Annotated in this window: 854 protein-coding genes, 9 tRNA genes, 1 other RNA gene, 8 pseudogenes and 2 riboswitches (2 of these 874 only partly in view); of the genes and pseudogenes, 469 read left to right on the top strand and 403 right to left on the bottom strand. The window is 60.9% G+C overall.

Going from position 1 to position 912868, the window contains the following annotated elements; all coding sequences use genetic code 11:
* The 3 genes in view from P2T68_RS04820 to P2T68_RS04830 are tightly spaced (each overlapping or abutting the next) and all read left to right on the top strand, a layout consistent with a single transcriptional unit that may run on beyond the window.
* Window positions 1–261, top strand: the 3' portion of a protein-coding gene (locus tag P2T68_RS04820; RefSeq protein ID WP_069075247.1) for a paraquat-inducible protein A. Its footprint begins 399 nt before the window's first position; the window shows 261 of its 660 coding nt (coding positions 400–660); its start codon lies off the left edge, out of view; the stop codon is at window positions 259–261.
* Entirely contained in the window at window positions 248–871 is a 624-nt protein-coding gene (locus P2T68_RS04825) for a paraquat-inducible protein A (RefSeq protein WP_024073211.1), read from the top strand. Before P2T68_RS04820 ends, P2T68_RS04825 begins: the two co-directional genes overlap by 14 nt.
* Window positions 864–3167 (top strand): MlaD family protein, encoded by a 2304-nt coding sequence (locus P2T68_RS04830; protein WP_069075246.1) that lies wholly within the window; start codon window positions 864–866, stop codon window positions 3165–3167. Before P2T68_RS04825 ends, P2T68_RS04830 begins: the two co-directional genes overlap by 8 nt.
* Window positions 3168–3340: 173 nt before the next feature.
* Here P2T68_RS04830 and mksF read toward each other — a convergent pair whose 3' ends face one another.
* From mksF to mksB, 3 genes are read right to left on the bottom strand one after another with little or no spacing between them, the layout of a single operon-like run.
* A complete protein-coding gene (mksF, locus tag P2T68_RS04835) occupies window positions 3341–6181 on the bottom strand; it encodes an Mks condensin complex protein MksF (protein WP_024073213.1) in 2841 nt (946 codons plus the stop codon).
* Window positions 6178–6885 carry an Mks condensin complex protein MksE gene (mksE, locus tag P2T68_RS04840; protein ID WP_024073214.1) on the bottom strand — a complete coding sequence of 236 codons (708 nt, stop codon included), beginning with the start codon at window positions 6883–6885 and terminating at the stop codon, window positions 6178–6180. Before mksE ends, mksF begins: the two co-directional genes overlap by 4 nt.
* Complete coding sequence (mksB, locus tag P2T68_RS04845; protein ID WP_069075245.1) at window positions 6875–8152, bottom strand: Mks condensin complex protein MksB; 1278 nt, start codon at window positions 8150–8152, stop codon at window positions 6875–6877. The genes mksE and mksB overlap by 11 nt, the downstream gene beginning before the upstream one ends.
* A gap of 187 nt (window positions 8153–8339) precedes the next feature.
* On the opposite strand from mksB, the gene P2T68_RS04850 reads away from it, so the two are divergent.
* Window positions 8340–9083 carry an energy transducer TonB gene (locus tag P2T68_RS04850; RefSeq protein ID WP_277379734.1) on the top strand — a complete coding sequence of 248 codons (744 nt, stop codon included), beginning with the start codon at window positions 8340–8342 and terminating at the stop codon, window positions 9081–9083.
* Window positions 9076–9528 carry a ribosomal protein S18-alanine N-acetyltransferase gene (gene rimI / locus P2T68_RS04855; RefSeq protein ID WP_003188286.1) on the top strand — a complete coding sequence of 151 codons (453 nt, stop codon included), beginning with the start codon at window positions 9076–9078 and terminating at the stop codon, window positions 9526–9528. The genes P2T68_RS04850 and rimI overlap by 8 nt, the downstream gene beginning before the upstream one ends.
* A gap of 119 nt (window positions 9529–9647) precedes the next feature.
* On the opposite strand, the gene P2T68_RS04860 is transcribed toward rimI, so the two are convergent.
* The gene (locus tag P2T68_RS04860; RefSeq protein ID WP_024073217.1) at window positions 9648–9950 is read right to left on the bottom strand and encodes a hypothetical protein; all 303 of its coding nucleotides are present in this window, start codon (window positions 9948–9950) and stop codon (window positions 9648–9650) included.
* Between the two features lie 154 nt (window positions 9951–10104).
* Between P2T68_RS04860 and can the strand changes: the two genes are divergently transcribed.
* Window positions 10105–10749: a carbonate dehydratase gene (gene can, locus P2T68_RS04865; protein WP_010213394.1), complete on the top strand. Its 645-nt coding sequence runs from the start codon at window positions 10105–10107 to the stop codon at window positions 10747–10749.
* Here can and P2T68_RS04870 read toward each other — a convergent pair.
* The 4 genes and pseudogenes from P2T68_RS04870 to P2T68_RS04885 form a co-directional block, all read right to left on the bottom strand.
* Window positions 10746–11270, bottom strand: coding sequence for a hypothetical protein (locus P2T68_RS04870; protein WP_024073218.1), 525 nt, complete (start codon window positions 11268–11270; stop codon window positions 10746–10748). The genes can and P2T68_RS04870 overlap by 4 nt on opposite strands.
* A 142-nt stretch (window positions 11271–11412) precedes the next feature.
* The gene (locus P2T68_RS04875; RefSeq protein ID WP_024073219.1) at window positions 11413–12582 is read right to left on the bottom strand and encodes a hypothetical protein; all 1170 of its coding nucleotides are present in this window, start codon (window positions 12580–12582) and stop codon (window positions 11413–11415) included.
* Between the two features lie 122 nt (window positions 12583–12704).
* On the bottom strand, window positions 12705–14405 hold the full coding sequence (acpA, locus tag P2T68_RS04880; RefSeq protein WP_102624509.1) for an acid phosphatase: 1701 nt from the start codon (window positions 14403–14405) through the stop codon (window positions 12705–12707).
* A gap of 94 nt (window positions 14406–14499) precedes the next feature.
* Window positions 14500–14777, bottom strand: a pseudogene (locus P2T68_RS04885) (hypothetical protein).
* A gap of 143 nt (window positions 14778–14920) precedes the next feature.
* Here P2T68_RS04885 and P2T68_RS04890 point away from each other — a divergent pair.
* Window positions 14921–15211 (top strand): nucleotidyltransferase family protein, encoded by a 291-nt coding sequence (locus P2T68_RS04890; protein ID WP_024073222.1) that lies wholly within the window; start codon window positions 14921–14923, stop codon window positions 15209–15211.
* On the top strand, window positions 15208–15552 hold the full coding sequence (locus tag P2T68_RS04895) for a DUF86 domain-containing protein (RefSeq protein ID WP_024073223.1): 345 nt from the start codon (window positions 15208–15210) through the stop codon (window positions 15550–15552). Before P2T68_RS04890 ends, P2T68_RS04895 begins: the two co-directional genes overlap by 4 nt.
* Window positions 15553–15589: 37 nt before the next feature.
* Here the strand turns inward: P2T68_RS04895 and P2T68_RS04900 are convergent, their stop codons facing one another.
* Window positions 15590–17008 carry a TIGR00366 family protein gene (locus P2T68_RS04900; protein ID WP_193690151.1) on the bottom strand — a complete coding sequence of 473 codons (1419 nt, stop codon included), beginning with the start codon at window positions 17006–17008 and terminating at the stop codon, window positions 15590–15592.
* Window positions 17009–17193: 185 nt separating this feature from the next.
* Here P2T68_RS04900 and P2T68_RS04905 point away from each other — a divergent pair, with 185 nt between their 5' ends.
* Window positions 17194–18483 carry an MFS transporter gene (locus tag P2T68_RS04905; RefSeq protein ID WP_277379112.1) on the top strand — a complete coding sequence of 430 codons (1290 nt, stop codon included), beginning with the start codon at window positions 17194–17196 and terminating at the stop codon, window positions 18481–18483.
* Window positions 18484–18486: 3 nt separating this feature from the next.
* Here P2T68_RS04905 and P2T68_RS04910 read toward each other — a convergent pair whose 3' ends face one another.
* Entirely contained in the window at window positions 18487–19857 is a 1371-nt protein-coding gene (locus tag P2T68_RS04910; protein WP_024073226.1) for a gluconate:H+ symporter, read from the bottom strand.
* Window positions 19858–20073: 216 nt separating this feature from the next.
* On the opposite strand from P2T68_RS04910, the gene P2T68_RS04915 reads away from it, so the two are divergent.
* The 4 genes from P2T68_RS04915 to P2T68_RS04930 all read left to right on the top strand — a co-directional run bounded on the left by P2T68_RS04915 (window position 20074) and on the right by P2T68_RS04930 (window position 26598).
* Window positions 20074–20979 carry a cation diffusion facilitator family transporter gene (locus tag P2T68_RS04915; RefSeq protein ID WP_024073227.1) on the top strand — a complete coding sequence of 302 codons (906 nt, stop codon included), beginning with the start codon at window positions 20074–20076 and terminating at the stop codon, window positions 20977–20979.
* A gap of 108 nt (window positions 20980–21087) precedes the next feature.
* Window positions 21088–22311 carry a TolC family protein gene (locus P2T68_RS04920; protein WP_277379113.1) on the top strand — a complete coding sequence of 408 codons (1224 nt, stop codon included), beginning with the start codon at window positions 21088–21090 and terminating at the stop codon, window positions 22309–22311.
* A gap of 18 nt (window positions 22312–22329) precedes the next feature.
* Window positions 22330–23436, top strand: a complete 1107-nt coding sequence (locus tag P2T68_RS04925; protein ID WP_277379114.1) for an efflux RND transporter periplasmic adaptor subunit — start codon at window positions 22330–22332, stop codon at window positions 23434–23436.
* An 18-nt stretch (window positions 23437–23454) separates the two neighbouring features.
* The gene (locus P2T68_RS04930) at window positions 23455–26598 is read left to right on the top strand and encodes a CusA/CzcA family heavy metal efflux RND transporter (protein ID WP_024073230.1); all 3144 of its coding nucleotides are present in this window, start codon (window positions 23455–23457) and stop codon (window positions 26596–26598) included.
* Between the two features lie 115 nt (window positions 26599–26713).
* Here the strand turns inward: P2T68_RS04930 and P2T68_RS04935 are convergent, their stop codons facing one another.
* The 3 genes from P2T68_RS04935 to P2T68_RS04945 all read right to left on the bottom strand — a co-directional run bounded on the left by P2T68_RS04935 (window position 26714) and on the right by P2T68_RS04945 (window position 30447).
* The gene (locus P2T68_RS04935; RefSeq protein WP_102624505.1) at window positions 26714–28117 is read right to left on the bottom strand and encodes a heavy metal sensor histidine kinase; all 1404 of its coding nucleotides are present in this window, start codon (window positions 28115–28117) and stop codon (window positions 26714–26716) included.
* A complete protein-coding gene (locus tag P2T68_RS04940; protein ID WP_024073232.1) occupies window positions 28114–28788 on the bottom strand; it encodes a heavy metal response regulator transcription factor in 675 nt (224 codons plus the stop codon). The genes P2T68_RS04935 and P2T68_RS04940 overlap by 4 nt, the downstream gene beginning before the upstream one ends.
* Window positions 28789–29127: 339 nt before the next feature.
* A complete protein-coding gene (locus P2T68_RS04945) occupies window positions 29128–30447 on the bottom strand; it encodes an OprD family porin (RefSeq protein ID WP_024073233.1) in 1320 nt (439 codons plus the stop codon).
* Window positions 30448–30672: 225 nt separating this feature from the next.
* Here P2T68_RS04945 and P2T68_RS04950 point away from each other — a divergent pair, with 225 nt between their 5' ends.
* Window positions 30673–31005: a DUF2790 domain-containing protein gene (locus P2T68_RS04950; protein WP_102624504.1), complete on the top strand. Its 333-nt coding sequence runs from the start codon at window positions 30673–30675 to the stop codon at window positions 31003–31005.
* Between the two features lie 105 nt (window positions 31006–31110).
* Window positions 31111–32427 carry a PAS domain-containing methyl-accepting chemotaxis protein gene (locus P2T68_RS04955; protein ID WP_277379115.1) on the top strand — a complete coding sequence of 439 codons (1317 nt, stop codon included), beginning with the start codon at window positions 31111–31113 and terminating at the stop codon, window positions 32425–32427.
* Window positions 32428–32549: 122 nt separating this feature from the next.
* Here P2T68_RS04955 and P2T68_RS04960 read toward each other — a convergent pair whose 3' ends face one another.
* Complete coding sequence (locus P2T68_RS04960) at window positions 32550–33359, bottom strand: AraC family transcriptional regulator (RefSeq protein ID WP_024073236.1); 810 nt, start codon at window positions 33357–33359, stop codon at window positions 32550–32552.
* A 138-nt stretch (window positions 33360–33497) separates the two neighbouring features.
* On the opposite strand from P2T68_RS04960, the gene P2T68_RS04965 reads away from it, so the two are divergent.
* Window positions 33498–34136 (top strand): LysE family transporter, encoded by a 639-nt coding sequence (locus tag P2T68_RS04965; RefSeq protein WP_024073237.1) that lies wholly within the window; start codon window positions 33498–33500, stop codon window positions 34134–34136.
* Between the two features lie 43 nt (window positions 34137–34179).
* Window positions 34180–35274 carry a D-alanine--D-alanine ligase gene (ddlA, locus tag P2T68_RS04970; protein ID WP_277379116.1) on the top strand — a complete coding sequence of 365 codons (1095 nt, stop codon included), beginning with the start codon at window positions 34180–34182 and terminating at the stop codon, window positions 35272–35274.
* A gap of 55 nt (window positions 35275–35329) precedes the next feature.
* On the opposite strand, the gene pgeF (P2T68_RS04975) is transcribed toward ddlA, so the two are convergent.
* The 8 genes from pgeF (P2T68_RS04975) to ssuD form a co-directional block, all read right to left on the bottom strand.
* Window positions 35330–36052 carry a peptidoglycan editing factor PgeF gene (pgeF, locus tag P2T68_RS04975; RefSeq protein WP_102624501.1) on the bottom strand — a complete coding sequence of 241 codons (723 nt, stop codon included), beginning with the start codon at window positions 36050–36052 and terminating at the stop codon, window positions 35330–35332.
* A 23-nt stretch (window positions 36053–36075) separates the two neighbouring features.
* Entirely contained in the window at window positions 36076–37905 is a 1830-nt protein-coding gene (ggt, locus tag P2T68_RS04980) for a gamma-glutamyltransferase (protein WP_277379117.1), read from the bottom strand.
* Between the two features lie 36 nt (window positions 37906–37941).
* On the bottom strand, window positions 37942–38721 hold the full coding sequence (locus tag P2T68_RS04985; protein WP_277379735.1) for a PhzF family phenazine biosynthesis protein: 780 nt from the start codon (window positions 38719–38721) through the stop codon (window positions 37942–37944).
* Window positions 38722–38914: 193 nt separating this feature from the next.
* A complete protein-coding gene (locus tag P2T68_RS04990) occupies window positions 38915–40165 on the bottom strand; it encodes an acyl-CoA dehydrogenase family protein (RefSeq protein ID WP_024073242.1) in 1251 nt (416 codons plus the stop codon).
* A 31-nt stretch (window positions 40166–40196) separates the two neighbouring features.
* Window positions 40197–41624: an LLM class flavin-dependent oxidoreductase gene (locus P2T68_RS04995; RefSeq protein ID WP_069075232.1), complete on the bottom strand. Its 1428-nt coding sequence runs from the start codon at window positions 41622–41624 to the stop codon at window positions 40197–40199.
* A gap of 214 nt (window positions 41625–41838) precedes the next feature.
* Window positions 41839–43011, bottom strand: coding sequence for an acyl-CoA dehydrogenase family protein (locus tag P2T68_RS05000; RefSeq protein WP_069075231.1), 1173 nt, complete (start codon window positions 43009–43011; stop codon window positions 41839–41841).
* 79 nt (window positions 43012–43090) lie between these two features.
* Window positions 43091–43936, bottom strand: a complete 846-nt coding sequence (locus tag P2T68_RS05005) for an amidohydrolase family protein (RefSeq protein WP_102624499.1) — start codon at window positions 43934–43936, stop codon at window positions 43091–43093.
* Window positions 43933–45078, bottom strand: a complete 1146-nt coding sequence (gene ssuD / locus P2T68_RS05010; protein ID WP_277379118.1) for an FMNH2-dependent alkanesulfonate monooxygenase — start codon at window positions 45076–45078, stop codon at window positions 43933–43935. The genes P2T68_RS05005 and ssuD overlap by 4 nt, the downstream gene beginning before the upstream one ends.
* A 432-nt stretch (window positions 45079–45510) precedes the next feature.
* Here ssuD and P2T68_RS05015 point away from each other — a divergent pair, with 432 nt between their 5' ends.
* The 7 genes from P2T68_RS05015 (at window position 45511) to P2T68_RS05045 (ending at window position 53153) form a co-directional block, all read left to right on the top strand.
* On the top strand, window positions 45511–46602 hold the full coding sequence (locus P2T68_RS05015) for an AMP-binding protein (RefSeq protein WP_277379119.1): 1092 nt from the start codon (window positions 45511–45513) through the stop codon (window positions 46600–46602).
* Between the two features lie 8 nt (window positions 46603–46610).
* Window positions 46611–47411, top strand: a complete 801-nt coding sequence (locus P2T68_RS05020) for an ABC transporter ATP-binding protein (RefSeq protein ID WP_024073248.1) — start codon at window positions 46611–46613, stop codon at window positions 47409–47411.
* A gap of 2 nt (window positions 47412–47413) precedes the next feature.
* Window positions 47414–48295, top strand: a complete 882-nt coding sequence (locus tag P2T68_RS05025; protein ID WP_102624497.1) for a branched-chain amino acid ABC transporter permease — start codon at window positions 47414–47416, stop codon at window positions 48293–48295.
* Between the two features lie 21 nt (window positions 48296–48316).
* Complete coding sequence (locus tag P2T68_RS05030) at window positions 48317–49384, top strand: branched-chain amino acid ABC transporter permease (protein WP_024073250.1); 1068 nt, start codon at window positions 48317–48319, stop codon at window positions 49382–49384.
* 48 nt (window positions 49385–49432) lie between these two features.
* On the top strand, window positions 49433–50764 hold the full coding sequence (locus P2T68_RS05035) for an ABC transporter substrate-binding protein (protein WP_024073251.1): 1332 nt from the start codon (window positions 49433–49435) through the stop codon (window positions 50762–50764).
* A gap of 6 nt (window positions 50765–50770) precedes the next feature.
* A complete protein-coding gene (locus tag P2T68_RS05040; protein ID WP_024073252.1) occupies window positions 50771–51538 on the top strand; it encodes an ABC transporter ATP-binding protein in 768 nt (255 codons plus the stop codon).
* A 262-nt stretch (window positions 51539–51800) separates the two neighbouring features.
* Window positions 51801–53153, top strand: a complete 1353-nt coding sequence (locus tag P2T68_RS05045) for an OprD family porin (protein WP_277379120.1) — start codon at window positions 51801–51803, stop codon at window positions 53151–53153.
* A gap of 148 nt (window positions 53154–53301) precedes the next feature.
* Here P2T68_RS05045 and P2T68_RS05050 read toward each other — a convergent pair whose 3' ends face one another.
* From P2T68_RS05050 to P2T68_RS05075, 6 genes and pseudogenes are all read right to left on the bottom strand, one after another.
* Window positions 53302–53433 carry a hypothetical protein gene (locus P2T68_RS05050; RefSeq protein ID WP_277379790.1) on the bottom strand — a complete coding sequence of 44 codons (132 nt, stop codon included), beginning with the start codon at window positions 53431–53433 and terminating at the stop codon, window positions 53302–53304.
* A gap of 4 nt (window positions 53434–53437) precedes the next feature.
* Window positions 53438–54143, bottom strand: a pseudogene (locus tag P2T68_RS05055) (cache domain-containing protein); the annotation flags it as partial.
* 49 nt (window positions 54144–54192) lie between these two features.
* Complete coding sequence (locus tag P2T68_RS05060) at window positions 54193–55236, bottom strand: methyl-accepting chemotaxis protein (protein ID WP_277379121.1); 1044 nt, start codon at window positions 55234–55236, stop codon at window positions 54193–54195.
* 750 nt (window positions 55237–55986) lie between these two features.
* Window positions 55987–56246: pseudogene (locus P2T68_RS05065) on the bottom strand (Arm DNA-binding domain-containing protein); the annotation flags it as partial.
* A gap of 164 nt (window positions 56247–56410) precedes the next feature.
* A tRNA-Met gene (locus P2T68_RS05070) sits at window positions 56411–56487 on the bottom strand.
* 415 nt (window positions 56488–56902) lie between these two features.
* Window positions 56903–57454, bottom strand: coding sequence for an RNA polymerase sigma factor (locus tag P2T68_RS05075; protein ID WP_024073270.1), 552 nt, complete (start codon window positions 57452–57454; stop codon window positions 56903–56905).
* A 261-nt stretch (window positions 57455–57715) separates the two neighbouring features.
* On the opposite strand from P2T68_RS05075, the gene sctW reads away from it, so the two are divergent.
* The 11 genes from sctW to sctU all read left to right on the top strand — a co-directional run bounded on the left by sctW (window position 57716) and on the right by sctU (window position 67896).
* Window positions 57716–58789 carry a type III secretion system gatekeeper subunit SctW gene (gene sctW, locus P2T68_RS05080; protein WP_069075224.1) on the top strand — a complete coding sequence of 358 codons (1074 nt, stop codon included), beginning with the start codon at window positions 57716–57718 and terminating at the stop codon, window positions 58787–58789.
* The gene (gene sctV, locus P2T68_RS05085) at window positions 58786–60879 is read left to right on the top strand and encodes a type III secretion system export apparatus subunit SctV (RefSeq protein ID WP_024073272.1); all 2094 of its coding nucleotides are present in this window, start codon (window positions 58786–58788) and stop codon (window positions 60877–60879) included. Before sctW ends, sctV begins: the two co-directional genes overlap by 4 nt.
* A gap of 62 nt (window positions 60880–60941) precedes the next feature.
* Entirely contained in the window at window positions 60942–61847 is a 906-nt protein-coding gene (locus tag P2T68_RS05090; protein ID WP_024073273.1) for an FHA domain-containing protein, read from the top strand.
* Window positions 61844–63205 (top strand): FliI/YscN family ATPase, encoded by a 1362-nt coding sequence (locus P2T68_RS05095; RefSeq protein WP_024073274.1) that lies wholly within the window; start codon window positions 61844–61846, stop codon window positions 63203–63205. The genes P2T68_RS05090 and P2T68_RS05095 overlap by 4 nt, the downstream gene beginning before the upstream one ends.
* Window positions 63192–63605, top strand: a complete 414-nt coding sequence (locus P2T68_RS05100; protein WP_024073275.1) for a YscO family type III secretion system apparatus protein — start codon at window positions 63192–63194, stop codon at window positions 63603–63605. The genes P2T68_RS05095 and P2T68_RS05100 overlap by 14 nt, the downstream gene beginning before the upstream one ends.
* Entirely contained in the window at window positions 63602–64054 is a 453-nt protein-coding gene (locus P2T68_RS05105) for a type III secretion system HrpP C-terminal domain-containing protein (protein WP_277379122.1), read from the top strand. Before P2T68_RS05100 ends, P2T68_RS05105 begins: the two co-directional genes overlap by 4 nt.
* Window positions 64051–65082 (top strand): FliM/FliN family flagellar motor switch protein, encoded by a 1032-nt coding sequence (locus tag P2T68_RS05110; protein ID WP_041160833.1) that lies wholly within the window; start codon window positions 64051–64053, stop codon window positions 65080–65082. The genes P2T68_RS05105 and P2T68_RS05110 overlap by 4 nt, the downstream gene beginning before the upstream one ends.
* Entirely contained in the window at window positions 65079–65732 is a 654-nt protein-coding gene (gene sctR / locus P2T68_RS05115; protein ID WP_024073278.1) for a type III secretion system export apparatus subunit SctR, read from the top strand. Before P2T68_RS05110 ends, sctR begins: the two co-directional genes overlap by 4 nt.
* 7 nt (window positions 65733–65739) lie before the next feature.
* Entirely contained in the window at window positions 65740–66003 is a 264-nt protein-coding gene (sctS, locus tag P2T68_RS05120; protein WP_024073279.1) for a type III secretion system export apparatus subunit SctS, read from the top strand.
* A gap of 10 nt (window positions 66004–66013) precedes the next feature.
* On the top strand, window positions 66014–66802 hold the full coding sequence (sctT, locus tag P2T68_RS05125) for a type III secretion system export apparatus subunit SctT (protein ID WP_277379123.1): 789 nt from the start codon (window positions 66014–66016) through the stop codon (window positions 66800–66802).
* Window positions 66799–67896 (top strand): type III secretion system export apparatus subunit SctU, encoded by a 1098-nt coding sequence (gene sctU / locus P2T68_RS05130; RefSeq protein ID WP_024073281.1) that lies wholly within the window; start codon window positions 66799–66801, stop codon window positions 67894–67896. The genes sctT and sctU overlap by 4 nt, the downstream gene beginning before the upstream one ends.
* A 12-nt stretch (window positions 67897–67908) precedes the next feature.
* Here sctU and P2T68_RS05135 read toward each other — a convergent pair whose 3' ends face one another.
* Genes P2T68_RS05135 through sctC form a run of 3 tightly spaced genes read right to left on the bottom strand, consistent with a single transcriptional unit; the run spans window position 67909 to window position 70630 of the window.
* Entirely contained in the window at window positions 67909–68271 is a 363-nt protein-coding gene (locus P2T68_RS05135; protein WP_310168555.1) for a transcriptional regulator, read from the bottom strand.
* A 5-nt stretch (window positions 68272–68276) separates the two neighbouring features.
* On the bottom strand, window positions 68277–68480 hold the full coding sequence (gene hrpT / locus P2T68_RS05140; protein ID WP_024073283.1) for an HrpT family type III secretion system protein: 204 nt from the start codon (window positions 68478–68480) through the stop codon (window positions 68277–68279).
* Complete coding sequence (gene sctC, locus P2T68_RS05145) at window positions 68477–70630, bottom strand: type III secretion system outer membrane ring subunit SctC (protein ID WP_069075220.1); 2154 nt, start codon at window positions 70628–70630, stop codon at window positions 68477–68479. Before sctC ends, hrpT begins: the two co-directional genes overlap by 4 nt.
* 282 nt (window positions 70631–70912) lie before the next feature.
* Between sctC and P2T68_RS05150 the strand changes: the two genes are divergently transcribed.
* Entirely contained in the window at window positions 70913–71056 is a 144-nt protein-coding gene (locus tag P2T68_RS05150; RefSeq protein WP_024073286.1) for a hypothetical protein, read from the top strand.
* Here the strand turns inward: P2T68_RS05150 and P2T68_RS05155 are convergent.
* From P2T68_RS05155 to P2T68_RS05230, 16 genes are all read right to left on the bottom strand, one after another.
* On the bottom strand, window positions 71040–71276 hold the full coding sequence (locus tag P2T68_RS05155; RefSeq protein ID WP_024073287.1) for a hypothetical protein: 237 nt from the start codon (window positions 71274–71276) through the stop codon (window positions 71040–71042). The two genes, P2T68_RS05150 and P2T68_RS05155, sit on opposite strands and share 17 nt — an antisense overlap.
* A 110-nt stretch (window positions 71277–71386) precedes the next feature.
* A complete protein-coding gene (gene sctL / locus P2T68_RS05160) occupies window positions 71387–71977 on the bottom strand; it encodes a type III secretion system stator protein SctL (RefSeq protein ID WP_102624913.1) in 591 nt (196 codons plus the stop codon).
* Complete coding sequence (locus P2T68_RS05165; RefSeq protein WP_193690161.1) at window positions 71955–72413, bottom strand: type III secretion protein; 459 nt, start codon at window positions 72411–72413, stop codon at window positions 71955–71957. Before P2T68_RS05165 ends, sctL begins: the two co-directional genes overlap by 23 nt.
* A gap of 115 nt (window positions 72414–72528) precedes the next feature.
* On the bottom strand, window positions 72529–73314 hold the full coding sequence (gene sctJ / locus P2T68_RS05170) for a type III secretion inner membrane ring lipoprotein SctJ (RefSeq protein ID WP_024073290.1): 786 nt from the start codon (window positions 73312–73314) through the stop codon (window positions 72529–72531).
* A 4-nt stretch (window positions 73315–73318) separates the two neighbouring features.
* Window positions 73319–73684 (bottom strand): hypothetical protein, encoded by a 366-nt coding sequence (locus P2T68_RS05175; protein WP_024073291.1) that lies wholly within the window; start codon window positions 73682–73684, stop codon window positions 73319–73321.
* 88 nt (window positions 73685–73772) lie between these two features.
* Window positions 73773–73940, bottom strand: a complete 168-nt coding sequence (locus P2T68_RS05180; protein ID WP_024073292.1) for a hypothetical protein — start codon at window positions 73938–73940, stop codon at window positions 73773–73775.
* A gap of 172 nt (window positions 73941–74112) precedes the next feature.
* Window positions 74113–74319 (bottom strand): hypothetical protein, encoded by a 207-nt coding sequence (locus P2T68_RS05185; RefSeq protein WP_143036950.1) that lies wholly within the window; start codon window positions 74317–74319, stop codon window positions 74113–74115.
* 85 nt (window positions 74320–74404) lie between these two features.
* A complete protein-coding gene (locus P2T68_RS05190) occupies window positions 74405–75328 on the bottom strand; it encodes a sigma-54-dependent Fis family transcriptional regulator (RefSeq protein ID WP_024073293.1) in 924 nt (307 codons plus the stop codon).
* A gap of 364 nt (window positions 75329–75692) precedes the next feature.
* Window positions 75693–76793, bottom strand: a complete 1101-nt coding sequence (gene ychF / locus P2T68_RS05195) for a redox-regulated ATPase YchF (protein WP_024073294.1) — start codon at window positions 76791–76793, stop codon at window positions 75693–75695.
* A gap of 21 nt (window positions 76794–76814) precedes the next feature.
* On the bottom strand, window positions 76815–77399 hold the full coding sequence (pth, locus tag P2T68_RS05200; RefSeq protein WP_010213318.1) for an aminoacyl-tRNA hydrolase: 585 nt from the start codon (window positions 77397–77399) through the stop codon (window positions 76815–76817).
* 168 nt (window positions 77400–77567) lie between these two features.
* Complete coding sequence (locus P2T68_RS05205) at window positions 77568–78167, bottom strand: 50S ribosomal protein L25/general stress protein Ctc (protein ID WP_024073295.1); 600 nt, start codon at window positions 78165–78167, stop codon at window positions 77568–77570.
* Between the two features lie 138 nt (window positions 78168–78305).
* The gene (locus P2T68_RS05210; protein WP_003208392.1) at window positions 78306–79247 is read right to left on the bottom strand and encodes a ribose-phosphate pyrophosphokinase; all 942 of its coding nucleotides are present in this window, start codon (window positions 79245–79247) and stop codon (window positions 78306–78308) included.
* A gap of 46 nt (window positions 79248–79293) precedes the next feature.
* Window positions 79294–79368, bottom strand: a tRNA-Gln gene (locus P2T68_RS05215).
* A gap of 37 nt (window positions 79369–79405) precedes the next feature.
* Window positions 79406–80209, bottom strand: coding sequence for a 4-(cytidine 5'-diphospho)-2-C-methyl-D-erythritol kinase (ispE, locus tag P2T68_RS05220; protein ID WP_277379736.1), 804 nt, complete (start codon window positions 80207–80209; stop codon window positions 79406–79408).
* A 49-nt stretch (window positions 80210–80258) separates the two neighbouring features.
* Window positions 80259–80876 carry a lipoprotein insertase outer membrane protein LolB gene (gene lolB / locus P2T68_RS05225; protein WP_024073297.1) on the bottom strand — a complete coding sequence of 206 codons (618 nt, stop codon included), beginning with the start codon at window positions 80874–80876 and terminating at the stop codon, window positions 80259–80261.
* Between the two features lie 4 nt (window positions 80877–80880).
* On the bottom strand, window positions 80881–82605 hold the full coding sequence (locus tag P2T68_RS05230; protein WP_024073298.1) for a tetratricopeptide repeat protein: 1725 nt from the start codon (window positions 82603–82605) through the stop codon (window positions 80881–80883).
* Window positions 82606–82833: 228 nt separating this feature from the next.
* Here P2T68_RS05230 and hemA point away from each other — a divergent pair, with 228 nt between their 5' ends.
* From hemA to P2T68_RS05260, 6 genes are all read left to right on the top strand, one after another.
* Entirely contained in the window at window positions 82834–84123 is a 1290-nt protein-coding gene (gene hemA, locus P2T68_RS05235) for a glutamyl-tRNA reductase (RefSeq protein WP_024073299.1), read from the top strand.
* Window positions 84120–85202 (top strand): peptide chain release factor 1, encoded by a 1083-nt coding sequence (gene prfA, locus P2T68_RS05240; RefSeq protein ID WP_024073300.1) that lies wholly within the window; start codon window positions 84120–84122, stop codon window positions 85200–85202. The genes hemA and prfA overlap by 4 nt, the downstream gene beginning before the upstream one ends.
* The gene (gene prmC, locus P2T68_RS05245; protein ID WP_024073301.1) at window positions 85203–86033 is read left to right on the top strand and encodes a peptide chain release factor N(5)-glutamine methyltransferase; all 831 of its coding nucleotides are present in this window, start codon (window positions 85203–85205) and stop codon (window positions 86031–86033) included.
* Window positions 86027–86782 (top strand): molybdopterin-synthase adenylyltransferase MoeB, encoded by a 756-nt coding sequence (locus tag P2T68_RS05250; RefSeq protein WP_024073302.1) that lies wholly within the window; start codon window positions 86027–86029, stop codon window positions 86780–86782. Before prmC ends, P2T68_RS05250 begins: the two co-directional genes overlap by 7 nt.
* Window positions 86775–87569 carry a glutamate racemase gene (murI, locus tag P2T68_RS05255; RefSeq protein ID WP_069075216.1) on the top strand — a complete coding sequence of 265 codons (795 nt, stop codon included), beginning with the start codon at window positions 86775–86777 and terminating at the stop codon, window positions 87567–87569. The genes P2T68_RS05250 and murI overlap by 8 nt, the downstream gene beginning before the upstream one ends.
* A 111-nt stretch (window positions 87570–87680) precedes the next feature.
* On the top strand, window positions 87681–88199 hold the full coding sequence (locus P2T68_RS05260) for an acyloxyacyl hydrolase (RefSeq protein ID WP_024073304.1): 519 nt from the start codon (window positions 87681–87683) through the stop codon (window positions 88197–88199).
* A 169-nt stretch (window positions 88200–88368) separates the two neighbouring features.
* Here the strand turns inward: P2T68_RS05260 and P2T68_RS05265 are convergent, their stop codons facing one another.
* From P2T68_RS05265 to P2T68_RS05320, 12 genes are all read right to left on the bottom strand, one after another.
* Window positions 88369–88674, bottom strand: a complete 306-nt coding sequence (locus tag P2T68_RS05265; RefSeq protein WP_024073305.1) for a YkgJ family cysteine cluster protein — start codon at window positions 88672–88674, stop codon at window positions 88369–88371.
* 54 nt (window positions 88675–88728) lie between these two features.
* Window positions 88729–89208 carry a DUF2878 domain-containing protein gene (locus P2T68_RS05270; protein ID WP_277379124.1) on the bottom strand — a complete coding sequence of 160 codons (480 nt, stop codon included), beginning with the start codon at window positions 89206–89208 and terminating at the stop codon, window positions 88729–88731.
* Complete coding sequence (locus P2T68_RS05275; RefSeq protein ID WP_024073307.1) at window positions 89201–90472, bottom strand: cyclopropane-fatty-acyl-phospholipid synthase family protein; 1272 nt, start codon at window positions 90470–90472, stop codon at window positions 89201–89203. Before P2T68_RS05275 ends, P2T68_RS05270 begins: the two co-directional genes overlap by 8 nt.
* A complete protein-coding gene (locus tag P2T68_RS05280) occupies window positions 90459–91268 on the bottom strand; it encodes a DUF1365 domain-containing protein (RefSeq protein ID WP_069075215.1) in 810 nt (269 codons plus the stop codon). Before P2T68_RS05280 ends, P2T68_RS05275 begins: the two co-directional genes overlap by 14 nt.
* Window positions 91265–92512 (bottom strand): FAD-dependent oxidoreductase, encoded by a 1248-nt coding sequence (locus P2T68_RS05285; protein WP_024073309.1) that lies wholly within the window; start codon window positions 92510–92512, stop codon window positions 91265–91267. The genes P2T68_RS05280 and P2T68_RS05285 overlap by 4 nt, the downstream gene beginning before the upstream one ends.
* Window positions 92509–93291: an SDR family NAD(P)-dependent oxidoreductase gene (locus P2T68_RS05290; RefSeq protein ID WP_069075213.1), complete on the bottom strand. Its 783-nt coding sequence runs from the start codon at window positions 93289–93291 to the stop codon at window positions 92509–92511. The genes P2T68_RS05285 and P2T68_RS05290 overlap by 4 nt, the downstream gene beginning before the upstream one ends.
* Window positions 93288–93713 carry a nuclear transport factor 2 family protein gene (locus tag P2T68_RS05295; RefSeq protein ID WP_024073311.1) on the bottom strand — a complete coding sequence of 142 codons (426 nt, stop codon included), beginning with the start codon at window positions 93711–93713 and terminating at the stop codon, window positions 93288–93290. Before P2T68_RS05295 ends, P2T68_RS05290 begins: the two co-directional genes overlap by 4 nt.
* The gene (phrB, locus tag P2T68_RS05300; RefSeq protein WP_024073312.1) at window positions 93706–95151 is read right to left on the bottom strand and encodes a deoxyribodipyrimidine photo-lyase; all 1446 of its coding nucleotides are present in this window, start codon (window positions 95149–95151) and stop codon (window positions 93706–93708) included. The genes P2T68_RS05295 and phrB overlap by 8 nt, the downstream gene beginning before the upstream one ends.
* Window positions 95152–96081, bottom strand: coding sequence for a MerR family transcriptional regulator (locus P2T68_RS05305; RefSeq protein ID WP_041161093.1), 930 nt, complete (start codon window positions 96079–96081; stop codon window positions 95152–95154).
* A 15-nt stretch (window positions 96082–96096) separates the two neighbouring features.
* Complete coding sequence (locus P2T68_RS05310; RefSeq protein WP_190300985.1) at window positions 96097–97062, bottom strand: DUF523 and DUF1722 domain-containing protein; 966 nt, start codon at window positions 97060–97062, stop codon at window positions 96097–96099.
* A 111-nt stretch (window positions 97063–97173) separates the two neighbouring features.
* Window positions 97174–97389 (bottom strand): TIGR02450 family Trp-rich protein, encoded by a 216-nt coding sequence (locus tag P2T68_RS05315; RefSeq protein WP_024073315.1) that lies wholly within the window; start codon window positions 97387–97389, stop codon window positions 97174–97176.
* Complete coding sequence (locus P2T68_RS05320) at window positions 97386–98372, bottom strand: FAD-dependent oxidoreductase (RefSeq protein WP_277379125.1); 987 nt, start codon at window positions 98370–98372, stop codon at window positions 97386–97388. Before P2T68_RS05320 ends, P2T68_RS05315 begins: the two co-directional genes overlap by 4 nt.
* A 225-nt stretch (window positions 98373–98597) precedes the next feature.
* On the opposite strand from P2T68_RS05320, the gene P2T68_RS05325 reads away from it, so the two are divergent.
* Window positions 98598–99497, top strand: a complete 900-nt coding sequence (locus P2T68_RS05325) for a TIGR01777 family oxidoreductase (RefSeq protein ID WP_024073317.1) — start codon at window positions 98598–98600, stop codon at window positions 99495–99497.
* Window positions 99498–99511: 14 nt separating this feature from the next.
* The gene (gene hemH / locus P2T68_RS05330; protein WP_277379126.1) at window positions 99512–100537 is read left to right on the top strand and encodes a ferrochelatase; all 1026 of its coding nucleotides are present in this window, start codon (window positions 99512–99514) and stop codon (window positions 100535–100537) included.
* 280 nt (window positions 100538–100817) lie between these two features.
* Here the strand turns inward: hemH and P2T68_RS05335 are convergent, their stop codons facing one another.
* The gene (locus P2T68_RS05335; RefSeq protein WP_277379127.1) at window positions 100818–102914 is read right to left on the bottom strand and encodes a TonB-dependent siderophore receptor; all 2097 of its coding nucleotides are present in this window, start codon (window positions 102912–102914) and stop codon (window positions 100818–100820) included.
* Window positions 102915–103026: 112 nt separating this feature from the next.
* Entirely contained in the window at window positions 103027–104181 is a 1155-nt protein-coding gene (algW, locus tag P2T68_RS05340) for a Do family serine endopeptidase AlgW (protein ID WP_024073320.1), read from the bottom strand.
* A 102-nt stretch (window positions 104182–104283) separates the two neighbouring features.
* Here algW and P2T68_RS05345 point away from each other — a divergent pair, with 102 nt between their 5' ends.
* The 3 genes from P2T68_RS05345 to cysN all read left to right on the top strand — a co-directional run bounded on the left by P2T68_RS05345 (window position 104284) and on the right by cysN (window position 108058).
* On the top strand, window positions 104284–105042 hold the full coding sequence (locus P2T68_RS05345) for a Nif3-like dinuclear metal center hexameric protein (protein WP_024073321.1): 759 nt from the start codon (window positions 104284–104286) through the stop codon (window positions 105040–105042).
* Window positions 105043–105228: 186 nt separating this feature from the next.
* A complete protein-coding gene (gene cysD / locus P2T68_RS05350) occupies window positions 105229–106146 on the top strand; it encodes a sulfate adenylyltransferase subunit CysD (RefSeq protein WP_024073322.1) in 918 nt (305 codons plus the stop codon).
* A gap of 13 nt (window positions 106147–106159) precedes the next feature.
* Window positions 106160–108058 carry a sulfate adenylyltransferase subunit CysN gene (cysN, locus tag P2T68_RS05355; RefSeq protein WP_024073323.1) on the top strand — a complete coding sequence of 633 codons (1899 nt, stop codon included), beginning with the start codon at window positions 106160–106162 and terminating at the stop codon, window positions 108056–108058.
* Window positions 108059–108175: 117 nt separating this feature from the next.
* Here cysN and P2T68_RS05360 read toward each other — a convergent pair whose 3' ends face one another.
* The 3 genes from P2T68_RS05360 to P2T68_RS05370 form a co-directional block, all read right to left on the bottom strand.
* Window positions 108176–109084: an acyltransferase gene (locus tag P2T68_RS05360; protein WP_277379128.1), complete on the bottom strand. Its 909-nt coding sequence runs from the start codon at window positions 109082–109084 to the stop codon at window positions 108176–108178.
* A complete protein-coding gene (gene pta, locus P2T68_RS05365; protein ID WP_024073325.1) occupies window positions 109085–111184 on the bottom strand; it encodes a phosphate acetyltransferase in 2100 nt (699 codons plus the stop codon).
* A 79-nt stretch (window positions 111185–111263) separates the two neighbouring features.
* On the bottom strand, window positions 111264–111554 hold the full coding sequence (locus P2T68_RS05370; protein WP_024073326.1) for a DUF3565 domain-containing protein: 291 nt from the start codon (window positions 111552–111554) through the stop codon (window positions 111264–111266).
* Between P2T68_RS05370 and P2T68_RS05375 the strand changes: the two genes are divergently transcribed.
* Window positions 111553–112038 carry a peptidylprolyl isomerase gene (locus tag P2T68_RS05375; RefSeq protein WP_012722137.1) on the top strand — a complete coding sequence of 162 codons (486 nt, stop codon included), beginning with the start codon at window positions 111553–111555 and terminating at the stop codon, window positions 112036–112038. The two genes, P2T68_RS05370 and P2T68_RS05375, sit on opposite strands and share 2 nt — an antisense overlap.
* Before the next feature lie 205 nt (window positions 112039–112243).
* Here P2T68_RS05375 and rpsT read toward each other — a convergent pair whose 3' ends face one another.
* On the bottom strand, window positions 112244–112522 hold the full coding sequence (rpsT, locus tag P2T68_RS05380) for a 30S ribosomal protein S20 (RefSeq protein ID WP_016976313.1): 279 nt from the start codon (window positions 112520–112522) through the stop codon (window positions 112244–112246).
* A gap of 253 nt (window positions 112523–112775) precedes the next feature.
* On the opposite strand from rpsT, the gene murJ reads away from it, so the two are divergent.
* The 6 genes from murJ to ispH all read left to right on the top strand — a co-directional run bounded on the left by murJ (window position 112776) and on the right by ispH (window position 120308).
* Window positions 112776–114314 carry a murein biosynthesis integral membrane protein MurJ gene (murJ, locus tag P2T68_RS05385; protein ID WP_024073327.1) on the top strand — a complete coding sequence of 513 codons (1539 nt, stop codon included), beginning with the start codon at window positions 112776–112778 and terminating at the stop codon, window positions 114312–114314.
* Between the two features lie 119 nt (window positions 114315–114433).
* Entirely contained in the window at window positions 114434–115372 is a 939-nt protein-coding gene (gene ribF / locus P2T68_RS05390; protein WP_024073328.1) for a bifunctional riboflavin kinase/FAD synthetase, read from the top strand.
* A gap of 14 nt (window positions 115373–115386) precedes the next feature.
* Window positions 115387–118218 carry an isoleucine--tRNA ligase gene (gene ileS, locus P2T68_RS05395; RefSeq protein WP_102624664.1) on the top strand — a complete coding sequence of 944 codons (2832 nt, stop codon included), beginning with the start codon at window positions 115387–115389 and terminating at the stop codon, window positions 118216–118218.
* Window positions 118211–118723: a signal peptidase II gene (gene lspA, locus P2T68_RS05400; RefSeq protein WP_024073330.1), complete on the top strand. Its 513-nt coding sequence runs from the start codon at window positions 118211–118213 to the stop codon at window positions 118721–118723. Before ileS ends, lspA begins: the two co-directional genes overlap by 8 nt.
* Before the next feature lie 7 nt (window positions 118724–118730).
* Window positions 118731–119168, top strand: a complete 438-nt coding sequence (gene fkpB, locus P2T68_RS05405) for an FKBP-type peptidyl-prolyl cis-trans isomerase (protein ID WP_172831370.1) — start codon at window positions 118731–118733, stop codon at window positions 119166–119168.
* Between the two features lie 192 nt (window positions 119169–119360).
* Window positions 119361–120308, top strand: coding sequence for a 4-hydroxy-3-methylbut-2-enyl diphosphate reductase (gene ispH / locus P2T68_RS05410; protein ID WP_277379129.1), 948 nt, complete (start codon window positions 119361–119363; stop codon window positions 120306–120308).
* On the opposite strand, the gene P2T68_RS05415 is transcribed toward ispH, so the two are convergent.
* Window positions 120262–120843: a GspH/FimT family protein gene (locus tag P2T68_RS05415; protein WP_024073333.1), complete on the bottom strand. Its 582-nt coding sequence runs from the start codon at window positions 120841–120843 to the stop codon at window positions 120262–120264. The genes ispH and P2T68_RS05415 overlap by 47 nt on opposite strands.
* A 205-nt stretch (window positions 120844–121048) precedes the next feature.
* Here P2T68_RS05415 and pilV point away from each other — a divergent pair, with 205 nt between their 5' ends.
* Genes pilV through thiO form a run of 5 tightly spaced genes read left to right on the top strand, consistent with a single transcriptional unit; the run spans window position 121049 to window position 124355 of the window.
* Window positions 121049–121534: a type IV pilus modification protein PilV gene (gene pilV / locus P2T68_RS05420; protein ID WP_041160836.1), complete on the top strand. Its 486-nt coding sequence runs from the start codon at window positions 121049–121051 to the stop codon at window positions 121532–121534.
* Window positions 121531–122238, top strand: coding sequence for a prepilin-type N-terminal cleavage/methylation domain-containing protein (locus P2T68_RS05425; protein ID WP_024073335.1), 708 nt, complete (start codon window positions 121531–121533; stop codon window positions 122236–122238). Before pilV ends, P2T68_RS05425 begins: the two co-directional genes overlap by 4 nt.
* A 7-nt stretch (window positions 122239–122245) precedes the next feature.
* Entirely contained in the window at window positions 122246–122776 is a 531-nt protein-coding gene (locus P2T68_RS05430) for a PilX N-terminal domain-containing pilus assembly protein (RefSeq protein ID WP_227496846.1), read from the top strand.
* 11 nt (window positions 122777–122787) lie between these two features.
* Window positions 122788–123189 carry a type IV pilin protein gene (locus P2T68_RS05435; protein WP_024073337.1) on the top strand — a complete coding sequence of 134 codons (402 nt, stop codon included), beginning with the start codon at window positions 122788–122790 and terminating at the stop codon, window positions 123187–123189.
* 56 nt (window positions 123190–123245) lie between these two features.
* The gene (gene thiO / locus P2T68_RS05440; RefSeq protein WP_168232464.1) at window positions 123246–124355 is read left to right on the top strand and encodes a glycine oxidase ThiO; all 1110 of its coding nucleotides are present in this window, start codon (window positions 123246–123248) and stop codon (window positions 124353–124355) included.
* Here the strand turns inward: thiO and P2T68_RS05445 are convergent.
* Both P2T68_RS05445 and P2T68_RS05450 read right to left on the bottom strand, forming a co-directional pair.
* On the bottom strand, window positions 124342–124575 hold the full coding sequence (locus P2T68_RS05445) for a PP0621 family protein (RefSeq protein WP_024073339.1): 234 nt from the start codon (window positions 124573–124575) through the stop codon (window positions 124342–124344). The genes thiO and P2T68_RS05445 overlap by 14 nt on opposite strands.
* A 127-nt stretch (window positions 124576–124702) precedes the next feature.
* Window positions 124703–125728: an outer membrane protein assembly factor BamD gene (locus P2T68_RS05450; protein ID WP_024073340.1), complete on the bottom strand. Its 1026-nt coding sequence runs from the start codon at window positions 125726–125728 to the stop codon at window positions 124703–124705.
* A 149-nt stretch (window positions 125729–125877) separates the two neighbouring features.
* On the opposite strand from P2T68_RS05450, the gene rluD reads away from it, so the two are divergent.
* The 7 genes from rluD to P2T68_RS05485 all read left to right on the top strand — a co-directional run bounded on the left by rluD (window position 125878) and on the right by P2T68_RS05485 (window position 130998).
* Complete coding sequence (gene rluD, locus P2T68_RS05455) at window positions 125878–126840, top strand: 23S rRNA pseudouridine(1911/1915/1917) synthase RluD (protein WP_024073341.1); 963 nt, start codon at window positions 125878–125880, stop codon at window positions 126838–126840.
* Window positions 126837–127562, top strand: coding sequence for a peptidoglycan editing factor PgeF (gene pgeF / locus P2T68_RS05460; protein ID WP_277379130.1), 726 nt, complete (start codon window positions 126837–126839; stop codon window positions 127560–127562). The genes rluD and pgeF (P2T68_RS05460) overlap by 4 nt, the downstream gene beginning before the upstream one ends.
* Window positions 127563–127716: 154 nt before the next feature.
* Entirely contained in the window at window positions 127717–130281 is a 2565-nt protein-coding gene (clpB, locus tag P2T68_RS05465) for an ATP-dependent chaperone ClpB (protein WP_024073343.1), read from the top strand.
* A 303-nt stretch (window positions 130282–130584) separates the two neighbouring features.
* Window positions 130585–130660: transfer RNA gene (locus P2T68_RS05470), tRNA-Asn, on the top strand.
* Window positions 130661–130670: 10 nt separating this feature from the next.
* Window positions 130671–130747, top strand: a tRNA-Pro gene (locus P2T68_RS05475).
* A 5-nt stretch (window positions 130748–130752) separates the two neighbouring features.
* Window positions 130753–130828: transfer RNA gene (locus P2T68_RS05480), tRNA-Lys, on the top strand.
* Window positions 130829–130921: 93 nt separating this feature from the next.
* Window positions 130922–130998 (top strand) — tRNA-Pro (locus P2T68_RS05485).
* A gap of 193 nt (window positions 130999–131191) precedes the next feature.
* Here the strand turns inward: P2T68_RS05485 and P2T68_RS05490 are convergent.
* The 3 genes from P2T68_RS05490 to P2T68_RS05500 form a co-directional block, all read right to left on the bottom strand.
* Entirely contained in the window at window positions 131192–132490 is a 1299-nt protein-coding gene (locus P2T68_RS05490; RefSeq protein WP_168232462.1) for an NAD(P)/FAD-dependent oxidoreductase, read from the bottom strand.
* Between the two features lie 60 nt (window positions 132491–132550).
* Window positions 132551–132724, bottom strand: coding sequence for a DUF3094 family protein (locus P2T68_RS05495; protein WP_024073379.1), 174 nt, complete (start codon window positions 132722–132724; stop codon window positions 132551–132553).
* An 89-nt stretch (window positions 132725–132813) separates the two neighbouring features.
* Window positions 132814–133443: a DUF1780 domain-containing protein gene (locus P2T68_RS05500; RefSeq protein ID WP_017845475.1), complete on the bottom strand. Its 630-nt coding sequence runs from the start codon at window positions 133441–133443 to the stop codon at window positions 132814–132816.
* Between the two features lie 100 nt (window positions 133444–133543).
* On the opposite strand from P2T68_RS05500, the gene P2T68_RS05505 reads away from it, so the two are divergent.
* The 3 genes from P2T68_RS05505 (at window position 133544) to P2T68_RS05515 (ending at window position 134989) form a co-directional block, all read left to right on the top strand.
* A complete protein-coding gene (locus tag P2T68_RS05505; RefSeq protein WP_277379131.1) occupies window positions 133544–134011 on the top strand; it encodes an FAD/FMN-containing dehydrogenase in 468 nt (155 codons plus the stop codon).
* A complete protein-coding gene (locus P2T68_RS05510) occupies window positions 134008–134697 on the top strand; it encodes an energy-coupling factor ABC transporter permease (RefSeq protein ID WP_024073381.1) in 690 nt (229 codons plus the stop codon). Before P2T68_RS05505 ends, P2T68_RS05510 begins: the two co-directional genes overlap by 4 nt.
* A 76-nt stretch (window positions 134698–134773) precedes the next feature.
* The gene (locus P2T68_RS05515; protein WP_003171680.1) at window positions 134774–134989 is read left to right on the top strand and encodes a hypothetical protein; all 216 of its coding nucleotides are present in this window, start codon (window positions 134774–134776) and stop codon (window positions 134987–134989) included.
* Here the strand turns inward: P2T68_RS05515 and yacG are convergent.
* The 4 genes from yacG to P2T68_RS05535 are packed head-to-tail and all read right to left on the bottom strand — an operon-like array spanning window position 134986 to window position 137874.
* Window positions 134986–135186, bottom strand: coding sequence for a DNA gyrase inhibitor YacG (yacG, locus tag P2T68_RS05520; RefSeq protein ID WP_017845472.1), 201 nt, complete (start codon window positions 135184–135186; stop codon window positions 134986–134988). The two genes, P2T68_RS05515 and yacG, sit on opposite strands and share 4 nt — an antisense overlap.
* Window positions 135183–135806 (bottom strand): dephospho-CoA kinase, encoded by a 624-nt coding sequence (coaE, locus tag P2T68_RS05525; protein WP_102624199.1) that lies wholly within the window; start codon window positions 135804–135806, stop codon window positions 135183–135185. Before coaE ends, yacG begins: the two co-directional genes overlap by 4 nt.
* Window positions 135803–136669 (bottom strand): A24 family peptidase, encoded by an 867-nt coding sequence (locus P2T68_RS05530; RefSeq protein WP_069075202.1) that lies wholly within the window; start codon window positions 136667–136669, stop codon window positions 135803–135805. Before P2T68_RS05530 ends, coaE begins: the two co-directional genes overlap by 4 nt.
* On the bottom strand, window positions 136666–137874 hold the full coding sequence (locus P2T68_RS05535; RefSeq protein WP_193690171.1) for a type II secretion system F family protein: 1209 nt from the start codon (window positions 137872–137874) through the stop codon (window positions 136666–136668). Before P2T68_RS05535 ends, P2T68_RS05530 begins: the two co-directional genes overlap by 4 nt.
* A gap of 201 nt (window positions 137875–138075) precedes the next feature.
* On the opposite strand from P2T68_RS05535, the gene P2T68_RS05540 reads away from it, so the two are divergent.
* From P2T68_RS05540 to P2T68_RS35160, 5 genes and pseudogenes are all read left to right on the top strand, one after another.
* Complete coding sequence (locus P2T68_RS05540) at window positions 138076–138489, top strand: pilin (RefSeq protein ID WP_024073385.1); 414 nt, start codon at window positions 138076–138078, stop codon at window positions 138487–138489.
* Between the two features lie 34 nt (window positions 138490–138523).
* Window positions 138524–139933: an O-antigen ligase family protein gene (locus tag P2T68_RS05545; RefSeq protein ID WP_277379132.1), complete on the top strand. Its 1410-nt coding sequence runs from the start codon at window positions 138524–138526 to the stop codon at window positions 139931–139933.
* 39 nt (window positions 139934–139972) lie between these two features.
* Window positions 139973–140045, top strand: a tRNA-Thr gene (locus tag P2T68_RS05550).
* Window positions 140046–140195: 150 nt separating this feature from the next.
* Entirely contained in the window at window positions 140196–140501 is a 306-nt protein-coding gene (locus P2T68_RS05555; RefSeq protein ID WP_024073387.1) for a DUF6388 family protein, read from the top strand.
* Between the two features lie 24 nt (window positions 140502–140525).
* Window positions 140526–140615 (top strand): annotated as a pseudogene (locus P2T68_RS35160) (outer membrane lipoprotein carrier protein LolA); the annotation flags it as partial.
* Between the two features lie 7 nt (window positions 140616–140622).
* Here the strand turns inward: P2T68_RS35160 and nadC are convergent.
* On the bottom strand, window positions 140623–141471 hold the full coding sequence (nadC, locus tag P2T68_RS05560; RefSeq protein WP_150054127.1) for a carboxylating nicotinate-nucleotide diphosphorylase: 849 nt from the start codon (window positions 141469–141471) through the stop codon (window positions 140623–140625).
* Window positions 141472–141715: 244 nt separating this feature from the next.
* Between nadC and P2T68_RS05565 the strand changes: the two genes are divergently transcribed.
* The 5 genes from P2T68_RS05565 (at window position 141716) to P2T68_RS05585 (ending at window position 148073) form a co-directional block, all read left to right on the top strand.
* Entirely contained in the window at window positions 141716–143866 is a 2151-nt protein-coding gene (locus tag P2T68_RS05565) for a DUF1631 domain-containing protein (protein WP_024073389.1), read from the top strand.
* Between the two features lie 61 nt (window positions 143867–143927).
* A complete protein-coding gene (ampD, locus tag P2T68_RS05570) occupies window positions 143928–144491 on the top strand; it encodes a 1,6-anhydro-N-acetylmuramyl-L-alanine amidase AmpD (protein ID WP_024073390.1) in 564 nt (187 codons plus the stop codon).
* Complete coding sequence (gene ampE / locus P2T68_RS05575) at window positions 144488–145324, top strand: regulatory signaling modulator protein AmpE (RefSeq protein ID WP_024073391.1); 837 nt, start codon at window positions 144488–144490, stop codon at window positions 145322–145324. Before ampD ends, ampE begins: the two co-directional genes overlap by 4 nt.
* A 151-nt stretch (window positions 145325–145475) precedes the next feature.
* The gene (locus P2T68_RS05580; RefSeq protein WP_150054129.1) at window positions 145476–147506 is read left to right on the top strand and encodes a methyl-accepting chemotaxis protein; all 2031 of its coding nucleotides are present in this window, start codon (window positions 145476–145478) and stop codon (window positions 147504–147506) included.
* Between the two features lie 129 nt (window positions 147507–147635).
* Window positions 147636–148073, top strand: a complete 438-nt coding sequence (locus P2T68_RS05585; protein ID WP_024073393.1) for a hypothetical protein — start codon at window positions 147636–147638, stop codon at window positions 148071–148073.
* Here the strand turns inward: P2T68_RS05585 and P2T68_RS05590 are convergent.
* Both P2T68_RS05590 and cra read right to left on the bottom strand, forming a co-directional pair.
* A complete protein-coding gene (locus P2T68_RS05590; RefSeq protein ID WP_277379134.1) occupies window positions 148020–148796 on the bottom strand; it encodes a TatD family hydrolase in 777 nt (258 codons plus the stop codon). The genes P2T68_RS05585 and P2T68_RS05590 overlap by 54 nt on opposite strands.
* 2 nt (window positions 148797–148798) lie before the next feature.
* Window positions 148799–149794, bottom strand: coding sequence for a catabolite repressor/activator (gene cra, locus P2T68_RS05595; RefSeq protein ID WP_024073395.1), 996 nt, complete (start codon window positions 149792–149794; stop codon window positions 148799–148801).
* Window positions 149795–150088: 294 nt separating this feature from the next.
* Here cra and ptsP point away from each other — a divergent pair, with 294 nt between their 5' ends.
* From ptsP to P2T68_RS05615, 4 genes are all read left to right on the top strand, one after another.
* Window positions 150089–152947, top strand: coding sequence for a phosphoenolpyruvate--protein phosphotransferase (gene ptsP / locus P2T68_RS05600; protein ID WP_024073396.1), 2859 nt, complete (start codon window positions 150089–150091; stop codon window positions 152945–152947).
* Window positions 152948–153889 carry a 1-phosphofructokinase gene (pfkB, locus tag P2T68_RS05605; RefSeq protein ID WP_277379135.1) on the top strand — a complete coding sequence of 314 codons (942 nt, stop codon included), beginning with the start codon at window positions 152948–152950 and terminating at the stop codon, window positions 153887–153889.
* Window positions 153890–153900: 11 nt separating this feature from the next.
* Window positions 153901–155619, top strand: a complete 1719-nt coding sequence (locus tag P2T68_RS05610) for a PTS fructose-like transporter subunit IIB (RefSeq protein ID WP_277379136.1) — start codon at window positions 153901–153903, stop codon at window positions 155617–155619.
* 89 nt (window positions 155620–155708) lie between these two features.
* Complete coding sequence (locus tag P2T68_RS05615; RefSeq protein WP_277379137.1) at window positions 155709–157250, top strand: alkaline phosphatase D family protein; 1542 nt, start codon at window positions 155709–155711, stop codon at window positions 157248–157250.
* 157 nt (window positions 157251–157407) lie between these two features.
* Here P2T68_RS05615 and P2T68_RS05620 read toward each other — a convergent pair whose 3' ends face one another.
* Together P2T68_RS05620 and P2T68_RS05625 are read right to left on the bottom strand one after the other, a co-directional pair.
* Complete coding sequence (locus P2T68_RS05620; RefSeq protein ID WP_277379138.1) at window positions 157408–159933, bottom strand: sulfite reductase flavoprotein subunit alpha; 2526 nt, start codon at window positions 159931–159933, stop codon at window positions 157408–157410.
* Between the two features lie 135 nt (window positions 159934–160068).
* Window positions 160069–162351 (bottom strand): TonB-dependent siderophore receptor, encoded by a 2283-nt coding sequence (locus P2T68_RS05625; protein ID WP_277379139.1) that lies wholly within the window; start codon window positions 162349–162351, stop codon window positions 160069–160071.
* Window positions 162352–162556: 205 nt separating this feature from the next.
* On the opposite strand from P2T68_RS05625, the gene P2T68_RS05630 reads away from it, so the two are divergent.
* The gene (locus P2T68_RS05630; RefSeq protein ID WP_024073402.1) at window positions 162557–163237 is read left to right on the top strand and encodes a Fe2+-dependent dioxygenase; all 681 of its coding nucleotides are present in this window, start codon (window positions 162557–162559) and stop codon (window positions 163235–163237) included.
* Between the two features lie 2 nt (window positions 163238–163239).
* Window positions 163240–163989, top strand: coding sequence for a tetratricopeptide repeat protein (locus tag P2T68_RS05635; RefSeq protein ID WP_102624189.1), 750 nt, complete (start codon window positions 163240–163242; stop codon window positions 163987–163989).
* A gap of 51 nt (window positions 163990–164040) precedes the next feature.
* Here P2T68_RS05635 and P2T68_RS05640 read toward each other — a convergent pair whose 3' ends face one another.
* From P2T68_RS05640 to P2T68_RS05660, 5 genes are all read right to left on the bottom strand, one after another.
* Window positions 164041–165204 (bottom strand): type III PLP-dependent enzyme, encoded by a 1164-nt coding sequence (locus P2T68_RS05640; RefSeq protein ID WP_024073404.1) that lies wholly within the window; start codon window positions 165202–165204, stop codon window positions 164041–164043.
* A gap of 471 nt (window positions 165205–165675) precedes the next feature.
* Entirely contained in the window at window positions 165676–166833 is a 1158-nt protein-coding gene (locus tag P2T68_RS05645) for an ABC transporter ATP-binding protein (protein WP_024073405.1), read from the bottom strand.
* Between the two features lie 222 nt (window positions 166834–167055).
* A complete protein-coding gene (locus P2T68_RS05650) occupies window positions 167056–167748 on the bottom strand; it encodes an ABC transporter permease (protein ID WP_168232455.1) in 693 nt (230 codons plus the stop codon).
* 12 nt (window positions 167749–167760) lie between these two features.
* A complete protein-coding gene (locus tag P2T68_RS05655) occupies window positions 167761–168654 on the bottom strand; it encodes a glycine betaine ABC transporter substrate-binding protein (protein ID WP_024073407.1) in 894 nt (297 codons plus the stop codon).
* A 20-nt stretch (window positions 168655–168674) separates the two neighbouring features.
* A complete protein-coding gene (locus P2T68_RS05660) occupies window positions 168675–169391 on the bottom strand; it encodes an ABC transporter permease (protein ID WP_004372306.1) in 717 nt (238 codons plus the stop codon).
* A gap of 331 nt (window positions 169392–169722) precedes the next feature.
* Between P2T68_RS05660 and P2T68_RS05665 the strand changes: the two genes are divergently transcribed.
* The 5 genes from P2T68_RS05665 (at window position 169723) to P2T68_RS05685 (ending at window position 175748) form a co-directional block, all read left to right on the top strand.
* Complete coding sequence (locus P2T68_RS05665; RefSeq protein WP_024073408.1) at window positions 169723–171306, top strand: peptide chain release factor 3; 1584 nt, start codon at window positions 169723–169725, stop codon at window positions 171304–171306.
* Between the two features lie 249 nt (window positions 171307–171555).
* Window positions 171556–172929: a DUF6002 family protein gene (locus tag P2T68_RS05670; protein WP_277379140.1), complete on the top strand. Its 1374-nt coding sequence runs from the start codon at window positions 171556–171558 to the stop codon at window positions 172927–172929.
* A 27-nt stretch (window positions 172930–172956) separates the two neighbouring features.
* Window positions 172957–173991: a hypothetical protein gene (locus tag P2T68_RS05675; RefSeq protein WP_277379141.1), complete on the top strand. Its 1035-nt coding sequence runs from the start codon at window positions 172957–172959 to the stop codon at window positions 173989–173991.
* A 164-nt stretch (window positions 173992–174155) separates the two neighbouring features.
* Window positions 174156–175184, top strand: coding sequence for an MFS transporter (locus tag P2T68_RS05680; protein ID WP_346772495.1), 1029 nt, complete (start codon window positions 174156–174158; stop codon window positions 175182–175184).
* 297 nt (window positions 175185–175481) lie between these two features.
* Complete coding sequence (locus P2T68_RS05685) at window positions 175482–175748, top strand: hypothetical protein (RefSeq protein WP_024073409.1); 267 nt, start codon at window positions 175482–175484, stop codon at window positions 175746–175748.
* Window positions 175749–175948: 200 nt separating this feature from the next.
* Here the strand turns inward: P2T68_RS05685 and P2T68_RS05690 are convergent, their stop codons facing one another.
* The 10 genes from P2T68_RS05690 to P2T68_RS05735 form a co-directional block, all read right to left on the bottom strand.
* Complete coding sequence (locus tag P2T68_RS05690; protein WP_102624186.1) at window positions 175949–176920, bottom strand: peptide ABC transporter ATP-binding protein; 972 nt, start codon at window positions 176918–176920, stop codon at window positions 175949–175951.
* The gene (locus P2T68_RS05695; protein ID WP_024073411.1) at window positions 176920–177888 is read right to left on the bottom strand and encodes an ABC transporter ATP-binding protein; all 969 of its coding nucleotides are present in this window, start codon (window positions 177886–177888) and stop codon (window positions 176920–176922) included. The genes P2T68_RS05690 and P2T68_RS05695 overlap by 1 nt, the downstream gene beginning before the upstream one ends.
* Before the next feature lie 10 nt (window positions 177889–177898).
* Window positions 177899–178810, bottom strand: a complete 912-nt coding sequence (locus P2T68_RS05700; protein WP_026139829.1) for an ABC transporter permease subunit — start codon at window positions 178808–178810, stop codon at window positions 177899–177901.
* Window positions 178811–178820: 10 nt separating this feature from the next.
* A complete protein-coding gene (locus P2T68_RS05705) occupies window positions 178821–179831 on the bottom strand; it encodes an ABC transporter permease subunit (RefSeq protein ID WP_003215992.1) in 1011 nt (336 codons plus the stop codon).
* Between the two features lie 76 nt (window positions 179832–179907).
* A complete protein-coding gene (locus P2T68_RS05710; RefSeq protein ID WP_024073413.1) occupies window positions 179908–181506 on the bottom strand; it encodes an ABC transporter substrate-binding protein in 1599 nt (532 codons plus the stop codon).
* An 80-nt stretch (window positions 181507–181586) separates the two neighbouring features.
* A complete protein-coding gene (locus tag P2T68_RS05715) occupies window positions 181587–182984 on the bottom strand; it encodes an OprD family outer membrane porin (protein WP_024073414.1) in 1398 nt (465 codons plus the stop codon).
* 171 nt (window positions 182985–183155) lie between these two features.
* A complete protein-coding gene (locus P2T68_RS05720) occupies window positions 183156–184757 on the bottom strand; it encodes an ABC transporter substrate-binding protein (protein WP_277379142.1) in 1602 nt (533 codons plus the stop codon).
* Between the two features lie 258 nt (window positions 184758–185015).
* A complete protein-coding gene (locus P2T68_RS05725) occupies window positions 185016–186617 on the bottom strand; it encodes an ABC transporter substrate-binding protein (RefSeq protein WP_277379143.1) in 1602 nt (533 codons plus the stop codon).
* A 109-nt stretch (window positions 186618–186726) separates the two neighbouring features.
* Window positions 186727–189402 carry a DUF6543 domain-containing protein gene (locus P2T68_RS05730; protein ID WP_277379144.1) on the bottom strand — a complete coding sequence of 892 codons (2676 nt, stop codon included), beginning with the start codon at window positions 189400–189402 and terminating at the stop codon, window positions 186727–186729.
* A gap of 538 nt (window positions 189403–189940) precedes the next feature.
* Window positions 189941–190654, bottom strand: a complete 714-nt coding sequence (locus P2T68_RS05735) for an SIMPL domain-containing protein (protein WP_024073419.1) — start codon at window positions 190652–190654, stop codon at window positions 189941–189943.
* 204 nt (window positions 190655–190858) lie between these two features.
* Between P2T68_RS05735 and P2T68_RS05740 the strand changes: the two genes are divergently transcribed.
* From P2T68_RS05740 to P2T68_RS05755, 4 genes are all read left to right on the top strand, one after another.
* The gene (locus P2T68_RS05740; RefSeq protein WP_024073420.1) at window positions 190859–192121 is read left to right on the top strand and encodes an ATP-binding protein; all 1263 of its coding nucleotides are present in this window, start codon (window positions 190859–190861) and stop codon (window positions 192119–192121) included.
* A complete protein-coding gene (locus tag P2T68_RS05745) occupies window positions 192114–192674 on the top strand; it encodes a response regulator transcription factor (RefSeq protein WP_010565532.1) in 561 nt (186 codons plus the stop codon). The genes P2T68_RS05740 and P2T68_RS05745 overlap by 8 nt, the downstream gene beginning before the upstream one ends.
* A gap of 100 nt (window positions 192675–192774) precedes the next feature.
* The gene (locus tag P2T68_RS05750; RefSeq protein WP_024073421.1) at window positions 192775–194499 is read left to right on the top strand and encodes an ABC transporter ATP-binding protein/permease; all 1725 of its coding nucleotides are present in this window, start codon (window positions 192775–192777) and stop codon (window positions 194497–194499) included.
* A 140-nt stretch (window positions 194500–194639) separates the two neighbouring features.
* Window positions 194640–195665, top strand: coding sequence for an IS110 family transposase (locus P2T68_RS05755; RefSeq protein ID WP_024074122.1), 1026 nt, complete (start codon window positions 194640–194642; stop codon window positions 195663–195665).
* A gap of 280 nt (window positions 195666–195945) precedes the next feature.
* Here the strand turns inward: P2T68_RS05755 and P2T68_RS05760 are convergent, their stop codons facing one another.
* On the bottom strand, window positions 195946–196383 hold the full coding sequence (locus P2T68_RS05760; protein ID WP_010568046.1) for a DUF1043 family protein: 438 nt from the start codon (window positions 196381–196383) through the stop codon (window positions 195946–195948).
* 147 nt (window positions 196384–196530) lie between these two features.
* On the opposite strand from P2T68_RS05760, the gene P2T68_RS05765 reads away from it, so the two are divergent.
* The 3 genes from P2T68_RS05765 (at window position 196531) to zapE (ending at window position 199714) form a co-directional block, all read left to right on the top strand.
* The gene (locus P2T68_RS05765) at window positions 196531–197160 is read left to right on the top strand and encodes an alpha/beta fold hydrolase (RefSeq protein WP_069075248.1); all 630 of its coding nucleotides are present in this window, start codon (window positions 196531–196533) and stop codon (window positions 197158–197160) included.
* Between the two features lie 24 nt (window positions 197161–197184).
* Complete coding sequence (locus P2T68_RS05770; protein WP_102624981.1) at window positions 197185–198540, top strand: tryptophan--tRNA ligase; 1356 nt, start codon at window positions 197185–197187, stop codon at window positions 198538–198540.
* Between the two features lie 79 nt (window positions 198541–198619).
* Window positions 198620–199714 (top strand): cell division protein ZapE, encoded by a 1095-nt coding sequence (gene zapE, locus P2T68_RS05775; RefSeq protein WP_024073425.1) that lies wholly within the window; start codon window positions 198620–198622, stop codon window positions 199712–199714.
* Between the two features lie 112 nt (window positions 199715–199826).
* Here zapE and P2T68_RS05780 read toward each other — a convergent pair whose 3' ends face one another.
* Window positions 199827–200747, bottom strand: coding sequence for a GlxA family transcriptional regulator (locus P2T68_RS05780; RefSeq protein WP_172831371.1), 921 nt, complete (start codon window positions 200745–200747; stop codon window positions 199827–199829).
* A 220-nt stretch (window positions 200748–200967) separates the two neighbouring features.
* On the opposite strand from P2T68_RS05780, the gene P2T68_RS05785 reads away from it, so the two are divergent.
* On the top strand, window positions 200968–202104 hold the full coding sequence (locus P2T68_RS05785; protein WP_024073427.1) for an acyl-CoA dehydrogenase family protein: 1137 nt from the start codon (window positions 200968–200970) through the stop codon (window positions 202102–202104).
* 136 nt (window positions 202105–202240) lie between these two features.
* On the opposite strand, the gene P2T68_RS05790 is transcribed toward P2T68_RS05785, so the two are convergent.
* Window positions 202241–203281 carry an NADP(H)-dependent aldo-keto reductase gene (locus P2T68_RS05790; protein WP_277379147.1) on the bottom strand — a complete coding sequence of 347 codons (1041 nt, stop codon included), beginning with the start codon at window positions 203279–203281 and terminating at the stop codon, window positions 202241–202243.
* A 248-nt stretch (window positions 203282–203529) separates the two neighbouring features.
* Here P2T68_RS05790 and rplM point away from each other — a divergent pair, with 248 nt between their 5' ends.
* The 7 genes from rplM (at window position 203530) to P2T68_RS05825 (ending at window position 208413) form a co-directional block, all read left to right on the top strand.
* Window positions 203530–203958 carry a 50S ribosomal protein L13 gene (gene rplM / locus P2T68_RS05795; RefSeq protein ID WP_010568039.1) on the top strand — a complete coding sequence of 143 codons (429 nt, stop codon included), beginning with the start codon at window positions 203530–203532 and terminating at the stop codon, window positions 203956–203958.
* Between the two features lie 14 nt (window positions 203959–203972).
* Window positions 203973–204365: a 30S ribosomal protein S9 gene (gene rpsI, locus P2T68_RS05800; protein WP_003171743.1), complete on the top strand. Its 393-nt coding sequence runs from the start codon at window positions 203973–203975 to the stop codon at window positions 204363–204365.
* A 266-nt stretch (window positions 204366–204631) separates the two neighbouring features.
* Window positions 204632–205225 carry a ubiquinol-cytochrome c reductase iron-sulfur subunit gene (petA, locus tag P2T68_RS05805; RefSeq protein ID WP_024073429.1) on the top strand — a complete coding sequence of 198 codons (594 nt, stop codon included), beginning with the start codon at window positions 204632–204634 and terminating at the stop codon, window positions 205223–205225.
* Window positions 205225–206436 carry a cytochrome bc complex cytochrome b subunit gene (locus P2T68_RS05810; RefSeq protein ID WP_003171746.1) on the top strand — a complete coding sequence of 404 codons (1212 nt, stop codon included), beginning with the start codon at window positions 205225–205227 and terminating at the stop codon, window positions 206434–206436. The genes petA and P2T68_RS05810 overlap by 1 nt, the downstream gene beginning before the upstream one ends.
* Window positions 206436–207212 (top strand): cytochrome c1, encoded by a 777-nt coding sequence (locus P2T68_RS05815; RefSeq protein ID WP_024073430.1) that lies wholly within the window; start codon window positions 206436–206438, stop codon window positions 207210–207212. The genes P2T68_RS05810 and P2T68_RS05815 overlap by 1 nt, the downstream gene beginning before the upstream one ends.
* Before the next feature lie 146 nt (window positions 207213–207358).
* The gene (locus P2T68_RS05820) at window positions 207359–207976 is read left to right on the top strand and encodes a glutathione S-transferase N-terminal domain-containing protein (protein ID WP_024073431.1); all 618 of its coding nucleotides are present in this window, start codon (window positions 207359–207361) and stop codon (window positions 207974–207976) included.
* 17 nt (window positions 207977–207993) lie between these two features.
* On the top strand, window positions 207994–208413 hold the full coding sequence (locus tag P2T68_RS05825; RefSeq protein ID WP_277379148.1) for a ClpXP protease specificity-enhancing factor: 420 nt from the start codon (window positions 207994–207996) through the stop codon (window positions 208411–208413).
* Between the two features lie 65 nt (window positions 208414–208478).
* On the opposite strand, the gene P2T68_RS05830 is transcribed toward P2T68_RS05825, so the two are convergent.
* Window positions 208479–210068, bottom strand: coding sequence for a glucan 1,4-alpha-maltotetraohydrolase domain-containing protein (locus tag P2T68_RS05830; protein ID WP_024073433.1), 1590 nt, complete (start codon window positions 210066–210068; stop codon window positions 208479–208481).
* A gap of 231 nt (window positions 210069–210299) precedes the next feature.
* Here P2T68_RS05830 and P2T68_RS05835 point away from each other — a divergent pair, with 231 nt between their 5' ends.
* Window positions 210300–211049 carry a FadR/GntR family transcriptional regulator gene (locus tag P2T68_RS05835; protein ID WP_024073434.1) on the top strand — a complete coding sequence of 250 codons (750 nt, stop codon included), beginning with the start codon at window positions 210300–210302 and terminating at the stop codon, window positions 211047–211049.
* A 1-nt stretch (window position 211050) separates the two neighbouring features.
* On the opposite strand, the gene P2T68_RS05840 is transcribed toward P2T68_RS05835, so the two are convergent.
* From P2T68_RS05840 to P2T68_RS05850, 3 genes are all read right to left on the bottom strand, one after another.
* Window positions 211051–211260 (bottom strand): hypothetical protein, encoded by a 210-nt coding sequence (locus P2T68_RS05840; RefSeq protein ID WP_024073435.1) that lies wholly within the window; start codon window positions 211258–211260, stop codon window positions 211051–211053.
* A 220-nt stretch (window positions 211261–211480) separates the two neighbouring features.
* Window positions 211481–211855: a hypothetical protein gene (locus P2T68_RS05845; RefSeq protein WP_277379149.1), complete on the bottom strand. Its 375-nt coding sequence runs from the start codon at window positions 211853–211855 to the stop codon at window positions 211481–211483.
* A gap of 136 nt (window positions 211856–211991) precedes the next feature.
* The gene (locus P2T68_RS05850; protein WP_150054730.1) at window positions 211992–213146 is read right to left on the bottom strand and encodes a phospholipase; all 1155 of its coding nucleotides are present in this window, start codon (window positions 213144–213146) and stop codon (window positions 211992–211994) included.
* 234 nt (window positions 213147–213380) lie between these two features.
* Between P2T68_RS05850 and kdgD the strand changes: the two genes are divergently transcribed.
* From kdgD to garD, 4 genes are all read left to right on the top strand, one after another.
* A complete protein-coding gene (gene kdgD, locus P2T68_RS05855; protein WP_024073438.1) occupies window positions 213381–214292 on the top strand; it encodes a 5-dehydro-4-deoxyglucarate dehydratase in 912 nt (303 codons plus the stop codon).
* Between the two features lie 54 nt (window positions 214293–214346).
* A complete protein-coding gene (locus tag P2T68_RS05860) occupies window positions 214347–215792 on the top strand; it encodes an aldehyde dehydrogenase family protein (RefSeq protein ID WP_102624979.1) in 1446 nt (481 codons plus the stop codon).
* A gap of 204 nt (window positions 215793–215996) precedes the next feature.
* Window positions 215997–217361: an MFS transporter gene (locus P2T68_RS05865; protein WP_024073440.1), complete on the top strand. Its 1365-nt coding sequence runs from the start codon at window positions 215997–215999 to the stop codon at window positions 217359–217361.
* 11 nt (window positions 217362–217372) lie between these two features.
* Window positions 217373–218926 (top strand): galactarate dehydratase, encoded by a 1554-nt coding sequence (gene garD / locus P2T68_RS05870; protein ID WP_041160840.1) that lies wholly within the window; start codon window positions 217373–217375, stop codon window positions 218924–218926.
* Window position 218927: 1 nt separating this feature from the next.
* Here garD and P2T68_RS05875 read toward each other — a convergent pair whose 3' ends face one another.
* The 3 genes from P2T68_RS05875 to P2T68_RS05885 are packed head-to-tail and all read right to left on the bottom strand — an operon-like array spanning window position 218928 to window position 221127.
* Window positions 218928–219644 carry an HAD-IB family phosphatase gene (locus P2T68_RS05875; protein ID WP_277379151.1) on the bottom strand — a complete coding sequence of 239 codons (717 nt, stop codon included), beginning with the start codon at window positions 219642–219644 and terminating at the stop codon, window positions 218928–218930.
* Window positions 219641–220501, bottom strand: coding sequence for a hypothetical protein (locus P2T68_RS05880; protein ID WP_024073443.1), 861 nt, complete (start codon window positions 220499–220501; stop codon window positions 219641–219643). The genes P2T68_RS05875 and P2T68_RS05880 overlap by 4 nt, the downstream gene beginning before the upstream one ends.
* Before the next feature lie 32 nt (window positions 220502–220533).
* Window positions 220534–221127 (bottom strand): GNAT family N-acetyltransferase, encoded by a 594-nt coding sequence (locus tag P2T68_RS05885; protein ID WP_102624976.1) that lies wholly within the window; start codon window positions 221125–221127, stop codon window positions 220534–220536.
* A 205-nt stretch (window positions 221128–221332) separates the two neighbouring features.
* Here P2T68_RS05885 and P2T68_RS05890 point away from each other — a divergent pair, with 205 nt between their 5' ends.
* Complete coding sequence (locus P2T68_RS05890; protein ID WP_069075255.1) at window positions 221333–222274, top strand: AEC family transporter; 942 nt, start codon at window positions 221333–221335, stop codon at window positions 222272–222274.
* 37 nt (window positions 222275–222311) lie between these two features.
* On the opposite strand, the gene P2T68_RS05895 is transcribed toward P2T68_RS05890, so the two are convergent.
* From P2T68_RS05895 to gatC, 6 genes are all read right to left on the bottom strand, one after another.
* Entirely contained in the window at window positions 222312–222695 is a 384-nt protein-coding gene (locus tag P2T68_RS05895; RefSeq protein WP_053254400.1) for a carboxymuconolactone decarboxylase family protein, read from the bottom strand.
* Window positions 222692–223738 (bottom strand): calcium/sodium antiporter, encoded by a 1047-nt coding sequence (locus P2T68_RS05900; protein WP_277379737.1) that lies wholly within the window; start codon window positions 223736–223738, stop codon window positions 222692–222694. Before P2T68_RS05900 ends, P2T68_RS05895 begins: the two co-directional genes overlap by 4 nt.
* Window positions 223739–223796: 58 nt before the next feature.
* A complete protein-coding gene (locus tag P2T68_RS05905; RefSeq protein WP_024073448.1) occupies window positions 223797–224168 on the bottom strand; it encodes a septal ring lytic transglycosylase RlpA family protein in 372 nt (123 codons plus the stop codon).
* A gap of 184 nt (window positions 224169–224352) precedes the next feature.
* A complete protein-coding gene (gene gatB / locus P2T68_RS05910; protein WP_024073449.1) occupies window positions 224353–225798 on the bottom strand; it encodes an Asp-tRNA(Asn)/Glu-tRNA(Gln) amidotransferase subunit GatB in 1446 nt (481 codons plus the stop codon).
* A gap of 10 nt (window positions 225799–225808) precedes the next feature.
* Window positions 225809–227260 (bottom strand): Asp-tRNA(Asn)/Glu-tRNA(Gln) amidotransferase subunit GatA, encoded by a 1452-nt coding sequence (gene gatA, locus P2T68_RS05915; RefSeq protein ID WP_024073450.1) that lies wholly within the window; start codon window positions 227258–227260, stop codon window positions 225809–225811.
* Between the two features lie 17 nt (window positions 227261–227277).
* Window positions 227278–227565 carry an Asp-tRNA(Asn)/Glu-tRNA(Gln) amidotransferase subunit GatC gene (gatC, locus tag P2T68_RS05920; RefSeq protein ID WP_010567677.1) on the bottom strand — a complete coding sequence of 96 codons (288 nt, stop codon included), beginning with the start codon at window positions 227563–227565 and terminating at the stop codon, window positions 227278–227280.
* A gap of 210 nt (window positions 227566–227775) precedes the next feature.
* Here gatC and mreB point away from each other — a divergent pair, with 210 nt between their 5' ends.
* From mreB to tldD, 8 genes are all read left to right on the top strand, one after another.
* Window positions 227776–228813, top strand: a complete 1038-nt coding sequence (gene mreB, locus P2T68_RS05925; protein WP_002555108.1) for a rod shape-determining protein MreB — start codon at window positions 227776–227778, stop codon at window positions 228811–228813.
* Window positions 228814–228951: 138 nt separating this feature from the next.
* Entirely contained in the window at window positions 228952–230070 is a 1119-nt protein-coding gene (gene mreC / locus P2T68_RS05930) for a rod shape-determining protein MreC (RefSeq protein WP_081329150.1), read from the top strand.
* On the top strand, window positions 230070–230558 hold the full coding sequence (gene mreD, locus P2T68_RS05935) for a rod shape-determining protein MreD (protein ID WP_024073452.1): 489 nt from the start codon (window positions 230070–230072) through the stop codon (window positions 230556–230558). The genes mreC and mreD overlap by 1 nt, the downstream gene beginning before the upstream one ends.
* A 51-nt stretch (window positions 230559–230609) precedes the next feature.
* Window positions 230610–231206, top strand: coding sequence for a nucleoside triphosphate pyrophosphatase (locus P2T68_RS05940; protein WP_024073453.1), 597 nt, complete (start codon window positions 230610–230612; stop codon window positions 231204–231206).
* A 71-nt stretch (window positions 231207–231277) separates the two neighbouring features.
* The gene (gene rng, locus P2T68_RS05945) at window positions 231278–232735 is read left to right on the top strand and encodes a ribonuclease G (RefSeq protein WP_024073454.1); all 1458 of its coding nucleotides are present in this window, start codon (window positions 231278–231280) and stop codon (window positions 232733–232735) included.
* 75 nt (window positions 232736–232810) lie between these two features.
* On the top strand, window positions 232811–236626 hold the full coding sequence (locus tag P2T68_RS05950; protein WP_069075259.1) for a YhdP family protein: 3816 nt from the start codon (window positions 232811–232813) through the stop codon (window positions 236624–236626).
* A 47-nt stretch (window positions 236627–236673) separates the two neighbouring features.
* A complete protein-coding gene (locus tag P2T68_RS05955; RefSeq protein ID WP_069075260.1) occupies window positions 236674–237522 on the top strand; it encodes a carbon-nitrogen hydrolase family protein in 849 nt (282 codons plus the stop codon).
* Between the two features lie 16 nt (window positions 237523–237538).
* On the top strand, window positions 237539–238981 hold the full coding sequence (gene tldD, locus P2T68_RS05960; RefSeq protein ID WP_069075261.1) for a metalloprotease TldD: 1443 nt from the start codon (window positions 237539–237541) through the stop codon (window positions 238979–238981).
* 44 nt (window positions 238982–239025) lie between these two features.
* Here tldD and yjgA read toward each other — a convergent pair whose 3' ends face one another.
* Complete coding sequence (gene yjgA, locus P2T68_RS05965) at window positions 239026–239547, bottom strand: ribosome biogenesis factor YjgA (RefSeq protein ID WP_024073458.1); 522 nt, start codon at window positions 239545–239547, stop codon at window positions 239026–239028.
* A 108-nt stretch (window positions 239548–239655) separates the two neighbouring features.
* Here yjgA and pmbA point away from each other — a divergent pair, with 108 nt between their 5' ends.
* The 6 genes from pmbA to P2T68_RS05995 all read left to right on the top strand — a co-directional run bounded on the left by pmbA (window position 239656) and on the right by P2T68_RS05995 (window position 244911).
* Window positions 239656–241002 (top strand): metalloprotease PmbA, encoded by a 1347-nt coding sequence (gene pmbA / locus P2T68_RS05970; protein ID WP_277379153.1) that lies wholly within the window; start codon window positions 239656–239658, stop codon window positions 241000–241002.
* Window positions 241003–241150: 148 nt separating this feature from the next.
* Window positions 241151–241546: a hypothetical protein gene (locus tag P2T68_RS05975; protein WP_024073460.1), complete on the top strand. Its 396-nt coding sequence runs from the start codon at window positions 241151–241153 to the stop codon at window positions 241544–241546.
* Entirely contained in the window at window positions 241539–242915 is a 1377-nt protein-coding gene (locus P2T68_RS05980; RefSeq protein WP_277379154.1) for a class II fumarate hydratase, read from the top strand. Before P2T68_RS05975 ends, P2T68_RS05980 begins: the two co-directional genes overlap by 8 nt.
* A gap of 27 nt (window positions 242916–242942) precedes the next feature.
* Window positions 242943–243371 carry a hypothetical protein gene (locus tag P2T68_RS05985; protein ID WP_024073462.1) on the top strand — a complete coding sequence of 143 codons (429 nt, stop codon included), beginning with the start codon at window positions 242943–242945 and terminating at the stop codon, window positions 243369–243371.
* Between the two features lies 1 nt (window position 243372).
* Window positions 243373–243984 carry a superoxide dismutase gene (locus tag P2T68_RS05990; protein ID WP_024073463.1) on the top strand — a complete coding sequence of 204 codons (612 nt, stop codon included), beginning with the start codon at window positions 243373–243375 and terminating at the stop codon, window positions 243982–243984.
* A gap of 33 nt (window positions 243985–244017) precedes the next feature.
* A complete protein-coding gene (locus P2T68_RS05995) occupies window positions 244018–244911 on the top strand; it encodes a ZIP family metal transporter (protein ID WP_024073464.1) in 894 nt (297 codons plus the stop codon).
* Between the two features lie 35 nt (window positions 244912–244946).
* Here P2T68_RS05995 and P2T68_RS06000 read toward each other — a convergent pair whose 3' ends face one another.
* The 10 genes from P2T68_RS06000 to P2T68_RS06045 form a co-directional block, all read right to left on the bottom strand.
* On the bottom strand, window positions 244947–245219 hold the full coding sequence (locus tag P2T68_RS06000; protein WP_024073465.1) for an HPr family phosphocarrier protein: 273 nt from the start codon (window positions 245217–245219) through the stop codon (window positions 244947–244949).
* 16 nt (window positions 245220–245235) lie between these two features.
* Complete coding sequence (gene rapZ / locus P2T68_RS06005) at window positions 245236–246093, bottom strand: RNase adapter RapZ (RefSeq protein WP_024073466.1); 858 nt, start codon at window positions 246091–246093, stop codon at window positions 245236–245238.
* Between the two features lie 2 nt (window positions 246094–246095).
* Complete coding sequence (ptsN, locus tag P2T68_RS06010; RefSeq protein ID WP_024073467.1) at window positions 246096–246560, bottom strand: PTS IIA-like nitrogen regulatory protein PtsN; 465 nt, start codon at window positions 246558–246560, stop codon at window positions 246096–246098.
* 12 nt (window positions 246561–246572) lie between these two features.
* Window positions 246573–246878, bottom strand: coding sequence for a ribosome-associated translation inhibitor RaiA (gene raiA / locus P2T68_RS06015; protein WP_024073468.1), 306 nt, complete (start codon window positions 246876–246878; stop codon window positions 246573–246575).
* 75 nt (window positions 246879–246953) lie between these two features.
* A complete protein-coding gene (locus tag P2T68_RS06020; protein WP_024073469.1) occupies window positions 246954–248447 on the bottom strand; it encodes an RNA polymerase factor sigma-54 in 1494 nt (497 codons plus the stop codon).
* Between the two features lie 185 nt (window positions 248448–248632).
* Entirely contained in the window at window positions 248633–249358 is a 726-nt protein-coding gene (gene lptB / locus P2T68_RS06025; RefSeq protein ID WP_003171806.1) for an LPS export ABC transporter ATP-binding protein, read from the bottom strand.
* The gene (lptA, locus tag P2T68_RS06030; RefSeq protein WP_024073470.1) at window positions 249358–249891 is read right to left on the bottom strand and encodes a lipopolysaccharide transport periplasmic protein LptA; all 534 of its coding nucleotides are present in this window, start codon (window positions 249889–249891) and stop codon (window positions 249358–249360) included. Before lptA ends, lptB begins: the two co-directional genes overlap by 1 nt.
* Complete coding sequence (gene lptC, locus P2T68_RS06035; RefSeq protein ID WP_024073471.1) at window positions 249878–250450, bottom strand: LPS export ABC transporter periplasmic protein LptC; 573 nt, start codon at window positions 250448–250450, stop codon at window positions 249878–249880. Before lptC ends, lptA begins: the two co-directional genes overlap by 14 nt.
* Window positions 250451–250458: 8 nt before the next feature.
* Window positions 250459–250983, bottom strand: a complete 525-nt coding sequence (locus P2T68_RS06040; protein ID WP_069075269.1) for an HAD family hydrolase — start codon at window positions 250981–250983, stop codon at window positions 250459–250461.
* Entirely contained in the window at window positions 250984–251958 is a 975-nt protein-coding gene (locus P2T68_RS06045) for a KpsF/GutQ family sugar-phosphate isomerase (protein ID WP_024073473.1), read from the bottom strand.
* 312 nt (window positions 251959–252270) lie between these two features.
* Between P2T68_RS06045 and P2T68_RS06050 the strand changes: the two genes are divergently transcribed.
* From P2T68_RS06050 to hisC, 10 genes are all read left to right on the top strand, one after another.
* Window positions 252271–253080, top strand: a complete 810-nt coding sequence (locus P2T68_RS06050) for an ATP-binding cassette domain-containing protein (protein WP_024073474.1) — start codon at window positions 252271–252273, stop codon at window positions 253078–253080.
* Window positions 253080–253877, top strand: coding sequence for a lipid asymmetry maintenance ABC transporter permease subunit MlaE (gene mlaE / locus P2T68_RS06055; RefSeq protein WP_024073475.1), 798 nt, complete (start codon window positions 253080–253082; stop codon window positions 253875–253877). The genes P2T68_RS06050 and mlaE overlap by 1 nt, the downstream gene beginning before the upstream one ends.
* Window positions 253877–254344, top strand: coding sequence for an outer membrane lipid asymmetry maintenance protein MlaD (mlaD, locus tag P2T68_RS06060; RefSeq protein WP_017845975.1), 468 nt, complete (start codon window positions 253877–253879; stop codon window positions 254342–254344). The genes mlaE and mlaD overlap by 1 nt, the downstream gene beginning before the upstream one ends.
* 11 nt (window positions 254345–254355) lie before the next feature.
* Window positions 254356–255003 carry an ABC transporter substrate-binding protein gene (locus P2T68_RS06065; RefSeq protein ID WP_041161099.1) on the top strand — a complete coding sequence of 216 codons (648 nt, stop codon included), beginning with the start codon at window positions 254356–254358 and terminating at the stop codon, window positions 255001–255003.
* A complete protein-coding gene (locus P2T68_RS06070; protein ID WP_102625286.1) occupies window positions 255000–255305 on the top strand; it encodes an STAS domain-containing protein in 306 nt (101 codons plus the stop codon). Before P2T68_RS06065 ends, P2T68_RS06070 begins: the two co-directional genes overlap by 4 nt.
* Before the next feature lie 104 nt (window positions 255306–255409).
* Entirely contained in the window at window positions 255410–255649 is a 240-nt protein-coding gene (locus tag P2T68_RS06075; RefSeq protein WP_024073478.1) for a BolA family protein, read from the top strand.
* 23 nt (window positions 255650–255672) lie between these two features.
* Entirely contained in the window at window positions 255673–256938 is a 1266-nt protein-coding gene (gene murA, locus P2T68_RS06080) for a UDP-N-acetylglucosamine 1-carboxyvinyltransferase (protein WP_024073479.1), read from the top strand.
* 181 nt (window positions 256939–257119) lie between these two features.
* Window positions 257120–257755, top strand: coding sequence for an ATP phosphoribosyltransferase (hisG, locus tag P2T68_RS06085; RefSeq protein WP_003188599.1), 636 nt, complete (start codon window positions 257120–257122; stop codon window positions 257753–257755).
* Between the two features lie 127 nt (window positions 257756–257882).
* Window positions 257883–259208, top strand: coding sequence for a histidinol dehydrogenase (hisD, locus tag P2T68_RS06090; protein ID WP_024073480.1), 1326 nt, complete (start codon window positions 257883–257885; stop codon window positions 259206–259208).
* A gap of 1 nt (window position 259209) precedes the next feature.
* Window positions 259210–260262: a histidinol-phosphate transaminase gene (gene hisC, locus P2T68_RS06095; protein WP_024073481.1), complete on the top strand. Its 1053-nt coding sequence runs from the start codon at window positions 259210–259212 to the stop codon at window positions 260260–260262.
* A 129-nt stretch (window positions 260263–260391) separates the two neighbouring features.
* Here hisC and P2T68_RS06100 read toward each other — a convergent pair whose 3' ends face one another.
* Both P2T68_RS06100 and upp read right to left on the bottom strand, forming a co-directional pair.
* A complete protein-coding gene (locus P2T68_RS06100) occupies window positions 260392–261666 on the bottom strand; it encodes a uracil-xanthine permease family protein (RefSeq protein WP_024073482.1) in 1275 nt (424 codons plus the stop codon).
* Between the two features lie 2 nt (window positions 261667–261668).
* Window positions 261669–262307 (bottom strand): uracil phosphoribosyltransferase, encoded by a 639-nt coding sequence (gene upp / locus P2T68_RS06105; RefSeq protein ID WP_024073483.1) that lies wholly within the window; start codon window positions 262305–262307, stop codon window positions 261669–261671.
* A 164-nt stretch (window positions 262308–262471) separates the two neighbouring features.
* Here upp and P2T68_RS06110 point away from each other — a divergent pair, with 164 nt between their 5' ends.
* The 4 genes from P2T68_RS06110 (at window position 262472) to P2T68_RS06125 (ending at window position 264596) form a co-directional block, all read left to right on the top strand.
* Window positions 262472–263029 carry a hypoxanthine-guanine phosphoribosyltransferase gene (locus P2T68_RS06110; RefSeq protein WP_024073484.1) on the top strand — a complete coding sequence of 186 codons (558 nt, stop codon included), beginning with the start codon at window positions 262472–262474 and terminating at the stop codon, window positions 263027–263029.
* Window positions 263030–263032: 3 nt separating this feature from the next.
* The gene (locus tag P2T68_RS06115; RefSeq protein WP_024073485.1) at window positions 263033–263500 is read left to right on the top strand and encodes a WbuC family cupin fold metalloprotein; all 468 of its coding nucleotides are present in this window, start codon (window positions 263033–263035) and stop codon (window positions 263498–263500) included.
* A gap of 35 nt (window positions 263501–263535) precedes the next feature.
* Window positions 263536–264021: a hypothetical protein gene (locus P2T68_RS06120; protein WP_024073486.1), complete on the top strand. Its 486-nt coding sequence runs from the start codon at window positions 263536–263538 to the stop codon at window positions 264019–264021.
* A gap of 287 nt (window positions 264022–264308) precedes the next feature.
* A complete protein-coding gene (locus P2T68_RS06125; RefSeq protein WP_017845962.1) occupies window positions 264309–264596 on the top strand; it encodes a PA4642 family protein in 288 nt (95 codons plus the stop codon).
* A gap of 60 nt (window positions 264597–264656) precedes the next feature.
* Here P2T68_RS06125 and P2T68_RS06130 read toward each other — a convergent pair.
* The 3 genes and pseudogenes from P2T68_RS06130 to P2T68_RS06140 form a co-directional block, all read right to left on the bottom strand.
* Window positions 264657–264770 (bottom strand): annotated as a pseudogene (locus P2T68_RS06130) (outer membrane lipoprotein carrier protein LolA); the annotation flags it as partial.
* Complete coding sequence (gene mqo / locus P2T68_RS06135) at window positions 264767–266275, bottom strand: malate dehydrogenase (quinone) (protein WP_024073488.1); 1509 nt, start codon at window positions 266273–266275, stop codon at window positions 264767–264769. The gene mqo and the pseudogene P2T68_RS06130, both read right to left, overlap by 4 nt.
* Window positions 266276–267002: 727 nt before the next feature.
* A complete protein-coding gene (locus P2T68_RS06140; protein WP_069075272.1) occupies window positions 267003–267236 on the bottom strand; it encodes a hypothetical protein in 234 nt (77 codons plus the stop codon).
* A gap of 193 nt (window positions 267237–267429) precedes the next feature.
* Here P2T68_RS06140 and P2T68_RS06145 point away from each other — a divergent pair, with 193 nt between their 5' ends.
* Window positions 267430–268014, top strand: coding sequence for a YajG family lipoprotein (locus tag P2T68_RS06145; protein ID WP_024073490.1), 585 nt, complete (start codon window positions 267430–267432; stop codon window positions 268012–268014).
* 56 nt (window positions 268015–268070) lie between these two features.
* Here the strand turns inward: P2T68_RS06145 and P2T68_RS06150 are convergent, their stop codons facing one another.
* Complete coding sequence (locus P2T68_RS06150) at window positions 268071–268280, bottom strand: hypothetical protein (protein ID WP_024073491.1); 210 nt, start codon at window positions 268278–268280, stop codon at window positions 268071–268073.
* Between the two features lie 182 nt (window positions 268281–268462).
* Between P2T68_RS06150 and P2T68_RS06155 the strand changes: the two genes are divergently transcribed.
* Window positions 268463–268720 carry a hypothetical protein gene (locus P2T68_RS06155; protein ID WP_024073492.1) on the top strand — a complete coding sequence of 86 codons (258 nt, stop codon included), beginning with the start codon at window positions 268463–268465 and terminating at the stop codon, window positions 268718–268720.
* A 60-nt stretch (window positions 268721–268780) separates the two neighbouring features.
* Here P2T68_RS06155 and P2T68_RS06160 read toward each other — a convergent pair whose 3' ends face one another.
* Entirely contained in the window at window positions 268781–269944 is a 1164-nt protein-coding gene (locus P2T68_RS06160) for a 1-acyl-sn-glycerol-3-phosphate acyltransferase (protein ID WP_172831337.1), read from the bottom strand.
* A 131-nt stretch (window positions 269945–270075) separates the two neighbouring features.
* Here P2T68_RS06160 and P2T68_RS06165 point away from each other — a divergent pair, with 131 nt between their 5' ends.
* The 3 genes from P2T68_RS06165 to P2T68_RS06175 are packed head-to-tail and all read left to right on the top strand — an operon-like array spanning window position 270076 to window position 271189.
* On the top strand, window positions 270076–270258 hold the full coding sequence (locus P2T68_RS06165) for a CPXCG motif-containing cysteine-rich protein (RefSeq protein ID WP_069075273.1): 183 nt from the start codon (window positions 270076–270078) through the stop codon (window positions 270256–270258).
* A gap of 12 nt (window positions 270259–270270) precedes the next feature.
* Entirely contained in the window at window positions 270271–270531 is a 261-nt protein-coding gene (locus P2T68_RS06170) for a DUF2007 domain-containing protein (RefSeq protein ID WP_024073494.1), read from the top strand.
* A 37-nt stretch (window positions 270532–270568) separates the two neighbouring features.
* The gene (locus P2T68_RS06175; RefSeq protein ID WP_024073495.1) at window positions 270569–271189 is read left to right on the top strand and encodes an SOS response-associated peptidase; all 621 of its coding nucleotides are present in this window, start codon (window positions 270569–270571) and stop codon (window positions 271187–271189) included.
* Between the two features lie 69 nt (window positions 271190–271258).
* On the opposite strand, the gene P2T68_RS06180 is transcribed toward P2T68_RS06175, so the two are convergent.
* Entirely contained in the window at window positions 271259–273397 is a 2139-nt protein-coding gene (locus P2T68_RS06180; protein ID WP_277379155.1) for a methyl-accepting chemotaxis protein, read from the bottom strand.
* Window positions 273398–273641: 244 nt separating this feature from the next.
* Between P2T68_RS06180 and P2T68_RS06185 the strand changes: the two genes are divergently transcribed.
* Entirely contained in the window at window positions 273642–274460 is an 819-nt protein-coding gene (locus P2T68_RS06185) for a M48 family metallopeptidase (RefSeq protein ID WP_041160843.1), read from the top strand.
* A 333-nt stretch (window positions 274461–274793) separates the two neighbouring features.
* Here P2T68_RS06185 and P2T68_RS06190 read toward each other — a convergent pair whose 3' ends face one another.
* From P2T68_RS06190 to P2T68_RS06200, 3 genes are all read right to left on the bottom strand, one after another.
* The gene (locus P2T68_RS06190; protein ID WP_005784895.1) at window positions 274794–275378 is read right to left on the bottom strand and encodes a TMEM165/GDT1 family protein; all 585 of its coding nucleotides are present in this window, start codon (window positions 275376–275378) and stop codon (window positions 274794–274796) included.
* 89 nt (window positions 275379–275467) lie between these two features.
* Window positions 275468–275587: riboswitch (yybP-ykoY riboswitch) on the bottom strand.
* Between the two features lie 51 nt (window positions 275588–275638).
* On the bottom strand, window positions 275639–276637 hold the full coding sequence (locus P2T68_RS06195) for a class I SAM-dependent methyltransferase (RefSeq protein ID WP_024073499.1): 999 nt from the start codon (window positions 276635–276637) through the stop codon (window positions 275639–275641).
* A 30-nt stretch (window positions 276638–276667) separates the two neighbouring features.
* Complete coding sequence (locus P2T68_RS06200; RefSeq protein ID WP_024073500.1) at window positions 276668–277633, bottom strand: 2-hydroxyacid dehydrogenase; 966 nt, start codon at window positions 277631–277633, stop codon at window positions 276668–276670.
* Between the two features lie 84 nt (window positions 277634–277717).
* On the opposite strand from P2T68_RS06200, the gene P2T68_RS06205 reads away from it, so the two are divergent.
* From P2T68_RS06205 to P2T68_RS06235, 7 genes are all read left to right on the top strand, one after another.
* A complete protein-coding gene (locus tag P2T68_RS06205) occupies window positions 277718–278350 on the top strand; it encodes a LysE family transporter (protein ID WP_069075274.1) in 633 nt (210 codons plus the stop codon).
* 200 nt (window positions 278351–278550) lie between these two features.
* Window positions 278551–280233, top strand: coding sequence for a fatty acid--CoA ligase (locus P2T68_RS06210; protein ID WP_168232441.1), 1683 nt, complete (start codon window positions 278551–278553; stop codon window positions 280231–280233).
* A gap of 330 nt (window positions 280234–280563) precedes the next feature.
* A complete protein-coding gene (locus P2T68_RS06215) occupies window positions 280564–282423 on the top strand; it encodes a DUF1302 domain-containing protein (protein WP_024073503.1) in 1860 nt (619 codons plus the stop codon).
* 28 nt (window positions 282424–282451) lie between these two features.
* Window positions 282452–283816, top strand: a complete 1365-nt coding sequence (locus P2T68_RS06220; protein ID WP_277379156.1) for a DUF1329 domain-containing protein — start codon at window positions 282452–282454, stop codon at window positions 283814–283816.
* A 241-nt stretch (window positions 283817–284057) separates the two neighbouring features.
* The gene (locus tag P2T68_RS06225) at window positions 284058–286790 is read left to right on the top strand and encodes a LuxR C-terminal-related transcriptional regulator (protein ID WP_024073505.1); all 2733 of its coding nucleotides are present in this window, start codon (window positions 284058–284060) and stop codon (window positions 286788–286790) included.
* 130 nt (window positions 286791–286920) lie between these two features.
* On the top strand, window positions 286921–287565 hold the full coding sequence (locus P2T68_RS06230; RefSeq protein WP_024073506.1) for an MBL fold metallo-hydrolase: 645 nt from the start codon (window positions 286921–286923) through the stop codon (window positions 287563–287565).
* A gap of 245 nt (window positions 287566–287810) precedes the next feature.
* On the top strand, window positions 287811–288584 hold the full coding sequence (locus P2T68_RS06235; RefSeq protein ID WP_024073507.1) for an OmpA family lipoprotein: 774 nt from the start codon (window positions 287811–287813) through the stop codon (window positions 288582–288584).
* A 63-nt stretch (window positions 288585–288647) separates the two neighbouring features.
* Here the strand turns inward: P2T68_RS06235 and P2T68_RS06240 are convergent, their stop codons facing one another.
* The 4 genes from P2T68_RS06240 to P2T68_RS06255 form a co-directional block, all read right to left on the bottom strand.
* A complete protein-coding gene (locus P2T68_RS06240) occupies window positions 288648–289229 on the bottom strand; it encodes a BON domain-containing protein (protein ID WP_102624400.1) in 582 nt (193 codons plus the stop codon).
* A complete protein-coding gene (locus P2T68_RS06245) occupies window positions 289226–289819 on the bottom strand; it encodes a phosphoheptose isomerase (RefSeq protein WP_024073509.1) in 594 nt (197 codons plus the stop codon). Before P2T68_RS06245 ends, P2T68_RS06240 begins: the two co-directional genes overlap by 4 nt.
* Before the next feature lie 92 nt (window positions 289820–289911).
* Window positions 289912–290283, bottom strand: a complete 372-nt coding sequence (locus P2T68_RS06250; protein ID WP_024073510.1) for a YraN family protein — start codon at window positions 290281–290283, stop codon at window positions 289912–289914.
* Window positions 290283–292094, bottom strand: coding sequence for a penicillin-binding protein activator (locus P2T68_RS06255; protein WP_102624399.1), 1812 nt, complete (start codon window positions 292092–292094; stop codon window positions 290283–290285). Before P2T68_RS06255 ends, P2T68_RS06250 begins: the two co-directional genes overlap by 1 nt.
* Window positions 292095–292269: 175 nt before the next feature.
* Between P2T68_RS06255 and rsmI the strand changes: the two genes are divergently transcribed.
* The 18 genes from rsmI to lpxC all read left to right on the top strand — a co-directional run bounded on the left by rsmI (window position 292270) and on the right by lpxC (window position 311787).
* Window positions 292270–293175: a 16S rRNA (cytidine(1402)-2'-O)-methyltransferase gene (gene rsmI / locus P2T68_RS06260; RefSeq protein ID WP_024073512.1), complete on the top strand. Its 906-nt coding sequence runs from the start codon at window positions 292270–292272 to the stop codon at window positions 293173–293175.
* 96 nt (window positions 293176–293271) lie between these two features.
* An RNA gene (rnpB, locus tag P2T68_RS06265) (RNase P RNA component class A) lies at window positions 293272–293625 on the top strand.
* 354 nt (window positions 293626–293979) lie between these two features.
* Window positions 293980–294435: a division/cell wall cluster transcriptional repressor MraZ gene (mraZ, locus tag P2T68_RS06270; protein WP_003171868.1), complete on the top strand. Its 456-nt coding sequence runs from the start codon at window positions 293980–293982 to the stop codon at window positions 294433–294435.
* A gap of 2 nt (window positions 294436–294437) precedes the next feature.
* Complete coding sequence (rsmH, locus tag P2T68_RS06275; protein ID WP_085989259.1) at window positions 294438–295379, top strand: 16S rRNA (cytosine(1402)-N(4))-methyltransferase RsmH; 942 nt, start codon at window positions 294438–294440, stop codon at window positions 295377–295379.
* Window positions 295376–295669: a cell division protein FtsL gene (gene ftsL, locus P2T68_RS06280; RefSeq protein WP_003171871.1), complete on the top strand. Its 294-nt coding sequence runs from the start codon at window positions 295376–295378 to the stop codon at window positions 295667–295669. The genes rsmH and ftsL overlap by 4 nt, the downstream gene beginning before the upstream one ends.
* Window positions 295669–297411 (top strand): penicillin-binding protein 2, encoded by a 1743-nt coding sequence (locus tag P2T68_RS06285; protein WP_168232483.1) that lies wholly within the window; start codon window positions 295669–295671, stop codon window positions 297409–297411. The genes ftsL and P2T68_RS06285 overlap by 1 nt, the downstream gene beginning before the upstream one ends.
* Window positions 297411–298874, top strand: coding sequence for a UDP-N-acetylmuramoyl-L-alanyl-D-glutamate--2,6-diaminopimelate ligase (locus P2T68_RS06290; protein WP_024073514.1), 1464 nt, complete (start codon window positions 297411–297413; stop codon window positions 298872–298874). Before P2T68_RS06285 ends, P2T68_RS06290 begins: the two co-directional genes overlap by 1 nt.
* Complete coding sequence (murF, locus tag P2T68_RS06295) at window positions 298867–300237, top strand: UDP-N-acetylmuramoyl-tripeptide--D-alanyl-D-alanine ligase (RefSeq protein WP_102624398.1); 1371 nt, start codon at window positions 298867–298869, stop codon at window positions 300235–300237. The genes P2T68_RS06290 and murF overlap by 8 nt, the downstream gene beginning before the upstream one ends.
* Window positions 300237–301319: a phospho-N-acetylmuramoyl-pentapeptide-transferase gene (gene mraY, locus P2T68_RS06300; protein ID WP_003171875.1), complete on the top strand. Its 1083-nt coding sequence runs from the start codon at window positions 300237–300239 to the stop codon at window positions 301317–301319. The genes murF and mraY overlap by 1 nt, the downstream gene beginning before the upstream one ends.
* Window positions 301320–301325: 6 nt before the next feature.
* Complete coding sequence (gene murD, locus P2T68_RS06305; RefSeq protein ID WP_277379159.1) at window positions 301326–302672, top strand: UDP-N-acetylmuramoyl-L-alanine--D-glutamate ligase; 1347 nt, start codon at window positions 301326–301328, stop codon at window positions 302670–302672.
* Window positions 302673–302680: 8 nt separating this feature from the next.
* Complete coding sequence (ftsW, locus tag P2T68_RS06310) at window positions 302681–303892, top strand: putative lipid II flippase FtsW (protein WP_164484681.1); 1212 nt, start codon at window positions 302681–302683, stop codon at window positions 303890–303892.
* Complete coding sequence (gene murG, locus P2T68_RS06315; protein ID WP_024073518.1) at window positions 303882–304952, top strand: undecaprenyldiphospho-muramoylpentapeptide beta-N-acetylglucosaminyltransferase; 1071 nt, start codon at window positions 303882–303884, stop codon at window positions 304950–304952. The genes ftsW and murG overlap by 11 nt, the downstream gene beginning before the upstream one ends.
* The gene (gene murC, locus P2T68_RS06320; protein WP_024073519.1) at window positions 304945–306390 is read left to right on the top strand and encodes a UDP-N-acetylmuramate--L-alanine ligase; all 1446 of its coding nucleotides are present in this window, start codon (window positions 304945–304947) and stop codon (window positions 306388–306390) included. Before murG ends, murC begins: the two co-directional genes overlap by 8 nt.
* Window positions 306387–307343, top strand: a complete 957-nt coding sequence (locus P2T68_RS06325; protein WP_069075282.1) for a D-alanine--D-alanine ligase — start codon at window positions 306387–306389, stop codon at window positions 307341–307343. The genes murC and P2T68_RS06325 overlap by 4 nt, the downstream gene beginning before the upstream one ends.
* A gap of 3 nt (window positions 307344–307346) precedes the next feature.
* Window positions 307347–308213 carry a cell division protein FtsQ/DivIB gene (locus tag P2T68_RS06330; protein ID WP_069075283.1) on the top strand — a complete coding sequence of 289 codons (867 nt, stop codon included), beginning with the start codon at window positions 307347–307349 and terminating at the stop codon, window positions 308211–308213.
* A gap of 15 nt (window positions 308214–308228) precedes the next feature.
* Entirely contained in the window at window positions 308229–309491 is a 1263-nt protein-coding gene (gene ftsA / locus P2T68_RS06335; RefSeq protein WP_024073522.1) for a cell division protein FtsA, read from the top strand.
* 75 nt (window positions 309492–309566) lie between these two features.
* Entirely contained in the window at window positions 309567–310763 is a 1197-nt protein-coding gene (gene ftsZ, locus P2T68_RS06340) for a cell division protein FtsZ (RefSeq protein WP_024073523.1), read from the top strand.
* A 112-nt stretch (window positions 310764–310875) separates the two neighbouring features.
* A complete protein-coding gene (gene lpxC / locus P2T68_RS06345) occupies window positions 310876–311787 on the top strand; it encodes a UDP-3-O-acyl-N-acetylglucosamine deacetylase (RefSeq protein ID WP_003171886.1) in 912 nt (303 codons plus the stop codon).
* Window positions 311788–311970: 183 nt separating this feature from the next.
* On the opposite strand, the gene P2T68_RS06350 is transcribed toward lpxC, so the two are convergent.
* The 6 genes from P2T68_RS06350 to P2T68_RS06375 all read right to left on the bottom strand — a co-directional run bounded on the left by P2T68_RS06350 (window position 311971) and on the right by P2T68_RS06375 (window position 321811).
* The gene (locus tag P2T68_RS06350) at window positions 311971–313461 is read right to left on the bottom strand and encodes a sensor domain-containing diguanylate cyclase (RefSeq protein WP_277379160.1); all 1491 of its coding nucleotides are present in this window, start codon (window positions 313459–313461) and stop codon (window positions 311971–311973) included.
* Window positions 313462–313546: 85 nt separating this feature from the next.
* Window positions 313547–314869 carry an OprD family porin gene (locus tag P2T68_RS06355; RefSeq protein WP_277379161.1) on the bottom strand — a complete coding sequence of 441 codons (1323 nt, stop codon included), beginning with the start codon at window positions 314867–314869 and terminating at the stop codon, window positions 313547–313549.
* A 620-nt stretch (window positions 314870–315489) separates the two neighbouring features.
* On the bottom strand, window positions 315490–316854 hold the full coding sequence (locus tag P2T68_RS06360) for a heavy metal sensor histidine kinase (protein WP_069075286.1): 1365 nt from the start codon (window positions 316852–316854) through the stop codon (window positions 315490–315492).
* Entirely contained in the window at window positions 316844–317521 is a 678-nt protein-coding gene (locus P2T68_RS06365; RefSeq protein ID WP_024073527.1) for a heavy metal response regulator transcription factor, read from the bottom strand. Before P2T68_RS06365 ends, P2T68_RS06360 begins: the two co-directional genes overlap by 11 nt.
* Before the next feature lie 31 nt (window positions 317522–317552).
* The gene (locus P2T68_RS06370; protein WP_102624393.1) at window positions 317553–320648 is read right to left on the bottom strand and encodes a multidrug efflux RND transporter permease subunit; all 3096 of its coding nucleotides are present in this window, start codon (window positions 320646–320648) and stop codon (window positions 317553–317555) included.
* The gene (locus tag P2T68_RS06375; protein ID WP_041160846.1) at window positions 320645–321811 is read right to left on the bottom strand and encodes an efflux RND transporter periplasmic adaptor subunit; all 1167 of its coding nucleotides are present in this window, start codon (window positions 321809–321811) and stop codon (window positions 320645–320647) included. Before P2T68_RS06375 ends, P2T68_RS06370 begins: the two co-directional genes overlap by 4 nt.
* A 214-nt stretch (window positions 321812–322025) precedes the next feature.
* Here P2T68_RS06375 and P2T68_RS06380 point away from each other — a divergent pair, with 214 nt between their 5' ends.
* Complete coding sequence (locus P2T68_RS06380; protein WP_024073530.1) at window positions 322026–322259, top strand: hypothetical protein; 234 nt, start codon at window positions 322026–322028, stop codon at window positions 322257–322259.
* Window positions 322260–322451: 192 nt separating this feature from the next.
* Window positions 322452–323222, top strand: coding sequence for a transporter substrate-binding domain-containing protein (locus tag P2T68_RS06385; protein WP_277379738.1), 771 nt, complete (start codon window positions 322452–322454; stop codon window positions 323220–323222).
* A gap of 65 nt (window positions 323223–323287) precedes the next feature.
* Here P2T68_RS06385 and P2T68_RS06390 read toward each other — a convergent pair whose 3' ends face one another.
* The 5 genes from P2T68_RS06390 to P2T68_RS06410 form a co-directional block, all read right to left on the bottom strand.
* On the bottom strand, window positions 323288–324031 hold the full coding sequence (locus P2T68_RS06390; RefSeq protein WP_150056044.1) for a YkgJ family cysteine cluster protein: 744 nt from the start codon (window positions 324029–324031) through the stop codon (window positions 323288–323290).
* Between the two features lie 108 nt (window positions 324032–324139).
* Window positions 324140–324622: a GNAT family N-acetyltransferase gene (locus P2T68_RS06395; RefSeq protein ID WP_277379162.1), complete on the bottom strand. Its 483-nt coding sequence runs from the start codon at window positions 324620–324622 to the stop codon at window positions 324140–324142.
* Between the two features lie 3 nt (window positions 324623–324625).
* Window positions 324626–325528 (bottom strand): chemotaxis protein, encoded by a 903-nt coding sequence (locus P2T68_RS06400; protein WP_024073534.1) that lies wholly within the window; start codon window positions 325526–325528, stop codon window positions 324626–324628.
* 308 nt (window positions 325529–325836) lie between these two features.
* Entirely contained in the window at window positions 325837–326811 is a 975-nt protein-coding gene (locus tag P2T68_RS06405) for a D-glycerate dehydrogenase (protein WP_277379163.1), read from the bottom strand.
* A 371-nt stretch (window positions 326812–327182) separates the two neighbouring features.
* Window positions 327183–328151, bottom strand: coding sequence for a LysR family transcriptional regulator (locus P2T68_RS06410; RefSeq protein ID WP_024073536.1), 969 nt, complete (start codon window positions 328149–328151; stop codon window positions 327183–327185).
* Window positions 328152–328334: 183 nt separating this feature from the next.
* Here P2T68_RS06410 and P2T68_RS06415 point away from each other — a divergent pair, with 183 nt between their 5' ends.
* Genes P2T68_RS06415 through P2T68_RS06430 form a run of 4 tightly spaced genes read left to right on the top strand, consistent with a single transcriptional unit; the run spans window position 328335 to window position 333119 of the window.
* Window positions 328335–329870: an efflux transporter outer membrane subunit gene (locus P2T68_RS06415; RefSeq protein WP_024073537.1), complete on the top strand. Its 1536-nt coding sequence runs from the start codon at window positions 328335–328337 to the stop codon at window positions 329868–329870.
* Between the two features lie 10 nt (window positions 329871–329880).
* Window positions 329881–332058 (top strand): FUSC family protein, encoded by a 2178-nt coding sequence (locus tag P2T68_RS06420; protein ID WP_277379164.1) that lies wholly within the window; start codon window positions 329881–329883, stop codon window positions 332056–332058.
* Window positions 332048–332248: a DUF1656 domain-containing protein gene (locus tag P2T68_RS06425; RefSeq protein WP_010565658.1), complete on the top strand. Its 201-nt coding sequence runs from the start codon at window positions 332048–332050 to the stop codon at window positions 332246–332248. The genes P2T68_RS06420 and P2T68_RS06425 overlap by 11 nt, the downstream gene beginning before the upstream one ends.
* 10 nt (window positions 332249–332258) lie before the next feature.
* Window positions 332259–333119 (top strand): HlyD family secretion protein, encoded by an 861-nt coding sequence (locus P2T68_RS06430; protein WP_024073539.1) that lies wholly within the window; start codon window positions 332259–332261, stop codon window positions 333117–333119.
* A gap of 34 nt (window positions 333120–333153) precedes the next feature.
* Here the strand turns inward: P2T68_RS06430 and P2T68_RS06435 are convergent, their stop codons facing one another.
* From P2T68_RS06435 to yaaA, 20 genes are all read right to left on the bottom strand, one after another.
* Window positions 333154–334056 carry an HlyD family efflux transporter periplasmic adaptor subunit gene (locus P2T68_RS06435; protein ID WP_168232430.1) on the bottom strand — a complete coding sequence of 301 codons (903 nt, stop codon included), beginning with the start codon at window positions 334054–334056 and terminating at the stop codon, window positions 333154–333156.
* Window positions 334053–334805, bottom strand: coding sequence for an ABC transporter ATP-binding protein (locus P2T68_RS06440; protein WP_069075292.1), 753 nt, complete (start codon window positions 334803–334805; stop codon window positions 334053–334055). The genes P2T68_RS06435 and P2T68_RS06440 overlap by 4 nt, the downstream gene beginning before the upstream one ends.
* 7 nt (window positions 334806–334812) lie before the next feature.
* A complete protein-coding gene (locus tag P2T68_RS06445; RefSeq protein WP_024073542.1) occupies window positions 334813–335943 on the bottom strand; it encodes an ABC transporter permease in 1131 nt (376 codons plus the stop codon).
* Window positions 335943–337289 carry an efflux transporter outer membrane subunit gene (locus P2T68_RS06450; protein WP_277379165.1) on the bottom strand — a complete coding sequence of 449 codons (1347 nt, stop codon included), beginning with the start codon at window positions 337287–337289 and terminating at the stop codon, window positions 335943–335945. Before P2T68_RS06450 ends, P2T68_RS06445 begins: the two co-directional genes overlap by 1 nt.
* A 307-nt stretch (window positions 337290–337596) precedes the next feature.
* Complete coding sequence (locus tag P2T68_RS06455) at window positions 337597–337998, bottom strand: DUF4440 domain-containing protein (RefSeq protein ID WP_102625642.1); 402 nt, start codon at window positions 337996–337998, stop codon at window positions 337597–337599.
* Entirely contained in the window at window positions 337999–338811 is an 813-nt protein-coding gene (locus P2T68_RS06460) for an SDR family oxidoreductase (protein WP_024073545.1), read from the bottom strand.
* 14 nt (window positions 338812–338825) lie between these two features.
* On the bottom strand, window positions 338826–339290 hold the full coding sequence (locus tag P2T68_RS06465) for a hypothetical protein (protein WP_024073546.1): 465 nt from the start codon (window positions 339288–339290) through the stop codon (window positions 338826–338828).
* A gap of 263 nt (window positions 339291–339553) precedes the next feature.
* Window positions 339554–341005 (bottom strand): mannose-1-phosphate guanylyltransferase/mannose-6-phosphate isomerase, encoded by a 1452-nt coding sequence (locus P2T68_RS06470; RefSeq protein WP_024073547.1) that lies wholly within the window; start codon window positions 341003–341005, stop codon window positions 339554–339556.
* Between the two features lie 220 nt (window positions 341006–341225).
* The gene (locus tag P2T68_RS06475; RefSeq protein ID WP_024073549.1) at window positions 341226–341882 is read right to left on the bottom strand and encodes an alginate O-acetyltransferase AlgF; all 657 of its coding nucleotides are present in this window, start codon (window positions 341880–341882) and stop codon (window positions 341226–341228) included.
* A 16-nt stretch (window positions 341883–341898) separates the two neighbouring features.
* Complete coding sequence (locus P2T68_RS06480) at window positions 341899–343083, bottom strand: alginate O-acetyltransferase (protein WP_024073550.1); 1185 nt, start codon at window positions 343081–343083, stop codon at window positions 341899–341901.
* Between the two features lie 11 nt (window positions 343084–343094).
* Window positions 343095–344627 carry an MBOAT family protein gene (locus tag P2T68_RS06485; protein ID WP_024073551.1) on the bottom strand — a complete coding sequence of 511 codons (1533 nt, stop codon included), beginning with the start codon at window positions 344625–344627 and terminating at the stop codon, window positions 343095–343097.
* A 215-nt stretch (window positions 344628–344842) separates the two neighbouring features.
* Complete coding sequence (locus P2T68_RS06490; RefSeq protein ID WP_093235455.1) at window positions 344843–345952, bottom strand: mannuronate-specific alginate lyase; 1110 nt, start codon at window positions 345950–345952, stop codon at window positions 344843–344845.
* Between the two features lie 8 nt (window positions 345953–345960).
* Window positions 345961–347409 carry an alginate O-acetyltransferase gene (locus P2T68_RS06495; protein WP_168232425.1) on the bottom strand — a complete coding sequence of 483 codons (1449 nt, stop codon included), beginning with the start codon at window positions 347407–347409 and terminating at the stop codon, window positions 345961–345963.
* A gap of 11 nt (window positions 347410–347420) precedes the next feature.
* A complete protein-coding gene (algG, locus tag P2T68_RS06500; RefSeq protein WP_024073554.1) occupies window positions 347421–349010 on the bottom strand; it encodes a mannuronan 5-epimerase AlgG in 1590 nt (529 codons plus the stop codon).
* Window positions 349010–350497, bottom strand: coding sequence for an alginate export family protein (locus P2T68_RS06505; protein WP_024073555.1), 1488 nt, complete (start codon window positions 350495–350497; stop codon window positions 349010–349012). Before P2T68_RS06505 ends, algG begins: the two co-directional genes overlap by 1 nt.
* The gene (gene algK / locus P2T68_RS06510; RefSeq protein WP_150054421.1) at window positions 350494–351885 is read right to left on the bottom strand and encodes an alginate biosynthesis TPR repeat lipoprotein AlgK; all 1392 of its coding nucleotides are present in this window, start codon (window positions 351883–351885) and stop codon (window positions 350494–350496) included. Before algK ends, P2T68_RS06505 begins: the two co-directional genes overlap by 4 nt.
* Before the next feature lie 2 nt (window positions 351886–351887).
* The gene (locus P2T68_RS06515; protein WP_024073557.1) at window positions 351888–353054 is read right to left on the bottom strand and encodes an alginate biosynthesis protein Alg44; all 1167 of its coding nucleotides are present in this window, start codon (window positions 353052–353054) and stop codon (window positions 351888–351890) included.
* A gap of 38 nt (window positions 353055–353092) precedes the next feature.
* Window positions 353093–354574 carry a mannuronan synthase gene (alg8, locus tag P2T68_RS06520; protein WP_162163588.1) on the bottom strand — a complete coding sequence of 494 codons (1482 nt, stop codon included), beginning with the start codon at window positions 354572–354574 and terminating at the stop codon, window positions 353093–353095.
* A gap of 83 nt (window positions 354575–354657) precedes the next feature.
* Window positions 354658–355974, bottom strand: coding sequence for a nucleotide sugar dehydrogenase (locus P2T68_RS06525; RefSeq protein ID WP_150054422.1), 1317 nt, complete (start codon window positions 355972–355974; stop codon window positions 354658–354660).
* Window positions 355975–356801: 827 nt separating this feature from the next.
* Window positions 356802–357581 (bottom strand): peroxide stress protein YaaA, encoded by a 780-nt coding sequence (gene yaaA, locus P2T68_RS06530; protein ID WP_277379166.1) that lies wholly within the window; start codon window positions 357579–357581, stop codon window positions 356802–356804.
* 229 nt (window positions 357582–357810) lie between these two features.
* On the opposite strand from yaaA, the gene P2T68_RS06535 reads away from it, so the two are divergent.
* From P2T68_RS06535 to moaE, 5 genes are all read left to right on the top strand, one after another.
* Entirely contained in the window at window positions 357811–358935 is a 1125-nt protein-coding gene (locus tag P2T68_RS06535; protein WP_024073561.1) for a polysaccharide deacetylase family protein, read from the top strand.
* A 348-nt stretch (window positions 358936–359283) separates the two neighbouring features.
* On the top strand, window positions 359284–360678 hold the full coding sequence (locus P2T68_RS06540; protein ID WP_024073562.1) for a PhoH family protein: 1395 nt from the start codon (window positions 359284–359286) through the stop codon (window positions 360676–360678).
* Between the two features lie 88 nt (window positions 360679–360766).
* The gene (gene moaC, locus P2T68_RS06545; protein WP_024073563.1) at window positions 360767–361240 is read left to right on the top strand and encodes a cyclic pyranopterin monophosphate synthase MoaC; all 474 of its coding nucleotides are present in this window, start codon (window positions 360767–360769) and stop codon (window positions 361238–361240) included.
* Entirely contained in the window at window positions 361237–361479 is a 243-nt protein-coding gene (gene moaD / locus P2T68_RS06550) for a molybdopterin converting factor subunit 1 (protein ID WP_024073564.1), read from the top strand. Before moaC ends, moaD begins: the two co-directional genes overlap by 4 nt.
* A 2-nt stretch (window positions 361480–361481) precedes the next feature.
* Window positions 361482–361931, top strand: coding sequence for a molybdopterin synthase catalytic subunit MoaE (moaE, locus tag P2T68_RS06555; RefSeq protein ID WP_024073565.1), 450 nt, complete (start codon window positions 361482–361484; stop codon window positions 361929–361931).
* Between the two features lie 68 nt (window positions 361932–361999).
* Here moaE and rhlB read toward each other — a convergent pair whose 3' ends face one another.
* Entirely contained in the window at window positions 362000–363475 is a 1476-nt protein-coding gene (gene rhlB, locus P2T68_RS06560; protein ID WP_168232423.1) for an ATP-dependent RNA helicase RhlB, read from the bottom strand.
* Between the two features lie 96 nt (window positions 363476–363571).
* Window positions 363572–364228, bottom strand: coding sequence for an alpha/beta hydrolase (locus tag P2T68_RS06565; RefSeq protein ID WP_069075298.1), 657 nt, complete (start codon window positions 364226–364228; stop codon window positions 363572–363574).
* A 345-nt stretch (window positions 364229–364573) separates the two neighbouring features.
* Here P2T68_RS06565 and P2T68_RS06570 point away from each other — a divergent pair, with 345 nt between their 5' ends.
* The 4 genes from P2T68_RS06570 to P2T68_RS06585 all read left to right on the top strand — a co-directional run bounded on the left by P2T68_RS06570 (window position 364574) and on the right by P2T68_RS06585 (window position 368743).
* Complete coding sequence (locus tag P2T68_RS06570) at window positions 364574–365605, top strand: amino acid ABC transporter substrate-binding protein (RefSeq protein ID WP_024073568.1); 1032 nt, start codon at window positions 364574–364576, stop codon at window positions 365603–365605.
* 72 nt (window positions 365606–365677) lie between these two features.
* Window positions 365678–366859, top strand: coding sequence for an amino acid ABC transporter permease (locus P2T68_RS06575; protein WP_069075299.1), 1182 nt, complete (start codon window positions 365678–365680; stop codon window positions 366857–366859).
* Between the two features lie 10 nt (window positions 366860–366869).
* A complete protein-coding gene (locus P2T68_RS06580) occupies window positions 366870–367967 on the top strand; it encodes an amino acid ABC transporter permease (protein ID WP_024073570.1) in 1098 nt (365 codons plus the stop codon).
* An 11-nt stretch (window positions 367968–367978) separates the two neighbouring features.
* Window positions 367979–368743 carry an amino acid ABC transporter ATP-binding protein gene (locus P2T68_RS06585; protein WP_003171943.1) on the top strand — a complete coding sequence of 255 codons (765 nt, stop codon included), beginning with the start codon at window positions 367979–367981 and terminating at the stop codon, window positions 368741–368743.
* Between the two features lie 50 nt (window positions 368744–368793).
* On the opposite strand, the gene P2T68_RS06590 is transcribed toward P2T68_RS06585, so the two are convergent.
* Complete coding sequence (locus P2T68_RS06590) at window positions 368794–369276, bottom strand: type II toxin-antitoxin system MqsA family antitoxin (protein ID WP_024073571.1); 483 nt, start codon at window positions 369274–369276, stop codon at window positions 368794–368796.
* Window positions 369273–369584 (bottom strand): type II toxin-antitoxin system MqsR family toxin, encoded by a 312-nt coding sequence (locus P2T68_RS06595; protein WP_024073572.1) that lies wholly within the window; start codon window positions 369582–369584, stop codon window positions 369273–369275. Before P2T68_RS06595 ends, P2T68_RS06590 begins: the two co-directional genes overlap by 4 nt.
* Before the next feature lie 159 nt (window positions 369585–369743).
* Here P2T68_RS06595 and P2T68_RS06600 point away from each other — a divergent pair, with 159 nt between their 5' ends.
* Together P2T68_RS06600 and P2T68_RS06605 are read left to right on the top strand one after the other, a co-directional pair.
* Complete coding sequence (locus P2T68_RS06600) at window positions 369744–370403, top strand: FadR/GntR family transcriptional regulator (protein WP_277379167.1); 660 nt, start codon at window positions 369744–369746, stop codon at window positions 370401–370403.
* Complete coding sequence (locus P2T68_RS06605) at window positions 370393–371658, top strand: CynX/NimT family MFS transporter (protein WP_193690197.1); 1266 nt, start codon at window positions 370393–370395, stop codon at window positions 371656–371658. The genes P2T68_RS06600 and P2T68_RS06605 overlap by 11 nt, the downstream gene beginning before the upstream one ends.
* Here the strand turns inward: P2T68_RS06605 and P2T68_RS06610 are convergent.
* The 9 genes from P2T68_RS06610 to P2T68_RS06650 form a co-directional block, all read right to left on the bottom strand.
* Window positions 371655–372305, bottom strand: a complete 651-nt coding sequence (locus P2T68_RS06610; protein ID WP_069075301.1) for a DUF1120 domain-containing protein — start codon at window positions 372303–372305, stop codon at window positions 371655–371657. The genes P2T68_RS06605 and P2T68_RS06610 overlap by 4 nt on opposite strands.
* Before the next feature lie 10 nt (window positions 372306–372315).
* Window positions 372316–372933: a DUF1120 domain-containing protein gene (locus P2T68_RS06615; protein ID WP_069075302.1), complete on the bottom strand. Its 618-nt coding sequence runs from the start codon at window positions 372931–372933 to the stop codon at window positions 372316–372318.
* Window positions 372934–372950: 17 nt separating this feature from the next.
* Complete coding sequence (locus P2T68_RS06620; RefSeq protein WP_069075303.1) at window positions 372951–374075, bottom strand: DUF1120 domain-containing protein; 1125 nt, start codon at window positions 374073–374075, stop codon at window positions 372951–372953.
* Window positions 374076–374085: 10 nt separating this feature from the next.
* Window positions 374086–376515, bottom strand: coding sequence for a fimbria/pilus outer membrane usher protein (locus P2T68_RS06625; protein WP_168232481.1), 2430 nt, complete (start codon window positions 376513–376515; stop codon window positions 374086–374088).
* A 136-nt stretch (window positions 376516–376651) separates the two neighbouring features.
* Window positions 376652–377365: a fimbria/pilus chaperone family protein gene (locus tag P2T68_RS06630; protein ID WP_081329152.1), complete on the bottom strand. Its 714-nt coding sequence runs from the start codon at window positions 377363–377365 to the stop codon at window positions 376652–376654.
* A gap of 12 nt (window positions 377366–377377) precedes the next feature.
* Window positions 377378–378004 (bottom strand): DUF1120 domain-containing protein, encoded by a 627-nt coding sequence (locus P2T68_RS06635; RefSeq protein ID WP_024073580.1) that lies wholly within the window; start codon window positions 378002–378004, stop codon window positions 377378–377380.
* Window positions 378005–378026: 22 nt separating this feature from the next.
* Entirely contained in the window at window positions 378027–378656 is a 630-nt protein-coding gene (locus tag P2T68_RS06640; protein WP_277379168.1) for a DUF1120 domain-containing protein, read from the bottom strand.
* Between the two features lie 41 nt (window positions 378657–378697).
* Window positions 378698–379321 carry a DUF1120 domain-containing protein gene (locus P2T68_RS06645; protein WP_168232419.1) on the bottom strand — a complete coding sequence of 208 codons (624 nt, stop codon included), beginning with the start codon at window positions 379319–379321 and terminating at the stop codon, window positions 378698–378700.
* 124 nt (window positions 379322–379445) lie between these two features.
* Complete coding sequence (locus tag P2T68_RS06650) at window positions 379446–380081, bottom strand: DUF1120 domain-containing protein (RefSeq protein ID WP_168232418.1); 636 nt, start codon at window positions 380079–380081, stop codon at window positions 379446–379448.
* A gap of 413 nt (window positions 380082–380494) precedes the next feature.
* Between P2T68_RS06650 and P2T68_RS06655 the strand changes: the two genes are divergently transcribed.
* The 7 genes from P2T68_RS06655 to dacB all read left to right on the top strand — a co-directional run bounded on the left by P2T68_RS06655 (window position 380495) and on the right by dacB (window position 388564).
* Complete coding sequence (locus tag P2T68_RS06655; protein ID WP_024073585.1) at window positions 380495–381310, top strand: response regulator; 816 nt, start codon at window positions 380495–380497, stop codon at window positions 381308–381310.
* A 192-nt stretch (window positions 381311–381502) separates the two neighbouring features.
* Entirely contained in the window at window positions 381503–382138 is a 636-nt protein-coding gene (locus P2T68_RS06660) for a response regulator transcription factor (RefSeq protein ID WP_024073586.1), read from the top strand.
* Between the two features lie 508 nt (window positions 382139–382646).
* Window positions 382647–383117, top strand: coding sequence for a nuclear transport factor 2 family protein (locus P2T68_RS06665; RefSeq protein WP_069075309.1), 471 nt, complete (start codon window positions 382647–382649; stop codon window positions 383115–383117).
* Window positions 383118–383157: 40 nt separating this feature from the next.
* Window positions 383158–383430 carry a GIY-YIG nuclease family protein gene (locus P2T68_RS06670; RefSeq protein ID WP_024073588.1) on the top strand — a complete coding sequence of 91 codons (273 nt, stop codon included), beginning with the start codon at window positions 383158–383160 and terminating at the stop codon, window positions 383428–383430.
* Window positions 383431–383506: 76 nt separating this feature from the next.
* The gene (locus P2T68_RS06675) at window positions 383507–384442 is read left to right on the top strand and encodes a glutathione S-transferase family protein (RefSeq protein WP_024073589.1); all 936 of its coding nucleotides are present in this window, start codon (window positions 383507–383509) and stop codon (window positions 384440–384442) included.
* Between the two features lie 110 nt (window positions 384443–384552).
* Window positions 384553–386970 (top strand): TonB-dependent receptor, encoded by a 2418-nt coding sequence (locus P2T68_RS06680; protein ID WP_277379169.1) that lies wholly within the window; start codon window positions 384553–384555, stop codon window positions 386968–386970.
* 148 nt (window positions 386971–387118) lie between these two features.
* Complete coding sequence (dacB, locus tag P2T68_RS06685) at window positions 387119–388564, top strand: D-alanyl-D-alanine carboxypeptidase/D-alanyl-D-alanine-endopeptidase (protein WP_277379170.1); 1446 nt, start codon at window positions 387119–387121, stop codon at window positions 388562–388564.
* A gap of 1 nt (window position 388565) precedes the next feature.
* Here dacB and P2T68_RS06690 read toward each other — a convergent pair whose 3' ends face one another.
* Entirely contained in the window at window positions 388566–389345 is a 780-nt protein-coding gene (locus P2T68_RS06690; protein ID WP_024073592.1) for an IclR family transcriptional regulator, read from the bottom strand.
* Between the two features lie 119 nt (window positions 389346–389464).
* Here P2T68_RS06690 and hmgA point away from each other — a divergent pair, with 119 nt between their 5' ends.
* From hmgA to maiA, 3 genes are read left to right on the top strand one after another with little or no spacing between them, the layout of a single operon-like run.
* Window positions 389465–390748 carry a homogentisate 1,2-dioxygenase gene (gene hmgA, locus P2T68_RS06695; RefSeq protein WP_024073593.1) on the top strand — a complete coding sequence of 428 codons (1284 nt, stop codon included), beginning with the start codon at window positions 389465–389467 and terminating at the stop codon, window positions 390746–390748.
* A 3-nt stretch (window positions 390749–390751) separates the two neighbouring features.
* Window positions 390752–392038: a fumarylacetoacetase gene (fahA, locus tag P2T68_RS06700; RefSeq protein WP_277379172.1), complete on the top strand. Its 1287-nt coding sequence runs from the start codon at window positions 390752–390754 to the stop codon at window positions 392036–392038.
* Window positions 392039–392050: 12 nt separating this feature from the next.
* Window positions 392051–392686 (top strand): maleylacetoacetate isomerase, encoded by a 636-nt coding sequence (maiA, locus tag P2T68_RS06705; RefSeq protein ID WP_069075311.1) that lies wholly within the window; start codon window positions 392051–392053, stop codon window positions 392684–392686.
* Window positions 392687–393115: 429 nt separating this feature from the next.
* Here maiA and P2T68_RS06710 read toward each other — a convergent pair whose 3' ends face one another.
* The gene (locus P2T68_RS06710) at window positions 393116–393919 is read right to left on the bottom strand and encodes a transglutaminase family protein (protein ID WP_024073596.1); all 804 of its coding nucleotides are present in this window, start codon (window positions 393917–393919) and stop codon (window positions 393116–393118) included.
* Window positions 393920–394104: 185 nt separating this feature from the next.
* On the opposite strand from P2T68_RS06710, the gene P2T68_RS06715 reads away from it, so the two are divergent.
* Window positions 394105–395124, top strand: coding sequence for a Glu/Leu/Phe/Val dehydrogenase dimerization domain-containing protein (locus P2T68_RS06715; protein ID WP_277379173.1), 1020 nt, complete (start codon window positions 394105–394107; stop codon window positions 395122–395124).
* Window positions 395125–395178: 54 nt separating this feature from the next.
* On the opposite strand, the gene P2T68_RS06720 is transcribed toward P2T68_RS06715, so the two are convergent.
* Complete coding sequence (locus P2T68_RS06720) at window positions 395179–395439, bottom strand: YebG family protein (protein WP_003171979.1); 261 nt, start codon at window positions 395437–395439, stop codon at window positions 395179–395181.
* Window positions 395440–395782: 343 nt separating this feature from the next.
* Here P2T68_RS06720 and P2T68_RS06725 point away from each other — a divergent pair, with 343 nt between their 5' ends.
* Window positions 395783–396271 carry a phosphate-starvation-inducible PsiE family protein gene (locus tag P2T68_RS06725; protein ID WP_024073598.1) on the top strand — a complete coding sequence of 163 codons (489 nt, stop codon included), beginning with the start codon at window positions 395783–395785 and terminating at the stop codon, window positions 396269–396271.
* Here P2T68_RS06725 and P2T68_RS06730 read toward each other — a convergent pair.
* The gene (locus tag P2T68_RS06730; protein WP_024073599.1) at window positions 396268–396585 is read right to left on the bottom strand and encodes a DUF3509 domain-containing protein; all 318 of its coding nucleotides are present in this window, start codon (window positions 396583–396585) and stop codon (window positions 396268–396270) included. The genes P2T68_RS06725 and P2T68_RS06730 overlap by 4 nt on opposite strands.
* Window positions 396586–397219: 634 nt before the next feature.
* Here P2T68_RS06730 and P2T68_RS06735 point away from each other — a divergent pair.
* Window positions 397220–397630 (top strand): HPF/RaiA family ribosome-associated protein, encoded by a 411-nt coding sequence (locus P2T68_RS06735; protein ID WP_024073600.1) that lies wholly within the window; start codon window positions 397220–397222, stop codon window positions 397628–397630.
* Window positions 397631–397682: 52 nt separating this feature from the next.
* Here the strand turns inward: P2T68_RS06735 and P2T68_RS06740 are convergent, their stop codons facing one another.
* Window positions 397683–399194 carry an MFS transporter gene (locus P2T68_RS06740; protein ID WP_168232412.1) on the bottom strand — a complete coding sequence of 504 codons (1512 nt, stop codon included), beginning with the start codon at window positions 399192–399194 and terminating at the stop codon, window positions 397683–397685.
* A gap of 105 nt (window positions 399195–399299) precedes the next feature.
* Here P2T68_RS06740 and P2T68_RS06745 point away from each other — a divergent pair, with 105 nt between their 5' ends.
* Complete coding sequence (locus tag P2T68_RS06745) at window positions 399300–400211, top strand: LysR family transcriptional regulator (protein WP_024073602.1); 912 nt, start codon at window positions 399300–399302, stop codon at window positions 400209–400211.
* Window positions 400212–400506: 295 nt separating this feature from the next.
* On the opposite strand, the gene fecA is transcribed toward P2T68_RS06745, so the two are convergent.
* From fecA to P2T68_RS06760, 3 genes are all read right to left on the bottom strand, one after another.
* On the bottom strand, window positions 400507–402846 hold the full coding sequence (gene fecA, locus P2T68_RS06750) for a TonB-dependent Fe(3+) dicitrate receptor FecA (RefSeq protein ID WP_277379174.1): 2340 nt from the start codon (window positions 402844–402846) through the stop codon (window positions 400507–400509).
* A gap of 90 nt (window positions 402847–402936) precedes the next feature.
* The gene (locus P2T68_RS06755) at window positions 402937–403878 is read right to left on the bottom strand and encodes a FecR domain-containing protein (RefSeq protein WP_277379175.1); all 942 of its coding nucleotides are present in this window, start codon (window positions 403876–403878) and stop codon (window positions 402937–402939) included.
* Window positions 403875–404363: a sigma-70 family RNA polymerase sigma factor gene (locus P2T68_RS06760; RefSeq protein WP_024073605.1), complete on the bottom strand. Its 489-nt coding sequence runs from the start codon at window positions 404361–404363 to the stop codon at window positions 403875–403877. Before P2T68_RS06760 ends, P2T68_RS06755 begins: the two co-directional genes overlap by 4 nt.
* Window positions 404364–404533: 170 nt before the next feature.
* Here P2T68_RS06760 and P2T68_RS06765 point away from each other — a divergent pair, with 170 nt between their 5' ends.
* Genes P2T68_RS06765 through P2T68_RS06785 form a run of 5 tightly spaced genes read left to right on the top strand, consistent with a single transcriptional unit; the run spans window position 404534 to window position 408294 of the window.
* The gene (locus P2T68_RS06765) at window positions 404534–404836 is read left to right on the top strand and encodes a DUF3649 domain-containing protein (protein ID WP_024073606.1); all 303 of its coding nucleotides are present in this window, start codon (window positions 404534–404536) and stop codon (window positions 404834–404836) included.
* Complete coding sequence (locus P2T68_RS06770) at window positions 404833–406407, top strand: PepSY-associated TM helix domain-containing protein (protein ID WP_277379176.1); 1575 nt, start codon at window positions 404833–404835, stop codon at window positions 406405–406407. The genes P2T68_RS06765 and P2T68_RS06770 overlap by 4 nt, the downstream gene beginning before the upstream one ends.
* Window positions 406408–406734: a DUF3325 domain-containing protein gene (locus P2T68_RS06775; protein ID WP_024073608.1), complete on the top strand. Its 327-nt coding sequence runs from the start codon at window positions 406408–406410 to the stop codon at window positions 406732–406734.
* Between the two features lie 7 nt (window positions 406735–406741).
* The gene (locus P2T68_RS06780) at window positions 406742–407320 is read left to right on the top strand and encodes an RNA polymerase sigma factor (protein ID WP_024073609.1); all 579 of its coding nucleotides are present in this window, start codon (window positions 406742–406744) and stop codon (window positions 407318–407320) included.
* The gene (locus P2T68_RS06785; RefSeq protein WP_024073610.1) at window positions 407317–408294 is read left to right on the top strand and encodes a FecR family protein; all 978 of its coding nucleotides are present in this window, start codon (window positions 407317–407319) and stop codon (window positions 408292–408294) included. The genes P2T68_RS06780 and P2T68_RS06785 overlap by 4 nt, the downstream gene beginning before the upstream one ends.
* Here the strand turns inward: P2T68_RS06785 and P2T68_RS06790 are convergent, their stop codons facing one another.
* Together P2T68_RS06790 and yejK are read right to left on the bottom strand one after the other, a co-directional pair.
* Window positions 408295–408645 (bottom strand): glutaredoxin family protein, encoded by a 351-nt coding sequence (locus tag P2T68_RS06790; RefSeq protein ID WP_024073611.1) that lies wholly within the window; start codon window positions 408643–408645, stop codon window positions 408295–408297.
* On the bottom strand, window positions 408645–409649 hold the full coding sequence (gene yejK, locus P2T68_RS06795) for a nucleoid-associated protein YejK (protein WP_024073612.1): 1005 nt from the start codon (window positions 409647–409649) through the stop codon (window positions 408645–408647). The genes P2T68_RS06790 and yejK overlap by 1 nt, the downstream gene beginning before the upstream one ends.
* Before the next feature lie 398 nt (window positions 409650–410047).
* Between yejK and P2T68_RS06800 the strand changes: the two genes are divergently transcribed.
* Window positions 410048–410329, top strand: coding sequence for an HU family DNA-binding protein (locus P2T68_RS06800; protein WP_024073613.1), 282 nt, complete (start codon window positions 410048–410050; stop codon window positions 410327–410329).
* 178 nt (window positions 410330–410507) lie between these two features.
* On the opposite strand, the gene rlmF is transcribed toward P2T68_RS06800, so the two are convergent.
* The 5 genes from rlmF to P2T68_RS06825 form a co-directional block, all read right to left on the bottom strand.
* Window positions 410508–411524, bottom strand: coding sequence for a 23S rRNA (adenine(1618)-N(6))-methyltransferase RlmF (gene rlmF, locus P2T68_RS06805; protein WP_277379177.1), 1017 nt, complete (start codon window positions 411522–411524; stop codon window positions 410508–410510).
* A gap of 238 nt (window positions 411525–411762) precedes the next feature.
* Window positions 411763–414609 carry a valine--tRNA ligase gene (locus tag P2T68_RS06810; protein ID WP_277379178.1) on the bottom strand — a complete coding sequence of 949 codons (2847 nt, stop codon included), beginning with the start codon at window positions 414607–414609 and terminating at the stop codon, window positions 411763–411765.
* A 214-nt stretch (window positions 414610–414823) separates the two neighbouring features.
* Entirely contained in the window at window positions 414824–415219 is a 396-nt protein-coding gene (locus P2T68_RS06815) for a DNA polymerase III subunit chi (RefSeq protein WP_102625196.1), read from the bottom strand.
* A 7-nt stretch (window positions 415220–415226) separates the two neighbouring features.
* Complete coding sequence (locus tag P2T68_RS06820) at window positions 415227–415655, bottom strand: DNA polymerase III subunit chi (RefSeq protein ID WP_024073617.1); 429 nt, start codon at window positions 415653–415655, stop codon at window positions 415227–415229.
* Between the two features lie 52 nt (window positions 415656–415707).
* Complete coding sequence (locus tag P2T68_RS06825; RefSeq protein ID WP_024073618.1) at window positions 415708–417198, bottom strand: leucyl aminopeptidase; 1491 nt, start codon at window positions 417196–417198, stop codon at window positions 415708–415710.
* A gap of 284 nt (window positions 417199–417482) precedes the next feature.
* Here P2T68_RS06825 and lptF point away from each other — a divergent pair, with 284 nt between their 5' ends.
* From lptF to tadA, 10 genes are all read left to right on the top strand, one after another.
* Window positions 417483–418601: an LPS export ABC transporter permease LptF gene (gene lptF / locus P2T68_RS06830; protein WP_024073619.1), complete on the top strand. Its 1119-nt coding sequence runs from the start codon at window positions 417483–417485 to the stop codon at window positions 418599–418601.
* Window positions 418594–419673, top strand: coding sequence for an LPS export ABC transporter permease LptG (gene lptG, locus P2T68_RS06835; protein WP_069075321.1), 1080 nt, complete (start codon window positions 418594–418596; stop codon window positions 419671–419673). The genes lptF and lptG overlap by 8 nt, the downstream gene beginning before the upstream one ends.
* Window positions 419674–419824: 151 nt before the next feature.
* Complete coding sequence (lepA, locus tag P2T68_RS06840) at window positions 419825–421624, top strand: translation elongation factor 4 (RefSeq protein WP_017526267.1); 1800 nt, start codon at window positions 419825–419827, stop codon at window positions 421622–421624.
* Window positions 421625–421629: 5 nt separating this feature from the next.
* Window positions 421630–422484 (top strand): signal peptidase I, encoded by an 855-nt coding sequence (gene lepB / locus P2T68_RS06845; protein ID WP_024073621.1) that lies wholly within the window; start codon window positions 421630–421632, stop codon window positions 422482–422484.
* A 146-nt stretch (window positions 422485–422630) separates the two neighbouring features.
* Window positions 422631–423320, top strand: a complete 690-nt coding sequence (gene rnc / locus P2T68_RS06850) for a ribonuclease III (protein ID WP_024073622.1) — start codon at window positions 422631–422633, stop codon at window positions 423318–423320.
* Window positions 423313–424215 (top strand): GTPase Era, encoded by a 903-nt coding sequence (gene era, locus P2T68_RS06855; protein ID WP_024073623.1) that lies wholly within the window; start codon window positions 423313–423315, stop codon window positions 424213–424215. The genes rnc and era overlap by 8 nt, the downstream gene beginning before the upstream one ends.
* A gap of 163 nt (window positions 424216–424378) precedes the next feature.
* Window positions 424379–425068, top strand: coding sequence for a DNA repair protein RecO (gene recO / locus P2T68_RS06860; protein WP_024073624.1), 690 nt, complete (start codon window positions 424379–424381; stop codon window positions 425066–425068).
* A gap of 51 nt (window positions 425069–425119) precedes the next feature.
* Window positions 425120–425863, top strand: coding sequence for a pyridoxine 5'-phosphate synthase (pdxJ, locus tag P2T68_RS06865; protein ID WP_024073625.1), 744 nt, complete (start codon window positions 425120–425122; stop codon window positions 425861–425863).
* A 192-nt stretch (window positions 425864–426055) separates the two neighbouring features.
* Complete coding sequence (locus P2T68_RS06870) at window positions 426056–427438, top strand: multicopper oxidase family protein (protein ID WP_041161105.1); 1383 nt, start codon at window positions 426056–426058, stop codon at window positions 427436–427438.
* The gene (gene tadA / locus P2T68_RS06875; RefSeq protein ID WP_024073627.1) at window positions 427438–427935 is read left to right on the top strand and encodes a tRNA adenosine(34) deaminase TadA; all 498 of its coding nucleotides are present in this window, start codon (window positions 427438–427440) and stop codon (window positions 427933–427935) included. The genes P2T68_RS06870 and tadA overlap by 1 nt, the downstream gene beginning before the upstream one ends.
* Before the next feature lie 79 nt (window positions 427936–428014).
* Here the strand turns inward: tadA and cmoB are convergent, their stop codons facing one another.
* From cmoB to P2T68_RS06905, 6 genes are all read right to left on the bottom strand, one after another.
* A complete protein-coding gene (gene cmoB / locus P2T68_RS06880; RefSeq protein ID WP_024073628.1) occupies window positions 428015–428971 on the bottom strand; it encodes a tRNA 5-methoxyuridine(34)/uridine 5-oxyacetic acid(34) synthase CmoB in 957 nt (318 codons plus the stop codon).
* Window positions 428968–429711, bottom strand: a complete 744-nt coding sequence (cmoA, locus tag P2T68_RS06885) for a carboxy-S-adenosyl-L-methionine synthase CmoA (protein WP_024073629.1) — start codon at window positions 429709–429711, stop codon at window positions 428968–428970. Before cmoA ends, cmoB begins: the two co-directional genes overlap by 4 nt.
* Before the next feature lie 142 nt (window positions 429712–429853).
* Window positions 429854–430495: a lysoplasmalogenase gene (locus P2T68_RS06890; RefSeq protein WP_193690213.1), complete on the bottom strand. Its 642-nt coding sequence runs from the start codon at window positions 430493–430495 to the stop codon at window positions 429854–429856.
* Window position 430496: 1 nt separating this feature from the next.
* On the bottom strand, window positions 430497–430886 hold the full coding sequence (locus P2T68_RS06895) for a protease inhibitor I42 family protein (RefSeq protein WP_024073631.1): 390 nt from the start codon (window positions 430884–430886) through the stop codon (window positions 430497–430499).
* A gap of 333 nt (window positions 430887–431219) precedes the next feature.
* Entirely contained in the window at window positions 431220–433640 is a 2421-nt protein-coding gene (gene lon / locus P2T68_RS06900) for an endopeptidase La (protein ID WP_024073632.1), read from the bottom strand.
* Window positions 433641–433795: 155 nt separating this feature from the next.
* Window positions 433796–434785 carry a GntR family transcriptional regulator gene (locus P2T68_RS06905; RefSeq protein WP_024073633.1) on the bottom strand — a complete coding sequence of 330 codons (990 nt, stop codon included), beginning with the start codon at window positions 434783–434785 and terminating at the stop codon, window positions 433796–433798.
* Window positions 434786–435119: 334 nt separating this feature from the next.
* On the opposite strand from P2T68_RS06905, the gene P2T68_RS06910 reads away from it, so the two are divergent.
* The 9 genes from P2T68_RS06910 to P2T68_RS06950 all read left to right on the top strand — a co-directional run bounded on the left by P2T68_RS06910 (window position 435120) and on the right by P2T68_RS06950 (window position 445809).
* Window positions 435120–436451, top strand: a complete 1332-nt coding sequence (locus P2T68_RS06910) for an amidase (protein ID WP_277379180.1) — start codon at window positions 435120–435122, stop codon at window positions 436449–436451.
* Between the two features lie 11 nt (window positions 436452–436462).
* The gene (locus P2T68_RS06915; RefSeq protein ID WP_003210406.1) at window positions 436463–437341 is read left to right on the top strand and encodes a polysaccharide deacetylase; all 879 of its coding nucleotides are present in this window, start codon (window positions 436463–436465) and stop codon (window positions 437339–437341) included.
* Window positions 437342–437481: 140 nt separating this feature from the next.
* Window positions 437482–438822: an MFS transporter gene (locus P2T68_RS06920; protein WP_277379182.1), complete on the top strand. Its 1341-nt coding sequence runs from the start codon at window positions 437482–437484 to the stop codon at window positions 438820–438822.
* 10 nt (window positions 438823–438832) lie between these two features.
* A complete protein-coding gene (locus P2T68_RS06925; protein WP_277379183.1) occupies window positions 438833–439594 on the top strand; it encodes an SDR family NAD(P)-dependent oxidoreductase in 762 nt (253 codons plus the stop codon).
* Window positions 439595–439940: 346 nt separating this feature from the next.
* On the top strand, window positions 439941–440690 hold the full coding sequence (locus P2T68_RS06930) for an SDR family NAD(P)-dependent oxidoreductase (protein WP_069075315.1): 750 nt from the start codon (window positions 439941–439943) through the stop codon (window positions 440688–440690).
* Window positions 440691–440703: 13 nt separating this feature from the next.
* Window positions 440704–441006 (top strand): hypothetical protein, encoded by a 303-nt coding sequence (locus P2T68_RS06935; RefSeq protein ID WP_024073638.1) that lies wholly within the window; start codon window positions 440704–440706, stop codon window positions 441004–441006.
* Window positions 441007–441117: 111 nt separating this feature from the next.
* Window positions 441118–442092, top strand: a complete 975-nt coding sequence (locus P2T68_RS06940; RefSeq protein WP_277379184.1) for a GTP-binding protein — start codon at window positions 441118–441120, stop codon at window positions 442090–442092.
* Window positions 442089–443261 (top strand): PotD/PotF family extracellular solute-binding protein, encoded by a 1173-nt coding sequence (locus P2T68_RS06945; RefSeq protein ID WP_024073640.1) that lies wholly within the window; start codon window positions 442089–442091, stop codon window positions 443259–443261. The genes P2T68_RS06940 and P2T68_RS06945 overlap by 4 nt, the downstream gene beginning before the upstream one ends.
* A gap of 211 nt (window positions 443262–443472) precedes the next feature.
* Window positions 443473–445809, top strand: coding sequence for a bifunctional diguanylate cyclase/phosphodiesterase (locus P2T68_RS06950; protein WP_277379185.1), 2337 nt, complete (start codon window positions 443473–443475; stop codon window positions 445807–445809).
* Window positions 445810–445912: 103 nt separating this feature from the next.
* Here the strand turns inward: P2T68_RS06950 and P2T68_RS06955 are convergent, their stop codons facing one another.
* Together P2T68_RS06955 and P2T68_RS06960 are read right to left on the bottom strand one after the other, a co-directional pair.
* Window positions 445913–448324: a glucose/quinate/shikimate family membrane-bound PQQ-dependent dehydrogenase gene (locus P2T68_RS06955; protein WP_150095328.1), complete on the bottom strand. Its 2412-nt coding sequence runs from the start codon at window positions 448322–448324 to the stop codon at window positions 445913–445915.
* A gap of 607 nt (window positions 448325–448931) precedes the next feature.
* Window positions 448932–450950 carry a TonB-dependent receptor gene (locus P2T68_RS06960; RefSeq protein ID WP_277379186.1) on the bottom strand — a complete coding sequence of 673 codons (2019 nt, stop codon included), beginning with the start codon at window positions 450948–450950 and terminating at the stop codon, window positions 448932–448934.
* Between the two features lie 211 nt (window positions 450951–451161).
* Here P2T68_RS06960 and P2T68_RS06965 point away from each other — a divergent pair, with 211 nt between their 5' ends.
* Window positions 451162–451395 carry a VF530 family protein gene (locus P2T68_RS06965; RefSeq protein ID WP_024073644.1) on the top strand — a complete coding sequence of 78 codons (234 nt, stop codon included), beginning with the start codon at window positions 451162–451164 and terminating at the stop codon, window positions 451393–451395.
* A 4-nt stretch (window positions 451396–451399) separates the two neighbouring features.
* The gene (locus tag P2T68_RS06970; RefSeq protein WP_277379187.1) at window positions 451400–452023 is read left to right on the top strand and encodes a Pr6Pr family membrane protein; all 624 of its coding nucleotides are present in this window, start codon (window positions 451400–451402) and stop codon (window positions 452021–452023) included.
* A gap of 56 nt (window positions 452024–452079) precedes the next feature.
* Here the strand turns inward: P2T68_RS06970 and P2T68_RS06975 are convergent.
* Window positions 452080–452256 (bottom strand): annotated as a pseudogene (locus P2T68_RS06975) (PadR family transcriptional regulator); the annotation flags it as partial.
* Window positions 452257–452788: 532 nt separating this feature from the next.
* Here P2T68_RS06975 and P2T68_RS06980 point away from each other — a divergent pair.
* The 10 genes from P2T68_RS06980 (at window position 452789) to P2T68_RS07025 (ending at window position 461664) form a co-directional block, all read left to right on the top strand.
* Entirely contained in the window at window positions 452789–453298 is a 510-nt protein-coding gene (locus P2T68_RS06980; RefSeq protein ID WP_041160849.1) for a fimbrial protein, read from the top strand.
* A gap of 49 nt (window positions 453299–453347) precedes the next feature.
* A complete protein-coding gene (locus tag P2T68_RS06985) occupies window positions 453348–453908 on the top strand; it encodes a fimbrial protein (RefSeq protein WP_024073648.1) in 561 nt (186 codons plus the stop codon).
* 19 nt (window positions 453909–453927) lie between these two features.
* Entirely contained in the window at window positions 453928–456531 is a 2604-nt protein-coding gene (locus tag P2T68_RS06990) for an outer membrane usher protein (protein ID WP_024073649.1), read from the top strand.
* Window positions 456528–457289: a fimbria/pilus periplasmic chaperone gene (locus tag P2T68_RS06995; RefSeq protein ID WP_024073650.1), complete on the top strand. Its 762-nt coding sequence runs from the start codon at window positions 456528–456530 to the stop codon at window positions 457287–457289. Before P2T68_RS06990 ends, P2T68_RS06995 begins: the two co-directional genes overlap by 4 nt.
* Before the next feature lie 21 nt (window positions 457290–457310).
* Window positions 457311–457886 (top strand): fimbrial protein, encoded by a 576-nt coding sequence (locus tag P2T68_RS07000; protein WP_069075330.1) that lies wholly within the window; start codon window positions 457311–457313, stop codon window positions 457884–457886.
* 10 nt (window positions 457887–457896) lie between these two features.
* Window positions 457897–458391: a fimbrial protein gene (locus tag P2T68_RS07005; protein WP_277379188.1), complete on the top strand. Its 495-nt coding sequence runs from the start codon at window positions 457897–457899 to the stop codon at window positions 458389–458391.
* Window positions 458392–458404: 13 nt separating this feature from the next.
* Window positions 458405–458884, top strand: a complete 480-nt coding sequence (locus tag P2T68_RS07010; RefSeq protein WP_024073653.1) for a fimbrial protein — start codon at window positions 458405–458407, stop codon at window positions 458882–458884.
* An 11-nt stretch (window positions 458885–458895) separates the two neighbouring features.
* The gene (locus P2T68_RS07015; protein WP_069075331.1) at window positions 458896–459444 is read left to right on the top strand and encodes a fimbrial protein; all 549 of its coding nucleotides are present in this window, start codon (window positions 458896–458898) and stop codon (window positions 459442–459444) included.
* Between the two features lie 125 nt (window positions 459445–459569).
* Window positions 459570–460532: a fimbrial protein gene (locus tag P2T68_RS07020; RefSeq protein WP_168233575.1), complete on the top strand. Its 963-nt coding sequence runs from the start codon at window positions 459570–459572 to the stop codon at window positions 460530–460532.
* 166 nt (window positions 460533–460698) lie between these two features.
* Window positions 460699–461664, top strand: coding sequence for a fimbrial protein (locus P2T68_RS07025; RefSeq protein WP_102624605.1), 966 nt, complete (start codon window positions 460699–460701; stop codon window positions 461662–461664).
* A gap of 123 nt (window positions 461665–461787) precedes the next feature.
* Here the strand turns inward: P2T68_RS07025 and P2T68_RS07030 are convergent, their stop codons facing one another.
* Both P2T68_RS07030 and P2T68_RS07035 read right to left on the bottom strand, forming a co-directional pair.
* Window positions 461788–462555: a siderophore-interacting protein gene (locus P2T68_RS07030; protein WP_102624604.1), complete on the bottom strand. Its 768-nt coding sequence runs from the start codon at window positions 462553–462555 to the stop codon at window positions 461788–461790.
* The gene (locus tag P2T68_RS07035) at window positions 462552–463103 is read right to left on the bottom strand and encodes a PadR family transcriptional regulator (protein ID WP_024073658.1); all 552 of its coding nucleotides are present in this window, start codon (window positions 463101–463103) and stop codon (window positions 462552–462554) included. The genes P2T68_RS07030 and P2T68_RS07035 overlap by 4 nt, the downstream gene beginning before the upstream one ends.
* A 459-nt stretch (window positions 463104–463562) precedes the next feature.
* Here P2T68_RS07035 and P2T68_RS07040 point away from each other — a divergent pair, with 459 nt between their 5' ends.
* The 5 genes from P2T68_RS07040 (at window position 463563) to P2T68_RS07060 (ending at window position 469270) form a co-directional block, all read left to right on the top strand.
* Window positions 463563–464060 carry a CS1 type fimbrial major subunit gene (locus P2T68_RS07040; protein ID WP_024073659.1) on the top strand — a complete coding sequence of 166 codons (498 nt, stop codon included), beginning with the start codon at window positions 463563–463565 and terminating at the stop codon, window positions 464058–464060.
* A 118-nt stretch (window positions 464061–464178) separates the two neighbouring features.
* Window positions 464179–466698 (top strand): CS1-pili formation C-terminal domain-containing protein, encoded by a 2520-nt coding sequence (locus P2T68_RS07045; RefSeq protein ID WP_277379189.1) that lies wholly within the window; start codon window positions 464179–464181, stop codon window positions 466696–466698.
* Window positions 466699–466729: 31 nt separating this feature from the next.
* Complete coding sequence (locus P2T68_RS07050) at window positions 466730–467983, top strand: hypothetical protein (protein WP_102624602.1); 1254 nt, start codon at window positions 466730–466732, stop codon at window positions 467981–467983.
* Between the two features lie 40 nt (window positions 467984–468023).
* A complete protein-coding gene (locus P2T68_RS07055) occupies window positions 468024–468782 on the top strand; it encodes a molecular chaperone (protein ID WP_193690223.1) in 759 nt (252 codons plus the stop codon).
* 5 nt (window positions 468783–468787) lie between these two features.
* Window positions 468788–469270, top strand: a complete 483-nt coding sequence (locus P2T68_RS07060) for a CS1 type fimbrial major subunit (protein ID WP_069075338.1) — start codon at window positions 468788–468790, stop codon at window positions 469268–469270.
* Here P2T68_RS07060 and P2T68_RS07065 read toward each other — a convergent pair.
* Window positions 469267–472344 (bottom strand): transglycosylase domain-containing protein, encoded by a 3078-nt coding sequence (locus P2T68_RS07065; RefSeq protein ID WP_277379191.1) that lies wholly within the window; start codon window positions 472342–472344, stop codon window positions 469267–469269. The genes P2T68_RS07060 and P2T68_RS07065 overlap by 4 nt on opposite strands.
* An 82-nt stretch (window positions 472345–472426) precedes the next feature.
* On the bottom strand, window positions 472427–477649 hold the full coding sequence (locus P2T68_RS07070; protein ID WP_277379192.1) for a hypothetical protein: 5223 nt from the start codon (window positions 477647–477649) through the stop codon (window positions 472427–472429).
* A gap of 446 nt (window positions 477650–478095) precedes the next feature.
* Between P2T68_RS07070 and P2T68_RS07075 the strand changes: the two genes are divergently transcribed.
* Entirely contained in the window at window positions 478096–479514 is a 1419-nt protein-coding gene (locus P2T68_RS07075) for an amino acid permease (protein ID WP_102624598.1), read from the top strand.
* Between the two features lie 57 nt (window positions 479515–479571).
* Here the strand turns inward: P2T68_RS07075 and P2T68_RS07080 are convergent, their stop codons facing one another.
* Window positions 479572–486102 carry an NEL-type E3 ubiquitin ligase domain-containing protein gene (locus P2T68_RS07080; RefSeq protein WP_277379193.1) on the bottom strand — a complete coding sequence of 2177 codons (6531 nt, stop codon included), beginning with the start codon at window positions 486100–486102 and terminating at the stop codon, window positions 479572–479574.
* A 63-nt stretch (window positions 486103–486165) separates the two neighbouring features.
* Window positions 486166–487305, bottom strand: a complete 1140-nt coding sequence (locus P2T68_RS07085; RefSeq protein WP_069075341.1) for an OpgC domain-containing protein — start codon at window positions 487303–487305, stop codon at window positions 486166–486168.
* A gap of 223 nt (window positions 487306–487528) precedes the next feature.
* Here P2T68_RS07085 and P2T68_RS07090 point away from each other — a divergent pair, with 223 nt between their 5' ends.
* The 3 genes from P2T68_RS07090 to P2T68_RS07100 are packed head-to-tail and all read left to right on the top strand — an operon-like array spanning window position 487529 to window position 490366.
* On the top strand, window positions 487529–487903 hold the full coding sequence (locus P2T68_RS07090) for a GtrA family protein (RefSeq protein WP_024073669.1): 375 nt from the start codon (window positions 487529–487531) through the stop codon (window positions 487901–487903).
* Window positions 487900–488856, top strand: coding sequence for a glycosyltransferase family 2 protein (locus P2T68_RS07095; protein WP_024073670.1), 957 nt, complete (start codon window positions 487900–487902; stop codon window positions 488854–488856). Before P2T68_RS07090 ends, P2T68_RS07095 begins: the two co-directional genes overlap by 4 nt.
* Window positions 488846–490366 carry a glucosyltransferase domain-containing protein gene (locus tag P2T68_RS07100; protein WP_024073671.1) on the top strand — a complete coding sequence of 507 codons (1521 nt, stop codon included), beginning with the start codon at window positions 488846–488848 and terminating at the stop codon, window positions 490364–490366. Before P2T68_RS07095 ends, P2T68_RS07100 begins: the two co-directional genes overlap by 11 nt.
* Before the next feature lie 39 nt (window positions 490367–490405).
* Here P2T68_RS07100 and P2T68_RS07105 read toward each other — a convergent pair whose 3' ends face one another.
* From P2T68_RS07105 to P2T68_RS07130, 6 genes are all read right to left on the bottom strand, one after another.
* A complete protein-coding gene (locus P2T68_RS07105) occupies window positions 490406–492025 on the bottom strand; it encodes an FMN-binding glutamate synthase family protein (RefSeq protein ID WP_277379194.1) in 1620 nt (539 codons plus the stop codon).
* A gap of 82 nt (window positions 492026–492107) precedes the next feature.
* Entirely contained in the window at window positions 492108–494357 is a 2250-nt protein-coding gene (locus tag P2T68_RS07110) for a glycoside hydrolase family 3 N-terminal domain-containing protein (RefSeq protein WP_277379195.1), read from the bottom strand.
* Between the two features lie 271 nt (window positions 494358–494628).
* Complete coding sequence (locus P2T68_RS07115; RefSeq protein ID WP_277379196.1) at window positions 494629–496026, bottom strand: ATP-binding protein; 1398 nt, start codon at window positions 496024–496026, stop codon at window positions 494629–494631.
* Entirely contained in the window at window positions 496010–497836 is a 1827-nt protein-coding gene (locus P2T68_RS07120) for a DAHL domain-containing protein (RefSeq protein WP_024073675.1), read from the bottom strand. The genes P2T68_RS07115 and P2T68_RS07120 overlap by 17 nt, the downstream gene beginning before the upstream one ends.
* A gap of 10 nt (window positions 497837–497846) precedes the next feature.
* Window positions 497847–498815, bottom strand: coding sequence for a cytochrome c peroxidase (locus P2T68_RS07125; protein WP_024073676.1), 969 nt, complete (start codon window positions 498813–498815; stop codon window positions 497847–497849).
* A gap of 25 nt (window positions 498816–498840) precedes the next feature.
* A complete protein-coding gene (locus P2T68_RS07130) occupies window positions 498841–500715 on the bottom strand; it encodes a GGDEF and EAL domain-containing protein (RefSeq protein ID WP_277379197.1) in 1875 nt (624 codons plus the stop codon).
* A gap of 253 nt (window positions 500716–500968) precedes the next feature.
* On the opposite strand from P2T68_RS07130, the gene P2T68_RS07135 reads away from it, so the two are divergent.
* Together P2T68_RS07135 and P2T68_RS07140 are read left to right on the top strand one after the other, a co-directional pair.
* Entirely contained in the window at window positions 500969–502297 is a 1329-nt protein-coding gene (locus P2T68_RS07135; RefSeq protein WP_024073678.1) for an HD domain-containing phosphohydrolase, read from the top strand.
* Window positions 502298–502345: 48 nt separating this feature from the next.
* Entirely contained in the window at window positions 502346–502759 is a 414-nt protein-coding gene (locus tag P2T68_RS07140; protein ID WP_024073679.1) for an NUDIX domain-containing protein, read from the top strand.
* A 13-nt stretch (window positions 502760–502772) separates the two neighbouring features.
* Here the strand turns inward: P2T68_RS07140 and metR are convergent, their stop codons facing one another.
* Window positions 502773–503690 (bottom strand): transcriptional regulator MetR, encoded by a 918-nt coding sequence (metR, locus tag P2T68_RS07145; protein WP_024073680.1) that lies wholly within the window; start codon window positions 503688–503690, stop codon window positions 502773–502775.
* Window positions 503691–503872: 182 nt separating this feature from the next.
* Between metR and P2T68_RS07150 the strand changes: the two genes are divergently transcribed.
* The 5 genes from P2T68_RS07150 to P2T68_RS07170 all read left to right on the top strand — a co-directional run bounded on the left by P2T68_RS07150 (window position 503873) and on the right by P2T68_RS07170 (window position 508430).
* Window positions 503873–504892 (top strand): alpha/beta hydrolase, encoded by a 1020-nt coding sequence (locus P2T68_RS07150; protein ID WP_041160850.1) that lies wholly within the window; start codon window positions 503873–503875, stop codon window positions 504890–504892.
* Window positions 504893–504947: 55 nt separating this feature from the next.
* The gene (locus tag P2T68_RS07155) at window positions 504948–505601 is read left to right on the top strand and encodes a DsbA family oxidoreductase (RefSeq protein WP_024073682.1); all 654 of its coding nucleotides are present in this window, start codon (window positions 504948–504950) and stop codon (window positions 505599–505601) included.
* A gap of 1121 nt (window positions 505602–506722) precedes the next feature.
* A complete protein-coding gene (locus tag P2T68_RS07160) occupies window positions 506723–507643 on the top strand; it encodes an arginase family protein (protein ID WP_024073685.1) in 921 nt (306 codons plus the stop codon).
* Window positions 507640–508017 (top strand): EamA family transporter, encoded by a 378-nt coding sequence (locus P2T68_RS07165; protein ID WP_024073686.1) that lies wholly within the window; start codon window positions 507640–507642, stop codon window positions 508015–508017. Before P2T68_RS07160 ends, P2T68_RS07165 begins: the two co-directional genes overlap by 4 nt.
* Window positions 508014–508430: an EamA family transporter gene (locus P2T68_RS07170; protein ID WP_069075347.1), complete on the top strand. Its 417-nt coding sequence runs from the start codon at window positions 508014–508016 to the stop codon at window positions 508428–508430. Before P2T68_RS07165 ends, P2T68_RS07170 begins: the two co-directional genes overlap by 4 nt.
* A gap of 50 nt (window positions 508431–508480) precedes the next feature.
* On the opposite strand, the gene P2T68_RS07175 is transcribed toward P2T68_RS07170, so the two are convergent.
* The gene (locus tag P2T68_RS07175) at window positions 508481–509347 is read right to left on the bottom strand and encodes a fatty acid desaturase (protein WP_277379200.1); all 867 of its coding nucleotides are present in this window, start codon (window positions 509345–509347) and stop codon (window positions 508481–508483) included.
* A 76-nt stretch (window positions 509348–509423) separates the two neighbouring features.
* Window positions 509424–510194, bottom strand: a complete 771-nt coding sequence (locus tag P2T68_RS07180) for a MipA/OmpV family protein (protein WP_024073689.1) — start codon at window positions 510192–510194, stop codon at window positions 509424–509426.
* A 241-nt stretch (window positions 510195–510435) separates the two neighbouring features.
* Here P2T68_RS07180 and P2T68_RS07185 point away from each other — a divergent pair, with 241 nt between their 5' ends.
* The 6 genes from P2T68_RS07185 to P2T68_RS07210 all read left to right on the top strand — a co-directional run bounded on the left by P2T68_RS07185 (window position 510436) and on the right by P2T68_RS07210 (window position 517942).
* Window positions 510436–511149 carry an MtnX-like HAD-IB family phosphatase gene (locus tag P2T68_RS07185; RefSeq protein ID WP_024073691.1) on the top strand — a complete coding sequence of 238 codons (714 nt, stop codon included), beginning with the start codon at window positions 510436–510438 and terminating at the stop codon, window positions 511147–511149.
* Window positions 511142–512536, top strand: coding sequence for an aminotransferase class III-fold pyridoxal phosphate-dependent enzyme (locus tag P2T68_RS07190; protein ID WP_024073692.1), 1395 nt, complete (start codon window positions 511142–511144; stop codon window positions 512534–512536). Before P2T68_RS07185 ends, P2T68_RS07190 begins: the two co-directional genes overlap by 8 nt.
* Entirely contained in the window at window positions 512533–513408 is an 876-nt protein-coding gene (locus P2T68_RS07195) for an alpha/beta fold hydrolase (protein ID WP_024073693.1), read from the top strand. The genes P2T68_RS07190 and P2T68_RS07195 overlap by 4 nt, the downstream gene beginning before the upstream one ends.
* Window positions 513409–513652: 244 nt before the next feature.
* A complete protein-coding gene (locus P2T68_RS07200; protein WP_277379201.1) occupies window positions 513653–514777 on the top strand; it encodes a GNAT family N-acetyltransferase in 1125 nt (374 codons plus the stop codon).
* Entirely contained in the window at window positions 514777–516555 is a 1779-nt protein-coding gene (locus P2T68_RS07205; RefSeq protein ID WP_069075349.1) for an ATP-binding protein, read from the top strand. The genes P2T68_RS07200 and P2T68_RS07205 overlap by 1 nt, the downstream gene beginning before the upstream one ends.
* Window positions 516545–517942 (top strand): sigma-54 dependent transcriptional regulator, encoded by a 1398-nt coding sequence (locus tag P2T68_RS07210; RefSeq protein ID WP_277379202.1) that lies wholly within the window; start codon window positions 516545–516547, stop codon window positions 517940–517942. Before P2T68_RS07205 ends, P2T68_RS07210 begins: the two co-directional genes overlap by 11 nt.
* A gap of 57 nt (window positions 517943–517999) precedes the next feature.
* Here P2T68_RS07210 and P2T68_RS07215 read toward each other — a convergent pair whose 3' ends face one another.
* From P2T68_RS07215 to P2T68_RS07265, 11 genes are all read right to left on the bottom strand, one after another.
* On the bottom strand, window positions 518000–518338 hold the full coding sequence (locus P2T68_RS07215) for a GlpM family protein (RefSeq protein WP_024073697.1): 339 nt from the start codon (window positions 518336–518338) through the stop codon (window positions 518000–518002).
* Complete coding sequence (locus P2T68_RS07220) at window positions 518338–519678, bottom strand: sigma-54 dependent transcriptional regulator (protein ID WP_024073698.1); 1341 nt, start codon at window positions 519676–519678, stop codon at window positions 518338–518340. Before P2T68_RS07220 ends, P2T68_RS07215 begins: the two co-directional genes overlap by 1 nt.
* Window positions 519675–521576, bottom strand: coding sequence for a sensor histidine kinase (locus P2T68_RS07225; protein ID WP_041160851.1), 1902 nt, complete (start codon window positions 521574–521576; stop codon window positions 519675–519677). Before P2T68_RS07225 ends, P2T68_RS07220 begins: the two co-directional genes overlap by 4 nt.
* A gap of 269 nt (window positions 521577–521845) precedes the next feature.
* Window positions 521846–522580 carry an amino acid ABC transporter ATP-binding protein gene (locus tag P2T68_RS07230; protein WP_024073700.1) on the bottom strand — a complete coding sequence of 245 codons (735 nt, stop codon included), beginning with the start codon at window positions 522578–522580 and terminating at the stop codon, window positions 521846–521848.
* On the bottom strand, window positions 522577–523248 hold the full coding sequence (locus tag P2T68_RS07235; protein ID WP_024073701.1) for an ABC transporter permease subunit: 672 nt from the start codon (window positions 523246–523248) through the stop codon (window positions 522577–522579). The genes P2T68_RS07230 and P2T68_RS07235 overlap by 4 nt, the downstream gene beginning before the upstream one ends.
* Window positions 523248–523994, bottom strand: a complete 747-nt coding sequence (locus P2T68_RS07240) for an amino acid ABC transporter permease (RefSeq protein ID WP_024073702.1) — start codon at window positions 523992–523994, stop codon at window positions 523248–523250. The genes P2T68_RS07235 and P2T68_RS07240 overlap by 1 nt, the downstream gene beginning before the upstream one ends.
* A 194-nt stretch (window positions 523995–524188) precedes the next feature.
* Window positions 524189–525115, bottom strand: a complete 927-nt coding sequence (locus P2T68_RS07245; protein ID WP_024073703.1) for a glutamate/aspartate ABC transporter substrate-binding protein — start codon at window positions 525113–525115, stop codon at window positions 524189–524191.
* A 314-nt stretch (window positions 525116–525429) separates the two neighbouring features.
* Window positions 525430–526968, bottom strand: a complete 1539-nt coding sequence (gene glpD, locus P2T68_RS07250) for a glycerol-3-phosphate dehydrogenase (protein WP_102625271.1) — start codon at window positions 526966–526968, stop codon at window positions 525430–525432.
* Window positions 526969–527259: 291 nt separating this feature from the next.
* Window positions 527260–528015: a DeoR/GlpR family transcriptional regulator gene (locus tag P2T68_RS07255; RefSeq protein ID WP_010212755.1), complete on the bottom strand. Its 756-nt coding sequence runs from the start codon at window positions 528013–528015 to the stop codon at window positions 527260–527262.
* A 95-nt stretch (window positions 528016–528110) separates the two neighbouring features.
* On the bottom strand, window positions 528111–529616 hold the full coding sequence (gene glpK, locus P2T68_RS07260; RefSeq protein WP_024073706.1) for a glycerol kinase GlpK: 1506 nt from the start codon (window positions 529614–529616) through the stop codon (window positions 528111–528113).
* Window positions 529617–529697: 81 nt separating this feature from the next.
* Window positions 529698–530552 (bottom strand): MIP/aquaporin family protein, encoded by an 855-nt coding sequence (locus tag P2T68_RS07265; RefSeq protein WP_069075351.1) that lies wholly within the window; start codon window positions 530550–530552, stop codon window positions 529698–529700.
* A 327-nt stretch (window positions 530553–530879) separates the two neighbouring features.
* Here P2T68_RS07265 and ybaK point away from each other — a divergent pair, with 327 nt between their 5' ends.
* Window positions 530880–531350 carry a Cys-tRNA(Pro) deacylase gene (gene ybaK, locus P2T68_RS07270; RefSeq protein WP_024073708.1) on the top strand — a complete coding sequence of 157 codons (471 nt, stop codon included), beginning with the start codon at window positions 530880–530882 and terminating at the stop codon, window positions 531348–531350.
* 306 nt (window positions 531351–531656) lie between these two features.
* On the opposite strand, the gene P2T68_RS07275 is transcribed toward ybaK, so the two are convergent.
* Both P2T68_RS07275 and argF read right to left on the bottom strand, forming a co-directional pair.
* Entirely contained in the window at window positions 531657–532772 is a 1116-nt protein-coding gene (locus tag P2T68_RS07275; protein WP_024073709.1) for an ABC transporter ATP-binding protein, read from the bottom strand.
* Window positions 532769–533689 carry an ornithine carbamoyltransferase gene (argF, locus tag P2T68_RS07280; RefSeq protein WP_024073710.1) on the bottom strand — a complete coding sequence of 307 codons (921 nt, stop codon included), beginning with the start codon at window positions 533687–533689 and terminating at the stop codon, window positions 532769–532771. Before argF ends, P2T68_RS07275 begins: the two co-directional genes overlap by 4 nt.
* A gap of 434 nt (window positions 533690–534123) precedes the next feature.
* Between argF and P2T68_RS07285 the strand changes: the two genes are divergently transcribed.
* A complete protein-coding gene (locus P2T68_RS07285) occupies window positions 534124–536232 on the top strand; it encodes a molybdopterin oxidoreductase family protein (protein ID WP_277379203.1) in 2109 nt (702 codons plus the stop codon).
* Between the two features lie 86 nt (window positions 536233–536318).
* Window positions 536319–536657, top strand: a complete 339-nt coding sequence (grxD, locus tag P2T68_RS07290) for a Grx4 family monothiol glutaredoxin (RefSeq protein ID WP_024073712.1) — start codon at window positions 536319–536321, stop codon at window positions 536655–536657.
* Window positions 536658–536734: 77 nt separating this feature from the next.
* Here the strand turns inward: grxD and bfr are convergent, their stop codons facing one another.
* On the bottom strand, window positions 536735–537205 hold the full coding sequence (bfr, locus tag P2T68_RS07295) for a bacterioferritin (protein ID WP_024073713.1): 471 nt from the start codon (window positions 537203–537205) through the stop codon (window positions 536735–536737).
* 201 nt (window positions 537206–537406) lie between these two features.
* Window positions 537407–537625, bottom strand: coding sequence for a bacterioferritin-associated ferredoxin (locus P2T68_RS07300; RefSeq protein ID WP_010564137.1), 219 nt, complete (start codon window positions 537623–537625; stop codon window positions 537407–537409).
* Between the two features lie 243 nt (window positions 537626–537868).
* Here P2T68_RS07300 and P2T68_RS07305 point away from each other — a divergent pair, with 243 nt between their 5' ends.
* A complete protein-coding gene (locus P2T68_RS07305; RefSeq protein ID WP_024073714.1) occupies window positions 537869–538471 on the top strand; it encodes a peroxiredoxin in 603 nt (200 codons plus the stop codon).
* Between the two features lie 64 nt (window positions 538472–538535).
* Here P2T68_RS07305 and rnt read toward each other — a convergent pair whose 3' ends face one another.
* Window positions 538536–539207: a ribonuclease T gene (gene rnt / locus P2T68_RS07310; protein WP_024073715.1), complete on the bottom strand. Its 672-nt coding sequence runs from the start codon at window positions 539205–539207 to the stop codon at window positions 538536–538538.
* The gene (gene pyrC, locus P2T68_RS07315) at window positions 539204–540250 is read right to left on the bottom strand and encodes a dihydroorotase (RefSeq protein ID WP_024073716.1); all 1047 of its coding nucleotides are present in this window, start codon (window positions 540248–540250) and stop codon (window positions 539204–539206) included. Before pyrC ends, rnt begins: the two co-directional genes overlap by 4 nt.
* Window positions 540251–540406: 156 nt before the next feature.
* On the opposite strand from pyrC, the gene P2T68_RS07320 reads away from it, so the two are divergent.
* The 3 genes from P2T68_RS07320 to P2T68_RS07330 all read left to right on the top strand — a co-directional run bounded on the left by P2T68_RS07320 (window position 540407) and on the right by P2T68_RS07330 (window position 543906).
* On the top strand, window positions 540407–541315 hold the full coding sequence (locus tag P2T68_RS07320; protein ID WP_024073717.1) for an OmpA family protein: 909 nt from the start codon (window positions 540407–540409) through the stop codon (window positions 541313–541315).
* Between the two features lie 129 nt (window positions 541316–541444).
* Window positions 541445–542662: an argininosuccinate synthase gene (locus P2T68_RS07325; protein ID WP_024073718.1), complete on the top strand. Its 1218-nt coding sequence runs from the start codon at window positions 541445–541447 to the stop codon at window positions 542660–542662.
* 611 nt (window positions 542663–543273) lie between these two features.
* The gene (locus P2T68_RS07330; RefSeq protein WP_017844627.1) at window positions 543274–543906 is read left to right on the top strand and encodes a response regulator transcription factor; all 633 of its coding nucleotides are present in this window, start codon (window positions 543274–543276) and stop codon (window positions 543904–543906) included.
* Window positions 543907–543979: 73 nt separating this feature from the next.
* Here P2T68_RS07330 and P2T68_RS07335 read toward each other — a convergent pair whose 3' ends face one another.
* From P2T68_RS07335 to metG, 8 genes are all read right to left on the bottom strand, one after another.
* Window positions 543980–544162: a hypothetical protein gene (locus P2T68_RS07335; protein WP_024073719.1), complete on the bottom strand. Its 183-nt coding sequence runs from the start codon at window positions 544160–544162 to the stop codon at window positions 543980–543982.
* Window positions 544163–544269: 107 nt separating this feature from the next.
* Window positions 544270–544908 carry an endonuclease III gene (gene nth, locus P2T68_RS07340; protein WP_024073720.1) on the bottom strand — a complete coding sequence of 213 codons (639 nt, stop codon included), beginning with the start codon at window positions 544906–544908 and terminating at the stop codon, window positions 544270–544272.
* A 25-nt stretch (window positions 544909–544933) separates the two neighbouring features.
* Window positions 544934–545428, bottom strand: a complete 495-nt coding sequence (locus P2T68_RS07345; RefSeq protein ID WP_024073721.1) for an Rnf-Nqr domain containing protein — start codon at window positions 545426–545428, stop codon at window positions 544934–544936.
* Complete coding sequence (locus tag P2T68_RS07350) at window positions 545421–546005, bottom strand: RnfABCDGE type electron transport complex subunit G (RefSeq protein ID WP_150292754.1); 585 nt, start codon at window positions 546003–546005, stop codon at window positions 545421–545423. Before P2T68_RS07350 ends, P2T68_RS07345 begins: the two co-directional genes overlap by 8 nt.
* A complete protein-coding gene (locus P2T68_RS07355) occupies window positions 546002–546961 on the bottom strand; it encodes an RnfABCDGE type electron transport complex subunit D (protein ID WP_081329155.1) in 960 nt (319 codons plus the stop codon). Before P2T68_RS07355 ends, P2T68_RS07350 begins: the two co-directional genes overlap by 4 nt.
* Window positions 546948–547910 (bottom strand): electron transport complex subunit RsxB, encoded by a 963-nt coding sequence (gene rsxB, locus P2T68_RS07360; protein ID WP_102624422.1) that lies wholly within the window; start codon window positions 547908–547910, stop codon window positions 546948–546950. The genes P2T68_RS07355 and rsxB overlap by 14 nt, the downstream gene beginning before the upstream one ends.
* Window positions 547907–548479: an Rnf-Nqr domain containing protein gene (locus tag P2T68_RS07365; protein ID WP_041161112.1), complete on the bottom strand. Its 573-nt coding sequence runs from the start codon at window positions 548477–548479 to the stop codon at window positions 547907–547909. The genes rsxB and P2T68_RS07365 overlap by 4 nt, the downstream gene beginning before the upstream one ends.
* 103 nt (window positions 548480–548582) lie before the next feature.
* Window positions 548583–550634, bottom strand: coding sequence for a methionine--tRNA ligase (gene metG / locus P2T68_RS07370; RefSeq protein WP_069075357.1), 2052 nt, complete (start codon window positions 550632–550634; stop codon window positions 548583–548585).
* A 172-nt stretch (window positions 550635–550806) separates the two neighbouring features.
* Here metG and apbC point away from each other — a divergent pair, with 172 nt between their 5' ends.
* Complete coding sequence (gene apbC, locus P2T68_RS07375) at window positions 550807–551901, top strand: iron-sulfur cluster carrier protein ApbC (RefSeq protein ID WP_024073727.1); 1095 nt, start codon at window positions 550807–550809, stop codon at window positions 551899–551901.
* 461 nt (window positions 551902–552362) lie between these two features.
* Here apbC and fdxA read toward each other — a convergent pair whose 3' ends face one another.
* Together fdxA and mutS are read right to left on the bottom strand one after the other, a co-directional pair.
* Window positions 552363–552686 (bottom strand): ferredoxin FdxA, encoded by a 324-nt coding sequence (gene fdxA, locus P2T68_RS07380; protein ID WP_024073728.1) that lies wholly within the window; start codon window positions 552684–552686, stop codon window positions 552363–552365.
* A gap of 142 nt (window positions 552687–552828) precedes the next feature.
* Window positions 552829–555420 (bottom strand): DNA mismatch repair protein MutS, encoded by a 2592-nt coding sequence (gene mutS / locus P2T68_RS07385; protein WP_277379204.1) that lies wholly within the window; start codon window positions 555418–555420, stop codon window positions 552829–552831.
* Between the two features lie 198 nt (window positions 555421–555618).
* Between mutS and P2T68_RS07390 the strand changes: the two genes are divergently transcribed.
* The 23 genes from P2T68_RS07390 to recX all read left to right on the top strand — a co-directional run bounded on the left by P2T68_RS07390 (window position 555619) and on the right by recX (window position 570802).
* Window positions 555619–556353: an XRE family transcriptional regulator gene (locus P2T68_RS07390; RefSeq protein ID WP_024073730.1), complete on the top strand. Its 735-nt coding sequence runs from the start codon at window positions 555619–555621 to the stop codon at window positions 556351–556353.
* Window positions 556354–556947: 594 nt separating this feature from the next.
* Entirely contained in the window at window positions 556948–557292 is a 345-nt protein-coding gene (locus tag P2T68_RS07395; RefSeq protein ID WP_024073732.1) for a phage holin family protein, read from the top strand.
* A 21-nt stretch (window positions 557293–557313) separates the two neighbouring features.
* Window positions 557314–557829, top strand: coding sequence for a hypothetical protein (locus tag P2T68_RS07400; RefSeq protein ID WP_024073733.1), 516 nt, complete (start codon window positions 557314–557316; stop codon window positions 557827–557829).
* Between the two features lie 3 nt (window positions 557830–557832).
* Window positions 557833–558444, top strand: coding sequence for a phage baseplate assembly protein V (locus P2T68_RS07405; RefSeq protein ID WP_024073734.1), 612 nt, complete (start codon window positions 557833–557835; stop codon window positions 558442–558444).
* 9 nt (window positions 558445–558453) lie between these two features.
* A complete protein-coding gene (locus tag P2T68_RS07410; RefSeq protein ID WP_024073735.1) occupies window positions 558454–558786 on the top strand; it encodes a phage baseplate protein in 333 nt (110 codons plus the stop codon).
* Window positions 558783–559778: a baseplate J/gp47 family protein gene (locus tag P2T68_RS07415; RefSeq protein ID WP_102624421.1), complete on the top strand. Its 996-nt coding sequence runs from the start codon at window positions 558783–558785 to the stop codon at window positions 559776–559778. The genes P2T68_RS07410 and P2T68_RS07415 overlap by 4 nt, the downstream gene beginning before the upstream one ends.
* Complete coding sequence (locus P2T68_RS07420) at window positions 559775–560404, top strand: phage tail protein I (RefSeq protein WP_024073737.1); 630 nt, start codon at window positions 559775–559777, stop codon at window positions 560402–560404. Before P2T68_RS07415 ends, P2T68_RS07420 begins: the two co-directional genes overlap by 4 nt.
* On the top strand, window positions 560405–561724 hold the full coding sequence (locus P2T68_RS07425) for a phage tail protein (RefSeq protein WP_024073738.1): 1320 nt from the start codon (window positions 560405–560407) through the stop codon (window positions 561722–561724). It abuts the gene before it with no gap.
* Window positions 561724–562089: a phage tail assembly chaperone gene (locus tag P2T68_RS07430; RefSeq protein WP_024073739.1), complete on the top strand. Its 366-nt coding sequence runs from the start codon at window positions 561724–561726 to the stop codon at window positions 562087–562089. The genes P2T68_RS07425 and P2T68_RS07430 overlap by 1 nt, the downstream gene beginning before the upstream one ends.
* 65 nt (window positions 562090–562154) lie before the next feature.
* The gene (locus P2T68_RS07435; RefSeq protein WP_024073740.1) at window positions 562155–562355 is read left to right on the top strand and encodes a hypothetical protein; all 201 of its coding nucleotides are present in this window, start codon (window positions 562155–562157) and stop codon (window positions 562353–562355) included.
* Window positions 562356–562357: 2 nt separating this feature from the next.
* Window positions 562358–563524, top strand: coding sequence for a phage tail protein (locus tag P2T68_RS07440; protein WP_102624416.1), 1167 nt, complete (start codon window positions 562358–562360; stop codon window positions 563522–563524).
* Window positions 563524–564030 carry a phage major tail tube protein gene (locus P2T68_RS07445; RefSeq protein ID WP_024073742.1) on the top strand — a complete coding sequence of 169 codons (507 nt, stop codon included), beginning with the start codon at window positions 563524–563526 and terminating at the stop codon, window positions 564028–564030. The genes P2T68_RS07440 and P2T68_RS07445 overlap by 1 nt, the downstream gene beginning before the upstream one ends.
* Window positions 564031–564079: 49 nt before the next feature.
* Complete coding sequence (locus tag P2T68_RS07450; protein ID WP_277379205.1) at window positions 564080–564652, top strand: phage tail assembly protein; 573 nt, start codon at window positions 564080–564082, stop codon at window positions 564650–564652.
* On the top strand, window positions 564649–564774 hold the full coding sequence (locus P2T68_RS07455; protein ID WP_024073744.1) for a hypothetical protein: 126 nt from the start codon (window positions 564649–564651) through the stop codon (window positions 564772–564774). Before P2T68_RS07450 ends, P2T68_RS07455 begins: the two co-directional genes overlap by 4 nt.
* Window positions 564775–564831: 57 nt before the next feature.
* The gene (locus P2T68_RS07460; RefSeq protein WP_346772496.1) at window positions 564832–565926 is read left to right on the top strand and encodes a hypothetical protein; all 1095 of its coding nucleotides are present in this window, start codon (window positions 564832–564834) and stop codon (window positions 565924–565926) included.
* Entirely contained in the window at window positions 565926–566309 is a 384-nt protein-coding gene (locus P2T68_RS07465; protein WP_024073746.1) for a phage tail protein, read from the top strand. The genes P2T68_RS07460 and P2T68_RS07465 overlap by 1 nt, the downstream gene beginning before the upstream one ends.
* A complete protein-coding gene (locus P2T68_RS07470; RefSeq protein ID WP_024073747.1) occupies window positions 566302–566514 on the top strand; it encodes a tail protein X in 213 nt (70 codons plus the stop codon). Before P2T68_RS07465 ends, P2T68_RS07470 begins: the two co-directional genes overlap by 8 nt.
* A 9-nt stretch (window positions 566515–566523) precedes the next feature.
* Window positions 566524–567534, top strand: coding sequence for a contractile injection system protein, VgrG/Pvc8 family (locus tag P2T68_RS07475; protein WP_069075368.1), 1011 nt, complete (start codon window positions 566524–566526; stop codon window positions 567532–567534).
* Window positions 567535–567556: 22 nt separating this feature from the next.
* Window positions 567557–568114 carry a glycoside hydrolase family 19 protein gene (locus P2T68_RS07480; RefSeq protein ID WP_102624413.1) on the top strand — a complete coding sequence of 186 codons (558 nt, stop codon included), beginning with the start codon at window positions 567557–567559 and terminating at the stop codon, window positions 568112–568114.
* Entirely contained in the window at window positions 568102–568602 is a 501-nt protein-coding gene (locus tag P2T68_RS07485) for a lysis system i-spanin subunit Rz (RefSeq protein WP_277379207.1), read from the top strand. Before P2T68_RS07480 ends, P2T68_RS07485 begins: the two co-directional genes overlap by 13 nt.
* Before the next feature lie 81 nt (window positions 568603–568683).
* Window positions 568684–569184, top strand: a complete 501-nt coding sequence (locus tag P2T68_RS07490) for a nicotinamide-nucleotide amidohydrolase family protein (RefSeq protein WP_024073751.1) — start codon at window positions 568684–568686, stop codon at window positions 569182–569184.
* 83 nt (window positions 569185–569267) lie between these two features.
* Window positions 569268–570326 carry a recombinase RecA gene (recA, locus tag P2T68_RS07495; RefSeq protein WP_024073752.1) on the top strand — a complete coding sequence of 353 codons (1059 nt, stop codon included), beginning with the start codon at window positions 569268–569270 and terminating at the stop codon, window positions 570324–570326.
* Between the two features lie 8 nt (window positions 570327–570334).
* Window positions 570335–570802 (top strand): recombination regulator RecX, encoded by a 468-nt coding sequence (gene recX / locus P2T68_RS07500; RefSeq protein WP_024073753.1) that lies wholly within the window; start codon window positions 570335–570337, stop codon window positions 570800–570802.
* Between the two features lie 191 nt (window positions 570803–570993).
* Here recX and P2T68_RS07505 read toward each other — a convergent pair whose 3' ends face one another.
* Window positions 570994–572106 (bottom strand): TIGR00730 family Rossman fold protein, encoded by a 1113-nt coding sequence (locus P2T68_RS07505; RefSeq protein ID WP_024073754.1) that lies wholly within the window; start codon window positions 572104–572106, stop codon window positions 570994–570996.
* Window positions 572107–572184: 78 nt separating this feature from the next.
* On the opposite strand from P2T68_RS07505, the gene P2T68_RS07510 reads away from it, so the two are divergent.
* Window positions 572185–572349, top strand: coding sequence for a hypothetical protein (locus P2T68_RS07510; RefSeq protein WP_155766381.1), 165 nt, complete (start codon window positions 572185–572187; stop codon window positions 572347–572349).
* A gap of 135 nt (window positions 572350–572484) precedes the next feature.
* On the opposite strand, the gene P2T68_RS07515 is transcribed toward P2T68_RS07510, so the two are convergent.
* Complete coding sequence (locus P2T68_RS07515) at window positions 572485–572925, bottom strand: PA3611 family quorum-sensing-regulated virulence factor (RefSeq protein ID WP_024073755.1); 441 nt, start codon at window positions 572923–572925, stop codon at window positions 572485–572487.
* A 198-nt stretch (window positions 572926–573123) separates the two neighbouring features.
* Between P2T68_RS07515 and P2T68_RS07520 the strand changes: the two genes are divergently transcribed.
* From P2T68_RS07520 to P2T68_RS07530, 3 genes are all read left to right on the top strand, one after another.
* Window positions 573124–573843, top strand: coding sequence for a tRNA-uridine aminocarboxypropyltransferase (locus P2T68_RS07520; RefSeq protein ID WP_168232385.1), 720 nt, complete (start codon window positions 573124–573126; stop codon window positions 573841–573843).
* A 251-nt stretch (window positions 573844–574094) separates the two neighbouring features.
* Window positions 574095–574745, top strand: coding sequence for a response regulator transcription factor ErdR (erdR, locus tag P2T68_RS07525; RefSeq protein ID WP_024073758.1), 651 nt, complete (start codon window positions 574095–574097; stop codon window positions 574743–574745).
* A gap of 75 nt (window positions 574746–574820) precedes the next feature.
* The gene (locus tag P2T68_RS07530; protein ID WP_017137081.1) at window positions 574821–575183 is read left to right on the top strand and encodes a diacylglycerol kinase; all 363 of its coding nucleotides are present in this window, start codon (window positions 574821–574823) and stop codon (window positions 575181–575183) included.
* A gap of 3 nt (window positions 575184–575186) precedes the next feature.
* On the opposite strand, the gene P2T68_RS07535 is transcribed toward P2T68_RS07530, so the two are convergent.
* The gene (locus P2T68_RS07535; RefSeq protein WP_024073759.1) at window positions 575187–576113 is read right to left on the bottom strand and encodes a LysR family transcriptional regulator; all 927 of its coding nucleotides are present in this window, start codon (window positions 576111–576113) and stop codon (window positions 575187–575189) included.
* A gap of 124 nt (window positions 576114–576237) precedes the next feature.
* Between P2T68_RS07535 and fpr the strand changes: the two genes are divergently transcribed.
* Entirely contained in the window at window positions 576238–577017 is a 780-nt protein-coding gene (gene fpr, locus P2T68_RS07540; protein ID WP_024073760.1) for a ferredoxin-NADP reductase, read from the top strand.
* A gap of 147 nt (window positions 577018–577164) precedes the next feature.
* Here fpr and tsaA read toward each other — a convergent pair whose 3' ends face one another.
* The 5 genes from tsaA to rimO form a co-directional block, all read right to left on the bottom strand.
* The gene (gene tsaA / locus P2T68_RS07545) at window positions 577165–577860 is read right to left on the bottom strand and encodes a tRNA (N6-threonylcarbamoyladenosine(37)-N6)-methyltransferase TrmO (protein ID WP_168232384.1); all 696 of its coding nucleotides are present in this window, start codon (window positions 577858–577860) and stop codon (window positions 577165–577167) included.
* 3 nt (window positions 577861–577863) lie between these two features.
* Window positions 577864–578325, bottom strand: a complete 462-nt coding sequence (locus tag P2T68_RS07550) for a DUF1456 family protein (RefSeq protein ID WP_024073762.1) — start codon at window positions 578323–578325, stop codon at window positions 577864–577866.
* A gap of 68 nt (window positions 578326–578393) precedes the next feature.
* Window positions 578394–579104 carry an rRNA pseudouridine synthase gene (locus P2T68_RS07555; protein WP_053254683.1) on the bottom strand — a complete coding sequence of 237 codons (711 nt, stop codon included), beginning with the start codon at window positions 579102–579104 and terminating at the stop codon, window positions 578394–578396.
* 71 nt (window positions 579105–579175) lie between these two features.
* Window positions 579176–579649: a GNAT family N-acetyltransferase gene (locus P2T68_RS07560; protein ID WP_069075372.1), complete on the bottom strand. Its 474-nt coding sequence runs from the start codon at window positions 579647–579649 to the stop codon at window positions 579176–579178.
* 112 nt (window positions 579650–579761) lie between these two features.
* Window positions 579762–581090, bottom strand: coding sequence for a 30S ribosomal protein S12 methylthiotransferase RimO (gene rimO / locus P2T68_RS07565; protein WP_172831374.1), 1329 nt, complete (start codon window positions 581088–581090; stop codon window positions 579762–579764).
* 300 nt (window positions 581091–581390) lie between these two features.
* Here rimO and P2T68_RS07570 point away from each other — a divergent pair, with 300 nt between their 5' ends.
* The 3 genes from P2T68_RS07570 (at window position 581391) to P2T68_RS07580 (ending at window position 585080) form a co-directional block, all read left to right on the top strand.
* The gene (locus tag P2T68_RS07570; RefSeq protein WP_024073766.1) at window positions 581391–583292 is read left to right on the top strand and encodes a potassium transporter Kup; all 1902 of its coding nucleotides are present in this window, start codon (window positions 581391–581393) and stop codon (window positions 583290–583292) included.
* 224 nt (window positions 583293–583516) lie between these two features.
* Window positions 583517–584623, top strand: a complete 1107-nt coding sequence (locus P2T68_RS07575) for an NADH:flavin oxidoreductase/NADH oxidase (protein ID WP_024073767.1) — start codon at window positions 583517–583519, stop codon at window positions 584621–584623.
* Window positions 584624–584894: 271 nt separating this feature from the next.
* Window positions 584895–585080, top strand: coding sequence for a hypothetical protein (locus P2T68_RS07580; protein ID WP_069075373.1), 186 nt, complete (start codon window positions 584895–584897; stop codon window positions 585078–585080).
* 68 nt (window positions 585081–585148) lie between these two features.
* Here the strand turns inward: P2T68_RS07580 and P2T68_RS07585 are convergent, their stop codons facing one another.
* The 8 genes from P2T68_RS07585 to P2T68_RS07620 all read right to left on the bottom strand — a co-directional run bounded on the left by P2T68_RS07585 (window position 585149) and on the right by P2T68_RS07620 (window position 595567).
* Window positions 585149–586774, bottom strand: a complete 1626-nt coding sequence (locus tag P2T68_RS07585) for a glucan biosynthesis protein D (RefSeq protein WP_024073769.1) — start codon at window positions 586772–586774, stop codon at window positions 585149–585151.
* A 546-nt stretch (window positions 586775–587320) separates the two neighbouring features.
* Complete coding sequence (locus P2T68_RS07590) at window positions 587321–588745, bottom strand: gamma-aminobutyraldehyde dehydrogenase (protein ID WP_277379209.1); 1425 nt, start codon at window positions 588743–588745, stop codon at window positions 587321–587323.
* A 130-nt stretch (window positions 588746–588875) separates the two neighbouring features.
* Window positions 588876–589685 carry an ABC transporter permease gene (locus P2T68_RS07595; protein WP_102624406.1) on the bottom strand — a complete coding sequence of 270 codons (810 nt, stop codon included), beginning with the start codon at window positions 589683–589685 and terminating at the stop codon, window positions 588876–588878.
* Window positions 589675–590604 (bottom strand): ABC transporter permease, encoded by a 930-nt coding sequence (locus P2T68_RS07600; protein ID WP_069075375.1) that lies wholly within the window; start codon window positions 590602–590604, stop codon window positions 589675–589677. The genes P2T68_RS07595 and P2T68_RS07600 overlap by 11 nt, the downstream gene beginning before the upstream one ends.
* 1 nt (window position 590605) lies before the next feature.
* Entirely contained in the window at window positions 590606–591640 is a 1035-nt protein-coding gene (locus P2T68_RS07605) for an ABC transporter ATP-binding protein (RefSeq protein WP_024073774.1), read from the bottom strand.
* Window positions 591641–591839: 199 nt separating this feature from the next.
* Window positions 591840–592991, bottom strand: coding sequence for a putative ABC transporter substrate-binding protein YdcS (gene ydcS / locus P2T68_RS07610; RefSeq protein WP_024073775.1), 1152 nt, complete (start codon window positions 592989–592991; stop codon window positions 591840–591842).
* Between the two features lie 73 nt (window positions 592992–593064).
* Window positions 593065–594522 carry a gamma-aminobutyraldehyde dehydrogenase gene (locus P2T68_RS07615; RefSeq protein ID WP_024073776.1) on the bottom strand — a complete coding sequence of 486 codons (1458 nt, stop codon included), beginning with the start codon at window positions 594520–594522 and terminating at the stop codon, window positions 593065–593067.
* Between the two features lie 133 nt (window positions 594523–594655).
* Window positions 594656–595567 carry a LysR family transcriptional regulator gene (locus P2T68_RS07620; RefSeq protein ID WP_024073777.1) on the bottom strand — a complete coding sequence of 304 codons (912 nt, stop codon included), beginning with the start codon at window positions 595565–595567 and terminating at the stop codon, window positions 594656–594658.
* 168 nt (window positions 595568–595735) lie between these two features.
* Here P2T68_RS07620 and P2T68_RS07625 point away from each other — a divergent pair, with 168 nt between their 5' ends.
* The 16 genes from P2T68_RS07625 (at window position 595736) to P2T68_RS07700 (ending at window position 612768) form a co-directional block, all read left to right on the top strand.
* Window positions 595736–596443, top strand: a complete 708-nt coding sequence (locus P2T68_RS07625; RefSeq protein ID WP_024073778.1) for a tellurite resistance TerB family protein — start codon at window positions 595736–595738, stop codon at window positions 596441–596443.
* A 558-nt stretch (window positions 596444–597001) separates the two neighbouring features.
* Window positions 597002–598624 carry a methyl-accepting chemotaxis protein gene (locus P2T68_RS07630; protein ID WP_024073779.1) on the top strand — a complete coding sequence of 541 codons (1623 nt, stop codon included), beginning with the start codon at window positions 597002–597004 and terminating at the stop codon, window positions 598622–598624.
* Entirely contained in the window at window positions 598624–599136 is a 513-nt protein-coding gene (locus tag P2T68_RS07635; RefSeq protein ID WP_024073780.1) for a chemotaxis protein CheW, read from the top strand. The genes P2T68_RS07630 and P2T68_RS07635 overlap by 1 nt, the downstream gene beginning before the upstream one ends.
* Window positions 599133–600392: a CheR family methyltransferase gene (locus tag P2T68_RS07640; protein WP_024073781.1), complete on the top strand. Its 1260-nt coding sequence runs from the start codon at window positions 599133–599135 to the stop codon at window positions 600390–600392. The genes P2T68_RS07635 and P2T68_RS07640 overlap by 4 nt, the downstream gene beginning before the upstream one ends.
* A complete protein-coding gene (locus tag P2T68_RS07645) occupies window positions 600389–601087 on the top strand; it encodes a chemotaxis protein CheW (protein WP_277379210.1) in 699 nt (232 codons plus the stop codon). Before P2T68_RS07640 ends, P2T68_RS07645 begins: the two co-directional genes overlap by 4 nt.
* The gene (locus P2T68_RS07650; protein WP_193690243.1) at window positions 601084–603363 is read left to right on the top strand and encodes a hybrid sensor histidine kinase/response regulator; all 2280 of its coding nucleotides are present in this window, start codon (window positions 601084–601086) and stop codon (window positions 603361–603363) included. Before P2T68_RS07645 ends, P2T68_RS07650 begins: the two co-directional genes overlap by 4 nt.
* A complete protein-coding gene (locus P2T68_RS07655; RefSeq protein ID WP_168232380.1) occupies window positions 603360–604370 on the top strand; it encodes a chemotaxis response regulator protein-glutamate methylesterase in 1011 nt (336 codons plus the stop codon). Before P2T68_RS07650 ends, P2T68_RS07655 begins: the two co-directional genes overlap by 4 nt.
* Before the next feature lie 49 nt (window positions 604371–604419).
* Window positions 604420–605421 carry a PleD family two-component system response regulator gene (locus P2T68_RS07660; protein ID WP_024073785.1) on the top strand — a complete coding sequence of 334 codons (1002 nt, stop codon included), beginning with the start codon at window positions 604420–604422 and terminating at the stop codon, window positions 605419–605421.
* Window positions 605422–605579: 158 nt separating this feature from the next.
* A protein-coding gene (prfB, locus tag P2T68_RS07665) for a peptide chain release factor 2 (RefSeq protein WP_102625207.1) occupies window positions 605580–606675 on the top strand; the annotation gives its coding sequence in 2 pieces (ribosomal slippage) (window positions 605580–605651 and window positions 605653–606675; 1095 coding nt in all).
* Between the two features lie 70 nt (window positions 606676–606745).
* The gene (gene lysS / locus P2T68_RS07670; RefSeq protein WP_024073787.1) at window positions 606746–608248 is read left to right on the top strand and encodes a lysine--tRNA ligase; all 1503 of its coding nucleotides are present in this window, start codon (window positions 606746–606748) and stop codon (window positions 608246–608248) included.
* A 107-nt stretch (window positions 608249–608355) separates the two neighbouring features.
* Window positions 608356–609072, top strand: a complete 717-nt coding sequence (locus P2T68_RS07675) for a TetR family transcriptional regulator (protein ID WP_024073788.1) — start codon at window positions 608356–608358, stop codon at window positions 609070–609072.
* Between the two features lie 16 nt (window positions 609073–609088).
* Window positions 609089–609637, top strand: a complete 549-nt coding sequence (locus tag P2T68_RS07680; protein ID WP_024073789.1) for a hypothetical protein — start codon at window positions 609089–609091, stop codon at window positions 609635–609637.
* A gap of 21 nt (window positions 609638–609658) precedes the next feature.
* The gene (locus tag P2T68_RS07685; protein WP_024073790.1) at window positions 609659–610936 is read left to right on the top strand and encodes a flavohemoglobin expression-modulating QEGLA motif protein; all 1278 of its coding nucleotides are present in this window, start codon (window positions 609659–609661) and stop codon (window positions 610934–610936) included.
* A 77-nt stretch (window positions 610937–611013) separates the two neighbouring features.
* Window positions 611014–611919, top strand: coding sequence for an alpha/beta hydrolase (locus tag P2T68_RS07690; protein ID WP_069075379.1), 906 nt, complete (start codon window positions 611014–611016; stop codon window positions 611917–611919).
* Window positions 611916–612242: a hypothetical protein gene (locus P2T68_RS07695; protein WP_024073792.1), complete on the top strand. Its 327-nt coding sequence runs from the start codon at window positions 611916–611918 to the stop codon at window positions 612240–612242. The genes P2T68_RS07690 and P2T68_RS07695 overlap by 4 nt, the downstream gene beginning before the upstream one ends.
* A gap of 199 nt (window positions 612243–612441) precedes the next feature.
* Complete coding sequence (locus P2T68_RS07700; RefSeq protein ID WP_277379211.1) at window positions 612442–612768, top strand: hypothetical protein; 327 nt, start codon at window positions 612442–612444, stop codon at window positions 612766–612768.
* Window positions 612769–612829: 61 nt separating this feature from the next.
* On the opposite strand, the gene P2T68_RS07705 is transcribed toward P2T68_RS07700, so the two are convergent.
* From P2T68_RS07705 to P2T68_RS07715, 3 genes are all read right to left on the bottom strand, one after another.
* A complete protein-coding gene (locus tag P2T68_RS07705) occupies window positions 612830–613615 on the bottom strand; it encodes an OmpA family protein (RefSeq protein WP_024073794.1) in 786 nt (261 codons plus the stop codon).
* A gap of 55 nt (window positions 613616–613670) precedes the next feature.
* Window positions 613671–614081 carry a DUF4398 domain-containing protein gene (locus P2T68_RS07710; protein ID WP_172831339.1) on the bottom strand — a complete coding sequence of 137 codons (411 nt, stop codon included), beginning with the start codon at window positions 614079–614081 and terminating at the stop codon, window positions 613671–613673.
* 300 nt (window positions 614082–614381) lie between these two features.
* The gene (locus P2T68_RS07715; RefSeq protein WP_024073796.1) at window positions 614382–614726 is read right to left on the bottom strand and encodes a hypothetical protein; all 345 of its coding nucleotides are present in this window, start codon (window positions 614724–614726) and stop codon (window positions 614382–614384) included.
* A 183-nt stretch (window positions 614727–614909) separates the two neighbouring features.
* On the opposite strand from P2T68_RS07715, the gene ppc reads away from it, so the two are divergent.
* The 6 genes from ppc (at window position 614910) to P2T68_RS07745 (ending at window position 621452) form a co-directional block, all read left to right on the top strand.
* A complete protein-coding gene (gene ppc / locus P2T68_RS07720) occupies window positions 614910–617555 on the top strand; it encodes a phosphoenolpyruvate carboxylase (RefSeq protein ID WP_024073797.1) in 2646 nt (881 codons plus the stop codon).
* Between the two features lie 294 nt (window positions 617556–617849).
* Entirely contained in the window at window positions 617850–618497 is a 648-nt protein-coding gene (gene adk / locus P2T68_RS07725) for an adenylate kinase (protein WP_024073798.1), read from the top strand.
* Between the two features lie 90 nt (window positions 618498–618587).
* Window positions 618588–619274, top strand: a complete 687-nt coding sequence (tsaB, locus tag P2T68_RS07730) for a tRNA (adenosine(37)-N6)-threonylcarbamoyltransferase complex dimerization subunit type 1 TsaB (RefSeq protein ID WP_024073799.1) — start codon at window positions 618588–618590, stop codon at window positions 619272–619274.
* 160 nt (window positions 619275–619434) lie between these two features.
* Entirely contained in the window at window positions 619435–619737 is a 303-nt protein-coding gene (locus tag P2T68_RS07735) for a hypothetical protein (protein ID WP_024073800.1), read from the top strand.
* Window positions 619737–620597, top strand: a complete 861-nt coding sequence (locus P2T68_RS07740; protein ID WP_024073801.1) for a DUF72 domain-containing protein — start codon at window positions 619737–619739, stop codon at window positions 620595–620597. The genes P2T68_RS07735 and P2T68_RS07740 overlap by 1 nt, the downstream gene beginning before the upstream one ends.
* A 27-nt stretch (window positions 620598–620624) precedes the next feature.
* Window positions 620625–621452: an isocitrate lyase/phosphoenolpyruvate mutase family protein gene (locus tag P2T68_RS07745; protein WP_277379212.1), complete on the top strand. Its 828-nt coding sequence runs from the start codon at window positions 620625–620627 to the stop codon at window positions 621450–621452.
* 63 nt (window positions 621453–621515) lie between these two features.
* Here P2T68_RS07745 and P2T68_RS07750 read toward each other — a convergent pair whose 3' ends face one another.
* Window positions 621516–622136, bottom strand: a complete 621-nt coding sequence (locus P2T68_RS07750) for a hypothetical protein (RefSeq protein ID WP_024073803.1) — start codon at window positions 622134–622136, stop codon at window positions 621516–621518.
* A gap of 96 nt (window positions 622137–622232) precedes the next feature.
* Here P2T68_RS07750 and P2T68_RS07755 point away from each other — a divergent pair, with 96 nt between their 5' ends.
* Entirely contained in the window at window positions 622233–623015 is a 783-nt protein-coding gene (locus P2T68_RS07755) for a class I SAM-dependent methyltransferase (RefSeq protein WP_277379213.1), read from the top strand.
* Window positions 623016–623223: 208 nt separating this feature from the next.
* Here the strand turns inward: P2T68_RS07755 and P2T68_RS07760 are convergent, their stop codons facing one another.
* A complete protein-coding gene (locus P2T68_RS07760; RefSeq protein WP_024073805.1) occupies window positions 623224–623859 on the bottom strand; it encodes a TetR/AcrR family transcriptional regulator in 636 nt (211 codons plus the stop codon).
* A gap of 93 nt (window positions 623860–623952) precedes the next feature.
* Between P2T68_RS07760 and P2T68_RS07765 the strand changes: the two genes are divergently transcribed.
* From P2T68_RS07765 to P2T68_RS07775, 3 genes are read left to right on the top strand one after another with little or no spacing between them, the layout of a single operon-like run.
* A complete protein-coding gene (locus P2T68_RS07765; RefSeq protein ID WP_102625511.1) occupies window positions 623953–625056 on the top strand; it encodes an efflux RND transporter periplasmic adaptor subunit in 1104 nt (367 codons plus the stop codon).
* Between the two features lie 6 nt (window positions 625057–625062).
* Entirely contained in the window at window positions 625063–628128 is a 3066-nt protein-coding gene (locus P2T68_RS07770; RefSeq protein WP_277379214.1) for an efflux RND transporter permease subunit, read from the top strand.
* A 2-nt stretch (window positions 628129–628130) separates the two neighbouring features.
* On the top strand, window positions 628131–628724 hold the full coding sequence (locus P2T68_RS07775) for a threonine transporter RhtB (protein ID WP_024073808.1): 594 nt from the start codon (window positions 628131–628133) through the stop codon (window positions 628722–628724).
* A 37-nt stretch (window positions 628725–628761) separates the two neighbouring features.
* Here P2T68_RS07775 and P2T68_RS07780 read toward each other — a convergent pair whose 3' ends face one another.
* From P2T68_RS07780 to plsB, 3 genes are read right to left on the bottom strand one after another with little or no spacing between them, the layout of a single operon-like run.
* Window positions 628762–629451 carry a DUF4197 domain-containing protein gene (locus P2T68_RS07780; RefSeq protein WP_024073809.1) on the bottom strand — a complete coding sequence of 230 codons (690 nt, stop codon included), beginning with the start codon at window positions 629449–629451 and terminating at the stop codon, window positions 628762–628764.
* A gap of 25 nt (window positions 629452–629476) precedes the next feature.
* Window positions 629477–629878 carry a YbaY family lipoprotein gene (locus P2T68_RS07785; RefSeq protein ID WP_277379215.1) on the bottom strand — a complete coding sequence of 134 codons (402 nt, stop codon included), beginning with the start codon at window positions 629876–629878 and terminating at the stop codon, window positions 629477–629479.
* 51 nt (window positions 629879–629929) lie between these two features.
* Window positions 629930–632449: a glycerol-3-phosphate 1-O-acyltransferase PlsB gene (plsB, locus tag P2T68_RS07790; protein ID WP_024073811.1), complete on the bottom strand. Its 2520-nt coding sequence runs from the start codon at window positions 632447–632449 to the stop codon at window positions 629930–629932.
* Window positions 632450–632629: 180 nt separating this feature from the next.
* On the opposite strand from plsB, the gene P2T68_RS07795 reads away from it, so the two are divergent.
* The gene (locus P2T68_RS07795; protein ID WP_024073812.1) at window positions 632630–632839 is read left to right on the top strand and encodes a cold-shock protein; all 210 of its coding nucleotides are present in this window, start codon (window positions 632630–632632) and stop codon (window positions 632837–632839) included.
* A gap of 81 nt (window positions 632840–632920) precedes the next feature.
* On the opposite strand, the gene P2T68_RS07800 is transcribed toward P2T68_RS07795, so the two are convergent.
* The 4 genes from P2T68_RS07800 to P2T68_RS07815 form a co-directional block, all read right to left on the bottom strand.
* Window positions 632921–633298: a hypothetical protein gene (locus tag P2T68_RS07800; RefSeq protein ID WP_024073813.1), complete on the bottom strand. Its 378-nt coding sequence runs from the start codon at window positions 633296–633298 to the stop codon at window positions 632921–632923.
* 73 nt (window positions 633299–633371) lie between these two features.
* On the bottom strand, window positions 633372–634181 hold the full coding sequence (locus P2T68_RS07805) for a putative RNA methyltransferase (protein ID WP_277379216.1): 810 nt from the start codon (window positions 634179–634181) through the stop codon (window positions 633372–633374).
* Window positions 634181–635332, bottom strand: a complete 1152-nt coding sequence (dapE, locus tag P2T68_RS07810) for a succinyl-diaminopimelate desuccinylase (protein ID WP_024073815.1) — start codon at window positions 635330–635332, stop codon at window positions 634181–634183. Before dapE ends, P2T68_RS07805 begins: the two co-directional genes overlap by 1 nt.
* Before the next feature lie 240 nt (window positions 635333–635572).
* Window positions 635573–638164 carry a glycosyltransferase gene (locus P2T68_RS07815; RefSeq protein WP_168232374.1) on the bottom strand — a complete coding sequence of 864 codons (2592 nt, stop codon included), beginning with the start codon at window positions 638162–638164 and terminating at the stop codon, window positions 635573–635575.
* A gap of 212 nt (window positions 638165–638376) precedes the next feature.
* On the opposite strand from P2T68_RS07815, the gene tcdA reads away from it, so the two are divergent.
* On the top strand, window positions 638377–639192 hold the full coding sequence (tcdA, locus tag P2T68_RS07820; RefSeq protein WP_024073817.1) for a tRNA cyclic N6-threonylcarbamoyladenosine(37) synthase TcdA: 816 nt from the start codon (window positions 638377–638379) through the stop codon (window positions 639190–639192).
* A 328-nt stretch (window positions 639193–639520) separates the two neighbouring features.
* Here tcdA and P2T68_RS07825 read toward each other — a convergent pair whose 3' ends face one another.
* The 4 genes from P2T68_RS07825 to P2T68_RS07840 all read right to left on the bottom strand — a co-directional run bounded on the left by P2T68_RS07825 (window position 639521) and on the right by P2T68_RS07840 (window position 642634).
* The gene (locus P2T68_RS07825) at window positions 639521–639934 is read right to left on the bottom strand and encodes a SufE family protein (RefSeq protein ID WP_024073818.1); all 414 of its coding nucleotides are present in this window, start codon (window positions 639932–639934) and stop codon (window positions 639521–639523) included.
* Complete coding sequence (locus P2T68_RS07830; protein WP_277379217.1) at window positions 639931–641136, bottom strand: cysteine desulfurase; 1206 nt, start codon at window positions 641134–641136, stop codon at window positions 639931–639933. Before P2T68_RS07830 ends, P2T68_RS07825 begins: the two co-directional genes overlap by 4 nt.
* 68 nt (window positions 641137–641204) lie before the next feature.
* Window positions 641205–642239 (bottom strand): 2,3,4,5-tetrahydropyridine-2,6-dicarboxylate N-succinyltransferase, encoded by a 1035-nt coding sequence (gene dapD, locus P2T68_RS07835; protein WP_024073820.1) that lies wholly within the window; start codon window positions 642237–642239, stop codon window positions 641205–641207.
* Between the two features lie 32 nt (window positions 642240–642271).
* A complete protein-coding gene (locus tag P2T68_RS07840) occupies window positions 642272–642634 on the bottom strand; it encodes an ArsC family reductase (RefSeq protein ID WP_003189147.1) in 363 nt (120 codons plus the stop codon).
* A 213-nt stretch (window positions 642635–642847) separates the two neighbouring features.
* On the opposite strand from P2T68_RS07840, the gene P2T68_RS07845 reads away from it, so the two are divergent.
* A complete protein-coding gene (locus P2T68_RS07845; protein ID WP_041160857.1) occupies window positions 642848–644491 on the top strand; it encodes a Na+/H+ antiporter in 1644 nt (547 codons plus the stop codon).
* 12 nt (window positions 644492–644503) lie between these two features.
* Here the strand turns inward: P2T68_RS07845 and dapC are convergent, their stop codons facing one another.
* From dapC to map, 3 genes are all read right to left on the bottom strand, one after another.
* Window positions 644504–645703 carry a succinyldiaminopimelate transaminase gene (gene dapC / locus P2T68_RS07850; protein WP_024073822.1) on the bottom strand — a complete coding sequence of 400 codons (1200 nt, stop codon included), beginning with the start codon at window positions 645701–645703 and terminating at the stop codon, window positions 644504–644506.
* Between the two features lie 42 nt (window positions 645704–645745).
* Entirely contained in the window at window positions 645746–648448 is a 2703-nt protein-coding gene (locus tag P2T68_RS07855; RefSeq protein WP_024073823.1) for a [protein-PII] uridylyltransferase, read from the bottom strand.
* 64 nt (window positions 648449–648512) lie between these two features.
* Window positions 648513–649307, bottom strand: coding sequence for a type I methionyl aminopeptidase (gene map, locus P2T68_RS07860; protein WP_024073824.1), 795 nt, complete (start codon window positions 649305–649307; stop codon window positions 648513–648515).
* A 386-nt stretch (window positions 649308–649693) separates the two neighbouring features.
* On the opposite strand from map, the gene rpsB reads away from it, so the two are divergent.
* The 23 genes from rpsB to ispD all read left to right on the top strand — a co-directional run bounded on the left by rpsB (window position 649694) and on the right by ispD (window position 675867).
* On the top strand, window positions 649694–650431 hold the full coding sequence (rpsB, locus tag P2T68_RS07865; protein ID WP_003219330.1) for a 30S ribosomal protein S2: 738 nt from the start codon (window positions 649694–649696) through the stop codon (window positions 650429–650431).
* A 191-nt stretch (window positions 650432–650622) separates the two neighbouring features.
* The gene (tsf, locus tag P2T68_RS07870; protein WP_024073825.1) at window positions 650623–651486 is read left to right on the top strand and encodes a translation elongation factor Ts; all 864 of its coding nucleotides are present in this window, start codon (window positions 650623–650625) and stop codon (window positions 651484–651486) included.
* Window positions 651487–651696: 210 nt separating this feature from the next.
* Complete coding sequence (gene pyrH / locus P2T68_RS07875; RefSeq protein ID WP_003189161.1) at window positions 651697–652440, top strand: UMP kinase; 744 nt, start codon at window positions 651697–651699, stop codon at window positions 652438–652440.
* On the top strand, window positions 652437–652994 hold the full coding sequence (gene frr / locus P2T68_RS07880) for a ribosome recycling factor (RefSeq protein ID WP_024073826.1): 558 nt from the start codon (window positions 652437–652439) through the stop codon (window positions 652992–652994). Before pyrH ends, frr begins: the two co-directional genes overlap by 4 nt.
* Before the next feature lie 17 nt (window positions 652995–653011).
* Window positions 653012–653767: a polyprenyl diphosphate synthase gene (uppS, locus tag P2T68_RS07885; protein ID WP_024073827.1), complete on the top strand. Its 756-nt coding sequence runs from the start codon at window positions 653012–653014 to the stop codon at window positions 653765–653767.
* Window positions 653768–654574 carry a phosphatidate cytidylyltransferase gene (locus tag P2T68_RS07890; protein WP_277379218.1) on the top strand — a complete coding sequence of 269 codons (807 nt, stop codon included), beginning with the start codon at window positions 653768–653770 and terminating at the stop codon, window positions 654572–654574.
* Window positions 654571–655761 (top strand): 1-deoxy-D-xylulose-5-phosphate reductoisomerase, encoded by a 1191-nt coding sequence (gene ispC / locus P2T68_RS07895; protein WP_024073829.1) that lies wholly within the window; start codon window positions 654571–654573, stop codon window positions 655759–655761. Before P2T68_RS07890 ends, ispC begins: the two co-directional genes overlap by 4 nt.
* A gap of 53 nt (window positions 655762–655814) precedes the next feature.
* Window positions 655815–657167, top strand: coding sequence for a sigma E protease regulator RseP (gene rseP / locus P2T68_RS07900; RefSeq protein ID WP_024073830.1), 1353 nt, complete (start codon window positions 655815–655817; stop codon window positions 657165–657167).
* Window positions 657168–657241: 74 nt separating this feature from the next.
* The gene (gene bamA / locus P2T68_RS07905) at window positions 657242–659629 is read left to right on the top strand and encodes an outer membrane protein assembly factor BamA (protein WP_024073831.1); all 2388 of its coding nucleotides are present in this window, start codon (window positions 657242–657244) and stop codon (window positions 659627–659629) included.
* Between the two features lie 45 nt (window positions 659630–659674).
* Window positions 659675–660178: an OmpH family outer membrane protein gene (locus P2T68_RS07910; protein WP_003219314.1), complete on the top strand. Its 504-nt coding sequence runs from the start codon at window positions 659675–659677 to the stop codon at window positions 660176–660178.
* A gap of 3 nt (window positions 660179–660181) precedes the next feature.
* Window positions 660182–661237: a UDP-3-O-(3-hydroxymyristoyl)glucosamine N-acyltransferase gene (lpxD, locus tag P2T68_RS07915; protein WP_277379219.1), complete on the top strand. Its 1056-nt coding sequence runs from the start codon at window positions 660182–660184 to the stop codon at window positions 661235–661237.
* 111 nt (window positions 661238–661348) lie between these two features.
* Complete coding sequence (fabZ, locus tag P2T68_RS07920; RefSeq protein WP_016976866.1) at window positions 661349–661789, top strand: 3-hydroxyacyl-ACP dehydratase FabZ; 441 nt, start codon at window positions 661349–661351, stop codon at window positions 661787–661789.
* Window positions 661786–662562: an acyl-ACP--UDP-N-acetylglucosamine O-acyltransferase gene (gene lpxA / locus P2T68_RS07925; RefSeq protein ID WP_024073833.1), complete on the top strand. Its 777-nt coding sequence runs from the start codon at window positions 661786–661788 to the stop codon at window positions 662560–662562. The genes fabZ and lpxA overlap by 4 nt, the downstream gene beginning before the upstream one ends.
* Before the next feature lie 2 nt (window positions 662563–662564).
* Window positions 662565–663704 (top strand): lipid-A-disaccharide synthase, encoded by a 1140-nt coding sequence (lpxB, locus tag P2T68_RS07930; RefSeq protein WP_277379220.1) that lies wholly within the window; start codon window positions 662565–662567, stop codon window positions 663702–663704.
* Window positions 663701–664333: a ribonuclease HII gene (gene rnhB / locus P2T68_RS07935; protein WP_024073835.1), complete on the top strand. Its 633-nt coding sequence runs from the start codon at window positions 663701–663703 to the stop codon at window positions 664331–664333. The genes lpxB and rnhB overlap by 4 nt, the downstream gene beginning before the upstream one ends.
* 77 nt (window positions 664334–664410) lie before the next feature.
* Window positions 664411–667932 (top strand): DNA polymerase III subunit alpha, encoded by a 3522-nt coding sequence (gene dnaE, locus P2T68_RS07940; protein WP_069075391.1) that lies wholly within the window; start codon window positions 664411–664413, stop codon window positions 667930–667932.
* Between the two features lie 148 nt (window positions 667933–668080).
* Window positions 668081–669028, top strand: a complete 948-nt coding sequence (accA, locus tag P2T68_RS07945; RefSeq protein ID WP_024073837.1) for an acetyl-CoA carboxylase carboxyl transferase subunit alpha — start codon at window positions 668081–668083, stop codon at window positions 669026–669028.
* A 164-nt stretch (window positions 669029–669192) separates the two neighbouring features.
* A complete protein-coding gene (gene tilS / locus P2T68_RS07950; protein ID WP_277379221.1) occupies window positions 669193–670512 on the top strand; it encodes a tRNA lysidine(34) synthetase TilS in 1320 nt (439 codons plus the stop codon).
* Between the two features lie 273 nt (window positions 670513–670785).
* Window positions 670786–672417: a CTP synthase gene (locus tag P2T68_RS07955; RefSeq protein ID WP_024073839.1), complete on the top strand. Its 1632-nt coding sequence runs from the start codon at window positions 670786–670788 to the stop codon at window positions 672415–672417.
* Between the two features lie 5 nt (window positions 672418–672422).
* Window positions 672423–673268: a 3-deoxy-8-phosphooctulonate synthase gene (gene kdsA / locus P2T68_RS07960; RefSeq protein ID WP_024073840.1), complete on the top strand. Its 846-nt coding sequence runs from the start codon at window positions 672423–672425 to the stop codon at window positions 673266–673268.
* Between the two features lie 152 nt (window positions 673269–673420).
* The gene (gene eno / locus P2T68_RS07965; protein ID WP_024073841.1) at window positions 673421–674710 is read left to right on the top strand and encodes a phosphopyruvate hydratase; all 1290 of its coding nucleotides are present in this window, start codon (window positions 673421–673423) and stop codon (window positions 674708–674710) included.
* A gap of 171 nt (window positions 674711–674881) precedes the next feature.
* The gene (gene ftsB / locus P2T68_RS07970; RefSeq protein WP_003172294.1) at window positions 674882–675160 is read left to right on the top strand and encodes a cell division protein FtsB; all 279 of its coding nucleotides are present in this window, start codon (window positions 674882–674884) and stop codon (window positions 675158–675160) included.
* On the top strand, window positions 675157–675867 hold the full coding sequence (gene ispD, locus P2T68_RS07975) for a 2-C-methyl-D-erythritol 4-phosphate cytidylyltransferase (RefSeq protein WP_024073842.1): 711 nt from the start codon (window positions 675157–675159) through the stop codon (window positions 675865–675867). The genes ftsB and ispD overlap by 4 nt, the downstream gene beginning before the upstream one ends.
* A gap of 103 nt (window positions 675868–675970) precedes the next feature.
* Here the strand turns inward: ispD and P2T68_RS07980 are convergent, their stop codons facing one another.
* Window positions 675971–676873: a LysR substrate-binding domain-containing protein gene (locus P2T68_RS07980; RefSeq protein WP_069075389.1), complete on the bottom strand. Its 903-nt coding sequence runs from the start codon at window positions 676871–676873 to the stop codon at window positions 675971–675973.
* A 109-nt stretch (window positions 676874–676982) separates the two neighbouring features.
* On the opposite strand from P2T68_RS07980, the gene P2T68_RS07985 reads away from it, so the two are divergent.
* The 8 genes from P2T68_RS07985 (at window position 676983) to rpoS (ending at window position 684102) form a co-directional block, all read left to right on the top strand.
* Window positions 676983–678095: an S-(hydroxymethyl)glutathione dehydrogenase/class III alcohol dehydrogenase gene (locus P2T68_RS07985; protein ID WP_017137160.1), complete on the top strand. Its 1113-nt coding sequence runs from the start codon at window positions 676983–676985 to the stop codon at window positions 678093–678095.
* Window positions 678096–678103: 8 nt separating this feature from the next.
* Window positions 678104–678949 carry an S-formylglutathione hydrolase gene (gene fghA, locus P2T68_RS07990; RefSeq protein WP_069075388.1) on the top strand — a complete coding sequence of 282 codons (846 nt, stop codon included), beginning with the start codon at window positions 678104–678106 and terminating at the stop codon, window positions 678947–678949.
* Window positions 678950–679003: 54 nt separating this feature from the next.
* Entirely contained in the window at window positions 679004–679477 is a 474-nt protein-coding gene (gene ispF, locus P2T68_RS07995; RefSeq protein WP_024073845.1) for a 2-C-methyl-D-erythritol 2,4-cyclodiphosphate synthase, read from the top strand.
* Complete coding sequence (gene truD, locus P2T68_RS08000; protein ID WP_069075387.1) at window positions 679474–680532, top strand: tRNA pseudouridine(13) synthase TruD; 1059 nt, start codon at window positions 679474–679476, stop codon at window positions 680530–680532. The genes ispF and truD overlap by 4 nt, the downstream gene beginning before the upstream one ends.
* On the top strand, window positions 680520–681269 hold the full coding sequence (surE, locus tag P2T68_RS08005) for a 5'/3'-nucleotidase SurE (RefSeq protein WP_024073847.1): 750 nt from the start codon (window positions 680520–680522) through the stop codon (window positions 681267–681269). Before truD ends, surE begins: the two co-directional genes overlap by 13 nt.
* Window positions 681270–681310: 41 nt before the next feature.
* Window positions 681311–681946: a protein-L-isoaspartate(D-aspartate) O-methyltransferase gene (locus P2T68_RS08010; protein WP_169850588.1), complete on the top strand. Its 636-nt coding sequence runs from the start codon at window positions 681311–681313 to the stop codon at window positions 681944–681946.
* Between the two features lie 208 nt (window positions 681947–682154).
* On the top strand, window positions 682155–682991 hold the full coding sequence (locus P2T68_RS08015) for a peptidoglycan DD-metalloendopeptidase family protein (RefSeq protein ID WP_024073848.1): 837 nt from the start codon (window positions 682155–682157) through the stop codon (window positions 682989–682991).
* Window positions 682992–683097: 106 nt separating this feature from the next.
* Complete coding sequence (gene rpoS, locus P2T68_RS08020; protein WP_024073849.1) at window positions 683098–684102, top strand: RNA polymerase sigma factor RpoS; 1005 nt, start codon at window positions 683098–683100, stop codon at window positions 684100–684102.
* Between the two features lie 86 nt (window positions 684103–684188).
* Here the strand turns inward: rpoS and P2T68_RS08025 are convergent.
* Both P2T68_RS08025 and P2T68_RS08030 read right to left on the bottom strand, forming a co-directional pair.
* Window positions 684189–685564: pseudogene (locus P2T68_RS08025) on the bottom strand (IS3 family transposase).
* Window positions 685565–685774: 210 nt separating this feature from the next.
* The gene (locus P2T68_RS08030; RefSeq protein ID WP_002554837.1) at window positions 685775–685984 is read right to left on the bottom strand and encodes a cold-shock protein; all 210 of its coding nucleotides are present in this window, start codon (window positions 685982–685984) and stop codon (window positions 685775–685777) included.
* A gap of 388 nt (window positions 685985–686372) precedes the next feature.
* Between P2T68_RS08030 and dcd the strand changes: the two genes are divergently transcribed.
* Together dcd and P2T68_RS08040 are read left to right on the top strand one after the other, a co-directional pair.
* Complete coding sequence (dcd, locus tag P2T68_RS08035) at window positions 686373–686939, top strand: dCTP deaminase (protein WP_003189215.1); 567 nt, start codon at window positions 686373–686375, stop codon at window positions 686937–686939.
* A 107-nt stretch (window positions 686940–687046) separates the two neighbouring features.
* Complete coding sequence (locus P2T68_RS08040) at window positions 687047–687244, top strand: hypothetical protein (RefSeq protein ID WP_024073850.1); 198 nt, start codon at window positions 687047–687049, stop codon at window positions 687242–687244.
* 3 nt (window positions 687245–687247) lie between these two features.
* Here P2T68_RS08040 and pdeM read toward each other — a convergent pair whose 3' ends face one another.
* The 10 genes from pdeM to P2T68_RS08090 all read right to left on the bottom strand — a co-directional run bounded on the left by pdeM (window position 687248) and on the right by P2T68_RS08090 (window position 700073).
* On the bottom strand, window positions 687248–687898 hold the full coding sequence (gene pdeM, locus P2T68_RS08045; RefSeq protein WP_168232368.1) for a ligase-associated DNA damage response endonuclease PdeM: 651 nt from the start codon (window positions 687896–687898) through the stop codon (window positions 687248–687250).
* The gene (locus tag P2T68_RS08050; protein WP_150055018.1) at window positions 687898–690378 is read right to left on the bottom strand and encodes a ligase-associated DNA damage response DEXH box helicase; all 2481 of its coding nucleotides are present in this window, start codon (window positions 690376–690378) and stop codon (window positions 687898–687900) included. The genes pdeM and P2T68_RS08050 overlap by 1 nt, the downstream gene beginning before the upstream one ends.
* Before the next feature lie 58 nt (window positions 690379–690436).
* Window positions 690437–691201: an ATP-binding cassette domain-containing protein gene (locus P2T68_RS08055; protein ID WP_024073853.1), complete on the bottom strand. Its 765-nt coding sequence runs from the start codon at window positions 691199–691201 to the stop codon at window positions 690437–690439.
* A 13-nt stretch (window positions 691202–691214) separates the two neighbouring features.
* On the bottom strand, window positions 691215–692333 hold the full coding sequence (locus tag P2T68_RS08060) for a succinylglutamate desuccinylase/aspartoacylase family protein (protein WP_069075385.1): 1119 nt from the start codon (window positions 692331–692333) through the stop codon (window positions 691215–691217).
* Between the two features lie 9 nt (window positions 692334–692342).
* Window positions 692343–693053, bottom strand: a complete 711-nt coding sequence (locus tag P2T68_RS08065; protein ID WP_024073855.1) for an ABC transporter permease — start codon at window positions 693051–693053, stop codon at window positions 692343–692345.
* Window positions 693050–693778, bottom strand: a complete 729-nt coding sequence (locus P2T68_RS08070) for an ABC transporter permease (protein ID WP_024073856.1) — start codon at window positions 693776–693778, stop codon at window positions 693050–693052. Before P2T68_RS08070 ends, P2T68_RS08065 begins: the two co-directional genes overlap by 4 nt.
* A gap of 57 nt (window positions 693779–693835) precedes the next feature.
* Complete coding sequence (locus tag P2T68_RS08075) at window positions 693836–694615, bottom strand: transporter substrate-binding domain-containing protein (protein ID WP_024073857.1); 780 nt, start codon at window positions 694613–694615, stop codon at window positions 693836–693838.
* 245 nt (window positions 694616–694860) lie between these two features.
* Window positions 694861–696495 carry an ATP-dependent DNA ligase gene (locus P2T68_RS08080; protein WP_277379224.1) on the bottom strand — a complete coding sequence of 545 codons (1635 nt, stop codon included), beginning with the start codon at window positions 696493–696495 and terminating at the stop codon, window positions 694861–694863.
* A complete protein-coding gene (locus tag P2T68_RS08085; RefSeq protein ID WP_024073859.1) occupies window positions 696492–697496 on the bottom strand; it encodes a ligase-associated DNA damage response exonuclease in 1005 nt (334 codons plus the stop codon). The genes P2T68_RS08080 and P2T68_RS08085 overlap by 4 nt, the downstream gene beginning before the upstream one ends.
* 135 nt (window positions 697497–697631) lie before the next feature.
* On the bottom strand, window positions 697632–700073 hold the full coding sequence (locus P2T68_RS08090) for a penicillin acylase family protein (RefSeq protein ID WP_277379225.1): 2442 nt from the start codon (window positions 700071–700073) through the stop codon (window positions 697632–697634).
* Window positions 700074–700723: 650 nt separating this feature from the next.
* Between P2T68_RS08090 and P2T68_RS08095 the strand changes: the two genes are divergently transcribed.
* Window positions 700724–701263 carry a kinase inhibitor gene (locus P2T68_RS08095; RefSeq protein WP_069075396.1) on the top strand — a complete coding sequence of 180 codons (540 nt, stop codon included), beginning with the start codon at window positions 700724–700726 and terminating at the stop codon, window positions 701261–701263.
* A 5-nt stretch (window positions 701264–701268) separates the two neighbouring features.
* Window positions 701269–702087: a helix-turn-helix transcriptional regulator gene (locus P2T68_RS08100; RefSeq protein ID WP_168232364.1), complete on the top strand. Its 819-nt coding sequence runs from the start codon at window positions 701269–701271 to the stop codon at window positions 702085–702087.
* A 225-nt stretch (window positions 702088–702312) separates the two neighbouring features.
* Here the strand turns inward: P2T68_RS08100 and P2T68_RS08105 are convergent, their stop codons facing one another.
* The 5 genes from P2T68_RS08105 to P2T68_RS08125 form a co-directional block, all read right to left on the bottom strand.
* The gene (locus P2T68_RS08105; RefSeq protein WP_193690252.1) at window positions 702313–702957 is read right to left on the bottom strand and encodes a glutathione S-transferase N-terminal domain-containing protein; all 645 of its coding nucleotides are present in this window, start codon (window positions 702955–702957) and stop codon (window positions 702313–702315) included.
* Window positions 702958–703318: 361 nt separating this feature from the next.
* The gene (locus P2T68_RS08110; RefSeq protein WP_003189235.1) at window positions 703319–703519 is read right to left on the bottom strand and encodes an SEC-C metal-binding domain-containing protein; all 201 of its coding nucleotides are present in this window, start codon (window positions 703517–703519) and stop codon (window positions 703319–703321) included.
* Window positions 703516–703998: an LEA type 2 family protein gene (locus P2T68_RS08115; protein ID WP_024073865.1), complete on the bottom strand. Its 483-nt coding sequence runs from the start codon at window positions 703996–703998 to the stop codon at window positions 703516–703518. Before P2T68_RS08115 ends, P2T68_RS08110 begins: the two co-directional genes overlap by 4 nt.
* A 20-nt stretch (window positions 703999–704018) precedes the next feature.
* A complete protein-coding gene (locus P2T68_RS08120) occupies window positions 704019–704489 on the bottom strand; it encodes a YchJ family protein (RefSeq protein WP_024073866.1) in 471 nt (156 codons plus the stop codon).
* A 4-nt stretch (window positions 704490–704493) separates the two neighbouring features.
* Window positions 704494–704991 carry a DUF6231 family protein gene (locus P2T68_RS08125; RefSeq protein ID WP_024073867.1) on the bottom strand — a complete coding sequence of 166 codons (498 nt, stop codon included), beginning with the start codon at window positions 704989–704991 and terminating at the stop codon, window positions 704494–704496.
* A 189-nt stretch (window positions 704992–705180) separates the two neighbouring features.
* Between P2T68_RS08125 and P2T68_RS08130 the strand changes: the two genes are divergently transcribed.
* Window positions 705181–705876, top strand: a complete 696-nt coding sequence (locus P2T68_RS08130; protein ID WP_102624139.1) for an OmpA family protein — start codon at window positions 705181–705183, stop codon at window positions 705874–705876.
* 157 nt (window positions 705877–706033) lie between these two features.
* On the top strand, window positions 706034–706792 hold the full coding sequence (locus P2T68_RS08135) for a hypothetical protein (RefSeq protein ID WP_041160858.1): 759 nt from the start codon (window positions 706034–706036) through the stop codon (window positions 706790–706792).
* A 68-nt stretch (window positions 706793–706860) separates the two neighbouring features.
* Here P2T68_RS08135 and P2T68_RS08140 read toward each other — a convergent pair whose 3' ends face one another.
* Window positions 706861–707325, bottom strand: coding sequence for a CopD family protein (locus tag P2T68_RS08140; protein ID WP_024073870.1), 465 nt, complete (start codon window positions 707323–707325; stop codon window positions 706861–706863).
* A 99-nt stretch (window positions 707326–707424) separates the two neighbouring features.
* Here P2T68_RS08140 and dinG point away from each other — a divergent pair, with 99 nt between their 5' ends.
* The 5 genes from dinG to pdxH all read left to right on the top strand — a co-directional run bounded on the left by dinG (window position 707425) and on the right by pdxH (window position 715175).
* On the top strand, window positions 707425–709569 hold the full coding sequence (gene dinG, locus P2T68_RS08145; RefSeq protein WP_024073871.1) for an ATP-dependent DNA helicase DinG: 2145 nt from the start codon (window positions 707425–707427) through the stop codon (window positions 709567–709569).
* Window positions 709570–709667: 98 nt separating this feature from the next.
* Window positions 709668–711962, top strand: a complete 2295-nt coding sequence (locus P2T68_RS08150; RefSeq protein WP_024073872.1) for a beta-galactosidase — start codon at window positions 709668–709670, stop codon at window positions 711960–711962.
* A gap of 82 nt (window positions 711963–712044) precedes the next feature.
* Entirely contained in the window at window positions 712045–713190 is a 1146-nt protein-coding gene (locus P2T68_RS08155; RefSeq protein ID WP_024073873.1) for an EstA family serine hydrolase, read from the top strand.
* 143 nt (window positions 713191–713333) lie between these two features.
* Window positions 713334–714500, top strand: coding sequence for an OmpA family protein (locus P2T68_RS08160; RefSeq protein ID WP_193690254.1), 1167 nt, complete (start codon window positions 713334–713336; stop codon window positions 714498–714500).
* Between the two features lie 27 nt (window positions 714501–714527).
* Entirely contained in the window at window positions 714528–715175 is a 648-nt protein-coding gene (gene pdxH, locus P2T68_RS08165; protein ID WP_024073875.1) for a pyridoxamine 5'-phosphate oxidase, read from the top strand.
* A 54-nt stretch (window positions 715176–715229) separates the two neighbouring features.
* Here pdxH and P2T68_RS08170 read toward each other — a convergent pair whose 3' ends face one another.
* The gene (locus P2T68_RS08170) at window positions 715230–715472 is read right to left on the bottom strand and encodes a hypothetical protein (protein WP_024073876.1); all 243 of its coding nucleotides are present in this window, start codon (window positions 715470–715472) and stop codon (window positions 715230–715232) included.
* Between the two features lie 157 nt (window positions 715473–715629).
* Here P2T68_RS08170 and P2T68_RS08175 point away from each other — a divergent pair, with 157 nt between their 5' ends.
* The gene (locus P2T68_RS08175) at window positions 715630–716094 is read left to right on the top strand and encodes a glycine zipper 2TM domain-containing protein (protein ID WP_003189251.1); all 465 of its coding nucleotides are present in this window, start codon (window positions 715630–715632) and stop codon (window positions 716092–716094) included.
* A gap of 159 nt (window positions 716095–716253) precedes the next feature.
* Here the strand turns inward: P2T68_RS08175 and nhaA are convergent, their stop codons facing one another.
* Window positions 716254–717429, bottom strand: coding sequence for a Na+/H+ antiporter NhaA (gene nhaA / locus P2T68_RS08180; RefSeq protein WP_024073877.1), 1176 nt, complete (start codon window positions 717427–717429; stop codon window positions 716254–716256).
* A 217-nt stretch (window positions 717430–717646) separates the two neighbouring features.
* Between nhaA and P2T68_RS08185 the strand changes: the two genes are divergently transcribed.
* Window positions 717647–718741 (top strand): PLP-dependent cysteine synthase family protein, encoded by a 1095-nt coding sequence (locus P2T68_RS08185; RefSeq protein WP_168232360.1) that lies wholly within the window; start codon window positions 717647–717649, stop codon window positions 718739–718741.
* Window positions 718742–719154: 413 nt separating this feature from the next.
* Here the strand turns inward: P2T68_RS08185 and P2T68_RS08190 are convergent, their stop codons facing one another.
* From P2T68_RS08190 to P2T68_RS08200, 3 genes are all read right to left on the bottom strand, one after another.
* Window positions 719155–720768 carry an NAD(P)/FAD-dependent oxidoreductase gene (locus P2T68_RS08190; RefSeq protein ID WP_277379227.1) on the bottom strand — a complete coding sequence of 538 codons (1614 nt, stop codon included), beginning with the start codon at window positions 720766–720768 and terminating at the stop codon, window positions 719155–719157.
* Between the two features lie 106 nt (window positions 720769–720874).
* Window positions 720875–721546 (bottom strand): membrane protein, encoded by a 672-nt coding sequence (locus P2T68_RS08195; protein WP_024073880.1) that lies wholly within the window; start codon window positions 721544–721546, stop codon window positions 720875–720877.
* 96 nt (window positions 721547–721642) lie between these two features.
* On the bottom strand, window positions 721643–722242 hold the full coding sequence (locus P2T68_RS08200) for a short chain dehydrogenase (protein WP_024073881.1): 600 nt from the start codon (window positions 722240–722242) through the stop codon (window positions 721643–721645).
* A 104-nt stretch (window positions 722243–722346) separates the two neighbouring features.
* Here P2T68_RS08200 and P2T68_RS08205 point away from each other — a divergent pair, with 104 nt between their 5' ends.
* Entirely contained in the window at window positions 722347–723255 is a 909-nt protein-coding gene (locus tag P2T68_RS08205) for a LysR family transcriptional regulator (protein ID WP_277379228.1), read from the top strand.
* Here P2T68_RS08205 and P2T68_RS08210 read toward each other — a convergent pair.
* The 9 genes from P2T68_RS08210 to P2T68_RS08255 all read right to left on the bottom strand — a co-directional run bounded on the left by P2T68_RS08210 (window position 723252) and on the right by P2T68_RS08255 (window position 730941).
* Window positions 723252–723737, bottom strand: coding sequence for a DoxX family protein (locus P2T68_RS08210; RefSeq protein WP_069075405.1), 486 nt, complete (start codon window positions 723735–723737; stop codon window positions 723252–723254). The genes P2T68_RS08205 and P2T68_RS08210 overlap by 4 nt on opposite strands.
* Window positions 723734–724510 carry a DNA-binding domain-containing protein gene (locus P2T68_RS08215; RefSeq protein WP_150292866.1) on the bottom strand — a complete coding sequence of 259 codons (777 nt, stop codon included), beginning with the start codon at window positions 724508–724510 and terminating at the stop codon, window positions 723734–723736. The genes P2T68_RS08210 and P2T68_RS08215 overlap by 4 nt, the downstream gene beginning before the upstream one ends.
* The gene (locus P2T68_RS08220; RefSeq protein WP_277379229.1) at window positions 724507–725385 is read right to left on the bottom strand and encodes a DUF692 domain-containing protein; all 879 of its coding nucleotides are present in this window, start codon (window positions 725383–725385) and stop codon (window positions 724507–724509) included. The genes P2T68_RS08215 and P2T68_RS08220 overlap by 4 nt, the downstream gene beginning before the upstream one ends.
* 22 nt (window positions 725386–725407) lie before the next feature.
* The gene (locus tag P2T68_RS08225; protein ID WP_277379230.1) at window positions 725408–725710 is read right to left on the bottom strand and encodes a DUF2282 domain-containing protein; all 303 of its coding nucleotides are present in this window, start codon (window positions 725708–725710) and stop codon (window positions 725408–725410) included.
* A gap of 234 nt (window positions 725711–725944) precedes the next feature.
* Entirely contained in the window at window positions 725945–726646 is a 702-nt protein-coding gene (locus tag P2T68_RS35165; protein ID WP_017844798.1) for an ABC transporter ATP-binding protein, read from the bottom strand.
* Window position 726647: 1 nt separating this feature from the next.
* A complete protein-coding gene (livG, locus tag P2T68_RS08240) occupies window positions 726648–727415 on the bottom strand; it encodes a high-affinity branched-chain amino acid ABC transporter ATP-binding protein LivG (protein WP_016975067.1) in 768 nt (255 codons plus the stop codon).
* Entirely contained in the window at window positions 727412–728665 is a 1254-nt protein-coding gene (locus P2T68_RS08245) for a high-affinity branched-chain amino acid ABC transporter permease LivM (RefSeq protein ID WP_024073887.1), read from the bottom strand. The genes livG and P2T68_RS08245 overlap by 4 nt, the downstream gene beginning before the upstream one ends.
* The gene (gene livH, locus P2T68_RS08250) at window positions 728662–729585 is read right to left on the bottom strand and encodes a high-affinity branched-chain amino acid ABC transporter permease LivH (protein WP_003172375.1); all 924 of its coding nucleotides are present in this window, start codon (window positions 729583–729585) and stop codon (window positions 728662–728664) included. Before livH ends, P2T68_RS08245 begins: the two co-directional genes overlap by 4 nt.
* A gap of 228 nt (window positions 729586–729813) precedes the next feature.
* Window positions 729814–730941 (bottom strand): branched-chain amino acid ABC transporter substrate-binding protein, encoded by a 1128-nt coding sequence (locus tag P2T68_RS08255; protein WP_024073888.1) that lies wholly within the window; start codon window positions 730939–730941, stop codon window positions 729814–729816.
* Between the two features lie 340 nt (window positions 730942–731281).
* Between P2T68_RS08255 and P2T68_RS08260 the strand changes: the two genes are divergently transcribed.
* Window positions 731282–731584, top strand: coding sequence for a DUF2288 domain-containing protein (locus P2T68_RS08260; protein ID WP_024073889.1), 303 nt, complete (start codon window positions 731282–731284; stop codon window positions 731582–731584).
* Between the two features lie 221 nt (window positions 731585–731805).
* Here the strand turns inward: P2T68_RS08260 and P2T68_RS08265 are convergent, their stop codons facing one another.
* The 3 genes from P2T68_RS08265 to P2T68_RS08275 all read right to left on the bottom strand — a co-directional run bounded on the left by P2T68_RS08265 (window position 731806) and on the right by P2T68_RS08275 (window position 736959).
* Entirely contained in the window at window positions 731806–733983 is a 2178-nt protein-coding gene (locus tag P2T68_RS08265; RefSeq protein WP_168232355.1) for a hypothetical protein, read from the bottom strand.
* 204 nt (window positions 733984–734187) lie between these two features.
* The gene (locus P2T68_RS08270) at window positions 734188–736452 is read right to left on the bottom strand and encodes an EAL domain-containing protein (RefSeq protein WP_277379739.1); all 2265 of its coding nucleotides are present in this window, start codon (window positions 736450–736452) and stop codon (window positions 734188–734190) included.
* A 138-nt stretch (window positions 736453–736590) separates the two neighbouring features.
* Entirely contained in the window at window positions 736591–736959 is a 369-nt protein-coding gene (locus P2T68_RS08275; protein WP_277379231.1) for a YkgJ family cysteine cluster protein, read from the bottom strand.
* Window positions 736960–737212: 253 nt separating this feature from the next.
* Here P2T68_RS08275 and P2T68_RS08280 point away from each other — a divergent pair, with 253 nt between their 5' ends.
* Window positions 737213–738562, top strand: a complete 1350-nt coding sequence (locus P2T68_RS08280) for an MFS transporter (protein WP_277379232.1) — start codon at window positions 737213–737215, stop codon at window positions 738560–738562.
* Between the two features lie 171 nt (window positions 738563–738733).
* On the opposite strand, the gene rapA is transcribed toward P2T68_RS08280, so the two are convergent.
* The gene (gene rapA, locus P2T68_RS08285) at window positions 738734–741580 is read right to left on the bottom strand and encodes an RNA polymerase-associated protein RapA (RefSeq protein ID WP_150055337.1); all 2847 of its coding nucleotides are present in this window, start codon (window positions 741578–741580) and stop codon (window positions 738734–738736) included.
* A gap of 218 nt (window positions 741581–741798) precedes the next feature.
* Here rapA and P2T68_RS08290 point away from each other — a divergent pair, with 218 nt between their 5' ends.
* Window positions 741799–742140, top strand: coding sequence for a hypothetical protein (locus P2T68_RS08290; RefSeq protein WP_024073896.1), 342 nt, complete (start codon window positions 741799–741801; stop codon window positions 742138–742140).
* Here the strand turns inward: P2T68_RS08290 and P2T68_RS08295 are convergent.
* The 3 genes from P2T68_RS08295 to P2T68_RS08305 form a co-directional block, all read right to left on the bottom strand.
* Window positions 742137–743318, bottom strand: a complete 1182-nt coding sequence (locus tag P2T68_RS08295) for an aminotransferase class V-fold PLP-dependent enzyme (protein WP_024073897.1) — start codon at window positions 743316–743318, stop codon at window positions 742137–742139. The genes P2T68_RS08290 and P2T68_RS08295 overlap by 4 nt on opposite strands.
* The gene (locus P2T68_RS08300; RefSeq protein ID WP_277379233.1) at window positions 743315–743785 is read right to left on the bottom strand and encodes a RidA family protein; all 471 of its coding nucleotides are present in this window, start codon (window positions 743783–743785) and stop codon (window positions 743315–743317) included. Before P2T68_RS08300 ends, P2T68_RS08295 begins: the two co-directional genes overlap by 4 nt.
* A gap of 90 nt (window positions 743786–743875) precedes the next feature.
* The gene (locus P2T68_RS08305; RefSeq protein ID WP_277379234.1) at window positions 743876–744748 is read right to left on the bottom strand and encodes a LysR substrate-binding domain-containing protein; all 873 of its coding nucleotides are present in this window, start codon (window positions 744746–744748) and stop codon (window positions 743876–743878) included.
* 131 nt (window positions 744749–744879) lie between these two features.
* Here P2T68_RS08305 and P2T68_RS08310 point away from each other — a divergent pair, with 131 nt between their 5' ends.
* Complete coding sequence (locus P2T68_RS08310; RefSeq protein ID WP_017844811.1) at window positions 744880–745041, top strand: hypothetical protein; 162 nt, start codon at window positions 744880–744882, stop codon at window positions 745039–745041.
* Between the two features lie 143 nt (window positions 745042–745184).
* Window positions 745185–745301, top strand: coding sequence for a cytochrome c oxidase subunit CcoM (gene ccoM / locus P2T68_RS08315; protein WP_024073900.1), 117 nt, complete (start codon window positions 745185–745187; stop codon window positions 745299–745301).
* Between the two features lie 187 nt (window positions 745302–745488).
* Here ccoM and P2T68_RS08320 read toward each other — a convergent pair whose 3' ends face one another.
* Both P2T68_RS08320 and P2T68_RS08325 read right to left on the bottom strand, forming a co-directional pair.
* Window positions 745489–746964, bottom strand: coding sequence for an inorganic phosphate transporter (locus P2T68_RS08320; protein WP_024073901.1), 1476 nt, complete (start codon window positions 746962–746964; stop codon window positions 745489–745491).
* A gap of 332 nt (window positions 746965–747296) precedes the next feature.
* On the bottom strand, window positions 747297–747497 hold the full coding sequence (locus P2T68_RS08325; RefSeq protein WP_003172389.1) for a hypothetical protein: 201 nt from the start codon (window positions 747495–747497) through the stop codon (window positions 747297–747299).
* A 525-nt stretch (window positions 747498–748022) separates the two neighbouring features.
* On the opposite strand from P2T68_RS08325, the gene pcaR reads away from it, so the two are divergent.
* The 11 genes from pcaR (at window position 748023) to pcaC (ending at window position 758961) form a co-directional block, all read left to right on the top strand.
* Window positions 748023–748865, top strand: a complete 843-nt coding sequence (gene pcaR, locus P2T68_RS08330; RefSeq protein WP_024073903.1) for a pca regulon transcriptional regulator PcaR — start codon at window positions 748023–748025, stop codon at window positions 748863–748865.
* Between the two features lie 141 nt (window positions 748866–749006).
* Window positions 749007–750347: an MFS transporter gene (locus P2T68_RS08335; RefSeq protein ID WP_069075415.1), complete on the top strand. Its 1341-nt coding sequence runs from the start codon at window positions 749007–749009 to the stop codon at window positions 750345–750347.
* Between the two features lie 266 nt (window positions 750348–750613).
* Complete coding sequence (locus P2T68_RS08340) at window positions 750614–751471, top strand: CoA transferase subunit A (RefSeq protein ID WP_102624934.1); 858 nt, start codon at window positions 750614–750616, stop codon at window positions 751469–751471.
* Window positions 751471–752250, top strand: a complete 780-nt coding sequence (locus tag P2T68_RS08345; protein WP_024073906.1) for a CoA-transferase subunit beta — start codon at window positions 751471–751473, stop codon at window positions 752248–752250. Before P2T68_RS08340 ends, P2T68_RS08345 begins: the two co-directional genes overlap by 1 nt.
* A complete protein-coding gene (pcaF, locus tag P2T68_RS08350; protein WP_172831375.1) occupies window positions 752247–753452 on the top strand; it encodes a 3-oxoadipyl-CoA thiolase in 1206 nt (401 codons plus the stop codon). Before P2T68_RS08345 ends, pcaF begins: the two co-directional genes overlap by 4 nt.
* A gap of 17 nt (window positions 753453–753469) precedes the next feature.
* Window positions 753470–754174 carry a protocatechuate 3,4-dioxygenase subunit beta gene (pcaH, locus tag P2T68_RS08355; protein ID WP_069075418.1) on the top strand — a complete coding sequence of 235 codons (705 nt, stop codon included), beginning with the start codon at window positions 753470–753472 and terminating at the stop codon, window positions 754172–754174.
* A gap of 1 nt (window position 754175) precedes the next feature.
* Window positions 754176–754742, top strand: coding sequence for a protocatechuate 3,4-dioxygenase subunit alpha (gene pcaG, locus P2T68_RS08360; RefSeq protein ID WP_024073909.1), 567 nt, complete (start codon window positions 754176–754178; stop codon window positions 754740–754742).
* A 137-nt stretch (window positions 754743–754879) separates the two neighbouring features.
* Window positions 754880–756175 (top strand): MFS family transporter, encoded by a 1296-nt coding sequence (locus tag P2T68_RS08365; RefSeq protein ID WP_069075419.1) that lies wholly within the window; start codon window positions 754880–754882, stop codon window positions 756173–756175.
* Window positions 756176–756185: 10 nt separating this feature from the next.
* Complete coding sequence (locus P2T68_RS08370; protein ID WP_277379235.1) at window positions 756186–757550, top strand: 3-carboxy-cis,cis-muconate cycloisomerase; 1365 nt, start codon at window positions 756186–756188, stop codon at window positions 757548–757550.
* 10 nt (window positions 757551–757560) lie between these two features.
* Window positions 757561–758352, top strand: a complete 792-nt coding sequence (pcaD, locus tag P2T68_RS08375) for a 3-oxoadipate enol-lactonase (RefSeq protein WP_024073912.1) — start codon at window positions 757561–757563, stop codon at window positions 758350–758352.
* A gap of 216 nt (window positions 758353–758568) precedes the next feature.
* Complete coding sequence (gene pcaC, locus P2T68_RS08380; RefSeq protein ID WP_277379236.1) at window positions 758569–758961, top strand: 4-carboxymuconolactone decarboxylase; 393 nt, start codon at window positions 758569–758571, stop codon at window positions 758959–758961.
* On the opposite strand, the gene P2T68_RS08385 is transcribed toward pcaC, so the two are convergent.
* From P2T68_RS08385 to P2T68_RS08415, 7 genes are all read right to left on the bottom strand, one after another.
* A complete protein-coding gene (locus P2T68_RS08385; RefSeq protein WP_277379237.1) occupies window positions 758962–759861 on the bottom strand; it encodes a polysaccharide deacetylase family protein in 900 nt (299 codons plus the stop codon).
* A gap of 84 nt (window positions 759862–759945) precedes the next feature.
* On the bottom strand, window positions 759946–761196 hold the full coding sequence (locus P2T68_RS08390) for an OprD family porin (protein WP_024073915.1): 1251 nt from the start codon (window positions 761194–761196) through the stop codon (window positions 759946–759948).
* 143 nt (window positions 761197–761339) lie between these two features.
* Complete coding sequence (locus tag P2T68_RS08395; RefSeq protein WP_277379238.1) at window positions 761340–762953, bottom strand: J domain-containing protein; 1614 nt, start codon at window positions 762951–762953, stop codon at window positions 761340–761342.
* 10 nt (window positions 762954–762963) lie between these two features.
* A complete protein-coding gene (locus tag P2T68_RS08400) occupies window positions 762964–764661 on the bottom strand; it encodes a molecular chaperone HscC (RefSeq protein WP_069075422.1) in 1698 nt (565 codons plus the stop codon).
* A gap of 213 nt (window positions 764662–764874) precedes the next feature.
* Entirely contained in the window at window positions 764875–766332 is a 1458-nt protein-coding gene (gene adeC, locus P2T68_RS08405) for an AdeC/AdeK/OprM family multidrug efflux complex outer membrane factor (RefSeq protein WP_024073918.1), read from the bottom strand.
* Complete coding sequence (locus tag P2T68_RS08410; protein ID WP_024073919.1) at window positions 766329–769490, bottom strand: efflux RND transporter permease subunit; 3162 nt, start codon at window positions 769488–769490, stop codon at window positions 766329–766331. The genes adeC and P2T68_RS08410 overlap by 4 nt, the downstream gene beginning before the upstream one ends.
* Window positions 769491–769493: 3 nt before the next feature.
* Window positions 769494–770639 carry an efflux RND transporter periplasmic adaptor subunit gene (locus tag P2T68_RS08415; RefSeq protein WP_024073920.1) on the bottom strand — a complete coding sequence of 382 codons (1146 nt, stop codon included), beginning with the start codon at window positions 770637–770639 and terminating at the stop codon, window positions 769494–769496.
* Between the two features lie 287 nt (window positions 770640–770926).
* Here P2T68_RS08415 and P2T68_RS08420 point away from each other — a divergent pair, with 287 nt between their 5' ends.
* On the top strand, window positions 770927–771559 hold the full coding sequence (locus P2T68_RS08420; protein ID WP_024073921.1) for a TetR family transcriptional regulator: 633 nt from the start codon (window positions 770927–770929) through the stop codon (window positions 771557–771559).
* Between the two features lie 305 nt (window positions 771560–771864).
* Here the strand turns inward: P2T68_RS08420 and P2T68_RS08425 are convergent, their stop codons facing one another.
* The 3 genes from P2T68_RS08425 to P2T68_RS08435 are packed head-to-tail and all read right to left on the bottom strand — an operon-like array spanning window position 771865 to window position 774467.
* Entirely contained in the window at window positions 771865–772920 is a 1056-nt protein-coding gene (locus P2T68_RS08425; protein WP_024073922.1) for an alkene reductase, read from the bottom strand.
* A 28-nt stretch (window positions 772921–772948) separates the two neighbouring features.
* The gene (locus P2T68_RS08430) at window positions 772949–774115 is read right to left on the bottom strand and encodes an MFS transporter (RefSeq protein ID WP_024073923.1); all 1167 of its coding nucleotides are present in this window, start codon (window positions 774113–774115) and stop codon (window positions 772949–772951) included.
* 13 nt (window positions 774116–774128) lie between these two features.
* Entirely contained in the window at window positions 774129–774467 is a 339-nt protein-coding gene (locus P2T68_RS08435; RefSeq protein ID WP_024073924.1) for a helix-turn-helix transcriptional regulator, read from the bottom strand.
* Window positions 774468–774621: 154 nt separating this feature from the next.
* Here P2T68_RS08435 and P2T68_RS08440 point away from each other — a divergent pair, with 154 nt between their 5' ends.
* Window positions 774622–775206: an ACP phosphodiesterase gene (locus tag P2T68_RS08440; RefSeq protein WP_024073925.1), complete on the top strand. Its 585-nt coding sequence runs from the start codon at window positions 774622–774624 to the stop codon at window positions 775204–775206.
* Between the two features lie 109 nt (window positions 775207–775315).
* Here the strand turns inward: P2T68_RS08440 and P2T68_RS08445 are convergent, their stop codons facing one another.
* Both P2T68_RS08445 and olsB read right to left on the bottom strand, forming a co-directional pair.
* Entirely contained in the window at window positions 775316–776107 is a 792-nt protein-coding gene (locus P2T68_RS08445) for a lysophospholipid acyltransferase family protein (protein WP_041160860.1), read from the bottom strand.
* Complete coding sequence (gene olsB, locus P2T68_RS08450) at window positions 776107–776862, bottom strand: L-ornithine N(alpha)-acyltransferase (RefSeq protein WP_024073928.1); 756 nt, start codon at window positions 776860–776862, stop codon at window positions 776107–776109. Before olsB ends, P2T68_RS08445 begins: the two co-directional genes overlap by 1 nt.
* Window positions 776863–777047: 185 nt before the next feature.
* On the opposite strand from olsB, the gene P2T68_RS08455 reads away from it, so the two are divergent.
* The 4 genes from P2T68_RS08455 (at window position 777048) to P2T68_RS08470 (ending at window position 780290) form a co-directional block, all read left to right on the top strand.
* Entirely contained in the window at window positions 777048–778130 is a 1083-nt protein-coding gene (locus P2T68_RS08455) for a serine hydrolase (RefSeq protein WP_277379239.1), read from the top strand.
* Window positions 778127–778441, top strand: a complete 315-nt coding sequence (locus P2T68_RS08460) for an amidase (protein ID WP_069075424.1) — start codon at window positions 778127–778129, stop codon at window positions 778439–778441. Before P2T68_RS08455 ends, P2T68_RS08460 begins: the two co-directional genes overlap by 4 nt.
* Window positions 778442–778540: 99 nt before the next feature.
* Window positions 778541–779131, top strand: coding sequence for a YceI family protein (locus tag P2T68_RS08465; RefSeq protein WP_024073931.1), 591 nt, complete (start codon window positions 778541–778543; stop codon window positions 779129–779131).
* 1 nt (window position 779132) lies between these two features.
* Complete coding sequence (locus tag P2T68_RS08470; protein WP_024073932.1) at window positions 779133–780290, top strand: phosphatidylserine/phosphatidylglycerophosphate/cardiolipin synthase family protein; 1158 nt, start codon at window positions 779133–779135, stop codon at window positions 780288–780290.
* A gap of 128 nt (window positions 780291–780418) precedes the next feature.
* On the opposite strand, the gene bglX is transcribed toward P2T68_RS08470, so the two are convergent.
* Window positions 780419–782710, bottom strand: a complete 2292-nt coding sequence (bglX, locus tag P2T68_RS08475) for a beta-glucosidase BglX (protein WP_024073933.1) — start codon at window positions 782708–782710, stop codon at window positions 780419–780421.
* Window positions 782711–782948: 238 nt separating this feature from the next.
* Between bglX and P2T68_RS08480 the strand changes: the two genes are divergently transcribed.
* The 4 genes from P2T68_RS08480 to P2T68_RS08495 all read left to right on the top strand — a co-directional run bounded on the left by P2T68_RS08480 (window position 782949) and on the right by P2T68_RS08495 (window position 786335).
* Window positions 782949–783560: a LemA family protein gene (locus P2T68_RS08480; RefSeq protein WP_041160861.1), complete on the top strand. Its 612-nt coding sequence runs from the start codon at window positions 782949–782951 to the stop codon at window positions 783558–783560.
* Window positions 783561–783578: 18 nt separating this feature from the next.
* On the top strand, window positions 783579–784310 hold the full coding sequence (locus tag P2T68_RS08485) for a YgcG family protein (protein ID WP_277379240.1): 732 nt from the start codon (window positions 783579–783581) through the stop codon (window positions 784308–784310).
* 31 nt (window positions 784311–784341) lie between these two features.
* A complete protein-coding gene (locus tag P2T68_RS08490) occupies window positions 784342–784959 on the top strand; it encodes a TPM domain-containing protein (protein ID WP_024073936.1) in 618 nt (205 codons plus the stop codon).
* A 158-nt stretch (window positions 784960–785117) separates the two neighbouring features.
* Window positions 785118–786335 carry an SAM-dependent methyltransferase gene (locus tag P2T68_RS08495; RefSeq protein WP_277379241.1) on the top strand — a complete coding sequence of 406 codons (1218 nt, stop codon included), beginning with the start codon at window positions 785118–785120 and terminating at the stop codon, window positions 786333–786335.
* 11 nt (window positions 786336–786346) lie between these two features.
* Here the strand turns inward: P2T68_RS08495 and P2T68_RS08500 are convergent.
* The 7 genes and pseudogenes from P2T68_RS08500 to P2T68_RS08530 all read right to left on the bottom strand — a co-directional run.
* Window positions 786347–786460 (bottom strand): annotated as a pseudogene (locus P2T68_RS08500) (outer membrane lipoprotein carrier protein LolA); the annotation flags it as partial.
* Window positions 786414–787328: a DMT family transporter gene (locus tag P2T68_RS08505; protein WP_069075429.1), complete on the bottom strand. Its 915-nt coding sequence runs from the start codon at window positions 787326–787328 to the stop codon at window positions 786414–786416. The pseudogene P2T68_RS08500 and the gene P2T68_RS08505, both read right to left, overlap by 47 nt.
* A gap of 490 nt (window positions 787329–787818) precedes the next feature.
* Window positions 787819–790377 carry a TonB-dependent receptor gene (locus P2T68_RS08510; RefSeq protein WP_102625729.1) on the bottom strand — a complete coding sequence of 853 codons (2559 nt, stop codon included), beginning with the start codon at window positions 790375–790377 and terminating at the stop codon, window positions 787819–787821.
* A 124-nt stretch (window positions 790378–790501) separates the two neighbouring features.
* Window positions 790502–791470 carry a FecR domain-containing protein gene (locus P2T68_RS08515; protein ID WP_069075431.1) on the bottom strand — a complete coding sequence of 323 codons (969 nt, stop codon included), beginning with the start codon at window positions 791468–791470 and terminating at the stop codon, window positions 790502–790504.
* Entirely contained in the window at window positions 791467–792006 is a 540-nt protein-coding gene (locus P2T68_RS08520) for a sigma-70 family RNA polymerase sigma factor (protein ID WP_024073941.1), read from the bottom strand. The genes P2T68_RS08515 and P2T68_RS08520 overlap by 4 nt, the downstream gene beginning before the upstream one ends.
* Before the next feature lie 385 nt (window positions 792007–792391).
* The gene (locus tag P2T68_RS08525) at window positions 792392–793264 is read right to left on the bottom strand and encodes a dihydrodipicolinate synthase family protein (protein WP_024073942.1); all 873 of its coding nucleotides are present in this window, start codon (window positions 793262–793264) and stop codon (window positions 792392–792394) included.
* 27 nt (window positions 793265–793291) lie between these two features.
* Window positions 793292–794074, bottom strand: a complete 783-nt coding sequence (locus tag P2T68_RS08530) for an aldolase (RefSeq protein WP_024073943.1) — start codon at window positions 794072–794074, stop codon at window positions 793292–793294.
* A 159-nt stretch (window positions 794075–794233) separates the two neighbouring features.
* Between P2T68_RS08530 and P2T68_RS08535 the strand changes: the two genes are divergently transcribed.
* A complete protein-coding gene (locus tag P2T68_RS08535) occupies window positions 794234–794761 on the top strand; it encodes an XRE family transcriptional regulator (protein ID WP_069075434.1) in 528 nt (175 codons plus the stop codon).
* A 63-nt stretch (window positions 794762–794824) separates the two neighbouring features.
* Here P2T68_RS08535 and P2T68_RS08540 read toward each other — a convergent pair whose 3' ends face one another.
* Window positions 794825–795841 carry a DUF4917 family protein gene (locus tag P2T68_RS08540; RefSeq protein ID WP_069075435.1) on the bottom strand — a complete coding sequence of 339 codons (1017 nt, stop codon included), beginning with the start codon at window positions 795839–795841 and terminating at the stop codon, window positions 794825–794827.
* A gap of 123 nt (window positions 795842–795964) precedes the next feature.
* Between P2T68_RS08540 and yiaY the strand changes: the two genes are divergently transcribed.
* Window positions 795965–797113 carry an L-threonine dehydrogenase gene (yiaY, locus tag P2T68_RS08545; RefSeq protein ID WP_024073946.1) on the top strand — a complete coding sequence of 383 codons (1149 nt, stop codon included), beginning with the start codon at window positions 795965–795967 and terminating at the stop codon, window positions 797111–797113.
* Window positions 797114–797729: 616 nt separating this feature from the next.
* Window positions 797730–798404, top strand: a complete 675-nt coding sequence (locus P2T68_RS08550; protein WP_024073948.1) for an NAD(P)H-binding protein — start codon at window positions 797730–797732, stop codon at window positions 798402–798404.
* Between the two features lie 20 nt (window positions 798405–798424).
* On the opposite strand, the gene P2T68_RS08555 is transcribed toward P2T68_RS08550, so the two are convergent.
* A complete protein-coding gene (locus tag P2T68_RS08555) occupies window positions 798425–798913 on the bottom strand; it encodes a DMT family transporter (RefSeq protein ID WP_277379242.1) in 489 nt (162 codons plus the stop codon).
* Between the two features lie 68 nt (window positions 798914–798981).
* Between P2T68_RS08555 and P2T68_RS08560 the strand changes: the two genes are divergently transcribed.
* The 4 genes from P2T68_RS08560 (at window position 798982) to P2T68_RS08575 (ending at window position 801678) form a co-directional block, all read left to right on the top strand.
* Window positions 798982–799908, top strand: a complete 927-nt coding sequence (locus tag P2T68_RS08560; protein WP_277379243.1) for a LysR family transcriptional regulator — start codon at window positions 798982–798984, stop codon at window positions 799906–799908.
* 15 nt (window positions 799909–799923) lie between these two features.
* Window positions 799924–800334 carry a fosfomycin resistance glutathione transferase gene (gene fos, locus P2T68_RS08565; RefSeq protein WP_069075483.1) on the top strand — a complete coding sequence of 137 codons (411 nt, stop codon included), beginning with the start codon at window positions 799924–799926 and terminating at the stop codon, window positions 800332–800334.
* Between the two features lie 54 nt (window positions 800335–800388).
* Window positions 800389–801030 (top strand): LysE family translocator, encoded by a 642-nt coding sequence (locus P2T68_RS08570; protein WP_024073952.1) that lies wholly within the window; start codon window positions 800389–800391, stop codon window positions 801028–801030.
* Between the two features lie 120 nt (window positions 801031–801150).
* Window positions 801151–801678 carry a DUF4142 domain-containing protein gene (locus tag P2T68_RS08575; protein ID WP_277379245.1) on the top strand — a complete coding sequence of 176 codons (528 nt, stop codon included), beginning with the start codon at window positions 801151–801153 and terminating at the stop codon, window positions 801676–801678.
* A 53-nt stretch (window positions 801679–801731) separates the two neighbouring features.
* On the opposite strand, the gene P2T68_RS08580 is transcribed toward P2T68_RS08575, so the two are convergent.
* From P2T68_RS08580 to P2T68_RS08595, 4 genes are all read right to left on the bottom strand, one after another.
* Window positions 801732–802157 (bottom strand): low affinity iron permease family protein, encoded by a 426-nt coding sequence (locus P2T68_RS08580; RefSeq protein ID WP_024073954.1) that lies wholly within the window; start codon window positions 802155–802157, stop codon window positions 801732–801734.
* 111 nt (window positions 802158–802268) lie between these two features.
* On the bottom strand, window positions 802269–802769 hold the full coding sequence (locus P2T68_RS08585) for a methylated-DNA--[protein]-cysteine S-methyltransferase (RefSeq protein WP_069075482.1): 501 nt from the start codon (window positions 802767–802769) through the stop codon (window positions 802269–802271).
* A 101-nt stretch (window positions 802770–802870) separates the two neighbouring features.
* Entirely contained in the window at window positions 802871–803203 is a 333-nt protein-coding gene (locus P2T68_RS08590; RefSeq protein WP_024073956.1) for a hypothetical protein, read from the bottom strand.
* Window positions 803204–803251: 48 nt separating this feature from the next.
* The gene (locus tag P2T68_RS08595) at window positions 803252–804169 is read right to left on the bottom strand and encodes a LysR family transcriptional regulator (RefSeq protein WP_069075481.1); all 918 of its coding nucleotides are present in this window, start codon (window positions 804167–804169) and stop codon (window positions 803252–803254) included.
* Window positions 804170–804264: 95 nt separating this feature from the next.
* On the opposite strand from P2T68_RS08595, the gene P2T68_RS08600 reads away from it, so the two are divergent.
* Both P2T68_RS08600 and P2T68_RS08605 read left to right on the top strand, forming a co-directional pair.
* Complete coding sequence (locus P2T68_RS08600) at window positions 804265–805431, top strand: MFS transporter (RefSeq protein WP_069075480.1); 1167 nt, start codon at window positions 804265–804267, stop codon at window positions 805429–805431.
* A complete protein-coding gene (locus P2T68_RS08605) occupies window positions 805428–806618 on the top strand; it encodes an MFS transporter (RefSeq protein ID WP_277379246.1) in 1191 nt (396 codons plus the stop codon). Before P2T68_RS08600 ends, P2T68_RS08605 begins: the two co-directional genes overlap by 4 nt.
* A 5-nt stretch (window positions 806619–806623) precedes the next feature.
* Here the strand turns inward: P2T68_RS08605 and P2T68_RS08610 are convergent, their stop codons facing one another.
* Window positions 806624–806866 (bottom strand): hypothetical protein, encoded by a 243-nt coding sequence (locus P2T68_RS08610; RefSeq protein WP_024073960.1) that lies wholly within the window; start codon window positions 806864–806866, stop codon window positions 806624–806626.
* Between the two features lie 403 nt (window positions 806867–807269).
* On the opposite strand from P2T68_RS08610, the gene P2T68_RS08615 reads away from it, so the two are divergent.
* On the top strand, window positions 807270–807509 hold the full coding sequence (locus P2T68_RS08615) for a DUF6124 family protein (RefSeq protein WP_024073961.1): 240 nt from the start codon (window positions 807270–807272) through the stop codon (window positions 807507–807509).
* Between the two features lie 68 nt (window positions 807510–807577).
* On the opposite strand, the gene P2T68_RS08620 is transcribed toward P2T68_RS08615, so the two are convergent.
* Both P2T68_RS08620 and P2T68_RS08625 read right to left on the bottom strand, forming a co-directional pair.
* Window positions 807578–807883 carry a DUF6482 family protein gene (locus P2T68_RS08620; protein ID WP_277379247.1) on the bottom strand — a complete coding sequence of 102 codons (306 nt, stop codon included), beginning with the start codon at window positions 807881–807883 and terminating at the stop codon, window positions 807578–807580.
* Window positions 807884–807903: 20 nt separating this feature from the next.
* Window positions 807904–808428: a DUF3833 domain-containing protein gene (locus tag P2T68_RS08625; protein ID WP_069075478.1), complete on the bottom strand. Its 525-nt coding sequence runs from the start codon at window positions 808426–808428 to the stop codon at window positions 807904–807906.
* Window positions 808429–808955: 527 nt separating this feature from the next.
* On the opposite strand from P2T68_RS08625, the gene P2T68_RS08630 reads away from it, so the two are divergent.
* Together P2T68_RS08630 and P2T68_RS08635 are read left to right on the top strand one after the other, a co-directional pair.
* Complete coding sequence (locus tag P2T68_RS08630) at window positions 808956–809324, top strand: hypothetical protein (protein WP_155766382.1); 369 nt, start codon at window positions 808956–808958, stop codon at window positions 809322–809324.
* A 9-nt stretch (window positions 809325–809333) separates the two neighbouring features.
* Window positions 809334–809843, top strand: a complete 510-nt coding sequence (locus P2T68_RS08635; RefSeq protein WP_024073965.1) for a GNAT family N-acetyltransferase — start codon at window positions 809334–809336, stop codon at window positions 809841–809843.
* Window positions 809844–809988: 145 nt separating this feature from the next.
* On the opposite strand, the gene P2T68_RS08640 is transcribed toward P2T68_RS08635, so the two are convergent.
* The 11 genes from P2T68_RS08640 to P2T68_RS08690 form a co-directional block, all read right to left on the bottom strand.
* Window positions 809989–810062, bottom strand: a tRNA-Gly gene (locus P2T68_RS08640).
* 209 nt (window positions 810063–810271) lie between these two features.
* Entirely contained in the window at window positions 810272–811156 is an 885-nt protein-coding gene (locus P2T68_RS08645; RefSeq protein ID WP_102623410.1) for an alpha/beta hydrolase, read from the bottom strand.
* Between the two features lie 304 nt (window positions 811157–811460).
* Window positions 811461–812153 (bottom strand): pseudouridine synthase, encoded by a 693-nt coding sequence (locus P2T68_RS08650; protein ID WP_024073967.1) that lies wholly within the window; start codon window positions 812151–812153, stop codon window positions 811461–811463.
* Window positions 812143–812349 carry a cysteine-rich CWC family protein gene (locus P2T68_RS08655; protein ID WP_024073968.1) on the bottom strand — a complete coding sequence of 69 codons (207 nt, stop codon included), beginning with the start codon at window positions 812347–812349 and terminating at the stop codon, window positions 812143–812145. Before P2T68_RS08655 ends, P2T68_RS08650 begins: the two co-directional genes overlap by 11 nt.
* 48 nt (window positions 812350–812397) lie before the next feature.
* On the bottom strand, window positions 812398–815979 hold the full coding sequence (uca, locus tag P2T68_RS08660) for an urea carboxylase (protein WP_277379248.1): 3582 nt from the start codon (window positions 815977–815979) through the stop codon (window positions 812398–812400).
* 340 nt (window positions 815980–816319) lie between these two features.
* Window positions 816320–816949 carry an urea amidolyase associated protein UAAP2 gene (locus tag P2T68_RS08665; RefSeq protein ID WP_024073971.1) on the bottom strand — a complete coding sequence of 210 codons (630 nt, stop codon included), beginning with the start codon at window positions 816947–816949 and terminating at the stop codon, window positions 816320–816322.
* 9 nt (window positions 816950–816958) lie between these two features.
* The gene (locus tag P2T68_RS08670; protein ID WP_024073972.1) at window positions 816959–817684 is read right to left on the bottom strand and encodes an urea amidolyase associated protein UAAP1; all 726 of its coding nucleotides are present in this window, start codon (window positions 817682–817684) and stop codon (window positions 816959–816961) included.
* Window positions 817681–818445: an ABC transporter ATP-binding protein gene (locus P2T68_RS08675; RefSeq protein WP_024073973.1), complete on the bottom strand. Its 765-nt coding sequence runs from the start codon at window positions 818443–818445 to the stop codon at window positions 817681–817683. The genes P2T68_RS08670 and P2T68_RS08675 overlap by 4 nt, the downstream gene beginning before the upstream one ends.
* Window positions 818442–819257 (bottom strand): ABC transporter permease, encoded by an 816-nt coding sequence (locus tag P2T68_RS08680; protein ID WP_024073974.1) that lies wholly within the window; start codon window positions 819255–819257, stop codon window positions 818442–818444. Before P2T68_RS08680 ends, P2T68_RS08675 begins: the two co-directional genes overlap by 4 nt.
* Window positions 819258–819269: 12 nt before the next feature.
* The gene (locus P2T68_RS08685; protein WP_024073975.1) at window positions 819270–820337 is read right to left on the bottom strand and encodes a putative urea ABC transporter substrate-binding protein; all 1068 of its coding nucleotides are present in this window, start codon (window positions 820335–820337) and stop codon (window positions 819270–819272) included.
* Window positions 820338–820398: 61 nt separating this feature from the next.
* Window positions 820399–820500: riboswitch (guanidine-I (ykkC/yxkD leader) on the bottom strand.
* A gap of 167 nt (window positions 820501–820667) precedes the next feature.
* The gene (locus tag P2T68_RS08690; RefSeq protein WP_024073976.1) at window positions 820668–822290 is read right to left on the bottom strand and encodes a methyl-accepting chemotaxis protein; all 1623 of its coding nucleotides are present in this window, start codon (window positions 822288–822290) and stop codon (window positions 820668–820670) included.
* Window positions 822291–822605: 315 nt separating this feature from the next.
* Between P2T68_RS08690 and P2T68_RS08695 the strand changes: the two genes are divergently transcribed.
* Window positions 822606–822971 carry a hypothetical protein gene (locus tag P2T68_RS08695; RefSeq protein ID WP_024073977.1) on the top strand — a complete coding sequence of 122 codons (366 nt, stop codon included), beginning with the start codon at window positions 822606–822608 and terminating at the stop codon, window positions 822969–822971.
* A gap of 381 nt (window positions 822972–823352) precedes the next feature.
* Here P2T68_RS08695 and P2T68_RS08700 read toward each other — a convergent pair whose 3' ends face one another.
* The gene (locus tag P2T68_RS08700) at window positions 823353–824465 is read right to left on the bottom strand and encodes an enoyl-CoA hydratase/isomerase family protein (protein ID WP_024073978.1); all 1113 of its coding nucleotides are present in this window, start codon (window positions 824463–824465) and stop codon (window positions 823353–823355) included.
* A gap of 136 nt (window positions 824466–824601) precedes the next feature.
* On the opposite strand from P2T68_RS08700, the gene ung reads away from it, so the two are divergent.
* Window positions 824602–825294 (top strand): uracil-DNA glycosylase, encoded by a 693-nt coding sequence (gene ung, locus P2T68_RS08705; RefSeq protein ID WP_024073979.1) that lies wholly within the window; start codon window positions 824602–824604, stop codon window positions 825292–825294.
* Window positions 825295–825352: 58 nt separating this feature from the next.
* Here ung and P2T68_RS08710 read toward each other — a convergent pair whose 3' ends face one another.
* From P2T68_RS08710 to P2T68_RS08730, 5 genes are all read right to left on the bottom strand, one after another.
* The gene (locus P2T68_RS08710) at window positions 825353–826390 is read right to left on the bottom strand and encodes an AbrB family transcriptional regulator (protein ID WP_024073980.1); all 1038 of its coding nucleotides are present in this window, start codon (window positions 826388–826390) and stop codon (window positions 825353–825355) included.
* Complete coding sequence (locus tag P2T68_RS08715; RefSeq protein ID WP_024073981.1) at window positions 826383–827897, bottom strand: tripartite tricarboxylate transporter permease; 1515 nt, start codon at window positions 827895–827897, stop codon at window positions 826383–826385. The genes P2T68_RS08710 and P2T68_RS08715 overlap by 8 nt, the downstream gene beginning before the upstream one ends.
* A gap of 1 nt (window position 827898) precedes the next feature.
* Window positions 827899–828357, bottom strand: coding sequence for a tripartite tricarboxylate transporter TctB family protein (locus tag P2T68_RS08720; protein ID WP_024073982.1), 459 nt, complete (start codon window positions 828355–828357; stop codon window positions 827899–827901).
* Window positions 828358–828487: 130 nt separating this feature from the next.
* Window positions 828488–829471, bottom strand: coding sequence for a tripartite tricarboxylate transporter substrate binding protein (locus P2T68_RS08725; RefSeq protein ID WP_024073983.1), 984 nt, complete (start codon window positions 829469–829471; stop codon window positions 828488–828490).
* A gap of 45 nt (window positions 829472–829516) precedes the next feature.
* Window positions 829517–830809 (bottom strand): OprD family porin, encoded by a 1293-nt coding sequence (locus P2T68_RS08730; RefSeq protein WP_150054726.1) that lies wholly within the window; start codon window positions 830807–830809, stop codon window positions 829517–829519.
* A gap of 235 nt (window positions 830810–831044) precedes the next feature.
* On the opposite strand from P2T68_RS08730, the gene P2T68_RS08735 reads away from it, so the two are divergent.
* Together P2T68_RS08735 and P2T68_RS08740 are read left to right on the top strand one after the other, a co-directional pair.
* Entirely contained in the window at window positions 831045–831716 is a 672-nt protein-coding gene (locus P2T68_RS08735) for a response regulator (protein WP_024073986.1), read from the top strand.
* Entirely contained in the window at window positions 831709–833094 is a 1386-nt protein-coding gene (locus tag P2T68_RS08740) for a sensor histidine kinase (RefSeq protein ID WP_024073987.1), read from the top strand. Before P2T68_RS08735 ends, P2T68_RS08740 begins: the two co-directional genes overlap by 8 nt.
* On the opposite strand, the gene P2T68_RS08745 is transcribed toward P2T68_RS08740, so the two are convergent.
* A complete protein-coding gene (locus P2T68_RS08745) occupies window positions 833095–833916 on the bottom strand; it encodes an HDOD domain-containing protein (protein ID WP_277379250.1) in 822 nt (273 codons plus the stop codon).
* Between the two features lie 36 nt (window positions 833917–833952).
* The gene (locus P2T68_RS08750) at window positions 833953–834894 is read right to left on the bottom strand and encodes a folate-binding protein YgfZ (RefSeq protein WP_024073989.1); all 942 of its coding nucleotides are present in this window, start codon (window positions 834892–834894) and stop codon (window positions 833953–833955) included.
* A 139-nt stretch (window positions 834895–835033) separates the two neighbouring features.
* Between P2T68_RS08750 and P2T68_RS08755 the strand changes: the two genes are divergently transcribed.
* Both P2T68_RS08755 and P2T68_RS08760 read left to right on the top strand, forming a co-directional pair.
* A complete protein-coding gene (locus tag P2T68_RS08755) occupies window positions 835034–835288 on the top strand; it encodes a succinate dehydrogenase assembly factor 2 (RefSeq protein WP_024073990.1) in 255 nt (84 codons plus the stop codon).
* Window positions 835272–835718 carry a protein YgfX gene (locus tag P2T68_RS08760; RefSeq protein ID WP_024073991.1) on the top strand — a complete coding sequence of 149 codons (447 nt, stop codon included), beginning with the start codon at window positions 835272–835274 and terminating at the stop codon, window positions 835716–835718. The genes P2T68_RS08755 and P2T68_RS08760 overlap by 17 nt, the downstream gene beginning before the upstream one ends.
* On the opposite strand, the gene nadB is transcribed toward P2T68_RS08760, so the two are convergent.
* Entirely contained in the window at window positions 835687–837303 is a 1617-nt protein-coding gene (gene nadB / locus P2T68_RS08765) for an L-aspartate oxidase (protein ID WP_024073992.1), read from the bottom strand. The genes P2T68_RS08760 and nadB overlap by 32 nt on opposite strands.
* Window positions 837304–837766: 463 nt before the next feature.
* Here nadB and rpoE point away from each other — a divergent pair, with 463 nt between their 5' ends.
* The 4 genes from rpoE to P2T68_RS08785 all read left to right on the top strand — a co-directional run bounded on the left by rpoE (window position 837767) and on the right by P2T68_RS08785 (window position 841619).
* Window positions 837767–838348 carry an RNA polymerase sigma factor RpoE gene (rpoE, locus tag P2T68_RS08770; protein WP_003172477.1) on the top strand — a complete coding sequence of 194 codons (582 nt, stop codon included), beginning with the start codon at window positions 837767–837769 and terminating at the stop codon, window positions 838346–838348.
* 32 nt (window positions 838349–838380) lie between these two features.
* Window positions 838381–838968 (top strand): RseA family anti-sigma factor, encoded by a 588-nt coding sequence (locus P2T68_RS08775; protein ID WP_024073993.1) that lies wholly within the window; start codon window positions 838381–838383, stop codon window positions 838966–838968.
* Between the two features lie 16 nt (window positions 838969–838984).
* Window positions 838985–839947: a MucB/RseB C-terminal domain-containing protein gene (locus P2T68_RS08780; protein WP_024073994.1), complete on the top strand. Its 963-nt coding sequence runs from the start codon at window positions 838985–838987 to the stop codon at window positions 839945–839947.
* A gap of 235 nt (window positions 839948–840182) precedes the next feature.
* Window positions 840183–841619, top strand: coding sequence for a DegQ family serine endoprotease (locus P2T68_RS08785; RefSeq protein ID WP_024073995.1), 1437 nt, complete (start codon window positions 840183–840185; stop codon window positions 841617–841619).
* 65 nt (window positions 841620–841684) lie between these two features.
* Here the strand turns inward: P2T68_RS08785 and P2T68_RS08790 are convergent, their stop codons facing one another.
* A complete protein-coding gene (locus P2T68_RS08790) occupies window positions 841685–843118 on the bottom strand; it encodes a M48 family metalloprotease (RefSeq protein ID WP_277379252.1) in 1434 nt (477 codons plus the stop codon).
* Window positions 843119–843212: 94 nt separating this feature from the next.
* Here P2T68_RS08790 and P2T68_RS08795 point away from each other — a divergent pair, with 94 nt between their 5' ends.
* Together P2T68_RS08795 and P2T68_RS08800 are read left to right on the top strand one after the other, a co-directional pair.
* Window positions 843213–843452 (top strand): sulfurtransferase TusA family protein, encoded by a 240-nt coding sequence (locus P2T68_RS08795; RefSeq protein WP_024073997.1) that lies wholly within the window; start codon window positions 843213–843215, stop codon window positions 843450–843452.
* A 32-nt stretch (window positions 843453–843484) separates the two neighbouring features.
* The gene (locus P2T68_RS08800; RefSeq protein WP_277379253.1) at window positions 843485–844555 is read left to right on the top strand and encodes an AI-2E family transporter; all 1071 of its coding nucleotides are present in this window, start codon (window positions 843485–843487) and stop codon (window positions 844553–844555) included.
* A 103-nt stretch (window positions 844556–844658) separates the two neighbouring features.
* Here P2T68_RS08800 and P2T68_RS08805 read toward each other — a convergent pair whose 3' ends face one another.
* Window positions 844659–845132 (bottom strand): peroxiredoxin, encoded by a 474-nt coding sequence (locus P2T68_RS08805; protein ID WP_024073999.1) that lies wholly within the window; start codon window positions 845130–845132, stop codon window positions 844659–844661.
* A gap of 10 nt (window positions 845133–845142) precedes the next feature.
* The gene (locus P2T68_RS08810) at window positions 845143–845703 is read right to left on the bottom strand and encodes a glycine cleavage system protein R (RefSeq protein WP_003172487.1); all 561 of its coding nucleotides are present in this window, start codon (window positions 845701–845703) and stop codon (window positions 845143–845145) included.
* Between the two features lie 273 nt (window positions 845704–845976).
* Here P2T68_RS08810 and dapA point away from each other — a divergent pair, with 273 nt between their 5' ends.
* From dapA to P2T68_RS08855, 9 genes are all read left to right on the top strand, one after another.
* A complete protein-coding gene (dapA, locus tag P2T68_RS08815) occupies window positions 845977–846855 on the top strand; it encodes a 4-hydroxy-tetrahydrodipicolinate synthase (protein ID WP_024074000.1) in 879 nt (292 codons plus the stop codon).
* Window positions 846856–846872: 17 nt separating this feature from the next.
* Window positions 846873–847988: an outer membrane protein assembly factor BamC gene (gene bamC / locus P2T68_RS08820; protein ID WP_024074001.1), complete on the top strand. Its 1116-nt coding sequence runs from the start codon at window positions 846873–846875 to the stop codon at window positions 847986–847988.
* A gap of 4 nt (window positions 847989–847992) precedes the next feature.
* Window positions 847993–848751, top strand: a complete 759-nt coding sequence (locus P2T68_RS08825) for an MBL fold metallo-hydrolase (protein WP_024074002.1) — start codon at window positions 847993–847995, stop codon at window positions 848749–848751.
* Window positions 848752–848778: 27 nt separating this feature from the next.
* A complete protein-coding gene (gene purC / locus P2T68_RS08830) occupies window positions 848779–849492 on the top strand; it encodes a phosphoribosylaminoimidazolesuccinocarboxamide synthase (RefSeq protein WP_024074003.1) in 714 nt (237 codons plus the stop codon).
* A gap of 84 nt (window positions 849493–849576) precedes the next feature.
* Window positions 849577–849666 (top strand) — tRNA-Ser (locus P2T68_RS08835).
* Between the two features lie 155 nt (window positions 849667–849821).
* Complete coding sequence (locus tag P2T68_RS08840) at window positions 849822–850379, top strand: cytochrome b (RefSeq protein WP_069075461.1); 558 nt, start codon at window positions 849822–849824, stop codon at window positions 850377–850379.
* A 43-nt stretch (window positions 850380–850422) separates the two neighbouring features.
* A complete protein-coding gene (locus tag P2T68_RS08845; RefSeq protein WP_277379254.1) occupies window positions 850423–850974 on the top strand; it encodes a hypothetical protein in 552 nt (183 codons plus the stop codon).
* Window positions 850975–851034: 60 nt separating this feature from the next.
* Window positions 851035–851532 (top strand): RNA polymerase sigma factor, encoded by a 498-nt coding sequence (locus P2T68_RS08850; protein WP_277379740.1) that lies wholly within the window; start codon window positions 851035–851037, stop codon window positions 851530–851532.
* A complete protein-coding gene (locus P2T68_RS08855) occupies window positions 851529–852296 on the top strand; it encodes a transcriptional regulator (RefSeq protein ID WP_024074007.1) in 768 nt (255 codons plus the stop codon). Before P2T68_RS08850 ends, P2T68_RS08855 begins: the two co-directional genes overlap by 4 nt.
* Here the strand turns inward: P2T68_RS08855 and P2T68_RS08860 are convergent.
* Complete coding sequence (locus P2T68_RS08860; RefSeq protein ID WP_277379255.1) at window positions 852285–853259, bottom strand: LysR family transcriptional regulator; 975 nt, start codon at window positions 853257–853259, stop codon at window positions 852285–852287. The two genes, P2T68_RS08855 and P2T68_RS08860, sit on opposite strands and share 12 nt — an antisense overlap.
* A 158-nt stretch (window positions 853260–853417) precedes the next feature.
* On the opposite strand from P2T68_RS08860, the gene P2T68_RS08865 reads away from it, so the two are divergent.
* The 4 genes from P2T68_RS08865 (at window position 853418) to P2T68_RS08880 (ending at window position 858884) form a co-directional block, all read left to right on the top strand.
* Window positions 853418–854737 (top strand): MFS transporter, encoded by a 1320-nt coding sequence (locus P2T68_RS08865; protein WP_024074009.1) that lies wholly within the window; start codon window positions 853418–853420, stop codon window positions 854735–854737.
* Between the two features lie 13 nt (window positions 854738–854750).
* Entirely contained in the window at window positions 854751–855980 is a 1230-nt protein-coding gene (locus P2T68_RS08870) for a Zn-dependent hydrolase (protein ID WP_102625537.1), read from the top strand.
* A gap of 68 nt (window positions 855981–856048) precedes the next feature.
* A complete protein-coding gene (locus P2T68_RS08875; RefSeq protein ID WP_277379257.1) occupies window positions 856049–857074 on the top strand; it encodes a histone deacetylase family protein in 1026 nt (341 codons plus the stop codon).
* Between the two features lie 184 nt (window positions 857075–857258).
* A complete protein-coding gene (locus tag P2T68_RS08880; protein ID WP_024074012.1) occupies window positions 857259–858884 on the top strand; it encodes a methyl-accepting chemotaxis protein in 1626 nt (541 codons plus the stop codon).
* 36 nt (window positions 858885–858920) lie between these two features.
* Here the strand turns inward: P2T68_RS08880 and P2T68_RS08885 are convergent, their stop codons facing one another.
* Both P2T68_RS08885 and P2T68_RS08890 read right to left on the bottom strand, forming a co-directional pair.
* Window positions 858921–859130: a cold shock domain-containing protein gene (locus tag P2T68_RS08885; RefSeq protein ID WP_024074013.1), complete on the bottom strand. Its 210-nt coding sequence runs from the start codon at window positions 859128–859130 to the stop codon at window positions 858921–858923.
* A gap of 70 nt (window positions 859131–859200) precedes the next feature.
* Complete coding sequence (locus P2T68_RS08890; RefSeq protein ID WP_024074014.1) at window positions 859201–859413, bottom strand: cold-shock protein; 213 nt, start codon at window positions 859411–859413, stop codon at window positions 859201–859203.
* A gap of 268 nt (window positions 859414–859681) precedes the next feature.
* Between P2T68_RS08890 and P2T68_RS08895 the strand changes: the two genes are divergently transcribed.
* Entirely contained in the window at window positions 859682–860584 is a 903-nt protein-coding gene (locus P2T68_RS08895; protein ID WP_024074015.1) for a LysR family transcriptional regulator, read from the top strand.
* Here the strand turns inward: P2T68_RS08895 and P2T68_RS08900 are convergent.
* Both P2T68_RS08900 and P2T68_RS08905 read right to left on the bottom strand, forming a co-directional pair.
* The gene (locus P2T68_RS08900) at window positions 860576–861334 is read right to left on the bottom strand and encodes a substrate-binding domain-containing protein (RefSeq protein WP_277379258.1); all 759 of its coding nucleotides are present in this window, start codon (window positions 861332–861334) and stop codon (window positions 860576–860578) included. The two genes, P2T68_RS08895 and P2T68_RS08900, sit on opposite strands and share 9 nt — an antisense overlap.
* Entirely contained in the window at window positions 861334–862638 is a 1305-nt protein-coding gene (locus P2T68_RS08905; RefSeq protein ID WP_102625591.1) for an MFS transporter, read from the bottom strand. Before P2T68_RS08905 ends, P2T68_RS08900 begins: the two co-directional genes overlap by 1 nt.
* Window positions 862639–862835: 197 nt before the next feature.
* Between P2T68_RS08905 and P2T68_RS08910 the strand changes: the two genes are divergently transcribed.
* Entirely contained in the window at window positions 862836–862979 is a 144-nt protein-coding gene (locus tag P2T68_RS08910; protein WP_173860561.1) for a hypothetical protein, read from the top strand.
* On the opposite strand, the gene P2T68_RS08915 is transcribed toward P2T68_RS08910, so the two are convergent.
* Complete coding sequence (locus tag P2T68_RS08915; RefSeq protein WP_277379259.1) at window positions 862980–863546, bottom strand: hypothetical protein; 567 nt, start codon at window positions 863544–863546, stop codon at window positions 862980–862982.
* 133 nt (window positions 863547–863679) lie between these two features.
* Between P2T68_RS08915 and P2T68_RS08920 the strand changes: the two genes are divergently transcribed.
* The 6 genes from P2T68_RS08920 (at window position 863680) to P2T68_RS08945 (ending at window position 870059) form a co-directional block, all read left to right on the top strand.
* The gene (locus P2T68_RS08920; protein WP_069075453.1) at window positions 863680–864402 is read left to right on the top strand and encodes a GntR family transcriptional regulator; all 723 of its coding nucleotides are present in this window, start codon (window positions 863680–863682) and stop codon (window positions 864400–864402) included.
* Complete coding sequence (locus P2T68_RS08925) at window positions 864399–865187, top strand: SDR family oxidoreductase (protein WP_069075452.1); 789 nt, start codon at window positions 864399–864401, stop codon at window positions 865185–865187. The genes P2T68_RS08920 and P2T68_RS08925 overlap by 4 nt, the downstream gene beginning before the upstream one ends.
* A 79-nt stretch (window positions 865188–865266) precedes the next feature.
* A complete protein-coding gene (locus tag P2T68_RS08930) occupies window positions 865267–866199 on the top strand; it encodes a 3-keto-5-aminohexanoate cleavage protein (RefSeq protein ID WP_024074022.1) in 933 nt (310 codons plus the stop codon).
* Window positions 866200–866401: 202 nt separating this feature from the next.
* Window positions 866402–867280, top strand: coding sequence for an SMP-30/gluconolactonase/LRE family protein (locus P2T68_RS08935; RefSeq protein WP_069075451.1), 879 nt, complete (start codon window positions 866402–866404; stop codon window positions 867278–867280).
* A 74-nt stretch (window positions 867281–867354) separates the two neighbouring features.
* Entirely contained in the window at window positions 867355–868677 is a 1323-nt protein-coding gene (locus P2T68_RS08940; protein ID WP_024074024.1) for an MFS transporter, read from the top strand.
* Window positions 868678–868733: 56 nt separating this feature from the next.
* Window positions 868734–870059 (top strand): MFS transporter, encoded by a 1326-nt coding sequence (locus P2T68_RS08945; RefSeq protein ID WP_024074025.1) that lies wholly within the window; start codon window positions 868734–868736, stop codon window positions 870057–870059.
* Here the strand turns inward: P2T68_RS08945 and P2T68_RS08950 are convergent.
* The gene (locus P2T68_RS08950) at window positions 870014–870259 is read right to left on the bottom strand and encodes a hypothetical protein (RefSeq protein WP_168232265.1); all 246 of its coding nucleotides are present in this window, start codon (window positions 870257–870259) and stop codon (window positions 870014–870016) included. The genes P2T68_RS08945 and P2T68_RS08950 overlap by 46 nt on opposite strands.
* Before the next feature lie 59 nt (window positions 870260–870318).
* Here P2T68_RS08950 and P2T68_RS08955 point away from each other — a divergent pair, with 59 nt between their 5' ends.
* Window positions 870319–871242, top strand: coding sequence for a LysR substrate-binding domain-containing protein (locus P2T68_RS08955; protein WP_024074026.1), 924 nt, complete (start codon window positions 870319–870321; stop codon window positions 871240–871242).
* Window positions 871243–871297: 55 nt separating this feature from the next.
* Complete coding sequence (locus P2T68_RS08960; protein WP_024074027.1) at window positions 871298–871660, top strand: 5-carboxymethyl-2-hydroxymuconate Delta-isomerase; 363 nt, start codon at window positions 871298–871300, stop codon at window positions 871658–871660.
* Between the two features lie 15 nt (window positions 871661–871675).
* Here the strand turns inward: P2T68_RS08960 and P2T68_RS08965 are convergent, their stop codons facing one another.
* The 4 genes from P2T68_RS08965 to P2T68_RS08980 all read right to left on the bottom strand — a co-directional run bounded on the left by P2T68_RS08965 (window position 871676) and on the right by P2T68_RS08980 (window position 877319).
* A complete protein-coding gene (locus tag P2T68_RS08965) occupies window positions 871676–872611 on the bottom strand; it encodes a LysR family transcriptional regulator (RefSeq protein WP_041161118.1) in 936 nt (311 codons plus the stop codon).
* Window positions 872612–872748: 137 nt separating this feature from the next.
* Complete coding sequence (locus P2T68_RS08970; protein ID WP_024074029.1) at window positions 872749–873936, bottom strand: cyanate transporter; 1188 nt, start codon at window positions 873934–873936, stop codon at window positions 872749–872751.
* A gap of 318 nt (window positions 873937–874254) precedes the next feature.
* Complete coding sequence (locus P2T68_RS08975; protein ID WP_277379260.1) at window positions 874255–875697, bottom strand: aldehyde dehydrogenase family protein; 1443 nt, start codon at window positions 875695–875697, stop codon at window positions 874255–874257.
* Entirely contained in the window at window positions 875694–877319 is a 1626-nt protein-coding gene (locus tag P2T68_RS08980) for a 5-guanidino-2-oxopentanoate decarboxylase (RefSeq protein WP_277379261.1), read from the bottom strand. The genes P2T68_RS08975 and P2T68_RS08980 overlap by 4 nt, the downstream gene beginning before the upstream one ends.
* 111 nt (window positions 877320–877430) lie before the next feature.
* On the opposite strand from P2T68_RS08980, the gene P2T68_RS08985 reads away from it, so the two are divergent.
* Window positions 877431–878309: a LysR substrate-binding domain-containing protein gene (locus tag P2T68_RS08985; RefSeq protein ID WP_024074032.1), complete on the top strand. Its 879-nt coding sequence runs from the start codon at window positions 877431–877433 to the stop codon at window positions 878307–878309.
* A gap of 54 nt (window positions 878310–878363) precedes the next feature.
* On the opposite strand, the gene P2T68_RS08990 is transcribed toward P2T68_RS08985, so the two are convergent.
* Together P2T68_RS08990 and P2T68_RS08995 are read right to left on the bottom strand one after the other, a co-directional pair.
* The gene (locus tag P2T68_RS08990) at window positions 878364–878978 is read right to left on the bottom strand and encodes an NAD(P)-dependent oxidoreductase (RefSeq protein ID WP_024074033.1); all 615 of its coding nucleotides are present in this window, start codon (window positions 878976–878978) and stop codon (window positions 878364–878366) included.
* 34 nt (window positions 878979–879012) lie between these two features.
* The gene (locus P2T68_RS08995) at window positions 879013–879879 is read right to left on the bottom strand and encodes an MBL fold metallo-hydrolase (RefSeq protein WP_277379262.1); all 867 of its coding nucleotides are present in this window, start codon (window positions 879877–879879) and stop codon (window positions 879013–879015) included.
* A gap of 104 nt (window positions 879880–879983) precedes the next feature.
* On the opposite strand from P2T68_RS08995, the gene P2T68_RS09000 reads away from it, so the two are divergent.
* Together P2T68_RS09000 and P2T68_RS09005 are read left to right on the top strand one after the other, a co-directional pair.
* Window positions 879984–880889: a LysR family transcriptional regulator gene (locus tag P2T68_RS09000; RefSeq protein WP_024074035.1), complete on the top strand. Its 906-nt coding sequence runs from the start codon at window positions 879984–879986 to the stop codon at window positions 880887–880889.
* A gap of 100 nt (window positions 880890–880989) precedes the next feature.
* Window positions 880990–881166 carry a hypothetical protein gene (locus P2T68_RS09005; RefSeq protein WP_168232272.1) on the top strand — a complete coding sequence of 59 codons (177 nt, stop codon included), beginning with the start codon at window positions 880990–880992 and terminating at the stop codon, window positions 881164–881166.
* Between the two features lie 74 nt (window positions 881167–881240).
* Here P2T68_RS09005 and P2T68_RS09010 read toward each other — a convergent pair whose 3' ends face one another.
* Window positions 881241–882128 (bottom strand): helix-turn-helix domain-containing protein, encoded by an 888-nt coding sequence (locus P2T68_RS09010; protein WP_024074037.1) that lies wholly within the window; start codon window positions 882126–882128, stop codon window positions 881241–881243.
* A gap of 189 nt (window positions 882129–882317) precedes the next feature.
* Between P2T68_RS09010 and pobA the strand changes: the two genes are divergently transcribed.
* Window positions 882318–883502: a 4-hydroxybenzoate 3-monooxygenase gene (pobA, locus tag P2T68_RS09015; RefSeq protein ID WP_277379741.1), complete on the top strand. Its 1185-nt coding sequence runs from the start codon at window positions 882318–882320 to the stop codon at window positions 883500–883502.
* Between the two features lie 66 nt (window positions 883503–883568).
* A complete protein-coding gene (locus P2T68_RS09020) occupies window positions 883569–885086 on the top strand; it encodes an MDR family MFS transporter (protein WP_193690327.1) in 1518 nt (505 codons plus the stop codon).
* 292 nt (window positions 885087–885378) lie between these two features.
* Here P2T68_RS09020 and P2T68_RS09025 read toward each other — a convergent pair whose 3' ends face one another.
* Together P2T68_RS09025 and P2T68_RS09030 are read right to left on the bottom strand one after the other, a co-directional pair.
* Window positions 885379–886218, bottom strand: a complete 840-nt coding sequence (locus P2T68_RS09025) for a cache domain-containing protein (RefSeq protein ID WP_024074040.1) — start codon at window positions 886216–886218, stop codon at window positions 885379–885381.
* A gap of 50 nt (window positions 886219–886268) precedes the next feature.
* Entirely contained in the window at window positions 886269–887042 is a 774-nt protein-coding gene (locus P2T68_RS09030) for a transporter substrate-binding domain-containing protein (protein ID WP_024074041.1), read from the bottom strand.
* Between the two features lie 490 nt (window positions 887043–887532).
* On the opposite strand from P2T68_RS09030, the gene P2T68_RS09035 reads away from it, so the two are divergent.
* From P2T68_RS09035 to P2T68_RS09055, 5 genes are all read left to right on the top strand, one after another.
* On the top strand, window positions 887533–888903 hold the full coding sequence (locus tag P2T68_RS09035) for a glutamine synthetase family protein (protein WP_024074042.1): 1371 nt from the start codon (window positions 887533–887535) through the stop codon (window positions 888901–888903).
* 101 nt (window positions 888904–889004) lie between these two features.
* Window positions 889005–889604: a class I SAM-dependent methyltransferase gene (locus tag P2T68_RS09040; RefSeq protein WP_024074043.1), complete on the top strand. Its 600-nt coding sequence runs from the start codon at window positions 889005–889007 to the stop codon at window positions 889602–889604.
* Between the two features lie 122 nt (window positions 889605–889726).
* A complete protein-coding gene (rnd, locus tag P2T68_RS09045) occupies window positions 889727–890860 on the top strand; it encodes a ribonuclease D (protein WP_102625243.1) in 1134 nt (377 codons plus the stop codon).
* Complete coding sequence (locus tag P2T68_RS09050; RefSeq protein WP_024074045.1) at window positions 890857–891150, top strand: YcgL domain-containing protein; 294 nt, start codon at window positions 890857–890859, stop codon at window positions 891148–891150. Before rnd ends, P2T68_RS09050 begins: the two co-directional genes overlap by 4 nt.
* Before the next feature lie 107 nt (window positions 891151–891257).
* Window positions 891258–892190: a D-2-hydroxyacid dehydrogenase gene (locus P2T68_RS09055; RefSeq protein ID WP_024074046.1), complete on the top strand. Its 933-nt coding sequence runs from the start codon at window positions 891258–891260 to the stop codon at window positions 892188–892190.
* Between the two features lie 48 nt (window positions 892191–892238).
* Here P2T68_RS09055 and P2T68_RS09060 read toward each other — a convergent pair whose 3' ends face one another.
* The gene (locus P2T68_RS09060) at window positions 892239–892832 is read right to left on the bottom strand and encodes a nitroreductase family protein (RefSeq protein WP_024074047.1); all 594 of its coding nucleotides are present in this window, start codon (window positions 892830–892832) and stop codon (window positions 892239–892241) included.
* 288 nt (window positions 892833–893120) lie between these two features.
* On the opposite strand from P2T68_RS09060, the gene P2T68_RS09065 reads away from it, so the two are divergent.
* Window positions 893121–893570, top strand: coding sequence for a YcgN family cysteine cluster protein (locus tag P2T68_RS09065; protein ID WP_024074048.1), 450 nt, complete (start codon window positions 893121–893123; stop codon window positions 893568–893570).
* Window positions 893571–893583: 13 nt separating this feature from the next.
* On the top strand, window positions 893584–894804 hold the full coding sequence (locus tag P2T68_RS09070) for a hypothetical protein (protein ID WP_024074049.1): 1221 nt from the start codon (window positions 893584–893586) through the stop codon (window positions 894802–894804).
* 83 nt (window positions 894805–894887) lie between these two features.
* Here the strand turns inward: P2T68_RS09070 and P2T68_RS09075 are convergent, their stop codons facing one another.
* The 3 genes from P2T68_RS09075 to P2T68_RS09085 form a co-directional block, all read right to left on the bottom strand.
* Window positions 894888–895238, bottom strand: coding sequence for a DUF2892 domain-containing protein (locus tag P2T68_RS09075; protein ID WP_024074050.1), 351 nt, complete (start codon window positions 895236–895238; stop codon window positions 894888–894890).
* A gap of 68 nt (window positions 895239–895306) precedes the next feature.
* Window positions 895307–895774: an RNA methyltransferase gene (locus P2T68_RS09080; RefSeq protein ID WP_003210674.1), complete on the bottom strand. Its 468-nt coding sequence runs from the start codon at window positions 895772–895774 to the stop codon at window positions 895307–895309.
* A 293-nt stretch (window positions 895775–896067) separates the two neighbouring features.
* A complete protein-coding gene (locus P2T68_RS09085; protein WP_003210675.1) occupies window positions 896068–896442 on the bottom strand; it encodes a YajD family HNH nuclease in 375 nt (124 codons plus the stop codon).
* 151 nt (window positions 896443–896593) lie between these two features.
* Here P2T68_RS09085 and P2T68_RS09090 point away from each other — a divergent pair, with 151 nt between their 5' ends.
* Window positions 896594–897514: a ParB/Srx family N-terminal domain-containing protein gene (locus P2T68_RS09090; RefSeq protein ID WP_193690329.1), complete on the top strand. Its 921-nt coding sequence runs from the start codon at window positions 896594–896596 to the stop codon at window positions 897512–897514.
* Between the two features lie 132 nt (window positions 897515–897646).
* Here P2T68_RS09090 and P2T68_RS09095 read toward each other — a convergent pair whose 3' ends face one another.
* Entirely contained in the window at window positions 897647–898333 is a 687-nt protein-coding gene (locus P2T68_RS09095) for a spermidine synthase (protein ID WP_024074052.1), read from the bottom strand.
* Between the two features lie 78 nt (window positions 898334–898411).
* On the opposite strand from P2T68_RS09095, the gene P2T68_RS09100 reads away from it, so the two are divergent.
* Complete coding sequence (locus tag P2T68_RS09100) at window positions 898412–898690, top strand: hypothetical protein (RefSeq protein ID WP_041160864.1); 279 nt, start codon at window positions 898412–898414, stop codon at window positions 898688–898690.
* On the opposite strand, the gene P2T68_RS09105 is transcribed toward P2T68_RS09100, so the two are convergent.
* Both P2T68_RS09105 and P2T68_RS09110 read right to left on the bottom strand, forming a co-directional pair.
* On the bottom strand, window positions 898687–899160 hold the full coding sequence (locus P2T68_RS09105) for a cyclic nucleotide-binding domain-containing protein (RefSeq protein WP_024074054.1): 474 nt from the start codon (window positions 899158–899160) through the stop codon (window positions 898687–898689). The two genes, P2T68_RS09100 and P2T68_RS09105, sit on opposite strands and share 4 nt — an antisense overlap.
* Before the next feature lie 66 nt (window positions 899161–899226).
* On the bottom strand, window positions 899227–901281 hold the full coding sequence (locus P2T68_RS09110) for a S9 family peptidase (protein ID WP_150293012.1): 2055 nt from the start codon (window positions 901279–901281) through the stop codon (window positions 899227–899229).
* A gap of 21 nt (window positions 901282–901302) precedes the next feature.
* Between P2T68_RS09110 and P2T68_RS09115 the strand changes: the two genes are divergently transcribed.
* The 3 genes from P2T68_RS09115 to P2T68_RS09125 are packed head-to-tail and all read left to right on the top strand — an operon-like array spanning window position 901303 to window position 903200.
* Window positions 901303–901839 (top strand): hypothetical protein, encoded by a 537-nt coding sequence (locus P2T68_RS09115; RefSeq protein WP_024074056.1) that lies wholly within the window; start codon window positions 901303–901305, stop codon window positions 901837–901839.
* 30 nt (window positions 901840–901869) lie between these two features.
* A complete protein-coding gene (locus P2T68_RS09120) occupies window positions 901870–902646 on the top strand; it encodes a class II glutamine amidotransferase (protein WP_024074057.1) in 777 nt (258 codons plus the stop codon).
* Window positions 902647–902657: 11 nt separating this feature from the next.
* Entirely contained in the window at window positions 902658–903200 is a 543-nt protein-coding gene (locus P2T68_RS09125; RefSeq protein WP_024074058.1) for a DUF2937 family protein, read from the top strand.
* 123 nt (window positions 903201–903323) lie between these two features.
* Here P2T68_RS09125 and P2T68_RS09130 read toward each other — a convergent pair whose 3' ends face one another.
* On the bottom strand, window positions 903324–904238 hold the full coding sequence (locus P2T68_RS09130; RefSeq protein ID WP_024074059.1) for a LysR family transcriptional regulator: 915 nt from the start codon (window positions 904236–904238) through the stop codon (window positions 903324–903326).
* 175 nt (window positions 904239–904413) lie between these two features.
* On the opposite strand from P2T68_RS09130, the gene P2T68_RS09135 reads away from it, so the two are divergent.
* From P2T68_RS09135 to P2T68_RS09150, 4 genes are all read left to right on the top strand, one after another.
* Window positions 904414–905154, top strand: a complete 741-nt coding sequence (locus tag P2T68_RS09135; RefSeq protein WP_024074060.1) for a 5-oxoprolinase subunit PxpA — start codon at window positions 904414–904416, stop codon at window positions 905152–905154.
* The gene (locus P2T68_RS09140; protein ID WP_277379265.1) at window positions 905151–905855 is read left to right on the top strand and encodes an allophanate hydrolase subunit 1; all 705 of its coding nucleotides are present in this window, start codon (window positions 905151–905153) and stop codon (window positions 905853–905855) included. Before P2T68_RS09135 ends, P2T68_RS09140 begins: the two co-directional genes overlap by 4 nt.
* Window positions 905852–906760 carry a biotin-dependent carboxyltransferase family protein gene (locus P2T68_RS09145; RefSeq protein WP_069075438.1) on the top strand — a complete coding sequence of 303 codons (909 nt, stop codon included), beginning with the start codon at window positions 905852–905854 and terminating at the stop codon, window positions 906758–906760. Before P2T68_RS09140 ends, P2T68_RS09145 begins: the two co-directional genes overlap by 4 nt.
* Window positions 906761–906880: 120 nt before the next feature.
* Complete coding sequence (locus P2T68_RS09150; protein ID WP_069075437.1) at window positions 906881–907420, top strand: hypothetical protein; 540 nt, start codon at window positions 906881–906883, stop codon at window positions 907418–907420.
* 36 nt (window positions 907421–907456) lie between these two features.
* Here the strand turns inward: P2T68_RS09150 and P2T68_RS09155 are convergent, their stop codons facing one another.
* The 3 genes from P2T68_RS09155 to P2T68_RS09165 form a co-directional block, all read right to left on the bottom strand.
* Complete coding sequence (locus tag P2T68_RS09155; RefSeq protein WP_024074064.1) at window positions 907457–908635, bottom strand: VWA domain-containing protein; 1179 nt, start codon at window positions 908633–908635, stop codon at window positions 907457–907459.
* Window positions 908635–909480 (bottom strand): MoxR family ATPase, encoded by an 846-nt coding sequence (locus P2T68_RS09160; protein WP_003210690.1) that lies wholly within the window; start codon window positions 909478–909480, stop codon window positions 908635–908637. Before P2T68_RS09160 ends, P2T68_RS09155 begins: the two co-directional genes overlap by 1 nt.
* A 117-nt stretch (window positions 909481–909597) precedes the next feature.
* Window positions 909598–910674, bottom strand: a complete 1077-nt coding sequence (locus tag P2T68_RS09165; protein ID WP_024074065.1) for a DUF748 domain-containing protein — start codon at window positions 910672–910674, stop codon at window positions 909598–909600.
* Window positions 910675–910800: 126 nt separating this feature from the next.
* On the opposite strand from P2T68_RS09165, the gene cysK reads away from it, so the two are divergent.
* Entirely contained in the window at window positions 910801–911775 is a 975-nt protein-coding gene (gene cysK, locus P2T68_RS09170; protein WP_024074066.1) for a cysteine synthase A, read from the top strand.
* 427 nt (window positions 911776–912202) lie between these two features.
* Window positions 912203–912868, top strand: the 5' portion of a protein-coding gene (locus P2T68_RS09175; RefSeq protein WP_168233442.1) for an aspartyl/asparaginyl beta-hydroxylase domain-containing protein. It continues 273 nt past the right edge of the window; 666 of the gene's 939 nt are visible here — the first part of the coding sequence; its start codon is at window positions 912203–912205; its stop codon lies off the right edge, out of view.

Here is a 912868-nt window from a genome sequence, read left to right on the forward strand (position 1 = left end):
CGCTGGAAGATGGGCCGCAGTTACGGGCTGTTGCTGTACCGCATCTACCATCATATGAAGGACTGGGGGATGTTGGAGGTCTATTTGATGGGGGTGTTGGTAGCGATCGTAAAACTCGCAGATATGGCTTCTATCACAATCGGTCTGGGGCTAGCCTGCTTTGTCAGCCTATTAATGGTTCAGGTTCTGCTTGAGGTGGTGATGTCGCCGCACCAGATCTGGCAAGCACTGTCAGGAGAAGATGATCATGCGGGCGATTGATGCAGGCATTCTGATTTGTACCGAATGTCACGAACTGAACAAGCAAGAGCCGGATGCCGATGAGCAATCCTGCAGCCGTTGTGGTGCGCTGATCCATGCCCGCCGTCCCAACAGCCTCACGCGCACATGGGCATTGCTGATCACCGCGGCCATTTTATATATTCCCGCCAACCTGCTACCGATCATGACCATCAACTCCCTTGGCCAGGGTGATCCCAGTACCATCATGTCGGGTGTCATCCAACTGGTGCAGCACGGGATGTTCCCCATCGCCGCCGTGGTGTTCATTGCCAGTATTCTGGTGCCGACATTCAAGCTGGTGGGCATTGGTCTGCTACTGTTCTCGGTGCAGCGTCACCAACCGCTGTCCGCGCAACAACGCATCATCATGTACCGATTTATCGAATTCATTGGCCGCTGGTCCATGCTGGATATCTTCGTGATCGCCATCCTGGTGGCGGTTGTAAACTTTGGGCGGCTTGCCAGCGTCGAGGCCAACCTCGGCGCAGCAGCCTTCGCCAGTGTGGTGATCTTGACGATGCTTGCCGCAGTAACTTTTGATCCCCGACTGATTTGGGATAACACGGAGTCGGACGACGACCATGAGTGATTTGCCTAAAGCTAAAACCCGACCGGCCTCGAATTGGTCGGCAATTTGGGTCCTTCCCCTGATTGCGCTGATCATTGGTGGCTGGTTGGGATGGCGTGCCTATTCCCAGCAGGGCATTGAAATCCAAGTGCGTTTTGAAAGTGGCGAAGGCATCCAGGCCAACAAAACCGAAGTGGTCTACAAAGGTATGTCAGTGGGCAAGGTCAAGACCTTGGCCCTTGACGATGAGGGCAACAATCGCGGGGTGATTGCCACCATCGAGATGAACAAGGACGTCGAGCAATACCTCAAGACCAACACCCGCTTCTGGCTGGTCAAGCCCAGTGTCAGCCTCGCCGGTATCACCGGCCTGGAAACCTTGGTCTCAGGTAATTACATCGCTGCCAGCCCAGGCGACGGCGAGCCGACACGCAAATTCAAGGCCCTCTCCGAAGAGCCGCCATTATCCGACGCCAAGCCCGGCCTGCACCTGACCATCAAGGCCGACCGTCTCGGATCGCTTAACCGTGGCAGCCCAGTGTTCTACAAACAGATCCAGGTCGGCCAGGTCAAAAGCTACCTGCTGTCCGAAGACCAGAGCACCGTTGAAATCAAGGTTTATATCGAACCAACCTACGCCAACCTGGTGCGCAAACACACGCGTTTCTGGAACGCCAGCGGCATCAGCATCGATGCCAACCTCTCTGGAGTGAAGGTGCGCAGCGAGTCCCTCGCCAGTATCGTTGCCGGCGGTATCGCCTTCGCCACGCCGGAGAACCGCAAGGACAGCCCCCCCACTGATCCGAGCCTGCCGTTCCGCCTGTACGAAGATTTCGACGCTGCCGCAGCCGGTATCAAGGTCAAGGTCAAACTTACCGACTTCGAAGGCTTGCAGGCCGGACGCACCCCGGTGATGTACAAAGGCATTCAGGTCGGCAGCCTGAAAACCCTGAAGATCGATCCAGACCTGTCCAGCGCCAATGCTGAGCTGACCCTTGACCCATTGGCCGAAGATTATCTGGTGCAGGACACCCAGTTCTGGGTGGTCAAACCGTCCATTTCCCTGGCCGGTATCACCGGGCTTGAAGCGTTGGTCAAAGGTAACTACATCGCCATCCGCCCTGGCGACAAAGGCAGTGCGCCACAGCGTGAGTTTGTCGCCCGGGCCAAGGCCCCGCCATTGGATCTGCGTTCGCCAGGCCTGCACATGGTGCTGTTCACTGACAACCTTGGGTCCCTGGATGTAGGCAGCCCGATTCTCTACAAGCAGGTCAAGGTAGGTTCGGTGCAGAGCTATCAGTTCTCGCGCAAGAACAAACAGCTGGTGATCGGCGTCCACATCGAGAAGGAATACGCCAATCTGGTCAACGGTTCGACGCGCTTCTGGAATGCCAGCGGCGTTACCTTGACCGGCGGACTCACCGGCGGCATCCAAGTGAAAAGTGAATCCCTGGCCAGCTTGATGGCCGGTGGTATTGCCTTCGAAACGCCGGAACCGAACGTACCGCTGAAAAAGCGTATTCCACGTTTCCGCCTGTTCGCCGACCGTGAGGCCGCCAACCAGCATGGCACCCTGGTGACCATCAAGGTCGACCGCGCCGATGGGCTGCGTCCTGGCACGCCTGTTCGTTTCAAAGGGCTGGATGTGGGCAAGATCGAGAGCGTCGACTTGAGCGCCGATATGCAGTCGGTATTGCTCGGCGCGCGTATCACCCAAGTTGCGGACCGCATCGCGCGCGTCGGCAGTCAGTTCTGGGTGGTCAAGCCTGAACTGGGCCTGATGAAAACCTCCAACCTGGAAACCCTGGTCACTGGGCAGTACATCGAAGTACAGCCTGCGGTGAAAAACGCCGGGCCACAAAAGAGCTTTGTCGCCCTGGACCAACCCCCTGAAACCGCCCACCAGGAGGCGGGCCTGAGCCTGGTGCTCAGTGCCGCGCGCCGTGGTTCGTTGAAGGAAGGCGTGCCGGTCACCTACCGTGAAGTCACCGTGGGCAAAGTGACTGGATATGAGCTGGGCCAGACCGCCGACCGCGTACTGGTCCACATCCTGATCGAGCCCAAGTACGCTCCCCTGGTACGCAGCGGCAGCCGCTTCTGGAACTCCAGCGGCTTTGGTCTCGACTTTGGCCTGTTCAAGGGGGCGACGGTGCGGACGGAGTCCCTGGAGACGCTGGTCGCCGGCGGCATCGCCTTTGCCACGCCCGATGGCGAGCGCATGGGGAGTGCGGCGCGACCGCAGCAAACGTTCCCGCTGTTCGACAAGTTTGAAGACGAGTGGCTGACCTGGGCGCCTAAAATCCCACTCGGTAAATAGACCTGGGCGCCGCTATCGGGAGTAAGCCCCTCCCACATTTTGATTTGTGAGCGTATTCAACATGTGGGAGGGAGCTTGCTCCCGATGGGGCCTCAAAGACGACGTAAAACCCAGCCCAAAAAAAAGGCCGCGATCGATCAGATCGCGGCCTTTTTGCATTTCAACGCCGAGCGTCAGACCTCATCCAATTCCGGCTCATCCGCCTGCACATTCACCGTGGCCTTCACCACATCGTGGCGGCGGATGTACTTCCAATCCGCCTCATCGATATAGATCCCGTTAGGTCCGCTGCCGCCCTCCAAGTCGATTGCGACCTGGGCTGAGACCTGCGGTTTCACACTGGCCAGGATCGGCACGAAGCCCAGTTGCAGGCTGGTCTCCAGCAATGCGGCCTGGTTCTTCTCGTCGATATCCGCGGCTTCATCGAGATAGTACGGCAGCCGTACGCGACCGGCCTGGTCGCGGTCCATCAAGTGCAGCAACAAATACATGTTGGTCAGCGCTTTGATTGTCATCGTGGTGCCGTTGGACGCGGCACCATCGATGTCGGTGTGGATCACCGGCTGACCATGCACCTTGGTGATCTCGAAGGCCAACTCGAACAAATCCTTGAGGCCCAACTGGTTATGGTTTGCCGCTACCAGGCGCGCCAGGTATTCCTTGGCCTCTTCGTTCTTGTTGTCCTGCTCGGCGCTCTGGCTGAGGTCGAACACCGACAGGGTTTCGCCTTCTTCATACTGACCGGCACTGTGGATGATCTGGTCGATATGCTTGAGGGCTTCCTTGTTGGGGGCCAGCACGATACGGAAGCTTTGCAGGTTGGACACCTGGCGCTTGTTGATCTCGCGGTTGAACAATGCCAACTGGTGCTCAAGGCTGTCATAGTCGCTGCGGATATTGCGCAGGGTCCGCGCGATATCGGTGACTGCCGCACGCCGTGCCTTGCCGAGGGTCAGTGCTTCATCGGTACGGTGCGCATAGGCGTTGATCAGCAGTTGCAGGCGACGCTCCACGTCATCCTCGCTGTCGAACTTGGCCACGCCCTTGAGGCGTACCTGGGCGTACAGCGCTTCGATCTGGCCATCAGCGCGCAGCAAGCCCTGCCAGCTGTCCTGATAGTCATTGAGCAGCGGCAACAGGTTGTCCATGGAGTCGTCGACCGGGTCCATGAACGGCGTGCCGAACGGCAAGTCCGCCGGCAGCAACTGACGACGGCGCAAGGCGTCATCCAGGGTGCGTTGCTTGGCTTCCATATCGCCGATCTGGCGACCGACCAGTTGCAGCTTGGCCGACAGTTGCTGGACACGTTCGGTGAACGCATCGCTGGAGCGCTTCAGTTCATCCTGGGCGGCTTCCATTTGCGCCAGCTGTTCCAGCTTCTCACCTTCTTCGGCGCTCAGGGTCTGCGCGCGGCGGAAGTCTTCGAGGGCTTTTTGTGCGTCCAGCACCTGCTGGTACAGCGCTTCAGTCTGGGTCTTGCTCGCGGCACGGTCAGAGGCCACGGCCTGCTGGGTCTTGAGCTGCTTGAGTTCTTTCTCCAGGCGTTCTTTCTGGTCACGCAATGCCGCGCGATCCGCCAGGGCCTGTAATGCCGGGGGCTCGATGTGCGAGATGTCGATGGACAGCCCCGGCACTTCGAAACGCTCGCCCTTGAAGCCATCCAGGATCAGTTCCAGGGATTTGACCCACTGGCCGTCCTCATCCAGCGTAATGCCATGCTCGCCCAACGGCAGGCTGAACAGAGAACTGTTGAACAAGCGCATCAGACGCTCGACATCCTGCTGTGAGAATTCTTCACGCAGTTTGGCGTAGCTATTGTTATCCGCGTGATCAAGCTGCTGCTTGACCGACTTCAAGCGTTTTTCCAGGTCGCGCAGACGCTCGTCCAAATCCTCGGCGCTGAACTGCCGTGACTGCGCCAGGGCGCCGGCCAGTTCATCGTGGGCATCTTTGGCCGCCAACAGCTGTTGTTCCAGCACCTTGACGTCATCGACCAGGGCAAATCGATGCTTGAGCACCGACAGCTCGCCCAGCCAACGCTGGATACCGCTGATTTCCCGCTCCAGGCGCATCAGCTCCTGGGTGCCGCCGCGCTGGTCGTTTTGCAGCGCGTCCTGCTCGTTGCGGTAGTGCTCGGCCTGGATGGTCAGCTCTTCCTTGCGCGCACTGGCGTAGTCCGACCAGGTGCCCAGCAGCGAATCCAGCAGCGGCGACAGGCGATGCAATTTGCCACGCAGGATGTCGCGCTGTTTCACACCATTGGCCAGTGCTTCAACCAGCGGTCCTGCGGCGACCAGGGAGTTGTAGTCCTGCTCCATGCGTCGCACGTCGCGGAAGGCTTCTTCACACGCGGCGATGTAATCGACACTGCCGGAGCGCAGGCTGTGCTCGAACGCATCGAGGAACAATTGCTTGAGCTTGGCCGCGGTGATTTCGCGCATGTGCAGCAGGTTGATAAACAGTGCGCGGAAGGTCTTCAGGCTCTGTTCGCTGGTGGAACGCAGCGGGATCAGGGTCAGGTCCAGCGGGATCGACGTGTGGCCGCCCACCAGCAAACGGCGTAGTTCATCGGGCTTGAGCTCGTAGGCTTTCAGGCCCTCGCGCTCCAGGTTGGTGAACAGTTCTTTCTGACGCAGGCAGGTGTCGTTTTTCTGATAGTGGGCCAGGTCCAGCTTGCCGGCGTAGGCGAAGAACTGGTGACCAAAGCCGCCTCCCGGGCCGCGACCGACCACGCCGATCACATGCGGGCCGTGGGGCAGGGAGACCTCTACGAGGATGTAGCTGGTGTCGGTGGCAAAGTAGAAGCGCCGCGATTGTTCCAGGGTGTACTTGCCGAAACTCATGTCCGACATGCGCGCCAGGATCGGGAACTGCAAGGCGTTGATCGACGCGGATTTACCCAGGTTGTTCGCGCCATACACCGACAGCGGCTCTTCCAGCGGGAACAGGCCCAGGCTGTAGCCGGCGGTGTTCAATAGGGCGAAGCGGCGGATGCCGTAGCGTTCCTTGCTCATGCGTCGGTCTCCTGTTCTTCGGCAATGGCGCGGGCCAGGGCGTCTTCTTCGCTTTCGTCGTCAAAATCACTCAAGTCCAACGGGTCATCGGTCTTCAGCAGTTTTTCATCGCTGTCTTCGTCGATGATCACCGGGGCAGGCAACGGCAACACGCTGTGCACGCTGGCCGCCAGGTCGCGGTCCTGCTGCACCGACAGGCACACATCGAGGAAGCGGTGCATCGGCGGCAGGAAGCGATAAATACCGTTGTCTTCGCTGGCAAAACCCAATTGGGTCATGCGGCGCATGATTTTTTCTTCGAGTTCTTCCTGGGTCTGCACTTCGGCCTGGATAAACAGGTCGCGGTACTTTTCCAACAACGAGGGCAGTTCGTCGCGGCCCAGGCTGCCACCGTCGAGCACGGCAATCGGGTCGCGGCCCTGGTCGGCCAAATGCTCGACGATGATGAAGGTGAACAACGCCAGGCGTTGGGCGGTCTTGTTCACCTGCGCGCTGGCAATGGCGGAGTCGGGTACGAAGTAGTAGAAGCCCCGGGTATCGCACACCAGCTCAAAGCCAAGGGCCTTGAACAGCGTACGGTACTGATCCTGGAAATTCGACAGTTGCGCGTACAGCTCCGGGTCGCGGCGGCTGACGTGGTAACCCTTGAACAGCTCGCGAAAAATCGGCGCCAGCTGGGACAGTTCGGATAGATCAAGATGCATAAGGAGTGCTCGCAGAATGCTCGGCCGCGTCAGGGCTGGCCGGGAGCAGGGCGAATGAGCGCAGGCTGACCTGGTGCTCGTGTGTGTGGTAATCGCGGCGTTCCAGACGCTCGCGCTTGAAGCGTTTTTCGCGGGACAGGCGTGAGAACCAATACAGCAATTCGTCGGTGGCGCCGTCCGGCTCCTGTTCCAGCAGCCAGGTCATCAGGTCCGGCATCGGCAGCGCGTCTTCGCAGCGTTCGAGCATTTCCTTGACCGTGCGCGGTGCGCGCTGGGCTTCGCCTTTATGGGACTTGTGCGCCTTGGGGAAACGCGCCGGTTTCGGCTCGAAGTTCGCCAGGGCGTATACGTAGGCCTCAACCTGACTCGCGCTGCCAAGGAAGGTGCTTTGCGGCCGGGTAAACATCGGCATCGCGGCCTGCGGCACGGCATCCAGGCCTTTGCGGCGGATGGCCGATAGCGCGAGTGCTGCGCCACGGGTCACGGCGTTGTGCCGACGTGCTTCTTCACGCAGTGGCAACAGCAGTTCCCGTGCGTGACGCAAGGTCAGTTGGGCGCTGGTCTGCATCTCGAGAATGCGCGCGTGGGTACGCAGCAGCATGTCGTCGTCCACCAGGTGGCCGAGGCGCTGTTGCTCGGTGAGCATGCGCAGCAGCACATTCTCCACCTTGCGCACGCCTTGCTCGAAGGCGCCGTCGGCGTTCACCAGTTGGATCATCGGTTCGACGTATTCATCCCAGGTCGCCAGGACTTCGGCATAACGCTGGCGCAACGGGATCTGCCGGTCGCTGGTCTTGGCGCGGTCGGCCACGGCAGCGAGGGCCTGTTCGTCGTTGGCGAGTTTTTTCAGTACGTCGCGCACACGCATGTCCAGCAGGCGCAGTTGCCGCGCCAGGTCGTGGCCATCACGGATGTCGAAGGCGTCCTGGATATAACCGGCCAAGCGCTCGAGGTGGCGCAGGTAAGCTTCGATTTCCAGGCACAGGCCAAGCCGGTGCTCCTTGCGAAGATAGGCGAGGAAGTCGTGGATCTGTGCATTGAGCTCGAAACGGTTCGGGCTCTTGGCGACAGGTACCAGGATATCCAGGCGAATCCACACGTCCAGCAGGCTGGTGATGTCCTGGGGCGTGCTGTCCAATTGTTGGGCGGCCAGTTGTGCGCGCAACTCGCCCAGGCTCAGCGTGCCTTGGTCGAAGTGTTCGCACAGTGGCTCAAGTAGGGCCCAGTGTTCGGCGAGGGCGCGCAGGACGCGCTTGGGTTCGATCATGGGAATGGCCGGCTGGTTGGCGATTAAAAGTCGCGATTGTACTGCATCAGGCGCGGGATTTATCCACAGCCGGTCAGTGCGCAGTGGGCGATTGTTACCGAACAGCGGTAGAATCCTCGTTCTTTACTTATCCACAAGTGGCCGAGCTGTGCTTATCGAGTCCCGACGTCGCGCTTACTTGACCGCCATGCAGGTGGTCAACTGGCTGCCCCGCACCGAACTGCCGTTTGCCGCCCCGTCGCGGCCCGAGTTGTTGCAGGCGCTCGATCCCTATGAGGCGTTCGAGACCTCCGGGGAAGAAGCCGCTGCGCCCGTGGCGGTGGTTAAGCCAGAGCCGCCTGTGCGGCCGGTGGTGGAGCGCGCCAAGGTCGAGGTGCCACGTCCGTCGCCGATGGCCAAGCCGGTAGTCGCTGAAGAGGCGGCACCCGTGGTCAAGGCGCCGGTCGTCCCGCCACCGCGTTTTGCCCTGCAATTGCTACGGGCCGGACGTTGCCTGTTGCTGGTGGAACTGCCTACCGGCGAGCGCTTCCAGACCCGTGACCCGGCCTACATGCTGCTCAAGGACATGCTGCGCGCCGCCGGCCTGCCCGACAGTCCGCAAATTGTCGGCGACCCCGTGCGTTGGCCGCTGCTGGTGCGCGGCACGATGGACCAGGGCCCGGAAGCCGCGCGGGATTTTGTCCAAGGTTTTGTCTCGGCGCGTTTGGAAGACGAACCCTGCGTGTGCCTCTGGCTGATCGGCCTGCCTGCCGTGCGCTTTGCCGGTGAGGCCAATGCCGAGGCGTGGTACCGCGAGCTGCAGGTCGAAGGCCTGGGCTCGGTATGGGCCCTGCCGGGCCTGGAATTATTAATGGAAGAGCCACAGCGTAAGGCTGATGTCTGGCAAGCCATGCGCCGGCTGATGGCGCGCTGGAAAACAACCGATGAGTGAGGCTTTATCCTTCCGCCCGATGACCGAGGCAGACCTCGACGCCGTGCTGAAAATCGAATACGCGGCATTCAGCCATCCCTGGACCCGCGGGATCTTTCTCGACGGGCTGGGCAAATACCAGATCTGGTTGATGTTTGAAGGCGAGCAGCAAGTGGGCCACGGCGTGGTGCAGATCATCCTCGACGAAGCGCATTTGCTGAACATTACCGTCAAGCCGGAAAACCAGGGCCGTGGCCTGGGCCTGGCGCTGCTGGAACACCTGATGTCTCGCGCCTATGCGGCCAACGCGCGGGAATGTTTCCTCGAAGTGCGTGACAGCAACACCGGCGCGTTCCGGCTGTACGAGCGCTATGGCTTCAATGAAATCGGCCGTCGACGCGATTACTACCCGGCCGTCGGTGGGCGCGAAGATGCGGTCGTCATGGCCTGCACCCTGGTCGACTAAATACATAGCCCAATGTGGGAGGGGGCTTGCCCCCGATAGCAGTGGACCAGCCAGCTCATCGAGTGACTGACACACCGCCATCGGGGCAAGCCCCCTCCCACATCTAGGACTACGTTTTGTCAGCGGTTACCGTCTACCGGATCGATATCCGCCAGTTCGGCCTCATCCAGGCCGTTACCACCGCCAATTTCATCTTCGTTCACGATACTCAAATCGTAATCCGCCGGATTATCTTCGCCTTCCTCCCTGGCATCCCGCGCGCCATCCTCATGGATCAAGTTTTCCGGGGTCAAATCATCACCGGTCTGCGCGGAGGGTGCGTCCTCGTCAAAGTCCAGCTCGCGCATCGAGCCCATACGATCTTCGTTGTCATCAATCGGTTCGGGCTGGGTAGCACCGTAGGGACGTCGTGATTCAGTCATGGCCAATCCTCATACTGTGGGGCTTATAGTGTGTGGACAGGCACTGCGCCCCAAAGATTCAAGCTGATTCATGTTTGTTATTCACCGGCAGGGCGTGACCCGGACGACGGGTTGTCAGTCACAAAACTGCGCATCATTCCTGAGGCTTTCCCTGATGAACGAATTACAAGACCTGCTTGATAACAACGAACGCTGGGCGGATGCGATCAAACAGGAAGATCCCGAATTCTTCGCCAAGCTCGCTCGCCAGCAGACCCCGGAATACCTGTGGATCGGCTGTTCTGACGCCCGAGTGCCGGCCAACGAGATCGTTGGCATGCTGCCGGGTGATCTATTCGTGCACCGCAACGTGGCCAACGTGGTGCTGCACACTGACCTCAATTGCCTGTCGGTGATCCAGTACGCGGTCGATGTACTCAAGGTCAAACACATCCTCGTCACTGGCCACTATGGCTGTGGCGGCGTGCGTGCATCGATGCAGGACCGCCAGTTCGGCCTGATCGACGGCTGGCTGCGCACCATTCGCGACCTGTACTACGAAAACCGTGACCTGCTGGCCCAGTTGCCGACTGAAGAAGAGCGCGTCGATCGCCTGTGCGAGTTGAACGTGATCCAGCAAGTGGCCAACGTCGGCCATACCAGCATTGTGCAAAACGCCTGGCACCGTGGGCAGAGCCTGTCGATCCATGGTTGCATCTATGGCATCAAGGATGGCCGCTGGAAGAGCCTGAACACCACCATCAGTGGCTTTGAGCAACTGCCGCCGCAATATCGCCTGCGCCCGTTGGGCGAAGCCTAACGGTATTCGGGGCCGCGCTTGCTCTCCAGCACGCGCAGCCCCTCGGCGTTTATCTGTTCCTCTCGGCCTTTGATCCAGCCCCGGCAGTTGGGCGCGCCACAGTGGCAGGCAAATTGATGGGGCAAGATGTCGCCGCTGTCGGCGTAATCGATGGTCAGCCAGCTTCCGACGGCAATCGGCACCACGGCCCATAGCTCCAGATAGTGGGTGTCGAAATAGACATTCGGGCTGCAAGAGTGACGCAGCAGGCCGCAGAACCATCGGTCGTACAGATGAATACGCGATGAGATCTGGAAGGTGTGCTGGCGCCGCTCGCTGAGGGCGTAGCCCGACACCTTGGCAATGCGCGTTCGGCTGTCAAAGGCGACACGGGCCTTGATCCCCGTGGGGTCGCCGTTTCGGTTGCGCACCACTTGAAACTGGCGGGTTGAGGGGTAGCCGCGCTCGAACAGCGATGTCGCAAAGGGATAGAGGCAGTCAGTCGCAACAGTTTTAGCCTTATCCATGGCTTGAGTCTTCATAACTCTCCTTGGTAGGGCTGCATCGACCTGCGGATGGTGTCTGACTGCCAGTCTTGCAGCGGATGGCCCGGCTCAAGACTCGCTTAAGATTGAACCGATTTCTACTGTCAGAGTTGACAGTAGAAATCGGTTTTTTTGCGCTCTAGAGCGCTGGAATGCCGATCGATGGGGTGGGAACGGCGTTTTTAAGCTGTTTGAGCTGTGACTTGATCGCGGGCGTGGCGCATTTGGCATTCGCCTGTTCGGGGCTCAGGTTGCGCACCGAGGTATAGAACAATTCACAGGTCTGTTCTTTGCGCGTGACCTGCCAGGTGTTCATGCATGCCTTGAGTAGCACATTCGGATCGCTCGCCGGTTTTTGCCCCATCCCGGCTTGCCAGCAGGCGGCACTCAGGTCCTGGCCCATCACTTTCAAGCCTGCTTCGTCAGCCTTCTGCTCGTCGCCGTCATAGGTGTCGGGGCTGGCCGCATACCAGATGTAGCTGGGATGGTTGGAGCCCAGGACCGACACGGTTTTACCCGCTTCCGGGCTGATTTGCGCCAGGCCCAGCACCCCCACGGTTTGCCCGTATTGTTGCTTGATCCAGCTGCGCACCGGCGCGCCGAACGCGACCATTGGCAATGAGCCGCTGGGCCGCACGCTCAGTTCCTTGACCATGCGGGTCTGGTAGTCGGTGAAGTAACCGTAGACGCTCTCCAAGTCCTTGCCGGCGTTGGACGGTGCGGCGATGGGCGCGATGTCGATGATGGTCTGGTAGGCCGGGGTTTCGGTGGCCGGTATGCCATTGTCGGTGAGCAAGGTGGCCCAGCGGTCGGTGGTGGCCGATTCCAGGTAATCCTGGGCCTGGGTCAGTGAGTAATCCGGGGGGAAGTGCAGCAGCTCAATGCTCTTGCGGTTTTCCAGGGCCATGCCCAACGGCAGGAACAGGTACCAGTTGTAGGCCCACTTGCCGTCGACGTTGAGTTTGCTGGCGCCCCGGTAGGCCAGGTCGGCGGTGTCGAGCAGTGCCGTCAGCGGGTGCCCGTAGCTGTCGGGTACGCCACTGAAGGTCGCGACGACCTGGCCCTCATGGGTTTTGACACTGACCTTGGCCCGACTGTAGCCGTCGCGTTGCAGGCTTTGGTTCAGGTAATGCTCGACGGTCTGCTCCAGCGTCCATGGACGAAAGCAGATCACGTTGCAGTTATTGGGGTAAGCGAACAACTGGGTCACCCGTTGCGGGCTACCCAGGGGTACTTCGATGTCGGCCTGTACCACCGCACTGGCCATCAGTGCGGCCAGGGCGAAGGACAGCCTGGTCGATTTGAACATACTTGATTCCTTGTCAGCGAAAGCCCGTCTGCGCGGGATGAAAGCCCACCTCCACACAGTAGCGGCTGACCGGGAAAACCGCGTCCTAAATCGTCGGGTGTGTCGTTATTGGATAAGCCGTCCTACACGCTGAACTGCAAGGCATTGCTCAAATCGCCCATGGGTTTCTGGCCGCGGGCAATCATTGCGTCATCCCGCTGCTTGAGGCCGTCCAAGGTCTCCAACTGGAAGACTCGGGTAATCAGGCGCAGGATCGACGCCGTGTCGTACACCGTATGGTCCACCGTGCCTTTGCGCGCAAAGGGTGACACCACCAGCGCCGGCACTCGCGTACCAGGGCCCCAGCGGTCGCCCTTGGGCGGAGCCACGTGGTCCCACCAGCCGCCGTTTTCATCGACAGTGACCACCACCACCATGTTTTTCCACTGCGGGCTCTCCTGCAGCACCTTCAGGGCACGCACGATATGGCGGTCGCCGGAGGCCACGTCGGCATAACCCGCGTGCATATTGAGGTTGCCCTGGGGTTTGTAGAAGGTCACGGCGGGGAGCTTGCCCGCCTCGGCGTCGGCGAAGAACTTGTTGGTGCTGGATTCGTCGCCCAAGCCCGCGTCGCGCAGGCGCTTGTCACGCTCCGCACGGTTTTCGGGCCCTTGCTGCTTGAAGTAGTTGAACGGTTGGTGGTGATACTGGAAATTCGGGATCTTCGGAATGCCGCCCGAGTCCTTGAATTGGTCCAGCGTCGCCTGCCAGGCCCCGGCGTACCAGGCCCAGTCGACGTTCTTTTTCGATAGCTTGTCGCCGATGTGTTCGTGGGTCTGCGGCACCAGCACGTTGGGCAGGTCGGCTTTGGCGTAGTCCGGGTTTTCCGGGTCGCGAATCCAGGTCGGCCAGTAGGGTGGGGCCAGGGTGTTCACGCCGTAACCGTCAGGGGTCAGCGCACTGGGGCCGAACTGTGGCGGGCCGGTCATGGCGCTGGCCGGGGATTTATCCAGGGGTTTGAGGCGCGGGTCAGTCGGATCATCGCTTTGCAGCGTGGCGATCTGCGCCTTGGCCACCGACTGCGCGGCATTCGGATAAAACGGCGCGGTGGCGCTGATCAGGTACTGGTGGTTGAGGAACGAACCGCCGAAGGCACCCTGGAAGAAGTTATCGCAGAGCACGAACTCCTTGGCCACGTCCCACAAGCGTAGGGAATAACGGCTCTGGGCGTAATGCCCCATCACCAGGCCACCGGAGTCGGCCCAGGCAACGAAACCATCGTTCTTGCCGCCGTTGATCTGCATCTGGTTCTGATAGAACACGTGCCACAAGTCGCGGGTGACCAGGCTCAAGGGCAGGTCTTCGGCGTTCGGGCCCTTGAGGGCGAACGGGGCGTTGGGCAGGTTTTCCTGGAATTGCACTTCGCTGGGGTAGGTCACCCCATCCACGCTTTGCGGGCCGACCTGCAACACACCGCCCCAGACGGGGGGCAGGGTGGTCAATAAGCTGCCGTCGCGGTCGCGTTGCTGCGTGTCGGCGGCAGAAAGCGCCGACAGCGGTTTCTCAACGCCGGGGAAGTCCGCAAACAGATTGTTGAAGCTGCGGTTCTCGGCATAGATCACTACCACGGTCTTCACCTGGTCGTGCAACGCCTTGTCCAGCTCCTGCGGTGTGAGCGGGCGTGCCACTGGCTTGCCCGGTGCTTCGCTGCCATTGCCGCACGCACTCAAGGTCGCGCCAACCCCCAGCACCGCCGCGCCCCCCAGGAAGCGCCGACGGCTGGTATCTACCGGCGGTTGGGCGATGGAGTCGGGGGCAGGGCGGTCTTCGTGATCGTCACTCATTGCGGGGAGTCCTTGCTGGCGAGATGTTGCAAGATATTTCGCAGGACGGTAGCAATGCAATGTGACGAAAGGAAGACAGGCGGGTGTCAAGGGATCACGGCAGACGCAATGCCAATTGGCTACCAGCCCGCAAGTACTCCACCTGCGCCGTCAGCGCATCCTTGACGATGGCTTCGCCTGTGTCGGTCAGTCTGGTTTTTTTGCATCAATGACACTGGTTTGCAGGAGTTGCATGGCGACATCCATGGCTTTTTGGAACGCTGTCACGTTGTTATGCCGGCCGAACGCCTGGACAACTGCACTCATGCGACGGTCAGCATCGTCGCGCAGGGCCTTGTACTCAACGAAGGAGACGTTGTCATCCCGATTGATGACGGCCTAGGTGTTTCAAAAGACCCTGCCGAATCTTCCCGATACTTCGCCAGGGCATTAGAAATGCTGTGATGAGCTTCATATGTCTACAGGAGGCGAGCGCTGCTAGACTGGCTCGATAATGGCTGTCACCGAGGTGAACCGTGAAACCTTCAACTGCCCTTGACTTACAGCGAGCCGCCGTCAGAGAAGTGGTGGGCCGTTTTCGCATCTCAAATCCCAGGGTGTTTGGATCTGTGTTACGAGGTACTGACGTAGAGGGTAGCGACCTTGATCTTTTGGTCGACGCCCCCCCCGGAACCACTCTTTTTGATCTGGGTGGGCTTCAGGTCGAGCTTGAGGATCTGCTCGGGGTCAATGTTGACTTGCTGACGCCTGCCGATTTGCCTGTGAAGTTTCGCGCAAAAGTGTTGGCAGAGGCTCGGCAGATATGACCTCGAACCGCCTTGGGGATTATTTGAATCACATCAGGCAGGCCGCAACTGACGCGATCACCTTTGTCGAAGGCTTGAGCAAAGAGGAGTTTCTGGAAGACAGGCGTACTCAACAAGCAGTGATCATGAGTTTGATCATCTTGGGTGAAGCGTCGACAAAAATCATGGATCAGCACCCGGAGTTCACGGTGGGTCATCCACAGATTCCTTGGCGGAGCATGCGTGGAATGCGCAATCGGATAGCCCACGGTTATTTCGATATCAACCTTGATGTGGTTTGGGACACAATCCAGAGCGCATTGCCCGATTTATTGGCGCGACTCCCCAGTGCCCCTGCATGAATGCACCTGTTGCAACAACAGGTGCGTCACCCGCAGATTAAGGCATCACCGGCGGCAAATACTTCAACGTCGTCCCCAACGCCCACAACAAAAACAACACCAGCGGCGTGTGCACCAGCAACTGCACGAATGAAAACCCGATCAAATCCCGCGCCTTCAACCCCAGCACCCCCAGCAACGGCAGCATATAGAACGGGTTGATCAGGTTCGGCAGTGCTTCGGCGGCGTTGTAGATCTGCACCGCCCAGCCCAGGTGGTATTGCAGGTCATTGGCCACTTGCATCACGTAAGGCGCTTCGATGATCCACTTGCCGCCGCCCGACGGGATAAAGAACCCCAGCACCGCCGAGTACACGCCCATCAACAGCGCGTACGTATCGTGGGAGGCGATGGAGGTGAAGAACGTCGAGATGTGGTGCGCCAGGGTCTGGCCGTCGCCGCCCTTGACCACGGTCATCAGCGCGGCGATCGAGCCGTACAGCGGGAACTGGATCAGCACGCCGGTGGTTGTCGGCACGGCGCGGGCCACTGCATCGAGGAAGCTGCGCGGGCGCCAGTGCAGCAGCGCCCCGACCATGATGAACAGGAAGTTATAGGTGTTCAGCCCCGAGATGGCGCTGATCGCCGGCTTGGTCGAGAACTCATGGAACAGCCAGCCGGCTGCCAGCAGCGCCAGCAGGATGGTCAGCAACGGGCTGTGTTCCAGCCATTCGCCAGGGCGGGTCGGGGCTTGCGGTTTGGGCAGGTTGAAGGCCGGGTCGACGCCGCAGGCCTTGGCGTCACGTGCGCTGTTCGGACCGGGGGCGGTGGCGTAGGCGATGATCAGCGACACCACGATCAGCGCCAGCAACAGCACGCCCGATTGCCACAGGAAGATCGTGTCAGTGAACGGGATCACCCCGGTGATCGACAGGATCGACGGCGGCAGGCTGGCCGGGTTGGCCTGCAATTGCGCGGCCGACGACGACAGCCCCAGCGCCCATACTGCACCGAGGCCCAGGTAGGCCGCCGCGCCAGCCGCGCGGTAGTCCATGCGTAAATCCGTCCGACGGGCCAGTGCGCGCACCAGCAACCCGCCGAACACCAGGGACAAGCCCCAGTTGAGCAAGGAGGCAACCATGGAGATCAGCGCCACCCACGCCACGGCCGAGCGACCGTTCTTGGGGATGCGTGCCAGGCGATCAATCAACTTCACCGCCGGCGGCGAACTGGCCACGACATAACCGCCGATCACCACAAAGGCCATCTGCATGGTGAACGGGATAAGGCTCCAGAAGCCATCTCCAAAGGCTTTTGCGGCTTCGGCGGGGGCGGCGCCCATGCCCAGGGTCGCCACAGCCACAATGATCACGGCGAGCGCGGCAAACACCCAGGAGTCAGGGAACCAGCGCTCGGCGAAGTTTGAACAACGCAGGGCAAATCGGGCATAGCGGCTTTCTTCGATAGCATTGGCCACGAGTCATTCCTCTTGTATTTATTATGGTTTTGGCAGTTTTACGGCATGTTCCGCTACGGCCATTGATATGGGAATGCAGTTATCTTCATCGATCCATGAGGAAAACAAATATATCCGCCGCGATTGCCATCAACCGGCTCAGCTCATAACCTGCACGCCATTTTGTTTGCCTGCCGAGCCTCAACATGACTGCCACCTCTGTTCTACAGGCGCAGCGTTTTTCTCGCTCCGACTACAAAACCCTGGGCCTGGCCGCCCTGGGCGGAGCCTTGGAAATCTACGACTTCATTATCTTCGTGTTTTTCGCGCTGACCCTCAGCCAACTGTTCTTCCCGCCCGAAATGCCCGAGTGGCTGCGCCTGCTGCAAAGCTTTGGCATCTTCGTCACTGGGTACCTGGCGCGGCCGCTGGGCGGCATCCTGATGGCGCACTTCGCCGACCATCTGGGGCGCAAGCGCGTGTTCAGCCTGAGCATCCTGATGATGGCATTGCCCTGCCTGCTTATCGGGATCATGCCAACCTATGCGCAAATCGGTTATTTCGCACCGCTGATCCTGCTGGTACTGCGCGTATTGCAAGGCGCAGCGGTGGGCGGCGAAGTCCCCAGCGCCTGGACCTTCGTCGCCGAACATGCACCACGTCATCACCGTGGTTACGCGTTGGGCTTCCTGCAAGCCGGGCTGACCTTCGGCTACCTGCTTGGTGCGCTGACGGCCACGTTGCTGGCGCAGGTCTTCACCCCGGCTGAAATCCTCGACTACGCCTGGCGTTTCCCCTTCCTGCTCGGCGGCGTATTCGGCGTGATCGGCGTCTGGCTGCGCCGCTGGCTCAGCGAAACACCGGTGTTCCTGGAAATGCAGGCTCGCCGCCAAGCCGCTGCCGAACTGCCGCTGCGCACCGTATTGCGCGACCATCGCGCCGTCTTGCTGCCGGCGATGATCCTCACCTGCGTGCTCACTTCCGCGGTGGTGGTCCTGGTGGTCATCACCCCAACCATGATGCAGAAAACGTTCGGCATGACGCCCAGCCGCACCTTCGCCTTGAGCGCCCTGGGCATCGTGTTCCTGAACATCGGCTGCGTGCTCGCCGGCCTGTTGGTGGACCGCATCGGCGCCTGGCGCGCGGTGCTGGTCTACAGTCTGCTGCTGCCGGTGGGTATTTTCGTGCTGTACGCCAGCCTGATCAGCGGGGGCATCTGGCTCGGCGCCGCGTACGCGCTGGCGGGCTTGAGTTGCGGTGTTGTGGGCGCGGTGCCGTCGGTGATGGTCGGCCTGTTTCCGGCGCAGGTGCGAGTATCGGGGATTTCCTTCACCTACAACATCGCCTATGCAGTGTGGGCGAGTACCACGCCGCTGATGTTGATCGCGTTGATGCCCACCAGCCCCTGGATTTGCGTGGGGTATTGCGTGGTGATGGGCGCGGTGGGGGTTGGGAGTGTGGCGCTGTTTGGCAAGCGCCACACCTTGACTGCCTGAGCGTCAGGTCAAGAAGTGCCACAGCAGCAGCGTACCGACCAAACCGACGACTGACACAATGGTCTGCAACACCGACCACACCCAAATCGTCTGCTTCAACTGCAGGCCAAAGTACTCACGGACCATCCAGAACCCGGCGTCGTTGACGTGGCAGAAGAACACCGAGCCGGCGCCGATGGCCAGGGCCACCAATGAGCTTTGCGTCGCCGCCAGCCCAGCCATCATCGGTGCGAGGATGCCGGCGGTGGTGGTGGTTGCCACCGTGGCTGAACCGGTGGCCTGGCGCAGGGCCACGGCGATCAGCCAGGCCAGCAACAGATACGGCATGTGCGCGCCTTCGGCGACCTTGCTGATGGTCTGGCTGACGCCGGCGTCGAGCAAGGTTTGCTTGAGGCCGCCGCCGGCACCGATGGTCAGCAGCAGTACGGCAATAGGTGCGAGGGCCTTGCGCAGGGTGTTGCCAACATCGGCGCGTGGCATGCCGGCGGCCCAGCCCAGGCAAACGACTGCGGCGATGACCGCCAGGCCAAGGGCAATCAGCGGTTCACCGAGGAACTTCAAGGTCAAGCCGAGCGTGCTGTCGGCCGGCAGCGCGACTTTGGCCAGGGTGCTGCCGAGCATCAGAATCACCGGCAACAAAATGATCAGCAACGACACGCCAAAGCTCGGCTGGCGCGGGGCCTTGGGCGGTGCGCTGAACAGCGCGCCGATGTCGGCCGGTTCATCCACGTGCAGGCGCTTGGACAACCAGTTGCCATACAGCGGCCCAGCCAGGATCACCGCCGGCACCGCCAGGCAGAAGCCCAGCAACATGGTCAGGCCCAGGTCGGCGTGCAACGCGCCCACCGCGATCAGCGGCCCTGGGTGCGGTGGCATCAGGGCGTGCAGGGTGGTCATGCCCGCCAGCGCCGGGATGGCGATTTTCAGCAGCGGCTGGTTCGAACGTTTGGCCATCACGAAGATGATTGGCACCATCATCACCAGGCCCACTTCGAAGAACAGCGGTAGGCCGATCACCATGGCCACCAGCGCCATTACCCACGGCAATGACTTGCCCTTGCCCAATCCGAGCAAGGTGGTGGCGATGCGGTCGGCCGCGCCGGATTCGGCCATCAACGCGCCGAGCATCGAGCCCAGCGCGATGATGATGCCGGCTTCACCGAGGATTGCCCCGGCGCCTTTGCTGAAGGCTTTGGCAACTTCTTCGGGCGGCAAACCGGCGCCGACACCCGCGATAAAGGTGCCGATCAGAATCGACAGGAACGGCGGCAACTTGGTCGCGCTGATCAGCACGATGATGCTGGCGATGGCCAACAGGACGCAAAACATGAGGCGGGTGTCGTGAACCATCCACGCAGCAGTCGATAACACCAAGACGGGACTCCTTATCGAACAGGTTGGGAAATATGTTTCTTTTTGTTTCCTGCTCGAAAAGCATACCTGATACAACTGTTCCAGAGCGTTCAAGTGCACTTTTGGTGCACCAAGGATGACGCGCTGCTGGCGCGCGGATGACAATTTTGCAACCTGTAGCGGTGACGTTGGCCTATAGCGCTATGATCCGCCGCACCCGTCTCAAGAGGATTTTCCATGAGCGCAGGACATAGCCACGCCCAGGTACGCGCCGGTCACGAACGGTTGTTATGGATCGCCCTCGGCTTGACCGGCAGCTTCATGATTGCCGAGGTCATCGGCGCGTTTATCACCGGCAGCCTGGCGCTGTTATCCGATGCCGCACACATGATGACCGACGCCCTGGCCCTGGGCATTTCCCTGGTGGCGATCCAAGTGGCCAAGCGCGCCGCCGACCGCAAGCGCACGTTCGGCTATGCGCGTTTCGAAATTCTCGCGGCAGCGTTCAACGCGTTGCTGTTGTTCGCCGTTGCGTTCTACATCCTCTACGAGGCGTATCAACGCCTGCGTGAACCCGCCGAGATCCAGTCCACCGGCATGCTGGTGATTGCCGTGCTGGGGTTGATCGTCAACCTGATCGCCATGCGCCTGCTCAGCGCCGCCAGTGGCGAAAGCCTGAATGTGAAGGGCGCCTACCTCGAAGTCTGGAGCGACATGCTCGGCTCCATTGGCGTGATCATCGCGGCGGTGGTGATTCTGTTTACCGGTTGGGGCTGGGTCGACTCGCTGGTCGCGGCCGCGATTGGTTTCTGGGTGTTGCCCCGCACCTGGACGTTACTCAAGGAGAGCATGAACGTGCTGCTGCAGGGCGTGCCAGACGGTATCGATATCGATCAGGTGGAGCAGGCTATTCGCAGTGTGCCTGGGGTCAAGGACGTGCACGACCTCCATATCTGGGCGCTCACCAGTGGCAAGAACGTGCTGAGCACGCACCTGGTGGCGGATTCGGCGTCCGGCACGGAACAACACATCCTCACCCAGGTGACGGAATTGCTGCATGAGCAATTTGATATTTCCCATGCGACGGTCCAGGTCGAAGGCGACGGCTTTGAGCATGACGAACATGACGAGGTGCATGCCTGATCCTGGCTAACGGATTTGTAATGTTCTGCCCACCGCCCTGATAAGTACCGAACGCTACAGTGCCCCGGCTTGGATTTATCCGCCATTCATGGGCCTGGAACTTTCGTTATGCCAACTGGTGCAAGAACATTACTGTGCTCGCTCGTCCTGTTTCTGGCGACGGCGCAAGGGGTCGGTGCACAGACCCTGACCCTCGACTCCGCGCTGCAAACGGCCTTCGCCAACAACCCGGAACTGGCCGCCGCGCGCTGGGAAATCGGGATTGCCGAGGGCGCTCGCCAACAAGCCGGCCTGATCCCCAACCCCGTGGCATCCTGGGATGCCGAGGACACTCGCCGCAGTACCCGCACCACCAGCGTCAAACTCAGCCAGACCCTGGAACTGGGCGGTAAACGCGGTGCGCGCATCGATGTGGCCACCCGCGCCCAGGACGCCGCCGCGCTGAGCCTGGAACAGCGCCGCAATGGGTTGCGCGCCGATGTCATCGAGGGTTACTACGGCGCCCTGCGCGCCCAGGAACGCCTCGACCTGGCGCAACGCTCGCTGGCCTTGGCCGAACGCGGCCTGGTGGTCGCCAACGGTCGCGTCGCCGCCGGCAAGTCGTCGCCGGTGGAGGCCACTCGCGCCCAGGTGCAGTTGTCGGAGATCCGCCTTGAATTCAACCGCGCGCAGATGGGCCTGACCGACGCCTATCGCCGCCTCGCCGCCAGCACCGGGAGTGCGGCGACCGACTTCCAGGCCGTCGCCACCCAAGGCCCTGCCACACCGCCATTGCCGTCCGCCGCGCACTTGCTGGCGCGCCTTGAACAGACCGCTGAACTGCGCCTGGCCGAACTGCAGATCCTGCAGGGCGAAGCCAGCATTGGCCTGGAAAAAGCCCAGCGTATTCCCGATCTTGATGTGTCCATCGGCAGCCAATACGACGCCAGCGCGCGCGAGCGGGTGAACCTGGTGGGGGTGTCAATGCCGATCCCGTTGTTCAACCGCAACCAGGGCAACGTGCTCGCCGCCACGCGCCGCGCCGACCAGGCCCGTGACCAGCGCAACGCCGCCGAACTGCGCCTGCGCACCGAAACCCGCCAGGCCCTGGACCAGTGGCAAACCGCTAATACCGAAGTGCGCGCGTTCAACCAGCAGATCCTGCCCGCCGCCCAGAGCGCGGTGGACGCTGCCACCCGCGGCTTCGAGATGGGCAAGTTCAACTTCCTCGACGTGCTCGACGCCCAGCGCACCTTGATCGCCGCGCGCACCCAATACCTCACGGCGACCGCCCAGGCCACCGAGGCCTGGGTACGTATCGAACGGATTTACGGCGACCTCGCCCGGTTCTGATTTTTCCTGGAGTCTGCTATGAACAAAACACACGGCGCGGCGCTTGCTGTCATCCTTGGCCTGATGCTGTCCAGCTTTGCAAGCGCCGAGGAGGAAGAGGGCACGTTGGCGCTCACCGCGCAGCAAATCGAAGCCGCCGGTATTCAACTGGCCCAGGCCCAACCCCGGCCGATCAGCACGCTGTTGTCATTGCCGGGGGAGGTGCGTTTCGACGAAGACCGCACCTCGCATATCGTGCCCCGCGCGGCCGGCGTGGTGGAGGCGGTGAAGGTCAACCTTGGCCAGGCGGTGAAGAAGGGCGAGTTGCTGGCGGTGATCGCCAGCCAACAGATTTCTGATCAGCGCAGCGAGCTGGCGGCCAGCGAGCGCCGGGTCGAACTGGCGCGCACCACCTTCCAGCGCGAACGCCAACTGTGGCAGGACAAAATCTCCGCCGAGCAAGATTACCTGCTGGCGCGCCAGACCCTGCAAGAAGCCGAAATTGCCCTGAATAACGCGCGGCAGAAGATGACTGCTCTCAGCGGTAGCGCCGTGCTGGTGGGCGGCAATCGTTATGAGCTGCGCGCGCCTTTTGCGGGCGTGGTAGTGGAAAAACACCTTGGCGTCGGTGAGGTGGTCAGCGAGACCAGCAACGCCTTCACCCTCTCGGACCTGTCCCAGGTGTGGGTCACGTTCGGCGTGTTTCCCAAGGACTTGAACAACGTGCGCGTCGGCAAGCCGGTGAAGGTCAGCTCCACGGAAATGGGCACCGAAGTACTCGGCACCGTGGCCTACGTGGGCAACCTGCTGGGTGAACAGACACGCACCGCCACCGTACGCGTGAGCGTGCCCAACCCCGATGATGCCTGGCGCCCTGGGCTGTTTGTGACCGTGCAAGTTGCCACGGATACCTACCCGGCCAAGGTCACCGTACCGCAAGCCGCGATCCAGACCGTCGAGGACAAGCCCTCGGTGTTTGTGCGCACCGCAGACGGTTTCGTCACCCGCCATCTGGAACTGGGTATCAGCGAAAACGGCTACGTCGAGGTACGCCAGGGCCTCGACGCCGGGGCGCAAGTGGCCACCGTCGGCAGCTTCATCCTCAAGTCCGAACTGGGCAAAGGCTCGGCCGAACACGCCCATTGATCCTGCGAGTGATTTCTCATGTTTGAGCGCCTTATCCAATTCGCCATCGAGCAGCGCATCATCGTGCTGCTGGCGGTGCTGTTGATGGCCGGTGTCGGCATCGCCAGCTATCAGAAACTGCCCATCGACGCGGTGCCCGACATCACCAATGTGCAAGTGCAGATCAACTCCGCGGCCGCGGGGTTTTCGCCGCTGGAAACCGAGCAGCGCATCACCTTTCCCATCGAAACCGCCATGGCCGGTTTGCCCGGCTTGCAGCAGACCCGTTCGCTGTCGCGCGCCGGGTTGTCCCAGGTAACGGTGATCTTCAAGGACGGCACCGACCTGTTCTTCGCTCGCCAACTGGTCAATGAGCGTCTGCAAGTGGCCCGTGAGCAGTTGCCCACCGGCATCGAAACGGCGATGGGGCCGATTTCCACCGGGCTCGGGGAAATTTTCCTGTGGACCGTGGAAGCCGAAGAGGGCGCACGCAAGGACGACGGCACGCCCTACACCCCGACCGACCTGCGGGTGATCCAGGACTGGATCATCAAGCCGCAACTGCGCAACGTGCCGGGCGTGGCCGAGATCAACACCATCGGCGGCTTCGCCAAGGAGTACCAGATTGCCCCCGACCCCAAGCGTCTGGCCGCCTACAACCTGACCTTGAGTGATCTGGTCACGGCGCTGGAGCGCAACAATGCCAACGTCGGCGCCGGCTATATCGAGCGCAGTGGCGAACAGTTGCTGATCCGCGCACCGGGGCAAGTCGCGTCCATCGATGACATCGCCAACATCGTGATCACCACGGCCGATGGCACGCCGATTCGTGTGCGCAATGTGGCCCAGGTTGAGATCGGCCGTGAGCTGCGTACCGGCGCCGCCACGGAAAACGGCCGTGAGGTGGTGTTGGGCACGGTGTTCATGCTGATCGGCGAAAACAGTCGCACCGTGTCCCAGGCGGTGGCGTCGAGGCTGGAGCAAATCAACCGTTCGCTGCCCGAAGGCGTGGTAGCCGTCACGGTCTACGACCGCACCAACCTAGTCGAAAAAGCTATCGCCACCGTGAAGAAAAACCTCTTCGAAGGCGCGCTGCTGGTGGTCGCGGTGCTGTTCCTGTTCCTCGGCAATATCCGCGCGGCGTTGATTACCGCGATGGTGATTCCCCTGGCGATGCTGTTCACCTTTACCGGGATGTTCACCAACAAAGTCAGCGCCAACCTGATGAGCCTCGGCGCGCTGGACTTCGGCATTATCGTCGACGGTGCAGTGGTGATCGTCGAGAACGCCATCCGCCGCCTCGCCCATGCCCAGCAACGGCACGGCCGCCTGTTGACGCGCAGCGAGCGCCTGCACGAAGTCTTCGCCGCGGCCAAGGAAGCCCGCCGCGCCCTGATTTTCGGGCAACTGATCATCATGGTGGTGTACCTGCCGATCTTCGCCCTCACCGGTGTCGCCGGGAAGATGTTCCATCCCATGGCCTTCACCGTGGTGATCGCCCTGCTTGGCGCGATGATTCTGTCGGTGACCTTCGTGCCGGCGGCGATTGCGTTGTTCGTCACCGGCAAGGTCAAGGAGGAAGAAAACCTGGTGATGCGCAGTGCGCGCCGCGCCTATGCGCCGGTGCTCGATTGGGTGATGGCACACCGGCCACTGGTGTTCGGCCTGGCGGTGTTGACCATCGTTGCATCAGGGGTGGTGGCCAGCCGCATGGGCAGTGAATTTATCCCCAGCCTCAGCGAGGGCGACTTCGCCCAACAGGCCCTGCGCGTGCCCGGTACCAGCCTGACGCAATCGGTGCAGATGCAGCAGCAGTTGGAAAAAACCTTGATGGCCCAGGTGCCGGAAATCGAGCGGGTGTTTGCCCGCACCGGCACTGCCGAGATTGCCTCGGACCCCATGCCACCGAATATTTCCGACAGTTACGTAATGCTCAAGCCCAAGGATCAGTGGCCTGATCCGAAGAAGTCGCGGGATGCCCTGATCGCCGATATCCAGCGCGCCAGTGCAATCGTGCCAGGCAGTGCGTACGAGTTGTCGCAACCGATTCAACTGCGCTTCAACGAGTTGATTTCCGGGGTGCGCAGCGACGTGGCGGTGAAGGTGTTTGGCGATGATATGGCGGTGCTCAACGCCACCGCCGGGGAAATCGCCGAGACCTTGCAAAGGCTTGGCGGCGCCTCGGAGGTGAAGGTGGAGCAAACCTCCGGCCTGCCCGTGCTGACCATCAATATCGACCGCGACAAAGCCGCACGTTTTGGCCTGAACGTCGGGGATGTGCAGGACACCATTGCGGTCGCCGTCGGTGGGCGCCAGGCCGGCACGCTGTACGAAGGTGACCGCCGTTTCGACATGGTCGTGCGTTTGTCCGATGCGCTGCGCACCGATATCGACGGCTTGTCGCGGCTGCTGATCCCGGTGCCTGCGTTGGCGGGTAGCGCGTCCGCGCAATTGGGCTTTATCGCCTTGTCCCAGGTCGCCAGCCTGGACCTGGTGCTCGGCCCCAACCAGATCAGCCGCGAGAACGGCAAGCGCCTGGTGATCGTCAGCGCCAACGTGCGTGGGCGGGATATCGGCTCGTTCGTGGACGAGGCCGAGGCGGCCATCAGCGCCCAGGTCAAAGTACCGGCGGGCTACTGGACCACCTGGGGCGGCCAGTTCGAGCAGTTGAAGGAAGCCTCCGAGCGCTTGCGCATCGTGGTGCCGGTGGCGTTGCTGTTGGTGTTCGGCTTGTTGTTCATGATGTTCAACAACCTTAAGGACGGGTTGTTGGTGTTTACCGGAATTCCGTTCGCATTGACCGGTGGGATCATGGCCCTGTGGTTGCGGGATATTCCACTGTCGATCTCGGCGGGGGTGGGGTTTATCGCGTTGTCCGGGGTGGCGGTGCTCAACGGCCTGGTAATGATCGCGTTTATCCGCAACCTGCGTGAGGAAGGACGTTCGTTGTCAATGGCGATCAATGAGGGGGCGTTGACCCGCCTGCGTCCGGTCTTGATGACGGCGCTGGTGGCGTCCCTCGGGTTTATCCCCATGGCCCTGGCCACTGGCACCGGCGCCGAGGTGCAGCGACCGTTGGCGACGGTGGTGATCGGCGGGATTATCTCCTCTACGTTGCTGACCTTGCTGGTGTTGCCGGCGTTGTACCAGTGGGCACATCGCCGTGAAGAGGAGGCTGCCTGACTTCTTTAAAAACACCGCAAAACCATGTGGGAGGGGGCTTGCCCCCGATGGCGGTGGGTCAGTTGATACAGGTGTCAGCTGACACACTGTTATCGGGGGCAAGCCCCCTCCCACTCTAGACCTGCGCTGTTTTCAGGTGCTGGGGAAACACCAGGTTGAACCGCGTGAAGCGCCCGGGCTGGCTGCTGACGTCGGCGTGCCCCTGATGCAGGTGCATGATCGACTGCACAATGGCCAGCCCCAGCCCGGTGCCACCTTCGGCGCGGGTACGGCTGCTGTCGGCGCGGTAGAAGCGTTCGAACAGGTGCGGCAAGTGGTGCGCTTCGATGCCGCGCCCCGGGTTGCCCACCGACAACGACACGCTCTGGTCGTAGGTCTCCACCAGCAGCAACACGCTGGAGCCTTCGGGCGTATGGCGAATGGCATTGGACAGCAAATTGGAAATGGCTCGCTGAATCATCAGGCGATCCCCCATGACCCAGGCGTCGCCGCGCAGGTTCAGGGTCAGGTGCTTGTCTTCGGCACTCAGGGCGAACAGCTCCATCACCCGTTGCGCTTCCTCGCCCAACGAGACCGGGCTAAACCCGGCCCGCGCCGCTGGGTGGCTGACCTGGGCGAGAAACAGCATGTCGGAGACGATGCGCGACAGGCGCTCCATTTCCTCGGTGCAGGATTCCAGCCCGGCCTTGTACTCCTCCAAGGGGCGGTCGCGGGACAACGTGACCTGGGCCTTGCCCATCAGGTTGGTCAACGGCGCACGCAGTTCGTGGGCCAGGTCGTCGGAGAACTGCGACAACTGCCGTACACCGTCATCCAGGCGATGCAGCATGAAATTGATACCCTGGGCCAACTCACCCAGCTCCTTGGGGAGGTTGTCCAGGCTCAGGCGATGGGTCAGGTCCTGGGTGCTGACCTTGGCCGCCACGCGGCTGAACTGCTGCAATGGGGCGAGCCCGCGTTGCACCAGCCACCAGGCGCCCATGCCGATCAGGATCAGCAGCAGCGGCAGGGCGATCACCGTGGAGCGCAGGTAGGCACTGAGCAACGCCTCGTCATCGGAGCGATCCAGTGACAGCAACACACGCACGTTTTCCCCGCTGTGCAATGGCAGCAGGCGGGTGGCACTGAGGATACGGTTGCCACGGTCGTCCACCCAGTTCAGGTAGGCCAGGGCCTTGCCGGCGGGTACGTCGAGCAACAGCGGCTGCTGGGGCTTGGCACCGACGCTCAGCAAGACCGGCGCATCGGCTCCGGTGCCCATGATGGTCAGGTAGATGTTGTCGTGGCCCATGATCAGGTCCAGCAGCGAATGGGGGCGGGCGCTGATGTCGTCGAGGTTGAGGCCCTGGCGCAGGCTGTGCTCCAGCTGCTCCAGCTTGTTTTCCAGCCCCCTGCGCGCAAGTTTCTCCAGTTCGTGGGTCAAGGCCAGGTAGGCCAGGGTCGCCAACAGCACGACCAGGCCGGCGCCCATCAGGCTGACCGTCAGGCCCAGGCGCATCGACAGGCTGCTGGTCCTCATGGGCGCGCCTCCAGCACATAGCCGACGCCGCGAATGGTATGGATCAGCTTGACCTCACTCTGGTCATCGACCTTGCCACGCAGGCGGCTGATGGAGACTTCCACTACGTTGGTGTCGCAGTCGAAATTCATGTCCCAGACCAGGGAAATGATCTGCGTGCGGGTCATCACCTCACCGGCCTGGCGCATCAACACGTGCAGCAGGGCGAACTCCTTGGTGGTCAGGTCGATGCGCCGGCTGCCGCGATAGGCGCGATGCCGACGCGGGTCGAGTTCCAGGTCCGCGACACGCAGCACGTCGGGCAACGGAATATGTTCGCTGCGCCGTAGCAAGGTGCGCACGCGGGCCAGCAGTTCGGGAAACTCGAAGGGCTTGACCAGGTAATCGTCGGCGCCCATGTCCAGGCCCTTGATCTTGTCGGCCAGCCGGCCACGCGCGGTCAACATCATCACGCGTTGATTGCCGTCGCGGCGTAGTTGTTCCAGTACCTCCCAACCGTCAGTGTTGGGCAGGTTGACGTCGAGGATCACCAGTTCATAGGTGTTCTGCCTGGCCAGGTGCAGACCATCGATGCCGCTGGCGGCACAGTCGACGACATAACCACTTTCGGTCAAGCCTTGCTGCAGGTAGTCGGCGGTTTTCTGCTCGTCCTCAACCACAAGGATACGCATGGGGATTTACCTTCAAGTGAAACGAAAGGAGATGACCTCATAGAGGCTTGAATGGGCGTAGGAAAACTCTGAAGCCTGAAGTAACTTTAGGGTCAAGCCGCGTCAGGCCGGTGCGACGATTCGTCACTGAACCGGCACACAAAAAAAACGCCCCGGCTGGGGCGTAAAAATTCATCTCTGTTCCAAAGGAGCTACACAAAAGCCGCAGAGATGAGATGTGTTCGATGTGCAGTATAAAAAGTGCAACTTAACGGGAAGGTGAGGCCGATATTACAGTTCTGACAGACTTCAACTTGTGAACAGATGTAGGGCATCGGCAAGTTAATGTAAGCGGGTGTCTTAGAGCACCGCCAAGGGATATTCGACAATCACCCGGACTTCTTCCAAGTCGGATTCAAACGAACTTGAGCGCACGGTGGCCTGGCGAAGTCGCAGCGACAGATCCTTCAAATTGCCGCTTTGCACCACATACTTGGCTTCGATATCCCGCTCCCAGCGACGTTGGTCGGTCAGCGGGTTGCCGGCGCCATCGCGGCGCATATACACCGCGTTGGCGTTGCTGTAGTCGGCGTCGGTGCCCTTGCCGTAACGGGTCATGAATGACAGGCCGGGAATGCCGAAGGCCTGCATGTCCAGGTCGTAGCGCACCATCCACGAGCGCTCCTTGGGCGAGTTGAAATCGCTGTACTGGATCGAGTTGTTGAGGAAGATCGAGTCCGACTGGCGCAGGTAATCGAAGTCGTCATCGCCGTTGTTGCGCTGGTGCGACACGGCCAGGCTATGGGCGCCAACCTTCACCCCGAGGCGGGCGCTCCAGATGTTGTTGTCGAATTGCCCGAGCAGCTTTTTGCCTTCATCCACCGCCTTGTAATAGTTGACGTCGCCAAACAGCGAGACGTCGTCATTGAGTGGGTAACTGGCGGCGCTGCCGACGTAGTACTGGTCCCAGGCGTCTTTCAGGCGGCTGCTGTACAGGCTGACGCTCAGATGCTTGTTGAGTTGGTAATCGCCGCCGAAATAGCCGATCCAGGGCGAGTCGACCGGGCCGGCATAAAACGTCGCGAAACCTTTGTTCATGCCGCTCTCGTTGGGCTGGCTCATGCCACTCAGGCGCCCACCTTGCACGCTCAAGCCTTCGAGGCTGGTGTTCTGCAAGGTCACACCGCGAAAACTCTCGGGCAATACACGCGAATCGCCGTAGGCCACCACCGGGGTCAGCGGGAATACGTCACCGGCCTTGATCACGGTATCCAGCACGCGCAGTTTCGCGGCGCCGCCGACTTTGCTGTAGTTGTCCTCGGGGTGGTTGCTGCTGTCCACCGGCAGGACGCCGAACGACCCCTTGCCACCGCTGCGGCCGGTGCCCGAGTCGAGCTTTACGCCGACCATGGCAAAGGCGTCCAGGCCGAACCCTACGGTACCTTGGGTGAAGCCCGATTCGAACTTGCCGATCAGGCCCTGGGCCCAGGCTTCGGAATAGCCATTGCCGGTGGGGCTGGACTGGCCCTTGCGATCATCGCGGTTGAAGTAAAAGTTACGCGCCAGCACGTTCACGCTGCTGCCTTCGATAAAGCCTTCGGGTGTGTCTTCCACGGCCACGGCTGCCAGGGGCAAGGCCGCACACAGTGAAAGGGGAAGTGTGACGTAACGGATACGCATGTTCAGCTCCTCGGTGTTGGCAGTTATCAGCTTCTTATGGAGGTGGGCGTTCTTATTGATCTGGCCCGGGCTGATAGTTGCAAACCGAAGATAACGGCTGCGTGGCGCGGACATTACAATTCTGGAAACTTGCGGCCACCTAACAGATAAGTAATGTTCCAGTGAACATGGCGTCAGGGTTCGCTGGTTAATCTCGGCACTGAACTTTCAGTCGAGGAACCTGTGATGAACTTTTATAAAACTGCCCTGGGTGTATTCATTGCCGTTCTGTCATTCGGTGCGCTGGCCGAAGGCGGCGGTGACCGTACCTTCGCCCTGATGATGGAGCGCAACGAACAAGCCATGGCCGCCTACGCCGCGAAACAGGGCAAGCCGGCGCCCGAGGTGCAGGCGTATCGCTATGGCCTGGAGTTGGACATTGCCAAGGTGGTCAACGTGACGCCGCCGATCCGCTCGTGTAACGCTGTACCGTCGCGGATGACCTATGAAGACTCCAACGGCAAGCTCAATACCCTGGAATACCAAGTGATGGGCGTGTGCCGAAACAACGGCAGTTAATGGCTCTGGAAAAACAATGGGGCGCAGCCTGGAACGGCTCTTCAGAAAACGCCGGCAGCGCCGATGCAGGTCAGGTCCCTCTCCCCTAATGACCATCGGTGCCCCATGTTCAACACCCGTTTGAAGCAGGAGCTGTCGGCTCTTCGCGAAGAATTGTCCAGCTTGCAACAGGTCAAGGAGAGCTTGGAAAGCGAAATGCTGTGCCTGACGCTGGACGCAGACGGCCGGGTGGAGTGGGCGAATGCCAACTTCCTGCAGGAACTTTCATACTCGTCGGGCAACCTGTTGGGACGCCCCATCGAAGACCTGGTGCCCGCCCATGTGCGCCAGGACGAATTTCAACTGCGTTTCAAGAACGCACTGGTGCGTGGCGAACACTTCGCCGGTGCCGTGCGCCTGATGCGGGGTAACGGCAAGGAAGCGTGGCTGCGTTCGATCGTGCAACCCGTACGCAGCTCAGATGGGCGCATCAAACATTTTTCGATGTATTCCAGCGACCTGACCCGCACCATCGAGGCCTCGCGCGAGCACGAAAACCTGATCACCGCGCTGGTGCGTTCCACGGCGGTGATCGAGTTTGACCTTGAGGGCCATGTGCTCACCGCCAACGACCTCTTCCTCAGCGGCATGGGATACAGCCTGGCGCAGATCCAGGGCAAACATCACCGCATGTTCTGCGAACCGCAGGAGTACAACAGCGCCGAGTACCAGCAGTTCTGGAACCGTTTGAACGCGGGCGAGTTTGTCGCGGCGCGCTTCAAGCGCGTGGACAGCCATGGCCGTGTGGTGTGGCTGGAAGCAACCTACAACCCGGTGCTGGATGCCAATGACCGCCTTTACAAAGTGGTCAAGTTCGCCACGGTGATCACCGACCAGGTCACTCGTGAGCAGGCGGTTGCCGAGGCCGCCAACATTGCCTACAGCACCTCCCTGCACACCGACGACAGTGCCAAGCGCGGCACCACGGTGGTGAGCCAGGCGGTCGATGTGATGCGCGACCTGGCCCAGCACATGCAACAGGCCGGCGACGGCATCGAAGCACTGAATGCCCAGTCCCAAGTGATCGGCAGCATCGTCAAGACCATCAGTGGCATCGCCGAACAGACCAACCTACTGGCACTCAACGCAGCCATCGAGGCGGCGCGAGCGGGTGAGCAGGGTCGAGGGTTTGCGGTGGTGGCCGATGAGGTGCGGCAACTGGCATCACGTACCAGCAAGGCCACCGAGGAGATTGTGGGGGTGGTGCGTCAGAACCAGGACATGGCCCGTGATGCGGTCACCCTGATGACCGACGGCCGCCTGCAAGCCGAACAAGGCTTGGCCCTGGCGGCTGAAGCCGGCACGGTGATCGTGGAAATCCAGGATGGCGCGCAGAAAGTGGTCAGCGCGGTCGGGCAGTTTGCCAACCAGCTGTCGAGTTGAGTTGTCAATGTGGGAGGGGGCTTGCCCCCGATGGCGGTGGGTCAGTCACCGATGCATTACTGTCAACGCCCTCATCGGGGGCAAGCCCCCTCCCACATTTTGATTGCATTTCAATCCCAGGGTCAGCGCCCGAGCATCTTCACCCAACGCGATGGCGGCATGCCGTAGGTGCTGCGAAATTGCCGGGTCATATGGCTCTGGTCGGTGAAGCCGGCGGTCATCGCCGCATCCACCAATGATTGGCCCTGGGCCAGCAAGTGACGCACCAGATCCAGCCGGCGCATGGTCAGGTAACGGTAGGGGCTGGTGCCGAACAGCAAACGGAAATCCCGCGACAAGGCCCAGCGATCGCGCCCGGCGTGATCGGCGATTTCATCCAGCGTGATGCTGCGGCCCAGGGCGCTGTGGATAAATTCGCGGGCGCGCTCGGCGGCCACGTAATCGAAGGTTTTGCGGCTGATAATGGCGCCGGAGGCGTTACTCAGCGCGTGGGCCAGATCGAACATCGCGTCCTGTTCCTGCAACGGGTCGATAGGGTTATCCAGGTTTTGCAATAACACTTCGCTGGCGCGGAACAGCCTTGGGTCGGTGGATAAACCGTTGGGGATAAACGGCAACGGCTTGCCGCCGAGGATCTGTTGGATCAGCGACGGCTCTACATAAATCATCCGGTACTTGAAGCCTTCGTCACTGCCGGCGTGGCCGTCGTGGGTCTCATCGGGGTGAAGCACCATGGTCGTGCCGGGCAGGCTGTGGATCATGTCGCCGCGATAATGAAAACTCTGCACGCCGAACAAGGTACGGCCGATGGCGTAGGTGTCATGGCGATGCGGGTCGAACGCGAAGCCGGCAAAGTACGCCTCGATACGGTCCAGGCCGCTGGCGTGCGGGGCGCGGTGCAGCCAGTCGAGAGTGGGGGTGGGTTTACCCATGGTGACTTGTCACAAAAAGAGGTGGAAACACGTTAACCCAGTCTGCGTCCCTTGTCTGCCGGGGTCTTGTACGATTGTGCAGGGGGCAGGCGAGGCCTATGATCGCGGTTCGTGCCCTGTGCTGATGGAGTTGCTCCCATGGATGTTCTCAACCCCGCCTACGTGGCACCGCTGGTCTCGCTGGCCCTGCTGTGGACGGTGGCAGTGGTCACGCCCGGCCCCAACTTCTTCAACACGGCGCAGCTGGCCGCCAGCTGTTCGCGCCGCCATGGCGTGGTGGCCTCGGCAGGTGTGGCCACCGGGACGATCATGTGGGGGTTGGCGGGTGGCCTGGGCATCAAGTCGCTGTTTACCGCCGCGCCGATGCTGTACCTGGCGTTCAAGATCATCGGCGGCTGCTACCTGATCTACCTCGGGTTGAAACTGTTCAAGCGCTCGGCTCCGGCCATGGGCCAGAGCCTGTTGCCGGACGAACCCCGGCGTTCGTTATTTTCCGCCTGGCGCCTGGGCTTGTTGGGCAACCTGTCGAACCCCAAGGCTGCACTGTTCGTCGCGACCATCTTCGCATCCACCATGCCGCCGTCACCGTCTCCGATGCTGCTGACCCTGGCGGTGATCACCATGGCGACCTTGTCGTTCAGTTGGTACTCCAGCGTGGCCCTGGTGTTTTCCAGCGCGCGCATGGCCAACCTCTACAGCCGTTCGCGTAAATGGCTCGACCGCTTTGCCGGTGGGTGCTACATGCTGTTCGGCGCACATCTGGTAGCGAATCGCTGACCACCCGTGGTAAGAAGCCTTACTTTCAAAAGCGAGGCGGATCATGAGCAAGTTGCGCGTAGGGATTATTTTTGGTGGCCGTTCGGCCGAGCACGAAGTCTCGCTGCAATCGGCGCGCAACATTGTCGATGCCCTTGACCGGTCACGCTTCGAGCCCATCCTGATCGGCATCGACAAGGCCGGCCACTGGCACCTCAACGACACCTCGAACTTCCTGATCAACCAGGAAAACCCGGTCCTGATCGCCCTCAACCAATCCAATCGTGAACTGGCGGTGGTGCCCGGCAAGGCCAACCAGCAAGTGGTGGAAACCTCAGGCAGTGGTTTGCTGGAACACATCGATGTGATCTTCCCCATCGTCCATGGCACCCTCGGCGAGGACGGCTGCCTGCAAGGTTTGCTGCGCATGGCCGACTTGCCTTTTGTCGGCTCTGACGTACTGGGGTCGGCGGTGTGCATGGACAAGGACATCAGCAAACGCCTGCTGCGCGACGCCGGCATTGCCGTCACTCCGTTCATCACCCTCACGCGCCGTACCGCGGCCCGCACCTCGTTTGACACGGCCGTGAATACGCTAGGCCTGCCGATGTTCGTCAAACCGGCCAACCAAGGCTCCTCGGTGGGGGTGAGCAAGGTCGCCAACGAAGCCGAATACCACGCGGCCGTCGAACTGGCCTTGGGCTTTGATGAGAAAGTGCTGGTGGAGTCCGCTGTCCAGGGGCGCGAGATCGAATGCGCCGTACTCGGCAACGATAACCCCATCGCCAGCGGCTGCGGCGAGATTGTGGTGAGCAGCGGGTTCTATTCCTACGACAGCAAGTACATCGACGACCAGGCCGCCCAGGTGGTGGTCCCGGCCGATATCAGCGCTGAAGCCAGCGAGCGAATTCGCCGCCTGGCGATCGAGGCCTTTGAGGTGCTCGGGTGCGCAGGGTTGGCTCGGGTCGATGTATTCCTCACCGATGACGGTGAAGTGTTGATCAACGAAATCAACTCACTGCCCGGTTTTACCCGTATCAGCATGTACCCCAAGTTATGGCAGGCGGCGGGGATGAGTTACAGCGAGTTGGTGAGCCGGTTGATCGAGCTGGCGCTGGAGCGGCATGCGGGGCGCAAGGGCTTGAAAATCAGCCGCTGAACATACCGAGAGGGCGCTGTGACGAGTGGCCCCGCCACAGGTGGGATGTACGCGCTCAGGGTTTGCGAGCGATCCACGAGTAGATCAGCGTCTTCGTCTCCTGCGGGTGATGGGTCCTTCGGCGGTAGCTGGCAAACAGCGGCGACGTGCAATACGTACACACTTCACTCACCTCGATCTGTTCGCGCCGAACCCCGGCCGCTTGCAGCAGCATCAGCCCATACCGGCTCAGGTCAAACCAGGCACTGTCTGTGTGTCTTGCTTGGGGGGGCGTGATGTGCGGCGCCAGCAGCGGTCGTGGTTGCTCAATGCTCCATGGCGCCCGGTCGTGTTGCCATAAGTGGCCCTGGTCAGCCTGGAACTCGGCAATGAACCCTTCGCTCACTTCATAACAACACGGTTTGATCGATGGCCCGATGGCGACCAGCAACTGATCGACGCCAATCCCTGCGTCGGCAAAGTGCTGCACGGTAGTGGCGACAATCCCGCGTTGCAGGCCTTTCCAGCCGCCATGAACGGCCGCTACGCGTTCGCCATTTTTGGCGGCGAACAGAATGGGCAGGCAATCGGCGGTGATCACTGCGATCGGCTGGTGATGGCCTGTATGTACCCCATCCGCCTCGATCGTATTGGCCACCTGGCCCGCCTGCCACTCAATCACCGCGGCGCTGTGCACTTGCTTGCAGATGAATACTTCATCTGGCCGCGATGGGTCGTCGATCAAACAAAAACCATGGTCGACACCCGCGAGGGCGCCGAGATTATTGGCCTGCTGCAAGGGGCTTTCTCCGCTGATTGACCTCAGTCACCGTATGCCTCGCCTTCCCGTCGAGGGTCCGCGCCGCCGCTCAGCGATACCTTACCCTGGGCGTCGCGCGTGCGAATGATCGCCTGGATACCGCTGGTCATCTCAATCTCGCTCAGCGCATGGCCCTTGTCCTTGAGTGCCTGTTTCAACACGGGGCTGAACAAACCGCTTTCCAGTTCGGTTGCGCCATTACGGCTGCCAAAGTTGGGTAGGCTGATGGCGGCTTGCGGGTCGAGGTTCCAGTCGAGCATGGCCACCAGTGACTTGCTGACGTACTCGATGATCTGCGACCCGCCCGGCGAGCCCAGTGTGGCCAGCAGCTCACCGCTCTGGCGGTCGAACACCAGGGTCGGCGCCATGGCCGAGCGCGGGCGTTTACCGGGTTGTACGCGGTTGGCCACCGGCTGGCCGTTTTCTTCGGCAATAAACGAGAAGTCGGTCATCTGGTTATTGAGTACAAAGCCCTGGACCATCAGGTGCGAGCCAAACGCGGCTTCCACCGTGGTGGTCATCGACACGGCGCCACCCCAGTCGTCCACCGCTACCACCTGCGAGGTGGAGATGCGCAGCGGCGAGCGGTCGGGGGCGTAGGCCACCTGGATACCGGCCGGCTGGCCGGGCTTGGCGATGCCCAGGCTGTGTTCACCGATCAGCGCGGCGCGTTGGGCCAGGTAGCTCGGCGCGACCAGGCCGGCCACGGGCACCGGTACAAAGTCTGCATCGGCCACATACAGCGCACGGTCGGCAAAGGCCAGGCGACCGGCTTCGGCGATCAGGTGCACGGCTTCGGGTACCGGCTCAAGGCCGGCCGGCGAAGCGCTCTTCACCGGCCTCATGGGGGCGATGGCCAGGCGTGGGTCGCGGGCCTCCAGCGCCTGCAATGTGCCCATGATCTGCGCGATGGCAATCCCGCCCGACGACGGTGGTGGCATGCCACAGATTTTCCAGCGCTTGTAATCGCTACACAGCGGCACGCGTTCCTTTGCCGCGTAGCCCTTGAGGTCGGTTGCCGACAGGCTGCCTGCATTGTGGTTGCCCTGCACCTTGCGGGCGATCTCCTCGGCAATCGGGCCGTTGTACAGCGCGTCCGGACCCTCCTGGGCGATGCGCTTGAATACGGCGGCCAGCGCCGGGTTTTTCAGCAGGGTGCCGGTGGCTTTCGGCGTGCCATCGGCATTCAAGAAATAGGCGGCCATGTCTGGCGAGTGCGGGATAAAGCGGTCAGCGGCAATCAGGCTGTGCAAGCGCGGGGAAATCGCGAAGCCCTGTTCCGACAGACGAATCGCAGGCTCGAACAGCTTGGCCCATTGCAGGCGTCCGGTCTTTTTGTGCGCCATGTCCAGTGCACGCAACACACCGGGCGTCGCCACCGAACGCCCGCCAATCTGCGCATCGGTAAACGCCATCGGCTGGCCGTCGGCCTTCAGGAACAAGCGCTCAGTCGCCCCGGCCGGTGCCGTCTCACGGCCGTCATACGCGTGCACGTTTTTTCCGTCCCACAGCATGATGAACGCACCACCGCCGATGCCGGACGATTGCGGTTCCACCAGGGTCAACACGGCCTGCATGGCAATCGCCGCGTCGATGGCAGACCCGCCCTGGCGCAGCATTTCACGCCCGGCCTCGGCCGCCAGCGGGTTGGCGGCGGCCGCCATATGGTGCTGGGCGTGCTGGGTGGTGAGGTCGGCGCGATAGCCCGACCCCAACTCCGGCGCCGGTGGCTGTTCGTTGACAGGGGGGTGGCAGGCCGCGAGGGCCAGGGCTGCGGCAATGATCGTCAACTGACGGCGGTAAATCGAAAACACGCGCTGAACTCCGTTCATTTTGAGAATGATCTGTTGTTCGTGGGTTACTGCGTTCTACAGGTAAATCGTGCCTTGCATATACAGCACGGCCTTGCCGGAAATGATCACCCGGTCGCCCTTGAGGACACAGCGCAACTGGCCTTTGCGTGTGCCGCCTTGCTCCGCCGTGAGGGTCGATTTGCCCAGGCGCTCGGCCCAGAACGGTGCCAGCGACGTGTGCGCCGAACCGGTGACCGGGTCTTCATTGACGCCCACGTTCGGCCCGAACCAACGAGAGATAAAATCAAATCGCGCGCTTTTGGCCGTCACTGCAATCCCACGCTTGGGCAGGCCCTTGAGTCGCGCAAAGTCTGGCGTGAGCGCGGCGACCTGGGCTTCGTCCTCCAGCAACACGATGTAGTCATCGGTGCCGAACACCTCGGCGCTTTCAATCCCCAGGGCGCTCAACATCCCGGCGGGCGGCTCACAGGGTTGCGGCGCTTTGGCAGGGAAATCCATCGCCAGTTCATCACCCTCGCGCGTGACCCGCAGCTCACCGCTGCGAGTGGCAAAACGCAGCACTTGAGGCGCATCCGGCAACTGGTGAATCAACACCCACGCCGCCGCGAGCGTGGCATGGCCGCACAGGTCCACTTCGACTTGCGGGGTGAACCAGCGCAACTCATAGAAGTCGCCACGGGGCACGAAGAACGCGGTTTCCGAGAGGTTGTTTTCGGCGGCAATGTTGTGCAGTTGCGCGTCGCTCAGCCATTCGGTCAGTGGGCACACCGCAGCGGGGTTGCCGCCGAAGGGGTGTTGGCTGAAGGCGTCGACTTGGTAGATGTCCAGTTTCACCGTGGTGTACTCCATGCGTGGTGGGAGGCTGGACACTAACAGCGGGCTCTGGGGAGCGTCAAAATACAGAAGGCGTGTTTTTTTGCGCGCATGCAAGCTGCAGGGAAGGGGGCGGCGGAGTTTTTTCTGTGTCTCAGAAAAAATGCCCCGACAGGCCGGGGCATTTTCAGGTCGCGGTTTACACAGTCCGGCGCTATTTCTGCGCGTGGTTTTGCTGGCCGCCACCGCCGATCTGCCACACGTAGGGCGGTTCGGTGCCATTGATCTCCCAGTCACCGATGATCCGCTCTTTATAGATCAATGGATTATGTGAGGCCGCTGTGCGCGCATTGCGCCAGTGTCGGTCGAGTTGCAGGCTCGTGCGTGCGGCGGATGCGCCAAGGGCGTTGAACAGGTCGCTGGTGGCGCGAAGCACCAGATCGGCAATCACCACTTGCGCTTGGGCCGACTCCAGCTCTGCCGCAATATTGGCCTCGCGTTCGGCTTGCGCATCCTTGGCGAAGTGCGCCACGTAGGCGCGTTGTGAGGCCTGTGCGGCGCGCAGGGTAGCCGCTTCGGCCGTGTAGACCTGCGCCGAGGCCTTGCCGACCACCTGCTGCACCTGCGCATCGTCACGCACCGCCGCGGCATTGCCATGGCTGAACACCCGGGTGCGAACACGTACCTGTTGGGCCACCTCTCGCACGGCCGCCTGCCCCGACCCGACCAGGACGGCCAGCAGGGTCAGTTGGTAAAACGCCGTTTGGTATTTAAAGCGCGTGGAGAAGTCGATCAGGTGGTCGTCTTCAACCACTGCGTTTTCAAACACGGAAGTGCCGCTGCCGGTGGTGCGCTGACCGAAGCCATCCCAATCGTCGCTTTGACGCACACCCGGTTGCTGCACGCGGACCGCCGCGATCACATCGGCACCGGTGTCATCCCGTTGGGCGTACAGGTCGATCCAGTCGGCGAACAGGCTGCCGGTGCTGTAGAACTTGGTGCCGTTGGCGACCCATTGCTCGCCCTGGCGGCTGATGCGGGTAATCACCTGGCCGATCTTCACGTCGCCGACTTCGGTCCAGGCATTGCCGACCAGCTCCCCGGCCACAAACCGCCCGAACCAGGCGTTCTGCGGGCTGAATGCCTGGGCGTTGAGGCGGTCTTCGACAAACGCAAAATGCCCGCGCAGGGCTTGTGTCACGTTGGAGTCGGCAGCCGCCAGTTCAATCAACAGTTGGAACAGTTGCGGCAGCGAGGCGCCGGCCCCGCCGAATTCGACCGGGACACGCACGGCGCCGAACCCGGCTTGCTTGAGCCATTTGATCGGTTCGAACGGCAGTGTGCGAGTGCGTTCGCGCTCGACCGCGCCCTCGGCAATACGCGCAAAGATCGGCCGAAAACGCGCGGCGAGCGCTGCGTAATCCGTACCGACAGACAGTGTGTTCAGCGTGGCGAAACTGGACATGGAATGGATTCCTCTTCAGCGCAGATAAGCGTCAAGTCAGGTCAGAGAATTTGGACGGTTTGGTGTGATCGGTGGCGTTGGCGCCGGTTTTGAATGCACCGCGATAACGTGCCGCCGGATGGTCGTCGGCGGCATACGGCGAAGTGCCGTCGAGCAGGTTTTCGCGCAGGGTGTCGCCCTCATAGGAGGTGCGGACACGGCCCCGGCGTTGCAGCTCCGGAACGATGAACTCAACGAGGTCTTCGAACGTGCCCGGGGTGATCGCATAGGCCAGGTTGAAGCCGTCGATACCGCCGACGTCCACCCAGCGCTCCATCTCGTCGGCCACCGTTTTCGGGCCGCCCACCAACACCGGGCCTAGGCCGCCGATGCTGCGGTGTTTGATGATGTCGCGTGGCGTCCACTTGCGGTCGGGGTCGGCGGTGGCGAGCAGTTCCAGCACCGAGCGGATGCTGTCGTTGTCGATCGCCTCCAGGGGTTGGTCCGGGTCGTATTCGGAAAAGTCGATGCCGGTCCAGCCGCCATAAAACGACAACATGCCTTCGCCATTGGCATAGCTCAGGTAGTCGCGGTATTTGGCTTGCGCGGCTTCATCGCTTTCAGCGGTGATCACCGTCAACAGCGTGAACACCTTGACCGAATCACGGCTACGGCCCGCTTCCACGGCGCGGTTGCGGATGTCATCGGACACCTCGCGCGCCTGTTCTGCGGTGGCCGGGCTGATGAACACCCCTTCGGCGTGCTTGGCGGCAAAGGCGCGGCCACGGCTGGAGGCGCCGGCCTGGAAAATAACCGGGGTGCGCTGTGGCGACGGCTCGGACAAATGGATGCCCGGCACATCGTAGTATTTGCCCTTGTGACCGATCGGGTGGACTTTGCTCGGGTCGGTAAAGATCCCGCGCTCACGGTCACGCAGCACCGCGTCTTCATCCCAGGAGCCTTCCCACAGTTTGTAGGTCACGTCCAGAAACTCATCGGCGATGTCATAGCGTTCGTCGTGCGAGATCTGTTGCTTGAGGCCCAGGTTGACCGCCGCGCTGTTGAGGTACGAGGTCACCACGTTCCACGCCACGCGGCCCTTGGTCAGATGGTCGAGGGTCGAGAACTTTCGCGCCAGGGCGTAAGGCTGTTCATAGGTCAGCGCCGATGTCACGCCAAAGCCCAAGTGCTTGGTGACGGTGGCCATGGCTGGCACTTGAAAGAAGGGATCGTTGACCGGCACCTGATCGGCGTCAAGCAAGGAGGTTTCCACCGAGCCGCGATAGATGTCATAGACGCCGACGACGTCAGCGATAAACACCGAGTCGAAATAGCCGCGCTCAAGCAGCTTGGCCAACTCCACCCAGTAATCAAGGTCTTTGTATTTCCATGCCTGGCTGTCTGGGTGACGCCAGGTGCCCGCGGCCTGATGACTCACGCAGGTCATTTCAAACGCATTGAGGATTATGCGGGAAGCCATAGTCGATTAACTCCAGTTGTCTTGATTCATGGGGCACGCACGGCGGTCCAATCGTGGTTTAAAGGGGTGATTGCATAGTTCATGCCGAGTGCTAAAGGGCTGTAATACCTGGGTTTTTGCCGGCTTTTGGGCTGGGCGCCTATCACTGGGTAACACTTTGTTGTTTTGGTGAATGGTGGCGAACACCGACCCTGCCTGGCCGTGATCGCGAGCCTCAGGAATAGAAGCTCGGCGTTGGCGGTTTCTGCTTTAAGGCCCACTCGCCGAGTTCGCGGATGCGGTAGTCCACCGGGTCGTGCAAGGTTTGGGTCCGCAGGTTTCGCCAGTAGCGATCAAAGCGCCGCGAGGCATGGGTGGCGCGGGCGCCTGTCACCTCAAACAGCCTCGAACTCAGGTCCAGGCCCACCCGGGTGGCATGGACCTTGGCGCTGCCGATGGCCAGGGCCAGGTTCGCGCGCTCCTCGGCGCGCAGCTGTTCGCCGCGGTTCCAGGCGTTGTCGAACAACGCGTTGGCCCGTTCTGCCAGGGCGCGTACCGCCTCCAGGCCGACCCAGAACTCGCCGTAGTGGGCTAGCACATATGGGTCGTCGACCGCCCGGTCGACCTCGGACTTGAACCAGGCGCGTGCTTCGTGGGTGGTGTAGTGCTGCGCCTGCTCAAAGGCGCCTTCGGCAATGCCCAGGAACAGGTTGACGAACGTCAGTTGCGCCAACAGCGGCCGCAGCCCGGAAAACACCGTGCTCAGCGGGCCCGGGTCCAGCAGCAGTTCATCCTCGGCCACCCGCACGCGTTCGAAACGGGCGCTGCCGCTGTCGGTCTGGCGTTGGCCCATATTGTTCCAGTCGTTGAGCAGGGTAATGCCGACGCGGTCGGTAGGGATCGCGGCGATCAGCAGTTTGCCTGCGCCACTGTCCTCCAACGCCGAGGCAATCAGCCGGTCGGAGTCGCTGGCGCCGGAGCAAAAGCTCTTCATCCCGGAAAACTCCCGCCCGCCGTCGATACGCGTGGCCACGGTACGGGTGTCCAGCGGGTTGAGGGCGTTGCCCCAGAACCAGCGCTGGCGGACGGTTTGTTCCAGCCAGGGCTGCCACTGATCGGGCCGCGAGAACAGGCGCACAGTGGCCAGCATCAAGTGTTGGAAACCAAACACGTGGGCCATCGAACTGTCGACCTTGGCGAACTCGCGCACGATGTTCAGCGTGTCGCTCCAACTGGCGCCGAGGCCGCCGAATTCACGGGGAATACTCAGGGTCAACAGGCCGCTGTCGCGCAGGGCATCACGCTCGCGTTTCGGCGTGCCGCCGCGCTCGTCACGCTCGGCAGCCGTACTGGCCCAGTCGGCCGCCAGGCGGCGGGCGACGAGCACAGGATCGTTGGGGGTGGTCACAGGGGAACTCCTTGAAGTTGAAAACGGCGCCGGGCCGCCCCTGGATGACGGCCGGTCCCAGCGTGTAGCGCGAGGTGTTCTACAGCCCAAACAGCCGGGCGGCATTGCCGTAGAGGACGTTGTCGAGTACCTCGGGTTTGAAACCCAGGCGCAGGACATCCTCGATGGATTGACGAATCGGGCGGAACGGATAGGACGAGCCGAACAGCAACTGCTCTGCCAGAAAGCCGTTGGCCGCCTGCACGTAGGCGTCGCTGCCGGGCTGGAACAGGTACATGTCCGGCACCAGGTAGATGTTCGGGTAGCGAAACGCCACGCCCAGCGCTTGCTGCACGTTGGGCCAGTAGCCGTGGTAGCAGACGATCGACAGCTGCGGGAACGCCCGGGCGACCTTGGCCAGGTGTTCGGGGTTGTTGAAGGCGGGGTCCGGGGTGGTCGGCCCGCTCATCAGAAACAGCGGAATGCCGTGTGCCTGCAAATGCTCGTAGATCGGCCAGTACAACGGGTCATCCGGCTGCCTGGCCGGTTCGCCAAACCCTGGCTCCAGGTCGATCCCGGCCAGGCCCAGCGCCGAGATGGCGCGCTCGATCTCGCCCAGCGCGCCGTCGATACCCTGCAGCGCCGGGTCGATGCTGGCGATGCCGAGCAACTCAGTGTGGTCGCGCACGATGCTGTGAATCAGGTCGTTGGGCAGATGCTGGCCGGGCGTGTGCCGACCGACCACCACCGCCCGGCTCAACCCGGCGTCGCGCACTTCATCGAGAAACCCCTGGGGTGTGCGCGAGCGGGCGAAGTGCTCGTCGTCGCCACGCGTGCCCACCCGCCGGTTCAGCCAGCGGGCGGTGGCGGTCTCGGCGCTGCCTGGGGTGGCGCCGAAAAAATCGTGCAGGTACGCCGGGCGGCAGCGCATATCAATCACGTTCATGCCGTGGCCTCGTCCTTGACCGATGTGTGGCCGGCCCGCACGTCGAACGCGCCGCCGGTGAGTACTTGGTCGCGGACCGTGACAGGCTGTTTGCCCAACAGTGGGAACACCAGTTCGGCAAAGCGGAAAGCCTCTTCCAGGTGCGGGTAGCCGGACAGTACAAAGCGGTCTACGCCGAGGTCGGCATATTCCTGCAGGCGCTTGGCCACGGTCTGAGGGTCGCCCACCAGCGCCGTGCCGGCGCCTCCGCGCACGAGGCCGACACCGGCCCACAGGTTGGGCGAGACCTCGAGCTTGTCGCGCTGTCCACCATGCAGGGCGGCCATGCGGCGCTGACCTTCGGAGTCCATCTTGGCGTAATTATTTTGCGCGTCGGCGATGACATCGTCATCGAGGTGGCTGATCAGTTCTTCGGCCGCCGCCCAGGCCTGCTCGTTGGTTTCACGCACGATCACATGCAGGCGCACACCGAAATGCAGCGTGCGCCCATATTTTTTCGCGCGCTCGCGCACATCGGCGATTTTCGCGGCCACGGCCGCCGGCGGTTCGCCCCAGGTCAGGTAGGCGTCGACCTGTTGGGCCGCCAGTTCATGGGCAGCAGGGGACGACCCGCCAAAATACAGGGGCGGGTGCGGTTGCTGTATGGGTTTGAAGAAGTTCTGCGCCCCTTCGACGCGCACATGCTTGCCGGTGAAATCCACCACCTCGCCACTGAGCAAGCGACGCCAAACGGTCAGGAACTCGCCAGCGGCTTCGTAGCGTTGGTCGTGGTCGAGGAAAATACCGTCGGCGGCCAACTCGGTGGCATCGCCGCCGGGTACGACGTTGAGCAGCAAGCGGCCGTTGCTGGCCTGGTCCAGTGTGGCCGTCTGACGGGCCGACGCCGTGGGGTTGCCCAGCGAGGTGCGCAGCGCCACCAGCAACTTCAGGCGATGGGTGACCGGTACCAGGCTGGCGGCGGTAATCCACGGGTCCAGGCAACTGCTGCCGGTGGGAATCAACCCCCCGTCATAGCCCAGGCTCTCGGCGGCTACCGCGATTTGCTGCATGTATTTGTTGGTGGCCGGGCGGCCGCTGTCGGATCGGCCCAGATAACGGGTGTCGCCGGACGTGGGCAGAAACCAAAAGATATCAAGACTCATCAACACGCTCCTCGCTGCAAAAATAAGAAGCCCGCTGCCTTGGGTAAGGTAAGACGGCAGCAGGTTGTGCAACGCAGGGCCGGCACGGCTCTATAGAGGCGCTTGTTGGAACAAGTCTGTGGCTGTGGCCGATAGTTCCAAGAGAGCAAGCATCGTACCAATTCGTTAACTTATTGATTTATAAAGTGATGATTGGTTTATGTGGGGCGATGACTGTCGCTGGAAGCGGGCAAGTGTTGAAGCGCTGTTGCCCGGCAAACAGTTGTGCGCAAAGAGAGAAGTGTTCGCTGGGCAACAGGCTTTAAGCAGGCTGTGCCAAATCAATACATGATTGTTTCCGCAAAATGCACATAACTAGTTGATAATTAACAATTTAAATCTTGGCATGGAGACTGCAAAAGTGGCTGTATAGCACTCTGAAGGAGAGTCCCCATGGCCCAGACACTGCCGCTGGCGTTGTTACAGCAAGGCCAAACCCGAGGTTCGGCGGTAGCCCTGCGCTACAAGCGCCTGGGCATCTGGCACGCCCGCAGTTGGAGCGAGTTGGCGCAGGATGTTGGCCGTCTTGCGGCAGCGCTGCATCAGCGCGGGTTCGGTCGCCACGACGATTTACTGATCATCAGCCAGGCGCGTTCCGAAGCTTTGTTGCTGGCCCTGGCCGCGCAGTGGCTGGGCGGCAGTGTCACGTTGCTGGACCCCGAACGCGACAACCGCGCATTGCTGGCCCGCCTGCGACCGAGCTTCGTGCTGGCCGAAGCCCTGGATGCCGTGCAGCAGGTCCGGCATGCCGATCTTCCACCCCGTGTGCTGCTGTTCCTCGACGGGCGCGGCCTGAATGCCGGTGAAGGGAAGGGGTTGAGCGCTTACGCCGATTTGTTCTCTGGCGTGGCGGCGGAACCGCCGGTCTGCGCGACTGAGCCGGCGGCTATCGCCTTCGTGTTCCATGCCGATACGCACGGGCCTTCCCTACGGTTGAGCCATGCGCAGCTGCTGGGGGGCGCCCGCAAGCTGGTAGCGCGCGAGCACCTGAGCGGCGCCGAAGAAGCCTTGGCGGCCCGTGTGTTCGCCGCCAGCGGTCAGGCGCGTTACCTGCTGGCGCCCTGGCTCTGTGCCGGGTTCTGCCTGAATTTCCCGGAAGCCATGGCCACGCGCGACACCGACCGCCGTGAGTTGGGGCCAACCCTGGTGCTGGGCACGCGTGAGTCCTATGCCCGTCTGGAGCAGTGGGCGCGAGAGCGTCTGCCGTTACCCGGCACGCTCGGTCATCGGTTGTACCGCTGGGCGATGGTGCCGGACGCGCAGGCTTTCCGCCGCTGGCTCGGCTACTGGCTGATCCGCAGACCCTTGCTCGATGTGTTGGGCATGAGCCGCCTGCGCGTGCCGTTGCTGGTCGGGCCCGCGCTGAGCCAAGAGAGCGCCGCTTTTTTTGGTGCCCTGGGCATCCACCCGGGCAACTGGCAGGAACCTTCCGCCCGGCAGGAACCTGCCGATACCCGCATCCCCCTGATTTCTCAATCCGTCTGACGAGCCCCATGAGCGCAACCACTGAATCCGAATTACTGCGGCTCGATGACATCTCCCTGTCGTTCAAGGGGGTCAAGGCCATTACCTCCATCAGTTTCGCCGTGAAGGCCGGGGAAATCTGTGCATTGATCGGCCCCAACGGCGCGGGCAAAAGTTCGCTGCTCAATGTGATCAACGGCGTCTACCAGGCCCAGAGCGGCAGTGTCACCTATGCCGGACAGGCCCGGCGCCGTATGCGCCCGCACCAGGCCGCCGAGCGCGGTATTGCGCGGACCTTTCAAAACATCGCGCTGTTCAAGGGCATGAGCGTGCTCGACAACGTGCTGACCGGCCGCAACCTCAAGCTCCGCAGCAGTTGGATCGAGCAGGTGCTGCGCCTGGGCCGTGCGCCTCGCGAGGACGACGAGCAGCGCCGTCACGCGGAAAAAATCATCGAGTTCCTGCGCATCCACCCCTGGCGCCATGTGCTGGTGGGCAAGCTGCCTTACGGCTTGCAGAAACGTGTCGAACTGGCCCGCGCCCTGGCCGCTGAGCCGAGGTTGCTGCTGCTGGATGAACCCATGGCCGGCATGAACGCTGAAGAGAAGGACGAGATGAGCCAATTCATCCGCGACATCAACCGCGAGTTCGGCACCACCGTGGTGCTGATCGAACACGACATCGGGGTGGTCATGGGCTTGTGCGACCACGTGGTCGTGCTCGATTACGGCCGCAAGATCGGTGATGGCACGCCCGAGCAAGTGCGTGCCAATCCCGATGTGATTGCCGCTTACCTGGGCACGCGGCGTTCCCGTGCGGAGAGCCACTGAACATGCAATTTTTCTTCGAAGTGCTGATTGGCGGGCTGCTGGCGGGCGTCATGTACTCCCTGGTGGCAATTGGTTTTGTCCTGATCTACAAGGCTTCCGGCGTGTTCAATTTCGCCCAGGGGTCGATGGTGCTGTTCGCCGCGCTGACCTTTGTCAGCCTGCTCGAACGCGGCTTCCCGTTCGCATGGGCGTTTGTCATCACGCTGGCGAGCATGGTGGTGCTGGCGTTGCTGATCGAAAAAATGGTGCTGCGGCCCCTGGTCAATCGAGCACCGATCATCCTGTTCATGGCCACGCTCGGGCTGTCCTACATGATCGAAGGTTTTGCGCAGTTTCTATGGGGGGCTCAAGTCCACGGTCTGGAATTGGGCATCGCCGATGAGCCGCTGGAAATCCGCGGCATGTTGCTCTCGCAATTCGACCTGTTTGCTGCCGGAACGGCGGCCACTTTGGTGATCGCCTTGTCGCTGCTGTTCAACCGGACCCGAGTCGGTTTGTCGCTGCGCGCGGTTGCCGATGATCCGTTGGCGTCCCTGGCCGTGGGCATCCGCCTGCCACGCATCTGGGCGCTGGTGTGGGCGGTGGCAGGTTTTGTCGGGCTGGTGGCCGGGTTGCTCTGGGGCGCTCGTCTGGGGGTGCAGTTTTCCTTGTCATTGGTGGTGCTCAAGGCCTTGCCGGTGTTGATCATCGGCGGTTTTTCCTCCATCGGCGGGGCGATTGTCGGCGGGCTGATCATCGGTGCGGCGGAAAAAGTCGCGGAGATTTACCTCGGCCCGGTCATCGGCAGCGGCATCGAAAACTGGGTGCCTTACGTCCTCGCCTTGCTGTTTCTGTTGGTGCGGCCTGCCGGGTTGTTCGGCGAGCGGGCGATCGAACGGGTCTGATTTTTTTCAAGGAATGCCTTCATGCTTTATCGAGAAGCCGGTCAACTGAGCACCTCTTATGCGATGGAACGGCGCACGTTCCGCTTGCGCCAGGACCGCGTGGGCCTGTGGCTGCTCTTGGGGTTTGCCTTCATTGCGGTGCCCTGGCTGGGCAATGACTATTGGTTCAGCGCGATTCTGCTGCCGCTGCTGGTGTTGTCCCTGGCGGGCCTGGGGTTGAACCTGTTGACCGGTTATGCCGGGCAGCTGTCCCTCGGATCGGCGGCGTTCATGGCGGTGGGTGCGTTCGCCGCCTACAACCTGCAATTGCGCGTGCCGGGTTTGCCGCTGCTGGTGAGTTTCGCGCTGGGTGGGGTGATCGCTGCGCTGGTGGCTGTGGTCTTCGGTTTGCCGAGCCTGCGGATCAAGGGCTTTTACCTGCTGGTGGCGACCCTGGCCGCGCAGTTCGTGGTGGAGTGGGTACTGACCCGGTTCAGTTGGTTTACCAACGACAACGCCTCCGGGGTCATCACCTCGCCACCGCTGCTCATCGCGGGGCTGGATTTCAGTTCGCCCCGTGGGCGTTATCTGTTGACCCTGGCGGTGGTCGTGGTGCTGTTCTGGCTGGGCAAAAACCTGGTGCGCAGCGAGTTGGGCCGCAACTGGATGGCTGTGCGCGACATGGACACTGCCGCCGCCGTGATCGGCATTCGCCTGTTCAAGGCCAAGCTGCTGGCGTTTGCCATCAGTGGCTTTTACCTCGGGGTTGCGGGTTCGCTGTGGGCGTTTGCCTACCTGGGCACGGTGGAGCCCCACGGCTTCGATCTCAGCCGCTCATTTCAAGTGCTCTTCATCATCATTATCGGCGGCCTGGGCAGTGTGCTCGGCAATGTCCTGGGCGCCGCTTTCATCGTGTTGTTCCCGATTCTGCTGGCCAACCTCTTCGGGCTGTTGCCCGGCGGGCTGATCGATTCCGGCCAGTTGGAAAACATCCAGAAAATGCTCTTTGGCGCGTTGATCATCGCTTTCCTGATCAAGGAACCCGAGGGCCTGGCCCGACTGTGGCAACGCTTTCGCCAACGGGCCCGGATCTGGCCGTTGCGTTACTGATTGTTCTCATCCCTGACCCCCATCCTTCGTTCACGAGGAACTGCCTTCATGACTCACCGCACACCGCTGCGTCGCCTGCTATTAGGCTTGGCCTTGATCACCGCCGGGCTCAGTGCCGGCGCTCACGCCGACAACGAACAGTACTTCCCCTTGCAGAGCTATCGGGTCGGACCCTACGCCGCCGGTGGCACCGGCTTCTTCGGCGGCTTTATCGACTACCTGCAATACATCAACGCAAAGGGTGGGGTGAACGGCGTCAAGCTGACCTGGAGCGAGTGCGAAACGGAGTATGTGGTGGAGAAGGGCGTCGAATGCTACGAGCGCCTCAAGGGTGGCCTTAATGGTGCGCCGGCCGCCGCGACCAACCCGTTGTCGGTGGGCATTGCCTACGCGACGCTGGAACGTTCGACCGCCGACAAATTGCCACTGATCACCATCAACCACGGTCGCACCGACTCCACCGACGGTAGCGTGTTCCCTTACGTGTTCCCGCTGCAGCTCAACCCGTATTCGGAAGTCTCGGCAATCATCAACTACATCGGCACGCGCGAAGGCGGGGCCGACAAACTCAAAGGCAAGAAGATCGCCGTGCTTTACCACGGCTCGCCGTACGGCAAGGAAACCAATGGCGTCCTGGAAACCCTGGCGAAAAACGCCGGTTTCGAACTGACCCTGCTGGAAGTGCCGCACCCCGGCAACGAGCAGCAATCGCAGTGGCTCAATATCCGTCGCCTCAAGCCGGACTGGGTGATCCTGCGCGGTTGGGGGGTGATGAATCCGGTGGCGCTGAAGTCCGCGCAAAAGGTCGGTTACCCGGTGGATCACATCATCGGCAACATCTGGAGCAACTCGGAAGAGGACGTGGTGCCGGCAGGCGCGGCCGCCAAAGGCTTCATTTCCATCACTACCCACCCTTCCGGCACAGATTTCCCGGTGCTGCAGGGCATCAAGCAAAGCGTGGTGGACGCCGGCAAGGGCAACCTGGCCGATCCGAAGCGCTTCGGTACGGTGTACTACAACCTCGGTGTGGTGAACGGCATTCTCAACGTCGAAGCCGTGCGCCTTGCACAGGCAAAATACGGCGCCAAGCCATTGACCGGCGAGCAGGTGCGTTGGGGCTTCGAACACCTGAACCTCGACGATGCGCGCTTGCAGGCATTGGGCGCCAAGGGCCTGGTGCAGCCGTTGAAGTTGTCGTGCGCCGATCATGAAGGCGGCGGTGCGGTGCGCTTTCAGCAATGGGACGGCCAGCGTTGGAACCTGATCAGCGACTGGGTCCAGGCCGACCGTGCGTTGTTGCGGCCGATCATCGAGGCTTCCGCCGCCCAGTACGCCAAGGAAAAAGGCATCACCCCGCGCAATTGCAGCCAGGAGCAATAAGGTCCGATGAGCCAGAGCCTATACGCCACCCCGCCCTTGCTGAGCGTCGAGCAGGTCGTCGTTTTCTACGAACAGTCGATCCTCGCCTTGCGCGGCGTAACGCTAAAGGTCGGCAAGGGGCAGATGGTGGCGTTGCTCGGGGCGAATGGTGCGGGCAAAAGCACCACCCTCAAGGCCATCTCCAGCCTGGTGCGCGCAGAGCGCGGTGAAGTGACCGAGGGCCGGGTGGTTTACCAAGGGCAAGTGGTCACCGATAGCGACCCCGCCAACCTGGTGCTGTCGGGGTTGGCCCAGGTGCTTGAAGGGCGACATTGCTTCACCCACCTGACGGTCGAGCAGAACCTGCTGATCGGCGGCTTTTCCGGGCGACCGTCGCGCAAGGTATTGAACCAGCGTCTGGAGCGCATCTACGGCTACTTCCCCAGGTTACGCCTGCTGCGCAAACGCCTGGCGGGCCTGACCTCCGGTGGCGAGCAGCAAATGGTCGCCATCGGTCGCGCGCTGATGTCCGAGCCGTGCCTGTTGTTGTTGGACGAACCGTCCATGGGCCTGGCGCCCCAGGTGGTCGAAGAAATCTTCGAGATCCTTGCCCGGCTCAATCGCGATGAGGGGTTGAGCCTGCTGGTGGCCGAGCAGAACATCAACATCGCCCTGGATTACGCGCATTACGCGTTTGTGCTGGAGAACGGTTGGGTAGTGGATGAAGGTTCGGCAGCCGAACTGGCGACACGTAAGCAAATGCAGAACTATTACCTGGGCGCTGCGCAGGCTTAGGCGGTGTTGCGTGTTGAAAAAGGAAAGGCCATAAGCCTTTCCTTTTTTTGTTTGTGCGCCAGACAAGTTTAACGTGTGTCAAGTGTTTGCAGTGCAACACCGAGTTCACAAAGTGCGGATTAATACGCCCGAAAAATAGTCGTTAAGTTAATCTAACTAATTGAAATATATAATTTTATTGGGTTGGCATGATTTTCGGATTGTTGCGAAAGGATCAACATTTTTTGCATCCCTACCGCCTTAATAATTTGAAGAGAACATCATGCGTAAAGTGGCCGCTTTGTCTGCGTTTTTTGCCGTTACCACGCCCGGTTATTCATGGGCCGACAGTGATAAAAATGAAAATGGATTTATTGAAGATAGCCATTTGAACATTCTCAACCGGGATTTCTATTTCAGTCAGGACTTCCGAAATGGCAGCAGTGCAACCAACCCTCACACGGGCGCGCCCCAGAGTCGCCGGGCGGAATGGGCGCATGCGGTGATCGGGCGCTTTGAATCCGGCTTTACCCAGGGCCCCGTGGGGTTTGGGGTCGATGCTTACGGGCAATTCGGGGTCAAGCTCGACGGCGGTGATGGCGTGGTGGGCAACGGTGTCGGCGGGCCGGGGTTGATTCCGCGTAAAGGCGACAATAACGGCGAGCCCAAGGATGAGTGGGGCAAGGCCGGCGGCGCCTTGAAGGTGCGAGCGTTCGATACGGTGGTCAAATACGGCGATGTATCCCCAACCAGCCCGGTACTCCATGCCGGTGATATCCGCCTGTTGCCGCAAACCCTGACCGGTCTGATCTTCGACAACACCTCCATCGCCGGCTTGAAAATTGAGGGCGGCAAACTGACGGCGTCCAGCGATCGCAGCGGCGTCAACCATAGCGGCGACCTGGGCACGGTCTACGGTGGTCGCTTGACCGGGGCGGATAATGTCCAGTACATCGGCGCGGATTATCGTTTCAACGACAACTGGAGTTTCAAGCTGCACACCAGCCGCCTGGATAACGTCTGGAACCAGTCCTTTGCCCGGGTCGACTTCAAGCAAAGGCTCACCCCCACCATCACGTGGGATACGGGGCTCAATTACTACCGCACCCGTGACAGTGGCGAGGCCTTGCTCGGGAAAATCGATAACGATAGCTGGAGTACTCACCTGGGGCTGAATGTCGGATTCAACCGTTTTCTGCTGGCATACGAGCAAGTGCGCGGTGACTCGCCGTTCGACTACGTGTGGAACACCTACGACCTGGAACTCGACAACGCCTCCCAATGGTCGGACTTCAACAACCCCAACGAACGCTCCTGGCAGGCCAGCTATACCTATGACTTCGCCGGGTTGGGTCTACCGGGGCTTAGCCTCACGGGCCGCTACCTGCGCGGTGACAACATTGATGGCACACGGGCAACGGGCGGCTACACGGCGTTCAATAGCGTCAGTGACGGCAAGCACTGGGAGCGCGATTTCTGGGCGAGCTACGTCGTTCAGAGCGGCCCGGCAAAGGACTTGAAGCTTCAGGTACTTCAAGCCACGCACCGTGTGGGAGGCGATTTCGGTAACTACGACTCCAACGTTGACGAGCTGCGGGTCATCGTCGAATACCCGTTGGATTTGCGCATGCTGTAACCGCGCCATCCATTCCTGCCACAGAGTGTAATGGCAGAAACAAGAAAGCCCGCACGAGGCGGGCTTCTTGGGGATTCATAGGCGGCTGTGAACGTCTATGGATCGGTGCTTGGAATAGGTCAGATGCGGAAACTGCCCACCAGATGCTTCAGCCGTGCCGCCTGCTGTTCAAGCGCTCGCCGACCAGGTTGGCGATTTCCATGCTGTCTTGGCTATGGCGCTGGCTGTCGCCCATGGTGCTGACCGAATCCCGCGCGCCGACTTGTCGCTCCTCGAGCATCTTTGGTGGCAATCACCGCCGAATATCGGAATTGGCTCAGCGTCGCGTAAGCCTTGTCTTTATCGATAGAGAGGCCGATGTACCCGTTGGCGGAAGGTAGCCCTTTGATTGGTGCGAAGGTCAGCAAGCGGGCTTGCCCGTTGAACTGGACCTCGGTCAGCTCGCCGGAAAGTTTCGGTGTGTGTACGGTACAAATCCGAAAGCGACTTCATGACCAGCGCTTTGTCCGGATGGACCAGTATCTTGCCCTGCTCGTTGATCAGGAACGCATACCCCATGCCGCCAAAGTTCAACGAGTTGATGAGTTCCACCAGGCCATCCAGCGCCAGATCGCCGCCGACCACACCGATGCTGCTGGAAACCTTACTGATGACACTAATGACCATCTTGTTGGTGGCCAGATCAATATAGGGCTCAGTCAGTATGGCGCCGCTGGCGTTCATACCGTCCTTGTACCAAGGGCGGGAGCGCGGGTCATAACCATCGGGCATCTTGGTGTTCGGACGAATACTGAAACTGCCGTCGACCTTGCCTAGGTAGTCGGTGAGAAAACTTGAGGTCACGACGCTCTCATCCATCAGCGTCTCGGCATTGGCAGGCTCCCTGGCAATGTTCTGCGCCAGATTCCTCACCAAATTAATCCGCCCCTCCAGCAGGTTGCGAATATTGGTGGAGGTAGAGTCACCCATTTCAGTCAAATAGTTTTCCAGGCTTAGAGATCTGCTAAGCGAGCTAGCGGTGCTCGTCCAGCGCGTTGGGTTACGCGTCAATCGAGGGCAAATGCTGTTCGATTACGCCTAGCCACCCCATACCCGGATATGTTTCAAAGCCTGGCGTTATCGAGTAGCCCTGAATGAGGTTTTTACTCAGGACGCTGTATCCGCTCGATTGGGTGGCTTTAGTCTTTAACTCGACGCTTTCGCCCAGATGATTCTGTGTATCTGAGCTAGCAATTATCCTGTGGTTGTCGTCGATTATCATCAATCGACTTCGCGGGCGTTCTTCTTCGCTCAAGCGAACTCCTTTTAGAACGGAATCGGCTTGATTTTTCCAGTCGAAAAAAATCCCGATAACGCCAATCGCAGGCGTCTGTTTACCGGCCTTGCTGCGCACAGCCGCACTGAATGCGCAGGTTTGTAAGTCGTTCAGAAGCGGCTCGGCAGTTACTTGGCCAGCGAAATACTGATCACCTGAAGAGTGAAGCATTGCTCTTTTAAACCAAGGCTCGTTCGCGACATTGGCTCCGATGACTCTGCCAAAGGTCCCAGGTCGGCCCGACGCTATGATTCGTCCACTGCTGTCAGCGACCCAGATATCTAAGTACACGGTGTAACTGTCGAGAATGATGCCAAGGCGTTCGCTGGCATAGACGCAGCTTTCTGGTGAGCGATTGGTCAGCGCGTCTACCAACGATGCATCAGTTGCCCACCAGCGCACGTCGCATGTGCGCTCGTAAAGGTTTCGATCGATGATCTCGATCATGTTAAGCGACAGATCAGCCAATCGCTGACCCCGTACGTCAAAGCACATACCGCGACCGAGCGCTGTCAGTTCATTGACCGAAACCTGCAAGTCTTCGGTCAGCCCGCTGGCAATTTTCGAGATACGTTCGGAGATATTTTTGACTTCTTCGGCCACAACCGAGAACCCCATCCCGGCCTTGCCTGCATGCGCCGCCTCAATGAGTGCATTGATTGCCAGCAATCGAGTTTGGCGAGTGATTGCCTGTATATCACTGACACCACGATTCGCCAGAGACTCCACTTCCCGGGAAAGGGAGACGATCCGTTCGGGTTCGATCATTTTCTTTCTGCTTCTACCAGTTATTGATGGCGGCAGTGGGTTGCTTATCAATGAACGAAGAAAATACAAAACTGGGCTATAGCTGCCCTCTAATCGAATGAAGGTTGGGACCCCTCTCACAACAAGATCGGCTGATTTCATTGGGCCATTAGGTGAATCCGAAAAAATTAATCCAAATATTCAAGCCCCGGATCCCTCTTGGCTTGGGTCGTAAGGAATGGGGCCCCCCTGAGCGCTGGCAAGAGCCTAGAGACTCAGCAGTTTGAATACGGCATTCTTGACGTGGTCAGTCCTAGGAGGGCAGGGCGGCGGTGCCGCATAGGGTTGACCCTGTGCGCATCGAGCGCCGAACCTAGACGGTTTCATTCAGAAAACTCAGTGCAGTGCAGGGAGTTGCTTCGGGTGGAGCAATCACATGAGCATCGTTCAGATCGGATAGATAGCTCTGGTTCTGGTTGTCAGTTGGGTTGCTACCCGTGAAATCCACTTGGTCTTGCACGGATCATCAGGAATATCATCTGCTAAGGGAAAAGACGATGAAGCTTAGTTTTTGGCAGTATATGAGGGGTTACGCAATTGGTATGGCAGCGTTTCACCTTTGGAAACTCTACCGAGGTGATCCTTTGCCAAATGTGCTGGCGAATTATGGAATTTCGCTTGTTCTCGGCGCGATTTTTTACGGGATCGGGACGGTTCTCATAGTGAAGCGCGACCAGTAAGGATGAATCGCTGCGCACCACCGGCCCTTGATTGGGATGCGTCTGCGCGTAGATCAGCCGCTTTCTGCCGAGCGAAAGCGCCGCCCACTTCCGGGTAGCCGCCAAGACCAAGCCATGACCATTTGCCGTCTGGCTTCTTGTAGCGTAATTCCCAGGACTTTTGGCCGTTTGGCTTGACCCTGAAATACAGCCCTGGCCTGTCTAGTTCGCGGTATGCCCCGGCCTCAGGCTCCAGGCTGGAAAGTGTCGTGCCAGCGAGAGGGCGCGTCGCCTGATATCGGTGCGTTTCATCCTTGTATGTCTTCAGTTCAATTATTTGTGAAACATACACGTGGGCATAGGCGGAGGGGGATGATAGGGGGATAGAGGTGAACAGCCAGAAACAAGAAAGCCCGCACTAGGCGGGCTTCTTGAGGTGATTCATAGACTGCTGTAGACATCTATGGATCGGTACTTGGTGGCTACACAGGGACTTGAACCCCGGACCCCAGCATTATGAATGCTATGCTCTAACCAACTGAGCTATGTAGCCAAGTGGCGCGCATTATTCGCGTAGAACGGAAATGCGTCAAGCGTTTTTGTTGAATTTTTATCTACGCTTTCAACTGTTTAACCGAAAAGCGCTGCGACGGCGACGAATGGCGAGGCGGGTGCAGGCTTTATAGCGTTGCAGATCCAAGGGGCGCGCGGGCTTGCTCGCCATAGCGCCGTCTCAGCCTGTACCTCCACCCATTGAACAGCAAGCCTGCTCCTCCATTGGGCTTTCGGTGATTTCCAGAGCGCGTTCTTGGCGATGGTGGTGTACGCACAGGAATCGGTACCAGACGATGTGGGGGGGATCGCGGGGGGGGCTTTGGGCTGCTGGCGATTTTTTTGCCACGCGCGGAAAAGGCCTGGATCGGTTGGGCAGATATCCCTGCCGCCCAACGGTTTCCAGCTAGGCTGGCTTACGGGTGCAGTGGGTTGTGGGTGACGCGCTTGAGTTGTTCACGCGCCCGTGACAAGCGTGAGCGCACCGTGCCAATGGGGATGTCCAGGGCGTCGGCAGTGTCCTGGTAGCTGCCGTCGGTCTCCAGTGAGGCGTACAACGTTTTGCGCATCTCCGCCGGCAGGTGCTTGATGGCGATCAGGGTTTTTTCCAGCCGGCGGTTGATCTCGAACTCCCAATCCAGGTTGTGGTTTTCCTCTTGGCCATGCCACAGCGCTTCATCGAATTCGCAATGCACCGGTTTGGCGTACAGGCGCCGAAAGTGGTTGCGAATCAAGTTCTGGGCGATTCCGCACATCCAGGTGCTGAGGGTGGCCTGGCCGCTGAAGCGGTCCCTGTTGCGCCAGGCTTCCAGGTAGGTGAGTTGCAGAATGTCGTCTGCGTCTTCGGGGTTGAGCACACGCTTGTGGATAAAACGTCGGAGTTTTTTCTGATGGTCGTCCGTCAGGTGGAGCATGAATTGAGGCGAGCCGCTGACAAAGTGAGCTAAAGCACCAATAGGGATATCCATGATTTTTTCCTCAGGGTAGACGCTATCGAAATGGTTTCGACGGAAAGCCCTTTAGCACTGCCTGTGCCAAGCGGAAAAAACACATAACTGATTGATTTATATAAATAAATATTCTGAAATCAGCCTGCTTTGCGCAAGGCTTTGCAAAAAGGCGCTTGAGTCCGTGCCGGTCTTTTCAAAAAGCGGGTCAAGAGGGGTTTCAATGGAACCGTAACGGGATTGTTTGCCACACAAGCACACACTTCCTGTCCTGGCACGCCCATGAAAGTCGAATCCCTCCCTGATGTGCAGAAGCTCCAAGGCCTGGATCAATCCGCCCCCGCTAGCGCCACCCGCCCCCAAACGCCTGCCGTGTCATCAGATGTCGACGCTCTCGCCAACCTCTTCAGTCAGGAAGTGGTGTCTAACAGCAAGGCCCTGAGTCAGCGTTCAATGGGCGTTCGAGTCACCCCGATGGAGCAACTGTCCCAGCTGTATGACCAGTTGGGGCATCCGGCCCAGGCTACCCTGGCCTCGGTTTCTCGACGTGTCAGGCTGCAATTGCTGCAGCAACCCAGTGTCGGCAAGCTGCTGGAACTCACCGGCAACGATCCGGCGCGTACCTACGTGGTACTCCAGCAGATAACGGCCCAGGCGGAAGCCGAGGTGCGCAAGACCGAAGCGGCATTGGCACGTGATGCCCTGGCCAGGCTGGAGATGCGCTACAAGCGAGAGATCCAGGCTGGCCTGAATATCGCCATGGCCTTGCAGGCGGCCAGTGATGACCCCCAGGAACGCCAGGCGGTGCGCGCGTTGTACTACGCCAGCGTGGTGGTGCGCCAATCCCTGGCGAGCATGATGCAGTCCCTGTTGGGCGTGTACGGCGGAGAGCAGTTCGCGACCGGGCTCAACGTGATGCGCCGCGCTCTGGCGGACGATATCGCGGCCTGTACTTCGTCGGTTCCGACGGCGCAGTTGCGCACGCTGCTGCAGGGGCTGCAAAGCTGTGGTCAATTGAGCGGGGTGTTGTGCAACTGCCAGTCGTTGATCCTGCGCCTGAAGGTCGAACATGACGCCGTGGTGCTGCTGCAGCGCCTGTTGGGGTATGCCGCAAATGGTATCGCCGCCTCTGAAGTCCAGCGCCTGGGGGAGGCATTGGTGGGGGAGGCGTCGAGTGGCAAGTTGGCCTCGCTGAACGCGCTCTACCCGATGCTCAAGGGGTTGCCATCAGTCCTGTGGCGCGATAGCCGTGGGCGCCAGGAAGGCCTGCATAACTTTTTGCTGGTGATGGATGAGCTCACCCGCCTGGAACAACTGCCGCCGCGACTTGGCGATGACGCGAGGGCCAAGGCGTGACGGCGCTGGCGTCTATCAACCGGGTGCTGCTGAAGGTCGCACAACGTGCCGAAGTGTTGGGCGCCGTGGTGGTGATGGCCATCGTGTTCATTTTTATCGTGCCGTTGCCCACCTGGCTGGTGGATATTCTGATCGCGCTGAACATCTGTATTTCCTGCCTGTTGATCGTGCTGGCGTTGTACCTGCCCGGGCCGTTGGCGTTTTCCTCGTTTCCGTCGATTCTGCTCCTGACCACCATGTTTCGCCTGGCGCTGTCGATCGCCACCACACGCCTGATCCTGCTGGAGCAGGACGCGGGCGACATCGTGGAGGCCTTCGGCAATTTCGTGGTCGGCGGCAACCTGGCGGTGGGGCTGGTGATCTTCATGATCCTCACCATCGTCAACTTCCTGGTGATCACCAAGGGCTCGGAACGGGTGGCCGAGGTGGCCGCGCGCTTCAGCCTGGACGCGATGCCCGGTAAGCAAATGTCCATCGACAGTGACCTGCGCGCTGGCCTGATCGATGGCGCGCAGGCCCGTGACAAACGTGAGCAACTGTCCCGTGAAAGCCAGTTGTTCGGCGCCATGGACGGGGCAATGAAGTTCGTCAAAGGCGATGCGATTGCCGGCCTGGTGATCGTGGTCATCAACCTGCTGGGCGGCTTTTCCACCGGGATGTTCCAGCACGGCATGAGCGCCGCCGATTCCATGGCGCTGTATTCGGTGCTGACCATCGGCGACGGCCTGATCGCGCAGATCCCCGCGCTGCTGATCTCCTTGACTGCCGGCATGATCATCACCCGTGTCGCCCCGGACGGACGCCGGGGCGTGACCAACATGGGCGCCGAAATCGCCCGGCAGATGACCAGCGAACCCAAGAGCTGGATGATCGCGTCGGTGGGCATGCTGGCATTTGCCGCATTGCCGGGGATGCCGACGGTGACGTTCATCATCATCTCTTTGATGACTGGGTCGATTGGCTACTATCTGGCGTACGAGCGTAAAAAACAGGAGCAGCAAGAGGGCTCGGATGGCGACGCCATCGCCCCGGAGCAAAACGGTGAGGAGGACCTGCGTTCGTTTGACCCGTCGCGGCCCTACCTGCTGCAGTTCCCCGCTGCGCTCAACGGTAGCCGCCTGGCAGTGGAGTTGATGCAAAGCATTCGCCAGACCCGCAATGGGCTTGTTGCCAACCTGGGCTTGACCCTACCCCCCTTTGAAATCGAGTTTTCTACGGTGCTGGCTGAGGATGAGCTGCGCTTTTGCGTACATGAGGTGCCTGTGCTCAGGGCCACTCTGGGGCCGTGGCTGGCGGTGGAATATGCCGCGCTCAGCGAGGTGCCGCATGACGGTGTACGCGGGCAGGTAGCACGGGAAGAAGAGGAGTGGGTGTGGCTGGCAATGGATCATCCGCTGCTCACCGATGAGCATCTGGAGCGGGTCACCGCGCAGAACTTGATCCTGGAACGCATGGAGCGCGCGATGATGCTCAGCGGGCCCCAGTTTCTTGGGGTACAGGAGAGCAAGTCGGTCCTTAGTTGGCTGGAAATAAGCCAGCCGGAACTGGTGCAGGAGTTGCAACGCATCATGCCGTTGTCGCGCTTTTCGGCGGTGTTGCAGCGTCTTGCCAGTGAAGGCGTACCGCTGCGGGCTGTGCGTTTGATTGTCGAGTCGCTGGTCGAGTACGGCCAGCATGAGCGCGAGCCGGATGCCCTGGCCGACTATGCGCGCATTGCCCTCAAGTCGCAGATATTCCATCAGTACAGCGAAGCCGACGGCCTGCATGCCTGGCTGCTGTCGCCCCAGACCGAGAACATCCTGCGTGAGGCGCTGCGTCAGACCCAGACCGGGGTGTTTTTTGCCCTCGACAATGACAGCAGCGCGGTGCTGATCAGCCTGCTCAAGCAAGCCTTCCCCATGCGCTTCAAGCGCAAGCGCGTGCTGCTGGTCGCGCAGGACCTGCGCAGCCCTCTGCGGACCCTGTTGTTGGAGGAGTTCAATCATGTGCCGGTGCTGTCTTTCGCCGAGTTGGGGAGTGCCTCGAAGGTCAAGGTGCTGGGGCGTTTCGATCTCGCCGGCGATGGTCAACTGCATGAGGCGGTGGCATGAGGCAGTGGCATGAGTGTGCGCGGTGATGACTGGCCATTTTCAGCGGTTTCGAGGGCCTGACCATGTTTGAGTTGCGCGTACTGAACGGCTTGCACCAAGGAGCCGCGTTGCCGTTATTTGGCGAGCAGTGGTGCATCGGCTCCAATGCGGAGGCCGATCTGGCGCTTTACGACCCGGGTATTGCCACGCGCCATGCCTGGCTGCGCCAGGTGGAGCAGCGCTGGTGCGTGCAGGCAGAAGAAGGGTTGCTGCACGACGACCAGGGGCAGGTGTTGGCGCAAATTGTTGACCTGGCCCTGGACCGGCCGTTTTCCATCGGCGCCATTCGGTTGTGTGTGTCGCTCACCGATCAGCCGTGGCCTGCGGAGCCTGCGCCTGAACCCAGTGTCGAGATGTTTGAGGTGCCCGCTGAGGCGCCGCCGGAGCTGCGCCTGAGCACCCTGCGCGGGCCTGCACAAAAACGCGTGATCAGTGGGCTGGTGGTATTCGCGGTGCTGGTTGCTGCGGTGGGCGTGATGAACGCCGGCGATCAGGATGTCCAGGCTTCACTGATGCCTGCGCCCGTGCAGAAAATTGATCTGGCCACCGTCGCTGAAGTGCGCCAGCAGTTGCTCAAGATGCTGAGCGAGCGCGAGTTGGCGCAACGGGTCAGCATGCAGGTGATCAATGGGCAGATCTCACTCAACGGTGACGTGTCATCGGAAGAAATGGCGCTGCTGTCGCGCATGCTCGGCCGTTTTGCCGAGCGTTTCGACACCCCCGTGCCGGTCATCAGCCGGGTGAGAGAAGGCAATAGCCAGCCGCCGTTCAAGATTACCCAGATTGTCGGTGGCCCGAACGGTCATGTCGTACTGGAGGGCGGACGCAGGTTGTTCCTTGGGGATGAAGTGGACGGGTTGCGCCTGGTCTCCATTGATAATGCCAAGGTGGTGTTCGATGGCCTGCGCCGCTATGAGGTGCGCTGGTGAGCCAGGACCTGCAGGACCGCCTTGACGCGTGGCAGGCACGCCAGGTCAGTCATCTGGCCAGCTTTGCGCCGGTGGCGGTGCGCGGACGTATCCAGCGCGTCAACGGCATGCTGTTGCAATGCCGGCTGCCTCAGGCGCGCATCGGCGACCTGTGCAAAGTGGATAAATACGGTGATGACAGCATGCTCGCCGAAATCATCGGCTTTGATCACCAGGATGCGGTACTCAGTGCCCTGGGCAACCTCGAAGGCGTGCAAGTGGGCGCCAGCGTGCAGCGCCTGGGCGTGCCGCATCGTGTGCGGGTCGGCCATGAACTACTGGGGCAGGTACTCGATGGTTTCGGTCGGCCGATAGCGGGCGAGGGGCCGGGGGCGTTTGTCGATGATGCCGACACCAAGGACGCGACCACGGTGCTGTGCGAAGCGCCGCTGCCCACTGAGCGCCCGCGTATTCATCAGGCGCTGGCGACGGGCGTGCGCTCGATCGACGGCTTGCTGACATTGGGAGAAGGCCAGCGCGTGGGGCTGTTCGCCGGTGCTGGTTGCGGCAAGACCACCTTGCTCGCCGAGATTGCCCGGAATGTCGAGTGCGATGTGATTGTGTTCGGCCTGATTGGTGAACGGGGCAGGGAGCTGCGCGAGTTTCTTGACCATGAACTCGACGACCAATTGCGGGCCAAGGCGGTACTGGTATGCGCAACGTCCGATCGCTCAAGTATGGAGCGGGCGCGTGCCGCCTTTACCGCCACGGCGCTGGCCGAAGGGTTTCGCCGCAAAGGCCAGCGGGTATTGCTGCTGATCGACTCCCTGACCCGTTTTGCCCGGGCTCAGCGTGAAATCGGTCTGGCTGCGGGTGAACCGTTGGGGCGCGGTGGTTTGCCGCCGTCGGTCTACAGCTTGTTGCCGCGTTTGGTGGAGCGCGCTGGCCTGACTCGCGAAGGCGTGATCACGGCGATCTACACCGTGCTGATCGAACAGGACTCCATGAGCGACCCGGTGGCCGATGAAGTGCGCTCGCTGCTCGACGGGCACATCGTACTGTCGCGCAAGCTTGCCGAACGCGGGCACTACCCTGCGGTGGATGTGCTGGCCAGCCTGTCGCGGATTCTGAGCAATGTGGCCGAGCCTTCGCACATACAAGCCGGTACCGCGCTGCGGCGCCTGCTGTCGGCGTACCAGCAGATTGAACTGATGCTCAAGCTGGGGGAATACCAGGCTGGCAACGACGCCCTCACGGACATGGCGGTAGACAGTCGGCAGGCAGTCGATGGTTTCCTGCGCCAGGATTTGCGCGAGCCTTCGCCACTGGCGTCCACCCTCCAACAACTTTCGGAGCTGACGGCGTATGTCCCTTTCTGAACTGGAGACCCTGCGCCGCCTACGCAGGCATCGCGCCGATCGCGCCGAGCGCGCGTTGCGTGAAGCGAAGCGGCACCAGCGCGCCCTGCAGGCGCACATCGAGCAGGCCGAGGACGCGCTGGAGCAGACACGGCAGCAGGAGGCCAGGCAAAGCGCGCAATTACTGAGCGAGCACCAGGGGCAGGTGGTGTCGGTGTGCATGCTCAAATCCTGGACGGCCAAAGAACACACCCTGTCCGCCGACACCCGCCGTGAGGAGGATCGTTTGCAGGGGCTGCATGGGCAGAAGGAGACGCATGTGATTGAAGTGGAACGCGCACAAAAGCAGGTCAACCAGTGCTTGCGCCAGGTCGAAAAACTCCAGGAGCTTTCTGCTTTGTTGACACGGGAGGTGCTATGACACAGGTCCCGGCAGGCAAGCCTGAACGCCCCCGCCCATTGCGTGACGAGCGTGAGGCGACGCCAGGTCTCGTATTCCTGTGGGAGCAGGGCCGGCTCTTTGCGAACCTGTGCGCCGGCGAAGGCGGCGGGGAGGGGTTCGGTAGTTCGTTGCACGCCACGCAGGCATCTGCCGATACGGCGATGGTCGAGGCGTTCGCCGAGCAATTGGTACCGCGCCTCAATGCGGCGTCTCAGTGGCCTTTGCAGGCAGTGTTCTATTTGCCGCGGCTGGGCCGCATCGACGTCAACGTACGGCGAGAGATGGGGGCGCTGCAGATTGAACTGGACCCGGAGGAAGAGCGCACGCGGTCGTGGTTGCGGGATATGCGCCAGCGATGCGAGGACCGCTTGAGCGCTGAGTTGAGGCGGCCAGTGCAGGTGTCGGTGACCCTGTCAGGCTGCCTATGATGATTTCGCCTTTGACGCTGCCTGTGGTCGACGGCGCCATCGTTGCCGCCTTGCGACGGCTGGGACGGGGGTTGCGGCTGTCGTATCAGGTGGCGGGCCAGCATGGCGAGCTGTTGCTGGAGCCGGGCCATATGCCCCGCGCGAACGGCTCTTTTGTTTTCGATACCGCCTGTGGGGCGCTGGCGTTCGGTAATCCTGGCCCGGTCCTCAGCTTGCTCGGTGACTGCCCGGTGACATTGGCTGAGCACGGCAATGACCCTGATGCGTGGTTCTGGGCGTTGTTTCAACATCAACTCAGCCCTCAAGTGCAGTCGTTACTGGGGTATCTGCGCTTGCAGGAAAGCGAGCAGCCACACGATTTCAGTTGTCGCCTGACGGTGAGGTTGGGCGAATCCCGAGTGGTGGACCGCCTCTCACTCGCGCCCGATACCTTCCTTGCACTGTGCGATGCGGGCCCCTGGCAATCGCTTGCCCCGTCGTTACCTCATTCGCTGACGCTCTCGGTGTCGGTGCTGCTGGGGCATTCGCAACTGCCTATCAGCCAGGTGAGCAGCGTACGCCCCGGTGACGTACTGATGTTGAAAAACCCGATGTTCAACGCCAACGGTGACGGGCGTTTGCGCGTGGGCCGCCAGGGCTTGCAAGGGAGGCTGGACCATGACACCGGGGTCTTGCGCTTTACTTTTTTTTCTATCGAGGAAATGTGTGTGGATGAGGTTTCAGCAGACCAGAACCAGGGCTACGAGTGGGCCGATCCGTCGCCAGCCACCGATCAAGCGCCTGTGGATATATTCGGGCGTGAGCCATTTGACGAACTGGCGATGGGCTTGAGCGTGCGCTGTGGCACGTTGCAGCTGACCTTGGGTGAGTTGCACCAACTCGCGCCTGGTGCCGTGCTCGGCGTCTCGGGGTACGCGCCGGGCATGGCGGGGCTGTATTACGGCGACCGGCCTATAGGGCATGGGCAACTGGTGGATGTGGATGGTCGCTTGGGCCTGCAATTGTCCCGTGTGATTTTTTCCCGATGAACTTCCAGGGGATCGACCCGCTTCTGCTCGCGCTGTTCCTGGGTGCCCTGTCATTGATGCCGATGTTGTTGATCGTGTGCACCGCGTTCCTGAAGATCGTGATTGTGCTGATGATCACGCGCAACGCGATTGGCGTGCAGCAAGTGCCGCCCAGCATGGCCATCAACGGTATCGCGCTGGCGGCGACGATGTTCATCATGGCGCCGGTGGGTTATGAAATCGCCGAGGCCGTCAAGGTAACGCCGGTGGACCTGAGCAGCGTGCACGCGTTTGAGCAGACCAGTGTCAACGCGATACAGCCCTTGAGGGCTTTTATGATGCGCAACACTGACGCGGACATCCTGACGCATTTGGTCGAAAACACCGCGCGCATGTGGCCCGCGGAAATGGCCCAGGCCGCACGTCGTGACGACCTGATCCTGCTGGTGCCGGCCTACGTACTGTCGCAATTGCAGGCGGGGTTCGAGATCGGGTTTCTGATCTATATCCCGTTTATCGTCATCGACCTGATCGTCTCCAACCTGCTGCTGGCGTTGGGCATGCAAATGGTTTCGCCGATGACCATTTCGCTGCCGCTCAAGCTGCTGCTGTTCGTGCTGGTTTCAGGTTGGTCGCGGTTACTCGACAGCCTGTTCCTGTCCTACCTCTGAGGCGCTTATGGACCCGATCATGCTGTTCAAGCAGGGCATGCTGCTGGTGGTGGTGCTGTCGGCGCCGCCGCTGATCGTCGCGGTGATTGTCGGTGTGCTGACGTCCCTGATACAGGCCCTGATGCAGATACAGGATCAGACGCTGCCTTTCGGCATCAAGCTGGTAGCGGTCGGCATCACCCTGGTGTTGACGGGACGTTGGATTGGCCTGGAGTTGATCCAACTGATCAACCTGACCTTCGACATGGTTGCCCGCTCGGCGCTGAACTGAGGTAACACCTGTGCTGCTTTATCTTGATTACTTGCCCAGCCTGGTGATCGCCATGGCGCGTATCTATCCCTGCGCGATTCTCGTACCGGCGTTTTGCTTTCAGCACATTCGTGGCATGCCGCGACATGTCATTGTGATGGTTGTGGCGTTGATGCCGGCCCCTGGGATTCATGCTGCGTTGGCGGGTGCGGATTATTCGCTGTTGATGATCGGCGCTCTGGTGCTGAAGGAAGCGGTGCTGGGCTTGTTGCTCGGTGTGTTGCTTTCGATGCCGTTCTGGTTGTTCGAGTCGGTCGGCGCGTTACTGGACAACCAGCGCGGGGCCTTGACCGGTGGCCAGATCAATCCTTCGCTGGGGCCGGACGCAACGCCCATCGGTCACATGTTCAAGCAACTGGCGATCTTCCTGCTGATGGTAACCCTTGGGCTTGGCGTCCCGACCCAGGTCATTTGGGACAGTTACCTGATCTGGCCTCCCACCGCATGGTGGCCGGTGCCGGCGGTCAATGGCTTTGGCGAGTTCCTGGGGCTGCTGGGCGATACCTTCATGCATATGATGCTGTACGCCGCGCCCTTTATCGCGGTGCTGTTGCTGCTGGAATTCGGGGTAGCGTTGCTCAGTTTATACAGCCCGCAATTGCAAGTGTCATCGCTGGCGATGCCCGTCAAATGCCTGGCTGGGCTGGCGTTCCTGCTCTTGTATCTGCCTCTTCTGCAAGACTTGATCATGGGCAGGATGAGTCTGTTGGGCGACCTTAAGCATTCTCTGGGCTTGATGTTCCAGGGGGCGCAGCCGTGAGTGACTCTGGGGAGAAAAAACACGCCGCGACTCCCAAGAAGCTGCGTGACCAGCGTAAGAAAGGCCAGGTTGCTCAAAGCCAGGACGTGGCCAAGCTTCTGGTACTGACGGCCTTGAGTGAAATTGCACTGTTCACCGCCGAAACCAGTATGCAGCGTTTTCAGCAACTGCTGGTGTTGCCCATGGCGCGCATGGGACAACCTTTCGTGCGCGCACTGGAAGAGGTCCTGTTCGAAGGCTTGCTGGTGTTTTTCTCTTTTGCCCTGCTGATGGTGGGGGTGGCCATCGCGGTCAAATTGATCAGCAGCTGGATGCAGTTCGGTTTCCTCTTCGCCCCGGAAACCTTGAAACCAGATTTCAATCGGCTCAACCCCCTTAACCAGGCCAAGCAGATGTTTTCCGGCCAGTCGGTGATGAACCTGTTGATGGGGTTGGCCAAGGCCGTGCTGCTGACGCTGATTCTGTACGTGGTCATTGGCCCGTCGTTGAGCGCGTTGGTGAGCCTGGCCAGTGGCGACCTGCAAAGTTATGTCTTGGCGCTGATGACGCTGTTTCGACACTTGCTGCACATGTGCCTGGGCTTGCTGCTGGTGCTGGCAATCGTTGACCTGGCGTTGCAGAAGTACTTTTTTGCCAAGCGCATGCGGATGACCCAGGTGGAAGTGGTCAAGGAGTACAAGGATATGGAGGGCGACCCTCACGTCAAGGGCCAGCGCCGTCAGTTGGCCTACGAGTTGGCGAATGAGGAGCCCAAGGTCAAGCTGCCCAAGCTGGAAGAGTCCGACATGCTGGTGGTCAACCCGACGCATTTTGCGGTGGCTTTGTACTATCGCCCTGGCAAGACGCCGCTGCCGCAGCTTGTGGAAAAAGGTACGGACGCCCAGGCCCGCAAACTGATCGACCGATGCAAGTCGGCGGGCATACCCGTGATTCAGTGTGTCTGGTTGGCGCGCACGCTCTACAAGCAGAAGTTGGGGGGCAACATTCCCCGTGAGACGCTGCAGGCCGTTGCTTTGATCTACCGTACTTTGCGTGAACTGGACGATGAGGCCAAGCGAGAGACCCTGGAGTTGCCCGAACTGGACCAGCGTTGAGCCATCGTGTGTTCAACGATTGCAGTGTCGATCCAGGGCTTCAAGTTCTGCGAGCGAGAGCAGGCGGCTGAGGATTTGATCCAGGGGAATATCGGTAGATACCACCGGGTGCCAGAGAATCAGGGCTCCCCCGGCATTCGAAAAGACAAAGCAGCCATCGAACGCCAAGGCCTGTTCGAAGCGGCGTTCCAGCACACGCTGGAACTGGCCGGCCTGTAAGACACGCGGTGCAATTTGCAGGGCCAGGCCGAGCTGTTCCCCGGCTTTCAGCGCACACAGGTGGATGCCTTTTGACAGGTGCAGGTGAGTGGCAGCGCCACTCACCAGGTCATTGAGGAGTACCCGACGATGTTCGGCGTCTGTGGGTATTTCCATAGGGGTCATCGTTCCAGCGAAACCGTCTGGTGATCCGAACGTTCCCCGGAGGGGCCGGGTTGCACACGCATGTGTTCCGGCCACCAGATCACCATCTTGTCGGCGCTCGATTGTGGACGTGAGCACGAGTCACCCCGGCAGGTGGGGGTGCAACCGGCGACAAACAGCACCAGGCTGATCAATGTAAAGCTGGAGAGTAGGCGAGTCATTCTGGTTTCTTTCCGTTAGGTGCGATCAACGAGGGACGAGAAACGCCAATGTGTTCGTCTTTCACCACAGGGCGCATGGCGATGAACACTTCCGCTTCTTCACCCGGTTTGAGCCAGGCACGCGGCCAGGCGGTCACTGCCAGGGTCTGCGAATTGCTGCACTCTTTCTCATCGATGCGCACATGGCGGTCGTACTGGTTGCGCAGTACCACGACGGCGACGTTGAATTGCGGGCCGACATACCATTGGCTGCGTTCGGTATTGAGTGCGAGCAGGTCACGGGTGGTGCACAAGGTATCCAGGCCCAGTGGCATCGGGGTCGCCTTGAAGGCTTTGGGGACTTGCCCGGTGACGAGTGTGGCCATGGCATGGATCAAGTCGTTGCGCTTGATTTCCGGTGCGTGGGGCGTCATGCGCCGTGCCAGTGGTTTGAGGGCTGTTTGCAGTTCCAACTGATCGGCCTGGGGCAAGTAGCGCGAAGGGTCGGCCTGGTCGCCAATGACCCTGGGCGTGATGATGAACAGGCGCTCGCGTCGATTGTTTTTGCGTTCAGTGGACGAAAACAGCGCCTTGCCCAGCAACGGGATATCACCCAGCAGGGGAATCTTGTTGAGCTGGTCAGTGTTATCGGTGACGTGGAAGCCGCCCACCACCAGCGAACGTTTTTCGGCCATGACCGCTTGGGTGCTGACCGCGCCCTTGCGCACATCGGGCCCGATGCGGTTGGGGTTGGATTCGTCGAAATTGCCGTCTTCGATATCGACCGCCAAGTGGATCTGATGGCTGCCACGCGAAGTGATTACCCGTGGGACCACCTGGAAGCTGGTTCCCACGGTGATCGGCAGGATGGTTGCCACTTCGGAGCCGGCCGTGAGGTACTGCGTGCGGTTGAAGTCGATCACTGCCGGTTGGTTTTCCAGGGTCAAGACGGATGGGTTCGACACCAGGGTCGCCAGGCCACGCCGCTCCAGCGCCCTGACAGCGGCAAAGAATCCATCCCGGTTATTGATCGCCAATTGCGACGAGGTGCCTGGGGCGATGTTGTTCACGCCGCCCTGGAAATTGCCATTGCGAAACCCCCAGTTCACGCCGAGCTCACGCATCTGCGTGCGTTCGATGTCGAGGATGATCGCGTCGATTTCCACCAACTTGCGCGCGACGTCCAACTGGGTGATCAGGTCGCGGTACATCGCGTGGCGTTCCGGCAAGTCGTAGATCATCACGGCATTGTTGCGCACATCGGCTTCGACGCGAATTCGCCCGGGCGAGACCCGTGAGCGCGGGGTCAGGGACATGCCCGGGTCGGCGGTCGCCTGGCTCGTCGGCGGGGTGAGCATCTGGCCCAATAGAGGGTTGCCGAGCCGGGGAAAGCCCTGGGCCAGGGGCGATATTACAGGGGCGCCTGACGCGGCTGAGGGGCGCTGGGTAACCTGCGCGGCAGCTGAGGGAGAGCGAGGTTCAAGCAAACCCTGCAGCATGCTGGCGATACCGGGGATGAGCATTTTCTCGCCGCGATAATCGATCTGGCGGTCTGCCGCATTGGCGAATTTCAGCGGGTAGGTCAGCACGCTCTGTTTTTCGTCGGTAGACCGGCGCTGGCTGCTGAATTGTTTGATCTGTTCTATGTAGCGCTTGGGGCCGGACACCAGCACCACGCCGTCCTCGGGCAATTCGCCCCAGCCGAAACGGCTATCGAGAAGGCCGATATCGGTGAGTGCCTGCTTCAGGTCGGCCACGGTTTCGCTCGACACTTCCAGGCGCGCGGACTCCTGCTGGTCCAGGGTGCTGATGTAGAGGGTGTTGTTGTACAAGTACCACTGGAAGCGGTGTTCAGTCCCCAGGCGGTCGAGCAGTGACTGCGGGGTATTCGCGCGAATCTTGCCGTTGACGTTGCCTTCCAGCAGGCCTTCGATCTGCAATTGCGTGCCAAACGTCTGGGCGAAATCATCGAGTACTTCGCGCAAGGGTTTGTGCTCGGCCTCGTAGGCGTAGGCGGTGTTTTTCCACTCTGGGGGGATGGCGGCAAGGCTGCTGTGCAGCGGCGCCAGCAAGAAGGGCAGGGCCAGCAGGCAACGCCACTGAGTGGGTTTTACGGCTGCAACGGGCGAGCATGAGCGCAAGCGGGGGTGCTTGTGGATCTTGTTAGGCATGGCAGGTTCTCGGTTTCAGTACGGCAACTTACGTAGCGAAAGGGACCTGGACGGGGGACCAGGCCTTGCCAGGCGCGCGACTACGCTGCGCCAGGTGTCGCGTTGGTTGAAAAGCGCTTCAAGGGATTTCAACAGGTGCTCCTGACTGCAATCCCGAGGCAGGCCTTGCAGCAGCCAGAGATGGCCGGTTGCGGGAGCCAGGGCCAGGGCGCCCTGGAAATGCGCGAGACTGGACTGACCGAGACGATGCCAAGACTGCAACGAGTAATGTTCGAGGCGTGAATGCGTCAGTTGAACGCCCAGAAGTACGCGGTGTTCAGAGCATTGCACGCTGACTTCATCGTCCTGTTCAAACAGCAGCACATGCTGTTCGCGGCCAGCCAAACAGTCAGCCAGTTTTTGCTGGCAACTACTGGATACCATTGATGACGGCTTTTATCGTGTCGTGCTTGTAGCTGAGATAGCTTGAGCTTGTGGCAAAACTGGACACCAGGTTCGACTTCACCTCGATCATCTGTTCAAAAAGCCGTTGAGCCTCTTCACCGCCTTCGCTGTTATCAACATCGGCGCTGATTTGACTGAGCTGCTTTTCGGCCTGGGCCTGCTGCCGGTAGTGCCTTATGAGTAAACGGTCATCAAACGTCATCGGGGTTTCTCCTCGTTGGGGCTACCCCTGAGTGGCAGCCGATTTGTGACAAGTTCCATCCACCGATTTATTTGTTTTAAAAAACAACCCGCCCTCGCCAAGTCGTATCGTTACTTGATATTGGCCTTGGGGGAGGGCGTCACCAGGTTGTCCAGGGTATCGGTCCAATTGATGTGAAACCCACCGTCTTCTGTTTCCAGGACCAGCGATTGGGCGGCGAGCGTGCTTTCGACTCGAAGCGTCCAAGGCACACCGCAATGGCGGCTGAGCCACTGTTCGACAGGCTCGCGGTCCAGTGGATTGCACAGCAAGCTCGCCTTGATCGGCGGCAACTGGGCATCCAGCAGCTTGTTGAGCAGCGCGGTGAGGCGTTGAGCGGGTAGGGTTTCTTCCAGGAAACTTCGGATCGCTGTGTTTATGACTGACGTCGCGACCTGCTCCAGCTTTTCGTACATCGCCTGGCGTTCCGATTCCCAACGATGCAGTTGGGCATTGGCGCGCTGCCAGAACTCATGCCCAGCGCTTTCCAGTATTTTTTCGCACTCTGCCTGTGCTTGGCAGGTGAGTGCTTGTGCGTGGGCTTCTGCCTGTTCGATCAATTGACGGGCCTGCGCATAGTCAGCCAGCATTTCTCTGGGAATCAGCGCCGTGGGCAGGTTGGGCGTGAGGGTGTGCAGCTCAATCGTGTGGGCGCAAAACATGGCTGGAGTTCTCGCGTGGGGCGTGCGGGGCATCATCGAAGGGAGCAGAGGTGGCGCGCCAGAGAGCGGCTTGCCACAGGGTGTCCAACCGGCCTTGACTATCCATCAGCTTGGGCTGCCGCTCGACTTCAAGTACCCGTGGGCGGGCAAAGCTCAAGCGCAATCGTCGCCAGATGGCGGGGGCCACCCATGCGCGCAGGTAGTGCAAAGGGTCGTCGATGTTCATCTGTGTCGGGTCGGGTGCCAGTGCCTTGGCCAGGCGCTGGCACCAGAGAAGTTGTTCCTGGTTCAAGCGGCTGTCGTTGGGCGCGTTGTAGACCTCATTGACCAACACCAAGACGAGGTCTCGTTGGGGGGCGCTGGCGAGGACCAGTTGCAGCAAGGCGGGCGAAGGGGCAGGGGGGAGCTCGGGTTCGATGTCGAACAGGAGGCTCATCCTGCCGTGATGACTGCGTGAAAGCGCCTCTGTTTGTTCAACGCCCGCATGAGTACGCCAATCCGGGTGGGCATGTTTCCAAGGCGAGGCCCACCATCGTACCCAGGCCAGATCCTCACTCATGGGCGTGATCGATTGCCGGTTTTGAGGTGGGAGCATGCATTGTCCTGCGCCGCCAGATCACCCATCCAGCGCCTGCCAGTACCAGGGCGACAAGAGGGGCGGTAACGCTGGTACGCCAGAACCCGAGGTCTTGTTCCGGCACCAGGAAGGGGCCGAGATAGGTCAGCTGTTGCTGCTCCTGATAGGCTGCCGCCGGTACGAAAACGACGGTCAGTTTTTGCGTATTGTCGATGGCCGACGTCATGCCGGGGATGCTGCTGGCCACCATCCTGCGTACCCTGGGGCGAATATTGTCGGGGTCCAGCCGAGGGTCATGCTTGATGAAAACGGAGGCGGATGCCGGTTGCACCGGTTCGCCGGGCGCCACCCGCTCCGGCAGCACCACATGGACGCGCGCAACGATGACACCGTCTATGTTCGATAAGGTCGCCTCCAGCTCCTGGGACAGCGCATAGATGTAGCGGGCGCGCTCTTCCAACGGGGTGGAGATGACACCTTCCTTGCGAAAGATATCCCCCAATGTCGAGCGGGTCACTTTAGGCAGGCCAACGGCTTCAAGCGTGCGGACCGCTCGGCTGATGTCATTTGCCCTGACACGAACGATGACTCCGTCTTTCGCCGGGACTTTCTGGGCACGGATCTGTTTGTCTGCCAACTCCGCAATGACTTCGTTGGCTTCCTGCTCGGATAATTGGCGATGAAGCTCTACGCTTTCACCGCAGCCCGCTAGCAGCAACACCGATGAAAAAAACAACGTAGTGGTTAGACGGCGGGACATACACCTACCCCATGCTGGCGACTTTATCGACGCCTTTCACGATTGCGCCGAGTACCTTGACGCCTGCCACCACGTTAACGTGCGATTCGGAAAGCGACTGGGCGAACTCATGTGCGTCCTTGGTTTTCTTGTTCAGGCTCATGTCCCGAAACCCCTTGGACACTCGTTTCGATAACGTCGCAGACTCAGCAGGCCCCAAGGTCAAGGGGAGGCCCATACCCGTGGGCGCGGTACCTTTGCCTGGCCGCTCGGAGAGGTTCAGTTGCGCGGTGAAAAAATTGCTGTCGGACGTCCCGTCGAGCGCAGCCGGCGTTTCAGCCTGAGTGATGGTGTTCCCGTTTCCCGGGCCCCCTGCGTTGTTGGTGTACATATGAACCTCCAGCGAGCGCGTCGATTGTTGCATCTGTTGGGCAGTGGAGACCTCCTCTGCCGGATGGGCAAAGGAGGTCGGTTCTTACTTAGGCGAATCTCAACGATTTTACGCGGCCCGCTTTTGCTGTAGTCAGTTCTTGCTCAGCGGTTTTTGCAGCCTCTTCGACAACTTTCTTTTCTTTGTCGGCGTTGATTCGGTCCAGTTGTGCTTGAGCGCCAGCGCTCACTCCACCGGTAGGTATTGAGGAGGACATAAGAGTTACCTTCGTATTTGTCTGGATTGAAGTGCGGACAACGCTTGTTCGTTGTCTTTAGTGTTCTGAGCAACAGTGCAGTTGCTCATTGGCTAGGTGGTCAGCGACAAGAAGAACGTTCCGGTATATAAATAAGTTATTTGTTTTTAATTATTTCTTGTGAAACCGGGGTTCATGCGCTTCGCGATGGGCGATCAAGTGTTATTGCAATGTTGATGGATTCATATTCAATATGCTTTTTGTTATTGTTTGTTTCGTAGCAAGGGCGCTCCGGTGGTTTGTTGCAGCACTTTGCATTGTCAGGAGGGGCATCGTTTTGCGGGGGGCGTTTGATGTTGGTGATTAAACTCATAAAGTTGTTGATCAGGGTTAAGCACATGAAGTTTTCCTGTTGGCGTGTGAGTTAAGTCGCTCTAGAGGCTCACACGTATGTGGGAAATGCCTTCTGCTTCGTTCCAGGCACCCTAAGCCAGTGATATTTCGAGTTGCTTCATCCGGTAGTAGAGCGTGCGTTTGGCAACACCGAGTTCTGCTGCAACGTTATCGACACTGCGTGCGTGACGGCGCAGCGATTCCTCTATCAAGGCTTTTTCAATTTGCTGCAACCTTGCCTTCAGGTTTATTGGCGTGCTCTGTCGATTGGCCAGCGAGGAGGAGAGCGGGGGCAGGCCCAATACGAATCGCTTGGCGGTCGAGCGCAACTCACGCACGTTGCCCAGCCACGGGTGGCACAGTAACTGTTGCAACAACGCGGGGGGCGGAGGTGTTGCGGAACACTTAAAGTAGTTGGCCTCCTGCTCGATCATGTCCATGAACAAGGGGATGATGTGTTCACGCCTGTCACGCAGGGGGGGCAGGTGGATGTTGACGACATTCAGACGGAAATACAGGTCACGTCTGAAGGTGCCTTGCTCCACCATTTCATGCAATGCGTGCTGGGCCGAGGCAATGACGCGCATATCGACCTGGATGGATCGGGTCGATCCAAGGCGCTCGACGCCACGAGATTCCAGTACCCGTAACAGCTTGGCCTGTAACGAGAGTGGCATGCTATCGATCTCATCCAGATACAAGGTGCCCAAGTGGGCGGCTTCTACAAAGCCGGCGCGGGATTGCAATGCGCCGGTATAGGCGCCGCTGTTGACTCCGAATAGTTGGCTTTCGGCAAGGGTTTCCGGGATGGCAGCACAATTGACCGCGACGAAGTTACCCTTGCGCCGCGATAAACAGTGAATGCGTTGTGCCAGGGTGTCCTTGCCAGTGCCGGTTTCTCCAAGAAGCAAAATGTCGATGTTAAGAGGGGCGGTATTGTTGATGGTGGTTTCGATGATGGGGCAGTCGGTGAAAGGTATATCAGTCATAAGTTCATACTGATTGAGGGCCGACATAGTGCGAGTGCTCCAATGCAGTTGTCGCTTTGTTGAAGTTTAAGTTGGCGGTGGGCGCTCGCAAGTAAACCGGAAAACAGCTGCATTGTCATCGTGTTTTCGAACTGAGTTAGCCTTTTTGGAATGTGAGATGTAGAAGATTTTTAATGTGCGAATTCTATTTGGAGCAGGCGGGAATTGTGGTGTAAGAAAAGTCTTAAATATGCTTTGAATGGTTTTAAAGTATGCATTTTTTTGAGGGCGGGCTGGAAATTGGCCACTGACGATATCTTTGTTAAAGATGCAGGGGAAGGCCGGGATGACAAATAGAACGCCCACAAAAAAGCCGATGCAGTGCATCGGCTTTTTATTGAAGCGGTAACGCTTACACGTTGAAACGGAAGTGCATTACATCGCCATCTTTAACGATGTATTCCTTACCTTCCAAACGCCACTTACCGGCTTCCTTGGCACCGGCTTCCCCCTTGAACTGGATGAAGTCGTTGTAGGCAATCACTTCGGCGCGGATAAAGCCCTTTTCGAAGTCGGTGTGGATCACGCCGGCAGCCTGTGGTGCGGTAGCACCCACTTTGACGGTCCAGGCGCGGACTTCTTCGACACCGGCAGTGAAGTAGGTCTGCAGGTTGAGCATTTCGTAACCGGCACGGATCACGCGGTTGAGGCCAGGCTCTTCCAGGCCCAGGGCCTCGAGGAACATGTCCTTCTCTTCGCCGTCATCGAGCTCGGCGATTTCCGCTTCGATCTTGTTGCATACCGGCACCACGATCGCGCCTTCTTCGTCGGCAATGGCCTTGACCACGTCGAGCAGCGGGTTGTTTTCGAAGCCATCTTCGGCGACGTTGGCGATGTACATCACCGGCTTGGTGGTCAGCAGGTGGAAGCCCTTGACCACGGCCTTCTCGTCAGCGCCCATGCTCTTCATCAAGCTGCGTGCCGGCTTGCCCAGGGTGAAGTGTGCGATCAGCTGCTCCAGCAGGCCTTTCTGGACCACTGCGTCCTTGTCGCCGCCCTTGGCGTTGCGCGCGACTTTCTGCAATTGCTTCTCGCAGCTGTCGAGGTCGGCGAAGATCAGTTCCAGGTCGATGATCTCGATGTCGCGTTTCGGGTCGACGCTGTTGGAGACGTGAATCACGTTCTCGTCTTCAAAGCAGCGGACCACGTGGGCGATGGCATCGGTTTCACGGATGTTGGCCAGGAACTTGTTACCCAGGCCTTCACCTTTCGACGCACCGGCCACCAGGCCGGCGATGTCGACGAATTCCATGGTGGTCGGCAGGATGCGCTTGGGATTGACGATGAGCGCCAGTGCTTCCAGGCGCGGATCGGGCATCGGTACGATACCGCTGTTGGGTTCGATGGTGCAGAAGGGGAAGTTCTCCGCCGCAATACCGGACTTGGTCAAAGCGTTGAACAAGGTGGATTTGCCGACGTTGGGCAGGCCGACGATGCCGCAATTGAATCCCATGGTGTTTCCCCTCGGTAAGAGTCAGGCCTTCTGGCTGTGCAGGTTTTTCATCGCGCGGTTCCATTCACCGGCGAAGATATCCGGCAGCACGCCGAGGGCAAAATCGATGCTGGCATCGAGTTTTTCCTGTTCGGCGCGTGGCGCACGACCCAGGACGAAATTTGAAACCATACTGGCAACGCCTGGGTGGCCAATGCCGAGCCGCAGACGGTAAAAATTATTCTGATTGCCCAACTGCGCGATGATGTCGCGCAGGCCATTGTGCCCGCCATGCCCGCCGCCCAGTTTGAGTTTGGCAACGCCGGGTGGCAGGTCCAGTTCGTCATGGGCCACCAGGATTTCCTCGGGTTTGATCCGGAAGAAGCCCGCAAGCGCCGCGACAGCCTGGCCGCTGCGGTTCATGTAGGTGGTGGGAATCAGCAGACGAACATCCTGACCCTGATGCGAGAAGCGTCCGGTCAGGCCGAAATATTTGCGATCGGCCACCAGGTTTACACCTTGGGCGTGGGCGATACGCTCAACAAAAAGGGCCCCCGCGTTATGCCGGGTCTGTTCGTATTCGGCGCCTGGATTTCCCAGGCCAACGATCAGTTTAATGGCAGTCACGACAGGGGCCCTTCCTTTGGAGTTGTGGATAACATCGCCGCAACCGGTGTGCGGCGAAAGTGGACAACAAAAGATCATTTACTCAAGAGTAAACGCCGCGTTATCGCCCGCTTTCTCGCTACGTTTCGGTCCGCGATGTTTCCTCAAGCTCCGGCAATACAGAGTGAATTACTCTGCAGCGCCTTCTTCAGCTTCTGGTGCAACGCGTGGAGCGTGAACGTTTGCAACAGCTTTGTCATCACCGTGAGCCAGTGCAACAAACTCAACGCCTTTAGGGGCTTTGAGGTCGGACAGGTGAATGATGTCGCCGATTTCCAGAGCCGACAGGTCGACTTCGATGAACTCAGGCAGGTCTTTCGGCAGGCAGGTCACTTCGATCTCGGCAACAACGTGCGAAACTTCGCCGCCTTTCTTGACCGGAGCGTCTTCACCAACAAAGTGTACAGGCACGATAGCGGTCAGTTTCTGGCCGGCTACGACGCGTACGAAGTCAGCGTGCAGCACGTGACCTTTAGCTGGGTGACGTTGCAGGGCCTTGATGATGACGTTCTGCTTGGTGCCACCAACGTTCAGCTCGATAATGTGGCTGTAGGCCGCATCGTTTTCCAGCAGTTTGGCAATTTCTTTGGCCAGCATGCTGATGGACTCAGGGGCTTTTTCGCCACCGTAGACGACAGCTGGAACCAGGCTTGCGAGACGACGCAGGCGGCGGCTCGCACCTTTCCCCAGGTCGGAACGCACTTCAGCATTCAGGGTAAAATCGTTCATGTTGTATCTCCAAAATAACCACATTCGCCCCAGCGTTTGCGACCAGCGCTAAAGGCGATATGGGCAAAAAAGCCCCGCCCCAACAGTATGCTGGGGCGGGGCGCTTTTCGTCAGTGAGGTGTTCCGTTGGTTTGACCCTTAACGGAACATCGCGCTGATCGATTCTTCGTTGCTGATACGGCGAACCGCCTCGGCAACTACCGGTGCGATATCCAGTTGACGGATACGCGAACAGGCTTGAGCAGCTGCGGACAACGGGATGGTGTTGGTCACCACCAGTTCGTCCAGCATTGAGTTTTCGATGTTCTCGATCGCTCGGCCCGACAGCACAGGGTGTGTGCAGTAGGCGAAGACTTTAGCCGCACCGTGCTCTTTCAAGGCTTTGGCCGCGTGGCACAGGGTGCCGGCGGTGTCGACCATGTCATCGACCAGAATACAGGTACGCCCTTCGACATCACCGATGATATGCATCACTTCAGAGTGATTGGCTTTCTCGCGGCGTTTGTCGATGATCCCGAGGTCCACGCCCAGGGATTTGGCAACAGCCCGTGCACGCACGACGCCACCAATGTCCGGGGACACGATCATCAGGTTTTCAAAGCGCTGGTCTTCGATGTCATCCACCAATACTGGGGAGCCGTAGATGTTATCTACCGGGATATCGAAGAACCCCTGGATTTGGTCAGCGTGCAGGTCAACCGTGAGGACACGGTCGATACCTACCACGGTGAGCATGTCAGCCACGACTTTCGCGCTGATAGCCACACGTGCGGAACGCGGACGGCGATCCTGACGGGCATAACCAAAGTAAGGGATTACAGCTGTGATTCGAGTCGCTGAGGAGCGGCGGAAGGCATCAGCCATCACGACGAGTTCCATCAGGTTATCGTTGGTCGGAGCGCAAGTCGGCTGAATAATGAAGACGTCTTTACCGCGAACGTTTTCATTGATCTCGGCGGTAATTTCGCCGTCGGAAAACTTGCCGACAGAGATGTCACCGAGAGGGATATGCAGCTGACGTACGACACGTCGAGCCAGATCGGGGTTGGCGTTCCCCGTAAAGACCATCATCTTGGACACGCGCAGTACCTAGAGGCTGAGGGTAACCTGGATGAGTATAGGAAAATGGCAGGGGCGGCTGGATTCGAACCAACGCATGGCAGGATCAAAACCTGCTGCCTTACCGCTTGGCGACGCCCCTGTATCTGTTGCAACGAGTACCCAGTACTCGATTCCTTTTAGAGCAGACTTTGCAGCTTGCGATGCAACATCGAAACGTTGCTTCCCTTTGCTACAAACCCTGTAAGGGTCTCTGTAAGAAGGGCCAAGACTTTATCAGCTTCAGCTTTGCTTGGGAAGCCCCCAAACACACAACTTCCAGTGCCGGTTAATTTTGCTTCGGTAAATTTACCTAACAAATTCAAAGCGTTACGTACCTCTGGATAACGCCTTGCTACAACCGGTAAGCAGTCATTTCGACTGTTTCCCTTGGGAACGGGGCGCACTTTAATGGGAGGAGAGTTACGTGTCAACAGTGGATCTGAAAAAATTTCTGCTGTACTTACAGATACTTGCGGGACAAGCACGACGTACCACGGCTCTTCGGGGTATTCGGGGGTGAGTTTCTCCCCCACGCCCTCGGCAAAAGCGGCGTGCCCGCGCACGAAAACCGGGACGTCGGCGCCCAGTGTCAGGCCCAGCGCAGCGAGGCGATCGAGGTCCCAGCCCAGCTGCCACAAGTGATTCAAACCCAGCAGTGTGGTCGCCGCATTCGAGCTGCCGCCACCGATGCCGCCACCCATGGGCAGGATCTTGTCGATCCAGATATCGATGCCGAGGGCGCATCCAGATTGTTCCTGAAGTTTTTTCGCCGCCTTCACGATCAGGTTGCTGTCGTGAGGCACGCCTTCGAATTCGGTATGCAGATGAATCACGCCGTCGTCGCGCAAGGCGAAGGTCAGTTCGTCGCCGTAGTCGAGAAATTGAAACAGCGTCTGCAACTCGTGATAGCCATCTTCACGGCGACCGAGGATGTGCAGCATCAGGTTGAGTTTGGCCGGGGAGGGCAGGGTCAGTTTCTGTGCTGTCACGTTATTGCCCCAGTTTGCGCGGTTGCCAGTCCTTGATCACCAGCGTGACGTCAAGGTCGGGGCCGTGCAGCTTGATGCGCTCGGGCAGCCAGTAGCCGTTCTGTTGCACGTAGCTCAAATATTCGACGTGCCAGCCATCCTGTTCCAGGGTGCCCAGGCGGCTGTCGCCATCAAGGCTCAGGCGGCTCTTGCTGTCAGGTGCCGGCAAGCCGCGTACCCACCACACCAAGTGCGAGACGGGCAGCTTCCAACCGATCTGTTGTTCCAGCAGATCTTCCGGCGAAGTCGCTTCATAACGGCCCTGGTTGGCCACTTCGAGGCTGACCTGCCCCGGTCGACCCGTCAGGCGGGCCGCGCCACGCCCCAGCGGGCCGGATAGGCGAATGTCGTAGTAGTCCTGGCGTTGCAGCCAGAACAGGGTACCGCTGCCCGAATCTTTCGGTGCCCGCACCCCGACCTTGCCTTCGATCTGCCAGCCATCGATGCTGCTGAGCTGATCCTTGTGTTGCTTCCATTGCGCCGGGTTGCCCTGGCCCTCAACGGATTCACGGGCGCCGAAGCCTGCGCAACCGGCGAGCAGGGCGATGAAGCTGAAAACGATAACGTGGCGCAAGAACATAAGCTTAAAGGGTCTCGGATCCGGTCAGGCGTTTGATGGTGCCGCGCAGAATGGCGCTTTCGGGTTGTTCCTTGAGGAACTTTGCCCAGATTTGTCGAGCTTCGCGCTGCTTGCCATTGGCCCACAGCACTTCACCCAGGTGTGCGGCGACTTCCTGGTCGGGGAAGCGTTCCAGTGCCTGGCGCAGCAGGCGCTCGGCTTCGTCCAGGTTTCCCAGGCGGTAGTTCACCCAGCCCAGGCTGTCGAGCACGGCCGGGTCTTCCGGGTTCAGCTTGTGGGCTTGTTCGATCAGCACCTTGGCTTCGGCGTAGCGTGTGGTGCGGTCGGACAAGGTGTAGCCCAGGGCGTTCAGGGCCATGGCGTTGTCCGGGTCGCGCTTGATGATCAGGCGCAGGTCTTTTTCCATCTGCGCCAGGTCATCGCGTTTTTCCGCCTGCATGGCGCGCGTGTACAGCAGGTTCAGGTCGTCCGGGTATTGCAGCAAGGCTTGTTGCAACACCTTCCAGGCGCGCTCGCCCTGATTGTTGGCCGACAGTGTCTCGGCCTGGATCAGGTACAGCTGGATCGCGTAGTCCGGTTCGGCCTCGCGGGCAGCCGCGAGGCGTTTTTCCGCCTCATCCGCGCGCCCGTTGCTCATCAGGATATCGGCCTGGCGCAATTGCGCGGGCAGGTAATCGTTGCCGGGGCCGACCTGGGCGTATTCGAGCAAGGCGGCCTGCGGGTCGTTGCGCTCTTCAGCGATGCGGCCCAGGTTCAGGTGCGCCGAGTCCACATGGCTTTCGCGGGCAATCAGGTCTTCCAGGTAGCCCTTGGCCTCATCCCAGGCCTTGGCTTCCAGGCACACCAGTGCCAGGGAATAGCGCAGTTCGTCGTCGTCCGGGTATTGCTGGACCAGGTTGGCGAACTGCACCTTGGCGTCCTCCATACGGTCCTGCTCGACCAGCGTGCGCGCGTAAGTCAGGCGCAGGCGTTTGTCTTCCGGGTACTTCTTGATGCTTTTTTCCAGCAGCGGAATCGCTTCCTTGCCGCGATTGAGGTTCTGCAGCAAACGTGCGCGCAGCAGGATCGGGGCGATCTCGCCGTCTTCCGGCGGGTTCTTCTCCAGCAGTGTCAGGGCGGCTTCGGGCTCGTCGTCCTGTTGCAGCAGCAAGGCTTTGCCGAACACCAGTTGGCTGTTCTTCGGGTGTTTTTGCAGCAGGCGGTCGAAACTCTTCATCAACCCGTTGCGCGTGTCCTGATCGGTGTCGGCCGCCGACAGCGCCAGGAAGTCGAAATGGGTGTCGCCCTTGCCCTGCAAGACTTTTTCCATATAGACCATGGAATCGTCATAGCGCCCCGCGCGCGCCAATTGAATGGCCGCCGCCCGCTGGGCTTCCAGGTCGTCCGGTGCGTTTTTCGCCCAGATCAGTGAGGTGTCCAGCGCCGCCTGGTCTGCCCCCAGGTACTCGGCGATGCGAAACGCGCGCTCGGAGATCCCTGGGTCCTGGGTGTTGATGGCCTGGGTCACGTAGTTATCCAGTGCAATATCGAAACGATTGCGCTGGCCGGCCAGTTCTGCGGTCAGCAGGCTGTACACCGTTTCTTCACTGAACGAGGAATAAACCTTGGGCTTTTCAGGGGCGGGGGTGCTGTCCTCCACCGGCGGTGTACCGTCCGGCGACACGGGTGCCATGGCCTGGCAGCCGCTGAGGAAGACAAAAGCAAGGAGCAACGCGGAGGATCTATTCATATAGGAAGAGGACGACTAACCTGCGGTCGGATCATCATGACACAAGCCTTCGGCCAAACATAACCGGGGCGCTCTTAATGCGTGTATTGCTGTCCCTGTAGGAGCGGCCTCGCTCCCGCGGTGACGTATTTATAGGCACAAGGTATAGGGACAATAGACGACGGTGGTTGTTCTGAATCTTTCGAAGTAGGACAATTGCCGGCTTCCCGACATCATCAGCGATATTGAATGGCCTTCCTCGCACTCGGTATTAACCACAAGACTGCCTCTGTAGACGTGCGCGAGCGCGTGGCGTTTACGCCAGAGCAGCTGGTTGAGGCGTTGCAGCAGCTCTGCCGTCTCACCGACAGCCGCGAAGCTGCGATCCTTTCGACCTGCAATCGCAGTGAGCTTTATATAGAGCAGGAACATCTCAGCGCGGATGTCGTGCTGCGTTGGCTGGCCGATTACCACCATTTGGACTTCAATGACCTGCGCGCCAGCGCGTATGTGCATGAAGACGATGCGGCAGTTCGTCACATGATGCGCGTCGCTTCCGGCCTCGATTCGCTGGTGTTGGGCGAGCCGCAGATCCTCGGCCAGATGAAATCCGCCTACGCCGTGGCCCGTGAGGCCGGCACCGTGGGGCCGTTGCTGGGGCGCCTGTTCCAGGCCACCTTCAATTCCGCCAAGCAGGTGCGCACCGACACCGCCATCGGTGAAAACCCGGTGTCCGTGGCTTTTGCCGCCGTCAGCCTGGCCAAACAGATTTTCAGCGACTTGCAGCGCAGCCAGGCCCTGCTGATTGGCGCCGGCGAGACCATCACCCTGGTCGCCCGCCATCTGCACGACCTGGGTGTGAAGCGTATCGTGGTCGCCAACCGCACCCTGGAGCGCGCGAGCATCCTCGCCGAGCAGTTTGGCGCCCATGCCGTGTTGTTGTCGGATATCCCGGCCGAGCTGGTGCGCAGTGATATCGTTATCAGCTCCACCGCCAGCCAATTGCCGATCCTCGGCAAAGGCGCGGTCGAGAGCGCGTTGAAGCTGCGCAAGCACAAGCCGATCTTCATGGTGGATATCGCCGTGCCCCGGGATATCGAACCCGAAGTCGGCGAGTTGGACGACGTTTACCTCTACAGCGTTGACGACCTGCACGAAGTGGTTGCCGAAAACCTCAAGAGTCGCCAGGGCGCTGCCCAGGCGGCCGAGGAAATGGTCAGCGTCGGCGCCGAAGACTTCATGGTGCGCCTGCGTGAACTGGCGGCGGTGGATGTGCTCAAGGCGTATCGTCAGCAAGGCGAGCGCCTGCGTGATGAAGAATTGACCAAGGCCCAGCGTTTATTGGCCAATGGCAGCAGCGCCGAAGACGTGCTGATGCAACTGGCCCGTGGCCTGACCAACAAGCTGCTCCACGCGCCGAGCGTACAGCTTAAGAAATTGACTGCCGAAGGCCGCCTCGATGCGCTGGCCATGGCCCAGGAACTCTTTGCCCTCGGTGAGGGCGCGTCAGATAGCTCTTCGGATAAAAAACCGCAATGAAAGCGTCACTGCTCAATAAACTGGACGTGCTCCAGGACCGTTTCGAAGAACTGACCGCCTTGCTCGGCGATGGCGAGGTCATCTCCGATCAGACCAAGTTCCGCACCTATTCCAAGGAATACGCGGAAGTTGAGCCCATTGTGGCTACCTATAAAAACCTGCTGAAAGTGCAGGCCGACCTCGAAGGCGCCCAGGCGCTGCTCAAGGACAGCGACCCGGACATGCGCGAAATGGCCGTGGAAGAAGTCCGTGAAGCCAAGGAAAAACTCGCCGAGCTGGAAGGCAACCTGCAACGCATGCTGCTGCCCAAGGACCCTAACGACGGGCGTAACGTGTTCCTGGAAATCCGCGCCGGCACCGGTGGTGACGAAGCGGCGATCTTCTCCGGCGACCTGTTTCGCATGTATTCGCGCTACGCCGAGCGTCGCGGCTGGCGCGTCGAGATCCTCTCCGAGAACGAAGGCGAGCACGGCGGCTATAAAGAAGTCATCGCCCGGGTCGAAGGCGACAACGTTTACGGCAAGCTCAAGTTCGAATCCGGTGCGCACCGTGTGCAGCGGGTTCCAGCGACTGAATCCCAAGGCCGTATCCACACGTCGGCGTGCACCGTCGCTGTGTTGCCAGAGCCGGACGAACAGGAAGCCATCGAGATCAACCCAGCCGACCTGCGGGTCGACACCTACCGCTCGTCGGGTGCCGGCGGCCAGCACGTGAACAAGACCGACTCGGCGATCCGTATCACCCACTTGCCGTCGGGCATCGTGGTGGAGTGCCAGGAAGAGCGTTCCCAGCACAAGAACCGTGCGCGGGCCATGTCCTGGCTGTCAGCCAAGCTCAATGACCAGCAGACCAGCGCCGCTGCCAACGCGATTGCCAGCGAGCGCAAGTTGCTGGTGGGGTCGGGGGACCGTTCCGAGCGTATCCGCACCTATAACTTTGCCCAGGGCCGGGTGACCGACCACCGGGTCAACCTCACGCTTTACTCGCTGGATGAAATCCTCGCCGGTGGTGTCGACGCGGTGATCGAGCCGTTGCTTGCCGAATTCCAGGCCGACCAGTTGGCGGCCATAGGTGAATAAATGACCATCATTGCCAGCCTCCTGCGTGCCGCAGAACTGCCCGACTCGCCCACCGCGCGCCTGGATGTGGAACTGTTGCTGTCGGCTGCCCTGGGTAAGCCGCGCAGTTATTTGCATACCTGGCCGGAGAAGATCGTCAGCAGCGAGCACGCATTGATCTTTGCCGACTACCTGCGGCGTCGCCGCGCCGGTGAACCGGTGGCCTATATCCTCGGCCAGCAAGGCTTCTGGAAACTCGACCTGGAGGTTGCGCCTCATACCCTGATCCCGCGCCCGGAGACCGAGCTGCTGGTGGAGGCCGCCCTGGAGCTGCTGCCGACGAGCCCCGCCAAGGTTCTCGACCTGGGCACCGGCAGCGGGGCCATCGCCCTGGCCCTGGCCAGCGAGCGCCCAGCCTGGGACGTCACCGCCGTTGACCGCGTGCTCGAAGCGGTGGCCCTGGCCGAGCGCAATCGCCAGCGCCTGCAGCTGACGAACGCTACGGTACTGAACAGCCATTGGTTCAGCGCCCTGCAAGGCCATACCTACGACTTGATCATCAGCAACCCGCCGTATATCGCCGACAACGACCCGCACCTGGTCGCGGGTGATGTGCGCTTCGAGCCCGCCAGTGCCTTGGTCGCGGGCCATGATGGCCTGGACGACCTGCGCCTGATCATCACCCAAGCCCCGGCCCACCTGGCGGCGGGTGGTTGGCTGTTGCTCGAACACGGCTACGATCAAGCCCCGGCCGTACGTGACCTGTTGTTGGGCGAGGGATTTGAGGATGTCCACAGTCGTGTCGACCTCGGTGGCCACGAACGTATCAGCCTGGGACGCCGTCCATGCTGAGCGATCAGGAGCTGTTGCGCTATAGCCGACAGATTCTGTTGCAGGCTGTCGACATCGACGGTCAGTTGCGTCTGAAAAACAGCCGCGCGCTTATCGTTGGCCTCGGTGGTCTCGGCGCTCCGGTTGCGCTGTACCTGGCCGCTGCCGGTGTGGGTGAACTGCATCTGGCGGACTTTGACACGGTCGACCTGACCAACCTGCAACGCCAGATCATCCATGACACCGACAGCGTTGGCTTGAGCAAGGTCGACTCGGCCATGCGCCGCCTGACGGCGATCAACCCTGAAGTCACATTGCTGGCCCATCGCACTGCGCTGGATGCCGACTCTCTGTCGGCGGCGGTGACGGGTGTGGATGTGGTGCTCGATTGCAGCGATAACTTTTCCACCCGTGAAGCGGTCAACGCTGCGTGCGTCGCCGCCGGCAAGCCACTGGTCAGCGGGGCGGCGATTCGCCTTGAGGGGCAATTGTCGGTGTTCGACCCGCGCCGCGCCGAGAGCCCCTGCTACCACTGTTTATATGGGCACGGCAGCGACACTGAATTGACCTGCAGCGAGGCCGGCGTGGTTGGCCCGCTGGTGGGCCTGGTCGGCAGCCTGCAGGCCCTGGAAGCCTTGAAACTGCTGGCCGGGTTCGGCGAGCCGTTGGTGGGGCGCCTGTTGCTGATCGATGCCTTGACCACGCGGTTCCGTGAGTTACGCGTCAAGCGCGACCCCGGTTGCAGCGTCTGTGGGACGCAGCATGGTTAAGGGCGCGCCAATTGGTGTGTTCGACTCCGGCATCGGCGGGTTGACGGTGCTGGAGGAGATTCAGCAGCTATTGCCCCATGAGTCGCTGCTGTACGTGGCCGACTGTGGGTACATCCCCTACGGTGAGAAAAGCCCGGCTTTCATTCTTGAGCGTTCCCGGCAAGTGGCGGGTTTTTTCCGTGAGCAGGGCGCCAAGGCGTTCGTGATTGCCTGCAATACCGCCACCGTTGCCGCTGTCGCCGATTTACGCCTGGATTACCCCGACTGGCCGCTGGTGGGCATGGAGCCCGCCGTCAAACCCGCCGCTGCCGCCACTCGCAGTGGGGTGGTCGGCGTGCTGGCCACGACCGGTACCCTGCAAAGCGCCAAGTTCGCGGCCTTGCTCGACCGGTTCGCCACCGATGTGCGGGTGATCACCCAGCCTTGCCCGGGCCTGGTGGAACTGATTGAAAGCGGTGACTTGAGCAGCCCGGCCCTGCGTCAGCTGTTGCAGGTCTACATCGACCCGCTGCTCAGTGCCGGCTGTGACACCATCATCCTGGGCTGCACCCATTACCCCTTCCTCAAGCCGCTCCTGGCGCAGATGCTTCCCGCGAGCATCATCCTCATCGACACCGGTGCTGCCGTCGCGCGCCAACTCAAGCGCCTGCTCGGCGAGCGCGACCTGCTGGCCACTGATCCGGCGCAGCCGGCACAGTTCTGGACCAGTGGTGATGTGTATCACCTCAGAAATATCCTACCGACACTTTGGAAACATCCTGGAGTTGTGCGAAGCTTCGGTTCGTGAAAATTTCGTTAAAAATCGCGATTAGAAGCTGAACTTCTGGCTACGCGTCAGCTTCTATTGCCCGTTAGTCTGTACAAAACCCTATAACTTCGTTCGGAAAGGATGTTTCTTATGAAGCGCTTGTTCTGTTTGGCTGCGATTGCGGCCGTTGTGGTGGGACACTCTTTTTCGGCGCAGGCCGCCGGCCTTGAGTTTGGCCTGGGGGCCACCAGTGATTCGACGCTGACCTATCGATTGGGGCTGACGTCGAATTGGGACAAGAGCTGGATGCAGAGCGATGTGGGTCGCCTGACCGGCTACTGGAGCGGCGCTTATACCTACTGGGAAGGTGATGAGCGTGCAGGTGCGAGCAGCCTGTCGTTCTCGCCAGTGTTTGTGTATGAATTCGCCGGGCAGTCGGTAAAACCCTACGTCGAGGCCGGGATCGGGGTGGCGGTATTCTCCCGCACACGCCTGGAAGACAACAACATTGGCCAGGCCTTCCAGTTCGAAGACCGTCTGGGCTTTGGTTTGCGCTTTACCGGCGGGCATGAGGTGGGCATTCGTGCCACTCACTATTCCAACGCCGGGATCAGCAACCACAACGACGGCGTAGAAAGCTACTCGCTGCACTACACGATGCCGCTGTAATTTCAGAACCCTGCAAAACCTGTGGGAGGGGCAAGCCCTGATGCCAGTCCGTTAAGGCTTTTTTGTAGGAGCGAGGGGGACGCCTGGTTCCAACAGAAGGCGATGTACGCTTAACTGGCAGGCACTAGGGGAAGCCCCCTCCCATATTGAGCGTTTCTTCGGCTTGGGATCAGCGATACGCCGTCGTAATCCCTTCACGCTCGACCAGGCACTCCGGCGCACCCATCTCAAACTCCCGGCAAATCAGCGGCCGACGCTCGTAAATCGTGCACATCATCGTGTCGCGATCCAGCGCCGCGCACCAGCCATCATCCAGGCGCAGCATCACCTCGCCGCCCCAGTCATCGGTATCGATATAGCGCTGCGGTACGCCGGTGTCGGTGATCAGCATGACTTCCAGCTGACAGCAGCAGGCCGCGCACGTTGAGCACGTCACGGTGGGTTCGGCGATTTGGGTATGCGGGATGTTGGTCATAGGCGCGCAGTGTAAGGCAAGCGGGTGACACAGGTGTGAAAGGGCTGACAGACGTCAGCGTGCCAGCCGGTGCAAGCCGACGAACACCGCCGCCCAAAGCAGCGCCAGCCCCGCCATGGTTGGCCACAATGCGTAGCCAAACTGCACGCCCGCCAATTGGCTCCCTGCGTAATACGAGAATGGCCCGCCGAAGGCTCCCAGCACAGCTGCACGCCACCAGGGCCGGGCGCTCCAGGCCAGGCAATGGCGCAAGGTGGTTGCCAGCGTCGCCCACAGCAGGATCAACCACAACGGAATCAGCGGCCCCGGCTCGTTGAACTGAAAAACGCCGAGGTTGCGCAGCAGCGTATCCAGCACCGTACCCACCAGCGTCACGCGGATGATCAGCGCAGCATCCTCGGCCCACGAACTTATCCACAGCAGGTGGACTGCCAGCACCGCCACCCCCACCAGCAGCCAGGGGCTGTCGCCGCCGAGTACGCAGGCAAGCCAGCTGCACTGGAACAGCGCGGCATTGGCGACGGTTTTAAGCACTGAACCGCCCGAGCAGGGGGGGCGTGATGGCCGAGGGCTTGGCCAGCAGTAACTGTGCGGTGCCGATGGTGCGCTCCATAAAGCCGCCTTCGCAGTAGCACAGATAGAATTCCCACAAGCGCAGGAAGTATTCGTCGTAGCCCAATTCTGTCAGGCGGCCATGGGCGCGGCGAAAGTTCTCATGCCACAGGCGCAGGGTTCGCGCGTAATGCAGGCCGAAATCTTCCATGTGCAGCAGGTTCATATCGGTGTTGCGGCTGACGATATGCAGCATGTTTTGCACGCTGGGCAGGGCGCCGCCGGGGAAGATATAGCGCTGGATAAAGTCGACGCTGTTCTTGGCCTGCTCGAAACGCTGTTCGCGAATGGTGATGGCTTGCAGCAACATCAGGCCGTCACTCTTGAGCAGGTGTGCGCATTGCTTGAAGTAGGTCGGCAGGAAGCGATGGCCCACCGCTTCGATCATTTCGATGGACACCAGCTTGTCGTATTGGCCGGTCAGGTCGCGGTAGTCCTGCAGCAACAGCGTCACCTGGTCCTGCAAGCCCAGGGCCTGGATGCGTTTTTCGGTGTAGGCGAATTGCTCCTTGGACAAGGTCGTGGTGGTGACCTTGCAGCCGTAATGCTGTGCGGCATACAAGGCCATGCTGCCCCAACCGGTGCCGATTTCCAGCAGATGATCGCTGGGCTTGAGCGCCAGTTTCTGGCAGATGCGCGCAAGCTTGTTCAGTTGCGCCTGTTCCAGGGTGTCATCGGCCGTGAGGAACTGCGCCGCCGAATACATCATGGTCGGGTCGAGGAACTCTTCGAACAGGTCGTTGCCCAGGTCATAGTGGGCGGCGATGTTTTTCTGCGAGCCTTTGCGCGTATTGCGGTTGAGCCAGTGCACACCTTGGGTGAACGGCCGCGCCAACTTGGCCAGGCCACCTTCCAGTGCATCGAGTACTTCCAGGTTGCTGACCATCACGCGTACCACGGCGGTCAGGTCTGGGCTGCTCCAGTAGCCATGGATAAACGCCTCGCCCGCGCCGATGGAACCGTTGGCCGCCACCAGGCCCCATACCGCCGAGTCGAGGATCTGGATTTCCCCGAGCAGGTGCGCTTCCCGTGCGCCGAAGACCTGGCGTTCGCCGTCCTCGATGATCACCAGTTGGCCATGGCGCAATTGACTGAGCTGGCGCAGCACGCCCTTGCGCAACAGCGCACTGGTCAGGCCGTTGATGTTCAGGCGGCTGGATTTGACCGATAAGCTAGGGGATTTCATGGCGGCGATCCTTGGTATAACCGACTGCTGTGCGAGAGGCGCCATCGGCGGCCTGATGGGAAAAAATCGGTATGCGCTTGAGTAACAGGCGCAGGGCCTGCCAGTAGATGGCCAGGCAGGTCTTCGCGGTCATCCACGGAAAACGCCACAGGTAACGGTGCAGGCTGGTGCGACTCAGTGCCTCTCTTTGCAGGCTCAAGGTCGCGTCGAAGATTTTTTGCGAGCCCTGCCAATCGGCCATGTGCACGCCAAGCCTGGCGGCGGGTGGGCTGAAGCTCATGCGGTATTCCAGGTTGCGCGGCAGGAACGGCGAGACATGAAACGCCTTGGCCACGGCGAAATGCTGGTGCTCGCCGGCGGCGAGGGCCTGGGCCGGGAGCACATAGTGATAGCGCTCGCGCCATGGGGTGTTGGTCACTTCACACAGGATCGCCGCCAATTGTCCGTCGGCTTCGAAGCAGTAGAAGAAACTCACCGGATTAAAAGCCAGGCCCCAACTGCGGGCCTGGGTCAGCAGGCAGATAGCGCCCTGGGGTGCACGCCCCAGGGCCTTGCCGACTTCCTGGCGCACGGCATCGCTCAAGCTCATGCCGTGGCGTGTGAATTCTCGCAGGTAATCCTGCTGGCGAAAGCCGAAGGGCGCCAGGCGACGCGTGCCGGCCAGGGGCGAAAGCCCAAGCACTTCGTCTTCTTCGCTCAGGTCCAGGTACAGCAGGCCGATGCGGTAGCGAAAGGCGTGGGCCTTGGGCGCGAACCGGCGATGGGCGATCCAGCCGCTGTACAGGGCGCTGTTCACAGGGTTTCTCCAAACGCCTTGCCCACGCGCAATGCGCTGACCACGCCGTCTTCATGGAAACCATTGGCCCAGTAGGCGCCGCAATAATAGGTGTGCTGCGCGCCGTTCAATTCTTCCCAGCGCGCTTGGGCGGCCACCGCTGCCAGGCTGTATTGCGGGTGGGCGTAGGTGTAGCGGGCGAGGATCTTCAGTGGGTTGATCATCGGCGTCTGGTTGAGGCTGACGCAAAACGTGGTGGTGCTGTCGATGCCTTGCAGGATGTTCATGTCATAGGTGACGGCCGCCTGGGTCTGCGCGTTGCCGGTCAGCCGGTAGTTCCAGCTGGCCCAGGCCAATTCGCGATCGGGCAGCAAGCGGGTGTCGGTGTGCAGTACCACGTCGTTGTCGGCGTAGGGCAGGGCGCCGAGGATTTGCTGCTCGGCCTGGCTGGGATCACCGAGCAGCGCCAGTGCCTGGTCGCTGTGGCAGGCGAACACCACCTTGTCGAAGGCTTCGGTACCGGCGGCGCTGTGGATGATCACGCCCTCTGCGTTACGTTCCACCCGGCGCACCGGGCAATCGAGGCGGATCTGTTCACGAAAGCTTTGCGTCAGCGGTTCGATATAGCGGCTTGAACCGCCCTCGATCACACACCATTGCGGGCGGTTGTTCACTGACAACAAGCCGTGGTTCTTGAAGAACCTTACGAAGAACTGCAAAGGGAATCCGAGCATGTCGGCCAGGGACATCGACCAGATCGCCGCGCCCATCGGCACGATGTAATGCTGGATAAACCGCGGGCCGTAGCCGCCGGCGGTGAGGTAGTCGCCCAAGGTCATGTCGGCGTTGATGCGTTGTGCTTGCAGGTCCAGCGGTGCTTGGCGATTGAAGCGCAGGATATCGCGCAACATGCCCCAGAACCCCGGCGACAGGATATTGCGTCGCTGGGCAAACAGGCTGTTGAGGTTGTTGCCGTTGTACTCGAAATTCGCGCTCTGGTCGCACACCGAAAAACTCATCTCGGTGGGTTTGAATGTCACGCCGATCTGCCCCAGCAGACGGATGAAGTTGGGGTAGGTCCAGTCGTTGAACACGATAAAGCCCGTGTCCACCGCATAACGTTTGCCCTCGACGGTGACGTTGACCGTGTGGGTATGCCCGCCGATGCGATCGCCCGCTTCGAACAGCGTGATGTCGTGGCGACGGCTGAGCAGGTAGGCGCTGGTCAGCCCGGCGATACCGCTGCCGATAATGGCGATTTTCACAGCTCGTCCTTTTTCGGCGGAGGGCTGCGCAGCATGCGTTTACCGATGATCAGTTGCGCGCGATCTGGCAGTTTCGACAGCGGCCAGAGCGTGGCGATGAACAGCGCCGGGAAGGCGATTTCCAGGGGGCGCTTGTCCAGTTTGGCAAAGATATGCCGCGCGGCCTTGTCCGCCGACCAGCTCAGGGGCATCGGAAAGTCGTTGCGCGCGGTCAGCGGCGTGTCGACAAACCCAGGGCTGATCACGGTGACGTCGATATTTTCCGGTGACAGGCTGACGCGCAGGGATTCGAACAGGTAACGCAGGCCGGCCTTGGACGCCCCGTAGGCCTCGGCGCGGGGCATTGGCAGGTAGGTCACGGCACTGGCGACGCCCACCAGGTGCGGCGTGCGCCCGGCGCGCAGCAGGGGCAGTGCGGCTTCGATGCAGTAGCTGCTGGCGAGCAGGTTGGTGCGCACCACATGCTCGACGATCGACGAGTCGAACTGCTGGGCGTCCACGTATTCGCAGGTGCCGGCATTGAGGATCACCGTGTCCAGCGAGCCCCAGGTCGCGCTGATGCGTTCACCGATTTCACGCACGGTCTGACTGTTGGTCAGGTCGCCCGCCACGATCAGCACCTGGCCGGGAAAGCGCTGGGCCAGGGCCTCCAGCGGCCCCTTGGAGCGCGAGCTGAGTGCCACGTGGGCGCCGCTGTTGAGCAGCTCCACGGCGAGGGAAGCGCCGATGCCACTGCTGGCGCCGGTCAGCCAATATCGACGGGGCGGTGTAAGGCTCATCCCATTCTCCTTTTCAGCCAACGGACCACACGGCCGATAATCGGCAAGTGCTCGTAAAGCAGCGCGCCCGCATCGAAATAGTCACGATGGCGGTACACCTTGTTCTCGCGCCACATCAGGTGCGAGCAGCCTTCCACCCGGATCACCTTGCCATCGGCCAGGCGCGGGTGGCAAAAACTCATTTTCCAGCGCAGGTAGCCTTCACCGTCGGCCACCTCGTCGACGCCCTGGAAGTCAAAGCGCAGTTGGCTGATGTTGCCGTACAGCTCGGCAAAGTAACGGTGCAGCGCCGGCAGCCCTTGCACGTCGTGCAGCGGGTCAGTGAAGGCGATGTCCTTGCTGTACAGGCTGTCGAGCAACTGCAGGTTGTGCTTGTCCAGCGTGGCAAAGGCCTGGGCGAAACGGCGCAGGAAGTCACTCATGCTCGGCTCCGACTGCCTGGCGCGATGGCAGGCTGCGGAAAGCCGCCAAGGCGCGTTCGCGCGATTGCTTGAGGTCGACGATGGCGCGGGGGTAATCGGCCACGCCGAACAAGCCGCCGACGGCTGCGGGGTTGTGCACTTCCTTTTTATTCAGTGCCGCCAGCTGCGGTAGCCAGTGCTTGATAAAGACGCCTTCGCTGTCGAATTTTTCCGACTGGCTCAGCGGGCTGAAAATCCGGAAGTAGGGTGCCGAATCGGTACCGGTGGACGAACTCCACTGCCAGCCGCCGTTGTTGGCCGCCAGGTCGCCGTCGATCAGGTGGCGCATGAAGAAGCGCTCACCTTCGCGCCAGTCGATCAGCAGGTTCTTGGTCAAGAACATCGCCACCACCATGCGCAGGCGGTTATGCATCCAGCCGGTCTCCAGCAGTTGGCGCATGGCGGCATCGATGATCGGCAGGCCGGTACGCGCTTGCTGCCAGGCGGCGAGATCCTGGGGCGCATCGCGCCAGGCCAGCGCTTCGGTTTCGGGGCGGAAAGCGCGGTGGCGCGACACCCGGGGGTAGCCCACCAGAATGTGTTTGTAGAACTCCCGCCAGAGCAATTCATTGATCCACGTGATCGCGCCGATGTCGCCGCTTTCGAATTCGCCCTGGTTGGTTTGCAGCGCGGCGTGCAGGCATTGGCGCGGCGACACCACGCCGGCCGCGAGGTACGCGGAGAGCTGGCTGGTGCCGGGTTTGGCCGGGAAGTCACGCTCATCCTTGTAGTCGCTGATCTGCTGGTCGGCGAAGGCGTCGAGGCGGCGGCGGGCCTCGTCTTCGCCGGCGGGCCATAGCGCGCGCAGTGTCTCGCTCGGTGGTTCGAACCCTTCGACCTGGTGAGGGACCGGGTCGCTCTTGAGCTTGAGTGCGGCTTGGGCCTTGGGCGTCGCCACTAACCGGGGTAAAGCAGTGTGCAGGCGGCTGTAGCACACCTTGCGGAACTGGCTGAACACCTGGAAGTAGGTGCCAGTCTTGGTCAGTACGCTGCCCGGTTGGAAAAGCAGTTGGTCCAGGTAGCTGTGGAAGGCCACGCCATCGGCGTCCAGGGCCTGGGCGACGGCCGCGTCGCGACGGCTTTCATGGATGCCGTATTCCTCGTTGACGTGCACCGACGTCACCGACAATTCCCGGCACAGTTGGCTCAGCACGGCAGGCGCCTGGTCCCAGGTCTCGGCGTGGCGGATCAGCAACGGAATGTTCAGCGCACCCAGCGCCTGGCTCAAGTGCTGCAGGTTGCGCAGCCAGAAGTCGACTTTGCAGGGCGCGTCATCGTGGGCCAGCCATTGCTGCGGGGTGATCAGGTACACGGCGGCCACCGGGCCCCGCTGGCTCGCGGCGGCCAGGGCGGTGTTGTCGTGCAGGCGCAAGTCGGTGCGCAGCCAGGTCAAATGCATTTAAAGAAGTCCACGCTGTATCAGACGCTGGTGGGCCGACAATGGGTCTTCGGCCACGAACAATTCCGGGGTGTCGCCGATTAATACGGCCAGCTCCGTTTGGTGGATGCATACCGTGGGTCCGACGATCAGTTTTGGGCAACTGACGCCGGCCAAAAGTTTTTCGAATGCCGACCAGTGGAGGGCTTTGCTCGAATAGAGCAACACGGCGCGCGGTTGCAGGTGTTCCACCGCCAGGGACAGTTCGCCGGCGGGCAGGGGCCAGTCGAACACCTCCACCGGGCAGTCGGCGCTGCTGGCCAGCCAGGCGCTGAGCCACACATGCGGTTCCAGGGGCAGGTCGGAATGGTTGATCAGCAGCAGTGGCGCGCCATGCAACTGGCGGTTGTTGTGATAGATGCGCGCGCCAAACTTGCTGCGCAGCCAGGACAGGAAAAACACCCGCTCCATCTGCGCGCCAAACTGGCCCTGCCAGCGTTGTTCCAGTTCATTGAGCAGCGGTAGCAGCAATTGCTCGCACAGGGTGCGCGGCGGGTACAGCGCCATGGCCTGGTTAAAGGCGTCGTCTACGCGGCGTTCGGCCAGTTCGCTGATGGCCTTCACCAGGTTCTGGCGCAGGGAATGCCATTCGTTTTCGACCGCCTCGGGGCTGACCTGGGCTGAGTCGATCAGGGTTTTCACCTGGCTGACGGGCACGCCACGGTTGAGCCAGGTAAGGATCGTGTGGATGCGTTGGACATGCTCGGCGCTGAACAACCGGTGCCCCTTGGGCGTGCGTTGCGGCACGATCAGGCCGTAACGGCGTTCCCAGGCGCGCAGGGTGACGGCGTTGACGCCGGTCTGGCGCGCCACTTCGCGGATCGGCAGCCAACCGTTCTCCAGGGCTTGGGCGATATCTTCGCCAGGTTCGTCGAGCAGGACGGCTTTGATGACACTGTTCATGGGTTAGATCGCATTACGCAGGCTGAGATTTTCCGGGTGCGGCTGCAAGTAGGCCTGCTGCGCGATGTAGCGATCCGGATGGAGGCGAAAGTGATGCTTGAGCAGCGTCAACGGCACCACCAGTGGCACGATGCCTTGGCGGTACTGGCCGATGACGGTCTGCATTTCCTGTTTGTCATCGGCACTGATGACCTGCTTGAGGTAACCGCTGATGTGTTGCAGCACATTGGTGTGGCTGCCGCGGGTGGCGCACTTTTTCAGGCCGGTCATCAGGTCACTGAAGTAGCAGGCCGCCAATTCGTCGAGGTTGGCATCCTTGGACATGCTGCCGAGCCGGTGGCCCAGGCTTTTGTAATGCATCAAGCTGTGGGCCATCAGCAAATACTTGTAGCGCGAGTGAAAGGCGAGCAAGCGGTGGCGGGTCAGGCCCTCGGCCAGCAGTCGTTGCCAGCTGGCGTAGACGAAGACGCGCGCCAGGAAGTTTTCCCGCAGGACCGGGTCATTCAGGCGGCCATCTTCTTCCACGGGCAGGTTCGGGTGGCGAGCGCAAAACGCCTGGGCGTAGATGCCGCGACCGCCGCCGTCCACCGGTGCGCCGTTCTCGCGGTACACCTTGACCCGCTCCAGGCCGCACGAGGGCGACTTCTGCATAAAGATGTAGCCGCACAGGTCAGTGTGTTCGGCGGCCATTTTCCGGCCGTATGCGTCAAGCGGCGCAGTGACGTTCAGTTCGCGGTGCACCGTGCCAACGGCCTGTGGCTGTTCGGCATCGCCCACCAGGCGAATGGTTTCACGGGGAATGCCCAGGCCGATCGCCACTTCCGGGCACAGCGGCACGAAGTCGAAATACTCGGCGAGCACCTCGCTGCACAGATGGGATTGTTTGTGGCCGCCATTGAAGCGTACGGTCTCGCCCAGCAGGCAGGCGCTGATGCCAATCTTCGGCTTGAGGGACGGGGTAATGGACATGGCCAAACCTCTGCAAAATTCCTGTACAAGGTATAAAACCTGTACAACTAAATCTCATCATAGGTTTAGCGCTGTACAAGTCAAATTATTTGTACAAGTATTTTGCGCAGGCTATTTCCAGCCGATGTGCCAATTCTCGGCGTTTTGCAGGGTTTGCCAGGCCAGGCGCTCTGTACGCCGGGTCATCACGGCTTGCAACTCGATGTCCAGCACGGTGCCTTCGTCGTCGCGAAACAGTTCAGTGACGAGGAAGTGCTTTTCCTTGTTGCGCGGGCTTGCTGCTGTCCATTTCGACAGCAGCAATTTGGCAGGATTGACGCGGTTCATCGCAGGTGCTCGATCAAGCGTCGCGCGGCTTCCTGGCCGCTGAGCCAGGCACCTTCCACCCGGCCTGACAGGCACCAGTCACCACACACGTACAAGCCCAGGTCGGCGTCGGCCAGTACGCCGAACTCATGGGCGCTGGACGGTCGTGCGTAGAGCCAACGGTGCGCCAGGCTGAAGGAAGGCGCGGGCATGGCGCTGTGCAGCAGTTCGGCGAAGGCGCCGTGCAGGTGTTCGATCACCGCTTCCTTGGACAGGTCCAGGTGCGCCTTGCTCCAGGCGCTGGTGGCGTGCAACACCCAGGTGTCGAGGGTGGCGTCGCGCCCCGGTTTGCTGCGGTTGCGTGCCAGCCAGTCGAGCGGGCTTTCCTGCACGAAGCAGCCTTCCATCGGCGTATCCAGGGGTTTGTCGAAGGCCAGGGCGATGGCCCAGGTCGGGTCCATTTTTACGCTGGCAGCGACACCCGCCAGCTTGGGCGCGGCGGCCAGCAGGGCGGTGGCTTGGGGGGCGGGCGTGGCGATGATCACGTGGCTGAACGGCCCATGATTGCCGCCGTCGGCATCCAGCAGGTTCCAGTGGTGCTTGCCTTGGAATACCTCGGTGATCCGGCAACCGAACTCCACCGGCAGGTCGTCGAGCAGCGCGCGGGTGATGGCGCTCATGCGCGGTGTGCCGACCCAGCGGGTCTGTTCATCGGGGGAGGGCGTGAGCTGGCCGGATTTGAAGTTATACAGCTGCGGTGTCCACTGCTCGGCCCAGCCGTTGCTTTGCCAGCGCTGCACTTCGTTGACGAAGCGTCGGTCGCGGGCGGTGAAATACTGTGCGCCCATATCCAACGCGCCGGCATCGCTGCGCTGGCTGGACATGCGGCCACCACTGCCGCGGCTTTTATCGAAGAGTTGTACAACGTGCCCGGCGTCTCGTAACGCTCGGGCGGCGGAGAGACCGGCGATGCCGGTACCGATGATCGCGATGGGGACAGTCATGGGAGGCCTCGTTTTACCGTTGGGTACAGACTACGCCGACACCAATAGCTGTACAATATTGTTTTTTGGTATAAGTTTTGGCGTACCTGATCGTTTGGCGTGGCCTATGGTTAAGACTGAGGCTAAAACCGTCTGTTTAAACCAATGTCACGCCCGATTACAAATTGATCCCTGCTTATAAAATAGACCAGTGATCGGCGGCGAACGTTACATGAGGAGCGTCCCATGCATATTTTGCTGACCGGCGGTACCGGCCTGATCGGCCGTCAACTCTGCCAACACTGGCTGGCGCAAGGTCATCACCTGACGGTGTGGAGCCGTCAACCTGCACAAGTCGCCAACGTGTGCGGCGACGCCGTGCGGGGTGTTGCCCGCTTGCAAGAGGTTATCGGCCCGGTGGACGCGGTCATTAATCTCGCCGGCGCGCCCATCGCCGATCGTCCCTGGACGCACAAACGCAAGGCATTGTTGTGGAGCAGCCGCATCAGCCTGACCGAAACCCTGCTGACATGGCTGGAAGGCCTGGCGCACAAGCCGCAGGTGTTGATTTCCGGTTCGGCCGTAGGTTGGTACGGCGATGGTGGTGAGCGCGAATTGACCGAGGCCAGTGGCCCGGTGCAGGACGATTTCCCCAGCCAGCTGTGCATCGCCTGGGAAGAAACCGCCCAGCGTGCCGAGGCGCTGGGCATTCGCGTGGTGCTGGTGCGTACCGGGCTGGTACTGGCGGCTGAGGGCGGCTTTTTGTCGCGGTTGTTGCTGCCGTTCAAACTGGCGCTGGGCGGGCCTATTGGTAATGGTCGGCAGTGGATGCCATGGGTGCACATCAAGGATCAAATCGCCCTGATTGATTTTCTTCTGCACCAGGGGGACGCCAGTGGTCCTTATAATGCCTGCGCGCCGCACCCGGTGCGTAACCGCGAGTTTGCCAAGACGTTGGGCCAGGTGCTGCACCGCCCGGCGTTCATGCCCATGCCAGCCTTCGCATTGAAGGTCGGGTTGGGGGAGTTGTCCGGTTTGTTGCTGGGCGGCCAGAAAGCTTTACCCGAGCGCCTGTTGGCCGCCGGTTTCACTTTCCAGTTCACTGAGTTGAAGGCGGCCTTGGACGACTTGTCCAGCCGCCTCTAGAGATAGGATGTTGCATGACGGATCACGCGTTGTTACTGGTCAACCTGGGGTCACCGGCGTCTACTTCGGTGGCCGATGTGCGCAGCTACCTCAATCAGTTTTTGATGGACCCTTATGTGATCGACCTGCCATGGCCGGTGCGGCGCCTGTTGGTGTCGCTGATCCTGATCAAGCGTCCTGAGCAGTCTGCCCATGCCTATGCCTCGATCTGGTGGGACGAGGGCTCGCCGCTGGTGGTGCTCAGCCGGCGCCTGCAACAGCAGATGACTGCGCAGTGGACCCAGGGTCCGGTGGAGCTGGCGATGCGCTATGGCGAGCCGTCCCTGGAAACCACCCTGACTCGCCTGGCCGCCCAGGGTATTCAGAACGTCACCCTGGCGCCGTTGTACCCGCAGTTTGCCGACAGCACCGTGACCACGGTGATCGAAGAGGCCCGGCGGGTGGTGCGCGATAAGAAGCTCAACGTGCAATTCTCGATCCTGCAACCGTTCTACGATCAGGCGGAATACCTCGACGCGCTGGCGGCCAGTGCTCGCCCTTATATAGAAGAGCACTACGATCACTTGTTGCTGAGTTTCCACGGCCTGCCCGAAGGTCATCTGAAAAAGCTCGACCCTACTGGCGCACATTGTTTCAAGGATGCCGATTGCTGCAAGAACGCCTCGCCTGAGGTGCTTGCCACCTGCTACCGCGCGCAGTGCTTCAGCGTTGCCCGGGATTTCGCCGAGCGCCTGGGCTTGCCGGATGGCAAGTGGTCGGTGGCCTTCCAGTCGCGCCTGGGCCGTGCGAAGTGGATCGAACCCTATACCGAGGCACGCCTTGAGGCGTTGGCCCAGCAAGGGGTGAAAAAGTTGCTGGTGATGTGCCCGGCGTTTGTCGCCGATTGCATCGAGACGCTGGAAGAAATCGGCGATCGCGGCAGCGAGCAGTTCCGCGAAGCAGGGGGCGAGGAGTTGGTGCTGGTGCCGTGCCTGAATTACAGCGAGCAGTGGGCGGTGGCGCTCAATACCCTGTGCGAGCGGGCGCCCGTTGCACTGTAATGTGGGAGAGGGGCAGGCCCTCATGCCAGTTAGTTAAGGAAGAACGCTGTAACTGTGGCTAGCGGGCTTTGCTGTGGCGAGCGGGCTTGCCCCGCGTTGGGCTGCGCAGCAGCCCCAGAACCAGCCGCTGAGGAGTGCCTGATACTCCGCATTCCGATTGATTGGGGCTGCTGCGCAGCCCGACGCGGGGCAAGCCCGCTCGTCACAGGTTGCTGTTTGCTTGTTCTATCTCTTAGCTGACTGGCATTAGGACAAGCTCCCTCCCACAGGCTTGATCGTGTTACAGGTTGAGGGTCAGGCTCACGGTGAAGTTGCGCGGTTCACCCGGATTGACCCAATAGCTGCTGTAGGACCGCTCGTAGTATTTCTCATCAAACAGGTTGTTCAAGTTCAGCCCCACGGTGACGTTGTCCGTGGCCTTGTAATGCGCGAGCAGGTCGACGGTGTGGTAGGCGGGCAGCTCGAAGCGGCCACCGGCTTCACCCGAGCGATCACCCACGTAGGTGAGGGCCGCACCCAGGTCTGAACCGCGCAATGCCCCATCCTGGAATTCATACACGCCCAACAGACTGCCGCTGCGCTTGGCTACGCCGAGCATGCGGCTGCCAGTCGGGATGGTTTTGTCACCCTTTGTCACTTCCGCGTCGATGTAGGCGAGGGCGCCAATCACGCGCACCGCGTCGGTCACCTGCCCGGTCACTTGCAGATCAAAGCCCTGGCTGCGTGCCTTGCCCATGGCGCGGTTGGTGTTGGTGGCCGGGTCCAGGGCCAACACGTTTTCCTTCTCGATATGAAAAGCGGCGAGGGTGGCGCTGAGGCGTTCGTCGAACAGCTCGCTCTTGATCCCCGCTTCATACCCCACACCTTCCTCCGGCTTGAAGGATTTACCGTCGATATCCAGACCGCTGTTGGGCTTGAACGACGTCGAGGCGTTGGCGAACACGCCGAGTTCAGGCGTGAGCTGATAGAGCAGGCCGGCGCGTTGGGTAAGGGCAGTGTGGGTCTGTCGGCTCTTGGTGTGGTTGCGGGTGAAGTCGTCGGTGCTTTGTTCGAAATGCTCCACGCGTGCGCCGATCATGCCGCGCAGGCGGTCGGTGAAGAGGATCTGGTCTTGCAGGTTCAGCGCCTGGCTTTTGGTCTGTTCGAAGAAGTCGGTACCGGAGCGTGCGCCGTTGGGTTTGGGCTGACCGTAGACCGGGTTGTAGAGGTCGATGGTGTAGCGGCTGCCGGCAATTGCGGTCACGCGCTCCTTCTTGCGGTAGTCCTCGTATTCGGTACCGATCAACAATTCATGCTGCCAACTGCCGATATCGAACAATCCCCGGAGCTCAAGCTGGGTAATGCTGTCATGCCAGCCCATGGAGCGTTCGCGGTAGCGGCGATCAACCGTGTGGCCGTCGGTATTCAGCGCACGGTTTTCCGATGCATCGCCCCACAGGCTCCCTTGTTTGTAGTGGCTGGCCAGGCGCAGTTTCCAGGCATCGTTGAGGTGGTGCTCAAGGGTGGCCTGGATGCGGTTGTTGTGGTTATCAATATCGCCGTCGTTGGGTTCGCCGAGGAAGGTGGAGCGCGATACGCCTGGGGCGTCGACGATGCCGCGGTCGAAGGTGGAACTGTGGCGTACGAATTCGCTTTCCACCAGCAAGCGGGTGTCCGGGTCAAGCTGCCAGCTGAATGAGGGCGCGACAAATACGCGCTTGCTCTGGACGTGATCGCGGAAGCTGTGGTTGTCCTCCACCGCCAGGTTGATCCGCGACAGCAGGTTGCCCTCGCTGTCCAGCGGCGTATTGACGTCGACAGCGGTGCGATAACGGTCCCAACTGCCGGCGCTGGTTTGCAGGGTGGTGAAGGCTTCAGGCTGAGGCTTTTTGGTGACGATATTCACAGTGCCGCCGGGATCGCCGCGACCATACAGGCTGGCGGCCGGGCCTTTGAGCACTTCGATACGTTCGATATTGGCCGCGTCCGGTGTGCTTGGGTAGCCCCGGTTGGCGCTGAAGCCGTCCTGGTAGAACTCCGAAGTGGTGAAGCCGCGCACGCTGTATTCGTAGAGCGTAAGGCCGCCAAAGTTGTTCTGCTTGGACACACCGCCGGCAAACTCCAGGGCGCGTTCCACGTTGGTGCTGCCCAGGTCCGTGAGTACCGAGGCGGGAATCACGCTGATGGACTGTGGGATGTCGCGAAGGGCGGTGTCGGTTTTGGTCGCGCTGGCCGAGCGGGTGGCACGGTAGCCTTTGACCGGGCCGGTGGCGGATTCGTAGGCGTCGGTAGTGACGCTGATGGTCTCCAGTTCAACGGTGTTTTCTTCAGCAGCGGCGGGGTCGAGCAGCAAACCCAAGGCCAGGCCAGCCAAGGGGGCAAGTTTTCGAGACGGCATGATAGAGCGTTCCAATAACGATATTGAAACAATATAACATGTCTAATGAGAATGAATTTGCTTTGAAATATGAGCTTACAGGTACCCGCGAACGGGTACCTGGCGCTGTGGTTTATTCCTCTTCTTTCACCGGCGCAGGCGGTGGGCGCAGGCCGATTTCCGCCAGCAGCTTGATCTCTTTACCGTTGCGCATCACCTGGATCGTCACCTTGTCGGTCGGCTTGATCCGCGCCACCTGGTTCATCGACTTGCGACCATCACCGGCCGGTTCGCCATTGATACTGAGGATCACGTCGCCCAATTGCAGGCCGGCTTTCTGCGCCGGGCCGTCGCGGAAGATCCCGGCGACCACGATGCCTGGGCGCCCGGTCAGGCCGAACGACTCAGCCAGTTCCTTGGTCAGCGGTTGCACTTCAATGCCCAGCCAGCCGCGAATCACCTGGCCATGCTCGATGATCGACTTCATCACTTCCATCGCCAGCTTGACCGGGATCGCAAAACCGATGCCCTGAGAGCCGCCCGACTTGGAGAAAATCGCCGTGTTGATACCGGTCAGGTTGCCGTTGGCGTCCACCAGCGCGCCGCCGGAGTTGCCCGGGTTGATCGCCGCATCGGTCTGGATAAAGTCTTCGTAGCTGTTCAGGCCCAGCTGGTTACGCCCGGTGGCGCTGATGATGCCCATGGTGACGGTCTGGCCCACGCCGAACGGGTTGCCGATGGCTAATGCCACGTCGCCCACGCGCAGGCCGTCGGAGCGTCCCAGGGTAATGGACGGCAGGTTCTTGAGGTCGATCTTCAGGACGGCCAGATCGGTTTCCGGATCGCTGCCCACCACGCGGGCCAGGGTTTCACGCCCGTCACGCAGGGCCACCACAATCTGGTCGGCGCCGGTGGTCACGTGGTTGTTGGTGAGGATGTAGCCTTCCGGGCTCATGATCACGCCCGAGCCGAGGCTGGACTCCATGCGCCGTTGCTTGGGCCCGTTGTCGCCGAAATAGCGGCGAAACTGCGGGTCTTCAAATAACGGATGCGCAGGTTTGTTGATGACTTTGGTGGTGTACAGGTTGACCACCGCGGGGGCAGCAATAACCACCGCGTCCGCGTAAGTCACTGGGCCTTGTACTACCGCGCTGGTTTGCGGGGCCTGTTGCAGGTTCACATCAAGGCTGGGCAAGCCCACCCATTCGGGGAAACGCTGAATAATCAGTATTGCGATCAGCACGCCAGCCAGTAATGGCCATCCGAAAAAACGCAGTGCCTTGAGCATCAAGTAAGTCCTGACAGGTTGCAGGGGGCGGGAGAGCGCCCATAATGTCGCGCATTATACGAGGCTGCGAGCGCCTCTGAACGGGATATTTAGGAGTCTTTTATGGCCGTTGCTTTGAGCACCCTCGTCGAGGAAGCGGACCGCTACCTTGGCAGCGCAAGAATTGCCGATTACTGCCCCAATGGCCTGCAGGTAGAGGGGCGTCCGCAAGTGATGCGCATCGTCAGCGGCGTGACCGCCAGCCAGGCATTGCTGGATGCTGCCGTCGAGGCGCAGGCCGACCTGGTGCTGGTGCACCACGGGTATTTCTGGAAGGGCGAGAACCCCTGCGTCACCGGCATGAAGCAACGCCGCCTGAAAACCCTGCTCAAGCACGACATCAGCCTGCTGGCCTATCACCTGCCGCTGGACCTGCACGCAGACGTCGGCAATAACGTGCAACTGGCGCGTCAACTGGACATCACCGTCGAAGGCCCACTGGACCCCGACAACCTCAAGATCGTCGGCCTGGTCGGGTCCCTGGCCGAACCCCTGTCGCCCCGCGATTTCGCCCGACGCGTGCAGGATGTCATGGGCCGTGAGCCCCTGTTGATCGAAGGCAGCGAGATGATCCGCCGCGTCGGTTGGTGCACGGGCGGCGGCCAGGGCTATATCGACCAGGCGATTGCCGCCGGTGTCGACTTGTTCCTGAGCGGCGAAGCCTCCGAGCAGACCTTCCACAGCGCGCGGGAAAACGACATCAGCTTTATCGCGGCCGGCCATCACGCCACCGAGCGCTATGGTGTGCAGGCGCTGGGCGATTACCTGGCGCGGCGTTTCGCCCTGGAGCACCTGTTCATCGATTGCCCCAACCCGATCTGACTAACCCCCATCAACCCGGTGGGAGGTAGGGCGATGTTCATGAGTCGGATGAGTCAAACCTGGGAGTATATTCATATACCGTTTCGATCTAGATCGCTCCCTGAATAGAAGAAGGTGCTGTGCTAGCATGCCCCGCTCGAACACGGCCCGCAGGCCGTCCATAAGATCGTTTTTCCGTGAGTAGCCATGGTCGACAAACTGACGCATCTGAAACAGCTGGAGGCGGAAAGCATCCACATCATCCGCGAGGTCGCCGCCGAGTTCGACAACCCGGTGATGCTCTACTCGATCGGTAAAGACTCCGCCGTGATGCTGCACCTGGCACGCAAGGCGTTCTTCCCGGGCAAGCTGCCGTTCCCGGTGATGCACGTCGACACCCAGTGGAAGTTCCAGGAAATGTACCGGTTCCGCGACCGCATGGTTGAAGAGCTGGGCCTGGAGTTGATCACCCATGTCAACCCGGACGGCGTGGCGCAGGGCATCAACCCGTTTACCCACGGCAGTGCCAAGCACACCGACATCATGAAGACCGAGGGCCTCAAGCAGGCTCTGGACAAATATGGTTTCGACGCAGCCTTTGGCGGTGCCCGTCGCGATGAAGAGAAATCCCGTGCCAAAGAGCGCGTGTACTCGTTCCGTGACAGCAAGCACCGCTGGGACCCGAAGAACCAGCGCCCGGAGTTGTGGAACGTCTACAACGGCAACGTCAACAAGGGCGAGTCGATCCGTGTGTTCCCGCTGTCCAACTGGACCGAGCTGGATATCTGGCAGTACATCTACCTGGAAGGTATCCCGATCGTGCCGCTGTACTTCGCCGCCGAGCGCGACGTGATCGAGAAGAACGGCACGCTGATCATGATCGACGACGACCGCATCCTTGAGCACTTGTCCGACGAAGACAAAGCCCGCATCGTCAAAAAGAAAGTACGTTTCCGTACCCTTGGCTGCTACCCGTTGACGGGCGCGGTGGAGTCCGAAGCCGAGACGCTGACGGACATCATTCAGGAAATGCTCCTGACGCGAACTTCCGAGCGCCAGGGCCGGGTCATCGACCACGATGGCGCAGGCTCGATGGAAGACAAGAAACGTCAGGGTTATTTCTAAGGGGTTGTCACCAATGTCGCATCAATCTGATTTGATCAGCGAGGACATCCTCGCCTACCTGGGCCAGCACGAGCGCAAGGAAATGTTGCGCTTCCTGACCTGCGGCAACGTCGACGACGGCAAGAGCACCCTGATCGGGCGCCTGCTGCACGACTCCAAGATGATCTACGAAGATCACCTGGAAGCCATCACCCGCGATTCGAAGAAGGTCGGCACCACCGGTGACGACATCGACCTGGCCTTGCTGGTCGATGGCCTGCAGGCCGAGCGTGAGCAGGGCATCACCATCGATGTCGCGTACCGCTACTTCTCCACCGCCAAGCGCAAATTCATCATCGCCGACACCCCCGGCCATGAGCAGTACACCCGCAACATGGCCACCGGTGCATCCACCTGTGACCTGGCGATCATCCTGGTGGACGCGCGCTATGGCGTGCAGACCCAGACCCGTCGCCACAGCTTCATTGCCTCGTTGCTGGGCATCAAGCACATCGTGATCGCCATCAACAAGATGGACCTCAACGGCTTCGACGAGCGCGTGTTCGAGCAGATCAAGGCCGACTACCTGAAGTTCGCCGATGGCATCGCCTTCAAGCCGAGCACCATGGCGTTCGTGCCGATGTCGGCCCTCAAGGGCGACAATGTGGTGAACAAGAGCGAGCGCTCGCCTTGGTACACCGGCCAGTCCCTGATGGAGATTCTCGAGACTGTCGAGATCGCCAACGATCGCAACTACACCGACCTGCGTTTCCCGGTGCAGTACGTCAACCGTCCGAACCTGAACTTCCGCGGGTTTGCCGGCACCCTGGCCAGCGGCATTGTGCACAAGGGCGACGAAGTCGTGGTGCTGCCGTCGGGCAAGAGCAGCCGCGTCAAATCCATCGTCACCTTCGAAGGTGAACTGGAACACGCAGGCCCCGGCCAGGCCGTGACCCTGACCATGGAAGACGAGATCGACATCTCCCGTGGCGACTTGCTGGTGCATGCCGACAACGTGCCGCAAGTCACCGACGCTTTTGACGCCATGCTGGTGTGGATGGCTGAAGAGCCGATGCTGCCGGGCAAGAAATACGACATCAAGCGTGCCACCAGCTACGTACCGGGCTCCATCACCAGCATCGTGCACCGTGTGGACGTGAACACCCTGGCCGAAGGCCCGGCAAGTGCTCTGCAATTGAACGAGATCGGCCGGGTCAAGGTCAGCCTTGACGCCGCCATTGCGCTGGACGGCTATGCGAGCAACCGCACCACCGGCGCGTTTATCGTCATCGACCGTTTGACCAACGGCACCGTGGCCGCAGGCATGATCATCGCACCGCCCGTGACCCACGGCAGTGCGGCGCAGCATGGCAAGTTGGCCCACGTGTCCACCGAAGAGCGCGCGCAGCGTTTCGGTCAGCAGCCTGCCACCGTGTTGTTCAGCGGCCTGTCAGGCGCAGGTAAAAGCACCTTGGCCTACGCGGTTGAGCGCAGGCTGTTCGACATGGGCCGTGCAGTGTTCGTACTGGATGGCCAGAACCTGCGTCACGACCTCAACAAAGGCCTGCCGCAGGACCGTGTCGGGCGTACCGAGAACTGGCGTCGTGCGGCGCATGTCGCGCGCCAGTTCAACGAAGCCGGCCTGCTGACCCTGGCCGCGTTCGTTGCACCGGACGCCGAAGGGCGTGAACAGGCCAAGGCGCTGATCGGTGCCGATCGCTTGCTGACGGTCTACGTGCAGGCATCGCCGCTGGTGTGCGCTGAGCGTGATCCGCAAGGGTTGTACGCGGCGGGTGGGGATAATATCCCGGGCGAGTCGTTCCCTTACGACGTGCCGTTGAATGCCGACCTGGTGATCGACACCCAGGCACTGTCCCTGGAAGACAGCGTCAAGCAAGTGCTGGAGCTGTTGCGTCAGCGCGGCGCGATCTAATTCAAGATCGAGCGCGGTCAACTGTGAGAGGGGGCTTGCCCCCGATAGCGGTGGGTCAGTAAAGCATGTACTGACTGACACACTGCCATCGGGGGCAAGCCCCCTCCCACATTTTGATCAATGTTTGTCTGGGTATTCGGTGTGGAGCCTGTCCAGCAGCGCATCCTTGTCTTCCCATAGCGTGTTGATCCAACCCTGGAACGCCGTCCTGTATTCCCCATCCTGCTCATAATTCTTGCCAATGAACTCGGCCGGAATCGGCACCTCTTCAAACTGCACCACCACGTCCTGCACATTCCCGCACAGCAAGTCCCAATATCCTGGGCGTCCGGCGGGATAGTGGATGGTCACGTTGACCAGTGACTTCAACTGTTCACCCATGGCATCCAGGACAAATGCGATACCACCGGCCTTGGGCTTGAGCAGGTAGCGAAACGGCGAGTTCTGCTGCGCGTGCTTGCCCGGCGTAAAGCGCGTGCCTTCGGCAAAGTTGAAAATACCTACCGGGTTGTCACGAAACTTCGCGCAGGTCTTGCGGGTGGTTTCCAGGTCTTTGCCTTTCTTCTCCGGGTGTTTTTCCAGGTAGGCCTTGGTGTAGCGCTTCATGAAAGGAAAACCCAGCGCCCACCACGCCAGGCCAATCACCGGCACCCAGATCAGTTCCTGCTTGAGGAAAAACTTGAGCGGGCGAATCCGTCGATTGAGCACGTATTGCAGCACCATGATGTCGACCCAGCTCTGGTGGTTGCTGGTCACCAGGTACGAGTGCTGGTAGTCCAGGCCTTCAAGGCCTTCAAGGCCTTTAAGGTGCCAACGGGTGCGGCGCACCAGGTTCATCCAACCCTTGTTGTTGGTTACCCAGGCTTCATGGGTGTGGTTCATCAGCCACTCGCTGAAGCGCTTGGCGAACGGCAGCGCCTTGAACAGCGCGACGACAAACAGGAACGAACACAACAGGATCGTATTCAGCGCCAACAACAGCGAAGCGATCACCCCGCGCGCGGCGGCAGGTAGAAAATCCAGCATTTAGATATCCATAGGTCGGTTGGCGGCTTGAATCGCCGTCAGGGCGATGGTGTACACGATGTCATCCACTTGGGCGCCGCGCGGCAGGTCATTCACCGGCTTGCGCAGGCCTTGGAGCATCGGCCCCAGGCTGACGCAATCGGCGCTGCGTTGTACCGCCTTGTGGGTGGTGTTGCCGGTGTTCAGGTCGGGGAATACGAACACGGTGGCCTTGCCGGCTACCAGGCTGTCGGGCGCCAGTTGCCGGGCGACGTTTTCGTTGGCGGCGGCGTCGTATTGCAACGGGCCGTCGATCAGCAGCGAGCTTTGCTGTTCGTGGGCGAGCAGGGTGGCTTCGCGGACTTTTTCCACTTCTTCGCCGCTGGCCGAGTCACCGCTGGAATAGCTGATCATCGCCACCCGCGGGGTGATACCGAACGCGGCCGCCGATTCAGCGCTTTGCAGGGCGATTTCCGCCAGCTCGGCAGCGCTTGGGTGCGGGTTCATCACGCAGTCGCCGTACACCAGCACTTGTTCGGGGAACAGCATGAAGAACACTGACGACACCAAGGTGCAGCCCGGCGCGGTCTTGATCAGTTGCAGGGCCGGGCGAATAGTGTTGGCGGTGGAGTGGATAACCCCGGAAACCAGGCCGTCCACTTCGTCCAGGGCCAGCATCATGGTGGCGATTACCACGGTGTCTTCCAGTTGCTGCTCGGCCATCGGTGCGTTGAGGCTTTTGCTCTTGCGCAACGCCACCATCGGTTCGACATAGCGTTGGCGGATCAGGTCCGGGTCGAGAATCTCCAGGCCTTCGGGCAATTCAATGCCTTGGGCGCGGGCGACCGCTTCCACGTCAGCCGGCTTGGCCAGCAGCACACAGCGGGCGATGCCCCGGGCCTGGCAGATGGCGGCGGCTTGGACGGTCAATGGCTCGCTGCCCTCGGGCAGCACAATGCGTTTGTTGGCCGCCTGGGCGCGTTGGATCAACTGGTAGCGGAACACCGCCGGCGACAGGCGCATCTCCCGTGGCGTGCCGCAACGCTGGTGCAGCCAGCGCGCATCGAGGTGGCTGGCGACGAAATCGGTGATGATCTCCGCGCGCTCGCGGTCATCGATGGGGATTTCCTTGTTGAGGTTGTTGAGCAGGTTGGCGGTTTCGTAGGAACCGGTACTCACCGACAAAACCGGCAGCCCAGCCTGGAACGCGCCGCGGCACAGATCCATGATGCGCGGGTCGGGCAGGGTATCGCTGGTCAGCAGCAGGCCGGCCAGGGGCACGCCGTTGATCGCGGCCAGGCTGACGGCGAGGATGATGTCGTCACGGTCGCCGGGGGTTACCACCAGTACCCCGGGCTTGAGCAGCTCCACGGTGTTACGCATGGTGCGCGCGCAGATGATGATCTTGGTCATGCGCCGGGTTTCGTAGTCGCCGGCATTGAGGATTTGCGCGCCCATCAGGTCGGCCACGTCGCGGGTGCGCGGCGCGTTGAGTTCCGGCTGGTAGGGGATGCAGCCCAGCAGGCGGAAATCGCCGCTGCGCAATAACGGCGAATGTTCTTTCAGGCGGGCCGAGAAGGCCTCCATGCTTTCGTCGGTGCGCACCTTATTCAGGATCACGCCGAGGACTTTCGGGTCTTTCGGGCCACCGAACAACTGGGCCTGCAATTCCACGCGGCCGGAGAGTTCGGTGAGTACTTCATTTTCCGGAGCGGAAACCAGGATCACCTCCGCATCCAGGCTCTTGGCCAGGTGCAGGTTGACCCGGGCCGCGTAGCTGGCGCTGCGGGTCGGCACCATGCCTTCGACGATCAGCACGTCCTTGCCCACGGCAGCCTGTTGGTAAAGGGTGATGATTTCTTCAAGCAACTCGTCGAGCTGGCCATCGCCGAGCATGCGCTCTACGTGGGCCAGGCCGAGAGGTTGGGGCGGTTTCAGGCCGTGGGTGCGGGCCACCAGTTCGGTGGAACGCTCGGGGCCGGTATCGCCGGGGTGCGGCTGGGCAATCGGCTTGAAGAACCCGACTTTCAGCCCGGCCCGCTCAAGGGTACGCACCAGCCCGAGGCTGATGGAGGTCAGACCCACACCAAAATCGGTGGGCGCGATAAAAAAAGTCTGCATGCGAATTCTCTGGAGGTGCATGGCTTCGGTGGCGCTCTATGGTTGAGTGCCTACCGGGAATCAGGCGCCAAGGTTATCGTTATTCGCGCTCCTGCGCACACCAGCCGCAGGCAAAGGGCTGGCCTATTTTTTCAAGGCGTTGCGTGGGCTCCAGCACCCAGACACGAGACTGCCAGGGCGGCTGGTGGCGCAGGTGCTGGGTGTGTCCACAGGACAGCTCGGCAACCCAGTGCAGGTCGTCGTCCTGGTGGAATCCGGTGATGAACGAGGCCGTTGATCGGTCCCGTCCGTCCGGGTTCTGTTCGCTTTCGGGCAAATCCTTGTTTAGACTTGTCCGTTCTTCATTCTTATGCAAAAGGTCTCGCCCCATGACGATCGCCGCTAACAAGGCTGTCTCCATCGACTATACCCTGACCAACGACGCTGGTGAGGTCATCGACAGCTCAGCCGGCGGCGCGCCGCTGGTCTACCTGCAAGGCGCAGGTAATATCATCCCGGGCCTGGAAAAGGCGCTGGAAGGCAAACAGGTTGGTGATGAACTGACCGTGGCCGTAGAGCCTGAAGATGCCTACGGCGAATACTCCGCCGAACTGGTCAGCACCCTGAGCCGCAGCATGTTCGAAGGCGTCGACGAGTTGGAAGTGGGCATGCAGTTCCACGCTTCCGCGCCGGACGGCCAAATGCAGATCGTCACCATCCGTGATCTGGACGGCGACGATGTGACTGTCGACGGCAACCACCCCCTGGCAGGCCAGCGCCTGAACTTCCAAGTGAAGATCGTCGCCATCCGCGACGCTTCCCAGGAAGAAGTGGCTCACGGCCACGTCCACGGTGAAGGCGGTCACCACCACTGATTGATGCACTGATCAGGTGGTAGCAAAAATGCCCCGACTGGTTCGGGGCGTTTTTTTGCCCGGAATTCCCCGTTTTTTTGGCTAGCGGGCTTGCCACAGATCACGGCCAGGACTTTTCAGGCACAAACAAAAATGCCCCGGACCTTTCGGTACGGGGCATTTCTTAACTGTTACGCAACCGGGGTTACGTGGCAGTTCTTACCACTTAGGCTGCTGCAGCAACGCTCAGAGCCTTGATGTGGCCATTCAGGCGGCTCTTATGACGAGCGGCCTTGTTCTTGTGGATGATGCCTTTATCGGCCATACGGTCGATAACCGGCACTGCCAGAACGTAAGCAGCTTGGGCTTTTTCAGCGTCTTTGGTGTCGATGGCTTTAACTACATTCTTGATGTAGGTACGAACCATGGAACGCAGGCTGGCGTTGTGGCTGCGACGCTTCTCAGCCTGTTTTGCACGTTTTTTGGCGGAAGGTGTGTTGGCCACCGTCGAGCTCCTCGAAAGACTTTTTAGGAAATAGCAAACAAAATAGGCCGCGAATCATGCCGATGACTTGATGGGTTGTCAAGGGCGGCTGATGCGAACTGCTGAGTGGTCGATCTGAAGAGGCGGGTGATTTATTTCCGGCGCTTGACCTGTAAACTCGCGAGCTTTGGCTCTGTGCTGTTGCAGGCGCGCAGTATCGCATATGTAGGCGCTTAGTTCGCCTGCTCTTTATCTATAGGCGCAAACTCTTTCAATGAATCTGCTCAAATCGTTGGCCGCCGTCAGCTCTATCACGATGATCTCCCGGGTTTTGGGGTTTGTGCGTGACACCCTGCTGGCGCGCATTTTTGGCGCCAGCATGGCCACGGATGCCTTCTTTATAGCGTTTAAGCTGCCCAACCTGCTGCGGCGAATCTTCGCCGAGGGCGCATTTTCCCAGGCGTTCGTGCCGATCCTGGCTGAATACAAGACCCAGCAGGGCGAGGAGGCGACCCGTACCTTTATTGCCTACGTCTCCGGCCTGCTCACCCTGGTATTGATGCTGGTGACCATCGCCGGCATGCTCGCCGCCCCCTGGGTGATCTGGGCGACGGCGCCCGGTTTCGCCAACACCCCGGAAAAATTCGCGCTGACCACTGATCTGTTGCGCGTGACCTTTCCTTATATATTGCTGATCTCCCTATCCTCCCTGGCCGGGGCGATCCTCAATACCTGGAATCGTTTCTCGGTGCCGGCCTTCGTGCCGACCCTGCTGAACGTCAGCATGATTATCTTCGCGCTGTTCCTTACGCCGTACTTCGATCCGCCGGTCATGGCCCTGGGCTGGGCGGTCCTGGCAGGCGGGCTGGCGCAATTGCTGTACCAACTGCCGCACCTGAAAAAGATCGGCATGCTCGTCCTGCCGCGCCTGAACCTCAAGGACACAGGCGTCTGGCGCGTAATGCGCAACATGTTGCCGGCGATCCTCGGTGTGTCGGTCAGTCAGATTTCCCTGATCATCAACACCGCGTTTGCCTCGCTGCTGGTCTCCGGCTCGGTGTCGTGGATGTACTACGCCGATCGTCTGATGGAACTGCCGTCCGGCGTGCTTGGCGTTGCCCTGGGCACGATTTTGCTGCCGACCCTGGCGCGTACCTACGCCAGCAAGGATCGCCAGGAGTACTCGCGCATTCTCGACTGGGGGCTGCGCCTGTGTTTCGTCCTGGTGTTGCCGTGCTCCCTGGCGCTGGGAATCCTGGCTGAGCCGCTGACGGTGTCGCTGTTCCAGTACGGGCAATTCGATGCACACGACGCCCTGATGACCCAGCATGCGTTGATTGCCTACTCCGTCGGCCTGCTCGGCATTATCGTGATCAAAGTGCTGGCGCCGGGTTTCTACGCCCAGCAAAACATCCGCACGCCGGTGAAGATTGCAATCTTCACGCTGATCGTCACGCAACTGCTCAACCTGGTATTCATCGGCCCGCTGGCCCACGCCGGTCTTGCCTTGGCGATCAGCGCCGGTGCCTGTATCAATGCGGGCCTGCTGTTTTATCAACTGCGTAAGCAGCAGATGTTCCAACCGCAGCCGGGCTGGGGGATGTTTGCGCTCAAGTTGCTGGTAGCGGTGGCGATGATGTCGGCCGTGCTGCTCGGGCTGATGCACATCATGCCCGCCTGGGATCAAGGCCATATGTTGGAGCGCTTCGTGCGCCTTGGCGTACTTGTCGTCGCCGGTGTGGTGGTGTACTTCGGGATGTTGCTGCTGCAGGGCTTCCGCCTGCGGGATTTCAATCGCAAGTCGCTGGGATAGAGACTTTGCCGTGATAAAACGATTGTTTTATCGATTCGACCCATTTGGCCTGCGCTGTTGCCTGTGATCCGGGGCCGGGTGTGGTTATAATCGACCACTTTATGAGCAAGAAGCGCGTTATGCAGCTGGTTCGAGGTCTCCACAACCTGCGCCCCCAGCATCGGGGCTGCGTCGCCACTATTGGCAACTTTGACGGTGTTCACCGTGGCCACCAGGCTATCCTGGCAAGGCTGCGCGAGCGTGCGGTCGAGTTGGGCGTGCCCAGCTGCGTGGTGATTTTTGAGCCGCAGCCGCGGGAATACTTTACCCCGGAAACGGCACCGGCCCGTCTGGCCCGCCTTCGGGACAAGCTGCAACTGCTGGCCGACGAAGGTGTGGACCGCGTCCTCTGCCTGGCCTTCAACCAGCGTTTGCAGAGCCTCAGCGCCGCTGAGTTTGTCGACCGTATCCTGGTCGATGGCCTGGGCGTACAGCATTTGGAGGTCGGCGACGACTTCCGTTTCGGTTGTGACCGGGTCGGCGATTTCGATTTCCTGCAACACGCCGGTGTCACCCAGGGGTTTACCGTCGAAGCCGCGCAAACCGTCGAACTGGATGGCCTGCGCGTGAGCAGCACCCAGGTGCGTAATGCCCTGGCCGCTGCCGACTTCGCCTTGGCCGAGCGTCTGCTCGGTCGCCCGTTCCGCATTGCCGGGCGGGTATTGCACGGCCAGAAGCTGGCGCGCCAACTGGGTACGCCAACTGCCAACGTGCAACTCAAGCGCCGTCGTGTGCCGCTGACCGGGGTTTACCTGGTGAGCGTCGATATCGACGGCCAATCGTGGCCGGGAGTCGCCAATATAGGTGTCAGGCCCACGGTTGCAGGTGATGGCAAGGCCCACCTGGAAGTTCACCTTTTGGATTTTGCCGGTGATCTGTATGACCGGCGTTTGACGGTGGTTTTCCACCAGAAGCTGCGTGAAGAGCAGCGTTTCGCCTCCCTGGAGGCGTTGAAAACGGCGATCAATGCGGATGTCGCCGCCGCCCGTGCACTAGCCGCACCTAGCGCCCATCGCTAACCGAAGAGCCTTAAATGACCGACTATAAAGCCACGCTAAACCTTCCGGACACCGCCTTCCCAATGAAGGCCGGCCTGCCACAGCGCGAACCGCAGATCCTGCAGCGCTGGGACAGTATTGGCCTGTACGGAAAGTTGCGCGAAATTGGCAAGGATCGTCCGAAATTCGTTCTGCACGACGGCCCTCCTTACGCCAACGGCACGATTCACATCGGTCATGCGCTGAACAAGATTCTCAAGGACATGATCATCCGTTCGAAAACCCTTTCGGGTTTCGACGCGCCTTATGTTCCGGGTTGGGACTGCCATGGCCTGCCGATCGAACACAAAGTCGAAGTGACCTACGGCAAGAACCTGGGCGCCGACAAGACCCGCGAGCTGTGCCGCGCCTACGCCACCGAGCAGATCGAAGGGCAGAAGTCCGAATTCATCCGCCTGGGCGTGCTGGGCGATTGGGACAACCCGTACAAGACCATGAACTTCAAGAACGAGGCCGGTGAAATCCGCGCCTTGGCCGAAATCGTCAAGGGCGGTTTCGTGTTCAAGGGCCTCAAGCCCGTGAACTGGTGCTTTGACTGCGGTTCGGCCCTGGCTGAAGCGGAAGTCGAGTACGAAGACAAGAAGTCCTCGACCATCGATGTGGCCTTCCCGGTTGCCGACGACGTCAAGCTCGCCGAGGCCTTCGGCCTGTCGAGCCTGGCCAAGCCTGCCGCCATCGTGATCTGGACCACCACCCCGTGGACCATTCCGGCCAACCAGGCGCTGAACGTGCACCCGGAGTTCACCTACGCCCTGGTGGACGTTGGTGATCGCCTGCTGGTGCTGGCTGAAGAAATGGTCGAGGCCTGCCTGGCCCGCTACGAGCTGCAAGGCTCGGTGATTGCTACCACGACCGGCTCTGCGCTGGAACTGATCAACTTCCGTCATCCGTTCTACGACCGCCTGTCGCCGGTGTACCTGGCTGACTACGTCGAGCTGGGTTCCGGTACCGGCGTGGTTCACTGCTCGCCTGCCTATGGCGTGGACGACTTCGTCATCTGCAAGAAGTACGGCCTGGTGAACGATGACATCATCAACCCGGTGCAAAGCAATGGCGTATATGCGTCTTCGCTGGAGTTCTTCGGTGGCCAGTTCATCTTCAAGGCCGACCAGGCGATCATCGACAAGCTGCGCGAAGTCGGCGCACTCATGCAAACCGCGACTATCCAACACAGCTATATGCACTGCTGGCGCCACAAGACCCCGCTGATCTACCGCGCCACCGCGCAGTGGTTCATCGGCATGGACAAAGAGCCCGCCAGCGGCGACACCCTGCGTGTGCGCTCGCTCAAAGCCATCGAAGACACCAAGTTCGTCCCGGCCTGGGGCCAGGCGCGCCTGCACTCGATGATCGCCAATCGTCCAGACTGGTGCATCTCCCGCCAGCGCAACTGGGGTGTGCCGATCCCGTTCTTCCTGAACAAGGAAAGCGGCGAACTGCACCCTCGCACCGTCGAACTGATGGAAACCGTGGCTCAACGCGTTGAACAGGAAGGCATCGAAGCCTGGTTCAAGCTGGATGCCGCCGAGCTGCTGGGTGACGAAGCGCCGCTGTACGACAAGATCAGCGACACCCTCGACGTGTGGTTCGACTCCGGTACCACCCACTGGCACGTATTGCGCGGCTCGCACCCGATGGGCCACGAGAACGGCCCACGTGCGGACCTGTACCTGGAAGGCTCGGACCAGCACCGTGGCTGGTTCCACTCCTCGTTGCTGACGGGTTGCGCCATCGACGACCACGCCCCGTACCGCGAACTGCTGACCCACGGTTTCACCGTCGACGAGACGGGCCGCAAGATGTCCAAGTCGCTGAAGAATGTGATCGAACCGAAAAAGATCAACGACACCTTGGGTGCCGACATCATGCGTCTGTGGGTAGCCTCGACCGATTACTCGGGCGAGATCGCCGTGTCGGACCAGATCCTGGCCCGCAGCGCCGATGCCTACCGTCGTATCCGCAATACCGCACGCTTCATGCTGTCGAACCTGACCGGTTTCAACCCGGCCACCGACATCCTGCCGGCCGAGGACATGCTCGCCCTGGACCGTTGGGCCGTGGACCGTACACTGTTGCTGCAGCGCGAGCTGCAGGAGCACTACGGCGAATACCGCTTCTGGAACGTGTACTCGAAGATCCACAATTTCTGCGTGCAGGAACTGGGTGGTTTCTACCTCGATATCATCAAGGACCGCCAGTACACCACCGGCGCCAACAGCAAGGCGCGCCGTTCGGCGCAGACCGCGCTGTACCACATCAGCGAAGCGCTGGTGCGCTGGATCGCACCGATCCTGGCCTTCACCGCCGACGAACTGTGGGAGTACCTGCCGGGCGAGCGTAACGAGTCCGTGATGCTCAACACCTGGTATGAAGGCCTGACCGAACTGCCGGCCGACTTCGAGCTGGGTCGCGAGTACTGGGAAGGCGTGATGGCCGTGAAGGTCGCGGTGAACAAGGAACTGGAAGTCCAGCGTGCGGCCAAGGCCGTCGGTGGCAACCTGCAGGCCGAAGTCACCCTGTTTGCCGAGGAAAGCCTGACCGCCGACCTGGCCAAGCTGAGCAACGAACTGCGCTTCGTGTTGATCACGTCCACCGCCAGCCTGGCACCCTTTGCCCAGGCTCCAGCGGATGCCGTGGCCACCGAAGTACCGGGCCTCAAGCTCAAAGTGGTCAAGTCGGCGTTCCCTAAGTGCGCCCGTTGCTGGCACTGTCGTGAAGACGTTGGCGTAAACCCCGAGCATCCGGAAATCTGCGGTCGTTGCGTCGACAACATCAGCGGTGCTGGCGAGGTTCGCCACTATGCCTGATGCAGCGGATCGTTTCGGACGCCTGGGCTGGCTCGTACTGAGCGTGCTGGTACTGGTCATCGACCAGGTCAGCAAGGCTCATTTCGAGGGTTCCCTGGAGATGTTCCAGCAGATCGTGGTAATTCCGGATTACTTCAGCTGGACCCTGGCCTACAACACCGGCGCCGCCTTCAGTTTCCTCGCTGACAGCGGTGGCTGGCAGCGCTGGCTGTTCGCCCTGATTGCCGTGGTGGTCAGTGCGGTGCTGGTGGTCTGGCTCAAGCGCCTGGGCCGCGATGACACCTGGCTGGCGATCGCCTTGGCCCTGGTGCTGGGCGGCGCGCTGGGCAACTTGTACGACCGCATTGCCCTGGGCCATGTGATCGACTTCATTCTGGTGCACTGGCAGAACCGCTGGTACTTCCCGGCGTTCAACTTTGCCGACAGCGCCATCACCGTCGGTGCAATCATGCTGGCGCTGGATATGTTCAAGAGTAAGAAAACCGGAGAGACCGTCAATGACTGATCAGGTATTGGCTGAACAACGTATCGGCCAGAACACGGAAGTCACTTTGCATTTCGCACTGCGCCTGGAGAATGGCGACACGGTCGACAGCACGTTCGACAAAGCCCCGGCGACCTTCAAGGTGGGTGATGGCAACCTGCTGCCGGGTTTCGAAGCGGCCCTGTTCGGTTTCAAGGCCGGCGACAAGCGCAACCTGCAGATCCTGCCGGAAAACGCCTTTGGCCAGCCAAACCCGCAAAACGTGCAGATCATCCCGCGTTCGCAGTTCCAGGATATGGAGCTGTCGGAAGGCCTGCTGGTGATCTTCAACGATGCGGCGAACACCGAGTTGCCTGGTGTGGTCAAGGCTTTCGATGATGCGCAGGTAACCATCGACTTCAATCACCCGTTGGCCGGTAAAACCTTGACGTTCGACGTTGAAATCATCGACGTTAAAGCAATCTGATCAACGACACACAATCATGTGTGGAGTGGGCTTGTGTGGGAGGGGGCTTGCCCCCGATAGCGGTGGTTCAGTCAAAGTTTGTCTACTGACCCACCGCCATCGGGGGCAAGCCCCCTCCCACCTATGATCTTCATTGTCGTTTGGGTCAGCGTCACGCCTGACCCAAAATAGCCGCAAGACACGAGGCACCGCATGCAAATCAAACTCGCCAACCCCCGTGGCTTCTGCGCTGGCGTGGACCGGGCGATCGAAATCGTCAATCGCGCCCTGGAAGTCTTCGGACCGCCGATTTACGTACGCCATGAAGTGGTCCACAACAAATTCGTGGTCGAAGACCTGCGCGCTCGCGGCGCGATCTTTGTCGAAGAGCTGGACCAGGTGCCGGACGACGTCATCGTCATCTTCAGCGCCCACGGGGTCTCCCAGGCGGTGCGTACTGAAGCTGCCGGGCGTGGCCTGAAAGTCTTCGATGCCACCTGCCCGCTGGTGACCAAGGTTCACATCGAAGTTGCGCGCTACAGCCGCGACGGCCGTGAGTGCATCCTGATCGGCCATGCTGGTCATCCGGAAGTCGAAGGCACCATGGGCCAGTATGACGGCAGCAATGGTGGTGCGATCTACCTGGTGGAGGACGAAAAGGACGTCGCCAGCTTGCAGGTGCACAACCCTGAACGCTTGGCCTTCGTGACCCAGACCACCTTGTCCATGGACGACACCAGTCGCGTGATCGATGCCCTGCGCACACGTTTCCCGTCGATTGGCGGTCCACGCAAGGATGATATCTGCTACGCCACGCAAAACCGCCAGGATGCGGTCAAGCAATTGGCTGATGAGTGCGACGTGGTGTTGGTCGTTGGCAGCCCCAACAGCTCCAACTCCAATCGGCTGCGTGAGCTGGCCGAGCGGATGGCGACCCCGGCGTACCTGATCGATGGTGCCGAAGACATGCAGCGCAGTTGGTTCGACGGTGTCGAGCGGATCGGCATCACGGCGGGCGCTTCGGCGCCGGAAGTCCTGGTGCGTGGTGTGATCCAGCAGTTGCAGGCCTGGGGTGCCACGGGTGCCGATGAGCTCGCCGGACGTGAAGAGAACATCACTTTCTCCATGCCCAAGGAGCTGCGGGTTCGCTCGCTGCTCTGAGTCCCAGGGTGGCGGCGTAGCCCCGGCACAAGGCCTGCTCGGTTTTATCGCTGCGCAGGCTGATGCGTCCGCTGGGCGCCAGTACCACCTGGAACAGGCTCTGTGCCTGATCCGTCGCACACACATGGACGGTGCCGGCACGGAATCCCCCGCCTGCAAACACAGGCTCGCCCAACCCGCTGAAGCGTACTTGGTGCTTGACGGGCCCGTTGCCCACGATCGGTACGCGTCCACTGTCCTGGCGCTCCAGTAATACGGGGTTTTTGTTGTCCAGGTGCCCGCGCCCGCTCACATCCACGATCACCCGCCACCCTCGACTCCAGTCGTCGTCCATCGCATGAATGATCACCGCTCGGTTGCGTGCGATGGCTTCGGTGCGGGCGTAGCGCATGCCGCCGGCCAAGGATTGCGCTGCGCTGTGCCGCTGCTGTGACTCAAGCAACCCCTTGAAACTTGGCACGGCCAGGTGAGCCAGGACGCCACTTATGATCAGCCCGAGTAGCAGCTCGATCAGGGTAAAGCCGCGTTGTGTCATATGCCGTCCCTCCTTGGACGCGGTAGATAATCAGATGGCAGGCTTAGGTATAGCGCCCTGAAGGGGGCGTTGAATGATGGCTTTTATGTCCAAAGTATTTCCCTATGTTCCGGGAGCAGCACGGTCGAAAAATCGCCGCTAGTCTTTGGCCGCACAGCAGGTTTTTCCTGCTTTTCCCTGGCCTTCGACATGGATGACGACGGTAATGCTTGCTTGCCCTGACGTTTTTCTAACCCCTGCTGCACCCGAGCACCAAACTGGCATGACGCTGATCGAGGTGTTGGTGGCGGTGTTGATACTCGCCGTTGGCCTGCTCGGCGCAGCGGTGGTCCAGCTCAACGCGCTCAAGTACACCGACAGCGCGCGAATGACCAGCCAGGCCAGCTTTATCGCCTACGACATGCTCGACCGTCTTCGCGCCAACTCGGGCGCGGACTATTCGTGGGGGCTGGCCGAACGTGCCCCTTCCGTCACTGCCGGGGCGAGTGTGCGTGACTTGGACTTGCACGACTTCGAAGCCAATATCGTCGGTTTTGCTGGTGAGAGCGGCCAAGGTTCGGTGGTCATGCGCGGCAATGAGGTGATCGTCAGCATCAGTTGGGACGATGGCCGTGGCGCAAACAGCGGTGGCGCGCGGGAAACCTTCACCCTGACCAGTCGCATCGCCAGCGAGCCGCAGGTGGGGCCATGAACCGCGCGGTACGTGGGTTCAGCCTGCTGGAGTTGTTGTTGGCATTGGCGGTCGGGTTGATGCTGGTACTTGGCGTCAGCCAGGTCGCAATCAGCGCTCGATCGACCCAGGCCACTCAGCAGTCAGCCATGCTGATGCAAGACGATGCGCGATTTGCGCTCGGCAAATTGATTCAGGACATTCGCCTGGCGGGCATGTTTGGTTGCCTGGATGCGGGCTTTATCGAGAATGCGCCGCAGGCCTTTGAGCGGCCGATCAGTTGGGCAGGGGCGGGCAGCTCAAGGTCCCTGACGCTGGTTACGGCGGATATTGGTGAAGGCAGCGGGAAGCCGGACTGGACGGTGTTGTCCGACTGCTCCGGTTCCGCCCAGGCCTATTCGGGCACGCCACCGCCCGCTGCACCGGGGCAGATTCGGTTTGGCATACGCCAGGTCACCTACACCTTTGAGTCGGGCCAGATGAAAGTCAGTACGCCAGCATCCCCGGCCAAGGCGGTGCTGGTGGATGGCGTGCAGGCGTTCGATATCAGTTTTGGCATGGCGGACCGACCGGGTTCGACACGCGTGGTGCGGTATGAGTCCAGCCCGCTCGATGCTTCATTGATCCTCAGTGTCCGCATTCTCCTCACGCTGCACGACCCGACGGAGCGCGTGAAGGCTCAAACCTGGAGCGTCGTTGCCGCACTGCGTAACCGGTTGGGGTAGGGCGCTCATGGGGCTTGATAAGCGTGTCGATCTTCGCCAGGCGGGCATGGTGCTGTTGATCAGCCTGGTATTCCTGCTGTTGTTATCCCTGGTGGGCTTGTCTTCGATGCAGGGGGCCGTGTCCCAGCAGAAGATCGCCGGCAGCTTCTGGCATCGCAATCAGTCGCTGCAAAGTGCTGAAAGCGGCCTTCGGCTGGGGGAGACAGCCCTGCGGCGGGCAGGTGGTGCGTGGCCAACATGCACGTCACTCGTGACCTGTGCACCGCCAGGCGAGGCGTCTTCGGTAACTGGCGCTGGGCCTCATCCCGTGTCCGCAGTGACCTGGGTTGCCATGACGGGTGGCCTTTACGCTATTCAATCCCTCGGCCCAGCTGTGGGGCTGGTTCATCTGCCGCCCGAAACCCCGGCAATGCTGTATCGGGTCACGGCTGTAGGGCTCAGCGGTCAATCACGCACTGTGCTGGAGGTGGTGTATGCGCGGGTCGGCGAAGGCAGTGGGGCGCGGTTTCAGCGAGTGTTGTGGCGGCAACTTTACTGAGGAATGGTGTCATGGGCATGGATAGCCGAGGTTTTACCCTGATTGAGTTGTTGATCGCGGTGGCGATCATCGCGTTGCTGGCTGGTATCGCCTACCCCGGGTATACCGGCCATGTCCAAAAGGTTTATCGCGCGGAAATTGTCGCGCTGTTGACTGAACAGGCCCAGCATCTGGAACGCTATTACACGAGGAACGGCACTTTTATTGACGCAAACGGCATCAGTGCCGGCAATGATCGCTATAGAATCAGCGTGGCATTGAACCCTCAGGCGTTCAGCCTGCTAGCCACGCCGGTCGTCGACTCAGTCATGGCGGGTGATCGTTGCGGCGAATTCAGCCTGACCAGTACCGGCGTGCGCAGTAATCCGGGCGCAGCACCTGACATGTCGCGTACGACGTGCTGGGGGCAATGATGAGAGTGTTCGATTGGGCGCCGGGCGCGCTTTTCCCTTTTTATCGGCTGGATCAAATGATGGCTAAGCAGCAAGTGGTGATTGTCGGTGGTGGAGTAATCGGCTTGTTGACGGCGTTCAACCTGGCCACCCAGGGGCGGGCGGTCGTCCTGTTGGAGCGAGCGGGGCTTGGGCAGGAATCTTCCTGGGCGGGCGGCGGTATTGTTTCGCCGTTGTATCCGTGGCGCTACAGCCCGGCGGTCACGGCGTTGGCCCATTGGTCCCAGGATTTTTATCCACAGCTGGCTGAGCGCTTGTTTGCTGATACCGGGGTCGACCCGCAGGTTCACACCACGGGGCTGTACTGGTTGGACTTGGAAGATGAAGCCGAAGCCTTGGCCTGGGCCGCGCGTGAGGGGCGGCCATTGAGCAAGGTGGATGTGTCGGCTGCCCATGATGCGGTCCCGGTGCTGGGTGGCGGCTACTCCCAGGCGATCTACATGGCGAACGTGGCCAATGTGCGTAACCCGCGCTTGATCAAATCGCTCAGGGCCGCGTTGTCGGCGTTGCCTGGGGTGACGATACACGAGCAGTGCGAAGTCGAAGGGTTTGTGCTGGAAGGCGACAAGGTAGTGGGCGTGAACACGGCCACAGGGCCGATTTTCGGTGAGCAGGTCGTGCTTGCGGCCGGCGCCTGGAGCGGGGAGTTGCTCGGCAAGCTGGGCCTGTCGCTGCCTGTGGAGCCGGTTAAGGGCCAGATGATTTTGTACAAGTGCGCGCCTGACTTTTTATCGAGCATGGTGCTGGCCAAGGGGCGTTATGCGATTCCTCGGCGTGACGGGCATATCCTGATAGGCAGCACCCTGGAGCATGAGGGTTTCGATAAAACCCCAACCGAGTCGGCGTTGGAAAGCCTGAAGGCCTCTGCCGTAGAGCTGATTCCAGCCCTGGCGGAGGCTGAAGTGGTAGGCCATTGGGCGGGTTTGCGGCCTGGTTCGCCGGAAGGGATTCCCTACATCGGCGAAGTACCAGGCTTCAAGGGGCTGTGGCTCAATTGCGGGCATTACCGCAATGGCCTGGTGTTGGCGCCGGCGTCCTGTCAGTTGTTTGCCGACTTGCTGCTCAAGCGCACGCCGATCATTGACCCAGCGCCTTACTCCCCAGCAGGTCGGATCAACGCTGGATAGACTTGGGGCCTTGCTCCAGATGCGCCTGGGTGCAGTACCACATCTGTCCGGTGCTCAACGCGCGATCCTTTGGCAAGTGCACGCCGCAGTGAGCGCAACGCACCATCAAGGCTGCATCGGGTTCGCCGGCCCGTTGCTGTCTGGCTGCGGGGCTTTTGAATTTGCGCCAGAACCATACCGCGGCAGCAATGACGGCAATCCAGAACAGTAGACGAAGCATGATGGGCAGTTTCTCGACAAGGAATGTGGCAGTTTAGCCAAGGACGTGGCGGGCGCACAGCGTAATAAATACGCGCCCATAAAAAAGGGAGCCACCAAGGGCTCCCTTTTTGCGTCGTGTCGAACGGTCAGTCGAACACGCCGAAGGTCATGTAGCTGAACCACGAACGATCCTGGTTGTTGCCCAAGGCTTGTGGCGTTTCTTCTTCGATCACATCACCATTTTCGTCATGCGGCTTGAGGTCCGAAGGAATCGCTTCCTTGGCGTCTTGGAACTGCTTCATCACGTCCTGGTTGGCGCGGGTTTCGCCCGGCGGCAGCGGTGGACGGGACTCGATCAGGCCCAAGGTGTACTTGCTCAGCCACGAACGGTTGTCTGCTTCGGCCACTTGAGGCACGAACTGGCCGTCTTTCAGGCTTGGGTGGTCCGGGTAGTTGAGCTTCAGGGTTTCCAGGCTGGTGGCCGCCAGGGCGTCCAGGTGCAGGCGCTGGTAAGCCTCGGTCATCACTGCCAGGCCATCACCCACCGAAGGGGTTTCCTGGAAGTTCTCCACTACATAGCGACCACGGTTGGCGGCGGCAACATAGGCCTGACGGGTCAGGTAGTAGTGGGCAACGTGGATTTCGTAGGAAGCCAGCAGGTTGCGCAGGTAGATCATGCGCTGCTTGGCGTCCGGCGCGTAGCGGCTGTTAGGGTAGCGGCTGGTCAACTGGGCGAACTCGTTGTAGGAGTCGCGGGCAGCGCCAGGGTCACGCTTGGTCATGTCCAGCGGCAGGAAGCGCGCCAGCAGGCCAACGTCCTGGTCGAACGAGGTCAGGCCCTTCATGTAGTAGGCGTAGTCGACGTTCGGGTGCTGGGGGTGCAGGCGGATAAAACGCTCGGCGGCGGACTTGGCGGCTTCCGGCTCGGCGTTCTTGTAGTTGGCGTAGATCAGCTCGAGCTGGGCCTGGTCGGCGTAGCGTCCGAACGGATAGCGCGACTCCAGGGCCTTCAGCTTCGCTGTGGCGCTGGTGTAGCTATTATTGTCCAAGTCTTTTTGAGCTAATTGATACAGCTCGACTTCGCTCAGGTTTTCGTCGACGACTTCCTTTGTTGACGAGCAAGCAGCAGTCATGGCGAGGATGGCGATCAGCAGCAGGTGTTTCACTTGCATGGCGGCTTGCGTCCCTATGACGGCCGCTGTCTTGGGCGGGGCCGTCCTGTTATGATGAGCGCCCCGTTGAAAGCCTCGGGGCAAAAGACGCCGTATTTAACCACAAGCGCGCAGCCGAAACCAAAGGCTGTGCCACGCCTAGTCTGAGCATGTCCGATAAAATTGAACTTCGCGCAGAGGTGCCGTCCGAATTGGGCGGCCAACGCCTCGATCAAGTCGCCGCACAATTATTCGCTGAGCACTCGCGCTCGCGCCTTTCCGCCTGGATCAAAGACGGCCGCCTGACTGTGGATGGAGCGGTTATCCGCCCGCGAGACATAGTGCATGGTGGTGCGATTCTTGAGCTGACTGCCGAGCAGGAAGCCCAGGGAGAATGGGTCGCCCAGGACATCGAGCTGGACATCGTCTATGAAGACGACGACATCCTGGTCATCAACAAACCCGCAGGCCTGGTGGTTCACCCGGCGGCTGGGCACGCTGATGGCACCTTGCTCAATGCCCTGTTGCACCACGTGCCGGACATCATCAACGTCCCGCGCTGTGGCATCGTGCACCGCCTGGACAAGGACACCACCGGCTTGATGGTGGTGGCCAAGACCATTCAGGCGCAAACGCAACTGGTTACACAGTTGCAGAGCCGCAGCGTCAGCCGCATCTACGAATGCATCGTGATCGGCGTCGTGGTGGCGGGTGGCAAGATCAACGCACCCATTGGCCGTCACGGCCAGCAGCGCCAGCGCATGGCGGTGATGGAGGGTGGCAAGCAGGCCGTGAGCCACTACCGTGTGCTGGAGCGTTTCCGCTCCCACACCCATGTGCGGGTCAAGCTGGAAACCGGCCGTACCCACCAGATTCGTGTGCACATGGCCCACATCAACTTCCCGTTGGTCGGCGATCCGGCCTACGGTGGTCGCTTCCGCATTCCGCCAGCGGCCAGTGCCACCATGGTTGAGTCGCTCAAGTCATTCCCGCGCCAGGCGCTGCATGCACGCTTCCTGGAACTGGATCATCCGACGAGCGGTAAGCGGATGAGCTGGGAATCGCCTCTTCCAGACGATCTGGTGTGGCTGTTGTCGCTGCTCAAGCAGGATCGCGAGGCGTTTATCGGATGAGTGACTGGCTGATTCCTGACTGGCCCGCGCCGGCTCAGGTCAAGGCCTGCGTCACCACCCGTGCGGGCGGCGTCAGCCTGGCGCCGTTCGACAGCCTCAACCTGGGCGATCATGTCGAGGACAGCCCTGAGGCGGTGTTCGAAAACCGTCGTCGCCTGACTGAAGCCTTTCATATCCAGCCGGCCTGGCTGCGTCAGGTCCACGGGGTGGTGGTGGTCGAGGCTGACCCGAGCCGTATTGCCGAAGCTGATGGCAGTTGGACCAGTACCCCGGGTATCGCCTGTACGTCCATGACGGCCGATTGTCTGCCTGCGCTGTTCTGCAACCGTGCCGGTACCCGCGTCGCCGCTGCCCATGCCGGCTGGCGTGGCTTGGCGGCGGGCGTCCTGGAGGCGGCTGTCGAAAGCCTGGAAACCGAGCCTGCCGATATCCTGGTGTGGCTGGGCCCCGCGATTGGCCCGCAAGCCTTTGAGGTTGGCCCGGAAGTGCGCGAAGCCTTCGTGCAACAGCTACCGGGTACCGCCGAAGCATTTGTGCCGAGTCGCAACCCTGGCAAGTTCATGGCCGATATCTACCAATTGGCCCGTTTGCGCCTTGCCGCACGCGGTGTCACTGCCATCTACGGTGGCGGTTTCTGCACCGTGACCGATCCCCGCTTCTTTTCCTACCGGCGCAATCCGCGCACCGGTCGATTTGCCTCCCTTATTTGGCTGGAGCGCTAGACTCTTCTGATCTGCGTCAATTGGCCATAGCTTGAATCTCCCAGAATCGGCCACATCTATAAGGCTATCTGGCAGGTTTCTTCATTCAGGATGTGTTACTCGCGAGCATGCTCGCTCATACATAGCTCCGGCCTGCTCAAAAGGAAGGTGACTAATGCGTATTGATCGTTTAACCAGCAAATTGCAGTTGGCCTTATCGGACTCCCAATCCTTGGCGGTCGGTCTCGACCATCCGGCGATTGAGCCTGCGCACTTGATGCAGGCGCTTCTGGAACAGCAAGGTGGTTCTATCAAGCCGCTGCTGATGCAAGTGGGCTTTGACGTCAACAGCCTGCGCAAGGAGTTGAGCAAAGAGCTCGACCAACTGCCGAAAATCCAAAATCCTACCGGCGACGTGAATATGTCGCAGGACTTGGCACGCCTGCTCAACCAGGCTGACCGCCTGGCGCAGCAGAAAGGTGACCAGTTCATCTCCAGCGAGCTGGTGTTGCTCGCCGCGATGGACGAGAACAGCAAGCTCGGCAAGTTGTTGCTGGGCCAGGGCGTGAGCAAGAAAGCCCTGGAAAACGCCATCAACAACCTGCGCGGTGGCGACGCGGTGAACGACCCCAACCATGAGGAGTCGCGCCAGGCACTGGACAAGTACACCGTCGACCTGACCAAGCGTGCCGAAGAGGGCAAGCTGGATCCGGTGATTGGCCGTGACGACGAAATTCGTCGCACCATCCAGGTTCTGCAGCGCCGCACCAAGAACAACCCGGTGCTGATCGGTGAGCCTGGCGTGGGTAAGACCGCGATTGCCGAAGGCCTGGCCCAGCGCATCATCAATGGTGAAGTGCCAGACGGCCTGAAGGGCAAGCGCCTGCTGTCCCTGGACATGGGGTCGTTGATTGCCGGTGCCAAGTTCCGTGGCGAGTTCGAAGAGCGCCTCAAATCCCTGCTGAACGAGCTGTCGAAGCAGGAAGGGCAGATCATTCTGTTCATCGACGAGTTGCACACCATGGTCGGCGCCGGTAAAGGCGAAGGCTCCATGGACGCTGGCAATATGCTCAAGCCCGCGTTGGCCCGGGGTGAGCTGCATTGCGTCGGTGCGACCACGCTTAACGAGTATCGCCAGTACATTGAGAAAGATGCGGCCCTTGAGCGTCGCTTCCAGAAAGTGCTGGTGGAAGAGCCGAGCGAAGAAGACACCATCGCGATCCTGCGTGGCCTGAAAGAACGCTATGAGGTCCACCACAAGGTAGCGATTACCGACGGCGCGATCATTGCGGCGGCCAAATTGAGTCATCGCTATATCACCGACCGTCAGTTGCCGGACAAAGCCATCGACTTGATCGACGAAGCGGCCAGCCGCATTCGCATGGAGATCGACTCCAAGCCGGAAGTACTCGATCGTCTGGATCGGCGCCTGATTCAACTGAAGGTCGAATCCCAGGCCCTGAAAAAGGAAGAAGACGAGGCCGCGAAGAAACGCCTGGAAAAACTCCAGGAAGAAATCCAGCGTCTGGAACGTGAGTATTCGGACCTCGAAGAAATCTGGACCTCGGAAAAAGCCGAAGTGCAGGGGTCTGCGCAGATCCAGCAAAAAATCGAGCAGTCGCGCCAGGAGCTGGAAGCGGCACGCCGCAAGGGCGACCTGAACCGCATGGCGGAGTTGCAGTACGGGGTGATCCCCGACCTGGAGCGCAGCCTGCAAATGGTCGACCAGCACGGCAAGAGCGAAAACCAGTTGCTGCGCAGCAAGGTGACCGAGGAAGAAATTGCCGAAGTCGTCTCGAAGTGGACCGGTATCCCTGTGTCGAAAATGCTCGAAGGCGAGCGCGACAAGCTGATGAAGATGGAAAGCCTGTTGCACCAGCGCGTCATCGGTCAGGAAGAGGCGGTGGTGGCGGTGTCCAACGCGGTACGACGTTCCCGGGCTGGCTTGTCCGACCCGAACCGTCCGAGTGGCTCGTTCATGTTCCTCGGCCCGACCGGTGTGGGTAAGACTGAGCTGTGCAAAGCCCTGGCCGAGTTCCTTTTCGATACCGAAGAGGCCATGGTGCGCATCGATATGTCCGAGTTCATGGAGAAACACTCCGTGGCTCGCCTGATTGGGGCTCCACCAGGCTATGTAGGCTACGAAGAGGGCGGTTACCTGACCGAAGCAGTGCGGCGCAAGCCTTACTCGGTGATCCTGCTGGATGAGGTCGAGAAGGCCCACCCGGATGTGTTCAACATCCTGCTGCAAGTGTTGGAAGATGGCCGCCTGACGGACAGCCACGGGCGTACCGTGGATTTCCGTAATACGGTGATCGTGATGACCTCCAACCTGGGGTCGGTACAGATCCAGGAACTGGTGGGTGATCGCGAAGCCCAGCGCGCTGCGGTGATGGATGCGTTGACCTCGCACTTCCGCCCGGAATTCATCAACCGGGTCGACGAAGTGGTGATCTTCGAGCCTTTGGCGCGGGATCAGATTGCGGGTATCACCGAGATCCAGCTGGGACGCCTGCGCAGCCGCCTGGCCGAGCGCGAGTTGTCGCTGGAGCTGAGCCGCGAGGCGTTGGACAAATTGATCGCGGTCGGTTACGACCCGGTGTATGGCGCACGGCCATTGAAACGTGCGATCCAGCGCTGGATCGAGAACCCACTGGCGCAATTGATCCTGTCGGGCAGCTTCATGCCAGGGACCAGCGTCACGGCGACCGTGGAAAACGACGAAATCGTCTTCCACTGAGCCTTGCCTGTATGGCGATAAGAGGAGGCCCCGCATTGCGGGGCCTTTTTTTTCGTTAGGGCGTTGAACTGTAAGGCAAAGGCTTGTAAAGTGCGCCCCGCAGCAACGTCAGCCCACGGGTTTCTTCTCCCCAAGGAGAAATCAGAAAGAAGCGCAAATCATTGTCTTAAAAGCAATTTAAAGGGTTGACAGGGGTTTTTAAGATTGTAGAATAGCGCGCCTCAGAGACACGAACGTAGCGATACGGACGGATCGAAGAGAAGGTTGTATCGCAGTAAAAGTTGTAAATTTGAAATGTGTAGTTCCGTGATAGCTCAGTCGGTAGAGCAAATGACTGTTAATCATTGGGTCCCAGGTTCGAGTCCTGGTCACGGAGCCAATTTCAAAACCGGGGTATAGCGCAGTCCGGTAGCGCGCCTGCTTTGGGAGCAGGATGTCAGGAGTTCGAATCCCCTTACCCCGACCATTTTTGGGTCGTTAGCTCAGTTGGTAGAGCAGTTGGCTTTTAACCAATTGGTCGTAGGTTCGAATCCCACACGACCCACCATTTTTGAGACCAGTTAACGCTGGAATCAGATCTTAAGATCAGAGGTCAAAAGCCCTGGTCGTGAAAGGCGACTGAAAGGTCGCCTTTTTTTACCGGGGTATAGCGCAGTCCGGTAGCGCGCCTGCTTTGGGAGCAGGATGTCAGGAGTTCGAATCCCCTTACCCCGACCATATTAAAAATCCTCGTATCGAAAGATACGGGGATTTTTTTTGCCTGGAATTATCTCAAATCCAATACAAAGCGAATATGGGAGGGGGCTTGCTCCCGATAGCAGTGTGTCAGCCACTCATTACTCAGCTGACTCACCGTCATCGGGCGCAAGCCCCCGCTCCCATTAGCCGAGCCCCATCAGGGACCGTGTTGTCAGTGAAGCTTGAGTCGCGGCTCGGTCCCGCGCCCGATCCTGCTGCCCAGCATCAGCATCGCCGTGCGGAAGACGCCATACAGCGCCATCTGGTGCATGCGGTACAGCGACACATAGAACATCCGCGCCAGCCAGCCTTCGAGCATCACGCTGCCTGTCAGGTTGCCCATCAGGTTACCCACCGCCGAGAAGCGTGACAGCGAGATCAGCGAGCCGTAGTCGGTGTACTTGTACGATGGCAGGTCCTTGCCTTCGATCCGCAGCTTCAACGATCTGGCCAGCAATGAAGCCTGTTGGTGCGCGGCCTGGGCGCGTGGCGGCACGTTGCGGTCGGTGCCGGGTTGCGGGCAGGCGGCGCAGTCACCGAAGGCGAAGATGTTTTCATCGCGGGTGGTTTGCAGCGTCGGCAGTACCTGCAGTTGATTGATGCGGTTGGTTTCCAGGCCGTCGATGTCCTTGAGGAAGGCTGGCGCGCGGATGCCGGCGGCCCACACTTTCAGGCTGGCCGGAATCACTTGGCCGCTGCTGGTGATCAGCGCGTCGGCCGTCACTTCGCTGACCGCCGAGTTGGTCAGCACCGTCACGCCAAGCTTCTCCAGGGTCTTATGCACCGGCCCGCCAATCCGCTCCGGTAGGGCGGGCAACACCCGTGGGCCGGCTTCGATCAAGGTGATATGCATGTTTTCGGGTTTGATGCGATCCAGGCCATAAGCGGCCAGTTCGTGGGCGGCGTTATGCAGTTCGGCCGCCAGTTCGACACCGGTTGCTCCCGCACCGACGATGGCGACGCTGATCTTTTCCACCACGTCGGTTTGCCCGGCATGGGCGCGCAGGTAGTGGTTGAGCAGTTGCTGATGGAAGCGTTCCGCCTGTTTGCGCGTGTCGAGGAACAGACAGTGTTGCGCCGCGCCTTCGGTGCCGAAGTCATTCGTGGTGCTGCCGACCGCGATCACCAGGCTGTCATAGCCCAGCACGCGCGCAGGCACCAGTTCGCGGCCTTCTTCATCGAGGGTCGCCGCCAGCTGGATTTTCTTCTGTTCACGGTCGAGCCCGCTCATGCGCCCCAGTTGGAACTCGAAGTGGTTCCATTTGGCCTGGGCGACGTAGTTGAGTTCGTCTTCCGAAGAGTTCAGCGAGCCGGCGGCCACTTCATGCAGCAAGGGCTTCCAGATATGGGTCAGGTTGGTATCCACCAGCGTGATGCTGGCGGTGCCGCGTTTTCCCAGAGTCTTACCCAGGCGGGTAGCCAACTCCAGGCCGCCGGCGCCGCCGCCGACGATAATAATACGATGGGTCATGGGGATATCTCGCAAGGCTAAAAGAAATCGGAGCAGTTACCCCCGCGAGCGCCAGGCAGCTCATAGCGTCAGGTAACTCAAAAGGCGGCTCAGCAGGCCGAGCCCAATCACCGCCACCAGCACCACCACAAGGAGCAGCCATGGCCGGAAAGGCTTGCGCTCGACTTGGTTCTGGGAGAGTTGCAGGTACTCTTCGACATGCTGTTGGTCATCGGGGTTCAGGCGGCTGGTCATAAAGGCCTCGTCAGGTAGACGTTGCAGAAGGGCGCCACGTTACAGTCGGTGGGTGGGCGCAAACGCTATAAGCGTAGCCTGTGCCCGTGTCACAGGCTGATGCCCACGTCGAACACTATGCTGCGGCCCAGGTTGTTGCGCAAGAAATCCGGCGCGTCCGGGTGGGCGAACAGCACCCGTGCAAACGTCGGCCCCACCAGTGACAGCGAACGCCAGCCCTGGCGCAGGTACTCGGTGGGCGGCGGGAAGTGACTGTTGAGGTCCAGGACTTCGCGCTTGAGGCTGGCAAACGCGACGATATCCAACTCGCCCAGGTCCATCCCGCGCTCTTTGTAGTTGTGCGCTTTTTTGCGCAGGGTCGGCGCCAGGCGCAACAGGAACTCATGGGCCGGAATTCGTCGCGGCTTGGCTTCGCGCCGAACCAGTTGGCTCAGGGAGAACGCACTGCGCCGACGCAACAGTTCATCGCGCCATTCGTCGTTCAGGCGCCGCCCCTCATCCAGTACGAAGAACACCTCGAAACTGGCGTCGCGAAACAGTACGTCCGGTGGTTCCTGCCCGGCGGCGTGAAACTCTTCGGCGCGGTACGGCACATTCAAGCCTTGCAGCAGGCGTTGGCAGACCCAACGCTCACGCTCCCATTTGCGGGCATTGGACAGGAACGCGTTGGCTTGTTCGGCCGCTACGGTGAGCAGGCGCAAATAATCTGAGTCATCCATGCATGCAGCTTAGCGTCCAAATGATGACGGCAGGAAGTCCCGCCGCAAAAGCTCGGTGTAGACTGGCCACTTGTCCGTTCTCCCTAGCATGAGGTGTGCAGTGAAGTTTTTTGCCGTGCTGTTGCTGAGTCTGTTGCCTGTCGGGGCCCAGGCCGTTGAGGTGGGCGAGCGCGTGGCGCCCTGGACCCTGTTGGATCAGTTCGATCAGGCCTACACCCTGGATGACCAGGCGCAGATCCTGTTGGTCGCCCGCAGCATGGACGCCGCCAAGCAGGTGGACGCGGCTTTGCAAGGCCAGCCCAAAGGTTATCTCGAGGCGCGCCACGCGGTGTTTGTCGCAGACATCCAGCGCATGCCTCGGCTGGTCGCCAAGTTGTTCGCGGTGCCGGCGATGCAAGCCTACAACTATCGGGTGATGCTCGACCGGGACGCCCGTATTGCTCCGCGCTATCCCGCGCCCGCGGATAAAGTGCTCTGGCTGCAACTGGATAACGGTAAGTTGATTGCTCAACACGAGTACAGCTCGGCCGCGGAACTGCGCCAAGCCCTGGAACAGGTCAAGCCGTGATCAGTGCGGCAGTGCTGGCGCCGGCAACCCTCGGCATCGGCTGGTTGCTGTATGCGCCTGTGCTGTTGTGGGCGATCCTGCGTTCGCCGTGGGTCGAGCTGTTCGCCGATCGGCGGCGTCAGCATTTGCTGTTTGGCACGGTGTTCGCGCTGTTCATGTTATGGCTGGTGCGGCGGGATTTCGACACCGGCGTCTCCTACCACTTTATCGGCATGACCGCCGTTACTCTGTTGCTCGATTGGCCGTTGGCAATTGTCGGCGGGTTTGCCGCCCAGTTGGGCTTGATGCTGTTGGGGCGCCAGGACCTGGCGGCGGTAGGCATCAACGGCCTGCTGCTGGTTGTGCTGCCCGTGCTGGTCACCGAAGCCTGCGCGTTGCTGGTGGAGCGAGCGCAGCCACGCAATCCCTTCGTGTATATCTTCTGTTCCGGTTTTTTTGCCGCTGCGTTGTCAGCCTTGCTCTGCCTGCTGGTGGGGCTGGGGTTGTTGTGGTTCGACGGGCGTTTTGCGATGCCGGAATGGCTGGAGGATTTTGTCGGTTACCTGTGGCTGATCATCTTTCCAGAAGCCTTTATCAACGGCATGGTGATCAGCGCGCTGGTGGTGTTTTGCCCGGAATGGCTGGAGACATTCAATCGCACCCGCTACCTCTCGGCACCCTGGAAGGACGACGATTCGCAGACTTGACCCAGGTCAAATCGCTCGCAGCGGGGCAGGCCCATGCTTTGCGAAACTTTTCCTGAGCAAGGCGGGAGTACAAATCATGAGTGTGTATGAGTGGGCACGGCAGGAGTTGCGCAGAAGCCAGGACGCGGCGCAGGAAATCGGTTTTGACCCAGGCTTGACTCTGCGCGCGATGCTCAGCGCCGTGGTGCAGCAGAGCAAGGGTGTGCGCAGTTTCGAAGACCTGGCCGACGAGTTGCAATACCTTGCAGAGAACCTCGACGACCAGCAGGAATATGCCTTTATGCGGCCTTAATGGCGCGGCGGCAGGTCTTCGGAAAACAGCTCGTCTTCGGCGTCCGGCGCCACGGGGATCTTGTGTTCCTCAGCGGCCCAGGCGCCCAGGTCGATGAGCTTGCAACGGTCCGAGCAGAACGGCCGGTTGAGGTTGGTCGCTTTCCATTCTACGGGTGCGCCGCAGGTTGGGCATTCGACGGTCAAGGGTTGGCTCATGATCGGCCTCCACGCAAAGTAAGGTAAAAGTGGTGCAGTCGCTCGACCTCGCTGTGCAGCCAGGCGAGGTCTCGGTCATTGACCAGTACGTCATCGGCATGCTTCAGGCGGTCTTCGCGGCTGGACTGGGCCTTGAGAATCGCCTGCACCTGTTGTTCGCTGATGCCGTCGCGCAGCAGGGTACGCTGAATCTGCAGGGATTGCGGCACATCGATCACCAGGATGCGCTGGGTCATGTGGTACTGGCCGGATTCGATCAGCAGCGGTGACACCAGGATCGCATACGGCGATCGGGCGCGGGCCAGGTGATTGCGAATCTCCTCGCCAATCAATGGGTGCAGCAAGGCTTCCAGCCAGCGGCGTTCTTCGGGGACTTCAAAGATCAGCTTGCGCAGCGCGGCGCGGTCCAGTTGGCCGTCGCGCTGCAGCACGCCGGCACCAAAGTGTTCGGCGATGCGGGCGAGCGCCGGACGGCCAGGCTCGACCACCCAACGGGCGGCGTGGTCGGCATCCACCAGGTCGACGCCCAGGTCGACAAAGTGCTGGGCCGCAGCGCTTTTGCCGCTGCCGATACCGCCAGTGAGGCCAAGGATCCAAGGTGTTGCAACAGAAGTGGTCATCTGAAACCGACAGACTGCAAATAGAAGTCGGTTATTTGACCACCCCAGAGCACGGCAATCCAGCCGGCAATTGCCAGATAGGGACCAAACGGCATCGGTGCCGAGATCTCAGCCTTGCGCAAGCGCATCAGAATCAGCCCTACGATCACGCCCACCAGCGAAGACATCAGTAGCGTCATCGGCAGAATCTGCCAGCCGCCCCAGGCGCCAAGCAGCGCCAATAACTTGAAGTCGCCATGGCCCATGCCGTCCTTGCCGGTCACCAGTTTGAACAGCCAGAACACTGTCCACAGACTTAGGTAGCCGATCACCGCGCCCCACAGTGCGTCCGGCAGTGCGGTCAGCAGGTCGGCGCTGTTGATGATCAGCCCCAGCCACAGCAGCGGCAGGACCAGGATATCGGGTAGCAGTTGGTGATCCACATCGATCAGGCTCATTGCCAGCAGCCCCCAGCTCAACAGCATGACTGCCCCGGCTTGCCAGCCAAAGCCAAAATGCCAGGCCACCATGGCCGAGATCAGCCCGCAGGCCAGTTCAGTGATGGGGTAGCGTGCACTGATCGGCTGCTGACAATGGGCGCAACGCCCCCGGAGCATGAGGTAGCTGAGCAGCGGGATATTCTCCCACGGGCGAATCGGGTGATTGCAGTGCGGGCAGCAGGAGTTGGGGTGCATCAGGTTGTAGGTGGGCCCGGCGGGGTCGGCGGGCATGCCGAGCACTTCAAGGGCTTGTGCGCGCCATTCCCGCTCAAGCATTTTCGGCAGGCGCCATACCAGTACATTGAGGAAGCTACCGATGATCAGCCCCAGTACCAGCGCCACTGCGACAAACGCCCATGGCTGCTCAGTCAGCAGCAGGTTCAAAACGCTGTACCGAGTTGGAAGACCGGCAGGTACATCGCAATCACCAGCGCCCCGACAATGCCCCCCAGCACCACCATTATCAGCGGCTCCATCAGGCTGGTGAGGTTGTCGACCAGGTTGTCGACTTCCGATTCATAGTGGTTCGCGACTTTTTCCAGCATGCGCTCGAGTGTGCCCGACTCCTCTCCGATGGCCGTCATCTGAATTGCCATGCCTGGAAAGAGACCGCTGGCGGCCATGGATTGGTTCAACTGCATGCCTGTGGATACCTCATGACGCATATGTTTGATCGCCTGCTTGTACGGCCCGTTGCCGACGGCACCTGCCACTGAATCCAATGCCTGTACCAGCGGCACCCCAGCCGCGAACGTGGTGGAAAGCGTGCGGGCATAGCGTGCCACGGCCGATTTCTTCAGCAGTGTGCCTGCCAAGGGGGCTTTCAACAAACCCGTATCCAGCCCCTGACGAAAGCCAGGGGCTACGCGATAGGCGTGGCGCAGCGCGAAAAAACCGGCCCCGAGGCCAAGCGCCAGAGCCCACCAGGCTTGCTGCATGAACGTGGACAGGCCGATGACGTGCAGGGTAAAACCGGGCAACTGTCGGTCGACTCCGGCGAACAGGTTCTGAAATTGCGGCACTACGTGGATCAGCAGGATGCTGCTGACCAGGCTCGCCACCACCAGGACGGCGATCGGGTAGGTCATGGCTTTCTTGATTCGCGCCTTTAGCTGCTCACTCTTTTCCAGGTGAGTGGCAACGCGCTCCAACAGCGTTTCCAATGCCCCGGCCTGTTCGCCGGCGGCAATCAGGTTGCAGTACAGGTCATCGAAATAGCGTGGCTGTTTGCGCAGCGCGGTCGCCAGTGCGGTGCCGGCGGCGATGTCCTGCGTCAACCCCTTGAGCAGTTCCTGCATCGGCCGGCTCTCGAAGCCGTCGCTGATGATGTCGAAGGCTTGCAGCAGAGGAATGCCGGCTTTCAGCAAGGTCGCCAACTGGCGGGTGAGCAGGGCGATGTCAGTGGGTTTGATCGGCGCGGCGAGGCAGGCCAGGCCGGGGAATTGCCTGCGCACGCTGCTGGGGCGGATCCCTTGCTGGCGCAGCTTTGCCTTGATCAGGGCGAGGTTGTGGCCCGTGGTGTGCCCGGACACCCTGTGCCCCTGGCGGTTGGTGCCTTCCCACGCGTAGGTCCTTGAAGCGTTGTCCATGTCCATTTCCGCACCCAGTTCGTCGAAGTTTTATAGCTTAGTCAGGTGACAAATTCGGGCGGCCTGGTGTTGCACGATAAAATGTCAGAATGTGCGTCTTGTGCGCGATGGGCCGCTCGCGGGTGAGTACACTGGCGCGGCTGTGAAATACGGGGTGCAGGACGCGCCTTGTCATGGGTTCTATTCTGGAGAGTGAATGTGATGCGTCAGAAAGGCTTTACCTTGATCGAGTTGTTGATCGTCGTGGCAATCATCGGCATTTTGGCCACCATCGGCTTGCCCATGTACACCACGCACCAGGCCAAGGCCAAGTTCACCGCGGGGCTGGCTGAGATCACCGCGTTGAAAGCCGGCTACGAGGATGTTTTCAACCAAGGCACCGAGCCGAAGCTGGAACTGGTCGGCGGCACCAGCCCGACCGCCAACTGCAAGATCGACGTGGCCGGGGATGTCGCCACCGGTAACGGTTCCATCAGTTGCGAAATACTCGATGCCCCGGCGCCGGTGCTGGGCAAGACCATCACCCTGACGCGCAGCGCCACCGCCGGCTGGAAGTGCGTGACCACCGCTGAGGCGAAATACGCCGCCAAGGGTTGTGATGCCAGCGGTGCTTAACGTCAAGCCCCGCACATGGATGTAAAGGTGGCCAATGTCGTTATCCCTGCAGCAGCGCGGCAATGTTTTCCTGGTGGCAGCGGTGTGCCTGTTGGTGCTGGGCATCTGTGCCCCCTTCAGTGGGCACGACCTGCAACGAGGGGTGCAGATTGCCCTGGGATTGTGTGCGGTGCTGTATGGGCTGTCGGTTTCTCCGATTGAGCGGCTGGTGGATCGGCCCACCGCCATAGGCCTGGTGCTGATTATCGGGCTGGGCCTGCTGTCTTCGGCCCTGGCCCACCAGCCACTCTGGGCATTCACCGAGGTGGCGCTGTTTATCGTATGTGGGGCGATTGCGCTTGCATTTGCCTTGCTTCGGCGCCACGGCGGTGAGCCTTTGGACCGCGTCCTGGTGCTGGTCGTGGTGCTGTTGTGCCTGATCAAATCGATCCAGTATCTGCATGCTGGCCTGCTGGTTATTCCCAGTGGTCAACGGTTACTGGACCCTGACCTGCTCCTGTCAGGTTTTGCCAATAAGCGTTTCTACGGTCAATTCCAGACCTTCACTCTGCCGTTGCTGGCCCTTCCCCTGCTGCTGCCCGGCGTCAGCCGTCCCGTACGAAGTGCGGTGTTGGCGTTGTTGTGTGTCTGGTGGTTGATCGCAATCAGCGGCGGCACACGTGGCACGTGGCTTGGCATGGCGATGGCAAGTGGGGTGCTGGCAGTGCTGGGGCCTTGGGGGCGGCGCTGGCTGGCCTGGCAGTGGGTGGCACTGTGCGGTGGGCTATTGCTGTATTGGCTCTTGTTCACGGTGCTGGTGGGGTACCTGGGCATCGAAGTTTCCCAGGCGGCAGCCGATCGCCTGACCACCTCTCTGTCGGGGCGCGGCCCGATCTGGTGGCAAGCGTGGCACATGCTGGTCGAGCATCCATGGTTGGGTTTTGGGCCGATGCATTTCGCCGATATTGCCAACAACATTGCTGCCCACCCCCATCAGGCGATCCTGCAATGGGCCAGTGAATGGGGCATGCCATCGGCCCTATGCGTGGCAATTCTGGCGTGGCGGGCGAGTTGGGCCACCGTTGGCGTACTCCGTGAACGGGCGCAATTTGCAACGTGTGCCGACCTGCTGCGCACCTGCCTGTTTGCGTCGCTGATCGGCGCGCTGACGCAGTCCATGGTGGATGGTGTGATCGTGATGCCTAACTCGCAGGTGTGGTTGGCGCTGGTGGTGGGCTGGCTGATGGCGTTGCATGCCTGGCGCACCCCGGCAACGCCCGCATTGCCCCTGGCCTGGGGCGCCTGGAACGTGGCGAGTGTGTTGGCCGTTGGTCTGCTGGTGTGGGTGGCCGTGCGTGACCTGCCGCATCTCCAGCAAGCGCAGCAGCGCTATCTGGATACCCGTGGCGGGTACCTGCAACCGCGCTTCTGGGCTCAGGGCGTGATTGCCCTCTCACCGCCGTAAGTTGCCGGACGCCCGATGCGGTGCTAGCTTTAGCCCACCGCCCGTGTAGCTCAGCCGGTAGAGCAGCGCACTCGTAACGCGAAGGTCGCAGGTTCGATTCCTGTCTCGGGCACAAAGGCAACAGTGTTTCAAAGGCAACGTTTTCAGATGATCCCAGAATGGTTCTGAAGGCCAGACGAGCCGGCATTCGTGCCTGTTCTTTTGTATCTGCGCAACCTTGATGACCCAGATGCATCCCCATTCCTCGATCTAAGAGAACAACATGACCACGACTGAGATGACCCAGGAAGTTCGGCACCAAGCAGCCCTCGACAAGTACATCGGGGAATCGCCGCAGCTTAAAGAAGAGATCAAGGACCTGAGCGCTGAAGATCAGCGTGACCAGATCCAGTGGGCATTCGAGGACGAGGCCGAGAGCCAGGGCTTGCAGCCTTGGGAGCTGACCCTCAAGTACACCTCGACACCGGAAGAGTTCGAAGCGGCACGGCTGGCCCTGCACAAGGAAGCGGCCGAGGTGCTGGGTGTCGAGTGGGAAGAGTACTGCGAGATGAATGACCTGGTGGTTTAAGCGCTTGCTTGTGTAGGAGCGAGCTTGCTCGCGAAAATCGCTAACGATGACGCGGGCTGCCTGGTACCCTGCGGCGTTCTCAGGTTTTTCGCGAGCAAGCTCGCTCCTACAGTTAAGGTGCTCAAATACTGAGGCGCATCGACAAATCCACCGCCTTCACATCCTTGGTCATCGCGCCGATGGAGATGTAATCCACTCCGGTTTCTGCGATGGGCAGCAGGGTGTTTTCATTGATCCCGCCGCTGGCTTCCAGCTTGGCCTTGCCGCCATTCAGGCGCACGGCTTCGCGCATGTCATCCAGGCTCAGTTCATCGAGCATGATGATGTCGGCGCCCGCCGCCAGGGCGTCGCGCAATTCGTCCAGGCTTTCCACTTCGATTTCCACCGGCTTGCCTGGGGCGATCTGGTGCGCGGCGTTAATGGCCTGGGCAATGCCTCCGCAGGCCGCGATATGGTTTTCCTTGATCAGAAAGGCGTCATACAAGCCAATACGGTGGTTGTGGCAGCCCCCGCAGGTCACGGCGTACTTCTGCGCCAGGCGCAGGCCGGGAAGGGTCTTGCGCGTGTCGAGCAGCTTGACCTGGGTGCTGGCGACAAAATCGGCGAGGTACTGGGCCCGAGTGGCTACGCCTGACAACAACTGCAGAAAATTCAATGCGCAACGCTCGCCGCTGAGCAGCGAGCGTGCCGGGCCTTCAAGGTGGAACAGCGCCTGGTTGGGGCTCACGCGTTCACCGTCGGCGACTTGCCAATGCACGGCGACCCGCGGGTCCAGCTGGCGGAACACCGCGTCTACCCAAGCGGTACCACTGATCACCGCCGCATCGCGCGTGATGATCGTGGCCTTGGCCAGCCGTTCGGCCGGGATCAACTGTGCGGTGATGTCGCCACTGCCGATGTCTTCCAGCAGTGCGCGGCGCACATTGGCTTCGATTTCGGCGGTGAGGTCGGCAAGACGGAGGTTCGGCATAACAGGCTCCACAAACAAAGTGCCCCGATTATAGGGGCAGCGCGCGTTTGAACCCAGCCACCTGCTCATTTACACGCCAATGACAGAGTTTGCTGGCGCAACGGCCCTCATTTGCAAGATAATCTCGCGCCTTGCAATTGGCGTCATAGCTTTGACGTACTGGTGATAACCGGAAAACCGCAGTGCCCAGCCGGCCCTGTACCCGATCGTTCCCCAACCCACACCGCCGTTTCAGGAGGCCAGGATGCACAATGACGGAAAGGTGGTGCCTATTCACAAGGCACAGGCCACGCCATCGCCGCTCGCTCGCCTGCCGGTGGTATTGCTGCAGGTTCGCGACAAGTCCGCGCAACAATTGCAGCAGGGCTTGCAGGAACTGTTCGATAACGCCGACGACACCCTGTTCGAAATGGCCGACAAGGCCCGCAACAACATCGATCACCATATTTTCTTTGAAGCCATGCGTGACTTGCGCCTCAAGCGCAAGAATTTCGAACGGGTGTTCATGGAGCAATTGTTCGAGGCCTTTGCCAACCTGGGCCAGGCTGGGCGCGGTGACCTGCAGTTGGTTCCGGTGGTTTCCTACGATACGGCGTCAGGCACCTCCAGCGATGACCGGGAAAAAACCGTGGCGTTGGAGGCCATGCTGGTTCGCGTGCGCCATCGCGATGGCTTGGCCCTGGGGCAATTGACCGCGCGCCTGAATGCATTGCTGGATAAGCACCTGGATGAGCGTGAGAACCCCCTGGGGCCGGCGTTGTTGTGTGAGTTCTTCCTGCGGGCAGGGCGCAGCCTCGGGGTGGAAATCCGCGTCAAGCTGATCATGCTCAAGCTATTTGAAAAGTACGTCCTCAGCGACGCCGACTACCTGTACGGCGAGGCCAATCAGTTGCTGGTTGCCACGGGGGTGCTGCCCGAGCTCAAGGCTGTGCCGTCGCGGCGCCTCGGCGGGCGGGCGACACGCGAGCATCCGCGTGAAGACAATGTGCCGACGTCCGATCAACCGGTCGACGAAAACGGCCAGCAAGCCTTTGCCGCCCTGCAGGAACTGCTGGCGGCCGTACGTGGCAGCGTGGCGCCCACCCTCGAAGCCAGTGCCGAACCTCAGCCGATTGCCACCCGTGACCTGTTGCGCCTGCTGTCGCACTTGCAGCAATACGTACCGGAGCCGGACGTCGAGGACGACTTCGACTTGCGCAACCAGCTTGAACAGCTGTTGACCCGGGTCAGTGTCAAGAGTGGCAAGTCCCGCGTGGTGGAGGATGCCGACGAAGACGTGATCAACCTGATCGCCCTGCTGTTCGAGTTCATGCTCAATGACCATGGCGTGCCTGACGCCTTCAAGGCCTTGATCGCACGCTTGCAGATTCCCTTGCTGAAAGTGGCGGTGCTGGATAAGAGTTTTTTCAGTCGCCCCAGCCACCCGGCCCGTCGGCTGCTCAATGAAATCGCGGCCATGGCCATGACCTGGAACCCGTGCGATGAGTATCAGCGCGACAGCCTGTACGTGCGCATCGAGCAGGTGGTACAGCGTTTGTTGAACGAGTTTGTCGAGGATCCGGCGATTTTTACCCAGCTTTTGACGGAGTTCTGCGCGTTTACCGCGAACGAGCGGCGCCGCAGTGAGCTGATCGAACAGCACACCCGTGACGCTGAAGCCGGGCACCTGCGTACCGAAGAGGCTCGCCAGCGCGTGGCGGATGTGCTGAACCGCCGGCTGCTGGGCAAAGTACTGCCGCGCGCCGTGGTGCAATTTCTCCAGCAGGCCTGGAGCCAGGTACTGTTGCTGGCCAGCCTCAAGCACGGCGAAGAGTCGGTGCAATGGCAGGCGGGGTTGCGGACCATGGACGAGTTGATCTGGAGTGTGAGCCTGCAGCAAGACACCGAGGCCGGGCGGCATTTACTGGAGCAACTACCGGGCTTGCTCAAAGCGTTGCGCGATGGCTTGACCAGCGCGGCGTTCGATCCTTTCAGTACGCGTGAGTTTTTTGTGCGGTTGCAGGCCCTGCATATTCAGCCGGGTGAGGGCGTCGAGACCCTGGTCGAAGTCAGCCAGCCGTTTGTGCTCAGCCCGGGCCTGCCCGACACCGCCGAGGACCTGCCGCTGGACGATCCCGCGCGGCTCAAGGTCCAGCAACTGCGTGTCGGAGGTTGGGTCGAGTTCCAGGCGCTTGAAGAACCCCCCCTGCGCTGCAAGCTTACGGCGATCATGGCGCCGTCCAACCGCTACATTTTCGTCAACCGCATGGGGCTCAAGGTCTTGGAGAAAAGCGTCGGCCAACTGGCGCTGGCGTTCAAGCGTGGCACCTTGCGCCTGCTGGACGATGGCCTGTTGTTCGACCGCGCGCTGGCAGCGGTGACGAACACATTGCGTCAACTCAATCGCGGCAAGTGATCGCACCCACCGGGTGGAACGCGGCATACTGGTCACACTTCGTCACGTTCAAGGATCCTGTATGCAGTTGGACCCCACCAGCGGCTGGTGCCAGGGCATTGCGCACTGCCCTTCGCCCAACTTCAACGAGCGCCCCACCGGCGAAATCTCACTGTTGGTGGTGCATAACATCAGCCTGCCGCCAGCGCAGTTCGCGACCGGCAAGGTGCAGGCGTTTTTCCAGAATCGCCTGGATGTCACGGAACATCCCTACTTTGAAGGGATTGCCGACTTACGGGTGTCTGCGCATTTTCTGATTGAGCGCGACGGCACGGTGACGCAGTTTGTATCGTGCCTCGACCGGGCCTGGCATGCCGGGGTTTCGTGCTTCGATGGGCGTGAGACCTGCAATGACTTTTCCCTTGGTATCGAACTGGAAGGTACGGATGACTTGCCGTTCACGGATGCGCAGTATGCGTCGCTGATCGACCTGACGCGCCAGTTGCTGGTGGCTTACCCCGACATTACCCGTCAGCGCATTTGTGGCCACAGTGATATCGCGCCGGGGCGCAAGACCGACCCTGGCCCCGCTTTTGATTGGGTACGCTTTCGTAGCGCCCTGCAGGATGGAGGACACGCACAATGAGTTTCCTGGTATTGGTGCTGGCCGTGTGGATCGAGAAATTCTCGGCCTTGCGCCAGCGGTTGCAGCGAGATGGCGGCTGGTTACGCGAGCTGGCCAAGTTGGAGGCAAGCCCGCGCATGGGCAAGCAGCCGTGGCTGATCCTGGCGTTGCTGGTGTTGTTGCCGGTGGCCTTGCTGGCCTTGCTGCTGCTGGTACTGGAGCCGGTGGCCTACGGCCTGTTGGCGTTGCCGGTGCACCTGTTGGTGGTGATCTACAGCCTGGGGCGGGGGGATCTGCTCGCCGGCCTCGGACCGTTTCGCGATGCGTGGCGCCGGGGCGACTTGCAGGCCGCCGAGCATGTGGCCGAGCGAGACCTGAAGATCGCAGCGGACAGCGGGGAACAACTGCTGGAACGGGTTCAGGGCCATCTTCTATGGCAGGCCTACCAGAGTTTCTTCGCGGTGATCTTCTGGTACTTCCTGCTGGGCCCTGTCGCGGCCCTGGCTTATCGCCTGCTGGCACTGGCCAGTGAGCACAGCCAGAACCCCTTGGTAGCCGAGCGTGCCGGCCAACTGCGCCATGCCTTCGACTGGTTACCGGTGCGCTTGCTGGCGGCCAGCTTTGCCCTGGTGGGCAACTTCGTCGCGGTCAGCCGTGTGATGCTTCACGAATTGCTGAGCTGGGACATCAGCGCCGCGCAGTTGGTCGAAAAAGTCGGTCTGGTGGCCGCTGAGATTCCGCCGCCGGTGGTGGGGGCTGATGGCATCAACAGCCTGGATCGCCTGTGGGAACTGCTGCTGCGTGCGGCGGTGCTGTGGTATGCCGGGTTCGCCATCTGGACGGTGCTGCCCTGACCTAGGAGGAGCCGGCCCGCCGGCTCCGTTCTCGTTAACCTTAAGTTACAAAACTCCCTTTCGATTTGAGCTATACAGACGGAGCGCCAAATAGTGGCTTTCTGCCGCCGCCCTGCGCCTCAAATAAAAATAATAGGAAGGGAGTTCACCCGTGAAGAGCTTGCTCTATCCCGCCGTCGCGCTGATGAACCGCCTGAGCTTCGGCATGAAGTTCAGCCTGATCAGTGTGCTGTTCCTGCTGCCCATGCTGGCGACCAACTATTTCCTGGTGCGTGATTCGTGGCGTGAATTCCAGGGCACCCGCATCGAACTGCAAAGCCTCGACCTGCTCGGCAGCAGCCTGGCCCTGCGCCGCGACCTGGAAACCCTCAACAACCAGGTGCAAATCAACGCAACCCTGGGCCAGTCCGGCAAGGCTGGCGACCTTGAAGGCAAGATCAGCACGTTGGAGCAGCATGTGTTGGCACGGGTGCAGGGGCTCACAGCCATGACCACCGACCCTGAGCAAATTGCCGCCTTCGATGCCAAGCGCGACGAATTGATCGCTGCCTTCAAGGCCCAGCAGCAGGAGTCCTCCCTGCTGAGTAAAAGCGCGCTGATCGGCAAGTTGCTCAACAAAGCGCAGATGCTCAGCCAGATCATCGCCAGCCAGGCCGGCTTGAGCCGCGACCCCCAGAGCGATTTGCGCCAGCTCAGCGAGCTGATCACCAGCATCACCCCGCAGGTCACCCAGACACTGGGGGAGGGGCGGGCGATGGGCGCCTATTCCCTGGGCCAGGGGTTCCTCAATTCGTCCTCCAGCACCCGCTTTGACGAGTTGCTGCAGCAACTGGAAAAACTCCACGCCGAATACGCCCTGAAACTCCAGGACGCCCTCGGTTCCAGCCAGGCCGCCCACGCTGCGCTCGACAGCCTGGCCAAGGCCAGCAATGCCAGCCTCAAGCAAGCCAGTGAGGTCTTCGAAGAGCAGGTGGTGATGGCTGAAACCCTCGACGCACCGTGGCAGGGTTTCTACGACAACGTCAGCCAACTGATGGCCCAGACCTATCAGCTCGATGAAGCCACGCTGGCGTTTCTCGGGCACCAGCTGGAGCAGCGCCTGGCGCAGTACCGTACGCACATGGTGGTGCTGGTGTGCGCCCTGGCGGCGGTGTTTTTGCTGATCTTCTATTTGTACGCGGGCTTCTATGCCTCCACCCGCACCACCCTGCGACGCCTGGGGGTGATGATGGACAAGGTGGCGGCGGGCGACATGACGGTCACGTTCGTCGCTCATAGTCGCGACGAGCTGGGGGAACTGGGCGAGGTGTTCAATGGCACCGTGGCCAAGATCCACGACCTGATCGAGCGCGTCGGCCACACCGTCGGCCAGGTCGAGCTGCAAGCCAGCCAAGTGGAGGCGGTCTCAGTCCGCAGCAACCAGGCGGTGTCCGGCCAGCGCAGCCAGATCGAGCAAGTGGCGACCGCCATGAACCAGATGTCCTCCACGGCCCAGGAAGTGGCGCGCAATGCGGCGGCGGCGGTCAGCAGCGCCCATAGCGTCAACGATGAAACCGTCAGCGGTCGTGGCCTGGTGCAATCCCAGCAAGGCAGCATCGCGCGCCTGGCCTTGGACATTGATGAGTCGGTGCGGGTGATCAACCAGTTGGCGACCGATAGCCAATCGATCAGCAGCGTGCTGGAAGTGATCAAGAGCATTGCCGAGCAAACCAATCTACTGGCGCTGAACGCCGCGATTGAAGCCGCTCGCGCCGGAGAGCAGGGGCGCGGTTTTGCGGTGGTGGCCGATGAAGTGCGCACCCTCGCGCGGCGGACCCAGCACTCCACCGAGGAAATCGAGCAGATGATCAGCCGTTTGCACAGTGGTGTCGACGCGGCGGTCAAGGCTATGGGAACCAGCCATGCCATGGCGAATGGCACGGTGGGGCAGTCGGAAAAGGTCCAGCAGGCCTTGGAAAACATCCTGGGTGCCGTCGGCATGATCGTCGATCAGAACCAGCAGATTGCGGCGGCCGTGGAGCAGCAAACCGCCGTCGCCCACGATATCGACCAGAACATCGTTGAAATCAATCGTGCAGGTGAACATGCCGCCCAGGGTGCCCATCAGGCCGAGGCGGCCAGCCGGCAGTTGTCGCGCCAGGTGATTGAGTTGAAGCAATTGATCGGCGCGTTTCGCGTGTAAGACTGTTGAGTAGGATGTTTCTTTTGCTGGAGTGGTACTTGTCTTGATTTTCTTGTACTTCGTCTTTGCTGCCGAGAATGGGTGAGAATTTGTTTCAGCCAATAATCACAGTCCAAGGGAGGCAAGACGATGACCGCTGCCATCGGCATCAAAGGGCACTGCGCCCATTGCGACATCACCTTCGAACTCAAGCCTTGGCAGTTGAATGCCATTGCCATTGAAGAACCCTTCGATTGCCCGTACTGCCATAGGATTCTGCAGTTGTGCTGCACCCGGCAACTGCGTCAGTTCAGGGCATTGGACCATTGGGCCTTGGTACGACTGAGCATGGTGGTGTTCACCTGCGTGGCCCTGATCGTGGCGTTGGTGGCAGAGTGGCTCGGGCTGATCAGCGTTATCGGGCAGTTGAATATTTCATTGCTGGTGCTGTTGGTGCATTTCCTGGTGGCACGCTACGCCCGTCATCGGCAGCGGATGACCTTGGACCTGCAAGTGGTCAGGCCGGTCAACGCCCTACCAATTGAACAACTCGCACGCATTGCGTGTGCTCGCTTCAGCCAGCAATAGCGGGCTGAGGCCCATGCGTTCGGCCAGCGCGGTGCAGATATCGGGCAAGTGTTGCGGGCTGTTACGCTGGCCGGGGTACATGGCGGGGGCCATGTCCGGCGAATCGGTTTCCAGCACCACTGCGTCCAGGGGCAGTTGGGCGAGCACCTTATGCATGCGCAGGGCCTGGGGCCAGGTGGCGGCACCGCCCAGGCCCAGCTTGAAACCCAGCTTGATGTATTCGCGCGCTTCTTCCCGGCTACCGGCAAAGGCGTGGATGATGCCGCCCCGTGGCAGGCGGATACGCTTGAGGGTGGCAATCACGGCGGCATGGCTGCGGCGCACGTGCAACAGCGCCGGCAGTTGGAAATCGACGGCCAGTTTCAGTTGGGCTTCAAACAGGTGTTGCTGGCGTGTGCGGTCCAGTTGTTCGAGGAAGTAATCCAGGCCGATCTCGCCGACGGCGCACAGTTGTCGATGGCCGTGCAGGCGGGTCAGCCAATCGCCCAGCTCCTTCAGGTCGGCGGGGCGATGGTCATCGAGGTACACCGGGTGCAGGCCGAAGGCGGCGAACAAGCCTTCATCGCCTTGCACCAGGTCCCACAACCGCTGCCAATTCTGCTGATACACCCCCAGTACCACCATGCGCTGCACGCCGAGTTGGCGGCTGTGGGCGAGGACTTCCCGGCGATCGCTGTCGAAGTCCGGAAAGTCGAGGTGGGTGTGGGTGTCAATCAGCTCCACGCTCAAGCCTCGTGAATACGCCGCTTGAAGGTCCGGCCGATGGCATGCACGCCGGGTTGGTACTGCTCTTCTTCGATGGCGGCCAGGGCCAGGCGCAACGCCGTGTCGGCGATCAACTGATGTTGCTGGGCCATGGCATTGACCGGCAACGGCAGGAAGTCCAGCAACTGCGTATCACCAAAGGTCCCCAGGCGTAGCGGGCGCGATCTGAGCGGGAAATCATGCAGCGCGTCGAACACCCCTTGCAGCAGCACGTAAGAGGTGGTCACCAGCGCGTCAGGCAAATGCCCCAGTTGATGGAGAAGTTGCTCCATCAGTTGGCGGCCACAATCGCGGCTGAAGGCCTCGCCCTGTTCGACGATCACTTCGCCGGTAAAACCTTGCAGTGCTTCACGGAAACCGGCGGCGCGCTCCTGGCTGATGCTCAACTCAGGCCGCGCACCGATCAGCGCGATCTGCTTGGGCACCGGTTGCAGCAGGCTGCTGGTCAGTTGCTGGCAGGCCTGGCGGTCGTCGCTGACCACCGAGCAGAACTGTTCGGCGTTCATCACCCGGTCGATGGCAATCACCGGCAAACCCTTGGTTTGTAACTCGCGATAGCTGTCGTCGCTGGCCGGCAGGCAACTGGCGACAAACAGCGCATCGCAGCGTCGGGCGCGGAACAGTTGCAGCAGTTGGCGTTCGCTGTCGGCATTGTCGTCGGAGCTGGCGATCAGCAATTGATAACCACGCGCGCGGGCGCCTTGTTCCAATAGCTTGGCGATCCGTGCGTAACTGGGGTTTTCCAGGTCCGGCAGGATAAAACCCAGCGTGCGGGTATGCCGGCTGCGCAGCCCGGCTGCCTGGGGGTTGGGCGTAAAGCCATGGGCTTCGACCACCGCACGCACGCGCTCGACGGTCGCGCTGCTGATGCGTTGCTGTTCGGCTTTGCCGTTGATGACATAACTGGCGGTGGTCACGGACACACCGGCCAGACGTGCGATATCACTGAGTTTCAAACCGGGATTTCCTTGTTTTTTAGAGCTGGCCCCGACATTTTGTCCAATCGTAACCGATTACTGCACACGACTAATGTCTCAGCTCAAGTGCCGAGTGGTTCTTCAAGGATGCGCAATTAACGCGTAATCTGCCATAAATTCTAGATTAAACGTTTCAGCAGGCGTATTTTTGCGATGTTCGCTACTGAGTGGCTACTGCCAATTGACTGCTCAGTCGCTTATTCATGATCAACTTTATACTGATTTATTCAAAACAATACCTAGTGCGCCCGCCGCACTAACTAGGAGAACGGCATGCTTGAGCTCACTCACGAGCAGATATCCATGGGCCAGGTGGCTGTGGATAAATCTGCTGCCTTGCACCTGCTCGCTGACCAGTTGGTGGCCGATGGCCTGGTCGCCGAGGGTTATCTCAGCGGCTTGCAAGCCCGTGAAGCCCAAGGTTCGACCTTTCTCGGCCAAGGGATCGCCATCCCCCACGGGACTCCCGAAACCCGCGACCAGGTATTTTCCACCGGCGTGCGCCTGCTGCAGTTCCCCGAAGGGGTGGATTGGGGCGACGGCCAGATCGTTTACCTGGCGATTGGCATTGCCGCCAAATCCGATGAACACCTGCGCTTGCTGCAACTGCTGACCCGCGCCCTCGGTGAAACCGACCTGGGCCAGGCGCTGCGTCGTGCCGGTTCCGCCGAGGCCTTGCTGAAGTTGCTGCAAGGCGCGCCGCAGGAGTTGGCGCTGGATGCACAGATGATCAGCCTGGGCGTGTCGGCCGACGATTTTGAAGAACTGGTATGGCGCGGTGCTCGTCTGCTGCGCCAGGCCGACTGCGTCAGCAATGGCTTTGCCGCGGTGTTGCAGCAAGTCGATGCGTTGCCCCTGGGCGATGGCCTGTGGTGGCTGCACAGCGAGCAAACGGTCAAGCGCCCTGGCCTGGCGTTTGTCACGCCGGATAAACCCATGCGTTACCTCGGCCAGCCGTTGAATGGTCTGTTCTGCCTGGCCAGCCTCGGTGAAGCGCACCAGGCTTTGCTGGAGCGCCTGTGCGCGTTGTTGATCGAAGGTCGCGGCCAGGAACTGGGGCGCGCCACCAGCAGCCGTGCGGTACTCGAAGTGCTCGGCGGCGAACTGCCGCCCGACTGGCCCAGTGTGCGCATCACCCTGGCCAATGCCCATGGGCTGCACGCGCGGCCGGCGAAGATCCTCGCGCAATTGGCGAAAAGCTTCGAGGGCGATATCCGTGTGCGTATCGTCGATGGCCCGGTGGGCGCGGTGTCGGTAAAAAGCTTGAGTAAGCTGCTCAGCCTCGGTGCACGGCGTGGTCAGGTACTGGAGTTTGTCGCGGAACCTACCATCGCCGGCGATGCGCTGCCTGCGTTGTTGGCGGCGGTGGAGGAAGGGCTTGGCGAAGACGTCGAGCCATTGCCGACCGTGGTGGCCCAGGTTGAAATCCTCGATATCGAACCGCTGGCCAGCGCGCCGTTGGCCGGCAGCCAGCTCCAGGCCATCGCCGCCGCCCCCGGCATCGCCATCGGCCCGGCGCATATCCAGGTGCTGCAACCCTTCGACTACCCGCTGCGGGGTGAGTCTTCGGCCATTGAGCGCCAGCGCTTGCAGGCCGCACTCAACGACGTGCGTCGCGATATCCAGGGCTTGATCGAACGCAGCCAGGCCAAGGCGATCCGCGAGATTTTCATCACCCACCAGGAAATGCTCGACGACCCGGAACTGACCGATGAAGTCGACACCCGCCTCAAGCAGGGCGAAAGCGCCGAGGCGGCCTGGATGAGCGTGATCGAAGCCGCCGCCAAGCAGCAGGAGGCGTTGCAGGACGCCTTGCTGGCCGAGCGCGCCGCTGACCTGCGCGACATTGGTCGCCGCGTGCTGGCACAACTGTGCGGTATTGAAACGGCCCAGGAGCCGCACGACCCCTACATTCTGGTGATGGACGAGGTCGGCCCATCGGATGTGGCGCGGCTCGACCCGGCGCGGGTCGCGGGTATCCTCACTGCCCGTGGCGGGGCGACGGCCCACAGTGCCATCGTCGCCCGTGCCCTTGGCATCCCCGCGTTGGTGGGCGCCGGCCCGGGCGTGTTGCTGCTGGCCGCCGGCACCCTGTTATTGCTCGATGGCCAGCGAGGCCGCCTGCATGTCACCCCGGACACTGCCACCCTGCAACGCGCCACCGTTGAACGCGACACCCGCGAGCAACGCCTGCAAGCCGCCTCGGCGCAGCGCCACGAACCTGCGGTGACCCGCGACGGTCACGCCGTGGAAGTGTTCGCCAACATCGGCGAAAGCGCCGGCGTAGCGAGTGCGGTGGAGCAGGGCGCCGAAGGCATTGGCTTGCTGCGCACCGAACTGATTTTCATGGCCCACCCGCAAGCGCCGGACGAAGCCACCCAGGAAGCTGAATACCGGCGTGTACTGGACGGCCTCGACGGTCGCCCGCTGGTGGTGCGCACCCTCGATGTGGGGGGCGATAAACCGTTGCCGTATTGGCCGATCGCCGAGGAAGAAAACCCCTTCCTCGGGGTGCGCGGCATTCGCCTCACCTTGCAACGCCCGCAGATCATGGAGGCGCAATTGCGCGCGCTGCTGCGCTCGGCGGATAACCGGCCGCTGCGCATCATGTTCCCTATGGTGGGCAGCGTGGATGAGTGGCGCGCAGCACGGGACATGACCGAGCGCCTGCGCCTGGAAATCCCGGTGGCCGATCTGCAACTGGGGATCATGATCGAGGTGCCGTCGGCTGCGTTGCTCGCACCGGTGCTGGCCAAGGAAGTGGATTTCTTCAGCGTTGGCACCAACGACCTGACCCAATACACCCTGGCCATCGACCGCGGCCACCCAACGCTGTCGGCCCAGGCCGATGGCTTGCACCCGGCCGTGTTGCAACTGATCGATATCACCGTGCGCGCGGCCCATGCCCATGGCAAATGGGTCGGTGTGTGCGGCGAGCTGGCCGCCGATCCGCTGGCGGTGCCGGTGCTGGTGGGCCTGGGCGTGGACGAGTTGAGCGTGTCGGCGCGCAGCATTCCCGAAGTGAAGGCGCGCGTGCGCGAATTCAGTCTGAGCGAGGCCCAGGGCCTGGCGCAAAAAGCACTTGCGGTGGGTTCGCCCGCCGAAGTGCGAGCCCTTGTGGAGGCCGTGTAGATGGCAAGGATTCTGACCCTGACGCTGAACCCGGCGTTGGACCTTACGGTGTGCTTGGCGCGCCTGGAGCCCGGTGAAGTCAACCGCAGCGAACCCCTGCAGACCCACGCGGCCGGCAAGGGCGTGAACGTGGCCCAGGTGTTGGCTGACCTGGGCCATCAAGTGACGGTCGGTGGTTTTCTGGGGGAAGACAACCCCCAAGCGTTCGAGGCGCTGATCGCTCGCCGTGGTTTTGTCGATGCGTTTATCCGCGTGCCGGGTGAAACCCGCAGCAACATCAAGATTGCCGAGCAGGATGGCCGCGTCACCGACATCAATGCGCCGGGCCCGCTGGTCAGCGAGCAGGCGCAGCAAGCGTTGCTCAACCAACTCATGCTGATCGCCCCCGGGCACGATGCGGTGGTGGTCGCCGGCAGTTTGCCGCGTGGCGTCAGCCCGCAGTGGTTCGAAGGCCTGTTGGTGCAGTTGAAAGGCCTCGGTTTGAAGGTCGCTCTGGACACCAGCGGCGCCGCGTTGCGCGCCGGGTTGAACGCTGGCCCATGGCTGATCAAACCCAACACCGAAGAATTGGCTGACGCCCTGGATTGCCCCACGGATTCCGTCGCGCAACAAGCCGACGCGGCTGAGCATCTACACGCGCGGGGCGTTGAGCATGTGGTGGTATCCCACGGTGCCGACGGCGTGAACTGGTTCAGCCCGGGCACGGCGCTGCAGGCCACGCCGCCCAAGGTCCGCGTCACCAGCACCGTAGGCGCGGGGGATTCGTTGCTGGCCGGCATGCTCCACGGTTTGCTCAGCTTCGATGTACCCGAAACCACCTTGCGCCGCGCCACGGCGATTGCCGCCATGGCGGTGACGCAGATCGGCTTTGGCATCAGCGATGACGCGCAGTTGGCGCGCCTCGAAAGCGGCGTCCATGTGCGCCCGCTGACAGAACAATAAGAGGGTTTGTGATGAAGTTAGCCATTGTTACCGCCTGCCCGAACGGTATGGTCACCAGTGTGCTGTGTGCGCGCTTGCTGGACGCTGCCGCGCAGCGCCAGGGGTGGAGCACCAGCGTCGAAGTGGTCGACGTGCAGCGCCCGGAACGGCAGTTGTCCCAGGCGATCATCGACGACGCCGAATGGGTCTTGCTGGTCAGCAGCACCCCGGTGGACATGCAGCGGTTTGTCGGCAAGCGCGTGTTCCAGAGCACTCCGGCGCAGGCGTTGCAGGACGTTGACGCGGTACTGCGCCGTGGCGCAGAAGAAGCCCGGGAGTATGTCGTCAGCCAAGCCTCGGTGGCGACGAAGCAGGCCCCGCGTATCGTCGCGATTACCGCCTGCCCGACCGGTGTCGCGCACACCTTCATGGCCGCCGAAGCCTTGCAGCAGGCGGCCAAGCGACTGGGTTATGACTTGCAGGTGGAAACCCAGGGATCGGTCGGCGCGCGCACACCGCTGAGCCCGCAGGCGATTGCCGACGCCGACGTGGTACTGCTGGCGGCGGATATTGAAGTCGCCACCGAGCGCTTCGCCGGCAAGAAGATCTACCGCTGCGGCACCGGCATCGCCCTCAAGCAGGCCGAAGCGACTCTTAATAAGGCCCTCGCCGAAGGCGCCGTGGAAAGCGCGGCCAGCGGTGCGGTAGCCAAGTCGGAAAAAACCGGGGTGTACAAACACCTGTTGACCGGTGTGTCGTTCATGTTGCCGATGGTGGTGGCGGGCGGCTTGTTGATCGCCTTGTCATTTGTGTTCGGCATCCATGCCTTCGAAGAAAAAGGCACCCTGGCAGCGGCCCTCAAGACCGTTGGCGACCAGGCCTTTATGCTGATGGTGCCGCTGCTGGCGGGCTATATCGCCTACTCCATCGCCGACCGTCCGGGCCTGGCCCCCGGCATGATCGGCGGGCTGCTGGCCGGTACGCTGGGCGCCGGGTTTATCGGCGGGATTCTCGCCGGTTTCCTCGCCGGCTACTGCGTCAAGCTGATCACCCGCGCGATACGTTTGCCGCAGAGCCTGGAGGCACTCAAGCCGATCCTGATCATCCCGTTGCTGGCGAGTTTGTTCACCGGCCTGGCGATGATTTACCTGGTCGGCCCACCCGTGGCGCGTCTGCTCACGGGGCTGACGGATTTTCTCAGCACCATGGGCACCACCAACGCGGTGCTGCTGGGCATTCTGTTGGGCGGCATGATGTGTGTCGACCTCGGCGGGCCGATCAACAAGGCCGCGTACGCGTTCTCCGTCGGCTTGCTGGCGGCATCGAGCGGCGCACCGATGGCTGCGACCATGGCGGCGGGTATGGTGCCGCCGATCGGCATGGGCATCGCCACGTTCCTGGCGCGGCGCAAGTTCGCCCAGACCGAGCGTGAAGCGGGCAAGGCCGCGATGATTCTGGGCTTGTGCTTTATCTCGGAAGGCGCGATCCCGTTCGCCGCCAAGGACCCACTGCGGGTGATCCCCTCCAGCATCGCTGGCGGTGCCCTGACGGGAGCGCTGTCGATGTACTTTGGCTGCAAGCTGGCGGCGCCCCATGGTGGGTTGTTTGTGTTGATCATCCCGAATGCGATGAACCATGCGCTGTTGTATCTGCTGGCGATCGTCGCCGGTAGCCTGCTGACCGGGCTGGTGTATGCACTGATCAAACGTCCGGAAGCGGTGGAACTGACGGCCGCGCCCGCCCAAGCCTGACGCCATGGACAATGTGGGTGGGGCGGTGTCATATCCACTTCATCCACGCGTGTTCAACTTGCCCTTTTGATACTCAAGAGGGCACCTGCATGAGCCACTTCGACCTTGGCCGTCGCCGCGTGATGCAAGTCGTCGGCGCCGGCCTGTTGCTGCCTGGCCTGGCGCCGGCGGTAATCGCGTCGGTCAAAGACCGTCCGCAACTGACCGATGGTGTGCAGTCCGGCGACCTGCTCGGTGATCGCGCGATGATCTGGAGCCGCAGCGACCGCCCGGCGCGGATGGTGGTGGAGTGGGACACCCGCAGTGTGTTCAGTAACCCGCGCCGATTCGTCTCGCCGCTGGCCGACAGCTACAGCGACTTTACCGCGCGTGTCGAACTCACCGGCCTGCCCGCCGACCAGGCGATTTTCTACCGCGTGCACTTCGAAGATGCCCAGACCGGCGTCGCCAGCGAACCGTGGTTCGGCCACTTGCGCAGCGTGCCGCAACAGCGCCGCGATATTCGTTTTGTATGGAGCGGCGACACCGTCGGCCAAGGCTTCGGGATCAATCCGGACATTGGCGGCATGCGCATCTACGAAGCCATGCGCCTGCGCTTGCCGGACTTTTTTATCCACAGTGGCGACACCATCTACGCCGACGGCCCGGTCCCTGCGCAACTGACCACCGAGGGCGGGCGCATCTGGCGCAACATCACCACCGAAGCCAAGAGCAAAGTTGCTGAAAGCCTCGACGACTATCGTGGTAACTACCGTTACAACCTGCTGGATGAAAACGTGCGGCGCTTCAACGCCGAGGTACCGCAGATCTGGCAGTGGGACGACCACGAGGTGGTGAACAACTGGTCGCCGAGCAAGCAGTTGGATGAGCGTTACCAGATCAAGGACATCAACACCCTGGTCGGCCGCGCGCGCCAGGCGTGGCTGGAATATTCGCCGATGCGCCGACAAAGCGCCGACGGTGGCGGGCGCATCTACCGCAAGCTCAGTTATGGCCCTTTGTTGGATGTCTTCGTGCTCGATATGCGCAGTTATCGCGGCCCCAACGACGACAACCTGGGCGGCGAAAAACCCTTCCTTGGCCGTGAGCAACTGGACTGGCTCAAGCGCGAACTCAAGGCCTCCCAGGCCCAGTGGAAGGTGATTGCCGCCGACATGCCTATCGGCCTCGGTGTGCCCGACGGTGAAGTCAGCCCCGGCGTGCCGCGCTGGGAAGCCATCGCCAACGGCGACCCAGGCCCGGCGCAAGGTCGTGAGTTGGAGATTGCCGAATTGTTGGGGTTTCTACGTGCCCAACAGGTACGCAACCACGTGTGGCTGACGGCCGATGTGCATTACTGCGCGGCGCACCATTACCACCCGGATCGTGCGGCGTTCCAGGATTTCGAGCCGTTCTGGGAGTTCGTCGCCGGGCCATTGAATGCGGGCAGCTTCGGTCCGAATCCGCTGGATAAAACCTTTGGGCCCGAGGTGGTGTTCGAGAAGGCCCCGCCGGCGCAGAACACCTCGCCGTTTGCCGGGTTCCAGTTTTTTGGCGAGGTGCAGATTGATGGGCAGACGGCAGAGTTGACGGTGATGCTGCGCGATCTGGATGGGGTTTCAGTGTTCGAGCAAAAGCTGCAACCGGTCTGACTTGGAATACAGTCAAAAACTGACTTGAAATACAGTCAAAAACTGTGGGAGGGGGCTTGCCCCCGATAGCGGTGTATCAGTCAATTCATGGGTTACTGACCCACCGCTATCGGGGGCAAGCCCCCTCCCACATAGGTTCTTCAGTGGCTAGAGGATCTCAGTACACGTCGCGACGATAGCGGCCCTGTTCGATCAGGCGCTCCACCACCTCGCTGCCCAGCACCTCATGCAGTACTTGATCCACCCCGGTCGCCATCCCCTGCAAGCTTCCACACACATAAATCGCCGCACCGTCCGCCAGCCATCGCCGCAACACGTCTGCCGATTCGCGCAGGCGATCCTGCACGTAGATCTTCTCCTCCTGATCCCGGGAAAACGCCAGGTCCAGCAGGGCCAGGTCACCACTGGCCAGCCAGCCTTGCAGCTGGTCCTGGCACAGGTAGTCGTGGGCGATATTGCGCTCGCCGAACAATAGCCAGTTGCGCTGTTGGCCGTTGGCAATATTCGCCTTGAGCAAGCTGCGCAGACCGGCCAGGCCGGTGCCGTTGCCGAGCAGGATCAACGGTACTGGCACCTGCGGCAGGTGGAAGCCGCTGTTGCGGCGCAGGCGCAGGCTGATCGCGGTGCCAATGGCGGCATGTTCGGTGAGCCAGCCGGAGCCCAGGCCCAGGCTGCCGTCCGGGTGGCGCTCCTGGCGTACGATCAGTTCGAGTACGCCGTCGCTGGCAATCGAGGCGATGGAGTATTCGCGCATGCCCAGCGGCACTAACGCGTCCACCAGGGCCTGGGCATGCAGGCCGACCAGGTGCGTGCGGTTGTCCGGCAGTTGGCGGGTTGCCAGGGCCTGGTCGAGGGTGTGCGGCAGGCCGTCGAGCAGGACTCCATCGCTGCCAGCCAGGCCCAGGCCCCCCAGGAAGCGTTCGATGGCCTGCGGGCCATTGCGTGGCAGGATTTCGACCAGGTCGCCGGCTTCCCAGGACTGGGGCGACGGGCTGGTGAGGCCGAGCAGGTAGACGGCCGAACCGGCGCTGCCACGGTTGAGCAGGGTGCGTTGGCTCAAGGTCCAGTTTTCATATTGGGCGGTCGGCCAGGCCGCCGTCGGTGCGTGGCCGGTTAACTGCCCCAGCTGTTGTTGCCAGTGCAGCAGCGCAGCGCTGTCGCCGCTGTCGACTTCCACCGGGGCGAACAACGGGGTGCCGCCCTGGTGGGTCAGCCAGAAATGCAGGCGCCGGGCAAAGCCGCAGAAGTGTTCGTACTGGCGATCACCCAGGGCCAATACCGAGTAGTTCAAGCCTTTGAGGGGCAGGTTCTGGCCCAGCACGCTGCGTTCGAAAACCCGCGCGCTGTCCGGGGCTTCGCCGTCGCCGAAGGTGCTCACCACAAACAGCGCATGTGCCGACTGGCGCAGGTCTTCGGGGCTTACGCTGCCCAGGGACTGCACCTTCACTGGCAGCCCCGCGGCCTGCAATTGTCCGGCGGTCTGCCAGGCCAATTGCTCGGCAAAGCCGCTCTGGCTGGCAAAACCGATCAGCCAGGCCGCTGCATCGCTGGGGTTGGCTGCCAGGCCGTTGCGCGCATCACGCACCTGGCGTTTTTTGCGGCGACGGTCGAGGTACAACAGCCAGCCGGTGATAAAGAACAGCGGCATGAGCAGCGAACTGACGGTGAGGACAATCCGTCCGACCAGGCCGAAGTAACTGCCGGTGTGCAGCGCATAGACACTGGTCAGCAACTGCGACTTGAGGCGCTTGCTGGCGTAGCGGTCATGGGATTTGACCTCGCCGGTGGCCGGGTCCAGGTTGAGCTGGTTGAGCGCGCGATCATGGGGGGAGTTTGCCAGCAGGTAATACACGATGGCCGGTTGCCCGGCGACCGCCGGCATGCGGATGTTGTAGGCGCTCAAGCCGGGGCCGGCGTTGCTGTAGATGCTGCTCCACATCGCGTCATAGTTGGCGACCGGCGCCGGCCCCTGAGGGGGTGGACCACGCTTGCGCATCCGCTCGTTCTGCGGGGCGTCGGACAACAGTTTGGTCACGCCTTGGTTGTACCAGTCGTAGGACCAGTACAGCCCGGTCAGCGCGGCCAACAGGTAAAACAGCAGGCACCAGGTGCCGAATACCGAGTGCAGGTCCCAGTTGAAGCTGCGGCCTTTTTTGCGCCAGTCCAGGGTCAACCACGCGCGCCAGCTCGCCACTTGGCGCGGCCAGCGCAGGTACAGGCCGGACAGGCAGAAGAACAGCAGGATCAGGGTGCAGGCCCCGGTGATTTGGCGGCCGGTTTCGCCCATGGCGAGGAAACGGTGCAACTGCAGGATAAAACCGAACACGTCCTGGCCGACGGCATCGCCCATATAGTCGCCGGTGTAGGGGTCGAAGTAGCGCATCTGGCCACGGCGTTCGCCGGGTGGCGGGGTGAAGGACACGCGCGCGGCGTTGCCGCTGTCACTTTCCACCCACAGCATCGAAACGGTCTTGCCTTCGGTGGCTTCGAGCTTGCGCACCAGTTCGGCGGGTGGCAGTACGCCGGCTTCGCGCTTTTGCACGAACAATACGCTGGGGTTGAGCGCGCGCAGGATTTCATCCTGAAACGAGACCGCAGCCCCGGTGATCCCCATCAAGGCCAGCACCAGACCGGCAGTGATGCCGAAGAACCAGTGCAACTGGAACAGGGTTTTCTTCAACACGTCGGACCGCCTCGTCTATCTGGATATGTAGGGCACGGCGCGCATTATGCCGTGGCTGTTCGAGAAACATTCTTTTTTACACGCAAAAAGCCCCACGCATCCGATGCGTGGGGCTTGGGCGAGCGGTTGACCGCCTTAGAAGTGGAAGCTGGTGGTCAACAATGCCGTACGGCCGGCTGCCTGGTTGGCGAAGTGGGTCGAGAACGCCTTGTCGTAGTAGGTCTTGTCAGTCAGGTTTTGCACGTTCAGTTGCAGGTCGACGTTCTTGGTCAGCTTGTAGCTGGCCATGGCGTCGAAGCGGGTATAGGACGGCACGTAGACTGTGTTGCCTGCGTCGCCGTAGACATCATCGACGTAGAACGCGCCGCCGCCGATGGTCAGTTTCGAGGTGATGTCGTAGGTGGTCCACAGGCTGAAGGTGTTCTTCGGCGTGTTCGGCATCTGGTTGCCTTTGTTCGAGCCCGTACTGACGACGCCGTTACGTCCATTGAGGCCGGCGCTGACCAGTTCGCTGTCGAGGTAGCTGTAGCCAGCGAACACTTGCCATTGTTCGGTGAGCTTGCCGCTGGCGGATAATTCCAGGCCGTCGACGCGGGATTCGCCGGCGTTCTGGTAAGTCAGGGCGTCGACCAGGATGCGGGTGTTTTTCTTCTCGGTGCGGAACACCGCAGCGGTCAGTGACAGACGATCGTGGAACAGGTCCCACTTGGTGCCCAGCTCGTAGTTGACGGTCTCTTCCGGTTGCAGGTCGCTGGTGGCGGCGCCCGCAGACAGTGGGTTGCCGTCGGCACCTTCACCCACCAAACCACCGGCTGGCGTTGCCGAGGTGGCATAGGACGCATAGATACTGCCGTTCTCCACCGGCTTCCAGACCAGGCCGGCCTGCCAGTTGAAGAACTGGCTGTCGTCCTTGATCTTGGTGCGGCCGGTGGTGGCATTGGTGTTGGCTTCGGTGTCGAAGGTGTCGTAGCGCAGGCCGACGTTCAGCAGCCATTGCGGGTCAAGTTCGATGGTGTCGAACACATAGGCGGCACGGCTGGTGGCCTTGGTGTTGGTGCCGTTGTAGTTGCGTGCGACGCTGCCGGTCCAGGCATCATCCGGGGTTGGGTTGCTCAGCGACGTACATTGGCCGCCCAGGCTGCCCTTGACCACGGTGCACGTCGGGTTGGCGTTGGGGCTGACCGTGTAGCCGCTGACGCGGGTTTCTTCGCCGGTGAACTCCAGGCCGGTGGAGTAAGTGTTCTTGAAGCCCAGCGCCTGGAAGCTGCCGAACAGATCGGTCTGGTTGGTGGTCGTGGTGGTGGTTGAGACACGGGTGTTGGCGCGGCGCCACACGGTGCCGTACTTGTTGACGTTGAGTTTGCTGTCGTCCGGTTGCGTGAGCACGTAGTCCTGGCCGGTGCTGCCATGGCGCAGGGTGTTTTTCAGCGTCATGGTGTCGTTCAAGTCGTGCTCGAAGGAAAACGTGCTGATGTCAGCGCGGGTCTTGCGGAAGTCGCGGCTCTTGAGGCCATAGAAGTTATTGCTGTCGCCACCGTCGTTGGGTTTGTCATGCACGTGAGCGGTGGCGGTCGAGGAGCCGTAGCCGTAGGGGATTCCCGAGTCCGGCAGGTCGTCGCTTTCCATGTGGTAGTAGCTGACGTTGACGCGGGTCGGCGTACCCAGGCCGAAAGTCAGCGAGGGCGCTACGCCCCAGCGGTCGTAGTTCACGGCGTCGCGACCGGCCACGTTTTGTTCGTGGCTCATCAGGTTCAGGCGGAACGCGGCGGTGTCGAGGAACTGACGGTTGACGTCGAGCACATAGCGGCGCGTCTGGTCGGAACCATAGGTGAAGCCACCATTGGTGAAGTCCCGCGCTTGTGGCGTCTTGCTCACCAGGTTGAGGCTGCCACCGGCCGAGCCGCGCCCGCCGAACGAGGAATTCGGGCCCTTGCTGACTTCAATGGATTCAATGTCGAAGATCTCACGGCTCTGGCCGCCGGTGTCGCGTACGCCGTCCAGGTAGGTGTCGCCCTGGGCGTCAAAACCACGGATGAACGGGCGATCCCCCTGTGGGTTGCCACCTTCGCCGGCGCCGAATGTAATGCCCGGTACTGTGCGCAAGGCGTCCTGCAACGAGGTGGCGGCGGTGTCCTTGAGTACCTGTTGCGGCACCACGGTGACTGAGCGCGGCGTATCCACCAGCGGCGCGGTGTACTTTTGCGAAGAGGCTTTTTCGACCTGGTAGGAGGTGTTGTCCTGTTCTTCGCCGGTGATGCTGGTAGCCCCCAGGGAGATGCTGTTGCGCTGGCCTTTCTGCCCGGTGTCTTCGGCCGCTTGCGCCAGGTGGGCGACGGAGTTGGCACCGAGGGCGACGCCGATGGCCGAAGCCAGCAGACGTGGTGAACTGGCAGGTGTTTTTAGAGTGGTGCGCGACATGACGTGTCCTTTCCCCAAGGATGTGAGGTCGCGAAATATAGGTGTAACAAGATTTTATATCAATTGAGATACATTGCTATTTGTACTGAATTTACATTCTTTACACTTTTGGCTTACGGTTTTTACACGCTCATCCGTCTAGGCGTTTTACAGAGAGGATAAGAATCAATACCATTGGCGCCTCTTCGTTCCCAGGTATCGTCCCATGCTGCTGCACATTCCCGGCCTGTTCTCTCGTGAGGAAGTGCTGCGCATCCGCCAAGCCCTGGAAACCGCCGATTGGGCCGACGGCAAAATCACCGCCGGGCACCAGTCCGCCAAAGCCAAGCACAACCTGCAATTGCCCGAAGGCCACCCCTTGGCCAAGGAAATCGGTGCGGCGATGCTCGAGCGCTTGTGGCAAAACCCGCTGTTTATGTCGGCAGCGTTACCGCACAAGGTCTTCCCGCCGTTGCTTAACTGCTACACCGCAGGAGGCAGTTTCGACTTCCATATCGACAACGCCGTGCGCCAGCCCAAGGGCAGCCATGAGCGGGTACGCACCGACCTGTCGTCGACGCTGTTCTTCAGCGACCCGGAGGACTACGACGGCGGCGAATTGGAGATCCAGGACACTTTCGGCCTGCAACGGGTCAAGTTGCCGGCCGGCGACATGGTGCTGTACCCCGGCTCCAGCCTGCACAAAGTCAACGCGGTAACTCGTGGCGCACGCTACGCCTCGTTCTTCTGGACCCAAAGCCTGGTGCGCGAAGACAGCCAGCGCACCTTGCTGTTCGAAATGGATGGCGCGATCCAGCAACTGACCGCCGCTGTCCCCGACCACCCGGCGTTGATCCAGCTCACCGGCACTTACCACAACCTGTTGCGCCGCTGGGTCGAGGTCTGAGCATGGGGTTTTTATTGCGGCGTGAAGAAGTGCTCAACGTCGAGCAATTGCAATCCATGCTCGATGACTCTCCCGTTCGAGCAGCCCAGGCGATCCTGATCGCGGCCAAGGAGGGTGTGGTCGACGCCCAGGCTTTACTCGGGCAAATCCTGCTGGAGGGCCGTGGTATCGAGTGCGATGAAGCGCTGGCACTGCGCTGGTTCCAGATCGCGGCCCAGGGCGGGCACCGGATGGCGCGCAATATGCTGGGACGTTGCCGGGAGCATGGCTGGGGGAGCGCCGTGGACGAAGCGGCGGCGGCCCGTGAATACCGGCTGGCGGCAGACGCCGGGTTGGATTGGGGGTTGTACAACTACGCCAATCTGCTGGCCACCGGGCGCGGTGTTGCCGAGGATCAACCCCATGCGTTGGCGTGTTATCGCCAGGCGGCAGAGCAAGGCCACGCCAAGTCGATGAACCTGCTGGGGCGCTATCTGGAAGAGGGGCAGTATTGCCCGAGGGATCTGGATGCTGCCGTGGCCTGGTATCGACGCTCAGCCGAAGCCGGCGATTTTCGTGGCCAGTTCAGTTATGCAGCGGTGCTGGCCGACAAGGGCCAGGTCGACGCGGCGCTGGAGTGGTTGCGCAAGGCGCTGGCCGGCGGGAACCTGAAGTTTTTGCGAGTGGCGCACAAGGCGCTGGCGGCGGCGAATGATCCGCAGATTCGGGCGATGGCTGATGCCTACCGACAACGGGCCGCGAGCCTTTCCTGAGCCCTAAAAAAAACCCATGACACGTCATGGGTTTTTTTCAGCGCAGCGGTCTTAAATGTAGTACGACTTCAACGGTGGAAAGCCATTGAACTCAACGGCGCTGTAGCTGGTGGTGTACGCACCGGTCGACAACCAGTACAAACGATCACCGATCGCCAGGTTCAGCGGCAGGCCGTACTTGTAGTTTTCGTACATGATGTCGGCGCTGTCGCAGGTCGGGCCGGCGATGACCACTTCTTCCATCTCGCCTTTCTTCTCGGTCCAGATCGGGAACTTGATGGCTTCGTCCATGGTTTCGATCAGGCCGGAGAACTTGCCCACATCCGTGTACACCCAACGCTCGACGGCGGTACGGGATTTACGTGCAACCAATACCACTTCACTGACCAGGATGCCGGCGTTGGCGATCAACGAACGGCCCGGCTCCAGGATGATTTCCGGCAGGTCGTCGCCGAAGTCTTCCTTGAGGAAACGGATGATTTCCTCGGCGTAGGTTTCCAGGCTGTTGGTACGGGTGATGTAGTTGGCCGGGAAGCCGCCGCCCATGTTGATCAGCTTGAGGTGGATGCCGTCTTCTTCCTTCAGGCGTTCGAAGATCACTTTGACCTTGGCGATTGCCGCGTCCCACACGCTGATGTCGCGTTGCTGCGAGCCCACGTGGAACGAAATGCCGTACGGCACCAGGCCCAGGTCACGGGCGAGGATCAGCAGGTCCATGGCCATGTCGGTCTGGCAGCCGAACTTGCGCGACAGAGGCCAGTCCGCCGTGGTCGAACCTTCGGTGAGGATACGCACATACACTTTCGAGCCCGGCGCGGCCTTGGCGATGTTGCGCAGGTCGGCTTCGGAGTCGGTGGAGAACAGGCGTACGCCCTTCTCGTAGAAGTAGCGGATGTCCTTGGATTTCTTGATGGTGTTGCCGTAGCTGATACGGTCGGCGCTGACGCCGCGGTCCATGACCTTGTCCAGCTCGTAGATCGAGGCGATGTCGAAGCTCGAACCCTTGTCTTTCAACAGGTCGATGATCTCGACGGCAGGGTTGGCCTTGACCGCGTAATACACCTTGGCGAATTCGAAACCGGCGCGCAGGTCATCGTAGGCCTGGCTGATCATCGCGGTGTCGATCACCACGAACGGGGTTTCTTGCTTGTCGGCGAACGCCTTCATTTTGTCAAAAGTGGCGCGCGCGAAATAATCTTCGACGTTGATCGACATGCTGGGAACTCCTAAGGGCAAACTGATTTGATCAATGGGTGCAACTGAACGTCCTCCGTATCCCCACTTTGGTTCGCCTACTTCCCAAGGCATGTCGCCGAAAGCAAAAAGGCCATGGGGCTATCGCTACCCTTGGCCTTGCTGTCTCGTCGTCAGTACTTGAGCCGGATGGATCGTTTCCAGCATGGACGTTCGGCGCGAACTTTAGGACGTGAGGGGCCATAGATCAACTAAAAATGTCGCGTTTTTGCACGCGTTCGTCGCGCGATGGCGTGCAGCTACTTATGTAACCGACACGTGTGACGGAATGATGTTCCCCGCTGAGTGGTAATTGAGGCGATTTCCCTGACTCACCGAGGGGCAAATGTGGGAGGGGGCTTGCCCCCGATGGCGGTGTGTCAGTCACTTCATCAGTCACTAACACACCGCCATCGGGAGCAAGCCCCCTCCCACATTTTTTACCGCGTTGTGTCAGGCCAGGGCAGTCTCTGCAGGCGAAACAATACTGGTCTTGCCCCCACGCGACTTACCGGAACTCAGGTACTCGGCAATCGACTCCTGGGTCACCTCACCCAGGAACACCCGCTCCGCATCCATCACCGGCAGCCACGAGCGATTGAACTCGTACATGCGTGACAACAGGATGCGCAAATGCTCGTCGTACGCCGCCGTGGCGTTGAACTCACGCAGGTACTGGCCGCAGGTGCCGGTCTGACGGTGCAGGTCGCGACGGCGTACATAGCCGAGTGCCTTGTTCTCGGTGCAGGTGACTACCACATAACGGCGGTCAGTTTCGTCCATCAGCTCCAGGGCCTCGGCCACCGGGGTTTCCGGGCTCACCGACGGGGCGTTGTCGGCCGCATCTTCAGCCTTCACCAGCAGCAGGCGCTTGAGGGTGCTGTCCTGGCCCACGAAGTTGCTGACGAACTCATCGGCCGGATGCGCCAGCAGGGTGTCCGGATGGTCGATCTGCAGCAGCTTGCCGGCGCGGAAGATGGCGATCTTGTCACCCAGCTTGATGGCTTCGTCGATGTCGTGGCTGACCATGATCACGGTCTTGTTCAGCGCGCGTTGCATCTCGAAGAACTCGTTCTGGATCATCTCGCGGTTGATCGGGTCGACTGCGCCGAACGGCTCATCCATCAGCAGCAGCGGGGCATCGGCCGCCAGTGCGCGAATCACGCCGATCCGCTGTTGCTGGCCGCCGGACAGTTCACGCGGATAGCGATGCAAATACTGCTTGGGCTCGAGCTTGATCATGCTCATCAACTCGCGGGCGCGGTCGTGGCATTTTTGTTTGTCCCAGCCGAGCAATTTCGGCACGACCACGATGTTTTCCTCGATGGTCATGTTCGGGAACAGGCCGATTTGCTGGATCACATAGCCGATGTTGCGGCGCAGGGTCACTTCATCCAGGTCGGTGGTGTCTTCGCCGTTGATCAGGATCTTGCCCGAGGTGGGCTTGATCAGGCGGTTGATCATTTTCAGCGTGGTGCTCTTGCCGCAGCCCGAAGGGCCGAGGAATACGCAAATCTCGCCTTCGTTGACGGTCAGGCTTACGTCGTTAACGGCGGAGACAGTTTTGCCGTTGCTTTGAAAAGTCTTGGTCAGGTTTTGAAGTTCGATCATTTGAGCAGTCCTAGTAGGGGGTGTTCGCCGCAAATGGCGGAGCGCGTTGGAGCTGTGATCCCGCCGGGCAAGGCGTGGGACGCAGGAAATGTCGTTTCCTTTTCAAGTCCCACAACGCAGCCCGGCGGGATCACAGCTCCAACCCGGAGGGCCGTGCCCCACAAAGCGCAATCCGTCGTTGCTCGTCGTTCATTTGAAGAAACCAAATCTCTCTCCTCGCGCCTAGTCTTGCGCTTTGTGGGGCGACGGCGCGCCCGCCATTTGCGGCGAACACCCCCTACTCGTCAGCGAGCGTTGCAGCCATTGCAGAAGCAGGTCGGCGAAGATGGCCAGGAGACTGACCAACACGGCGCCAACGATCAGCATCGACATGTCGCTGCGGCTGATGGAAGCCAGAATAAGTACACCCAGGCCGCCGGCGCCGATGGTGGCGGCGATGGTCATCACACCGATGTTCATCACCACGGCGGTGCGCACCCCGGCGAGGATCACCGGCACGGCGATGGGCAGTTCGACCATGCGCAGGCGCTGGCCGAAGGTCATGCCGATGCCTTTGGCGGCCTCGCGAATGCCCGGATCCACACTTGTCAGGGCCAGGTAGGTGTTACGCATGATCGGCAACAGGGAATAGAGGAATACCGCGGTGATCGCCGGCATCGGCCCCAGGCCCTGGCCGAATTTGGAGTAGAACGGCAGCAGCAGGCCGAACAGCGCGATGGACGGTACGGTCAGCAGCACCGTGGCGCTGGCTTGCAGGGGGCCGGCGAGGGTTGGGAAGCGGGTCATCAGCACGCCGAGGGGCACGCCGACGACAATCGCGAGGATGACCGCGATGCCGACCAGGGTGATGTGCTGCCAGGTCAGGTGCAGGACTTGGGCCCAATCAAGATGGGAAAAGGCGTTCAGGAATTCCATGTCTTCTCCTTCTTAGTTGATCGGATGTTGGCGCAGGAAATCGGCGGCAACAGCGGATGGGCTTTCATGGTCGACGTCGACCCGCGCGTTCAACTCGCGCATGGTCTTGTCGTCGAACAGCGCGGCCAGGGGCTTGAGGTCAGCCTCCAGTTGCGGATGCGCGTCCAGGTAAACCTGGCGCACCACGGGGGCGGCGGTGTAGTCCGGGAAGTAGTGCTTGTCGTCTTCCAGCAGCTTCAATTTGAACGCGTTCAGGCGACCGTCAGTGGTGTAGACCAGGCCGGCAAACACCTGGCCATTACGCAGCGCGGTATAGACCAGGCCGGCGTCCATCTGCCGGGTATTTTTGCGCGTGAGGTTCATGTCATACAGCTTGACCATGCCGCCCATGCCGTCGGAACGGTTGGCGAATTCGGTGTCCAGGGCGACCAGGCGCGTGCCTTTGGTTTTTTCGGCCAAGGCTTGGGTCAGGTCACTGATGCTGTTGATCTGCGGGAATTCCTTGGCGACGTTCTCGGGCAGGGCCAACGCGTAGGTGTTGCTGAATTTCGACGGCGACAGCCAGACCAGGCCTTTTTTCGCGTCGAGTTCTTTCACCCTGGCGTAGGACTGTGCGCTGTCGAGCTTCTCATCGACGTGGTTGTAGGCCACCAGCGACACGCCGGTGTATTCCCAGATCAGGTCCAGTTGCCCGCTTTCCTGGGCACTGCGTGCCAGGTTGCTGCCCAGGCCACCGGTCACACGGGCGTCGTAACCCTTGGTGCGCAGGTACTGGGAGGTGATTTCGGCGAGCAGGGTCTGTTCGGTGAACACCCGGGCGCCGATGCGGATCACGGGTTTTTCAGCGGCGTGCGCAAAACCTGCAAACAGCAGGACGCAGCTCAATATCAGAGTCAGTTTTTTCATGTGATTTCCTTTGCCGAGCCTTAAGACGGACGCAACCCGCGTTCCAGCCAGAGGCGGCTGGCCATGGTCACCAGGCCGTCGAGCAGCAACGCCAGCAACGCGGTGCACGCGGCGCCGAGCAGCAGTTGCGGCTGATTGTTCAGGGCGATGCCGGGGAAAATCAGGCTACCCAGGCTGTTGGCGCCAATCAGGAACGCCAGCGGCGCGGTACCGACGTTGATCGCCAGGGCCACGCGCACACCGCCGATGATGATCGGCACGGCGTTGGGCAATTCGACGCGAAACAGCACCTGGCGCGGGGTCATGCCGATGCCGGTGGCGGCTTCTTTCAGCGAGCCTTGAACGTTTTTGAGGCCTTCGTAGGTGTTGCGCACGATGGGCAGCAAGGAGGCGAGGAACAGCGCGAAGATGGCCGGGCCGCTGCCGATGCCGAGGACGCCGAGGGCGATGGCCAGTACGGCCAGGGGAGGGACGGTGTTGCCGATGTTGAAAATCTGCATGAAGCGTTCTGCGCGCCCGACCATGTTCGGTCGGCTGAGCAGGATACCGGCGGGGATGCCCACAATCAGGGCGGCCAGCATGGAGACCAGGACGAGAATCAGATGAGCTTGCAGGTAAAACAATAAATCGTCGCGGTACAGTTCGATCGTGTTGATGCCGATCCAGTGGACCAGCAGGGCCAGGAGAGCGACGACAACCGCTCCTCCTATCAGCCCTTTGCCATAGCGAATAGCCACAGGCGGACTCCTTTTTTCTTCTGTCGGCGAACACATTCCTTCGTGGCATGCCATTCCTGGCTGTCTTCGAATGTGGTCGCGAAAAGCAGCTTGCCAATGCCGGCAAAAGCGGCATGAGGTCAAGCCATGAGCGCAGCCTCGTCAGGCTAACTTGCTGATTTTTCAGCCCCTGTTCCGAGTGCGGTAGCAGGGGAGTGGACGTCTCTACCTTTTAAAAGGTTCCACACTTGGCAGTATTTAGCCACCCCCAATGGGGTGAACGGTGGTCCGCCAGCCTGGGTTTGCGCTATACTCGCCGCCCTTTTTTGACTCACCTGCCAGGCGATTTCCCATGACCCACCAGGCCGCCGAAGTCGCGAAACGCCGCACTTTCGCCATTATTTCCCACCCCGATGCCGGTAAAACCACCATCACCGAGAAGCTCTTGCTGATGGGCAAGGCAATCGCAGTGGCCGGCACGGTGAAATCCCGCAAATCTGACCGCCATGCCACCTCCGACTGGATGGAAATGGAAAAACAACGGGGTATTTCCATTACCACGTCGGTCATGCAGTTTCCGTATCGCGATCACATGATCAACCTGCTCGACACCCCGGGCCACGAAGACTTCTCCGAAGACACCTACCGCACCCTGACCGCGGTGGACTCGGCCTTGATGGTCCTCGACGGCGGTAAGGGCGTCGAGCCACGTACCATCGCCTTGATGGATGTGTGCCGCCTGCGTGATACGCCGATCGTCAGCTTTATCAACAAACTCGACCGCGATATCCGCGACCCGATCGAACTGCTCGATGAAATCGAAGCGGTCCTGAAGATCAAGGCTGCGCCGATCACCTGGCCGATTGGTTGCTACCGCGACTTCAAGGGCGTGTACCACCTGGCCGACGACTACATCATTGTCTACACCGCCGGCCACGGTCATGAACGTACGGATGTGAAAATCATCGAGAAGCTCGACTCCGACGAGGCCCGCGCCCACCTGGGTGACGAGTACGACCGTTTTGTCGACCAGTTGGAACTGGTGCAGGGTGCCTGCCATGAGTTCAACCAGCAGGAATTCCTCGACGGCCAGTTGACCCCGGTATTCTTCGGTACGGCCCTGGGCAACTTCGGGGTCGACCACGTGCTCGACGCCGTGGTGGACTGGGCGCCGCGCCCACTGCCACGCGTGGCCAACGAGCGCACCGTGGAACCGGTGGAAGAGAAGTTTTCAGGTTTCGTGTTCAAGATCCAGGCGAACATGGACCCCAAGCACCGCGACCGTATCGCCTTTATGCGCATCTGTTCCGGCCGATACGAAAAAGGCATGAAGATGCGCCACGTGCGTACCGGCAAGGACGTGCGTATCGGCGACGCCCTGACGTTCTTCTCCTCCGAGCGTGAGCAGCTTGAAGAAGCCTACGCTGGCGACATCATTGGCTTGCACAACCACGGCACTATCCAGATCGGCGACACCTTCACCGAAGGCGAAACGCTGGGCTTCACCGGCATCCCGCACTTCGCCCCGGAACTGTTCCGCCGTGTGCGCCTGCGCGACCCGCTGAAATCTAAGCAGTTGCGCCAAGGCTTGCAGCAATTGGCGGAAGAGGGCGCGACCCAAGTGTTCTTCCCCGAGCGCAGCAACGACATCATCCTCGGCGCTGTGGGCGTGCTGCAGTTCGATGTGGTCGCCAGCCGCTTGAAAGAGGAATACAAGGTTGAGTGCTCCTACGAGCCAATCACCGTGTACTCCGCGCGCTGGATCGATTGCAGCGATAAGAAGAAGCTGGAAGAGTTCTCCAACAAGGCTGTGGAAAACCTTGCGGTCGACGGCGGCGGTCACTTGACCTACCTGGCGCCGACACGGGTCAACCTGGCGCTGATGGAAGAGCGTTGGCCGGATGTGAAATTCCGGGCTACTCGCGAGCACCATTAAGGTCTGAGCGGTAAGGAGAAGGGCGAAGCTGTGATGGCTTCGCCCTTTTTTGTGGGACTTCCCGATGAGTGCCTATAGTGGCTTTCTAAATATTTATCTGTGGTTTTTTTCTTATAAAGCAGTAGTTCAATTCCTTCATATAAGTAGCTTTATTCTATTTCTTTGTTCGTCTTGATTTTCATGATGACAAGGGTTTTTCCTACGTCTAGCTTCTATGTCGCGCTACCCTATTTTATGGAGTAACTACAGATGGATAATGCTAATCCGGCAGCGGCGTTAAGAAGCGTGGAAGGAAGAGTCAATGAAAGGGTCGCTATTTTAGAACGCTACTACGATTTACTTTCACAAAGTTCTGCCGGTTTTGAACCGCCTAGTTCTAATGGCGGGTTCGAACCGTCAATGGAACTGCCGTTATTAAATGAGCCTATGCGCCAATTTCTTTCAGTAGCGACAGCGCAGTTTTTTGAGCTTGGAGAGTATAGGGACGTACCACTACGCTTGCTTGATCTGAGAGGAAATCCAAATACACAAACAACGAAAACACTTGCATCGACTCTGATAGTTGCTCGCGCTATCTGTCATATCCAGAAAACAGGGGAGAGGATTTTACTGTTTTCACCTTCCTCGGGAAATAAGGCAATAGCATTGCGCGACGCTGTACTGCGTGCCCTGCAAGCAAAATTGGTTGATGAAACACAACTGAGGATTATTACACTGACCCCAGCCCAAACTGTCGAAAAGCTTAGGTCTACAGAACTATATGACAACCCTAGGCTTCGTGCTCTAAATCCAATTTTCGTGCTAGATACGGACTCGCCAGAACGAGTGAAGGTGATCGGTCAGGGTTTTAAGGAGGCGTTTTCTAGGGCGGGGATCAGCGACCTAAAGTTATGGCATTCGCTACGCCTTGAAAACTACCGCTTTTCTGACCAAACCCGAGCGTTTTTTGACTTCGAATACGGAGACGCCTGGGATGTGGGCAGAAAAACAATACATGTGCATGCAGTCTCAAGCGCATATGGACTCTTAGGCTATTTGTCAGGCGTAAAATTTTTAAGGGAAAACAACCACGCTGTAGCATCGCCATCATTTCTATTGGTCCAGCATTTGGCTACAAGTGACATGGTACTCCACATGCTGGATGGTGATTTTTCCGGAACGTCTACGCCTCACTATTCACGTTTGGTCGGCGGACTATGGGGGCAATCAGCATCCCCACATTTTCCTGCTACGACTTGGAGTCCAAGTGAGGTCCTTGAACCAACTTTTTATACACATCAGCCTACTACTGCTGATGAGATGACTGCAGCAATAAGAGAAGGCGGCGGTTCAGGTATTGTTGTATCTCTTCATGAATGCTTGCAGCGTTATAGCGAGTGCGTGCAATTATTAGCGAATACGCCGGTGAAGCTACCCTCAGACCCTCGGGATCTCAAGGAGTGGTCATTAGTCATGGCGCTCTGCGGGTGTTTGAATGCAATTGATCGTGAATTATTAACGCCGAGTAACGGATGTACCATACATGCTTCTGGCTCCTACTCATGTCAGGATTATAAACGCATCCCTGCAAATGGTTTGACTTATATAAACACTGCTGAAGAAATGCTGGCGTTTTTTCGCTAGCGTTAATCATAAAGTTGGGTTGTGAGTATGTCGGTAGATAAGTTATGCCATTTTCGCGTTGTCAAAGGGTACTCTATATTAGGTGAAGAGGCTGAAATTACATATGTGGGTGTCAGAGAGGGTTTGGTCTATATTGCGCCGTTTATAGAAGAGCGTTTTTTCGAACGCTCATCTGTAGTCCGCCAAGGCGCTTTTGAATGGAGAGAGCTTGAATGCTTTCTGCAAATAGTCAAAAGCGAGATGTTATGTCTAATGGCCCCTAAGACGATCATTAGCCACTTTGCGCTGGACGGTGATGTTGTGGGGGTAAGTCGTATCCATCAGGCGGTTGATGTGTCTGGACCCTGGGATGACATAAAGAGCCAGCTGTCTAAAAGAGAGGGTAAGCGGCGAGAGCAATGTGTCGCTCAGGGATTTCATTACAATGTTTCGTTTGAAGATCATGATTTTTTTGAGTTTTATCACTCGATGCATTTGCCAACGATGAAGAGTCACTATGGAGATCTGGCGCGTAGCGTCGAGGAAAAAGAAGCATACGCTCGCTTGTTCAAACAAGGTGTGTTGTTTCGGATATACGATGCCAAGGAGTGGGTCGCGGGAAGCGTTTCGCAAATTGATAAGTCTGGTCGGATACTAAATGCGCGGCTAATCGGAGTTAAAAATGGGAGCGGTACTTATCGAGTTAACGGCTCTCAAAACTTTGTTTATCACTCAATTATAGAGTGGGCGGCGAATAATTCAGCTATTGACTATGTTGATTTTCAGGGGTGCGAGCCATTTCTGACTAAGGGGACGTTTCAATATAAGAAACGGTTTGGTACGAAAGCTGTTATTCCGGAAAATAATTTCGGTGATTGGCGTTTGCTTATTCGGATGGCAGCACTTAGCCCCTCAGTCAGGTATTTTTTAATAAATAACCCTCTGTTAATAGAGGCTGGGTGTAAGTCGTTAAAGGCGCTATATTTTTACGATGCAAATAATGTTGCGCGCTTAGATATTCCGTTCGAGTCAAGAGGAATAGATGGGGCGGTGTTTCGGGATTTGGATTCGCTATATGGTTAGGTTTAATTTCTTTGCCTCTCGACTTAACCCTTATTTCAGTCAAGTGGCTTGGGTGCTTGCATCACTGATTTTTATTAATCGAGTGAGCGCCATGGTCAAGCTGTTTATGGCGCTGTATCTCCGTCAAATTCTGGGTTTGCCATATTGAATGGGTCGGCTGGTTGTTGTCGGGTTATGGTGTCGGCCTTTTAGTAGGTTCGTTGGGTGGGGGCTTATTAAGTGATCATGTCCCTTGCGCAAAACTTACTCTAATACTTTTATTCGGATGTGGCATCGTACTGGTTCTCTTGGGGCTTAGTACGAATTTGTATGTGCTTGCTGGGCTTCTGGTATTAGGCGGTGTATTTGATGGGGCCATTCGAACGCTGCACCAACGTTTAATTATGGAATATTGTGACGTGATGGAAAGGCCTCGGGCCCAGGCATTGAATCGCGTCGCAGCGAATTTAGGAATGGCGGTTGCAGGGGTGATGGGCGGTGCATTAGCACAAATCGACTTTCGATGGTTGTTTTTTGTCAGTGCTGCGGTGATGTTTTCTGGGCTTCTGTGGTTTGCCTATTCGATTTTACATAGAGCTGTAGAAGTGCCGTGTGTTCCAGACGACTTCAATAAAACTTCCCAAAAGCCCTACAGAGACCGATCTTTTCTCTGGCTATTGGCGGCCAGCGTTTTACTTGGACTTGCCTTTGAACCGATCTACAGCATGCTTGGGAATTACTTGATTGACTACTATCACCTCGGTGCGGACTTTATAGGATGGCAATTTGCATTGAATGCTGGATTGATTGTGGTGCTGCAAATTCCAATTTCTCACTGGACTGAGCGCTGGGGGGCTCGTCGCCAGATTTTAACCGGCAGTCTGCTGCTTGCTGTTGGGCTAAGTATGTTGCCTTTTGGCTCTCACCCATTTTATGTTTTTATATCAACTGCACTTTGGACGCTTGGCGAAATTCTGTTTTTGCCGACCCTCAGCGTACTTGTTATGCAGTTTGCGCAATCTGGTAAAAGCGGGCATTACTTCGGTCTTTTTTCTGTTTGCTGGAGTGCCAGTGCCGTTTTTGGTCCGGCATTGGGCGGACAAATTTACGGTTTGTTCGGTGGGCATAGCATTTGGGTGGTAACAGCTACATTGGCAATGTGTTCAATGCCCTTTATCTATCAAGCCACTCGTTTCGAACCCGAACCCTTATAGATTCCTGGTATTTATGGAGACGCGTTGGCCGGATGTGAAATTCCGCGCGACCCGCGAGCACCATTAATTCCTGAGCGTCGCCAAACAGAATGTGGGAGGGGGCTTGCCCCCGATAGCAGTGTGTCAGCCCGTACATTGGGGGCTGGCACTCCGCCATCGGGGGCAAGCCCCCTTTCACATTTTTGCTTTCGACCAGGCAGGGGATTGGCAAGAATCCGGCATCGGGACTAGCGTCAACGCTGGCGGTACTAAACGGCCGCCGTGCGCGATTCACCTACTGACCGGACGGAATCAACCATGAATATTGTTCAACGCTTAGTGTTGTTGCTGAAGGTACTGGTGCTGTTGTCGTTGGGAATGTCGACGGCCTGGGCACATAACCCGGTGCAGAGTGGGGCGGCAGTGTCTGCGGCGCAGAGTGGGCATGGCAAGGTCCTGCAACTGGCCAAGTCCGAAGCGGAGCCAGGCGACGAGGGCCAAGGTGGCAGCAAGGACGATGACGACTCCACCACCGACGAGCCGGACGATGACAACCCGGATGATGAAGGCGATAGCCAGACGTAGACCTGGCAAAAAAAAAGCCCCTCCCGCCCGGTTGATGCGCAACCTGACGGGAGGGGCTGTAGAACGCGTTAGCCCCCAACCTCTGTAGGAGCGAGCTTGCTCGCGAAAAAACGGAGAGCGCCACGATAAACCTGAAAAGGCTGCGTTATCGTTGACGATCTTCGCGAGCAAGCTCGCTCCTACAAGAGGGTGGGGCTGCTTCAGGCCACGAATTGCTCCGCGTAGTGGCATGCCACCTGACGGTTATCCAACGGCCGCAACAGCGGCTCCTCACTGCTGCAACGCTCGGTCGCGTACGGGCAGCGCTTGTGGAAAGCGCAGCCAGGCGGCGGATTCAGCGGGTTAGGCAGCTCGCCAACGATCTTGATCTTCGGCTTGTTCGGGTCCGGGTGGATGGTCGGGGTGGCCGACAGCAGCGCCTGGGTGTAAGGGTGCAGAGGCCGGGCGTAGATGTCTTCCTTGGGGCCCACTTCCACCGGGCGGCCGAGGTACATCACCATCACGTCATCGGCCACGTGCTGCACCACCGCCAGGTTGTGGGAGATGAACACATAGGCGGTGTTGAATTCCTGCTGCAAATCCATGAACAGGTTGAGCACCTGGGCCTGGATCGATACGTCCAGTGCGGAGGTCGGCTCATCCGCCACCAGCACTTTGGGTTGCAGCATCATGGCGCGGGCCAGGGCGATGCGCTGGCGCTGGCCACCGGAGAACATGTGCGGGTAGCGCTGGTAATGCTCAGGGCGCAGGCCCACCTGCTTCATCATCGCCTGGACTTTTTCGCGACGTTCGGCGGCGGACAGGTGGGTGTTGATCAGCAGCGGCTCGCCCAGTTGATCACCGACCTTCTGGCGGGGGTTCAACGAGGCGTACGGGCTCTGGAACACCATCTGCACGTCTTTGCGCAATTGCTTGCGCTGGGCCTTGTCGGCGCCGGCGACTTCCTGGCCGGCGATTTTCAGGGACCCCGAGGACGGTTCCTCAATCAGCGTCAGCGCGCGGGCCAGGGTGGATTTGCCGCAACCGGATTCGCCCACGACCGCAAGGGTCTTGCCGGCTTCCAGCTCGAACGACACACCATTGAGCGCGCGTACCAGTGCGTGGCCCTTGAACAGGCCACGGGACACTTCGTAGTGACGGGTCAGGTCGCGGGCGGTAAGAACGACGGCCATTACGCCACCTCCTGGTTCAAGGGGTAGAAGCAGCGCGCTAGGCTGTTGGATTTAGGGTCAAGACCTGGGCGGGTCTGGCGGCAGCTTTCCTGCACGTACGGGCAGCGCGGCGACAGCAGGCAACCCTGCGGGCGGTCATAGCGGCCGGGCACGATACCCGGCAGCGTGGCCAGGCGCGTGGCGCCGAGGCTGTGCTCGGGGATCGCCTTGAGCAGCGCTTCGCTGTAGGGGTGTGCCGGGATGTCGAACAGTTGCGGCACCTGGCCGACTTCCACCGCCTGGCCGGCGTACATCACACACACACGCTGGGCGGTTTCCGCCACGACGGCGAGGTCGTGGGTGATCAGCACCAGGCCCATGTTCTGCTCTTTCTGCAACGCCAGCAGCAGGTCCATGATCTGCGCCTGGATGGTCACGTCCAATGCGGTGGTCGGTTCGTCGGCGATCAGCAACTTGGGCTCGCCGGCAATCGCCATGGCGATGGCCACACGCTGGCTCATACCGCCGGACAGTTGGTGCGGGTAGGCGTCCATCCGGCTGGCAGCGCCTGGGATCTCAACCTTTTCCAACAGCTCAATAGCGCGCTTGCGTGCTTGCTTGCCGGACATTTTCAAGTGCAGGCGCAGCACTTCTTCAATCTGGAAACCCACGGTGTAGCTGGGGTTCAGCGCGGTCATCGGGTCCTGGAATACCATTGCCAGGTCTTTGCCGACGATTTGGCGGCGCTGGCGGTTGCTCAGCTTGAGCATGTCCTTGCCGTCGAAGTTCAGGGCGTCGGCAGTGACGATGCCGGGGTGCTCGATCAGGCCCATCAGCGCCATCATGGTCACGGATTTACCCGAGCCAGACTCACCAACGATTGCCAGTACTTCGCCTTTGTCGACACTGATGTCGAGGCCATCGACCACCGGCACGGCGGTCTTGTCGCCGAAGCGCACGTTGAGATTCTTGATTTCTAACAGTGACATGGGAATCTCCTCAGGCGGCGTTCTTGAGTTTCGGGTCCAGCGCATCGCGCAGGCCGTCACCCATCAAGTTGATTGCCAGCACGCTGAGCAAAATGGTCAAGCCAGGCAGGCTCACCACCCACCAGGCGCGTTCGATGTAGTCACGGGCCGAAGCCAGCATGGTGCCCCACTCCGGGGTTGGCGGTTGTACGCCAAGGCCGAGGAAGCCCAGGGCCGCGGCATCGAGGATCGCCGAGGAGAAACTCAGGGTGGCCTGTACGATCAGCGGTGCCATGCAGTTAGGCAGCACGGTGATGAACATCAGGCGTGGCAGGCCGGCACCGGCCAGGCGTGCGGCGGTCACGTAGTCGCGGTTCAGTTCGCCCATCACCGCAGCACGGGTCAGGCGGACATAGGACGGCAAGGACACGATCGCAATGGCGATCACGGTGTTGATCAGGCCAGGGCCGAGGATCGCGACAATGGCAACCGCCAGCAGCAGGGACGGCAGGGCCAGCATGATGTCCATCAGGCGCATGATGGTCGGGCCCAGCAGGCGCGGGAAGAACCCGGCGAACAGACCCAGCAGGATGCCCGGGATCAGCGACATCACCACCGACGACAAGCCGATCAGCAGCGACAGGCGCGAACCCTGGATCAGGCGCGAGAGCAAGTCACGGCCCAGTTCGTCGGTGCCGAGCAGGAACTGGATCTGCCCGCCTTCCAGCCATGACGGCGGGGTCAGCAGGAAGTCGCGGTACTGCTCGCTCGGGTTATGCGGCGCCACCCAAGGGGCGAAGAGCGCGCAGAACACGATCAGCAACATGAACAGCAGGCCGGCGACCGCGCCTTTGTTCTTGGAGAAGGCTTGCCAGAATTCTTTGTACGGGGACGGATACAGCAGGCTTTGATCGACTGCTGACACGGGAGTAGGTGTGGTCATGGTCATGATCTCAGCGCTGGTGACGGATGCGTGGGTTGGCGAAGCCGTAGAGGATATCCACCACGAAGTTCACCAGGATCACCAGGCAGGCGATCAGCAGGATGCCGTTTTGCACCACCGGGTAGTCCCGCGCGCCAATGGCTTCGATCAGCCATTTGCCGATGCCGGGCCACGAGAAGATGGTTTCGGTCAAAACCGCACCGGCCAGCAGGGTGCCGACTTGCAGGCCAACCACGGTCAGCACCGGGATCAGCGCGTTACGCAGGCCGTGGACGAACACCACGCGTGCAGGCGACAGGCCTTTGGCCTTGGCGGTACGGATGTAGTCTTCGCGCAGCACTTCGAGCATCGACGAACGGGTCATCCGCGCGATCACCGCCAAAGGGATGGTGCCGAGCACGATGGCCGGCAGGATCAGGTGGTGCAGCGCATCCCAGAAGGCGTCCGGCTCGTCAGCCAGCAGGGTGTCGATCAGCATGAAGCCGGTGCGCGGCTCGATGTCGTAGAGCAGGTCGATACGCCCGGAAACCGGGGTCCAGCCCAGGCTTACCGAGAAGAACATGATCAGGATCAGGCCCCACCAGAAGATCGGCATCGAATATCCCGCCAGGGAGATGCCCATCACCCCATGGTCGAACAGGGATCCTCGCTTCAGGGCCGCGATCACCCCGGCCAACAGGCCCAGGATGCCGGCGAACAACAGGGCGGCCATGGACAGTTCCAGGGTCGCCGGGAAGAGGGCGGTGAACTCGGTCCACACGCTGGTCCGCGTGCGCAGCGATTCGCCAAGGTCGCCATGGGCGAGCTTGCCCACATAGTCCAGGTATTGCGCATACAGCGGCTTGTTAAGGCCGAGGCGTTCCATTGCCTGTGCGTGCATCTCGGGGTCGACGCGTCGCTCGCCCATCATGACTTCGACGGGGTCGCCGGGGATCATGCGAATCAACGCAAATGTCAGCAACGTGATGCCGAAAAACGTGGGGATCAATAACCCCAATCGGCGGGCAATAAAACTAAACATCTTGTGGTGTACCTCAATCAGCCGGTTAGGCAAGTCCGGCACCGTCAAGGTCGACGGTGCCGAGCGTTTTTCTTATTTACTTCACCTGGGTGGTGGCGAAGTTATTGGTACCTAGAGGGCTTTGGGTAAAGCCTTCTACGTTTTTGCGCATGGCGGTGAACAGTTTCGGGTAAGCCATGGGAAGCCATGGTTGGTCCTTGTCGAAAACGTCCTGTGCCTGTTCATAGAGTGCAGCGCGCTGGGCGGGTTCAGTGAGGGCACGCGCCTTGTCGATCAGGTCCTGAAATTCTTTATTGCACCAACGGGCGTAGTTTTCGCCGTTCTTGGCCGCATCGCAACTCAGGTTGGGCGTAAGGAAGTTATCCGGGTCGCCGTTATCACCTACCCAGCCTGCGGAAACCATGTCGTGCTCACCGGCTTTGGCGCGCTTGAGCATTTCGCCCCACTCCATGACCTTGATGTTGACCTTCAGGCCAACCTGGGCCAGATCCGCCTGCATACGCTGGGCGCCCATCATTGGGTTGGGGTTGGTCGGGCCGCCGTTGGCGCGAGTGAACAGGGTGAACTCGGTACCCTCCGGCACGCCGGCTTCCTTGAGCAGGGCACGAGCCTTGTCCAGGTCACGTGGCGGGTTTTTCAACTTGTCGCTGAAGCCCAGCAGTGTTGGCGGATACGGGCCGGTGCCCACGACTGCGTTACCTTCGCCAAACAGTGCTTTCGTATAGCCGGCCTTGTCGAACGCGATGTTGATCGCGTGGCGTACCCGCGCGTCGCTCATGTATTTGTGGGTGGTGTTCAAGGCAGTGTAGCTGGTGGTCATCGCTGCCAGACCATCGATCTTCAGGTTCGGGTCTTTCTTGATGCTTGGGATGTCATCCGGCTTCGGATACAGCGCGATCTGGCATTCGTTGGCCTTGAGCTTCTGCAGGCGCACGTTGTTGTCGGTGGTGATCGCCAGGATCAGCGGGTCGGCCGGCGGCTTGCCACGGAAGTAGTCCGGGTTGGCCTTGAAACGCACCTGGGCGTCCTTGGCGTAGCGGGTGAAGATGAACGGGCCGGTGCCGATGGGCTTGGCATTGAGGTCATCGGTCTTGCCGGACTTGAGCAACTGGTCGGCGTATTCGGCAGAGTGAATCGAGGAAAACGCCATGGCCAGGTCGGCCAGGAACGGTGCTTCAGGGCGGGTCAGGGTGAAGACCACGGTGTGGTCGTCAGTCTTCTCGACGCTCTTGAGCAGTTCCTTGAAGCCCATGCTTTCGAAGTAGGGGTAGCCCACGTTGGACTTGGTGTGCCACGGGTGTTTCGGGTCCAGTTGGCGCTGGAAGCTCCAAAGCACGTCGTCGGCGTTCAGGTTGCGCGTGGGTTTGAAGTAGTCGGTGGTGTGGAACTTGATGTCGTCACGCAGGTGGAAGGTGTAGGTCAGGCCATCGGCGCTGATCTCCGGCAGGGCCTTGGCCAGTGCGGGAATCACTTCGGTGGTGCCGGGCTTGAAGTCCACCAGGCGGTTGAACATGGTTTCAGCGGCGGCGTCAGCTGTGACGGCGGTGGTGTACAGGACCGGGTCGAAACCTTCCGGGCTGGCTTCGGTGCAGACCACCAGCGGTTTGGCCGAAACGCCGATCGCAACGCTCAACAGCGCAGCGGCAATAGCGGCTTGTAGCGGGAGCATTTTCATTCGGAGCCCTCTGCAATCGATGGGACCAGACAAGCGTAGACGGCGGGCTCGGATTGAGCCCGCCGTCTACCTGGCGCTAATTAAAGGATGTTGAACGGGATGGTGGTGACCAGGCGGAACTCTTTGATGTTGCCATCAGCTTGTTGCGCGCTGGCGCGGTGAGTCACGTAGGTGCCACGGATGGTGGTGGCCTTGAGTGGGCCGCTCTGAATCGCGTAGGACGTGCCAACGCCGTATTCCTGGTGTTTCTCGCCGTCCATCAGGCGCAGGTCGCTACGCGAAGCGCCGGCTTCACCGTAGGCGGTACCGTTGTAGTGAGTACCGTCGATGCCCCAGCCGCGCGCCGAGTAGACGTTGAACTTCAGGCCTGGCACGCCGTATTCGGCCATGTTGATGGCGTAGGCGACCTGGAAGGACTTCTCGTTCGGGCTGTTGAAGTCCGAGGTCAGGGAGTTGGCCAGGTAGATGCCGTTGGTTTCGTGCAGGTAGTCGAAGTACTCGTCACCGTTAACTTCCTGGTACGAGAAGGTCAGGCTGTGAGCCTGGTGGGTCAGCCCCAGGGACAACGAGTAAGTGTCGTTGTCGATGTTGCCCATCTTCTTGCTGCCGGTGTCGGTGGTTTTGTAGTAGTTCAGGCCGGTGGTCAGTGCCAGGGTCTGTGCATCACCCAGTTCGTGGGTAGCGCCGAAGTAGTACTGGTTCCAGAAGTCTTCAACGTTGGCGGCGAACACGCTGGTTTTCAGGCTTTTGAACGGCTGGTAGTTGAAGCCCAGGGTTTTGACCTTGTCGGTTTCCTGGCCATTGCCGTACTCGGAACGGAATTTCGACAGGCTTTGTTCGGTACGCGGCGAAACGCGATCGAAGATGCCGCCCTGGAACGACAGGTTGCTGAACTCTTCACTGTTGAAACTCACACCTTCGAAGCTCGAAGGCAGGGCACGGTTGCCGATAGTGTCGACGATTCCGCTGCTGAAGTTCTGGCGACCGGCGGTCAAGGTGGTGTTCGACACGCGGAACTTGACGTTAGCCAAGCCCAGTTTGCTCCATTGGCCTACTGCATCACCGTCGGAGTCAGCCAGGGTACGGTTGGAACCGCCCTTGATATCACGCTTGCTACGGTCCAGGACTACAGCGTTGTAGGCCGCCACTTCGGTGGCCACGCCCACGGTGCCTTGGGTGAAGCCCGAGGAGTAGTTGAGGATGGTGCCTTGTACCCAGTTCGTGCGGTTGGCGTCAGTGCGTGCCTGACCGTGCTTCTCATAGGTAAAGCGCTGGCCGCGGAATTTCTTCTCGCTGGAGAACCAGTTGCGAGTGGTACCACCCAGGCTTTGACCGTCGATAAAGCCTTTGGCTTCGCTTTGCGCGCTGGTGCCGGCCAGGGTGGTAGGCACGAAGTCCTGGCTCTGAGTGTCCGCATAGGCGGTGGCCGTGATGCTGCTGATGGCCAAGGCCAGAAGCGCTTTGCTGCTCAGTTTCATGGGTGAAGCTCCTTTGGTTCTCTTTTTTATGCCGGTCTTTTTAGGTGAACCGGCTATTGGGTGTGTAACTCGATCAAGCTATTGCAAACGTTTGCTGTAGGAAAATTCCCAAAACAAGGCTGCACGTTTGCGAGAGAGCCAACTTCGCTCTCTGCAAATCCGGTTATTTTTTTAGGGGGTGATACTGACGCCTGAGAACACGTTGCGGCCGAAGGGGCTCACTTTGAAACCTTCGACTTTGGCGCTTAACGGCTGGTTGACCGTCGAGTGGGCGACGGGCGTGATAGGCACCTGCGCTTTAAGCAGTTGCTGCGCCTGTTTGTACAGAACAGTCCTTTGTTCGCGGTCGGTGACGACCTTGGCTTGCTTGATCAGCTTGTCGTACGCCGGGTCACACCACATGGAGTAGTTGTTCCCGCCGATGGCGTCGCAGCTGTAGAGAGTGCCCAGCCAGTTGTCCGGGTCCCCGTTGTCGCCGGTCCAGCCGATCAGGCTGATATCGTGCTCACCGTTCTTGGTGCGCTTGATGTATTCGCCCCACTCGTAGCTGACGATCTTGACCTTGAGGCCGATCTTCGCCCAGTCGCTTTGCAGCATCTCGGCCATCAGCTTGGCGTTGGGGTTGTACGGCCGCTGCACCGGCATCGCCCACAGGGTGATCTCGGTGCCTTCCTTCACGCCGGCGGCCTTGAGCAGTTCCTTGGCTTTTTCCGGGTTGTAGGCGGCGTCCTTGATGCTGTCGTCGTAGGACCACTGGGTCGGCGGCATGGCGTTGACTGCCAATTGCCCCGCGCCCTGGTACACGGCATTGAGGATGCTCTGCTTGTTCACTGCCATGTCCAGCGCCTGGCGCACTTCAAGCTGGTCGAACGGCTTGTGGCGCACGTTGTAGGCGATGTAGCCGAGGTTGAAACCGGGCTTGGTCAGCAGTTTCAGGTTCGGGTCGGCCTTGAGGGCGTCGACATCGGCCGGACGCGGATGCAGGGTGACCTGGCATTCCCCGGCCTTGAGCTTTTGCACGCGCACCGAGGCGTCGGTGTTGATGGCGAAAATCAGTTGGTCCAGCTTGACCTTGCTCGGGTCCCAGTACTGTTTGTTGGCCACAAAGCGGATCTGCGAGTCTTTCTGGTAGCGCTGGAATACAAAGGGCCCAGTGCCGATCGGCTTCTGGTTGATGTCCGGGGCTTTGCCTTCCTTCAACAGTTGGGCGGCGTATTCAGCCGACTGGATCGACGCGAAGCTCATCGCCAGGTTTTGGATAAAAGCGGCGTCCACGGTGCCAAGGGTGAACTTGACGGTGTGGTCATCGATTTTCTCGATGTTCTTGATGTTGGTGTCCATCCCCATGTCCGTGAAGTACGGGAACTCGGTGGGGTAGGCTTTACGGAATGGATCGTCTTTATTGATCATCCGGTTGAAGGTGAACAGTACGTCGTCAGCCGAGAATTCACGAGTGGGCTTGAAGTACGGGGTGGTGTGGAACTTGACGCCTTCGCGCAAATGGAAGGTATACGTCAGGCCATCCGGGGACACGTCCCAGCTGGTGGCCAGGCCAGGAATCACAGCGGTGCCGCCGCGTTCGAACTGGCTCAGGCGGTTGAACATGGTTTCGGCCGAAGCATCGAAGTCTGTTCCGGTGGTGTACTGGCCAGGATCGAAACCGGCCGGGCTCCCTTCGGAGCAGAACACCAGGTTAGTTGCCGCATGGGCAAAGGGGGCGGCGGCCATAAGGCCAGCGCTCACTAATAACGGAAGGACTGCGTGTTTAAGCATGTTGGCCTCATGATTTGTTGTCATTTTTGGTGGTGAGGGCGACCTCGTGAGTCGGCCTGCGGATACTTATGCAGGGGCCATACCCATTGCAAGATGCTGAACGGTTGCAAGCGGCAAAGAGTGGTACGAACGTACACGAATGTCGCAATTATGAAAGTTTTGACACAAATGAGCATGTTTAGAGGGTTTTTTCGGTGCGCAAGACGCACCAAAAAGACCCATATGGCGCGCCTGGCGCACCCGGTTGGGGCGTGGCTGTTACTTATCTAGACTCACGCCGTAGAAAGGCGTCAATCCAAACGGGCTGATCTTGAAGTCTCGCACTTCTTTTCGCAGGGGTTGGAAAACCGTCGAGTTTGCAATAGGCGTTATAGGTACTTGTTCCTTAAGGATTTTTTGTGCCTGCTGATACCACTTTATGCGCTGCTCGCGATCGCTGCTGAGTTTGGCTTGCTGGACAAGTTTGTCGTAGCCCGGGTTACACCATTTGGCGTAGTTGCTGCCCTTGACCGCAGCACAACTGTAGAGCACGCCGAGCCAGTTATCCGGGTCGCCGTTGTCGCCGGTCCAGCCGTAAATCATCGCATCGTGCTCACCATTCTTGGCGCGCTTGATGTATTCGCCCCATTCATAACTGACGATGTTGGCCTTGATGCCGATCTTGTCCCAGTCCTGCTGGATCATTTGCGCCGACATGCGCGCATTCGGGTTGGAAGCCCGTTGCACGGTCATGGCCCACAGGTTGATGGTCGTACCTGGTGCAACCCCTGCTTCTTTTAGTAGCGCCCGAGCCTTGGTCGGATCGTAGGGGGCGTCCTTGATGGTCGGGTCATAAGACCACTGCGCCGGTGGCAAGGCGTTCTGCGCCAATTGTCCGGCGCTTTGGTAAACGGCCTTGATGATCGCGGGTTTGTCGATAGCCATGTCCAGGGCCTGGCGCACCTTGAGCTGGTCCAGCGGCGGGTGGGTCACGTTGTAGGCCAGGAAGCCCAGGTTGAAACCGGCTTGCTGTAGCACGCGCAGGTTGGGGTCCTGTTTCATCACCTCGATGTCGGCGGGGCGCGGATAGCCACTGACCTGGCATTCGCCGGCCTTGAGTTTCTGCAGGCGTGACGCGGCATCCGGGGTGATGGCGAATACCAGGTTGTCGAGCTTCACATCCTCGGGCTTCCAATAGTGCTTGTTGGCCACATAGCGAATCTGCGAGTCCTTCTGGTAGCGCTTGAACACAAACGGCCCGGTGCCTACCGGCTTCTGGTTGATGTCTTCGGCCTTGCCTTCCTTCAGCAATTGAGCCGCGTACTCGGCGGACTGCACCGAGGCGAAACTCATCGCCAGGTTTTGTACGAAGGCGGCGTCGACATTGTTCAGGTTGAAGCGCACGGTGTGCTCGTCGAGTTTGTCGACGCTCTTGATCGTGGTGTTCAGGCCCATGTCGGTGAAGTACGGTGACTCGGAGGGGTAAGCCTTGCGAAACGGGCTGTCGGCGTCCAGCAAGCGGTTGAAGGTGAACAGCACGTCATCGGCGTTGAAGTCGCGGGAAGGCGTGAAGAAATCGGTGGTGTGGAACTTGACGCCATCGCGCAGGTGGAAGGTGTAGGTCAGGCCGTCTTTGGACACCTCCCAACGGGTCGCCAGGCCGGGCTCGACTTCGGTGCCGCCGCGCTTGAACTGGGTCAGGCGGTTGAACACGGTTTCCGCCGAGGCATCAAAATCGGTGCCGCTGGTGTACTGGCTGGGATCGAAACCGGCGGGGCTGGCTTCGGAGCAGTAGACTAACGTGCTGGCGGCCTGTGCCAGCGGCATAAAGGCCAGCAGGCCAGCAGCGAGCAGCAGTGGTTTTAAGGTGATTCTTTCCATGGAGACTCCTGAAGTGGCAGGCATACAAAGTTGCCCAGACAAAAAACGGCGGTCACCGAGGTTACCGCCGTTCAGGCTTTTCAGGTCAGTCGAGAACGTTCTATCGTTATTACCCTACCGACAGTTGCAGGCGGGAATTCGAGGGACCTTCAATTTTGAATCGATCACCTTCTGCCCCGCTGCTCTTGCGGATCTTGAAAGTGCGCGTCGATGAGATGTCCATATCCTTGATGGGCTCGAGCTCAGCGGAGTCTGTATCAGTCAGCTTCCACTTGGCAGAGATCGTGACGTCGGCGTCTCCGGCCGCCGGGTTGTAGTCGATGAGAAAGTGACGGTCACCCGCACTGGTCAAGTAGTTGTCCTTGAGCAGGGGGGGACCCAGCTCCTGCCACGTGGACGCTGCTGCTCCCTGGTGGGCAACTTCGGAAATCCGCGCGCGCAGTTCTGGATCGGGCACTGCTTGTTCAAATTTGGCGAGGTTGTCTCGCAGGAAGCTGTCCTCCAGGTTTGCAGGTGGATTTTCAAAGCTGGCCTTGAGTTTGTTGAAGTCCATTTCAATTTCGTTTGCGCCAACGCGCAGCGTGTAGGGGCTACGGTGCAGGTCTTTGATGAAGTTCGGCGCGTACTCGCCGGCCCCGAACTCTGACGGGATTGCCCTTTCGGAGTCTGACACCGAATACACGCCGTCATTGGCCGCCCAATCGATCTTCAGCCTACGCTTGATCTCGCTACCTTGTTCATAGTGCTCACTGGAAAAAGTGAAGTTGGTTTTTGTGTCGGCATTGACGTACTTGTCAAAGATTTTTGCCCCTGCCATCTGGGTGCCATCTACTTCAACAAACTGACTCGAAACGCTGGGGACTTTGTTCAGGACTTCATCCTGGGTCGGTGCTGGGATCTTTTTTTTCCATGGCCACTCGCGGGCACCTCCTGGGCCGATACCCGGTGCCCACTCACCATCGCCGGTGGAATGCACGGTCATCACCGGCTTGCGGGTTTGTGGGTCGATGATCTGAACGTAGTCGTCGCGCAGTTTGAAGTCGCTTCTGATCTCGTAGACCTTGGGCATACCCGTAGCGTCGGTGTAGCGGATGAACCACCGGTCTACGCCGGAAGCATCTTTAAGCTGATGCATGCCTTTTGCATTTGCCTGCAAGCCTTCAATAACGCGTTCGCCATCCGGGATTGCATAGGCGCTGATATCGGCGGCCTGGGACGGGCGGAGACGGTTGGCAACGTTTTCCTCGGCGCGGGGCTTGATGTCGACGGGCTTTTCCGGGATTTCGCGTGAGGGTGGCGATAGTTCTTCTGCGGCATTCGCTGCGACGACTTCGCCCTCGGCGGCACCGGTGACTAGTTTGCTGGCGCCATGGACGACGCTAGGCAGTGCATTCAGCACACCGAACACAATATGGTCTGCGCCGCCTTGCTTGCCATGCTTGAGGTCGTCGGCGCCAACCCCGGCCTCCACTGCGCCGGCGGCAGCGTAAAACACCTCCAGCCCTATCGCCACTTCTGGCATGACCATGGCCAGCGGGGTCATCATCAAGGCGATTTTGCTGGTGTTCTCCAGCACTTCCAGGAGGGTGGCTTTGGTGACGTCGCCGTCCGTGGTGATCTCGGTTTCGGCGTCGGCGTATGAGCGTTCTTTCTGCCGCTGGGTCATGACCACGAACGGGTCGCCGGACAGTGGTTCGGTGGTGATGAATTGTTGCGGATCGAATTCGTTCAGCCGTTCGAGAGGCCCGGCATCGGGTGCATTTTTTTTGGTCCAGCCGCTGACACCGACCAACGTTTGATTGACGCCTTCGGAGAAGAAACGATCAGCTTGGTCGCGCAAGCGGAAGTGCATCGATAGCGCTTCACGCTTGACCGGGTCGACAGCCTGTTCAGCCAGCCATGTCTTCATCCGGGCGTGGCTGTCGAACGTATGAATCGGCGAGGAGTTTCCCGGGATGTACAGCAACGTACGGTTGATGGGGGTGCCGTCGTCACCCAATTGGGGCTTCTTGTCGGTGATGTAGAGCAAGTCCGTGGACTTGAAGCCGTTGATACTCAACAGCCCTACTTCCACATCGGGGTCTTTGCGGGTGGCGGGGGCCAGATCGTCCAGTTTCAGACGCTCCCAAGTGGTATTCGACGGCAGGCCGGCGGCGCGCATGACCAGGTCGGTATCACTTGCCTTCAAACTGTTGTTCTCAAATTGCCGCAGGGCAGCACCCACCAGGGATGCTTTGCTCATTTGTTCGTATTTGCTTTGATGGGCAGGCCAAAAGCTATTCAGGAAGTCGGTGTAGGGTTTGCTCCGTTCGGTGTTCCACACGATCTCCCGGAAGGCGGCTGGGGTCTCGCGCAGCAGGTTTGTAGCGCCATAAACCTCCCTCTGGCCGGGGGCCGCCCCGACAAAGATGCCTTCGTAGGTCTTCTGCGGCTGCGCCAGCGGGTCAATCTTATTCTCCAGCACCGACAAAGGGTTCAACGGCGCCATCCGGTTGAGCCAGGTGTGCAGGGTCGACCGCTGTTTTTCGGACTCCGTCTGGTGTTCGTCTTTCTTATTGGCGCGCTGTACGTTATGTAACGCGGCTTTGGTCAGCGATATCTTGTTTAAGACTTTGCCACCCCTGGGTTTTGGCTGCTTGGGGTCGTAGTTCAACGTGACAATAAACGTGTTATCAGGATCAATGTCCTTGCGCCACCGTGTTTTCAACTCGGCCTTGATAATTTCAGCGGTACTTTGGCTCGGCGTTTTAAAACCTTCAGTGGCTTTAGCGATGTATTTATCCACCCCTGGGTTATACGGTAGGCCGGGGATCAGTGTTTGGTGATGGTGTTTTCTCCTTGGGCTTTTTTGCCGGGGTGCATGTTCTGTGTTATTGCGGGAAGGCTGGGTGGCGAGCTCTGGTGAGGTGCGAGGCCCATTTGGCATGGATGTCGGAAGAGTGTTTGAGGCAGATGTAATCATTCGGTATCGATCTCCGTAAATTAGCCTCCCTGGCGATTATGTGTTCGATACTTGCGTGGAAAATGATCGTACTGACGTTCCTGCTTTTGGCTTTGTTCTCGTTACACATGGTTGCGGCTGACATCTACTGAAAAGACCTGGCGGCTGATTGCATGACTTCGTCGGATAAAGGCGCGTATTCAGCGTGCGGTAGGGGGGGAGAATGAAGAGGCGTGTAATGCGCCATGTGTTCTGATTTATGAAGTTACGGCTGCACCGATAAAAAAGGCGCGTCCTCAAGGCCGCGCCAGATGCCAATCTGTCAGAGAACGGGTTCGCTACTCAGTGAGTTTTCAGGAACCCATTTGCTTCAGTCAGTACTTTATTGTTGCAGCACTTCGATCACGCCATCGGCGGTCATGCTGACCTGGCTGGTGCCGGCTTCCACTTCAGGGGTAGGGGCCGAATCGGCCAGGGCACCTTTCATCATCATCCCGGCACGGGCGTAAGGCATGGGGTAACCATTGGTGTTGAGGTTCAGGTTGACGATCTTGTAGCCCTTGCCGCCCAGCGCATCGGTGGCCAACTGTGCGCGTGCCTTGAATGCGGTGACCGCTTCCTTGAGCAGCGCATCTTCACTGGACTTGCGCGTGGCGTCGGCGATGGTGAAATCCATGTTTTCCATCTTCAAGGTGTTCAGCAGTTCGCCGGTGAGCTTGGACAGCGCCGGGAAGTCCGCGCTCTCCAAGCGCAACGCGGCGCGTTCACGCCAGCCGGTGATCTTCTGGTTCTTGTTGTCGTAGATCGGGTAGCTGTTGCGGCTGCCCTGGCGCAGGGTCACGCCTTTGACTTCGCGGGCCTGGTCGAGGGCCTTGTTCAGGGTGGTAGTGATTTCGGCAGCGAGCTTGGCCGGGTCGCTGTTCTGGGATTCGGTGTACAGGGTGACGATCATCTTGTCGCGGGCCACCTCCTGGCTGACCTCGGCGCGCAGGGCAATCTGGTTGTAATGCAGCTCATCGGCGGCCATGGCCTGAAGGCTGGCGAGGCTGCCGACGCTGAGGGTAACGATGGCTGCACTGCGAATGAAACGAGACATGGAAGCTCCTTAGGGGGGTCGTATCGGTATGACTGTAGACGGTCACGTTGGGTTCTTCGGGTTTACACATTAGCTACAGGTTGGGGCGCTGCCGACGAACGGTCATTTGCCCGCCCTGCGTCAAAGAGCCACACACGCCGTGTCGGCGGTGCTGCTTCGTTTATACTCCTGCCGATCCGCCTGCAGCGCTCATCGGGAGAGCTCATGCTCGCCGCCGTAAAACTGACTTCCGCCACTCGCCAGAACCTCTGGCGCCTGACGTTCATTCGTACCCTGGTTCTGGCCGCGCAGGCCGGCTCCGTCGGGCTCGCCTATTGGTTCGACCTGCTGCCTCTGCCGTGGCTGCAATTGGGCGTGACCCTGTGCTTTTCCACCGTGCTGTGTGTGTTCACCGCGATCCGGCTGCGCACCACCTGGCCGGTGACCGAACTCGAATACGCGCTGCAACTGGCCTGCGACCTGTTTATCCACAGTGTGTTGCTTTATTTCTCGGGCGGTTCCACCAACCCGTTCGTTTCGTATTACCTGGTGCCACTGACCATCGCCGCCGTGACCTTGCCGTGGCGCTATTCGGTGGTGCTGTCGGGCATCGCGCTGACCCTGTACACGCTGTTGCTGGCGCAGTTCTACCCCTTGCAGACCTTCCCCATTGCACGGGAAAACCTGCAGATCTACGGGATGTGGCTGAGCTTCGCGTTGTCCGCTGCGGTCATCACCTTCTTCGCTGCGCGCATGGCCGAAGAGCTGCGCCGTCAGGAAGAGTTGCGCGCCATCCGCCGCGAAGAGGGCCTGCGCGACCAGCAACTGCTGGCCGTCGCCACCCAGGCCGCGGGTGCCGCCCATGAGCTGGGCACGCCGCTGGCGACCATGAGCGTGCTGCTCAACGAAATGACCCAGGACCATCACGACCCGGCGCTGCAAGAGGATCTCGGCGTACTGCGCGAACAGGTCAAGCAGTGCAAGCAGACCTTGCAGCAACTGGTGCGTGCTGCCGAAGCCAATCGCCGCCTGGCGGTGGAGATGCAGGACGTGACCCAGTGGCTCGACGAAGCCCTGAACCGCTGGCACCTGATGCGCCCCGAAGCCAGTTACCGTTTCCACCTGTTGGGCCAGGGCAGTGTGCCGCGCATGGCGCCGCCGCCGGACTTGACCCAGGCCTTGCTCAACTTGTTGAACAACGCTGCCGATGCCTGCCCCGAGGGCCTGGAAGTGCAACTGGATTGGGATGTGGACGACCTTACGATCAGTATTCGCGACCACGGCGCCGGTGTGCCGCTGGCTATTGCCGAGCAGATCGGCAAACCTTTCTTTACCACCAAGGGCAAAGGCTTCGGCCTCGGCCTGTTTTTGAGCAAGGCCAGCGTGACCCGCGCGGGCGGCTCAGTGAAGCTCTATAGTCATGAGGAAGGTGGCACGCTCACCGAGCTGCGCCTGCCCCGTGTCGCACGAGGAGATATCGATGAGTGACGAGATCCAAGTCGAAGGCGAAGAACTGCCGCATCTGTTGCTGGTAGATGACGACGCCACGTTTACCCGCGTGATGGCACGCGCCATGAGCCGTCGCGGCTTCCGTGTCAGCACCGCAGGCTCCGCCGAAGAAGGCCTGGCCATCGCCCAGGCCGACTTGCCGGACTACGCCGCGCTCGACCTGAAGATGGACGGCGACTCGGGCCTGGTGCTGCTGCCCAAGCTGCTGGAGCTCGACCCGGAAATGCGCGTGGTGATCCTCACCGGTTACTCCAGCATCGCCACCGCCGTCGAGGCGATCAAGCGCGGCGCTTGCAACTACCTGTGCAAACCCGCCGACGCCGACGACGTGCTGGCCGCCTTGCTCTCCGAGCATGCCGACCTCGATACCCTGGTGCCGGAAAACCCCATGTCGGTGGATCGCCTGCAATGGGAGCACATCCAGCGTGTGCTGACCGAGCACGAAGGCAACATCTCCGCCACCGCCCGCGCCCTTGGCATGCACCGCCGCACCCTGCAACGCAAGCTGCAGAAACGTCCGGTACGGCGCTGAACGAAGTCTGAACAATCTGCTTCAGGCTGCACGGCGCCCTGAACCGATCGTCTATGATCGGTTCAAACGCCTGTCATGTTTTTCCTACCGAGCCTGAACAATGAATCAGAACGCTGAGTACTCCGCGGTCAATGACGCGGTGCGTGGGCAGTTTTTCCGCCGAACCTGGGCGATGATCACGCCCTATTGGCGCAGTGAAGAGAAGGGCAAGGCCTGGTTGTTGCTGGCGGTGGTGATTGGCCTGTCGCTGTTCAGCGTGGCGATATCGGTATGGCTCAACCACTGGTACAAAGACTTCTACAACGCCCTGGAAAATAAGGATACCGCCGCCTTCTGGCAACAGATCATCTATTTCTGCGGTATCGCCACGGTGGCGATTCTCGGCGCGGTCTACCGCCTGTACCTGACCCAGATGTTGACCATTCGCTGGCGTGCCTGGCTCACCGAAAAGTATTTCGCGCGTTGGCTCAGCCACAAGAACTACTACCAGTTGGAGCAGGGCGGCTATACCGATAACCCGGACCAGCGGATTTCCGAAGACCTCAACAGCTTCACCTCCAATACCTTGAACCTGGGCCTGGGGCTGCTACGCAATGTGGTCAGCCTGGTGTCGTTCTCCATCATTCTGTGGGGCGTGTCGGGCAGCATTGAAGTGTTCGGTATCACCATCCCCGGCTACATGTTCTGGTGTGCCCTGGTCTACGCCGGAGTCGGCAGTTGGTTGACCCACTTGATCGGTCGACGCTTGATCGGCCTGAGCAACCAGCAACAACGGTTTGAGGCGGACTTGCGTTTCTCCATGGTGCGGGTGCGGGAGAATGCCGAGAGTATCGCCCTGTACAACGGCGAGCCTAACGAAAACCAGCGCTTGAGTGCGCGGTTCGGCAAGGTCTGGCATAACTTCTGGGACATCATGAAAGTGTCCAAGCGCCTGACGTTCTTCACCGCCGGCTATGAGCAGATCGCCACCGTGTTTGCGTTCATTGTGGCTGCACCGCGCTACTTCTCCGGCAAGATCGAGTTGGGCGAGCTGATGCAAATCAACTCGGCGTTCGGCAACGTGCAAGGCAATTTCAGTTGGTTTATCACGGCCTACGCCGACCTGGCCAGCTGGCGTGCGACCAGTGATCGTCTGCTGAGCTTCCAGCAGGCCATGAGCGAGAACGAGCAACGCCCTGCGGCCATCGATGTGCAGCCCCAAGGCGAACGCCTGGTGGTGCAGGGCCTGGGGATGGACCTGGCCGACGGCCGTCATTTGCTCACCGACGCCGACATGACCGTGGAACCGGGCGAGCGGGTGATGCTCAGCGGGCGATCGGGCAGTGGTAAAAGTACCTTGCTGCGTGCGATGGGCCACTTGTGGCCAGCCGGCCATGGCAGCATTCGCCTGCCGGCCAAGCGCTATCTGTTCCTGCCGCAGAAGCCCTACCTGCCGATTGGTACGCTCAAGGATGTGTTGAGTTATCCACAGGACGACAGCGTGTACCCGGCAGAACGTTATGCACAGGTCCTGGAAACCTGCCGCCTGCCGCACCTGGTCGCTCGCCTCGATGAAGCCAACCACTGGCAACGGATGCTCTCGCCGGGCGAGCAACAGCGCTTGGCCTTTGCCCGCGCGTTGTTGTTCGCGCCGCAATGGCTGTACATGGATGAAGCGACTTCGGCCATGGATGAAGAGGATGAAGCCACGTTGTATCAGGCGGTGATCGATGAGCTGCCTGGATTGAGCATCGTCAGCGTCGGCCATCGCAGTAGCCTCAAGCGCTTCCATGGGCGGCATGTGCGGATCGAAGGCGGGTTGTTGCAGGAGCAGCCCGTGTCCTGAGGCAGGGCGCGATCACTGCAGAGCGAGGCCCAACAAAAAGCCCGGCTGATCATCGATCAGCCGGGCTAATGAGATGGTCACCCCCACACCCTGCGAGGGCTACGCTTTCGCAGGGTGTTTTGTTTTTGGAGGCCATCATCATGAGCGAGTCAGCACTGATCGGGATCGATCTCGGCAAACATAATTTCCACCTTCTGGGCCAAGACAAATCGGGCCGCGAGGTGTTTCGCAAAAAGCTCTCGCGAGCGCAGATGATGCGGTTCTTCGGCAACTTGCCGAGCTGCGTCGTGGTAACGGAAGCCTGTGCCGGCTCTCACTTCATCGCCCGTCAGCTTGCGGCGATGGGGCATACGACCAAGTTGATTTCACCGCAGTTTGTCCGCCCTTTCGTCAAGGGCAACAAAAATGACTTTATCGACGCAGAGGCCATTTGCGAGGCGGCTTCCCGTCCGTCCATGCGCTTCGTTACGCCTAAAACCGAGTCTCAGCAAACCCTGTCTGTCCTGCATCGCATGCGCGAGTCGTTGGTGCATGACCGCACCAAGACAGCCAATCAGATGCACGGTTTCCTGCTGGAATTTGGCATCAGCCTGCCCAAAGGCTCAGCCATCATGAAGCGTTTGGCAGCTGTTTTGGCCGAGCATGAGCTGCCTGTGCGGCTGACAGTGCTGTTGCAACGCCTGCACGATCACTTCGTTTACCTGGATGAACAGATCAAGGAACTGGACAAACAACTGGCTTGCCAGCTGGCCGACGATGATCTGGGGAGCCGTTTGCTTAGCATGCCGTGTGTCGGTCCGATCACCGCCAGCCTTCTGGCTGTAGAAATGGGCGATGGCAAGCAATACCGATGCAGTCGCGATTTTGCGGCTTCAGTGGGCTTGGTGCCGCGACAGTACAGCACGGGCGGCAAAGCCAATTTGTTGGGGATCAGCAAGCGGGGTGACAAGCACCTGCGGCAACTGCTGGTGCAATGCTCCAGGGTTTACATGCAGAGGCTGGATCATCAGAAGGGGGCTTTGGCCGACTGGGTGCGAGCGCTGCTGCGCCGACGACACTCGAATGTGGTGGCCTGTGCCCTGGCCAACAAACTGGCGCGTATCGCTTGGGCGATAGCGGCTCACCATGCGCAATATGAAGCAGGGCCAGACGCCTTGAACGCCTGACCCTGCGGTTGTTGCAGTACCACAATTCACCCTTCAGGTTTTGCGATAGCTGAACAACGGATGACGTGAACGGCCTACCGGCCTGGCGAAGATCCTGACATAAAAATCGGCTTCAGAAGCCGACGGGCTTTTAAGGATCGTCAGGCGCGACTCTCATCGTGGCGCTGGGGCAAGCCCCAAACAGACGCCGGATAGATTTAAGCAAGCCAACCACATCGCCCGTTAATCAGTATTGCAAAAATGGGGGGGACCATAGATTTTTTACAGCGCTCGAAAAGGCTTACTTCTTCAAGCCGTAATGCTCATCCAGCATGCCTGGGGCGTTCGGCGTCTTTGGCGCGTAGTCCCGTGGCGGCTCCTGGTTTTCCCGTGGCGGGGTCAGGCGCTCCCGTGGGGTTTGCGGTGCATCGGAATGCAGCGCGGCCAGCAGGCGCTGACGGGTGATGTCGTCGAGTGCCAGGCGGTTGGCGCCATCGGCGAGGTGATCCTGTACTTCCTGGTAGCTCTGGGTGAGCTTCTTGACCAGGGTCGCGGTGGTGTTGAAGTGGGTAACAACCTCGTTCTGATAACTGTCAAAACGTTCCTGGATGTCATCCAACTGACGCTGCGTGCGGTTAGGCGCGGCATTCGGCAGAAGGCGAGCAACCAGGAATCCAATGGCGACACCGGCAACCAGGGCAAGAGTCGGCAACAACCAAACTAAGAGCGAGTGTTCCACGAGTCCTTCCTCTATAAACGGCTTTGCTTTACGTTAACGGCTCGGACCTGCGCTGTATACCGCGATTAAGCTCGCAATGATGCCATGCACAGACTTTTAGCTAGACGAGTCGACCCCTTGAGAGGTCACGGAGTTCATTCCTTGCTCATGCGTGAAACCCCCGTTTTGATCGATGGCCCAGTAGGCCAGTTGGAAGCCTTGTACCTGGATCACCCCGAGCCACGTGGCCTGGCGCTGATCTGCCACCCTAACCCGGTACAGGGTGGGACCATGCTCAATAAAGTCGTATCGACCCTGCAACGCACTGCCCGCGATGCCGGTTTGATTACTTTGCGTTTTAATTACCGTGGCGTGGGTGCCAGCGCCGGCACGCACGATATGGCCACCGGTGAAGTCGATGATGCCGAAGCGGCCGCCGCCTGGCTGCGAGAAAAACACCCGGACCTGCCGATCACCTTGCTTGGGTTTTCTTTCGGTGGTTATGTGGCGGCCAGCCTGGGCGGTCGCCTGGAAGCCAAGGGCGAAAAGCTCGCGCACCTGTTCATGGTCGCCGCGGCAGTGATGCGCTTGCGTGATACTGACGTGTTGCCTCAAGGCTGCCCATTGACCCTGATCCAGCCGGAAACCGACGAAGTGGTCGACCCGCAGACCGTCTACGATTGGTCCGCCGCCCTGAAACGTCCCCATGAGCTGCTGAAAGTGGCAGAATGCGGACACTTTTTTCATGGCAAGCTGACCGATCTCAAGGATCTGGTACTGCCGCGCCTCTCGAATTGATAGCAGTCTGACAAGCGATTACCCATGACGACTCGTACCCGTATCCTCACCGGCATCACCACCACTGGCACGCCGCACCTGGGCAACTACGCCGGTGCGATTCGCCCGGCGATCCTCGCCAGCCAGGACGCCAATGCTGACTCCTTCTACTTCCTGGCCGACTACCACGCCCTGATCAAGTGCGATGACCCGCAGCGAATCCAACGCTCGCGCATGGAAATCGCCGCGACCTGGCTGGCCGGTGGCCTGGACGTGGACCGGGTGACTTTCTATCGCCAGTCCGACATCCCGGAAATCCCCGAGTTGACCTGGCTGCTGACCTGCGTTGCCGCCAAGGGCCTGCTCAATCGCGCCCATGCCTACAAGGCGTCGGTGGACAAGAACGTGGAAACCGGCGAAGACCCGGATGCGGGCATCACCATGGGCCTGTACAGCTACCCGGTGCTGATGGCGGCGGACATCCTGATGTTCAATGCACACAAGGTGCCGGTGGGACGCGACCAGATCCAGCACGTGGAGATGGCGCGCGACATCGGCCAGCGCTTCAACCACCTGTTCGGCAACGGCAAGGAGTTCTTCACCATGCCCGAGGCGTTGATCGAGGAAAGCGTCGCCACGTTGCCGGGCCTGGATGGCCGCAAGATGTCGAAGAGCTACGACAACACCATTCCGTTGTTCACCAGCGCCAAGGACATGAAGGACGCCATTTCGCGGATCGTCACCGACTCCCGCGCGCCCGGCGAAGCCAAGGACCCGGACAACTCGCACTTGTTCACCCTCTACCAGGCGTTTGCCAGCAAGGCCCAGGAAGAAGCGTTCCGCGCTGAACTGCTGCAAGGCCTGGGCTGGGGCGAGGCGAAGAATCGTCTGTTCCAACTGCTGGACGGCCAGTTGGGCGAAGCCCGCGAGCGCTATCACCAGTTGATGGCGCGACCGTCGGATATGGAAGACCTGCTGCTGGTGGGAGCCAAGAAAGCCCGCGCCGTGGCCGCGCCGTTCCTCGCCGAGTTGCGTGAGGCGGTGGGCCTGCGTTCTTTCGTGAACCAGGCCGCGGCACCTGTGAGCACCAAGAAGAAAACGGCGAAAGCCGCGCGTTTCGTCAGCTTCCGTGAAGACGACGGCAGCTTCCGGTTCCGCTTGCTGGCGGCTGATGGCGAGCAGTTGCTGCTGTCGCGCAACTTTGCTGACGGCAAGGCCGCCGGCGCGGTGACCAAACAACTGCAGAGCGGTAACGCGCTGGATATACGCACCGAAGCCCTGGGTTTCAGCGTATGGCTGGACGGCGCTGCAGTGGCCGACAGCGCGTCATTTGCCGACGACGCAGCGCGTGATGCCGCCATCGAAGCCTTGCGCGTCGCGTTGACCCCCCTCGAGGATTAACCCGACCAAGGGTTGATTGCCATTATCCAGGGCCGTCGTTACAGTGACGGCCCGTTTTTGTTGCCTTGCTAACGAAATTATGACGCCCCTAGAACGATATCAAGCTGATCTGAAACGCCCCGAGTTCTTCCACGACGCTGCCCAGGAAACGGCGGTGCGTCATTTGCAGCGCCTGTATGACGACCTGGTCGCGGCCTCGCAAAGCAAGCCTGGGATGCTCAGCAAGCTGTTTGGCAAGAAAGACCGCACGCCGGTCAAGGGCCTGTACTTCTGGGGTGGCGTGGGCCGGGGCAAGACGTACCTGGTGGACACCTTCTTCGAAGCGCTGCCGTTCAAGGAAAAGGTCCGGACGCACTTCCACCGCTTCATGAAGCGCGTGCACGAAGAGATGAAGACCCTGCCGGGCGAAAAAAACCCGCTGACCATCATCGCCAAGCGGTTCTCCGAAGAAGCGCGGGTGATCTGCTTCGACGAGTTCTTCGTCTCCGACATCACCGACGCCATGATCCTTGGCACCCTGATGGAAGAACTGTTCAAGAATGGGGTGACCTTGGTCGCGACGTCGAACATCGTGCCCGACGGTTTGTACAAGGACGGTCTGCAACGCGCGCGGTTCCTGCCGGCCATTGCGCTGATCAAGCAGAACACCGATATCGTCAACGTCGACAGCGGTGTCGACTACCGCCTGCGGCACCTTGAGCAAGCCGAGCTGTTCCACTTCCCGCTGAACGACGCGGCGCACGAAAGCCTGCGCAAAAGCTTCCGAGCCCTCACGCCGGAATGCACCCAGGCGGTGGAAAACGATAAGTTGATCATCGAAAACCGTGAAATCATTGCGCTGCGCACCTGTGACGACGTGGCCTGGTTCGATTTCCGCGAGCTGTGCGACGGCCCGCGCAGCCAGAACGACTACATCGAGCTGGGCAAGATCTTCCATGCGGTGATCCTGAGCGGCGTGGAGCAGATGAGCGTCACCACCGACGACATTGCGCGGCGCTTTATCAACATGGTCGACGAGTTCTATGACCGTAACGTCAAGTTGATCATCTCGGCGGAAGTCGAGCTCAAGGACCTCTACACCGGCGGCCGCTTGAACTTCGAATTCCAGCGCACCTTGAGCCGCTTGCTGGAAATGCAGTCCCACGAGTTCCTGTCGCGGGCGCACAAACCCTAGGACCGACACCGTAAAAAATGTGGGAGGGGGCTTGCCCCCGATAGCGGTCTTTCAGTAACAGATGCACTGACTGATCCACCGCTATCGGGAGCAAGCCCCCTCCCATATTTGCTTACGCAGCCTGTTGGAACTGCTGGCGGTACTGGTTCGGCGACAGCTCGGTGTGCTGCCTGAACAACCGCGCAAAGAAACTCGCGTCGTCGTAACCCACCTCATAACTGATGGTCTTGATGCTCTTGCGGCTGCCCGAGAGCAAGCCCTTGGCGGTCTCGATGCGCAGGCGTTGCAGGTAATGCAGCGGCTTGTCGCCGGTAGCGGTCTGGAAGCGGCGCATGAAGTTGCGGATGCTCATCCCGTGTTCCCGGGCGACGTCCTCGAAGCGGAACTTATCGGCGAAGTGTTCTTCGAGCCAGTGCTGGATCTGCAGGATGATCACGTCCTGGTGCAGTTTCTGCCCGCCGAAACCGATACGCCCCGGCGCATAGCTGCGCTGTACTTCGTAGAGGATGTCCCGGGCCACGGCCTGGGCGATGTTGGCGCCGCAGAAGCGTTCGATCAAATAGATGTAGAGGTCGCAGGCCGAAGTGGTGCCGCCGGCGCAGTAGAGGTTGTCGGCGTCGGTGAGGTGCTTGTCCTGGTTGAGCTGGACCTGGGGGAAGCGTTCGCTGAAGGCATTGAAGAACCGCCAGTAGGTGGTCGCCTCCTTGCCATCGAGCAAACCGGCCTCGGCCAGCCAGAACACTCCAGTGGCCTCGCCGCAAAGTACGGCGCCACGGGTATGTTGTTCGCGCAGCCACGGCAGCACTTGCGGGTAGCGTGTGCACAGGGTGTCGAAGTCATCCCAGAAGGCCGGCAGCACGATGATGTCGGCATCTTCGAGGCCGCCGTCCACCGGCATGATCACATCACTGAAGCTGCGCACCGATTGTCCATCGGGGCTGACCAGGCGTGTTTCAAACCCTGGCGTCAGGCCCAGGCCTTGTTGCTTGCCGTAACGCAGGCTGGCGAGGTGGAAGAAGTCCTTGGCTTGCATGAGGGTTGAAGCGAACACCCGATCAATGGCCAAAATGCTGACGCGCCGCAGGGGCGTGGAGATTTGGTTAGACATAATTTCATTTATTCTTATAGGGGAAAGTGGTCACCAGACGGCTGGATCGTCTTATTTTTTGTCGCATGTGTCCAGTGTCCCGTGACGCCTTCCCGGCATAGGCTCTGTGGTTCGTCTTTGTCCGACAATCCACGCAGGTGACTCCATGATCCCCAGAACGTTGTTCAGCCCGGAACACGAACTCTTCCGCCAGAGCGTGCGCACCTTCCTTGAAAAAGACGCCGCGCCGTTCCATGGGCAATGGGAGAAACAGGGTTACATCGACCGCAAGCTGTGGAGCAAGGCGGGGGAGGCGGGGATGCTGTGTTCCCATCTGCCGGAAGCATACGGCGGCCTGGGCGCGGACTTTCTCTACAGCGCGGTGGTGATCGAAGAGATCAGCCGCCTGGGGCTGACCGGTATCGGTTTTTCCCTGCATTCGGACATTGTCGCGCCGTACATCCTGCATTACGGCAGCGAGGCGTTGAAGCACAAATACCTGCCCAAATTGATCTCCGGCGAGATGGTCACGGCCATCGCGATGACCGAGCCGGGCGCCGGATCCGATCTGCAAGGGGTCAAGACCAGCGCCGTTTTGGACGGTGATGAATACGTGATCAACGGCTCCAAGACCTTTATCACCAATGGCTTTCTCGCCGATCTGGTCATTGTGGTCGCCAAGACCGACCCCAAGGCCGGCGCCAAGGGCACCAGCCTGTTTGTGGTCGAGGCTGATACACCGGGCTTCGATAAGGGCAAGCGCCTGGAGAAAGTCGGCATGAAGGCCCAGGACACCTCGGAGTTGTTCTTCCAGGACGTGCGGGTGCCCAAGGAAAACCTGCTGGGGCAGGCGGGCATGGGCTTCGCTTATTTGATGCAGGAGCTGCCCCAGGAACGCTTGACCGTCGCGATTGGAGCGCTGTCGTCAGCCGAAGCGGCATTGCAATGGACGCTTGACTACACCCGAGAGCGCAAAGCCTTCGGCAAGGCGATTGCCGACTTCCAGAACACCCGGTTCAAGCTGGCGGAAATGGCCACCGAGATTCAGATCGGCCGGGTATTCGTAGACAAATGCATGGCGCTGCACCTGGAGGGCAAGCTCGATGTGCCGACGGCGGCGATGGCCAAGTACTGGGCCACGGACCTGCAATGCAAGGTGCTCGACGAGTGCGTGCAACTGCACGGTGGCTATGGGTTCATGTGGGAATACCCGATTGCCCGGGCCTGGGCGGATGCGCGGGTGCAGCGGATTTATGCCGGGACCAATGAAATCATGAAAGAGATCATTGCGCGGGCGCTTTGATTTTTTGCGGGTCTTGAATGCGTCATCGGGGGCAAGTCGAATCGTCGCACCGCCCCTCCCACACTTGGAATGCATTCCAATGTGGGAGGGGCGGTGCGACGATTCGACTTGCCCCCGATAGCGCTCTACAGATCAATCAAGGCGCCGGATTCGGATGATCCTTCTGAATCGCCTCAATCCCTTCCAGTACGTCCTTCGACAGCTTCAGATCGGCACTGGCGATGTTGCTGTCCAGTTGCTCCAGCGACGTTGCGCCAATAATGTTGCTGGTCACGAACGGCTGTTGCGTCACAAAGGCCAGGGCCATTTGCGCCGGGTCCAGGCCGTGTTCGCGGGCCAGTGCCACATAACGGCTGCACGCCGCTTCCGACTGTGGATTGAAGTAGCGGCTGAAGCGGCTGTATTCCGTCAGGCGCGCTTTTGCCGGGCGCGCGCCACCTTCGTACTTGCCACTGAGCATGCCGAACGCCAGGGGTGAATAGGCCAGCAGACCGCATTGTTCACGAATGGCGATTTCCGCCAGGCCCACTTCAAAGCTGCGGTTAAGCAGGTTGTAGGGGTTCTGGATCGACACCGCGCGGGTCCAGCCGCGCGCTTCGGCCAGGGCCAGGAACTTCATGGTGCCCCACGGGGTTTCGTTGGACAGGCCGATGTGACGGATTTTGCCGGCCTTCACTTGTTCGTCCAGTGCTTCGAGGGTCTCTTCCAGCGGCGTCAGGTTGTCTTCGTCCTTGTGCTTGTAGCTCAGTTGGCCGAAGAAGTTGGTGCTGCGCTCTGGCCAGTGCAATTGGTAGAGGTCGATCCAGTCGGTCTGCAGGCGCTTGAGGCTGGCATCCAGGGCTTCGACGATGTGCCTGCGGTTATGGCGCAGGTGGCCACCGCGGATGTAGTCGATGGTGTTGCCGGGGCCGGCGACCTTGCTGGCGAGGATCCAGTCGGCACGGTCGCCGCGGCTCTTGAAGTAATTACCGATGTACCGCTCGGTGGTGGCGTAGGTATCGGCCTTGGGCGGCACCGGGTACATTTCGGCGGTGTCGAGGAAGTTGATCCCTGCGGCCTTGGCCCGTTCGATCTGTGCAAAGGCCTCTGCCTCGCTGTTCTGCTCACCCCAGGTCATGGTGCCCAAGGCTATCGCGCTTACGTTCAGATCGGTCCGGCCCAGCTGTCGATAATCCATCGGGTACTCCTTCAGGGAAAACAATCATAAAAGCAGGTTGAATTTTTTTTCGCAATCTGCATAATTGCCCACCTCTTTCTGCAGTGGAAGTGATGCGCCGCCTGCCGAAGAATCTTGCCGTTGAACGGACGCGCCGACCCGAGCCCCCGATAGCGTCTGTATCCGGCTGCCTTTGACTTGTCAAAGTACGCACTATTCAGTAAGATCCGCCGTCTAATTTACAGGGCGGCCCCTGAGGCTATTAAAGAATGACAACTTTTACTGCAAAACCGGAAACAGTTCAGCGCGACTGGTTTGTCGTCGACGCCGCTGGTCAGACTCTGGGTCGTCTGGCCACTGAAGTCGCCAGCCGTCTGCGTGGCAAGCACAAGCCTGAGTACACTCCTCACGTTGATACCGGTGACTACATCGTGATCATCAACGCTGAGCAGGTACGTGTTACCGGCAACAAAGCGCAAGACAAAATGTACTACCGTCACTCCGGTTTCCCAGGCGGCATCAAGTCTTCCAATTTCGAAGGCCTGATCGCTAAGAAGCCTGAGGCCCCGATTGAAATCGCGGTTAAAGGCATGCTGCCGAAGGGCCCACTGGGTCGCGATATGTTTCGCAAGCTGAAAGTCTATGCGGGCGCTGCTCACCCTCATGCTGCTCAGCAGCCCCAAGAACTGAAGTTTTAACGGAATAGTTCATTATGTCGGCGACTCAAAATTACGGCACTGGCCGTCGCAAAACCGCAACCGCACGCGTTTTCCTGCGTCCGGGCACTGGTAACATCTCGATCAACAACCGCACCCTGGACAACTTCTTCGGCCGCGAAACTGCCCGCATGGTAGTTCGTCAGCCGCTGGAATTGACCGAGACTGTTGAAAAGTTCGACATCTACGTCACTGTTATCGGTGGCGGTGTAAGTGGTCAAGCTGGCGCAATCCGCCACGGTATCACTCGCGCTCTGATGCAGTACGACGAAACCCTGCGTGGCGCTCTGCGCAAAGCTGGCTTCGTGACTCGTGATGCCCGTGAAGTTGAACGTAAGAAAGTCGGTCTGCGTAAAGCGCGTAAGCGTCCGCAGTACTCGAAGCGTTAATTCGCTTTACGTTCCACAAAAACGCCCAGCCTCCTCACGGAGCTGGGCGTTTTTTATTACCTGCGATTTATGCACAAATTTCAGCGTGACAACTTGCCACATCCGTAGACCCCCTATACTACAAGGCCTGGAGCTGGAGCTCCGGGTAATTCCCTTGTCAGAGGTGGGGCTTTTCATTACCATTCGGCAAAATTTTTATAAGTTCAGATTTAATACTTAGTAGACGCCTGATTTAACAGGCCAAAAAGCTGATGGGAGAGGACTGAATGAGCAATGACGGCGTGAATGCAGGCCGGCGTCGCTTCTTGGTAGCAGCCACATCCGTGGTGGGTGCTGCAGGAGCGGTGGGGGCTGCGGTCCCGTTCGTGGGGTCATGGTTTCCCAGTGCCAAGGCGAAAGCCGCAGGTGCACCGGTGAAGGTGAATATCAGCAAGATCGAACCAGGTCAGCAGATGATTGCTGAATGGCGCGGCCAGCCGGTGTTCATTGTTCGTCGTACAGAGGAAATCCTGGGAAATCTGAAAAAGATCGAAGGCCAGTTGTCTGACCCCAAATCTGAGAAATCCGACCAACCCGCCTACGCCAAAAACGAAGTACGTTCGATCAAGCCAGAGATTCTGTTGCTGGTCGGTCTGTGTACCCACCTGGGTTGCTCACCAACCTTCCGCCCGGAAGTCGCCCCTGTCGATCTGGGCAAGGACTGGGTTGGCGGTTATTTCTGTCCGTGCCACGGTTCTCACTACGACTTGGCCGGTCGTGTCTACAAGTCTCAGCCTGCTCCCTTGAACCTGCCCGTGCCTCCGCATAACTACGAATCTAACGACATCATTGTCATTGGTCTCGATAAGGAGAACGCGTGATGAGCAAGTTCATGGATTGGGTGGATGCACGCTTCCCCGCCACTAAAATGTGGGAAGACCATCTCAGCAAGTACTACGCCCCGAAGAACTTCAACTTCTTCTACTTCTTTGGTTCCCTGGCACTGCTGGTGCTGGTCAACCAGATCGTCACCGGTGTCTGGTTGACGATGAGCTATACCCCCTCGGCGGAAGAGGCGTTTGCTTCCGTCGAATACATCATGCGTGACGTCGAGTACGGCTCGATCCTGCGCCTGCTGCACTCCACGGGCGCCTCGGCGTTCTTCATCGTGGTCTACCTGCATATGTTCCGTGGCTTGCTCTACGGTTCGTACCAGAAGCCTCGTGAGCTGGTGTGGGTGTTCGGCATGCTGATCTACCTGGCGCTGATGGCTGAAGCCTTCATGGGCTACCTGCTGCCGTGGGGCCAGATGTCGTACTGGGGCGCGCAGGTGATCATCTCGCTGTTCGGTGCTATCCCGGTGATCGGCAACGACCTGACCCAGTGGATCCGGGGTGACTACCTGATCTCCGGCATCACCCTGAACCGCTTCTTCGCCTTGCACGTAGTGGCCTTGCCGATCGTGATTCTCGGCCTGGTGGTGCTGCATATCCTGGCGCTGCACGAAGTGGGTTCGAACAACCCGGATGGTGTGGACATCAAGAAGCACAAGGACGAGAACGGCATCCCGCTGGACGGCATCCCGTTCCACCCGTACTACACTGTGAAAGATATCGTCGGCGTGGTCGTGTTCCTGTTCGTGTTCTGCTCGATCGTGTTCTTTTTCCCGGAGATGGGTGGTTATTTCCTCGAGAAACCTAACTTCGAACAGGCCAACGCCTTCAAGACACCTGAGCACATTGCCCCCGTCTGGTACTTCACCCCGTTCTACGCGATCTTGCGGGCGATTCCCGACAAGCTCATGGGCGTGATCGCCATGGGCGCGGCCATTGCGGTGCTGTTCGTGCTGCCGTGGCTCGACCGAAGCCCGGTCAAGTCCATGCGCTACAAGGGCTGGCTGAGCAAGATCTGGCTGTGGGTGTTCTGCATCGCGTTCGTGATCCTGGGTGTACTGGGCGTGTTGGCGCCGACTCCTGAGCGTACGCTGCTGTCGCAGGTCTGCACCTTCCTGTATTTCGCCTACTTCATTCTGATGCCGTTCTATACCCGGCTCGAGAAGACCAAACCGGTTCCGGAAAGGGTGACTGGCTGATGAAAAAGTTATTCGTTGCATTGATGCTTGCGGCGCTGCCGCTACTGTCCTTCGCTGCCGAGCATGGCCCGGAGCTGGAAAAAGTCGCTATCGACGTGTCTGACAAGGCTGCCCTGCAGGACGGCGCGCGTACGTTCGCCAACTACTGCATGGGCTGCCACAGCGCCAAGTTCCAGCGCTATGAGCGCGTGGCCGATGACCTGGGCATTCCCCATGAGGTAATGCTCGACAAGCTGGTGTTCACCGGCGCCAAGATCGGCGACCACATGAACATCGGCATGCAGCCGGCTGACGCCAAGACCTGGTTCGGTGCTGCACCGCCTGACCTGACCCTGGTTGCGCGCGTTCGCGGCACCGACTGGCTCTATGGCTACCTGAAGTCCTTCTACGAAGACCCGGCACGTCCTTGGGGTGTGAACAACCGAGTGTTCCCGAACGTCGGCATGCCTAACGTTCTGGTCGGCCTGCAAGGCAAGCAAGTGGTAGGATGCAAGCAGGTTCAGGTCGTTGAAGACGGCAAGAAGCAATACGATCCGTTGACCGGCACGCCTTTGACCCATGAAGCGTGCGATCAGCTGAAGATAGATACCCCCGGTGCACTGACTGACGAGCAGTTCGACGAGAAGGTCAAGAACCTGGTGACCTTCCTGGCCTACTCGGCCAACCCGGTCAAACTGCAGCACCAGCGCATTGGTACTTACGTCTTGCTCTACCTGGCCTTCTTCTTCGTATTCGCCTATCTGCTCAAACGCGAATACTGGAAGGATGTGCATTGATCCAACCGTAAGCAATTGCTGTTAATCTTGCGCGCCCAGCGGCATCTCTGAACCGTAGCGACCTGGACTCCAGGTACTACAGAGACGCTCTCTGGGCGCGCTCGTTTTTGAGCTTTCGATAATTTCAACAAGCGAGGAGGACCGCCATGGGCGTGACCAACCGGTTGGCCTGTTACTCCGACCCCGCCGACCACTATTCCCACCGAGTACGCATCGTGCTCGCAGAGAAGGGTGTCAGCGCCGAGATCATCAGTGTGGAAGCGGGACGTCATCCGCCGAAACTGATCGAAGTGAACCCTTACGGCAGCTTGCCCACCCTGGTCGATCGCGACCTGGCGTTGTGGGAGTCGACCGTGGTGATGGAATACTTGGATGAGCGTTACCCGCATCCCCCTTTGCTGCCGGTGTACCCGGTGGCGCGTGCCAACAGCCGCCTGCTGATCCATCGGATCCAGCGTGACTGGTGCGGGCTGGTGGATGTGATTCTGGATACCCGCAGCAAAGAAGCGGCACGTGTGCAGGCGCGTAAGGAATTGCGCGAGAGCCTGACCGGTGTTTCGCCGTTGTTCGCCGACAAACCTTTTTTCCTCAGCGAGGAACAAAGCTTGGTGGATTGCTGCCTATTACCGATACTCTGGCGTTTGCCGATTCTCGGTATTGAACTGCCGCGGCCGGCCAAGCCGTTGCTTGATTACATGGAGCGCCAGTTTGCGCGTGAGGCTTTCCAGGCAAGTCTGTCTGGTGTCGAACGCGATATGCGCTAAGGCTTAAGGAGCCGCTGATGAACTCCAGTCGACCCTACCTGGTCCGCGCGCTCTACGAGTGGATTGTGGACAACGATTGCACCCCGCACATGCTGGTCAATTCCGAATTTCCTGCGGTGCAGGTACCGCAGGGGTTTGCCAGTGATGGGCAGATTGTGTTGAACGTATCGCCCAGTGCAGTGCGCCACCTGCACATGGACAACGAAGCGGTGAGCTTCGAAGGGCGTTTCGGCGGCGTGCCGCATACGCTGTTCGTGCCGATCGGCGCCATCCTCGGGATTTACGCCCGGGAAAATGGCCAAGGCATGGTCTTTGATCTGGAATCCCCTTTCGAGGACGATGAAACGATCGAAAGCGAAGACTGCGATGATGTGCCACCACCGGATTCAGAGCCGCCGCGTCCAAGCGGTCGGCCGAGTCTGAAAGTGGTGAAGTAAGCCCCTGTAGCCAGCAGGCGAATAGGGGAATGCCTCGGCTTTGGCCGAGGCATTTTTTTGGACGATCAAAAGTGCCCCACGCTTTCGGTTTGAGTGCCTGGCGAGGCACGGTTATTGGGGTCGGCTTGCCAGTCAACCTGATTGATGTTGTCGAGGCTGCGGATCACACATTTCCACTCGATGGCCTGCTGCGCCGGTAGCGTTACGATGCCGCTCCATCGATTAGGGGTGCTGGGTTGCAGGGGGATCGCATGAGCAGGGTCCCATGCGCTCAGTTCCAGCGGTGAACCGACGGCGTAGACCGCTTGCCTGTTCCCTGGCTGAGCGTTGTCGCAATGCAGCGTGAGGGGGACATCCTGTGCCGTCGTGGCGGTTTTCCAAATGCGGATGCGTTGCCCGTCGGCATTCATAACGGGGGTGAAGTCGTCGGGGACTTTGTTCAAGTCGGAGTCCAAGGCCATCAGTATCCGCTGTTGAGTGCCATTGGTGGCGGCCACCAGGCCGGAATATTGGGTCTGGAAACTGATCGGTGAGTCGGCCCTGATGCCGGCACTCTTGCGCAGGGCTATGAGCGTGCGGATCAGGTTGCCACGCCCCCAGTCATACATGGCGGGCCAGTACACGACGGGTATTCCGGGGGCTAGGAGGATGTAGGCGTACGCGAGGTTAATCATCGGATCGGGCAAAGGCCAATGATGTTGACCACCATATTGCCCCGGCGAATAACCGGTATCGTGATTGTCTACGAATGTAACGGCGATTTCGCGCCAAGACTTGACGGGGTTGCCGTTGAGGCCGTGGCGCCATTCGGCGATGCTGCCGTTTTGCATGCGCTCCTTGAGGGCGAAATCGAACACGGCGCAGTGCGAGCGATCCGACCAATCCTTGAGTGCGTCCTGCCAACTGGCCTTGCTGCGCCAGTCGCTGGCGGGGAATTCGCCGGGGCTCTTCCAGAACTCGCCGACACAGAACGCCTGGTCGTTGAAGTTTTTCATCCACAGGTCGACCCGCTCAGGTGAGTAACCGCGTACATAGTCGAAGCGCAAGTCGTGGGCGCTGTAATTGTCCCGCAGGTTGCGAAACTCCTGCATGAAGCGTGGTGAAACCTCTGGGCTGGCGGTATTGAGGTCCGCCGCACCGTCCTCGAATGGATCGCCTTCATCGCAATCGCTGGGGGGCGTGCAGTCATTGCGCCACAGTTTGTAGCCCCGGGGGAAGCGCACCATCACGCCGGGAATCTTGTCGTTCATGTGATTCGGCACCACGTCATACATAACCTGCACGCCGGCTCTCGTCAGGGCCGTGGCAGCTTGCTTGAGTTCAGCGTCGGTGCCGTACGCGCTGTTTTTATCGAAATCGTTCCAGTAGTAGCCTTCACCTCCGCCCGAAGTACCTTTGGCCGGATCGCTCCAGCTGGACTTATCCACCCACACGGGCGGTAACCAGATCTTGGTGAAACCGTCCTGGCCGATAACGGGGGCCATTCGGGCAAGCACTTGGTACCACTTTTCAGGTGTGTTGCGACTGGAGTTCCAGTGAAAGCCTTGCAGGATGATGTCTTCGCCGCCGCCATTACGCAGGGGCGACGGGGCCCCGGTAGCGAAGTTCGTCAGCAGGCTCAGGAGAACGGTGCAGTAGAGAAGTTTGCATTTCATGACGGGTCTCCTGTTGATCAAAACAGGTTTAACTCTGCGCGGTATCGGAGGCGGCGTCTGCTGTGAGAAATGACAGCTCGTCGAGACGTTTTTGCACTAATCCCCAGGACACAAATAGCTAAATCTATTATCGAGCGCGCAGGGTTTGATGAAAGTCATGCCAGGAACGGTGATCGTACAACCGCCATGGGCTATGATGCTTTCTCAGTTCACCCACAAAGATGACCCGATATGCAAAATGCCAACACCGCCCCTCGTCTTCCCCGCAAGCGCCGCAGCCTTGCCCAGGAATTGGTCACGGTGTTGTCCGAGCAAATCCGCGACGGCCAGCTCAAGCGTGGTGACAAATTGCCCACCGAGTCGGCGATCATGGAGGCCCATGGCGTCAGCCGCACCGTGGTGCGCGAAGCCATCTCGCGCCTGCAGGCGGCGGGGCAGGTCGAAACCCGCCACGGTATCGGCACCTTTGTGCTGGACACCCCAAGCCCGAGCGGTTTTCGCATTGATCCGGCCACGGTCGTGACCCTGCGTGATGTGCTGGCGATCCTGGAGTTGCGGATCAGCCTGGAAGTGGAGTCGGCAGGCCTGGCTGCGTTACGCCGCAGTGATGAACAGCTGGCGGCCATGCGTGCAGCCCTCGACGCGCTGAATGAGAGTGCGGCCCACGCCGGCGATGCGGTGGCCTCCGACTTCGCATTCCACCTGGAAATTGCCCTGTCCACCGGCAACCGCTACTTCACCGATATCATGACTCACCTGGGCACCAGCATCATTCCGCGTACCCGCCTGAATTCGGCGCGCCTGGCCCATGATGACCAGCAGCACTACATGAGCCGCCTGAGCCGCGAGCACGAAGAGATCTATGAAGCGATTGCCCGCCAGGATTCGGATGCGGCGCGGGCGGCCATGCGCTTGCATTTGACCAACAGCCGGGAGCGGCTGCGCCATGCCCATGAAGAAGCGGAGGCGCAGCGGGGATAAATCAAGGCTGAATGACGTCTACGTGTAATTCGATATCATTGATTTTGTCTTCTTCGGTGATGATGTATTTCTTGTGTACGACTATGAACACAACGTTGGGTAGAAGCGCGAATTCAAGCCAATCACCTATATTGATGAAGCGATCAAACGAGACCTCTCTCCTTGGAATTTTCAGGTTTGCGGGGAAGATGACCTGGTATTTGCTGTCCATGGATACCTCTGCGTATTGATGGGTTTCCACGTATTGGGGGCTCAATCCGAGCGCAGAGATACTGTGAGAAATCACAGTTCTGACAAACGGCAGGCTCCGTGTGCCGATTTATCTGCTGCTGTGCGCCGAGGGGTATCCGCGTCGATGGCGTCGAAATTTGACCAACACCGGGAGCGGCCGCGCCATGCCCATGAAGCGGCGGAGGCGCAGCGGGGTTGAGCTATGTGGTGATGGTCAGCGAAATCGGCTCAGAGATGATCTGCATGTTGGACTCACTCTGGGCTATATAGCGTAGCAGCGTGGTTTGGTTCTTGAAGCGCAATAAATCCTGTTTTGGCACCTCGAGTTTCAGGTTCGAACGCCGTTGATATTGTTCCGTGTCCTTTTGCCATTCACCTGCGTCGATTTGGGCTCCCTCCCAAGCTGGCGCGTCCGAATTCGGGCCCAGGATCACGTACACCTTGCCCTTCGGAAAGAGCTCGGCATCGTTTGGAATGCTGACCACGAGCGGCCCTGTGAATGTGGAAAGGTTAACCTCTGCTTGGTCAAAGGGCCCTGTGATACGAATGTTCAGGCCGGGGACTGGATTCGTCATGATGAAATCTCCGTGGTTGTCACAGCGGTGGCCGGGTCAATTCAGGGGCCGGGTTTCTGGCCCCTGAGCAAACTTATCCACTGCAACGACATTGTCCGGAACTGTTAGAAATCCCAGTGTCGACAAACGGTATTCTTCAAGCTGGCGTATTCGGCTTGTAGTCCTTAAGCAACAAATACGTACTCCACCCCCACCAATCATTGGTCCAGTGCTTGTCGTTCAGGTCATTCACGTCCTTGCGCCGCAGTACCTTGTCCCCCTCCATCTTGAACAGTGGCGAGAAGTTGTTCGCCGGATTTTGCGCCGCGTTCAAATCTGGCACATGCAGCGGAGCCTTGAAGTTGGCCGGGGAGGGCGCTACGCCGCTGATAAAGGTCTCGAAGATTTCATCGGCTGAAGCCTGCACCGCACGTTTGACTTGCGTCCGGTTATCCGCGTCGATGGCGTCGAAGTAGCGTTTGTCGCCATACGCGTGCCACTGATCACCCAGGGCGTTGCGCACGTTGAGCCCGAACTTGCTGTCTTCGTCATGCATGAAACGGCTGATCAGCGAGCCCAGTTCGCCAGGTGTCACCACCGCTGCCAATTGTTTACGCGGGACCCGCAAGTGGCCTGCGGAGAACAGGTCGGTCAAGAAGTGATCAGCAAAACTGTTCATGGCATAGGCCAGTTCCAGTGCCTGGTCGGTGCCGGTTTGATGGGCGACAACGGCCTGTTGCAGGGCTGCCGTATGCCCGGCCAGGTACGCTGACAGCGCCCATTCGCCAAAGTGGTCGGCATTGTCCGCCGCCAACTTCAGGTAGCGGCCCAATGGGATCAATGCCGACACTGCGCTGCCGCCACCGGTGATGCGGTTCCACTCTTCCGACAACGTATCACCCAGGGCGTCGTAGGCTTCATGGGCTTGCTTGCCATCCTTGATTGCCTGGTTGACCGCGTTTATCTCCTTTTGCATCACCGCGAGGATCTTGTGAGCTTCTTCCCGTGAGGCGGGCAAAACCGCCAGGGAGTTGAAGGCGGCGATGAAGCGTTGCACGCGTTCGGCTGCCGAGGCGCCATCGCTGATGGGCTGGCCGGGAATCCCATAAAAGTCACCGCCCAGCGCGATCACTTGGCCGTAGGTCAGCGCCAGGCCGTTGGGCAGGTGCAGCTCGACTTGTCGCGCGGGAATCGCCGGGGCGTCCTTGACGAAGCGCAACAGGGTGTCATCGCCGATGGCGGTGTGTTCGCCACCTTCGAAGCGCAGGGTAGGCGGGTTTTTGGTGGGTGCTGCGAGTTCAAGACCTGACATGTTAGCTCCTTGCTATGCCGTAGGAATCTTCCTTGATAACTGTATGTATATACAGCAATCCGGAGAATAGAGGAAAAAATTCCTACGTCAAGAAGGTGAGCCTCAGCACCCTGTGCAAGCACGATCGATGAATTACAGTTGACGAATTATTTTATAGTTGTACGATGACGTACGACATCAACAGAACCAACAACAACCTTTCGCCAGAAAATCTTTGCCCAGGGTGTTCGAATAATGAATCCACAAGAACTGAAGTCCATCCTCTCCCACGGTCTGCTGTCTTTCCCCGTGACCGATTTCAACGCCCAGGGTGACTTCCACCAGGCGGGCTATATCAAGCGCCTGGAATGGCTGGCGCCCTACGGCGCCACTGCGTTGTTCGCGGCCGGCGGCACCGGCGAGTTTTTCTCCCTCGCTGCCAGCGAATACTCCCAGGTGATCAAGACCGCCGTTGATACCTGCGCCACCAGCGTGCCGATCCTTGCCGGTGTCGGCGGTGCCACCCGCCAGGCCATTGAATACGCTCAGGAAGCTGAACGCCTGGGTGCCAAAGGCCTGCTGCTGCTGCCGCACTACCTCACCGAAGCCAGCCAGGACGGGGTTGCCGCCCACGTTGAAGCCGTGTGCAAATCGGTGAAAATCGGCGTGGTGGTCTACAACCGCAACGTCTGCCGCCTGACCGCGCCCTTGCTGGAACGTCTGGCCGAGCGCTGCCCGAACCTGATCGGCTACAAGGATGGCTTGGGTGACATCGAGTTGATGGTGTCGATCCGCCGTCGTCTCGGTGATCGTTTCAGCTACCTCGGCGGCCTGCCGACCGCAGAGGTTTACGCCGCTGCCTACAAGGCCCTGGGGGTGCCGGTGTACTCCTCGGCGGTGTTCAACTTCATCCCGAAAACCGCGATGGATTTCTACCACGCCATCGCCCGTGACGATCACGCCACTGTCGGCAAGATCATCGACGACTTCTTCCTGCCGTACCTGGACATCCGTAACCGCAAGGCCGGCTACGCCGTGAGCATCGTCAAGGCGGGTGCCAGGATCGTCGGCTACGACGCCGGCCCGGTGCGCACCCCGCTGACCGACCTGCTGCCGGAAGAATACGAAGCCCTGGCCGCGCTGATCGACAAGCAAGGTCCGCAATAACTTATCTATAAGGCCGCTGAGCAATCAGCGGCCTTTTGCGTCAGGAGAAGATTCGTGTCCCAAGCCAAACGTTTTGAAAACTACATCAACGGTGAATGGGTAGCCGGTGCTGACTATTGCACCAATATCAACCCGTCGGAGTTGTCCGATGTGATTGGCGAATACGCCAAGGCTGATGTTGCCCAGGTCAACGCCGCCATTGATGCGGCCCGCGCTGCATTCCCTGCGTGGTCCACTTCCGGTATCCAGGCGCGCCACGACGCCCTGGATAAAGTCGGTAGCGAAATCCTTGCCCGCCGCGAAGAACTTGGCACCCTGCTGGCCCGGGAAGAGGGCAAGACCCTGCCTGAAGCCATCGGCGAAGTGACCCGCGCCGGTAACATCTTCAAGTTCTTTGCTGGCGAATGCCTGCGTTTGTCCGGTGACTACGTGCCGTCGGTGCGCCCGGGCGTCAACGTGGAAGTGACGCGCGAAGCCCTTGGTGTGGTCGGCCTGATCACCCCGTGGAACTTCCCGATTGCCATCCCCGCGTGGAAAATCGCCCCGGCCCTGGCCTACGGTAACTGCGTGGTGATCAAGCCGGCCGAACTGGTACCGGGCTGCGCCTGGGCCCTGGCGGAAATCATCTCCCGCGCCGGCTTCCCCGCCGGTGTGTTCAACCTGGTGATGGGCAGTGGTCGTGTGGTCGGCGATGTGTTGGTCAACAGCCCGAAAGTCGATGGCATCAGCTTCACCGGTTCCGTCGGTGTGGGCCGTCAGATCGCGGTCAGCTGTGTATCGCGCCAGGCCAAGGTGCAGTTGGAAATGGGCGGCAAGAACCCGCAGATCATCCTTGATGACGCCGACCTCAAGCAGGCCGTCGAGCTGTCGGTACAGAGCGCGTTCTACTCCACTGGCCAGCGTTGCACCGCCTCCAGCCGCTTGATTGTCACGGCCGGCATCCACGACCAGTTCGTTGCAGCCATGGCCGAGCGCATGAAGTCGATCCGGGTGGGGCACGCCCTGAAAAGCACTACCGACATCGGCCCGGTGGTTTCCCAGGCCCAGTTGGACCAGGACATGAAGTACATCGATATCGGCCAAAGCGAAGGCGCGCGGCTGGTGAGCGGTGGCGGCCTGGTGACCTGCGACACCGAAGGCTACTACCTGGCGCCGACCCTGTTTGCCGACAGCGAAGCCGCCATGCGTATCAGCCGTGAAGAGATCTTCGGCCCGGTGGCCAACGTGGTGCGCGTAGCGGACTACGAGGCGGCGCTGGCCATGGCCAACGACACCGAGTTCGGTCTGTCGGCGGGTATTGCCACCACGTCGTTGAAATACGCCAACCACTTCAAACGTCATTCCCAGGCCGGGATGGTGATGGTCAACCTGCCGACCGCCGGTGTGGACTATCACGTTCCATTTGGTGGCCGTAAGGGCTCATCCTACGGTTCGCGTGAGCAAGGTCGCTATGCGCAAGAGTTCTACACCGTGGTGAAAACCAGCTACATCGGTTCGTAATACGCAACATCCCCCTGTCAGGAGGGGGGCTGTCTTTCTGTAGGAGCGAGCTTGCTCGCGAAAAACCCAAGGGCTCCGCGTGCATCCCGAATGCCCGCGTATTCGTTGACATTTTTCGCGAGCAAGCTCGCTCCTGCAGGGGGCGGCATCCAAGAACACATAACTATTACCCGCAAAAAAAATAATTAGTGGGAGTACATCTACATGCAAGCGACCAAGCCAACCCATGTCCGCTATTTGATCCTGCTCATGCTGTTCCTGGTGACCACGATCAACTACGCCGACCGGGCCACCATCGCCATTGCCGGCTCCAGCCTGCAAAAAGACCTCGGTATCGACGCGGTCACCCTCGGTTATATCTTTTCTGCATTCGGTTGGGCCTACGTGGCCGGGCAAATCCCCGGCGGCTGGCTGCTCGATCGTTTCGGCTCGAAAAAAGTCTACGCCCTGAGCATCTTCACCTGGTCGCTGTTCACCGTGCTGCAAGGCTATGTCGGTGAGTTCGGTATCTCCACCGCCGTCGTCGCGCTGTTCATGCTGCGCTTTATGGTGGGCCTGGCCGAAGCGCCGTCCTTCCCAGGTAACGCGCGCATTGTGGCTGCCTGGTTCCCCACGGCCGAACGCGGCACGGCCTCGGCGATCTTCAACTCGGCGCAATACTTCGCCACGGTGCTGTTTGCGCCGCTGATGGGCTGGATCGTCTACAGCTTCGGCTGGCAGCACGTGTTTATCGTGATGGGCGTGATCGGCATCCTCTTCTCGCTGGTGTGGCTGAAGATTATCCACAGCCCGCGCCAGCACCCGATGATCAACGAAGCCGAGTTCAATCACATCGCGGCCAATGGCGCGATGGTCGATATGGACCAGGACAAGGGCAAGGGCAAGAAAACCGATGGTCCGAAGTGGGATTACATCCGTCAGCTGCTGACCAACCGCATGATGCTCGGGGTTTACCTGGGCCAGTACTGCATCAACGGCATCACCTACTTCTTCCTGACCTGGTTCCCGGTGTACCTGGTGCAGGACCGTGGCATGACCATCCTCAAGGCTGGGTTCATTGCTTCGCTGCCGGCGATCTGCGGGTTTATCGGGGGCGTGCTGGGCGGGGTGATATCCGACTACCTGTTGCGCAAGGGCCATTCCCTGACCTTCGCCCGCAAGGCGCCGATCATTGGCGGCTTGCTGATTTCCAGCAGCATCGTGGCCTGCAACTACGTCGACATCGAGTGGATGGTGGTGGGCTTCATGGCCTTGGCCTTCTTCGGTAAAGGCGTTGGCGCACTGGGCTGGGCGGTGGTGTCCGACACCTCGCCGAAACAAATCGCCGGCCTCAGTGGCGGCCTGTTCAACACCTTCGGTAACCTGGCCTCGATCACCACGCCGATTGTCATCGGCTACATCATCAGCACCACCGGCTCGTTCAAATGGGCACTGGTGTTCGTCGGCGCCAATGCGCTGGTGGCGGTGTTCAGCTATCTGGTCATCGTCGGCCCGATCAAGCGTGTCGTACTCAAAGAGCCGCCAAGCAAGGGGCCTGAGTTGACCAACCTAACCGAAGCGCATTCCTGAGAGGCCCCGTGATGCAGTTGATTGAACATGCCGACTCGCCGCGCTCCATTCGCCTGCACGCGCGCGACAATGTAGTGATCGTGGTCAACGACCAGGGCGTACCGGCCGGGACCGAGTTCCCGGACGGCCTGGTGACCGTGGATTTCATCCCCCAGAGTCACAAAGTGACCCTGGAAGACATCCCCGAAGGCGGTCAGATTATTCGCTACGGCCAGACCATCGGTTATGCCCTGGCGCCGATTCCCCGTGGCAGTTGGGTGCAGGAAGATCAACTGCGCATGCCCACCGCGCCGCCCTTGGACAGCTTACCGCTGTCCACCGAGGTGCCGCAGGCCCAGGCGCCGCTGGAAGGGTTCACATTCGAGGGGTATCGCAATGCCGACGGCACGGTCGGCACACGCAATATCCTGGGTATCACCACCACGGTGCAGTGTGTCACCGGGGTACTGGACCATGCGGTCAAACGCATCAAGGATGAGTTGCTGCCCAAGTATCCCCATGTCGATGACGTGGTGGCGCTGACTCACAGCTACGGCTGTGGGGTCGCGATCACCGCGACGGATGCCTACATCCCGATCCGCACTGTGCGCAATCTGGCGCGCAACCCGAACCTGGGCGGCGAAGCCCTGGTCATCAGCCTGGGCTGCGAGAAATTGCAGGCCGGGCAGGTGATGCACGACAACGATAGCTCGGTCGATTTGAGCGAGCCGTGGTTGTATCGGTTGCAGGATTCCAGCCACGGCTTTACCGAGATGATCGAGCAGATCATGGAACTGGCCGAAGTCCGCCTGAAGAAGCTCGACCAGCGCCGTCGGGAAACCGTGCCGGCGTCCGAGCTGATCCTGGGCATGCAGTGCGGCGGCAGCGATGCGTTTTCCGGGATCACCGCCAACCCGGCGCTGGGCTACGCCTCGGACTTGTTGCTGCGGGCGGGGGCGACGGTGATGTTTTCCGAAGTCACTGAAGTGCGCGATGCGATTTATTTGCTGACTTCACGCGCCGAAACCAAGGCTGTCGCCGAGGAACTGGTCCGGGAAATGGACTGGTATGACCGTTACCTGGCCAAGGGCGAGGCGGATCGCAGTGCCAACACCACGCCGGGGAACAAGAAGGGCGGGTTGTCGAACATTGTCGAGAAGTCCCTGGGCTCCATCGTCAAGTCCGGCAGCAGCGCGATCAACGGCGTGCTGGGGCCGGGCGAGCGCTTCAAAAGCAAGGGCCTGATCTTTTGCGCGACGCCGGCCAGTGACTTTGTGTGCGGCACCTTGCAGCTCGCGGCAGGGATGAACCTGCATGTGTTCACTACAGGGCGCGGTACCCCTTACGGGCTGGCCATGGCACCGGTCGTGAAGGTCTCGACCCGTACGGAGTTGGCGCAGCGCTGGCCGGATCTGATCGACATCGACGCCGGACGCATTGCCACCGGGCGCGCGACCATCGAGGAATTGGGCTGGGAGTTGTTCCACTTCTATCTGGACGTCGCCAGCGGTAAGAAGCAAACGTGGGCGGAGCAGCACAAGCTGCATAACGACATCACGTTGTTCAACCCGGCACCGATTACCTAGATCAGGTTGGCGGGCGTTGGAGGTTGCCCAGCACTGTTTGGATGTGTGCGTAGACCTGAGCGGGTTCGCTGGCGCGCAAGACATTGTCGGGCAATTGCGTCAGTGGCTGCTCGATAAAGTAGTCCGCGCAGACGAAACCGTCCACGCAGCCGTTCTTGTAGACCTGGAAGTCGGACGCACCGTCGCCCACGATGAGCGTTCGGCCTTTCAGCCTGCCAGCGGCACGCCATCGACGGACAATCTCCGACTTGCCCTTCGACGAGCTGAGCAGCGGAGAAGGGCGCGTGAGCAGGACGCGTTTGCCCGCCCACAAGAACTGGTTGGCCGCCACATTTTGGTGGGCGATACCCCATTCACGGGCCGTGGGTACGATCCACTCCGTGTAGCCGCCGGAAATGATATGCAGCCCTACACCGTCTTCTCGCAGCCGGCCAAGGGTTTCCAGCAATACGGCCGGGATGCTGCGAATGGCCTTTTCCACATACTGGTCGATGTGATGGGCACGCACATGGGTTGCCACGCTCATCAGCTTCAACAATTCTCCGATACTTGCTTTGCCGCTCAATGCTTTGGGGGCAATTCGCGCGATCCGCTCAAGCCGCTCGGCACTGTCCGGATGGTCGTGGAGAGCGGCTTTAAGCACTTCCACCGTGCTTTCGTGGTCGACCAAGGTGTAATCGAAATCAAAGATGATGTCGACGTCGTTGCCCATGCTCATCGCGTTGCTCGTTTGTCAGTGCTGCGGTAGGTGTATTTGTCGTCCCGGGTCCAGTGACAGGCGGCAATGGCTAAATGTTCGGCGATGCTTTGCTGAATCTGATCGGCAAACGCTTGATCGCTCTGATGTGCCGTGCGCACTTGTGGCGCCAGGTAGCTCATCTCGAACTCAATGCGCGGCATTGCCAGAAGACGCAGGAACTTCATCAGGCCTGAGGCGTGCAGCGGGTTGGCGGTCAAGCCGAACGGCACATTCAAGCGCAGGGCCAGTGGTACCACGGGCAGCCCGCGATTGAGCATTTCCGGGCGGAACCGGAACAGACCATGGCCATTGTTGATGGTCGTCTCGGGTGTGGTGTAGAGCGCAGTGCCGCTGGGCCTGCGACGAAATTCGCGGATGCGTCTGGCGAGCATTTTCTTGTCGCTGACTTTCCAGAACGTGCCACCGGAACATTTGAAGAGCAGGAAAGCGGTTGCGGCACCGAGGGGGCTGTCGGAGTTGGCTACCATGATGGTCGCTGAGGGCATGGCCAGCACTGGAAAATGATCGAATACACTGATGTGGTTGGCGGCGACGATGCAACCATCGGTATGCGCCGCGACTTGTTTCGGGGACATTTTGCACGTGATTTTCACGCCCAGGATGAACAGCAGTACGCGGTACATGAGTTGTTTGGCCGCTACGGGTAAAGGCCAGGCGATCAAGCTGATAAACACCACGGCCTGCAGACGGTTCAAGACAAGTGCGCAGCCCAGCGGCAGGTAAAGCCAGCGCCACAGGGCGCGACCCTTCCAGACCTGTGCGGTGCATAGGTCGGCAACTGAAGGGGAGTGGCAGGTGTTTTTTTCATTGGGCAAGGTCGGGTCTCTCTGAAAGGCAGGGGGCGTCATCAAGCCGGAGCGTGGCTGCGGGTCAGGCGGCGGGAGAATCGGTCGATACGTGCGCGATTCAATGGGCTTATTTCCATGAACCGTTCACGGGTCAGGTCGACTTTCAAATGCGGGCCGAAGGGTGTTTCCATGACAGTCCCGCTGATTTCCGGCAAATGCAGAAAGGCGCGGTTCATCTCCAGGGCGCGGTGATGCTTGATGTTGGTCAGGGTGTAGATCTGATCGAAGCCCAGTTGCAGGAAACCATGCTCCAAGGCCAGATGAATAGCCGTGAAGGGATAGGGGCTGCCCCAGTATTTTTTGAGAAAACGGTTGCCGAAGTTGATGCCGTATTCTTTTTCGGCAAACCCGGCATAACCGATGAAGGGCGAATCCAGGCCCAGGCTTACGGCCCAGCGTGACCAGCCTTGCTGGGCTATTTCCTGCTGGAAACGTGCGATTTCTGCAGCGGCCGTGTCTCGGTTGCGCGTGGTTCCTGCCGATATGTATTGCATGGTCTGCGGATCACCGAGGAGTTCAGCGTAACCCTCGATGTCGTCTTGGTCCCAGGTTCTGAGATATACGTTGTAAAGGTGGTTCACGTTTTGCCGCATTGGTTGTTTCCTTGCCTCACGACTTTCGTAACGAAGAAGGCGTTAGCTTGTGCCGAAGCGGGAACAACGCGGAGTTGCAAAATCTTTGTGTGTTGTAGGCAACGTTACCTTTCTAGGTAGGGACGATTTCAATCAAACCTCATGCGCGGGCCTGAGCTGGCTTATCATGAGCCTTTCCTGAACACAGGTTCCAAGGCCCGTTCTTATGCTGGCAATTTTCCTCACCACCCTCACCATCACCGCGCCGGTATTCGCCATGCTGTTCCTGGGGGTGCTGCTCAAGCGCATCAACTGGATCAACGACAACTTTATCCACACGGCTTCGTCCCTGGTGTTCAACGTCACCATGCCTGCGCTGCTGTTTCTCGGCATCCTGCACGCCGACCTGCATTCGGCGCTCAAGCCGGGTTTGCTGATCTACTTTGCCGTCGCCACTCTGCTGAGTTTTGCCCTGGCCTGGGGCTGGGCGATTTTTCGCTGCGCGCGCGAAGACCGGGGCATCTACACCCAGGGGGCGTTTCGCGGCAACAATGGGGTGATCGGCCTGGCGCTGGCCGCCAGCATGTACGGCGACTACGGTATTTCCCTGGGGGCAATCCTCGCCGCACTGGTCATCCTGTTCTACAACACCTTGTCGACCATTGTGTTGGCGGTGTACAGCCCGGTGATCAAGTCCGACCCGTGGAGCATCTTCAAGAGTGTGGTGGCCAACCCGCTGATCATCAGCGTGATCGTGGCCGCGCCGTTCGCCTATTTCCAGATTGGCCTGCCAGGCTGGCTGGAAAGATCCATGCAGTACCTGGCGGACACCACCTTGCCGCTGGCATTGATCTGCATTGGCGGCACCTTGTCCCTGGCGGCGTTGCGCAAGAGCGGCAATATGGCGCTGAGCGCAAGCTTGATGAAGATGGTGTGGCTGCCGGTAGTCGCCACGCTGGGCGCCTGGCTGCTGGGGTTCCGTGGGCCGGAATTAGGGATTCTGTTCCTGTACTTCGGTGCGCCGACCGCTGCGGCGAGCTTCGTGATGGCGAGGGCGGCCGAGGGCAACCATGAGCTGGCGGCGGCGATTATCGTGATCACTACCTTGATGGCGGCAGTGACCACGAATATCGGGATTTTTGTGTTGCAGGCGGGTGGCTGGATCTGAGTTTGGGGGGGCATTGCTCGCCAATGCTATCTGGCAGTCACTGCTGGTCGGCCTGATACGCCTCGATGACTTCCTGTGCCGCTCTGAACGCATCAATCGCCGCCGGTACGCCGGCATATACCGCGCAATGCAGCAGCGCTTCGCGGATCTCTTCCACGGTGCAGCCATTGTTCAGCGCGCCGCGCACGTGGCCCTTGAGTTCCTGCGGGCACTTGAGCGCGGTGAGGGCGGCGAGGGTGATCAGGCTGCGCGTCTTCAGCGGCAAGCCTTCGCGGTTCCACACACTGCCCCAGGCATGTTCGTTGACGAAGTCCTGGAGGGGCTGGGTGAATTCGGTGGCATTGCCCAGGGCGCGGTCGACGAACACATCGCCCATCACCTGGCGACGCATTTCAACCCCGGGCTTTTTCTGATCGGTCATTGCGATTCCCTCTTGTGTTGGCGGCGCCAGGCTCGCAGCGTGCTGAACAGCAGGAACACCACCAGCACTGGCAGGACGTAAAACAGCATCAGTTGTTCAAGCTTGTTGGCCAGCGGCATACCGGTGGTGAACGCCATCACATGCAGCCCATACGCCAGGTACAGTCCCAGCAGCACCAGGCCTTCGATGCGGGTCACACGGTAGCCGGTATAAAACACCGGCAGGCACAGCACCACCACGCCGAGCATCACCGGCAGATCGAAATCCAGGGCGTTAGGCGACACCGACAGCGGCGATGGCGCAAGCAGGGCCGTCAGCCCCAATACGCCCAGCAGGTTGAACAGGTTGCTGCCAATCACGTTGCCTACGGCGATATCCCGCTCGCCGCGCAGGGCTGCAATCAGCGAGGTGGCCAGGCACGGCAGGGACGTGCCAACGCCGATCAGTGTCAGGCCGATGATGCGTTCCGACAGTCCCAGGTCACTGGCTACATCCACCGCCGCGCCCAGCAACAGATGCCCGGCCAGTACCAGTACCAGCAGGCCGCCGAACATCAGCAATACACTGCTCAGCCAGGGCGCCTTGGCTACGATGTCCAGCGTGCGCGGACGGCGTGAATGGCGGGTCTGGTAGTGCAGCACGCCGAGGTAGGCCAGCAGGGCGCAGAGCAGCAGCAAACCGTCGATCGGTGTGAGCTCTTCGTTGGCGGCCAGGGTAAATACCAGCAAGCCGGCGAGGATCATGACCGGGATGTCCAGGCGCACCAGTTGGCGCGAGACCCGCAATGGAATGATCAGCGCTGACAGGCCCAGGGTGACGAGGATATTGAAGATGCTGCTGCCGATGACGCTGCCGACGGCAATATCGGTGTTGCCGGCCAGTGTGGCCTGCAGGCTCACGGTCATCTGCGGTGCGCTGCTGCCGAAGGCGACGATCGTCAGGCCGATGATCAGTGGGCGGACCTTGAGGCTGGCGGCCAGGCGCACAGCGGCACGTACCAGGATTTCGGCGCCGACGATCAGCAGCACCAGGCCGCTGACCAGTTCGAGCAGGCTCCAGGGCGAGAGGGCGGTTAATCCGAAAATGGCCAGGGCTCCGTCGTCAATTGTTCAGGGCTTGCACGCGAACCCGTGCGGTGCCGCTGCTCAGCATGCCCAGTTGTTCGGCCGCCTTGCGTGAAAGATCGATCAAGCGCCCACGAGTATGCGGGCCGCGATCATTGATGCGCACCACCACGGTTCTGTCGTTGTCGAGGTTGGTGACCTTGACCTGGGTGCCAAAGGGCAATTGCCGGTGGGCGGCGGTCAGGGCGTTCTGGTTGAAAGGTTCACCGCTGGCGGTTTTTTTGCCATGGTGCTTGGCGCCGTAATAAGAGGCGGTGCCGGTTTCATCGTAGCCGTTGGGGTTAATGAGGCCGCTGGCGCAGCCGGCCAGCAGGGAAAACAGGGCCAGGAGGCCGAATAGACGCTTCATTTCCAAGGTGCCCCCATTTCGAGTTTGGGGTGAGCTTATGTGGGAGGGGGCTTGCCCCCGATAGCGGAGTGCCAGTCACTGAATGCTTTGACTGAATCACCGCCATCGGGGGCAAGCCCCCTCCCACACAAGCCCGCTCCCACAGGGGTCCGAGTAGAAGTCTCACTCGGACCATTCATCGCAATCAGCCTTCGAGCTTGCTTTTCAGCAGTTCGTTTACCTGCTGCGGGTTGGCCTTGCCCTTGGAGGCTTTCATGGCCTGGCCGACAAAGAAGCCGAACATCTTGCCGCGCTTGGCTTCGTCTGCTGCACGGTACTGCTCGACCTGTTCCGCGTTGGCCGCCAGCATTTCGTCGAGCACGGCCGAGATGGCGCCGCTGTCGGTGACTTGCTTGAGGCCGCGTTTTTCGATGATTTCATCGGCGCTGCCTTCGCCACTGGCCATGGCTTCAAACACTGTCTTGGCGATTTTGCCGGAGATGGTGTTGTCCTTGATGCGCAGCAGCATGCCGCCCAGTTGCTCGGCGGTGACCGGTGCCTCGTCGATTTCCAGGCCCTGTTTGTTCAACAGGCTGCCCAGTTCAACCATCACCCAGTTGGCCGCCAGCTTGGCGTCGCCGGCAATGCTCACGACTTTTTCGAAGTAGTTGGCTTGCTCACGGCTGGACGCCAACACGCTGGCATCGTAGACCGACAAGCCGAACTGCTCCTGGAAGCGCTCGCGTTTTTGCTGCGGCAGTTCCGGCAGGGTGGCGCGGATGTCGTTGAGGAACGAGTCTTCCAGTACCACCGGCAACAGGTCCGGGTCAGGGAAGTAACGGTAGTCGTTGGCTTCCTCTTTGCTGCGCATGGCGCGGGTTTCGTCTTTGTTCGGGTCGTACAGGCGGGTTTGCTGGATCACCTTTCCGCCGTCTTCGATCAGGTCGATCTGGCGGCGGACTTCGCTGTTGATCGCCTTCTCGATGAAGCGGAACGAGTTGACGTTCTTGATCTCGCAGCGGGTACCGAACTCGACCTGGCCCTTAGGGCGGATCGATACGTTGCAGTCGCAACGTAGCGAGCCTTCGGCCATGTTGCCGTCGCAGATGCCCAGGTAACGCACCAGCGCGTGGATCGTCTTGACGTAGGCCACGGCTTCCTTGGCGCTGCGCATATCCGGCTCGGAAACGATTTCCAGCAACGGTGTGCCGGCTCGGTTCAGGTCGATACCAGTGGCACCCGGGAATTCTTCGTGCAGGCTTTTGCCGGCGTCTTCCTCGAGGTGGGCACGGGTCACGCCGACACGCTTGATGGTGCCATCTTCCAACGGGATATCCAGGTGGCCCTTGCCGACAATCGGCAGTTCCATCTGGCTGATCTGGTAGCCCTTGGGCAGGTCCGGGTAGAAGTAGTTCTTGCGCGCGAACACGTTGTGCTGGCCGATTTCGGCGTCAATCGCCAGGCCGAACATCACCGCCATGCGCACCGCTTCCTGGTTCAGCACCGGCAGTACGCCGGGCATGCCCAGGTCGACCAGGCTGGCCTGGGTATTCGGCTCGGCGCCGAACGTGGTGGCGCTACCGGAGAAAATCTTCGATTGGGTGGCGAGCTGGGTATGAATCTCCAGCCCGATCACGACTTCCCATTGCATAGTGTTCTCCTCAGAAGCCGGTAGGGGTGCGAGTGTGCCAGTCAGTGTTCAACTGGTACTGGTGCGCCACATTGAGCAGGCGGCCTTCCTGGAAATACGGGGCGAGCAATTGCACGCCAACCGGCAGCCCATCGACGAAACCTGCCGGCATGGACAAGCCTGGCAAGCCCGCGAGGTTGGCGGTGATGGTGTAGAGGTCTTCCAGGTATTCGGCGATCGGGTCGCCGGTCTTGGCGCCGATCTTCCAGGCCGGGTTGGGCGTGGTTGGGCCGAGGATGATGTCGACTTCTTCAAACGCCGCCATGAAGTCGTTCTTGATCAGGCGCCGGATTTTCTGCGCCTTGAGGTAGTACGCGTCGTAGTAGCCGGCCGACAGGGCGTAGGCACCGACCATGATCCGGCGTTGCACTTCGACACCGAAACCTTCGCCACGGGAGCGTTTGTACAGGTCGGTGAGGTTCTTCGGGTTCTCGCAGCGATAGCCAAAGCGCACGCCGTCGAAGCGCGATAGGTTGGAGGACGCTTCAGCGGGCGCGATCACGTAGTACGCCGGAATCGCGTGCTGGTTGTTCGGCAGGCTGATTTCCTTGATCACGGCACCGAGCTTTTCCAGCTCCTTGACGCTGTTGTGCACCAATTCGGCGATGCGCGGGTCGAGACCGGCGCTGAAGTATTCCTTCGGCACGCCGATGCGCAGGCCTTTGATCGAGGTATTGAGGCTGGCGCTGTAGTCCGGCACCGGTTCGTCGATGCTGGTGGAATCCTGCGGATCGAAGCCTGCCATGCCTTGTAACAAAATCGCGCAGTCTTCGGCCGTGCGGGCCAGGGGGCCGCCCTGATCCAGGCTGGATGCATAGGCGATCATGCCCCAGCGGGAAACGCGACCATAGGTCGGCTTCAGGCCGGTGAGGTTGGTAAAGGCCGCAGGCTGGCGGATCGAGCCGCCGGTGTCGGTGGCTGTTGCAGCGGGCAGGAAGCGCGCGGCGACCGCGGCAGCCGAACCGCCAGACGAACCGCCCGGGACGTGTTCCAGGTTCCACGGGTTTTTCACCGGGCCGTAATAGCTCGACTCGTTGGCCGAACCCATGGCGAATTCGTCCATGTTGGTCTTGCCCAGGGTCACGGCCCCGGCGGCCGCCAGCTTGGACACCACGGTGGCGTCGTAGGGCGCCTTGAAGTTGTCGAGCATCTTCGAACCGCAGCTGGTGCGGATGCCTTGGGTGCAGAACAGGTCTTTGTGGGCGATCGGTGCGCCCAGCAGTGCACCATTGTCACCGTTGGCGCGACGCACGTCGGCGGCCTTGGCCTGGCTCAGGGCCAGCTCCTCGGTGAGGCTGATGAAGCTATTGACCTTGGGGTCGAGCTCGGCGATACGCGCCAGCAGGGTCTTGGTCAGCTCTTCGGAAGAAAACTTTTTGTCGGCGAGACCGCGGGCGATCTCGGCCAGAGTCATGTGATGCATTGCAGGCTCTTTCCCTATTAGTCGATGACTTTCGGAACCAGGTACAGGCCGTTTTCGACCGCTGGTGCGATGGACTGGTAGGCCTCGCGATTATTAACCTCGGTCACGACGTCTGCGCGCAGGCGCTGGCTGGCTTCCAGCGGGTGAGCCAGGGGCTCGATGCCGTCGGTATTGACGGCCTGCATTTGGTCAACCAGCCCCAGAATGCTGTTCAGGGCTGCGGTGGTCTGTGGAAGATCGGCTTCATTCAGGCCAAGCGAGGCCAGATGAGCGATTTTTTCCACGTCGGAGCGTTCAAGCGCCATGGGATTCTCCAGTGGAAAACAGAACGGAGGGCGTCCGTGTGTTAGATTGTCGGAACACTACCGCATTTCTACGGTCATATGGCCGCGATTGTGGGGGTTGGTGCACAGAAAGTCGGCCAATTTAGCACATTGGCGCCTTGCCCAAAATCCCTGTCGTTGTTAGAGTTTGCCGCACTTTTTTACCCACGCGTTGCCTAGGGTCCCTTTCCCATGTTCAAGAAACTGCGTGGCATGTTTTCCAGCGATCTTTCCATTGACCTGGGCACTGCCAACACCCTTATTTACGTGCGCGAGCGCGGTATCGTCCTGAATGAGCCATCGGTTGTGGCTATTCGGACCCATGGTAATCAGAAAAGTGTCGTTGCCGTTGGCACCGAGGCCAAGCGCATGCTTGGCCGAACACCAGGCAATATCGCTGCCATTCGTCCGATGAAAGACGGCGTGATCGCCGACTTCAGCGTCTGCGAGAAGATGCTGCAGTACTTCATCAACAAGGTTCACGAAAACAGTTTTCTGCAGCCCAGCCCTCGTGTGCTGATCTGCGTTCCGTGCAAGTCCACCCAGGTGGAGCGTCGCGCCATCCGTGAATCGGCCCTTGGTGCCGGTGCCCGTGAAGTCTTCCTGATCGAAGAGCCAATGGCTGCTGCGATCGGTGCCGGCCTGCCGGTTGAAGAAGCGCGCGGTTCGATGGTGGTGGATATCGGTGGTGGTACCACTGAAATCGCCCTGATTTCCCTGAACGGCGTGGTGTATGCCGAGTCCGTGCGTGTAGGCGGCGACCGCTTCGACGAAGCGATCATCACTTATGTGCGTCGTAACTACGGCAGCCTGATCGGCGAATCCACCGCCGAGCGCATCAAGCAGGAAATCGGTACCGCTTATCCCGGTGGCGAAGTTCGCGAAGTCGACGTTCGCGGTCGCAACCTGGCCGAAGGCGTTCCACGTGCCTTTACCCTGAACTCCAATGAAGTGCTGGAGGCTCTGCAAGAGTCCCTGGCAACCATCGTTCAGGCGGTGAAGAGCGCCCTGGAGCAATCGCCGCCGGAGCTGGCTTCCGATATCGCCGAGCGTGGCCTGGTACTGACCGGTGGTGGCGCCTTGCTGCGCGACCTCGACAAGTTGCTGGCCCAGGAAACTGGCCTGCCGGTGATCGTTGCCGAAGACCCGCTGACCTGCGTTGCCCGTGGCGGTGGTCGTGCACTGGAAATGATGGATAAACACACCATGGACCTGCTTTCCAGCGAATAAGACCGTTGGTTGCACCATGTTTCGCCCGCAGGCAGCACTTTGCAGTGCTGCCTGTTGGCGTTTATCTTCTTCAATCTGCATCCAGGCCGGTTAGATGCCGTATGAATAAAGAGAAACTTTGCCTGGGAGGAGCGGCCTATTAAACCGCTTTTCGCCAAAGGCCCCTCATTGGGCGTGCGCTTGTTGGTGCTGGTCGTGCTTTCGGTCGCGCTGATGGTGGTCGATGCCCGCTTTGCACTGCTCAAGCCTGTGCGTAGCCAAATGTCGCTGGTATTGATGCAGACCTACTGGATCACCGACCTGCCGCAACGTCTCTACCAGGGCGTGGCCAGCCAATTCGGCAGCCGCACCGAGCTGGTCGCCGAGAACGAAAAACTCAAGACTGAAAACCTGCTGTTGCAGGGGCGCATGCAAAAGCTGGCGGCCCTCACCGAGCAGAACGTTCGGCTGCGCGAGCTGCTCAATTCTTCGGCACTGGTCAACGAAAAGGTCGAAGTCGCCGAGCTGATCGGCATGGACCCCAACCCCTTTACCCATCGCATCATCATCAACAAGGGTGAGCGCGACGGTGTGGTGCTCGGCCAGCCGGTGCTCGATGCCCGTGGCTTGATGGGCCAGGTGGTCGAGTTGATGCCCTACACCTCGCGGGTATTGCTGCTGACGGACACGACCCACAGCATTCCGGTGCAGGTCAACCGCAACGGCTTGCGTGCGATTGCCAGTGGCACCGGTAACCCCGAACGCCTGGAATTGCGCCATGTGGCCGATACCGCCGACATCAAGGAAGGCGACCTGCTGGTCAGCTCGGGCCTCGGCCAACGCTTCCCGGCGGGTTACCCGGTGGCGACAGTCAAGGAAGTGATCCACGATTCTGGCCAGCCGTTCGCCATTGTGCGCGCCGTGCCCACCGCCGCCCTGAACCGCAGCCGCTACCTGCTGCTGGTATTCAGCGACAACCGTACCCCGGAAGAGCGTGCCAACGACGCCGCACAAGCCCAGGAAGCGGAAGACAAGCAAAACGGCACCGCGCCGATCATTCCGGCAACCGTACCCAAGCCGGCGCCTGCCGCATCGGCCACACCGGCGCCCGCTCCGGCAGTAGCGCCCGTGGCCACGCCCGCCAAGCCGGCCGCTCACAGTGCGCGCGCGGTGAAGCCAGCGGCGACCAAGCCGTCGGCCACCACGCCCGCCACCACGACGCCTGCTGCGAAGCCCCCAGCCGCCGCCCCGGCAACCACACGGCAGAGGGAGGAATAATGGCCGGTACTCATTCGAGCAATGGCTGGATCGTCTGGCTGACCTTCGCCATCGGCTTGCTACTCAGCGTTTCGCCACTGCCGCAGTTCATGGAAATCCTGCGTCCGCTGTGGCTGGCCTTGCTGCTGGCATTCTGGTCGCTGAACCTGCCGCACAAGGTGGGCATGGTCACGGCGATGTTCCTGGGCTTGGCGGAAGATGTGCTCTATGGCACCTTGCTGGGCCAGAACGCGTTGATCCTGACCCTGATTACCTTTCTGGTGCTGTCGTTGCAGCAACGCCTGCGCATGTTCCCGATGTGGCAACAGTGCCTGGTGATCCTGGTGATCTTCGGCCTGGCGCAATTGGTGCAACTGTGGCTCAGCGCCTTGACTGGTAACCGCCAGCCGACCCTGGCGCTGGTATTGCCGGCCCTGGTCAGTGCGCTGCTGTGGCCATGGGTCAGTTTTGGCCTGCGCGGGTTACGTCGTCGCTATAAAATCAATTGAATGGATTGCGAGGCTCTGCCTGGTTATCGAACCCCACAGGGAGAGTCTGGAATGAATTCGCTTTATCTGGCTTCGGGCTCCCCGCGACGGCGTGAACTGCTGACCCAGATCGGTGTGCCTTTCACCGTGGTCAGTGCCGCCATTGATGAAACTCCCCTTACAAATGAATCCGCCGTTTCCTACGTCGAGCGTCTAGCGCGTGGCAAGGCAACGGCGGGTTTTGCTGCGCTTGGGCAAACGTCGGGCGCCTGTGTATTGGGTGCCGACACGGCAGTGATTGTCGACGGCCAGATCCTTGGCAAGCCGGTGGATCAGGCGGATGCCCTGGCCATGTTGCTGGCCCTGTCGGGGCGTGAGCATGAAGTGCTGACGGCGGTTGCCCTCACGGACGGTCAGCGTTGTGAAACTCGATGTGTAAGCAGTCGCGTACGTTTCCGGGGTATTTCTGTCGAGGAGGCTACAACCTACTGGCACAGTGGCGAACCCCAGGACAAGGCAGGCGGCTATGCTATCCAAGGGCTGGGCTCGGTGTTTGTGGCCGGGCTCAATGGCAGCTATTCCGCCGTGGTTGGCCTGCCCGTGTGCGAAACCGCGGAACTGCTTGGTCAATTCGGCATACCCTGTTGGCAAAACCTTACCGCGCGCTGAACGCCTGTACTTGCGCGCCAAGCCTTAAGCGATCGGTCACTATTGTGAAAACGCCTGAACGAGACCCAGCCATGAGTGAAGAGATTCTGATCAATATCACGCCGATGGAATCGCGCGTGGCGGTGGTAGAGAACGGTGTTCTGCAAGAAGTGCACGTCGAGCGCACCCAGAAGCGCGGGATTGTCGGCAACATCTATAAAGGCAAGGTCGTGCGCGTATTGCCGGGGATGCAGGCGGCGTTTGTCGACATTGGCCTGGACCGTGCCGCGTTTATCCATGCTTCGGAAATTTCCCTGCGCGAAGGCCCGGCGGTCGAAAGCATCAGTGCCTTGGTTCACGAAGGGCAGAGCCTCGTGGTGCAAGTCACCAAGGACCCCATCGGTTCAAAGGGCGCGCGCCTGACGACCCAGCTGTCGATTCCATCGCGCTACCTGGTGTACATGCCGCGCACCGCTCATGTGGGCATTTCCCTGAAAATCGAAGACGAGGCCGAGCGTGAGCGCCTGAAGAAGGTGGTCAGCGATTGCGTGGCGGCCGAGGGCATCAAAGAGGCGGGCGGCTTTATTCTGCGCACGGCGGCCGAAGGCGCCGGGGCTGATGAGATTCTCATGGACATCCGTTACCTGCGGCGCCTGTGGGACCAGATTGGCGCGCAGATCAAGACCGTTGGCGCGCCCAGCGTGATCTACGAAGACCTGGGCCTGGCCCTGCGCACCTTGCGCGACCTGGTCAGCCCGAAGATCGAGAAAATTCGCATCGACTCGCGGGAAACCTTCCAGCGCACCACGCAGTTCGTCGCCGAGCTGATGCCGGAAATTGCCGACCGCCTGGAGCATTACCCCGGCGAGCGGCCGATTTTCGACCTGTATGGCGTCGAAGACGAAATCCAGAAGGCCCTGGACCGCAAGGTGCCGCTCAAGTCGGGCGGTTACCTCGTTGTGGACCCGGCGGAAGCCATGACCACCATCGACGTCAACACCGGTGCGTTCGTGGGCCATCGCAACCTCGAAGAAACCATCTTCAAGACCAACCTCGAAGCCGCTACCGCGATCGCGCGTCAACTGCGCCTGCGCAACTTGGGCGGGATCATCATCATCGACTTCATCGACATGGAAGATGAAGAGCATCAGCGCCAGGTACTGCGCACCCTCGAAAAGCAGCTGGAACGCGATCACGCCAAGACCAATATCATCGGTATTACCGAGCTGGGCCTGGTACAGATGACCCGCAAACGCACCCGCGAAAGCCTGGAACAGGTGTTGTGCGAGCCGTGCAGCAGTTGCCAGGGGCGCGGTAAATTGAAAACGCCTGAAACGGTTTGCTACGAGATTTTCCGCGAAATCCTACGGGAGGCGCGAGCCTACCAGGCCGAAGGTTATAGAGTGCTTGCCAACCAGAAAGTGGTCGATCGGCTGCTGGACGAAGAGTCCGGTAACGTCGCTGAGCTGGAGGGGTTTATCGGACGTACGATTCGCTTCCAGGTTGAGACCATGTATTCCCAGGAACAATACGACGTGGTGCTGCTCTGATCCTCATTCGTTTCTTTCTACGAGATGCGCAGACCTTGATCTGCCGTCCGCTTACTGCCTTGAGGGTCGCCTGACATGGAGCGTCTGAAACGCTTTTTTGCCGCTTTGACCCGTTGGGGCCTGGGCTTGTGCGCCTTGCTGCTGGTATTGGCGGCGGTCTATGTGAGCCTGGGACGAGAATTGACTCCTCTGGTGGCCGAATACCGTGCGGACATCGAAGCCAAGGCCCAGGCCGCAGTGGATATGCCACTGCACATCGGCAGCCTGGAAGGGCGCTGGAGCGGTTTCGCACCGGTATTGCTGGCCCACGACGTGATGGTCGGCCAGGGCAGCAACGCCTTGCGCCTGGATCAGGTCGAAGTCGTGCCGGATATCTGGGCCAGCCTGATGGCCCGCGAAGTGCGCCTTGCGCACCTGCAAGTCAGCGGCCTGCAATTGAGCGTCAAGGAAGACCAGGACGGCCACTGGGCGCTGCAAGGCCTGCCGGTGCAGGATGACCAGCCGCTGGACCCGGAGCAGGTGCTCAAACGCCTGCAAATGGTCAAGCGTGTGTCGTTGCTCGACAGCCAGGTGACCCTGCAACCGATCGACCATGCCCCGCTGACCCTGACCTATGTGGGCCTGAGCCTGCACACCGGGACCACCCGCCAACGCCTGGATGCCCGCCTGACCTTGCCCGATGGCCAGCCCCTGGCCTTGAGCCTGCGCAGCCGTATTCGCGCAAGCCAATGGAAGGATGCTGAAGTCGACGCCTACCTGAGCCTGCCGCAAAGCGACTGGGCCAAATGGATTCCGGCCAAACTGACTCAACAATGGAAGCTCACGCAGTTCAAGGCGGGTGGCGAGTTCTGGCTCAACTGGGCCAAGGGTGACGTGCAGAGTGCTGTGGTGCGCCTCAATTCACCCCAGGTGAAGGGCAGCTACGCCGATCGCAAGCCCGTGCATATCGAAAACCTCGCCCTGACCGCGTACCTGCAACGCAATGAGCAGGGTCTGAAGGTATTGTTCGACTCGCTGGCGATGAACCTGGGCGAGACCCGCTGGGAATCGCGCTTGCAGTTGCAGCAGAGCCTGGCCACCGACCAGGCGCAGGAGGTCTGGAACCTGCAGGCCGATCGCCTGGACCTCACGCCCATTACGCCGTTGCTGAATGCCCTGGCGCCCCTGCCGGAAGGCTTCGCCAAGACCATCGAGCACCTCAAGGCCACTGGCCTGTTGCGCAATGTGCTGGTGGATTTCCGTCCCCAGGACACGACCGATCAGAAAGTCAGCTTCGCCGCCAACCTTGAGCGGGTGGGGTTCGATGCTTACTTTGGTGCACCGGCAGCGCGGAACGTATCCGGCAGCATCAGCGGTGACCTGGGGCATGGCGAGTTGCGCCTGGACAGCAAGGACTTTTCCCTGCACCTGTTTCCGATCTTCGCCAAGCCCTGGCAGTACATCCAGGCGAATGCGCGCCTGACCTGGAAGCTGGATAAAGAAGGCTTCACCCTGATTGCTCCCTATATCAAGGTGCTGGGGGAAGAGGGCAAGGTCGCGGCTGACTTCCTGATCCGCCTGCACTTTGACCCTGGCCAGGAAGACTACATGGACCTGCGGGTCGGCATGGTCGATGGCGATGGGCGCTTCACGCCCAAGTACCTGCCAGCGGTACTGAGCCCCGCGCTGGACGAATGGCTGCGCACAGCGATTCTCAAGGGCGCGGTCGATCAAGGTTTCTTCCAGTACCAGGGCTCGTTGAACCATGACGCGCTGCCGGCTTCGCGCAACATCAGCCTGTTCTTCAAGGTGCATGATGCAGAGCTGGCATTCCAGCCGGGCTGGCCGCATGTGAGCAAGGTCAATGGCGAAGTGTTCGTCGAGGAGAGTGGCGTACGCATCCTGGCCAGCAAGGGCCAGTTGCTCGACACCCAAGTCAAGGACGTCTACGTCAATATTCCCCACGCACCCGCGGGCAAGGACAGCCACCTGCTGCTCACCGGCGGGTTTGCCGGTGGCCTGGGTGATGGCCTGAAGATTCTCCAGGAAGCGCCAATAGGCACTGCCTCGACCTTTGCCGGCTGGAAAGGCGAGGGGGACCTGCAAGGCAAGCTGGACCTGGATATTCCGCTGGCCAAAGGTACCGAACCGAAGATCGTGGTGGATTTCCAGACCGACAAGGCGCGCTTGCAATTGGCTGAGCCGACCCTGGACCTGACGCAACTCAAGGGTGACTTCCGCTTTGATAGTGCCAAGGGCTTGAGTGGGCAGAATATTACGGCGCAAGCATTCGAACGGCCGATTAGCGCGCAGATTTTTGCCGATGGTAAGCCAGGTAATCTGAGTACCCGAATCACGGCCAAAGGCCAGGTCACGGTCAAGCGGCTGACCGATTGGTTGAAAATCAGCCAGCCACTGCCGGTGTCCGGCGACATTCCGTACCAGTTGCAAGTCAACCTGGATGGCGCCGATAGCCAATTGATGGTCAATTCCAACCTCAAGGGGGTCGCAGTGGACCTGCCGGCACCGTTCGGCATGGCGGCCAGCCAGGGGCGTGACAGTACGTTCCGCATGACCTTGCAGGGCGCCGAGCGTCGTTACTGGTTCGATTATGGCGAGCTGGCGAACTTCACCTTTGCGGCGCCGCCGGACAAGTTCAATGAGGGCCGCGGTGAGCTATTCCTGGGTGATGGCGATGCCGTGCTGCCCGCAGGCAAGGGGTTGCGCATCCGTGGCGTGCTTTCGGAGTTGGACATAGACCCGTGGAAGAAACTCGTGGACCGCTACGCGGGCAATGACCCTGGCGGCAGCGCCAAGCAACTGCTGAGCGGCGCTGACTTCAAGGTGGGCAAGCTGACTGGCTTCGGCAAGCAGTTCGACCAGGTCAACTTGCAGCTTGACCGGAAACCCACCGCCTGGGGCCTGCAACTCGACAGCCAGCAGGCCAAAGGCAGCGTGAACCTGCCGGATGCCAAGGGCGCGCCCATCGCGATCAACCTGCAGTTCGTGAAATTGCCGGCCGTGGACCCGACCGTCCAGGCAGACGAAAACGCCCCGGACCCGTTGGCCGATATCGATCCCAAGGGGATCCCGGCGCTTGATATCAGCATTGATCAACTGTTCCAGGGACCGGACCTGATAGGGGCCTGGTCGCTGAAAATCCGGCCAACTGCCAAGGGCCTGGCCTTTAATAGCCTGGACCTGGGCCTCAAGGGCATGCAGCTCAAGGGCGCGGGGGGCTGGGAGGGTGCACCGGGGGACAGCAGCAGTTGGTACAAAGGGCGCCTGGATGGCAAGAACATCGCCGATGTGCTCAAGGGCTGGGGCTTTGCGCCTACCGTGACCAGTGAAGATTTTCACTTGGACGTAGACGGCCGTTGGCCGGGGTCGCCGGCCTGGGTCGGGCCCAAACGTTTTTCCGGTAGCCTCGATGCCACTTTCCGCAAAGGCCAGTTCGTTGAAGTGGAAGGCGGCGCCCAGGCGCTTCGGGTGTTTGGCTTGCTTAACTTCAACTCCATTGGCCGCCGGCTGCGCCTGGACTTTTCCGACCTGCTCGGCAAAGGCTTGAGCTATGACCGCGTCAAGGGCTTGCTGGCAGCGAGCAACGGCGTATTTGTGACCCGTGACCCCATCACCATGACCGGGCCATCGACCAACCTGGAACTCAATGGCACCCTGGACCTGGTCGCCGACCGCGTGGACGCCAAGCTGTTGGTGACCCTGCCGGTCACCAACAACCTGCCGATTGCGGCGCTGATTGTGGGTGCGCCGGCCATTGGTGGCGCGTTGTTCCTGATCGACAAGCTGATCGGTGACCGCGTCGCGCGCTTTGCCAGTGTGCAGTACAAAGTGGAAGGGCCCTGGAAGGATCCGAAAATCACCTTCGACAAGCCATTCGAAAAGCCTAACTGAGACTTTCTGGAGTAGCCTGGAGCTATTCGTTTACGGAGTATCGGCCCATGTCGTTTGCGGTAATTCAGATGGTCAGCCAGAGCGATGTGCTGGCCAACCTGGCCCAGGCCCGGCGCTTGCTGGAGCAAGCGGCAGCGGGCGGGGCGAAGCTCGCGGTGCTGCCGGAAAACTTTGCCGCCATGGGCCGCCGTGACGTGGCTGATATCGGCCGTGCCGAGGCATTGGGTGAAGGTCCGATCCTGCCATGGTTGAAACAGACCGCCCGCGACCTCACCTTATGGATAGTTGCAGGCACATTGCCGCTGCCGCCCAGGGACCAGCCGGATGCCAAGGTCAACGCCTGCTCGTTGCTGGTGAATGACCAGGGCGAGATAGTGGCCCGATACGACAAGCTGCACTTGTTCGATGTCGACGTGGCGGATGCCCGAGGCCGTTATCGTGAATCCGATGACTATGCTTTCGGCAGTAATGTGGTGCTGGCGGATACGCCGGTTGGCCGCTTGGGCCTCACGGTATGCTACGACCTGCGTTTCCCCGAGCTGTACAGCGAATTGCGCGCGGCCGGGGCTGAGTTGATTACCGCACCTTCGGCCTTTACGGCGGTGACCGGCGCCGCGCACTGGGATGTGTTGATCCGCGCGCGGGCCATCGAGACCCAGTGCTACCTGCTGGCGGCCGCCCAGGGCGGTGTCCACCCGGGGCCCCGGGAAACCTTTGGCCACGCGGCGATTGTCGACCCGTGGGGGCGCATACTGACGCAACAGGATCAAGGCGAAGCGGTGTTGCTGGCCGAGCGCGACAGCAGTGAACAGGCGTCGATACGGGCGCGCATGCCGGTGGTGAACCATCGGCGCTTTTTTTCGCAGGGCGCGCAGCGGCCTGCTTCAGAACGATGAATTTAAGGCCAAACCTATGAGCGAGTTGTTGTCCTCAGTCAGTGAACACCTCCTGGCACCCGGTGGCGTGACCATCGAAAGTCTGCAAACCGTGCTCGGCGATCTGGCCGGACCGGGCATCGACGCGGCCGACCTGTATTTCCAGGGGCAGATTTCCGAGTCCTGGGCCCTGGAAGACGGCATCGTCAAGGAAGGCAGTTTCAACCTCGACCAGGGCGTGGGGGTGCGGGCGCAATCCGGTGAAAAAACCGGTTTTGCCTACAGCAACGCGATCACCTTGGAAGCGCTGGGCCTGGCCGCTCGCGCAGCGCGCTCGATCTCCCGTGCCGGTCAACATGGCACGGTGCAGGCGTTCAGTACCCAGGATGTGGCCCAGTTGTACGCGCCGGATAATCCGCTGGAAGTGATCAGCCGTGCGGAAAAGGTCGAGTTGCTCAAGCGTGTCGATGCCGCCACCCGCGCCTTGGACCCGCGTATCCAACAAGTCACCGTGAGCATGGCTGGCGTGTGGGAGCGGATCCTGGTGGCGTCCACCGATGGCAGCCTGGCGGCGGATGTACGGCCGCTGGTGCGTTTCAACGTCAGTGTGATCGTCGAGCAGAACGGGCGCCGCGAGCGTGGCGGTCATGGCGGCGGCGGGCGTACCGACTACCGTTATTTCCTCACCGATGATCGCGCCATGGGTTACGCCCGTGAGGCACTGCGCCAGGCGCTGGTCAACCTGGAAGCCATTCCGGCGCCGGCCGGTACCTTGCCGGTGGTGCTCGGTTCGGGCTGGTCTGGCGTATTGCTCCACGAAGCGGTCGGCCATGGCCTGGAAGGCGACTTCAACCGCAAGGGCAGTTCGGCCTACAGCGGACGCATGGGTGAGATGGTCGCCTCCAAACTGTGCACCATTGTCGATGACGGTACCCTGGCCGGGCGCCGGGGTTCGCTGACGGTCGATGACGAAGGTACGCCGACCGAGTGCACCACGCTGATCGAGAACGGCGTGCTCAAGGGCTACATGCAAGACAAACTCAATGCCCGTCTGATGGGCGTGGCACGCACTGGTAACGGCCGTCGCGAATCCTACGCTCACTTGCCGATGCCGCGCATGACCAACACCTACATGCTCGGTGGCGAAAGCGACCCGGCGGAAATCATCGCCTCGGTGAAGCGTGGTATCTACTGCGCCAATCTCGGCGGCGGCCAGGTGGATATCACCAGCGGCAAGTTCGTGTTTTCCACCAGCGAGGCCTATCTGATCGAAGACGGCAAGATTACCGCCCCGGTCAAAGGGGCAACGTTGATTGGTAACGGACCAGAGGCGATGAGCAAGGTGTCGATGGTCGGTAACGACCTGTCGCTGGACAGCGGCGTCGGTACGTGCGGTAAGGATGGGCAGTCGGTGCCGGTCGGCGTGGGTCAGCCCACCTTGAAGATTGACGCGATCACCGTGGGTGGCACAGGGTCGTAAACCGGGAGCTTCGGGTGGCGAAGACCGCCACCCGGGGAAGAGGATCAGCGCAGGCCGCGTTGAGTCTCGTCCAGCTCACGGATGTACTTGAAGATTTTACGGCTGGTGGCCGGCGCCTTGTTATGCGCCTGCTCGTGCTGGGCCTGACGGATCAGGGAGCGCAGTTGCTGGCGGTCGGCATCCGGATAGTCCACCACGAACTTCTCCAGTACCGCGTCATCGCCCGAGATCAGGCGGTCACGCCAACGCTCCAGGTTATGGAAGCGTTCATTGTACTGGCGAGTGGAGGCATCGAGTTGATCGAGCAAGGTCAGAATGGCGTCAGTGTCCTGGTCGCGCATCAGCTTGCCGATAAACATGATGTGCCGTTTACGCGCGATATTCGCGGTGTGCTTGGGCGCATCCGCCAGGGCCCGACGCATTTCGTCGGTCAGAGGCAATTTTGCAATCAAGTCCGGCTTGAGCGTTGTAAGGCGCTCGCCGAGGTCAACCAGAGCATGCAGCTCGCGTTTGACCTGGGTTTTGCTTTTCTCCCCATCGAGGGAGTCGTCGTAAGAATCAACCATGGTGGCAGTCCGCAAAGAAACGCCGCCATGATAACCAGTCGGGGGCCGCTTGTCCGGCCCGGTCGCTCGATGGCCTTAACCGAAAGCAGAATTTGAGTGGAGAAAACCATGAGTGCAGCCCAAAGCGTCGGTCCGCAAGCGTTACCGGCACTGCAGGAACAAGTCGAGCAGATCCTTGCCGAGGCCAAGCGCCAGGGGGCCAGTGCCTGCGAGGTGGCTGTGTCGCTGGAGCAGGGGTTGTCGACGTCGGTACGTCAGCGGGAAGTGGAAACCGTTGAATTCAACCGCGACCAGGGTTTTGGCATCACCTTGTACGTAGGGCAGCGCAAAGGCTCGGCCAGTACGTCGGCCAGTGGCCCGGAAGCCATTCGCGAGACTGTCGCTGCTGCGTTGGCAATTGCCAAGCACACCTCCGAGGATGAGAGTTCGGGCCTGGCCGACAAGGCATTGATGGCCAAGGACCTGAAGGATTTTGACCTGTTTCATGCCTGGGACATCACGCCAGAGCAGGCCATCGAACAGGCATTGATCTGCGAAGCGGCGGCATTCGATGCCGATGCCCGCATCAAGAACGCCGACGGCACCACGTTGAGCACCCATCAAGGGTGCCGCGTGTACGGCAACAGCCATGGTTTTATCGGCGGTTATGCCTCCACGCGCCATAGTTTGAGCTGCGTGATGATTGCCGAGGCCAATGGGCAGATGCAGCGCGATTACTGGTACGACGTGAACCGCCAGGGCGAATTGCTGGCGTCTCCTGCCAGCATTGGCCAACGCGCTGCGCAACGTGCCGCGAGTCGCCTGGGCGCGCGCCCGGTACCGACCTGCGAAGTGCCGGTGCTGTTTTCGGCAGAGCTGGCCGGTGGTTTGTTCGGCAGCTTTCTGGGGGCGATTTCCGGCGGCAACCTGTATCGAAAATCATCGTTCCTTGAAGGCGCGATCGGCCAGAAACTGTTTCCTGAGTGGCTGACCATCGATGAGCGTCCACACCTGATGCGCGCGATGGGCAGTTCGTCGTTCGACGGTGATGGCCTGGCGACCTATGCCAAGCCGTTCGTCGAGAAGGGCGAATTGGTGTCCTATGTCCTGGGCACCTATGCCGGTCGCAAGCTCGGTTTGCCCAGTACGGCCAACGCGGGTGGCGTGCACAACCTGTTTGTGACCCACGGTGATGAAGACCAGGCGGCGCTGTTGCGGCGCATGGGGCGTGGCCTGCTGGTGACCGAGTTGATGGGCCAGGGCCTGAACATGGTCACCGGTGATTATTCCCGGGGCGCGGCAGGTTTCTGGGTGGAAAATGGCGAGATTCAATTCGCCGTCCAGGAAGTCACCATCGCCGGCAATATGCGCGATATGTTCAAGCAGATCGTTGCCGTCGGGAATGACCTGGAACTGCGCAGCAACATTCGCACGGGTTCGGTATTGATCGAACGGATGACGGTCGCCGGTAGCTGATCCTTCCGACGCTTCACAAAAAAGGCGCGCCCTCCCGGAGATGGCGCGCCTTTTTTGTGGGCGCATGGTTGAAGGATGGGAAGGGTGACCTTGTTTTGATTCTCAATATCATTTAATAATGAATATCATTATTGAGTGAGTGCGGATCATGAGTACTGTCCTGCATGAGGATCCCTATCTGGAGAGCTGGCGCTGGATGAGTCGCCAGATTCGTTGTGGCCTTGATCCCAATGAACCTCGCCTGATCGAGCATTACCTCAATGAAGGTCGATACTTGGCGTGTTGTACCGCGACCCACCCGTGGACGATCGCCGAAACGGCATTTCGCCTGCTGATCGATACCGCCACTGATATCGCATTGCCCTGGCACTGGCGCTCAATGTGCCTGGACCAAGCCTGGCGACCGCTGCGCGACCTGGAAAAACTCTCCCACTGTGCCTGCCGCCTCAAGCGCTGGCAGACCTTTGCCTGGCAATTGGCGACCTGCGAATTGCTGCCGTCTATTTCTCATTCCGACCTAGTGCAAGGATCTAATGATGAGTAACACCCGTATCGAACGCGACAGCATGGGCGAACTGCAAGTCCCCGCCGAGGCCCTGTACGGCGCACAAACCCAGCGCGCGGTGAATAACTTCCCGATCAGCCACCAACGCATGCCGGCGCAATTCGTTCGTGCGCTGATCCTGGCCAAGATCGCGGCCGCCAAGGTCAACGTCGACCTCAAGCAGATCAGCGAAGGGCAGGGCAAGGCCATTGTCGACGCCGCCCAAGGCTTGCTGGAAGGGGACTTCATGCAGCACTTCCCTGTGGATATCTTCCAGACCGGTTCCGGCACCAGCTCCAACATGAACGCCAACGAAGTCATTGCGACCCTGGCCAGCCGTCTGCTGGGCGAGGTGGTCAACCCCAACGATCATGTGAACTGTGGCCAAAGCAGCAACGACATCATCCCCACCACCATTCACGTCAGCGCGGCGTTGGTGCTGCATGAGCAAACCCTGCCGGCCCTGCTGCACCTGGTACAGGTCATCGAGCAGAAGGCCATACAAGTGCACCCGTTCATCAAGACTGGCCGCACCCACCTGATGGACGCCATGCCCGTGCGCATGAGTCAGGTGCTTGACGGTTGGGCGCAGCAGCTCAAGGCCAATATCGGCCACCTGCAGGACCTGCTGCCAAGTCTGCAGGCGCTGGCGCAGGGAGGGACGGCAGTGGGCACCGGGATCAACGCTCACCCGGAGTTTGCTGCACGTTTCAGCCAGCGACTGAGCCACTTGACCCAGGTGCAGTTCACGCCTGGCAAGAACCTGTTTGCGCTGATCGGCTCTCAGGACACCGCGGTTGCCGTCTCCGGCCAATTGAAAGCCACCGCCGTATCGTTGATGAAAATTGCCAACGACCTGCGCTGGATGAACTCCGGCCCACTGGCCGGCCTCGGCGAAATCGAACTGGAAGGCTTGCAGCCTGGTTCCTCAATCATGCCCGGCAAGGTCAACCCGGTGATCCCGGAGGCCACGGCGATGGTTGCCGCGCAAGTCATCGGCAATGACACCGTCATCACGGTTGCCGGCCAATCCGGCAACTTCGAGCTGAACGTGATGCTGCCGATCATTGCCCAGAATCTACTCAGCAGCCTGGAGCTCCTGGCCAACGCCAGCCGCCTGCTGGCGGACAAGGCGATCGCCAGCTTCAAGGTCAACGAAGCCAAGCTCAAGGAAGCGCTGTCGCGCAATCCGATCCTGGTGACTGCACTCAACCCGATCATTGGTTACCAAAAGGCTGCTGAAATCGCCAAGAAGGCCTATCAGCAAGGCCGTGCGGTGATTGATGTGGCCCTTGAGCACACCGACTTGCCCCGTAGCCAACTGGAAGTCCTGTTGGATCCGGAAAAACTCACGGCCGGCGGCGTGTAATCACCGACCCTGCTTTGGAGGCTCACCATGGAGCACTGGAAACGCACGATCGAACGGGCCAATCGCTGCTTTATGCAGGGCGAATTGGTTGACGCTCGCGAGGCCTATCTGCAAGCCCTGGCCCTGGCCCAAGTGCTGTTCGAGCGCTGGGCGAACGCCGACGAAGCAGTAGCGGCTTGCGTCATTTCCCATCACAACCTGGCGGACTTGCACCTGCGCCTGAATCAGCCCGAGGAAAGCGCCGAATACCTCTGTGCTATTCACCAGCGCTTGCTGCAGGCCATGCAGGACGTGCGTCTGAGCCCGCAACTGCGCGAAGCGGCCTTGCGCCAGAGCAGCAAGACTTACGTCGAACTGTTGAATTTTATCAGTGATCACGGTGAGTACCCGCGCACCCATCGCTTACTGGGCGGTACTGCCGTGCAGCCGACCACGTCTCAATACGGAGCACATTGATATGAGCTACACCTTGCCTGCCTTGCCCTATGCCTACGATGCCCTGGAACCGCATATCGATGCGCAAACCATGGAGATTCACTACACCAAGCACCACCAGACCTACATCAATAACCTCAATGCTGCGGTCGAGGGCACCGAATTTGCGGGCTGGCCGGTGGAGAAACTGGTGTCCAGCGTGCAACAACTGCCGGAAAAACTGCGTGTGGCCGTAATCAACCAAGGCGGCGGCCACGCCAACCACTCACTGTTCTGGGCGGTGATGTCGCCTAAAGGTGGTGGCAAGCCCGATGGCGCGCTGGGAAAAGCCATTGAAGAGCAACTCGGTGGTTTCGACAGTTTCAAGGAAGCCTTCACCAAAGCCGCCTTGACCCGTTTCGGCAGTGGCTGGGCCTGGCTGAGCGTCACCCCGCAAAAGACTCTGATAGTGGAAAGCAGCGGCAACCAGGACAGCCCACTGATGAATGGCAATACGCCGATCCTCGGCCTGGACGTCTGGGAGCATGCTTATTACCTGCGGTACCAGAACCGTCGGCCTGAATACATCAATGCCTTCTACAGTGTCATTAACTGGCCGGAAGTTGCTGCACGCTATCAGGCCGCGCTGGCCTGACAGTCACCTCGATAACAAGATCTAAGGCCGACTATGGGCACTGAAACACTGGCGATCAGTAGCGTGCGAATGTTTCGTTATGCGTTTGGCTCGCTGCTGCTATTGGCAGGTACTGCATTGCTGGTGGCCCACGGGCTGGCCTGGCTGGATCTGGAGCCGCGCATCCTGCGCGCCTTGCAAGGCGGGGCGATTTGCGCGCTTGGCACGGCGCTGGGGGCGGTTCCGGTATTGGTGATTCGTCGGATGCCGGTGGCGTTGAGCGATACCTTGTTGGGCTTCGGTGCCGGCGTGATGCTGGCGGCGACTGCCTTTTCGCTGGTCGTACCTGGTATTGCTGCTGCCGAAGCCCTTGGCCTTTCGCCCTGGGGGGCAGGTGGGCTGATCAGCTTCGGCATCATGCTGGGGGCATTCGGTTTGTATCTGGTGGACCGCAAAGTCTCCGGCGCCAGCCCGGAGATGTTGGTGGGCACGCCGGATAAACCGGTGATTCCACCGCGCATCTGGCTGTTTGTGTTTGCCATCATCGCCCACAACATCCCCGAAGGCATGGCCGTTGGCGTTTCAGCCGGCGGCGGCATGCCGGATGCCGACAGCCTGGCCATGGGCATTGCCTTGCAGGATGTGCCGGAAGGGTTGGTGATTGCGTTGGTATTGGCCGGGGCGGGGATGTCGCGGGTCAAGGCCTTCCTGATCGGTGCGGCGTCAGGCTTGGTAGAGCCAGTGTTCGCCGTGCTTTGCGCCTGGCTGGTGACCCTGGCCGAGGTGCTGTTGCCGCTTGGCCTGGCGTTGGCTGCCGGGGCGATGCTGCTGGTGGTGACTCATGAAGTGATCCCCGAATCGCGGCGTAATGGCCACGAAAAGCTTGCCAGTCTGGGGCTATGTAGCGGTTTTTGCTTGATGATGGTGATGGATACCGCCTTGGGGTGAAGCCCCTGGCTTCACGCCCGCCTCAGCGGATGGTTTTACTCACCCTCATCAAAGAAGTTGTTGATCAGCTCCACCAGGGCTTCCATTGCTTCCTGCTCTTGCTCGCCCTCGGTGCTCAAATGAATCTTGGTGCCCTTGCCGGCTGCCAACATCATCATCGCCATGATGCTTTTGCCATCGACCATGGTCTCCGGTGTGCGCCCGGCGCGGATCTGGCAAGGGAACTTCCCGGCAATACCGACGAATTTGGCAGAGGCGCGTGCGTGCAGGCCCAGCTTGTTGATGATTTCAATTTCCAGAGCGGGCATCGCGCAGGTGTTCCTTTCAGCTGAGGTCGCGGTGGCGGACCTGGACATTCTTGAGGGTTTTTTGCAGCACCTGGCCCAGGCGTTCGGTCAGGTAGACGGAGCGATGGTGGCCGCCGGTGCAGCCGATGGCAATGGTGACATAGGCTCGGTTGCTCGCGGCAAAGCGCGGCAACCATTTGAGCAGGTAGCTGGAGATGTCCTGGAACATCTCCTCCACATCCGGTTGCGCGGCCAGGTAATCGGCCACTGGCTGATCCAGCCCCGACTGGTCACGCAGCTCTGGTTTCCAGTAGGGGTTGGGCAGGCAGCGCACATCGAAGACCAGGTCGGCATCCACCGGCATGCCACGCTTGAAGCCAAAGGACTCGACCAGAAATGCCGTGCCCGGCTCCGGCTGGTTCAGCAGGCGTAGCTTGATGGCATCGCGCAACTGGTACAGGTTGAGGCTGGTGGTGTTGATCTTGAGGTCGGCGAGGTCAATGATCGGCCCCAGCAACTTGGTTTCGTCCTCGATGGCTTCGGCCAGGGAACGATGGGGGCTGCTGAGAGGGTGGCGTCGACGGGTCTCGGAGAAGCGCTTGAGCAGGGTTTCTTCGTCGGCGTCCAGATACAGCACATCGCAATGAATGTGCTTGGCGCGCACCTCTTCGAGCAATTCCGGGAAGCGCGTAAGGTGGCTGGGCAGGTTGCGGGCATCAATCGAAACGGCGACCAGGGGCTGCGCCAATTCGGTGTGGATCAGGGCGCGTTCCGCCAACTCCGGCAGCAGCCCGGCGGGCAGGTTGTCGATGCAATAGAAACCGTTGTCCTCAAGAACGTTGAGGGCGGTACTTTTACCCGAGCCAGAGCGGCCGCTGACGATGATCAAACGCATGATTACTGCCCGTTTTGCTCATCCAGGACAACTTGGTACAGTGCCTCGTTGCTGCTGGCACTGCGCAGTTTGTCGCGTACGTCCTTGCGGTCGAGCATGCTTGCGATCTGCCGAAGCAGTTCCAGGTGCGCATCGGTGGCGGCCTGTGGGACCAGCAGAACAAACAGCAGGTCTACCGGGGCACCGTCGATCGCGTCGAAATCGATAGGCGCGTCCAAGTGCAGCAGGGCGCTGACAGGTGTGTCGCAGCCTTTGAGGCGGCAGTGAGGAATGGCGATGCCGTTGCCAAAACCGGTGGAACCGAGTTTTTCACGGGCAATCAGAGCCTCAAAGACATCTTGCATCTCCAGATCAGGCACTTCTCGGCTGATCAGGTTGGCAATTTGTTCGAGGGCTTTCTTCTTGCTGCCGCCCGGCGCGTTCACGAGGGAACGGCCGGGGGTCAGGATGGTTTCAAGTCGGATCATGGGTGGGGAGTGTTAGCGGCCGGTGCCCTGAAGGAGGCTCAACTGCTTTTCCTTATGCTTTTTGATTTGGCGATCCAGTTTGTCGGTCAGGTCGTCAATGGCGGCATACATATCAGTATGCTCGGCATTGGCGACGACTTCTCCGCCGGGTATACGCAAGGTGGCTTCAATTTTCTGCTTCAGCTTTTCGACAGTCATAATGACTTGCACGTTGGTGATCTTGTCGAAATGCCCCTCAATTCTTTTGAGTTTTTCGCCGATATAGGCGCGCAGCGGTTCGGTCACTTCCAGTTGGTGTCCACTGATGTTGACTTGCATACAGCTTCTCCTTCGTTGCCAGTGCATAAAGCGGCGGGTAGGAATACCCGCCACTGGAACGCTGTGGCCCGCCCGTCACATCAAACGCTTACGCTCGCTGGAAGGCGCGATCCCAAGGGACTCGCGGTACTTGGCGACGGTTCGACGGGCGACCTGAATGCCTTGTGCCTCCAGTAAACCAGCGATCTTGCTGTCACTCAACGGCTTTTTCTGATTTTCCGCCGCAACCAGTTTTTTGATGATCGCGCGGATCGCCGTGGACGAGCATTCGCCGCCTTCGGAGGTGCTGACATGGCTGGAGAAAAAGTATTTCAGCTCATATATGCCCCGTGGGGTATGCATGAATTTTTGCGTGGTCACCCGGGAAATCGTTGACTCATGCATGCCAACCGCTTCGGCGATGTCATGCAGCACCAGAGGCTTCATCGCTTCGTCGCCGTATTCCAGGAAGCCACGCTGGTGCTCGACGATCTGGGTGGCGACTTTCATCAGGGTTTCGTTGCGGCTTTGCAGGCTCTTGATGAACCAGCGCGCTTCCTGCAACTGGTTGCGCATGAAGGTGTTGTCGGCGCTGGTGTCGGCGCGACGCACAAAACCGGCATATTGCGGATTGACCCGCAGGCGCGGTACCGACTCCTGGTTCAGTTCCACCAGCCAGCGCTCGTTGTCCTTGCGTACGATCACGTCGGGGACGACGTATTCGGCTTCGCTGGACTCGATCTGCGAGCCCGGGCGAGGGTTGAGGCTCTGTACCAGCTCGATCACCTGGCGCAGATCGTCTTCCTTGAGCTTCATACGGCGCATCAACTGGCTGTAGTCGCGGCTGCCCAGCAGGTCGATGTAGTCCGTGACCAGGCGTTGGGCTTCGGCAAGCCAAGGCGTCTTGGCAGGCAGTTGACGCAGTTGCAGCAGCAGGCACTCGCTGAGGGTGCGCGCGCCAATGCCGGCGGGCTCGAATTGCTGGATGCGGTGCAGGACGGCTTCGATCTCGTCCAGTTCGATATCCAGTTCCGGATCGAAGGCTTCAAGAATCTCGTCGAGCGTTTCGTCCAGGTAACCCTGGTTGTTGATGCAGTCGATCAGGGTCACGGCGATCAGTCGATCGGTGTCGGACATCGGCGCGAGGTTCAATTGCCACAACAGGTGGCTCTGCAGGCTCTCGCCGGCGGACGTGCGGGTGGTGAAGTCCCACTCGTCATCATCGTTGCTGGGCAGGCTGCTGGCGCTGGTCTGGTAGACGTCTTCCCAGGCGGTGTCCACGGGCAGCTCGTTGGGTATGCGTTCGTTCCAGTCGCCTTCCTCGAGGTTATCCACCGTCGGGGCGGTTTCCTGATAGGAGGGTTCCTGCACATCGGGGTTGGGTTTTTGCTCGATGTTGTCGGCCAGCGGGTCTGCATTGTCGAAGTCGTCGCCTTCTTCCTGGCGTTCGAGCATCGGATTGGACTCCAGGGCCTCCTGGATTTCCTGTTGCAGGTCCAGGGTCGACAATTGGAGCAGGCGGATGGCCTGTTGCAGCTGCGGTGTCATCGTCAGCTGCTGGCCCATTCTCAGGACTAGCGATGGTTTCATGGCAGGGGCTTAACACCTTATTCGCCGGCGCAATGCGCCATCCACGACAGGGCGCGTGAGCGCCAAACATAAGCAAATTATATGCCTGATATCGGGGGCTTTGCCTAGAGCGCGGTAACAATAAAAATCCGGAGGTTTTTATTGACTCCCGCGCACCGTGGCCAACGGCCGTGACGCCAGGCTGCTTACAGGCGGAACTCGTGGCCCAGGTACACTTCCTTGACCAGTTCGTTGGCCAGGATAGTGGCGGAGTCACCTTCGGCAATCAGCTGGCCATCGTTGACGATGTAAGCTGTTTCGCAGATATCCAGGGTCTCACGGACGTTGTGGTCGGTGATCAGTACACCGATGCCCTTGGCCTTGAGGTGATGGATGATCTGCTTGATGTCACCCACCGAGATGGGGTCCACGCCGGCAAACGGTTCGTCCAGCAGGATGAATTTCGGCGCGGTCGCCAGGGCGCGGGCAATTTCAACGCGACGACGCTCACCACCGGACAGGCTCATGCCGAGATTGTCGCGAATGTGGTTGATGTGGAATTCCTGCAGCAGGCTTTCCAGCTCTTTGCGGCGGCCGTCGCGGTCGAGTTCCTTGCGGGTCTCGAGGATGGCCATGATGTTGTCGGCCACCGAGAGTTTGCGGAAGATCGACGCTTCCTGGGGAAGATACCCAATACCTGCGCGTGCACGGCCATGCATCGGCTGGTGGCTGACGTCCAGGTCATCGATCAGTACGCGACCTTGGTCCGCCTGCACCAGGCCGACGATCATATAGAAGCAGGTGGTCTTGCCGGCGCCGTTGGGGCCGAGCAGGCCGACGATCTGGCCGCTGTCGATCGACAGGCTGACGTCGCGCACGACCTGACGGCTTTTATAGGCCTTGGCCAGATGCTGGGCTTTCAGGGTTGCCATTACTCGGCCTTCTTCTTCGGCTGGATAACCATGTCGATACGTGGGCGTGGCGCAGTGACCTTACTGCCGTTGGCCCGGCCGGCATTGGCGACCTGCTTCACGGTGTCATAGGTGATCTTCTCGCCTTCGGTGGAGTTGCCATCGGGGCTGAGCACCTTGGCCTGGTCGATCAGGACGATGCGGTTTTGCTGGGCGTGATACTGGATGGTCTTGCCGTAGCCCTTCATCGGGGCGGTATCGGTAGCGGCCTGCTTCTGTTCGAAGTAGGCCAGGTTGCCCACCGAAGTCACGACGTCGATGTCGCCAGCGGGGGTGCGAGTCAGTGTCACCGTGTTACCGGTGATTTTCATCGAGCCCTGGGTAATGATCACGCCGCCTGTATAAGTGGCGACGCCTTGCTTGTCATCCAGTTGCGCATCGTCAGCTGAGATGTGGATCGGTTGCTGGCTATCGTTCGGCAGAGCCCAGGCGCTCACGCTTCCCAGTGCTGCGCCCAGACCGAGCAAAATAGGGAGGGTTTTAACGAGCCTCATACTGTCCTCTTACGTTCGATAGCAGGTGTATCCTGCTTTCTTTCAAATACGCTTTCATTCCCTTGCCAGTCGATACACCGCCAGCGCCGTCGATTCTAACGTCTTGCTCGGTCTGCGCATATTGCTTCTGTGGGAATACGGTCATGCGTGTGGTGGTAATAATGGTGTCGCGGTTCTGTGCGTCAGTACGTGCGACGCGCACCGAGTCGATCAGTTCCACCTGGGTACCGTCCGGGTTGACCTCGCCACGCTTGCTGGTGACGTGCCATGGGAACTCGGTGCCGCGGTACAGGTTCATGTCCGGATTGGTCAGCAGGGTGACCTCGGAGGCCTTCAGGTGCTCGACCTTGTCCGACGTCATTTCATATTGCACCTTGCCATCGGGCAGGAACTGCACGCTATAGGCATTGGTTGCGTAATAGTCGATAGCCCCTTCATCAACCTGCGCAACAGGCTGGTCGAGAAAGCGCTCCGGGCTGATATTCCAGTAGCCCACCGCCAGGAACAGCGCGGCGATGCCTGCGAATAGCAGGAAGTTGCGAATCTTTTTACTCAGCATAAAACGCTCTATAGGTAGGCGGCATGGGCCGCTTCGAGGCGGCCTTGGGCCCGCAGGATCAACTCGCAGAACTCACGGGCGGCGCCTTCGCCGCCACGGGCCGTGGTGATGCCGTGGGCATGCTCGCGAACAAACGCCGCCGCATTGGCGACGGCCATGCCCAGGCCCACGCGGCGGATCACCGGCAAGTCGGGCAGGTCGTCGCCCAGATAGGCGACCTGCTCATAGCTTAGGTGGAGTTGGCCAAGAAGCTCGTCCAGTACCACCAGTTTATCCTCACGGCCCTGATACAGGTGAGGAATCCCCAGGTTTTGTGCGCGGCGTTCCACAACCGGCGTTTTTCGGCCGCTAATAATGGCAGTTTGCACTCCCGCTGCCATCAACATCTTGATGCCCTGGCCATCGAGGGTGTTGAACGTCTTGAATTCGCTGCCGTCTTCGAGGAAGTACAGGCGGCCATCGGTCAGCACGCCGTCAACGTCGAAAATCGCCAGCTTGATGTGCTTGCCGCGTTGCAATAGGTCGCTGGTCATTTACATCACTCCTGCACGCAGCAAGTCGTGCATGTTCAGGGCGCCAATCGGGCGGTCATCGTTATTGACGACCACCAGCGCGCCGATCTTGTGGTCTTCCATGATCTTCAGCGCTTCGGCTGCAAGCATCTCGGGGCGTGCGGTCTTGCCATGGGGGGTCATCACCGCGTCGATGGTGGCGGTGTGGATGTCGATGGTGCGGTCCAGCGTGCGGCGCAAGTCGCCGTCGGTGAACACTCCGGCCAGGCGCCCGTCGGCTTCGAGGATCACGGTCATGCCCAGGCCTTTGCGGGTCATTTCCATCAGCGCATCCTTGAGCAGCGTGCCCCGTTGGACATGGGGTAGCTCATCGCCGGAGTGCATGACGTTTTCCACTTTCAGCAGCAGGCGACGGCCCAAGGCACCCCCTGGGTGGGAAAACGCGAAATCTTCAGCGGTAAAGCCACGGGCTTCCAGTAACGCCACGGCCAGCGCATCGCCCATGACCAGGGCGGCGGTGGTGGAAGACGTGGGGGCCAGGTTCAGGGGGCATGCCTCGTGGGTCACGTGAACGTTCAGGTTCACTTCGGCTGCCTTGGCCAGCGTCGATTCCGGGTTGCCGGTGATGCTGATCATCTTGATGCCCAGGCGCTTGATCAGCGGCAACAGGGTCACGATTTCGTTGGTGGTGCCGGAATTGGACAGTGCCAGGATGATGTCATCCTTGGTGATCATGCCCATGTCACCATGGCTGGCTTCGGCCGGATGCACGAAGAAAGCGGTGGTTCCGGTGCTCGCCAGTGTCGCGGCGATCTTGTTGCCGACGTGGCCGGACTTGCCCATGCCTACCACGACAACGCGGCCCTTGCTGGCCAGAATCATCTCGCAGGCGCGTACGAAATCTGCATCGATATGGGCCAGTAAGCCTTCTACGGCTTCAAGCTCGAGGCGAATGGTGCGTTGTGCGGATTGGATAAGATCGCTGGATTGGCTCATGTCTGAAATCGTATAGCCTGACGAAAAGTCGGCGATTATAACGGTAATGAGCAATTCCCTCACGCAAGTTCGTCAGGCTTTATTCTGCGGGTGGCATGAGATTCCCTCTCAGTAACATAGCCAGCAACGTTTTTTCCCTGTCCCCAATCTGAACAAGCGCTTTTCCGGCCTTGGGCGCGTTGTACCAGCAGTGATATAGTTCGCCGCCAGTTCGGTTCACCCAGCCCATACGTCTATCTATATCGCGCAATCGTGCAAACGTTTGTCGCCAATACGGTGTCTGAGTGAGAAGCTGCATCCCAAGGAGTTTAGATGAGTGCCGATAACGCCTACGCGGTCGAGCTGAAGGGCCTTACCTTCAAGCGCGGGACGCGCAGCATCTTCAATAACGTCGATATTCGCATTCCCCGTGGCAAGGTCACGGGCATCATGGGGCCTTCCGGTTGCGGCAAGACCACCCTGTTGCGGCTGATGGGCATGCAACTGCGCCCCAATGCCGGCGAAGTGTGGGTCAATGGCCAGAACCTGCCGACGCTGTCGCGTAGCGAGCTGTTTGACGCACGCAAGCACATGGGTGTGCTGTTCCAGAGTGGTGCGCTGTTCACTGACCTGGATGTTTTCGAGAACGTGGCGTTTCCGCTGCGAGTGCATACCCAGCTGTCCGATGAAATGATTCGTGACATCGTGTTGCTGAAACTGCAGGCCGTGGGCCTTCGCGGTGCCATCGACCTGATGCCTGACGAGTTGTCCGGTGGCATGAAACGTCGTGTCGCCCTGGCGCGCGCCATCGCCCTTGACCCGCAGATCCTCATGTACGACGAGCCCTTCGTTGGCCAGGACCCGATCGCCATGGGCGTGCTGGTACGCCTGATCCGCCTGCTCAACGATGCGCTGGGGATCACCAGTATCGTGGTGTCCCACGACCTTGCAGAAACCGCGAGCATTGCCGATTACCTGTATGTCGTCGGCGATGGTCAGGTGCTGGGGCAGGGCACGCCTGAAGAGCTGATGAACGCTGACAACCCGCGTATCCGCCAATTCATGACCGGCGATCCTGATGGCCCGGTGCCTTTTCATTTTCCGGCAGCGGACTACCGCGCAGATCTTCTGGGGAAGCGCTGATGCGCAAGACATCACTTATCGAAAGGGTTCGCCTTTTCGGCCGCTCCGGCATCGACATCATCGAAGTGCTGGGGCGTTCGACCATTTTCCTGTTCCATGCCTTGCTGGGCCGCGGTGGCATCGGCGGCGGCTTTGGCTTGCTGATCAAGCAACTGCACTCCGTCGGCGTGATGTCCCTGGTGATCATCGTGGTCTCCGGGGTCTTTATCGGCATGGTGCTTGCGTTGCAGGGCTTCAACATCCTATCCAGCTACGGCTCGGAGCAGGCGGTCGGGCAGATGGTCGCCCTGACGCTGCTGCGCGAGCTGGGGCCGGTGGTGACTGCCTTGCTGTTCGCCGGGCGCGCCGGTTCCGCGCTGACCGCTGAAATCGGCAACATGAAGTCCACCGAGCAGTTGTCCAGCCTGGAAATGATCGGCGTGGACCCGCTCAAGTACATTGTTGCCCCGCGCCTGTGGGCCGGCTTCATTTCCCTGCCGCTGCTGGCGATGATTTTCAGTGTGGTGGGTATCTGGGGCGGTTCGTGGGTGGCGGTGGATTGGCTGGGGGTCTACGAAGGCTCCTACTGGGCCAATATGCAAAACAGCGTGACCTTCAGCGGCGACGTGCTCAACGGCATCATAAAGAGCATCGTCTTCGCCTTTGTCGTGACCTGGATCGCCGTATTCCAAGGCTATGACTGTGAGCCCACTTCAGAAGGGATCAGTCGTGCCACCACCAAGACCGTTGTGTACGCCTCGCTGGCGGTACTGGGCCTTGACTTCATTTTGACCGCCTTGATGTTTGGAGATTTCTGATGCAAAACCGCACTGTGGAAATCGGTGTCGGCCTTTTCTTGCTGGCTGGCATCCTGGCTTTACTGTTGCTCGCCCTGCGAGTCAGTGGCCTTTCGGCCAGCCCTACCGCCGATACTTATAAACTTTACGCGTACTTCGACAATATCGCCGGTTTGACTGTCAGAGCTAAGGTGACCATGGCCGGTGTGACTATCGGCAAGGTCACGGCAATCGATCTGGACCGCGACAGCTTCACCGGGCGAGTGACCATGCAACTGGACAAGAAGGTCGATAATCTGCCGACTGACTCCACTGCATCTATCCTCACTGCGGGTCTGCTGGGCGAGAAGTACATCGGTATCAGCGTGGGCGGGGAAACAGCCCTGCTCAAGGATGGCTCGACCATCCACGACACGCAGTCGTCGCTGGTACTTGAGGACCTGATCGGTAAATTCCTGCTCAATACGGTCAATAAAGACGCCAAATGAGGAACCTGTTCATGATCTCTACCTTGCGACGTGGCCTGCTGGTACTGCTTGCGGCGCTGCCGCTGATGGCTAACGCGGCAGGTTCTGCGCACGAACTGGTGCAGGACACCACCAGCAAAATGCTGGCTGACCTGACTGCCAATAAAGAGCAGTACAAGCAAGACCCGAGTAAGTTCTACGACGCGCTCAATACCATTGTCGGCCCTGTCGTCGATGCCGAAGGCATTTCGCGCAGCATCATGACGGTCAAGTACTCGCGCAAGGCCACGCCTGCGCAGATGCAGACGTTCCAGGAAAACTTCAAGAAGGGTCTGTTCCAGTTCTATGGCAACGCCCTGCTGGAGTACAACAACCAGGGGATCACTGTCGATCCGGCCAAGGATGAGTCGGGTGACCGCACCAGCGTTGGCATGACCGTCAAAGGCAGCAACGGTGCGATCTACCCTGTGCAGTACACGCTGGAGAAGGTCAACGGTGAGTGGAAACTGCGCAACGTGATCATCAACGGTATCAACATTGGCAAGCTGTTCCGCGACCAGTTCGCTGACGCGATGCAGCGCAATGGCAACGACCTGGACAAGACCATCAATGGTTGGGCCGGTGAAGTGGCCAAGGCCAAGGAAGAAACCGATAAAGCAGCCGGGAAACCCGCGCAATGACCGAGTCGGCTGTTCGTATCGGCGAAGCCGGCGAGCTGTTCCTCAGCGGCGTGCTGGATTATCGCTCCGGGCCTGACCTGCGCAAGCAGGGCCAGGCGCTGATCAACGCGAGCACCGCGCCTGCGCTGGTGCTGGACTGCTCGGCGGTAACCAAGTCCAGCAGCGTCGGTTTATCGCTGCTGCTGTGCTTTATACGTGATGCCGAGGCGGCGAAAAAAACGGTCAGTATCCGTGCGCTGCCCGACGACATGCGTGAAATTGCCGAAGTTTCCGGTCTGACCGAACTGTTGGCGCATCCTTAATAAAGAAGCCCCCCGTCAGAGTCCTGCTATGCGGGGTTCGCAGGCGCGGGGCTTTTTTGTATGATGTGCGACCCGTGCGCACTGGGCGCCGATAGAGGTTGAGCATGCAGGCCCTAGAAGTTAAGAGCTTCCTTGAAGGAAAGCTGCCGGAAACGAAAGTAGAAGTTGAAGGCGAAGGCTGCAACTTCCAGCTGAACGTGATTAGCGATGAACTGGCGGCACTCAGCCCGGTCAAGCGTCAGCAGCAGATCTATGCCCATTTGAACCCGTGGATCACCGATGGCAGCATCCACGCGGTCACTATGAAATTTTTCAGCCGCGCGGCCTGGGCCGAGCGCACCTGAGCCCCCAAGGCGTCGAGATTCTTATGGATAAATTGATTATTACCGGCGGTGCCCGCCTTGATGGCGAGATTCGTATTTCCGGTGCGAAAAACTCTGCCTTGCCGATCCTGGCCGCGACCCTGCTGTGCGATGGCCCCGTAACCGTAGCCAACCTGCCGCACCTGCACGACATCACCACCATGATCGAGCTGTTTGGTCGCATGGGTATTGAGCCGGTAATCGACGAGAAGCTGTCCGTCGAAATCGACCCGCGCACCATCAAGACCCTGATCGCCCCGTACGAACTGGTGAAAACCATGCGTGCGTCGATCCTGGTGCTGGGCCCGATGGTTGCCCGTTTCGGCGAAGCCGAAGTCGCATTGCCTGGCGGTTGCGCCATTGGCTCGCGTCCGGTGGACCTGCACATCCGTGGCCTTGAAGCCATGGGCGCAACCATCGACGTCGAGGGTGGCTACATCAAGGCCAAGGCGCCGGAAGGCGGCCTGCGTGGCGCCAACTTCTTCTTTGATACCGTCAGCGTGACCGGTACCGAGAACATCATGATGGCCGCTGCCCTGGCCAACGGTCGCAGTGTGCTGCAAAACGCCGCTCGCGAGCCTGAAGTGGTCGACCTGGCCAACTTCCTGATCGCCATGGGGGCCAACATCACCGGCGCCGGCACCGACACCATCACCATCGACGGTGTGAAGCGCCTGCACCCTGCCACCTACAAAGTGATGCCGGACCGCATCGAGACCGGTACCTACCTGGTTGCTGCTGCCGTCACCGGTGGTCGCGTCAAGGTCAAGGACACCGATCCGACCATCCTGGAAGCGGTCCTGGAGAAACTGCGCGAAGCCGGTGCCGAAATCACCACCGGTGAAGACTGGATCGAGCTGAACATGCACGGCAAGCGGCCAAAAGCCGTCAACGTGCGTACTGCTCCGTACCCGGCGTTCCCAACCGACATGCAGGCGCAGTTCATCTCCTTGAACGCGATTGCCGAAGGCACGGGTGCAGTGATCGAGACCATCTTCGAAAACCGCTTCATGCACGTGTACGAACTGCACCGCATGGGCGCGAAGATCCAGGTCGAAGGCAACACGGCCATCGTTACCGGCACCGAGAAGCTCAAGGGCGCGCCAGTCATGGCCACCGACCTGCGCGCTTCGGCCAGCCTGGTGATCTCGGCGCTGATCGCCGAAGGAGACACCCTGATCGACCGCATCTACCACATCGACCGTGGTTACGAATGCATCGAAGAAAAACTGCAGATGCTCGGCGCGAAAATCCGCCGCGTACCGGGCTAGTCCCAGTAGCTGCGAAAACATCCACTGTGGCGAGCCCGCTCGCCACAGTAAGATGTTTTGCGGTTAACTGAGTTTGTCCCTGCTGAATACGATTTCAAGTCGAGGCTGTCATGGCCTCGATCTGTGTCTGGCGCCGTTTGCGACCGGACAGCAATAGCCTGATGAAGGACTGACATTTCCCATGTTGACCATCGCACTGTCCAAGGGCCGCATCCTTGACGACACCTTGCCGCTTCTGGCTGAAGCGGGCATCGTGCCGACCGAGAATCCGGACAAGAGCCGCAAGCTGATCATCCCTACGACCCAGGATGACGTTCGCCTTTTGATCGTACGGGCTACCGACGTGCCGACGTACGTTGAGCATGGCGCGGCCGACCTCGGTGTCGCCGGTAAGGACGTGCTGATGGAATACGGCGGCCAGGGCCTTTACGAGCCGCTGGACCTGCGCATTGCCCTGTGCAAGCTGATGACCGCTGGCCGTGTCGGTGATGTCGAGCCTAAAGGTCGCCTGCGCGTGGCCACCAAGTTCGTCAACGTCGCCAAGCGCTACTACGCCGAACAAGGCCGTCAGGTCGACATCATCAAGCTCTACGGCTCGATGGAGCTGGCACCGCTGATTGGCCTGGCCGACAAGATCATCGACGTAGTCGACACCGGCAACACCTTGCGTGCCAACGGCCTGGAGCCCCAGGATTTCATTGCCGACATCAGCTCCCGGCTGATCGTCAACAAGGCTTCCATGAAAATGCAGCACGCCCGTATCCAGGCGTTGATCGACACCCTGCGCAAGGCAGTGGAGTCTCGACACCGCGGTTGACTCACCCGCGTAGCTTAAAAGCTGCGCCCGTCTATCCGCCTCATAGCCAGAATTCTCAGGTGCCCAAGCGGAGCGAACGGTAGTTTAGGGCGCCTGAGTTTTTGCCAATTCTATTGAGGCCCTCGCTATGACCACGTCCACTGCAATTGCCCGACTCAACGCTGCCGACCCGGATTTCGCCCATCATCTGGATCATCTGCTGAGCTGGGAAAGCGTGTCCGACGACTCGGTCAACCAGCGGGTGCTCGACATCATCAAGGCCGTGCGCGAGCGCGGTGATGCAGCGCTGGTGGATTTCACCCGCCAGTTCGATGGCCTGGACGTCAAGTCCATGGCAGACCTGATCCTGCCTCGCGAACGCCTGGAGCTGGCCCTGACGCGCATCACCGCGCCGCAGCGCGAAGCCCTCGAAGTCGCTGCGACCCGAGTGCGCAGCTACCACGAAAAACAGAAGCAGGACTCCTGGAGCTACACCGAAGCCGATGGCACCGTGCTGGGCCAGAAGGTCACGCCACTGGACCGCGCCGGTTTGTACGTGCCAGGCGGTAAAGCCTCGTACCCGTCGTCGGTGCTGATGAACGCGATCCCGGCCAAGGTGGCGGGCGTGACCGAAGTGGTCATGGTGGTGCCGACCCCGCGTGGTGAAATCAACGAGCTGGTACTGGCAGCGGCTTGTATCGCCGGCGTCGACCGCGTGTTCACCATCGGCGGCGCCCAGGCTGTCGCGGCCCTGGCCTATGGCACCGAAAGCGTACCGAAGGTCGACAAAGTGGTCGGCCCCGGCAACATCTACGTCGCCACCGCCAAGCGCCATGTGTTTGGCCAGGTCGGTATCGACATGATCGCCGGGCCTTCGGAAATCCTCGTGGTGTGTGACGGCCAGACTGACCCGGACTGGATCGCCATGGACCTGTTCTCCCAGGCTGAGCACGACGAAGATGCCCAGGCGATCCTGGTCAGTCCCGATGCCGAGTTCCTCGACAAGGTTGCGGCCAGCATCAATAAGCTGCTGCCGACCATGGACCGCGCCGACATTATCGAGAAGTCGATCAATGGCCGTGGTGCGCTGATCCTGGTGCGTGACATGGAGCAGGCCATCGAAGTGGCCAACCGTATCGCACCGGAACACCTGGAGCTGTCCGTGGCCGACCCACAAGCTTGGCTGCCGTCGATTCGCCATGCGGGTGCGATCTTCATGGGCCGCCACACCAGCGAAGCCCTGGGTGACTACTGCGCGGGTCCCAACCACGTATTGCCGACCTCCGGCACCGCGCGCTTCTCGTCGCCGCTGGGGGTGTATGACTTCCAGAAGCGTTCGTCGATCATCTTCTGCTCGCCACAAGGTGCTTCCGAGTTGGGCAAGACCGCTTCGGTGCTGGCCCGTGGTGAATCCCTGAGCGCCCACGCCCGCAGCGCTGAATACCGCATCCTTGACGACAAGAAAGGTAATTGAGATGAGCAAATTCTGGAGCCCCTTCGTCAAGGACCTCGTGCCTTACGTACCCGGTGAGCAGCCGAAGCTGACCAAGCTGGTCAAGCTCAACACCAATGAAAACCCCTATGGCCCATCGCCCAAGGCGCTGGCGGCCATGCAGGCCGAGTTGAACGACAACCTGCGCCTGTACCCGGACCCCAACAGCGACCTGCTCAAGCAGGCCGTGGCCAAGTACTACGGGGTCGACGCCGGCAAAGTGTTCCTCGGCAACGGTTCCGATGAAGTCCTTGCGCACATCTTCCACGGCCTGTTCCAGCACGACTTGCCGCTGCTGTTCCCGGATATCAGCTACAGCTTCTATCCGGTGTACTGCGGCCTCTATGGCATCAAGTCCGACCCGGTGCCGCTGGATGAGCAGTTCCAGATTCGCGTTGCGGACTACGCCAAGCCCAACGGCGGGATCATCTTCCCCAACCCGAACGCGCCGACTGGCTGTGTGCTGGCGCTGGAGGCGGTGGAGCAGATCCTCAAGGCCAGCCCGGATTCGGTGGTGGTGGTTGATGAAGCCTATATCGACTTTGGTGGCGAAACGGCGATCAGCCTGGTCGACCGTTACCCGAATCTGCTGGTGACCCAGACCCTGTCCAAATCGCGCTCACTGGCTGGTTTGCGCGTGGGCCTGGCGGTGGGGCACCCGGACCTGATCGAGGCGCTGGAGCGGGTCAAGAACAGCTTCAACTCCTACCCGCTCGATCGCCTGGCGATCGTTGGCGCGGCGGCGGCGTTCGAGGACCGTGAGTATTTCGAGAAGACTTGCCAGTTGGTGATCGACAGCCGTAACAAGCTAGTCGCGCAATTGGAAGGCAAGGGCTTTGAAGTATTGCCATCGGCTGCGAATTTCATCTTCGCCCGCCACCCTCAGCACGACGCAGCGGGCCTGGCAGCCAAGCTGCGTGAGCAAGGGGTTATCGTGCGGCACTTTAAGCAGGAGAGGATTGCCCAGTTCCTGCGGATCAGCATCGGTACGCCGGAACAGAACCAGGCGCTGATTGATGGCTTGGGTGAGCTCTAAGCCACACTGAAGATGTAAAAATGTGGGAGGGGGCTTGCCCCCGATAGCAGTGTGTCAGTCGCTACATGTGTGACTGATACACCGCCATCGGGGGCAAGCCCCCTCCCACATTTGGTTTTGCGTTGGCAGTTAGAGCAGCGGTTCGTCAGGCTTTTTGTTCTTCCAGCCATCATTGCCCGGCAGCAGCAGGTTCAGACCAATCGCGACCACCGCACACAAGGCAATGCCCTTCAGGCCGAAGTCGTCCGGCCCCGTGCCGGTACCCACCAGCACACCGCCAATCCCGAACACCAGGGTCACCGACACAATCACCAGATTGCGCGCCTCCCCCAGGTCGATCTTGTGGCGGATCAGCGTGTTCATGCCCACTGCGGCAATCGAGCCAAACAACAGGCATAGAATCCCGCCCATCACCGGCACCGGGATGCTCTGCAGCAGTGCGCCGAACTTACCGATAAACGCCAGGCTGATGGCAAAGATGGCAGCCCAGGTCATGATCTTCGGGTTGTAGTTCTTGGTCAGCATCACCGCGCCCGTCACTTCGGCGTAGGTGGTGTTCGGCGGGCCGCCAAACAGGCCAGCGGCCGTGGTGGCGATGCCGTCGCCCAGCAAGGTGCGGTGCAGGCCCGGTTTTTTCAGGTAGTCGCGCCCCGTCACGCTGCCCACCGCGATCACGCCGCCGATATGTTCGATCGCCGGAGCCAGGGCTACCGGGACGATAAACAGGATCGCCTGCCAGTTGAACTCCGGCGCGGTGAAGTGGGGCAGGGCGAACCACGGTGCGGCGGCGATCTTCGCCGTGTCGACCACGCCAAAATAGAATGACATGGCAAAGCCCACCAGCACGCCGGAGATGATCGGCACCAGGCGGAATATGCCTTTGCCGAACACCGCCACGATCAGCGTGGTCAGCAACGCTGGCATCGAGATCAGCATCGCCGTCTGGTAATGGATCAACTCGGCACCGTCGCCGGATTTACCCATCGCCATATTCGCGGCAATCGGCGCCATGGCCAGGCCGATGGAGATGATCACCGGGCCGATCACGACCGGCGGCAGCAACCGGTCGATGAAGCCGGTGCCCTTGATCTTTACCGCAGCGCCAAGGAAGGTGTAAACGAAACCGGCCGCCATCACCCCGCCCATGGTCGCCGCCAGGCCGAACTGCTGCTTGGCGAGAATGATCGGGGTAATGAAGGCAAAGCTCGACGCCAGGAAAACCGGCACCTGCCGCCCGGTCACCAGCTGGAACAGCAGCGTGCCCAGGCCGGCGGTGAACAACGCGACGTTTGGATCAAGACCTGTAATCAGCGGCATCAACACCAGCGCGCCAAATGCCACGAAGAGCATCTGTGCGCCAGACAGGATCTGGCGCCAAAGCGGGTCGTTGAATTCATCCTGCATGCTCACGCGTCCTTCTGCTTGGTACCGAAGATCTTGTCGCCGGCATCGCCCAGGCCCGGGATGATGTAGCCGTGTTCGTTCAGGCGTTCATCGATGGAGGCCGTGTAGATCTGCACGTCCGGGTGGGCCTTCTCGACAGCGGCGATGCCTTCCGGCGCGGCCACCAGCACCATCGCGCGAATGTCCTTGCAACCGGCCTTTTTCAGCAGGTCGATGGTGGCGACCATGGAACTGCCGGTGGCGAGCATCGGGTCGATGATCATCGCCAGTCGCTCGTTGATTTCCGGTACGAGTTTTTCCAGGTACGTGTGCGCCTGCAGGGTTTCTTCATTGCGGGCCACGCCCACGGCGCTGACTTTGGCGCCCGGGATCAGGCTGAGCACACCTTCGAGCATGCCGATACCGGCCCGCAGGATCGGTACCACGGTGATTTTCTTACCGGCGATTTTCTCGACCTGGACGGGACCCGCCCAACCGGGGATCTCGTAGCTTTCCAGGGGTAAATCCTTGGTGGCTTCGTAAGTGAGCAACGCTCCGACTTCCTGAGCAAGCTCACGGAAGTTCTTCGTGCTAATGTCGGCGCGGCGCATAAGGCCGAGCTTGTGTCGGATCAGCGGATGGCGGATCTCGCGAGTGGGCATGGGAAAGGCTCCGGCGGCGGGCAAAAAAACCGGCCTAGATTAATCTATCCGAGGGTGTTGTCCTATAGACATCTAGTACGTTAGTCCATTAAGGCTTGAACGTTGCGCCTCACATGCGTACCTTTGCCCGCTTTTCTTGCCACAGCACCCCCTTGGAGAGCGCCATGTCCGCTGATCTCGAGCATATCCGTCAAATCATGCGCGAGGCTGACTGCCTGTACACCGAAGCGCAAGTCGAAGAAGCGATCGCCCGGGTCGGCGCACACATCACTCGCGAGATGGCCGATACCAACCCGGTGGTCTTCTGCGTGATGAATGGGGGCCTGATCTTTGCCGGTAAATTGCTGACTCATCTGCAATTCCCGTTGGAAGCGTCCTATCTGCACGCCACCCGTTACCGCAACGAAACCAGCGGTGGCGATCTGTTCTGGAAAGCCAAGCCGGAAGTCTCGTTCATCGACCGCGACGTGCTGATCATCGACGACATCCTTGATGAAGGGCACACCCTGGGCGCGATCATCGACTTCTGCAAACATGCCGGCGCGCGCAAAGTACACACCGCCGTGCTGATCGACAAAGATCACGACCGCAAGGCGCGTCCTGAGTTGAAAGCCGATTTCGTCGGTCTGCCGTGTATCGATCGCTACATCTTCGGTTACGGCATGGACTACAAAGGTTACTGGCGCAATGCCAATGGGATTTACGCCGTCAAAGGGATGTAAGGCATGACTCGCTTTCTTGACCAGACGTTGTTTGCCGAGTTGGCCGAGAAAGCGGCCGCCAGTTCCCGTGGCCGGCACCACCATAACTTCCATCAGATGGAAGAGCCGTGCCATCGCCTGGCGGTGGGCCTGCAACCCGATACGTATGTACCCCCTCACCGTCACCTGAGCGCGGACAAGGCTGAAACGCTGCTCGTGCTCAAGGGGCGCCTGGGCTTGTTGGTGTTCAGCGAGGCCGGCGAGGTGCTTGCCCAGCGTGTGATGCAGGCGGGCGGTGAGTGTTCGGGAGTGGATCTGCCACCGGGTGTGTTCCATGGCTTGGTGGTGCTGGAGCCCGATACCGTGATGTTCGAGTGCAAGGCCGGGCCCTATAGGCCGGTTGGTGAGGGTGAACTGGCTGACTGGGCGCCCCGCGAAGGCGATGCCGATGTGGCGCAGTATCAACGCTGGATGCTTGCCCACTTCGATTGAGCTACAGTGCTGGGCCATCTTCTGCGGAGCGGCCCATGAGCCTGTTGATACGCACCTGCGCCGCCCTGGCGCTGACCTTGAGCCTGCCCCTGGCCGCCGCGCCTGCGCCGATGCACAGTCAATTCCTGCCGCCGGACGACCTGGCCTTGCGCGCCGAAGCGCCTGACCAGCAGCAACTGCTGCAAATTACCGAATATGCAGTGGTGGTGGGTAACCAGCGTCAATCCACCCAGCAGCCGATTCCGGTGACCTCTCCGTTGATGATTCGACTCAAGGGCAAGTCCTTGAACAAGGGCGCGACCATCGCCCAGGTGGTCCTCAATTTCGATGCCGAAAGCAAAAGCCTGAAAAAGCCGGCATACGATGACAAGAGTAAAACCTTGACCCTGTCGTACCCGGTGACCCAGTACCGAGTGATTGTCGACTTGCTGCGCAATGACACGGTATATGTGCAGTTCCTCAGTTACGCCAATGGGCATATCTGGGCGGATTTGCATACCGGGGCTGTTCGTACCAAATAGCAAAAACACTGAAGAACCAATGTGGGAGGGGGCAAGCCCCCTCCCACAGTTTGATCTGCATTCATCAGGTAGGCCTCAGTTGGCTTTTGCGGTCTTGGAGCAACGGGAGTTGGACTGGTGTACTCGATTAAAAATGTGGGAGGGGGCTTGCCCCCGATGAGGGTGTGTCAGTTGATGCATCTGTGGCTGATCCACGGCCACCACATTGGTTCTTCAGCGCTTTCGAAGCCCGCGCCTCGCAGGTAGACTTCAAGCCCCGTGTAAATGTCTGCAGGCTGGAGTCGGTAATGCGTAAAGATAAGAAACAGGTGATTGGCGACGAAATCGGCGACGATCAAATCAAGTTGTTCCTGGACTTCGAGCCAGTTGACGCGACTTCACCGTCCCTGCACAAACTGATCAAGGCCTATCGTGGCCTGCGTATCGACGATTTCGAACGCTTCCTGGGCTTTTTCAAGGCTGCTGGCCTGGACCTGGACGGCAAGGACGAGCATGGCCAGACCTTTGTCGACCTGATCAAGGACCAGCGCAACGCCGCCGAGTACATCGAACTGATAGACAACGCCCGCGGCTGACGCTTGCGAGGCATAAAAAAACGCCCCGCTCTCAGCCTGAGAGCGGGGCGTTTTGCTTTTAACTGTAGGAGCGAGCTTGCTCGCGAAGAACGCAAGGGCACCCCGTTCAATCAGGTGCCCCGCATTATCGTTGACGATTTTCGCGAGCAAGCTCGCTCCTACAGGGGTGATCAAGCGTAGCTTTCAGCCTCGTTGCTTTGCTCTACAAGCTCCAGGCTGATGTTGTTCTGCGCATTGATCTTGCGATACAGCTCAGCATCGGTTTCCAACACTTTTTCCCGGGCCGGGAAGATCTCATGCAGCTTGGTGGCCCATTCGCCGGCAGTTTTTTCCGGGAAGCAGCGCTCGATCAGTTCCAGCATGATCGACACCGTTACCGATGCGCCAGGAGAAGCACCCAAAAGCGCCGCCAACGAACCGTCCTTGGCTGCAACCAGTTCGGTGCCGAATTGCAGCACGCCGCCTTTCTTCGGATCTTTCTTGATGATCTGCACGCGTTGGCCGGCCACTTCCAGGCGCCAGTCCTCGGCTTTGGCTTCCGGGTAGAAGCGGCGCAGGGATTCAAGGCGCTGCTCCATGGACTGCATCACTTCGCTGACCAGGTACTTGGTGAGGTCCATGTTGTCCCGTGCCACGGCCAGCATCGGCCCGATGTTGCCGGCGCGCACGGACAGCGGCAGGTCGAGGAACGAGCCATGCTTGAGGAACTTGGTGGTAAAGCCGGCGTAAGGCCCGAACAGCAGGGACTTCTTGCCATCGACCACGCGGGTGTCCAGGTGCGGCACGGACATCGGTGGCGAACCCACCGCGGCCTGGCTGTAGACCTTGGCCTGGTGGTGCTTGACCACTTCCGGGTTGTCGCAACGCAGCCACTGCCCGCTGACCGGGAAGCCGCCAAAACCTTTGCTCTCTTCGATACCCGAGGCTTGCAGCAGGGGCAGGGCCGCACCACCGGCGCCGAGGAACACGAACTTGGCGTCCACATCACGGCTGTTGCCGCTGTTGACGTCCTTGATGCTCACAGTCCAGCCCGCGCCGTTGCGCTTGAGGCCGGTCACGCGCTTGCAGTACTTGACCTGGGCGTCCGCCGAGCTGGTCAGGTGGCTGAGCAGTTGGTTGGTGAGGGCGCCGAAGTTGACGTCGGTGCCGTTCACGACACGGGTTGCCGCGATTTTTTCGTCCAGCGGGCGGCCTGGCATCATCAGCGGCATCCACTCGGCCATCTCGCTGCGGTCTTCGGTGTAGTGCATATCCGAGAACGCGTGGTGCTGGCTGAGGGTTTCAAAGCGCTTCTTGAGGAAAGACACGCCTTTTTCGCCCTGAACGAAGCTCAGGTGCGGCACCGGGCTGATAAAGGACTTGGACGAGCCAAAGGTGCCTTTTTTGGTCAGGTACGCCCAGAACTGCTTCGACACCTCGAACTGGGTGTTGATGTGCACGGCTTTCTTGATGTCGATGGAACCATCGGCGGCCTGGGGGGTGTAGTTGAGCTCACACAGGCCAGCATGACCGGTACCGGCGTTGTTCCACGGGTTGGAACTTTCCGCGGCACCCGAATCCATCAGCTCAACGACTTCCAGCTTGAGGCCGGGGTCGAGCTCTTTGAGCAGTACGGCCAGGGTGGCACTCATGATGCCGGCCCCTACCAGTACTACGTCGACTGCTTCGTTATGCGCCATTTAACGCGTCTCCAAAATCTGCAGCACCAAATTGACGGCATGGCTGCCAGGAGTGACGGGGCGGTTCACGTGTTGCCCCAGGTTACCCATGGCCAGGATCGCCATGTCCGATTCGCAATTCTTTGCAACTTCAGCGCACGCTTCCTGCCGGGCTAATCTGCCTATGAACGCATTCATGGGCGCCTGTGGCAATTCGACTTATGGTCAAAGCGTGCGATTCGTGCAACCAATCCGTAGCGGACAGGATCAAGCCAGCGTTTTTGAGGCGTGCTCGTTCCTGTGTGGTTGGGCTGTTCCAGACGCTGATGGTGCTTGTACAAACGCCAAACTATTCATTTGCTCGCCACACTCTTGTGAAGTTGTGAAAACCCGTTTTTTCACGCTCTTTTGAAGACGTGAACCTCAAAAAAGGGCTGCCCAGTCTGGCACCTGGCCCGCGACACCTCTGCCGACATGCGGCAAAACGGGCAAACAACTCAAGTGGCCGAGCGCAATGGCAGCTCTGGCAGATTCGGTAAAGAAGGGTGGTTTGCAAGGAAAACAGCAAGCGCGCCAGCTTCACTCGATCTGTGTGGGCGGCTCTCTGTGGGCGATTTTTGGGGGTTAATACCGAGGCATTAACGATGCTGCGAGGCCCGATCAGGAGACGTCCTTATAATCGGGGGGAGATTGTAGCGAAGAACGCTAAGGAAATGGGCGTGTTTTATGACTTTTATTAGGTGTTCGGTCAGGCGGCCAACGGCTGGTGACTTGGCGCCTGCGCAGGGCGCTGGCTGATGCGCGCGCGCGCTGGCAAGGGGTGGTGCATCCAGCTCAAGCGAATTTCGTCGATTTCCACCCAACCTTCGCCGACCGGCGGCAGGCTGCACTCTTTGAAGGCCTGGCAGCGGCCTTGGGCATCGAGCAGGGCGAACTGGCGAAGGGCGGGCTTGCGAGAGAACAGTGACCAGAGAAAATGCATGGGATCGACCTCCTTGGATTGAAACCAAGCATGCGCGCCCACGATGACGCACTCGTGTATCAGCGGTGACATATCTGTGACACCGAACCGCTACATCGCCAGCGGGTCATAGGTTGTAACTGGCGCTAGTTCCCGGCAATGGCCGCCCGCTATACTGCCGCGCTGTCGGTACTCGATTTCTGGAGAGAAGAGCATGTTGCAACGCCTGTTGTTCGGTTTGATCACTGTGACCAGTTTGACCCTGGTTGGCTGCGCCAACAGCCCGCAACAACTCAGCCCGCAGCCGATAATCACCACGCAGTTGGCGCCCGTGGGGCACGGCCAGCCGGTGTCGGTGCGTGTAGTGGACGGTCGTCCATCACCCACCCTGGGCTCCCGTGGCGGCTTGTACCCGGAGACCGCACTGGTGTCGGTGAACGCTGCCGACGTGCTGCCCAAGCTGCAAGCCCAGGCCGAAGCCGCCGTGCGCCTGCTGGGTTTTACCCCGGCCAATTCGCCGGGCGCCCCTCAGTTGACCATCACCCTGGCCGAGCTGAAGTACCAGTCGCCCAAGGACGGCCTGTATGTGACCGAAGCCTCTATTGGCGCGACGTTCAAGTCTGACGTCACTGCCGGCACCCGTCGCTACAGCGGCCGTTATGGTGCGTCCCTCAATCAGCGCTTTGGCATGGCGCCGAACCAGGAGACCAATACCAAGCTGGTCAGCGATGTGCTCAGCGACGCCCTGACCCGTCTGTTCAAGGACCCAAGCATCGGCTCCTTGCTCAGCTCGCAATAACCGCTCAATAAAAAACCGGGCCCATCGCTGGGCCCGGTTTTTTTATGCCTTCGGTTTCAGGCTGCGGTGTCGATACAAAAGTCCAGCAGGCTCACCCCCGTCAGCAAATCAGCCTCCGGCAAGTCTGCATGTTGATGCCCGCCAAGGGCGCAATACACCAGCCAGTGGCGGTCCTGGACGTTGAATGCCAGGCCGTCGACCAGCGCCTCCTGCTCATCGCTTTGGGCGATCAGATACAGCCGATCCTGGTTCTGCGCGTGCAACATGACAAGCTCCCGAGCGTTCGAAGGGCAACAGAGTGGCCTGTTAAGGTGACGTTCAGGTGACGCCGTAAATTACTGGATACATTAGCCGTCAATGGAGGAAGGAGTTGGACGGCGCAGGAGGTGACTATCCTTCAGGTTTGTATCTGAATGGATACCAGAATACTGATTCACCGAGGTGTGTGATGGCACTGCCCGCACTGCTGATCAATGCTGTTGCCTTATTAGTGGCCTGCCCGGGTGCAGTGCTGCTGTTCATTACCCGCTTTCGCGAGCAGCGTGCGATGGCCGACCTGGCTGCGCAGAGCGAAGAGCGCGCAATCGACCAACCGATGCTGTTTCTGGATGTGCGCACCGAACGGGCGCATCGCCTGGCCTATCGCATTGGCTTTGCCTGCCTGGGACTGTCGCTGGCCATGTCCTGGCTCAGCACCCACCTGTAAAAACACCACAAAACACCAGTGGGAGGGGGCTTGCCCCATCCCACCTTTTGGTTTCGGTGTTTACAGGGGGATTCCGGCTTTAACGCGGTACTGGTTGCGAACGGGCGTTGCATATTGCACCACCAGGAACGGCCGGTGCTCGGCCGGGCATTCATTCAAGCGCCGTTCCCACTCGGCTTTTGCCTTGGCCAGTTCGTCCGCCGGGAAGACATCTGCCGCCGTGGGCACCTGCAATTGTGGGTCGGCGTCGCTCCACTGGGCGTACGCCAGGTAGTGCACCGGGAACAAGCGATAGCCCCCGAGGATCTGCCGGTCCATTTCCGCCGCGAGCAGCTTGGTATCTTCGAAACGCTCGGTGATCGGCGCCGCGAAGTTCACATGCACACGACCCTTGTAGCCGGTGATGCCCAGCGCAATGCTCACATCGTCCTCGCCCGGCGCCTTGCAGTAGGTGCCGGTGGTGGCGCGGATGTACAGTTCGCGGGCCTTGGCAGCATCGCAGGGGTCGTATTCGTAGCTGATCGACACCGGCGTCAGGTTCAACGACTGGATCACCTCGGCAAACGGCTCGTCCTTGCGGCTGACGTGGAACATCTTCAGGATCGCCGATTCGGTGCGGTCATCCCCATCCTTGGCGCGGCCTTCGGCCTGGGCGATCCAGATCGACTGGCAGTCGTTGCGGATCGAATGGTTGATGTACGCCGACAGCAGCTGATAGGCCGCCATTTTTTCTTTTCGCCCAGTGATCGAGCGGTGCACGATAAAGCTCTTGTTCAAGCGCATCAGGTCGCTGACAAATGGCTTTTGCAGCAGGTTGTCGCCGATGGCGATGCGCGGTGTCGGCAGGCCGGCGTGGTACACGGCGTAGTTGACGAAGGCCGGGTCCATCACGATATCGCGGTGGTTGGCCAGGAATACGTAGGCGGTGCCCGACTTGAGTTGCTCGACGCCGGTGTAGGTCACGCCGTCGGTCGCCCGGTCAATGGTGTGGTCGACGTAGTACTCGACTTTGTCCTGCAGCGTGGCCACGGTGGTCACACCGGCGAATTCGCGGCGCAGCTTGCGGGCGATCATCGGCTTGAGCAGCCAGCCCAGGGCGCCGGCAAAGCGCGGGAAGCGGAAGTGGGTCAGGATGTCCAGAAAGGCCTTGTCACTGAACAGCCGGTCCAGTACTGCCGGGACTTCGCTGTCGTTGTAAGGTCGGATGGTATCGAATTCGCCCATCATGCTCTCTTGTTAGAAACGGCTAGGGTAAGTAGAGGAAATACCAGGGTGCGGCCGCAATATTGGCTCTGCCGTGAATAGCCCTGTAAATAGACCGGCGATTATACGCACAAGTCACTTGGGAGACCGCGATGCTGGAAGATGCGACGTACGATTGTCCTTATTGTGGTGAAGAGGTCGAGACAACGGTGGATCTGTCGGGGGGTGATCAGACCTATATCGAAGACTGCCAGGTGTGCTGCCGCCCGGTCACTTTCAATCTGCAGGTCCATGGTGACGAATGGATGCTGGAAACGCGCAGCGAAAACGAATAACGGGGGGCGCCCATGCAGCGAATCTACGAACCGGAAAACCTGATGGAAGGCGAGCTGCTGCAACAGATGCTCGCCAGCGAGGGCGTCGAGGCGCACCTGGTGGGGCGGCATTTGCTCGGCGGCACCGGCGAATTGCCGATTTTCGGGCTGTTGGGTTTGGAAGTGGATAATGACCAGGCCGCGTATGCTCGCGAGCTGATCACCGCTTATAACGGCGCGCAACCGCTGCCCGGCGATGAACCCGACAGCTTCCCCGACGTGTTGGTCTGTTAGGCTGTCGGTCGGTTTACCCCAAGAGTCGTGTTGCCCCATGTGTGGACGTTATGCCCTGTTTCGCTGGAACCCCTCATTTGCTGCCTTGCCGGGTTTTCCGGCAGACCAGCAGGCCCAGTGGAACATCTCCCCGAATGATTCGGTGCTGATCCAGCGCGCCACCGACGGCCAGCGCACCCTGGCCCGCGCCCGCTGGGGCCTGACCCCAGCGTGGCTGACCGACCTTTCCCGCACCCCGGCCCATGCCCGTGCCGAAACCCTGGCCGAGCAACCGATGTTTCGCGAGGCCTTTCGCCAGCGTCGTTGCCTGCTGCCGGCCAACGGTTTCTACGAATGGCGCGGCACCCAGCGCAAGCGCCCGTACTGGCTGACACCGGGCGAGGGTTCGACGCTGTTTTTTGCGGCGATCTGGGAAGCCTATCCGGTGCAGGAACAGGTGTGGCTGAGCACGGCAGTGGTGACCCAGGCGGCGCAGAGCCAGCGCCGGCCGTTGATTCTGGATGCGGCGGGGCAGGAGGCCTGGCTCGATCCTGAAACACCGTTGCATGTGTTGCAGGGCTTGTTGGCCAGTGAGCCGACCGCGTTGCGCGAGCGGGTACTGGCCAATATGGTGAACGATCCGAAGCTCAATGGCCCGGAGTGCCTGACGCCGGGTTGAGCCTGTGAGTGATCTGCGGCCTCATCGCGAGCAATGCCCGCGATAGGCCGCTCAAGATCGCCGAAAAGCTTAAACCTTGAACTGATTGATCAAGCGCCGCTGCTGCTCCGCCAGTTTGGTCAAATCCGCACTGGCCGCACTCGACTCATCCGCACCGCCCGCCACTTCATTGGCCACTTGGCCAATATTGATCACATTGCGATTGATGTCCTCGGCCACCGCGCTCTGCTCTTCGGCAGCGCTGGCGATCTGGGTGTTCATGTCGTTGATCACCGACACCGCCTGGGTAATGGTCTCCAGTGCTTCGGCGGCCTTGGCGGCGTGCTGCACGCTTTCGTCGGTACGGTTCTGGCTGTCTTCCATCACGCGCACCACTTCTCGCGTACCTTGCTGCAACTGCTGGATCATGGCCTGGATTTCTTCGGTGGCCTTCTGGGTCTTTTGCGCCAGGTTACGCACTTCATCTGCCACGACGGCAAACCCACGGCCTTGCTCGCCGGCCCGTGCCGCTTCAATCGCCGCATTGAGCGCCAGCAGGTTGGTCTGTTCGGCAATCCCACGAATGGCTGTGAGGATCGCGTTGATGTTCTCGCTGTCCTTGGCCAGGGTTTGCACCACGCCCACGGCCTTGCCGATTTCCTGGGCGAGTGCGCCGATCGAGCTCGAGGTGTCGCGCACAATGCGCATGCCTTGGCTCGCGGCCTGGTCAGCGTGGTTGGCCGCTTGCGCAGCCTGGGTCGCGTTACGCGCTACGTCCTGGGCGGTGGCGGTCATTTCGTGCACCGCGGTGGCGACCTGGTCGATCTCGACCATCTGTTTATGCACGCCCTGGTTGGTGCGAATCGCGATGTCGGCAGTGTGTTCCGAAGAGTCGCTGACCTTCTGCACCGAACTCACCACCTGGGTGATCATGCCCTGCAGCTTGATCAGGAAAGTATTGAAGCCGGTGGCAATCGCGCCCAGTTCATCGGCGCGATCACTGGTCAGGCGCCGCGTGAGGTCGCCTTCGCCCTGGGCGATGTCGTTGAGCATCGCCACCATTTGCTTGAGTGGGCGAGCGATGCCGTGACCTACCAGCCAGATCACCAGCAAGCCAATGCCAGCGATCAACAGGCCGACCATGGTCATGCCGAAGATATCGGTCTTGCGCTGGGTATTCAGGTCGCTTTGCAGTGTTTGCAGTTCGGCCATGACGGCGCTCAGGGGTAACTGCATCATCAGGGTCCAGCGCGCGTCGGTCTGACCGATGTTGAACGGCAGGAACAGTTCGATATGCCCGTGCTCATGGTCGATGTCGTACCGCACTTCGCCGACTTTCAGTTGATTGAGATTGGCCAGTTCGTTGCCGTCGAGCAGGTCGGAGGCTTTTTCACCGAGCTTGCTGGGGGCCTTGGTAGACGCCACCAGGCGCCCGTTGCTGGAGATCAGTGCCAGTTCACCGGCTCCGTTGTAGAGTTTTTGATCCGCGCTGGTGAGCATGTCCTGGATGAAGTTCACCGACAGGTCGGCACCGACGATGCCCTGGAAGGCGCCGTCAATCATGATCGGTTCGATAAACGAAGCCAGCATCACCATGGCGTTGCCGACCTTGTAAGGTGCGGGGTCGATGGCGCAGGGCTTTTTGCTTTCCTTGGAGCACAGGTAGTACTCGCTGGCGCGCACGCCCGTGGACAGCATCTTCTGATCGGCGACATCGGCGAGCTTGTCCAGGCCGAGGCTGCCATCCGCGTTGCGATACCACCAAGGAATGAAGCGGCCGTCGACACCCATGCCGACGATGGGGCTTTTCACGTAGGCAGCGTCGTTGTGATCGATCGCATTGGGTTCCCAGCCGATATAGGCGCCGAGGATTTTCGGGTTGCGCACCACGGTTTCGTGCAGCAGGTTGATCAGTTGTTCGCGGCCAATTTGCAAGGCGGCATCGCCCTTGGCGTCTTTCATGCCGAGCAGGGCGTTGGTGGTGGCCAGGCTTCTTGCTGTCACCAGGGGCGCCTCCAGTTCTCGCTGGATCAATGTGGCCTGGGTTTGCGCCAATGCAGTGAGGCGCTGTTCGATGATCTGCTCGAACTGTGCCTGGGTGCGGGCCTGCACCATCTCCTGTGTGCGGGCGCCGGCAAACAAGGCGTAGAGCACCAGCACGGCGACCACACTCAGCACAATGGCCCCGGCCAGTGCGGCGACGGAAAACTGAATCGACTTGAACTTCATGAAGGCTCCAGGCGCAGGGGGGGAAGGGCTGCTTGTTTATATCGGCCATGGACGCGGGAGGCATGAGGGTTTGCTCCACGAATTAATGCGAGGTGTCGCAAATGGAATGCTTGCCGCCGTTGTCGGGGTGTGGGATGTATCTGAAATTTAGCGGCTACACGTCTGGTGTATCTGGCGTCGATACAATTCACCGCCTACGATACGCGCCATGTTTTCAGGGCTTTTTTTCAGGGAGAGTATGTTGATGAAGAAATCATTGGCCGTAAGTGTGTTGGCAGCAGCGGTACTGCTGGCCGGGTGTCAATCGGTCAACACCACCAGCGGTGGCGCCGTTGGGGTTGAGCGCAAGCAATATATGTTCAGCATGCTGTCGAGCCAGGAAGTCGACCAGATGTATGCGCAGTCCTATCAGCAGACCCTGGGCGAAGCCAGTAGCAAAGGCCAGTTGGACAAGACCAGTGCCAACGCCAAGCGCGTGCAGGCTATCGCCAACCGCCTGATCGCCCAGGCGCCCACCTTCCGCCCGGATGCGGCGCAGTGGAAGTGGGAAGTCAACCTGATCAAGAGCGATGAAATGAACGCCAACTGCGGGCCTGGCGGCAAGATCTTCGTGTACAGCGCCTTGATCGACAACCTCAAGCTCACCGATGACGAGTTGGCCGCAGTGATGGGCCATGAAATCGCCCACGCCTTGCGCGAGCATGGACGTGAAGCCATGTCCAAGGCCTACGGCATCGAAATGGCCAAGCAGGGCGCCGGTGCGTTGTTCGGCCTGGGCCAGGACAGCCTGGCGCTGGCCGACACCGTGGCCAACTACGGCATGACCTTGCCTAACAGCCGCAGCAATGAGAACGAAGCAGACCTGATCGGCCTGGAACTGGCGGCCCGCGCGGGCTACAACCCGAATGCGGCCATCACGCTATGGAACAAGATGGCCAAGGCTTCGGAAGGCGCGCCACCGGAATTCATGAGCACTCACCCGGCCTCCGACAGCCGGATCGCCTCGTTGCAGGCAGCGATTCCGAAGGTGATGCCGCTCTACCAGCAGGCCAAAAAATCTTGATCCTGTGAAGGTCTAAATGTGGGAGGGGGCTTGCCCCCGATAGCGGTGTAAAGCCAGTGGAGATATCGACTGGCGCACCGCAATGGTGGGCAAGCCCTAACACCTGTCAGTTAAGAGATAGAACGGGCAAACAGCAACCTGTGGCGAGCGGGCTTGCCCCGCGTTGGGCTGCGCAGCAGCCCCAAAACACAACCCCGGAGCTGCCTGGCACCCTACAGCGCTCTTATTGGGGCTGCTTCGCAGCCCAACGCGGGGCAAGCCCGCTCGCCACAGTTACAGTGTTTCTCCTTCACTGGCAGGCATTAGGGCAAGCCCCTTTTCACAGTGGATCGCTTAAATCCAGCCGCTGCTCTGCATGGCTTTGTACACCGCCACAATCGCCAGGACAAAGAACGCCGTAGCCGCCAGTCGACGAATCAACGTCAGCGGCAGCTTCTCCGCTGCGAAATTCCCCGCCAGAACCACCGGGACGTTGGCAATCAACATGCCCAGGGTGGTGCCGATGATCACCAGCCACAACTCCGGATACTGGGCCGCCAGCATCACTGTGGCGATCTGTGTCTTGTCACCGATTTCTGCAAGGAAAAACGCAATCAGCGTGGTCAGGAATGGCCCGAATTTGCGCGTGGTACTGGCTTCGTCATCATCGAGTTTGTCCGGCACCAGGGTCCACAGCGCCGTGGCACAGAAGCTTGCCGCCAGGATCCAGTGCAACACCGCATCCGAGAAGAAACTGCCAAACCAGGCACCCACGGCACCCGCAGCCGCATGGTTGGCCAGGGTCGCGGCGACGATGCCGGCGATGATCGGCCAGGGTTTGCGAAAGCGCGCGGCAAGGATGAGTGCGAGCAGTTGCGTCTTGTCGCCGATTTCGGCCAAGGCAACGATTGCGGTAGGAACGAGTAGTGAATCCAGCATCAGGTAGTTTCCAGGGGGCGGGTCGACACGGCTATGACACGTACAGCCTTCCCGCCCCGGGTAAGGTGTGCGTGTCATAGGTCTTGTCAAACCCCGGTCCGTCTGTGCGGACTCCTGGGTCGCATACGCCATGGCCTGTTGACCAAGTATGTTGACGTATGCCGGACGAGCGTGGCGCTCGTGGGAGACTACTCCCCTAGGACGGAGCGGATTCTGCCTAGGCAAAATCCATTCGGCAAGCCTTCTTTTTCAAATGCCCATCAGGGGCGTTTGGCGCGGTAGATGCGAAAACCATTGCCCTCGGCCTTGACCGCACACACGCCCAGGTGCTCTTCGATCAACGGTTGGTACTTCAGGAAGCTATTCGCAACCAGGCGAAGTTCGCCACCTTTTGCCAGGTGTTTTGCCGCTTTTCGCAGCAGGTTTTCAGTGGCGAAATAATCGGTGTGCACCCCGACATGGAACGGCGGGTTGCTCAAGATGGCGTTCAACCCCATCGGTGCGGCGTCGATGCCATCACCGGTCAACACCTCGGCCTCCAACCCATTGGCGGCCAGGGTGAGGCGACTGCTGGCGGCGGCGAAGGCGTCCACATCCAGCATCGTTACGGTGTTGTGTGGGTAGCGACGCTTTACCGCCGCCCCTAACACACCGGCGCCGCAACCGAAGTCCAGCAAATGGCCGCTGGGCAGCTTGTCCAGATGCTCCAGCAACAGCTCGGTGCCACGATCCAGACGGCCGTGGCTGAACACACCCGGCAGGCTCACCACCTTGAGCGGCCCTTCGGCCAGCGGTACTTCGAACACCTGTGCCAGGCTCTCCAGCTCGAGCGCCTGGGGCGCATTGGCCACGGTGACTTGCCACAGCTGGCAATGCCGTGCGTTGTCGAGCTTGCGCGGTTTGCCAAAGGGCGCCATCTGCTTGGCGGCGCTTTCGATACCGGCTTTTTTCTCGCCCACCAGAAACAGCTCGGCGCCGGGCAGGCGTGCGGCCACGGCATTGAGCAGGTAGTCGGTGAGGTCCTTGGACTTGGGCAGGAAGATCACCGCGGCATCGAACCCGCGCTCGGGCGCATTCACGCCAAACTGGCTGCGCTCCGGGAAGCGTGCGTCGAGCGCCGCCTGGTCGCCGGCATGCCAGCACCAGCCGTGGGCGTTGGGCAGGCGACCGAGCAGGTCGTCGGCGGGCAAGCCCACCAGCAACAGGTTGCCTTGAAAAAGTTCGGCCTGACGAAGCAGTACTTCACTGCGCGGATCCATGGTCTGCTCCTTGAAAAGGGGCGCAGTTTATCAACTGACGACGCGCAGCGGGGCGCCGCTGAAAAAGCCCCTGGCGTTTTCCGCCAATTGGCCAACGATGCGCTGCCGCGCCTCGCGACTGCCCCAGGCGTTATGCGGCGTGACGATCAAGCGTGGGATATCACTGGCCAGCAGCGGGTTGCCGGCGACCGGTGGCTCGACACTCAGCACGTCGGTCGCCGCGCCACCCAGGTGGCCGCTGCGCAAGGCATCGGCCAGGGCCTGTTCGTTGATCAAGCCACCGCGCGCGGTATTGACCACAAACGCTCCGGGCTTGAGCAGCGCCAGTTCGCGGGTGCCGATAAAGTCGCGGGTATGTTCATTGAGCGGGCAGTGCAAGGTCAGCGCATCGACCTGCGCCAGCAATTCATCCAACGGCACGCGATCAGCACGGGCAGGGCGCCCGGGAATCGCGCCGAGTAGCACGCGCATGCCAAAGGCTTCGGCCAGGCGCGCCACGGCACTGCCCAGTTCGCCATGGCCCAGCAGGCCAAGGGTTTTGCCTTCCAGTTCGACGATAGGGTGGTCCAGCAGGCAGAACTGCTTGGCGTGCTGCCATTTGCCCGCGCTCACATCCTGCTGATAGTCCTTCAAGCGCGTCGCCAGGTTGAGCAGCAGCATGATCGTGTGCTGCGCCACCGACGGAGTGCCGTAGCCCTGGCAGTTGCTCACGGTGACGCCATGGGCGCGGGCGGCCTCCAGGTCAACGTTGTTGGTGCCGGTGGCCGACACCAGGATCAACTTGAGCTCCGGGCAGGCCGCGAGGGTTTCGCTGTTGAGCGGGATTTTGTTGCTGATGGCGACTTGAGCGCCTTGCAGGCGTTCGATCACATTTTGCGGCGTAGTGCCCGTCAACAGCTGCAAGTCGCTGAAACGACTGCGCAGCTCACTGAGGTCAAGATCTCCCAGGTCCAGGGAGGGGTGATCAAGGAAGACGGCGCGGCGATTGTTCGTCATCAACTGTACCTTTTGCGACAGGGTTCGAAGGCGTAATCTGCCGAGCCTATCAGATGAAATAATCCGTTACTTAATGGAGTGAGTATGTACGCCGCCGAGTTCTTGACCGTAGCCCTGATTCACTTGCTGGCGGTGGCCAGCCCCGGCCCGGATTTTGCGGTGGTGGTACGTGAGAGCGTGACCCACGGCCGTCGCGCCGGGACTTGGACCGCGCTGGGCGTGGGCTCGGCGATTTTCCTGCATGTGGGTTACTCGTTGCTCGGCATCGGCCTGATCGTGTCCCAGTCCATCGTGTTGTTCAACGCACTGAAATGGGCCGCGGCCGCGTACCTGCTGTACATCGGCTTCAAGGCCCTGCGCGCGCAGCCGGCCAAGCCTGCCGCCGAGGGCGAGTTGCACCGCGAAGCGGGCGAGCGCACCCCGCGCGGCGCATTTACCGCAGGCTTCGTCACCAACGGCTTGAACCCCAAGGCCACGCTGTTCTTCCTATCGCTGTTCACCGTAGTGATCAACCCGCACACGCCGCTGGCGATCCAGGCCGGTTACGGCGTGTACCTGGCGGTGGCGACGGCGTTGTGGTTCTGCCTGGTGGCCATGTTGTTCAGCCAGCAGCGTGTACGCGCCGGGTTTGCGCGGATGGGGCATTGGTTTGATCGGACGATGGGGGCGGTGTTGATTGCGATTGGGGTAAAACTGGCGTTCACCAGCGCGAAATAAACGCTGTACTCGAGTAAACACCATCCAGTGTGGGAGCAAGCCCCCTCCCACACTGGACCTCCATCGCTCCTGAATAATGGCTCAAAGCTAGCATTCCCCTGCCTCTACAAATCATTCCTTTGGCTGATTTGGCTGAAACATAACCTCTCTACAGTGCAGGTCTTCAAGCCAAGACCGTGCAGTCATAAAAAGGGATTCGTATGTTGCAGACCCGTGTTATCCCGCCCGCCGAAGGCGCCTACCAATATCCGCTGTTGATCAAGCGCCTGTTGATGTCCGGTACCCGCTACGAGAAGACCCGGGAAATCATCTACCGCGACAAACTGCGCTACACCTACCCCACGCTGATCGAACGGGTCGCGCGCCTGGCCAATGTGCTCACGGAAGCCGGGGTCAAGGCCGGTGACACCGTGGCGGTGATGGATTGGGACAGTCACCGTTACCTGGAGTGTATGTTCGCCATCCCGATGATCGGCGCGGTGATCCACACCATCAATGTGCGCCTGTCGCCGGAGCAGATTCTCTACACCATGAACCACGCCGAGGACCGCTTCGTACTGGTCAACAGCGAGTTCGTGGGGCTCTACCAGGCCATTGCCGGGCAGCTCACCACGGTCGACAAGACGTTGCTGCTGACTGACGCGGCCGAAAAAACCGCCGAGCTGCCCAACCTGGTGGGCGAGTACGAAACCCTGTTGGCCGCTGCCAGCCCGAAGTACGACTTCCAGGATTTCGACGAACATTCCGTCGCCACCACCTTCTACACCACCGGTACCACCGGCAATCCCAAGGGTGTGTACTTCACCCATCGCCAACTGGTGCTGCACACCATCGGCGTGGCGACCATCATGGGCTGTGTCGACAGCGTGCGTCTGCTGGGCACCAACGATGTGTATATGCCGATCACGCCGATGTTCCATGTGCATGCCTGGGGCCTGCCGTATGTGGCGACCATGCTCGGCCTGAAGCAGGTCTACCCCGGCCGCTATGACCCGGAATACCTGGTGGAGCTGTGGCGCAAGGAAAAGGTCACCTTTTCCCACTGTGTGCCGACCATCCTGCAAATGGTGCTCAACGCCAAGGCGGCCCAGGGCGTTGATTTTGGCGGCTGGAAAATCGTCATCGGCGGCAGTGCCCTCAACCGCACGCTGTATGAAGCGGCCAAGGCCCGTGGGATTCAGCTGACCGCTGCATACGGCATGTCCGAAACCGGGCCGTTGGTGTCTTGTGCCCACCTCAATGACGAGCTGATGGCCGGCACCGAGGACGAGCGCACCACCTACCGCATCAAGGCCGGCGTGCCTGGGCCCTTGGTGGAAGCGGCGATCATGGACGCTGAGGGTCATTTCCTGCCCGCCGACGGCGAGTCCCAGGGTGAACTGGTGCTGCGCGCGCCGTGGCTGACCGAGGGTTATTACAACGAACCGCAAAAGGGCGCCGAGCTGTGGGACGGTGGCTGGATGCACACCGGCGACGTAGCCACCCTCGACGCGTTTGGCGTGATCGACATCCGCGACCGCATCAAGGATGTGATCAAGACGGGAGGCGAGTGGATCTCCTCCCTGGCGCTCGAAGACCTGGTCAGCCGCCACCCGGCGGTACGCGAAGTAGCGGTGGTGGGCATCGCCGACCCGCAGTGGGGCGAGCGCCCGTTTGCCCTGTTGGTGGTGCGTGATGGCCATGTGATAGGGGCCCGCGAGCTCAAGGAACACCTCAAGCCTTTTGTCGAATTGGGCCATTTGAGCAAGTGGGCGATTCCGAGCCAGATCGCCGTTGTTACGGAAATTCCCAAGACCAGTGTCGGCAAGCTCGACAAAAAACGTATCCGCATTGACATCATCGAATGGCAAGCCAACAACAGTACGTTCCTGTCCACCCTTTGAGGTGATTTGCCGTGCCCTCGGGGCACGGCAGCGCTCTATCTCAACGCTTCACTTGTGATTTGCCCATTTTCAGCCATCCTTTCCGCGCCGGCCTTCGTCGGCGTGGCGAAAGGGCTGTGGTAGACGGGTTGGTGGTGCAAATCACACTTTAGAGGGATCAAGCGGTACCCCCTGCTGGCTATAGTCCCCCTCAGAGTTTTTCAAGGATGTTGCGCTTCGGGCCATGGGGGCCCGGTTGCCGGGCGGCATTGGAATCGTTGTATTCCGGCCGTTACATGCATCACAGAAAGAACTCACTGCCATAACAATAATGCACATGGAGTAGCGTCGATGACCTCAGTAAACCAGTTCTGGCGCCGGGCGCGATTGCCCCTGGCCGTCAGTCTCGCCTCTACGCTCGCCGGGCCCGCATTCGGCGTCAGTTTCAATATCGGTGAAATCGAAGGGAGCTTTGACTCGTCGCTGTCGGTGGGGGCGAGTTGGTCGACGGCCAAGCCCAACCGCGACCTGATCGGCGTCAACAACGGCGGCAAGGGCTTGTCCCAGACCTCCGATGACGGCCACTTGAACTTCAAGCGCGGCGAGACGTTCTCGAAAATCTTCAAGGGCATTCATGACCTGGAACTGAAGTACGGCGATACCGGTGTGTTTGTGCGTGGCAAGTACTGGTATGACTTTGAACTCAAGGATGAAAGCCGGGAGTTCAAAGACATCAGCGACAACAACCGCAAAGAGGGGGCCAAGTCTTCTGGCGGCCAGATTCTCGATGCGTTCGTTTATCACAACTATTCGATTGCAGATCAGCCAGGGGCGGTGCGCTTCGGTAAGCAGGTGGTGAGCTGGGGGGAAAGCACCTTCATCGGCGGTGGCATCAACTCCATCAACCCGATCGATGTGTCTGCATTCCGTCGTCCGGGCGCCGAAATCAAGGAAGGCTTGATTCCGGTCAACATGTTCTATGTGTCGCAAACCTTGACCGATAACCTGTCGGCGGAAGCGTTCTATCAGTTGGAGTGGGACCAGACTGTCACGGACAACTGCGGTACGTTCTTTTCGCAGCCGGACGTCGTTTCCGATGGCTGCAGTGACAACCTGCGGGTACTCAACAGTCGACGCTTCTTGCCGGGGGCTGTCCTTCCAGGTCTTGCCGCCAATGGTGTGGATGTCAATAACGAGGGCGTCCTCGTTCGTCGTGGTGCCGATCGTGACGCGCGCGATAGCGGCCAATTCGGTGTTGCCTTCCATTACAACTTCGAGCCGCTGGACACGGAGTTCGGTGCGTACTTCATGAACTACCACAGCCGTGCGCCGATTTTCAGTGCGCAGGGCGCGCCACAGTCTGCTTACACGGGGCCTATCGGGCTTCCAGGCACGTTGCGTCCGCTGGTTGTCGCGGGTAATTCCAACTATTTCATCGAGTACCCTGAAGACATTCGCCTTTATGGTTTGAGCTTCTCCACCACCTTGCCGACAGGCACAGCATGGAGCGGTGAGTTGAGCTATCGCCCTAATGCCCCTGTGCAATTGAGCACCACCGACATTCTCTACGCCGGTGTCACGCCGCTGCCAGGCTACGGGAATGCTTCTGTGTTGAAAGGCAGTCCAGGCCAGGATCTGCATGGCTACAACCGTAAGGAGGTCACCCAGTTCCAGACCACGTTCACGCACTTCTTCGACCAAGTGATGGGCGCCAGCCGCTTGACCACCGTCGCTGAAATCGGTGTGACACACGTGGGGGGATTGGAAAGCAAATCCGAGGCTCGTTACGGGCGTGATCCGGTCTTCGGCCCTGGTACGTTGCCTGGCGGTTTCTGTACTACGCTGAACAACTCGACTGCTCAGGGTGGGGGGCTAGCTAACGCCTCCAGCCTCAATACCAACTGCAATAACGATGGCTTCACCACTGCCACGTCCTGGGGCTACCGCGCACGTGCCATCTGGGAATACCCGGACGTCTTCGCAGGCGTGAACCTCAAGCCAAACGTGGCGTGGTCCCATGACGTCAAGGGTTACTCCCCTGGCCCGGGCGCCAACTTCGAAGAGGGCCGCAAAGCCGTCAGCTTGGGCCTGGATGCCGAATACCAGAACACCTACACCGCCAGCCTGAACTACACCAACTTCTTCGGCGGTGATTTCTCAACGGTGAATGATCGCGACTTCGTTGCTCTGAGCCTCGGCGTGAACTTCTAAGCACACTGCATTTCAGGAAGACCAGAACATGAAAATAACTAAAAGTCTGTTGCACGTCGGTGTGCTCGGGCTGTCGATCCTGGCGAGCAACGTCATGGCGGCAGTCTCGGCGGATGAAGCTGCCAAGCTGGGTACGACCCTGACCCCGATGGGCGCCGAAATGGCCGGTAACGCGGCAGGCACCATTCCTAAGTGGTCGCCGCTGCCGACCAATGCCGGCGCGGTCGATGCCCGTGGTTTCCTGGCCAACCCGTACGCCAGTGAACAACCGCAATTCACCATCACCGCGCAGAACGTCGAGCAGTACAAAGACAAGCTGGCCCCTGGGCAGTACGCGATGTTCAAGCGCTACCCGGACACCTTCAAGATGCCGGTCTACCCGACCCATCGCGGCGCCACCGTGCCGGCCGATGTGTTTGCCGCCATCAAGAAGAACGCCACCAACACCAACCTGGTGTCTGGCGGCAATGGCCTGGAAAACTTTGAAACCGCCGTGCCGTTCCCGATCCCGAAAAGCGGCGTCGAGGTGATCTGGAACCACATCACCCGTTATCGCGGCGGCAGCGTGACCCGCCTGGTAACCCAGGCCACGCCGCAAACCAACGGCTCGTTCAGCCTGGTGTATTTCAAAGACCAGTTCGTGTTCCGCGACAAGATGAAGGACTTCGACCCGAAAAACCCAGGCAACGTGCTGTTCTACTTCAAGCAGCAAGTGACCGCGCCGGCCCGACTGGCCGGGGGTGTGCTGTTGGTGCACGAAACCCTGGACCAGGTGAAGGAGCCGCGCTCGGCGTGGGTCTACAACGCCGGCCAGCGTCGTGTGCGCCGCGCACCGCAGGTGTCGTATGACGGGCCGGGTACCGCTGCCGATGGCCTGCGTACCTCCGACAACCTCGATATGTACAACGGTGCACCGGACCGCTACGACTGGAAGCTGGAAGGCAAGAAAGAAATCTACATCGCCTCCAACAGCTACAAGATCGACGATCCTAAGCTCAAGTACGCCGACATCATCAAGGCCGGCCACATCAACCAGGACCTCGCACGTTATGAGCTGCGCCGCGTCTGGCACGTGGTCGCGACCCTGAAGGAAGGCCAACGCCACATCTATGCCAAGCGTGACTTCTTCATCGACGAAGACACCTGGCAAGCGGCCGTGATCGATCACTATGACGGTCGTGGCCAACTGTGGCGTGTCGCCGAAGCCCATGCCGAGAACTACTACGACAAGCAAGTGCCGTGGTACGCCCTGGAAACGCTCTACGACCTGCAGTCCGGCCGCTACCTGGCCCTGGGCATGAAGAACGAAGAGAAGCAGGCCTATGATTTCGGCTTCACCGCCACCACCAGCGATTTCACCCCCGCGGCCCTGCGCCAGGACGGTGTTCGCTAAATTGCACTAGTGCCTCAATGTGGGAGGGGGCTTGCTCCCGATAGCGGTGTGACAGTCAGCGCATGCATTGACTGGTCCGCCGCTGTCGGGAGCAAGCCCCCTCTCACTTTTTGGTTGTGGCGATATTTCTTGTCGCAGTTATTTTCAGCCAATTGTTGCAAAGATCTACAAACCCTCCGCTTTTACCGCTAGTCTGCGGACATCTGCAATGCCGATAACAGCCTTCTACAAGAGCCCGGCGATGACTGATCTGTCTCGAATCCAGGGGCCTTCCAGCGCGGTCGTCCCGTCCCTGGAAGGTCGCTTCTACAGGCCGCCGCTGCCTGACGGCTACGTGCTGCGCCCCCGTCTGTGCGAACGGCTGAGTGCAGGGCTGGACGGGCGACTGTTGCTGGTCAGTGCACCCGCGGGGTTCGGCAAGAGCTCATTGGCGGTGGAGTTCTGCCAGGGCTTGCCGGCCCATTGGCAAAGCCTGTGGCTGGGCCTGAGCCCCCGGGACAACGACCCTGGCCGTTTCCTCGAGCGCCTGCTCGACGGGCTGCAACAATACTTCCCGCAAATCGGCGCCCAGTCCCTGGGGCTGCTGAAAATGCGCCAGCGTCATCAACCCTTTGCCTTTGAAGAATGGCTCGATGGCCTGCTCGATGAGCTGACCGTGCATTTGTCCACGCGCACGCCGCTGTTGCTGGTACTGGATGACTACCATCTGGCCCAGGGCCCGGTACTGGATCGCTGCCTGCAATTTTTCCTCAATCATTTGCCCGATGGCCTGGTGGTGCTGGTCACCAGCCGCCAGCGCCCGGACTGGCACCTGGCGCGCCTGCGCTTGTCACGCCATCTACTGGAGCTGCATGAACAGGATCTGCGCCTGACTCACGACGAATCCCTGGCCGTGCTGGATCGCCACAGCAGTTCATTGCGTGGCGAGGCGCTGGATAACCTGATCCGCCGCAGCGAGGGTTGGGTCGCCGGGCTGCGTTTCTGGCTGCTCGCCGCCTCCGAGGCCGGTAACGAAGGCTCTTTGCCGCAAAGCCTGCACGGCGGGGAAGGGCTGATCCGTGATTACCTGCTCGAAGAGGTGATCGATTGCCTGCCGCCCGAAGTGCAGGCCTTTCTGTTCGATACTGCCCCTCAGGAACGCTTTTGCAGCGAGCTGTGCGACGCCGTGCGCGAAGCCCATGACAGCGCGGAAATCCTGCGCTACCTGCAAGCCCACCAGGTCTTTCTGGTACCTCTGGACGAGCAGGGTCACTGGTACCGTTACCACCATCTGTTTTCGGACCTGCTGCGCACGCGCCGCGCCACCAGCACCGCGCTGTTACCGGCGGCCAGCCTGCACCTGCGGGCCTGCCGCTGGTTCAATGCGCAAGGCTTGATCGATGAGGCGGTGGAACAGGCATTGCGTGCCGGCCATCTGGATGTGGCCGCCAACCTGGTACAGAACCTGTCCGAAGAGCAACTGCTGGCCGAACAGAACGTCGGCATGCTGCTGCGCTGGAAAATGGACTTGCCCGATAGCCTGCTGATCAGTACACCCCGGTTGATCGTGCTCTATAGCTGGGCCCTGGGGCTGGCGTGCCAGTTGGATGCGGCGGAAGAGTTGTCCAGTTACCTCAGTCGCTTCCTGCCGGCACCGTCGGCCACGGCGCAGAAGTCGATGCTGGCCCAGTGGCTGGCGCTCAGCGGGATTATCGCCCGTGGCCGCGGTGACCGCGAATTGACCCAGCGTTATTGCAGCGAAGCCTTGGAAAGTTTGCCGCAGCGTCGCTATGGCCAGCGTCTGATGTGCCTGTCGACCTTGTCCAACCTGGCCATTGTCGACGCCGACCTGTGGCGCGCCCGCGGCCTGAACCGCGAGTCCCTGGAATTGGCGCAGCGGGTCGGAAACCCGCTGTTCGAAGCGCTGGCCCATTACGACCGTGCGCGAGTGTTGCAGGCGCGCGGCGAAATCCTGCGTTCCCTCGATGAGGTTCGCCAGGGCCTGCAACGCCTGCAGGGCCTGGCGCCGCAGCGGTTGTACGCCGTGCGTGCGCGATTGTCGCTCTATGAAGGTTATTTGCTGTTGGCGCGCTATCAGCCTGAGGCCGGCCTTGCTCGTCTGCGGGCCGGGCTGGTTGAAGCGCGCGCCTGTCGCGACATCAGCGTACTAATCGGCCATTGTGTGATCGCCAACTTCGAAGGGCGCCGCAACGACTTCCCCAAAGCCTTCGCCGAACTGGCCGAGGCCGAGCGCTTGATGCACATCTGGGACGTGCCGCCGATCTACTACCTGGCGATGATCACCCTGATCAAATGCGAATTGTGGCTGGCCCAGGGCCGCACCGACCTGGCTGATGCCTGGCTGACGCGGCTGGGGCAAACCTACAATGGTCAACACGCGGCTGCCGCGCCGGAGTTTCATCCGCACCTGCCGCAACATATCGGGCTGCAACAGGCCGCCCTCGATGCGATTCGCCATCAAGCGGATGCGGCGTTGGAGCGTCTCGAAGACCTGGCGCAACAGGCGCACAACAGTGGGCGACAAATGATTGCGCTGATGGCGCTGACCCAGCAGGCGCAACTGCTGCTGGAAAACGGCCAGGAAGCCAAGGCGCGGCCGGTGTTGGCGCGGGCGCTGGAGGCCGGCTCGGGAGGGGCATTGCAGCCGTTCCAGCGTTTGCTCGAAGGTTACCCGCAGTGGATGCGCGAACAGCTTGGCAAGGACCCTCACGGCTTGCTGAACCAGAGCCTCTTGGCGCTGCTGCCGGCCGTTGCGGTCGCGGAGCCGTCGCCTGGTCATGAAGTCCTGAGCGCCCGTGAATTGGCGGTGCTGCAATTGATCGCCCAGGGGTGCTCGAACCAGGAAATCAGCAACCGCCTGTTCATCTCCCTGCATACGGTCAAGACCCACGCCAGCCATATCAACAGCAAGTTGGGGGTGGAGCGACGAACCCAGGCGGTGGCGCGGGCGCAAGAGTTGAGGTTGATTGGCTGAAACGTAAACCTTACGGCGGGCGAGCTTGCCCGCGTTGGGCTGCGAAGCGCACCCAGTCTGGTTTAATAGTGCAATTATTTTGGCGATGCTCGCCGGAAAACGATAATTCATTTGCACTGGAGGACCGCCCATGACCACCGCCAAGCCGACTCTCATCCGTGAAACCTTCCCCGTCGGCCCGTTGCAGTGCAACTGCACCATCATCGGTGACCCCATCACTAAAAAAGCCATCGTGGTCGACCCCGGTGGCAACCACGAATTGATCCTGGCGCGCCTCGATGCACTGGGCTTGAAGGTGGTGAGCATCATCCACACCCATGCCCATCTCGATCACTTCCTCGCCTCCGGCCAGTTGAAGGAGAAAACCGGTGCCACCCTGCACCTGCACAAGGATGATCAGTTTCTCTGGGACAACCTGGAAATGCAGTGCCAGATGTTCGGTGTGCCCTACACTCCGGTGCCTTCGCCAGACCAATGGCTGGTCGATGATGAAGCGTTGGCCTGCGGCTGTGGCGTAGCGCTGCACACGCCGGGGCACACACCCGGTTCGATGAGTTTCTGGTTTGCCGATGCCAAGCTCCTGATTGCTGGCGACACCTTGTTTCGACGTGGCGTAGGGCGAACGGATTTGTGGGGCGGTGACCAGGCGGCGATCGTGCGTTCGATCAAGCAGCGGCTCTATACGTTGGATGAAGGCGCGACGGTGGTAACCGGTCACGGCCCGGATACGCGGTTGGGGGATGAGATGCGTGAGAATCCCTTTGTGCGCGCGTAATGGGGCAGGGGACGTCGGTAGTCCAGCTTTCGGCGCTGTGGTGTCTGGAGAATTGCTGTAGCAAAAACACAGGTCGCGTTCAGCCTGCTTCTGCTACGGTTTCTGTAGCGGTAATCCTGGCCAGTTTTTTGTTACAGCTCTGGATGCGGTTGCGGAATTTTTACCGTTTGTCGCGTTCCAAACTCGGCACAGGTCCATTGCCTATGTCCTCTGCACCACAGAATGCAAAAGTAGGAGCTTCCTTCATGTTCACTCCGCGTCGTCTGCTTGTTGTCGCTACTGCCGTAGCCCTGTTGTCTGGCTGCGCTTCACCTAATCCATATGACGGCAGCCAGGGACAGGCAAATAATGGATCGCAAGGCGGCATGAGTAAAACCGCCAAGTACGGCGGCCTTGGTGCCCTGGCCGGCGCACTGGCCGGTGCGGCCATCGACCATAACAACCGTGGCAAGGGCGCGCTGATCGGCGCGGTGGTTGCCGGTGCAGGTGCGGCTGGCTATGGCTACTATGCCGACCAGCAGGAAAAGAAACTGCGCGAAAGCATGGCCAATACCGGGGTTGAAGTTCAGCGCCAGGGCGACCAGATCAAGCTGATCATGCCGGGCAATATCACATTTGCCACCAACTCGGACGCGATCTCCAGCAGCTTCTACCAGCCGCTGAACAACCTGGCCAACTCCCTCAAGCAATTCAATCAGAACACCATCCAGATTGTCGGTTACACCGACAGTACCGGCAGCCGTCAGCTGAATATGGACCTGTCCCAGCGTCGCGCGCAGAGCGTGGCCAACTACCTGACCTCGCAAGGCGTCAACGGTGCCAACCTGAGCGCACGCGGTGCCGGTCCGGATAATCCGATTGCCAGCAACGCCGACGTTAACGGCCGTGCGCAGAACCGTCGTGTCGAAGTGAACCTCGGTCCGATCCCTGGCCAGCAGTACGGCCAGCCTGCAGGCCAGCAACAAGCGCCCCAGCAGAACAATCAATTCCAGGGCAATCCGTACCAGCAGTACCAATAAACGCCGGCCACTAAAAAGGGCGCTGTGCAGTCAATGCACAGCGCCCTTTTTATTGCGTTCAGATCAGTCGATGTATTCAAACACCTTCACAATTTTCTGCACGCCTGACACACCTTGCACCAGGTTGGCCGCGCGGGTCGCTTCCGCCTGGGTCAGCAAGCCCATCAGGTAAACGATACCGTTGTCGGTGACGACTTTGATGCGCGAGCCAGGAATCGCGTTATCGGTCAGCATCTGCGCCTTGATCTTGGTGGTCAGCAAGGCATCGTTGCTGATAGCCAGCAGGGTGATCGGGTCCATCACCTGCAATTCATTGTGCACCTTCTTGACCCGTTGAACGGCCGAGGCCGCTTGTTCGGCCTGGGCTTTCAGGTCGGCGCGCGGTGTTTGCCCGGCAAGCAGTACCACGCCGTTGAAGCTGGTCACGACGATACGCGACGCGCCGTTGCCCAGGTCTGGCGCGGCCTTGGCGATGTTGACTTCGACCTTTGTTTCGATCAACGAGTCGTCGATCTTGCTGCCAAAGGTACGGGTGCCCTTGTCGTCCTGGATGGGGGTGTCACGTGTCGCAGTGATTGCCGTGCTGCACCCGCTGATGCTGAGGCATAGCGTGATGGCCAATAGGCTGAGGCGTTTAACGGTCATTCTTCACTCCCGAACAGTTGGCTGTCGATCAGATCGCACAGGCAGTGGATCGCCAGCAGATGGACTTCCTGAATACGTGCGGTGACAGTGGCCGGGACGCGAATCTCCACATCCTCGGGCAACAGCAGCGACGCCATGCCGCCGCCATCGCGTCCGGTCAATGCTACGACAATCATTTCACGATCATGTGCGGCCTGGATCGCCTGAATAATATTCGCCGAGTTGCCGCTGGTGGAAATCGCCAGCAACACATCACCCGGTTGGCCCAGGGCACGGATTTGCTTGGAGAAGATTTCGTTGTAGCTGTAGTCGTTGGCGATCGAGGTGATCGTCGACGAATCTGTGGTCAAGGCAATGGCCGGCAGGCTCGGCCGCTCGCGCTCGAAGCGGTTGAGCAGTTCGGACGAGAAATGCTGGGCATCGCCGGCCGAACCGCCGTTGCCGCACGAAAGCATTTTGCCCTCGTTGAGCAAGGCATTGACCATGACCTGACTGGCTTGCTCGATGTGCGGTGCAAGTACGTCCATCGCCTGTTGCTTGGTGTCGATGCTGGCCTGGAAAAGCTGGCGAATTCGGGATTGCATGTCCATCTGTGTGACCTTAAGTAGCGCGGCTGTTTGGCACAGGTATGTGCAGCCCGCAAAGCAAAGAGCAAAAGTGTGTGGTGAAAATGTCCGGCGAATCAGCTGTCGAAGGCGTCTTTGAGCCAGGTCAGATCAGCAAGGCCTGCCGGTGTGCTTTCCATGGCAACCACATCGAAACGGCAGGGGGAGTCAGACCAGCGGTGCTCCTTGAGTAGGAAGTACTGCGCGGCGAGTATCAGCTTCTGACGCTTGCGCCCGTCAATACTGGCGAGCGCGCCACCCCATTGTGCGTGTTTTCTGTAGCGGACTTCGACGAATACTACTGTATCGCCGTCAAGCATGACCAGATCAAGCTCGCCGCGTTTACACAACCAGTTCTGCGCCAGAAGGCGCAGACCCTGTTGTTGCAGGTATTTCAGAGCTTGAAGTTCGGCATCCTTGCCGCTTTTTGCGCTGGACCGCTCAGGCATCAGCGTGGAGTATCAGGCAGGCGCTGGACCTCGCCGCCAACGAATTTCGCCCATGGCATCTGGCGGTCGACGCGCTGGTTGGGGCTGATACCCAGGCTGCCCGAAAGGCCATCAACCCGTGTATCCGGCAGGGCCTTGAGCTGACCCAGGCGTGGCGCCAGGCGGTAGGCATCGACACCCATTGCATACAGGCGGCCGAGGCTGCCATTGGCTTGTGGCCATTGCGCGGCGACCTGGTTGCGCAGCGGGTCGGTGGTGTTGAGCAGCCAAGGGGTTTCGCAGAACATCACGTTGGTCATGTCCAGGTACTGGTTCTTGTCGCCGCTGGCACTGAATACGTGGGACGTGGCGTACACCGGTACATCACCGGCGTATTGGAAGTTAAGGGTCGGCTTGATCTGCTGGGCCAGTTGCGGGGTCACGGCCAGGAAGATGAACTCGATGTCCTGGCGACGCGAAGGTTGCGCGGCCACGTCGGTGCCGACGGTGCTTTGCAGGCTCTTGGCGCGGCCTTCGCTTTTGCGCAGTTGGAACAAGTCGGCGATCTGCTGTGCAAGGGCGACCGGCTGGTCGACGTACTCGACGCCTACGACGGTGCCGCCATTGGCTTCCCAATCCTGACGGAAGGCTTTGTAGACGCGCTCGCCCCATTCGCCACGCGGCACCATGGCAGCGGCGCGGTGCAGGCCATCGGCACGGGCGCGACGTGAGACTTCGCGGGCTTCGTCTTCAGCGGCCAGGCCGAACTGGAACAGCTGGGCCGGGCTTTGATCGGTCTCGCTGTAGTTCAGTGCCAGGGTGGTGATCGGTAATTGCGGACGTGCGCTGAGCTGTTTGACCAGTGGTTTTTCCAGCGGACCGACGACCAGTTGCACGCCGGCAGCCTGGGCCTTGGCGTAGAAGTCGTCGAGGGAGGTCAGGCGCGAGCTGTCGTAGAACTCGATCACCGGCGGTCGCTGGCCGGCTTGCTCGGCCTGGTAATGCGCAGCCATGAAACCTTCACGCAGCGCCTTGCCGACGGACGCCAGCGGGCCTTCCTGTGGCAGCAGCAGGGCGATCTTGTTCAGGGGCTGGCTGGCGAGTTCCTTGAGCTTGGTCAGCGGGGTTGGCAGTTGCACGGCCGCCGGGTGCCCTGGGTTCTGCGCGCGCCAGGTGTCGATCGCCGCCTGTTGTTGCTCCAGGGTGCCAGCGCCCTTGACGGCCTGGGCCAGGGTGATCCAGCCGTCCATTGTCGGGTTGCCGCTGGCTTGCAGTTGCTCGGCCGGGAGTGCGGCAATCAACGTCCAGATGGCTTCGTGGTTGCTCTTGGCGGCATCACCGCTGAGCAATGGCGCCATGGCCACACGCTCGCGAGCCGCGGCCAGGGTCTGGCCATCGGCTTCATAGGCGCGAGCGTGCACGGTGCCGGTCCGGATCTGCTGCTCGGGCGGCAGGTCCTTCAGGCTTTGCAGGCTAGGGTGGTTCAGGGCGGTCAACGCAGCCTTGGGCTGGTTGCGCGTCATCGCCAGTTCGGCGGCCAGGGTGCTGGCAAAGATTTGTGCGGCGGGTTTGAGAACATCCAGCGGCACCTGCGCAAGGATCTGCGACGAGCGGCCGGGGTTGTTCTGGCGGTAGGCCATGTCAGCCGCACTCAGGCGCAGCAAGGCCGCCTTTTCTGGCGTCTTGGCGGTGGTCGCCTGTTCGAGCAGTTGCTCGATACTGGCATCCGGGGTCCGTGGAAGGTCGCCAAGGCTGGACGAGGGCGAGCTGGCGCAAGCGGCCAACAAGGCAGCGAGGCAGAGGGCGGAGAGCAGCCGCAGGCAAGCGATCATGTAAGTGTCCTGATACCGATCAAATTAGCGTGGAATTGTACCCAAGCACTGGCCCAGGCGCGATGTTACTGGCGTGAAACTGTCGATTTAGGTCGTGTAAATGTTGCGATTGGCTGTGCACGGCTGAAAAGGCATCGGCTTCGATGGCATATTTTCAAGGCGTCTACGCGCTACAATGTGGCTTTTGCCAACCATCGAGGTGTGCGTTTTGACTGCTCCAGGTCCTTTGAATTCCACTGCAGGCTCGCTTTTTGTCGTGGCGACGCCCATTGGCAACCTGGACGATATCAGTGCGCGGGCGCTGAAAGTGTTGCGCGACGTTAAATTGATCGCGGCGGAAGACACCCGGCACTCCCAGCGTCTGATGCAGCATTTTGGTATCAGCACGCCATTGGCTGCGTGCCATGAGCATAACGAGCGCGAAGAAGGCAGTCGTTTTATCACGCGCCTGCTGGCAGGTGATGACGTGGCGCTGATCTCCGATGCCGGTACCCCGCTGATCTCTGATCCGGGTTATCACCTGGTTCGCCAGGCGCGTGCTGCGGGTATCAATGTAGTGCCTGTTCCGGGCGCATGCGCGCTGATTGCCGCTTTATCGGCAGCTGGATTGCCCTCCGATCGTTTTATTTTCGAGGGCTTCCTGCCGGCCAAGGCGGTCGGGCGTCGTGCTCGGCTCCAAGCGTTAAAGGAAGAGCCGCGTACATTGATCTTCTATGAGGCTCCCCACCGTATTCTGGAATGCCTGCAGGATATGGAGCTGGTGTTCGGTGGTGAACGCCTTGCACTGTTGGCGCGGGAGATTACCAAGACCTTCGAGACCCTCAAGGGCCTGCCGCTGGAAGCGTTGCGCGCGTTTGTCGAGGGTGACAGCAATCAGCAACGAGGCGAATGCGTGGTGCTGGTGGCGGGCTGGAGTGCGCCAGAGTCCGAAGACGCGGTGGGCAGCGAAGCCATGCGCATCCTTGATCTGTTACTCAAGGAAATGCCCCTTAAGCGCGCGGCAGCCCTGGCGGCGGAAATTACCGGGGTGCGCAAGAATGTGTTGTATCAAGTTGCGCTGGATAAACAGAAAACCGAATAGTTCCGGGGGTAAGCCGGTATTTCGTCTGAAGGTGATGGCACTGCTATGCTTTTAGTACTTGTCCTAAGTCCCTCGTGCCGTTAACCTGCGCGGCGGAGAGTCGATTGGACAGTCGCTGCCTTCTATGAAAATTAGGAGGGGGAGGAAAGTCCGGGCTCCATAGGGCGAAGTGCCAGGTAATGCCTGGGAGGCGTGAGCCTACGGAAAGTGCCACAGAAAATAACCGCCTAAGCACTTCGGTGCCGGTAAGGGTGAAAAGGTGCGGTAAGAGCGCACCGCACGACTGGCAACAGTTCGTGGCTAGGTAAACCCCACTTGGAGCAAGACCAAATAGGGTCCCAAGGCGTGGCCCGCGCTGGGACCGGGTAGGTTGCTAAAGATGTCCAGTGATGGCCATCGTAGACGAATGACTGTTCAAGACAGAACCCGGCTTATAGATCGACTCTCCACCTTTTTCCTTCTGTCCGAATCTCGGGCAGAAAACCGGTAGTAACGCAAGAATCCCTCCCTGCTGAATCATTGGCAGATGCATCTTCGTAATACCAAAAAAATCTTATTCTTAATAAATTACATTAACTATGAGCCATAGCTCTTTGAGCTATTTGTGCTTGTTGGGCCCAAAACATCGCCGAACTCTGGTTTCTCCTCCCTTTACGCTCCTAAATCTCCGTTCTGTAAGGCTTTTCCTTGAATCCGCGCCTTGACGGTGTGGTGGCCGCATTCCTATAGTGTGCGCAAGTGGCGGAAAGTGGCACAAAGTGGGTTTTTTGAACGTAAAACGCTAAAATTTGGAGAAACGCATCTGTGTTTCGCGGAGCTAACGCTATCAGTCTCGATGCAAAAGGCCGTCTCGCCATGCCGAGCCGGTATCGTGACGAGCTCATTTCGCGAAGTTCCGGGCAGTTGATTATCACCATCGATGCCGTTGACCCTTGTTTGTGTGTTTACCCGCTCGATGAGTGGGAGTTGATTGAAACCAAGTTGCGCGCTTTGCCTTCATTGCGTGAAGAGAACCGCCGCCTGCAGCGTTTGCTGATTGGTAACGCCGTCGACCTCGAGCTCGATGGCAGCGGTCGTTTCCTGGTGCCTCCGCGTCTGCGCGAGTACGCCAAGCTGGATAAGCGCGCAATGCTGGTGGGCCAACTGAACAAGTTCCAATTGTGGGACGAAGATGCCTGGGACGCTGTTTCTGCAGCGGACCTGGCTGCTATTCAACAACCGGGCGCCATGCCTGATGAACTGCGTGATTTGATCCTGTGACTATTGATAGCGGCTTTAACCACATCACCGTACTGCTTGACGAAGCCGTTGAGGCTCTCGCCGTACGCGCGGATGGCTGCTATTTGGATGGCACCTTCGGCAGAGGCGGGCACAGCCGGTTGATACTCAGCCAGCTCGGGCCCGACGGCAAGCTCCTCGGATTCGATAAAGACCCCCAAGCGATTGCCACCGGGCAAGCGCTAGCGGCCGAAGACGGCCGCTTTGTCGTTGTGCAGCGCAGCTTTGCCGAGCTGGGCGCGGAAGTTGCCGAGCGCGGCATGGCGGGCAAGGTGGCCGGGGTTTTGCTCGACCTGGGCGTGTCTTCGCCGCAGCTCGATGATCCGGAGCGCGGCTTCAGCTTCATGAACGACGGCCCGCTCGACATGCGCATGGACCCGACCCGTGGTGTCAGTGCTGCCCAGTTCATCGCCACCGCGCCAGTGGAAGAAATCGCCCGCGTGTTCAAGGAATACGGTGAAGAGCGCTTCGCCGGGCGCATGGCCCGTGCCGTGGTCGAGCGTCGGGAAATCCAGCCGTTCGAGCGCACCGCCGACCTGGCCGAAGTGCTGAAAGTCGCCAATCCTGCCTGGGAAAAGGGCAAGAACCCGGCTACCCGCGCATTCCAGGGCCTGCGTATTCACGTCAACAACGAATTGGGCGATCTGGAAGCCGGCCTCGAAGCCGCGCTGGAAGCCTTGGAAGTGGGTGGTCGCCTGGTGGTGATCAGCTTCCACTCCCTGGAAGACCGTATCGTCAAACTGTTCATGCGCCGCCTGGTCAAGGGCGAGTCCGACAACCTGCCGCGCAACCTGCCGGTGCGTTTCGAAGCCTTCGTGCCAAAAATCAAAATCCATGGCAAAGCGCAGTTCGCTTCCGAAGCCGAACTCAAGGCCAACCCACGTTCCCGTAGCGCTGTCATGCGTGTCGCGGAGAAGTTGCGGTGAGCAAGCTTTTCGCCAAGCCCCTTCCGGGCGGCAGCTTTTTTATGCTGCTGCTGTTTATCGGCGTGCTGGTGTCCGCGATTGCGGTGTCCTACAGCGCCCACTGGAATCGTCAACTGCTCAACACCCTGTACGGGGAATTGAGTGTGCGTGATAAAGCCCAGGCGGAGTGGGGCCGGCTGATTCTGGAGCAGAGCACCTGGACGGCCCACAGCCGTATTGAAGTGCTGGCGACCGAGCAACTGAAAATGCACATCCCGGGCGCGGCCGAAGTTCGCATGGTGGCGCCATGATGAAGCTCGAAGGTGCACTTTACCCGTGGCGCTTCCGTCTGGTGCTGGGCTTGTTGGCCCTGATGGTCGGCGCGATCGCCTGGCGCATCATCGACCTGCAAGTGGTTGACCGCGACTTCCTGATTGGCCAGGGCGATGCCCGCAGCCTGCGGCATATTCCGATTCCTGCGCACCGTGGCCTGATCACTGACCGTAACGGCGAACCACTGGCTGTCAGTACCCCGGTGACTACCCTGTGGGCCAACGCCAAGGAACTGCAGGTGGCCAAGGACAAATGGCCGCAACTCGCCGCCGCCCTGGGCCAGGACCCGAAGGCCTTGGCCGAGCGCCTGGAAGCCCAGGCCAATAAAGAGTTCATCTACCTGGTGCGCGGCCTGACCCCCGAGCAGGGCCAGCAGGTGCTCGACCTTAAAGTCCCCGGTGTCTACGGCATCGAGGAATTCCGTCGTTTCTATCCGGCCGGTGAAACCACCGCCCATATGGTGGGTTTTACCGACATTGATGACCATGGCCGCGAAGGTGTGGAGCTGGCCTACGATGAATGGCTGGCCGGGGTCCCCGGCAAACGACAGGTCATCAAGGATCGGCGCGGCAGACTGATCAAGGATGTCCAGGTCACCAAAAACGCCAAGGCCGGTAAGCCCTTGGCGTTGTCGATTGACCTGCGCCTGCAATACCTGGCCAACCGCGAGCTGCGCAACGCGATCATCGAGAACGGCGCCAAGGCCGGCAGCCTGGTGATCATGGACGTGAAGACCGGCGAGATCCTCGCCATGGTCAACCAGCCGACCTACAACCCGAACAACCGTCGCAACCTGCAACCGGCGATGATGCGCAATCGTGCAATGATCGACGTGTTCGAGCCAGGTTCGACCATGAAAGCCATCTCCATGAGTGCTGCCCTGGAAACCGGCCGCTGGAAGCCCAGCGACAAGGTCGAGGTGTATCCAGGCACCCTGCAGTTGGGCAAATACACCATTCGTGACGTGTCCCGTACCGAAGGGCCGGTGCTGGATTTGACAGGTATCCTGATCAACTCCAGTAACGTGGGCATGAGTAAGGTGGCCTTCGATATTGGTGGCGAAACCATCTACCACCTGGCGCAAAAAATCGGCCTGGGCCAACCCACCGGCCTCGACTTCCCGGGTGAGCGCGTCGGCAACCTGCCGAACTATCGCGACTGGAAAAAAGCCGAGACGGCCACGCTTTCCTACGGCTACGGCCTGTCCGTCACCGCCATCCAACTGGCCCACGCCTTCTCGGTGCTGGCCAACAATGGCCGCATGGTGCCGCTGAGCCTGATCCACGTTGACGAAGCGCCGAAAGCCACCCAGGTGATCCCGGAAAACGTCGCCAAGACCATGCAAGGCATGCTGCAACAAGTGATCGAAGCGCCGCGCGGTGTATTCCGCGCCCAGGTGCCGGCGTATCACGTGGCAGGCAAGTCCGGTACGGCACGTAAGACGTCGGTGGGTACCAAGGGTTACGCCGAGAACTCCTACCGCTCGCTGTTCGCCGGCTTCGGCCCGATGAGCGACCCGCGCTACGCCATCGTGGTTGTGATCGATGAACCAAGCAAAGCCGGTTACTTCGGTGGCCTGGTATCGGCGCCGGTGTTCAGCAAAGTGATGTCGGGCACCCTGCGCCTGATGAACATCACGCCGGATAACCTGCCGCCGACCCAACAAGCGAACGCCGGACCACCGGCCGCTGCTGCCAAAGCCAATGGAGGGCGCGGCTGATGTCCTTGAGCCTGAACAAGATTTTTGCCCACGCCGGTCGCGATCTGCTGATTCGCGAGTTGAGCCTGGACAGCCGCAACGTACGCGCCGGGGACCTGTTCCTGGCGGTGCCGGGTGGCAAGTACGATGGCCGTGCGCATATCGCCGATGCCTTGCAACGCGGTGCGGCGGCCGTGGCCTATGAAGTGGAAGGCGCGACCGTGCTGCCGATCACTGACGTGCCGTTGATTCCGGTCAAGGGCCTGGCCGCGCAGCTGTCGGACATCGCCGGGCGTTTCTATGGTGACCCGAGCCGCCACTTGAACCTGATTGGCGTGACCGGTACCAACGGCAAGACCAGCGTGACCCAATTGGTCGCCCAGGCCCTCGACCTGTTGGGCCAGCATTGCGGCATCGTCGGCACCCTCGGCACGGGCTTCTATGGCGCGCTGCAAAGCGGCCTGCACACCACGCCAAACCCGATTGCCGTGCAAGCGACGCTGGCTGACCTGAAAAAGGCCGGAGCCAAGGCGGTCGCCATGGAAGTCTCGTCCCACGGCCTGCATCAGGGGCGTGTGACGGCCCTGGCCTTTGATGTGGCAGTGATGACCAACCTGTCCCGCGATCACCTGGACTACCACGGCACCATGGAGGCCTACGCCGCCGAGAAGGCCAGGCTGTTTGCCTGGAATGACCTCAAGTGCCGGGTGGTCAACCTGGACGATGCCTTTGGCCGCCGACTGGCTGCCGAGGACCACGAAGCTCGCCTGATCAGCTACAGCCTGGAAGACGCCAGCGCGTATCTGTATTGCCGCGAAGCCCAGTTCAATGACGAAGGCGTGCGTGCCACGCTGGTGACGCCACAAGGCGAACACCATTTGCGCAGCACCCTGCTCGGGCGCTTCAACCTGAGCAATCTCCTCGCCGCTGTCGGCGCATTGCTTGGCCTGGATTACGCCCTGGATGAAATTCTGCGCGTGCTGCCGAAGCTGGAAGGCCCCGCTGGGCGCATGCAGCGTCTGGGTGGGGGCACGCAGCCGCTGGTGGTGGTCGATTACGCTCACACCCCGGATGCGCTGGAAAAGGTCCTGCTGGCCCTGCGCCCCCACGCCAAGGGCAAGTTGCTCTGCCTGTTTGGCTGTGGCGGTGACCGTGACCGTGGCAAACGCCCGTTGATGGCTGAAATCGTCGAGCGTCTGGCCGATGGTGTACTCGTCACCGACGACAATCCGCGCAGTGAAGACCCGAGCCAGATTTTCGCTGACATCCGCGCAGGCTTCCAGGACGTGTCCAAGGTTGCCTTCGTCGCCGGTCGTGGCGCGGCCATTGCCCAATTGATCGCCAGCGCCAGCGCTGACGACGTGGTGGTCCTGGCCGGTAAAGGCCACGAGGATTACCAGGAAATCAACGGCCAACGCCATGCCTTCTCCGATCTGGTCGAGGCTGATCACGCCTTGACTGCCTGGGAGGTCGCCCATGCTTAAAGCCATGAAGTTCAGCGAACTGACCCAGCCCCTGTCGGGCCGTGTGCTGTCCGGTGATTGCAGTTTCAATGGTGTCAGCATCGACAGCCGCGCAATCAAGCCGGGCCAATTGTTCGTCGCCCTGGCCGGGCCGCGTTTCGACGGTCACGACTACCTGAATGAAGTCGCCGCCAAAGGCGCCGTCGGTGCTTTGGTGCAGCGCGAAGTGGCGGATTCGACCTTGCCGCAATTGCTGGTGGCCGATACACGCCTGGCCCTGGGCCAGCTCGGGGCGCTGAACCGTGCTGCCTTCGATAAACCCGTGGCCGCCATCACCGGTTCCAGCGGCAAGACCACGGTCAAGGAGCTGCTCGCCGGTGTCCTGCGTACGCGCGGGCCGGTGCTCGCTACACGTGGCAACCTGAACAATGATTTCGGCGCACCGTTGACCCTGCTCGAACTGGCCCCGGAACACACGGCGGCGGTGATCGAACTGGGCGCTTCGCGCATCGGCGAAATCGCCTACACCGTGGCGCTGACCAAACCCCACGTCGCGATCATCAACAACGCCGGAACTGCCCATGTGGGCGAGTTCGGCGGCCCGGAGAAAATCGTCGAGGCCAAGGGGGAAATCCTCGAAGGCCTGGATGCCTCGGGCACCGCTGTATTGAATCTGGACGACAAGGCCTTCGAGACCTGGCGTGTACGTGCCGCCGGTCGCAAGGTCCTGACGTTTGCCGTGCTGAACGCCACGGCCGATTTCCATGCATCCGACATCACCGTCGATGCCCGTGGCTGCCCGTCCTTTACCTTGCACACTCCGCAAGGGCGTGAGCATGTGCAGTTGAATCTGCTGGGCAACCACAACGTCGCCAACGCCTTGGCTGCCGCCGCTGCCGCTTACGCCCTGGGCGTTTCGCTGTTCGGTATCGCCACCGGCCTGGGCGCGGTACAGCCGGTCAAGGGCCGCACGGTGGCGCAACTGGCGACCAACGGCATGCGCGTGATCGATGACACCTATAACGCCAACCAGTCCTCGGTCTGCGCCGCCATTGACCTGCTCAAAGGCTTCGACGGGCGCAAGGTGCTGGTGCTGGGCGACATCGCCGAACTGGGCGATTGGGCCGAACAGTCCCATCGCGAAGTCGGTGTCTACGCCAGCGACAAAGTCGACGCCCTCTACGCCGTTGGCCCGCACATGGCTCACGCCGTCGCGGCCTTCGGCCCTGGCGCGCGGCATTTCGCGACCCAGGCCGAGTTGATCCAGGCGCTGGGCGTGGCTGAACACGACAAACACACAACCATTTTGATCAAGGGATCGCGCAGCGCGGTGATGGAAAACGTCGTCGCGGCCTTGTGTGGCTCAAGTACGGAGAAACATTAATGCTGCTGCTGCTGGCTGAGTATCTGCAACAGTTCCACAAAGGCTTCGCGGTCTTTCAGTACCTGACCCTGCGCGGGATCCTGGGTGTGCTGACTGCGCTGTCTTTGTCGCTGTTCCTGGGGCCGTGGATGATCCGCACCCTGCAGAACCTGCAAATTGGTCAATCGGTTCGTAATGACGGCCCGCAGTCGCACCTGTCCAAATCTGGCACCCCGACCATGGGCGGTGCATTGATCCTGTCGTCCATCGGCATCAGCACCTTGCTCTGGGCTGACCTGCACAACCGCTACGTGTGGGTGGTGTTGCTGGTGACCCTGTTGTTCGGCGCTATCGGCTGGGTCGATGACTACCGCAAAGTCATCGAGAAAAACTCCAAAGGGCTGCCAAGCCGCTGGAAGTATTTCTGGCAGTCGGTGTTCGGCCTTGCCGCTGCGATCTTCCTCTACACCACCGCGCCAAGCGCCGTGGAAACCACCTTGATCATCCCGATGCTCAAGGACGCCAGCATTCCACTGGGCATTGGCTTTGTCGTACTGACGTACTTCGTCATCGTCGGCTCCAGCAACGCGGTGAACCTGACCGACGGCCTCGATGGCCTGGCGATCATGCCGACGGTGATGGTCGGCGGTGCGCTCGGCATCTTCTGCTACCTGTCGGGTAACGTGAAATTCGCCGAATACCTGCTGATCCCCTATGTGCCGGGTGCCGGTGAACTGATTGTGTTCTGCGGCGCATTGATTGGTGCGGGCCTGGGCTTCCTGTGGTTCAACACCTATCCCGCACAAGTCTTCATGGGTGACGTTGGCGCATTGGCGCTGGGCGCGGCCCTGGGCACCATCGCGGTGATCGTTCGCCAGGAAATCGTGCTGTTCATCATGGGCGGTGTGTTCGTAATGGAAACCCTGTCGGTGGTCATCCAGGTGGCCTCCTTCAAATTGACCGGGCGCCGCGTGTTCCGCATGGCGCCGATTCACCACCACTTTGAACTCAAGGGCTGGCCTGAGCCGCGCGTGATTGTCCGTTTCTGGATCATCACCGTGATTCTGGTCCTGGTCGGCCTTGCCACCCTGAAACTGAGGTAGAAACGAGTGTCCCTGATCGCTTCAGACCACTTCCGCATCGTTGTCGGCCTCGGCAAGAGCGGCATGTCCCTGGTTCGCTTCCTGGCGAACCGGGGCAAGCCGTTTGCCGTGGCCGATACGCGGGAAAATCCACCGGAGCTGGTCACGCTGCGCCGTGACTACCCGCACGTGGAAGTGCGTTGTGGCGACTTGGATGTGGAGTTTCTGTGCCGTGCCGATGAGCTCTACGTGAGCCCCGGCCTGGCCTTGGCGACACCGGCCCTGCAAGCTGCAGCCGCGCGTGGCGTGAAGCTGTCCGGTGACATCGACCTGTTCGCGCGTCACGCCAAGGCGCCGATCGTGGCCATCAGCGGCTCCAACGCGAAAAGCACCGTGACCACCCTGGTCGGCGAAATGGCGGCTGCGGCCGGCAAGCGCGTGGCGGTGGGCGGCAACCTCGGGACACCGGCGCTGGACCTGCTCAGCGACGACGTCGAGCTGTACGTCATGGAGCTGTCGAGCTTCCAGCTGGAGACCACCCACGACCTGGGTGCCGAAGTCGCCACCGTATTGAATGTCAGCGAAGACCACATGGACCGCTACAGCGGCCTGCCGGCCTATCACCTGGCCAAGCACCGGATTTTCCGCGGTGCCAGGCAAGTGGTGGTCAACCGCCAGGATGCCCTGAGCCGTCCGCTGATGGGCGAGGGCTTGCCGTGCTGGACCTTCGGCCTGGGCAAACCCGACTTCAAGGCCTTTGGCATCCGCGAAGAGAACGGCGAGAAATACCTGGCCTTCGAATTCCAGAACCTGATGCCCGTGCGCGAACTGAAAATCCGTGGTGCGCATAACCAGTCCAATGCCCTCGCGGCCTTGGCGCTCGGGCATGCCGTTGGCCTGCCGTTCGACGCCATGCTGTCGAGCCTGCGTTCCTTTGCCGGCCTTGAGCATCGCTGCCAATGGGTGCGTGACCTCGATGGCGTCAGCTATTACAACGATTCCAAGGCCACCAACGTCGGCGCTGCACTGGCCGCCATCGAAGGCCTGGGGGCCGATATCAAGGGCAAGCTGGTGCTGATTGCCGGTGGTGACGGCAAGGGCGCCGACTTCAAGGACCTTAAAGGTCCGGTGGCCGCCCATTGCCGTGCCGTGGTGCTGATGGGCCGCGATGCCGACCTGATCGCCGCCGCCTTGGGGGACGCCGTGCCGCAAGTGCGCGCCACCTCCCTGGACGACGCTATCGCCCAGTGCAAGGCCTTGGCCCAGCCGGGCGATGCGGTGTTGCTGTCGCCGGCCTGTGCGAGTCTCGACATGTTCAAGAACTACGAAGAGCGCGGCCAGTTGTTCGCTCGCGCCGTGGAGGCCTTGGCATGAATATCAACTTGCGCAACATCATCAAGCCGTACCCTTCGCCGATTATTACCGGGCGCGGTATCGACCTGGATTTCCCGATGCTCGCCGGTTGCCTGGCGCTGCTCGGACTGGGCCTGGTGATGATCACCTCGGCGTCTTCCGAAGTGGCCGCCGTGCAATCGGGCAACACCCTGTACATGATGATCCGTCACCTGGTGTACCTGGTGATCGGCCTCGGCGCGTGCATCGTCACCATGATGATCCCCATCGCCACCTGGCAGCGCCTGGGTTGGCTGATGCTGATCGGTGCCTTCGGCTTGCTGGTCATGGTGATCCTGCCCGGCATTGGCCGTGAGGTGAACGGTTCGATGCGCTGGATCGGCTTCGGTGCATTCAACGTGCAGCCGTCCGAGATCGCCAAGGTGTTCGTGGTGATCTACCTCGCCGGTTACCTGGTGCGTCGCCAGAAAGAAGTGCGCGAAAGCTGGATGGGCTTCTTCAAGCCATTCATCGTGCTGCTGCCCATGGCCGGCCTGTTGCTGATGGAACCTGACTTCGGTGCCACCGTCGTGATGATGGGGGCCGCGGCGGCCATGCTGTTCCTCGGCGGCGTGGGCCTGTTCCGCTTCACCTTGATGGTGGTGCTGGCGGTCGCTGCGGTGACCGTGCTGGTACAAGCGCAACCTTACCGGATGGCGCGCCTGATCACCTTCACCGACCCATGGTCCGACCAGTTCGGTTCCGGCTACCAGTTGACCCAGGCGCTGATCGCCTTCGGGCGCGGCGAGTGGCTGGGCGTGGGCCTGGGCAACAGCGTGCAGAAGCAGTTCTACCTGCCGGAAGCGCACACCGACTTCGTGTTTTCGGTGCTCGCCGAAGAGCTGGGCGTGGTCGGTTCGCTGTGTACCGTCGCGCTGTTCGTGTTCGTGTGTGTGCGCGGCATGTACATCGGCCTGTGGGCCGAGAAGGCCAAACAGTATTTTGCCGCTTATGTGGCATATGGCTTGTCGTTCCTGTGGATCGGCCAGTTCCTGATCAATATCGGTGTGAACGTCGGCCTGCTGCCGACCAAGGGCCTGACCTTGCCGTTCCTCAGTTATGGCGGCAGTTCGTTGGTAATTTGCTGCGCCTGCCTGGGGTTATTGCTGCGCATCGAGTGGGAGAGTCGAACCCACCTGGGCAGCGAAGAGATGGAGTTCAGCGAAAGCGACTTCGCCGAGGAGCCGACCCATGGGCGCTAACGTGCTGATCATGGCAGGCGGCACCGGGGGCCACGTGTTCCCGGCCCTGGCTTGTGCCCGCGAATTCCAGAACCGTGGCTACACCGTGCACTGGCTGGGGACGCCGCGTGGCATCGAAAACGAACTGGTGCCGAATGCCGGGCTGCCGCTGCACTTGATCAACGTCAGCGGCCTGCGTGGCAAGGGCAAGTTGTCTTTGCTCAAGGCGCCGTTTGTGTTGCTCAAGGCGGTGTGGCAGGCGCGCAAGGTCATTCGTGAATTGAAGCCGGTGTGTGTGCTTGGCTTTGGCGGCTATGTGACAGGCCCTGGCGGTGTTGCCGCGAAGCTCGCGGGAGTGCCGGTGATCGTGCATGAGCAGAACGCCGTGGCCGGCACGGCCAACCGTTTGCTCGTGCCTTTGGCGGCGCGGGTGTGTGAAGCGTTCCCCAACACCTTCAGTGCCTCGGACAAACGTCGCACCACCGGTAACCCGGTGCGCACCGAGCTGTTCATGGCCATCGCCCGTGAAGCATTGGCCGGGCGCAAGGCGCACCTGCTGGTCCTGGGCGGAAGCCTGGGTGCCGAGCCGCTGAACAAATTGCTGCCGGAAGCGGTGGCGCAATTGCCTGTGCAATTGCGCCCGGAAATCTTCCACCAGGCGGGCAAGCATCACGATGAAGTGACCGCCGCGCGTTATCGCGAGGCAGGTGTGGAGGCCAATGTGCAGCCCTTCATCAAGGACATGGCCCATGCCTATGGCTGGGCCGACCTGGTGGTCTGTCGCGCTGGTGCGCTGACCGTCAGTGAACTGGCCGCTGCCGGGCTGCCGTCGTTACTGGTGCCTTTGCCCCATGCGATCGACGATCACCAGACCCGCAACGCCGAATATTTGGCCGGGGAGGGCGCTGCCTTCCTGCTGCCGCAAAGAACGACTGGCGCCGCCGATTTGGCCGCACGCCTGACCGAGGTTTTGATGCAACCGGAACGACTCAACAGCATGGCGAGCACCGCAAGCCGCCTGGCCAAGCCTGACGCAACCCGCACCGTGGTCGATATCTGCCTGGAGGTGGCCCATGGTTGAGAATCAGAAAGCCATGCCGCAACCAGAGATGCGCCGCATCCGCCGCATCCACTTCGTCGGTATCGGCGGCGTGGGCATGTGCGGTATTGCCGAGGTGTTGCTGAACCTCGGCTACCAGGTGTCGGGCTCCGACTTGAAAGAGTCGCCGGTCACCGATCGCCTGAAGTCCTTTGGCGCACAGATTTTTATCGGCCACCGCGCCGAGAACGCCACCGAGGCTGACGTGCTGGTAGTGTCCAGCGCTGTGAACACGTCCAACCCGGAAGTGGCCACCGCCCTTGAGCGCCGCATTCCCGTGGTGCCACGCGCCGAGATGCTGGCCGAGCTGATGCGCTATCGCCACGGCATCGCCGTTGCCGGCACCCACGGCAAGACCACCACCACCAGCCTCATTGCCTCGGTGTTCGCGGCCGGTGGCCTGGACCCGACCTTCGTCATCGGTGGCCGCCTGAATGCAGCCGGCACCAATGCCCAGCTCGGCACCAGCCGCTACCTGATCGCCGAAGCCGACGAAAGCGATGCCAGCTTCCTGCACCTGCAACCGCTGGTGGCCGTGGTCACCAATATCGACGCCGACCACATGGCGACCTACGACGGTGACTTCAACAAGTTGAAGAAAACCTTCGTCGAGTTCCTGCACAACCTGCCGTTCTATGGGTTGGCGGTGGTGTGCCTGGATGATCCGGTGGTGCGTGAAATCCTGCCCCTGGTCAAGCGCCCGACCGTGACCTACGGCTTCAGCGAAGACGCCGACGTGCGCGCGATCAATGTACGCCAGGAAGGCATGCAAACCTTCTTTACCGTGCTGCGTCCCGACCGCGAGCCACTGGACGTGTCGGTGAACATGCCGGGCAACCACAACGTGCTCAATTCCCTGGCGACCATCTGCATCGCTTCTGACGAAGGCGTCAGCGATGAGGCCATCGTCGAAGGCCTGTCGTGCTTTGCCGGCGTGGGCCGTCGCTTCCAGGTCTACGGCCAGTTGCCGGTGGAAGGTGGCGACGTGATGCTGGTGGACGACTACGGCCACCACCCGACCGAAGTCGCCGCGGTGATCAAGGCCGTGCGTGGTGGCTGGCCGGAGCGTCGCCTGGTGATGGTCTACCAGCCGCACCGCTACAGCCGTACCCGCGACCTGTACGACGATTTCGTCAATGTATTGGCCGATGCCAACGTGCTGCTCTTGATGGAAGTCTACCCAGCCGGTGAAGAGCCGATCCCGGGTGCCGACAGCCGCAAGCTGTGCAACAGCATCCGTCAGCGTGGCCAGTTGGACCCGATCTACATCGAGCGCGGCGTGGACCTGGCGCCGATCGTCAAGCCGCTGCTGCGTGCCGGCGATATCCTGCTGTGCCAGGGTGCCGGTGATATTGGCGGCCTTGCGCCGAAATTGCTCGCCAGCCCGCTGTTTGCAGCCGCGCAGGGGAAGTCGAAATGACCGTGAATTACGACGCCCTGTTCTCTACCATCGCGCCTGCCGACTTCGGCCGCGTGGCGGTATTGTTCGGCGGCAAGAGCGCCGAGCGCGAAGTGTCGCTCAAGTCCGGCAATGCCGTGCTTGAAGCCCTGCAAAGCGCTGGCGTGAATGCGTTCGGGATCGACGTGGGCGATGACTTCCTCGCCCGCCTGCAGGCCGAGAAGATCGACCGCGCCTTTATCATCCTGCACGGTCGTGGCGGTGAAGATGGCAGCATGCAGGGCCTGCTGGAGTGCGCAGGCATTCCTTACACCGGCAGCGGTATCCTGGCTTCCGCGCTGGCGATGGACAAGTTGCGCACCAAGCAGGTGTGGCACAGCCTGGGTATTCCAACCCCGCGCCACAGTGTCCTGTGCAGCGAAGACGATTGTATTTCCGCAGCCAAGGAACTGGGCCTGCCTTTGATCGTCAAACCAGCCCATGAAGGCTCCAGTATCGGCATGGCCAAAGTGAACTCGGCCGCCGAATTGATCGACGCATGGAAAGCGGCAAGTACCTACGATTCGCAAGTGTTGGTGGAACAGTGGATCCAGGGTCCCGAGTTCACCATCGCCACCCTGCGTGGCCAGGTATTGCCGCCCATCGCATTGGGCACGCCCCACACCTTTTACGACTACGACGCCAAGTACCTGGCTTCCGATACCCAGTACCGGATCCCGTGCGGCCTTGACGCAACCAAAGAACAGGAATTGATGGACCTCACGGCGAAAGCCTGTGAGGCGCTGGGTATCGCCGGTTGGGCGCGGGCAGACGTGATGCAGGATGACCAAGGGAATTTCTGGTTCCTGGAAGTCAACACCGCACCGGGTATGACCGACCACAGCCTGGTCCCTATGGCCGCTCGCGCCGCCGGTCTGGATTTCCAGCAGTTGGTGCTGGCCATTCTCGCAGCAAGCATTGAGGCTCGAGGCTAAGACATGAAAGGCGCATCGCTTCGTCATCAGCCCCCCGCACCCGGCCGCAAGCCGGTGCCACGGGGTGCCAGTCGAATGGTGGCTAAAGAGCCGATGTCGGCGCGCCTGCCGAAAGCCAACTTTGGTTTTATCAAGGCGCTGTTCTGGCCGGTGCTGCTGGTGGTGCTGGGCTTCGGCACTTACGAAGGCGCACAGCGTCTATTGCCGTATGCCGACCGGCCGATCACCAAGATCAGCGTGCAGGGCGACTTGAGCTACATCAGCCAGCAAGCGGTGCAGCAGCGCATCGGGCCGTTCCTCGCCGCGAGCTTCTTCACCATCGACCTGGCCGGCATGCGCCGGGAGCTGGAACAGATGCCGTGGATCGCCCATGCCGAAGTCCGTCGCGTCTGGCCGGACCAGGTGACGATCCGCCTGGAAGAACAACTGCCCGTGGCCCGTTGGGGTGACGAAGCGCTGTTGAACAACCAGGGCCAGGCGTTCACGCCGCGTGAGCTGGCCAACTACGAACACCTGCCGCAGTTGTTCGGGCCGCAGCGGGCGCAACAGCAAGTGATGCAGCAGTACCAGGCCTTGAGCCAGATGCTGCGGCCACTGGGCTTCTCCATTGCACGCCTGGAACTGCGTGAGCGGGGCAGCTGGTTTTTGACGACCGGGGCAGGCAGTTCCGGCCCGGGCATCGAGTTGTTGCTGGGACGCGACCACCTGGTGGAAAAGATGCGCCGCTTCATCGCCATCTATGACAAGACCTTGAAAGAACAGATTACGAACATTGCGAGCGTCGACCTGCGTTACGCCAACGGCCTTGCCGTCGGCTGGCGTGAACCGGCTGCGCCCACGGCAGCGCAACCCGCTGTCGCGAAGAATTAAGAAGAGGCAGGACCCATGGCAAACGTGCAAAGCGGCAAAATGATCGTCGGTCTCGATATCGGCACCTCCAAGGTGGTGGCGCTGGTGGGCGAGGTCGGGGAAGACGGCACGATCGAAATCGTCGGTATTGGCACGCATCCGTCCCGGGGCCTGAAGAAGGGCGTGGTGGTGAACATCGAGTCCACCGTGCAATCGATCCAGCGCGCCATTGAAGAAGCGCAGCTGATGGCCGGTTGCCGGATTCACTCGGCGTTCGTCGGCGTGGCCGGCAACCATATCCGCAGCCTGAACTCCCACGGCATCGTGGCGATCCGCGACCGTGAAGTCAGCTCGGCCGACCTCGAGCGCGTGCTCGACGCCGCCCAGGCCGTGGCGATCCCGGCTGACCAGCGCGTGTTGCACACCCTGCCGCAGGACTACGTGATCGACAACCAGGAAGGCGTGCGCGAGCCCCTGGGCATGTCGGGCGTACGCCTGGAGGCCAAGGTCCACGTGGTGACCTGCGCCGTCAACGCCGCGCAGAACATTGAGAAGTGCGTGCGCCGCTGCGGCCTGGAAATCGACGACATCATCCTTGAGCAACTGGCTTCGGCCTACTCGGTACTGACCGACGACGAAAAAGAACTGGGCGTATGCCTGGTGGATATCGGTGGCGGCACCACCGACATCGCGATCTTCACCGAGGGTGCGATCCGTCACACCGCCGTGATCCCGATTGCAGGCGACCAGGTCACCAACGACATCGCCATGGCGCTGCGTACACCGACCCAGTACGCCGAAGAAATCAAGATTCGCTACGCCTGCGCCCTGGCCAAGCTGGCGGGTGCCGGTGAGACCATCAAGGTGCCAAGCGTGGGCGACCGTCCACCGCGCGAACTGTCGCGTCAGGCCTTGGCCGAAGTGGTCGAACCACGCTACGACGAGCTCTTCACCCTGATCCAGGCTGAACTGCGCCGCAGCGGCTACGAAGATTTGATCCCGGCCGGCATCGTGCTGACCGGTGGTACCTCGAAGATGGAAGGCGCGGTCGAACTGGCCGAGGAAATCTTCCATATGCCGGTGCGCCTGGGCGTGCCCCATGGCGTCAAGGGCCTGGGCGATGTCGTGCGCAACCCGATTTATTCCACCGGTGTGGGCTTGCTGTTGTACGGGCTGCAAAAGCAGACCGATGGCATTTCCCTGTCGGGCCCGAGCAACCGAGACAGCTACCGCAGCGACGACGAGGCCAAAGCGCCGTTGTTCGAGCGGTTGCAGGCTTGGATCAAAGGCAATTTCTAACGAATTACCGCAACACCGCAACACGGCAAGAAAGCAGTAGGCGAAAAAACTAGAGAAAACGAAAGGAGAGGGAACATGTTCGAACTCGTAGACAACATCCCCGCCAGCCCGGTCATCAAAGTGATCGGTGTCGGCGGTGGCGGCGGCAACGCTGTCAACCATATGGTCAAGAGCAACATTGAAGGCGTTGAATTCATCTGCGCCAACACTGATGCCCAGGCGCTGAAAAGCATCGGCGCGCGGACCATCCTGCAATTGGGCACAGCCGTGACCAAGGGCCTCGGCGCTGGCGCCAATCCGGAAGTCGGCCGTCAAGCCGCCCTGGAAGACCGCGAGCGTATTGCTGAAGTGCTGCAAGGCACCAACATGGTGTTCATCACCACTGGCATGGGCGGCGGTACCGGTACCGGTGCGGCGCCAATCATTGCCGAAGTGGCCAAGGAAATGGGGATCCTGACGGTTGCCGTCGTGACCCGTCCGTTCCCGTTCGAAGGCCGCAAGCGCATGCAGATCGCCGACGAAGGTATCCGTCTGCTGTCTGAAAGCGTTGACTCGTTGATCACCATCCCCAACGAGAAATTGCTGACCATCCTGGGCAAGGACGCGAGCCTGCTGTCCGCGTTTGCCAAGGCTGACGATGTACTGGCCGGTGCCGTTCGCGGTATTTCCGACATCATCAAGCGCCCGGGCATGATCAACGTCGACTTTGCCGACGTACGTACTGTCATGAGCGAAATGGGCATGGCGATGATGGGCACTGGCTGCGCCAGCGGTCCGAACCGTGCACGCGAAGCCACTGAAGCGGCCATCCGCAACCCGCTGCTGGAAGACGTGAACCTGCAAGGCGCACGCGGCATCCTGGTGAACATCACCGCCGGTCCTGACCTGTCCCTGGGTGAGTACTCCGACGTGGGTAGCATCATCGAAGCCTTCGCTTCCGAGCACGCAATGGTCAAGGTCGGTACCGTTATCGATCCGGACATGCGCGATGAACTGCACGTGACCGTGGTTGCAACTGGCCTGGGCGCGAAAATCGAGAAGCCTGTGAAGGTCATCGACAATACCGTTCATACCAGCCACGCCAGCCAGTCGGCTGCCGCTCCAGCGCCTTCGCGCCAGGAACTGCCGTCGGTGAACTACCGTGACCTGGATCGTCCGACCGTGATGCGCAACCAGGCTCAGGCCGGTGCTGCGGCGTCCCGTAGCCCGAATCCGCAAGATGACCTGGACTACCTGGACATCCCGGCTTTCCTGCGTCGTCAGGCCGATTAATGGAATGTATCAGGGCTATGAAGGTGATTGGTGTTCAGCAAAGGTCTGGTCTGCTATTATCGCCAGCCTTTGTTGATACCAGTTCGCAATTTGCGCTGAAGCGGTCCAAGCCATGATTAAACAACGCACCCTGAAGAATATTATTCGTGCCACAGGTGTAGGTCTGCACTCCGGGGAGAAGGTATACCTGACCCTCAAGCCTGCACCTGTCGACACCGGCATCGTGTTTGTGCGTGCCGACCTGGACCCTGTGGTGCAGATTCCTGCTCGCGCGGAAAATGTTGGCGAAACCACGATGTCGACCACGTTGGTCAACGGTGACGTCAAAGTGGACACGGTGGAGCACTTGCTCTCGGCCATGGCCGGTTTGGGCATCGATAACGCCTACGTCGAGCTCTCCGCGTCCGAAGTCCCGATCATGGATGGCAGCGCTGGACCCTTCGTATTCTTGATTCAATCTGCCGGCCTGGAAGAACAGGACGCAGCCAAGAAGTTCATACGCATTCTGCGGGAAGTGACAGTAGAAGACGGCGACAAGCGCGCCACCTTCGTCCCGTTCGAAGGCTTTAAAGTGAGCTTTGAGATCGATTTCGACCACCCGGTATTCCGTGACCGCACCCAAAGTGCAAGCGTGGATTTTTCCAGCACTTCGTTCGTAAAAGAAGTCAGCCGCGCCCGTACCTTTGGTTTCATGAGTGACATCGAGTACCTGCGCAAGCACAACCTCGCACTCGGCGGCAGCGTTGAAAACGCCATTGTGGTCGACGCGGATGGTGTACTGAACGAAGACGGCCTTCGCTATGAAGACGAATTCGTGAAGCACAAGATCCTCGATGCAATCGGTGACCTCTACCTGCTGGGCAATAGCCTGATAGGCGAGTTCAAAGGCTTCAAGTCGGGCCACGCCCTTAACAACCAGCTGCTGCGCAAGTTGATTGAGCAGACAGACGCTTGGGAAGTCGTGACCTTCGAAGATGCCAGCACCGCACCGATCTCTTACATGCGTCCCGTTGCGGCGGTGTAAGTAACAACTCTCTTTCTTTAGTTTTGAAAGGCTGCCTTCGGGTGGCCTTTTTTTATGTCCGTTGCAACAGCGCCGCCCCCTGTAGGAGCGAGCTTGCTCGCGAAAAACCTGAGTGCGCCGCAATAAACCTGGTGCCCGCGTTATCGTTGACGTTCTTCGCGAGCAAGCTCGCTCCTACAGGGGCTAGGTTGCGGCATCGACAATGCAGTTTCGGCCACTGTGCTTGGCTTCATACAGCGCCTGGTCCGCACTCAGCATCAACGCCTCCAATGACATGCGGCTGCGTTTGTCCCAGGTGCTCATGCCGATGCTGACGGTAATCGGCCGTTCATCTTCCGCCACCCGTGGCAAGTGCTCGACGCTGCTGCGGATATGCTCGGCGATCAGCCAGGCGCCCTTGGCGTCGGTGTCGGGCAGCACCACCGCGAATTCCTCCCCGCCATAGCGCGCCGCCAGGTCAGCCGGGCGGCGGATATTGTTGCCGATCACCTGGGCCACGGTGCGCAACGCTTCGTCGCCGCCACTGTGGCCATGGCGGTCGTTGAACGCCTTGAAGTGGTCCACGTCGATCATCAGCAGTGTCAGCGGTTCTGTGGAGCGTTGGGCGCGATCCCATTCCAGACGCAGGCGCTCGTCAAGGACGCGGCGGTTGGGCAGGCCCGTCAGGGCATCGGTGGCTGCTTGTTCTGACAGCACTCTCTCCGCACGATAGCGCCGGCGCAGTTCCCGGCGCAGCATCCAGGTGAGCCACAACAGGCCGATACACAGGATGCCCGTGGCGCCGCTGGTGAGCAGCGCGACACGTTTCCAGGGGGCAAATACGTCTTCACTGGGGAGCGCCACCACCACGATCAGCGGCAGTTCGCCGACATTGGTGAACGTGTACAGGCGCTCCTTGCCGCTGATGGCGGAGATGGCCTGGAAGCTGCCGCTTCCATCGCGCAGCATGCGTTTGAAGTTCGGTCGCTCGCTCAGGTCTTTGTCGATCATGTCGCTTTCAAGCAAAGGTTGCTGGGCCAGCAGGATGCCTTTGTTGTTCAGCAGGTTGACGCTGCTGCCGTTGCCGATCGTCAGGGTGCTGAACAACTGGTCGAAATACGCCAGGCGCATGGTGGCGACCGCGACGCCGGCGAACTCACCATTGGGCCCCGACACGCGCCGGCTGAATGCCATGCGCCAGACCTGGTCGCAGTCGCAATGGATCTTGAACGGTCGGCTGATAAACAAGCCCGCCTGGGCGTCCTTGGCATGCACCTGGAAATAATCACGATTGGCAAAATTGCGCGGAGTGGGCTGCAGGGTCGAGGAGTCGGCGATCACCGCTCCGGTGGCATCCAACAACAGCACCTCACCCTTGAAAGGTGCCGCCATGGACAAGTCAAACTGCACCAGGTGTCGGATATTCGCGGCAACCTGTGACAGGTCCTCACGTTGCGTGGCGGTGATCAGTCCCTTGAGGGCCAGGTCGTACAACTCGACGTTTCGCAGTACATCGGCATTGATCAGTTGGGCAATGTTGGTGGTTGAACGCTTGGCCGCCTGCAAGGTGCTGGCGTGTTCGCGGATCAACAGTGCGGCGACGATGATCACAATCAGGACGACGGTGAGGCCGCTGCCCAGCATCAGCAATAGTTCGGGGTGTGCAGGTGAGGTGCGAGTAGGGCGTGGGCTCATCGGGCAGACTTCAGCGGTGACGATGCTGGCAGTTTAGTTCTACCCGATGAAAATTAAATACTTGGTTAAAAAGAAACTGTGCGCGTCAAAACACGTTGATCGGATAGTCGACGATCACCCGGTACTCATCCACATCCCGATCCACCGCCGAGTAACCCCGGCCGCCACGGTTGGTCGCCCATTGCAGGCGCACCGCCAGGTCCTTGGCCTTGCCGCCTTGCACCACATACTTCAGGTCGACATCCCGTTCCCAGTGCCTGGCGTCTTTGCCGTCTGCGCTGTACCAGGCGCTGTAGCCACGACTTTGCGGGTCGACCTTGGTCAGGTCGGTCTTGCCGCTGATGTAGGACACCGCCGAGGTCAGGCCCGGCATGCCGAGGCCGACGAAGTCATAGGCGTACTTGAGCTTCCACGAGCGTTCGTTGGGGCCGTTGAAGTCCGAGTACTGCTGGGAGTTGTCCAGGTACACGCTGTCGCCCTGGGTGATGTAGTCGAACGGCGTGTTGCCGTTGACCCGCTGGTAGGCGGCGGTGACGCTGTGGTTGCCCACGCCCACGGTGAAATGCAGGCTGTAGGTGTTGTTGTCGATGGCACCGAGCAGCGACTGGCCGGTGTCCTGGGTGTGGTAATAGTGCAGACCCGGATTGAGGCTGATCAGGTCGTTCAACGCGTAGGTGTAGTCCAGGTCGTAGTAGTACTGGTGCCACACGTCCTTGAGTTCAGAGGCGTAGAGATTGCTGGTCAGACCCGGGATGGCGCTGAACGACACACCGGCCCAATCCAGGTGCTGGCTGTCGGCGTGGTCCGGCAGTGCGCCGTAGCTGGTGCCGATGCGCTGATGGCCGCTCTGGTTGTAGAGCTTGGTGAAACTGGCCCGGCCACCTTCGAGCATCCAGCCGTCGAAACTGTGGTTGACCAGGCTCACGCCACGGAAGGTCTGCGGCAGCATGCGGGTCATGCCGCCGGCAATCACCGGGTTGTTGAGGAACAGGTCGCCCGCTTTCACCTCGGTGTCGAACGCCCGCATCTTCAAGGTACCGCCCGCCGTGGAGAACGAGCCGGGTGCCTTGCCGTTGCCGCTGCCATACGGAAGGATGCTGGAACCGTCGGTGCCGCCACCCCCGTCGAGCTTGAGGCCGAGCATGGCGTGGGCGTCCAGGCCGAAACCAACGGTGCCCTGGGTGTAGCCGGATTCGAAGGTGCCGAGAAAGCCCTGGCCCCACTCCTTGCTGTCATCGGTATGAAGATCGCGACGGTCGCGGTTCATGTAGTAGTTGCGGGTGTTGATATTGAGGTGGGCGCCTTCGACAAAACCGTCGGCGGGAGGCGCGTCTGCTGCATGGGCAAGAGGGACGATCGTTGCGGTAATCGCGAGAAATAACGGGGTGAACGTCAGCGAGTTCTTCACCGGTGGAGCTCCTTGGGTCAATCGGAAACGGCCAATGTCGTGGGGGTGTGCCTGGCCTTTTTTTACGGCAAAAAAAAGCCGCTGAAGTCAGCGGCTTTAAGACAGATTCCCAGTGTAGAGCCCTGGAAATATGTCGAGGGAAATTCGGGTAAGCGGGTCAGCTGTCTTTGCCGTCGCGCTCATCGATGCGTCAAATTAACGCAGGCGAGCGGTACGATACAGAGTGTAACAAGATAATGACTGTTGCCGAAATCGCAACAGTAGTGAGGGCCAAGCCCTAATACTTGTCAGTTAAAAGATAGAACGAGCAAACAGTCACCTGTGGCGAGCGGGCTTGTTGTGGCGAGCGGGCTTGCCCCGCGTTGGGCTGCGAAGCAGCCCCAAAACCAGGCACTGCGGTGTGTCAGTTAAAAACACATCGCCTGTAATGGGGCTGCTAAGCAGCCCAACGCGGGGCAAGCCCGCTCGCCACAGTCACAGTCACAGTTACAGTCACAGTCACAGTCACAGTTACAGTCACAGTTACAGTCACAGTCACAGTCACAGTTACAGTGTTCCTCCTTGACTGACTGGCATTAGGGCAAGCCCCCTCCCACATGTGACCGAGGTGTTTTCAAGATTTAGATTGGCAGGGTGATGCCAAAGGTATTGCCACCGGGCTCGCTGCGTACGAACACATCGCCGCCATGCATCAGCGCAATCGCCTTGACGATGGCCAGGCCCAACCCGTGATTCGCCCCGCTGTTGCTGCGCGACGCGTCCACCCGATAGAAGCGTTCGAACAGCCGTGGCAGGTGTTCGCTGGCAATCACTTCGCCGGGGTTGGTCACGCCGATCGTCACCTGATGTTCCAGCACTTCGATGTTCACGTCGATCACCTGCCCAGGCGCGGTGTGCTGCACTGCATTGCTCAGCAGGTTGATCAGCGCTCGGCGCAGGTGGGCTTTTTCGATCTGCACCTGGGCGTCGCCGTGGACCTGCACCTGGACCTGAGCGTCTTCGAGGATGAAGTCCAGGTAGTCGAGGGTGGTGGCAACCTCGTCGGCCAATGAGCTTTCAATCAGCTTGGTGGCCTTGCTGCCCTGGTCGGCGCTGGCGAGGAACAGCATGTCGTTGATGATCGAACGCAGGCGTTCCAATTCTTCGAGGTTGGATTGCAGTACCTCGAAATAATGTTCGGCCGAACGTCCGCGTGTCAGGGCAACCTGGGTCTGGCCGATCAGGTTGGTCAACGGCGAACGCAGCTCGTGGGCGACGTCGGCGTTGAACGACTCCAGGCGTGAGTACGCTTGCTCTACGCGGTCGAGGGTGGCGTTGAACGAGTTGACGAACTGACTCAGTTCCGGCGGCAGCGGCGACAGTTGCAGGCGCCCGGAGAGCTTCGGCGGTGCCAGCTTCTGTGCTTCATCCGAGAGTTTGCTCAGCGGCTTGAGGCCAATGCGCGACACCCAGAACCCCAGCAGCGACGCCAGTACCACGCCGACCAGTGCCAGGCTCACCAACGCCACCAGCAGATGGTGCTGGGTGGCACGGAAGTTATCGGTGTCGATGGCGATCATGAAACGCAGCGGCGGGCGTTGGTCCTTGGCCGGGAACTGGCTCACCAGTACCTTGAACGGGTATTCGCGCCCCGGCAGGCGCAGATCGCGCTTACCCGTCGGGCCTTCGGCGAAGGCGCGGATCAGCGCATCGGGGTTGCCATACTCGTAGTTCGGATCGCTGCTGACGACCCAAAAACGGATACGTTTGTCTTCCTCACCCAATAATTTGAGCTTGGCTTGAATCTTCGCCCAATGGTCCGGTGTACCGAAGCGGTTCACAGAGGATTCCAACACGCTGTAGCGCGCGTCCAGCTCCGCCCCGGGTAGCAGGCCCAGGCTGCGGTCCACCTGCTGATACAGCGCGCCGCCGATCAACAGGAAGATCAGCGCCGCCACGAGGGTGAACAGGCTGCTCAGACGCAGGGCAATGGAGTTAGCCGACACTGCGATTCTCCAGCACATAGCCCATGCCGCGAATGGTGTGCAGCAGCTTGTGTTCGAACGGCCCGTCGAGTTTGGCGCGCAGGCGCTTGATCGCCACTTCCACCACGTTGGCGTCGCTGTCGAAATTGATGTCCCAGACCATTTCTGCAATCGATGTCTTGGAGAGGATCTCGCCCTGGCGCCGCGCTAACACACTGAGCAGCGAGAACTCCTTGGCGGTCAGGTCCAGGCGCACGCCGTTGCGGCTGGCCTTGCGGCTGATCAGGTCGATCCACAGGTCGGCGACCGTCACCTGCACCGGCTCGTGGCCGCCGCTGCGGCGGGTCAGGGCTTGCAGGCGCGCCACCAGTTCGAGGAATGAAAACGGTTTGCCGAGGTAATCGTCGGCACCTTCGCGTAGCCCGCGGATACGGTCTTCCACGCGTTCACGGGCGGTCAGCATGATCACCGGTGTCTGCTTGCGCGCGCGCAACGCCCGCAACACGCCAAAGCCGTCGAGGCCAGGCAGCATCACGTCGAGCACGATCACCGCGTAATCGTTTTCCAGCGCCAAGTGCAAACCCTCGACGCCTTCGCGGGCCACGTCGACGGTGTAGCCTTGCTCCGTCAGGCCGCGGTGCAGGTAGTCGGCGGTTTTTTCTTCATCTTCAACAATCAATACGCGCATGAGCCTTTTGCTCCAGGGCGGTGCCTTGGCCTCAGTGTGTGGTCGCCAGCTCGGCAGCTGGTTTGGGCCGGTGGAAAAACTTTTCGAGGTACAAGTATATGACCGGTGTGGTGAACAACGTCAGCGCCTGGCTCACCAGCAACCCGCCGACCACCGCGATGCCCAGCGGCTGGCGCATTTCCGCGCCAGGGCCGGCACCGAGCATCAACGGCACGGCGCCGAGCAGGGCGGCGAGGGTGGTCATGATGATGGGCCGGAACCGTGTGACACAGGCTTCATAGATCGCCTCCTCTGGCGATAGCCCGCGTACGCGCTGGGCTTCCAGGGCGAAGTCGATCATCAGGATGCCGTTCTTCTTCACGATCCCGATCAGCAGTACCAGGCCGATCAGGGCCATGATCGAAAAGTCCTGGCCCATCAGCGACAGCATGATCAGTGCGCCCAACCCCGCCGACGGCAAGGTCGAGATAATCGTCAGCGGATGCACGAAGCTCTCGTACAGCACGCCGAGAATGATGTAGACCGCCACCAGTGCCGCCAGGATCAGCCACGGTTGGCTGGCCAGCGAACTCTGGAACGCCTGGGCCGCGCCCTGGAAGTTACCAATGATGGTGGCCGGCATGCCGATTTCATTCTTGGCCTGGTTGAGCATGATCACCGCATCCCCCAGCGCCACGCCGGGGGCGAGGTTGAACGACAGGTTGGCGGCCGGGAACATGCCGTCGTGGCTGATGGACAAGGGCCCTACGGTCGGCGGGTCGACCTTGGCCACTGCCGCCAACGGCACCATCTCATTGGTCAGCGGCGAGCGCAGGTAGAAGTAGTTCAGGCTTTCGGCCTTGCCGCGTTGCTGGGTGTCCAACTCCAGCACCACCTGGTACTGGTTGATCTCGGTCTGGAACTCTTTGATCTGACGTTGGCCGAAGGCGTCGTACAGCGCCTGGTCGACATCGGTGGCGGTCAGTCCGAACCGTGCGGCGGCCTGACGGTCGATGCTGATGTGGGTAATGCTGCCACCCAGTTGCAGGTCGTTGGACAGGTCGCGAAACGCCGGGTTGGCGCGCAGTTTTTCGGTGAGGCGTTGGGTCCAGGTATTCAGCGTCGGGCCGTCGTTGCTCTTGAGCACGTACTGGTATTGGGCGCGGCTCGGGCCGGAGCTGAGGTTGATGTCCTGGCCGGCGCGCAGGTACAGCACGATGCCGGGCACCTTGGCCAGTTTCGGGCGGATGCGGTCGATGAACTGGCTGGCGGACACATCGCGATCACCGCGGTCTTTCAAGGCGATCCAGAACCGCCCGTTGGCAATGGTCTGGTTGCTGCCGGTCACCCCCACCGAGTGGGAAAACGCCTCGACCGCCGGGTCGTCCTTGACGATCTCGGCCAGGGCCTTGTGCTTGGCGACCATGTCCGGGTACGACACGTCGGCTGCCGCTTCGCTGGTGCCGAGCACGAAGCCTGTGTCTTGCACCGGAAAGAAACCCTTGGGAATAAACACATAGCCGACCACGGCCAGGGCCAGGGTCACCACGAAAATGACGCCCATCGTGCGTTGATGGGCCAGGGCGCGGCGCAGGGTGCGTGCATAGCCGGCCAGCAGGCGTTCACTGAAGCTGGGTTTGTCGTGGGCAGGATGGGTTGGGGCGCGCATGAACAGCGCCGCCAGGGTAGGCGCCAGCGTCAACGAGACCACCACCGAAATCAGGATGGTCGAGGTCGCCGTCAGCGCGAACTCCTTGAACAACCGTCCGACCACGCCGCCCATGAACAGCAGCGGGATAAACGCCGCCACCAGCGAGAAGCTGATGGACACCACGGTAAAGCCAATCTCGCCGGCGCCCTTGATCGCTGCTTCGCGCTTGTCCAGCCCGGCTTCGAGGTGGCGGTGAATGTTTTCCACCACCACGATGGCATCGTCCACCACAAAGCCCACGGCGATCACGATCGCCACCAGGGTCAGGTTGTTCAGGCTGAAGCCCATCAGGTACATCAGCGCAAAACTGGCGATCAGTGACACGCCGAGCACGCTGGACACAATCATTGTGGCGGACAACTGGCGCAGGAACAGCGCCATCACCGCCACCACCAGCAAGATGGCGATCAACAGGGTGACTTCCACCTCATGCAAGGACGCACGGATGGTCTTGGTGCGGTCGCTCAATACACTGACCTGCACGGATGCCGGCAACATGGCTTGCAGGCGCGGCAGTTCCGATTGGATGCGGTCGACGGTCTCGACGATATTCGCGCCAGGCTGGCGCGAGATCACCAGGTTGACCCCCGGCGTGTCGCCGGACCAGGCCTGCACGTAGGCGTTTTCCGAACCGTTGATGACTTTGGCGATATCGCGCAGTTGTACCGGCGCGCCGTCCTTGTAGGACACGATCAGTTGGGCGTAGTCCTCGGGGTGGAACAACTGGTCGTTGGCCGACAGGGTCGACACGCTGTTTTTCCCGTAGATCGCGCCTTTGGCCAGGTTCAGGCTCGATTGCTGGATGGCCACGCGGATGTCGGCCAGGGTCAGGCCAATCGCGGCCAGTTTATCCGGTGAGGCCTGCACGCGAATTGCCGGACGTTGTTGGCCGGTGATGTTGATCTGGCCGACGCCGTCGATCTGGCTGATCTGGCGCGCCAGCAGGGTTTCCACGTAGTCGCTCAGCTCGGTGCTGGGCATGCTGTCGGAGCTGACGCTGAGGATCAGCACCGGGCTGTCGGCCGGGTTGACCTTTTTCCAGGTCGGCAGGCTCGGCATATCGCTGGGCAGTTTGCCGGACGCGGTATTGATCGCCGCCTGCACTTCCTGGGCGGCGGTGTCGATGCTCTTGTTGAGCGTGAATTGCAGGGTCAGGAGGCTGGAGCCCAGGGCACTGCTGGAGGTCATCTGGGTCATGCCGGGGATGGCGCTGAATTGCACCTCCAAGGGCGTGGCCACGGACGAGGCCATGGTGTCCGGGCTGGCGCCGGGCAGTTGCGCGGTGACTTGGATCGTCGGGAATTCCGCTTCCGGCAACGGCGCGATGGCCAGGCGCGGGAAGGCTATGATCCCGAGCAGCACCAGGGCAAACGTCAGCAGCAGGGTGGCGACGGGGTGATCGACGCACCAGGCCGAAGGTGAACGGCTGCCGTTCATGGCTGCACCTTGGCGTCGACGGTCTGGATCGTTTGTGGCGGGTCTTTGAGCACCTCCACCTGGGCGCCGGCCTTGAGGCGCGACTGGCCATCACTGACCAGCACATCACCGGCCTGCACGCCCGTGATGAGGTTGACGTCGCTGTTCTGGTAGGTCACTTGCACCGGCACGATCTCGACCTTGTCGCCGTTGACCCGGTACACGAAGTGCGAGTCCAGGCCGCGTTGCACCACGGTGGGCGGCACCACCAGCGCGTTCTTGTCGAGGGCGGTCTGGATCTTGATGGTCACCAGTTGCCCGGGCCACAAGCGTTGCGAGGGGTTGTTGAACTCGGCCTTGGCCCGCAGGGTGCCGGTGGTGGAGCTGATCTGGTTGTCGATCAGGCTCAAGTGGCCTTCGCCGAGCAGGTCGCCGGTCTGGCCGTCGGTGTCGGCGCCCAGGTAGGCGTCGACGCTGGCCTGGGTCGGCGCGGCGATCAGGCCTTGCAGGGTGGGCAGCATCTGTTGCGGCAGGGAAAACTCGACGGCGATCGGGTCGATCTGAGTGACCGAGAACAAGCCCTGGGCATCGCTTGTGCGCAGGAAGTTACCTTCATCTACCGTGCGGATACCCACGCGACCGCTGACTGGCGAGCGGATCTGGGTGTAGGAAAGCTGAACTTTCGCCGCGTCAATTGCAGCCTGGTTTCCCTGCGCGGTGGCCTTGAGCTGGTTGACCAGGGCTTGTTGCTGGTCGTAGGTCTGCTTGGACACGCCGTCGTCGATGCTCAGTTCCTTGTAGCGCTTGAGGTTGATCAGCGCCACTTGCAGTTGCGCCTGGTTTTCCCCCAACTGCGCCTTGGCCTGGTCGAGGCTGGCACGGATCGAGCGGTCATCAATGGTGGCGAGCAGATCACCGGCCTTCACCGGTTGGCCTTCCTTGACCAGTAATTGGGTGAGGATGCCGTCGACCTGGGGACGGATCACCACACTGTGCAATGACAATACCGTGCCGATCCCACTGACAAAGCGCGGGACGTCCTGTTGCACCACCTTCACCACCCGCACCGGGATCGCCGTCGGCGCAGCCAGCCTGGTCTTGGCCGGCCGGCCCAGGGCCCAGGCGACAATGGCCAGCACCACCAGGACACCGACGATCAGGGCAGTTTTACGTTGAATTTGCATGGAGTGGCGCGCCAGGGCAAAGAGTGGGAAGAGTGTAGGGGCTTTATAGCGCGCCAACCCGGTCAGCAAGGTGACTGCTAACTGACAGCGCTGTCAGTAAACTCCGACCATTCGTACAGGTGGTGGTTAAAGATCCGAAGGGCGCAGGTATACTGCGCGCCAGTGTGGCCCGCAAGTCGGCCCCGCATCATTTTTTGCACGCTCCGGAGCTTCCATGAATTCCCCGACACAACCCCCTGTTGAAGCGACCGACATCGTCGATCCGGCCAGCGCCGAAAGCGTTGAGAAGACCGAGATCCCGGCGTTCAAGTTTCCGTTCAAGCCGGGTGAACTGGCCGGGGCGAAAAATGCGGCCCAGCCTTGGTACAAGAACGGCGCCAAGAACGGCCACACCAAGTCGCCGGGCATGGCGCCACCGGGGACGCGTCGTTCAATGGGTAAACGCTGAGACTAACAAGTCGCACGCTGTGTCGACTATTGCCTACAGCGCGTGCTGATATTTCTGCTTGTAGGTCCGCGTCTATTTCTTGAAAGCTTGCACGACATTTGCTCCACCCCGGTCGGCTTTTACCGGGGGGCGGGGCGTGGTGAGGCTGGTTTTCCGGAAAAGGACGTCCCCGTGACCCTGAGACACCGCTGTGTGGCGCATACCTTATGGCTGTTGAGTGTGGTGTTCTGCACGGCAGCGGCGGGTGACCCACCCCGTCATGAAATTCGCTTCGCCGTCGCCGCACAATTTCCCCCGTTCCAAAGCCGCAATCAGCAAGGCCAACTGGTCGGGCTGAATATCGAACTGGGCAACGCTTTATGCCTGCAACTGAATGTGCGCTGTACCTGGGTCGACCAGGTGCTTGTGGAGAACTTCCCGGCCCTGGATGCCCACCAATTCGATGCGATCATGGGCATAGCCCAGACGTCGAAGCGGCGGCAATGGGCGAACTTCACCGAAGACCTCTATCCGTTCACCACACGCCTGGTGGCCCGAAAATCATCGGGCCTGCTGCCCAGCGTGCGGTCCTTGAAAGGCAAGTGTGTCGGCGTATTGGTGGGGAGCAACCGCGAAGCCTTTGCCCTGGCGCAGTGGGCGCCGAAAGGCGTTATCGTCAAGGGCTTCTGGCGCAATGATGAGCTGGTACGCAGCCTGGTGGCAGGCGATATCGATGCCACGCTGCAAGGCACCGTGGAAATTCGCGAAGCCTTGCTCGACAGCGCCGAGGGCCAGGATTTCGATTTCCTCGGGCCCGCGGTTTCCGGGGAATTGCTGGGCAGCGGTGTGGCGATCGCCGTGCGCAAGCCTGACACCGCATTGCGCAATGAGCTTAACGGCGCGTTGGAGCAACTGATGCACAACGGCGAATACCAGCGGATCATCCAGCCTTACCGCCTGGACGCCCCATTCTCCTCGCCGTGATGGCTAATAATTGCGCGGAACATGCGCTGGGAATGTCGCCCGCTATCGTGAGCGGGCCTGAAAGGCTAAGCCGCTCGCAACGGGATGAACGCATAATTGGCCGGCACCTCGGTGGCAATCTGCGCCCCGGCGTCGAGCAGCTGTTCGGCGATGTCCATCCCCGACACATGAAACACCCACTCATTGGCCACGCTCGGCTGGTCCGCCGCCCGCTCGATCGCTTGGGCAAACGCGCCCATGTCCGGCAGGTATGCGGTAAACCCATCGCCCTTGAGCGCCGTGGTCCGAATACCCAGCAAGGCGCACACCGCCTCCTTGGTCTGCACATCGTCACGGTCGGCCTGGCGCGAGCGGCGGATCAGTTCGGCCAGTTCCAGGTCCATCAACTCACCGCCGACGATCAGCGCCGGGCCCTGTTCCCAGGATTCCGGCGGGCAATCCTTGGCAGCCGGGTTCAGCGGGATATGCGGGTTGATCTCCATCGGGTAGATGCGGCACACCAGTGGCCGGCGCTCATAGATGCGACACAGGTTGTCTTCGTCAAGATTCCGGCAGCGTCCAGCGTTGTAGGCGGCAAATGTGATGGCCACGAACGCTTCGGTATTGCCGCTGGGCACCACCACTGATCGGCGTTCTGCGTGCTCACGTTGTGGCTGGGGCAGGCCCAGGCCATTGCCGAGAAAACCCTCCACCAGAACGATGACATTACCGCCGTCAGCCGCCCACTGTCGGGCTTCTTCGAGGGTCAGGGGGACATGGTGGTCGGTGCAGCATTTACCGCAACCGACACAGGAAAAATGAGTGTTCATGGCGGAACTGTCACCAGGCAAGGTCAGAAGGCACGCTCGAACGGCGACGGGTTATGACCTCTTTCCACCATTCAATGACTCTGGAAGCAAGTTATGCGCCAGCCTCTGTCAGTCCTCGACGACCACATCCCGCAGTACGAAGACCATGCCCGTACTTTCATACAGCTTGCGCGCGCGCAGGTTGCTTTCCAGTACCTTGAGATCCACATAGGGGTCACCGCGCTGCTTGAACACTTGGAAGGCATGCAGCAACAGGGCCCGGCCCAGCCCTTGGCCCTGGGCGCAAGGGTGAACTGAAAGGTTCTTGATGAAGGCGCTGGTCCAGCATTGGGCCACGCCGAGAACGCCTTCGCCGTTACTGGCGACCAGGCAGAGCGTGGGGTCGAATTCGGCATCGGTAATGAATTGGTGCCGCCAGGTTTCCAGCTGGGCGACGCGGCCACCGCCCTGGGCCTGGGTCATGCGCAATACCGCATGAATGGCCGGGGCCAGGTCGTCGCGATAATGATCCAACACCGTCCCGGCCGGCCATTGCGGCGCGGGCAGGCTGCCGGTGAGGTCGCGGCGTAGCAGCTGGAAATACTCGGCCACCGCCTACAGGCCTTTTTCGGCCACGGCCTTGGCGGCGACGACCAGGCACTTGGTCAGTTCCGGCGAGGAGAATTTGGTCAGCACTGCGTTGGCTCCGGCCAGGCGGGCTTTTTCGCTGTTCATTGCACTGTCCAGGGAGGTGTGCAACAGCACATAGAGGTCCTGGAAGTCCGGGGTTTCGCGCAAGGTACGGGTGAGGGCGTAGCCGTCCATCTCGGACATCTCGATGTCCGAGACCACCACATTGATCTGTTCGACCGTGCCTTGCAGCTCCAGCAACACGTCGATGGCTTCCTTGGCACTGCGTGCGGTATGGCAGGTCAGGCCGAGGTTGCGCAGGGTGTGCACCGATTGTTGCAATGCCACTTGGCTGTCATCGACCACCAGAATCCGCGCGTTGCCGAGCACTTCGGCCTCTTCCATGGTCAAGTCGGTCGGCGCCACTTCAATCGGCGCCGGCGCGATGGCGTGGATGACTTTTTCGATGTCCAGCACCTGCACCAGCCCGCCTTCCACCTGCGTGACCCCGGTGATAAACGAGCGGTTGCCGCCCGAACCGTAGGGTGGCGGGCGGATATCGGTGGTCAGGCAATGCACGATCTTGCTTACCGCCTGTACATGCAGGCCCTGTTTGGAGCGGCTGACGTCAGTAACGATCAGGCAACCACCGTCCGGGTCGGCCAGGGGCATTTCCCCCAGGGCACGGCTCAGGTCGATCACCGACAGCGAGGCCCCGCGCAAGGTGGCGATACCCTTCACATGGGGGTGGGACTCCGGCAGCTTGGTCAGCGGCGGGCAGGGGATGATTTCACTGACTTTCAGCAGGTTGATAGCCATCAGCTTGCCGCTACGCAAGGTAAAGAGCAGAAGCGAGAGTGAGTCTGCGCGGGCTTTAGTGGTGGACATAAAAACCTTCTGTGAATCAAGGATGACGAACTTCTATTGAGGGTTATCGACTTGGGCGGGCCAGGCTTTAACCGGATTTTGTGCTGGGGTGAATTCATGTGGGCGGGTCAACCCTAAAGTCAGTCAGTCAAGCGTACATTGCTTTCTCTTCTGTAGGAGCGAGCTTGCTCGCGAAAAACCTCAACGATAACGCGTGCTTCCTGAATGAACGCGGCGCCTGTGAGTTTTTCGCGAGCAAGCTCGCTCCTACAAAAAAAAGCCTTAACTGACTGGCGTTAGGTAAGCCCCCCGCCCACATCGGATTCCTGTCAGCCTTTCCAGACGTGTGGGTTAACCAGGTCCCGCGGGCGTTGGCCCAGCAGGGCCGCGCGCAGGTTGTCCAGCGCGCGGTTGGCCATGGCTTCGCGGGTTTCGTCGGTGGCCGAGCCGATATGCGGCAGGGTCACCGCGTTGCTCAGTTGAAACAGCGGCGATTCGCTCAGCGGTTCTTTCTCGTACACATCCAGGCCGGCACCGCGAATGGTGTGGTTTTGCAGGGCCTGGATCAGTGCCGGTTCATCCACCACCGGGCCACGGGAAATGTTGATCAGGATGGCGCTGGATTTCATCAGCCCCAGTTCGCGGGTGCTGATCAGGTGACGGGTCTTGTCGCTCAACGGCACGACCAGGCATACGAAATCCGCCTCGGCCAGCAATTGGTCCAGGCTGCGAAACTGTGCGCCCAGTTCCTGTTCCAACGCGGTCTTGCGGCTGTTGCCGCTGTACAGGATCGGCATGTTGAACCCCAGGCGCCCGCGACGGGCCACGGCCGCGCCGATATTGCCCATGCCGACGATGCCGAGGGTCTTGCCATGCACATCGCAGCCAAACAGCGGTGCGCCAACACTGGCTTTCCACTGGCCGGCCTTGGTCCAGGCATCCAGTTCGGCCACGCGGCGCGCGCTGCTCATCAGCAGGGCGAAGGCCAGGTCGGCGGTGCTTTCGGTAAGTACGTCAGGGGTGTTGGTGAGCATGATCCCGCGCTCGTTGAAGTACGCCACATCATAGTTGTCGTAGCCCACCGACACGCTGGAGACCACTTCCAGCCTGCTCGCCCCTTCGAGCTGTTCGCGGCCCAGCTTGCGGCCTACGCCGATCAGGCCATGGGCATGGGGCAGGGCTTCGTTGAACTGTGCATTGATGTCACCCAGCTTGGGGTTGGGCGCGATCACCTCGAAATCCTGTTGCAGGCGTTCGATCATGGGCGGGGTGATACGGCTGAAGGCGAGGACAGTCTTTTTCATTGCAGGCGGGCTCATCGACTACGGAAGAATGCCAAGCACGCTAACATTCCTGGTTACGATTGTCAGGACATGCACCGCTGTGGGAGATCCCGCTGAATCTCCGACTCAGCGCTGCCGCACAGCAACGCCTGTGGCGAGCGGGCTGTTGTGGCAAGCCCTAATGCCGTTCAGTTAAGGCTTTTTTGTAGGAGCGAGCTTGCTCGCGAAGAACTCACAGGCGCCGCGTTGATTCAGGAAACACGCGTGATCGTTGACGTTTTTCGCGAGCAAGCTCGCTCCTACAGAAGGCGATGTACGCTTAACTGAACGGCATTATGGCAAGCCCGCTCGCCACACCAACCCGCTCACTACACAAGTGGGGTCGTTTAATATCAGTTCGCCATCCGCACGCTGCCCAGGCTGCCGCTCACCTCATACGCCACCAGCTCCGCCTGGTGCGCCGCCAGAATCTCCGGCAGCGAGCCGCGCAGGTATTCCACCCACGTCTTGATCTTCGCATCCAGGTACTGGCGCGACGGGTAGATGGCGTACAGGTTCAATTCCTGGGACCGGTAGTTGGGCATGACCCGCACCAGCGTGCCGTTGCGCAAGCCTTCGATGGCGGCGTACACCGGCAGCAGGCCGACGCCCATGCCGCTGGTGATCGCGGTTTTCATCGCGTCGGCCGAGTTCACCAGGAACGGCGAGGTGTTGATCGCTACGCTTTCCTGGCCTTCGGGGCCGTTGAAGGTCCATTTGTCCAGTTGGATCACCGGGCTGACCAGGCGCAGGCACGCGTGGTTGAGCAAGTCATGGGGGCGTTGCGCGCAGCCCTTGGCCTTGACGTAATCCGGCGAGGCACAGGCGATGCTGTAGGTAATGCCCAGGCGCTGGGACACGAAACCCGAATCCGGCAGCTCGCTGGCCAGCACGATGGACACGTCGTAGCCCTCGTCGAGCAGGTCTGGCACGCGGTTGGCCAGGGTCAGGTCGAAGGTCACGTCGGGATGAGTCCGGCGGTAGCGCGCAATCGCATCGATGACGAAATGCTGGCCGATACCGGTCATGGTATGCACTTTCAACTGCCCGGCCGGGCGTGCATGGGCGTCACTGGCCTCGGCCTCGGCCTCCTCGACATAGGCCAGGATCTGTTCGCAGCGCAGCAAATAACGTTTGCCGGCTTCTGTCAGTGCGATGCGTCGGGTGGTGCGGTTGAGCAAGCGGGTTTGCAGATGGGCCTCCAGGTTGGAGACTGCGCGCGAGACGTTGGCAGTGGTGGTGTCCAGTTGGGCGGCGGCGGCGGTGAAGCTGCCGGCTTCGGCCACGCAACTGAAAGCGCGCATGTTTTGCAAAGTGTCCATGGAGTGTTCTCAGGGGAGATAACAAATTGTGACAGAAAGTTACGCCGTCCAGTGATCCCTACCAACGGATTATCGCCTGAACGGTAACAAAGATTCACAGGAATACCAGCTTATCGCCATTCCCCTGGCCGCCTAGAATTGCGCCACCTTCCCCGCAACACCCACCTCAGGAATTCGTTCGCCGTGCCGCGTCGCATCAGCAGAGAGCTGAAGACTCTCATTTACAGGGAGCTGAAGGCTCTCAGTGTTTGCGCCTTATCGTTAGCAATCAGCGGCTGCATCGGAACCGGAGGAATCGCCCCCCAAGGCCAGGCCCTCGACGCCAATCAATTGGCCACCGACGAGGCGATCCAGAGCGCCGCGCGCGACGCCCACTGGCCCACCGCCCAATGGTGGCAAGCCTACGGCGACCCGCAATTGAACCGCTGGGTCGACCTCGCTACGCGCGACAGCCCAAGCATGGCCATCGCCGCTGCTCGGGTGCGCGAAGCGCGGGCCATGGCCGGGATTGCCGAGTCGGCCGAGTCGTTGCAGATCAACAGTGACACCACCCTCAAACGCCACAACTGGCCGAACGATCAGTTCTACGGCCCGGGTGCATTGAGCGGTTCCAACACCTGGGACAACAATACGTCCCTGGGCTTCAGCTACGCACTCGACCTGTGGGGCCGCGAAAGCAACGCCACCGAACGTGCCGTCGACCTGGCGCACATGAGCGCGGCCGAAGCCCGCCAGGCTCAGCTGGAATTGCAGAACAACGTGGTACGCGCCTATATCCAGCTGTCGTTGCACTACGCCAACCGCGATATCGTCGCGGCGACGTTGGCCCAGCAACAGCAGATTCTCGATCTGGCCAATAAGCGCCTGAACGCCGGGATCGGCACCCATTTCGATGTCAGCCAGGCCGAAACCCCGCTGCCGGAAACCCACCGTCAATTGGATGCGCTGGACGAAGAAATCGCCCTGAGCCGTAACCAGTTGGCCGCGTTGGCGGGCAAGGGGCCGGGGGAGGGCGCGCAGTTGCAACGCCCCACGTTGTCCCTTGCGGCACCCCTGAAGTTGCCATCGAGCCTGCCGGTGCAACTGCTTGGCCAGCGTCCCGACGTGGTCGCCAGCCGTTGGCAGGTCGCGGCGCAAGCCCGTGGCATCGATGTGGCGCATGCCGGTTTCTATCCCAATGTCGACCTGGTCGGCAGCCTCGGCTACATGGCCACCGGCGGTGGCCTGCTGGGCTTTCTCGCCGGCAAGAAATTCAATTACAACGTCGGCCCGGCGATCACCTTGCCCATTTTCGACGGCGGCCGCCTGCGGGCAGAGTTGGGCGAGGCCAGCGCCGGCTATGACATCGCCGTGGCGCGCTACAACCAGACCCTGGTCAATGCGCTCAAGGGCATCAGCGACCAGTTGATCCGCCGCGAATCCATGGACAAGCAGGCGGGTTTTGCCGCGCAGTCGGTGGCCTCGGCGCAGAAAACCTACGACATCGCGATGATCGCCTACCAGCGTGGCCTTACCGACTACCTCAATGTGCTGAACGCCCAGACCCTGTTGTTCCGCCAGCAGCAAGTCGAGCAGCAAGTGCAGGCGGCCCGCTTGAGCGCGCATGCCGAACTGGTGACCGCCCTGGGCGGCGGCGTCAGAGCCGGCGACGACGTACCGCAGGACACCAGGACCCTCCCGAGCAAAACCCCTGCGGCGCTTGCCGTGTTTGATCACTGAGTAGGCGTTCATGACTCCCTTGCCTGCACCGCTGCGCTGGTTGCACTCCCTTGAGTGGCGCCGTGGCTTTTTCGACTGGGCACGCAGTGATGGCGTGACTTGGGTGTACATCTTCAAGGTACTGATCGCTGCCTTCCTCACGCTGTGGCTGGCCATGCGTCTGGAACTGCCGCAACCGCGCACCGCGATGATCACCGTGTTTATCGTGATGCAACCGCAGAGCGGGCAGGTGTTCGCCAAGAGCTTCTATCGTTTCCTCGGCACCCTCGCGGGGTCGGCGGTGATGGTGTTGTTGATTGCGTTGTTTGCGCAGAACACCGAGTTGTTCCTGGGGGCGCTGGCGATCTGGGTCGGCATTTGCACCGCTGGCGCGACACGCAATCGCAACTTTCGCGCCTACGGGTTTGTGCTCGCGGGCTATACAGCGGCGATGGTCGGCTTGCCGGCCCTGGCCCATCCCGATGGCGCCTTTATGGCGGCGGTATGGCGGGTGTTGGAAATCTCCTTGGGGATTCTCTGTTCCACGCTGGTCAGCGCCGCGATCCTGCCGCAGACCTCCAGCGCCGCGATGCGCAATGCGTTGTACCAACGCTTCGGCGTGTTCGCGCTGTTCGTCACCGATGGCCTGCGCGGGCGCAGCCAGCGTGAAGGGTTCGAGGCCACCAATGTGCGCTTTATCGCCGAAGCCGTGGGCCTGGAAGGGTTGCGCAGCCTCACCGTATTCGAAGACCCGCACATGCGTCGACGCAACGGCCGGCTCAGTCGTCTCAACAGCGAGTTCATGAGCATCACCACGCGCTTCAATGCCTTGCACCAGTTGCTCGAACGCCTGCGCGCCGACGCTGCCGATCACGTTGTCGCGGCGATCAAGCCGGGGTTGCAGGACCTTGCCGAAGTGCTCGACGGTTTCTCCGGGCGTGCCCTGACCAGCCCCGACGCCGCGCGCCTGGTCAACCAGCTGAGCGCCTACAAGGATGGCCTGCCCGCCAAGGTGCGCAGCTTGCGCGCGATCTTCCAGGAGGGGCACCCGAGCGAGGCCGAGCAGCTGGATTTCCATACTGCCTACGAGCTGCTCTACCGCTTTGTCGACGACCTGCACAACTACGCGCAGACCCACGCCTCCCTGGCCGACCACAGCCATGCGCGCGAACAGTGGGACGAAACCTTCAGCCCGAAAACCAACTGGCTGGCCTGCGCCGCCTCGGGCATTCGCGCATCGTTCATCCTGATCGTGCTCGGCAGTTACTGGGTTGCCACCGCCTGGCCCAGCGGCGCCACCATGACCATGATCGCCGCCGCCACCGTCGGCCTGTCCGCCGCCACGCCCAACCCCAAGCGCATGGCGTTCCAGATGGCCTGCGGCACGTTCATCGGCGCGCTGGTCGGCTTTGTCGAAATGTTCTTCGTGTTCCCCTGGATCGATGGCTTCCCGTTGCTGTGCGTGATGCTCGCGCCGGTGATCATCCTCGGCGCCTTCCTCGCTTCACGCCCGCAATACGCCGGGGTGGGGGTGGGCCTGCTGATCTTTTTCAGCACCGGTTCGGTGCCGGATAACCTCACGGTCTACAACCCCTACAGCTTTATCAATGACTACATCGCCATGATCCTCGGCATGCTGGTGTGCGCGGCGGCGGGGGCGATCATCCTGCCGCCCAACAGCCGCTGGCTGTGGCGCCGCCTGGAGCAGGACCTGCGCGAGCAAGTGGTGTATGCGATCAGTGGCAAGCTCAAGGGCCTGGCGTCGAGTTTCGAAAGCCGTACCCGCGACCTGCTTCACCAGGCCTACGGCCTCGCCGTCGGCCAGCCGCAGGTGCAGCGCGATTTGCTGCGCTGGATGTTCATGGTGCTGGAAGTCGGCCACGCGATCATCGAGTTGCGCAAGGAACAGGCGATCCTGCCGGTGCACCCGGCCTATGCCGAATCCCAGCCGTGGCGCCAGGCGATCCGGGTAATGGGGCGCTCGCTGGTGCGACTGTTCCTGCAACCCAGCGCGAGCAACCTGGAGCGCGGGCTGATTGCCGTCGACCACGCGATCAGCCGTGTACAGGCCACCGACGAACCCTTCGCCCCGCACTTCGACACATCCGCCCTGCGCCGGGTGAAGAGCTACCTGCACTTTATCCGCACCTCGTTGCTGGACCCGCAATCGCCGTTGGCGGCCCTCAAAGGATCCCCGCATGCCTCGTGAAATCGCCTTCCACGGCGTCTATATGCCGACCATGACCCTGATGTTCTTGATCGCGGCGGGCCTGGCCTGGGCGCTTGATCGCTTCCTGGCCGGGTTCGACCTGTACCGTTTTTTCTGGCACCCGGCGTTGCTGCGCCTGAGCCTGTTCGTTTGCCTGTTCGGCGCCCTGGCGCTGACCGTCTACCGTTGAGAATGCCCCGATGAAAAAGTTTTTCAGCCTGCTTGCGACCTTGCTGGTACTGGCTTTGGCAATCTGGATTGGCCGCACGCTGTGGGTGCATTACATGGAGACACCCTGGACCCGCGACGGCCGTGTGCGCGCCGACATCATCAACGTTGCGGCCGACGTCACCGGCGAAGTGGTCGACGTGCCGGTGCGCGACAACCAGTTGGTGAAAAAGGGCGACCTGCTGATGCAGATCGACCCCGAGCACTACCGCATCGCCGTCAAGCAGGCGCAGTCCCTGGTGGCGTCCCGCAAAGCCACCTGGGAAATGCGCAAGGTCAACGCCCACCGCCGTGCCGACCTCGACGCCCTGGTGATCTCCAAGGAAAACCGCGACGACGCCAGCAACATCGCCGACTCGGCCCTGGCCGACTACCAGCATGCGCTGGCGCAACTGGAAGCCGCCGAACTGAACTTGAAGCGCACGCAAGTGGTGGCGGCCGTCGACGGTTACGTCACCAACCTCAATGTGCATCGCGGCGACTACGCGCGCATCGGTGAAGCGAAGATGGCCGTGGTCGATATGAATTCGTTCTGGGTCTACGGCTTCTTCGAAGAAACCAAGCTGCCCCACGTGAAAGTCGGTGACAAAGCCGATATGCAACTGATGAGCGGCGAGACGTTGAAGGGGCACGTAGAAAGCATCTCGCGCGGCATCTACGACCGCGACAACCCGGAGAGTCGCGAGTTGATCGCCGATGTGAACCCGACCTTCAACTGGGTGCGCCTGGCCCAGCGCGTGCCGGTGCGGATTCATATCGATGAAGTGCCCGAAGGCGTGTTGTTGGCGGCGGGGATCACCTGCACGGTGATTGTCGACCCTCTCCAGCACTGAACATCTGCCGGGGTTGCCGGGTCGTGACCATGACCTACGGCCCAAACCTTACCAGCATGCGTTGTCCCACCCGCAGCGACTGCGGCGCCGGTTGATCGAACGCCAATATGCATTCAACCGTACGTGTATTTGCCCTGACCAAGGCGTCGTCTTCCAGGGTGCTGTTGCCCAGTACCGCGCTGATCCGCACCACATGGGCAGACAGCACAACGGAGCCTGCGGCGCTGTCATCGGTGACTTCGGCCTTCATCCCGGGGAGCACCACGCCGGTGAAGGACTCATTGAGCTCGGCCCTGACGATACGCGCCTGGTTCGGCAACAACACGAAGGCCGGCCCGGACTGTGCGGAGACCGCGGCGCCGGGTTGAATCAGGCGACGAACCACTTCGGCGTCGACCGGCGCGCGCAGACTGTGTTTCGCCAGTTCGTAGCGTGCCGCAGTCAGCTTGTTCGCCGCGACTTCAGCGTCTGTCTGGGTCTTTTCAATCTCGTCGCGCAAGCGCTCGGCGGCCTCGTGGGCCTCATCGGCACTCTGGCTGTCGCCGGCGCCTGCCTTGGCGGCGGCGGTCAGGCGGCTGGCCTGCTGCTCGGCAAACTTAAGCTGCCTTGCCAACTGTTTGGCTTGAGTCTGCACCTGTCGTTGCTCGGTCAGCGCGGCGCTGACCGCCAGCTGTGCCAGTTCGCTGTCCAACGTGGCGAGCAATTGGCCTTTCTTGACCTGCTCGCCCTCCGCCACCTTGATCTCGGCGACCACGCCGTCGCGGCCCACGCCGAGCTTGAGCAAACCGCCTTCCACATCGATACGGCCGCGAGCGACGGCCAGGTAGGCGGGGGCCGATGACGTCGGCTGAGGGGGCGCATCTTCACGGGAGCAGGCGCTCAGCAATACAAGTGCGGTATTCAGAAGCAGCCAAGAGCGAAGCGAACGCGCGTTCATACAGAATGTTCCTGGGTACCGACCGTAGCGGCCGGTGGGAAGGGAAGGGATTGATCGTTCAAAATGCGGCCGTCCTCGATGGTCAACACGCGGTCGGAGTTACTGATCAGGCGCGGATCGTGGCTGACGCACAGCACCGTGGTCCCGCGTGTGCGAGCGATGCGGTGCAAAATATCGATCACGATTTGACCGTTGGCCGCATCGAGGGCGCTGGTCGGTTCGTCGGCGAACAACAACTCGGGGGCCTTCGCCACGGCGCGTGCAATGGCTACGCGCTGCTTTTCGCCGCCGGACAATTCGGCCGGGCGCAATTTCATGCGCGGGCCCAGCCCGACATCCTCCAGCGCCTCGATGGCGCGTGCTCGGACTTCCGTGCTCGGCAGCCCCAGGTAGCTCAAGGGCAGTTCGACCTGTTGCTGCGCCGTCAAGGCTGGAAACAGGTTGAACCCCTGGAATATGAAGCCGGTGTGCCGCAGGCGAAAATACTCCAGGGCCCGCGTGTCGAGGCTTGAAAGGTCGTGCCCCAGGGCCGATGCGCTGCCACGGTCGGGCTGCTGCAAGCCGCTGAGAATCGCCAGTAGCGTGCTTTTGCCACAACCGGACGGACCTGAGATCAGGGTCAGCTCGCCGGGTCGTATCGCCAAGCTAATGTCATGCAGCACTGGGGTTACGACCCGCCCCGAGGTGAATGATTTACTGATATTGCTGGCTTGCAGGGTGAAGGGTGGGGCGGATGTCAGGAGGCTCATGGCAGTGCTATCTCAGAAGGCTGGCCGGGTCGGCATGGCGTAAGGTGCGGATGGCCGCCAGGCCCGACACAAGTGCCAGGAGCATGCTCAGGAACAGGCAGGCTACGGCCGCGACGGGCGAGAGCTGCACCGGCACGTTGTAGTGCGCCGCCAGGGCGAAGAACAGGCCTGCAAGCACCGAACTGCCCAGCAGCCCCAGTGCCCCGACCCAGAAAGCCTGCTCCATGACCACTTTGCGCAGGGCGTTCACGCCGACGCCAAGGGCGTTCAAGGTGGCGTACTCGCGGATGGAACCCACGACGGCGGCGACCAGCGTCTGGCTGGTGATGACCGCGCCCACCAGGAACACAATCGCGGCCAGAAACAGCACGCCGGCCCCGGCACCGGTGTCGAACATCCAATACATCTGCGAGCGTTGGGCGAACTGTTTTGCGGTCCATACCGCGTAGTTGCCGAACGCGCGGCCGTCGCTCAGGCGCGCGGCAACAGCGCCTGCCTGAGCGGGATCGCGCACTTTGGCCACCAGGTAGGTAATGCGGTCCGCCGCCGTGGTGGTGTCGAGCTGTCGGGCAGTGGCCAGCGACGCCAGCACGTTGACCCCGCCCAGCGCGCGCAGGCCGCTGGTGACGCCCACCACGCGCACACGTTGCCCGTTGATGGTCGCGGCGTCCCCCAGGTTCACGCCGAGGGTGCTCAGGTCGGCGCGGTCAACGATCACCGCGCCGGGCTCGGCCAGGCGGGCGCGCAGTGCCGTCGGCAGGGCGCGCGCAAACATCAGGCCGTCTGGCCCGGCGTCGATGCCGCTGACAAACACCGACACGCCACCGGTATCTCGCGCACCGCGCCAATCGGCGTCGACCCAGCGAAACGACTCGACGCGCAGTACGTCGGCGTCCATGCGCAGGCGCATTTCCACGCCCGCATCGATCGGTCTCCCGAGGTTGACGCTTTGCGTGCCGGGGTAACCGACCCAGAGGTCAGCCGTAGAGCCGGTGATATAGACGCTGGCACTGCCGAAAATACCCAGCACCAGCGCGGCCTGGAGCAACTGCAGCAACCCCGCGAAGCCCACGGCAATCATCGCGGGCAGGAAGCGCCGCCATTCGTGGACCAGTGTCAGACGGGCAAGCGCCACCATCAGTCAGCATCCTTCAAGGTCGGGTTCGGTAACGGCGCGCCGCCCAGGGCTTTATAAAGCGCGATGTAGGCGATGTCCCGTTCGGTGCTTGCGCTGTCGGCCTGTTGCATGGTTTGGAGCGCCTGCACGTTGGCGGTCGTCAGCTCCAGTGGGCTCATGAGCCCCAGGCGTGCCCGGTGTTGCAAGGCCTCCAGGTGGGTCTGTGTCGCCCTCTGGGCCTGGCGCGAGGCGTGCTCGCGCAGGCGCGTTTGTTCGAGGTCACTCAGGGCGATTTCGGCTTCGGCGACGCCTTGCAACACCGCCTGGCGATAAGCCAGAACCGCGGCCTGCAACAGGTGGCCTTTGGCGCGCGCGGTGGCGACACGTTGGCCCCAGTCGAACAACGGGATACTGATCCCCGGCCCTGCGGAGAAAATGCTGTTGCCGTTGGGCGTGTGCTTGCGGTTGCTGGCAATGTTCAGCGACCACTGCAATGAGGCGCCCAGGCTGAGGTGCGGGTAGATATCGGCACGGCTCATCCCCAACTCCCCGGCGGCCACGAGCACCTCGGCCTCGGCGTTGGTAATTTCCGGGCGTGTGCGCAGCAGGTCCGCCGGCACGCTGTTGAGTTGCCATTGGCCGAGTGCGGGCTGTGGTCCGGGCTTCAGCCAGCGAGGGTCGGGCCCGGGGCGACCGGCCAACAGCGCCAACTGCTGCACATGGCGTTGGATCTGTTGTTGTGGCGCGCTCAGTTGCCTCTCGGCCCGCGCCAGTTCAGCCTCGGCGTCCGCCACGTCAGCGTGCGGCGCCAGGCCAAGCTGCTCGCGCACACGCAGCAGCGCCAGTTTTTCCTGCTGCGCGTCACGAATGGCCGTCAGCGCGCGTTCGGCTTGTTGCGCCGAACGCAGCTCAACCCACTGCCGGGTGACCTCGGCGACCAGCGACACCTGGACGCTGCGCAAGTCGGCGGCCACCAGCGCCTGGTTACCCTCAGCGATGCGATCCGCGCTCTGCCTGGCCCCGAACAGTGGCAGTTCCCACTGCGCATCGAAGCCGATCAAGAAGTACGAACTGCTGGTGTCCGGGCTTATCGCGTCGTGGGTCTTGATCCCGAGCGAGGGCAGATAGGGGGCTTGCGCATGTTGGCTCAACACACGCGCAGCCCGCAGGCGCTCGACTGCGGCGGCGACGTCGAGGTTGTTTTGCAGTGCCTGATCCACCAGGGTGTCGAGTTCAGGATCATTGAATGCCTGCCACCACCGATTGAGGTCGGGCCTGGCCGGCGCCAGAGGGGACGGTGCGTTGCGCCATGCCTCGGGCGCGGGCGGTTTCAACGCGGGCAGAGGCGCGACCGAACAGCCTGTCACCGCAGTTAACCCCAGTGACAGTGTGAGCAGCGTCCGACAGGCGCGCGATGTGTTTGAAGGCTTGATAGGGGTCACCCAAGAGGTACCGGAACGGCTGTGCTGAATCGATGCGGACAGCGATCAACGACAAGCGGGCATGAGGTCTGAGCGCGTTGCGTCAGAAGTCAGCGCGTGACTCTAGCGAGAGTGTCCGTTCAGTTCTGTAGCGAAATTGTATTGACACCCATGAGGGGGACTCAGGGCGATGGGCTGCGCGCGCAAGCGTGGGGGAGCTTGCGCGCGTATTGGCGGGGTGTTGCCTGTGGGTTCAGGCCTGGCAGTACGTCTCGTGCAAATGACGCCACAGCAGCGCGCCGCTGGCCTGTTTCTCGAATACCACCGTGGCCCGGCGATCGGTCTGGGTGCCGCTGTCGTCGATCTGATGTTCGCGGTAACTGACGACGGCGCCGCGTGCATGCCGGTCAATGCCGATCAGTTCGCTCAAGGTGATCTTCAACCCTGGCCGCTGCCCGCCCAGGCGGGTGAACAGGTACTTGACCCCTGCCGCGTTCATGCGTGTGCCGGTGGAGGGCGCAATCATGCTGAACTCCGGCGAGAAGCGCGCGAGCAGCCTCGGCAGGGTGTCTTCAGGCGCCACGCCGGCAAACCATTGTTCGATCTCGACATGGGTCTGGATCACTTCCTCGAAAAAGTCGCTGTAGTCGATCATTTACAAACTCCTATTCAAACCAAAGCGTTTTTTCAACACGGTTTCCAATAATCCTTTGGGCAACAACGCCGCCATCAACGGCAACGCCCGACTGCCATTGCCCGCGCGCAACAGGCGCGGCGGCTGTGGTTGTTGCACGGCCTTGAGCACATCCGCTGCAAACACGCTGGCGGGGGTGGGCTTGTCCTGGGAGGCCTGGCTGCGTGCCCGGATACCCTCGCGCAACGGCCACCACGGCGATTGTTCGTTGATCAACAGCTCAGCCTGGGCCCCGGCGTTTTTTGCAAAGCTTGTATTAATGGCGCCGGGCTGCACTTCCATCACGCGGATGCCAAACGGCGCCAGTTCCATGCGCAATGCATCGCTCAGCGCATGCACCGCCGCCTTGGAGGCGCAGTAGGCGCCAGCGAACGGCGTGACCAATACGCCGGAAACGCTGCCGATATTCACCACCAGGCCTTTGCTGCGGCGCAGGGCCGGGAACAGCGCCTGGGTCACGCCGACGAGGGCAAATACATTGGTCTCGAACTGGCGCTGCATCGCCTCGGTACCGCCGTCGAGCAGCGGGCCCATGGCGCCGTAGCCGGCGTTGTTGACCAGCACATCCAGCTCGCCCAGTTGTTCGGCCAGGCGCTGCAATGCGGCGCTGTCGTTGACGTCGAGTTCGACGGCATTGAAACCCGCGGCGGCGAGGGCGGTGACGTCTTCCGGGCGGCGGGCGCTGGCCCACACGTTGAAGCCGGCGGATTTGAAGGCATCGGCCAGGGCGCGGCCAATACCGCTGGAGCAACCGGTGATCAGTACGTTGGGCATGGATCAGTCCTTTGTCAGTCCGAGAAACTGCCTTGCAGGTGCTCGGCGCGAAATTCCAGGGTTTGCGGGCGATAGCCGGGGCGCAGGGGCGGGGTGGGCAGGCAGTCGTCCCAGGTGGCGCCGGCCTGCAACTCGCCGGGGCCACGATAGCGGGGGGCCGCGTAGACGTTATCGGCCAGGTTGACCGTGTCACCCGGCGCATAGGCGGCGACGCGCCAGCGCAGTTCGGTCAGCGGTACGTCGTTGCCGTTGTTCAGGGTCAGTTTCAGTGGGCGGTCGGCGGGGCATTCCTGCGGCGCGTAGCTGATGCGCAACTCCAAGCGCGCCAGTTGCGAGGCTTCGCGGTTGTCCAGCCAGACCACCCAGACCGCGACAAGGCCCAGGCCGGCAGCGGCGGCAAGCGATACCGGCAGCGCCTTGGCCGGGTAGCGCAGCAGGAGGATCAACCAGGTGATGATCAGGAGAACGCCGAAGAACATGGAGACCACCTCGAATAGGGAACGAGCATCCTAACTTAAGCGTAGGTGGGATTGGCTACCTTGAGTGCTGTGGTGGCCGGGTGGGCCTCATCGGGGGCAAGCCCCCTCCCACACTTGAATGTATTCACAGATCAAAGGTGGGAGGGGGCTTGCCCCCGATGAGGCCCTCACAGCCAGCACAAATCCCCAACAAAAAGCCCCCACCCAACCCACTGCGGATAGGGGACGCAATGGGTTGGGCGAGGGCTTCTTGTACGACTGTTTTACTGCGCGATAGTTTTCACCGACACGCCACGTTCAACCGGCGTCGAGCGACCGTAGATATCTTCAAACCGCTCGATATCGTCTTCGCCCAGATAGCTGCCCGATTGCACTTCGATGATCTCCAGCGGGATCTTGCCCGGGTTGCGCAAGCGGTGCACCGAGGCGATCGGGATGTAGGTGGATTGGTTCTCGGTGAGCAGGAACACGTTCTCGTCACAGGTCACTTCGGCCGTGCCGCTGACCACGATCCAGTGTTCGGCGCGGTGGTGGTGCATCTGCAGCGACAGGCATGCGCCCGGCTTGACCGAGATGTGCTTGACCTGGAAGCGCCCGCCCATGTCCACCGAGTCGTAGGAGCCCCACGGACGGTAGACTTCGCAGTGGTTCTGGGTTTCGCTGCGGCCCTGTTCGTTGAGGGTCGCGACCATCTGCTTGACGCCCTGGACCTTGTCCTTGTGGGCAATCATCATCGCGTCCTTGGTTTCCACTACCACGATGTTGTCCAGGCCGATCACCGATACCAGCTTGCCGTTGCCATGGATCATGCAGTTCTTGCTGTCCTGGATCACGACGTCGCCCTTGGTGACGTTGCCGTTGATGTCTTTATCGTTGACCGCCCACAGCGAGGCCCAGCAACCCACGTCGCTCCAGCCGGCACTCAGCGGTACCACGCAGGCGCGTTGGGTTTTTTCCATCACGGCGTAGTCGATGGAGTTGTCCGGGCAGCAGGCGAAGGTGGCTTCGTCGAAGGTCACGGTATCGGCGGTCTGCTCGCTGCGTTCCAGGGTCAGCACGCAGGTGTCGTAGATGTCCGGATCGTGTTTTTTCAGCTCTTCGAGGAAACGGCTGGCGCGGAACAGGAACATGCCGCTGTTCCAGAAGTAACCGCCGCTTTTGACGAACTCGATGGCGCGTTTTTCATCGGGTTTTTCCACGAACTGTTGCACGCGGCTCACGCCTTCGGGCAGCAGCGAATCGTTGGTGGACTTGATGTAGCCATAGCCGGTTTCCGGGCGGGTCGCCGGCACGCCGAACAGCACCATCTCGCCTCGCTCGGCAGCCACGGTGGCCAGGGCCAGGGCGCGTTGCAGGGCTTTCTGGTCGTCGATCACGTGGTCGGCGGGCAGGACCAGCATCAATTCGTCGCGGCCTTCGTTGACCAGCATCATCGCGGTCAGGGCCACGGCCGGCGCGGTGTTGCGGCCGAAGGGTTCCATCAGGATGCGCTGGCTTTCCAGCTTGCGCGCGCTCAGTTGCTCGTTGACGATGAAACGGTGGTCTTTGTTGCAGACCACGATCGGCGCGTCCATGCCTTCGAATACCAGGCGTTCCAGGGTTTGCTGGAACAGCGTGTGCTCGCCGGTCAGAGCCAGGAATTGTTTCGGGAACTGTTTACGGGAAAGCGGCCAAAGACGTGAGCCGCTACCACCGGAAAGGATTACTGGGATCATGTGTTTCTCCTTGAATCAATTTGGGTCAGAGCTACGAAGGTTTGTCGTTTCACTCTTGTTTTTGTCTCGGTCCGAACTGACGCCTCTGTCCTCTGTAGGGGCGAGCTTGCTCGCGAAGAACTCCCAGACACCGCGTACATCCAGAATTTCCGCGTCATCATTGGCGATTTTCGCGAGCAAGCTCGCTCCTACAGTGGGGGGGCGTCAGTCCGGGAAATAGTTAGCGGGTCGACACGGGGCGTTTCACCCACACTGGCGACAGGCTGCTGCCGGAGCCGGTGACGTACAGCACCGCTGCCTCACCGCGCTCCAACGCAACCGGCTTCACATCGCCGACTTTCTTGTCACCGTCATACAACGCCAGGCTCACCTTCACCGGGTTGATTTCACGCTCGCCACGGCCCTTGGCCGCCACGGACTTGACCACTTCGGTCTTGCCGTCAGCGGTTTTCAGGGTCAGGGCCTTGTCGCTGAGGTTCTGTACGCGCACCAGGGATTTCTGCTTGTTCTTGAACGGCGGTTCTTCGATCAGCTGAGGCTGGCCGCTGCTGTTGTTGACCAGGGTGTAGTAGTGATCGGCGGCGAGCTTGACCGGTACGGTCTGGCTGCCGACCTTGGCGCTGTAGTCGCCGCCGGGCATGAAGCTGAAGTCGCTGCTGGCCAGTGGGGCCACTTCGTTGAGGTTGGTGCTGCCAACTGTCGCGCTGACTTCCTGGTTGGAGGCGTTATAGACGCGCACGAAGCTGGAGCCTTTCGGTGCGACAGGGCCGTACAGGGCGGCGTCACCACCGGCGAAGGCAGACATCGATACAACGCTCATGCCGGCAACCAGTGCCAGGGTCTTGGCGAGACGACGCGGAGTAGTAGTGAAAGTCATGTGAGTTACCTCTCTTTCAGTTTTGCGCCCGGTCGGGCGTCTCGGATTTTTGGTGTTTAACTGGGGTGTTCAGTGCCATGTTTTGTTGGCGCGAACCGGCTTGTTTAAGTTGCGCAACCCACGATGGGTCGGCATCACCGATTTCGTTGTTCACGGGCAGATAACGTTCAGGAAACTCCCAGATCAGCACTTGTGGCGGGCTGTTCTTGAAGTCGTCACTTTTCAGGTAGCTGAGCATCGGCAGGATCGGGCCGTGGCCGTCTTCGGCGTAGCTGACCACGTCGCTGCCCAGGGCTTGCTTGAGCGCACCGACGAAGTTCCAGTTGGGGTTGGCGCTGTAGCTGGTGCCCACCAGTGCTACCGGGGTTTCGCTGTCGGTGAACAGTGCGTCGTCGCCCTTGGTTTCGGCCAGGTGCGTCACGCGTTTTTCCAACGGCTCCTTCGGTGGCATCAGGTTTTCGAACAGTGGGTCCAGGGGCAGGAACAGACGCAGGTCGCCTTTATGCGGTTCGGTCTTTTCGGCTTCGGTGACAAAGCGCTGCGGTTCGCCGTTCAGTGGGGTTTTGTCGGCAATGGTTTTAGCCAACTGCTTGGCGGCGATTTCGGCGCCGTCCGGGGTCCAGTGGGTGTCGGTACGCAGGAACACTTGCTTGCCGCCCAGCTTGGCCTGTTGCAGCGGGCCCAGCAGGTCGGGGGCGATGATGTGGTCGGCGGCGACACGGGCGTGGAAGTCCTGGTACAGGTTGGCGTGGATACTTGCCGGTTTCACTTCGCCCAGGTGTTCCGGGTACAGGCGTACCTTGGCCGGAATGATCGCCATCACCAGCTCAATGCCTTGGGCCTTGAGTTTCTGGCGCACGCCTTCGACCAGGGCGTAGTTGCCTTCCAGGTTCTGGTCTTCGTTGACGGCGGGGTTGAACTCCTCGTCGCTGTACAGCCAGTGATCGCGACCCAGCACCACGCCAGGGCGGCCTTCATTGAACAGCTTGTAGTCCAGCGCGGCCCAGAGGTTGGTGCCGATGCGCTTGATCGGGAACTGGTCGTCGTAGTGCGTCTCGACGGCCTTGGTCCAGCGACCGTTGAGCACGGTCGCATCAGCGTTGGTGCTGAAGCCGAAGAAACTGCGCATCGACCAGGCGCCCAGGGCCAGCAGCACCAGCAGGAACAGTGCGATATAGAGGACGCGGAATGAACGGGTCATGGTCGGCTCCCTCAGAATTGGAAGTAAAGGAACGGCGAGAAGCTCTGCGCCGATAGTTTCAGGATCGATGCCACGAACAGCAGCAGCACCGCGGCGCGCATGGCGTAGCGTGGCCAGTCAGCGGTCCAGTAGGCCGGTTGCACAGCGGCGTCTTTACCCACGGTGAAACCAGGCTGGTGGATGCTGCCCGGGTCATCGCCAGGCACGGCCTTGATCAGGCTTGGGTCTGCCGGCTTGGTTTTTTCGGCGGGGCGGTTGGTGTAGAAGTCGCGCAGGCCGAAGAACGCCAGGGTTGCGTACGCCACCACCAGGGTTGCCACTTGCAGGCCCGTGAGGTTGGCGCGGTTGAGTTCCGAGAGCGACCACTCGCCAAAGCTGAACATCGCGCCGTACATACGGCCGGCCACATGCAGGTTTTCGGAGCGGAAGATGACCCAGCCCATCACCACCAGCAGGAAGGTGAAGGCCCAACGGACAACATTGAAACTGCGTGGTGCGGTGTTGAGGCCGATGGCTTTCTCAATCGCCAGCCACATGCCGTGCCAGGCACCCCACACGATGTAGGTGATGTTCGCACCGTGCCACAGGCCACCGAGCAGCATGGTCAGGAACAGGTTGCGGTAAGTGGTCAGCGTGCCTTTGCGGTTGCCGCCCAGGGTGATGTACAGGTAGTCACGCAGCCAGGTCGACAGGCTGATGTGCCAGCGCCGCCAGAACTCGGTGATCGACTGGCTGATGTACGGCTGCTTGAAGTTTTCCATGAAGCGGAAACCCATCATCAAGCCCAGGCCGATGGCCATGTCGCTGTAGCCGGAGAAGTCGAAGTACAGCTGCGCGGTATAGGCCAGCGCGCCAAGCCAGGCGTCGCCGGTGGTGGGGTTTTGTAAGGCAAAGCAATGGTCTGCCACCACCGCCAGGGTGTCGGCGATAAACACCTTCTTGATGAAACCCTGCATGAACCGCGTGCAGCCCTCGGAGAACTTGTCGAGGGTATGGGTGCGGTTATTGAACTGGTCGGCCAGGTCGCGGAAACGCAACACCGGGCCGGCGATCAGGTGCGGGAAGATCGCCACGAACGCCGCAAAGTCGATGAGGTTGCGCGTCGCCGGGGTATCGCCACGGTACACGTCGATGATGTAGCTGATGGACTCGAAGATGTAGAACGAGATCCCGATCGGCAGCAGCACGTGGGTGAGGATGAACGGCTCGAGACCCACCGACTTCATCATCACGTTGATGCTGTCGACACCGAAGTTGGCGTACTTGAAGTAGCCGAGGATGCACAGGTCGACGGCCACGCCAAGCAGCAGCCAACGTTGGGCCGGCTTGGTACGCACGCCGGCTGCACCGACCTTGAGGCCGATCCAGTAGTTCCACAGCGTGACGGCCGCGAACAGCGCCAGGAAGTCCACTCGCCACCAGGCGTAGAACACGTAGCTGGCAATCAGCAGCAGCAGATTGCGATAGCGTTGCCCGCTCAAGTAGTACAAGCCGAGAAAGATCGGCAAGAACAGAAACAGGAACACATTGGACGAGAAAACCATCCCGATCTCTCCATGTTTAACCAACAGTCAAGGGCCAGAGCCCCCCCAAACCCCCCCACGATGTCGGGGGAGGTTGTATTGCAATCTCACTGTCGAAACCGGCGTCAAATGTGGGAGGGGGCTTGCCCCCGATGGTGGTGAGTCAGTCACCGGATGCATCAACTGATACACCGCTATCGGGGGCAAGCCCCCTCCCACATTTTTACCGAGTTCACTCAGGAACCTTTGTTGCCTTTCTCATGTGTCGGGTCGTAGACCTTGGTCAGGTCGCCGCCGAGGCGGAAGGTCTTGAACGGTTGCATCCCGTGCTTGCGTTCGAGTACATCCGGCGCGCAGGTGTAGAGGGTGCAGAAGGGTTCGAGCCAGGCGAATTTCATGTCTTCCTTGAGATCCTTCATGTCCTGTTCCTTGCCGTTCTTCTGTTCGAAGATCTCTGGATCCTTGACCCCGGCCAGCACCTTGTCGCCCAGGCGCTTGAGCGCGCCGTTGTTTTCCTGGCGCAGGTCAACCCCGTTGACCAGGGCAAAACTGGCGATCATCGACAGCGGCGGCAGCGCGTAGTTGTGGTACGACAGGGCGCGTTGCTGACGCTTCAACTCGTTGGGCAAAAAGCCCTGGTCATCGACCTGGTTGACGCCGACCTTGTATTCCTTCACGGCCCAATCAAACAGGTCGCGACGGTTGGTGGCGATGGAGGTTGCCATCACCGACCAAGCGGCCCAGTAGGAGTGGTTGTTGGTTTTTTCCAGCGGCAGGTTGTCCCAGTCGCTGACCACTTGGTCCGCCAGCTTGTTGAACCAGGCTTCGATCAGTTGCGATTCTTGCTGGTGGTTGGCCAGCGGATGCGAGTCGGAGAACTTCAGGCGGACATAGGCCGAGGCCATGCTGCCCAGTGCCCATTTGCGCATGGACTTACCGGTGTGGTTGAAGTCCTTGGACATCAACGCGTCAGCCTTGGCCCAGCTGGTCAACCAGTTGAGCGTGCATTCCAACTGCTCTGGACGACCGTCGCGCATGAACTGCATCACGCGCTTGCTGGTGTCTTTTTCCAGCTTGGTGATGTCGGCGGTGCTGTCGCGAAAGGCTTTTTCCGACTGCACATTCAGCGTGGAGCGGGCCTTGTCGGAGCCTTCGTACTTGCTGCGAAATTGCAGTGGGCCGGTGTACGGCGTGGGCATGGCATCGCAGTCATTCTTGAAATCGCCGGTCTTGAACGCTTCAATCGGTGCGAAGTAGCCCTGGGGCGGACGCAGCGGCGCGGCGGCGCTGGCCGCGCCGGCGAAGATCGCCAGGCCCAGTAACGATGGAATCAGTAACTTCTGCATAGGTAACCTCATTGCCCGAGTGAGGCAGTCTTCTGACCGCCGCTAGGGAATACGTTGCGTGTGCAAATTTTCGCTTCGACCTTCTGCGCGGCAGCGCCCGCTTCGGGGCCCTGCACTTCCACGGCCAGCAAGTTCTGCGAGGCCCAGTCTTCATCGGTGCGCAGTTCAAAGGCGAAACGCCCGTCTGTATCGGATGTTTCGGGTTTCTCGATCTTGATGTCCTCGTGGCGCCCGTTCATGTACCAGAGGGTGGCTTGCAAGGTTTTCACCGAGGGATCGGCGAAGCGGATATCGACCTGATGGTTGGCATTGCGCAGGTCTTTGTTCGAACTGTTAACCAGCAATTCGTTCTTGCCGGGTTTCAAGGTGGTGCTGGCGCTCATCTGCGCGGTCTTGCCTTCGCAGCCGTTGTCCAGCAGCGCCATCATCTGGCGGTAGATGGTTTCCTGGTCGAGTCGATACAGCGGCGAGAATTCCCAGATCAAGATTTTCGGTGGGGTTTTCTGGAATTCATCGCTGCCCAGGTACTGGATCATCGAACCTTCCAAACCACCGCCGGGGAAGGCGACGTTGAGGATGTCGGCACCGATTTCCTCTTCGAGGAAGCCGGCGAAGTTGTAGTTCTTGCCGCTGTGGCTGGTGCCGACCAGGGTGATCTGCGGGTTGCCCGAATCGCTGAACAGGTCGCCGTCGCCCGCTTCGCCCTTGGGCTCGGTGGTGAACTGGTCCATGTACTGGATCGCGTAGCTGGTGCCGCACAGTTGCCCGGCCATGTTGTGCAGGGTACCGGTCTTGCCCATGCGTCCGGAGCGCTTGGTCTCGAACTCACGCTTGGGGATATCGGCAAACTCCGGCATCGCGCGTACCTTGGCACCGACGATTTTCGCGGTGCGCTGGGCGCCATAGGGGGTCCAGTGCTGGTCGCCACGGAAGTAGAAATCGTGGGCCGGCAATTCGTCCGGCAGTTGCTCGTTGGTCAACGGCGACAAGTCCGGCACCACGTAGCCCATCTTGGCGAAGCGGCCGAGCATGGTCTTGTAGTTGCTCAGGGCCTTGTCGAAATCGAACGAGGCTTTTTCTGCCGGGTTGAGCTTGTTGCGGTTCACCAGGCCACGGGTCGGCTGGTAGACCACCACCAGTTCCACGCCTTTGGCCTTGAACGCATCGTGCAGTTGTTGCATGCGTTTGTAGCCGGCGGGGCTGGTGTCGAATTCGGTGCGCAGGTCTTCCTGGGTACGGAACAGCCAGTCGCCCTGGGCTTGTACTAGGGTGGTGAAGTTCTGCTGGTAGCGCGTGGTGTAGTTCTTCGCGTCGTGGGCGGCCGGGCACAGGCTGCAGCACGGCTCGGCGGTAAAGGTCGGCGCCTTGACTTCATCGGCGCGCACGCCCTGGCTGGCCGCGAGCAGGCCGAGGGTCAGACCCGAGAGGCTCAGCAGTTTGATCATGTGTGGGTGCATAAGGGTCATCCTCAGTCCTGCATTTCGGTCTGGCGTTCGACAGGGTCGATCAGCACGGCTTTCTGCTGGCGCACCAGCAGGTCGAGAATTTCTTCCTGACGATCGCCCAGCACGCCGGAGAAGCTGATGCCGCTGGATTTGGTCGGCGCCAGCATCGACACGCGATACAGCTCGATACTCAACGGCGAGTCGATCGACAGCGGTCCGCTGCCGTTACCGGCCAGCTCACCGCCGACCACGATCAGCGAGACCTTGGCATCGAACGGGTCGAGGGCGATGTCGCGGTCGGTGTCGGTCAAATCCTTGATGTGGCCGTACACGCCGGTCAGGCCGTTGGCCATCGAGGTGTTTTCGTACAGCTTGATGTTCACGCTGTTACGGACCCGGATGCCGTGACGACGGTTGCTGATCACCTTGTTGCCCCACAGCAGGTTGTCGCCGCTCTCATAGAGGGTGATGCCGTCGGTGTGGTTGCGGTAGATCTCGTTGTCGGCGATCAGGTTGTTCACGCTGTTACGGTCGATCACCAGCCCCGACAGCTTGTTGTCGTAGCTGCGGTTATTGAAGATGAAGCTGTCGTTCACTTCCCGGGAAATGATGATGCCGTGCTTCTTCTTGGTGCCGTAGACGGTGTTGTCCGCGATGATCAGGCCGTGGGAACGGTCATGGGGGTCAATGCCGTAGACGATGTTGTCTTTATAGGTGTTGCCTTTGAGCACAAAGCCCGTGGTCTCGTAGCAGTAGAAGCCGTACCACATGTCCGAGAACTCGGAGTCGATGATCCAGCCGGTCGGCTCAGGACGCTTGAGTACCTTGGCCATGTTCGGCGTGTACTGGGAAATACTCACCCCGTACGACTTACTGTTGGCGTAGCCGAAGCTGGCCATCTTGGTGTTGGAGATGTAGGTCTCGGTGCCGCCCCAGGACAGCAGGAACGGGCGGAACGCCTTGGGCGACGTGAACAGCGCCGGGCCATTGGCTTTTTCGCTCCAGCCGGTGACCTTGGTATCGCGCACAAACAGTTGGCCGTCGTTGATCAGGAACGAGCCGGCTTCCTGGGACAGGCGCAGCTCCTGGGTCTTCTTGTCGATTTCCAGGATGCCCTTGCGCCCGACCACGATCGGCAGCTTGGCCAGGAACACGCCCGGCGAGGTTTCGCTCAGGTACTGCTTGGGCACTTTACCCAGCAGGTCCTTGAGGTTCATGTAGCCGTCGTCGACAAAAATGGCCTGGGGAATGCCGTGCTGGCGCACCACCCATTCGGCCATCTTGTTGTCGCCGCCGATGAAGTCCTTCAGGGCGTCTTCCTGCATCATGCGGCGGATGCTGATCTTGCCCGGCTTGGTTCTGACGATTTTCTTTTCCATCGCCGCGGCGGTGTAGCCCGACAGGTCCGGCAGGGCAGGCTTGGCCATTTCCAGCGGCGCGGTCGGCGGGCTGGAAATGGTGTAGGTCTTGGCCTGTTGCAGTTCTTTGGCGATGGTCGGCGCCTTGACCGGCTGCGCGGTATCGGCGAACGCTGTGGCACTGGCCATCAGCATCGCGGTCACCAGCAGGCATCTGCCTGTGAAGGGGTGAGCAATCATTGCGCGGGCTCCCATCAGAACTTCCAAATCACGTCGACAAAGGCGCGATGCATGTACGAGTCGACTTGGCTGCCATAGGCGTCGCCCGGTTTGAACACACCTGCACGCAAGCGCACCAGGGCCGACGGTTCGTCGATCGAATGGCTGAGCCCAGCCGGCAGCAGGCCGGTCTTGAAGTATTTGGTGACCACCAGGTCCATCTCCTGGCCCAGGTCTTTCTTGCCGTCTTCCAGGGGCAGGGACGTGCTGGACAGGATCGCGCCGGTCACGTCATCGGTGTTGTTCTGCACGGCGTCGATGCCGTTGCTGCCGACCGGCTTGTTGCCGTCGACGCGCCAGAACTTGTGGTACACCAGGCTGGCGTCATAGTCCTCGCGCAGCTGCCAGGAACCGAACAGGCTCATGGACTGCATGTTGTTCATTTCGCCGCGGAATGCTTCGCCGAAACGGTGGACGCGGGACTGGGTACCGGTCCAGTTCGAACGGTTGCTTTGCAGGCCGTTCTGCTCGTATTCGGCACTGGCACGCGAATAGGCGGCGCCCACTTGCCACTGCGGGTCAAGGCGCAGGCGCACACCCAGGTCGGTGGCCCAGCCATTCAGGTCATCGCTGCGCTTGGCGTTGGTCGGGCGGGTGCCGTCGGCGTTCAAGGCATTGACCGTGTCGCGGTTGCCCTGCATGCCGGTGACGCTGGCCCAGTAGTTGACGGTGTTGGTGTTACGCCAGTTGTAGGCGTCGCTGTTGGCTTCGATGCCAAGCCAGGTCAGGTCGCCGTTTTCGCGCTTGTCCAACGAGTCGGTGGGCACGCCCGGCTCGGGATAGTCGAGCTTGCCGTCGTCATGGGTATGGTGACCGCGCAGGCCGATCCACTGCCCCGGCGTCCACTGGTAGGACGCGTCGGCGTAGAAGTGCTGGCGGTCCTTGTCCTCGGGCGACAGTTCCTTGAGGTCGGTGCGGTATTCGCTGAAGCGTTCAGCGGCGCCGACATTGGCCTTGAGCAAGGTGGTGTCGAAGGTCCAGTTCAGCGCTTCGATATTGGTGTCGCGCCATTGGCCGTCGTCATTGTGCAGGCGTTGGCGACCGAGCTTGAGGATCTCGCCAGGGTAGGGCGTGAAGCCGCTGTAGCCGACCCAGAATTCGCGCATGGCCAAGTAGTTTTTCTTGGTCTTGCGGTCGTCGTTGGTGGTTTGCTGGTTTTCGTCATCCGCCGACTGTTGCAGGGTGTCGGTCTCGATAATGTCGCTCGAAGCAACCGCCTGGCCCATGGCATAGGCGCTCCAGTTGCCGCTTTCGCCGTAGATCCACGGGCGCAGGTCGAGGCCGATGCCGTTGACGTCGCCGCCTTTCTGGGTGCCCAGGTCGCGGTCGTCTTCGGACTGGCCGGTGATTTTAACGTCCATGCCGAAATTCTTGGTTTCAGTCAGTGCGGCCAGGGTCGGGCACGACCACAGCAGGGCAAAGGTCAGGCCGATGCCGGCCTGCACGAATGGATTGAGCTTCATAGGGATTCCTCGCCGTCTTCTTCTTGCAGGGCGTGCAGTTGCAGCGTGCTTTGGGCCAGGGTGCCGCGCGCGGCCAGTTCCTGTTGCACCAGGCGTTGGCCTTCGGCGCGTTGTTCCGGCGTCAGCGGGGCTTCGAGCTGCGTCGCCAACTCATTGGCCTCTGGCGTGTCCTGGGCTTTAGCCAACTGGCTGAAGACATAGGCGTTCAGTGGGTCGGGCTTGGTGCCCTTGCCTTGGGAAAACAATTGGGCGATGGCGAAGTCGGCGCTGTTCTGGCCGTTACGCGCGGCGGTGAGCAAATGGTCCAGGGCTTTTTGCGAGTACACCTTGCCCAGGTAGCCACGGCGGTAGATCTGGCCGAGGTAGTAATCGGCGGCCACTTCCTTGCCTACGGCTTTTTCGAAATGCGCTTCGGCCGCCTTGGCGTCCGCCGGCACCCACTTGCCTTCGTAGTAGAGCTTGCCCAGCAACAGCTCGGCGCGCGGCTGGTCGGCGGCGCGGCCGTTGTCCAGGTACTTCATCATCTGGTCGACGTCGCCCAGTTCCGGGAAGTCGTAGAGCAGTTGCGCCAGGCTGACCCAGGAAGCGGGGTAGCCGGGGGCGATTTTTTCCAGCAGGGCCTGGGCGGTCTTCTCGTCGGTCTTGCCCAGGGTTGCATCGCCCAGCACGCGGGCGACGCTGTCGACGCGCTGTGCGGTGACGGTGCCACGGCTGTAGCCGGCTTCCATTTGCTTGAGCAGCTCGGCTTGTTTTTCCGGCTCGGCTTTTTTCTGGTAGACCGTGGCCAGTTCGACGTAGCAGATGTCGGTGGTGTTCAGCGCGGCTTTGCAGATGCGCTCTACGTCATCCAGGTGCTGGTCGTAGGTGTCCTGGGTGCGATACAGCAGCACCTGGGCCAGACCGGCTTCCGGGTAACCGGCCGCCTGCCATTTGTTGATCTGCTGCTGGGCATTCACGTTGGGGAAACTGTGCGGGTATTGCAGGTACAGCATCGCCAGCGGGATCAGGGTGTTGCCTTCGCCATTGGCAAAGGCTTTTTTCAACAGGCCTTCGGCTTCATGGTGTTCGGCTTCGGTAGAGCCTGGCTTGGCCACCAGCAGGCGACCGAGACGGGCCTGGGCACGCGGCGAGGTATCCGCCGCTGCGCGGTAGGTGGCTTCGGCCTGTTTGATTTGCGCCGGATCGCGGGTGCCTACCTGGATGTCGGCCAGGCCCACCTGGGCCTCGCTGTAACCCAGGTCTGCCAGTTGCTGGTAATTCTGCTGCGCGGTGACGGTATCGCCACGCTTGAGCGCTTCATTGGCCAGGCGTTGGTCGGGCAGGCCGGCGCAACCGGCGAGGGCGATGGCCAGCGCCAGGGGCACCGGTAGGGTTCGAAGGGCGCTCATGATTAAAGACCTGCTGCCATGGCTTTATCGATCAGCCAGTTCAGGGAGGGGCCACGGTCGCTGGTCACTTCTACCGGGCGGCCGGCGTAGGTGCTGTCCAGGGGAGCATCCGGCTTGATCTGCACACGAATGTCAGAGGACAGGTCGGCGCTGTTCAGGCTGGTGCTGCTGACGATGGTGCCGGTGCGGACCTGCTCTTCGTCGGCGACCTGGAAGCTCACCGGGGTACCAGGGCGTACGTCGGCGAACTGGCGATAGGTGAAGCGTGCTTCCACATTGGCCAGGCTGCCGCGTGGCACCAGTTGGAAGATCACATCGCCCTTGCTGGCGTACTGACCGTCGGCCACCAGTTGCTGGGCCACGACGCAGTCGCATGGGGAGGTCAGGGTGCCGGTCATTTGCTTGCCGAACAGTTCTTCGACCTTGGCCGGTTGCAGCTGGTCTTCGTCGAGGTGGCCCTTGAGTACGTCGAGCATGCTGGTGCTGAAGGTGGCCAGTGGTGCGCCCTTGGCCGCAACCGCATCACCTTTGAGCAGGCTTTGCACGGTACCGTCGCGCGGCATGGTCACGTTCATGCCGGGTACGCTGACCAGGCCCGCCTGGGCGTGGGTAACGAAGTACATGCCGTACAGCGACTTGAAGACAAACCCGAACGCCGCCAGGCCCACGAGGAAGATCGCCAGGCTGAACGTCACGGCGCGCAGGCGGCCGAAGGCGCTCATGTTGCTGCCGCCATCCTTGACCTTGCGGGCCTTGGTGAAGTTGTCGCGTTGCAGGGTGGCGAGCACATCACCCATGGTCACGATGTCGCCGGACAAGTGCGAGGTGATCAGGTGGCGCAGGGTGGAAATATCCTGGGCGTCGAGGTTCTGGAACTGGCAACCGGTACGGCCGCTCTGGCGGTCGTAGGAGCGAATCTGCAACTCCACATCCATGGCCAGGCCGAGGTTATCGATGACGAATTGCAGGCGGCCCTTGTGCACTTCACCCACGGTCAATGGCTGGGTGGCGGTGAACGCCAGGCCGCCGGCGGACAGGTCGATCACGCGTGCTTCGGTCTGGGTGCGGTCAGTGTTGAAGAAGCGCAGCTTGGCCGGGATTTTGACCCGGGCATGTTGGCGCTGGGCTTCGGATTCGTGGACAACGTTGGCGTTTACTTGGCTGTTCATCAGGGCAATTTCCTAGAGTTAATTCAGGCTTGGCAGGGTCAGACCATCATCAGCAACACGGCGACGAAGATGCTGCCGGCGGAGAAGGTCATGGTCCGAGACGACCAGGTGTTGAACCAACGTTGAAAGCTGGCCAAATCGCGGGTCAGTTTGGTGTCCTGGCGGGTCCAGGACTGTTGATCAAGGCGGAAGAACACGTAGATCTTCACCAGCGCGCCCATGATCTGGTTGTAATAGAGAATCACCGGGTAGGCCGGGCCGATCTTGTGGCCGGAGCACGACAGCAGCAGGGTGAGGATCAGGCGGGTGATGCCGATCCACAGCAGGTAGGCGAGGATGAACGCGCCGCCGTACTTGAAGGTGGCGATGATCGCCACGGTCAGGCCGAGCAGGGAGGTCCACATCGACACGCGCTGGTCGAACAGCACCACGCTGGTGAACAGGCCCAACCGACGTACGCCCAGGCCCAGGGCACGGGAGTTCTGGCGCAGGTTGTTGCCGTACCAGCGGAACATCAGCTTGCGGCTGGCCTTGATAAAGCTCTTTTCCGGCGGGTGTTCCACCGTATTGATCGCGGCGTCCGGCACGTAGAACGTGTCGTAGCCCAGGCGCATCAGGCTGAACCAGCTGGACTTGTCATCGCCGGTCAAAAACTTGAAGCGGCCCAGGCGCCAGTGTTGCAGCGAGTCGCTTTCCACATCGGCGATAAAGCCCGGGTCAGTAACGACGCTGGCACGGAACACCGACATGCGCCCGGTCATGGTCAGTACGCGCTTGGACAGGGCCATGGAGCACATGTTGATGTGACGTTGGGCGAAGCGCAGTTTGTGCCACTCGCTCATGATGTAGCCGCCACGGACTTCGCAGAACTCGTTGGTGGTCAGGCCGCCGACATTGTCGAACAGCTGGAACCACGGCACGGTCTTGCGCACGACGCCTTCGGCAAGCACGGTGTCGCCATCGATCACGGCGACCACGGCACGCTCGTCCGGCAGGTGGCGGGAGATCGCGCGAAAGCCGAAGGCCAGGCCGTCGCGCTTGCCGGTACCGGCGATGCGCACGAAGTCGAGCTTGACGTGGTCAGGCGGGTTCATGCGTTCCCACAGGCTCTTTACCAGCAGCTCATCGGACATTTCCACCAGCGAGCAGACCACGGTGGTGGGGAAGCCGCACTCGATGGCCTCGCGAATCACCGAGCTGTACACCTGGGCTGTGGTCAGCGCGTCGATACGGAAGCTGGTGACCATCAGGAACACATGGGACGGGTCTGCGGCTTTGCCCAGCTTGCGCACTTTGCGGCGCAGGTGGGGGTAGACCACGTACAGGAACAGCATGCCGCGAAAGAAATGCGTCGCACCCATCGAGTAGCGCCAGATACCGACGGCGCCAATCAGGAAAATAAAATTCTTCGACTCCGAGTCGAATGTACTCGCCGGCAGCAGCAGGGCGAGTCCCATCAGCAGGCTGAGGAACAGCAGCCAGCCGGCGGATTGCAGTAGTACATGTTTTAACTTGGACATAAGCGTCATCCGGAAGGGAAGGAGGTTCCCGGCTGCAAGCGCTGGGGATGAAGACGCTTGCAGCCCGGAACTTGCCGTCGCTGTTACCAGCAAATACCTTCGGTGCGGCCGCTCACACTGGTGGCTTTGGACATGAAGCCCACCAGGTCGACCACTTGCTTGCCATCCGGCGCGTTATGCGCCAAGGCACGGAACTTCTCGTCACGGTTGCCGAGGATGATCACGTCGGAGTTGTTGATCACGTCGTCGAAGTCCGAATTGAGCAGGGACGACACGTGCGGGATCTTGCCTTCGATGTAATCTTTGTTCGCACCGTGCACACGGGCGTATTCGACGTTGCTGTCGTAGATGCTCAGGTCGTAACCCTTGCCGATCAGCATCTCGGCCAGTTCTACCAGCGGGCTTTCGCGCAGGTCGTCGGTACCGGCCTTGAAGCTCAGGCCCAGCAGGGCGACTTTGCGTTTGTCGTGGCCGGCGACGATGTCGAAGGCGTTCTGTACCTGGGATTCGTTGCTGCGCATCAGCGAGTTGAGCAGCGGCGCTTCGACGTCCAGGGAGCTGGCGCGGTAAGTCAGGGCACGCACGTCTTTGGGCAGGCAGGAGCCGCCGAACGCGAAGCCTGGGCGCATGTAGTACTGGGACAGGTTGAGGGTCTTGTCCTGGCAGACCACTTCCATCACTTCGCGACCATCGACGCCGACGGCCTTGGCGATGTTGCCGATCTCGTTGGCGAAGGTCACCTTGGTGGCGTGCCACACGTTGCAGGTGTACTTGATCATCTCGGCGACGGCGATGTCCTTGCGGATGATCGGAGCGTCGAGTTCTTCGTACAGCGACTGCAGGACATCGCCGGAAGCTTTGTCGAACTCGCCGATAACGGTCATCGGTGGCAGGTCGTAGTCGGCGATAGCGGTGGATTCACGCAGGAATTCCGGGTTGACCGCGACACCGAAGTCGACGCCGGCTTTCTTGCCGGAGCAGTCTTCGAGGATCGGGATCACCACGTTGGCGACGGTGCCCGGCAATACGGTGCTGCGCACCACGATGGTGTGGCGGGTGGTCTTGTCACGCAGGACAAAACCGATCTCGCGGCATACCGATTCGATGTAGTTGAGTTCCAGGTCGCCGTTTTTCTTGCTGGGCGTGCCGACGCAAATCATCGACAGGTCCGTATCGCGAATCGCTTCGGCGAAGTTGGTCGTACCGCGCAGGCGACCGTTTGCGATGCCTTGGCTCAACAGTTCGCCCAGACCCGGCTCAACGATCGGCGATTTACCGGCATTGATCAGGTCGATCTTTTCCTTGGAGATGTCTACGCCCACCACTTCGTGGCCACGGGCAGACAGGCAACCGGCACAGACTGCGCCGACGTAACCCAAACCAAATATGCTGATGCGCATCGCAATTACCTCTTTGTCATTGAAGACGGTATTTAAAACATGCCATTAGATGGCCGGAGTTCATGTTTGCAAGCGTCACAAATGCCGCGAAAGTTGGGCGAATAGACGCCGACTTGCCGCGTACAGGCATGTTGAATAACGAGTGACTAACTATTGCACTCAAGTTGTGCGCAACTTGGCCTTGTTATTGGGGCCTGCCCTCAAATGCAGCCAGCCTTCCTGGGAGAAGGGCCTGGCGTCAGTGCCGCAGGGCTTTGATAAAGGCTGCAAGCCTTTAAATATCAATGCCTTGGGTTATATCACTGACCCATTAGGGTAAGCACAGCCTTGGCCTATAGTGCGTGGCAATTCATCCTTGTCGCCGCTCTTAACTAATCGGTTGGTAAAGTGACCCCTGAGTCAAAGTTCAATGTGACAACTTCGCTACTTCCGTTGGTCGGCCATGTAAGTCATCTCTTACAGAAACAGAGAATTTCGTTACCGGTGGTATGAGCGGTGCTTTAGGACGAAGTTCCGGGCCACTCATCCTGTTTCCGGAAATTTCTTGAAATATTGGCAAAGATGGCACTGGTACTATATTGATAGCACTTGCTATTTGGGCCAGTAGTTACGGGGAGTTGGCGCGCGGGGATAGTTTTTTGCCACTAGTAATTAAAAAGTGGGGTGCCACTACGAAAAAAAATGACGAATGTCGAGTGAAAGAAATTTTAGAGAAGTGTCAGAATATTTTTTGACGCCAAAAAATTGGCTATTCCTGATCTGAAATGCACCTAAAATGTGTGAGGGGGCAAGCCCCTCCCACATGTGGATTTCATTGCCCGAAAGCCTTATTCCGGTGCGTGATCGCGCAAAAACACCAGCTTGTCCGGCTTGGACTGCTCTGCATTGAAGCGGTAGCCCTGCACCTCGAACTGCTTGAGCTGGGCCGGGTCATTGATACGCTCTTGGATCACGAAACGGCTCATCATGCCCCGGGCCTTTTTCGCGTAGAAGCTGATGATCTTGTACTGGCCGTTCTTCAGGTCCTTGAACTCGGTATTGATGATCCGCGCGTTCAGGGCGGTGCGCTTGACCGCCGAAAAATACTCGTTGGATGCCAGGTTGAGCAGCACGTCATCGCCTTGTTCGGCCAGCGCCTGGTTGAGCCACTCGCTGAGGCGCGTGCCCCAGAAGGCGTACAGGTCCTTGCCACGGGCGTTGGCGAGCTTGGTGCCCATCTCCAGGCGGTACGGCATCATCAGGTCCAGGGGGCGCAGCAGGCCGTACAGGCCCGAGAGCATGCGCAGGTGGTCCTGGGCGTAGCTGAAGTCGGCATCGCTGAAGGTGTCGGCGTTGAGGCCGGTGTACACGTCGCCCTTGAACGCCAATAAGGCCTGCTTGGCATTCTCTGGGGTGAAGGCCGGGGTCCAGCTGCCGAAGCGGGCGGCGTTGAGGCCGCCGATCTTGTCGGACACGTGCATCAATTCGCTGATCTGCGCCGGGCTCAGCTGGCGCAGTTGCTCGATCAGTTCCTGGGAATGATCCAGGTACTGCGGCTGGGTAAAGCGCTGGGTCGCGGGCGGGGCCTCGAAATCGAGGGTCTTGGCGGGGGAAATCACCATCAGCATGAAGTCGTCTCCTGTAATCGTGCGCGGATTCTAGGGGTTGCGGCGTTTTGACTCCACCTATGAAACCCATAGATGCCTCGATTTCTGTAGGAGCAAGCTTGCTCGCGAAAAACGAAAAGACACCGCGTTGATTCAGGATGCCCGCGTCAGCGTTAACGTATTTCGCGAGCAAGCTCGCTCCTGCAATGATCGGCTATAGTGCGCGACGACTCTGGAGAAGGAGACCCTGGTGCGAATTGCGCTTTTATTATCCGCTTGCCTGTTCTGCATGAGCGCCCAAGCGGCGCCGGTGGATGTAGCCAGCCTGGACCGTGGCACCTGGCCCGAAAAGCTCAGCAGCCCGGCGCTGTTCGATGTGGCTTCGCGTGCGGAAATCCTGATGTTTGCCCATAGCCTGATCGCCAGCGAAGCCCAGGATGACGCGGCGCTCAAGCAGCGCCTGGGGTTGAAGATCATCAACCTGGCGGCCATCGATGACCTGCGTCGCCAGCTCTGGCGGCGCTTGCTGGAGAACTACACCTTCGCCCAGCAGAGCTGTGAGGAAGATGCCTCGTTCTGCTACCTGGTGGAAAACATGGACGATCTGCGCGAGCAGGCGGGCAAGTTCGAAGTCGGCGAAAACTCCTTCTATATAGGCTGGGCCGGCCCGAGCCATGTTTTCCATGAGCGTTATCTGGATGAGCTGCTGCGCAAGGCCGCGCTATTCCCGCAGATCAGCAGCGAAGTCGCGCGTTTCGGCGATCACGAGCGCAATGGCGATGAACTCAACGACCGCCTGTTCCTGCTGACCTTCGACGGCGGGCCGGCACCGGTCAGTGGCAATACCGACTGGCTTACCGAGTACCTGCGCAAGCAGAAGATGAATGCCACCTTCTTCGTGCTCGGCAGCAGCCTGCAAAACCGTGTGGAGCGTAGTTCGGCTGCCGATGTGCAGGCGCTGTACCAGGGCCAGTGCGTCGGCATCCAGGGGTGGCAGTACCGTTCCCACAGCCATTGGGTCGACTGGCAGAGTTCGATCACCCGCAGTGCATCGCTGGCGCAGAACCTGATGCCGGAAAACTACGTACCGCTGTTTCGCCCGCCCTACGCTCAGCGGCGTGCGGACAGCCAGGGCTTCTTCCAGGCCCAGGGCCTGCAGGTGGCGTTGTGGGACATCGACTCCCAGGACGAGCCGGGCAAACTCAAGGCCGATGAGTCGGCGCAACGGGTACTGACGCTGATGCTGTTGTGGCGCAAAGGGGTGATTGTATTTCACGACACCCAGGACAAGGCGCGGGTGGCATTGCCGCTGTTGCTGCAGGCAACGGCGCAAAGTGGCCTGGGCTGGCAGGACTGCCACGAGGCGTTTCGCTGAAAAGATGAAGTGCCCGGCCCTGTTGGGGATGAGGCGTTTACGGGGAGATTTTGTGCGACATTTCGATGCAGGCGGACTTCCGACTTTAACGGGGTAGCTGGCACTCGGCTAGTGCTATTCGTCATCCTGAAAAATAAACTTCAAAAAACCGTCAAAGTGCTTTTTCCTGTCATGGGTTTTGCGGTATTACGAAGTCAGATCGCCGAAACCTGCAACACAGGTGGCGTCTTCCAAGACTCCTCATGTGGGCACTGCCCTTGATGTCACTCAAGGTGCGGTCGGTGGTCGAATCGAGGCGCAGCACTGTTGTGGTATTGCGTCGACTGGCTCCCACAAAGGTGACCGAGTATGGATGATCATGGACGTAACCCTTCTTCCGACCAGCCAATCCTTTATGTGCTTGATACCAATGTATTGATCCACGATCCAAACGCACTGCTCAACTTCGAAGAACACCACGTCGCCATCCCGATGATCGTGCTTGAGGAGCTCGACAAACTCAAAAGCGGGCACCACAGCGTGGCTGCCGAATGCCGCCAGGCCATCCGCCTGATCGACAAGACCCTGGGCGAAGCGTCACCCGAGGATGTTGAAGTCGGCGTGCCGATCCAGCGCGGCAAAAGCGGACCCAAGGGCTTGCTGTCGATCCTGATGAGCAAGCGCAGCGAGCCCAACAGCCTGCTGCCGGAAAACCTGAACGACAACAAGATCATCAACCAACTGATCGACCTGCACGCACGCGACAAGGACTTGCGCCTGGTGCTGGTGACCAAAGACATCAATATGCGCCTCAAGGCACGAGCGTGTGGGATCGCTGCCGAGGACTACAGTACCGACCAACTGGTCGACGACGTGTCGATGCTGTCCCGTGGTTATCACACCATGACCGGCTCGTTCTGGGACCGTGTCAGCAAGGTCGAAACCCGTCAGGACCATGGCCGCACCTGGCACCAGGTGCAACTGATCGACAACCTGCCGGCCGTGCACATCAATGAATTCATCATCGACGAACAGGGCTTCGTGGGCTGGATCAAAGAGATCCAGGTCGACAAGCTGCTGATCCTCGACCTGCATCAGGAGCCCCTGTTGCACCAGGAAGCCTGGGGCCTGAAACCGCGTGACATCTACCAGAGCCTGGCACTGTATGCGCTGCTCGATCCGGACATCCACCTGGTCAACCTGACCGGCGCCGCGGGCTCGGGCAAAACCATCCTTGCCCTGGCGGCCGCCATCGAGCAGACCATGGTGACCAAGCGCTATCGGCGCATCATCGCCACCCGCAGTGTGCAGGGCCTGGACCAGGAAATCGGCTTCCTGCCGGGCACCGAAGCGGAAAAAATGGAGCCATGGCTGGGGGCGATCACCGACAACCTCGAAGCCTTGCACATGGATGACGAAAACACCCATGGCAGCGTCGACTACATCCTCAGCAAAGTGCCGTTGCAGTTCAAATCCCTCAACTACATCCGAGGCCGCAGCTTCCAACAAAGCCTGATACTGATCGATGAATGCCAGAACCTTACGCCGCACCAGATGAAAACCATCATCACCCGTGCCGGCGCCGGTTCCAAAGTGGTGTGCCTGGGTAACCTGGCACAGATCGACACCCCCTACCTGTCCGCGACCAGCTCCGGGCTGACTTACCTGACGGAACGCTTCAAAGACTTCCCCAACGGCGTGCATATCGCGCTGCAAGGGGTGCCTCGCTCGATTCTGGCCGAATACGCCGAATCGCATTTGTAAACGTGGTCAGTGTGGGAGGGGGCTTGCTCCCTCCCACATTTGTTATGCATTGGGTTTACAATCGGTGCTCCTGATCAGGAGTATCCCTGTGCTGACTCATCTCGATTCCCAAGGTCGCGCCCATATGGTCGACGTCACTGACAAGTCCGTGACGTTCCGTGAAGCGGTGGCCGAAGCGCGGGTGCGCATGCTGCCCGAGACCCTGCAAATGATTGTCGACGGCGCCCATCCCAAGGGCGACGTGTTCGCCGTGGCCCGCATCGCCGGGATCCAGGCCGCGAAAAAAACCAGTGACTTGATCCCCCTGTGTCACCCGTTGATGTTGACTGGCGTCAAGGTCGAACTGAGCGCCGATGGCGCAGACTCGGTGCATATCGTGGCGCGCTGCAAACTCTCCGGGCAGACCGGCGTGGAGATGGAAGCGCTGACAGCCGCCAGTGTCGCCGCGCTGACGATCTACGACATGTGCAAGGCCGTGGACCGCGGCATGACCATCGAAAACATTCGCCTGCTGGAAAAACTTGGCGGTAAAAGCGGGCATTTCAAGGCGGATCAGGCATGAGCATCAACGTACTGTTTTTTGCGCGCTACAGCGAAGCGGTGGGCCTGGACTCACTGGAGATGGAGGGCGACTTCGCCACCGTCGACGCTGTGCGCCAGGCGTTGGCCAGTGATCCGGGCTTTGAAGTACTCAACGAAGCCAGCTTGATGTGTGCCCGTAACCAGGAGCTGTGCAATCTCGACGAACCGCTGCACGCCGGGGATGAAGTCGCGTTCTTCCCGCCCGTGACCGGAGGCTGAGCATGGCCATTCGTGTGCAGCCCGAGCCGTTTGATCCGGGTGCCGAAGTCAACGCGATGCATGCGGCGAATGTCGGCGTGGGCGCAGTGGTGAGTTTTGTCGGCTATGTACGCGACTTCAACGATGGGCGCGAGGTGGCGGGGATGTTCCTGGAGCATTATCCCGGCATGACCGAGAAAGCCCTGGCCAAGATCGCCGTCGAAGCCGAACAACGCTGGCCGCTGCTCAAGCTCGAAGTGCTGCACCGCATCGGCGCGCTGGAGCCGGGCGAACCGATTGTGTTTGTGGCGGCCGCCAGCGCCCACCGCCAGGCCGCGTTCGATGCCTGTGCGTTTGTGATGGATTACCTGAAGACCCGCGCGCCGTTCTGGAAGAAGGAAAGCACCCCTGAAGGCGCGCGCTGGGTGGAAGGGCGCAGCAGTGATCACGCTGCTGCCGATCGCTGGAAATAACCAGCCGAACACAGATGCAAATGTGGGAGGGGGCAAGCCCCCTCCCACATTTTTTATTGCATTTCAGCTTAAGGGCGTTTGCGCTCTACAGCCCGCAGCAAGTGCGTCGGCGGTGTCTCACAGCTGATCTTGCGACCCAGCAGCGCTTCGATCGACGGTAACTGATACGAGTCATCTTCGCCGGCAAAGCTGATCGACACACCCGCCGCGCCTGCGCGACCGGTACGGCCGATACGGTGCACGTAGTCGTCCGGCACTTCCGGCAGGGTGAAGTTGATCACGTGGCTGATGCCATCGATGTGAATCCCGCGCCCCGCCACGTCGGTGGCCACCAGCACGCGAATCTTGCCTTCGCGAAAGCCTTCCAGGGTCTTGATGCGCTTGTGCTGTGGCACATCGCCCGACAGTTGCGCGGCGTTGACACCATCGCGCACCAGGCGCTCTTCGATGCGGCGCACTTCGTCCTTGCGGTTGGCGAACACCATCACGCGCTCCCAGCCGTTGTCGTTGACCAGGTTATAGAGCAGCTTGTACTTGTCGGCACCGGCCACGGCATAGATGTGCTGTTCGACGTTTTCGCTGGCCACGTTCAGCGCTTCGATCTCGACGATGGACGGGTCGGTGGTCCACTGCTTGGCGAGGTTCATCACGTCTTCGGTGAAGGTCGCGGAGAACAGCAGGGTCTGGCGCTCGTTTTTCGGCGGGGTCTGGCGAATGATCTGGCGTACTTGCGGGATAAAACCCATGTCGAGCATGCGGTCGGCTTCGTCGAGCACCATCACTTCGACCATGTCCAGGTGCACGTCGCCGCGCTGGTTGAAGTCCAGCAGGCGGCCCGGAGTGGCGACCAGGATGTCGCAATGGCGGGCTTCGAGGTGCTTGAGCTGCTTGTCGAAGTCCATGCCACCGACGAACGTCATGACATTGAGGCCGGTGTACTTGGTCAGGTCGGCGGCGTCCTTGGCGATCTGCACCACCAGCTCCCGGGTCGGGGCGATGATCAGCGCGCGCGGTTCACCCATGTAGCGCTCTTTCGGCGGCGGGGTTTGCAGCAGCTGGGTGATGATCGAGATCAGGAACGCGGCGGTCTTGCCGGTACCGGTCTGGGCGCGACCGATGGCGTCTTTGCCCGCCAGGGTGAAGCCCAGCACCTCTGCCTGGATCGGCGTGCAGTACGGGAAACCCAGGTCCTGGATGGCGTGCATCAGTTCCGGGGCGAGTTTGAAATCGTGGAAGCGGGTCTTGCCTGCCTGGGGTTCGACGACGAAGTCTTCGAGTTTCCAAGGGGTGACAGGCGGTTTTGGCGCGCGTTCGCGGCGGGGTGCTTTTGGTTGGGGCGCCGGCTCGGGGGCGGCCTCGGCAGGTTTTGCCTGTTCAGGCGGCGTCACCGCTGGCTTTTTTTGCGAGGCGACAGGTGCGGGCCGGCCTGGCTGTTGACCGTCATGGCGGCTGCCGGGCGTGGGGACAGGAGCACTGGGAACAGGCGCGAGCGGCTCAGCCTCGCTTTTGCCGAACATCTTCTTAAGTGCTTTGAGCACGGTCATCTCATTAATTGGTTAAGGAATGTACGCCGGCCAGTGTAATGCAAGAATCGGGCGCGGCGTAGTGCGTCTGTCATACGGCTACATAAACGCTGGCTTTCAGCCCAGGCGAGCGGTCAACCAGGTGCCGATGTCGTGTATCTCCTCAGGTAACACTTCGTGGCCCATTGGGTATTCCTGCCATGTCACGGTGACACCACGGCTTTTCAAATGCTCATAAGCGCTGCGGCCCATGGCGTTCTGTACGACGTCGTCGTACTGGCCGTGCAGGCACAGGGTGGGAATGCGCTGCTGGCTGGCGGATAACTCCAGCTCATCCCCAAAGGTTGGAGCATAGGTGGAGAGTGCTATTACGCCGCCCAATGGCCCCTGCCATTGCTTGAACGCCGTGTGGAATACCACCGCACCGCCTTGGGAAAAACCTGCGAGGAAAACCCGCGAAGCGTCTATTCCGCTTCTCTTCTGCGTTTCGATCAAGCCCATGAGCATGTTGGCTGATTCGTCCAGCTCTTCCAGGCTGATCGAACGGGCCGGGCTCATGGCCTTGATGTCGTACCAGCTTGGCATTTCGTAACCACCGTTGATGGTCACCGGGCGAGTGGGCGCCTGGGGCAATACAAAGCGGGTCGACGACAAGGTTTCCTGGAGTGCCTCGGCCACCGGCAAAAAGTCGTAGCGATCGGCACCCAGGCCATGCAACCAGATTACGCAGGCGTCTGCGGGCTTGGCGGGCTGAATAATCAGGGGTTCGGTCATGGTTGCTCCATCTATGTGCGTGCGCTCCGATTGAGTGCATCGGAACGGTGCGCGACAGGTTGATCTGTTAAGAGAATGTCGCAAGGTTGAATGTTTTGCTATTGACCATGGGCTGAAACGACTCAGCCGGTACTCTGGTACGCGCCTTGCTATGTGTAGGTCGATGTCAGAACTTTCCTAGGGCGGTAACACTATCAGTGACTGCCGCCTGTGGGATAGCAACTGGAATTACTGCGACAACTTCATGCTGCTTGGCCCCAAAAAAAGCCAACACGGGTCAATATCGCCTCACAAGGGTGCGCTGAAGTTTTAGCTCCGACACAACAAGAGCAACTGGAGGTTTGAATGAAGGTATTGAAATCCACCCTGGCCATCGTAACCGCGGCCGCTGTACTGGGTGTCAGTGGTTTTGCCCAAGCCGGCGCCACCCTGGACGCCGTACAGAAGAAAGGCTTTGTGCAATGTGGCGTGAGTGACGGCCTGCCGGGTTTCTCGGTACCGGATGCCAGCGGCAAGATCCTCGGGATCGATGCGGACTATTGCCGCGCTGTGGCCGCTGCCGTGTTTGGCGACGCCACCAAGGTCAAATTCAGCCAGTTGAACGCCAAGGAGCGTTTCACCGCGCTTCAGTCCGGCGAAGTCGACATCCTGTCGCGTAACACCACCATGACCAGCTCCCGCGATGCGGGCATGGGCCTGAAATTCCCAGGCTTCATCACCTACTACGATGGCATCGGCTTCTTGGTGAACAACAAGCTGGGCGTTAAAAGTGCCAAGGAACTGGACGGTGCAACCATCTGCATCCAGGCCGGTACCACCACTGAGCTGAACGTTTCCGACTACTTCCGTGGTAACAACCTGAAATACACCCCCATCACCTTCGACACCTCCGACGAAAGCGCCAAGTCGCTGGAATCGGGTCGTTGCGACGTGCTGACCTCCGACAAGTCCCAACTGTTCGCCCAGCGCAGCAAGCTGGCCTCGCCGAAGGACTACGTGGTTCTGCCGGAAACCATCTCCAAGGAACCGCTGGGCCCGGTCGTGCGTAACGGCGACGACGAGTGGCTGGCTATCGTGCGCTGGGTTGGCTACGCCATGCTCAACGCTGAAGAAGCCGGTATCACCTCGAAGAACGTCGAAGCTGAAGCCAAGTCCACCAAGAACCCGGACGTCGCGCGTCTGCTCGGTGCTGACGGCGAATACGGCAAAGACTTGAAAGTGAAGAAAGACTGGGTCGTACAGATCGTCAAGCAAGTCGGTAACTACGGCGAAGTGTTCGAGCGCAACCTGGGCAAGAGCACCCCGTTGGAAATCGACCGTGGCCTGAACGCGCTGTGGAACAACGGCGGCATTCAATACGCACCACCTGTGCGCTGATCGCTGATGGTTCTATCACCCGGTGGGCCAACCGCCGGGTGATGTTCTGTTCCATTATTTCCGGGGCACTCCATGCAAAATCAAATCGGCGCACACAAGCAGAAGCTCAGCTTCAGCGATCCCAAGGTGCGTGCGTGGCTATTCCAGATCGTCACGATTGTGGCGGTGGTCTCGCTGGGCTGGTACCTGTTCAACAATACCCAGACCAACCTTCAACACCGGGGCATTACCTCGGGTTTCGACTTTCTTGAGCGCAGTGCCGGCTTCGGCATCGCTCAGCACCTGATCGACTACACCGAATCGGACAGCTATGCCCGGGTGTTCGTCATCGGCCTGCTCAACACCTTGCTGGTGACCGTGATCGGTGTGGTCCTGGCGACCCTGCTCGGCTTCATCATCGGCGTGGCGCGTTTGTCGCCCAACTGGATGATCAACAAGCTGGCGACCGTGTACGTGGAAGTGTTCCGCAACATCCCGCCGCTGCTGCAGATCCTGTTCTGGTACTTCGCGGTGTTCCTGACCATGCCGGGGCCGCGTAACAGCCACAACTTCGGCGATACCTTCTTTGTCAGCAGCCGTGGCCTGAATATGCCGGCCGCGCTGACCGCTGATGGTTTCTGGCCGTTTGTGGCCAGTGTGGTGCTTGCCATCGTGGCGATCGTGCTGATGGCGCGTTGGGCCAACAAACGCTTTGAAGCCACCGGCGTACCGTTCCACAAGTTCTGGGCGGGCCTGGCGCTGTTCATCCTGATCCCGGCGTTGTGCACCTTGGTCTTCGGCGCGCCGCTGCACTGGGAAATGCCCAAGCTGCAGGGTTTCAACTTCGTCGGCGGCTGGGTACTGATCCCTGAACTGCTGGCGCTGACCCTGGCGTTGACGGTGTACACGGCGGCGTTTATCGCCGAGATCGTGCGCTCGGGCATCAAGTCCGTCAGCCACGGCCAGACCGAAGCCGCGCGCTCCCTGGGCCTGCGCCCGGGGCCGACGCTGCGCAAGGTCATCATCCCGCAAGCCTTGCGGGTGATCATTCCGCCGCTGACCAGCCAATACCTGAACCTGGCGAAAAACTCTTCGCTGGCCGCTGGTATCGGTTATCCGGAAATGGTTTCGCTGTTTGCCGGCACGGTGCTCAACCAGACCGGCCAGGCCATCGAAGTCATTGCCATCACCATGAGCGTGTACCTGGCGATCAGCATCAGCATTTCCCTGCTGATGAACTGGTACAACAAGCGCATTGCGCTGATCGAGCGGTGAGGAAACGCACATGAGTTCGCATACGTTCAAACCTGATATGCCGCCGCCGAGCAAAGTCTTCGGGCCGATGGCATGGATGCGCGCCAACCTGTTCTCCAGCTGGCTCAATACCCTGCTGACGCTGTTGGCGTTTTACCTGATCTACCTGGTGGTGCCGCCAATCCTGCACTGGGCCATCCTCGATGCCAACTGGGTCGGCACCACGCGCGCCGATTGCACGAAAGAGGGCGCGTGCTGGGTGTTTATCCAACAGCGCTTCGGGCAGTTCATGTACGGCTACTACCCCGGCGACCTGCGCTGGCGCGTGGACCTGACCGTGTGGCTGGCCATCGTCGGCGTGGCACCGTTGTTCATCTCGCGTTTCCCGCGCAAGGCGATCTATGGCCTGGGCTTCCTGGTGCTGTACCCGATCATTGCCTACTTCCTGCTGCACGGCGGCATCTTTGGCCTGAGCAACGTGGCGACCAGCCAATGGGGCGGCCTGATGCTGACTCTGGTCATCGCCACCGTCGGTATCGCCGGCGCGTTGCCGCTGGGCATTGTGCTGGCCTTGGGGCGGCGCTCGAACATGCCGGCGATCCGGGTGGTCTGCGTGACCTTTATCGAGTTCTGGCGCGGCGTGCCGTTGATCACCGTGCTGTTCATGTCTTCGGTAATGTTGCCGTTGTTCCTGCCCGAAGGCATGGGCATCGACAAGCTGCTGCGGGCGTTGATCGGCGTGATCCTGTTCCAGTCGGCCTATGTGGCTGAAGTGGTGCGCGGTGGTTTGCAGGCGATTCCCAAGGGCCAGTACGAAGCGGCCGCGGCGATGGGCCTGGGTTACTGGCGCAGCATGGGCCTGGTGATTTTGCCGCAGGCCCTGAAGATGGTGATCCCTGGCATCGTCAACACGTTTATTGCGCTGTTCAAGGACACCAGCCTGGTGATCATCATCGGCCTGTTCGACCTGCTCAACAGCGTCAAGCAAGCCGCCGCCGACCCGAAATGGTTGGGCATGGCCACCGAAGGCTACGTGTTCGCCGCCCTGGTGTTCTGGATTTTCTGTTTTGGTATGTCGCGCTATTCCATTCATTTGGAACACAAGCTCGACACAGGCCACAAGCGTTAGGAGTTGTTGTTATGAGCGAAGCGATCAAACAGCCAGTGAGCCCTGAAGGCATTATCCAGATGCAGGGCGTCAACAAGTGGTACGGCCAGTTCCACGTGTTGAAAGACATCAACCTCAACGTCAAGCAGGGCGAGCGTATCGTGCTGTGCGGCCCGTCGGGTTCCGGCAAGTCCACCACCATCCGCTGCCTCAACCGCCTGGAAGAACACCAGCAGGGCCGCATCGTGGTCGACGGCGTGGAACTGACCAACGACCTCAAGCAGATCGAAGCGATCCGCCGTGAAGTCGGCATGGTGTTCCAGCATTTCAACCTGTTCCCGCACCTGACCATCCTGCAGAACTGCACGCTGGCGCCGATGTGGGTGCGCAAGATGCCCAAGCGCAAGGCTGAAGAAATTGCCATGCACTACCTGGAACGCGTGCGCATTCCAGAGCAGGCCCACAAGTTTCCGGGCCAGCTCTCGGGCGGCCAGCAACAGCGGGTGGCCATCGCCCGTGCGCTGTGCATGAAGCCGAAAATCATGCTGTTCGACGAACCGACCTCGGCCCTCGACCCGGAAATGGTCAAGGAAGTGCTCGACACCATGATCGGCCTGGCCGAAGACGGCATGACCATGTTGTGCGTGACCCACGAAATGGGCTTCGCCCGTACCGTGGCCAACCGCGTGATCTTCATGGACAAGGGCGAGATCGTGGAGCAGGCGGCGCCGAATGACTTCTTCGACAACCCGCAGAATGACCGGACCAAGTTGTTCTTGAGCCAGATCCTGCATTGATCGATGCTTGAAAAAATAAACCCGGCCTGGCCGGGTTTATTTTTGTCTGTTCATGAGGCCTTGAGCGCCTCATCTTCTGTGTTCACGGTATGAGTGAACCCCCGCAGGTCAGCGCCTTCGGCCAATACCTTGGCGTCGGCGAGCAAATGAGGGTAACGGTCCAATAATCGCATCAACAGAACCAGTGGCTTCGGTGGCAGAAGCTCACCGCGTTCATAACGTGAAAAAGCGTTGTGGCCGCCACCCGACAAGAGTTGCACGGTTTCTTTTTGCGTAAGGTGCAGCTTGCGACGGATGCGTTTCATCTCGTTGCCGATCATTGTCCGTGCGGCATGGACGAGTTCATCCCCTGCTTTTGCGTGGCGTTCTGCACTATCCGGGTCATACATGCCGTCGCCGCATGCATGGCATTCCCAGCCAGAAAGGTCATCGACACGACGCTCCATCCCTTTGACGCTGATGGTCTCGCTACGGCCCTCGAACCGAGTCATGCCGTCGGGCGTACCGCATATAAAGCACTGTTGAGTCTTCATGAGTTGCACTCCTTGAAGGAGATTACCGGTGGGTTACCGCCTGAGCGGTAAGTGACCTTTATGTAAATCTCCATGCCGTGTGAACTGATGTGGTACACGTCCTGCCAGACCTTATGGTCTGCATAGGTAGTCATTGATTTGTACAACATCCTGGTTTGCAATTGAAAAACGACTTCTTGCATTTCATGGATCTCAAAGCCGAGTTTCCTTCCTGTGCTCTTCGCCGTTGAGGTAAATGCCTTTTCCTTAAGCCGCCTGACATCCGCCTTGATCACCGCCAGATCGTAATGAGGTGTGTACTTTTCCATAAGACACCTGAGCCGGATAATTACCCTCTAAGGGTAATTTTACTAATCGAAAATACTGCTCCTTTTCCTGCCTAAGAACCCTAGTGCGTTGCCTTTGTAGGTAACTCTGAATAGGCTGTAGGAAAATTCATCCTATGATTGGACGAAAGCCAACATTCCATGACAGACATCGCCCCCCTGATCAAACGCTCCCTGGTGGACCAGGCCCTGGAGCAGTTGCGCTGGCGCATTACCGAAGGCAAGTGGGCCATCGGCGAGCGCCTGCCCACCGAGCCGGAGCTGTCGGCCGAGTTGGGCATCAGCCGCAATACCGTGCGCGAAGCCATGCGCGTGCTGGCGTTCTGCGGGTTGATCGACATCCGCCAGGGCGACGGCAGTTACCTGCGTTCGATGACTGACCCGCTGGGGGCCATGCGGGCGTTATCCCATTGCACCCTGGGACAGGCGCAGGAGACGCGGCAGATTCTCGAAGTGGAGGCCGTCGGCCTCGCTGCCGTGCGCCGTACCGAGGACGATCTCAACGGTCTGCATGAGGCACTCAAGGCCAGCGCCGAGCTGTACCACGGTGACCTGGAGGCCTATATCAGTGCTGACCTGGTGTTCCACGCACGCCTGGTGGACGCCGCGCACAACCCCGCCTTGAGCGAGCTGTACCAGTATTTTTCGGCGCTCATCGGCGCCCAGTTGCGCCAGACCCTGAACATTTCGCCGCGCCGCCAGGCGGTGTTCGACCTGCATATCGCCCTGCTCGACGCCGTGGAACACCAGGACCCGGAACGCGCCAAATCCATCTGCCGGCAGTTGATTAATGAGCCTTGAAGCCAAACGCACGCCCGAACTCGAAGAACTGTTGATCGATGCCGAAGCCGACGACGAGGTGGTGCAACACCGCCACCCGGTGGTGAATCGCCCGTGGCTGTTGCTGTTGGGCCTGATCCTGGTGGCCTTGAATTTGCGCCCGGCGCTGTCGAGCATGGCGCCGTTGCTGGCAGACGTTTCCAGCAGCCTGGGGTTGTCGGCGGCCAGGGCCGGTTTGCTTACCACCTTGCCGGTGCTGTGCCTGGGCCTGTTCGCACCCATGGCGCCGATCCTGGCCCGGCGTTTTGGCGCCGAGCGCGTGGTGCTGGGGATTTTGCTGACCTTGGCCGCCGGCATCCTCCTGCGCAGTGCTTTTGGCGAAGTGGGTCTGTTCGTCGGCAGCCTGGTCGCGGGCGCGAGTATCGGCATCATCGGCGTATTGCTGCCGGGCATCGTCAAGCGTGATTTCGCCAGGCAGGCCGGCGCCATGACCGGGGTCTACACCATGGCCCTGTGCCTGGGGGCAGCGCTGGCGGCAGGTGCAACGGTGCCCCTCAGTCATTATTTCGGCGATCGCTGGACCTTCGGCCTGGGCTTCTGGATTGTGCCGGCGCTGGTGGCGGCGTTGTTCTGGTGGCCCCAGGTCGGCCAGAAGCAGAGTGCCCACCAGGTCGCCTATCAGGTCAAAGGCTTGCTGCGCGACCCGCTGGCCTGGCAGGTGACCTTGTACATGGGCCTGCAATCGTCCCTGGCGTACATCGTGTTTGGCTGGCTGCCGTCGATCCTGATCGGCCGTGGCTTGAGTGCCACCGAAGCCGGGTTGGCGCTGTCCGGCTCCATCATCGTGCAATTGTTCAGTTCACTGGCCGCGCCCTGGCTGGCCACGCGCGGTAAGGATCAGCGCCTGGCCATTGTGGTGGTGATGCTGCTGACCCTCGGCGGCCTGTTCGGCTGCCTGTATGCGCCACTCGACGGGCTGTGGGGCTGGGCCATTCTGTTGGGGCTGGGCCAGGGCGGGACGTTCAGCCTGGCGTTGACCTTGATCGTGCTGCGCTCACGGGATTCCCATGTGGCCGCGAACCTGTCGAGCATGGCCCAGGGCGTCGGCTACACCCTGGCATCCGCCGGCCCGCTCGCGGTGGGGCTGATACACGATTGGACCGGCGGCTGGGCTGCCACCGGCTGGGTGTTCGCGGTCCTCGGCCTGGGCGCCGTCGTCGCCGGTCTCGGTGCGGGGCGGGCGAAATACGTGGGTGTCAGCAGCGAAGCCGTCTAGAGATACACCACCTCCAGGGTCGCGGAACCGTCCAGGGGGATGTCGGTGCTCAGGTCCAGGTTCTGCTTGGCATTGATCACCGCCTCCAGGGTCAGCGTGCTGGTCAGGGTTTGGATGGCGGCCGGGCCGTCGGTGCTGCCCTCGATGTCGGTGAACCCCAACAGGCTTCTGGCGCCGATGTCGATCGGGTTTTGATTGGCCGTGCGCCAGGCCGCGCCGCCGGTGGTGGATTCGGTGCCGAACACCTGTGGCAATGGGCTGGCCACGGTCTGCTTCGGGTCGAACTTGAGGGAGTAGACCCCGACCTTGTTGCCACTGTTGTCGTACCCCAGCCCGTAATAGATCTCGCTGTTGACGTGGGCCGAACCTTCGCGGTTGTCGCGCATGCGCAAGGCGTAGCGGCCGGGTGCATTGCAACTGACGGTCAGCGTCAGGGACTTGAGCGGCAGCCGGGTGCCTGTGGCCTGGTTGAGGTCTTGTTGGGATATCTTGCCGAATTCGACCAACCCACCGCCGGAAAACACCGGGGTGCAGGCCATGGGGGTGATCAGGCCTGTCACGCGCAAGTCGACGGTGGAGGCGGCCTGGGCCGTCGATACAGGGGCCAGCCACGCAACGGCGGTTAGGGCGAGCAGTAACGTTTTCATGGTTTAACTCCTATAAGTACTTCACGGTCAGGGTCACGGAGCCGTCTATAGGCGCTTCTTTTGTCAGCAACAACGTGTCGGTCGGGGCGATGATCGGCTGGATCGACAAGAGGGCGCTCAGTTGTTGTACCGGCGCCGGGACGGTCACGTTCCTGATGGGGGTGAACGCGCTCAGGGCGTGTGGTGACAGAATTGTCGACGGCGCCCATGTAGTAGGGCCGCTTGAGATGAGCGTGTACATCTCGACGCCGTCGGCCACGGCTGAATCGAGGCTCAAATTCAAGGCGCCCAGCCTTTGGTTGTCGTTGATCAAGCCCAGGCCGAACGAATGGCTTTGATCACCGGAATAACTGGAGCCCTGTCGGTTATCCCGGGGTTCCAGGGCCAGCAGGGTCGACGCCTGGCAGTCGATCGCCAATTTCAGGCTATGAGGCGGCAGCCGGGTGGGTTGATGGGCGTTCAGGTCCTTGGCGGCGATCTTGCCTACGTCATACACGCCACCATTGGACAGGCTGGGTTCACAGGCACTGGGGGTGAGCTGGCCGCTGACGCCCAGGTCAACAGTGGAGGCGGCCTGCGCCAGTGAGTTGAGCAATAGCGTCGTGAGGAGCAAATAGCGATTGAACATGAGGATTCCTGTGGCACTTAGAAGTAGATGATTTCCAGGGTGGCTGAACCGTCGAGTTCGATTTCGCCGCTGAGGTCCAGGTCTACGAGTGGCGCGATCACGGCGTTCAGGGTCAGCAGCGCGCTCAGGTTCTGCAGGGCGTTGGGCCCCTCCGTGCTGCCGGCGGTCGCGGTAAAGCCCAGCAAGCTGCGGGCACCCAAGGCGATGGGGGTGGCGCTGGCGCCGCTCCAGGCGTTGCCGCTGGTGGTGGAGTCGGTACGGTACATTTGGGGCAGGCTGTCGGCGGTGACCAGGGCCGGGTCGACGGTCAGCGCGTAACGGCCGATTTTCTGCCCGCGCGCGTCATGGCCCAGGCCGTAGGCGGTCTCGTCGACGCCGCCGGTGGCTGAGCCGCTTCGGTTGTCGTGCATCACCAAGGCAAAAGGCGTAGGCCCGTCACACGCGACGGTGAGGGTCAGCGGTCGGGAGGGCAGGGGCGTATCCCTGTCGTTGTTCAGGTCGCCGATCGATAACTTGCCAAAATCCACTGTCCCGCTGTTGGACAGGGTTGGCGTGCAGGCGGCCGGGGCGAAGCTGGCTTGCAGATGCAACGCCCGTGAACGGCCCGATGCGGGCGCGTCCACCAGCCCCTCCGTTTCCCAAGTGACGGCGTCGCGCACATGAGTGGCTGCATCGAGGGCCCAGGCGCTGACGTCCAGTTGCACGGAAAAACTGCTGCCGGTTGCGGGCTGGCCGTTGTACATCGGCACGATGCCGTGGTCAGCCCGCCACGTCAGCGTCGAGGCGACCGCCGCTGGCGCCTGGTCTTGCCCTGGCAGCAGGCCGAGTTCCACGGCCCGGCCATCCAGCACCCCGTCCCGCACCTGCACGCGGTAGCTGCCGCCTTCGGTGAAGCGCAAGCGCTCGGTACCGGCGGCCAGGGCGCGGTAAAACAGGCGCATGTCACTGGGTTGCGGGCAGTTCAAGGTCAGCGACAGACGGCGTTCGCCGAGCAATCGCTCTGGCGCAGATGCGGGGCCGCTGGCGCGTTTCATCAAGCCGAAATCCAGGCGCGACTGGCTGAGGTCCAGGCGGCAGTCGTCCTGTGCGTGGACGGTGCCGGCCAGGAGCGCCAAGGCGGCCAGGGCGTAGTGAAGGTTCATGATGGTGTCCTCAAGGAGTCTGGCAGCGCGCCGGGGCGGTTTCGTAGTACACGTGGGGGTCGGCCTTGGCGGGCAGTTCAAAGCGCAAGTGGCAGCGTGGCTGGCCGGGGGCCTTGATCCACAGCGTGCGGGTGTCGAGCACGTTGGGGATAAATACCTGGTTGTTTTCCTGGACCAGCGTGATGAACTCGCCGTCTTCGGTGGTCACCGCTGCGCCACGGGGCACGGGTCGGTCCAGGGTCAGCAGTGCGCGACGGGTCAGCGATACGCCGAATTCAACCCGGTCTACCGCGCCGCGCCCCGCCGATACCACGGCCAGTCCATTGCTGATGTCGGCATTGCGCGGCAATGAACGGGTTTGGACTTCCACCGGGCTACGGCCATAGGGGCTGAGCTGGGACGCCACGGCGTGGCCTTGCCAGTCGGTCCATACCGGGCCACTGGGGGTACTCACCTGCACGCCGGCCATCTCGCCCACCGACACCACGGCGAAGGTGTCGCGCACCGGGTAGGGCGAGAACGTCACCCCGCCGCCATGCATGACCACTGCGCCACGGGCACCGCCCTGGTAGCTTGAGCGCTCGGCATCGGAGCGGGTGTAGTTGAAATCCAGCTGGCTGTAATACGGCAAGGCAGAAAGGCCGAGGGACGACTCCACCTCACGGTCGCGGGTGTCGTGTTCCACGGCGACCCGGTAAGCCAACTGCTCATTGATCTGTTCGTTGAGGCCCAGCCCGGTGCGGTGTTCACCCCCCGAGTTGCGCACCCATGCCCGGCCACGGCGACTGTCCCCAAGCGGCACGCTGAGATTCAGGTACAGGCTGTTGTCATTGTGCTGGCGGCCACTGACTTGCCATTCGGCCGTGGCGGAAACGGACACACCGCGTACCTGGGTGCCCCACGACGCCAGGGCACGGCTGCTGCTGTCGCCCTGGAACGAAGACGACCGGGACATGCCCGCACTGAACGCACCCCACCCTGGGTGGGACCAGGAAACCGTGGCGCTTTGCTGGTCGCGGTAGCGTGAGCGTTGCTGTGGCTCGGTGTCGGTGACGTACGTCGACTCGGTCAGGTCGCGGTACCCCTCAGTGCGCCAGGAGTTGGCGGCGCTGACCGCCCAGCGCTCGTTCAACTTCTGCGACCAGGACAGGTCGGTCTGCACACCGCGCTCGCGGATTCGGCGCGTCGCCTCTGCGCCCACCACGGCCACTTGCACCTGGCTGTCCTGCCAGGGCAACAACCCCAGGCTCAGGCCCGCCGAACGATAATCTTCGGCCGCCAGTACGCCGCTGCCGAAGCTGACTTGCGGATGGAGTGATGCACTCCAGCCGGCGCTCACCACCCACGGCTCGGCGGCCTGGCCATCGCCTATGCTACGTACCCGCCCGGCGGCCACCGAGTAGCCGGGCGCAGGCAGGTCCAGGCCAAGCATGGCCGCGGGTACGGTGAAGCGGCGTTCCTCGCCGGTGGCTTCCTTGACGGTCACTTCAACGTCGGAGCGCCCGTTCAGGCGCGGCACATTGCTCAACGAAAAGGGTCCGGCGGGCACCACGGTGGAGTGGATCAAGGTGCCGTTCTGGCGAACTTCGACCTGCGCCGGCCCATTGGCGATGCCGTTGATCGTCGCGCCCTGGTTCTGCTCTTGCAGGGCCTGTTCATTGAGCACTTGTACGCCGGTGATTTGCGCGCCGGCGAGTACCGGGTTGTAGAGGTTGATCTGCCCGGCCTGCAGCACCGCCTGTTGACTGGCGAAGGTGCGTTGGGCGTAGGCGTCCAGGTGGGTGGTGCGCGAGACACGGTCTTGCCAGGTTTGTACCTGGCGACTGCGTACGATCCAGTCGCCCGCATTGAAACCGACCTCGGTATTGGCCGAGGCAAAACGGCTGGTGTCGTCGCTGTATTGGCTGTATAGCCCGGTGATGTCGTAATTGATCAGCGCGGCAAAACCGCCGGTTGAATAACCGGAAATGTCCTGCGTCAGCGGACGCAGCGCCTGGGTCGGTACCACCAGGGCCAGGCTCAGGCTGGCCGGGTCGGCATCGATCACGGTTTGTGGGTAGTCCTGGAGGAAGCCGTAGCAGCTGCTTTCCTCTGCCGGGCCGGTTGACGGCATAACCAACTGGCCGGCGTCGAGCAACGGTGGGTCGAAGCACAGCGCGCCGTGCTGATCGAAGCTCACGTCCACGCGGCCACGGCGCTGGCCGTTGACGCTCAGGCTGAGCGCATGGCGCCCTGGGGCGAACCGCGGTGCCTGCATCAACAGGCTGGCAAGCTCGGGGTCGATTCCCCGCTGACGCAACGTCTGCGGGTCGAAGGCGCTGGCCGTTGATGGGGTGTCCGCCCAGGCGGCGTTCGACAGCAGTATCTGCCCCAGGAACAATGGGATAAATGCCCGGCGTGGTGAAATGCCGGGCACGGCTTTGCCGTCACGGATGTTCATGACTGTGTTCACACAAGTGCACTCATAGGATGGAAAAACCGCCACGATTTCCTATCGCTGCAGGTCGTTTCCTGGTGGCCTTAGGGGTGGCCACTTCGTTTTTATTGGCGCCGTTACGTCCCTGGGCGGCGCTGAGTTACAGGCTGATCGCGGCGTCGTGAGCCGGTACTGCAAAGCCATATACCGTGGCCGGTTGCAGGCGTACGGTGGTGGCTGCCGCGCCATTGGTCGTCACCGTCAGTGTTTCGCCTGGCAACACGTAGGTGCGCGGCAACATGGCCGAGCCGTTGCCAGGCAGCAATTGCAGCTCCTGGGCCAGGCGTACCACGTACGGCGTGGGGTTACGCACGCTCAGTTGGTCATTGTCCAAATGCCAGGTCAGGCCCAGCCAAGGCTCGCGGTTACGCGCCAGGCCTTTGGGGTGAATGATCACCGGCAGGTTCTGGCGCACGGTCACACCCACTTGGGCGCGCCCGGCCCGGTTGGGGTCCTGCTGGGCAGGCATGCCTTCGAAAATCACCCGCTTGAGGCGCTGGGTCTTCAACGGCTCCTGGCTTTGCAGGATGAAACGCACCAACTGGCTTTTGGACGCTTCGACCCGGCTCAGGGGCGGGGTGACGAACAACAGGGTTTCGGGGTCCTCGGGGATGTTCTCGAGGGTCACGTGCATCAGGGCCACTTTGTTATCGGTGTTGCTCACTGACACAGAGGCTTCGCCATCTGCTTCATAGACGAGCACCACCGACGTGTCCGGCACCATGCCATCGGCCAGGCTGGCGGTGGCAACGCACAAGAGGCCAAGGGTAAGGCCGATCCAATGCCAGGTTGATAAAGAGCTGTACATCGTCATTACTCGCGAGGATTAGAGGTACTTGAGGTCCAGGGTGATCGAACCGTCGAGGGGGACTTCTTCTTTCAGGGTCAGGGTGTTGGCCGGGCTGATGGACGTGTCCACCCGCAGACTCGCCACCAGTTGGCGCAAGGGCCCGGGCAACAGCACGCCGGCCGGGGCGAATGCCATGAGTTTGCGTGGGTAGGCGTGGGGCTCGGGTGTCCAGGTGGCGCCATTGTCCGCCGAGGTCAGGGTCTGCAAGGTGGCGTTGTCCCCCACTGGGCCGCGCAGTGACAAACTGACGTGCCCCAGGCGTTCGCTCGGCGCATGGATGTTCATGCCCAAGCCGTAGAACACCTGCGGGTCCGGGGACGAATTGCCCTGGTTGTCGATGCCTGTGAGGGCAAACAGGGTTGGGCCTTCGCAACTGATGCTCAGCCCCATTTGCTGGTTGGGCAGCACGGTGAAGTCAGTCAGGTTCAGCGTGCGTGCCGGGATCTTGCCGTAATCGACCAGGCCGCTGTCAGACAGCGAAACCGAGCAGGCCTGGGGCGTGATGCGACCGGCTATATCCAAGTCCACGGCGGATCTGGCGAAGGAGGGCGTCAGGTGCAAGGCGAGCAAGGTAAGTGCCAAACAGTGGATAGGTCGATTCATCGGGCAAAATCCCTGTGGGGTTTTAGAGGTAATGGACTTCAACGGTACCGCTGGCCCGGAAGGCGACTTCTTCTGTCAGGGTCAGGCCGTCGGCACGGGCAATCTCCGCATAGATCTTCAAGTCGGTCGCAAAGTGCGTGCTGGGGATAGGCTGTGTCGGGTCGGTCGGATTGCTGGGGGCATGCATTGAGTCGCCGATATAAAACCCTTGGCCATTGTTACGGCTCCAGGTTTTGCCACCGTCTTCCGACTCGCTGATGTGTACGGTTTGGTTATCGGTCGTGGAGTTTTCAAAGAAGACACGGACCAGGCCGATCTTCTCTTGGGCCGGTGTCAGGCCCAGCCCCAAATACCAATAATTACTGCTGGTATCCGGCTGATTGTCGATGAGCTTGAACGCCATGGCGGTCGGGCCCTCGCAGTCGATTTTCAGCAGTAACCGGTTCTCTGCCAGCTTTGTTGTTGAGGTCTGGTTCAGGTCTTTCGCCGCCACCTTGCCGTAATCGATCTGCCCACCCGCCGATAGGCTGGGTGTGCAGGAGCTGGGGGTGATCAACCCCTTGACGCTCAGGTCGACAGTGGAGGCGGCGAATGCAGGTGCAAGACTGCCGAGCAAGCAACAGGTGATCAGGCTTTTAAGTGTGGTCTTCATGATGAGGAATATTCTTGGTAGAGGGGATCAGGGTCAGGGAATTACAGGTACTTCACTTGAAGGGTGGCGCTGCCATCGATGGGCACTTCGTCCACCAGGGGCAGGTCCTTGGCCGGTACCAGGGTGGTGAAGGCGCTCAAGCGGGCGTTCAGCACCTTGATGGCGATGGGCGTATAGAGGTCTGCCGGGGCAGCAAAAGCTGTGATACCGGCATGGCCCAGGTATGACGAGATCCGCCAACTGCTGCCGCCGTTGCTGGACATGATGGCGTGCACCGGTTGAGTGTCGGCCACCGCGTCGAACAGGCTGAAGGCGGCGCTGCCCAGCATTTGGTCGTCGTTGATGGTGCCCAGGCCATGGCTGGCGGGGTGAATGGCCGACGTCCCGGCGCGGTTGTCGACGGTGGTCAGGGTGAAGAAGGTGGCCGCCTCGCAATTGACTTCCAGCAGCAACTCGCCGGTTGGCAGGCGGGTGGGCTGCTCTGGGTTGAGGTCCTTTACCGTCAGCTTGCCGTGGTCGACGATGCCGCCGCTGGACAACGTCGGTGTGCAGGAACTGGGCGTGATGGTCCCGCCGACACTCAAACTGGTGCTGCTGGCCGCGAAAGTCGTGGGTGCGCAGGCAATCAGCAGGCTGGCCACGAGGCCTGAGGTGAATCTATCCATGGGTAATCGTCCTGATTGAAGACGGGAACCATCTGCAAGCCGGCCGCTGGCAGTGTGGCGCAACCGTCGATAGGGGGCTCCCATGCAGGGCTGGGAGGAGGGCGGTACGCTTCATGCCGGCGGGCTACAGGTACTTGACTTCAAGCGTGGCGAGGCCGTCGATTTCAACCTCTTCCTGGCCCATGTCCCAACTGTTGGTGGCGTTGATAAAGGTAGTGACCATCAGGTCTGCAGTGACGTTTTTGAGGGGGATAGGGCCCTCTCGACCGGTTGGCCTGTCACGAAACCCCAGCAGCTCCAAAGGACTGGTGATGGCTTCTTCATTGTTCATCCAGGTCAGGCCGCCATCCCTCGAGAGAATCGGGTAGAGGGGGCCGCCGTCGCCGTTGACAGGGTTCCCATACTCCAGATCGTACTGGCCGAGTTTTTGCGTACCGTTGACGAAGCCCAGGCCGAAACTATTCGAGTAGTTGGCCGAGCCTGCCCGGTTATCGGTTGCCTGGACCGCGAACAAGGTATGGGCGTCGCAGCCGATGGTCAGTTTCAAGACGGATGTAGGGAGACGGGTCCAATTGGTCGGGCTGAGGTCCTTGGCCGAAATCTTGCCGTGATCGACGACGCCATTAGCGGACAAGGATGGCGTGCAAGCCGTCGGGGTGATCAGGCCAGTGACGGTCAGGTCCACACTGCTGGCGGCAACCGCAGCACCTGAGGTGGCGAGCATGACGAGAGTGGCGAGTGCTGCTAGGGGCTTTTTCATGTTTTGAAGTTCCGGTGCAAGGCTTGCTGACGGCAGGAAAACAGGAGATGCCGTCTGGTTTTCAGCGACCGGCGTGATGGCTGGTCGTCCCTCTCCGTGGGATGCGGCGCAATTTATCGGTCGTCGATGTTGGCGCAAATACAACAATTACGAGAGTGAGTGGATCTTGCGCACGTGCAATAACTGATGTCGGAACGGGCTTGTCTATGTGTAGGTTTTATTAACTTTTCGTAGTTGTTGTATCGCCGGCACGCCTCGCTTCAAATATTTTCTTCCCTCTGATTAGTAAAAAAGATTCTCAACAGGATGGCTCGCCTTGCCGATATAGGCGTGCGGGCCACTGCCGCCGATCTATGCCTGTTTTGTAGGGGCGTTCCATCCAGGCCCGCGCATTGCGGTAAGTCGAGGTAGTCATGTCATCGGACATTCGCCCAGTCGACGGCGCTGGGGATGATCCGCTGCCGTCAAATGCCTCGCCTGCCCATTGGCAGGATTGCACAGTGCTGGTAGTCGACGACCATCCTGCCTATCGCATGATGATGAGCGCGATGCTGCAGCAGTTGGGGTTGGGCTGCGAGACCTGCGGTGATGGCCAGGCCGCGCTTGCCGCGCTCGATGGGCAACCGTTCGACCTGATCCTCACGGACTGCCAGATGCCGGTCATGAATGGTTATGCCTTGGCCCGTGAAGTGCGCCGTCGAGAGCGTGAGTCGATGGCCGAGCCCGTACCGATCGTTGCCTTGACCTCCAACCTTGGGCCGAATGAAGTCCACCAATGCCTGGACGCGGGCATCAATGCCTGGCTGATCAAGCCCCTGACGTTCGGTCAACTGCGCAATGTCTTGCTGTATTGGTTGGCGGACGGCACCCCACTGGTGACAGACGTGCCGCGCACCCGAGAAGAGGATTGGCCGACGCGCGCCAGGCTGGTGCAACTGTTTGGTAGTGCGCAAGTGCTGGATGGGATGCTGGCCAGCCTGGTGCAGGAGGTACGCCAGGATTTGCAAGCCTTGTCCCATGCCATGGCGCATGTGGATGCGGACCAGACAGCACAGCACTTGCACCGCCTGATCGGAAGCGTGGCGTTCCTGGGGGGCACTCCGCTGGAGGCGCGCGGCATCCAGTTGATCAGCGCTGTGACGCGTGATGGGGTGGCGTTGCATGCCAGGGCGTTGTTTGGGTTACGGCAAGACTTGGTTCGTTATGTGGAATATCTGAAAGCTCTTTAGTGTTGATGTGTAGGACTTTTATTAAGGTTTGCGTAGGTTTTTTCTGTAGCCGTGTTCTTTTTGTTTTGTAGGTGAAAATCTTGCTCTCATAGATTGCTGGGCCACCTGCTGCTGCTGCTGTTTTTGCCGGTTGTTGCGGGTTGCATCCGGCGCTATTTTTGCCCGAATCAAGTTGCCATCATGGTGGTTCTAATGCTTCGAGTAATTATTGCCGACGACCATCCGATTGTACGTATCGGCCAAAAAGTGGTGATTGAAGCCAACGGTCGCTGCAAAGTGGTGGGCGAGGCCGACGGGCCCGATCAATTGCTGGCGCTGATCGACAGCACACCCTGCGATATCGTGGTGACTGATTTCGCCATGCCGGGTAACCAGCAGGCCGATGGTTATAGCCTGCTGAGCCTGATGCATCGCAAGCACCCCGAGCTCCCGGTGATTCTGGTCACCATGTTCGCCAACGTCGCGACATTGCGCACGTCCTTCGCCCACGGCGCCCGGGCCATCATTGCTAAAAGTGCATCGGCCAGGGAGTTGCCTCAAGCCATTCAATCGATCAGCACCGGCAAGACGTTCATCAGCGAATGCCTGCGTCAGCAACTGGTGGAGGCGGGTACCGGGGATCAGCAAGCCGTGCCGCAATTGTCCGGCAAGGAGCGCGAGGTGGTGCGCATGCTCGCCAGCGGCATGACCGTCAGCCAGATCGCCGCGCGGGTCAACCGGAGTATCTCGACGATCAGCAAGCAGAAAAGCACCGCGATGAACCGGTTGTGTATTTCCACTGACGTGGATTTGTTCGCCTACGCCCGCAGCAGTGGGATGGTGCCCTGAGGTTGGCCAGGCAAGCGAGATAGAACGGACAAACAGTATCCCCTGGCGAGCGGGCTAGCTGTGGCGAGCGGGCTTGCCCCGCGTTGGGCTGCGAAGCAGCCCCACTAAGATCACCGCGCTGTTTCAGATGGACCGCGGCCTGAGGTTTTGGGGCTGCTGCGCAGCCCAACGCGGGGCAAGCCCTAATGCCGTTCAGTTAAGCGTACATCGCCTTCTTGTAGGAGCGAGCTTGCTCGCGAAAAACGTCAACGATCACGCGTGTTTCCTGAATCAACGCGGCGCCTGTGAGTTCTTCGCGAGCAAGCTCGCTCCTACAAAAAAGCCTTAACTGAACGGCATTAGGGCAAGCCCGCTCGCCACGACAAGCCCGCTTGCCACAGTTACAGTGTTCCTCCTTGACTGACTGGCATTAAGCAAGCCCACTCATTTGCACAGTGAATGACAGTAGCCTTGGCGGCGCGACCGGCTTATCGTGCGTCAACTCTTCTGACGCCAAAGGACCCCGCCCATGAGTGATGCCCATAACGCCCTGATCACCGAGTTCTACAGCGCCTTCCAGCGCCTGGATGCCGAAGCCATGGCCGCCTGCTACACCGACGATGTGGTCTTCAGCGACCCGGCGTTCGGCGAGTTGCGTGGGCGTGATGCCGGGGATATGTGGCGCATGCTCACCACGCGGGCCAAGGACTTTTCCCTGACGTTCGACCATGTGCGCAGCGATGAGCGCACCGGCAGCGCGCATTGGGTGGCGACTTACCTGTTCAGCGCGACCGGCAATACCGTGGTCAACGACATCGGCGCGCGGTTTGTGTTTCGCGACGGCAAGATCTGCGAGCACCACGACCATTTCGACCTGTGGCGTTGGTCGCGCCAGGCCCTGGGCCTCAAGGGGCTGTTGCTGGGCTGGTCGCCGGCATTGAAAAACGCGGTGCGCGCCCAGGCGCTCAAAGGCTTGAAGGCATTCCAGGCCGGTCGTTGATAAGATCAGCGCTCTTCTGGTTTGCCGAAATCGATTCGTGATGACTCCCACTCAAGCCAAACCCTGGTTCGTGTACCTGGTGCGTGCCGCCAATGGCTCACTCTATTGCGGCATCAGCAACGACCCGGTGCGCCGCTTTGCTTCTCATCAAAGCGGCAAGGGCGCGCGGTTCTTTTTGTCCAGCCCCGCCGTGGCGTTGGTCTACACCGAGCAGTGCGCGAGCAAGGGCGAGGCGCTGCGCCAGGAACGGCTGATCAAGAAGCTGAAAAAAAGTGCCAAGGAGTGCCTGGCCGCGAGTGGTTCATTGATTTGACTGATGGGTTCCCATCGTCCCCACGTACGGTTTTGCGGGCTAAGCTAGCGGTTCATTCCATTGAGCGGAGCCTGGCATGTCTGAGTTGATCCTGCACCACTACCCGCAGTCCCCCTTTGCTGAAAAAGCCCGCCTGCTCCTGGGGTTCAAGGGGTTGTCGTGGCGCTCGGTGCTTATCTCGCCGGTGATGCCCAAGCCTGATCTGACCGCCTTGACCGGGGGCTATCGCAAGACGCCGGTGTTGCAGGTCGGCGCCGATATTTACTGCGACACCGCCTTGATCGCCCGCCGCCTGGAGCAGGAAAAAGCGGCACCGACGCTGTTTCCCCAGGGCCTGGAACTGGTCACCCAGGGCTTTGCGGCCTGGGCGGATTCGGTGGTATTCGCCCATGCCGTGGCGCTGGTGTTCCAGCCTGAATCCTTGGCGGTCAAGTTTGCCAAGGTGCCGCCGCACCTGCTCCAGGTGCTGGTGGACGACCGCAGCAAACTGTTCAGCGGTGGCAGTGCGGCGCGGGTGTCCTTGGAGGTGGCCTTGCATCAATGGCCGGCGCTGGCCGGTCGCATTGAGCAGCAGTTGCAGCACTCGGTGGGGGATTTCCTGTTCGGTGAGCCTTCGATTGCCGACTTCGCCCTGGCCCATCCGCTGTGGTTCCTCAAAGGCTCGACGGTGACGGCGCCGCTGGTGGATGCGTACCCCGCTGTCGCGGCCTGGCTGGAGCGGGTGCTGAGCGTTGGTCATGGCACCGCCAGTGAGATGACTGCCGAGCACGCCTTGGAGGTGGCGCGAAACGCCACGCCAGCCGCGCTACCCGATGAACTGTTCGACGACCTGAATGGTTTCAAGGCCGGGCAGCCGGTGACGATCAGCGCCACGGATTATGGCGTTGACCCGGTGGCCGGCGAGCTGCGGTTTGTCGGGCGCGAAGAGCTGATCCTGCGGCGTACCGATGAACGCGCTGGCACCGTGCATGTGCATTTCCCACGCATGGGTTTCCGCATTCAGGCGCAATAAATAAAAAATATCTGCAAATAAATGTGAGGTTTTTCGACAGCCCATCCGTGTAGTGCTTGAAACTGCGATCTATTCGCATTAACAGCGTTTTCTACACGGGTTCTCACAGCATGAAGTCGACGGCGGGCGGTTGGGTAAAACAGTGGCTGGGAGCCTCGGTATTGACGGTGTCTGGGCTGGCATTGCTGCCCTTGAGCGTGGCGCAGGCGCAGGAGCAGCAAAGCGCCCAGTTCAACTTTGCCCAGGCCGCCAAGCCGCTGCCCCAGGCGCTGAGCGATTTCAGCCGGGTGACCGGCATCAGCGTGATCTACACCGATGAAGCCCCCTATGGTCTCAACGCCCCGGCGGTCAGTGGGCCGATGAGCGCCACCCAGGCCCTGCAACGCTTGCTGGGCGGCTCCGGCTTGACCTTCCGCCAGATCGACGCGCGCACCCTGGCCCTGGAACCGCTGCCCACCGACGGTGCGGTGAACCTCGGCGCGACCACCATCAGCGGTGTCGGCCAGGCCCAGGACAGCACCAGCTACCAGCCTCCGCCCACCAGTTCGGTGATGCGCTCCCATGCTTTGCTGCTGGAAACCCCGCAGACCGTCAACGTCGTACCCGCCCAAGTGTTGCGCGACCAGACCCCGCGCAACCTGGATGACGCCCTGGCCAATATCAGCGGCATCACCCAGGCCAACACCCTGGCCAGCACCCAGGACGCGGTAATGCTGCGTGGCTTTGGCGACAACCGTAACGGCTCGATCATGCAAGACGGCATGCCGGTGGTGCAGGGCCGCGCGCTGAACGCCACGGCAGAACGCGTTGAAGTGCTCAAGGGGCCATCGTCGCTGCTGTACGGCATCCAGGACCCGGGCGGCGTGGTCAATATCGTCAGCAAAAAGCCCGAGCTGAGCCAATCCACCGCTCTGACCGTGCGCGGTTCCACCTTTGGCGATGGCAAGAACGGCAGCGGTGGCAACCTCGATACCACCGGCCCCATCGGTGATTCGGGCCTCGCTTATCGCTTGATCGTCGACCATGAAGACGAAGACTACTGGCGCAACTTCGGCACCCACCGCGAATCGCTGGTGGCGCCGTCCCTGGCCTGGTACGGCGACACCACCAAGCTGCTGTTCGCCTACGAGCACCGTGAATTCCTCTCGCCGTTCGACCGTGGCACCGCGATCGACAAGTCCAACCACCCACTGGACATCCCCTCCACGCGGCGCCTGGACGAACCGTTCAACAACATGGAGGGCCGTTCCGACCTGTACCGTTTCGAGGCCGACCACGACCTCAACGACGACTGGAAGGCGCATTTCGGCTACAGCTGGAACCGTGAAACCTACGACGCCAGCCAAGTGCGCGTCAGCGCAGTGAATGACGATGGCACCCTGACCCGCAGAATGGACGGCACCCGGGGCGCGATCACCACCGACCGTTTCACCACGGCCAGCCTGGAAGGCAAGGTGAACGTGCTGGGCATGCAGCATGACCTGGTGTTCGGCCTGGATGACGAATACCGCAAGATCTACCGCGCCGACCTGATCCGCCAGAACTCGCGCGGCACGTTCAACTACAACAACCCGGTGTATGGCAACGAAGTCGCGGGCACCACCGTCAGCGCCGCCGACAGTGCCCAGACCGACCTGTTGCGCAGCGACTCGCTGTTCTTCCAGGACGCCATTCACCTGACCGACCAGTGGATTCTAGTGGGCGGTGTGCGCTACCAGATGTATGACCAATACGCCGGCAAGGGCGTGCCGTTCAAGGCCAACACCGATGGCAATGGCCAGGCCTGGGTGCCGCGGGCCGGCCTGGTGTATCGCTACACTGATGAGCTGTCGTTCTACGGCAGCTACACCGAGTCGTTCAAACCCAACTCCACCATCGCCGCCTTGGCCGATGGCAGCACGTTGACCGGCGACCTCACGCCGGAGGAATCCAAGTCCTGGGAACTGGGGGCCAAGCTCGACATACCTGGGCGCGTGACTGCCAGCGTGGCGTTGTTCAACATCGACAAGCGCAATGTGCTGGTGTCGGTGGGCTCCGGTGCCAACACGATCTACAGCATTGCCGGGCAAGTGCGTTCCCGTGGCCTGGAACTGGACGCCAGCGGCCAGTTGACCGACAAGTGGAGCCTGATCGGCAGCTATGCCTTCACCGACGCCGAAGACGTCAAGGACAACGACCCGACGCTGCAAGGCAACCGCCTGCAAAACGTGGCCAGGCACACCGGTTCGTTGTCGGTGGCCTATGACTTCGGCACTATTTTCGGTGGCGACCAGTTGCGGGTGGGGACCGGAGCGCGCTACGTCGGCGAGCGCGCAGGCGATGCCGCCAACGACTTCGATTTGCCGGGCTACACCGTGGCCGACGCGTTTGCCACCTATGACACCAAGATCGACGGGCAGAAGGTCAAGTTCCAGTTCAACGTGAAGAACCTGTTCGACCGCACCTACTACACCTCGGCGGCCAGCCGCTACTTCGTGTCGATAGGTGATGCGCGGCAGGTGTCGGTGTCCAGCACCCTGGAGTTCTAAAGCCTGGCGGGTTTGTTGGGGTTAGCAGGCTTGTTATGGCTAGCAGGCTTGTTGTGGCAAGCCAACTCGCCACAACAGGCCCGCTCGCCACAGGAGTACGGAGCTGTTAGCGTTGCGGCCACTAATGGCTTTGCGGAACACAGTACTGATGCACTTTGGGCGATGGCTACACCTGCTGTACGTGAGTTTTTTACTGGGGGGCTGTGCGAGTGTTTCGCCGCCTTCCACACCATCAACACTCGATCACCTGCTGGCCGATCCTGCCCTGAACGGCTCCACGGTTTCCGTCATGGTGCGCGATGCCCGCAGCGGCACCACGCTCTACCAGCACAATCCGCGCACGCGCTTGGTTCCCGCGTCCAACCTCAAGCTGCTGACCACGGCGGCGGCGATGGACGTGCTCGGGCCGGACTACCGGTTTTCCACGCAACTGTTGAGCGACGGCCGCCGCCAGGGCGAGCGCCTGATCGGCAACCTGTACCTGCGTGGCCTGGGTGACCCGACAACGCAGTTCGCCGACTACCAGGCCCTGGCCGCGCAGTTGGCCAGCCAAGGTGTGCGTCAGGTATCGGGTGACTTGGTGTTCGATGACACCTGGTTCGATACCGAGCGCCTCGGCGTCGACTGGGCCCAGGACGACGAAAGCACCTACTACGGTGCGCAGATTTCGGCGCTGACGGTGTCACCCGATACGGATTTTGATGCCGGCACCTTGCTGGTCACCGCCAAGGCGCCGCTCAGTGCCGGCCAGCCGGTGAGTGTGTCGATCAGCCCGGCCACCGACTATGTGCAACTCAGCAATCGTGCGGTGAGCGGCGCGGGCAACAACTACGCCATCACTCGCCAGCACGGCACCAACCTGCTGCAACTCAGCGGTGCACTGGCGCCGGGAAAGCAAAGCCGGCAGTGGGTGAGTGTGTGGGAACCGACGCAACTGGTGGCCAATCTGTTTGAGCAGGCGCTGGCGCAGCAGGGTATCCAGGTGTTAGGCCCTCGTGTGTTCGGGGGCGTGAGCCCAGCGACGGCGACGCTGTTGGCGGAGCATCGATCGGCGCCGTTGCAAGATTTGATCACGCCGCTGCTCAAGCTTTCGAACAACAACATGTCCGAAGCCCTGCTCAAGGCCATGGGCCGCAAAACCTCCAATGCGGGCACGGCGGTGGCGGGCGTGGCGGCAGTCGCGGCGTTTATGCAGCGCCAGGGCATGGACCCGGCGACGCTCAGCCAGGTGGATGGCTCCGGTTTGTCGCGGCGCAACCTGGTGTCGGCGCAAAATCTCACCGACCTGTTGCTGGCCGCTTCGAAACAATCCTGGTTCGACGCCTGGTACAACGCCTTGCCGATTGCCGGCAATGCCGAGCGCATGACCGGCGGCAGCCTGCGTTATCGCCTGCGGGGCACCGCCGCCGAAAACAACCTGCACGCCAAGACCGGCTCCATGGGCGGTGTGTCATCACTGAGCGGATACATTACCGACAGTGAGGGACGGCGCCTGGTGTTTTCAATGATCAGCAATAACTACATCAGCGACGCAGCCCCCATCCGCACCCTCGAGAACCGCCTGGCACTTGCCCTGGCCCAGTGGCACGACTAGCTCAGGGCTGGTAGCCCATCCGCCAACTCACGGCCCGGGTCGCCGCCAGCAAGCGCTGCGCCGCCGGGCCATCTTCGTCGGCGTGGAACAGTGAGGTGGGGCCGACCACGGTCATCACTGCAGCCACCTGGCCAACCGCGTTGAACACCGGCGCCGACAATGCATCCACCCCCGGCATCAGCAGGCCATGCACAAAGTGCAGGCCGCGCTGGCGGATCTGTTCGCAGGTGAGGGCATAAGCCTGGTCGTCGGCCAGGGCATGGGCGATGCCAGCCTCGATCTCGCGTTCACGCAATTCGACGGTTTCCCGCGACGGCAGGAAGGCACTGAACACCAGCCCGGTGGACGAGCTGAGCAGCGGCAGTACCGAGCCCAGTTGCGTCACCACCGTCACGGCGCGCACCGCCGGCTCGATCTGCACCACGGTCGCGCCCTGGTTGCCCCACACCGCCAGGAAGCAGGTTTCATTCAATTCGTCGCGCAGTTCGGCCAGGGGCAGGGCGCCGACTTTCAACACGTCCATACTGCCCAGGGCGGCCAGGCCCACGCGCAAGGCTTCGCGGCCCAGGCCGTAATGGTTGGTGGCGGTGTTCTGTTCGGCAAAACCGGAGGCGATCAACGCCTGGAGATAGCGGTGCACCTTGCTCGCCGGCATCTGCACATGTTCGGCCAGGCGCGACAGCGAGGTGGAGGGCGACAGTTCGGCCAGGGCCTTGAGGATATCGGTGCCCACTTCGGCCGAGCGGACTTTCTGTTTACCGGTGTCGCGGGGCTTTTCCATGGAGGGGCGGGAATCCGAGAGATGAGTGGGCGTCTTTATAGCTTGACGGTCGGCAGTGATCAAATTACGTTATGCGTAACTGGATTACGATAAAAACAACTTCCGCTAGAGGATGATCCATGAACCTCGAATACCTCTCGGGCTTCGGCAATGAATTCGCCAGCGAAGCCCTACCCGGCGCGCTGCCCGTCGGCCAGAACTCCCCGCAAAAAGCGCCCTACGGTCTCTACACCGAACTGTTTTCCGGCACGGCCTTCACCATGGTGCGCAGCGAAGCGCGCCGTACCTGGCTGTACCGCATCCAGCCGTCGGCCAACCACCCGGCGTTCGTCAAGCTGGAGCGGCAATTGGCCGGTGGCCCGCTGGGGGCGGTCACGCCCAATCGCCTGCGCTGGAACCCGCTGGAGCTGCCGAGCGAGCCGACGGATTTTATCGAGGGACTTGTCGGCATGGTCGCCAATTGCGCGTCGGAAAAACCGGCGGGCATCAGCATCTACCACTACCGCGCCAACCGATCGATGGAGCGCGTGTTCTTCAACGCCGACGGCGAGCTGTTGATCGTGCCTGAGCAGGGCCGCTTGCGTATCGCCACCGAACTGGGGGTGCTGGAGGTCGAGCCGCTGGAAATCGTCGTACTGCCGCGCGGCCTGAAGTTCCGCGTCGAATTGCTGGATGCGCAAGCGCGTGGCTACGTCGCCGAGAACCATGGCGCACCGCTGCGCCTGCCGGACCTGGGGCCGATTGGCAGCAATGGCCTGGCCAATCCCCGCGACTTCCTGAGCCCCGTCGCCCATTACGAAGACCTCAAGCAGCCCACCACCCTGGTGCAGAAATTCCTCGGTGAACTGTGGGCCTGCGAGCTGGACCACTCGCCGCTGAACGTGGTGGCCTGGCACGGTAACAATGTGCCGTACAAATACGATCTGCGTCGCTTCAACACGATCGGCACCGTGAGCTTCGATCACCCCGACCCGTCGATCTTCACCGTATTGACCTCGCCCACCAGTGTGCATGGCTTGGCCAACCTCGACTTTGTGATCTTCCCACCGCGCTGGATGGTGGCCGAGAACACCTTCCGGCCACCGTGGTTCCACCGCAACCTGATGAACGAATACATGGGCCTGATCCAGGGCGTCTACGATGCCAAGGCCGACGGTTTCCTGCCCGGCGGTGCATCGCTGCACAGCTGCATGAGCGCCCACGGCCCGGATGGCGAGACCTGCACCAAGGCCATCAATGTCGAGCTGGCGCCCCACAAGATCGATAACACCATGGCCTTTATGTTCGAGACCAGCCAAGTGCTGCGCCCGACCCAGTTCGCCCTGGAATGCCCGCAACTGCAACCCGCTTATGACGCGTGCTGGGCCTCGCTGCCCGCCACCTTCAACCCGAACCGGAGATAACCCATGACGCAACCAACGCTTGCCCGCAGCTGGGTCGCCAGTGCCAATGGTCACCGCGACTTCCCCCTGCAAAACCTGCCGCTGGGCGTGTTCAGTATCCATGGCTCGGCACCGCGCAGTGGCGTGGCGATTGGCGACTGTATTCTCGACCTGCTGGCCGTGCGCGATGCGTTTGACGGCGAAGCGCTTCGCGCCGTCGATGCCACCACCGGCGGACAGTTGAATGCCTTCTTCGAACTGGGCCGTGGCCCGCGCATGGCCCTGCGCGAGCGCCTGTTGGAATTACTGGGGGAGGGCAGCCCGCTGCAAGCGCGTGAGGCCCAAGTGCTACACCGCGTCGCCGATTGCCAGATGCACTTGCCGGCGAAGATCAACGACTACACCGACTTCTACGTCGGCATTGAGCATGCGCAGAATGTCGGCAAATTGTTCCGCCCCGACAACCCCTTGCTGCCCAACTACAAGTACGTGCCGATTGGTTATCACGGCCGCGCCTCGACCATTCGCCCCTCCGGCACCGACGTGCGTCGTCCCAAAGGCCAGACCTTGCCAGCCGGCCAGGCCGAGCCGACATTCGGTCCCTGCGCGCGCCTGGATTATGAGTTGGAGCTGGGTATCTGGATCGGCCAGGGCAATGCGATGGGCGATTCGATTGCCATTGGCGATGCGGCAGACCACATCGCCGGTTTCTGCCTGCTCAACGACTGGTCGGCGCGGGATATCCAGGCCTGGGAATACCAGCCGCTGGGGCCGTTCCTGTCCAAGAGCTTTATCACCAGCATCTCGCCCTGGGTGATCACGGCCGAAGCCCTGGAGCCGTTTCGCAAGGCACAACCGGCGCGGCCTGAGGGTGACCCGCAACCGTTGCCGTACCTATTGGATCAACGCGACCAGGCGGCGGGCGCCTTCGATATCGAACTGGAAGTGCTGCTGACCACGGCCGCGATGCGCGAACACAACCTGCCAGCCCATCGCCTGGCCCTGAGCAACACCCTGCATATGTACTGGACCGTCGCGCAATTGGTGGCGCACCACAGCGTCAACGGCTGCCAGTTGCAGGCCGGTGACCTGTTCGGTTCGGGCACGTTGTCTGGGCCCGAAGCCGGGCAGTTCGGCAGCCTGCTGGAGATGACCGAGGGCGGTAAGAAAGGGGTCGAACTGCCTTCCGGCGAAGTGCGCCGATTCCTCGAGGACGGCGACGAAGTCATCCTGCGCGCCCGCTGCAGCCGCGAAGGCTTTGCGTCCATCGGGTTTGGCGAATGCCGTGGCACCGTGGTTGCGGCGCGCTAGGAGGGCAGGGCAATGGAACTTTATACCTACTACCGCTCCACCGCATCGTACCGGGTGCGTATTGCCCTGGCCCTCAAGGGCCTGGATTACAGCGCTGTACCGGTCAACCTGCTGGTGCCGCCTGGCGGTGCCAATCACCAGCCCGCGTACCTGGCGATCAACCCGCAAGGCCGTGTGCCGGCCTTGCGCACGGATGACGGCGAGCTGTTGATTCAATCCCTGGCGATCATCGAGTACCTGGAGGAACGTTATCCACAGGTGCCGCTGCTGGCGCAGGACCTGGCGACCCGTGCCCATGCGCGCGGGGTGGCTTCGATCATCGGCTGCGATATCCACCCGCTGCACAACTCCAGTACCCAGAACCTGCTGCGCCAGTGGGGGCATGATGAGGCTCAAGTGCTGGAATGGATCGGTCATTGGATCAGCCAGGGCCTGGCTGCCGTCGAGCAGTTGATTGGCGATCAGGGTTTTTGCTTTGGCGAGCAGCCGGGGCTGGCGGATGTGTTCTTGATCCCGCAGTTGTACGCGGCGCAGCGTTTCAAGGTCCCGCTGGCGGCGTACCCGCGCATCGGGCGAGTGGCGGCGTTGGCGGAGCAACATCCGGCGTTTGTGCAGGCGCATCCGGCGAACCAACCTGATACTCCATGACGCTTGAGACTTGTACAGAGCACTGGTGGCCCCTAAATCACTGATAGCCAGCCCGATACTGCATTTACAGCGAGCAATATCACTGTGGCGAGCGGGCTTGTTGTGGCGAGCGGGCTTGCCCTAATGCCGTTCAGTTAAGCGGACATCGCCTTCTGTAGGAGCGAGCTTGCTCGCGAAAAACGTCAACGATAACGCGTGTTTCCTGAATGAACGCGGCGTCTGTGAGTTCTTCGCGAGCAAGCTCGCTCCTACAAAAAAACCTTAACTGAACGGCATTAGGGCTTGCCCCGCGTTGGGCTGCGCAGCAGCCCCAAAACACAGTCCCGGAGCTGCCTGGCACACTGCAGCGCTCTTATTGGGGCTGCTGCGCAGCCCAACGCGGGGCAAGCCCGCTCGCCACAGGACGGTGTGTTCCTGGAAAGAGGGTGTTCAATGCACCACGGAGTTGGGGGGCAGGTGCCCCAGCCGCTCGGTCAGGCGCAGGCGCTGGATCGGGTCTTCGCTGAGCAGCAGCGCATGTTCCAGGTCGAAGCGTTCGGCGCTGGGGCAGTCCAGGCGTTGGTACAGGCTGGCGCGCGCCAGGTAGTCGGCGGCGCTGGCATTGCCCAGTTCCAGCACGCGTTCGGCGTCGACCAGGGCCGCCAGCGGATCGTCATTGGAGAGGTGCAGTTGGCGCAGGTTGCGTGACAGGCGTTGCAGGATCGAACGGGGTTCGGCGGTGTGCAGGTGGTCTGATTGCAACTTGAGGTTGGGGCCATATTGGCGTTGCAGCAGCTCGCGGCAATCATTGGGGTAGAGGCGCCGACCGCCGCACGGATCGAGCAGGTGATCGGCGCCGGGGACTCGCAGCAGGAAGTGGCCGGGGAAGTTGACGCCGACCATGGGAATATTCAGGCGCCGCGCCAGCTCCATCGCGATCAGGCCCATGGCCAACGGTTGCCCGCGCTTGCGTTGCAGCACCTTGTCCAGCAAGGCAGCAGCGGGGCGCAGCGGGGTGAATTCGTCCTGGGCGAACCCCAGGTCATTCATGCGCCGCAGCAGCGGTTGACCGAGCTCATCCGCCGGTAGCATGGGCATGCCCACATTCACCTGTTGTTCCAGCGAGATCAGGTCCTGCAGGATCACCAACGGCTGCACCGCCGGGTCATGTTCGGCAGCAATCCACAGTGCTGCTTCAAACAGCGCGGGGGGTGAACGTTCCAGGCAGGCGAAAAAAGCTTGGCGCGGCTTCATTGCGTTCTCCGACGGATGCCTCCGTTTTAGCCTTGCTGTGAATTTTCGTCCAGTGGCTTGAGAAGGATCCTATCTGCTTATGTCGCAGGGCCTGCAAAACCGGGCGGCTTATTCCAGTGCACTTCGGCAGTTTTCTACCGCAAGCCTATACTTGGCGACACCAGACGTGATTCGGGAGCTCGACGATGTTTGCTCTCATGCACAGCTACCGCCTTGAATCGCTGCACCTGAGCATTGACCCGGTGACGGGGTTGAAGGCGGTCATCGCCATCCACAACAGCCGCCTGGGACCCGCTTTGGGCGGCTGTCGCTACCTTGCCTACCCCGATCACGAAACGGCCGTCGCCGATGCCGCGCGCCTGGCCCAAGGCATGAGCTACAAGGCCGCCCTGGCCGGGTTGCCGGTGGGCGGCGGCACGGCCGTGATCCAGCGCCCCGCCCATGTGGAAAGCCGGGCGGCGCTGTTCGAAGCCTTCGGCCGGTGCATCGAGCAACTCAATGGCCGCTACCTCACCGCCATCGACAGCGGCACGTCGGTGGCCGACATGGACTGCATTGCCCAACACACCCGCTTCGTCACCAGCACCACGGCGGCCGGCGACCCTGCGCCCCATGCTGCCATGGGGGTGTTCGCCGGCATTCGCACCACTGCCATGGCGCGCCTGGGCAGCGACAACCTTGAGGGCTTGCGCGTGGCGATCCAGGGCCTGGGCAATGTCGGGTTCGCCCTGGCTGAACAACTGCACGCCGCTGGCGCCGAACTGCTGGTCAGCGACATCGACCACGGCAAGGTGCAACTGGCCATGGAGCAACTCGGCGCGCACCCCATTGCCAACGACGCCTTGCTCAGCACGCCCTGCGACATCCTCGCGCCCTGCGGCCTCGGCGCTGTGTTCAACCGCACCAGCGTCGGCCAACTGCGCTGCGCCGCCGTGGCCGGCTCCGCCAGCGCACAACTGACCAACCTGCAAGTGGCCGACCAGTTGGAAGGGCGCGGCATCCTCTATGCCCCGGACTACGTGATCAACTCCGGCGGCCTGATCTACGTTGCCCTCAAGCACAGCGGCGCGGAGCTGCCGACCATCACCGCACACCTGTCGAACATCGGCACGCGCTTGACCGAAATATTCGCCCACGCCCAGGCCGAAAAACGCTCCCCGGCACGGGTGGCGGACGAATTGGCCGAGCGCCTGCTCTACCAATAACCAGGCATTAAAAAGGCCCTGAATCGATGATTCAGGGCCTGTTCAATTCGGGCTTTATTCCGCCGCGGCGTTGAGCAACTCGGACAACGCGTCCGGCTGGCTCTTGAACGCCTTGGCAAATACATCGCGGTTCTTCGCCATGTAGATCCCGGCCTCTTCAACCTGCTGCTCACTCAGGGACGGCACGGCTTTTTGCAACACTTCTGCTAGCAACTCGGCGAGTTCAAGCATCTTGTCATGACGGTCAGCTTCGGCTTTATCCATGAACAAACGCTCCAGATCTCGGCTGCTGCGGTATACCACTTCGACGGCCATTCACCACCTCACATGCCTTCACGATAGTTGTCTTTTGCTACTACTGTATCTATATACAGCGAAAAGCATATGCCAAACGCGCGGGTTTGGATAGCAGGATTTTCAATGTAGCTGCTAAGTGGGAGATTGCTACAACTGAGATTTCTGACCACCTGCCGGGATTTCGCTGGAAACATCCCAGGGTTTACCGTCCTCAATGGCCTTGATAAATCCGTTTTCGAATGACGTGCCTCATGTCATCCCGCCATCATCTCATGCCTACCCTGGCCTTTTTTCTGCATGCAGAACAACCGTCATGTCCAAACCGCATTATCCGGTCGAACCGACCTAAGGAAGTATCATCGTGAAATTCAACTGGGCCGAAAAGCTACGCCAGAACGTCCATGGGCTGGCCGAGTCCCTGGGTAATCTGTTTGTCGAGTCGTTCCACTACCTGGCGTTGTTCGCCATTGGTGCGGTGACCGCCTGGGCGGCGGTGATGGAGTTCCTGGGGATGCTGGAGAACGGGCACATCAAGATCGATGACATCTTGCTGCTGTTCATCTACCTGGAATTGGGGGCCATGGTCGGGATTTATTTCAAGACCAACCACATGCCGGTGCGTTTCCTGATCTACGTGGCGATCACCGCGCTGACGCGCCTGTTGATCTCCAACGTGTCCCACCACAACCCGCCGGACATCGGCATCATCTACCTGTGCGGCGGGATTCTGCTGCTGGCGTTCTCGATCCTGGTGGTGCGCTATGCCTCGTCGGCGTTCCCTTCGGTGAAGGTCGAAGGCCCGCGTCGCAAGGGCGAGGCGAACCTGGAAACCGAGAAGGGCGAGCTTTAAAGCCCGATGCTGAAAGGCAGGGCACGGGTGGGCGGTCGCTGCAATAGTTTGTGACTGTCCCCGTCCGTCATCACCGCCAGGATTTCCATGGCGCTATGGCCCTGCTCGATGGCAATGCCGAACTGGATGCTTTGCACCAGGCGTTTGAGCCGTTGCGGGTCGTTGCGTTGTTCGGCGCTGATCATGCGCTTGGCCACCACCCCCTTCTCGTTGGAGAGGGTGAGCATGATGCTGCCATCCAGCCGCTGGATGCTCAGGTTGACCCGGTATTGAGGGGTGAACGTGTCGGTGATGATCTGAAAAGGGTTGTCCATGGTGCGTTACCGCCTGATAAGAACATGCAGTCATTGACGACCGGCGTCTGGATTAGTTCGCGTTGCCTGACCACCGGCCACTCCGTCGCTGAGGTTTCACAACATCCGTTTGCCTCATCAGCCATACAGCAAGGGGCGTGCCGTACAGCGACCTCCCAGGCGTTGAAATCAGAATGTGGGAGGGGGCTTGCTCCGGATGACGGTGGATCAGCCAATGAATACTCGGCTGAACCACCGTCAGCGCAAACAAGCCCTTCCCGCCGTTGTGCTATGTTGTGCTGGCGTGCTGTGCGTCGTTTCAGGGCAATACAGAGAAAATGATCGCAGACAGCGCAATCAGCCCAATCACCACGACGAACACGTTCGATACTGGGGGGGATTTTTCGCGGATTGCACCCATGGGGAGAGGGGCAATTATAACGATCGCGGGGAAGTAAGAAGATGTAACTAACTCCCCACCCTACCAGCGTTTTTGCTCGTAGTCAGGGTTAATTTGTAATGTAGGATTTATCTTTGCAAAGGGCTTGAAATGTTCTTCTGAGTGCTCAATTGTGTAATCAAGAGGTCATGGTTTCACCACCCCGGTGTTGCAGTTTGTGATCTCTCGCGAGCTAGCTGAAATAAGGGAAGAACTATGCAAATCCAAGTCAATAGCGATAACCATATTGAAAGCAGCATCCGACTGGAGGAGTGGGTACGTAATACCATTGAAAGCACGCTCGAACGTTATGAAGAGGACCTGACCCGCGTTGAGGTCTACCTGCGGGATGAGAACGGCGACAAGCCCGGTCCCCACGATTTAAGTTGCCGCCTGGAAGCACGGCCAAAGGGCCATCAACCGCTTTCGGTACTGCATAAGGCCGATACCCTGGAGCAGGCGATCGACGGTGCAGCGACCAAACTGGATCATGCGTTGGAACATTTGTTCGGCAAACTGCAAGGCAAGCCCCGCGCTGCCGCTAAAAACCAGCCAATCAACAAAGTGAATGAAGACGCGCTGGAACAGGAATTCCTGGAAAACGAAAACGCTGTCATCAACGGCTGACCGTTTTTTCATCCTCCTACAAACGGGCCTGCATCTGCAGGCCCGTTTTCGTTTAGCCGCCGCGTCGGAAAAAATACCGGCTCAGCATCGCCAGCCCACCAGCCCCCAACCCGGCAAACAACATCGTCCAACCGGCGCCGTGGCGCAGGGCCGCCTGGGCATCGTTGAATGCCAGCCCCGTCGACTGCAACTTTCCTGCGGCGATGTGTTGGCTGATAGCCGGCCAATCCATTGCCGTGGTTGCAGGCAACACCTCGGCCAGTCGATGGCTGATCCCCAGCAACAGCACCAGCCCCATCAGCGCGATGTTGAGGGCCAGGGTGATCAGCCGTGCACTGAGGTCGATGCCCGAGGCCATGCCCGCCCGGTCGGCCGACACCGAACCGGTGGTGGTGTTGGTGGTGGGCGAGTTGGTCAGCGCCAGGCCCACGCCGGCGATCACGCAACTGAGCAGCACCAGCCCGATACGTGGGTGCTCGGCCGCGTTGACCGCGGCCATGGCCAGGAAGCCTGCGGCCATCAGGCCCAGGCCCAGCGGAATAATACGTTCGGCGCCATAACGCAGGGCCAGGGGCTCGGCCAACGGCGGTACCAGCAAGGTCGGCAGGGTGTAGGCGAGCAGCGCGGCGCCGGTGGTCAAGGTGTCGTAACCCAGGCCCGCCTGGAAGTACAACGGCAAGTAGATCATGAACGGCCAGAAGCTGAAGTTCATGCCGATTGAGCCCATCAACGCGCCGTTGAAACGCTGGATGCGGAACACCGAGAAGTCGAACATCGGGTGCGCACTGCGAAGCTCGACCGTGATGAACAGCAGCAAACCGAGCCCCGACAAAGCCGCCCAGCCGAGCATGGCGGGTGTGCCGAAGCCGTGCTCGCTGCCTTGGGTGATGAAGTACACCAGGGCAAACACCGACAGGGTCAAGGTGAGCATGCCGGCGATGTCCAGGCGATGGGCGGCCGGGTCGCGGGACTCCTGCACGCTGATGCGCAGCAGCACCAAGGTGAACAGGGTGAGCGGCACATGCACGAGGAACACCCAACGCCAATCCGCCATCGCCAGGATCAATGCGCCGATCATCGGCCCGAAGCCCAGGCCCACGCCGGCAATCACCCCCCATATCGCAAAGGCCCGTGCCCGCGCCGCGGGTTCGCGGAACAGGTGCGAGAGGATGGCGAACTGGCAAATCATCATCGCACCTGCGCCGATGCCCTGGACAAACCGCGCGGTGATCAGCAGCGACGCATCCTCGGCCAGCCCACAGGCCAACGACGCCAGCCCAAACAACCACAGGCACAGCACCAGCATGCGTCGGCGCCCAAAGCGGTCAGCCAGGGTGCCGGCGGCCATCAGCACGCTGGTGCAGGCCAGGGTGTAGGCGTTCATGATCCATTGGGCATCCTGGAAGCCGGTGCCCAGTTGTTGTTCCAGGGTGGGCAGGATGACCGGCACGCTGGAAATTTCCAGGCCGAACATCAGCGCGACCAGGCATACGGCGGTGAGTGCCAGGCCATTCCTGGCGGTGCGCGGTGGGCTGACGGCCGCTAACGTGGCGGTGGGTGGCATGGGATTCTCCTGTGAATGACGTGTCACGTTATTTTCAGGGGAATGTGATTCTTTATTCGTGATAAGTTTTCTTTCTATAAGGGACTCAAGGGCGACAATTGCACCATGGCCACCCCGCGTTTTGATGGCGTTGAACTGTTTCTCCAGATTGTCGAAAGCGGCAACCTGACCGAGGCCGCCGAACGGCTCAACCTCACGCGCTCGGCCGTCGGCAAAGGCCTGGCGCGCCTCGAGGCCCGCCTGGGAACCTGTCTGTTGCAACGCTCTACCCGCCGCCAGCGCCTGACCGAGGATGGCCAGGCTTACTACGAACATTGCCTGCGCGCCCTGGCCGAACTGGAGGCCGCCGAATCGGTACTGGAAAGCGGCCGGCAACAGCCGCGCGGCCGCTTGAGGGCGAGCCTGCCACTGGCGTTCGGGCACCACTACGCCGCGCCGGCACTCTGGGGCCTGATGGACCGATTTGCCGAGTTGGACATCGAGATTTCTTTCTCCGACCGGCTGATCGACGTGGCCCAGGAAGGCTTCGACCTGGCTGTGCGCATCGGCGCGCTGCCCGACACCGATCGCCTCAGCGCCCGCCGCCTGGGTGAGCAGGCCATCGGCCTTGCCGCCTCGCCGGCGTATTTGCAGCGCGTGGGGGCAATAGAGCGCATCGAGGATCTGGCCGGGCATCGCGGTATCGCCTACCGCTGCAGTGCCCCGCGCCGGGAGTGGGAGTTGAATGACGCCGAGGGTCGCTCGCACCGTGTGCGCGTCGCTTCGCCCTTGATGATGGATGACCTCCAGGCCGTGGCCGATGCCGCTATCGCCGGTGTTGGCCTGGCCTGGTTGCCGAGTTGGTTGATTGCGCACTATGTCCTGCGCGGGCAACTGGAGGCGGTCCTGCCGAGCTACCGCGACCAGCCCGCGCCGATCCATGTGATTTGGCCCACGGCCACGCATATGCCGGCGAAAACACGCTGCGCCATCGACGCCCTGGTCGCAGGCACGCCCAGTTGCCTGGCGGGCAGTTAGAGCCGGCCCATCAGGCGCGCGCATTACCAGGGTGGCGAGCGGGTTTACTGTGGCGAGCGGGCTTGTTGTGGCGAGCGGGCTTGCCCCGCGTTGGGCTGCGAAGCAGCCCCAAAACACAGCCCCGAAGCTACCTGGCACACTGCAGCGTTCTTATTGGGGCTGCTGCGCAGCCCAACGCGGGGCAAGCCCGCTCGCCACAACAAAGCCCGCTCGCCACAACAAAGCCCGTTCGCTACAGCAAGCCTGCTGGCTACAACACACGCCGCTTGCCACAGGCTGTTTGTCGCTCGAGCAGTCAGAACGCGATGGAGGTCTGTAGGTACACCGTGCGCGGCTCACCGATGTATTTGCCCTTGTTGTTATCGTCGAACGAGCGCGTGTAGTACTGCTTGTTGAAGATGTTCTTCACGCCCACCGCCACATTCAAATCCGACAGCTGCGGGCCGAAATCATAGGCCGCGCGGCTGCTGAGCAGCATGTAGCCGGGGATGCGCCCATTGGCACCGTCGGCGGTTTCGGCCTCGGTGTTGGCGTTGTCGGCGAACTGGCTGCTTTGGTAGCTGCTGTCCACGTTGAGTTTCCACGGGCCTTCGGTGTAACCCACGCCCAGGGTGCCTTTGTGCTTGGACGAGAAGGGCACGCGGTTGCCTTTGTTCGGCCCGTCTTCACGGATGGTTGCATCGACGTAGGCGTAGCTGGCGTACACATCGAAGCCGGCCAGCGCCGGGCTCAAGCCGTCGAGGGCATAGTTGATGCTGGTCTCGATACCCTGGTGACGGGTTTGGCCACGGGCGATCACGGAATCGTTGGTCTGGTTGCTTTCGTACTGGTTGTCGAAGTTGATCAGGAACGCGCCGATTTCCGCACGCAGGCTGCCATTGTCATAACGTGTGCCGAGTTCCCAGGTGCGGGCTTTTTCCGGTTTCACTTCGCCGCTGGTCACGCGGTTAGGCATCTGGCTGTACTGCACACTGCCGAACGAGCCCTCGGTGTTGGCGTAGAGGTTCCAGTCGTCCGTCAGGTGATACAGCACATTGAGCGCCGGCAGGGCGGTGTTGTAGTCGCCTTTGTATTTGACGTTGGTCAGGTTGTTGCTCTGCTGGGACTCGATCATCTCGTAGCGAATGCCCGGGGTGATGGTCCACCGGCCGATATCAATCCGATCATCGACGAAGAATGCATTGGCTTCGGTACCGCCGCGTGTGTCGCGGTCGTTGCGGCTGTCAGTGGTGGGGATTTGCTGGTTGTTGGCGGAAATCGGCGTGCGGTAGCGCAACTCATGCCCGGCTTCGTTGATGTAGCGATAGCCCACGCCCACTTCATGGCTGGTGGGGCCCAGGTCAAAGCCTTGGGCGAGGCGGGTTTCCAGGCCGCGTACCCAATATTCGCGCGGCGACAGCGAAAGGAACGTGCCCTGGTCCAGGTAGCCGCTGCGCAGGGTCTTGGTGAAGAAGCTGTTGACGGTGAACTCGCGGCGGTCCTGCTCGTAGCGATAGCCGACGTTGAACATCGTACGGCGGCCCCAGAATTTGTCGTAGGGGCGGGTCGACTGATACGGGTCGGCCTTGTAGTCCGCGACGTTCAAGCCCCCAGGCATGTCGGCCTGGCCTTCGTAGTACTGCGCCATGGCATTGAAGCTGTTGGCGTCGTCGAGCTGGTATTTGCCCTTGAGGATCAGATCGTCGATGCGTGTGTTGCTGTTTTCGCGCCAGTCGCCGCCACGGGTACCGGAGTACAGCAGCGCGCCGCCCAGGCCGTTGTCGGCGGTGCCGCCGGCCAGCAGGTTGGCGGTGCTCTTGAAGCCATCGTGGCTGGAGGAGGGGCTGGTTTCGGTCTGCAAGCCGCCTTTGACGGTGGGCGCATCCGGGATCGCACGGGTCACGAAGTTGACCACGCCGCCGACGTTCTGCGGGCCGTAGCGTACCGCACCGCCGCCGCGTACGACGTCCACGGCGTCCATGTTGCCCAGGCTGATCGGCGCGAACGACAGTTGCGGCTGGCCATACGGCGCGAACGGCACGGGGATGCCGTCCATCAATACCGTAGAGCGTGACGCCAGGCGTGGGTTGAGGCCGCGGATGCCGAAGTTCAGCGCCATGTCGTGGCTACCGGTGCCGTTATTGTCCGGAGCATTGACGCCGGGGATGCGGTTGAGCACGTCCTTGGCCTGGGTCGCGCCCTGGCGTTCGAATGCCTCACGGCGGATCACGTCACGCGCGCCGGGGTGTTCGAACACATTGGCTTGCGCCGCGTCGCCGAGCCAGTCGCCGACGACAGTGGACGTGCCGAGCTCCAACGTGGTCGGTGCATTGGCCGGTTGCAGGCTGTAGGCATTGTCGCCTTCGGCGCGGGCTTGCAGGCCGGTGCCTTCCAGCAGTGTTTGCAGCCCGTCGGCGGCACTGTAGTTGCCGGACAGCCCACGGCTCTGCAGGCCGGCTGTGACGTCTGAACCGAAGGAAATCAACACGCCGGCTTCGCGACCAAATTGATTGAGCGCCGTCTCCAGCGAGGCGGGCGCGATCTGATAGGTCTTGGTGTCGTCCGCCATTACCGATGGCAGGGCGGTAAAACTGAGGCTGGCGCCTAGCAGCAGTTGGCGCAAGGTGCGGGTGAGAAGGGGCGGTTGCTGGGGCATGAAGAGCGGTCCTGAGAAGGAAGGATCAAGGGGGCTTTCCTTCTCTGTCACGCGAGGTGCGGAAAACGGCTCACGGTTGCGCGCAATACTTCAAGCGCGTGCCTGAACGGTCACCCAGTAGCGGGTAAAGCGCCGCACCTTGACCGGCAGGCTGACCTCCAGCAGATCGAGAATGCGTTCACTGTCGTCCAACGGATAGCTGCCGGACAGCAGCAGGTTGGCGACTTGCGGATCGCAATTGACCTGGCCTCGGCGGTAACGGCCCACTTCGGCGAGGAAATCTTCCAGACGCATATGCGCGGCCACCAGCATGCCGTCGGCCCAGGCGCCACTGTTGGCGTCGGTGGGGCGTGGCGTATCCCAACCCTTGCGGGTGAAATTCACCTGGCGCGCGGCCTCGACCGTCAGCGGCAGGCCACTGTAGCGGTTGGGCATCACCTCGACCCGGCCCTCGAACACTGCCATGTGGGTATGGTCGTTGTACTGGCGCACATTCAGGCGAGCAGCCTGGCTGCTGAGCAGGCCCTGGCCGGTGAGCACCTGCAACGGTGTGTTGCCGGCGACACCGTTCAGCAGGATCTCGCCTTCGAGCAGACGGATCAGCCGTTGCTGGCCATCGAAATGCACATCCACCGCGCTGCCGGTATTGAGCTGCAACTGGCTGCCGTCGGCCAATTGCACCTTGCGGCGTTGGCCGACGGGGCTACGGTAGTCGGCGCTCAGGGGGGGCAGGATATGTTGCTGGCGCAGGCTCCAGGCCGCAGCCGAGCCGGCACCCAGGATCAACAGCAGCTTCAGCGCCTGGCGTCGGCTGCTGGATTTCGGTGCGTTCAACGCCGCATGGGCCAGGGGCGAGGGCATGTCGCGCAGGCGCTGGTTGACGCGCTGGATGTGGTCCCATGCCCGTTGGTGTTCGCTGTGGGCATTCAACCATTGCTGCCAGGCCGCCTGCTGGCGCGGGCTGAGCGCGCCTTGCTGCATCTCCATCAACCAGTGCACGGCTTGCTCGGCGATGTGGGTCGAGAAATTCATAGGGCGAAATAGCAGCGCATGGCGGCTTTATTCAGGTGGCGTTTGACGGTGGCGATGGAGATGCCCAGTTCGGCGCCGATTTGCGCGTAGGTCAGGCCATCGAGCTGGGCCAGCAGGAATGCGCGTTTGACGCGGTTGGGCAGGCCATCGAGCAGTTGGTCCAGTTCCAACAGGGTTTGCAGGATGATGGCGCGTTCTTCTTCCGACGGCGCGACCAGTTCCGGCATCTGTGCCAGCGTCTCGAGGTAGGCGCGCTCCAGGTCCTGGCGGCGGTAGAAGTTGAACAGCACGCGCTTGGCGATGGTGGTGAGGAAGGCGCGCGGTTCGACCAGCGTCGGGGTTTCCCGCGCGCTCAGCACGCGCACAAAGGTGTCCTGTGCCAGGTCGGCCGCGCTTTGCGGGCAGCCGAGCTTGCGTCGCAACCAGCCGGTGAGCCAGTGATGATGCTCGTGATACAGGACTTCGACGGTGTGGGACGGGCTCAACGTGAACACTCCGCAAGCATCGACATGCTTTAGAGAACAAGAATTGTTCGCATTGTAGGGCCCCGGAAGGGGTTCGGCAATCCGCTCGCACCGGTGTTTCATCCGTTGTGTTTTGCTTATGAGAATATTTATCATTAATATTGCGCGCTGACGAACCTGGCGCCTCCCGCATGAAAAGCAAAACCTCACTGCCCGTCTCCTATCGCCTCGCCGTGACCTCGCGGGTGCTGGCCGCCGTTGTTGGCGGTTATCTGATGGCTTCCCTGGCCAGTATCTGCCTGGCGCTGTGGCTGCCGACGTCCCGTGCCGATGCGGTGATCGTGGGGATGATGAGTTCGTTTGTGTTCTATCTGCTGGCGGTGCTGTGGTGCTTTGCCTGCCGCACGGCCGGGCGTGCCTGGCTGGGCGTGATGGCGCCCTGCGTCCTGTTTGCCACCCTGGCGGGCGCGGGTTGGTGGGTGGCACGCCCATGAAAGAGGGATTTCGCCAGGCCATGGCCTGGTTGCACACCTGGGTCGGGTTGATCTTTGGCTGGCTGCTGTTCGCGATTTTCCTGACCGGCACCTTGTCCTATTTCAAAGACGAGATCACCCATTGGATGCAGCCTGAAGTGCAGGTGCATGGGGTGGATGACGCCCGCAGCCTCGCGGTGGCGCAAGCCTATCTGGAGCGACAGGCGCCTACCGCTGCGCGCTGGTTTATTACCCTGCCCGACAGCCGCGATCCCGGCTTGTCGGTGATGTGGCAGGACAAGGTCGACCCCGGCAAGCGTGGCAACTTTATCCAGAAAGTCCTCGACCCGGTCAGCGGTCAACCGGTGCAGGTCCGTGAAAGCATGGGCGGCGAATTCTTCTATCGCTTCCACTTCCAGTTGCAAATGCCTCACCCGTGGGGCCGCTGGCTGTCGACCTTTGCCGCGATGGTGATGTTTGTCGCCTTGATCACCGGCATCATCACCCACAAGAAAATCTTCAAGGACTTCTTCACCTTCCGCCCCCGCAAAGGCCAGCGTTCCTGGCTCGATGGGCATAACGCGGTGGGCGTGTTGGTGTTGCCCTTTCACCTGATGATCACCTACAGCAGCCTGGTGATTTTCATGAGCATGGTGATGCCGGCGCCGATCATGGCCTCTTATGGCGACGACACCCGGGCGTTCTTCAGCGAAGTGTTCCCGGCCACCGACAATGCGCCGGCCCTTGGCCAGCCAGGTAAGTTGTTGCCCCTGGGACCGATGTACGTCCAGGCGCGGCAGCAATGGGCGGGCGGTCATGTCGGACGTGTGGCGGTGAATAACCCCGGCGACGTGAACGCGTCGGTGAATGTGTTCCGCGCCGGTTCCGACAGCGTGGTGCATGACTTCGGCAGCATCGTGTCGTTCAACGGCACCACGGGAGAGCAGGTGCGTGTCAGTGGCGAGCCGTCGTTGCCCGCTGTTATCGGCGGCAGTTTCTACGGCTTGCACATGGGCCATTTCGCCGGCCCGGTGCTGCGCTGGTTGTACTTTATCTGCGGCCTGGCGGGCACGGCCATGATTGGCTCCGGCCTGGTGATCTGGCTGGGCAAACGCCAGCTCAAGCACGTCAAAAGCGGCGTGATGCCGTTCGAGCTGAAACTGGTGGAGGTGCTGAACATCGCCAGCATGTCCGGGCTGATGATCGCCATCGCCGCGTTCTTCTGGGCTAACCGTTTGCTGCCGGTGAGCGTCGCCGAGCGTTCCACCTGGGAAGTGCAGGTCTTCTTTATTGCCTGGGGCCTGAGCCTGTTGCACGCCATGTTGCGTCGAGGTCGCCAGGGCTGGGTCGAGCAATTGAGTGTCGGTGCGCTGTTGTTTGTCGCCGTACCCTTGCTCAACGCAATCACCACCTCCGAACACCTGGGGGTGTCCCTGGCCAGGGGCGATTGGGCCATGGCTGGCTTCGACCTGACGTGCCTGGGCAGCGGTGTGTTCCTGGCTTGGGCGGCCTGGAAGATGCAACGCCGTGCCGCGCTTCCATCCAAGGCCGAGGGTGTGCCTTCGCTCAAACTCAAGCCGGAGGCGCACTGAATGCTCGTTGCTCTGCTGATGTGTTACGCCGGGTTCACCGCGTTGTGCCTGTCCACCGATCGTCACCATGGCGAGTTGCTGCACAGCAAACCCTCCCCGCGTCGGCGCTTGGGGTTACGCGCCGCCGGCTGGTTGCTGCTGACGGTGTCGATTTGGCCTGCGGTGGTGATCGCGGGGTGGGGCCAGGGCCTGGTGCAGTGGTGCGCGGTATTGATGCTCAGCGCATTACTGCTGGTGTTGCTGTTGCCGTATCGGCCAAGGCTGGCCATGAACCTGGCGGGCATCGGCCTGCTGGCCTGCCCCGTTGCAGCCGTCGCCACGCTCTGAGCCCGCCATGATGATCAGCCCGCCACCCGAACCCCAGGACAGCCCGCACACCGATGCGGCGGGTGGGCGCGCACATTTTCTACAGGTGTTCCTGTCCCAGCGTTCGCAGATGGAAGCCCTGGTCAGCCGTCGCGTGGGTTGCCGCGCGACGGCGGCCGACCTGGTGCAGGACCTGTTCCTGCGCTTCTGGCGCCGGCCCCTGGTACAGGTTGAAGAGCTCAGTACCTACTTGCTGCGCTGCGCCGGCAATATCGCCATCGACCACTTGCGCAGCGAAGGCGCCCGCGTGCGCAGCAACGAAGGCTGGCTGCCGGAGCAGCAGGATAACCAGGGTTCAGAACCCCAGGCGGCATTGGAGGCGGGCAACGACCTGCGCCATGTCGAGGCCGCCTTGCGCAGTTTGCCGGAACGCACCCGGCATATTTTCCTGCTTAACCGCATCCATGGCCGCAAGTACGCGGACATCGCCAAGGCCATGGGGCTGTCCCAAAGCGCGGTGGAAAAACATATGATGCGTGCCCTCGAAGCCTGCAAAGCCAGCCTTCGTGAGCCATCGCCTCCACGCACGCCAGGGAAAGCACCGTGAACGTCACCCCCACGCCCGACCAGGAACACGCCGCACTGGCCTGGCTGAGCCTGCTGCACGACCAGCCCAGCAGCGGCGACCAGGCTACCTTCAGCCGCTGGCTGCGGGCTGACCCGGCGCATGTGGAGGCCTATGCCCAGGCCCAGGTGGTGTGGGAATTGAGCGAAGTGCCGGCGCGCCTGTTGGCCGACGAAGAGGCCCTGGCCTTGCAGGGCTATCTCAATGCCATGAGCGCCAGCAGGCGTTCGCGAGTGGTGCGCTGGTCCGGTGCGCTGGCCACGGCCGCGTGCCTGCTGGTGATGGTGTCGATGGCCGCGGGTTGGCAGCCGTCGCGCTGGATCGATGACTTTGGCGCCGATTATGTGAGCGCGCCGGGGGAAGTGAAGACCGTCACCCTGGCCGACCAGTCCCAAGTCACCCTGGATGCCGACAGCGCCATCGCCGTGGATTTCAGCCAGGGCGAGCGGCATATCCAGCTGCGGCGCGGCGCAGGCTTTTTCAGCGTGACGCACACGGGTGAGCCATTCGTGGTGGCGGCGGGCAGTGGTGAGGCGCGGGTGCTGGGCACGCAATTCGAAGTGCGCCTGCAAGCGGCAGGGGCTCAGGTCACGGTGTTGTCGGGACGGGTGGGTGTGACACCTTCCAGGCAGGCTCAGCAGCAAATTCTTACGGCTGGGCAACAAGTGGCCTACGCCGAAGGCGTCGCAGAACCCCTGCACGCGGTCGACAGCGAATCGCGCCTGGCCTGGCGCGACGGCTGGCTCAACTACTACAAGGCGCCCCTGGCGGATGTGCTCAAGGACCTGGGCCGTTACTACCCTGGCCGCATCGTGCTGCTCAACGACGAGATGGGGGCCAAGCGGGTCAGCGGCAGCTTCCCGAGCAAAGACCCGCAGGCAGTACTGAACGCGTTGCAGGCGGTATTGGGCTTCGAACAGCACAGCCTGCTGGGGCGAATGATCGTGGTGCGCTGATTACTTCAGCGCGGCCATGATCTTCTCGGGGCTGTACTCGCGGATCAGCGTGCCGTTCACCGCCACGAACGGAATCCCGCCGCCGCCCAACGCTTCATAGGCCTGGCGTGCCTGGGCGTCCTTTTCGATATCGAGCGCCTGGTACGGAATGCCTTTCTGGTCGAGGAAGCGGCGGATCTGCTTGCAGTAGCCACACCATTGGGTGGCATACAGCACAACGTGGGCCGAAGCCCGCGTCTGCTCCGAGACCACCTGGGACGGGTTGAACAGCCGTTCGACCTTGCCCCAGTTCTGGATCACGACCACCACCAGCAACACCAGCAGGACTTTTTTAAAGACCCCGCCGAGCATCAGTTACGGCGCTTGAGCTGGTCGGTCAGTTGGGTCGGCAAGCCCTTGATGATCAAGGTGCCGGCGGCTTCGTCATACTCGATCTTGTCGCCCAGCAAGTGCGCTTCAAAACTGATGGACAGGCCCTCGGCGCGGCCGGTGAAGCGGCGGAACTGGTTGAGCGTGCGCTTGTCGGCGGGAATTTCCGGCGACAGGCCGTAATCCTTGTTGCGGATATGGTCGTAGAACGCCTTGGGCCGATCCTCATCGATCAAGCTCGACAGTTCTTCCAGGCCCATGGGTTCGCCGAGCTTGGCCTGGCTGCTGGCGTAATCCACCAGGGTCTTGGTTTTTTCGCGGGCAGATTCGTCCGGCAGGTCTTCGCTTTCGACGAAGTCGCTGAAGGCCTTGAGCAGGGTGCGGGTTTCGCCCGGCCCGTCGACGCCTTCCTGGCAGCCGATAAAGTCGCGGAAGTACTCCGAGACCTTCTTGCCGTTCTTGCCTTTGATAAACGAGATGTACTGCTTGGATTGCTTGTTGTTCTGCCACTCGGAGACGTTGATGCGCGCCGCCAGGTGCAGCTGGCCCAGGTCCAGGTGGCGCGATGGGGTCACGTCCAGCTCATCGGTCACCGCCACGCCTTCGCTGTGGTGCAGCAGGGCGATGGCCAGGTAGTCGGTCATGCCTTGCTGGTAGTGGGCAAACAGCACATGACCACCGGTGGAGAGGTTGGATTCTTCCATCAGCTTCTGCAGATGCTCGACGGCGGTGCGGCTGAACGCAGTGAAATCCTGGCCACCTTCGAAATAGTCCTTCAACCAGCCACTGAACGGGTGCGCGCCGGACTCGGCATGGAAGTAACCCCAGGCCTTGCCTTGTTTGGCGTTGTAGCTCTCGTTGAGGTCGGCAAGCATGTTCTCGATAGCGGCCGACTCGGCAAGCTCGGAGTCGCGGGCGTGGAGAACTGCGGGTGTGCCGTCGGGTTTTTTGTCGATCAGGTGGACGATGCAATGACGGATCGGCATAGGCTTCTCGGCTGGTTGAGCGGGGAGCGGTTGGCCTCCCCGAAAAGTTGCCCAGTGTACCGCACCCATTGGCCAAGACACGCGTCGAAGGGGTTTTGGATGCTCTCCGACGGGGTATATGCCTTTTTTTCACGGTTTAGAGCGATAAAGCTGACCAAATGGCTAGGTAGAAGCGGATATTTCCCCGTCTCTGTGCTAGTTTTGCCCCGTCTTACGCCATGACTCGGCGTTAAGCGTGCATTCAGCATCTGTCAGGTCGAACCAATCCCCGTTTCAAGCATCTATAACCCCGATCTCCGTGGTTATAGCCGGGGGTGCCAGGCCATGACGGTCGGGCTCGACGGCTGACACTGCACTCTGCAATATCCATATGAATTTGATAGGGAAGGAACACCACAATGGCTTTGACTAAAGACCAACTGATCGCTGATATCGCTGAAGCTATCGACGCGCCAAAAACCACCGCGCGCGCAGCTCTGGACCAACTGGGCCAGATCGTTGCTGATCAGCTGGAAAACGGCGGCGAAATCACTCTGCCAGGTATCGGCAAGCTGAAAGTGACCGAGCGTCCTGCCCGTACTGGCCGTAACCCTTCGACTGGCGCTGCCATCGAAATCGCTGCCAAGAAAGTTATCAAGCTGGTTGTGGCCAAAAGCCTGACCGACGCTGTTAACAAGTAAGACGCAGCAAAAAAAAACCGTGCTCCGGAGCGATCCGGGCACGGTTTTTTGTTGCCTGCGATTTTTTACCTGTAGGAGCGAGCTTGCTCGCGAAGGCCGTTAACGATAACGCGGCCATCCCGGATGAATGCGGTGTCTTGGCGTTTTTCGCGAGCAAGCTCGCTCCTACAGGTTGGCGTCAGCGCACCCAGCGCTGGCGCCAGATCTGCTGTTCGTTCTTGGTCTGGAAGGTCCAGGCCACGAAACGGCTCTGCTTCTGGCCCTGGGACATTTCCACCACCTGGCTTTCCAGCACACCGGCTTTTTTCAGTGCCGTTTCGATCGCGGGCAAGTTCGATGCTTTTGATACCAGGGTGCTGAACCACAACACCTTGTGGGCAAAATTCGCGCTTTCGGCGATCAGTTGCGTCACAAAGCGCGCTTCGCCGCCTTCGCACCACAGCTCGGCCGATTGGCCGCCGAAGTTCAACACCGGCAATTTGCGTTTTGGATCGGCCTTGCCCAAGGCGCGCCATTTGCGTTCACTGCCCTTGGTGGCCTCGTCCATGGACGCGTGGAACGGCGGGTTGCACATGGTCAGGTCAAAGCGCTCGCCCGGCTCCAGCAGGCCCAGCAGGATGTGCTTGGGGTTGGTCTGCTGACGCAGTTGGATCACCTTGTTCAGCCCGTTGGACTGCACGATGGCCTTGGCGGCTGCGACGGCTGTCGGATCAATCTCCGAACCGAGGAAGTGCCAGCGGTAGTCGCTGTAGCCAATCAGTGGGTAGACGCAGTTGGCGCCCATGCCAATGTCCAGCACCTTGACCGGCGCACCACGCGGGATCACACCTTCGTTGACGCTGGCCAACAGGTCGGCGAGGAAATGCACATAGTCCGCACGCCCCGGTACGGGGGGGCACAAGTAATCCGCCGGGATATCCCAGTGCTGGATACCATAGAAGGCTTTGAGCAGCGCCCGGTTGAACACCCGCACGGCGTCGGGGCTGGCGAAATCGATGCTTTCCTTGCCGTAGGGGTTGATGATCACGAATTGCGCCAGTTCCGGCGTGGTCTTGATCAGCGCCGGGAAGTCGTAACGACCCTGGTGGCGGTTGCGCGGGTGCAGGGTGGCCTCTTTACGCGGCACCACGGGCTTGGCCGTGGCGGCAGTTTTAGGCTTCTTGCGCGGAGGTTTGGGCGTGCTGGGGGCGGTCATGATGATTCTGGTGTTGGCTCAAAGTGGTGGGCATTGTCACACATCCTGAGCTCAACTCGGGCAAATGTGGGAGGGGGCTTGCCCCCGATAGCGAATCTATCAGCCAGGCTTGTGTTGACTGATCCACCGCTATCGGGGGCAAGCCCCCTCCCACATTGACTGTATTGCCAGCAAGGGATTGGGAAACGCCAGGCAAAAAAAGAGACCCGAAGGTCTCTTTCTCCACGGGAATCAAGCCTTACAGGCTGGAAATCCGCGCATGTTGCTCCGCCAATTTGCCCAGGGCCTGTTCAGCCTCGGCCAGCTTGGCGCGCTCTTTCTCGATCACTTCAGCCGGCGCCTTGTCGACGAACGCCGCGTTGGACAGCTTGCCGCCCACCCGCTGCACTTCGCCTTGCAGGCGTGCGATTTCCTTGTCGAGACGGGCCAGTTCCGCGCCCTTGTCGATCAGGCCGGCCATCGGCACCAGCACTTCCATGTCGCCGACCAGCGCGGTGGCGGACAACGGCGCTTCTGCACCTTCAGCCAATACGGTGATCGACTCCAGCTTCGCCAGCTTCTTGAGCAGCGCATCGTTTTCGCTGAGGCGACGCTGGTCTTCGGCACTGGCGTTCTTCACGAACACCGCCAGTGGCTTGCCCGGCCCGATGTTCATCTCGGCGCGGATGTTGCGCGTGCCGAGCATCAAGGTCTTGAGCCATTCGATATCGCTTTCGGCAGCCTCATCGATGCGCGCTTCATTGGCCACTGGCCAAGGTTGCAGCATGATGGTCTTGCCTTGGATACCGGCCAGCGGCGCGAGTCGCTGCCAGATTTCTTCGGTGATGAACGGCATGAACGGATGCGCCAGGCGCAGCGCCACTTCCAGCACGCGTACCAGGGTGCGGCGGGTACCGCGCTGGCGTTCGATCGGTGCATTCTCGTCCCACAGTACCGGCTTGGACAGTTCCAGGTACCAGTCGCAATACTGGTTCCAGATGAACTCGTACAAGGCCTGGGCAGCCAGGTCGAAACGGAACTGGTCGAGCTGGCGGGTCACTTCGGCTTCGGTGCGTTGCAACTGCGAGATGATCCAGCGGTCGGCCAGGCTCAGTTCGACGGCTTCGCCGTTCTGACCGCAGTCTTCGCCTTTATCCAGCACGTAGCGCGCGGCGTTCCAGATCTTGTTGCAGAAGTTGCGATAGCCTTCGACGCGGCCCATGTCGAACTTGATGTCGCGGCCGGTGGACGCCAGTGAGCAGAAAGTGAAGCGCAGGGCGTCGGTGCCGTAGCTGGCAATGCCGTCGGCGAATTCGTCGCGGGTCTGTTTCTCGATCTTCTTCGCCAGTTTTGGCTGCATGAGGCCCGAGGTGCGTTTCTGTACCAGGGTTTCCAGGTCGATGCCGTCGATGATGTCCAGCGGGTCGAGGACGTTGCCCTTGGACTTGGACATCTTCTGGCCCTGGCCATCGCGCACCAGGCCGTGGACGTACACGGTCTTGAACGGTACCTGCGGGGTGCCGTCTTCGTTCTTGACCAGGTGCATGGTCAGCATGATCATCCGGGCAACCCAGAAGAAAATGATGTCGAAACCGGTGACCAGCACGTCGGTGGAGTGGAATTTCTTCAGGAATTCGGTCTGTTGCGGCCAGCCCAGGGTGGAGAACGTCCACAGGCCGGAGCTGAACCAGGTGTCCAGTACGTCGTTGTCCTGTTGCAGCGCAACGTCCGCGCCCAGGTTGTGCTTGGCGCGTACTTCGGCTTCGTCGCGGCCGACATAGACCTTGCCTGACTCGTCGTACCAGGCCGGAATGCGGTGGCCCCACCACAGTTGGCGGCTGATGCACCAATCCTGGATGTCACGCATCCAAGAGAAGTACATGTTTTCGTATTGCTTGGGCACGAACTGGATACGGCCGTCTTCCACGGCGGCAATCGCCGGCTCGGCCAGCGGTTTGGTGGACACGTACCACTGGTCGGTCAGCCACGGCTCGATCACGGTGCCGGAGCGGTCGCCCTTCGGCACTTTCAGGGCATGGTCGTCAACGCTGACCAGCAGGCCGGCGGCGTCGAACGCGGCGACGATCTGCTTGCGCGCTTCAAAACGGTCGAGGCCGGCGTATTCAGCCGGGATCTTGCCGTCGATGCTGTCGTTCAGCGTGCCGTCCAGGTTGAACACCTGGCAGGCTGGCAATACGGCGGCGTTCTTGTCGAAGATGTTCAGCAGCGGCAGGTTGTGGCGCTTGCCGACTTCGTAGTCGTTGAAATCGTGGGCCGGGGTGATTTTCACGCAGCCGGTGCCGAACTCCGGGTCGCAGTAATCGTCGGCGATAATCGGGATGCGGCGGCCGACCAATGGCAGTTCGACGAATTTGCCGATCAGCGCCTGGTAGCGCTCGTCGTTCGGGTTCACCGCGACGGCGGCGTCGCCGAGCATGGTTTCCGGACGGGTGGTGGCGACGATCAGGTAGTTGTTGCCTTCAGCGGTCTTGGCACCGTCGGCCAGCGGGTACTTGAGGTTCCACAGGAAGCCTTTCTCGTCGTGGTTTTCCACTTCGAGGTCGGAGATCGCCGTGTGCAACTTGGTGTCCCAGTTGACCAGGCGCTTGCCACGGTAGATCAGGCCGTCTTCATGCAGGCGCACGAAGGCTTCTTTCACGGCTTCCGACAGCCCGTCGTCCATGGTGAAGCGCTCGCGGCTCCAGTCGACGGACGAACCCAGGCGACGGATCTGGCGGCTGATATTGCCACCGGACTGGTCTTTCCACTCCCAGATTTTTTCCAGGAATTTCTCGCGGCCCAGGTCGTGACGGCTCTGGCCGGTGGCTTCGAGTTGGCGTTCCACCAACATCTGGGTGGCGATACCGGCGTGGTCGGTACCCGGTTGCCACAGGGTGTTGCGGCCCTGCATGCGGCGGAAACGGATCAACGCATCCATGATCGCATTGTTGAAGCCATGGCCCATGTGCAGGCTGCCAGTGACGTTCGGTGGCGGAATCATGATGGTGTAGGACTCGCCCGCGCCTTGCGGAGCGAAATAATTCTCGGACTCCCAGGTCTGGTACCAGGAAGTTTCAATAGCGTGCGGCTGGTAGGTCTTATCCATGCGCGGCGGGACCCTAGTTGGCATTAATTCAGGAAAGCCGGCAAGTATAACGAGGGATAAGGCGCAGGGCGAGGCGAAGACAGGCTTAAGGCGCATGCGATCAAGTGTGGGAGGGGGCTTGCTCCCGATGGGGGCGTGTCAGTCGCTGCATGTATTGATTGACCCAGCGCTATCGGGAAGCAAGCCCCCCTCCCACAGGGGGGATGCGTAGGGCTCAGGACTGGTATTGGCTGAGCAACCGCTCCATCCGCGCATCCAGCCGGCGCTTGATCTCTGTTTCGATGTGTGGGGCGAAGTCGTCGATCACGTCCTGCATGATCAGTTGCGCGGCGGCGCGCAGTTCGTTGTCCAGGTGCAACAGCAGGGCATCAGGCGCCTTTTCGGTCGCTGGCGCAGCGGGCGCGGTCTCTACCACGGGGGCTGCGGCGACAGGCTCCGCAGCGGCAGGATTGCCCCCGACCATGTCGAACAGCAGCGGAATCTGGGGCTCGCCGCTGACGGTCTCGGTTAACAGCGGCGGTTGGAGGTTGTCATCACCCAGCAACTGACGGATCGACTCCAGGTCGTCCAGCAGGTGGTCATCTTTTTTTAGAGGGTTGGGAGTGTCCATCATGTGCTCAAAGTCGTTGTAGCCGGTGATCTTGCAGAGGATAGCCCTGTTCGCGATAGAAACGGAAACTCTCACGCGCGGCCTGACGAATAGCCGGGTCTTCCACCACCACTTCCGCCACGCGGGCGAATGCCTTGGCAAAAACCGGTACTTTCAGGTCGAGGTTGACCAGCAGGTCATGGTGGTCGCCGCAGCTGTCCCCCAAACCCAGGACGACCTGGCCTTCGGGTTCTGATTCGGCGGGACCATGGGGCACGAAGCTCTCGCCCTTGAAGCGCCACAGGCGGGCGTCCAGTTCGTCGCGTTGGCCGGCATCGCTGCAATGCAGGTAGATGCGGTGGCCCATGCGCCAGGCTTTTTCGGTGAGCTTGCAGGCAAAGTCCAGGCGCGCGAGCGGATCGGCGCTGGGCAATATATAGAAGTCAACTTGGGTCATTGCGGTTCCTGGAGCCCGAGGCGGCTATTGCGCCGCCCCGAGGTCACGGTTTTCAGGCCTTGGCGCGATCCAGCAGGTATTGGGTCAGCAGCGGCACCGGACGGCCGGTGGCTCCCTTGTCCTTGCCGCCGCTGGTCCAGGCGGTGCCGGCGATGTCCAGGTGCGCCCAGTTGAAGTTCTTGGCGAAGCGCGACAGGAAGCAGGCCGCGGTGATGGTGCCGGCTTTCGGCCCGCCGATGTTGGCGATGTCGGCGAACGGGCTGTCCAGTTGTTCCTGGTATTCATCGAACAGCGGCAATTGCCAGGCGCGGTCGTCGGCGGCCTTGCCGGCGCTGAGCAGTTGCTCGATCAACTCGTCGTTGTTACCCAGCAGGCCCGAAGTATGGGAGCCCAGGGCAACGATGCAGGCACCGGTCAGGGTGGCGATGTCGATCACCGCCTGTGGCTTGAAGCGCTCGGCGTAGGTCAGGGCATCGCACAGCACCAGGCGGCCTTCGGCGTCGGTGTTGAGGATTTCCACGGTCTGGCCGCTGAGGGTGGTGACGATATCGCCCGGACGGCTGGCACCGCCGCTCGGCATGTTCTCGGCGCAGGCCAGGATGCACACCAGGTTGATCGGCAGCTTGAGTTCCAGTACGGCGCGCAGGGTGCCGAACACGCTGGCGGCGCCGCCCATGTCGTACTTCATCTCGTCCATGCCCAGGCCCGGCTTGAGGCTGATACCGCCGGTGTCGAAGGTGATGCCTTTACCTACCAGGGCATAAGGCTTCTCGGACTTCTTGCCGCCGTTGTATTGCATCACGATCAGGCGGGGTGGCTGGTCGCTGCCCTGGCCCACGGCATAGAACGAGCCCATGCCCAGTTCCTTGATCTTCTTCTCATCCAGGACTTCGACTTTCAGGCCCTTGAACTCTTTGCCCAATGCCTTGGCCTGTTCGCCCAGGTAAGTCGGGTGGCAGATGTTCGGCGGCAGGTTACCCAGGTCGCGGGTGAACGACATGCCGTTGGCGATGGCCTGGGCATGGCTCACGGCGCGTTCGACTTCAGCCTGGGCGGCCTTGATGGTCAGCAGGGTGATTTTCTTCAGGGCACGGGGTTCGGCTTTCTGGCTCTTGAACTGCTCGAAGCTGTAGCTGCCGTCCACCAGGCTTTCGGCCAGCAGGCGGGTCTTGCCGTAGCTGTCGCGGCCCTTGACGATGATTTCATCGAGTGCCAGGGTCGCATCGCTGCCGCCCAGGCCCTTGAGGGTGTTGAGGATGCCGCTGATGATCTTGCGGAACGGGCGGTCGCCGAGCTCAGCGTCCTTGCCCACGCCGACCAGTAATACGCGGTCGGCCTTGAGGTTGGGCAGGCTTTGCAGCAGCAGGCTCTGGCCGACTTTGCCGGCCAGGTCGCCGCGCTTGAGCACGGCGCTGATGGCGCCCCCGCTCAGTTCGTCGAGTTGTTTGGCGGCGACGCCGAGCTTGCGGCCTTCGCCGATGGCGACCACGAGGGTGGCGGTTTTCAACGTTTCGGGGCTAACGCTTTTTACAACCAATTCCATTTTTCGGGTCCCTTATAAAGGTCGGTGAGCCTGGCGTGTGTACCCAGGCTTTAAAGCTTGGCGGCCAGTAGACCGCCAGCGACAAAGGCCGCAGTTTGAACCTCGCCGGCGGAGCCTGACAACCCTTGCAGCGCGCTTTGTGCATGCGTATGAGCAAGCTCCGTGACAGGCGTGGTCAATCACAGGATAATGCGCCATCTTTTTAGCCGGCCTGCATCAAACGGGCCGACTCAGTAAGCTTGCTTGTTTGGCCGCCTTAGCCTGACAACCCTGGAGTGTCTGGTTTGATCGTCTTCCGTTATCTGTCCCGCGAAGTCCTGTTGACCCTGAGTGCCGTGAGTGCGGTGCTGCTGGTCATCATCATGAGTGGTCGTTTCGTCAAATACCTGGCCCAGGCTGCCTCCGGCGCCCTCGACCCAGGCTCGCTGTTCCTGATCATGGGCTTTCGCCTGCCGGGCTTTTTGCAACTGATCCTGCCCCTGGGCCTGTTTCTCGGCATCCTGCTGGCCTATGGCCGTCTGTACCTCGAAAGCGAAATGACCGTGCTCTCGGCCACCGGCATGAGCCAGCAACGCCTGCTGGGCATGACCATGATCCCCGCTGCCGGTGTCGCCCTGATCGTGGCCTGGTTGAGCCTGAGCCTGGCTCCCCAGGGCGCCATGCAATTCCAGTTGGTGCTGAACAAGCAGGACGCCATGACCGAGTTCGACACCCTCGAACCGGGCCGTTTCCAGGCGCTCAATGACGGTTCCAGGGTGACCTACACCGAGACCCTGAGCGACAACCGCGCCAACCTCGGCGGCGTGTTCATTTCAGAGAAGCGCCTGGGGCAGGACAAGAAAGACCGTGGCATTTCCGTATTGGTCGCCGATTCGGGCCGCCAGGAAGTGCGTCCCGACGGCAGCCGCTACCTGATCCTGGAAAACGGCTATCGCTATGATGGCAGCCCGGGGCAGGCTGATTACCGTGCCATCAAGTACGACACCTATGGCGTGATGCTCGCCCGTCCGGATGTCAGCGACGAGGTCACCGATCGCGATGCCATTCCTACGCAGGAATTGCTCGGCAGCAAGGAGTTGCGCTCCATCGCCGAGCTGCAATGGCGCATTTCCCTGCCGCTGCTGGTGTTTATCGTGACCCTGATGGCCGTGCCGCTGTCTCGCGTCAATCCGCGCCAGGGCCGCTTCCTCAAGCTGTTGCCGGCGATCCTGCTGTACATGGCTTACCTGACCATCCTGATTTCCGCCCGTGGCTCCCTGGAGAAAGGCAAGCTGTCGCCGATCCTGGGCCTGTGGTGGGTACACGGCATGTTCCTGATGATCGGCCTGGGGTTGCTCTATTGGGAACCCATACGCCTGAAAATGAAGAGCCGTAGTGGCCAGAAGGAGTTGGCTCGTGGCTAAGCTCGATCGCTACATTGGTAGCAGCGTACTGATCGCCATCCTGGCGGTATTGGGCATCATTCTGGGCTTGGCGTCGTTGTTCGCCTTCATCGATGAAGTGGGCAACGTCAGCGACACCTACACCGTATGGGACGTGCTGAGCTACGTGGCCCTTACCGCGCCCCGTCGCCTCTACGACATGATGCCCATGGCCGCGCTGATCGGTTGCCTGATTGGCCTGGGCAGCCTGGCCAGCAACAGCGAGCTGACCATCATGCGCGCCGCCGGGGTTTCCATCGGCCGTATCGTCTGGGCGGTGATGAAGCCCATGCTGCTGCTGATGCTCTGCAGCGTGCTGATCGGCGAATACGTGGCGCCACCGGCCGAAACCACCGCCCAGGCCAATCGCGCCCTGGCCCAGGGGTCGGGGGATGCGCAAAGCTCCAAGCACGGCCTGTGGCACCGCCAGGGGGATGAGTTCATCCACATCAACGCCGTGCAGCCAGGTGGGCTGCTGATCGGGGTGACGCGCTACACCTTCGACAAGGAACGCCACATCCTGTCGTCCAGCTTTGCCAAGCGCGCCCAGTTCGCCAATGAACAATGGCAACTGACCGACGTCACCACTACCTATTTCCGCAATGTCGGCCAGGGCACCAAGGCCACCACGGAGGTGATCAATGTGCCGTCCGAGCAGTGGGACATCGCCCTGAAGCCGGAACTGCTCAATACCGTGGTGATGATCCCGGAAAGCCTGCCGATCTCCGGGCTGTGGGGCTATATCCACTACCTCAAGGACCAGGGCCTGAACAATGGCCGTTACTGGCTGGCATTTTGGGTCAAGGTGTTGCAGCCAGTGGTCACCGCTGCGCTGGTACTGATGGCGATTTCGTTCATCTTCGGTCCATTGCGCTCCGTAACCCTGGGCCAGCGGGTGTTTACGGGCGTGCTGGTGGGCTTCACCTTCCGCATCGCCCAGGATTTGCTCGGCCCTTCCAGCCTGGTGTTCGGTTTCTCGCCGCTGTTTGCGGTGCTGGTGCCGACCGCCATTTGCGCCCTGGCCGGGTTCTGGCTGTTGCGGCGCGCCGGTTGATGCTGCGCTTATGAACAAAAAATGCCCCGTTCGCAAGACCGGGGCATTTTTGTTCTGGTCAGCAAAGATGACGTTTGGCCTGAGCTTCAGGTACAATTCCCGGCTATTTTTCAGCGGGCAATCTGCCTGCAGCCTTTTTGAGTGTTGATCCGTGAGTGATTTGAGTCATATCCGCAATTTCTCCATCATCGCCCACATTGACCATGGTAAGTCGACGCTGGCCGATCGATTCATCCAGATGTGCGGCGGCCTTGCCGAGCGTGAAATGGAAGCCCAGGTTCTGGACTCCATGGACCTCGAACGCGAGCGCGGGATCACCATCAAGGCCCACAGCGTTACCCTGTACTACACCGCCCGAGACGGCATCAAGTACCAGCTGAACTTCATTGACACCCCAGGCCACGTTGACTTCACCTACGAAGTCAGCCGGTCCCTGGCGGCCTGCGAAGGCGCGTTGCTGGTGGTGGACGCGGGGCAGGGCGTGGAAGCCCAGTCCGTGGCCAACTGCTACACCGCCATCGAGCAGGGCCTGGAGGTCATGCCGGTGCTGAACAAGATCGACCTGCCCCAGGCCGATCCGGACCGCGTGAAGGAAGAAATCGAAAAAATCATCGGCATTGACGCCACTGACGCCGTCGAGTGCAGCGCCAAGACCGGCCTGGGCGTCGACGAAGTGCTCGAGCGCCTGGTCAAGACCATCCCCGCGCCGACCGGCAATATCGAAGATCCGCTGCAAGCGTTGATCATCGACTCCTGGTTCGACAACTACCTGGGGGTTGTCTCCCTGGTACGCGTGCGCCACGGCCGTGTGAAGAAGGGCGACAAGATCCTGGTCAAGTCCACCGGCAAGATCCACCTGGTGGACAGCGTCGGTGTATTCAATCCCAAGCACACCGCCACCGTTGATCTGAAAGCCGGCGAAGTGGGCTTCATCATCGCCGGTATCAAGGACATTCATGGTGCCCCAGTGGGTGACACCCTGACCTTGAGCTCCACCCCTGACGTCGACGTGCTGCCAGGCTTCAAGCGCATCCAGCCGCAGGTCTACGCGGGCCTGTTCCCGGTCAGCTCCGACGACTTCGAAGACTTCCGCGAAGCCCTGCAGAAGCTGACCCTCAACGATTCGTCGTTGCAGTACACCCCGGAAAGCTCCGACGCCCTGGGTTTCGGCTTCCGTTGCGGCTTCCTCGGCATGCTGCACATGGAGATCATCCAGGAGCGCCTCGAGCGCGAATACGACCTGGACCTGATCACCACCGCGCCAACCGTTATTTTTGAGTTGCTGCTGAAAAACGGTGAAACGATTTACGTCGACAACCCGTCCAAGCTTCCAGACCTGTCTTCGATCGAAGACATGCGCGAACCGATCGTGCGCGCCAATATTCTTGTGCCGCAGGAACACCTGGGCAACGTCATTACCCTGTGTATTGAAAAGCGTGGCGTACAGCACGACATGCTGTTCCTCGGTACCCAGGTACAAGTGACCTACGATTTGCCGATGAACGAAGTGGTCCTGGACTTCTTCGACCGTCTCAAATCCACCAGTCGCGGCTATGCTTCGCTGGATTACCATTTCGATCGTTACCAATCGGCTAATCTGGTGAAACTGGATGTGCTGATCAACGGCGACAAGGTCGATGCCCTGGCACTGATCGTGCACAAGGACAACGCGCACTACAAAGGTCGGCAGTTGACCGAGAAGATGAAAGAACTGATTCCGCGCCAGATGTTCGACGTCGCGATCCAGGCCGCCATTGGCGGGCAGATCATTGCGCGGACTTCCGTCAAGGCACTCAGAAAGAACGTACTGGCCAAATGCTACGGTGGCGACGTCAGCCGTAAGCGCAAGCTGCTTGAGAAGCAAAAGGCCGGTAAAAAACGCATGAAGCAAGTGGGCAACGTGGAAATTCCACAAGAAGCCTTCCTTGCGGTGCTCAGGTTGGATAGTTAGGTCCTATGTCGCTAAATTTCCCGCTGTTGCTGGTCATCGCCGTTGCCGTTTGCGGTCTCCTGGCGTTGCTCGATCTGGTGTTCTTCGCCCCGCGTCGGCGGGCGGCTATCGCGTCCTATCAGGGCAGCGTCAGCCAGCCCGATGTCGTGGTGCTCGAGAAGCTGAACAAAGAACCGTTGCTGGTTGAATACGGCAAATCGTTCTTCCCGGTGCTGTTCATCGTGCTGGTGTTGCGCTCGTTCCTGGTGGAGCCGTTTCAGATCCCTTCGGGGTCGATGAAACCGACCCTGGACGTGGGTGACTTCATCCTGGTGAACAAGTTTTCCTACGGGATTCGCTTGCCGGTGATCGACAAGAAGGTCATCGAGATCGGTGACCCGCAGCGCGGCGACGTGATGGTGTTCCGCTACCCAAGCGATCCGAACGTCAACTACATCAAGCGTGTCGTGGGCCTGCCGGGTGACGTGATTCGCTACACCAGCGACAAGCGCCTGTTCGTCAATGGCGAGTCGGTGGCGGAGAAATTGATCGGCACCGAGCCGAACACCTTGGGCAGCGCCGAGCTGTACCGGGAAAAGCTCGGTACGGTAGAGCACGAAATCCGCAAGGAAATGAGCCGTTACCGCGCAATGCCTGATGGCGAGTGGAAAGTGCCTGCCGGGCACTACTTCATGATGGGCGACAACCGCGACAACTCCAATGACAGCCGCTACTGGGATGACCCTACTATTCCCAAGGATCTGCTGGGCATGGTTCCCGACCAGAATATCGTCGGCAAGGCCTTCGCGGTCTGGATGAGTTGGCCGGAACCCAAGCTCAGCCACCTGCCGAACTTCTCGCGGGTCGGGCTGATCAAGTAAGACAGGCGGCGCTGTGATCACAGCGCCGAATGCTTTTCTGGGGCTTGGACATTTCCGGCCTCATGCAGCATCAACCAGGATTTGAATTTGAACACTGCGTCAATCGTCGATGGCCGCCGGTGCCACCAAACAGATATGGGTAAACCGTGAGCGTTTCTTTAAGTCGTCTCGAGCGTCTGCTCGGCTACACCTTCAAGGATCAGGAATTGATGGTCCTTGCCCTCACACACCGCAGCTTTGCAGGGCGTAATAACGAACGCCTGGAATTCCTCGGTGATGCCATCCTCAATTTCGTCGCCGGTGAAGCCCTGTTCGAGCGCTTCCCCCAAGCCCGTGAAGGCCAGCTGTCGCGCCTGCGCGCGCGCCTGGTTAAAGGCGAGACCCTGGCCGTGCTGGCCCGTGGTTTCGGCCTTGGCGAGTACCTGCGCCTGGGGTCCGGTGAGTTGAAGAGCGGCGGTTTCCGTCGTGAGTCGATCCTGGCCGACGCCCTTGAGGCGTTGATCGGTGCGATCTACCTGGATGCTGGCATGGAAGCGGCCAAGGAGCGGGTGACGGCCTGGCTGACGTCGGAAATCGAAAGCCTGACCCTGGTCGACACCAACAAAGATCCCAAGACCCGCCTGCAGGAATTCCTGCAGTCCCGCGGGTGCGAACTGCCACGTTACGAAGTGGTGGATATCCAAGGTGAGCCCCATTGCCGCGTGTTCTTCGTGGAATGTGAAATCACCTTACTGAATGAAAAAAGCCGAGGTCAGGGTGTGAGCCGTCGTATTGCCGAACAGGTAGCGGCCGCCGCAGCACTGATTGCCCTGGGCGTGGAGAATGGCCATGACTGATTCAACCGCAACACGCTGTGGCTATGTTGCCATCGTCGGCCGCCCCAACGTGGGCAAGTCCACGCTGCTGAACCACATCCTCGGCCAGAAGCTCGCGATCACCTCGCGCAAGCCGCAGACCACTCGCCACAACATGCTGGGCATCAAGACCGAAGGCGCCGTGCAGGCGGTCTACGTCGACACTCCAGGTATGCACAAAGGCGGCGAGAAGGCCCTGAACCGCTACATGAACAAGACCGCCTCGGCCGCGTTGAAAGACGTCGACGTGGTGATCTTCGTGGTCGACCGCACCAAGTGGACCGACGAAGACCAGATGGTCCTCGAGCGCGTGCAGTACGTCACCGGCCCATTGATCGTCGCGCTGAACAAGACCGACCGTATCGAAGACAAATCCGAACTGATGCCGCACCTGACCTGGCTGCAGGAACAACTGCCCAATGCCCAGATCATGCCGATCTCGGCCCAGCACGGGCATAACCTCGAAGCCCTGGAACGCGTGATCGCCGGCTACCTGCCGGAGAACGAGCACTTCTTCCCGGAAGACCAGATCACCGACCGCAGCAGCCGTTTCCTCGCCGCTGAACTGGTGCGCGAGAAAATCATGCGCCAAATGGGCGCAGAGCTGCCGTACCAGATCACCGTTGAAATCGAAGAGTTCAAGCAGCAGGGCAAGACCTTGCATATCCATGCGCTGATCCTCGTCGAGCGTGACGGCCAGAAGAAAATCATCATTGGCGACAAGGGCGAGCGCATCAAGCGTATCGGTACCGAAGCGCGCAAGGACATGGAATTGCTGTTCGATTCCAAGATCATGCTCAACCTGTGGGTGAAGGTGAAGGGTGGTTGGTCCGATGATGAGCGCGCATTGCGCTCCCTGGGTTACGGCGACCTGTAAGGTCTTGAGTACACCGCAGGACTGAAAGTGTGGGAGGGGGCTTGCCCCCGATAGCGGTGGGTCAGTTGATAGATAAGTGACTGAACCACCGCCATCGGGGGCAGGCCCCCTCCCACATTGGGTTTATGTTGTTTTCAAGATTGCCGTCAGCCGTGAGAACCCCATGTCCTCAACCCCACCTCCTAGCCAACTCGCCTACGTCCTGCACAGCCGCGCCTACCGTGAGACCAGCGCCCTGGTGGACTTCCTCACGCCTCAAGGTCGCCTGCGTGCGGTATTGCGTAGCGCACGGGGCAAGGCGGGCACATTGGCACGGCCCTTCGTGGCGTTGGACGTGGAGTTTCGTGGCAAGGGCGAGTTGAAAAACGTCGGCCGCCTGGAAAGCGTCGGCACTTCAGCCTGGCTCAATGGCGATGCACTGTTCAGCGGCCTCTACCTCAATGAGCTGCTGATCCGCCTGCTGCCCGCCGAAGACCCGCACCCGGCGGTCTTCGATCACTATGCTGCCACCTTGCTGGCCCTGGCCGAGGGTCGCCCCCTTGAGCCATTGCTGCGGGCATTCGAATGGCGCCTGCTCGATGACCTGGGCTACGGTTTCGAGTTGAACAACGACCTGCATGGCGAGCCCATCGCCGCCGACGGCATGTACCGCCTGCAAGTCGATGCCGGCCTGGAGCGCGTGTATCTGTTGCAACCGGGCCTGTTCCAGGGCACCGAACTGCTGGCCATGAGCGAAGCCGACTGGAGCGCCCCCGGCGCCTTGTCCGCCGCCAAGCGCCTGATGCGCCAAGCCCTCGCGGTCCACCTGGGTGGACGGCCGTTGGTCAGTCGCGAGTTGTTTCGAAAGCCCTGACATCCCCGTGTATGCTGTGCACCGTTTCTTTCCCTTTTCAGGAGCGCTTCCGTGACCACCAGCAATCGCATTCTTCTTGGCGTCAACATCGACCACGTCGCTACCCTGCGCCAGGCCCGGGGCACCCGTTACCCTGACCCGGTCAAGGCCGCGCTGGACGCCGAAGAAGCGGGCGCCGACGGCATCACCGTGCACCTGCGCGAAGACCGCCGTCACATCCAGGAGCGCGACGTGTTGCTGCTCAAGGACGTGCTGCAAACCCGCATGAACTTCGAGATGGGCGTCACCGAGGAAATGATGGCGTTCGCCGAACGCATCCGCCCGGCGCACATCTGCCTGGTACCGGAAACCCGCCAGGAACTGACCACCGAAGGTGGCCTCGACGTGGCCGGCCAGGAAGCGCGGATCAAGGCCGCCGTGGAGCGCCTGTCGAAGATCGGCAGCGAAGTGTCATTGTTCATCGACGCCGATGAGCGCCAGATCGAAGCCTCCCGTCGGGTCGGCGCGCCGGCTATTGAACTGCACACCGGCCGTTACGCCGACGCCACCACACCGACCGACGTGGCGGATGAACTGCAGCGCATCATTGACGGTGTGAACTGCGGCCTCACTGAAGGCCTGATCGTCAACGCCGGTCATGGCCTGCACTACCACAACGTCGAAGCCGTGGCCGCGATCAAGGGCATCAACGAGCTGAACATCGGCCATGCGCTGGTGGCGCATGCGCTGTTCGTCGGTTTCAAAGGCGCCGTCGCCGAGATGAAAGCCCTGATCCTGGCGGCCGCCAAGCACTAAAAACAGCGAAGATCCAATGTGGGAGGGGGCTTGCCCCCGATGGCGGTGTATCAGTCAGCAAATCTGTACCTGACCCACCGCTATCGGGGGCAAGCCCCCTCCCACATGAGAAGTCTTACTGTTTAGCCTTCGCAGGTGTATCGTATCTGCCCTTTGCAGGCCCTGCGCCTGCGGCAGATACGTGAGGTTGTTGTGTCCCGATCCTTTTCCCGTCGACAAATCCTGGGTGGTCTTGCAGGCCTGGCCGTAGTGGGCGTCGGTGCCGGTGGCGCCTACCGCTACTGGCTGGGGAAGGTCGCCGAAGCCGAAGCAGGGCACGATTACGAACTGATCGCCGCGCCGCTCGATGTGGAACTGGTGCCGGGGCACAAAACCCAAGCCTGGGCCTTCGGCCCGTCAGCACCGGGTACTGAACTGCGTGTGCGTCAGGGCGAGTGGCTGCGAGTGCGCTTTATCAACCACCTGCCGGTCGCCACCACCATCCACTGGCACGGCATTCGCCTGCCGCTGGAAATGGACGGCGTACCCTACGTCTCGCAATTGCCGGTGCTGCCCGGCGAGTACTTCGACTACAAGTTCCGTGTGCCGGACGCCGGCAGCTACTGGTACCACCCCCATGTGAACAGCAGCGAAGAGCTCGGCCGTGGCCTGGTCGGCCCGCTGATCATTGAAGAGCGCGAACCCACGGGTTTCAAGCACGAGCGCACCCTCAGCCTGAAAAGCTGGCACGTGGACGAAGAGGGCGCGTTTGTCGCCTTCAGCATTCCACGCGAGGCGGCGCGGGGCGGTACGGCGGGGCGCCTGTCGACCATCAATGGCGTGTCCCAGGCGGTGATCGACTTGCCGGCCGGGCAGATCACCCGCGTGCGTTTGCTCAACCTCGACAACACCCTGACCTACCGCATCAACATCCCCGACGTCGAAGCGCAGATCTACGCGCTGGATGGCAACCCCATCGAGCCGCGCCCATTGGGCAAGGAATACTGGCTGGGCCCGGGCATGCGCATCTGCCTGGCGATCAAGGCACCGCCGGCGGGCGAGGAGCTGTCGATCCGTAACGGACCCGTACGCCTGGGCACTTTCCGCTCAGTCGCCAACACCGACGCGCCCACCGAGTGGCCACCGGCGTTGCCGGCCAACCCGATTGCCGAGCCCGACCTGGCCAATGCGGAGAAACTCAACTTCAATTTCGAGTGGGTCGGTTCGGTGTCGGTCAACGTCGACAACGGCAAGCCGCCGAGCCTGTGGCAAATCAACGGTCAGGCCTGGGACATCACCGACAAGACCTGCGCCGACCGCCCGATTGCCAAGCTGGAAAAGGGCAAGAGCTACATTTTCGAATTGAAGAACATGACCCAGTACCAGCACCCGATCCACTTGCACGGCATGAGTTTCAAGGTCATCGCCTCGAACCGCCACAAGGTGATCCCGTATTTCACCGACACCTACCTGCTGGGCAAGAACGAACGCGCCCGCGTGGCGTTGGTGGCGGATAACCCGGGGGTGTGGATGTTCCATTGCCACGTGATCGACCACATGGAAACCGGCCTGATGGCCGCGATCGAGGTGGTGTGATGCGCCAGTTTCGCCCCACGGCGATCATCGACCGCAGCCGCGACCAGGACTTCATGCGCGAAGCCCTGGCGCTGGCCGCCCAAGGCGCGGCACTGGGCGAAGTGCCGGTGGGCGCGGTGCTGGTGCAGGACGGTGAAATCATCGGCCGCGGTTTCAACTGCCCGATCAGCGGCAACGATCCCAGCGCCCATGCGGAAATGGTCGCCATCCGCGCCGCCGCCCAGGCCGTGAGCAACTATCGCCTGCCCGGCAGCACGCTGTATGTGACCCTCGAACCGTGCAGCATGTGCGCCGGCCTGATCGTGCATTCGCGGATTGCGCGGGTGGTGTACGGCGCGCTGGAGCCCAAGGCGGGAATTGTGCAGAGCCAGGGGCAGTTTTTTACCCAAGGGTTTCTCAATCATCGGGTGTTGTTTGAAGGCGGTGTGCTGGCCGAGGAGTGCGGCACGGTGTTGAGCGAGTTCTTCAAGGCCCGCCGAGCCAAGCCCCAAATCTAACCAACACTGAAAATCCAATGTGGGAGGGGGCATGCCCCCTTCCACATTTGGATTTCTGTTGTTCCAGGAAGATCAGCGGTTACTTCTTGGCGATGATCACCGCCCGCATCGGCGCCGGCAGCCCTTCAATGGTCTTGCTGTGGTCCTCGGGATCGAGGAAGTCACTCAACGACTGATACTTCATCCACGCCGTCCCGCGCTGTTCCTGCACCGTGGTCACGCTCACATCCACGCAGCGAACATCACTGAACCCGGCCCGGCGCAACCACAGCATCAGCGCCGGCACCGACGGCAGGAACCACACGTTACGCATCTGCGCATAACGGTCTTCCGGTACCAGCACCTGTTGTTGATCGCCTTCCACCACCAAGGTTTCCAGGACCAGTTCACCGCCCTTGATCAAGGTGTCCTTCAGCGCCAGCAGGTGTTCGATCGGCGAGCGACGGTGATAGAAAACCCCCATGGAAAACACCGTGTCGAAGCCTTCCAGGTTCGCCGGCAGGTCCTCGAACGGGAATGGCAGGTGCCAGGCCCTGGGTTCGGACAGGTAACGCTGTACGGCCTGGAACTGGCAGAAGAACAGCCAGTTCGGGTCGACGCCGATCACGCTGTCGGCCCCTGCGCCGAGCATGCGCCACATGTAGTAACCGTTGCCGCAGCCCACATCGAGGATGCGCTTGCCTTTCAGGTCCAGATGGGGCGCCACGCGCGACCATTTCCAGTCCGAGCGCCATTCGGTGTCCACATGCACGCCGAACAGATGAAACGGGCCTTTGCGCCACGGGCTCAGGCCCATCAGCGCGGTGTGCATTTGCGCGCGGGTGGCGTCGTCGCAGGCGGTGTCCAACACCAGGCCATTGAGCAGGTCGATCTCGGTGGGCTGGATCTTCGGCAGTGCATCCAGTGCGCTCTGCCAGCGCTCCAGGTCGCCATGGCCCTTTTCCATCTTGCTATCGAGCTGCGCTTGCAGGCCCTGGGCCCAGACAGCCAAGGGAGTGCCGACCAGATGGCGGGCGAGGGGGGACAAATCAATCATGGCAAGGCAATCAACGAGGCAAAGTTAAGACACTGGAACCACGGCACGACTTTCGAAAACCCGGCCGCCAGCAGGCGTTCGCGGTGTTCTTCAAGGCTGTCGGGCTTCATGACGTTTTCGATGGCGCTGCGCTTCTGGGCGATTTCCAGTTCGCTGTAGCCGTTGGCGCGCTTGAACGCGATATGCAGGTCGGTGAGCAGTGCGTGCTCTTCAGGATCATTGAAACGCAGCTTTTCCGAGAGGATCAACGCACCGCCCGGCAGCAGTGCCTGGCGGATGCGCCCAAGCAACGCCAGGCGCTGCTCGGGGGCGATGAATTGCAGGGTGAAGTTCAGGGCCACCACCGAGGCGGGTTGGAATTGCAACCCGAGGATATCGCCCTCGATCACCTCCACCGGCAGCAGCTCCTGGAACATCGAGTCCTGGCCATTGAGGTATTGGCGGCAACGCTCGACCATCGCCGCCGAATTATCCACCGCGATCACCCGGCAGCCGTCAGTGCGCACATGGCGACGCAGGGCCTGGGTCACCGCGCCCAGCGAAGAACCCAGGTCGTAGAGCACGCTGTGGGGCTGGGCAAACTGCGCCGCGAGTACACCGAGGTTTTCGACGATGGTCGGGTAACCGGGCACCGAACGCTTGATCATGTCGGGGAATACCCGCACCACGTCCTCGTTAAAGGCGAAGTCCGGCACCTGGGGCAGGGGCTGGGCGAATAGGCGATCGGGTTCTTTGCTCACGGTTGTTCCGGCGACGAGGGGGAAAGGCCGGCATTTTAGCCAAGTTGCTCATCGGATGCGCGGGTTGTCTGATTTGTGGTAATGAGCGGGCTTGTCGAATCGTCGCACCGCCCCCATCGGGCTGCGCAGCAGCCCCGGACTATCAAGGCCACCGCGGCTTCTGGGTGAATGCCGATGCGGTGATGCCCCACTGTCCCAGCCAGTAAGTCACGATCAATAAATAGGGCGCGGCCTCGAATGACACCACAAATCGATTGATACCGATCAGGGTGTCGGAAAACACAAACGACGCGGCCCCTGCCGCCGCCAATGCGGCTGAACGCTTCGGCACCTCACTGCCCAGTCGGGCCAACGCACGCCAGAGCATGGCGCTGATCACCAGCGCGTAAATCACCACGGGTATCAGCAAATCACCGAGGCCGTGGGCAATCAGAATGCTCAACAAGATCGCGCCCACAGCGAGTGCCAGTACCAGCGGCAGCAGTGCCAGGCGGCGGCAGTCGCTGAAATACGCCTTGAGGTATGCCAGGTGGGCAAACAGAAACGCGCCGAGGCCGAAGATAAAGAGATCGCCCGGCCATGCCAGCAGCACATCGCCGACCAGGGAAAAAATCAGCCCAAGGCTGATCCAGCGTCGGTAGTCGGTCGGCGGTGCATCATGTAACCAGCCCAGCAGCGCCAGTACCGGCAATGGCTTGACCAGCAAGCAAAGCAGGGTGGCGTGGGTGCTCAGGCCATAGATAAAGGTACCGGCCCCCATCAGCGCAAGAATCAGCCATGGCATATCAGTTCACCGTGATGGCGCAGTCGAAGGTCTCGGCGGGTTCGGCTTCCGGTTCCCAGGGTTGCTGGGAGGTCAGGCGCAAACGTCCCTGGCCGGTGGCAAAGGCCTGGAAGCGCCATGTGGACTGGCCGCCACCGCCGATCACGCCGGACTCTTTGCTGTTGTAGACCTCGGGGCTCAGGGCACGCAGCACGCCACCCGCCGAATCCTGGATTGCCCAGCGGTAGCCAGTAGTGGGGTTGCTCGGCAGGGTGAGGATCAGGTTTTGCCCAGGTTTAAGCTGGAGCGGGCAGGCGCTCTGTTCTTCCACGGTGACGTTTTGCTTGGGGGCACTGGCGCACGCGGCCAGCAGGGCAAGGCTCAAGGGGAGAAGCAGGCGGGCAGCAGTCATGGGGGCTCCGTTCATTCACGACGAAGGGCGAGCATAACCGAAGATGAGACAAGGTGTGACAAGAGGCAGCAGAGCGCCCTTTGTGGTGAGCACGCTTGTTGTGGTGGGCACGCTTGTTGTGGTGTACAGACTTATTGTGGTGAACAGACTTGTTGTGGTGAACAGACTTGTTGTGGCGAGCAGGCTTGCCCTGCGTTGGGCTGCGAAGCAGCCCCTCTTAAAAAGACCCCATTCTTCCTGAAAGAATGGGGTCGTTGGTTTTGGGGCTGCTTCGCAGCCCAACGCAGGGCAAGCCTGCTCGCCACAGAGGCCAGCTCAGGGGCTAGAGGTTTATCAGAAGAGCACCTTCGCCACATCCGCAAAACGCTTGGCAAAGTGCACGGTCATCCCTTCCTTCAGATACTCCGGCAATTCCTCGAAACTGCCACGGTTCGGCTCCGGCAGGATCAGCTCGTGGATCTTCTGGCGCCGCGCCGCGATCACCTTCTCGCGCACTCCGCCAATCGGCAGCACATGCCCGGTCAGCGTCAGTTCACCGGTCATCGCCACGCCTTTTTTCGGCGGCTGGTTGCGCGCCAGCGACAGCAGCGCACTGGCCATGGTTACCCCAGCACTTGGGCCGTCCTTCGGTGTGGCACCTTCCGGCACGTGCAGGTGCACGAAGGCTTCGTCGAAGAATTTCGGGTCGCCACCAAACGACTTCAGGTTGGAGCTGATGTAGCTGTAGGCGATTTCGGCGGACTCCTTCATCACATCACCCAACTGCCCGGTGAGCTTGAAGCCGCGGTTCAGCGTGTGGATGCGCGTCGCCTCGATGGGCAGGGTCGCGCCGCCCATGCTGGTCCAGGCCAGGCCGGTGATCACGCCGGTGCCGGACAGTACTTGCTCGTTACGGAACACCGGCATGCCCAGGGAGGCCTCCAGGTCCTTGTTGCCGATCTTGATCACCGAGTTTGGCTCATCCAGCAGCTTGACCACGGCCTTGCGCACCAGTTTGCCCAGCTGTTTCTCCAGCTGGCGCACGCCGGCCTCGCGGGCATAACCGTCGATCAAGGCGCGCAGGGCGCCGTCGCTGATGGACAGGCTGGTTTTCGCCACGCCGGCTTTTTCCAGCTGTTTGGGCCACAGGTGGCGCTTGGCGATGGCGACTTTTTCTTCGGTGATATAGCCCGACAGGCGAATCACTTCCATGCGGTCCAGCAACGGCCCGGGGATCGAGTCCAGGGTGTTGGCGGTACACACGAACAGCACTTTGGACAGGTCCAGGCGCAGGTCGAGGTAATGGTCGAGGAATTCGACGTTCTGCTCCGGGTCTAGGGTTTCCAGCAGCGCCGAGGCCGGGTCGCCCTGGAAGCTTTGGCCCATCTTGTCGATCTCGTCGAGCATGATCACCGGGTTCATCACTTCCACGTCTTTCAACGCCTGCACCAGCTTGCCCGGCAGGGCGCCGATGTAGGTGCGGCGATGGCCCTTGATCTCGGCCTCGTCGCGCATGCCGCCGACACTGAAGCGATAGAACGGCCGGCCCAGGGACTCGGCGATGGATTTACCCACGCTGGTCTTGCCCACGCCCGGCGGGCCCACCAGCAGCACGATGGAGCCGGAGACCTCGCCTTTGTAGGCGCCCACGGCGAGGAACTCGAGGATACGGCTCTTGATGTCATCCAGCCCCGCGTGGTGCTTGTCGAGCACCTTGCGCGCGTGTTTCAGGTCCAGCTTGTCCTCGCCGTACACGCCCCACGGCACCGAGGTGGCCCAATCCAGGTAGTTGCGTGTGACCGCGTACTCCGGTGAACCGGTTTCGAGGATCGACAGTTTGTTCAGTTCTTCATCAATGCGCTTTTGCGCCTGGGCCGGCAGCACCTTGCCTTCCAGCCGTTGCTCGAATTGTTCGACGTCCGCGCTGCGGTCGTCCTTGGTCAGCCCCAGTTCCTGCTGGATGACCTTGAGTTGTTCCTTGAGGAAGAACTCGCGCTGGTGCTCGCCGATCTTGCGGTTCACCTCGGCGGAGATTTCCTTTTGCAGGCGCGCGACTTCGACTTCCTTGCGCAGCATCGGCAGCACTTTTTCCATGCGCTTGAGCATGGGCACGCAGTCCAGCACTTCCTGCAACTCGTTACCGGTGGCCGAGGTCAGCGCGGCGGCGAAGTCGGTCAGCGGCGACGGGTCGTTGGGGCTGAAGCGGTTGAGGTAGTTCTTCAACTCTTCGCTGTACAGCGGGTTGAGTGGCAACAGTTCCTTGATCGCATTGATCAGCGCCATGCCATAGGCCTTGACCTCATCGGTCGGCTCGGTGGGCTGGTGCGGGTATTCGACTTCCACCAGGTACGGCGGGCGGTGGTGCTTGAGCCAGGTGCGAATCCTCACGCGGGTCAAGCCCTGGGCGACGAATTGCAACTTGCCGTTCTCACGGCTGGCGTGGTGCACCTTCACCAGGGTGCCGTACAGCGGCAGGGCGGAGGTGTCGAAGTGCCGTGGGTCTTCCGGCGGGGTGTCCATGAAGAACAGGGCCAGGGAGTGGTGATCGGATTTGCTCACCAGTTCCAGGGTTTCGGCCCACGGCTCTTCATTGACGATCACCGGCAGCACTTGCGCGGGGAAGAACGGGCGGTTGTGGATCGGGATGATGTAGACCTTGTCCGGCAGGTTTTGCCCAGGCAGCGCCAGGCCGGTGTTGGTCGAATGGGATTCAGCGTTTTCGGGGTCGGCGTAATCTTGGAGGTCGATATCCGGCAATTCTTGCTGGTCGCTCATGGGGCACCTGCATAAGTAAGTATGCAGGTTAGATGGGGCGGGTCAGTGGTGGTTTCAATGGCGGGGGCGAGATAGCAACATATTGCATGAAATTACTGCGGCGGCTTGGTCAATGGGAAGGGGAAAACCCCCTCCCACATTGGGTTCGTGTTGAGTCAGCTGATTTTGTGCAGGTAGACGGGGAGTGGCTGTTCGGGAAGTACCGACAGCACCTTCAAGCGCTGCAACATCCGCTGCCGCGCCCGTTGCAAATGCTCACGCAGGTTCAACGCCGCCGCATCGAATGCGCCATGCAGCAGCAGCTCCAAAATCAAGCGATGTTCGGCGAGCATTGCCGGATCTGCGCCGATCCCCAGCAACCGATAGAAAATCCGGCTGATGATCATCGGGCTCTGGCCCTGGCGAATCAGCGCGGCGATCTTGCGATTTTGCAGGCCGGCGAGGCAGCGCTGGTGCAGGTCCTCTTCGATCTGCTCGATAGCTTCCAGGCTGCATTGCGGGCTGTCCTGAGCGTCCAGCACGCGTTGCAACATGGCTTCGAGCACCTCGCGGTCGAGGTTGGGCGCGCTCTGGCGCAGGGCTTCGGGTTCCAGGCAGGCGCGCAGTTCGTAGTCTTCGGTGACTTCGCGGGCGGTCAGCGGCCCGGCCAGCCATTGCGAGTAGGGCTCTTTTTCCACCAGGCCACGGTCGCGCAGGCGCATCAGCGCTTCACGCACCACTGCGCGGCTGACGCCGTAGTGGTCGGCGGCGGCCTGTTCGTCCAGGCGGTAATGGCCGAAGGCGATGCAGGTGGAGAGTGCCGCGCCGATTTCCTCGACGATGCGCTCGCCCAGCGGCCGCGTGTCCACCAACTCATCGTCGCCGTTCAGGCCCAGGTGCGCATGGCTCAGGGGCAGGCGCAGCGGCTCCAGGTCCAGCCCCTCGGGGTTGATCAGGTAGCCTCGGCCATTGAAGCGGCAGATCAGCCCCTCGGCATGCAGCAGGTCCAGCGCCTTGCGCACGGGCACGCGGCTGGTGCCGAACAATTCGGCCAGCGGCGCTTCCAGCAGCACCAGGCCATGACGGGCGGTGCCATTGACGATTGCATCACGCAACACCTGGTGAATCATGGCGTACCGGGAGGCCGAGGCGGACACTGCTTTCATTGATTTCTCAAGGGCGTGTAGGACGATGGCCGGGGATTCTCTCATAGATGGGTCTGTCACTCTGCGCCACATCAAGGGCACTTTTTTGGGGCCTTGCCTGTAGGAATGTTACTTTTTGCACCAAAATGTACTTATTAATAAAATATACGTTATTGGGTTAAGGGTTCGCGCTTAAAAGGTGAACCCTTTTTTTTGCCGTGTCGAAAGCATCTATACCGCAGCTCTGGACGAAAAAACCGAATCGCTCTCGCTCACGCACTGACAGACTGGCACGAAAGCTGCCTTTGTAAAATGTACATTTTATTAATATGTACGTTTTATGAGGTTCATGCTGATGTCAGACGCCACTTCACTGGCCGAGGATTTCGCCAGCGGTCGCAGCGACCCGGTGCAAGCCCTCGAACAGGCACTCGATCAAGCGAGCCAGTCGGCAGCTGTGTTTATCTGCCTGACCGCCGAGCGTGCCCGCCGCGAAGCCGAAGCCGCCGCCGCGCGCTGGCGTGCCGGCCAGCCCTTGAGTGTATTCGACGGCGTGCCGCTGGCCTGGAAAGACCTGTTCGACGTGGCCGGCAGCATCACCACCGCCGGTGCTGCGTACCGGCGTCATGCGCCGGCCGCTTTGCTCGATGCGCCGAGCGTGGGCCTGCTGTGCCGCGCCGGCATGGTCAGTGTGGGCAAGACCAACCTCAGTGAGCTGGCCTATTCCGGGCTTGGCCTGAACCTGCATTTCGGCACCCCGCATAACCCCCATGGGCGGGATCAGCCGCGTATTCCCGGTGGCTCGTCTTCGGGGTCGGCGGTGGCTGTCGCCGCCGGCATCGTGCCAATCGCCATGGGCACCGACACGGCGGGTTCCATCCGCATCCCCGCGGCCCTCAACGGCCTGGTGGGGTACCGCAGCAGCAGTCGACGCTACAGCCGCGACGGGGTGTTCCCCCTGGCGCACACCCTCGACAGCCTGGGCCCGTTGACCCGCAGCGTGCGCGATGCGTTGGCCATCGACGACCTGCTCCATGGTCGTATTTCCAACCACCGCGTCCGCAGCCTCAAGGGCCAGCGCTTTGTACTGGAACAGGGCCTGCTGGCCGACGTTGAACCTGCCGTGCGCAATAACCTGCTGCGCGGGGTGGAACGCTTGAAGGCCGAGGGCGCGTTGGTCGAGATGCGCCCCTGCGCCACCTTCCAGGCCACCTTGGCACTGATCCAGCAGCAAGGCTGGCTTGGCGCCTTCGAAGCCTTCGCCCTGCATGAAACCCTGCTCGACAGCGCCGACGCCGAACAGCTCGACCCGCGCGTACGCCGCCGCCTCGAAGCCGCGCGTTCGCTGCCGGCCAGCCGGTTGATCCACCTGATCGAGGCCCGTCAGCGCCTGCAACAACAACTGATCGATGACCTCGACGGCGCCCTGCTGATCACCCCCACCGTTGCCCATGTCGCCCCGGCATTGGCAGCGCTGGAAGCCGATGACGACCTGTTCGTCAGCACCAACCTCGCCACCCTGCGCCTGACCATGCCCGGCAGTTTGCTGGACATGCCCGGCGTGACCTTGCCCAGCGGCCATGATGCCCAGGGCCTGCCCACCGGGTTGCTGCTCAGCGCCCCGGCGGGGGAAGACGCACGCCTGTTGCGCGCGGCGTTGTCCGTCGAATCCCAACTGACTATCTAAGGAGACACCCCATGGCTAAAGACATCCTCTGTGCATTTGGCGTCGACGTTGACGCCGTCGCCGGCTGGCTCGGTTCCTACGGCGGCGAAGATTCGCCCGACGATATCTCCCGTGGCCTGTTCGCCGGCGAAATCGGCGCGCCACGCCTGCTCAAGCTGTTTGAACGCTACGGCCTGCGCACCACCTGGTTTATCCCGGGCCATTCGATGGAAACCTTCCCTGAGCAGATGAAAGCCGTGGCCGACGCCGGGCATGAAATCGGCGTGCATGGCTACAGCCACGAAAACCCGATCGCGATGACCGCCGAGCAGGAAGAAATCGTGCTGGACAAGTCCATCGAACTGATCACCCAGGTCACCGGCAAACGCCCTACCGGCTACGTCGCTCCGTGGTGGGAATTCAGCAAGGTCACCAACGAGCTGCTGCTGAAAAAAGGCATCAAGTACGACCACAGCCTGATGCACAACGACTTCCATCCCTACTACGTGCGCAAGGGGGATACCTGGACCAAGATCGACTACAGCCAGCACCCCGACACCTGGATGAAACCCTTGGTGCGTGGCGAAGAAACCGACCTGGTGGAGATCCCGGCCAACTGGTACCTCGATGACCTGCCGCCGATGATGTTCATCAAGAAAGCCCCCAACAGCCACGGCTTCGTCAACCCGCGTCACCTCGAAGAAATGTGGCGCGACCAGTTCGACTGGGTCTACCGCGAACACGAACACGCGGTGTTCACCATGACCATCCACCCCGATGTGTCTGGCCGCCCGCAAGTGCTGTTGATGCTGGAGCGCTTGATCGAACACATCCAGAGCCATGCCGGCGTGCGCTTCGTCACCTTCGACGAAATCGCCGACGACTTTATCCGCCGCCAACCGCGTACCTGACCCCAACCCTGTAGGAGCGAGCTTGCTCGCGAAAAGCCTGAGAGCACTGCGTGCATTCAGGATGCCCGCGTCATCGTTGACGATTTTCGCGAGCAAGCTCGCTCCTACAGAAAGCCCACTCCACCTCCCGAGGCGCGATTATGTCCATCTACAACAAGCTTGACCTGACTGGCTGGAAACCCCGGCAACTGACGTCCCAGGAAGTGCGCTTCGCCACCTGGATCGCGTTTTTCGCCTGGGTGTTTGCGGTGTATGACTTCATCCTGTTCGGCACCTTGCTGCCGGAAATCGGCCGGCATTATGGCTGGGGTGAAGTGGAACAAGCTGAAATCGCGACCTGGGTGGCGGTGGGTACCGCCGTGGTCGCCCTGGCCATCGGGCCAATCGTCGACAAGCTGGGACGCCGCAAAGGCATCATCTTCACCGTGGCCGGTTCCGCGCTCTGCTCGGCGCTGACCGCCATCGGCGGGGCATGGGGCAAGTCGCCGCTGATCCTGATCCGCTCGCTGGGCGGCCTGGGGTATGCCGAGGAAACCGTCAACGCCACCTATCTGACCGAACTGTATGGCGCGTCAGAAGACCCGCGACTGACCAAGCGCCGTGGCTTCATCTACAGCCTGGTGCAGGGCGGCTGGCCGGTCGGTGCGCTGATCGCCGCAGGTTTGACCGCGCTGTTGCTGCCGGTCATCGGTTGGCAGGGCTGCTTTATCTTCGCCGCGATCCCGGCGGTGGTGATTGCGATCATGGCGCGCAAGCTCAAGGAGAGCCCGCAGTTCCAGATCCACCAGCGCATCAGCGAGTTGCGCAGAAGTGGCGCGGTGAGCGAGGCACAGAACGTCGCCCTGACCTACGGCGTGGATTACGACGAACACAGCAAGGCCGGCCTCAAGGCCGCATTCCGTGGCCCGGCCCGTCGCGCCACCCTGGTGATCGGTGCCGCGCTGTTGCTCAACTGGGCGGCGATCCAGGTGTTCAGCGTGCTCGGCACGTCGGTGATTGTCAGCGTGCACCACATCTCGTTCGAGAACTCGCTGATCATCCTGGTGCTGTCGAACCTGGTGGGTTACTGCGGCTACCTCAGCCACGGCTGGATGGGCGACAAGATCGGCCGCCGTAACGTGATCGGCCTGGGCTGGATGCTCGGCGGCCTGTCGTTTGCCGGGATGCTGTTTGGCCCGAGCAACATGGCGATGGTGGTCGGGCTGTACAGCCTGGGCCTGTTCTTCCTGATCGGGCCGTACTCGGCGGCGTTGTTCTTTATCAGTGAAAGTTTCCCCACCAGCATCCGTGCCACCGGTGGCGCGATCATCCATGCGATGGGCCCGATTGGTGCCGTGGTCGCCGGGTTTGGCGCTACCCAGGTGTTGTCCGCCGGCAGCGATTGGCAGACCGCCGCGCTGTGGTTCGGTGCCGTGCCGTGCTTTTTGTCTGGCGTCCTGATGTTTGCCGCGCGCCATGTGCGCCCGGAAACCGTTCAGTAAGGAGTGATTGATGAGCCGTAAAGTTGCCTTGATTACCGGTGCCGCCAGCGGCATCGGCCAAGCCCTCGCGGTGGCCTATGCGCGCCGCGGCGTGGCGGTGGTGGGTGGGTATTACCCGGCCGACCCCCATGACCCGCACACCACGGTGTCCCTCGTGGAAAACGCCGCTGGCGAATGCTTGATGCTGCCGCTGGACGTGGGCGATAGCGCCTCGGTAGACGCGTTGGCCGCCCAGGCGGTGCAGCATTTTGGTCGCCTCGACTACGCGGTCGCCAACGCCGGCTTGCTGCGTCGCGCACCGCTGCTGGAGATGACGGATGCGCTGTGGGACGAGATGCTCAATGTCGACCTGACGGGGGTGATGCGCACTTTTCGCGCGGCGACGCGGCATATGAAGGAAGGCGGCGCGCTGGTGGCGATTTCGTCGATAGCCGGCGGCGTCTATGGCTGGCAGGAGCACAGCCATTACGCGGCGGCCAAGGCCGGTGTGCCGGGGTTGTGCCGGTCGCTGGCGGTGGAGCTGGCGCCGTTGGGCATCCGTTGCAATGCGGTGATTCCGGGGTTGATCGAGACGCCGCAGTCGCTGGATGCGAAGAACTCCCTGGGGCCGGAGGGCCTGGCCAAGGCGGCGCGCGCGATTCCATTGGGTCGGGTGGGGAGGGCGGATGAAGTGGCCTCGCTGGTGCAGTTTTTGACCAGTGATGCGTCGAGCTATCTGACCGGACAGAGCATCGTCATCGACGGTGGCCTGACTGTGCGCTGGCCTGACTGATGTACTCGATCCTAATGTGGGAGGGGGCAAGCCTCCCTCTGATCGAGCATAAATAAGGATTAAATCTTTTCATTAATCGACCGAATTTTTGTGGCGAGCAGGCTGTTGTGGCAATCGGGCTGTTCTGGTGAGCGGGCTGTTGTGGCAATCGGGCTGTTGTGGCGAGCGGGCTTGTCCCGCGTTGGGCCGCGAAGCGGCCCCTGACAAAGACACCAGCGCTGTGTCAGGTACGCCTCAGAGGCTGGTTTTGGGGCCGCTTCGCGGCCCAACGCGGGACAAGCCCGCTCGCCACAGAGGTAGTGGGAGCTCCCACATTGAAACTGTGTTTGATTCAGGAGAATTACCTATGCCCCAACTCACCCATCGCCGCGCCGTGATCACCGGCGCCGGCAGCGGCATCGGTGCCGCCATCGCCCGCGCCTACGCGGTTGAAGGTGCGCGCCTGCTGCTGGCTGATCGTAATGCCGCCAGCCTGGCCGAAACCGCCATCGCCTGTCGCAACCTCGGTGCCGAGGTCTTCGAATGCCTGGCCGATGTCGGCACTGTCGAAGGCGCCCAGGCCAGTGTCGACCGTTGTGTCGAACACTTCGGCGGCATCGATATCCTGGTCAACAACGCCGGTATGCTCACCCAGGCGCGTTGCGTCGATCTCTCGATCGAGATGTGGAACGACATGCTGCGCGTCGACCTCACCAGCGTGTTCGTCGCCAGCCAGCGTGCCTTGCCGCATATGCTGGCGCAGCGTTGGGGGCGGATCATCAACGTCGCCTCGCAACTGGGCATCAAGGGCGGCGCCGAACTGACTCACTACGCCGCCGCCAAGGCCGGGGTGATCGGCTTTACCAAATCCCTGGCCCTGGAAGTGGCCAAGGACAACGTGCTGGTCAACGCCATCGCTCCCGGCCCGATCGAGACGCCATTAGTGGGCGGTATCAGCGACGATTGGAAGCGCGCCAAGGCCAAGGAACTGCCCTTGGGACGCTTCGGCCTGGCGGATGAAGTGGCGCCCACCGCCGTGCTGCTGGCCAGTGAACCGGGTGGCAACCTGTTCGTCGGCCAGACCCTGGGCCCGAACTCCGGCGACGTGATGCCATGAGCGGGCGATAACCATGTGCGGACTCTGCGGACTGCTCGGCGAAGACCTGCACTGGAGCGACCCCCTGGGCGACGAACTGCCCCGGCGCCGAGAACGCCTGCGCCGGATCGCCGCGATCAACCAGGTACTGGCGGCGTTCCGGCTCAAGGTCGAAGACTTTCAGGGGGCCTCCTACCTGCTGCTGGGCGCTACCGGTAAACAGGCATTGGCCAGCGGGCTGGATCAACTCTGGCAGGCGGCCGAAACCATGCTCGGTCGCCCGCTGGATCCCCTCGACCCCCAACTGCTCGATCACTTGGAAAACAGCCCCCTGTAGGAGCGAGCTTGCTCGCGAAAAACGTCAACGATAACGCGTGTTTCCTGAATGAACGCGGCGCCTGTGAGTTTTTCGCGAGCAAGCTCGCTCCTACAGGGTGCGGAGATAAATATGAGCATCGCACTGAATGTCATCACCGGCTTCCTCGGCAGCGGCAAGACCACCTTGCTCAAGCGCCTGCTGCACGGCGAAAGCCTCGGCGACACCGCGCTGCTGATCAACGAATTCGGCGACGTCGGCATCGACCATCTGCTGGTCGAAGAGGTGGCCCCGGACACCGTGCTGCTGCCCAGCGGCTGCGTATGCTGTTCGATCCGTGGCGAGTTGAAAGACGCGCTGCTCGGCCTGTTGCAACGCCGCGTGCGCGGCGAAATCCCGGCCTTCAAACGGGTGATCCTGGAAACCACTGGCCTGGCCGACCCGGCGCCGATCCTGGCCACCCTGAACAATGACGTGCAACTGCGTGGGCGCTTTCATATCGGCCTGGTGATCACCCTGGTCGACGCCTGCCACGCCGCCCTGCAAGAACGCCTGCACCCGGAATGGCTGGCCCAGGTCGCGGCGGCGGATCGCTTGCTGCTGAGCAAGACCGACCTGGAAGGCGACTGCGCGCCCCTGCGCGCGCATTTACAGGCGCTCAATGCCGGTACGCCGATCCTCGATACCCATGACATCCACAGCGGCGACCAGTTGCTGCTCGGCGAAGGCTTGCGCAGCGCCGAACCCGCCGTGGAGGTCAGTCGCTGGCAACTGCACCAACCCACGGCCGCCACCCACGGCGCTGCGCAAGTGTGCTGCCTGACCTTCGACCAGCCATTGGATTGGGTCGGCTTCGGGGTCTGGTTGTCGATGCTGCTAAGATGCCACGGCGAACGAATCCTTCGCGTCAAAGGACTGCTCAACGTGAACGCAAGTTTGGCCCCCATCGTTATTCATGGTGTGCAGCACTGCCTGCATGCCCCGGTCCACCTGCCGGCCTGGCCAGGTGCCGAGCGGCAATCGCGCCTGGTTTTCATCCTGCGCGGCCTGGACCCGGCGCAGTTGCGTCGCTCGTTCGACGTGTTCTCACGGCGGTTCGCGGCATGATCACATTGCGCGTGCTCGGTACGTCGGTAACGCTGCTCGAATGCCTGCGTGTGCGGGCCGAACAGGAGTTGGGCATTCGCCTGGTGTACCAGGTGCACGATGTCGAACAGGCCCAGCGCATCGCAGTGATGCAGCCCGACAGCTACGACCTGTATGACCAGTGGTTCCACAACGTCGACTTCGTGTGGCCGGCGCGGGCAATCCAGCCCATCGACACCCGGCGCATCGCCCTGTGGCACGAGATCAACGACCTGCCCAAGCGTGGCCGCCTTTCGGCCCATGACCGCCTGGGCAGCGGCAGCGTGCCCAGCGAGCGCCTGTTCGTACAGCACGACGGCAGCCTCGGCAGCACCGTCACCGAACGCATCAGCATGTTGCCCCTGACCCACAATGCCGACAGCTTTGCCTACCGCCCCGAGCGCCTGCCCGAGGGTTTCAGCCACGGCAATGAAAGCTGGGGCTGGCTGCTCGACCCCGCCTGGAGCGCGCGCACCGCGTTGCAAAGCGACGCCGCCATCGGCGCCCTGGACGCCGCGCTGGCGGTGCAGGGCGCCGGGCTGGCGACGTTCAAGGACATCGGCAACATGAGCATCGAAGAGATCGATGTACTCGCTGACATTCTGGTGCGCAAGCAGAAGGAAGGGCACTTCGCGGCGTTCTGGTCGGACGATGAAGAAGCCGCGCAATTGATGCTCAGCCCGAGTATCGATATCCAGAGCCTGTGGTCGCCCACCTTGATGCGCTTGCACCGGGCGGGGGTGAAGTACCGTCTGGCGGTGCCCCGCGAAGGCTATCGCGCCTGGTTCGGCGGCCTGTCCCTGTCGCGGCATGCCCAGGGGGCGGTGCTGGATGCGGCGTATGCGTATCTCAATTGGTGGTTGTCCGGTTGGCCGGGCGCGGTGATGGCGCGCCAGGGTTACTACATCGGCAACCCGGCGCGCAGTCGCGACCACCTGAGCAGCGCCGAATGGGATTACTGGTATGCCGGCAAACCTGCCCGTGAGGAATTGCTCGGCAGCGATGGCTTGCCGCTGATTGATATCGGCGAAGTGCGCGACGGCGGTTCCTATGAGCAACGCATGGGGCATATCGCCGTGTGGAACTCGGTGATGGATGAGCACAACTACCTGGTGCGTCGTTGGGGGGACTTTATGCGCGCCCGTGGCTGACGGCCCGCCCAACGTTTGTCGCCAATAAAATGACAGCGAAGTCCCCGGTTTTATTGGGTGCACTTGTCCTTGCTCCCAGCTAATCTGCTAAAACTGAATATCCATCGGCGATGGATATTTTTTTGACGCCAGGTCAGCAGTTCGCGAGGGACGCGCTATGACACAGGGACGCAGTGGCATAAAACGACGAACGCTGCCAGAGGGCACGGCAATGGCGTGGCGCCACACGTTTCAAACTCGTATCGCCGGAGTGCTGGTGTTGCTGCTGCTGGTGGTGGTCGGCGCCACCTACCTCGCCGTCAAGGCCGCCACCTCCCAGGCTGTGGAAAACCAGGCCCAGGTCCAGTTGAAGACCGGCAGCCAGGTCTTCGAACGCTTGCTGGAACTGCGGGGTCGCCGCCTGCAATACGGGCTGGATTGGCTGACCGCCGATGGCCCCTTCAAGCAAGCCGTGATCGAGGGCCAGGCCACACCGATTCTGGCCGCCGTGCGCCGCCACGGCAGCGGTATCCGCTCCAGCCAGGTGTTTGTGCTGGGGCTCGACGGCAAGGTGATCGCCAGTACCTTGCCGCTGCTGAGTCGCGGTCAGCTGTTTCCCTACGATGCGGCGTTGCGCCAGGCACGGCGCAGTGGCTTGCAAATGTTGATCGTGGCCATGGACGGGCGACCCTACCTGCTGGTGCAGGATGAAGTGCTCGACCCGCTGCCCATTGCCCGAGTGGTCATGGGCTTCCCCATGGACAAAGGGTTCGCCCATGAATTGCGCTCCATGAGCAACCTTGAGGTGTCGTTTCTCAGTGTGCAGGACGGCCGTCCCGGCACGCTGTTCAGCACCCAGCCCGACGCCTACCAGGCCACTGTGTTCAACCTGTTGCGCGACACACACCTCGAGCGTGACGCACAGATCACGTTGTTTTACGGGCAACGCGTGCTCAGCCAAGTGCTGCCGCTGGCCAATAACGGCGATGGCGATGACGTGCGCGTGCTGCTGCAAAGTCCGCTGGACCATGCGCTGGAGTCCTTTGCTCCGCTGGACCGGCAGTTCCTCGGGATTGCCCTGGCGGTGCTGCTGGTGTCATTGGCCGGCGCGCTGTTCCTGGCGCGCCGTGTGTCACGACCGCTCAATGCGCTGGTGGAGGCGGCTGGACGCATTGGTGCCGGTGATTACCGCACGCCGGTGCGGGTGCGCAGCCACGACGAATTCGGCCTGCTGGCCCGCGCCTTCAACGCCATGCAAAGCGGTATCGCCGTGCGCGAGCGGCAACTGGCGCATAACGCCTTGCATGACCCGCTGACCGGCCTGCCCAACCGCGCCCTGGCCATGGAGCGCCTGGGCAGTGCGATCAGTGCAAGGCGGCCGGTGGTGTTGCTGTACCTGGGCATCGAGAACTACCGGGTGATCAACGAAGGCTTCGGTCCCGAGGGCGTCGAGGAAATGCTGCGCGAAGCCAGCCGCTGTCTGTCCATGAGCCTGTTGGCCAGCGACACGGCCGCTCGCATCACCGGCAGCGAATTTCTGCTGCTGCTGGAAAACACCGAGATCGACCGCGCCGTGGCCCGCGCCGACCGGCTGTATGCACTGCTCACCGAGCCCCAACGCATTGGCAATGACGAACTGCGTCACGAAGTCAGTATCGGTATCGCTGCGTACCCCGCCGATGGCCAGCAGGTGGAAGAGTTGATCGGTCGCGCCGCCATCGCTCGTCACGATGCGGCAGCGCTGCCAGGCTACCTGCAGATCTACCAGCAGGACCGCGACCTTGCGCACCAACGTCAGATCACCTTGATCCGCGACTTGCGCCGGGCCGCCGTCGAAGGCGAACTGTTCCTCTGCTACCAGCCCAAGCTCGATCTCAAACAGGGCGACGTGCGCCAGGCCGAAGCCCTGCTGCGTTGGCAGCACCCGAGCCTGGGCCTGGTGTCTCCGGCCGAATTCATCCCCTTGGCCGAGCGCACCGGCAGCATGCGCGGCCTGACCCAGTGGGTGATCGAAGAAGCCATCCGCCAGGTGGGTGAATGGGCACAGCGCGGTATGTCGATCCAGCTGTCGGTGAATATTTCGGTGGATGATCTGGGCGATGATGACCTGGCCACTCGAGTCACCACCTTGCTGCTGCAATACGGCGTATTGGCCCAGCAGTTGATTTTCGAGATCACCGAAAGCGCGATCATGCACAACCCGCAACAGGCCCTCAGTGTGCTGGACCGGTTGCGTGGTTGCGGCATCAGCCTGTCGGTGGATGACTTCGGCACCGGTTATTCGTCGTTGGCGCAATTGCAGCGCTTGCCGGTGCAGGAGTTGAAAATCGACCAGTCCTTTGTACGCAACCTCGACAGCACCAGTGGCGATGGAGTGATCGTGCGTTCCACCATCGAAATGAGCCACAACCTGGGGCTCAAGGTGGTGGCCGAAGGGGTGGAGTTCGAGCCGAGCCTCAAGCTGCTCAAGCTGTGGCATTGCGACACTGCCCAGGGCTATCTGATCAGCCGGCCGCTCAGTGCCATGGCGTTCGAGATGTGGATGCGGCGCGAGCGGGTACCGCTATAACGACGGGTGCAGTCCACCGCCTCTCCCATATTTTGATTTTCTTCGCTCATGAAAAAGGCGGCTACCTGTGAGGGTAGCCGCCTTGGTTTGCCGCCGATACAGCTTAATCCGGCAGTTTGAACGCCATCACGTAGTCACCCTGCTTGGTGCCCAGGGAACCGTGACCGCCGGCCATGACCAGCACGTATTGCTTGCCGTCCTTGCCGGTGTAGGTCATCGGGGTGGTTTGCGCGCCGGCTGGCAGGCGACCTTCCCACAGTTGCTTGCCGTTTTTCACGTCATAGGCACGCAGGTACTGGTCGAGGGTACCGCTGAGGAACGCCACGCCACCGGCGGTGGTGAAGGTGCCGCCCAGGCTAGGCACGCCCATGGTCAGGGGGATTGGCACGGGCGAGCTGTCGCGCACGGTACCGTTCTTGTGCATCCAGATGGTTTTGTGGGTGGTCAGGTCGACCGCTGCCACATAACCCCACGCCGGTGCCTGGCACGGCAGGCCCATGGGCGACAGCATGGCTTCGAGGATCACGCCGTAGGGCGCGCCTTTGTTCGGCTGTACGCCTTGGGTTTCGCTGATGCGCGGGCCTTGCTTGGCGATATCGGCGGCCGGGATCAGTTTCGATTTGAACGCCATGTAGCTCGGGTTCACGAAGGCAATCTGGCGTACCGGGTCGACGGAAATGCCACCCCAGTCGAACACGCCGAAGTTACCTGGGTACACGATCGAACCTTGCAGCGATGGCGGAGTGAAAGCCCCGTCGTAGCGCATGGACTTGAAGTCGATACGGCACAGCAACTGGTCGAACGGCGTCACGCCCCACATGTCGCGCTCTTTGAGCGGCGGTGGCATGAAGTTCAGGTCGGACTTCGGTTGGGTCGGCGAGGTGTGGTCGCCAGCGACTGCACCTTGGGGTACTGCCACTTCGTGGATCGGCACCACCGGCTGGCCGGTTGCGCGGTCCAGGACGTAGATGCTGCCTTGCTTGGTCGACGCCATCACCGCTTGCTTCACGCCTTCAGCGGTCTTGATGTCGATCAGCGAAGGCTGGCCGCCCACGTCCATGTCCCACAGGTCATGGTGGGTGAACTGGAAGGTCCACTTCACATGGCCGCTGTCGATGTCCAGGGCTGTCAGGCCGGCGCTGTATTTTTCCGAGTCTTCGGTACGGTCGCCGCCGTATTGGTCAGGCATCTGGTTGCCCATCGGCAGGTAGAGCATGCCGAGCTTTTCATCCACGGCGAACATGGACCACATGTTCGGCGAGTTGCGGGTGTAGGTCTTGCCCTCGGCCAGCGGGGTGGTGTCGTCGGGGTTGCCGCTGTCCCAGTTCCACACCAGCTTGCCGGTGTGCACGTCGAACGCGCGGATCACGCCGCTGGGTTCGTCGGTGGAGACGTTGTCGGTGACGTGGCCGCCGATCACCACCAGGTTCTTGGTCACGGCCGGTGGCGACGTGGAGTAGTAACCGCCTGGGGCGAAGCTGCCGATATTGGCACGCAGGTCGACCTGGCCTTTGTCACCGAAGTCTTCGCACATCTTGCCGGTGTCGGCGTTCAGGGCGATCAGGCGTGTGTCGGCCGTCGGTACGAAGATGCGTTTCGGGCAGGCATTCGGCGCGACGGCGGGGCTGGCGCTGCCGGTGGGGCTCTGCTCGGACGCGTAGACGGCGTCATCGTGATACGACACGCCACGGCAGGTCATGTGCGCCCAACCCTTGAAGTTCTCGGCACCTTCGGTGCTGATCTTCGGATCGAAACGCCAGATTTCCTTGCCGGTATCCGGGTCGAGGGCGATGACTTGGCTGTGCGGGGTGCATACGTAGAGCATGCCGTTGACTTTCAGCGGGGTGTTTTCCGCCGTGGTCTCACCCGGGTCGTTCGGGCCGGGGATGTCGCCGGTGCGGTAGGTCCACGCCGGGACCAGCTTATGGGCGTTTTGCGCTGTGATCTGCGCCAGGGGCGAGTAGCGATCGCCATAGGCGGAACGACCGTAGGAGTTCCAGTCGCCATCGGCCTGGGCCGGTGCCGCGCTGGCCATGCCCGGTACCGCGTCGCGGTCCAACTGGCCTTTGATCTCACCGGGGTTGGTGAACTGGCTGGCGATGGCTGCGGCGCCCGCCAGTACCACGGCCACGCTCAGCGCGCCGGTACCCAGCGGGGCCGGTTGGCCACGCAGCAACGGACGGCGAAACCATGGGAGCAACATGACGATACCCAAGGCGAACAGCAGTGCCAGGCGCGGCACCAGTTGCCACCAGTCCAGGCCGACTTCCCAAAGTGCCCACACGGTGCTGGCGAACAGCACCAGTGCGTACAGGCCCAGCGCAGCGCGGCGGGTGGCCAGCAGCAAGAGGCCGGTCAAGGTGATGCCGATACCGGCCAGCAGGTAGTACAGCGACCCGCCGAGCATCGTCAGCTTGATACCTCCGGCCAGCAAGGCCAGGCCCATGATCAGCAGCAAGACTCCAAGCAGCCTGGGCAGCAGGCGACTTGGACTTGAGGCACCGTCAGTGCTCATAGTTGTGTTTCTCCGTTACGTTGGAATTATGTAACCCCGTGCTTCACTGTAGATGACGATTCGGCGCGGGCTTGGTTCAGCGTTCATTCGGGTTTTTCTGTGGATAACTGGGTTATCCACAGGCGGGCGATTTATACCCAGGCGCAGGTCGGTGCAAGACAGCGCTGTCTCTGTTGCGAGGGGAATTCGGCAAGATGGGGTCGACCGGAGAGTGAAACGTTTCAGTTTATTGCGGCAAGGATAATGGGAGGACGCGCCGAGAGAAAGCGCAAATCGCAAGATGCATCATTTCCGATTCGGTAACAGTGATTGTGGCAAGCCCGAATGCCGTTCAGTTAAGGCAGAACACTGTAACTGCGGCGAGCGGGCTTGCCTGTGGCGATCGGGCTTGTTGTGGCGAGCGGGCTTGCCCCGCGTTGGGCTGCGCAGCAGCCCCAAAACCAGGCACCGCGGTGTGTCAGTTAAAAACACATTGTCTGTAATGGGGCCGCTTCGCGCCCCAACGCGGGGCAAGCCCGCTCGCCACAACAAGTCCGCTCGCACAACAAATCCGCTTGCCACACCAAGCCGGCTCGCCAGCTCCCACAGGTAGGATTCGCGGGTTTTTTTAGAAGGTGGTGCGTATGCCGAATTGCACGCTACGCCCCGGTGCCGGCGCGATGTCACGCAGGATCGAGCTGGCATACCGCACGGTCTGGTTGGTCAGGTTCTCACCGTTGACGAACGCCAGCCACTGGCTGCCTCCCACATTGAAGCGATACCCCGCGCTGGCGCCCAGGGTGGTGTAGCCATCGGTGCCGCTTTCGTTAGCTGGCACACGGCCTTGGCCTGCGGCATGTTCCACGTCGATGCGCGCCTGCCAGCGGTCCAGTTCCCATAGCAGGCCGCTGTTCAAGCGCAGCGGTGCAATACGCGGCAAGGCTTCGCCGGTGTCGAGGTTGGTGGCGCGGGTGTAGTCGCCCGACAGTTCCAGCGCGAACTTACCGTAGGCGCTTTCGCCGAGCTTCCAGTGATCCTGGGCTTCGAAGCCGGCGAAACGGGCGCGCACGCCGGAGTATTCATACTCAGGGATGCCGCCTGCGTCTTCTTCGCCTTCGTCGTTTAGCGTACGACCCGTTCCCAGCAGCCCGATGTAGTTGGAAAAGCGGCTGTAGAACACACCGAAGCTGCCCTTGTGGGTGCCATTGTCAAAGCGCAACGCCAGGTCGCTGGACACCGCCTTTTCTTTCTTCAGGTTGGCGTCGCCCAGTTCGTAGGTGCCTGTGGCGACGTGGGCGCCGTTGGCGTACAGCTCATAGAAGGTCGGTGCGCGTTCGGTGTAGCCCAGGGTCGCGGCCACGGACCAGACGGGTGTGAGGGTGTAGACCGCCCCGGACGACAGGCTGCCGGCGGTGAAGTCATTGGCCTTGTCGGCATTGGCGAAGCGCGCGTTGCCTTTGGCGTCCGGGTCCACACGGGTGTGTTCCAGACGCCCGCCGAGACTGAGTTTCAGGCGTTCGGTGGCCTGCATGTCCTCAAGGATAAACAGCGCGCCAGCGTTGGTGTCGGTTTGCGGCACGAAGGCTTCTTCACCCAGGGCCGAGAACTCATTGCGAGTCACTTGCGCGCCGACCACGCCGTCGAACGGGCCGATTGGCTGGTGGCGCGCTTCAACCCGCGCTTCATAGCCCTTGTTCTTGAAAATCGTGCCGGTTTCACCGCCTTCGATTTCGCGGTGTTCGTAGTCGGTGTAGCCGGCGTCGAGTTTCACCGAGGTAAACGGGCCTTGCAGGTTGCGCATCTCGGAGGCGAACGCGTAGTGATCCTGCTTCATGCGGATGCGCACATCCTGCTCGGCGGGGGAGCCGTAGTTACTGTCATAGCTGCTGTAGGACAGCCCGGCGTAACCATCGTCCCAGGTGTAGGAGCCGCCGACTGCACCGCCGTCCTGGCGCCCGTCACTGTTGCCCAGACGGCCATTTTTACCGGGGCCATCTTCGTTCTCAGGCGCATGGCGGCTGCGGGCAAAGCCTGGGATTTTCAGGTCGTTGAATTCCCGCGCGTTGGCGTCCAGGTGCAGGGCGAAGGTGCCATTGCCGGCTTCCAGTTTGCCGGCGCTGCTGCGCGTGGTGTCGGCGCCGCCGTAGCGCAGTTCACCGGCACCGTGGATGCCTTCGATGGCTTCGGTGGGGATGCGGTTGTCGAAGGTATTGACCACGCCGCCGATGGCGCTGCCGCCATACAAGAGGGCGGCCGGGCCACGCACGATTTCAATGCGCTCGACGTTGACCGGGTCCAGCGGCACCGCGTGGTCGTAGGACAGTGACGACGCGTCCAGCGCGCCGACGCCATTGCGCAGGAGGCGAATGCGGTCGCCGTCCTGGCCGCGAATGATCGGTCGGCTGGCACCGGGGCCAAAGTAGGACGACGACACGCCCGGCTGCTTGTTCAAGGTTTCGCCGAGGCTGCCTTTTTGTTGCAGGGTCAGGTTATCGCCTTCGAGCACGGTGGTCGGCGATGCGAGTTGTTCGTTGCCCAGCGGGTTGCCAGTGATGACCTGGGGGGGTAGTTCCAGGGCGTGGGCTTCGGCGCTGATCAACAGGGCGGCGGCCAGGGGGGACAGGCGCCAGAGAGGGGAGCGGGACATCATACATTCCTTGGCAAAACAGCAAAAAAGAGAAGGCTGAAACGGTAGTGAAAGGCTGGATTTTGGTAATTATTGTTACAATATAACATCTCTTTTTTGGCTGAAAAGGGGAACTTTTTCCCAGGGGCTATATTCAATGCGGTGCTTCCACCTGTACGCCCCGTCGGCTAAGGTGCGCGGCTGTGTTTCCTCTTTTTGCAAAAGGCCCGGCATGACCGCGACAAGCAACGACCCCCTCCACGGCGTGACCCTTCAGCACGTCCTCACCACCCTGGTGGAACATTACGAATGGGCGGGCCTCGCCGAGCGCATTGATATCCGCTGCTTCAAGAGCGACCCGAGCATCAAGTCCAGCCTCACCTTCCTGCGCAAGACCCCCTGGGCGCGCGAAAAAGTCGAAGGGTTGTACGTCAAGTTGATGCGCACCAAACGCCCGCTGGACTGATGACATGAAGCGGTATGTGGCGGCAGCGGCGCTGGCCGGTTGGACAGGGTTGGCGATTCAGCAGTACCTGATTTTCTATTCGCGCTGGCAAGCCGGTGCCAGCCTGTTGGGCGGGTTGATCAACTTTTTCAGTTTCTTCACTGTGCTCACCAACACCCTGGTGGTCGTGGTGCTGAGCTATGCGCTGGTCAACCGCGAGTCTGCCGCGAAGCGGTTTTTCCATTCACCCAGGATCAGCAGCGCGATTGCCGCAAGCATCATCGTGGTAAGCCTGGCGTACAACCTGCTGCTGCGGCATTTGTGGAGCCCCACGGGCTTCCAATTCATCGCCGACGAATTGCTGCATGATGTGATGCCGGTGTTGTTTTTTATTTACTGGTGGCGCTGTGTGCCCAAGGGTAGCTTGCGCGTCAGGCACATCGGCGCATGGGTGGTCTACCCGTTGGTGTACTTCGCCTATGCGCTGCTGCGCGGTGACCTGCTCGGGCAATATCAGTACCCGTTCATCGATGTGAGCACCCTCGGTTATCCACAGGTCTTTGTGAATGCGGGGGGGATCCTGGTGGGGTTCGTGGCAATCGCTCTGGGCCTGGTGGGGCTGGACAAAGTCATCAAGCCCCGGCCCTGACTCATTCTTCTTCAGTGCCTTCGGCACGCCAGTAACCGACGGCCTTGAAGAACGCTTGCATCGCCCTGGATCAAATCGCTTTCCTCCAGAAAAGTCAGCGTCGGGTAGATCACGCCTGAGCTGGGGGTGTAGGCGCCATCGAACAGGCTTTCGATCTGACAAATCAGCTCATAGTCATGACACGGCTGTTCGACGATCAATGCCGGCAGCAGCAGCTTAAGGTCGCCGGGCAAGCACCTCTGTGTGTATCAATATATAACTTGAGATATATCTTGTTATCTGTCCAAGGGCTACCCGCAGGTGGTCTTGGGAGGGGTGTTAATTATTTAACGCTTAAAGGCAATTAATACCGTCAACGCCCGTGTTTTTTTACCTTGGTGAGAACTTTCTTACATATTCGTTCTGCAAGTTATTCAGATTAATCTTCGAGTAGGCTGTTTCTTACAGTTCATTTTGATGATTTGATCGTGTTCGTTAATTTTCCTACTTCTCTTGGTGTTGCGGGGCTACGCAATGATGAGAAACGTACGGCTTACATAAATCCAATTGTAATAGAAGCTTTCCTGGCCTTGAGCGTGTCCTGATTTGCAATACAAATAATTGGAAAAGTAGTTTTGCGTGCTATTGCATGAATCGCACTTTTACCAAGAGGGAATCAGATACAGACACCTGTTCGGCGCTTGTTTGATAAGTCCTGCGCACTACTTCGGCAGGGTTTCCTTATGACGTTCATTGATGTGTGAGTATTGGCAAATGAAAACCAAAATGAAAACTGCGCTGTTGTCTATTGGCTTGTTGGTAGGGGCGACCTCCGTTGCTCACGCCGCAGATGGAACAGTGACGTTCATCGGTTCGGTCCACTCGGGCGCCTGTTCGATCAAACCTGACTCGGTGGATCAGACCGTTCAACTGGGGGCGATCGCAAAGCATCAGTTGCAGTCGGGAGGGAAATCTACTGCCCGGCCTGTGCGTATTGAACTTGAAGGCTGCGACTTGACCGGCCTTACGGATAAGACGGTGACCACCACCTTCACCGGGGCACCGTCCAGTGCCGTGCCGGGCGCAATCGGCACTGTGGGTGGCGCGGGCGGTGTGGGCGTCATGATGACCCATGGCGGCAAACTCATCGAACTGGGCGTCCCTACAACCCCGCAGGCCATTGGCGTCGGTGACAACACCCTGGAGTTCGGGGCCTACGTACAAGGCGCCGCTACGGATCCGATCATCCCGGGTAGTTTCAGTGCGGTAACCAACTTCACCTTGGCTTATCAGTAAGTTGTTCCCCCGCCACTCAGGTGGCGGGGGACACTGGCGGGAGATAACGGTGAAAACATTCATAAACCTCGCTATCACCTCTTCATTGGCGATGTTCATCAGCCCTTTGGTTTTCGCGCAGGCACCTGCACAAGGTGCTGGAGTCGTCACACTCGGTGGAGAGGTCATCGACTCAGCGTGCGGGCTGGAACTGGCCAGTGTCGATCAATCCATCGAGATGACGCCCGAGCCCATTGGCCGGCTCTTGCGGAACACGATAGGAGCCCCCCACCCCTTCCAGCTACGCCTGGTCAACTGCTCATTGACTCGACCTGACCCGTCGCGTCCGGGGGCAACGCTGCCTGATTGGCAGCACCTGCAAGTCACGTTCGACGGTCCTCGCGATAGAAACGGGCGCTCGTTTGCCGCCCTCGGTGATTCACAGGGGATTGCCATTCATATCTGGGATGCGGCTGGCCAAGAGAGTGTTCCGGGCGAGCCGATGGCTCTGCTTCCGTTGGCGGAAGGTGACATGACACTTCACTACACGCTTCGCCTGGTCGGAAACGGACTGCCGCTGATGCCTGGTGCTCACAGTGCCGCGGTGCGATTCAAGTTGGACTACTTTTGAACAGTGATGGGTTGCTTTCATGTTGAATGCGTCGAAGATCAAAAATAACCTCCGCCCGAGTCTCTTTGGCGGGTTGATGTCCCTGGCAGGCACTGTAGTAGCGGCCGGTGATATCGAGTTCAATACCGATGTTCTTGATCTCAGTGATCGCACCAATATTGACTTGTCTCAGTTTGCGCGTAGCGGGTTTATTCTGCCGGGCACCTACTCGATGGTTGTACAGGTCAATAGCCAGCCTATCGCTGAGCAGTCGGTGGCGTTTTATCCCCCTGACGATGATCCCAAGGGCAGCCAGGCGTGCTTATCGCCCGATCTGGTGGGGCAACTGGGCCTCAAAGAGTCTGGCGCCGCCCCGCTGACGTGGTGGAAAGGCGGCGAATGCCTGGATATTCAGGGGCTGCCGGGCATGGAAGTCAGTGGCGATCTGGCGAGCTCCACGCTGAATATCAACCTGCCCCAAGCTTACCTTGAGTACAGCGCCATCAACTGGGATCCGCCCTCGCGTTGGGATGACGGGGTGCCGGGGTTGCTGGTTGACTACAACGTGACCGCACAATCCAACCACGAGAAGAATGACAGGGTTCGCCATAACGTCAGCGGTAACGGAACATTGGGGGCCAATGCCGGGGCTTGGCGTCTGAGGGCGGATTGGCAGGGACGTGTCGACAAAGACCGCGAGCGCGCGTCCAGCCAACCGAAGCTGGAGTGGAGTCGTTACTACGCGTATCGCGCCATTCCCGAGTTGAAGGCACGACTGGTGGTGGGGGAGGACTACCTGTATTCGGACCTGTTCGACAGCTTCCGCTTTACCGGTGCCGCGCTCAATTCGGATGAAAGCCAGCTACCGCCGAACTTGCGAGGTTACGCGCCTGAAGTGGTCGGCGTGGCCAAAACCAATGCAAAGGTCATCATCAGCCAGCAGGGGCGTGTGCTGTATGAAACGCTGGTGGCGGCAGGACCGTTCCGTATCCAGGACCTTCACGACGCAGTCAGCGGCAGGTTGGATGTGCGCGTGGAAGAGCAGGACGGTTCGGTACATACCTTTCAACTTGATACGGCAGGCGTTCCTTACCTGACGCGTCCGGGACACATTCGTTATAAGTTGGCGAGTGGACGCCCGTCCAATCTTCAGTACGGGGCCGATGGCAATTTCTTCGGCAGCGGCGAGTTTTCCTGGGGGATCAGCAACGGCTGGTCTCTGTATGGCGGCGGTATCACCGATAACAACTACCATGCGGTATCGGGCGGGGTCGGTCGTGACCTGTTGGCGTTCGGCGCCATATCGCTGGATGCGACTCAGTCCCACGCCCGTGTGTGGAACGAGACACTCTCCGGCAAATCGTACCGGCTTCAATACTCGAAGAACTTTGAGCAATACGACAGCCAGATCACCTTTGCCGGGTACCGCTTTTCCGAGAAAAACTATTTGAGCATGAGTGAATACCTTGATGCCCGTCATTACGGCAGGAATGGCGAGCGCGCGGGGCTCAATGAGTATGGTGAGTACAACGGAAGTTGGAAACCTATTGGCGGTAGCAAGGCACTTTATACCGCGACGATCAATAAGCAGTTTCGCGACTTGGGCGCGACTGTGTATGCCAGTTACAACAAACAGACTTATTGGTCGCGCCCGGCCACTCATCGCTGGAACTTGTCGGCGTCACGTTATTTTAATGTGGGGAGCGTCAAGAACATGAACATGTCCCTGAATATGTTCCGCACCCAGGAATATAACTATAAGGATAATGGCATGGCGCTGACGGTCAGCCTGCCATTGGGGCCCTCCGGCACGCTGTCGCTGGACGCTAACAGGATTGCCGGCAAGAACAACTTTTCAACGCGCTACAGTGACCGCCTCGATGAGCGTAACAGCTACCAGCTCAGCGCAAGCGACAACGCCGCCAGTGGCTACCTGAGCCATATTGGCGACCAGGCCGACATCGATCTCAGCGTCAGTACACAAGAAGGCAATAAAAGCAGCATCGGTATGTCCGCGCGCGGCGGCGGCACGCTCACGCCTTACGGTGCGGCCCTCCATCGTACCAACAGTACGGGAGGAACACGCCTGATGGTCGATACCGCCGGGGTACCCGATGTGCCTGTGCGGGGTTACGGCACGCCGACCCGTAGCAATGCGTTTGGCAAGGCGGTCATCTCCGATATCGGCAGCTATCAGCGTACGGCGGCCAGTATCGACCTGGAGCGTTTGCCCAACACGGTCGAAGCCACTCAGTCGGTCACGCAACTGACGCTCACCGAAGGGGCTATCGGTTATCGATCCCTGGACGTGATTTCCGGTGCAAAAGCCATGGCAGTGCTTCGCCTGCCGGATGGCAGTTCACCGCCCTTCGGCGCGACCGTGAAAAACACAAAGCAGCAAGACACCGGGATTGTGAACGACGGCGGCAATGTCTACCTCAGCGGTATTCAGGCCGGCGAGCAGATGACTGTCAGTTGGGCAGGGGCCGAGCGATGCGTCCTCACGCTCCCGGTCGTTCTACCGGCTGATGGCTTGACCGATGCCCTGCAACTGGGCTGCCGCATGGTCGCCGCTGATCAATCCTTGCCCGAACCCGCGGACCTGACCGGGAAGCACATCCATACGGAGAACACATCCTCATGATGCTGAATACGCGCCTCACACGCCAGGCTTTCACGCTGCTGGCCCTGGGCTTGAGCCAGAGCGCCCATGCCGCTGTCGGCCTGGATCGTACCCGAGTGATTTTTGATGGTGGCAAAGATGCCACCAGCGTGAACATCACCAATAACAACACGCAGCTGCCGTATCTGGCCCAGGGCTGGATCGAGGATGAAGAGGGCAAGAAAATCACCACGCCCCTGATCGTCCTGCCGCCGGTTCAACGTTTGGAGCCCGGCAAACAAAGCCAGGTGAAAGTTCAGGCGTTACCCGCGGCCAAGTCGCTGCCCCAGGATCGGGAGACGGTGTTCTACTTCAACCTGAGGGAGATTCCACCGCGCAGCGATAAAGCCAATACCCTGCAAATTGCGCTGCAGACCCGGATCAAACTGTTCTATCGACCGCAATCCATTGCGCCCAGCCAGCAAGACTTGTCCAACCCCTGGCAGGAAAAGCTGATCCTGACCCGCGCAGGCGAGCGTTATCAGGTCAACAACCCTACGCCTTACTACGTGACCCTCGTGGATGCACGCAGCACCAAGGACGGCAAAACCGTGCCGGGCTTCGAACCCGTGATGGTCCCGCCCAAAGGTTCGTTGGACCTGGGGCCAACGGCCCAGGTACTCGGCACGAGCCCTTACCTGGCCTACGTGAATGATTACGGTGGCCGTCCGCTACTGGCCTTCACCTGCAGTGGCGACACTTGCAAAGTGAACGCGCACGCTTCAACGCCCAATGAGTAGGGCCTGCTGCCGGAGAACGTCATGAAGTCGCACACTGTGAAGGCCTTGGGTGGCCTGTTGCTGGCCTTTGTGGGGGGCGTGCACGCCGCGGATGATGTCGAAGGCATGAATGGAATGCTGAACATCTCCGGGGCCATGCATGAAACGCCCTGCAGCCTGGAGATGACATCACTGCATCAAACGATTGATCTGGGCGCTGTGTCGACCAGCCGGTTGCAACGCCCCGGCGATCAGGCCACTCCCGTGGCATTTCAACTGCGTTTTACCGACTGCCACCGCACCGCCGGCAGCATCCGCAGTGAACGGACGGGGAACCTGACATGGAGTGCCTTTCAACCCGTACTGTCGGTGGCGTTCCTCGCGCCGGCCGATGCCGATGACCCCCGGCTGGTCAAGGTGCAAGGTATCACCGGGATGGGGCTGCGGCTGACCGATGCACTGGGGCGTGACGTGCAGCTGGGGTCAAGGGGCGAACCTTTGTTCCTGCCCCTGGGCGGTAACACCCAGACCTGGCATGTACAGCCCACCCGCACTCCCGCGCCGCTGAGCAGCGGGGCATTCAGGGCCGTGGTGGATTTCAGGCTCAATTATGAGTAGGGGGAGAACGATGGCAACCGCAACCGGCCCGTGGGCCATTCTTATCGGTGCTGGGCTGCTATGGGCGCTTAGCCAGGGTGTGCAAGCTGACACCAGTTTGACCATCCGCGCGACCATCATCGCGCCGCCACCGTGTGTGATCAACAGCGGCAGTACGCTCAATGTGCCGTTTGGCAATGACCTGCTGACGTCGAGGGTCGACGGCGTGAACTATCGCCGGAATGTGCCTTACACCGTCAGGTGCGACTCGCCCTTCAGCAACGCGTTGACGCTGGAGCTCAAGGGCACTGGGGCTGCGTTCGACAATCGTGTGCTCGTGACCCGCAAGGCGGACCTGGGGGTCAAGCTGTTCGTCAACGGCGCTGACTGGCCGCTGAATACCGCCGTGAACTTTACCTACCCCAACGTTCCGGTCGTGCAGGCGGTCCCCGTCAAACGCGCGGGCAGCAAACTGACGGGAGGGGCATTCGATGCGGCTGCCACTCTTGTGGTCGATTACCAATGAAGAGAAACGATCAATGACATGTTGGCAGCAGCGAGCGTTGCTCGCCTTATGGTCGCTCGGCCTTTGCAGTGGTGCATCGGCCAACCTGACGTTCAGCGGAACGCTGAATGAGCCCCCGCCGTGCACGATTGATGCGGGCAACACGATTGAAGTCGATTTTGGCGATGTCGGAATAAAGCGGGTCGACGGGGTGAAATACCGCAGAGGGGTGGGTTACACCATCAGCTGTGGCGCCGACACGCTTCCCTGGCAACTGAAGCTGAGTGTCAACGGTACGGCAACGGCTTATGACCGCTCAGCGGTGCAGACCAGTGTGCCGGCGTTGGGCATTCGGATTTATCAGAACAACCTGCCATTTCAACTCAATACGCCATTGGATATCAGCCTGTCGTCACCGCCGGTATTGGAAGTGGTGCCTGTCAAACAGCCCGGCGCGACCCTGCTTCCCGCAAGGTTTGCCGCGGTGGCCACGCTATTGGCTGAATACGAGTAGGAGCTGAGTCCATGGGACATGAACGCGTTCATAGGGCTTGGCCATGTGCCGGGCTGGTATTACTGCTGACCTTGGGCCTGATGCCCCAGGGGCATGCGGCGGACAACCTGAGGTTCAAGGGCAATCTGGTTGAAGAGGCCTGCACGATCCGTCCGGGTGATGAGGCCATCACGCTGGAACTCTGGGACGTTACCAGCAAGCACCTTTATATCAACACACGTACACAGGGCAGGGGGTTCAAGCTGCACCTGGAGGACTGTGACACCACGATTGGCAACACGGTCACCATCACGTTCGGCGGCAGGGAAAACGCCGAGCTCCCCGGATTGTTCGCGCTGGATGGTGGAAGTGGTGCCTCCGGTATCGGGATCGGTTTAGAGACGCCGAGCAACAAGCCTTTGCCCCTGAACACCGTCAGTGACGAACACCGGCTGAGTAATGGCAGCAACGTGATTGAACTCAAGGCCTATGTGCAGGGTGAGCCTAAGGCCATCAGGGATCAAACCATCGGGCATGGTGCGTACCGGGTGACCTCGACTTTTACCCTGGACTATCCGTAGGCGTGAGTCGTCATTCGTAGGCTGAAAACAGCCTAAGTCAAACTTCAAGTCCCTTCTGGGCTGCTTTAAGCCCGGACAGATGTTCCGTGGACTGCGTTTGAGTATAGAAACAACGAGAGGTCAAAATGAAACGACTCTGTGGAACTACGGTGCTCCTTATGTTTATGGCGGGGGCTACGAGCGTGGAGGCTGCTCAATGCCGTGTGAATGGCGGACCGTGGATAGTGGTGGACGGGATTCTACCCCTGCAGGTCCCCGTCACTGTTCGATTGGGCTCGGACGCTACACGTATCATCCTTGAAGGGGTGAGGTTGGAGTGTCGATTCTCACCCGGTCAGGTTCAACCTGGACGAACGGATTATTGGTCAACGTCGGCACGAGTAGGTGCCCCTTGGACACCCGGTCCAAAATTCACAAACCAGAGTACCGGTCTACGAATAAACGGAGCGTTTTACAACACCCCTGTCCCGTATAACATTCGAGTATCGGATTTGCCCAATAATGGGAACGGTTACCCAATCGATGTGACGCCCTATATTTTGATACGCAACAACCCGACGAACCCTATCGATGTTCGAATAGGGGATGTCCTTGGGACATTACGACTCCTCCAGACAAACAATTATGACTCCACATGGACGGGGCTCTCGGTCACCTACACCGCGGCCAACAACTTCTCCATCTCCCCATCCACCTGCACGATCAACAATAACAATCCAATCGACATAGACTTCGGCAACGTCCACCAGCGCGCAATCGGCACCGACCCACTGACAACTACCATTCGAAGGGACCGCCGGCTCACCTACTCATGCCCGGATGGCGGCATCAACACACCGATCACCATCAGCTACAAAGGCACCCCATCGGCGTTTGATACACGGCTCCTCAGGATGAGCAATCCGGACGTGGGCACTGCCCTGGTTCGTGGCGGTTCTGCGGTGCAGGTCGGCGGTTCGTTCCTGACCCGTATTACCAACAGCGGGGGCGGTGACGATGTGACGTTTACGCTCGTTCGGCGAGCCGGGTCGCTGCCTGCCGCTGGACCCATAAGTGGCAGCGGCGTACTCGTGATGGGGGTGCCGTGAGCCACGATGAGGTCAGGTGTTTTTACGCTGGACTCGCGCACTTGTGAGCCTTCATTCATAGGCTGAAAACAGCCTTCGTCAAACTTCAAATCCCTTCCGGGCTGCTTAAAGCCCGGACAGATGTTCCATGGACGGCGTTTGAGTATAGAAACAACGAGAGGTCAAAATGAAACGACTCTGTGGAACCACAGCGCTCCTTATGTTTATGGCGGGGGCTACGAGCGTGAAGGCTGCTGAATGCCGTGTGAATGGAGGCTCGTGGCGGGTGATAGTCGGGGAACTCCCCCTGCAGGTCCCGGTTACAGTTACCCTGGCCGCAGATCGTACGAGGATCATGTTGGAAGGTGCACGGCTTGAATGCAGATTTTCCCGAGGCTCGCAAAGCCCGTCTTCACGACAGGACTACTGGTCAACGGGCAGTTCAACGGGGACGCCCTGGATACCGGGCATCAAATTCAGCGGCGAAGGGGCCGGTTTACGAATCAATGGAGCGTACCGAAATATCCCTATCCCGAGTGGAATACGGGTCACTACGCTGCCTGACAACATTACGGGTTATCCGATCGATATCACGCCTTATATTCTGGTGCGCAACAGTCCGTCCAATCCGCTCGATATTCGAATAGGCGATAATCTCGGACGCCTGCATCTCACTGTCACCAATAACTACAACTCAAGCACAGGCAGGATCAACATTACCTACAACGCTGCCAACAACTTCACCGTCTCCCCATCCACGTGCACGATCAACAATAACAATCCAATCGACATAGACTTCGGCAACGTCCACCAGCGCGCAATCGGCACCGACCCACTGACAACCACCATTCGCAGAGACCGTCGGCTCACCTATTCATGCCCGGATGGCGGCATCAACACACCGATCACCATCAGCTACAAAGGCAACCCATCGGCGTTTGATACACGGCTTCTCAGGATGACCAATGCGGACGTGGGCACTGCCCTGGTTCGTGGCGGTTCTGCGGTGCAAGTCGGTGGTTCGTTCCTGACCCGTATTACCAACAGCGTGGGCGGGGACGATGTGACGTTTACGCTCGTTCGGCGGGCCGGGTCGCTGCCTGCCGCTGGAGCCATCAGTGGCAGCGGCGTACTCGTGATGGGGGTGCCGTGAGCCACGGCAAGGCCAAAGCCACCGGTGACCCACGCCGGTAGCTTTGGCATTCCGTTCCGTGAATGCCGCAGGGGCACATCGACGGTGATGGGGCATGAAACGTTATCGAGCCTCACCCTTGCTTCACACTTCGTCGCTGCCGTCGGCGCGCCAATAACCGACCGCCTTGAGGTACGCCTCATCGACGTGATGCGTGTCCAGCAGCACCCGACGTACCTGGCGTGACAGCTTGGTTTCGGTCGCGACAAAACTGTACAGCGAGCCGCCCGGCAGGGTCAGGTTGCGCACCGTATCGAGCAGGTCATCCTGGCCGCGTATCACCCAAATCACGTCCACATCGGCAGCACTGTGCAACGCTTGTTGTTCTGCAGTGTTGTCGATTTCGATCACCGCCAGCACCTTGCGGCCCGCCGGCAATTCTTCCAGGCGCCTTGCGATAGCCGGGATCGCGGTTTCATCACCGATCAACAAGTAGCTGTCGAAGATATCCGGCACGATCAACGAACCCCGTGGCCCGCCGATGTACAGGTGCTGGCCGACCTGTACCTGCTCGGCCCAAGTGGACGCCGGGCCATCGCCGTGCAGCACGAAGTCGATATCCAGCTCGCCGATGCTCGAGTCAAAACGCCGGGGCGTGTAGTCGCGCATGGCCGGTTGCGGGCCATCGCCCTTGACGTTGAAAGTGGGACTTTCCAGCGCGGCTTGTTCGGCGGCGTTCTGCGGGAACAGCAGCTTGATATGGTCATCGGCGCCCAGGCTCACAAAACCTGCCAGCTCAGGCCCGCCCAGGGTGATGCGCCGCATGCGCGGGGTGATATCCACCACCCGCAACACTTGCAGGCGACGGCGTTTGATTTCGTGGCTGACGCGATGGATGGTTTGCGTATTCATTGGTTTTTCCCGTCTGCGATGGCTTGAGCGGTGCCGTTGAGCAGTGCCGCGACACGTACGATTTCTTCCGGGGTCCAGCGCCCGTGGTGCAGTTGCAAGGCGTGGCGCAGGTTGTGCACCGCTTCGTGGATCTGTGCCGGTCGATCATGGCCGCGCAGCGAACGCTTGCTCACATCAATGCGCATGCGCACGCCCTCCAGCGCCACGGCCTGCTCATTTAAAGAAAGACGACCGGCGTCGGTGATGGTGTAGCGTTTTTTTCCACCTTCGGCGTCGCCGCTGACCAGCTCGCTTTCTTCAAGGAAGGTCAGGGTCGGGTAGATCACGCCTGGGCTGGGGCTGTAGGCGCCGTCGAACATGGTTTCGATCTGGCGGATCAGGTCATAGCCATGGCACGGCTGCTCGGCGATCAGGGCCAGCAGCAGCAGTTTCAAGTCGCCGGGGGCGAAGACGCGGGGGCCACGTCCGCCGCGTTCGCGGCCGGGGCGTTTCTCGAAGCCGTCACCGTGCTCGTGGGGTTCGCGGTGGTGGGGGTGATGCTCTCTCATGGGGATACCCTCTGTTGTATTAAGATACAACGTAAGATATATCTTTAGCCCGTGCAAGCCTTCGCGACCGACGGTGCACGCTTGCACGGCCAGCGTTGGCATTCTGGGTTAAAAGTTATTATTAGAGTCATTATTCAGGTCGTTGACCCGGTTGAATAAGTTAATGCTTTTTGGCTTAATATCGTAATTCTTGTATTGTAAGTTTCTCCAGTTTGCCCACATGTACTTAGCAAGTAGTCTTGTTCCTACAGTTGAGTTTTAAGTTTTGGCTAAGTGCCATGTTTTTCTCTCGAGTGGCGTCTGGCTTGGGCTACGCCTTCGTGGGAAGTAGACTGCTTACTTGTGTTTCAACTCCGTGGATGATCTTCTCTCCCCAACTAATGCTCTTGGGGGAATATGCCGATTTCAAAAAAAACATTTGATGTTGGTAGTCCTAATTTGAATAACAGGTAACTTGCTATGTTCAAGAAGTTTGCACTTTCCGTTCCTCTGGCTGTTATGGCGATGAGTGCTTCAGTCACCTTCGCGGCGGGCGAGGCGAGCCATACCGTCACCCTCAAGGCCAACATCCCGACGACCGTGTTCCACGTTCAGCCACGTGACCCCAACTGGGGCCGCGACGAAACCATGAACTACAACCTGGTGAGCGGTGAGCTGGCACCGCTGAGCGCGATTTACGACATGCGTAATACCAACGGTTCCATCCATGCCTACATCGAAGGTGGCCCGGCCGTGCTGTTCAACGGTGATACCACCCAGAACATCCCGCTGACCACGACCTTGAACGGCGTCACCCTCACGGGCACCCCCCAGGAAGTGGTCAATGATGCCGACTCCACACCGGGCATCGGCGCTGAGTTGCGTATTGCAGCAGCCAAGCCTGGCGCCAGCCAGCGTGGTGCCTACACCAGCGTCATGCCATTGGTGTTTGACGCGGTACTGCCTGTAGGCCCTTGAAGGTGACGGGGGCCTGCTGAGTTCCGTGCTCGCAGGTGATGGTTTACAGGTCGGCCGATATTCCCCGGTCTGGCCGGCCTGTTTTTGCCTTGCAATCTGGTAATTAGAGTATCCGTCCATGTTCCCGATGACACCCATCGCGGTTGCCCTTGCGCTATTGATTTGCACGGGCGCCTTGGCGGCGCCGGCCACGCCCGCCATGGCGCCCGGCAGTCTGGTCGCCCAGGCCCAAGGCTTGCCAGCGGGTTTTACCGAGCATTTTTTTGAGGTTCCGCTGGCGGTACGCGTGGAGCTTGATCAGCAACTGTTGGGCGAGGCGTTGATCGTTCTGTCTAAAGACGATCGCGTGACACTGCTTGAGTTTACCGACACGCAGGGCAGCCCGGTGGCCGCGGCAACTCGTGACACCTGGCAAGCGATTCTGGAACAAGGCATTGCCTTGGGCGCATGCACTCAGTCATGCCCGCAGCAACTGGTGTCGGCGTTCTACAGCCTGGAAAGCTCCCAGCTGTCGATCATTACCCAAAACGTGGAGCGCGATGGGACAGCCCCGCGCTTTTACGAACTGCCCGTGGATGGCAGTCGGGGTTTGATACTCAACAACCAGCTCAACCTCAATGGCGGGCAGAGCCAGGATCTCGGTGGGCGCTACGGCCTGCAGGCCAGTTCCAGCCTGGGCAACTGGACCCAGATGTTCAACCTGCAAGTGGCACGTCAGAGCGGCGACGAAGAACACCTGCGCCATGCCATCCATGAGCTATATACCCAGCGTGAGCTGGAAGGGCGCTTCCTGCGCCTGGGCCACTTCACACCCAATTCCGATGGGCTTACCCGCCAGTTGCGCACCTTCGGCGCCAGTCCGGACACCGCGCTGGGCGTGATGTATGGCAGTTCCGACAGCCTGGCCATCAACAGCGCCAGGCCCAGCGTTTACCCGATCTACGTCACCGCGAACCGCCAGGCGGCCGTCGAGATTTATCGTAATGGCCTGTTGATCAATACCCAGGCGGTGGCCGCCGGTTTGCAGACGCTGGATACGCGGCCTTTACCGGGCGGGATATATGAGGTGGAGGTCCGCATGATCGAAGACGGCTTGACCGTCGGCACCACCCAAGAGCTGGTCTATAAGCCGAGTAATTGGCGCAACGTCGAAGACCGTTGGCGCTATAACGTCTTTGCCGGGCGCGAAACCAAACTGTTCAGCAATTGGGACGACCAGGCCTCGGGTGCGCTGACCACGGGCGCGTCGGTCAATTACCTGCTGCATCCACGGGTCATTCTCGGGTTGTCGGCTCGCGAGGTGCGTGAGCAATTGCAATACGGTGGTTCGATAGACTGGACCCTCTCCAACTACTCCAGCGTCTATGCGAACCTCTACAAAACCCAGGACCATGGCACGGGGCTGGACTTGCAGGGCCTGTATACCTTCGGCGCCACTAACCTGGTGTTCAGCCACAATCGCAGCTGGCTGGATACCCGCGATACCTTCGAAACCCTGCCGGACGGCACGCGTTTACGGCGCAACACCTTCGTCGGTGAGGCCAGTAATACGGCGCTGTCGGTGAACCACCGTGTCGATGAAAAAAACACGCTGAATGTGCGCCTGGCCTACAGCGAAGGCAACGTCGAAGGCGCCGGCCTGGACCTGGGCTGGAGTCGCCGCGACACACTGCTGGGCAGTGATGCCAACTGGCGCTTTGCGGTATTTGATCGTCCTGGTTCCAGTGCCACGAACGAACAGCGCAACCGGGGGGTGGATATCACCCTGAGCCTGGCGCTGGGCAGCGATGGCCGGCAGATTTCCGGCAGCGTCGGTACCCGCACGGCCCGTGACGGTGGGCGTGATAACAACGCGTCGGTCACCGTCCGACAGGACCTCACTGATCATGTGCTGCAGAGCGTGTCCGCCACCGCCATCACCGACACCTATGGTGTGGGCCTTTCAGGCATGGCCAGTTTCAGTACCGATTCAATCGGCGGCGATGGTTTTATCCAGCGCAGCTCCTTCAATGATGAGCTCACCGGTGGCCTGAACCTGAACAGCACCCTTGTGGCCGGTGCCGGCAAAATGGTGTTGAGCAATCAATACCAGGGCAACGGTGCGGGCATGATCGTCGATGTCGAAACCGACCTGGACGATATTGCCATACGGGCCGATGACCTGAACGGTGGCGGCACGCTTCTGCGTCCAGGGCGTAACTATATGCCGGTATCCGCCTACCGAAGCAGCAGCCTGAGTTTTGATTTCGAGGGCAACCACCCACCGGCGGCCAATATCCAACCGGCGCGCTCCGCTTATCACTTGAACAAGGGCGGCGTGGATTACCGCAAAGTCACGGTGATGAAAACCGTCAGCGTGTTGGGTCGCCTGTTGGACGCCCACGGCACGCCGCTCAAGGGGCATCAGGTGATCAACCACGCCAGCCGAGGCGTCAGCGAAGTGGACGGGTTTTTCTCCATGGAAATGACCACCAGCGCGCCGACCCTGGAAGTGCGTTACCAGAGCCAGTTGTTATGCCGGTTCCGCCTGGACCCGAATAACACCCCTGCCGAAAACGATGTGTTGATGATCGGTGACCTGCGTTGCACGCCCGATTCACTTGCCGACGCCACTCTTCAGGGCGCAACCGCCGGTTGATGGCGACCCAGACACTGCCAGTGGAATTTCTATGAGCCTATTCACAACCCTGAAAAAAACCTCAGCGCCGAGTGCATTGGCGCTGGCCCTGGTGTTTTCAAGCCCATTGGCACTCGCCTTCGTCGAAGAGGTGACGGCGGTGTTTCGTCCGGATCCCTCCAACCCGATGAGCAACAAGTTTAAAAACACCACCCCGGAAGGCGGCGTGTGCGCCTGGCATCCCCCGGCCATTCCCAAATGCAGGGCGTTAAACATTTTCGGCATCCGCAATACTGGCTTTAGCGCCAGTTCCAGTGGGCCGATTCTGGCCAATCCGACCGATCCACGTCAGGGCGCCTATTTCAAAGTGCCTTCCGAATGGCGTGATCTGCAAGTGACCCATGTGGGTACCGGCGAGGTGGAAACCGTACAGATGCGTATCGCCGGTGTCGGCGCGCGCTGGAATCTGCCACGTCCGCCGGGTGTGTCCGCGTTTATGACGGCCGAGACGCCCGGTTGGTCCACTTACTGGTATGGCGCCCCGGAGCCGTGCCAGCCGATCAACTATTTGGCAGCAGGCAACAACTTTGCGTTGTTTTTCTGGATCGTGCCGGAGGGCGCGGGGGCTTGCAGCGTAAAAAACGGCACCGAAATTCCGTGGTTCACCTATTCGCACCTGGAGTACGCCTACGAACTCAAGACCCCCAACCCGCTGACGATGAATACGGGGGAGTACCGTGGTTCACTCACCTATTCCATGGGGCCGGGTGGGGATTTTGACTTCGGCGACATCATGAAACCCGGCGACACAGTCGCCACCTTCAACTTCACCCTGAGCGTTGAGCACCAACTCAAAGTCGATATTCCGCCGGGAGGCAACCGTATCGAACTGTTGCCCCAGGGCGGCTGGCAAGCCTGGCTCAATGCTGGCCGCCGACCGGACAGGCTGTACCGGGACCAGACGTTCCGCCTGTCGGCGTCCTCGCGTTTCAAAATGCAGATGGAGTGCTCGCTGGTAATCGGCAACACCTGCGGCCTGCGTAACGGCAATGGCGACGAAGTGCCCTTGCAGGTTGCCGTGAGCCTGCCCTATGGCCTGCAGGATGGTCACGACCAAGCGGTGAACAAACGGCCATTGCGCCTGGATGGCAGCGGCACCGAACTGTTCCAGCCGTTGCAGTACGTCAACGATCGGCCCGCCATTCTGCATTTTGAAGTGGACCGGGCGAATGTGAGCCAGATGCTTGAACATCCCGGCACCACCTATTCGGGTGTCGTCACCGTGATTTGGGATTCCCAGGTGTAGGGCCGTTATTCCTACAGTCCATTTATGAGGCGTCGTTGAAATGAAGCATGCAGTGTTGTGGATCGGTGTGTTGCTGTTGTCCGTCAAGGCCCATGCGGGGCCGATGATCAATGTCGGGGTGGTGTATGACTATCTGGAGGCGGATCGCAGTTCCTTTCTCAAGCGGGTATTCAATGGGGGAACCAGCACCGCGTTCGTGAAGGTGGATGTGCTGGAAATCCTCTACAACGCCGATGGCACTTCCCAGGAAGTCGCCCTCCCGTCCCTGGCCGATGCTCAGGGCAACACCACTGGGCGCGATGGCTTGATGGCCAGCCCTGCGCGGTTGATCGTGCCCGCCGGTGGCCGCCAGGGCACCCGGCTGTTGTATCGGGGGGAGCGGGATAAGGAGCGTTACTTTCGGGTGCGGTTCATTCCGGTGGTCCCGCAAAAGGAAGACGATTTTGCTGTGACCGAGCAGGAACGCGCCGACTATAAAAACAACCTGGCGGCGGGCGTGAACGTGATGGCGGGTTATGGCACGGTGTTTTTCGTGCGCCCCAAACAGACGCGTTTCGACACGCAGGTCGACGAGACCGCCAGCGAGTACCGGTTGCACAACGCAGGCAACAGCGTGGTGGTGCTGGACGAATTTCGCGACTGCGCCATCGCTCGGGCCAGCGATTGCGCGCCCACCACCAAGCACCACATTCTGCCTGGCCGGCGCTTGACGTTCGAAAAGAAACCCGATCGCCAATACAGCTTTCAAATGATTGAAGGGCAGCAGAAACGGTCGATGACGGTCAAGGTTAATGGGTGAATACGATGCTCAAGCAACTGACAACCCTTGTCCTTCTGACCTTGCCGGCAGTCCCCGTGGCGTGGGCGTCTTTTATTCAGGAACGCCATAGCTTCGACGTGTCGGTAACCATTCCGGTGCGCGACGCTTATGTGCTGCCCTCGGAGTCCAACTGGATGGGCCAGGAGCAAGAGCTGGCCTGGAACCTGGTCACCTCGCAGCTCAGCCGCTTGCGCAAGCACTTCGACGTCAAGAACCTCAGTGGCGGTGTGGCCGCACGGTTGCTGGATACGCCCTATCTGCACAGCGGGCGACACCGTATCGACCTGCAGGTGATGTTCAATCAGGTTCCGCTGACGCTGGACAGTACCGAAGTGGTCGGCGCCGAGGTGGCCAGGACAGGCACGCGCGCCGAGCTGGAGATCGCGGCGATACAGCCCGACGACGGTTACCAGGGCGGCAGCTATTACGGCACCGTACACCTGATGTTCGACTTCCTGGCGCCTTAGGGCGTGTGCCCACCCGGTTGCAAATAGGGCATCAGGATCGGCGCCATGCCCTTGAGCACCTGCACGGGCAGCGCCGAGGTAAACGTGAAGTGCTGCGCCGAAGCGCCGGGCACAAAGGCGGTGAGGGTGCCGAAGTGATGCTCACCGATGTAAAACACAAAGGTCGCGGTGCGGTTGATGGATTTTGAGCTCAGGATCCGCCCGCCGCTGCCCATGGCTTCGATACGGTTATCGCCGGTACCGGTCTTGCCGCCCATGGCCAGCGGCGTGCCGTCGGCCAGGGTGAAACTGCCGGCCACGCGCTTGGCCGTGCCGGCGTCCACCACTTGTGACAACGCGCCGCGCAAGGCGGTGGCCACTTCACTGGGCATTACGCGCTTGCCACGGTTCGGGTCGTTGACCACGTAGGTTTCATACGGCGTGCCCTCGGCAAAGCGCAGGCTGTCGATACGCAGCACCGGCAGGCGTACGCCGTCGTTGAGGATGATGCCCATCAGTTCGGCGAGGGCGGCGGGGCGGTCGCCGGAGCTGCCGATGGCGGTGGCCAGCGATGGCACCAGGTGGTCGAACGGATAACCCACGGCCCGCCAGCGCTCATGTATCTCCAGGAACGCTTCGATTTCCAGCATGGTGCGGATGCGGCTGTCCCGCGCGCTTTGGTGCCGGCTCTTGAACAGCCAGCTATAGACTTCCTGGCGCTCGAATTCGCTGGCCTTGACGATCTCGCTGAAGGTCGCGTCCGGGTGGTTGAGCAGGTAGCCCAGCAGCCACAGGTCCAGCGGGTGCACCTTGGCGATGTAGCCTTGGTCCGGCAGATCGTAGGCGCCGGGGCCGTAGCTTTGGTAGAGCGTGGCCAGGCGTTCGTCGGTGAGCTTGTCGGTGGTCTTGATGCTTTTCAGGTGTGCGCGCACGAAGCTGTTGAAGCTTTCCTGGCTGGCCTGGGGCATCAGGTAGCGGTGCACGGCGGCCAGGCGGATCGCGGTGGGGTGCAGGCTGTCCATGAAGGTGTCGAGGCGCGACTGGGTGTCTTTGTTGCGGTACTTTTTCCAGAACTTGAGCAGGAACACCGTACCTTCGTGGTCGGCGAACCTGGCCAGGTATTCCTGGCGGCGCGGGTCGTTGTCGTCTTTGAGCAAGCGCGCGCTGTTGTCTTCGCCGGAGTAGGTGGTGTAGCGCACCAGGTCGCGCATCAGGCGAATGAAGGGCAGGTTGATCGACTCGCGCAGGGCATCGCGCAGGGTCGGGGTGCGGCCGTTGTCTTCGTTGCGAAAGTTATGGAAACGGTGCAGGCCGCCACCGGTGAAGAACGCCTCGCCGGGGTTGGCCGAGTAGGTGCGGTCGAGGGCGGCGTCGAGCATTTTCGACAGGTCGCGGTCAGTGTTGCGGATCAGGTAGTCCAGGGCCCAGCGGGAGAGTGGGTCTTGCTCGGGGACCGTGACTTTTTTCAACTCGGCGGGTGTCTGTGCGCGGTAGCGATCATGCAGTTCGGTGATAATTTGCAGGTAAGTGGTCAGCACCCGCAGCTTGGCGGTGGAGCCCAACTCCAGCTTGCTGCCTTCGTTGATGTCGAACGGTTGATCGGTGTTGTCGGTTTGCACCCGCACGCGCGCGCCATCGGGTGTCAGTTCGAACAGGGTGAAGCTGTAGCGCACCTGGGGCGTACTTTGCGGGGTGAGCAAACGCGGGCCGAGCAGGCCCGTTTGCCCGGCGAATACCGGGTCGGCCAAGTGCTTGAGGTAGTCGGTGGCCTGGGTTTGCAGGGCGTAGTCAAGGGTGCTGGAGGCGGCCAGGTCAAGGCGGTCGAGGTCATACAGCGGGCGGTTGAGCAAGGTGGCGAGACGGCTGCGAGCGACGTTGATCGCTTTGTTGGTCTCGACCGGTTGGATCGTCGGTTGCTGCTGCCAGTCGCGATAGGTGACGTGGCTGGCGAGGGCGGCCTTGGCCAGCGCCGGATCGATCACGTTGTTCTGCGCCAGCAGGCGGATATGGCTGTCGGTCAGTTGCGCCAGCTCCTCGCGGCCCTTGGTCAAATAATGCGAGGGTCGACGCTGGGCGATCATCAGCGACAGTACCTGGCGCAGCGCCAAGCCTTTTTTGGCCAGGTCTTGCGGTGCGTTGCCGGCCAGCAGGGCATTGACCTGGTTGAAGTCGGCGCCGTACCACACCCGCAGGCCTTCGGCCATGCCATGTACTTCGCCATGGCCCGGCACGGCCGACAGCGGCACGCTGTTGAGGTAGTCGCGCACGATATTCTGCCGGCTGCCCAGGGTGTTTGGCCCTGGCTGATAGGCGCGGACACTGGCGGAAATCATCTGGCGGATTTTTTCGCCGCCCGACAACGTCAGGCCATCGGGTGAATGACGATACTTTTCCAGTTGCGTGGCCAAGGTGCTCCCCCCCGCGGTTTGCCCAGGCAAATGCAGGAGTTTGGCCACCTGCGACCAGGCGGCCTTGGCGAAACGCGGCCAGTCCACCGCCGGGTTGGCCAGGGGTTGCCGGGGATCGAGCAGGTCACGGTCCTCGATAAACAACAGCGCTTGCACCACCAGCGGCGGGACCGCGGCGAAGCTGGGGTAGAGCTGTTGCGGGTAGGTGAAGGCGTACAGCGGCGTGCCGCGACAGTCAGTGATGCTCAGGCCGGCCTGGACTTTTTCCGCGTAGGGTACGAACAGCCCGTGTCGGGCGTAGTCCATTAACGCCGGGGAAAAACGCGCCTGCGCCTGGACCAGGTAATTGTGCTTGAGCAGGCGCGGTAGGAATTCATCGAGGGCGCTGTAACCCAGGCGCCGGTCAAACGGCCCGTCCCCCGGATAAACAACCGCGTCGCTGGGGCCGGGCTCCACGCGATAGGTCAGCGATGCCGCAAACGAACTCAGGTATTCGGCTTGCAGGCGCGAGGTGCGCATTTCCTGGCTGGCGGCCCAGGCCAGGGCCACCAGCGCGAGCAGCAGTACCAGCCATGCCACTCGCCACCACATGCTGTGCAAGCGGGGGCTTCGTGGCAATGGCGGTTGATCCGCGCTGTCGGCGTGTGCCACAGCGGGTTTCGAATCGGTTTGCCATAAAGCGCCCATAGTCGATTGATCCATTCACGCAGATTGATCGGACTTGGTTGAAGCTTAGTCGCTGCTGGCGCGGCGTGAAAATATTGTCCAGTCAGGTCTGTGGGCGTTTCAGGGCGGTGCGCAACAAGGTCAGCCAGCCGCGGTCGTGGGCCTGGACCCAGCGATAGGTGCCTCGGTCATTGAAAAATATGGACATGTCCTGAAGATACCAAGTGTGCATTTTGATCGTGAGCTGCGCCATGTAATCCCTGGCAGGGCTCACTATCCCCGCCCATGGATCGCAGATCCACAGGTCCGTCCAGGCGGCCTCACTGAAATCCACCGTGGGCGCCAGTGTCGGCGGCGGTGTACCCACGACCACGAACGCATGGGCGGGTGGCGTCATACCCCATACCCGCGCGGCGCCGCCGTTGAGCCGGATCAGCTCCGTCGCAACGTGGGCCATCTGGTCGCAATTGCCCGCGCCGGTCCTGAGGATCACCTCCGTAAAGTTGGGCTGGCCCACCCGGCTGTACTGCCACATCACCACGGATTCAGCGATATCCAGGCGCGCCATTTCTCCCGCGCCGACTCCGACGACATTGGACGGCCCGATACCGGTACTGTGAAGCAGGGCCACGGTGTGGGTATGGGCCTGTGTGGCGAGGTACTGGTTCAGCGTGTGCCCCGATTGAGGCGCGTAAGGTGCCCAGGTTTGCAGCCGTATCGGTTCGACCGCCACGCTCATCCCCAGGCGCCGGCCTTCGTCGCTGGCGTTCAGCAGCAGTTCGCGCTGCTTTATCACCCGTAACTGGCTGGCTTGTGCGCGAAGGAGTGCAATTTTTTCAGGCGTGAAATTGCGTTTGCTCAACTGCGAGTACAGCACTTCCAGGGTTGGCAGGTTGACCAGGGGGCGGCTTTGGATAAAACCACCGGCGCTCAGATAGTCGAGCTTACGTTTGCAGTACGCTCTGATCAGTTGCTCGTGTACGCCGCCCAGGCTGAAGTCCAGGCGATCGAGCCGCAGCGACGGGGCTGGATCGATGGCGATGACGTCGTAGAAGACGCCGGCATCGGCCTCCACTACCGTTCGCGACCTGGGCGCTGCCCCCGGAGGGTTGAGGTCGATCACCAGTGCGCGCAGGGTCCGGCGGTCATCGATAGCGTCAACCAGCCCCTCCAGTTCGACTACCCGGGTGTCGCGGGTGAGCAGATTGTCCACTTGATTGATGGGCAGGCCAAATTGCGGTTCATTTTCTATGAGTCGCCCGTTTACCTGGGCTTTATAAGCCAGCGGTGCGTTCATGGCCACCGGCGTCATTTCGAAATCGAGCACCTGGGGCGTTGCCTCATACAGCCTGCGGTTGTACACCAGTTTACGTTTGTCGGGGCCGACGGCGGGCGCGGGTATCAGGCGGATGTGCTCGATGGCCTGGGCCCTGCGTTGATGGATCGAGCTATTGAACGCCGCGAGCTTCTTGGTGAAGCAGATCAACGGGATCGGGCTGCGTTTGGTTCGAGTGGCGGCACAGGTGCTGTCGAAACCGTCCGCGGCCTTGAAGTAGGCCGGTGATGCCAGGTCGTCCAAGTGGGTGGGGGCGCGGTGATCGAGGCGCCGCACGGTGTTGCCGTGCAACAGGTCGGTGGCGTCGGAGCGTGGGATGAGCAGGGGCTGAGTCCCGAATAGACGGTCGGTCACCAGCGCCTCATACCCGTTGCTGGTGTGCATTGGGGTCACGCCGAGGGCGCTGTCCAGCCGGAAGTTATCCACCGCAGGGCCATAGGGCTTGGCGCTGAAGGGGTGGCAGGCGTGCCAGCGGTTTTTGTGCAGGATGGCGTTGAGGCGTACCAGGTCGCTGGTGTGCAACAGCGAGCCGCTGCCAATGTCGGCGCGGGCCAGCAGTTTCAGGTGATCGAGCAGCGGGATGTCGGCTACCAGGCGTTGAACTTGCCCAATGGCCGTATCGAGGATGCGGCGTGCGTCGACGCTGAGCTGGATCAGGCCGTTACGGGCCAGCCGGTAGAGGCCGGGAAGGCCATCCAGGGGGTTCAAGACGCTATGGAGAAAGGCCGTGCTCAAGCGACCTAGTTGGAGCAGCTTGATCGGCAGGGGCATCGTCCTTTTCAAGACCGCCAACGAGGCCTTGAGATAGCGCTGGGTGGGGAACAGCATCGTCAGCAGGTCGATAAAGCACGCATAACTTCCATCGATCATCCGGCGGGTGTCTCTGGAGGCGATGTCTTGGCTGCAGGACCAAAAGGGTACCAGGGATTTGAGACGGTCCAGCACGCGGTCCCAGCGTTGTTGAATGTGTTCGCGCTGTGTCGATCCCCGTGCTTGCCGACGCAAGGCATCGACTTCGAGGAAGAAATGCTCTTGCACGATGGCTTGGGCAATGGCGCGATTGACCGTTGAACCGTAGGTGAGCGGTGCCAACACGAGCGGGTCGGCAGGTGTCGAACGGCGCGACCACAATGTGTGGACGATGACCTTGGAGCGCACTCCCGGCCTGGGCTGGCGTCCGGTCGCGTACGCCTCCCAGTCCAGGGGCAGCTCATTGCCCTGCATCAGCGTGGTGATCGGACGGGTCGAGTGGGCGCCGCCGGTGGTCACCGGTATCGGCGTGCCTCCCTCATTGAATACCAGGGGCGGGCCACGGCGCTTGAGTGCGCGGTTCAACAGCGGGAAAAGCTCGTATTCGCACACCGTGGTGGGCGAGGTGCCGCGCAGGATCACGCCCATGCGGCCAATGCGGGCGATTTCCTGCTCCGGGCTGAGTAGCACGAGATCCTTGCCTGGTTCTTTTTTCAGTATCAGCAGCTGCAAGTCAGCCTGTTGCAGATGCAAGCGGTCGGCCAGGGGCAATTGCGCCAGCAGGTCTTCAATCGTGGCGCTGTAGGCCTCCTTCATGCGCTCGATATAGGCACCGAAGGCGTCGTCGAAGCGCTGATTGATGTCGCCCAGGCGCCCAAACGATTGACGCAGTTTCGCCAGGTCCACCTCAGGGTTGATGGACTGCCAACGGGTGTCGTCCAGCAGGCCATCCATGTGCAACTCCAGCAGAGAATGCAGGCTGTAGTTGCTGCGGTCATGATGATGCATTGGGAAGCGTAGGCTGCTGCCGGCGATCGGCGCGACGGGTCGCCACAGGCAGGCCGTGTCCAGCATCGGTTGCCCTGGAAAGACCTTTTCCAGGTCGGCCAGGGCAATGCCGCGACGGGTGGGCAGCTCGCTGGCGAAGGTGATCAGCGCATCTTTCAAGGCCTGCAGGCGCTGAGTGAGGCGTCTTTTCAGGGCCGTGATTTCGTCCGCCAGGTAGTGCCCATTCTCGCGCTCGGGCAGTTCGCCCTGGGCGATGGCCCAGTCCAGTAGCGTGCTGGTGGCGGTGTAGTCGCGCCACTGCTGTTGCTGGAGGGTCGCGGGCGGCTGGGACGCCAGGGCGATCATGTCATCGTAGGTCATGTGCTGCGTTGAACCGGGCGCCAGCGCCTGCGCCATCATCACGCCCTGCCTGAAGGTCATCCAGGTGATCGAGGTGCGATAGCGTAGGGTCATGGGCAGCGCCTGCACCAGAAACTCCGGCGCGACGCCGGCCAGCAACAGATGGGCCGCCAGTGGCGCGGCGGCGCTCGAGACTTTACAGGTGCGTACCAGGTGCAGCTCCAGGTCGCGGCGCAGATCGACAGGGGAGTGACCCCAGTGCGTGTCGGCGGCCAGGTTGAAACCGGCCAGTGTGTAACCGCCGTTGCCGGCCCCAGGGTCCAGGTCGAGGATCAGCGCGCTCAGCACCAGCAGGCCAAGGCTTGTCTGGCTGGCTGATTCGTCCGGGTGCTGCCCATACCAGTGCAGCGCCTCGATCAGTTGCTGGCCCAACCGACGCGCAGGTTCAAGGCTCAACAGGTGGGTGAGCAGGGCGTCGGCCTGCCGACGCACCTCGTCAGTGCTTTTGTCGTTCAGCAGCGTGCCGCACAGCCTGTCGAGCAGGCGTGGGGCGTTCTCCGGTTGCCCGTGGTTGACGCGTTGCACAATCGTTTCTCGTGCTTCGGTATTCAGCCGTACCGGGGACGGCGCCGTGGTGCTGAGCAGTGCATGGTAATCGCCGTAGAGGGAGCGTCGGGGCAGGTTCATTCGCAGGCTTTGCAGGGTGTCCTGGGCGTCGCCGGCCGTGTCCGGCGGGTCGAACTGGTGATGCTGCAACAGCTGTTCGAGGGTGAAGGGGCCACAGGCGGGACCGGCAGTGATGGCCGGGTGGCGCATGGCACCTGGGTGAAGCACGCTGGAGTTGCGGGCGGGGGTCAGTTCCACGCTGGCGGTATCGATAAGGGCGTCGCTGGGTTGGCCATCGATCAGGCCCGCCAACCCCACGGCCATGATGTCGCGGTCCTGGTCCAGGGCCAGCCATTGCAGGTGCTGCATCAGCGCGAGGTCGGAGTCGGCGAGGTCGTTGACCGGCAGTATCGCCAGCGGCGTCGACTGGCGTAGCGTGTTGACCAGTGTGCGGGCCTCTTCCGGGGTGTCGGGCACCGGCAAGTCGTGGCACCTCAGCAGTTGGGCAAGGCTGAACAGGCCACTCTGGTGGACGAAGGTGCCGAGTTGTTCGGCGACACTGATCAACGAACTCAGCCCGGCTTCTTCGGGCAGCTTCACCAAGAGTTCCACACCGATATCCACCAGCGTGCCCCAGGCGTTCTTGCCGCTGAGGCGCCGCGTGGCGGGATCGAATGTATACGCGCCGGGTTGCAGGCCCTGCACCAGGCCCAGGGCCAGAAATGCCGGGGTAGTGGTCAGGGTGTCGAGCAGGGCTGCACCGGTTTGCTGATGGGTGGCCCAAAACGAACCGGAGTCGAGCTTGAAGTAGGTCTTGTAGGAGGAATACAGGCTGAAATCTTCATCGTCGATCAAACCCTCCAGGCGGTCGGCGATCTGGCGCAGGTCCTGGTCCAGTCGCTTGAGCTGATCGTTCAGGCCCGACCTGGGGTGGGCGAAGGTGTCCAGTTGGTCCAGGGCCTGGGCGATGACCATCCGTTGCCCGCGATGCCGGGGATGGGGGTAACCGTAGAAATTCAGCACCTGTTGCGCTGGCAATTTCAGCTGGGTGGCGTCGCGTTCCACGCCCAGGCTGGCCAGGTCCAGTGGCAGTCGCGTGCGCACGTTCGGGCGGTCGAGCGTTTGCTGGTAGAGCCGCAGCCAGCAACCCAGTGATGAGTGGGCGGGTACCTCCACGGGGGTCGTGCGGGCATTTTTCAGGTGGTGGATCAACTCGGCCATCAGGCTACGGTCGGCTGCCTGGCGTTGTGCCTGGCCCTGCCTGAATACATCGAGGATGTCTTGCATGGTGTGCCTTCCTGGCAATTGTGAGTCGCCATCGTGAAGGGCCGGCGCCGGGCTGGATATCGCGAAGGTTCCGGTTTGCCTGTGGTCGGGTTCGGTGTTGTCAGTGTGAGGAGCCGGGTTTTATCGATGCCGGGTTTGACAGGGGCAGAGGCATGACTGTGCACCATTGCTGTGCAATACTCGCCGCCGTTTCCGGACGGCCAGGATTCGCTCCTCAAGCAAAAGCACTGGGTAAAAAGCGCTTTTGCCGCGACTTCCCGCTGAATCTTGTCGTTTATAGAGTGAAAAAAACTGGGTTGAGCTTTTTATACTGCCCCCCCACCGATCTGGCCCGACCAGACGCGTTCGCCCACGAGGCGCGCCCGGTGTGATGGCGTCATGGCAAACCCGTCGTGACGTCGTGCACGCGGTGACTCAATCCAATAACAAGACGAGGTTGTACCCCTATGCCAGTTGGCAACCACCTGCCCCATGGCGAGACCGCTCAGGGCGGTCCGCTCAAACGTGAATTGGGCGAACGGCATATCCGCCTGATGGCCCTCGGCGCCTGCATCGGTGTCGGGTTGTTTTTAGGCTCGGCCAAGGCCATTGAAATGGCCGGCCCGGCAATCATGCTTTCCTACATCATTGGTGGCCTGGCGATCCTAGTGATCATGCGCGCCCTCGGTGAAATGGCGGTGCACAACCCTGTCGCGGGTTCTTTCAGCCGTTATGCCCAGGATTATCTCGGCCCGTTGGCAGGCTTCCTTACCGGCTGGAACTACTGGTTCCTGTGGCTGGTGACCTGTGTCGCCGAGATCACCGCGGTGGCGGTGTACATGGGCGTGTGGTTTCCCGACACCCCACGCTGGATCTGGGCCCTGGCGGCCTTGATCAGCATGGGCGCCATCAACCTGATCGCGGTCAAGGCGTTCGGCGAGTTCGAGTTCTGGTTCGCCCTGATCAAGATCGTCACCATCATTGCGATGGTGATCGGCGGTGTCGGCATCATTGCGTTCGGCTTCGGCAATGACGGCGTGGCGCTGGGCATTTCCAACCTGTGGGCCCATGGCGGCTTCATGCCCAACGGTGTGCAGGGGGTGTTGATGTCCCTGCAAATGGTGATGTTCGCCTACCTGGGGGTGGAAATGATCGGCCTCACCGCCGGCGAAGCGAAGAACCCGCAGAAGACTATTCCGAATGCCATCGGTTCGGTGTTCTGGCGCATCCTGTTGTTCTACGTCGGCGCATTGTTCGTGATCCTGTCGATCTACCCCTGGAATGAAATCGGCACCCAGGGCAGCCCGTTCGTGATGACCTTCGAGCGCCTGGGCATCAAGACCGCCGCCGGCATCATCAACTTCGTGGTGATCACCGCGGCGCTTTCGTCCTGCAACGGTGGCATCTTCAGCACCGGGCGCATGCTCTACAGCCTGGCGCAGAATGGCCAGGCCCCGGCGACCTTCGCCAGCACCTCCAGCAACGGCGTACCGCGTCGCGCATTGCTGCTGTCGATCGGCGCACTGCTGCTGGGTGTGTTGCTCAATTACCTGGTGCCGGAAAAAGTCTTCGTCTGGGTGACCTCCATCGCCACGTTCGGCGCGATCTGGACGTGGGTGATGATCCTGTTGGCGCAGCTTACGTTCCGTAAACGCCTGAGCCCGTCGGAACAGGCCGGGCTGAAATACCGCATGTGGCTGTACCCGGTCAGTTCGTACCTGGCGTTGGCGTTCCTGGTGCTGGTGGTGGGCCTGATGGCGTACTTCCCGCAGACCCGTATCGCGCTGTACGTCGGGCCGGTGTTCCTGCTCGTGCTGACTGTGTTGTTCTACGTGTTCAAGTTGCAGCCGACGCAGACGGCCCAGGGTGAGGTCCGCCCGGTTTAACCGCGTGATCCGGGCGGGGTCATTGTCCAGGGGCAGCCACGGCGGCCCCTGGCGTGGTCACGGACGTCGCATGGCGTGAACCGCCGCTTCGGTCAACTGCCTGATCAGGCGCTGGCGTTCGGCGGTTTCCAGGTCGATCAGCGCTTGCAACCGGTCCAGGTATTCATCCGAATGCTTGTCGGGCACTTCCCGGTTCAACTGCTCTTTTTGGTACCGGGTCACGTTTTTGATCGTCATGAACGGTTCGGGGAACCGGCGTTCCAGGTACCTGAGCCAGAAGTCCCGAGTCTTGTACGACTCCAGCAGCAACGAGGGCGTGTCCAACGCGCGCAGCGTCTGTCGGGCGGCGGTGATATCGGCTTCGCGCACACCGTAGGTCTCCACGGTGTACAGCATCTGCTCGGTGGCAATGGGCAGGTTGAATTCCTCGCGTAGCCTGACCCGATAGAACAGTATGATTTCTGCCGGGTCCGGCGGGGTGTAGCGGGGAGTGTCGGCGTACGCTTGATTCAATCGACCGATGTGATTTTCGGCGAGTCGATCCAGGTGCTCGAGGAAATACACCTGCCTGGCCAGGCCCAGCAATTCCCGATCGATCCGATCCTTGTCGTGGCGAGCGAGGGTCTGGTGAGTACGGTACATCAGTTCCATGTTGCTGAAGGTCAGGATGGCGCCGTCGCCACAGGTACCCGCCGCATAGGTGTTGAGAAACACCGTTTCCCGCAGTTCGGTGGAGTCTCCCAGTGCATTGAGCAACCGCCAGACCCGCAGGCTCAGGTTCTTTTTGATCTGCCCGCCTTGCCTGTAATCCAGCGATTGGGTCAAGTCTGCCAGGACGCTGAATACATCATCGGATCGAGCACCTTCATGGCTGGCCAGTGCTTGCCAGAGTTCTGTCGCCGTTCCCCACTGAACCCGGTCCAGGGCATCGAGCCACGGCGTGACATCAGGCGCCACGGCCACGAGGTCCGCCGCAGCGCCCTGCATGCTGTTGCCCCTCTGGGCGTTGTACCGCGCGATACGTTGCCGGGTTTGATCCGACAGCGGGTTGCCGCGCAGCTCGATATTGCGGTTTCGCAGGAACGCCCCTGGATGGGTAAAGACCGCTTCGGGGATATCGGTGATCAGATTGTCCCGCAGGTTCAGGCTGGACAACTCGTCATGTGTGGCGGCGCCCACCGGCCATTGGCTGATACCGGTTTCCCTTAGATCGAGGGTATGCAGTTGGGGCATCCGAGTGATATCGGGAGCAATGCCCAGGGGGTTGCCGCTGAGCTGGAGGGCCTTCAGGTTGACCATGCCTGCCAGGCGGGTGGCGGAGTCTGGGGTCAATACAATCGCGTTATCGCTCAGGTTCAGAATGGTGAGGCTGGTCATGTCGGTGACCGAGGTGGGCAGCTCGGTTAACAAGCAGTCGAGGTGCAGGTAGCGAAGCCCGGAAAACTTGGCGAGGAACGCATTGCCGTTGGCGGGGAAGCGGTTGCCTGAGAGCCTCAAGTGTTCGATATGACTGAAACCGGTGGTTCCCGTGAGAAAGGACGCTGGGGGCAGATCGTTCTCGTCGAGCTGCAGTTGCAGCGACGAGGTATACATCAGGTGTTCCACGTATTGCTGCGGTTCTTCGCATCGCCAGGCCCGGCGCAATTGGTTGGCGATGTAGCGACGTTGGCCGAGGTTCAAGCCCAAGGGGTCTACCTGCGGGTCATCGATGGCTTGCGGCGTGTCGCTCCAGCGGGACAGCTCGATGTCCATGGTGCGGAATTCGGCCTGCCGCCGGTCCAGCTCGATCAACAGATCGGGTTCACTCAGGCCCAGGCCGCGGATCAGGGCATTGGCGGTAGTGTTGTCGAACCGGGGATACAATTCCTGCACCCGGCTCACCAGGTCTGGCGCTCGTTGGCCACCGAATGGCCAGAGCCAACTGAAAACGGGATACGCCAGGAATGAGCGGTCCAGGCCCATGGCCGGTTGCAGCCAGGGTTGCAGATGGGGCAGGCCCAGCAGGCTTTTCATTTCTACGCGCTGGGAGAATGCCAGGTTGGCGATCTGCGCCTGGAGCTCGGAAAGGTCGAGTTCGTCGGTGATCCCCAGTGATGTCCGTTCGCTAGCGCCCAGGGTCTGGACGATGGCCGGGAGCAGGTTGCTGCCGCTGCCGAGCGGAGCGGCAAGGGCCGTGCCTTGAGGGCTGTAGGGGTGGTAGACCGCGCCTTTCTTGACCAGCACTTTGCGGTTCGTGCCGGCCGCGTCTCCCGCACCTTCGATGCTGGGGCCGTTGAAATGCCTGTCGCGTACCTTAATGCGCAGGTCCGCGGGCCAACCGGTTACGGCCTTGAGCAGGTGCAGGGTGATCTTGTCGCTGTCCGGGTTGACCAGGCTGTCCATGTACAACCCTTCGAAGGCGCGATTCAAGCGCACTTCGTGGGCGGTCAGCCGGGCTTGTTCGGTCAGGCGCAGGCTGGTCTTGCCGTGTTCATGCAGTTGCTTGAGTTCGCGAGGGGTTGCATGGCCCAGGATGCCCTCGATAGCGCTGTTGGGGAGTTCGGCATGTTGGGTCTTGAATTGCTCTCGCAGTGCATGGGGACGGTACTGTTCACTTTCCTTGTAGAGCGAATCGAAGAGTTGGTTCGTGTGATCCTGTGCGAACGTGACGACTTTTTGCACCAGTTTGAACAGCCGCTCGTCAGCCAGGCTGGGCAACTCCCCGAGCAAGGCGTTGATCAGCGCGTCGTGGCGGGTGAGTTCGTTCAGTAACCGGCCTTCTTTGTAGTGTTGCTCGGTCACGTTGATCGTTTCAACGTTGGTCGCCTGCGTCGCGGGGTATTGGTAGCGCACCTGGTTCCGAGGGCCGAGGATCTGCAACCTGTGGCTGTCTGGCCACCCCGGCAACCCGGAGATAATCAACAGTTGCAGCTCCGGGTTGGCGTCCTTGCTGTTGGGGTCCACCCGCAACGCGTCGATGAAGTGTTGGATCTGTTGTTCGATCTTGAAGCGTTTGCTGGTGTCGGCGAGCAAGGGCGGTGCCGGGTGACCGGCGTGGTGGACCTCGCGCAGGACATGCGCCGGGGTGTCGGTCAGGGCCAGGATGCGGTTGGCCTGTTGCTGGGTGACCGTGTAGTGCGGGTGGCCCAGGCGATGGAACAACTGATGAGTGTCCCACGCCATCGGCTGCTCGCTGGCCAGCCGCCAGGCGCCCTGGCCGTTGTGCTCCAGAAGCGGGGTGTCGACCCCGAGTTTGCTGGGGTGTTTAAGCCGCCACTTGAACAGGGTTTTATCGAACGTGACCTGGTAAAGGCGGCCCGAAAGTGGCAGGTAGTCCTTGCCCTCAAGGGTGAAAAGCCCGTTGGCGCTGGGCGGGAGGTGCGATGGCAGCATCAGGTCGTGTTCGTACTGCATTAACGATCCATTGAGCAGGCTGACGAAACCTTCGGGGTTGCGTCGGGCGCTCATGGTATCGCCCAGGGTTTTGCGCAGGCCCTTGGCATCGGTGGCGCTGTTCATGCCCAGTAGTTCGCGCTCGTGAGGCTGGAGCACCGAGGCAATGGCCAGGTAAAAACTGTCGTGGGCGGGCGAGACGGGGATCTCTCCACCATTGGCAATGTCGTAGGCCTGGTAGAGACCGTTGGGGTAAAAGCGCAGGTTCACCGTGCGATCGTCCGGGCCGCTGGGCACGTAGGGTTTTCCCAGGGCGACCTCGGTGATCACGAAGGGACGCTTGAGTGTGCCGCGTATCAGGGAGCCGGCGATCTCCCTGGCCCATAGGTCAGTGTCTGCATTGAATTCGCGTGGGTGGTACAGGGCGTCGATGATCGCGTCGATGCGCAATGCGGTGCGGTGATGATCGATGACGTCAACAAACGCAGTGGGCAGTGTGCCGCCCGCGAGAAAAGCCTCCTGCTGGCGCGCCGTCAACGGGTGTTGGCCCAGTATCAGATCCAGGTTGGCGGCGGTCAGGGGCGGGTTGAGGTCGCGCAGTTTTTTCAGCAAGGGCGTGAGGGGGGCCAGGGACCGTGACACCTTGACCGGCAGAAACCGTCGGGCGCCGGGGGCGACGCTCAGTTCGGCTTTTTCGTAGCCCCAGTAATTGAACAGGGCCGAGAACAGGGTGAGCCTCTCGGTGCGTGCCAATGCCGCGACCTGTTGGCGCACGGTGCTGATGCGCTGGGCTTCGGAGGCGCCGGGCTGGCCTTCCTTGCCCAGGCTCGAACCCCCTGGCTGCTGGCGAATGATCAGTTCAAGCAGGTGTTCGTTGCTTTCGGGGCCAATGCTCTGTGGGCTCAGGCCCGTGTAACTGCCATCGTCACGGCGCTTGAGGTTGATGGTGTGCGGGCGCGATGGTGGTTGTCCGGTCTTGCCATAAGTCTCGATCAGCGTGCCTTGTGGGTCGTGGATGTTGAGCAGCGTGTCGGCCGGCCAGCCGCTCAATTGCGTCAGCAGGCAAAAGACCGCGCTGTCGGCATGCGCGGGCAATTGGCCGGGCAAGGGGAACTGCTCGATGACGTGCTGGATGACCCGGTCGACTTGCAGGCGCCTGACCCCTTCGATCAGGTTCAGTGGTGCAGCCTCGGCGCGCCAGACGTTATCCAGGGTGGTGCGCGTGGTGGCGGTGCTGCGCAGCATATGTTCAAGGTCTTGCGGAGTGAGGGGCGACGCGCCGTTGGGCAGCATGCGTTGCACCAACTCAAGGTTGGAGAGGGTATGGGCGTTCTGCAAATCGAAGGTCCACGCCTGGGTCGCCGGGTCGAAGACAATCGCCGGGGTATATCCGTCGGTGGCTTTGATGAGTACGTAGCGTTTGCTCAACGGGTCGAACCGGACCTCGACCAGCACGTCCATTTCGCCCTGGCACAGTTTGGCGTAGTGGCGTGCATTGAACGTATAGATGCCCAAGGCGTTGGGGGTGGTCCCGTCGACCAGGCGTTGATTGTCATGGGCATAAGGCTGGGCGTCGGGTTTCCATAGCCCATGGGTGCCGTCGGGACGTGTGATTTTTTGTGGGTGACCGAGTTTTTCCAGGTATTGGAGCATGCGCTGGCGATGGACGCGGCCCGCCGTTGAGATCAATTTGCCGCTGATCGCCAGGTCAGCGACATCGGCCAGCGCCGAGGCAAATCCACTGGCTTCGCCTTTAGCCAACTCATTCACGCCCTGGGCGACGCTGTAGGTCAGGCTGCCCATCACCGCGAGTTGCATGACCCGGTTCATGCCCGTGACGCCGCCGGGCAGGGGTGTCAGCAGCAATTGCAGCACTTCTGCGGCGATGGCTGCCACCGCGTCCTTGAGCGCTTGCCAGTCCTTCTCGGCGCGTGTTTCGGCCAGGGTATCCAGGTCTGCCTGAAAGCGCTGGACCTGCCGGTAGGTATAGGCCTGCACCAGGGAGACTTCACGACTGGGCTTGATATCAGTGCTGAAGCGGATGTTGTCGAGGGTTTTTTTCGGGAACGCGCGGTGAAATGCGTTATAGAGGCTCCCCCCCAGCCAGTTGAACCGTGTGAGCGGCTCCTGTTTGTCGATCAATGCTTTGAACACCGACATGCCGACCAGGGGCAATTGCCGGGCGAACCAGCTCAGGTCTTTGTGCTCGTGACTCTGGTGCAATTGCTCCCGAAACGCGCGTTCGGCAGCCTGGGCGTCTTCGTGGTAGCGCAGCGCGCCGCCGGGGCGGAAGGGGAAATAGGACAACACGCCCAGGCTGGCCACCCGGATCAAGAACAAGGGCGTGGGTATGCTGGTTTCCCAGGGCACGAAGGGCACCGCGATGATGGGTGTGACGCCGGAACTCAGGCTCAGGGTGTCGAACGGCAACTGTGGGCCGTCGCCGCTGATGGCGGCGTCCAGTCGGTTGAAGTGCTCCAGGGTGACGCCGGTGGTGGCGCGGTTGCGGTAGGCTTCGATGGCCTCGAAGCGCAGGCTGGCTTTGGCGCAAGCGGCGAATAAGGGGCGCAGCGGGCCATCGGCGGCCATGGCGATTTTGGTTTTGTCACGCAATTGGCCGCCCAGATCCAGTTCGCGAGCGACCTTGATAAAGGTTGCCGCGCTCAGGCTTCTGTCGTTGTCCGGCCCGACCACATAGCTGGCTTCGACCACGCTGAAACCCGAGTCGCCGTGGATGGCGTGGGTGAAGCCAAAGTTCAGACACGCGGCCTCCCACAGCGACAGCTGCTTGAGATGATCGATGTAATGAAAGTCGTATTGGGCCCGACGCTGTCGGGTGGTTCTTCGGGTTAACTCTTCCCTGAGGCTTATCGCCTCATCGGGTGGGTCCCAGGGGAAGGGTTGCTCGCGTTTCTCCTTGTAGCGGGTGAACAGGGTGTATTGCTCGGGGTCGCGCCCACCGAGTTTTTCCCGCAATTGCGCCAGGCCCTCGGCCTTGAAGTCCTGGGTATGGGCTTGCTGGGCGTCTTCCAGGGCCTTGTGGGCGTCCAATGCCTCGCGCTGCAAGGTGAGGTATCGCGTTCGTTCCTGCGCATTCAAGCTGCTCAGGGCTTGAATCACGTTGTGCTGGATCTGCTCGAGGGCCTGTTGTTGGGACCAGGACGCGCTGGACTGCAAGTTTCCTGATAGCCCATTGAGCAGTTGATAAGTGGACATGTGCCATAACCTTTCACGAAAGTGGAAAGGTTCATGGAAGCATCGCCCGCGGCCTCGCTGGCGCTAACTATTTGTTAGGTGGGCCGCGCGGGTGCGCAATGTTTCATCCAGGCACTTGTTGTAGTCCAGCCAGGCCGCCAGCAACGCCATGATCAACACGCCCGATAGCGCACTGAACAACTGCATGGCCAGCGCGTCGCCGGCCAGGGCATTGAGCATGTCAGCCAGCGGTGCCAACAGCACCCCCAGGCAGAACACCTCCAGGGAATAACGGCCCATGCGGCAGCACTGCTGCGCCAGCCAATGGTGGGCCCAGCGGTCATGGGGCAAGAGTTTGGCCGTGACATAAGCCAGGGCCAAAAAGTGCAAGAGACGCACGGGCGACAGGTCGGTTTTGCTGATGGGGTACAGCAGGTCGCCGAGTGCCGCTGGCATCAGGGCGTCATGGAACTCGGGCCAGCGCCAGGAGAGGGTCAGGAGCCCGGCCAGCAGCAAGTAGAGGGCGGCTGCGACAAACAAGGGCTGACGAAGCCGACCCTGTGTTTGCGCCGGGTGCGGCTGGCTGGCATGGATCGCCGCAGCGCCGCCGAGCACAAACAGCAACTGCCAGGTGACGGGGTTGAAGTACCACACACCGTCGGCAATCGCCCGCAGATTCCAGCCCAAATGCGGGGCCAGCAGGTAGACCGCCAGCGACACGCTGACTACCGCCCACGTGTTGCGCAGCAACAGCGGGAGCACCAGCGGCAACCCCGCCAGCAGCACGATATACAACGGTAGCGGGTCCATCAGGTTGGGCTTGAAGCGCAGCAACAGTTCATCGGTGAGGGCTTGCTGCGGGTGGGTGACGAAGTGCGTCAGGCCCATTTCTTCGACCAGGTCGCGGGTCTCCACATGGCTGTTGGCGAAGAAGACGATGCCCATCAGCATCGCCAACAGGAAGATATGCACCACGTACAACACCCAGGCGCGGCGCAGGATTTTCAACGAAGCCAGCCAGTAGCCGTCGCGTCGCAGGATCTTGCCGTAGGCCAGCACGGCGGCGTAACCGGCGAGGAACACAAACACTTCTGCCGCGTCGCTGAATCCGAAATTGCGCAGGGTGATTTGGCCGAGAGGGTTGTGGGGGACGTGATCCCAGAAAATGAAGATCAACGCCAGGCCCCGAAAAAAATCGATGCGTGGGTCGCGTCCGTTCAGCATGGCAGCGGGCTCTTGAACAATAGGTTTAGTAATGACCGGTGCAGGTGGGAGTTGTCATACGCCGCACGTCGGGCGGGCGCAGGTTGGCGGTATTTGTAAGCAATTGCAAAGGCTGGGTATTTCTGAATGTCTCAAGTCTACGGGTGGGCTACCTGTTAAGTCTGACAGTAGACGTATCGCGTTTGCCGTGGCCTGCTGGAACGGGACGCGACAGGGCAACGGTATGACCAGACTGTGGAAGGGATTCTCCCGCTATACGGCAATTGGTATCGCCAATACGGTGATCCATTGGCAGCTGTTTTTTGTCTTCAGGGTGGCGTTTGAACTCAATCAGGCTGCGAGCAACTTTTTCGCGTTTTGCGCCGCTGCGTCCTTCTCCTTCTATTTGAATGCGATTTACACCTTTGCCATGCCGGTGTCGCTGCCGCGTTATGCACTTTTCATGCTGTGCATGGGAGGGGTGAGCCTGGCCGTGGGTTGGCTTGCCGATCGCTGGCGCCTGCCGGGGCTGGTCACGGTGGTGGCGTTCTCGCTGGTGAGCCTGGTGTGCGGTTTCCTGCTGTCGAAGTGGGTGGTGTTTCGTGAGCGTGGGCAATGAAACTCTCTCTGGTGGTGCCGCTGTTTAATGAAGAGCAGGCGGTGAAAGTGTTTTACCAGGCTGTTCGACAAGAGCCCGCATTGCGCGATTACACGGTCGAGATCGTATTTATCAACGACGGCAGCACCGATCGCACCGCCGAAAACACCCGGGCGATCGCCTTGGTCGACCACGACGTGGTGTTGATCAATTTATCGCGTAACTTCGGCAAGGAAGCAGCACTGTTCGCCGGGCTTGAACATGCCAGGGGGGACGCCGTCATCCCCATGGATGTCGACCTGCAAGACCCGGTCGAAGTGATCCCGCAACTGCTGGCCGAATGGCAGAAAGGCGCGGATGTGGTGCTGGCCAAGCGCCGGGACCGCTCCACTGACGGCTACCTCAAGCGTCACAGTGCGTCGCTGTTCTATCACCTGCTCAACCATATCGCTTATCCCCACATCGAGGAAAACGTCGGCGACTTCCGGTTGATGGACCGCAAGGTCGTGGACGTGATCAAGGCCCTGCCCGAACAGCAGTTGTTCATGAAAGGCGTGTTGTCCTGGGCCGGTTTTGACGTGGCCATCGTCGAATACAACCGCGCCCCGCGTGTAATTGGCCAGAGCAAGTTCAACGCCTGGAAACTGTGGAACCTCGCGCTGGATGGCATCACCTCGTTCAGCACCTTGCCCCTGCGGTTATGGAGCTATATCGGTGGCTGTATTTCGCTGCTGGCATTGGTGTATGCCGGGTACCTGGTGCTCGACAAAGTGCTGTTCGGCAATGCGGTGCCGGGGTATCCGTCGTTGATGACGGCGATCTTGTTCTTGGGCGGGGTGCAGCTGATTGGGATTGGGATATTGGGCGAGTATGTGGGGCGGATTTATATGGAGGCCAAGCATAGGCCGAGGTATGTGGTGAAGGACGTGATACGGAGCAGAGCGACCGAGGAGGGCATGCGTCATGTGGAATGAACCGGTATTGACTAAAAAACAGGTGGTGGTGTTCTTCAGTGTGGTTTCACTGATTTATGTCTACCCCGTCATTCGCGCGGACTATGCCTATATCGATGACAGTTGGCGCTCTTTATTACTGGCGGGAGACGGTTGGAAAAATCAGGGACGAATCTTGCTGGAAGTGCTGCATAAGTTTTTAACCTTCACCGGCGGCACCACCAATATATTTCCTTTGCCATTATTGATTTCTGTATTTGCCATGGTTTTGGCTATGACACGCCTGACGTGCTGGTATTTTCCGACGCCAAGTTGGGTTGCCTGTCTGGTGGTATTGCCTGTTCTATGTAATCCGTTCTTTCTGGGTAATATCGCCTATCAATACGATGGTCCTGGAATGATACTGGCGGTGGCGGCGGTTATTTATGCGATCACCTGTACAGTCGAAAACGTGTTTCTGCGCGGGTTGGTGGCGGCAGTGTCGATGGCTGTAACGCTGGCGTTATATCAGTTGACGATTACCCTGTTCATCGGCCTTTGCTGTATTGAGTGCTTGTGGGGGGTGAGAAACAGGATCGAGGTCAATAGCATTCTGTATACATTGCTCCAGCGCGGGTTGCAGTTGCTCTGCGCAGGCTTGATCTACTATCTGACGGCTTATCAGTTCATCACCAGTCATCGCGGTGACAGTATCCTGTTCGACGCGAACTGGCTCAGTGTCGTACAAAGAAAGTTCCTATTTTCCATGGGCAGTATTTATTCACTGGCGAATGCCTGGAACGCTGCTTTGTTTGTGGGTTTGCTGGTTGTCGCGAGCGTGGGGTTATTATCCTGGCTTGCAAGTATCGCTACGCTGCAAGGCCGTCCGCTGGGGAAAATAGTGGTCTTGATTGCGTGCCTGGGCGTTCTACCGGTTTTGTTGTTATGTGTGCCAGGGGCTATCTTGTTTTTGGCCGAACCTAACTTGGATGCCAGAAACTATATTGGTTTTTCTGCCGTGTTGGTTTTGTTGCTGTTACTGAGTTACGACGTATTAGGCCGGGTCTGGAAACCATTGCGCGTGCTGTTAGTGATGCCGGTGCTGTTCATGTTTTCATTCTGCTACGCCTTTGGGCAGGTATTAATAGCCAAAAAAGAGCTGGAGACGGCCGTGGCCCAATACATTGCCTATGACATTGTTGCTCACGAGTCACTGAGCGCCGCACCGATTTTTTATTATGTCGGTCCCCTAACGGCGGGTAACTGGTTGCCACGAGGTCACGCGGCAATGACGTACATGCCATCCCTGAGGTATCTATTGAGTGATGCTAATACCTTGCTGCATCCTCAATTCATGACCCGGTTAGGCATCAATAATGTGGTGGAGGGTGACCGGGAGAATTTTGAGGCTGCCATCGCTGCTGGCAATCGCTATAGCCGAGTGGTGGACAGAAAGTTCTATTCGATTTACCTGACGGAGCAGGGCGGTTTTATTGTGTTCAAGGAAATTCTCGACCCTGAAGACTACACCCTGCAACTCAATGAAAAATGAGCGCAGGCATGGGCGCCGAAAGCCGGCGTCCATGCCTCGTTAAGCGGCCGTCACCTCATGGGCCTCAAAACTATCCGCCCGAGCCATCTGCCACATGCGCGAATAAAACTCGCCGTTCACTTCCCCAGTCAGCAACTCACCCGGCTTGAGGAACACATGCAACTGCGAGAACAGCTTGATCTCGGTGGCCGACATGCGTCGCACCAAGTGCTTGGCTGACAGCTGCGACGGATGGTCCAAACCCGCGGCAGCGAGCATTTCGGCGAGGGCCTTGAGGGTGTTGCGGTGGAAGTTGAATACGCGCTGGGCCTTGTCCGGCACCACCAGGGCGCGTTGGCGCAGTGGGTCCTGGGTGGCGACGCCGGTCGGGCATTTGTTGGTGTGGCAGCTTTGCGACTGAATGCAGCCGATGGCGAACATGAAGCCCCGCGCCGAGTTGGCCCAGTCGGCCCCGATGGCCAGCACGCTGGCGATATCGAATGCGCTGACGATCTTGCCGCTGGCGCCCAGCTTGATCTTGTCGCGCAGGTTCAGGCCCACCAGGGTGTTGTGTACGAACAGCAAGCCATCACGCAGCGGCACGCCGATATGGTCGGTGAACTCCACGGGCGCGGCGCCGGTGCCGCCTTCCTTGCCGTCGACCACGATAAAGTCCGGGAGGATGCCGGTCTCCAGTATGGCCTTGGCGATGCCCATGAATTCCCACGGGTGGCCCAGGCAGAACTTGAAGCCCACCGGTTTGCCGCCGGACAGTTCGCGTAACTGGGCGATGAACTGCATCAACTCGATCGGTGTGGAGAACGCGCTGTGGCGCGAGGGCGAGACGCAGTCTTCGCCCATCAGGATGCCGCGCGTTTCTGCGATCTCCTGGGTCACTTTGTGCTTGGGCAGGATACCGCCATGGCCGGGCTTGGCACCCTGGCTCATCTTGATTTCGATCATGCGCACTTGCGGGTTCTGCGCCTGTGCGGCGAAGCGTTCTGGGTCGAAGCGGCCGTCACTGGTGCGGCAGCCGAAGTAGCCGCTGCCCAGCTCCCAGGTCAGGTCACCGCCGTTTTCACGGTGATAGGGGCTGATGCTGCCTTCGCCGGTGTCATGGGCGAAATTGCCCAGCTTGGCGCCCTGGTTGAGCGCGCGGATCGCGTTGGCGCTCAGGGAGCCGAAGCTCATCGCCGAGATGTTGAACACCGACGCGGAATAGGGCTGCGTGCATTGCGGGCCGCCGACCATCACGCGAAAGGTGCTGGGGTCGCTCAGTGGCGCCGGACGCATGGAGTGGCCGATAAACTCAAAGCCCGACTGGTACACATCGATCAGGGTGCCGAAGGGTTTGTCGGCGGTTTCATTTTTGGCCCGTGAGTAGACCAGCGAGCGCTGGGCGCGTGAGAAGGGCAGGGCGTCGCTGTCGGATTCCAGCAGGTACTGGCGGATTTCCGGGCGAATCGCCTCCACCAGGTATCGGATATTGCCCAGGATCGGGTAGTTGCGGCGCACCGCGTGGGGGCTTTGCAGCAGGTCGAACAGGCCGATCAGGCTGAGGATGCCGGTGACTATCGTGATGGGCCACAACCATTCATATTCGATAAAAGGCAGGCTGGCGAGGGTGAAAATGACGCATACGGCAAAGAAGGCGTAACGGCTTAGCAAGGACAGGCTCATACGGTTACCTTGGGTTCGGACTCTTCAGGTCGGTGCCGCATTCTGCTCCCGGAGGGAAAGCCTGGACAACCGCCAAGCGCATTCAGCGTCTGAGCTGCCTCGGGATGGCGGGGCCAAGCGCATGCAGGCGGCGGCTGTCGGTGACCTCAAAGGTGGCTTGATTGTCGGTCGTGGAACTGCCGCCGACGAATAGGGTGAATGTGCCGGCTTCGACCACGGGCAACAAGTCATCGTCGAGCAGGGCAAAGTCTTCCGGGCCAAGGGTGAACTCCACGATCCGGGCTTCGCCAGGGGCCAGGTGTACTTTGCGAAAGCCTCGCAGTCGGCGGACCGGGCGCGCCACGCTGGCGACATCATCGCGTAGATAGAGTTGGACGATTTCGTCTCCCGTCCGCTGGCCCGTATTTGTCACCGTGACACGGACGTTCAAGGACTGGGTCGAGGCGAGGCGTTCGGTGCTCAGTTGTGGCGCCGAGTAGGCGAAGGTGGTGTAGCTCAAACCAAAACCAAAGGCATACGCGGGCGTCGGGGGCAAATCCAGGTAGGTGGATTCATACGCGTTTTGGCCTGTGGCCGGGCGCCCGCTGTTCCTGTAGCCATAGTAGATGGGGACTTGCCCCACACTGCGGGCAAAGGTGATGGGCAGCTTGCCGTTGGGGTTTACATCGCCAAACAGCACGTCGGCCACACCCTGCCCCATTTCACTGCCAAGGAACCAGGACTCCAGAATGGCCGTTGCCTGTTGGGCGCTGTTCGAGAGCGACAGCGGGCGACCGTTCATCAGGATGATCACCACGGGCTTGCCGGTGTCCAGCAGCGTTTGCACGAGCGCGTCCTGGGCGCCGGGCAGGCCAAGGTCGGCGCGACTGGCGGCTTCTCCACTCATGTCGGCGGTTTCGCCGAGTACGGCCACCACCACATCGGCCTTCTGGGCGGCCTGTTGTGCCGCTGCTATGCCTTGGGTGTCCAGGCTGGTAGGCGATGCTCCGGGGACGTAGGTCACTTGGGTGGCAGGGGAGACAGTGCGCTGTATGCCTTCCAGTATCGTCACGGTGTCGTTGGTATTTCCAGCCAAGGCCCAAGCGCCCAACGTGGCGTGGGCATCCGTGGCCAGGCTGCCCACCACCAGCAACGAGTGCAGGTCCTTGGGCAAGGGGAGCAGCGCGCCTGAATTTTTCAGCAGGACGATGGATTTCTGTGCCGCCTCGCGAGCCAGGGCACGGGTTTGCGGGGTCAAGGTCTGGGCACGTTCGCGGGCGGGGTCGCTGTAGCGATAGGGATTTTCGAACAGGCCCAGCCGCTGCTTGGCCCTGAGGATATGGCGTACGGCTTCATCCACGGTGGTGAGCGAGACTTGGCCGTTGCGCACCAGGTCGGGCAGGTTTCGGCTATAGGACTGGCTGACCATGTCAATCTCGACACCGGCGTTCAATGCCTTGCGCGTGGCATCCGCAGGACTGGCCGCCACGCCATGGGGGATGAGTTCATGCACGCCCATCCAGTCGCTGACGATGATTCCGGTAAACCCCCATTGGCCGCGTAACAGACCTTTGAGGAGGGGCGCGTTGCTGTGCATGGGAACCCCCGCGAGTTCCTCGAACCCTGGCATCACGGCATCCGCGCCGGCCTCTACGGCCGCCTGGAACGGCGGCAGGTAGACCTCTTGCAAGGTGCGTTGTGACAGGTCGGCGCTGTTGTAGTCACGTCCGCCTTCGGCGGCGCCGTAAGCGACAAAATGTTTGGCGGTGGACAGCATGAAGGACGTGTTGGGTGGCCCATCGCCGTGAGTCCCTCGGACTCTTGCCACCGCCAGTGCCGAACCCAGGAACGGGTCTTCCCCGGCCCCCTCGACCACCCGCCCCCAACGTGGGTCGCGGGTGATATCGAGCATGGGGGCAAAGGTCCAATGCAGGCCGCTGGCCGAAGCCTCCATGGCGGCTGCACGGGCAGTGCGTTGCGACAAGTCGGGGTCCCAGGCCGCCGCCTCGGCCAAGGGCACCGGGAATAGGGTGCGAAAACCGTGGATCACATCAAATGCAAACAACAGCGGGATATGCAGGCGCGAGCCTTCTACGACGCTCTGCTGCAATTGTCGGGTCCGTTCGGCACCGTAGATGCCGAGCACCGAGCCCACAGTCTGCATCGGCGGGTGGGTCAGGCTGCCCTGGTCAATCACCGGGCCGGTGACGGTGTCCACTGTCGCCAACTGGGTGAGCTGGCCAGCTTTTTCCTCTAGCGTCATTTGCGCCAGCAGCAGTTCAACCGGGTCAGTCTGTGCCGAGGCCGATAGCGCAAGGCAGACGAGTAGCAATGCCACGAGACGAATAGCCATGACAGCCTTCCCTGGCGGACAGTGTTTTTTGAGTGTCCAACGGGTGGGCGAAGCCGTCTACTGTCAGAAATGACAGTGCGGGACGGTTTTTTGAGTGGCGTCTGCCGGCGTGGGGTGAGTGGGCGGGGCCGGCTCCTGCTGTTGCCGGTCATTGGTCTTGTGGCGGTTTGTGGTTGAGGGGCAGCCTCGATCGCGTCGCGATTTACCTAGGCTTGGTTTGCGCTTTGGCGTTATTGCAATCGATCTAAAAAAGCCGAGCTGTACGGGGCGACTAGGCTGTTTGCCGAATGGGCAGCACCACCCGGAAGGTGGTGCCTTTGCCCACTTCGCTGCTGACCGTAATAGTCCCGTGATGTTTCTTCACAATCCCATACGACAGCGAGAGCCCCAGCCCCGTCCCTTCACCCACCGGCTTGGTGGTGAAGAACGGGTCGAAAATCTTTTGCAGGGCCTGCGGGGCAATCCCGCAGCCGTTGTCCGCGACTTCCAGCCAGATGGTGTCGCCTTCCACGCCGGTGCTCAGGGTGATGGTGCCGCGCTCCGGCCCCATGGATTGGGCCGCATTGATCACCAGGTTCATCACCACCTGGTTGAGCTGCGAGGCCAGGCACTCGATGTCCGGCAAGGGCTGGTAGTGCTTGACCACATCGGCCTTGTACTTGAGTTCACTGGCGACGATGTTCAGCGTCGAGTCGATGCCTTGTTGCAGGTTGGCCCACTGCCAGGTCTGGTCGTTGTCCACCCGTGAAAAGTTTTTCAAGTCCCTGACGATCTGCACCACGCGGTTGATGCCTTCCTTGGATTCATGGATCAGGACCGGAATATCCTCCTTGAGAAAATCCAGCTCCAGGCTTTCGCGCAAAGCCTTGAGCTGATCACGCTGCTCGCCCGATTCGATCATCTCCTCAGCCTGCCGGTAAGCGCCCAGCATCTGTTGCAGTTGGCTGAAGTAGCTGTCGAGGGTATTGAGGTTGGACGAGATAAACCCCACCGGGTTATTGATCTCATGCGCGACCCCCGCCGCCAGTTGCCCAAGCGACGCCAGCTTTTCCGACTGCACCAGTTGGCTTTCCAGGTGTTTGCGTTCGTCGATTTCGATTTGCAGCGCCTCGCTGGCGTGGGTCAGCGCCTGGGTGCGCTGCACCACCAATTGTTCCAGGTGGCTGTTTTGCAGCGAGGCACGGCGGGCCATGTCCCATTTGTTGGTCAGGGTGTTGGCCATCTGCTGGACTTCGATGTTGTCGAAGGGTTTTTTCAGGATCAGCAGGCGGTCATGGGCTTGCAGCCGGGCGAGCAAATCTTCCCAGGAATAATCCGAATACGCCGTGCACACCACCACTTGCAGGCCGGGGGCGACTTTCCATAGCTCCTCGATCGTCTTGGCACCGTCCCAGCCCTGGGGCATGCGCATATCGACAAAGGCCAATGCATAGGGAAGTTGCTTGGCCATGGCGGTGACGAGCAATGCCAGTCCCTCTTCGCCGCCATAGGCCGAGTCCAGCTCGAATGCCGGGGCGGCCGGTTGGGTACTGTCGCCGAACAGGGCTGACTCCATTTCATCGAGCACCTGGTTGGTCTCGATCGGCGGCGTCAGGATCTTGCGAAAATCGTCGTGGATCGACGGCGTGTCATCGATCAGCAAAATGCGCCGGTTAGGTGGTTGGTTCATGACTGACTTCCGGCCGGGTAAGAGGAATCTTCAAGGTGAATATAGCGCCTTGGCCCGGCCCATCGCTGTGGGCGCTGAGCTGGCCGTTCATTTCCAGGGCGGCCAGGGCACAGCTGTGCAAGCCGAAGCCGTGGCCTTCCTTGCGGGTGGTAAAGCCGTGGGTGAAGATCCGTGTCATGTTCTCTGCGGGTATACCTTCGCCGTCGTCCTTGACGCTGATCTGCAAGGTGTCGCCATCCACGGGCGTGACGGACAGGGTGATGCGGCGTGGCCGGTCGCTCAGGTTGGCCATGGCGTACTTGGCGTTGCTGATCAGGTTGACCATGATCAGCAACAGGCGATGTTTGTCCCCCAGGATCTGCGGCACGGCTGCGTACTCCTTGATCACCGTGACGTTATGACGGCTCAGGGCGCCTGCGTTCATGCGCAAGGCATCTTCCATCAAGGCACTGATATCCAGCGGCTCCAGCAGGCTGGATGCGCCCGCATAGGATTGCTGGGTGGAGACGATGTCCTTGATGTGGTCGACGCTCTTGCTCAGTTGTGCCAGCTCGTCTGTAAGCCCTTGCTGTTCAACGGCAATGGCGTTTACCAGTTGGTTCAGGTAGCCGGGCAACAGCTTGCCCTTTTCATCTTCGGTGAGGAAGGTGCCGAGGTCACCCTGGTGCTCGTTGATCAATTGCATGGCCTTGCCCAGGCCCTGTGCCTTGCTGCTGCGCAGTTTACGGGCAACCAGGTCGGCGGAGATGTTCACGCTGTTGAGCACGTTGCCGACGTTGTGCAGCACATTGGTCGCGATCTCGGCCATGCCGGCCTGGCGGGCATTGTCCATCAGCTCGCTCTGGGCATCCTTGAGCTGTTGAGTGCGCCGCTCGACGCGTTGTTCCAGGGTTTCGTTGGCGGCCTGCAAGGCGCGATTGACGCGGTTTATCTCGGCGACGCTGCGCAGCAGTCGAATCGCCAGGTACAGCAACAAGGCGACCAGCAGGGTCGAGAACACCAGCAGGTAGCGATGGTATTTCTGGTCGATGCGGTCGGCGGCCTGTTGATCCTGATTGAGGTGGGTGGTCAGTTCATCCAGGCGTTCGGCCACCGGGATGGCGGCGATCTGTTCGAGCAAGGTGTTGACCACCGGCTGCTCGCGCAAAATCAGTTCGATGTGATTGCTCAAAATGTCCACGGGGGCCTGGAACGCGCTGGGCAACAGTTCTTTGTTGACGTTCAGCTTGCCCAGGCCGACGAGGATGTCGGCGGCACGCTCGTCACTGGTGATCTGGGCGAACTCCATGCTGCTGAGCAGCAAGTCGTAGGTGTCGGTGGCCACGCTTTGCAGTTGCAGTTTGGCGGGCCCGTTCACCTGGTTGAACTGCGCCTGGATATCGTCTTCGGCCGTCGGCAGGAAGGCCAGGGAGTTACGCAACACCGCATTGTGGGATTTGAACTGGTCGACCCGCCGGGCTTTTTCCTGGATCGCCTCCCGGTAGGCTTGTTGGCTGGCTTGCCAGGCGCGCAGGTCTTCAGGGTTGTGGTACGAGTCATGTGCTTCCAGCTCGGCCCACAGCTGGGTCATTTTTGTGAGGGGTGTCACCAGCGGGTCGTAATTGTGGGTGATGGCGATCCTGGCCTTGAGCACCTCGCTGTCCCACTGTGCGTTGAGTTGCTGCAACTGGCGGATCAGGTCGCGTGACTGGGTGTAGGAGGCGGCCTGGTCGTTGGAGGACTTGATGTACAGAAAGACCAGTATCGAGGCCAGCAACATCGTCATGCACCCCAGGAACAATTGGCTGGCGCGGCGGCGGGAGAGGGTCATGATGGTCGGCTCATAGCGGTTTACCTGCCCATTCGCCGGTCAGTGTCTTGAGAAACTGGATGATCAGGTCTTTATCCTCCGCGGACGGGATACGGCCCAACTGGTACTTGAACATCACGTCGACGGCTTCCTCCAGGGTCTTGGCCGAGGCGTCGTGGAAATAGGGGGCCGTGACCGCGACATTGCGCAGGCTCGGCACCTTGAACACGTGACGGTCCTCTTCATCCTGGGTCAACAGGTAGCGCCCCAGGTCCGACTCGACAGGGTTGCCGCGCGCCTTGAAGTAGTCGCCCATCACACCGAACTTCTGGAACATATTGCCGCCGATGTTGATCCCCTGGTGGCAGGCAATGCAGCCGTAGTCCTTGAAGCGCTGGTAGCCGTACTTTTCCTGGATCGTCAGGATCTCGGTGTTGCCCAGCAGGTATTGGTCAAAGCGCGAATTCGGGGTGAGCAGGGTTCGCTCATAGGTGGCCAGGGCGTTTTGTACGTTGGCCGCAGTCACGCCATCGGGGTACGCGCCTTTGAACGCCGCCTGGTAGGCGGGCAGGGCGGAGAGGTTCTGCACCACGGTTTTCCAGTCGTTGCCCATTTCCACCGGGCTGATGACCACTTGTTCGATCTGCGCCTCCAGCGTGTCCACCCGGCCATTCCAGAACTGCTTGAAGTTCAGGCTGGCGTTGAACACCGTTGGGGTGTTGATCGCCACGGGCTTACCGTCGAAGCCTAGGGAGAACGGCTTGTTGTCGGCACCACCGGATTCCAGGCGATGACAGCTGGCACATGACAGGGTGTTATTGACCGACAGGCGCGGCTCGTTGAACAACTGGCGGCCCAGTTCGACCTTGGCCGGGTCGAGTTCCGGAACCGGCGGTAACGGTTTGAGCGCTTCGTCCAGCGGCGCCGCCACCAGCGGGGCTCCCGCGCCCATCCATAACGTGAGCAGGAGGCCAAGACGGTAAATTGGAACTTCGCTCAAACGAGCACTCCTTGCAGGCACGGGGCTATTGACGGGGCATCAGCGAGTCGCAACCCACCCGCAGCAACTGGGCAAAGTCCTTCGCGGGCAGGGCCTGGCTGAACAGATACCCCTGGCCCTCTTCACATTGGAGCGCCTTGAGGACATTCAACTGTTCGATGGTTTCCACCCCTTCGGCGATGATGTTCAACTCCAGGCTCTTGCCCAGGGCGATGATAGCGCTGATCAGCTGTTTGTCCCGGCTGTTTACAGTCAAGCCCTGCACGAATGATTGATCGATCTTCAGCACATCGATGGGGAAACGGCGCAGGTAGCTGAGGCTGCAGTAACCGGTGCCGAAATCATCCAGCGCCAGGCGCACCCCCATGGCCTTGATTTTCTGCAGGGTTTCGACGGTGTCGTCGACATTCTGCATCAGCACGCTTTCGGTGATCTCCAGCTCCAGCTGGGCGGGCGGCAGGCCGGTTTGCTCAAGGATGGCGGCCAGGTTAGCGACAAAATCCCGCTGGCGGAAGTCGAGGGCCGAGATGTTCACAGAGATGCACAGGGGAAACTGGCCCATCGAGCGCCAGGCCTGTGCTTGCGTGCAGGCTTGGCGCAACACCCATTGGGTGAGGGGGATGATCAGGCCACTGTCTTCGGCAACGGGTATGAAATCGGCTGGGCCGATCCAACCCGATTGCGGTTGAAACCAGCGTAAGAGTGCCTCGGCCCCGACGATGCGGCCGGATGTCAAATCCAGCTTGGGTTGGTAGTGCAGCACAAACTCGTCGCGTTCCAACGCCTGGTGCATCGCGCTTTCCAGGTCTTGCTGGTGCCGGGCGCGCAGGTTCATGTCCTCGGTATAAAACCTGAAGTCGTCCGGGCCATGTTCCTTGCTGGCGTGCATGGCGGTTTCCGCGTGCTTGATCAGCTCGACCGCCGTACCGCTGTCATTGGGATAAATACTGATGCCCAGGCTCGCGGTGACGCTCAGGTCATGGCTCGCGATATGCCGGGTGATGTTGATCGCCTTGAGCAATTTTTGTGCGACGTGCTGGGTTTGCCGAGGGTGCTGAATATCGTTGAGCACGATGACGAACTCGTCGGAGCCATACCGGAACACCGAATCCGACTCACGCACCGCTGCCACCAGGCTTTGGCTGACATGCTTGAGCACCTCGTCACCCACAGGATAACCCAGGGCGTTGTTGATGCGCTTGAACCGGTCCAGGCCAATGAAGATGACGGCCAGTTGAGTGTCGTGACGCCTGCCGAGGGCAATGGCCTGGGTCAATCGGTCGCCCAGCAGTGTGCTGTTGGGCAACTCGGTCAGCGCGTCGTATTGCAGCAGGTGCGACACCTTCAGCAGTTCCTGCACCCGTTCTTCAATGGTGCGCTCCAGGCCAATGACCTTGAGTGCGACGTCCTGGGCGAGCTGCCATTTCCAGGTGAGAGCGCTGGCCATCTGGCGTATTTCCAGGTGGTCGAACGGCTTTTTCAGGATCAACAGTTGGTCGTTGTACTTCAACCGCGCTTCGATCGCTTCAAAGGAATAGTCGGAATAAGCCGTACACAGGGCAATTTGCAGGTGGGGGTCGACGTTCCACAGTTGTTCAATGGTTTGCAGGCCATCCCAGCCAGGCGGCATGCGCATGTCGATGAACACCATGGCATACGGGGCGTCGGCCGCCAGGGCTTGGTTGACCAGGGCAAGCGCCTCCTGGCCCTGGTAGGCGGAGTCCAGCTCGAAGGCCTGGCGCAGCACTGGCGCGGTGCCGAACAGGGTTTCCTCGAGGCTGTCCATGGACGGCTCGCCGTTTGGATCGGCACACAGGATCTTGCGGAAGTCCTCATGGATCGAGGCCGAGTCATCGACGATCAGAATGCGACGGTTGGCCCGTCCTGAATCCGGGCTCATGGCGCACTCCCCAACTGCAAACGACTCGACGACATAACGACCCCTTCCCTGAGACTACGTTTAAGCACAGTGTTGGCCTTCGGTGACAGCATAGTCGAGCGCGCTTGAATTTGATGGCCAGTTGGCGTCAAATCACCCCGGTTCCTGCTGCACGATAGGCAACGCCAGTCGACCTGGCATCCGGTGACGGGTCAAGGTGTGACATAAGGGTTCAAGTTCGCTCAATTTTGTTTTATTCGAAGGCAGAGTCGCCATGGACGCACAACTCGCTACGACATCGCCCTATAAACCCACCATTCTGCTGGTTGACGACGAAGAATCGATCCTCAACAGCCTGCGTCGCCTCCTGCGCGGTCAACCCTACGAGGTCATGCTGGCCAGCAGCGGTGCCCAGGCCCTGGACATCATGGCGGCCCATCCCATCGACCTGGTGATGAGCGATGCACGCATGCCGGGCATGAATGGGGCCGAGCTGCTGGCCAGGGTCCATCAGTTGTACCCGTCGACCGGTCGCATCCTGCTGACGGGCTACGCTGACCTGCCGACCATCGTCAAGGCGATTAACGATGGGCAGATCGATCGCTATATCAGCAAGCCCTGGAATGACGATGAGTTGCAGTTGACCCTGCGCCAGTGCGTTGAGCACCAGCGCCTGGAGCGCCTGACCCGCGACCAGAACGAGCAATTGAAAGTGCTCAATGCCACCCTGGAAAAACGCGTGGCGGCGCGCACCGCCGAGTTGCAACAGACCGCCGACATGCTCGACCTGGCCTACGACGAGCTCAAGCGCAGCTATGTGACCGGCACCGAGGTGTTTTCGCTGTTGGCCAACCTGCGCTTACCCAAGCAGAAGCAGACCAATCGCCAGTTGATCGAATTGATCCGGGTGTATTGCAGGGCCCAGGCGATCGACGAAGCCAGTGCCCGCGACCTGGCCATGGCCGCCGCGCTCTACAACATTGGCAAGTTGAGCTGGAGCGACAGCATGATGGTCGCGCCATCGGACATGCTGCACAGTACCGATCGCGAGCGTTATCGGGCCTATCCGACCCAGAGCGAGTCGTTGCTGATGACCCTGGAGCCGATGAAGGACGCGGCACGCTTGATCCGCCATCACCAGGAGCGTTGGGACGGCACGGGTTTCCCGGACCACCTCAAGGGCGAGCAGATCCCCTCGGGGTCGCGGTTGTTGAAACTGGCCGTCGACTTTATCGAGTTACAAAAGGGCTTGATCCTCGAGCGGCAGATGAACAGCGATGAAGCGCTGCTCTTCATTCGCAAATATGCCGGCAAGCTCTACGACCCAGACATGCTGGAGGACTTTATCCACGCGTGCGCTGCCTTCCTCAGCGACGTGACGTTGGGCGACCCGAGCGTGAAGGCGCTGACCACCCGCGAACTGACCGAAGGCATGGTGCTGGCGCGCAATCTCAATGCCGATAACGGCATGTTGCTGCTCAACGCCGGCAAGGTGTTGAACCTGCCGCTGGTGGACAAGCTGATTGCGTTTGAAGCGATGGAAGGGGCCAAGTACACCGTGTTTATCAAAGACCCTGAAGAAGGTGCGCTGCTTTCCGATTGAGGCGCTTTCTGTGATCCTTGCGGCCCTTTCATTCGAGGCAGCCTGTACATGACCACTACGATTCGAATCGCCGCGGCCCTGCTGATCGGCGGCGACGGCCAAACCCTGCTGGTGCGCAAGCGTGGCACCCAGGCTTTCATGCAACCCGGCGGCAAGATCGACGCCGGTGAGCAACCTGTCCAAGCCCTGGCCCGTGAGCTGTACGAAGAACTGAACCTGCAGATTGACCCCGGCGCGGCCGTGTACCTCGGCCGCTTCTCGGCCCCGGCTGCCAACGAGCCGGGTTTCACCGTGCAAGCCGAGTTGTTCCAGGTACACATTGATGTACCGGTGAGCCCCGCCGCTGAAATCGAAGAGGTGCGCTGGATTGACCCGGCCGGTGATGGCGGCCTGGCGCTGGCGCCGTTGACCCGTGACCTGATCCTGCCGTTTTATCGCGAATCCCTGGCCAGCACTGTCTGACGGGGAGAGGGGTTCAGCGCACCGCGCTGACCCCGTCCAGCGTGGAAAACGAAGTGTCCTTGGCCGTCAGCAGGAAGTCGCGCATGTATGGCGCATCCAGCATGTCCGCACGAATCCCCGCATACAACGTGGCAAACAGCCCTTTCTCGCCCAGGCGCTTGGCCTTCACGTAACCGCGCGAGCTGTATTCATGCAGCGCCCAATGGGGCATGCCGCACACGCCACGACCGCTGGCCACCAGTTGCATCATCATCACCGTCAGTTCCGAGGTCCGCACCTGGGCCGGTTCCACGTCGGCCGGCTCCAGGAAGCGGGTGAAGATGTCCAGGCGGTCACGTTCCACCGGGTAGGTGATCAGGGTTTCAGTGAGCAGGTCTTGCGGCACGATGTAGGCTTTGTTCGCCAGCGCATGCTGGTTGGCCACGGCGAGCATCGCTTCGTAAGTGAACAGCGGCACATAGGTAATGCCCGGCAGTTCCAGTGGGTCAGAGGTCACCACCAGGTCCAGGTCGCCGCGAGCCAGGGCCGGCAGGGGGGCGAAGGCAAACCCCGAGGCCAGGTCCAGTTCGACTTCGGGCCAGGCGTCACGGAACTGGTCGATGGTCGGCATCAACCATTGGAAGCAGCTGTGGCACTCGATCGCCATGTGCAGGCGCCCGGCGGTGCCGCCGACCAACCGCGCGATATCGCGCTCGGCACCCCGCAGCAAGGGCAGGGTGGCATCGGCCAGTTGCAGCAGACGCAGGCCGGCGCTGGTGAACCGCACGGGTTTGGTCTTGCGCACGAACAACGGCATGCCCAGGCGCTCTTCCAGCTCCTTGAACTGGTGGGACAGCGCCGATTGCGTCAGGTGCAGGCGCTCGGCGGCTTCCACCAGGCTGTCGGCTTCGCGCAGGGCGTGCAGGGTCTTGAGGTGACGGATCTCGAGCACGGGCTCTCCATGAGGATATTTTGTGACAAGTTGCGATAGCGTGAGTTTGTCTCATGTTCGCGGGCCTGTCGACCACGACCACCGGGCACTCTTCATCAAACTGTCATGGAAGTGTGGCAGCGCGCTTGAACAAACTTCATCAGACTCGCGCTCTACTGGGGTTCTGCGTTTCGGTGTTTTTCATGCGCGTGTTGTTTTTACTGGCCGCTCTACTATTCGGCCTGCCGTCTTTTGCGGCTTCTCGATGTGATGTCAATGTCCCGACCCAAACGGTCGACCTGGCTCAGGTGAGCATCGCTTACCAGAGCATCGGCCGTGCGTCCGATCCTGCATTGCTGCTGGTGATGGGCCTGGGCGGGCAGTTGATCCACTGGCCGGATGAAGTGGTCGTCGCCCTGTGCCAGCAAGGCTTCCGGGTGATTCGCTATGACAACCGTGACGTTGGCCTGTCCACCTGGCGCCAGGCGCCGGCCAGCGCCAACCTGACTTTCGAAGTGCTGCGCTACAAGCTCGGCCTGCCGGTGGCGGCGCCCTACACCCTGACCGACATGGCCGACGATGCCCTGGGCTTGATGGACGCGTTGCAGATCCGCCAATTCCATGTGCTGGGCGCGAGCATGGGCGGCATGATCGCCCAGCACCTGGCCGCCATGGCGCCGCAGCGCGTGGAAAGCCTGACGCTGATCATGACCAGCTCTGGCGCTGAAGGCTTGCCGGCCCCGAATGCAGCGCTGGTGCAGTTGTTGTCGCGACGCAGCGCGCCGAATCGTGAAGTGGCGCTGGAGCAGCAGGCGGATTTGCTCGCGGCGTTGGGCAGCCCGAACGTGAAGGATGATCGCCAGGCGTTGTTGCACCAGGCGGCGCTGTCCTACGACCGCGCCTTCAACCCGGAAGGCGTGAAGCGCCAGATCATGGCGATCCTCGCCGAACCGAGCCGCGTGCCGCTGCTCAACCAATTGCGTGTGCCGACCCTGGTGGTCCACGGCACCGCCGACCCGTTGCTGCCGGTGATGCACGGCGTGCACCTGGCGGCGCATATCCAGGGCAGCCAATTGAAGTTGATTCCCGGCATGGCCCACCGTTTCCAGGAAGCGTTCAAGGCGCCGCTGCTGACGGCGGTTCTACCGTACCTGCAAGCCCATCGCGAAGATGCTGCACATTGGGCGCAGATTGACCTGGGCGAGCCTTCGAAGGTGTTGTGACATTGGTGTATCGTGCAACTTTTGTGGCACATGAATGCCAGCGAGGTTGCCTACCATGAGTACTCCCCTGAAAATCGATTTCGTCAGCGACGTGTCCTGCCCCTGGTGCATCATCGGCCTGCGTGGCCTGACCGAAGCCCTCGACCAACTGGGCAGCGAGGTGCAGGCCGAGATCCATTTCCAGCCGTTCGAGCTGAACCCGAACATGCCCGCCGAGGGGCAGAACATCGTCGAGCACATCACCGAGAAATACGGTTCCACCGCCGAACAGTCCCAAGCCAATCGTGAGCGCATCCGTGACATGGGGGCCGCGCTGGGCTTTGCCTTTCGTACCGACGGCCAGAGCCGTATCTACAACACCTTCGACGCCCATCGCCTGCTGCATTGGGCCGGGTTGGAAGGCTTGCAGTACAACCTCAAGGAAGCGTTGTTCAAGGCCTATTTCACCGATGGCCAAGACCCGTCCGACCACGCCACCCTGGCGATCATCGCCGAGAGCGTCGGCCTGGACCTCAAGCGCGCGGCCGAGATTCTCGCCAGCGACGAATACGCCGCTGAAGTCCGCGAGCAGGAGCAGTTGTGGATCTCCCGTGGCGTGACGTCGGTGCCGACCATCGTGTTCAACGATCAATACGCTGTCAGCGGTGGCCAGCCGGCCGAAGCCTTTGTGGGGGCGATTCGCCAGATCATCAACGAAGCCAAAAACTGAAGTCGAACACTGATCCAAATGTGGGAGGGGGCTTGGTCCCGTGGGGGCCTTCGGGCCGACCGCTTTTTGGGGTTTGGGTGAGTACATATCCGTTCCTGCGGTAACGGCCACTTAGGGTTCCGCCCTTACGGCGGGTCACTTTGGAAAAGAGCCCCAAAGTAACCAAAGGGCTCTTGCCCCACCACTCGGCACCTCGCTTAGGCTCGGTGTACCCTTACTCCGGCTTGAATCCGTGGGCCGCCGTCATGGGCCATCCCTGGCCCAGGACGGCTAACCCGGCGTCCTGCCGGGTTACCCACGGATTCAAGCCTGCGTTCGGCCAGCGTGGTTTAACGGGGCGCCTAAGATCAAAAGCCAGAGCAAAAGCAGAGCAAAAGCAGAGCAAAAGCAGAGCAAAAGCAGAATGAGGTCTACCTGACTTATGGATATATCTGACCTGTGGAGACCCAAATGTGGGAGGGGGCTTGCCCCCGATAGCGCCGGGTCAGTTAACAAATAAGTGGCTGACACTCCCTCATCGGGGGCAAGCCCCCTCCCACATTTTTACCGAGTACACCAGCTACAAATCCGGTCGGCTCTAAGGCCGCCGCGCTTTGGCTTTTGATCTTCGGCGCCCCGTCAAACACGCTGGCCGAACGCAGGCTTTGGAGCGTGGGTAACCCGGCAGGACGCCGGGTTAGCCGCGCTGGGCCAAGGATGGCCCATCGCGGCGGCCCACGCTCCAGAGCCTGCGTTCGGGCACACCGAGCCTAAGCGAGGTGCCGAGTGTTGGGGCGAAGCGTTTTTGGTTACTTTTGGCGCTCTTCCAAAGTGACCCGCTGTAAGAGCGGAACCGCCAGCCGCCGTTACCGCAGCAACGGATATGTACTCGGTCAAATCCAACCACATGGTCGGCCCGAAGGCCGCCACGGGACCAAGCTCCCTCGCCACAGACCGCTGAAAAAAGTTGTGTAGATACTTATGCCCCGATGAGGCCGCCATCGGGGCAAGCCCCCTCCCACATCAGTTCTGCGCAGGCTTCAAGCCTTCGCTCGTTCACCCGCTGGCCCGCCCCTTGCATTGACCCCCTAAAGCCCAGCCGGTATCCGGTTGGGCGCTGCCATTAGGGGTGAAACACTACCTTGAATATTCTTGACCTCGACCACAGCCTCACCGGTCAGGCGCCGATTGCCCAACGTTTGGCCAGTGGCCGCGCCAACCGTATCGACTTGCTGGACCTGGGCCCTAAATTACGCCTGTGGTCCACCGAAAAAACCTGGAAGCGCTTCGCCGAACGCCTGGCCCACCGGCCGCGGCCCACCAATGCGCGGCCGGAAATTCTATTTGTCGGCTCCGGCGATTATCACCACCTCACGCCGGCATTCCTCGCGGATTTGAAAGAACCTGTCAGCCTGATCCACTTCGACAACCACCCCGACTGGGTGCGCCTGGCACCCAAGCGGCACTGTGGTTCGTGGGTCAACCGTGCGCTGAAAATGCCGGCGATCCAACGTATCGTGACCCTCGGCCCGTGCAGCGACGACCTGCATAACCCGCAACTGCGCGGTGGCAACCTTGGCGCCCTCAAGCGCGGGAAATTGCAGCTGTTTCCGTGGCAGCACCCGCCATCGAAGGTCTGGGGCCGGGTGGGCGATGGTGCTGGCCACCAGCAGCAGGAAAACTACCTGCACTGGCGCAACCTGGCGGAGCTCGACTGGGCCGCCTTTCTGGACCAGATGATCACCAGTCTGCCCACCGAGGCGATCTGGATCACCATCGACAAAGATGTGCTGGCCAGTGAAGACGCAGCCACCAACTGGGACCAGGGCGGCATGCGCCTGACCCACCTGCTCCAGGCGCTGCGGGCCCTGGCGGCGCGCAAGCGGATCATCGGCATCGACGTGTGCGGCGAGTTCGCCACGCCGGTGTTCAGTAACGCGTTCAAGCGTTGGGAGGCCAAGTCCGACCAGCCGCCGCCGGAGCGTTGGAGCACGGAGGATTTGCAGCGCAACGCCGCCACCAATGAAGCCCTGATCAACCTGTTTGAGGAGCTGTTCCCGTGACCCTGACCGTGGTGTTGCTGGTGGCCTTTTCCATCGTGCTCGATGTGATCGGCCAACTGTGTTTCAAGATTGGCCTGGACCGCCTGCCAGCGCTGGAGGGTGAGTTTCGCCTGAATGCCTTCTGGGGCCAGGTGTTCAATGCGCCGTTGCTGTGGGCCGGGATCGGCGCCTATGCCATCGAGTTCTTCGTCTGGCTGGAAGCCTTGTCCCGTGCGCCGTTGAGCCTGTTGTTCCCGGCGGCGGCGCTGGCTTATTGCGGGGTGGTGCTGGCAGGCAAGCTGGTGCTCAAGGAAACCGTCAGCCGGCGCCGTTGGCTGGGAACCCTGGTGATTACCCTGGGGGTGATGTTGGTGGCGATTGGGAGTCAGGCATGAATACGCAGGATGTTGTGGTAGCGCGCCCAAGTGGCTGGTTGCACGGGCGCCTCGGCACCGTGGTGCTGTGGGCCTTGCTGATTTGTACCGAAAGCGCCGGGCAGTTGTTTACCAAGGTGGCTGGCAACCAACTGGGCCAGATGGATTTCAACTGGCAGTGGTTGTCCGAGGTGGCGCGCAACCCAGGGATTCTGGCGGCGATCGCCAGTTACATCGGGGCGTTTTTCGTGTGGATGCTGATTCTGCGGCGCAGCAGCCTGTCCCTGGCGTTCCCCCTGAGTTCGTTGGTGTTTGTGGTGGTGCTGCTCGGTTCGTGGCTGGGGCTGGGGGAACACATCAGCCTGCTGCATTGGGTGGGGGTTGCGGTGATTATCGGCGGGATCGCCCTGCTGGCCGAGGGCGAAGAAAACTGAAATCGCCCTTCCCGTAGCAGCTGGGTCACACAGCTGCTACGGGAGGGAGGTCAGGGTTTGCGGTGTGCAACCAAAAAGCCCAGGCCGTGTGACACTGGAATCGACTTGACCCCCGCCGCACGCTGTTGCTCGGCAATTTCCCGATGAAACGCCTTCATCTTGGTCCAGTGCATCTTGGGCCGGTAGTGGTGTTCGGCGTGGTAGCCGTTGTTCATCCAGATCAGGTTGTACAACCGGCTATAGGAACTCACGCCCCAAGCGATCGGCAGGTCCGGGTTGCCGCCGAAGTGCTCATAGTAGCCATTGAGCGATGACAGGCACTGGCCCAGGTACCAGAACGGCAATAGCCACAACACCGCCTGCCAGTTGTAGAACGCCAGGGCGATGTAGAACGCCACTGTCACGCCGATCTCGACCTTGACCCAGCGCGCATCCGCCGGGCGCTTGCGCTTCATTTCGTCATAGAACGGCTTGGGGTCGTCACGGAAGAAACTGAGGAAGGTATAGGCCCAGGGATTCTCCGGCTGCCCATCCTTGCCGCGCTGGTAGATCGACAGGGGGTCGATGGTGTGCCCATCCGGCCCCGGCAGATCGGCGTTACCGCGATGATGGCGGTTGTGGATATCGCGGTAGAGCGTCTGGGAAAAGCCGATGGTCACCGACAGCAACAGGTCGAAGGCGCGGTTCATCGCGCGATGGCTGAAGTAGGCGTTGTGGATCTGGTTGTGCGAGATGCTGTTGATGCTCCACGACAGGCTCACCGCGTAGAGCAGCGCCAGGGGCAACAGGGCCCACCCGCTCAGGCTATGAAAGGCGGTCACCTGCCAGATGACAAAAACGAAATGGGCCAGGCCCATCGTGATGGGGACCAGGTCCCAGAGCGAGTGGTGCAGCAGGCGGTAAGCGGGGCGAGCCATGAATAGCGTCCTGAAGAAATGAATTCCGGGGCGTCATTGCAAGGCTCAGACCAGTTTGTAAGAAGGTGTGTGCTTATTAGTCGAACTTGTAGCTGATGGCTGTCTGTACCTGGCCCTGGTTCACGTCCCCGGTCGCCTTGACGATAGTGCTATTGGCCGCCGAGCCCACCAGGTGCACCCAACTGGCGCTGGTCAGCAGCGACCAGTGGGACGCCAGGGGGAATTCAAAACTCTGGGTCAGCGTCATGTTCTGGAAGCCCGCGCTGGCGTTGTAGGCGCGAATGCCGGAGGCCGCGGATTCGTTGGCGTCCACGCCGAAATAGGTCTGGGTCTGGCGGGCGTCGGCAAAGTGCGCCATCAGGCCGGTGCTGCCAATAATCCCGCTGCCCAGTGGGTAACCCAACTCACCGCCGAGCTTACCCAGTACGCCACTTTGATCATGCCCGCCGCCAACGGCCTGGCCCACCTGGGCATACACACGCCAGAAATCGACCGGGGCGTATTGAACAAAGCCACCGATTTCGGCCATGTCCGAGACATTGCGCAGGCCGCGCAGTGAGCCGTTGGCCGTACGCCCCTGCAGGTAATTGATATAGGGGCCGGCGGTAAAACCGTTGGTATTGAGGGCGCTCCAGGTCAGGCCGTCATCGGTGCCCAGGCTGACGCTGCCCCAGTCGAGGTCCACGTAGGGGATTGGCCGCGTTTCGTAGCGACTGCCGGTCGGGTCATGGGGTTGATAAGCGATACCTGCGCCGACTTCGCCAGTGATGCCTTCTGCCAGGGCTGCGCTGGAAAAGCCCCAGAGTCCCAATAAACCGGCGAATACAGCAGAAGTAACCTTGAACATGGAGCGTTTCCTTATCTGGCCATGCGCGCATGAACGCGCGAAGGGGGGCCCTGGCGCAAGCACTCATCTTGTTTGTAGCAAGCTACAAAAATTGTAGCTCCTGCGACACATATCGCCCGAATTACCCGCCAAACCCCCAGCCCTGCTGGGCCCAGGCCAGTTGGCACAGTCCCTGCTCTACCCCTTCTGCAAGCGCACACAGCGCGCTCTTCTTCAAGCCCTCCAACTCAAGGACAGGCAGATGATCCACTGGCATATCGTGTGTGACTTCGACGGGACCATTACCCCCACCGATGTCATCGACAACGTCCTCCAACGCTTCGCGGGTCCCGAATGGGAAACCATCGAGCAGGAATGGTTGGATGGGCATATCGGTTCACGCGAATGCCTGAGCCGCCAACTGGCGCTGATCAAGGCCACCCCCAGCGAACTGCTGGCGTATTTCGACAGCGTCGAGATCGACCCGGACTTCCCGGATTTCGTTGATCACGTCATCGGCCTCGGGGCCTCCGTCGAAGTGGTCAGCGACGGCATCGAGCAGGGTATCGCGCGGATTCTGTCGCGCAACTACGTGACCCTGCTGCCGATCCTCGCCAACCGCCTGCGCCAGGTCGACCAGGACAGCTGGCGCATCGACTTCCCGTATTCCAGCGATGCGTGCCGCGCCGCGTCGGGCAACTGCAAGTGCAAGTCCACGCCGCGCAACAAGCGCGTGCTGGTGATCGGCGATGGCAAGTCCGACATGTGCGTCGCGTCCACCGCCGATTTCGTCTTCGCCAAAGGCAGCCTCGCTCAGTACTGCGAAGCCAACAACATTCCCCACGCGCGCTTCGACACCTTCGCCGAAGTGACCGCATTGCTGGCCAGGCTGCCCCAGGGCATTGCCGCCAACGCCACCACCTTTGCTGCGACTGACCTCTCTATTGAAAATCAGGAACTCTTCCACCATGTCTGATATCCGTATCGCTACCGCCGAAGACCAGGTGCTTCTGGATAAAGAAGCCAAGTACTGCTCGTACGGCGACACTGTCCACTACATCGAGCCGCCGCGCATTTTCAGCCGCTGCGAAGGCTCCTACGTGTGGGACACCGAAGACCAGGCCTACCTCGACCTGCAAATGTGGTACTCGGCCGTCAACTTCGGCTATGCCAACCCGCGCCTGAACAATGCGCTGAAACAGCAGATCGACACCCTGCCGCAAATCGCCAGCCAGTACCTGCACAAAGGCAAGATCGAGCTGTCGGAAATGATCGCGGTCGATGCCAAGAAGAAATTCGGCCTCGACGGTCGCGTCCACTTCAACGTCGGCGGTTCGCAGTCGATCGAAGACTCCCTGAAGGTCGTACGTAACGCCACCAACGGCAAGAGCCTGATGTTCGCCTTCGAAGGCGGCTACCACGGGCGCACCCTCGGCGCTTCGTCGATCACTTCCAGCTACCGCTACCGTCGTCGCTACGGCCACTTCGGCGAGCGTGCGCAGTTCATCCCGTTCCCGTACCACTTCCGCGGCCCTAAAGGCATGACCAAGGAAGAATACGGCAGCCACTGCGTGCAGCAATTCGCCCGCCTGTTTGAGACCGAATACAACGGCGTGTGGGACCCGAAAGTCGGCCAGAGTGAATACGCCGCGTTCTACGTCGAGCCGATCCAGGGCACCGGCGGTTATGTGATCCCGCCGATGAACTTCTACAGCGAGCTGAAGAAGGTTCTCGACCAGCACGGCATCCTGATGGTGTCCGATGAAATCCAGATGGGCTTCTATCGCACCGGCAAGCTGTGGTCGATCGAGCACTTCGACGTCAAGCCAGACATCATCGTGTTCGGCAAGGCGCTGACCAACGGCCTCAACCCGCTGGGCGGTATCTGGGCCCGTGAAGAGTTGATCAACCCGAAGGTCTTCCCGCCAGGTTCGACCCACTCCACCTTCGCCTCCAACCCATTGGGCACGGCGGTGGGCCTGGAAATGTTCAAGATGACCAACGAAGTCGACTACGGCGCGATGGTCATGGCCAAGGGCAAATACTTCCTGGAAGGCCTGCAGGACTTGCAGAAACGTTTCCCGATCATCGGCGACGTCGACGGCCTGGGCCTGGCCCTGCGCTGCGAAATCTGCGGCCCGGATGGCTTCACGCCAGACAAGGCGACCCTGGACTACATGGTCGAGGAAGGTATGAAAGGCGACATGGTGGTAGACGGCCGCAAGCTGGGCCTGATCCTCGATGTGGGCGGCTACTACAAGAACGTGATCACCCTGGCACCGTCCCTGGAAATCAGCTACCCGGAAATCGAGCTGGGCCTGAAGCTGCTCGAGCAATTGCTGGTGCGGGCGACCAAACGGTGAAACCGGCAGAGATCGACCTCGGTGAAGGTGATGCCGGCTTCGTTCTCGGTGAAGGTCCGGTCGGGATCCTGTTGATCCACGGCCTGACCGGCACTCCGACGGAACTGCGCCAGGTCGCCAAGGGCCTGGCCAAGGTGGGCAATTGCACGGTGTACGTGCCCACCCTGGCCGGGCACTGCGGTGACAACAGCGACCTGCAGGCTACCGGCTGGCTGGACTGGTACGAAGGTGTGCGCAAGACCTTCGCCCAGGTCAAACAGCGCCATGCACAGGTGTTTGTCGGTGGCTTGTCCATGGGGGCGGTGATGTCGATGTACGTCGCCGCCGAACACCCTGGGCAAGTCGCCGGGCTGCTGATGTATTCCACGACGTTGAAGTACGACGGCTGGAGCATCAACAAGCTGGCGTTCCTCACGCCGTTGCTGATGAAGATTCCGTTCGGCGTGCATATCTGCCGCTTCGAAGAGAAGCCGCCGTATGGCATCAAGAACGAACGCCTGCGGGCGATTGTCGAGCGGCAGATGAAGGAAGGGGAGAGCAGCGAAGCCGGTTTGTTGACCATGGAAGGCATCACGGTGCGCGAGTTGCACCGTATGAACGCCGTGGTCAAGAAGCGCATGCCCGAGGTCAAGGTGCCGGCGCTGGTGTTGCATTCCATCGAGGACGACATCACCAGCCGTTGGAACGCTGACTACGTGGAACGCCACCTCGGCGGGCCGGTGACCAAGATCCTGCTGGACAACTGCTACCACATGATCACCGTCGACCTGCAATACCGCCGCGTGATCGAGTTGAGTACGGAGTTTGTCGAGCGACACTCCGCACTCTCCAGCGAGCTGGCGGGTTGTGGTGAGCTGGCTGCTTGTGGCTAACGGGGTTGTTGTGGCTAGCCGGTTTGTTGTGGTTAGCCGGTTCGTTGTGGCGAGCGAGCTTGTTGTGGCGAGCGGGCTTGCCCCGCGTCGGGCTGCGAAGCAGCCCCTTCACAAGCAATGCTGAGGTGCCTGGGTTTGGGGTGGCTTCGCCACCCAACGCGGGGCAAGCCCGCTCGCCACAACAAGCCTGATCACCATAGCCACAACGCGTCCGCTTGGCACAGGCCATAACAAGGGAAATGATGTGATCACCACCCAAGCTTTCCCGACCGTCCGGGCCATCCCGCGCAGTGCCTGGAACGACTGCTTTCCCGGTGCGCTGGAGGACTGGGACTATTACGTCGCGGTGGAACACGCGGCCATCGCCGATTTTCAATGGCGTTACCTGGCGGTTTTTGAGAACGGCACGCTGGTGGCTGTGGCCGCCGCGTTCATCACCCATTATCGGCTCGACACCACGGTGTCGGGCGCCAGCAAGCGCTTGACCGAGCGTCTGGAGCGACTGTGGCCGGGTGTTTTGCAATTGGGCCTGTATGCCATTGGCTCGCCGGTGGCCGAGCGTTGCGACGCCGGGTTTGCCAGTGACGTGCCGCAGGGGCGACGCCCGCTGTTGCTTCAGCATTTGCTCCAGGCCGCCCGCCAGGATGCCGATGCGTTCGGTATCGGCCTGGTGGCGGTCAAGGATGCGCCGGCCAATGATCCGCACTGGGCCGACAGCTGCCGGGCGGCTGGTTTCCAGAGCATGCCGAGCCTGCCCACCGGGGTATTGCCGCTGCCCTATGGCTCGGTGGACGCTTACCTGGGGTCGCTGGGCAAGTCCACGCGCAAGGACCTGCGCCGCAAACTGCGCGCACCGGGCCCGCGTGTCGAGTGGCGACGCAATATCGACGACGTGCTGCCCGAGGTCATGCGCCTGTACGAGGCCACGCTCACCCGCGCCGACCTGCAGTTCGAGCGCCTGCCCGCCGGCTACTTCACCGGCGTGCTCGAACGCCTTGGAGAGCGTGCGGTCTGTGTACTTTACTGGGTGGACGCGCAGTTGGTGGCGTTCAACCTGATCCTGGTAGACCAGCATCGGTTGGTCGATAAGTTCTTCGGGCACGACGTCGAGTACACCCGTGACTACAACTTGTACTTCCGCAGCTGGCTGACCAATGTCGATTACTGTATCCAGCACAATATTGCAGTGTATGAGTGCGGCCAGGCCGGGTATGCCAGTAAGCTGCGCCTGGGGTGCGAGTTCGAAGGCAACAGCCTGTTCTTCCGCCACCGCAATCGGCTGGTGAACACCCTGCTCAAAGTAGTGAAGATTTTTATCCGACCGGATCGTTCCGACCCTGCCATGGCTGCTGCGATAAGCGAAACCTGATGATCACCAAGACCCGCCAGAAAGCCCGTCCCTTTGCCATTTCGCGCTGGAGCGTCCAGCGCAAGCTGGTGCTGGCGTTCTGGTTGGTCAGCGTCATCCCGACCATGATCGCGGCTGAGCTGGCCGCCACCACGTTGTCGCAGATTTTCGACAGCAACGTGCGCATCTGGCTGCAGGAGTCGACCAAGATCGTCAAGGACGAGATCGGTGACATCCTGCATGACAACGCGCGCATGGCTAAATTGTTCCTGCGCTACACCAGCCCGCCCTCCAGCCGGCAGGCAGCCAAGCACGACCGGCTGACCGCCGATATCGCCCAGGCGACGGATATCGACGTGGTGGCGCTGATTCGCACCAGCGACCACAAGCTGGTGTTCAGCACCGCCTCCGACGACATCGTCAAGCAGATCAGCCTGACCAGCAACGCGGTGTTGCAGACCGTGCAAGTGGCGGGGGTGAGTACCGGTATCGTGGTCTCGACCTTCGAGACCACCCGGGACGATGTCGACTATGTGTTGCTGGTGGCGACCTACCTGGACAGCAGCTTCCTGACCAGCGTGGCCGACGTGCATTCCCTCGACCTGCGTTTGTACCTGGCCAATCCGGGCGGCTTTACGGAAATCTTCTCGACCCAGCGCTTTCAGGATCACCCCTCGCGCATTCCGAAGAGTGTCGAGGCCGCATTGCGCAGCACCCGCCAGCCCAGCGAGCAGTTCACCAATAACTACAGCGGGTTGTACTGGCCGATATTCAATGACAATGGCGAGCTGCAAGGGGTGATCTTCAGTGGCCTGCTGCGGCATACCAGCCTGGTGGGGCTGGTGAACCAGAGCAATCTGTTTGTGCTGATTTTCCTGCTCAGTTCGGCGTTGTCCCTGGCGGCGGGGGTGCTGGTGTCGCGGCGCCTGACCCAGCCGTTGCGTGACCTGTCCCAGGGCGTAAGCGCAGTGATTTCGGGCAACTACACACACCGGGTGGTGGTCAGCGGTGGCGATGAGCTGGCGCAATTGAGCAGCACCTTCAACCATATGACCGAGCGCCTGGGCGAGCTGCATCACCTCGAGGCCCAGCTGCGTCGGCGTGACCGCCTGCATGCCCTGGGCGAGGTCGCCATGGGCCTGGCCCATGAAATCCGCAACCCGCTGGGCATCATCAAAACCGCCACCCAGTTGCTGCATCGTCGCTCCGACCTGCCGGAAAGCGACAGGCGCCATTTGGAATACGTGATCAGCGAGGTCAGCCGGATCAACGACCTGATCACCGAATTCCTCGACTTCGCCAAACCCAATCCGCCCTTGCGCGTGTTGCAGGCGGCGCGCCCATTGGTCGAAGAAATCCTCGGCTTCTGCGGCCCGGAGCTGGCGACCCACAACATCCAGGCGCAGATCGACGACCAGGCCCCCGGCGCGACGATCTATGCCGACGCCAAGCAGCTCAAGCAGGCGTGCCTGAACCTGATCCTCAACGCCATCGATGCAATGCCCGAAGGCGGGCGCCTGACCCTGGGCATTCGCACGGTCAACGACAACACCGTCATCAGCATCGCCGACACCGGGCAGGGCATTGCGGCGGATATGATCGAGCGCATCTTCACGCCATTCGTCACCACCAAGGCATCCGGCACCGGCCTGGGCCTGGCTAAAGTCTATTCGATCATGGAAAGTCATGACGGCAGCATCGAATGTGTCAGTGAGAACGATGCGGGCGCCACCTTCAGCCTGTACATTCCGGCTCATGGTGAAGACGACGCTGATGATGAGGAAAGTCATGACGCATAACGTATTGGTGGTCGACGACGAGCCCAAGCTCTGTGACTTGCTGTCCTCCGCCCTGGGCCAGAACGGCATCCAGGTGTTCACCGCGGGCAACGGCCTGCATGCGCTCAAAGTGCTGGACCAGGAAGACATCGACCTGGTGATCAGTGACTGGCGCATGCCCGGCATGGACGGGCCGGCGCTGCTGGCCGAAATCAAGGTGCGATTTCCCCAGGTACCGGTGATCGTGATGACCGCCTACAGCACGGTAAAAAATGCCGTGCAGTCGATGCGCAACGGCGCCTACGACTACATCGCCAAGCCGTTCGATATCGACGAGCTGGACATCACCGTGGCCAAGGCCCTGCAATTTCGCGACATCATGCGCGACAACGCGCGCATGCGTGCCGAACTGGATGAACACGCGCAGTTCGACAGCCTGGTGGGCGATAGCCCGGCGTTTCGCAAGGTACTGCACGCCGTGGACTCGGTGCGTGACAGTACCGCAACCATCTTGCTGACCGGCGAAAGCGGCACCGGCAAGGAGATGGTCGCCCGCGCCATCCACAAGCACGGCAGCCGTGCCGACAAGCCTTTCGTGGCGGTCAATTGCGCGGCGATCCCCGAAGGGCTGCTGGAAAGCGAAATGTTCGGTCATCGCAAGGGCGCCTTTACCGGCGCCGTGTCTGATCGGGTAGGGCGCTTTATGCAGGCCGACAAGGGCACGCTGTTTCTCGACGAAGTGGGCGATATGCCCCTGGCGTTGCAAGCCAAGATCCTGCGCGCCTTGCAGGAGCGGGTGATCGAACCGGTGGGTGACCCCCGCGAGCGCAAGGTGGACGTGCGTGTGATCGCGGCCACCAACAAGAACTTGCTGGAGGCGGTGGCCAACAAAGAGTTTCGCGAAGACCTGTATTACCGTCTCAATGTGTTTCCGATCCCGCTGCCGGCCCTGCGTGAACGTGTGGAAGATATCGCACCCCTGGCCCGGCATTTCGCCCAGACCCTCAGCGCCACCGCCGGCAAACGCATCACCGGCTTCAGCGCCGAAGCGTTGCAGGCCATGGCGGCGTATCACTGGCCGGGCAATATCCGTGAGCTGCAGAACTGCGTTGAGCGGGCGACTATCGTGGCCGCAAAGCCGGTGATCGAGGATATCGACCTGCCGGGTTACCTGTTTGCGTCCAAGCCAAGCGAGGGCGGTGTGACGGCGATCCTCAGCGACGGGCCGGGCATTCCCCAGGACCTGGATGCGGCGCTGGCCGAGGTCGAGAAAGCCTACATTCTTGCGGCGTTGCACGAGTGCCATGGCGTGCAGGCTGCGGCGGCGGCGAAGATCGGGATTTCCGAGCGCAGCTTCTGGTATCGGTTGAAGAAACTCGGGATCCAGATCGACAAGATAGTCCGCTGACACAACCGGGATAAAACGGTGGGAGGGGGCTTGCTCCCACAGTTGGATTGAGTGGTGTCAGGCGTGGACGCGTACCCACACGCTGACTAACACCGTCGCGGCCATCAGCCACGCTACCGCTGCTACGGCTAAAGAGGCCTCCAGCCGCATCCGATCCACCATCACGTACAACGTCGCCAGGTACACAAAATACGGAATGATCGACCACATCCCAAACAGGATCGTGGTCTTCAAATCGTCCACCGAGCGGCCCTTGCCGACGATGTAATGAGCGATCAGCGCAAAGGTCGGAAACAGCGGCACCAGCCCGGCGATGTAGTAGTTTCTGGTCTTGGCCAGCGCCGCCAGGATCAGCACCACTGCCGCGCCCAGTGCGGCCTTCAATACAAGATCCATCAGTGGCTCAACCCGTATTTCTTGACTTTGTCGAACAGCGTGGTCTTGGCCATCCCCAGTTCCTGGCTGGCCTGGGTCAGGTTGCCGCCGCTGCGTTGCAGGGCGTCGTTGAGCAGGTTGCGCTCGAAGGCTTCCACGGCCTCGGTAAAGGCCAGGCCCTGGCCGCCGCTGCTGGCGCCGCTTTTCTTGAAGGCGGGCAGGCCCAGGGCGAAGCGTTCGGCGACGTTGCGCAGTTCGCGCACGTTACCGGGCCAGTCGTGGCTCATCAGGCTGGACAGGGTCTGGTTGTCGAGGTCCGGCACGCTGCGGTCAAAGCGCAGTGATGACTGCTGCAGGAAGTGCTCGAACAGTTGCAGGATGTCTTCGCGGCGTTCGCGCAGGGGCGGCAGTTCCAGGGTGACCACGTTGAGGCGGTAGTACAGGTCGCTGCGGAACTGGTTGGCGCGGCTCAGTTCATCGAGGTTGGACTTGGTGGCGGCGATCACCCGGCAATCCACGGCCACGCTCTGGTTCGAACCCAGGCGTTCCAGGGTGCGCTCCTGCAACACGCGCAGCAACTTGATCTGCAGGTTGATCGGCATGCTTTCCACTTCATCGAGAAACAGCGTGCCTTGGTGGGCGTGTTCGATCTTGCCGATGCGACGTTTGCCGGCGCCGGTAAAGGCGTTGGCTTCGTGGCCGAAGATTTCGCTTTCGAACAGGTTTTCCGGCAGGCCGCCACAGTTCAGCGCAACGAACGGGTGATCGTGGCGCCGGCTGAAATCATGCAGGCAGCGCGCGACCAGTTCCTTGCCGGTGCCGGTCTCGCCTTCGATCAGCACGTTGGCCGAGGTGTCGGCGACGTTGGCGATCAATTCGCGCAGGTTCTGCATGGCCGGCGAACGGCCGATGATGCGGCCTTCAAGGGAATCGCGCTCGGCCAACTGGCGGCGCAGCGACCAGACTTCCCGCGCCAGCCCGCGTTGTTCCAGGGCGCGGCGGGCCACATCGACCAGGCGCTCGGGGGAGAAGGGCTTCTCCATGAAGTCGTAGGCGCCGTTGCGCATGGCGCCGACGGCCATGGAGATATCGCCATGCCCGGTGATCAGCACCACCGGCAGGCTTTTATCCAGGGCCTTGAGGCGGGTCAGCAGTTCCAGGCCGTCGATGCCCGGCAGGCGAATATCGCTGATGACGATGCCGGCAAAGTTTTCGTCGACGTGCTTCAACGCCTCTTCGGCACTGGCCACACCGACGCTGGGGATGTCCTCCAGCGCGAAGGCTTGCTGGCAGCCGAGCAGCACATGGGGGTCGTCTTCGACGATCAGGACGGTCAGGTCAGTGTTTTTTTCTACGTTCATGTCGACTCAGTTTTTTGAGCGCCCGCCAAAGGCAGGCAGAGGACAAAGGCCGTACCACCACTGGCTGGGTGTTCCACGGCGAGGTTGCCACCCGTGGCCGCCGCGAGGCTGGCGGACAGGGTCAGGCCCAGGCCGAGGCCTTGCTCGCCGGGTTTGGTGGTGAAGAACGGTTCGAACAGATGCTTGCGTGCCTCGGGGTCGATGCCGTGGCCGTTGTCGCGCACAAGCAGGCGATATTTACCGTCGGCGCTGCTGCCTTCGAGCCACAGTTCGGGGGCCGGTTGTGCCTGCATCGCATCGAGGGCATTGCCGATCAGGTTGACCAGGATCTGTTCCAGGCGTGTCTGGTCGATCTGCAAAAGGGCAGGGGAGAAGTCGCGGTGCAGGGTCAGCGGCAGGCTGTCCAGGCGTGCGCCGAGCACCTGGAACGCGGCGTCCACGGCCTTGCCCAGGTTGGCTTCGCCCTGGTCATCGCCACGCCGGGCGAAGGAGCGCAGGCTGGCGGTGATGCGGCCCATGCGGTCGATCAGTTCGTTGATGGTCTTGAGGTTGGCGCTGGCGGTATCCAGCGCCCCGCGTTCGAGGAAGCGCACCGTGTTGCCGGACAACGTGCGCAGCGCGGCCAGGGGTTGGTTCAGTTCGTGGGCGATGCTGGTGGACATCTGGCCGATGGCGGCGAGCTTGCCGGCCTGCACCAGTTCATCCTGGGCGCGGCGCAGGGTCTCTTCGGCCTGGCGCCGTTCGCGAATCTGGCCCTTGAGCCGTTCGTTGCTGGCGCGCAGGTCGGCGGTACGTTCGGCAATCCGACGTTCCAGCTGGCTGTTGGCTTCCTGCAATGCCTCCCGAGCGGCGAGGCGGGTGGCGATGACTTTGCGCCGCTCGTTCCAGGCAATCAACAGGAATGCCACCAGACCAAAGGCGACGGCCACCAGGATGCCCTGGTTGATTGCGGCGCGGCGCAGGTCGTTGAGCGGGGTGAGCAGGGTGAAATTCCAGGGTGTGTCGCTCAGCGGTCGAGTCTGGGCGAGGTAGCTGACCTCCCGCTCGTCCGCCACCACTTCGCTGTTGGCCGGGAAGGTCAGTTTTTCGGTGCCTTCGTTGAGGCGCTCGCGGGCCAGGGGTTCCAGCTCGTTGAGCGTGGCCCAGTAATATTGCAGGCTGTGGGCCAGGCGTTCCTTGGTCTCGTCACTCAGCGGTCGCACGGCCTTGAGGCGGCGGGCCGGGTCGCTGGAGAGGATGATGATGCCGTTCTCATCGCTGACAAATGCTTCGAGGCGTGCGCGCTGCCAGCGTTCTTCCAAGGCTTCGAGGCGCACCTTGACCACGGCGACGCCGATGATCTTGCCGTGCTCTTCCAGGCCGTGGGCCAGGTAGTAGCCGGGTTCGCCGTTGGTGCTGCCGATGCCGTAGAAACGCCCTGGCTGGCCGCGTACCGCGTTCTGGAAATAGGCCCGGAAGGACAGGTCTTCACCCTGGTAGCTGTCGGCGTCGCGCCAGTTGCTGGTGGCCAGCACCCTGCCGGTGGTGTCCATCACGTAGATGGCCCGGCTGCGGCTGCGTCGGTTCAGGCCTTCGAGGTAGTCGTTGACGGTTTTGCGGGTTTCTTGGTTTGGGTCGGCCAGCAGCTTGGAGACACTGGATTCCAGTTCCAGGAGGCTGGGCAGGTAGGTGTATTTGCTCAGTTCACTTTCGACCGTGCGGGCGTGCAACTCCAGTTGGCGCTCGCCGGTATCGCTGAGGGTGCGGATACCGTAGTACTCACTGATCCAGAAGCCGATGTAACCCAGGCCGACCATCAGGGCGATGATCAACGGCGGCAGGAATAGTTGGCGAATCAGGCGGGGCTTCACGGCAAGTGATGGCGGCGCGGCGCGATAGAGGTTGGGGTCGCATTTCATCACAGATGCCTTGGGTCAACCAGTTATGGTGACGATGTTTGTCCTGCTGCGAGCGGACTGATTGTGGCGAGCGGGCTTGTGGTGGGTGGGCTTGTGGTGGCGAGCGGGCTTGCCCCGCGTTGGGCCGCGAAGCGGCCCCAAACCAGCTACTGAGGATTGCCTGACACACCGCATTCCTCAGTACTGGGGCCGCTCCGCGGCCCAACGCGGGGCAAGCCCGCTCGCCACAACAAGCCCGCTCGCCCTCGCAGAAGGGAGCGCTGCTGTTTTTAGTGCTGCAGGATTTTCTCAAGGAAGTGCTGCGCACGCTCGGAGCGGGCGCTGATGTCGCCGAAGAATTCTTCTTTCGGGCAGTCTTCGATGATCTTGCCGGCGTCCATGAAGATCACGCGGTCGGCCACTTTGCGGGCGAAGCCCATTTCGTGGGTCACACACATCATGGTCATGCCTTCCTGGGCCAGTTGCACCATCACGTCCAGCACTTCGTTGACCATTTCCGGGTCGAGGGCGGAGGTCGGTTCGTCGAACAGCATGACGATCGGGTCCATGGCCAGGGCGCGGGCAATCGCCACACGTTGCTGCTGGCCACCGGAAAGCTGGCCAGGGTGCTTGTGGGCGTGGGCCGACAGGCCAACACGATCAAGCAGTTGCAGGCCTTTCTTGGTGGCTTCTTCCTTGCTGCGGCCGAGCACCTTGATCTGCGCAATGGTCAGGTTTTCGGTGATGGTCAGGTGCGGGAACAGCTCGAAGTGCTGGAACACCATGCCCACGCGCGAACGCAACTTCGGCAGGTCGGTCTTCGGATCGGCGATGGAAGTGCCGTCGACGATCACATCGCCCTTCTGGAACGGTTCCAGCGCGTTGACGCATTTGATCAGGGTGGATTTGCCCGAACCGGACGGCCCGCACACCACGATCACTTCGCCTTTCTTGACCTCGGTGCTGCAATCGGTCAGCACCTGGAAGTCGCCATACCACTTGTTGACATTCTTGATAGAGATCATACGGCAAACCTTTTTTGCAGACGCTTGACCAGCAGCGAGGCGGAAAAGCTGATGATGAAGTAGACGACACCGGCGAAGATCAGGAACTCATTGGAGCGGCCAATGATGTCGCCGTTGGAGCGGGCGGAGTTGAGGAAGTCCACCAGGCCCACGGTGTAGACCAGCGAGGTGTCCTGGAACAGGATGATGCTCTGTTGCAGCAGCAACGGGGTCATCTTGCGGAACGCCTGGGGCAGGATGATCAGGCGCATGGTCTGGCCGTAGGTCATGCCCATCGCTTGTGCGGCGGCCATCTGGCCCTTGGGGATCGACTGCACGCCGGCCCGTACGATCTCGCAGAAGTACGCGGCCTCGAACATCATGAACGCCACGACGCAGGAGGTGAATGCCCCGATTGGCGTGTCCTGGCCGGTGATCCAGCGCAGTACGAACGGTACCGCCAGGTAGAACCAGGTGATCACCAGCAGCAGCGGGATCGAACGGAAGTAGTTCACATAGGCGCCGGCCACGCGGGACAACAGCTTGTTGGACGACAGGCGCATCAGGGCCAGGACGGTGCCGATGATGATGCCGCCGACCACGCCCATGACCATCAGCTTCAAGGTCATGACCATGCCGTTCCACAGGCCCGGGATGGCGGGGATGATGCCGCTGAAATCGAATTCCATTATTTACCCCCCACGGAGATCAGGCCGGGCACTGCGACTTTCTTCTCGACCACGCGCATCAGCAGCATTAGGCTCATGTTCAGGGTGAAGTAGATCAGCGTGGCCAGGGTGAAGGCCTCGAACAGGTTGGCCGAGAACTCGGCGGTCTGCTTGGTTTGCGCCAGCAGTTCCATCAGGCCGATCAAGGACGCCACGGAGGAGTTCTTGAACACGTTGAGGAATTCCGAGGTAAGCGGCGGAATGATGATCCGGTAGGCCTGGGGCAGCAGCACGTTCCAGTAGATCTGCGGCAGCTTGAAACCCATGGCGCGTGCGGCCGCTTCTTGGCCACGTGGCAGCGCCTGGATGCCGGTGCGCACCTGTTCACACACACGGGCGGCGGTGAACAGGCCCAGGCACACGACAACGCTCAGGTAGGCCGAGGTGGTCGGGTTGAGGTCCTGCTTGTACCAGTCCTGCAGGTTCTGCGGCAGCAGGTCGGGTATCAGGAAGTACCAGATGAACAGCTGCACCAGCAGCGGTACGTTACGAAACAGTTCCACGTAGCAGGTCGCAATGCCCGATACGAGACGGTTTGGCACGGTGCGCATGACGCCCAGAATGGACCCCAGCAGCAAGGCGATAATCCATGCCACGACAGCGATGGCGATGGTCCAGCCCAGGCCGGCGATGTACCAGTCGAGATAAGTCTCGCTGCCCACGCCGGTGGACTTGAAGAACACGCCCCAGTCCCAGTTGTAATTCATTAGGGTCTCCCCTCGAGATCGATCGATGTACAAGCACCCGCTTGGGGAAGATCCTTTCCCGCCTGACGACGAACGTCAGGCACACGCGATCGGCTCGAAAACCGCCAGGTCGAGTGTTCCAAAATACAGCCAGCAGGTAGTAACAGACGCCTGAGGGAGCGTTGGCTCCCTCAGGAGATAAGGTTAGTCAGTATTTAGATCTTTACTTCCGGCGCCGGCTTGTCGGTCGGGTTCTTGATCAGTTCCTTGACCTTTTCGCTCATCGGGAAGTTAAGGTTCAGACCTTTTGGTGGGATCGGGCTTTCGAACCACTTGGCGTAGATCTTGTTGATTTCGCCGGACTTGTACAGGCCGACGATGGCGTCATCCACGGCTTTCTTGAAGGCTGGGTCGTCTTTGCGAACCATGCAGGCATAGGCTTCAAAGGACTGCGGTGTACCGGTAATGACCCAGTCATCCGGCTTCTTGGCCTTGGCCTCTTCACCGGCCAGCAGGGCGTCGTCCATCATGAACGCTACGGCACGGCCGCTTTCCAGCATCTGGAAGGACTCGCCGTGGTCTTTGGCGGAGATAACGTTCATGCCCATCTGCTTGTCGGCGTTCATCGCCTTGATGATGCGCTCGGACGTGGTGCCGGCGGTGGTCACGACGTTCTTGCCTTTCAGGTCGGCAAAGTCGGCGTAGCTAGGCTTGCCTTCCTTGTCTTTCTTGACCAGCAGGCGAGTGCCGATTTCGAAGATGTTGGTGGTGAAGGCGACTTGCTGGGCGCGTTCGGCGTTGTTGGTGGTGGAACCGCACTCGATGTCCACGGTGCCGTTCTGCACCAGCGGGATACGGGTCTGCGAGGTGACCAGGTTGTACTTGGTCTGCAGGTCGGGTTTGTTCAGGTCTTTTTTCAGGGCTTCGACGATGGCCAGCTGGATGTCGTGGGAGTAGCCCACTGGCTTGCCTGAAGCATCCGCAATGTAGGAAAACGGAATGGAGCTATCGCGGTGCCCGAGGGTGATGGTGCCGGAGTCGTTGATTTTCTTCAGTGTGCCGGTGAGTTCGGCGGCGAAAACTGGAGTGCTGATCAGAGCAGCAGCGATAGCTGCGCCCAAAATATGGGGAACGATGCGCATCAATACTTCCTCGACATTTGTTTTTTTTATGAAGCCGGCTAGACGGCTCTCTTGTACGGCGAATGCCCGTGACGGCTCCTGAGGCGTCCAAGGCAATCGTGAGAGAGTGTAGAGCATGAGTCGTGCCAGACCGGGAGGAAAAGGTTAACTGGTTGATTTATATCGAGATTAACTTTGCGTGACGGCAAATTTGCAACAGTTCGATCCGGCAAACCGAATCGGATGATGGATTGCGTTCGGAAAACCGAATGTGGAGGCCGGCATGAAAAAGCCCCTGGGCCACAGGGCGCAGGGGCTTTTGTACGACGGGTCCGTCAGGCTGCCTGGATGCGGCTACGGTTCTGTTCAACCTTGGACAGGTAACGTTGCACGTTGTCCTGTTCTTCCGGGGTGGTGAACAGGCCGAGCTTGGTGCGGCGCCACAGGATGTCCTGGGGTTGGGTCGCCCACTCTTCGGCACACAGGTAGTCGACTTCGCGGGTGTACAGGCCGCCACCCAGGTGGTCACCCAGGTCGGCCAGGGTGTGCACGCCTTCCAGCAGGCGCCAGGTACGGCTGCCGTAGGTGGTGGACCAGCGGCGCGCGATCTCGCTGGGTACCCAGTCGAATTTGGCGCGAATGGCCTCGGCCAGCGCTTCTGGCGTGGTCATGTCCTCGCCACCGGGCAGGCTGGCCGTGGCAGTCCAGCTTGGGCGCATCTGGGTGAAGTACGGTGCCAATTGCGCCATCGCCGATTCGGCGAGCTTGCGATAGGTGGTCAGCTTGCCGCCGAATACCGACAGGATCGGTGCTTCGCCCGTGCCGCCGGAGAGGGACAGGGTGTAGTCGCGGGTGATGGCCGAGGGGTTGTCCGACTCGTCATTGCACAGCGGACGCACCCCGGAGTAGGTGTGGACGATGTCGTCGCGGCTCAGCTGTTTCTTGAAGTGGGCGTTGACGACTTTGAGCATGTAGTCGGTTTCGCCTTCGGTAATCGCCACTTTTGCCGGGTCGCCGGTGTATTCGCGGTCGGTGGTGCCGATGATGGTCAGGTGGTTCAGGTAGGGAATGGTGAAGACGATACGCTGGTCTTCGTTCTGCAGGATGTGCGCGTGGGCGCCTTCATACAGTTTCGGCACGATCAGGTGGCTGCCTTGGATCAGGCGGATACCGTAGGGCGAATCGAGCTTCAGGTCTTCCTTGATGAACTTGGCGACCCATGGGCCGGCTGCATTCACCAGCGCCTTGGCGCGGATCGAGAACAGGCTGCCATCGGCGCGTTCCATGTTCATTTCCCACAGGCCCTTGCTGCGGTGGGCGCTGACGCAACGGGTCTGGGTGTGGATATGCGCGCCTTTTTCACGGGCGGCCATGGCATTGAGTACGACCAGGCGGGCGTCATCGACCCAGCAGTCGGAGTATTCGAAGCCTTTGGTAATTTCGCTTTTCAGCGGGCTGTCAGGGCCGAACTTGAGGCTTTTCGAACCGGCGAGCTTTTCCCGCTTGCCCAAGTGGTCATACAGGAACAGGCCGGCACGGATCATCCACGCCGGACGCAGGTGCGGGCGGTGTGGCAGCACAAAGCGCATTTGTTTGACGATGTGCGGTGCCTTGCCCAGCAGCACTTCACGTTCGGCCAGGGCTTCGCGCACCAGGCGGAATTCGTAATGTTCGAGGTAGCGCAGGCCGCCATGGATGAGCTTGCTGCTGGCGGAAGAGGTGTGGCTGGCCAGGTCGTCCTTTTCGCAAAGGAACACCGACAGACCGCGCCCGGCTGCGTCTGCTGCAATGCCGACGCCATTGATCCCGCCACCGATAACGGCAACGTCATAGACTTCGGCAAGCGGTGGAGCAGGCAAGGTAGAAGGGTTCATCGGCTGGCCTCGCGATCTTTTTCGTATTGGAATTCGAACATTAATGTTCATTTGCGAAAATGGTAGCTGATAAACGCGCCCACAGCCACCCGATTTCGATTGAAAAAACTCATCGAAGGGGCGAGAAAAGAAAATTTGTGAACATGAAACCGAGGCAGGCTTAGGCAATGGCCTGTCAGATAGATCGCCATCGGGGGCAAGTCGAATCGTCGCACCGCCCCTCCCACATTTGAGCGGGTTCACACATCAAAGGTGGGAGGGAGCTTGCCCCCGATGGCGTCAATGCAGGCGCTAGACCACTTCCAGGCGAACCTTATGCTGGTTCAACAACTGCACCAGCGCCGGTACGGGCTGCTGGTCGGTCACCAGGCAGTCCACCAGGCTGATCGGCCCCAGGCGAATCATGGCATTGCGCCCGAACTTGCTCGAGTCCGCCGCCAGGATCACCTGGCGTGCATTGGCGATGATCGCCTGTGACACCCGCACTTCCTGGTAATCGAAGTCGAGCAGGCTGCCGTCCTCGTCAATGCCGCTGATACCCACCAGGGCGAAGTCGACTTTGAACTGGTTGATAAAGTCCACGCTGGCCTGGCCCACCACGCCGCCATCACGGCGCACATTACCGCCGGTCAGCAACACATCGAAGTCGTCCTTGGCACTGAGCATGGTGGCGACGTTGAGGTTGTTGGTGATGATTTTCAGGTGATTGTGGTTTAACAGCGCACGTGCGATGGATTCGGTGGTGGTGCCGATGTTGATGAACAGCGACGCGTGATCGGGGATTTGCGCGGCGATGGCTTCGCCGATGCGCTGTTTCTCGTCGCGCATCTGGTCGGCACGCATGGCGTAGGCGGTGTTTTCGACACTGGAGTCATAGGCCGCGCCGCCGTGGTAGCGGCGCAGCAGATTGGCGTCCGCCAGCTGGTTGATATCGCGGCGGATGGTTTGCGGGGTGACAACGAATAGCTGCGCCATTTCCTCGATACTGACGTAGCCGCGTTCGCGGACCAGTTCGAGGATTTGTTGCTGGCGGGGAGGCAGATTCATGGGGCGTCCTTTGGGCTGCCATACAAAAGTGGCCCATGATGACGCAGGAATCTGCTCCCTGCCAGTTACAACCCTATATGGGTCCTGCGCTTGGCTTATTCAGCGCCTTCGTGGGGTTCCCAATCGCGGGTGCGGCTCACTGCTTTTTGCCAGCCGGCGTAGAGTTTCTCTTTGGCGGCTTCTTCAAGCTGAGGTTCGAATTCGCGCTCGATCACCGCCTTGCCACGCAGTTCGTCCAGGCTACCCCAGAACCCGCAAGCCAGGCCCGCCAGGTAGGCCGCGCCCAGTGCAGTGGTTTCGCGCATTTGCGGGCGCTCGACCTGGGTGCCGAGGATGTCGGCTTGGAATTGCATCAGGAAGTTGTTGGCCACTGCGCCGCCATCCACCCGCAGGGATTTGAGGCGTTCGCCGGAATCCTGCTGCATCGCGTCCAGTACGTCGCGTGTCTGGTAGGCAATCGACTCAAGGGCTGCACGAATAATGTGATCCACGCGTACGCCTCGGGTCAGGCCGAACAACGCGCCACGGGCGTAGGGGTCCCAGTAGGGGGCGCCCAGGCCGGTAAACGCGGGTACCAGGTAGACGCCATTGCTGTCCTTGACCTTGCCGGCGAAGTATTCGGTGTCGTGGGCGTCGTTGATGATTTTCAGCTCGTCACGCAGCCACTGCACGGTGGAACCACCGTTGAATACCGCGCCTTCCAGGGCGTAGGCCACTTCGCCACGCGGGCCGCAGGCGATGGTGGTGAGCATGCCGTGCTTGGATTTCACGGCCTTGTCGCCGGTATTCATCAGCAGGAAGCAGCCGGTGCCGTAGGTGTTCTTGGCCTGGCCCGGTTCAACGCACATCTGGCCGAACAGCGCGGCCTGCTGGTCACCGGCGATGCCGCCGATGGCAATGCCGCTCTTGGTGCGACCGTAGATTTCCGACGACGACTTGACTTCCGGCAGCATCTCGCGCGGCACATCAAGGATTTCCAGCATCTTCGCGTCCCACTCCAGGGTGTGGATGTTGAAGAGCATGGTGCGCGAGGCGTTGGTGTAGTCGGTGACGTGGGTCTTGCCGCCGGTAAATTTCCAGATCAACCAGCTGTCGACGGTGCCGAACAGCAGTTCGCCGTTGCGCGCACGTTCGCGGCTGCCTTCGACATTGTCGAGGATCCACTTGAGCTTGGTGCCGGAAAAGTACGGGTCGGTGACCAGGCCGGTGGTGTCGCTGATGTATTGCTCGTGGCCGTCACGCTTGAGCTGCTGGCAGATTTCGGTGCTGCGGCGGCACTGCCAGACGATGGCGTTGTAGATCGGGCGACCGGTGACCTTGTCCCAGACCACGGTGGTTTCACGCTGGTTGGTGATGCCGATAGCGGCAACCTGGTCATGGTGCAGGCCAGCCTGGGCCAGGGCCTCGACCATTACCGCGCTCTGGGTGGCGAAGATTTCCATCGGGTCATGTTCGACCCAGCCCGCCTGCGGGTAGTGCTGGACGAATTCACGCTGGGCGGTGCAGACCACGTTGGCGTCACGATCAAAGATGATCGCCCGCGAACTGGTGGTGCCCTGATCAAGGGCAATGATGTAGTTCTTATTCTGAATGTCGGTCATGTCGATTGCCTTGGACGAGAAATAAGGGAGTTGGAAACGGCCTGGATCACTAAAAGGGCAGTAGGGCCCAGGCGGTTGCTATCAGGAAATACGCGTTTCGCCGTTGACGGCGGCTTCTTTGGCCTCCGCTGCGGCAGGTGCGGCGCTTGGCAGATGGCGGGCAATCAGCCCGCGATAAGCCGCGGCACCGAGGCAAGCACCGACAATCGGCGCGAAAATCGGAACCAGGAAGTAGGGAATGTCGCGTCCGCCAGTAAAGGCCATTTCACCCCAGCCGGCGAAAAAGGTCATCAGCTTGGGCCCGAAATCCCGCGCAGGGTTCATCGCAAAACCGGTCAATGGGCCCATGGCGCTGCCGATGACTGCGATCAGCAAGCCAATCAGCAGCGGAGCAAGGGGGCCGCGTGGCAAGCCGTTGTTATCGTCGGTCAGGGCCATGATCACGCCCATCAGGATGGCGGTGATGACCATTTCCACCAGGAACGCCTGAGCGGTGCTCAACAGCGCATGGGGGTAGGTCGAAAACACCGAGGCTAGTTCCAGGCTGGCCTGGGTCCCACGCACCAAATGGTGGGTTTGTTCGTAATCGAAAAACAGATTGCTATAGAGCATGTACACCAGCGCCGCGGAGCAGAAGGCACCGGCGACCTGGGCGAGGATATAGAAGGGCAGTTTACGCTTGTCGAAATCGGCGAAAAGACACAGGGCAATACTCACCGCCGGATTGAGGTGAGCCCCGGAGATACCGGCGCTCAGGTAGATCGCCATGCTGACGCCGATCCCCCAGATGATACTGATTTCCCACAAACCAAAGCTGGCACCCGCGACTTTGAGGGCAGCGACACATCCTGTACCGAAGAAGATCAGAAGCGCAGTCCCCAGGAATTCGGCCATGCATTGGCTCGAAAGTGAAGGCTGTTGAAGTGCAGTTGTCATGGAAAACCTCAATTTGTTGTTCTTGTCAGGCGTCGGGCCTCAACGGGCCTTGCGCGATTTTCACCGTGTCGAGGATCCCCATCCTCGGCGCGGCTTACTGCTCGAATACTGCGGCTGTATTCCTACAGTATTCGGAAACGAAAAAATATAGACAAGAATGACGCCTGTCAAAGGTCGAAAGTGAACTATTAGTCATTTTCCAACTATAGGTTTGATGAATGATCACGCTCGTCACCGCAAGTGTTGACGGGAGTCAGGGGCGTACTAGAGCGTTTTGTGTGGGCTTGGCCTAGAATCTGTCCTCTGTTTGCCACGCCTGGAGCATGCATGACCCCTGCACTGGATTTGTTGAAAAAAGTTCGCGCCGAACATCGCATTCACAGTTATGAACACGATCCCAAAGCGTCGTCGTATGGTCTGGAGGCCGCGGAAAAGTTGGGTCTTGACCCGGCTCAGGTGTTCAAGACCCTGTTGGCGAGCAGCGAAAAAGGCGAGTTATTGGTGGCGGTGGTGCCGGTCGTCGGAAGTCTGGATTTAAAAGCCTTGGCCCATGCGGCCGGGGTGAAAAAAGTCGAGATGGCTGACCCGGCGGCGGCGCAACGGTCGACGGGCTACCTGTTGGGCGGTATCAGCCCGCTGGGGCAGAAAAAGCGCTTGCGCACGTTTATCGATACGACGGCGCAGCCGTTCGCGACGATTTTTGTCAGTGCGGGGAGACGGGGGCTGGAAGTGGAATTGTCCGCCGCAGTGCTGGCGGAACATACCCAGGCCAAATTCGCGCCGATTGGCAGGGCTTGATCAGTTACTTCCTGATCCTGCGTATTGCCTGTAAACCATGCCCCTGGGTTGTACCGGGGCAAGCCCTAATGCCGTTCAGTTAAGCGTACATCGCATTCTGTAGGAGCGAGGGGGACGCCTAGTTCTTGCTCGCGAAAAACGTCAACGATGACGCGTGTTTCCTGAATCAACGCGGCGCCTGTGAGTTTTTCGCGAGCAAGCTCGCTCCTACAAAAAAGCTTTGACTGAACGGCATCAGGGCAAGGGGAGCAGTTTGCTGTGCGACGGTGCTAAGTCGGGGGCCTCCCACAGTTCGACCCGGTTTCTTCAAATACTGCTGGCCGGGCTGTAGCGCCGTACGCCTGACTCGGACCGTGGTACCTGCGCCGCGACGCTGCCGCAGGCCTGGAACAGCACCAGGTGTTCAGCCGCGACGCGAATCCCGACATCCGCACCGACCTGATGGTCGGCATGGCTGGGAAAGATCGATTCCAGTTGTGCGCCGGTCGGCAGTTGCAAGCGGTACAAGGTCGATGCGCCGAGGAAGGTCTTGCCGACAATTCGCGCTTTCAAAGCGCTGTCCGGCGCGTAGACGATGTCGTCCGGGCGCAGCAACACGTCCACGGCGCCGCCGGTCGGCCAGGAGTAGGCACGATTGCCGCGCAGTTCGCCCAGCTCGGTATTGACGGATTCCGGGGTGCTTAGCTGGCCACGAATGAAATAACCCTGGCCAATGAAGCTGGCGACATAGGGCGTCAGAGGTTCGTGATAGAGGTTGTAGGGCGTATCCCACTGCTCCAGGCGGCCTTCTTTGAATACGCCGACATGGTCGCTCACGGCGAAAGCTTCTTCCTGGTCATGGGTTACCAGGATCGCACTGGTGCCGCGGGCTTTGAGGATGTCGCGCACCTCGTGGCTGAGCTTGCGCCGCAGTTCGCCATCAAGGTTGGAGAACGGCTCATCCAGCAGCAGCAGTTGGGGCTCCGGCGCCAAGGCACGGGCGAGGGCCACACGTTGCTGCTGCCCCCCGGAAAGCTCGTGGGGGAAGCGCTTGCCCAGGTTCTTCAGATTGACCAGCTCCAGCAGCTCGGCGACCACGCGGTCTTTCTGCGGGTGCTTGCGAATGCCGAAGGCGATATTGTCGGCTACGCTGAGGTGAGGGAACAGCGCGTAGTCCTGGAAGACCATGCCGATGCGACGTTTCTCTGGGGCAAGGGTGAAGCCGGCGCTGGAGATGACTTCGCCTGCCAGGCTGATTTCACCGTCGTGCACCGGTTCGAACCCGGCAATCGCGCGCAGGGTGGTGGTCTTGCCGCACCCCGAGGAACCCAGCAGGCAGCCGATGTCGCCGGCATTCAGGTGCAGGTTGAGATTCTGCACCACCCGTTGGTCTTGATAGCCGCATGCCAGATTGCGCAGGTTCAGCAGTAAGGACTGGCTCATGCGTGGTGGTACGCCGGCTCGACCAGGAACTCAAGCAGGGCCTTTTGCGCGTGCAGGCGGTTTTCAGCCTGGTCCCAGGCGACCGAACGTTGATCGTCAAGCAGGTCGAGGCTGATTTCTTCGCCACGGTGGGCGGGCAGGCAGTGCATGAACAGCACATCCGGCGCGGCCAGGTCGAGCAGGGCGCGGGTTACCTGGAATGGCGCAAACAGCGCCAGGCGCTTGGCGGTTTCGTCTTCCTGGCCCATGGAGGTCCAGACGTCGGTGCTGACCAGATGCGCACCGATCACCGCCTCGCGCGGGTCGCGCACAACGGTGACGCGGTCACCCGCCTGTGCCAGGAAGCGGGCGTCAGGCTCGTAGCCTTCCGGGCAGGCGATACGCAGTTGGAAATCGAACTGGATCGCCGCTTCTATATAGCTGTTGCACATATTGTTGCCGTCGCCGATCCAGGCCACAGTCTTGCCCTGGATCGAGCCACGGTGTTCGAGAAAGGTCTGCATGTCCGCCAGTAACTGGCAAGGGTGCAGGTCATCGGACAGGCCGTTGATCACCGGGACGCGTGAGTTGGCGGCAAATTCAGTCAGGGTGCTGTGGGCAAAGGTACGGATCATCACCGCATCGAGCATGCGCGACATGACGATCGCGCAATCGCTGATCGGCTCGCCACGGCCCAATTGGGTGTCGCGCGGCGACAGGAAGATGGCCTGGCCACCCAGCTGGATCATGCCGGCTTCGAAGGACAGGCGGGTGCGAGTCGACGACTTCTCGAAAATCATCCCGAGCACGCGGTTTTTCAAAGGCTCGAACAGTACGCCGCGGTTACGCAGGTCTTTAAGCTCAATGCCTCGACGGATCACGCTGACCAGCTCTTCGGGCGTGCAATCCATCAGGGAGAGAAAGTGCCTTGCGCTCATCATTAACTACCTTTTTGCAACAGACCGCAGATACTCAAAGCCTTGTTTATTGTGACAACGGGCGAGACCTGCGGCGAAAGCCGCACGGGGCGACGAAATAGGGGAAGGCGCGATCTTATAATTAAATGTCGCGTCTTACCAATAGGGCTACGGTTTTTAGGGGTGTTCAAGAAGGGCGCGAGAGCGCTTTTGAAGACGATTTCCTGACAGCAGCGGGTCATTTGTACACTGGCGTTACGACCTTTTGCAATCTGCGAGGCCGGGCCCAGGCCAGGCTGCGTCGCTTTCAGGGGCTGCGCAGGCGTTTTCTGAAACATTTGCTCACGCTTAGCCATGGCTTAGCCTGATGCTCGTCGATTCACAGGACGAACGTTGCTGGCGCCTCTGGCGGTCGCGGCCCATAGTTGGGCCAAAGCCCAATAAAGAGACTGGCCATGACCAAGACTCTCCATCACCGTGCCTGCCATCTGTGCGAAGCCATTTGTGGCTTGATCCTGGAAACCACCCGCGCCGACGACGGTAGCCTGGCCATTACCTCGATCAAGGGGGACCCGCAGGACACGTTCAGTCGCGGCCATATCTGCCCCAAGGCTGTGGCGTTGCAGGATATCCAGAATGACCCGGACCGCCTGCACCAGCCTATGTTGCGGGTGGGCAGCGAATGGCAGCCGATCCCCTGGGAAGACGCCTTTGCCCTGGTCGCCGAGCGACTGGCGGGGATCCAGGCGCGGCATGGGCAGAATGCCGTGGCGGTGTATCAGGGCAACCCCAGCGTGCACAACTACGGGCTGATGACCCACAGTAACTACTTTCTCGGCCTGTTGAAGACGCGCAATCGGTTTTCCGCAACCTCGGTGGACCAATTACCCCATCACCTCACCAGTCACCTGATGTACGGCCATGGCCTGTTGCTGCCGATCCCGGACATCGACCACACCGACTTCATGCTGATCCTCGGCGGCAACCCCCTGGCGTCCAACGGCAGCATCATGACCGTGCCTGATGTGGAGAAGCGTCTCAAGGCCATCCAGGCCCGGGGGGGCAAAGTGGTGGTGGTCGATCCGCGGCGCAGCGAGACGGCGGCGATGGCCGACCAGCACATTTTCGTGCGGCCTGGCGGAGATGCGGCGCTATTGTTTGGCTTGCTCAACACGCTGTTTGCCGAGGGCCTGACCCGCGACAGCCATTTGCCGGTTGAGGGCCTGGACGAGGTACGCCGTGCTATCGCCGGATTTACCCCAGAGGCCATGAGCCGTCAATGTGCGGTGCCTGCCGAGCAGATTCGCCAGTTGGCGCGGGACTTCGCCGCGGCGGACAAGGCCGTGTGTTACGGACGGATGGGGGTTTCGACCCAGGCGTTCGGCACGCTGTGCCATTGGCTGGTGCAATTGATCAACCTGGTGACTGGCAACCTCGACCGCGAGGGTGGTGCGCTCTGCACCAGCCCTGCAGTGGATCTGGTGGCCTCCACCGGCGGTGGGCATTTCAACCGCTGGCAGAGCCGGGTTTCCGGGCGCCCGGAGTACGGCGGCGAGTTGCCCGTGTCGGCACTGGCTGAGGAAATGCTCACCGAAGGCGAAGGACAGATCCGCGCCCTGGTGACAGTGGCCGGTAACCCGGTGCTCTCGACACCCAATGGGCGTCAGTTGGAACAGGCTCTGGACGGGCTCGAGTTCATGGTCAGTGTCGACCTCTATATCAACGAAACCACGCGATACGCCGACCTGATCCTGCCGTCCACCTCGGCGCTGGAAAACGACCATTACGACACCACGTTCAATATGTTCGCCGTACGCAATGTCACCCGTTTCAATCGCGCGATCCTGCCCAAGCCTGAGGGCGCGCTGCATGACTGGGAAATCTTTGTCGGGTTGGCCAAGGCTTTTGCGGCGCGGACCGGTGTGGCACTCAAGCCGACCCTGCCGCCGGCGCAGATGATCGATTTCGGGCTGCGCGCGGGTGCCTACGGTGATGCGTCCGCTCACAAATTGTCGGTGGCAGTGCTGGCGGACCATCCCCATGGCGTGGACCTGGGGCCGCTCAAGCCCAATCTTGCCGAGCGACTGAAAACGGCCAACGGCCGGGTGCAGGCGGCCCCTGCGGTGATCCTGGCAGACCTGGCGCGTTTTGTGGCGCAGCCGGTACCCGTGGACGACGAACTGCTGCTGATCGGCCGCCGCCATGTGCGCAGCAACAATTCCTGGATGCATAACTATCATCGGCTGGTGAAGGGCAAGCCGCGCCATCAGTTGCTGATGCACCCTGATGACCTGGCCAGCCGTCGGTTGAGTGATGGGCAGCGGGTGAGGGTCAGTTCGCGTATCGGCATGATTGAGGTGGAGGTCGTGGCCAGTTTGGACATGATGCCTGGCGTCGTCAGCTTGCCCCATGGTTGGGGGCATGGGCGTCCGGGGGTGCAGATGGCTATCGCCAGCACTCAGCCTGGGGCCAGTGCCAACGACCTGACCGACGAGCGGCAGTTGGATGAGCTGTCGGGGAACGCGGCGCTCAATGGCGTGCCTGTACAGGTCGCGGCCGCATAAGGTGCCCGAGCACCGCGCTGGAATTTTGCGTTACAATGCGCCACCGTGCCGACCTGTGAGTCGCAAAGTTCCAGCCGAGGTGTTCCATGGATATCATCGAAACGATCAAAGAGCAGATTGCCAACAACACCATTCTGCTTTACATGAAGGGCGCCCCAAACGCTCCGCAGTGCGGTTTCTCCGCGAAGGCGTCCCAGGCCGTCATGCAGTGTGGCGAGAAATTCGCCTACGTGGATATCCTGCAAAACCCGGAAATTCGCGCCAACCTGCCTAAGTACGCCAACTGGCCGACATTCCCACAGCTGTGGGTTGACGGTGAACTGGTCGGCGGCAGCGATATCATCACTGAAATGGCCGCTGACGGTTCGTTGCAGACGCTGATCAAAGACGCAGCGGCAAAAGCGGCAGCCAAGACTGAAGCTTGATGCTGGTGTAAAAGCGCGTAATAAAAAGCCCCGCTTCTCCTGAGAGAGCGGGGCTTTTTTGTACCTGTCGCTAAGGGTTATTCACCCATCTGCGATTGCAGGTAGTTCTCCAGGCTGACCTTGTCGATCAGGCCCAGTTGGGTTTCCAGCCAGTCGATATGTTCTTCCTGGTCTTCCAGGATATCCTCCAGCAGTTCACGGCTGCCGAAGTCGCCTTTGGTTTCACAGTGGGCAATGGCGGCCTTGAGGTCGCTGTGGCTCTTGCGCTCGAAGCCCAGGTCGCTGTTGATCATTTCCTGGGTGTGTTCGCCGATGTTCAGCTTGCCCAGGTCCTGCACGTTGGGCAGGCCTTCCAGGAACAGGATGCGCTTGATCAGCGCGTCGGCGTCCTTCATGGCCTTGATCGATTCTTTGTATTCGCGTTTGCCCAGCTTTTCGAGGCCCCAATCGTCATACATGCGTGCATGCAGGAAGTACTGATTGATCGCGACCAGTTCATTGCCAAGGATTTTATTGAGTTGCTGGATGACTGAGATGTCGCCTTTCATGACTGGGGTCCTGCCCTGTAATAGCTGTATATAGGGCGGAGTTTGAGTGTCGAAACCCCTACTGTCAAACCTAAGTTATTGAATAATAAATGAAAATTAATAGGAATAAGAATGTTTGTGTTCCGCGTCTTGACGCTAACTAATTGAAATACGGGCATAAAAAAACCGGACACTCTGTCCGGTTCTTTAAAACACGCTTATTTAAGCGTGTGTAAATTCTGCTGAGTAGGGGAGCGCGGCCTGGGCTGTTTGCAGCTGCGTCAGGGTTTCCCGTACCACTTGCTTGGCGAGGCAGGCGCATTTGCCGCATTGGCTGGCAACGCCGGTGGTTTCACGCACTTCTTTGTAGCTGCAGCAACCTTCATAGATTGCTTCGCGGATTTGTCCGTCGGTGACGCCAGTGCAGAGGCAGACATACATAAGGGAGAACCGTCGCGGGTTGAGGCTTAAGTGCGATGGATCTTAATGTTAACGAGAATGATTGTCAAAGTAGAATCGTAGGTCTTTAGGCTAAACGCCCGCGCGCTGACGAACGGTTTTTTCAGTGTATGATGTTCGGTCTTCACGAAGCGTGACTGCGTCACAGGTCTGTCGCTTAGGTGCGACAGACTCGAGGCCGGTCCTTTTACTTCAATCGTCACCCCCTACATCAGGAGATAACCCATGAGCGTACTCGTCGGTAAACAAGCCCCGGATTTCGACGTCCCAGCCGTCCTCGGCAATGGCGAAATCGTTGACAGCTTCAAATTGTCTGAAGCCATCAAAGGCAAATACGGCCTGGTGTTTTTCTACCCGCTGGACTTCACCTTTGTCTGCCCTTCGGAACTGATCGCCCTGGATCACCGCATGGCCGATTTCAAGGCGCGCAATGTTGAAGTGGTCGCCGTTTCCATCGACTCCCATTTCACCCACAACGCCTGGCGTAACACTGCCATCAATGATGGCGGCATCGGCAAAGTCCAATACACCATGGCTGCCGACATGAAGCACGACATCGCCAAGGCCTACGACGTTGAGTCCGAAGGCGGCGTGGCTTTCCGTGGCGCGTTCCTGATCGATGACAAGGGCGTTGTGCGCTCGCAGATCATCAACGACCTGCCGCTGGGCCGTAACATGGAAGAGCTGATCCGTCTGGTCGACGCCCTGCAATTCCACGAAGAACACGGCGAAGTCTGCCCTGCCAACTGGAAAAAAGGCGATAAGGGCATGAACGCTTCGCCTGAAGGTGTTGCGGCTTACCTGACCGAGAACGCTGGCAAGCTGTAAGCCAGATTCCGGGTAAAAAAAACCGGCCTGAGAGGGCCGGTTTTTTTATGCGCGGGCGATGAACTCAGTCGCTGAAGTCTTCCCAGCCACCCATCTGTTTCCAACGGTTGACGATACCGCAGAACAGTTCGGCGGTCTTTTCAGTGTCGTAGCGGGCCGAATGGGCTTCGCGTCCGTCAAAGTCGATACCGGCCGCCTGGCATGCTTTGGCCAAGACGGTCTGGCCATAGGCCAGGCCGGCCAGGGTCGCCGTGTCGAAGCTGGAGAACGGGTGGAACGGGTTGCGCTTCATGTCCAGGCGCGCCACTGCGGCGTTGAGGAAGCCCAGGTCGAAGCTGCTGTTGTGACCCACCAGGATCGCGCGTTTGCAGCCATTGGCCTTCAATGCCTTGCGCACGCCACGAAAGATATCGGTCAGCGCCGCTTCTTCACTGACTGCCATGCGCAACGGGTGATCAAGCTTGATCCCGGTGAACTCCAAGGCCGCGGCTTCGATATTGGCGCCTTCAAACGGTTCAACCCGGAAGAAGTGCGTGTGTTCCGGGAACACGAAGCCCTGTTCATCCATGCCAATGGTGGTGGCCGCGATTTCCAGCAGGGCATCGGTGGCGCAGTTGAAGCCCCCGGTTTCTACGTCGATGACAACCGGCAGATAGCCGCGAAACCGCTCGGCCATCGGGTGACGGGAGCCGCCACCGCTATGCTCGTGTTCGTCGTCGTAATGGTCTTCACTCACTTGCTTTCCTCCAGCAGGCGCCAGCGCAGTGTTTCACCGGCGCGCAGCGGGATAACAGTCAGCTCGCCAAACGGCAGGCTGGCAGGGGCGGTCCAGTCTTCACGGACCAGGGTAATGCGATCGGTATTCGCCGGCAGGCCATAGAAACGTGGACCGTTGAGGCTGGCGAAGCCTTCGAGCTTGTCCAGGGCATTGCGCTGTTCGAATGCTTCGGCATACAGCTCGATGGCGGCATACGCGGTGTAGCACCCGGCACAACCGCATGCGGCTTCCTTGGCGTGCTGGGCATGGGGAGCCGAGTCGGTACCGAGGAAGAACTTCGGGTTGCCGCTGGTGGCAGCGTCCAGCAAGGCCACCTGGTGGGTATTGCGCTTGAGAATCGGCAGGCAATAGAAGTGCGGCCGAATCCCGCCCACCAGCATGTGGTTGCGGTTGTAGAGCAGGTGATGCGCAGTGATGGTCGCGCCCACGTTGGCCGAGGCCTCGGTGACGAACTGCACGGCATCCGCCGTGGTGATGTGTTCGAACACCACCTTGAGCGTGGGGAACAGCTCGACCACGCGGCGCATGTGCTCGTCGATGAAGATCTTCTCGCGATCGAACACGTCGACGTCGCCACGGGTGACTTCACCGTGGATCAACAGCGGCATGCCAACTTCAGCCATGGCTTCGATGGCGGGCAGGATCTTATCGATGCTGGTCACGCCTGAGTCGGAGTTGGTGGTTGCGCCCGCCGGGTACAGCTTGGCGGCGTGCACGAAACCGCAGGCCTTGGCCTCACGAATTTCTTCGGGCTGGGTGCGGTCGGTCAGGTAGAGCACCATCAGCGGTTCGAAGCGGCTGCCGGCCGGCCGCGCAGCGAGGATACGCTGGCGATAGGCGTCGGCTTGCTCGGCATTGCGCACCGGAGGTACCAGGTTAGGCATGATGATGGCGCGGCCAAACGTACGCGCTACATCGGCCACGGTTTGGGGCAACGCAGCACCATCGCGAAGATGAATATGCCAGTCGTCGGGACGCAGCAGGGTCAGGCGGTCGGACATTGGGGATTCCAGGCGGGTCAATCTGGTGGGAATGCTACCGGAAAAGACTCTTGCAGGCACTCGCTATCAAGTTTTGCAGGATGCGACCGATATCCCTGGGTATGCCTTAACGATGTATGACGCTTTGAAGTGTTGTAGAAACCAGTGGAGCCTCCCGTGCGCCAGCATTATCTAGCCCTGCTCAGTGTGTTCGCCAGCCTGCCTGCGATGGCCCTCACGTTCCAGACACGTCTGGAAAATATTGAGTGGAAGGTGGAAGGCGACCAATTCGAGTGCCGCCTGACCCAGCCGATCACCGATTTTGGCTCGGGTGAGTTCGTGCGCCGGGCCGGCGAGCAGGCCACGTTCCGTTTGAAAGCCTACAGCGGCGCGTTGGGCGCGGGCTCGGCCACGTTGCTGGCGGCCGCTGCGCCCTGGCAACCGGGCCGGGGCGATATCAACCTCGGCGCCGTGCACGCGGGCAGTGGCGACGTTCTGTTCAACAGTTCCCAGGCCCAGGCCGGGCGCCTGTTCACCGGTTTGCTCGAGGGGCGCAGCCCGACCGTGCGGCATTACGCCCGCGAGGGCGGCTATTCGGAAATTCGCCTGTTACCGGTGAAATTCAACAAGGCCTATAACGACTATCAACTGTGCACCGCCAAGCTGTTACCGATGAATTACGATCAGGTCAAACAGACCGAAATCGGCTTCCCCGGTGGAGGCATCGAACTGGATGCTGCGGCCAAGCGCAAGCTGGCGGTGATTCTCGCGTTCATGAAAGCCGACCCGACGGTGAACCATATCGAGTTGAACGGCCACTCCGACAACAGCGGCAATCGCCTGACCAACCGCGATGTGTCGCGCCGGCGTGCCCTGGCGGTGATGGACTACTTCAAGGCCAATGGTATCCAGGAGTCGCAGATCACGATGCGCTTCCATGGCGAAAGCTACCCCCTGGCGCCTAATACCAACGCCGCCAACCGCGCCCGTAACCGCCGCGTGAACATTCAGCTCGAGCGCGTTGCCGTTCCGGACAAAACGGCGCCCCAGGCCAAGGCCCCCAGCAACCCTGCTGCCACGTCATAAGGTGCGACCATCGGTCGCTCGGTCGACATAATCTGTCGCTTTATCTTCATTTGCTGTCGCGCCCCTGTAAATTCACGGTTTTGGTCGGTAGAATCGACGCCTTTCCGTAAAAACCCGTGGAGTGATGGCATGGCCGACGTAAACAAGGTCGTTCTCGCGTATTCCGGCGGCCTGGACACTTCGGTGATCCTCAAGTGGCTGCAGGATACTTATAACTGTGAAGTGGTGACCTTCACCGCTGACCTGGGTCAGGGCGAAGAGGTCGAACCTGCACGTGCCAAGGCGCAAGCCATGGGCGTGAAAGAGATCTACATTGACGACCTGCGCGAAGAGTTCGTCCGCGATTTCGTTTTCCCGATGTTTCGCGCCAACACCGTCTACGAAGGTGAGTACCTGCTGGGTACTTCCATCGCACGCCCGCTGATCGCCAAGCGCTTGATCGAAATCGCCAACGAAACCGGCGCTGACGCCATTTCCCATGGTGCCACCGGCAAGGGCAACGACCAGGTACGCTTCGAATTGGGCGCCTACGCGCTGAAGCCTGGTGTGAAAGTGATTGCTCCTTGGCGTGAGTGGGACCTGCTGTCCCGTGAAAAGCTGATGGATTACGCTGAAAAGCACGCGATCCCGATCGAGCGTCATGGCAAGAAGAAATCCCCGTACTCGATGGATGCCAACCTGCTGCACATCTCCTATGAAGGCGGCGTGCTGGAAGACACCTGGACCGAGCACGAAGAAGACATGTGGAAATGGACCGTCTCCCCGGAGAACGCTCCCGACAAGCCGCAATACCTGGAACTGACCTACCGCAACGGCGATATCGTCGCGCTGGACGGTGTCGAAATGACCCCGGCCACCGTGCTGGCGACCTTGAACCGTATCGGTGGCGCGCACGGTATCGGCCGTCTCGACATCGTCGAGAACCGCTACGTGGGCATGAAGTCCCGTGGCTGCTATGAAACCCCGGGTGGCACCATCATGCTGCGCGCTCACCGCGCCATCGAATCCATCACCCTGGATCGCGAAGTGGCTCACCTCAAAGACGAGCTGATGCCCAAGTACGCCAGCCTGATCTACACCGGCTACTGGTGGAGCCCTGAGCGCCTGATGCTGCAACAGATGATCGATGCTTCCCAGGTCCACGTGAACGGCGTTGTACGTCTGAAGCTGTACAAGGGCAATGTGATCGTTACTGGTCGTAAGTCGGATGAATCGCTGTTCGACGCCAATATCGCCACCTTCGAAGAAGATGGCGGCGCCTACAACCAGGCGGACGCGGCAGGCTTCATCAAGTTGAACGCACTGCGCATGCGCATTGCGGCCAACAAGGGTCGCAAGTTGTTCTGAGTCTTTAAGATGGTGTGAAAGATGGCCCCTTTTTCAAGGGGCCATTTTTTTTACCTTGAAAAAGGTGGGAACCCCATATGTTTAAGCATTGTTTAATGCGGAATTTTAAGCGCTTAAAAAGTTGAGTTTGCGGGCGTAGCTGTTTTTAAAGGTATGAATGAATTATTTACACCTGATCAGGAACTATGTCTTACAGAAAATTCACTCACAAAAGTGCGGGGCAGTTGTAAGACGCAGAAAGTTCTGTAGGAAAATTAGGGTGTAAGTAGATATGTTAAATGGAACTGAAAGAGTCAGGCTTTTTTTGCCAGCTCGTACGCGTGAAGGCGACAAACAAGGGGCGTTTCCTGAAACTCCTGTGCGCCACGTTTACCTTCACCCCCTTATGTATTGGATATTTCACTCAAAATATGTGTGCCCCCGGAAAGGTCTGAAAGGCTCCATAAAACTCGATACATCCGCGTTGGTGATTTTTTGTAGGTTAATTCCTATCTGGTTGTGGGTTGGGTCTCTGCTTGCTGTTGCTCAGGGGGGAATGCTATGCCAACTAGGAAACGACTAGGCTATTGTGCTTGCTCTGAATAATTCGAACAGCGAAATTGGACTTTCTCATGAATAAAGTGCTGATCGTGGATGATCATCCCGTCATTCGTCTTGCTGTGCGTATGCTAATGGAACGCCATGGTTATGAGGTCGTTGCCGAGACCGATAACGGTGTCGATGCGTTGCAACTTGCGCGGGAGCATATGCCGGACATTGTCATACTGGATATTGGAATTCCCAAACTGGATGGTCTGGAAGTTATCTGTCGACTGTCCTCCACCAAACAGGCCACGCCGTTCAAGGTGCTGGTGCTGACATCGCAGGCACCCGGGCATTTCTCCATGCGTTGCATGCAGGCAGGGGCGGCCGGCTACGTGTGCAAGCAGCAGGACCTGACCGAGTTGCTGAGTGCTATCAAGGCGGTCCTCTCCGGCTACAGTTACTTCCCGAATCAGGCGCTGAACTCGGTACGTTCCACCATGGGCAACGCCAGTGAGGCGGACATGGTCGAGCGTCTCTCCGGCCGGGAGATGATGGTATTGCAGCAATTGGCGCGTGGTAAAACCAACAAGGAGATTGCCGATGGCATGTTCCTCAGCAACAAGACCGTGAGTACTTACAAAACGCGCTTGCTGCTCAAGCTCAATGCACGCTCCCTGGTCGACTTGATCGAGTTGGCCCAGCGCAACGGGCTGGTATAGGGGAGGGCGTCATCAAGGTAGATCGGCAGAAAAAAGCCTCCGCAAGGGAGGCTTCCGGCCGTCATCGGCTCTATCAGAGGTCGAAATCGTAGTCGGCCAGCTGTTTTTGCAAGCGTCGCTCTTCCAGGAGATTGTCGATAGTGCGGCGTTTGCTTAGATTGGTCTTGGCCACTTCTACTACAGGTGTTTCTGCCCCGTCGTCATCCGACTCAACGAGGTCGTCATCCACTTCCAGTTGTTCTTTGCCAGTGCTCATAAGGTTAACTCCGGGCTAAGACTGCCGTTGGCGCTCCTTATAACGATAATCCATGGATGGGTAAAAAAGATTTTTTCAATCGACTGATCGTAAAAATCAATGATTCCTCAATCGTCGGAGGTTTTTTCCTTGTACTCGCACAGGTCCTCGATGCGACAGCTGCCGCAGCGTGGCTTGCGCGCCTGGCAGACATAACGCCCGTGCAGGATCAGCCAATGATGCGAATCGAGCAGATAGGGCTTGGGAACAAACTTCATCAGCTGCTTTTCCACTTCCACCACATTCTTCCCACGTGCAATGCCGGTGCGGTTGCTGACACGAAAAATATGTGTGTCCACGGCCATTGTCAGCTGGCGAAACGCCGTATTGAGCACCACATTGGCTGTCTTGCGGCCCACGCCGGGCAGCGCTTCCAAGGCTTCGCGTGTTTGCGGTACTTCACCGCCATGCCGCTCCACCAGCAGGCGGCAGGTCTCGATGACATTCTTGGCCTTGCTGTTGTACAGGCCGATGGTCTTGATGTACTCGGACAAACCCTCAACGCCCAGGGCATAAATCGCCGCGGGTGTGTTCGCCACAGGAAATAGCTTGGCCGTGGCCTTGTTGACGCCCACATCGGTCGATTGGGCCGAGAGAATCACGGCAATCAGCAACTCGAATGGCGATGAATAGGCCAGTTCGGTCTTGGGTTCCGGATTGTCTTCGTGAAGCCTGCGAAAAATTTCCAATCGTTTTGCGGCGTTCATGGGGCGGGCGGCTCCTTGCTGGCGGTCAGCGTGATTTCGAATAGTGGGCCCAGGCTTGGCACCCTGCGAGCAGTAACCCGAGCAGGATAAACCCGGCAGGCATGAATGTGGTGGCGGTACCGGCGCGTAGCAACCCCAGCAGTATCAGCAGGGCGGCGAAAAGGCCAAACAGCCGCAGGCGTGCCTTGTGCTGGCCGGCCGCGAAGAAGCCGCCGTGTTCCAGTACTACGCATTGCACGCTGATCATGGCGAGATAGAGGCCCAGTTGCTGATAGGTCGTGAGTGCAAATGCCTGCAACAGTAACTGCACGACACTGACCAGGGTCGCGGCAAGCATCAGGCTGGCAATCAACCGTAAGGGGGCGCTGAGACGGGATCGCACACCTGCCATGACCAGGCCATACAGCGTCACGACTAGCACGGACAGCCCCAGGAAACTCAGGGCCTTGGGCAGCGTGTCACTCACTCCGATCAACGGTGTCAGCATCAGCGTATTGGCCAGGCCAAAGGCTTTAGTCATGGGCCGCGTGCTCCAGCAATGCAGATCGATGTTCGTCGAAAAAACGCAGCGCATCGTGGGCGGCATTGGACACCGCGCGGGAAGTCAGGGTCGCGCCTGCCATCTGATCGAATGTCGGGTCTTTCAGGTCGCTGCGGGTGCGGCCTTTGAAGGCGGCCAGCCAAGGGTTGCCGGGCTCACTGATATGGCCACCAAGGCTTGGGGTTTCCGAGTGCTCCAGCGGTTTGATTGCCAGCAGCTTACCGTCGCGGTCGATGGCCACCAGCAGTTCAATCGGCCCGCCGTAGCCGTTGGCTTGTAACCGCAGGATCACGGCGCTTGCCTGGCCGGCCAGGGTTGCCAGGTAGCCACCTTGAAGCTGGCTGTTTGACAAGGGTTGGGGAGCGATCGCCAGCGCCTGGTCCAAGGGCTGGTTGTCGTAGCGGTCCGCGGGTAGCAGGTCGAGCAGGGCCTGACGCTGTTGCGTCTGGGCTTGGAGCGCCGCATGGCCGGCGGTCAGGTGCTGCAGCCCCAAGGTCAAGGCGATGCCGCCCATGCTAATCAGCAGCGCCAGCAGCAGGCCTCGGGTGACTCTCATGCATTCACCTGCGGCTGTTTCGGTGCCACCAGGCGCTCCAGCGCGGGCACCGCCAGGTTCATCAGCAATACTGCGAAGGCTACCCCGTCCGGGTAACCGCCCCACGTGCGAATCAGATAGGTCAGCGCGCCTACGCCCGCGCCAAAGAGCAGGCGTGCCCGCGGGCTCCTGGGGCCCGATACCGGCTCGGTGATGATGAAAAAGGCGCCGAGAAGGGTGGCGCCGGTCAGCAGATGAAACAGCGGCGAGCCATGGGAATCCGAACCCGACCCGTTCCAGCACAGCAGGCTGATCACAAACAGGCTGCCCAGCATGCCAACGGGTGCATGCCAGCTGAACACGCGCTGCCATAACAGCCAGAGGCCACCCATGAGATAGGCCAGGCCGACCCACTCGCTGGCCCTGCCGCCGAAATGCCCAAATGCCGGGCTGCGCGCGAACAGCTCGTCGATGGTCAGGCTCTTGTTGATTCGCAGGGCATCCAAGGCGGTGGCCTGGGCCCAGGCATCCGGCGCCGCGCCGTGCAGGCCCAGAACCTGATTGACGCCGGCCAGCAGGTCCAGGCCATGGGGCGCCGGCCAGTGGCTCATGGGTTGGGGAAAGGCCACCAGCATCAGGGCGTACCCGACCATGGCCGGATTGAATGGGTTTCGATTGCCACCATACAAGTGCTTGCCCAGCAGCAACCCTCCGGTGACAGCGGCTACACACAGCCACCAGGGACAATAAGGTGGCAGGGCCAGGGCCAGCAGTGTGGCGCTGACCAGGCTGCTCAGGTCACGAACGCGCCGTCCTCGCAGGCGGTCGACACCCGCGTCCACCAGTAGCGCGCATCCCCCAGCCAAGATCAAATTGATCAACACCCCCCATCCGTACCACCAGCACAGTGCCACGACGCCCGGCAGCGTTGCGAGCAACACGCGCTGCAAGGCCTGCTGCGGATCAGGCGTTGTCATGGGCGTCCACCAGGCGCTGTGCCTCATCCAGCTTGCCTTGCGCCTCGGCCAATTGCTGCGGGTCGGCCTTCTGATCCTGGGCTCTCTTCAGCTCTGCGCGGCGCATGGCCAGTTGGATCTTGGCGCGCTTGAGTTCGGCGGTATTGCTGGGGGCAGCAGCCTTGGGGGTGCTGTTCAACTCCAGCGCGGCAAGTGCCTGCTCTGCGGCCTCGAACTGCTGTTGCAGGACGATCAATTGCGACTGCTGCTCAAACGTCGGTGGATGCCCGAACGCCTTCAAGGATTTGTGCAGTTGGGCGCGACTCATGGCCACGCTGATTTTCGCTTGCTTGACCGCTGCCTCCCTCGCCGCCTGGGCTTTATCGACCTGCACTGGCTCCGGCGCAGCGGTGTGTCTGGTCCGGGCCAGGCGTTCGGCGATCTTGAGCGCTTCTTCCCGTCGCAGACGTGCATTGCGTTGCTCAAAGCGCCGTCGTGCACGATCACGCTTGAGGCCGCGCTGACGGCGTTGGTCTTCGTTGGTGGCGAGGCCTCCGACGATGGGTAGCGCCGTGAGCAACGGGTGCATTTCGATGCAATCGACCGGGCAGGGCGCGACGCACAGGTCACAACCCGTGCATTCGTCGATGATCACCGTGTGCATCAGCTTGGCGGCGCCGACGATGGCGTCCACCGGGCATGCCTGGATGCACTTGGTGCAACCGATGCACTCGGCTTCGCGGATATACGCAACCTGCGCGGGTGCCTCGCCCCGCGTGGCGTCCAGTTCCAGCACCGGCACTTTCAGCAACTGTGCCAGCCCGGCGATGGTTTCCTGCCCACCCGGCGGGCACTTGTTAATCGCCTCACCCTGGGCAATACCTTCGGCGTAAGGCTTGCAGCCTGGGTGGCCGCACTTGCCGCATTGAGTCTGCGGCAGCAGCGCGTCGATACGTTGAATCAGGTTCATGCTTTGAACATTGCGTTGAAGCCGAAGAAGGCCACTGCCATCAGCCCGACGCTGATCAGTTCGACCGGCAGGCCGCGAAAAGGCAGGGGGATGTCGTTGTCGGCGATGCGTTGGCGCAAGTCGCTGAACAGGCTCAGCACCAGCCAGAAACCGAGCCCGGCGCCCAGGCTCAATGCGGCCATGTGCACCACGCCTTTATCATTTTGTGTGCCCATCACGACCACGGCCAGTACGCCGGCGTTACCCAGCAGCAGTGGCCACAGACCGTTGGTTACCAGGGCGGGGCGCACGCGCGTCAGCAGGCTGAGCACCGGGTGGATCAACAGCGCGGTCAGCGGCAAAAACACAAATAGCCGCAGTGTCGTCAATGCGAACGGCTGCAACAGATAGTGGTCCAGCAGATAACCCAGCACGCCGCTGAGCACCATCAATAGGGTGGTGGCGATCCCGAGGGCATGCAGCCGTTGGCGTGAGGCCAGGGCCAGCACCGGGTCGACCGCCAGCGGCATCTGCAACACGAAGTTGCTGATCAGGGCGGCGCTGACAAGGGTGAGGAACATATCGGTCATGGTCATGCCGGTTAAGCAAACAGGGCCTGATTATCCGGCAAGCGAGAAGGGGGTACTAGCTGAAAAGCCCCGTCGCCGTAACGACAGGGCTGTTTCGCCGGGCTTACTTGATGCGTTGACCCGGCTTGGCGCCGCTGTCAGGGCTCAGCAGGTAGATTTCTTCGCCGCCAGGGCCAGCCGCCATCACCATGCCTTCGGAAATACCGAACTTCATTTTCCGCGGCTTGAGGTTGGCGATCATCATGGTCAGGCGACCATTGAGCTTGGAAGGGTCCGGATAGGCGCTCTTGATCCCGGAGAACACGTTGCGTTGCTCGTCACCGATATCCAAGGTCAGGCGCAGCAGCTTGTCGGCACCTTCAACGGCTTCGGCCTTGACGATCAGCGCAACGCGCAGGTCCACGGCGGCAAAGGCGTCGAACTCGATCTCCGGGGAGAGGGGGTCCTTGGCCAGTTCACCGTTGCCCGCTGGCGTCGATTCGCCGGTATCGGTCTGGCTGGCGACCAGGTCTTCTTTCGAAGCGTCGGTCATGGCCTGGACTTTTACCGGGTCGATGCGGGTCATCAGCGGCTTGAACTCGTTCAGCGGGTGGTTGCCGAGCAGGGTGGCGTGGTCATTCCAGGTCAGCGGCGCGACGTTGAGGAACGCCTCGGCGTCGGCGGCCAGCAATGGCAGCACGGGCTTGAGGAAGATCACCAACTGGCGGAACAGGTTGACGCCGGTGGCGCAGATCGCCTGGACTTCAGCCTGCTTGCCTTCCTGCTTGTTCAGCGACCACGGTGCCTTGTCGGCGATCCAGGCGTTGGCGCGGTCGGCCAGGCCCATGATCTCGCGCATCGCGCGGGCAAAGTCGCGGGCCTCATAGGCATCGGCAATGCTTGGCGCGGCGGCCAGGAAGGCCTCGGTCAGTTCCGGCGCGGCATTTTCCGCCACCATCACACCGGCGTTGCCCTTGTGGATGAACCCGGCGCAACGGCTGGCGATGTTGACGACTTTGCCCACCAGGTCGGAGTTGACCTTCTGTACGAAGTCTTCCAGGTTCAGGTCGAGGTCGTCGACGCCACGGCCCAGCTTGGAGGCGTAGTAGTAGCGCAGGTATTCCGGCGACAGGTGGTCCAGGTAGGTGCGCGCCTTGATAAAGGTGCCACGGGACTTGGACATCTTCTGGCCATTGACCGTCAGGTAACCGTGTACGGCGATGCCGGTTGGCTTGCGGTAGCCCGAACCTTCGAGCATGGCTGGCCAGAACAGGGCGTGGAAGTTGACGATGTCCTTGCCGATGAAGTGGTACAGCTCGGCGGTGGAGTCCTTGCCCCAGAAAGCGTCGAAGTCCAGCTCCGGCGTGCGGGCGCAGAGGTTCTTGAAGCTGGCCATGTAGCCGATCGGCGCGTCCAGCCACACGTAGAAGTACTTGCCTGGCTCGTCGGGGATTTCGAAGCCGAAGTACGGCGCATCGCGGGAGATGTCCCACTGTTGCAGGCCGGCGTCCAGCCATTCGGCGATCTTGTTCGCCACGGCGTCCTGCAGGGTGCCGCTGCGGGTCCAGGTTTGCAGCATCTGCTGGAAATCCGGGAGCTTGAAGAAGAAGTGCTGGGAATCCTTGAGCACCGGGATGGCGCCGGAGATAGCCGAACGCGGGTTCTTCAGGTCAGTGGGTGCGTAGGTGGCACCGCATTTTTCGCAGTTGTCGCCGTACTGGTCTTCGGTGCCGCATTTTGGGCAGGTGCCCTTGATGAAACGGTCGGCCAGGAACATTTTCTTTTCCGGGTCGAAATACTGCGTGATCGAACGCGTGGCAATGTGCCCGGCGTCGCGCAAGCGCTTATAGATCTGGCTCGACAGCTCGCGGTTTTCGTCGGAGTGGGTCGAGTGGAAGTTGTCGAAGTCCACCAGGAAGTCGGCAAAGTCGGCGCTGTGTTCAGCCTGCACATTGGCGATCAGTTGTTCCGGGGTGATCCCTTCCTTTTCGGCGCGCAACATGATGGCCGAGCCGTGGGCGTCGTCCGCGCAGACATAGATGCATTGATTGCCGCGATGCTTCTGGAAGCGCACCCACATATCGGTCTGGATGTACTCAAGCATATGGCCAAGATGGATGGAACCATTGGCATAGGGCAGGGCGCTGGTGACGAGGATCTTGCGTGGCTCGGACATGGGGCTCGGCTACTTGATGAAACGGAGGTCGGCCACTATAAAGCGCCGGGAAATTTATTTCACCCCGTGGCGTTGTTTCAGCATCTTCCCTGTCTTCGAAAGCATGCCGTTAAGCCGCTGGAACGGTTAGGATAGCCGCCTGTTTCAGTCAGTCTTTTTTCGGGAGTAGCCCATGAGCGCCGTCAATCGCGCAGCGGTGGAAGCCGTTCTTCGCCAATACACCGACCCCTATTTGAACCAGGACCCGGTCAGTGCCGGCTGTGTACGCGCCATCGAGGTCCAGGGCGATCAAGTGTCGGTCCAGATGGAACTGGGTTATGCCGCCGGCCTGTTCAAGAGCGGCTGGGCGCAGATGCTGCAAATGGCCATCGAAGGCCTGGACGGCGTGGGGGCGGCCAAGGTCGACATTCGGTGCGTGATCGCGCCGCACAAGGCCCAGGCGCAGATCCCAGGCCTGGCCAACGTCAAGAACGTGGTCGCAGTGGCGTCCGGCAAGGGCGGTGTGGGTAAGTCCACCACGGCGGCCAACCTGGCCCTGGCCCTGGCCCGTGAAGGTGCGCGGGTGGGCATTCTTGACGCCGATATCTACGGCCCGAGCCAAGGCGTGATGTTCGGCATTGCCGAGGGCACGCGGCCGAAGGTCAAGGACCAGAAATGGTTCGTGCCGATTGAGTCCATGGGCGTGGAAGTGATGTCCATGGCCTTCCTCACCGATGACAACACGCCGATGGTCTGGCGCGGGCCGATGGTGTCCGGCGCACTGCTGCAACTGGTCACGCAGACTGCCTGGGGCGACCTGGACTACCTGGTGATCGATATGCCGCCGGGCACGGGCGATATCCAACTGACCCTGGCGCAAAAAGTCCCGGTGGCTGGCTCGGTGATCGTGACCACGCCCCAGGACCTGGCGCTGCTCGACGCGAAGAAAGGCGTCGAGATGTTCCGCAAGGTCAATATCCCGGTGCTGGGTGTGGTGGAGAACATGGCGGTGCACATCTGCTCCAACTGCGGGCATGCCGAGCACTTGTTCGGTGAAGGGGGAGGCGAGAAGCTGGCGACCCAGTATGGCGTCGAACTGCTGGCCTCATTGCCGTTGTCGATGGGTATTCGCGAGCAGGCCGACGGCGGCAAGCCTACCGTGGCGGCCGAGCCCGATGGCCAGATCGCGATGATCTATCAGGAGCTGGCCCGCCATGTCGGCGCACGAATCGTGCTGCAAGAGGCTGCGACGCAGGCCATGCCGACTATCACTGTCAGTGAAGATTGAGGGGGGCAGGATCGAGTCGGGACTGCCAAAGCGGCGAATTGCGCTTTTACGCAATGGCGCGTGTAAGCATTCGCTTACTTTTACGTAAGTGTTTGGTTTTTTTGCCCGCCCGTAGCGCCTCTAAATACCGGAGTGTTTTTCTATCTGATTGAAATATAACAACTATTTATTGTGTCTCGAGCAATGATAGCTGTCAGTCCAGCGGTTGGATCGCGTTGAACTTCGCCGGGAACTCTCTAAGATCAGCCCTGTGTCCACGGATTGGCACGGCCATCAAGGAACGATGGCTTGAAGGAACGTCGCAGGATGCGATTCATCAGGATGATGAAAAGGAATAAAGGGACTAGGGAAAAAATGTGGGCGGGTCATACCGCCCCTTTTTTTTGCCTGAAGAAAAGTGAGCGTCTACCCCTGAACGCAAAAAAGGCCCGGAAGGGCCTTTTTTTTGGACTGCGACGCTGTCAGCGCTCGAGTTCTTTGATCTTGCCTTTTTTGCCATCCCACTCTTCCGCGTCCGGCAGCGGTTCTTTCTTCTCGGTGATGTTCGGCCAGATTTCAGCCAGCTCGACGTTCAACTGGATAAATTCCTGCATGTCTTCCGGGACTTCGTCCTCGGAGAAAATAGCGACGGCCGGGCATTCAGGCTCACACAGGGCGCAGTCAATGCACTCGTCCGGGTGGATGACCAGGAAATTCGGGCCTTCGTAGAAGCAGTCCACCGGACACACTTCTACGCAGTCGGTGTACTTGCACTTGATGCAGTTGTCGGTGACGACGAAGGTCATTTCTAATTTTCTCCTCAGGCGGCGGCAGCGAAACCCCTTATGGTGGGGCTCGCGAGGTTCGAGAGCGATAGTCTGCGGACCAGGCTAAAAGCCCGCAGCATCCCAAACCGCGCGAGATAATATCAGCTTGCAAGCGTCTGCGTTAGACCCGTGTCTTCAGTGTATAGAGCATTTCCAGCGCTTTTCGCGGCGTCAAGTCGTCCAGGTCAAGCTTTGCCAACTCCTCCAGTACCGGATGGGGCAGGGTGGCGAACATATCACTCTGGTGTGGCGTGCTGGTTTTGCTGTTGGTTTTTTTCGGGCTCGCGACCACGGTTTCGTGGGGCAGGGCCGTGGCCTCCAGGCGGCTGAGGTGCTCGCGGGCGCGGGCGATTACGTCGTTGGGCACGCCCGCCAGTTGCGCCACGGCCAGGCCGTAACTCTGGCTGGCCGGCCCTGGCAGCACATGGTGCAGGAACACGATGCGCTCGTTGTGCTCGGTGGCATTGAGATGCACGTTGGCCACCAACGGCTCGCTTTCCGGCAACACGGTCAGTTCGAAGTAGTGGGTGGCGAACAGCGTATAGGCGCGCAGGTGCGCCAGGCGTTCGGCCGCCGCCCAAGCCAGGGACAGGCCGTCGAAGGTACTGGTGCCGCGACCGACTTCGTCCATCAGCACCAGGCTGCGGTCGGTGGCGTTGTGCAGGATATTCGCGGTTTCGCTCATTTCCACCATAAAGGTCGAACGGCCACCGGCCAGGTCATCGCTGGAGCCGATCCGCGTGAAGATGCGGTCCACCAGGGACAGTTCGCAACTGGCCGCCGGTACGAAGCTGCCAATATGCGCCAGCAGCACGATCAGGGCGGTTTGGCGCATGTAGGTGGATTTACCGCCCATGTTCGGACCGGTGATGACCAGCATGCGTGTATCGTCATCCAGCGACAGGTCGTTGGCGACGAACGGCGTGGTGAGCACCTGCTCCACCACCGGGTGGCGACCTTGCACGATGCGCATGCAGGGCTCGCTGACAAACCGCGGGCAGTTCAAGTCGAGGTTCAGCGCGCGTTCGGCAAGGTTGCTCAGTACATCCAGCTCTGCCAGGGCAGCGGCGGTGTCCTGAAGCGGCGCCAGTTGGCTGATCAGGTCTTCAAGCAGGTTTTCATAGAGCATCTTTTCCCGAGCCAGGGCGCGACTCTTGGCCGACAGCGCCTTGTCTTCGAATTCTTTCAGCTCTGGCGTGATAAAGCGCTCTGCGCCTTTGAGGGTCTGGCGACGCTGGTAATCGATGGGCGCCGACTCGGCCTGCTTGCTCGGCAACTCGATAAAGTAGCCATGCACGCGGTTGTAGCCGACCTTGAGGTTGGCCAGGCCGGTGCGCGCTTTTTCGCGGGCTTCCAGGTCGATCAGGAACTGCCCGGCGTTTTCGCTCAGGGACTGCAATTCATCCAGTTCGCTGTCGTAACCGGTCTTGAGTACGCCGCCATCGCGGATAATTGCCGGCGGGTTGTCGATAATGGCCTTTTCCAGCAACGCCGCGAGTGCCGGGTAGGTGCCGGCTGTGACGGCGAGTTGTTGCAGGTGGGGCGTGTCCAGCTCGGTCATTGCCACTTGCAACTGCGGCAGCGCGCTGAGCGCGTCGCGCAGGCGTGCCAGGTCACGGGGCCGCGCATTACGCAGGCCGATCCGCGCCAGGATGCGCTCGATATCGCCGATTTCCTTGAGCTGCGGTTGCAGCTTTTCAAAGCGATAGCCGTCCAGCAGGCAAGTAATCGACGTCTGGCGCGCTTGCAGGACGGTCAGGTCGCGTAGCGGGCGGTTCAGCCAGCGGGTCAGCAGGCGGCTGCCCATGGCGGTCTGGCAGCGGTCCACTACCGATTGCAACGTGTTGTCGCGGCCACCGGCCAGGTTGGTGTCCAGCTCCAGGTTGCGACGGCTCGCGCCATCGAGCACCACGGTGTCGTCCAGTCGCTCATGACGCAGGCTGCGCAAGTGCGGCAGGGCGGTGCGCTGGGTTTCCTTGGCGTAGCTGAGCAGGCAACCGGCGGCGCCGATGGCCAGGGTCAGGGTTTCACAGCCGAAGCCCTTGAGGTCTTGCACCGAGAATTGCTGGCACAGGCTTTTCAACGCCGAATCACGCTCGAAATCCCACGGCGCGCGACGCTTGGTCCCACGACGCTTTTCTGCCGGCAAGTCTTTTGGCCAGTCATCCGGGATCAACAACTCCACCGGGTTGATGCGCTCCAGCTCCGCCAGCAGGTTCTCCCAACCTTTGATCTCCTGCACGCTGAAGTTGCCGCTGGTGATATCCAGTACGGAAAGGCCGAACAAACGCTCATCGCCCAGGACGGCGGCGATCAGGTTGTCACGTCGCTCATCCAGCAGCGCCTCATCACTCACCGTCCCCGGCGTAATAATGCGCACCACCTGACGTTCAACCGGCCCCTTGCTGGTAGCTGGGTCACCGATCTGCTCGCAGATCACCACCGACTCGCCCAGCTTCACCAGTTTGACGAGGTAGCCTTCCAGCGAGTGGTAAGGAATCCCACACATCGGAATCGACTGCCCTGCCGACTGCCCGCGCGCGGTCAGGGTGATGTCCAGCAATTTGGCCGCCTTCTTCGCGTCTTCATAGAAGATCTCGTAGAAGTCGCCCATGCGATAGAACATCAACTGATCAGGGTGCTGGTTTTTCAGGCGCCAGTACTGCTGCATCATCGGGGTGTGGGAGGACAGATCGGACGTGTTTTTACTCATTGGATAGTAGGCAAATTCGTTGAAAGTGATGGGGCAAAGGGGGCGCTCGGCCCAGCATTTTTTGCGATGGGCGCAAGGTTAACACGCGAGGTCGGGGGTTCGCAGGTCGCAAGCGGGTAGGCGCGGCGGCATGGCATGTGCATAAAATATGCAAATTAGCATTTGCAAACCCAAAAAACTCCCGTCACTATCCGCGTTATGCAAAAACGCAACGTTTCTATCGTCTTAAGAGAGCTGCTGGACCGCGACCGGATCTCCCCCACGGAGCTTCACCGGCGTACCGGCGTGCCTCAATCCACACTGTCCCGGATCCTCAGCGGCAAGATCGTTGATCCGTCGGACAAGCATATTTCCCGCATCGCCGAGTATTTTCGCGTCAGCACCGACCAACTGCGCGGGCGCGCAGCGGTGGGCGCTTTGCGTGATGATGGACGCGACCCGATGCATTCGGAACTCAAGGACATAAGCCTGTGGGATGACGACACCCCTGTGAATGACGACGAGGTGTCGATCCCCTTTCTGCGCGAGGTTGAATTGGCTGCTGGATCAGGAAGATTCGTCATCGAAGAAAGTGAGAAGGCCAGCCTGCGTTTTGGAAAGCGCAGCCTGCGGCATAACGGTGTGCAGTTCGACCAGGCCAAATGCGTGACGGTACGCGGCAACAGTATGTTGCCGGTGTTGCGCGATGGCGCGACGGTGGGGGTGAATGCGGGCAAGAGCGCCATTGGAGACATCGTTGATGGCGACTTGTACGCCATCAATCACAACGGCCAACTGCGGGTGAAACAGCTCTACCGCCTGCCTTCCGGGATTCGCCTGCGCAGTTTCAACCGCGATGAGCACCCGGACGAGGACTACAGCTTCCAGGACATCCAGGATGAGCAAATCAGCATCCTGGGTCATGTGTTCTGGTGGGGCATGTACGCCCGTTAACCACCTTGTGTAAGACAAAGCCCGCTATCGAGCGGGCTTTTTTTCGCCTGCACAAAATCGTCAAACCCTTTGCCCATAAGGCTGAAAATGCATCTATGCATTTCTTTGCTGAAAATAAATGCATTTGTGCATTGACTGTATATGCATACATGCATATTCTTTGTTCCAAGCCAGCCAACAAGGCTTGGTGGAGGCGGCAAGGATGCTGCCAAGGAAGACAAGGAAGGCACGCAACATCGGCAAGGACGCCATCAGAGCGATGGCAAGGATGCCAGGTAACACCGGCAAGGATGCCGACGCTCTTTAGTGACACCGCTTCAACGAACAGGCAGCGATGAATCGGCCTCAACGGTTCAGAGGGTTGGCAACTGACCCGGGTGTGCAGCGTAAAGCACCAGAAGCAGTTATCCGGCAGACAGGGATCGTGGTCGGAAAAACATCGAGGAAAGGTCCGTACCGCGCCAGTAGCGCCGAAAGACCGAGGACCGCATTACTGAAAAGCCCGGGTAACCGGGCTTTTTGGAATGCCTACCTACACATGGAATTACCCAAGCGCCGGCACTCTGCCGGCATTGTTCAGCCAGGAGGCGTGACATGACAAACGAGCAGCAAGCGTTAGCGGAAATGCCTATCTGGCTGGTGATCGTACTGGCCCTGGTCGGCGGGGTCTCCGGCGAAATGTGGCGCGCCGACAAGGAGGGCGCGCGGGGCTGGTCGCTGGTGCGGCGCCTGGCCCTGCGGTCGGGAGCATGCATGGTCTGCGGGGTGTCGGCATTGATGCTGTGCTACGCCGCGGGGATGTCGATCTGGACTGCCGGCGCCATTGGTTGCCTGACCGCCATGGCGGGGGCCGACGTTGCCATCGGCCTCTATGAACGCTGGGCGGCCAAGCGCATCGGGGTCAACGAGACCCCGCCTTCCCGCCCGGATCAGCCGTAACCGTTGCAAGGACGCGACTACATGACACTTATCGAAAAACCTTCCCAGCTCCCCGTGGCGATTGGGGAAGCGCTCAAGCGCGCCTTTCCACTATTGCGCGTCGGCAATCATCAAGACTTCCAGGGCGCCAGCGACAGAACCGGTGTGCTGATTACCGTGGAGCGCAACGGCCCCGACGTTCGCTCCTTTGAAGGGCGCAAGGCCCACGCCTTGGCGGTTTCACTCCGCGTCACGGTTGCCAGCGGGGCTACTGCTTTTGACGCCTGTGACCTGGCCAGCCAATTGATGGACCTGGCGTTGGATAACCGCTGGGGCCTGCCGCCTGATCAGTGCGACCTGCCCACGGCCATCGTCGCGGCACCGACGGTACTCACCGGTAACGAAACGGATTACGACAGCTGGACCGTGTCCTTCACCCAAAACCTCTATTTCGGCCCGTCGCTGCTCGAAGATCCCACAGGTACGCCGTTGTTTGCCTGCACCTGGGAAGTCTCGGACATCGACGATCCGGATCAATATCGCCCGTTGCAGGAGTAGGCCATGTTCGACGCATTGTTACGCATGCAACTGGGGCCGATTATCGAGCGCCTGGCGGAAATGGAAGCCCAGCTCGAAGACCTGTATCGACGCGCGGATAGTTTCTGCCGCATTGGCGTGTGCCAGGAGGTCGACGCCGCCGGCAATACCTGCAAGGTCAGCCACGGTGAGTTGCTCAGCCCGGCGATCCGCTTCTTCAACCCCAGTGCCGGGGCGCAGAGCGAAACCCGCATTCCTTCCGTGGGGGAGCAATGTCTGTTGCTCAACTATGGCGGTGGAGAGGGCGGTGCGCAGTCTGTAGCCCTCTTCGGCCTCAACAGTAGCTTGTTTCCGCCGGTCTCCAGCGTTGCGTCATTGACCCGACGCCGTTATCAGGACGGTACCCAGAGCGATTACGACGACGCCAGCCACACCTTCAACTGGGCCAACGGCCCCACGACCCTCAGCGGTTCCCGCGAACAGGTCGAGGTGAAAGTCGGCCCCGCCACCCTGCAAATGACGGCCGATCACATCGCTGTGCAACTCGGTGCCGTCGGCCTGCTGCTGGACGCTGGCGGTGTGCACTTGAGCGGCCCACTGGTGGATCACCAGGGCCGTGTGATCAGCAGCGCATAAGGATTTGCCATGATCGGAATCGATAGGAACACCGGGGCAGCGGTCGATGACTGGCTGCAATTTGTACAGCGTGCCACCCGAGCGCTGACCACCCCCGTGGGCACTCGCCAGAAGCGCCCGTTGTACGGCTCGCTGATCCCGCAATTGCTCGGCCAGAACCTCGGTGACGATCTGCTGATCCTCGCCCAAAGCCACGCCGCGCAAGCGTTCTACACCACCCAGAACGGCATCGCCGATTTCCAACCCCAGGTCATTGTCGCCACGCGCCAGGGCGCAGGTTTATTGCTGCGTTTTGCCGGTACCTGGAAAAACCGCCAACAATCCTTCGAGGTCGTGACATGAGCATGCTGATCCCTGGCCAGAACCAACTGGCGGAGCCGGCGATTATCGCGGTCGATGAATTCGAACCGCTGCTGGCGGAGTTCAAGGCGTTCGTCGTCGACTACGTCGCCACCCGCGCGCCGCAAACCGCAGCCAAGCTCAAGGTCAGCCTCGATAACGAAAGCGAGCTGCTGACCCTGGCCCTGGAAGCGTTTTGCGTGCGGCTGCAAACTCATGAGCGCAAATACAACGCCCGTATCAAGCAGATGCTGGCGTGGTGGGCCACCGGCAGCAACCTGGATGCGCGCCTGGCCGACATGGGCCTGGAGCGCCAGGTGCTCGACCCCGGCGACCCGGCCGCCTTCCCGCCGGTGCCACCCACCCTGGAAAGCGACGACGATGCGCGCCTGCGCTATTACCTGGCACCCCATGCGCCGGCAGCGGGTTCGCGCATGCAGTACCGCCGCGAAGTGTTCACCCTCGGCGAGCGGCCGTCGGTCAAGGTGCAGAGCGCTACGCCGGGCGTGGTGACCGTCAGCTACGCCTTCGATCCGGACGGCTACGCAGCCCAGGTCAAGGATGGCAACGGGCGACGTACGGCTCCTGGCGAAGTGATGGTCACCGTACTGTCCAGGGAAGGGGATGGCACACCTTCCGCCGATTTACTCGACGGTGTGCGGCGACATTTCGCACGGCCGGATGTACGACCGGAAACCGATCTGGTCACCGTGCAGGCTGCGCAGATTCAACGGTACAAAATTCGTGTGGTGGCCAAGATCAATGCCGGACCGGATTCGGGCCTGACTCAAGTGGCTGCGCAGCAACTGCTGCAAACCTACGCCGACTCCTGTCATCGCCTGGAAGGCCGGGTCGACCCAAGCTGGATCGACTACGCCATCCACAGCGCCGGCGCGGCGCAACTGCACATCCTCGAACCGCTGGAGCCGATCATCAGCACGGCGTTCCAGGCCCCGTATTGCACGGGTGTCGAGGTGGAGGTGCGCACGCTATGAGGGATCCCAAAGCAAGCCTGTTGCCGGTCAACAGTTCGCCGCTGGAAAAGGCGTTGGACCTGGGGTTTGGCTATTTGCTGGAGCGCGTTACCCCACCGTTTCCCGAGCTGATGGACCCGGCCCGTACACCCGCGGCGTTCTTGCCTTACCTGGCGGCAGACCGCGCCGTCAACGAATGGAGCAGCACGGCCCCGGAGGCTGAGAAACGCTTGACCGTCAAACTCGCCTGGCCCACCGCGCGCCAGGCGGGCACCCGCCAAGCCCTGGAAAACGCCGCCAGGGGCCTGCAACTCACGCCCGAGGTGCGCGCCTGGTACGAGCAGGAACCGCTGGGCGTGCCCTACAGCTTTGCCGTACGGGCCTGGACCGAATTGCCCTACGGCGAGGTTATCGATGCCCGACTCGACCGCCGCCTGGCCGATGCCAAAAGCGAGCGCGACATCCTGTCGATCTCCGTGGGCCTGAGCGCCTTTGGCCGTCACAGCATAGGTGCCGCCACGCTGTGCGGTGAACTGACCACGATTTATCCCAACGTGCTGGCAGGGGTCGAGGCCTCGGGGCGCGCCTTTATGGCGGCCGGTCTCTACACCGTCGAAACCACCACCCTTTATCCACAGGAGCACTAAATGGCTGACTATTACACCCTGCTCACCAACGCGGGGATCGCCTACGAAACCGCCTGCAAGGCCGCCGGCGTACCGATCAAGCTGGCGCAGATTTCCGTCGGTGACGGCAACGGCGCCGTCTATAACCCCGACGCCAGCGCCAAGGCCCTTAAACGCGAAGTCTGGCGCGGGCCGCTGAACGCGCTATTCCAAGATGAGAAAAATGCCAACTGGCTGATGGCCGAAGTCACCATCCCGTCGGATGTTGGCGGCTGGTATGTACGCGAGGCCGGGCTGTGGACGGATACCGGGATCTTGTATGCGATCGTCAAATACCCGGAGTCGTATAAGCCGGTACTGGCGACGTCGGGATCGGGGAAAGAGTTTTATATTCGCTCGATTTTTGAGACGAGTAATGCGTCGATCGTGACGTTGTTGATTGATGACACCGTGGTGAAGGCGACGCGGGCTTGGGTGATGGATTACCTGGGCGAGCAACTGGCGAAGGGGACTTATACCAAGGCTGAGATTGAGGCGATGATTGCCAAGGCTTCGGCGTTGCCGGTGGGGGTTATGGTGCCGTTTCCACTGGGGACGGTGCCGCCGGGGTATTTGGAGGTGGATAACAGTCTGTTCAAGGATGACCTTTATCCGGATCTTGCGGCGTATTTGGCGAAGAGGTTTAACGTTACTGGTGATGCGGTGGGTTACACACGGTTACCGGAGTCGCGAGGGGAGTTTTTTCGGGGATGGGATCATGGACGCGGTATGGACCCTGGTCGAGCGGTCGGCAGTTACCAGGCTGATGCGTTCAAGAGTCATACCCATACGCCTCCAAATCAAACAGGAATCAGCTCTGCATCAGTCCCGACTGGCGCCAAGTCTCTCGGAGGCAATAATTACGACACGCTCTACAACGTAGGTTTTACAGGCGATACGGAGACCCGACCGCGTAACCTGGCAGTGATGTGGTGTATTAAGGCTTGGAACGCGCCAATCAATCAGGGATATATTGATATTGCAGCTTTGGAAAGTCAGATACGAGAACTCAGCCGCACACTAACAAATCAATTCAAGACAATATCTGATGTTAAGGCATCTAGGGCGATTAACGTCACCTATACCAATGCCACAGAAAGACCCCTCTACGTCAATATTGCCTTTGTTGCTACTGCCGTAAACCAAACTGCTTCAATTGTGGTTGATAGCACTTTGTTTATAGGGTCTTCATTTCCGAGCGCCGGTTTAAGTATGGCGATTTCCGCAATTGTTCCAGCAGGCTCCACTTATAAAGTCCCGTTGGGTAGCTACACTATTAACACATGGACGGAAATGCGCTGATGAACTATTTCATTAATGAAATTGGAGAGATATTTGCTTTTGATCAGGGAGTAAGTGCGCCTGATGGCTTTCGCAATATCTCGGAAGCCGAGGCTATGGCGCTGGCTGCCGGCCCCTCTCCTGCTTTTGATCTTGTAGTTGTTGAGCGAGCATGGCGTGATGATGAGTTGTTGGCGGTGACATGGCTGCGTGACCGTCATCGTGATCAGTTAGAAATGGAGGCGTCTACAACGCTTTCTGATGAGTACTTCATGCAGTTGTTGGTCTATATCCAGGCTCTTCGCGACTGGCCTCAATCGCCCAATTTCCCTAAAGCCGAACTTCGTCCAGTTGCTCCAATCTGGCTCGCTGAGCAAACCGAATAAACCCCATTCATCTGCCCCCCCCAAACCGCCCTTCGCGGTTTTTTTTCGCCTGGAGATTCTCTCTTATGCCCACTCGCCAAACCTACACCGTCCTCATCCCATTCCCCACCCACGCCGGCCACTGGTCCGTCGTCGGCGAGGAATTGGACCTGCTGGACATCGAAGCATCCGCCCTGCGCACCGCTGGCCGCCTGGAACTGACCAGCGTGCTCGCCGCGAAGGACACCACCCCGGCCAAAAAGGCCACCACCAAGAAGGCTGACTAATCATGGCTGAGGTTTTGAACTTCGAGCACAACGGCATCACCGTGAATGCCACTGAATCCCCCGAGGCCATGGGTGGCCTGGGTGACAACGTAATCGGCCTGGTCGGCACCGCGCCGAATGCCCATGCGTCGATCCCGAAAAACGCGCCGTTTCGCATCAACAGCTTCACCACCCAGGCGCTGCTGGACCCGACCGGTGCCGAGACCGGCACGCTGTTCCATGCCGTGTACCAGATCCTCAAAGTGGTGAAGGTGCCGGTCTATGTAGTGATCGTGGAGGAGGGCGCGACCCCGGCCGATACCGTCAACAATGTGATCGGCGGCAACGAACCGGTCACCGGTCGCAAGTTGGGCCTGGCGGCACTGGCCAGCGTGCCGGAAGACTTGACCATCATCGGCGCCCCAGGCTTCACCGGCACCAAGGCGGTGGCCGGTGAGTTCGCCGCGTTCGGCAAGCGCATCAAGGCCCGCGTGGTGCTGGATGGCAAGGACGCCTCGGTGGCCGACCAGGTGACCTACAGCGGCGAACTGGGCGGTGCCGACCTCGGTTTCGACCGTTGCCTGCTGGTGCACAACATGCCGTCGGTGTACTCCAAGGCGGCGAAGAAGAATGTGTTCCTATCGCCGTCGTCCCTGGCCATTGCGGCGTTGGCCAAGGTCAAGCAATGGGAAAGCCCAGGCAACCAGGTGACGTTCGCTGAGGACGTTTCCCGCGTGGTCGAGTACAACATCCTCGACACCTCCACCGAAGGCGACCTGCTCAACCGCTACGGCGTGAGCTACTACGCCCGCACCATCCTGGGCGGTTTTTCGCTGCTGGGTAACCGCTCCATCACCGGCAAGTTCATCAGCTACGTCGGCCTGGAAGATGCGATCAGCCGCAAGCTGGTCAAGGCCGGTCAGAAAGCCATGGCCAAGAACCTCACCAAGTCCTTCATGGACCAGGAGGTCAAGCGCATCAACGACTGGCTGCAAACCCTGGTCGCCGACGAAACCATCCCCGGCGGCAGTGTGTACCTGCACCCGGAATTGAACAGTGTCGAGAAGTACAAGAACGGCACCTGGTTCATCGTCATCGACTACGGCCGTTATGCGCCAAACGAGCACATGGTTTATCAACTCAACGCTCGCGATGAAATCATCGAGCAGTTCCTGGAGGACGTTCTCTAATGTTTACCAACCGAGTCAGACAGGCCATCGCGGCCACCCTTCAAGGCCTGCCGTTGTCCGCGACGGTGGAGGAGTTCACTCCGCCGAAGATCGAGTTCGACATGGAGCCCATGTCCGGCGGGCGCTTTATCGCCGAGGAAATGGCCAAGAGCGGCAAGGTGCTCGGCGCCACGCTGGTGCTGCAAGGCGCCGGCCCGGAAGTCATGCTGGCCCTGGGCGTGCGCCTGGGTGACGACATCCTGCTGAACGTGCGCGAAGCCGGCCAGGACCAGGACGGCAAGACCTACTTCACCTATCACACCGTCGGCGGCAAGCTCAAATCCCTGGCCGAGGCGAAGCTGAAGATGGGCGACAAGCCCACCACCACCCTGGAGCTGTCCTGCCGCACCTACAACCGCTTGGAAAACGGCATTCCGGTGATCGACATCGATGTGCGCACCCAGAAGTTCGTGCTCAACGGCGTCGACATTCTCGGTGATGCGCGCCGTGCTGTGCTGATGCCTTAACCCTTGGGGGCGGGAGTGCTCGCCCCCTATTTCACCAAGGAAGAGCCCCATGGCCTGGATGCCACCGCTGCACCTGCTGCTGTCCCCGATCACCACCGATACCGGCGCGGTGATCGACAAGATTCAACTCAAGCCGCTGTTCTACGCTGCGCAAAAAGAAGCGCTGGCCCGGGCCGGTGACGACGAGGACGACCAGTTTTTCGAACTGGCGAAACTCGCCACCGGCCTGTCGGAAAAAGAGCTCGACCAACTCAAGCGCCCGGACTACGTCAGCATCGCTCAGTACGTACACGAAATGTCGACGCGCCCTGCGTCGTTCTTTCTGGATGAGCGCCGGGAAGTAAGCCACGACGAGCCTGTCCACTTGCTGCTGCCTTTCGAGGCCGCCGGTCGCACCCTGACCGAGTTGCCTCTGGAAATGCCTGCGCTGCGCGCCACCAAGGTGATGAAAAAACTCGCCACCAACAAAGAGCGCGCCGAGTTCATCACCGCTCACTGCACCGGCCTGATGATCCCTGACCTTGCCGGCCTGACCGTGCCCGATTGGACCGAATTGCAGGAGCGCATCGACGATTTTTTAAATCAACCGGCGGCCTTCTTTCGCAACGCGACATCGACGTGATCCTCGATGTGGTGCCGCTGGTGTACTCGGTCAATGAAGCGGAGATCCTGGAGTGGGACGCCGCCAAAGCATTGCGCCGCTACGACATTGCGATCACTCGCCTTGGCGTTAAACAGGAGTAGAGCGGGATGCAAGAGACTAAATATGGGATCAAGCTCGCCCAGGAAGACTACCGCTGGATGATCGGCGACGCCGATCTAGGCAATGTGCTTGCACCGTTTTCCACAAGCGCTGTGGCGCCCGTGAGCCTGGATGCCGCAGCGCAGCCGCCGTTGGAGCTGCGCTCTGCGTTGGTCACACTCAGTGTGGATATCAACGCATTGACCCAGGAGCAGGTGCGGCTGCGTGAGGCGTTGGAGGCGCTCAACAGCACATTGTTCATCAATGGAAATTCCCTGGCGCCCAAGCAGGCCGACGTCACCGCGAGCGCGCCGGAAGAGAAGGCGAAGGAGCCCGCCGATGGTCTTGTGATGAGCGCGATCAAGGAGTCTGGAGACGAATTGTGGGACGCGTTCAAAAGCAAGCTCGCCGAAAAAGCCATTGATTTTGTCGCAGGTTCCCTTGGCAAGGTGTTCAAAGGGCGCAAAAACATCAGCGGGCGTAATACAGGATTACGTCGCCTGTTCGAGCAACCCGGCCAGGCTTTGGGCGGCTCGTCAATGGGTTTTCATTCGGGCGCGCCCTCACAAAACTATCCGGCTTTTGCCATGGCTAACCCGCCAGCGTCCGCGGCCAACCTGCCCTCGGGGGCCTTGACCGATGCCCTTGGCAAATTCGAATCCCTCGGCATCCGGCGGCTTGGGCCATTTAGGGTCGCCGAAGCCTCCCTGGACGTGATCCAAGGTGTACGCAACGGCGATGCACATGCCATCGGCTCAGGCCTGAGCACCGCCGGTGGCGCCTGGGCCGGCGCCTCCGCAGGTGCGGCCATTGGCACGATGGTTTTCCCCGGCGTTGGCACCGCTGTCGGCGGCGCAATCGGCGGCCTGCTGGGCAGCGAGGCAGGCGCTTGGATCGGAGACAAATTGTTCGGGTCAAGTGATCGCCTGCCAACACCCGGTGCGGTGAGTAAGGAACTCAGCAGTGCGCGCACGGACAACGTGCAAGTGACCCTCGCCCCGAGTATCCAGATCACCGGTGTCAACCCCGCCGATGCCCAGCAGGTCGTCAACCAGGTGATCCAGGCGCTGCAGTTTCAGTGTCTGCCGATGTTCAGCGACGCCCTCGGCATCCGACGCAATGCAGCACTGGCCGATTCTCCTGGAGGTGATTGATGCGACAACAAATGGTGCTCGGCGACTTTATTTTCGGTTTGTCTCGAGGATTTGCCTATTCCTCGTTGGTCCGTAACAGCGACGGTGGCTGGAGTGACCTGGCTATTATTGCCAGCAAGTCGCAGTCGCGGCAGAGCGGTCAGAAACTGGAAAAACTCACATTCAGCGGCACGGCCATGTACGGCGTAGGCATGCAGCGCCTGGACGAATTGCGCGCGCTGCAAAATGCGCGGGCGCCGTTGCCCCTGGTTGATGGCATCGGCCGTAACTGGGGCTTGTGGCGGATCAATTCGATCGTGGAAACGCAGAGCAATGTGATTGATGACGGCACCGCCATGGTCATGGCCTGGACGCTGGAATTGGAGGAATTCGTCAATGCGTAGAGTGCGAAGTATCGCCGGTGATTCGGTCAACCTGTTGCTTTATCGGGAATTGGGTCGTTGCGATGACGCGGCGGAAGAAACCCTTTGGCGCCTGAACCCCGAGCTTGCCGAATATGGCCCGGTGCTACCGGCCGGCGTGTGGGTGATCGTGCCTGAAATGCACGCGCGGCCGGTGGCGGTTCGCCCCGTTTTGGCCTGGGATTAAGGAGGCTGCATGGCACAGGGATTTACGCCTATCGTGGAGTTTTATGGCGCCAATGCGGCGCTGCTCAATCAGCGCTTGATGCGTTGGAGCCACACCGACGCGGCGGGCATTGAGACTGACCGGCTGGAGCTGACCCTCAATATCGAGGGCTTGGACGGCCTGCCCACTCTGAACGGCAAGATCGGCTTGCGTGTCGGTTACCTGGAATCGGGGTTGGTGGAGAAGGGCGAGTTTGTTGTCACCCAACGCACCCCGGTGCTGTTTCCAATGCGCTTGATGATCGTGGCCACGGCAGCGCCCTTCAGCGTGGTCGATGCAACGGGTTACCGTCAGCGTCGATCCGCCAGTTACGGCCCGACAACCCTTGGCGCGCTGTTTCGCCAACTGGTCAGTCGTCACGGCTATTCACCGCGAGTTGCGCCCGCGCTGGAGGGGATTGCGATCGCGCACATCGACCAGTCCAACGAAAGTGACATGGCGTTCATTTCGCGCCTTGCCCGCCTCTATAGTGCGGTCACCAAACCGTTTAACGAGCTATATGTGTTGGCCGAAGCCGGCCGAGCCAAGTCGCTCTCCGGCCAGTTGCTGCCGGAAGTGAAGCTGTCGGTGACTGAGGATAACCGCCCCGGTGAACAGAGCTTTATCACCGCCAAACTCGACGAAAAATCCCGCTCGAAATACGAAGGTTGCCGCGCCAGTTGGTGGGATGCCGCCGCCGGCAGGCAGCGTGTGGTTCAGGTGGGGAATGCTCCGTTCAAAACCTTGCGCCAACGCTACCAGAACGAAGCCGAAGCCCGCGCCGTTGCCGAAGGCGAACTACGCCGTGTGGGGCGTGAAAATTTGAAGTTGGTGATCGATTGCCCGGGCAATCCATTGTTGGCCGCGGAAGGGCTGTTGGTGCTGGATGAGAGCTGGCCGTCTTATATGCAGGGACGATGGTCGATAAAGCAGGTGGTGCATGTCGGCGATCCGGCGACGGGATACCGCAGTTCGATCACGGCGGGTGGGTTGTCGATATAGAGACTTTTCGAGAGTAAAACCAATGGTGATAACACTCCCCCAGCTGCTTGGCGTTATGCCGGATGCCCGCCTGAGAGCGGGCGTTTTTTTAACGCCCTTGAATGCGGCTTTCGTTCGCTTCGAGATTGACCGTGCGAAGCGCATCGCCGCCTTCCTCGCTCAGATCGGCCACGAATCCGGCGAGCTGCGTTACGTCCGTGAACTGGGCAGCGATCAATACCTGAGCAAATACGATACCGGCGGCCTGGCCGTACGCCTGGGCAATAGCCTCGAAGCGGATGGCGATGGTCAGCTGTACCGGGGCAGGGGGCTGATCCAAATTACCGGCCGGCGCAATTACCTGGCCTGTAGCCAGGCCTTGTTTGGCGATGATCGTTTGTTGCGTCAACCGCAACTGCTGGAGCAACCGCAATGGGCTGCCGAGTCGGCCGCCTGGTTCTGGCAGAGCAACGGCCTGAATGAGCTGGCCGACAAGGACCAGTTCACCACTATCACCCGGCGCATAAACGGTGGGCTCAATGGGCTGGAAAACCGCTTGCAGCTATGGGCGCGGGCGAAGGCGGTCTTATGCGTTACCTGACGGTTTGCCGGCTGATCGGCGCTTGCCTGTTGATCGCGCTGACTTGGCAGGTGCAGGCCTGGCGCTATGGTGCGCAGCTTGAGCGCGAGGCGTCTGCCCAGGCGCGGGCGTTGAGCCAGCAGCATCTAGTGGCTTTGCGTCAACAACAGGCGGAGAACGACAAACGGCAGGCGTTGGAACAACAGCTCAGCGCCAGCGATCAACAATACACTCGGGAGTTAAGCGATGCCCAACGTACTCAAGCAGCTCTGCGCGACCGCCTGGCCACTGCTGATGTGCGGTTGTCAGTCCTTCTCGACGCCAGCGACCCCGCCAGAGGCAGTACAATGCCCGCCACCCCCGCCTCCGGCGGCGTGGTTCATGCAGCCCCGCGAGCCCGACTTGACCCGGCGCATGCTCAGCGAATTATCGCCATCACCGACGACGGTGATAACGCCGTGATCGCCTTGCGTGCCTGCCAGGCCTATGTGCGTGCCGTTGCGCGTTAGTCTCTGGATACATGCTGCAACTTGCATGGTCGATAGGCTCCTGTAGGGTAGGCAAACGCCCGCCCACTCCAGGAGACGACCGTGAAAGAAATCACCCAACTTGCCGCTGAACTGGGTCGCCGTTTACAGGTGCTCAATGCCCACGTCACCACGGCTGAATCCTGTACCGGTGGCGGTATTGCCGAGGCTATTACGCGGATTCCAGGGAGTTCGGCGTGGTTCGAGGCTGGCTATGTCACCTATTCCAACCGGCAAAAGACCCGCCAGTTGAACGTGCCTGAGGCGCTGTTCGCCAAAGTCGGCGCGGTCAGCCAGGAAGTGGTGGAGGCGATGGTCCGCGGCGCACAGGAAAAAAGCCTGGCGCGTTTTGCCGTGGCGGTCAGTGGCGTGGCGGGGCCCGATGGCGGTTCGCCGGAAAAACCGGTGGGCACGGTGTGGCTGGCCTTCGGCGTCGGGGACGAGGTCACCGCTGAGCTTGCGCACTTCCCGGGTAACCGCGACGAGGTCCGCCGACAAACGGTAAAGGCCGCGCTGGAGGGCTTGTTGCGACGAGCTGCAGCAGAAATAGAAAATCAGGGGTAGGCGATCTCTGATCTTTGTGGAACAATACTGTCTACTTATACAGGTGTTGGCCGCCAGGCCTTATTGATTACGTGAGGACTTTAATGGACGACAACAAGAAGAAAGCCTTGGCTGCGGCCCTGGGTCAGATCGAACGTCAATTCGGCAAGGGTGCCGTAATGCGTATGGGCGATCATGACCGTCAGGCGATCCCGGCTATCTCCACTGGCTCTCTGGGTCTGGACATCGCGCTCGGCATTGGCGGCCTGCCAAAAGGCCGTATCGTTGAAATCTACGGTCCTGAATCTTCCGGTAAAACCACCCTGACCCTGTCGGTGATTGCCCAGGCGCAAAAAATGGGCGCCACTTGCGCGTTCGTCGACGCCGAGCACGCCCTTGACCCTGAATATGCCGGCAAGCTGGGCGTCAACGTTGACGACCTGCTGGTTTCCCAACCGGACACCGGTGAGCAAGCCCTCGAAATCACCGACATGCTGGTGCGCTCCAACGCCATCGACGTGATCGTGGTCGACTCCGTGGCTGCCCTGGTACCGAAGGCTGAAATCGAAGGCGAAATGGGTGATATGCACGTGGGCCTGCAAGCCCGCCTCATGTCCCAGGCGCTGCGTAAAATCACCGGTAACATCAAGAATGCCAACTGCCTGGTGATCTTCATCAACCAGATCCGGATGAAGATCGGCGTCATGTTCGGCAGCCCGGAAACCACCACCGGTGGTAACGCGCTGAAGTTCTATGCTTCGGTTCGTCTGGACATCCGTCGTACGGGCGCGGTGAAGGAAGGTGACGAGGTCGTTGGTAGCGAAACCCGCGTCAAGGTCGTAAAAAACAAAGTCGCACCGCCATTCCGTCAGGCCGAGTTCCAGATTCTCTACGGCAAGGGTATCTACCTGAACGGCGAGATGATCGACCTGGGCGTGCTGCACGGTTTTGTCGAGAAGTCCGGTGCCTGGTATGCCTACAACGGCAGCAAAATCGGCCAGGGCAAGGCCAACTCGGCCAAGTTCCTGCAAGACAACCCGGATATCGCGGCGACCCTTGAGAAGCAGATTCGCGACAAGCTGCTGACCCCTACGCCAGACGTGAAAGCGGCCGCCAATCGCGAGCCGGTTGAAGAAGTAGAAGAAGTCGACACTGACATCTGAAGCAAACGATGACTGTTGTACTGGATACACTTGTCGCCGTTCGGCGCACCGCAATGGACCTGCTTGCTCGCCGCGAGCATGGTCGAGTCGAGCTGACGCGTAAACTGCGTCAGCGCGGCGCGGAGCCTGAGATGATCGAGACCGCCCTTGACCGTTTGACGGAAGAAGGGCTGCTGTCGGAGTCCCGTTACCTCGAAAGCTTTGTCTCCTACCGAGCCCGTTCCGGCTACGGCCCCGCGCGGATTCGCGAAGAGCTGAGCCAACGCGGTTTGCAGCGCGCCGATATAGACATTGCCCTACGTGAGTGCGGTATCAGTTGGCAGTCGCAACTGGAGGACACCTGGCGCCGCAAGTTTGCCGGTCACCTTCCAATTGATGCCAGGGAACGCGCGAAGCAGGGGCGCTTCTTGAGTTATCGCGGTTTTTCGATGGAAATGATCAGCCGCTTACTCAGTGGTCGAGACATGGACGACTGAGCACCTTGCTGTGTGGTGAATGGGCTTGTTGTGTGGCGAGCGGGCTTGCCCCGCGTTGGGCTGCGAAGCAGCCCCAATAGCCTCACCCTCAATCTAAACCTGAACCACCAAAAACTGCCCCAAAAAAAGGCCCGCTATGAAAATAGCCGGGCCTTTTTGCGTTTCTGGATTCTGCGTCGCGTTTCTGGATTTCACGCCGGCTGCGGCGCTACTCGCTGTTGCGTCTTCCCCTGGGACTGCGCCCAGTTCTCCGGCAAGTTGATGTAGTCCACCAACTCCCGCAGCCGGCCCTGATCGCGTCCGTTGAAGTTGAACACCAGTCGCGTCAAATGGCTGAACCTCGGTTCATCATGCTCCTCGCCGGTATAGGCAAGCTGCTGGAACTCTCCACTCAACCGTAGGCTGGCGAACTCGTTCTGCAAATGAGCCAGCGCACGCTCGCTGAGCGGGTGATTCATGCGCACCACGAATTCACGCTTCAACCAGCGTGTGGAATGGAAGTTGGCATAGAACTGATTGATCTCTTCGACGGCCTCTTCAGCGCTGTACACCAGGCGTATCAGCTTGAGGTCAGTGGGGAGGATATAGCGATTGGCTTCCAGTTGATTGCGGATAAAGTCCAGGGCGCCCTGCCAGAAACCGCCTCCAGGTGCGTCCAGCAGTACCACGGGTACCAGTGGGCTTTTGCCGGTCTGGATCAACGTCAGCACTTCCAGCGCTTCATCCAGCGTGCCGAAACCGCCCGGGCACAGCACCAACGCGTCGGCTTCCTTGACGAAGAACAGCTTACGGGTGAAGAAAAAGTGGAAGGACAGCAGGTTCTCGGTACCATCGATGGTCGGGTTGGCGTGCTGTTCAAATGGCAGGGTGATGTTGAACCCAAGGCTATGTTCCAGGCCTGCGCCTTCGTGAGCCGCCGCCATGATGCCGCCGCCGCCACCGGTGATCACCATCAAGTCTGATCGGGCCAGCGCTGCACCGACTTCACGGGCCAGGGCATACAACGGGCTCTCGACAGGCGTGCGTGCCGAGCCGAACACCGTGACCTTGCGCCGGCCCTTGAACTGCTCCAGTACACGGAAAGCGTGGTCCAGCTCGCGGATCGCCTGCAAGGTGATCTTGGCGTTCCAGCGGCTACTGTCGTCCTGGGCCATGCGCAGAACGGTCAGGATCATGTCGCGATAAAGGGGGATGTTAGGGCTGTCAGGCGCAATCAGCTGGAGTTGAGCGTCGACCTGCTGTGTGAGGTCAGCTCCGTTTGCTTCAAAATGCTGAAGCAGGCGGTCATTCGGTTCGTAAGGCATTCAACGTCTCCTTCTTCACAGAGGCCAGGTCAACGACGAGATATTCGTCCGTCGCCACGACACTGCATGTGTCGCTGCATGCCCAAGGCAATGAACAATGTTCGCCAAGCGGCAAAGCGGGCTCTGTATGTTCCTTGTGATGTAAAAACCTTTGCACTGCAAGTTGCAGGAGGGCAACCCTCTTTTGCCCTGAAAATGTTACAGGACGGCGTGAAGACCGCTGTAGAAGGGCTGCTGGGATGACTTGATCATGGGCCGAAAAACCCTTGGCTGGCAACCGCTTATTGGTCGCTCATCACGCTAGTTTGACTGCCGCTGGAAACGGAATCGGGGAAATCGGCGCGCCGCTGGACAGCCGCGCGCGAGGGCCAAGCCACATTACTTTTTCTTTTTCGCCGCAGCCGGTGCCGGGCAATCTGCTTCCACGAACTTCACTGATGCCACAGGACGGTTGGTCTTGTTCTCGGTGATTTCGTAGCGCATCACCGCGCCCTTGGCCATCAGCTCGCGGTAGCCCTTGTTCAGGCATACGCTCTGACCCAGCTGGAAATACACTGCCTTGGGGTTGGCGCGCATCTGTTCGGCGCGATCAGGCAGCACGCTGAGGTGGTCGATCAGTTGCATCCCCTCAACGGTGTAGGCCACTTCCAGGGTTTTTTCGTCAATTTCCCGGGGCAGCTCCTTGTTGCTTTCGGCCGCGACGCTTTGCAGCTTCTTGTTCATTTGCGCCTCCAGCAACGAGGCTGCCTGGGCGCCCACAGGCAGGACCAACGCGAGCGCGACGGATGGGGCAACAAGACGCAGCATGGAACGCAGCATGAAACTCTCCTGATTCGGTTACTGGTGCATAGACCAGCCACTGCGCTATGCGTTCAGTGGCGCGCAATTATAGTGGACCCCTTGCCATGACAGCCAGGCGTATCGATGGGAAGTACGACGGGCTCTGGTAAACTGCGGCCACTTAAGCCCTTCTCGAGTTCCCCCAGTGTCGATTTCCTCTTCCGTGTGGCGCATCCAATGAGCCATGCCGTCTCCCGCCTGCGCACCCAACGCCTGGCGCGGGCCGTCAGGCCTTTTGTCAACCGTGGCTCCCGCGCCGAGCGCTGCCCCGGCTGCCGGGTGATCCCGCAATACTGCCTGTGTGCCTGGCGGCCTCAGGTCGAGGCCCGGTCTGCGATGTGCCTGTTGATGCACGACGTCGAACCGATGAAACCGAGCAACACAGGCTGGCTGATCGCTGATGTCATCCACGACACCCGTGCATTTGCCTGGTCGCGCACCGAGGTCGATCCTGAACTGCTCATCTTGCTCGCAGATCCGCAATGGCAGCCGTATATCGTATTCCCTGGCGAATTTGTCGCACCTGAGCGAGTGGTCAGCGAAGTCGTCGTAGGGGAGGGCAAGCGCCCGCTGTTTATCCTGCTGGACGGCACTTGGAGCGAAGCGCGCAAGATGTTTCGCAAAAGCCCCTATCTGGAGCATCTGCCTGTCCTGAGCCTGGCCCCGGAGCAACTGTCGCGCTATAAACTGCGGCGTTCCAAGCGGGATGATCACTTCTGCACCGCCGAAGTGGCCGCGCTGTGCCTGGAGCTGGCCGCCGACCAGGCCGCGAGCGAAGTGCTGGATGCTTATCTCGACGTGTTCAGCACCCATTACCTGGCCGCCAAGTTCCAGTTACCGCTGGACTTGGCAGACATCGTCCATACTCGTCTTGCACCCTATATCCCGGCGGTATAACCAGACGACGTTTGCATGATGGCACTGCAGCCCCACAACTCGCTAAAATGCCACGGGCGTAGTGCTTGACCCCCCAGGCTGCGCTGGGCATGCTGGGCGCCGATCAGGGCGCAACCGTGAGTTTTCAACGTCGTTCCAGGTGTTTTTGACGTTGAGCCTGCCCTGTGGCGATGGCTGCCTGGCCGTCGCCTTGTGTACTGGCGAACCCTGAACCCATCAGGGCTGCCATAAAAAACAGGATCATTTAATCAATGGCCACATACGAAATCCTGATAGCCGATGACCACCCGCTGTTTCGCAGTGCATTGCATCAGGCGGTAACCCTGGGCCTGGGCCCCGATGTCCGCCTGGTCGAAGTGGCCAGCATTGCCGAGCTGGAAACCCGCCTCACCGAAAAATCCGACTGGGACCTGGTGCTGCTCGACCTGAACATGCCCGGCGCCTATGGTTTCTCTGGGTTGGTGCTGCTGCGCGGGCAATACCCGCAGATTCCGGTGGTGATGGTCTCGGCCCAGGAAGAGGCCGACGTGGTGGTGCGCTCCAAGGAGTTTGGCGCCAGTGGTTTCATTCCCAAGTCCAGTTCCATGGAAGCGATCCAGCGTGCCGTGCGCGCGGTGTTGGAGGGCGATGTGTCCTGGCCGCCGCAAGCGTTTGAAGAAATCAACGTGTCCGACGAGGCCAAGGCCGCCCGTGATGGCTTGGCCAGCCTGACACCCCAGCAGTTCCGGGTGTTGACCATGGTCTGCGAAGGCCTCTTGAACAAGCAGATCGCCTACGAGTTGAGCGTGTCGGAAGCGACCATCAAGGCCCACGTGACAGCCATCTTTCGCAAGCTGGGCGTGCGTACGCGTACCCAGGCAGCACTGCTCTTGCAACAACTTGAGTCAATTTCGCAGCATTAAGCGGTCATTGCTTCACGCTTTTTTGACTTTGCTTGATCTAGTTTCCCCACTCCTTTGGTTCAGTTGCCTACATCTATGTCGCCTTTCAAGGGTCAAACCGGTATCAAACGTATCTTCAATGCAGGGGGCTACTCCCTGGATGGCCTGCGCGCAGCTTTCACCGGCGAGGCGGCTTTCCGTCAGTTGGTGTTGTTGAACGTCATCCTGATCCCTCTGAGCTTCTTCCTGCACGTCAGCCGCGTCGAGCGTGCGTTGCTGATTGCGGTATGCCTGCTGGCCTTGATCGTTGAATTGCTCAATTCGGCGGTAGAGGCGGCGATCGACCGCATTTCCCTGGACCGTCATCCCCTGTCGAAAAACGCCAAGGACATGGGCAGCGCCGCGCAATTCGTGGCTCTGACCATGATCACCCTGGTGTGGGCCGTGATCCTGATCTAAGGCTCAGGCAATGCTCGGCAGCACGATCTCGTCGCTGCGCTGTACCCCGGCGGTAAAGGCGCGGCACAGTTCGAGAAACTCGCGCATGGCCGAGGTCTGGTACTTCTGTTTATGCCAGATGAAGTAGAACTGCCGGGCCAGGTCCAGGTCCGGGGTTTCCACGGGCACCAGGCTGCCCCGGCGGAAGGCATCACGCAGCGCCAATCGGGAAATACAGCCAATCCCCAGCCCGGACTCCACTGCACGCTTGATCGCCTCGGTGTGTTCCAGCTCCAGGCGGATATTCAGCGCGCTGCGGTGATGGCGCATGGCCTGGTCGAAGGTCAGTCGTGTACCTGAGCCTTGCTCCCGCAGGATCCAGGCTTCATGGGTCAACGCTTCCATGGTCGCTATGCCGCGTTTGGCCAGGTGGTGCTGCGGCGCGCAAAACACCACCAGTTCATCCTCTACCCAGGTTTGCACCTCGATATCCGGGTGGCTGCAATCGCCTTCGATTAGACCCAGGTCAATTTCATAGTGGGCCACCTGGTGCACGATATTGGCTGTGTTCTGTACATGCAGCTTCACCTGGCTTTCGGGGTGCTGCTGCATAAAGCTGCCGATCAGCAGGGTGGCCAGGTAATTGCCGATGGTCAGGGTTGCGCCGACCGCCAGGGAGCCGAAACCGGACTTGCCGTTGAGCAGGTCCTCGATTTCCTTGGCCTGGTCCAACAGGGCCACCGCCTGGGGTAACAGCTGGTGCCCGAGGGCGTTGAGGCTCAGGCGTTTACCGGCGCGGTCGAACAATTGGCAGCTGGATTGACGCTCCAGCTCGGTAATCGAAGTGCTGGCGGCGGATTGAGATAAGGCCAGGAGACCAGCAGCGCGGGACACGCTTTCCTGCTGGGCGACGGCGACGAAGACTTGCAGTTGACGGAGAGTAAATCGCATATCGATATAACCGATAACCCTTATCTTAATAATCCAGTTAACAGATATTGTCGCCGCCATTAGAATGCTGTGCAATTGCGCACCTATCATTTGGCGCAGACCCATTTCCAGGAGTCCCCCGTACATGAGCAACATGAACCACGAGCGTGTCCTCAGTGTTCATCACTGGAACGACACTCTGTTCAGCTTCAAGTGCACCCGCGATCCGGGCCTGCGCTTCGAGAACGGTCAGTTCGTGATGATCGGCCTGCAACAGCCCAACGGCCGCCCGCTCATGCGCGCATATTCCATTGCCAGCCCGAACTGGGAAGAGCATCTGGAATTCTTCAGCATCAAGGTGCCGGATGGCCCGCTGACTTCCCAATTGCAGCATTTGAAGGAAGGCGACGAGATCATCATCAGCAAGAAACCGACAGGCACCCTGGTGCTTGACGATCTGAAGCCGGGCAAACACCTGTACCTGCTCAGCACCGGTACTGGCCTGGCGCCGTTTATGAGCGTGATCCAGGATCCGGAAACCTACGAGCGTTTCGAAAAAGTGATCCTGTGCCACGGCGTGCGTTACGTCAACGAAGTCGCCTACCGCGAATTCATCACCGAGCACCTGCCGCAGAACGAATTCTTCGGCGAAGCCCTGCGTGAAAAGTTGATCTACTACCCGACCGTGACCCGTGAGCCGTTCGAGAACGAAGGCCGCCTGACCGACCTGATGCGCAGTGGCAAGCTGTTCCGTGACATCGGCCTGCCACCGATCAACCCCGAGGACGACCGCGCCATGCTGTGCGGCAGCCCAAGCATGTTGGACGAGACCAGCGAAGTGCTGAACAGCTTCGGCCTGAAAGTTTCGCCGCGCATGCGTGAGCCGGGTGATTACCTGATCGAGCGCGCGTTCGTCGAGAAGTAAAGCAGTCAGGCCATGTGCTGACTGGGCAACACAGAAGATCTGAATGTGGGAGGGGGCTTGCCCCCGATGACGGTGATTCAGTCAACTTACATGTCGACAGACCCACTGCCATCGGGGGCAAGCCCCCTCCCACATTGGGTTTCCGGTTTATCCAGCCGGCACCACTTCCAGCACACAAATCATCCCAGCCTCGGGATAGTGCCAGCGCACATCCACATCCCAGAACTGCGCTCCATATTCGCGCTCAGGCCCAGGTGTCTGGTACGCCGGCCGTGGATCCTGCGCCAGGCACTGATCGATCAACTCCACCAACGGCTCCCCAAGGCGCTGGGCGTGGCCTTGTGCCTGTTGCAGCGCCGTCTTCAGCCATTGCACCGGAATCAGTTGCGGCGCACCACTGGCGATGCTGTTGCTGGCCGTGTCGATGATGTCGGCGTAGGGCACATACGGCTTGATATCCAGCACCGGTGTGCCATCGAGCAAATCAATCCCGGAAATCCATAGTCGCCCCGGCTCCACCTTGTCCAGCTTCACCACCGACTGGCCAATCCCATTGGGCCGATGGGTGGCGCGGGTGGCAAATACGCCCATGGACGTGTTGCCGCCCAGGCGCGGCGGGCGCACTTTCAAGCGTGGCTTGTCTTCCAGGGCCTGGTGGAACAGAAACAACAGCCAAACATGGCTGACCTGCTCCAGGCCCTGCACCGCCTCGCCCTGGTCGAACGGCGCGACCAGCTCCAGCACGCCCCGTGCGGCAGGCGCCAGTTGCGGCTGGCGCGGAATGGCGAACTTCTCCTTGAAACAGGAGCGCACGAAGCCGACGGGCGAGACGTGGTAACTCATGGTTTACGCGCGAACCCGCAGCGTCAGGCCCTTGAGGAAGTTACGCAGCAACTGGTCGCCGCACGGACGGTAGTTGGTGTGGCCGGCCTTGCGGAACAGCGCGCTCAGCTCCGGCTTGGACACCGGGAACTCGGCGGCCTTGAGGATGGCATGCATGTCGTCTTCCTTGAGTTCGAAGGCCACGCGCAGTTTCTTGAGGATGATGTTGTTGGTCACCGGGGTTTCGATCGGCTGTGGCGGACGGCTTTCGTCCTTGCCACGCTTGAAAATCACCAGGCCATCGAGGAAATGCGCCATGACCTCATCCGGGCAGAACACGAAGCCTTCTTCCTCGTCTTTCTTGAGGTAAGTCAGCAGGTCTTCCTTGGTCACGTCCATGCCGCCGAGCTTGATGATCTCGACCATCTTGTTGTCGCTGATGTCGAGCATGTAGCGCACGCTGCGCAGTACGTCATTGTGAATCATGGTGGGCAATCCTGGTTTTCAACAGTGGGCGCCGCCGGGTGGGGCGGCGCCTGGAAAGGGGGAGTGGCTTAGAACTTCTCTTTGCCGGACAGATAACGCCATTGACCTACCGGCACCTTGCCGATGGACACGCCGCCGATGCGGATACGGCGGATGGCGATGACCTTCAAGCCAACCGCTTCGCAGAACAGGGCGATCACGCCCGGTTGCGGGTTTTTCATCGCAAAGCGCAGGCGGTTTTCGTTCTGCCAGCTGGCTTTCACCGCCGGCAGCTCTTTGCCTTTGTAGGTCAGGCCATGGTTGAGGCGGTTCAGGCCATGGGCAACCATGTCGCCCTCGACCTCGACCACGTATTCCTGCTCGATCTTGGCGGCATCGGCGGTCAACTTGCGCAGTATCTTCCAGTCCTGGGTGAACACCAGCAGGCCGCTGGCCTTGGCTTGCAGGTCGGCGCTGGCGGTCAGGCGCAGGAAATGCCCCTTGAGCGGGCGCTTGCTGAAGCGGTGCTCTTCGGACAGCGTTTCGGCGCTGATCGAGGCCATGGCCGTCTCGGCATCCACCCCAACCGGCGCGTGCAGCAGGATAGTCACCGGCTCCGGCGCGGTGGCCTTGGCTTCAGGGTCCAATTCGACCTTTTGGGTCGTGACCTTGAACTGCGGCTCGTCGATCACTTCACCGTCCACCGAGACCCAGCCGCCTTCGATAAACAGCTCAGCCTCCCGACGGGAGCAACCGACCAGTTCGATAAGGCGTTTGGAGAGGCGTATGGGGTCAGTCATGACAAGGGCCGTAGCAAAAGGGGGCGGCTATTGTACCTGCCTGGAGCCGGTTAATCCCGGCTCCATTTCATTTAACCCTGGCGCGCCTGCTGCGGCGCCTGGCGCAAACGCAAATGCAGCAACGGATAAGGCTGCCCCAGGCCATCATGCTCAGTGCGTCCGATCACCTCGAAGCCTTGTTTGAAGTAAAAGCCCAGGGCCTGGGGGTTCTGTTCGTTGACGTCCAGCTCATCGGCATTCATGCATTCGATCGCGTACCGCAGCAATTGCCGGCCCAGCCCCTGGCCACGGTATTGCGGGTCGATAAACAACATCTCGACCTTGCCTGCGGCCACCCCGGCAAACCCGGTAATGCGCTGGCGCGAGTCCTTGGTGCAGATCAGCATCACCGAGTCCAGGTAGCGGGTCAGCACCAGGTTTTTCAGCAGCTCGATATAACTGTCCGGCAGGAAATCATGGGTGGCCCGCACCGAGGCCTCCCAGATCCTTGCCAACTGCGCGTAGTCGCTGGTTCTGGGTGTATGGATAACCGAATGCTGACGCATGCCCGCTGCCCCTTGCCGAAATTGGCGTCGATGGGCAAAACGATAGACCTAAAAAAGCCCCGCATCTTGTCCAGAGGCAGGGCTTTTGCACTTTATTTACAGGCGGAAGCGATCAGTCGCGTTTTTCAGCCCACAGGTCGTATTCGTCGGCGTCGGTCACGGTGCACCAGACCTTGTCACCTGGCTTCAAGCCCGTGGCATCGTCGATAAACACGTTGCCGTCGATTTCCGGCGCATCGAAGAAGCAACGGCCAACCGCGCCTTGTTCATCGACTTCGTCGATCAGCACTTCGATTTCCTTGCCGATGCGCAGTTGCAGGCGCGCCGAGCTGATCGCTTGCTGATGCGCCATGAAGCGCTCCCAACGGTCCTGCTTGACGTCATCCGGCACCACGGCCAGGTCCAGCAGGTTGGCCGGGGCACCTTCCACCGGCGAGTACTGGAAGCAGCCGACGCGGTCCAGCTGGGCTTCGGTCAGCCAGTCGAGCAGGTATTGGAAGTCTTCTTCGGTTTCGCCGGGGAAGCCCACGATAAAGGTCGAACGGATGATCAGGTCCGGGCAGATTTCGCGCCAGTTCTTGATGCGCGCCAGGGTCTTGTCCTCGAAGGCCGGGCGTTTCATGGCCTTGAGCACTTTCGGGCTGGCGTGCTGGAACGGGATGTCCAGGTACGGCAGGATCTTGCCGGCGGCCATCAGCGGGATCAACTCGTCCACGTGCGGGTACGGGTAAACGTAGTGCAGGCGCACCCACACACCCAGGCTGCTCAAGGCTTCGCACAGTTCGGTCATGCGGGTTTTCACCGGCGCGCCGTTCCAGAAGCCGGTGCGGTACTTCACGTCGACGCCATAGGCGCTGGTGTCCTGGGAGATCACCAGCAGCTCTTTTACGCCGGATTTGACCAGGCGCTGGGCTTCGTCCAATACATCACCCACGGGGCGGCTGACCAGCTTGCCGCGCATCGACGGGATGATGCAGAAGCTGCAGCTGTGGTTGCAGCCTTCGGAAATCTTCAGGTACGCGTAGTGACGCGGGGTCAGCTTGATGCCTTGCGGCGGCACCAGGTCGATCAGCGGGTTGTGGTCCTGGCGTGGTGGCACGACGTCGTGCACAGCGTTGACCACCTGTTCGTACTGCTGCGGGCCGGTCACCGCCAACACGCTCGGGTGCACATTGCGGATATTGCCTTCTTCCACACCCATGCAGCCGGTCACGATGACCTTGCCGTTTTCCTTGATGGCTTCGCCGATCACTTCCAGCGACTCTGCCTTGGCCGAGTCGATGAAGCCGCAGGTATTGACCACCACCACGTCCGCGTCCTGGTAAGTGGACACCACGTCATAACCTTCCATGCGCAGTTGGGTCAGGATGCGTTCGGAGTCAACCAGGGCCTTCGGGCAACCCAGGGAAACAAAGCCAACCTTGGGGTTGGCCTTTGCGATGGTGGTGGACATGTCTAACCTCGGTATTGAATGACGCCGCCAGTCGGGCATGACAGGGCTGCGGACGGGCGCTTGCTGCGCCTCTGATCAAAAAGTGCGCAATTCTAGCGACGGGCAACGCACTTGACCAGCTTTATGCAGGGAAATGCGACGAGTGCTGCGCTATGCTTCGCGCCGTTGCTCGCGGGGAAAGCCCTGGGTCAATAAAACGTCTGTTACGAGAAGTAAAACAGCGCATGCTAGGGTCAGCTTAGGCGCGTTGTTTATAAAAGACCTCAGGTCAAAGGGCAGGAGTGGTTGATGGGTCAGGCAAGTAGTCAGGCAGCGGGTGCCGAGCATTCAAACGCCAAGCCGATAGGCATGCTGGTGGCGGCGGTCGGGGTGGTGTACGGCGATATTGGTACCAGCCCGCTCTATACCCTTAAAGAGGTGTTTGCCGGCGGGTATGGGGTTTCAGTCAATCATGACGGGGTCTTCGGCATTCTGGCGTTGATTTTCTGGTCGCTGGTCTGGGTGGTGTCGATCAAGTACGTGCTGTTTATCCTGCGCGCCGACAACCAGGGCGAGGGCGGCATCATGGCCCTGACGGCGCTGGCGCGGCGGGCGGCGTCGCCGTATCCCAAGTTGCGGTCGGTGCTGGTGATTCTCGGCCTGATCGGTGCCGCGCTGTTCTACGGCGATAGCATGATCACCCCGGCAATCTCGGTACTCTCGGCGGTAGAGGGCCTTGAACTGGCCTTTGATGGGCTTGAGCGCTGGGTCGTGCCGTTGTCGCTGGTGGTGCTGGTGGGCCTGTTCCTGATCCAGAAACACGGCACCGACCGTATCGGCAAGCTGTTCGGCCCGGTCATGGTGTTGTGGTTCCTGGTGCTGGCGGGCCTGGGGGTGCATGGCATCAGCCAGCATCCGGAAGTGCTCAACGCGCTGAACCCGGTCTGGGGTGTGCGCTTCTTTGTCGTCCACCCCGGCATGGGCGTGGCGATTCTCGGCGCTGTGGTGCTGGCCTTGACCGGTGCCGAGGCGCTGTACGCTGACATGGGCCACTTCGGGCGCAAGCCCATCGCCCGTGCCTGGTTCGCCCTTGTGCTGCCGGCGCTGGTGCTCAACTATTTCGGCCAGGGCGCGTTGTTGCTGGAAAACCCCGAAGCGGCGCGCAACCCGTTCTACCTGCTGGCGCCGAGCTGGGCGTTGATTCCGCTGGTGGTGCTGTCGACCCTGGCGACGGTGATTGCGTCCCAGGCCGTGATTTCCGGTGCGTTCTCCCTGACTCGCCAGGCGATCCAGTTGGGCTACATCCCCCGTATGCACATCCAGCACACCTCCAGCGCCGAGCAAGGCCAGATCTACATTGGTGCTGTGAACTGGTCGTTGATGGTGGGTGTGATTCTGCTGGTACTGGGCTTCGAGTCCTCCAATGCCCTGGCTTCCGCCTACGGTGTCGCGGTGACCGGCACCATGCTGATCACCAGTATCCTGGTGTCGGCGGTGATGCTGTTGCTGTGGAAGTGGCCACCGCTGCTGGCGATTCCGGTATTGATCGGTTTCCTGCTGGTGGACGGCCTGTTCTTCGCCGCCAACGTGCCGAAAATCGTCCAGGGCGGTGCGTTCCCGGTGTTGGCGGGGATCGTGTTGTTTATCCTGATGACCACGTGGAAACGCGGCAAGGAACTGCTGATGGATCGCCTCGACGAAGGCGGCCTGCCACTGCCGATCTTTATCGGCAGCATCCGTGTGCAACCGCCCCATCGTGTGCAGGGCACCGCGGTGTTCCTCACCGCACGGCCCGACGCCGTGCCCCACGCGCTGTTGCACAACCTGCTGCATAACCAGGTGCTGCACGAGCAGGTGGTGTTGCTGACGGTGGTCTATGAGGATATTCCGCGGGTGCCGGCCGCACGGCGCTTCGAGGTGGATGCCTATGGCGAAGGTTTCTTCCGCGTGATCCTGCACTTCGGCTTTACCGATGAGCCGGACGTGCCTGAAGCGTTGAAACTGTGCCATCTGGACGAGCTGGATTTCAGCCCGATGCGCACCACGTACTTCCTCAGCCGCGAAACGGTCATCGCCTCGCGGATCAAAGGCATGGCGCGCTGGCGCGAGGGCTTGTTCGCGTTCATGTTGAAGAACGCCAACGGCAACCTGCGTTTCTTCAAGCTCCCGGTCAACCGGGTGATCGAGCTGGGCACCCAGGTCGAAATGTAAGAGGCCGCACCACGGGAGCCGGCAATCGGCTCCCGTTTTCGTTTCTGAACCCTGTGCAATCCAGCGTTGTCGACTAGGCTCTAAGCACTGTTGTGTAGGAGCGGGCTTGCCCGCGAAAAACGTTAACGGTAACGCCTCGATCCTCGATAAACGCGGTGTCTATGAGGCTTTCGCGAGCCAGCTCGCTCCTACAGAAGTGCCCAAAAGCCAAGAAGAGGTGCGCCATGAGTCAGCTGCTCGAACCCTATACCCTGCGCCAATTGACCCTGCTCAATCGCATTGCCGTGTCGCCGATGTGCCAATACTCCTGTGTCGATGGCCTGGCTAATGACTGGCACCTCGTCCACCTTGGCAGTCGTGCCGTCGGCGGCGCCGGGCTGATTTTTACCGAAGCCACCGCGGTCACCGCCGATGGCCGTATCACCGCCCAAGACCTGGGCTTGTGGAACGATGAACAGATCGCACCCTTGCAACGCATCACCCGCTTTATCGCCGCCCAGGGCGCGGTGGCCGGCATTCAACTGGCCCACGCCGGGCGCAAGGCCAGCACCCATCGGCCGTGGATCGGCAAGCATGGCAGCGTCAAGCCGGAAGACGGCGGCTGGGTGCCGGTGGGGCCGTCGCCGATTGCCTTTGACCCGAACCACACGCAACCCCGGCAACTGGATGACGCTCAGATCCAGCAAGTGATCAGCGACTTTGTCGCCGCCGCCAAGCGTGCGTTGACCGCGGGTTTCGAGGTGGTGGAAATCCACGCGGCGCATGGTTACCTGTTACATCAATTTCTGTCGCCCATCAGCAACCAGCGTCAGGACCAATACGGCGGGTCCTTTGAAAACCGTATCCGCCTGGTGCTGCAAGTGACCGAAGCGGTGCGCGAAGCCTGGCCCCAGGAGCTGCCGTTGTTTGTGCGGGTTTCGGCCACCGACTGGGTGGAAGACGGCTGGAACCCGGATGAAACCGTGGAACTGGCGCGTCGCCTCAAAGACCTGGGCGTGGACCTGATCGACGTGTCCTCCGGTGGCACCGCCGCCAATGCCGAGATCCCCACGGGGCCGGGCTACCAGACACGCTTCGCCGAGCGTGTGCGCAAAGAGTCGGGCATCGCCACCGGCACCGTCGGCATGATCACCGAACCGGCCCAGGCCGAGCACATCCTGCGCACCTGCCAGGCCGATATCATCTTCCTCGCCCGTGAACTGCTGCGTGACCCGTACTGGCCGCTGCATGCCGACGATGATCTCGGTGGGCGCAAGGCAATCTGGCCGGCCCAGTACCAACGGGCGACTCATCGCGACCAGCCGATTCATGAGTCTGATCTCAGGGATTGAGCCTTCATCCGCGCTCACAAAACCCACCCTGGCCCGGTGGGTTTTTTTTTGCCCGCAACTGTGGGACAGGGCTGTAGGTATTTATTCCTGACCCAATTATTTAAGTGAATACTCTAAAAAAATCCCACACGTCACGAGATTGTTTCTACGCTTAGGGTAAGTCTGATTCCTGGCCCAGGGAGTCAGCCGGTTTGTCTGCCGAAGCATTGCGCTTCACGGGAGGCGGGTAATGGGCACACGGAGTTTTGATCGATATCAGGAGAAACAGTCCATGGCCAAGTCCTATGGTGTAGCCGGTGTGGTGGTGTCTTTTCTGACCCGCAGGGTGTACTTGCGCGCCCAAAGGTTGAGTTCCGATGAAGCTGAATTACTGGCGCAGTATCGCGCCCTGACCGAAAGCGATCAGGTGGCGATGCGGTATCTGATTGGCGCGATGAAGAGCGTGTCGCGGTTCTGATTCGCCGCTGAACATGGGGGCGGGCTTGCTGCGGTGAGCAAGCCCGCGCCCATGTTCAAGTCAACGCATCATGTGTACTTACGCTGGTCCGGTGCCGGCGGGAAGTACTGGTACAGCCAGGTTTCGCTCAAGGTGCGGTCCTGGGTGCGGATAAACAAGCGCAGTTCCACCGGCTCCACGCTGTCGCTGGTCGGGTACCAGTCGAACAGAATGCGGTAGCCCTTGATGTTGTCGAGCACCAGCACGCTGAAGTCTTTCACTTCACCATGGGAACAGGTGACCACGGGCTCGATACCGGTGCCGGGTGGCAGGCGATCCAGGCCGCCGCCCTTGAAGTCCACGGCGAAACGGCGTGCCCAAACTGGCGGGTAATGCTCGCCCGGTGCCCACCCTTCGGTGAAACCGCCCATGCCGGAACGAGTCGCATCGACTTGCGCCAGCGGCGTGCTCACCGGCGGCAGGGCGCTCCAGTACAGTTTGTAGCCATAATTGAGCGAATCGCCGGCCGCCACGGGTTTTTTCGGCGTCCAGAAGGCCACGATATTGTCGAGGGTTTCGCCGGTGGTCGGGATTTCCAGCAGGTCGATCGAGCCTTCGCCCCAGGCGGTGGTGGGTTCGACCCACAGGCTTGGGCGCTTGCTGTACCAGTCCACGGTGTCCTGGTAGCTGGCGAACTCATGGTCGGTCTGCACCAGGCCGAAACCTTTCGGGTCGGTGTCGGCGAAGGCGTTGAATTGCAGCTTGGCCGGGTTGTTCAATGGGCGGCAAATCCACTCGCCATTGCCACGCCACATCGCCAGGCGGTCCGAGTCGTGGATTTGCGGGTGGATGGTGTCGCACATGCGCCGTTCGTGGGTGCCGCAACTGAACATGCTGGTCATCGGCGCGATACCCAGTTGTTCGATGGCGGTGCGCGCATTGATATTGGCGTCGATGGCCATCACCACCTGGTTGGCCTGGCAGTCGATATCAAAGCGATAGGCGCCGGTGGCACTCGGCGAGTCGAGCAGGGCGTAGACCACGAAACGCGTGGCGTCCTTGTCCGGGGTTTCGAACCAGAACTGCGTAAAGTCGGGGAACTCCTCGCGCTTTTTCGCGTAGGTATCAATCGCCAGGCCTCGTGCGGAAAGGCCGTACTGGCCGGTGGAATCCACCGCGCGGAAGTAGCTGGCGCCGAGAAACGACAGCACGTCGTGGCGATCCAGTTCCGGTGCCTTGAACAGCTTGAAGCCAGAGAAGCCCAGGTCGCCGGTCAGTTGCTGAGTGTCGACCGTGGTTTTTTCATAGTTGAACAGCGAAGGGCGGAAATGCACTTCGCGGGCTTCCCGGGTCTTCGGGTCGACACTGTGCATGCGCACCGGCGTCTTGAAGCCCATGCCAACGTGGAAGAACTGCACGTCCAATTGGCCGTTCAACTCCTTCCACAGCGAATGCTTGCCGTCGTAGCCGATGGCATTGAAATTCTGCGGGGTCATGGTCGCCAGTGTCGGCGGCAGCACCTGTTTGGTGTCTTTATATGCGGTCCCGGCGAGCTGTTTGGCCTGGGCCTTCAGCGTTTCGAAATCGAACGCCACGGCCTTGCCGTCGGCGGCACGGTTCCCGGCCCAGGCCTGCGCGGCCAGCAGGCCACTGGCTGACAATCCGGTGTAAGCCGCAATGGCCATGGATGCTTTAAGCAAATTCCTGCGGTGCATAGACACAACCTGTCGTGAGCAAATCCAGCGCCGTTCCTGGCACGTAACGGATCAAAAATAACGGTTCGGACATGCCTTCGACCAAACGCAACGGACATTAAACAGACGCCGGATAGCTTAAGCGGTTCTATGACGTAGGAAAAATGATTGATATCGGGGTGATGGCGCCGCATATGAAACAAGACATTTCCGGGCTGTGAGTGAACACATTACCCAACCATTATGAAGATCCAAAGGTGGGAGGGAGCAACCGGTATAAACCGGGGACATCGTTTACATCTCTAACCGGGGGAGGGAGATGGCGACGTCGTTGAGGACGTCGCGGTGGGTGATGTCCATGGGGGAAACCTGGGTTTTATCGCTGTAGGTGTTTCAACTGTAGGAGCGAGCTTGCTCGCGAAGAACGCAAGAGCACCGCGGTCAATCAGAATGTCCGCGTTATCGTTGACGTTCTTCGCGAGCAAGCTCGCTCCTACAATTAAAGCGTTAAAGCGTTAAAGCGTTAAAGCGTTAAAGCGTTAAAGCGTTAAAGCGTTTGGGCATGGATCAGTGCTTGAACATCACATGGCGAACCGTGGTGTAGTCCTCCAACCCATACATGGACATGTCTTTGCCATACCCCGACAGCTTCTGGCCGCCGTGGGGCATTTCGCTGACGAGCATGAAGTGGGTGTTCACCCAGGTGCAGCCGTATTGCAAACGAGCGGCCAGGCGATGGGCGCGCCCCACATCGGCCGTCCATACGGATGACGCCAGACCGTAGTCCGAATCATTGGCCCAGCCCAGCACCTGCGCCTCATCGGTGAACTTGGTCACCGACACCACCGGCCCGAACACTTCACGGCGCACGATCTCGTCATCCTGCTGCGCATCAGCCAACACCGTCGGTTCAAAGAAGAAACCGTTGCCTTCGACCGCCTTGCCGCCGGTGACCAGGCGAATATGCGGCTGCGCCATGGCGCGTTCGACAAACCCGGCGACACGGTCGCGGTGCTGTGCGGTGATCAGCGGGCCCAGCTCGGTGCTGGGGTCATCCTGCAAGCCGTACTTGATGCTGGCGACGGCGGCGCCGAGCTTTTCGACAAAGGCGTCGTAGATATCGGCCTGCGCATAAATGCGGCAGGCGGCCGTGCAATCCTGGCCCGCGTTATAGAAACCGAAGGTGCGAATGCCCTCGACGGCGGCATCGATATCGGCGTCATTGAAGATGATCACCGGGGCCTTGCCCCCCAGTTCCATGTGCATGCGCTTCACGTTGTCAGCAGTGCTGGCGATGATATTCGCGCCGGTGGCGATGGAGCCGGTCAACGACACCATGCGCACTTTCGGGTGAGTCACCAGTGGGTTGCCCACGGTAGGCCCACGACCGAAAACCAGGTTGAGTACGCCGGCCGGGAATATCTCCGAGGCGAGCTCGACCAGGCGCAGCGCGGTCAGCGGGGTTTGTTCCGATGGCTTGAGCACTACGGTATTACCCGCAGCGAGGGCCGGGGCGATCTTCCAGGCGACCATCATCAGCGGGTAGTTCCACGGCGCGATGGAGGCGATCACGCCCACCGGGTCGCGGCGGATCATCGAGGTGTGGCCGGGCAGGTATTCGCCGCCGGCCGAACCGCTCATGCAGCGGCTGGCGCCGGCGAAGAAACGAAACACGTCGGCAATCGCCGGGATCTCGTCGTTCAGCGTCGCGCTGTAAGGCTTGCCGCAGTTGTCCGATTCCAGCTTGGCCAGCTCTTCGCCATGGGCTTCGATCACGTCCGCCAGTTTGAGCAGCAACAGCGAACGATCCTTGGGCGCGGTCTGCGACCAGCTTTCAAAGGCCGCATCGGCGGCGCGCACGGCGGCGTCGACCTGGGCTTCGCTGGCTTCCTTGATTTCCACCAGCACGCGGCCGAGTGCCGGGTTGAAGATGGCTTGGATCGGGCCTTCGCCTTCGACCAGGTGGCCGTTGATCAAGAGTTTGGTTTGCATGGTTCAGTCCTCCTCAACACTATTGTTATGTCACTGAAAGAACCGGGTTCACATGTGGGAGGGGGCTGATGTACCGCCATCGGGAGCAAGCCCCCTCCCACATTTGAGCGCGGTGCCTTCAATAAAAAAGTTATTTACCGCCACTACCGGCCACGCTTTCACCGCCGCGCGTCAGGTAATAGGCCCCCAGAATCGGGAACATCGTCACGATCATCACCAGCATCGCCACCACGTTGGTCACCGGTACATCCCGTGGGCGACTGAGCTGGTTGAGCAGCCACAGCGGCAAGGTGCGCTCGTGCCCGGCGGTGAAGGTGGTGACGATGATTTCGTCGAACGACAGCGCAAACGCCAGCATGCCGCCGGCCAGCAGCGCCGAGCCGAGGTTGGGCATGATGATGTAGCGGAAGGTCTGCCAGCCGTCGGCGCCCAGGTCCATCGACGCTTCGATCAGGCTGTGGGAGGTGCGGCGCAGGCGGGCGATGACGTTGTTGTAGACGATCACCACGCAGAAGGTCGCATGGCCGACGATGATGGTGAACATCCCCGGCTCGATGCCCAGGGTCTTGAACGTTGCCAGCAGGGCGATACCGGTGATGATCCCCGGCAGTGCAATCGGCAGGATCAGCATCAACGACACGCCTTGCTTGCCAAAGAACTCACGGCGATACAGGGCGGCCGACGCGAGCGTGCCGAGCACCATGGCGATCAGGGTGGCGATGCCTGCAATTTGCAGCGACAGCTTGATCGCGTCCAGCACGTCGGGCCGGGCGAAGGCCACGCTGAACCACTTCAGGGTAAAGCCCTGGGGCGGGAAGCTGAACGCGGCTTCTTCGGTGTTGAAGGCGTAAAGGAAGATGATCAGGATCGGAAAGTGCAGGAACACCAGGCCGCCCCAGGCTGCAATCTTCAAGCCGAGTGATGATTTCTCAGAGTGCATCGAAGGCCCCCAGGCGTTTGACGATGGACAAGTACACCGCGATCAGCACGATCGGCACCAGGGTGAACGCCGCGGCCATGGGCATATTGCCGATGGCGCCTTGCTGGGCATACACCATGCCGCCGACGAAGTAACCCGGTGGGCCGACCAGTTGCGGCACGATGAAATCGCCCAGGGTCAGCGAAAACGTGAAGATCGAACCGGCGGCAATCCCCGGCACCGACAGCGGCAAGATCACCTGCATGAACGTCTGGCGCGGCTTGGCGCCCAGATCGGCCGAGGCTTGCAGCAGCGACGGTGGCAAACGCTCCAGCGAGGCCTGGATCGGCAGGATCATGAACGGCAACCAGATATAGACGAACACCATGAACCGGCCCAGGTGTGAGGTGCTCAAGGTGCTGCCGCCTACGCCGGGAATGCCCAGCACGAACTGCAACACCGGCTCCAGGCCCAGGTGCTGCACGAACCACTGCGCCACACCGCCCTTGGCCAGCAGCAAGGTCCAGGCATAGGCCTTGACGATATAGCTGGCCCACATGGGCATCATTACCGCGATGTAGAAGAACGCCTTGGTCTTGCCCGTGGTGTAGCGCGCCATGTAGTAGGCAATCGGGAAGGCCACTATCGCGCTGGCGATCGACACCACGATCGCCATGCTCAGGGTGCGCAGGATGATGTCGAAGTTCGACGGCTGGAACAGCGCGGCGAAGTTGGCCAGGGTCAGGTCCGGGGTGACCGCCATGGTGAAGTCGTCAAAGGTATAAAAGCCTTGCCACAGCAGGGTCAACAACGAACCCAGGTAGATCGCGCCGAACCAGATCAGCGGCGGCACCAGCAGCATCGCCAGGTAAAGGTTGGGCTTGCGGTACAGCAGGTTGGAAAACCTGCGCATCGGTGGTTGGGAAAGGGCCAGGCTCATGTCAGACCTCGCCTGCGATATCGGTCAGCGGAGTCATGGCTCCCCGCGCCCAACGGGCGGTGATGGGCTGGCCGACCTGATGGCCGCTGCTGATGTCCAGCCACTGGTTGTTGGCCTGGCTGATGTTCAGCGCCTGGCCGTTTTCCAGTTTCAATTCATAGCGGGTGGCGCTGCCCTGGTACTGAATGTCATGCAACAGGCCGCTGATTTCCACGTCGCCAGCCCCCAACGGGCCTTCGGCGAACCGCACGTGTTCCGGGCGGATCGAGAACGGCTGCGCACTGCCGCTGAGGCGCTGGGCCAGTTCACCGCGAATCACGTTGGAGGTGCCGACGAACTCGGCGACGAACACGGTGGCCGGCTTCATATAGAGATTGCGCGGCGTATCCACCTGCTCGATGCGACCCTTATTGAACACGGCCACGCGGTCAGACATCGACAGGGCTTCGGTCTGGTCGTGGGTGACGAAGATAAAGGTGATGCCCAGTTGGCGTTGCAGCTTTTTCAGCTCGCTTTGCATCTGCTCGCGCAGCTTGAGGTCGAGCGCACCCAGGGGTTCGTCCAGCAACAATACGCGCGGGCGATTGACCAGGGCGCGGGCAAGGGCCACGCGCTGGCGTTGCCCGCCGGAGAGTTGCACCGGCTTGCGCTCGCCATAGCCACCGAGGGCGACCATGGCCAGGGCTTCTTCGGCGCGCTCGAGGCGTTCGGGCTTGCCCACGCCTTTGACTTTCAGGCCATAGGCCACGTTGTCGAGCACGTTCATATGGGGGAACAGCGCGTAATCCTGGAACACGGTATTGACGTCGCGCTGATACGGCGGCAAGCCCGCGGCTTCCTCGCCGTGAATACGGATCGAGCCTGCGCTCGGCTGCTCGAACCCGGCAATCAGGCGCAGGCAAGTGGTCTTGCCGGAGCCGGAAGGGCCGAGCATGGAAAAGAACTCGCCGTCCTGGATATCGATGGAAACCCGGTCAACGGCTTTCACTTCGCCGAACTGCCGGGAGACGTGGGTGAATTGGACTGCAAGCGTCATGGTGCGGTGCTCCCAAAAGGCGCGGGTCGTCGCAGCGGCCCGGCCTGGACTTCTGAAAAATCAAAACATCTATGAATGCGGTCAATGTGGGAGGGGGCTTGCCCCCGATAGCGGTGGTTCAGTGACAGATAGGTTGGCTGACACATCGCAATCGGGGGCAAGCCCCCTCCCACAGGAGACCTATGTTGTCTGGGAAGCCTCAGCGGCCGCCCATGATCGCGATGTAGTCCTGGGTCCAGCGGCTGTACGGCACGAACTTGCCGCCTTCAGCCTGCGGGGTTTTCCAGAAGGCGATCTTGTCGAACTGGTCGAAGCCGTTGGTCTTGCAACCCTCGGCACCCAGCAGTTCGCTGCCGGTGCAGGCCGCCGGCACCGCCGGCAGCGAGCCGAACCAGGCCGCGACATCGCCCTGGACCTTCGGCTGCAGCGACCAGTCCATCCACTTGTAGGCGCAGTTCGGGTGCTTGGCCTCGCTGTGCAACATGGTGGTGTCGGCCCAGCCGGTGGCGCCTTCCTTGGGAATAGTCGAGGCGATCGGCTGCTTCTCGTTGACCAGGCCGTTGACCTGATAAGGCCAGGCGCTGGAGGCCACCACGCCTTCGTTCTTGAAGTCACTCATCTGCACGGTGGTGTCGTGCCAGTAGCGGTGGATCAGTGGTTGCTGGGCGCGTAACAGCTCAAGCACGGCCTTGTACTGGGTTTCGGTCAGCTCATACGGGCTCTGGATGCCCAGTTCCGGCTTGGTCGACTTGAGGTACAGCGCCGCATCGGCGATGTAGATCGGGCCGTCATACGCCTGCACGCGACCTTTGTTCGGCTTGCCGTCCGGCAGGTTCTGCGCCTCGAAGAGCACGCTCCAACTGGTGGGTGCTGTCTTGAACACGTTGGTGTTGTACATCAACACGTTCGGGCCCCATTGGTACGGCGTGCCGTAGGTTTGCTGGCCGACCACGTACCACGGCGCATCTTTCAGGCGCGGGTCGATGCTCTTCCAGTTGGGGATCAACGCGGTGTTGATCGGCTGCACACGCTTGCCGACGATCAACCGCAGCGACGCATCGCCCGACGCGGTGACCAGGTCGTAACCGCCCTTGGCCATCAAACTGACCATTTCGTCAGAAGTGGCGGCGGTTTTCACATTGACCTTGCAGCCGGTTTCTTTCTCGAAACCTGTGACCCAATCGTAGGCTTTGTCGCTCTCGCCACGTTCGATATAGCCGGGCCAGGCGACGATATCCAACTGGCCTTCACCAGCACCCACCGCCTTGAGCGGCTCGGCGGCGTGGAGACTGACGCTCGTCAGCAGCGCGGTGGTCAGGGCACTGAGCAGTGCGGTCTTGTGCGCGGACATGGGGGTTCCCTCTTCTTTAATTATGGTCGGGGCAGTTTTGTGCAACCGGTGACGCATGAGCTTAGTTGTTGTTTTAAAGGTGCTGGCCGTGGCGCGCCATGATGTGGCGCACCACGCTGTAGTCCTGTAGCGAATCACTGGACAGATCTTTCCCATACCCCGAGCGCTTCAAGCCGCCGTGGGGCATTTCGCTGACCAGCATGAAATGGCTGTTGATCCAGGTGCAGCCGTATTGCAGGCGCGCCGCCACTTGCATGGCCTTGTCCAGGTTCTGGGTCCACACGGAGGAGGCCAGGCCGTATTCCGAATCATTGGCCCAATCCACCGCCTGTTCCAGCTCCTCGAAGCGCGTCACCGTGACCACGGGGCCGAACACTTCGCGCTGGACGATTTCATCGTGCTGCTTACAGCCGGCGAGCAAGGTCGGCTGGTAATAAAAGCCTGCGCCGGAATGCACGGCGGCGCCGGTGATCCGCTCGATATGCGGTTGGCCGAGGGCGCGTTCGACAAAACTGGCGACGCGGTCGCGCTGGCGCGTACTGATCAGCGGGCCGAGTTCGTTGTCGGCATCGCGCTTGCCCGCAAAGCGCAGGCTGCTGACGGCGGCGCCGAGGTCGGCGACCAGTTTGTCGTGAATGCCCGCCTGGGCGTAGATGCGGCATGCCGCAGTGCAATCCTGGCCAGCGTTGTAGTAACCGTAGGCGCGCACGCCCTCGACCACGGCTTGCAAGTCGGCGTCGTTGCACACGATCACCGGCGCCTTGCCGCCCAATTCCAGGTGCGTGCGTTTCAGGGTTTTGGACGCGGCTTGGAGGATTTTCTGCCCGGTGACGATGTCGCCGGTCAGTGACACCATGCGCACCTTCGGGTGGCTGACCAGATGGCTGCCCACCCCTTCGCCGCCGCCACACAGAATATTGATCACCCCGCGTGGCAGCAGCGCTTTAAGGACGGGGGCAAGGGCGAGGATCGACAGTGGCGTGTGTTCCGAGGGCTTGAATACCAATGTATTACCCGCGGCGAGCGCAGGGGCGATCTTCCACGCGGCCATCATCAGCGGGTAATTCCATGGCGCGATGGAGGCAACGACGCCAATCGGATCACGCCGCACCATGCTGGTGTAGCCTGGCAGGTATTCGCCGCTGAGCTGGCCGGTCTGGCACCGCACGGCCCCGGCGAAGAAGCGGAACACATCGACGGTGGCGCTCAAGTCATCCTGGCGCGCCAGGTGCAACGGCTTGCCGCAGTTCAGGGATTCGAGGCGGGCCAGGTAGTCGGCCTGTTTCTCGATGGCTTCGGCAATGCCCAGCAGGATGTTCGACCGCTGCTGCGGCGTGGTCCGCGACCAGCCGGCAAACGCCCGGTGGGCGGCGAGGATGGCGCTTTCGACCTGCTCGGCGCTGGCTTCGGCGATCTGGGTGAGTACTTCGCCGGTGGCCGGGTTGAGGATCGGCTCGGCAAAACCCTGGCCCTGGACCAGTTCGCCGTCGATCAGCAACGCAGTGAGCAGCGGGGTGGGCGCGCCGGACATTTTTCGCGATCTCTTTTCTTGTGTGGCCATGGGCGTTCTCTTACGAGGGCCTGACCTTTCTCTTAGGGGATGAACAGAGACTAGAGGTCAAGCGCGAGGTCAACAAATACTAAATACTGAATGCCGCATTCGATTAAATAGATGGCTTGCGCGGGTGTGGCTGCTCACGCGCGACGGTCAGGAACGGATCGACCAGCGCCGGTCGCGCCGTGCCGCGGCGCCAGGCCAGGCCGACGTCAAGGGTCTGGCTGAGGTCGGCGATGGGTCGCGCTTCAATAATGTCGCCTTCCAGGGACCAGGGGCGGTACGTCATATCCGGCTGGATCGACACACCCAGGCCCGCCGCCACCAGGCTGCGCACCGCTTCGGTGGATGCCGTGCGCAGGGTCACGCGCGGATGCAGCCCGGCACCGGCCCATAGGCGTTGGGCGTTGTGGCCCATTTCATCGACGTTCAACTGAATCAACGGCTCGCGCGCGACATCGGCGAGGTTGATGCTGTCGTGCTCCAGCAGTGGATGTTGCGCCGGCAGCCACAGGCGGTGGGGCGAGTGGGTGAGCACTTCGGTCTGCAGGGCGTGGCGGTCTTCGAGGTTGGAGAGGATCAGCACCCCCACATCGATCTCGCCGCTGACCAGCAAATGCTCGATGTACGGGCGCTCGTCTTCCATTACGCGGATTTCCACATTGGGGTAGGCGCGTTGGAAACGGGTGAGCAGGTCGGCCAGGTAGTAGCCGGCCACCAGGCTGGTCACGCCGATGATCAATTGTCCGGCGACCTGGTCGGTGCTCTGTTGCAGGCTGCGCTTGGCGTTGTCGACGGTGGCCAGGATCAAGTGCGCCTGGCGCAGGAACTGATGACCCTGGTGGGTCAGGGTCATGCCCTTGGCGTGGCGGTTGAACAGGTTGACGCCGATTTCCTGCTCCAGTTGCTGGATCGCCAGGGTCAGTGTGGACTGGGAAATGAACGCGGTCTGCGCGGCCGCGGAGATCGAGCCGGTCTCGGCCACGGCGATGAAATGGCGGATTTGACGCAAGGTCATCATGCTGGAATTACCAGTGGGGTGTTTTTATCGATTTTCTCGAGTGTATATCGATTTAACCGAAGGATAGCCGCGTTACATCTGGAAGCACTCTAGATCGGGGGTTTTTGGCACTTAGTTTTACGCTGGGGGCCTATTGGTCCTATGAACCCTAGTGTCTGGAGGCTACGAATGAATACCCGTGGATTGCTCGATCAGTTGCTCAAGTCTGGCCAGGACATGTTGCAGAACAAGGCCAGCGGCCAGCGCAAGTCGGACGACAAAGGTGCCCTTGGCGGGTTGCTCGGCGGTGGCGGGCTCGGCAGCCTGCTCGGCGGCGCGGGCGGCGGCGCCCTGGCGGCCGGGGCCATGGGGTTGTTACTGGGTAACAAGAAAGCGCGCAAATTCGGCGGCAAGGCCCTGACCTATGGCGGGCTGGCGGCGCTGGGTGTGATTGCCTACAAAGCCTACGGCAACTGGCAAGCGCAGCAGGCCAGCGCGCCCCAAGGCGAGCCGCAGACCATCGACCGCCTGCCACCGGCCCAGGTCGAACAACACAGCCAGGGTATCCTCAAGGCATTGGTGGCGGCCGCCAAGGCCGACGGTCATGTAGATGAACGCGAGCGCGCGCTGATCGAAGGGGAATTCACCAAGCTGGACAACGACCGCGAATTGCAAAGCTGGCTGCATGCCGAGCTGAACAAACCCCTGGACCCGGCCGATGTGGCCCGTGCCGCCAGCACCCCGGAAATGGCCGCCGAGATGTACATCGCCAGTGTGATGCTGGTGGATGAGGAAAACTTTATGGAGAAGGCATATCTGGATGAGTTGGCGCGCCAATTGAAGCTTGAGCCTGGCTTGAAGGTTGAGTTGGAAAAACAGGTGAGACTCAACTCGTAGATACAAGGCGTACGTCGTTAAACCTGTAGAAGGGCCCACTCCCTCTTCTACTGGACTCCCTGTAGAGAGCAGGCTTGTCGTGGCGAGCGGGCCTGTTGTGGCGAGCGGGCCTGTTGTGGCAAGCGGGCTTGTTGTGGCGAGCGGGCTTGCCCCGCGTTGGGGCGCGAAGCGGCCCCATTACAGGCGATGTATTTTTAACTGACACACCACTGTGCCTGGTTTTGGGGCTGCTTCGCAGCCCAACGCGGGGCAAGCCCGCTCGCCACAACAGGCCTGCTCGCCACAACCGCTCGCTCGCCACAAAAATACGGTCGTTTAAGCAAGATTTTAATTATTTAAAATCAATAACTTATTTTATGTTTGAACAGGGGTGGCTGGCTCCCGATGGCGCTGCCCCCGTTTGTAGAGACTTCAACTGAACCACCGCTATCGGGAGCAAGCCCCCTCCCACAGGTTTTTTTTTACGTTCTGCGCGCGCCACATCAAAACCCATTGATAAATGAGGGCTTCTGCTCAGCTATACTCCCCTCCATTTGAATGGCCCTTCGAGGAAATACTGTGAAGAATTGGACCTTGCGCCAGCGAATTTTGGCGAGCTTTGCGGTCATTATCGCGATAATGCTGCTGATGGTCGTGGTGTCCTACTCACGGTTGCTGAAGATCGAAGCCAGCCAGGAATCGGTCCGCGACGATGCGGTCCCCGGGGTTTACCTCAGTTCGATGATTCGCAGCGCGTGGGTCGACAGCTATTTGCTGACTGTCGACATCATTGGCTTGCGCGACGAAAAGACCCTCACCAGTTCCGACAAGACCGACTACAAGTCTTTCGAAACGCGCATTGAACTGCTGATGGCCAGCTATGAAAAAACCGTTCATGGCCAGGCTGACCGCATGGAGTTCGATAACTTCAAGGCGTCGCACATCAACTACAACAAAGCGCTGGCCGAGGTGCTGGCTCGGATTGAGGCCAACGACCTGCCGGGGGCGAACGTGTTGCTTGAAGAGCAATTGACGCCGATCTGGACCGAAGGGCGCATGAAGCTCAACGACATCATCACTGAAAACAAGGACGTATCCGACCGGGCCACGGCGGCCATCGACGACGCGGTGCTGTCCGCCAAGATCAGCATGGCGGTGTCGCTGATCGTTGCCATCCTCGCCGCCGGCCTGTGTGGCCTGTTGTTGATGCGCGCGATCATGGCGCCGATGCACCGCATCGTCGAGATCCTCGGCGTCATGCGTACCGGTGACCTCAGCAAACGCCTGAACCTGGCGCGCAAGGACGAGTTCGGCGAGGTGGAGACCGGCTTCAACGACATGATGACCGAGCTGACTGCCCTGGTTGCCCAGGCACAGCGTTCGTCGGTGCAGGTCACCACCTCGGTCACCGAGATTGCCGCTACCTCCAAGCAGCAGCAGGCCACAGCCACTGAAACCGCGGCAACCACCACCGAAATCGGCGCCACTTCGCGGGAGATCGCGGCCACCTCCAAGGACCTGGTCCGTACCATGACCGAAGTGTCCACGGCTGCCGACCAGGCTTCGGTCGCCGCCGGTTCCGGCCAGCAGGGCCTGGCGCGCATGGAAGAGACCATGCACTCGGTGATGGGCGCCGCCGACCTGGTCAACGCCAAGCTGGCGATCCTCAATGAGAAGGCCGGCAACATCAACCAGGTGGTCGTGACGATCGTCAAGGTCGCCGACCAGACCAACCTGTTGTCCCTCAACGCGGCCATCGAGGCCGAGAAAGCCGGTGAGTACGGTCGGGGCTTTGCCGTGGTGGCCACCGAGGTACGGCGCCTGGCCGACCAGACCGCCGTGGCCACCTACGATATCGAACAGATGGTGCGCGAGATTCAGTCGGCGGTGTCCGCCGGGGTGATGGGCATGGACAAGTTCTCCGAAGAAGTGCGCCGGGGCATGTTCGAAGTGCAGCAAGTGGGCGAACAACTCTCGCAGATCATCCATCAGGTGCAGGCCCTGGCGCCGCGGGTGTTGATGGTCAACGAAGGCATGCAGGCCCAGGCCACGGGTGCCGAGCAGATCAACCACGCCCTGGTGCAACTGGGCGATGCCAGCAGCCAGACCGTCGAGTCCTTGCGCCAGGCCAGCTTTGCTATCGATGAGCTGAGCCAGGTGGCGGTCGGTCTGCGCAGCGGCGTGTCGCGTTTCAAAGTCTGATGAGCGACCTCGCGGCTAAACGCGGCGCCGTCCCGGCAGCGAAAAAGGCCTTGTTCCTGGTGTTCCACATCGGTGACGAGCGTTATGCCCTCAGGGCCACTGAGGTGGCCGAGGTGCTGCCGCGCCTGCTGCTCAAACCCATCGCCCATGCACCGCAGTGGGTCGCAGGCATCTTTGCCCATCGGGGCGCGATGGTGCCGGTTATCGACCTGAGCGCCCTGGCCTTCGGCAAACCGGCCCAGGTCCGCACCAGCACACGCTTGGTGTTGGTCAATTACCAGCCCGAACCCTGGCTCCAGGCCCGCTGGCTGGGGCTGATCCTGGAACAAGCCACGGACACCCTGCGTTGCGACCTGGGGGAGTTCAAGCCGTACGGCCTGGACAACCGCGCGGCGCCGTACCTGGGGCCGGTGCGTGAAGATGCCTTGGGCTTGATGCAGTGGATCGGCGTCAACGAATTGCTCACCGATGAAGTGCGCGCCTTGCTGTTTTCCGCCGAGCAAAGCCTATGAGCAACGACCCACGGTTTTTTGCGTTCCTGAAGCAACGCATCGGCCTGGACGTCGCTTCGGTCGGCGAGGCGATCATCGAGCGCGCTGTGCGCCAGCGTAGCCAGGTGAGCCAGGCGCAGACGGCGGATGAATATTGGCAGCACCTGCAACGTTCCCATGATGAACAGCAAGCGCTGATCGAAGCAGTAATCGTCCCCGAAACCTGGTTTTTCCGTTACCCCGAATCCTTCGCGACCCTGGCGCGGCTGGCGGTCGCCCGCCTGGCCGAGATCAAGCAAATGCGCGCATTGCGCATCCTCAGCCTGCCGTGTTCCACCGGCGAAGAGCCCTATTCGATCGCCATGGCCTTGCTCGACGCCGGGCTGGCACCGCACCAATTCAAGGTGCAAGGCATCGACGTCAGCCCGCTGTCGGTGGAGCGTGCCCGGCGCGGCGTGTATGGCAAGAACTCCTTTCGGGGAGGGGACCTGGCCTTTCGTGAGCGCCACTTCGTGGAGCACGCCGACGGGTTCCATATCGCCGACCGCGTACGCGAACAGGTACGCCTGCAAGTCGGCAACCTGCTCGACCCCGGATTGCTGGCGAATGAGCCCAGCTACGACTTTGTGTTCTGTCGCAACCTGCTGATCTATTTCGACCAGCCGACGCAAAAACAAGTGTTCGACGTGCTCAAGGCCCTGACCCACGTGGACGGCGTGCTGTTTATCGGCCCGGCCGAGGGCAGCCTGCTGGGCCGCCATGGCATGCGCTCGATTGGGGTGCCGCAGTCGTTCGCCTTCAGTCGGCAGGGCGCGCCGGACCAACCGGAGCCGGCCTTTGTGCCAAGGCCCATGCCGGCGCCGCCGCGCAGTGCTGCGCCGATTCCGCTCAAGCCACGCCCCTTCAGCACGGTTCGCCCCCATGGCGTGCCGATCAAGGCGCCGCCATCCGAGGCCGGTGACTTGCTCAGCCAGATCGCCACCCTGGCCAACGAGGGCAAAAGCGCCGAGGCCCGTGCGGCCTGTGAACGTTATTTGAATGCCCACCCACCGGTCGCCCAGGTGTTCTACTGGTTGGGGCTGCTCAGTGATGTGGCCGGCAGCGCCCTGGAAGCCCAGGGGTATTATCGAAAAGCCTTGTATCTGGAACCGCAGCACGCGCAGGCCTTGATGCACCTGGCTGCGTTACTCGAATCCCAGGGCGACAGCGCGGGGGCACGCCGCTTGCAGGCGCGTGCTGCCCGTAGTGAGCGAGCTGACAGTGAGTCCAAACGATGAGTAGCCCTGACGCACTCGACACCGCCGGCCTGGACCTGACCCTGGCCGACACCCAGGCCATCGATGATTGCTGGAACCGTATCGGCATCCATGGTGACAAGTCCTGCGCACTGCTGGCCGATCATATTCACTGCCGCAACTGCGCGGTGTACTCCGCCGCCGCCACGCGCTTGCTGGACCGCTACGCCCTGCAACAGGACGACCACCGCCGGGCAGCGGTCGAACTCGATCAGGATATCGTCACCCGTTCGTTGCTGATGTTCCGCCTCGGCGAAGAATGGCTGGGTATCGCCACCCGTTGCCTGGTGGAAGTGGCGCCGTTGCAACCGATTCACTCCCTGCCGCACCAGCGCTCCCGGGCGTTGCTCGGTGTGGCCAATGTGCGCGGCGCGCTGGTGGCGTGCCTGTCGCTGGTGGAACTGCTGGGCCTGGACGCCGCCGGCACCAGCGCTAGCGGTGGGCGGAGCATGCCGCGCATGTTGATCATCGCCGCGCAGGATGGTCCGGTGGTGGTGCCAGTGGATGAAGTCGACGGCATCCACGCCATCGATGAGCGTACCTTGAAGGCAGCCTCGGCCTCCGGCACCCAGGCCAGCGCTCGCTTCACCCAAGGGGTGTTGCAGTGGAAAGGCCGCAGCCTGCGTTGGCTGGATGAGGCGCAATTGTTGTCTGCCGTGACCCGGAGCCTCACATGACCCCCGACCAGATGCGTGATGCCTCGCTGCTGGAACTGTTCAGCCTGGAAGCCGATGCGCAGACCCAGGTCTTGAACGCGGGCCTGCTGGCCCTGGAGCGCAACCCGACCCAAGCCGACCAGCTCGAGGCCTGCATGCGTGCCGCGCACTCGCTCAAGGGGGCCGCGCGGATTGTCGGTGTGGACGCCGGGGTCAGCGTGGCGCATGTCATGGAGGATTGCCTGGTCAGCGCCCAGGAAAGTCGCCTGTACCTGCAACCCGAGCATATCGATGCGCTGCTGCAAGGCACCGACCTGCTGATGCGCATCGCCACCCCGGGCAACACCGTGGGGCCGGCAGATATCGAGGCCTATGTGGCGTTGATGGAGCGCTTGCTCGATCCGTCGCAGCCCGTGGCGAAAGTCGCCCCACCGCCGGAGCCGGTACCGGTTCCCGCCCCTGTGGTCGAGGCGCTGCCGCCTGAACCCGAGCCCGCGCCGCCTGTTATCGGCGAGCCACCGCGCCACAACAAACGCATGACCGAAGGGGGCGAGCGGGTCTTGCGGGTCACCGCCGAGCGCCTGAACAGCCTGTTGGACCTGTCCAGCAAATCCCTGGTGGAAACCCAGCGGCTCAAGCCTTACCTGGCCAGCCTGCAACGCCTCAAGCGGATCCAGAGCAACAGTGCGCGCGCCCTGGACCATCTCGATGGCCACCTCAAGCCCCTCGGCTTGCCCCTCGAAGCCCTGGAAGCCCTGGCTGACACCCGGCGCCTGTTGAGTGAAGCCCAGGCCCTGCTCGCAGAAAAAACCGCCGAGCTGGATGAGTTCGGCTGGCAGGCCGGGCAACGCGCCCAAGTGCTCTACGACACCGCGTTGGCCTGTCGCATGCGCCCGTTTGCCGATGTGCTGGCCGGGCAGGTGCGCATGGTGCGCGACCTCGGCCGCAGCCTGGGCAAGCAGGTGCGCCTGGAAATCGAGGGCGAAAAAACCCAGGTCGACCGCGACGTGCTGGAAAAGCTCGAAGCGCCGCTGACCCATCTGCTGCGCAATGCCGTCGACCATGGCATTGAACTGCCCGAACAGCGCCTGCTCGCGGGCAAGCCGGCAGAGGGCTTGATCCGCCTGCGCGCGTCCCATCAGGCTGGGCTGTTGGTGCTGGAGTTAAGCGACGACGGCAGTGGCGTCGACCTCGAGCGTCTGCGCGCCACCATCGTCGATCGGCACCTGGCCCCGCTGGAGACCGCCCTGCGCCTGAGCGAAGAAGAACTGCTGACGTTCCTGTTCCTGCCGGGCTTCAGCCTGCGGGACAAGGTCACCGAGGTGTCCGGGCGCGGGGTCGGCCTGGACGCGGTGCAGCATATGGTGCGCCAATTGCGGGGGGCGGTGGTGCTGGAGCAGACGCCGGGGCAGGGCAGTCGTTTCCACCTCGAAGTGCCGTTGACCCTGTCGGTGGTGCGCAGCCTGGTGGTGGAAGTCGGCGAAGAAGCCTATGCCTTTCCGCTGGCCCACATCGAGCGCATGTGCGACCTGGCCCCCGACGACATTGTGCAACTGGAAGGGCGCCAGCACTTCTGGCACGAAGGCCGGCATGTCGGCCTGGTCGCGGCCAGCCAGTTGCTGCAGCGCCCGCCGGGGCAAAGCAATGACGAAACCCTGAAGGTGGTGGTGATTCGCGAGCGCGATGCGGTGTACGGCATTGCCGTGGAGCGTTTTGTCGGCGAGCGCACCCTGGTGGTGTTACCGCTGGATGATCGCCTGGGCAAGGTCCAGGATATTTCTGCCGGCGCCTTGCTGGACGATGGCTCGGTCGTCTTGATCGTCGATGTCGAAGACATGCTGCGTTCGGTGGACAAACTGCTCAACACCGGGCGCCTGGAGCGGATCGCCCGGCGCAGCCAGCAGGCCACCGAAGCGCCACGCAAGCGGGTGCTGGTGGTCGACGACTCGCTCACCGTGCGCGAGTTGCAACGCAAATTGCTGCTCAATCGCGGTTATGAAGTGGCCGTGGCGGTCGATGGCATGGACGGCTGGAACGCCTTGCGCTCGGAAGACTTCGACCTGCTGATCACTGACATCGATATGCCTCGCATGGACGGTATTGAATTGGTCACACTCCTGCGGCGTGACACGCGCTTGCAATCGTTGCCGGTGATGGTGGTGTCGTACAAGGATCGCGAAGAAGACCGACGTCGGGGACTGGACGCTGGCGCCGACTATTATTTGGCCAAAGCCAGCTTTCACGACGACGCCCTGTTGGACGCCGTGGTGGAACTGATTGGAGGGGCCCGGGCATGAGGATTGCGATCGTCAATGACATGCCCATGGCCGTGGAAGCCCTGCGCCGTGCCTTGAGTTTCGAGCCCGCGCACCAGGTGGTGTGGGTTGCCAGCAATGGCCTCGAAGCGGTGCAGCGCTGCGCCGAACTGACGCCGGACCTGATCCTGATGGACCTGATCATGCCGGTGATGGACGGTGTGGAGGCCACCCGGCGGATCATGGCCGAGACCCCGTGCGCGATCGTGATCGTCACGGTCGACCGCCAGGCCAATGTCAGCCGTGTGTTCGAGGCCATGGGCCATGGTGCCCTTGATGTGGTGGATACACCGGCGCTCGGCGTGGGCAACCCCAAGGACGCGGCGGCGCCGTTGTTGCGCAAGATCCTCAATATTGGCTGGCTGATTGGCCAGCGTGGCAGCCGCGTACGCGCCGAAACCGCAACCCCGCGCAGCACCGGCAAACGCCAGAGCCTGGTGGCGATCGGTTCCTCGGCCGGTGGGCCGGCTGCCCTGGAAATCCTCCTCAAGGGCTTGCCCCGGGACTTTCCCGCCGCCATTGTGCTGGTGCAGCATGTGGACCAGGTGTTCGCCGCCGGTATGGCCGAGTGGTTGAGCAGCGCCTCCGGCCTGCCGGTGCGCCTGGCACGCGAAGGCGAGCCGCCACAAAGCGGCGTGGTGCTGCTGGCCGGCACCAACCACCATATACGCCTGTTGAAAAATGGCACGCTGGCCTATACCGCAGAGCCGGTGAACGAAATTTACCGGCCGTCCATCGACGTGTTTTTCGAAAGCGTCGCCAGCCACTGGAATGGCGATGCCGTCGGCGTATTGCTGACCGGCATGGGCCGTGACGGAGCCCAGGGCCTCAAATTGATGCGTGAACAAGGATATTTGACCATCGCCCAGGACCAGCAGAGTTCGGCGGTGTATGGCATGCCCAAAGCGGCGGCGGCGATTGATGCTGCTGTTGAAATTCGCCCATTGGATAGAATTGCGCCCCGATTGCTGGAGGTGTTTGCAAAATGATCCGTACCTCCGGCTGCTGGTTTGCAGGCAGTAATTCAGGTGACTGCACATGAATGACTTACAGATCGACGACATCAAGACCGACGAAAACGCCGCCATGGTGTTGCTGGTCGATGACCAGGCGATGATCGGTGAAGCCGTACGACGCGGCCTGGCCCACGAAGAAAACATCGACTTCCACTTCTGTGCCGATCCGCACCAGGCGATTGCCCAGGCGATCCGCATCAAGCCCACGGTGATCCTGCAGGACCTGGTGATGCCCGGCCTGGATGGCCTGACCCTGGTGCGCGAATACCGCAACCACCCGGCCACGCAAAACATTCCGATCATTGTGCTTTCCACCAAGGAAGACCCCCTGATCAAGAGCGCGGCGTTCTCGGCCGGGGCCAATGATTACCTGGTCAAGCTGCCGGATAATATCGAACTGGTGGCGCGTATTCGCTACCACTCGCGCTCGTACATGACCTTGTTGCAGCGTGATGCGGCGTACCGCGCGCTGCGGGTCAGCCAGCAACAGTTGCTGGACACCAACCTGGTGCTGCAGCGCCTGATGAACTCCGACGGCCTCACCGGCCTGTCCAACCGCCGCCACTTCGACGAATACCTGGAACTGGAGTGGCGCCGCGCCTTGCGCGACCAGACCCAGTTGTCGCTGCTGATGATCGATGTGGATTTCTTCAAGACCTACAACGACAGCTTTGGCCACGTCGAAGGCGACGAAGCCTTGCGCAAGGTCGCCGCCAGCATCCGCGAAGCCAGCAGCCGCCCCTCGGACTTGCCGGCGCGCTATGGCGGCGAAGAATTCGCCCTGGTGCTGCCCAACACCTCGCCCGGTGGTGCGCGGTTAGTCGCGGAAAAGCTACGCATGGCCGTCGCGGCCCTGAAAATCCCCCATATCGCTCCGACCGAAGGCTCCAGCCTGACCATCAGCATCGGCCTGTCGACCATGACGCCCGTGCAAGGCACCGATTGCCGACAACTGATCATGGCGGCGGACAAGGGGTTGTATACGGCCAAGCATAACGGGCGTAACCAGGTGGGCATCGAGTGACCTGAGGCCGCAACCGATCAGAATGTGTGAGAGGGCGTGCCCCCCCTCCCACATTTAACCCTGCGTAGTCTGCCTTTTCGCCAAGCGGACTGCCGTTTGCACCCGTTTGCCGTTATACTCGCCGGCTTTCAAAAGTTCGCCAACGAGTGCTGCCCGCCATGGAAATCAACCCGATCCTTAACACCATCAAGGACCTGTCCGAGCGCTCCGAAACTATTCGGGGGTATCTTTGACTACGATCAAAAGCATGAGCGTCTGACCGAAGTCAATCGCGAGCTTGAAGATCCGAGTGTCTGGAACAAACCTGAATACGCCCAGGAACTGGGCCGCGAGCGTTCTGCGCTGGCGCAGATCGTCGATACCCTCGACGAGTTGAACACCGGTCTGGCCGATTGCCGCGACCTGCTGGACATGGCCGTCGAAGAGAACGACGAAGGCGCAGTGGGCGATGTCGTCGCCGAGCTGGCCCGTCTCGAGGAAAACCTCGCCAAGCTTGAATTCCGCCGCATGTTCAGCCACGAGATGGACCCGAACAACGCCTACCTGGATATCCAGGCCGGTTCCGGCGGCACCGAAGCCCAGGACTGGGCCAACATCCTGTTGCGCATGTACCTGCGCTGGGCCGACAAGCGCGGTTTCGACGCCACCATCATGGAGCTGTCGGCCGGTGAAGTCGCGGGTATCAAGGGCGCGACCGTGCACATCAAGGGTGAATACGCCTTTGGTTGGCTGCGTACCGAGATCGGCGTACACCGCCTGGTGCGCAAGAGCCCGTTCGACTCCGGCAACCGTCGCCACACCTCGTTCTGCGCAGTGTTCGTCTCGCCCGAGATCGATGACAAGGTGGAAATCGAGATCAACCCGGCCGACCTACGGATCGACACCTACCGCTCCTCCGGTGCCGGTGGCCAGCACGTAAACACCACCGACTCGGCTGTCCGTATTACCCACGTCCCGACCAACACCGTGGTCAGTTGCCAGAACGAACGTTCCCAGCACGCGAACAAGGACACCGCCATGAAAATGCTGCGGGCCAAGTTGTACGAGCAGGAAATGCAGAAGCGCAACGCCGCTTCCCAGGCGCTGGAAGACACCAAGTCGGATATCGGCTGGGGCCACCAGATCCGTTCTTATGTGCTTGATGCGTCGCGGATCAAGGATTTGCGCACTAACATCGAACGCAGTGACTGCGACAAGGTGCTCGACGGCGATATCGACGAATACCTGGAAGCCAGCCTGAAATCGGGGCTGTAAACCGTCAGCCCGACCTCAAGTCCCCCGTCATTGGCGGGGGCAACGAACCTGTGATGGAAAATCTAAAGACATGAGCGACCAACAACTCGACCCGCAAGCCCTGCAACAGGAAGAAAACTCCCTGATCGCCCTGCGCAAGGAAAAGCTTGCTGCCGAGCGCGCCAAGGGCAACGCCTTCCCCAACGACTTCCGTCGCGATGCCTACTGCGAAGACTTGCAGAAGCAATACGCGGACAAGACCAAGGAAGAGCTGGCAGAGGCTGCGATCCCGGTCAAGGTGGCAGGTCGCATCATGCTCAACCGTGGCTCGTTCATGGTGATCCAGGACATGTCCGGGCGCATCCAGGTCTACGTCAACCGCAAGACACTGCCGGAAGAAACCCTGGCCGCCGTGAAAACCTGGGACCTGGGCGACATCATCGCCGCCGAAGGCACCCTGGCCCGTTCCGGCAAGGGCGACCTGTACGTTGAAATGACCAGCGTGCGCCTGCTGACCAAATCCCTGCGCCCGCTGCCGGACAAGCACCACGGCCTGTCCGACACCGAGCAGCGTTACCGCCAGCGCTACGTTGACCTGATCGTCAACGAAGATGTACGCCACACCTTCCGCGTGCGTTCGCAAGTGATTGCCCACACCCGCGCCTTCCTGATGAAGCGTGACTTCCTGGAAGTGGAAACCCCGATGCTGCAAACCATCCCCGGTGGTGCCGCAGCCAAGCCGTTCGAAACCCACCACAACGCGCTGGACATGGAAATGTTCCTGCGCATTGCGCCTGAGCTGTACCTCAAGCGGCTTGTTGTTGGCGGGTTCGAAAAGGTGTTCGAGATCAACCGCAACTTCCGTAACGAAGGCGTCTCGACGCGTCACAACCCTGAATTCACCATGTTGGAGTTCTACCAGGCCTACGCCGACTACGAAGACAACATGGACCTGACCGAAGAGCTGTTCCGCGAGCTGGCGCAACTGGTCCTGGGCAGCACCGACGTGCCATACGGCGACAAGGTGTTCCATTTCGGCGAGCCATTCGTGCGCCTGTCGGTATTCGATTCGATCCTCAAGTACAACCCTGAGCTGACCGCCGACGACCTGACCGACATTGACAAGGCCCGTGCCATCGCCAAGAAAGCCGGGGCCAAGGTGCTGGGCTTCGAAGGCCTGGGCAAGCTGCAGGTAATGATTTTCGAAGAGCTGGTGGAGCACAAGCTGGAACAGCCGCACTTCATTACCCAGTACCCGTTCGAAGTGTCGCCGTTGGCCCGTCGCAACGATGACAACCCGAACGTCACGGACCGTTTCGAACTGTTCATCGGCGGTCGCGAAATCGCCAACGCCTATTCCGAGCTCAATGACGCGGAAGACCAGGCCGAGCGCTTCATGGCGCAGGTGGCCGACAAGGATGCCGGTGACGACGAAGCCATGCACTACGACGCAGACTTCGTGCGTGCGCTGGAATACGGCATGCCGCCAACGGCCGGTGAAGGCATTGGGATCGACCGCCTGGTGATGTTGTTGACCAACTCGCCGTCGATCCGCGATGTGATCCTGTTCCCGCATATGCGGCCACAAGCGTAACCGTAGCGAAATCCGAAGCCGCCTTTTATAAGGCGGCTTTTTTATGGGGCGTCTATAAGCGTCAAGCAAACAGCGCCAGGTTTTTGAACTGTTCAAGGATGTGTGTCGTGAACCGCGTAACCGCTCAAGAAGGCGCCGCCGGCATTGCCGCTGCCGTGGCTGAAAGCGTCCAGTACCAGGGCCGCAAGGCCAGCCGTCGGGGCAGCGAGCAACGCAGGCAAGACATTCTCGATGCGGCCATGCGCATCGTGGTGCGTGAGGGCGTGCGTGCCGTGCGTCACCGCGCGGTGGCGGCGGAGGCGGGCGTGCCGCTGTCGGCCACCACTTACTACTTCAAGGATATCGACGACCTGCTCACCGATACCTTCGCTCAATACGTTGAACGCAGTGCCGCCTTCATGGGCAAGCTGTGGGTACGTAACGAAGGTTTGTTGCGCGAGATGGTTGCCTACGGCGATGGCAGCCCGCAGTCACGCTCGCAACTGGCGGACGACATCGCGCGGTTGACTGCCGACTACGTGCAGCGCCAACTGACCAACCGTCGTGAGTACCTGATGGCCGAGCAGGCGTTTCGCCAGGAGGCCCTGCTCAACCCGCGCCTGGCTGAGCTGGTGCGTTCCCACCAGCAGATCCTGTTGCAGGGCACCGGGCAGTTTTTTCAGGTATTGGGCTCGCGTGAGCCGCAACAGGATGCCAAAGTGTTGACGGCGATAATCGGTCGGATGGAATATCAGGGCCTGCTTGGCGGGCCAGAGCCTCTGGCCGCCGAAGAGATGCTTGAGATTCTCAAGCGTTACATGCATTTGGTGTTGGCCTCGGTCTGACACCGGGGGATGTTTGATGAATGCCTGGCGTGTCGCGGTAATCGCCTTGTCCTTCCTGCTGCTCAGCGGTTGCCTGGTGACCTTCAAGGATCCGCTGCCGACCCGCGAGGCAGCACCGCAGGCCCTGTTGGGCCAGTGGGCCAGCAAGAATGCCTGGGGCGAACCTCTCAACCTGCGCATCACCCGTGCCGGCGAACACCGTTACAAGGCCGTGAGCTACCCTACAGCCAAGCCCGGCCAGCGTGATGAATACCTGTTCAGCGTGTCGCGCCATGGCAATCGTTGGTACCTGTCGGCACCGTTACCCGCCAAGTTCGGTGGGCATTACTTCCTGGCAGGGTTCGAGTTCGACGAAAAGCACGAATTGGTGGTCTATAACCTCGACCTTGAGCAAATTCACCAAGCGATAGGCCAGCATGCCTTGCATGGCAGCACCGTGGACACCGTCGAGGGCCCCGGCGTGCAGGTGGACAGCCCCATGGACCAGGTATTTGCGTACCTGGATGACCCGGCCAATGCCGATGTGTTTGTGGAAGCCGTGCGCTACCGGCGCGTGGGCAAATAACGTTTAAAGGGGAAGCACCGGGTGGACGATTACCAGCAGACGATACGCACCTTGTCTGATCGCATTGTGCTGGCGCAAACACCGATCCGCGTCCTCGACGCCGTGAAATGGGACGAGAACATTCGCCAGGGGTTCCTCAAGGCCAAGGGCAAGGCCATGCCCGCCGTGGACCGCGACTACTACCTGAATCGCCCGCTGTCGTTCGATTCCAGCGCGGTCAAGCTGGAGTTCCAGAACATCGAGCGCGATATCACCCGCCGCCTCGGCCAGTTCAGCCCGGTGGGGCAGATCATGCGTCGCATGTGCCGCGAATACCGCATGGTGGTGCGTATGCTCGAGGCCCGTGGCACCGAGGATTTCGGCCTGATTTCCCAGGAACTGTACGGTGCCGCTTCCGATGCCTTCCATGCCGGTGACCCGACCCTGGCCGACCTGGGCCTGATGCTCTCCGACTACCTGAACAATATCGATGGCCGTGGCGACCTCAAGGACGAGGCCAAGACCCTTACCGCCAAGGATGCCGTGGCGTTGCTGCAAACGCGCTTGAACAAGGTGTTTGGCGAGGCCGAAGAAACCATCCGTGTCTTCGAGTCCGACGGGATCGTCGCCGACGCGGCGGCAGGCGCCGACTACATCAAGATCCGCGCCGATGCGATGTTCAATGAGCGTGATGTGCGTGCCCTCGAAGTGCATGAGGGCCTGGTGCACGTCGGCACCACCCTCAATGGCCAGAACCAGCCGATCTGCACCTTCCTGTCCAAGGGCCCGCCGTCTTCCACCGTGACCCAGGAAGGCCTGGCGATCCTGATGGAGATCATCACGTTTGCCTCCTACCCGAGCCGCCTGCGCAAACTGACCAACCGCACCCGCGCCATCCATATGGTGGAGGAGGGCGCCGATTTCCTGCAGGTGTTCGAGTTCTTCCGCGAGCAAGGCTTTGAAATGGCTGAGAGCTATGGCAACGCCAGCCGGGTGTTCCGTGGTTCGGTGCCTGATGGCCTGCCGTTTACCAAGGATTTGTCCTACCTCAAGGGCTTTATCATGGTCTACAACTACATCCAGCTGGCCGTGCGCAAAGGCAAGCTGGAACAAGTGCCGCTGCTGTTCTGCGGCAAGACCACCCTGGAAGACATGCGTACCTTGCGCCAACTGGTCGACGAAGGCCTGGTGGTGCCACCCAAGTACCTGCCCGAGCAGTTCCGCGACATGAACGCGCTGGCGGCGTGGATGTGCTTCTCCAACTTCCTCAACCACCTGAGCCTGGACCGGATCGAGGCGGATTACTCGAATATCCTGTAAAGGATGTACTGACGAAGCCGGCTCGAGAATCTGTGAGGGGCGGTGCGACGATTCGACTATCAGCGAGGCTTCAACGGATGAGAATCCTCGGCATTCTTTGCCTGCTACTCACATTGAGCGGTTGCAGCTCCTTGTTGTTCTATCCCGAGCCCGGCCTGCCGTTCACGCCGGAAAAAGCTCATCTGCCATATCGCGACGTCACCCTCACCACGGCCGACGGGGTCAAGCTGCACGCCTGGTGGCTGCCGGCCAAGCCCGGTGTGCCGCTCAAGGGCACCGTGCTACACCTGCACGGCAATGGCGGCAACCTGGCCTGGCACCTCGGTGGCAGTTGGTGGTTACCCGAGCAGGGCTATCAAGTGCTGCTGCTGGACTATCGCGGCTATGGGCTGTCCGAAGGCAAGCCCTCGTTGCCGGCGATCTATCAGGACCTGGATGCCGCCTTCGCTTGGATCGACAAGGCGCCCGAAACCCAGGCCCAACCCTTGATCGTCCTCGGCCAAAGCTTGGGCGGCGCACTGGCGGTGCATTACCTGGCTGTCCACCCCGAGCGTCAGGCCCGGCTCAAGGCCCTGGTACTGGATGGCGTACCGGCCAGTTATCGTGACGTAGGACAATTCGCCTTGAGCACCTCCTGGTTAACATGGCCGTTTCAGGTGCCGTTGTCCTGGCTGGTGCCAGACGGCGATAGCGCGATCCATGCCATGCCCAAGCTGACCGGTGTACCGAAATTGCTGTTCCACAGCCTGGATGACCCGATCGTGCCGCTGTCCAATGGCATCCGCCTGTATCAGGCCGCGCCGCCGCCGAGGGTGCTGCAACTGACCCGAGGTGGGCATGTGCAGACCTTTGCCGACAAGACCTGGCAAACCGTGATGCTGCGCTACCTGGATGACCCGCAACACTTCAATGGCCTGCGTCGCCTCGGCGAAATTCCGAACTACCCCATTCCTAAAGTTGACTCATCAGAGAGCCCGCAATGAGCGAAGAACGCAACATGATCCCGCTGATTCTCACTGGCATCGGCACTATCATCGGCACCGTTGGTTGCCTGTGGTACTACGGCTACCTGCACTTCGCCAAGCCGGAAGATGCGTTGCTGCTCAGTGACTTCACCATGCTCAAGACCGTGCCGGGCGAGGACTACAAGATCTCCCTGACCCCGGCCGCCCAGGTGGCGCAGTGCGTCGATGGCGTGTTGGTACTGTTTGATACCGAACAAAAAGGCCTGACGGGCGTATTGGTGAATAGCAAGAAACAGGCGGTGCGTTGCATGGGCCAGGAAACGCCACAGTTGCAGGAGTAGGGCCGAAATCTGCTGCCACCGTGTGAGAAACCGGCTTGGAGCGCTAGGAGCAAGAGCCCAAGTAAACCGCAGGTTTATAGTTCAAGGCATGTCAGAACCGAGAGTCGCCGGAACCATTTACAGTCGATTACCACAGATTTCGGACTGATCAGCGTCGCTGAATCGGTTCGTTCTAATTCATTAATCCGGAGTCGACTATATGAGCATAGGTGGTGTTGGCGGCAATTCTCCAATGGACGGTGTCGGTTCTCAGGGCAGTGGTTCGGGCCAAAATGAACTCGGCGCGCTCAAACAGCTGGCTGAGGCGCTGAAAAAGCAGATTGAAGCGATGCAAAGCCAGGGAGGTGGGGGCGCCGAAGGCGGTGGCGAACTTGATGAACTGAAGAAACTGCTCAAGGAGCTGATGGAAAAGATCGAGAAGCTGCAAGGCGGCCAAGGCGCCGATGGAAACAAGTCTGGTGCAGAAAGTGATTCAGGCAAAGTCCAGGCGACGGTCGAGCAGAGTAAAGTGTCGATCGCTTTCTGATGAATGTATCGTCACCAAGAACCCCGCCTATTGGCGGGGTTCTTTATGCTGCATCAGACGATCAGTAGGCGACGGACGAGCGCGGCTTGACCGGCTGGTTATCGTTGGAGATGGTCACTTCAACGCGGCGGTTCATGGCGCGGCCCGACACGCTGCCGTTATCGGCAACCGGGTATTCCTTGCCGTAGCCGGTGGTCACGATGCGGCGTGGGTCAACGCCCATCTTGATCAGTGCAACCTGCACCGAAGCGGCACGGCGCTCCGACAGGCTCTGGTTGTAGGCATCACTGCCGGTGCTGTCTGTGTAACCTTCGACGATCACCTGGCGATCCGGGTTTTCCTGAAGGAACTGAGCCAGCTTGTTGATGTTGACCAGGCCGCTGGCCTTCAGGTCGGCCTTGTTGGTAGCGAACAGCACATCACCAAAGGTCACCAGGGTGCCGCGCTCGGTTTGCTTGGCGTTCAAGCTGTCCTGAAGTTGCTTGATCTGTGCATCACGGGCTTCGAGCAGTGCACGGGCACGTTCGTCTCCAGCGTTTTTCAGCTTGGCTTCGGATTCGCGCAGCGCGATGGTGTCTTTGGCCACTTCAACGCGCTGGTTGGTCAGGTAGGCCAGTTGGTCAACTTTCTTCTGGTCTTCCTTGTCGCGGTAAGCCTTGTCGGCTTTGTCCAGCCAATCCTGGGCGTCCTTGGTTTCCAGGGCCGCTACTTTGGTGGCATTCGGGTTGGCTTGCAGGGCCGAGAAATTGGTCCGTGCGTTTTCCAGGTTCGCGTTTGGCGGGGTGGAGCAGGCCGCCAGGGCAACGCTCATCGCCAGCAGGGCAGGGATCATCAATTGTTTACGCATAGTCGTGTCGTCCTTTCAATTCGATATCGGGTGCAATGCAATCAGGTGCGGCGCTTTATTTCTGCTGGATAGCAGCCGGGCGCATGCCTTCCTGACGCAGCTCCTGAACAGCTTTCTGGGAATCCTTCACAGCCTGTTCGGCCTTGGCGGCCTGGGCTTTACGCTCGGCGACGCGAGCGTCCCACTCAGCTTGTTCGGCCAGGCGACGGGCTTCGTCGTAGTTTTTGTCGTGCATAGCGATCTCGGCTTGCTTGAGCTTGTCCTGGGCCGATTTCATTTCAACTGCTGCGTACTCGGTGCCGCCGGCGCTGACTGCGCTGTTTACCGCGGACTGAGTCACCGCGTATTGCTCGGTTGGCGGGTTGCCGGCGCAACCAGCCAGAACGAAGCTGGTGCCGATCGCCAGCGCGGCCAATTTAAGCCCGCGCAGGTGGTTAAACGAGGATTTGGCTGTGCTGGTCTTCATCGTCTTCAACTCCATTGGATAACTCCTGAAAAACATCAAAATCTATGTCACTGGTCAGTGGTTGCGGCGGCTGGCGGTAAAGCAACCAGTGCCCTTTCAAACGACTGTTCCAAGTGATGGCTTACTGGTTGTGACCGGAGGCTTTTTTCAAAAGTTCAGACGAGATGGCTATTTGCCTAAAAATAAATCTGACCGATTGGTCAGCGAATAAAAGATGGAACTTTTGCCGCGCGCAGGGGTACGCCGAGCCTCTGAGAGGCCCGGAATACCGGGGTTAAACGGGGGAGGAAAGGAGGGGGCTCAGTGCTTCTGCTCGTCGGTACTGGCCGACAAATCGTGCAGATAGCGTCGCGATAGACTCAGGAAGCGCGGGGTCGGGCCGACGTCTTCGTACAGCGGATCGCCCTCTTCGTCGGTGGCAATCACGTGCTGGCCCTTGATGTAGGGAAAGCTGGCTTCCAGCTCTTCAAGGGCGGCACCGATCAGCTCGCCGAGCAGTTCTTCGGTGTTGCGCTTGGGGTACATTTCGGCAATGGCCGCCAGCCTTGCGGCGGCCTCCACATCCAGATGGATCGCATATTCGGTCTTGGTCAAGCGACCCTTGGCGTTCTCTTCCCAATGCTGGGCCAGTTCTCGAATTTTCATGGCAACCTCAATAAAGCCTGCGGTAGCGGGCGGTGATGAGTGACCAGTCGCTCGCATGGATAACGCGACGACTCACAGTTGAGACTAGCTGCAAGTCACAAGGTTTAAAGTCTTGTCATAAAACCAGGCTGGCGGCACTCTGACAGATCTGCGCGTCCCGGATTTCTGGCTGGAGATTGGCTGATGAGTGATATCGATGCACGCTTGCGCGAGGATGTTCACCTGCTGGGTGAGCTGTTGGGCAATACCATTCGAGAGCAGTACGGCGATGATTTTCTCGCCAAGATCGAGCAGATCCGCAAAGGAGCCAAGGCTGACCGGCGCGGCGCCGTCTCGGATAAAACGGCTGGCGATGAACTGAGCAGCAGCTTGAACCAGTTGCAGGAAGACGAACTGCTGCCCGTCGCCCGGGCCTTCAACCAGTTCCTTAACCTGGCCAATATTGCCGAGCAGTACCAATTGATTCATCGGCGCGATGAGTCGCAACCGGCGCCCTTCGAAGCACGCGTATTGCCGGAGTTGCTGGCCCGCCTGCAACGCGAAGGCCACAGCAACGAGTCGCTGGCCCGCCAATTGGGGCGCCTGGAAATCGAGCTGGTGCTCACCGCCCACCCCACTGAAGTGGCGCGGCGCACCCTGATCCAGAAATACGATGCGATCGCCGCGCAACTGGCGCTGCAGGATCACCGCGACCTCACCACGGCCGAGCGCGAGCAGATTCGCGAGCGCCTGCAGCGGTTGATCGCCGAAGCCTGGCACACCGAAGAAATCCGCCGCACCCGGCCCACTCCGGTGGACGAGGCCAAATGGGGTTTTGCGGTGATCGAGCATTCGCTTTGGCATGCGATCCCCAATTACCTGCGCAAGGCCGACCATGCGCTGCATGCGGCTACCGGCCTGCACTTGCCACTGGAAGCCGCGCCGATCCGCTTTGCGTCCTGGATGGGCGGCGACCGTGACGGCAACCCGAATGTCACCGCGCCGGTCACCCGTGAAGTGCTATTGCTGGCCCGCTGGATGGCCGCCGACCTGTATCTGCGCGATATCGATCAATTGGCCTCGGAACTGTCGATGCAACACGCCAGCCCGGCGTTGCAAGCCAAGGTCGGTGACAGCGTCGAACCCTATCGGGCGTTGCTCAAGCAACTGCGTGACCGCTTGCGCGCGACCCGCAGTTGGGCTCAGGCTTCGCTGACTGTCGCCACCCCGGCGAGCGCAGACGTGTTGCAACACAACCGTGACCTGCTCGAGCCGCTGGAGCTTTGTTACCAGTCGCTGCATGAATGCGGCATGGGCGTGATTGCCGATGGCCCATTGCTCGATTGCCTGCGTCGTGCGGTCACCTTCGGCCTGTTCCTGGTCCGCCTGGACGTGCGCCAGGACTCCAGTCGGCATACGGCGGCCATGACCGAGATCACCGATTACCTCGGCCTGGGTCGTTACGAAGACTGGAACGAGGAGATGCGCATCAGCTTCCTCATGAAAGAGCTGGCCAACCGTCGCCCCCTGTTGCCGGGCTATTTCAAGCCGTCGGCGGACACGGCCGAAGTGTTGAATACCTGCAAGGAAGTCGCCGCCGCACCGGCCGCCTCCCTGGGTTCGTACGTCATCTCCATGGCCGGGGCCGCCTCGGATGTGCTGGCGGTGCAACTGTTGCTTAAAGAGTCGGGCGTGCAACGGCCGATGCGGGTGGTGCCGCTGTTCGAAACCCTGGCCGACCTGGATAACGCGGGCCCGGTGATCGAGCAACTGTTGCTGTTGCCGGGTTACCGCGCACGGTTGCAGGGCCCGCAGGAAGTCATGATCGGTTACTCGGACTCAGCCAAGGATGCCGGCACCACTGCCGCTGCCTGGGCGCAGTACCGTGCCCAGGAACGCTTGGTGGATATCTGCCGTGAGCAACAGGTGGAACTGCTGTTGTTCCACGGTCGCGGTGGCACCGTGGGCCGTGGCGGCGGCCCGGCCCACGCGGCGATCCTGTCGCAGCCACCGGGGTCGGTGGCGGGGCGTTTCCGTACCACCGAACAAGGGGAAATGATCCGTTTCAAATTCGGCCTCCCAGACATTGCCGAGCAGAACCTCAATCTCTATCTGGCTGCCGTGTTGGAAGCGACGCTGCTGCCACCGCCGCCACCGGAGCCTGCGTGGCGGCATTTGATGGATGAATTGGCGGCAGACGGTGTCAGCGCCTATCGCGCCGTAGTGCGGGAAAATCCGCAGTTCGTCGAGTACTTCCGCCAGTCGACGCCGGAGCAGGAACTCGGTCGCTTGCCTCTGGGCAGCCGCCCGGCCAAGCGCCGTGCCGGTGGTATTGAAAGCCTGCGGGCGATTCCGTGGATCTTTGGCTGGACCCAGACCCGCCTGATGTTGCCCGCCTGGCTGGGCTGGGAAGCGGCCCTGAGCAAGGCGCTGGAGCGTGGCGAAGGCGAACTGCTGGGGCAAATGCGCGAGCAGTGGCCGTTCTTCCGCACCCGCATCGATATGTTGGAAATGGTGCTGGCCAAGGCCGATGCCGACATCGCGCGGCTGTATGACGAGCGCCTGGTGCAGCCGGACCTGCTGCCATTGGGTGCGCATTTACGCGACCTATTGTCGCAGGCGTGCCAGGTGGTACTTGGCCTGACTGGCCAGTCGCAACTGCTGGCGCATAGCCCCGACACCCTGGAGTTCATCCGCCTGCGCAATACCTACCTGGACCCTTTGCACCTGTTGCAGGCCGAATTGCTGGCACGCTCCCGTCAACAGGAAGCGGCGCAGGACAGCCCTCTGGAACAAGCGCTGCTGGTGTCCGTGGCCGGTATCGCCGCCGGGTTGCGTAACACCGGCTGAGGTTTTTTGCGCGTTCTCGACGCCTTGCCGGTAAACCGTGACGACCGCCCTGAACGGGCGGTCGTTGTTTGAGCGGCCGGGTTGCACCCAGGCACACCCTACCTATGACGTATGCGCGGCGCGGGTTCCTCCGACTTTTGGCGGCTTGTGTGGTTAGGGCCTGCTGTGTATCTTGATCAGCCTTTGGCCGTTTGGGCGGCTTGGGCCCATATTTTTATGAGCCATATTTTTACGAGATTGGCCCCACGCGGCGAATCCGAGCGTCATCTCTATAAAAAATTGAGGAGCACATCGATGCGCGTCATTCTGCTGGGAGCTCCCGGGGCCGGTAAAGGTACTCAGGCAAAGTTCATCACTGAAAAATTTGGCATTCCACAAATCTCCACCGGTGACATGCTGCGCGCTGCGGTAAAAGCAGGCACCGAGCTGGGCGTTAAAGCCAAAAGCATCATGGATGCCGGTGGCCTGGTGTCCGATGACCTGATCATCGCATTGGTCAAGGACCGTATCGCGCAACCTGACTGCGCCAAGGGTTTCCTGTTCGACGGCTTCCCACGCACCATTCCCCAGGCTGAAGCCCTGGTGACGGCTGGTGTCGAGTTGGACGCCGTGGTCGAAATCGCGGTTGAAGATGAAGAAATCGTCCAGCGTATTGCTGGTCGTCGCGTTCACGAAGCCTCGGGGCGCGTGTACCACACCGTCTACAACCCGCCGAAAGTGGCAGGCAAGGACGATGTCACCGGTGAAGACCTGGTGCAGCGCAAGGACGACACCGAAGAAACCGTGCGTCATCGCCTGTCCGTCTACCATTCCCAGACCAAGCCGCTGGTGGATTTTTACCAGAAGCTGTCGGCTGCCCAAGGCAAGCCGAAGTACAGCCATATCCCTGGCGTTGGCTCGGTTGAAGCCATCACCGCCAAGGTGCTGCAAGCACTGAGCTGATCAAGTGATCGGCTTCATCGACAACGGCCCGCTTGCGGGCCGTTGTTGTTTATACTGGCGCACTTTTTTTCGACTTGGACACCGACACCGATGAGCACCCTGCTGGCCCTGGACACCGCGACTGAAGCTTGCTCCGTTGCCTTGCTGCACGATGGCAAAGTTACAAGCCACTACGAGGTGATCCCGCGTCTGCATGCGCAGAAGCTGTTGCCGATGATCAAGCAATTGCTTGAAGAGGCGGGCATTACCCTGTCTGCCGTGGATGCCATTGCCTTCGGCCGTGGCCCGGGGGCCTTTACCGGTGTGCGTATCGCCATCGGCGTGGTCCAGGGCCTGGCCTTTGCGCTGGAGCGCCCGGTATTGCCGGTGTCCAACCTTGCGGTGCTGGCACAGCGCGCCTTGCGTGAACACGGCGCGCAGCAGGTCGCGGCGGCCATCGATGCCCGCATGGATGAAGTGTATTGGGGCTGCTACCGCCAAATCGCTGGCGAAATGCGCCTGGTGGGGGTGGAAGCTGTACAGCCACCGGAGGCAGCGGTTTTGCCGGAGGATGCCAGCGGTGATTGGTTCGGTGCTGGCACTGGTTGGGGGTATGGCGAGCGCATGGGTGTGCCGCTGGTGGCCCAGGATGCCACCATGTTGCCCCACGCCGAAGACCTGCTGACCCTGGCGCGCTTTGCATTCGAGCGTGGCGAGGCGATTCCGGCCGATCAAGCCGCGCCTGTGTACCTGCGCGACAAGGTGGCGCAAACCAAGGCTGAGCGCGGGATAATTTGACGCCAAAAATGATGGCAATTTGGGGCAAAAGTCGCCAATCGTCAGAATTTGACCGCGTTTTTAAACCTTTTTCAAATTATGTGTTCTAGTTATCACCAGAGCATTTGCGCGCCACGGATCGCGCCACTAAAATGCCATCACCGATACCGAGTTCGCATGTATGCGCATAGACGGCTTTTCCTCACAGTCCTACCCCCTCAAGCGTAAGCCACGTAAGGCGAACGTCACGGTAGACGATTCCGTTGAGGACTCGCCGGACTTCATCGATGTCCAGTCTGAGGCATCGTCCAGCGCCCAAGGCTCCGCCAGCGCCCGTACCAGCGGTCTTCCCGCCCGTCAGCAAGATATGGTCTTCCCTCGCTCCATGAGCAAAAGCGTTGCCACCGCACTGGCCAGCTACCTGACCACCGCCGGTTTTGTTGAATGGGATATGGAAGTGCTGGGCCTCGATATTCATATCTGATGCGCCTGCCTTACTACATTGGCTGCCCGTCCTGGAGCGAAAACGCCTGGCGCGAGTACCTGTACCCTGTCGATGCGCGTTCCAGCGATTACCTCGCCCTGTATTCCCAGGTCTTCAACGCCGTTGAAGGCAATACCACGTTTTATGCTCGCCCCTCGGCCGCCACTGTGCAGCGCTGGGCCGAAATCATGCCTGGGGATTTTCGTTTCACCGCTAAATTCCCGGGTGATATCAGCCATGGCGGCGACTTGCGTGAGCAGTTGCCGGCGGCGGAAAGTTTTGTCGGCCTGATGAGCCCGCTGGGTGAGCGCGTCGCGCCACTGTGGCTGCAACTGTCGGCGAGTTTTTCACCGCAACGCCTGGGCGAACTGGCCGGGTTTATCGATGGCTTGGAGCGGCCCATGGCGGTGGAAGTGCGGCATCCGGAGTTCTTCGCCAAGGGCGATGCCGAGCGCATGCTCAACCGCCTGCTGCGTGACCGTGGTGTCGAGCGGATCTGCCTCGACCCGCGCGCCTTGTTCAGTTGCACATCCACCTCGGCTGCGGTGCTGCACGCACAATCGAAAAAACCCAAGGTGCCACCACGCCCGGCGGCACTGACGCTGTTTCCCCAGGTACGGTTTATCGGTCATCCGGAGCTTGAGGCCAACGACCCGTTCCTGCTCCCGTGGGTGGAAAAAATCGCCGGTTGGATTGAAGAAGGGCGCACGCCCTACATGTTCCTGCACACCTCCGATAACCGCCTCGCCGCGCAGTTGGCCCTGCGTTTTCACGACCAGCTGATGGCGCGCTTGCCGGGCCTGCCAGGCTTGCCGACCTTGTATCGGGAACCCGCGGCGGAGCAACTGGGGTTACTCTAGGGCTCCTTTCCCCGCCAGGAGTCAGTCATGGATGCCCAAACCCTTCGCGCCGAAACCTTCAAGGCCCTGCACGAGCGCGATCGTGCGTTCGTGATGCCCAACCCGTGGGACGCCGGCTCGGCGATCATGCTCGCCAGCCTCGGCTTTGAAGCCCTCGCCACCACCAGTGCGGGGTACGCGTTCAGCCTGGGCCGCCCGGATGCCGAGGGCGCATTGTCATTGGACGACACCCTGGTGAATGCCGGCATGATTGCCCGGGCCACAGCGTTGCCGGTGGCAGCCGACCTCGAAAACGGTTTCAGCGACACGCCCGAAGGCTGTGCCCAGACCATCCTGCGTGCGGCGGCGACCGGTATCGTCGGCGGCTCTATCGAAGATGCCACGGGCATTGCCGTCGACCCGATCTACCCTTTTGATTTGTCTGTCGAGCGTGTGGAAGCGGCTGTTGCCGCGGCCCGTAGCCTGCCGTTTCCCTTCATGCTGACGGCGCGCGCAGAAAACCTGCTGCATGGCCGCCTGGATCTGCCCGATACCCTGCGCCGCCTGCAAGCCTACGCTGAGGCCGGCGCCGACGTGTTGTACGCACCGGGCCTGCGCAGTGCCGAGGAGGTGCTGGCGGTGGTCAAGGCCGTTGCGCCCAAGCCGGTGAATGTGCTGATGTCCGGCGGCCTGAAACTCAGCGTGGCGCAACTGAGCGAGATGGGCGTCAAGCGCATCAGCGTTGGCTCCGCCATGGCGTTGGCGGCCTATGGTGAGTTCTACCGGGCGGCGCAGGAGGTGCTTGAGTCGGGCACTTTTACCTTCACCGAGCGTTCGATGTCGTATAGCCAGGCCAGCCAATTCTTCAAGAAATGATCGGTGCGTTGTTTCAAGTTCACGCGTGGGCTGCTGTTGCTGGCGGCTGCCTGCGCGTTGGGCTTACGCCGCCAGGCGCAGGTTCTGGGTGACCAGTGGGCGTGCCCAGTAGTAGTCGAAGTCCAGGGCCTTCTGCTGGGCCGCGAGTTCTTCGCTCGGGTACGGCGTGGCCGGTGGTGGCAGCAGGTCCAGTTCGAACTCGGCAATCGGCAGGTGCAGTGGACGCGGTTCCGGCGCTGGGCCTGGCTCGGGTAGCGGCTGGCCTGCGGTCAGGACAAGTGGGCGTACCCAGCTGCTTTCAAAGTCTTGCTGGCGCTGCTGGGCGACGATTTCTTCCGCTGGAAACGGGCTGGCCGGCGGGGGCAGCAAGTCGGTTTCGAATTCCGCGATCGGCAGGAACAGTGGCTCAGGTGGGGCGATTTCGGTGTCTTTTACGTCGCATTCACGCTGGGTGAGGATTTGCGACAACAGGTCCGCGCCTTCGCTGGGTTCAACCGCAGGGTCCACCGGGGCCGGCGCCTTGGCGGCGAGCGCGTCCGGCGTATCGCCGAGCTGCTCGGCCAACGCTCGGGCGAAGAAGTCCTGCCATACATGACTCACCCCGGCCAGCGCTTGAGTATTGCGCAGGCCGTAGTGGTTATGGGTCGGCAGTACACCGATGGTTAGGGGAAGAATGTCTGACATTTTTCTCGGTCGACGCTCAGCTCTGGCAAAATACCTGACTGTTGTTTTTATCGGCCGTTGTTTGCCGATCCTTAATATTTTTGAGCGTAGCGATTGATGAGCGAACAACCAGCGGCCAGCCGCATTCGGGTCGAGGCCTTGGCCGAGGGTTTCCAGGCCCGCGCCGAGCAGTGGGCTGAGCAGCTTGGCTTGCCTCTGTTACTGGCGGAGGCGGATTTCTCCCTGCAAGTGGGTGAGCATGGCCTGCAATTGCAACAGCTCGGGCCCGAGGCGCCGGGGCCGGTGCGTGTGGATTTTGTCGAAGGGGGAGCGGCCCATCGGCGCTTATACGGCGGGGGCAGCGGGCAAATGATCGCCAAGGCCGTGGGCGTTGCCCAAGGCGTGCGCCCACGGGTGCTGGATGCTACGGCGGGGCTGGGCAAGGACGCGTTCGTACTCGCCAGCCTGGGTTGTACCATTAGCCTGATCGAGCGCCAGCCGCTGATCGGCGCCTTGCTCGAAGATGGCCTGGCGCGCGGTGCGCAGGACTTTGAAGTAGCACCGATCGTGGCACGCATGGCGTTGCTCAAGGGCAACTCCATCGATGTAATGCTCAATTGGCAGGGCGAGCCGCCTCAGGTGATCTATCTCGATCCGATGTTCCCACACCGTGAGAAAACTGCCCTGGTTAAGAAGGAAATGCGCTTGTTCCGGCCATTGGTGGGGGATGATCCGGATGCGCCGGCCTTGCTCGCGGCGGCGCTGACGCTGGCCAGCCATCGGGTGGTGGTCAAGCGCCCGCGCAAGGCTCCATGTATCGAAGGACCGAAGCCGAGCCATGCGTTGGATGGCAAGTCCAGCCGGTATGACATTTATCCCAAGAAAGCGCTCAAGCCTTAAACGTATCCAGAGTGTCTTTGTGGCGAGCGGGCTTGGTGGCGAGCGGGCTTGCCCCGCGTTGGGCTGCGCAGCAGCCCCAAAACCCTACGCCTCGGTCTGCCTGAGTAAGCGTGGTGTTCTTACTGGGGCTGCTGCGCAACCCAACGCGGGGCAAGCCCGCTCGCCACAACAAGCCTGCTCAAGCCCACTCAAGCCTGCTCACGCCCGCTCAAACTCTATAGGCCCGCATAAACAACCCCACTACCTCCTGCACATGGGCTTCGGCCGCTTCTTCGCTCAGCCGGTCACCGCAGCCATACAGCAAACAGAAATTCGCCGCGCCCTTGAGCAGGCAGAAGAAGTGCTCGGCCGCGACCAGCGGTTTATCGATGTTCAGGGCACCGCTCTGATCAATCCGGCTGAGCAGGCGCTCCATGCCCTGCAACATGCGCATGGGCCCGGCTTCAAAGAAAATCTGTGAGAGTTTCACGTCCTGGTTGCCGGTGGTCATCATCAGGCGATGCAGGTTCACCGACTCCTCGCTGTTGATCAGTCGATGGAACCCGCGCGCGATATTCAGCAGCACCGTCTGCACAGGCACGCCCTCCGGCAGCTCGAAATACATTACCGGCAACTGTTCTTCGCACTTGGCCACCACGGCCGCGGTGAACAAGGTCTCTTTGTCGGTGAAGTGGCTGTAGACGGTCAGTTTCGACACGCCGGCCTCAAGGGCCACGGCATCCATGCTGGTGTTGGCGTAGCCATTGCTCAAAAACAGGATTTTCGCTGCTTCGAGGATTGCCTGGCGTTTTGCCATGTCCTTGGGACGCCCAGGGCTATTGGTGGATACAGGATTGTCGGACATTTTTACCTTTAATACTGGACTGGCGAGTTTGGTATTAATAACATACCGGCAAGTATAATTATTCCTAGCTCCATTTGCGAAAGGTCCTTCAGCATGCGCAGCTCTTTCCTGCCTCTTGCGTTGCCAGCCAGCCTGGTCTTCCTATTGGCCGCCTGTGGCCATGAAGAAGCGACCCCAACGTCCATTCGCCCGGCCATGGTGGTGCAACCGCAGCCATCGGCGCAGGCGATGGACAGCTATCCCGGGGAGGTGCGCGCCCGTTATGAGCCTGACCTGGCCTTTCGCATCGGCGGCAAAGTCAGCAAGCGGCTGGTGGAGGAGGGCGAGCGCGTCAAGGCCAACCAGGCGCTGGCGGAACTCGATCCCCAGGATGTGCGCCTGCAATTGGAGGCTACCCGTGCCCAAGTCGCGGCCGCCGAGGCCAACCTGAGCCTGGTGCGTGCCGAGCGTGATCGCTACAAGACCCTGATGGACCGTCAGATGGTCAGTCGCTCCCAGTACGACAATTCGGAAAATCTCTACCGCTCAGGTGTTGCACGCCTCAAGCAGATCAAGGCCGAGTTCGACGTGGCCAATAACCAGGCCGGCTACGCCGTGTTGCGTGCGCCACAGGACGGTGTGGTCGCCAAGCGCGTGGTGGAAGTCGGCCAAGTGGTATCCGCCGGCCAGACCGTGTTTACCCTCGCCACCGACGGTGAGCGAGAAGTGCTGATCAGCCTGCCCGAACAAGGCTTTGGTCGGTTCAAGGTCGGCCAACCGGTAGCGGTCGAGTTGTGGAGCCAGCCAGACCAGCGGTTTGCCGGACGTATACGTGAATTGTCCCCCGCCGCCGATCCAAAATCACGCACCTTTGCCGCCCGAGTCGCGTTCACCAGCGGCAAAGTCCCGGCCGAACTGGGCCAGAGTGCTCGCGTATTCATACAGGCCGACGGCGTTGTTCCGCTGTCGGTCCCGCTGTCTGCCCTCAGCGCGGAAAACGGTGCTTCCTACGTCTGGCGCGTACTGGCGGACAACTCCCTTAAGCGCACCCCGGTTCGTATCGGCGCCTTCGGTGAAAAAACCGTGCCGGTTCTGGAAGGGCTGAGCCCCTCTGACTGGGTGATTGCCGCCGGCGTGCACGTGCTCCATGAGGGCCAGCAAGTGCGCCCGGTGGATCGCTCCAATCGTGTCGTGAACCTGGCGGCCAACAAGGAGTAGTCCCCGATGGGTTTCAATCTTTCCGAATGGGCGTTGCGTAATCGCCAGATCGTACTGTTCCTGATGATACTTCTGGCAGTGGTCGGCACCTTGTCCTACACCAAGCTGGGGCAAAGCGAAGACCCGCCGTTTACCTTCAAGGCCATGGTGATCAAAACCAATTGGCCGGGGGCCACCGCCCAGGAAGTCTCGCGCCAGGTTACCGAGCGCATCGAGAAAAAGCTGATGGAGACCGGCGAGTACGAACGCATCGTTTCGTTCTCGCGCCCCGGTGAGTCCCAGGTCACTTTTATCGCCCGTGACGCCATGCGCTCGGCGCAGATTCCCGAGCTGTGGTACCAGGTGCGCAAGAAGATCAGCGATATTCGCCAGACCTTGCCGCCGGATATCCAGGGGCCGTTTTTCAACGACGAGTTCGGTACCACGTTCGGCAATATCTATGCCCTGACTGGCGACGGCTTCGACTACGCCGTGCTCAAGGACTACGCCGACCGCATCCAGATTCAGCTGCAACGCGTACCCGATGTGGGCAAGGTGGAGCTGCTGGGCCTGCAGGACGAGAAGATCTGGATTGAACTGTCCAACCTCAAGCTTGCCACCCTCGGCTTGCCCCTGGCGGCGGTGCAACAGGCGTTGCAGGAACAGAATGCGGTCTCCACCGCCGGTTTCTTTGAAACGCCGAGTGAACGTGTGCAGCTGCGGGTCTCCGGCAACTTCAAGACGGTCGAAGAGATCCGTGATTTCCCGATTCGTGTGGGTGATCGTACCTTCCGTATCGGCGATGTCGCCGAGATCCATCGCGGCTTCAACGACCCACCGGCACCGCGCATGCGCTTTATGGGCGACGACGCCATCGGCCTGGCGGTGGCGATGCGCGACGGTGGCGACATCCTGGTGCTGGGCAAGGCGCTGGAAGGGGAATTCGCACGCTTGCAGAAGAATCTCCCGGCAGGCATGCAGTTGCGCAAGGTGTCGGACCAGCCGGCGGCGGTGAAAACCGGTGTCGGAGAATTCGTTCAGGTGCTGGCCGAAGCGTTGGCCATTGTATTGCTGGTGAGTTTCTTCTCCCTCGGCGTACGCACTGGCATGGTGGTCGCCCTGGCGATTCCGTTGGTGCTGGCGATGACCTTTGCCACCATGTATTACCTCGGCATCGGCTTGCACAAGATTTCCCTCGGCGCCTTGGTATTGGCCCTGGGCTTGCTGGTGGATGATGCAATTATCGCCGTGGAAATGATGGCGATCAAAATGGAGCAGGGCTACGACCGGCTCAAGGCCGCCAGTTTCGCCTGGACCAGCACCGCATTCCCGATGCTCACCGGTACGTTGATCACGGCGGCCGGCTTCCTGCCCATTGCTACGGCGCAATCGAGTACCGGCGAATACACCCGTTCGATCTTCCAGGTGGTGACCATTGCGCTGCTGGCGTCATGGGTGGCGGCGGTGGTGTTTGTGCCGTATCTGGGGGAAAAACTCCTACCGGACCTGGCGAAGATTCATGCGGCCAAACACGGCGTCGACGGCCCGGATCCCTACGGCACGCCGTTCTACCAGCGCGTCAGGCGTTTGGTGGCGTGGTGCGTGCAGCGGCGTAAAACCGTCATTGTGCTGACCCTGCTGCTGTTTATCGGCTCGGTGGCGCTGTTCCGTTTTGTACCGCAACAGTTCTTCCCGGCTTCTGGCCGCCTGGAACTGATGGTCGACCTGAAACTCGCCGAAGGCGCTTCCCTGAGCAGCACCGCCGACCAGGTCAAACGGCTCGAAGCCTTGCTGAAGGAACATGCCGGCATCGACAACTACGTGGCCTATGTGGGCACCGGTTCGCCGCGGTTCTACCTGCCTCTGGACCAGCAATTACCCGCCGCCAGCTTTGCCCAATTTGTGGTGCTGGCCAAAACCATCGAAGAACGCGAAAGCCTGCGCACCTGGCTGATCGAAACCCTCAACGAACAATTCCCCGCCCTGCGCTCGCGCGTTACCCGCCTGGAGAACGGCCCTCCCGTGGGCTACCCGGTGCAGTTTCGCGTGACCGGTGAACATATCGAAGAGGTCCGCGCCCTGGCACGCAAGGTGGCGGCCAAGGTGCGCGAAAATCCCCACGTGGCCAATGTGCACCTGGACTGGGAAGAGCCGAGTAAAATCGTCTACCTCAATATCGACCAGGACCGCGCCCGTGCGCTTGGCGTGAGCACCGCCAACTTGTCGAAGTTCCTGCAGAGTTCCTTGACCGGCTCCAGCGTCAGCCAATTCCGGGAGGACAACGAGTTGATCGAAATCCTCCTGCGCGGCACCGTGCATGAACGTACAGAACTGTCGTTGCTGCCGAGCCTCGCCGTGCCCACCGACAACGGCAGGAGCGTGGCCCTGTCGCAGATCGCGACCCTCGAATATGGCTTCGAAGAAGGCATCATCTGGCACCGCAACCGCCTGCCGACGGTGACCGTGCGCGCGGACATCTACGGTAAGGAACAACCGGCGACCCTGGTCCAGCAGATCCTGCCGACCCTGGAAGGCGTACGTGCCGAGTTGCCGGACGGCTATCTGTTGGACGTCGGCGGTACCGTCGAAGACTCCGCCCGTGGGCAGAACTCGGTCAAGGCCGGCGTGCCGCTGTTCATCGTGGTGGTGCTGACCCTGCTGATGCTGCAATTGCGCAGTTTCTCACGCACGGCGATGGTATTTCTGACGGCGCCGTTGGGCTTGATCGGCGTGACATTGTTCCTGTTGGTATTCCGCCAACCCTTCGGTTTTGTGGCCATGCTCGGCACTATCGCGTTGTCGGGGATGATCATGCGTAACTCGGTGATCCTGGTGGATCAGATCGAACAGGACATCAAGGCTGGCCTGGCGCCGTGGCAGGCGATTATCGAAGCCACCGTCCGACGCTTCCGGCCGATCGTTCTCACAGCGCTGGCGGCGGTGCTGGCAATGATCCCGCTGTCTCGCAGTGTGTTCTTCGGGCCGATGGCGGTGGCGATCATGGGCGGGTTGATTGTGGCGACGGCGTTGACGCTATTGTTCCTGCCGGCCCTGTATGCTGCGTGGTTCCGAGTGAGGAAGGACGACGCGTAATCATGTTGGCCACCGTTTCAGCCTTGATGTTGCTACTGCTTGCCCCTGGCCCCACCAACACCCTGCTGTTCCGTGCCGGGGTGTTGTTCGGGTTCAGGGCGTCATGGCGGTTGGCGTTTATCGAATGCCTGGCTTACCTGCTGCAGGTCACAGTATGGGGCGTTGCATTGCTCTATCTGGCCGCCTATTCACCGTGGGCGCTGAAGGCGACACAACTGGCCGCGGCTTGCTACCTGCTGTATGTGTCTTGCAAGCTCTGGCAACGTAAAAGCAGTGACGTGGGTGCGGGCAAGGACCGCTTCACCGGGCTGTATTTCTTTGCCATGACGGTCATGAACCCAAAGGGTTTGCTGATGGTGTCTTTTATTGCGCCAGCCGACGCCTTTACTACTGCGCCAGGCTATGTCGCCTTCATGGGGACTTTGGCGTTGGTGGTGGTCCCGGTGGGGGCTGCGTGGGTGCTACTGGGAAGCCGATTCGAAGGGATGCCGAAGAGCTGGCTGACGCCATTGAAGATCAACCGTGCGACATCGGTTGCGATCGGTTGCTTCGCCACCCTGATGATGGGGCGACTGGCTGATTCGGTCATGCATTAGGATCGTTCCCCGTTGCAGGGAACGATCCTCTCGCAGCTTACAGCGCGCCAAACACCTTCTTCGCCAAACTGGTGGCCGCCGCCGCCGGGTTCTTGCGAATGGTTTCTTCCTGTTGCGCAATCATCTTGAACAAACCGTCCAGCGCCTGCTCGGTCACGTAGTTCTCGACATTGGCGCTCTTGGCGTCGACCGCACCGAAGGCCGCAGCCTTGCCAGCCAGGGCGTTGTACTGCTGGGCCACGCCGACCTTGTCGGTGGCGGCCTTGACGATCGGCAGGAACTTGGCGCGAATTTGTTCGCGGCTGCTTTTGTTCAAGTACTGGGTGGCCGAGTCCTGGCCGCCGGTGAGGATGCCCTTGGCGTCGGTCACGCTCATGTTTTTCACGGCGTTCACCAGGATCGGCTGGGCTTGGGTCACGGCCGTTTCAGCCGCTTTGTTCATGCTGTCTTCCAGTTGAGTGACCTGATCACCCAGCCCGAACATTTTCAGCTTGTCAGCGACTTTGCCCAGCTTGCCCGGCAAGCCGATCTTCACTTCGGGGTTGTTGCTGAAGCCGCCGGGCACGCCCAGTTGTTTCACGGCAATCTGCGCGCCTTGGGTCAGTGCGTCCTTGAGGCCGCCGCTGGCGTCGCCCTGGGACAGGCTGCCAAGGTCCAAGGCCATGGCGTTGGCGCCGAGCAGCAGGCCGGCGCACAGGGCAGTGAGGCGAAGGGAGTTACGGAGCATGGGCGCTTCCTTATGTTCGATGAATTCAGTGAGCGACCGCATCAACCCGCAGGCGCAGCGGTTGTGGGTCTTGGCCGTTGAGCTGCACGGCGTGCCGTTCGGTGGTGATAAACAGTAGCTTGCCATCCAGTTCGATGCGAGCGCTGAGCGAATAACTGTGGCCGGGCTTGACCTGGGCGAGGTCGTAGCTCAGGTGAAACGGCAACGGCACCTGGCCTTTGACCGGGCCTTTTTGCTCGGCCAGGGTCACGGCGGGCGCATCCGCCAGGGACACGTCCTGCAGGCTGACACTCAAGGTCGCCGTCGGCGGCAGGGCGATGCGTTGCAGGTAGAAGACCTCGCCGTCGAGGCTGGCCTTGGGCGCAGGGTGCATGGATTGGCAGGCTCCGAGCAGGGCGGTGAGGCCCAGGAGAATGATTTTTTTCATGGTGCGGCTCCTTGTAAGCGGCACCGGAATCCTTCCGGCACCTTATTCAATCTAGCGGCTTTCTTCAGGCTTGAGCGGGGCCGGTTCGACTGGCGCCTCCCCAGCACCATCCACGCGATGCAAGGCCACCTGGCGGATCGACAAGCGAATTTCGGCCGGCAGCACGCGCTTGGCGGCGCCTTCAGCCAGTTCGCCGAGCAGGTCGTGATAGCTCAATTTGCCGGCTTCATCGCGGCGCAGCACATCCTGCTCCAGCAGCGTCTGGATAAAATGTCGGAAAAGGCTCTTGTCGAAGAACTCCGGAGCATTGAGGCCATGCAGGATCGACAAGCGCTGGGCCATGATCGTGCACAGGTCTTCCAGCTCTTCGGCGCTGATACTGTTCTGGCCACTGTTGAGCAACAGCGAGATCGCCATGTAGAAGCGTTGCAGGGTCTGGGCGATGCTCTTGGACAGCAGCGTCAGCAATACAAAGTGCCGTGAACTCGGTGCCGGGCGCAGGTATACGTCGTTTTCGAAGCGCAGCAGCCCTTGCTCGATGAACGCTTCCAGCCACTGGTCGATCACCGTATCCAACTCTTCCAGCGACCAGCGGATAAACAGCTCCGATTGCAGGTACGGATACAGCGCGTGGGTGTAGCGCAGGATCTGCTCGCGGCTCATGCGCGAACTGCTCTGGAAGAAGCTCGCCAGCAGCGCCGGCAGGGCGAAGATGTGCAGTACGTTGTTGCGGTAGTAGGTCATCAGGACAGCATTCTGCTCGTCCAGGTACAGGATTTTGCCCAGGGCATCGCTCTGTTCCGACAACAGGTCCATGTCCTTGACGTGCTTGATCAGCGCCATGCCGTCGCCTTCGGGCAGCGTGGTGTGGGGCGAGTAGGGCACGCGGCGCAACAGCGCCAGGTACAGGTCCAACTGACGGGCCATGGCCTGTTCGTCCAGGGCCAGGCGCGTGGTGGACAGCAACGCCAGGGCCACCAGGTTCACCGGGTTGACTGCCGCGGCTTCGTTCAAATGCCGCGCTACCTGTTCGCCGAGGCGGTTGGTGGTTTCGTTGAGCCACGCCGGCTTGTAGTTCGGGCCCAGCTCCTGGGCGCGCCAGTCGGGTTGCTCGGCATCGAGGAATTCCGCCAGTTTGATCGGTTCGCCAAAGTTGACCGCGACTTGGCCAAAACGCTGCTTGAGCGCGCCGACCACTTTGAAAATATCGAAGATCGATTCTTTCTTTTTGCTCGCGCCACGCAGTTCGCCGAGGTAAGTGCGGCCTTCGAGTACGCGCTCATAGCCGATATACACCGGCACGAACACAATCGGCATGCGCGAGGAGCGCAGGAAGCTGCGCAGGGTGATTGCCAGCATGCCGGTTTTCGGTTGCAGCATGCGCCCGGTGCGCGAGCGCCCGCCTTCGACGAAGTACTCCACCGGGAAGCCCTTGGTGAACAGGGTGTGCAGGTATTCGTTGAACACCGAGGTGTACAGCGGGTTGCCCTTGAAGGTGCGGCGCATGAAAAACGCACCGCCACGGCGCAGCAGGCTGCCGATCACCGGCATGTTCAGGTTGATCCCGGCGGCGATGTGCGGCGGGGTCAGGCCGTTCTTGAACAGCAGGTAGGACAGCAACAGATAGTCGATATGGCTGCGGTGGCATGGGACATAGATAACTTCGTAGCCCTGGGCAACTTTTTGCACGCCTTCGATGTTATTGACCTTGATGCCGTCGTAGATCTTGTTCCAGAACCAACTCAGCACCACTTCCAGGAAGCGGATCGCGGTGTAGGTGTAGTCCGAGGCAATCTCGTTGCCATAGCGCAACGCCTGGGCCTTGGCCTTTTCGGGGCTGATCTTTTCGCGCTCGGCTTCGTCGGCGATGGCTTGGCGCACCAGCGGCATATTCACCAGGCCCTTCACCAGGTTGCGGCGGTGGGACAGGTCGGGGCCGATGACAGCGGTTTTCAGGTTACGAAAGTGCACACGCAGGATGCGCTGGGCCATTCGCACGGTGCGTTCGTGACCTTTATTGTGCTCGATCAATTCACGCAGGTTGATGGGCGCGGAGAATTGCACGCGGGTCTTGCGCCCGAGGATCAGGATGCTCAACAAACGACGCAGGCGCCCGGTGACGGCCCAACTGTCGGCAAACAGCAGTTTCCACGGGCTGGACTCGCTCTCGGGTGACTGCCCCCAGAACACGCTGACCGGAATGATTTGTGCATTCTCTTCGGCGTGCGCGGTGAGGGTGTCGACCAGGCGGGTCAGGGTTGGCGGCGCGCCGCGCTTGTCCTGGCGGCCGAGCCAATCGGGCTCGGGCGTGAGGTAGAAGAATGCCGCGGGCTCCATCAGCGGGCCCACCGACACCGGCAACACCGGGCGCGGCAGGCCGGCCTTGGTGCACTCGGCGTCGACTACGGCCAGTTCGGTCAGAGAGGGCGATTGCAGGACATAGAACACCGGTCGGCTGCGGTCGAGGTTAAGGGTTAGGGACGACTGGTTGATCGTCTCCGAGCGAACCCAGAGGTACAGCAGTCGGCGCAAGGTGCCAAACACCAGACGGCGGAACGGGGAGCGGGTCATAGGCGAGCTGCTTCAAGTGGGAAAAACCGAGCAGGTGCTCGGGCGGGTAGTGTGCCGTATTCGCCGAAAATCGGCAAAAAAGCAGCGATGTAAACTTGAGTTGATCGTTTTTGAGCCTGTCTTATACTCGGCAGTTCAACGCGACCGACTCAACAATAACAATCAAGTGGGGGTGAACAGATGGCAACGCGTGAAACCGGTAATGTGAAGTGGTTCAACGACGCCAAGGGCTATGGCTTTATCCAGCGTGAAGATGGCAAGGATGTGTTTGTGCACTACCGCGCCATTCGTGGCGAGGGCCATCGTTCCCTGGCCGAGGGCCAGCAGGTGGAATACGCCGTGGTGAGCGGCGAGAAGGGCTTGCAGGCAGAGGATGTGGTCGGTTTGTAATGCGGATTTGTTACACCGCAGGACCCATGTGGGAGGGGGCAAGCCCCCTCCCACATGTTGATTGTGGTTTACCGCTCAGGCTCAGGCAGTTTTCCAGGTGATCTGCTCTTCACCGTCTGTGCTGATGCGAATCCAGGTGTCGGCGCTTTCCTCACCTTCCTCCTCGACCCAGCTCCCTGGCGCGCAGCGCACTTCCACATTCAGCGCAGCAAACGCAGCGCGGGCGCAGGCAATGTCGTCTTCCCACGGCGTCTGGTCACTTTCCAGATACAGGCTGTTCCACTTGCCTACGGCTTTCGGCAGCCAGGTCACGGGCACGTTGCCGGCCTTGCACTTGTAGGTCTGACCCTTCTGCACCCAGTCGCTGCACGGGCCGAGGGCGGCGCCCAGCCAGGCGGCAATGGCCTTGTGGTCGACGTCGGCGTCCTTCAGGTAAATCTCGATATCGGGTTGGCGCATGGATGTTCCTCGTTGCGGGATTCGAAAATCCATTCGCGGATGCTTAGGGGGGGCGCAGTGCCCGAAAAGTCGGTTATTGAAGCACGAAATAATCGTAACGCATCGATACGGTGACCCGCAGCGGTTCGACGGCCTCAATCACCTCGCTACGGCGCTCGGCACTGGCGCGCCAGCCGTGGGGCGTCATGGCCAGCAGGTTAGCGCGGTCCTTGGGCTCAGCCAGGCTCAGGGTGAACTCCAGGGTCTCGCTGTGCGCCAGGCTCATGCCGTCTGGTACCAGTGCCAGGTGCTTGTCGTCGGTGTACTCGCGCACTTCGTCGTACAGGCGCTCGCGCAGTTCCATCAGGTGGCCGCGGGTGGGGCCGACTTTCATCAAGCCGCCGCCGGGGCTGAGCAGGCGTTTGGCCTCTTGCCAATCCAACGGGCTGAACACACTGGCGAGAAACTGGCAGCTGGCATCGGCCAAGGGTACGCGGGCCATGCTGGCGATCAACCAGGTCAGCGCCGGGTTGCGCTTGCACGCACGCTTGACCGCTTCCTTGGAGATATCCAGGGCGTAGCCGTCGGCGTGGGGCAGGGCGTCGGCGATCTGTGCGGTGTAGTAACCCTCGCCGCAGCCGATATCCACCCAGCGTTGCGGCGTGCGTTCGGCGGCCAGTTCGGCCAGGCGCTTGGCCACCGGGGCGTAGTGCCCGGCGTTGAGGAAGTCGCGGCGCGCCTCGACCATCGCCAGGTTATCGCCCGGGTCGCGGCTGTTCTTGTGCTGCACCGGCAACAGGTTCAGATAACCCTGGCGCGCACGGTCAAAACGGTGCCCGGCGGGACACGCCACGCCATTGTCCACCGCGTTGAGCGGTGCGCTGCAAATGGGGCAGGCCAGCATCAGGCGAGCAACTTGATCAGGGTCTGGTAGTAGATTTCGGTGAGCACGTCGAGGTCGCTGGCCAGGATGCGTTCGTTGACCTGGTGGATCGTCGCGTTCACCGGGCCCAGTTCGACCACCTGGGTACCCAGCGTGGCGATGAACCGTCCATCGGAGGTCCCGCCGCTGGTGGATGCCTGGGTCTCACGGCCGGTGATCGCCTTGATGCTCGCCGACACGGCGTCGAGCAGCGCGCCTGGCTCGGTGAGGAACGGCAGGCCCGACAGCGCCCATTCCACATGCCAGTCCAGGCCATGCTTGTCGAGAATCGCCGCGACCCGTTGTTGCAGGCCTTCGACGGTGGATTCGGTGGAGAAGCGGAAATTGAACACCGCCGTCAGGTCACCCGGGATCACGTTGGTGGCGCCAGTGCCGGAGTTGAGGTTGGAGATCTGGAAGCTGGTCGGCGGGAAGAAGGCGTTGCCGTTGTCCCAATGCTCGGCGGCCAGTTCAGCCAGGGCTGGCGCGGCCAGGTGAATCGGGTTCTTTGCCAAGTGCGGGTAGGCCACGTGGCCTTGTACGCCGCGCACGGTCAGGGTGGCGCCGAGGGAGCCGCGACGGCCGTTCTTGACCACGTCGCCCACCAGAGCAGTGCTCGACGGTTCGCCGACGATGCACCAGTCCAGGCGTTCCTTGCGTGCCGCCAGGCGCTCGATCACGGCCTTGGTCCCGTGGTGCGCCGGGCCTTCTTCATCGCTGGTGATCAGGAAGGCGACCGAGCCCTTGTGGTCCGGGTAGTCCTTCACAAAGCGCTCGGAGGCAACCAGCATCGCGGCCAGGCTGCCTTTCATATCCGCCGCGCCGCGCCCGCAGAGCATGCCGTTTTCGTCGATCAGTGCGTCGAACGGGTCGTTTTGCCACGCCTGTACCGGGCCGGTCGGCACCACGTCGGTGTGGCCGGCAAAGCACAATACCGGGCCGTCATGCTTGCCGTGGGTGGCCCAGAAGTTGTCCACGTCTTCGATGCGCATCGGCTCCAGCGCAAAACCGGCGTCGCCCAGGCGCTGCATCATCAGCTTCTGACAATCGGCGTCGATCGGCGTCACCGAGGGGCGACGGATCAGGTCGATGGCAAGTTGAAGGGTCGGCGAAAGATCGGCATGGGCCGTCATGGTAAAACTCCGGAAAGCGTGTAATGGGCGCAGGACGTAGGGTGGCGCAGATTCAGTGTGGGAGGGGGCTTGCCCCCGATGGCTGAGTGTCAGTCACTGCATCTGTTGACTGGCCCACCGCCATCGGGGGCAAGCCCCCTCCCACACAAAGCATTGGCCGAGGCCAAGACTCATAAAACGGCCGTTATCTTATAGCAAAACGGCGGCCAGAGGCCGCCGTTTAGTGCATTGCGCAAGTTTTTACGCGACGGTGACAGGCTCCACCTTCGGCGCCGGTTTCGGCAGCGACGACAGGAACGCCATGATCAATGCCGCCACGTACGGCAGCGATTGCACCAGCAGCATCACCACCCAGAAACGCATGTCATTGCTCGGCAGGCCCTGCACCAGGTAGATCCCCAGCGCCGCGCCCCACAACAGCAGCATGATGAACATTTCTTCGCGCGCTTCGGAAATCGCGACCCAAAAGCCGTGGTTATCCGCGTTTTTCGGTGTGCGAAAGAACGGAATGCTGGTGGTGAAGAAGCCATACAACACCGCCTTGGCGATGGTGTGGGACAACGCCAGGCCAGCCAGTGCGGCGCAGAACGCATCCTTGAGGTTCACCCCTACCGCACGGCGATACAGGAAAATGATCTTGCCAACCTTGAACACAAACAACGCCAACGGCGGGATCGCGAAAATCAACAGCGGCGGGTCGACCCGCGTCGGCACGATGATCATCGCCGCCGACCACAACAGTGCGCCGACGGTGAAGAAGATATTCATGCCATCTGCCACCCACGGCAACCAGCCCGCGAGGAAGTGGTAGCGCTGGCCACGGGTCAGCTCAGTGTCCTTGCCGCGCAACAGGCTGGCGGTGTGACGCTTGATGATCTGGATCGCGCCATAGGCCCAGCGGAAGCGCTGTTTCTTGAAGTCGATAAAGGTATCCGGCATCAGGCCCTTGCCGTAGCTGTCGTGGTAGTACGCCGCCGACAGGCCTTTCTCGAATACCCGCAGGCCCAGTTCGGCGTCTTCGCAGATGCACCAGTCGGCCCAGCCCAGTTCTTCGAGCACCGAGCGTCGGGTCATGGTCATCGTGCCGTGCTGGATGATCGCGTCGCGGTCGTTACGGGTGACCATGCCGATATGGAAGAAGCCTTTGTACTCGGCGTAGCAGAGCTTCTTGAAGGTGCTTTCGTTCTGGTCGCGGTAATCCTGCGGCGACTGCACCACGGCGATTTTCGGGTCAGCGAAGTGCGGCACCATGTGCTTGAGCCAGTTCGGCGACACGCAGTAGTCCGAGTCGATCACGGCGATCACTTCGGCATCCTTGGCGGTGTGCGGGATCAGGTAGTTCAGCGCGCCGCCCTTGAAGCCGGCCAGTGGGGCCACGTGGAAGAACTTGAAGCGCGGGCCGAGGGTGGCGCAATAGTCGCGCACCGGTTCCCACACGGCCGGGTCCTTGGTGTTGTTGTCGATGATCAGGACTTCGTAGTCCGGGTAATCGAGGGCGGCCAGGGCGTCGAGGGTCTGTTTGACCATCTCCGGCGGCTCGTTGTAGCACGGCACATGGATCGACACTTTCGGGCGGTAGTCCGAATCCCCCACTACCGGCAGGAATTCACGCCGACGCTTGTGGGTCCATACCGCTTCTGCCAACTCGTGGGCTTCGGTCAGCAACACGATGAACACGCCCAGCGCGCCCAGGGCCAACAAGATGCCGACGGTCACGCTGAACCAGGTGCTGTATTGCTGGCTGTAGTCGTAGCCGATCCACACCAATACCGAACCGCAGAGGAACGCGATAAAGGTCAGGAAGGTGCGGCCACGCTGGCGCAGGGCCGAGCCGTCGATCATCAATAGGGTCAGGGACAGCAGTGCAAGCACCACCGATCCGATCGCCAGGACGCGCCATTGCGGGATCGCAACTACCGGCCCTTCGAAGTTGAACTTCTGCTGGCGCGCGGCGTTGTACACGCCCCAGTAAGCGCCGGCCGAACCTTCGTCGCTGACTTTCCAAGGCTGGTCGAAAGCCTCGATCACGAAGTAGTTGTAGCCCTGGCGGTTCAGCTTGTTCACCAGCGTACGCAGGTAAATCGCCTGGTCTGCCGGGGACGATTCATTACCTCCGCGCATACGGCCGTTACTTGGCCAGCCAACTTCCGACAATAGCAGCGGTTTTTTCGGGAACAATTTCTTCAGATCCCTGGCGCGGTCGAGTACGTACTGGCCGGCCTTGTCCATCGGGATGTATTCCCAGAACGGCAGGATGTGCGCGGCAATCAGGTCGACGTGCTTGGCCAGTTGCGGGTTCTTTTCCCAGATATGCCATTGCTCGGAAGTGGTCACCGGTACTTTTACGGCGGCGCGCACCCGATCCAGCAGCACAATCAGCGCCTCGGGGGTGATCTCTTCACGGAACAACGCTTCGTTACCCACGACAACCCGCACGACGCTGCGCGAGCTGTTGGCGATCTCGATAGCCCGCTGGATTTCACGCTCGTTGCGTTCCAGGTCCGGGCTGATCCAGATCCCCAGGGTTACCCGCAGGCCGAACTCTTCCGCCAGCTTGGGGATGTCCCCCAGGGTGCCGTCGACCGAGTAGGTACGGATGTTGTCCGTCAGCTTGCTCATGATCTCCAGATCGCGACGCATCTGGTCGTCGGTCGGGTATTGGTCTTTCTGCGGGTACTGGCCTTGTTGAAACGGCGAGTAAGAAAAACCGGAGATCTGTTCAGGCCAGTTGGGGGTAGTGACCGGGCGGTTGATCAGCGCCCAGAAGCCGGTGAATAGCGCGGCAATTGCCAGCACCACCACCAGGTTGAGTCCAAATTTACGCGATGACATGGCGATTTCGGGTTCCAAAGGGTGTGGAACGAAAAGAGGTGTCGGCCTGCGCCGAACGGCGCGCATCCTACACCGGCGTCTCACTGAGCGTATAGCGGACAGCGAAAAGCCGGACGTTAGTCCGCGAATGTTCACCTAAGTTCTTTACTTGTAGCTTGAAGCTTAGAACTTGTCGCGGTGTGGCCCTATAATGCGCGCCGGTTTTTGGGGTAATGGTCATGAGCACAGAAGATCCGCGGTTTGCAGGCGTCGCCCGTTTGTATGGCATTGAAGGCCTGGACCGCTTGAAGGCGGCCCATGTGGCGATCGTCGGCGTCGGCGGTGTCGGCTCTTGGGCGGCGGAAGCCATCGCCCGTTGCGGCGTAGGGGAGATATCGCTGTTCGACCTGGACGATGTCTGCGTCAGCAACAGCAATCGCCAGTTGCACGCTCTCGACAGTACCGTGGGCAAGCCCAAGGTCGAGGTCATGGCCGAGCGCCTGCGCGGCATCAACCCGGACTGCACCGTGCATGCGGTAGCAGACTTCGTGACCCGTGACACCATGGCCGAGTACATCACGCCGAACATTGATTGCGTGATCGACTGCATCGACGCGGTCAACGCCAAGGCCGCACTGATTGCCTGGTGCAAGCGCCGCAAGATCCAGATCATCACTACCGGTGGCGCCGGCGGGCAGATCGACCCGACGCTGATCCAGGTGTGCGACTTGAACCGTACCTTCAACGATCCCCTGGCCTCGAAAGTGCGCTCGACCCTGCGCCGTGACTATGGTTTCTCGCGTACCGTGACTCGTCATTACAGCGTGCCGTGCGTGTTTTCCACCGAGCAACTGCGCTATCCGAAGCCGGACGGCAGCATTTGTTTGCAGAAGAGCTTTGTCGGTGATGGCGTGAAACTGGACTGCGCCGGCGGGTTTGGCGCGGTGATGATGGTGACCGCGACCTTCGGCATGGTCGCGGCGACCAAGGCGGTGGACAAGATCGTGGCCGGGGTGCGTAGGCCCTCGGAGCGGGTCAAACCCAGCTGAATCTCAGAACTTTACACCGCTCAAAATGTGGGAGGGGCGGTGCGACGATTCGACTTGCCCCCGATGAGCATGGGTATCTACGCAACTTTTCAGCCCCTGACAAATCTCCCTGTGGCGAGCGGGCTTGTCCCGCGTTGGGCTGCGAAGCAGCCCCAAAACCAGCCGCTACAGAGTGTCTGATACACCGCGTTTTTCTTGACTGGGGCTGCTTCGCAGCCCAACGCGGGACAAGCCCGCTCGCCACAACAGCCCTATCTGCCGCGCGTTCAGCGTTGAGCCAAAGTTGTGTAGATACCCATGCTCATCGGGGGCAAGCCCTCTCCCACATTCAGTTGTGTGTATGGCTGAGTTCGCGCATGCGCTGCAAGACCGCGTTCAGCCCATTGCTGCGCGACGGCGACAACTGGCGGGAAAGCCCCAACTGATTGAACCAGTCGGGCAAGTCGACCGCCTGCAATTCAGCCGCCGATAATCCGTTGACCCGCGCCAGCAGCAACGCCACCAAGCCACGGATCATCCGCGCATCGCTGCTCGCGGCGAATTGCCAATGACCCTGCTCCAGGCGCCCCACCAACCACACCAGGCTCTCACAGCCCTGCACCAGGTTGGCATCGACCTTATCTTCATTCGCCAATGCGGGCAGACGTTCACCCCACTGCATCAACATTCGCGCGCGTTGTTCCCAGCTGCCGACAGACTGGAAGGCTTCCAGCGCAGCCAGCGCATCCACTGGCAGGCTCACCGCAACATATCCAGCGCCTGGTCCAGGGCTTCAAAGAAGCGTTCCAGGTCATCGGAGTCGTTATACAGCGCCAGGGATACACGGATCGCTCCCGACAAATGCATCGCCTTGAGCAGCGGCATTGCGCAATGATGGCCGGCGCGCACTGCAATGCCTTGCTCAGTCAGCAGGTGGGCAAGGTCGGCGTTGTGCACGCCTTCGACTACAAAGCTGACCAACGCCACCTGTGGCGCTCCCAGTACGCGTACGCCGTTGCGAGCTTTCAGCCCGCGCAGCAGGTAGTCATGCAGGGCCGCTTCATGGGCGACCACCGCCGGCAGATCCAGGGAGTTCAGGTAGTCCAGGGTCGCGCCCAGGCCAATCACGCCGGCAATCGGCGGGGTACCGGCCTCGAAACCCAGCGGGGCAGGGCGAAAGCTGGCGCTGTGGTAGTCGGCCTGTTGCACCATTTCGCCGCCGAATTGCCAGTGGCGCAGGTGATGCAGGGCTTCGTTGCGGCCATACAGCACGCCGACGCCATCCGGGCCATACAGCTTGTGACTGGAAAATACATAGAAGTCGCAACCCAGGGCCTGCACATCATGCCGGCCATGGACGATGCCCTGTGCCCCGTCCACCACCGTCAGGGCGCCGTGGGCGCGGGCCAGCGGTAGCAGGGCTTCCAGCGGCTGCCAGGCACCGAGGACGTTGGATAACTGGCTCACCGCCAGCAGTCGCGTGCGCGGGCCGATCAATGCGGCGGCGGCTTCAAGGTCAATCACGCCGTCATCGCCCAGCGGCAATACCAACAGTGTGAGCGCGCGGCGTTTGGTCAACTGCTGCCAGGGCAGCAGGTTGGCGTGGTGTTCCAGGGCGCTGATGACAATTTCATCGCCCGCGTTGAATAAGTGCTCAAGGCCATAGGCCAGGAGGTTCAGCGCAGAGGTTGCGCCGTGGGTAAAGATAATTTGCCCGCTGTCGCCTGCATTCAGCCATTGTGCGACCTTGCTGCGGCTGTCCTCGAACGCCTGTGTTGCATGGGCCCCCGGCAAATGCTGGGCACGGTGCACGTTGGCAGCGCCATTGACGTAGTAATGGCCGATGGCATCCAGCAGGGCTTGAGGTTTTTGCGTGGTGGCGGCGTTATCCAGATAGGTCTGGTCTTGCCGTTGCAGGGTGGCGATGGCCGGAAAGTCGGCGCGCCAGGGAGAGGGCACAAGCATGGGGTCAAGACTCGTATAAGCGAACCGCGCCTCGAAGGCGCGGCCCGCTAGTGGCATCGAGTGGCTGCTTAGTTGTGAGCGTGCAGCGCTTCGTTCAGTTCGATGGCCGATTTGTGGGTTTTGCATTCCACGGCACCGGTCTCGGAGTTACGGCGGAACAGCAGGTCCGGTTGGCCGGCCAGTTCGCGGGCCTTGACCACCTTGACCAGTTGGTTCTTCTCGTCGAGCAGCGCAACCTTGGTGCCGGCGGTCACGTACAGGCCAGATTCCACGGTATTACGGTCGCCCAACGGGATACCGATACCGGCGTTGGCGCCGATCAGGCAGCCTTCGCCGACCTTGATCACGATATTGCCGCCGCCCGACAGGGTGCCCATGGTGGAGCAACCGCCGCCCAGGTCCGAACCCTTGCCGACGAACACACCCGCCGACACACGGCCTTCGATCATGCCCGGGCCTTCGGTGCCGGCATTGAAGTTGACGAAACCTTCGTGCATCACGGTGGTGCCTTCGCCCACATAGGCGCCCAGGCGGATACGCGCGGCGTCAGCGATACGCACGCCGCTCGGCACTACGTAGTCGGTCATTTTCGGGAACTTGTCCACCGAGAACACTTCCAGCACTTCGCCGCGCAGGCGCGCTTCCAACTGGCGTTCGGCCAGTTCATTGATGTCGATTGCGCCCTGGCTGGTCCAGGCCACGTTCGGCAACTGTGGGAACACACCGGCCAGGCTCAGGCCGTGAGGCTTGACCAGGCGATGGGACAGCAGGTGCAGCTTGAGGTAGGCCTCAGGCGTGGAGGTCAACGCGGCGTCTTCGGCCAGCACGGTGGCGACCAGCGGGTTGTGGCTTTCCGCCAGGCGGCTCAGCAAGGCTGCCTGGGTGGCATCGACGCCTTTGAGCGCATCCGCCAGTTGCAGGGCCTGGGCGACGGTGAAGGTGATCGCCTGGTTGCCTTCGCTGTAGCCAAGGATCGGCGCGATGGCGGCAACGATTTCAGCCGATGGGTTGAGCAAGGGTTGTGCGTAAAACACTTCCAGCCAAGCACCTTGGCGGTTCTGAGTGCCGACGCCGAAGCCCAGGCTGAACAGGGAATTGGACATGCTGTTACCTCTACAAAAATGGAAGGGCTGGCCTACTTGAGGGCCGCCGAATAACTATCTGGCTTGAAGCCAATCAGGGTTCTGTCACCGAGATCAAGCACCGGGCGCTTGATCATCGAGGGTTGTGCGAGCATCAGTTCAATGGCTTTCGACTGATCGAGATCGGCTTTGCGTTCGTCTTCGAGTTTGCGAAAGGTGGTGCCCGCACGGTTCAAAACCACCTGCCAACCGTGCTCGTTGCACCATTGGGTCAAGTGTTCGCGGTCGATGCCGGCCGTTTTGTAGTCGTGGAACTCATAGCTGACACCGTGCTCATCGAGCCAGGTGCGCGCCTTTTTCATGGTGTCGCAGGCTTTGATGCCGAAAAGGTGCAACGTTTTGCTTGAAGCGGTCAAGGAATTGCCCCCTTTTGGACAAATGAAACTGAAAGGTCACGGATTATGCCACGACCAGCGGCTTTGGGTGCCGCTCGTCAGCACCGTGCGACTATTGTGCAAAAGCCAGCACGCAGCATAGGTGGGTAACATACCCAGGTAATATGGCACTTCAACGGCCAGTTGTTGCCTGATGTGTGTCGTTGCAAGTCGATCGTCCGGGAAACCCGCGTTATGCAAACCGCCTACACCGTTCTTATCCTGCTGATGCTGGTCAGCGTTTCGCGTCTGGTGGGGCGCATCATCCCGCTGCCGTTACCCCTGGTGCAGATTGCGGCGGGTGCCTTGCTGGCCTGGCCCACGCTGGGGCTGCATGTGGCGCTGGACCCGGAGTTGTTCCTGTTTCTGTTCCTGCCACCGTTGTTGTTCTCGGATGGCTGGCGCATGCCCAAGCGTGAGTTGTGGCGCCTGCGCGGCCCGATCCTGACGTTGGCGGTGGGGCTGGTGCTGTTCACCGTGGTCGGTGCTGGCTACTTCATTCACTGGTTGTTGCCTGCGATTCCTTTGCCGGTGGCCTTCGCCCTGGCGGCGGTGTTGTCGCCGACGGACGCCGTGGCGGTGTCGGCCATTTCCCAGAACCGTTTACCTACACCCCTGATGCATATGCTCCAGGGCGAGGCGCTGATGAATGATGCCTCGGGCCTGGTGACCTTCAAGTTCGCCCTGGCGGCAGCGTTGACCGGCGTGTTTTCACTGGCGGATGCCAGCCTCACCTTTGTCCTGGTGGCCATGGGTGGGCTGGCGGTCGGGGTGGCGTTGAGCTGGCTGGTTGGCCGATTGCGCGCCTGGATGATCGCCCGCGGTTGGGATGATCCGGCCACCCACGTGGTTTTCATGCTGCTGCTACCGTTTGCCGCGTATGTGCTGGCCGAACGCTTGGGGGCTTCGGGGATTTTGTCGGCGGTGGCGGCGGGCATGATGCAAAGCTGGCTTGATCTGCTGCCGCGCCAGACCAGCACGCGCTTGCTCAACCGCAGTGTGTGGTCGCTGCTGGAGTTTGCCTTCAATGGCCTGATCTTCCTGCTGCTCGGCCTGCAACTGCCAGACATTATCAAGGCCGTGGTAAGCCATGAAGCCACGCTCTGGCCGACGTTGTTGTACCGCTGCCTGGACGTGATCGCGATTTTCCTGGTGCTGCTGGTGCTGCGATTTATCTGGGTACAGAGCATATGGCGGTTGTCGGGCCTGTTGCGGCGGCTACGGGGGAAAAGCGAGCTGACGTTGGTGCCTACTGCCCGTTCCTGTTGGCTGTTGACCATCGGCGGTGTGCGCGGGGCGGTGACCTTGGCCGGTGTGATGTCGGTGCCTTTGCTGTTGGCGCCGGGGCATGACTTCCCGGAGCGTGACCTGCTGATTTTCATCGCCGCTGGGGTGATCCTGCTCTCGCTGATCGCCGCCTGCATCGCCTTGCCGCTGTTGCTGCGCGGCATCGAAAAGAGCCCGGATGAAAAGCGCCACAACGAAGTGCGTGAGGCCTGGAAAAAAACCGCCGTCGCGGCCATCCATGCCCTGGAGGCAGATGAACCCTCTGAAACCGAAACCCAGGATGCCGCCCAGGCCGCGCTCGCCACTGAACTCAAGGCGCGGTTGATGTCGGAATACCGTCATCAATTGGAGGTGTTCAACGATTCGGCCGAGGCCCAGGCGCTCGCTCAGCAAATGGATCTGCTTGAGCGCAAGCTTCGGCTCAAGGCGCTGCGTGCGCAGCGCTTGGAGTTGTACAGCTTGAGCCGTCATCATCAGATTGGTGATGACGTCTTGAGGGAGGTATTGGCGGATCTGGATATGAGTGAGGCAAACCTGGGTCAAGTGAAATGACCCGTGAGGGGCTTACCGGCGACGCTGAATGAAATCCCGAATCCGCTCGGCCGCTTCCACGCACTCGGCCAATGGCGCAACCAGCGCCAGGCGCACACGGCCGGCGCCGGGGTTGAAGCCATCCACTTCGCGTGACAGGTACGAGCCCGGCACCACGGTGACGTGTTCTTCCACGAACAGGTCGCGGCAGAATGCAGCATCGTCGCCTTCCACGTTCGGCCACAGGTAGAAACCACCGTCCGGGCTTTGCACGTCCAGTACCGGCTTGAGGATTGCCAGCACTGCGTCGAACTTCTCGCGGTACAGGTCACGGTTGGCCTTTACGTGGGCTTCGTCGTGCCAGGCGGCAATGCTGGCCAATTGGGTCTGCACCGGCATTGCACAGCCGTGGTAGGTGCGGTAAAGCAGGAATGCCTTGAGGATATCGGCGTCGCCGGCGACAAAGCCGGAGCGCAGGCCTGGCAGGTTGGAGCGTTTGGACAGGCTGTGGAACACCACGCAACGCTTGAAGTCCTCGCGGCCCAGTTCCACGCAGGCGCTGAGCAGGCCTGGCGGCGGGGTTTGTTCGTCGAAGTAGAGCTCGCTGTAGCATTCGTCGGCGGCAATGACGAAGTCATACTCGTCGGCCAGCGCGATCAGTTTTTTCAGGGTTTCAACCGGGATCAGCGCGCCGGTCGGGTTGCCGGGGGAGCACAGGAACAGGATCTGGCAGCGTTTCCAGATGTCCGGCGACACGGCGTCGAAATCCGGGTTGAAACCGTTCGCATCCAGGCATGGCAGGTAGTGCGGCTTGGCCCCGGCCAGGAAGGCGGCGCCTTCGTAGATCTGATAGAACGGGTTGGGGCTGACCACCAGGGCATCGTCGCCGCGGTTGACCACGGTCTGGGTGAAGGCGAACAGTGCTTCGCGGGTGCCGTTGACCGGCAGGATATTGCGCGCCGGGTCGAGCCAGCCCTTGGGTACATTGAAGCGACGTTCGCACCAGGCACCGATGGCCTCGCGCAATGCCGGGAGGCCCAGGGTGGTTGGGTAGACCGCCATCTGGTCGAGGTTATCTGCCAGCGCCTTGGCTACGAATTCCGGGGATTTATGCTTCGGTTCGCCGATGGACAGCGCGATCGGGCGTTTGCCTGGGTTGGGCGTGACGCTGCCGAGCAGGGCGCGCAGTTTCTCGAACGGGTAGGGCTGCAGCTGGTTCAGGGCGTTGTTCATCGGTGGATCTCGTGCAAGGCGTTAAAAACTGGGGGCGGCGCTTTAAATGGTCAGTCGTGTCAGTTCGACACCGGGTTCCTGGGTCACGCTCAGCTGCTGGACGATCGCGTCCTGCAGGCGACGGCACAGCTCCGGGTCGGACAGCGGCTGGTTATCGGCGTCGGTGATGAAGAACACGTCTTCCACGCGCTCGCCCAGGGTCGCAATCTTGGCATTCTGCAACGACAGGTCGAACTCCAAAAAGATGCCGCCGATCCGTGCCAACAGGCCCGGACGGTCCGGCGCGCTGAGCTCCAGCACGGTCACCGGGCGCTGTGCATCGTTGGAGATGGTCACCTGGGGGGCGAAGGCAAAATGCTTGAGCTGGCGAGGTACCCGGCGCTGGATGATGGTCGGGTAGTCATCCGGGTTGCGCAGCGCTTCGGTGAGCCCTTCGCGAATCTTTTTGACCCGCGCCGGGTTGTCGCCAATCGACTCGCCTTCGGTGTCGAGCACGATGTAGGTGTCGAGGGTGAACTGGCTGCTGGAGGTGATCACGCGGGCGTCATGGATGTTCAGGTTGAGCTGGTCCATGGCGGCCACGGTCACGGCGAAGAAGTCGTGCTGGTCGGGCGCGTAGATGAAGATCTGTGTGCCGCCCTCGAATTCGCGCTGGGTGGTTTCCTTGATCAAGACCAGCGGGCCGCCATCGGCGGGTTGCTGGAGGATGGCGTCGCTGTGCCAGGCCACATCGCCGGCAGTGTGGCGCAGGAAATAATCATCACCCAGTTGCGACCAGAGCTGTTCGACGTCGTCCGGGTCGTTGCCGCCGCGCACCAGGATATCCAAGGCCGCGCTTTGGGTACGGCGGATCTGTTCTTCGCGGTCCACCGGGTTTTCCAGGCCGCGACGCAGGGCGCGCTTGGTCTCGGTGTAGAGTTGGCGCAACAGGCTGGCGCGCCAGGAGTTCCACAGCGTCGGGTTGGTGGCGTTGATATCGGAGACGGTCAGTACGTACAGGTAGTCGAGGCGGGTTTCATCGCCGACGATCTGTGCGAAATCGTGGATCACCTGCGGGTCGGATAAGTCCTTGCGCTGGGCGGTGGTCGACATTATCAGGTGGTTCTGCACCAGCCAGACAATCAGGCGGCTGTCCCACAACGGCAACTGATGGCGCTGGCAGAAGGCCTCGGCGTCAACCGCACCGATTTCCGAGTGATCGCCATGCCGGCCTTTGCCAATGTCGTGATACAGGCCGGCCAGGTAGATCAGCTCGGGCTTGGGCAGCTTGGCCATGAGCTTGCTGGCCAGCGGGAATTTTTCTGAGACCTGGGTGTACTGCAACTTACGCAGGTGCTTGATCAGGTTCAGGGTGTGGGCGTCCACCGTGTAGATGTGAAAGAGGTCGTGCTGCATCTGCCCGACGATAAAGCCGAACTCCGGCAGGTAACGCCCGAGGATCCCGTAGCGGTTCATCCGCCGCAGGTTGCGGTGGATGCCGATCTTGCATTTGAACAGTTCGATAAACAGGCTGGTGTTGCGGATGTCATTGCGAAAATCATCGTCGATCAGGTGACGGTTTTCCCGCAACAGGCGGATCGTATCGGCACGCACGCCTTTGATTTCCGGCTGCTGGGCCATCAGCACGAAGATTTCCAGCATGGCGAACGGGGTGCGGCGGAACACGTTGTCGCTACGCGCCTCGATATAGCCGTCGTGCAGCTGGAAACGCGCATTGATCGGCTGCGGTGGTGCTTCGTCTTCCGGGGCCAGGATCACTTCTTCGAAGTGCTGGATGATCAGGTCGCTGAGCTGGGCAATGCTCATGACCACCCGGTAGTACTGCTGCATGAAGCTTTCGATGCTGGTCTTCGCGTCTTCGCCTTCAAAACCGAGCAGGGTGGCGATGGACCGCTGGTGGTCGAACAGCAGGCGGTCTTCGGAGCGCCCGGCGAGCATGTGCAGGGCGTAGCGCACTTTCCACAGGAATTCCTGGGACGAGGCCAGCAGGGCGTTTTCGCTCTCCACCAGAAAACCCTCGCCGGCCAGGGCGCGCAGGTTCAGGGTGCCGTACTGGCGGCGGGCGACCCACAGGATGGTCTGGATGTCCCGCAGCCCGCCCGGCGAGCCTTTGACGTTGGGTTCCAGGTTGTATTCGGTGTCGTTGTACTTGTGGTGTCGGGCTTTCTGCTCGGCACGCTTGGCCAGGAAGAAATCCTTGCTGGGCCACATGTGTGCGGTGCTCGTGACTTCGAGCATGCGCTGGCGCAGGCGCTCGGGGCCGGCGATGGTGCGGCTTTCCATCAGGTTGGTGATGACGGTCAGGTCGGCACGGGCTTCTTCGGCGCATTCGTCGACCGAGCGCACGCTCTGGCCGACCTCAAGGCCGATATCCCACAACAGCGTCAGAAAACGCTCGATGGAATCGCGAAAGATCTCATGATCGGCACTGTCCAGCAGGATCAGCAAATCGATGTCGGAGTAGGGGTGCAGTTCACCACGGCCATAGCCGCCGACCGCGACCAGGGCGATATCGGCGTCTTCGCTCCAGGTGAACTGTTCCCAGGCCTTTTGCAGGATGTTATCGATGAACCAGGCGCGGTCCTCGATCAGCCGGCGAATGTCCCGGCCGCTGCGAAAGCGCTCGTCGAGCACCTCGCGGGCCTGGCGGATAGCCTTCTTGAAGGCGGCGATAGGGCTCGCCTTCAGCGCCAGTTCGGCCTGGAACTGGCCACGGTCGAAGAGTTCGGGATCCACCTGGGGCATTGATCGGCTTTCCTTTCTATCTATCAGTCAGTCAGAACACAGTGGGGGAAAACCTGGGCAGCCGTTACGCCGAAGCCGCACCCGAAATGCGTGGGATCGTGTCGTCCGCACGCAGGGTGAAGATTTCGTAGCCGGTGTCGGTGACCAGCAGGGTGTGTTCCCACTGGGCCGAGAGCTTGCGGTCCTTGGTGATGGCGGTCCAGCCGTCGCCCAGAACCTTGGTGTCGGCCTTGCCCTGGTTGATCATCGGCTCGATGGTGAAGGTCATGCCTGCCTTGAGTTCCATGCCGGTGCCGGCGCGGCCGTAGTGCAGGATCTGCGGTTCTTCGTGGAACACCTTGCCGATACCGTGGCCGCAGAATTCGCGGACGACCGAGAAACCGTTCTTTTCCGCGTGCTTCTGGATCACTTCACCGATGTCGCCCAGGCGGCAGCCAGGCTTGACGATCTCGATGGCCTTGTACATGCATTCCTGGGTGACCTGGGACAGGCGCTCAGCCCAGACCGGTACGGTGCCGACGTGGAACATGCGGCTGGTGTCGCCGTGGTAGCCATCCTTGATCACGGTGACGTCGATGTTCAGGGTGTCGCCGTCTTTCAATGGCTTATCGCCGGGAATCCCGTGGCATACCACGTGGTTGATCGAGGTGCAGATCGACTTGGGGAAGCCCTTGTAGTTCAGCGGCGCAGGGATGGCCTTTTGCACGTTGACGATATAGTCGTGGCAGATACGGTCCAGCGCTTCAGTAGTGACGCCTGGCTTGACGTGTTCGGCGATCATTTCCAGCACGTCGGCAGCCAGTTTGCCGGCAACGCGCATGCCTGCGATGTCTTCGGCGGTTTTCAAAGTGACGGTCATACAGGCTCTCTCTAGCGCGACGCGCTGAAATCAATACGGTTTGCGGGCGTGCGACAAAAGGTTACAGAATTCGCACAAGCCCAAAAAACGCGATTCTACCAGACGCGGGTGGCAAATCATGAGCGTCTGGTGATCGGTTCTCTCTATAAGGTGGGGCTATATTGGCTCTATTCAAAGGCTTGCGCAAAAAACGTCGTTGGCAAATGTGATTGCGGGTTTCGTTTTCGCCCTTGCTGTGGTATAAAATGCGCCGCTTTCCGGGGATACCCCGCAAAGCTTAAATCCACACACGTGTCGACACGATGACCTGGGTGCCGGAGGCCTTGATGCCGCTGGTTGGTCATTGGGATACGTGGAGGCCAAACCCGACTTATTAAGGAACTATCATGTCCCAAGTCAACATGCGCGATATGCTGAAGGCCGGTGTGCACTTCGGTCACCAGACCCGTTACTGGAACCCGAAAATGGGTAAGTACATTTTCGGCGCGCGTAACAAGATCCACATCATCAACCTTGAAAAAACCCTGCCAATGTTCAACGAAGCGCTGACTTTCGTAGAACGCCTGGCCCAGGGCAAAAACAAGATTCTGTTCGTTGGCACCAAGCGTTCCGCTGGCAAGATCGTTGCTGAAGAAGCAGCACGTTGCGGTTCGCCGTACGTCGATCACCGCTGGTTGGGCGGCATGCTGACCAACTTCAAAACCATCCGTGCTTCCATCAAGCGTCTGCGTGACCTTGAAGTGCAAGCCGAAGACGGTACTTTCGCCAAGCTGACCAAGAAAGAGGCGCTGATGCGCACTCGCGACCTGGAAAAGCTCGATCGTTCCCTGGGTGGTATCAAGGACATGGGCGGTCTGCCTGACGCACTGTTCGTTATCGACGTTGATCACGAGCGCATCGCGATCACCGAAGCCAACAAGCTGGGCATCCCTGTTATCGGCGTAGTCGATACCAACAGCAGCCCGGAAGGCGTTGACTACATCATCCCAGGCAACGATGACGCCATCCGCGCTATCCAGCTGTACATGGGTTCGATGGCTGACGCTGTTATCCGTGGTCGCAACCACGTTGCTGGTGGCACCGAGCAGTTCGTTGAAGAAGCTCCGGTAGCCGCAGCTGAGTAATTGACGCCCTGGCGTTGACTCAGTAAGCAAAAAGGGGGCTTGGCCCCCTTTTTGCCACCTCGAAAACCATTTGTCGGCAGCGCAGCTACATCATCTGTAACGTGCAGCGGCCTACAAGGGAGATTCGGGAAGAATTGATCGCCCGTTTGATCGGGTGGAATGGTTGAAAACCTATCCAAGAGGATTTTGAAATGGCAGAGATTACTGCAGCGTTGGTCAAAGAACTGCGTGAGCGTACCGGCGAAGGCATGATGGATTGCAAAAAGGCCTTGACCAAGGCCGGCGGCGACATCGAAAAAGCCATTGATGACATGCGTGCTTCCGGCGCCATCAAGGCTGCCAAGAAAGCAGGCAACGTTGCTGCTGAAGGCGCTATCGCCCTGAAGGAAGACGGTAAATCCGCAGTCCTGCTGGAAGTGAACTCGCAGACTGACTTCCTGGCCCTGCAGGACGACTTCAAGGCATTTGTTGCTGCCAGCGTTGAGAAAGCGTTCGCCGACAAACTGACTGACGCCGCTCCGCTGATCGAAGCTCAAGAAGCAGACCGTCTGGTACTGGTCGGCAAGGTTGGCGAAAACGTCAACATTCGTCGCCTGGTTCGCGTTGAAGGTGATGTTGTTGGTGGTTACCTGCACGGCAACAAGATCGGTGTAGCTGTTGTTCTGAAGGGCGGCACTGTTGAGCTGGCCAAAGACATCGCTATGCACGTAGCGGCCAGCAACCCTGAGTTCCTGCTGCCATCGGAAGTGTCTGCTGACGCAATCGAGCGCGAAAAAGCTGTGTTCCTGAGCCTCAACGCTGACAAAATCGCTGGCAAGCCAGAGAACATCGTTGAAAACATGATCAAAGGCCGTATCAGCAAGTTCCTGGCTGAAGCAAGCCTGGTTGAGCAGGCGTTCGTCAAGAACCCTGAAATCAAGGTTGGCGAACTGGCCAAGAAAGCCGGTGCTGAAATCGTTTCCTTCACTTACTTCAAAGTAGGCGAAGGCATCGAGAAGCCGGTCGACAACTTCGCTGAAGAAGTTGCTGCCCAGCTGGCTGCCGCCAAGCAATAAGACAGGTTCCCACTGTCGCCCGAAAGAGGCTGCCCGCTCACGCGCGCAGCCTCTTTTCAAATGGGAAGGCTAATTTTATTTGGCTTCCCCTCGGAACTGGCTTACAAAGCCGTGATCCGATGGCGCTGTGATAGCGTCCAGCTAGAGTGAACGCAAGCCGTAAACGGCTCGCCAAGAATTTTTAAAAATACGCCGCAGGAGAGATTCGCAATGGCTCAGCAGGGCAGTGGTTATCAGGCTCGCTATAAACGCATTCTACTCAAGCTTAGCGGCGAGGCCCTGATGGGCTCGGAAGAGTTCGGGATCGATCCCAAGGTGCTCGATCGCATGGCGCTGGAAGTCGGCCAACTGGTCGGCATCGGTGTCCAGGTCGGCCTGGTGATCGGGGGTGGTAACCTGTTCCGCGGCGCGGCACTGAGTGCGGCCGGTATGGATCGGGTCACGGGTGACCACATGGGCATGCTGGCCACTGTGATGAACGCCCTGGCCATGCGCGACGCCCTGGAGCGTGCCAATATCTCGGCAATCGTGATGTCGGCTATTTCCATGGTTGGTGTGACCGATCACTATGATCGCCGCAAAGCCATGCGTCACTTGAACTCCAAGGAAGTGGTGATCTTCGCCGCCGGTACTGGCAATCCATTCTTTACCACGGATTCGGCTGCTTGCTTGCGCGCCATCGAAATCGATGCTGACGTAGTGCTCAAGGCCACCAAGGTGGATGGCGTATACACCGCAGACCCATTCAAAGACCCGCATGCCGAGAAGTTCGATCATCTGACCTACGATGAAGTGCTGGATCGCAAGCTGGGCGTGATGGACCTGACGGCTATTTGCCTGTGCCGCGACCACAAGATGCCGCTGCGCGTATTTAACATGAACAAGCCCGGCGCCCTGCTGAATATCGTACACGGCGGCGCGGAAGGGACTCTGATCGAGGAAGGCCAACAATGATCAATGACATCAAGAAAGACGCCCAAGCGCGTATGCAGAAATCCCTGGAGTCTCTGAGCCACGCGTTCGGCCAGATTCGTACCGGCAAGGCGCACCCGAGCATCCTGGGTAGCGTGATGGTGCCGTATTACGGCGCCGACACCCCCCTGAGCGGTGTGGCCAACGTAACCGTAAAAGATTCGCGCACCCTGCAAGTCGTGGCTTTCGAGCGCAACATGCTCGCTGCTGTCGACAAAGCCATCCAAAGTGCCGGCCTGAACCTCAACCCGACCAACCTGGGCGAGTTGTTGCTGATCTCCATGCCGGCACTGACCGAAGAAACCCGCAAGGGCTTCACCAAGCAGGCGCGCAGTGCTGCTGAAGACGCGCGTGTTGCCGTGCGCAACATCCGTCGTGATGCGTTGGGTGACCTGAAGAAGCTGGTCAAGGACAAGGAAATCAGCGAAGACGAAGAGCGTCGCGCTATTGCCGATATCGACAAGCTGACTAAAGAAGCCGAGGCCCAGATTACCAAGGCTACCGAAGAAAAAGAAAAGGACCTGATGGCCGTATAAGGGGTCAGGACGCCTTCATGGAAAAGACCAAGCAGACTGTGCCCTCTGTGGTGCCGCGCCATGTCGCGATCATCATGGATGGGAATAATCGCTGGGCGAAGAAACGCTTTCTGCCTGGTGTCGCCGGGCATAAAGCGGGTGTCGATGCGGTGCGGGCGGTGATTGAGGTGTGTGCCGAGGCCAAGGTCGAAGTGTTGACCCTGTTCGCCTTCTCCAGTGAAAACTGGCAGCGGCCTGCCGAGGAAGTCAGTGCCCTGATGGACCTGTTCTTCAAGGCCTTGCGTCGTGAGGCCAAGCGTCTCAACGACAATAAAATCAGCCTGCGCATCATCGGTGATCGTTCGCGATTCCATCCGGATTTGCAGGCCGCCATGCGCGAAGCCGAGGCGATCACAGCTGGCAGCGACCGCTTTGTACTGCAGATCGCCGCCAACTATGGCGGCCAGTGGGATATCGCCCAGGCTGCGCAGCGGCTGGCTCGCGAAGTGCAGGCCGGCCATCTGCGCCCGGACGACATCACGCCCGAACTGTTGCAAACCTGTCTGGTGACCGGCGACCTGCCGTTGCCGGACCTGTGTATCCGCACCGGTGGTGAGCACCGCATCAGTAACTTTCTATTGTGGCAATTGGCCTACACCGAGTTGTACTTCTCCGACCTGTTCTGGCCGGACTTCAAACACGATGCCATGCGTAAAGCGCTGGCCGATTTCGCTTCCCGTCAGCGTCGCTTCGGTAAAACGAGCGAGCAGATCGAAGCTGGAGCCCGGGTTTAAATGCTTAAACAACGAATCATCACAGCACTGATCCTGCTGCCGATTGCCTTGTGTGGATTTTTCCTGCTCGACGGTTCCGGCTTTGCGCTGTTTATTGGCCTGGTTGTAATCCTCGGGGCCTGGGAATGGGCGCGCCTGGCAGGGTTCAGTACGCAGTTGCCACGCCTGGTCTATGCGGCGGTGGTAGCGCTGTTGCTGTTCCTGATGTACATCCTGCCGGACATCGCGCCCTGGGTATTGGGGGCGGCGGTATTGTGGTGGGCCCTGGCGACGTTCCTGGTGCTGACCTATCCGCGCACCAGTGCCCAGTGGTCCAGTGTCGCCTGCAAATTGGTGGTTGGCTTGCTGATCCTGCTGCCGGCCTGGCAAGGGCTGGTGGAGATCAAGCGCTACCCGATTGGTAATGAGCTGATCCTCGCGGTAATGGTGCTGGTCTGGGGGGCTGATATTGGCGCCTACTTTTCCGGCCGGGCCTTTGGCAAGCGCAAGCTGGCACCCGCCGTCAGCCCGGGCAAAAGCTGGGAAGGCGTGTATGGCGGCCTGGCGTTGACACTGGTGATCACGCTTGTTGTTGGTGTCGTGCGCGAATGGTCCATGAAGGAAGTCTTCCTGGCCCTGCTGGGTACGGCCATTGTCGTATTCATCTCGGTGGTGGGTGACCTCACTGAAAGCATGTTCAAGCGCCAGGCCGGGATCAAGGACAGCAGCAACCTGCTGCCGGGTCATGGTGGCGTGCTGGATCGCATCGACAGCCTCACGGCCGCGATCCCGATCTTTGCCGTGCTGTTGTGGATGAGCGCCTCGTGAGCCGCCTGCAACAGGTCACCGTGCTGGGCGCGACCGGTTCGGTAGGGTTGAGCGCCCTGGACGTGATTGCTCGTCACCCGGAACGCTATCAAGTCTTCGCGCTGACCGGCTTCAGCCGCTTGAGTGAGTTGCTGGCCCTGTGCGTGCGCCATGCGCCGCGCTTTGCCGTCGTACCCGAGGCTACGGCTGCGCGGGGTTTGCAGGATGATCTGCGCGCCGCGGGTTTGGCTACCCAGGTGCTGGTGGGGGAGGAAGGTTTGTGCCAGGTCTCGGCCGATGCCGAGGTGGATACCGTTGTCGCTGCTATCGTCGGTGCTGCTGGCTTGCGCCCGACCCTGGCGGCTGTCGACGCCGGCAAGAAGATCCTGCTGGCTAATAAAGAAGCGCTGGTGATGTCCGGCGCATTGTTTATGCAAGCGGTGCGTAAGAGCGGGGCGGTGCTGCTGCCCCTCGACAGTGAGCACAACGCGATCTTCCAATGCATGCCGGGCGACTTTGCTCGCGGCTTGAGCCAGGTCGGCGTGCGTCGGATCTTGCTGACGGCCTCGGGTGGTCCTTTCCGGCAGACGCCGTTGACTGAGCTGGAGCATGTCTCTCCGGACCAGGCTTGCGCCCATCCGAACTGGTCCATGGGGCGCAAAATTTCCGTCGACTCGGCGAGCATGATGAACAAAGGCCTGGAGTTGATCGAGGCATGCTGGCTGTTCGACGCGCGGCCTGAGCAGGTCGAGGTGGTGATTCACCCGCAAAGTGTGATTCATTCCCTGGTCGACTACGTGGACGGTTCGGTATTGGCGCAGTTGGGCAACCCCGATATGCGTACGCCGATCGCCAACGCCCTGGCTTGGCCGGAGCGTATCGACTCGGGTGTCGCGCCTCTGGACCTGTTCGCTATTGCCCGCTTGGACTTCGAGGCGCCGGACGAGCAGCGCTTTCCCTGCCTGCGTTTGGCGCGGCTGGCGGCCGAGGCGGGTAACAGCGCACCGGCAATGCTCAATGCGGCCAATGAAGTTGCGGTGGCGGCGTTTCTCGAACGGCGCATCCGCTTTCCGCAGATCGCGAGTATCATCGAGGATGTTCTAAGTCTTGAACCCGTGGTGGCAGTGAATGATTTGGGGGCAGTGTTCGAGGCGGATACCAAGGCCCGGACCCTGGCCGAACAATGGTTGAACCGCAACGCGCGTTAGTCTTTGGGCGCGTTTTAGCCTTCAGGCACTGGATTGGAATGCGGAGAAATTAGATGAGTGCGCTTTACATGATTGTCGGCACCCTGGTTGCTCTGGGTGTGCTGGTTACCTTCCACGAATTCGGCCACTTCTGGGTGGCGCGTCGTTGCGGCGTCAAGGTACTGCGCTTTTCCGTTGGTTTCGGCATGCCGCTGCTGCGCTGGCACGACCGCCGTGGCACCGAATTCGTGATTGCGGCGATCCCCCTGGGTGGCTACGTCAAGATGCTCGATGAGCGCGAAGGCGAAGTGCCGGCGGATCAGCTCGATCAATCCTTCAATCGCAAGACGGTTCGTCAGCGTATTGCGATTGTCGCTGCTGGCCCGATCGCCAATTTCCTGCTGGCCATGGTGTTCTTCTGGGTCCTGGCCATGCTCGGTAGCGAGCAGATTCGCCCGGTCATCGGTGCGGTTGAGTCGGACAGCATCGCCGCCAAGGCTGGATTGGTCGCCGGGCAGGAAATAGTTTCCATTGATGGCGAGCCGACCACTGGTTGGGGTGCGGTCAATTTGCAGCTGGTGCGTCGCTTGGGTGAGAGCGGCACCGTCAAGGTGGTGGTACGCGAGCAGGATTCCACTGCCGAGTCCCCGCGTGAGCTGGCCCTGGACCATTGGCTCAAGGGGGCCGACGAGCCGGATCCGATCAAGTCCCTGGGGATTCGACCCTGGCGCCCGGCCTTGCCGCCGGTCCTGGCCGAGCTGGACCCGAAAGGTCCCGCCCAGGCCGCAGGTCTGAAAACCGGTGATCGCCTGTTGGCCCTTGATGGTCAGGCGCTGGGCGAATGGCAGCAAGTGGTCGACCTGGTGCGTGTACGCCCTGATACCAAAATTGTGCTGAAAATTGAGCGCGATGGTGCTCAAATCGACGTCCCTGTCACCCTGGCGGTGCGGGGCGAAGCCAAGGCGGCCGGGGGTTACCTCGGTGCCGGCGTGAAAAGTCCGGACTGGCCGCCATCGATGGTGCGCGAGGTCAGTTTCGGGCCAGTGGCCGCGATTGGCGAGGGTGCAAAACGTACTTGGACCATGAGTGTGCTGACCCTCGAGTCCCTCAAGAAAATGTTGTTCGGCGAGCTCTCGGTAAAAAACTTGAGTGGGCCGATAACCATTGCTAAAGTGGCGGGCGCTTCTGCCCAGTCGGGTGTCGCGGATTTCCTGAATTTCCTGGCTTATCTGAGTATTAGTCTTGGGGTTCTGAATTTGCTGCCCATTCCGGTATTGGATGGGGGGCATCTGTTGTTTTATCTGGTCGAGTGGGCGCGTGGTCGCCCCTTGTCGGATCGGGTGCAGGGTTGGGGGATACAGATTGGTATCAGTTTGGTGGTCGGGGTGATGTTGTTAGCCTTGGTCAACGATCTGGGACGTCTGTAACGCTTCGCTGAATTGCGAATCTGCCGCATTTTGCGGCAGTTTGTTTATTGCCAGTTGGAATAAGAAAGGACTTCATGAAACGTCTGCTGCTAACTGCGGTTCTCACCGTATTGATGATCGCCGAAGTTCACGCCGAGTCCTTCACCATCTCCGATATTCGCGTCAACGGCCTCCAGCGGGTTTCCGCGGGTAGCGTCTTTGGTGCCTTGCCGTTGAACGTCGGGGAACAGGCTGATGACCGTCGCCTGGTGGAATCCACTCGTGCGCTGTTCAAAACCGGGTTCTTTCAAGACATCCAACTGGGTCGCGAAGGCAACGTCCTGGTCATCACCGTTGTCGAGCGACCCTCCGTCGCCAGTATCGAGATCGAAGGCAACAAGGCGATCTCCACTGAAGACCTGATGAAGGGCCTCAAGCAATCCGGCCTGGCCGAGGGCGAGATCTTCCAGCGCGCGACGCTTGAAGGTGTGCGTAACGAGCTGCAACGCCAGTACGTTGCCCAGGGTCGCTACTCCGCAACCGTTGAAACCGAAGTGATCCCGCAGCCTCGTAACCGTGTGGGCCTGAAGGTCAACATCAACGAAGGCACCGTGGCGGCCATTCAGCACATAAACGTGGTGGGTAACACCAAGTTCGCTGATGAAGACCTGATCGACCTGTTCGAACTCAAGACCACCAACTGGTTGTCGTTCTTCAAGAACGACGACAAGTACGCTCGTGAAAAACTCTCCGGTGACCTGGAACGCCTGCGCTCCTACTACCTGGACCGCGGCTATATCAACATGGATATCGCTTCGACCCAGGTGTCCATCACCCCGGACAAGAAGCACGTCTACATCACAGTCAACGTCAACGAAGGCGAGAAGTACAAGGTTCGTGACGTCAAGCTCAGCGGCGACTTGAAAGTGCCTGAAGACCAGGTCAAGGCGCTGTTGCTGGTGCAGAAGGACCAGGTGTTCTCGCGCAAGCTGATGACCACCACCTCCGAGCTGATCACCCGTCGCCTGGGTAACGAAGGCTATACCTTCGCCAACGTCAACGGTGTACCGACTCCGCACGATGATGACCACACCGTGGATATCACCTTCGTGGTCGACCCGGGCAAGCGTGCCTATGTGAACCGCATCAACTTCCGTGGCAATACCAAGTCAGCGGACGAAGTGCTGCGTCGTGAAATGCGCCAGATGGAAGGTGGCTGGGCGTCGACTTACCTGATCGACCAGTCCAAGACCCGTCTTGAGCGCCTGGGCTTCTTCAAGGAAGTGAACGTTGAAACCCCGGCCGTACCGGGTGTAGACGACCAGGTTGACGTGAACTACGCCGTAGAGGAACAAGCATCGGGCTCGATTACCGCCAGTGTCGGTTTTGCTCAGAGTGCCGGTCTGATCCTGGGCGGTTCGATCACCCAGAACAACTTCCTCGGTACCGGTAACAAGGTTTCCATCGGCCTGACCCGAAGCGAATACCAGAGCCGCTATAACTTCGGTTATGTCGACCCCTACTGGACAGCTGACGGTGTGAGCCTGGGCTACAACGCCTTCTATCGCACCACCGACTACAAAGACCTCGACGTTAACGTAGCAAGCTATGCGATCGACAGCCTGGGTGCGGGTGTCAACATCGGCTACCCGATCAGCGAGACCTCGCGCCTGACCTTCGGCCTCACCGCGCAGCAGGATGAGATCAAGACCGGTGTGTACACCGTGGATGAGATCTTTGACTTTACCCGTCGTGAAGGCGATAAGTTCCTGAACTTCAAGGCCTCTGCCGGCTGGTCCGAGTCGACCCTGAACAAAGGTGTACTGGCAACCCGAGGTCACTCCCAGAGCCTGACCCTGGAAACCACCACGCCTGGCAGCGACCTCTCGTTCTTCAAGCTCGACTACCGTGGCCAGTTGTTCCAGCCGCTGAGCGATAACTACACCATGCGCCTGCACACTGAGCTGGGTTATGGCGACGGCTATGGTTCGACCAACGGCCTGCCGTTCTATGAGAACTACTATGCCGGTGGTTTCAACTCGGTGCGTGGCTTCAAGGACAGCACACTGGGCCCGCGTGGTACCCCGAGCCGTGGCGCTGCCGTGACCGGTAACACCGGAACCGTGGCGGACACCGATACTAGTGCGCTGCCATTCGGTGGTAACGTGTTGATCCAGGGTGGTGCGGAAATTCTCTTCCCTCTGCCGTTCGTCAAAGATCAGCGGTCCCTGCGTACTTCGGTTTTCTGGGATGTGGGTAACGTGTTCGATTCCAAGTGCGAGCAGGTCACCAACCCAACGGGCGTGAAGTCCAACACCCAATGTAACGATGTGAGCCTGAGTAACATGGCGAGCTCCGTGGGTGTCGGCGTGACATGGGTGACTGCGCTTGGTCCGTTGAGCTTTGCTCTGGCCATGCCGATCAAGAAACCGGATAACGCTGAAACCCAGATTTTCCAATTCTCCCTCGGCCAGACGTTCTAAGCGTCTGACCCAAGATAACGACAACGGATTCTGTAGGAGTACATCGTGCGTAAGTTGACTCAATTGGTTCTGCTGGCAACTGTGCTGGTAGCCACCCCGGCCTTCGCCGAAATGAAAATTGCCGTCCTGAACTATCAGATGGCCCTCCTGGAATCCGATGCGGCCAAGAAGTACGCAGTGGATGCAGAGAAAAAATTCGGTCCGCAACTGACCAAGCTGAAAACGCTGGAAAGCAGCGCCAAGGGCATCCAGGATCGTCTGGTAGCCGGCGGTGACAAAATGCAGCAAGGCGAGCGCGAGCGTCTGGAGCTTGAATTCAAGCAAAAGGCCCGTGACTACCAGTTCCAGTCCAAGGAGCTGAACGAAGCCAAGGCTGTTGCCGACCGCGAAATGCTCAAGCAGCTCAAGCCCAAGCTCGACAGCGCTGTGGAAGAAGTCATCAAGAAAGGTGCCTTTGACCTGGTGTTCGAGCGTGGCGCCGTGATTGACGTCAAGCCTCAATACGACATCACCCGCCAGGTGATCGAGCGCATGAATCAGCTGAAGTAAGCCATGACCGCGACTATCAAGCTCGGCGAGTTGGCCGAGTTCCTGGGAGCTACCTTGCGTGGCTCCCCGGAGAAAGAAATCACTGGGCTAGCCACCTTGCAGGAGGCTGGCCCAGCTCAGTTGAGCTTCCTCGCAAATCCCCAATACCGTAAATACCTGGTCGACTGCCAGGCCGCAGCCGTGTTGCTGAAGGCCGCTGACGCCGAGGGTTATGCCGGGGATGCGCTGGTAGTAGCCGACCCATACCTGTCGTACGCGAAAGCATCGCATCTGTTTGATCCGAAGCCCAAGGCCGCTGGCGGTATCCATCCGTCGGCGGTGATCGCCGATGATGCCCAAGTCGACCCTGCCGCCAGTATTGGCGCGTTTGCAGTGATCGAGAGTGGTGCACGCATCGCTGCCGGTGTGACGGTCGGCGCACACTGCTTTATCGGTGCACGCTGCGAAATCGGCGCCGATGGCTGGTTGGCTCCGCGCGTTACCCTGTACCACGATGTGCGTATCGGGCAGCGCGTAGTGATCCAGTCGGGCGCCGTGATCGGTGGCGAAGGTTTTGGTTTTGCCAACGCCAAAGGTGTCTGGCACAAGATTGCCCAGGTTGGCGGTGTATTGATTGGCGATGACGTGGAAATCGGCGTCAACACGGCTGTCGATCGCGGGGCCCTGGCCGATACCGTGATCGGTAACGGCGTGAAGCTCGACAACCAGATCCAGATTGCCCACAACGTGCAGATTGGCGATCACACCGCCATGGCAGCCTGCGTGGGGATTTCCGGCAGCACCAAGATCGGCAAGCATTGCATGCTCGCTGGCGGTGTAGGGCTGGTAGGGCATATCGATATTTGCGACAACGTCTTCATCACCGGCATGACCATGGTCACCCACTCGATTACCGAGCCCGGTGCCTATTCTTCCGGTACTGCCATGCAGCCTGCGGCTGAATGGCGCAAGAGTGCAGCACGTTTGAGGCAGCTCGACGACATGGCTCGACGCCTCAAGCAGCTGGAAAAGCGTGTTGGGGACGTGCCCCCTGGCGGTAATGCTTCATCAGAAGGCTGATACCATTTCCATATCAAGTGTGCACAGCCGCTAGACTGCCTCCTTGATTTGCTAGCGGGGCGTGCGTTTAGTTCGCTCGCCCCCAATCTTTATTACAGGCTTCCCCCCGAAATGATGGACATCAACGAGATTCGCGAATACCTGCCTCACCGTTACCCGTTCCTGCTGGTGGACCGTGTAGTGGACCTGAACATTGAGGAAAAGCGCATTCGTGCCTACAAGAATGTCAGCATCAACGAACCATTCTTCAATGGTCACTTTCCCGCGCATCCGATCATGCCCGGCGTGTTGATCATCGAAGCAATGGCCCAGGCTGCCGGTATCCTTGGTTTTAAAATGCTCGACCTCAAGCCTGCCGACGGCACGCTTTACTATTTCGTGGGCTCCGACAAGTTGCGTTTCCGCAACCCCGTCACCCCGGGTGACCAGCTGATCCTGGAAGCCAAGTTCATCAGCTGCAAGCGCCAGATCTGGAAGTTCGAATGCCAGGCCTCGGTGGATGGCAAGCCGGTGTGCTCCGCAGAGATCATCTGTGCGGAACGCAAACTATGAGTTTGATTGACCCTCGCGCAATCATCGATCCGTCGGCCGTTCTGGCCGCCGACGTTGAGGTCGGCCCCTGGTCGATCATCGGCGCAGGTGTGGAAATCGGCGAGGGGACTGTCATCGGGCCGCACGTGATCCTCAAAGGTCCGACCCGCATTGGCAAACACAATCGCATCTACCAGTTCTCCTCGGTAGGCGAAGACACCCCGGACATGAAGTACAAAGGTGAAGAGACGCGCCTGGTAATCGGTGATCACAACATCATCCGTGAAGGCGTGACCATTCACCGTGGCACCGTGCAGGATCGTGCCGAAACCACGCTGGGTGATCACAACCTGGTCATGGCCTATGCCCACATCGGCCATGACAGCGTTATCGGCAACCACTGCATCCTGGTCAACAACACTGCGTTGGCGGGCCATGTGCATGTTGATGACTGGGCGATCCTGTCCGGCTTCACCCTGGTGCATCAGTACTGCCATATCGGCGCCCACAGCTTTTCCGGCATGGGCACTGCCATCGGCAAGGACGTCCCGGCATTCGTCACGGTCTTCGGCAACCCGGCCGAAGCCCGCAGCATGAACTTCGAAGGCATGCGCCGTCGTGGTTTCAGCGAGGAGGCGATCCACGCCCTGCGTCGCGCCTACAAGGTGGTTTACCGCCAGGGGTTGACGGTCGAACAGGCCTTGAATGAACTGACCGAGCCGGCTGCGTTATTCCCGGAAGTCGCGGTGTTCCGTGACTCGATCCAGGCGTCGACTCGCGGCATTACCCGCTGATCATGGCCAATCTGCGTATTGCGTTGGTCGCCGGAGAAGCTTCCGGCGACATCCTGGGTGCGGGCCTTATGCGGGCGTTGAAGGCCCGGCATCCGGCGGTGGAGTTCATCGGTGTGGGAGGCCCGCTGATGCAGGCCGAAGGGCTCACGTCATACTTCCCCATGGAGCGCCTGTCGGTCATGGGGCTGGTGGAAGTGCTGGGCCGTCTGCGCGAGCTGCTGGCTCGACGCAAGCTGTTGATTCAGACGCTGATCGAAGAAAAGCCTGACGTCTTTGTCGGTATCGATGCACCGGACTTCACCCTCAATATCGAACTCAAGCTGCGTCAGGCCGGGATCAAGACCGTGCATTACGTCAGTCCGTCGGTGTGGGCGTGGCGGCAGAAACGTGTACTGAAGATCCGTGAAGGCTGCGACCTGATGTTGACCTTGCTACCGTTCGAAGCCAGGTTCTACGAAGAGAAGGGCGTGCCGGTACGGTTTGTTGGCCACACGTTGGCCGATACCATCCCCCTGCAGGCAGATCGCGCCGCAGCGCGTGCCGAACTGGGCTTGGCCGACGGTCCGCTCGTTGCATTGATGCCCGGCAGTCGCGGTGGCGAAGTCGGTCGCCTGGCCAGTGTGTTTTTCGATGCGGCCGAGCGCCTTCAGGCGCTGAAGCCTGGCATACGCTTCGTATTGCCGTGTGCCAGCCCGCAACGTCGTGCGCAGATCGAAACACTGCTGGAGGGGCGCAACCTGCCGCTGACGCTGCTTGACGGCCAGTCGCACCTGGCCCTTGCGGCGTGTGACGCGGTGCTGATTGCCTCGGGCACCGCGACCCTGGAAGCCTTGCTCTACAAGCGCCCGATGGTCGTGGCCTATCGCCTGGCGCCGCTGACCTATTGGATTCTCAAGCGCATGGTCAAGAGCCCCTATATCTCCTTGCCCAACCTCCTGGCCCAGCGCCTGTTGGTGCCGGAGTTGTTGCAGGACGATGCAACGCCCGAGGCGTTGGCACAAACGCTACTACCCTTGATCGACGGCGGCGAAGAGCAGACCCGTGGTTTCGATGACATCCACCGCACCCTGCGCCGTGATGCTTCGAACCAGGCGGCTGATGCCGTGCTGACCTTGATTGGCCAACAACAGGAAGCCTTATGAGCACGCAAATGGGCCTGGATTTCAGTCTGGTTGCCGAAGCCCATGCGCTGGTGGCTGGCGTTGATGAAGTCGGGCGTGGCCCGCTGTGTGGCGCGGTGGTCACCGCGGCGGTGATCCTTGATCCGAGTCGCCCGATCCTGGGTCTCAACGATTCGAAAAAGCTCACCGAAGCGCGCCGTGAAAAACTCTACGACGAGATCTGTGAAAAAGCCTTGAGCTGGCATATTGCCCGGGCCGAAGTCGAAGAGATCGACGAACTGAATATCCTCCACGCCACCATGCTGGCCATGCAGCGCGCTGTCGAGGGCCTGCATATCACGCCCAAACTGGCGATGATCGACGGCAACCGCTGCCCGAAACTGGCGATGCCTGCCGAAGCGGTGGTCAAGGGGGATAGCAAGGTGCCGGCGATTGCCGCAGCTTCGATCCTGGCCAAGGTCAGCCGCGACCGTGAAATGGCCGCGTTCGAATTGATCTACCCCGGTTATGGCATCGGTGGTCATAAAGGCTACCCGACCCCCGTTCATCTGGAAGCCCTGGCTCGCCTCGGTCCCACCCCGATCCACCGGCGCTCGTTCGCCCCGGTGCGCCAGGCCTACGAGCTGCGCGAGAGCCCCAGCGAGGTTTAGTCGCGAGGCTGATGTTTTTGCCCAGGCCCGGTACAATCCCGGGCCTTGTTGTTTCTAAGTTTCTGGACAGGATCACTATGCCGGCTTCATTCGTTCACCTGCGCCTGCACACTGAATACTCCCTGGTCGACGGCCTGGTACGGATCAAACCCTTGGTCAAAACCCTGGTGGGCATGAATATGCCCGCGGTGGCGGTTACCGATCAGAACAACATGTGCTCCCTGGTCAAGTTCTACAAGAACGCCATGGGCGCTGGTATCAAGCCGATCTGCGGCGCCGACCTGTGGCTGTCCAACAAAGACCCGGATAACCCCCTGAGCCGCATCAGCCTGTTGGCGATGAATGGCGTGGGTTATCGCAACCTCACCGAATTGATCTCCCGCGGCTTTATCGACGGTCAGCGCAACGGCTCGATCATCATCGAGCGTGAGTGGGTAGCCGAAGCCAGCGAGGGCTTGATCATGCTCTCGGCGGCCAAAGAGGGCGAAATCGGTATCGCGCTGCTTGGCGGCAACCCGCAGGAAGCTGAAGTGTTGGCCCGCGAGTGGATGGCTGTCTTCCCCGACCGTTTCTACCTGGAAGTCCAGCGTACCAACCGTCCCAACGATGAAGAGCATCTGCACGCCGCCGTGGCGCTGGCCGACAAGTTGGGTGCACCGTTGGTGGCGACCAACGATGTGCGCTTTATCAAGAAGGAAGATTTCGAAGCCCACGAAACCCGTGTGTGCATCGGTGAAGGCCGGGCCCTGGATGACCCGCGTCGCTCGAAGAACTACAGCGAAGAGCAGTACCTCAAGAGCGCCGAGGAAATGGCCGAGCTGTTCAGCGACCTGCCCGAGGCCCTGGAAAACTCCGTCGAGATTGCCAAGCGCTGCAATATCGAGGTGAAGCTGGGCAAGCACTTCCTGCCCAACTTCCCGATTCCCGATGGCATGACCATCGACGAATACTTCCGCAAAGTCTCGTTCGATGGGCTTGAGGAGCGGCTCTCGGTCCTGTTGCCCAAGGACACCACCGAAGATTACGAAGCCAAGCGCCAGGTCTACGTCGACCGCCTGAATTTCGAGCTGGATATCATCATCCAGATGGGGTTCCCCGGTTACTTCCTGATCGTGATGGACTTTATCCAGTGGGCCAAGAACAACGGCGTGCCGGTAGGTCCGGGCCGGGGGTCAGGTGCCGGCTCGCTGGTGGCCTATGTGCAGAAGATCACCGACCTCGATCCGTTGGAGTATGACCTGCTGTTCGAGCGGTTCCTCAACCCGGAACGGGTCTCCATGCCCGACTTCGACGTCGACTTCTGCATGGACGGTCGCGACCGTGTGATCGAGTACGTGGCCGAAAAATACGGCCGCAACGCGGTCAGCCAGATCATCACCTTCGGTTCGATGGCCGCCAAGGCGGTAATCCGCGACGTTGCGCGGGTACAGGGCAAGTCCTACGGCCTGGCGGATCGCCTGTCCAAGATGATCCCGTTCGAAGTCGGCATGACCCTGGAAAAAGCCTACGAACAGGAAGAAATCCTGCGCGACTTCATCAAGGTCGATGAAGAGGCTGCCGAAATCTGGGAAATGGCGCGCAAGCTCGAAGGCGTCGTCCGTAACGTCGGTAAGCACGCCGGTGGTGTGGTGATCGCACCGACCAAGCTGACCGACTTTTCGCCGATCTATTGCGATGAAGAAGGCGGCGGCCTGGTCACCCAGTTCGACAAGGACGACGTCGAGGCTGCCGGCCTGGTGAAGTTCGACTTCCTCGGCCTGCGAACCCTGACGATCATCGACTGGGCGCTCAAGACCATCAACCGTGACCGTGCCAAGGTCGGTGAAGAACCGCTGGATATCGCGTTTATCCCGCTGGACGACAAACCGACCTATTCACTGCTGCAAAAAGCCGAAACCACGGCGGTATTCCAGCTGGAATCCCGTGGCATGAAGGAGCTGATCAAAAAGCTCAAGCCCGACTGCCTGGAAGACTTGATCGCACTGGTCGCCCTGTTCCGTCCGGGCCCGCTGCAATCGGGCATGGTGGACGACTTCATCAACCGTAAGCACGGTCGCGCCGAACTGGCCTACCCGCACTCCGACTACCAGTACGAAGGCCTCAAGCCGGTATTGGCGCCGACGTACGGCATCATCCTGTATCAGGAACAGGTGATGCAGATCGCCCAGGTGATGGCTGGCTACACCCTGGGTGGTGCGGACATGCTGCGTCGCGCCATGGGTAAGAAAAAACCCGAGGAAATGGCCAAGCAGCGCGGTGGTTTCATTGAAGGTTGCGCCACCAACAATATCGACGCGGACCTGGCCGGTAACATCTTCGACCTGGTGGAAAAATTCGCCGGTTACGGTTTTAACAAATCCCACTCCGCCGCCTACGGCCTGGTCTCATACCAGACCGCCTGGCTGAAAGCCCACTACCCGGCGCCCTTCATGGCGGCGGTACTCTCGGCGGATATGCACAACACCGACAAGGTCGTGACCTTGATCGAGGAAGTGCGCACCATGAAGCTGCGTCTCGACGCGCCGGACGTGAACGCCTCGGAGTTCAAGTTCACGGTCAACGACGAGGGCCGTATCATCTATGGCCTGGGCGCGATCAAGGGCGTCGGCGAAGGCCCGGTGGAAGCCATTACCGAAGCGCGCCAAGACGGCCCGTTCAAGGACCTGTTCGACTTCTGTGCCCGGGTCGACCTCAAGCGCATCAATAAACGTACCCTCGATGGCTTGATCCGCAGCGGCGCACTCGACCGTCTTGGCCCGTACTTCCATGATGAGCCGAAGGCCTACCAGGCCAATATCGACCGTAACCGCGCGGTGCTGTTGACCGCCATGGAAGAAGCGATCAAGGCCGCCGAGCAGACCGCCCGTACCCACGACAGCGGCCACGCCGACCTGTTTGGCGGGCTGTTCGTCGAAGAAGACGCGGATGTCTATGCCAACCATCGCAAGGCCAAGGAGCTGACCCTCAAGGAGCGCCTCAAGGGTGAAAAAGACACCCTGGGCCTGTACTTGACCGGTCACCCGATTGACGAATACGAAGGTGAAATCCGTCGTTTCGCCCGTCAGCGCATCATCGACCTGAAACCGGCGCGCGACACCCAGACCGTCGCCGGCATGATCATCGCGCTGCGCGTGATGAAAAATAAAAAGGGCGACAAGATGGGCTTTATCACCCTCGACGACCGCTCGGGCCGGATCGAAGCATCGCTGTTTGCCGATGCCTTCCACTCCGCCCAGTCGCTGTTGCAGACCGACGCCATGGTGGTGGTGGAAGGGGAGGTCAGCAACGATGACTTCTCCGGTGGCCTGCGCCTGCGGATCAAGCGGGTGATGAGCATGGAGGATGCGCGCACCAACCTGGCCGAAAGCCTGCGCCTGAAGGTGAAAACCGAGGCTCTCAAGGGCGATCAGCTACGCTGGTTGGGTGACCTGCTAAAACGTCACCGTGGCGCGTGCCCGGTGACCATGGAGTACACCGGTAACGACGCGAAGGCGATGTTGCAGTTCGGCGAGACCTGGCGAATTGATCCCGCCGATGGCTTGATTCAAGCTTTGCGTGACCAGTTTGGGCGAGACAACGTCTTCCTCCAATACCGTTGATGGCTCGGTAGATAGCCAGTTGCTGGCAATGAGCCTGATTGACGAAACATTTAATCTCGACCTAGACGCGCCTCTCCCTTAAGGTAGGGCGCGAATAGATAACCGGCTGGCCAGGCACCCCTTGGCCGTCGACCCAAGACGGACGCTTATGAACCCGAATTTTCTTGATTTCGAACAGCCGATCGCTGACCTGCAAGCCAAGATCGAAGAACTGCGCCTGGTCGGCAATGACAATTCGCTGAATATCGGCGATGAGATCGCTCGCCTGCAAGACAAGAGCAGCACGCTCACCGAAGACATCTTCGGCAAGCTGACCAGCTGGCAGATCGCGCGCCTGGCCCGCCACCCGCGCCGTCCCTACACCCTGGACTACATTCAGCACATCTTTACCGAATTCGACGAGCTGCATGGCGACCGCCACTTCTCCGACGACGCGGCCATCGTGGGCGGTATCGCCCGCCTGGACGGCCAGCCGGTGATGGTGATCGGTCACCAGAAAGGCCGTGAAGTGCGCGAGAAAGTACGTCGCAACTTCGGTATGCCGCGTCCGGAGGGCTACCGCAAGGCCTGCCGCCTGATGGAGATGGCTGAACGCTTCAAGATGCCGATCCTGACCTTCATCGACACCCCGGGTGCCTACCCGGGTATTGACGCTGAAGAGCGCAACCAGAGTGAAGCGATTGCCTGGAACCTGCGGGTCATGGCCCGCCTGAAAACCCCGATCATTGCCACTGTGATTGGTGAAGGCGGTTCCGGCGGTGCGCTGGCCATTGGTGTCTGCGATCAGCTGAACATGCTGCAATATTCGACCTACGCGGTGATCTCGCCAGAAGGTTGCGCGTCGATCCTGTGGAAAACCGCCGAGAAAGCGCCGGACGCCGCTGAAGCGATGGGCATTACCGCTGATCGCCTCAAGGGCCTGGGGATTGTCGACAAAGTGATCGCCGAGCCATTGGGCGGTGCTCACCGTGACCCAGTTGCCGCTGCCGCGACCATCCGCGCCGAGCTGGGCTCGCAACTGGCGATGCTCAAGAAGCTGGATAACGAAGCGCTGCTGGCCCGTCGTTACGAGCGTTTGATGAGCTACGGTCTCTAAGACCGCCGCAATACCAACATGTGGGAGGGGGCTTGCCCCCGATTGCAGAGTGTCAGTCAATGTAGCCAGTGACTGACTCACCGCTATCGGGGGGCAAGCCCTCTCCCACATTTGCTTTGTGTATGCTTGGCGAACGTATTCCAGATCAGAGGCGGTAACCTGTTATGAAACCGGCTCTGCCCGCCAGACTCTTGCAAACCCTGGCGCCCTGGCGCAACGCTCCGGCCTGGCATATCGCATTCTCCGGTGGCCTTGATTCCACTGTCCTGCTGCACCTTTTGGCCACCCTGGCAAAATCCGAAACATTGCCGCCCCTCAACGCTATCCATGTCCACCATGGCCTGCAGGCTGTCGCCGACGCCTGGCCAATTCATTGCCAGTCGGTGTGCGACAGCCTGGGCGTACCCTTGCGGGTCATGCGCGTGCAGGTGCAGTCCGGCGCCAGCCTTGAGCGTGCCGCCCGTGAGGCGCGTTACCAGGCGTTTACCGAGGTGACTGGGGTGGGGGAGGTGGTACTCACCGGCCAACATCGCGATGATCAAGCCGAAACGCTGCTGTTTCGCCTACTGCGCGGCGCGGGGGTGCGAGGGCTTGCCGCAATGCCTGCGCATCGCCCGTTGGCAGGTGGTTATCTGGTGCGGCCATTGTTGGATGTCTCGCGCGCCGAGTTGGAAGCCTATGCCAGTGATCATCAGCTCAAGTGGATTGACGATCCTTCCAACGCCGACCCACGCTTCTCTCGTAATTACCTGCGTCGCCGCGTGATCCCAACGCTGACCGAACGTTGGCCTCAAGCCGTCTCCAATCTGGCCCGCACGGCCGAACACCTCAGTGAAGCCCAGGCGTTGCTGGGCGAGTTGGCCTGCATGGATCTGCGAGCCGCCGATCAGCCTTCAGCGTTTCCTTGGCTGGTTTTGCCGTCATTGGACCTCGGCCCACTGCGCGAACTTTCCGATGCCCGCCAGCGCAATGCCCTGCGCCACTGGCTGACACCGCTGACGCGCTTGCCAGACAGCGACCACTGGGCAAGTTGGTTCTCTCTGCGAGATGCCAAGGCCGACGCTCAGCCCCTTTGGCGCCTGGCCGACGGTGAATTACACCGTTGCGGCGAGCGCATTTGGTGGCTGCCCTCCACTTGGTCGGATTTTTCCGACGCATCGGTGAGCTGGTCGCTGCCGCAAAACCCGCTGGTGTTACCCGGCAATGGGCGGCTGGAATTTATCGGCAAGGCTCCCGACGGTCCTCTGGAGGTCCGTTATCGCCGCGGCGGTGAAATGCTTGAGGTGCCGGGGCGTGGCCGGCGTGACTTGAAGCGTCTGCTTAACGAAAGCGGGCTGCCAGGCTTTGTCCGTGGCAGATTGCCGCTGCTGTACCAGGGCGAGCAATTGCTGGGTGTGCCCAGCCTCGCGGGGCTCTGGCCAGTACCGAGTGATAGCTGGCAATTGCACTGGATGCCACAGACCTGCGATCAAGGTTTGAGCTGATAGAGCCTTTCCGGTAGACTACGCTCCCTTCTTGATACAACTTCTGTGGATTCGCCTGAATCGCAGCAGTTGCCGATTACCAAGCAGTCTTTGCTGGGCGATTCCAAAAAATGTGTAGCGATCAACGTACCGGTGTTTCATTGCTGGTCTGTCACCACGCGGCGGTTTTTTTGAAAGGTGCACTGTGATTAATGCAGGTGATCGGGGGCTTCGGCCTTCCTTCGCTTTCCCCGGCGGCTCGGACCGCTTTAACGCAGACTTCTAGGGTTTTTCATGACGCGCTACATATTCGTCACGGGCGGTGTTGTTTCTTCATTGGGGAAAGGCATTGCCTCCGCTTCATTGGCGGCCATCCTGGAGGCGCGGGGACTTAAGGTCACCATGCTCAAGCTGGACCCATACATCAACGTTGACCCGGGCACCATGAGCCCGTTCCAGCACGGTGAAGTGTTCGTCACCCACGACGGCGCCGAGACCGACCTGGACCTGGGCCACTACGAGCGGTTCATCCGCACGACCATGACCCAGAACAACAACTTCACCACCGGCCGTGTCTACGAACACGTGCTGCGCAAGGAGCGTCGTGGTGACTACCTGGGTGCAACCATCCAGGTGATCCCGCACATCACCGACGAAATCAAGCGCCGTATCATCAAGGGTGCGGGCGATGCCGACGTGGCGATGGTCGAGATCGGTGGCACCGTGGGTGACATCGAATCCCAACCGTTCCTCGAAGCCATCCGCCAGTTGCGTTTCGAGGTCGGCGCCAAGCGCGCGATGCTGATGCACCTGACCCTGGTGCCGTACATCGCCACCGCGGGCGAGACCAAAACCAAGCCAACCCAGCACTCGGTCAAGGAACTGCGTTCCATCGGCTTGCAGCCGGACGTGCTTGTGTGCCGCTCCGATCACCCGATCGATATCTCCTCGCGTCGCAAGATCGCGCAGTTCACCAACGTTGAAGAACGTGCGGTGATTGCCCTGGAAGACGCCGACACCATCTACAAGATCCCAGGCATCCTGCATTCCCAGGGCCTGGACGATTTTGTGGTCGAACGTTTCGGCCTGCAATGCAGCGGTGCTGACCTGTCCGAGTGGGAAGCCGTGGTCGACGCCAAGCTCAACCCTGAGCACGAAGTCACCATCGCCATGGTCGGCAAGTACATGGAGCTGCTGGACGCTTACAAGTCGCTGATCGAGGCGATGAGCCACGCCGGCATCAGCAACCGTACCAAGGTCAACCTGCGCTATATCGATTCTGAAGACATCGAGAACCAAGGCACCGCGCTGCTCGAAGGCGTTGATGCGATCCTCGTTCCCGGTGGTTTCGGCCTGCGTGGCGTGGAAGGCAAGATCACCGCCGTGCAGTACGCCCGTGAGAACAAGGTGCCGTACCTGGGGATCTGCCTGGGCATGCAGGTGGCCGTTATCGAGTTCGCCCGTAACGTGCTGGGCTGGAAGGACGCCAACTCCACTGAGTTCGATCACTCCAGCGGCCACCCGGTCGTGGGTCTGATCACCGAGTGGGAAGACGCCACCGGCGCCGTTGAAACCCGTACCGAAACCTCCGACCTGGGCGGCACCATGCGCCTTGGCGCACAGGACTGCCTGCTGGAAGCGGGTTCGTTGGTTCACGACTGCTACGGCAAGGATGTGATCGTCGAGCGTCACCGTCATCGCTACGAAGTGAACAACAACCTGCTGCCGCAGATCAAAGCCGCCGGCCTGAAAATCTCCGGTCGCTCGGGTGATGGCAAGCTGGTTGAAGTGGTCGAGGCGCCGGATCATCCGTGGTTCGTGGCCTGCCAGTTCCACCCTGAGTTCACCTCGACACCGCGCGACGGTCACCCGTTGTTCAGCGGTTTCGTCAAAGCAGCACTGACGCAACATCAGAAGAAGGCGTAAACCTGATGGCCCAGAAGATCATTCGCGTTGGCGATATCGAGATTGCCAACGACAAGCCCATGGTGCTGTTCGGCGGCATGAACGTGCTGGAAAGCCGCGACATGGCGATGCAGGTCTGTGAAGAGTACGTAAAGGTGACCCAGAAACTGGGTATCCCTTACGTGTTCAAGGCCAGCTTCGACAAGGCCAACCGCTCGTCCGTGACCTCCTATCGGGGCCCGGGCCTTGAAGAAGGCATGCGGATCTTCCAGGACATCAAGCAAGCCTTCGGCGTGCCGATCATCACCGACGTCCACGAGCCTGAACAGGCTGCCGTGGTCGCCGAGGTGTGTGACATCATCCAGTTGCCGGCCTTCCTGTCGCGCCAGACCGACCTCGTGGTCGCCATGGCCAGGACCGGCGCGGTGATCAATATCAAGAAAGCCCAGTTCCTCGCGCCTCAGGAGATGAAACACATCCTGAACAAGTGCGTGGAAGCGGGTAACGACCAGTTGATCCTCTGTGAGCGCGGTTCGAGCTTCGGCTACAACAACCTCGTGGTGGACATGCTCGGTTTCGGCATCATGAAACAGTTTGAATACCCGGTGTTCTTCGACGTGACCCATGCGCTGCAAATGCCAGGTGGCCGCGCCGATTCCGCGGGTGGGCGTCGTGCCCAGGTATTGGACCTGGCCAAGGCGGGCATCAGCCAGTCCCTGGCCGGGCTGTTCCTGGAAGCCCACCCGGACCCGGACAACGCCAAGTGCGACGGCCCCTGCGCCCTGCGCCTGGACAAGCTGGAGCCATTCCTGGCCCAACTCAAGCAGTTGGACGAACTGGTCAAGAGTTTTCCGACGGTAGAGACCGCGTAAGCGCCATTTCTCCGTGTAGGAGCCGAGCTTGCTCGCGATGAGGCCCGATAGGGCACTATTACTGGCAAGTTTGTTCCAAGTATTGCAATGTGCGCGACAAGTTAAATCGAGCGGTATAGAGCGTTTTCGTCAACTTTGGAGTGTTTACAACAATGGCAAAAATCGTCGACATCAAAGGTCGTGAAGTTCTCGACTCCCGTGGCAACCCCACCGTCGAAGCCGACGTGCTTCTCGATAACGGCATCATCGGCAGCGCCTGCGCGCCGTCCGGTGCTTCCACCGGTTCGCGCGAAGCGCTGGAACTACGTGATGGCGACAAGAGCCGTTACCTGGGCAAAGGTGTACTGAAAGCGGTAGCCAACATCAACGGCCCGATCCGTGACCTGTTGCTGGGCAAGGACCCGCTGGACCAGAAAGCCCTGGACCACGCGATGATCAAGCTCGACGGCACTGAAAACAAAGGCAGCCTGGGCGCCAACGCCATCCTCGCCGTGTCCCTGGCCGCTGCCAAGGCCGCCGCCCAGGACCAGGACCTGCCGTTGTACGCCCACATCGCCAACCTCAACGGTACTCCAGGCGTGTACTCCATGCCGGTGCCGATGATGAACATCATCAACGGCGGCGAGCACGCGGATAACAACGTTGATATCCAGGAATTCATGGTGCAGCCGGTTGGCGCCAAGACCTTCTCCGAAGGCCTGCGCATGGGCACCGAGATTTTCCATCACCTCAAGGCTGTACTGAAGGCCCGTGGCCTGAGCACGGCGGTGGGTGACGAAGGTGGTTTCGCACCGAACCTGGCGTCCAACGAAGATGCACTCAAAGTGATCTCCGAAGCCGTGGCCAACGCAGGCTACAAGCTGGGCACCGACGTGACCCTGGCCCTGGACTGCGCGGCCAGCGAGTTCTATGAAGACGGCAAGTACAACCTGTCCGGCGAAGGCCAGGTGTTCAACTCCGAAGGTTTCGCTGAATACCTGAAGGGCCTGACCCAGCGCTACCCGATCATCTCGATCGAAGACGGCCTGGACGAGTCCGACTGGGATGGCTGGAAAATCCTCACCGACAAGATCGGCGAGAAAATCCAGCTGGTGGGCGACGACCTGTTCGTGACCAACACCAAGATCCTGAAAGAAGGCATCGACAAGAAGATCGCCAACTCGATCCTGATCAAGTTCAACCAGATCGGCACCCTGACCGAAACCCTGGAAGCCATCCAGATGGCCAAGGCTGCGGGCTACACCGCCGTGATCTCCCACCGCTCCGGCGAAACCGAAGACTCGACCATTGCCGACCTGGCCGTGGGCACCTCGGCGGGCCAGATCAAGACCGGTTCCCTGTGCCGTTCCGACCGCGTGTCCAAGTACAACCAATTGCTGCGTATCGAAGAGCAACTGGCAGGTAAAGCCAAGTACAACGGTCGCGGTGAGTTTCGCGGCTGATCAGTAAATGGTAAAAAGTCGTCGGGTTGCGTCGGAAAGATCACGACAGTGTGAATTTCAACGCTAATCTGGTGGCTATCAAGCACAAGCCTGGTTCTTCCAGGCTTCGTGCTATCAGTTGCTGTAAAAGTTTTGCATGGCGGTCTTTTTTCACTGGATACCCGATATTCGATGCGCAGTCCCAATTGGTTGTTCCTCGTCTTGCTCTTGTTGCTGGCTGGCCTGCAGTACCGCCTATGGGTGGGTAATGGCAGCTTTGCGCAGGTAAAAGACCTGACCCAGCAAATTGCCGACCAGCACGCCGAAAATGAACGCCTGCTGGAGCGTAATCGCGTGCTCGATGCCGAAGTGCTTGAGCTGAAAAAAGGCACGGAGACCGTTGAAGAGCGGGCTCGTCATGAATTGGGCATGGTCAAGGAGGGCGAAACCCTCTACCAGCTGGCCCAATGAACAACCGCTTGCCGGCCTTCTGGGCCGTCATTCCTGCCGCGGGCGTCGGTGCCCGTATGGCCGCGGACCGTCCCAAGCAATATCTGCAATTGGGCGGGCGCACTATTCTCGAACACAGCCTTGGCTGTTTCCTCGACCACCCATCGCTCAAGGGCCTGGTGGTCAGTCTTGCTGTTGATGACCCTTATTGGCCCAACCTGGCGTGTGCCGCCGACCCGCGTATTCATCGCGCGGACGGTGGCTCTGAGCGCTCGGGTTCGGTACTCAATGCACTGCTGCACCTCAATGCCCTGGGTGCCAGCGATGACGATTGGGTACTGGTGCACGATGCCGCGCGGCCCAACCTGAGCCGTGATGATCTCGACAAACTGCTGGGCGAGCTCGCGGACGATCCGGTGGGTGGCTTACTCGCCGTGCCAGCCCGCGACACCCTCAAGCGCGTGGATAAGCATGGCCGTGTGGTGGAAACCGTCGACCGCAGCCTGATCTGGCAAGCCTATACGCCACAGATGTTCCGCCTGGGGGCCTTGCACCGTGCGTTGGCTGACAGCCTGGTCGCCGATGCGCTGATCACCGACGAAGCCTCGGCCATGGAATGGTCCGGCCAGGCGCCGCGCCTGATCGAAGGGCGCTCGGACAATATCAAGGTGACCCGGCCGGAAGACCTGGAGTGGCTGCGGTTGCGGTGGGTGAATCGTTCACTGTAGGAGCGAGCTTGCTCGCGAAAAACGTCAACGATAACGCAGGATGCCTGGATTAACGCGGCGCTCTCAGGATTTTCGCGAGCAAGCTCGCTCCTACAGGGTTTTGCTAAGCCTCTACGCTGTACTCCGGCCGCTCGGCCAGCCCCTCCTTCAAGAAATCCACCAGCTTCCTGACCTTCGGCGACAAATGCCGCTGCTGTGGATACAGCGCCCACACCGCCGTATTCGGCGGTTGATGCGCCTCCAGCAACGACACCAGCGCGCCGCTGTGCAGATGCTCCAGCACGTAATAATCCGGCAGTTGGCACAGCCCCGCCCCTTGCAGCGCCGCATCCAGCACTGCCTGGCCACTGTTGCAGCGCCAGTTGCCCTGCACGCGTTGGGAAAATTCCCGCCCATCCTGGGCCAGTTGCCAGATATCCGAGCTGCCAATCAGGCAGTTATGCCGACTCAATTCCGACAGGCTATGTGGCCGACCATACCGCGCTAGGTAAGACGGCGACGCGCACAGGTACATACGCCTCGGGGCCAGCCGGCTGGCGACCATGCGTGAGTCTTGCAGGCGTCCCAGGCGGATCGCCAGGTCAAGGCCTTCGTGCACCAGGTCCAGTTGCCGATTGCTCAATTCGATATCCACCCGCAGTTGCGGATAGAGCGCCATGAACCGTGTCACCAGCGGCACGATAAAGCGTTCGCCATAGGCCACGGCGCACGTCATGCGCAGCATGCCCTTGGGTTCGCTACCCAGGTCGCCGACCGCGCGCAGGGCTTCTTCGCGACCGTCCTGCAAGCGCTGGCAATGTTGCAGGAAGGTCTGGCCGGCTTCGGTCAGGGTGACCTTGCGCGTGCTGCGATACAGCAGCCGCGTTTGCAGGCGTTCTTCCAGGCGCGCCACTTGCCGGCTGATATGGGACGAGGACACCCCCAGTCGCTCGGCTGCCGCAGTGAATTGGCTGCATTCAGCGACGGCGACGAACTCATCGATGCCTTCCCAGCGGTTCTCCAGCATGGTGATTGTCCCTGTACAGCAATAAAGTTTTGCTTTCGCTTGGATTATTAATCAGCGGAGCATGTTTTACACTCACCGTCTAAGTTTTTAACTCCCAGGAGAAACCCGGATGATCAAGTCCCGTGCCGCCGTGGCCTTCGAAGCCAAGAAACCCCTTGAGATCGTTGAAGTGGATGTCGCCATGCCCAAGGCCGGCGAAGTGCTGTTGCGCGTGGTCGCGTCCGGCGTTTGCCATACCGATGCCTACACCCTGTCGGGGGCTGACCCTGAAGGCATTTTCCCGTCGATCCTGGGGCACGAAGGTGGCGCGGTGGTTGAAGCCATCGGCGAGGGCGTGACCTCGGTCGCGGTCGGCGATCACGTGATCCCGCTGTACACCCCGGAATGCGGCAAATGCAAATTCTGCCTCTCGGGCAAGACCAACCTGTGCCAGGCCATCCGTTCGACCCAGGGCAAGGGCCTGATGCCCGATGGCACCACGCGTTTTTCCTACAAGGGCCAGCCGATTTTCCACTACATGGGCACCTCGACCTTCTCGGAGTACACCGTGCTGCCGGAAATTTCCGTGGCCAAGATTCCTAAAGAAGCACCACTGGAAAAAGTTTGCCTGCTCGGTTGCGGCGTCACCACCGGCATTGGCGCGGTGATCAACACCGCCAAGGTCAAGCCGGGCGACACCGTGGCCATTTTCGGCCTGGGCGGTATTGGCCTGTCAGCGGTGATTGGTGCGGTAAAGGCCAAGGCCGGTCGCATCATTGCCATCGACATCAACCCCGCCAAATTCGAAATCGCCAAGCAATTGGGCGCCACCGACTGCATCAACCCGAAAGACTACGACCGCCCGATCCAGGACGTGATTGTCGATTTGACGGACGGTGGCGTGGACTTTTCCTTTGAGTGCATCGGCAACGTACAGCTGATGCGTGCCGCCCTTGAGTGCTGCCACAAAGGCTGGGGCGAGTCGGTGATCATCGGCGTGGCCGGCGCCGGCCAGGAAATTTCCACGCGTCCATTCCAACTGGTGACCGGGCGCGTCTGGCGCGGTTCGGCCTTCGGTGGCGTGCGCGGCCGGACGGAATTGCCAAGCTACGTGGAAATGGCGCAGACCGGCGAGATCCCGCTGGACACGTTCATCACCCATACCATGGGCCTGGAAGACATCAACAAAGCGTTTGACCTGATGCATGAAGGCAAGAGTATTCGTACCGTCATCCACTTCTGAGGTCGGCCATGAGTCTGGAAAACCTGTCGTGCCAGAAAAGCTTCGGTGGCTGGCATAAACGCTATAAGCATCACTCCGACGTGCTCGGTTGCGACATGACCTTCGCCGTCTACCTGCCGCCACAGGCGGAGCAGGGCGGCAAGCTGCCGGTGCTGTATTGGCTGTCCGGATTGACCTGCACCGATGAGAACTTCATGCAGAAAGCCGGCGCCCAGCGCATGGCGGCCGAGCTGGGGCTGATCATCGTTGCGCCCGACACCAGCCCTCGTGGCCCTGGGGTGCCGGGTGATCCGGACAACGCCTGGGATTTCGGCCTGGGCGCCGGCTTCTATCTGAATGCCACCCAGGAACCCTGGGCCAAGCACTATCGGATGCATGACTACGTGGTGCAGGAATTGCCCGCATTGGTTGAAGCGCATTTCCCGGCTTCGGGCAAGCGCGGGATCAGCGGTCACTCCATGGGTGGCCACGGTGCGCTGGTGTGCGCCTTGCGCAACCCTGGGCGGTACCTCTCGGTGTCGGCGTTTTCGCCGATCAACAACCCAATGGATTGCCCGTGGGGTCAGAAAGCCTTTTCCCGCTACCTGGGCGAAGAGCGCTCCAAGTGGCGCGAATGGGATGCCTGCGCACTGATCAGCGAAGCCTCGGAAAAGCTGCCTCTGCTGGTTGACCAGGGCGACCGCGACGACTTCCTCGAGGTGCAGCTCAAGCCTGAGGCCTTGCTGCAGGCGGCGAAAGCGGCCAGCCACCCGCTCGAACTACGCCTGCAGCCTGGCTATGACCACAGCTACTTCTTTATCGCCAGCTTCATCGAAGATCATTTGCGACATCATGGTCGTGCTTTGCTCGGTTAATGTGAGGCAAAAGTAGGTAGAATCACGCCCTGAATTAAATCGGGGCGTTTTTTTATGCGTATTGGCCACGGCTATGATGTGCACCGTTTCGCTGAAGGCGATTTCATCACCCTGGGCGGCGTGCGCATCGCACATCACCATGGGTTGCTGGCTCATTCCGACGGCGATGTCGTGCTGCATGCCTTGAGCGATGCTTTGCTCGGCGCGGCTGCACTGGGTGATATCGGCAAGCATTTTCCGGACACCGACCCGACGTTCAAGGGCGCGGACAGCCGTGTCCTGTTGCGCCATGTGGTCGGACTGATCCATGCCAAGGGCTGGAAGGTCGGCAACGTCGATAACACCATCGTCGCCCAGGCGCCAAAAATGGCCCCCCATATTGAAGCGATGCGCGCACTGATTGCTGCGGATCTGCACATTGAACTGGATCAAGTGAACGTGAAAGCCACCACCACCGAGAAGCTCGGGTTTACCGGTCGTGAAGAGGGCATTGCGGTGCACTCCGTCGCCTTGTTGCTGCGCGCATGAATGACCTGCAACTGCTGGGCCCACGGGCCTACGGCGAGGCCTTGGGCCGCGCGGTACTGAAGGCGACGGCCGAAGATTTCCAGGTCGACGAAGTGCTGGATATCCCATTGACCGGCGAGGGCGAACACCTGTGGTTGTGGGTGGAGAAACGCGGCCTCAATACTGAAGAAGCTGCACGGCGTATCGCCAAGGCCGCTGGCGTCCCGTTGCGTACCGTCAGCTACGCCGGGCTCAAGGATCGCCAGGCGCTCACCCGCCAATGGTTCAGCGTGCAGTTGCCGGGCAAGGCCGATCCGGATATGAGCGCGGCGGAAAACGACACCCTCAAGATCCTGAAAACCGCTCGCCATAAACGCAAGCTGCAACGCGGTGCGCATTCGGCCAACGGCTTTACCCTGCGCCTGACGCAGTTGGCAGGTGATCACGCGGCTATCGACGCTCGCTTGCAACTGATCGCCCAGCACGGCATTCCCAACTATTTCGGTGCGCAACGGTTTGGCCACAATGGGGGCAATGTGGTGGACGCGCGTGAGTGGGCGGTCCGCAAGGCCTTGCCGGAGCAGCGCAATGTGCGTTCGCGCCTGCTGTCCACTGCGCGCAGTTTCCTGTTCAACAAAGTGTTGGCTGCCCGTGTCGCGGATGGCTCCTGGCAACGCGCCCAGGTGGGTGATTTGCTGGCCTTTACCGACAGCCGCAGTTTTTTCCCGGCGGGGGAGGCTGAATGCAGCGACCCGCGCCTGGCGATCCTCGACCTGCACCCGACGGGGCCACAGTGGGGCGAGGGCGACTCACCGACGACCGGCGCAACCCATGAACTGGAACAGGCCGTCGCCGCCAGTGAACCCGACCTGCGCGATTGGCTGGTGAATGCCGGCATGAGCCAGGAACGTCGCATTCTGCGACTGCCCATTGGCGGGTTGACGTGGCATTATCCCGGGCCTGACATTCTGCAATTGGAATTCGTCCTGCCGGCCGGATGCTTCGCCACTGTCTTGGTGCGCGAGCTTGTTGATCTGGTGCCGGTGGGGCAGACGGACAGCCCATGCGTATTCTGATATCAAACGATGACGGTGCCACCGCACCCGGTCTTGCCGCGCTTCATGCTGCGCTGGTGGATTATGCCGAGTGCGTGGTGGTCGCCCCGGACCAGGACAAGAGTGGCGCCAGCAGTTCGCTGACGCTCGATCGTCCGCTGCACCCGCAGATCCTGGCCAATGGCTTTATCAGCGTGAACGGTACCCCCACCGACTGCGTGCACCTGGCCATCAACAGCCTGTTGGAACAAGAGCCGGACCTGGTTGTGTCGGGCATCAACCTCGGTGCGAACCTGGGCGACGACGTGCTGTATTCCGGTACCGTGGCGGCGGCCCTTGAAGGCCGCTTCCTCGGGCGTACCTCGTTCGCGTTCTCGTTGGCCTCGCGTCAACTGAGCAATTTGCCGACCGCGGCCTATTTCGCGCGCAAGCTGGTGGAAGCCCACGGCTCCCTGGACTTGCCACCGCGTACGGTGCTCAACGTCAATATTCCCAACCTGCCCCTCGAGCATATTCGCGGCATCCAGCTGACGCGCCTGGGTCACCGCGCCCGCGCGGCGGCGCCGTTGAAAGTGGTCGACCCGCGTGGCAAGGAGGGTTACTGGATCGCCGCCGCAGGCGACGCCGAAGATGGCGGCCCCGGCACGGACTTTCATGCGGTGATGCAAGGCTATGTCTCGATTACCCCGTTGCAACTCGATCGCACCTTCAGTGATGCCTTCAGTAGTCTCGATGGCTGGCTGGAGGGCCTGCGCTGATGGCTCGTGAACAAGACGACCTGCTGCGTCGTGGCATCGGAATGACTTCCCAGCGTACTCGTGAGCGTTTGATCCAGCGTCTGTACGAAGAGGGCTTGTCCAACGCCCAGGTACTCGAAGTGATCCGGCGCACGCCTCGGCACCTGTTTGTCGATGAAGCCCTGGCCCATCGTGCTTATGAAGACACGGCGCTGCCGATCGGCCATAACCAGACGATCTCCCAGCCGTACATGGTCGCGCGCATGAGCGAACTGTTGCTGGCGGCGGGCCCGCTGGACAAGGTGCTGGAGATCGGCACCGGCTCCGGCTACCAGACGGCCGTGCTGTCACAGTTGGTGGAGCGCGTCTTCTCGGTGGAGCGGATCAAGGTGTTGCAGGATCGCGCCAAGGAGCGCCTGGTGGAACTCAACCTGCGCAATGTGGTGTTCCGTTGGGGCGATGGCTGGGAAGGTTGGCCGGCGCTGGCGCCTTACAACGGCATTATCGTCACGGCGGTGGCCACGGATGTGCCGCAGGCGTTGCTCGACCAGCTGGCTCCTGGCGGCCGCTTGGTGATCCCGGTGGGTTCCGGCGAAGTGCAACAATTGATGCTCATTATCCGTGAGGACGAAGGCTTCTCCCGGCATGTGCTCGGGGCGGTACGTTTTGTGCCGCTGCTCAATGGCCCGCTGGCCTGATCATTTGTGCGCGAGCAGTGAATTCTGTTGGCGGGGATGTGTCTTACGGCGGGGTCTATTGAGTCAACATCATCGGCAGCGGCCTTAAACATGATGCGTTTTTCGTTTCGGTCGTGTGCCGGTAAAAAGCCAATGCCCAGTTATACTTGCGTCATATTTCCAGCCTGATACAGGCGTTCATGTTCAGCCACCATAAAGGGAGCGGCGGGTGAGTCTCACAGGTCTTGCGCAGCGTATGAGTAAAACAAGCTTTCAGCGACTGGTGCTTGGCCTTGTCTTTAGTTCCTTATTGGCAGCCTGCTCGAGCGCGCCATCCGGTGGCGCGCGCGTGGTAGACCGTAATAACGCGGTGCCGCAAAAACCGACGGTTACCACTGGTCAGTATGTAGTACGAAAGGGGGACACGATGTTCTCGATCGCCTTTCGCTACGGCTGGGATTACAAGGCGCTTGCCGCCCGCAACAACATCCCTGTGCCCTACACGATACATCCGGGTCAGACCATTCGTTTCGATGGACGCACCGGTTCAACGCCTACGACAGTTGTGACAAGCTCCGGATCCTCGCCGTCGTCTTCGAGCAAAACCACGATCATCACTCGGCCTGCAGGCAGCGCCACGCCTACGGTTGCGAGCAAGCCGGCGCCCGCGCCGTTGCCGCCTGCGGGGCCTGCGCCGACCGGTTGGGGATGGCCCTCAAACGGAGTGTTAATTGGAAAATTCTCTTCAAACGGTAGTTTGAATAAAGGCATTGATATCGCCGGGGATTTGGGACAGCCTGTTTTAGCTGCGTCTGATGGGACAGTGGTGTACGCCGGGAGTGGTTTACGGGGCTACGGCGAGCTGGTCATCATCAAGCACAGCGATACCTACGTCAGTGCCTACGGTCACAACCGCAGGCTGTTGGTTCGGGAGGGGCAGCAGGTCAAAGTCGGACAGACAATTGCCGAAATGGGATCAACTGGTACGGACCGGGTGAAACTGCACTTTGAGATTCGCCGTCAAGGGAAGCCTGTAGATCCGCTGCAATTCCTACCCCGTCGTTGATATGTTGCACAGCCTGTTCCCTCACGTAGAAGGAACAGGCTCCAGCGTTGCCAAGGATAAAGGCGCCGCTTGAGCTTGAGGTCGAACTCACCAAAGGACTATAACAATGGCTCTCAGTAAAGAAGCGCCGGAGTTTGACATCGACGATGAGGTTCTCCTTATGGAGACCGGCATCGCTACGGAATCGATGTCGAATGAGGGACCTGCTGTACCTTCAGTTCGCACCAAATCCAAGAACTCCGCTGCGTTAAAGCAACACAAGTACATTGACTACACGCGGGCGCTAGACGCCACCCAGCTGTATCTCAATGAAATCGGCTTTTCCCCTTTGCTGACTCCCGAAGAAGAAGTCCATTTTGCGCGCTTGTCGCAAAAGGGTGATCCGGCTGGGCGCAAGCGCATGATTGAAAGCAACCTGCGTCTGGTGGTGAAAATCGCCCGACGCTACGTCAATCGTGGACTGTCCCTGTTGGACCTGATCGAGGAGGGCAACCTGGGCTTGATCCGGGCCGTGGAGAAGTTCGACCCTGAGCGGGGCTTCCGCTTTTCGACCTACGCCACCTGGTGGATTCGTCAGACCATCGAACGGGCGATCATGAATCAGACCCGAACGATCCGGTTGCCGATCCATGTGGTCAAGGAGCTCAACGTCTACCTTCGGGCGGCGCGTGAGCTCACACAAAAACTCGATCATGAACCTTCACCCGAAGAAATCGCCAACCTGCTGGAGAAGCCGGTAGGGGAGGTCAAGCGTATGCTCGGACTTAACGAGCGCGTGTCTTCGGTCGATGTCTCGCTGGGTCCGGATTCGGATAAAACCCTGCTGGATACCCTGACGGATGATCGTCCGACAGATCCTTGCGAACTGTTGCAGGACGATGATCTTTCCCAAAGCATTGACCAGTGGCTCTCTGAGCTCACGGACAAGCAGCGTGAAGTGGTGATACGTCGCTTCGGCCTGCGTGGTCATGAGAGCAGTACCCTGGAGGACGTAGGCCTGGAGATCGGCCTGACCCGTGAGCGGGTGCGGCAGATCCAGGTGGAAGGGCTCAAGCGCCTGCGTGAGATCCTGGAGAAGAATGGCTTGTCGAGTGAGTCGTTGTTTCAGTAACGACGCAGCTTGAATGCTTGAATGTGGGAGGGGGCTTGCCCCCGATGGCGATGTGAAGTGCGCCCCAAAAGCTGGACAGCTGTTGGTTAGGCTACAGCGGACCGGGTCCTGTACGCTACAGGGCTCAGTCCGCCAAGCTTCACTTTGATTCGCTTATGGTTGTAGTAATGGATGTACTCATCCAGCCCCGCTTGCAACTGCTCCACGCTTTCAAAGCTTTCCCGATAGTAGAACTCTGACTTCAGCGTGCCGAAGAAACTCTCCATTGTGGCGTTGTCATGGCAGTTTCCTTTGCGTGACATGCTTTGCTCCAGCCCTGCTTTTTCTAGCCTCTCCCGGTACTTTGGATATCGATAGTGCCAGCCTTGATCTGAATGCAGCATTGGCTTGCCGCCCTCAGGTAAGCCTTCAATAGCTTTTTCCAGCATCTCGCCCACCAAGGCATATTGGGGACGTATTGCCGTCTGATAGGCCACGATTTCTCCGTTGTACAAGTCCAAAACTGGGGACAAGTACAGCTTTTTGCCGGCCACTTTGAACTCGGTGACATCCGTCACCCATTTCTGATTCGGTTGCTCAGCCTCGAACTGACGAGCCAAGGTGTTGGGCGACACTTCGCCCATCGGCCCTTTATACGACCTGTATTTCTTAGGCCGCACCGTGCATTTCAGACCCAGCTCCCCCATCAGTCGTCGTACCGTTTTACTGTTGATCAGCGATCTTTCTTTACGTAGTTCTAGCGTCATCCGACGGTAACCAAAGCGGCCCTTATGCTCGTTTTGGATGGTCTGGATAGAAGCTTTGATCGAGGAAAATCGGTCCGCAACGCCCATCGCCTTGAGTTGGTAGTAGTACGTACTTCGCGCAAGGCTCACTAGCTTGAGCAAGTCACGCAAGGGAAAGTGTTGCTTAAGCTCACTGACTAATCGGGCTTTTTCTTCTGTTCTTTCTCCCGCCTCATCACCGCCTCGCCTAACTCCCCAAGCTTTTTTAGATAAGCGTTCTCCATCCGTAGGTATTGGAGCTCATCAAGTAACGTCTTGTGCTCAGGCTCAGGGCTGGTGAGTGGGGCAGCGGTTTTGCGTGGTTTAGCAGGTGGTTTAGGCATAGCGGTGCTCAGTCCTCTTTTCCCTGACTCCAGGGCTTCAATACCGCCACTGTAATACTGCTGTTGCCATCTGCCCACCTGAGTGGAATCCCCCAAGTTGAAAAGCGCCGCTGCGCGGCGCAAGGAAAGGGAGTCATCCCACATGCGCCGCAGAACAGAGAACTTGAACAAGGCACTGTAACGCTGGCCGGTACTGCTCAAGCTGGCCTCACCGTGTAATCGATAAGCCTCGACCCAACGACGAAGCAAGGTGGGGTCCATTTGAAATTGAGCGGCGACCCGGCGAAACCCTCGGCCTCGCTCAAGGAAAGCGGTGATGGCAGATAGCTTGAACTGCGTGGTGTACTTGCTCATGAAAACGCCCCAGAAATTGGATGGGTGTCCAACTTCTGGGGCGCACTTCAATGGTTCGGTCAACTCTGGATTGACTGGCACACTGCAATCGGGGCAAGCCCCCTCCCACATTTTTTTGTGCCAGGCATCAGGTTGGCGCCAGTACCAAATCCCAGGCATAAAAAAACCCCGCTTTTAAGGGCGGGGTTCTTTCGACTAAGTCAGTACAAGTTAGATAACTTGAACTTCTTCAGCTTGCATGCCTTTCTGACCGCGGGTAGCGATGAAAGAAACCTGTTGGCCTTCTTTCAGGCTTTTGAAGCCGTCGGATTGGATAGCTTTGAAGTGAACGAACAGGTCGTCACCGGATTGTGGAGTGATGAAGCCGAAGCCTTTTTCATCGTTGAACCACTTAACGGTACCAGTTTGGCGATTAGACATGGTGTATCTCCTTGGACAAAGTTAACTGCGACTCAGGAAAAGCCCTGGCCGAGACTGAGTGCAAAGAGCAGGAAAAATTCTTGGAGATGGTTGGATCGAAATTCAACATATCGTGTAGAGATTCTCAGTGACACAAGCAGCACAGTGGCGCCACCTTAACCCTTTTTCCGGAACGTGCCAATGGTATTTCCGAAGGTTTCTCTATTTTCGTGACTGGCGGTGGTATTTACAGTCGCCTGATGCGGTACGCCGGGCGCCGGCCCCGCGGGTTGCGGCTTATTGCAGGGCGCACATTCATCAACAAAAGCCCTGCGCCCTTTGAACCCCAACGCCGGCCCCGGTAAGATGCCCCACAGAATTTTTCCACCTCGCTATTCAGGACACCGCCATGAGCATCAAATCGGACAAGTGGATTCGCCGCATGGCGCAAGAGCACGGCATGATCGAACCGTTCGTTGAGCGCCAGATTCGCGGTGAAGGCGATGAGCGCGTGATTTCGTACGGTGTGTCCAGCTACGGCTACGATGTGCGCTGCGCCGATGAGTTCAAGGTGTTCACCAATATCAATTCGGCGATCGTCGATCCGAAGAACTTCGACGAAAAGAGCTTTGTCGACGTCAAGAGCGACGTATGCATCATCCCGCCAAACTCCTTCGCCCTGGCGCGCACCGTGGAGTTCTTCCGTATTCCCCGCGACGTGCTGACCATTTGCCTGGGTAAAAGTACCTACGCTCGCTGCGGCATTATCGTAAACGTGACGCCACTTGAGCCAGAGTGGGAAGGCCACGTGACCCTGGAGTTCTCCAACACCACCACCCTGCCTGCGAAGATCTACGCCAACGAAGGCGTGGCGCAGATGCTGTTCCTGCAGTCTGACGAGGCCTGTGAAGTGTCCTACAAAGACCGCGCCGGCAAGTACCAGGGCCAGCGCGGCGTCACCTTGCCACGCGCTTGATCGAAAGGTCTTACACGTCTAGGGAATTAGTCTGAGGGAAGTGACTCTATTGGGTGTACTGCCTCGGTACGTGCAAAACGTACCGAGCCACGCTTGAGGAGTACCTTATGAAGATCAATCCGCGAATCAGCGCCGAACTTGCCCGGCTTGAACCCAACCAGATTGGCGTTCTGGCCTGGTCCCTGATGGCCGATCCTGCTTATGCGGGCGGCATCCCCGGTCAACCCGATCCGGATTACCCGCAGCCCAGCGAACCCGGTGAACCGACACTGCCGGACGAGCCACCACCCGCGCCAGTTGCCTGAGATCTAACCGACTGGCCAGACCTCATGATCGCCGATAACAAATGTTCGGCGGTCATTCGCCCGTTCCACTGCAAAGCCACCGGTAAACGCGCCAAATGCCGGCAGCAGGCTGACGCGTGCGCCAAGCTGGAAGCACGGCAGGCGCAGACTCTGGCGGCCCTTGCCGCGCAAGCGATACACCGGATGCACATGCCCAGCCAACACGTGGTGGCTGGGGTGGGCGTGCGGTTCGTGTTGCAGGGCGAACGGACCCATCAGCAACGGCTCGGGGACCACCTCCATTCCCAGGTCGGCTGGCGGGTCGCCGGCGCGTTTGTCGTGATTGCCACGAATCAACGTCAGGCTCATACCCGCATGGCGCACGCGCCATGCCCTCAGCGCCTCCAGCGTGCCACTGGCGTGGGATCCGGGGCCGTGCAGGAAATCGCCAAGAAAGATTATTTGCACGCACGGTAGTGTTGATAGCAGTCGATCCAGGCGCCGCAGGTTCTCGGTGGTGGTTCCCTGCGGTACCGGCTGCCCCAGGCTGCGATAGGCTGAGGCTTTGCCGAAATGCGCATCGGCAATTAACAGGCACCGGTGTGCAGGCCAAAAGACAGCCCTGTCGGCCAGCAACCACAGTTCTTCTCCCTCAAGTGTCACCGAGCAAACCATCAGCGCTTCCCGTTATCCGCGACTTTTTCCAGGTCCTTGACCATCCGCGCAATGCGCTCCGAGAGTTTTTCCGAACTCAGGCTCTCGCGCATCCGTTCCACCAGCAGGGGAAAGGCCAGCGGCGTAGGCCGTTCGATCAGGTGCAGGTCCAGTTTCAGCGCCGACAGATGAAGCAACGTTTCTTCGAGTCGGCGAATATCCAACTCATCACGCAGGACTTCTTCCCCTGCCTGGGCCAGCAGCAGGTTTTGTGGGTCATATTGCTTGAACACTTCAAAAAACAAACCACTGGAGGCCTGGACCTGGCGCGTGCTTTTCGGCGCGCCGGGGTAACCTGCGAATACCAGCCCGGCGATGCGCGCGATTTCGCGAAAGCGGCGCAGAGCCAGTTCCCCGGCGTTCAGGCTGGCGATAACGTCCGTCAGTAAGTCCGCGGGGCTCAGTAATGCTTCGTTCAGCCTCAATGGCCAATCCACTTCAGTGGCGCTCAATAGCTCCAGCCCGTAATCATTGACGGCAATCGAAAACGTCACCGCCTGCTCTTGGCTGACCCGCCACGCCAGCAAGCTTGCCAATCCCAGGTGTACCTGACGCCCGGCAAACGGGTAAAGAAACAGGTGCCACCCCTCCCGCGACTTGAGGGCTTCGGCCAGCAGATGCTCACGGGTCGGCAGCCCGGACCAGCGCAACTGTGTCTGCAGCAGGGGGCGCACCGCCTGCATCTCCGGGCCTTGGAAGTGGCCCTGTGCCGCCGCATCAAAACGCTCGACGACGGCCTGCGCCAGCTCATTGGAGAGCGGCATGCGCCCGCCATTCCAGCGCGGCACAGCGGCTTTTTTCGCGGTGCCGCGGCGCACATAGGCGGTCATGTTTTCCACGCGCACCAGCTCCAGCAAGCGCCCGGCAAACAGGAAGCCATCACCCGGCTTGAGCCGCGCGATAAAACCTTCCTCGACACTGCCCAAGTGCTTGCCGCCGCCGCCCTTGCTCCAGAACTTCAGCTGGATACTGGCGTCGCTGACGATGGTACCTACGCTCATGCGGTGCCGACGCGCCAGCCGGGCATCCGGGACGCGCCAGATGCCGTGCTCGTCCGGCTCGACACGGCGGTAATCCGGGTAGGCGGTCAGCGATAGGCCGCCATGGCGAACAAACCCCAGGGCCCACGCCCAATCGGCGTCCGTGAGGTCGCGATAGGCCCAGGCCCCGCGGACTTCCGCCAGCAGCGCGTCGGGCGTAAAACCACCGCCCAGGGCCATGCTCACCAGGTGCTGTACGAGGACATCCAATGGTTTGTACGGCGATTCGCGCGCTTCGATGCGTCGCTGGGCAATCGCATCCTGGGCCGCTGCCGCTTCTACCAATTCCAGGGTATGGGTCGGCACCAGTGTCACCCGTGATGGTCGCCCTGGCGCATGCCCCGAGCGTCCGGCGCGCTGCATCAGGCGCGCGACGCCTTTGGCGGAGCCAATCTGCAACACGCGCTCCACCGGCAGGAAATCCACGCCCAGGTCCAGGCTCGACGTGCACACCACGGCCTTGAGTTGCCCATCTTTCAGCGCGCGCTCCACCCAGTCTCGGGTTTCCCGTGCTAGCGAGCCGTGGTGCAGGGCAATCAAACCGGCCCAATTCGGACGCGCATCCAGAATGGCCTGATACCAGATTTCTGACTGCGCCCGCGTATTGGTAAACACCAGGCAACTGCTGCAGGCATCTACCTCGGCCACCACCTGCGGCAGCATCTTCAAGCCAATATGCCCGGCCCAGGGGAAGCGCTCAGCGACGGGCGGCAGCAAGGTGTCGACCTGCAAGGGCTTGCTGGTTTGCCCCTGGACGTTGATGCCACCGCCTTGTGGGACCAAGACCTCCAAGGCGTGAGCCTGGTTGCCCAGGGTCGCTGAAATCCCCCATACCATCAGCTCAGGGTGCCAGCGCCGCAACCGCGCCAACGCGAGTTGCAACTGCACGCCGCGCTTGTTGCCGATCAATTCATGCCATTCGTCCACCACCACCAGGCGCAACTGCGCCAGGCTCGCCTCGCTGTCGGCGCGCGCCAGCATGAGGGTCAGGCTTTCCGGGGTGGTGACCAGGGCGGTGGGCTGACGCCGCGTTTGGCGCGCGCGCTCGTTGCTGCTGGTGTCGCCGGTGCGCAGGCCAACGCTCCAGGGAATCTGCAACGCCTCCAGCGGTGCTTCCAGGGCACGCGCCGTGTCGGCGGCCAGGGCGCGCATGGGCGTGATCCACAACACCGTCAACGGTTCAGCCGGGGCTTTGCGCTTGCCGTTGGTTGGCGGGCGGGTGATGGCGAAGCGATTGAGCGCGGCAAACCACAGGGCGTAGGTTTTACCGGCACCGGTGCTGGCATGCAGCAGCCCCGACTGCCCATGCTTGACCGCCGCCCACACGTGTTTTTGAAAGTCGAACGGCTTCCAGCCTTTGGCGGCAAACCATTTCTTGGCGAAGTCGATGGGTTTTGCCATACGGCGGCTGATATTCCGGAGGGTCTATTTCCACAGACCCTCCAGGCATCGCAAAGGTTTACTTCAAATTGCCACTCAAGAACTGCTGCAGGCGCTCACTCTTTGGATTGCCCAGCACATCCTCCGGCGCGCCTTCCTCCTCCACCAGGCCCTTGTGCAGGAACAGCACCTGGCTCGACACCTTGCGCGCAAAGCTCATCTCGTGGGTGACCATGATCATGGTGCGGCCTTCCTCGGCCAGGCCCTGGATCACCTTCAGCACTTCGCCCACCAGCTCGGGGTCGAGGGCCGAGGTGGGTTCGTCGAACAGCATCACCTCCGGCTCCATCGCCAGCGCACGGGCGATCGCTACCCGCTGTTGCTGGCCGCCGGAGAGGAACGCCGGGTATTGATCGGCCACGCGCGCCGGCAGGCCGACTTTGTCCAGGTAGCGTCGGGCGCGGTCTTCGGCGTCCTTCTTGCTGCAACCCAGCACCCGGCGCGGGGCCATGGTGATGTTCTCCAGCACGCTCATATGGCTCCACAGGTTGAAGTGCTGGAACACCATTGCCAGCCGCGTGCGCAGGCGTTGCAGCTCAGCATCGTCGGCCACGCGCATGCCGTGGCGGTCGCTGACCATGCGGATTTGCTTGCCATCGAGGGTCATGGCGCCGTCGTTGGGGGTTTCCAGAAAGTTGATGCAGCGCAGGAAGGTGCTCTTGCCCGAGCCGCTGGCGCCGATCAGGCTGATCACGTCACCGGTCTTGGCCTTTAGCGAGACACCTTTGAGCACTTCATTGTCGCCATAGCTTTTATGCAGGCCTTCAACGGTCAGTTTGTACATGGGGCATGCATCCTCAAGGCGAAAGTAGGTAGCCGCTGCGGTAGGCCTCTGAGCCTGCGACATGGCCGATGACCATCCCCGCAGTGGCCATGCGTCGCAGCGAACGGGCGTAAAGCAGGCCGGCCTGCTGGCAGTGCACCGGCGTTACGCGGTCAGTGATGGGGTCGATGATTTCGGCAATCAGTTGCCCGGCCTCCAGGTATTCGCCCGGCAAGGCACTGAACACCAGCAAGCCGCCCACCGGCGTCGCCACAGGCTCGACGCCCGCCAGCGGCGTGGCCGGGTAGGGCAGGTCGGGCAGCGGGGCGACGTCGCCGTCGATCGCACCGAAGTGAATCAGGTAGTCGATGATCGCCTGGCAATCGAGGCGGGCCAGGCCGTGGTTGACGTCACCTTGGCCGCGCAACTCGACCGTTACCGAAAAGCTGCCCATGGGAATCGGGAAGCGTTCGCCAAAGCGTTGCTGCAACTGCCACCACACCAGGGTGAAACACTCATCGAAGGACTGTCCGCCGGAGTCAGTGGCCAGCAAATTGGCTTCTGAGCCGATATAGCGCGCCAGCGGCTCCACCCGTGGCCAGGCTTCTGGCGTGGTGTACAGGTGCGCCACGGCTTCGAAGTCGCAATGCAGGTCCAGCACCATGTCCGCATCGCAGGCCAGGCGTTGCAGTGCGAGGCGCTGGGATTGCAATTGGGTCTCGGCGTTTTGCGCGGCCAACGCGGTGGACAGCGCAGTGCGGATCAGTTCGACGTTGTGCCGCGGGTCATCGCCCAGCAAGGCCTCGACCTGGTTGCCCACGTCTTCGCTGAGATCGACGAACAGGCGATTGAAGTTCTGCCCGCTTTCCAGTTCATAACGGCCCAACGGGATATCCATCAGCACTTGTTCCAGGCCCACCGGGTTGGCGATGGGCACCAGCACGACTTCGCTGCGCAAGCGGCCGGCCGCCGCCAGCTGCGCCAGGCGCACCTTGAGGTGCCAGGCCACCAGCATGCCTGGCAGCTCGTCGGCATGCAGCGACGACTGAATGTAGATCTTGCCTTCGGCCTGCTCCGGGCCGAAATGAAAGCTGTGAATCTGCCGCGCCGTGCCGGGCACTGGCGCGATCAGCTCATGAATCTGATGACGCATGAAGGCTCCTTAGTGACTCGGCCCGAGAAACGCCAGCCAGCGGCGCTCCGCCAGACGAAACAGACCGACCAGGGCAAAGGTCACGGTCAGGTAGATCAGCGCAGCGATGCCGAAAGATTGAAAGGTCATGAAGGTGGCCGAGTTGGCGTCCCGCGCGACTTTCAGGATGTCCGGGATCGTCGCGGTAAAGGCCACTGTGGTCGAGTGCAACATCAGGATCACTTCGTTGCTGTAGTAGGGCAGCGAGCGACGCAACGCCGACGGCATGATCACATAGGCGTACAGCTTCCAGCCGCTGAGGCCATAAGCCTTGGCCGCTTCGACTTCGCCGTGGGCCATGCTGCGGATCGCCCCGGCGAAGATCTCCGTGGTGTAGGCGCAGGTGTTGAGGGCAAAGGCCAGGACGGTGCAGTTCATTGCATCGCGAAAGAACGCATCAAGGACCGGTTGCGCGCGCACGGCGGCAATGCTGTAGATGCCGGTGTAGCAAATCAGCAGTTGGATATACAGCGGCGTGCCCCGAAACAGGTAGGTATAGAACTGCACCGGCCAGCGCACCAGCGGGTTGCGCGATACCCGGGCGATGGACAGCGGGATCGACACCAGGAAGCCGATGACCAGCGAGGCGCTGAGCAGCCACATGGTCATGGCCAGGCCGGTAATGTGCTGGCCGTCGCTGTAAAGGAAGGGGCGCCAGTATTGCTGCAAGAGTTCGATCATCGCACGGCCTCCCGTGAGCCTGCGGAGTAGCGACGTTCAAGACGACGCAGGACAAAGTTCGATGCGCTGGTGATCAGCAAGTAGATCAGCGCAGCGAGCACCAGGAAGTAAAACAGTTGATAGGTGCTCTTGCCGGCATCCTGGGCAGCCTTGACCAGGTCGGCCAGGCCGATGATCGACACCAGCGCGGTGGCCTTGAGCATCACCATCCAGTTATTACCGATACCCGGCAGGGCAAAGCGCATCATCTGCGGGAAGGTCACATAGCGGAAACGTTGCCCGCGCTTGAGGCCATAAGCCGTGGCGGCTTCCAATTGGCCGCGGGGGACGGCGAGGATCGCACCGCGAAACGTCTCGGTGAAGTAGGCACCGTAGATAAAGCCCAGGGTGATCACCCCGGCGCTGAAAGGGTCGATCTCGATGTATTCCCATTCCATGAAGTCGGTAAGACCGGTCAGCCAGGTTTGCAGGCTGTAGAAAATCAGCAGCATCAGTACCAGGTCGGGTACACCGCGAATCAGGGTGGTGTAGAGCTGGGCGGGGATGCGCAGGAAGGGCAGGCTGGAGAGTTTGGCACTGGCACCGAGCAAGCCCAGCAACACGCTGACGGCCAACGACAGCACCGATAGCTTCAGGGTCATCCAGGTGCCTTGCAGCAACAGCGGGCCGAAACCCTTCAAGCTGAATGCGCTCAGCCCGAGGGTTTGCAACAGATCTTCGAACATAAATCAGGACCTATGGCGATAAAAAAGCGCCCCTTCAACGAAGGGGCGCCCCAGGCATTATTTGCCGCTGTACAGGTTCAGATCGCCAAAGTGTTTCTTCTGGATGGTGGCGTAGGTGCCATCATCGTGTAACGCTTTGATACCTTTATCCAAAAGGGCCTTCAGTTCAGTGTTACCTTTTTTGATACCGACCGCGGTTTTCGACGGCAGCAACGGGTCATCGATGGCTGCGCTGACTTCGTAGCCCGCCCCGGCTGGTGACTTCAGGAAGCCCAGTTCGGCTTGCAGCATGTCCTGCACGGACGCGTCGAGGCGACCGGAGGTCAGGTCGGCGTAAACCTGGTCCTGATTGGCGTAGGCCTTGGTGGTTACACCGGCTTTATCCAGCACGGCCTTGGCGTAGGCTTCCTGGATGGTGCCTTGCTCGTAGCCCACGGATTTGCCTTTGAGCGACTCTGGTGTCGAGTAGCCGGCGCCTTTCTTGAAGACCAGCGAAGTCGGGCCGGAGAACAGCTCGTTGGAGAAGTCGATGGCCTTCATACGGGCCTCGGTGACAGTCATCGAGGAAATCACACCGTCGAACTTGTTGGCTTTGAGGCCCGGAATCATGCCGTCGAAATCACTTTCGACCCACTTGCACTTCACTTTCAGTTCGGCGCAGATCGCGTTGCCCAGGTCGATATCGAAGCCCACCAGGCTGCCGTCGGCAGCTTTGGACTCGAACGGCGCGTAGGAAGGATCGACACCAAAACGCAGTTCCTTGTATTCCTTGGCCAGCGCGGTACCGGCGGCCATGCACAGAGCCAGTGCAGAAAGGGTCAGCAATGCTTTTTTCATTATGTAATCCCTGGAAACCAAGATAAGCGCTTGTGGCGCGTTTAGGACTGTTACTGAACGGTGTCAGACGGATCACAAGTAGCAATTTCTGCACCATAGTTCCGAATGATCGTTTTAAAAGGTGGGAAGAGGGAGTTATAAGTATAGGAGATGCCCGAAAATGGGCATTGAAAACTGAGCGCACCATTTCGGAACATTTGCAGATCCCATTGTGGGTGGGCGCTAGCTCCCACAGGTGTTCTGCGTCAGGCCAGTAAGTCCTGCAGGGTGGCAAGGTTATCCGCCTCATCCACCGCCTTGTCCTGGCGCCAGCGCAACATCCGCGGGAACCGCACCGCTATCCCGCTCTTATGCCGCTTGGACAGGGCAATGCCTTCGAACCCCAACTCGAACACCATGCTTGGCGTTACGCTGCTGACCGGGCCGAACTTCTCCACAGTGGTCTTGCGCACGATGGCGTCGACCTTGCGCATTTCTTCATCGGTCAATCCTGAATACGCCTTGGCGAACGGTACCAAGGTACGTTCGCTGCCGGCCGGGCCGTCCCATACTGCAAAGGTGTAGTCGCTGTACAGGCTGGCGCGTCGACCATGGCCGCGCTGGGCATAGATCAACACCGCATCGACGCTGAACGGGTCGACTTTCCACTTCCACCACACGCCCATGTCCTTGGTGCGGCCTACTCTGTACAGGCCTTCGCGCGCCTTGAGCATCATGCCTTCCACCCCAAGCTGGCGGGAGGCTTCGCGTTGCTGGGCGAGGTCCTGCCAGGTGGTACCCGTCAGCAAGGGCGATGCCAGCAGCACGGGTTGGTTGCACTGGGTAATCAGCCGTTCAAGTTGGGTGCGGCGTTCCGCCTGGGGTTGGTTGCGCCAGTCGTCGCCCTGATGCTCCAGCAGGTCGTAGGCCAGGACCGCGACCGGAGCATCGTCGAGCACTTTTTTGCTCAAGGTCTTGCGGCCAATGCGCTGTTGCAGCAGCGCGAACGGTTGCACCGCGTCCTTCCACACCACGATCTCACCATCGATCACCGTGCCATCGGGCAGGCCGCTGGCCAGGCTGTGCAGTTCGGGAAAACGCTCGGTCACCAGTTCTTCACCCCGGGACCAGATCCACAGGCGGCCCTCACGCTTGACCAGTTGCGCGCGAATGCCGTCCCACTTCCATTCCACCTGCCAGTCGGCGGGCGAACCGAGCAGGGTGTCGAATTGCTCGACCGGCTGCGACAGTCCGTGGGCGAGAAAAAACGGATAGGGCTGTCCGCCCCGTTGGGCATGTTCGTCGGACGATTCGGCGGCGATCAGCTTGAGGTAGCCTTCGGCCGTCGGCCGGTTGGACAGGTCGGTGTAGCCCACCAGGCGCTGGGCTACGCGCTTGCTGTCCAGATCAGCCAGGGCGGCGAGGGCGCGGGTGACCAGCAACTTGGACACCCCCACGCGAAAGCTGCCGGTGATCAACTTGACGCACACCATCAGGCTCGGTTGATCCAATTGCGCCCACAACGCGGGTAAGCGTTCGGCCAGGTCCTGGGGCGAAAGGCCACGCAGCGGCAGGAGCTTTTCTTCGATCCACACCGCCAGGCCGTCATGGGAGGTGTAGGCCGATTCTGGCAATAACAGCGAAATCGTCTCGGCCAGGTCACCCACCGATTGGTAGCTTTCCTCAAACAGCCACGGGGCGATCCCTGAGGCTTCGGTGGCCATGTCTCGCAGCAGGCGGGTGGGTACCAATTGCCGAGGACGCCCGCCGGACAGGAAATACACCGCCCACGCGGCGTCTTCGGGCGGGGCCTGCAGGAAGTAGGCTTGTAATGCGGCAAGCTTGGCGTTGCTGGAGGTGGTGGCGTCGAGGTTGGCGTACAGCTCGGCAAAGGCTTTCATGGCGTGGTCTCTTCTTCGTCATCTCCGTATTCGGTGCTGAAGCTCTGGGCGTCCAGGCCTTTTTCCCGCAGGTGGCGCACCAGAACGCCGACGGAGCCATGGGTGACCATTACCCGTTCGGCGCCGGTTTGTTCAATGGCCCACAACAGTCCGGGCCAGTCGGCGTGGTCCGACAGCACAAAACCCCGGTCCACCCCGCGCCGCCGCCGTGTACCACGCAGGCGCATCCAACCGCTGGCGAAGGCATCGCTGTATTCGCCAAAACGGCGTATCCAGCTACTGCCGCCGGCGGAGGGCGGCGCGATGATCAGGGCTTGGCGCAGCAACGGGTCGGTCTTTTTGAAGTCGCCGGCGTAAAGGGTTTCGGGAATGTAGATACCGGCTTCGCGGTACACCCGGTTCAGCGGTTCGACTGCGCCGTGGCTGAGGATCGGACCGATGCTGGCGTCGATGCCGTGCAGGATGCGTTGGGCCTTGCCGAAGGAATAACAGAACAACACGCTGGCCTTGCCGGCCGCGATATTGGCCTGCCACCAATCATTGATGCCGGCAAAGATCTGCGCCTGGGGCTGCCAGCGGTAGATCGGCAGGCCAAAAGTGGATTCGGTGATAAAGGTGTGGCAGCGCACTGGCTCGAATGGCGCGCAGGTGCCATCGGGTTCGACTTTATAGTCGCCGGACGCCACCCAGACTTCGCCCTGGTATTCCAGGCGTACCTGGGCGGACCCAAGCACATGCCCGGCCGGGTGGAAGCTCAAGGTGACGCCGTGATGCACCAGTGGCTCGCCGTAGGCCAGGGTTTGCAGGTTGATGTCCTGGCCCAGGCGCGAGCGCAGGATGCCTTCGCCGGGACCTGCGGCGAGGTAGTGCTGGTTACCGGTTCGGGCGTGGTCGCCGTGGGCGTGGGTAATGACCGAGCGTTCCACCGGGCGCCACGGGTCGATGTAGAAATCACCGGCGGGGCAGTAGAGGCCTTCGGGCCGGGCGATGACAAGGTCCATGGGGCGTGCCGGGGGCAATGGGCTTATCAGTAGGAGGCAGGGGGCAGCGCAGAAGTTCTATCTGAATGCATGGGGGGCAAATGTGGGAGGGGGCAAGTCGCATCGTCGCACCGCCCCTCCCACATTTTGGAGCGTTTACTTGCCTGGGGTCAGGGTCAACCTGGGCTTCCCGTACACCTTATCGAAGTTCTGCGGCTGCATCGGGAAGCTCAGGTATTGCGCCTTGAGCGCGGCGTCGATGCCGTTGGCGTAGTGGGGGCTGGCGGGGTTGCCGGACTGGCCAATGCCACCCTGGCCCATCATCGGTTCCGCCTGGCCGAAATCGACGATCATGCGCAATGCCGGCACCTGGGTGGTGTTGAAATCCTGGCCCCAGCTGTACGGTGCCGGGTTCAAGGTGGTGTGGTCGCCACCGGAAGCCAGTGGTCCGCGAATCACTTGGCCGCTGGTGTTTTTCCAGGTGGTGCTGTGCAGCTTGCCCCATTGCCAGGCCTTGTGATCACTACCCAACTGGCTGTCGCCGGCCGTGATCGCGGCGGCCAGGCTGCGGGCGAGGATCGCCGGTTTGTCTTCTTTTTGCGCGGTGCGCACGTCATCCCAGAACGGGCTGTCTTCGCGGCCCAGCAGGTGGTCGGCCTGGGCGGCGTAGGACAAGCTGGCGTTACTGACAAAGGCTTTCCAGCTTGCGCTGTTTTCCGGGCCGAGTTCGTCGAGGAAGATCTGTTTGCTGCTTTCCTGCAGGAACAGCTCGTAGATCGCCGCGTCGGCGGAGGTGGGGGCCAGGCGACCGTCAAAGGCCATCAGGCGATTCAGCGCTTCCCGCGCCTTGGCCTGTTCAGCGGCTGGCAATGCATCGATCGCCTGTTTCAGGGGCTGGGCCATGCCCGGTGCCTGGAACATGTTCTTGAGCTTGGCGGCGAACGTGGTGGTCTGGTCGTATTGCATGGCAATCATGCTGCGGCTGTCATGCTTGCCGGCATTGGCCAGTTGCGCCAGGCGCTCGCTGCGCTCCGGCGCATCCCACGAGTTCGACAATTGCATGCCATAGCCACGCGGCGCGGTGCGCTGGTTGGCGGTGCCGATCCAGCCCTGGGCCGGATCCTGGTCGTACGGGTGCAGCATGGCGTCGGCGTAACCGTCCCAGTCGAAGCGCGCATCCCAGCCCGGCGAGGGCAACAGGCCTTCGCCTTCGCGACGGTTGGGGAAGCGGCCAGTGACCTGCCAGCCAATGTTGCTGGCGTCGGCGAACACCATGTTCAAGGCGATGGCGCGAATCTCGCGGGTCGCGTCCGAGGCTTTGCCGGCATTTTGTGCACGGGACAGGTCGAAGAACGCGTCCAGGCTTTTGTCGTCCTTGAAGTCGGCGGTTTGCAAGGCCAGGCCAAAACCACTGGTCAGTGCCTGGCTGCTGTTAAGCAGGGCGCCGTGGCGGGTTTCGTACACCACTTCACGAATCGAACGTTGGCCCTTGATGAAGAAGGTTTCGTTACGCACCCCAGCCGGTAGCCATTTGCCGTTGTTCTCGTAGTACAGCGCGCTGCCTTGGCGTTTGACCTTCTCCAGGAACAGGTCCTGGGTGTCGCCCTTGACGGCGCTCATGCTCCACGCGACTTTGCCGTTGAACCCCGACAACAGAGTTGGCAGACCGGCGATCGAGGCGCCGACCGCCTGGTATTTCGGGGCGCGGATCTGCACGTAGTTCCACGGCGAAGGCGCTTGCGGCTGGGCCGCGAGGTCGTTGGCCAGCAGGCTTTTGCCGCTGCGACTGCGTTGCGGGCCGATGGCCCAGTTGCTTGAAGTCGTCACCGCCAGGGAATTGAGTGTGCTCAATTGCTGGCTGACCGTGTCCAGCCCGGCCAGGCCGGTGATCTGGCTGAGGTTCACGCCCTTGAGCTTCTCCGCTTCGGCCAGGGGGATCGGTTCATCCGGTGCGCTTGGGGTGAGCCAGGCGAGTTTGTCGGCGCCGACTTTCTGGGCGAGTACCAGGGACGCCAGTTCTTCCTGCAGGTTGGTTGCCTCGCTGAAATTCAGCAGGCAGAACAACAGCGCCGAATCTTCCGGTTTCCAGTACTCGGGCTTGTAGCCGGTCTGGGCCAGGTCCGGCGGCAGCTTGTCGCGGTAGCGGAACAGGTAGGCGTTGACGCCACGGGCATACACTTCAAAGAAACGCTTGAGGCGCGGCGACGAGGCGTTATACAGCTCGCCCGCACTTTTCCTGAGGTTGACCGCGCGCATGAAGCGGTCGACATCCAGCACGTCTGCACCGGACATTTCCGCCAGGCGGCCTTGGGCCAGCAGGCGCAGCGTGACCATCTGGGTGATCCGGTCGCTGGCGTGTACATAGCCGAGGCTGAACAGTGCGTCGTGGAAGGTGTTGCTTTCAATCAGCGGCATGCCCTGGGAATTGCGGCGTATCGAAACGTTCTGCGCGAGGCCCTTGAGCGGCTGCACGCCGGCAACGGGGGGCAGGGTGTCCTGGGTGCTCTGGAGCTGGCAACCGGCCAGGCCCAAGGCACTGGCCACTGCCGCGGCAACGCCGAACCGGGGAAGAAAATGTGAGAGGGCTGGCGAGGCCATGGCAAAGCTCCTGCGGGGGGTAGCGTCAGTAAAGGCGCTACGTTAGTGAGCGCGGCGATACGACGCAAGCGGGAGTTTGGGGAAAGCGTCAGATCTTGAGTCTGTTCAAATCAAATGTGGGAGGGGCGGTGTGACGATTCGACTTGCACCCGATGGCGGCCTCTGGGCCGACCAGGATGTTGGGGGAATGGGGACATATCCATTGCTGCGGTAACGGCGACTTAGGGTTCCGCTCTTACAGCGGGTCACTTTTGGAAAAGAGCCCGGGATGCCGGCCCAGCCAAAAGTAACCAAAAGGGCTCTTGCCCCACCACTCGGCACCTCGCCTAGGCTCGGTGTGCCCGAACACAGGCTTGAATCCGTGGGCCGCCGTCATGGGCCATCCCTGGCCCAGGACGGCTAACCCGGCGTCCTGCCGGGTTACCCACGGATTCAAGCCTGCGTTCGGCCAGCGTGGTTTAACGGGGCGCCTAAGATCAAGATCAAGATCAAAAGCCAAAGCCAAAGCCAAAGCCAAAGCCAGAGCCAGAGCCAAAGCCAGAGCCTGAGCTATTGAGCATTTCGGCACTGTTATCGAGCGTTTCGGCACAGTAACCACGCTTTGCTCAACCTAGAATCGAGCTTCACTTTAGGACTCAGATGGAGTCGCGATGAAAATCAGATTAATCCTGCCTGCACTTTCCATGGCAGTGACATTCAGTGGATACGCTGCCGATTTCGTACTGACCAGCCGGGATATTGCTGACAATCGTCCGCTGACCAGTCGCGAAGTGTTCCAGGGCTTCGGGTGCGAAGGTGGCAACACGTCTCCTGAGCTTTCCTGGAAAGACGCCCCTGCGGGGACTAAAAGCTACGCGATCACTGTTTACGATCCCGATGCACCCACCGGTAGCGGTTGGTGGCATTGGACGGTGGTTAACCTGCCAGCTTCCACCCATAGCTTGCCAAGAGGTGTAGGGGCGAACTTGCCCGCAGGTGCCGTACAAGGGCGAACCGATTATGGCCAGCCGGGGTTCGGTGGCGCTTGCCCACCTGTCGGAGATAAACCCCATCGCTATCAATTCACCGTATGGGCATTGAAAGCCGATAAGCTACCGCTCGACAACCAGGCCAGCGGAGCCTTGGTAGGTTACATGCTCAACGCCAACGTCCTGGCCAAAGCGACCATTACTTCAACGTACGGACGTTAAGAACGATGCGCCCTTGTGACGGCATACAGCACCGGGAAAACATTATCGATGCATGTGTCATACGGGCGCGACAACCCCTCACCTTGCCAAGGGTGCCGGTGTTCGTGACCACCTTGTGTCGAGTGCGGCAGGGGGAAAAACTGTTGCAATGGGATGACCGGGAGATGCGCGCGGGGCCTCAGCATCTGATTCTGATGCCGGCCGGGCGCGAGCTTGGTATCTCCAACTTTCCTGGCCCTCACGGTCACTACATCGCCGATGCGGTGACCTTTCCCGTCTCGACATTACGTAACTTCAGCACCCGATATAGCCAGCAGATTGTGAGCGGTCGCGGTGCACTGAAGACCGATCTCTGCGTTCCTCTGGACAGGCACACAACCCAGGCATGGGAGCAGTTGTTGGCCGCCATCAATGGGAACGCCCCACAGGCACTATGCACACATTATGGGGAAGCGGTTCTTCTGAGCCTATGCCTTGGCGGCCAGGTCGGGCCTCTGCTGATGGGGCGCAACGATCCACTGTGTGAACGTGTGCAGCAACTGGTAATGGCCAGGCCGGAGAGAGATTGGACGGTCGCGAGCATCGCACAACACATGAACCTGGGTATGTCGACATTGCGCCGCCAACTGGCGAAAGAGGGTAATAGTTTCAGGAATATTTTGGAGGGTGTTCGACTGTCGACAGCATTACAACGGTTGCAAACAACTTCTCGCCCGATCGGTGAAATTGCCGGCGCCTGCGGTTATGCCTCGGCCTCACGTTTTGCTGTGCGCTTTCGCTCACACTATGGCCTGTCACCGCGTGAATTGCGGGCGGCGATTTGAGCATTTTCCTTCCCGTGCTTCGTACAGCCCGCCAATCGAGTGAAGCGCCTGCTCAGCTTGCCGTTCCAACTGCACCGATTCGTTGCCAGGGCAATCCAAGTACCCGTGCCTGAAGTGGCAAAACTTTGTAGCAGCTTACCGTCGGCTGCTACAAAGCTTTCGTGGATACCCATGGTTATCCGGGGCAGGCCCCACATGTGACCGGGTGGGTTTCAAGAATAATGCTCAGGACTTGGGCGGGTTGACCTTTTGCACCAGTTCGTAAGCGCGCAGGGTTGCCGGGCGTTCCTTGATACTGTTGAACCAGCGATGAACGTGTGGGAAATCTTCCAACCGCTGGCTCTGCCACTTGTGGGAAACGATCCAGGGGTAAATGGCCATGTCGGCAATGCTGTAGGCCTCACCCGCCACGAACGGACGATCCGCCAGGCGTCGATCCAGTACCCCATACAAACGCGCGGTTTCATCCACATAACGCTTGATCGCGTAGGGGACCTTCTCCGGTGCAAATTGGCTGAAGTGATGGTTCTGGCCCGCCATCGGCCCCAACCCGCCCATTTGCCAGAACAGCCATTGCAGTACTTCCTGGCGACCGCGCAGGTCCTGGGGAATGAACTGGCCGGTTTTTTCCGCGAGGTACAGCAGGATTGCACCGGATTCAAACAGTGAAATCGGCGCGCCGCCGTCGTTCGGGTTCTGGTCGACGATGGCCGGGATGCGGTTGTTGGGAGCGATCTTCAGGAAGTCAGGCTTGAACTGGTCGCCCTGGCCGATGTTGATCGGGTGCACCTTGTAGGGCAGCCCGGCTTCTTCCAGGAACAGCGATACTTTGTGACCGTTAGGGGTGGTCCAGTAATACAGGTCGATCATGAAGCTCTCCAAATGAGCGAATGCCTGCATGTATAGGTGATGATCGACGGGTCATAATTCAATGAAACATTTACGTCTAAGGTTAGAAGCCTTTCAGGCTGCGCTGTCTGCCCACACCCGCAGTGGCGGTTGCGCGCAGCACACCATAGCCTTCGGCTGAAAGCGTGGGGGCGCCTCCATTGCCTGGGCACATGGGGGGGAGCTTGATTCGTCGGGAGACGGGGGGAGGGGGTTGCAGTGCCAGCGCAAGTCCTGGACTTGGAGCGCCGTCAAGCATGTGGGAGTTTTGCTGCCCCTCGCAGGGAGTGACTCTATAAAGCCACCAGGACAGTTGCTCCCACATTTGGGGCTACCGCGCGGCTTACGCCCCGTGGCACTTCTTGAATTTTTTCTCACTGCCGCATGGGCACGGATCGTTGCGACCAACGTCCTTCAACGCATTGCGCACTGGCTCCTGGTGAGCGTGGCCGCAGTTCGGGCCGTGGACATGGCCGTGGTCGTGATCATGATGATCGTGATCGTGGTTGCAGTCAGGACCATGGACATGGGGTTGCTGAGTCATCGATGTCGCTCCGGAATAAAATCGCCGGGTATTATCTCGCCATTGTGGGCCACCTGCACGTCATACTCGATGAATAATCCGGTTTTCAGCTCGCCGTCCAGGCGATAAGGCACGGGCTGGTCGGGTTTTTTCAGCATCTGCACCACATCGCGTATCTGCGGCCATAGGTTGGTGCGCACCGACACCTTGAAGAACGCGTGGCCGCGCGGCGGTACGGTGAGCCACTCATTGGACTCGCCCTCGGTCAGCACAAAGTCGCCCAGGGTGACCTTGTAGATCAGGCCGCGCACGGTCAGGTCTGCGTCGTCGCGGTTGTCCACGCGGAAATACAGCTTGAATTTCTGCTCAAGCAACTTGGCCCGTACCACCTCCACTTTCACCAGGGAGACGTGGGGCGGCGGCGAGTCGTCTTCAAACCAGGAGGCGCAGCCCGTCAGAGTGAGGGTCAACGCCAGCATTAAGCTGTACATCCGGTGCATGGCGCTGTCCTGTCATGGGGTTAGAGGTAGCTGGCGCAGCACTTCTTGAACTTCTGCCCGCTGCCGCACGGGCAGGCATCATTGCGCCCGGCCTTCACGTCCACGGTCGGGTCGATGAAGTACCAGCGCCCCTCATTCTGTACGAAAGAAGACTGCTCGCGGTGGCTATGTTCGCCGGTGCTGTCATGCCAGCGCGCGGTAAACGTCACAAAGGCGTGTTCCGGCTGGCCGCCGAATACCTCGGAGCTTTCGACCTCAAGGCCCAGCCAGGTGCTCTGCAAGCTCCAGGCACTGATGGCGTCGCGGTCCAGGCCGGCCTGTTGCGCAGGCAATGTGGTGCTCACCAGGTAGTCGACCAGGCCCAGCACGTAGGCGCTGTAGCGCGAGCGCATCAGGGCGCTCGCGCAGGGCGCCGGGTGGCCAGCGTGATAATGGCCGCAGCAGGCATCCAGCAGGTTACCGCTGCCGCAGGGACATATGGATGTACTCATCGGGTTACCACCAATACTTTCCGAAGTTTTCCGGGTTGGCCCAGAAGCGTGCGTTGAGCCAGTCCGGCACCTGTTTATAGTCAAGCAGATCATAGGTGAACAACGTCAGGACCTGATCAAGGCGCTGGAAGCGCTCGCCGGCCTGCAGGGCCAGGGAGAAGAAGTCGGTGTCCTTCCAGTCGCAGGCGGCCAGGTCTACCAGTACCGCGATGCGGCTGGCGTTGAGGTTGCGAATGCCGCCAAGCAGGGTCAGTCCTTGAGGTTTTGACAGGTGCTCCAGGCAGTCGACCACCAGTGCCAGGTCAAAACGCTGCGCTGCCAGTTCCGCGGGCAATGCCCCAGGCTGTGCGATGAACACCTGGGTGTCTGGGTGCGCCGCCTCAAAGGCCTCCAGTGCCGGGAATTGGCTGGAGCCCAACAGCAGCAGGCGTTTGGGCTGGTGCAGATCGAGCAAAGCGGCCAGCGCTTGCTGGGGCGTACGGGAAGAAATACCAGCGGTCATCAGAGATCCTCACATCATGACCCTAGAGACTAGCGCGGCTGAGCGTGCGGGCCTAGAGCGGGCGGTAGCGAAAAGTCCTACAAGTACGGCGATCCTCAATGAATACGGGGGCGTGGCGTAGTGGCGCAGTTGAAAAGAGCCGTCTTTACTCCACCCATCGGCCCCCGCCGATCCCTCAGGAGAAATCAGATGAGCATCATGCGGACAGTTCTACCTTTGGTTCTGCTAACCGGAGTATTGACAGGTTGCGCAGGCTTGCAAAAAACCGATTGGCCCACCTGTGCCGCTGTCGGCGGCGTGACCGGCGCGGCGATTGGCGCGACGGAAAGCTCGGCCTACGCCGGTTATGGCGCATTGCTGGTCGGCGGCATGGCCGGCGCGTATTGCTGGGTTCATGGCGACGCGGATGAAGACGGCGATGGCGTGCCGGACAGCCGTGACAAGTGCCCGGGTACTCCGAAGGGCGTGCAGGTCGACGCCAATGGCTGCCCACCTGCGCCGCCAGCGGCGGTGGTAGAGGAAGTGGTGGTGGTCAAGGAAGAAACCATCGTGATTCGCGATGTGCACTTCCAGTTCGACTCGGCCAAATTGACGGCTGCGGACAAGACCAAGCTCGACACCATCGCCACTCGCCTGAAAAAGGAGGCCCCAAGTGCCCAACTGCGGGTCAGCGGCCATACCGACAGCGTCGGCAAAGACGCCTACAACCAGAAACTCTCGGAAAAACGCGCGCGCTCGGTCACCGACTACCTGATCAGTGCCGGCGTGCCTCGCAGCAACTTTGTGTCCGTGACCGGCGCGGGTGAAAGCCACCCGGTGGCCGACAACAAAACCGCTGAAGGCCGCGCATTGAACCGCCGCGTGGAAATCCAGATCAACCGCTGACAGCCCTTGCCCCTGTGGGATTCCACAGGGGCATTGTTGGCGATCTTCGTTGAAATCGCTCCTTTCTCAAGTTTTTTGATCCTTCACTGGCAAATCGCCTGTAGAAGTCGTTACTGTGCGCCCAAAGAAAAATTTGAAAACACTCAGGAGCCCCATGATGCGTAAGGTTTTTCTGTTGGCCCTGTTGGTCAGCCCCGTTGCCCTGGCCCAGAGCGTCAGTGTTGAAACCAATTCGTTGATGCGCCTGCCTTCCAGCACCAGCGTGTTGCAACTGGAGCGCCTGGACGTGGCGGATTACGGCACCTTGCTGATCCCGGCCACGATCAGCCAGGTCACGGTGGATCAACTGCACCTGGGCCGTGAGGCGCGCATTACCATCGCGCCGGGCAACACAGGGTTGCAGTTGCAAGTGCGCCAGGCGCAGTTGGAACACGGCAGCCAGATCACCTCGCGCGGTGCCCCTGGCACCCATGAAAAACCGGCCAAGGCCGGGCGCGACCTGACCTTGCGTATCAATGCACTGGCCGCTGAAACATTGTCGGTGGATGCCCGTGGCGGCGCGGGTGCACAAGGGTATGCCGGCCTGGATGGCGCCAACGGTGAAGACCCGGGTTGTACCTGGGGTTCGGCCGGGCGGGGGGCCAATGGAGATAATGGCGGCGACGGCCTTCCCGGTGCAGCGGGAGCGCAAGTACGCCTCGAGCTGCCGCAGGACTTTCCGAGCGAGCGGATCAAGGTCTGGGTCGATGGTGGCCCGGGCGGCTTGGCCGGTACGGCGGGTAAACCTGGCAAGGGCGGGCAATCCAAAGGCTGCCTGGTGTACCGCGCTGATGGCGGCGAAAAAGGCCGCCCAGGTTTGGAAGGCCAGCCGGGGCCAGCTGGGCCTGCGGGCTCTGTGACCATCCAACGACTTTGAGTCGTCGGGTCTGACGCCCTCGGGAGCACGTCGCACCGACCTGCTCCCGAGCCAGGTTGAAGGTCGCCTCAGAACATCGGCCGCGCCGAAGCAATCGCCACCAGCAACAACCCCACGATCAAATTGATCCCTACCAACTTGCGAATCTGCCCCAGCGCCGCCGCGCCCGCCGGCCAGTCTTCAGCCGCTACCGCCGTGCGCAGTTCCGGGAACTTCAACGCCTGGATGCGGATAAACAGCGCGGTCATCACCACATACAAGCCCATCATCACCTGCACATAGCGCGGTGCGGTCTCGAACCCGCTGAAGCGCAGGTGCAGCAGGCCAACGCCGCTGATCGGCAAAACCAGCACCGCCACCCAGACCCACACGAAAAAACGTTGAAACACATTTGCCCACAACTTGAGTCGGGCAGGGCCCTCAAGGGCCGCCACAGCGGCGGGGCGCAGGATCATCCAGGCGAAAAACATGCCGCCGACCCAGATCAGGGCGGCCAATACATGCAGGGTGTAGACGAGGCTGAAGACGGTCATTGTGGTACTCCGTTCTGCGCGGGATTAATTAGCGGGGTATGATAGCGGCCGATTCGAACCACTGAAAATTTATCCAGCGTTTTTTGCGCCCGACTATCCATGATCAGCACTGAACTCAAAACCACGATCCAGGGCGCCTATACGCGTTTTCTCGAAGCCAAGAGCTTGAAACCGCGCTATGGCCAACGCCTGATGATCGCCGAAGTGGCCAAGGTCCTCGGGGATATCGACACCGACGACGAAGGTCGCCGCGAAGGTGAGCCTGCGGTCGTGGCCGTCGAAGCCGGCACCGGTACCGGCAAGACCGTGGCCTACAGCCTGGCCGCGATCCCGACTGCCAAGGCCGCCGGCAAGCGCCTGGTGATCGCCACCGCCACCGTCGCCCTGCAGGAGCAGATTGTCTACAAAGACCTGCCCGACCTGATGCGCAACAGCGGCCTGAACTTCACCTTCGCCCTGGCCAAGGGGCGTGGCCGCTATATGTGCCTGTCCAAGCTCGACGTGCTGTTGCAGGAAGGCCATGCGCAAACCGCCACGGCGTCGCTGTTTGAAGAAGAAGGCTTCAAGATCGAGGTTGATGAAGTCAGCCAGAAGCTGTTTACCAGCATGATCGAGAAATTGGCTGGCAATAAATGGGACGGCGACCGCGACAGCTGGCCCACCGCCCTGGAAGATGCCGATTGGGCGCGCCTGACCACCGACCATAGCCAGTGCACCAACCGCCATTGCCCGAACTTCGGCCAGTGCGCCTTCTATAAGGCACGGGAAGGCATGGGCAAGGTCGATGTGATCGTCACCAACCACGACATGGTCCTGGCTGACCTGGCCCTGGGCGGCGGCGCTGTACTGCCGGACCCACGCGACACGCTCTACGTATTCGACGAAGGCCACCACCTGCCCGATAAGGCCATCGGCCACTTCGCCCACTACACGCGCCTGCGCTCCACCGCCGACTGGCTGGAGACCACCGCCAAGAACCTCACCAAGTTGCTCGCCCAGCACCCCTTGCCCGGCGACCTGGGCAAGCTGATCGAACAGGTGCCGGAGCTGGCGCGCGAGATCAAGACCCAGCAGCAGTTCATGTTCAGCGCCTGTGAACAGGTGGCCGACTTTAAACCTGGCGAAGACGTGGAGGGCCGAGAGCGCCCGCGCCATCGTTTTGTGGGTGGGCTGATCCCCGAGCACATGCGCGAAATGGGCGTTGAGCTCAAGAAAGGCTTTTCGCGCCTGACCGACCTGTTCACCCGCCTGACCGACCTGCTCAAGGAGGGCATGGACGGCGAGGTGAATATCGGCATCGCCAGCAACCAGGCCGAGGAATGGTACCCGCTGTTCGGCAGCCTGCTGTCCCGTTCCCAGGGCAACTGGGAGTTGTGGACCGCGTTTACCGCCGAAGACCCCGAAGACAACCCGCCCATGGCGCGTTGGCTGACCCTGTCGGAAAGCGGCGCGCTGTTCGATATCGAGGTCAATGCCAGCCCGATCCTGGCTGCCGAAATGCTGCGCCGTAACTTGTGGAATGTCGCGTATGGCTGCCTGGTAACCTCGGCCACGCTGACCGCCCTGGGCACCTTCGACCGCTTCCGCATGCGCGCCGGCCTGCCGAAAAAGGCGGTGACTGCTGTGGTGCCGAGCCCGTTTCATCATGCCGACGCCGGCGTGCTGCGCGTGCCCGACCTCAAGGCCGACCCTCGGGATGCGCCGGCTCACACGGCCGCCATCATCCGTGACCTGCCGTCCCTGGTGGAAGGTTCACGCGGCACCCTGGTATTGTTTTCCTCACGCAAACAGATGCAGGACGTGTTCGATGGCCTCGACCGCGACTGGCGCAAGCAAGTGTTTATCCAGGGCAACCTGTCCAAGCAGGAAACCCTGAACAAGCACAAGGCGCGGGTCGATGGCGGGGATTCCAGCGTGCTGTTCGGCCTGGCCAGTTTTGCCGAAGGCGTGGACTTGCCCGGTGCCTACTGTGAGCACGTGGTCATCGCCAAGATTCCGTTCTCGGTGCCGGATGACCCGGTCGAGGCTGCCTTGGCCGAGTGGATCGAGGCGCGGGGCGGCAACCCGTTCATGGAAATCTCGGTACCGGATGCTTCGCTGAAGCTGGTGCAGGCCTGCGGGCGCTTGCTGCGTACCGAAGAAGACCGCGGCACCATCACGTTGCTCGATCGGCGCTTGGTTACCCAGCGCTATGGCAAAGCCATCCTGAATGCGTTGCCGCCATTCAGGCGCGAAATTTCTTAAGCCACCGTGGGCGAATTCGCCCACTTCGTGGTCTATCTCACTGCTATCGCTTTATGTCATCAGGCCATTCACCGGCCGTTTGGGAGAACCTTGCTCGTATGATTCGCACGCTGCCCGCCCTTTTTGCCCTGCTGTTCGCCGCGCCCTTGATGGCCGCGCCCAGCGGGCAACAAACATTGTTCAACTTCGTCCGGCCTGCCGATGTGGTCAAGGTGGCGACCCAGGACGCCAGCCTGCCGCAATACAACGCCGAACAAACCCCGGAAGGCGAGGTGCTGCGCCGCATCACGTTCAACCCGGCCGCCGAACCGAGCCTGGTGCTGAGCCCGCAAAGCGGCGTGTGGGACTGGTCGCAGTCCGGCGCCATGAGCCTGCGTATCCAGAGTGCCATGGACTGGGCGTTGACCCTGTACGTCAAGGTGCAGAGCAACGACGGCAAGACCCTGGTCAGTCGCATCGACCTGCCTGCGGGCCCGGCCCAGACCCTGCTGGTTCCGTTGCAAGCCAACTCGCCGCTGAGCCAGGGCATGAAGGCGGGCCCGCCGATGCCGATCACCGTCGACGGCCAGCGCGTGTTGCTGGCCAGCAGCGCCGGGGAGATCGACCGCAGCCAGGTGGTCTCGGTGACCCTGTCGATGATCAAGCCCAATGTTGCGCAAAGCATCCTGCTGGAGCGCTTCGGCGTGCAGGACAGCGAGCCAGCGTTCAAGGCTGCCTACAGCAACCTGGTGGACGCCTATGGTCAATCCACGCGTGCGCGCTGGCCGGAAAAGGTCAGCAGCGACGAACAACTCAAGGCCGCCGCTGCCAAGGAGCAGCAACAGCTCAAGACGTGGCTGGCCGAGCGGGATAAGTCCGCACTGGATCAATACGGCGGTTGGAACAAAGGGCCGGCGTTCGATGCCAGCGGCTTTTTCCGCACCGAGAAACGTGACGGTCGCTGGTACCTGGTGACGCCGGAAGGCCACCCGTTCTACTCCCTGGGCGTGAACACCGTGGCGTCGGATAACAACCAGACCTACGTGGCGGGGCGTGAATGGATGTTCGGGGCGTTGCCCCAGGCTGGTGAACCCTTCGACAAGTACTATGGCAGCAGCGATCATCGCACCGGCAATGGCGCAGGCGAAGGCCGCAGCTTTGCGGCGGGGCGCTGGTACGATTTCTACCGCGCCAACCTGCAGCGCACCTACGACACTGATGGTTACGACCAGAAGCGCTGGATCAGCCACACCCTCGACCGCCTGCAGGCGTGGGGCTTCAACACCATCGGTAACTGGAGTGCGGCGGACCTGGCCACCGCCGACCGCGTACCGTACACCTTGCCGCTATCGATCGTCGGCGATTACGCCAGCATCAGCACCGGTACCGATTGGTGGGGCGGCATGCCCGACCCGTTCGACCCTCGCTTCGCCATGGCCACCGAGCGTGCCGTAGCCATCGCTGCCCGCGATCACCGCGATGACCCGTGGCTGATCGGCTTCTTTGCCGACAACGAATTGGCCTGGGCCGGCCCCGGTGATGATCCCAAGTCACGCTATGCCCTGGCCTACGGCACGTTGCGCATGACCACCGACGTCCCGGCCAAACGTGCGTTCCTCAAGCAATTGCGCGACAAGTACCGCAATGAAGAAGGCCTCTCCAGGGCCTGGGGTATCCACCTGGCGGGCTGGGAGTTGATGGAAGACCCAGGCTTCGAACCGCCGATGCCGAGTCCTGAGCACCCGGAAATCGAAGCCGACTTCAAATATTTCCAGAAAACCTTCGCCGACACCTATTTCAAGACCATTTCCGATTCGTTGAAGTGGCATGCCCCCAACCAGTTGCTGCTGGGTGGCCGTTACGCCGTGAGTACGCCGGAAGCCGTGGCCTCCTGTGCGCAGTATTGCGACGTGTTGAGCTTCAACATGTACACGCTCAAGCCTCAGGACGGTTATGACTTCGCTGCGTTGCGCGCATTGGACAAGCCCGTGTTGATCACCGAATTCAACTTCGGCTCTGCAGACCGTGGCCCGTTCTGGGGCGGTGTGACGCAGTTGGCCAGGGAAGAAGACCGGGGGGCGGCGTATGCGACCTTCCTCAAGCAGGCCATGGCCGAGCCGTCGATCGTCGGCGTGCATTGGTTCCAGTACCTGGACCAACCGGTTACCGGTCGCCTGCTGGACGGTGAAAACGGCCACTTCGGCTTGGTTGGCATTACCGATATCCCATTCCAGGGGTTTGTCGACAGCGTGCGCAAGAGCAACCTGGCGGCGGTCGACCAACTGGGCAAGGAAGCCGAAAAGGCCAAGGCGGCCAGTGCAGTGCATGAGCACGAAGGCGGCAACGCGCATGATGGCAAAGGTGCGGGGCAGGGCGCTGGGCACGCCGGCGGGCACTCTGGAAATGGTCATTGATTCAGTGGTGACGGGTTCACAAATCCTACAAGGGCTGGAACAATGTCAGCCACTTTTTATGGCGTTTTCCGAGGGGGCTTAGGTGCAGGTTCAGGGTCATTACGAACTTCAGTTCGAAGCGGTACGTGAAGCGTTCGCCGCCTTGTTCGATGACCCGCAGGAGCGTGGTGCCGGGCTTTGCATCCAGATCGGCGGGGAAACGGTAGTCGACCTGTGGGCCGGTACCGCCGACAAGGATGGTGCCGAGGCCTGGCACAGCGACACCCTCGTCAACCTGTTCTCGTGCACCAAGACGTTTACTGCGGTCACGGCCCTGCAATTGGTCGCCGAAGGCAAACTGAAGCTGGATGCGCCAGTGGCCGATTATTGGCCGGCGTTTGCGGCGGCGGGGAAGGAAACCATCACCCTGCGCCAGTTGCTCTGCCACCAGGCCGGATTGCCGGCGATCCGCGAAATGCTGCCCGCCGAAGCGCTATACGACTGGCAACGCATGGTCGACACCCTGGCGGCCGAAGCGCCGTGGTGGACACCGGGCCAAGGCCATGGCTACGAGGCAATCACCTATGGTTGGCTGGTCGGCGAATTGCTGCGCCGTGCCGACGGGCGCGGCCCGGGTGAATCCATCGTGGCGCGGGTTGCGCGGCCGTTGGGACTGGACTTCCATGTAGGGCTGGCGGATGAAGAGTTTTATCGCGTGGCTCATATAGCGCGCAGTAAAGGCAATATGGGCGATGAAGCCGCACAACGTTTACTGCAAGTAATGATGCGTGAACCGAACGCCATGACGACGCGGGCATTTGCCAACCCACCTTCTATTCTGACCAGCACCAATAAACCCGAATGGCGACGCATGCAGCAGCCGGCGGCAAATGGTCACGGTAATGCGCGCAGCCTGGCGGGTTTTTATAGCGGTTTGTTGGACGGTAGTTTGCTGGAAAGCGACATGCTCGAACAATTGACTCGTGAACACAGTATTGGGCCGGATAAAACCTTATTGACTCAGACCCGTTTTGGCCTGGGCTGCATGTTGGATCAACCGCAGTTGCCCAATGCAACCTTCGGCCTTGGCCCGCGTGCGTTTGGGCACCCTGGCGCGGGTGGTTCGGTGGGGTTTGCCGACCCTGAACATGATGTTGCGTTCGGTTTTGTGACTAATACGTTGGGGCCGTATGTACTTATGGACCCTCGTGCGCAGAAGTTGGTCGGAATATTGGCCGGTTGTCTGTAAACCCCTTGCTGTTTCACGTTTTTTTGTTACAAATGCAAGTATAAGAAGACGCTGAGCGAAATGTTGTAACTTTAATGTTCTGGAAGCGTCTGTTTAACGGGTCATCCAGACCCCCGGTTTTTTTCTCATTTTGTGGATATCTCATGTTATCGAACAAGTCCTTGGCACTGGCGCTGTGCCTCACTATTACTGGTTGCGCACAAACTCCACAAAATGATGCCGAAGGGGGGCATTGGTGGTCATTTGGATCTGATAAGGCTGCCACCAAGGACGCAGTGAGCCAAACCGACGCCAAGCCGGACGCCAAACCTGCCGCTGGTGCCAAGCCTGCTGCCCCGGTTGCTGCTGCCGCCGCCCCGGCCGCAGCCCCAGCCCCAGCCCCGGTTGCCAAGGCTGACACCGGCTCCAGCTGGTGGCCGTTCTCCTCCAAGAGCGCTGACGAAAAGGCCGCCGATGCCAAGGCTGACCTGACGGCCGACCTCAAGGCCGCGACGCCGGCACCCGCCGCCGCGCCAGCTGTCGCCAAGAATGACACCGAAACCCACTGGTGGTGGCCGTTCGAAAGCAAGCCCAAGCCACTGGCCAAGGTCGACGTGACCAACGTACCGATGCCCGACCCGAAAATCACCCAGGCCTGGCTGGACGACTATGAACCGCGCCTGCGCGCCGCTATCAAGGACAGCAACCTGCAACTGGAGCGCCGCGATAACGTATTGGTGGTGATTGCCCCGGTAGACGGCTCCTACAACCCGAAACGCCCGGCGATGTTGTTGCCGGTTACCCTGGGCCCGTTCACCCGCGTTGCCAAGGCTGTTGAAGCCGATCCGAAAACCGCCGTACTGGTGCTGGGCCACGTGGATGCCACCGGTTCCGCTCCGGCCAGCCAGGCGTTGACCAAGGAGCGCGCGCAGTCCATCGCTTCGATTTTCAGCCTCAGCGGCCTGAAGCAAGACCGCTTGATGCTGCGTGGCATGGGCGACCTTATGCCGCGTGCCGCCAACGACAGCAATCAGGGGCGTGCGCTGAATCGTCGCATGGAAATCATGTTCACTCAGCGTACAACGATGTTGGCCTTGCTGAGTAAGTACAACTCCGGCAAGACGCCACCTGTCGCTGAAATGGTTGCCGTGCAGGATGTTCCAGCGCCGGCACCGGTTGCCAAGACTGCGGCGAAAAAGGCGCCTGTCGCCAAGAAAGCCGCCGCCAAGCCAGCTGCCAAAAAGGCCCCAGCCAAGCCGGCTGCGAAGAAACCGGCTCCGGCCAAAGCCAAGGCTGCTACGCCGGCGGCGAACGACCAGGCGAAAAACTGATCCGTTGAACCAGAAGGATAAAGTCGCATGACCCAGGCACTGGCCGATATGCGCCGTGACTACACACGGGACGGTTTGAGCGAGGCCCAGGCCCCGGATGAGCCGTTTGCCTTGTTTCACCAGTGGTTTGCCGATGCGGTGAAAACCGAGCAGCCACCGGTGGAGGCCAATGCCATGACCCTGGCCACGGTAGACCAGGACGGTCGTCCGCACTGTCGCATCCTGTTGCTCAAGGGCCTGGATGCACAGGGCTTTACCTTCTTTACCAACTATCAGAGCGCCAAGGGCGAACAGCTCGCGGCGCGGCCGTTCGCGGCCATGACCTTTTTCTGGCCGACCCTGGAGCGCCAGGTGCGCATTGAAGGGCGGGTCGTCAAGGTGACGCCCGAAGAGTCGGACGCCTATTACCAGGTCCGCCCCCTGGGCAGTCGCCTGGGCGCGTGGGCTTCCCCGCAGAGCCAGGTCATTCGTGATCGCGAGGCGCTGCAGGAACTGCTCAAGGCTACCGAACAGCGTTTCAGCGACACCCAGCCCGACTGCCCCGAGCACTGGGGTGGCTACCGTTTGCTGCCCGAGCGTATCGAGTTCTGGCAAGGCCGCGCCAGCCGCCTGCATGACCGCCTGAACTATCGCCTGCAAGGCGCGGACTGGACCCGCGAGCGCCTGGCGCCCTGAGCGGCACCTTTCGTCATCTCTCCTGAATCAAGCCGATCACACCGAAGTCTCTGTTCAAGAGTCTTCGGGCGTGTAGTGCTGTGCGGCGTTCTTTAGCCAGAGCGGCAGGTCGTTCCGCTTGATCTTCAAGGCCCGGGCCTTCTCTAGCTGTTGCAGCATAAAGGCGCGCTTGTGCAGGTCGTTGCCCGCCAGGGACAGCGCCAGGTCGCGGTCTATCCAACGCCTGATGCGCACGTACAACCAACCATGGAAGTACAGACCAGCGGCGGTAATGACTACAATGATGAAATAATCCATGAAGTTCCTGGTTATGTTGAGCGTGCTACCGTTCGTCGGTATTTTGGGTACTGGCAGTCTGTACTCAGGCTGAATGAAAGCAATTTTCTGCCGGGCTTGCCGTGACAGGCGTCAAGCTGCAGCGTCTAATGAATACCTGTCCTTTGGAGTTGATGCTATGCGTAAGTCCGTTTTACTGGTTGCCTGCTTTACCACCCTGTCGCTGCTGCTGGGTGGCTGCGCTTCGAGTCTGACCGGCGACTCGTACTCCCGTGACGAAGCGCGTCGTGTGCAGACCGTTCGCATGGGGACCATTGAATCCCTGCGTCCGGTGAAAATCGAAGGCACCAAGACCCCAATCGGCGGCGCAGCGGGTGCAGTCATCGGCGGTGTCGGCGGCAGCGCCATCGGCGGCGGCCGTGGCAGTATCGTTACCGCAGTCATCGGCGCCGTTGCTGGCGGCCTGCTGGGTTCGGCCACTGAAGAAGGCCTGACCCGTACCCAGGGCGTGGAAATCACCGTTCGTGAAGACGACGGCAGCATGCGCGCCTACGTACAGGCCGTGCAGGAAAATGAAATCTTCCGCATCGGCGACCGCGTGCGCATCATGACCGTTGATGGCACCAGCCGCGTGACTCGCTAAACGTCAGTCGTAGAAACACAAAACCCCAACCGGGTGACTGGTTGGGGTTTTTTTATGGGGGCGGCCAGTGCGCGGCTGGCGTTGTGTCTGTCCAGGTACGCACGACCTGTGACGAGGGAGCAAGCTCCCTCGCTACAATGATGCGCGTCGCCGAACCTCTCAGGCCTTCTTGCGACTTGCCATCGCCGTCACGCCATACCCAATACATGCCGCCAATATCGACCCGGTCAGGATCCCCATTCGATCTTCCCCGGCAAACTCGCTGGCGCCCGGCACAAAGGCCAGTGAGCCGACAAACAGGCTCATGGTGAAGCCGATACCGCACAGGATCGCCACGCCAAATACCTGGCCCCAGTTGGCACCGCTGGGCAGGGCAGCGAGGCCGGTCTTGATGGCCAGCCAGGTGAGGCCGAACACGCCGATGGTCTTGCCGATCAGCAGGCCCAGGGCGATGCCCATGGGCACATGGTGGGTAAAGCTTTCCAGGCTGACGCCGTTGAGGGACACGCCGGCGTTGGCGAAGGCGAACAGCGGCAGGATGCCGTAGGCCACCCATGGGTGAAGCGCGTGTTCCAGGGTCAGCAGCGGCGAAGGTTCGGCATTCTTGGTACGCATCGGGATGCAGAACGCCAATGTCACGCCGGCCAAGGTGGCATGCACGCCACTTTTCAGCACGCACACCCATAGGATCAACCCGATGATCAGGTAAGGCGCGAGCTTGATCACACCTAGGCGGTTCATGGCAATCAAGGCGATCAAGCACATCCCCGCGCCGGCCAGGGCGGCACCGGAGAGGTCCGCGGAATAGAACACGGCAATCACGATGATCGCGCCAAGGTCGTCAATAATTGCCAGGGTCATCAGGAACAGCTTCAGCGACACCGGCACACGCTTGCCCAGCAGGGCCAGCACGCCCAATGCGAAAGCGATGTCGGTGGCCATGGGGATGGCCCAGCCGGAGAGCGCCGCCGGGTAATCCTTGTTGATCGCCCAGTAGATCAGCGCCGGTACCACCATACCGCCGATGGCCGCAGCGCCCGGCAGGACCACTTGCGATGGCTTGGACAAGTGGCCGTCCAGCAGCTCGCGCTTGACCTCCAGGCCGATCAGCAGGAAAAACAAGGCCATCAGGCCGTCGTTGATCCACAACAGCGCGGGCTTGGCGATGTTCAGCGCGCCAATCTGGGCCACCACCGGTACCTCGAGAAAGGCCCCGTAGAGGTGGGACAGCGGTGAGTTGTTGATGATCAGCGCCAAGGCGGCCGCCGCGATCAATAACAGACCGCTGGCGGCTTCCAGCTGGAAGAAACGGGTAAAAGTGCTACGCAGAGCCAAGGGATGCTCTCCAATCCAGATTCAATAGGTGGGTACCCTAACCCGTACTGTTAGTTGTTAAAACAAAAGTTATATTCTTATTTGTTATAAGGGATGGGGTACCCTGGCATTGCGCCAAAGCCTAGCAATTGTGTGTCCAATTGAGTCGTCACTGTATCTGTGTGCAGTGTAGGAAACATCCTAAGATTGGGGCTGAAATTCTTAGAGATCTTCCCTCATGAGTGACCATCGTCCCTGGGCCCGCGAAGCCATTCGCATCATTGAAGCGGACTTCCAGCGCAGCGCTGACACGCACTTGATACCTCTGCCGCTGCCGGGCTTTCCGGGTATCGAGTTGTACTTCAAGGACGAGTCCAGCCATCCCACCGGGAGCCTGAAGCATCGCCTGGCCCGCTCGCTGTTTCTGTATGCGCTGTGCAATGGCTGGCTGAAGCCCGGAGCACCGGTGATCGAAGCATCCAGCGGTTCGACGGCGATTTCGGAAGCCTACTTTGCGCGCCTGCTCGGCCTGCCGTTTATTGCGGTGATGCCTGCCACCACCTCCCAGGAAAAGATCGCCCAGATCGCTTTCTATGGTGGCAAGAGCCATCTGGTACAGGATCCGACGCAGATCTATGCCGAGTCCGAACGCCTGGCGAAGGAAAGTGGTGGTCACTTCATGGACCAGTTCACCTACGCCGAGCGCGCGACCGATTGGCGGGCAAACAACAACATCGCCGAGTCGATCTTCCAGCAGCTGCGCTTTGAGCGACATCCGGAACCGAGCTGGCTGATTTCCAGCCCCGGCACTGGCGGTACCACTGCGACCCTAGGGCGCTACGTGCGCTATCGCCAGCATTGCACCCGCGTATTGTGTGCCGATGCCGAGCGCTCGGTGTTTTTTGACTACTACCTCAGCGGTGACGCCAGCCTGCGCCTGGACTGCGGCTCGCGGATCGAAGGGATTGGTCGCCCACGGGTCGAGGCGTCGTTCCTGCCCAAGGTGATTGATGCGATGGTCAAGGTGCCGGACGCACTGTCGTTGGCGGCCATGCATTACCTGGCCGAGCGTTTGGGGCGGCGGGTCGGGGGTTCCAGCGGGACCAACCTGATTGGCGCATTGGTGGCGGCGCAGCAGATGAAGGCGGCAGGGGAGTCAGGTTCGATCGTGGCGATCTTGTGTGATGGGGGCGAGCGCTATGCCACCACCTATTACGACCAGGCGTGGCTGCTGGGGCAGGGATATGAATTGGATGGCTTGCTTACGGCCGTTGCGGCCAGTGTGGAGCGGGGCGAGCTGTTGCCGGCCAACATCCTGCGCGCAAATATCTGATCCGACGCAAAGCCTGATGTGGGAGGGGGTAGGTCCCACCGGCGTGAAATAACTTATTGATTATTAAGGATTAAATATTTCCTTTGATGACCGGTTTTTTGTGGTGATCGGGATTGTTGTGGGGCGCGGGTTTGTTGTGGGGGCTGGCTTGGTGTGGGGGGGCTGGCTTGTTGTGGCGAGCGGGCTTGCCCCGCGTTGGGCTGCGAAGCGGCCCCAATAAGGCCGCCGCGTTTATCCAGGCATATTAAATCGCCTGGTTTCGGGGCCGCTTCGCGCCCCAACGCGGGGCAAGCCCGCTCGCCACAACAAGCCAGCCCCCCCACAACAAACCCGCTCGCCACAACAAGCGAGCCCGCCACAACAAGCCCCTTGCCACAGGGGCCAGTTTGCTAGATGTCGTGGGTGCGGTGTTCTCAGGCTTCGATGCCGAGCATATCCCGCGCCAACGCCTCGGCAATCCGAATCCCATCAACCCCTGCCGACAGAATCCCGCCCGCATAGCCAGCGCCTTCACCGGCCGGGAACAGGCCTTTGACGTTCAAGCTCTGCATCGATTCGTTACGGGTAATCCGCAGCGGCGATGAGGTGCGGGTCTCGATGCCGGTCAGGACTGCGTCGTGCAGCGAATAGCCCTTGATCTGCTTTTCAAAGGCTGGCAACGCTTCGCGGATCGCTTCGATGGCGAAGTCCGGCAAGGCCAGGGCCAGGTCGCCCAGGCGCACGCCTGGCTTGTAGGAGGGTTCCACACTGCCAAGCGTGGTGGACGGCTTGCCAGCGATGAAATCACCCACCAGTTGTGCCGGTGCCTCGTAGTTGCTGCCGCCCAGGATGTAGGCGTGGGACTCCAGGCGCTCCTGCAACTCGATACCGGCCAGCGGGCCACCGGGGTAGTCCACCTCCGGCGTGATACCGACGACGATGCCGGAGTTGGCATTGCGCTCGTTACGCGAGTACTGGCTCATGCCATTGGTGACCACGCGATTCGGCTCGGAGGTGGCGGCCACCACCGTACCCCCCGGGCACATGCAGAAACTGTAGACCGAGCGGCCGTTCCTGGCGTGGTGCACCAGCTTGTAGTCGGCGGCGCCGAGTTTCGGATGCCCGGCGTATTTGCCCAGGCGTGCGGCGTCGATCAACGATTGCGGGTGTTCGATACGGAAGCCGACCGAGAACGGCTTGGCCTCCATATACACGCCCCGGTCATGCAGCATGCGGAAGGTGTCACGGGCGCTGTGGCCAAGGGCGAGAATCACATGCTTGGACAGGATCTGTTCGCCGCCATCGATGACCACCCCGTTCAACTGGCCGTCTTCGATCAGCACGTCGGTGACCCGCTGTTCGAAGCGCACCTCACCGCCAAGGGCAATGATCTGCTCACGCATGTTTTCCACGACGCCGGTCAGGCGGAAGGTGCCGATATGCGGCTTGCTGACATAGAGGATTTCTTCCGGGGCACCAGCCTTGACGAACTCGTGCAGTACCTTGCGACCGTGGAATTTCGGGTCCTTGATCTGGCTGTAGAGCTTGCCATCGGAAAAGGTCCCGGCGCCGCCTTCGCCGAACTGCACGTTGGACTCAGGGTTGAGCACGCTTTTACGCCACAGACCCCAGGTGTCCTTGGTGCGTTGGCGCACTTCCTTGCCGCGTTCGAGGATGATCGGCTTGAAGCCCATCTGCGCCAGCAACAGCCCGGCGAAGATACCGCACGGGCCGAAGCCGACGACGATAGGACGCTCGCTCAAGTCTTCCGGCGCAAGGCCCACCACCTTGTAGCTGACGTCCGGCGCCGGGTTGACGTTGCGGTCATCGGCGAACTTGAGCAGCAGGGCTGCTTCGCCCTTTACGTTCAGGTCGATGGTGTAGATGAAGCACAGCTCCGACGATTTCTTGCGGGCGTCGTAGCTGCGCTTGAACAGGGTGAAATCGAGCAGGTCATCACTGGCGATGCCCAGGCGCTGCACGATGGCGGGCCGCAGGTCTTCTTCGGGATGGTCGATGGGCAGCTTGAGTTCGGTGATTCGTAACATGACAGGATCCGGTGTGCGGCGTTTGGTGGGGCCGGCGGTTTTGCAAACCGGCGATTATAAGCCCCAACCGAGGTTTCCCGTCATGTTAAAACAGCGCAGGCGCCAATCAATCGTCGCGCGAACCGCCGAAAGCCGCGCAGCCGCGCTGCACTTGACCGTTGATCCGCAATTCGGCGGTCATGTGTTGCAGGCTGCCGCTGACGCTGTCGATACAGCGTTGCGGGGCGACCCACAGTTCGATGTGTTGGTTATTGGCTTCGGTCATCAGGTTGAAACGGCCGTCCCCCAATTGCTCTTCGACATAAGGCACCGCGAGAGGCGGCTGGCCTTCGCGCTCCAGCACCATGCCCTTGGCCGTGACGTTCATTGCCCAGGCCGGCTTATGGCCGTTTGCCCGCAGGATCATGCGCTTGAAGTCCGGGTCGTTGCAGGCCGATGTCGAGCGCTCGACGCGATACAACTGTTGCAGGTCCACCGAGCCCTGGGTGCCGCTGGCGACGCCGGAGAACTTGCCGCGCAAATCGGCAAACAGTGCGCCTTGCTGGCCGGCCAGGGAAGCGGCTTCCTGCAGGACACTGGTGCCGCCGGTGTCGTTGACGACGTAATCGCGTTGGTCGTTGCAAGGCTTGAACAGCAGTTTGCCGCCGACGGCGGTCAATTCGCCCTGCATACGGGTCAGCCCGGCGGTAGAGGGCTTGGCGGGCTCGCTTTCGAACATCTGGCAGGCGGCAAACAGGGGGAGCAAGGCAAATAAAGCAAAGGTACGGGCGGCACGCATTATCGGGTCTCCTGACAAGTGCCGCCACGTTACGCAGGCTGGCGATGCATCACAAGCCCGCGGCCCAGGTTCAGGCAATTCTTACAACGTGCCGATTCAGCCCACGATAAAGGTTTGGCCGGTCTGTAACCCTTCAACGCTTTTCGCGTAGGCCAACGCCACATCCGCGCCCGGCGCCGGTTTATAGCCACGGAAATACGGCGCGTAGCTGCCCATGGCTTCCAGCAGTACGGTCGGGCTGACGGAATTGATGCGCAGGCCCCGCGGCAACTCGATGGCTGCCGCTTTGACAAAGGCGTCGATGGCACCGTTGACCAGCGCCGCGGAGGCGCCCGTGCGGATCGGATCGCGGTTGAGAATGCCGCTGGTAAAGGTGAATGAGGCGCCATCGTTGGCGTACTCGCGGCCGATCAGCAGCAGGTTGACCTGCCCCATCAGCTTGTCGCGCAGGCCCAGTTCAAAATCGGTTTCGCTCATCTCGCCCAGCGCTGCAAAGGTGACGCTGCCTGCGGCACATACCAGGGCGTCGAACTTGCCGGTCTGTTCGAACAGCGCGCGGATCGAGGTGCTGTCGCTGATGTCCACCCGGAAGTCACCGCTGTTGCGACCGATGCTGATCACCTCGTGTCGCTGCGCCAGCTCTGCCTTGATTGCTGAGCCGACCGTGCCGCTGGCACCAATCAATAGGATTTTCATCGTGCGGTTCCTCCAGGGGGTAAGTGAAGGTTCAGTCTAGGCTGGCTTTTGAGGTGGATAAACGTGCTAATAGGCAACCTTTGGTTTTCAAATGGAAACAATCCATGAGCGAGATGGATGACCTGGCCGCCTTTGCGGTGTTGATCGAGGCCGGCAGTTTCACCGTGGCGGCGGAGCAATTGGGTTGCAGCAAGGGGCAACTGTCCAAGCGCATCAGCCAGTTGGAAGCGCAGTTTTCCGTGATATTGCTGCACCGCACCACGCGCAAGTTGAGCCTCACTGCCGCCGGCGCAGCGTTGTTGCCCCAGGCCCAGGCATTGGTGGTACAGGTGGATCGCGCCCGCCAGGCGCTGGCCCGGCTCAAGGACGATCTGTCGGGGCCTGTGCGTATGACGGTGCCGGTGTCGTTGGGCGAAACGTTCTTCGATGGCCTGTTATTGGAGTTTTCCAAGCAGTACCCACAGGTGCAGATTGAGCTGGAACTCAACAATAGCTACCGGGATTTGGCGCGGGACGGTTTTGACCTGGGCGTGCGCTCGGGGGCGATCGAACATGAGCGCCTGGTGGCCAAGCCGCTGCTGGCCTGGCATGAGATGACCTGCGCGAGCCCGGCCTACCTGGAGCAGCACGGCGAACCCCTGACCCCGGCGGACCTGGCCGCGCACAGCTGTTTGCTCAACAGTCACTACAGTGGCCGTGAAGAGTGGTTGTACCACCAGCAGCACGAATTGCTGCGGGTCCGCGTGAGCGGCACCTTCGCCTCCAACCATTACAACCTGTTGAAAAAGGCCGCACTGGTGGGGGCCGGTATCGCCCGCCTGCCGTCCTATGTATTACCCGCGGAACTGGCTGACGGCCGATTGCGCTGGCTCCTGCGCGATTATCAGACACGCAGCCTGCCGATGTACCTGGTCCACCCCTACCAAGGTGGCCTGCCACGCCGAACCCAGGTCTTGGCCGACTACCTGGTGGACTGGTTCAAGCGCAGTGGCGAGGCCCTGGATCGCCTCTAGCGATAGCGACGGGCGACCAGGTGATCGATGGACAGTCTGCCTGGCCCTTTGGCGACCAACAGTAGCAGCAGCGCGAGCCAGGTGCCGTGGGTGGGGTAGGCGTCGGGGTAGACGAACAGTTGGATGGTCAGGGTCATGCCGATCAGGGCCAGGGCCGAGAAGCGTGTGGCGAACCCGACCAGGATCAGCACCGGGAAGAAGTGCTCGGCAAATGCCGCCAGATGCGCCGCCACTTCCGGCGACAACAGGGGCAGTGCGTATTCGGTGCGAAACAGCGGCAATGTCGAGGCTGCCAGTTTCGGTGCACCGAATTGAAAAGTGCCGCTGACCAGGTCAATGGCAAAGCCTTCGACCTTGGTTTGCCCCGACTTCCAGAACACCGCTGCTATGGAGAAACGCGCGATAAAGGCGATCAGGCTGTAGGGGATTTGTTCGAACAGATGGACGGCCTGTTTGATCAGGCGCGCAGCGCTGGTGTTCATGGCGATACCTTGTGTTCTATGTGCAGGTGAGTGATGGCCTGGTGGCTGATCAGCAGCGACAGGCATTGGTGCAGGTCGAATTCGGCCGAGGCATCGAGGGCCTCTGCCACGGCCCTTTGCAGCCCTGTGCCGTGCTGCAGGCTGTTGATAAATGCCACCGAGCCGCTGTCGATGGCGAAGACCTTGACCTCCAGCCCTTGGCGCAGGACCAGGGCGCTTTGGGCATGCCAGGGGTTCAAGGAGGCGATGGCGCCCTCGGCCTGGTGCGCCGCCCATACCGCCACGACGGCGTAGGGGGAGGTCAACGTGGAGACGGACGGGTGCAGTTGCAGGCGTAACTGCCCCAGGTCTGTTCGTCCCTGCAGTTGCCCGATAACTGCCTGTGAGTCCAACGGTTCGGTGTCTGCCGCGTGATAAGCGCGAACCCGCAGGCGTTCCAGTCGCGCGATATCCGCCAGGTAAGGCACGCTCGCCGCAGGTTCGAAACCCTCGATAAAACTGGCCAGTGTGCCGCCATATTCGCTGATCAGCGGACTGTCGGGAGGGCATGCCTGGACGTAGAGGCCCGCCATGGCACGGAAAAAAGCATCGCCCACCAGTTGCGCCGTCACCGGATACGCGGTGGCCAATGCCTGGATCAATGAGCTGTGGACGTTGTTGCGATACACCGCGAAACGGCTGCCCGGGTCGGCGCCGTTGCTGCTGAACAGGCCGTCAGGGCAGGCAGGCTCAGGTGCCAGCAGGGCGGTGGTGAATGCATCGTGGAGGCTCATGGGGTCACCTGCGACAGATGCCATTGGGCCTGTTGCGCTTCAGCCATCAGCCTGTTGAAGGCCGGTACCTGGTGGTCCCGCTCGATCAACGTGGCGACCGGGCCGGTGCGTGCCAGTACCTGTTTGTACAACTGCCAAACGGCGTTATCGATGGGAGCGCCGTGATCATCGATCAGCAGTCGGTCACCCAGGCTGTCGGTGTCTTCGGCAAAACCGGCCAGGTGAATCTCGCCGACCGCCTGCAAGGGCAGGGCGTCGATATAGGCTTGCGGGTCACGTTGATGGTTGATGCACGACACGTAGGCGTTGTTGACGTCGAGCAGCAGGCCGCAACCGGTGCGGCGGATGATTTCGCTGATGAAGTCCGTCTCGTCCAGGGTTGAGCGCTGGAACTGCAGGTAGGTCGACGGATTCTCCAGCAACATCGGGCGCTTGAGCGCACTTTGCACGTGGTCCACGTGTTCGCACACCCGGTTCAAGGTCGCGACGTCGTAGGCCAGGGGCAGCAGGTCATTGAGAAACACCGGGCCGTGGCTGGACCAGGCCAGGTGTTCGGAGAACGAGTGGGGTTGATAGCGTTCGATCAGTTTGGCCAACCGCGCCAGGTGTTCGCGGTTGAGTGGGCCTTCGCCGCCAATGGACAGGCCCACGCCATGCAGCGACAACGGGTAACGCTCGCGGATCAGGCCCAGGTAGTGATGAAAAGGACCGCCGGCCACCATGTAGTTTTCGGCGTGTACTTCAAAGAAACCGATATCGGGAGAGGTCTCGAGCACTTCGATGAAATGCTCGTTTTTCAGCCCCAGCCCGACCCGCGGCGGAAGGCCGGGCACCTGAGCCAGTGAGACCGTTTGCAAGGATGAAAGCGTCATCATCAGTACTCAGGCTGGGCGGGGATCAGGACTTGGCGGTGAAGGCGGCTTCCTGGCCGAAACCGGTCGGCGAGGTGGAGCTGGGGGTTTGGGTGCAGGTACCGGCGGGGACCAGTTTCCAGGCGTTGGCCTGGTCCTTGGTTTTTGAAGTGCCGGCGCAGGAAGTACCGGCGCCGGCGGCGCAATCGTTCTTGCCGGCTTCGGCGACGCCGAAGCATTTCTGCATGTCGTCGGCAGCGTGGGCGGTGGTGGTCAGGGCAGACAGGCTCAAGGCCGAGCCCAGGGCGAGGGCGAGGGCGAGGGTAGCGGCGGACAGTTTGGTCGTCATGGTGGATCTCCAGCAGTAGGTTGAGGAGCGGGCTTGAATGCCTGCTTGCACCACTAGAGGCGGGAGGACGATGTTCGTTACAAGGCCAGACGAAATAATTTCAAACACTGCAAAAAAATGTGGGAGGGGCGGTGCGACGATTCGACTTGCTCCCGATGGCGGCACATCAGTCACATTCTCTGTGCCTGACACACTGCTATCGGGAGCAAGCCCCTCCCACATTGCAACCGGGTGTTAACCGCCCAGGTACGCCTCGCGAACCTTTGGATCGGTCAGCAACTGTTCACCCGTGCCTTGCATCACCACCCGACCGTTTTCCAGCACATAGGCGCGGTCAGCGATTTTCAGCGCCTGGTTGGCGTTCTGTTCTACCAGGAACACCGTCACTCCGTCCTTGCGCAGCTGTTCGATGATGTCGAAGATCTGCTGGATGATGATCGGGGCCAGGCCGAGGGAGGGCTCGTCGAGCAGCAACAGCTTGGGTTTGCTCATCAGCGCCCGGCCGATGGCAAGCATTTGCTGCTCGCCGCCGGACATGGTGCCGCCACGCTGGCTGAAACGCTCCTTGAGCCGGGGGAACAGGTGCAGCACCTTGTCCATCTGCTCCTGGTAGTCGCCCTTGTCGGTAAAGAACCCGCCCATGGCCAGGTTTTCCTCCACGGTCAGGCGCGAAAACACCCGTCGGCCTTCCGGCACCACGGCAATGCTCTTGCGCATGATGTGTGACGACTGCTGGCCCACCAGTTCCTCACCCATGTAGCGGATGCTGCCGCTATGGGCCTGGGGCGAACCGCACAGGGTCATCAGCAAGGTCGACTTGCCAGCACCGTTGGCGCCGATCAGCGTCACGATCTCACCCTGTCGCACTTCCACGTTGACGCTGTGCAGGGCCTGGATCTTGCCGTAGAAAGTGGAAACGTTTTCGAATTGCAGCATTTTACGCTTCCCCCAGATAGGCTTTGATCACTTCAGGATTGTCGCGGATCTGCTCCGGCGTCCCGTCGGCCAGGGGCGTGCCCTGGTTGATCACCACGATATGGTCGGAAATGCTCATGACCAGTTTCATGTCGTGTTCGATCAACAGCACCGTGGCGTTGTTTTCCTCACGCAACACGCTGATCAGCGCCTTGAGGTCTTCGGTTTCCTTGGGGTTCAGGCCAGCGGCCGGTTCGTCGAGCATGAGGATCCGCGGGCGGGTCATCATGCAGCGGGCGATTTCCAGGCGACGTTGCTGACCATAGGCCAGGGTGCCGGCAGGCCGGTTGGCGAACTCGGTGAGGTTGACCTTGTCCAGCCAGTACTCGGCGTACTCCATGGCCTCGCGCTCGCTCTTGCGGAACGCCGGGGTCTTGAACAGGCCTGCGAAGAAGTTGGTGTTCAGGTGACGGTGCTGGGCGATCAACAGGTTCTCGACCGCCGTCATGTCCTTGAACAACCGCACGTTCTGGAACGTGCGCACCACACCCTTGCGGGCAATTTCGTGACCGGCCAGGCCCTGGATCGGCTGGCCGTCCAGCAGGATGCTGCCACCACTGGGCTTGTAGAAGCCGGTGAGGCAGTTGAACACCGTGGTCTTGCCGGCACCGTTGGGGCCGATCAACGCCACGACCTGTTTCTCTTTCACGGTCAGGGCGACGCCATTGACCGCCAGCAAGCCGCCGAAGCGCATGCTCAAGTTTTCGACTTTCAGGATCTCGCGGCTCATTTGCGCAGCTCCATGTGTGGACGTTGCATGGGCAGCAGACCCTGAGGGCGCCAGATCATCATCAGCACCATCAAGGCGCCGAACATCAACATGCGGTATTCGCTGAACTCACGCATCATTTCCGGCAGCAGGATCATCACGATCGCGGCCAGGATCACGCCCAACTGCGAGCCCATGCCACCCAATACCACGATGGCGAGGATGATCGCCGACTCGATAAAGGTGAATGACTCCGGGGTCACCAGGCCTTGGCGAGCGGCGAAGAAACTGCCGGCGAAACCGGCGAATGCAGCGCCCAGGGTGAACGCGGAGAGCTTGATGATAGTTGGGTTCAGGCCCAGGGCGCGGCAGGCGATTTCATCTTCGCGCAGGGCTTCCCAGGCGCGGCCGATCGGCATGCGCAGCAGGCGGTTGATCACGAACAGCGCAGCCAGGGCCAGCAACAGGGCAACCAGGTACAGGAATACCACCTTGCTCACCGGGTTGTAGTCGATCCCGAAGTACTCATGGAAGGTCTGCATGCCTTCGGCGGCGGTACGGTCGAACGACAACCCGAAGAACGTTGGCTTGGGGATGCTGCTGATACCGTTGGGGCCACCGGTGATGTCGGTGAGGTTACGCAGGAACAGACGGATGATTTCCCCGAAACCCAGGGTCACGATCGCCAGGTAGTCACCGCGCAGGCGCAACACCGGGAAACCCAGCAGGAAGCCGAACGTCGCGGCCGCCATGCCGGCCAGGGGCAGGCAGATCCAGAAGCTCCAGCCCAGGTAGTGCGACAGCAGCGCGTAGGTGTAGGCACCCACGGCATAGAAGCCCACATAACCCAGGTCGAGCAGGCCGGCGAGCCCCACCACGATATTCAGGCCCAGGCCCAGCAACACGTAGATCAGGATCAGCGTGGCGATGTCGACCGCACCGCGTGAACCGAAGAACGGCCAGATCAACGCGGCCACGATCAGGCCGATGATGATGTAGCGCTGGGTGCGCGGCAGGGTGAGGAACTGGCTGACCTTGGGCGAAACCAACGGGCCACGGTTGCCTTTGAACAGGGCACCGACCTGCTGGGTAAACAGCACGCGCAGGAACATCAGCACCGAGCACAGGGCGATGATGGTCAGGGTCACGGGGCCAGTGCCATGCACTTCCAGGTTGATGCCGACAATGCTCAGCTTGAGGCCGAGTACCGGAAAGGCAACCGCCCATACCAACAAGGCGCTGAAAAACGCCGATTTAAGATATCTGCTCATACTTTCTCAACCTCCGGACGGCCCAGGATGCCGGTCGGACGGAACAACAGCACCAGAACCAACAGGCCGAACGCCACGACGTCCTTGTACTGGTCGCCGAAGATATCGGCGCCAAACGCTTCGGCCACACCCAGCACCAGGCCACCGAGCATCGCGCCCGGGATACTGCCGATGCCGCCCAGGACCGCCGCGGTGAAGGCCTTGAGGCCCACCAGGAAACCGGCGTTGGGGTTGATCACGCCGTACTGCATGCTCAGCAACACGGCCGCGACAGCTGCCAGCGCGGCACCGATCACGAAGGTCAGGGCAATGATGTTGTTGGTGTTGATGCCCAGCAGGTTGGCCATCTTGATGTCTTCGGCACAGGCCCGGCAGGCGCGCCCCAGACGGGAGCGAGAGATGAACAGGGTCAGGCCCAGCATGGCCACCAGGGTGACCACGAAGACCAGGATCTGCATGTAGGAAATCAGGACTTCTTCCGCGCCACCCGGGCCGAAGGAGAAGCTCCCAGGGATCAGGTTGGGGATGGATTTATCCTTGGAGTCCTGGGACAGCAATACGGTGTTTTGCAGGAAAATCGACATGCCGATGGCGGAAATCAACGGGATCAAACGGTTGCTGCCCCGCAAGGGACGGTAGGCGACCCGCTCGATACTGTAGCCATAGGCACTGGTTACGACGATCGACGCAAGGAATGCAGCGGTCATCAACAGCGGCAGTGAGTGGATACCCATCATGGCCAGCCCGGCAAGGGCGATGAAGGCCACGTAGGAGCCAATCATGTATACCTCGCCATGGGCGAAGTTGATCATTCCAATGATGCCGTAAACCATTGTGTAGCCAATGGCTATCAAGGCATAGGTGCTGCCAATGGTCAGGCCATTAACCAGCTGTTGGAAAAAATGATAGATCTCAGGCATTACAACGCTCCTAAAAACCCGATACGCATTTCACTGGTGGAGTCATGTTCCGGCCCTGTGCTGTGTTCTGTGAGCACATTTGCACAAAGCGTTTGCCAGCGAACCGCTGGTGACGGTTTTAAGATTTTCAGGTGAGCCAGCGCCCGGATCGCGGGTGACAGGCCCATAAACCTCGTAAAACAAAGCCCACTGCTCTCACAGTGGGCTTGTTGACCAGTAACGCCTGGCTTACTGAGGGGAAACTTCGGTTTTTGGTTTACCGAAGTGCCATTCGTAGACCACGAACTTGAAGTCCTTCAGGTCGCCCTTGGCGTCGAAGCTCAGGTCGCCGGTAGGGGTCTTGAAGGTGCCCGCGTGGATGGCGGCTGCCACTTTGGCGGTGTCTTCGCTCTTCGCGGCAGCGATACCGCCAGCGATGACTTCAACAGCGGAGTAGGCCGGGAACACGAATGGGCCACTCGGGTCCTGCTTCTTCTCGGTGAACTTCTCGACGATGGCTTTGTTGGCCGGGTCGGCGTCGAAGGATTTCGGCAGGGTGACCAGCAGGCCTTCGGAGGCGCCTTGGGCGATTTGCGAGATGGAGTCGTTGCCGACGCCTTCTGGGCCCATGAACTTGGCGTTCAGGCCTTTTTCCTTGGACTGGCGCAGGATCAGGCCCAGCTCTGGGTGGTAGCCGCCGTAGTAGACGAAGTCGACGTTGGCTTGCTTGAGCTTCTGGATGATCGAGGAGAAGTCTTTGTCGCCGGCGTTCAGGCCTTCGAAGACGGCAACTTTTACGCCTTTCTTCTCGAGGGTCTGTTTGACGGCGGTGGCGATGCCTTCACCGTATTGCTGCTTGTCGTGCAGCACGGCAACGATTTTCGGCTTCACGTGGTCGGCGATGTAGTTGCCAGCCGCTGGGCCTTGGGCGCTGTCCAGGCCGATGGTGCGGAAGATCAGCTTGTAGCCACGGGCGGTGATTTCCGGGCTGGTGGCAGCCGGGGTAATCATGATCACGCCTTCATCTTCATAGATGTCGGACGCTGGTTGAGTGGAGCTGGAGCAAAGGTGGCCGACCACGAACTTGACGCCGTCGTTGACCACTTTGTTGGCTACGGCAACGGCTTGTTTAGGGTCGCAGGCGTCGTCGTATTCCTTGGCTTCCAGCAATTTGCCGTCTACACCGCCTTTGGCGTTGATGTCTTCGATGGCTTGTTTGGCGCCCATGAACTGCATGTCGCCGTACTGGGTCACAGGGCCGGTTTTAGGGCCGGCAATACCGATCTTGATGGTGTCAGCTGCGAACGAATGGCCGGCAACCCCAGCCAGGACCATAGCGGCAAACAGTTTGGAAATCTGCTTAGTAGCCTTATTCATAGTGCTCCACTCTTACTGTTGTATTTTTTATAGTTCTAGCGGCCTTGTGAGCTGCTGAACCGGATCAGATATCTCGGATATCCCCCCGGCAGTGCCCTGGCAACTGTACCGGTACAGTGTAGAGCGCCGGTTGATCGCTTGAAAAGCTGGCTGCTGGGGGCAAAACCCGGACGTGTCGCTTAAATGAAAGAAAAAGACAGAATTGCGGCGGGGTGATGCCAGAGTCTCGGGCAATCCTTGGCTTTCCTGACAGTTTCAATCGTTGACTCATTTGCAACTGGGTTTTTCTACAAGAGCCGCGACGTTATGATTGCGCCGATTTTTACTCAGGTGAACTCCCATGACGCAAGAACCTAGCACCCTCTATGCCAAGCTGCTCGGTGAAACCGCCGAAATTTCCTGGAAGGAGCTTGAACCGTTCTTTGCCAAGGGTGCCCTATTGTGGGTCGACGCCAGCGTGGATTTGATCGAGGCGGCCGAAGGCATGGCCGAGGATAATCGTGACAAAGTCGCTGCCTGGCTGGCCTCGGGGAGCCTGGGCGAGGTGTCTGCGACGCGGGCACTGGACCTGGTGGAGCGTGATCCGAGCCTGTGGGCCGTGGTGGTATCGCCGTGGATTCTGATCCAGGAAAGGGCGGCGTAAGAAAAGGTTGCACCGAAAAGGTGCGTCTTTTGTGCCCGCCTAAGTGTGTAGCGGAGTAACCGCCGGGCCGGTGATGGCATCTTGCCGTAGAGAAAGGTCACAGGTGAGGGTGACGTGCGCGTCATGGGAACAGTTTTGCGGGGGCTGAAACGCCGTAGGAATTGTTTCCGGGTGTGAGTCGATCAGGGTGGCGAGGGAGCAGGCTCCCTCGCCACACCAGCCTAGCCCGTCTTGCCGGTATGGTTATTCAGCGAGATCACCTTGGTCTTGCCGATCCGGTGACGGTAGATCTCACGCAAATACTTGATCGCCTTCTTCACGCAATCCCGTGACAGGCGAATGTCATTGATCGAGACAAACTTGTCTTTGTCATTGATCAGCTCCCGGTACTTCTTCTCGTACATCGGCTTGATCGCGTACCAGTTGGTATCGAGGATCTTCGCCGGGTTTTCAAACTCGTTGAGCAGTTGATCGATCCGGTCTTCGTCGAAATCCTCGTGGATGATGAAGTCCAGGATCGAGTTGTCCAGCGTGTCATCGAAACGGTACGGGTTACGCGCAAAGCAGCGTTTGATAAATGCCACGATCAGCGTCAGGAAGTCATCCGACAGGCACGGGCTCTTGGCGATCAGGGTGGTCAGCGACAGGTTTGCCGAGGCGCCGATTACCAGTGCGTAGCGTTTCAGGGTGGTGTTGGGGAACAGGCTGTTGAGGTGGGTCTTGAGCCGGTTCAGGTCCATGTAGGACAGCTTGTAGTCCTTGGGCAGCGAGACGATGGACACCACCGACGAGCAGTTCTTGAAGAAGTGCAGGTCATGCAGCGCCGCCGCGTCGTAGCCGGAGTTCTTGTACTGCTCCAAGGAGGCCTTATAGCGCTTGGACTCGATCGGCAGCAGGCTGATGCCTTCGATGGCCTGGGTGACCTTGTTGAAGTGTGGCAGGTCGATCGAGCGGAAGAACAGGTCGTCGATGTTCAGGCGCTGCGGCTCTTTTTCGAAGACCTTGAACTTGTCATTCGACGGCGCCGGCGTTTCCGGGACCACCGATTCGGCGTAGGCAATCGCCACCGGCCCGGCCAGGCTCATGAACAGGTCGTTGGCGTCGAGGCGGATAGTCTCGCCAATGTCGATGCCGGCACGACGGAAGTAGTTCTGGTCGTAGTCGGTGGTCACCGCCTGGGCGGTCAGGATGTTGAAGATCTGCTGGGAGATGTACTGGTTGGCGTGTTTTTCCATGGCATTGACGTCAATGTTCTGGATATTGCCGTCGTCGCTCTCTTCGGCGTAACGCATGATGTCGTTGGAGATCAGCATCATCGCGTTCCAAGGGCGAATACGCCCCTTCACACTGGCTTCGCTGCTGTCTTCATTGTCGAAGTTGTATGAGAAGTCCCATTCTTCCGACAGGTACTTGCACAGCAGTCGCCCAGCGTTGATATGCAGCGCCTCGGACATTTCGCTGCGGTGGTCGGAAATATTCGGCAGCACACAGATGCCGCTGGTGAAGATCGGCTCGAAGACAAAGGCGTGGCCGCTCTTGCTGTCGTGTTCGTCGGCAGGCTTGGTGTCGAACGTCTTGTTCATGTACGAGTGTTGCTGGGCCAGGCCGAATTCGGACGCCATGCCCGAGCCGGTACCACCGCCGGCACTGAAGATCGAGAAGTACAGGCGCGATTGGTTGGCCTTGATGCCACAGGAGTCGATGAGGTACGAGTGGATCATCTTCCAATCGGGGCTGGAAAAGCGCTGGGTGTCTTTATTAAGGATGATCTTGGCCAGGTATTGACCAAGGATCGGCGCGTTACCGGCGCCACCGGCATGGACTTCCGAGAGGTCCATGATTTTCATCTTGCTGTAGTCGCGCAGAAAGCCGCTTTTCTCGCCCTTGCGTGAGAAACGGATGCGCCCGGCGATGTCCTTGTCCAAGTCACCCAGCATCACCAGCGGCTCCACCAGGAACACGGGTTTGCTGGCCTTGCCGCCGCCCAGGCGCAGGTTGTTGCGGATCCATTGGGCCGGGCTGTAGCCCTTGTCGAGGGTTTTATCTTCGGTACTGAATTCGTTCAGGTAGAACTTGCGCGCGTTGTACACCAGTTCCGCCACGTCCAATGCGATGTTCGAACCGCAGCGGCCCAGGCCGATCAGGCACACCGACGGGAATTCCTGGTCGCTGTGTGGCTCGCCGTCGCCTTCCAGGTGGGGTGGCCGCGGGAACACCATGTCGCGCAGGCCATCGAGGTTATCGAGGATGCGGTCGGTATTGGTTTCGGTGAAGTACAAGTATTGCTGGGCGGCCAGCGGGCGGGCGCTGCTCAATGACTTTGAGCCTGGGGTTTTTTCCGCAGGGGCTGTCGGCAACACGTCGGAGACCACGGTGGCAGGGTTATTTTTAGAAGTCATTGGGCGCCATGTACCTGGACGGACGGCTGAAAAATATCAAATAGCCATCAATGAATGAGAGTTCGCGACTTTGCAGTGCGTCCTTATCCGGTGTAGTCGGGTTTAACCCTAGTTTTTTAAGGGAAAACCTGGCCGGACTCTGATTAATCGGCCGTTTGTCGGCGTTCTTTAGGTAAGTGATGGCGAAATGCCAAAGAATCGGCGTCATCGGATTGGCCTGATGACCGAGGTGGAGCCGGTACGAGCGGTGGCGGGGTCCTTCGGCGATGGCGTGTACTTGGCGCCGGCAACACTGAAGGGGGAGAGCGGAGTGCGCCTGTGGATACCTTGGATGACCCCGATGATATCGCGGGCAGGCACCGCCGGACTCAGCAGGTAGCCTTGGATGAAGTCACAGCCATGCTTGAGCAGCAGTTCGAATTGCGCCTGGGTTTCCACCCCTTCGGTCACGACCTGCAGGTGCAGGGTGTGGGCCATGCCGATAATGGCCTGGACGATTTCGATATCGGCGTTGGACTTGGGGATGTCCTGGATGAACGAGCGGTCAATCTTCAAGGTGTTGAGCGGCAGGCGCTTGAGATAGGCGAGGGAAGAATAGCCGGTGCCGAAGTCATCGATGGCCAGGGACACACCCAGGGCGCGGATCTGTCGCAACAGTGCCAGGGTGCTGCTGATATTGCCCATCAATGCATTTTCGGTGACTTCCAGTTCCAGGCGGTTGGCGGCGATCCCGCTGAACCGCAGGGCATCTTCGATTTCATCGGCCAGCTCATCACGTGTCAGGTTCAAGGCTGAGCAGTTCACGGCCATGGTCAGCTCGGCGTAACCCTTGTCCGACAACAGGCTCAAGTCGTGGCAGGCCTGGCGCAGTACCCAGTGGTCCAGTTCGGCAATCAACCCGTTGCTTTCGGCAATGCCGATAAAGCGCTCGGGTGTCAGCAAACCGTGTTGTGGGTGCTGCCAGCGTACCAAGGCTTCCAGGCGGGTGACCTTGCCCCGTTTCATGTCGAAAATCGGTTGGTAGAACAGCACCAGTTCGTTGCGGGCACGCAGGGCAGCGCGCAACTGTTCTTCCAGTTGCAGTTCGAGGAAGGCGCGGGTCTTCAGGTTGGAGCTGAAGAAGTTCAGGCTGTTACGGCCTGAATCCTTGGATTGGTACAGCGCCAGGTCGGCGGTTTTCAGCAGTTCTTCGCAGGTCAGTCCGTCGTCGGGAAACAGGCTGATACCGATGCTGGTGGTCATCACCATGCGCCTGCCGGCGAGTTCGACGGGCTCTTTCATTTTTTGCATGATGCGCTGGGCCAAATGCTGCGCTTCGTCGCGGTGGTGGATGTTGATGAGGATGCAGAACTCATCGCCGCCAAACCGCGCGACCACATCGGCGTGGCTGCGCACCGAGCTCTTGATATGCCCGGCCAGTACGCTGAGCAACTGGTCGCCCGCGTCATGCCCGAGGCTGTCATTGATGCGCTTGAAATGGTCGATATCGAGGAAAATTACCGCCAACATGCCGTCGTGAGCGGTTTTTTCCGCGAGTTTCTCCGCGAAAATCTGATTGAAGCCGCGGCGATTGAGCAGGCTGGTCAGCGCATCGTAATGGGCCACCTGTTGCAGCGAGGCGCGGGCCTGGTCCAGTTCGTCGAGCAGGGCGTTGACCCGGCGCAGGTCACGTTCCTTGTGTTGCAACTTCTTGTCCGCCAGGGCCGCGCTGATGCTGCTACCAATCACCAGCAGTGTGATCACCGCCACTGACAAGCCCAATTGGATGGGGTTATTGTCCAGCGGCAACGAAAGGTCGGCCCCGGCGGGTACCAGCATTTGCATGGCCGCCATGCCGGTGAAATGCATGCTCAGGATACCGGTGCCCAGCATCAGGCTGGCGGCGTATTTGAGCAGTTGATGGAAGGTGCCCATGCCATTGCGCAGGCAGATCGACAGCAGCAACGCCGCGAGGCTCGCGGCAATGGCGATCCCTACCGAAGCCATGAACAGTCCCGGTTTGAAGTACAACTTGGCCTCGGAATCCATGGCCGACATGCCCACGTAGTGCATCAGCGCGATGCCCAGGCCCATCCAGACCGATGCCAGCAGGTACTGGTGAAGGCGCAGTTGCGCGTGACTGAGGGTTTGCATGGCGAACAGCGAGGCGATCAGGGCGATCACCAACGAGGCGAACGTCATGATCAGTTCGTAATGAATGGCAATGGGCGCCTGGAACGCCAGCATGCTGATGTAATGGGTAGACCAGATACCGCCCGCCAGGCAACCCGCGCCCAGCCAGCGCCAGTGGCGGCGGGCGGTGGGGTCTTCGACATGGCTGACACGTTCTGCCATGTCCAAGGTGCCGAAACCGGCCGCACAGGCGACCAGGTAGGCCAACAGCACCAGAAAGGGGTTATGGCTGCAATTGAGTAGTAGGTGCCCGTTCCCTGGAAGATCGATAAAAAAGTGCAGACCCAGCCATTCCATAGCGTGTCCCGTCATAGCGTCTCGTCACTGCCTACGGCGATGACCTATGAGGTCGAGTATAGAAGCCTCGCGGAATTTGCCATCAATAATGGCACTTTGCTTTGAATGATTTTGGCATGCCGTCCATAGCGTTTGATGCTAAGCGCTGATGGGCAACTCCAGCTCGAAGGGCGGTGCCTCCAGTGGTGCCAGACCAAACGCGGCGCGGGCGGCGTCGCAATCGAGGTTTTGCACGCCTTGGTTCCACGACGAATCGAACTCACGGCACACGCTGGAGCGCTGCTCGTAGATCGTGCAACGGGTGGCCTGGCCCACTTCGCCCTCAAGGCTGCAGCAGCGTGCGGGTTTCTGGTCGGTACCGATCATCGCCACGCGCGTGGGGTTGATCTGGATCACCAGGTCATCGGGCACGGTGCCTCCTGACGAGGCGCACTCCCCCCAGAAGAAAGACACACGAAAGTGTGAACAACAGGCACCGCAATTCAGACACGGACTGGCTTCGGACATGGGCGTCATCGATTAGAAAGGGAAGTGGGGTTGTGACAGGAAGGCTCGCCATTCTAATCGTGCCGTGGCCATTGGGAAGAGGGGAGCGCGCTTATATTTTCCGTAGGGAAAGTCCCGTAGTTCCGGGTGAAATCATGCCCTATCAGCTTTACGAATCATTACAGACAACCGCGACGTGTCTGACTATGTTGCAGGGACCTGAGCAGGATGCATCGGGCATCGCAGCTCTCATAACAATAAAAGAGACGGACCCATGCAGAACTCGACCCAAGCGGAGAATGCCTGGCGCATTCTGTTCCTGCTGTTCCTCGCCAACCTGTTCAATTTCTTCGACCGCACCATTCCTGCGATCATCATCGAGCCGATCCGCATGGAATGGCACCTGAGCGACTTTCAGCTCGGCATCATCGGCACCGCCTTCACCATCGTCTACGCCATTGCCGGCCTGCCGCTCGGGCGCCTGGCCGACACCGGTTCACGCAGCAAACTCATGGGCTGGGGCCTGTTCGCCTGGAGCGGGCTGACGGCGATCAATGGCATGGTCGGCAGTTTTTGGACCTTCCTGCTGGTGCGCATGGGCATCGGTATCGGCGAAGCCAGTTATGCGCCGGCGGCCAACTCGCTGATTGGTGACCTGTTCCCGGCCCACCGCCGCGCACGGGCCATGGGGATCTTCATGCTGGGCCTGCCCTTGGGCCTGCTGCTGGCGTTCTTTACCATTGGCGCGATGGTCAAGGCGTTCGACAGTTGGCGTGCGCCGTTCTTTATCGCGGCGGTGCCGGGGCTGATCCTGGCGGTGTTCATGTTCTATATCAAGGAGCCCAAGCGCGGCGCGGCAGAAACCGTGCAGGTCTCCCAGGAACGCGTCGACCGCCCGATCCGCCGCGTGTTGGCGGTGCCGACCTTCCTCTGGCTGGTGCTGGCCGGGCTGTGCTTCAACTTCGCCACCTATGCCTGTAACTCATTCCTGGTGCCGATGCTGCAGCGCTATTTCCTCATGCCATTGCAGGAAGCGGCCGTTGCCACAGGGGTGATTGTCGGCGTCACCGGCTTGGTGGGCCTGACCTTGGGCGGCTGGATTGCCGACAAGATCCATCAGCGCATTGCCAATGGTCGCCTGCTGTTTGCCGCGTTCAGTTTGATCATCTCCACCGTCACCACCGCCTGGGCCTTGCATGCCGGGCGTATTGAAATCGGTGTGTTCGTCGCACTGTTCAGCGTGGGCTGGCTGTTTGCCTACAACTTCTATACCTGCGTGTACACGGCGATCCAGGACGTGGTCGAACCGCGCCTGCGGGCCACGGCGATGGCGCTGTTTTTCGCTGGGTTGTACCTGCTGGGCGGCGGCATGGGGCCGATTGTGGTGGGGGGCTTGTCCGATCACTTTGCGCATTCGGCGATGTATGCGGCGGGGGCTGAGCAGATGACTGAGGCTTACAAAGCGGTGGGGTTGCATGACGCCATGTATCTGATCCCGGTGGCGCTGTTCCTGACCATGCTGTTTCTGTTCCAGGCCTCGCGCAGTTTTGTGCGCGATGCCAAGCGGATGAAGGAGGGGTTGGCGGCGGTGGAGGTGCCGGCTGCTGCTGCTGCGACGGCGTGAAACCGTGGTGACTCTATCGGGGGCAAGCCCCCTCCCACATTGATCAGTCAACTCGGTCAACTGTGGGAGGGGGCTTGCCCCCGATGAGGCCCGCAAAGCCAAAGCTGTTCTCAAGTGAATAAAAAAGGCCCGCATTGCGCGGGCCTTCTATTTAGCAGGGCAGGGCAGCAATCAACCTGCCACCAACACCCGAATCGCTTCCAGTCGCAGCGCCGCCTTGTCGAGCATGGCCAGGCCTTGTTCGCGTTGCTGGCGCAGGGCAACCAGTTCGCTGTCACGCACGGTCGGGTTGACCGCTTGCAACGCGGTCAGGCGCGCCAGTTCTTCGTCGGTGTCCGCTGCCAGGCGGCGCTTGGCCTCGGCCACACGCTCGGCGTGGCGCGGGGTGATTTTCTCTTCACCGGCATTGATGCGTGGTGTGAGTTGGTCGCGCTGGGCCTGGACGAACTTGTTGGCGCTGGCTCGTGGCACGCTTTCGAGCTGGTCGTTCAGGGTTTCGAACGAGACGCGACCGGACAGGTCATTGCCGTTGGCGTCCAGCAGGCAGCGCAGCGCGGCCGGTGGCAGGTAGCGGCCCAGTTGCAGCGAGCGCGGGGCAACCACTTCGCTGACGTAGAGCAGCTCCAGCAGTACGGTGCCCGGCTTGAGCGCCTTGTTCTTGATCAGCGCCACGGCGGTGTTGCCCATGGAGCCGGACAGCACCAGGTCCATGCCACCCTGCACCATCGGATGTTCCCAGGTGATGAATTGCATGTCTTCGCGTGACAGCGCCTGGTTGCGATCGTAGGTGATGGTCACGCCTTCGTCGTCGCCCAGGGGGAAGCTGGCGTCGAGCATTTTTTCGCTGGGCTTGAGGATCAGCGCGTTTTCCGAATGGTCTTCGCTGTCGATGCCGAATGCGTCGAACAGGGTTTCCATGTAGATCGGCAGGGCGAACTGGTCGTCTTGCTCAAGAATGGCCTCCACCAACGCATCGCCTTCACCCGCACCGCCGGAGTTGAGCTCCAGCAAGCGGTCGCGGCCGGTATGCAGTTCCTGCTCCAGGCGCTCGCGTTCTGCACGGGCCTCGTCGACCAGGGATTGCCATTCGCCATCGTCGGCGTTTTCCAGCAGCGGCAGCAGGCGCGGGCCGAACTGATGCTGCAAGGCGTTGCCGGTCGGGCAGGTGTTGAGGAAGGCGTTCAGTGCTTCGTGGTACCACTGGAACAGGCGCTCTTGCGGGCTGGTTTCCAGGTAGGGCACGTGCAACTCGATCACATGCTTCTGGCCGATCCGGTCCAGGCGGCCGATGCGCTGTTCGAGCAGGTCGGGGTGGGACGGCAGGTCGAACAGCACCAGGTGGTGGGAGAACTGGAAGTTGCGGCCTTCACTGCCGATCTCCGAGCAGATCAGCACCTGGGCGCCAAACTCTTCATCGGCGAAGTAGGCGGCGGCGCGGTCACGCTCGAGGATGTTCATGCCCTCGTGGAACACCGTGGCCGGGATGCCGGAGCGCACACGCAGGGCGTCTTCCAGGTCCATGGCGGTTTCGGCGTGGGCGCAGATCACCAGGACCTTGGTGCGCTTGAGCATTTTCAGTTGGTCGATCAGCCACTCGACCCGTGGGTCGAAACGCCACCAGCGGTTTTCTTCCTCGACGTCCGGCTGCGACTGGAAGCTGACTTCCGGGTACAGCTCGGCGTGTTCGCCCAGTGGCAATTCGAGGTATTCGTCCGGGTTCGGCAGCGGGTAGGCGTGCAGCTTGCGCTCCGGGAAACCTTGTACGGCGGCACGGGTGTTGCGGAACAACACGCGACCGGTGCCGTGGCGGTCGAGCAACTCGCGCACCAGGCGCGCGCTGGCTTCGGTGTCGCCATCGTTGACGGCGGTCAGCAGCGCTTCGCCTTCATTGCCGAGGAAACCCTGGATAGTCGTGTGCGCGGCCGGGGAGAGGCGGCCCTTGTCGAGCAGCTCCTGCACGGCTTCGGCCACCGGGCGATAGTTCTCGCTCTCGGCGCGGAAGGCCTGCAGGTCGTGGAAACGGTTCGGGTCGAGCAGGCGCAGGCGCGCGAAGTGGCTGTCCTGGCCCAGTTGTTCCGGGGTGGCGGTGAGCAGCAGCACACCGGGAATCACTTCGGCCAGTTGCTCGACCAGGCTGTATTCCGGGCTGGCCTTGTCTTCATGCCACACCAGGTGGTGGGCTTCGTCGACTACCAGCAGGTCCCAGCCGGCGGCGAACAGCGCGTCCTGGGCTTTCTCGTCGTCCACCAGCCACTCAAGGGCGACCAGGGCCAGTTGGGTGTCTTCGAACGGGTTGGCGGCATCGCTTTCGATAAAGCGTTCTTCGTCGAACAGCGCAACCTGCAGGTTGAAGCGGCGGCGCATTTCCACCAGCCACTGGTGCTGCAGGTTTTCCGGGACCAGGATCAGCACACGGTTGGCGCGGCCGGACAGCAGTTGGCGATGGATCACCAGGCCGGCTTCGATGGTCTTGCCCAGGCCCACTTCGTCGGCCAGCAGTACCCGCGGCGCGATACGGTCGGCGACTTCGCGGGCGATGTGCAATTGGTGGGCAATCGGCTGTGCACGTACGCCACCCAAGCCCCACAGGGAGGATTGCAGCTGGCGGCTGGTGTGTTCCAGGGTGTGGTAGCGCAGCGAGAACCAGGCCAGTGGGTCGATCTGCCCGGCGAACAGGCGATCGCTGGCCAGACGGAACTGGATGAAGTTCGACAGCTGGGTCTCCGGCAGGGTGACCTGTTCGTTCTGCCCATTGAGGCCGTGGTAGACCAGCAGGCCGTCGACGTCGTCGACTTCTTGCACGGTCATTTTCCAGCCTTCGAAATGGGTGATGCTGTCGCCCGGCGAGAACCTCACGCGGGTGAGGGGCGCATTCCGTAGCGCATACTGGCGCGTATCGCCAGTGGCCGGATAGAGCACGGTCAACAAGCGGCCGTCCTGTGCCAGAACGGTGCCTAACCCCAGCTCTGCTTCGCTGTCACTAATCCAGCGTTGCCCCGGTTGATACTGCTGCGCCATGCTGCCTGACTCCCGCCGTGAAAAAGCCGACTATCTTAACGGAACAAGGCCCTCATCCAAAGGACTCTGACAAAAACTACTGCGTTTGCACGGTGGTCCGCTGCTGAATCGACGGGTGGCGGGCACTTGCGAGTGTCGACTGGGTCACAGGTTGGCGTGCTTGAGCTCAAGTCGCCCTGCAACCCGCCGACAGCCTGTTGATCAGGAGAATAATCACTATGCTGCCACCCATGCTGCCCGTCAGTGTTGTGCCGGTCACGTCACAACTCGACCCGGTGCGCCAGAAGCCGGACATCCCGCCCGTGGTGCCCGTGCAGGCGGGCTCGAACGAAAGCACCATCGACCTGAAAAAGGGCGATGCCGAGCAGTCGACCTTTTTGCTGCGCGAAGAACAGCGCCGCCAGCAAGAGCAGCAAAAGCGCCGGCGTGAAGCCGACGCGGACGCGGAGCAGCACCTGGCCATTCCTGGTGATGTGCTCAACGCCGACAACACCGTACCGGTGGTGCCGCTGATTGAAGACGCGCCGCGCCAGGGGCTGTGGGTGGACGTCGAGGTTTAATCGCGCAACTCGCGCAAGGCTGTCAGCAGCACCTCGATATCGTGGTCGTTGTTGAAGGGGCTGACGGAGATGCGCGCGATGCTGCTCAGGCCGCGCGCCTGCATATCCAGCGGGGTGTAGGCCACACCGTTGGCGCCGATGTTGATTCGCTTCAATCCCAGCCGCCGCTTGAGTTCGAAGGCGTCCCAGCCGGCGAGGTTGAAGGCGATCAAGCCTGAGTGCGTAGCGCCCAAGTCATGCAAGGAAATGCCCGGTATCTGGCGCAGTGCTTCACGGATCCGCGCGCTGGTCTGCCTGACGCGCTCCCAGGCCCGCTCGATCCCCAGTCGATTGATCTCCTGCAGCGCGTTACCCAGCCCCGCCAACAAGGCGGCGGACACTTCGCTGGTTTCAAAGCGCCGGGCGTCGTTACGCAAGTCGTAGCCGTTGGCGTTCCAGGGGGCCGAGAACACATCGCGCTGGGCGGGGTTCAGGTGCTGGAGAAACGCTGGCCGCACATACAGCAGCGCCGTGCCGCGCGGCCCGCGCAGGTGCTTGCGGCCGGCCGATTTGAGCACATCGCAGTGCAGCGCCTGCACATCCACCGGTACCTGGCCGACAGCTTGACCCGCGTCGACAAAGTAGGGAATGCCATGGCGCCTGGCGACGGCGCCGATGGCTTGGGCGGGATTGATCAGGCCGCCATTGGCCGGGAGCCAGGTCAGGTCGATCAGCTTCACGTTTGTATCGATCATCGCTTCCAGGGCCACCGGGCAGACCGCGCCGGTTTCATCGCAGGGGATGACCTCGACCCGTGCGCCGGCGTGCACAGCCAGTTCCATGCTCGCCAGGTTACCGCCCCATTCGTGGCGGCCCACCAAAATGCGCTCGCCCGGCTGCCAAGGGCCGAGTGCCTGGAACGCCATGCTCCAGGCTGTCGAGCCGCTGCTGGCAAAGGCAATCGACGAGGCGGGCGCATTGAGCAATTGCCCGGCGGCGCGGCGGGCTTGCTCTATCAGGGCCGCACCGTGTTCGCCGGCTTCCATGGGGCCGTCGCGAGCTTCACGCTGTAATTGTTCGATGATGGCATCGAGGGTTGCCTGGCTGGGTAAGGACGCGCCGGCGTGATTGAAATGCACGATGCCGGATAGGCAGCCAGGGGTGTTGTCCCGCAGTTGCTGGACTTCAAGCGGGCTCACGGTTGCAACTCGAAAATGGCGTCCACTTCCACCGCCACGCCGGCGGGCAGGCTGGAAACGCCGACGGCGGTGCGTACATGCCGGCCTTTTTCGCCAAGGGCATTGACCAGCAGGTTGGATGCGCCGTTGGCGACGCCACTCTGCTGCTTGAAGTCGGCGCTGCTGGCGATAAACACACCCAGGCGCACTATGCGCACCAGGCGCGACAGGTCGTCTTCCAGCGCCGCGCTCAATTGCCCCAGCAGGCCCAGCGCCGCCAGCTGTGCGGCCTGGGCGCCTTCTTCATCGCTGAGGGATTCGCCCAGCCGGCCCACATAGGCAGGTTTGCCCTCCACCAGAGGAATCTGTCCGGAGATGAACAGCTGGTTGTGGCTGATGACATGATTGATGTAGTTGGCCGCCGGTTGGCTGGGGGAAGGCAGCGTCAAGCCAAGGGCGTGCACACATTGGCGGATGGAAGTGCTCATGTTGAATCCTCTTGGGTCGGGAGGATTCAGCATGGTGGCCGTGGTGTTCGGCGACAAACGGATAGATCTCATGGGACGTATCGAAATAACTCACGCGTCGGTGCAGGCTTGCTGCAACCACTCGCTGAAACAGCGGGCGGCCTCATTGGCAGGGCCCTGGGGGGTAATCAGCCAGTAACCGATCGCGCTGTGATAGGGCGGCCAGTCGAACGCCTCCACCAGGCTGCCGTCCTGGAGCCTGCGCTCGATCAAACGGTGACGCCCCATGGCGATGCCCTGGCCGGACACGGCGGCTTCGACCACGATGTTGTAGTCGTGCAGCATCACGCGGGGGTGTTGATCGAGGTCGACTCGATAATGCGCGGACCAATCCGTCCATTCGAATGGCCGGTGCGAGGTGGCCATCAGCAAGGGACCGTGATGCAGTTGGCTGGCTTTGAATGCCGGGCTGCATACCGGTGAGAGTATTTCGGGCATCAGCCGTGTGGCCTGCACGTCGGGCCAATCGCCCTTGCCGTAACGGATGGCCAGGTCGATCGTTGTTCCGTCGACGTTCGCCAATTGAATCGCCGGCAACAGTTCCACCTGGATATGCGGGTAACGGTTGAGAAACCCGGCCAGGCGCGGTGCCAGCCATAAGGTGGCAAAGGATGCGAGCAGGCCAATGCGCAACACTGTGGCGCCAGGGGCGACCCGTTGGGTGCGGGTGGCGGCGGCGATGGCATCGAGGGCGGGGCGGATTTCGTCGTAATAACGCTGGCCGTCGGCTGTCAGGTCGATCGCGCGGGTACGTCGGATAAACAGCGGCTTGCCCAGGTGCTGTTCGAGTTTTTGCACCTGGTGGCTCAAGGCGCTCTGGGTGACCGACAACTCATTGGCCGCCTTGATAAAACTCAAGTGCCGTGCCACTGCTTCAAAGGCGCGCAGGGCGAGCAATGGGGGAAGGTCCTTGAACAGTGCCACCTGGGGGGCCTCCGGGTGCGGGCTTAAAGTGCCGATTTTGGGCGATGCCTCGCCTTTTGTCGCTCGCTGATTTGCCGCCGGACGGGGGAGGCCGCATTATTGAGGCACTCCCGCCATAACGTAGCCAAGCCATGAGTGATGACGACAAGCTGATCGACCTGAATGCCGAACGTGCCAAACGTGTGCATGACCTCAATGACAAACGCCTGAATGAAGTGCGCCAGGCATTTGAACAGGCGATGCCCTTGGGGAAAGTTAAGAAAAAGCCGAAGAACAAACCGAAAAAGCGTTGAAAGGGCCTGCATTTATTGATGCAGGTCAGTTATTACCCTTCTTTACGCCCCGTTGAGGGCGACATTGATCCTCGTCAATTTTCCAGAGTGCCTTCTCCATTAACTTAGCCCTATCGCAACAGGGCAAGTGCAGGAGGCCGGTCATGTTTTTCGATAATGTGGTGTTCGCCGGGGTGCTGACTGTAAGCCTCATGGTGATGTTTTTTGTAGGGTTTGGATTTTTTATCTGGAAAGACGCACATAAGCGTAAAAAACCATAAGTTTTTCCGGATTACATGAGCACGCAAGGCATTTTGGGCGACTTCGGTCGCCCTTTTTTTTGCCTGCGATTTAATCAACACCCCATTTGAACTGAGTCCGGTGGCGTAGCAGTTTAAGGACGGGACACACGCATAAAAAAAGGTGCGACCCTCGCAGGTCGCACCTTTATTTTTTGCGGGTTGGCTATCAGCTACCCAGTGCCTTGGACGCCAACCAGAACAACCCGGCCGACAGGCCTACGGTGGCTGGCAGGGTCAACACCCAGGCCATCAGGATGGTCTTTACGGTACCGCCTTGCAGGCCGCTCTTGTTGGCAACCATGGTGCCGGCGACACCGGAAGACAGTACGTGCGTGGTCGAAACCGGCAGGCTGAAGATGTTGGCCAGGCCGATCATGCTGGCGGTGGTGATCTGCGCCGACATGCCCTGGGCGTAGGTCATGCCCTGCTTGCCGATCTTCTCACCGATGGTCAGTACCACACGCTTCCAACCCACCATGGTGCCGAGGCCCAATGCCAGGGCGACCGCGAGGATTACCCAGAACGGCGCGTACTCGGTCGTGGCGGTCAGGTCTTTGCGCAGCTTGTCGAGGTCGGACTTCTCACGCGCATCCAGGCCCGGCAGCTTGCCGACTTTCTTCGCGGTGTCATCCAGGCATAGCAGGTAGCGACGTACCTCTATGCGCTGGTCGGCATTCAGCGAGTGGTAATCGGAAACGCCTTTCAAGGTGTCCACGAGCGCGTTGATGGTCGGCTCGGTCTGCTGCGGGTTGCAGCGGAACTTGCCCGGCAAGTCATCCTTCACGCTTTTCCCCAAGGCCAGGAACTCGCCCAGGGTTTCGTGGTTGCGCTGGTAGAACTGATTCAAGTGCACGGTGGCGTCGCGGGTGCGCTCGATCTGGTAGGTGGTGCTGCCCAGGTCGAGGACGAACTGTGCCGGTACGATGCCGATCAGCACCAGCATGATCAAGCCGATACCTTTCTGCCCATCGTTGGAGCCGTGCACGAAACTCACGGCCATGGCGGAAATCACCAGGACCAGGCGGTTCCAGAACGGCGGGTGTTTCTTGTCGTCGAGCTTGCGGCGCTGGTCCGGGGTCTTGTGCATCTTCGACAGCGGGCGCCACCACTTCAGGCCGAGCAGCACCAGGGCGGCAACCAGGAAGCCGGCCATCGGCGAGAACACCAGGGAGGCGCCGATATCGATCGCTTTCTGCCAGTTCACCCCGTCAGCCAGGGGAATGTCATTGATCAGGGCGTTGGCCAGGCCGACACCAAGGATTGAACCGATCAGGGTGTGGGAGCTGGAGGCGGGGATACCGAAGTACCAGGTGCCCAGGTTCCAGGTGATCGCCGCCGCCAATAAAGAGAAGACCATCGCCAAACCATGGCCGGTGTTCACATTGATCAGCAACTCCACCGGCAGCAAGTGCACGATGGCGTAGGCGACACCGACACCACCGAGCAACACGCCGAGGAAGTTGAACACCCCGGAGAAGAACACGGCCAGGTGCGGCGGCATGGCTTTGGTATAGATGACTGTGGCCACCGCATTAGCGGTGTCATGAAAGCCATTGATGAACTCGAAGGCGAGGACAAAGGCCAGGGCGAGCAACAGGCTCACGAGAACCCAAGCATCCAGTCCGCTGAATAAATCGATCATGAAGGTTTTCTGACCCGGTCGTAAGGGGGCGCGATTATGCCAGAAAACCTCGGTAATCGATGCACTAGCTGCTCATTGGTAACAATCTTCATTGAAAAAACACGGGCAAAAGGTGCTCATCCCAGGCTTTTCGGGGCTTTGGCAAGTCTTTGATTTATAAAGCGCACAGCTGAAAAGGTGCGGTTTTGTCACCTTATCGTCATGTCTGAAACATTTGTACGAAATTTCCCTGGGGCGGCAGGGTGCTGAGCCGTGGAGGCTCATGCAAGGTGCCCTCCGCCGGCAATAAGCCGGCAGAGACAGCAAGACCCTGAGGACTCGAACCGAAGTGCTTATGGCTCTTCGGCCTTGAGTTCCTGTTCAATCTTTTGGATTTCCTGGGCAAAGGCCTGATCGAGCAGACTGGCTCGTTTGCGCCATGGCTTGCGTTCTGGCTCAGGCTGGGCGGCGTAGGTGGTGACTTCCCCGCCGTAAACGTCCTTGTAACGTTGCTCCTGGCGCTCAAGTTCCGCGCGCAGTTCATCTTTCGTCACAGTGCTACCTAATTGAGTTGAGTTTAATTACCGTGCAGCGGTGGAGCTGAAAATTGCCCTCGGCGTATTTCAATGTTGAACAGTCAAACTGTTCAAGTTTGAATAATTGACCAAAGGTGACTTCGTTAAACCGGTAGTGATAACCGGCGACGCGTTCCGCATGCACCGCCTGCGAGCTCCGATCCCGATAGTGATACCGGGCTGACCTCTGCACAGGTTGCATTATAGCGGCGCATTTGAATAACTCTATCACCATAAAGTTAAAAAACGTCAACTTGCTGTGAGAGTTTTGTTACATGTACGCGTCAGTATTTCGCTGGAAAACCGGCGCCATCATTTTTGCGCTCTTGTAAAAGTTGTCGCGGCCTGTCCGATATTTCTCTACGTCCAGGTTGATTGCGATAATCGAATGATCGTCCGATAATCGCCCAATGTTGTTGGCCCAAGCTTGTGCCTCGCGTCTGGCACGGCTTTCAATAGTGACCAACCCTTCCAGCGGTTGAAAATAAGAGAAAGGATCCGGAAATGAACGATCAATTGCGCAACTCCTTCGCGTCAGCGGCGCCGCCGATCGTGGCTTCGCCCGCCAAGCGCATCCAGGCGTTTACCGGTGATCCAGACTTCATGACCTCCCTGGCCCGTGGCCTGGCCGTGGTGCAAGCGTTTCAGGAGCGCAAGCGGCACCTCACCATCGCCCAGATCAGTCACCGCACCGAAATCCCCCGCGCCGCCGTGCGACGTTGCCTGCACACCCTGATCAAGCTCGGCTACGCCACCACCGATGGGCGTACTTATTCGCTGCTGCCCAAAGTCCTGACCCTGGGTCATGCCTATTTGTCCTCCACGCCCCTGGCGGTCTCTGCGCAACCTTACCTGGACCGTATGAGCGAGCAGCTTCACGAAGCCTGCAACATGGCGACCCTTGAGGGCGACGACATCCTCTATATAGCCCGTTCCGCCACGACCCAGCGCCTGATTTCCGTGGACCTGTCGGTGGGCGGGCGCTTGCCGGCATATTGCACGTCCATGGGCCGCATCCTGCTTGCCGCGTTGGATGACGCCTCGCTGCAGGACTACCTCGACCACGCCGACCTGCAAACCAAGACCAGCCGCACCCTGACCACCCCCGAAGCCTTGCTCGAATGCCTGCAACAAGTACGGCAGCAGGGCTGGTGCATCGTCGACCAGGAGCTGGAGCAGGGCCTGCGCTCCATCGCCGTACCGGTGTACGACGCCTCGGGCCAGGTATTGGCCGCGTTGAACGTCAGTACCCACGCCGGGCGGGTCAGCCGCAGCGAGTTGGAGCAGCGCTTCCTGCCGAGCATGCTCAGCGCCAGCCGCGAGTTGAGTGCGCAATTGTTTGCTTAAGCTGTTCGGTGACCGCACAGATCCCGGTTTGATGAATTGACGGTGTTTCCCCTGGCTTATTACTGTGCGGCAGCGCTCTAGCGCCACAATAATAACGACGACCCCAGGTCGTCAGCCCGCCATCGGTGTGGAATAAAAACAATGAATCAACCTTCTGTCGGCACCACACTGGACGTCCAGGCCTTTATCAATGCCCAACCCTTGTCACGTTATCAGTGGCGCGTGGTGATCCTGTGTTTCCTGATTGTCTTCCTCGATGGCCTCGACACGGCTGCCATGGGGTTTATCGCGCCTGCATTGTCCCAGGACTGGGGCATCGACCGCGCCAGTCTCGGTCCGGTGATGAGTGCCGCATTGATCGGCATGGTGTTCGGCGCCTTGGGCTCCGGGCCACTGGCTGACCGCTTCGGGCGCAAAGTGGTGCTGGTGGGGGCCGTGCTGGTGTTTGGCGCCTTCAGTCTGGCCTCGGCCTACAGCACCGATGTCGATCAATTACTGGTGCTGCGCTTCCTGACCGGGCTGGGCCTGGGGGCCGGCATGCCGAACGCCACGACCCTGCTCTCGGAATACACCCCGGAGCGCCATAAATCGCTGCTGGTCACCAGCATGTTCTGCGGCTTCAACCTGGGCATGGCCGGCGGCGGGTTTATCTCCGCCAAGCTGATTCCGGCATTCGGCTGGCATAGCCTGTTGATGATCGGCGGAATCTTGCCGTTGATCCTGGCGCTGGTGCTACTGGTGTGGCTGCCGGAATCGGCGCGTTACCTGGTGGTGCGCAATCGCGGCACCGACAAGGTGCGCAAGACCCTGTCACCCATTGAACCCAGCCTTGTCGCCCAGGCCATGGCCTTCAGTGTCCCCGAGCAAAAAACCGTCAAGGCGCGCAACGTGTTTGCGGTGATCTTCTCCGGCACCTACAGCGCTGGCACCTTGTTGCTGTGGCTCACCTATTTCATGGGCCTGGTGATCGTTTACCTGCTGACCAGTTGGCTGCCGACCCTGATGCGCGACAGCGGCGCCAGCATGGAACAGGCAGCGTTTATCGGTGCGTTGTTCCAGTTTGGTGGTGTATTGAGCGCGGTGGGCGTGGGCTGGGCGATGGACCGCTTCAATCCCCACAAGGTCATTGGCACTTTCTACTTGCTGGCCGGAGTGTTTGCCTACGCGGTAGGGCAGAGCCTGGGCAATATCACGTTGCTCGCGACCCTGGTGCTGATCGCCGGGATGTGCGTCAACGGCGCGCAGTCGGCGATGCCGTCCCTGGCTGCGCGCTTCTACCCGACCCAGGGCCGCGCCACCGGTGTGTCCTGGATGCTCGGCATCGGCCGCTTCGGCGCGATCCTCGGGGCCTGGATGGGCGCCACCTTGCTGGGCCTGGGCTGGAATTTCGAGCAGGTACTCACGGCGCTGGTGATCCCGGCGGCATTGGCCACGGCTGCGGTGGTGATCAAGGGCATGGTCAGCCACGCCGACGCAACCTGAGGCCTGGCACGCTCAAATGTGAGAGTGGGCTTGCCCCGACAGCAGTGGGGCGGCCAATACATCGGGTGGCTGATACACCGCTCTCTGGGGCAAGCCTCCTCCCACGTTGACCGCGTTTGGCTGAATGATTAGCGAGGTAACAATCTGTTCGATAATCGAACGCTGAGTCGATTATCGGATTGTTTGGCCCATTTCCCCGGCTTAATCTTCAAGCACTTCGGCGCCACCTCAGCGCCTTTTACGATCAACACCGGGAGCCCAACCCCATGGCTGAAATTCTCACCTTGCGTGATGCGGTCAAGCGCTTCGTGAATGACGGCGATACCGTCGCCCTCGAAGGCTTTACCCATCTGATCCCTACGGCGGCAGGTCATGAAATCATTCGTCAGGGCAAGAAAGACCTGACGCTGGTACGGATGACGCCTGACCTGATCTATGACCAGTTGATCGGTGCCGGCTGCGCACGCAAGTTGATTTTCTCCTGGGGTGGCAACCCCGGCGTGGGGTCCTTGCACCGCCTGCGTGACGCGGTCGAGAAGCAATGGCCGCAGCCGCTGGAAATCGAAGAACACAGCCACGCCGACCTGGCCAATGCCTACGTCGCCGGTGCCTCTGGCTTGCCGTTCGCGGTACTGCGCGCCTACGCTGGTTCCGACCTGCCCAAGGTCAACCCGCTGATCAAGACCGTCACCTGCCCCTTTACTGGCGAAGTGCTGGCGGCGGTGCCATCGGTGCGTCCGGACATCACCGTGATCCACGCGCAAAAGGCTGACCGCAAGGGCAACGTATTGCTCTGGGGCATTCTCGGCGTGCAGAAGGAAGCGGCCCTGGCCGCCAAGCGCTGCATCGTCACCGTGGAAGAGATCGTCGACGACTTGAACGCGCCGATGAACAGCTGCGTGTTGCCGACCTGGGCCCTGACCGCGGTGTGCCATGTGCCCGGTGGTGCGCATCCGTCCTACGCCCACGGCTACAACGAGCGTGACAATCGTTTCTACCAAGCGTGGGATCCAATCGCCCGCGATCGTGGGACCTTTACCGCCTGGATCGATGAATACATCCATGGCACTGCCGACTTCAGTGAATTCCAGGCCAAGCTGGCTACCGCGCAGGAGGCCAAGTAATGGCTTACTCGACCAACGAAATGATGACCGTCGCCGCCGCCCGCCGCCTCAAGAACGGCTCGGTATGCTTTGTGGGCATCGGCCTGCCATCCAAGGCGGCCAACCTGGCGCGCCTGACCTCGTCGCCGGACGTGGTGCTGATCTACGAGTCCGGTCCGATTGGCGCCAAGCCCAGCGTACTGCCCCTGTCTATCGGTGATGGCGAGCTGGCGGAAACCGCTGACACGGTCGTGCCGACCGGTGAGATTTTCCGCTACTGGCTGCAAGGTGGGCGCATTGACGTGGGCTTTCTCGGTGCAGCCCAGGTCGACCGCTTCGGCAATATCAACACCACCGTGGTCGGTGACTACCACCAGCCCAAGGTACGCCTGCCGGGTGCCGGTGGCGCGCCGGAAATCGCCGGCTCGGCCAAGAGCGTGCTGATCATCCTCAAGCAGTCGTCGCGTTCGTTTGTCGACAAGTTGGACTTCATCACCTCCGTCGGCCACGGCGAAGGCGGCGATTCGCGCAAACGCCTGGGCCTGCCGGGTGCCGGCCCCGTCGGAATTATCACCGACCTGTGCATCATGGAGCCGGAAGAGGGCACCCATGAGTTCGTGGTCACTGCACTGCACCCTGGCGTTACCCGCGAGCAAGTGGTGGCGGCCACCGGTTGGCCCATCCGCTTTGCCGACCGGGTGGATACCACCGAGGAACCCACCGAGGTCGAACTGACCGCGCTGCGTGATCTGGAAACTCGCACCGCCGCCGCCCACGGCCAAGCACCGGGAGAAGCCTGATGCGTGACGTCTTTATCTGTGATGCGATTCGTACCCCTATCGGCCGGTTTGGCGGGGGCTTGGCCACGGTGCGTGCCGATGACCTGGCGGCGCTGCCGATCAAGGCACTGATCGAACGCAACCCTTCGGTGGACTGGAGCGCGGTCGACGAAGTATTCCTCGGCTGCGCCAACCAGGCGGGTGAGGATAATCGCAACGTCGCACGTATGGCGCTATTGCTGGCAGGCCTGCCTTCAAGCATTCCCGGTGTGACCCTCAACCGGCTGTGCGCCTCGGGCATGGATGCGATCGGCACCGCGTTTCGTGCGATTGCCAGCGGTGAAATGGAGTTGGCGATTGCCGGCGGCGTCGAGTCGATGTCCCGTGCGCCCTTCGTGATGGGCAAGGCCGATGCAGCGTTCTCGCGCAGCATGAAGCTGGAAGACACCACCATTGGCTGGCGCTTTATCAACCCATTGATGAAGGCCCAGTACGGTGTCGACGCGATGCCGCAGACCGCCGATAACGTTGCCGATGATTACCACGTGTCCCGCGCCGACCAGGACGCCTTTGCCCTGCGCAGCCAGCAACGTACCGCTGCCGCCCAGGCGGCCGGGTACTTCGCTGAAGAAATCGTGCCGGTGCGGGTCGCCCATAAAAAAGGCGAAACCGTGGTCGATCAGGATGAGCACCCACGCGCAGACACCACCCTGGAAACCCTGGCGCGGCTCAAACCGGTGAACGGCCCGGACAAGACCGTCACCGCCGGTAATGCTTCTGGCGTCAACGACGGTGCCGCCGCGCTGATCCTGGCGTCCGCCGATGCGGTGAAAAAACATGGCCTCACTGCCCGCGCTCGTGTATTGGGCATGGCCAGTGCCGGTGTCGCGCCACGGGTCATGGGCATCGGTCCGGTGCCGGCGGTGCGCAAGCTGGTGGAACGCCTGGGCCTGGCGGTTACCGACTTTGACGTGATCGAACTCAACGAAGCCTTCGCCAGCCAAGGCCTGGCGGTGCTGCGTGAATTGGGCATCGCTGACGACGCGCCCCAGGTCAACCCGAACGGCGGCGCTATCGCCCTCGGCCATCCCTTGGGCATGAGCGGTGCACGGTTGGTGTTGACGGCTTTGCACCAGTTGGAAAAAACCGGTGGCCACAAAGGCCTGGCGACCATGTGTGTGGGCGTCGGCCAAGGCTTGGCCCTGGCGATTGAACGCATCTAATAAGAGAGGACAGCTCCATGACTGATAAGCCCGGTTACCGGCGCCCTCAAGCGGGCACCCAACCTGAGTACCTGCACCCGCCCTACCAGTCGACGAACCTGCGTTCGCCGTCCAAGCCGTTGGTGTTCCTGCCCCATTCGCTGTCGGAAATAACCGGCCCGACCATCGGCGCCGAGCGAGTCAGCGAGAAGGATAACGACCTCACCGCCCAACACGACGGCGAGCCCCTGGGTGAACGCATCATCATTCACGGTCGCGTGCTGGATGAAAACGGCCTGCCGGTGCCGGGCATCCTCGTGGAGATCTGGCAAGCCAACGCTGCCGGTCGCTACAACCACAAGCGCGACCTGCACGACGCGCCGCTGGACCCGAACTTCACCGGCACCGGGCGCACGGTTACCGACGCCGACGGCTGGTACCAGTTCCAGACCATCAAGCCCGGCGCCTACCCATGGGGTAACCACCACAATGCGTGGCGCCCTGCGCATATCCACTTTTCGCTGTTCGGGCCGAGCGTGCTGACGCGCCTGGTCACGCAGATGTATTTCCCCGGCGACCCGCTGCTGGAATACGACCCGATCTACAACTGCGTGCCGGACACCAGCGCCAAAGAGCGCCTGATCGCGCGTTTCGATCTGGAAAAAACCATTCCTTCCTATGCCCTCGGCTACCGCTGGGACATCGTCCTGCGTGGCCGTGATGCCACGCCGATGGAGAAATGAGATGACACTCAATGCGACCACGTCCCACACCGTCGGGCCGTATTACCACATTGGCCTGACCTGGCTGAATCGCGAAGCCCTGGCCAACGCCGACACCCTCGGCGAACGCGTGGCGATCAGCGGGCAGGTGGTGGACGGCAACGGTGATGTCGTCAACGACGCCATGCTCGAAGTCTGGCAGGCCAATGCCGCCGGCAAATACGACCACCCGGAAGATGAGCAGGACAAGGCTGTCGATCCCAACTTCGAAGGTTTTGGCCGCGTACCGGTGGACGCCGAAGGGCGGTTCCGCTTTACCACCATCAAGCCGGGCAGTGTGCCGGGGCTGAAAGGCACCACCCAGGCGCCGCACCTGGTGGTACTGGTGTTTGCCCGTGGCCTGGTGAAGCATTTGCTGACGCGGATCTATTTTGACGGCGAGGCGTTGAACGGGGATGACCCGTTGCTGGCGTGTGTGCCTGCCGAGCGGCGGGGTACCTTGATTGCCAAGACCGATGCGGACGGTGTGTATCAGTGGAATGTGATTTTGCAAGGGACAGATAAGGAAACGGTGTTTTTCGATTATTGAGTCGCTTGTCAGGGCCCTATCGGGGGCTTGCCCCCGATAGGGCCGGTTCAGGCACTGAGTACTCAAATGTCTGCTTGCGGAACATGGTTGTTGCAAAGTATGTCTAGGCTATAACCGTTCCCACTGAGTGAAAAAACATGACAACAACGACAAGTCACTACACCGGAGAAGAACGCAGCAAACGGATCTTTGCCATCGTCGGCGCTTCCTCCGGCAACCTCGTCGAATGGTTCGACTTCTACGTCTACGCCTTCTGTGCCATTTACTTTGCCCCTGCGTTTTTCCCCTCGGACGACCCTACGGTCCAACTGCTCAACACCGCTGGCGTATTCGCCGCCGGGTTCCTGATGCGACCCATCGGCGGCTGGCTGTTTGGCCGGGTTGCCGATAAGCACGGGCGCAAGAATTCGATGATGATCTCGGTGCTGATGATGTGCGCCGGCTCCCTGGTCATCGCCTTCCTGCCCACCTACAAGGATATCGGCGCCTGGGCGCCGGCCTTGCTGCTGGTGGCGCGGCTGTTCCAAGGCTTGTCGGTGGGGGGGGAATACGGCACCACCGCAACCTACATGAGTGAAGTCGCGCTCAAGGGCCAGCGTGGGTTCTTCGCCTCCTTCCAGTACGTGACCCTGATCGGTGGGCAACTGCTGGCGGTGTCGGTGGTGGTGATCCTGCAACAGATCCTCAGCGAAGAGGAACTGCGCGCCTGGGGCTGGCGCATTCCGTTCGTGATTGGCGCCATCGCGGCGGTGATCTCCCTGCTGCTGCGTCGCAGCCTGAAAGAAACCACCAGCAAAGAAATGCGTGAAGACAAGGACGCCGGCAGCATCGCCGCGCTGTTCCGTGACCACAAGGCCGCGTTTATCACCGTGCTCGGCTACACCGCCGGCGGTTCGCTGATTTTCTACACCTTTACCACCTACATGCAGAAGTACCTGGTGAACACTGCCGGGATGCACGCCAAGACCGCCAGCTACATCATGACTGGCGCGCTGTTCCTGTACATGTGCATGCAGCCGCTGTTCGGCATGCTGGCTGACAAGATCGGCCGGCGTAACTCGATGCTGTGGTTCGGCGCCCTGGGGACCCTGTGCACGGTGCCGATCCTGCTCAGCCTGAAAACCATCAGTAGCCCGTTCCTGGCGTTTGTATTGATCACCCTGGCCTTGGCCATCGTCAGTTTCTACACCTCCATCAGCGGCCTGGTGAAAGCCGAAATGTTCCCGCCACAAGTGCGCGCCCTCGGCGTGGGCCTGGCCTATGCGGTGGCCAACGCGATCTTCGGCGGCTCGGCGGAATACGTAGCCTTGGGCCTCAAGTCCATGGGCATGGAAAACACCTTCTATTGGTACGTCACCGGCATGATGGCGGTGGCGTTCCTGTTCAGCCTGCGCTTGCCAAAACAGGCGGCGTACCTGCACCACGATCTGTAAGGGATGAGTTATGACACTGCGCACGAGCAACCAATTGTTCGACGCTTACTTCACCGCTGACAGCATGGCCGAGGTGTTCTGCGACCAGGGACGCTTGCAGGGCATGCTGGATTTCGAAGCCGGGTTGGCGCGGGCCGAGGCCCGGGTTGGGTTGATCCCGCAGGCCGCCGTGGCGCCGATTGCCCAGGCGTGCCTGGCATCGCTGTATGACGTGGATGCCCTTGGGGTGGCGATTGCCACCGCGGGTAATTCGGCGATTCCCTTGGTGAAGGCACTGGGCAAGTTGATTGCCGCTGAAGACCCGAGTGCCGAGCGTTATGTGCACCTGGGGGCGACCAGCCAGGACGTGATGGACACCGGCCTGGTTTTGCAGTTGCGGCGCGCGGTGGCAATGATCGAAGCGGACTTGGCGCGCTTGGGCGACGTTCTCGCCGCCCAGGCGCAGCGTTATGCCGCCACACCGCTGGCCGGGCGTACCTGGCTGCAGCACGCGACGCCGGTCACCCTGGGCATGAAGATCGCCGGTTGGCTGGGCGCGGTGACGCGCAGTCGCCAGCGCCTCACGCAACTCAAGCCACGCCTGCTGGTGCTGCAGTTCGGCGGCGCCTCGGGCACCTTGGCCGCGCTCGGCGTCCAGGCCATGCCGGTAGCCGAGGCCCTGGCCGCCGAATTGCAACTGAGCTTGCCGGAGCAACCCTGGCACACCCAGCGTGATCGCCTGGTGGAACTGGCCAGCGTGCTCGGTTTGATCGCCGGCAGCCTCGGCAAGTTGGGACGGGATCTCAGCCTGCTGATGCAGACCGAAGCGGCGGAAGTGTTCGAGCCATCGGCACCGGGCAAAGGTGGCTCGTCAACCATGCCCCACAAACGCAACCCGGTGGGCGCCGCTGTGCTGATCAGCGCCGCTACCCGCGTGCCCGGCCTGGTGGCGACGATGTTCAGTGCCATGCCCCAGGAGCACGAACGCAGCCTGGGCTTGTGGCACGCCGAATGGGAAACCCTGCCGGAAATATGCCGACTGGTCTCCGGCGCCTTGCAACAGGCGTTACTGGTGAGCGAAGGCTTGGAAGTCGACCCCGAGCGCATGACGCACAACCTCGACCTGACCCAGGGCCTGGTGCTGGCCGAAGCCGTCAGCATCGTATTGGCCCAACGCCTGGGCCGCGATACCGCGCACCATCTGTTGGAGCAATGCTGCAAGCGCGCCGTTGCAGAAGGTCGCCACCTGCGTGCGGTACTGGCGGACGAAGCGCAGGTCACTGCCGAACTCTCGGCGGCTGAACTGGACCGCTTGCTCGACCCGGCGCATTACCTGGGCCAGGCCCATACCTGGGTCAGCCGCGCTGTCACCGAACACTTTGCATTGACTGCCTGAGGAGGCCACTGTGGCATTTGTACAACTCGCCGAAGGCGAACTGCATTACCAACTGGACGGGCCTATCGACGCACCGGTACTGGTGCTGTCCAACTCACTGGGCACCGACCTGCACATGTGGGACATCCAGATCCCGGCCTTTACCCAGCATTTTCGCGTACTGCGTTTTGACACCCGCGGGCATGGCAAATCGCTGGTCACCGAGGGGCCCTACAGCATCGAGCAGCTTGGCCACGATGTGATCGCGCTGTTGGATGCGCTGGATATTCAGCGCGCTCATTTTTGCGGGCTATCCATGGGGGGCCTGATCGGCCAATGGCTGGGGATTAACGCAGGCGAGCGTTTGCAGCGCCTGGTGGTGTGCAACACCGCTGCCAGCATCGGCACGCCGGAGATCTGGAACCCACGGATCGAGATGGTCCTGCGCGACGGCGCGGCAGCCATGGTGGCCTTGCGCGATGCATCGATTGCACGCTGGTTCACCGCCGATTTTGCGACGGCCAACCCGCACCAGGCCAAGCAGATCACCGATATGCTTGCCGCGACTTCGCCCCAAGGTTACGCGGCCAACTGTGCCGCCGTGCGTGATGCGGATTTCCGTGAGCAGTTGTCGAAGATCAAGGCGCCCACCCTGGTGATTGCCGGTACCGAAGATGCCGTCACCCCACCGGCCGGTGGTCACTTTATCCAGCACCATGTGCAGGGCGCCGAGTACGCCGAGTTCTACGCCGCGCACCTGTCCAATGTGCAGGCCGGCGCTGCATTCAGTGACCGGGTGATCAAATTCCTGCTGGCCCGCTGAGGCCGCTGTTGTGGCGAGCGGCTTGTTGTGGCGAGCGCGCTTCCTGTGGCGAGCGGGCTTGCCCCGCGTTGGGCTGCGAAGCAGCCCCAATACGGACGCCGAATTATTTCAGACAGACCGTGGCACCTGATTTGGGGCCGCTTCGCGCCCCAACGCGGGGCAAGCCCGCTCGCCACAGGTGATCGAGTTGAAATCTAATTGAACCAGGAGTTTTTTGTGGACGAGAAACAACGTTATGCCGATGGCCTGCAAGTGCGCCGCGAAGTGTTGGGCGATGCGCATGTCGACCGCAGCCTCAACGCCCTGACTGAGTTCAACAGCGAGTTCCAGGAAATGATCACCCGCCACGCCTGGGGTGATATCTGGACCCGCCCCGGCCTGCCACGGCATACCCGCAGCCTGATCACCATTGCCATGCTGATCGGCATGAACCGCAGTGAAGAACTCAAGCTGCACCTGTGCGCCGCCGCCAGCAACGGGGTAACCCGTGCTGAGATCAAGGAAGTGCTGATGCAGAGCGCGATCTACTGCGGGATTCCGGCAGCGAATGCCACGTTTCACCTGGCGGAGTCTGTATGGGATGAGTTGGGTGTCGAGTCGCGGGAGTGATCAGTGGGCGTCGGCATCCCATACCCAATTCCATACGCCCGGCAGATGCACCGGTTCGTTCACATCCTTGACCGTACGCGCCAGCGCCGCGCGTTCCAGCACGGCATGGTCGGTGTAGAACGGTTCGGCGGCGGTCTTGATACCGTTGATCCGCGCGCTGTCCATCAGGATCTGCAGGTACTCCTGCAGATGCCGCGCGGTGTAGCGGTTGATGTCGTGGAAGGTCACGACCACCGGTATTACGCCGTCCACCGTTGGCAGTTCGCCCAGGGCAATACGTTCGCGCACCACTGACAGTTGCCGGTACAGGTTGGCGCGGCGCCGTGGGCTGGCGTTGAAGCCCCAGATCTTGCCGTCGTTGGCGCTCAAGTCGGTCAACAGCACCTGCATGCCATGGCGCTGGTAGGCGGCATAGGTGCGTCGGTCGTAGTTCCAGAATGGCGGGCGGACCAGGGTCGGCGGCGTGCCGGTGATCCCGGCAATGTCGGCTGCGCCCTGGCTGAGGGTGCGTTCCAGCTCTGCATCGCTCAGCCAGCGATGGTTGGTGTGAAAAGCCGTGGCCGTGTGGAACGCCAGGACATGGCCACCCGCGTATTCACGTTCCATGGTCTTGCGGCCCCGCGCACTGCCACCGGAGCGGGCCGCTTCGGTCTGCAGGAAGAACACCGCCTTGATGCCCGGTAACACCGGGTTGTTTGCCAGGTCAGCCAACACTGAACGGCTCGGGTTGTTGTAGCCCGAGGCGCTGGGCCCGTCATCGAAGGTCAGCAGGAAGCGGATCGGCGCCTGGGCTTGCAGGCGCTGTTCGGTCTGCGGTGTCAGGGCGATGGGCGCACTGATGCAGCCGCCGAGGCTCAAGGCCAGGCTCAGTAGGAGGGAAGCGAGGACGAAGGATTTCATGGTGTGGGCTGGCTCGTCTGGAGGCCGCCATTGAGTGAACTCAGTGGCGGCAGGCGCGCACCATACCGTAAGTACGGCGCCGGTTTACAGCAGACTTATCGGGTAGCTGACGATCAACCGGTTTTCATCGAATTCGTTGTTGCTGTAGTCGCGGCGCATGCTGGAATTGCGCAAGCGCATATTGAGGTTTTTCAACGCGCCGCTCTGCACGGTATAGCCCAGTTCGGTCTCGCGGCCCCATTCCTTGCCGTCGGTAATCGTGCCGGTGTGTACGTTGCTGCCGCTGATATAGCGGTTCATCAGGGTCAGGCCGGGCACGCCGAGGGCGGCGAAGTTGTAGTCGTGACGTACTTGCCAGGACTTCTCTTGGGCGTTGTCGTAGCTGGAGTTGTAGCTGTCGTTGGCCAGGGTGCCGCCGCTGGTGCCGTTGACGCGCATCCACGCGCTGTTGCCGGTGAGTTTTTGCAGGCCGACGTAGAAGGTGTTGCCGCCGTACTTGGCGGAGAACAGACCGGACCAGGTTTTGTTGTCCAGGTCGCCTGCGCGAGCGCTGCCGTCGTCCTTGCCATAGAAGAACCCGAGGTTGGCGCCGAGGGTCCAGTCGCCAATGGGCTGGCTGTGGATCAGGTTGACGAACTGCTGGCTGTAGATGTCCTTGAGCTGGGCGTTCCACAGGCCGATCTGGGTGCGTTTGTCATTGAACAGGTATTCGCCGCCCTGGAAGTTGAAGCGGTCCGAGGTGAACGCGGCTTTGCCGAACATCGACATGTCGCTCATGCTGCTGTCGTCACGCGGGCTGTTGGCGCGGAACTGGCCGCCGTAGAGGGTCAGGCCGTCGATCTCTTTGGAGGTGATCTGCCCGCCACGCAGGGTTTGCGGCAGCGAGCGGCCGTCATCGGCGCGCAGGATCGGCAGCACCGGCATCCACTCGCCGACCTTCAGTTCGGTCTTGGACATACGCGCCTTGAACGCCACGCCCAGACGCCCGAATTCATCCGCAGGGCGGCCATCGTGGTCCAGCGGCAACAGCTGGGTGCCACCCGTACCGCGCCCGCCATCGAGCTTGAGCGAGTACAAGCCCAGCACATCCACGCCAAACCCTACGGTGCCCTGGGTGAACCCGGATTTGGCGTCGAGAATGAAACTCTGCGTCCACTCCTGTGCACCGCCCTGGGCCTTTGTAGGGTTGGTGTAATTGCGGTTGAAGAAGAAGTTGCGCAGGTTGAGGTTGGCATTGGCGTCTTCCAGGAAACCGTGTTCTTCGGCGGCGACGGGAAGGGCAAGGCTGGCGACAGCGGTAGCCAGCAACAGCTGGCGAGGGTGAAAAGTGCTCATGGCGTTGGACCTGTTGTTATTGGGGGTTATGCAGGTGGCGGCCATGGTGCGGGGCGTTGTGGGGGCGATGAAAGTGGGGCTGGGCGGGTTTTGGGCGATGATCGAACGCAAGTTGCCGGGCGCTGGGGCCCGGCATTTGCGGGTTATCGTTTGGGCAGGTCGAAGTGGGTCCAGGGCACCGCCGGCAGGTAGTGTTGCGCCGCGACGATCAGCGCCACCATCACCACCAGGAACACCACTTGCAGGGGGCTCCAGAAGGCCCAGTGCAAACCGTTCAGCCACGGGTAGCCTTCGCTGAATTTCTGGCTCATCTGACCGATACGCGTCTTGTGCAACAGGTTGATCAGGACCATGCCCGCGTAGGTGAACATGCCCAGCACGCCGAGCATCAAGCCGCAGGCCACCAGCATGATCGCCTGCGGTACCCCGTGGCGAATGACCAGCCAGTAGCCATTGGGGTTGATTCGCTTGGGGATCAGGTACTGGCTCAGCCACACATCCAGAACCCGATAGGTTGAACTCATCCCGGCCCACATTTGGGTGACGCGAAAGCCAACGGCCGCCGGCACGAACGCCATCAGCATGAAAATGACCAGCGACATCCCGTCCATTCTGTCTGGCTTAGCGTGGGCGATGCTCAGGCCAAGCCCCAGGGCGAAGATGGCCCACAGCCGGATAAACACCTGGGTGTAGATCGGCCGGGGCACGAATTTGCGCCAGAAGAACAGATCGCTGTGGGGCAGTCGTTCAGCCAACTGCGGGTAACGCCAGGTCAATACTTGCGCCAGGTGCTGGCAGGCGTTCCATTCGTTTTCGCCAAAGCCGTCGATCATGCGTTTGTGTTGCGTGGCCGACATGGGCGTCAGCAGTAGACGCGCCGCCAACGCATCCGGGGATGTGCGCCGCAGATCCTGAGCCTTGTCCTGCAGGTTGGCAAAGAAACTTTCCTGCTCGCAACGCGACACCAATTCGCGCCACATCCACGCCGGTTCCGGGTACACGCCTTTCTCGTCGTCCCAACCGAATGCCTGGCACACGCGCTCGAACAGCGGCACGCTCCATTGGGTGTCATGCAGCAGGTGCAGGACGATGCGCTGCCACTGCTGTTGCAGGTCGAACACCCGCAGCCAGGGCTGGTTGGTGTATTGAGTGAGCTGGGTGATGAACTCGCGCTCGGCCTTTTGCTCCAGCAGTTCCTGCAGGGTGCGGCGGTAGTCTTGCAGCAGCTCGCCGGTCAGCGCTTCGTATTGCCACGGGGTCATGGCCACCTGCTGCCAGGGGGTCAGCCATTCCAGGTGTTGCACGGCCCAACCGACGATGGCACTGCGTTCGCCCGGTGCTTCGAAACAATGGCGCAACAGCCCGGCCTGGAATGCATCGGTGCAGCCCTGTTGCCGAGCCTGCGCCCAGCGTTCATCGAGGTTGTGCGCGTTAAGGCCGCCAAGCAATGCCTGCGCCGCGTCCGGTGTGGGGGCTTCGAGGGACGCGGGGCTGACGGGGCTGACGTCCATCAGTTCGGCCAGGTCGTTCAGGTTTCCGTAGACCGCTTCGGCTACGGGCGCCTGGACGCGTTCTTCCCCTTCGTTATCCGCCCGCCAGCGTGCTTCACTCAACGCGTGTTCATAGGCTTCGCGCAGGCGCTGGAAGCCTTGGGCATCGTCGTCCGGGCGGTAGCTTTTGAGCAGCCGCGCATAGCTGCGCTTGATGCTGCGCTCGTCGGCGTCATCCGGCAGTTGCAGTACGTTCCAGCAATCCATCGGTATTCCCTCAGCGCCAGAACCCGTTGTCGAGTTGCTCAAGTTGACGGGTCAGTTCGCTGCGGGCATCGCGGATGCGGCGTTCGTCCTGGGTGTCGAGTACCTGCTGGAACTGCGCCGCCCAATGCCCGAGCTGTTCGCGCAGTTCGCCGAGGTTTTCCTGGTAGAGCCGTTCGAGGCGGGCGACGAGCACGGTGTTGACCTGCTGGTCGCGTGGGTGAACCTTCAATTGCGCCAGGGCTTGCAGGCGTTGCTGGATCTCCTGCGGGCTGAGCACGCCGGGGTTGTTTTCGATCACCAGCGAATGCTGCTCGCCGGTCAGCGGGATATTCACCTGGGCTTCCAGCAGGCCGTTGTTGTCGTAGGTGAAGCGCACGTCCAGGGAGACCTCGCCGGCCTTGCGCTTGGGCACCGGAATATCCAGTTGGCCCAGCTCGATGTTGTCTTTGACCAGACGGCTTTCGCCCTGGTAGATCTTCAGCAGCACGTGGGTCTGGTCATCGCGCAGGGTGACCACGTTTTTGACCCGGCTGACCGGCACGCTGCTGTTGCGTTCGATCAATGGCAGGTAATGGCCGCTTTCGATATAGCCGCCGTACTGGTTCGAGATTTCGATGCCCAGGGTGTAGGGGCACACGTCGGTCAGCACCACTTCTTCGAGGGCGGCGGAGCGCGCCTTGAGCGCGGCCTGGATCGCCGCGCCGTGGGCCACCACCTGGTCGGGATCGAGGCTGATGGAAGGGAAGCGCCCGAACAGGCCAGCGGCGAGCTTACGTACCAGGGGCATGCGCGTGGTACCGCCCACCAGCAGGATTTCATCCAGGTCGCCGACCCGGATCCGCGCGTCGCGCAGGGCGCGTTCGATCGGTGCGCGCAGGCGTTCCAGCAGTGGCGTGTAGAGCTTGGCCAGTTCCTGCTGGGTGATGGTCTTCACCCATTGCTGGCCGTCGACGCGCAGGGCGAATTCGGCGCTGTCATCCTGGCCCAGGGCTTTGCGCACGCGCTCGGCTTCGCGGCGCAGGGCTTGCAGCACAGTGCTGGTGGGCGGGAAACCCGTGGCGTTACGTTGGCTGTCGACAAAGTGTTCGAGCAACAGGGTGTCGAAGTCTTCGCCACCGAGGAAGTTGTCGCCGGCGCTGGCGCGTACTTCCATCACCCCGTCGAACAGCTCGATGATCGACACGTCGAAAGTGCCGCCGCCCAGGTCGAAGACCAGGAACGAGGTTTCTTTATCACGTTGATGCAGGCCGTAGGCCAAGGCCGCGGCGGTCGGTTCGTTGATCAGTTTTTCAACGTTGAGCCCCGCCAGTTCACCGGCGATGCGCGTGGCCTTGCGTTGGCCGTCGCTGAAGTAGGCGGGCACGCTGATCACCGCGTCGGTGACGGTTTGGCCGTAGGTGCGCTCGATGTCTTCCTTGAGGCTTTTGAGCACCAGCGCCGAGAGTTCTTCGGGGCGGAACGAGCGGTCGCCCAGGCGCACTTCGGTGGCGCTGCCCATGTAGCGCTTGAACAACGAGGTCGTCAGGTGCGGGTGGGTGTGCAGGCGCTCTTTGGCGGCCTGGCCTACCAGGACACGGCCTTGGTCGTCCAGCCCGACCACGCTTGGGGTCAGCAACTGGCCCAGGGCATTGGGCACCATTTCGGCGGTATCACCGCGCCAGACTGCAGCGAGACTGTTAGTGGTCCCCAGGTCGATTCCTACGATCATTACGACAAGCTCCCTCTGTGGTCTGTAAGAATCTGTGACAGATTTTACCCTGAAAGGTTGAGCGGAAAGCAAGGCGGGAGAGCGTGGGGACGAGTGCGATTATGGTGCTGAGCCCGCTCGCCACAAAACATTCCGGTCAGAGCAGGCACCGATGACCAGGCATAAAAAAACCGCTTCCTGCGAGGGAAGCGGTTTTGTTTTACAGCGCTGCTATCAGAACAACTTCAGCTTCGGCGCTTCTTCTTTCAACGGCTCGTTCTTCGCCGTCTGCTCGTTCCAACCACCGCCGAGGGCCTTGTACAGGTTGACCTCGCTGGTCAGTTGCGCAAGGCGATCGGTGATCAGCGATTGTTCGGCGCTGAACAGTTGGCGCTGAGCGTCGAGGAACGTCAGGTTGCTGTCGACACCGATGCGGTAGCGACGCTCGGCCAGGCGGTAGTAATCCTGGTTGGCCGCGACGAAGCCGCGTTGGGCATCCAGTTGCTGCTTGTAGGTCTCACGTGCGGCGAGGCCGTCGGAGACTTCCTGGAAGCCGGTCTGGATCGCCTTCTCGTAGTTGGCCACGTTGATCTCTTTCTGGATCTTCGAGTAGTCCAGGCTTGCGCGCAGGCTACCGGCGTTGAAGATCGGGATGTTGATCTGCGGAGCAAACGACCAGGTACCCGAACCGCCCTTGAACAGGCCGCCCAGGGTCGGGCTTGCGGTACCGGCGCTGGCGGTCAGGCTGATGCTTGGGAAGAACGCTGCACGGGCCGCGCCGATATTGGCGTTAGCCGCCTTGAGGTTGTACTCGGCCTGCACAATGTCGGGACGACGTTGCAACAGGTCCGAAGGCAAACCAGCCGGCACTTCGCTGAGCAGGTCATCCGACAGCGGCTTGCTGGCGAGATTCGCTGGCAGCCCGGTGCCCAGCAGCAGGGTCAGGCTGTTTTCGTCCTGGGCCACCTGGCGGGTGTAGCGTGCCAGTGCCACGCGGGCGTTTTCCACCGAGGTCCGCGCCTGGCTCAGGTCGAGAGCCGAGGCCACGCCAACTTCGTTGCTGCGCGAGGTGAGCTTGAAGCTCTGCTCGTATGCGCCCAGGGTGTCCTGGGTGAGCTTGAGCAGTTCCTTGTCGGCCTGCCAGGTCAGGTAGGCGTTGGCCACGCTGGCCACCAGGCTGATCTGGGTACTGCGCCGTGCCTCTTCGGTGGCGAAGTACTTTTGCAGGGCTTCTTCGCTCAGGCTGCGTACGCGACCGAACAGGTCCAGCTCATAGGAACTGATCCCGAGGCCGGCCGAGTACTGGCTGGCGATAGTTGCTTCGCCGCTCTGCGACAGCTTGGCCGGGGTGCGCGAACGGCTGCCGCTGCCTGTAGCCGACACAGCGGGGAACAGATCAGCACGCTGGATCTGGTACTGCGCGGCATAGGCGTCGATGTTCAGGGCCGCGACACGCAGGTCACGGTTGTTCACCAGTGCGGTCTGGATCAGCTGTTGCAGGGCCGGGTCATGGAAAAACTGCTTCCAGCCCTGCTCGGCAGCGGCCTGGCCCGGCGCCTGGGCCGACGAATACGCCGGCCCTTGTGGGAACTGAGCTGCCACCGGCGCTTCGGGGCGCTGGTAGTCAGGGATCAGCGAGCAGCCACTGAGCACGAATGCCGTGACCGCCAGGGAAAGTAGCGACTTGCTCATTGGCCAGCCTCTTTAGGGGTTTCAGTAGTAACAGTCTTTTTACGCTCGCCAGCAGCGGACACGGTTGCGAAGAACAGTGGCACCCAGAAGATCGCGAGCACAGTTGCGGTGATCATACCGCCAATTACGCCGGTACCGATTGCATGCTGGCTGCCCGAACCCGCGCCCGTGGACACGGCCAGCGGCAGTACGCCGAGCATGAACGCCATGGACGTCATGATAATCGGGCGCAGACGCATGCGGGACGCTTCGATGGCAGCCTCGACGATACCTTTGCCCTGCTCATGAAGTTCCTTGGCGAACTCCACGATCAGGATGGCGTTTTTCGCCGCCAGGCCCACCGTTACCAGCAAGCCCACCTGGAAGAACACGTCGTTGGACAGGCCGCGCAGGCTGGTGGCGATCAGAGCACCGATGACACCCAGCGGTACCACCAGAATCACCGCGATCGGGATCGACCAGCTTTCGTACAGTGCCGCGAGGCACAGGAACACTACCAGCAGCGACAGGGCGTACAACGCAGGTGCCTGGGAGCCGGACAAACGTTCTTCATACGACAACCCGGTCCACGAATAACCAACACCCGCTGGCAGGTCCTTGGCGATACGCTCGACTTCCGCCATCGCGTCACCGGTGCTGTAGCCCGGTGCCGGAGTACCGAGGATTTCCATCGCCGCTACACCGTTGTATCGCGAGAGCTTCGGCGAACCGAAGATCCACTTGCCCGACGAGATGGACGACAGCGGCACCATCTTCCCGGAGGTGCTGCGCACGTACCATTTGTCCAGGTCTTCCGGGGACATACGGCTGGCGGCATCGCCCTGTACATACACCTTCTTCACACGACCACGGTCGATGAAGTCGTTGATGTAGCTGCCCCCCAAGGCAATTGCCAAGGTCTGCTGGATGTCTGCCAGGCTGATGCCCTGGGCACTGGCTTTCTCGTCATCGACGCTCAGCTCGTACTGCGGCTCATCGTTCACGCCGTTGGGACGCACGCCTGCGAGGATCTTGCTTTGGGCGGCCGCACCGAGGAACTGGTTACGCGCTGCCATCAGCTTGTCGTGGCCGACGCCACCCTGGTCTTGCAGGAACACGTCGAAACCGGTGGCGTTACCCAATTCCAGAACCGAAGGCGGCACGATGGCAAATACCATGGCGTCCTTGAAGGCACCGAAGAAGTAGCCCTGGGCACGCTTGGCCACTTCAAACACCGACTGGGTCGCGTCACGCTCGTCCCACGGCTTGAGCATCACGAAGGCGAGGCCCGAACTCTGGCCACGGCCGGCGAAGTTGAAGCCGTTTACGGTAAATACCGACTTCACGGCCTTGCCTTCGCCTGGCTCGCCTTCCTTGTCGTTCAGCAGGAAGGCACGCATATCGTCGATGACTTTTTGTGTGCGTTCAGCCGAAGAGCCGACGGGGGTCTGCACCTGGGCAAAGATCACACCCTGGTCTTCATCGGGCAGGAACGCACTTGGGATACGGGTGAACATCCAGATCATGCCCAGCAGGATCAGCGCATACACCAGGAACGCTGGAACCTTGTGCTTGATCATGGAACCGACGCCGCGCTCGTACTTCTGTACGCCGCTATCGAAGGTGCGGTTGAACCAGCCAAAAAAGCCGCGCTTGGGTTGGCCGTGTTTTTCCGGATCGATCGGCTTGAGCATGGTGGCGCACAAGGCCGGGGTGAAGATCAGGGCAACCAGTACCGACAACGCCATGGCCGAAACGATGGTGATGGAGAACTGTTTGTAGATCACACCGGTGGAGCCGCCGAAGAACGCCATCGGCAACAGGACCGCCGACAGTACCAGGGCAATACCCACCAGGGCGCCCTGGATCTGGCCCATGGATTTGACCGTCGCCTCCTTCGGCGACAGGTGCTCCTCGGCCATGACCCGCTCGACGTTTTCGACCACCACGATGGCATCGTCCACCAGCAGGCCGATGGCCAGGATCATGCCGAACATGGTCAGGGTGTTGATGGTGAAGCCGAATGCCGCGAGGATCCCGAAGGTACCCAGCAGCACCACCGGTACGGTCATGGTGGTGATGATGGTGGCGCGGAAGTTCTGCAGGAACAGGAACATCACCAGGAACACCAGCACGATCGCTTCGACCAAGGTGTCAACCACACCGGAGATCGACTCGGTTACGACCGGCGTGGTGTCATAAGGCACCACGGCCTTCATGCCAGGCGGGAAGAACGGTTCCAGCGATGCCACGGTGGCGCGGATGGCCTTGCCAGTGTCCAGGGCGTTAGCACCCGCCGCCAGCTTGATTGCCATGCCGGATGCCGGCTTGCCGTTGAACTGCGCACTGATGCTGTAGTTCTGGCCGCCCAGTTCGATACGGGCAACGTCGCCCAGGCGAACCTGAGAGCCGTCGGCGTTCACCTTCATCAGGATCTTGGCGAACTCATCTGCACTTTGCAGGCGTGTCTTGCCGATGATGGTGGCGTTCAGCTGGGTGCCGGGCAGGGCGGGCAGGCCACCCAATTGGCCAGTGGCAACCTGGACGTTCTGGGCCTGGATGGCGTTGCTGACATCCACCGGCGTGAGCTGGTAGTTGTTCAGCTTGGCCGGGTCGAGCCAGATACGCATGGCGTACTGCGAACCGAAGACCTGGAAGTCACCTACACCCGCAGTCCGGGAAATCGGGTCCTGGATGTTGGACACGATGTAGTTGGACAGGTCGTCCTTGGTCATGCTGCCGTCTTCCGACACCAGGCCGATCACCATCAGGAAGTTCTTCACTGACTTGGTTACGCGGATACCCTGTTGCTGCACTTCTTGCGGCAGCAGTGGGGTCGCCAGGTTCAGCTTGTTCTGCACCTGGACCTGGGCGATGTCCGGGTTGGTACCCTGGTTGAACGTCGCAGTGATGGTCATGCTGCCGTCGGAGTTACTGTCCGAGGCGACATAACGCAGGTTGTCGATACCGTTGAGCTGTTGTTCGATGACCTGCACCACGGTGTCTTGCACGGTTTGTGCAGACGCGCCAGGGTAAGTCACCTGGATGTCGATGGCGGTTGGCGCAATGGCCGGGTACTGGTTGATGGGCAGCTTCAGGATCGAAAGTGCCCCGACCAGCATGATCACCAGGGCAATTACCCAGGCGAAAATGGGACGGTCGATAAAAAATTTCGACATGGATTACTCCCCTTTGCCAGCAGCGGCAGCAGGAGCAGCGGTGCCAGCGGGCTGGGCGTTGCCGGCGTCCTTGACCTTGACTTCGATGCCCGGCTTGATGAATTGCAGGCCTTCGGTGATCACACGGTCACCGGCGTTCAAGCCTTTTTCCACCAGCCAGTAGGCACCCGTCGTACGGTTGGCCACCAGTTCACGTTGCTCGACCTTGTTGTCGGCATTGACGATCAGCGCTGTCGGGGTGCCCTTGAGGTCGCGGGTCACGCCTTGCTGCGGCGCCAGGATGGCCTTGCTGTTCACGCCGGCTTGCAACTGGGCATGTACGAACATGCCCGGCAGCAGGGTGTGGTCAGGGTTGGGGAACACCGCGCGCAGGGTCACCGAGCCGGTGGTCTGGTCGACCGACACTTCGGAGAACTCCAATTTACCGTCCAGGCCATAGCTGCTGCCGTCTTCCAGGGTCAGTTTGACCTTGGCGGCGTTGGCGCCGGCTTTCTCCAACTGGCCGCTTTCCAGGTCGCGGCGCAGTTTCAGCATTTCAGCCGAGGACTGTGTGACGTCGACATAGATCGGGTCCAGTTGCTGGATCACGGCCATGGCATCGGCCTGGCCATTGCTGACCAGCGCGCCCTCGGTCACCGAGGAACGGCCAATACGCCCGGAAATCGGCGCGAACACCTTGGTGTAGCGCACGTTGATCTGGGCGGTTTGAACGTTTGCTTCGGCGGTCATGCGGTTGGCGACAGCGGTGTCGTATTCCTGACGGCTGACGGCTTGTTCGTCGACCAATTGCTTGTAGCGATCCGAGATCGACTTGGTCTGCGTCAGGCTGGCTTGTGCGCTTTTAAGGGTGGCCTCATAGACCGAGGGATCGATCTGATAAAGCTGCTGGCCTTCTTTCACATCCCCGCCTTCCTTGAACAGGCGCTTGAGGATGATGCCACTGACCTGAGGGCGAACTTCCGCGATGCGGTAGGCGGTGGTGCGGCCTGGCAGCTCGGACGTCAGGGTGAAGGCTTGCGGTTGAAGGGTGACCACGCCGACCTGAGGAATTTGAGCGGGCGGAGCCGCCTCTTCCTTTTTACATCCGCTGAGCAGCGATGCCAGGGCGACGGCAGTGACCAGAGCGGTAACAGCTGGCTTAAGTTGCATGAAGATCCTCGGGTCAGGCGCGCAGGGTGCGCACAAGAAGTGTGGAAGGGTAAAAAACAGGTTGTGAGTAGATAAGTAGCTTGCTACGCAATATACTTACGTTCATGGTTGTTTGTAAACTCTTGACAGGTTTCGCGCAATGTTGACAAAGCAACGCCCAAAGCCTCGATTCTAGTACGTTCGGCGCCCATGACGGTGTCGTCCCACAATTTATTCAGATGATCGTTACCGCCTATTAAAGCCGCGTTACCGATAGTCTCAAGTATCCCGATTGAGGTTTTACTGCCATGGTTCGTCGCACCAAAGAGGAAGCTCAGGAAACGCGCAACCAGATTCTCCAAGCCGCCGAGCATGCCTTTTACGAGCGCGGTGTTGCGCGGACCACGCTGGCGGATATCGCGGCGTTGGCCGGGGTGACGCGGGGCGCCATCTATTGGCATTTCAGCAATAAGGCCGATTTGTTGCAGGCGATGCTGGAAACCCTGCACGAGCCCCTGGATGAATTGGCGCGCGCCAGTGAAAGCGAGGATGAGGTTGACCCGTTGGGGTGCATGCGCAAGTTGCTGATTCATCTGTTTCATCAAGTGGTTCTGGACCCGAAAACCCGACGCATCAATGAGATTTTGTTTCATAAGTGCGAATTCACCGATGAAATGTGTGACATGCGCCGCCAACGCCAGACCCACACCCTCGAATGCAACCTGCGCATCGGCCTGACACTGCGTAACGCGGTGAACCGCGGGCAACTTCCGGAAAACCTCGACACTGTCCGAGGGGCAGTGTGCCTGCATGCCTACATCGACGGGCTGCTCTGGCAATGGCTGCTGGTGCCTGACAGCTACGCGTTGCATCAGGAGGCAGAGCGTTGGGCCGACATAGGGTTGGATATGCTGCGCCTGAGCCCTAACCTGCGCAATTAAGACAAAATGTGTAATTGCGTCAGATTGTGTCAACAGTAAAGCCTAAGGACAGTCAATCGTCCTTCTGCCTGATTGATGGAGTGACTTTATATACGGGCTGGCGGGCGGTTGATAGGTAGCCGCCTAAGTATTTTGTAGCGATTTTGTTTCGGTTCTGTGAAGCAATGTAGCCAGAACCTGCACGCAGCCAACAATGAGGGAGGGGGCTTGCCCCGATGGCAGTGGTTCAGTCAACACATACTGTGACTGACGCACCGCCATCGGGGGCAAGCCCCCTCCCTCATTTGGTCTTAGGTTTCGGCCGATTACAGCGGCAGGGTCGGGTAGTCGATGTAACCAACTGGCCCTTTGCCGTAGAAGGTTTCCGGGTGCGCTTCGTTCAACGGCGCATCGGCCTTCAGGCGAGCCGGCAGGTCCGGGTTGGCAATGAACGGTATGCCGAAGGCCACCGCATCCGCCTTGCCCGAGGCCAGCCAGGCATTAGCGCTGTCCTTGGTGAAACGTTCGTTGGCGATATAGGGGCCGCCGAAGGCTTTTTTCAGTTGCGGGCCGAGGCTGTCGGCACCTTCCTTTTCACGCGAGCAGATAAAGGCGATGCCTCGCTTGCCCAGTTCGCTGGCGACGTAGGTAAAGGTTTCCGCCAAGTTGTCGTCACCCATGTCATGGGCGTCGGCGCGGGGTGCCAGGTGCACGCCCACACGGCCGGGGCCCCAGACTTCGATGGCGGCATCGGTCACTTCCAGCAACAGCCGTGCGCGGTTTTCCAGGGAGCCGCCGTATTGATCGGTGCGCTTGTTGGTGCTGCTTTGCAGGAACTGGTCGAGCAGGTAGCCGTTGGCGCCATGGATTTCCACGCCGTCGAAGCCGGCGGCCTTGGCGTTCTCGGCACCGGTGCGATAGGCGTCGACGATGTCGGCGATTTCAGCGGTTTCCAGCGCGCGTGGTGTCGGGTAGTCGGCCAGTGGGCGCACCAGGCTGACGTGGCCTTTAGGCTGGATGGCGCTCGGGGCCACCGGGGTCTCACCGTTCAGGTAGGACTCATGGGAGATGCGGCCAACGTGCCACAGTTGCAGGAAGATCTTGCCGCCCGCGCCATGCACCGCCTTGGTCACATTGGCCCAGCCGCGCACCTGGTCGTTGGACCAGATGCCCGGGGTGTCCGGGTAGCCCACGCCCAGCGGCGTCACGGAGGTGGCTTCGCTGAGGATCAGCCCGGCGGAAGCCCGTTGCACGTAGTACTCGGCCATCAGCGCGTTGGGTACGCGGCCGGCATCGGCACGGCAGCGGGTCAGCGGCGCCATGATGATGCGGTTCGACAGTTCCAGGTCGCCCAGTTTGATCGGATCGAAAATAGTCGTCATGGGATAACACCCTTCTGTTTGAAGTTGATCAGTTGGTCGCAGGGGCCAGGTCGGCATCGCCGCTCTGACGGAAAGTAATCAGGGTTACCAGCAGGGCCAGGATCGCCAGGGCCGCAGCCGCCAAGGGCACGCTGGTCAGGCCGAAACCGTGGGCAATCACGCTGCCGCCGACCCAGGCGCCGAGGGCGTTGCCGATGTTGAAGGCGCCGATGTTCAGGGTGGACACCAGGTTCGGTGCGGCCTTGCCGAAGGTCACCACGTTGATCTGCAGCGCAGGTACGGCGGCAAATGAAGCGGTGGCCCACAGGAACAGGGTGATCTCGGTCGGGATCACGGCGACGCTGGTCCAGGTCAGTGCGGTGGAGACCACCGCCATGCTGATGAATACGCCAATCAGGGTGGCCGCCAGGCGTTTGTCCGCCAGCTTGCCGCCGATGATGTTGCCCACGGTGAGGCCCAGGCCGATCAGCAGCAGGGTCCAGGTCACGCCCTTGGGCGATACGCCGGTGACATCACCAAGCAGTGGTGCCACGTAAGTGAAAAGGGTGAACATCGACGCGGCGAACAGTGCCGTCATGCTCAGCGACAGCCAGATGCCAGCCCCTTTGAGGGCGGCCAGTTCGGCACGCATGTCGAGTTTTTCTTCGTCCCGCTTGGCCGGCAGGAAGCGGATCAGGCCGATCAAGGCGATCACGCCAATGACGGTCACCGCCCAGAAGGTCGAGCGCCAGCCGGCTTGCTGGCCCAGGGCGGTACCCAATGGCACACCGAGTACGTTGGCCAGGGTCAGGCCGGTGAACATCAAGGCGACGGCCGAAGCGCGTTTGTTGGCCGGCACCAGGTTGGCCGCCACCACCGAACCGATACCAAAGAACGCACCGTGGCACAGCGCGGTGACCACACGGGCAAACATCAGCACGTTGTAGTCACTGGCCAGGGCGCAAAGCAGGTTGCCGATAATGAAGATGCCCATCAACGCTACCAGGGCAGCCTTGCGTGGCAGCTTGGCGGTCGCCAGTGCCATGAACGGTGCGCCGATCGCCACGCCCAGGGCGTAGCCGGTGACCAGCCAGCCGGCACCGGGAATCGACACACCCAGGTCCGCCGCCACATCGGGCAACAGGCCCATGATGACGAACTCGGTGGTGCCGATGGCGAAGGCGCTCAGGGCCAGGATGAGGAGCGAGAGGGGCATTTGGGTTTCCTTGTTAAAGCGGTGCGCGCATTTCAGAACTGACTTCAGGGCTGAGTTCAGTAACGAGTGCCGCGAGAAAAGCCTGGATGGTTTCCTCGTTGCGTTTGAAAAAGTGCCACTGCCCGGCCTTCTGGCTGCTGATCAATCCCGCCCGTTGCAAGGTGGCCAGGTGGGCCGACACGGTGGACTGGGACAAGCCGCAACGCTGGTCGATCTGGCCGGCGCAGATACCGTATTCGTGGTTGTGCAGTTGCTCGGGGAACTGCACTTTCGGGTCTTTGAGCCAGGTGAGAATGTCTCGTCGTACTGGGTGTGCCAGAGCTTTTATTATTTCGTCGAGGTCAATGGACATGGCAGTTGCTCGGTTTCGTAAAGCGTTATATCGCGATGAAGCGAACTTTAAATCGATACATCCCGATATACCAATATGATTTCGGTCTTAGCCAAGACTGAATCGGTATATCGGGTTATAACGATACGTGGGTCGCAGTGATAGACTGCGCACCATGAATTATCTCGCACATCTGCACCTGGGCGGCCAACTTCCTGCTCAACTGCTGGGCAGTCTGTATGGCGACTTTGTCAAAGGCCGCCTGCAAGGCCAGTTCAGCCCGCCCATCGAAGCGGCGATCCAGTTGCATCGCTCGATCGACCGCTTTACCGACAGCCACCCGTTGGTCGGCGAGGCGTTGTCGCGCTTCAGCCTGACCCGCCGGCGCTACGCCGGGATCGTCCTCGATGTGTTTTTCGATCATTGCCTGGCGCGGGATTGGGCGCTGTATGCCGAGCAGCCCCTGGAGCGCTTCACCTCGCAGGTGTACCGCGTGCTCGCGGCCGAACCGCAATTGCCGGGACGGTTGGCGCAGATTGCACCCTTTATGGCGGCGGATGATTGGCTCGGTTCGTACCGGGAGTTCGCGATGATGGAGCCGGTGTTGCGCGGGATTTCGCGGCGGCTCACGCAGCCTGATGAGCTGGGGCATGCGATGCAGGAATTGCGGATTCTGTATGAGCCGCTGAGCAAAGACTTCAGTGCGTTCTACCCGGAGCTACAGGCGTTCGCACAACGCCAACTGAATACCGGGATCTAAATGTGGGAGGGGGCTTGCCCCCGATAGCGGTGGTTCAGCCAATGAATCTGTTGACTGACACACTGCCATCGGGGGCAAGCCCCCTCCCACATTGTTGCCCGTGCCCGCTTCAGGCCGCGAAGGCCGGCCGAACCGCAATCTGTTCTGTTTCCGGCAGGGCCCCAAACAACGCCTTCTGCACCGCCTGCTGCGCCTGGAACGCCAGCGCCGCGCGTTCCTGCCCGGCGCAGGCAATCGGCTTGAGCACATGGATTTCCACGTCGCCCTGGTCATTGCCGAACAGGCGCATCAGGTGCGAGAGCAAATCATCATCGCCAATAAACGGTGCCAGCGGGTCCACTTGCCCGTCGCGCAGATAACGGATCGCCACCGGTTGCAGCGATACATCGGCATCGATCGCACTGGCCAGCAAGCGCCCGTGAAAGGTACGCAGGCTGCGCCCGTCGGTGGTGGTGCCTTCGGGGAACATAAGCAGCGGGTGCTGTTGCTCCAGGTGGCGGGTCATTTGCTTGCGGATCAACTGGCTGTCGCCCGAACCGCGACGGATAAATAAGCTACCGGCCTTCGCCGCCAACCAGCCGGCCACCGGCCAGGTGCGCACTTCGGCCTTGGACAAAAACGACATCGGCGTGACCATGCCCAGCAGCGGGATATCGGTCCACGACACGTGATTGCTCACCCACAGCATCGGTGTCTGCGGCAACTCGCCGTGCACCGTCACCCGGAAGGGCAGGGCATTGGTCAATCGCGCCATAAAGAACCGCGACCAACGTTGGCGCCGCACCATCGAGTTAGCCACGCCCAGGCGCTCGAACACACCAAACACACTGGCCATGCTCAAGCCCAGCGCCACCACCAGCAGCACGCGGGCGATGCGCCCGTACACGCGCAGGCGGCGCATCACATGGCCGCCTTGAAGTGGCGTGCGTAACGCGGGCACAGTTCATCGCGCTTGAGCAGGATAAACACGTCGGCCACTTGGAAATCCTCATCCCAGCACGGCTCGCCGCAGATCTTCGCACCCAGGCGCATATAGGCCTTGAGCAGCGGCGGCATTTCCGCGATCACGTTGGACGGCAGATCCAGCGCCGGCAGAGGTTTTTTCGGCTCGGCGCGCAGATGTTCGTTGCACAGGTAGCGTTCGCGCAGGCGTTGCATGATGGCGTGGGCCTGGATGCCGCCGTCGTGCATCGGGATGCTCGCACACCCCATCAGGTAGCTGTAGCCGCCCTGGTTAAGCACCTCGGCCAACTCGCCCCATAACACGGCGATGGTGCCGCCGTTGCGGTAGGCGGGGTCGACACAGGTGCGACCGATTTCCAGGATCGGGCCCTGTAAATGCAGGAGGCCATGCAGGCTGAATTCTTCTTCGCTGTAGAACCGACCCAGGCTGCTGGCGGCCTGGTGGTCGAGTAAACGGGTGGTGGCGACCAGTCGACCGCTGTTCAAATCCCGCACGCCGATGTGGCTGCAGTGAACATCATAGTCATCCATGTCCAGCCCCAATTCCGCGCCTTTCAGCTTGGCGTTGAATTCGCCGCTGAACACGTTGAACCGCAGGGCCTGGGCTTCCTGCAAAGCCTTTGCGCCAACCAGGCGTTCGGCTTGCAGACGGCGTTCATTGCCGGTGTCGCTGATGCGGGCGATCTGAGTCATGGCGAATCTCCGAGTGCCAGCCACCTTTCGGCCGGTCGACTTGTTTGTCCAAACTCAGGCTATGTAGGCTCGGTGTCATCTCCATGAAGTTCCGGTGACGCTTAGATGACAGCCCTCCGTGTCGCCAATCTGTCATCGGCCTCGGCTAGGCTCGCGGGCTTGAACGCCCCCTTGAGTTTGTGTCCATGGTCCGAGGCCTGTTGTGCGTTGCCCTGCTGTCAGTCACCGTTACTGCCCATGCTGAAACCTGGCCTGACAAGGAGTGGGCCAAGGCCCCGCCGCTCTCCGGTCCTGCTGTCGATGCCTTGAATGCCTATGCATTCCCCGCGCGTGACGACACCCATCGCCAAGGTATTCGAACCGACGCGCTGCTGGTGATTCGCGATGGCGCAGTCGTCTATGAGCGCTACGCCGAACCCACCACCGCGAGCACGCCGCACTTGACCTGGTCGGTCAGCAAAAGCCTGATGGCGACGGTGCTCGGCGTGGCCTATGGCGAAAAACGCTTCAAGTTGACTGACCCGGTGGCGCGCTTCTATCCGCCAATGAAACAGCACCCGACGGTCAGCATGGCCGACCTGCTGCACTGGGCCTCGGGCCTGGATTGGCAGGAAGACTACGAGTTCGCCCCGCTGAAATCCTCGGTCGTCGCGATGCTCTATACCCGTGGCCGCGCCGACATGGCGGAATTCACCGCCGGCATGGACGCCGCCAGTGCACCGGGCCGGGTCTTCCGTTACTCCAGCGGCGACAGCAACCTATTGTCCGCGGCCCTCAAAGGGATGCTCGGCCACAAGGCCTACATGAGTTACCCCGGGGATGCGTTGTTCAAGCCGTTGGGTATTCACAACGCCACCTGGGAAACCGATGCCGACGAAACCTTTGTCGCCTCGTCCTACGCCTACCTCACCGCGCGCGACCTGGCGCGCGTCGGCCTGCTGATGGCGCGCGACGGCCGCTGGGGCGATCAACAATTGCTGCCCGAAGACTGGGTTGCTTTCAACCGTAAACCTTTCGACCCATACAAGGCCGGCCAGGACGAAGCCGTCCCCGGCGGCCATTGGTGGCTTAATCGCGAAGTGCAGGGCGCTGCCCGACCCTGGCCCGATGCCCCCGCCGATACCTTCGCCGCCCTCGGGCACTGGGGGCAGGCGCTGTATGTGATGCCGGATGAGCACCTGGTGATCGTGCGCTATGGCGATGATCGCGACGGCAGCTATCGCCATAACGAACTGCTCAAGCGCGTGCTTGCGGCGGTGCAACCATGATTCGTCGTCGGCCGTTCACCAGCCTTTTTCTCGTGCTGTTGCTTGCCCTGTTGGGCTGGGTCTGGCACGAGCGCGTCAACCTGCAAGCCTTCCCCGACATCATCGCGGCGTATACGGCCAAGGAGTACTGCTCGTGCCGGTATGTGGCGGACAATCCAGCCGAGTATTGCCGGGGGTATGTGAAGCAGTACGTGCCGATCAGTGCGTTCACCGATGACCCGAAGCGCAGTGAAGTCACCGCCAGTGGATTGGGGCGTACCCATACCGCCAGATGGTTGGGCGAACACCAGGGGTGCCGCCTCATCCCCTGAAACGTCATACCCGATGTGGGGGCGGCTGTGTCAGTTACATTGCGCCCGGCAGGCGGCACAGTTAAGGTTCGTTCAGGTTTTTCGCCCCACGAGTCCTTAATGTTCAACGCGTCTGTCATCAAACCCCTGGCCTTCGCCGTGCTGGCCGCTGCCGCAGTGCCTGCCCATGCCGACTGGTACCTGGATAACGAATCCTCACGCCTGTCGTTCGTCACCACCAAAAACACCGAGATCGCCGAGGTGCAGCGCTTCCTGGTGCTGCACGGCAAGGTCGACAGCAAGGGCGCTGCGCAATTGGAGGTGGAGCTGGAATCGGTCAACAGTGGCATCCCGCTGCGTGATGAGCGCATGCGCAATCAACTGTTCGAGATCAAGACCTTCCCTGAAGCGCTGATCAGTGCGCAGATCAACCTGCAACCCATCAATGACCTGGCCCCTGGCGCGCAATTGGAATTGCGCCTGCCCATGAGCGTCACGTTGCATGGCAAGACCCAGACCTACAACGCCGAGCTGCTGGCCACGCGCCTGGATGACCGGCGTTTCCAGGTGGTCACCCTGGAACCGTTGGTGTTGCACGCCGAGGATTTCGACCTGGCACCCGGTGTGGCGGCATTGCGCAAGGTGGCTGGGCTCAAGTCGATCAGTTTGTCGGTGCCGGTGGGTGCGGTGCTGATCTTTACGGCGCGCTGACGTGAGCGGCGCAGTGTTCCCGTGGCGCAGCGCCAACCGGTTCGAGTTGTTGATCGACGGCCCGCAGTTTTTTCCGCAGATGCTGGTGGGCATTGCCCGGGCAGAGCGTCAGGTGGAGCTGGAGCTGTACCTGGTGGAAGCCGGGGCCTGCGCCGAAGCCATGGTGCAGGCGCTGGTGTTGGCGGCTGGGCGTGGCGTGCGGGTGCGTTGCTTGTTTGATGATTACGGCAGCCTGGCGTTTACCCTCGGGTTGCGCAAACGCTTGACGGATGCAGGGGTGGAACTGCGCTTTTACAATCGCTTGAGCTGGCGGCGCTGGATGCGCAACCTGTATCGCGACCACCGCAAGCTGTTGCTGATCGACCAGCAAATCGCCGTGGTCGGCGGCACGGGCGTGACCGATGAATTCTGGACCCCAGGGCAAGACACCGCTGACTGGCATGAAGTGATGGTGCAGATCAGCGGGCCGCTGGTGCTGGATTGGCAGGCGTTGTTCGACCGGCAATGGCACGCGAACAGCGCGCGCCGGGAGTGGAAGCCCGCCACTCATTTCGGTTTGCCGCGCCTGCCCAAGGTGCCCGCGACGGGGCCAGGCCTGGGGCGCGTGGCGTATGCCGATGCGCGCCAGCACCGCGACATCCTGCAATCGTTGATTCGCGCCTTGAACAGCGGCAAGCACCGCATCTGGTTGGCCACCCCGTACTTCCTGCCCACCTGGGGGGTACGCCGTGCCTTGCGCCGAGCGGCGGGACGCGGGGTCGATGTGCGTCTGCTGCTCACCGGGCCACGCACCGATCACCCCTCCGTACGCTATGCCGGGCACCGTTATTACCCGCGCCTGCTGCGCTCGGGTGTGCAGATATTCGAGTACCAGCCGTGCTTCCTGCACCTGAAGATGGTGTTGGTGGATGACTGGGTCAGCATCGGCTCATGCAATTTCGACCACTGGAACCTGCGCTTCAACCTGGAAGCCAACCTGGAAGCGTTGGACCCTGAGTTGACGCGGGACGTGGTGGACAGCTTCGAGCGGGATTTTACCCAGAGCCAGGCGGTGAGCCTGGAAGCGTGGAAATCGCGGCCGTTGTGGCGGCGGGTGAAGCAGCGGGTGTGGGGCTGGATTGATCGCTTGGTGGTGAACGTGCTGGATCGGCGCGGCTAGCAAGAACACTGAGATCAAATGGGGGAGGGGGCTTGCCCCCGATAGCGGTGATTCAGCGACAGATCTGCTGGCTGATACACCGAAATCGGGGGCAAGCCCCCTCCCACATTTTTTGACCGTGTCAGGTGTCAGAGCAGTTCGAAGGTCTGCTGCTGCACATCCTGGGAATCCAGCCCGATCTGGACATTGAACTCGCCCGGCTCCGCTGCGAACTTGAGCTGGGTGTTGTAGAACTTCAGGTCTTCCTCGGTGATGGTGAAGTGCAGCGTGCGCTCTTCACCGGCCTTGAGCATGATTTTCTGGAAGTTCTTCAGCTCCTTGATCGGGCGGATCATCGAGCCGGCCACGTCCTGGATATACAACTGCACCACGGTTTCGCCGTCCACCTTGCCTGTGTTGGTCACGGTGACACTGGCGTCGAGCTTGCCGGTCTTGTTCAGGGTGGTGGAAGACAGCGCCATGTCCGAGAGGCTGAACGTGGTGTAGCTCAGGCCATAACCGAACGGGAACAGGGGCCCAGTGGTGTCATCGAAGTACTGCGAGGTGTAGTTGCCCGGCTTGCCTGGGGTGAAGGGCCGGCCAATGGTCAGGTGGTTGTAGTAGGTCGGAATCTGCCCCACCGAACGTGGGAAGGTGATCGGCAGCTTGCCCGACGGGTTGTAGTCACCGAACAGCACGTCGGCGATGGCATTGCCGCCCTCGGTGCCGGCGAACCAGGTTTCCAGGATCGCGTCGGCTTGCTGGTTCTCTTCGAGAATCGACAGCGGGCGGCCGTTCATCAGTACCAGCACCAATGGCTTGCCGGTGGCCTTGAGCGCCTTGATCAGGTCGCGCTGGCTTTGCGGGATATTCAGGTCGGTGCGGCTCGACGATTCGTGGGACATGCCACGGGATTCACCCACGGCGGCGACCACCACATCGGCATCCTTGGCGGCCTTGACCGCTTCATCGATCATCACCTGGGCAGGGCGCGTGTCATCCACCACTTCCGGGGCATCGAAATTGAGGAAGTTGAGGTAGTCGACCACGGCCTTGTCATTGGTGATGTTGGCGCCACGGGCATAGATGATCTTGCCTTTTTCGCCGATCACCGCGTTGAGGCCGTCGAGCAGGGTCACCGATTGTGCCGGCTTACCGGCGGCGGCCCAGCTGCCCATCATGTCGATGGGCGCCTTGGCCAATGGACCCACCAGGGCAATGGTCGCGGATTTCTTCAGCGGCAGGGTACCGTTCTGGTTCTTCAGCAAGACCATGCTGCGGCGCGCCACGTCACGCGCTTCGGCGCGGTGCAGGCGGCTTTCGGCATAGGTGTCGGCCGGGTCGTCCTCGGCCTTGCCGATACGCAGGTACGGGTCTTTGAACAGGCCCATGTCGTACTTGGCGCCAAGCACCTCGCGCACGGCGTTGTCGATGTCGCTTTGCTCGATCTCACCGGACTTGAGCAGCCCTGGCAATTCCTTGCCGTACAGCGAGTCGTTCATGCTCATGTCGATGCCGGCCTTGATCGCCAGCTTGGCGGCTTCACGCCCGTCCTTGGCCACGCCGTGCTTGATCAGCTCGAAGATCGCACCGTGGTCGCTGACGGCCAGGCCCTTGAAGCCCCAGTCCTTGCGCAACAGGTCGTTCATCAGCCAGGTGTTGGCGGTGGCGGGTACGCCGTTGATCGAGTTGAGCGCCACCATCACGCCGCCGGAACCAGCCTTGATCGCCGCGTGGTACGGGGGCAGGTAGTCCTGGTACATCTTGACCGGGCTCATGTCGACCACGTTGTAGTCGCGCCCGCCTTCCACGGCGCCATACAGGGCGAAGTGCTTGACGCTGGCCATGATGCTGTCGGCATTCGCGGGGCTGGTGCCCTGGAATGCCTTGACCATCACTTCGGCGATGCGCGAGACCAGGTAGGTGTCTTCGCCGAAGCCTTCGGAGGTACGGCCCCAGCGCGGGTCGCGGGAGATGTCGACCATCGGCGCGAAGGTGATGTCGAGGCTGTCGGCGGCGGCTTCCTGGGCGGCAATGCGCCCGGACCGGCCGATGGCGTCCATGTCCCAGCTGGAGGCCAGGGCCAGGCTGATCGGGAAGATCGTGCGGTGGCCGTGGATCACGTCATAGGCGAAAAACATCGGGATCTTCAACCGGCTGCGCATGGCCGCGTCCTGCATCGGACGGTTTTCCGGGCGCGTGATGGAGTTGAACGTGCCACCGATGCGGCCGGCGGCAATTTCCTTGCGGATCAGCTCACGGGGCATTTCGGGGCCGATGCTGATCAGGCGCAATTGGCCGATTTTTTCATCGAGGGTCATCTGCTTGAGCAGGTCGCTGACGAAGGCGTCCTTGTCTTTAAGCGCAGCAGGCTTTGTTTCTGCCCAGACGGGGTGGGTGGCCAGAGTGGCAACAAGGCCGAGCAAACACAGCTTCTTCATGAATATCCTTTTTCGGCTCACTGCACAGCGCTAGCGCTGATCGGCCAAAATGTGGGGAGCGTCTATTGTTGTTCGGGTGTTGTTCAGATAAATGCAGCACACTCTGAACTCTTTTTCGCGCTGGGCATCTTTGTAGCTGATTGGCTCGATGCATTCCAGTGGTGGCGGATTATGCCCCAAGCGCGCGGTTTATAGGGTTAGTCGTCAAATTCCATCAAGATTGGCCAGGAGAAACACCATGCAAGCAGCACAAGGTTACCGCTGGGGCTTGAAAGCCGCGGCGTTGTTATTGATCAGCAGCGTGCTGAGCGGTTGCGGTATCAATACCATTCCGACCCTGGATGAGCAGGCCAAGGCGGCCTGGGGCCAGGTGCAGAACCAGTATCAACGGCGTGCCGACTTGATCCCCAACCTGGTGGAAGTGGTCAAGGGCTATGCCACCCATGAGCAGGACACCCTCACTGCGGTGATTGAGGCGCGGGCCAAGGCCACCTCGATCCAGGTGGATGCCAGCACCCTGGATAACCCGGAAAAACTCAAGCAGTTCCAGCAAGCCCAGGACGGTTTGAGCAGTGCGCTCAGCCGCTTGATGGTGGTGTCCGAGCGCTACCCGGACCTGAAGGCCAACCAGAACTTCCTGGCCCTGCAATCCCAGTTGGAAGGCACGGAAAACCGTATCGCCGTGGCGCGTCGCGACTTTATCCAGGCGGTGCAGGCCTACAACACCGAGATCCGCACCTTCCCTGGCCGCCTGTGGCACAGCGTGATGTACAGCGACCTGCCGATCCGCGCCACGTTTGAAGCCACCAGTGCCGATGCCGATAAAGCGCCGCAAGTGAAGTTCAAATAAGGCTGCATTGAGGTGTCGATGCGTTTATTACGGATAGGCCTGGCGCTGTGGTTGCTGGCATGCGTCGCTTCGGCCCAGGCGGCGTTGACCTTCCCGGCACTGACCGGGCGGGTGGTGGATAACGCCCAGATGCTCGACCCGGCGACGCGCCAGCAATTGACCGAGCAGTTGCAGGCGCTGGAGCAAACCACCGGCGACCAGATCGTGGTGGTCACGGTGCCCGACCTGCAAGGCGTGCCTATTGAGGACTACGGTTACCAATTGGGCCGCCAGTGGGGTATTGGCCAGAAGGGCAAGGACAACGGCGCGTTGTTGATCGTTGCCCGCGATGAGCGCAAGTTACGCATCGAAGTCGGTTACGGCCTGGAAGGTACGCTGACCGATGCGCAGTCCTGGGTGATCATCAACCAGGTGATCACGCCCAAGTTCAAGGCCGGCAATTTCAGCCAGGGTATCAGCGACGGTGTAGCCGCCATGATCCAGGTGGTGGGCGGTCAGCCGCTGGCAGTGCCGGCCCATGTGGCGGATGCCAACTTTGCCAAGAATAATCCCGGGTTTTCCATCGGCTTGTTTGTCCTGCTGATCGGCGTGTTGTGGTTGTGCAATCGCCTGGGCCTGCCGGTGGGGGCGATCCTGCTCGCGATCCTCAGCAGCAGTGGACGCGGCGGTGGGGGCGGTGGCGGTGGCGGCGGCGGTTTCCGAGGCGGCGGTGGTGGCTTCGGCGGCGGCGGCGCGTCGGGCGGCTGGTAATGACAATAACTAGAAAAGAGCATCTACAACCATGGCATTACTGACTGAACACGAGCAGCGCCAGGTCGCCGAAGCGATCGCCCGGGTCGAAAAAACCACCGACGCCGAACTGGTGACCGTGCTGGCTGCCCGTGCCGACGATTACGCCTATATCCCATTGCTGTGGGCCAGCCTGATCGCGTTGGTGGTGCCGGGTGTGGTGCATTACCTGTCGGGCTACCTGACCATGTACACCTTGCTGCTGGCGCAATGGGCGACGTTCATCGTGCTGTGCCTGGTGTTTCGCCTGCCCAAGGTCACCACGCGCCTGATCCCGCGTTCGGTGCGCCATTGGCGCGCGTCGAACCTGGCGCGCCGGCAGTTCCTGGAGCAGAACCTGCACCACACGCTGGGCAGCACCGGGGTGCTGATTTTTGTCAGCGAGGCCGAGCGTTATGTGGAAATCCTGGTGGACGATGGCATCTCCAGCCGCCTGGATGACAGCCATTGGGAGGGGATCGTCAAGGCGTTTACCCAGCAGGTCAAACAGGGGCAGACGCTGGCTGGGTTTATTGCTTGTATCGAGGCGTGTGGCGAGTTGCTCAAGGTGCATGTGCCGGTGACTCAGACACGTAATGAACTGCCCAACCGCCTGGTCGTGCTCGAATAGAACATCCAACACTGGAGATCAAATGTGGGGGAGGGCTTGCCCCTCCCACATTGGGTTCCAAGTGGTCAGGCGCAGTACCGTTGATCAAATAACCCCGTGCCCTAAACCCCCATCCCCCCTAAAATGCCCGGCATTCCCTGCCCGAGGCGTTTTTGTTCATGTCCGTTACCGCTCAACCTGCCCGCCCTGCGCCGGATCATCATGCCCAGTTCATCGAACTGCTGAGCGCAAGCCTTCAGCACGACGCTTTTATCAAGCTGGTGCTGGCCAAGTACGTGGGTGAGGACGCCGAGCTGCAACGGCTGATCATCAAGCCGGTGACGGTCAAGGAACAGCCGTGCCTGTCCTTCGTATACCGCTACAAGACCCGCGACATCACCAAGAACTTCCCGGTGGCCGATGGCGTGGCGGCGATTGCCGAGCTGTTGCCGGCTTCGTTCAAGAACGCTCACTTGCTGGCACTGACCGACGAAGCCCAGCTCGAATACAGCAAAAAGAACAAAAGCTCGCTGTTCAAAAGCAAACCCCAGCAATTGCGCGAAGCGCCGTCGGCCGAGCATAACCGCGAGAAGCATCGTTTCCTCGAGTTGAGCCGACCGTTCCTCTTCGACCTGGGCGTGACCGACGCCAAGCACGCGCTGATCCCGTCGATGTCGCGCAAGTGGAAGCAGATCAACAAGTTCATCGAAGTGTTCAGCCATGCGCTGACCTCGTCACCGCTGCGGCTGGACGGGCCGGTGCGCGTCGCTGATTTCGGTTCGGGCAAGGGTTACCTGACGTTCGCCATCCATGACTACTTGCGCAACACGCTCAATGTCGAGGCTGAGGTCACTGGCGTTGAATTGCGCGAAGACATGGTGACCTTGTGCAACACCGCCGCTGCGCGCCTGGACCACCCAGGGCTGGTGTTCAAGTGCGGTGACGTGCGCAGCGTGGCACCGAGCGAGCTGGACGTCATGATCGCCCTGCACGCCTGCGACATCGCCACGGATTACGCCATCCACACCGGTATTCGTTCCGGTGCGTCGATCATCATGTGCTCGCCGTGCTGCCACAAACAGATTCGCCTGCAGATCCAGAGCCCGGTGCTGTTAAAGCCTATGCTGCAATACGGGTTGCACCTGGGCCAGCAGGCGGAAATGGTCACCGACAGCCTGCGCGCCTTGTTCCTTGAAGCCTGTGGTTATGAGACCAAGGTGTTCGAGTTCATCTCCCTGGAACACACCAACAAGAACAAGATGATCCTGGCGGTCAAGCGCGCCGAACCGCTGGACAATGCGCAGTTGCTGGAGAGAATCCAGGAGTTGAAGGCGTTCTATCACATCTCCGAACACTGCCTGGAAACCCTGCTGCGCGCGGATGGCTACCTGATCTGACCGCCGCCCCCTGTAGGAGCGAGCTTGCTCGCGAAAAGCCTGAGAGCACCGCAGGCTTTCAGGTTTCCCGCGTTATCGTTAGCGACCTTCGCGAGCAAGCTCGCTCCTACAGGGGGCTGGCGCAGCCTGCACCGCCGTCTTGCGCCCCAGCATCACCGTCACGATCACCCCACAGGCAAACACCCAGGTAATCGGTTCGATATGTTCCCCAAAGAACAACGCCGAAAATGCAATGGTGAAGAAGATCTGCAGCAGCTGAATCTGGCTGACCCGCGCAATGCCGCCCATGGCCAACCCGGCGTACCAGGCAAAGAATCCCAGGAACTGCGAGAACAGCGACACATAGCCGAACGCCCACCAGGTGCGCATCGAAATCGCGCCCTGGTGCTGCGCCGCCAGGTACCACACCGGGCCGATCAGCACCGGGGTCGACAGTACCAGCGCCCAGCAGATGACCTGCCACCCGCCCATCTCCTTGGCCAGCCGACCGCCTTCGGCATAACCCAGGCCGCCCACCGCAATGGCACCGAGCATCAACAGATCGCCGGCTTGAATGCTGCCGGCACCGGTAATCAGCGCATAGCTCAATACCAACGCGCTGCCCAGTGCGGCGCAGGCCCAGAAGGCTTTCGACGGCCGCTCATGGGACAGCCACGCTGCATACAAGGCCACGCACAGTGGTTGCAGGCCGTTGACCAGCGCGCCATGGGAGGCCGGTAACGTTTGCATGGCCCAGGCTGACAGCACCGGGAAACCGAGGATCACGCCTGCGATCACCAGGCACAAACCGCGCACCTGGCGCCAGGTTGGCCAACGCTCGCGGCGCCACAGCAACAGCGCCGCCGCCGGAATCGCCGCGAACAACGCACGGCCCAGGCCGTTGAGCAACGGGTGGATTTCCTGCACCACGATGCGGGTGAAGGGCAGGGTCAGGCTGAAGATGATGACGCCCAGCAGGCCGAGGGCCATGCCGGTGTTTTCGCGCGAGCTCATGGGGAGAACCGAAATCTAGAGGGCTTCAAGGGAAGCCCATCTAGCCACAACCCCCGGCGATTGCGGGCCTACAGCTGGGTGCGGATTTATCCGTACAGTTGCTGTTGTGTGGGCGCTGTCGAGTTTCAGTGAGTCTGCGATGGGCGCACCGCAGACTTACTGATAAACCGCGTCGCCTGTATCGCGGGCAAGCCCTAATGCCAGTCAGTTAAGAGATAGAGCGGGCAAACAGGTCACCTGTGGAAGAGATGGAACGGGCAAACGGTCATCTGTGGAAGAGATGGAACGGGCAAACAGGTCACCTGTGGCGAGCGGGCTTGCCCCGCGTTGGGCTGCGAAGCGGCCCCAAAACCAGGCACCGCGGTGTGTCAGTTAAAAACACATCGCCTGTAATGGGGCTGCTCCGCAGCCCAACGCGGGGCAAGCCCGCTCGCCACAACAGGCCCGCTCTTCACAACAAGCCCGCTCTCCACAGTTGCAGTGCCAGTCTTCAGAAGAAACGTGTGACGCTGATCTTGGCATCGCGTCCTTTGGTGTAGGCACGATCACCGCTCAGCGCCGGACGGAAGTTGTTGTTGAACAGGTTGTCCACGGTGAAGTTCACCTCGGTGCCTTTCAGGTAAGCCTGTTGCGGTGCCCATTTCGCGAACAGGCCCTGGGTGTTGTAGCGCTTATTGCCATACTGGTCGTAGAACAAGTCGCCGACACTGCTGCCGGGGCCGCCGGAGTATTTGTCGCTGGGCAGGCGAGTGGTTGCGCCGATGAACTGCCCCGTCCACCCCACCTGGGCATCCCAGGCCGGGATGTGGGTCCCCACCACCAGCACCCACTTGGTCGGCGGAATATCGCGGGCCGCCACATCCGGGCCCCAAGGGTTGGTATAGGCACCCTCGTGTTGGCCGGTGGCATAGGCGAACGATGCCGAGCCGAACAGGTAGGTGGAGTTATAGAGCGTTTCGAACTCGAAGCCCTTGATGGTCAGCGCGCCGATATTGCGGTAGTTGGACATCGCCCCCGGTGGGCAAGCGTTGGCAATTGTGCCGCCGTTGATGGCCTGGTTCTGGCAGCCCACGCCCGTGGCCTTGAAGATTTCGTCTTCGACTTTGTTGTGGAACAGAGTGGTGCGCAGTTGCAGGTTGTCGTCCTGGGCGATCAGGTTGTCGAAGCGGGTGATGTTACCCAGGGTGATCGAGGTGATGCGCTCCGGGTCGAGGTCGACGCTGGTGGCTGTGCGGTTGCCCAGGCCCTGCACTTCGTATTGCTCGTCGATCACTGGCGCCCGCCAGGTCTGGCTCCAGTTGGCGAACAGGCCGACGTTCGGGGTCACCGTCCAGAACAACGCCAGGCGCGGCGACCAGCCGGTGTAGGTGCGATCGCTGTAGTCATGGCCGACGGCGGGGTCGGGGTTGCTGTAGTACGGTGCATCGTTGGCCTCGCCGCGATTGCGTACATGGTCGTAGCGCAGCGACGGGGTGATCGTCACATCGCCCAGGGTCACCGCGTCCTGGATGAAGAAACTGTTGGTATCCACCTTGCCGTGGGGCATGAAGCCCGGTTGAAAGTGCCCATAGTTGTAGCGTGGCGTGTTGTAGGTGGTGCCTGGCATCCACATCTCGGTTTCGCGGATGTGCTTGCGCAACTGCCCACCGATAGTCACCGCATGCTGCAACGGCCCGGTGTCAAACAGGCTGACGTTACGGATGTCGAGGTTCTTGTCGGTGTAGGACGTGTCCATCTTGCGCCCACCCGTGGCCAACTGGAAAAACGCCGTGGCGTCGCGCTCGTCAGTCTGCTCGGTGTTGGACTGAGAGTACTTGACGGTCAAGTCCACCAGCGGGTTGTCCAAGGGTTGGTATTCATACTTGCCCGACCAGGTGGTGTCGACGGTGTCGCGGTGTGCCAGAAAGCGCTTCAACGCGCCTTCGTAGCCGTAGCGGTTGATGTTGGCCTGGGTCGGCGGTGTCGGGTAGCTCGCGGCGGAAAAGGGTGTCCAGCGATTGCTGTGGGAACGCGAGTACGACAGGCCGAGACTGTGTTCATCGGTGAAGTGGGCATTGACCTTGAACAGCTTGCCGTCCACGTCCTGGGCGGTGTTAGGCAGGCGTTGGGGGTTGATCGGGTACTGGTTGTTCTCATTGGGCAGCTTGGCGGCCACCTTCATGTCACCACCGTCGCGTTGGGTCAGGTAAGCCAGCGCATCGAACCGGCCATCGTCGGTGCGGCCATACACGGCGCTGCTATAGACCTGTTCATGGTCGTTGCTGGAGTAACCGTACTTGAGCATCGCACCGCTGTTGCGACCGTCCTTGAGCAAGTCCGGGGCGTCCTTGGTGGTCATGTTGACCGTGCCGCCAAAACCGCCGTTGCCGGTAAACGGCGAATTGGGGCCTTTCTCGACCTCGATGCTTTTGATCAGCTCGGGTTCGATAAATACCGTGCCTTGCTGGTAGCGCTCGAAGCCGCTCTTGGTGGCACCGTCGACGGTCATCGGTACATCCTCGGCATCGCCGAAACCACGGATGTTGATGGTCTGGCCACCGGGTTTCAGCGAGCCACCCTGGCTGACCCCTGGCAGGGTCTGCAACAGGCTGGGGATGTTATTGGCTTGGTAGCGGTCGATGTCGGCCTGGCTCAGGGTGGAGCGGTTCACGGTGCTGGAGTCGACTTCATTGCCCGTGCCGATCACGCTCAAGGTGTCCAGCTGGATCGCGCCGCTCTGGGTAGTCTTGCCCGCATCGGGGCGTACGACGTAGGTAGTGCCGACCTTGATCAGGGTGAACTCACCAGGGGCCAGCAGGGTGCGGATCGCCACTTCCGGGGTGAAGTCACCATTGAGGGCCTGTGCCTGCACGTTCTTGAGCAGTGTTTCATCGAACAGCAGCTGGATCTTCGTCTGCTGCGCCACCTCGCTCAGTGACGTGGCCAGCGACTGGGCCGGCAGGTGCAGCGTGAACGACTCGGCCTGGGCTGTGAGGCTGAACGCCAGGCAGGTGGCAAGCAGGGTCGGTTGAAGCAACAGGTGCGAAGCGTGGCAAGGCGCGCGAAACATGAAATCCCCCGGGTGGCCAAATAGCCAAAAAGGTGTGCGTATCAAACACAGTCGGGAGGAAGACGGGGCAGGCTAAAAAAACCACACGTGCAAATGCAAAATATTCTCAAGTACGGTTTTTGTATTATTTGCTCGGCTCAATGCTTATCACGCCATCGGCTGAAGCCATGACTTTTACCGGCAGCAGGGCGGGCAGGGCATTGAGTAAGGCGTCTGGATCATTCACATCGAGATTGCCCGAGACCTTCAGGTGTGCCACTGCATTGCTCACCTGCAACGGTGCCTGCGGGCGGTAAAGGCTCAGTTCATCGATCAGGCTGGCCAGCTCGCGGTTGCGGAACGACAGGTGTCCACTGCGCCAGTCGGCCACGTCTTCGGACGTGAGGGGTTGTTGCTGCACGGTGCCCTTGGCGTAGTGGTAGATGGCGCGTTGCTGGGCGCCGAGCAAGGTGACGGCGTTTTTGGCGTCCGGCTCGAAGGCGACCTGGCCATGGGCGACGCTGACCACCAGTTGCTGCGGGCTGCGGCGCACATCAAAAGCCGTGCCCACCACCCGCACATTCGCTTCGCCGGCTTGTACGAACAACGGCCGTTCCTTGTCAGCAGCGACCTCGATATACAACTGGCCCTTGTCCAAATGGATGATGCGTTGGTGGGCGGTGAAGTCGACGCGCAGGCGGGTGTTGGCATTCACATACAAGGTGCTGCCATCGGGCAGGTCCAGGGTACGCACGCCCTTGGCGTGGGCCGCGACCTGGCTGTGATACAACTCGCGCGGTGCACCCAGATGCGTGGCCAGTACGGCACAGAGCACGGCGGCGGCGGCGGCGAGGGCCGGGCGCCAGAAGGCTGGTTTGCGCGGGGGCAGCGCCACGGGTTTGCTCCGTTGCTGCAACTGGGCGAGGTCCGCCCACAGCTGCTCGAATTCGGCATAGGCGCGGGCGTGGGCCGGCACGGCTTGCCAGGCGGCAAAAGCCTTGCGGTCGGCGCGCCCCGCATCGCTACGGTTGCGTGCAAACCAACTGGCGGCTTGGGCATCGATGGCGTCGCTCGCTTCGATGTCCAGGGCGTCGATGTCGCTCAGGCGGTTCATTCGGGCTGCTCCGTGCCGAGGTCGGGTTGAAGGCGTCGCTTGCAATGCAGCAGGGCAAAGGCGATGTGCTTTTCCACCATGCTGGTCGAAATGCCCATGCGCTCGGCGATCTGTACCTGGCTCAGGCCTTCGAAGCGGTGCAGCATAAGGGCTTCTCGCCTGCGCGGCGAGAGCTCGGCGAGGACTTCTTTCAACTGTTCCAGGCGTTGCAGGCGTTGTGCGGCGACCATGGGGTCGTTCTGCTCGTCAATGACCGGCTCGGCATCCTTTTCGGCCTGATCGGCGTGGACGGTTTGTCGTACCTTCTGTTTGCGCCAATGATCGCGCAGCAGGTTGCGCGCCATCTGGAACAGAAACGCCCGTGGCTGCTCGACCTTGGCGCGGTCGCGGTAGTCCAGCCACTGAGTAAAGACATCCTGGGTCATGTCGGCCGCGTCGCTGGCGTTGTCCGTGCGTTTGCGCAGGAAATACAGAATGTCTGCATAAAACCCGCGAAAGGCATCGGCCGACAACGGGTCGGGCTTGGGACGAGACATGGATATCCTTCTTGACGAAGCACGACGTGGAAAAGTCGTGAATTCTATCGAGAATCATTATCATTTGTCTCTATTTAAAATGTTGGAGGGGGCTTGCCAGTCAGTTGAGGAGGAACACTGTAACTGTGACGAGCGAGCTTGTTGTGGTGACCGCGCTTGTCGTGGCGAGCGGGCCTGTTGTGGCGAGCGGGCTTGCCCCGCGTTGGGCTGCGAAGCAGCCCCAATAAGGCCCCCGAGTTTATCCAGGCATATTGAATCGCCAGGTTTTGGGGCCGCTTCGCAGCCCAACGCGGGGCAAGCCCGCTCGCCACAGGTTACGGTTTGCTCGTTCTATCTCTTAATTGACTGGCACTGGGTCAAGCCCCTCCCACATTGGATCGCGGCGTCAGCGCAGCAATGTTTTCAGCTGTTCGATTCCGGCCTCGCCCAACGGGAATACCGGCAAGCGGGGATCACCCACCTCCAACCCGGTCAAGCGCAACCCGGCCTTGATCGTCGCCGGCAACCCGCCCTTGAGGATGAACTCCAGCAACGGCAACTGCCGATAAAACAGTTCGCGCGCCTTGCTCAGGTCATTGGCCAACACTGCCGCATACAAATCCAGGTTCAGTTGCGGGATCAGGTTTGGCGCCGCCGTGCACCAACCCTTGGCCCCGGCCGTGAAGGCTTCCAGTGCCAACGGGTTGCAGCCGTTGTAGAACGGCACGTCGCTGCGCTGGTGCAACTGGTGCATGCGCTGAATATCCCCGGTGCTCTCCTTGACCATGGTGACGTTGGCGACCTGTTTGATAATGCGCAGGATCAAGTCCACCGACATGTCCGTGCCGCTGGTAGCCGGGTTGTTGTAGAGCATGATCGGCAAACCGATGCTGTCGCCAATCGTGGCGTAGTGGGCGAGGATTTCCGCCTCGCTGAGTTTCCAGTACGAGGCCGGCAGCACCATCACCACATCGGCGCCATGGGCCTCGGCGTAACGCGCGCGGCGTACGGCCTTGGCGGTGGTCAGGTCGGACACGCTGACAATCGTGGGCACGCGCCTGTCGACTTTTTGCAGGCTGTAGGCGCTGACTTCGTCCCACTCGGCCTCGCTCAGATAAGCGCCTTCACCGGTGCTGCCCAAAGGCGCGATGGCATGCACGCCGCTGGCGATCAAGCGGTCGATGGAGCGGCCCAGGGCGTCGAGGTCAATGCGTTGGCCGTCGGTGCTGAATGGGGTGATGGTGTAGCCGATGATGCCGTGAATGGTTGGGCTGGACATGGGAGGTCTCCGGTCGAAAAAGGGCAATCAATTCAGGCAGTCGGCGTGCTTGCGCAGGTTCTGCCGGGCGTAGTAATTGAACGCAGCGCCATGACGCTTGGGCTTTGAGATCCAGTCATGGGCCTCGCGTCCCAATGCCGGCAGGATCGGCTTGAGGGTGCCGGCGGCCATCGCCAGCAATTGCAACTTGGCCGCACGCTCGATCAACTGCGCGATCACGCAGGCTTCCTCGATATTTGCCCCGGTCGACAACTGGCCGTGGTGCGAAAGCAAAATCGCGCGCTTGTCAGCCAGTGCCGTGGTGATGATTTCCCCTTCTTCATTGCCCACCGGCACCCCTGGCCAGGCTTCCAGGAACGCGCAGTCCTCGTACAGCGGGCACAGGTCCATATGGGATACCTGCAGCGGCACTTCCAGCATCGACAGGGCGGCGATGTGCGTCGGGTGGGTGTGAATGATGCAGTTCACATCCGGCCTTCCACGGTAGACCCAGGTGTGAAAACGGTTGGCCGGGTTGGGGATGCCGTGGCCTTCCAGCACCTCGAGGTCTTCGTTGACCAGCAGCAGGTTGCTCGCGGTGATTTCGTCAAAGCCCAGGCCCAGTTGCTGGGTGTAATAGGTGCCAGGCGTGGGCCCGCGCGCGGTGATCTGCCCGGCCAGGCCGGAGTCGTGGCCGTATTCGAAGAGGATGCGACATGTGAGCGCCAGCTTTTGCCGGTCGGTCCACGTATTATCCGCCAGGGTGTTTTGCATCTGGATCAGCGCTTGCTTGACCAGTTGGTCTTTGGGGAGTGCTAATGTCTTGGCCATATCGGTGTCCTTTGGGTGGTTCAATGGACGTCGGATTTGCTGGTCCCCCGCTGCTCGCAAGGTCGTTGGGTGAGGCAAATGACACTAAAGATGCTATATGACACTTTGTGTCATTAGCAAGCACAGCTCTTCGCTTTCTGCATGGATTAACCGCAGCGCATGTCTATCCGTTTGAAATTATTGAGAAAAAAACTCGGCGTGACGTTGGAAAACCTGGCCGAAAAATCCGGGATGACCAAGAGTTATCTGTCGAAAGTCGAGCGCGGGCTCAACACACCGTCGATTGCCGCTGCGTTGAAACTGGCCAAAGCGTTGAACGTGAAAGTGGAAGAACTGTTCAGCGAAGACAGCGTCAGTCTCGACAGTTACAGCCTGGTGCGCAGCCATGAGCGGCCCGACACCGCGCCGGGTTATGCGGTGCTGGCCCATCAGGTCAGTGAACGCAGCCTGTTGCCTTTCATCATTTACCCGCCGGCGGAGTTCACCGACAAGACCTTCAAGGAACACGTGGGGGAGGAATTCCTGTTCGTGCATGAAGGCCAGGTGGAAGTGGACTTCATGAATGAACGGGTGATCCTGGAGCGGGGCGATGCCCTGCATTTCAATGCACAGAAGCCCCATCGGCTTCGCTCGGTGGGGGATGTGCAGGCGCAGTTGTTGGTGGTGGTGCACAGCGCTGAAGAGTGACCGCGCTGACGGCTTGAAAGGCGATCAATGTGGGCGGGGGGCCAGCTCCGTCCCATAGGTTGCTCAGCGTTCCACCGGTACCGACAGTGCTGGATGACCCAACGGATGCGTGCGCGCCGCAAAAAACTTCAGCTCCACGCCGCTGCCGTCAAACAACTCCGAATACCGCCGCTTCTGCTGGCGAATGAACCCGTCGCTGCGTCCCGACACCGAGATCGCCAGAGTGGTCGGGCTGGCCTGGCGAATCGCATCCACCAGGTGTTTATCCTGCGGCCCCAGGTCGTGGCCGAAGATGCACAGCGCGCCGGCATGGGTGAGCAACTGCTCATAGCAGAACGACAGGTAATCCGAACTGCGGATGGTCTTGAGCTTCTCCTGCACCTTGCCTTCGCTGACAAACAACGGCACATCGTCCAGGGTCTTGATCGTGTTGTTGATCGCGAAACTGCTGAGCAGGGTGCTGTCGGTGCTCGGCAATTTGCGCGCGGTGCCGTCGAGGTTGCGCACCAGGTGCAGGCCGCCGTGCAGGTAGAGAATGCGTGGTGCATCGGTGCGGGTATTGCGCAGGTCGAAGCTGGCGTCGGCGCTGCGGAACAGGTCGTCGATGCCCGGCGTGTGCAGGATCGCCCAGTAGTTGAGCAGGTCGTAGTTGCTGGTGAAGACCGTGGGGTAGCTGGCCAGCTCGGCGTTGATCGTCGCCAGCGTCGACGGCTGCACCAGGCGCCATGGGATGTGCACGGCGTGGATGGTGTTGATCAGCGCTTCCTTGATTGCGTAATAGCGATTGCGCGGCGCCGCCGAGCTGACGGCCAGCGCCTTGTTGACCCGGCTGGTGGTTTTCAAGGCGCCCAGGGCCTGTTCGAAGCTGCGGGTTTGCAGGGCGTCGAACACACTCAGCTCGGATTGGCTCAGGGGTTTTTCTTCGACGGTGCGGGCGTTTTCGAACAGCGAGTCGTAGGCAAAGTCCTCCCAAATCGCCCGGCTGGCGCCGTTGCCGATCAGAATCCCACTGAAGTCGATGGTGCTGCGCAGCGCGCTCCAGTCTTCAAGGTGGGCGTCAATATCCTGGAAATCCTTCATCGCGGTGGGTCTACTCGAAATCGGCTGGACGCAGACTTTATCATGAGCGAGGGTTGATCCTGGTCAAGGTGCACCATGCGCTCTCAGTGGATTCTGTCGGCATAACGCCTCTGAGGATTCGCCATGAGCAGTACCTTCTTCATTCCCGCCGTCAACATCATGGGCACTGATTGCCTCGACGAAGCGATGGTTGCCATCCGCAACTACGGTTTTCGCAAGGCCCTGATCGTCACCGACGCCGGCTTGGCCAAGGCCGGCGTGGCCAGCATGATCGCCGAGAAACTGGCGATGCAGGACATCGACTCGGTCATCTACGATGGCGCCAAGCCCAACCCCAATGTGGAAAACGTCGAGAAAGGCCTGGCGCTGTTGCAGCAAAGTGCCTGCGATTTTGTCGTGTCCCTGGGCGGTGGTTCGCCCCATGACTGCGCCAAGGGTATCGCCCTGTGCGCCACCAACGGCGGGCATATCGGCGACTATGAAGGGGTCGACCAATCCAGCAAGCCGCAACTGCCACTGGTGGCCATCAACACCACCGCCGGCACCGCCAGCGAGATGACCCGGTTCTGCATCATCACCGACGAAACCCGCCACGTGAAAATGGCCATCGTCGACCGCAACGTCACGCCGCTGCTGTCGGTCAACGACCCCTCGCTGATGGTCGGCATGCCCAAGGGGCTTACCGCCGCCACCGGCATGGATGCGTTGACCCACGCCATCGAAGCCTACGTATCCACGGCCGCCACGCCGATCACCGACGCCTGCGCGATCAAGGCCATCGAGCTGATCAGCGCCAACCTGCGCCTGGCCGTACGCGACGGTACTGACAAAGCCGCGCGGGAAAACATGGCGTATGCCCAGTTCCTCGCCGGCATGGCCTTCAACAATGCTTCCCTGGGGTTCGTGCATGCCATGGCCCACCAACTGGGCGGCCTGTACGACCTGCCCCACGGCGTGTGCAACGCGGTGTTGCTGCCCCATGTGCAAAGCTTCAATGCCAGCGTCAGCGCCAAGCGCCTGAGCGATGTCGGCCGTGCACTGGGCGCGGACATCAAGGGGGGCTGTGCGGAAGAGGGCGCCCAGGCTGCCATTGCCGCGATTCGTACATTGGCCCTGGACGTCGAAATCCCAGCGGGCCTGCGTGAGCTGGGGGCCAAGTTGCAGGATATCCCGCTGCTGGCGGCCAATGCATTGAAGGATGCCTGTGGGCTGACCAACCCACGACGGGCTGATCAGCGTCAGATCGAGGAGATCTTCCGCAGCGCATTCTGATCCTTGCTGTGGCGAGCGGGCTTGCCCTTTGGGCAAGCCCTAATGCCGTTCAGTTAAGCGGACATCGCCTTCTGTAGGAGCGAGCTTGCTCGCGAAAAACGTCAACGATAACGCGTGTTTCCTGAATGAACGCGGCGTCTGTGAGTTCTTCGCGAGCAAGAACTAGGCGTCCCCCTCGCTCCTACAAAAAAACCTTAACTGAACGGCATTAGGGCAAGCCCGCTCGCCACAGGTCACTGTTTGCTCGTTCTATCTCTTAACTGTCACCAGCAGGCTCGCCATGCCCCCACTCATCGTCTTCAGCCGCCCCGTGGGCGCGACGAAGTGATTGAGCATCAACGTCTCTACCCGATACGCCCCTGCAAAATCAACGGTGCGCGGGTGTTGAACACCATGATCGCCCCATCGCCTGAGCCTTGCGCCGATGCCGCGTGCAAATAGCGGCTGATGCCGACTGGGGCAAGGAGGGCCGCGCTGCAAGCAAGGGCGGGGTGGTGGTGCGTTTCAAGAACGGACGATTCCTATTTGGGCGCTAAGCTACTGGCAGCACGCTACAAGCTGTTAGTGTATTTGTCTTTAGCGTGCCGTTGATGGCAGGCCATTGAAGGTAAACCTTATGAGAGTCTTGTTATTCGGCGCCACCGGCATGGTCGGCCAGGGCGTCCTCCGTGAGTGCCTGCTGGCCGCGGATGTGCAGGAAGTCGTGGCCGTCGGCCGCACGCCGCTGGCCCAGGAGCACGGCAAGCTGCATCAGGTGTTGCACAGCGACATGCTGGATTTCCAACCCCTGGAAAACCTGTTGCAAGGTTTTGATGCTTGCTTCTTCTGCCTCGGCGTTTCGTCGGCGGGCATGAATGAAACCAAGTACACCCACCTCACCTATGACCTCACCCTTGTCGCCGCCAGTACCCTGGCTCGGCTTAATCCGCAGATGACCTTTATCTACGTGTCCGGCGCGGGTACCGACAGTTCCGAGGCGGGCAAGTCGATGTGGGCGCGGGTCAAGGGCAAGACCGAGAACGCCTTGCTGCGCCTGCCGTTCAAGGCGGTGTACCTGTTCCGGCCGGGGGTGATCCAACCGTTGCATGGCGTGCGCTCGAAGACGCCGTTGTACCAGTTGTTCTACACGGTCCTCGGGCCGTTGCTGTCGGTGGTGCGTGGGATCAAGCCGGGCTGGGTGGTCAGCACCGAGACCGTGGGGCGGGCGATGCTGGCGGCGGTGCGTAACGGCGCGCCGCAAGCGGTGGTGGAACAGGCCGAGATCAATCGACTGGCTCGCGATACACCCTGAGCCCTGTGCACCCGTGCGGATCAGCCTGCCGTCACCAGTGTGCGGGCGGGTGTGGCACTGAACTGGATCAACGCCACGCCGCCTATCAACAAGAGCGCTCCCAGCACCCGGGGCGTGGTCAGTTGCCGTTCTACCAGGCCAAACAGGCCGAAGTGATCCAGCAGCAGCGACGCTAGAATCTGCCCGGCCATGGCCAGGGCAATAAACCCCGACGCACCCAGTTTGGGCAGCAGTATCAGTGCCAGCGAGATAAAGCACACACCCAATGCGCCACCGGCCCACGTCCACAGCGGTGCCTTGCTGATAAACGCCAGGTTCGGCAACGGCAGGCGCAGTGCGACGATCACCGGCAGCAGCACGATAATGCTCACCAGCAACGACGCCAGCGTCGCCCACAGCGGGTGGCCGAGACCGCGACCGAGGTTGGCATTGATCGCACTTTGAAACGGCACCACCGCCCCGGCAATCACCGCCAATAGCAACAAACCAGCCCAATGCAACGTCGTCATGTCGAATCTCCCAGAGGTTTTGCTGGACTCTAGGCTATTCGTCACGCAAATTTAAATTCCAATTCCTTATGCCAGGCATGCAGCTGATGAATGATCTACGGCGCATCGACCTCAACCTGTTGGTGATCCTCGACGCCTTGCTTGCCGAGCAGCACGTCACCCGTGCGGCGGCGCGCCTGCACCTGAGCCAGCCGGCGGTCAGCCATGCGTTGGCGCGCTTGCGTGATGTGCTCGGTGATCCCTTGCTGGTGCGCCAGGGGGGCACGTTGGTGCCGACTGCCCGCGCGCAGGAATTGGCGACTCCGTTGGCCGAGGCCCTGGCCCAGGTGCAGGCACTGCTGGCACCGAATCAGTTTGACCCGGCCTCGGCCAAGCGCCGGTTTCGCGTGGCGATGTCGGACTACAGCGCGGCGATTTTCCTACCGGGGCTGGTGCGAGCCTTGCGTCACGAAGCGCCGGGTATCGACCTGCAGATTGTCCAGGCCAGCCGCGAAGGCATGGTGGAGGGCGTGCTCAATGGCGACCTCGACCTGGCCGCTGGCGTGTTCCCCGACATGCCCGCCGAACTGCGCAGCTCGCCGTTGTTCGAAGAGCATTACACCTGCCTGGTGGACCGCGACAGCCTGCCGGACAGCGGTATCCTCGACTTGCCTACCTACCTGTCGCGGCCCCATGTGTTGCTGGAAATGCGCGGCAGCGGCACGCCGGAAATCGAGCGCGCGTTGACGGCGATTCGTGAGCGGCGGCATGTGGCGATCAGCCTGCCGCACTGGGGCGTGGCACCGCAGTTGATTCGCGGCACGGACCTGATCCTGACGGTGTCATCGCGGGGGTTGCTCAACATCGACCATCGGCACCTGCTGACCGTGCCGCCGCCGTTTCCTATTCCCTCGTTTGCCTTTGAGCTGGTGTGGCATGGGCGGCGGGGCGGGGATTCGGGATTGCAGTGGTTGAAAGACCAAATGCAGGGTGTATTGTCCGAAAACCACCGCTAACAGGGACGAAACAACATGCTCACCGGCCTCAACCACCTGACCCTGGCCGTCACCGATCTGCCTCGCAGCGTCAGCTTCTACCATGGGCTGTTGCAACTGAAGCTGGAGGCCACCTGGGACAGCGGCGCCTATTTGTCATTGCCGGGCCTATGGCTCTGTTTGTCCCTCGATCCTTTACGCGACTCGAATCCGGCGGCCGACTACACCCACGCTGCGTTTACCGTCGCAGCGTCAAATTTCACCGCACTGGTCGAGCGCCTGTGCGCCGCCAACGTACAGGCGTGGCGCGACAACCGCAGCGAAGGCGCCTCGTTCTATTTTCTCGACCCCGACGGCCACAAGCTTGAAGCCCATGTGGGCGACCTGGCCTCGCGCCTGCAAGCCTGCCGCGACAAACCCTATGTCGGCATGAAGTTTTACCCTTAGTACTGGAACGTGCAGAATCCAGCCACCTTCACATCCTCTGTCAGAGTCGCGCCCATGACCCTTTCCTTGCTGTTCGCTGTGCTCGCTTCGGGTTTTATCTACGGGATTACGCCGGGGCCGGGGGTACTGGCCGTATTCGGCATCGGCGCCGCTCGTGGTCGCCGGGCCGGGGCGGGGTTCCTCTGCGGGCACCTGCTGGGCGATGTGCTGTGGTGCAGCACCGCGCTGGTGGCGATTGTCGGCGCGCGGGAAGTCGGCAGCAGCGCGTTCGATGTGCTGGGCGTGCTCAGCGGCCTGTACCTGTTCTGGCTCGGCTGGCGCGCGATTCGGACCCAGCGTCGCAACGGCGATGCCCCCCAGGGCGCGGCGCGCCATCCGTTCTGGCACGGTATTGTGTTCGGCCTGACCAACCCCAAGGCTTACCCGGTGGCCGTGGCCACGTTCACTGCGCTGCTCTCCAGCCGTGCCGAGTTGCTGACGTGGTCGATGTTGCCTTCGTTGATCTTCCTGAGCTTCGTCGGTGGCCTGCTGGCCTATGCCATTCTGATCGGTGTGGTGGGTGCCCAACGGGTGCGCACGGTGTATCAACGCCATGAAATCCTGATCACCCGACTGTGCGGCGTGATGTTCATCGGCTTTGCTATAAACGCCCTGGCCCATGCGTTACCGGGGCTGTTTGGCAGCAAACCGGCTTGAGGTGGCGACGACCGTTCGTCGCAACGGCAAGTTTTTTCTAAACCTTTGCCGCCCGGAAAATTCGAATCCAGGGTGGGGTGTATTCCCCCCGCACCTATTTTTGCCCTGGAGGAACCTATCATGAGCCGAGTGGCTATCCGGTTACGCACCGCCAGTTTCGCGATGCTGCTGGGCCTCGGCGCCAGCAATGCTTTCGCCCAGTCGCCTGCTGAGTTCATCGAGCAGGCTTCGGCCAAAGGTATGGCCGATATCGAGACCAGTCGCATGGCCCACGCCAAAACCTCGTCCCAGGAAATCAAGGACTACACCATCGAGGTGATCAACGAGCGCACCCTGGCCAACCAACATTTGGCGGCGATTGCCAAGAAGCTCGACTTGCCGGTGGCCCCACGGGAGAAGATCGTCGACAAAGCTGAAACCCTGATGCCCGAACTCAAGGAGGGTGACTCCTTCGACGCCGCCTACACCGCACAACAGGTCAAGGAAAACGAAGAGGCCATCGCCCTGTTCAAGCGCGAAGGCGCCGCGTCCGATGTCCCGGAAATAAAAGCGCTGGTGGATGAAACGCTGCCCAAGCTGGAAGAGCGCCTGCAAAAGGCTCGTGCCCTGGCATCCACCTACGGCAAAGGTCATCAAGGCGATGGTTGAGGCCTTTACTGCTTAGGAAAAACGGCGGTTGGAGCTGATCCTACCGCCGTTTTTCATGCCTGGTTCAAATCGGTCTTGGTGGGGGCCGCATCGTCGGCAGCGTGACCGCAGCTGCTGTTCAGGCTGACGCTGCCGGTTTTGCCAATGCTGCGGTATTCCTGGCGTAGCTTTTCCAGTTCTTTGCGGTCCAGGCCGTCCAGGCTCAACACGGCATTTTGCGCGTCCTTGGACACGCGCAGCAGTTCATCGATCTTGATGTGCAGGATGTCGTTATCGCGGTTTTGCGTGTTTTGGATCAGGAACACCATCAGGAAGGTGATGATGGTGGTCGAGGTATTGATGATCAGTTGCCAGGTGTCGTTGTAGTGGAAATACGGCCCGCTCAGGCTCCACAGGAAAATCAGCGCGACGGCCGCGTAGAACGTCCGGGCACTGCCAGCCCAGCGGGACAGGGATTGTGAGACTGCGGAGAATTTCATGACCGGTTTCCTTAAGGGGAGGTGATGAAGTGATGGACCGCAGCGCAGTGCTGAAATTTCTTTTTACAACTGGTCTCCTGAACAAAGGGGACGTTTTTGCCGCGGCGCGTTTCAGAACACCAGTTCGGCCTGGCCGCCGCCTTCCAGCGCGAGCAAGTATTGCTTGGCCTCCAGCCCGCCAGCGAATCCGGTCAGCCCGCCTGACGCGCCGATCACCCGATGGCACGGAGCAATGATCGAGATCGGGTTGCGACCATTGGCGGCTCCCACGGCACGCACGGCTTTCGGGTTGCCAATCTGCTGGGCGATCTGGCTGTAGCTGCGGGTTTCGCCAAAAGGGATCGTCAGCAATGCCTGCCACACCGATTTCTGAAAATCGGTGCCGGTGAAGTCCAGTTCCAGCTCGAACCGGTGACGGCTGCCGGCGAAGTATTCGTGCAATTGGCGCTTGGTTTCCAGCAACACCGGGTTGTGATTGGCCTCATGCAATTCACCCAGGCGTACGCGGTTGGCGCGCTCGCATTCCCACAGGATGGCGCTGAGCTTGCCATTGCGCGCCACCAGGGTGAGCTCGCCGACGGGGGAGGGCATGAGTGTGTATTCGTAGCGCATGAGTGGGCTCCTCGACAGGCGGCGTTAAAAGGTTCAGCGCTACTGTAGCGCCATCGGCTTGCCTGGAAACTGCGCTTCTTGCGGTCAAATTCGCCTTGAGACTAAAAATTCCAGTAAAGCCAGTTGGCGAAATACGGCCACCAGTAGAGCCGCGCGAGCATGTAGAGCGCCATGAGTACTGAGGCGGTGCTCAGCATGACCCATGAAACGGCATTGAGCAGAGTGACTATCAGCGCGAACATCGTCACGCGTCGACTGGCGTGGTGCCAGGCAAACCTTACGCCATAGGCCGACGCTGCAATCACTCCCAGCGCCAGGAACAGGCCAAAGGGAAATGGCAGCCTCACCCATGAGACCAGGAAGGGCAGAACCAGCACCCAACCGACCACCTGGCGCAGTACGGGTTTGGGGGTGGATTGTTCAGGCTCAAGCATTGCGGGTATCTCACTCTCACGGCTAACGGGTTGACAGTATTACGGTGCTCATTTGTGGGTGCATTCAGACTTTGCTGGCGTTGCAGCTACCTCATCGATCACCGCCATAAAGGCCTGGACCGACAGGTTCGACTCCTCCTTGCGCGTCAGCACCAATAACTTTGCACAGGCATCCACCTCCACCAGTGGCCGATACGTCACCCCCTTGTTCATCAAGCTTTGCGTACAGGCCGGCACCAGCGCCACTCCTTGCCCGGCTGCCACCAGCGCAATGATCGAGGTGATCTGCCGCCCGGTCGGCCCCGCGTACAGGGGCACGCCGTGGTGGCGGTACAACTGCTCGATGGACTGGTTCAGCCCCGAGCCGTAATCGGCCGGGAACAGAATCAACGGAAATGCGCTGAGCCGCGCCAGGCTGATTTCGGCCTGGCTGGCCAACGGGCTGTCACTCGACACCGCTGCCACCAAGCGTTCCTCGCCCAACGACAGCGCTTGCACCGCGTCGTTTTGCGGCAACAGCCGGCTCAAGCCGATATCCAGCCGCCCGTCGGCCACTTGCGCACCAAGGCTGCCGGAGGCGCATTCCACCAGGGTCAGTTGCACATCGGGAAAGCGCTGGGCAAAGGCCTGGATCGCTTGGCTGAACAGGTCCGACAGGGCGATTGAACTCACATAGCCCAACGCCAGTTGCCCGGCCGTGCCCGCAGCCAATTTAGTGGCGATCACTTGTGCCAACTCAACCTGTTCCAACACGCCACGGGCGTAGGGCAGGAACGAGCGGCCCTGGGCGGTGAGCGTCACCGTGCGGCTGGTGCGATCGAACAGCTTGAAGCCCAACTCTGCCTCCAGCGCTGAAATCTGCCGGGTCAACGGCGGCTGGGCGAGGTGCAGGCGCAGGGCGGCGCGGCCGAAGTGCAATTCTTCGGCGAGCGTCAGAAAGTAACGCAGCTTGCGTAGGTCGAGCATCCTGGTCCTTGGGTATTGATCGGTCGGAAAACGGTATTGGTCACGATCATGCCGCTCATTCTATAAAAGCGTCACAAAATAAAACGAGAGCTTTCATGAAACCGCGCCTGCATTGTGCCCGCCTTGCCCTGTTCCTGTGTGGCTGCGCGGCGTTTCTCAACCTCTATGCGACCCAGAGCATTCTCCAGACGTTTGCCGAGTACTTTCATATCAGCGCCAAGGTCGCGGGCTGGAGCATTACCGTCACCACCCTGGCGGTGGCCGTCACGGCGCCGTTTGTCAGCCGTCTGACCGGGCGCTTCGAACAGCGCACGGTGATCGCCGTGGCTGCGCTGCTGTTGGCGGTGCCGGCGTTGATGACGGCCTATGCAGACAGCTTCGCCGAAGTGCTGGTGTGGCGCTTGATCGAAGGCATGTTGATTCCGGTGGTGTTCGCCACCAGCGTGGCCTACATCGGCGATCGCTGGCAGGGCGGCACGGTGACTGAAGTCACCAGCTTGTATGTTGCAGGCACCGTATTGGGTGGGTTCGCCGGGCGCTTCGTCACCGGCGTGATGACCGAATATGTAGGCTGGCGCGAAGCCTTTGAGTTGCTCGCGGTGCTGAGCTTGATGGTCGGCGGTTTTATCCAGTTTTTGTTGCCGGCCAACAACCGCCCACGCACCGAGCAGGCTAAAGGCTCTTCGTCAGGTGGGTTTCGCCGGCCGTTGCTGGCCGCTTATGCCGTAGGTTTCTGCGTGTTGTTTTCGCAAGTCGCGGCGTTTACCTACGCAGGTTTGTACTTGGGCCTGCCGCCATTCAACCTTGGGCCTGCAGCATTGGGGACGCTTTACATGGTCTTCCTGCTGGCCCTGTTCGTGATCCCCATCGCCGGGCGCCTCAGCAAAGCTCGCCCTCACGCCGAACTGCTCAGTGTCGCTGCCATGCTGGGTGTCAGTGGCTCGGCCCTGACCCTGCTGCCGTCCCTGTGGTGCATCGTAGTGGGCCTGGCGCTCAGTTCCACCGGCGTGTTCTTGGCCCAGGCTGCCGCCAATGCGTTTATCACCGCCACCGCGCGCGATAACAAGACGGGCGCTGTCGGGGTGTATCTCACCTGTTATTACCTGGGCGGCAGTTGCGGCGCCATCGTCCCGGCGCTGATCTGGGATCGCTGGGGCTGGGGCGGCTGCGTGGTGCTGATCATCGCTTTCCAATTGCTGACCTTGTTGATCGCCTTGACCGGCTGGAAGCCCCTTAAACCTGAGCTGATTCCTACACCATGAACGACACTGTCGCTTTGCCTGCTTGCGAAACGTCCCGCCGCCGCCGTGCGTTGATCGCCGGTTGCAGCGCCCACGCCGTGCATGATGGCCTGACCGATGTCATCTACGTCCTGTTGCCGATCTGGCAGGCGCAATTTGTCTTGTCCTATGCTCAGGTCGGCCTGTTACGCGGTGCCTACTCCGGGGCGATGGCCGTGTGTCAACTCATGGCCAGCCGCGCCGCCAAACGTTGGGGGCGGTTACCGATGCTGATCGGCGGTACCGCGCTCGCGGGCGTCGCTTATTTGCTGGTGGGCCAAGCCACCGGGTTGACGCTCTTGTTGCTCGCGCTGCTCCTCGGTGGGCTCGGCGCCAGTACTCAACATCCATTGGCTTCCTCGATGATCACCGATGCCTATGAAGAGGGCGGCGGGGTCAAGCAGGCCCTGTCGCAGTACAACTTCTCTGGCGATATCGGCAAAACCCTGATCCCCGGCCTGGTCGGCTTACTGCTCACCGTGGTCAGTTGGCAGGCCAGCGCCACCGCTCTGGGGCTGCTCGGCCTGGCGGCCGCGGGACTGCTGTGGTGGCTTATCCCCACCCAGGTATCCGCGTCCACGGTCACGAAAAAAGCCAAGCCCCTCAGCGGCAACGGCTCTGCCACCGGCCTGCGCGCGCTGATCCTCATGGGCACCCTCGACAGCGCTGTGCGCATGGGTTTCCTCACCTTCCTGCCGTTTCTGCTGCAAGCCAAAGGCGCCGGTACCGCCGGCATCGGCCTGGCCCTGACCCTGCTGTTCATCGGCGGCGCCTTCGGCAAACTGCTCTGCGGCTACCTCGGCGCACGCATCGGCATGATGAAGACCGTGTGGATCACCGAAGCCAGCACCGCGCTGCTGATTGTCGCGGCGGTGTATCTGCCGCTGAGCGGGTTGATGGTGATGTTGCCGCTGCTGGGGTTGGTACTGAATGGCACCTCCTCGGTGCTGTACGGCGCCGTGCCCGACCTTGCCGGCGCGGGCCAGCGCGAACAGGCGTTTGCGCTGTTCTACACCGGTACGATTGGGGGGGGCGCGCTGGCGCCGGTGGTGTTTGGCGCAGTGGGGGATGCGCTGGGCGTGCCGGTGGCGGTGATGGTGTTGGCGGGGATGTTGTGTGTGACGTTGCCGTTGGCGTGGGTGGTGCAGAGGGGCGGTGTTGAGGTTTAAAAGGCTCACTCTCCAGTACTTGGCATTTTTTGCTTAAATGCCACGGAGTCGAACGGCTGAGGTTCTCGACTGGACTCACCCATCGCCAGTTCTGCCCGAATTTTCTCACGGGCTTTGGCCGCAAAACCGGCAGCCCTTAGGCGCTCTGATTTATCACCCTCTGCAATAACCTGAGAAAGGTATTCGTGGATGGCTTCCTCGCTGTCGAGCAGGTCAACAAGATCGAAAGCGGTCAATGGCTGAGTCATGATTAAACCTGCGTATGCATTTTTGGTGGGGTGGGGCTATCGAGAATGATGTGGGTGGTAGATTGAATTCAAACGGTCTTCAACGGCTATTTGTTGCCAAAAGCTTCAATTTCTTCACGCTTTGAGCATGGGTTTTAACCTTGCGGCATTGCCTACATAACGATCAGACTCGTCCGAGTTGTGCGCCTTGGGCGACCTCTTTAAGGTTCGTCAGCCGCTGCCCATCAGCGGTCGGGTTTAGTAGCCCGATACGATCAACGACGTACAGCTGCTCTTATGGTGGCTGCACGCAGGGCGTCTTCGGGCGCGCCGGTTTCGTTGATTCGCCGGTCTACTAACCTGCGTACAGCCGCCACCCATTGTTTAGTAGCTCTGGTATGCGGTCCCTAACGAGGATCAACAGATGTGTACTGATTCATGCAACCCTGCCGTAAAACTGTTCAGCGTCCGTCCCGAAATCGACACTCAAGCGCTGCTCGCCAACGCCTACGAAACCATCGCCGGTGCAGGTGCCATGACCCACGAGTTCGTCGAAAGCCTGCCCTCTCAACAGCGCTACCTGGCCCTGGCCATTGAGCAAATGATTGAACTGGGCCTGCTGCTGGTCGAGGCTGTTCAGGACCGCGTGGACCGAGCCGCGTAGGTCACCCGTACGGTGTAAACGGCTTGCCTTCCCAGGCCGCCCATACCACGGGGGAGGGGAGCCAGCATTTAGGGTGTCGCCGCCAGCGAAAACGGAACGCGCAACGCACCGATAGGCCCTTCACGCGTGCCGCACATTTCATCGTGAACGCAGTGTTGCACCAGTACGCAAGGAAACGGCGGAACCCGCTGCAACAGGTCGCGTAAATGCGTGGTGGACCCAATGCGCATCGGCTTGCCGTGATCGTCCAGTAACGTCGCCTCGACGTGCTCCAGCCTGATGCGAGCGATATAGAAACCGCCCTCCAGGGACAGCAACTCCAGCTCACGTATTTCGCCTTTCTCGGCCAGCTCGGTGAGCATTTGCATATTCATGATTTACCCTCGCTCGGGGTTCATTGGCGACGAAAGAATAACGTGACCTGGCCCCACTCGACACCGAACTTGGACATGCTCGAGCGGTTGATCAAGGTGTCTTCGTCCATCAGGTACATCCAATCGTCAAAGCTGACTTCATACACCGAGCCATCCACCGGCAGATTGAGCCGGTAGCGCCAACGCAGCGCATTACCCGCTACTTCGCCGATGGCCTCGCCCACCACATCCCCAGCTCGTCCGCGCCAGCGCCCTGGGCCGTCCGGCGTCAGCGTCCACACCCGTTGCTGGCGTGTGCCATCGCTGTACAGGAAGCGCTCATCCAGAATCAACGCGTTGCCCTCGTGCCGGCTGGCAATATTCACCTCAAAGCGCTTGGCCACTTCCCCGGAACGCTTCTGGAAGATGCCCCAGGCTTTCACGGGTTTACTGAAGAAACGCTCCAGATCCAGTTTCGGTTGCTGGTCGGCGTAGTGGTCGACCTCAACGTTGCTGCAACTGCTCACACTCAATGCCAGCAACAGTGAAACCCATAGACGCGTCATGACCAGGCTCCTTGAACGTGCGAGGCGCGATGCCAACGCCCAGGTCTGATACTTGTACATATTTTATTGTTTGTACATGTTTTTGAGTGCGAGAGGGATATTGAAGTTTCGGGCATTGCCTACGCAATCATCGGAAGCGTCGGTGTTGTGCGTGTTGGACGAGGTACTTATGGTTTGCCAGCGACTACCTGCGCTTGACCGCGGCTGTATGCAGGGCATCTGGAACGTGCTGGTATCCGGAAAAAAGCCACCCCGCTTGCCCACCTGCGTGCAGTTGCTAACCCCATGGATCAAATGAGAATGGGTGGAGCAGGCCTTACAAAGCACCAGAGGGGAGAGGAGTGGTGGAAAAAGTCTTATGTGATCGTTTGGTGCAAAGTCTGTGGCAGATGGGCGAAGTCGTTCGAAGTGAACATGGGTGCGTATCGCGTTCTACCTCACTCAATAGGGGCAAGTCCGGGAGACGAGGCCTGAGGATAGGCGTCAAGTCGGATGTGCTAGGATTCACTGATACAGAGGGATGCATCGTGAACAAACCGGTTCAACCAAAAAGCGCGCAGCTGACCGCCGACAAGGTGTCGGCTGCTTTGTCAGACGCCGACGCGGTGGTTGAGCGACATGCCTCGAAAAGCCTGGCAAGTAGTGCGCTCAGTCGCACGAGTGGGCTTAGGACTCGTTCAATGCGTGCTATGCATCTTTCGAATGTGGAACGCGAGTTGGCAGAACTCAAGAAAGTTGTAGCAGCACTGGCTGTGCGCTCTGTCGTCCATGAAGAAATGGCTTTTGATTTGGACCATTACGGCGTCACTGTGCTTGATGCGGGTACCGCACACCAACTGTTGGATACACCACCGGAGCCGACAGAGGCTCTTCAAAAATTGCTCGCCTTGCGCTAAGGCCGCTCAATGGATTTTATTACCGTTGATTTCAACAAGTCGATTGACCGTTCTGCTTTCGATTGTGAAATTCACCCAGCGCTAAACACTTATATCGCCCAACATGCAGGGCAAGACGAAAAACGCAACGTTTCTCGAACCTTCATGTATATCGAAAAGGGTATTTTGCTGGGCTACTACGCTTTGGCCAATGCATCTGTTGCAGTTGACGAATTGAATGAAGACCAAAAAAGAAGAATGCCCGGATACCCCATGCCGGCGGTGCTTTTGAGTCGCTTGGCGATTGATAAAAGCAGGCAGGGCGTGGGGCTGGGCCAGCGGCTCATGTCTGACTTCTTCAGGCGGGTTTACACGGTGTCCAAACAGTCGGGCGTAGCATTTGTCGTCGTCGATGCGAAAGATCAGAGGGCTGCGAGTTATTACCAGGCTAAGTTGGGTTTCGTGGCGTCAACGAATAACCCCAGGCGTCTGATATTGTCCACGGCAACTCTGATAAAAGGATTCCGAGCTCTGGCTTGAGCTGCTGGTGAGCAGGAAGAATAAGCAGGGGCGTTCCCCAATAAAAAGCTGATTCTGGAAAACCCATAAAAAAACCGGCCACCAAGGACCGGTTTTTTTATGCATTCCCCGCCAAAACCCTGCTGGCGTGGAATCTATGTCTGAGTGGAGCGGGTGAAGGGAATCGAACCCTCGTTATCAGCTTGGGAAGCTGGAGTAATGCCATTATACGACACCCGCTCAGAGCGGCTGACTTTGTACCAGATGTGCGCCTGGATTTGAAGTTTTTCTTCGAAAAATGTGCAAGTTGCAGGCACTTGCCCTGGCGACGAACGGAGCCGATGTAGGAGCGAGCCTGCTCGCGAAGAACTCAAGAGCGCCGCGTTCAACCAGGGAGCGCACGTCATCGTTGGCGATCTTCGCGAGCAAGCTCGCTCCTGCACGGTATTTCAGAGAGCAAAGGCATGCTGCGTCTGGCCTTGGTGATAACGCAATCGGCCGACCTTGCGCTCAGGTTTCAGGAAGCCCACCACCGCCTCCCGAGTGTCCCGGCACGCCGCCTTGTGCTCCATGTCCAGGAAGTGCCCGGTGGCCTGGATGGTGCTGAAGCTGCTCTTGGCCACGTATTGGCCGAACTGTGTGGCATCCTCGGCGCTGGTGTATTCGTCCCATTCGCCGTTCAGGAACAACACCGGTACGTCGATTTGCCGCGCGGCCTTGAGGTAGCACAGGCGATCGCTGTGCAGCACCTGGCTGATGTGAAAGTGCATCTGCCCATATTCGTGCTCGGCCAGGCTGCTGACATGCTTGTAGTTGAAACGCTTGAACAGCGACGGCAGGTGTTTACCGATGGTGCTGTTGACCAGGTGACCCACGCGGTCGCGGTCGAGGTTGCCGAGGTAGTCGACGCCACGCTCGAGGTAGTCGCGCATCGGTGCGTTGATCACCGGCGAGAACGAGCTGATCACGGCCTTTTCCACGTGGCGCGGGCGGGCGGCGAGGGCGACCAGGGTGGCGGCTCCGCCCCAGGAAAACGACAGCACGTGTTCGGCGGCGAAGTGGTCGATGAGTTCCAGGAGGATCTGGCCTTCAACTTCCTTCGTCAGCATCTGCTCATGACGGTTATGGATTTTGGAACGGCCGGCGTAGGGCTGGTCGTACAAAACCACATTGAACTGCGGGTACAGGCTTTTCACGGTTTGGGCGAAGGATGCCGTGGTGGCCATCGAGCCGTTGACCAGGATGATGGTCTTTTCAGCAGCATCCGCGCGATAGAACTCCGTGTAAACCCGATACTGACCCTGTATATCCAACACAGCGATTTCTGGCCTCATGTCGTAAGACTCCTGGCAAGCGGGTAGGGCGCACAGATCACTCTGCACGAGCTTTGTGACAGGTAGGCATACGCCTGGAAGATGAGGGCCCATGTCGATCCGATGACGGCTGGCCGACGGGTGTTGTTATGGCGGGCTGTTTGCCTGGGAGGCCCGTAGATCAAGCGCGGGCGGGGCAAGGTGTTTCTTGGAGGTTATAGGCGACTCGTCAGTCATAATTTGGCTGACGATTTGATTCAAGCAGTAGACCGGGGATGCCGCAAGTCACACAAATGGGTTTTTGCCATCACCGGCCGAACGGTCGTCAGACCTGTCGGATTTCTTCCTCGGACAGCGTCCGATACTCGCCCGGCGCCAGGGCTGCATCCAGTACCAATGGGCCCATTCGCTCACGGTGCAGGCCGACCACTTTGTTGTTGAAGTGCCCGAACATGCGCTTCACCTGGTGGTAGCGGCCTTCGATGATGCTCAATCGTGCCAGGCGTGGCCCCAACAGCTCCAGCTCGGCCGGTTGAGTCGTCAGGTCTTCAAACGCGAAATACACGCCTGCCGCAAAGGTTGCCGCGTATTCGGGGCCGATGGCCTGCTCCGTCTCTACCCGATAGACCTTGGGCAGCTTGGTCTGCGGTTGCGTCAGGCGCCGCGACCACTGGCCGTCGTTGGTGATCAGCATCAGGCCGGTGGTGTTGAAATCCAGACGACCGGCGATATGCAGCTCGCTTTTGTCCGGTTCATCCAGCCAGTCGAGGACCGTCGGGTGTTGCGGGTCCGAGGTGGCGCTGACGCAGCCCTGGGGTTTGTGCAGCATGAAATAGCGCGCCGGTTTGCCTGTCTGTAGCACCTCATCGTCAACACACACACGGCTGAATTCGCGTACTTCATGGTGAGGGTCACTGACTGCCACGCCATCTACCGTCACCCGCCGCTCGACCAGTAACACGCGCACTTGCTGGCGATTGAAACGCGGCAGGTTGCTGAGGAAACGGTCAACGCGCATGGCGAAGCTGCTCATCCACCTGAGCGCAGCGCGGGCACAGGCAGGCCTGGTTGCGCACGTCATCGGGCAGCGCTTCAAGCACCGCCGGGTCGATGGTGACGCTGTAGCACCAGCAAGGCTGGTCGGCGGTGCGTGGGTCGGCCAGGGTGCAATCGTTGCGGGCACCACAGGCGGGGCAAAGGGTTGGCGTGGTCATGGTCGGTGGGGGCAGGGCCTCGAAAGTCCCTGCACGATACAGCGCCGGTCAGTCCCGTTCCAGCACCACGACCCGTTGCCCGGCGCCAATGCCGCTGCCCGGTTGCACCGGGATTTCCCGCACCGCTCCGGCAAAGGGCGCCAGCACGGGGATCTCCATTTTCATCGACTCCAGAATCACCAACACATCACCGGCCGCCACCCGCGCGCCCACGCTCACCTGCACCTGCCAGAGATTGCCGGCGATAGGGCTGTCGATGCTGTGTTCATTGGTCTTGAGCGGCGTGTCTTGCGCCGCTGGCGCCGCGAGCTCCTCGCTGTCGAAATGCGCCTGGCCGCTGGCAATCCAGCGTTCGCGTTCGGCATTGAAGGCGTGCTGCTGGTGCTCACGAAACGCGTCGATGCTGGCGGCTTCCCGTGCGAGAAACGCTTGGTAATCCGCCAGGTTCAGCGTGCTTTGTTCGATGCTCAGCTCGAAGCGTCCCAGGGGGAAATCCCGGCGAATCCGCACCAGCTCATCCGCGCTCACGGGATAGAACCGAATCTGATCGAAGAAGCGCAGCAGCCAGGGTTTGCCGTCAAACGCCGCCACTTCGCGATAACGGTTCCACATCTGCAACGTGCGCCCGACAAACTGATAACCGCCGGGGCCTTCCATGCCGTACACGCACAAATACGCGCCGCCGATGCCCACCGAATTTTCGGCGGTCCAGGTGCGGGCCGGGTTGTACTTGGTGGTCACCAGCCGGTGGCGCGGGTCCAGCGGCGTGGCCACCGGCGCGCCGAGGTAGACGTCGCCCAGGCCCATCACCAGATAGCTGGCATCGAACACGGTGTGGCGCACCTCGTCGAGGTTGGCCAGGTCGTTGATGCGGCGGATGAACTCCAGGTTGCTCGGGCACCAGGGCGCGTCCTTGCGCACAGTGGTCATGTATTTGTCGATGGCCAGCTGGCACGCCGGGTCGTCCCAGGACAGCGGCAGGTGGACGATGCGCGACGGCACTTGCAGGTTTTGCCGGGTGCACACCTCGGTCCATTCGTGGCCGATCAGTGTCAACAGGTCGGCCAGGGGCAGTTGTTCCGGCTGGTAGTGGATCTGCAACGAGCGGATGCCCGGGGTCAGGTCGATCACACCCGGCAGTGCGCGGGCTTCCAAGGCTTGCATCAGGGCATGACCGCGAAAGCGCAGCACCAGGTCCAGCTCGGGTGCGCCGATTTCCAGGAGCAGGTGGGTGTCGCCGGCGAGGCGGGCGACCAGGCGGGTGTCGGCTTGGCCGATGTCCAATACCACCGGTGATTCAATCGCACAGTGAGACTGAGTCGCCTGCGTCGCGGGCAAGCCCGGCTCCCACGTTTGATCCCATTTCAGGGCAAGGTCGCGGGCGGTCTTGAGGTCCACCGGTTCAAAGCGAATCTTGTCTCCCGCCTTGAGCTGGCCGAGCTGCCAGAGGTCCGCCTCGATCACCGTTACCGGGCACACAAAACCGCCCAGGCTCGGCCCATCCGGCCCCAGGATCACCGGCATGTCTCCGGTGAAGTCCACCGCGCCGATGGCATAGGGGTTGTCATGGATGTTTGAGGGATGCAGCCCCGCTTCGCCGCCATCCGTACGTGCCCAAAGAGGCTTTGGCCCGATCAGCCGAACACCGGTGCGGCTGGAGTTGAAATGCACTTCCCACTGCGTGGCGAAGAAGGTGTCGATGTACGCCGGCAGGAAGTATTCCGGCGCGCCGTGGGGGCCATAGATCACCCGCAGCGTGCGGACCTCGGGCAGCGCTTGCGCGCCCCGTTGTTGCCCGGCGCTCAGGTCTTCCAACGGCAACAGATGCAACACATCGCCCGCCCGTAAAGCGCGCCCACCATGCCCGCCAAACTGGCCGAGGGTAAAGGTGCTTTTGCTGCCCAGGTAGTCTGGCACTTGCAGCCCACCACGCAGGCACAGGTAACTGCGCGCACCGGCGCCGGCGAGGGTGCCCAGGCTCAGGACCGATCCGGCCTCAATCAACAGCGCGGTGTTCATTGGCACTGCTCGATCATTCAACAGCAGCGGGATTTGCGCTCCCGTCACCGCAACAACCGCCACGCAATTGAAGCGCAATATCGGCCCGCTCATGGTGATTTCCAGCGCCGCGGCCCCCTCGGCGTTGCCCAGCAGGCGATTGCCCAGGCGCAGCGCGCGGCTGTCCATCGGCCCCGACGGCGGCACGCCCACGGCCCAGTAGCCGAGGCGGCCGGGATAGTCCTGCACACTGGTTTGCGTGCCTGCACTGATGACTTCAACCGTGTTGGCCACGTAGACCAGATCCTCCAGGCAACGGGTCCACGGCTGGCCATTGGCGAAGGGCGCGGCGAGCAGGATCTGGCGCAGGTAATCGCGGTTGGTTTCCACGCCGTAGAGCTGGCTATCGCTCAGTGCCTGATGCAGATCCAGGCGCGCCTGTTCGCGGGTGGGCGCCCAGGTGATGAGCTTGGCGATCATCGGGTCGAAGTAGGGCGGGATCTCACAACCGGCCTCCACCCAGGTGTCGATCCGCAAGCCCTCGGCCACCGGGAAATCCACACAGGTCAGCAAGCCGGGGCTCGGCTGGAAATCCCGCCCTGGGTCTTCGGCATACAGGCGCGCCTGGATCGCATGGCCTTGGGGTTGCAAGACCAGCGTCTGCAACGGCGGCATTTCACCCGCCGCCAGTTGCACCATCCAGCGCACCAGGTCCACGCCCCACACCTGTTCGGTGACGCCGTGTTCCACCTGCAAGCGCGTGTTCACTTCGAGGAAGTAGAAGCGCCCGTCAGCACTGTCATAGATAAATTCCACGGTGCCGGCGCTGCGGTAATTCACGGCCTTGGCCAGGGTGATGGCGGCTGTGCACAGGGCCTCTGCCATGCCGTCGGGCAGGTTTGGCGCCGGGGTTTCTTCGAGGACCTTCTGGTTGCGCCGTTGCACCGAGCAGTCGCGCACGCCGAGGGCGATCACTTCACCCGCGCCGTCGCCGAACACCTGCACTTCCAGGTGGCGCGCATGCTCGATGTACTTCTCGATAAACACGCCCGCGTCGCTGAAATTGTTCTGCCCCAAGCGCTTGACCGCCTCGAACGACTCGCCCAACTCCAGCGCACTGCGGCATACGCGCATGCCGATGCCGCCACCGCCGGCCGTGCTTTTGAGCATCACCGGGTAGCCCACGGTGTCAGCGGCCAGCAAGGCGGCTTCAAGGCTGTCGAGCAACTCGGTGCCTTCCAGCAAAGGGATCTGATGTTGCCTGGCCAGGGCACGAGCGGTGTGTTTGAGACCGAACACCCGCAGCTGTTCAGGCGTGGGCCCGACAAAGGCGATGCCTGCCTGTTCACAGGCCTCGGCGAAGGCTGCGTTTTCGGAAAGAAAGCCGTAGCCGGGATGAATCGCCGTGGCGCCGCAGGCCTTCGCTGTGGCGAGGATTTTTTCCACCGCCAGGTAAGTTGCGGCTGCTGCGCCTTCACCGAGGCTGTAGGCCTCGTCGGCTTGCTGGATATGCAGGCTCGCCGCATCGGCTTCGGCGTACACGGCGATGCCTTTGACTTGCAACTCGCGCAAGGTGCGCAGGATGCGGCAGGTGATGGCGCCACGGTTGGCGATCAACAGTTTTTCGAACATGGCAAAACCCTGCGGGCCGTCCCGCAAAGTGAGGGAGCACTGCGGTCGTCCGCAGTGTGTGGTTAGTGTGGGAGGGGGCCACCGCTATCGGGGGCAAGCCCAATGCCTGTAGGAGCGAGGGGGACGCCTAGTTCTTGCTCGCGAAAAACGTCAACGGTAACGCGTGCATTCTGGATAAATGCAGTGCCTGTGAGTTCTTCGCGAGCAAGAACTAGGCGTCCCCCTCGCTCCTACAGTGCATTAGGGTTCCCTCCCACATTGGATCTCTAGCGTTTTTGCAGGCATTGCCCGGCTCGGGATTGGCACAGGGCAAACAACCATTTACGCAGGCGCTTGAGTTTCAGTTCCATACCAACAGCTCCGCCGGGGTCGGGTTGTAGGCGTTGCACGGGTTGTTCAACTGCGGGCAGTTGGAAATCAGCACGATCACATCCATCTGCGCACGCAGGTCGACGTACTTGCCGGGCGCGGAAATCCCGTCTTCAAAGGTCAGCCCGCCGTCTGCCGTCACCGGCACATTCATAAAGAAATTGATGTTCGGCCCGATGTCGCGTTTGCCCAAGCGACCATCGTGGGCGCAGGCGCGCAGGTAGTTGTCGCGGCAACTGTGCATGTAGCGTTTTTCCAGGGCGTAGCGCACGGTGTTGCTCTCTTGGGCGCAGGCGCCGCCGAGGGTGTCGTGGCGCCCGCAGGTGTCCTCGACGATGGTCAGCATCGGTTGGCCGAGGTTGGAATACAGCACGCTGCCGGTGCCCAGGTACACGCTGTTCTGCCGACGCAAGGTGCGCTGTACATCGTAGCGTTCACGCGGGTTTTTCACGCTGTAGAACAAGGTGTCGACCGCCTGGTTGCCCTCAAGATCGAGGATGCGCAGGGTCTGCCCGGCCTTGACCTCCATCAGCCACGGCTCGCCGGCGGGAATGGTTGCGCGGTACACCGCCGCATCAGGTTGTTTCATTGCGATAGACATGACAGTTCCTCAGGCGAACAGGCGGTCGGTGTTGATAAAGCCACGCTCGTTTTCCGGGCGCGAAGTGCGGCAGTGTTCGGCGACACTTTTGTCGGCGTTCATCCAGCTGAGTTTCAGCGGTTGTGGGGCGTATTGCGGGTTGGGGTCCATCGGGTGTTGCAGCGCGGTGAGCACCACCAGGGTGTCCATCGGCGCGTAGAGTTCGATGTAGTCGCCGGCCTTGGAATTACCCGGCACAAAGTGCAGGCCACCGTCGCTGTCCACGGTGACTTTGCTGAACAGGTTGAGGGTCATCAGCAGGTCGGACAGGCCCAGCCCCCATTTACCCAATTCCACCAACAGGTTGTCGGTGCCGTTGCGGAAGAAGCCGTTGCGCAGTTCCTGATAACGGCCCTGGCCGTACTTCTCGGCGACTTCGGCGGCGCACAGCACGCCGCCGATGCTGTCGCTCCAGCCGCAGGTGTCGGCGGTGATCGCGGCCAGCACGCGGCCCATGTCCGAGTACAGGCAGTGGCCGGTGGTGAGCTTGGCGGTGTGTTGGCATTTGAGGCTGTCGGGCAGGTTCAGGCGCTCGGTTTTTTCGTTGGCGTTGAGCAGGGTCAGGCTGACGTTGGCGCCGCCGCGAAGATCGGTAAGGCGCAGCAGTTGGCCGCGCTTGAGCACGAACGAACGGTGGCCGCCGCCAGGCAGCATTTCTTCGGCGAAGGGTGGGAACAGTAGGGTGGAATCGGTCATTTGGAAGTGGCTCCAAGTTCGGCGGCGAGCGCCTTGCGGCGTTCGCTGTTCAAAGGGATGTCGTAGGTGATGCGCGCGCCATAGGCGCCGGGGGCGTGGGGGTCGACGCGCACCTTGTCGAACACCAGCAGGCGCGTGCCGAGGCTGAAGCCTTCGCTCAGGTCATGGGTGACCATGAACACCGTCAGCCGGGTTTCGCGCCACAGTTCCAGCAGCAGCTGGTGCATGTCTTTGCGAATTCCCGGGTCGAGGGCGCCGAAGGGTTCGTCCAGCAGCAATACGCGGGGCTTCATGATCAGGGCCTGGGCGATGGCCAGGCGTTGTTGCATGCCGCCGGAGAGCTGCGCCGGGTATTTGTCCAGGGCGTGGCCGAGGCCGACCTTCTGCAACAGCGCGGCAGCCTGTTCGCGGGCGTCCTTCTTGGCTTTACCGAATAACCGGCCCAGCAAGGGAGAACGCGGCAGCTCCAGGCCGAGGGCGACGTTATCCAGCACGGTCAAGTGCGGGAACACCGAGTAGCGCTGGAACACCACGCCACGGCTGGCATCCGGCTCGGCGGCGAGCGGTTGGCCATCCAGCAGGATCTGGCCCTTGCTCGCGGTTTCCTGGCCCAGCAGCAGGCGCAGGAACGTCGACTTGCCGCAGCCCGAAGTGCCGACCAGCGTGCAGAACTCGCCCTCGGCGACCTGCAGGTTCAAGCCTTCCAGCACCACTTGATCACCGTAGCGCTGCCACACATTGTTGACGCTGATAAAGCTCATGCGCGCGCTCCTTCGTACCAAGGGAACGCATGCCGGGTCAGGGCCTTGAGGCCCCAATCCATCAACCAGGCGAGCAGGGTGATCCACACCACGTAAGGCAGGATCACGTCCATCGCCAGGTAGCGACGTACCAGGAAGATCCGGTAGCCCAAGCCGTCCGTGGAGGCGATGGCTTCAGCGGCGATCAAAAACAGCCACGCCGAGCCGAGCATCAGTCGCAGTGAGATCAGCAGGCGTGGCAGCAATTGCGGCAACACCACGCGCAGCATCAGGGTCCAGGTGGAGGCGCCGAGGGTTTGTGCCTTGACCAGCAGTTCCACCGGTATTTCCCGCGCGCGCTGTTCCAGGTCACGGGCCAGGCAGGGGGTGACGCCGATGACGATCAGCATCACTTTGGACAATTCCCCCAGCCCGAACACGATGAACAGAATCGGCAGGATCGCCAGCGGCGGTACCATCGACAGCACGGTCAGCAACGGTGACAACGGCGCGCCAAACAGCGGCAACGTGCCGGCGGCAATCCCCAGGCACAGGCCGGCGAGGGCGCTGATGCCCAGGCCGATCGCCAGGCGGCGCAGGCTCGATGCGCTGTCCTGCCAGAGCACGTACTCACCGGTACGGGCGTCGGCGTTGAACGCCAGGCGCTTGACTGCGTCAATCATTTGCCCGGCACCGGGCAGCAGCTTGTCGTTGGGGTTTTCCGCCAGGCGCTCGGCCGAGCCCACGAAGTAGGCGAACAGCAGCAGGGTGAACGGCAGCACGACCAACAGCAAGCGGCTGGAGCGCTCCGGAACACGGTTGATCAGGCGCATGGCCAGGTCCTCTTACAGCTTGCCGTCGGCGGCCATCTGCACGTAGCTGGGGTCGAATTGCAGCTTGAGGTTGGCTTTGTCACCGCTGGTCACGCCGTTGGCGAAGCGCATACCCACCGCGCTGGCGTCCTTGGCGCCTTCACCCAGCAAGCCGTGTTTGAACGAGAACTCGGCGACTTTGCCCATGGTGGCGGGCAACTGTGGGCTGGTGGCGAAGGCCAGGGCTTCCTTGGGCGTGGCGAACAACTTGGTGGTGTCCAGTTGCGACTGGAAGCCCGCAAGGTCGGTGCCGGAAGCCTTGGCCATATGTTCCAGGGCTTCGGTGCTGGCGGCGCCCTTGGCATTCATCAGGGCGACCACTTCAAACCAGGCGCCGGTCAGTGCTTTGCCCAGCTTGGGGTTGTCCTTGAGGACCTGGGTGTTGACCACCATCATGTCCATGATTTCGCCGGGCACTTTGCTGGAGTCGAACACTTGGCTCACGCCAGGCTTGGCCTTGATCTCCGAGAGCATCGGGTTCCAGGTGGTGACGGCCTGGACCTGGTCGGTGTTGAAAGCGGCGGCAATATCGGCGTCGGAGGTGTTGACCACTTTCAGGTCTTTTTCGCTGAGGTCCGCCGACTCCAGTGCGCGGGCCAGCAGGTAGTGAGATACCGAAAGTTCCACCAGGTTGACGTTCATGCCCTTGAGGTCGGCCACGGTCTTGCCGGTGCCCTTGATCACCACGCCGTCGTTACCATTGGAAAAGTCGCTGATCACCAGCGCGGTGCTGTCTACGCCACCGGCGGCGGGGATGGTCAGGGCGTCCATGTTGGTCATGGTGCAGCCGTCGAACTGGCCGGCGGTGTACTGGTTGATCGATTCGACATAGTCATTGAGTTGCACCATGTCGATGGTGATGCCGTACTTCTTGGCCCACTTGTCGAGGATGCCTTGGCTGCCGGCATACTCCCATGGCATCCAGCCGGCATAGATCGTCCAGCACACGCTGAAGTGGTCTTTGGCAGCGGCTTGGGTCTGGAAGCTCAGCACGGCGGCGAAGGCGGCGGCGAGCAGGGCGGGTAAACGGATCGAGGGCATTGGGGCTTCTCCAGTTGATCAAGGGCGAGCAGGAGCAACGCGGCACCGTGAACGGTGGCTTGTCTCCCGGGCTTTTATCCCGCCGTGTAACCTCAACTGGAGGTCGCCAACTCTCGGACCAGCCACTCGCTTTTCGCGAGCCGGAACCCTAGTCGGCCATTGCAAATTGTGGTGCCGCGAACCTGTATCAATCCTGCACGCAAGAGATAAAGCGAGAGTCGTGCCAAGTGGCTTCGATGCCCGGCTGTTCAGCCGGGCGGGCGGGAGAGGAAGGCGTAGAAGCGGGGGGTGTGCGCCACGCGGGTGCGCCGGCGCACTGCTATGAGGCGCTTACAGCTGGAATTTGCTGACCAGCATATTGAACGAGGTGGCCAGCCGCGACAGGTCCTGGCTGGAGGCGTTGGTCTGGTTGGCACCGGCGGCGGTCTGGGTCGACAGGTCCTGAATGTTGAGCAGGTTGCGATCCACTTCACGGGCCACCTGGGCCTGTTCCTCGGACGCTGAGGCGATCACCAGGTTGCGCTCGTTGATACTGGCCACGCTGGCAGTGATGCGCTCCAGCGCCTGGCCGGCATTTTGCGCCAGGGTCTGGGTGTTGTTGGCCCAGCTCAGGCTCTTGTTCATGGCGGCCACGGCGCCATCGGCGCCTGCCTGGACTTCACCGATCATTTTCTCGATGTCCACCGTGGAGGTCTGGGTGCGATGGGCCAGCGCCCGCACTTCATCGGCCACCACCGCAAAACCGCGACCTTGCTCACCGGCACGGGCGGCTTCGATGGCGGCATTGAGGGCCAGCAGGTTGGTCTGGTCGGCAATACTGCGGATCACATCAATCACCTTGCCGATTTCGCGCACCTGGCCGGCGAGGTCGGCGACCGATTGGGTCGAATCGTTGATCTCCACCACCATCGCGCTCATGCCGGACACGGCCTGCTCGACTTGCTGGCGGCCGTCCTCGGCTTCGGTGGTAGCCTGGCGCGACGCTTCCGAGGTCGATACGGCGTTGCTCGCCACTTCGTCGACCGCTGCGGTCATCTGGTTGACAGCGGTGGCAGCTTGTTGGATTTCGTCATTCTGGCGGGTCAGGCCACGGGTGCTTTCATCGGTGACCGCGCTCAGCTCTTCGGCTGCCGAAGCGAGCTGGTCGGAGGCGTTGGCGATTTCCGTCAGCGTACTTTTCAGGCCGCCTTGCATATCGGATAAAGCCATCAGCAATTGCCCCGCTTCGTCGGTGCGGTCGGTCGTGATGGCTTGGGTCAGGTCACCCTTGGCGATGCGCTGTGCGTTCTCAACCGCTTGTGCGATAGGACGGGTGATCAGGCGCGTGATCAGCACACCGGTGATGATCGCAATGATGAAGGCCAGGACAATGCCGCTGATCATCCAGGTCAACGCGCTGTCACGCAGCTCGTCGGCGGCGGCAGCGCCTTCCTTGATCTGGCGGTTATTGGAATCGACCATCACGCGGATCAAATCGCGCGCCTGGCGGAACAATTCATTGTTGGTGCTGTTCAGCTGTGCGCGGGCCTGCTCGATCTGGCCACTGTCGAGCATCGACATAATGTGTTCGGAGTTGCTGGTGTAGGTTGGCCAGATCTGGTCGAGCTTGTCGCCGGCCGCCCGTTCGTCGTCTTCCAGGGGCGTGGCGCGGTAGGTGGCGTAGGCGCTCTGGCTGCGTTTGAGTTCGTTGGTGATGTCCTGGCGCACACGGTCGCGGTCTTGTTGGGAGACGTCGCCTTGGCTCGCATCCATCAAGCGGTACAAACCGCGGTTGTGGGCCACCAGGCCATTGAGGGTAGCGGAGGTGCTGCTGACGGACACCAGGTTATTGGAGAACGTCAGTTCCAATGCATTGGCGAGGCGGACCACGCTTTTGATACCCAGCAGCCCGACCCCGAGGGTGACCAGTGCACACAATAAAAATGAAAGCAGCAGTTTGGTTGAGATTTTCATGGCTCGGATCCGGCAAAAGTGGCGAAGGGCGCACGTTAGAGCCTCCCTGGCTTGCGCGATGTCATAGTGACATCATCGCAATCGAGAAAGTTTCGGGCCAGAAAAATTTACTGAATCGATAAATCTGGTGGGTGGATAAGCGCTATGTCGCAGCGCGTCTGAAGGGGTGTGGCCGCACTTGGCATTGATGTATCAACTTGTAACCAAAACGCACCAGATTCGGTTTTTGATGTCAGATGTTTCGTCATTCAGTGAAAGCTGAATGCCGCCCCCCAGCGTCGCTGGAGGTGCTCTTTCGCGGTCCAGGAGGCCGCCATGTATCGACGACTGCTGATCAGCGCTTTACTCGGTCTGACCCTTTCCGCTTGTGTGCCTTACTACGATGGAGGCCAAAGCTACTACCGTTCCGAGGTCTACACCTCGCCGGCGCCGGTTTATTACTACGGCGGCGGACCTGTGTACCGGCGCGACTATTATCCGTCGCCTCGCTACTACGCGCCGGCACCGCGTTATTACTCAGCGCCACGTTATTACCAGCCAGCACCTCGCTATTACCCGTCAGGACCAAGGGCGGGTTACCGGCCTTACCCGAACCAGGGCTGGGGTGATCGTTGGAACAATGGCGGGCATGGACGCGGTGGCGATCATGACCGTGGAGGTGGCCGCGGCGGTCACCGTTGACAGGCCCATACCATAACTGTGGCGAGCGGGCTTGCCCCGCGTTGGGCTGCGAAGCGGCCCCAAAACCTGGCGATTTAATAGGCCTGGATAAACGCGGTGGCCTTATTGGGGCTGCTGCGCAGCCCAACGCGGGGCAAGCCCGCTCGCCACAGCAAGCCCGCTCGCCGCAACGAGCCCGCTCGCCACAGCAAGCCCGCTCGCCGCAACGAGCCCGCTCGCCACAGCAAGCCCGCTCGCCGCAACGAGCCCGCTCGCCACAGCAAGCCCGCTCGCCGCAACGAGCCCATTCACCACAACAAGCCCGTTCGCCACAGGCTTATTGTTTGCTCGTTCTATCTTGGCATTCGTGCTTGAAACGCCGTTTTTTATGGGCGCAAAGCGTCAGTAATCGGATAAGTCCGCCAGTGGATGCCGGCCTTCCCACGCCTTGGTGAAATGCGCCTGCACCACGGCGTCCGGGATGGTATTGATATCCGGCCAATGCCAATGGGGTGTCTGGTCCTTGTCGATCAATCGCGCACGTACCCCTTCACTGAATTCCGGGTGGCGGCAGCAGTTCAGGCTCAAGGTGTATTCCATCTGGAACACCTCGGCCAAGGACAGGTGACGGGCACGCTGGATCTGTTCCCACACCAGGTGTGCAGTCAGCGGGCAGCCTTCGCTCAATGTCTTGCCGGCGCGGTTGAACAGCGGGTCGGCGTGGTCGCGCAGCGGGCTCAAGGCGCGCCAGGCACTGCGTACATCACCGACGTCCAGCCACGCGTCGATCTGCGCCCGACGCGGCAGCCATTGGGCTTCTGGTTGCTGGCCGACAGCTTCCTGGGCCAGGGCCTTGAGCAGGCTGTTGAGTTGCATCGCGGTCTGTTCCTGCCAATTCAGTTGCAGCAGGCCTTCAATCAACTCGTCCTGTTGGTCATCGCGCAGAAAGCGGTCGGCCAGGCCCAGGTCCAGCGCGTCACGGCCATTGATGTGCGCGCCGGTAAGGCCAAGGAACAACCCCAGCTTGCCCGGCAGGCGCGACAGGAACCAACTGGCGCCCACATCCGGGTACAGGCCGATGCTGATCTCGGGCATGGCCAGGCGGCTGCTCGGCGTGACAATCCGTATGGCCGCGCTTTGCAGCAGGCCCATGCCACCGCCCAGCACGTAACCGTGGCCCCAACAGATCAGCGGTTTAGGGTAAGTGTGCAAGCGGTAGTCGAGGCGATATTCCGCGGCAAAAAACTGTGCGGCCAGGGCGGGCACTTCCCCCGGCTGCTCGCGGCAGGCCTGGGCCAGGCTGCGCACTTCGCCGCCGGCGCAAAACGCCTTGGGCCCGTTGCCACGCAGCAGCACGCAGACAATGTTCGGGTCTTTGGCCCAGGCCTCCAGGCGATCAGTCAGGGCCAGGATCATCGGCAGGGAGAGCGCGTTGAGGGACTTTTCAGCGTCAAGGCTGGCGATGCCGACGCGGGCGCCGTTGCTGCCGGTCAGTTCTTCGAAGTGCAGGTTCATCGTGACCTCAATCGAGAAGGTGAAGGATCAGTATGATCGCTTCGTGGGAAAGTGCCGGTGGTGTGTCAGATCAATTGACAAGCAGGGCCGGCTTTCCTAGGGTTCGCCTCATTCTTTTTTACAAGACAATTCGAACATGACTGAAGGCGACCGTATCAAACTCGAACCCAGCTGGAAACACGCCCTGCGTGATGAGTTCGATAAGCCCTACATGGGCCAGTTGCGCGAGTTCCTGCGCCAGGAACATGCCGCCGGCAAAGAGATCTACCCGCCCGGCCCACTGATCTTCAACGCGCTCAACTCCACACCGCTGGACAAGGTCAAAGTGGTAATCCTCGGCCAGGACCCGTACCACGGCCCCGGCCAGGCCCACGGCCTGTGCTTCTCGGTGCAACCGGGGGTGCCGGCGCCGCCGTCGCTGGTCAATATCTATAAAGAGCTCAAGCGCGACCTGAACATCGACATCCCCAACCACGGCTACCTGCAAAGTTGGGCCGACCAGGGCGTGCTGATGCTCAACACCACCATGACCGTGGAGCGGGCCAACGCCAACGCCCATGCGGGCAAGGGCTGGCAGTTCTTTACCGATCGGATTATCGAGGTGGTCAGCGAGCATCAGCCGCACCTGGTGTTCCTGCTATGGGGCGCTCATGCACAAAGCAAGCAGAAGCTGATCGATGCGACCAAACACCTGGTGTTGACCTCGGTGCACCCGTCGCCGTTGTCGGCGTATCGCGGGTTCCTGGGTTGCGGGCATTTCAGCAGGACCAACAAGTTCCTGGAGCAGAATGGCGAGGCCCCGATTGAGTGGCGTCTACCGCCGCTCTAAGGCCAAGCACATCCAGAATGTTGGAGGGGGCAAGCCCCCCCCTCCCACATTTGAAGGTTTAGGTCTTTTGCGGCTGACGGTTCCAATGCCTGAACAACGGTTCCGCCAAAAACAGCACAAACAACAACCGCATCACCTGCATGGCCGTCACCAACGGCACCGACAGTTGCAGGGTCTCGGCCGTAAGGCTCATTTCGGCAATCCCGCCGGGCATCATGCCCAGGGTCAGCGAGCGCAGGTCCAGCTGGGTGAGGGCGCTCAAACCCAGCGCCGCCAATGTCGCCAGCGCCATGGTCAGGGCCGTGCCGATCAAGGTGCGGCCCATGAATGAGGGGGCGCTGCGAAAGAACTGCCGATTGAAGTGGCAGCCCAACCCGCTGCCAATCAGCCATTGGCCGATCTGGCTGCCGCCGTCGGGCAAGCCGATATGCAGGTCCCACACCACACTGGCCGTCGCACTCACCAGCAACGGGCCGAACAGCCATGGGTTGGGCTGGTGTAGACGTTGCCAGCCCCACGCCACCAGTGCGCCGATGGGGAACAACAACGCCAGCCATGCCCAGCTCACGGGCGCCGGATGAAACTGCGGTGCGCCGCCGTCGAGCAGATACTTGAAGATCGCCGGCACACACAGCACCACCACCAGCACGCGCAAACTCTGCCCCGCCGCGACCCGGCTGAGCACCGCGCCATTGCGCGCGCCGAGGTTGACCATTTCACCGGAACCGCCCGGCATGCTGGAGAAAAACGCGGTGGCGCGGTCTTCACCGCTGCGGCGCATCAACCACACGCTGACCACGCTCGACAGGCTGGTGACCAACGCGCCGAAGAAGATCAGGCCGAAGTGGCTCATCACCTGTTCGATCACCAGTGGGGTGAAGTGCAGGCCGATGCCGATACCCACCACCCATTGGCCGCATTTGCGCCCGCCGGGAATCTCCGCCAACTGCCACGGCGTCAGGCAACGCACCAGGATAATCGCCAGCAGCGAGCCGACCATATACGGCAAAGGCCAGCCCACCAGGCTGGCCAGGTAACCGCCGGCCAAGCCGACCAGCGGTGTTCCCCACCATTGCTTGAAGGTGACCTCAGACATCGGCCACGGTACGACGCTGTTGCGCCCGTTTGCGCCAGATACGCAGCAGCGGCATGAACAGCATGATGGCGGTCAGTATCCACACGCCAAAGGTGATCGGGCTCGACCAGAGGATCTCCAGCGCGCCGTTGGAGATCGACAGCGCACGGCGCAGGTTCTGCTCCATCAGGCCGCCAAGGATAAAACCGAGCAGTACCGGCGACAGCGGGAAGTCCAGCTTGCGCAGGATGTAGCCGAAGATGCCGATACCGACCATCAGGAACAGGTCGAAGGTGGTGGCGTGCACCGCGTACACCCCGATCGCGGTGATGATGGCAATCACTGGCACCAGCGCCCAGTTCGGCACGGCGAGGATACGTGTGAAGATGCGGATCATCGGGATGTTGAGGATCACCAGCATGATGTTGGCGATGAACAGCGAAGCGATCAGGCCCCAGACGATGTCTGGTTGCTGTTGGAACAACAGTGGGCCTGGGGTGATGTTGTACAGCGACAGCGCGCCGATCATCACCGCCGTGGTGCCCGAGCCGGGAACGCCGAGGGTCAGCATCGGCACCAGGGCACCGCAGGCGGACGCACCGATGGCGGTTTCCGGCGCTGCCAGGCCGCGCATGTCACCCTGGCCGAACTTGCCACTGGCACCGGCCAGGCGTTTTTCGGTCATGTAGGCCACGGCCGAGGCCAAGGTGGCACCGGCGCCCGGCAGCACACCCATGATGAAGCCCAGCAGGCCGCAACGAATGTTCACCACGAACACCGAACCCGCTTCCTTCAGGTTGAACATCATCCGTCCGGTGGCTTTGACTGCTTCCTGGCCACGGTGGGTTTTTTCCAGCAGCAACAGGATCTCGCTGATGGAGAACAAGCCGAGTACCAACACCACGAACTGGATGCCGTCGGTGAGGTGAATGTTATCCCCGGTAAATCGGTACACGCCGCTGTTGGCGTCGATGCCCACCGCTGACAGGAACAGGCCGATCAGTGCCGCGACAAACGTCTTCAGCGGCTTGTCGCCGGCCATGCCACCGAGGCAGACAATCGCGAACACCATCAGCACGAAATATTCCGCCGGGCCGAAGGCAATCGCCCACTTGGCCAGCAGCGGCGCAAACAACACCATGCCGCAGGTGGCGATGAACGCGCCGATGAACGAACTCCACGCCGACAACGACAGGGCTACGCCGGCCAGGCCTTTGCGGGCCATCGGGTAGCCGTCGAGGGTGGTCATCACGGTGGAGGCTTCGCCTGGGATGTTGAGCAGGATCGAGCTGATACGGCCGCCGTATTCACAGCCCAGGTACACGGCTGCCAGCAGGATCAACGCCGATTCCGGGGGCAGGCCCAGGGCAAATGCGATGGGGATCAACAGCGCCACGCCGTTGATCGGGCCCAGGCCCGGCAGCAGGCCGACCACGGTGCCGATCAAGGTGCCACACAACGCGGTCACCAGGTTGTAGGGGGACAGCGCAACGCCGAAGCCCTGGCCCAAATAGCCAAAAGTATCCATATCAGTTCTCCAGAACGTCGAGCAGGCCGAGGGGCAGCGGAACATCCATGGCTTTATCGAACAGCAGATAAAGACCGATGGCCATCAGGCTGACGATCACCATGCTGGGCACCCAGCGGCCGCCATACAGGCGCGCCATCGGAATGCCGATCAGCATGCTGCTGAGGATGAAACCCAGCGATTCGAAGGTGGTGGCAAACACGATCAACAGTGTCACGCACACACCGATCTTGATCAGGGTTGCGCGGTCCAGTGCCGGTTCTTCCTCGGTGTGCTTGGTTGGCTGCGGGCGGAACAGCATGTAGATCAGCGCCAGGCTCATCAGCCCGAGCATCAGCAGCGGGTAGGCCCGAGGTCCCACGGGCTCGTAGGAAAAAGACGCCTGATACGGCCAGGCCATCAAGGCCAGCGCGGCGCATGCCACGAGCAGCATGGCGGCGAAAATGCGTTGTAAGAGCATTGGAAACTCCTTGGAGACTCTTGTCGGCGCGAGCTTGCTCACGAAGAACGCAAGGACGCCGCGTGTATCCAGGTAGCACGCGTCATCGTTGAAGTTTTTCGCGAGCAAGCCCGCTCCCACAGAGGGGCGATTACTGGATCAGGCCGAACTCTTTGGCCAGCACTTTGTAGTCAGCCACCTGTTTCTTCACGTAGGTGTCCAGTTCCGGGCCGGTCATGGCGAACGGGAACAGTTCGCGCTGGTCACGCAGCTTGGCAAAGTCGTCGGAGGCCAGCAGTTTGTCGAACGCGTCTTTCCACCAGGCATAGTCCGCATCGCTGACCTTTGGCCCTAGGTAGAAGCCACGCACCACCGGCCAGACGATGTCGTAGCCTTGCTCTTTGGCGGTCGGAATATTTTTCATTTCCGGCTCGTCCAGGCGCTCTTCGGAGAATACCGCCAGCAGGCGCATGTCACCGCTGAGGATATGCGGCATGGAGTCGGAGATGTCGGTGCTGCCCACCTGGATATGCCCACCGAGCAGGGCCGTGGCGATTTCGCCGCCGCCTTCGAGCGCCACGTAGCGCAGCTCGCGCGGGTTGATCCCGGCCGCCTTGGCGATCAGCGCGGTTTGCATCCAGTCCTGGCTGCCGACGGTGCCGCCGGAGCCGATGACCACGCTGCCTGGATCTTTCTTCAGGGCCTTTACCAGATCATCGAGGGTCTTGTAGGGCGAATCGGCTTTTACTGCGATGGCGCCGTAGCTGGTGCCGACTGCCGCCAGCCAACGTACGGCGCTCTCGTCGAAACGCCCGAACTTGCCCTGCGCCAGGTTCAACAGCGAACCGCTGGACCAGGCCACCAAGGTGCCGCCATCCGCCGGGCGCTGGGCGACCACCGCGTTGTACGCCACCGCGCCCACGCCGCCGGGCATGTAGGTCACGCGCATCGGCTTGCTCAGCAGCTTTTCGTTGACCAGCGCGCTTTGCGCCAGTTTGCAGGTCAGGTCAAAACCGCCGCCGGGGGAGGCCGGGGCGATGCATTCCGGGCGCTTGGGTTCGTCAGCGGCCAGCAGTTGGCCAGCGAACAGCATGCAGCCGGCGGCGAGGGCAAATTTACGCAGTGAAGGGGTCATGGTTATCTCCGTCGTTGTTGTTATGAGTGGCTTACCAGGCACTACTTACCAAAGCGCGACGCTGTAGCTGACCAGCAGGCGCATTTCATCCGCATCACGGGCTGAATAGTTGGAGCGATAAGTCGCGTTGCGCAGGCGCACGGCCACATCCTTGAACGTGCCGCTTTGCACCACGTACTTGATCTCGCTGTTGCGTTCCCACTCCTTGCCGGTCTCGCCGTTCTTGAGTTTGATGTTGTCACCCGAGAGGTAACGGCTCATGAAACTCAGGCCGGGAATGCCCAGCTTGGCGAAATCGTAGTCGTAGCGTGCCTGCCAAGAGCGCTCTTCAGCGCCGGCAAAGTCGTTGATCTGCACGAAGTTGACCAGGTACGGGTCGCTGCCATCCACATAGGGAAACGCGCTGTCGCCGGACATGTGCTGGTAGCCGGCGCTGAGCTTATGGCCATTGAGGGCATAGCTGAACAGGCCGTTGAGGGAGGTGTTGTCGATCTTGCCGCCACGCGCGCTGCCGGTGTCATCGCTGACGGCCAGGCGCAGGTCGGCGCCGAAGGTGCCGGGGCCCATCGGGCGCGCGGCAACCAGGCCGAGGAAGTGCTGGCGGTACACGTCGTCGAGCTGGGCAAAGTGGTAGCTGCCGGTGATCTTGTCAGCGAACTTGTAGTCCACTCCGCCGAAGTTGAAGTGCTTGCCGGTGGCGCCGCTGACGAAGCGGCTGTTCTTGTTGTTGAGGGCGATGTCCTCGTAGTTGGTATCGTCGCGGTCCTTGGCTTTGTCCAGGCGGCCGCCGGTGAAGACCAGGTTCTTGAATTCCTTGGAGGTGACCAGGCCACCGTTGAAGGTCTGCGGCAGGATGCGGCCGTCGTTGGGCTTGAGGATCGGCAGCTCGGGCATCAGTGCACCGATCTTCAGCTCGGTGGCGGAGATCTTCATTTTCCCGGTCAGGCCCAGCTTGGCGTACTCGTTGGCGGCGCGGCCGTCGTCGTGGGTGGGCAACAGGCCGGTGCCGGTGCGGTCGGGGCTGGAGTCGAGCTTGACCCCGAGCATGCCCAGCGCATCTACGCCAAAGCCCACGGTGCCGTCGGTGTAGCCCGATTGCAGGTTGAGCATGAAGCCCTGGGCCCATTCGTCGCGCTTGGATTGCTGGGCGCTGGTGCCGTCGCGAAAGTCACGGTTGAAGTACATGTTGCGGGTTTCCAGGGTCGCGCTGCTGTCTTCGAAGAAGGCAGCCTGGCTAAGCGGCGAAAAGCCGGCAAAGGCAGCGGCACTGGCAAGGGCGGTGTGGGTCAGGCGGGAAAAACGCACAGGCGGGAAAGCCTGGGGCTGTGTCGACAGCATCGTTGTGCACTCCGTTATTGTTCTTATTTTGGCGAAAACGCTTCGAGGCGTTTTTCGGTCGCTACGGATCAGGTAGCGCGGCAGGCATGACCTACCGTGGCTGGATGCTAAAGGGCGAAGCTTTCACTAACCTTTCAGTTGGCTTTCAATGTTTTCGGGCTTCACAGGCCAGGCCGCGCCTGTAAACTGCCTCGCAAAGCGTGGCGCCGACCACCCCCGAACGAGGTAGAAATCCATGCGTGTCCTCCTGGTTGAAGACCATCTGCAACTGGCCGAAAGTGTCGCCCAAGCGCTCAAGAGCACGGGGTTGACTGTCGATGTGCTGCACGATGGGGTGGCCGCGGACCTGGCCTTGAGCAGTGAGGAATACGCAGTGGCCATCCTTGATGTCGGCCTTCCGCGCATGGACGGTTTTGAGGTGCTGGCGCGCTTGCGGGCGCGTGGGAAAAATCTGCCGGTGTTGATGCTGACTGCGCGCAGTGACGTGAAGGACCGCGTGCATGGCCTGAACCTGGGGGCCGATGATTATCTGGCCAAGCCATTTGAGCTGACGGAGCTGGAAGCGCGGGTCAAGGCGTTGTTGCGGCGCAGCGTCCTGGGCGGCGAGCGTCAGCAAACCTGCGGTGTGCTGGTCTATGACCTCGACACCCGCCGCTTCACGGTAGGCGGCGAGCTGATGACGTTGACCTCCCGCGAGCAAGCGGTGCTTGAAGCGCTGATCGCGCGGCCCGGCCGAGTCATGAGCAAGGAACAACTGGCCTCCCAGGTTTTTGGCCTCGACGAAGAGGCCAGCCCCGATGCCATCGAAATCTACGTACACCGCCTGCGCAAGAAACTCGATGGCCAACCCATCGCCATCGTGACCTTCCGTGGCTTGGGCTACCTGCTGGAAGCCCGCGATGCATAAGCCCAGCAGCCTGCGCTGGCGGTTGCTGTGGAACCTGGCACTGCTCATGGTGCTGTTGATGCTCGCCAGCGGCATGAGTGCCTACTGGAACGGTCGCGAAGCCGCCGACACGGCCTATGACCGCACGCTGCTGGCCTCGGCACGCACCATTGCCGCCGGCTTGACCCAGGTGGATGGCACCCTCAGCGCCAATGTGCCGTATGTGGCCCTGGACACCTTTGCCTACGACAGCGCCGGTCGCATCTATTACCAGGTCAATGACATCGACCAGAAGCTGATCTCCGGTTATGAAAACCTCCCCGGCCCGCCACCTGGCACGCCGCGTACCGACGATTACCCGGCGTTGGCGCGCTTCTATAACGCCACGTACCAGGGCCAGCCCGTGCGTGTGGTCAGCCTGCTCAAGGCTGTCTCCGAGCCGAACATGAACGGCATGGCGGAAATTCGCGTGGCCGAGACCGATGAAGCCCGGGTCAGCATGGCCCGCAGCCTGATGGCCGACACCTTGCTGCGCCTGGGCATGCTCGGCATTGGCGCGTTGCTGCTGGTGTGGTTTGCGGTGAGTGCGGCGTTGCGCCCGTTGGAGCGCCTGCGTACGGCCGTGGAAGAGCGCCAGCCCGATGACTTGCGGCCGTTACCGTTGGTGGAAGTGCAGCTTGAGTTTGGCCCGCTGGTGCGCTCGCTCAACCATTTCACCGAACGCTTGCGCGGGCAGTTCGAGCGCCAGGCGCAGTTTATTGCCGACGCCGCCCATGAACTGCGGACCCCTTTGGCGGCGCTCAAGGCCCGCCTTGAACTGGGCCTGCGCAGCGACGCCCCTGCGACCTGGCGTAGCACCCTGGAAAGCGCGGCCCAAGGCACCGACCGCCTGACCCATCTGGCCAATCAATTGCTGTCGTTGGCCCGTATTGAAAACGGCGCGCGGGCGATTGCCGAAGGCGGCGCGCAGTTGCTGGACCTCAGCCAATTGGCCCGTGAACTGGGTATGGCGATGGCGCCGTTGGCCCATGCGCGTGGGGTTGCATTGGCCTTGGAGGCGGATGAGCCGGTGTGGTTGCGCGGTGAACCGACATTGCTCAATGAGCTGCTCAGCAACCTGGTGGATAACGCCCTGGCCCATACGCCTCCCGGCGGCAATGTGATCCTGCGGGTCACGGCGCCGGCGGTACTGGAAGTGGAAGACGATGGCCCTGGCATCCCGCTGGATGAACGGGATCGGGTGTTCGAACGCTTCTATCGACGTAGCCAACAGGGCATGGGGTCCGGCCTGGGGCTGGCGATTGTCGGCGAGATCTGTCGGGCGCACCTGGCGCAGATCAGTTTGCACGACGGGGAGCAGGCAGGGTTGAAGGTGCGGGTGAGTTTTATCGCCGGTTGATCAATCAAACATCGAGCGCGCTTCATCGAGCTCGGCGCGCAAGGCATCGCTGTAAAGATCGACTTGCAGCTTTTTCATCGCCGGTACGCTGGAGATGGGAACGTCGGCCAGGGGATGATCGGTACCGCGGTAGCAGTACAGCACCGCGACTTGGACGATGTCGACGTAATCGAGGTGGGCAGAGTCGCGCTCCAGGTCCAGGTATTGGCCGGGCAGTTTTGCCAGCATCTCCGGGAAGTCCCACCGACCGAGGAGTTTGTCCCCCAGTTGCGGGTGGATGCTGTCAATCACGTGGTTAAGGCTGACCGGGTCTGAGAGCAACTCGTAGTGGTCTTCGGCGTAGGTCAGGATCGGCAGCACGCCGATCTGGTGGACCAGGCCACCCAAGGCCGCCTGGTCTGGCTTGAGCTGGCTGTGGTTGCGGCACAAGGCATAGCTGACACCGGCCACTTCCAGGCTGCGGCGCCATACGTCGCGCATTTTCTGTTCAACCACATCGGAGCGGGCGTGGAAGATCTGTTCCATCACCAGGCCGATAGCCAGGTTGCTGCTGTAGTTGGTGCCCAGCCGAGTGATGGCTGTGTGAAGGTCGGTCACTTCCTGGGTCGCGCGCAGCAGCGGGCTGTTGACCACTTTGATCAGGCGTGCCGACAGCGCGGTGTCGCGACCGATCACCTTGCTCAAGTGGCTGATGCTGATTTCCGGGTCTTCAGCGGCCTGACGAATGTTCAGGGCCACTTCCGGTAATGTCGGCAGAACCAGGTCATCGTTGTCGATGGCCTTCACCAAAGCCTGTTGGACTTTTTCCTCCAGCTTGTTCATTCATGCTCTCTAGGGTGTTGCAAAAGGGTACGGCGATCAGCGCTGGATCTCTCGATCCCGGTCGAGTAGGTAAGGCAGATCAAGCAGTTGCAAACCGGGGCCTTCCAGTGTGCCTACATGAACATCGCCACTCTCGGCTGCTTCGGCTTGCAACACGGCCAGAAGTTCAATCCCCTGGTGTGCTTTTGCCGCGATTACCACTTCCCCGATCGCACTGGTGTGGCTGGGGGCAAACAGTGGAGTGCCTGGCTCGGGCAGTTCAGCGGCATCCAGGCTCAGGCGGTACAGGCGGCGCTTGAGCTTGCCCAGGTACTGCATGCGCGCGACGATTTCCTGGCCGGTGTAGCAGCCTTTCTTGAAGCTGACGCCGCCAACGGCTTGCAGATTGAGCATCTGTGGAATGAACAGTTCGCGGGTTTGCGCCATCACCTGGCCGATACCGGCGCGGACCTGGCCCAGCAGCCATTCATTCAAGGCTGATTCTTTCAATTGAGCGCTCAATTGGCTGCGCACGGCTTCTGCCTGCTCGGCAGGTACCCAGAGCTCAGCGCGGCCGGGTGAGACGCGAATGGCGATCAGCGCTTCGGTACGCGCCACGCTATCGGTCTCGGTGGGCAGCACCAGGCCCAGGCTGGCGAGGGCCGCGTCTGCATCCGACAGGCCGAACCGTACCCAGGCGGCACTTTCGTCGGTGAGCTTGGATTTTGAGAACACCGCGTACTTTTTCAAGTCCGCCAGTTGCGGCTCCAACAGCTCGGTCGCCATGGCCAGCAACACCCCGTCACCTTGCAACAGGATGCGGAAGCTCGACTGCATGCGCCCTTTTTGGGTGCAGCGCGCGCCGAGGCTGGCCTGGGTATCGCTCAGGTAATTGAGGTTGCAGGTCAGTTGTCCCTGCAAGAACTTGGCAGCGTCGGAGCCGCGGACGGCGAGAACGCCTTCGTGGGACTGGGGGCAGAAAAAAGCAGAGTCAGCCATGGGTCATCGCAGGTCAAAAAGTCATGGGTGCATCATAGAGGGGCGCCCGGCAAATGGATAGTTTCTGTAAGGGCGACCAAAGCCGACTGTTCCGGTGCCGTCGGGCCTGTATACTTGCGCTCTATTTGAGGAGCGCTCCATGGTCGAAGATGTAGAACTCAATCGCCTCTACTGGCACAGCCGCCGCGGCATGCTTGAACTGGACGTGTTGCTGGTGCCATTCGTCAAAGAGGTTTACGCCACTCTCAACGAGGCGGATCGCGCCTGTTACGTGCGGCTGCTGGAATGCGAAGACCAGGACATGTTCGGCTGGTTCATGGAGCGCGCAGAGTCCGAAGACCCGGAACTGCAACGCATGGTTCGGATGATCCTGGACCGTGTCCAGCCCAAGTAATCGCTTTGAATGCCGCTGGCAGGCCTCACGGCTGATGCTGGCGGTGTATCTCCTGGCCCAGCTGTTCGCGTTGGGTGCCTTGCTCGTTATCGACCTACCGTTCTCCAGCCTGGCTGGCTTGCTGTGCCTGGCGCATGGGGCTTGGGTTGTGCCGCGCCATATCCTGCTGACACACCGCTCGTCGATTCGTGGCCTGCGCCGCGACGAAGACGGCTGGCAGTTGTGGAGCGCGGCGCGAGGCTGGCACAGCGTGCAGTTGCGCCCGGACAGCCTGGCCTTACCGCTGATCGTGGTGTTGCGCTATCGCGTGCAGGGGGAGTGGCGAGTCCGTTCGACCTGCGTGCCGAGGGATTCGCAGGGCGCCGATGTGCACCGGCGCCTGCGCGTTCGCTTGAAATTCAGCCGCCGTAGGTGGTTGGCACCAGGATAGTGTCGCGGGCCTCGGGCAGCATCTGTGGGTAGTCGAGGGTGTAGTGCAGACCCCGGCTTTCCTTGCGTTCCATGGCCGAGCGGATCATCAGTTCCGCAACCTGGGCCAGGTTGCGCAATTCGATCAGGTCACGGCTGACCTTATAGTTGCTGTAGAACTCATCGATCTCATCCAGCAGCAGGCGCACCCGGTGTTGAGCCCTTTGCAGGCGCTTGTTGGTGCGCACGATCCCCACGTAGTCCCACATGAAGCGCCGCAGCTCGTCCCAGTTGTGGGCGATGATCACGTCTTCATCCGAATCGGTAACCTGGCTGGCGTCCCAGCGGGGCAGGGCGGCAGGCACAGGAATGCGCGGCAGTTGGTCCAGGATGTCCGCCGCGGCCGAGCGTGCGTAGACGAAGCATTCGAGCAGCGAGTTGCTGGCCATGCGGTTGGCGCCGTGCAGGCCGGTGAAGCTGGTTTCGCCGATCGCGTACAAGCCAGGTACGTCGGTGCGGCCATGTTGGTCGACCACCACGCCGCCGCAGGTGTAGTGCGCGGCCGGCACTACCGGGATCGGGCCCTTGGTGATGTCGATGTTGAAGGCCAGGCAGCGCTCGTAGACCGTTGGGAAGTGGGTCTTGATGAAGGCTTCGGGCTTGTGGCTGATATCGAGATAGACGCAGTCGATGCCCAGGCGCTTCATTTCATGGTCGATGGCGCGGGCGACGATATCCCGCGGCGCCAGCTCGGCGCGCGGGTCAAAGCGTTGCATGAAGCGCTCGCCATTCGGCAGTTTCAGGTGGGCGCCTTCGCCGCGCAGAGCCTCGGTGATCAGGAAACTCTTGGCCTGCGGGTGATACAGGCAGGTGGGGTGGAACTGGTTGAATTCCAGGTTGGCCACCCGGCAGCCTGAGCGCCAGGCCATGGCAATGCCATCGCCGCAGGCCCCGTCGGGGTTGCTGGTATAGAGGTATACCTTGGCCGCGCCACCCGAGGCGAGGATGGTGAAACGCGCGCCGTAGGTATCGACTTCGCCGCTGGTGCGGTTGAGTACGTAGGCGCCGAGGCAGCGTTCGCCTTCCAGGCCCAGGCGTTTTTCGGTGATCAGGTCGACGGCGACGCGTTGCTCGAGCAATTCGATGTTGGGGCGTTGGCGGGCCTGGTCGAGCAGGGTCTTGAAGATTGCAGCGCCGGTGGCATCGGCCGCATGAATGATGCGTCGATGGCTGTGGCCGCCTTCGCGGGTCAGGTGGAATTCGAAACCACCGTCGTCGCTCCCCGCGTGTTCATCGCGGGTGAATGGCACGCCCTGGTCGATCAGCCATTGGATCGCTTCGCGGCTGTGCTCGACGGTGAACCGCACCGCGTCTTCGTTGCACAAGCCGGCGCCCGCGTTGAGGGTGTCTTCGACGTGGGATTGCACTGTGTCGGTGTCGTCCAATACCGCGGCGACACCGCCCTGGGCCCAGAATGTCGAGCCGTTGGCCAGGTCGCCTTTGCTCAGTACGGCAATGCGCAGGTGGCTGGGGAGGGTCAGTGCAAGGCTCAGGCCGGCCGCGCCGCTACCGATCACCAGGACATCGTGTTGAAACTGTTGGCTCATTGGAAGGATTCCGCAAAAAGCGATCCGAAGGATTGGTGCAAACAGGACGCCTGGATCGGCGAATCAAAGGGGCACACGGGCCACTAGTATATAGAGGGGGGGAGCGGCACAATAGTCGGGCATTCGTGGCAATGTGAGATTACGGTGCACGGCCAGGGTAAAATCGGCCAGTTATTGAAACGGGAACTTTTTGCATAAGCCCCGACTCAATAGCAGGTTGCCCGGAAGCTGGGAAAACGTTGAGTTTATTGGCCCGTCGGGAGCATTGGACGCGTCAGAAAACCGACGACAAGATTATTCGCGCAGTCGGCGTTGCCCGTACTGCGTTTTTCGTGTGTGCCAAATCAGTGCATGCCGGAAACTTGCTTGGAGGGGGAGAACTTTTGCGAAAAGTCCTAGTCTATGTTTGCAAGCCTGATCGTTTAGTTATGCAAGCCTCCTTCAAGTACAACGAGGAGTGTTCATGCTAACCCAGGAAGAGGATCAGCAGCTGGTCGAGCGCGTTCAACGCGGCGACAAGCGAGCTTTTGATCTGCTAGTGCTGAAATACCAGCACAAAATTCTCGGGTTGATCGTGCGGTTTGTGCACGACACCCATGAAGCGCAGGACGTTGCACAGGAAGCTTTTATCAAGGCATACCGTGCACTGGGCAATTTTCGCGGGGATAGTGCGTTTTACACGTGGCTATATCGCATCGCCATCAACACGGCGAAGAACTATCTGGTGTCTCGCGGACGCCGCCCACCGGATAGTGATGTAAGTTCAGAAGATGCAGAATTTTACGATGGTGATCACGGCCTCAAAGATCTCGAGTCGCCGGAGCGTGCATTGCTGCGCGACGAGATCGAAGGAACCGTTCATCGCACAATTCAGCAACTGCCAGAAGATTTGCGTACGGCGTTAACTTTACGTGAATTCGATGGTCTGAGTTACGAAGACATTGCGAGCGTCATGCAGTGTCCGGTGGGGACTGTAAGGTCACGGATTTTCCGGGCCCGGGAAGCCATCGATAAAGCCTTGCAACCGTTGTTGCAGGAAAACTAAAGACAGCGGCGACAGCCAAGAGAGGAACCGCCATGAGTCGTGATGCCCTGCAGGAATCGCTGTCCGCAGTGATGGATAACGAAGCGGATGAACTGGAACTTCGTCGAGTGCTCAACGCATTTGATGATGCCGAAACCCGTGACACCTGGTCTCGTTACCAAGTTGCTCGGGCGGTGATGCACAAGGATCTCCTAATCCCTCGTCTGGATATTGCTGCGGCCGTTTCTGCTGCACTGGCTGATGAAGCCGTTCCGGCAAAAGCTGCACGTGGACCGTGGCGTAGCCTGGGTCGTCTGGCAGTGGCTGCTTCGGTGACTGTTGCCGTATTGGCCGGTGTTCGCCTGTACAACCAGGACGAGATCGCCGGTGCCGAACTGGCCCAGCAGACCCAGCAGCCGGTCATGGCCGGTCCGCAAGTCAAGGGCCCGGCTGTACTGGCCGGCTACAAGGAAAGCTCCGAAACCACTGGCCCAATGGCCAATGGCGTTCTTCAAGGGCAATCCGGCTGGCAGGACCAGCGTCTTCCAGGCTACCTGCGCCAACACGCCCAGGAATCGGCCTTGAAAGGCACTGAAAGCGCTTTGCCATACGCTCGCGCAGCAAGCCTGGAAAACCGCTGAACCGTTAAGGAGCCCTATGCGCGCCATACCGCTCCTTACGCTTTTGCTTAGTGGCTGGTTTGCACTCCCCGCCCACGCCGATGAAGCCCAAGACTGGCTGACTCGACTTGGGCGTGCAGAGCAGCAGCAAAGCTTTCAAGGGACGTTCGTCTACGAGCGTAACGGCAGTTTCTCTACCCATGACATCTGGCATCGTGTCCAGGATGGCCAAGTCCGTGAGCGGCTTTTGCAGCTTGACGGTTCGGCTCAGGAAGTCGTGCGCGTAGATGGCCGGACACAGTGCGTCAGTGGCACATTGGTCGCAGGTCTTGGTAATTCGCGTGACGCGCCTTCGCGTACGCTTGATCCGCAAAAACTCACTCAATTCTACGAGCTGGCCGTTATCGGCAAATCTCGCGTGGCCGGTCGTAATGCAGTGATTGTGTCGATCACCCCGCGCGACCAATACCGTTATGGGTTCGAGTTGCATCTGGACCGTGAGACTGCCTTGCCGCTCAAGTCCCTGCTGCTCAATGACCAGGGCCAATTACTCGAGCGCTTCCAGTTCACGCGACTGAACACTGCGGTCCTGCCAGATGACCGTGACTTGCAGCCCAGCAGCGAATGCACGCCTATTGCAGTCGTCAACAGCAAGGCGCCTGAAGTCGAGGCCACGGAGGCCTGGCACCTTGAATGGCTGCCTCCCGGATTTCAGTTGACCAGTCGCAGTACCCGTAAAGACACCCAGACCAAAGCAACCGTCGATAGCCTGATGTACGAAGATGGGCTGGCGCGTTTTTCGGTGTTTCTTGAGCCGATCAGCGACGTAAGCGTGTCGGAAACTCGTACACAGCTAGGCCCTACGGTTGCTGTGTCTCGCCGCCTGAACACGGTGGAGGGAGAAATGATGGTGACGGTCGTCGGCGAAATCCCGATTGGCACTGCCGAGCGCATCGCGCTGTCGGTACGCGGTGATAAAAAGCCAGTGACCAAGCCGTGAGTCGTTAATCTTATGTTCATCCTGACCTTTCACTCTAAGTCCCTGCCAGGTTGGTTGCCGAGAGACATGAAATGTCCGGATCAGCATTTTCACTTGCAAAAATCCCTCATGTTTTTTATAGGTCAGGGCATGTCGGCTCTGGCCTTGTTTTGTTCGCGGAACAAAGATGTCGGTCGCAGTTTCCGGCGTTTTTTGAACCCTGTCGCTCAACCCTGCTCGTCGTAACGGGAGCTGTATGTCGATACCACGTTTGAAGTCTTACCTATCCATAGTCGCCACGGTATTGGTGCTGGGTCAGGCCGTGTCCGCGCAAGCGGTCGAGCTGCCTGACTTCACTCAATTGGTTGAGCAAGCCTCGCCTGCCGTGGTGAATATCAGTACCACGCAGAAATTGCCGGATCGCAAAGTCTCGAACCAGCAGATGCCCGACCTGGAGGGCTTGCCGCCGATGCTGCGCGAGTTCTTCGAGCGTGGCATGCCGCCGCAACAGCGATCCCCCCGTGGTGGCGGTCAGCGTGAAGCGCAATCCCTGGGCTCTGGCTTCATCATTTCGCCGGATGGCTACATCCTCACCAACAACCATGTGATTGCCGACGCTGACGAGATTCTGGTGCGCCTGGCCGACCGCAGTGAGTTGAAAGCCAAGCTGGTCGGCACCGATCCTCGTTCCGACGTGGCCTTGCTGAAAATCGATGGCAAGGACCTGCCGGTGCTGAAACTGGGCAAGTCCCAGGACCTGAAGGCAGGGCAATGGGTAGTGGCAATCGGTTCGCCGTTTGGCTTTGACCATACGGTGACCCAAGGTATTGTCAGCGCCATCGGTCGCAGCCTGCCGAACGAAAACTATGTACCGTTCATCCAGACCGACGTGCCGATCAACCCGGGCAACTCCGGTGGTCCACTGTTCAACCTGAACGGCGAAGTGGTGGGGATCAACTCGCAGATCTACACCCGTTCCGGTGGGTTCATGGGCGTGTCGTTCGCCATCCCGATCGACGTGGCCATGGATGTTTCCAACCAGCTGAAAAGCGGTGGCAAGGTCAGCCGTGGCTGGTTGGGCGTAGTGATTCAGGAAGTGAACAAAGACCTGGCTGAATCCTTCGGCCTCGACAAACCGGCGGGTGCCCTGGTCGCGCAGATCCAGGATGACGGCCCTGCTGCCAAAGGCGGCCTGCAAGTGGGCGACGTGATCCTGAGCATGAATGGCCAGCCGATCATCATGTCGGCAGACCTGCCGCACCTGGTGGGCGCACTCAAGGCAGGTAGCAAGGCCAAGCTGGAAGTGATCCGTGAAGGCAAGCGCCAGAACGTTGAACTGACCGTTGGCGCGATCCCTGAAGAAGGCGCGACCCTCGACGCCCTGGGTAACACCAAGCCGGGCGCCGAACGCAGCAGCAATCGCCTGGGTATTGCCGTGGCCGAGCTGACCGATGAGCAGAAAAAGACCTTCGACCTGAAAAGCGGCGTGGTGATCAAGGAAGTCCAGGACGGCCCTGCGGCGTTGATTGGCCTGCAGCCAGGTGACGTGATTACTCACCTGAACAATCAGGCGATCGACAACACCAAGCAGTTCACCGACATCGCCAAGGCGCTGCCGAAGAACCGTACGGTATCGATGCGGGTATTGCGTCAGGGCCGTGCCAGCTTCATTACCTTCAAGCTGGCTGAGTAACACAGCCCAATAAAAAAGCCCCGCCTTCGTTCAGCGAAGACGGGGCTTTTTTGTGGGCGATGGGTTTAACTCATCATCCCTTTGACCAGGCGTTCCTGCTCGATCAGCTCGCGCTGGCGTGCATCGATGCGGGATGACAGGGGGAAGTTGTTGCCGGCGCGGCGCTTGGCAAAGTCCAGCTGCTGGATCGCCTGCTGGAAATCGCCCACCAGTGCAAAGTACTCGGCGCGAGCCTGATGCAGGCCGATGATGTTGCCGGACAAGCCGCGCGTCTCCGCGACCTGATACCACACGTCCGGATCGTCCGGGCGGGACTTGAGCAAGCCGTCCAGGGCTTTTTCTGCATCGGCGGTGCGGTTCTGCTTGAGCAGCAAGTCAACCCGCACCTGGTTCAGCGGATAGTTGCCGGGGTACTGGGTAAGCATCCGGTCGGTCCGTTGCTGGGCATCCGGCAAGTGATTGCTGGTGATGTCCAGCTCGATTTGCGCAAGGTTGTAGGTGATATCGTTGGGGGCCTTGGCCAGCAAAGGGGCCAGGTTTTCCCGGGCTTGCTTGAGCTGGGTGCCCTTGATCTGGGCAATGGCCAGGCCATAGCGCGCCACATCGTTCTTCGGGTTCTCGTCCAACTGTGCCTGAAAGCGCTTGGCGGCCAGCCCAGGCGTGTCTTCGTATTGCAACTGCACCCGTGCGCGAATCAACTGATAGCGCAGACTGTCTTCCTTGCCACCGGGCTTGGCTTGCTCCGCGCGGTTGCGGGTGTCGGCGATCCGCGATTCGGTTACCGGGTGAGTCAGCAGGAATTCAGGGGGCTTGGCGTCGAAGCGGTATTGGCGCATCAGGCGCTCGAACATGGTCGGCATGGAGCGCGGGTCATAACCGGCTTTTTCCAGGTTGAGGATGCCGATACGGTCGGCCTCTTGCTCATTCTGGCGAGAGAACCTTCGTTGTTCCTGGATCGCGGCGGCCTGGGTGCCGGCGATCGCGGCAATACCGGCATCGCCGGCACCTGCGGCGGCAGCAATGATGCCGCCAAGCAGGGCGGCCATCATCGGGATCTGCATGTGTTGCTGTGCTTCCACGCCTCGGGCGAAATGGCGTTGCGACAAGTGAGCCAATTCGTGAGCCAGCACTGAAGCGTACTCACCTTCGGTCTGCGCATTCAGGAACAGGCCGCCGTTGACCCCCACAATGCCGCCAGGTGCGGCAAAGGCGTTGAGCTGCGGGCTGTCGATCAGGATGAACTCCAGGCGCCGGTCATTGACCTGGCTGGTCTCCACCAGCTTGTACACGCTGGTTTCGACGTAATCCTTGAGCTGCGGATCGTTAAGCTGTGAGACCTGGCCGCGCAGGTAAGCCAGCCAGGCACGACCCAGTTGGTATTCCTGTTGTGGCGAGACAATGGCAGAGCTGGCGTCGCCAAGTGACGGCAGGTCGTCAGCGAAGCCTGGAGAGGCCAGCAGGCAAGCCAGCGTCAGCAGGGTGGGGCGCAAGAAAGTCATGCACAGAGCCTTTGGACAAAGAGCTTACTGTAGCCGGACACTGAGCTTCGGACCAGATATTCTAAGCACCCCGAACGCTGCCCGGAGTAAAACCATGACCGACGCTGTAGCCTTTGATGCCGAACTCGATGCCAGCGGCCTCAATTGCCCGTTGCCCTTGCTCAAGGCCAAGTTGGAACTCAATCGTTTGGCCAGTGGCGCAATACTCAAGGTGATCGCCACGGACGCAGGCTCCCAGCGTGACTTTCGCACCTTTGCCAAACTGGCAGGCCACACGTTGTTGCATGAAGAAGATGCAGCCGGCGTCTACTGTTACTGGTTGCGCAAGGCCTGAGCCGTTTGCCCCCCATTGTCTGAGGTTGATTGATGTTCAAGGTGTTACGAGACTGGATTCAGTGTTACTTTTCCGATGAAGAAGCCGTGGTGCTGGCGGTCCTGCTCTTCCTCGCGTTCACCGCCGTACTCACCTTGGGCGGCATGCTCGCGCCGGTGCTGGCGGGGATGGTGCTGGCCTACCTGATGCAAGGCCTGGTTACCACCCTGGAGCGTCTGCGCTTGCCGGGCGCGGCGGCGGTGGGCTTGGTGTTTGCCTTGTTCATGGGGTTGCTGCTGGTCTTTATCGTGATCGTGGTACCGCTGTTGTGGCACCAATTGATCACCCTGTTCAACGAGCTGCCGGGCATGCTCGCCAAATGGCAGTCACTGTTGCTGCTGTTGCCGGAGCGCTATCCGCACCTGGTATCGGACGAGCAGGTGCTACAGGCCATCGAAGTGGCCCGTGGCGAGATCGGAAAATTCGGCCAATGGGCGCTTACTTTTTCCCTGTCCAGCCTGCCGCTGCTGGTCAATATCATGATCTACCTGGTGCTGGTGCCGATCCTGGTGTTCTTCTTCCTTAAAGACCGCGCAATGATCGGTCGCTGGGTCAGTGGCTACCTGCCGCGCGAGCGGGCGCTGATTACCCGGGTGGCTGAGGAGATGAACCGGCAGATTGCCAACTACATTCGGGGCAAGGTCATTGAGATCATTATCTGTGGGGGCGTGACCTACATCGCCTTTATCGCCCTGGACTTGAACTACGCAGCGCTGTTGGCCTTGCTGGTCGGCATTTCCGTGGTGGTACCGTATGTCGGCGCCGTGGTGGTGACGGTACCGGTCACATTGATCGCCCTGTTCCAGTGGGGGTGGAGTGACCAGTTCATCTACCTGATGGCGGTGTACGGGATTATCCAGACCCTGGACGGCAACGTGCTGGTGCCGCTGCTGTTCTCCGAAGCCGTCAACCTGCACCCGGTGGCAATCATCTGCGCGGTATTGTTGTTCGGCGGGTTGTGGGGATTCTGGGGGGTGTTCTTTGCGATTCCCCTGGCAACGCTGTTCAAGGCGGTGCTGGACGCGTGGCCGCGGCAGGAGCCGGTGGTGGCGCCTTTGTTATAGCGGCAGGGCGAATTGTGACGAGGGCGCTTGCTGCCTTTTTATTGGAGCCGCTTCGCAGCCCAGCCGGAGCAAGCGCCCTCGTTACAGTGGCTCGCGCTGCTGATCAAGCCTTGTTCAAAGCCTGCGCCGCCGCCAACACGGCGTCCACATGCCCTGGCACTTTCACGCCGCGCCATTCCTGACGCAGCACTCCTTCACTATCGATCAGGAACGTGCTGCGATCCACACCCAGGTATTCCTTGCCGTATAGCTTCTTCAGCTTGATGACATCGAACAGTTGGCAAACCGCCTCGTCCTTGTCGCTGATCAGCTCAAAGGGGAATGCCTGCTTGCCCTTGAAGTTCTCGTGGGACTTCACGCTGTCGCGCGACACGCCAAACACCTCGGTGTTGGCGGCCTTGAACGCTGCGTACTGGTCACGGAAACCCTGGCCTTCAGTGGTGCAGCCCGGGGTGCTGTCCTTCGGGTAGAAGTAGATCACCACTTGCTTGCCCTTGAGGGCTTTGATGCTGAAGGTCTGGCCGCTGGTGGCCGGGGCTTCGAAATCGGCTACGGGTTTGTCGATGACTACCGCCATGGAGGGTTCCTTACATTGGGTTCTGTGGGCGCCAAGGCTCGATCAGCGCGTCAAGGTTCAAGGCATCGGCGAAGTCCAGGAACTGGTCGCGCAACCAGCTGATCTGCACGCCGGCCGGCAAGGTCACGGTGAAGGTGGCATTGAGCATGGTGCCGCCGGTTTGCGGGGCCTGGTACGTGTCGCAGGTCAGGTTCTCCAGTTCGACGTTATGGTCGATAAAGAACTGGCACAGCTCATTGACGATGTCCGAGCGATAGGCCGAGCTGACATACGCGACATAAGGCAGGGCCTGGGGACGGTTCTCCAGGGCGGCGCTGCGCACCACGTTGACGGTGAAGTCGTGCTTCTTGGCCAGGCCCGGCAGGCCAGTCTCAAGGCGCGCCAGGGCGTCCCAGGTGCCGGAGATCTGCAACACCAGCGCACTGCACTCGCCATGGCGGGTCAGGCGCGAGGTCACGACGGCGCAGCGGTTTTCATGGCTGGCGCGGCACAGGACGTTGGTCAGCTCCATGGGGTTGGCGCCGAGGGCACTGATAACAAGGAATTGTTCGCGAACTGTGGGGGTGGACATGCAGCCTTCCTAAAACGATGAGCGGTCGATACGGTGAGGGCTGTATCGATCAAAGCATGAAGGGTAGCGAAAAGCGTCGCCAAGGGATAGGAGGTGGCGTTTTCATTGCGTGATCGGCGGGTTTTTACCCCACCGCGACCCCCACTTTCGCGCAATGATGGCATTGCCCGTCGTTTAGTTGATCCAGAACGCATCCTCAGGCGGTACTTCGCTTGTACAAGCATCTTGGCGCCAGTACCATTACGGCTCTCTTTTTCCGGCAGGAGCGGTTGCATGATTGCGGGCAGTATGGTGGCACTGGTCACACCCATGGATGCACAAGGTCATCTCGACTGGGACAGCCTTGGCAAACTGGTGGACTTCCACCTGCAAGAAGGCACCAACGCCATCGTGGCGGTCGGCACCACGGGTGAATCGGCCACCCTCGATGTGGAAGAACACATCCAGGTGATCGAATTCGTGGTCAAGCGTGTCGCGGGCCGTATCGCCGTGATCGCCGGTACGGGCGCCAATTCGACGCGTGAAGCCATCGAGCTGACCAGGAACGCCAAGAAAGCCGGCGCAGATGCCTGCCTGCTGGTGACCCCGTACTACAACAGGCCGACCCAGGAAGGCCTGTACCAGCACTTCCGTACCATTGCCGAAGCCGTCGATATTCCGCAGATCCTCTACAACGTACCGGGCCGCACCGCGTGCGACATGAAGGCTGAGACCGTGATCCGCCTGTCCACCGTGCCGAACATCATCGGCATCAAGGAAGCCACCGGCGACCTGCAACGTGCCAAGGACATCCTGGCCGGCGTGCGCAGCGACTTCCTGGTGTATTCCGGTGACGACGCCACGGCAGTCGAGCTGATCCTGCTGGGCGGCAAGGGCAACATTTCCGTGACCGCCAACGTGGCCCCCCGCGCCATGAGCGACATGTGCGCAGCCGCCCTTGCTGGCGATGCCGTGACTGCCCGTGCGATCCACGAGAAGCTGATGCCACTCAACAAGACACTGTTTATCGAATCCAACCCTATTCCCGTGAAATGGGCGCTGTTCGAGATGGGCATGATGCCGGACGGTATCCGTCTGCCGCTCACCCGTCTCAGCGAAGCCTTTCACGAACCGCTGCGACAGGCCCTGCGCCAGTCCGGCGTCCTGGTTTAATTGAGGAAGCACTACGCATGAAGCGATTGGCCGGACTTTCCGCACTTGCCTTGATTATCTCCAGCACCAGTGGCTGCGGTTGGATCTGGGGCCCGGAAGGCTACTTCCGTGACCGCGGCAGCGATTACCTGGAAGCACAAGCAACCAAACCGATGCAATTACCACCGGACGTCAATGTTGCCAAGCGCCTTGACCCGTTGCTGCCGATCCCGCGTAACGTGGCCGACGACACCACCAAGGGTGAGTACGTAGTGCCACGTCCACAGCCGATCTCGGCCGTGGCGGATGCCAGCGACTACAGCTTGCAGAAGAGCGGTGACTCGCGTTGGATCGTGGCGCAGCGCCCACCTGCCGAAGTCTGGCCGGTGGCCGTGCAGTTCTTCCAGGACAACGGTTTCCGCATCGACGAGCAGCGCCCGCAGACCGGTGAGTTCACCACCGCATGGCAGCAAGGCAGCGAGCTGTCCGCCAACATGGCCAAGCGCCTGCAGGCCGGTGGCGTCGCGGCTGACAGCGAAGCCCGTGTGCGTGTGCGCATCGAGCCTGGCGTACAGCGCAATACCAGTGAAGTCTATGTGGTCAGCGCCGAGCGTCCTGCCGGCAGCACGTCCAACGTCGAGTTCACCAACCGCTCGGTCAACACCGGCGTCGATGCCGCCTTGGTCGACGAGATGCTGGCCAGCATGAGCCGTATTTCCGAGAAGGGCGGTTCCGTTTCCCTGCTCGCGGCACGTGATTACGACACCCCTAGCCGCGTCAGTCTCACCGAGGACGGTAGCGGCAACGTGGTGCTGAACCTGGGTGAAGACCTGGACCGTGCCTGGGCCAGTGTGGGTCGTGCTTTGGAACAAGGCCCTTGGCGCGTTGAAGACATCAACCGCAGCCTCGGCCTGTACTACATCAACGTGGCTGAAAAAGCCGAGAAGAAAGACGACGAGCCTGGTTTCTTCGGCAAGTTGTTCGGCAGCAAGCCGACCAAGGAAGAGATCGAAACCCGCGCCGAGCGTTATCAGGTTCGCCTGAGCAAGGTTGGCGAAACCGTACAAGTCACCGTCGAGAAAAACATCAACACTGTTGCGCCCGCTGAAACAGCGCGCAAAGTGTTGGGCGTGATTCAAGACAACCTGGGCTGATCCGGTGCGTTTTGCCGTTCTCGGCAGCGGTAGCCAAGGGAACGGTACGCTGGTCGCCCACGACGACACGTACGTGCTGGTTGATTGTGGTTTCTCCTTGCGGGAAACCGAGCGGCGCCTGCTGCGCCTGGGGGTTCACCCCTCGCAGCTGAGCGCGATCCTGGTGACCCACGAACATGCCGACCACGTGCATGGCGTGGGTTTGCTGTCTCGGCGCTACAATCTTCCGGTGTACCTCAGTCGCGGTACGTTGCGCGGGATGCGCAAACCCGTTGAACCCGCAGGTTTCCTGGCGGGTGGCGAGCAACTGCAGATTGGCGCGTTGAGCATCAATGTGATTGCCGTGGCGCACGACGCCCAGGAACCTACGCAGTATGTATTCAGTGATGGGGAGCGGCGCTTCGGCGTGCTCACCGACCTGGGCTCCTACTGTGCCAAGGTGCTGGACGGTTACCGGAACCTCGATGCCTTGATGATCGAGTCCAACCACTGCCGAGACCTGCTGGCTCGCGGTCACTACCCGTACTTTCTCAAGCAGCGGGTGGGGGGCGAACTGGGACATTTGAACAACCACCAGGCGGCGTACCTGGTGTACGAGTTGGGCTGGCAAGACCTGCAACACCTGGTCCTGGCCCACTTGAGCAGCAAGAACAACCTGCCGACGCTTGCCCGGCAATGTTTTGTCGACACCCTTGGGTGCGACCCGGACTGGCTGCAACTGGCCGATCAAGATTCAGGGCTCGACTGGCGACACATCGCCTAGCCCACCTCACTCAAAGCGGAGCCCATCATGGAAAAACGTGAAGAACTCTACCGCGGCAAAGCCAAGTCGGTGTACAAGACCGACGACGCCAACCGCCTGATCCTGCTGTTTCGCAACGACACCTCGGCGTTCGACGGCAAGCGCATCGAGCAACTGGATCGCAAGGGCATGGTGAACAACAAGTTCAACGCCTTCATCATGCAGAAACTCGAAGCGGCCGGCATCCCGACCCAATTCGACAAACTGCTGAGCGACAACGAGTGCCTGGTCAAGAAGCTGGACATGATCCCGGTGGAATGCGTCGTGCGTAACTACGCCGCCGGCAGCCTGGTCAAGCGCCTGGGCGTGGAAGAGGGCCTCAAGCTCAACCCTTACACGTTCGAGCTGTTCCTGAAGGACGACGCCAAGGGCGACCCGTTCATCAACGAATCCCACGTCGTGGCGTTCGGTTGGGGCACCGCTGAGCAACTGGCGCGCATGAAGGAGTTGTCCCTCAAGGTCAACGACGTGCTGAGCAAGCTGTTCGACGACGCAGGCCTCCTGCTGGTGGACTTCAAGCTGGAATTCGGTGTGTTCCACGACGGCTCTATCGTCCTGGGCGACGAATTCAGCCCGGACGGCTGCCGCCTGTGGGACAAGGACACCAAGAAGAAGATGGACAAAGACCGCTTCCGCCAGGGCCTCGGTGATGTGATCGAAGCCTACGAAGAAGTCGCCCATCGTCTCGGCGTACCGCTGTAATCGACGCAAGCATCTGATAGCACGGAAAAAAATCTCTATTCGAGCTTTGCTTCCACGAAACAGGCTGTTATGATGCGCGCCGTTGGAGAGATGCCAGAGTGGCCGAATGGGACGGATTCGAAATCCGTTGTACCTTCACCGGTACCTAGGGTTCGAATCCCTATCTCTCCGCCATTACATAGAAAAAGCCCCGTAGCTGAATAAGCTACGGGGCTTTTTCGTTTCCGGGTATTCGCTTGGCAACGGCCGAAGCACATCTATTTTTTTGCGCCTCACCGAATAACTTTCCCCGCTGCGGTGTTCACTACTCACACCATCAGGGAATGCCCATGAACATACCGACCGACCGCTACGACCGTTGGACCCGCATCTTCCACTGGCTCACCGCTGCCGTGGTGATCTTCATGTTTGCCAGTGCCCATCTCTGGGAAAACCTGGAGAAGGGCACGCCGCTGCGCAAAGGCCTGCAATCGCTGCATATCTCGCTCGGCATTGCGATGGCGCTGTTGATTGTCGTGCGGATCGCCTGGCGATTGATTGCGGGTCATCATCCAAAGTCCGACAGTCCCCGGGCGCTTAACCTGCTGGCGAAAATGGCGCATGGTTGCCTGTACCTGTTGCTGTTGGCGCAGATCGTCCTGGGCTTTATGTTTCGCTGGGCTCAAGGCGAGCCGTTCAATTTCTTCGGGCTGTTCCCCATTCCTGCTCCCGTTGTGATTGATCACGAATGGAGGGGCGCCCTGGGTGGTCTGCATGACAATGTGGCATGGGCGATCATCCTGCTGGCGGGCCTGCATGCCGCGGCTGCGCTCTGGCATCACGTTGTCGTCGGCGACAACACGCTGCGCCGTATGTTGCCCGGTTCAGGTAATGCGCTTCAAAAGTGATGTTCGCTGTTGCACCTCCCCATCGTTACGGAGCATGACAACCATGAAAAACCGCCACGAACACCCCGTCACTTACCGCACCGCGCTGTTCTTCAGTGCTTGCATGGCCGCCGCTTTACTCGCAGGCCCAGCTCACGCCTCCGGTGACGAATCGGCCCCGCCCAAGCCTAACTGCCCGAAAGGCCAGGTCTGGGATACCAAGAGCGGAAAATGCGTGCTGCAAACCAGCAAAGCCACTTCGGACGCCGACCGTACCGATTACGCCTACCGCCTGGCCAAAGATGGGCGCTACGACGAAGCCCTGGCATTGCTCGATACCCTGCAAAACCCGAACACCGCCAAGGCTCTCAACTATCGCGGCTATGCCACGCGCAAACTGGGGCGCACCGATGAAGGTATCGGTTATTACCTGAAGTCCGTCGCGCTCGACCCCAACTACGCGCAGGTTCGCGAGTACCTGGGCGAGGCCTATGTGATCAAAGGGCGCGTCGACCTAGCGCAAGAGCAACTGGTGAAAATCAAAGCCTTGTGCAGCACCACCTGCGAAGAGTACCAAGACCTCGCCGAAGCTATCGCCGCCGCGCCACAGGCTTGAAACCGATGAGTGAACCGACAGGGGGCAGCCATCACCAGAGAGGCTGAGTTTCGTCGCGAGCTGGGCCTGTTGTTGCCGCGTTTATGGCGATATGGGTTGGTGTTGTCGCGGCAAAAGCATCTGGCCGAAGACTTGGTGCAGGCGACCTGTGTGCGAGCATTGGAGCGTGCCGGGCAGTTCGCGGCCGGCACGCGCCTGGACCGCTGGCTGCTGTCGATCATGCATTCCATCTGGCTCAACGAGGTGCGTTCGCAACGGGTACGCCAGGGGCAGGGGTTTGTCGAAGGTGAACAGGCGTTGTCCTTCGATGGCGAGAGCCAGGCTCAGGATCAGGTATTGGCCGCGCAAGTGATCAAGCTCGTTAACGGGTTGCCTGAAGCACAGCGGGAAACAGTGTTTCTGGCGTACGTCGAAGGGCTTTCCTACAAGGAAATTGCCGAGGTGCTGCATATTCCCGTCGGGACTGTGATGAGCCGGTTGGCCGCCGCCCGCTTGAAACTGGTGCAGACCACACCCTCTGCGGCCCAGCAGGATAAATCCAGCGGAGAACGGCGATGACTCAGACTAACGTACCGTCCGATGAGTGGTTGGTGGCTTATCTGGATGGCGAGCTGGAGGTGGAGCAGCGGGCGTTCATCGCCGATCAGGTCCGCACGGACCCGGTGCTGGCTGCACGCCTGGAGGCTTTGCAGTGCGCTGACTTACCCTTCAAGGCCGCCTTCGACTCGGTGCTGGGTCAAGCACCTACCGCGCGGATGCAGGCAATGCTCAACGCCTTGCCAGCGGCACAAGCCCCAGCGCTGAGTCGACGTCGCTTCCTGGCCGTAGCCGCCGGTTTTGCCGTGGCAGGCGCAGTTGCCGACCGCCTGTTCATCAGTTGGCCTCGCGCGCAATCCGCTCAAGGCTGGCGTGCCTCGGTTGCCGAATACATGGCCCTGTACACACCGCAGACCCTGGAAAACCTCAGCGCTGATCGCGCCTCTCACATCGCCCAACTCAATGGCGTGGGGGCACAATTGGGGCTGCCGTTATCTCCAGAGGCGGTAACTCTGCCCGGCGCCGAGTTCCGGCGTGCGCAGATCCTCGACTATGAAGGCGTAGTGATCGGCCAATTGACCTACCTGGATCCGCGCCATGGTCCATTGGCACTGTGTATCACCGCCAGCCAAAAGGGCGCGCAGCCCGTCGCTACCGAGCAGCGCCGAGGCATGAATGTGGTGTATTGGGCCAGCCTGTCCCATGGCTTCATGCTGATCGGGAGAAACACATTCGAGGATTTGCAGATCATGGCCAGCCGCGTCGAACGGACGTTAATAGCTTGAACCCGGTGAGCCGGCATCGTCTGCTGCACTCGCCAACCGCCCCAACAGCGACTCAATGAACACCGTTTCCGCTCGACTCATCTTCTGCTCCCGATGCCACAGCAAGTGGATATCCACATCGGCAATCCCCTCATCCGGCGGCAGCCGCCACAGCAGCCCGTTCTTCACATCTTCCGCCACCACGTGAACCGGCAGGCAGCCCAAACCAAACCCGGCGATCACCAGGCGGCGTACCTCTTCCAGGCTGGACGACGACGCCACGATCCGCCCGCTGAAGCCCTGCTGATCACGAAAGATCGTCAGCGGCGATAGCATCCCGCCGATTTGATCACTGGTGAAACTCACGAAGTTCTCCGACTGCAAATCCCCCTCCGCCAATCCGCTGCGTCCGAACAGGGCATGGTGCTGTCCGCAAAAGAACGCGTAGCGCTGGCGCAGGAACAGATGCTGCTCCAGCCGTGGCTGTGGTCGACGGTTGAGGCTCAGGCCCAGGGTGGCGGTTTTTTCCAGCAGGGCGGCGACGATGTCGGAGCTGCGCATCACCTCTACTTCCAGGTCGACCCGTGGATGTTCACGATGAAAGTCCGCGAGAAACTCATCGAAAAGGTCCGAGTTGATCCGACTGATCATCAGCAAACGCACCTTGCCGATCACTTCATCGCCAGGTTTCTGCAGGGCGTTGCTCATCTGCGAGACCTGGCCGTACATCTCGACGGCAATGGCGAAGATCTGTTCACCGGCCTCGGTCAGTACGAAGCGCGGGCCACGGCGGGCGATGAGTTGGCAGTCGAGTTGTTCTTCCAGGCGCTTGAGGGCCTGGCTGATCGCCGGTTGGGTCAAATGCAGGCGGGCGGCGGCGCGGCTGATGCTCAGTTCCTGGCCGATCACGCGGAAGGTGCGCAGCAGGTTCCAGTCCAGGCGGTCGTTGAGCAGGGGGTGAATATCGCGACGGGGTTCGGACATGGCGCGGCTCAATAATAAGCAGAATTTATAATTGGAATAATAAATAGAAAATTGACTAATCATAGCCCCGCGACGATAAATCACCCCTGACAAGCGCCATCAGAGCGCATGCGTTCGACCTTTCTCCTGCCAAAAAAATAACCAAAGGAGCCCGCCCCATGAAGCCTTCCGCTTCGCCCCAGCCTCGCCGTGCTGCGGCCGCCGCTTTTATCGGCACCATGATCGAGTGGTACGACTTCTACATCTATGCCACCGCCGCGGCGTTGGTGTTCGGTCAGCTGTTTTTCCCTTCCGAAGACAAATTGTTCAGCACCATGGCTGCGTTCGGCACCTTTGCCGTAGGTTTTTTCGCGCGGCCGTTGGGCGGCATCGTGTTCGGGCATATCGGCGACCGCATTGGCCGCAAGAAATCCCTGGTGATCACCCTGGTCATGATGGGCGTGGTCACCGTGTGTATCGGGCTGCTGCCAACTTACGCGCAGATCGGCGTCGCGGCGCCGGTCATGCTGGTCCTGCTGCGCATCGTGCAAGGTATTGCCGTCGGTGGTGAGTGGGGCGGTGCGGTGCTGATGGCCGGTGAGCATGCGCCCAAAGGGCGGCGGAACTTCTTCGCGTCCTTTGCCCAACTGGGCAGCCCGGCAGGGTTGATCCTGTCGCTGCTGGCGTTCAGCGCGGTGACGCGTTTGCCGGAAGAAGACCTGCTCAGTTGGGGCTGGCGCCTGCCGTTCCTGGCCAGTGCCTTGCTGCTGATCGTGGGCCTGGCGATTCGCCTGGGCGTAAACGAATCCCCTGAGTTCCTCGAAGACCAGGCGCTGGCGCAAAAGGCCCGGGCGATCAAGCCCGACCAGGCCCCGGTGATCGAAGTGCTGAAAACCGCGTGGCGCCCGTTGTTGCTGTGCATTGGCGCCAACACCCTGGGCATCGCCGGCGTGTATTTCACCAACACGTTCATGATTGCCTACAGCACTCAGCAACTGGGCTTACCGCGCTCGTTGATTCTGGAGTGTTTGTTCTTCGTTGCCATCATCCAGTTCTGTGTCCAGCCGCTGGCGGCCTGGGTGGCGGAGAAGGTCGGCGCCACGCGGTTTCTCTGCGCGATGACGGTACTGGCGATGGCTTCGCCGTACCCGATGTTCGTGCTGGTGAGCAGCGGCCAGGCGCCGTTGATCATCCTCGGCATCGCCCTGGCCGTGGTGTGCATGGCCTCGTTTTATGCGGTCATCGCCGGCTTTGTCAGCGGCCTGTTTGAAACCCGTGTGCGCTATACCGCGATTTCCCTGGCCTATCAGGTGTGCGGTGCGCTGGCCGGTGGTCTGACGCCATTGATCGGCACCTGGCTGGCCCATGCCTACCAGGGCCAATGGTGGCCGATGGCGGTGTTTTACAGCCTGATCGCGGCGGTCTCGCTGGTGTGCGTATTGGCGTTATCGCGCCGCCACGCCACCGCCCACCGTCTCGAAATGGCCCCAAGTGTCTGAGGGGAGATGGGTAATGTTGAAGATTAATGGCCCGCGCCTGTGGGCCAGCCTGATGGCCATGGCTGAAGTGGGTGCGACCGCACGCGGCGGCAGTTGCCGCCTGGCCTTGAGCGCTGAGGACCAGGCCGGTCGCGAGCTGTTCAGCCACTGGTGCACTGCGGCGGGGCTGACCTTGAGCGTGGATGCCATCGGCAACCTGTTCGCCCGCCGCGCCGGGACGGAGGAGGACGCCGCCCCGGTGATGATGGGCAGCCACCTCGACACTCAGCCGGAGGGCGGGCGTTTCGATGGTGTCTACGGTGTGCTGGCTGGCCTGGAAGTGATCCGCAGCCTTGACGACCACGGTATTCAAACGCGTAAACCGTTGGAAATCGCCGTATGGACCAACGAGGAGGGCGCCAGGTTTACCCCGGCGATGCTTGGCTCGGCGGTCTTCACTGGCGCCCTGGCGTTGGACAAGGCCCTGGCCAGTGTCGACGTGGATGGCATCAGTGTGGCCGAGGCCTTGCGCGCCATCGGCTACCACGGTGAGCGCGCGTCAGGTGGTGCGGTGGATGCGTATTTCGAAGCGCATATCGAGCAAGGCCCGATCCTGGAAGACAACGCCAAGAGCATCGGCGTGGTCACTGGTGGCCAGGCGATTCGCTGGCTCGATGTGCGCGTCACCGGCATGGCGGCGCACGCAGGCACGACGCCGATGCCGCTGCGCAAGGACGCGCTGTATGGCGCTGCGCAAATGATCCAGGCGCTGGAAAGCCTGGCCAAGGATTTCGCTCCCGAGGGCCTGACGACCGTTGGTGAATTGAGCATCGCCAAATCCTCCCGTAACACCATCCCCGGGCTGCTGCATTTTAGCGTCGATCTGCGCCATCACCGCGACACCGACCTTGATGCCATGGAACAGCAGGTGCGCAAACAGTTGCAGGCCATCGCCGCGCAACGTGGGCTGGACGTCACCATCAGCCCCCATTGGATCAGCCCGGCGACACCGTTCGATGCGCAATGCGTGGCCTGCGTGCAAGCCGCGGTGGACGCCTTGGGCTACAGCCAGCAGCGGATCGTCAGCGGCGCCGGTCACGACGCGATTCACCTGGCACGCTATTGCCCCACCGCAATGGTCTTCATCCCCTGCGTCGGCGGCCTCAGCCACAACGAAGCCGAAGATGTATTGCCCGAAGACGTGCGCCAGGGCACCGATGTATTGCTTAACGCCGTGTTGGCTCGCGCCGGCCAGGCCACATGACCACTCATACCTGAAGACTGGCGCCGTCCCGCTCAAACAGGGACGCAGTGTTCATCCAGGAGCCTCTTATGCGTACGTTTTTCCACCCCGAACAGCTGCTGCACCATCCGCGCAGCTACTATTCCCGCGGCCAGATGCGCACGCCGCAGGAAGTCCCCGAGCGTGCCCGCAACCTGCTGCTGGCCGCGCAAACCCTTGGCTTCGATATTCAACAACCGCAGGATTATGGACTTGAGCCCCTGCTGGCCGTCCACGGCGCGTCTTACCTGACTTTCCTCCAGCAAGCCCACGCGCTCTGGAAAGAAATCCCCGAGGACTGGGGCGACGAAGTCATGTCCAATATCTTCGTGCGCGAGCCCAACGCCCTGCGCGGCGTCCTGGCCCAGGCTGCGCGCTACCTGGCCGACGGCAGTTGCCCGGTGGGTGAACTCACCTGGCGCTCGGCGTATTGGTCAGCCCAAAGCGCCGTCGCCGCCGCCAGGGCCATCCTCGACGGGTCGCCCGCAGCCTATGCACTGTGTCGCCCGCCAGGTCATCACGCGCGCTTCGATGCGGCAGGCGGCTTCTGCTACATCAATAACGCGGCCGTCGCGGCACAGGCGTTGCGCGAAGGCTTCCAGCGCGTCGCCATCCTCGACACCGACATGCACCACGGCCAGGGCATCCAGGAGATTTTCTACGACCGCGACGATGTGCTCTACGTGTCGATCCACGGCGACCCCACCAACTTCTACCCCGGCGTCGCCGGCTTCGCCGAAGAGCGTGGCAACGCCGCCGGTGAAGGCTTCAACCTCAACCTGCCGATGGCGCACGGTGCCAGCGAGGCGGTGTTTTTTGCACAACTGGAGCGGGCACTCAAGGCAGTCAAAGACTTCTCGGCGCAGGTGCTGGTGTTGTCCCTGGGCTTCGATATCTACGAACTCGACCCGCAAAGCAAAGTCGCGGTGACGCGCCAGGGGTTTGCGCAGTTGGGAGCCTGCATCCGTGGGCTGGGGTTGCCCTGTGTGATCGTGCAGGAAGGGGGGTATCACCTGGAGACGCTGGACAGTAATGCCCAGGCGTTTTTCGACGGCCCACAGGCTTGGAGCATGTAATCAGGCCGCTTTCAAGGGGCTGAAACTGAAAGCCTGCTGGGCTCCATGCCCCGCCGGCGTTAAGGGGTTGCCAACCAACGTGGAACTCGTTGGCAACACTTTTTTTCGTGGGGCTAAAGTACTGCCCCGGCAGGCCGAAACGCTCTCATACGATGTCATATCCCTAAAAAGAGAGCCGCCAAACATGTCCCTTCGCAGCCTGTCCATCGCCCGTCGCGCGGGCTTGGGTTTTGCCCTGATTGCCTTGCTCGTCGCCCTGTTGGGTTTTTTCGCGCTCTCGAACATGGCCAGCATTCGTGCCAGTGCGGTGCAGGTGGAAAGCGGGCTGGTGCCCAAGATGCGCATGGTGGCGGACATTCGCGAAATCATGCTGCGCATTCGTACGATTTCTTTGCGCATGGCGCTGGACCCGAACCCCGCGAGCATCCCGCAATACCGCAGCCAGATGGACACTCGTAGCCAGGACCTGGCCAAGCGGCTGGCCGACCTCAACGCGGTGATCGACACCCCCGAGGTGCGCGCGTTGTATGAGCAGTTCCAGGTCTCGCTGCGCCAATACCAGCAGGGGCTGGCCCAGTCGTTTGTCCTGGCCGACCAGCAGCAGGGCGCCGAGCTCAACAAGTTGCTGCTGGTGGACATGAAAACCGTGGTGGATGGCTCCGGAGCCCAACTCAACGCCCTGGCCGACTACTACAACGCGCAGATCAACCAGCAGGGCCAGGCGGCTGAGGCGCAGTACGGCCGGTCGCGCACGATGGTCTTCGGTTTTGTGCTGCTGGCCGCGTTGAGCACCGTGGCGCTGGCGTGGTTGCTGACGCGCAGCATCATCGGCCCCCTGAGCCATGCAGTGCGGACCGCAGAAAACGTTGCCCGAGGCGACCTGACCCAAACGGTGGCGGTGACCGGCGACGATGAAGTGACCCGCCTGCTCGTGGCACTCCAGAGCATGCAAGCCAGCCTGCGCGGGACCTTGCAACTGATTCGCCAGTCGGCCGGTCAGTTGGCGTCTTCCGCCACCGACCTCAATGGCATCACCGACCAAAGCAGCCGCAGCCTGCAAAAACAAACCGCTGAAATCGAGCAGGCCGCCACGGCGGTCAACGAGATGACCTCGGCCGCAGATGAGGTGGCGCGCAATGCGGTGTCCACCTCCGAATCCACACGCCTGTCCAATGAAACGGCGCGCGAGGGCCAGCACCGAGTGGGCGAAACCGTCAGCGCCATTGAAGCCCTGAGCACCAACATCGGCGAAACCTCGACCCTGGTACAGAACCTCGCCGAGCAATCGCGGGATATCGGCAAGGTGCTCGACGTGATTCGCTCCATCGCCGAGCAGACCAACCTGCTGGCCCTCAATGCCGCTATCGAAGCGGCGCGGGCCGGTGAGTCCGGGCGTGGTTTTGCGGTGGTGGCGGACGAAGTGCGTGCACTGGCCCACCGTACCCAGCAATCGACCCTGGAAATCGACCAGATGGTCACCGCGATGCGCACGGGTTCCGACCAGGCACTGACATCGATGCAGTCGAGTACCCAGCGCGCCACTGACACGTTGGCCCTGGCTGAAGGAGCCGGTGGTGCGTTGAGCCAGATCACCGACTCCATCGACCAGATTCACCAGCGCAACCTGGTGATCGCCAGCGCCGCCGAGGAGCAGGCCCAGGTGGCCAAGGAGGTCGATCGCAACATCGTTAATATTCGCGACCTGTCTGCCCAGTCGTCTTCCGGCGCCGGGCAGATCAATGGGTCGAGCCGTGAATTGGCGCAGTTGGCGGTCGCCCTCAACGAGGCGGTGGCACGCTTTCAGCTGTAGTGACGTGCGCCGTGAGTGGCGGCGGGCAGGAAGGCGCTAATTCAGCGTCGGTTCTTCCTCGATCTTTATATTGACCGCTTGCCACTCACCCCCCGGCCCCCGTTCCAATTCGTAGCTGACGATTTGCCCCTCGCGCAGCACTCGACCGCCCTGGGCGGTGCTGCTACGAAAGAACACGTCTTGCGTATCATGGACGGCAGTTTCGCTGCTGATGAAAATTGCAGTCTGTGGAGTTGTTCTGGACATGGCCGTTCTCCTTTTTCAGTGCAATACATGGCCCGTGGTGGGCGGGGTGAAGCGGTCATCCAACGGTTTATCAACCGACCACTTGGACTTTGTCGGCCTGCATGCCTTTTTGCCCTTGCACCGCTTCGAAGCTGACTTTCTGTCCTTCTTTCAATGACTTGAATCCAGTGCCTTCAATCGCCCTGAAGTGTACGAACAGGTCGGGCCCATCATCCGGAGTGATAAACCCATAGCCTTTTTCATCGTTGAACCACTTCACCGTGCCGTTCTGTCTGTTGCTCATTGTTCGTACCCTCTAAACCCTTGTGTCCTGATGCGCGCCGATGCAACGCGACATACTTAATAAAAGCCCCGCGCCTGCCAGTCGTCAACACGGCGCGAGACCAACGGTACTGTCATTTCTGACAGGTTTTCAGGCCGTCAAAGCGCGCCATACTGCGCAGTTTCATGCTGAAGACCCGCAGTGTTCGGGCGGCCGTCCGCGCGCGCATGGCGCCCTGTCGTCGCCCATACGATAATGCCGGCATTCCGATTCCCACTGGCCATCCTCCGTGATCATCAATTTCGACCTCAACGACCTCCAAGCCTTCCGCGCCGTGGTAGACAAGGGCAGTTTTCGCGCCGCCGCCGAGGCCATCCGGATTTCGCAGCCGGCCCTCAGCCGCCGTATCGAAAAGCTTGAATCCGCCCTCGATGTGAAGCTGTTCGAACGCACCACGCGCCGGGTCAGCCTGACCATGGTCGGGCGTGCATTCCTGCCTCAGGTCGAGCGCATGCTCGACGACCTCGACATTGCCCTGATGGGCATCAGTAACGTGGCGTCCACGCGCATGGGCGACGTCACCATCGCCTGCGTGCCGTCTACGGCGTATTACTTCATGCCCCACGTGATTTCCGAGTTCCACAAGCTGTACCCGAAGATTCGCCTGCGGGTGCTGGACGCCAGTGCCGGTGAGGTGTGCAGCGCAGTGGGGAGTGGCGAGGCGGATTTTGGCGTGAGTTTCAGCGGCAGCCTGGCCGATGAAGTGGAATTCGAGTTGCTGATGCAGGAGCGCTATGTACTGGCGTGTCGTCGGGACCACCCGTTGGCCGGACGCGACAGCGTGACCTGGGCCGAGGCCTACGAGCACGACTACATCACGGTGGACAAGACGTCGGGCAACCGCGCCCTGCTGGACCAGGCCTTGCACGGCGTGCGGGTGAAAAAACCGAGCGTCTGCGAGACACACCACGTGACCACGATGATCGGCTTGGTGGAGGCGGGGCTGGGGGTGGCGATGGTGCCGTCGATCGCCATGCCGGCGGGCGAACACCCGATTCTGGTGAGTGTGCCGCTGGTCGAGCCGCCGGTGATGCGCAACGTGGGCTTGATCAAGCGTCGCGGGCGGACATTGCCGCCCGCGGCGCTGGAGTTGGAGCGGTTGGTGCGGGAGATGCCGTTTCGGTCAGCGTGACACCGAGTCCAGGCCGGTGGATTGCACCAGCGGTTGTGCCTCGGGCGAGGCCAGGTACCGCAACAGTGCCTTGGCCTGGGCCGGGTGTTCGGCGTTAACCGGAATGCCCGCCGCAAAGCGTGTCACCGACTGCACGTCTTCCGGGATCTTGCCCACGTAAGTCACCCCCGGCACCGGCAACAGTTCCGCGACCTGTTGCAAGCCCACCTCGTATTCACCCTTGGCAACCTTCTCGGCCACCGGGATGCGTTCGATCATGCTGCCCTTGGCGGGCATGCCGAGTTTCTTGAACAGCTCCTTCTCGACATACACACCGCTGGCGCTGTCCGAATACGCTATGGACTTGGCCTTGAGCAGTACGGCCTTGAGCTCGGCGTCGGTGCCAATCGCCGGTTTCGCCGCGCCTTCTTTCACCACCAGGCCGATGCGCGAATCCGCCAATTCCACGCGGGACGCCGGGTCGACTTTGCCTTGCTTGATCAACTCATCCAGGGCGTAGCCGACCATAATCACCACGTCGGCGTGTTCGCCACGGGCCAGGCGGTTGGGAATCGCTTCCGGCGCCTTGCCCATCGAGGGGCCGAGGATCGTGTCGAGGGTATCACCGCTCTGTTTGGCGTATTGCGGGCCCAGCAATTTATACGCCGCAGTGAAGCCACCCGAGGTCATGACCTTGAGTTCTTCGGCCTGGGCCGTCAGTGCCAGGGTGCCGAGGGCCAGGGTCGTCAGGGTCTTGAATAGCGTCTTCATCACACGGCCTCCTGCATCACTTGCCCACGGGTGTTGGCCCGGCGATACAGCGCCAGGGTCGAGCACAAGGCGCACAGCGCGGCAAACATCATCCAGTAGGCCGGGGAGGCCTTGTCTTCGGTGAGGTGGATGAACCAGGTGGAAATCGCCGGAGTGAAACCGCCAAAGAGTGCGGTCGCCAGGCTATAGGCCAGGGAGAAGCCCGCCACGCGCACTTCCACCGGCATGATTTCGGTCAGCGCCGGGATCATTGCGCCGTTGTACATGCCATAGAGGAAGGAGAACCACAGCAGGACTTCCAACATATGCGCAAAGCTCGGCGCGTTGACCACGTAGGACAACGCCGGGTAAGCAGTGAGAACCGTCAGCACGGTCATGGCGACCAGTACCGGCTTGCGGCCAAAGCGGTCGCTCAAGGTGCCGCCGATGGGCAGCCAGACAAAGTTCGACACGGCCACCAGCAAGGTCACCAGCAGTGCATCGGAGGTGCTCAGTTGCAGCACGGTCTTGCCGAAGGTCGGCGCGTACACGGTGATCAGGTAGAACGCCGTGGTGGTCATGGCGACCATCAGCATGCCGCCGATGACCACAGTCCAGTTCTTCGCCAGGGTCGCCAACACTTCGCGCATGGTGGGGCGATGTTTGCGGTTGGCGAACTCTTCGGTTTCCTCCAGGTTGCGGCGCAGCACGAAGATGAACGGGATGATCACGCAACCGAAGGCGAACGGGATACGCCAGCCCCAATCGGCCACCACGGCCGGTTCCATCCACACATTCAGGCCATAACCCAATGCGGCGGCCACCACGATGGAGATCTGTTGGCTGCCCGATTGCCAGCTGGTGTAGAAGCCCTTGCGGCCGGGCGTGGCCATTTCGGACAGGTACACCGACACACCGCCCAGTTCTGCGCCGGCCGAGAAACCTTGCAGCAGGCGGCCGATCAGTACCAGCAACGGGGCCCACAGGCCAATGCTGTGATAACCGGGCACCAACACGATCAGCAGCGTGCCGCTGGCCATGATCGACAGGGTCACGATCAACCCTTTGCGGCGACCGACGTCGTCAATGTAGGCGCCCAGAATGATCGCGCCCAATGGCCGCATCAGGAAGCCTGCGCCGAACACGGCGAAGGTCATCATTAATGACGCAAACTCATTAGCGGCGGGAAAGAACGCGGCAGCAATGTAGGTGGCATAGAAGCCGAACAGAAAGAAGTCGAACTGTTCGAGGAAGTTGCCCGAAGTCACGCGGAAAACCGCACCAATTTTCGAGCGAGCGGCGTCAGGCCGAGAAGGGCTATTCATGGTTTTGTGTCTCCAGCGTTCTTTTAAAGTGCTTGTTTCGCTTAAGACCGCGGATAGTGGCTGACACATTTAGAAATGATAAGTGAGTTATTTGGATGTATTGATGCGTGCAGATTATCAATCCGCGAGCCCGCCCCAAATGACTGCCGTGTTCTATGCTTGCAGGTGTGTCCAATTCTTACGGATGGGAGGTGGCTATGGGTAATGAACAGAAGCGTCAAGAGCAGCCGAAGCGTGAGCAACCCCGGCGACACGAAGAGGAAAAACCCCAGACCTGGAAGCATCCGGACGACGGAACAGAGCTGTCCGAGCGGGATCAGGAACGTCCGCTCAAGCCCTGATCAATGTTCGATCGAGGGCAAAAAGCAACCTTGATGGGCCATGAACTGCCTCCACGAATAGCGCTCCGTGGGGGCAGGTGTTACCTGGGTCGGGCTCTCGAATTTAACCAGCGAGGCACCGGTATCGGCATTAATCACCTCAACGCGACACCAGCCGCTGTCGCTGTCCGCAATCCCGCCTTTGAGCAGGTAACGCCCCTGGGCGGCGAACTCAGTGTTGAACTCGATCACACAGCGCCGCCCGGCGCTCGCCAGGCCCGACACGATCAGGTGCAGCGCTTGGTTGGCGGCGATGTCCACGTAACCGTCGGGGCGCGAAGTGGTGCCGTGCACGGCAAATAATGCGGTTTCCTGACTCGGCGTTCCCACCCTGCCTTCCAGGCACTCATGATCCGTCGAAACGCTGACAGACAGCCCTTCGTTGTAGCTGTCGTGGGTGCTCAATTCACTTTTGACCTGTGCTCGGGGGCCGTCGAGCGGTGCCTTATAGGGCGCCATGGCCGTGCATCCGGCCAACAGCAGCGGGAGCACAACGCAGTGGATTTTCATCAGGGGGTCAGCGTCCATTCCAGAGGGTATTCATGATCAACAGGGGCCAACTCTGTGACAAGTGTGCTGTCGTGGGTTTGGGAAATTATTTGACATATTTGATTTGTGATCACATATTGTCGCCATAAGAACGACAACACAGGTTTGCCTCATGACAGATGGTCCGCTTCTCCTGCCCACCCTGCGCCAGGTGTCCCGCGATACCTTGCAAGACCAGGTCTATCGCCAGATCCGCGAAGCCTTGATGAGTGGCCGTTTCCAGCCTGGCCAGAAACTCACCATCCGTGGCCTGGCCGAAGCGCTTGGCTCCAGCCCCATGCCAGTGCGCGAAGCGCTGCAACGCCTCAGTGCCGAAAACGCCTTTGAAGTCACGGAAACCTCCCGTCTGCGCGTACGCATGATGACGGTCGAACGCCTGCGCGAAATTCGCGATGCGCGGGTCGCCCTCGAAGGGCTGCTGGCGGAAAAGGCCGTGTTGCTCCTGCAAAAGGCTGACCTCGACGAAATCACCGACCTGTGCGAGCAGATGCAGCACGCCGCCGATGAAGTCGACGTGTCGCGCTACCTGTGGACCAACTTCGCGTTCCACCGGCGCATCTACGCTGTGGCCCAGGCCGAATTGACCATGGCCGCCGTGGAAAACTTCTGGCTGCACATGGGCCCCTGCTTTGCCCTGGTCGCCCCCGATAAAGCTCACCTGCAACGCTCGATGGAGGCGCATACGCGCATCGTTGAGGCCCTGGCTGCCCGCGATGGCGCCGGTGCCCGCGCGGCGGTGACCGATGACATCATGCAGGCCGCCGACTCCCTGGCGCGCCTGCTCGTCAAGAACGACCGTTCGCGGTCGTCTGCTTCAGGAGGTAAACGGGCATGAGTGTCCTACAACGGTTGCAGCCCTATCCTGGGTTACGTGTGTTGATTTCCGGCGGGGCTGCCGGCATCGGTGAAGTCGTGGCGGCGGCGTACCTCGAAGCCGGCGCCCAGGTGCATGTGTGTGATGTCAGCGAACCGGCCCTGGCGGCCTTTCGCGATAAATACCCAGGCACCGTCGCCACGCGTGCCGACGTCAGCGAGGCCGCGCAGATCGAAGCCGTGTTCACGGTGCAGCGCGAGCAATTCGGCGGCCTGGATGTGCTGGTCAACAATGCCGGGATCGCCGGGCCCACCGGCGGGATCGATGCGATCAGCGACGCCGAATGGCAAGCCACCATCAACATCAACCTGACTGCGCAATATCGGTTTGCCCACCACGCGGTGCCGATGCTCAAGGAATCCTCCCACGGCCACCTGTTGCATATCGCCTCGGTGGCGGGGCGCCTGGGCTACGCGTGGCGCACGCCGTATGCGGCGACCAAATGGGCGATTGTCGGCCTGATGAAATCCCTGGCCTCGGAGTTGGGCGAGAGTGATATCCGCGTCAACGCCTTGCTGCCTGGCATTGTCGAAGGCCCGCGCATGGACGGTGTGATTCGCGCCCGTGCCGAACAGGTCGGCGTGCCGGAAGCCGAGATGCGCCAGGAGTACCTCAACAAGATTTCCCTCAAGCGCATGGTCACCGCCGAAGACGTCGCGGCCATGGCCTTGTTTCTCTGTTCGCCTGCCGCCCGCAACGTGACCGGCCAAGCGATCAGCGTCGACGGTAACGTCGAGTACCTGTAAGCCGCACGCGCTTCGCCAAGGAAGAACCCACCGCTGCACCGGGATTTTTTTTCATAAGAATAAAAGTCGGAGAATCGTCATGCCCAAAAATCGCCCTGTGATCATTACATGCGCCGTCACCGGCGCCATTCATACGCCGTCGATGTCGCCGCATTTGCCGATCACAGCCCAGGAAATCGCCGCCGCTGCCATCGGTGCCGCCCAAGCGGGTGCGGCCATTGTCCACCTGCATGCCCGCGACCCGCTTGACGGTCGCCCCAGCCAGGACCCGGCGCTGTTCGCTGAATTCCTGCCGCACATCAAGGCCGCCAGCGACGTGGTGATCAACATCACCACGGGTGGCGCGCCCACCATGGGCGTGGAAGAACGCCTGCAACCGGTGATGCAGTTCAAGCCGGAACTGGCCTCGCTGAACATGGGCTCGATGAACTTCGGCCTGTACGAAATGCTCAACCGCTTTACCGAGTTCAAGCACGACTGGGAACGCCCGTACCTCGAAGAAAGTGACGACCGGATCTTTCGCAATACCTTCCGCGACATCGCCCATATCCTCAATTCGTGCGCCGAGAACCGCACCCGTTTCGAGATCGAGTGCTACGACATCGGCCACCTCTACACCGCCGCGCACTTCCTGGAGCGGGGCCTGCTCAAGCCGCCGTTGTTTATCCAGTCGGTGTTCGGCCTGCGGGGCGGCATCGGTGGTCACCCCGAAGACCTGGCGCACATGCGGCGCACCGCCGACCGCCTGTTTGGCGATGACTACGTGTGGTCGATCCTCGGTGCCGGGCGTGGGCAAATTCCGCTGGCGACCATGGGCCTGTCCATGGGCAGTAACGCCCGTGTCGGCCTGGAGGATTCGTTGTGGGACGGCCCAGGCAAGTTGGCGGCGTCGAATGCCGACCAGGTGCGGCGCATTCGCACGGTGATCGAAGCCCTCGGCCATCGCGTCGCCACGCCGGATGAAGCGCGGGAAATCCTCGGGCTCAAGGGGCGTGACCAGGTCAACTTCTAACCCACAACTGAGGTCGCGCCCCGGTGATATTCACCGATCCACTGTAGGAGCGAGCTTGCTCGCGAAAAACGCCAAGACACCGCGTTACACCAGGCAGCACGCGTTATCGTTGACGTTTTTCGCGAGCAAGCTCGCTCCTACAAGGGGTTACCCATCTGGGCGTGGCCTGCATCCCGCACAACAACAATAAGGGGATCACACCATGCGTATCGAAGTGCTTGTGGACGTCAAGACCACCCTGGGCGAAGGCCCGGTGTGGGACGTCGAACAACAACGGCTGTACTGGATCGACAGCGCCGACGGCCGCATCCTGCGCTGCACCGAAGACGGCCGCGAACTGCGGGCCTGGGACGTGGGCCAGAAGATCGGCTCCATGGCCCTGCGCCATACCGGCGAGGCGGCCATCGTTGCCCTGCAAAACGGCGTGCACAGCCTGGACCTGGCCAGTGGCGAACTGGCCCTGATCCAGGACCCGGAACCGCACCTGCCGAACAACCGCCTCAACGACGGCAAGGTCGACCGCCAGGGCCGCTTTGTCTTCGGTTCCATGGACACCCTGGAAGACAGCCCCAGCGCCAAGCTCTATCGCCTCGACCCCGACCTGAGCCTGCACACCCTGGACGAGGGCATCATCGTGTCCAATGGTCCGTGCTGGAGCCCGTCCGGCGAAACCTTCTACTTCTGCGACACCTGGTCCGGCGAGATCTGGGCGTATGACTACGACCTCGCCAGCGGCGCCGTGAGCAACCGACGCACCTTCGCCAAGGTCGATACCGCCGCTGGCGGCGCGGCCGACGGCTGCACCGTGGATGCCGAAGGCTGCCTGTGGCAGGCGCTGGTCTATGCCGGGCAACTGGTGCGCTACACCCCTGATGGGCAGGTCGATCGGGTGATCCCGATGCCGGTGAAAAAGGTCACCAGCCTGACCTTCGGCGGGCCGAACCTGGACACCCTGTTCGTGACCTCCATGGCCAGGCCGCCGCTGCCGCGTTTTCCGGCCGACGGTCAGCAGCGCGGTGCGTTGTTCGCGATCAGCGGGCTGGGCGTGCAAGGAATAGCCGAGCGAAGGTTCGCCAGCTAGCGCGTTTTTTCAACCAGGCACCTTCCTTCCGCAACCTTGTGTCAGTGCGCGCCCTCGCGCGCCTGGAGAGGCCCATGGCAACTTTAAAAAAAGCGTCGCTGCGCAGCATTCACCGGCATTCCTGGGTGTCGCTGCTGGTCTGCTGGATGATCTGGATCCTCAACGCCTACGACCGTGAGATCGTGTTGCGGCTGGGGCCGACCATCTCCAAGCATTTCGATTTGTCGGCTGATCAGTGGGGCACCGTGGCCACGGTGGTCATGCTCGCGCTGGCCTTGCTGGATATCCCCGGTTCGATGTGGAGCGACCGCTACGGCGGGGGGTGGAAACGTGCGCGGTTCCAGGTGCCGTTGGTGCTCGGCTACACGGCGATTTCGTTTCTGTCGGGCTTCAAAGCCTTGAGCGGCAACCTCGCGACGTTTATCGCCCTGCGTGTCGGCGTCAACCTTGGCGCCGGCTGGGGCGAGCCGGTCGGCGTGAGCAACACCGCCGAATGGTGGCCGGTGGAGCGGCGCGGGTTTGCCCTGGGCGCGCACCACACCGGTTACCCGATCGGCGCGATGCTCAGTGGCATCGTCGCCAGCTTTGTCATCACGGTGTTTGGCGAGGACAACTGGCGCTACGTGTTCTTCTTCGCTTTCGTGGTCGCGCTGCCGCTGATGATCTTTTGGGCGCGATATTCCACTGCCGAGCGCATCACCGCGCTGTACGTCGACATCGCCGCCAAAGGCATGACCCCACCGGACAACACCCCGGCCAGCCAGATCAAGGGTGATGCCTGGCGCACCTTTGTCGCCACCTTGCGCAATCGCAACATCGCCCTGACGGCGGGTAACACGATGCTCACGCAGGTGGTGTACATGGGCGTCAACATCGTGCTGCCGGCCTACCTCTACAACATCGCCGGGCTGTCGCTGGCGGAGTCGGCGGGGATGAGCGTGGTGTTCACGCTCACCGGCATTCTCGGGCAACTGGTGTGGCCGTCGCTGTCGGACATCATCGGCCGCCGTACCACCCTGATCATCTGCGGGCTGTGGATGGCGGCGAGTGTCGGCGCGTTTTACTTCGCCAACACCCTGACCCTGATCATCGTCGTGCAACTGCTGTTCGGCCTGGTGGCCAACGCGGTGTGGCCGATCTACTACGCAGTGGCCTGTGACTCGGCCGAGTCGTCGGCAACCTCCACCGCCAACGGCATCATCACCACGGCGATGTTTATCGGCGGTGGCCTGGCGCCGGTGCTGATGGGCAGCCTGATCGCCATGGGCGGCGGCTGGACCACCTTGCATGGCTACACCGTGTGTTTCTTCGTGATGGCCGGCTGCGCCCTGGGCGGTGCTGTGCTGCAACTGTTTTCCCATCGCCCGCGGGCCATGGCCGTGCAACTTCAACCCTAGAACAACATTGATGCGCCCCCCAGCCAGGCTGGCGGGGCGCCAGGAGGAACTGCCCGATGACTACCGCCACCCCGGCCCGCGAACCGCAGGCGCTGAACAAGCTGATGTTCGCCAAGCTGATGCCCTTGCTGATCATCGCCTACATCCTGAGTTTCCTCGACCGCACCAACATCGCCCTGGCCAAGCACCACCTGGACGTCGACCTGGGCATTTCCGCCGCGGCCTACGGGCTGGGGGCGGGGCTGTTTTTCCTCACGTATGCCCTGTCGGAAATCCCCAGCAACCTGATCATGCACAAGGTCGGCGCGCGGTTCTGGATCGCCCGCATCATGGTGACCTGGGGCCTGATCTCGGCGGCCATGGCGTTTGTGCAGGGCGAGACCTCGTTCTACGTGTTGCGCCTGCTGCTGGGCATCGCCGAAGCCGGTTTGTTTCCCGGCGTCATGCTCTATCTGACGTACTGGTTCAACCGTGAACAGCGGGCGCGGGCCACCGGCTATTTCCTGCTCGGCGTGTGCTTTGCCAACATCATCGGCGGCCCGGTGGGCGCGGCGTTGATGCGCATGGACGGCCTGCTCGGCTGGCACGGCTGGCAGTGGATGTTCCTGCTCGAAGGCTTGCCGGCGGTGGCATTTGCATGGGTGGTATGGCGCAAGTTGCCGGACCGTCCGAGCAAGGCCCCGTGGTTGACGGCGGACGAGGCGCGCGGGATCGAACAGCGTATTGCCCAAGAAACGGAAGAGGGCGCCGGCGAAGGCGGGCACTCGTTGAAAAACTGGCTGACCCCACAAATCCTGCTGGCGATCTTTGTGTATTTTTGCCATCAGATCACCGTCTACACCGTGATCTTTTTCCTGCCGAGCATCATCAGTAAATACGGTGAACTGAGCACCATGAGCGTCGGCCTGCTGACCTCGTTGCCGTGGATCGCGGCGGCACTCGGCGCGGTACTGATCCCGCGGTTTGCCACCACGCCGGGGCGTTGTCGTCGACTGTTGGTCACGGGGTTGCTGACCATGGCGCTGGGCCTGGGCATTGCGTCGGTGTCGGGGCCGGTCTTCAGCCTGTTGGGCTTCTGCCTGTCGGCGGTGATGTTTTTCGTGGTGCAGTCGATCGTGTTTCTCTACCCGGCGTCGCGGCTCAAGGGCGTGGCGCTGGCCGGTGGCCTCGGGTTCGTCAACGCCTGTGGCCTGTTGGGCGGGTTTGTCGGGCCTTCGGTGATGGGGGCGATCGAGATGAGTACCGGCAACGCGATGAACGGTTTGAAGGTGATCGCCGTGGTGCTGGTGGTCGCCGCGCTGGCTGCGCTGCGTTTGCGTCAGGGCCAGGAGGTGTATCAGACGAGCAATGAGGTCGGAAACCCCGAAGCGAGTACCAGGTAAGCCACCACGGCTGCCAGGCATAAACCGACGAACACGCGCAGCAATGTCCTGGCAGTGGGGTGGGCGATGAACTTGACGGCCCACAGCAAAACCCCGCTGACTAGGACGCTTAAGGCGAAAATGAACAGCACGACAGTATTCCTGTGACCCTGGACTGCTGATTTATAGTCCCAAAGCCCCAGGATGAACAGTGCGCGCATAGACGCAGCTCCTCGAGCTTTCTAAACTGCGGCTTGTCGTGGGGAAAGGGCAGGCGCCGATGAATCGCAATGAATTACGCAAGGCCGACATCAACCTGATGGTGGTCTTCGAAGCACTGATGCTCGAGCGCAATGTGACGAGGGTGGCGGAGAAGCTGTTTCTCGGCCAGCCGACCATCAGTTCGGCGCTTAACCGTCTGCGGACCTTGTTCAACGACCCCCTGTTCATTCGTGTCGGCCACCGCATGGAGCCCACGGCCCGCGCCGAGGAGATCATCCAGCATCTGTCACCGGCCCTGGATTCACTGTCTTCGGCCCTGAGCCTGACCCATGATTTCGACCCATCCATTAGCACCATGACCTTTCGCATCGGCCTGTCCGATGATGTGGAGTTCGGCCTGTTGCCGCCGTTGCTGCGTGCCTTGCGCCAGGAAGCGCCGATGGTGGTGTTCGTGGTGCAGCACGTGGACTACTGGCGTATCCCCGACCTGTTGGCCTCCGGCGATATCACCGTCGGCATCACCCAGACCCGTGGCCTGCCGGCCAACGCCAAGCGCAAGCTGCTGCGCCATATCCGCCCACGCCTGCTGCGTGCCGACGCTTCTGACAGGCCGCTGACCCTCGATGAATATTGCGCGCGGCCCCATGTGCTGGTGTCCCACACCGCCAACGTGTCGGGGTTCGCCGATGAGTGGCTGGCGGAAATCGGCCGCAAGCGCCATGTGGTGCTGTCGGTGCCGCAATACAGCGCGCTGCCTGCACTGCTGGCCGGTACTGACCTGATCGCCAGCCTGCCGGACTACACCGCCGAAGCCATGGCCGTGTCCGGCAACCTGTTCTGTGAGCCGTTCCCGTTCGAGACGCCGACCCTGGACTTGTCCATGGTCTGGCTCAGCCATGTGGACACCGACCCGGCCGAGCGTTGGGTGCGTTCGCGGCTGGAGGCGTTCATGAGTGATCGCGGCCTGGGGAAGAAGGCCTGAGGCTTTTATCCGTGGTATATCTACGAACCTTCCTACGAATGACTCGGAGTCATCCATGCCACACCTGAACCTGGAATACACCGCCAACCTGACCAACCTGGCCGTCGAGAAGACCCTGTTGCGGCTCAACAATGTGCTGATGGCGTCCGGGCAGTTCGGTTCCGAGTTCGATATCAAAAGCCGCGCCGTGAAGGTCGAGAGTTTTCAGGTGGGTACCTCCCTCAGCCCACGCGGTTTCGTCGCGGTGAAGCTGTCGCTGCTCAGCGGGCGGTCGCCGCAGGTCAAGCAGCAATTGTCGCAAAGCCTGCTGACCGCATTGCAGGATCTGGGCGACTGGCCGGCGGATATACAGGTTCAGCTCAGCGTGCAGCTGGTCGACATGGATCGCGATTCCTACAGCAAAGTCGCTATCGGCTAACCCCCCCACAGGGGGTTAGAGTAATCCCTGGTCCGCGCACACCTTCACCACCTGTTCCCTGAACCAGGTATTGGCGCTGTCCTGCCCACTGCTTTCATTCCATTGCATATCCAGGGTGAACCCCGGCAACCCGTTGGGCGCCTCGCAATGGCCGAACACCTCCGGCTGTGCCAGCAGCTTCTGCACGCGGCGCGGCAGGGTGACGATAAAGTCGGTGCCGGTGATCATCTTCAAGGCGGCGCTGTAGCTGTTGGCCCGGGCGATCACCTGGCGCTTGTGGGCCTGGCGCGCCAGCCAGCCGTCGATCATGTTGGTGTCGGAGGTCCACGGCGTGGGGAACACATGGCGTCGTTCGACGAAGGATTGCAGGCTGAACGTCGACTCCCGGGGCGCCGCGCATTTGTCGAAAACGCACACCAGGTCGTCCTCCAGCAGCATCTGGGTCTTGAAGTCCTTGTGGGCGCGATGAAAGTGCGGGCCGAAGCAGATCACCAGGTCGAGGCGGCCTTCGCGCAGGTCATCGGCGGGGATATCGGCTTCCAGCTTCTGCACATTGACGATCACCGGCAGGTCGGCCTGGTCGAAGTTTTTCAACAGGCGCGGCAGGATCAGTTGTTCGAAATATTCCGGGGCACAGACATTGAAGGTCACCGCCTTCTGCGTCGGGTCGAAGGCCTGGCCACCGGCGTGGCACAGGTTGATGCTCTCGAGGATCTTCTGCACATGGCCGTACATGGTGGTGGCCTTGTACGTCGGACGCATGCCCGCCCGCGTGTTGATAAACAGCTCGTCTTCGAAGCTGGTGCGCAGCTTTTTCAAGCTGTAGCTCACGGTGGACTGGCTGACGAACAGCGTTTCTGACACCTCGGTAACGCTGCTCTGGTCGTAGACGGCGATAAACACCATCAAGTCCTGCATATCAAGCTTTCTGAGCAAGTTACTGTTTAGCATCCATTCCATCCGGTAAGCCTTGGCACTGTGGCAGCGCGCGACGAGGGCAAAAGCTTAACGGAACGGACGTACCAATAGAAAGCTCTGTAGGTCGTTTCTATGTTTCGTGTGGGACAAATACTGTTTGCAACACGACCTCAGCGAATATGTTGTGCGTACTGCTTGGGGTTGAAGCGCGTGACGATCAGCAGCATCACCACGATCACTGCCGTCAGCGACCACCAGGCCCATTCGAAGCTGCCCAGTTGATCGCGGATCATCCCGGCGATCAGGGGGGACAGGCCGGCGATCAGGTAGCCAATGCCTTGCACAAACGCGGTGAGGCCGCCGGCGCGGCGGGGGTTGTCGAGGTGGTCCAACGACAGGATCAGGCTCATCGGGAACAGCCCGCCAATGCCCAGGCCCAGCAGGCACGGCCACAGCAGGCTGAGGTGTTGCGGGCTGATGATCAAGCCGCAGAAACCGAGGATGATCAGCACCAGCAACACGGCCACCACCCCGCGTTTGTCCTGGCGGCGGTTGGCGATGGCCGGGGTGACCAGGCCGGACACCACCTCCATGGCGGTCAGGAACCCCAGCAGCAACCCGGCGTGCTGTTCGCTCCAGCCTTGCTCCACGTAGTACGGCGCCAACCACGCCAGCACGCAGGTGTAGGACGCGGTGCCCAGGCCAAAAAAGACCGCCAGCAACCAGGCGCGACCATTGCCGAAAAATGATTCCTGCGGGCCGCCGCTGGCCTGGGGCAACGGCGCCAGGCCCGAGCGCTGCCCACACCAGAACACCACGGCCACCAGCGCGAGCAGCGCCCAGATGGCCAGGCCGATACGCCAGCTGCCGGTGTGTACCTGCACGAACGGCGAGAACGACGCCGCCAGCGCCGCGCCGCCCATGATGGCGGTGACGTACAGGCCCATGAACAGCGAAACGTTGTCACTGAACCGCGACTTGATCAGCGCCGGCATCAACGCCTGGATCATCGCGATACCCACGCCGGCAGCGATGGCGCTGACGATCAGTTCGAGCGCCGAATCCAGGAACAGCCGCGACACCGTCGCCAACCCAATCACCAGCAGCGACAGCACAATGCTGCGATGCTCGCCAAAACGCTTGGCCAGGCCCATGCCGAAAAACATCGCCAGGCCCATGGCCATGACCGGCAACATGGTCAGCAACGCCGCACTGCTGAAGCTCAACGGCACCTCGCCGCGAATCGACGACAACAACGGCCCCACGGCGGCCATCGATGGGCGCAGGTTAAGGGCGACGAGTACCACGCTGATCATCAGCCAAACGGCGGTGGTGGGTTTTGCCTGAACGTTTTCCATGGGCCTGCCTTGTGGGAACAAGGGCGAATCAGGCCACGCATGGGGGAGGGGGGCAAATGAGAAAGTCGCTGGGGCTATCTAAAAATTGCAGTTAACGGACACACCGCCAATCAAAATGTGAGAGGCCCACCACCTGTTTGACATAGCGCTGCAACCCCTGTGGCGAGCGGGCTTGCCCCGCGTTGGACTGCGCAGCAGCCCCAAAACCAGCCGCCCCTGCAACGTCTGATACACCGCATTCTGCTGTATTGGGGCTGCTGCGCAGCCCAACGCGGGGCAAGCCCGCTCGCCACAGGGGCTGCCGTTTGCTCTGCGCCGTCAGTGAGACCGAATCACATGCTTGATCTCCTGAAACGTCGCCAGCCCCCACGGGCCCAGCTCACGGCCGATACTGCTCTGCTTGTAACCACCCCACGCGGTTTGCGGGAAGATCACCTGCGGGGCGTTGATCCACACCATCCCGGCCTGCAAGGCATTCGCCACGCGCTCGGTGGTCTCGACGCTACGGCTGACCACGCTGGCCACCAGGCCGAACTCGCTGTCGTTGGCCAGGGCAACGGCCTCTTGCTCAGTGGCAAAAGGTCGTACACACAGCACCGGGCCGAAGATTTCTTCGTTCCACAACGCACTGTCCAATGGCACGTCGGTAAACACCGTCGGGCGAATGAAGTAGCCTTTCGCCAGATTCGCCGGGCGTTCACCGCCACACAACAAGCGTGCGCCAGCCTCAACGCCGCGCTGGATATGCCCCAGCACCCGCTGATACTGCGCACGGTTGATCAGCGCGCCCATTTCCACGTCCTCGGCAAACGGGTCGGCCACGCGAATGCCGTCAGCCCGAGCCTGCAAACGTTGCAGGAATTCATCCGCCAGGCTGTCCGCCACCAGCACGCGACTGGTGGCCGAACACATCTGCCCTGCGTTGAAAAAACCACCGCCACAGGCCAGTTCCACCGCCAGGTCGAGGTCGGCATCCGCCAGCACCAGCAATGAGGATTTACCGCCCAACTCCAGGCTCACACCCTTGATGGTTTCGGCGGCGCGTTGCATCACCTGCACGCCCACGGCGTTGCTGCCGGTGAAGGAAATCTTGGCCACGCGACGGTCTGCTGCCAGCGGCGCGCCCACGGCCAAACCGGTGCCGCAGACCAGGTTGAACACACCCGCAGGGAAGCCGGCGGCGGCAATGATTCGCGCCAGTTGCAACTCCGCCAAGGGGGTGACTTCCGACGGCTTGAGCACCACGCAGCAGCCGGCGGCGAGGGCTGGGGCGAGTTTCCAGGCGGTGGTGACCATCGGGAAATTCCACGGCACGATCAGCCCCACCACGCCGCACGGTTCGCGGCGCAGGCGGGCGCTGAAGGCATCGCTGGGCAACGCCACCGGACAGTCCTGCGCGGCATCCATCCCTTCGGCGACAGTGGCGTAGTACTCGAAGGTGGCGATCACGTCGTCCACATCGATCCCCGCTTCAAACAGGGGCTTGCCGTTGTTGCTCGACTGCAACTGCATCAGGGGTTCACGTTGCTCGCTGACACCCTGGGCGACCTTGCGCAACAGGGCGCCGCGCTCGCGCCCGGTGGTTTTTGCCCAGTCGATAAACGCCGCGCTGGCAGCGTCGACCGCCTGGGTCACGGCACGCGCGTCACCCACGCTGACCTGCGCCAGGCAGGCCTCGGTGGCCGGGTTGATCACCTCCAGCACCTCATGGCCCGCGCGCCACGCCCCATCGATATACACACCGTTCAATACCGCACTCATACCGCCACCTCGTTCATCCACAGCCCTTGGTCGATTTCAATCAGTGTCGGCCCCTCGCGATCAGCCGCGGCGCGCAAGGCCATGCGCAGCGAGGCGGGGCCTTGGATGCGTTCGGCGGCACAGCCCAGCCCCTTGGCCACGGCGACGAAGTCCGGGGTGTAGATGTCTACGCCGACCGGCTCGATGGCACGGTTGAGCATGTATTTCTTGATTTCTTCATAGCCCTGGTTATTCCACAGCAGCACGATAATCGGCGTGCGCGCTTCCACCGCGCTGGCCAGTTCCGGCAGGCTGAATTGCAGCCCGCCGTCGCCGATCAGGCACACCACCGGCTGCCCATCGCCACGCCCGAGCCAGGCGCCGATGGCGGCGGGGAGGGCGTAGCCCAAGGTGCCGTAGCCGGTGGACGAATTGAACCAGCGGCGTGGGTGGTCGGGGTTCAGGGTCAGGTTGCCGCTGTACACCGGTTGGGTGGAGTCACCCACGATCACCGCGCCGGGCAGCGCTTGCAGGACCGTGTTGAGAAACACGCTTTGCGCGCGGGTGGCGGCGTCCCAGGTCGGCGTCAGGTCGGCCCACAGCCGCGTCACGCGTTGAGCGCCCCAGTCGTTGCGGCGAGGCGGCAGGGGTTGGCGGTTGAGTTCGGCCAGCAAGGCGTCGGCGGCGATGTGTGCGTCGGCCACCAGGGCCACCTGGGGCGGGTAGTTGCGCACGGTCTGGTCGGGGTCGATATCGATGCGCAGCAATGCGCCAGGGATCTCGAAGCCGCCGGCGAAGGTGACGTCATAGTCGGTCTCCGCCAGCTCCGTGCCAATGGCCAGCACCACATCGGCTTCGGCAACCAGGGCGCGGGTGGCCACCAGGCTTTGCGTGGAACCGATCAACAACGGGTGCGCGCCGGGCAGCATGCCCTTGGCGTTGATCGTCAGGGCGACCGGTGCGCCGAGGGTTTCGGCCAGGCGGGTCAATGCCGGGGCGGCATCGATGGCGCCACCACCGGCCAGGATCAACGGGCGTTGGGCGGCGGCGAGCAACTGGCTCATCTGCTGGATCGCCGCCGGCGCCGCACCGGCACGCGCGATGCGGACTGGCGCAGTGTCCAGCAGCGCATCGGCGTTTTCCACCAACACATCCAACGGAATTTCGATATGCACCGGGCGCGGCCGAGCGGCCTGGAACAGTGCAAACGCGCGCGCCAGTACCGCTGGCAATTCTGCCGCCGACATCAGGGTATGGGAGAACGCCGCCACGCCGGCCATCATCGCGCCCTGGTTCGGCAGTTCATGCAGTTTGCCGCGCCCGCCGCCCAATTGGCTGCGCGATTGCACGCTGGAAATCACCAGCATCGGGATCGAGTCGGCATAGGCCTGGCCCATGGCCGTGGTGATATTGGTCATGCCGGGGCCGGTGATGATGAAACACACCCCCGGCTTGCCGCGGGTGCGCGCATAACCGTCGGCCATAAAGCCGGCACCTTGCTCATGACGCGGGGTCACGTGGCGGATGCTGGAGCGGGCCAGGCCGCGGTACAGCTCCACGGTATGTACGCCGGGGATACCAAACACCTGTTCCACGCCGTAGCGTTCCAGGAGGTGGACCAATACTTCGCCGCAGGTCGCCATTGATGTCGCTCTTGTCGGGGATTCGAGGCGGTATTGGAACGGTTGGCCCGTAGCGGTAACAATCGATAAAAAGTCATACTAGCCATGTCCCCACGTCATGGCTCAGCCCTTATGAAACGCCTTCCGCCGCTGCCCGCGTTGCATACCTTCTGGGTCACTGCACAGTGCTGCAATTTCACCCGTGCTGCCGAGCAACTGCACATCACCCAGGGCGCGGTGAGCCGACAGGTCGCCGGGCTGGAAAGCCACCTGGGTTATGCGCTGTTCCTGCGCCAGGCACGCGGCCTGAGCCTGACCGACGAAGGTCGCGAATGGTCGCTGCGTGCGCAACAGGTGTTTGGCCTGCTGGGGGATGCGGTGGAGCAGATCGGCAGCCGCCGCGCGACCCTGCAACTCAAGGCGTCCACCTGCGTGATGCGCTGGCTGTTGCCGCGCTTGATGCAATGGCAACGGGAGCGCCCGGATGTGCCGGTGGAGCTCACCACCACCGTGGCTTACACCGTGGATTTTCGCCGGGAGCGATTCGATGCGGCGGTGATCTACGCGCCCATCGCCGAGCAATCGGCCGAAGCGCGGCATTTGTTCGATGAGCAACTCACCCCGGTCTGCGCACCGGCGCTGCTCGCCGGTTTGCACACCCCGGCGGATTTACAGCAACAGGTGTTGCTGCACCCCACGCGGGATGAGCGCGATTGGGCGAGGTGGCTCAAGGCGGCGGACACGCGGTTGAGCAATTTGAGCCAGGGGCATCATTTCGAGACGTTGGATTTGGCGATGAATGTTGCCTCGCAGGGCTCCGGGGTTGCGATGGGCGACAGTGCGTTGATGGGCGAGGATCTCAAGGCGGGGCGGTTGGTGATGCCGTTTGAACTGCGGGTGCCGACGGGGAAGGGGTATTACCTGGTGTATCCACCGGGAACGGTGCCGTCGGCCGGGCTCGAAGCGCTGATGGATTGGTTGGTGAGCCAGGCACAATTTCCAGAACACTGAAGGGCAAATGTGGGAGGGGGCTTGCCCCCTCCCACATTCCTTGACCGAGTTGCCTCAGTAACCGACGGTAAAGCGCTGGCGCGAGTGCTTCGGTGTTTCCACTTCGTCAATCATCGCGATGGCGTAGTCGGCAAAGCTGATTGAGCTTGTACCCTCACTGCTCACCAGCAAATCGTCCTGGCCCAGGCGGAATTTACCGGTGCGTTCGGTGCCATCGAACAAGGCCGACGGCGACAGGAACGTCCAATCCAGCTCTTTTTCCTGGCGCAGCACGTCGAGGAACGCCGCACCGGCACTGGCTTCGGCTTTGTATTCGGCAGGGAAGCCCTCGCTGTCGATCACTCGACCGCCACCCGGCAACAGCAGCGAACCCGCACCGCCCACCACCAGCAAGCGTTTAACCCCGGCTTTCTTCACCGGCCCGATCACGGCGCTGGCGGGCAGGGTGGCGAAGTGAGCCGCGCTGATGACCACGTCGCTGCCCGTGATGGCCTGTTGCAAGGCTTCGGCATCCAGTGCATCGACTTGTTTGACCGTGACGCCAGGGCGCACGGCCAGCTTGTCGATGTTGCGCGCCAGGGCGATGACGCTGTGCCCACGACGCAGTGCTTCTTCCAGCAGTTGGCTACCGGCGCGGCCGGTGGCTCCAATGATTGCGATCTTGCTCATGACGTTCTCCAGTACGGTTAAGGTTTGAAACGCTTCACCACTTCATTTCGCCCTTGGCGACCTTGGCGCTCAGGTCCAGCGAGCTTTCGTCGGCGAGGGTCGGGTAACGCTTTTTCATCGCCGTGATCAGCGCGGCGGAATCCTTGGCCTTGGCAGTCTCGGCGTCGAAGGCCTTGATGTAGTCGGCGGTGAAGGCCACCGACTTCAGCGACGGGTTACCCAGGAAGTGCCCCGGAATCACCGTGCGCGGTTTCAGGTCTTCGATGCGTTGCAGGGTGGCCAGCCAATCCTGGTGGGATTGTGCGCTTTGGGTGTCCGCCATCCACAGGTGGATGTTGTCGGCGACGACCACACCGCCGACCACGGCCTTGATCGACGGAATCCAGACAAAGCTGCGATCCGGCTGCGGGCCGTCCAGGCCGATGACCTGCAGTGACTGCCCTTCAAGGCTCAGGCTATGGCCTTTCAACACCTGCGGCACGACGGTTTTGCCTGGCTTGTCGGCGCCCATTTTCGGGCCCCAGAATGCCAGCTTGCCGGCCACGGTGGCGTTGATATGGTCGACCACCGGTTGTGGCGCGACCACCTGGGCGTCGGGGAACGCGGCGGTCAGGGTGTCAAGGCCGAAGTAGTAGTCCGGGTCGCCATGGCTGATATAGATGGTGGTCAGGTGTTTGCCGCTGGCGCGGATTTTCTGCACCAGTTGTTCGGCCTGGCCCTTGCCGAATTGCGCGTCGACGAGGATCGCGTCTTTCGCACCGCTGACCAGCACCGAGCTGACGGGGAAGATCGCCGCCTCGCCGGGGTTGTACACGTCGAGGCTCAGGTCGGCCGCCGCAGCATGGGCGGCGAAGGCCAGGGCGGCGGTGGTCAGGGTCAAGCGCTTGAGGGTCGAGAGCATCGGGCAGTCCAGTCATCGGTAAAGGATGCACAGAGCTTAGTTGCACCAAACCCAACAAAAAATGCGATGCTGGGACATAGTTTGTTTCTAAAATCGGGCAAATCATGGATCGTCTTCAAGCAATGCGCGTGTTTGTCACGGTGGTGGATTTGGGCAGCCAGTCTGCCGCGGCCGACCATCTAGACCTGTCGCGCCCGGTGGTGTCGCGCTACCTGGCCGAACTCGAAGACTGGATCGGCGCGCGCTTGCTGCACCGCACCACACGCAAGCTCAGCCTGACGGCGGCCGGGAGTGAAACCCTGCCGCGCTGCCGACAGCTGTTGGAACTGTGCAGCGACATGCAGGCCGCCGTCAGCGAGCCGGATGACGCGCCCCGGGGTCTGCTGCGCCTGAGTGTGAGCACCTCGTTCGGCCAGGCGCAACTGGCCGAAGCGATCGCCGAGTACGTCCAGCGCTACCCGTTGGTGACCGTCGACCTGCAGATGCTCGACCGCACGGTGAACCTGGTGGACGAGCGCATCGACCTGGCCATTCGCACCAGCAATGACCTGGACCCCAACCTGATTGCACGGCGCCTGACCATCTGCCGTTCTGTGGTGTGCGCCACGCCGGCGTATCTGCGCGAACATCCGGCCCCGCAGAAAGTCGAGGACCTGGCCCGGCACAACTGCCTGACCCACTCGTACTTCGGCAAAAGCCTGTGGCATTTCGAAGAACACGGCGAACATGTATCGGTGCCGGTGCACGGCACTATCACCGCCAACGAAGCCAGCACGTTGTTACGCGTGACGCTGGCCGGGGCGGGGGTGGCGATGTTGCCCAGCTACCTGGCTGGCGATCATATCCGCCGTGGCGAGCTGGTACGCCTGTTGCCCGAGGCCGAGCCGCGACACCTGAACATCTACGCGGTATATGCCTCGCGCAAACACATGCCCTCGGCGTTGCGCAGCCTCCTGGATTTCCTGGTGCAGAGGTTTCCGGAAGAGCCTTCGTGGGACAAGGGGCTCTGACGCAACATCAGCCGGTTGAATGGCGTCCAATAATGGCAACTTGCCCTGGCTGGCCTATGCTTTAAACAGCACCTTCCAATGTTGTTCAGAGGTGAGGGCCATGACCATAAAAACCAGAAAATACCTGATGATTTTTACCCTCAGCGCATTGGCCACGGCGCTGTACGGGACTGCCGCCTACCGCGTCGAGCAAACCCGTATGCAGCCGAGCTTTGCGATCAGTTGCCATCAGGATCAATGCGTTCCGCACACCGGTAGCTTCAGCGCCTTGCGTTGAAAAGCGCAGTCGGTGTGGCTGGCTGTTATTGGGGACGCTTCGCGCCCCCAGCGTAAGCGAGCCAGCTGCCAGCGTCAGGTGTGTGCCGTTTCGGACTTGAGCTGCTCGCGAAACGCCTTGGGCGAAAACCCGACACGCCGGCGAAACAGCCGGGAGAAGTTGGTCGGGTCGGAAAACCCCAATACCTCCGACATCTCATTGATCGTCATGCTGGTGTAGGTCAACAGGCGCTTGGCCTCCAGCAATTGGCGGTCATGCATGATCTGCAACGCGGGCTGCCCGCCCAATTCCCGACAGGTGCCGTTCAAGTGTGAGACCGATATCCCCAGCTTGTGAGCCAGGTCTTCGATCTTCGGGTGCTCGCGGTAGTGCTGCTCCACCAACTGGGTAAAGCGCCGAAAGTATTCACGCCCCCGTGGTGCCCGTGGGTGGCGGCGCTGGATGGCCTGGCGACTGATCCATACCAACAGCACGCTGACCAGGGCGTGCATCATCATGTCCCGGGCCGGTTGTTCATCGGCATATTCGTCCTGCAGGCGGGCGAACAGGTTGTTGAGGTAGTCGCTGTCCTCGCTGGCCGGGTAATTGCCCAGGATCTGCAAGCCGTCCACCGCCGCGCCCAGTTGCGCTTGCAGGTGGCTGACCAGCGGCGCCGCCAAAGTCACCACGTAACCTTTCACGTCTTCGGCAAAGCGAAACCCATGCACACACAGCGGTGGCAGCACCTGCAAGGTCGCTTCGTTGAGCGTGGTGCGCTGGCCTTCGATTTCCAGTTGCGCCTGGCCTTGGTGCACGTACAGCAACTGGCACAGATCCGCATGCCGGTGGGGCTGGATTTCCCACTGGTATTCCCGACTGCGCCGAGAAATGGTTTCGCAGTGCAACAAATCAGGCGTCGGCCATTGCTGGCTTTCCCCGTAAAGCTTGAAGACCGGAATCGCGGAACTGGCAGGTTTGGTCATGGTTTCAATCCGATACTCAGGATAGTGGTTCGGTAATCGCACCGATTGGCAAAAAGCGCAGACTTTGACGCAGTTTTCACCTTCTTATAGCGGGCACTCAAGTGAAAAATGTTCGCAGCAAGACCAATGACAACTCTTTCACCTGATCCGTTCGGGTGAAGCTGGCGGGCCATAAAAATAATGAAAACGTTGAAAACCCAAGTCGCCATTATTGGCGCCGGTCCCTCCGGACTGCTACTCGGTCAACTGCTGCATAACGCCGGTATCCAAACCCTCATCCTTGAGCGCCAGAGCGCCGATTATGTGCAGGGCCGCATCCGTGCGGGGGTGCTGGAACAAGGTATGGTCGACCTGCTGCGCGAGGCGAGTGTGAGCCAGCGCATGGACGCCGAAGGGTTGGTCCATGACGGCTTCGAACTGGCGCTTGATGGCCAGCTTACCCACATCGACCTCAAGGCGCTCACCGGCGGCCAGTCGGTGATGATCTACGGCCAGACCGAAGTCACCCGCGACCTGATGGAAGCGCGTGCCGCTGGCGGTGCCATCACCCTCTACGAAGCCCGTGACGTCCAGCCCCATGACCTCAAAAGTGATCGACCCTGGCTGACCTTTGAGCATCAGGGCGAGACGTTCCGCCTGGAGTGCGATTACATCGCCGGGTGCGATGGCTACCATGGCATCGCTCGCCAATCGATCCCGGCCGAATCGTTGAAGGTGTTCGAGCGGGTCTATCCCTTTGGCTGGCTGGGTATCCTGGCCGATACGCCGCCGGTACATGCCGAACTGGTGTACGCCAAGCATCCACGCGGCTTTGCCCTGTGCAGCATGCGCTCACCGACGCGTAGCCGGTATTACCTGCAAGTGCCCGCCGATGAGCCCCTGGGTGAATGGTCGGACGAGCGTTTCTGGGATGAACTCAAGACCCGCCTGCCCAATCACCTGGCCGAGCAGTTGGTGACCGGGCCATCGATCGAGAAAAGTATCGCGCCGCTGCGCAGTTTCGTGGTGGAACCGATGCAATACGGACGCCTGTTCTTGCTCGGGGACGCGGCCCATATCGTGCCGCCCACCGGGGCCAAGGGCCTGAACCTGGCGGCGAGCGATGTGAGCACGCTGTATCGCATTTTGCTCAAGGTGTATGGCGAGGGGCGGGTGGAGTTGCTGGAAAACTACTCGGCAATCTGCCTGCGGCGGGTGTGGAAGGCCGAGCGGTTTTCCTGGTGGATGACCTCCATGCTGCATCAGTTTCCCGAGGCGGACGGGTTCAGCCAGCGCATTGCCGAGAGCGAGCTGGCCTACTTCAGCAGTTCACAAGCCGGTCGCAGAACCATCGCCGAAAATTACGTCGGACTTCCTTACGAAGCTATCGAATAGCCTGCTATCGTATCCAGCATTCCCGCGGGCCGCCTTTTCCCGCGGGGCTTGCTCGAAGGTTCTGCCGTGACCCAGCTCAATCAGCCCGCTCCCTCCGTTCCCGCCGTGCGCAGTGTTCTCGTCTCGTTGATGATGGCGATTTTCCTCGGTGCCCTGGACCAGACCATTGTCGCCGTGTCCATGCCGGCCATCTCCGCGCGGTTCCACGACGTTGACCTGCTGGCCTGGGTGATTTCCGGCTACATGGTGGCAATGACCGTGGCGGTGCCGATCTACGGCAAGCTCGGCGACCTGTACGGGCGCCGGCCGATGATGCTGATCGGCATGGGGTTGTTCACGCTGGCGTCGCTGTTCTGCGGCATGGCGCAAAGCATGGAGCAACTGGTGCTGGCGCGGATTCTCCAGGGCATTGGCGCCGGCGGGATGATTTCGGTGAGCCAGGCGATCATCGGCGACATCATCCCGCCACGCGAGCGCGGGCGCTACCAGGGCTATTTCAGCAGCATGTACGCGGTGGCCAGCGTGGCCGGGCCGGTGTTGGGCGGCTACATGACGGAGTACCTGTCGTGGCGTTGGGTGTTCCTGATCAACCTGCCCTTGGGCGCCGGCGCCTGGTACGTGGCCCATCGCACTCTGGTGGGGCTGCCGTCGCCGCAACGCAAGCCGATCATCGATTACCTTGGCACCGTGCTGATGATCATCGGCTTGACCGCGTTGTTGCTGGGCATCACCGAAATCGGCCAAGGCCATCCGTGGCGCGATGATGATGTGCTGGGGTTGCTGGCGTGTGCACTGCTGGCGTTGAGCGTGTTTGTCTGGCATGAGCGCCGCGCGCCAGAGCCATTGCTGCCGATGCACCTGTTTGCCAACCGCAGCGCGGTGCTGTGCTGGTGCACGATTTTCTTCACCAGCTTCCAGGCCATTTCCCTGACGGTGCTGATGCCGCTGCGGTTCCAGACGGTGACCGGTTCCGGTGCTGACAGCGCGGCCCTGCACTTGCTGCCGCTGGCGATCGGCTTACCGATAGGCGCCTACTGCGCCGGGCGCATGACCTCGGTGACCGGCCGCTATAAACCGATGATCGTCAGCGGCGCGTTGCTGAGCCCCTTGGCGATTCTCGGCATGGCTTTCAGCGCGCCCCAGGCGGTGGGGGTGACAGCGCTGTTCATGCTGTTGTGCGGGATCGCCGGCGGCATGCAGTTCCCCACCTCGTTGGTGGGGGTGCAGAACTCGGTGGAACAGCATGATATCGGTGTTGCCACCAGCACCACCAACCTGTTCCGTTCCCTGGGAGGCGCGGTGGGGGTGGCCTGCATGTCGGCGCTGTTGCTGGCGCTGCTGCAGGACTCGAGCTTCGCTCACCTGGCCAGTGGCGCGCTGATGGTCGAGGGCAGCTCCGGCAACGTGCTGCTCGATGGCCTGAACGCCGCTCCAGGCCCGGCGCAGGATGCCCTGCGCGGCGAGTTGGCCGTGACGTTTCGGCATTTGCTGATGGTCAGTGCGGCGGTGTCGCTGCTGGGGTTGGCGGCGGCGATTGCGATGCCGAACCGGGTGTTGCGTGGTCGTGAAGACAAGGCTAAATGACTGACGGGGCGCCGTTAAAAGGGGGGCTGGAAAGTCAGTTCTTATTAAGACTTAAAAGTTTTCCCTGAACGGCCGGATTTTTGTGGTGAGTGGGTTGTTGTGGCCAGCGGGCTTGCCCCGCGTTGGGCTGCGCAGCAGCCCCAAAACCAACCACCCCGGCAATATCTGATACACCGCATTCTACTGTATTGGGGCTGCTGCGCAGCCCAACGCGGGGCAAGCCCGCTCGCCACAACAAGCCCGCTCGCCACAACCACAGAGGGGCAAGCGGGACTTCCCATTCCAAGTCCCCTCAGGGACTGTAGTAACCCACCGCCACCATGAAATGCCCGGTCTTGCGCACATACGCATGCTTGTGTTCGACCTTATTGGTCACCGGATTCTTCCAGCGGTATTTGTATTCACCCTGGCCCTGCTCCGCCATCATCTTCAGGATCGGCTCGCCCACCGGCTTGCCATCCGGGTCCTTGATCTTGCTGAAGTCGGTGTTGATCAGTCGCAGGTTGGTGCCATGGGCGACATAACGCTGGGTGTTCAGGTCCACGACGAACACGTAGAGATCATCTTGCAGGAAGCCACCCTGCAACGAGTTGATCGCCTTGAGCGTGCCGGCTTCATCCTTGACCAGCGCCGTCACTGCCTTGTCCCGCAGGGCCCGGGCCTGTTCCGGCGTGGCCCGCGGCAGGTAGTAACCCACCGCCACGATGCGTTCGCCCACGCGTTGGTAAAACACATGCTTGTGCTCGACCTTGCCGTCGTTCCAGTTCTGCCAACGGTAGTCGGCCTGCTGGATACCCTGGCCTTCCGGCACCTTGAGCGCGTCCTTGAACGACTGGCGCAAATCCGGCCCCAGCACCTCGGACACATCGCGACCGATCAAGGCCGAGGAGGGCCCGCCGCTGGCCAGCAATACGCCTTGGGTGTCGACCACGAACACGTAGCGGTCATGGTCGACAAACTCACCCTGGCGGCTGAAGGCTGCGAAGGCCTTGTCGCCATTACTCTGGTAGTAAGCCAAGGCTTTTTCCAGCAGGGCCTTGGCGGCATGCGCGTCTTCATCCTGAGTGGTGGTGGCGTGCACCTGGCTCATACCCAACAGCAGCAGCCAGGTGATGCGCAGCAGTCCCTTCATGACCCATCCCTCATTCTTATTGATGTGACCACAGCTTAGACGGCTGTGGCTCAGGGCGCCGCCAGCCATTGATTGACGATGCCATCGTAGACCCCGGTGGCCACGCTCAGGTGCAACCACTGGTCGACGTAACTCTTCCACGCCACATCATCGCGGGGCAGCAGGAAGGCTTTCTCGCTGTACTGCATCTGCCGCTCGGGGTTGACCGCGCACAGTCCGGGCTTGAGCTTCTGCTGGTAACGCGCTTCGCTGGCGTCGGTGATCATCACGTCAGCCTTGCCCGCGAGCAGTTCGTCGAAGATCGTCACGTTGTCATGCAGGCGTATCTGCGCCTGGCCCAAGTGGGCGCGGGCGAACACTTCGTTGGTGCCGCCTGCCGGTTCGATCACCCTGACCTGGGGTTGGTTGATCTGCTCGACGGTCTGGTAGCGCTGCACGTCCGCGCAGCGCACCAGCGGAATCTTGCCGTCTACGCCGAGCGCCTGGCTGAAGAAGGCCTTTTTCTGGCGTTCCAGCGACACCGAAATGCCACCCACGGCGATGTCGCAACGTTGGGCGAGGAAGTCCGGCATCAAGGTTTTCCAGGTGGTAGGCACCCACTTGATCTGCGCATTGAGGCTCTTGGCCAGGGATTCGGCCATGGCGATATCAATGCCTTCATACCCGCCATCGGCACGCAATGAGGTGTAGGGCTTGTAGTCGCCGGTGGTGCAGACGGTCAGCGTGCCGCGCTGGAGCACGTCGTCGAGGCGCGAGGAGGGGGTGTCGGCCAGGGCGCTGGTCGTCACGCTTGCCAGTACACACAGGGCTAGAGAAGCTTTCATGCGATCTTGTCCTCGGGGGCGTTTTTTTGTAGGCGCGAGCTGGCTCGCGAAGAACTCAAGGGCGCTGAGTTTAGCCTGGCTACTGGCGTGATCGTTAACGACCTTCGCGGGCAAGCTCGCTCTTCCAGGGCGACGCGCAGCAGGGGGGCGAATGTTTAGCCAACGCGCAACCAAACTCCGTCAAGCCTGAATTTAACCGCCTGTGCAGGCATGTGACGCTGCCGGGCATCTCCATCACTGTGATTCACCCATGGACGGTTCCCCCGACACTTACCTCGAGACCTTGCCTGGCGCGTGTGCGCCGAGCGGTCCCACCGATGTCGAGGCGTTACCCTCCGAATTGGCTTTCTGGGCCCTGTTCCACTGCCGACATGCGCGCCCACCAGATACCCCTCTCCTACGCTGACCCTCTCCATAGATGACGCACACGTGTGCGCATCTGCCCGGCGGCGCCTGTGCGCCTGCCTGACGCAACCGTATGAGAAACCCCATGAGTGTGTTTGCCTGCCTGCACGAAGCCCAGTCTTTCCTTGAACAGCATCCGCACATCGAGATGTTCGAGCTGTTTATCCTCGACAACAACGGTGTGCCGCGCGGCAAGTTATTGCATCGCGACGAACTGCTGGCGGTGTATGAAAGCGGTCGCCCGTTGCCCAGCACGATCCTGGGCCTGACCATCAACGGCGATGACGTGGAAAATTCCGGCCTGGTGTGGGACGTCGGCGATATCGACTGTCGCGCCTACCCGATCAGCGGCAGTCTGCAACCCATGCCCTGGCGTCTGATTCCCACGGCGGCGGTGCAAGTCAGCATGCACCCCACCGAAGGTTTGCCCGCGACCGTGGCCGACCCCCGGCATTTGCTGGCCAGAGTGATCGACGGGCTCAAGGCCGACGGCTACTACCCGGTGATGGCCGCAGAGCTGGAGTTCTACCTGCTCGACCAGAAACCCGACAGCCACGGCCGCCCGCAGCCTGCACGGGATGTGGATGGCGGTCGGCCGCGCTCGACCCAGGTCTACGGCCTGCGCGAGCTGGAGCAGATCGAACCGTTTCTAGCCGACCTCTACAGCGCCTGCAAGCTGCAAGGCATTCCGGCACGCACGGCGATTTCCGAATACGCCCCGGGCCAGGTGGAGATCACCCTGGAGCATCGCTACGACGCCCTGCAAGCGATGGACGAGGCGGTGCGCTACAAACGCCTGGTCAAGGGCGTGGCCCATCAGCACGGCATGACGGCCTGCTTCATGGCCAAGCCATTCGACGACCTGGCGGGCACCGGCATGCACATGCACGTCAGCCTGGCCGACGCCGACGGCAACAACCTGTTCGCCAGCGACGCCGCCGACGGTACCCCGCTGCTGCGCCACGCCGTGGGCGGCATGCTCAGCACCTTGCTCGATTCGCTGCTGATGTTTTGCCCCAACGCCAACTCCTATCGCCGCTTCCAGACCAACAGCTATGCCCCCCTGGCCGCCACCTGGGGCGTGGATAACCGCACCGTCAGCCTGCGCGTCCCCGGCGGCCCGGCTCACTCCCGGCATATCGAACACCGCATTTGCGGCGCCGACGCCAACCCCTACCTGGCCGCTGCCGCGATCCTGGCCGGCATTCACCGTGGCCTCCGCGAACAACGCGACCCCGGCGCCCCGGTGGAAGGTAACGGCTACGCCCAGGCCCAGGAATTGCTACCCACCGACTGGCTCACCACCCTGCGCGCACTCGAAGGCTCAAGCTGGGCCCAGGAGGCGTTTGGCCGTGAGTTTCTGGGGGTGTACCTGGCGGTGAAGCGCGCCGAGTACCGGCAGTTCATGGGGGAGGTGGGAGAGCAGGATTGGCGCTGGTATCTGCATCAGGCCTGACCGGATTGACGGTAGTGGCGCCTTCGACCTTTTTTTCACGTTGCGATGGGTAAGCTGCGAATCAAGGTCGTTCACTACTGTTTCACTCATATGAGCCTGTGATGTCGTCACAACCCCTTTCTTCGATCGAGATTGAATACGCCGAACGCTGCGACCGTGAGCATGCCAGGGTCTGCGGCGACACGCGCCCGCCCGGGCTGCGTCGGCGCCTGGCATCGTGGCGCGACCAGTGGTTGGTGCGCCAGGCGCTGAAAGTCGCTGGCGAGCCCGGCCTGATCCTTGACCTGGCCTGTGGCTCGGGGCGGTTCTGGCCGGTGTTGGCCGAGCACGTCAACCGGGTGATCCTGGCCTCGGACAACTCCCAGGGCATGCTCGACCATGCCTGCACCCATCACCCGGCGTCGTTGCTCAAGCGGGTCAAGACCTTCCAGGGTTCGGCGTTTTCCATCGGGTTGTCGGCAAATGCGGTGGATTGCATTTTCTGCCTGGAATTGTTTCGCCATGTACCCAACAGCGAAGCGCGCCTGGCATTGCTGAGCGAGTTTCATCGGGTCAGTCGCGACACGGTGATCGTGTCGGTGGCCTCCCGTGACCGTGTGGAGGGCGAGTTCCGCGAGGCCGGCTTTAAAGTCCTGAGCTACCAGGAGTTCCTGCCGGGCTCAAGCCTGTGGCGGGTCTACGTACTGCGCAAGAAAGGATAATTCGATTCTGTCGGACTATTCTTCACGTCCTGTCGGAGTTTTCATGGTTGCGTGTGCACTGCGGGTGCTCGCAAGTCCCCTTCGCGATATATACTGCGCGCCATTCTTCAAGGGAGAGCCGTGTGGCCATCGATATTCACTGGATCTGCGACAACGATAGCCTCGGCCAGCATTGCGCCGAATGGCAGCAGTTGCCATTCGTCGCCCTCGACACCGAATTCATGCGGGTCGATACCTTTTATCCCATTGCCGGGCTGATCCAGATTGGCGATGGCCAGCGTGCTTACCTGATCGACCCCCTGACCATCGACAATTGGCAACCCCTGGCGGCCTTGCTGGAAAACCCGGCGGTGATCAAGGTGGTCCACGCGTGCAGCGAAGACCTGGAAGTGTTGCTGCGCCTGACCGGCAGCCTGCCGGTGCCGTTGTTCGACACCCAATTGGCCGCGGCGTACCTGAACCTCGGGTTCTCCATGGGCTATTCGCGCCTGGTGCAAGCCGTGCTCGACATCGACCTGCCCAAGGGCGAGACCCGCTCGGACTGGCTGCAACGCCCCCTGTCCGAAACCCAGGTGAGCTATGCCGCCGAAGACGCGGTGCACCTGGCCGAGGTCTACATCCGCCTGCGCCCGCAACTGTCGGATGACAAATACGCCTGGGTCCTGGAAGACGGCGCCGAGCTGGTGGCCAACCTGCGCCGCGAAGTCGACCCGTACGAGGTGTACCGCGAGGCCAAGCTGGCGTGGAAATTGTCCCGTGCCCAACTCGCCGTATTGCGCGAGCTGTGTGCCTGGCGCGAGCAGCAAGCGCGTGCCCGCGACCTGCCACGCAATCGCATCATTCGCGAACACTCCTTGTGGCCCCTGGCCAAATCCCAGCCGGATAACCTCGCCGCGCTGGGCAAAATCGAAGACATGCACCCGCGCACCGTGCGTCAGGACGGCCAGTTCCTGCTGGACCTGATCAAGCGTGCCGGCAGCGTGCCCATGGACCAATGGCCGCCCGCCGTGGCTGAACCGCTGCCGGTGGACGCCGCCACGCTGATCAAGCAACTGCGCGCCCTCGGCCAGGCGTTCGCCGAGCGCCTGGACATGGCGCCGGAACTGATGCTGCGCAAGAAAACCCTCGAAGCCCTGGTCAAAAGTGGCTACCCCGATGGGCCTTATAAACTGCCAGACTCGCTGCGTGGCTGGCGCCGCGAGTTGATGGGCCAGGCGCTGCTCGACAGCCTGGCCACTGCCGGAGAACAGCCTTGAAACGTATCTGCTCCATCTATCGCAGCTTGAAAAAAGACGGCATGTACCTCTACGTGCTGAAAAGCGACGCTCTGGAGCGCGTGCCGGAGCCGTTGATGGTTGCGTTCGGCAAGCCGCACCACGCCTTCGACATGGTGCTGACGCCGGAGCGCAAGCTGTCGCGCGAAGACATCATTGTCGTGCTGGAAAACCTCGACAAGCAGGGCTACCACCTGCAAATGCCGCCGGCCGAGGACGAGTACATCGAGCACTTGCCCGAAGAGCTGTTGCGACGCAACGATCCGATGTGATCGGTCAGTGCCCTGTCCAGGGCACCGTATTCAACGCAATCGTATGAGTGGGCGGTGGCCGTAGGGAAGCGGGCGGCCGTCTGCACTGTTTTTGAAAGGTTTGAACCATGCGTGTTCTGATTGCTGAACAGGATCACCCGCTCTACGCCCAGTTGCTGAGCGAAGCGGCCCCTGACCTTGAGGTGTTGACCAGCGGCGATTCGGCCGAACTGTCGCGCCTGGCCGCCGACTGCCCGGTGTGGCTGGGCCAGCCGGACCTGCTGGCGACCCTGCTGCGCCAAGGCCACCACCCGCAGTGGCTGCAGTCGACCTGGGCCGGCATTACGCCGCTGCTGGCCGACGGCCTGCCGCGCGACTATCGCCTGACCCGCGCCGTGGGCATTTTTGGCCAGGTCATGGCGGAGTTCGTCCTCACCTACATGCTTGGCCATGAACGCGAAGTGCTGGCGCGCCTGGTCAGTCAGGTCGAGCGCAAGTGGGACAACCGCATGGGCCAGAGCCTGGCGGGGCGCACGGCGCTGATCGTCGGCACCGGTGATATCGGTCAGCGCGTGGCCGAGTTCCTGGTGCCGTTTGGCGTCAAGCTGTACGGCGTCGCCAGCACCGCTCGGGAACAGGCGCCGTTTATCGAAGTGGCCGGGCCTGATCAGTTGGGCCGCCTGGTGGGGGAGGCGGATTATGTGATCAACCTGCTGCCCAACACGCCCAATACCCATGACCTCTACGACGCGGCACTGTTCAAGCAATTCAAGCCGACCGCTTTGTTTATCAACGTCGGGCGCGGTGTGGCCGTGGTCGATGCCGACTTGGTCGAGGCCTTGAAGGAAGGGCACCTGGCCGGCGCGGTCATCGACGTCTGCCGTCAGGAACCGCTGCCGCAACGCCACCCGTTCTGGACCGCCTGGGGCCTGCTGTTGACCGGGCACAGCTCGGCGCCAACCTCGCCACGGATGATGGTGGATCTGTTCGTGCAGAACGTGCGCGCGTATCAGGCCAAGCAGGCCTTGCGCGGCGAAGTGGATTTCGAGCGCGGTTACTGACCTGACGCGGGAAAGAATGTGGGAGGGGGCAAGCCCCCTCCCACAGTTTCAGAGGCTGAAGTCACCTTCCGACACCAGCTCGCTCAACGGCTTGCGCGGGCTCGGCACTTCACGGCCTTGCAGGTACTCAGGCAGGGTCGACTTGTCGCCCAGCTTGCCCACGGCTACCGCCGCATGCAGTGCGTAACCCTCAGGAATCTTCAGCTCTTTGCGGGTCAGCTCCTGATCGAAGCCGGCCATGCCGTGGGTGTACCAGCCGCTGAGGCTGGCTTGCAGCGCCAGGTGGCCCCAGGCCGAGCCGGTGTCGAAGGTGTGCCACAGCGCCGGGGTTTCTTCCGTGGCGCCGGGGGCGATGAAGTCGGTCTTCGAGGCGATGATCACCAGGGCCGACGCATGTTGTGCCCAGCCACGGTTGAATTCGTTCAGCAGGCCGAGGAAACGCTCCCAGTCCGGCGTGTCACGGCGCGCATAGAGAAAGCGCCATGGCTGCGAGTTGTAGGCCGACGGCGCCCAGCGGGCGGCTTCGAAGAAACTCAGCAAGGTTTCCTGCGGAATGCTTTCACCGGTAAAGGCGCGCGGCGACCAGCGTTCGGTGAACTGGGTGTGGATCGGGTAATCGGCAACGCGTGGGTTTGTGCTCATGAACAGTTCCTGACGACGATGATGGGTACGGTTGGACAGGCAGGCGCAGATTCAAAAAAACGGCGCACCGATGCGCTCGGCGAAGGTTTTTTCAAGGCTCCATAGGGCATCGGGGCAATGCGGTCACGCATTTATGGCTCACGATACGGGGCCTTTGCGGCCCACAAAGCTACTGCGATGAATAGTCGCTGACAAGTCTTGCAACACCGCCAGTCGTAAGCGCTTGGCCGCGGGGGCCATGGGCACTAGACTGGCGGCCTTTTCACATTCCGATACTGATGTAGAGCCATGGCCGCCAAAGTCGAACCCTTCTGGATACGCAAAACCCTTGAGCAGCTCGACCAAGAGGAGTGGGAGTCGTTGTGCGACGGCTGTGGCCTGTGCTGCCTGCAAAAGCTTGAGGACGAAGACGACAACAGCGTCTATTACACGCGCATCGCCTGCAAACTGCTGGACCTGAAAACCTGCCAGTGCACCGACTATCCCAACCGCCGCGACTCGGTGCCTGACTGCATCCAGCTCACCCCGGGCCAGGCTGACCAGTTCAAATGGTTGCCGCCCACCTGCGGCTATCGCCTGGTCAGCGAGCGCAAGGACCTGCCGCTGTGGCACCACCTGGTCTGCGGCGACCGCGACGCCGTGCACCACGAACGCATTTCCCAGTCGGGGCGCATGCTCAGCGAAGGCAGCGTGCCCGAAGATGACTGGGAGGATTACCTGATCTTCCGCGCCGGCTGAAAAAGGAGTGTGTATGACCGTGGGAACCAAGCTGGCGACAAGCCTGGTGTTGCTGACGCTGAGCATGCCGGCGTGGTGCGCGAAGAAAGTCGACCTGGATTATCACGTCAAGCTGCTGCCCCTGAGCGATCAGGCCGAAGTCCGCGTGAGCCTGTCCCAGGGTTCGGCGGTGCGCAGCCTGAACTTCGACCTGGGCCATGACGGCGACTACAGCGACTTCAAGGCCGATGGGCAATGGAAAGTCAGTGGCCACCGTGGCGTGTGGCAGCCCAGCGCCGACAAGGCCAGCCTGACCTACCGCGTACGCCTCACCCACGCACGCAAGCCGGGCCTGTATGACACACGGATGACGCCGAGCTGGGCGCTGTTTCGCGGTGAAGACCTGGTGCCCACTGCACGGCTTGACCAGCAGGATGGCGTCGAGCTGGTGTCGCGCCTGGCGTTCGAGCTGCCGGCCGGCTGGAAGAGCGTCGAAACCGCCTGGCCGCGCATTGGCAAGAACAAGTTCCGCATTGACAACGTTTCACGCCTGTTCGACCGCCCCACTGGCTGGATGCTCGCCGGCAACCTGGGCAGCCGCCGTGTGCGCCTGGGCGAAACCGAAGTCACAGTGGCCTCGCCCAAGGGCCAGGCCATGCGCCGCATGGATGTGCTGACGCTGCTGACCTTCGTCTGGCCGCAAGTGGAAACCGCCTTTCCACGCCATCCCGCCAAGCTCCTGGTGGTCGGCGCCAGCGACCCGATGCGCCGGGGTGTGTTCTCTTCGCGCGACTCGATCTACCTCAACAGCCGCACGCCGTTGGTCAGCGAGAATGGCAGCAGCCCGTTGATTCGCGAAGTGGTGCAGGCGATTGGCCGTTTCAACGACCATGACACCAGTGACTGGATCAGCGAAGGCCTGGGAGAGTACTACGCCATTGAACTGGTGCGCCGTGCCGGAGGCATCACCGATGAACGGTATGCGGCGATACAGGCCAGGCTGGCCAAGGAAGGCAAGGACGTCACCAGCCTGCGCGGCGAGCACGTCAGCGGAGCGATTGTGGCGCGGGCCGTGGTGGTGATGCAGGAGCTGGACCGCGAGATCCGCGTGAAAACCCACAACAAGCGTTCCCTCGATGACCTGGCCCAGGCGGTGATGCGTGCGAACAGCATCACTACCGCGGAGTTTGTGCAGTTGGCCGAGAGCATCATCGGCGAATCGTCGGTGGTGCTCGACAGCAAGTTGTTACGCTGAAATCCGAGCCATGCATCAAGCAACATGTGGGAGGGGGCAAGTCCCTTCCCACATTTGGATCCCCACCTCACCGAAGGCTTGGATCACCCCGCGGTTTTTGTAGCCTTCTCAGCCGCCACTTCGGCCTTGGTCTTGAGGTTTTTCAGCTCTGCACCGGCGCGTTCGATCTTGGTGCGTACGCTGTTCATTTCCTGGCGACCTTGTTCCAGCTTGTCCTTGAGCGTGCTGTGTCCGGTAAAACCACGGGTCAGTGCCACCCCCCCAATGGCCACCTGAATCAGCCCGAAAATCCCGCCACGACGCAGGCCTTTGCCAACCATTATCACGCCACCCGCCACCGAGCCGATGCGTTCCCAGCCATGCACGTTCTGTGTGGGGCGGGTTTCAAAAGGGGTGTGTTCGATGATGGGTCGCAGGGATTTGCTGTCGCTCATGATCTGTCTCCAACAAGGGCTAGTGATATGCAGCTGACTGTTTGCAGGCGGCGGATGTTCCCGAAAAATCAGTACTTGGGCCCCGAGCGGGTGTTATTGCCCTTGGCCAGGCGGTCGTAGAGCACCACGTTGACAGTGGCGGCGAGGTTCATGCAGCCGGTGGTCGGGATGTAGATCACGTCTTCGCACCAGTCGCGAATCTCTTTATCCAGCGAGCCGTCTTCCGGGCCGAAGATATACAGCGCGCGGTCGGGGTGGGTGTATTCGGGCAGCGGGCGGGCGCCCTCCACCAGCTCGACGGCGACGGGGATGCAACCGAGCGGCAGGATCTTCTTCAGGTCATCGATACCGATCAACGGAATGTCGTGGTGGACCTTCTTGGTGTCGGTGATGAAATCCCGGGCGCGCTCGTAACGCTTGCCGGTGTAGAACACCGAGGCCACGCCGTAGCAGCCGGCGGCACGCATCACCGAGCCGACGTTTTCGGGGGATTTTGGGTTATACAGACCGATGCAGCTGTAGCGTTTATTGCCCACGGGGAAGGGTGCCTTGGATAAAAGCGGCGATTATACGGGCAATGGCGACGACTTTGGGCCGAGCAGGCTTTCTGTGGTGAGCAGGCCTACTGTGGCGAGCAGGTTTGTTGTGGCGAGCGGGCTTGCCCCGCGTTGGGCTGCGCAGCAGCCCCAATAAAGCAAAATGCGGTGTATCAGATATTGCAGGAGCGGCTGGTTTTGGGGCTGCTGCGCAGCCCAACGCGGGGCAAGCCCGCTCGCCACAAATAGATAGCGCTGTGCCCGCCACAACAAGCCTGCTCACCACAAGGATTTCAGTCGTCTTTCTTCATCAACCCCGCCAACGCCGCAAACGGGTTGTGCGTGGCCTTGGCAATCGTCGGGCTGCTGGTGGAGCCTTCGCCGAAGTACTGCTGATCGGTGTAGCGCGAGTGTTCGTTGTCGTGGCAATACAGGCAGAGCAGTTCCCAGTTGGAGCCGTCCTGGGGATTGTCATCATGATTGTGGTTACGGTGGTGTACGGTCAGTTCACTCAAGCGTTTGCCGGCGAACTCACGGGCGCAACGGCCGCACACGTGGGGGTACATTTTCAGGGCTTTGTCGCGGTAGCCCATTTCCCGGTCGCGTTGGGCATCGGCAAGGATGCGGTCCAGCTTGGCGGTGTGGGAGGGCGGGTTGGTCGAGCTCATCATGGCTCCTGGCTGTTTGGTGGGTCACGGATAGCGTTGATTCTAGCCGCTTGCGGGGCAAATGACCGCTGGCTTTTTCAGCAACCGTACAGCCTGGCGCCGGCGATCGTTTGTAGTATCGGTTCACTCAATTCATAAGGATCTGAAACCTATGCATTTACCTACATGGACAGTTGCACTTCTACTCTGCGCCCTCACGGCGCAAGCCCAGGCGTTCTCCACGCCCAAGCCCGGCCAGGTGATCGAGGTGGCCCTCGACCAGTTGCACCCCACCCAGGCCGTGGTGGGGTTCGACCAGATCTACTACAGCCTGGGGCTGTTTGCCGACAAGCCCGCCAAGGTCTTCGATGAGTACTGCGAAACCAATGGCCAGGGCGAGGCCGACAAGGTGCCCGGCAAGGCTGACCTGCACCAGCCCGACAGCTTCACCTGCAAGGACCCGGTGGGCACCCATCCCGAGGACATGAAAACCGTGGTGGTCGGCCCAGCCGGGCAGCTGTACCTGACCGACGGTCACCACAGTTTCACCACCTTGTGGGAAGTGCCCGGCGGCGGCCCGCGCTTGAAGATGTGGGTCAAGGTCACCGACGACTTCAGCAACAGCCCGAACATGGCGAGCTTCTGGCAGCGCATGGAAGCGGCCCGCAAGGTCTGGCTCAAGGACAACCAAGGCCAGACCCTGCCACCGGAGCAACTGCCGGCGCACCTGGGGTTCAAGAACCTGCAGGACGACACCTTCCGCAGCCTGGTGTATTTCACCCGCAAGGCCGCCTATGGCAAGCCGGATGCTGGGGAGATCGCGCCGGAGTTCCTGGAGTTCTATTGGGGTAACTGGCTGCGCACGCAGGTGGACCTGGGCCAGTACAACCTGAACAAGAAAGGCGGCTACAAGGATGCCATCGAAGCGGTGGCCAAGCGCATGGTCAGCCTGGCGCCGGGTTCACAGGTGGGGGATAGCGGCTTTACCGCCCATCAACTGGGCGGCATGCCCCAGTTGGACCGCGATGAGTTGGAGAAGACCTTCGACAAAAAAGTGCCGTATGTGATCGATTACCGCAAATCCCACCACTGATCGGGGATCAAAAATGTGGGAGGGGGCTTGCCCCCGATAGCGATGGATCAGTCACTGCACCTGGCACTGATAGACCGCCATCGGGGGCAAGCCCCCTCCCATATTGGATTTTCAGCGTTTGGTTAATGGTGCTCAGCCCTTGAGCTTTTCCGCAATCCAGATGGTGTGCCGGGTGCCCTTGTTGCCATGGGCGAACACCTGCACTTCCTCGGCCTTGAAACCGGCCTTGCGCAGTTTGTCGCTGAACAGCTTGTCGGCACTGGCCGACCATACGGCCAACACGCCCTTGGGCCGCAGGGCCTTGGCGCAGGCCGCCAAGCCACCGGCGGAGTAAAGCCAGCTGTTGGCTTTTTGCGTGAGGCCTTCGGGGCCGTTGTCCACATCGAGCATGATCGCGTCAAAGCCCTGGGGCTCGGCCTGCAGCACCTTGGCCACGTCTTCCAGGCGAATCAGCGTGCGCGGGTCGAGCAGCGGGCGCCCGGCTTTTTCCCCCAAGGGCCCGCGGTTCCACTCCACGACGCCCGGCACCAGTTCAGCCACCACCACCTCGGCGGTCTTGCCCAAATGCTTGAGCGCCGACGCCAGGGTGAAGCCCATGCCCAGGCCGCCAATCAATACCCGCGAACCGGGGCGGCCGGCGACTTTTCGGCAAGGAATTTCCGCCAGGGCGTCTTCGGAACCGTGCATGCGCGTGTTCATCAACTGGCCGCCGTCACCGCCCTGGATCTTGATGACAAAATCTTCACCGTACTCGAACAGGCACAAGGCACCGCCGTTATCGGGGATCGGGGTGGTGTCGAGCAGAACGAAACGTTTCATGGAAATCTCATTGGGAAGGGCATTCTTGCGCGGTTGGGAGTAGCCTTACGACATTCCGGTCAGGCCATGGAGCCATCGATGAAGTGCAGCATTCTAACGGTCATTGTGTTGAGCGCGCTCGCATTGGGTGCGGCGCAGGCTCAGGAGTTACAAACCGTACCGGTCGCGCCAGCGCCAACCCCAGGCGCACCGGGCACCCCGACGCCGACGTTGTACCCGCAAGTCACCCCGCCGGCCGTGCCCAAGACCAACGGCTCCCCCGCCTTGGCGCCGATCGTATTGCCGACGCCGCCGAAGGACCAGACGGTGCCCGGCTTGCAGCAGAACGACAGCAAGCCGAAGTCGCCCGGCGGTTAAAACTGTTGGGACAGTAATTGCCCATCGGCCATGCGCAGGCGCTTGGACAACGCGATGGCGATTGCGCGGATGATCTTTGCCGCCACACGGGGCGTTTCATTGAGCATCTTTTCCAGGGCGTCCTTGCCCAGGCTCAACAAGACGCAGTCGCTGGCGGCCACGCAGCTGGCGGAACGTCGCTCGCCGTCGAGCACCGCCATTTCACCGAAGGCCCGGCCACTGCGCAGGGTGGCGATGGTCAGGCGTTGGCCATTGTGGTTGGTTTTCTGTACCGCCACCTGGCCACTGTGGAGGATGCACATGAAGGTGCCAGCATCGCCCTCGAGGAAAATCACCTCGCCCTCGGCAATGCTGCTGATATTGAAGTAGCCGGCGGCGACGTGAAAGTCTTCCGGCAACAACGGGTCGAACAGGCCGCAGTCCATGAGCATGTCGCGGATTTCGGTGTTCATTAGCGTCGGTAGTGCCATGGCTGCAATCTTGGTCCATCAAAGGTGGCGGTCCTGTGTTCAGACAGGACCGCTCCGCGAAGTTCCTTACACCAGCCCCAGCACCTTGAACACAAATGCATATTCGAGTGCTACGTCACGAATTCCCTGGTAGCGACCGCTCATCCCGCCGTGGCCGGCGCCCAGTTCGGTCTTGAGCAGCAGCAGGTTGTCGGAGGTGGCGGTCGCCCGCAGCTTCGCCACCCACTTGGCCGCTTCCCAGTACTGCACGCGGCTGTCGTTGTAGCCAGCGATCACCAGCGTGGCCGGGTAGGCCTGGGCGCTGACGTTTTCGTACGGCGCGTAGGCCTTGATGCGTGCGTACACCTCGGGCTCCTCGGGGTTGCCCCACTCGTCGTACTCGGTGATGGTCAACGGCAGTTCCGGGTCGAGCATGGTATTGAGCACGTCGACGAACGGCACTTCGGCAATCGCCGCCTGGAACAGCTCGGGGCGTTGGTTGAGCACCGCGCCGATCAACAGGCCACCGGCACTGCCGCCGCTGATCACCAGTTGCTGGGCGGTGGTCAGGCCCTCGGCGATCAGGTGTTCGGCACAGGCAATAAAGTCGCTGAAGGTGTTCTGCTTATGTTCCTGCTTGCCGTTGCGATACCAGGCTTCACCCAGCTCGCCGCCGCCGCGCACATGGGCAATGGCGAACGCCACGCCACGGTCCAGCAGGCTCAGGCGGGCGTGGGAGAACCACGGGTCCAGACTCTGGCCGTAGGCGCCGTAACCGTAGAGGTACAGCGGCGTCGGCTTGCCGAGTTGGTCGCGCTTGACCACCAGGCTGATCGGCACCTGGGTGCCATCGGCGGAGGTGGCCCACAGGCGCCGGCTGACGTAGTCATCGGCGTTGAACACGCCTAGTACCGGGGTTTCCTTGAGCACCTGCTGCACGCCGCTGGCCAGTTCCAACTGGCGGACCTGGGCCGGGCGGTTCAGGGCTTCATAGCGCAGGCGGATCTTGTCGCTGACGAATTCCAGGCTGTTCTGGACGTAGAGGCTGTAGGCGGCGTCGGGTAATTCCACGCGATAGGCCGGCACGCCTTGGGGGTGTACTTCGATCACCGGCAGGCCGCCGATGCGCAGGCTCAGGGTCATGGCGTAGGCGTTCAGGCTGACGCCGTCGAGCATCACCTCGTCGCTGTGGGGGATCAGGTTCTGCCACTCATCCTCGGTTGGCACGTCGCCAATGTCGGTCGCCACAAACAGGGCGTAGTTGATGCCATCACGGTTGCTGCGGATAAACCAGGTCCACGCGCCATTCAGTTGGCCGTGGTCGACATCGTATTCATGGTCCTCGACCCGTGGTGCCAGGCAGGTGAAGTCCAGGTGCGGCTGGTTGGCGTCCAGGGCCCAGATTTCGCTGGTGGTCTTGCTGCCCAGGGCCAGCAGCAACTGGCGCTCTGAGCTGGAGCGGTAGCAGTGCAGGAAGAAACGCCCGTCGGGCTCATGGAACACTTCCTGCGCGGCCGTACCATCCAGGCGGTAGCGATACAGCTTGTGTGGGCGGTGGGTGTCATCCAGCTCGCCGAAGAACAGGGTCAGGCTGTCATTGGCCCAGGTCATGCTGCCGTCGCAGTTGTCGAACGCCAGTTCGCTGACTTTGTCGGTGGCCAATTCCTTCACGTACAGGGTGTAGATCTCTTCGCCATTGGTGTCGAGGCTGTAGGCCAGGCGCTGGTGGTCGGGGCTGATGCTGAACGCGCCGAGGGAGAAGAAGCCACCGTTGGCCAGGGCGTTGGGGTCCAGCAGCAGCTCTTCGCTGCTGGCGTCCACCTGGTTGCTGTCGTCGGCCGGGCGGCGGCAGCGGTAGTGGCGGGCATACTCGTCACCGGCGGTGGTGCGTGTGTAGTACAGGTACGGGCCCCAAGGGGAGGGCAGCGACAGGTCGGTTTCGAGGATGCGCCCCTTGATCTCCTCGAACAGGGTTTCGCGCAGGGCCTGCTGGTCGGCGAGTTGGGCTTCCAGCCAGGCGTTTTCGGCCTTGAGGTAATCGAGCACTTCAGCGCTGTCACGCTCTTGCAGCCAGGCGTACGGGTCCTGGCCTGGGGCTTTGCGGGCAATCGGGGCGGCAGTGATGTGGGTCGATGAAGGCATGGATCACTCTCTGTCTGGCGGATGGTGGCAGCCATTGCAGCCGCGACACGCAAAAGCCGTTATCATAGCCGCCTGTTTGCCTACGTTGCCATGGACACCATGACCGAGAACGACTATCTGACCGCTTGGGGCCTTTACGCCTTCGCCGCTTTGGGCTGCCTGTTGGTGTGGTGGCGCATGACCCGCTGGATCTGGCGTTGGTTGCGCGAGCCGCTGCAATTGCTGATGGCGGTGCTGCTGTTCAGCCCGACCATCGTCGATCCGGTCAAGACCCAGTTCGCCCCGGCCGTGGCCATCACCGCGATGGACCTGGTGCTCAAGGTCGGCAATAACGCCTGGCGGGCCGTCTCCGATCTGTTCATGTACACGATGATCGCCTTTGGCGTGTATATCGTCATCGTGTTGATCCGTTGGCCCATCGAGCGTGCCGCCAAGGCCCGCCGTGAGCGCAAGGCCGCGGTCGATGCCGCCTTGGCTGCCGAGCCGGAAGACGAAGACGATGAACCGTTCCGTCGCCCGGCGCCGGTGAGCGGTATGCGGGTCGAACCGCGCCTTTAACGTAGTCCGCCCTGCAGCGAGAGCCCTGGCATGTGTGAATTATTGGGCATGAGTGCCAACGTCCCCACCGATATCGTATTCAGCTTTACCGGGCTGATGCAGCGCGGCGGGCGTACCGGGCCCCATCGCGACGGTTGGGGCATTGCCTTCTACGAAGGCCGTGGCCTGCGCCTGTTCCAGGACCCGGCCGCCAGCAGCGAATCGGAAGTCGCGCTGCTGGTGCAGCGTTATCCCATCAAGAGTGAAGTGGTGATCGGCCATATCCGCCAGGCCAACGTCGGCAAGGTGAGCCTGGCCAACACCCACCCGTTCGTGCGCGAACTGTGGGGGCGCAACTGGTGTTTCGCCCATAATGGCCAGTTGGCGGACTTCAACCCGCGCGCCACGTTCTACCGCCCGGTGGGTGATACCGATAGCGAGGCGGCGTTCTGCGACCTGCTTAACCGCGTACGCGAGGCATTCCCGGAGCCAGTCGATATTGAGCAGATGCTGCCGGACCTGATCGCCGCCTGCGCCGAATACCGCAGCAAAGGCGTGTTCAACTGCCTGCTCAGCGATGGCGACTGGTTGTTCTGCTACTGCTCGACCAAACTGGCGCAGATCACCCGACGCGCCCCGTTTGGCCCGGCACGCCTGAAAGATGTCGACGTGATTGTCGATTTTCAGGCCGAAACCACCCCCAATGATGTGGTCACGGTGATTGCCACCGAGCCGCTGACCGACAACGAAAACTGGACCCGCTACGAACCGGGCCAATGGAGCCTGTGGCGACGCGGTGAATGCGTCAGCCAGGGCATTACCGAGTAGGGACATCGATTATGTTGCTCAGCTATTTGCGACTGGTGCTGTTTGCCATTGGCTTGTTGGTCGGTGTGCAAGTGCCGGGTTTTATCAACGACTACGCCAAGCGCGTCGAAGCCCACCTGATCGAGGCCCAGACCGGCCTGCGCGGGTTTGAGTCCACTGCGCAGCAGTTCTTCAATGGCGACTTGCAGGCCCTGGTGGCCCACTACCGCGCCAGCGACGACCCGGTGTTCCAGAGCGATGCCAAGAGCCTGGGGGCGATGCTCGATCGCCAGGTGGCGTTGGACAAGCAATTCCAGGCCATGCAAGGCCCGTGGTACATCCGCGCCCTGCAAGTGGCGGTGGCCGCCGACCCGGATATTCGCCTGGAAACCTGGAACGGCTACAGCTACCAGATCCTGCTGACCCCCGAGGCCATGGGCTGGGGCCTGGGTGGGGCGATGTTGCTGTCGTTTGGCCTGGAGTGCCTGTTCCGCTTGATCGACTGGGTGGTGTTGGGCGGCAAGCGCCTGCGTCAGAGCCGGCCGATTGAAGAGCGGGACCTCAAGGGCCTGTAACGGTCACCGCAAGTCTAAATGTGGGAGGGGGCTTGCCCCCGATGGCGGTGGTTCAGTCACTGATGTATTGACTGACACACTGCTATCGGGGGCAAGCCCCCTCCCACATTGGATTGGGTTCCTTCAGTTGCTGAGCACCATCCGCTCTTCGCCAACCTCTTCGGCATACCTGGCCACCACCTTCTGGCACAACCCCACAATTTCCTCCACCAACTCCACCCCCACGCGCCACGACACCACCACCTGCAAGTTCGGCAGTTTCTGCGCCATGGGCAACATCACCAATTCACCGCGTGCCAGTTCTTCGATGACCAGCACGGGTGGCAGTGCGCCAATCCCGAAGCCATCGCGCAGCAGGCGGGTAATCGCCGATACCGAATTCACACAGTTCATCCGTGGCGCGGCAACGCCATTGGCCTGCATCAGGCTGAGCACGTCCTGATGGGGGTGGGAGTTTTTCGAGTAGGTGATGATGCGTTCCTGGGCCAGTTCGGCGAGGGACGCGTAGTCGCGGTTGTAGATCGATTGGCTGGCGACGATCCAGGCCATGGGGTGGCTGGCCAGTTCCAGGCTGCGCACGGTCTCCAGGCGGAGCAGGTCAGTTTGCAGGATCAGGTCGAGGAAGCCTTTTTGCAGCTGATCGCTGAGGTTGAGTGCGGTATCGGCGATCAATTCGATTTCCACCCGCGGGAACTGGTCCATCAATTCGGCGACCAATGGGCTCAGCCAAGTGTGGATCACCGTGTCCATCGCGCCGATACGGATGCGCCCGACCTTGCTGCTGGTGGTCTCCAGGGACTGCTTCAGGCCCTGCATGGTCACCATCATCTGCTCGGCATAATCGAGCACCTTCAAGCCTTCCGGGGTCAGGCTCACGCCCCGCGAATCACGCAGAAACAGCTTCACCCCCAGTTCGCTCTCCAGCACCGCAATGCGGCTGGAAATCGAGGCCTGGGTGGTGAACAGCTTCTCGGCGGTCAGGCGAAAACTCTTGAGCTTGGCCACCCAGACGAAGGTTTCGAGGAACTTCAAATTCATGGGATCAACTTTTTCTTATGCATGGATCGGTTTTTATTAGTTGGACGCCGCACCGGGCAAACGCCAAAAATCGAGCCATTCCACGATAAGCGTCGTTGGGGTATCAGGACAAGTTGCGAGTTCTGTGTAAAAAATCCCACACTACAAAAAAACAAAGCCTACAGGAGCAACCACCGTGAGCCGCCTGCTATTGAACTGCGACATCGGCGAAAGCTTTGGCAACTGGACCCTGGGTCTGGATGCCGAGGTCATGCCGTTCATCGATTGCGCCAACGTGGCTTGCGGTTTTCATGCCGGCGACCCGAGCATCATGCGCAAGACCGTCAGCCTGGCCCTCAAACACGGCGTACAGGTCGGCGCGCACCCGGCGTACCAGGACCTGCAAGGTTTCGGCCGCCGTTCCATGGCCTACACCCCCCAGGAAATCCAGGACCTGTTGCACTACCAGATCGGCGCGCTGGAGGGCATCTGCCGCGCCCAGGGCGGGCGTGTCAGTTACGTCAAACCCCATGGCGCGATGTACAACGACATGATGGCCAACCCGGCGCAGTTGCGTGCAGTGATCCAGGCCGTGGCCGCCTACGGCGACCTGCCGCTGATGCTGCTGGCCACCCGCGACAACAGCGCGGCCCAGGCGCTGGGTGACGAATACGGGGTGATCCTGTGGTTCGAGGCGTTCGCCGACCGTGCCTACGATCCCAACGGTCATCTGGTTTCGCGTCAATTGCCGGGTGCGGTGCACCACGATCCGGAGGTCATCGTCCAGCAATCCTTGACCCTCTCCCGTGGCGAACCCCTGACCGCCAGCGACGGCAGCCCGTTGGTCTTGCAGGCCAACACCCTATGTGTGCACGGTGACAACGCCAGTTCGATCGCCGCCGTGCAGCGCATCCGCGAGGCATTGAAGTCAGCATGAAGCCACGGATTGAAGTGGTGGCGATCGACTGCCTGATGGTGCGTCTGTTCGAGGTGATTGCCGAAGCCAACATGCCGTGGATGCTCGCCGCCACCCAGCGCTTGCGCAGCGGTTTTGGCACGGCGCTGGTGGATCTGGTGCCGTCCTACACCACCTTGATGGTGCATTACGACCTCACTGCGTTGAGCCCGGCGCAAGCACGGGGATTGATCGACCAGGCGCTGACCGGCCTGCAACCCCAGGCCCAGGGCAGTGGCCAGTGCCATGTGCTGCCGGTGTGGTATGACCTGAGCGTCGGGCCTGAGCTGAGCTTGCTCAGCCGGCGCAGCGGCCTTTCGGTGGAGGATGTCATCCGCCGCCACAGTGCCCACGAATACCAGGTATTTGCCCTCGGCTTCGCTCCCGGTTTTGCCTTTATGGGCTTGGTGGACGAAGCCCTCGCCACTGCGCGTCTCAACACCCCGCGCAAACGCGTGGCGGCCGGCAGCGTGGGCATTGCCGAACGGCAAACCGCCGCCTATCCGGTGGTCTCCCCTGGTGGTTGGAACCTGATTGGCCGCACCCCGGCCAAGTTGTTTGACCGCGAGCGCGACGGCTACAGCCTGATGCAACCGGGCGACACGGTGCGTTTTGCCGCCGTCAGCCACGCCGAGTTTATCAACCTGGGTGGCGATGACACGCCGTTGGAGGCGCAGGCATGAGCCGCTTGATCATCGAGGCCAGCACCCCGCTGTGCTTGTTGCAGGACGCCGGACGTTTTGGCGTGCGCCACCTGGGCGTGACCCAGGGCGGTGCGCTGGATTGGGTGTCGATGTCCTGGGCCAATTGGCTGCTGGACAATGCGCTGGATGCGCCGGTGGTGGAAATTACCCTCGGCGGCTTTACCGTACAGGCCGAGGAATATTGCTTGCTGGCCTTGGCCGGCGCGGACCTGGGCGCCTACATCGATGAGCGTGCGATCAGCCCTGGGCGCAGTTTTATCCTGCAAAAGGGTCAGCGTTTGCGCTTTACCCAACCGTTCAGCGGCGCGCGGGCTTACCTGGCTGCACCGGGTGGGTTTGATGCGCCGGATGTGCTGGGCAGTTGCGCCACCGTGGTACGGGAGGAACTGGGTGGCTTGAACGGCTTTGGCGAGGCGTTGGCCGAAGGCGCGCGGTTGGCCTATTCCGGTACCGGCGCAGCGATGAAAGTGCTGAGCACGCCGGCGTTGCCAGCCAAGGCGCCGCTGGATGTGATCGTCGGCGCCCAAATTGGTCAGTTCAGCGGCCAGAGCCTGTTCGATGCCTTCAATACCGACTGGACTCTGGACAGTCGCGCCGACCGCATGGGCATGCGCTTGCTGGGCACGCCGTTGCAGTACCAGGGGCCGTCACTGATTTCCGAAGGGATTCCGTTGGGCGCGATCCAGGTGCCGCCGGATGGGCAGCCGATTGTGTTGCTCAATGATCGGCAGACGATCGGCGGCTATCCGCGCCTGGGCGCGTTGACGCCACTGGCGTTGGCGCGCCTGGCGCAGTGCCTGCCGGGGGAGAAGGTGAGGCTGGCGCCGGTGGTGCAGGAAACGGCGCATCGGCAGCAGGTGGATTTTTTACGCCGGTTCATTTGAGCGCTGTTATGGCGCCCGAATGACGGTCAGGATTAGTCTCACATGCCTGATGGGCATTGCCGTCTTGGTTCGAGTGGGTGCATGTGGAAGTCTTAGTGCTTCATTCACTAGGGTTCCAACATGCGCTACTTGAAAATCTATGCACAGGATGTCCTCGATAATGATGTGCCCGATGTGGTCAGTCTGGAGTTTCATGACGATACCCACACCCCGACTCTCGTCCGGCAGGCCACGGCCTTCGATATTACCGATGACGGGCAGCTGGATTGGGTGATTGCCGATGATGTGAACCAGGATGGCGTCATCGATGCCGTCGACCGGGCACTGGCAATTGAACTGGCCCAATTGTTTGTTGAGTTCAATTGGTTCAGCCTCGACGCACCTTTCGACAAATACTTAAAGGTGTTTGCCCGCGACTTTGGCGGCAACGGCATACCCGACACCGTGCGTCTGCACTTTCACCAGGGCGAGGGCGCACCTACGGATGAAAGCATTGTCTACACCGCGGCGATTTACGGGGACGACAATGGCCTAGGCAGTGTTTCGATCAATCAGGATGTCAATAATGACGGCAAGGTCACCCACAAGGATGCTGAATTGCTCAAACAGTTTTCCGCGCTGTTTCTGAAGTTCGGTTGGATCGACGCCGAGCGCTGCTGAAAGCAAACCTGTAGCTTCGAGGGCTACAGGTTGCGGCTACTTCGACAAAAACCGCATCCCTTCTTCCAGCCCGCGCAAGGTGAGCGGATACATCTGATCCTCGACCAGCTCCCGCACAATCCCCGTCGATGCCGTATAACCCCACGTATCCTTGGGATACGGGTTAATCCAGATCAGCTTCTTGTACTTGGCCATGAAGCGCTGCATCCACACATACCCCGGCTCTTCATTCCAGTGTTCGACGCTGCCGCCGGCCTGGGTAATTTCATACGGTGCCATCGACGCATCGCCGATAAAGATCACTTTGTAGTCGGCGCCATACTTGTGCAGCAGATCCTGGGTGGAGGTGCGTTCCGACGTGCGGCGCTGGTTGTTCTTCCACACCGACTCGTACACGAAGTTGTGGAAGTAGAAATACTCCAGGTGCTTGAACTCGGTCTTGCACGCCGAGAACAGTTCTTCGCAGATTTTTACGTGGGCATCCATCGAGCCGCCGATATCGAACAGCAACAATAGCTTGATGGTGTTACGCCGTTCCGGGCGCATCTGGATATTCAGCAGCCCGGCATCGCGGGCGGTGTGGTCGATGGTACCGTCGATATCCAGCTCTTCGGCAGCGCCCTGGCGCGCGAACTTGCGCAGGCGGCGCAGGGCGATCTTGATATTGCGCGTACCCAACTCGACCTGATCGTCGAGGTTCTTGTACTCGCGCTGATCCCAGACTTTTACCGCCTTGCCCTGGCGCTTGCCAGCGTCGCCGACGCGAATGCCTTCAGGGTTGTAGCCGCCGGAGCCGAACGGGCTGGTACCGCCGGTGCCGATCCACTTGTTACCGCCTGCGTGACGTTCCTTCTGTTCTTCCAGGCGTTTCTTGAACGCTTCGATCAGCTTGTCCAGGCCGCCCAGGGACTGGATCTGCGCGCGTTCTTCGTCGCTCAGCGAGCGCTCGAATTCCTTGCGCAGCCAGTCTTCGGGGATCAGCGCCTGCAGGTGGTCGTCGAGCTTTTCCAGGCCGTTGAAATAGGCGCTGAAGGCGCGGTCGAACTTGTCGAAGTGCCGCTCGTCCTTCACCAGGATCGCCCGGGCCAAGTAGTAAAACTCGTCCATGTCGGCGAAGGTCACGCGCTGCTTGAGCGCGTTGATCAGGTCGAGCAGCTCGCGCACCGACACCGGCACCTTGGCGGCACGCATCTCGTTGAACAGGTTGAGCAACATTAGCGATTACCGCGACGGCTCATGAACGCCAGACGTTCCAGCAACTGCACGTCTTGCTCGTTCTTGACCAAGGCACCGGCCAGGGGCGGGATGGCCTTGGTGGGGTCGCGCTCGCGCAGCACGGCTTCGCCGATATTGTCGGCCATCAACAACTTGAGCCAGTCCACCAGTTCGGAGGTGGAGGGCTTTTTCTTCAGGCCCGGTACTTTGCGCACGTCGAAGAACACGTCCAGCGCTTCGCTGACCAGGTCTTTCTTGATGTCGGGGTAGTGCACGTCGACGATCTTTTGCAGGGTGGTGCGGTCGGGGAAGGCGATGTAGTGGAAGAAGCAGCGGCGCAGGAACGCGTCCGGCAGCTCTTTTTCGTTGTTGGAGGTAATGATGATGATCGGGCGTTTCTTGGCCTTGATGGTCTCGTCGATTTCGTAGACGTAGAACTCCATCTTGTCGAGTTCTTGCAGCAGGTCGTTGGGGAACTCGATGTCGGCCTTGTCGATTTCATCGATCAGCAGGATCACCCGCTCTTCGGACTCGAAGGCTTCCCAGAGCTTGCCCTTCTTCAGGTAGTTGCGCACGTCGTGCACCTTGTCCACGCCCAATTGCGAGTCGCGCAGCCGGCTGACCGCGTCGTACTCATACAGGCCCTGGTGGGCCTTGGTGGTGGACTTGATGTGCCAGGTGATCAGCTTGGCACCGAAGGATTCGGCCAGTTGCTCGGCGAGCATGGTCTTGCCGGTGCCCGGCTCGCCCTTGACCAGCAACGGGCGCTCCAGGGTGATGGCAGCGTTGACGGCCAGTTTCAGGTCATCGGTGGCAACGTAGGCCTGGGTGCCTTCGAACTTCATCGGTCATTCCTCGAATTCATCAATGCCCGGACTATACCGCGCGGCCCCGGCGACTGTGAACGCAGACGGGTTATTCAGTCTCTGAATGGCGGGTCACACATCCATTAGGCGCGTGGTTCAGTCAGCACTGGGCTTGGGCTGTTCATAGCGCGCATTGAATGCTTGGATAAAACCGTTACGCAAAATCGCCAAAAATGCAGAGAACGCGCTGACATTTTGCTGATGCACGCTGCCACTGAGTTCCACGCGGGTGGCGAACTGGTTCTTCGCCTGGTTCTTCAGCACGGTCTCGCTGGTGCCCACCACGGCCTCCCAGATCGAACGAAAGATGTTCTTGTCCTTGTTCTCCACATCCTGCTGCCAGTCGAAGACCTCTACATCACGCAGCAGCGGCTTGATGTACCCGGTCAATTGGCCTTTTTCCGCCTGGGCCTCGATCACCACATCCCCGGTACCGGCCTTGAAGTCGAACTTGCCATAGGCCGAGGCGAAGTCATTCATGCGCTTGAGCTGCAAGTCCCTGGCGCGAAAGCGAAACTCGAAATTCTCGAAATTGCTCAGCGGGTCGAAGGTGGCGGTGGCTTCCAGCGGGGCCTGGCCTTGCAGCAGGGCCTTGCCGTCGAACCGCGCGTCGCGCCGGCCTTTGACGTTCACCACATTGGTCAGGTTGTAGAAGCTGGCGTTGACGTCGGTCGCGTCGATCTTCACCACGGGTTTGGAACTGAAGTTGTGGAAGGCGATCTTGCCGTCCTCAATACGCACCTCATCGAGGGTGATGGGGGCCAACTTACTCAGCTGCTCGCGCCAGTCGGTGCCTTTACCGGTCTGGGAGGCTTGCTTGTTGGCGCCGCCGTCGACGAAGTTCACTTCGGGCTGGATAAACAGCACTTTGGCCACCACCGCGTGGTCGTACCAAAGAGAGTGCCAGCTTACTGCCAGGTCGATCAGCGGCGCCTTGACGAACGGGACGGGCACCTTGCCGTCGACCTTGATGATCTCAAGGCCGTTGATCCTGTACGCGCCACGCCACAGCGCGAGGTCCACGTCGGTAACCTGGCCGCGGTAATCGCCCATGTCGGCGAGCTTGTCATTCAGGTAGTTACGCACCAGATAGGGCAGCGCGATGCTCACGGCGACCAGGACCACCAGTAATCCGGCAATGGTCCAGAGTGGCCAGCTGTAGCGACGTTTCATGGGGCAGTTCTCCTTGCGGGTAGGAGATGGACTGTTGGGACACGCGCAACGTTCCTCTGACTGGACGCTTGGCGGCACGAGGCATACCCTTGGAACCTTTCTTGAAATCGCCCAATAGGACCCGCCATGAGCCGCATTTTTGCAGACAACGCGCACTCCATCGGTAACACGCCCCTGGTTCAGATCAACCGTATCGCACCGCGTGGCGTGACCATCCTGGCCAAGATCGAAGGGCGTAACCCAGGTTATTCGGTGAAGTGCCGCATTGGCGCAAACATGATCTGGGACGCCGAAAGCACCGGCAAACTCAAGCCGGGCATGACCATTGTCGAGCCGACTTCCGGCAATACCGGTATTGGCCTGGCCTTCGTTGCCGCGGCCCGTGGCTACAAGTTGGTGTTGACCATGCCAGCGTCCATGAGCATCGAGCGGCGCAAAGTGCTCAAGGCCCTCGGTGCCGAACTGGTGTTGACCGAACCGGCCAAGGGCATGAAGGGCGCGATTGAGAAAGCCGGCGAAATCCTCGCCAGCGACCCGGCCAGCTACTTTATGCCGGCCCAGTTCGACAACCCGGCCAACCCGGCGATCCACGAGAAAACCACCGGCCCGGAAATCTGGAACGACACCGATGGCGCCGTGGATGTATTGGTGGCGGGGGTGGGGACGGGCGGCACCATTACCGGTGTGTCGCGTTACATCAAGAACATCGCGGGCAAGCCGATCCTGTCGGTGGCCGTCGAACCCATGGTGTCGCCGGTGATCACGCAGGCGCTGGCCGGTGAGGAGATCAAGCCCAGCCCGCACAAGATCCAGGGCATCGGCGCCGGGTTCGTGCCGAAAAACCTCGACCTGTCGATGGTTGACCGTGTGGAACTGGTGACCGATGAGGAATCCAAGGCGATGGCCCTGCGCCTGATGCAGGAAGAGGGCATCCTGTGCGGTATTTCCTGCGGCGCGGCCATGGCCGTGGCCGTGCGCCTGGCGGAAAAACCGGAAATGCAGGGCAAGACCATCGTGGTGATCCTGCCGGACTCCGGTGAGCGCTACCTGTCGAGCATGCTGTTCAGCGATTTGTTTACCGACCAGGAAAACCAGGCTTGATGTGATCGCCTGTGGCAAGTAGATGGGGTTATTGTGGGATGAGCAGGCTTGTTGCGGCGAGCGGGCCTGTTGCGGCGAGCGGGCCTGTTGTGGCGAGCAGGTTTGTTGTGGCGAGCGGGCTTGCCCCGCGTTGGGCTGCGTAGCAGCCCCAAAACCACGCACCGCGGTGTGTCAGTTAAAAACACATCGCCTGTAATGGGGCCGCTTCGCGCCCCAACGCGGGGCAAGCCCGCTCGCCACAAGAGGTGGGCTTGCCATACCAAGCCCGCTCGCCACAGCAGCGTCGCTTGCAATGTTTGATTTGTGTCAGCCGGCCCGCCCGGGCCTTCTGCATAATGGCCCAAGTGTTTATCATGGCCGGCTGCTACGTCTGGTTTCCCGTTGACGGGAGGTTGCTGGCCAGGCGCTTATTTCCAGGAGTTGCTGCATGACCTTTTCTTTGGCCGCCAAACTGTCGGTGTTGCTGGTGTTTATCGGCAGCACGCTGTATGTGCATCTGCGCGGCAAGGCCCGTTTGCCGATGTTGCGTCAGTTCGTCAACCATTCGGCGCTGTTCGCCCCGTATAACGCCTTGATGTACCTGTTCTCGGCGGTGCCGTCCAAGCCGTACCTGGACCGTAGCAAGTTCCCGGAACTGGACGTGCTCAAGGACAACTGGGAAGTGATCCGCGAAGAGGCCATGCACCTGTTCGACGAGGGTTACATTCGCGCCGCTGAAAAGAACAATGACGCCGGTTTCGGTTCGTTCTTCAAGAAGGGCTGGAAGCGTTTCTACCTCAAGTGGTACGACAAACCGCTGCCATCGGCCGAGGCGCTGTGCCCGAAGACCGTGGCATTGGTCAGCAGCATTCCCAACGTCAAGGGCGCAATGTTTGCGCTGTTGCCCGGCGGCAGCCACTTGAACCCGCACCGCGATCCGTTTGCCGGGTCCCTGCGTTATCACTTGGGGCTGTCCACGCCGAACTCCGACGACTGCCGCATCTTTGTCGACGGCCAGGTCTATGCCTGGCGCGACGGTGAGGACGTGATGTTCGACGAAACCTACGTGCACTGGGTCAAGAACGAGACCGAGAAGACTCGCGTGATCCTGTTC

It is taken from the genome of Pseudomonas sp. G11 (genome assembly GCF_029457515.1).
Classification (GTDB): domain Bacteria; phylum Pseudomonadota; class Gammaproteobacteria; order Pseudomonadales; family Pseudomonadaceae; genus Aquipseudomonas; species Aquipseudomonas gorinensis.

Bases quoted from the DNA above. Each gene is read 5' to 3' on its own strand.
- P2T68_RS04825 (WP_024073211.1), top strand. From the start codon at position 248: ATGCGGGCGATTGATGCAGGCATTCTGATTTGTACCGAATGTCACGAA.
- P2T68_RS04830 (WP_069075246.1), top strand. From the start codon at position 864: ATGAGTGATTTGCCTAAAGCTAAAACCCGACCGGCCTCGAATTGGTCG.
- mksF (WP_024073213.1), bottom strand. From the start codon at position 6,181: ATGAGCAAGGAACGCTACGGCATCCGCCGCTTCGCCCTATTGAACACC.
- mksE (WP_024073214.1), bottom strand. From the start codon at position 6,885: ATGCATCTTGATCTATCCGAACTGTCCCAGCTGGCGCCGATTTTTCGC.
- mksB (WP_069075245.1), bottom strand. From the start codon at position 8,152: ATGATCGAACCCAAGCGCGTCCTGCGCGCCCTCGCCGAACACTGGGCC.
- P2T68_RS04850 (WP_277379734.1), top strand. From the start codon at position 8,340: ATGCAGGTGGTCAACTGGCTGCCCCGCACCGAACTGCCGTTTGCCGCC.
- rimI (WP_003188286.1), top strand. From the start codon at position 9,076: ATGAGTGAGGCTTTATCCTTCCGCCCGATGACCGAGGCAGACCTCGAC.
- P2T68_RS04860 (WP_024073217.1), bottom strand. From the start codon at position 9,950: ATGACTGAATCACGACGTCCCTACGGTGCTACCCAGCCCGAACCGATT.
- can (WP_010213394.1), top strand. From the start codon at position 10,105: ATGAACGAATTACAAGACCTGCTTGATAACAACGAACGCTGGGCGGAT.
- P2T68_RS04870 (WP_024073218.1), bottom strand. From the start codon at position 11,270: ATGAAGACTCAAGCCATGGATAAGGCTAAAACTGTTGCGACTGACTGC.
- P2T68_RS04875 (WP_024073219.1), bottom strand. From the start codon at position 12,582: ATGTTCAAATCGACCAGGCTGTCCTTCGCCCTGGCCGCACTGATGGCC.
- acpA (WP_102624509.1), bottom strand. From the start codon at position 14,405: ATGAGTGACGATCACGAAGACCGCCCTGCCCCCGACTCCATCGCCCAA.
- P2T68_RS04895 (WP_024073223.1), top strand. From the start codon at position 15,208: ATGACCTCGAACCGCCTTGGGGATTATTTGAATCACATCAGGCAGGCC.
- P2T68_RS04905 (WP_277379112.1), top strand. From the start codon at position 17,194: ATGACTGCCACCTCTGTTCTACAGGCGCAGCGTTTTTCTCGCTCCGAC.
- P2T68_RS04915 (WP_024073227.1), top strand. From the start codon at position 20,074: ATGAGCGCAGGACATAGCCACGCCCAGGTACGCGCCGGTCACGAACGG.
- P2T68_RS04920 (WP_277379113.1), top strand. From the start codon at position 21,088: ATGCCAACTGGTGCAAGAACATTACTGTGCTCGCTCGTCCTGTTTCTG.
- P2T68_RS04925 (WP_277379114.1), top strand. From the start codon at position 22,330: ATGAACAAAACACACGGCGCGGCGCTTGCTGTCATCCTTGGCCTGATG.
- P2T68_RS04930 (WP_024073230.1), top strand. From the start codon at position 23,455: ATGTTTGAGCGCCTTATCCAATTCGCCATCGAGCAGCGCATCATCGTG.
- P2T68_RS04935 (WP_102624505.1), bottom strand. From the start codon at position 28,117: ATGAGGACCAGCAGCCTGTCGATGCGCCTGGGCCTGACGGTCAGCCTG.
- P2T68_RS04940 (WP_024073232.1), bottom strand. From the start codon at position 28,788: ATGCGTATCCTTGTGGTTGAGGACGAGCAGAAAACCGCCGACTACCTG.
- P2T68_RS04945 (WP_024073233.1), bottom strand. From the start codon at position 30,447: ATGCGTATCCGTTACGTCACACTTCCCCTTTCACTGTGTGCGGCCTTG.
- P2T68_RS04950 (WP_102624504.1), top strand. From the start codon at position 30,673: ATGAACTTTTATAAAACTGCCCTGGGTGTATTCATTGCCGTTCTGTCA.
- P2T68_RS04955 (WP_277379115.1), top strand. From the start codon at position 31,111: ATGTTCAACACCCGTTTGAAGCAGGAGCTGTCGGCTCTTCGCGAAGAA.
- P2T68_RS04960 (WP_024073236.1), bottom strand. From the start codon at position 33,359: ATGGGTAAACCCACCCCCACTCTCGACTGGCTGCACCGCGCCCCGCAC.
- P2T68_RS04965 (WP_024073237.1), top strand. From the start codon at position 33,498: ATGGATGTTCTCAACCCCGCCTACGTGGCACCGCTGGTCTCGCTGGCC.
- ddlA (WP_277379116.1), top strand. From the start codon at position 34,180: ATGAGCAAGTTGCGCGTAGGGATTATTTTTGGTGGCCGTTCGGCCGAG.
- ggt (WP_277379117.1), bottom strand. From the start codon at position 37,905: ATGAACGGAGTTCAGCGCGTGTTTTCGATTTACCGCCGTCAGTTGACG.
- P2T68_RS04990 (WP_024073242.1), bottom strand. From the start codon at position 40,165: ATGTCCAGTTTCGCCACGCTGAACACACTGTCTGTCGGTACGGATTAC.
- P2T68_RS04995 (WP_069075232.1), bottom strand. From the start codon at position 41,624: ATGGCTTCCCGCATAATCCTCAATGCGTTTGAAATGACCTGCGTGAGT.
- P2T68_RS05005 (WP_102624499.1), bottom strand. From the start codon at position 43,936: ATGAACGTGATTGATATGCGCTGCCGCCCGGCGTACCTGCACGATTTT.
- ssuD (WP_277379118.1), bottom strand. From the start codon at position 45,078: ATGAGTCTTGATATCTTTTGGTTTCTGCCCACGTCCGGCGACACCCGT.
- P2T68_RS05015 (WP_277379119.1), top strand. From the start codon at position 45,511: ATGGCCCAGACACTGCCGCTGGCGTTGTTACAGCAAGGCCAAACCCGA.
- P2T68_RS05020 (WP_024073248.1), top strand. From the start codon at position 46,611: ATGAGCGCAACCACTGAATCCGAATTACTGCGGCTCGATGACATCTCC.
- P2T68_RS05025 (WP_102624497.1), top strand. From the start codon at position 47,414: ATGCAATTTTTCTTCGAAGTGCTGATTGGCGGGCTGCTGGCGGGCGTC.
- P2T68_RS05030 (WP_024073250.1), top strand. From the start codon at position 48,317: ATGCTTTATCGAGAAGCCGGTCAACTGAGCACCTCTTATGCGATGGAA.
- P2T68_RS05035 (WP_024073251.1), top strand. From the start codon at position 49,433: ATGACTCACCGCACACCGCTGCGTCGCCTGCTATTAGGCTTGGCCTTG.
- P2T68_RS05040 (WP_024073252.1), top strand. From the start codon at position 50,771: ATGAGCCAGAGCCTATACGCCACCCCGCCCTTGCTGAGCGTCGAGCAG.
- P2T68_RS05045 (WP_277379120.1), top strand. From the start codon at position 51,801: ATGCGTAAAGTGGCCGCTTTGTCTGCGTTTTTTGCCGTTACCACGCCC.
- P2T68_RS05050 (WP_277379790.1), bottom strand. From the start codon at position 53,433: ATGCTCGAGGAGCGACAAGTCGGCGCGCGGGATTCGGTCAGCACCATG.
- P2T68_RS05060 (WP_277379121.1), bottom strand. From the start codon at position 55,236: ATGATCGAACCCGAACGGATCGTCTCCCTTTCCCGGGAAGTGGAGTCT.
- P2T68_RS05075 (WP_024073270.1), bottom strand. From the start codon at position 57,454: ATGGATATCCCTATTGGTGCTTTAGCTCACTTTGTCAGCGGCTCGCCT.
- sctW (WP_069075224.1), top strand. From the start codon at position 57,716: ATGAAAGTCGAATCCCTCCCTGATGTGCAGAAGCTCCAAGGCCTGGAT.
- P2T68_RS05090 (WP_024073273.1), top strand. From the start codon at position 60,942: ATGTTTGAGTTGCGCGTACTGAACGGCTTGCACCAAGGAGCCGCGTTG.
- P2T68_RS05100 (WP_024073275.1), top strand. From the start codon at position 63,192: ATGTCCCTTTCTGAACTGGAGACCCTGCGCCGCCTACGCAGGCATCGC.
- P2T68_RS05105 (WP_277379122.1), top strand. From the start codon at position 63,602: ATGACACAGGTCCCGGCAGGCAAGCCTGAACGCCCCCGCCCATTGCGT.
- P2T68_RS05110 (WP_041160833.1), top strand. From the start codon at position 64,051: ATGATGATTTCGCCTTTGACGCTGCCTGTGGTCGACGGCGCCATCGTT.
- sctR (WP_024073278.1), top strand. From the start codon at position 65,079: ATGAACTTCCAGGGGATCGACCCGCTTCTGCTCGCGCTGTTCCTGGGT.
- sctS (WP_024073279.1), top strand. From the start codon at position 65,740: ATGGACCCGATCATGCTGTTCAAGCAGGGCATGCTGCTGGTGGTGGTG.
- P2T68_RS05135 (WP_310168555.1), bottom strand. From the start codon at position 68,271: ATGGAAATACCCACAGACGCCGAACATCGTCGGGTACTCCTCAATGAC.
- hrpT (WP_024073283.1), bottom strand. From the start codon at position 68,480: ATGACTCGCCTACTCTCCAGCTTTACATTGATCAGCCTGGTGCTGTTT.
- sctC (WP_069075220.1), bottom strand. From the start codon at position 70,630: ATGCCTAACAAGATCCACAAGCACCCCCGCTTGCGCTCATGCTCGCCC.
- P2T68_RS05150 (WP_024073286.1), top strand. From the start codon at position 70,913: ATGCGTCAGTTGAACGCCCAGAAGTACGCGGTGTTCAGAGCATTGCAC.
- P2T68_RS05155 (WP_024073287.1), bottom strand. From the start codon at position 71,276: ATGACGTTTGATGACCGTTTACTCATAAGGCACTACCGGCAGCAGGCC.
- sctL (WP_102624913.1), bottom strand. From the start codon at position 71,977: ATGTTTTGCGCCCACACGATTGAGCTGCACACCCTCACGCCCAACCTG.
- P2T68_RS05165 (WP_193690161.1), bottom strand. From the start codon at position 72,413: ATGAGCCTCCTGTTCGACATCGAACCCGAGCTCCCCCCTGCCCCTTCG.
- sctJ (WP_024073290.1), bottom strand. From the start codon at position 73,314: ATGTCCCGCCGTCTAACCACTACGTTGTTTTTTTCATCGGTGTTGCTG.
- P2T68_RS05175 (WP_024073291.1), bottom strand. From the start codon at position 73,684: ATGTACACCAACAACGCAGGGGGCCCGGGAAACGGGAACACCATCACT.
- P2T68_RS05180 (WP_024073292.1), bottom strand. From the start codon at position 73,940: ATGTCCTCCTCAATACCTACCGGTGGAGTGAGCGCTGGCGCTCAAGCA.
- P2T68_RS05185 (WP_143036950.1), bottom strand. From the start codon at position 74,319: ATGTGCTTAACCCTGATCAACAACTTTATGAGTTTAATCACCAACATC.
- P2T68_RS05190 (WP_024073293.1), bottom strand. From the start codon at position 75,328: ATGTCGGCCCTCAATCAGTATGAACTTATGACTGATATACCTTTCACC.
- ychF (WP_024073294.1), bottom strand. From the start codon at position 76,793: ATGGGATTCAATTGCGGCATCGTCGGCCTGCCCAACGTCGGCAAATCC.
- P2T68_RS05205 (WP_024073295.1), bottom strand. From the start codon at position 78,167: ATGAACGATTTTACCCTGAATGCTGAAGTGCGTTCCGACCTGGGGAAA.
- ispE (WP_277379736.1), bottom strand. From the start codon at position 80,209: ATGCTGCACATCCTCGGTCGCCGTGAAGATGGCTATCACGAGTTGCAG.
- lolB (WP_024073297.1), bottom strand. From the start codon at position 80,876: ATGTTCTTGCGCCACGTTATCGTTTTCAGCTTCATCGCCCTGCTCGCC.
- P2T68_RS05230 (WP_024073298.1), bottom strand. From the start codon at position 82,605: ATGAATAGATCCTCCGCGTTGCTCCTTGCTTTTGTCTTCCTCAGCGGC.
- hemA (WP_024073299.1), top strand. From the start codon at position 82,834: ATGGCCTTCCTCGCACTCGGTATTAACCACAAGACTGCCTCTGTAGAC.
- prfA (WP_024073300.1), top strand. From the start codon at position 84,120: ATGAAAGCGTCACTGCTCAATAAACTGGACGTGCTCCAGGACCGTTTC.
- prmC (WP_024073301.1), top strand. From the start codon at position 85,203: ATGACCATCATTGCCAGCCTCCTGCGTGCCGCAGAACTGCCCGACTCG.
- P2T68_RS05250 (WP_024073302.1), top strand. From the start codon at position 86,027: ATGCTGAGCGATCAGGAGCTGTTGCGCTATAGCCGACAGATTCTGTTG.
- murI (WP_069075216.1), top strand. From the start codon at position 86,775: ATGGTTAAGGGCGCGCCAATTGGTGTGTTCGACTCCGGCATCGGCGGG.
- P2T68_RS05260 (WP_024073304.1), top strand. From the start codon at position 87,681: ATGAAGCGCTTGTTCTGTTTGGCTGCGATTGCGGCCGTTGTGGTGGGA.
- P2T68_RS05265 (WP_024073305.1), bottom strand. From the start codon at position 88,674: ATGACCAACATCCCGCATACCCAAATCGCCGAACCCACCGTGACGTGC.
- P2T68_RS05275 (WP_024073307.1), bottom strand. From the start codon at position 90,472: ATGAAATCCCCTAGCTTATCGGTCAAATCCAGCCGCCTGAACATCAAC.
- P2T68_RS05290 (WP_069075213.1), bottom strand. From the start codon at position 93,291: ATGAGCCTTACACCGCCCCGTCGATATTGGCTGACCGGCGCCAGCAGT.
- P2T68_RS05295 (WP_024073311.1), bottom strand. From the start codon at position 93,713: ATGAGTGACTTCCTGCGCCGTTTCGCCCAGGCCTTTGCCACGCTGGAC.
- phrB (WP_024073312.1), bottom strand. From the start codon at position 95,151: ATGCATTTGACCTGGCTGCGCACCGACTTGCGCCTGCACGACAACACC.
- P2T68_RS05310 (WP_190300985.1), bottom strand. From the start codon at position 97,062: ATGTCCATTACCCCGTCCCTCAAGCCGAAGATTGGCATCAGCGCCTGC.
- P2T68_RS05315 (WP_024073315.1), bottom strand. From the start codon at position 97,389: ATGAACCGCGTCAATCCTGCCAAATTGCTGCTGTCGAAATGGACAGCA.
- P2T68_RS05320 (WP_277379125.1), bottom strand. From the start codon at position 98,372: ATGACTGTCCCCATCGCGATCATCGGTACCGGCATCGCCGGTCTCTCC.
- P2T68_RS05325 (WP_024073317.1), top strand. From the start codon at position 98,598: ATGCATATTTTGCTGACCGGCGGTACCGGCCTGATCGGCCGTCAACTC.
- hemH (WP_277379126.1), top strand. From the start codon at position 99,512: ATGACGGATCACGCGTTGTTACTGGTCAACCTGGGGTCACCGGCGTCT.
- P2T68_RS05335 (WP_277379127.1), bottom strand. From the start codon at position 102,914: ATGCCGTCTCGAAAACTTGCCCCCTTGGCTGGCCTGGCCTTGGGTTTG.
- algW (WP_024073320.1), bottom strand. From the start codon at position 104,181: ATGCTCAAGGCACTGCGTTTTTTCGGATGGCCATTACTGGCTGGCGTG.
- P2T68_RS05345 (WP_024073321.1), top strand. From the start codon at position 104,284: ATGGCCGTTGCTTTGAGCACCCTCGTCGAGGAAGCGGACCGCTACCTT.
- cysD (WP_024073322.1), top strand. From the start codon at position 105,229: ATGGTCGACAAACTGACGCATCTGAAACAGCTGGAGGCGGAAAGCATC.
- cysN (WP_024073323.1), top strand. From the start codon at position 106,160: ATGTCGCATCAATCTGATTTGATCAGCGAGGACATCCTCGCCTACCTG.
- P2T68_RS05360 (WP_277379128.1), bottom strand. From the start codon at position 109,084: ATGCTGGATTTTCTACCTGCCGCCGCGCGCGGGGTGATCGCTTCGCTG.
- pta (WP_024073325.1), bottom strand. From the start codon at position 111,184: ATGCAGACTTTTTTTATCGCGCCCACCGATTTTGGTGTGGGTCTGACC.
- P2T68_RS05375 (WP_012722137.1), top strand. From the start codon at position 111,553: ATGACGATCGCCGCTAACAAGGCTGTCTCCATCGACTATACCCTGACC.
- P2T68_RS05370 (WP_024073326.1), bottom strand. From the start codon at position 111,554: ATGGGGCGAGACCTTTTGCATAAGAATGAAGAACGGACAAGTCTAAAC.
- murJ (WP_024073327.1), top strand. From the start codon at position 112,776: ATGAATCTGCTCAAATCGTTGGCCGCCGTCAGCTCTATCACGATGATC.
- ribF (WP_024073328.1), top strand. From the start codon at position 114,434: ATGCAGCTGGTTCGAGGTCTCCACAACCTGCGCCCCCAGCATCGGGGC.
- ileS (WP_102624664.1), top strand. From the start codon at position 115,387: ATGACCGACTATAAAGCCACGCTAAACCTTCCGGACACCGCCTTCCCA.
- lspA (WP_024073330.1), top strand. From the start codon at position 118,211: ATGCCTGATGCAGCGGATCGTTTCGGACGCCTGGGCTGGCTCGTACTG.
- ispH (WP_277379129.1), top strand. From the start codon at position 119,361: ATGCAAATCAAACTCGCCAACCCCCGTGGCTTCTGCGCTGGCGTGGAC.
- P2T68_RS05415 (WP_024073333.1), bottom strand. From the start codon at position 120,843: ATGACACAACGCGGCTTTACCCTGATCGAGCTGCTACTCGGGCTGATC.
- pilV (WP_041160836.1), top strand. From the start codon at position 121,049: ATGCTTGCTTGCCCTGACGTTTTTCTAACCCCTGCTGCACCCGAGCAC.
- P2T68_RS05425 (WP_024073335.1), top strand. From the start codon at position 121,531: ATGAACCGCGCGGTACGTGGGTTCAGCCTGCTGGAGTTGTTGTTGGCA.
- P2T68_RS05430 (WP_227496846.1), top strand. From the start codon at position 122,246: ATGGGGCTTGATAAGCGTGTCGATCTTCGCCAGGCGGGCATGGTGCTG.
- P2T68_RS05435 (WP_024073337.1), top strand. From the start codon at position 122,788: ATGGGCATGGATAGCCGAGGTTTTACCCTGATTGAGTTGTTGATCGCG.
- thiO (WP_168232464.1), top strand. From the start codon at position 123,246: ATGATGGCTAAGCAGCAAGTGGTGATTGTCGGTGGTGGAGTAATCGGC.
- P2T68_RS05445 (WP_024073339.1), bottom strand. From the start codon at position 124,575: ATGCTTCGTCTACTGTTCTGGATTGCCGTCATTGCTGCCGCGGTATGG.
- P2T68_RS05450 (WP_024073340.1), bottom strand. From the start codon at position 125,728: ATGCAAGTGAAACACCTGCTGCTGATCGCCATCCTCGCCATGACTGCT.
- rluD (WP_024073341.1), top strand. From the start codon at position 125,878: ATGTCCGATAAAATTGAACTTCGCGCAGAGGTGCCGTCCGAATTGGGC.
- pgeF (WP_277379130.1), top strand. From the start codon at position 126,837: ATGAGTGACTGGCTGATTCCTGACTGGCCCGCGCCGGCTCAGGTCAAG.
- clpB (WP_024073343.1), top strand. From the start codon at position 127,717: ATGCGTATTGATCGTTTAACCAGCAAATTGCAGTTGGCCTTATCGGAC.
- P2T68_RS05490 (WP_168232462.1), bottom strand. From the start codon at position 132,490: ATGACCCATCGTATTATTATCGTCGGCGGCGGCGCCGGCGGCCTGGAG.
- P2T68_RS05495 (WP_024073379.1), bottom strand. From the start codon at position 132,724: ATGACCAGCCGCCTGAACCCCGATGACCAACAGCATGTCGAAGAGTAC.
- P2T68_RS05500 (WP_017845475.1), bottom strand. From the start codon at position 133,443: ATGGATGACTCAGATTATTTGCGCCTGCTCACCGTAGCGGCCGAACAA.
- P2T68_RS05515 (WP_003171680.1), top strand. From the start codon at position 134,774: ATGAGTGTGTATGAGTGGGCACGGCAGGAGTTGCGCAGAAGCCAGGAC.
- yacG (WP_017845472.1), bottom strand. From the start codon at position 135,186: ATGAGCCAACCCTTGACCGTCGAATGCCCAACCTGCGGCGCACCCGTA.
- coaE (WP_102624199.1), bottom strand. From the start codon at position 135,806: ATGACCACTTCTGTTGCAACACCTTGGATCCTTGGCCTCACTGGCGGT.
- P2T68_RS05535 (WP_193690171.1), bottom strand. From the start codon at position 137,874: ATGGACAACGCTTCAAGGACCTACGCGTGGGAAGGCACCAACCGCCAG.
- P2T68_RS05540 (WP_024073385.1), top strand. From the start codon at position 138,076: ATGCGTCAGAAAGGCTTTACCTTGATCGAGTTGTTGATCGTCGTGGCA.
- P2T68_RS05545 (WP_277379132.1), top strand. From the start codon at position 138,524: ATGTCGTTATCCCTGCAGCAGCGCGGCAATGTTTTCCTGGTGGCAGCG.
- P2T68_RS05555 (WP_024073387.1), top strand. From the start codon at position 140,196: ATGACCACGACTGAGATGACCCAGGAAGTTCGGCACCAAGCAGCCCTC.
- nadC (WP_150054127.1), bottom strand. From the start codon at position 141,471: ATGCCGAACCTCCGTCTTGCCGACCTCACCGCCGAAATCGAAGCCAAT.
- P2T68_RS05565 (WP_024073389.1), top strand. From the start codon at position 141,716: ATGCACAATGACGGAAAGGTGGTGCCTATTCACAAGGCACAGGCCACG.
- ampD (WP_024073390.1), top strand. From the start codon at position 143,928: ATGCAGTTGGACCCCACCAGCGGCTGGTGCCAGGGCATTGCGCACTGC.
- ampE (WP_024073391.1), top strand. From the start codon at position 144,488: ATGAGTTTCCTGGTATTGGTGCTGGCCGTGTGGATCGAGAAATTCTCG.
- P2T68_RS05585 (WP_024073393.1), top strand. From the start codon at position 147,636: ATGACCGCTGCCATCGGCATCAAAGGGCACTGCGCCCATTGCGACATC.
- ptsP (WP_024073396.1), top strand. From the start codon at position 150,089: ATGCTTGAGCTCACTCACGAGCAGATATCCATGGGCCAGGTGGCTGTG.
- pfkB (WP_277379135.1), top strand. From the start codon at position 152,948: ATGGCAAGGATTCTGACCCTGACGCTGAACCCGGCGTTGGACCTTACG.
- P2T68_RS05610 (WP_277379136.1), top strand. From the start codon at position 153,901: ATGAAGTTAGCCATTGTTACCGCCTGCCCGAACGGTATGGTCACCAGT.
- P2T68_RS05615 (WP_277379137.1), top strand. From the start codon at position 155,709: ATGAGCCACTTCGACCTTGGCCGTCGCCGCGTGATGCAAGTCGTCGGC.
- P2T68_RS05625 (WP_277379139.1), bottom strand. From the start codon at position 162,351: ATGTCGCGCACCACTCTAAAAACACCTGCCAGTTCACCACGTCTGCTG.
- P2T68_RS05630 (WP_024073402.1), top strand. From the start codon at position 162,557: ATGCTGCTGCACATTCCCGGCCTGTTCTCTCGTGAGGAAGTGCTGCGC.
- P2T68_RS05635 (WP_102624189.1), top strand. From the start codon at position 163,240: ATGGGGTTTTTATTGCGGCGTGAAGAAGTGCTCAACGTCGAGCAATTG.
- P2T68_RS05640 (WP_024073404.1), bottom strand. From the start codon at position 165,204: ATGTCGATCAACGTCGAAGATTATTTCGCGCGCGCCACTTTTGACAAA.
- P2T68_RS05645 (WP_024073405.1), bottom strand. From the start codon at position 166,833: ATGATCGAACTTCAAAACCTGACCAAGACTTTTCAAAGCAACGGCAAA.
- P2T68_RS05650 (WP_168232455.1), bottom strand. From the start codon at position 167,748: ATGGAATTCCTGAACGCCTTTTCCCATCTTGATTGGGCCCAAGTCCTG.
- P2T68_RS05655 (WP_024073407.1), bottom strand. From the start codon at position 168,654: ATGAAAAAACTGACTCTGATATTGAGCTGCGTCCTGCTGTTTGCAGGT.
- P2T68_RS05665 (WP_024073408.1), top strand. From the start codon at position 169,723: ATGACCCACCAGGCCGCCGAAGTCGCGAAACGCCGCACTTTCGCCATT.
- P2T68_RS05670 (WP_277379140.1), top strand. From the start codon at position 171,556: ATGGATAATGCTAATCCGGCAGCGGCGTTAAGAAGCGTGGAAGGAAGA.
- P2T68_RS05675 (WP_277379141.1), top strand. From the start codon at position 172,957: ATGTCGGTAGATAAGTTATGCCATTTTCGCGTTGTCAAAGGGTACTCT.
- P2T68_RS05685 (WP_024073409.1), top strand. From the start codon at position 175,482: ATGAATATTGTTCAACGCTTAGTGTTGTTGCTGAAGGTACTGGTGCTG.
- P2T68_RS05690 (WP_102624186.1), bottom strand. From the start codon at position 176,920: ATGGCCGTCGTTCTTACCGCCCGCGACCTGACCCGTCACTACGAAGTG.
- P2T68_RS05695 (WP_024073411.1), bottom strand. From the start codon at position 177,888: ATGTCACTGTTAGAAATCAAGAATCTCAACGTGCGCTTCGGCGACAAG.
- P2T68_RS05700 (WP_026139829.1), bottom strand. From the start codon at position 178,810: ATGACCACACCTACTCCCGTGTCAGCAGTCGATCAAAGCCTGCTGTAT.
- P2T68_RS05705 (WP_003215992.1), bottom strand. From the start codon at position 179,831: ATGTTTAGTTTTATTGCCCGCCGATTGGGGTTATTGATCCCCACGTTT.
- P2T68_RS05710 (WP_024073413.1), bottom strand. From the start codon at position 181,506: ATGAAAATGCTCCCGCTACAAGCCGCTATTGCCGCTGCGCTGTTGAGC.
- P2T68_RS05715 (WP_024073414.1), bottom strand. From the start codon at position 182,984: ATGAAACTGAGCAGCAAAGCGCTTCTGGCCTTGGCCATCAGCAGCATC.
- P2T68_RS05720 (WP_277379142.1), bottom strand. From the start codon at position 184,757: ATGCTTAAACACGCAGTCCTTCCGTTATTAGTGAGCGCTGGCCTTATG.
- P2T68_RS05725 (WP_277379143.1), bottom strand. From the start codon at position 186,617: ATGGAAAGAATCACCTTAAAACCACTGCTGCTCGCTGCTGGCCTGCTG.
- P2T68_RS05735 (WP_024073419.1), bottom strand. From the start codon at position 190,654: ATGTCTCGTTTCATTCGCAGTGCAGCCATCGTTACCCTCAGCGTCGGC.
- P2T68_RS05740 (WP_024073420.1), top strand. From the start codon at position 190,859: ATGCTCGCCGCCGTAAAACTGACTTCCGCCACTCGCCAGAACCTCTGG.
- P2T68_RS05745 (WP_010565532.1), top strand. From the start codon at position 192,114: ATGAGTGACGAGATCCAAGTCGAAGGCGAAGAACTGCCGCATCTGTTG.
- P2T68_RS05750 (WP_024073421.1), top strand. From the start codon at position 192,775: ATGAATCAGAACGCTGAGTACTCCGCGGTCAATGACGCGGTGCGTGGG.
- P2T68_RS05755 (WP_024074122.1), top strand. From the start codon at position 194,640: ATGAGCGAGTCAGCACTGATCGGGATCGATCTCGGCAAACATAATTTC.
- P2T68_RS05765 (WP_069075248.1), top strand. From the start codon at position 196,531: ATGCGTGAAACCCCCGTTTTGATCGATGGCCCAGTAGGCCAGTTGGAA.
- P2T68_RS05770 (WP_102624981.1), top strand. From the start codon at position 197,185: ATGACGACTCGTACCCGTATCCTCACCGGCATCACCACCACTGGCACG.
- zapE (WP_024073425.1), top strand. From the start codon at position 198,620: ATGACGCCCCTAGAACGATATCAAGCTGATCTGAAACGCCCCGAGTTC.
- P2T68_RS05780 (WP_172831371.1), bottom strand. From the start codon at position 200,747: ATGCAAGCCAAGGACTTCTTCCACCTCGCCAGCCTGCGTTACGGCAAG.
- P2T68_RS05785 (WP_024073427.1), top strand. From the start codon at position 200,968: ATGATCCCCAGAACGTTGTTCAGCCCGGAACACGAACTCTTCCGCCAG.
- P2T68_RS05790 (WP_277379147.1), bottom strand. From the start codon at position 203,281: ATGGATTATCGACAGCTGGGCCGGACCGATCTGAACGTAAGCGCGATA.
- rplM (WP_010568039.1), top strand. From the start codon at position 203,530: ATGACAACTTTTACTGCAAAACCGGAAACAGTTCAGCGCGACTGGTTT.
- rpsI (WP_003171743.1), top strand. From the start codon at position 203,973: ATGTCGGCGACTCAAAATTACGGCACTGGCCGTCGCAAAACCGCAACC.
- petA (WP_024073429.1), top strand. From the start codon at position 204,632: ATGAGCAATGACGGCGTGAATGCAGGCCGGCGTCGCTTCTTGGTAGCA.
- P2T68_RS05810 (WP_003171746.1), top strand. From the start codon at position 205,225: ATGAGCAAGTTCATGGATTGGGTGGATGCACGCTTCCCCGCCACTAAA.
- P2T68_RS05815 (WP_024073430.1), top strand. From the start codon at position 206,436: ATGAAAAAGTTATTCGTTGCATTGATGCTTGCGGCGCTGCCGCTACTG.
- P2T68_RS05820 (WP_024073431.1), top strand. From the start codon at position 207,359: ATGGGCGTGACCAACCGGTTGGCCTGTTACTCCGACCCCGCCGACCAC.
- P2T68_RS05825 (WP_277379148.1), top strand. From the start codon at position 207,994: ATGAACTCCAGTCGACCCTACCTGGTCCGCGCGCTCTACGAGTGGATT.
- P2T68_RS05830 (WP_024073433.1), bottom strand. From the start codon at position 210,068: ATGAAATGCAAACTTCTCTACTGCACCGTTCTCCTGAGCCTGCTGACG.
- P2T68_RS05835 (WP_024073434.1), top strand. From the start codon at position 210,300: ATGCAAAATGCCAACACCGCCCCTCGTCTTCCCCGCAAGCGCCGCAGC.
- P2T68_RS05840 (WP_024073435.1), bottom strand. From the start codon at position 211,260: ATGGACAGCAAATACCAGGTCATCTTCCCCGCAAACCTGAAAATTCCA.
- P2T68_RS05845 (WP_277379149.1), bottom strand. From the start codon at position 211,855: ATGACGAATCCAGTCCCCGGCCTGAACATTCGTATCACAGGGCCCTTT.
- P2T68_RS05850 (WP_150054730.1), bottom strand. From the start codon at position 213,146: ATGTCAGGTCTTGAACTCGCAGCACCCACCAAAAACCCGCCTACCCTG.
- kdgD (WP_024073438.1), top strand. From the start codon at position 213,381: ATGAATCCACAAGAACTGAAGTCCATCCTCTCCCACGGTCTGCTGTCT.
- P2T68_RS05865 (WP_024073440.1), top strand. From the start codon at position 215,997: ATGCAAGCGACCAAGCCAACCCATGTCCGCTATTTGATCCTGCTCATG.
- garD (WP_041160840.1), top strand. From the start codon at position 217,373: ATGCAGTTGATTGAACATGCCGACTCGCCGCGCTCCATTCGCCTGCAC.
- P2T68_RS05875 (WP_277379151.1), bottom strand. From the start codon at position 219,644: ATGAGCATGGGCAACGACGTCGACATCATCTTTGATTTCGATTACACC.
- P2T68_RS05885 (WP_102624976.1), bottom strand. From the start codon at position 221,127: ATGCGGCAAAACGTGAACCACCTTTACAACGTATATCTCAGAACCTGG.
- P2T68_RS05890 (WP_069075255.1), top strand. From the start codon at position 221,333: ATGCTGGCAATTTTCCTCACCACCCTCACCATCACCGCGCCGGTATTC.
- P2T68_RS05895 (WP_053254400.1), bottom strand. From the start codon at position 222,695: ATGACCGATCAGAAAAAGCCCGGGGTTGAAATGCGTCGCCAGGTGATG.
- P2T68_RS05905 (WP_024073448.1), bottom strand. From the start codon at position 224,168: ATGAAGCGTCTATTCGGCCTCCTGGCCCTGTTTTCCCTGCTGGCCGGC.
- gatB (WP_024073449.1), bottom strand. From the start codon at position 225,798: ATGCAATGGGAAGTCGTGATCGGGCTGGAGATTCATACCCAGCTCGCC.
- gatA (WP_024073450.1), bottom strand. From the start codon at position 227,260: ATGCATCACATGACTCTGGCCGAGATCGCCCGCGGTCTCGCCGACAAA.
- gatC (WP_010567677.1), bottom strand. From the start codon at position 227,565: ATGGCGCTTGAACGCTCCGACGTGGAAAAAATCGCTCATCTGGCCTCG.
- mreB (WP_002555108.1), top strand. From the start codon at position 227,776: ATGTTCAAGAAACTGCGTGGCATGTTTTCCAGCGATCTTTCCATTGAC.
- mreD (WP_024073452.1), top strand. From the start codon at position 230,070: ATGGCCGGTACTCATTCGAGCAATGGCTGGATCGTCTGGCTGACCTTC.
- P2T68_RS05940 (WP_024073453.1), top strand. From the start codon at position 230,610: ATGAATTCGCTTTATCTGGCTTCGGGCTCCCCGCGACGGCGTGAACTG.
- rng (WP_024073454.1), top strand. From the start codon at position 231,278: ATGAGTGAAGAGATTCTGATCAATATCACGCCGATGGAATCGCGCGTG.
- P2T68_RS05950 (WP_069075259.1), top strand. From the start codon at position 232,811: ATGGAGCGTCTGAAACGCTTTTTTGCCGCTTTGACCCGTTGGGGCCTG.
- P2T68_RS05955 (WP_069075260.1), top strand. From the start codon at position 236,674: ATGTCGTTTGCGGTAATTCAGATGGTCAGCCAGAGCGATGTGCTGGCC.
- tldD (WP_069075261.1), top strand. From the start codon at position 237,539: ATGAGCGAGTTGTTGTCCTCAGTCAGTGAACACCTCCTGGCACCCGGT.
- yjgA (WP_024073458.1), bottom strand. From the start codon at position 239,547: ATGGTTGATTCTTACGACGACTCCCTCGATGGGGAGAAAAGCAAAACC.
- pmbA (WP_277379153.1), top strand. From the start codon at position 239,656: ATGAGTGCAGCCCAAAGCGTCGGTCCGCAAGCGTTACCGGCACTGCAG.
- P2T68_RS05975 (WP_024073460.1), top strand. From the start codon at position 241,151: ATGAGTACTGTCCTGCATGAGGATCCCTATCTGGAGAGCTGGCGCTGG.
- P2T68_RS05980 (WP_277379154.1), top strand. From the start codon at position 241,539: ATGAGTAACACCCGTATCGAACGCGACAGCATGGGCGAACTGCAAGTC.
- P2T68_RS05985 (WP_024073462.1), top strand. From the start codon at position 242,943: ATGGAGCACTGGAAACGCACGATCGAACGGGCCAATCGCTGCTTTATG.
- P2T68_RS05990 (WP_024073463.1), top strand. From the start codon at position 243,373: ATGAGCTACACCTTGCCTGCCTTGCCCTATGCCTACGATGCCCTGGAA.
- P2T68_RS05995 (WP_024073464.1), top strand. From the start codon at position 244,018: ATGGGCACTGAAACACTGGCGATCAGTAGCGTGCGAATGTTTCGTTAT.
- P2T68_RS06000 (WP_024073465.1), bottom strand. From the start codon at position 245,219: ATGCCCGCTCTGGAAATTGAAATCATCAACAAGCTGGGCCTGCACGCA.
- rapZ (WP_024073466.1), bottom strand. From the start codon at position 246,093: ATGCGTTTGATCATCGTCAGCGGCCGCTCTGGCTCGGGTAAAAGTACC.
- ptsN (WP_024073467.1), bottom strand. From the start codon at position 246,560: ATGATCCGACTTGAAACCATCCTGACCCCCGGCCGTTCCCTCGTGAAC.
- raiA (WP_024073468.1), bottom strand. From the start codon at position 246,878: ATGCAAGTCAACATCAGTGGACACCAACTGGAAGTGACCGAACCGCTG.
- P2T68_RS06020 (WP_024073469.1), bottom strand. From the start codon at position 248,447: ATGAAACCATCGCTAGTCCTGAGAATGGGCCAGCAGCTGACGATGACA.
- lptB (WP_003171806.1), bottom strand. From the start codon at position 249,358: ATGGCAACCCTGAAAGCCCAGCATCTGGCCAAGGCCTATAAAAGCCGT.
- lptA (WP_024073470.1), bottom strand. From the start codon at position 249,891: ATGAGGCTCGTTAAAACCCTCCCTATTTTGCTCGGTCTGGGCGCAGCA.
- lptC (WP_024073471.1), bottom strand. From the start codon at position 250,450: ATGCTGAGTAAAAAGATTCGCAACTTCCTGCTATTCGCAGGCATCGCC.
- P2T68_RS06040 (WP_069075269.1), bottom strand. From the start codon at position 250,983: ATGACCAGCGACCTATTGCAACGCGGCAAGCACATCAAGCTGGCGATT.
- P2T68_RS06045 (WP_024073473.1), bottom strand. From the start codon at position 251,958: ATGAGCCAATCCAGCGATCTTATCCAATCCGCACAACGCACCATTCGC.
- P2T68_RS06050 (WP_024073474.1), top strand. From the start codon at position 252,271: ATGAGTGCCGATAACGCCTACGCGGTCGAGCTGAAGGGCCTTACCTTC.
- mlaE (WP_024073475.1), top strand. From the start codon at position 253,080: ATGCGCAAGACATCACTTATCGAAAGGGTTCGCCTTTTCGGCCGCTCC.
- mlaD (WP_017845975.1), top strand. From the start codon at position 253,877: ATGCAAAACCGCACTGTGGAAATCGGTGTCGGCCTTTTCTTGCTGGCT.
- P2T68_RS06065 (WP_041161099.1), top strand. From the start codon at position 254,356: ATGATCTCTACCTTGCGACGTGGCCTGCTGGTACTGCTTGCGGCGCTG.
- P2T68_RS06070 (WP_102625286.1), top strand. From the start codon at position 255,000: ATGACCGAGTCGGCTGTTCGTATCGGCGAAGCCGGCGAGCTGTTCCTC.
- P2T68_RS06075 (WP_024073478.1), top strand. From the start codon at position 255,410: ATGCAGGCCCTAGAAGTTAAGAGCTTCCTTGAAGGAAAGCTGCCGGAA.
- murA (WP_024073479.1), top strand. From the start codon at position 255,673: ATGGATAAATTGATTATTACCGGCGGTGCCCGCCTTGATGGCGAGATT.
- hisG (WP_003188599.1), top strand. From the start codon at position 257,120: ATGTTGACCATCGCACTGTCCAAGGGCCGCATCCTTGACGACACCTTG.
- hisD (WP_024073480.1), top strand. From the start codon at position 257,883: ATGACCACGTCCACTGCAATTGCCCGACTCAACGCTGCCGACCCGGAT.
- hisC (WP_024073481.1), top strand. From the start codon at position 259,210: ATGAGCAAATTCTGGAGCCCCTTCGTCAAGGACCTCGTGCCTTACGTA.
- P2T68_RS06100 (WP_024073482.1), bottom strand. From the start codon at position 261,666: ATGCAGGATGAATTCAACGACCCGCTTTGGCGCCAGATCCTGTCTGGC.
- upp (WP_024073483.1), bottom strand. From the start codon at position 262,307: ATGCCCACTCGCGAGATCCGCCATCCGCTGATCCGACACAAGCTCGGC.
- P2T68_RS06110 (WP_024073484.1), top strand. From the start codon at position 262,472: ATGTCCGCTGATCTCGAGCATATCCGTCAAATCATGCGCGAGGCTGAC.
- P2T68_RS06115 (WP_024073485.1), top strand. From the start codon at position 263,033: ATGACTCGCTTTCTTGACCAGACGTTGTTTGCCGAGTTGGCCGAGAAA.
- P2T68_RS06120 (WP_024073486.1), top strand. From the start codon at position 263,536: ATGAGCCTGTTGATACGCACCTGCGCCGCCCTGGCGCTGACCTTGAGC.
- P2T68_RS06125 (WP_017845962.1), top strand. From the start codon at position 264,309: ATGCGTAAAGATAAGAAACAGGTGATTGGCGACGAAATCGGCGACGAT.
- mqo (WP_024073488.1), bottom strand. From the start codon at position 266,275: ATGGCGCATAACGAAGCAGTCGACGTAGTACTGGTAGGGGCCGGCATC.
- P2T68_RS06140 (WP_069075272.1), bottom strand. From the start codon at position 267,236: ATGCATTTTCTCTGGTCACTGTTCTCTCGCAAGCCCGCCCTTCGCCAG.
- P2T68_RS06145 (WP_024073490.1), top strand. From the start codon at position 267,430: ATGTTGCAACGCCTGTTGTTCGGTTTGATCACTGTGACCAGTTTGACC.
- P2T68_RS06150 (WP_024073491.1), bottom strand. From the start codon at position 268,280: ATGTTGCACGCGCAGAACCAGGATCGGCTGTATCTGATCGCCCAAAGC.
- P2T68_RS06155 (WP_024073492.1), top strand. From the start codon at position 268,463: ATGGCACTGCCCGCACTGCTGATCAATGCTGTTGCCTTATTAGTGGCC.
- P2T68_RS06160 (WP_172831337.1), bottom strand. From the start codon at position 269,944: ATGGGCGAATTCGATACCATCCGACCTTACAACGACAGCGAAGTCCCG.
- P2T68_RS06165 (WP_069075273.1), top strand. From the start codon at position 270,076: ATGCTGGAAGATGCGACGTACGATTGTCCTTATTGTGGTGAAGAGGTC.
- P2T68_RS06170 (WP_024073494.1), top strand. From the start codon at position 270,271: ATGCAGCGAATCTACGAACCGGAAAACCTGATGGAAGGCGAGCTGCTG.
- P2T68_RS06175 (WP_024073495.1), top strand. From the start codon at position 270,569: ATGTGTGGACGTTATGCCCTGTTTCGCTGGAACCCCTCATTTGCTGCC.
- P2T68_RS06180 (WP_277379155.1), bottom strand. From the start codon at position 273,397: ATGAAGTTCAAGTCGATTCAGTTTTCCGTCGCCGCACTGGCCGGGGCC.
- P2T68_RS06185 (WP_041160843.1), top strand. From the start codon at position 273,642: ATGAAGAAATCATTGGCCGTAAGTGTGTTGGCAGCAGCGGTACTGCTG.
- P2T68_RS06190 (WP_005784895.1), bottom strand. From the start codon at position 275,378: ATGCTGGATTCACTACTCGTTCCTACCGCAATCGTTGCCTTGGCCGAA.
- P2T68_RS06195 (WP_024073499.1), bottom strand. From the start codon at position 276,637: ATGGATCCGCGCAGTGAAGTACTGCTTCGTCAGGCCGAACTTTTTCAA.
- P2T68_RS06200 (WP_024073500.1), bottom strand. From the start codon at position 277,633: ATGACGAACAATCGCCGCGCCGTCTTCCTTGATCACCCCTCCCTGGAC.
- P2T68_RS06205 (WP_069075274.1), top strand. From the start codon at position 277,718: ATGTACGCCGCCGAGTTCTTGACCGTAGCCCTGATTCACTTGCTGGCG.
- P2T68_RS06210 (WP_168232441.1), top strand. From the start codon at position 278,551: ATGTTGCAGACCCGTGTTATCCCGCCCGCCGAAGGCGCCTACCAATAT.
- P2T68_RS06215 (WP_024073503.1), top strand. From the start codon at position 280,564: ATGACCTCAGTAAACCAGTTCTGGCGCCGGGCGCGATTGCCCCTGGCC.
- P2T68_RS06220 (WP_277379156.1), top strand. From the start codon at position 282,452: ATGAAAATAACTAAAAGTCTGTTGCACGTCGGTGTGCTCGGGCTGTCG.
- P2T68_RS06225 (WP_024073505.1), top strand. From the start codon at position 284,058: ATGACTGATCTGTCTCGAATCCAGGGGCCTTCCAGCGCGGTCGTCCCG.
- P2T68_RS06230 (WP_024073506.1), top strand. From the start codon at position 286,921: ATGACCACCGCCAAGCCGACTCTCATCCGTGAAACCTTCCCCGTCGGC.
- P2T68_RS06235 (WP_024073507.1), top strand. From the start codon at position 287,811: ATGTTCACTCCGCGTCGTCTGCTTGTTGTCGCTACTGCCGTAGCCCTG.
- P2T68_RS06240 (WP_102624400.1), bottom strand. From the start codon at position 289,229: ATGACCGTTAAACGCCTCAGCCTATTGGCCATCACGCTATGCCTCAGC.
- P2T68_RS06245 (WP_024073509.1), bottom strand. From the start codon at position 289,819: ATGGACATGCAATCCCGAATTCGCCAGCTTTTCCAGGCCAGCATCGAC.
- P2T68_RS06250 (WP_024073510.1), bottom strand. From the start codon at position 290,283: ATGCCTGAGCGGTCCAGCGCAAAAAGCGGCAAGGATGCCGAACTTCAA.
- P2T68_RS06255 (WP_102624399.1), bottom strand. From the start codon at position 292,094: ATGATCGCTTGCCTGCGGCTGCTCTCCGCCCTCTGCCTCGCTGCCTTG.
- rsmI (WP_024073512.1), top strand. From the start codon at position 292,270: ATGTGGCTTTTGCCAACCATCGAGGTGTGCGTTTTGACTGCTCCAGGT.
- P2T68_RS06285 (WP_168232483.1), top strand. From the start codon at position 295,669: ATGAAGCTCGAAGGTGCACTTTACCCGTGGCGCTTCCGTCTGGTGCTG.
- P2T68_RS06290 (WP_024073514.1), top strand. From the start codon at position 297,411: ATGTCCTTGAGCCTGAACAAGATTTTTGCCCACGCCGGTCGCGATCTG.
- murF (WP_102624398.1), top strand. From the start codon at position 298,867: ATGCTTAAAGCCATGAAGTTCAGCGAACTGACCCAGCCCCTGTCGGGC.
- mraY (WP_003171875.1), top strand. From the start codon at position 300,237: ATGCTGCTGCTGCTGGCTGAGTATCTGCAACAGTTCCACAAAGGCTTC.
- murG (WP_024073518.1), top strand. From the start codon at position 303,882: ATGGGCGCTAACGTGCTGATCATGGCAGGCGGCACCGGGGGCCACGTG.
- murC (WP_024073519.1), top strand. From the start codon at position 304,945: ATGGTTGAGAATCAGAAAGCCATGCCGCAACCAGAGATGCGCCGCATC.
- P2T68_RS06325 (WP_069075282.1), top strand. From the start codon at position 306,387: ATGACCGTGAATTACGACGCCCTGTTCTCTACCATCGCGCCTGCCGAC.
- P2T68_RS06330 (WP_069075283.1), top strand. From the start codon at position 307,347: ATGAAAGGCGCATCGCTTCGTCATCAGCCCCCCGCACCCGGCCGCAAG.
- ftsA (WP_024073522.1), top strand. From the start codon at position 308,229: ATGGCAAACGTGCAAAGCGGCAAAATGATCGTCGGTCTCGATATCGGC.
- ftsZ (WP_024073523.1), top strand. From the start codon at position 309,567: ATGTTCGAACTCGTAGACAACATCCCCGCCAGCCCGGTCATCAAAGTG.
- lpxC (WP_003171886.1), top strand. From the start codon at position 310,876: ATGATTAAACAACGCACCCTGAAGAATATTATTCGTGCCACAGGTGTA.
- P2T68_RS06350 (WP_277379160.1), bottom strand. From the start codon at position 313,461: ATGAGCCCACGCCCTACTCGCACCTCACCTGCACACCCCGAACTATTG.
- P2T68_RS06365 (WP_024073527.1), bottom strand. From the start codon at position 317,521: ATGCGCGTATTGATTGTTGAAGATGAAGAAAAAACCGCCGACTACCTG.
- P2T68_RS06370 (WP_102624393.1), bottom strand. From the start codon at position 320,648: ATGAACGGCAGCCGTTCACCTTCGGCCTGGTGCGTCGATCACCCCGTC.
- P2T68_RS06375 (WP_041160846.1), bottom strand. From the start codon at position 321,811: ATGCAAATTCAACGTAAAACTGCCCTGATCGTCGGTGTCCTGGTGGTG.
- P2T68_RS06380 (WP_024073530.1), top strand. From the start codon at position 322,026: ATGAATTCCCCGACACAACCCCCTGTTGAAGCGACCGACATCGTCGAT.
- P2T68_RS06390 (WP_150056044.1), bottom strand. From the start codon at position 324,031: ATGAACACTCATTTTTCCTGTGTCGGTTGCGGTAAATGCTGCACCGAC.
- P2T68_RS06400 (WP_024073534.1), bottom strand. From the start codon at position 325,528: ATGTCCACCACTAAAGCCCGCGCAGACTCACTCTCGCTTCTGCTCTTT.
- P2T68_RS06405 (WP_277379163.1), bottom strand. From the start codon at position 326,811: ATGAAAAAGACTGTCCTCGCCTTCAGCCGTATCACCCCGCCCATGATC.
- P2T68_RS06410 (WP_024073536.1), bottom strand. From the start codon at position 328,151: ATGGACACTTTGCAAAACATGCGCGCTTTCAGTTGCGTGGCCGAAGCC.
- P2T68_RS06420 (WP_277379164.1), top strand. From the start codon at position 329,881: ATGACTCCCTTGCCTGCACCGCTGCGCTGGTTGCACTCCCTTGAGTGG.
- P2T68_RS06425 (WP_010565658.1), top strand. From the start codon at position 332,048: ATGCCTCGTGAAATCGCCTTCCACGGCGTCTATATGCCGACCATGACC.
- P2T68_RS06430 (WP_024073539.1), top strand. From the start codon at position 332,259: ATGAAAAAGTTTTTCAGCCTGCTTGCGACCTTGCTGGTACTGGCTTTG.
- P2T68_RS06435 (WP_168232430.1), bottom strand. From the start codon at position 334,056: ATGAACGCGCGTTCGCTTCGCTCTTGGCTGCTTCTGAATACCGCACTT.
- P2T68_RS06440 (WP_069075292.1), bottom strand. From the start codon at position 334,805: ATGAGCCTCCTGACATCCGCCCCACCCTTCACCCTGCAAGCCAGCAAT.
- P2T68_RS06445 (WP_024073542.1), bottom strand. From the start codon at position 335,943: ATGGTGGCGCTTGCCCGTCTGACACTGGTCCACGAATGGCGGCGCTTC.
- P2T68_RS06455 (WP_102625642.1), bottom strand. From the start codon at position 337,998: ATGATCGACTACAGCGACTTTTTCGAGGAAGTGATCCAGACCCATGTC.
- P2T68_RS06460 (WP_024073545.1), bottom strand. From the start codon at position 338,811: ATGCCCAACGTACTGATCACCGGTTGCTCCAGCGGTATTGGCCGCGCC.
- P2T68_RS06465 (WP_024073546.1), bottom strand. From the start codon at position 339,290: ATGTTCTTCGGCGTTCTCCTGATCATCACCTGGTTGATCCTCCTGCTG.
- P2T68_RS06470 (WP_024073547.1), bottom strand. From the start codon at position 341,005: ATGATCCCAGTAATCCTTTCCGGTGGTAGCGGCTCACGTCTTTGGCCG.
- P2T68_RS06475 (WP_024073549.1), bottom strand. From the start codon at position 341,882: ATGACTTTCACTACTACTCCGCGTCGTCTCGCCAAGACCCTGGCACTG.
- P2T68_RS06480 (WP_024073550.1), bottom strand. From the start codon at position 343,083: ATGACCCGTTCATTCCGCGTCCTCTATATCGCACTGTTCCTGCTGGTG.
- P2T68_RS06485 (WP_024073551.1), bottom strand. From the start codon at position 344,627: ATGGTTTTCTCGTCCAATGTGTTCCTGTTTCTGTTCTTGCCGATCTTT.
- P2T68_RS06490 (WP_093235455.1), bottom strand. From the start codon at position 345,952: ATGCAGAAGTTACTGATTCCATCGTTACTGGGCCTGGCGATCTTCGCC.
- P2T68_RS06495 (WP_168232425.1), bottom strand. From the start codon at position 347,409: ATGCACCCACACATGATCAAACTGCTGAGCCTCTCGGGTCTGACCCTC.
- algG (WP_024073554.1), bottom strand. From the start codon at position 349,010: ATGGGAGCCCGCGCAATGATTGCTCACCCCTTCACAGGCAGATGCCTG.
- P2T68_RS06505 (WP_024073555.1), bottom strand. From the start codon at position 350,497: ATGAAGCTCAATCCATTCGTGCAGGCCGGCATCGGCCTGACCTTTGCC.
- algK (WP_150054421.1), bottom strand. From the start codon at position 351,885: ATGAGCGCCCTTCGAACCCTACCGGTGCCCCTGGCGCTGGCCATCGCC.
- P2T68_RS06515 (WP_024073557.1), bottom strand. From the start codon at position 353,054: ATGAACAGCCAAGTAAACGCCAACGTTGTCCACGAATCCGAAGCCCAG.
- alg8 (WP_162163588.1), bottom strand. From the start codon at position 354,574: ATGTCCAAGTTAAAACATGTACTACTGCAATCCGCCGGCTGGCTGCTG.
- P2T68_RS06525 (WP_150054422.1), bottom strand. From the start codon at position 355,974: ATGCGCATCAGCATATTTGGTTTGGGTTACGTCGGCGCAGTCTGTGCC.
- yaaA (WP_277379166.1), bottom strand. From the start codon at position 357,581: ATGCTGATGGTGATTTCCCCCGCCAAGACCCTCGATTTCGAGGCCCCG.
- P2T68_RS06540 (WP_024073562.1), top strand. From the start codon at position 359,284: ATGGATGATCATGGACGTAACCCTTCTTCCGACCAGCCAATCCTTTAT.
- moaD (WP_024073564.1), top strand. From the start codon at position 361,237: ATGAGCATCAACGTACTGTTTTTTGCGCGCTACAGCGAAGCGGTGGGC.
- moaE (WP_024073565.1), top strand. From the start codon at position 361,482: ATGGCCATTCGTGTGCAGCCCGAGCCGTTTGATCCGGGTGCCGAAGTC.
- rhlB (WP_168232423.1), bottom strand. From the start codon at position 363,475: ATGACCGTGCTCAAAGCACTTAAGAAGATGTTCGGCAAAAGCGAGGCT.
- P2T68_RS06565 (WP_069075298.1), bottom strand. From the start codon at position 364,228: ATGACCGAACCCCTGATTATTCAGCCCGCCAAGCCCGCAGACGCCTGC.
- P2T68_RS06570 (WP_024073568.1), top strand. From the start codon at position 364,574: ATGAAGGTATTGAAATCCACCCTGGCCATCGTAACCGCGGCCGCTGTA.
- P2T68_RS06575 (WP_069075299.1), top strand. From the start codon at position 365,678: ATGCAAAATCAAATCGGCGCACACAAGCAGAAGCTCAGCTTCAGCGAT.
- P2T68_RS06580 (WP_024073570.1), top strand. From the start codon at position 366,870: ATGAGTTCGCATACGTTCAAACCTGATATGCCGCCGCCGAGCAAAGTC.
- P2T68_RS06585 (WP_003171943.1), top strand. From the start codon at position 367,979: ATGAGCGAAGCGATCAAACAGCCAGTGAGCCCTGAAGGCATTATCCAG.
- P2T68_RS06590 (WP_024073571.1), bottom strand. From the start codon at position 369,276: ATGAAGACTCAACAGTGCTTTATATGCGGTACGCCCGACGGCATGACT.
- P2T68_RS06595 (WP_024073572.1), bottom strand. From the start codon at position 369,584: ATGGAAAAGTACACACCTCATTACGATCTGGCGGTGATCAAGGCGGAT.
- P2T68_RS06600 (WP_277379167.1), top strand. From the start codon at position 369,744: ATGACAGACATCGCCCCCCTGATCAAACGCTCCCTGGTGGACCAGGCC.
- P2T68_RS06605 (WP_193690197.1), top strand. From the start codon at position 370,393: ATGAGCCTTGAAGCCAAACGCACGCCCGAACTCGAAGAACTGTTGATC.
- P2T68_RS06610 (WP_069075301.1), bottom strand. From the start codon at position 372,305: ATGAAAACGTTACTGCTCGCCCTAACCGCCGTTGCGTGGCTGGCCCCT.
- P2T68_RS06615 (WP_069075302.1), bottom strand. From the start codon at position 372,933: ATGTTCAATCGCTATTTGCTCCTCACGACGCTATTGCTCAACTCACTG.
- P2T68_RS06620 (WP_069075303.1), bottom strand. From the start codon at position 374,075: ATGAACCTTCACTACGCCCTGGCCGCCTTGGCGCTCCTGGCCGGCACC.
- P2T68_RS06625 (WP_168232481.1), bottom strand. From the start codon at position 376,515: ATGAACATCCGTGACGGCAAAGCCGTGCCCGGCATTTCACCACGCCGG.
- P2T68_RS06630 (WP_081329152.1), bottom strand. From the start codon at position 377,365: ATGACGATGTACAGCTCTTTATCAACCTGGCATTGGATCGGCCTTACC.
- P2T68_RS06635 (WP_024073580.1), bottom strand. From the start codon at position 378,004: ATGAATCGACCTATCCACTGTTTGGCACTTACCTTGCTCGCCTTGCAC.
- P2T68_RS06640 (WP_277379168.1), bottom strand. From the start codon at position 378,656: ATGAAGACCACACTTAAAAGCCTGATCACCTGTTGCTTGCTCGGCAGT.
- P2T68_RS06645 (WP_168232419.1), bottom strand. From the start codon at position 379,321: ATGGATAGATTCACCTCAGGCCTCGTGGCCAGCCTGCTGATTGCCTGC.
- P2T68_RS06650 (WP_168232418.1), bottom strand. From the start codon at position 380,081: ATGAAAAAGCCCCTAGCAGCACTCGCCACTCTCGTCATGCTCGCCACC.
- P2T68_RS06655 (WP_024073585.1), top strand. From the start codon at position 380,495: ATGTCATCGGACATTCGCCCAGTCGACGGCGCTGGGGATGATCCGCTG.
- P2T68_RS06660 (WP_024073586.1), top strand. From the start codon at position 381,503: ATGCTTCGAGTAATTATTGCCGACGACCATCCGATTGTACGTATCGGC.
- P2T68_RS06665 (WP_069075309.1), top strand. From the start codon at position 382,647: ATGAGTGATGCCCATAACGCCCTGATCACCGAGTTCTACAGCGCCTTC.
- P2T68_RS06670 (WP_024073588.1), top strand. From the start codon at position 383,158: ATGACTCCCACTCAAGCCAAACCCTGGTTCGTGTACCTGGTGCGTGCC.
- P2T68_RS06675 (WP_024073589.1), top strand. From the start codon at position 383,507: ATGTCTGAGTTGATCCTGCACCACTACCCGCAGTCCCCCTTTGCTGAA.
- P2T68_RS06680 (WP_277379169.1), top strand. From the start codon at position 384,553: ATGAAGTCGACGGCGGGCGGTTGGGTAAAACAGTGGCTGGGAGCCTCG.
- dacB (WP_277379170.1), top strand. From the start codon at position 387,119: ATGCACTTTGGGCGATGGCTACACCTGCTGTACGTGAGTTTTTTACTG.
- P2T68_RS06690 (WP_024073592.1), bottom strand. From the start codon at position 389,345: ATGGAAAAGCCCCGCGACACCGGTAAACAGAAAGTCCGCTCGGCCGAA.
- hmgA (WP_024073593.1), top strand. From the start codon at position 389,465: ATGAACCTCGAATACCTCTCGGGCTTCGGCAATGAATTCGCCAGCGAA.
- fahA (WP_277379172.1), top strand. From the start codon at position 390,752: ATGACGCAACCAACGCTTGCCCGCAGCTGGGTCGCCAGTGCCAATGGT.
- maiA (WP_069075311.1), top strand. From the start codon at position 392,051: ATGGAACTTTATACCTACTACCGCTCCACCGCATCGTACCGGGTGCGT.
- P2T68_RS06710 (WP_024073596.1), bottom strand. From the start codon at position 393,919: ATGAAGCCGCGCCAAGCTTTTTTCGCCTGCCTGGAACGTTCACCCCCC.
- P2T68_RS06715 (WP_277379173.1), top strand. From the start codon at position 394,105: ATGTTTGCTCTCATGCACAGCTACCGCCTTGAATCGCTGCACCTGAGC.
- P2T68_RS06720 (WP_003171979.1), bottom strand. From the start codon at position 395,439: ATGGCCGTCGAAGTGGTATACCGCAGCAGCCGAGATCTGGAGCGTTTG.
- P2T68_RS06730 (WP_024073599.1), bottom strand. From the start codon at position 396,585: ATGGACAACCCTTTTCAGATCATCACCGACACGTTCACCCCTCAATAC.
- P2T68_RS06735 (WP_024073600.1), top strand. From the start codon at position 397,220: ATGCAAATCCAAGTCAATAGCGATAACCATATTGAAAGCAGCATCCGA.
- P2T68_RS06740 (WP_168232412.1), bottom strand. From the start codon at position 399,194: ATGCCACCCACCGCCACGTTAGCGGCCGTCAGCCCACCGCGCACCGCC.
- P2T68_RS06745 (WP_024073602.1), top strand. From the start codon at position 399,300: ATGGCCACCCCGCGTTTTGATGGCGTTGAACTGTTTCTCCAGATTGTC.
- fecA (WP_277379174.1), bottom strand. From the start codon at position 402,846: ATGCCCCAGCAACCGCCCCTTCTCACCCGCACCTTGCGCCAACTGCTG.
- P2T68_RS06755 (WP_277379175.1), bottom strand. From the start codon at position 403,878: ATGAATTTCTCGACCCACATCGCCGAGCAAGCCGTGCACTGGTTGATG.
- P2T68_RS06765 (WP_024073606.1), top strand. From the start codon at position 404,534: ATGAAAAGCAAAACCTCACTGCCCGTCTCCTATCGCCTCGCCGTGACC.
- P2T68_RS06770 (WP_277379176.1), top strand. From the start codon at position 404,833: ATGAAAGAGGGATTTCGCCAGGCCATGGCCTGGTTGCACACCTGGGTC.
- P2T68_RS06775 (WP_024073608.1), top strand. From the start codon at position 406,408: ATGCTCGTTGCTCTGCTGATGTGTTACGCCGGGTTCACCGCGTTGTGC.
- P2T68_RS06780 (WP_024073609.1), top strand. From the start codon at position 406,742: ATGATGATCAGCCCGCCACCCGAACCCCAGGACAGCCCGCACACCGAT.
- P2T68_RS06790 (WP_024073611.1), bottom strand. From the start codon at position 408,645: ATGCTCGGCGGGGTCTTTAAAAAAGTCCTGCTGGTGTTGCTGGTGGTG.
- yejK (WP_024073612.1), bottom strand. From the start codon at position 409,649: ATGCCGATCCGTCATTGCATCGTCCACCTGATCGACAAAAAACCCGAC.
- P2T68_RS06800 (WP_024073613.1), top strand. From the start codon at position 410,048: ATGGCTTTGACTAAAGACCAACTGATCGCTGATATCGCTGAAGCTATC.
- rlmF (WP_277379177.1), bottom strand. From the start codon at position 411,524: ATGACCGCCCCCAGCACGCCCAAACCTCCGCGCAAGAAGCCTAAAACT.
- P2T68_RS06810 (WP_277379178.1), bottom strand. From the start codon at position 414,609: ATGGATAAGACCTACCAGCCGCACGCTATTGAAACTTCCTGGTACCAG.
- P2T68_RS06815 (WP_102625196.1), bottom strand. From the start codon at position 415,219: ATGGACACTCCCAACCCTCTAAAAAAAGATGACCACCTGCTGGACGAC.
- P2T68_RS06820 (WP_024073617.1), bottom strand. From the start codon at position 415,655: ATGACCCAAGTTGACTTCTATATATTGCCCAGCGCCGATCCGCTCGCG.
- P2T68_RS06825 (WP_024073618.1), bottom strand. From the start codon at position 417,198: ATGGAATTGGTTGTAAAAAGCGTTAGCCCCGAAACGTTGAAAACCGCC.
- lepB (WP_024073621.1), top strand. From the start codon at position 421,630: ATGTCGCTAAATTTCCCGCTGTTGCTGGTCATCGCCGTTGCCGTTTGC.
- era (WP_024073623.1), top strand. From the start codon at position 423,313: ATGACTGATTCAACCGCAACACGCTGTGGCTATGTTGCCATCGTCGGC.
- recO (WP_024073624.1), top strand. From the start codon at position 424,379: ATGTCCTCAACCCCACCTCCTAGCCAACTCGCCTACGTCCTGCACAGC.
- tadA (WP_024073627.1), top strand. From the start codon at position 427,438: ATGCGCCAGTTTCGCCCCACGGCGATCATCGACCGCAGCCGCGACCAG.
- cmoB (WP_024073628.1), bottom strand. From the start codon at position 428,971: ATGATTGATTTGTCCCCCCTCGCCCGCCATCTGGTCGGCACTCCCTTG.
- P2T68_RS06890 (WP_193690213.1), bottom strand. From the start codon at position 430,495: ATGCCATGGCTGATTCTTGCGCTGATGGGGGCCGGTACCTTTATCTAT.
- P2T68_RS06895 (WP_024073631.1), bottom strand. From the start codon at position 430,886: ATGACTGCTGCCCGCCTGCTTCTCCCCTTGAGCCTTGCCCTGCTGGCC.
- lon (WP_024073632.1), bottom strand. From the start codon at position 433,640: ATGAGCGACCAGCAAGAATTGCCGGATATCGACCTCCAAGATTACGCC.
- P2T68_RS06905 (WP_024073633.1), bottom strand. From the start codon at position 434,785: ATGAAAGCAGTGTCCGCCTCGGCCTCCCGGTACGCCATGATTCACCAG.
- P2T68_RS06910 (WP_277379180.1), top strand. From the start codon at position 435,120: ATGTCAGACGCCACTTCACTGGCCGAGGATTTCGCCAGCGGTCGCAGC.
- P2T68_RS06915 (WP_003210406.1), top strand. From the start codon at position 436,463: ATGGCTAAAGACATCCTCTGTGCATTTGGCGTCGACGTTGACGCCGTC.
- P2T68_RS06920 (WP_277379182.1), top strand. From the start codon at position 437,482: ATGTCCATCTACAACAAGCTTGACCTGACTGGCTGGAAACCCCGGCAA.
- P2T68_RS06925 (WP_277379183.1), top strand. From the start codon at position 438,833: ATGAGCCGTAAAGTTGCCTTGATTACCGGTGCCGCCAGCGGCATCGGC.
- P2T68_RS06930 (WP_069075315.1), top strand. From the start codon at position 439,941: ATGCCCCAACTCACCCATCGCCGCGCCGTGATCACCGGCGCCGGCAGC.
- P2T68_RS06935 (WP_024073638.1), top strand. From the start codon at position 440,704: ATGTGCGGACTCTGCGGACTGCTCGGCGAAGACCTGCACTGGAGCGAC.
- P2T68_RS06940 (WP_277379184.1), top strand. From the start codon at position 441,118: ATGAGCATCGCACTGAATGTCATCACCGGCTTCCTCGGCAGCGGCAAG.
- P2T68_RS06945 (WP_024073640.1), top strand. From the start codon at position 442,089: ATGATCACATTGCGCGTGCTCGGTACGTCGGTAACGCTGCTCGAATGC.
- P2T68_RS06950 (WP_277379185.1), top strand. From the start codon at position 443,473: ATGGCGTGGCGCCACACGTTTCAAACTCGTATCGCCGGAGTGCTGGTG.
- P2T68_RS06955 (WP_150095328.1), bottom strand. From the start codon at position 448,324: ATGAGCACTGACGGTGCCTCAAGTCCAAGTCGCCTGCTGCCCAGGCTG.
- P2T68_RS06960 (WP_277379186.1), bottom strand. From the start codon at position 450,950: ATGTCCCGCTCCCCTCTCTGGCGCCTGTCCCCCCTGGCCGCCGCCCTG.
- P2T68_RS06965 (WP_024073644.1), top strand. From the start codon at position 451,162: ATGACCGCGACAAGCAACGACCCCCTCCACGGCGTGACCCTTCAGCAC.
- P2T68_RS06970 (WP_277379187.1), top strand. From the start codon at position 451,400: ATGAAGCGGTATGTGGCGGCAGCGGCGCTGGCCGGTTGGACAGGGTTG.
- P2T68_RS06980 (WP_041160849.1), top strand. From the start codon at position 452,789: ATGAAAACTGCGCTGTTGTCTATTGGCTTGTTGGTAGGGGCGACCTCC.
- P2T68_RS06990 (WP_024073649.1), top strand. From the start codon at position 453,928: ATGTTGAATGCGTCGAAGATCAAAAATAACCTCCGCCCGAGTCTCTTT.
- P2T68_RS06995 (WP_024073650.1), top strand. From the start codon at position 456,528: ATGATGCTGAATACGCGCCTCACACGCCAGGCTTTCACGCTGCTGGCC.
- P2T68_RS07000 (WP_069075330.1), top strand. From the start codon at position 457,311: ATGAAGTCGCACACTGTGAAGGCCTTGGGTGGCCTGTTGCTGGCCTTT.
- P2T68_RS07005 (WP_277379188.1), top strand. From the start codon at position 457,897: ATGGCAACCGCAACCGGCCCGTGGGCCATTCTTATCGGTGCTGGGCTG.
- P2T68_RS07010 (WP_024073653.1), top strand. From the start codon at position 458,405: ATGACATGTTGGCAGCAGCGAGCGTTGCTCGCCTTATGGTCGCTCGGC.
- P2T68_RS07015 (WP_069075331.1), top strand. From the start codon at position 458,896: ATGGGACATGAACGCGTTCATAGGGCTTGGCCATGTGCCGGGCTGGTA.
- P2T68_RS07020 (WP_168233575.1), top strand. From the start codon at position 459,570: ATGAAACGACTCTGTGGAACTACGGTGCTCCTTATGTTTATGGCGGGG.
- P2T68_RS07025 (WP_102624605.1), top strand. From the start codon at position 460,699: ATGAAACGACTCTGTGGAACCACAGCGCTCCTTATGTTTATGGCGGGG.
- P2T68_RS07030 (WP_102624604.1), bottom strand. From the start codon at position 462,555: ATGAATACGCAAACCATCCATCGCGTCAGCCACGAAATCAAACGCCGT.
- P2T68_RS07035 (WP_024073658.1), bottom strand. From the start codon at position 463,103: ATGAGAGAGCATCACCCCCACCACCGCGAACCCCACGAGCACGGTGAC.
- P2T68_RS07040 (WP_024073659.1), top strand. From the start codon at position 463,563: ATGTTCAAGAAGTTTGCACTTTCCGTTCCTCTGGCTGTTATGGCGATG.
- P2T68_RS07045 (WP_277379189.1), top strand. From the start codon at position 464,179: ATGTTCCCGATGACACCCATCGCGGTTGCCCTTGCGCTATTGATTTGC.
- P2T68_RS07050 (WP_102624602.1), top strand. From the start codon at position 466,730: ATGAGCCTATTCACAACCCTGAAAAAAACCTCAGCGCCGAGTGCATTG.
- P2T68_RS07055 (WP_193690223.1), top strand. From the start codon at position 468,024: ATGAAGCATGCAGTGTTGTGGATCGGTGTGTTGCTGTTGTCCGTCAAG.
- P2T68_RS07060 (WP_069075338.1), top strand. From the start codon at position 468,788: ATGCTCAAGCAACTGACAACCCTTGTCCTTCTGACCTTGCCGGCAGTC.
- P2T68_RS07065 (WP_277379191.1), bottom strand. From the start codon at position 472,344: ATGGGCGCTTTATGGCAAACCGATTCGAAACCCGCTGTGGCACACGCC.
- P2T68_RS07070 (WP_277379192.1), bottom strand. From the start codon at position 477,649: ATGCAAGACATCCTCGATGTATTCAGGCAGGGCCAGGCACAACGCCAG.
- P2T68_RS07075 (WP_102624598.1), top strand. From the start codon at position 478,096: ATGCCAGTTGGCAACCACCTGCCCCATGGCGAGACCGCTCAGGGCGGT.
- P2T68_RS07080 (WP_277379193.1), bottom strand. From the start codon at position 486,102: ATGTCCACTTATCAACTGCTCAATGGGCTATCAGGAAACTTGCAGTCC.
- P2T68_RS07085 (WP_069075341.1), bottom strand. From the start codon at position 487,305: ATGCTGAACGGACGCGACCCACGCATCGATTTTTTTCGGGGCCTGGCG.
- P2T68_RS07090 (WP_024073669.1), top strand. From the start codon at position 487,529: ATGACCAGACTGTGGAAGGGATTCTCCCGCTATACGGCAATTGGTATC.
- P2T68_RS07095 (WP_024073670.1), top strand. From the start codon at position 487,900: ATGAAACTCTCTCTGGTGGTGCCGCTGTTTAATGAAGAGCAGGCGGTG.
- P2T68_RS07100 (WP_024073671.1), top strand. From the start codon at position 488,846: ATGTGGAATGAACCGGTATTGACTAAAAAACAGGTGGTGGTGTTCTTC.
- P2T68_RS07105 (WP_277379194.1), bottom strand. From the start codon at position 492,025: ATGAGCCTGTCCTTGCTAAGCCGTTACGCCTTCTTTGCCGTATGCGTC.
- P2T68_RS07110 (WP_277379195.1), bottom strand. From the start codon at position 494,357: ATGGCTATTCGTCTCGTGGCATTGCTACTCGTCTGCCTTGCGCTATCG.
- P2T68_RS07115 (WP_277379196.1), bottom strand. From the start codon at position 496,026: ATGAACCAACCACCTAACCGGCGCATTTTGCTGATCGATGACACGCCG.
- P2T68_RS07120 (WP_024073675.1), bottom strand. From the start codon at position 497,836: ATGACCCTCTCCCGCCGCCGCGCCAGCCAATTGTTCCTGGGGTGCATG.
- P2T68_RS07130 (WP_277379197.1), bottom strand. From the start codon at position 500,715: ATGAGCCCGGATTCAGGACGGGCCAACCGTCGCATTCTGATCGTCGAT.
- P2T68_RS07135 (WP_024073678.1), top strand. From the start codon at position 500,969: ATGGACGCACAACTCGCTACGACATCGCCCTATAAACCCACCATTCTG.
- P2T68_RS07140 (WP_024073679.1), top strand. From the start codon at position 502,346: ATGACCACTACGATTCGAATCGCCGCGGCCCTGCTGATCGGCGGCGAC.
- P2T68_RS07150 (WP_041160850.1), top strand. From the start codon at position 503,873: ATGCGCGTGTTGTTTTTACTGGCCGCTCTACTATTCGGCCTGCCGTCT.
- P2T68_RS07155 (WP_024073682.1), top strand. From the start codon at position 504,948: ATGAGTACTCCCCTGAAAATCGATTTCGTCAGCGACGTGTCCTGCCCC.
- P2T68_RS07170 (WP_069075347.1), top strand. From the start codon at position 508,014: ATGAATACGCAGGATGTTGTGGTAGCGCGCCCAAGTGGCTGGTTGCAC.
- P2T68_RS07175 (WP_277379200.1), bottom strand. From the start codon at position 509,347: ATGGCTCGCCCCGCTTACCGCCTGCTGCACCACTCGCTCTGGGACCTG.
- P2T68_RS07180 (WP_024073689.1), bottom strand. From the start codon at position 510,194: ATGTTCAAGGTTACTTCTGCTGTATTCGCCGGTTTATTGGGACTCTGG.
- P2T68_RS07185 (WP_024073691.1), top strand. From the start codon at position 510,436: ATGATCCACTGGCATATCGTGTGTGACTTCGACGGGACCATTACCCCC.
- P2T68_RS07190 (WP_024073692.1), top strand. From the start codon at position 511,142: ATGTCTGATATCCGTATCGCTACCGCCGAAGACCAGGTGCTTCTGGAT.
- P2T68_RS07205 (WP_069075349.1), top strand. From the start codon at position 514,777: ATGATCACCAAGACCCGCCAGAAAGCCCGTCCCTTTGCCATTTCGCGC.
- P2T68_RS07210 (WP_277379202.1), top strand. From the start codon at position 516,545: ATGACGCATAACGTATTGGTGGTCGACGACGAGCCCAAGCTCTGTGAC.
- P2T68_RS07215 (WP_024073697.1), bottom strand. From the start codon at position 518,338: ATGGATCTTGTATTGAAGGCCGCACTGGGCGCGGCAGTGGTGCTGATC.
- P2T68_RS07220 (WP_024073698.1), bottom strand. From the start codon at position 519,678: ATGAACGTAGAAAAAAACACTGACCTGACCGTCCTGATCGTCGAAGAC.
- P2T68_RS07225 (WP_041160851.1), bottom strand. From the start codon at position 521,576: ATGAAATGCGACCCCAACCTCTATCGCGCCGCGCCGCCATCACTTGCC.
- P2T68_RS07230 (WP_024073700.1), bottom strand. From the start codon at position 522,580: ATGATCTCTATCAAGAATGTCAACAAGTGGTATGGCGACTTCCAGGTG.
- P2T68_RS07235 (WP_024073701.1), bottom strand. From the start codon at position 523,248: ATGGAATTCGATTTCAGCGGCATCATCCCCGCCATCCCGGGCCTGTGG.
- P2T68_RS07240 (WP_024073702.1), bottom strand. From the start codon at position 523,994: ATGAATTACAACTGGGACTGGGGCGTGTTCTTCAAGTCCACCGGCGTG.
- P2T68_RS07245 (WP_024073703.1), bottom strand. From the start codon at position 525,115: ATGCGCATCGTTCCCCATATTTTGGGCGCAGCTATCGCTGCTGCTCTG.
- glpD (WP_102625271.1), bottom strand. From the start codon at position 526,968: ATGAACCCTTCTACCTTGCCTGCTCCACCGCTTGCCGAAGTCTATGAC.
- P2T68_RS07255 (WP_010212755.1), bottom strand. From the start codon at position 528,015: ATGAATCTGCCTCCCCGCCAGCAACAAATCCTCGAACTGGTCCGCGAA.
- glpK (WP_024073706.1), bottom strand. From the start codon at position 529,616: ATGACCGACATTCAGAATAAGAACTACATCATTGCCCTTGATCAGGGC.
- P2T68_RS07265 (WP_069075351.1), bottom strand. From the start codon at position 530,552: ATGACAACTGCACTTCAACAGCCTTCACTTTCGAGCCAATGCATGGCC.
- ybaK (WP_024073708.1), top strand. From the start codon at position 530,880: ATGACCCCTGCACTGGATTTGTTGAAAAAAGTTCGCGCCGAACATCGC.
- P2T68_RS07275 (WP_024073709.1), bottom strand. From the start codon at position 532,772: ATGAGCCAGTCCTTACTGCTGAACCTGCGCAATCTGGCATGCGGCTAT.
- argF (WP_024073710.1), bottom strand. From the start codon at position 533,689: ATGAGCGCAAGGCACTTTCTCTCCCTGATGGATTGCACGCCCGAAGAG.
- P2T68_RS07285 (WP_277379203.1), top strand. From the start codon at position 534,124: ATGACCAAGACTCTCCATCACCGTGCCTGCCATCTGTGCGAAGCCATT.
- grxD (WP_024073712.1), top strand. From the start codon at position 536,319: ATGGATATCATCGAAACGATCAAAGAGCAGATTGCCAACAACACCATT.
- bfr (WP_024073713.1), bottom strand. From the start codon at position 537,205: ATGAAAGGCGACATCTCAGTCATCCAGCAACTCAATAAAATCCTTGGC.
- P2T68_RS07300 (WP_010564137.1), bottom strand. From the start codon at position 537,625: ATGTATGTCTGCCTCTGCACTGGCGTCACCGACGGACAAATCCGCGAA.
- P2T68_RS07305 (WP_024073714.1), top strand. From the start codon at position 537,869: ATGAGCGTACTCGTCGGTAAACAAGCCCCGGATTTCGACGTCCCAGCC.
- pyrC (WP_024073716.1), bottom strand. From the start codon at position 540,250: ATGTCCGACCGCCTGACCCTGCTGCGTCCCGACGACTGGCATATTCAT.
- P2T68_RS07325 (WP_024073718.1), top strand. From the start codon at position 541,445: ATGGCCGACGTAAACAAGGTCGTTCTCGCGTATTCCGGCGGCCTGGAC.
- P2T68_RS07330 (WP_017844627.1), top strand. From the start codon at position 543,274: ATGAATAAAGTGCTGATCGTGGATGATCATCCCGTCATTCGTCTTGCT.
- P2T68_RS07335 (WP_024073719.1), bottom strand. From the start codon at position 544,162: ATGAGCACTGGCAAAGAACAACTGGAAGTGGATGACGACCTCGTTGAG.
- nth (WP_024073720.1), bottom strand. From the start codon at position 544,908: ATGAACGCCGCAAAACGATTGGAAATTTTTCGCAGGCTTCACGAAGAC.
- P2T68_RS07345 (WP_024073721.1), bottom strand. From the start codon at position 545,428: ATGACTAAAGCCTTTGGCCTGGCCAATACGCTGATGCTGACACCGTTG.
- P2T68_RS07350 (WP_150292754.1), bottom strand. From the start codon at position 546,005: ATGAGAGTCACCCGAGGCCTGCTGCTGGCGCTGCTGATTAGCATGGGC.
- P2T68_RS07355 (WP_081329155.1), bottom strand. From the start codon at position 546,961: ATGACAACGCCTGATCCGCAGCAGGCCTTGCAGCGCGTGTTGCTCGCA.
- rsxB (WP_102624422.1), bottom strand. From the start codon at position 547,910: ATGAACCTGATTCAACGTATCGACGCGCTGCTGCCGCAGACTCAATGC.
- P2T68_RS07365 (WP_041161112.1), bottom strand. From the start codon at position 548,479: ATGACCGATATGTTCCTCACCCTTGTCAGCGCCGCCCTGATCAGCAAC.
- metG (WP_069075357.1), bottom strand. From the start codon at position 550,634: ATGTCCGAGCCACGCAAGATCCTCGTCACCAGCGCCCTGCCCTATGCC.
- apbC (WP_024073727.1), top strand. From the start codon at position 550,807: ATGAGCGCCGTCAATCGCGCAGCGGTGGAAGCCGTTCTTCGCCAATAC.
- fdxA (WP_024073728.1), bottom strand. From the start codon at position 552,686: ATGACCTTCGTCGTCACCGACAACTGCATCAAGTGCAAGTACACCGAC.
- mutS (WP_277379204.1), bottom strand. From the start codon at position 555,420: ATGAGTAAAAACACGTCCGATCTGTCCTCCCACACCCCGATGATGCAG.
- P2T68_RS07390 (WP_024073730.1), top strand. From the start codon at position 555,619: ATGCAAAAACGCAACGTTTCTATCGTCTTAAGAGAGCTGCTGGACCGC.
- P2T68_RS07395 (WP_024073732.1), top strand. From the start codon at position 556,948: ATGACAAACGAGCAGCAAGCGTTAGCGGAAATGCCTATCTGGCTGGTG.
- P2T68_RS07400 (WP_024073733.1), top strand. From the start codon at position 557,314: ATGACACTTATCGAAAAACCTTCCCAGCTCCCCGTGGCGATTGGGGAA.
- P2T68_RS07405 (WP_024073734.1), top strand. From the start codon at position 557,833: ATGTTCGACGCATTGTTACGCATGCAACTGGGGCCGATTATCGAGCGC.
- P2T68_RS07410 (WP_024073735.1), top strand. From the start codon at position 558,454: ATGATCGGAATCGATAGGAACACCGGGGCAGCGGTCGATGACTGGCTG.
- P2T68_RS07415 (WP_102624421.1), top strand. From the start codon at position 558,783: ATGAGCATGCTGATCCCTGGCCAGAACCAACTGGCGGAGCCGGCGATT.
- P2T68_RS07420 (WP_024073737.1), top strand. From the start codon at position 559,775: ATGAGGGATCCCAAAGCAAGCCTGTTGCCGGTCAACAGTTCGCCGCTG.
- P2T68_RS07425 (WP_024073738.1), top strand. From the start codon at position 560,405: ATGGCTGACTATTACACCCTGCTCACCAACGCGGGGATCGCCTACGAA.
- P2T68_RS07430 (WP_024073739.1), top strand. From the start codon at position 561,724: ATGAACTATTTCATTAATGAAATTGGAGAGATATTTGCTTTTGATCAG.
- P2T68_RS07435 (WP_024073740.1), top strand. From the start codon at position 562,155: ATGCCCACTCGCCAAACCTACACCGTCCTCATCCCATTCCCCACCCAC.
- P2T68_RS07440 (WP_102624416.1), top strand. From the start codon at position 562,358: ATGGCTGAGGTTTTGAACTTCGAGCACAACGGCATCACCGTGAATGCC.
- P2T68_RS07445 (WP_024073742.1), top strand. From the start codon at position 563,524: ATGTTTACCAACCGAGTCAGACAGGCCATCGCGGCCACCCTTCAAGGC.
- P2T68_RS07450 (WP_277379205.1), top strand. From the start codon at position 564,080: ATGGCCTGGATGCCACCGCTGCACCTGCTGCTGTCCCCGATCACCACC.
- P2T68_RS07460 (WP_346772496.1), top strand. From the start codon at position 564,832: ATGATCGGCGACGCCGATCTAGGCAATGTGCTTGCACCGTTTTCCACA.
- P2T68_RS07465 (WP_024073746.1), top strand. From the start codon at position 565,926: ATGCGACAACAAATGGTGCTCGGCGACTTTATTTTCGGTTTGTCTCGA.
- P2T68_RS07470 (WP_024073747.1), top strand. From the start codon at position 566,302: ATGCGTAGAGTGCGAAGTATCGCCGGTGATTCGGTCAACCTGTTGCTT.
- P2T68_RS07475 (WP_069075368.1), top strand. From the start codon at position 566,524: ATGGCACAGGGATTTACGCCTATCGTGGAGTTTTATGGCGCCAATGCG.
- P2T68_RS07480 (WP_102624413.1), top strand. From the start codon at position 567,557: ATGGTGATAACACTCCCCCAGCTGCTTGGCGTTATGCCGGATGCCCGC.
- P2T68_RS07485 (WP_277379207.1), top strand. From the start codon at position 568,102: ATGCGTTACCTGACGGTTTGCCGGCTGATCGGCGCTTGCCTGTTGATC.
- recA (WP_024073752.1), top strand. From the start codon at position 569,268: ATGGACGACAACAAGAAGAAAGCCTTGGCTGCGGCCCTGGGTCAGATC.
- recX (WP_024073753.1), top strand. From the start codon at position 570,335: ATGACTGTTGTACTGGATACACTTGTCGCCGTTCGGCGCACCGCAATG.
- P2T68_RS07505 (WP_024073754.1), bottom strand. From the start codon at position 572,106: ATGCCTTACGAACCGAATGACCGCCTGCTTCAGCATTTTGAAGCAAAC.
- P2T68_RS07510 (WP_155766381.1), top strand. From the start codon at position 572,185: ATGCCCAAGGCAATGAACAATGTTCGCCAAGCGGCAAAGCGGGCTCTG.
- P2T68_RS07515 (WP_024073755.1), bottom strand. From the start codon at position 572,925: ATGCTGCGTTCCATGCTGCGTCTTGTTGCCCCATCCGTCGCGCTCGCG.
- P2T68_RS07520 (WP_168232385.1), top strand. From the start codon at position 573,124: ATGAGCCATGCCGTCTCCCGCCTGCGCACCCAACGCCTGGCGCGGGCC.
- erdR (WP_024073758.1), top strand. From the start codon at position 574,095: ATGGCCACATACGAAATCCTGATAGCCGATGACCACCCGCTGTTTCGC.
- P2T68_RS07530 (WP_017137081.1), top strand. From the start codon at position 574,821: ATGTCGCCTTTCAAGGGTCAAACCGGTATCAAACGTATCTTCAATGCA.
- P2T68_RS07535 (WP_024073759.1), bottom strand. From the start codon at position 576,113: ATGCGATTTACTCTCCGTCAACTGCAAGTCTTCGTCGCCGTCGCCCAG.
- fpr (WP_024073760.1), top strand. From the start codon at position 576,238: ATGAGCAACATGAACCACGAGCGTGTCCTCAGTGTTCATCACTGGAAC.
- tsaA (WP_168232384.1), bottom strand. From the start codon at position 577,860: ATGAGTTACCACGTCTCGCCCGTCGGCTTCGTGCGCTCCTGTTTCAAG.
- P2T68_RS07550 (WP_024073762.1), bottom strand. From the start codon at position 578,325: ATGATTCACAATGACGTACTGCGCAGCGTGCGCTACATGCTCGACATC.
- P2T68_RS07555 (WP_053254683.1), bottom strand. From the start codon at position 579,104: ATGACTGACCCCATACGCCTCTCCAAACGCCTTATCGAACTGGTCGGT.
- P2T68_RS07560 (WP_069075372.1), bottom strand. From the start codon at position 579,649: ATGCGTCAGCATTCGGTTATCCATACACCCAGAACCAGCGACTACGCG.
- P2T68_RS07570 (WP_024073766.1), top strand. From the start codon at position 581,391: ATGGGTCAGGCAAGTAGTCAGGCAGCGGGTGCCGAGCATTCAAACGCC.
- P2T68_RS07575 (WP_024073767.1), top strand. From the start codon at position 583,517: ATGAGTCAGCTGCTCGAACCCTATACCCTGCGCCAATTGACCCTGCTC.
- P2T68_RS07580 (WP_069075373.1), top strand. From the start codon at position 584,895: ATGGCCAAGTCCTATGGTGTAGCCGGTGTGGTGGTGTCTTTTCTGACC.
- P2T68_RS07585 (WP_024073769.1), bottom strand. From the start codon at position 586,774: ATGCACCGCAGGAATTTGCTTAAAGCATCCATGGCCATTGCGGCTTAC.
- P2T68_RS07590 (WP_277379209.1), bottom strand. From the start codon at position 588,745: ATGCAAACCAAACTCTTGATCAACGGCCACCTGGTCGAAGGCGAAGGC.
- P2T68_RS07595 (WP_102624406.1), bottom strand. From the start codon at position 589,685: ATGCACTCTGAGAAATCATCACTCGGCTTGAAGATTGCAGCCTGGGGC.
- P2T68_RS07600 (WP_069075375.1), bottom strand. From the start codon at position 590,604: ATGAGCCTGGCCCTTTCCCAACCACCGATGCGCAGGTTTTCCAACCTG.
- P2T68_RS07605 (WP_024073774.1), bottom strand. From the start codon at position 591,640: ATGACGCTTGCAGTCCAATTCACCCACGTCTCCCGGCAGTTCGGCGAA.
- ydcS (WP_024073775.1), bottom strand. From the start codon at position 592,991: ATGTCCGCGCACAAGACCGCACTGCTCAGTGCCCTGACCACCGCGCTG.
- P2T68_RS07615 (WP_024073776.1), bottom strand. From the start codon at position 594,522: ATGTCCGGCGCGCCCACCCCGCTGCTCACTGCGTTGCTGATCGACGGC.
- P2T68_RS07620 (WP_024073777.1), bottom strand. From the start codon at position 595,567: ATGATGACCTTGCGTCAAATCCGCCATTTCATCGCCGTGGCCGAGACC.
- P2T68_RS07625 (WP_024073778.1), top strand. From the start codon at position 595,736: ATGAATACCCGTGGATTGCTCGATCAGTTGCTCAAGTCTGGCCAGGAC.
- P2T68_RS07635 (WP_024073780.1), top strand. From the start codon at position 598,624: ATGAGCGACCTCGCGGCTAAACGCGGCGCCGTCCCGGCAGCGAAAAAG.
- P2T68_RS07640 (WP_024073781.1), top strand. From the start codon at position 599,133: ATGAGCAACGACCCACGGTTTTTTGCGTTCCTGAAGCAACGCATCGGC.
- P2T68_RS07645 (WP_277379210.1), top strand. From the start codon at position 600,389: ATGAGTAGCCCTGACGCACTCGACACCGCCGGCCTGGACCTGACCCTG.
- P2T68_RS07650 (WP_193690243.1), top strand. From the start codon at position 601,084: ATGACCCCCGACCAGATGCGTGATGCCTCGCTGCTGGAACTGTTCAGC.
- P2T68_RS07655 (WP_168232380.1), top strand. From the start codon at position 603,360: ATGAGGATTGCGATCGTCAATGACATGCCCATGGCCGTGGAAGCCCTG.
- P2T68_RS07660 (WP_024073785.1), top strand. From the start codon at position 604,420: ATGAATGACTTACAGATCGACGACATCAAGACCGACGAAAACGCCGCC.
- lysS (WP_024073787.1), top strand. From the start codon at position 606,746: ATGAGCGACCAACAACTCGACCCGCAAGCCCTGCAACAGGAAGAAAAC.
- P2T68_RS07680 (WP_024073789.1), top strand. From the start codon at position 609,089: ATGAATGCCTGGCGTGTCGCGGTAATCGCCTTGTCCTTCCTGCTGCTC.
- P2T68_RS07690 (WP_069075379.1), top strand. From the start codon at position 611,014: ATGAGAATCCTCGGCATTCTTTGCCTGCTACTCACATTGAGCGGTTGC.
- P2T68_RS07695 (WP_024073792.1), top strand. From the start codon at position 611,916: ATGAGCGAAGAACGCAACATGATCCCGCTGATTCTCACTGGCATCGGC.
- P2T68_RS07700 (WP_277379211.1), top strand. From the start codon at position 612,442: ATGAGCATAGGTGGTGTTGGCGGCAATTCTCCAATGGACGGTGTCGGT.
- P2T68_RS07705 (WP_024073794.1), bottom strand. From the start codon at position 613,615: ATGCGTAAACAATTGATGATCCCTGCCCTGCTGGCGATGAGCGTTGCC.
- P2T68_RS07710 (WP_172831339.1), bottom strand. From the start codon at position 614,081: ATGAAGACCAGCACAGCCAAATCCTCGTTTAACCACCTGCGCGGGCTT.
- P2T68_RS07715 (WP_024073796.1), bottom strand. From the start codon at position 614,726: ATGAAAATTCGAGAACTGGCCCAGCATTGGGAAGAGAACGCCAAGGGT.
- ppc (WP_024073797.1), top strand. From the start codon at position 614,910: ATGAGTGATATCGATGCACGCTTGCGCGAGGATGTTCACCTGCTGGGT.
- adk (WP_024073798.1), top strand. From the start codon at position 617,850: ATGCGCGTCATTCTGCTGGGAGCTCCCGGGGCCGGTAAAGGTACTCAG.
- tsaB (WP_024073799.1), top strand. From the start codon at position 618,588: ATGAGCACCCTGCTGGCCCTGGACACCGCGACTGAAGCTTGCTCCGTT.
- P2T68_RS07735 (WP_024073800.1), top strand. From the start codon at position 619,435: ATGCGCATAGACGGCTTTTCCTCACAGTCCTACCCCCTCAAGCGTAAG.
- P2T68_RS07740 (WP_024073801.1), top strand. From the start codon at position 619,737: ATGCGCCTGCCTTACTACATTGGCTGCCCGTCCTGGAGCGAAAACGCC.
- P2T68_RS07745 (WP_277379212.1), top strand. From the start codon at position 620,625: ATGGATGCCCAAACCCTTCGCGCCGAAACCTTCAAGGCCCTGCACGAG.
- P2T68_RS07750 (WP_024073803.1), bottom strand. From the start codon at position 622,136: ATGTCAGACATTCTTCCCCTAACCATCGGTGTACTGCCGACCCATAAC.
- P2T68_RS07755 (WP_277379213.1), top strand. From the start codon at position 622,233: ATGAGCGAACAACCAGCGGCCAGCCGCATTCGGGTCGAGGCCTTGGCC.
- P2T68_RS07760 (WP_024073805.1), bottom strand. From the start codon at position 623,859: ATGTCCGACAATCCTGTATCCACCAATAGCCCTGGGCGTCCCAAGGAC.
- P2T68_RS07765 (WP_102625511.1), top strand. From the start codon at position 623,953: ATGCGCAGCTCTTTCCTGCCTCTTGCGTTGCCAGCCAGCCTGGTCTTC.
- P2T68_RS07770 (WP_277379214.1), top strand. From the start codon at position 625,063: ATGGGTTTCAATCTTTCCGAATGGGCGTTGCGTAATCGCCAGATCGTA.
- P2T68_RS07775 (WP_024073808.1), top strand. From the start codon at position 628,131: ATGTTGGCCACCGTTTCAGCCTTGATGTTGCTACTGCTTGCCCCTGGC.
- P2T68_RS07780 (WP_024073809.1), bottom strand. From the start codon at position 629,451: ATGCTCCGTAACTCCCTTCGCCTCACTGCCCTGTGCGCCGGCCTGCTG.
- P2T68_RS07785 (WP_277379215.1), bottom strand. From the start codon at position 629,878: ATGAAAAAAATCATTCTCCTGGGCCTCACCGCCCTGCTCGGAGCCTGC.
- plsB (WP_024073811.1), bottom strand. From the start codon at position 632,449: ATGACCCGCTCCCCGTTCCGCCGTCTGGTGTTTGGCACCTTGCGCCGA.
- P2T68_RS07795 (WP_024073812.1), top strand. From the start codon at position 632,630: ATGGCAACGCGTGAAACCGGTAATGTGAAGTGGTTCAACGACGCCAAG.
- P2T68_RS07800 (WP_024073813.1), bottom strand. From the start codon at position 633,298: ATGCGCCAACCCGATATCGAGATTTACCTGAAGGACGCCGACGTCGAC.
- P2T68_RS07805 (WP_277379216.1), bottom strand. From the start codon at position 634,181: ATGCTGGCCTGCCCCATTTGCAGCGCACCGCTCAACGCGGTGGACAAT.
- dapE (WP_024073815.1), bottom strand. From the start codon at position 635,332: ATGACGGCCCATGCCGATCTTTCGCCGACCCTTCAACTTGCCATCGAC.
- P2T68_RS07815 (WP_168232374.1), bottom strand. From the start codon at position 638,164: ATGTCATCGCGTAAATTTGGACTCAACCTGGTGGTGGTGCTGGCAATT.
- tcdA (WP_024073817.1), top strand. From the start codon at position 638,377: ATGGTCATGAGCACAGAAGATCCGCGGTTTGCAGGCGTCGCCCGTTTG.
- P2T68_RS07830 (WP_277379217.1), bottom strand. From the start codon at position 641,136: ATGCTTGTGCCCTCTCCCTGGCGCGCCGACTTTCCGGCCATCGCCACC.
- dapD (WP_024073820.1), bottom strand. From the start codon at position 642,239: ATGTCCAATTCCCTGTTCAGCCTGGGCTTCGGCGTCGGCACTCAGAAC.
- P2T68_RS07845 (WP_041160857.1), top strand. From the start codon at position 642,848: ATGCAAACCGCCTACACCGTTCTTATCCTGCTGATGCTGGTCAGCGTT.
- dapC (WP_024073822.1), bottom strand. From the start codon at position 645,703: ATGAACAACGCCCTGAACCAGCTGCAGCCCTACCCGTTCGAGAAACTG.
- P2T68_RS07855 (WP_024073823.1), bottom strand. From the start codon at position 648,448: ATGCCCCAGGTGGATCCCGAACTCTTCGACCGTGGCCAGTTCCAGGCC.
- map (WP_024073824.1), bottom strand. From the start codon at position 649,307: ATGACCGTCACTTTGAAAACCGCCGAAGACATCGCAGGCATGCGCGTT.
- rpsB (WP_003219330.1), top strand. From the start codon at position 649,694: ATGTCCCAAGTCAACATGCGCGATATGCTGAAGGCCGGTGTGCACTTC.
- tsf (WP_024073825.1), top strand. From the start codon at position 650,623: ATGGCAGAGATTACTGCAGCGTTGGTCAAAGAACTGCGTGAGCGTACC.
- pyrH (WP_003189161.1), top strand. From the start codon at position 651,697: ATGGCTCAGCAGGGCAGTGGTTATCAGGCTCGCTATAAACGCATTCTA.
- frr (WP_024073826.1), top strand. From the start codon at position 652,437: ATGATCAATGACATCAAGAAAGACGCCCAAGCGCGTATGCAGAAATCC.
- uppS (WP_024073827.1), top strand. From the start codon at position 653,012: ATGGAAAAGACCAAGCAGACTGTGCCCTCTGTGGTGCCGCGCCATGTC.
- P2T68_RS07890 (WP_277379218.1), top strand. From the start codon at position 653,768: ATGCTTAAACAACGAATCATCACAGCACTGATCCTGCTGCCGATTGCC.
- rseP (WP_024073830.1), top strand. From the start codon at position 655,815: ATGAGTGCGCTTTACATGATTGTCGGCACCCTGGTTGCTCTGGGTGTG.
- bamA (WP_024073831.1), top strand. From the start codon at position 657,242: ATGAAACGTCTGCTGCTAACTGCGGTTCTCACCGTATTGATGATCGCC.
- lpxD (WP_277379219.1), top strand. From the start codon at position 660,182: ATGACCGCGACTATCAAGCTCGGCGAGTTGGCCGAGTTCCTGGGAGCT.
- fabZ (WP_016976866.1), top strand. From the start codon at position 661,349: ATGATGGACATCAACGAGATTCGCGAATACCTGCCTCACCGTTACCCG.
- lpxA (WP_024073833.1), top strand. From the start codon at position 661,786: ATGAGTTTGATTGACCCTCGCGCAATCATCGATCCGTCGGCCGTTCTG.
- lpxB (WP_277379220.1), top strand. From the start codon at position 662,565: ATGGCCAATCTGCGTATTGCGTTGGTCGCCGGAGAAGCTTCCGGCGAC.
- rnhB (WP_024073835.1), top strand. From the start codon at position 663,701: ATGAGCACGCAAATGGGCCTGGATTTCAGTCTGGTTGCCGAAGCCCAT.
- dnaE (WP_069075391.1), top strand. From the start codon at position 664,411: ATGCCGGCTTCATTCGTTCACCTGCGCCTGCACACTGAATACTCCCTG.
- accA (WP_024073837.1), top strand. From the start codon at position 668,081: ATGAACCCGAATTTTCTTGATTTCGAACAGCCGATCGCTGACCTGCAA.
- tilS (WP_277379221.1), top strand. From the start codon at position 669,193: ATGAAACCGGCTCTGCCCGCCAGACTCTTGCAAACCCTGGCGCCCTGG.
- P2T68_RS07955 (WP_024073839.1), top strand. From the start codon at position 670,786: ATGACGCGCTACATATTCGTCACGGGCGGTGTTGTTTCTTCATTGGGG.
- kdsA (WP_024073840.1), top strand. From the start codon at position 672,423: ATGGCCCAGAAGATCATTCGCGTTGGCGATATCGAGATTGCCAACGAC.
- eno (WP_024073841.1), top strand. From the start codon at position 673,421: ATGGCAAAAATCGTCGACATCAAAGGTCGTGAAGTTCTCGACTCCCGT.
- ftsB (WP_003172294.1), top strand. From the start codon at position 674,882: ATGCGCAGTCCCAATTGGTTGTTCCTCGTCTTGCTCTTGTTGCTGGCT.
- ispD (WP_024073842.1), top strand. From the start codon at position 675,157: ATGAACAACCGCTTGCCGGCCTTCTGGGCCGTCATTCCTGCCGCGGGC.
- P2T68_RS07980 (WP_069075389.1), bottom strand. From the start codon at position 676,873: ATGCTGGAGAACCGCTGGGAAGGCATCGATGAGTTCGTCGCCGTCGCT.
- P2T68_RS07985 (WP_017137160.1), top strand. From the start codon at position 676,983: ATGATCAAGTCCCGTGCCGCCGTGGCCTTCGAAGCCAAGAAACCCCTT.
- fghA (WP_069075388.1), top strand. From the start codon at position 678,104: ATGAGTCTGGAAAACCTGTCGTGCCAGAAAAGCTTCGGTGGCTGGCAT.
- ispF (WP_024073845.1), top strand. From the start codon at position 679,004: ATGCGTATTGGCCACGGCTATGATGTGCACCGTTTCGCTGAAGGCGAT.
- truD (WP_069075387.1), top strand. From the start codon at position 679,474: ATGAATGACCTGCAACTGCTGGGCCCACGGGCCTACGGCGAGGCCTTG.
- surE (WP_024073847.1), top strand. From the start codon at position 680,520: ATGCGTATTCTGATATCAAACGATGACGGTGCCACCGCACCCGGTCTT.
- P2T68_RS08010 (WP_169850588.1), top strand. From the start codon at position 681,311: ATGACTTCCCAGCGTACTCGTGAGCGTTTGATCCAGCGTCTGTACGAA.
- rpoS (WP_024073849.1), top strand. From the start codon at position 683,098: ATGGCTCTCAGTAAAGAAGCGCCGGAGTTTGACATCGACGATGAGGTT.
- P2T68_RS08030 (WP_002554837.1), bottom strand. From the start codon at position 685,984: ATGTCTAATCGCCAAACTGGTACCGTTAAGTGGTTCAACGATGAAAAA.
- dcd (WP_003189215.1), top strand. From the start codon at position 686,373: ATGAGCATCAAATCGGACAAGTGGATTCGCCGCATGGCGCAAGAGCAC.
- P2T68_RS08040 (WP_024073850.1), top strand. From the start codon at position 687,047: ATGAAGATCAATCCGCGAATCAGCGCCGAACTTGCCCGGCTTGAACCC.
- pdeM (WP_168232368.1), bottom strand. From the start codon at position 687,898: ATGGTTTGCTCGGTGACACTTGAGGGAGAAGAACTGTGGTTGCTGGCC.
- P2T68_RS08050 (WP_150055018.1), bottom strand. From the start codon at position 690,378: ATGGCAAAACCCATCGACTTCGCCAAGAAATGGTTTGCCGCCAAAGGC.
- P2T68_RS08055 (WP_024073853.1), bottom strand. From the start codon at position 691,201: ATGTACAAACTGACCGTTGAAGGCCTGCATAAAAGCTATGGCGACAAT.
- P2T68_RS08060 (WP_069075385.1), bottom strand. From the start codon at position 692,333: ATGCGTCATCAGATTCATGAGCTGATCGCGCCAGTGCCCGGCACGGCG.
- P2T68_RS08065 (WP_024073855.1), bottom strand. From the start codon at position 693,053: ATGATCGAACTCTTGCAGCAATACTGGCGCCCCTTCCTTTACAGCGAC.
- P2T68_RS08070 (WP_024073856.1), bottom strand. From the start codon at position 693,778: ATGTTCGAAGATCTGTTGCAAACCCTCGGGCTGAGCGCATTCAGCTTG.
- P2T68_RS08075 (WP_024073857.1), bottom strand. From the start codon at position 694,615: ATGAAAAAAGCATTGCTGACCCTTTCTGCACTGGCTCTGTGCATGGCC.
- P2T68_RS08080 (WP_277379224.1), bottom strand. From the start codon at position 696,495: ATGAAAGCCTTTGCCGAGCTGTACGCCAACCTCGACGCCACCACCTCC.
- P2T68_RS08085 (WP_024073859.1), bottom strand. From the start codon at position 697,496: ATGGACCTTGTCATCGCCCGGCCCGAAGGCCTCTACTGCCCCGCCGGT.
- P2T68_RS08090 (WP_277379225.1), bottom strand. From the start codon at position 700,073: ATGGCCTCGCCAGCCCTCTCACATTTTCTTCCCCGGTTCGGCGTTGCC.
- P2T68_RS08095 (WP_069075396.1), top strand. From the start codon at position 700,724: ATGAAAATCAGATTAATCCTGCCTGCACTTTCCATGGCAGTGACATTC.
- P2T68_RS08100 (WP_168232364.1), top strand. From the start codon at position 701,269: ATGCGCCCTTGTGACGGCATACAGCACCGGGAAAACATTATCGATGCA.
- P2T68_RS08105 (WP_193690252.1), bottom strand. From the start codon at position 702,957: ATGATCGACCTGTATTACTGGACCACCCCTAACGGTCACAAAGTATCG.
- P2T68_RS08110 (WP_003189235.1), bottom strand. From the start codon at position 703,519: ATGACTCAGCAACCCCATGTCCATGGTCCTGACTGCAACCACGATCAC.
- P2T68_RS08115 (WP_024073865.1), bottom strand. From the start codon at position 703,998: ATGCACCGGATGTACAGCTTAATGCTGGCGTTGACCCTCACTCTGACG.
- P2T68_RS08120 (WP_024073866.1), bottom strand. From the start codon at position 704,489: ATGAGTACATCCATATGTCCCTGCGGCAGCGGTAACCTGCTGGATGCC.
- P2T68_RS08125 (WP_024073867.1), bottom strand. From the start codon at position 704,991: ATGACCGCTGGTATTTCTTCCCGTACGCCCCAGCAAGCGCTGGCCGCT.
- P2T68_RS08130 (WP_102624139.1), top strand. From the start codon at position 705,181: ATGAGCATCATGCGGACAGTTCTACCTTTGGTTCTGCTAACCGGAGTA.
- P2T68_RS08135 (WP_041160858.1), top strand. From the start codon at position 706,034: ATGCGTAAGGTTTTTCTGTTGGCCCTGTTGGTCAGCCCCGTTGCCCTG.
- P2T68_RS08140 (WP_024073870.1), bottom strand. From the start codon at position 707,325: ATGACCGTCTTCAGCCTCGTCTACACCCTGCATGTATTGGCCGCCCTG.
- dinG (WP_024073871.1), top strand. From the start codon at position 707,425: ATGATCAGCACTGAACTCAAAACCACGATCCAGGGCGCCTATACGCGT.
- P2T68_RS08150 (WP_024073872.1), top strand. From the start codon at position 709,668: ATGATTCGCACGCTGCCCGCCCTTTTTGCCCTGCTGTTCGCCGCGCCC.
- P2T68_RS08160 (WP_193690254.1), top strand. From the start codon at position 713,334: ATGTTATCGAACAAGTCCTTGGCACTGGCGCTGTGCCTCACTATTACT.
- pdxH (WP_024073875.1), top strand. From the start codon at position 714,528: ATGACCCAGGCACTGGCCGATATGCGCCGTGACTACACACGGGACGGT.
- P2T68_RS08170 (WP_024073876.1), bottom strand. From the start codon at position 715,472: ATGGATTATTTCATCATTGTAGTCATTACCGCCGCTGGTCTGTACTTC.
- P2T68_RS08175 (WP_003189251.1), top strand. From the start codon at position 715,630: ATGCGTAAGTCCGTTTTACTGGTTGCCTGCTTTACCACCCTGTCGCTG.
- P2T68_RS08185 (WP_168232360.1), top strand. From the start codon at position 717,647: ATGAGTGACCATCGTCCCTGGGCCCGCGAAGCCATTCGCATCATTGAA.
- P2T68_RS08190 (WP_277379227.1), bottom strand. From the start codon at position 720,768: ATGTTACGAATCACCGAACTCAAGCTGCCCATCGACCATCCCGAAGAA.
- P2T68_RS08195 (WP_024073880.1), bottom strand. From the start codon at position 721,546: ATGCGTGCCGCCCGTACCTTTGCTTTATTTGCCTTGCTCCCCCTGTTT.
- P2T68_RS08200 (WP_024073881.1), bottom strand. From the start codon at position 722,242: ATGAAAATCCTATTGATTGGTGCCAGCGGCACGGTCGGCTCAGCAATC.
- P2T68_RS08205 (WP_277379228.1), top strand. From the start codon at position 722,347: ATGAGCGAGATGGATGACCTGGCCGCCTTTGCGGTGTTGATCGAGGCC.
- P2T68_RS08210 (WP_069075405.1), bottom strand. From the start codon at position 723,737: ATGAACACCAGCGCTGCGCGCCTGATCAAACAGGCCGTCCATCTGTTC.
- P2T68_RS08215 (WP_150292866.1), bottom strand. From the start codon at position 724,510: ATGAGCCTCCACGATGCATTCACCACCGCCCTGCTGGCACCTGAGCCT.
- P2T68_RS08220 (WP_277379229.1), bottom strand. From the start codon at position 725,385: ATGATGACGCTTTCATCCTTGCAAACGGTCTCACTGGCTCAGGTGCCC.
- P2T68_RS08225 (WP_277379230.1), bottom strand. From the start codon at position 725,710: ATGACGACCAAACTGTCCGCCGCTACCCTCGCCCTCGCCCTCGCCCTG.
- P2T68_RS35165 (WP_017844798.1), bottom strand. From the start codon at position 726,646: ATGCTGCAATTCGAAAACGTTTCCACTTTCTACGGCAAGATCCAGGCC.
- livG (WP_016975067.1), bottom strand. From the start codon at position 727,415: ATGAGCCGCGAGATCCTGAAAGTCGAAAACTTGAGCATGCGCTTCGGC.
- P2T68_RS08245 (WP_024073887.1), bottom strand. From the start codon at position 728,665: ATGAGCAGATATCTTAAATCGGCGTTTTTCAGCGCCTTGTTGGTATGG.
- livH (WP_003172375.1), bottom strand. From the start codon at position 729,585: ATGCCTGAGATCTATCATTTTTTCCAACAGCTGGTTAATGGCCTGACC.
- P2T68_RS08255 (WP_024073888.1), bottom strand. From the start codon at position 730,941: ATGAATAAGGCTACTAAGCAGATTTCCAAACTGTTTGCCGCTATGGTC.
- P2T68_RS08260 (WP_024073889.1), top strand. From the start codon at position 731,282: ATGACGCAAGAACCTAGCACCCTCTATGCCAAGCTGCTCGGTGAAACC.
- P2T68_RS08265 (WP_168232355.1), bottom strand. From the start codon at position 733,983: ATGACTTCTAAAAATAACCCTGCCACCGTGGTCTCCGACGTGTTGCCG.
- P2T68_RS08270 (WP_277379739.1), bottom strand. From the start codon at position 736,452: ATGGAATGGCTGGGTCTGCACTTTTTTATCGATCTTCCAGGGAACGGG.
- P2T68_RS08275 (WP_277379231.1), bottom strand. From the start codon at position 736,959: ATGTCCGAAGCCAGTCCGTGTCTGAATTGCGGTGCCTGTTGTTCACAC.
- P2T68_RS08280 (WP_277379232.1), top strand. From the start codon at position 737,213: ATGCAGAACTCGACCCAAGCGGAGAATGCCTGGCGCATTCTGTTCCTG.
- rapA (WP_150055337.1), bottom strand. From the start codon at position 741,580: ATGGCGCAGCAGTATCAACCGGGGCAACGCTGGATTAGTGACAGCGAA.
- P2T68_RS08290 (WP_024073896.1), top strand. From the start codon at position 741,799: ATGCTGCCACCCATGCTGCCCGTCAGTGTTGTGCCGGTCACGTCACAA.
- P2T68_RS08300 (WP_277379233.1), bottom strand. From the start codon at position 743,785: ATGAGCACTTCCATCCGCCAATGTGTGCACGCCCTTGGCTTGACGCTG.
- P2T68_RS08310 (WP_017844811.1), top strand. From the start codon at position 744,880: ATGAGTGATGACGACAAGCTGATCGACCTGAATGCCGAACGTGCCAAA.
- ccoM (WP_024073900.1), top strand. From the start codon at position 745,185: ATGTTTTTCGATAATGTGGTGTTCGCCGGGGTGCTGACTGTAAGCCTC.
- P2T68_RS08320 (WP_024073901.1), bottom strand. From the start codon at position 746,964: ATGATCGATTTATTCAGCGGACTGGATGCTTGGGTTCTCGTGAGCCTG.
- pcaR (WP_024073903.1), top strand. From the start codon at position 748,023: ATGAACGATCAATTGCGCAACTCCTTCGCGTCAGCGGCGCCGCCGATC.
- P2T68_RS08335 (WP_069075415.1), top strand. From the start codon at position 749,007: ATGAATCAACCTTCTGTCGGCACCACACTGGACGTCCAGGCCTTTATC.
- P2T68_RS08340 (WP_102624934.1), top strand. From the start codon at position 750,614: ATGGCTGAAATTCTCACCTTGCGTGATGCGGTCAAGCGCTTCGTGAAT.
- P2T68_RS08345 (WP_024073906.1), top strand. From the start codon at position 751,471: ATGGCTTACTCGACCAACGAAATGATGACCGTCGCCGCCGCCCGCCGC.
- pcaH (WP_069075418.1), top strand. From the start codon at position 753,470: ATGACTGATAAGCCCGGTTACCGGCGCCCTCAAGCGGGCACCCAACCT.
- pcaG (WP_024073909.1), top strand. From the start codon at position 754,176: ATGACACTCAATGCGACCACGTCCCACACCGTCGGGCCGTATTACCAC.
- P2T68_RS08365 (WP_069075419.1), top strand. From the start codon at position 754,880: ATGACAACAACGACAAGTCACTACACCGGAGAAGAACGCAGCAAACGG.
- P2T68_RS08370 (WP_277379235.1), top strand. From the start codon at position 756,186: ATGACACTGCGCACGAGCAACCAATTGTTCGACGCTTACTTCACCGCT.
- P2T68_RS08385 (WP_277379237.1), bottom strand. From the start codon at position 759,861: ATGAAATCCTTCGTCCTCGCTTCCCTCCTACTGAGCCTGGCCTTGAGC.
- P2T68_RS08390 (WP_024073915.1), bottom strand. From the start codon at position 761,196: ATGAGCACTTTTCACCCTCGCCAGCTGTTGCTGGCTACCGCTGTCGCC.
- P2T68_RS08395 (WP_277379238.1), bottom strand. From the start codon at position 762,953: ATGGATTGCTGGAACGTACTGCAACTGCCGGATGACGCCGACGAGCGC.
- P2T68_RS08400 (WP_069075422.1), bottom strand. From the start codon at position 764,661: ATGATCGTAGGAATCGACCTGGGGACCACTAACAGTCTCGCTGCAGTC.
- adeC (WP_024073918.1), bottom strand. From the start codon at position 766,332: ATGAGCAAGTCGCTACTTTCCCTGGCGGTCACGGCATTCGTGCTCAGT.
- P2T68_RS08410 (WP_024073919.1), bottom strand. From the start codon at position 769,490: ATGTCGAAATTTTTTATCGACCGTCCCATTTTCGCCTGGGTAATTGCC.
- P2T68_RS08415 (WP_024073920.1), bottom strand. From the start codon at position 770,639: ATGCAACTTAAGCCAGCTGTTACCGCTCTGGTCACTGCCGTCGCCCTG.
- P2T68_RS08420 (WP_024073921.1), top strand. From the start codon at position 770,927: ATGGTTCGTCGCACCAAAGAGGAAGCTCAGGAAACGCGCAACCAGATT.
- P2T68_RS08425 (WP_024073922.1), bottom strand. From the start codon at position 772,920: ATGACGACTATTTTCGATCCGATCAAACTGGGCGACCTGGAACTGTCG.
- P2T68_RS08430 (WP_024073923.1), bottom strand. From the start codon at position 774,115: ATGCCCCTCTCGCTCCTCATCCTGGCCCTGAGCGCCTTCGCCATCGGC.
- P2T68_RS08435 (WP_024073924.1), bottom strand. From the start codon at position 774,467: ATGTCCATTGACCTCGACGAAATAATAAAAGCTCTGGCACACCCAGTA.
- P2T68_RS08440 (WP_024073925.1), top strand. From the start codon at position 774,622: ATGAATTATCTCGCACATCTGCACCTGGGCGGCCAACTTCCTGCTCAA.
- P2T68_RS08445 (WP_041160860.1), bottom strand. From the start codon at position 776,107: ATGCGCCGCCTGCGCGTGTACGGGCGCATCGCCCGCGTGCTGCTGGTG.
- olsB (WP_024073928.1), bottom strand. From the start codon at position 776,862: ATGACTCAGATCGCCCGCATCAGCGACACCGGCAATGAACGCCGTCTG.
- P2T68_RS08455 (WP_277379239.1), top strand. From the start codon at position 777,048: ATGGTCCGAGGCCTGTTGTGCGTTGCCCTGCTGTCAGTCACCGTTACT.
- P2T68_RS08460 (WP_069075424.1), top strand. From the start codon at position 778,127: ATGATTCGTCGTCGGCCGTTCACCAGCCTTTTTCTCGTGCTGTTGCTT.
- P2T68_RS08465 (WP_024073931.1), top strand. From the start codon at position 778,541: ATGTTCAACGCGTCTGTCATCAAACCCCTGGCCTTCGCCGTGCTGGCC.
- bglX (WP_024073933.1), bottom strand. From the start codon at position 782,710: ATGAAGAAGCTGTGTTTGCTCGGCCTTGTTGCCACTCTGGCCACCCAC.
- P2T68_RS08480 (WP_041160861.1), top strand. From the start codon at position 782,949: ATGCAAGCAGCACAAGGTTACCGCTGGGGCTTGAAAGCCGCGGCGTTG.
- P2T68_RS08485 (WP_277379240.1), top strand. From the start codon at position 783,579: ATGCGTTTATTACGGATAGGCCTGGCGCTGTGGTTGCTGGCATGCGTC.
- P2T68_RS08490 (WP_024073936.1), top strand. From the start codon at position 784,342: ATGGCATTACTGACTGAACACGAGCAGCGCCAGGTCGCCGAAGCGATC.
- P2T68_RS08495 (WP_277379241.1), top strand. From the start codon at position 785,118: ATGTCCGTTACCGCTCAACCTGCCCGCCCTGCGCCGGATCATCATGCC.
- P2T68_RS08505 (WP_069075429.1), bottom strand. From the start codon at position 787,328: ATGAGCTCGCGCGAAAACACCGGCATGGCCCTCGGCCTGCTGGGCGTC.
- P2T68_RS08510 (WP_102625729.1), bottom strand. From the start codon at position 790,377: ATGTTTCGCGCGCCTTGCCACGCTTCGCACCTGTTGCTTCAACCGACC.
- P2T68_RS08515 (WP_069075431.1), bottom strand. From the start codon at position 791,470: ATGAACCGCCTGAGCGACATCGACGCCCTGGACATCGAAGCGAGCGAC.
- P2T68_RS08520 (WP_024073941.1), bottom strand. From the start codon at position 792,006: ATGTCTCGTCCCAAGCCCGACCCGTTGTCGGCCGATGCCTTTCGCGGG.
- P2T68_RS08525 (WP_024073942.1), bottom strand. From the start codon at position 793,264: ATGTCCAGCCCAACCATTCACGGCATCATCGGCTACACCATCACCCCA.
- P2T68_RS08530 (WP_024073943.1), bottom strand. From the start codon at position 794,074: ATGGCCAAGACATTAGCACTCCCCAAAGACCAACTGGTCAAGCAAGCG.
- P2T68_RS08535 (WP_069075434.1), top strand. From the start codon at position 794,234: ATGTCTATCCGTTTGAAATTATTGAGAAAAAAACTCGGCGTGACGTTG.
- P2T68_RS08540 (WP_069075435.1), bottom strand. From the start codon at position 795,841: ATGAAGGATTTCCAGGATATTGACGCCCACCTTGAAGACTGGAGCGCG.
- yiaY (WP_024073946.1), top strand. From the start codon at position 795,965: ATGAGCAGTACCTTCTTCATTCCCGCCGTCAACATCATGGGCACTGAT.
- P2T68_RS08550 (WP_024073948.1), top strand. From the start codon at position 797,730: ATGAGAGTCTTGTTATTCGGCGCCACCGGCATGGTCGGCCAGGGCGTC.
- P2T68_RS08555 (WP_277379242.1), bottom strand. From the start codon at position 798,913: ATGACGACGTTGCATTGGGCTGGTTTGTTGCTATTGGCGGTGATTGCC.
- P2T68_RS08560 (WP_277379243.1), top strand. From the start codon at position 798,982: ATGCCAGGCATGCAGCTGATGAATGATCTACGGCGCATCGACCTCAAC.
- fos (WP_069075483.1), top strand. From the start codon at position 799,924: ATGCTCACCGGCCTCAACCACCTGACCCTGGCCGTCACCGATCTGCCT.
- P2T68_RS08570 (WP_024073952.1), top strand. From the start codon at position 800,389: ATGACCCTTTCCTTGCTGTTCGCTGTGCTCGCTTCGGGTTTTATCTAC.
- P2T68_RS08575 (WP_277379245.1), top strand. From the start codon at position 801,151: ATGAGCCGAGTGGCTATCCGGTTACGCACCGCCAGTTTCGCGATGCTG.
- P2T68_RS08580 (WP_024073954.1), bottom strand. From the start codon at position 802,157: ATGAAATTCTCCGCAGTCTCACAATCCCTGTCCCGCTGGGCTGGCAGT.
- P2T68_RS08585 (WP_069075482.1), bottom strand. From the start codon at position 802,769: ATGCGCTACGAATACACACTCATGCCCTCCCCCGTCGGCGAGCTCACC.
- P2T68_RS08590 (WP_024073956.1), bottom strand. From the start codon at position 803,203: ATGCTTGAGCCTGAACAATCCACCCCCAAACCCGTACTGCGCCAGGTG.
- P2T68_RS08595 (WP_069075481.1), bottom strand. From the start codon at position 804,169: ATGCTCGACCTACGCAAGCTGCGTTACTTTCTGACGCTCGCCGAAGAA.
- P2T68_RS08600 (WP_069075480.1), top strand. From the start codon at position 804,265: ATGAAACCGCGCCTGCATTGTGCCCGCCTTGCCCTGTTCCTGTGTGGC.
- P2T68_RS08605 (WP_277379246.1), top strand. From the start codon at position 805,428: ATGAACGACACTGTCGCTTTGCCTGCTTGCGAAACGTCCCGCCGCCGC.
- P2T68_RS08610 (WP_024073960.1), bottom strand. From the start codon at position 806,866: ATGACTCAGCCATTGACCGCTTTCGATCTTGTTGACCTGCTCGACAGC.
- P2T68_RS08615 (WP_024073961.1), top strand. From the start codon at position 807,270: ATGTGTACTGATTCATGCAACCCTGCCGTAAAACTGTTCAGCGTCCGT.
- P2T68_RS08620 (WP_277379247.1), bottom strand. From the start codon at position 807,883: ATGAATATGCAAATGCTCACCGAGCTGGCCGAGAAAGGCGAAATACGT.
- P2T68_RS08625 (WP_069075478.1), bottom strand. From the start codon at position 808,428: ATGACGCGTCTATGGGTTTCACTGTTGCTGGCATTGAGTGTGAGCAGT.
- P2T68_RS08635 (WP_024073965.1), top strand. From the start codon at position 809,334: ATGGATTTTATTACCGTTGATTTCAACAAGTCGATTGACCGTTCTGCT.
- P2T68_RS08645 (WP_102623410.1), bottom strand. From the start codon at position 811,156: ATGAGGCCAGAAATCGCTGTGTTGGATATACAGGGTCAGTATCGGGTT.
- P2T68_RS08650 (WP_024073967.1), bottom strand. From the start codon at position 812,153: ATGCGCGTTGACCGTTTCCTCAGCAACCTGCCGCGTTTCAATCGCCAG.
- P2T68_RS08655 (WP_024073968.1), bottom strand. From the start codon at position 812,349: ATGACCACGCCAACCCTTTGCCCCGCCTGTGGTGCCCGCAACGATTGC.
- uca (WP_277379248.1), bottom strand. From the start codon at position 815,979: ATGTTCGAAAAACTGTTGATCGCCAACCGTGGCGCCATCACCTGCCGC.
- P2T68_RS08665 (WP_024073971.1), bottom strand. From the start codon at position 816,949: ATGTCTATCGCAATGAAACAACCTGATGCGGCGGTGTACCGCGCAACC.
- P2T68_RS08670 (WP_024073972.1), bottom strand. From the start codon at position 817,684: ATGACCGATTCCACCCTACTGTTCCCACCCTTCGCCGAAGAAATGCTG.
- P2T68_RS08675 (WP_024073973.1), bottom strand. From the start codon at position 818,445: ATGAGCTTTATCAGCGTCAACAATGTGTGGCAGCGCTACGGTGATCAA.
- P2T68_RS08680 (WP_024073974.1), bottom strand. From the start codon at position 819,257: ATGCGCCTGATCAACCGTGTTCCGGAGCGCTCCAGCCGCTTGCTGTTG.
- P2T68_RS08685 (WP_024073975.1), bottom strand. From the start codon at position 820,337: ATGCCCTCGATCCGTTTACCCGCCCTGCTCGCCGCCGCCTTCGCCGCC.
- P2T68_RS08690 (WP_024073976.1), bottom strand. From the start codon at position 822,290: ATGAAAATCTCAACCAAACTGCTGCTTTCATTTTTATTGTGTGCACTG.
- P2T68_RS08695 (WP_024073977.1), top strand. From the start codon at position 822,606: ATGTATCGACGACTGCTGATCAGCGCTTTACTCGGTCTGACCCTTTCC.
- P2T68_RS08700 (WP_024073978.1), bottom strand. From the start codon at position 824,465: ATGAACCTGCACTTCGAAGAACTGACCGGCAGCAACGGCGCCCGCGTC.
- ung (WP_024073979.1), top strand. From the start codon at position 824,602: ATGACTGAAGGCGACCGTATCAAACTCGAACCCAGCTGGAAACACGCC.
- P2T68_RS08710 (WP_024073980.1), bottom strand. From the start codon at position 826,390: ATGTCTGAGGTCACCTTCAAGCAATGGTGGGGAACACCGCTGGTCGGC.
- P2T68_RS08715 (WP_024073981.1), bottom strand. From the start codon at position 827,897: ATGGATACTTTTGGCTATTTGGGCCAGGGCTTCGGCGTTGCGCTGTCC.
- P2T68_RS08720 (WP_024073982.1), bottom strand. From the start codon at position 828,357: ATGCTCTTACAACGCATTTTCGCCGCCATGCTGCTCGTGGCATGCGCC.
- P2T68_RS08725 (WP_024073983.1), bottom strand. From the start codon at position 829,471: ATGACCCCTTCACTGCGTAAATTTGCCCTCGCCGCCGGCTGCATGCTG.
- P2T68_RS08730 (WP_150054726.1), bottom strand. From the start codon at position 830,809: ATGCTGTCGACACAGCCCCAGGCTTTCCCGCCTGTGCGTTTTTCCCGC.
- P2T68_RS08735 (WP_024073986.1), top strand. From the start codon at position 831,045: ATGCGTGTCCTCCTGGTTGAAGACCATCTGCAACTGGCCGAAAGTGTC.
- P2T68_RS08740 (WP_024073987.1), top strand. From the start codon at position 831,709: ATGCATAAGCCCAGCAGCCTGCGCTGGCGGTTGCTGTGGAACCTGGCA.
- P2T68_RS08745 (WP_277379250.1), bottom strand. From the start codon at position 833,916: ATGAACAAGCTGGAGGAAAAAGTCCAACAGGCTTTGGTGAAGGCCATC.
- P2T68_RS08750 (WP_024073989.1), bottom strand. From the start codon at position 834,894: ATGGCTGACTCTGCTTTTTTCTGCCCCCAGTCCCACGAAGGCGTTCTC.
- P2T68_RS08755 (WP_024073990.1), top strand. From the start codon at position 835,034: ATGGTCGAAGATGTAGAACTCAATCGCCTCTACTGGCACAGCCGCCGC.
- nadB (WP_024073992.1), bottom strand. From the start codon at position 837,303: ATGAGCCAACAGTTTCAACACGATGTCCTGGTGATCGGTAGCGGCGCG.
- rpoE (WP_003172477.1), top strand. From the start codon at position 837,767: ATGCTAACCCAGGAAGAGGATCAGCAGCTGGTCGAGCGCGTTCAACGC.
- P2T68_RS08775 (WP_024073993.1), top strand. From the start codon at position 838,381: ATGAGTCGTGATGCCCTGCAGGAATCGCTGTCCGCAGTGATGGATAAC.
- P2T68_RS08780 (WP_024073994.1), top strand. From the start codon at position 838,985: ATGCGCGCCATACCGCTCCTTACGCTTTTGCTTAGTGGCTGGTTTGCA.
- P2T68_RS08785 (WP_024073995.1), top strand. From the start codon at position 840,183: ATGTCGATACCACGTTTGAAGTCTTACCTATCCATAGTCGCCACGGTA.
- P2T68_RS08790 (WP_277379252.1), bottom strand. From the start codon at position 843,118: ATGACTTTCTTGCGCCCCACCCTGCTGACGCTGGCTTGCCTGCTGGCC.
- P2T68_RS08795 (WP_024073997.1), top strand. From the start codon at position 843,213: ATGACCGACGCTGTAGCCTTTGATGCCGAACTCGATGCCAGCGGCCTC.
- P2T68_RS08800 (WP_277379253.1), top strand. From the start codon at position 843,485: ATGTTCAAGGTGTTACGAGACTGGATTCAGTGTTACTTTTCCGATGAA.
- P2T68_RS08805 (WP_024073999.1), bottom strand. From the start codon at position 845,132: ATGGCGGTAGTCATCGACAAACCCGTAGCCGATTTCGAAGCCCCGGCC.
- P2T68_RS08810 (WP_003172487.1), bottom strand. From the start codon at position 845,703: ATGTCCACCCCCACAGTTCGCGAACAATTCCTTGTTATCAGTGCCCTC.
- dapA (WP_024074000.1), top strand. From the start codon at position 845,977: ATGATTGCGGGCAGTATGGTGGCACTGGTCACACCCATGGATGCACAA.
- bamC (WP_024074001.1), top strand. From the start codon at position 846,873: ATGAAGCGATTGGCCGGACTTTCCGCACTTGCCTTGATTATCTCCAGC.
- purC (WP_024074003.1), top strand. From the start codon at position 848,779: ATGGAAAAACGTGAAGAACTCTACCGCGGCAAAGCCAAGTCGGTGTAC.
- P2T68_RS08840 (WP_069075461.1), top strand. From the start codon at position 849,822: ATGAACATACCGACCGACCGCTACGACCGTTGGACCCGCATCTTCCAC.
- P2T68_RS08845 (WP_277379254.1), top strand. From the start codon at position 850,423: ATGAAAAACCGCCACGAACACCCCGTCACTTACCGCACCGCGCTGTTC.
- P2T68_RS08855 (WP_024074007.1), top strand. From the start codon at position 851,529: ATGACTCAGACTAACGTACCGTCCGATGAGTGGTTGGTGGCTTATCTG.
- P2T68_RS08860 (WP_277379255.1), bottom strand. From the start codon at position 853,259: ATGTCCGAACCCCGTCGCGATATTCACCCCCTGCTCAACGACCGCCTG.
- P2T68_RS08865 (WP_024074009.1), top strand. From the start codon at position 853,418: ATGAAGCCTTCCGCTTCGCCCCAGCCTCGCCGTGCTGCGGCCGCCGCT.
- P2T68_RS08870 (WP_102625537.1), top strand. From the start codon at position 854,751: ATGTTGAAGATTAATGGCCCGCGCCTGTGGGCCAGCCTGATGGCCATG.
- P2T68_RS08875 (WP_277379257.1), top strand. From the start codon at position 856,049: ATGCGTACGTTTTTCCACCCCGAACAGCTGCTGCACCATCCGCGCAGC.
- P2T68_RS08880 (WP_024074012.1), top strand. From the start codon at position 857,259: ATGTCCCTTCGCAGCCTGTCCATCGCCCGTCGCGCGGGCTTGGGTTTT.
- P2T68_RS08885 (WP_024074013.1), bottom strand. From the start codon at position 859,130: ATGTCCAGAACAACTCCACAGACTGCAATTTTCATCAGCAGCGAAACT.
- P2T68_RS08890 (WP_024074014.1), bottom strand. From the start codon at position 859,413: ATGAGCAACAGACAGAACGGCACGGTGAAGTGGTTCAACGATGAAAAA.
- P2T68_RS08900 (WP_277379258.1), bottom strand. From the start codon at position 861,334: ATGAAGACGCTATTCAAGACCCTGACGACCCTGGCCCTCGGCACCCTG.
- P2T68_RS08905 (WP_102625591.1), bottom strand. From the start codon at position 862,638: ATGAATAGCCCTTCTCGGCCTGACGCCGCTCGCTCGAAAATTGGTGCG.
- P2T68_RS08910 (WP_173860561.1), top strand. From the start codon at position 862,836: ATGGGTAATGAACAGAAGCGTCAAGAGCAGCCGAAGCGTGAGCAACCC.
- P2T68_RS08915 (WP_277379259.1), bottom strand. From the start codon at position 863,546: ATGGACGCTGACCCCCTGATGAAAATCCACTGCGTTGTGCTCCCGCTG.
- P2T68_RS08920 (WP_069075453.1), top strand. From the start codon at position 863,680: ATGACAGATGGTCCGCTTCTCCTGCCCACCCTGCGCCAGGTGTCCCGC.
- P2T68_RS08925 (WP_069075452.1), top strand. From the start codon at position 864,399: ATGAGTGTCCTACAACGGTTGCAGCCCTATCCTGGGTTACGTGTGTTG.
- P2T68_RS08930 (WP_024074022.1), top strand. From the start codon at position 865,267: ATGCCCAAAAATCGCCCTGTGATCATTACATGCGCCGTCACCGGCGCC.
- P2T68_RS08935 (WP_069075451.1), top strand. From the start codon at position 866,402: ATGCGTATCGAAGTGCTTGTGGACGTCAAGACCACCCTGGGCGAAGGC.
- P2T68_RS08940 (WP_024074024.1), top strand. From the start codon at position 867,355: ATGGCAACTTTAAAAAAAGCGTCGCTGCGCAGCATTCACCGGCATTCC.
- P2T68_RS08945 (WP_024074025.1), top strand. From the start codon at position 868,734: ATGACTACCGCCACCCCGGCCCGCGAACCGCAGGCGCTGAACAAGCTG.
- P2T68_RS08950 (WP_168232265.1), bottom strand. From the start codon at position 870,259: ATGCGCGCACTGTTCATCCTGGGGCTTTGGGACTATAAATCAGCAGTC.
- P2T68_RS08955 (WP_024074026.1), top strand. From the start codon at position 870,319: ATGAATCGCAATGAATTACGCAAGGCCGACATCAACCTGATGGTGGTC.
- P2T68_RS08960 (WP_024074027.1), top strand. From the start codon at position 871,298: ATGCCACACCTGAACCTGGAATACACCGCCAACCTGACCAACCTGGCC.
- P2T68_RS08965 (WP_041161118.1), bottom strand. From the start codon at position 872,611: ATGCTAAACAGTAACTTGCTCAGAAAGCTTGATATGCAGGACTTGATG.
- P2T68_RS08970 (WP_024074029.1), bottom strand. From the start codon at position 873,936: ATGGAAAACGTTCAGGCAAAACCCACCACCGCCGTTTGGCTGATGATC.
- P2T68_RS08975 (WP_277379260.1), bottom strand. From the start codon at position 875,697: ATGAGTGCGGTATTGAACGGTGTGTATATCGATGGGGCGTGGCGCGCG.
- P2T68_RS08980 (WP_277379261.1), bottom strand. From the start codon at position 877,319: ATGGCGACCTGCGGCGAAGTATTGGTCCACCTCCTGGAACGCTACGGC.
- P2T68_RS08985 (WP_024074032.1), top strand. From the start codon at position 877,431: ATGAAACGCCTTCCGCCGCTGCCCGCGTTGCATACCTTCTGGGTCACT.
- P2T68_RS08990 (WP_024074033.1), bottom strand. From the start codon at position 878,978: ATGAGCAAGATCGCAATCATTGGAGCCACCGGCCGCGCCGGTAGCCAA.
- P2T68_RS08995 (WP_277379262.1), bottom strand. From the start codon at position 879,879: ATGCTCTCGACCCTCAAGCGCTTGACCCTGACCACCGCCGCCCTGGCC.
- P2T68_RS09000 (WP_024074035.1), top strand. From the start codon at position 879,984: ATGGATCGTCTTCAAGCAATGCGCGTGTTTGTCACGGTGGTGGATTTG.
- P2T68_RS09005 (WP_168232272.1), top strand. From the start codon at position 880,990: ATGACCATAAAAACCAGAAAATACCTGATGATTTTTACCCTCAGCGCA.
- P2T68_RS09010 (WP_024074037.1), bottom strand. From the start codon at position 882,128: ATGACCAAACCTGCCAGTTCCGCGATTCCGGTCTTCAAGCTTTACGGG.
- P2T68_RS09025 (WP_024074040.1), bottom strand. From the start codon at position 886,218: ATGAAGGGACTGCTGCGCATCACCTGGCTGCTGCTGTTGGGTATGAGC.
- P2T68_RS09030 (WP_024074041.1), bottom strand. From the start codon at position 887,042: ATGAAAGCTTCTCTAGCCCTGTGTGTACTGGCAAGCGTGACGACCAGC.
- P2T68_RS09035 (WP_024074042.1), top strand. From the start codon at position 887,533: ATGAGTGTGTTTGCCTGCCTGCACGAAGCCCAGTCTTTCCTTGAACAG.
- P2T68_RS09040 (WP_024074043.1), top strand. From the start codon at position 889,005: ATGTCGTCACAACCCCTTTCTTCGATCGAGATTGAATACGCCGAACGC.
- P2T68_RS09055 (WP_024074046.1), top strand. From the start codon at position 891,258: ATGCGTGTTCTGATTGCTGAACAGGATCACCCGCTCTACGCCCAGTTG.
- P2T68_RS09060 (WP_024074047.1), bottom strand. From the start codon at position 892,832: ATGAGCACAAACCCACGCGTTGCCGATTACCCGATCCACACCCAGTTC.
- P2T68_RS09065 (WP_024074048.1), top strand. From the start codon at position 893,121: ATGGCCGCCAAAGTCGAACCCTTCTGGATACGCAAAACCCTTGAGCAG.
- P2T68_RS09070 (WP_024074049.1), top strand. From the start codon at position 893,584: ATGACCGTGGGAACCAAGCTGGCGACAAGCCTGGTGTTGCTGACGCTG.
- P2T68_RS09075 (WP_024074050.1), bottom strand. From the start codon at position 895,238: ATGAGCGACAGCAAATCCCTGCGACCCATCATCGAACACACCCCTTTT.
- P2T68_RS09085 (WP_003210675.1), bottom strand. From the start codon at position 896,442: ATGAGCTCGACCAACCCGCCCTCCCACACCGCCAAGCTGGACCGCATC.
- P2T68_RS09090 (WP_193690329.1), top strand. From the start codon at position 896,594: ATGCATTTACCTACATGGACAGTTGCACTTCTACTCTGCGCCCTCACG.
- P2T68_RS09095 (WP_024074052.1), bottom strand. From the start codon at position 898,333: ATGAAACGTTTCGTTCTGCTCGACACCACCCCGATCCCCGATAACGGC.
- P2T68_RS09100 (WP_041160864.1), top strand. From the start codon at position 898,412: ATGAAGTGCAGCATTCTAACGGTCATTGTGTTGAGCGCGCTCGCATTG.
- P2T68_RS09105 (WP_024074054.1), bottom strand. From the start codon at position 899,160: ATGGCACTACCGACGCTAATGAACACCGAAATCCGCGACATGCTCATG.
- P2T68_RS09110 (WP_150293012.1), bottom strand. From the start codon at position 901,281: ATGCCTTCATCGACCCACATCACTGCCGCCCCGATTGCCCGCAAAGCC.
- P2T68_RS09115 (WP_024074056.1), top strand. From the start codon at position 901,303: ATGGTGGCAGCCATTGCAGCCGCGACACGCAAAAGCCGTTATCATAGC.
- P2T68_RS09120 (WP_024074057.1), top strand. From the start codon at position 901,870: ATGTGTGAATTATTGGGCATGAGTGCCAACGTCCCCACCGATATCGTA.
- P2T68_RS09125 (WP_024074058.1), top strand. From the start codon at position 902,658: ATGTTGCTCAGCTATTTGCGACTGGTGCTGTTTGCCATTGGCTTGTTG.
- P2T68_RS09130 (WP_024074059.1), bottom strand. From the start codon at position 904,238: ATGAATTTGAAGTTCCTCGAAACCTTCGTCTGGGTGGCCAAGCTCAAG.
- P2T68_RS09140 (WP_277379265.1), top strand. From the start codon at position 905,151: ATGAAGCCACGGATTGAAGTGGTGGCGATCGACTGCCTGATGGTGCGT.
- P2T68_RS09145 (WP_069075438.1), top strand. From the start codon at position 905,852: ATGAGCCGCTTGATCATCGAGGCCAGCACCCCGCTGTGCTTGTTGCAG.
- P2T68_RS09150 (WP_069075437.1), top strand. From the start codon at position 906,881: ATGCGCTACTTGAAAATCTATGCACAGGATGTCCTCGATAATGATGTG.
- P2T68_RS09155 (WP_024074064.1), bottom strand. From the start codon at position 908,635: ATGTTGCTCAACCTGTTCAACGAGATGCGTGCCGCCAAGGTGCCGGTG.
- P2T68_RS09160 (WP_003210690.1), bottom strand. From the start codon at position 909,480: ATGAAGTTCGAAGGCACCCAGGCCTACGTTGCCACCGATGACCTGAAA.
- P2T68_RS09165 (WP_024074065.1), bottom strand. From the start codon at position 910,674: ATGAAACGTCGCTACAGCTGGCCACTCTGGACCATTGCCGGATTACTG.
- cysK (WP_024074066.1), top strand. From the start codon at position 910,801: ATGAGCCGCATTTTTGCAGACAACGCGCACTCCATCGGTAACACGCCC.